The following is a 916,060-nucleotide window of genomic DNA, read 5'->3' on the forward strand; positions in this document are numbered from 1 at the left end:
GCCACCCGCTGGTTGGCGTGGAAGCACTCGACGGTCTGGGCCGTGAGCCGCACTTCGAGTTGATGCTTCACCAACTGGTATGGTACCGAGTAGAAGTGGCCATCGACTTCGACGTGGTAGTCGATATGGACGCGTACCTTTTTCCATTCGGCGTAGACGTAAGGGTGTTCCGGTAACGGTTGCAGCGCGGGTTGGTCGAGGGTCTCGAAGGCTGAGCGGCGTGAGCCGGGCAGCTTTTTGAAGGGCTTGTGATTGAGGCGCTCCAGAAGCAGTGCGATAGCGGTATTGAGTTCGCCCAACGAGAAGAACTGGCGGTTGCGCAGCACCGCGAGGATCCAGCGTTCGACGACCTGTACGCCGACTTCAACCTTGGCTTTGTCCTTGGGTTTACGCGAGCGCGCGGGCAGCACGGCTACGCCGTAATGCTCGGCCAGGTCGCGGTAACTGGGGTTGATGTCGGGCTCGTAGCGATGTGCCTTGGTCACGCCGCTGCGCAGATTGTCGGGTACCAGTATCTGCGATGTTCCGCCGAGAAAGGCGAAGCAGCGGGCATGCGAGCACAGCCAATCAGAGAGTTTCTGCGACCAAGTGGCTTCGGCGAAGGTGTAGCTGGACGCCCCGAGGACGGCGACGAAGATCTGGGCTTGATGGATTTCCCCGGTCTGCCGGTCGATGACCGGCACGGTTTGACCGGCGTAGTCGACGAACAGTTTTTCGCCGGCGCGATGTTCCTGGCGCATGACCACGTCGACCTTGGCCGCCCAGAGGCGGTAGTGCTCGCAGAACCAGCTGTATTGGAAGCCTTGCGGATGGGCGAGTCGGTACTCTTGCCAGAGCAGGGCCAAGGTGACACCGGGACGGCGTAACTCGGCGTGGACATGAGCCCAGTCCGGCGTCGGACGTTGGTCGCTTGGCGCGGGTACTGCCGGCGGAAAAAAACGCCGATTCAGCTCGGCATCTGAGAGATCGACGGGCCACTGAAGCCCGCTGGCAGCAAACCGGCAAAGGTAGTCTCCCGCACTCGAATGGCCAATGGATAAACTTTTGGCGATATTGCGCACGGACAGGCCGGCGTCGAACTTTAGGCGTAGTACCTCTCGGATTTTACGCATGGATAAACGCTCCACGACGACCACTTCGCTTCGATAAAAGAGGCCGATGGTAGTGAATAATCCTGCGTTGCTGCCTGCCTGAAAGTGTCCGGATGGCCGTGGAATCGGTGTCCGGATACTTGTGGAATGAGTGTCCGGATCAACGTGGAATCAGTGTCCGGATGTTGGTGGAATGGGTGTCCGGATGGTCATGGAATCCCCAGTTCGCCACCTGGTTCAAGCTTGCGCGCAGGTCGGCACGCCTTGCGACGCAGGCGCATTTGTTGCTGAGCCTGGCTGGCAGAATAGGGCGAGGTACTGGCGGCGTTACGGCGAAGCTCACGACTAACGGTCGAGGGGCTGCGATCAAGCATCCGGGCGATCGCTCTTTGGCTCAGGCCCTGAAGCTGGCCGAACTGGATCGTGATGCGTTCTTTTATCGATTCAAGAGTGTTTCTGAATTGCTGGAAGCAGTCGCGTGAGCTGGCTCAACACCCACAAATCAGGTGCACTCATTAAGTCAGCCAACCTGGCTTTAAAATTAGACAGGGAGCCGAATAGCCGGCATTATCGGCTCACCAAATGAGCCGAATAAGCTCGTTAATCGGCTCAAAAAAGAGCACCCCTCCATGAATGAACCGCTCTGGATCTGGCAGCAGCCCAACTGGGCGCACTTTAGCTGGCAAGCCGATGCACTTGCCCCGCTGCTGCGCGCTTGCAGCCAGGCACAGGGTCGCTTGCTCGGGATGCTGGGAGCTGTAAGTAGTGACACGCAAGTGCAGAGCAGCCTGGATGCCCTACTGCAGAATATCGTCACTTCATCCGCCATCGAGTGTGAGCAGCTGAATGTCGGCTCGGTGCGCTCGTCGCTGGCGCGGCGCCTGGGGCTGAACGAGGAAGGTCGCACCACCTCTCGATCCGAAGGCCTGGCGCAACTGCTGCTCGATGCCACCCGCGCCTATCAGCAGCCGCTCGTTCTGCAGCGGCTGTTCGCCTGGCATGCTTGGCTGTTCCCCAGCGATGACCACTTGATGGCCCGCCCGCTACGCGTCGGCATGCTGCGCGGCGAAGAGCCCATGCAGGTAGTTTCCGGTCGTCTCGCGCGCCCTACCGTACATTTCCAGGCCCCACCTCGCGCCGGGCTGGAAGCGCAACTGGACGACTTCTTTGCCTGGTTCCAGAGCAGCCGCAGCGATGCGAGCCTCGACCCATTCTTGCGTGCCGGCATTGCGCACTTCTGGTTCGTTACCCTGCACCCATTCGATGACGGCAATGGTCGTCTTACACGCGCCATCACCGACTTGGCTTTGGCTCAGGGCGAACAGCAGGCTATCCGCTTTTACGCCATGTCGGCTAGCATCCTCGACGATCGTGCCGGCTATTACCGCATCCTGGAGGCCAGCCAGAAGGGCACGCTGGATATCACCGCCTGGCTGCAATGGTTCCTCGCAACGCTGCTCAAGAGTCTGGAGCAAGCCCTTGCTCGTATAGACCGCGTGCTGGCCAAGGCGCGCTTCTGGCAGGCTCACCGCAGCCAAGCCTTATCTGCCGAGCAGGTCAAAGTGCTTAACCGCCTGCTCGATGGCGGCGAGAGAGGTTTCGAGAACGGCATCAGCGCCGCGCAATACCAGGCCGTGGCCAAGGTCTCGAAAGCCACCGCCACGCGCCACCTGAGCGATCTTGTCGAGAAGGGCTGCCTTGCCCGACTGCCCGGCGGCGGGCGCAGCACGCGCTACCAGCTACAGCACCCGGAAAACGCTCAAGGCTGACCTCGCAGCGACAAAACAGCGCAACGCGACACGATCCTGCCATTACGCCAATTCGAGTCCGTGTGGACACCCGATACAAGAAAGCCGCGCGATTGCGCGGCTTTCTTCATTTTCAGGCTCTCAAGAATCCTGCCGTGGCTGTAGGTTCCGCTGGCGCGGGTTGTAGAAGGTGCTATCGGGAGGAATGTCTCGGGTCACCAGAGACATGGCCCCAATGACCACGTTGTTGCCGATGCTGATGTGGTCAGCAACGATGCAGCTATTGGCACCGAGGCTGACGTTCTCGCCTATGCACAGCGAGTAATGGTCCAGGCCAAGGGTCTTGATCCCGACCGAGCAATTCTGCCGTATGAAAAAATTACGCCCGATGCTTGCGTGGCGAGTGATCACCACGCCTGGCAGATGGGCGATACGAAGGCCGGGAGCTATTTGCGCGCCGATGTCGATGTCCACGGCGTACTTGAGATTGAGCCGCTGCTGCATGCCGCGGGCATACCGCCTGCTCAGGCCGCCGCGGGCATCAAGGTACTGCGCCAGGCGGTAGGCGAAAAGAAAGCGCAGCTTGTTGTCCTTGCGCGCACGTCGCAGCACGTTGAAGAACAGGCTGGTACGGCGCCCGGGCTTTTTCTTGTTGGAGACTTCCTGCCGCCAGCATTCCAGCAAAGTTTCGAAGTTCACACGGTGGGTCCACTAAAGTCTGCCAATTATCATGCCGCAATTAAGTCAGCCACGCAGCAGCACTTTGCCTTGCCCTGATTGCCGCTGCGTGGCTAGGCTAGCAAGCCCACTGTAGAGACTCGCCATGTCGAATCCCCGCCCAATCGCCCTCGATGAAATCGATCACCAACTGATCGCCCTGCTGCAGATCAATGCCCGCGAAAGCGTCGCCACCCTTGCCCGCCATCTGGGTATCGCTCGCACCACCGTCAACTCGCGCCTGGCGCGGCTGGAGAAGGGAAAAGTCATCACCGGGTACGGCGTGCGACTGGGCCAGCGCCTGGTCGATGGCGGCCTGCAAGCCTATGTCGGGATAAAGGTGCAACCGCGCTCCGGCAAGGACGTGGTGCGGCGCCTGGCTGCCATGGGGCAAGTGCAGCAATTGTGCGCGGTCAGCGGTGAGTTCGATTACGTAGCGTGGCTGCGCAGCGATTCGCCAGAACAACTGGACCAGCTGCTGGACCAGATCGGCAGCGTCGAGGGCGTGGAGAAGACCACCACCTCGATCATCCTCAGCAGCAAAGTGGACCGCGGCCAGCCCTTCTAGATGACAGCGGTACAGTTGCCGAGCAAAAATCGTCACAAGTATTTATAGCCATGTCGTTATGACGAAAAAAAAGCCAATACGACGGCGTTTTGCATCTTAATTACGAACACCCCGCTCCCTAAAATGACCACCAGGCATCTCCTATACTCAGGCTCCGCCCCTGCGCAGCCGCTCTGGCAAGGTCACAGCAATGAACAAGAAAAACCGCCACCCGGCCGACGGCAAGAAACCCATCACCATCTTCGGCCCGGACTTCCCGTTCGGCTTCGACGACTGGCTGGAGCACCCGGCTGGGCTGGGCAGCATTCCGGCTGATCGCCACGGTGAGGAAGTCGCTATCGTCGGTGCCGGCATCGCAGGCCTGGTGGCGGCCTACGAGCTGATGAAGCTGGGGCTCAAGCCTGTGGTGTATGAGGCCTCGAAAATGGGTGGCCGACTGCGCTCGCAGGCCTTCAACGGCACCGACGGGGTCATCGCCGAGCTCGGCGGCATGCGCTTTCCGGTGTCCTCCACCGCCTTCTACCACTATGTGGACAAGCTGGGCCTGGAAACCAAGCCCTTCCCCAACCCGCTGACACCGGCATCCGGCAGCACGGTGATCGACCTGGAAGGCCAGACCTACTACGCCGAAAAAGTCAGCGATTTGCCCAAACTGTTCCACGAGGTAGCCGATGCCTGGGCCGACGCGCTGGAAAGCGGCGCGCAGTTCGCCGATATCCAGCAGGCGATCCGCGATCGCGATGTTCCGCGCCTCAAAGCGCTGTGGAACAAGCTGGTACCGCTGTGGGACGACCGCACCTTCTACGACTTCGTCGCCACCTCGCGCTCGTTCGCCCAACTGAGCTTCCAGCACCGTGAGGTGTTCGGCCAGGTCGGCTTCGGCACAGGCGGCTGGGACTCGGACTTCCCCAACTCGATGCTGGAAATCTTCCGTGTGGTGATGACCAACTGCGACGACCACCAGCACCTGATCGTCGGCGGTGTGGAGCAGGTACCGCAGGGCATCTGGCGCCATGTACCGGAGCGCTGCGCCCACTGGCCCGAGGGCACCAGCCTGAGCGCGCTGCATGGCGGCGCACCACGCACCGGGGTAAAGCGCATCGCCCGCGCAGCCGACGGGCGCCTGGCCGTCACCGACAACTGGGGCGACACCCGCCACTACGGCGCCGTGCTCGCCACCTGCCAGAGCTGGCTGCTGACCACCCAGATCGATTGTGAAGAATCACTGTTCTCGCAAAAGATGTGGATGGCCCTGGACCGTACCCGATACATGCAGTCGTCGAAAACCTTCGTCATGGTCGATCGCCCGTTCTGGAAGGACAAAGACCCGCAAACCGGCCGCGACCTGATGAGCATGACCCTCACTGATCGGCTGACCCGCGGCACCTACCTGTTCGATAACGGCGACGACAAGCCCGGCGTGATCTGCCTGTCCTACGCCTGGATGAGCGACGCCCTGAAGATGCTCCCGCACCCAGTGGAAAAACGCGTGCAACTGGCCCTGGATGCACTGAAGAAGATCTACCCCAAGACCGATATCGCCGGGCATATCATCGGCGACCCGATCACCATTTCCTGGGAGGCCGACCCGCACTTCCTCGGTGCCTTCAAGGGCGCACTGCCTGGCCACTATCGCTACAACCAACGGATGTACGCGCACTTCATGCAGCAGGACATGCCAATGGAGCAGCGCGGGATGTTCATTGCCGGCGATGACGTGTCGTGGACCCCGGCCTGGGTCGAGGGGGCAGTGCAGACTTCGCTGAATGCGGTGTGGGGTATCATGAACCACTTCGGTGGCCAGACCCATCCGGACAATCCAGGCCCAGGCGACGTGTTCGACGAGATCGGGCCGATCGCCCTGGCAGACTGAGACAAGGAGGCAGCATGCGCATCGCTCTGTTCCAGGGCACGCCCAACCCGCTGGACGTGCCCGGCAACCTGCAACGGCTGCGCCACCAGGCGCAGTTGGCGGCCGAGCGCGGCGCGCAGTTGCTGGTGTGTCCGGAGATGTTCCTGAGCGGCTACAACATCGGGTTGGCACAGGTAGAACGCCTGGCAGAGGCCGATGATGGCCCGTCGGCCATGGAGGTGGTGGAGATCGCCCAGGCGCATCGCATCGCCATCGTCTACGGCTACCCCGAGCGCACTGACGATGGCGCGATCTACAACAGCGTGCAACTGATCGACGCCCATGGCCGCAGCCTGTGCAATTACCGCAAGACGCACCTGTTCGGTGAGCTGGACCGCGCCCTGTTCAGCCCCGGTGCCGACCACTTTCCGGTGGTCGAGCTGGAGGGCTGGAAGGTGGGGCTGCTGATCTGCTACGACATCGAGTTTCCGGAAAATGCCCGGCGCTTGGCGCTGGATGGCGCTGAGCTGATCCTGGTGCCGACCGCAAACATGACCCCGTATGATTTTGTCTGTCAGGTGACCGTGCGCTCCCGGGCCCAGGAAAACCAGTGCTACCTGGTGTATGCCAACTATTGCGGGGCCGAGGGCGAGATCCAGTACTGCGGCCAGAGCAGCATCATCGGGCCGGATGGCAGCCTGCTGGCCATGGCCGGTCGGGATGAGTGCCAGCTGCTGGCACAACTGGAACATGAACAGGTGGTGCAGGGGCGCAAAGCGTTTCCTTACCTCGCAGATCTGCGCCAGGAATTGCATCTGCGGCGGGGCTGAGAACAGCCTCTGTCGGCGGTCAGGCCAACTAATTTGTTAGCATGAGTGCTTACCCCGGAGCCCCCATGCCTGATGCCACTCGCCACCTCGTATTAGCCAACGGCCTGCAGCTCACCCTGCGCCATGCCCCGCGGCTCAAGCGCTCGGCTGCTGCGCTGAGGGTCCACGCGGGCAGCCACGATGCTCCGGCAAAATGGCCTGGGCTCGCGCACTTTCTCGAGCATCTGTTCTTCCTCGGCACTCCTCGATTCGCCTTGGATGACGGCCTGATGCGCTACGTCCAGACCCTCGGCGGGCAGGTCAACGCCAGCACCCGCGAACGCACCACAGATTTCTTCTTTGAAGTCCCGCCCGCAGCCTTGGCCGGCGGGCTGGAGCGCCTTTGCCAGATGCTCGCCGAACCCGACCTGGGTAGCGAACGCCAGCGCCGCGAGCGTGAAGTGATCCATGCCGAATTCATCGCCTGGTCGCGCAACCCTAAGGCCCAGAAGGATTTTGCCCTGCTGCAATCAGTGTCGGCTGGCCATCCGCTAGGCGGTTTTCATGCAGGCAACCGGTATACCCTGGCGTTGCAGGATCCTGCCTTTCAGCGGGCCCTCACAGATTTCCATCAACGCTACTACCACGGTGGCCAGATCACCTTGAGCCTGTGTGGGCCGCAACCGCTGGATGAGCTCGAACAGCTTGGCAGGCACTACGCTGGTTTGTTTGCCTTCGGCGAACGCACGCCACAAACACCGCCACCTGCCCTGTCGAACACGAACATAGCCCTGGTATTCACCCATGAAAACCTGCCCCCTGGTGGCGAACGAGCATTGGAGTTGCTGATTGCCGGTTTGAGCGACAGCAGGCCGGGCACCTGGCTGGATGCACTGCGCCAGCGCAGCTGGCTGCAAACTTTCAAGGCAGAAATGCTGTACGCCTTCGCCGGGCAGATGCTCTGGCACATCGAGCTCGAACTCAGCGCAGACGCCTGTGCAGAGGAAGTACACGCCCTGCTGCACGGATGGTTCGGCTTTATCCGGCAATCCGGCCCGGCGCACCTGAACGCCGAATTCGGCCTTCTGCAACAGAGCCGCGAACGCAACGCCAGCCCCCTCGAGTTGGCCCGCCGTGACAGCGCAGGTCAGCCATTGGCGGCACTTGATGCACAAGCACTCTGCGCACTTCAGGCACTGCTCGAAGGCCTGCCATCGCGCAAGCATGGGCAATGGCAGCTGCCAGCACCCGAGCCTTTGCTGTTTACCGGCTTGCCCCCCACGCAGGCGCCTCAATTGCCTGCAGCGCTGACGGTCAGTGAGCAACTGCCGGCGGCACGCCAATACGGGGCATTTCACCTGCGCTGGCAAGTGCCTTCGGCCCTGCGCCAGGGCTTGCACGCCGTGCTCGAACGCGCCCTGCAGCCGCTACAGGCGCGGTGCGAGCGTGCCGCGTTGCAACTGCAGTTCAGTGCCGCAGGCGAAAATTGGCAGCTGCGTTGCACTGGCCTGCCCGCAGCGGTCACGAGGGCCGTCGAACTCGCGATGGCGTGCTTGCGTTCGCCCGCTGACTGGGAGCCTGCGACACAACAGCCCCCCTTGCTGATCCCGATCAGGGCCCTGCTCAACCAACTGCCAGATGCACTCACCGGCGCAGCACCAAAGCCCGAACCAACCCGCGCGCTCAATCAACAGGCACTCGACGATGCATGGCAGCACAGCCGATGGCATGGCCTGGCTGTGGGGTTCGACGCAACCGCCCTGCAGGCCCTGAGCGCAGCATTGCAAGGCTGCCCCGGGCAGTTTGGCATGCCGGTACCTCCGCCCGACTGGCACGGCCGCCGCTGGCATCACGCCAAGGTGCCGGGCAGCGAACCCGCACTGTTGCTTTTTTGCCCCGTGCCTGACCATCAGCAAGCCTGCGGCCGGCTTCTCGCCCAGTTGCTGCAAGGGCCCGTGTACCAAAGGCTACGGGTGGAATTGCAGCTGGGTTACGCCGTATTCAGTACCTTTCGTCAGGTCGAGGGCATCGGCGGGCTGCTGTTCGGCGTGCAATCGCCCCGTGCCACCCACGCCGAGATCCTCGGTCACCTGCTCACCCTCCTGCGCCAAGGTGTATGTCTCGACGCTGCTGCACGGCAAAGGTTGGCGGCGCAGTTCGACGAGCCAGCCATGGCCAACGCGGAGCTTGCCGATTGGGCATGGCAGACACACTTGGCTACACTACCCGACGATCTGCCCGCGTTACGCGTGGCTATCCTGAAGACGCAACAGGCGCATCTGGACGATTTGCTGGGCCGCTTGCTCGCAGCCGATTCACCCTTGCTCTGCCTGGCCAATGGGCCTGCGCCAGCGGGGGCCTGGCACTGATCCGGGGTCAATTGTTACGTATACCGCAAGGGCGCTTTTCGAAGAATTAACCTTTCGGTACAAGATTTTCTTGTAAGATAACGCTATCTCAGCCGCCGGAACCTTCGGCGCGAGGCGACGCCAAACAAATAGCTGAACCCTCTACCCTAACCCGGAAGGAGCAAAAACCATGTGGACCAAACCTGCATACACTGACCTGCGTATCGGCTTCGAAGTGACCATGTACTTCGCAAGCCGCTAAGCACTGCCTGCGTTTCAACGCCTCGGCCAGCCGGGGCGTTGTCGTTTTTTCGGCTACGGTTCTTCGGACAGTTCGGATAGAGAGCAACCATGTACATCCAGATTCTCGGTTCCGCCGCCGGCGGTGGCTTCCCGCAGTGGAACTGCAACTGCGCCAACTGCAAGGGCTATCGCGATGGCAGCCTGCGCGCCACGGCACGCACCCAGTCGTCGATTGCCCTGTCCGACGACGGTGTGCACTGGATCCTGTGCAACGCCTCACCCGACATCCGTGCCCAACTGCAGGCCTTCGCGCCAATGCAGCCGGCCCGTGCCCTGCGCGACACCGGCATCAATGCCATCGTCCTGCTCGACAGCCAGATCGACCACACCACCGGCCTGCTCAGCCTGCGCGAAGGCTGCCCGCATCAGGTCTGGTGCACCGACATGGTCCATCAGGATCTCACCACCGGCTTCCCGCTGTTCAACATGCTCAGCCACTGGAACGGTGGCCTGCAGTGGAACCGCATCGAGCTCGAGGGCAGCTTTGTCATCCCGGCCTGCCCCAACCTCAGGTTCACTCCGTTCCCGCTGCGCAGCGCCGCACCGCCTTACTCCCCGCACCGCTTCGACCCACATCCGGGCGACAACCTGGGGCTGCTGGTGGAAGACACCCGCACCGGCGGCAAGCTGTTCTACGCGCCCGGCCTGGGCCAGGTCGACGACAAGCTGCTGGCAATGATGCACGGCGCTGACTGCCTGCTGGTCGACGGCACGCTGTGGGAGGATGATGAAATGCAGCGCCGCGGCGTCGGCACCCGCACTGGCCGCGAAATGGGTCACCTGGCGCAGAACGGCCCCGGCGGCATGCTCGAGGTGCTGGACGGTTTCCCACGCCAGCGCAAGGTACTTATCCACATCAACAACACCAACCCGATTCTGGACGAAGACTCCCCCGAACGCGCCGAGGTCCAGCGCCGCGGTGTGGAAGTCGCCTTCGACGGCATGAGCATCGAGTTGTAAGGAGGCCCGATGAGCGAGGCACTGCCACTGTCGCCTGCCGAATTCGAGCAGGCCCTGCGCGCCAAGGGCGCCTACTACCACATTCATCACCCCTATCACGTGGCGATGTACGAAGGGCGCGCTACCCGCGAACAGATCCAGGGCTGGGTAGCCAACCGCTTCTACTACCAGGTGAACATCCCGATGAAGGATGCCGCGATCCTCGCCAACTGCCCGGACCGCGAAGTGCGCCGCGAGTGGATCCAGCGCCTGCTCGACCACGACGGAGCCCCGGGCGAAGACGGTGGTATCGAAGCCTGGCTGCGCCTGGGCCAGGCCGTGGGGCTCGACCCGGACCAGCTGCGTTCCCAGGAGCTGGTGCTGCCAGGTGTGCGCTTCGCCGTCGATGCCTACGTGAACTTCGCCCGCCGTGCCAGCTGGCAGGAAGCGGCCAGCAGCTCGCTGACCGAACTGTTCGCCCCACAGATCCACCAGTCGCGGCTGGACAGCTGGCCGCAACACTACCCGTGGATCGATCCTGCCGGCTACGAGTACTTCCGCACCCGCCTGGGCCAGGCCCGGCGCGATGTCGAGCACGGCCTGACGATCACCTTGCAGCACTACACCACCCGGGCGGGCCAGGAGCGTATGCTGGAAATCCTGCAGTTCAAGCTGGATATCCTCTGGAGCATGCTCGACGCCATGAGCATGGCCTACGAGCTGCACCGCCCGCCGTATCACACCGTCACCCAGCAACGGGTATGGCACAAGGGGATTGCCCTATGAGTTTCGACCGCAAGCAAGTGCCGAACTGGCGCCCCGGTTACCGGTTCCAGTACGAACCGGCGCAGAAAGGCCACGTGCTGCTCTACCCTGAGGGCATGATCAAGCTCAACGACAGCGCCTCCCTCATAGGCGGCCTGATCGACGGCAAACGTGATGTGAACGCGATCATCACCGAGCTCGAACAGCAATTCCCTGGTGTGCCCGAAGTCGCTGATGACATCGAGCAATTCATGGAGGTGGCCCGTGGCGAACACTGGATCACACTCGCCTGAGGTACCGGTCGGCCTGCCGCTGTGGCTGCTGGCCGAACTGACCTATCGCTGCCCGCTGCAGTGCCCGTACTGCTCCAACCCCCTCGACTTCGCCGAACAGGGCAAGGAGCTGTCGACCGCGCAGTGGTTCAAGGTGATGGCCGAAGCCCGTGAAATGGGTGCCGCGCAGATCGGCTTTTCCGGCGGTGAGCCGCTGGTGCGCCAGGACCTCGCCGAGCTGATCGGCGAAGCGCGCCGGTTGGGTTACTACACCAACCTGATCACCTCCGGCATCGGCCTGACCGAGGCACGTATCGCCAACTTCAAGGACGCCGGCCTGGACCACATCCAGATCAGTTTCCAGGCCAGCGACGAGCAGGTGAACAACCTGCTGGCGGGGTCGAAAAAGGCCTTCGCACAGAAGCTGGAGATGGCCCGGGCAGTGAAAGCCCATGGCTATCCGATGGTGCTCAACTTCGTCACCCACCGGCACAACATCGACAAGATCGACCGCATCATCGAGCTGTGCGTAGCGCTGGAAGCCGACTTCGTCGAACTTGCAACCTGCCAGTTCTATGGCTGGGCGCACCTCAACCGCCTGGGCCTGCTGCCGACCCGTGAGCAGCTTGAACGCGCTGAACGCATCACCAACGAGTACCGTGCAAAGCTCAAGGCCGAAGGCAACCCGTGCAAGCTGATCTTCGTCACGCCGGACTACTACGAGGAGCGCCCCAAGGCCTGCATGAATGGCTGGGGCAGCCTGTTTTTGACCATCACGCCGGACGGCACTGCCCTGCCCTGTCATGGCGCACGTCAGCTGCCGGTGCAGTTCCCGAATGTCCGCGATCACGACCTCAAGCACATCTGGTACGACTCGTTCGGCTTCAACCGTTTCCGTGGTTATGACTGGATGCCCGAGCCCTGCCGCTCGTGCGACGAGAAAGAAAAGGACTTCGGCGGCTGCCGCTGCCAGGCCTTCATGCTCACCGGCGATGCCAGCAACGCCGACCCGGTGTGCGCCAAGTCGAGCGACCACGGCATCATCCTCAAGGCCCGCGAGGAGGCAGAAACAGCCGACCTCGCCATTGAACAGATGACCTTCCGTAATGAGCGCAACTCACGTGTCATTGCCCGCGGGTGAATTCAGTGCCGCGCAGGCTGTCGCCGCCGGCACCGATTTCGCCGAACTCAAAGCCAGCCCCCAAGGCCTGTTCTGGAATGAATTTCGCCCGGCCGACGGTGCTTGCCGCATCTGGTGCTGGCGTGACCAGCAGGCACGCTGCCTCACGCCTGACGGCTTCAGCGTGCGCAGCCGGGTCTATGAATACGGTGGAGGCAGTTTCTGCCTGAGCGATGACGCAGTGCTGTTCGTCAACGAGAAGGACCAGCAGATCTATCACCAGGGACTTGATGGCGCGCCACCGCATGCGTTGACCCAGAATGCCCAATGCCGTTACGGCGACCTGCAATGGCACGACGGCCAAGTGCTGGCGGTCGAGGAGTGCCATGGCGAGAGTGTGGAACATCGCCTGGTGGCATTGGGTGAGACCGCCGTTGAAGAGCTCGGCGCAGGCGCTGATTTCTATGCATCCCCCACGATCAGCGCCGATGGCACACGCCTGGCCTGGATCGAATGGGACCGGCCGGCGCAGCCATGGACAGTCACACGGCTGATGTGTCGCGAACGGCAAAGTGACGGTAGCTGGGGCGCGGCGCGCTGCATCGCGGCGAATGACGAGTCCCTCCAGCAACCTCGCTTCGACGCGCAAGGGCGCTTGTACTGCCTGTCCGACCGTAATGGTTTCTGGCAGCCCTGGGGCGAGTTGGGCGGGCTATGGCAAGCCTTGCCCGCCGAGCCTGCAGACCACGCTGCCGCACCCTGGCAACTGGGCAACAGCACCTGGCTGGCAATCGGACCACAAAGCTACCTGGCCAGCTGGTTCGAAGGTGGCGTTGGGCAACTCGGGCTACGCACCGTCGACGGCCAGATGGAGCGTTTCGCCAGTGCCTATAGCCGTTTTCGTAGCCTGGCCATCGACGCCGGGCATCTCTACGCAATCGCTGCCTCGCCGATCAGCCCGCCAGCCGTCATTGCCATTGACCGGGCAAGCCACGAAGTACGGGTTCTGGCAGGCGGCGCCGAGTTACTGCCAGCCGATTGCATCAGCCAGCCGCAATCCATCCTCTACGACAGTGGCGGCGAGGTTTCCCATGGTTTCTTTTACCCGGCAGCCGGCGCCAAAGGGCCTTCCCCGCTGGTGGTGTTCATCCATGGTGGGCCAACCTCAGCCTGCTATCCGGTGCTGGACCCACGGGTTCAGTACTGGACCCAGCGTGGCTTCGCCGTTGCCGACCTGAACTATCGGGGCAGTACTGGTTATGGTCGCGAATATCGCCAGGCCCTGCACTTGCGCTGGGGCCAGAGCGATGTACAGGATGCCTGCGCGGCAGTCGAACACCTGGCCGAACGCGGTTTGATCGACCACCGCAAAGCCTTCATACGTGGTGGCAGTGCCGGCGGTTATACCACCCTGTGCGCCCTGGCGTTCCATGACGTATTCCGTGCCGGTGCCAGCCTCTACGGGGTAAGTGACCCGGTTGCGCTGGGCCGCGCCACGCACAAGTTCGAAGGCGATTACCTCGACTGGCTGATCGGTGACCCGCAACAGGATGCCGAGCGCTATCGCCAACGCACCCCACTGTTGCATGCCGAGCAGATCAATGTACCGGTGATTTTCTTTCAGGGTGAACTGGATGCTGTGGTGGTGCCGGAGCAGACGCGCTCGATGCTTGAGGCGTTGAAGGCCAATGGCATCGAGGCCGAGGGGCACTTCTACGCGGGCGAACGGCATGGCTTTCGAAAGGCCGAAAACCTTGCACATGCCCTCGAGGAGGAATGGAAGTTCTATTGTCGGGTGCTGGCCCAGTGAAACCTGGGGCCGCCCTGCGGCCCCGGCAGATTCAGCGCTTGGCGATGATGTACACCGCATGCACGATACCCGGAATGTACCCCAGCAAGGTCAGCAGGATATTCAGCCAGAACGCCCCGCCGAACCCGACCTGCAGAAACACACCCAGCGGCGGCAGGATGATGGCGATGATGATGCGAATGATGTCCATGCAAGTTTCTCCTCAATGGGTCTAAACAGAGACTAGCTGGGCATCGCAGAGGTTCCACCGGTGCATGCCGTGGTTTTTTTGCAGCGCTCAGGCACCTTGCCAAGGGCCTGCCCCCCACAAAAAAAACGCCCCGGGCCAAATGAATCAGGCCAGGGGCGATGCGCAGAAACGCCAGACGGTTCGTAGAATTCGTATCAGGCCGAAACTTCACGGCGGGCATGCTGCTGCGCGTGCAGGCGGGCGAAGGCCCGGGCCAGGCGCAGGAGCATTTCATCGATGTTGCCTTTGCTCACCGTCAACGCCGGTGTAAAACGCACCACATCGGCCTGCGGGGCATTCAAAAGCAGGCCCTCGTGCAAGGCCGCCTGCACCAGGTCCTTGGCCAGGTGGTCCTGTAGCTGAAGCGCCCAGAGAAGCCCTTGGCCGCGTACTTCGCCTTGGCCATAGCGGCCGGCCAGGCGGCTCAGGCCATCGCGCAGATGGCGGCCACTGTCCTGGACATGCTCGAAAAAGCCCGGCTCCAGTACGGTATCCAGTACCGCAAGGCCTGCAGCGCACATCAGCGCATTACCATGGTGGCTGCCCTCCAGCTCGCCGGGGGCCGCGCAGCAAGCGGTACCACGAGCAAGCAAGGCCGCCAGCGGCACGCCGGCTCCCAGGCCTTTGCCCAAGGTAATGATGTCAGCGCGCACCCCGTAGGTTTCCTCGGCCAGCAATGCTCCGCAGCGGCCAATGCCGGTCTGCACCTCGTCAAGGATCAGCAGGATGCCCAGCTCACGGCACAACCGCTCGACGCCTTTGAGGTATTCCCTTGTCGCGGGAATCACGCCTGCCTCGCCCTGGACCGGCTCGAGCATGATTGCCACAGTTCGCGAGTCGACTTCTGCATGCAGCGCCGCCAAGTCATTGAATGGCACTTTGCTGAAACCCGGCAGGCCGGGTTCACAGCGGTTGCACGGCAGCGGATCGGATGCCGACAGGGCCCCCAGGCTGCGGCCATGGCAGCCCTGGCTGGCAGTGATGATGTGATAAGCGCCGTTGCGGTGCAGCTGGCCCCATTTGCGCGCCAGCTTGATCGCCCCCTCGCAGGCCTCGGCGCCACTGTTGAGCAGGTACGCCTGATCGCTACCGGTGCTCTGGCACAAGCGGTTGGCCAGCGTCAGCAAACCACGGCTATGGAAACCGGCCCCTGGGTTGATCAACGCCTGGGCCTGATTGCCCAGCGCCTTGACCAACACGCTGGGGCTGTGGCCCAGGCTGTTTACCGCGCCGCCCTGGGTAAAATCCAGGTAAGCATGCCCTTGGTTGTCCCACAACCAGGAGCCTTGGCCACGCACGAACACTTGTGGCGCACGTTCGGCGCCGGGCATCAGGCGCTCGCGGGACAACGCCGATGCGTCTGGCACGCTTACCGGCGCACGCTTGGGCACGACAGCCGCGGCGTTGGCCGATCGGCGCAGGTTGAACAGGTTCATCGGGGGCTCCGGCCAGTCACGGCAAAGGGCAACGTCCGGTCTTGGCGCCGGCGCTTGATAATTTTGCCTTTCCTATCAAAAGTGTTTCTCAAACGGGGTAACAATGCGCGAATTGATCGCTGTAACCCGCTGGAATACGGCGATAGACTAGGCCTCGGCGGCGCTTGCGGCCATTCCGTTTTTTCAGCTTTTTCGATAAGTAATACTTATGGATTTTCGCCAACTGCGTTATTTCGTCGCGGTGTATGAAGAAGGCCATGTCGGCCGCGCTGCTGAACGCCTGTCACTGTCTCAGCCGGCCCTCTCGCAGCAGATCCGCCAGCTTGAGCACAGCCTTGACCTGAGCCTGTTCGAGCGCAGCAACAAGCGCCTGCTGCCGACCTTGGCGGCCCACACCCTGTACAACCACGCCCTGCCCCTGCTCGATGGGCTGCAGCGCGCCCACGAAGCGATGCGCAACTTCAAGGGCCAGTCCTTGCGCACGCTGGCCATCGGCGTACTACAGACGGTTCGGCCGAGCCTGGTGCCGCAGTTGCTTGAGCGGTTGCGCAAGGCCCAACCGCATCTTGTGGTACAGATCTATGAGCTGTCGGGGCTGGAAATCGAACGACGCCTGCTCAACGGCAACCTGGATATCGGTATCAGCTACCTGCCGCCACGCCAACCTGGGCTACACGGCTTGCTACTGTACGAAGATGAACTGCAGCTGGTGATCCCTGATACCCATCCGTTGAAGGACTTCAAGAAAGTCTCTATCAGACAAGCTGCAGAACTGCCGATGCTGATGCTTGGCGAGGAGTTCCAGATCCGCCAGATCTGGAAGCAACAGTTGGCCAGCCTGGGGCGCAGGCCGCAGGTTCAGGCGGAGATGAACAACATGGGCGGCATTCTCGACAGCCTGGCCCACACCGCACTGGCCACTATCCTGCCTGGCCGCGCCAAAGAGGCTGCCGACGATGACCAAGGGTTGCTGTGGAAACCATTGAGCGAGCCGCGGGTGCCGTTGAAGGTTGGCCTGGTATTTCGCGATGCCCAGCGCCAGCAGGCATCGGTCGAGTTGCTGCGCACGCTGCTCGAGGAAGAAGCCGACGCACGGCAACTGGGGGCTTCACCCCTGGATGTGCTTGGCTGAAATACACGCGCGCAAAGAAAACCCCGCCGAAGCGGGGTTTTCCCAGACTTTTTCCCTGTGACATCCCTATCGCCCCACCGTCCTGGCAGGAAATCCTTCGTTTGTCCCTGTTCTGTCCTTTGCGCTTCCTGCGCAACGTCCATGTAGCAAGATTAGCCGTGGATCCAATCTGACACCAGTGGCGAAAAGTCACCGCGTGATGTAGGAAAATGCTTACAAACAACGTTCATCAACAAACGTCGGGCGTATATCCCAGTCGTCAGAACTGCTCGGCATCCAGCAAGTACAACGACTCGCTCCCCGCCTTGACCGAAGCCACCAGCGAATCCACCCGCGGCAGCAGCCTGGCGAAGTAGAACCGCGCCGTCCCCAGCTTGGCCGAGTAGAACGCCTCATCGCCCTCGCCCGCCTTGGCCGCCCGCGCCATCAACGCCCACATGTAGGCATAGGCGACATAGCCAAAGGCATGCAGGTACTCGACCGACGCAGCACCAATCTCATTCGGGTTGCCCTTGGCCTGCTCCAGTACCCACTCGGTAAGGCCGTCGAGTTGATCGAGGTAGGCACCCAGCGGTTTGGCGAACTCATCCAGGTCGCCACCCGCGCTGGCAATGAACTGGCGAATCTCCTCAGAGAACAGCTTGTAGTAGGCACCACCACTGGCCACCACCTTGCGGCCCATCAGGTCCAGGGCCTGAATACCGTTGGTGCCTTCATAGATCTGGGTAATGCGCACATCGCGTACCAGTTGCTCCTGGCCCCACTCGCGAATGTAGCCATGGCCACCGAACACCTGCTGGCCATGCACCGCACACTCCAGGCCCAGGTCGGTGAGGAACGCCTTGGCTACCGGCGTCAACAGCGCCACCAGCTCTTCACTGCGTTTGCGCGTACCCGGCTCTTCGCTGTACTTGGCGCTGTCCAGCTGCATTGCCACGTACGTGGAGAAGGCGCGGCCACCTTCGATCAGCGCTTTCATGGTCAGCAGCATGCGGCGCACATCCGGGTGGACGATGATCGGGTCGGCCGCCTTTTCCTTGGCCTGCGGGCCGGTGGGCGCACGGCTCTGCAAACGGTCGCGGGCATACTCGACGGCATTCTGGTAGGAGCGTTCGGCCGTGGCCAACCCCTGAATGCCCACGCCCAGGCGCTCGTAGTTCATCATGGTGAACATCGCCGCCAGGCCCTTGTTCGGCTCGCCAACGATGTAACCTACAGCTTCATCGAAGTTCATCACACACGTTGCCGAAGCCTGGATACCCATCTTGTGCTCGATCGAGCCACAGGTAGCCGGGTTACGCGCCCCAAGGCTGCCGTCATCGTTGACCAGGAACTTGGGCACCAGGAACAGCGAGATGCCCTTTGGCCCGGCCGGTGCGTCCGGCAGCTTGGCCAGCACCAGGTGGATGATGTTTTCGGTCAGGTCGTGTTCGCCGCCAGTAATGAAAATCTTGGTGCCGCTGACCTTGTAGCTGCCATCGGCCTGGGGCTCGGCCTTGGTCCGGATGATGCCAAGGTCGGTACCGGCATGCGGCTCGGTCAGGCACATGGAACCTGCCCACACGCCGGAATACATGTTCGGCAGGTACTTTTCCCTGAGCGCTTCGCTGGCGTGGGCGTTGATCGACAGGCAGGCACCCGCAGTCAGCATCGGGTACAGGCCGAACGCCAGGCTCGACGCGTTGACCATTTCTTCAACCTGGGCCGAAATCGCCTTGGGCATGCCCATGCCACCGTACTGGGGATCGCCGCCCACACCCACCCAGCCGCCCTCGGCGTAAGTGTTGTAGGCCTCGATGAAGCCAGCCGGGGTGCTTACCGCACCGTTTTCCCAGTGACAGCCCTCTTCGTCAGCCGCTCGGCTGAGCGGGGCGATGGACTTGCTGGTGACCTTGCCTGCTTCTTCCAGCACGGCAAGTGCGGTTTGCGCATCGACCGTTTCGGCCAGCTCAGGCAATTGCGCCCACAGCTCTGCCACGTTGAAGACTTCATTCAGAACGAAGCGCATGTCGCGCAGCGGCGCTTTATATTCAGCCATGACAACCTCTCGCTGGTGGGGTCGGGGCGGTCTCGAAGGACCGCAGCACGGGGTTGAATCCAGTGTAACCGAACAACTTTTGCGAGACATAGGGTCATCACGCGACCATATAGTCAATTATGGTCACGCAGTGCGAACGGCTCCGCGCCGTGATTGTTGGCCGTAAACCATGACACAGTTACGGCCGGCACCTTTGGCGCTGTAAAGCGCCTGGTCGGCTGACTTGAGCACTTCTTCGGGGTTGCGGTGTTCGATAAGGCGTTCAGCGACGCCGATACTGATGGTCACCGATACCGTGCCAGCACCACTGCCGCTGCGGCGCTGGCGCCCGGCGGAATCGTCCTGTGGCCGGTTGTTCTGGTCACGCAGTTGCATCGTGTAGTTGGCGATCATCTCGCGCACGGCTTCCACATGCGGCACGCATTCCTCGGCGGTCTTGCCGGCGAAGACCAGGGCAAATTCCTCGCCACCGTAGCGGTAGGCGCGCCCACCACCGGTGACCTTCGACAGCCGGCTGGCGACCAGGCGCAATACCTGGTCACCGACATCGTGGCCATGGGTGTCGTTGAATTTCTTGAAGTGATCGACGTCGGTCATGGCAATCACGTAGTTGCGCCCCAGGCGCTGCATGCGTTCGTTCAGCGCGCGCCGCCCAGGCAGGCCGGTCAGCTCGTCACGGAAGGCCATCTGATAGGCCTCGTGGGAGACCGCCGCAGCGATCATCAGCATCACCTGGCTGCACATGATGTTCAGCGTGAACGGCAGGATGAACGTCTTGGGCAGCATCCAGAAGATACCGATCAGCCCGATGATCTGGGCCGCATGCAAGGGCCTTGGCTCACGCAGGTACTGCACCACCAGCAGCATGAAGACACCGATGAACAACGGGTAGACCATCTGGATCAGGCTCATCCACTGCCCATGCAGCGACGGCCAACGGATTTCCGCCAACCAGGCCAGCAGTGCCTGGGGAAAACTTTGCTCCAGTGCCACTGCCACGCTACCCACAGCGAACAGCACAGCAAACCGGGCAAGCAGGTCTTGGGCCAGGTGGGTGCGCTCCTGCCAGGCGCCAAATAGCCCGAACAATGCAGGCAGCAGCAGGCACACCAGATGGAAAATCACCGCTGCGTCCTCGCGCACACGCCCATGGTCACGGTAGTAGTCGGTCTGGGTATCGAGCAGAAAGTAGGCGATGTACACCGTGACCATCAAGAACAGCTCACGCTGGCGACGGTAGACCGCGCAGTAGGCGCCACCCAGCAGCAGGACCAAGGTGGGCAGGACATTGAACAGTGATGTGAAGAAGACGCTGAGGTCTCTCACGTATGCCGCCGCAAGCCCTGCCAGCAAGAGGAACAGCGAAGGCAGGAAGTGGCTTGCGCGTACAGCGTTTAAACGAAACAAGGGTAATCTCCGACCCGGCAGATCAATAATGGCATTGTGCCTTTACTTCATCGGCAGCGCACATGAATAGATGAATGCACGGGGGGTTAACGGCAGCAGGGGCGGAGGGCTTGAGCTTTTCTTGTAACCGGATCTTGGGGCGTAGCGGCCCCAAAAATACGAAAACCCGCCTGCCGGTGAAGGCAAGCGGGCTTCAGTGACGCCTTGCGGCTTAGTAGGACAGGCCGAAGTGCTCTTCGTCCATCGCCATCAGGTTGCTGGCACCGGACAGCATGGTCGCCACGTGCGTGCGGGTGCGCGGCAGGATACGCTGGAAGTAGAAGCGCGCCGTCTGCAGCTTGGCGGTGTAGAAGGCTTCTTCCGAAGTGCCGGCAGCCAGCTTCTCGGCAGCCAGGCGTGCCATGTCGGCCCAGAAGTACGCCAGGCACGCATAACCGGAGTACATCAGGTAATCCACCGATGCAGCGCCTACTTCTTCGCGGTCCTTCATGGCGGCCATGCCCACTTTCATGGTCAGTTCGCCCCATTCCTTGTTGATCGCAGCCAGCGGCTCGACGAACTCCCTGACCGCCTCATTGCCTTCCTGCGCCTGGCAGAACTTGTGCACGATCTTGGTGAAGCCCTTGAGCGCTTCGCCCTGGGTCATCAGCACTTTGCGGCCCAGCAGGTCGAGGGCCTGAATGCCGGTAGTGCCTTCGTACAGCATGGAGATACGGCTGTCGCGCACGTTCTGCTCCATGCCCCACTCGGCGATGAAGCCGTGGCCGCCGTAGATCTGCACGCCGTGGTTGGCCGCCTCGAAGCCGACTTCGGTCATGAAGGCCTTGGCGATCGGGGTCAGGAAGGCCAGCAGGGCGTCGGCCTTCTTGCGCTCTTCCTCGTCCTGGCTGTATTTGACGATATCCACCTGCTTGGCGGTGAAGTAGACCATGGCGCGGTTGCCTTCGGCGAAGGCCTTCATGGTCAGCAGCATGCGGCGAACGTCCGGGTGCACGATGATCGGGTCAGCAGCCTTGTCAGGCGCTTTGGGGCCGGTCAGCGAACGCATCTGCAGGCGGTCACGGGCGTACTTCAGGCCACCCTGGAAGGCCACCTCGGCATGTGCCAGGCCCTGCAGCGCGGTGCCCAGGCGGGCGGTGTTCATGAACGTGAACATGCAGTTCAGGCCCTTGTTGGCTGGGCCGATCAGGTAGCCGGTGGCGCTGTCGAAGTTCATCACGCAGGTAGCGTTGCCGTGGATGCCCATCTTGTGCTCGAGCGAGCCGCAGCTCACGCCGTTGCGCTCACCCACGCCGCCTTCGGCGTTGGGCAGGAACTTCGGCACGATGAACAGCGAAATACCTTTGGTGCCGGCCGGGGCATCCGGCAGGCGGGCCAGCACGATGTGGACGATGTTATCGGCCATGTCGTGTTCGCCGGCAGAAATGAAGATCTTGGTGCCGGAAATGCGGTAGGAGCCGTCAGCTTGCGGCTCGGCCTTGGTGCGCAGCATGCCCAGGTCGGTGCCGCAGTGCGGTTCGGTCAGGCACATGGTGCCTGTCCATTCGCCCGATACCAGTTTGGTCAGGTAGGTTTCCTGCTGCTCTACAGTACCGTGCGCAGAAATGGTGTTCATCGCACCATGGGACAGGCCCGGGTACATGCCCCACGACCAGTTCGACTCACCCACCATCTCGCTCAACGCCAGGCCCAGCGACTCTGGCAGGCCCTGGCCGCCATGGGCGACATCATGGGCAAGGCTTGGCCAGCCGCCTTCGACGAACTGCTCGTAGGCCTGCTTGAAACCGGTCGGGGTCTTCACGCCGGACTCGCTCCAGGTGCAGCCTTCCAGGTCACCGACACGGTTCAGCGGGGCCAGCACCTGCTCACAGAATTTCGCGCCTTCTTCGAGGATCGCGTCGACCATGTCGGGCGTTGCGTCCTGGCAACCCGGCAGGCTCTGATAGTGCGCCTCATAGCCAAGCAGCTCGTCGCGAACGAAGCGAATATCACGCAAGGGGGCTTTGTAATCAGGCATTGCGATGAACCTCTGTGATGAGTCCGGTAGGGAGACCGCTGATACCGACCAGCTCTTGCCGGCTTTCGGTCAAACAGTTGTTTGAAACTTACGTTTAGGACTGACCGATGTCAAGGAGGGACTATGATGCCATTTATGCCGCGAAACATGGCGTTTATGCCATCGCCTGAAAAGACGCCCACGACAATGGCAGCGGGCCTGCCCACGAAGGCGTTGGCTCAGGCAAAAAATCTAGCCTGATCAAACGCATCCGCAGGCAGGCCCGCTTCCACAGAGCACTGTGCAGGTTTGTGAAAGTGCCGCGCCTTCAGGCGTAGGTATCGATGAACCGACCGAGCATTTCGTCGGAAGCCTTGGCGACTTTCGCGCCCAGTTCGACCTCGGTTTTGCCCAGCGCCAGCTGTACAGTGCTGGTGGCAAGGTCCATCTGCTGGCTGCGGTCAACCGCACGCAGGCGCTCGGCCTGAAAATCGCTGGACTGGCTGGTGGCGGCGCGTTCGACAGTGTTGCTGGCGATCTGGCTGGCCGCCTGGTCGACGCGGTTCTGCCCGCTCTGGATGGCGCTGAGGCCCGCGTAGTAGGCGGAGCTACCGGTGATTTCCATGTCAAAACTCCAATGACGCTGGATGTGAACAGGCCTGATTAAAACAGGCCCGGGCCATAAAGGCCCGTTTAAATCGCTAATGGCCCCGTGCCATCTGATAGACGTGAGGCATGGCGCTCAGTCCAGCAAGTCCAGCTGTAGATGTTCCGCGACTGCATCGGCAGTCGCTTGCTTGAGCTTGGGCACCCGCCCCAGGCAAGGCGCTGGCAAGCGCTCGGCCAGGCTGGCGAGGTTCTCCTCCAACCGCGACGTACGCGGGTCGATGACATTGGCCACCCAGCCTGCCAGTTGCAACCCGTCCCTGGCGATTGCCTCGGCGCTGAGCAATGCATGGTTGATGCAGCCAAGACGCACCCCTACCACCAGAATCACCGGCAACTTGAGGGCGATTGCCAGGTCGGACAGATTGGCATGGCCGGACAGCGGCACGCGCCAGCCACCGGCACCTTCGACCAGGGTGAAATCCGCGCCCTGATCCAGCACGTGACGCATGGCCTGGAGCAGGGCCGGCACCTCCAGCGTCACACCCGCTTCACGCGCCGCCACGTGCGGCGCGATGGCAGGTTCAAATGCAAAAGGGTTGATCGCTTCATAAGGCAGTTTGAGCGTGCTCTCGTCGATCAATGCCTGGGCGTCAGCGTTGCGCAGCCCCTTTGCGGTCACTGTGCAGCCGGACGCCACCGGCTTTGCACCCAGCGTACTCAGGCCCTGCAGCCGTGCGGCATGCAACAGCCCGGCTGCGATGGTTGTCTTGCCGACATCGGTATCGGTACCCGCGATGAAATAGGCCTGGCTCATTTCGCTCCTCTCACGCCTTTGGCTTGCGCAACACACCATAGACCACCTGATAGGTGGCGGGCAGCCCTTGCGGCTGGCGGAATGCTTCATACGCCTGCAGCAGCCCCTGCATGCGGGTACGGCCAGTCAGGCCCGACGGCCGCCCAGGGTTGAGGTTGTGGGCGCCAAGTGCCTTTAGCTCATGGGTCAGGCCGCGCACATGCGGGTAGTGCAGCACATGCGCCTGCTGACGCAGGCCAAGCTGCTCCAGGCCGCTTGCCGCGCACAGTCGCTGATAGTCCTCGAACCGGCGGAAGCGGTTGACATGCACCATGCCATCCACGGCCTGCCAACTGGCGCGCAATTCATCGAGGGTACCGACACACAGGCTGCTGAAAGCCAGCACACCGCCCGGGCGCAATACCCGCCGTGCTTCTTCCAGCACGCTGGAGAACTGCGCGCACCACTGCACCGCCAGGCTAGAGAAAACCAGGTCGACGCTGTGATCAAGCAGCGGCAGCCGCTCGGCGTCGCCTGCCACATGGTAGCGGGCCCCGCCCTGCTCGCCTCGGGCATGGCGCAACATGCCTTCGGCGATGTCCACCGCCACGCCCGTCGCCGGCGTGAAGCGCTCGGCCAGCACCCGGCTGAAATGCCCCGTACCACTGCCAAGGTCGAGCCAGCGCGATGGCGTCAGTGCGTCCGGCAACTGCTCCAGCAGGGTCATGCCCACCGCGCGCTGCAAGGCCGCCACGCTGTCGTAGCTGGCTGCCGCGCGGGAGAACGAGGCCGCTACCTGGCGCTTGTCCGGCAGCGCGCCGGGCAGGGTTGGACGGGAAAGGTCAGTCATCGCCACTCTCATGCAGGAAACTCTTGATGCCCGCCGCCAGCTCCTGCGGGTACTCCAGCAGGAACGCGTGGGAACTCTCTTCAACCAGGCCGACTTCAACGTCGGGCAACAACTCGCTCAGCGCTTTGGCCGCCTCGGGGGGCACCAACGCATCACTGCCGGCGAACAGGTGCAGTTGCGGGCCGCCGTACGCCTGCAGCGCCTCGCGGGTATCCAGTTGTGCCAGCACCTCAAGCCCGGTGGCCAGGTACAGCGGGTCGGTCTCCGGTACCCCCACGCCCAGCTGGCGCAGCAACGTGCGCGGCTGCAGGGCGCCGTCACTGCACAAGGTACGGAAACGCTTGAGGGTAACGCAGGTGTGGCTGCGGCAACCGTCGAGGAAGGTCCCGAAGGTGTCATCGGCCATGCCATGCGGCCAATCCGCCCGTGCCACGAAGCAGGGATTGCTGGCCAAGGTCAACAGCCCGCAACAGTGGTCGCCACGCTTGCGAGCCAGCTCACTGGCGAGCATGCCGCCGAGCGACCAGCCGCCCAGCCAGGTATCACTGGGCAGTTTGCGGTCAAGGTAGTCGACCCACGCCTGGACATCGGCGTCGGCCAGCTCCGGCAGGGGCGCCAGCTCGACCTGCAGACGCGCGTCCTGCGCACGCAGGCTGGCGGCCAGCGGCTCCAGGGCCGCAGTACCCAGGCCCCAGCCGGGAAGAAGGATCAGTCGGTTACGCATCGGCGGCCTCCAGCTGTGGATAACAATCGGCCAATGCATTCAACAATAGCTGTACCTGCGCCTCACTGTGCGCAGCGCTCAAGGTTACCCTTAGCCGTGCACTGCCAGCAGGTACGGTAGGCGGGCGGATGGCGGTGACCAACAGGCCTCGTTCGCGCAGCATCTGCGACAGGCGCAGTGCCTGTGCGCTGTCGCCGATCAGGATCGGCTGGATCGGGGTAGGGCTGTCCATCAGCTGCAGGCCGATCTGCACGGCACCCTCGCGGAACTGCCGGATCAACCCGGCCAGGTGCTCACGGCGCCAGGTTTCGCGGCGCAGCAGCTCCAGGCTCTTGAGCGTGGCGCAGGCCAGTGCCGGCGGCTGGCTGGTGGTATAGATGTACGGCCGGGCGAACTGCACCAGTGCCTCGATCAAATCATCGCTGCCCGCAACGAAGGCGCCCGCGGTGCCGCAAGCCTTGCCCAGCGTACCGATCAGCACGGGCACGTCATCGATGCCCAGGCCAAAGTGTTCGACGATTCCGCCGCCCTGGGCACCCAAGGTACCCAGGCCGTGAGCGTCGTCGACCATCAACCAGGCACCACGCGCACGCGCGACCTCGGCCAGTGCAGGCAGGTCGGCCAGATCACCGTCCATGCTGAAAACACCGTCGGTGACCACCAAGGTATTGCCGCAGGCCTTGCCCAGGCGGTTGGCCAGGCTGACTGCATCGTTGTGCAGGTAACGGTTGAAGCGGGCACCACTGAGCAATCCGCCATCGAGCAGCGAGGCATGGTTGAGGCGGTCCTGCAACACCGTATCGCCCTGCCCCACCAGCGCGGTAATGGCCCCGAGGTTGGCCATGTAGCCGGTAGAAAACAGCAAGGCACGCGGGCGACCGGTCAATTCGGCCAGCGCCTCTTCGACCTGATGGTGCGGCGTGCTGTGGCCGACCACCAGATGCGAGGCTCCGCCACCGACACCCCAACGCTCGGCGCCGGCCTGCCAAGCGGCAATCACCTCAGGGTGGTTGGCCAGACCCAGGTAGTCATTACTGCAGAAAGCCAGCAACGGCTGGCCATCGACCACTACATTCGGCCCCTGCGGGCTTTGTAGCAGCGGTCGCTGCCGATACAGGTCTGCAGCGCGCCGTTCGGCAAGACGCGCTGCAAGATCGAAGGCCATCTCAGGCAGACGCGGCGTTATAGAACAGCTCGCTGCTGCGTTGCTCTACCAGCGCCTGTTCGATGGCGGCCTGGTGCACTTCGTCGGCATGCTCTTCACGCGCTTCAGGCTTGATGCCCAGGCGAGCGAACAGCTGCATGTCCTTGTCGGCCTGAGGGTTGGCGGTGGTCAGCAGTTTCTCGCCATAGAAGATCGAATTGGCCCCGGCCATGAAGGCCAGCGCTTGCATCTGCTCGTTCATCTGCTCGCGGCCGGCGGACAGGCGCACATGCGACTTGGGCATCAGCAACCGCGCGACCGCCAGCATACGGATGAAGTCGAACGGGTCGACATCTTCTTCTTCGGCCAGGGGGGTACCGGCCACTTTCACAAGCATGTTGATCGGCACCGACTCGGGATGCTCGGGGAGGTTGGCCAACTGGATCAACAGGCCTGCACGATCGTCGAGCGACTCGCCCATCCCGAGGATGCCACCGGAGCAGATTTTCATCCCGGCATCGCGTACGTAGGCCAAGGTCTGCAGACGCTCGCTGTAAGTACGGGTGGTGATGATGCTGGCGTAGAACTCCGGCGAGGTATCGAGGTTGTGGTTGTAGTAATCCAGGCCTGCCTGGGCAAGCGCCTGGGTCTGGTCCTGATCGAGCTTGCCGAGGGTCATGCAGGTTTCCAGCCCCATGGCCTTGACCCCTTTGACCATTTCCAGCACGTAGGGCATGTCCTTGGCCGAGGGGTGCTTCCAGGCGGCGCCCATGCAGAAGCGGGTAGAACCGATGGCCTTGGCCCGCGCCGCTTCTTCCAGCACCTTCTGCACTTCCATCAGCTTCTGTTTTTCCAGCCCGGTGTTGTAGTGGCCCGACTGTGGACAATATTTGCAATCTTCCGGGCAGGCGCCGGTCTTGATCGACAGCAGCGTGGAAACCTGTACGCGGTTAGGGTCGAAATGCGCCCGATGCACGGTTTGCGCCTGGAACAGCAGGTCGTTGAACGGTTGCTGGAACAGGGCCTTCACCTCGGCCAGGGACCAGTCGTGACGTGTTGTTGCAGTTGTGCTGGCGCTCATCGGCGTTTCCTTGTTTAGGCTGTAGCTGGCGCCGGGACAGGAATGCCCGCCAGCGCATCACGGATAGCTCGCATAGTCATGGAAGGCCTATGAACTGTCAACCTTGGTTAAAAGCACTGGTTTACAAGTGTACAAATATTGAACATACCTGTTTGCTGTGCGGCACTTCTGCCGAGCAGCCCCACCCCATCTGTATTGCGTGCGAGGAGGACCTGCCCTGGCTGAGTGAGTACTGCATGCATTGCGCGCTACCGCTGCCAATGGCCGGCCTGACCTGCGCCCAGTGCAGTCGCCGTGCCCCGGCCTTCGAACAAGTGGTGGCGCCGTGGTATTACGGCTTTCCCGTGGACACACTGATCAGCCGCTTCAAACACAATCGCCAGTGGCCATTGGGGCGCTTGATGGCCGAAATGCTCAGCCTGGATTTGCGCCACCGCTTTGCCGATGGCCTGGCCAGGCCATCGCTGCTGTTGCCTGTGCCACTGGCAAAGCGTCGACAGCGCGAGCGTGGCTTCAACCAGGCAGGCATGCTGGCAAAGTGGTTGGCCAAGGCCCTGGCAATCGACTGCAACGAGCGATTGCTGCGGCGCACCCGCGAAACACCGGCGCAGCAAAGCCTGGATGCCAAGGCCAGACGGCGTAATCTGCAGCAGGCCTTTGCGGTGGTTGATGAAAGCGCATTGCACGGCCTGCATGTGGCCGTGGTCGATGACGTGCTGACCACCGGTGCCACGGCGCAAAGCATCGCCGCCCTGCTGCGCGGCGCCGGCGCACGCCGCGTTGATGTGTATTGCCTGGCACGCACGACAAAACCGGGGCAAGCTTGACCGGTCAGTCCCAGATAGGCGCCATCATGACCCTGCCCGCCCTGCTCACCCAGCACATCGCTCGCCGCCCACAGCGCATCGCTTTGCTTCAGCATATCGCTGAGCAAGGTTCGATCACCCGCGCCGCGAAGGCGGCAGGCATAAGCTACAAAGCCGCATGGGACGCCATAGACGAACTCAACAACCTGGCCAGCCAGCCGCTGGTCGAGCGTAGCACCGGCGGGCGCGGCGGCGGTGGCGCTCGCCTGTCGGGCGAAGGCGAGCGGGTACTGCGCCTTTACCAACGCTTGCAGGCCTTGCAGGCCCAGATTCTCGAGGCTGCCGAAGAATCCAGCGACCTTGACCTGCTTGGGCGCCTGATGTTGCGCACCAGTGCCCGCAACCAGCTGCAAGGCCAGGTCAGCGGCTTGCGCCGCGAGGGGCGGCACGACCGCGTGAGCCTGGCGCTGGGTGGCGGGCTGGAAATCGAGGCACTGATCACACACGACAGCACTTCACGCCTGGAGCTGACGCTCGGAACCATGGTGGTGGCGTTGCTCAAGGCCGGGTGGGTGCGGTTATCGAGCGCCGCAGATGAAGCCGAAGCGGGCAGCAATGTGCTCAAGGCCACCGTGGAAGAGGTGATAGCGGATGGGCATGACACCAGTGAAGTGAGGCTGGCGCTGGGTAATGGCCAGACACTCTGCGCGTTTGCCGATGCGCACTGGCTGGCACAAGAGGCAGTGACAACAGGTAGCCAGGTCCGGGTGCAGTTTCATCCCTCCCATGTATTGCTGGGGGTACCGGTGTAGGTTGGTCGCGCCACCCCGCCAGAGGGCCGGCACTGATACCATGAGCCCTTGCAGCCCACCCCGGAGCCACCATGTCTCACCCCTTCGCGACCCTCACCCCCGACCTGGTACTGGACGCCGTGGAGAGCCTCGGCTTTCTCAGCGACGCCCGCGTACTGGCCTTGAACAGCTACGAGAACCGCGTCTACCAAGTGGGTATCGAAGGCGAGCAACCACTGATCGCCAAGTTCTATCGACCCGGCCGGTGGAGCAATGAAGCGATTCTTGAAGAACACCGCTTCACCGCCGAGCTTGCTGAGTGCGAAGTGCCGGTGGTCGCCCCGCTGCAGCACAATGAACAGACCCTGTTCGAGCACCAGGGCTTTCGCTTCACGCTGTTTCCCCGCCGCGGCGGCCACGCACCGGAGCCGGGCAACCTCGACCAGCTCTACCGTCTGGGCCAGCTGCTGGGCCGCCTGCATGCCGTGGCGGCAACACGCCCGTTCGAGCATCGCGAAGCCTTGACTGTGGATAACTTTGGCCACGCCTCCCTGCAAACCCTGCTTGATGGCAACTTCGTACCTCGGGAATTGCTGCCCGCGTTCGAGTCTGTAGCGCGCGAGCTGCTCAAACGGGTCGAAGACATCTACGCACGCACCCCACATCAGGTCATGCGCCTGCACGGCGACTTGCACCCCGGCAACCTGATGCATCGCGACGACGTCTACCACGTCGTCGACCTCGATGACTGCCGGATGGGCCCGGCCGTGCAAGACCTGTGGATGATGCTGGCCGGCAGCCGTGAAGAACGCCTGGGCCAACTGGCAGAGCTGATCGACGGCTACAACGAGTTTCACGATTTCGACCCGCGCGAGCTGCCCCTGATCGAACCGCTGCGCGCCTTGCGCCAGCTGCACCATAGCGCCTGGCTGGCACGGCGCTGGGACGACCCGGCATTCCCGCGCAGCTTCCCCTGGTTTGGCCAACCGCGTTACTGGGGCGATCAGATCCTGGCCCTGCGCGAGCAAACAGCGGCACTCGACGAGCAACCCCTGAAATTGTTCTAAATGCCTGCAAAGGTCTGTCTACAATAGGCGTCGCTGTATTTAGCTACCTAAGCAAGGATTCTGCATGCACGCCGCAAACCCGCGTCGCGGGTACATTCTTGGCCTCTCGGCCTACATCATCTGGGGCTTGTTCCCCCTCTATTTCAAAGCCATACAAAGTGTCCCGGCGGTTGAGATCATCGTGCACCGGGTGCTCTGGTCCGCTTTGTTCGGTTCGCTGCTGCTGTTGGTGTGGAAGCACCCAGGGTGGTGGCGCGAGCTGCGCGACAACCCCCGCCGCCTGGCCATTCTTGCCCTCAGTGGCGCCCTGATTGCCGGCAACTGGCTGACTTACGTATGGTCGGTCAATAACGGGCGCATGCTCGAGGCCAGCCTGGGCTACTACATCAACCCGCTGGTGAACGTGCTGCTGGGCATGCTTTTGCTGGGTGAGCGCCTGCGCCGCCTGCAATGGCTGGCAGTGGGCATGGCCGCAGTAGGTGTGGCGCAACAGGTGTGGCAAGTCGGTAGCCTGCCTTGGGTGTCATTGGTACTGGCGCTGACGTTTGGCTTCTACGGCCTGATCCGCAAGCAGGCACCGGTGGCGGCGCTGCCCGGCCTGGTGGTGGAAACCTGGATGCTGGTGCCCCTGGCGCTTGGCTGGCTGCTGCTGCACCCTGCCGCGATGAGTGCACAAGGCAGTTTCTATACCAGCAGCGAAGCGCTATGGCTGATCGCAGCCGGGCCGGTAACGCTGATACCACTGGTGTGCTTCAACGCCGCTGCGCGGCACTTGCCCTACACCACCCTGGGCTTCCTGCAGTATCTGGCGCCGACCTTGGTACTGCTGCAAGCGGTACTGCTATTTGACGAGCACCTGTCTTCCAGCAGCCTGATGGCTTTCTTGTGCATCTGGGCTGGCCTGGCGCTCTACAGCGTCGATGCCTGGCTGAACCTGCGCAAGCGCGCCTGATCAAAAAACGATCAAAACTCTGCAGGCCACGCCGGCCGTGGCCTGGCAGAACATCTCCAGAGGTTATCCACACCCTCGTCCCCGTGCTTTGTGCACAAGCCATTGATTAGTGGCTGTTTTTTGACCAAACAGCGGGAGAGCTCGCCGTCTCTGGGCTAGCGAGGAGCGCCCCCAGGTTATCCACAGGGCCGTCCCCGGTTAATCGGGATAACCTGCTACCGCCTCGGCTCAATCCTGGGGCCGCAATTTCAACTCCACCATCAAGTCATCCGCCAGGCTCTCCAGCTTCTGCTGCAGATCATCCAGCGACAAAGTCAATGGCAGCGCCAGCAAGGCATCGGCATGGAACAACGGCTCGCTGCTCATCGGCGCCGGGCGCACTTCGGTGGTGAAGCGCTCAAGGTTCACCCCTTGGTCAGCGAGCAAGCGGGTGATATCACGTACGATGCCTGGGCGATCATTACCCACCAACTCCATCGCGATCGGCTTCCAGGTACAGGAAGGCTCGATGCCGCTTTCTGCGATCAGCACACGGATATCGTACTGCCCCAGGGCCTGAAGTGATTTCACCAGCTCATCGTAGCTCTCTGCCGGCACCGCGACCCGCAGGATGCCGGCGAACTGCCCGGCCATACGCGACATACGGCTCTCCAGCCAGTTACCGTTGTGGTCGGCGATGCACTGGGCAATCCGTTCGACCTGGCCGGCCTTGTCAGGAGCAATCACGGTCAGTACAAGATGATCCACAGGGCTTCCTCTGCGTCGTGCCGCCTGCAGCGGCGAGAATACGGGGGGATTGGTTCAGTATAGGCAAGGCGCGGCAACCTGCCGCAGGACGGTCTGCCGAACTAATCGTGTACTGTTTCAAGATTTATCTGGAACAATCCACCGGTTTTTTGCGAACATAGCCACTCCCAGCGTGACCCTCCGCGACCAATCGGTCGCGGAGCGACGCTTTTAGTCTGATGTTCACCGGCCTGCTGCTTCATGTAGTATGCCTCGGCGCGGACTACAAAACGTCGTTACGATGTCTGCCAAGGCGCCTGTGAAAATACGCCAACCGCCCGCCAGCCTTTCTGGCGAGCCGCACCCAGCCGCTCTCGTGAGTGGTGAGAGCATGTACTGGTGCCGTGTTTAGAGAAGCGCTACAGGCTTAATACAGAAGAGCGAAAGCGAAATAGCTGAGCAAAGGTGAGGCAAGCAATGACTGGATACGTTCAAGTCGGTGGCCTTCAGGTCGCCAAGGCCCTGTACGACTTCGTCAACAACGAAGCGATCCCTGGAACCGGCGTCAAGGCCGATGCGTTCTGGGCCGGGGCAGAAAAGATCATCAACGACCTCGCCCCAAAGAACAAAGCCCTGCTCGCCAAGCGCGACGAGCTGCAAGCCAAGATCGACGCCTGGCACCAGGCACGCAAAGGCCAGGCACACGACGCCGTCGCCTATAAAAGCTTCCTTCAGGAAATCGGCTATCTGCTGCCACAAGCCGACGATTTCCAGGCCACCACCCAGAACGTGGACGAAGAGATCGCCCACATGGCCGGCCCACAGCTGGTCGTGCCGGTGATGAACGCCCGCTTTGCCCTGAACGCCGCCAACGCCCGCTGGGGCTCGCTGTACGACGCACTGTACGGCACCGATGCCATCAGCGATGAAGGCGGCGCCGAAAAAGGCCAGGGCTACAACAAGGTCCGTGGCAACAAGGTCATCGCCTTCGCCCGCGCCTTCCTCGACGAAGCCGCGCCGCTGGCCGCTGGCTCGCACGTCGACTCCACCGCTTACCGCATCGAAGGCGGCAAGCTGGTCGTTGCCCTCAAGGGCGGCAGCAACAGCGGCCTGCGTGACGACGCCCAGCTGATCGGCTTCCACGGCGATGCCGCCGCGCCAACCGCCGTGCTGCTCAAGCACAATGGCCTGCACTTCGAAATCCAGGTCGATGCCAGCACCCCGGTCGGCAGCACCGACGCCGCCGGTGTCAAAGACATCCTGATGGAATCGGCGCTGACCACCATCATGGACTGTGAAGACTCGGTCGCTGCCGTCGATGCCGACGACAAGGTCATCGTCTACCGTAACTGGCTGGGCCTGATGAAAGGCGACCTGGCCGAGAGCGTCAGCAAAGGCGGCAAGACTTTCACCCGCACCATGAACCCGGACCGCGAGTACGCAGCGCCCAATGGCGGCACCGTGACCCTTCACGGTCGTTCGCTGTTGTTCGTGCGCAACGTGGGCCACCTGATGACCAACCCGGCCATTCTCGATGCCCAAGGCAACGAGATTCCCGAAGGCATCCAGGACGGGCTGTTCACCAACCTGATCGCCCTGCACAACCTCAACGGCAACACCAGCCGCAAGAACACCCGTACCGGTAGCGTCTACATCGTCAAACCGAAGATGCACGGCCCTGAAGAAGTGGCGTTCGCCGCCGAGATCTTCAGCCGCGTCGAAGACCTGCTGGGCATGCCGCGCAACACCGTCAAGGTCGGCATCATGGACGAGGAGCGCCGTACCACGGTCAACCTCAAGGCCTGCATCAAGTCGGCAGCCGAGCGTGTGGTGTTCATCAACACTGGCTTCCTCGACCGTACCGGTGACGAAATCCACACCTCCATGGAGGCCGGCGCCGTGGTGCGCAAGGGCGCCATGAAGAACGAAAAGTGGATCGGTGCCTACGAGAACAACAACGTCGACGTCGGCCTTGCCACCGGCCTGCAAGGGCGGGCGCAGATCGGCAAAGGCATGTGGGCCATGCCGGACCTGATGGCTGCCATGCTCGAGCAGAAGATCGCTCACCCGCTGGCCGGTGCCAACACCGCCTGGGTACCGTCGCCGACCGCCGCCACCCTGCACGCCCTGCACTACCATAAAGTCGACGTGCAGGCGCGTCAGCGCGAGCTGGCCAGCCGCGCCCCGGCCTCGGTCGACGACATCCTGACCATCCCGCTGGCAGCTGACACCAACTGGTCGGCCGAAGAGATCCGCAACGAGCTGGACAACAACGCCCAGGGCATCCTCGGCTATGTGGTTCGCTGGATCGACCAGGGCGTGGGTTGCTCCAAAGTGCCGGACATCAACGATGTGGGCCTGATGGAAGACCGCGCTACCCTGCGTATCTCGGCCCAGCTGCTGGCCAACTGGCTGCGCCATGGCGTGGTTACCCAGGAGCAGGTGCTGGAAAGCCTCCAGCGCATGGCCGCCGTGGTCGACAAGCAGAACGCCGGTGACGCCCTGTACCGCCCGATGGCGCCGAACTTCGACGACAACGTGGCATTCCAGGCTGCAGTGGAACTGGTAATCGAGGGTGCCAAGCAACCGAACGGTTATACCGAGCCGGTACTGCACCGTCGCCGCCGCGAGTTCAAGGCGCGTAACGGGCTGTAAGACACCGGGGCCGCTCCATCAGTTACAGGAGGATCGCATTCCCCTGTAGGAGCGGCCTTGTGTCGCGAAAGGGCTGCAAAGCAGCCCCAATCCCGCTCACTCAAGCTTCAATTCTTTCTTCACCAACCCCAGCAGTTTCCCCAGATCCACCGGCTTCAGCAAAAAATCCACCACCCCCAGGTGCATCACATCCACCGCCTCCTTCACATCGGTGTCGCCTGACACCACGATGATCGACAACGCCGCCCGTTCCGACTCACGAATCTGCCGGATAAGCTCCAGGCCATCCTTGGGCTGCATGCGCAGGTCGGTGATCATCAGGGCGATGCGCGGTTCGTAATGCAATTTGAACATCGCCTCCTGAGCACCATCGGCCTGCATGCAGTCGATCCCCCTGCTCTTCAGGTAAAGGCACAGGGCCTCACTGTTCACCGGGTTGTCATCAACCACCAATACCACCGGCCTGGGCGCAACAGGTGCACTCAACCCGGCCAGTGCCTCACGTTCGGCGTCACTCAGGATGTCGTCATGCTCAACCATGGTCGTCTCATCAAATAGTCTTGCTCACCGGTAAGACCGCAGCTTGCGATATTGATCACACTACGCTCATAGACTTACGTCCAATGGGCACCGCACGGCCGTCAGCCGACCATGGGGACCGAGAACAACAAGGCCGCACCTATATATAGATATATATAGTTCGGCGTAGCGATACGGTCAGTGTCATGAGCAAAAACGACGCCTACAGCCAGGCGGGCAGAACTGCCGTTCTGCAGAACATTCAGGGCACCCTGCAGTTTTTGCAGCGTTTCCCGCCGTTCAACCAAATGGAACACAGCCACCTGGCGTTCCTGGTGGAACAGTGCCAGTTGCGTTTCTACGCCAGCGGGGAAAGCATCATCAAACCCGCTGACGGCCCGGTGGAGCACTTCTACATCGTCAAACAGGGGCGCGTGATCGGTGAGCGCCAGCACCTGGTCAAGCCCGGCGTGGAAACCACCTTCGAGATCACCAGCGGCGAGTGCTTCCCGCTGGCCGCCCTGCTCGGCGAGCGCGCTACCCGCACCGAGCACCTGGCGGGCGAGGACACGTTCTGCCTGCAATTGAACAAAGCCGCCTTCATCCGTGTGTTTTCCCTGTCGGATGTGTTTCGGGATTTTGCGCTGCGCGGTGTCAGCAGCCTGCTTGACCAGGTCAACCAGCAGGTGCGCCAACGAGCGGTGGAAACACTCGGCACCCAATACTCACTGAACACCCCGCTGGGTGAACTGGCCATGCGTCACCCGGTGGTCTGCACCCCGGACACGCCGCTGCGCGACGCCGTGCGGTCGATGCACGAGCAGCAGGTCGGCAGCATCGTGGTGGTCGATGCGCAGCGTTACCCGGTGGGCATCTTCACCCTGCGTGACCTGCGCCAAGTGGTGGCTACTGTCGATGCCGACCTCGGTGCCGCCATCGAACGGCACATGACCGTCAAACCCTTCTACCTCAGCCCGCAGGCCAGCGCCTTCGACGCGGCCATGGCCATGACCGAGCGACACATTGCCCATGTTTGCCTGGTGGACAACCAGCGCCTGTGCGGCGTGGTCTCGGAGCGCGACCTGTTTTCCCTGCAACGGGTCGACCTCGTGCACCTGGCCCGCACCATCCGCCATGCACCGCGCCTGGACTCGCTGGTGGCGCTGCGTGGCGAGATCGGCCAGCTGGTGGAGCGCATGCTCGCCCACGGCGCGTCGTCGACCCAGATTACCCAGATCATCACCCTGCTCAACGACCACACTGTCTGCCGGGTAATCGAACTGGCTCTGGCCGAACGCGGCGACCCTGGGGTGCCGTTCAGCTGGCTGTGCTTTGGCAGCGAAGGGCGCCGTGAACAGACCCTGCATACCGACCAGGACAACGGCATCCTGTTCGAGGCAGCTGACAGCAGCGAAGCCGAAGCCATTCGCGCCCGCCTGCTACCTCTGGCCCACTACATCAACCAATGCCTGGCCCAATGCGGCTTCACCCTGTGCAAGGGTAACGTCATGGCAGGCAACCCCGAGCTGTGCCTGTCGCGCACTGAATGGGCACGGCGCTTCGCCGGCTTCATCCGTGAAGCCAGCCCAGAGAACCTGCTCGGCTCGAGCATCTATTTCGACCTGCGTGTGGTCTGGGGCGACGAACAGGGTTGCGAACAGCTGCGCCAAAGCATGCTGGAACAAGTAGCCGAGAACCGCATTTTCCAGCGCATGATGGCCGATAACGCCTTGCGTCAGCGGCCTCCGGTAGGCCGCCTGCGCGAATTCGTCCTGACCCGCCAAGGCAACGACAAGGCCGCTACCCTGGACCTCAAGGTCCAGGGCCTGACACCCTTCGTCGATGGTGCGCGGCTGCTGGCCCTGGCCAATGGCATCGGCGCCTGCAACACCTTGGAGCGCCTGCGCCAGCTGGTCGACAAAGGCGTTATCGAGGCGCTCGACGGCGCGGCCTACGAAGAGGCCTACCATTTCATCCAGCAAACGCGCATGCAGCAGCACCAGCGCCAGACCCGCGACAATCAGCCGTACTCCAACCGCCTCGATCCGGACAGCCTCAACCATCTGGACCGGCGCATCCTGCGTGAGTCCCTGCGCCAGGCGCAGCGCCTGCAAAGCAGCCTGGCCCTGCGGTACCAGCTATGAGCCTGTTCGCCTGGCTGCGCCCTGCCGCGCCGGCCCTGGACGGTGCACTGCATCAACGCCTGTCGCGCCTGCCAAAACCCGCACCGCTGGGCGTGTGCTCGCTGCGTGAGCAGCGCTGGGTGGTGCTGGACCTTGAGACCAGCGGCCTGAACCCCAACCGCGACCAGGTGCTGTCGATCGGTGCCGTAGCCATCGAAGACGGCGCCATCGACTTCTCCCAGCAGTTCGAGCGTACCCTGCACCGCCCGGCCCAGAAAACCAACGCCAGTGTACTCATCCATGGCCTGGGCCCGAGCGCCCTGGCCGCAGGCAGCGACCCGGCCGAGGCGTTGCTCGACCTGCTCGAGTTCATCGGTGACAGCCCGGTGCTGGCGTTCCATGCACCGTTCGACCAGCGCATGCTGGCTCGGGCATTGAAAGAAACCCTTGGGCATCGCCTGCAACAGCCCTTCCTCGATGTTGCTGAACTGGCGCCCATGCTCAACCCTGACACGGTACTGCGCGAAGCAGGGCTGGATGACTGGGTGGCGCGCTTCGGGCTGCAGGTGGATGAGCGCCACCACGCCAGCGCTGATGCCCAAGTCACCGCTGAACTGGCGTTGATCCTGTTCAGCCAGGCCCGTCGCCAGCAGCTGGACAGCCCATTGCAGCTGGAGCAGCGCTTGCGCGGGTGGCGGCGGCGCAATGTGCAGGGGCATGGGCTTTAGAAACATACCCTTTGAAGGGGCTGCACCTGTGATATCGGGCACCGCGCCCACCATGACAGTGGCAACCCGATAAGCGTCCATTGCGCCGCGCCCCCCGCCTCTGCAACAATCGCGAATAATTATCGTTAGTTAACGCATTCGTTCCGGGGGGGACACTGCTTGTCTTCTGCTCAGAGCCCACACGCCGAACTGGTCGGTGCGCTGTACCGCGACCATCGCAGCTGGCTGCTTGCCTGGCTGCAACGCAGCATGGCCTGCCGCCAGCGTGCCGAAGACCTGAGCCAGGACACCTTCGTGCGCCTGCTCGGGCGCGAACAACTGGACACCCCCCGTGAGCCGCGCGCTTTCCTGGCCGCAGTGGCCAAGGGGCTGATGTTCGACCACTTTCGCCGCGCAGCCCTGGAGCAGGCCTACCTGGCCGAACTGGCCCGCTTGCCGGAAGCCGAGCAGCCCTCCCCGGAACTCCAGCACCTGATCCTCGAAGACCTCAAGGCCATCGACCGCCTGCTCGGCAAGCTGTCGAGCAAGGCACGCACGGCGTTCCTGCACAATCGCCTGGACGGCATGAGCCACGCCGAAATCGCCGAGCGCCTGGGCGTATCGGTATCGCGGGTGCGCCAGTACATCGCCCAAGGCATGCGCCAGTGCTATGTGGCCCTGTATGGGGAGCCGACGTGAACAACTCACCGGTTTCTGCCGGGGTCCTTGAAGCTGCCATCGCCTGGAAACTGAGCCTGGACGACGGTACCGGTACGCCCGACGAACGCAGCGAGTTCATGCGCTGGCATGCCGCCAGCGAGGAACACGCTCGCGCCTGGCGCCAGTTGGGCACCCTCGATCAGCGGGTCAGTGCCGCAGCCGGCCCCGCGCGCCAGGCCCTGCAGCAATCGCGCGCAGGGTTGCGCCGGCGGGTGGCCAAGGTGGGCGGCGGCCTGGCTGGCATGTTCCTGCTCGGCTCACTGTTGGCTTGGGTTGGCGCGCCATCGCTATCGGCAAGCTACTGGCTGGCCGATCAGCGCACCGCCACCGGCGAACTGCGGACCCTGCGCCTGGAGGACGGCACGCTGCTGAGCCTGAACACTCATACCGCGGTCGACATCGACTACGAAGGCGACCAGCGTGTACTGGTGCTGCACCAGGGTGAAATCTCGGTGGAGACCGGCCACCAGGACCCTCGCCCGTTGCTGGTGCGCACCGACGATGGCCGCCTGCGCCCTCTGGGCACGCGCTTTCTGGTGCGTCGCGAAAATAACGGTACCCGCCTGGAGGTGTTGCAGTCCTCGGTCGCAGCGCAGCCGCTCAACAGTGGCGACGAGCAGGTACTGCGCGAAGGTCAGCAGGTGCTCATGAACGCCAATGGCCTGGGCCGTATCGCGCCCGTGCAAGCCGGTGCGGATGCCTGGACCCGCGGCATGCTGGTGGTGGACAACATCCGCCTGGCCGACCTGGTAGCGCAGCTGGGCCAATACCGTAGCGGCCACCTGGGCGTGGCCGATGAAGTGGCCGACCTGCGCGTGACGGGGAGCTTCCCGCTGACCGATACCGACCTGGCCCTCGCTTCGCTGGTGCCCGCGTTGCCGGTGAAGATCGAGCGGCATACCCAGTGGTGGGTGAGCGTGGTGCCCAAGTAGCACCATAGCGCCCCCGTGGGGCCGGCTTGCCGGCAATGAAGGCCTAAGCTGGCTGCGTACAAATACAAACCATTTCCACTTTTTTTCCAGATACCCCTGTCACTTCTGAAATCTCGCTCGGCAAGGAAGCAATTAGCACTTATCCGTCGAGGAACCGCTGCATGTCCCGTGCCGTTGATCGTATCCTGCGCCCCAGCCTGATGGCCTTGGCCATCGCCCTGGCTGCCCCGTTGGCCAGCACTGCCCTGTTCGCCGCCGAGCAGTCCGCACAGCGTGCCTACGACCTGCCCAGCGCCCCGCTGGCCACCACCCTGAACCAGATCGCCAGCCAGTCGGGCATCACCTTGGCCATTGACCCGGCATTGGTCAGCGGCCGAAACTCGGCGCCGGTCAACGGCCAGTACGACGGCCTCGGCGCCCTGCAGGCCGCCCTGCTCGGTACCGGCCTGCAGCTGCAGCAGAGCACTGTCGGCAGCTACAGCCTGGTGGCTGTTCCTGATGGCACTCTGGCGTTGCCCGAGACCGCGATCAATGCCAATGCATCGTACGAAAGCGCCTGGGGCCCGGTTGAGGGCTACACGGCAACACGCACCGCCGCTGGCACCAAGACAGACACAGCCATTGCCGAACTACCACGCTCGGTGACGGTGATCACCCGCCAGCAGATGGAAGACCGCCCGGTCCTCAATCTCAACGACGCCTTGCGCTACACCGCTGGCGTACAGAGCAGCGGCTACGGCTCCGACTCGCGCAGCGACTGGCTGTTGGTGCGCGGCTTCGTGCCCACCCAGTTTCTTGACGGTCTGCCATTGCCAAAGGGTAACTATGCGTCGCCGAAAATAGAGCCCTGGAACCTGGAGCGCATCGCGGTACTGCGTGGCCCGGCCTCTTCCGTTTACGGCCAGACCCCTCCCGGCGGCTTGCTGGACATGACCAGCCGCCGCCCGGATTTTGAAAGCAGCCACGAAGTTGAAGCCCAGGTTGGCAGCAACAACCACAAACAGATCAACTTCGACAGCACTGGCAAGATCGATGACGCGGGACGGTTTCTCTACCGTGTGAGCGGTACCGTGCGCGACAGCGGCACACCGATCGATCATATTCCGGACAAGCGCTACAACATCGCACCCAGCTTGACCTGGAACATCAATGACGACACCAAACTGACGTTCATTACCCAGTACACCCGCGACGATACCGGTATCACCGGCCAGTTCCTTCCCTTGCAGGGCACCAAACTGGACAGTCCTGCAGGCAAGATCTCCCACCACAAGAACCTGGGCGACCCGGACTGGGAATCCTACGATCGCACTTACTATCATTTGGGCTACGCGTTCGAGACCCGCCTGAACGACACATGGCAGTTCCGCCAGAACCTGCGTTACGCGCGCAACGAGCTGGACTTCAAGGGCATCACCGCCGGCGGTTCGATCTGGCCGGCAGGCCCGGACGAAGCAGTCAGCGCCGATGGCACGGTGCAACGCACCGCCGGCATCGTCGAGGAAGATATCTCCCAGTTCGCGGTGGATAACAACTTCCAAGCGGACTTCCAGACTGGCATGGTCGCCCATACCCTGCTGCTGGGGCTCGATCACCAACGTTCGGACAGCAATGCCCGCTGGCGCTGGGGTTCGGCCGGCGTGCCGCCAAGCAATATCCACAACCCGATCTACGGCCAGGATTTCTCGAACGTCCAGTACTTCGACATGTATGACTACGATCAGAAAACCCAGCAGACCGGTCTGTATGTCCAGGATCAGATGGCCCTGAACAACTGGCGCCTGACCTTGGGCGGCCGTGAAGACTGGGTACACACCGGCACCACCTTCCACAACCAGGGCGACGCCACCAATACCCAGCGTGACAAGAAATTCAGCGGTAACGCAGCACTGAGCTACGTTTTCGACAACGGCATTACCCCGTACTTCTCGTATGCCGAGTCGTTCCAGGCCGCAACCGGTGCCGCAGTGAACAGCACCGATGCTTTTAAACCTACCGAAGGCAAACAGTACGAACTGGGCATCAAGTACCAGCCCCCTGGCAGCAAGACACTGCTTAGCGCAGCGGTATTCGACCTGACCCAAGAAAACATGTCGGTAACCGAGGGCGGTGTGACTCGCCAAGTAGGTGAAGTTCGCGTCAAAGGCCTGGAGCTTGAAGCCACATCGGATGTAACCAAGAACCTGAAATTGATCGGTTCCTACACCTATAACGACAGCGAGATCACCAAAGGCAACGACGGTGAGAAGGGCAAGCGCATGGCCCAGGTCCCTCGTAACCAGGCCACTGCCTGGGCCGACTACACCTGGCACGAAGGTGCGCTCGATGGCTTTGGCGTGGGCGTCGGTGTGCGCTATGTGGGTGACACCTATGGCAACACCACCAATACCGACTGGGGCCATGTGGGCTCATACACCGTCTACGATGCCTCGGTGCATTACGACTTGGGCCGCCTGAACCCAACCCTCAAGGGCGTGACCGTTGCCGTAGATGCGAAGAACCTGTTCAACAAGGATTACCTGTCGACTTGTGACGGTTACTACTGCTACTACGGCGACGAACGCAACGTAGTGGCCAGCGTCAATTATAAGTTCTGAGCGAATCGGGGCCGCTGTGCGGCCCCAGGTTCCATCAGGCACATTCGGTACCGTGATGAAAAGCCAAACCATCCGCCGCTGGTCCGTGATTCACACCTGGAGCAGCCTGGTCTGCACCCTGTTCCTGCTGTTGCTGGCCCTCACCGGCCTGCCGCTGATCTTCCACCACGAAATCGAACACCTGCTCGGTGACGCACCAAAGCTGCGCGAGATGCCTGCAGGCACCCCACACCTGGACCTGCAACAGCTGGTGCTCAAGGCCGAGCAGCATCGTCCCGGCGAGGTGATGCAGTACTTCGGCTATGACGAAGACGAACGCAACGGCGTGGTGGCGATCACCGCTGCCACTGCCGGCACCGAACCCAATTCGTCACACACCTTCATGCTCGACGCCCGCACCGGCGAAGCCGTCGCCATGCCGGCCGCCAACGGCGGTTTCATGATGATCATGCTGCGCCTGCACGTCGACATGTTCGCCGGGCTGCCCGGCAAGCTGCTGCTGGCGTTCATGGGTGTGCTGTTCGTTGTCGCGATCATCTCCGGCACAGTGCTCTACGCACCGTTCATGCGCCGCCTGCAATTCGCCACGGTGCGCCACGAAAAATCCCGCCGCCTGCGCTGGCTCGACCTGCACAACCTGATCGGGGTGGTGACACTGGCCTGGGCGCTGACCGTCGGTGTAACCGGGGTCATCAGCGCCCTGTCCGACCTGGTCATCGCCGCCTGGCGCAACGACAGCCTGGCCGCAATGGTCGCGCCCTACCGTGACGCCCCGCCACTCACCGAGCGTGCACCGGCCAGCCGCCTGCTGGACATCGCCGAGCAGGCCGCACCCGGCATGCGCCCGGACTTCATCGCCTTCCCCGGCACGCGGTTCTCCAGCGAGCACCACTACGCCGTGTTCATGAAAGGCGCCACCCACCTGACATCGCACCTGCTCACGCCCGTGCTGATCGATGCGCGCAGCCTGCAGGTGACGGCAGTGGGCGAACGCCCCTGGTACATGGACGCCATGGGCCTCTCGCAGCCACTGCACTTTGGCGATTACGGCGGGCGCCCGATGCAGATCCTCTGGGCAGTGCTCGATGTGTTGACCATCATCGTGCTCGGCAGCGGCCTTTACCTATGGTGGGGCAAACAGCGCAAACCCCGGGAGGCGCGGGCATGAGCCACAAATCGCAACCGACCCTGCGCATCTTCACCTGGCCGGCCGCCATCGGCCTGCTCGGTGCCGCCGGCCTGTTTGCCGCCTTGCTGGGTGACGGTACGTGGGATGCCCTGGCCTGGCTGGGCCTGGGCGTGCCCGTCATCCTCAGCCTGCGCGGGTTGTGCCGGCGATAACCGGCTACCGCTTCGGTCCTTGCCCTGGGCCCTAACGTTGCGCCTCCCTGACCGAAGGAGCGCAACATGCTACCGCTGGAACGTATCGAATTCGTCGACCAACAGATCATCGCCCTGCTGGCACAATTGCCAAGCCCCGACCGGCCGGGGCTCACCCGTCAGCAGCTACAAGGCGAACTGGCTGAATACTGGGCAGCCTGCGACCCCCAGGGCCGCTCGCGCAGGGTCCGCCTGTGCGATCTGCGCCGCGCCCTGATGCATGCCGAGTTGACCCTGCGCCAGGGCGACCGGACCTTGCCCGCCCCCCAGGCCGATGCCCTGAGCCTGTGCCTGGACCTTCCCAACGCCTGGCAACGCCGGCCCCAAGCGATGGCCACACGTGCCCAGGTGTACCGCCTGGTCCTCAGCCGTAGCCAGCCCCACAGCCGAGCGGTGCTGCCAGGCATGTTCGTGGTCATCACCGGTAACGACGAGGCTGCCGAACTCACCCCGGAGCATGCCCGCGGGCCAGCGTTGCTGTGCGGCCTGACCCAAGGCATCGAAGCCTACGCCTCGCTGGCCGGCTTGCACCTTGAGCTGTGCGAGCGCCTCGACGACCCGCTGCAGGGCCCGCCACTGCTGCGCCTGCTGGTCGATGCCGAACGTATAGAGAACGCCGCCAAGGCCGACCGCCTGCGCTACGAATGGTATGCCGATGACCCGGTGCAAGCCCAGGTCGACACCCTGATCGAAGCGCAGCGCCTGCGTGTCAACCACGCCTGGGCAAGCGCCCATGGCGCCCTGGCACCCGCCGCCGAGGCGCTGCACAATGCCCTGTCACTGGAAGCCGAAGTCGGCAAACAAGCGTTGCTCGACACGCGCTACGGCCTGCTGCTGGAAAAAAACCTGCCCAACTGGTTGAGCACGGCAGGGCCCCAGGCGCTTACGCACATCATGCAGACCATGCAACAACTGGTCGCCGCCGGCAATCGCATCGCCGCGCCAGGCATCCTCACCCTGGCGCAGTTCCGCGAGCAGCGCAGCTTGCAGGGCTGGGCCCGCGCGCGCGTAGAGGAACGCCTGCGCCACGATCATGGCCTGCGCTACGCAGCCGCCGACATCATGGTACATGTGGTGCACAGCCGTCAGGCAGGTCCGCAGTTGAACCCCTTCAACCCTTCGAGCTACGTAACCTGGCGAGGTTTGGAGCACGTCGGCGGGCAGTTGGTCGAGCTGACCCGGGAGAGCTACCCGCTGCACGAGCTGGCATTGCGCAACCTGAACTGGTTCGACTACGACTATTGGCTCACCGCCCGCGTAACACACCGTCACGACAAGCCGCTACCCGAAACGCTGAACCCGGCCTACATCAAAGCGATGATCAGGCACCTGAATGTCGGCGGCAGCTATCATGCCTACCTGAAAACCCAGTTGATCGACTCCCCGGTCGGGGGCTGGAGGCTCAATGCCCATGCCCTGATCAACCGAGCCCGCATGCGCGCCGAGGCAGCCAAGGCGCGTTATGCCGGGCACCTTAGCGCCTTGGGTGAACAAGGCTACCGTTGGGTACGGCAGGTACTGGACTACCCGCACAACGCGCTCCGCCCGCCGGTGGACAACCAGCGCATCACCGTGCGCCAATTGACAATCCATGGCCATACCCTGCAAGGCGTTCTGCTGATCAATGCCGAAGGCTCCGGCACAGGCGCTTTCATCCTGTACACACCGGACGCACCCGACCGCCGCGCCTGGCGCGGGCTGAGCAATGCCCGCGAACTGATGCGGTTGCTGCGCAAACAACCCGCCCTGCGCGCCTACGTGGCGAGCCGCCTGCCCCTGCTGGCACCTGTACGCATCGATAAACTACTCAGCAAGGGCCGGCTCGGCCCCGCACTGCGCACCCCGGCAATTGAGGAAGAGCTGTTCTTCGCCTACTACATGGCAGAGGTGCGAGGCTGGTTGGCAGTGGTCGATGCCCAGAGCCGCACCACCGGGGAGGCAGATCTTCAGCAGGGCATCGATCTGGTATGGCGCCTGCTCGACCTGATCAGCCTGGGGCTGCCTGCCCCTGTACAGGTTCCCCTGGCCCTGGGACGAATGGTGATCGAAACCTGGGATGGTCTGGAAGCCTTCAGCGAGGATGATATCAACGGCGTGCTGACCCATACCTACAACGCCCTGAGCTATGCCAACGACGCCGGTACCAGCGTCGTCAGCACCGGCCTGATGCGCCGGATAATGCGTGGCATGCCAACGCAACCACCGTTGCCACTGCCCTCGCGCTACAGCATCACGCCTGCGCTAGAACACCTGCGCTACGCCATTGACGGTGTACACGGCGAAGGCGTGTTCGAGAAAGCATCAACGTTCGAAGGGCTGACTCAGTATTTCATCCAGGACGCCCACGGCCGGTATTACAAGGTCGCATTCGACGGCCACCGTTGGCGGGTCATCGACCCGACCCAACCGGACGCTTACCTGCAGCAGCCGGTCAAACGCCTGGCCAATGGCAACTGGGTCATCGACTCACCGGTGCTGTGGTACGACGGCTTGCCCGATCTGCCGCAGTTGTTGGCCAGCTGCCGCCTGCAGCCGCCGTTGGCGGGTGAGGTGGTGGACACGCTGGCAGGGCTGTGTCGGGCAGACGACCAGCTTTATCTGCAAACCCCTGCCGGGCAACTGCCAGTTCGCGCGCACCTGCTCGCCGGGCGCTACCACCTGTTGATTCCGCACGCCCGGGAAGCCGGCGTGGTGCCGTGGGCGATCCTGCGCTGGCAAGACCGGCAGTGGCGCATCCGCGTGCGCCAGGCAGGGCGCAGCAGCGATTGGCTGGCGCTGCCGGATGACTACTCGCCGAGCCGTGGCAACAACCGGTCGAGCCGCTGATGCAAGGCACTGCTGCTCGGCCAGTTGCGCAGCAGCCGCGCCCGATCACGGGCGTAGGCCGGGGCAAAGCTGAGCCCGGTGGCGTGCTGGCACATGGCGTCGAGGTCGATCAATGACCATTGGCCGTCGTGCCAGAACAGGTTGTGGCCCTTGAAGTCGCCATGGCTGATACGCTCGCGGATCAGTTGCTGCATCAGCTCCACCAAGGCATCGACTTGCTCTTCAGGCACCTCGCCGCTTTCCACATAAGGCGCGAAGCACGCGGTCAGGTCCGGGCCATCGACATGTTCAGTGACCAGGTACGCCCGGCTGCGCAGGCCCATGACGCGCTGCTCCAGCACCGCCAACGGGCGCGGCGTGGCGATGCCCAGGAACTCCAGGCGGTGGCCTTCAATCCAGGAGTGCCAGGCCCGGCTCGGGCGCCAGAACCGCTTGAACCAGTGCGCGGTGTTCTTGATGTTGTAGCGCTTGAGTACCAGTGAGCGCCCACCCACCTCGACACGCGCCACGCTGGCCGCGCCCCCTGTCTTGTACAGGTGGCCCTGGTCGATCAGCGTATCGGCCTGTTCCAGTACCGGCAGCATGGCCTGGACTTCGCCACGGCGAATCGCCCGCAAGCCCGAAAGGCTGCGCTCGACGCTGAACAGCGTGCACTCGCGGCCGGCCTTCTCCAGGTAATCCTTGAGGCGCCAGGTGCGCACCTTGTCCACCTGTTTCTGCAACGCTTCCATCGGCAACGCGTGCTCGGCATTGGCCAACAGGTAATGCACCAGCAGCTCTTCGATGAATGGCTCCAGGCGCTTGGGCAACTGAGCGAAGAACACCCCGAGGTTTTCCAGCACACGCGGGCGCGACAGTTGCTGGCCCGGCGTTTCGGCCTTGATGCCGGCGCCATCGATCAGGTACAGCTTGCCGCCGTGGCGCAACAGGTTGTCCAGGTGCAAATCTTCCTGCCAGAGGCCCTTGGCGTGCATCTGCGCCACTGCGGTCAGGGCTTCGCCCAGCACCAGGTGCTGTTCGTCGGCCAGCACCGGCAGGTTCGCCACCTTGTCCCAGGCATCGGCCAGGCTTTCGGCGCCGTCGAGGAACTCGAACAGCAGCCAGCCACCCTCACCTTCCTTGAGCCCGTCGGCAAGCAGCTTTGGCGTTGTCAGGCCCTGTTCGGCCAGCAACTTCACACCCTCCAGCTCACGCTGAAAATGGCGCGCAGCATTGCCGCCTACCAGCAACTTGGCCAACACCGGCGTACCTCGCCATACACCGGCACCGACATAGCGCTGGCCCGGCAATACGCGCAGCAGGCTGAGCAACTGCAGTTCGGCGTCGCCAGCGGCGTCGGCCAAGCTGACCGAGAGCGGCAGTGAAGGGCTGCGCCCGGCATCTTTCAATTCAGACAAACGCATCAGCGGGCCTCTTTTTCACGACGGCGTTGCGTCAGGCGTTGCAACCAGGTGCCAACCAGCACGCTGTCGGCCGGCTGGGCAAGATAGGTGGCAAGCAGCGCGCGCACGTTCACCTCGTTCCAGGCGCGGGCACGGCGCAGCAGCGGCTCCAGATCCTTCAGGCGGTCACGCATGCCGAACAACAGCGGCCGGGTCTTCTCCAGGTCGATCAATTGCGCGTCCCAGCCCTCGCGGCGTTGGCGCAGGAAGATGTGCTTGGGGTAGAAGCAGCCGTGCACCTGGCCGGCGCAGTGCAGGGTGCGCGCCAGCTGGCCACAGGCCTGGAGGATGCCGTTGCGCTCAGGGTCACTGAGCTGCGGCCACTGGCCCAGCAGGCTTTCCAGGTCGCTCCAGTCATCCAGGGCACGTGTCAGCAGTATCGCCCGGTGCTGGCCTGCGTGCTTGCGCTCACCGTAGAACACCGCCTGCAGGGCCGGGATATGCAGCTTCTGGTAACGGCTGATGTTGCGGAACTCACGGGCGAAGGTCGGCTCGCCAAATGGGCGATGCAAGGTGCGGGTCAGGTAGTCGCTCTGGCGCTTGAGGTAATACCCTTTGCCCTCGAGCTCCAGGCGATAGACGCTGCTCCAGCCGCCACGGCCGGTATTGGGTTCGTCCACGGCATCGAGTTGCAGCGCCCACAGCGCTTCGAAGTCATTCAGGCCATGGCGTTTGAGCAGCGCGAGGTCCGCGCTGGCCAGGTAATCGGTCATTCCCTTCCCTCGAAGAAGCTCAGTACCTGACGGACCCGGCGCTTGTCGCGCGCATTCAGGCGCTGGCGCCCGCGGTACTGTAAATAGAAGCGCAGGCGCTGGGTCGCCGTCAGGTGGTATTTGGCGACCTTGTCCAGGCATGCCAGGTCCTTGATCAGCCGGTGGCGCCACATGAAGCCGCGCCAGAAGTCACCGGTCGGGCAGTCGATGAAGAATAGCGTGCCCTGGTCATCGACCAACAGGTTGCGCCACTTGAGGTCGTTGTGGGCGAAACGGTGTTCGTGCATGACGCGGGTATGGCGCGCCAGCTGTCGGCTGATGTGGTCGACCCAGGCACGATCAGCCAGGCGCGGATCATTGCGCTCAGCCAGCACCGACAGGTCTTCGGTGCGCGGTAGCTCGCGGGTGATCATCGCGCCGCGGCCAAATGCCAGACCATTGCGCTCCAGGCCCCAGGCCACAACTTCAGCGGTCGGGATGTCCCATTTGGCGAACTGCTTGAGGTTCTGCCATTCGGCCTTGATGCGCGGCCGGCCCAGGTAACGGCGCATGTGCTTGCCGGCACCGGTGTACCGCTTGACGTAATAGTTGACCCCGTCACGCTCGACGCGGACCACCTCACTGAGCGGGTCACGGGTCAGGCGTTCACCCTGCAGGGCAAACACCGCATCAAGGCTGCCGAAGTCCGCCGCCAGGTGTTCGTAGCCTGGCGCCAGTGTCCAGCCCGCCATCAGAGTGCGTCCCCATAGCGTTGTTTGCGATCGTAGAGTTTCTGCGCCTTGCGATCGAGCCAGGCCAGCAGCGCGGCTTCCTCGCTCAAGATCTGGCGCAGCGGGCGTTGGAAGTAACCGCGCAGGAAACGCAGCTTGTCGCGCCGGGTCAGGCCGATATCCAGCGCCGAGAAGTACAGCGCGGCCAGGTCCTTGTCCCGCCAGCGGCGGCTGATTGTCGCCCGGGTCTGGGCGCGGTGCAGGTCGATTACCGACAATTTGAAGTCTTGCGCCGTCACCGGGCGGTCGGTGTGCAGCAGGAAGTGGCAGATGTAGCAGTCACGGTGGTTGACCCCGGCGCGGTGCATGCCGCCGGTCATCTTCGCCACTTCGGCGATCAGCGCGCGCTTGAGCGCCGGCTCAGGCGGCTGCTTGACCCAGTCAATGCTGAAGTCTTCCAGGCTGATGGTCGGCGCCAGTTCTTCGGTGACGATGAACGAGTGCTGCGTGGCCGGGTTGCTGCCACGCTCGCCATAGGCCACTGCGGTCATGGTCGGTACGCCGACTTCATGCAGGCGCTCGATGGCCCGCCATTCCTGCCCGGCACCCAGCACCGGAAGCTTGGCGGTGAGCAGGTTCTTGAAGATTTCGCCCCAGCCAATGCCACGGTGGATCTTGACGAAGAAACCTTCGCCATCGACCTCGGTGCGCAGCGTGCGGCGGCCTTCCAGCTCTCGGTACACCTCGCCTTGCAGGGCTTCCACGGCATCGAAGGCATCACGCCCGGCCCACAGGCGCTTGAACGGTTCGGCCAGGATCAGCTTCATGCGCTCTCCTGCCCCAGAATCACGTCGGCAGCGTGCTGCGGCATGCTGTAAAGGTCGGCGGTTTCGGCAAAGGCCAGCCCGTTGCGCGACCACTCGGCACGCGCCTCTGGCGCTTCGAGCATGCGCTGCAGGTAGCCGTTGAGCTGTTCCTGCTCGAACGGCTCGTCCAGCACCAGGCCGCTGTCGGCCTCGGCAATGTAATGGGCGTAGCCGCAAACTTTGGAAACCAGCACCGGCAAGCCAGCCACCAGCGCCTCGAGCAACACCGTACCGGTGTTCTCGTTGTAGGCCGGGTGGATCAGCAGGTCGGCACCCAACAGGAAGCGCGGGATATCACTGCGGCCCTTGAGGAACTGCACCTGTTCGCCCAGGCCCAAGGCTGCGCTCTGCAGCTGGAACACCTTGGGGTCGTCCTGGCCGATGACCATCAGCCGGGTGCGCTTGCGCAGAGACGCTGGCAGCGCGGCCAGGGCCTTGAGGCTACGGTCGACGCCCTTGGTCTTGAAGCCCGAGCCGATCTGTACCAGCAGCAGGTCATCATCGCCCAGGTTGAACTCCTTGCGAAACTCCGCGCGGATCTCGGCGGCATTGGCCGGTGCGCGGCGGTCCTGGGAAATGCCGGGCGGCAACAGGTGGAAGCGTTCAACGGGGGTGCCGTAATGCTTGACGAACAGCGGTTGCTGCACCTCTGAAATCATCAATATCTCAGTGCGCGCATCCTTGGCGAACACAGCCCGCTCGTACTCGGCAAAGTGCCGGTAGCGGCCCCAGCGGCGGTAAAGGCCGCCACGCAAGGTCTGGGCCTTGTCCTCGAAACAGGCGTCGGCCGCGTAATACACGTCCAGGCCCGGCATCTTGTTGAAGCCGATCAACCGGTCTACCGGGCGCTTGGCCAGATCGGCTTCCATCCAGGCAGTGAGTTTTTCGTTGCGACGGTGATTGAACAGCGCTTTGACCGGCGCCACCAGCACTTCGAAACCGGGCGGAATATCGCCTTCCCAGATCAGCGTGTAGACACGGATCTGGTGGCCCCGCTTCTGGCATTCCAGGGCAATGCGCATGAAATCGCGCTGCAGCCCGCCGAAGGGGAAATATTTGTAAAGCACGAAAGCCAGTTGCATCAACGGACATCCTCAGCCAGCAGCAACGCGCTCAAGCGGCTCGCCACATGCTCTGGATTCAGGCGAGTGAAGCACAATGGCCACTCGCGTTTGAGATCGAACCGGCGCAGGTCGTCGGCGCTCGGTTTGTAGGTGCACTTTTTCTGCAGGCACGGTGCACAGGGAAAATCGCTGGCCTGGTGGACCTGCACACGGCCATAGGCGCCAGTCAGGCCCGGGTTGGTCGGGCCGAACAGCGAAATGGTCGGCACATCCAGCGCAGCGGCCAAGTGGCCCAGCCCAGTGTCCACCGCCACACAGGCCTTTGCCGCCGCCAGCACGCGGGCAACGCCGGCAAGGTTCAATCTGGGGAGCACCTGGCAGTTGTTCAAGCCTTGGGCTATACGCTCGGCGCGGTCTTTCTCGGCCTGGTTGCCCCATGGCAGGCATACCTGCAGCCTGCTGCGGCCCAGCCGCTCAGCCAGCTCTCGCCAGTAGGCCTCGGGCCAGTGCTTGGTCGCCCAGGTAGTGCCGTGCAGAAACACCACATACGGCGCCGCCGGGGGCAGTTGCAGGCGGTCCAGGTCCAGGCCGTAGTTGCCGATGCCTTCGGGCAGGTCATAGGCCAGCGCCATGGCGAACAGCTGGCGCACGCGCTCTACCGCATGCTGGCCGACGGCGACCGAAAGGCGCCGGTCATAGAAGCGGCTGGCCAAGCCTTCACGCGCCGAGTAACGGTCCAGGCCGGCCACCGGCGCCTTGACGTAGCGGGTCAGCCAGGCCGACTTGACCAACCCCTGGGCATCGATCACCAGGTCGTACTTGCGCTCGCGCACGCGTTGCTTGAACGCCTTCCACTCGCCGCTCTTGATGGTCTGCCAGACATTCTTGCGCCAGCGCCGAATGGCCACCGGTATCACCTGGTCGACCGCCGGGTGCCAGCTGGGGATCTCGGCGAAGCCTTCTTCCACCACCCAGTCGAAGCGGATGCCCGGGATCGCATGGGCGGCATCGGTGAGCGCCGGCAGGGTGTGGATCACATCACCCAGCGACGAGGTCTTGATGATCAGTACCCGCACTTACTCGACCTCGGCCACGGTATCGATCAGGTTCGGCCCACCCAGGCTGTGCAGGGCGGCGATGACTTTGCCAGGCTCCAGCAGACGCAGGCAGTTGTAGTGGCCGAAGCGGCAGGTGCGGTCGAAGCATGGGCTGCACTCGATGCCGGTGCGCACGATCTCGACCTGCTCGGCCAACGGCGGGGTAAAGCCCGGCGAAGTCGAACCATAGACGGCAACCAGCGGGCGGTTCAACGCCGCCGCCACGTGCATCAGCCCGGAGTCGTTGGACACCACCGCGTTGGCACAGGACATGAGGTCGATCGCCTCGGCCAGCGAGGTTTCGCCCGCCAGGTTATAAGATTCTTCACGCAGGCCCGGGATCAGCCGGTCGCGGATCTGCTCGCCGACCGGGTGATCGTTCTTCGAGCCGAACAGCCACACCTGCCAGCCTTGGCGAATCATGGCGTCGGCAACGCTGGCGTAGTGCTCTGCCGGCCAGCGCTTGGCTTCACCGAACTCGGCACCTGGGCACAGCGCAAGCACCGGGCGGTCCAGCTCCAGGCCGAACTTGGCCAGCGCGGCCTCACGGCTCGGCGCCTGGATCTGCAGCTCAGGCCGCGGATAAGGCTGCGGCAGCTCGGCACCCGGCGCATAGGCCAGTGCCATGAAGCGCTCGATCATCAGCGGGTAACGTACCTTGTCCAGCTTGCGCACATCGTTGAGCAGGCCGAAGCGCATTTCGCCACGCCAGCCGGTGCGTTTGGGAATGCCGGCAAAGAACGGCACCAGCGCCGACTTCAGCGAGTTGGGCAGCAGGATCGCCTGGTCGTACTGGCCGGCCAGGGACTTGCCGATGCGCCGGCGCGTAGCCAGCTCCAGCGCGCCATGGCCGAGCGGGAAGCTCAAGGCCTGACGCACTTGGGGCATGCGCTCAAGGATCGGCCGGCTCCACTCGGGTGCCAGCACATCGATCACGCAGTCGGGGTGCTGCTGTTTCAGGCACTGGAACAAGGTTTGCGCCATCACCATGTCGCCGACCCAGCTGGGGCCAATGATCAGTATTCTCATGCTTAGTCCAGAAAAACTCGGGGAGGCTGCAGGCTGCGGTACAGCCTGGCCTCCCCTCTTTATATTCAGGCTATGTGGCGGACAGTGTAACACCGGTGGTGGAACATCGGCCTTTAGGCCCCTGTGGAGCGGCCTTGCGCCGCGAAAGGGCCGCATAGCAGCCCCAACAATCTCATGCCAATCCCAATTCACCCCAGATCCGCCGCACCTCGCGACGCTCATCGGCAAACTGCGCCGCATCGATCACCCCGGCCTGCTTCTGCAGGGCCTGGCGGTGCGAGGCTGAGCGAAACGCCTTGTACACTTCACGCAACAACACCGCATCGCTGGCCGGCATCAAGCCCGCCTGCTCCAGCTCTTCCAGAATGCGAATGTTATCGGTCCAGCGCAGTATGGCCGGATGGTCGTGGGACCAGGCCAAAGCGGCGTATTGCACCATAAATTCGATATCGACGATACCGCCGGCATCCTGCTTGATATCGAACGCCACGCCGGCATCGAAGGCATTGGCCGCGGTGCCCGCGACGGTGGCCTTGGTGCCGAGGTTGTCGCGCATCTTGGCGCGCATTTCGCTGACCTCGCTGCGCAGCTTGTCCAGGTCACGGGCCTGGCCCAGAACCTTGGCGCGCACACCCTCGAACGCTGCCGCCACCTGCTTGCAGCCCACCAGCACGCGGGCGCGCACCAGGGCCTGATGCTCCCAGGTCCAGGCTTCGTTCTGCTGGTAGCGCTCGAACGCGCCCAGCGAGCTGACCAGCAGCCCCGCCGCGCCCGATGGCCGCAGGCGCATGTCGACGTCATAAAGCTGGCCGGAGTTGGTTTGCGTGGTCAGCAAATGGATGATGCGCTGGCCAAGGCGCGTGAAGAACTGCGCGCTGTCGATCGGCTTGGCGCCATCGGTTTCCGCCTGCGGGTCGCCGTCGTGGATGAACACCAGGTCCAGGTCCGAGCCATGGCCCAGTTCCAGGCCACCCACCTTGCCGTAGCCGAGGATGATGAAGCCCGGGTCGCACAGGCTGCCGTCGCTGCGCTTGGGCTGGCCGTGGCGCGCCACGGTCTGGCGCCAGGCCAGGGCCAGCACCTGGTCGAGAATGGCTTCGGCCAGCCAGGTCAGGTAGTCGCTGACTTTCATCAACGGCAGGTTGCCGCTGATCTCGGAGGCTGCCACGCGCAAGCTGTGGGCCAGCTTGAAGTGGCGCAAGGCCTCCATCTGTTGTTCAAGATCGTCCTCGGGGATGCGCGTCAGCCGTTCGCGCAGCTCGGCGGCCAGCTCCGGCGCCAGCGGCGGGCTGAACAGGCGGCCTTCATTGAGCAACTCATCGAGCAGCAATGGGTAACGGGCGATCTGCTCGGCGATCCACGGGCTGGCGGCACACAGGGTCAGCAGGCGGCGCAAGGCCCCCGGGTTTTCAGTCAGCAGCACCAGGTAGGCAGACCGCCGCGCCACAGCTTCGACCAGCGGCAGTACACGTTCCAGCACCAGGTCCGGGTTGTCATGCTCCACCGCCTGGGCCAGCAGACGCGGGATGAAGGCATCCAGACGCTCACGGCCGATACGCTGCATCGAGCGCAACTGGGGGCTGGCACGCAGCCCCGCCAATCTGCGCAAGGCTTCGGCGGGTTGCTTGAAACCGGCCTCTTCCAGCTGACGGCCGGCGGCCTCCTCATCCTGCGCCTGCTCCCACAAGGGCGACCACTCACCGCCAACCACCAGGTCACCCTCGCCTTCTTCTTCATCCGGGTCGGCGATGACCTGGCGGAAGTGCCAATCGACACGGCCGCGCCAGTGCATCAACTGGTCGTGGAAGCTCTGCCAGCCGCTAAAGCCGAGCATATAGGCCACGCGCTCACGGTCGGTCTCGTCATCAGGCAGCATCTGTGTCTGGCGGTCGGCAATGGCCTGGATGGCATGCTCGGTATAGCGCAGGAACTCATACCCTTCACGCAGCTCCGCCACCACCGCTGGCGGCAGGTAGCCTTGGCCCTCCAGGGTCGCCAGCACTTTCAGCAATGGCCGCTGCTGCAGGCTCAGGTCACGCCCGCCATGGATCAGCTGGAAGGCCTGGGCGATGAACTCCACTTCACGAATACCACCGGCGCCAAGCTTGATGTTCTCGGACATGCCCTTGCGCCGAACCTCCTGCTGGATCAGCTGCTTCATGGTACGCAGCGCTTCGATCGCCGAGAAGTCCAGGTAACGCCGGTACACGAACGGGCGCAGCATCTCCTGCAGTTGCGCGCCTGCCGCCTGGTCGCCGGCCACCACCCGCGCCTTGATCATCGCGTAGCGTTCCCAGTCGCGGCCTTGGTCCTGGTAGTACTGCTCCAGGGCATTGAAGCTGAGCACCAGCGAACCGGCCGAGCCGTAGGGGCGCAGGCGCATGTCGACGCGGAACACGAAGCCATCGACGGTGACCGGGTCGAGCGCCTTGATCAGGCGCTGACCCAGGCGGGTGAAGAACTCCTGATTGTCCAGCGAGCGCTTGACCCCTTCGGTCTCACCGCCTTCAGGGAAGGCGAAGATCAGGTCGATATCCGATGACAGGTTGAGCTCGACCGCCCCCAGCTTGCCCATGCCCAGCACCACCATATGCTGCGGTTCACCGCTGCGGTTGCCGATAGGCGTACCGAACTGCTGGCAGTGGCGCGGGTACAGCCATTGATAAGCTTCGTCGATCGCCGCGTCAGCAAGGTCGGACAGGTCGCGACAGGTCTCGCCCAGTTCGGCCTGGCGGGTGATATCACGCCAGATGATGCGCAACTGCTGGCGGTTGCGCTCGCGGCGCAGGTTGCGTGCCAGCTCTTCTTCACTCGACGCCGCCTGGGCCGCTGCCGCGATCTGCCCACGCAGCTCGCCCGGCGCATACCGGCGGTCCATCTCGCCGCTGGCCAGCAGGGCAAACAGCATCGCCGGCTCACGCTGGGCCAGGCCGAGCACGAAGTCGCTGGCGGCGGCCACCTGGTCGAACTGGTGCTGGTGAGCCGGGCTCCAGGCGGTCGGATCGAGCGCCGGGTGGCTGCTCAGGGCATCGAGCAGAAACTGCCGATTACGGGCGACCAGCGGTTGCAGGGAGGCAGGCAGTTCGAGCGGCAAAGGCAGGCGCATGGTCTATCCTTGATCGGCGTGAAAGTGAGAGTAAAAAGCGGCCACGAGGAAACCGGACCCCGGTTGGACTGTCGTACAAAAGTTGGAAATAGCTGAAAAAAACGAATCATTGGCATGAAACATCAAGAATCACCCGCTCGCAGCACAACGCCAACCAACATGAACGTTTTTCCTCACAAGCCAAGGTGCGACCAAACGTCGCATTTGTGTAGTTTTACTACTACCCCGACCGTGCAAAAGCATGAAATGCGAAAGCAAATGTAGTAAAACTACACGCCGCCGGGTCACACTCCGGTAATCCAAGAATTCACGACGTCTGCCCATAAGGCCAGTCGCAAACTCAGGCCCCCGATTCTGGTGGCCTTTCCGCCCTGGAGCAAGCCATGCAAGACCTCGATCCAATCGAAACCCAGGAATGGCTGGATGCCCTGGAGTCGGTCCTCGACAAAGAAGGCGAAGACCGCGCTCATTACCTGATGACCCGCATGGGCGAGCTGGCCACCCGCAGTGGCTCCCAGCTGCCATACGCGATCACCACGCCATACCGCAACACCATCCCTGTCACCCACGAAGCACGCATGCCTGGCGACCTGTTCATGGAACGCCGCATTCGCTCGATGGTGCGTTGGAACGCGCTGGCCATGGTGATGCGCACCAACCTGAAGGATTCGGACCTGGGCGGCCACATCTCCAGCTTCGCCTCCAGTGCCACCCTGTATGACATCGGCTTCAACTACTTCTTCCAGGCCCCGACCGAAGAGCACGGCGGCGACCTGATCTTCTTCCAGGGCCACGCTTCGCCAGGCGTTTACGCCCGTGCCTTCATGGAAGGCCGCATCAACGAAGAGCAGATGAACAACTTCCGTCAGGAAGTGGACGGCAAAGGCCTGTCTTCGTACCCGCACCCATGGCTGATGCCTGACTTCTGGCAGTTCCCGACCGTTTCCATGGGCCTGGGCCCGATCCAGGCGATCTACCAGGCGCGCTTCATGAAGTACCTGGAAGCCCGTGGCTTCATTCCGGCCGGCAAGCAGAAGGTCTGGTGCTTCATGGGCGACGGCGAGTGCGACGAGCCGGAATCCCTCGGTGCCATCGCCCTGGCAGGCCGCGAGAAGCTGGACAACCTGATCTTCGTCATCAACTGCAACCTGCAGCGCCTCGACGGCCCGGTTCGCGGCAATGGCAAGATCATCCAGGAACTCGAAGGCGTGTTCCGTGGCGGCGGCTGGAACGTCAACAAAGTCGTCTGGGGCCGCTTCTGGGACCCACTGCTGGCCAAAGACACCAACGGTGCCCTGCAGCGCCGCATGGACGAAGTCATCGACGGCGAGTATCAGAACTACAAAGCCAAAGACGGCGCGTACGTTCGTGAGAACTTCTTCAACACGCCAGAGCTCAAGGCCATGGTCGAAGACCTGTCCGACGACGAGATCTGGAAGCTCAACCGTGGCGGTCACGACCCGTACAAGGTCTATGCGGCCTACCATCAGGCGGTCAACCACAAAGAGCAACCGACTGTCATCCTGGCCAAGACCATCAAGGGTTACGGCACCGGTGCTGGCGAAGCCAAGAACACCGCGCACAACACCAAGAAGGTCGACGTCGACAGCCTGCGCCACTTCCGTGACCGCTTCGACATCCCGGTCAAGGATGCCGACCTTGAAAGCCTGCCGTTCTACAAGCCCGAAGAAGGTTCGGCCGAAGCCAAGTACCTGGCCGAGCGCCGCGCAGCCCTGGGTGGCTTCGTACCGCAGCGCCGTGCCAAGAGCTTCAGCGTGCCGACCCCGCCTCTGGAAACGCTGAAAGCGATCCTGGACGGCTCGGGCGACCGCGAAATCTCCACCACCATGGCCTTCGTGCGTATCCTCGCGCAGCTGGTCAAGGACAAGGACATCGGCCAGCGCATCGTGCCGATCATCCCGGACGAAGCCCGTACCTTCGGTATGGAAGGCATGTTCCGCCAGCTGGGTATCTACTCGTCGGTCGGCCAGCTCTACGAGCCAGTCGATAAAGACCAGGTGATGTTCTACCGCGAAGACAAGAAGGGCCAGATCCTCGAGGAAGGCATCAACGAAGCCGGCGCCATGTCGTCGTTCATCGCTGCCGGTACCTCGTACAGCTGCCACAACCAGCCGATGCTGCCGTTCTACATCTTCTACTCGATGTTCGGCTTCCAGCGTATCGGCGACCTGGCCTGGGCCGCTGGCGACAGCCGCACCCGTGGCTTCCTGATCGGCGGTACCGCCGGCCGTACCACCCTCAACGGTGAAGGCCTGCAGCACGAAGACGGTCACAGCCACATGATGGCGGGCACCATCCCGAACTGCCGCACCTATGATCCGACCTACGGCTACGAGCTGGCGGTGATCATCCAGGACGGCATGAAGAAGATGACCGAAGAACAACAGGACATCTTCTACTACATCACCGTGATGAACGAATCCTACCAGCAGCCAGCCATGCCGGCCGGTGTCGAGGAAGGCATCATCAAGGGCATGTACCTGCTCGAAGAAGACACCCGCGAAGCCGCGCACCACGTTCAGCTGATGGGCTCCGGCACCATCCTGCGCGAAGTCCGCGAGGCCGCGAAGATCCTGCGTGAAGAGTTCAACGTCGGTGCCGACGTGTGGAGCGTCACCAGCTTCAACGAGCTGCGTCGCGACGGCCTGGCCGTGGAACGCGCCAACCGCCTCAAGCCTGGCCAGAAGCCTCAGCAGACTTACGTCGAAGAGTGCCTGGCCGGTCGCAAAGGCCCGGTCATCGCCTCCACCGACTACATGAAGCTGTTCGCCGAACAGATTCGCCAGTGGGTGCCGAGCAAAGAGTTCAAAGTCCTGGGTACCGATGGCTACGGTCGCAGCGACAGCCGCAAGAAGCTGCGTCACTTCTTCGAAGTCGACCGTCACTTCGTGGTGCTGGCTGCCCTGGAAGCCTTGGCTGACCGTGGCGAGATCGAACCGAAGGTGGTGGCCGACGCCATCGTCAAGTTCGGCATCGATCCGGACAAGCGCAACCCACTGGACTGCTGAGGAGTATTTTTAAGTGAGCGAACTCATTCGCGTACCTGACATCGGCAGCGGTGAAGGTGAAATCATCGAGCTGTTCGTCAAGGTCGGTGACCGTATCGAGGCTGACCAGAGCCTGCTGACCCTGGAGTCCGACAAGGCCTCCATGGAAATCCCGGCCCCCAAGGCCGGTGTCATCAAGGAACTGAAGGTCAAGCTGGGCGATCGCCTGAAAGAAGGCGACGAGTTGCTGGTCCTGGAAGCTGAGGGCGCCGATGCGGCGCCCGAGGCGCCAGCCGCCGCACCTGCCCCGGCCGCAGCTGCGGCTGCTGCAGAAAAGCCGGCTGCCGAAGCCGCCCCTGCGCCGGCTGCAGCCCCTGCTGCCGCCAGCGTGCAGGACATCCACGTGCCGGACATCGGCTCGTCGGGCAAGGCCAAGATCATCGAAGTACTGGTCAAGGTCGGCGACACCGTCGAAGCCGACCAGTCGCTGATTACCCTGGAGTCTGACAAGGCCTCCATGGAGATCCCTTCGCCCGCCGCTGGCGTGGTCAAGGAAGTGATCGCCAAGCTGGACGACGAAGTCGGCACTGGTGACCTGATCATCAAGCTGGAAGTCGCCGGCGCCGCCCCGGCTGCTGCGCCAGCGCCTGCCGCTGCTGCACCGGCCAAGGCTGAGGCTGCTCCGGCCGCCGCGCCTGCTGCCGCTGCCCCAGCTGCTGCCCCGGCACCGGTCGCTACCGCACCGGCTGCCGGCAGCAACGCCAAGGTTCACGCAGGCCCTGCTGTTCGCCAGCTGGCCCGCGAGTTCGGCGTAGAGCTGGGCGCGGTCACCGCGACCGGTCCGCACGGCCGTATCCTGAAAGAAGACGTGCAGGTCTACGTCAAGTCGGTCATGCAGAAGGCCAAGGACGCACCGGCAGCTGCTGGCGCGACCGGCGGCGCCGGCATCCCGCCGATCCCGGTGGTGGACTTCAGCAGGTTCGGTGAAGTGGAAGAAGTGGCAATGACCCGCCTGATGCAGGTCGGTGCCGCCAACCTGCACCGCAGCTGGCTGAACGTGCCGCACGTGACCCAGTTCGACTCCGCCGACATCACCGAGCTGGAAGCCTTCCGCGTTGCGCAGAAGGCCGTGGCCGAGAAGGCTGGCGTCAAGCTGACCGTGCTGCCACTGCTGCTCAAGGCCTGCGCCTTCCTGCTCAAGGAACTGCCGGACTTCAACAGCTCGCTGGCGCCAAGCGGCAAAGCCGTGATCCGCAAGAAGTACGTGCACATCGGCTTTGCCGTGGACACCCCGGACGGCCTGCTGGTCCCTGTGATCAAGAACGTCGACCAGAAGAGCCTGCTGCAACTGGCTGCCGAAGCCGCGGCCCTGGCCGAGAAGGCGCGTACCAAGAAGCTGTCGGCTGACGACATGCAGGGCGCCTGCTTCACCATCTCCAGCCTCGGCCACATTGGCGGTACCGGCTTCACGCCGATCGTCAACGCGCCCGAAGTGGCGATCCTCGGTGTGTCCAAGGCAACCATGCAGCCCGTCTGGGATGGCAAAGCCTTCCAGCCCAAGCTGATGTTGCCGCTGTCGCTGTCCTACGATCACCGTGTGATCAACGGCGCAGCCGCCGCGCGCTTCACCAAGCGCCTGGGCGACGTGCTGGCGGATATCCGCACCATGCTGCTGTAACACGCAGCCAGCCTGCCCTCCTTCAAGGGGGCAGGTACCCTTTTCGAGCTGCCACGCTCGTACCTCAACCCCGCCAATTGGCGGGGCTTTTTTTGCCTGCAGCGGCCCCCGTTTTTCAGCAGCCCTAAGGATTCCCGCCCCGCAGCCGAAAACATATACATGACATCCCTCATGGCCGCTTGCCAGCCTCCGGGACATGATGCAACCTTGCCAGATGCGCCGCCGCCCAGGCCGCGTCACCCTCTTCAAGCGAGTCTTCGATGAAAAGCCAACCCGATGCCGCCAGCCGTGTGGCGGCCGAGGTCGTCACGCAGCTTCCCGTGCCTTCACGGCTCGGCATGCTGCGTTTCGAAAGGCTCAACGAAGCCACCTGGGCAATGCTTTACCTGGACCCGGCCTGCGAACGCCAGTTCGGGCTGGCGGCCTCCCAGCTGTGCGCGCTGATCGATTCGCCGTACGCCAGCCTGATGGAGCCTGAAGCCCGCTACCGGCTGCACGACGAGATCCAGCGGCAACTGAGCACTCGCGGCTACTATCGGGTGCGCTACACCCTGCACGCCCAGCCGCGCTCGCTGCGTCTGCTCGAAGCGGGTGAAGCCTACAAGCAGCACAACCGCCAGCTGTTACGCGGCTTTCTGACGGTACTCGACGACCAGCCTGAAGACGCTGTCGAAGTGGACGCCGACGACCTCGAATCGCGTAACAGCCGCCTGCAACTTGCCCTGCAACTCAACCAGCGCGCCCAGCAGGAGCAGTTGGAACACCTTGAGCGCGTACGCAGCCAGCAGGACCTGATCCTGCGCCTCGCCCGCCAGCGCTACAGCGCGGAAAACTCGCTGCTCGAAGCCGCCCAGCTGATTACCCGCAGCGCCTGCGAGATCTACAAGGTGGACTGCGCCAGCATCTGGCACCTGGAAGACCAGCGCCTGGAGCCGATCAGCGCATGGTTGCGCAATGAGCAAGTGCATCGCCTGCCCGAAGCGATCGATGCCAGCCGCTTCCCCGATTACCTCGACGCCCTGCACGCCAGCCGCGCCATCGATGCCCACAACGCCAACCACGACCCGCGCACCCGTGAACTGGCCGAGAGCCTGTACGCCGACAACAATGCCATGCTCGATGCCAGTATCCGCGTCGATGGCCAGGTGGTTGGTGTGCTGTGCCTGGAGCAGACTGGCCAGCCGCGGGCCTGGCAGTCGGACGAAATCGCCTTTGCCGGTGAGTTGGCCGACCAGTTCGCCCAGGTCATCACCAACCATAACCGGCGTACCGCCGCCAGCGCCCTGCACCTGTTCCAGCGTGCGGTGGAGCAAAGCGCCAGCGCCTTCCTGCTGGTGAACCGCGACGGCGTGGTGGAGTACGTCAACCCCAGCTTCACCGCGATCACCCAGTACAGCACCGATGAGGTACAAGGCCACCACCTGGCAGAGTTGCCGGCGCTGGAGAACCTCAGCGAACTGCTGTTCGATACCCCGTCGAGCCTGGCCATGGGCAACAGCTGGCAGGGCGAATTCAAAAGCCGGCGCAAGAACCTTGAGCCCTACTGGGGCCAGCTGTCGATTTCCAAGGTGTATGGCGACAACCGTGAGCTGACCCATTACATCGGCATCTACGAAGACGTCACCCAGACCAAGTTGGCCCAGCAACGCATCGAGCGCCTGGCCTACACCGACAACCTGACCAACCTGGGCAACCGCCCGGCGTTCATCCGCAGCCTTGACGAGCGCTTCGCCCGCGATGCCCAGAGCCCGATCTGCCTGCTGCTGGTGGACATCGACAACTTCAAGCGGATCAACGACAGCCTTGGCCACCAGACCGGTGACAAGCTGCTGATCAGCCTGGCCCGGCGCCTGCGCAACAGCCTCAGCGTTGGCGGCGTGCTGGCCCGCTTTGCCAGTAATGAATTCGCCGTGCTGCTCGACGACACCAGCCTGGAAGACGGCCAGGGCGTCGCCCAGCAACTGCTGCGCACCCTCGACAAGCCGATGTTCGTCGACAACCAGCTGATCAACGTCACCGCCTCGGTTGGCCTGGCCTGTGCGCCGCTGCACGGCAGTGACCCGACCACCCTGATGAAGAATGCCGGCCTGGCCCTGCACAAGGCCAAGGCCAACGGCAAGCACCAGGTGCAGGTATTCACCGAAGTGCTCAATGCCGAAGCCAGCTACAAGCTGTTCGTCGAGAACAACCTGCGCCGCGCCTTGACCCAGAACGAGCTGGAGGTGTTCTACCAGCCCAAGCTGTGCCTGCGCAGCGGCCGCCTGCTGGGGCTGGAAGCACTGCTGCGCTGGAACCACCCCGAGCGCGGCATGATCCGCCCGGACCAGTTCATCAGCGTGGCCGAAGAAACCGGCCTGATCATCCCCATCGGCAAGTGGGTGGTGCGCCAGTCGTGCCGCATGAGCCAGCAACTGCGCGAGGCCGGCATGGGCAACCTGCACGTGGCCATCAACCTGTCGCCCAAGCAGTTCTCCGACCCCGACCTGGTGGCTTCGATCGCCTCGATCCTCCACGAGGAAGCCCTGCCTGCGCACCTGCTGGAGCTGGAGCTGACCGAGGGCCTGCTGCTGGAAGCGACCGAGGACACCCACCGTCAGCTCGACGAACTGAAAGCATTGGGCCTGACCCTGGCCATGGATGACTTCGGCACCGGTTATTCGTCGCTGAGCTACCTGAAGAAATTCCCGATCGACATCATCAAGATCGACCGCAGCTTCATCAACGAAATCCCCGACAACCAGGACGACATGGAGATCACCTCGGCGGTGGTGGCCATGGCCCACAACCTCAAGCTCAAGGTGGTGGCAGAAGGGATCGAGACGCCCGAGCAGCTGGCCTTCCTGCGCCGGCACCGTTGCGATGTGGGCCAGGGGTATCTGTTCGACCGGCCGATCCCGGGCCGGGAGCTGGCCGAAAGACTCAAGCGCTATCCGCGCGGTCCGATGGCCTGACAGCTGCGTAATCCTCGGGCACTATAGAGCCCATTCGGGCCTCATCGCCGGCAAGCCGGCGATGAGGCCAACACCTGTCCAACTGAAAAACACAGAGGAACGGCCATGGTCCTGCGTTCGGAAATCCTGGTGAACAAAAACGTCATGCCAACCGCGGAGCAGGCCCTGCCTGGCCGCGAAACGCCAATGTCCCTGCCCGAGTTCCACTACGTATTCAAAGACACTCCACTGCTCGGCCCGTTCTTTGAAGGCAGCATCGACTTCGCCATCTTCGGCCTGGGTTGCTTCTGGGGCGCCGAGCGCCGCTTCTGGCAGCGTGAAGGCGTGGTCAGCACCGTGGTCGGCTATGCGGGCGGCTTCACCCCGAACCCCACCTACGAAGAAGTCTGCTCGGGCCTGACCGGCCACACTGAAGTGGTACTCGTGGTGTTCGACAAGGACAAGGTCAGCTACCGCGAGTTGCTGGCGATGTTCTGGGAACTGCACAACCCGACCCAGGGCATGCGCCAAGGCAACGACGTCGGCACCCAGTACCGCTCGGCCATCTACTGCACCTCGCCACAACAGCTCGAAGAAGCCAACGCCAGCCGCGACGCCTTCCAGGCCGAGCTGAACAAGGCCGGTTACGGCGAGATCACCACCGAAATCGACCAGGCGCCAACCGTGTACTTCGCCGAGGCCTACCACCAGCAGTACCTGGCCAAGAACCCGGACGGCTACTGCGGTATCGGCGGCACCGGCGTGTGCCTGCCACCCAGCCTGCAAGGCAACTGAGCCATGAGCACGATGACCCTGTTCCACTCACCGCTGTCGCCATTCGTGCGCAAGGTGATGGTCGTGCTGCACGAAACCGGGCAGCTTGAGCGCGTTGCGCTGCAGGGGGTGAACATCACCCCGGTCAGCGGCGACGACCAGCTCAACCACGGCAACCCGATCGGCAAGATCCCGGCCCTGCGCCTGGAAGACGGCACTGTGTTGCATGACAGCCGGGTCATCTGCGAATACCTCGACCTGCAGCATGTCGGCCTGCCGTTGCTGCCGCGCGAGGGCTCGGCACGCTGGCGGCGCATGACGCTGGTATCGCAGGCGGATGCGATCATGGATGCGGCGGTTTCCAGCCGCTATGAGAGCGTCCTGCGGCCTGAGGACAAGCGCTGGGACGGCTGGCTTGAAGCGCAGAGCGAGAAAATCCGCCGCAGCCTGGCCAACCTGGAGCAGGAGCACCTGGCAGAGCTGATATCCGGCTTTGATCTGGCCGCAATTGGCGTGGCCTGTGCGCTTGGGTACCTGGACCTGCGTCAGCCTGGTTTTGGCTGGCGTGAGCGTCAGCCCGGGTTGGCAGCGTGGTATGCCGAGGTGGCCAAGCGGCCGTCGATGGTCGCCACAGCACCCGACACCTGATACACCGCAATCGCCGGCAAGCCGGTCCCCGCAAGGAGGGAGCCGGCTTCCCGGCGATTGGGCCGCAAGGCAACCCTCGGCCTCAGCGGGGTATCACAGGAAACAACTGCCCAATCCTGCGAGCCAGCCACCGCCCGATCTCTCTGTCCTCCCTCATGCCGCCCTCCCCACCCGCGCCCAGTCCAGGCGACGGGTCAGCACCATGAACACACCCAGCAAGCCAAAGCACAGCAGCGACCCCATCAACAGCGCATAGTCCTCGGCACTGAGCAGCCCATAGAGCATCGCGTACAACACCGCCAACCCCGCCGCAAAACCCACCCCACGCACCAGGCTGCGCAATACGTGGCTCAGGTAGAAGCCGAGCAGCAACACGCAGGCCGAGGCCGACAGGCCATATGCCAGGCCAAACCCGATGTGCTCGGACAACGAAAGCAGCAGCAGGTAGAAGAACGCCAGGGCCACCCCCACCAGGATGTACTGCACCGGGTGCACACTGAGGTTCTTCAGCACCTCGAACAGGAAGAAACCGGCAAAGGTCAGGGCGATGAACAACAACGCGTATTTGATCGCCCGCTCACTCTTGAGGTATTGGTCCACCGGGTCGATGAAGCTTACCCCGAAGGTCCGCTCGCTGAACTCCGCACACTGCCCGCCGCTGGCACATTGGCGCAGGGCATCTTCGAGGTTGGTGGCGAAGAATGACGTCTGCCAGTGCGCGCTGAAGCCTTTGTCGTCGATTTCGCGGCGGTTGGGCAGGTAACTGCCAACGAAGCTGGGGTGCGGCCAGTTGGCGCGCATGTCCACGCTGCTGGTGCGGCCCACTGGCAACAGGTGCAGTTGCCCGGTGCCTTGCAGTGCCAGATCGAAACCGTAGTTGAACCCGCGGGCCTGCTGGCCATCCAGTTGCGGCAGCGCGACGTGCACGCCGCTGCGCAGCCAGTCCAGCCCGGTACCGGCTTCAAACGCCAGGCGCTGGTTATCGATGTTGAGTTCCAGGGCATTTTCAATGCCGCGGATGTCGCTGATGCCAACCACCAGAAACGGCTTGTCGAAGCGGTAGTCATCGAAGTCCTTGTCGATGCCCCAGCGCTCCGGCAGCTGGAAACGCCCCGAAAGACGCCCTTGGGCATGGAACAGCCGCGCCTGGTAGATACCCCGCTTACGCAGTTCGGTGTCCACCCCTAGGTCTGCATCGAAGGTTTCCGGGAGGAAGTACAAGTGGCCGGCGATAGTGCTGGTTTCCTGCACGCTCTGGCCGTCCTTGTCGATCCAGCGGCGCTGCACCTTGCGGTACGGGACCACCAGCAGCGGGCCACTGATCTGCTGGTCGAAACTGGCGCTACGGGCGATGTCGTGCAACACACCGTCGCGCAGGTTCTGGCGCTCGTCGATCAGGTTGTCGATCATCAACAGGGGAATCAGCAACAGCAAAATCAGCAGGGCAATGGTGCCGAGCTTGAAACCGAGGGTCTTGTTCATGGGGCCTCCTGTGGCAGTGGGCGCAGTGTCTGCGCCCTGCGTGGAGGCCTTGGGGAGATTGTGTGGAGATTCGGTGTTTTTTGGGGCAACGCAGCGGCCCCGACAACCTCAGCTGATGCGCCGCTCCGGCAGCCAAAGCCTGACGCGTACCCCGCCATCGACGTTGTTCACCGCCAGCGCCCCGCCATGCAGTTGCATCACCTCGGCCACGAAGTTCAACCCCAGCCCGGTACTCTTGCGCCCACTCCCCGGCCGCGGCAGCGAATAGAAACGCTCGGCAACCCGGCCGATGGCGTAGGCGGGTATCGCCTCCCCCTGATTGAACAGGCTCAGCGCCACACGCTCACCATCGCGCTCCAGCTCGAACAGCAGCGCGCCGCCCGGCGGGGTGAAATCCAGCGCATTGTCGAGCAGGTTGGCCAATGCCTGGCGCATGAGAAACGGATCGCACAGCAGCCACAACCCCGCCGGCACCCGCTGGCGCACCTGCAAGCCGCTTGCGTCGATGCGGGCGGCATGCGCCAGCAGCAGCTCATCGACCAACGCCGCCAAGGCAACCTGCTGCTCATCTTCCAGCGCCTGCATCTGCTCGACCCGCGCCAGGTTGAGCAACCGCTCGATCATCTGCTGCAGCCGCTCGCTTTCGCGCTCGATGTTGCCGGCAAAACGCGCCCGCTGCTCGGCCGGCATATCACCCTGGAGCAATTCAGACGCACCGCGGATAGCCGCCAAAGGGCTCTTCAACTCGTGGGTCAGGGTATGCACGTAGCGTTCGACATACGCCTTGCCCTCAAGCTGTGTGCGCATGCGCTCCACCGCATTGGCCAGGTGCGCCAGCTCACCGCCCTTGTAGTAAGGCAGCGCGGCGCGCTGGCCTTCGCTGACCGCCTGCGCATAGCGGGCCAGCCTGCGCAGGGAGCGGGCCAGCCACCAGGACAGCGCGGCGCCGACCAACAGGCCCATGCCGATCAGCCCCAACCCCAGGCCAAGCAAACGCTGTTCGGAACGGTCGATGTACGGCTGCAGTGAACTGTTGGGCTTGGCCACGGTGACCACGCCGATAACCTTGCCCTGGTCAACGATCGGCGCGGCCACGTGCATCACCGAGGTGCTTTCATCCTCTTCGACGCTGCGGGTGGAACGGGCACCGTATTGGCCGCGCAGCGTCAGGTACACGTCGTTCCAGCGCGAATAGTCCTTGCCCAGGTCCTGGCCGCTGGAATCGAGCAGCACGATGCCTTGGGCATCGGTAACGTAGATGCGGTGGCTGACCTGGTTCTTGGCCAGGCCCCAGATCTGCGCGCCGGGGCTGCGCAAGCCATACGCCTTGAGCACCTCAGGCAGGCGGCTCTGGGCAAGGGTGCCGGCCTTGACGTCATCGTGAAGGATCTCGGCCAGCAGGTTGGCAGTGTCTACCAGGGTTTCCTCGGAAGACTGGCGTACCACGGGGCGAATCTGCTCGCGCACCGTATTGAGCAGGAAGTAACCCGCCAAGCCGACGAACAGGAAGTACACCAGAAAGATCCGAATGCCCAGGCGCATCAGGCGTGTTCCGGGCTGTAGCTGTAACCCAGCCCACGGTGGGTCTGGATCGGTTCGGCATGGGCAGCCACCTGCCGCAGCTTGGCGCGCAGGCTCTTGATATGGCTGTCGATGGTGCGCTCGTAACCCACGTCGGAGGCCACTCCCAGCGCATCGAGCAACTGTTCGCGGCTGAACACTCGCTGCGGTTGCTCCAGCAGGCATTGCAGCAAACGGAATTCGTGGCGGGTCAGGCTCAGCGGCTGGCTGCGGTAGCTGATCAGCATGCGCAGGGTGTCGAGCTGGAACACTGCCGTTTCGGCGGGTGGCTCGGCCCGTGGCGCCATGCGCTTGAGGATCGCCCGCACCCGAGCCGCCACTTCCCGCGGGCTGAAGGGTTTGACCACGTAGTCGTCGGCGCCTATTTCCAGGCCTACCACCCGGTCGATTTCACCGTCTCGGGCGCTGAGGAACATGACCGGCACCTCGGTGAACCGGCGTAGCTGGCGGCAGGTGTCAAAACCACTGATGTCGGGCAGCCCGATGTCGAGGATCACCAGGTCGGCCGGCCGCTGGCGCTGCTGCTCCAGGGCCGCGGTGCCCAGGGTCACCCACGCGGTGCTGTGGCCGTCGGCCTGCAGGGCGTAGATCAGGGTATCGGCGATGGCGGCTTCGTCTTCGACGATGAGAATGTGGGGCATGGCATCCGGCCTTGCTGAGAGCGAAGCTGGACATATAGGCAAGTTTCAATGAAGACGCAATCCTCTGTAGGAGCGGCCTTGTGTCGCGAAGGGGCGCGCAGCGGCCCCAATATCTGTGCTGCTGTGGATATTTTGGGGCCGCTGCGCGCCCCTTCGCGACACAAGGCCGCTCCTACATGAAGAGCGCGTCGCCCTGCGGATCAGCAGTCAGGCTTGCCCGCAGTGAAACGTTTGGCCGGGTTTACCGCAGCCTTGAACTCGCGCAATGCCTTGGCCCCCACCAGCAACGGATAGTTGAAGCTGCTGCGGTCGACCAGGTTCACTTCTACGGTGCGCTTCTCATCCCCCAGGCACAACTCAAGGTCGATTACCGGCCTGCGCGAAAGCTCGGGCGCATCGCCTTCATCGTCTTCGTCGGCGCGGTTCTTGATCTTGCTGATGCGCGAAACCTTATGCTCGTACACCTTGCCGTCGGACTCCTTGGTCGCCAGGCGGAAGCGCACCCAATCCTCGCCATCGCGCGTGAAGCGCTCGATATCCTTGGCCGACAGCGAAGCGGTGTAGGCCCCGGTGTCCATCTTGGCCTTCAGGGTTTCGCCGAGTTCAGGCAGGGAGATGTTCTCATAACGGCCGTAAAGCGTAGGTTCTGCGGCCATTACCGGCAGCGCCAACAGCGACAACAGGGCTAGCATTGGTTTCACAGGCAGGCTTCCTTGAATGGGGTCAGTGCTTAGACTGTGCAAGCAGGATAGGTTCGCTGTCACAAGGGTAAACAACATAATGTGAAACATTTGTCCGCGCCGCTGGGCATTGGACATTTGGCGTAGGCTGCGGCGCTGCTTATCATTGCCGCCCGTTCAAATCCCACAACAAGAGTTTCCCTATGCGTCGCCTGCTGACCGGCATTCTTACGACCATCCTGCTGCTGCTCAACACCGTGGTGCTGATCTGCCCGCTGCTGGTCTTCGCCCTGCTCAAACTGGTGCTGCCGGGCCGGTGGCGTGATTATGCCTCCGCTGCCGTAATGTGGGTCGCTGAAGCCTGGTCGGAAATCGACAAGGCCATTTTTGCCCTGTGCATCCCTACCCAGTGGGACATCCGCGGCGTCGAGAGCCTGCGCAAGGACACCTCCTACCTGGCCGTGAGCAACCACCAGACCTGGGTAGACATCCCTGCACTGATCGAAAGCCTCAACCGCCGCACGCCGTTCTTCAAGTTTTTCCTCAAGAAGGAGCTGATCTGGGTACCGCTGCTGGGGCTGGCCTGGTGGGGCCTGGACTACCCGTTCATGAAGCGCTACAGCAAGGCGTTTCTGGAGAAGCACCCCGAGCTCAAGGGCAAGGACCTGGAAATCACCAAAGCCGCCTGCGAGCTGTTCAAGCGCCAGCCGGTGACTGTGGTCAACTACCTCGAAGGCACCCGCTTCACCGAGGCCAAACGCCAGGCACAGCAGTCGCCATACCGTTACCTGCTCAAGCCCAAGGCCGGCGGCGTGGCGTTCGTGTTGGCGGCGCTGGGCGAGCAGCTCGATGCGCTGCTGGACGTGACCATCGTCTACCCCGGCAACAAGGCTCCGGGGTTTTGGGACCTGCTCAACGGCAGCATCAGCCGGGTGATCATCGACATTCAGGTGCGAGAGCTTGACCCTGCCCTGTGGGCAGGGGATTACGAGAATGATCCGGCGTTCCGCCAGGCAGTACAGGCCTGGGTGAATCAGCTGTGGATTGAGAAGGACCAGCGGATCGAGCAGTTGCGCGGGGAGATGGGCTGACCGCGGCCCTATAAGGCCCTCACACCGACGGCTGAGCCAAAGGCGCCGGGGTAGTCCACAGGCTGCCCAGATTCTGCAGCAATGAACCGGCAATCCCCTGCTGGCCCAGGTACTGCAAAATCAACGGCGCGAACTGCCCGATCATGCCCGTATCCATACCCAGCGCCTTGAAGGCATTGTCCAGGTCGCTGCGGTTCTCAACGTTGTTACCCAATGCATTGCTCAATGCCGACTGGTTTTGGCTGTTCTTGCCCAGCATTTCGCCCAGCCCACTCAACCCGCCCAGCATGGCGGCGCCAGACAGCAAGTCCAGCCCCGGCACAGCCTGGGTCAGCTGACCGTAGTCGTCACTGCTCAGGTTGTTGCGCGCCAGCCCCAGCATCGCCCCTGCCCCGCCCACGGCCTGTTCCGGGGTGATGTTAAGTTCGCTGCCCAGGGTGTTGAGCAGATTGGCCTGGGCCTCAGGCGCCTGCACCTGGGCTTGCTGATTCTGGTTTTGCACGGCCGACACAGCATTGGCGGCATCGCTGAGGTTGAAGGCGAACACCGGGCTTGCGGCCAGGGTCATCAGGGTTGCCAGGGTGAATGCTTTCATCGGGGGGGACCTCATAGGCCGGAATGGCCTGGGAAACGAGGCATTCGACTGAGTGTTCAGAGGTTTGTTCCGGGCCGCGCATCGGGCAGGCCCGCATCAGCCACCGTTCAGCTGCAGGAGCGGCCTCGTGTCGCAAAAGGGCCGCAAAGCGGCCCCAGCAGCCTGACTGCCAGCCTCAGGTAATCAACGCACCCTGTTCCGGGCAATTTCGATGTCATCCATGATTGCCTTGGCAAACGCACTCAGGTAATCCGCCGCACCGAGCAGCTTGTGGTCATCCTCCATATCACCTTCGCGCACCAGGTGCTTGATGTACCCCAGCAGCACCGACACCTGTTCATAGGCGTGCTCGAACGGCACGCCCGGCATCACCCGGAAAATATGGCAGGGCTTGTCACCGGCCTCGCAGAACGTCTCGACGCCAACGGTCATGTTTGCGTGTGTGTCTTCACTCATCGTATTGCCCCCAAACCTTCACATGCGCTCAAGCGCATGCTCGATCAACGCATGTGCGGTATCGGCGCTGTGCACGGCATTGGTGAGCATGTGCACGCCCGGCTCGCCGGTATGCGCGCGGCAATACTCGCCGACGACTTCCGAAATACCCAGCAGCATCTCGCTGGCGACCGCCAAGGCCTCGGGTGGGATCAGCTCGGGGTGGATGGAGGAATAGAGGGTGTTGAACAGTTTGAGGCTGGGTGGATCGGGGACTATTTTTTTCATGACGGCTCCACATTTGTGAGCTGCCCCCTTCGTTTCCACACATTGGGCGGCAGCTGTACACGGGGTGGAAAACCAGGCATGTGGAAAACCCGGCAGGTCCGAAGACCTCCCGCGTACAGCTGCCATAACGACAACTTCCACATGACTACCGGGTTTCCACACCCGATCGCTGAACCATTCAGCGACTCGAACAGGCTAGAGGGTGAGGATTCCAGGGGCAATCAGACGGCGGTCGACAGAATGCGTAGGGTATTTCCTACTACCTCAACGAGTAAGTAGGAAATTACCCATCGCTACGTGGGCAGTTTCCGCATACCTATCATTTTTGCCAGTAGCCGCCGATCTCGCTCGCGACCAATATCCTGCTGTAGTACCAATCAGCACTAGTGATGGTCCCGGGAGGTCCTTAATGAAAAGGCAGGCGGATACTGCACAATTTTTCTACCAGAATGGAAAGCTCATCACCATCAAACAAGCTGCGCAACAGCACGCGATCTTTCGTACTGGCGAGGCTCCACTAGCAGAAAGTGATATCAAACTGGCGGGAGGCCCTGCCCTTCTAGCTATAGACCAAAGTGGCTCTGTACTGGGTAGAAGTTGCAACGGAGAACGAGAACCACTGGTGTATACCGCTTATGGGCACGACGCTGCCAACGCTAGCGCGCGCGCTATATTACGGTTCAACGGCCAGCATCCGACACCATATGGACACTACGTGCTAGGTAATGGATATCGCACCTATGACCCTGCTCTGATGCGTTTCTATGCTCCTGACGGCCTTAGCCCCTTCGCGGAGGGCGGCTTGAATTCTTACATGTATTGTAACGGTGACCCTGTAGGGAAAGTTGACCCCTCCGGCCACGTACCTGTTTTTCTCAAGCCGTTCAGAAGTTTCTACAAGGGCATCAAAAACAAATTTTTTGGTCGCACGCCCAAATCGCAGCGCATTCCGGTTGAACAGGAAACATCACGAAAAAATAGCCCAGCGGAAACGGCAAGAAAACAAACAGAACCTTCAACAAATCCATATATACAGCAGATAGCTCGCTCTGAGCGTCAAGGCCTATTGCAACTGCAGCAATCCGACCTCCGAGATTTTAATACATACGACCTCTCAACTGTACCCGCTAAGTTATTCTCAGAAAGACTTGAAATTTTTAATAAAAGAAAACAGCGTATCCAAGATTTAACTACCAAACACAGGCTAGAGCCAGCACCACAATTTACTTCGGCTCCGCCCAATCAAGACGTATGGCCGTCCCAAACTGCCCGCGACATTCGCCACGAATAACAGCACTCGTACAATATGGCTTGCCTGCCACGCTCACCAAATCAACCATCATTACAACTCAGACCAGCGCCAGAACCAAAATCGACAATTAGATCAACAGGTGACCGAATCATGAATCAGTCCGCGAACAGCTCACTTTTTTTCTACCAAAACGGGAAGCTCGTCACCGTAAAACAGGGCAACCAGCAACGCTCCATCTTGCGCAATGACGACATGCCCTTGGCTGAGGTTCAAACCGGCGAAACAGTTGGCACTGGGTTGCTGGCAACCGATGACAAGGGTTCCGTTCTCAACGTTCAAGATACGGAGGACCTGGAAGGCCACAACTTTTCAGCCTACGGGCATGATCCGAACTTGCCCTCGATGCGAATAACGCTTGGATTCAATGGCGAAGCTTACGTGCCAGGTGCGGCCTCCTACCTACTTGGGCTTGGATACCGCAGCTATTCTCCGCGCCTGAGACGTTTCCTGGCTGCAGACAGCTGGAGCCCATTCGGGCAGGGTGGGTTGAATGCTTACTGCTATTGCGAAGGCGACCCGGTCAACAGCAGCGACCCAAGCGGCCATGTACGTCTGTATCTGCGCAATGGCCAAATCCTGCAGACGAAGAAGAACATGGCGAGTTCAGCGGGTACTTGGATGAGACCCCCAGGGTTCGACAAATCAGCTCACCGTAAGGCGCTGATCGACTCGACACTGCAAAAGCCACGCAGGGTCCTGGCAGACAACCCTGTCAAGGAAGGCTCTACGCACGTCAGCGTGTTGGAGGTATTCCGCAACCCCGGCAGCTCAATTGAAAAAGTCCACATCAAAGCTACGGACCTAGGGACTTTCAAACGCAATCGCGCGGAAATTGGAGTGTTGATCAGGCTGCATGAAGAAGGCAACAAAGCGCCAAGCTTGGATTATCGCAGCAAGGCTGCCGAACTCATGAACCAAAACGAAGCGATTGCCAACGCCGGAGAAGCACTATGGCGAAAAAGCATGGCATCACAATCACCCGATACGGCGTGGCTAAATGATAAGAGTGTCAGTATCAGAGTGCCGCGCCCCCAATAAAGAGATGCCCTCAATAGAGGGCATCCTTATCAGAGTCAAGCCGCACTAAACGTCTTATGCGGATCAATCACAAACTTCTTCGGCACCCCGGCATCGAACTCGCCATACCCTTCTGGCGCCTGATCCAGGCTGATCACCTGCACGCCTACGACCTCGGCGATATTGATGCGATCCCACATGATCGCCTGCATCAATTGGCGGTTGTATTTCATGGTCGGGGTCTGGCCGGTGTGGAAGCTGTGCGACTTCGCCCAGCCCAGGCCAAAGCGGATGCTCAGCGCGCCGATCTTGGCGGCAGCATCCACCGCGCCCGGGTCTTCGGTCACGTACAGGCCAGGAATACCGATGTTGCCGGCAACGCGGGTCACCTGCATCAGCGAGTTCAGCACGGTAGCCGGGGCCTCGTGCTTGGCGCCTTCATGACCATGGCCACGGGCTTCGAAGCCTACGGCATCGACGGCGCAATCCACTTCAGGCTCACCGAGGATATCGATGATCTGCTCGTGCAGCGGGGTGTCCTTGGACAGGTCGACCACTTCGAAGCCCTGGGACTTGGCGTGTGCCAGGCGCAATGGGTTGAGGTCGCCGACGATGACGCAGGCAGCGCCCAGCAGGCGGGCAGAGGCGGCGGCAGCCAGGCCGACCGGGCCAGCACCTGCGACGTAAACGGTGCTGCCTGGGCCTACGCCAGCAGTCACGGCACCGTGATAGCCGGTGGGCAGAATGTCGGACAGGCAGGTCAGGTCACGGATCTTCTCCATGGCCTTGTCGCGATCGGGCAGTTTCAGCAGGTTGAAGTCGGCATACGGTACCAGCACGTATTCAGCCTGGCCGCCGGTCCAGTCGCCCATGTCGACATAACCGTAGGCACCGCCGGCACGGGCCGGGTTGACGGTGAGGCAGACACCGGTGTGCATCTCTTTGCAGGAGCGGCAGCGGCCGCAGGCGACGTTGAACGGCACCGACACCAGGTCGCCGATTTTCAGGCGTTCGACGTCACGCCCCATCTCGACGATTTCACCGGTGATTTCGTGGCCCAGGACCAGGCCGACCTGGGCAGTGGTGCGGCCGCGGACCATGTGCTGGTCGGAGCCACAGATGTTGGTGGAGACCACCTTGAGGATGACGCCGTGCTCGATCTTCTTGCCGCGCGGGTCCTGCATCTTCGGGTAGTCGATCTTCTGCACCTCGACCTTGCCAGCGCCCAGGTACACCACTCCACGATTGCCAGACATGCTCTTACCTCGCTTGATTTGTATTTATGCAGCGTTGGTTGAAGCGCCGCCGTCCATGGGCGACATGTGTTGCTGGAATGCAGGGAATTGTGGGCTTGATGGAGCGCGAGGCACTGACTGAAAACGACAGGGGGATGCCTTTTTACGGCAGGCCAAAAGCGGGGGCCGCTTTGCGGCCCTTTCGCGACACAAGGCCGCTCCTACAGGCGCCTGTAGGAGCGGCCTTGTGTCGCGAAAGGGCTGCGCAGCAGCCCCAGAATTGTTCAGAGAACGACAGTACGGTTGGCGTTGAGAAACACCCGCCGCTCGATGTGATACCCGACCGCCCGCGCCAGGGTCAGGCATTCGATGTCACGCCCCTTGGCAATCAGGTCCTCAGGGTAATGGCTGTGATCCACCACCTCAACGCCCTGGGCGATGATCGGCCCTTCATCGAGGTCGTTGTTGATGTAGTGCGCCGTAGCGCCGACCATCTTCACACCCTTGTTGTACGCTTGGTGATACGGCTTGGCACCCTTGAACCCAGGCAGCAACGAGTGATGAATGTTGATCGCCCAGCCATCCAGGCGACGGCACAGCTCAGGCGACAGCACCTGCATGTACCGGGCAAGAATCACCAGCTCTGCACCACTTTCTTCGATCACCTGCAGCACCTTGCGCTCTTGCGCAGGCTTGTCCTTGGGGTCGAGGGCGAAGTGGTAATACGGGATCTTGTGCCAATGCGCCAATGGCTCGAGATCGGGGTGGTTGGACACCACCGCGACCACGTCCATGCCCAACTGCCCGATACGCTGGCGATAGAGCAAATCGTTCAGGCAGTGGTCAGCCTTGGACACCATGATCACCACCTTGGGGCGGTGATTGGGTGCGGTCAGCTCGAACGCCATGCCGAACGCATCACCGCGCTCGGCGAGGCCGGCACGGAAACCGACCTCGTCAAAATCGTCCGGCTGGCGGAACTCGACGCGAATGAAAAAGCGCCCCGACTGCCGGTCATCGAAGGAGTGGTGCTCGGTGACGTAGCAGCGCTGCTCGAAGAGGTAACGCGTCACCACGTCGACGGTGCCGAGCATGCTCGGGCAGTCGGCGGTGAGAATCCAGGTATCCGGTGCCCGACTCATGTTGCTCTCCTTAGGCTTCGATGCTCAGGCCGTATTCGGCAGAAGCGTCCTGCAGCCACAGCCACCAGTAATCGGCGAAGCTGCGGCGAATCACCAGCTCCCAGGTGTCCTCGGCCGTGCGGCGGATCACCAGCTGCGACTTGGCGAACACGGTACCCACCGCCTTGCCGACCGGGAAGTTGTTCGGGTGAACATCATAGCTGGTGGACTTCATCAGCACTTCGCGCACGTGCGGGCCGCGCAGCTCCAGCAGGCTTTGCCCGCCGCTGACGTTGACCACCTGGATGTGCTGGCCTTCAAGGGCCGCGCGCAGCTTTTGCTCGACGGCGAACTCCTGGCCGCCAGGGACGATCAGCAGCCACTCATCAGGGCCGAGCCACTGCAGCGACATGTCGCTGTTGGCGACCACGGTCAGGGCCACTGGCAGCTCCAGGCCAAGGGCCTTGTGCACGCCTGCGGCGAACTCCGGGTCGTGGCCGTTGCCACGAAGGGTCAGGTGGCCGAGGAATTTCTTTTCACGCAGGGTTACGCCTGCGTTCTTGCGGCCCTTGCCAACCAGGCTGGCCAGGTCGGCGTGGTGCAGCGGCGACTGAGCTTTGGCGTCGGCGCCGGGGTTTTGCTGGAAGACGTTGATAGCGCTCATTTCTTACCTGCCTTGAATTCTTGGTCGTCGATACGACGCAGCTTGCAGGGTGTGTTTGCCGGTTCCCACAGGGACCGCACCTACCTTCACAACTGCATCGATCCTGTGGGAGCCGGCTTGCCGGCGATTGGGCCAGCCGGCTCGTCACAGGGCCCGGAGTCAAACGTTCTGCCGCTCACCCTTCGGGTCGAAGAACACCGAAGACACGATTTCTGCCTCGATCACGCTGCCATCGGCTTGCGGCGAATAAACGCGCTCGCCCATGCGTTTCAGGCCGCCTTTGACCACACCCATGGCAAACGAATAACCCAGGGAGTTGGCCGCGTAGCTGGAGGTGACGTGGCCGACCATGTCCATCGGGATCGGCTGCTTGGGGTCGAACACCAACTGGGCGCCTTCGGGCAGCCACTTGGTCGGGTCCACAGGCTTGAGGCCCACCAGTTGCTTGCGGTTTTCCCGCACACAGTCCTCGCGGTTCATGCCACGCAGGCCGATCCACGAGAACGGTTTGTTGCGGCCCACGCACCAGCTCATGTTGAGGTCGTCCGGGGTCATCGAGCCGTCGGTGTCCTGGCCAACGATGATGAAGCCCTTCTCGGCACGCAGTACGTGCATGGTTTCGGTGCCGTACGGGGTCAGGTTGTACTTCTTGCCGGCTTCGATGACTTTTTCCAGCACGCCCATGGCGTAGTTGGCCTGCACGTTGACTTCGTACGACAGCTCACCGGTGAACGAAATACGGAACACACGGGCAGGTACGCCACCGACAGTGCCTTCCTTCCAGGTCATGAACGGGAAGGCGTCCTTGTCCAGGTCGATGTCGTCGGTCAGCTCGCTGAGCAGCTTGCGGCTGTTGGGGCCGGACAGGGTCAGCGTGGCCCAGTGGTCGGTAACCGAGGTGAAATACACCTTCATCTCTGGCCATTCGGTCTGGTGGTACAGCTCCAGCCACTGCAGCACGCGTGCGGCGCCGCCGGTAGTGGTGGTCATGTAGAAGTGGTTGTCGCCGACACAGGCGGTCACGCCGTCGTCGAAGACCATGCCGTCTTCTTTGCACATCAGGCCATAACGGGCCTTGCCCACATCGAGCTTGGTCCAGGCGTTGCTGTAGATGCGGTTGAGAAACTCGCGGGCATCCGGGCCCTGGATATCGATCTTGCCCAGGGTCGAGGCGTCGAGCAGGCCCACGCTGTCGCGCACGGCCTTGCACTCACGGGCCACGGCGGCGTGGATGTCTTCACCGGCCTTGGGGAAGTACCAAGGGCGCTTCCATTGTCCGACGTCTTCGAACTCGGCGCCGTTCTTCACGTGCCAGGCATGCAGGGCAGTGAAGCGCACGGGCTCGAACAGGTGGCCACAGTGACGGCCCGCTACCGCACCGAAAGTCACCGGCGTGTAGTTGGGGCGGAACATGGTGGTGCCCATTTCCGGAATGGTGATACCGATCGAACGGGCGGCGATGGCCAGGCCGTTGATGTTGCCCAGTTTGCCTTGGTCGGTACCGAAGCCCAGCGCGGTATAGCGCTTGACGTGCTCGACCGACTCGAAGCCTTCGCGGGTGGCCAGTTCGATACCGGCGGCGGTCACATCGTTCTGCTGGTCGACGAACTGCTTCGGCCCCTTGCTGCCCTTGTCGTGCGGCACCTGGAACAGCGCCACGGTGGCCTCTTCCTTGCGTGCAACGGTCTTTGGCAGCGTGCCGGTGGTAGCCTTGAAGCCGGCTTCGGTGGCGGCGCGCACGCCGCCTTCGAAACCATCGGCAATCACATCGCCCAGTGCATACACGCCGTTGATGCCACCCACGCACACGCGCTTCTGCGGCGCATCACCGGGCACGAAGCCAAGGATATCGTCACGCCATACCGGGCGACCGCCCAAGTGCGAGGCCAGGTGGACGATCGGGCTGTAGCCGCCGGAGGTTGCGATCAGGTCGCATTCTAGGGTTTCGCCTGGGCTGGTGACCTTGTGTGCCTGCACATCGATGGCCGCCACGCGGGCACCGGTGACATGCTTGCTGCCTTTGGCCTCGATCACAGCGCTGGAAGTGAGGATGCGGATGCCTTTGGCACGGGCTTCCTCAACCAGCGAACCACGGGGGTTGTGGCGGGCGTCGGCGATGGCGACGACCTGCAGGCCAGCGTCATGCCAGTCCAGCGCAGCGCGGTAGGCATGGTCGTTGTTGGTCGACAGCACCAGCTTGCGGCCCGGCGCCACGCCGTAGCGGCGCACATAAGTGGAGACAGCACCGGCCAGCATGTTGCCCGGCACGTCGTTGTTGCCGTACACCAGCGGGCGCTCGTGGGCGCCGGCGGCCAGTACAACGCGCTTGGCACGTACACGGTGCACACGGTGGCGAACCTGGCCGATCGGGGCGCGGTCACCGAGGTGGTCGGTAAGGCGCTCGTGAATGGTCAGGAAGTTGTGGTCGTGGTAACCGTTGACCGTGGCGCGTGGCAGCAGGGTCACTTCCGGCAGGCTTTCCAGCTCTTTGACCACGGCGTTGACCCAGTCAGCGGCCGGTTTGCCGTCGAGGGTCTCGCGGCTGTCGAGCAGGCTGCCGCCGAACTCTTCCTGTTCGTCGGCCAGGATCACCCGGGCACCGCTGCGCGCAGCGGCCAGGGCTGCGGCCAGGCCTGCAGGGCCGGCACCGACGATCAGCACGTCGCAGTGCTGGTTCATGTAGTCGTAGCTGTCCGGGTCGTTCTGCAGCGGCGCACGGCCAAGGCCTGCCGCCTTACGGATGTACTTCTCGTAAGTCATCCAGAACGATTTCGGGTACATGAAGGTTTTGTAGTAGAAGCCCGGCGGCATCATGCTGCCGCCGACCTTGCCGAGGATGCCCATGACGTCGTTGTTGACGTTCGGCCAGCCGTTGGTGCTGGTGGCGACAAGGCCTGCGTACAGCGCCTGCTGGGTGGCGCGCACGTTGGGGATCTGCGTGGCTTCGCTGGAGCCGATCTGCAAGATGGCGTTCGGCTCTTCGGTACCGGCGGCGATGATGCCGCGTGGGCGCGAGTACTTGAAGCTGCGGCCCACGATATCGACGCCGTTGGCCAGCAGCGCGGCGGCCAGGCTGTCACCGGCATACCCCTGGTAGGTCTTGCCGTTGAAGGTGAAGTTCAGGACCTTGCTGCGGTCGATACGGCCGCCGCTGGCGAGGCGATAGGTCTGGCTCATACTTTTTCCCCTTGGCCTTTGACGGTCGACGGTGCGCTGCTTTGCTTGCCGCCTGCGGTCACCTGCGGCTTCTCGCCGATCTTGTAGGTTTCCAGAATTTCGTAGGTCACGGTGTCGCGGGTGACGTTGAAGTACTGACGGCAGCCGGCAACGTGGTCCCACAGTTCATGGTGAATACCGCGCGGGTTGTCGCGGAAGAACATGTAGGTGCCCCACTCTTCGTCGGAGCAGGCGTTGGGGTCCAGCGGGCGGGCGATGTGCGCCTGGCCAGAGGCGTGGAACTCTTCTTCGGAGCGCAGCTCGCCGCAGTGGGGACAAAAAATATGCAACATGACGGTGTCTCCGGTTAGTGGGCGACGGCGGCGGCGCCGTGTTCGTCGATCAGTGCGCCGTTGTAGAAACGGTCCATGGAGAACGGCGCAGCCAGCGGGTGCATCTCGCCTTTGGCCAGGCTTGCGGCAAAGACGTTGCCCGAGCCCGGGGTCGCCTTGAAGCCGCCGGTGCCCCAGCCGCAGTTGAAGAACATGTTCTTGACCGGGGTCTTGGAAATGATCGGGCAGGCGTCCGGCGAGGTGTCGACGATGCCGCCCCACTGGCGGTTCATACGCACGCGCGAGAGGTTGGGGAACATCTCGACGATGGCCTGCAGGGTGTGCTCGATAACCGGGTACGAACCGCGCTGGCCGTAACCGACCCAACCGTCGATACCGGCGCCGATCACCAGGTCGCCCTTGTCGGACTGGCTGATGTAGCCGTGCACGGCGTTGGACATGATCACGCTGTCGATGATCGGCTTGATCGGCTCGGACACCAGTGCTTGCAGCGGGTGCGATTCCAGCGGCAGGCGGAAGCCGGCCAGCCTGGCCATGTGCCCGGAGTTACCGGCAGTGACCACGCCGACGCGCTTGGCGCCGATGAAACCTTTGTTGGTTTCCACACCGATCACTGCACCGTTTTCCTTACGGAAACCGATCACTTCGGTCTGCTGGATCAGGTCCACGCCCAGGGCGTCGGCGGCACGGGCGTAACCCCAGGCCACGGCGTCGTGACGGGCGACGCCACCACGGCGCTGAACGGTAGCGCCGAGGATCGGGTAACGGGTGTTCTTCGAGCAGTCCAGGTACGGGATCTCGGCCGCGACCTGGGCAGTGTTGAGCAGTTCGCCATCGACGCCGTTGAGGCGGTTGGCGCTGACGCGGCGCTCGGAGTCACGAATGTCCTGCAGGGTGTGGCACAGGTTGTAGACGCCGCGCTGGGAGAACATCACGTTGTAGTTGATGTCCTGGGACAGGCCCTCCCACAGCTTCATGGCGTGCTCGTACAGCTGCGCCGACTCGTCCCACAGGTAGTTGGAACGCACGATGGTGGTGTTACGGGCGGTGTTGCCGCCGCCCAGGTAACCTTTCTCGACCACCGCGACATTGGTGATGCCGTGTTCCTTGGCCAGGTAGTAGGCCGTGGCCAGGCCATGGCCGCCACCGCCGACGATGACCACGTCGTAGACCTTTTTAGGGGTCGGCGTGCGCCACATGCGCTGCCAGTTCTCGTGGTGGCTGAGGGAGTGTTTGAAGAGGCCGAAGCCCGAGTAGCGTTGCATGGTCGTTTACTCCACTCAGCGGTAAACAGGGAAGTCGGCGCACAGGGCCGCAACGTTCTTCGCCACATCGGCTTCGACGTCAGCGTCACCGAGGTTGTCGAGGATGTCGCAGATCCAGCCGGCCAGGGCCACACACTGGGCGACCTTGAAGCCGCGGGTGGTGACAGCCGGGGTGCCGATGCGCAGGCCGGAAGTGACGAACGGCGACTGCGGGTCGTTCGGCACGGCGTTCTTGTTGACGGTGATGTGCGCGCGGCCCAGGGCAGCGTCGGCATCTTTGCCGGTCAGGCCCTGGCGGATCAGGCTGACCAGGAACAGGTGGTTGTCGGTACCGCCGGAGACCACGTCGTAGCCGCGGTCGATGAACACCTGGGCCATGGCCTGGGCGTTGTCGATGACCTGCTTCTGGTAGCTCTTGAACTCAGGCTCCTGAGCTTCCTTGAAGCACACAGCCTTGGCGGCGATGACGTGCATCAGCGGGCCGCCCTGGGCGCCGGGGAATACTGCGGCGTTGAGCTTTTTCTCGATCTCTTCGTTCGACTTGGCCAGGATCAGGCCGCCACGTGGGCCGCGCAGGGTCTTGTGGGTGGTGGTGGTCACCACGTCGGCGAACGGGATCGGGTTCGGGTACAGGCCAGCGGCAACCAGGCCGGCAACGTGGGCCATGTCGACGAACAGCAGCGCACCGACCTTGTCGGCGATGGCGCGAAAACGCGGGAAGTCGAGGGTCTTGGAATAGGCCGAGAAGCCGGCAACGATCATCTTCGGCTTGTGCTCGACGGCCAGGCGCTCGACTTCGTCGTAGTCGATCAGGCCAGTGTCGGTGTTGATGCCGTACTGCACGGCGTTGTAGAGCTTGCCCGAGGACGACACTTTGGCGCCGTGGGTCAGGTGGCCGCCGTGGGCCAGGCTCATGCCCAGGATGGTGTCACCGGCCTGCAGCAGAGCCAGGTACACGGCGCTGTTGGCCGAAGAGCCGGAGTGTGGCTGAACGTTGGCGTAGTCGGCGCCGAACAGCTGCTTGGCGCGCTCGATGGCCAGCGCCTCGACCTTGTCTACGTGCTCGCAGCCACCGTAGTAGCGCTTGCCCGGGTAGCCTTCGGCGTACTTGTTGGTCAGGCCGCTGCCTTGGGCCTGCATGACGCGCTTGCTGGTGTAGTTCTCCGAGGCGATCAGCTCGATGTGATCTTCCTGGCGCTGTTCTTCGGCATTCATCGCCGCCAGCAGTGCGTCGTCGTAACCCTGGATCTGGTCTTGCTTGCTGAACATCGTGGTTCTCCCGGCAGCGATCGTTTCTTGTCTGTAAGGCACTGTGGCCCTTTATGGCGATGGTATGACTGGCCGGGGTGGGTCAGATGCCTGCGCACGCCTTGCAATGGCGCGTTTACGACATTCACCCGTCGGTTGCTCAAATCCCTGTAGGAGCGGCCTTGCGTCGCGAACGGGTCGCGCAGCGGCCCCAAGCTTCAGCAGCGCTTAAGCAATGGCTGGGGTCGCATCGCGACCCGTTCGCGACGCAAGGCCGCTCCTACATAGGCAACCGCTGAATCGATGGTTTAGAGTGCTGTTCTGCGTTGTTCACAGGACCGTGTCATGACAGATAAAAGCCAACAATTCGCCAGCGACAATTATTCCGGTATCTGCCCCGAAGCCTGGGCAGCGATGGAAAAGGCCAACATGGGCCACGACCGCGCCTACGGCGACGACCAGTGGACCGAGCGTGCCGCCCAGTACTTCCGCGAGCTGTTCGAAACCGACTGCGAAGTGTTTTTCGCCTTCAACGGCACCGCCGCCAATTCGCTGGCCCTGGCCTCGCTGTGCCAGAGCTACCACAGCGTGATCTGCTCCGAGACCGCCCACGTCGAGACCGACGAATGCGGCGCGCCGGAGTTTTTCTCCAACGGCTCCAAGCTGCTCACCGCGCCTAGCGTCAACGGCAAGCTGACGCCGCAATCGATCCGTGAAGTGGCGCTCAAGCGCCAGGACATCCACTACCCCAAGCCGCGTGTGGTGACCCTCACCCAGGCCACCGAAGTGGGCACCGTGTACCGCCCCGATGAGCTCAAGGCGATCAGCGCCACCTGCAAGGAGCTGGGCCTGAACCTGCACATGGACGGCGCGCGGTTCACCAATGCCTGCGCATTCCTAGGCTGCAGCCCGGCCGAGCTGACCTGGAAGGCGGGCGTGGATGTGCTGTGCTTTGGCGGCACCAAGAACGGCATGGCGGTGGGTGAAGCGATCCTGTTCTTCAACCGCGACCTGGCCGAAGACTTCGACTACCGCTGCAAGCAGGCCGGGCAACTGGCCTCGAAGATGCGCTTTTTGTCGGCGCCCTGGGTCGGGCTGCTGGAAGACGGCGCCTGGCTGCGCCATGGCAACCACGCCAACCATTGCGCGCAGTTGCTGGCGTCGTTGGTGAGTGACCTGCCGGGGGTGGAGCTGATGTTCCCGGTGGAGGCCAACGGGGTGTTCCTGCAGATGCCGGAGCCGGCGCTGGAAGCACTGCGTGGCAAGGGCTGGCGGTTCTACACCTTCATTGGCAGTGGCGGGGCGCGGTTCATGTGCTCATGGGATACCGAAGAGGCACGCGTGCGCGAGTTGGCGGCGGATATCCGCAACATCATCGGCGCCTGACAGCTTGCCGGGAGGGCTTTGCCCTCCTTTCGCGACGCAAGGCCGCTCCAATCGTCTGTAGGAGCGGCCTTGTGTCGCGAATGGGCCGCAAAGCGGCCCCAGCGATCTAAAGTTTGAACCCGCCCATCTGCCGCGCAAGATCATCGGCCAGCCCACGCAACGCCTGGCACTCCTCGCGACACCCCTGCACTTCCGCCGCCGTTTCCCTGGCCAGGTCAGAAATCCCCTGCACCGTCCGGTTGATCTCCTCGGTCACCGCCGACTGCTCTTCCGTCGCCGTGGCCACCTGATGGTTCATGTCGCTGATGTGCTCGACCTGGTCGGTAATCGCCCCCAACGAGGCGCCGGTTCGCTGGCTCGACTCCACGCCACTGCCCGTCGCCTGCTGCCCCGCCTGCATCGACGTTACCGCCGAACCCGCCCCGTGCTTGAGGCGCTGGATCATCTGCTGGACTTCATCCGTCGACACCTGGGTACGGCGTGCCAGCGTCCGCACCTCATCTGCCACCACGGCAAAGCCACGCCCCATCTCCCCTGCCCGCGCCGCCTCGATGGCAGCGTTGAGCGCCAGCAGGTTGGTCTGCTCGGAAATGCTGCGGATCACCGCCAAGACTTCATCGATAGAGGCGACTTCGTCGGCCAATTGCGCCACCGCATCCGCAGCCTTGCCGATGTCACCTGACATGCCCTCAATACCCTGGATCGACCGTCGCACCACTTCACGCGCCTGCAAGGCTTCGTCCCGCGCTGACTGCGAAGCCTGCGCAGCATCGCCGGCGTTGCGCGCAATGTCCTGCACGGTCAGCCCCATTTCGTGCACGGCGGTGGCAACCATTTCGGTCATTTCCTGCTGCCGCCCGGAACGTTCGGCCGTGTTGTCCACTACCTGAGTCACCTGTTCGACCGCCCGATGCAAGCGCTCGGTGGTGCGCAGCACCTCGCCGATCAGCCCGCGCTGGCTGTCGAGAAAACGGTTGAAGCCGCGTGCCAGATCGCCCAGTTCGTCCTGCCGCGAATCGTCCAGGCGATGGCTGAGGTCACCGGCACCGCTGCCAATCTGCACCAATGCGGCGGTCACACGGCGAATAGGCCGCACCAGCCCCCGCGCCAGCAGCACCACCAGCAACAACGAGAGCAGCGCCACACCCCCACCGATCAACGTGGTAAGCCACAGCGCCTGACGCATCTGCGCATAGATCTCTGCCTCCGGCACCTCGGCAACCAAGGTCCAGTTCAGGTCGCGCAAGGGCAAGCCCAAGGCCAGATAGTCTTCGCCATCACGCTGGAAACGGCTGGTGCGCAAACCCGGCTCACCACTGATCACCGCCTTGGCGGCCTTTTCATCAAGCTGCTGCGCGAGCTGTCGCTTGCCGCTGAAGGCATTGTCCGGATGCACCTGGATCAAGCCATCGTTGCGTACCAGAAACACCTTGCCGTGCTCGCCAAAGCTGAAGTCGTGGATCAGTTTCGACAGCTCGGTCATGCGCAGGCCCATGCCGGCCACACCGACCAGCTTGCCGTCCTTTTCCACGCGGTAGTCGATGAACAGCGCCAGCTCGCCTGTGGCACCATCGATGTCGATATTGATCAGGCGCTCGGCGCCGCTGTCGATGTAGCCGTAAAACCACTTGTCTTTGGGGTTGTCGCGGCTGAGGGTGCGGTCCAGGCCATTCTCGTTGTAGTAGTGGCCGGTCTCGGTCGAGGCGAAGAGTGTGGTGAAGGCTTGGTTGCGCTGCTTGGCGGCCTGCAGGTATTCGACAAAGCGCGGCAGTTCGCCAGCGTCTTCACCATCTGCCAGCCAATCACGCAGCAGCGTGTTGCCGGCAATGTCGGCTGCGGCCACCAGCGGCTGGCCAAGCATTCGCTCGATATCGTTGCGGATGGCTTCGATGCTGGCCGGCAGCGCCGTGTCCACCAGGTAGCGATCGGTGAGGCGGTTGAGCGCCACGGTGAAAATGATCACGACCACCAGGATGCTCGCCAGCAGGGCCGCGCCCATGCTCGCGATCAACTGCCACTGGATACTTCGACGCCAGATACCCATGCCCCTTCCTCCCCAGGAATTTTTGTTTGGGGGAAAGTGTATACACTCAGGTATCCAGTTGTACCAGTGATCTGCAACAAGGATGAAGACGCGGTGGGGCAGGCAAGCCCGTCCCCACAGCGTTCAAGGTGGCTCTTACTGTTCGGCGATGGTCCGAACGATCGCGTCCACCGTGGCGTCGATCTGCGCCTGGGTACGCTCCAGGGTCTGCTGATGTTCCTTCTGCAGTTCAACCTGCTTGGAACACAGATTCAGGGCGGCCAGCACCAGCAGCTTGTCGCCGATCAGGGTCGGGTACGAACGTTTGGTTTCGGCAAGGGCGGTGTTGAGCATGCGTACCGCCTGCGCCAGGGTTTCTTCCTGGCCTTCGGGCGCCTTGATCGAATAGTCGTTGCCGAGGATCGACACGACATTGACCGGCTGCGCTTGCAGTCTCATGCGCCGACGACACCTGCACTGGCGCGCTCAACCAACGCCTGGATGCGCGCGGCGGTGGCGCCTTGCTTCTCTTCCTGCTCCATCAACGACAGTTGCAGGGTTTCGTTCTCTTCCTTGGCCTGGGCCAGTTCCTGGCCAAGGGTGGTGTTCTGCTCGGTGAGTTGAGCGTTTTTCTGCATCAGGTCGCTGACCAGTTGCTCGAGTTGATTCAGGGAGGCTTCCAGCATGGGGTCTATCTCGGGTTGTTGCAAAGGGCGCACACGATAAAGAAAAGTGTGAGCCATCGCCATTAAATATCGGATTCTCAAGGTTTCTAACCCGCAGATTGACAGGGTATCGGGCCCCTTGTTCCGACCTGGGTCAACCGCCGGTCAGGTAAATGGATAGCTGGCTCAGAACTTTCGCCGTTCACGCTCAAGACTGGCCGGTCACGACCGATAGCCAGGCAAGTCATATTTCGTCGCATGGAACGCGTCCACTTCTCTGTCTGGATTCCTCCTTCCATGTCCCTACGCAACATGAATATCGCCCCGCGCGCCTTGCTCGGGTTCGCCCTGATCGGCTTGCTCATGCTCGGCCTTGGTGTCTTCTCGCTCATGCAGATGGGCAACATCCGCCAGGCGGGCCTTGCCATCGAAAACATCAGCGTGCCCAGTATCAAGACCCTGGACGAACTGACCTCGCTCAACCTGCGCCTGCGCACCCTCTCCTACCGCTTGCTGCTCAACCGCGAGCCGGAAGTCCAGCGCGACACCTTCAACCTGCTGGACCAGCGCAACGCCGAGATCGACCGTGCTCGCCAGGCCTACCTGCCACTGATCAGCGCGGCTGACGAACAGGCCGCCTTCGACCAGTACACCGAACTGCTCAACCAGTACCGCCAACTGGAAGCACGCATGCGCAGCATGAGCCAGGCCAACCGCACCGACGAACTGCGTGGCCTGCTCAACCGCGACCTGTTGGCCAACTCCGAGCAGATCAACAAAGTCATGAACACCTTGGTGCGCATCAACACAGAACAGACGCGCGCAACCAACGAAACCGCTGCCAATCAGTATGCCGCGGCCTTCGCGTTGGTGATCGGCCTGCTGATTGCCGCAGCCGTGCTGACCTTCCTCTGCGCGTTGCTGCTAACCCGCAGCATCGTCAAGCCCATCGACGAAGCCCTCAAAGCCGCCGAGCAGATTGCCGACGGTGACCTGACCCATACCATCCGCGCCGAAGGCACCGATGAGGCCGCGCGCCTGCTGCGCGCGATGGCGCGCATGCAGGAAAAATTGCGCGACACCCTGCAGCTGATTGCTGGCTCCGCTACCCAGCTGGCGTCGGCCGCAGAAGAGCTGAACGCCGTTACCGACGAGAGCGCGCGTGGCCTGCAACAGCAGAACAACGAAATCGAGCAGGCCGCCACGGCGGTGACCGAAATGACCAGCGCCGTCGAGGAAGTGGCACGTAACGCGGTAAGCACCTCAGAAGCCTCCAGCGAAGCCAGCCGCTCGACCGGCGACGGCCGTGACCTGGTGCTGGAAACCGTGGGTGCCATCGAGCGGATGAGCGGTGATGTGCAGGCTACCGCCAAACTGATCACCCACCTGGCCGAACAGTCGCGCGACATCGGCAAGGTACTGGATGTCATCCGTGGCTTGGCCGACCAGACCAACCTGCTGGCGCTCAACGCCGCGATCGAGGCAGCCCGCGCGGGTGAAGCAGGCCGTGGCTTTGCCGTGGTGGCAGACGAGGTGCGCGCACTGGCCCACCGCACCCAGCAGTCGACCAGCGAAATCGAACGGATGATCGGCAGCATCCAAGGCGGCACCGAACAGGCGGTCGAATCGATGCGCACCAGCACCGAACGCGCCGAGTCGACGCTGAACATCGCCAAGGGTGCCGGCATGGCGCTGGACACCATTGCCGGGGCAGTGGCGCAGATCAATGAACGCAACCTGGTAATCGCCAGCGCGGCGGAAGAACAGGCCCAAGTGGCGCGCGAAGTGGACCGCAACCTGGTGAATATCAATGACCTGTCGGTGCAGAGCGCAACCGGCGCGCACCAGACCAGCGCAGCGAGTGCAGAGCTGTCGCGCCTGGCTGTGGATTTGAATGGGCTGGTGGCACGTTTTCGTACCTGAAATCGCCGGGGCCGCTTTGCGGCCCAATCGCCGGCAAGCCGGCTCCCACAAAGATCTGTGCCAGCTGTGCCATTGACAGCAGCGCTGCCGAACCTTGTGGGAGCCGGCTTGCCGGCGATTGGGCTGCAAGGCAGCCCCAGCAGTTTCCGGATCAGTAATCGATCCGCACATCCCCTTTCGGTACGCTGCAGCAAGACAGAATGTAGCCCTCGGCCTCGTCTTCTTCGGTAATCCCGCCGTTGTGCTCCATCTCCACTTCCCCGCCCAGCTTGAGCACCTTGCACGTCCCGCAAATGCCCATGCCGCAGGCTTTGGGAATCATCAGCCCAACCTTGGCCGCCGCCGCATGCACGGTCTCGCCCGGGGCAACCCGGATGCTCTTGTCGCTGCCGATGAACTCCACCAGGTTGAGCTCGGACACGTCCACTTCCGGCGCATCGGCCGCCTGCTCGGCATGCTCCACGGCATCGGCCTTGGCCTCTGCCGGCGTCGCGCCGAACGACTCCTCGTGGTAGTTCTTCATGTCAAAGCCGACAGCCTCGAGCATGCGCTTGACCGCGGTCATGTATGGCGTCGGGCCGCAGCAGAACACCGTGCGCTCCATGTAGTCAGGCGCGATCAACTCCATCAGCCGCTGGTTCAGATAGCCGCGATAACCCGCCCAAGGCTCACCCAGGCCGTGCTTCTCGCAAATGATGTGCAGGCTGAAGTTGGGGATGCGTGACGCCATCTGCTCCAGTTCGCGGTGGTAGATGATGTCTTTGGGCGAGCGGGCGCTGTGCACGAAGACCATGTCGACATTGGCGTTGGTGTCGTAGAACCAGCGCGCCATGGACATCACCGGCGTGATACCGACACCGCCGGAGAGGTACAGCACCTTGCCCGCCGGGAAGTCGATGGCGTTGAACAGCCCCACAGGGCCATGCACCGGCACTTCAAAGCCCTCGTGCATGGTGTCGTGCAGGTAGTTGGACACATGCCCGCCTGGCACCCGCTTGACCGTGATCGAGAAGCTGTAGGGCACCGACGGCGAACTGGAGATGGTATAGGAACGCATCACCGGCTTGCCTTCGATCTCCAGCTCCAGGGTGACGAACTGCCCAGGCTTGAAGAAGAACATGATCGGCTGGTCGGCCATGAAGCAGAAGGTGCGCACGTCCCAGGTCTCCTGGATGACCTTGACGCAGCGCACGATGTGGCGGCCATTGGCCCAGGTCTGGGTGGTGACCGGATTGAGGAAAGTATCGGACATGTTCATCTCCAGCGGCCGACAATTGGCCCTTTTCATGGCTGCGATAATGCGCAAGCTGAAGGCGCCGCACATTCCTGCCTGCGACATCGGCGTGCTTATCGCGACCAGCCCCGTGCTACAAGGGCTGGGGCGTCGTAATTCAAATCGGCCATGTCGCCCATGGATACGGTTCGCGGCGTCTTCGGACGCACACTCCACGGCAAAAGAACCTGCTGTTTTTTGACAGATGCTCTTGCGGCACCACAACAACGATTAGCCACCTTTTGCCGGCCGCATACGGCCCCGAGGATTACACGATGGACGTCACCGCAACCCTGAGCCTGGGCGATCCACTGGAACCTGCACGCAAGGCCACCGCCGAGATGCTGCAGACCCGCGAGCGCACCTACTCGCTGCCCCAGCCGTTCTACACCGACGAGCGTCTGTTCCAGATCGACATGCAGGAGATCTTCCACAAGGAATGGCTGATTGCCGGCATGACGTGCGAAATCCCGGCCAAGGGCAACTACATCACCCTGCAGATCGGCAAGAACCCGATCATCGTGGTGCGCGGTAGCGAAGGTAAGGTGCATGCCTTCCACAACGTCTGCCGCCATCGCGGCTCGCGCCTGTGCGTCAGCGAGAAAGGCAAAGTGGCGAAGCTGGTCTGCCATTACCACCAGTGGACGTATGAACTGGACGGCCGCCTGCTGTTCGCAGGTACTGAAATGGGCGCCGACTTCGACATGAAGGAATACGGCCTGAAACCTGTGAACGTAAAGGTCGCCGGTGGCTACATCTTCATCAGCCTGGCGGAAAACCCACCTGCTATCGACGAGTTCCTGGCCACCCTGGACCACTACATGGAACCGTATGACATGGAGAACACCAAGGTGGCAGTGCAAACCACCTTGATGGAAAAGGCCAACTGGAAGCTGGTGCTGGAAAACAACCGCGAGTGCTACCACTGCTCCGGCTCACACCCGGAGCTGCTGCAAACCCTGCTGGAGTGGGACGACACCAACGACCCGCGCGCCAGCCAGGAATTCAAGGACCACGTGGCCGCCTCCGCCGCCGCCTGGGAAGCCGAGAAGATCCCGTACCTGCACAAGAGCCATGGCCTGCGTAACCGCATCGTGCGCATGCCGCTGCTAAAGGGCACCGTATCGATGACCATGGACGGCAAGCAGGCCTGCCAGAAGCTGATGGGCCGTATCAAGAACCCGGACCTGGGCTCGATGCGCATCCTGCACCTGCCGCACTCGTGGAACCACTGCATGGGCGACCACATGATCGTCTTCACCGTGTGGCCGATCAGCGCCCAGGAGACCATGGTCACCACCAAGTGGCTGGTGCACAAGGATGCCGTCGAAGGTGTCGATTACGACCCTGAACGTATGCGCAAGGTGTGGGATGCCACCAATGACCAGGACCGCCGTTTGGCGGAAGAGAACCAGCGGGGCATCAACTCCACGGCTTACCAGCCAGGGCCGTACTCGAAGACCTATGAGTTTGGTGTGGTGAACTTCATCGATTGGTACAGCCAGCGCGTGCTGGAAAACCTTGGTGCAGAGCCGGCTGCGTACCTCAAGGAAGTGCAGGCTCAGTAAGTAGCCGTCCACCTTCGGCCAGTGGCGCCCGCCACTGGCTCAAGCCCCGCTCTACGATTGCCTTATGGCGTTTGCAGGCTCGAGACTTAACCTCGGAGCCGAAGACCTCGGGCTTGCTGAACCTGCCCGGTTGGGTTCGATCCGCACAGGGGTGATGGGATAACGCTCCCACGACCTGGCCTGGGCCAACGCCCACACCTCTTTGACCGATGTGCCCAGCGATATGACGGTCAGGGTCGCCAACGCCCATGTCTGCCAGTCTTCTCCTGGCTCCACGGTTCGGCTGATGCCCAGGGTAATGCCTGCAACGGCACTGACACCACTTATCCCTGTGAGCGCCCAATCGACCGATGACGGCGGTGATGTATGACTTTCCACGGTGCCATAGGTCATAACGCCACCACGGCTGGCAGGATAGGATCCCGTTGCTTGATGCATATGGCGGGTTCGCCACATCGATCGCAGCCGTAGACCACTGGTGAACGCACCCGCAAGGTTGGAAAGGATGCTCAGGATGGGAAACAGATAGTCTGCGGCCTCCTGCCCCGTCGGATCGCGATGGTTGATCGGGTCCCCAAGGCAATAAGCGTAAGCATTTAGCCCACCCCGAGCGAATGGGCTGAGTCGGTCAGGCGAACCAAAGCGCATCAGTGCCGGGCTAAAGGCACGGTGCCCGTTACCCAGCAGGTAGCAGCCACTGGCGTGATCAAGGTGGGCGTCTGAAAACCCCAACCAAGCGCCATCATCCGGCCTGAACCCGCCATAGGGGGTATAGCGTCGATACAGGGTATGCCCGCTGCGCAGCACGGTGCGCTGGAGATCAGTTGCCAGCAGTGTGGTCGTGCCCATGGCAACGCTCCAGACCATTTGTGCCCTAACGTTAACAAGGGCTGTATGGAACGTTAACTGGCAGAAATGACAGTTACAGCTGGACCGGAGCGAAGCTCAGCCTCGTCAGATCATTTTTTGATCAAAACCCTGCAAGCCTTTGAAAGCAATGGCTGTAGCACTTACCAAACAACTTGCCCACAGGTTGACTAACAGACATTGTGGGCAAGTCATAGGGATATTGATAACTGCTGTGGATAACAGAGCAAAACCTTAGGGGCCGTGGTGTTTAGACCCAGGTTTGCAGTAATTGGCGATTATTTGATCATATCCTTCAAGACGGCGTCCTTGCTGGCTTGCAGCGTTTGACAAACACTTTATCCACACCTTGGCGAACAGATTCCGTGGGTAACCTCAGCGCAATACGCCCTCCTCCACCAGCAACTTGAGAATCGCCTCGGCGCCCTCTTGTGGAGAAACGTCTTTCAAGACCTTACCGCCACCACCACTGGCCTTGGCCGTCGCGGCCTTCATCCGGTCGGCGCCGCTTTTGGCCTTGATCACCTTCAGGCGCTTGGGCCTTGGGCGGGCTGGTTGCAACTGCGCTTCGCCCAGCAGTTCATCCTCGACGATGGCGACATTGCGCGCCGCCAACACACCGCGCCGGGCCGGACCGAACGCGCTCTGCCGCGGTTTGGCCGCCGCGTTATCCACAGTTGCCAGCAACGGAAGACGTACCTTCAGCCTGCGCCGCTGCCCACGGGGCAGCGCCTGCAGGACCTGAGCGGTGCCGTTGTCGATCGATTCCACTTCGGCCAGGCCGACTATCAGCGGCCAACCCAGTTTCTCGGCCAGCAGGAACGGCAACATGCCCGAACCCTCGCCGGTTTCAGCCTGGCTACCCGTTAGCACAAGCTGCGCACCGGCATCACGCAGGTAATCCCCAAGCACGTTCAGCACATCGGCTCCTGCGGGCTGCTCTAGCACATCGAGGTGGTCCAGGCCCATGCCCAGGTAAGCACGCAATGCCTCTTCATGCGGGTCGCCAGCATGCACCACCTGCAAGTTATCCCCAGCCAGCTGCAAGCCCAGCTCCACCGCACGGGCATCCTGCTCGGCGCGGCGGGCGCGGCCGGAGCTCGGGTGGGCACCGACGGAAACCAGGCTGATGACTTTAGTACTCATGCTCATGCCCCTATGCTGCGTCGCGCTGGCCGCCGCTGCGGAAGTTGTCCACAGCCTCGATCAAAGCCTTCAGAATCGCCGAGCTGTCGCCAATCACCGACAGGTCGGCCCGTTTGATCATGTCGCAGCCCGGGTCCATGTTGATCGCCACCACTTTGTCGCAGGCACCGATGCCTTGCAGGTGCTGGATCGCACCAGAGATACCCACAGCCACATAGACCCGTGCGGTAACCCAGGTGCCGGTTGCGCCCACCTGGCGGTTACGCGGCATGAAGCCATCGTCCACCGCCACCCGCGAAGCACCCTCGGTTGCCCCCAGGGCAGCAGTCGCCTGGTGGTAGAGGTCCCAATCCTTGACGCCGTTGCCCCCCGAGACGATGAATTCGGCCTCGGCCATGGCGATGGTCGCCGGGTCGACGGCCACCGAACCAAGGTCCTCGATGCGTGGCAGGCTGCGCACCACGCCTGTGGACAACTCCACCGGCAATGCTTCGTGCCGGGTTTCGCTGACCGGTTCGGCGCATTCGGCGGCGCCCAGGATCAGGCGCGGCACCGCGCGTTGCAGGTCCTGCTGACCCGCACCAGCACGGCCGATGCACTGGCCGTCCTTGACCTGCCAGACGCGCGTTGCCGGGCGTTCGCCCAAGGCCGCAGCCCAGCGCCGGCCCAGTTCGCCACCGCCGGTGCGGCTATCGGGCAACAACCAATGGCGTGGCGTGAACTGGTTATCCACAGCGCGCAGGCCCTGCACCCGTTGCTCCGGTGCATAACCTTCGAACTGTTCGCCGTCGATGACCAGCAAGCGGTCGACACCCGCTGTGGAAAACTTGCTTTCCTTGTGCTCACCAAACACCACGGCCAATACCGCGCCGTCACTGCCGGCCAGGCTGTGGGCGAGGCCGAGCAGGTCACGGTCATGGCTACTGAGGCGGCCGCCCACCATGTCGGGCACCACGGCGATGTAGAACGCAGGCGCTGGCACCTGATGCAGCGGCAATTGCACTTCGGCCGCCGCGCTACGCCGCCCGCCGCCAGCGGTGCCCTGTTGAGCACCGCTACGGTCGATGCGCTTGAGGCCATTGGGGCCGATGAAACCGGCGGCAATGGCATGCGGGTTCTTGCGCATCAGGCCATTGGGCCCCAGCCAGCGGGTTTGTTGCGTCTGCAGCGCCGCATGCAGCGGATGCAGGCGGTTACGGGCGATCCACTCGGCGCGTGGGTCGCGGCGGATGATGTCGCTCATCAGTGCACCTCCGCAGGTTCACGTTCTACCGTTGGCGACTTTGGGGCCGCGGGCGTTTCCTCTTCGATCAGCACATCGGCTACCAACTCGGCGAGGTCCTTGATCTGTGGGCGCGGTTCGACCACCCCTTCGAGCATCGCAGTGCACTGCGGGCATCCCACCGCCACCAGCTCGGCCTGGGTCTGGCGAATGTCATCCATGCGCATGTCGGGGATACGTTGCTTGCCCGGGATGTCGGTGATCGGCGCACCTCCGCCACCGCCGCAGCAGCGGGAACGGAACCCCGAGCGCTGCATTTCGCGCACTTCGATGCCCAGCGCCTTCAACACTTGCCGCGGGGCCTCGTATTCGCCGTTGTAGCGGCCCAGGTAGCACGGGTCGTGATAGGTGACGCTGCCGCCCTTGTGCTGCCCGAGGTTGAGCTTGCTGGCTGCGATCAGTTCGGCGATGTAGGTGCTGTGGTGCTGCACCTGGTAGTCGCCGCCCAACGCGCCGTATTCGTTCTTCAGCACATGGAAGCTGTGCGGGTCGCAAGTGACGATGCGCTGGAACTTGTACTTGGCCAGGGTCTGGATATTGCGTTTGGCCAACTGCTGGAAGGTCGCTTCGTCACCCAGGCGGCGCGCCACATCGCCGCTGTCACGCTCTTCCAGGCCGAGCACGGCGAAGTCCACGCCCGAGGCCTTGAGTACTTTGACGAACGACCGCAGGGTGCGCTGGTTGCGCATGTCGAACGCGCCGTCACCGACCCAGAACAGCACTTCGGTGTTTTTCACGTCAGACAGCAGGTTCAGGTTAAGGTCAGCGGCCCAGTTCATCCGCCCGCCTGGAGCAAAGCCGCCCGGGTTGTCGGTCGCGATCAGGTTATCCAGCACCTCGGCGCCCTTGTTCGGGGTCGCGCCCTTTTCTAGGGTGAGGTGGCGGCGCATGTCGACGATGGCATCGACATGCTCGATCATCATCGGGCATTCCTCGACGCAGGCACGGCAGGTGGTGCACGACCACAGTGTTTCGGCGTCGACCAGGCCGTTGACGATCGGTTGGTGTGGATTACCGCCGTGTTCGCCGATCGGCTTGCCAGGGTACGGGCTGCCGGCGAACTTGGCATCGGTGCCACCGGCCAGGCCGATGACCATGTCCTGAATGAGTTTTTTCGGGTTCAGCGGCTGGCCCGCAGCGAACGCCGGGCACACCGCCTCACATTTGCCGCACTGCACGCAGGCGTCGAAGCCCAACAGCTGGTTCCAGGTGAAGTCCACCGGCTTTTCCACCCCCAGCGGGGCGTTCGGGTCTTCCAGGTCCAGCGGTTTCAGGCCGGTTGAACGGCCACCGCCGAAGCGTTCGGCGCGGCGGTGCCAGGCCAGGTGCAGGGCCCCGGCGAAGGCATGTTTCATCGGGCCGCCCCAGGTCATGCCGAAGAACAGCTCCGACACGCCCCACAGCACGCCCAGGCCAAGTACCGCGACCATCACCCAGCCGCCGGTGTTGGCGGGCAGGATGCCGGCCACCGGCAAGGTGGCGATGAAGAAGCTTGCGGCGAACACCAGCAGGCTTTTCGGCAGGCGCATCCATGGGCCTTTGGACAGGCGCGATGGCGGGTTGAGCCGGCGCTTGAAGACGAAGATGGCACCGGTGAACATGATTACAGTCGCCACCAGCAAGGCGTAGCCAAGGATCTTGCTCTGCAGGCCGAAGCCGTGCACCAGGATTGCCAGCACCGCCGACAGTACAAAGCCGCCCGCAGTGGCCACGTGGGTCTTGGACATGTACTTGTCGCGCTCGACCACGTGGTGCAGGTCCACCAGGTAGCGCCGCGGCATGGCCAGCAGGCCGCCGATCAGGTCGACGTGGGAGGCTCGGCCACGCCGCCACATGCGCACCCGGCGCAGGGCGCCGAGCACCGCCAGGCCAAGGGCAGCGAACAGCAGGATGGGTAACAGGGTGTTCAACATGGGGGGCTCCCACAACAGCTGGATTCTTGCGCTGCCCCGAAGGCCAGCGCGGACCCCATGTAGGAGCGGCCTTGTGTCGCGAAAGGGTCGCGAAGCGGCCCCAAAATCTATAGTGCTGTGAAGATCTTGGGGCCGCTTCGCGACCCTTTCGCGACACAAGGCCGCTCCTACACGGGGGGCCGGTCCCGCCCCTAGAGAGGCGGTGCGATCAGAAGTCCTTGCACAGGCGCAAGGCGTCGTAGATCGCCGCATGTACGTTGCGCTGGGCCACGCAGTCGCCGATGCGGTACAGCAGGTAGCCTTCGCCCGGCTGGCTGAGGATCGGCTGTGGCTTGATGGCGAACAGCGCCTCCACGTCGATCTGGCCCTTGTTGCGCGAGCCTTCCTTGAGCGCGTAGTACAGCGCTTCGTCAGGGCGCACACCGTTCTCGACCACCACCTGGTCGACCACGCGCTCTTCCTTGGCGCCGGTGTATTCGTTCTCCAGCACCGCCACCAGCTTCTCGCCTTCGCGGTAGACCTTTTCCAGCATCATGTCGCCGGTCATGATCACTTCTTTGGGGTACATGCTGCGGTAATAGGTCGGGAAGCTGGTACCGCCCATGGCAACGCCCGGCTTGATGTCGTCGGTGACGATTTCGACCTGGCTGCCCTTGTCGGCGATGAAGTCGGCTACCGACATGCCGGTGAATTCGCAGATGGTGTCGTACACCAGCACGTTCTTGCCCGGCGCGACCTTGCCGTCGAGCACGTCCCAGCTGCTGACCACCAAGCCTTCGGCAGCGCCCCAGTGCTCGTTCTGTTCCAGGAACGAGTGCCCGCCTACTGCCAGCACGATGACGTCCGGGCGCAGGTCTTCAATGGTCGCCACGTCAGCGGCAGTACCCAGGCGCAGGTCGACCTTCAGGCGTGCCAGCTCCAGCTGGTACCAGCGGGTGATACCGGCAATCTGGTCACGCTGCGGCGCCTTGGCGGCGATGGTGATCTGCCCGCCGATCTGGTCCTTCTTCTCGAACAGGGTCACGTCGTGGCCGCGTTCGGCAGCAACGCGCGCCGCTTCCATGCCGGCAGGGCCAGCACCGACCACCACCACCTTGCGCTTGACGCCGGTGGTCTTCTCGATGATGTGCGGCACGCCCATGTATTCACGGGAGGTCGCGGCGTTCTGGATGCACAGCACATCAAGGCCCTGGTACTGGCGGTCGATGCAATAGTTGGCACCGACACACTGCTTGATCTGGTCGATCTGGCCCATCTTGATCTTGGCGATCAGGTGCGGGTCGGCGATGTGCGCACGGGTCATGCCGACCATGTCCACGTAGCCGCCTTCGAGGATACGCGTGGCCTGGTTCGGGTCTTTGATGTTCTGCGCGTGCAGCACCGGGACCTTGACCACTTCCTTGATGCCGGCTGCCAGGTGCAGGAACGGCTCTGGCGGGTAGCTCATGTTGGGAATGACGTTGGCCAGGGTGTTGTGGGTATCGCAACCCGAGCCGACCACGCCGATGAAGTCGATCATGCCGGTAGCATCGTAGTAGGCGGCGATCTGCTTCATGTCCTCGTGGCTGAGGCCATCGGGGTGGAACTCGTCACCACAGATACGCATGCCCACGCAGAAGTCGTCGCCGACTTCGGCGCGCACCGCCTTGAGCACTTCCATGCCGAACTTCATGCGGCCTTCGAAGGTGCCGCCCCACTCGTCAGTACGTTTGTTGACCCGCGGGCTCCAGAACTGGTCGATCATGTGCTGGTGCACAGCCGAAAGCTCGACACCGTCCAGGCCGCCCTCTTTTGCGCGCCGCGCAGCCTGCGCGTAATTGCCGATCACCCGCCAGATCTCCTCCACCTCGATGGTCTTGCAGGTGGCGCGGTGCACGGGTTCACGGATGCCGGAAGGCGACATCAGGGTCGGCCAGTTGAAACCGTCCCAGCGCGAGCGGCGGCCCATGTGAGTAATCTGGATCATGATCTTGGCGCCATGCTTGTGCATGGCGTCGGCCAGGTTCTGGAAGTGCGGGATGATGCGGTCGGTCGACAGGTTGACCGACGACCACCATTCCTGCGGGCTGTCGATGGCCACCACGGACGAGCCGCCGCAGATCGCCAGGCCGATGCCACCCTTGGCCTTCTCTTCGTAGTACTTCACATAGCGGTCGGTGGTCATGCCGCCGTCAGTGGCGTAGACCTCGGCGTGCGCGGTGCTGAGCACGCGGTTGCGGATGGTCAGTTTGCCGATCTGGATCGGCTGGAACATTGCTTCGAATGCCATGACGCTATCTCCGGCTTACAACGGCTTTGTAACGAACAGGCCATCTTCGTGGCCTTCTTCCGACCCGCCATAGACCTGCTCGGCCACGGTGCGGATCGAGCTGCCACGGGCAGCGAGAATCTGGTCCATTGCGCCGGCGAACCAGCCGGTGAACATGTAGTCGACCTTGCGGCCGCACTTGCCATACACGTACACGAACGCCGAGTGCTTGAGCTTGACGCTGCAGGTGCCTTTGTCCAGGTCGATGTCCTGGATCTCGAACAGGCCCCAGCCACGCTGGGACAGGCGCTTCATGTAGTGCTCGAACACCGCCACGCCTTCCAGGCCATGGCACTCGGCTTCCTTCTCGCACCAGTGCCAGGCCGACTTGTAGCCTGCCTTGTAGAGGATCTCGGCATAGGCGTCGGCGCCCAGCACTTCCTCGATGCCCATGTGGTTGTTGACGAAGAAATGGCGCGGTACATACAGCATCGGCAAGGCGTCGCTGGTCCAGACACCGGTTTCGCTGTCGACTTCGATTGGCAATTGCGGGGCGATCTTGGCCATGGAAACTCAACTCCATAAAAATTTGTTTTTGGCTGCCCCGACGTTGCTGGCCGGGGCCTTAAGGCTTGGAGAGCGGCTTACTCGCCCCAGACGTCCTTGAGAACGTTTACCCAGTTCTCGCCCATGATCTTGCGCACCACACGCTCGGAATGGCCGCGCTTGAGCAAGGTCTCGGTGAGGTTGGGGAACTCGCCGACGGTGCGGATGCCCAGCGGGTTGATGATCTTGCCGAAATTGGTCAGGCGACGGGCGTAACCCTTGTCGTGGGTCAGGTATTCGAAGAAGTCCTGGCCGTGGCCCTGGGTGAAGTCGGTGCCGATGCCGATGGCGTCTTCACCGACGATGTTCATGGTGTACTCGATGGCTTCGGCGTAGTCGTCGATGGTGGAGTCGATGCCCTTGGCCAGGAACGGCGCGAACATGGTCACGCCGACGAAGCCGCCATGGTCGGCGATGAACTTCAGCTCTTCATCCGACTTGTTGCGCGGGTGTTCTTTGAGGCCCGAGGGCAGGCAGTGGGAGTAGCAGACCGGTTTTTTCGATTCCAGGATGACCTCTTCGGAGGTCTTGGAGCCAACGTGGGACAGGTCGCACATGATGCCCACGCGGTTCATCTCGGCGACGATCTCGCGGCCGAAACCGGACAGCCCGCCATCACGCTCGTAGCAGCCTGTGCCGACCAGGTTCTGGGTGTTGTAGCACATCTGCACGATGCCCACGCCCAGCTGCTTGAACACATCCACGTAGGCAATCTGGTCTTCGAAGGCGTGGGCGTTCTGGAAGCCGAAGAGGATACCGGTCTTGCCCAGTTCCTTGGCCTTGCGGATGTCGGCGGTGGTACGTACTGGCATCACCAGGTCGCTGTTGTCGCGGATCAGCTTCTGGCTGGCAGCGATGTTGTCGACGGTGGCCTTGAAGCCTTCCCAGACCGACACCGTGCAGTTGGCTGCGGTCAGCCCGCCTTTGCGCATGTCCTCGAACAGTTCGCGGTTCCACTTGGCGATGATCAAACCGTCGATAACGATGCTGTCGGCGTGAAGCTCGGCTGGGCTCATCAGGCTGTCCCCTTTTATTGAGTGGGTTCGTGCCGAACATTGTGCCGGCGCTTTGGGGCCAGCATATGCCTGTGCCCAAGGGCGCCCCGATGCAAAAACGACAGGGGGTTTGCCGAAAGCGTCAATGCGCGACATGACCGCGTCTGGCATGCCGTTCGGGGATGCGAGACAGTCTCGATAACGACCCTTTGCCGCCCTTAAATGAACATTTGGTCAGGGACCTATCGCGCGGGCTCTGGCTGAGCGAGAATCCCAGCGATTCGACAGCCTGTTGAGGAGAAAACGGATGAAATCAATGGCATGGCTGGTGCTGCTGGCCGTCGTGAGCGGGGCCCAGGCCGGTGAGGAAGAAAGCACGCCTTGCGACAATGTCGAGAACGACCAGCAGACGTTCGAGTGTGCGGCATTCAACAAGCAGACCGCCGAGCGTGAGCTGAAGTCGACCTACGACGACCTGCTTCAACGCATGCGCGAGCAGTATGACGACGAAGCTGGCCTGCAGTCGCGGATCGAATCCGCCGAAAAGCTCTGGAGCCAACTGCGCGATGCCGACTGCAAAGTCGAAACCCATGCCGAACAGCCAGGCAGCAAGGCCTACCAGACGGCATGGAACAGCTGCGTCGCCCAACGCAGCGATGAGCGATCGGAGTATTTGCGCAGCCTGGGCTCGCAGAACAGTGATGAGCCGGCACCGGAAGATTGATCCAGGCAGTGATTGAAAGATCTTCTCCAGAGGAACAACCTGCTGCTGATAGTCACTGCGCCATTTCTCGATAGTGCGCCAAGGCCACGTGCTTGCAACGTGCGCCTTGGAATCCTCAACTATCAAGGAACACCGAAATGGCTGACATCAAAGTTGAAATGGAAAAAATCCGCAAAGAAGGCCAAGAGCGCGTAGCCGCTACCGGCCAGACGATCTGCGTATTCGCTGAAAATGTGCCTGCGGGCATTGCCGAAGACATCCTGGCAGGTATGCGGTTGATGACCGAACTGGCCAACAAGAAGTTCGACAAGGAAACCCAGCAGCGCGAGTGGTACAACTTCTACAACGATGGCCTGATCAAGTTCGGCTGGACCATGACGGGCGCGGCACATGCCGAAGATGCGATTGATGAAGACAACCTGACCTTGGCAGAGCTGATGACCAAATCCATCACCATCAGCGTGGCTCGCGACCCTCGTCGCATGGCCTGTGCCAAGCGTGTTCTGCAAATCGTCGTGCAGAAGCCGGAAGTCAAGGCCCACCTGGAAAAGCACAGCCATAGCGAATCCGGCAAATCGAGCAACTTCGTAGTGGCCCAATGCGAAATGACGCCACAAGGTTTGCCTGTGATGCACATGACCAGCTTCCAGGCCAGCTACGACTCGAAAATCGAGCGTGAAGGCGCCCTGACCCGCAAAATCGACAAGGCGTCGACCCGCGTCTATCGCGCGTCGCAACAGGGTACGTTCAGCGTTCGTCACTTCGATGCTGCGCGTGATCTTGTGAATGAAAAGATCAAAGGCGACATCGCCGCCTTCCTCGCTATCTAAATAGCGAGGCCGGGTATCAGGATTTCCGGGTACCCGGTTCCCATCATGTGCATTCATCAAGGAGCGATGCCGCATGAGCGATGCAAGCCTGGACACCCGAATATTCGAAGAGCGGCTGAACATCAAGCCCGCGCCATGGCTAACACTGGAAACATGGGAAGACTTGCAGCTGTGTCTTCGTTATTCACAGGCCGTGGCCAATGAAAAGTACTCGATGGAGACCCAGCCTGAGCAATGGTTCACGGTCGTTATCGCCACCTTGCAATCGTTGAAGTTCACGTTGTTCGAACATACGCATCAAGCCATTTCATACGAGCCGCACCTGCACGCATTGAGCGATGTGTACAGTGGCTATATACCCCCGCTACGCGAAAAAGGGCCTTGGTTCAAGAGCGTTGAAGAAAACGTCAAAGCCGCAATGCAATCTGCGGGAATGCACACCTTTAACGTAATGAACGCTTCTTCACATCTGAGCATTGAAATGGATCATGAAGGGGACGAAATTCCCGTTGCCATCCTGTTCTATGTCTACTGCAAGACCGACCCTGTCGAACCCACCCAGAAGTTGAACCTGATATTTGACCATCTGGGCGCACGCTTCAACATGGGCGAATTCGCGTCATTGCGCAAAGACCTGCAGGCCAGAAACCGCGAAAAGCTGTTAGCCGTTCTCAAACGCAAACTGGAATGAAGCTATTTTGAACGCGCAGGTTGGCGCTCCTCCCGTGGGCACTTTCCAAACCTCAGCTTGTAGCGCCGCGTGAAATACGATGGCAGTTCAAAGCCGCACGCAAGGCTGACCTCGGTCACCGACATGTCAGTTTGGGTCAACAGCTGACGCGCCTTGTCCAGCCGTAGAGCAAGGTAAAAACTACTGGGTGTTTCATTTAGGTACATACGAAACAAGCGCTCCAGTTGGCGTCGTGTCACTTTGATCGCAGCGGCCAGGTCCAGCGTGCTCAGGGGTGGCTCGGTATGTTTTTCCATTTCGCCAATGGCATGGACCAACTTCTTGTTGCTGATACCGTAACGCGCACCGATCTGCATGCGCTGGTGGTCCTGACGCTGACGAATACGACCCAGCACGAACTGCTCGGACACCTTTACCGCCAGGTCGCTGCCGTGAGACTGGGCAATCAGGTGCAGCATCAAATCGATCGAAGCGGTGCCGCCGGCACAGGTGATGCGGCTGCGGTCAATCTCGAACAGCTCCTGCGTCGCCTGAAGGCCCGGGTAGCGCTCCTTGAACGCCTCGAGCGCTTCCCAGTGCAATGTCGCCCGGTAGCCGTCCAGCAAGCCCGCCTCGGCAAGTACCATCGCCCCCGTATCGATGCCCCCCAGCATGACCGCGTCATGGTGCAGCCGACGCAGCGCATGCAGTAGCTTCGGCGCGACATTGGCCAATGGCTCGAAGCCCGCTACCACGAGCAGGATATTGGCGGGCTCACCCTCCCCCAGCGCGGCATCGGCATTGACCGACATGCCGTTGCTCGCCAGCACCGCCTCGCCGTCCAGGCTGAGCACCTGCCACCGGTACAACGGCCCGCCAAAACGATTGGCCACCCGCAATGGTTCCAGCGCCGAAATGAACCCCATGGCGGAAAAACCCGACACCAACAGAAAGGCAATCGTCTCCATCATCCCCTACTCCACAGAAACTGGTCGCCCAGGTGCTAATTCCTGTCGCCAGCGTGCGCTTGGCCAAGGTGCGGCCAGCGTAGCGTATTCACACGGTCCGCAGAGGCCGCCCTCAATAACAATATGCACTGCCGATGGAGAGCCACCATGCACAGCTTGATCCGCCGCAGCCTGTTGTCCCTTGCCCTGAGCAGCATCGTTGCCACACCGCTTTTCGCCGCCGAACCCGCGGCCTGCAAGAACGTACGCCTTGGCGTGGTCAACTGGACCGACGTCATCGCCACCAGCGCCATGGCGCAAGTGTTGCTCGACGGCCTGGGTTACCAGACCAAACAGACCAGCGCCTCGCAGCAGATCATCTTTGCCGGCATCCGCGACAAGCGCCTGGACATGTTCCTGGGTTACTGGAACCCGATCATGACCCAGACCATCACGCCGTTCATCGATGCCCAGCAGGTCAAGGTGCTCGACGCACCCAGCCTGGAAGATGCCCGGGCCACCTTGGCCGTACCCAAGTACCTGGCCGACAAAGGCCTGAAGAGCTTCGCAGATATCCACAAGTTCGAGAAAGAGCTGGGCGGCAAGATCTACGGCATCGAGCCCGGGTCCGGCGCCAACACCCAGATCAAGGCGATGATCGCCAAGAACCAGTTCGGCCTGGGCAAGTTCCAGCTGGTCGAGTCCAGCGAGGCCGGCATGCTCGCCGCAGTCGACCGCGCCGTGCGCCGCAAGCAGGCCGTGGTGTTCTTCGGCTGGGCGCCGCACCCGATGAACGTGAACATCGACATGGTCTATCTGGGTGACAGCCAGGACGCCCTGGGCCCTGACGAAGGCCGCGCCACGGTGTGGACCGTCACCGCACCGGACTACGCCCAACGCTGCCCCAACGCCCATCGCCTGCTGGCCAACCTGAAATTCAGCGCCGAAGACGAGAGCCGCATGATGCAGCCGCTGCTCGACCACAAGGACGCGCTGGAGTCGGCCCGCCAGTGGCTCAAGGACCACCCCGAGGACAAGGCGCGCTGGCTTGAAGGGGTAACCACCTTCGATGGCAAGCCTGCAGCGGACAACCTCAAGCTCACCGCCAACTGACAGGGCCTCATCGCCTGTAGGAGCGGCCTTGCGTCGCGAAAGGGCCGCAACGCGGCCCCAGGATCTGTGCGCGCTGCACAAACCCAAGGGCCGCTATGCGCCCCCTTCGCGACACAAGGCCGCTCCTACGCCGATTGGGCCACCACAACCCTGACAAGGAACCACCATGAACCACGACGTCATCATCACCTGCGCCCTCACCGGCGCCGGCGACACGGTCGCCAAGAGCCACCTGGTCCCGGTCACCCCCAAGCAGATCGCCGAGTCCGCCATAGAGGCCGCCAAAGCCGGCGCCACCGTGGTCCACTGCCACGTCCGCGACCCGCAAACCGGCCGTTTCAGCCGCGACGTGAACCTGTACCGCGAGGTCATGGAACGCATCCGCGAAGCCGACGTGGACATCATCGTCAACCTCACCGCCGGCATGGGCGGCGACCTGGAAATCGGCCCGGGCGAGTCGCCCATGGAATTTGGCCCGGGCACCGACCTGATCGGCCCGCTGGAGCGCCTGGCCCACATCGAAGCACTGCTGCCGGAAATCTGCACGCTCGATTGCGGCACCCTCAACTTCGGCGACGGCAACGCCATCTACGTCTCCACACCGGCGCAATTGCGCGCCGGCGCCAAACGCATCACCGAACTGGGCGTAAAAGCCGAACTGGAAATCTTCGACACCGGCCACCTGTGGTTCGCCAAGCAGATGATCAAGGAAGGCCTATTGCATGACCCACTGTTCCAGCTGTGCCTGGGCATACCGTGGGGCGCACCGGCCGACACCACAACCATGAAAGCCATGGTCGACAATCTGCCTGCCGAGGTCACCTGGGCCGGCTTCGGCATCGGCCGCATGCAGATGCCCATGGCGGCACAGGCGGTGCTGCTGGGCGGCAACGTACGGGTGGGCCTTGAGGACAACCTGTACCTGGACAAAGGCGTATTGGCCAGCAATGGCCAACTGGTGGAGCGCGCGAGCGAAATCATCACCCGCATGGGTGGCCGCATCCTCACCCCGGCAGAAGGCCGGGAAAAAATGAACCTCAAACGCCGCTGATACCCCGGAGTCCGATATGCCTTTCATCACCGAGATCAAGACCTTCGCCGCCCTGGGTAGTGGCGTGATCGGCAGCGGCTGGGTTGCCCGCGCGCTGGCCCATGGCCTGGATGTGGTCGCCTGGGACCCGGCACCCGGCGCCGAGCAGGCCTTGCGCAAGCGTGTCGCCAACGCCTGGCCGGCGCTTGAAAAACAAGGCCTGGCCCCTGGCGCAGCACAGGAGCGCCTGACCTTCGTCAGCACCATCGAGGCATGTGTGCGTGACGCCGACTTCATCCAGGAAAGCGCACCCGAACGCCTGGACCTCAAGCTCGACCTGCATGCAAAGATCAGCGCCGCAGCCAAGCCGAACGCGATCATCGGCTCCAGTACCTCGGGGCTGTTGCCCAGCGAGTTCTATGAGTCCTCCACTCACCCAGAACGCTGCGTGGTCGGCCACCCGTTCAACCCGGTCTACCTGCTGCCATTGGTGGAAATCGTCGGCGGTAACCGTACTTCGCCTGAGGCGATCGACGCCGCAAAAACCATCTACACCGCGCTCGGCATGCGCCCGCTACATGTGCGCAAAGAAGTCCCCGGCTTCATTGCCGACCGCCTGCTCGAAGCGCTGTGGCGCGAGGCGCTGCACCTGGTCAACGACGGTGTGGCCACCACGGGCGAAATCGATGATGCCATCCGCTTCGGCGCTGGCCTGCGCTGGTCGTTCATGGGCACGTTCCTGACCTACACCCTGGCCGGCGGCGATGCCGGCATGCGCCACTTCATGTCGCAGTTCGGCCCGGCGCTGAAACTGCCCTGGACCTACCTGCCGGCACCGGAGCTTACCGACAAGCTGATCGACGATGTGGTGGACGGCACCGCCGAGCAACTGGGCGAGCGCAGCATCGCCGCGCTGGAGCGCTATCGTGATGACACCCTGCTGGCGGTGCTGGAAGCGGTGAAGACCAGCAAGGCCAGCCACGGCATGTCGTTCAGCGACTGAGGAGACCACGATGCCCGCACTGATCACCTACCGCACCCCAGTCCAGGAGGACTGGGTCGACTACAACGGGCACCTGCGCGATGCCTATTACCTGCTGATCTTCAGCTACGCCACCGATGCGCTGATGGAGCGCATCGGCCTGGATGCCGATAGCCGTGGGCAGAGTGGGCACTCGCTGTTCACCCTGGAGGCGCACATCAACTATTTGCATGAAGTGAAGCTTGGCACTGATGTGTGGGTGCAGACGCAGATCATCGGGTTCGACAAGAAGCGCCTGCACGTTTACCACAGCCTGCACCGCGCAGGGTTCGACGAAGCGCTGGCAGCCAGCGAGCAGATGCTGCTGCATGTGGACCTGGCAGGGCCGAAGGCGGCGCCGTTCAGCGAGGGCAGCGTGGCATTGCTGCAGGGCCTGGTGGATGAACAGCGTCATCTTCCAGCGCCAGCCTATGTGGGACGTGTGATTGGCCTGCCCAAAAAATAACCCCGCAAAGCCGTGAGCCAGCGGGGCCAAGAGCGAGCAACATCCACTGTGCATGTGTGAGGGTGACCAAACCCTGCGGTACCGTGAATGAGGCCAGTGTGCGATCTTCCCGGCACTGGGAATTAGCCGGGAACGACCTGTTCTTAGCCAAAGCAGTCATGCCGGCATTCTGTGGTTGCGGCCGTGTCGCTGGCGACACAGAATCGGTCGTAAATCACAGCAGCACTCTTTTCGCGATAAAAGGGACAACAGCCATGATGCATGCGGATTTGATTGATCAGGACGACCTCGCCGGCCAACTGCGCGCGCGCGGGTTCGACATCCCTGCCGGGGCCAGTGCCGAGCAGGCCTGCGAGGCGGTGGTGCGTGGGCTGACCGAGCCTAACGCGCGGGCGCTCAAGGGCATGGTCGAGCAAATGTACACGGGCAGTGCGACGATTCTGCCGGCGGTGCGCCAGGCGATCGACAAGCAGTTGCTGCCAGCGCTTGCAAGTTTCAACAAGCGCGCCTGATCGCGTATTTCTGTACTGGCCTCATCGCCGGCAAGCCGGCTCCCACAGATTCACACCAATCTCAGGCTTGGTGGTGAACCTGTGGGAGCCGGCTTGCCGGCGATTGGGCTGCAAAGCAGCCCCGGGACGTCAGAGCCTCACACTGGCAAAGGTCGACTCGTTGCGCGCCTGGCTCAATGCAGCCATCGGCCCGCTGTGCGGCGACAGAGTCATGGCCTGCGGAATCGGCATCATCGCTACCTGTTGTGCAGTATTCGAACCTACTCGTTCATCACGCGGCGGTATGCCGAAGTACTCGCGGTAGCACTTGGAGAAGTGCGGGGTGGACACGAAGCCGCACACCGAGGCCACTTCGATGATCGACATCGGGGTCTGCTTGAGCAATTGCCGCGCGCGAATCAGGCGCAGCTTGAGGTAATAGCGCGACGGCGAACAATGCAGGTACTTCTGGAACAGGCGCTCAAGCTGGCGACGTGACACGGCCACGTACACGGCCAGTTCGTCGAGGTCGATCGGCTCTTCCAGGTTGGCCTCCATCAGCGCGACGATTTCCTGCAGCTTCGGCTGGTTGGTGCCCAGCATGTGCTTGAGCGGCACGCGCTGGTGGTCCTGTTCGTTGCGAATGCGCTCGTAGACGAACATCTCCGAAATGGCCGCCGACAGTTCGCGACCATGATCGCGGCTGATCAGGTGCAGCATCATGTCCAGCGGCGCGGTGCCGCCAGAGCTGGTGAAGCGGTTGCGGTCGAGGGTGAACAGGCGAGTGCTCATGTTGACCCTCGGGAATGCCTCCTGCATCGACGCCAGGCATTCCCAATGCACGCTGCAGTCGAAACCGTCGAGCAGGCCGGCACAGGCCAGCGCCCAGCTGCCGGTACACACAGCGCCCAAACGGCGCGACTGACGGGCCTGGGCCTGCAGCCAGGTGACATGCTCACGGGTGACCGAACGCTGGATACCGACGCCACCGCAGACGATCACGGTGTCGATGGGAGGGGCGTTGGCGATGGCGGCGTCCGGGGTGATCTGCAAGCCATCGCTGGCCCAGACCTGGCCGCCATCGACGGTCAGCGTGTGCCAGCGATACAGCTCACGGCCCGAAAGCTGGTTAGCCATGCGCAGCGGCTCGACGGCCGATGCCAGTGAAATCAGGGTGAAGTTGTCCAGTAGGAGAAACCCGATGGACTGGGGTGCTGTGCGGTTCTGGGTTGGATTCCCGGAGGTGTACGACGTCATCGCGATTTCTCCTCACACAAATACAGGGCGTGCCTCAGGCGGGCACTATTTTTTTTGTCATGGCCCCGGTTCATGTGCGGGGGCTTTACCAATCTCAACGCAAGGGCCGTGCCTGAAATTGAACGGCCATCCAAAAAAACCCAAAAACGACGCCTTTTTTCAGCAATTCCGGCTCGGCGGTCGGGTTGTGTAAAAAACTCAAACCGGCGGGCCAGCGCCTTTGCGTGTCACTTATGAGCAAATTGGTGACACGCTCAAGGCAGGTTGCCCAGAAACGACACTGTTTAGTGTCACCGACAATGGCAACACTGATCGCGACACCCGACGATCGGCTGATGCGAAGACGCCCCAAAACGGGGCGTCCTGACGAGCGTAGCGCACAGTCAGCGCATCAACATTCGATGACGCTGACCGCCAGGCCGCCGCGCGAGGTCTCTTTGTACTTGTCATGCATGTCGGCGCCGGTGTCACGCATGGTGCGGATCACCTGGTCCAGGGAGATGAAGTGCTCGCCGTCACCGCGCAGGGCCATCTGCACAGCGTTGATGGCTTTTACAGCCGCAATGGCGTTGCGCTCGATGCAGGGCACCTGCACCAGGCCACCGACCGGGTCGCAGGTCAGGCCAAGGTTGTGCTCCAGGGCGATCTCGGCGGCGTTCTCCACCTGCGGCGGGGTCGCCCCCAGCACCTCGGCAAGGCCCGCCGCCGCCATGGCGCACGCTGACCCGACCTCACCCTGGCAACCCACTTCGGCACCTGAAATCGATGCATTCTTTTTGCAAAGGATGCCCACTGCGGCGGCGGCCAGGAAGAAGTCGACCACGTTGGACTCGTCGACCTCATCGCTGAAGCGCATGTAGTAGTGCAGCACCGCCGGGATGATGCCTGCCGCGCCATTGGTGGGCGCAGTGACCATGCGCCCGCCCGCGGCGTTCTCTTCGTTGACCGCCAGGGCGAACAGGTTGACCCACTCCATGGCACTCATGGTCGAGCCGATCACATTGGGCTTGCCGATCTCCTGCAGGCTGCGGTGCAGCCTGGCCGCGCGGCGGCGCACGTTCAGCCCGCCGGGCAGCGTGCCTTCATGCTTGAGGCCGTTGTGCACGCATTCCTGCATGGCTTGCCAGAGCGTGTGCAGGCCGGTGCGGATCTCTTGCTCGCTGCGCCAGACCTTCTCGTTGGCCATCATCAATTGCGACACGCTGAGGTCGTTTTGCTTGCACAGGCGCAGCAGCTCTGCGGCACTGTTGAAATCGTACGGCAGTACCGTCTGGTCGGCATCCAGCACACCACTGGCGGCCTGGGCGGCGTCGACCACAAAACCACCTCCCACCGAGTAGTAGGTATCACGGTGCAGCTCGCCCTGCTCGCCTTCGGCGATCAGGGTCATGGCATTGGGGTGGTACGGCAGGTTCTCGTCCAGCAGCAGCATGTCACGGGCCCAGACGAATTCGATGGGCAACCGGTTATCCAGCTTCAGGGTGTTGGTTTCGCGCAGGTCTGCGATGCGTGGGACGATCTGGGCCGGGTCGATTGCGTCCGGCCATTCGCCCATCAGGCCCATGATGGTGGCGTGGTCAGAGCCGTGGCCAATACCGGTGGCCGACAGCGAACCGTACAACCGCACCTGCACCCTTTTCACCTGCTCAAGCTCGCCGCGCTCACGCAGCCCCTGAACAAACAGGGCGCCTGCACGCATGGGGCCGACGGTATGGGAGCTGGAGGGCCCGACTCCGATCTTGAACAGGTCGAACACGCTGATGGCCATTGTCGCTACACCTCTTGCTGGGCTTGTCTCTGCGCGCCATGCGCAGGGCGGGGCAACTGCTAGGCTGAAGCTGCGAGCCGCCACGAATGCACGCATCATCGGGCTTTTACGCCCCCCTTCGCCGTCTGCAACCGACGTACTTTTGTCCAGCAGCGCCGCGCTGTTTGAGCTGTATGTGCGCCGCTTTCGGGCGCTCTGATGACTGAAAAATACGCAGGCAGGGGAGGAAAAAGCCATATGCGACATCGCCAGTACTCAAAGCGACCCGTTCCGTACTGGTTACGACCCCACCAGTAGGCGATTGCCCGGCGCTGGTGGATTATCAAAAGCGACTCGTATTGCACGGCCTCGCATCCTGCCCTCTGCAGGCCTGGTTGACCGGACCCTGAGAAAGCCCGGCAGCCCTCGCGAACCCGAAGATAAAATCACAGGAGTCCATCCATGAAAGGTTCACCCTCGCTGTTGCTGGCCGCGTTGCTGTCCGCCCCCTTGCTGGCCCAGGCCGCAGAACCCGAGCAGTGTCAGACGGTACGTTTTTCTGATGTCGGCTGGACCGACATCACGGTAACCACCGCGACCACCAGCGTTGTGCTCGAAGCACTGGGCTACAAGACCCACACCACCATGATCTCGGTACCGGTGACCTACAAGTCGCTGGCCACCGGCAAGGACCTGGACGTGTTTCTCGGCAACTGGATGCCGACCATGGAGAACGACATCAAGCAGTACCGTGATGCCGGTACTGTCGAAACCGTGCGCGCCAACCTGGAAAACGCCAAGTACACCTTGGCCGTGCCTCAGTCGCTGTACGACAAGGGCCTCAAGGACTTTGCCGACATTCCCAAGTTCAAGAAGGAACTGGACGGCAAGATCTACGGCATCGAACCGGGCAACGACGGCAACCGCACCATCCAGAGCATGATCGACAAGAACGCCTTCGGCCTGAAGGACGCCGGTTTCAAGATCGTGCAGTCCAGTGAGGCCGGCATGCTGTCCCAGGTCGACAGGTCGCAGAAGCGCGGGGAGGCGATCGTATTCCTAGGCTGGGAACCTCACCCGATGAACACCCGCTTCAAGATGCAGTACCTGACCGGCGGGGACGACTTTTTCGGCCCCGAATTGGGCAAGGCAACCGTGCTGACCAATACCCGCAAGGGCTATGTGCAGGAGTGCAGCAACGTAGGGCAACTGCTCAAGAACCTGTCGTTCGAGCTCAAGGATGAAAGCACCATGATGGGCTATGTCCTGGACGACAAGATGAAACCCGAGGCAGCTGCCAAGAAGTGGCTCAAGGACAACCCAGGCAAGCTGGACGCCTGGCTCGCCGGGGTGACCACCGTGGACGGCAAACCCGGCCTTGAGGCGGCCAAAGCCAAACTGACGCAATAACGCAAGACGCCAAGGCAACACCGCGGGGCGGGACCGTGCTCGCCCCGGACTGATTTCAATCTTTGCAGGTGGAAGCTCGCTATCATGCTTATCGATCAGAAAATACCCCTGGGTCAGTACATCGCGTCATTCGTCGAATGGCTGACCCAGAATGGCGCCGATTACTTCGACGCCATCGCCCAAGGCCTGGAATTCATGATCCATGGCGTCACCAGCACCCTGACCTGGTTCAACCCGTTCGTCCTCATCGCCCTGTTCGCCGCCCTCGCGCACCTGATCCAGCGTAAATGGGCACTGACGGTGTTCGTCGCCCTCTCCTTTCTGCTGATCCTCAACCTGGGGTACTGGCAGGAGACCATGGAAACCCTGGCACAAGTCACCTTTGCCACCGTGGTCTGTGTGGCCATCGGCGTGCCGCTGGGTATCGTCGCCGCGCATAAACCGATGTTCTACACCGTGATGCGCCCGGTGCTCGACCTGATGCAGACCGTGCCGACCTTCGTTTACCTGATCCCTACCCTGACCCTGTTCGGCCTGGGTGTGGTGCCTGGGCTGATCTCCACGGTGGTGTTCGCCATCGCCGCGCCGATTCGCCTGACCTACCTGGGCATCTGTGACGTCCCGCAGGAGCTGCTGGACGCCGGCAAGGCCTTCGGCTGCTCGCGGCGCCAGTTGCTGACCCGCATCGAACTGCCCCACGCGATGCCCAGCATCGCCGCCGGTGTCACCCAGTGCATCATGCTGTCGCTGTCGATGGTGGTGATCGCCGCCCTGGTGGGTGCCGACGGCCTGGGCAAACCCGTGGTCAACGCACTGAACACCGCCGATATTTCCCTGGGCTTCGAAGCGGGCCTGGCGATCGTACTGCTGGCCATCATGCTCGACCGTATCTGCAAGCAACCGGAAGTCACGGCAAGGGGTGAAGCATGAGCATCATTCGTTTCGAAGACGTCGACGTCATCTTCTCCAACAAGCCGCGCGAGGCCCTGGCACTACTCGACCAGGGCAAGACCCGCGAGCAGATCCTCAAGCAGACCGGCCTTGTGGTCGGCGTCGAAAAGGCCAACCTGGACATCAACAAGGGCGAGATCTGTGTGCTGATGGGCTTGTCCGGTTCGGGCAAGTCGAGCCTGCTGCGCTGCATCAACGGCCTGAACACCGTCAGCCGCGGCAAGCTGTTCGTCGAGCACGAAGGCCAGCACATCGACATTGCCCACTGCACCCCGGCGGAGCTCAAGATGATGCGCACCAAGCGCATCGCCATGGTGTTCCAGAAGTTCGCCCTGATGCCCTGGCTGACGGTGCGCGAGAACATCAGCTTTGGCCTGGAAATGCAGGGCCGCCCTGAAAAGGAACGGCGCAAGCTGGTCGACGAGAAGCTCGAGCTGGTGGGGTTGACCCAGTGGCGCAACAAGAAGCCGGAGGAACTCTCCGGCGGCATGCAGCAGCGCGTGGGCCTGGCCCGGGCGCTGGCCATGGACGCCGACATCCTGCTGATGGACGAACCGTTCTCTGCCCTCGACCCGCTGATCCGCCAGGGCCTGCAGGACGAGCTGCTGGAGCTGCAGCGCAAGCTCAACAAGACCATCGTGTTCGTCAGCCACGACCTGGACGAAGCGCTCAAGCTGGGCAGCCGCATCGCCATCATGAAGGACGGGCGGATCATCCAGTACAGCAAGCCCGAGGAGATCGTGCTCAACCCGGCGGACGAGTATGTGCGCACCTTCGTGGCCCACACCAACCCGCTGAACGTGCTGTGCGGCCGCAGCCTGATGCGCACCCTGGACAACTGCAAGCGGATCAACGGTTCGGTGTGCCTGGACCCAGGCATCGACTCGTGGCTGGACCTGGGCGAAGGCGGCTCGCTCAAGCGTGCACGCCAGGGGCAGAACGGGCTGGACCTGCAGAACTGGGCGCCAGGGGAGGATGTCGAGTTGCTGGAACGCCGGCCTACGCTGGTCAACGCCGATATCGGCATGCGCGAGGCGCTGCAGATCCGTTACCAGACCGGCAACAAGCTGGTGCTGCAGGATAACGACAAGGTGGTGGGGATACTTGGGGATACCGAGCTTTACCACGCGCTGCTTGGGAAGAACCACGGGTGATGCAACTGGGGCCGCTGTGCGGCCCTTTCGCGACACAAGGCCGCTCCTACCGGGGATCTGTAGGCGCGGCCTTGTGTCGCGAAAGGAGGGCAAAGCCCTCCCAACAATCCATCAGCGAACGACGATACCGCGTGCAGCCATATAGGCCTTGGCCTCCGGCACCGTGTACTCACCGAAGTGGAAGATGCTCGCCGCCAGCACCGCGCTGGCATGCCCTTCCAGAATCCCGTCAGCCAGGTGCTGCAGGTTACCCACACCACCCGAAGCGATCACCGGAATGCCCAGCGCATCGCTGATGGCGCGGGTCACGCCCAGGTCAAAACCGTTCTTCATGCCGTCCTGGTCCATGCTGGTCAGCAGGATCTCACCGGCCCCCAGGCCTTCCATCTTCTTCGCCCACTCGACGGCGTCCAGCCCGGTCGGCTTGCGCCCACCATGGGTGAAGATTTCCCAGCGCGGCGCTTCACCGGGCGCTGACACCTTCTTGGCATCGATGGCCACCACGATGCACTGCGAACCGAAACGGTCGGCAGCCTCACCCACGAACTCTGGGTTGAACACCGCAGCGGTGTTGATCGAAACCTTGTCGGCACCGGCATTGAGCAGGTTGCGGATGTCCTGCACGGTACGCACGCCACCGCCCACGGTCAGCGGGATGAACACCTGGCTGGCCATGCGCTCGACGGTATGCAGGGTGGTGTCGCGGCCATCGACGCTGGCGGTGATGTCGAGGAAGGTGATTTCGTCGGCACCCTGCTCGTTGTAGCGACGGGCAATTTCCACCGGGTCGCCGGCATCACGAATGTTCTCGAACTTGACGCCCTTGACCACCCGGCCGTTGTCCACGTCCAGGCAAGGGATGATGCGCTTGGCCAGTGCCATGGTTCAGTCCTCAGCCTTTATAGTTGTCGCAGAAGGCCTGGGCCTCGGCAACATCGAGGGTGCCTTCGTAGATGGCACGGCCAGTGATGGCACCGACGATGCCTGGGGCCTTGGCGTCCAGCAGGGTCTTGATGTCACCCAGGTTGTGGATGCCGCCCGAGGCGATCACCGGGATCGAGGTGGCCGCTGCCAGCGCTGCGGTGAATGGCACGTTGCAACCCTGCATCATGCCGTCCTTGGCGATGTCGGTGTAGACGATCGCCGAGACGCCATCGGCCTCGAAACGCTTGGCCAGGTCGATGACCTGCACCGAGCTCACTTCAGCCCAGCCGTCGGTGGCGACGAAACCGTCCTTGGCGTCCAGGCCGACGATGACCTTGCCGGGGAAGGCCTTGCACGCTTCGGCGACGAACTCTGGCTGCTTGACTGCCTTGGTGCCGATGATCACATAGCTGACGCCGGCCTTGACGTAGTGCTCGATGGTTTCCAGCGACCGGATGCCGCCGCCGATCTGGATCGGCAGGTTCGGGTAACGCTTGGCGATGGCGGTGACCACCTCACCGTTGACCGGCTGGCCTTCGAAGGCGCCGTTGAGGTCGACCAGGTGCAGGCGGCGGCAACCACCCTCGACCCACTTGGCGGCCATGCTCACCGGGTCGTCGGAAAATACCGTGGAGTCTTCCATGCGGCCCTGGCGCAGGCGCACGCAGGCACCGTCCTTCAGATCGATAGCGGGGATAATCAGCATGCTCTTTCCTTCGTCAATTCAAGCGGCAAGCTGCAAGCGACAAGCTGCAAGCATGCGCGTCGTGTTTTCGATGGCGGTCCAGCTTTGGCTTGCAGCTTGAGGCTTGAAGCTTTCAGCTTTTTTCCAACGCCCACAGGTCGCTCTCGATGCTCTCGAACCGCTCCTTGAGGTGCAGCTGAACATCGGCAATCGCCCTGTTGTAGTAATGGGGTGCAATCTCTTTGCTGAACACGTCGAGGACCTCGGCCACCTCGAACGACCCCAGCTGCAGCTCGAAGCGGTCTTCGAGGAAGCGCTTGAGGGTGTCGAGCGCTTCGCGCTCCTGCTCGGGGGCCAGGGTGATGACGGGGGCCTTGGTCTTCGACCTGCTCATTTACCAGCGCCCGTCCCAGGCGACGAAGTTCTGCAGCAGCTGCAGGCCATGGGTATGGCTCTTCTCCGGGTGGAACTGCACGGCAAAGCGCGAGCCCTCGGCCAGCGCGGCAGCGAAGTCGACGCCATAATGGCCGCGGCCGACCACCTGGCCCGGCTTGCCGGCATTGATGTAGTAGCTGTGCACGAAATAGAAGCGCGCACGATCAGAGATGTCGTGCCACAGCGGGTGGTCGACGGCCTGGGTGACTTCGTTCCAACCCATGTGCGGCACTTTCAGGTGCTCACCACCTTCCTGCAGGTCTTTACCGAAGAAGCGCACCTGGCCAGGGAACAGGCCGATGCAGTCGACACCGTCGTTTTCTTCGCTGTGGTCCAGCAGCGCCTGCATGCCGACACAGATGCCCAGGAACGGCCGGTCCTGGCTGACTTCACGCACCAGGCTGTCGAAGCCCAGGCGGCGGATTTCGGCCATGCAGTCGCGAATCGCGCCCACGCCCGGGAACACCACACGGTCAGCCTCGCGAATCACCGCAGCATCGCTGGTGACCAGCACCTTGCCGGCGCCGACGTGCTCGAGCGCCTTGGCCACCGAGTGCAGGTTGCCCATGCCATAGTCGATTACGGCTACCGTCTGCATTTACAGGCATCCCTTGGTCGATGGCATCTGCCCGGCCATGCGCTCGTCCTGGGTCACGGCCATGCGCAAGGCACGACCAAAGGCCTTGAACACGGTTTCGATCTGGTGGTGGGTGTTGTGGCCACGCAGGTTGTCGATGTGCAGGGTAACCAAGGCATGGTTGACGAAGCCCTGGAAGAACTCCTGGAACAGGTCGACATCGAAGCCGCCAACGGTGGCGCGGGTGTACGGCACGTGCATCTGCAGGCCTGGGCGGCCGGAGAAGTCGATGACCACACGCGACAGCGCTTCGTCCAGCGGCACATAGGCATGGCCGTAACGGAAGATGCCTTTCTTGTCACCGATGGCCTGGGCGAATGCCTGGCCCAGCGTGATACCGACGTCTTCGACGGTATGGTGATCGTCGATATGCAGGTCACCCTTGCACTCGATATCCAGATCGATCAGCCCGTGTCGGGCAATCTGGTCGAGCATGTGTTCAAGGAAAGGCACGCCGATATCGAATCGGGCCTTGCCACTGCCATCGAGGTTGATCGAGCACTTGACCTGGGTTTCCAGGGTATTGCGCTCGACGGAAGCCTTACGTTCGACCATCACCAGCTCCGCAAAATCATTGGGCGAAAAGGGCTCCATTATAGGCCCAGAACGCTCAAGCTTGGAACGCGGATGACATATGGCATTGCAAGGGGCTGCTCTGCAGCCCGATCGCCGGCAAGCCGGCCCCCAGATGCCCCCCACAACTCATGCTTGGTGGAGCAACCTGCAGGAGCCAGCTTGCCGGCGATAAGGCCATCACAGCCAGCCAGTCAGCTGGCTGTCATGCACCTCAGTGGAACAACACCGCCGTCTTCTGCAGGGTAATCCACACCCCCCAGGCCAGCGGAATCACCACCACCGCCCAAGCGATCAGCACCAGCGGCAGGCTGCCAGGCGCAGCATGCCACTCCAGCGAACGCGCGCCGTCGGCGCCTTTGTCGTGGCTCAGGGCACGCTCGGCCGCAAGCTCGGCATCGCTCATGAAGTGCTTGTCGGCCACCGGGCGCACCAGCAGGTTGCAGACGAAGCCCAGCACCAGCAGGCCAGCGAGGATGTACAGGGTCATGTCATAAGCCGCCGCACGTTCCACACCCGCCGCCAACTGGTACTCACGCAGGTAAGTGATCAGCACCGGGCCCAGCACACCGGCAGCGGCCCAGGCCGTCAACAGGCGACCGTGGATGGCACCGACCATCTGCGTACCGAACAGGTCGGCCAGGTAGGCCGGCACCGTGGCGAAACCACCGCCGTACATGGACAGGATGATGCAGAACGCCGCCACGAACAGTGCCACGTTGCCCAGGTGGCCCATGTTCGGCACCAGGCTGTAGAGGCCCACACCCAGGGCGAAGAAGGCGAAGTAGGTGTTCTTGCGACCGATGTAGTCCGAGAACGATGCCCAGAAGAACCGCCCGCCGATGTTGAACAGGCTGAGCAGGCCGGTGAAGCCAGCGGCAATGGCGGCAATCTGCGCCAATTGTGCAGCGTTCAGCTCGCTGAAGCGCAGCTCGTTGCCCAGCAGTTTGCCGGCAAACACTTCCTGCAGCAGTGGCGACGCCATGCCCAGGATGCCGATGCCCGCAGAAACGTTCAGGCACAGCACCAGCCAGATCAGCGCGAACTGCGGGGTTTTCCAGGCAACGCTGACGTGCACGTGACGGTCGGTGACCATCGCATTGGCTTTCTTCACCGGCGCGGTCCAGCCTTCAGGCTTCCAGCCGGTCGGCGGCACGCGGTACGCCAGGGCGCCTGCGGTCATGAACACAAAGTAGATCGCCGCCATCACCACGAAGCTCTGCCACACACCCACTTCATGCTCATTGCCGAAGTGCCCCATCAGCGCAGTGGCCAACGGTGCACCGACCATGGCGCCGCCGCCAAAGCCCATGATCGCCATGCCAGTGGCCATGCCGCGCTTGTCCGGGAACCACTTGATCAGGGTCGAAACCGGCGAGATGTAGCCCAGGCCCAGGCCAATACCGCCGATCACGCCGGAGCCCAGCCACATCAGCCATAGCTGGTGGGTCTTCACGCCAATTGCCGAAATCAGCATGCCGCCGCACCAGCACAGGGCCGACACCAGGCCAGCCTTGCGCGGCCCGGCGTGTTCCAGCCAACCGCCCAGCACCGCTGCCGAGCAACCGAGGAACACGAAGAACAGGGTGTAGATCCAGCTCAGCATGGAAATGGGCCAGTCGCACTCGGCGCTGAACATGCGGGCAATGAAGCCCATGTCCGCCGAGCACGCTACCGGGGCCGTGATGCCGATGGCCTGGGACAGCGGCAGCCAGAAGACGGAAAAACCGTAGGCCATGCCGATGCACAGGTGGATGGCCAACGCGGCCGGGGGTACCAACCAGCGGTTGAAGCCCGGGCGGGCGATGATGCGCTCCTTCGACAGGAAGCTTGGCGCGCTGGCCACCGCTCCTGCCGTGATACTGCTGTTCATGGATGTGATCCTTATGTAGGTAGACGATGCATGCGCATTGAATGCCCGGCTCTTCTGGTTGCACGTAAGGCTCGGCCGTTTCAGGGCAACGTCCCGCGACAATACGTCGCGGCCGCTTCGCAGGCGGCGAAAGAGTACCAGTTCGCCTATGACATGAAAGCAATCTGATATCGTTATTTTTTGCCCGGCTGAATCGGTATTGCTGCCAAGTCAGCAAAAAGGAACTGCCCAAACCACAACTGTCGAAAGCCACAACACCTGATCAATTGGTAGGAAATGCTCTGTATCTCTTGTCGAATACTCTGGGCATACCACTGCGGCGCTATACTCTGGCGCTTGAAAATCAAATACGGACTACAAGGACTCGCCCATGAAAGCGTTCGGCAAACTCCTGGGACTGGGGCTTCTCGGGTTGCTGCTGATCATCGTGGCGCTGGGCTTCGCCCTGACCCACCTCTTCGATCCCAACGACTATAAAGACGAGATCCGCCAGTTGGCGCGCGACAAGGCCCACGTCGAGCTGACCCTCAATGGCGACATCGGCTGGAGCCTGTTCCCGTGGCTGGGCCTGGAGCTTCACGAAGCCAGCATCGCCACCCTGAACAAGCCCAAGGAACCGTTCGCCGACCTGCAGATGCTTGGCCTGTCGGTACGCGTGCTGCCCCTGCTGCGCCGTGAAGTGCAGATGAGCGATGTGCGCGTCGAAGGCCTGAACCTGACCCTGAACCGTGATGAACAGGGCCATGGCAACTGGGAAGACATCGGCAAGCCGCTGCCTGCGCAAACCGACCCAACCGCCAGTGCACCTGCGCCTGCCGAGCAGCCCGGCGCACCTGCAGAGGGCAGCAGCGAACGTGCGGTCAAGCTCGACATCGACAGCCTGACCGTGAACAACGCCCGTGTGCACTTCAGCGATGCCAAGACCGGCCAGAGCTACAGCGCCGAAAGCATCCAGCTGAGCACCGGCCCGATTCACGAGGGCGCGAACATCCCGCTCAAGGCCAGCGCCTTCCTCAGCGCCAGCCAGCCGAACATGAAGGCACGCACCGAACTTGCCGGCGAGCTGCGCTTTGACCGCAAGCTCAAGCGCTACAACTTCGAGGACATGCGCCTGTCTGGCGAAACCTCGGGCGAGCCTCTGGCCGGCAAGACCATGACCTTCGCGGCCCAAGGCCAGCTGTTGGTCGACATGGCAGCCAACGTCGCCTCCTGGAATGGCCTGAAAATCTCGGCCAACCAGCTGCGCGCCCTTGGCGAGCTGAACCTGCGCGACCTGGACAAGACGCCGCAGCTCAGCGGTGGGCTGTCCATCGCCCAGTTCGACCTGCGCACCTTCCTCGATGGCGTCGGCCATCCGCTGCCGGCCACCAACGACCCCGCCGCCTTCAACAAGCTGGAGCTGGTCAGCCGCCTGCAGGGCACGCCAAGCAGCCTGGCCCTGGAAGACCTCGCCGTAAAACTCGACGACAGCACCTTCAGCGGCCGCGTTGCCGTCGAGGACTTTGCCAAGCAAGCCCTGCGCGTGCAGCTCAAGGCCGACAAGTTCGACGCCGACCGCTACATGCCGGCCAAGAGCGAAGCAGCCAAGGGTGCCACCGCAGCGCGCCAGAACGAGGTCAAGCAACAGGAAGCCAGCGCCATCGCCGGTGCCGGCAGTTCGCCGCTGCCAAACGCGCCCACCCAGGTTGCCTGGAGCAACGACAAGCTGCTGCCGGTGGACCGACTTCGCACGCTCGACCTGCAGGCCGACCTGGCCTTCGGCTCGTTGACCCTGGACAAGCTGCCGATCAGCGACGCGCAGCTGCAAGCGAACGGCCAGGGCGGCCTGATCACCTTGCAAACCTTGCGCGGTGGCCTTTACGACGGCAGTTTCGAAGCCAAGGGCACCGTAGATGTGCGCCCAGCCGTGCCGCAGATCGGCGTCAATACCAAGATCAACCGCGTGCCGGTGGAGCACTTCATCAAGGCTGAAGACAAAGACCAGGCCCCGCCGGTCAAAGGCCTGCTGACCCTGACCAGCGACCTGACAGCCACCGGTAACAGCCAGAAGGCACTGGTGGACACCCTCAACGGCAACGCAAACTTCACCATCAACGACGGCGTGCTGGTCAACGCCAACCTGGAACAGCAGCTCTGCCAGGCCATCGCCACCCTCAACCGCAAGACGCTCAGCGGCGAGCCACGCGGCAAGGACACGCCGTTCGAAGAACTGCGCGGCAGCCTGGTGGTGCGCAACGGCGTGGCCAGCAACCCGGACCTCAAGGCGCGCATCCCAGGCCTTACCGTCAACGGCCACGGCGACCTCGACCTGCGCGTGCTGGGCATGGACTACAACGTCGGCGTGATCGTCGAAGGTGACCAGCGTGCCATGCCCGACCCGGCGTGCCAGGTCAACGAGCGTTACGTCGGCGTCGAACTGCCGCTGCGTTGCCGTGGCCCGCTGGAGCTTGGCGCCAAGGCCTGCCGCCTGGACCAGGACGGCCTGGGCAAGGTTGCCGCCAAACTGGCCGGCAACCGCCTCAAAGACAAGATCGATGAAAAGCTCGATGAAAAACTCGGAGACAAAGTGAGCCCAGAATTGAAAGACGCGCTCAAGGGGCTGTTCAAGCGATGAGCCCTGCGCAGTTCTCCAGCGCCGTGCTGGACTGGTACGACCAGCACGGCCGACACGACCTGCCCTGGCAACAGGGCATCAACCCTTACCGGGTGTGGGTGTCGGAAATCATGCTGCAACAGACCCAGGTCAGCACCGTGCTGAACTACTTCGACCGCTTCATGCAGGCCCTGCCCACCGTGCAGGCGCTGGCCGACGCCCCGGAAGACGAAGTGCTGCACCTGTGGACCGGCCTGGGTTACTACACCCGCGCACGCAACCTGCAGAAGGCCGCCAGGATCGTCGTCGAGCAACACGGCGGCGAGTTCCCGCGCAGTGTCGAACAGCTTACCGAGCTGCCAGGTATCGGCCGCTCCACCGCCGGTGCCATTGCCAGCATCAGCATGGGTATCCGTGCGCCGATCCTGGACGGCAATGTCAAACGCGTGCTGGCCCGCTTTACCGCCCAGGCCGGCTACCCGGGCGAACCGAAGGTGGCCAATGCCCTGTGGGCCACTGCCGAGCGCTTTACCCCGCAACAGCGCGCCAACCACTACACCCAGGCGATGATGGACCTGGGCGCCACGCTGTGCACCCGCAGCAAGCCAAGTTGCCTGCTGTGCCCCGTGCGCAGCGGCTGCGAAGCGCACCTGCACGGCGAGGAAACGCGCTACCCCGAGCCCAAACCGCGCAAGGCCCTGCCCCAGCGGCGCACCCTGATGCCGCTGTTGGCCAACCATGAAGGCGCGATCCTGCTTTACCGCCGCCCGTCCAGTGGCCTTTGGGGTGGCCTGTGGAGCCTGCCCGAGCTGGACGCCATCGAGCAGCTCGATGACCTGGCCTACCAGCATGGCCTGCGCCTGGCCGAAAGCCGCGCGCTGGACGGCCTGACCCATACCTTCAGCCATTTCCAGCTGGCGATCGAGCCTTGGCTGGTGCGTGTCGACCCGGTCGGCCAGCACGTGGCCGAGGCCGACTGGCTCTGGTATAACCTCACCACCCCGCCGCGCCTGGGCCTCGCCGCCCCGGTCAAAAAGCTGCTCAAACGCGCGGCCGACGAACTGATTGCAGGAGATGCCCGATGACCCGCACCGTGATGTGCCGCAAATACAAAGAACAACTGCCAGGCCTGGAGCGCCCGCCTTACCCCGGCGCCAAGGGCCAGGACATCTTCGAGCACATCTCGCAGCAAGCCTGGGCCGACTGGCAGAAGCACCAGACCATGCTGATCAACGAGAAGCGCCTGAACATGATGAACGCCGAGGACCGCAAGTACCTTCAGGGCGAGATGGACAAGTTTTTCGCCGGCGAAGATTACGCGCAGGCGGAAGGTTACGTTCCACCGGCCGAATGACCCCAAAAATCGTAAGCGACGGAATTAATTTAAAATTTTTTCAAAAAGTCGTTGACGAGCGGTCTGGATATCTATTTAATTCACCTCGTCGCCCAGATAGCTCAGTCGGTAGAGCAGAGGATTGAAAATCCTCGTGTCGGCGGTTCGACTCCGTCTCTGGGCACCACCTTCAGCTTCTGGTGGTTGCAAAGTTACCCGAAGCGACAACAAGAAACCCGCCTAGTGCGGGTTTTTTGTTGCCTGGGATTTCTCATCCTGTTATGCCTACCCCGTATAGTTGACCCGCATCAACTAACCCCCTCTCGCTCAAACCCACAATTGCAGGCGAACATTCGAATCGACCTCGCAAGGACCTCCATGAGCGAAGAATCCCCCCTACTGCTCCCCGCCCCCGCCGAACCGACGCCCAGCACCACACCAAAGCCTCGGGCCCGCCGCGCCCGTCAGCGCAAACCTGAGCCATCCATCACCCAGGTCAGCCAGGAACCCGCAGCACTGGAAGTGGCCAGCGCGCCGAAAGGCAGCAACGAGGACAGCACCTCTGCCCGCCTGCCGGCGAGCTACCCCTACCCGACCCGCATGCGCCGCCAGGAATACGAGAAGGCCAAGCACGCGCTGCAGATCGAGCTGCTGAAGGTACAAAGCTGGGTCAAGGACACCGGCCAGCGCGTGGTAGTGCTGTTCGAAGGGCGGGATGCGGCAGGCAAGGGCGGCACCATCAAGCGCTTCATGGAGCACCTGAACCCGCGGGGTGCGCGCATCGTCGCGCTGGAGAAGCCTTCCGAGCAGGAAAAGGGCCAGTGGTATTTCCAGCGCTATATCCAGCACCTGCCCACGGCCGGTGAAATGGTGTTCTTCGACCGCTCCTGGTACAACCGCGCCGGGGTCGAGAAGGTGATGGAGTTCTGCACACCGCTGCAGTACCTGGAGTTCATGCGCCAGGCGCCAGACCTGGAGCGCATGCTGTGCAACAGCGGCATCCTGCTGTTCAAGTACTGGTTCTCGGTGAACCGTGAAGAGCAGTTGCGCCGCTTCATCTCGCGCCGGGACGACCCGCTCAAGCACTGGAAGCTCTCGCCCATCGACATCAAGTCGCTGGATAAATGGGAGGACTACACCGCCGCCAAGGAGGCAATGTTCTTCCACACCGACACTGGCGACGCACCGTGGACGGTGATCAAGTCCGATGACAAGAAGCGCGCACGGATCAACTGCATCCGGCATTTCCTGCATTCGCTGGATTACCCGGGCAAGGACCCCAGCGTGGCGTACGCGCCGGATGACTTGCTGGTTGGCCGGGCTTCGCGCGGGTTCGAGGAGGATGAAGGGCCTGCGCTCGACAGTTGAAGGCCGGGGCCTGCAAGGGGTGCTCCGGTCTGCTGGGCGCTAGCAACGCTTGGGTTTGCTCGGCAAGTGCGATTCAATACGCACATTTTCGCCCCCAAGGATTTCCAGCCCCATGGCCACCAATACCAAGCAACAGAAACGCGCCAAACGCGCCGCCAGCAAAGCCAAGCAAAACCGCATGGTACGCAGCGGCCAGGCAGTGAAAGCCAGCGCCGGTGACAGCGCCAGCATCGAGCAGGTGTTCAACAAGGCCATGGAGACCGACAGCTATAAAGAGCTGTTCGTGAAGATGAAGGCCGCCCAGGAGACCAGCCTGGTCTCGATGATCTCGGTGTTCCTGGTCGACCCGCTGCTGGCACTGGTGCTCAAGGGCCACAAGGAAGAGCACGCCACCGACTACATCGTGCTGGTGTTCAACGCCTACCGCACCTGGCTCGATGGCGCCGACGAAGACACCACCATGGCCTGGCTGGAGAGCGACGAGTTCCAGGAAGCCTATATCGCCGCTTCCGAACTGGTGGCCAAGCAGCAACAGCAGCAGAAACAGTTCGGCTGAATGCTCACCGGCCCTATCGCCGGCAAGCCGGCTCCCACTGGGTTTGCGCTGAGCTTGAGAGCAACGGGGTACCTGTGGGCCGGCTTGCCGGCGATAGGGCCAGACCAGGCAAACAAAAAAAGGCCGCACCCTACACAGGACGCGGCCTTTTCATTACAGCCAGCGCGGATCAGTTATCCAGCGCCACCCGCCCGGCAGCCTGGCGCTTGCGGTGCACCAGCAAGCCAGCCGCAACCACCCCAATGCTCAGCAGCGCAGTCGCGATGATCTGTGCACGGTGATCCTCACGCAGCGCCATCACCACCAGCACGGCAACGATGAAAGCAATGCTCGCCCAGGTCAGGCCCGGGAACAGCCACATCTTGAAGTCGATCGTTTCACCGCGCGCCTTTGCACTGTTGCAAGGGATAAAAGTGCAACCCTGTGGTACAACCCTCCACTTGGATAGGCCTGTTGTCGGGTAACCCCGAATACTCGCCAGCGACAGCGCCTTTAGCCGCAAATAGCCCAAAAGCGCTTCCCAGTGCTGCCCAAAGCTGGCACCATCGCGCCTTTTTTCATCAAGGCTATGGAGCTGGGCGAGACCCTTGCGGACATCTGCGCGACGTTGCGCTGCAGCGATGCGACAAACTGCCCCAGCATTGACCAAAGCCCCTTGCGACCCTGTTGGCCGCCCTGATGCCGCTATGCTAGCTTGGCGCACGCCAGGAAGGCCGCCAACAGCTGGGAACGCACCCGAACACATGAGGACCGCACATGGCCCAGGCCACGCCCGCGCTGGAAATCCGCAACCTGCACAAACGCTACGGCGACCAGGAAATTCTCAAGGGCATTTCGCTGACCGCGCGTGACGGTGACGTGATCTCCATTCTGGGATCGTCCGGCTCCGGCAAGTCCACCCTGCTGCGCTGCATCAACCTGTTGGAAAACCCGCACCAGGGCGAAATCCTGGTTGCCGGTGAGGCTCTCAAGCTCAAGGCCGCCAAGAACGGCGACCTGATCGCTGCCGACAACCGCCAGATCAATCGCCTGCGCAGCGAGATCGGCTTCGTCTTCCAGAATTTCAACCTGTGGCCGCACATGTCGATCCTCGACAACATCATCGAGGCGCCACGCCGCGTGCTCGGCCAGAGCAAGGCCGAAGCCACCGAAGCCGCCGAAGCGCTGCTGAACAAGGTCGGCATCTACGACAAGCGCCACAGCTACCCCGCCCAGCTTTCCGGTGGCCAGCAGCAGCGTGCTGCCATCGCCCGCACACTGGCCATGCGGCCTAAAGTCATTCTGTTCGATGAGCCAACCTCGGCGCTCGATCCGGAAATGGTCCAGGAAGTGCTTAACGTTATCCGCGCACTGGCCGAAGAAGGCCGTACCATGCTGCTGGTGACGCACGAGATGAACTTTGCCCGCCAGGTGTCCAGTGAAGTGGTTTTCCTGCACCAGGGCCTGGTTGAAGAGCAAGGATCGCCGCAGCAGGTCTTCGAAAACCCGACCTCGGCGCGTTGCAAGCAATTCATGTCCAGCCACCGCTAACGGAGCAACACATGCAGACTTACAAGAAATTCCTCCTGGCAGCTGCCGCCACGCTGGTGTTTTCGGCCAACGCCATGGCTGCAGAAAAACTGCGCATGGGTATCGAGGCGGCCTACCCGCCGTTCAACAACAAGGACGCCAGCGGTAACGTGGTCGGCTTTGACAAAGACATCGGCGACGCCCTGTGCGCCAAGATGAAAGTCGAGTGCTCGGTCGTCACCTCCGACTGGGACGGCATCATCCCGGCCCTCAACGCCAAGAAGTTCGACTTCCTGGTGTCGTCGCTGTCGATCACCGACGAGCGCAAGCAGGCCGTCGACTTCACCGACCCGTACTACTCCAACAAGCTGCAGTTCATCGCGCCGAAGAACGTCGACTTCAAGACCGACGCGAGCTACCTCAAAGGCAAGATCATCGGCACCCAGCGCGCCACCCTGGCCGGTACCTGGCTGGAAGACACCTACGGCAGCGACATCGACATCAAGCTGTACGACACCCAGGAAAACGCCTACCTCGACCTGATCTCTGGCCGAGTGGACGGCATCCTGGCCGACAAGTACGTGCAGTACGAGTGGCTCAAGAGCAAGGACGGCATGAACTTCGAGTTCAAAGGCGAACCTGTGGTCGACAGCGACAAGATCGGCATCGCCGTACGCAAGGGTGACCCGCTGCGCGAGAAGCTGAACAAAGCCCTGGCAGAAATCAAGGCTGACGGAACGTACAAGAAGATCAACGACAAGTACTTCCCATTCAGCATCGAATGATTCGCCCCGACCAGCGCGCCCTTGCGGCGCGCCGGTCCCTAGAACGACCCTGCCCATGAATATCGACCTGCACGGATTCGGTCCGGCCCTGGCGGCTGGCACCCTGATGACCGTAAAACTGGCGCTTTGCGCCTTGCTGCTGGGGCTGGTCCTGGGCCTGCTCGGCGCCCTGGCCAAAACCTCCCCGCTCAAGCCACTGCAATGGCTTGGCGGCTTCTACTCGACCCTGGTTCGCGGCGTGCCCGAACTGCTCTGGGTTCTGCTTATCTATTTCGGCACCGTCGGCCTGATGAACAGCCTCGGCGAAGCCCTCAACATGCCTGGCCTGGAACTCAGCGCCTTCGCCGCCGGCGTGATCGCCCTGGGCCTGTGCTTCGGCGCCTACGCCACTGAAGTATTCCGTGGCGCCATCCTGGCGATCCCCAAGGGCCACCGTGAAGCCGGCCTGGCGCTGGGCCTGTCCAAAGCGCGCATCCTGTCGCGGATCATCCTCCCGCAAATGTGGCGCATCGCCCTGCCGGGCCTTGGCAACCTGTTCATGATCCTGATGAAGGACACCGCCCTGGTGTCGGTGATCGGCCTGGAAGAAATCATGCGCCACGCGCAGATCGGCGTGACCGTGACCAAAGAGCCGTTCACCTTCTACATGGTCGCGGCCTGCATCTACCTGGGCCTGACCGTGGTCGCCATGACCGGCATGCACTTCATGGAAAAACGCGCCGCTCGCGGCTTTGCGAGGGCCGAACAATGAACTGGGAAGTGATCATCAAGTGGCTGCCGCGCCTGGCCCAGGGTGCCACCCTGACCCTGGAACTGGTAGCCATCGCGGTCGTTGCCGGGCTGATCCTGGCGATCCCGCTGGGTATCGCCCGCTCGTCGCGGCACTGGTACGTGCGCGCCCTGCCCTTCAGCTACATCTTCTTCTTCCGCGGCACACCCCTGCTGGTGCAGCTGTTCCTGGTCTACTACGGCCTGGCGCAGTTCGACGCAGTGCGTTCGAGCAGCCTCTGGCCCTACCTGCGCGATCCGTTCTGGTGCACGGTGCTGACCATGACCCTGCACACCGCGGCCTACATCGCCGAGATCCTGCGCGGCGCGCTGCAGTCGATCCCCAAGGGTGAAATTGAAGCGGCGCGAGCACTGGGCATGTCCCGTGGCAAAACGCTGTTCTACATCATGCTGCCCCGCGCTGCGCGCATCGGCCTGCCGGCCTACAGCAACGAAGTGATCCTGATGCTCAAGGCCAGCGCCCTGGCCAGTACGGTGACCCTGCTGGAGCTGACCGGCATGGCACGGACCATCATTGCCCGTACCTACCTGCCGGTGGAGATCTTCTTCGCTGCCGGGGTGTTCTACCTGGTGATCTCGTTCGTACTGGTGCAAGGCTTCAAGCTGCTGGAGCGCTGGTTGCGGGTGGATGCCTGCCAAGGGCGTTAAACCCCCACGGGCAGCTCTGCAACCCACCGCCGTCAAGCCGGCTTGATGGCGGTGGGGCCCTTCACCTCAACCAGTGCCAAGCCCCATGCCCCCTTTCCTCCACAGCCACCAACTACGCGAACGCTTCCTGGCCCTCGACCAGTTCCTGACCGAGCACCAGCAGCTGTGGAAACCCAGGCCCTTCACCACCCTGCGCCTGGACTGGGAAGCCGAACACCCCGCACTGTCCGCCCACCTGCGCCAATGCAGCCTGAGCGATGCCGAAGCCAACCTCGACCCGCAGGGCGTGCCCGCACCTTTTCCACACCTTGCCCGGCAAGCCCAACAGCTCAGCGCCCTGGGCGAGCTACCCGACACCGGCCTGCCCCCCGCCGCACACCGCCTGGACGTCAACGTCCCGGGCCGTAAGTGGCAGCAGATCGAGGCCTTCAGCCGCCGCCTGAACTTCCGCACGCAGACCCACCACTGGCTGGACTGGTGCTCAGGCAAAGGCTACCTCGGCCGCCGCCTGCTGCAGCCCGGCCAGCAGCTGACCTGCCTGGAGTACGACGCCCGACTGGTCACTGCCGGCCAAGCCCTGAGTGACCACCACCAGTTGCCGGCAACCCACGTGCACCAGGACGTCATGGCAGCGGACAGCCGCCGCCACCTGGGCAGCGACAAGAGCGTGGTGGCCCTGCATGCCTGCGGCGACCTGCATGTGCACTTGCTGCGTGTGGCCAGTGAGCAAGGCTGCCGCCATCTCGCCGTGGCGCCCTGCTGCTACAACCGCATCCAGGGCGAGCACTACCAGCCGTTATCCACAGCTGCGCAGCGCTCGGCGCTGCAGCTGTCGCTCCTCGACCTGGGCCTGCCGCTGAGCGAAACCGTGACCGCCGGCGCCCGGGTTCGCCACCAGCGCGACTGCTCCATGGCCAGGCGCCTGGGCTTCGACCTGCTGCAGCGCCGCCAACGCCAGCGTGATGAATACCTGCCCACACCGTCGCTGCCAGTTGCCTGGCTGGCCAAACCTTTCGAGCAGTACTGCCGCGATCTGGCCGAGCTGCGCGAGCTGGAACTGACCATCAACCCCGACTGGGATGCCTTGGAAGCAGAGGGCTGGCAGCGCCTTGCCCAGGTGCGCAACCTGGAACGGGTACGCAACCTGTTCAGAAGGCCACTGGAAATGTGGCTGGTGCTCGACCGCGCACTGTTTCTTGAAGAGCACGGCTACGCCGTACGCCTGGGCACCTTTTGCGATTATCCACTCACCCCACGCAACCTGCTGCTGCTTGCCGAGCGCGACCGTTAGCCACAGCACAACCTGTGGATAAGTCTGTGAACAAGCTTGTGATGAATGGTTGGATCCAAGCGCTATTTCAAACGTTCGGCTTATTCCCGCCGCAGCTACAACCCCAGTAAAAACAGGCCTTTGCGCAAAGACCAGCGGTGCGCCGTATCGGCACGCCTTTCGCGCACGGCGCTGATGCCTCTTGTGCATAAACAAAAATTCGATTAGGCAAACAGCGCTGGATTGGTGCAGCCGCTGCCTGATTGTGGGCGCCGGCTGCCCGGCCCCCACAGGTGCGTTCCAACTCAGTGCAGCTTGTTCTTCGCCATCTCGATATCGTTCATCAGTGCCTTGGCCAGCGCACTGAGGTAATCGGCGGCCCCCAGTAGCTTGTGGTCATCCTCCATATCGCCTTCGCGCACCAGGTGCTTGATGTAGCCCAGCAATATCGAAACCTGTTCATAGGCGTCGTCCACAGGAATGCCGGGTTGTACGCGCAAGAGATCCACGGGCGGGTTGCCGACTTCGAGGAACGTCTCGATACCGGCTGTGGTGAGAGGCTTTGTTTCAAGGCTCATGTGAGCGACTCCCCATCCTGCGCATCGTCCAAACGCCGCTTCGCATGCTGGATCAGCACATAGGCCGAATAAGCCGCATGGTTGGCGTTCGCCATCAGGTTCAGGCCGGGCTCGCCTGCGTGGTCACGGCAGTGGTCGTCCAGGGTTTCGACTACGACACGCAAAAGCTGGCCGGCGTGGGCGATGGCGTCGGGTGGGGAGATATCGCTGTGGATGGTGAAGTACGGGGTGGAGATGAGAGGGCGAGGTGGGTCTGGAACGATTTTCTTCATTTTTGAGATCCCTACATTCATTTAGGAAACCCCACCGCAATTCTTCTCACAGAAAAGAGGTGGCGACCGAACACGGGGTGAGAAACCGAGTGAATGTAGGAAGCTCGGCCAGACCGAGGTCTGCCCGTGCACGGTCACCATAAAAAGCAGCCGAAACATTCAAACGGGTTCTCACACCCGGTCACCAGGAATTGGCGACCCAGGAACGGTATCCTTGGGGCACTTCCCCGCCAACAGTGAAGCTTCGGTAGCGCTCGTAGGATAATTCCCAAGTGCTCCAGTACTGAAGCATTTGGTTTCAGATTCAGAAATACCTTACAGCTGCGCTCCGAGCGAAAGAGCACCACCGCAACTTTGGGAGCGGGTTTACCGCGAAGAGGCCTGCGCAGTCATCACAATGCGAAGCAGATCCACCGCGAGCCCGGCCCACGGTGTATGATCCGCCCCCCAAATCATTAAAAAGCTACGTCGCGCGCTGCCCCGCCAGCCACGCGACCGTCTGGCGTTGCGCCAGAACCGACATGGACTAACGGACCTAGACATCGTGCCCCACGCCAAATCCCTTGCCCTGCTGACCCTCTCCCTGGCCCTGACTGCCTGCTCCAACGGCAGCGGCACCACGCCACAGCACACCAGCAACCTGGACTGGAACACCCCCGGCATGCAGCTGGGCGGCGACAACGGCCTGCCCCTTCGCGTAGAAAGCCCCTGCCGCAAGCGTGGTTGCGATAACGACAAGTTGTTCTTCAACCCCGCCAAGACCGAACCAAACGTCAACACCATCCACCGCGGCTGGTAGGAAATTTCTCCTTTTAAGCCGGTGACTTAGGTCATTTTCAAACAATCTCAAGGAAGTGGTTTACAGGCGCCAACCGATCGTTATAATGACGCCCCATTGCCGGTATAGCTCAGATGGTAGAGCAACTGACTTGTAATCAGTAGGTCCCGGGTTCGATTCCTGGTGCCGGCACCATACAAGGTTCCAGAGAAGGCTTTCAAAATCTCTGGAACCCCCGAAAAACCCGCCTTCTGGCGGGTTTTTTCGTTTTGGCGTTCCGTCGGATTCCGAGGGTAGCCAGCGCTAATAAGGGTACTTTTAAGGATACCTACCAATTCGACATTGGAAAGTACCCTTATGGCTCGCACAACGGCTCCCCTTACCGACAACGCCTGCCGCACTGCAAAGGCTCGCGAACGTGAGTACAAGCTTTTTGACGGCGATGGTCTTTACCTGCTCGTGAAGCCCAACGGTCGCAAAGGCTGGCGGCTCAGGTACGTGAAGCCCGATGGCCGCGAGGGCCTGACCTCACTCGGCAATTACCCGGTGGTCGGGCTGGCTGACGCTCGCCACAAGCGCTTCGAACTCAAACAGCAGCTCGCCAACGGCATTGACCCTATCCAGTCCAAGCAGCAGGCCAAGGTGCAAGCCGTGATCAATGGCCGCACCTTCGAAAGCGTTGCGCTCGATTGGTATGCCGGGATGGTCCCGAAGTGGGCGCCGGGCCATGCCAAGACTGTGCTCAGCCGGTTGAAGACTCACGTATTCCCTTTGCTCGGTGCCAGGGCAATCGTCGAGCTCGATACCCACGACCTCATGCAGCCTTTAGATGCCGTGACGAAACGCGGCACCATCGACGTGGCGCTTAGGATCAAGAACTACCTTCAAAGCATCATGCGCGAAGCCAAACGGCTGCGGCTGATCACGGCGAACCCGGCTCACGACCTCGATGGCTCGATCAAAGCACCACGCGTTACACATCGACCCGCACTACCCTTAATGCGGCTGCCAGAGCTACAAGCACGCATCGACGACTACAAAGGTCGTCCACTCACACGCCTTACCGTGATGCTGTCGCTGCACGTGTTCGTACGCTCCAGTGAGCTGCGCTTCGCCCGCTGGAACGAGTTCGACCTCAATCGCGGCATCTGGGAGATCCCCGACACTCGCCCGGCGCTCGACGGCGTACCGTTTTCCACAAGGGGTACGAAAATGGCCGGAGACATTCACGTTGTACCCTTATCGCCGCAAGCAGTGGCCTTGCTTGAGCAGATCCACTCGATCACCGGCAAGTTCGACCTGGTGTTCGCGGGAGATGCCAAACCGTGGAAACCGATGTCCGAGAACACGGTGAATGCCGCGCTCAGGACGATGGGCTACGACACCAAGGTGGATATCTGCGGCCACGGGTTCCGAGCCATGGCGTGCAGTGCGCTGGTCGAGTCCGGACTGTGGTCGGAGACGGCTATCGAAAGACAGATGAGCCACAAGGAACGCAACAACGTTCGGGCCGCTTATACCCACAAGGCCGAGTTCCTCGAAGAACGCCGGATGATCATGACCTGGTGGAGCCGGTTTCTGGAGGCGAACCGCGAGGACCATGTGACGCCGCATGAGTTTGCCAAGCAGACGGGCGAGAACGTCACGCGCCTTCGCAGTGCCAAGGGGACCGAGTAACCCGCCGCACCACCACCTCAAACTCGCTATGAAGTTACCCACAGCACCGCATGAAGCTCCTCCGCGCGGGTCCTTTCAAACGGGGCTGCAAAGCCGCCCCGTTTGAAAGGACCATACCTAAGAAAAAACCGCTGGCACAGCTTACGTCTGTGGAAAACCACTGATGTCCACCGGGGGATAGTTTTATCCACAGGCGCTAAATCTCTGATATCGCGCTGCTTGACGAATCTTGTCCACAGGCGTAGACCGGGAGTCGCAAGCGCTGTCGATGACAGCACCGCAGGTGACCCGAACCTTCAAGGCCACGCCGCTCTCGCGGTGGTTCTCCCCAAGGGCGATTCGCATCCGGCAGCTCTCCCGGTCACTACCCATGTGATGGATGCTCTTACACATAAAGCGCTCGTGCGCCAGATACACCGTACCTCGCTGCCCTGCAGCAACCTATCCGCTTGGCCGAATATTGCGCCAACCTGTGCCCGTCTCTTTCTTCTGGAAAGAGACGGGCACTTCTACCACTGCTGCAGCCCTGATTGCACAGGGCTTTGCGGCAATCCCCCTCGTGACAATCGGCGTGACAAACGCCGATGTCACCAGCAACAGCCTTGTAGGTGATGGTGCCGCAGACCAAGGAATGGACTGCACCTGACTGACAGTCAGGTATGCACCGGTCATCGCATTGCTGCTTGCACATGGCTCAGGATCTCGCGGCGCTGGTCTCGTCAGCCAATGCAGCCTCCACCCGCCCACCGGTAAAGGTGCTCAGGAGGCCAGATCATGAGATCCCCTTGCTCTTGGTCGTAAAGAGCCGCCAGTCCCGCGTTAGAGGACATCCCCACAGGTCGCAGGGGCCTTGATCCCTGATAACACTCAACATTCTTGGCGGGATGACGTGGGGCGAGGACTGGAGAGCGAGAGATGAGGTGACCGATATGGCATTGGTGGGTAGACGCGACGGCCGCAATTTCGGGTACGGCAGGCAATTGAGCTATGCAGGGCCGCAGGCGCTGAAAGACATATTCGGCGGTGGCCACTACGGCACGGTCAAGGCGCACAGTGATCGGTGGCAGGCATTCGTGAAGTGGTGCCGCTCCGATCAGGGCCCAGGTATCAATGATGCGCGGCGGGTTGATCGGAAGTTGTTGGCAGACTATGCGGCGTATCTGCGTGACCTGGTTGGGCGCGGTGATCTCGCCGTCAGCACCGCACAAAACCGGCTATCCAGCGTTAACAGAACCATGGCAGCGCTTCGCGGTGATCAGTACGTGAAATTGCCCAGCCCGAGCAAGGCGTTGGGAATGCAGCGCAGCGGGGTTCGACACTCAGTGCCGCAGGTCCAAGATCGCGAACAGGTTAAGCAGATCGTCGATGCACTTTGCCGCCGTCATCAGCAACGGGCTGCCGCGATTGTTCTATTGGCGCGAGCCACCGGCATGCGCCTGCGTGAGACCATCTTGGCGGACCTGCCACGGCTAAACCGTGAGGCCAACGACCTACACAGGATCAACATTCAGGATGGCACCAAAGGTGGCCGCGCCGGCGCCTCAGCGCCACGATGGATTGCGGTGGACCACCATGTTCAACAGGCACTTGGATTTGCACGGCAGGTGTCGCCTGCGGGTAGCCGCAACCTGATTGCGCCACACGAAAGTTACCTGAATCTTCTGCAAGTAATCACTCGCCCTGCGCGGGACATCCTACATGCACACAACCTCAAAGGCTTCCATGAACTACGGGCGGCGTACGCATGCGAGCGATACGAGCAAATCACCCGACACCGCGCACCTATCAACGGCGGCCAATGTTGCCAGGTAGATCGGAACCTTGATCGTGCGGCCCGGAGGCAAATCAGCTATGAGCTGGGGCACGGTCGAATCGATGTGGTCGCGGCCTATATTGGAGGACGGACATGAGCAAGCCATTCGATATAGAACTATTCATGTCTGCGATGCTGACGGGTTCGCATGCAACCCAGAAGCGACATTTGCGCCAAGCGAAAATCATCCAAGTGGAAATTGCAAAACGCTGGCAACGAGATACACCGTGGGCTTGGCAGAAGAAGCATGTGACCTGGTTCCTCGAACATCGTCTGAATCGTCGCAGCAAGGCCACTCGATATTACTATTTGCTGACTGTCCACCTAATCGCTCAGCGCTTGGAAAAAACATGGAAATTCAATCTTTAGCTAATCCCCAGCTACGGTACAGTCACTACTATCACTATCGCACCTAAAGAGACAATCGATCTTTTATCTAAGCTACAAGCCAAGATCACCAAATTTTTTGGGGTATACCCACATTCCTCCAGCTCGCACTGCCTAAAGGGTATCAAGGTCCGCCTTGAGTGCTGCAAGAAGCTTTTTATTCAACTCCACTGTACGCTCATTAAGCCCGAGAGCATGATTACTAACCTCAGCAGGAATTCGTTTAGTACGCCTAAAATCTTCACTAAAAACATACTCAACCACTTTTTCAAGGTACAACTTTGACTGACTTATGTTTGTTCGAAGCTCATCCAACAGGTCAAGAATTTCTTGACTTGCATTTAACTTCACACCATTAATCTGAGCAAAAAGCTTAGCTTCCTGGGCCCTGACAGAACCGATGATACTCGTAGCTTTATTATTAGCATCTACAAACAATTGACTCGAAACACCTAAGTCACTTGCGAAGCATGCGGAGATCATCGGCGATAGTTCTTTCTCAATAATTTCAATATTAAGTCCTCGAAACGCATCAATTTCATCCATAAACCTGTGATATTCGCGACTTTTGCTTTCATATTTATACTTCCGCTTCTGTACATCAATTTCATGATCTCTTTTTTGCTTATCAAGCCTTTCAGCACTCTGCTGCTTAAGACCTTCTATTTCTTTAGCGTGAGCTTGTTTAACTCTCTCTGTCTCTAAGGTATATTCATGTATAACTCTCTGTTTTTCTTCCTCGATACGCCCAGCATCTTCGATCAACGCTCTGTTTTTAGCCTTCTCCTTATAAAGCGTTTTAAAAAAAATAACCACACAGGTCGCAAACAAGGACAAAACCGCAACAAACATGTATTCCATAATTAGCATAGCCACTTCGACATATTTTATTTATAGCATGATTGACAAGGTAAGACTGCAGAAACAAGCCCTTCCGACTGTACGCCATACATACTGACTTTTTCGCTCCATGGCATCTTCTAAAACCAGCGCGGCTTAACGCAAAATCCTGAACACTTGCCCTAGCCGAGTTACAGCGCTTAGATCAGCCACTAACCAAGATCACCCTCAATAACTTTACGACTATAAAATGCCCACTTTTCATATTTCACTGCATCAATTGAAGCTGCTTCATTAATTGCTCCTGCCAACTTCTGCTTGAGTTGCACCGCAGTAAAACCATAAGCAGCCCCTCTCCCATCAATAGCGTCTTGAATTTTACGGACACCTTTCAATCTCGAATGTGGAACAGAAAGCCTAGCTTTATGTGAAATAACACCGGTGATATGGGCTGGCACTCCAAAGCGAAAAATCTTGGTTTTCTCTTTTGCTATTTCATAGCCAAAGCGACTGGCGAGAATTTTTAGCTCGGCTTGAAAGCCTCCAGAAATCTGATCCCCTGAAAAAGTTAGATCATCAATATAACAGGTAAAATTCAATCCATACTTTACCGCCAGCTCCTCACACTTATCAAACAGGCCTTTGGCTGCCCAAAATGAAAGAAGAGGACTGAGTGGGCTTCCGGTCGGCATTACGCCGTTCCAAGTTGTCAGCGAGGCAAGTCTTCCCGCAATATCAGTTGGACAGCACATAACATTAAGAAAGAAGTCGTGCACAAGACAGTAGCGGGTAGATCCATAAAAATCTTTCAGATCAAATGTCGCTGTTTGTCGAGCTCCAATATGAATAGCTGCGTTCGTTTGGTACGACCGGTGCTTTACTCCGCCTTGAACGTAGTCAGGATATTGGACACGACGAAGTATAAACAATATCCTCTCGTGTAGTTTCCGGAGTCGATACTTAGGCTCTTGAACGGCCCGTTTTTTTCGGGACTTTCCAGTAAATGGATTCGGAGCCAAAACCTTGGTGAATATCTTGTAGTTATTTTGTGACTCAAGTAACTCTTCAAGCTCGATTGCACTAATCTTTAGCAATTCAGCCAGCCGCCTCGGCGAGCCTACTTTATATAAACCACACTGGTGAATTGGAAGTTCATTATCGGGCTTTCGTTTTTTCCTTGTACTTTTCTTTAGCTGCATTTCGATCCTCATTCCATTCAAGTAACGAAATAATAGTTTTCGCCAAGCCGAAACGCAGATTATCAGTAGCTCGAGGAGAATCGATATTCTCAGAAAAAAATAAAATTGAAGATAGCGGCATATCAAAGTATTCGCTATATTTTTTGAGCAACTCAATAGATGGCTGCTTCTTTCCAGACTCGATCTCGGACAGGTGAGAGTTTGATACTCCTAACCGAGAGCACAACTCTGTTTGAGACAAGTCGTAGTAAGAACGAATTAGCTTAAGTGCTTTACCTAACATTTTGCACACCTTTGATGAGTGTGACACCAGCGATGAGTGTGACACCAGCGGGGTAGGCTACTCATGGAAGAATGCGATGATCTTCGTCCAATTCCTGTCAATCATCGACAGTAGCGGCACAAGGATCTTAATCACACCAAAGCAGGTTTTGAGCAATCTCAAACGCTGCTTTCTCTTCCGTTTCACCAGGTACAGTTCTTCGGCTTTCTCGTCACGTGGTTGCATATTGAATGCTCCTGTAAGGGTTTGCGCCAGCCCACAACATGTGGAACCGACCTCTCGATGCAACCTTTACAAGCCAAATGACCGATGTTTGAACTGTATTTTTCCCCCTCGCTGAAATCACCAGGCTTCGACGTCTCGACGAAGCCTACAAGACCGCACCACATACGCGCACGGTAGCGACCGCACACGCCCGGCCCAAAATTTAGAGGTTCAAAATCAACCCCCACAGTGCCTTAGCACCTACAAACAATCGAGAAATCATCGACCGCAAAATCATCTTGGCAGAACATAATGGGCTAGTCAAAAAATATTTTCGCTCACAGCGAAAACGCGCGACACTGCCACGCCCACCACCAGACACAGCCCAGATGCTGCAGGGTACTGCGAGGATATAGTGGAACAGAAGCAGGTCTCCCCTCACAGGTTAATGAAGGGGTCGAAAGGCTGCCATGCCTTCAGAACAATCGTGTCTCAGCTCAACTCTTCTTGTATCTAGATGGTTCTGAAGAGCGAAAAAGGATAGTTTTAGAGATATGATAGTGATCTAAGATAGTTAAACTACATAAAAATCAGGTAGTTATAGTATTTTTCGACTCCTGGTGCCCGCACCATACGCAGTATCAAAAGAGGCTCACCGTAAGGTGGGCCTTTTTTATTTTCGCTGTCCAGAACAGGTCTGCCCCGCCAAGCTCAGGCAGCCTTCTGCCCCAACGTTTCCCAGCCCAAACAGGACAACGCCAATGTACGCGGCACAGCTTTTCGACCACTGCTATATCGGCTGATGCTACGTGCGCTAACGCCCAGTGCTTCGGCAGCCTGATCGAGCGTCATCCGATGCCACAGGCGCTAGCGGATGAAAATCCGCGTGTTGTCATCCGGCGCTGTCTGGGCAAGGGCGTCCAGCAACAAGGTGTCTGCACCGATTTGAATATCCAGCGCAGGCCATTCCACTGACCAGCCCCCGTCACCCAATACAGCACCTTGGAACGCCTCACGCTTGGCAAGAGGTGCCAAGCCAGGATACGCGGCAAGCGCGTCACTCATATCCAAGTCGAATCGCTGGCCATTGGTAAAAGTCAGCTCCAGCCGTGCGCCGGGCCGTGCCTCAATAGCCCGCAGGCGGGGACGTTTCATCGATGCCATTTCATCCACTCCTTCAACAGATCGGCCTGATTGGCCGCGACCCACGCTAGCGCCTACGTATCGAAGCCTTCACTAGCATGCCTGCCAGCTGCCTTGCTTGAGTAGAATTGATCTTATCAAGCCAAAGGAGCTGCCCCATGCTGCATCTCAATACGCCACTGGCGAAGGCGGTCTGCTTGCTTTTCAACCGCGCTTTGCCTTTGCTCGACGGTAGGGCTCCTGGGACTGTGAAAATCTACGTATTTGGAGGGTGTGCTCTGCACATACTGACGAATGCACGAGGCAGCGCAGATATCGACGCAGAAGTGATTGCCAGTGAGCAGCTGCTAAAGGAAGAGATCAAGGCAGTTTACGCTGCACCCGAAGACTACGAACAAGATGGTCTAGACCTATCTGTGGTGTTTGATCAGCACTTCAACAACTCCCTATGCCCTCTCCATGAAGATTATGAGGATCGGGCCATTCCTCTACCCGGGCATGAAACCTCTCCGATGCAGGTTTTCATCGCACACCCCATCGATCTGGCCATTTCGAAACTGGGGCGGTTTACTGAACGCGACCAGGACGACATCCTTCTGCTCATCAGGGCAGGCAAGCTTGACCTCGATGATTTTGATAGGCTTGCGAGGGAAGCAATTGACTACTATCCCTGTGACAAAGGCACCGTAACCAGCTGTCTGAGGCTGATCCTCGATGAAGCGCGAGAGAAAGACCGTAACCCCTGACAAAGGCTGCAGCCCTCAGGCTTCCAACCTGAAGGAAACGCCGGTTTCCAACGTTTTGGATACCGTTCAGCCCGATAGCCGGCTTGGAAAGCTCTGGGCGTTTGCATCGCCAGATGTACCAGTGCACGACCAGCGAGTCCGTCAGGAGCTGGATTACCTGGTGGTGCAAGCAACCAAAATGCCTTTTGAAAAGGTTGATAGGGCCGTTGCAAAAACCTTCGCGCTTTTGTTTTGGTACAAAAACGAAGATATGCACCAAGCCTTGGAAGACCGCCTTAAAACGCCTGGGCTCGCTGCCGTCAGGAAACGCCGACTCATGTATCTGGTGGATCGGCTTCGCCGATTCCCCTGCATGAAACCCGAGCGGGCCGATCAGATGAAGAAACTGGTCGTCAAATGGCAAAGTCTGTCCCGCAACGTGAACGAAAAGCTGGTGGCAAGGGCGCAGCAACTCAATCGATACGACAAGGTTGCCGTCGCATGGGGAGTGGCTGAACCTGTGGGACACCTGATGAGTATGGTCCTTGAATTGCAGACCCGACATTTTGTGGACGCTCACCAGCTACCCAATGGGTATGCCAAATTGGCAACGCGCCACAGCGTTTCACACCAATGACAGTTGCAAGCACACCTTACAAAGGCCCGCCGATGCGGGCCTTTGTATTTCTCAGAACGCCGTACTCACCGTCACCGACGTATTCCGCGGATCTCCATAGATCGCCCCGGCACTCACACCGTCACAGGGAACCCCGCAGGGCTGGAAATCGCGCGGATGTTGGTCTGCGTTTCACACCCCGGCGCTCAGGCCCAGGCAGGCGATAGGTGGTCGATACCTTGAACAGGTGCGACGAGGCGCTGCGCCCGTCACTCTCAACCCAGAGTCCATTTAATTCCAGTAATCGTGCACAAAGCCACACCACAGCCCGTCATCAGGTAACAGTGTTTTACCAATTGCCATGGTTTTCCGCGCGCCCAGTTTCCCTATCCTTGCCCCGGTCATCCTGCCTGCGATGGACCCATGAAACACTCTCTACCCAGCCGTTACGCCTGCCTGGCCATCTGCCTGATTTTCACCTGCGCCAGCCTTCCCCTGCTTGCCACGCTCACCTGGCTCTGGCCGCTGACGGTGATCACCGCCCTACTCAGCCTGGTTGGCCTGAACGACCTGCGCCAGAGCCATCACGCAGTGCGGCGCAACTACCCGATCCTGGGCAACATCCGCTACCTGATCGAAACCATCCGCCCGGAGATCCGCCAGTACCTGATAGAAGGCGACGACGACAAGCTGCCCTTCTCCCGTTCGCAACGGTCGCTGGTCTACGCCCGGGCCAAGAATGAAAGCGCCGAGAAAGCCTTCGGCACTCTCAACGATGCCTATAAACCCGGCTTCGAATTCATCAGCCATTCGATGGTGCCGGTGGCAACCCCGGACCCTGCCTCGTTCCGTATCGCCATTGGCGGGCCGCAGTGCCGGGTGCCCTACTCGGCGTCGATCTTCAACATTTCGGCCATGAGCTTTGGCGCACTCAGCGCCAACGCCATCGCCGCGCTGAACCGCGGCGCGCGCATGGGCCGCTTTGCCCATGACACCGGTGAAGGCAGCATCAGCCCCTACCACCGTGAGCATGGCGGCGATCTGATTTGGGAAATCGGCAGTGGTTACTTCGGCTGCCGTACCGAGCAAGGCCGCTTCGACCCGCAGCGCTTCGCCGCCCAGGCCTGTGACCCGCAGGTGAAGATGATCGAGATCAAGCTCAGCCAGGGCGCCAAACCCGGCCACGGCGGCATTCTGCCAGGGCACAAGGTCAGCGCTGAAATCGCCGCCACCCGTGGCGTGCGTGTGGGCGAGGACTGCATCTCACCGGCCGCGCACAGTGCCTTTCGCACACCGCTGGAGCTGCTGCACTTTGTCGCTGAACTGCGTGAGTTGTCCGGTGGCAAACCCGTGGGCTTCAAGTTCTGCCTGGGCCACCCGTGGGAATTCATGGGCATCGCCAAGGCCATGCTGGCCACCGGCATCACGCCGGACTTCATCGTCGTCGACGGCAAGGAAGGCGGCACCGGCGCGGCGCCGCGCGAGTTCAGTGACAACATGGGCGTGCCCATGCGCGAAGGGCTGATGTTCGTGCACAACACCTTGGTAGGCCTGAACCTGCGCTCGAGCATCCGCATCGGTGCGGCGGGCAAGATCGTCAGCGCCTTCGATATCGCCAGCGTGCTTGCCATCGGCGCCGACTGGGTCAACTCGGCGCGCGGTTTCATGTTCGCCATCGGTTGCATCCAGTCGCAGAGCTGCCATACCAACAAGTGCCCGACCGGTGTGGCCACCCAGGACCCGTTGCGCCAGCGTGCGCTGGTGGTGCCGGACAAGGCCCAGCGGGTCGCCAGCTTCCACCGCAACACCCTCCATGCCCTGGCCGAGATGCTGGCGGCCGCCGGCCTGGAGCACCCCTCGGAGCTCAAGCCCAAGCACCTGGCACGGCGCATCAGCACCAGCGAGATCAGCCTGTTTTCGGATTTGCATCAGTTCCTCAAGCCCGGCGAATTACTCAGCGGCTCGATCGAAAGCGAGTTCTATGCGCGGATGTGGCGGATGGCGCGCAGCGACAGCTTTGCACCGGAGACGGGGGAAGTGGTTGTAACGAAAACGGCTCGCACAAAAGAAGCAGAGCCTGCTTGAAGGGCTGAATTGCCGGGCATCTGCACCGGCCTCATCGCCGGCAAGCCGGCTCCCACAGGCTGTGGAAGCCGGCTTGCCGGCGAACGGGCTGCGAGGCAGCCCTCTGCCAGATCAGTATCAGAAGATACTGATCGGGTACTCGACGAATACGCGGACTTCGTTGCCGTCGTCGTTGTAGCCGTTTTGCTGTACAGCGTTGTTGGTGCGAAGGAACGAGCTGCGCAGCTTGATCGACAGGTCCTTGGCCGGGCCGTCCTGGACGACGTAGCGGATCTGGTTGAAGATCTCGCGCTCTTTGCCTTCGCCGAAACCTTGCGGGTTAGCGTTGTTGCGGGTGTTGATGTTGTCACCCACCACGTAGGCCAACTTGTAGGTCAGGCCCGGGATGCCGTAGGCACCGAAGTCCAAGCCGTAGCCCAGCTGCCAGGAACGCTCGTCTTCGGCGTTGAAGTCGGACCAGTAGGAGTTGGCCAGGTAGATGGTCGAACCACCGTCACCCACGCCACCTTCGTTCTGGTACCAGCCGTAGTTGTAGCCGGTGCTGCCGGTGCTGCGCTGGTGCGCAAGGGTGAACGAGTGTGCACCGTAGGCGTAGGTCGCGGCCAGGCTCCAGATGGTGTTGGAGTCGCCGTTCAGGCCGGCGGCCTGGACGTACTGCTTGTCGATGTCCGACTTGTAGCCGTTGAAGTCCAGGGTCAGGGACTGGTCGTTGGCGATCGGGAAGACGTAGTTCAGGCCCAGGTAGTGCTTCTTCATCACGTCTTCGTTGTCTGCGGTGTACAGCGAAGCGGTGAAGTTGTCGGTGAACTTGTAGCTGCCGCCGAAGACGTTGATCGACTTCAGGCCGCCACCGTCACGACGCTCGGCGCTCTTGCGCGCTTCTTGGGTGAAGCGGCCGGCGTTCAGCTCAAGGCCCTGGATTTCCTTGGAGGTGATCAGGGTACCGGTGAAGCTTTCTGGCAGCAGTCGGCCATCATCGTACTGCAGCACTGGCAGGGACGGCATCTGGTCACCGTACTTGAGCACGGTGTTGGAGATGCGGAACTTCACAGCCGCGCCGGCACGGGCCAGGTCATGCGGGCCGCTGGCGTTGCCGTCGGCGTTCTTGGTGTTTCCTGGCTTGAAGAAGTCAACGCCAGCGCCACCATTGTGGCCCTTGCCGCCGTCCAGGCGTACGGCATACAGGCCGAACGCGTCAACGCCCACGCCCACGGTGCCTTGGGTGAAGCCAGAGGAGAAGTTGGCGATTGCCGCCTGGCCCCATTCGATCTGGTCATCGGTACCGTGTTTCTTGTCACGGTTGATGTAAGCGTTACGCAGAAGAACGTTTGCGTGGCTGTCTTCGACAAAGCCCTTGCTCTCGGCCTGCTCGTTGGCCTGGGCCTGGGTCGCGGCGATCATCGCCAAAGCGACCAGGCTGATCCTGGTTTTCAACATCTTGTTTTCCTTATTTCGTAATCAAAAACGCTCTGCAATATGACGCCAGGAACCAACGCCCCTTCGTAGGTTCGACGCTATGCGGATCCGAACTGAAAGGCCCGCCAATGGTCGTGTGGCGGGCCTTGTGCAGCAGCATGGCCAGGTCATGGCCAGCAGGCGTTGGCCGAATCCTAGCCGCGTGCGATTACAAATGTCAAAAACTCGTGAAATGCAGGTCGATATAACCAAAATAATGCGATCGAACAGGGCATTTCCTTGCATGTTCGCGCTATCAGCGGGCAATTTATCTTGGGTTAGGTAAGTCGCTTTGTCGCGTAGGGCAATTCTGGGATGAAGTGTTACGGGCCCGGCCTTGGCCCCCAGAAATGAAAACGCCACCGCAAATGCGGTGGCGTTTCTCAAGGGTGGTGCGGGCTCCTGCCCTGTTCAGTGCCACACGCCCAGCAGCGCTTCCAGCTCCGCATCGCTAATCAGGCCCTGCGGGTAGCGGCCATCCAGCAAACGTCGTGGGTCGGTCGTCCTGACCCGATTGCTTCCATGGTGTTTCAACCAATGTGCCAAGGTTTTCAGCGCTTGGTGATTTACTGCCGATGGGCGCAAAGCCGTCTCACTTGCTGTGTTCATGTCTGCACGTACTCCTTACCCCGTGAGCGGCTAATCTACGTCTTGATTGTTACAGAACGGAGTGACCGTACTGCTGAGTTAACTCCCTGAAAACAATACAAAACATATGCCATTTCGACATGCCGGACGTCGCGGCCAAAAAAAAACCCGTCAGGCGACGGGCTTTTTCTGCAGCGTTGCTTCAGCGCTTGACCGGCGCCGGTTGCTGCTGAGTCAGGCAGTGGATGTTGCCACCCCCCAGCAGCAGTTCACGCCCGGGGATCATCACCACTTCGTGGTCCGGGAATACTTTGGCCAGAATGGCTCTGGCCTGGGCATCTGCCGGGTCATTGAAGCTTGGCGCGATGATGCCGCCGTTGACGATCAGGAAGTTCACGTAGGACCCGGCCAGGCGTACCGACGGGTCTCGCTCCTGGCTACCGACCACCTGATCGACGCCGGCGCACTCTTCTTCAGTGGCGAACAGCGGGCCAGGAATGGGCATCTTGTGCACCACAAACTCGCGGCCTTTGGCATCACGGCTGTTTTTCAGCACGTCATAGGCGGCATGGCAGCGCGCATAGTTGGGGTCGTTGGAATCATCGGTCCAGGCCAGTAACACCTCGCCTGGGCTGACGTAACAGCAGAAGTTGTCGACGTGGCCGTCGGTTTCGTCGTTGTACAGGCCATCGGGCAGCCAGACGATGGTCTCCACCGCCAGGTGCTCACGCAGGATCTCTTCGATCTGCGCACGGTTCAGGTGCGGGTTGCGGTTGCGGTTGAGCAGGCACTCTTCGGTAGTGATCAGGGTGCCCTCACCGTCCACATGGATCGAGCCGCCCTCAAGCACGAAGCCTTCGGTCTGGTAGCGCTGGCAACGCTCCATCTCCAGCACCTTGGCTGCCAGCTCCTCGTCGCGGTTCCACGGCGCGTACAGGCCGCCGTCGAAGCCGCCCCAGGCGTTGAAGCCCCAATCCACACCGCGCACTTCGCCCGAATCGTTGATGACGAAGGTCGGGCCGGTATCACGTACCCAGGCGTCGTCGTTGCTGATTTCCACCACACGGATGTTGGGCAGGTCGAGCTGACGACGGGCGTTTTCGTACTGGCCGGCAGAAACAGCCACGGTAACCGGCTCGAAGCGGGCGATGGCCTTGGCCAGGGTGACGTGGGCAGCCTGGGCGGGCTTGCCTCCCAGGCGCCAGTTGTCCGAACGCTCAGGCCAGACCATCCACACCTGGCTTTGCGGCGCCCATTCGGCGGGCATGTGGAAACCGTCGGCGCGGGGGGTGGAGTTGAGGGTTTTCATGGGTAACCTCTGCAAAGGCCCTAGGCCGATGGTCAATTTGGATGCCGATTTTATAACCGATATATATCGGCATTAAAAGGATGAAAACGCTGAGCGGCTGATAAAAATGCCGCTCAGGCCGATAACAATCGACATGAGCGGCATCGCTGATGCTTACAACCCTTCGGACAGGATGCGGTCCACACTGTTCACAAAGTAGTCCACGCTGGCGCGCGTGGTGCACATCGGCGGCTTGATCTTGAGGATGTTCAGGTAGTCGCCGGTCGGCTGCATGAAGATCCCCAAGTCACGCAGGCGGTCGCACAGCACCATGGTTTCCTCGGTGGCCGGCTCCAGCGTCTGGCGGTCACGCACCAGCTCCAGGCCCAGGTAGAACCCCGAACCATGCGTGGCACCGGCAAGCGGATGTTTATCGACCAACGCTTGCAGGCGCGCTTTGAAATACCGCCCGGTTTCACGGGTGTTCTGCCACAACCCCTCCTCGTCCATCACGTCCAGCACCGCCATGCCGATACGGCAACTCACCGGGCTGCCGCCAGCCGAGGAGAAGAAGTAGCCCTGCGCCTCCAGCGCCTCGGCAATCTCGCGCCGGGTAATCACCGCCCCCAGTGGCTGGCCGTTGCCCATACCCTTGGCCATGGTGATGATGTCGGGCACCACACCCTGCTCCTCGAAGCCCCAGAAGTACTCACCCAGGCGGCCATAGCCCACCTGCACTTCATCGGCGATGCACACACCGCCGCGGGCACGGACCTTGGCATACGCCTCTTTCAGGTAACCCGCAGGCAGCGAGATACCACCGGCGTTGCCGTAAACCGGCTCGCAGATCATGCCGGCCAGCTGACGGCCACGGGCATCGAGGTCGGCAAGCTTGGCATCGACGTCGCGCAGGTAGTCGCCGGCACTGTCTGCGCCACGGTAGCGGCCACGGAAGGTATTCGGCGCCTCGACCGGGTGCACCCAGTCGGGCCGGGTTTCCAGGGCTTGCGGGTTGTCGGCAATAGAGGTGGAAATGGCATCGGTCGCCACCGACCAGCCATGGTAGGCCTCCAGCACGCTGAGCAGGTCGCGCCCGCCGCTGTAGGCCCAGGCCAGGCGAATGGCCAGGTCGTTGGCCTCGGTACCACTGTTGACCAAGAACACTCGGTCAAAGCCCGCCGGCGCCAACTTGAGCAGGCGCTCGGAAAACTCGGCAATGGCCGCGTAATGGAAGCGCGAGTTGGTATTGAGCAACGACCATTGCCGTGCCGACTCGGCCACCATGCGAGGGTGACCATGGCCGAGTACCGCGACGTTGTTGAGCATGTCGAGGTAGGAGCGGCCTTGCATGTCGATCAGGTAGTTGCGCCAGCCGCGTTCGATGTGCGGTGGCTGTGCATAGTAGTGCTTCTGCGAGCGGGCAAAGCTGGCGTCGCGGCGGGCCAGCAATGCCTGGGGGTCGGCCAGCGGCTCGGCATCGCAGTCGAAACCCAGCAAAGCTGCAGGCGAGGGGCACAGCGCCAGCCAGGCGGCAGCCTGGGAAGGTGCAGCGAACAGCGGAGGCTGGATGCTGGGGTCCAGGCACAGCTGCACACTGAGAAAACCACAGCTGTTGCCCAGCGCCTGCCCCTTGGCCACGGCCTGGCCGTCTGCGGGGGTGTCTTCCAGGCCACTGAGCCACAAGGCCCACTGTGCCGTGCGCAAGCAGCCACGGCCATCGCCGTGGCGTTGCCAGGTCCCGGCTTGCGGGGCCTGTACCGCACTGCCGTTGGGCACGTGCAGTTCGACGCCCAGGGCGCAGGTGGCCGGCTCCTCAGGGCGGTCGATGTGGGTTTGCGACAGGCGATACTGGCCATGCAGGCTGCAAGCAGGCGCGGGCTGCGCCGTCAGCTGACGCTGATCGAAGCCGGGCTGCTCCCAGTTACCGGCCTCGCAGAGGGGGCTGAGCACACCCAGGTCGACGCGCGTGACCGCCTCGCGGGCGAGGTCCGGCAGCAACAGGGCACAATCGGCGAGGTCCGGTCGGCTCGGTTCGATGCCGGCGGCCTGCAGAATGGCCGCTTCCATCAGGGCAAAAGGCACGGCGGTAGCGGTATCGAAGATCTCCCACTCATGGGCGATGTTGTCACGGATGTACTGGTTGCCCGGGTCCACGGCCAGTTGTTGCTCACTGCTGAGCACCAGCACGGCAGCGCGGTTGAGCACCAGCGGCCACAGGGCGCGCAACTCGGTTTCGCTCAGCGGGTTGAGGGCCTGGTAAGCGCGCACGGCCGGCAGGATGCGCAGCGGGTCGCCTTCGGCATGGTGCAGCAAGGCCGCGCAGGTCACCGACAAGTCGGCGATGCGCCAGGTACGCACCAGGTCACCGAAATCGATGATGCCCTGCAGTTGCCACTGGCGCTGCTCATCGCGGGCCCAGACGGCATTGTCATCGGTGATGTCCAGGTGCACGGCCTGGCTCGGCAAGGCGTCCACCAGCGGTGCCAGGTGTGCGGTGGCCAGGCCAGTGGCCTGCTCCAGGCGGGCGCGCTGCCCGGCATCCTGCAGCACTGGCAACAAATGCTCGATCAGCGCCTGGGCGTGCTGCGGGTCCCATTGCAGGGTGCGCACCAGGCCTGGGTGGTCGAAATCGGCCAAGGCTTTGTCGACCCGGGCGCACAGCGCGCCCAGTTCGGCCATCAGGCGAGGCTGCATGTGCTTGAGGCGGGTCAGCGGCTGCCCTTCTATATAATCGAGCAGGCGGGCGCGCAGCGGTTGGCCATCGATGTCCAGTGCCAACAACGACTGGCCGTCGCGTGCCGGGCGTACGGCAGGTACCGGCAACCCTTGCCCGCGCAGGTAAGCCAGCGCCGCATGCTGCGCCTCCAGTTCCATCTGGGCATAATTGCCATGGCAAACCTTGAGCACAAACCGCTCCTGCCCCGTATCCAGACGCAAGTTCAGGTCTTGCTGGCTGCCCAGCGTAGTCAGGCTGCCGGCCAGGTCGTAATGCGCCTGAAGCAAGGCATGCGCCTGGGCTTCGCTGAGCGAAGGGCTTGGCAGGCTGGAACGCTGGATCAGGGTGCTGAGGGGCATGAAGATGGAACCTCTTTTACTTTTCGCTTATCTCGCCACTGCCAAGGCCGATACACAAGTGGCAATGATGAAATGATGATCGTGCGTCCACGCTCGGTCATGATGGCAATCCGGGCTGCAAAGCGCCAAGGCGGCTACATTGAACGAGGCCGGTACGGTCCACCCCTGAGTACACTGGTCAGAAAATTGCCATGAACATAATCGCAACAGACATACCCGACGTACTGATCATCGAGCCCAAGCTCTTCGGTGACAGCCGCGGCTTTTTCTTCGAAAGCTTCAATGCCCGCGAGTTTGCGCGGCTGACGGGCTTTGACGCCCATTTCGTCCAGGACAACCACTCCCGCTCACAGCGCGGCGTGCTCCGCGGCCTGCACTACCAGATCGATAACCCCCAGGGGAAACTGGTGCGGGTTGTCCAGGGCGAAGTGCTGGATGTGGCCGTGGACATCCGCCGCAGCTCACCGACGTTCGGCCGCTGGGTGGCCACCCGCCTGTGCGCCGAAGACCACCGCCAGTTCTGGATCCCGCCAGGGTTCGCCCATGGTTTCCTGGTGTTGAGCGAATCGGCTGACTTCCTGTACAAGACCACCGACTACTACAACCCCGCCGCCGAGCGCTGCATCCGCTGGGATGATCCACAGCTGGCCATCGACTGGGGCGTGGAAGCACCGCTGCTGTCGGCCAAGGACCAGGCCGGCGCGCTGCTGGCTGACGCGGACCTGTTCCCATGAGGGTGCTCGTGTGTGGCCACAATGGCCAGGTCGCCCAAGCGCTGAAAACACAGTTGGCCGGCCTGGGCGAGATACACCTGCTGGGCCGCGACCAACTGGACCTGGCACAGCCCGAGGCCTTGCGTGAACCGCTGCGCCAGCTTGCCCCCGGGCTGATCATCAATGCTGCCGCCTACACCGCAGTGGACCAGGCCGAAACCGAGCCGGACACCGCCTTTGCGATCAATGCCCAAGCCCCTGGCGTGCTTGCCGAAGAAGCGCTGCGCCTTGGCGCACCGCTGATTCACTACTCCACCGACTACGTGTTCGACGGGGAAAAGGCCACGCCATACAACGAGCAGGACGTACCCAACCCGCTCGGTGTCTACGGGCGCAGCAAGCTTGCCGGTGAGCAGGCCATCGCTGCCGTGGGCGGCGCACATCTGATTCTGCGTACCAGCTGGGTGTACTCGCTGCACGGGCGCAACTTCCTGCTGACCATGCAACGCCTGCTGCAGGAAAAACCGCAACTGCGAGTGGTCGACGACCAGATCGGCGCGCCAACCTGGGCCACGACCATCGCCCTCAGCACCCGCGTGCTGATCGAGCGCTGGCAGGCTGGCCGGGCCGGTGCCTGGGGCACCTATCACCTGGCCGCCCAAGGCCAGACCTCGTGGTTCGGCTTTGCCCAGGCCATCGGCGAGCAGCTCAAGGCCCGCGGCCTGCCCTGCGCCGAGCTGCTGCCGATCCCCTCCAGCGAATACCCCACGCCCGCGCGCCGGCCGGCCAACTCGCGCCTGGACTGCTCACGCCTGGCCCGCGAGTGGGGCGTAACGCTACCGCACTGGCAGCAGGCGCTGATCGACTGCCTCAAGTAGCGCATAATTGCGCCAGACCCTTCTGGCGCATTTACGCGATGATTGCAAAACCCACGCACCCACGCCGTCCCCGCTGGCGCAGCCTGGCCCTGTTGGCCCTGTGCCTGGCCCCTTTGCTGTGGCCGCTGCATCACCTTGCCGAACGCTATTATCAGGACGAACTGGCGTCGCAGAATCGCCAGACCCTGGACCTGTATGTCGCCAACCTGCTCGGCACCCTGCACCGCTACGAAACCCTGCCGCAGATTCTTGGCGAATTGCCGGCGCTGCGCGGCGTACTAGCCGACCCGTTCAAGCTCGAAGCGGTGACCAACGCCAACCGCCTGCTCAAAGACATCGCCCACCAGACCGGTGCCGAGGTGATGTACCTGATGGACGTCAGCGGCAATACCCTGGCCGCTTCCAACTGGGACAAGCGCGACAGCTTCGTGGGCCGCAATTTCGCCTTCCGCCCGTACTTCAACGAGGCCATGGCCGGGCAACTTGGGCGCTTCTTCGGCCAAGGCACCACGTCGGCCAAGCGCGGCTACTTTTTTGCCGCTGCCGTGCATGACCGTGAACGCATCGTCGGGGTATTGGTGGTCAAGGTCGACCTGGACCACACCGAGACCCTCTGGGGCAATACGCCCGAGCAATTGCTGCTGACCGACCACAACGGTGTGGTGATCCTCACCTCGCGGCCCGACTGGCGCTTTCGCGCCACGCGCGAGCTGACCGAGGCCGAGCGCCAGGCGATCATCGCCATCCAGCCCTACCCGACCCAGGCGCCACAGCCGCTGGTACTCAACCAGAACGCTTGGCTGGCCCAGACGCGTGACATCAAGGAGACCGGCTGGCAGGTCAGCATCCTCGCACCACGCATGCTGGTCGACCGTTCGGTGCAAACCGTCATGGCCATTGGTGGCGGCGCACTGCTGGTGCTGATGCTGCTGGCCGGCCTGGTGATGCAACGCCGCCGGCACTATATCGACCGTATCGACTTCGAAGCCCGGGGCCGCCAGGAGCTGGAAAATCGTGTGGCCCAGCGCACCGCCGACCTGGAAGGCCTCAACAACCGCCTGAAAAGCGCGGTACTGGAGCGCGAGAATGCCCAGCAGGAGCTGGTGCGCGCCCAGGACGAGCTGGTGCAGGCGGGCAAGCTGTCGGTGCTCGGCACCATGTCGGCGAGCATCAGCCACGAACTCAACCAGCCCTTGGCAGCCATCCGCAGTTACGCGGAAAACGCCGAGATCCTGCTCGATCACCAGCGCACTGAAGATGCCCGCGGCAACCTCAAGCTGATCGGCGAACTGACCGGGCGTATGGCCTCGATCATCGCTCACTTGCGGGCCTTCGCCCGGCGGGACCGCCATGCGCCGGAAAGCGTGGCCCTGCAGCCGGCGCTGGACGACGCCCTGGCGCTTCTGGCCAAACGCCGCCGAGCGATGGCCGTTGAGCTGATCCGTGACCTGCCTGATGCCACCTTGTGGGTACAGGCCGGGGAGACACGCCTGCGCCAGGTGCTCGGCAACCTGCTGGCCAACGCCCTCGATGCCCTGACTGAAAAAGCCAACCCGCGCCGCCTGTGGCTGAGTGCCGAAAAGCGCGATGACTACGTCTACCTGTTCATCCGCGACAATGGCCCGGGCTTCAGCCGGCAGGCCCTCGAGCACGCCAAGGAGCCGTTCTTCACCACCAAGACCCGCACCCAGGGCCTGGGCTTGGGCCTGGCCATCTGCGAAAGCCTGATGCGTGCCCTGGGCGGTGAACTGCTGCTGGCCAACCACCCGGAAGGCGGCGCCCTGCTCACCCTGCAAATGCGTGTGGCAGCGCCCGGCGCCAACCTGCAACCATCGGAGGACCCCTCGGCATGACCCCCGAGATACAGATCGACAGCCAGGCCCAGGTGCTGCTGGTCGACGACGACCCACACCTGCGCCAGGCCTTGAGCCAAACCCTCGACCTGGCGGGGCTGAAGGTGGTTGCCCTGGCCGACGCCCAAGGCCTGGCCGAGCGCCTGGAGCCCGACTGGCCCGGCGTGGTGGTCAGCGACATCCGCATGCCCGGCATCGATGGCTTGCAACTGCTCGAACAATTGCACGGGCGTGACAACGAACTGCCAGTGCTGCTGATCACCGGCCACGGCGATGTGCCCCTGGCGGTGCAGGCCATGCGCGCTGGCGCCTACGACTTCCTTGAAAAGCCCTTTGCCAGTGAAGCCCTGCTCGACAGCGTGCGCCGTGCCCTGGCCCTGCGCCGGCTGGTGCTCGACAACCGCAGCCTGCGCCTGGCCTTGAGCGACCGCCAGCAACTGGCCACCCGCCTGGTCGGCCATTCACCTGCCATGCAGCGCCTGCGCGAACAGATCGGCGCCTTGGCCGGCACCCGCGCCGACGTGCTCATCCTCGGCGAAACCGGCGCTGGCAAGGAGGTGGTGGCCCGCGCCCTGCACGACCTGTCCAGCCGCCGCGATGGGCCATTCGTGGCCATCAATGCCGGCGCCCTTGCCGAGTCGGTGGTCGAAAGCGAGCTGTTCGGCCATGAGCCCGGCGCGTTCACCGGCGCGCAGAAGCGCCGCATCGGCAAGTTCGAGTTCGCCAATGGCGGCACGCTGTTCCTCGACGAAATCGAAAGCATGAGCCTGGACGTGCAGGTGAAGTTGCTGCGCCTGCTGCAGGAACGGGTGGTCGAGCGCCTGGGCGGCAACCAGCTCATCCCGCTGGACATCCGCATCATTGCCGCAACCAAGGAGGACCTGCGCCAGTCCGCCGACCAAGGCCGCTTCCGTGCCGACCTTTACTACCGCCTGAACGTGGCACCGCTGCGCATCCCGCCGCTGCGCGAGCGAGGGGATGACATCCTGGTGCTGTTCCAGCATTTCGCCGATACCGCCAGCCAACGCCACGGCTTGCCACCGCAAACCCTGCAGCCTGCGCACCGGGCCATGCTGCTGCGCCATGCCTGGCCAGGCAATGTGCGCGAACTGCAAAACGCCGCCGAGCGTTTCGCCCTTGGCCTGGAGCTGGCGCTCGATAACCAGGCGCCCGCTGCCGCAGCACCCACAGCCCCGCTTCAGCTGGGCAACCTCAGCGAACAGGTCGAGCAGTTCGAGCGTTCGTTGATTGCCGCCGAACTGGGCCAGCCGCACAGCTCCATGCGCAGCCTGGCCGAGGCACTCGGTATCCCGCGCAAAACCTTGCATGACAAGCTGCGCAAGCACGGCCTCAGTTTTGACGGTGGCCACAGCGGGCCTGACGACCACGAGGACAACCGCCCATGAACAGCGACAGCCAGTACTTGCAGGATGTCCTGCACAGCGACATTCCCCTGACCCGTGAAATGGGCCTGCAGGTCATCGATTGGCAAGGGCAGAGCCTGCGCCTGCAGCTGCCGCTGGCCGCCAACGTCAACCACAAAAGCACCATGTTCGGCGGCAGCCTGTACTGCGCCGCCGTGCTGGTGGGCTGGGGCTGGTTGCACCTGCGCCTGCGCGAGCTGGGCATCGACGACGGGCATATCGTCATTCAGGAAGGGCAGATCAGCTACCCGCTGCCGGTCACCGGCACGGCAGTGGCGCGCTGCGCCGCACCGGACGAAAAAACCTGGGAGCGCTTCGTTGCGATGTATCAGCGCCGTGGCCGTGCGCGGCTGACGCTGGACACCACGGTTTGCAATGCTGGCAGCGACGAGCCCGCCGTGAGGTTCAGCGGGCAGTATGTGTTACATCGCTGAGGCGAGCTGGATCAGCGCCTGACGCCAGCTGGCAGCCGCGGGAAGGGCCAGGAAGAAGGGGTTGAGCAGGGATTCGCGTGGCGGGTAGCGGAACGGCTGGCCGTCCACGCCGATCACTTCGCCGCCGGCCCCTTCCAGCACACCTTGCGCCGCAGCTGTGTCCCACTGCGAGGTCGGCGCCAGGCGCGGGTAGCAGTCGGCGCTGCCTTCGGCCAGCAGGCAGAACTTGAGCGAGCTGCCGATATTGGCCAGCTCCAGCTCACCGACAGCAGCGCCAAGGCCAGACAACAACGCTTCCTGCTGTGGGCTGGAATGGCGACGGCTGGCCACCACGGTGAAACGACCATCGGCAGGTGGCGCGTTACGGACCTGGACCGGTTGCGGCTCGCCGCCTGCCTCTGCCCGCCAGGCGCCCAGGCCTTGGCCACCGAAATAGCAGCGGCCGCTGGTCGGCATCGAAACCACGCCAAACACCACTTCGCCGTTTTCGATCAGCGCGATATTGACGGTGAACTCTTCGCTGCCCGCGATGAACTCCTTGGTACCGTCCAAAGGGTCGACCAGCCACCAGCGCTGCCAGCCCTGGCGCTCGGCCAACGGAATATTGCAGTCTTCCTCAGACAGCACAGGGATCTGCGGCGCCAGCGCCTGCAGGCCGTCGGCGATAACCCGGTGTGCGGCCAGGTCGGCGGCGGTCACCGGCGAATCATCCGCCTTGTTGGTCACCGCCACGTCGGCGCGCCAGAACGGCAGGATCGCCTGCCCTGCCAAGCCGGCCAGTTTCACCACTTCATGCATCAGTTGCTGGTCGTTCATACGTCGAGCAGCCCCCGCTGAATCAGCAGGTCACGCGCCAGGTACAACGCCGCCAGCGCCCGCCCCTCGCTGAGCTGGGGGTGCATGGCCAGCGCCGAGAGTTCGCGAAGGTTGACCTTGTCGACCCGCATCGGCTCCGGCTCGTCACCCTCCAGCCGCTCTTCGTACAGGTCGGTGGCCAGCACCACCTGGATCTTCTGGCTCATGTAGCCGGGGGACAGCGACAGCTCGGTCAGGTGTTCCAGCTGACGCGCGCCAAAGCCGGCTTCTTCCTTGAGCTCCCGGTCAGCCGCTGCCAGCACATCCTCGCCCGGTTCGATCAGGCCTTTGGGCAGGGACAGTTCGTATTCATCTGTGCCACCGCAATACTCCTCCACCAACACCGCGTGTTCGGCATCGAGCATGGCCACGATCATGACGGCGCCGTATCCGTTACCGCGCCCGACCAGGCGCTCGTAGGTACGCTCGTTGCCGTTGCTGAAACGCAACTGCACGGCCTCTACGCGGAACAAGCGGCTGCTGGCGACGATCTCGCGGCTGAGAACGGTGGGTTTCTGGCGCATGGGGCGGCTCCTTGGCGTGAACGGGTTACTATACCGTGGCTTGCCGACTGAACGAGAGTTTCCCATGCCTGTTCTTCCCTGGTCTGCCATCGATACTGTCCTGCTGGACATGGACGGCACGCTGCTCGATTTGCACTACGACAACCGCTTCTGGCTGGAGCACCTGCCCCAGCGCTACGCCCAGGTGCACGGCGTAAGCCGGGCGATGGCCGAAATGGAGCTGCAGCCGCTGTTCGAACGCAATGCCGGCACGCTCAACTGGTACTGCCTGGACTTCTGGAGCCGCGAGCTGAACTTGCCGATCCGCGAACTCAAGCGCGAGATCGCCGACCTGATCGCCCTGCGCCCAGACGCCGATACCTTCCTGGCAGCGATCCGCCAGGCCGGCAAGCGCGTGGTCATGATCACCAATGCGCACCGCGATTCGCTGTCGTTGAAGCTGGAGCGGGTGGAACTGGCGCCGTATTTCGAGCGGCTGATCAGTTCGCATGATTACGGCTACCCGAAAGAGAGCCCGCAGTTCTGGGACGCGTTGCAGGACGATATCGGGTTCGAGCCTGGGCGCAGCCTGTTCATCGACGACACCTTGGCCATTCTGCGCAGTGCCCGGCGGTTTGGCGTGGGGCATTTGCTGGCCGTGCGCCAGCCCGATAGCCAGGCGGCGCCGCGCGATACCCAGGAGTTTGCGGCAGTCGAGGATTACCGGGAGTTGCTGGTAGGTCTTTAAGGCCAGATCGCCGGCAAGCCGGCTCCCACTGGGTTTGCGCTGAACTTGAGAGCAGCGGAGTACCTGTGGGGCCGGCTTGCCGGCGATTGGCCGGAGCAAACGATAGAGATCTGTCAGTCAGGAATCCGCAGCACCTGCCCCGGGTAGATCTTGTCCGGGTGCTTGAGCATCGGCTTGTTGGCTTCGAAGATCTTGTTGTACTGGCCGGCGTTGCCATACACGACCACGGCAATGGCTGACAGCGTGTCACCCTTTTTCACGGTTACGAACCGCGCAGCCTGAACCACCGGCCCAGTTACAGTGATCTGATCATCAACGCTGGCCACACCACTTATGTTGCCGGCCGCGAGGATGATTTTCTCCTTCTCCTCCTGGCTGGCAACCTCACCCTTGAGGATAATCTTGTCACCCTCGACCGTAGCGGTGATGTTCGGGTTGCCCAGGCCGACACTCTCCACGTGTTTCTTCAGCTGCTCCTCGGCATTGGCATTGCCTGGGGTCAGCAGGTCGATCAACTTCTCGCCGGCTTCCTTCACGAAACTGAAAAGGCTCATTGCGTTCTCCATGTTGACGATAACCTCGGAAACACGAGTCTAGGCCAGGATTTCCTCCCCCGCCCCACTGCGACCAATCGACGCGGTCTATCAAGGCATAGACCCTAGCGATTAGACGTGACCGGCCCGCAGGCCTAGGCTGGTGCTATCAAAAAGCCGCCGGTAGTCAGCGCCGATGAACAACCAGCCCCGATGAACAGCAAACCTCCGGTCTGCGCGGCCTCGACGCCTCTGGCCTTGCCTGCCGCCAGCAACACCTACGATTACGTCCAGCTCGACGACGCTGCGCGCGCCAGCACGCCGCTGGCCGAAGAAGTCGCCCTGGCCATCGTCTACAACGGCCTCAACCAGGCCGTGATGCTGGTCAGCCCCACCGACCTTAAAGACTTTGCGGTCGGCTTCAGCGTTGGCAGCGGCATTGTCGATGGCACCGCAGACATCTACGACCTGAAGCTCTCCGGCAGCGGCTCGGCGTTGTACGCCGACCTGGAGATTTCCAGCCGCGCATTCTGGAACCTGAAAAACCAGCGTCGCCAACTGGCCGGCACCAGCGGTTGCGGCCTGTGTGGCGTCGAAGCCCTGGAGCAGGCGCTGCCGGAGCTGGCCGAGCTGCCTGGCGCGCCATTGCCACCGGCGCAGTGGCTGGTGGGCCTGCGTGAGCGTATCGATGCCTTCCAGCCTCTGGGCCAGCACTGTGGTGCCGTGCATGCGGCATTGTTCATGAACGCCCAGGGCGAGCTGCTGCTCGGCCGCGAAGACATCGGCCGCCACAACGCCCTGGACAAGCTGATCGGCGCCCTGCTGCGCCAGGGCATCGCCACCGAAGGCGGCCTGGCGATCGTCACCAGCCGCTGCAGCCTGGAGCTGATCCAGAAAGTCCTGCGTGCCGGCATCCAGACCTTGGTCAGCCTCTCGGCCCCTACCGGGCTTGCCCTGCAATGGGCGCGCAAGCACAACCTCAACCTCATTCATCTGCCCAAACACAGTGCACCGCGGGTCTATAGCCCAGCGGCGGAGTCGTAATAGCCGTGACCTCGTACCAGCCTCTTCCAGACAACGCCCCAGCCTCCCCACCACGCTACAAGCCCTACCACGGCCCCGCCGGTGGCTGGGGCGCCTTGCGCAGCGTGGCCAAGGCCTGGGTCGGCAGCGACAATGCGCTGAAGAACCTTCGCGCCCTGCTCAAGACCAACCAGAATGGCGGCTTCGACTGCCCCGGTTGCGCCTGGGGCGACTCGCCCGAAAGCGGCATGGTCAAGTTTTGCGAGAACGGCGCCAAGGCGGTCAACTGGGAAGCCACCAAGCGCCGAGTCGATGCGGCCTTCTTCGCCCGCTACAGCGTCAGCGCGCTGCTTGAGCAGAGCGACTACTGGCTGGAATACCAAGGCCGCCTGACCGAACCGATGGTCTACGACCCGGCCAGCGACCGCTATCAGCCGATCGCCTGGGATGCAGCCTTTGCCCTGATCGCCCGAGAGCTGAACAACCTGGCAAGCCCCGATCAGGCCGAGTTCTATACCTCCGGGCGGGCCAGCAACGAAGCGGCGTTCCTGTACCAGCTGTTCGTGCGTGCATACGGCACCAACAACTTCCCCGACTGCTCGAACATGTGCCACGAGGCCAGTGGCGTAGCCTTGGGGCAAAGCATCGGTGTGGGCAAGGGCACTGTCACCTTCGATGATTTCGAACACGCCGATGCGATCTTCGTCTGGGGCCAGAACCCCGGCACCAACCACCCGCGCATGCTCGACCCGCTGCGCGATGCCGTGAAGCGTGGCGCCCAGGTGGTGTGTATCAACCCGCTCAAGGAGCGTGGCCTGGAGCGCTTCCAGCACCCGCAGAACCCGCTGGAAATGCTGACCAACAGCGACCGGCCGACCAACACTGCGTTCTTCCGCCCGGCCTTGGGCGGCGACATGGCGCTGCTGCGCGGCATGGCCAAGTTCCTGCTGCAGTGGGAGCGTGAGGCGCAGACCAAAGGCGAGCCGGCGGTATTCGATCACGTATTCATCGCCGAGCATGGTCACGGTGTCGATCAGTACCTGGCTGCAGTGGACGCCACCTCGTGGGCGCACATTCAGGAGCAGTCGGGCCTTGAGCTTGCGGACATCGAGCTGGCTGCACGCATGTACTGCCGCGGCAAACGGGTGATCATGTGCTGGGCGATGGGCATCACCCAACACCGCCACTCGGTGCCCACCATCCAGGAAATCGTCAACCTGCAGATGCTGCGCGGCAACATCGGAGTGCCTGGCGCAGGGCTGTGCCCGGTACGCGGCCACAGCAACGTGCAGGGCGACCGCACCATGGGTATCAACGAACGCCCGCCGGTGGCGCTGCTCGATGCCATCGAAAAACGCTTCAATTTCCCGGTACCGCGGCACAATGGCCACAACACCGTCGAAGCGATCCACGCCATGCTCGACGGCCGCGCCAAGGTGTTCATCGGGCTGGGTGGCAACTTCGCCCAGGCCACCCCGGATACCGAGCGTACCGCCCAGGCCCTGCGCAACTGCGCGCTGACCGTGCACATCAGCACCAAGCTCAACCGCAGCCACCTGATCCACGGCAAACAGGCGCTGATTCTGCCGTGCCTGGGCCGCACCGATATCGACCTGCAGGCCGACGGGCCGCAGGCGGTCACCGTTGAAGACTCTTTCAGCATGGTCCATGCCTCCAACGGCCAGCTCAAGCCGCTATCGACCCAGATGCGCTCAGAGCCGGCAGTGGTTGCCGGCATCGCCGCTGCCACACTTGGCAAAAACCCGGTCGACTGGCACTGGCTTGTGGCCGACTACAACCGTATCCGGGACTTGATCGGCGACACCATTGCAGGCTTTGCCGACTTCAACCAGCGCCTGAGCCACCCAGGCGGCTTCTACCTGGGCAACAGTGCAGCCAGCCGCCAGTGGAAGACCACCAACGGCCGCGCCAATTTCAAGGCCAACCTGCTGCCGGACACCCTGCTCGACGAGCGGGTTCGCGCCAGCGGCCAGGTACCGGACCTGATCATGCAGTCCATGCGCTCGCACGATCAGTACAACACCACCATCTATGGCCTGGACGACCGCTACCGTGGCGTGCGCGGCCAGCGTGACGTGCTGTTCGTCAACGAGGCCGACATCATCCGCCTGGGCTTCCAGCCGGGGCAGAAGGTCGACATCGTCTCGTTGTGGGGCGATTCGCATGTGCGCCGTGTACAGGGCTTCACCCTGCTGGCTTTCGATATCCCGGCTGGGCAGGCGGCGGCGTACTACCCGGAAGTGAATCCGCTGATCCCGTTGGAAAGCATCGGTGAGGGCAGCCATACACCGACCTCCAAGTTCGTCGCCATCAAGTTGGAGCGGGCGCGCGACGACGGGCGAATCGTGTAATCGAACCGTACGGGTAAAAACGAAAAAAGCCCTGTTCCACAGGGGTTCAGGGCTTTGTCACAATTACCTCAGACACACGAAAATCGATAAAGTTTCATCGATAAAACAGTAACTTAGAGAATTGTGTACAACTCGTGCTACTCGTCGGATTTTCGTTGCCAGCGGCGTCAAGGAACTGCAAATTCGCCCTCGTCATCCTTATGAGGCTCTCTTGATGAAGAAGTACTCCTCGATTCTGTTGTTGTCTTTCAGCTTGCTCAGCGGCGTTGCCATGGCCGGTGGCAATACCGAGGCCGGCATTGGCGGCGCATTGGGTGGGGTACTCGGCTCCGTAGTGGGCAACTCCATCGGTGGTAGCACTGGCGGCGCCATTGGTGCCGGCCTGGGCGGTGCGGCCGGCGGTGCCCTGGGTGCCGACAAGCGCCAGCGTGGTGAGGCCGCTATCGGCGGCGCACTGGGCGCTGCAGGCGGTAACGTGGTCGGTCGCTCGGTGGGCGGTACCACCGGCAGCTACATCGGTGCAGCCGCAGGCGGCGGCGCCGGTGGCGCGCTCGGTAACTACCTGGGCAACGAGGCCGATGATGACGACCGTCACGACGACCGCCGCTACCGTCGCGGCTACGACGACCGCCGTCATTACGACCGTGGCCGCCACTACGGCCACCGCAAGCACAAGCGCCACTGGCGCGACTGATACCTGAGACCATCCTCAGGCAGCAAAAGCCCCGCCCTCACCCGCGGGGCTTTTTCATGCCTGCGGACCGAGCTGCAGGCCCGACAAAATGACTTGCAGCGCCTCCGGCAGCGGTACCGGCCGGCCGCTGGCGCGCTCGATGAACACCTGCACCACGGTCCCTGCCGCACAAGCATCGGCCTCTCCCGGGCGATACAGCGCCAGCCGGTACTCCACCGTGCTGCCTGCAAGGCGAGTGACGCCCAAACCCACCTCTAGCACGTCCGGAAAGCCCGGCAGCGCGAAAAAATCTGCCGCCGAACTGACCACGAACGCCGCCAGCTCACCTTCACGCAGGTCGAATTCAGCTTGCTCGACCAGAAAGGCCTGGATGGCGGTTTCGAAGAAACCATGCACCGTGGCACCGGCAATGTGGCCGTTATGGTCGTTGTCCTGGGGGCGGGTGAGGATGGGGTGGAAGTGGGAGAACGCGCTGCGCTGAGGGGATTCGGTCATGAGATATCCACAATTGGTTACACCGTGAGGAAGCTTCCCACACCAAGACAGGAAGGACTATAGTCGCAATCAACTATAGATTGCATACCATGGTGTATCTGATGAAACTGAGAAAGACACCGATGCCAACTCATCAATTAGATCATGCCAACTTGAGCCGACTGGTGGAATCAGGCCGAATCAACGCTACGCACATCGTCGGCCAGCCAGGTGGCTGGGCCATCCAGGTCGATATCAATCAGCAAGAGCACCTGCTGATTGCCCAACGTAGCGGCAATGTAAGGCTTTTCAAAAAGTTTGAAACCTTGGTCATCTACCTGCGTGAGATGGGCATCGACCATTTCGAGGTGGACACCTCAGCCTTTGACCCTGGCCTGATGAGCACTTACCAACGTCCTGATCGCGCTCAAGCGTTGAAGCGGGCTCATGAAGCAGCCGCTTACGAGGCGTGGTTCGCAGAACAAGTCGAAGCAAGCCTGAACGATTCGTCGCCCGCGATGGAGGATGAAGAAGCAGAGCTGCTGTTCGCGGCTCGCCGCAGCGAACTCAAAGCCAGAGTCCGCTGATGCGCCTGGCTTGGCGTGAGATGGCCCGCAATGATCGCTTTCGCATTATGGACCATATAGCCCAGGACAATCCCGCTGCCGCCATTTCACTAGACGAAAAATTTGCCGAAAAAGCCAGGCTCGCTGCGCAGACTCCTTCCATGTACAAACCCGGGCGCTATCCGGGGACCCGGGAAATCATCATCCACCCCAACTACGTGATGGTCTATCGGATTACAAGGGAAGCCGTGGAAATCATCCGCATCCTGCATGCAAGGCAGCAATGGCCCTGAAACACAAAAGCCGCCCCTTGGGGGCGGCTTTCTCGTTGCAACCGGCGACAGCTTACAGCTGTGGGCCAGCAGCCTTGATTGCGTCGGACACTTCGAACTTCTTGAAGTTTTCAGTGAACAGCTTGGCCAGGCCTTTTGCAGCTTCGTCGTAGGCAGCTTTGTCAGCCCAGGTGTTGCGCGGGTTGAGCAGCTCGGTCTCGACGCCCGGAACGGCCTTCGGCACGTCCAGGTTGATGATATCCAGGTGCTCGGTCTCGGTACCGACCAGAGCGCCGCTCTGGATGGCAGCAATCACGCCACGGGTGGTGGGGATGCTGAAGCGCTTGCCGACGCCATAGCCACCACCGGTCCAGCCAGTGTTGACCAGGTAGACCTTGGAGCCGAAGGCGTTGATACGCTTGATCAGCAGCTCGGCGTATTCGCCAGCCGGGCGCGGGAAGAACGGTGCGCCGAAGCAGGTGGAGAAGGTCGACTTGATGCCGCCGCCCGAACCCATTTCGGTGGAACCGACCAGCGCGGTGTAGCCGGACAGGAAGTGGTAGGCCGCCTGCTCGTTGTTCAGGATCGAAACCGGAGGCAGAACACCGGTCAGGTCGCAGGTCAGGAAGATGACTGCGTTAGGCTCGCCACCCAGGTTGGCTTCGGCGCGCTTGGCGACGTGCTCCAGCGGGTAGGCGGCGCGGCTGTTCTGGGTCAGGCTGACATCGGCATAGTCGGCGTGCTTGTTGCCGTCCAGGACGACGTTTTCCAGCACGGCGCCATGCTTGATGGCTTTCCAGATGACCGGCTCGTTCTTCTCGGACAGGTCGATGCACTTGGCGTAGCAGCCGCCTTCCATGTTGAAGACAACGCCTTCGCCCCAACCGTGCTCGTCGTCACCGATCAGGTAACGGCTTTCGTCAGCCGACAGGGTGGTCTTGCCGGTGCCGGACAGGCCGAAGAACAGGGTTACGTCGCCTTCTTCACCGATGTTGGCAGCACAGTGCATTGGCAGCACGTCGGCAGCCGGCAGTAGGAAGTTCTGCACCGAGAACATGGCTTTCTTCATTTCGCCGGCATAACGCATGCCCGCGATCAGCACTTTCTTGGCGGCGAAGTTGATGATGACGCAACCGTCGGAGTTGGTGCCGTCACGCTCAGGCACGCACTCGAAGTTGGCAACGTTGAGGACCTGCCACTGGTCGCGGCCAGCCGGGTTGAACTGCTCAGGGTTGATGAACAGGCAACGGCCGAACAGGTTCTGCCAGGCGGTCTGGGTGGTCATCTTCACCGGCAGGTAGTGCTCGGCGGCAGCCCCTACGTGAACGTAGGAAACGAAGTGATCCTGGGCGTTGTTGAACGCCTCGACGCGGTCCCACAGGGCATCGAACTTGTCGGCCGGGAACTTGCGATTGATCGGGCCCCAGGCGATAGCGTCCTGGGTGGAAGGTTCTTCGACGATGAAACGGTCAGCCGGCGAACGGCCAGTACGGTGCCCGGTCTCGACGACCAATGCGCCGGTATCGGCTAGCACGCCTTCACCGCGTTGCAGCGCTTCTTTTACCAGCTCATCGACGCTCAGGTCGGTGTACACGGTGTTGTTGGCTTGCGTCATGAGATACCCCATCCGGCCCGAGGCCGAGTGCTCCAAACGTTTTGTAGTTGTCTGTAAAAAACTACTACAGCGAAAAAAGTGGCCGGATTATGCCAGAAACGCCCAAAAAAAGTAGGCCCCTCCTGTCGTAACTGCCCTTTTGCGCAATTCGACAGGAGATTTCCCTGAAATTAAACGTTTCAGTGGCGAGTTTCTGACGCCGTGTCAGTGCCACCACCGGCAAACAGTTGTGCCACATCGCTGGCATCGAAGAAATAACGCTCGTTGCAGAACTGGCAATCGATCTCGACCTTGCCCCCGCACTCCTCGACCAGCTGCTTGGCATCCTGCTCGCCAAGACTGACCAGCGCATTGCCGGAACGTTCGCGCGAGCAGCTGCATTTGAAGCGCAGCGGCTGGATATCGAACAGGCGTACCGCGTCTTCATGATAGAGGCGGTGCAGCAAGGTTTCGTTGGCCTCGGCCCACTCCTGCGGCTTGAGGGTGTTGGCCAGGGCAATCACATGCTGCCAGCTGTCCTCGCGCTCTTCTTCGTCACGCTGGCGATCCACCGGCAACTGCTGCAGCAACAGGCCGCGAGCCTTGCCGCCTTCGGCGTTGAGCCAGAAGCGCGTGTTGAGCTGCTGAGACTGCACGAAGTAATTGGTGAAGCACTCGGACAGGTTTTTGCCGTCGAGCTCGACAGTACCCTGGTAGCGCTGGCCTTTGACCGGGTCGATGGTCAGGGTCAGATGGCCGTCGGGCATCAGCTGAGCCAGGGTCGCGTCGGCTGCTATCTGGTCCGCTTCGTAACGCGCCATGCCGCGGATGTCGCGCTCGCCCGAGCACTCCACCATCAGCAGGGGGATGGGGCCAGCAGAACGCGCCTGCAGGATCAGCAGGCCGTCGAACTTCAGCGCGCCCACCAACAGCGAGGTAGCGGCCATCAGCTCACCGAGCAATGTGGCAACGGGCTGTGGGTATGCATGACGAGCCAACACCGCGGCGTAGCTGTCATCGAGTGCCACCCACTCGCCGCGAATATCGCGGTCGTCGAAGATGAAACGTTGGGTGAAATCGGTATCCGGCAAATCGCTCATAGGTTTTGGCTATCTAGAAATGATGACAAAATGGTTACACGGGATGTCGAACACTCGCGAGTTCCCGTGACAGAGCGCTCACAAGGCGCTCCGATTCCTGATTGCAATAGAGGTATTTTATGGACAATCGACCACTGTTAAAAGCAAGGTGGTCTTGGGGCCCCTTGGCAGCCTGCACTTTGCTGCCCATCGCTCTACTGTGTTTCTGGTTATGGCCCTTTGGCCAGATCCTGTGCCTGACTTTCGACGAATGGCTGTTCCACAGCCTCAATGCACCGCTGGCCGACAACACCACCTGGCGCTATATCTGGACCGTCGGCAGCCTGCGCCCCTTCGACATCGTCGTTGGCCTGGTCCTTCTGGCCGTGCTGATTCGGGGCGACTGGGTGTTCAAGGCCAGCCAGGTGCGTGAAGCCTTCTTCGGCTTTTTGGTTACGCTGATCCTCTTAGTGGTGATTCGCGCGCTGTTTTCCAAGTGGGTAGATGCAATGGGCTGGCAGCATGACAGCCCATCAATGGTATTCACCAACGTTGTGCACCTGAGCGACTACTACCCGAACCTTGAGAAGGCATGGGAGCTGAAAGACCGTTCCAGCAACAGTTTCCCGGGCGACCACGCCTCGGTATTGCTGATCTGGGCCTTGTTCATGAGCCTGTTCAGCCGGCGCCTGGTCCAGCACCTCGTGATCTGGGGCCTGGCGTTGCTGTTCATGCTGCCGCGCCTGGTCGCAGGCGCGCACTGGGGGCAGGATGACTACATCGGTGGCTTGCTGATGGCAGTCCTAGCGTTGGGCTGGAGCTGCCATACGCCGCTGGCGGCCAAAGGTAGCGCATTGCTGGTGCGGTGGACGGCGCCTTTGTTCGCCCTCGCCGCCAGGCTACCGTTGGTCGGGCGCCTGGCGGTGGTCCGCTAGACGGCTGGGGCTGCTGCCCAGCCCATTCAATCAAAATTGCCGTGCAGTTGGTGAATCTGCCGCCGCTGCTTCTTGTTCGGCCGGCCGTCGGTGGTCACGCCCATGGCCCCGGCCTTGCGCAGCTCGGCTGCCTGCTCGCGGCGGCGCACACTCTCCTCGGTTTCTGCATACAGGGCCTGCGCTTCAGGCGCGCCCCGGCGTACCACCGACAGCGCCTTGACCACCACGGTACGCTCGTCGAAACCGGTACGCAGCACGAACTCGTCACCCACTCGCGGCTCCTTGCCGGGCTTGCAGCGCTCGCCCCGGCAATGCACCTTGCCACTTTCGATGGCGGCCTTGGCCAGCGCCCGGGTCTTGTAGAACCGCGCCGCCCACAACCATTTGTCCAGGCGTACCTTGTCGTCTTCTTCCGCTTTGTGTGCCATCCCGTTGCCTCGAATTCTGTCTTTCATCGAACTGTACTACCGTAACTGACGGATGCAAAAAGTCCCCGCCGTGCTTACAGTTCACCACCTCATTCGCAGGGTGTGCTTCGTGAAGACATTTGACCATCTGACTGTAATCGGCCTGCGCGAGTGGGTCGCCTTGCCCGACCTCGGTGTGGCGGGCCTGCGCGCCAAGATCGATACCGGTGCCAGCACCTCCAGCCTGCATGCCACCGAGGTGGAGCCCTTCGAGCGCGACGGCCAGCCATGGGTGCGCTTTACGGCCCACCTGGGTTCGATCGTGCAATTGCGCCACCGCCGCTGCGAAGCCCCGCTGGTCACCATGAAGACCATCAAGAGCTCCAACGGCCATGCCCAGACCCGTTACGTGATCCGCACCTCGTTGGCGTTGGGCGATGGCGTCTGGGAAGTAGAGTTCACCCTGGCCTGCCGCAAGAACATGCGCTACCGCCTGCTGCTCGGCTCCAAGGCACTCATTCACGGCCAGTTGGTGGTCAACCCCGGGCTCAAGTACGTGCAAGACAAACCGGCCTACCCGGCCACCCTATCTCCTGTCACAGGTGCTGCATGAAGATCGCTGTGCTGTCGCGCAATCCGCGTCTGTATTCCACCCGCCGGCTGGTCGAAGCCGGCACTCAGCGTGGCCACGAAATGGTGGTGATCGATACCCTGCGGGCCTACATGAACATCGCCAGCCACAAGCCGCAGATCCATTACCGCGGCAAGCCGCTGGAGGGTTTCGATGCAGTGATCCCGCGCATCGGCGCGTCAGTGACGTTCTACGGCTGCGCGGTGCTGCGCCAGTTCGAGATGATGGGCGTTTACCCGCTCAACGAGTCGGTGGCCATCGCCCGCTCGCGTGACAAGCTGCGTTCGTTGCAGTTGTTGTCCCGGCGCGGCATCGGCCTGCCCATTACCGGGTTCGCCCACTCGCCGGACGACATCCCCGACCTGATCCAGATGGTCAATGGCGCCCCGCTGGTCATCAAGGTGCTGGAAGGCACGCAAGGGATCGGCGTGGTGTTGTGCGAGACAACCCAAGCGGCCGAGTCGGTGATCGAAGCGTTCATGGGCCTGAAACAGAACATCATGGTTCAGGAATACATCAAGGAGGCCGGCGGTGCCGATATCCGCTGCTTCGTGGTGGGCGACAAGGTGATTGCTTCGATGAAGCGCCAGGCCAAGCCAGGCGAGTTTCGCTCCAACCTGCATCGCGGCGGTGTGGCCAGCCTGATCAAGATCACGCCTGAAGAGCGGATAACCGCCATTCGTGCGGCCAAGGTGATGGGCCTGAGCGTGGCAGGGGTGGATATTCTGCGCTCCAACCACGGGCCGCTGGTGATGGAGGTGAACTCCTCACCGGGCCTGGAAGGTATCGAGGTGACAACCGGCAAGAACGTGGCCGGGATGATCATCGAGCATCTGGAGAAAAATGGCGGGCCGAATCAGACCCGGACCAAGGGCAAAGGCTGAGGTTTTGGGGCTGCCGTGCAGCCCCATCGCCGGCAAGCCGGCTCCCACTGCTCTGCGGCTCAGTGATGTACCTGTGGGAGCCGGCTTGCCGGCGATAGGGCCATCACTGACAGCGAAGGCTCAAACCGCGTTACGCGGTAGCAAAAGCCCCAACGGCAACCTTACCCGCGCCTCGATCCCGCCCCCAGAACGGTTGCGCAACTCGACATTACCGCCATGCTGGGCGGCGATCCGCTTGACGATCGCCAGCCCCAACCCGGTGCCCTTGCCACCCCGCGCACGGTCCCCACGAATGAACGGGTTAAAGATGGTTTCCAGCTCCGACTCATCGATCCCTGCCCCCCGGTCCAGCACGCTCAGCACCACATAAGGCGCGCTCTCGTCGCCCGACACATAGGCGGCCACCTCGACCCCCTTGCCCGCGTGATGCAGCGCATTACCGATCAGGTTGCCCAGCATGCGCTTGAGGGAAACCCTGCGCAGCGGGAATGGCGGAATAGGCTCCAGGCACAAGCGCACACGCTCTTGCGGCTGGTTGTAGGGCGCCACCACTTCGCGCACCAGGTCGGCCAGGTCGACCTCCTCCAGCGGCTCGTCGCGGCCATCGCGAATGAAGGCCAGGAACTGGTCAAGAATCGCGTCCATGTCCTCGATGTCGCGGACCATGTCGTCGCTCAGTTCGTTGTCGCTGTTCAGCAAGGACAGCGACAGACGCAGGCGCGTCAGTGGCGTGCGCAAATCGTGGGACACACCCGCCAGCATCAGCTCGCGCTCACGCCCGGCCTGCTCGACATCCTCGGCCATCTGGTTGAACGCGCGATACACCTCGGTCATTTCGCTCGGCGTATCACTGATCGGCAGACGTACACTGCGGCCCTGGCCCAACTGACGGGCAGCGAACACCAGGCGCTTGAGCGGCTGGTTGAGCTGGCGCACGAAGATCCACGCCGAAGCGGTGGACAGCAGGCCGATGGCCAGGAACCAGCCAAGTACGTTCCAGATCTTCTGGCCACGCAACGGGTGCGGATAAAGCGGCACTTTCAGCCAGCCCGGGCCGAGGCTTGGCGCGTTGACCCACAACGCAGGCGGTGCGTGGATGCGCAAGCGCACTTCGGTGTCTTCGCCCAGCTCGGCCTGCATCTGCCGTTGATAGATTTCGCTGTAGGGCCAGTGCTGCTCGCCCTCCGGCACGCCGGAGCCGGTCACCCGGATCAGGCCTGCGGCTTCGGCAATCTTGTCGCGGTTTTCTTCATCGGCCGCCCAATAGGCGCGCAGCGTCAGCGCCACACCATGGCTGTACTGCCGATCGACCAGCACATCCTCGTTCATCAGCAGGTAGACCAGGGTCAGCGCCTTGGAGAACAGGACAACGATCAGCACCAGCCACAGGGTGCGGGCGAAGAAGCTTTGCGGGAACCAGACCGGAGTTTTCATCGAAGGCCAGGCTTCATTTGCCAGCGTTTCCGTCCGGTACGAAGACGTAACCTACGCCCCACACAGTCTGGATATACCGCGGTTTGGAAGGGTCCGGTTCGATCATGCGGCGCAGGCGCGAAATCTGTACGTCGATAGAGCGCTCCAGGGCATCCCACTCACGGCCACGGGCCAGGTTCATCAGCTTGTCGCGGGTCAACGGCTCACGGGCGTGCATGACCAGGGCCTTGAGCACGGCGAATTCACCGGTGGTGAGCATGTGCACTTCTTCGCCACGCTTGAGTTCACGGGTGGCCAGCGACAGCTCGTAATCGCCGAAAGTGACCGACTCGTCCTCGCTGCCCGGGGCGCCCGGTACCGTCGGTGCCTGACGGCGCAGCACGGCCTTGACCCGCGCCATCAGCTCGTCCGGGTTGAACGGCTTGCCCAGGTAATCGTCAGCACCCAGCTCAAGCCCCTTGATGCGGCTGAGTTCGTCACCCTTGGCGGTGAGCATGATGATCGGGATCTGGTTGTTCGACTGGCGCAGGCGCTTGCACGCAGACAAGCCATCTTCGCCCGGCAGCATCAGGTCGAGCACCACCAGGTTGAATACCTCGCGCTGCAGCAGGCGGTCCATCTGTTCGGTGTTGGGCACCGCGCGGGCACGGTAGCCCTTGCTGGTGAAGAAACGTTCCAGCAGGCTGCTGAGCCCCGGATCGTCGTCGACGATGAGAATCTTGTCACCTTCAGCGTTGTTTGCGGTGCCGGTCATGAATAACTCCTCTGAGATCGCCGCGCATTATGGCGTAGCCATTGCCACGCGTGCCGTGAGCATTGTTAGCAGATTTTTCCCCCGGCGCCACTTCCCGGCCTCCGCAACTGGCCTGGCGCCATCACCGCAAGCCGTCTGCGATGGGTATAATGCGCGGCTTTCTCCAGTGCCGCCGGGCGGAACAAGCGCCTCGCAGCCCCCGTATTCACAATTGTCAGGTGGTTTACATGGACAGCATCAACAGCCGTATCGCCGAGGAACTGGGCGTACGCCCTCAGCAGGTCGAGGCGGCCGTGGGCCTGTTGGACGAAGGCTCTACCGTGCCCTTCATCGCCCGTTACCGCAAGGAAGTGACCGGTAGCCTGGACGACACCCAGTTGCGCCACCTGGAAGAGCGCCTGCGCTACCTGCGCGAGCTGGACGAGCGCCGTGCGAGCATCCTGTCCAGCATCGAGGAACAGGGCAAGCTGACCCCTGAGCTGGCCCGCGAGATCAAGCTGGCCGACACCAAGACCCGCCTCGAAGACCTTTACCTGCCGTACAAGCAAAAGCGCCGCACCAAGGGCCAGATCGCCCTGGAAGCCGGCCTGGGCGAGCTGGCCGACGGCCTGTTCAACGACCCGCAACTGGCGCCGGAAAGCGAAGCCGCGCGCTTCGTCGATGCCGACAAAGGTGTCGCCGACGTCAAGGCCGCCCTCGAGGGCGCCAAGTACATCCTCATGGAGCGTTTCGCCGAAGACGCTGCCCTGCTCGACAAGCTGCGCAACTTCCTCAAGCAGGAAGCGGTGCTCAGCGCCCGCGTGGTGGCTGGCAAGGAAGAGGAAGGCGCCAAGTTCCGCGATTATTTCGCCCATGACGAACTGCTGCGCACTTGCCCGTCGCACCGCGCACTGGCCATTTTCCGCGGCCGCAACGAAGGTGTGCTGAGCGCGTCGCTGAAGGTTGGCGAAGAGCTGCCGGGCACCCTGCACCCGTGCGAAATGATGATCGGCAGCCACTTCGGCGTGGAAAACCGCAACCGCCCGGCTGACAAGTGGCTGGGCGAGGTGGTGCGCTGGACCTGGAAGGTCAAGCTGTACACCCACCTGGAAACCGACCTGTTCGGTGAGTTGCGCGATAACGCCGAAAGCGAGGCGATCAACGTCTTCGCCCACAACCTGCACGACCTGCTGCTGGCCGCCCCGGCCGGCCCGCGCGCGACCCTGGGCTTCGACCCGGGCCTGCGTACCGGCTGCAAGGTCGCGGTGGTCGATGCCACCGGCAAGCTGCTGGACACCGCCACGGTCTACCCGCACGCACCGCGCAACGACTGGGACCGCACGATCTCGGTACTGGCCGCACTGTGCGCCAAACACTCGGTGGAGCTGATCGCCATTGGCAACGGCACCGCCAGCCGCGAGAGCGACAAGCTGATCGCCGAGCTGGTTAAAAAATACCCGGCGCTGAAGATCACCAAGATCATGGTCTCCGAAGCCGGTGCGTCGGTGTACTCGGCGTCGGAGCTGGCTGCCCGTGAATTCCCTGACCTGGACGTGTCGATCCGTGGCGCCGTGTCGATTGCCCGCCGCCTGCAGGACCCGCTGGCCGAACTGGTGAAGATCGACCCCAAATCCATCGGTGTCGGCCAGTACCAGCACGATGTGTCCCAGGTGAAGCTGGCCCGCGGCCTGGACGCTGTGGTCGAGGACTGTGTGAACGCCGTGGGCGTGGACGTCAACACCGCTTCGGTCGCGCTGCTGACCCGCATCTCCGGCCTCAACGCCACCCTGGCGCAGAACATCGTCGCGCACCGCGACGCCAATGGCCCGTTCGCCACCCGTGCCGCACTCAAGAAGGTCAGCCGTCTGGGTGAGAAAACCTTCGAACAGGCCGCAGGCTTCCTGCGCGTAATGAACGGCGACAACCCGCTGGATGCCTCCGCCGTGCACCCCGAGGCCTACCCGCTGGTGAAACGCATCGCCGCCGACACCGGCCGTGACATCCGCTCGCTCATCGGCGACAGCGGCTTCCTCAAGCGCCTGGACCCCAAGCAGTTCACCGACGAAACCTTCGGCCTGCCCACCGTCACCGACATCCTCCAGGAACTGGACAAGCCCGGCCGTGACCCGCGCCCCGAGTTCAAGACCGCCACCTTCCAGGACGGCGTCGAAGACCTCAAGGACCTGGAGCCCGGCATGATTCTCGAAGGCGTGGTCACCAACGTCACCAACTTCGGCGCGTTCGTCGACATCGGCGTGCACCAGGACGGCCTGGTACACATCTCGGCGCTGTCCGAGAAGTTCGTCAAGGACCCGCGCGAAGCGGTCAAGGCCGGCGACGTGGTCAAGGTCAAGGTCATGGAAGTGGACATCCCGCGCAAGCGTGTCGGCCTGTCCATGCGCATGAGCGATACCCCGGGCGAAAAAGTCGAAGGCAACCGTGGTGGCAACCGTGGCAATGGCGGCAACCGCCCGCAGCAGGCACCACGCCAGCGCGAAACCGCTAGCGCCGCGCCGGCGAACAACGCCATGGCTGCGCTCTTTGCCAACGCCAAGCAGTTGAAAAAGAAGTGATGGAGATCCCCAAAGAGCTCGTTGAAAGCGCCTACAGCCAGCTACTGGGCTGCCGCCTGCAACGCCTGGACACGGGCGTTGCAGAGGTGGCACTGGCGCTTGAACCGCACCTGCGCAACCGCGGCCAGAAGCTGCACGGCGGGGCCATCTTCAGCCTGGTGGACATCGCCATGGGCCTGGCCTGCTCGGCCAGCCATGGTTTCGACCAGCAGAGCGTGACCATCGAATGCAAGATCAACTACATGCGTGCGGTCGGTGACGGCGAGGTCCTGTGCACGGCGCGGGTGCTGCACGCCGGGCGCCGTACCCTGGTGGTCGACGCCGACGTAGTCCAAGGCGACAAACTGGTCGCCAAAGCGCAGGGAACCTTCGCGGTTCTCTAGCTCACCAAACGGTATCTGCGGTATTTTGCGGCAGTGCGCTGGCACTGCCGTAACCGCGTAAACCAGGCGACAACGCCAGTTCCTTTCCTCCTACCCTTGTAGACCGTCAACTCTACCCCCATATTGGGGCGACTGATGCGTGAAGGAAACCATCTTGAGCGACCTCCTCAACCGCCGCCTGAGCCTGCTCGGCGCCAATCTCCCCCTGCTCAAGCAGTGCCTGCACGGTATTGAGCGCGAATGCCTGCGCGTCACCGACGAAGGTCGCCTGGCTCAGACCCCGCATCCGGAAAACCTGGGTTCGGCGCTGACCAACGAGCAGATCACCACCGATTATTCCGAGTCGCTGCTGGAGTTCATCACCCCGGCCCTGCCCGACCCGGCCCAAGTGCTGGAAAGCCTCGAGCAAACTCACCGCTTCGTCTACAGCAAGCTTGGCGACGAATTGCTGTGGAGCCCGTCGATGCCGTGCACGCTGCCGGCCGAGGAGGACATCCCGATCGCCGAGTACGGGACCTCGAACATCGGCAAGCTCAAGCACGTCTACCGCAAGGGCCTGGCCCTGCGCTACGGCCGCACCATGCAGTGCATCGCCGGCATCCACTACAACTTCTCGTTGCCTGAAGCGCTGTGGCCGCTGCTGCGCGCCGCCGAGGGCAACGACCAGAGCGACCGCGACTACCAGTCGGCGGCGTACATTGCGCTGATCCGCAATTTCCGCCGTTACAGCTGGCTGCTGATGTACCTGTTCGGTGCCTCGCCAGCCCTGGACAAAGGCTTCCTGCGTGGCCGCCCGCACCAGCTCGAAGAGCTGGACGCCGAAACCCTGTACCTGCCCTACGCTACCAGCTTGCGCATGAGCGACCTGGGCTATCAGAGCAATGCTCAGGCCGGCCTCACCCCCTGCTACAACAATCTGGCCAGCTATACCGACAGCCTGCGCAAGGCGGTGGGCACGCCCTACCCGCCCTATGTGGAAATCGGTACGCATGTGGACGGCGAATGGGTGCAGTTGAACACCAACATCCTGCAGATCGAGAACGAGTACTACTCGAACATCCGCCCCAAGCGTGTCACCTACACCGGCGAGCGGCCGATCCAGGCCCTGACCTCACGCGGCGTGCAGTACGTCGAGGTGCGCTGCCTGGACATCAACCCGTTCCTGCCGGTAGGCATCGACCTGACCGAGGCGCGCTTCCTGGATGCGTTTCTGTTGTTCTGTGCCCTGGAAGACAGCCCGCTGCTGGACAATGGCGAATGCGGCCAATGCACCGACAACTTCCTGAGTGTGGTCAAGGAAGGCCGTCGCCCAGGCCTTGAGCTGCGCCGCGACGGCCAACCGATCGAGCTGAAAGCCTGGGCCAGCGACTTGCTTGGGCGCATCGGCCAACTGGCTGAGCTGCTCGATCACGCTCAAGGCGGCGACGAACATGCCAAAGCCCTGGCCGCACAGCAGGCCAAAGTCGACGACGCTTCGCTGACGCCATCGGCCCAGGTGCTCGCGCGCATGAGCGAGCATGAGGAAAGCTTCATCCAGTTCTCGCTGCGCCAGAGCCGCCTGCACGCGCAAACGTTCCGTGAGCAACCGCTGCCCACAGAGCGCCAGCAAGCCTACGAGACCCTCGCCCGCAATTCGCTGGCCGAGCAGTCACGCCTCGAGCAGCAGGAAGTCGGCGACTTCGACCAGTTCGTCGGCGCCTACCAGGCCAGCATCCTGGCGATCAGCAACTGATGACCCGCAGCACCACCCCGCGCAAGCCGCGCGCCAGCAGCCAGGCCAGGATCGAGGCGATCCTGGCGGCGGCGCGCGAGCTGTTGGCCGAGCAAGGGGTGGCAGCATTGTCGATCTACAGCGTGGCCGAACGGGCGCAGATTCCACCCTCGTCGGTGTATCACTTCTTTGCCAGCGTGCCGGCACTGCTCGAAGCGCTGACGGCCGATGTGCACCGGGCTTTTCGCGAGGCGTTGAGCGCACCGATAGACAGCAGTGCGCTCGGCACCTGGCATGAGCTTTCACGGTTGATCGAACAGCGCATGCTCGACATCTACAACGAGGATGCTGCAGCGCGTCAGTTGATCCTGGCCCAGCATGGCCTGAGCGAAGTGGTGCAGGCGGACCGGCAGCACGACATGGAGCTGGGTGAGTTGATGCACAAGCTGTTCGACCAGCATTTCCGGTTGCCGGTAATGCCTGCGGACGTGGATGTGTTTGCACTGGCCATGGAGTTGAGCGACCGGGTGTATGCGCGCTCGGTACAGTTGCACGAGGCGATCACCCCGCGCATGGCCGAGGAAGGCAAGCGGGTGTTCGAGGCGTACCTGGGCTTGTACCTGCCGCCGTTTCTTACTAAACGCTGATCTTGCTGGGGCCGCCCTGCGGCCCTTTCGCGACACAAGGCCGCTCCTACAGGAAATCGCGTTCCCCTGTAGGAGCGGCCTTGTGTCGCGAAAGGGCTGCAAAGCAGCCCCAAATGCCCACATCACAGCTTGGCGATGGACACTTCAGTCGATTTCACAAAAGCGATCACTTCACTGCCCACCTGCAGTTCCAGCTCCTTCACAGAGCGGGTGGTGATCACCGAGGTGACGATGCCGGAGGCGGTCTGCACATCGATTTCCGACAATACCGGGCCTTCGAGGATTTCTTTCACGGTGCCTTTGAACTGGTTGCGGACGTTGATGGCTTTGATAGTCATGATGTGCTTCCTTCTCTATGGCTTCAGTCTGGTAAGTGAGTCATTCAGTGCGCCCAACGCAGTTGCGTGGGCAAAGGGGCTACAGGGTCCGGCTCGGGCGCAGTGCCCGGGGCCGACAGAACACGGTTGAGCACTTCGCTTTCCAGCGCGGCCAGACGGTGCGAACCACGCACCCTTGGCCGAGCCAGATCGACGTTGAGGTCCAGGCCGACTGCGCCGTCCTCGATAAGGATCACCCGGTCGGCCACGGCAACGGCTTCGTTGACGTCATGGGTGACCAGCAGCACGGTGAAGCCGTGCTGACGCCACAGGCGTTCGATCAGTTGCTGCATCTCGATACGGGTCAGGGCATCCAGCGCACCCAGCGGCTCGTCCAGCAGCAGCAGGCGTGGCTGATGAATCAGCGCCCGGGCCAACGCCACGCGCTGCTTCTGGCCACCCGAGAGCGCTGCCGGCCATTCATTGGCGCGGTCAGCCAGGCCAACCGCCTCCAGTGCTTCCAGCGCACGGGGGCGCCAGTGGCCGGACAGGCCTAGGCAGACGTTGTCGATCACCTTTTTCCAAGGCAGCAGGCGAGCGTCCTGGAACATCAGGCGGGTTTCTTCGCGGGCCTCGGCCAGCGGTGCGGCACCAGCCAGAAGCTCACCGGCGCCGGGCTGGTCGAGCCCGGCCAGCAGGCGCAGCAAGGTGCTCTTGCCACAGCCGCTGCGCCCAACGATGGCAACGAACTGGCCGGCCGGAATGTGCAGGTCGATACCGCGCAGCACTTCACGTTGGCCAAAGGTCTTGCGCAAGCTATTGGCGGCCAGCGGGATACCCCGCAACAAGCGCGGCGGTTGTTCCTTGAGAATGGTCATGCGCCCTCCTTCCTGGCGACTTGGTAGGCCGGGTGCCAGCGCAACCAGACACGTTCCAGGCCGCGGGCGGCGAGGTCGGCGAGCTTGCCGAGCACGGCATACAGGACGATGGCCAGGACCACCACGTCGGTCTGCAGGAATTCACGGGCATTCATTGCCAGGTAACCGATACCGGCGTTGGCCGAAATGGTTTCGGCAACGATAAGGGTCAGCCACATGAAGCCCAGGGCAAAGCGCACACCGACCAGGATCGAGGGCAACGCGCCCGGCAGGATCACCTGGCGGAACAGGCCGAAGCCGGACAGGCCATAGCTGCGGGCCATTTCCACCAGCGCCGGGTCGACGTTGCGGATACCGTGGTAGGTGTTCAGGTAGATCGGGAACAGCGTGCCCAGCGCGACCAGGAAGATCTTTGCCGACTCGTCGATACCGAACCACAGGATCACCAGCGGGATCAGCGCCAGATGCGGCACGTTGCGGATCATCTGCACCGAGCTGTCGAGCAGGCGTTCGCCCCAGTTCGACAGACCGGTGATGAAGCCCAGCACCAGCCCAATGCTGCCACCGATCACAAAGCCCAGGCCGGCACGCCAGCCGCTGATGGCCAGGTGGGTCCAGATTTCACCGCTGCGTACCAGCGCGACACCGGCGCTGACTACGGCGCTGGGTGCAGGCAGGATGCGCGTCGACAACCAGCCAGCACTGACCGCCAGCTGCCAGACAGCCAACAGCAGTACCGGCAGCGCCCACGGCGCCAGGCGCTGGGTCAGGGTGGAGGACGTTGCACGACTCATGGCTGCGCCCTCAGCTCTGCGACACGGACTTGGGCAGGATGTCGTTGGCCACCATCTCGCCGAACGGGCTCACGTAGCCACCGGTCTGCGGTTGCTCCGGGCGCTGCACGTCCAGGTGCGGGAACAGCAGCTCGGCAACGCGGTAGGACTCTTCCAGGTGTGGATAACCTGAGAAGATGAAGGTATCTATCCCCAGGTCTGCGTACTCCTTGACCCGTGCCGCGACAGTCGGGCCATCACCGACCAACGCGGTACCGGCGCCACCGCGTACCAGGCCGACACCGGCCCACAGGTTGGGGCTGACTTCGAGGTTGTCACGGTTGCCGCCATGCAATGCGGCCATGCGCTGCTGACCCACCGAGTCGAAGCGCGCCAGCGAATCCTGGGCACGGGCGATGGTGTCGTCGTCCAGGTGCGAAATCAGGCGGTCTGCCGCGGCCCAGGCTTCGTCGTTGGTTTCCCGCACGATCACATGCAGACGGATACCAAAGCGTACTTCGCGACCTTGCGCGGCAGCCTTCTCCCGCACCTGAGCGATTTTCTCGGCAACAGCGGCTGGTGGCTCGCCCCAGGTCAGGTACAGCTCGACCTGCTCGGCAGCAAGATCCTGGGCGGCTTCGGACGAGCCACCGAAATACAGAGGCGGGCGTGGTTGCTGAATGGGCGGATAGAGCAGCTTGGCGCCCTTCACCTGGATGTGCTTGCCTTGGTAGTCGACGTTCTCGCCCTCCAGCACCTTGCGCCAGATACGCGTGAACTCGACCGAGGCTTCGTAGCGCTCCTGGTGGTTCAGGTGCAGGCCATCACCGGCCAGCTCGTCGGGGTCGCCACCGGTGACCAGGTTGAACAGCGCCCGGCCGTTGGACAGGCGGTCCAGGGTTGCCGCCTGGCGCGCCGCGACCGTCGGCGAAATGATGCCTGGACGCAGGGCAACCAGGAATTTCAGATGTTGGGTCACCGGGATCAGCGATGCTGCCACCAACCAGGAATCCTCGCAGGAACGCCCGGTAGGGATCAGCACACCACCAAAGCCGAGACGGTCGGCGGCCTGGGCAATCTGTTGCAGGTAACCGTGATCGACCGCACGGGCACCCTCGGATGTGCCCAGGTACTTGCCGTCACCGTGGGTGGGGAGGAACCAGAAAATGTTAAGGCTCATTGGAGTTGTCTCCTCAAAGGTGGCGAGGGCCACAGCGGCGCCCCGGCACAGGCGAATCAATCAAGGCGCGCTGGCGACCTTGGCCGGGGGTGTCCAGATCACGTCCTTGATGCTCAGCGGCTTGGGAATCAGCTTCAGCGCCTGGAAGGTGTCGGCGATTTTCTGTTGTGCGGCCACCACCTCGGGGGTCAGCGGCGCGGCACCGTAGCCTTGGCGCTTGACCGAAGTCAGGGTGATGTCGGCGGGCAGCCCGAGCAGCGCAGCGACCTGGTCGGTCACCTCCTGCGGGTTGGCCTGTGACCATTTGCCCACGGCGCGTACTTCTTCGATGAGGGCGTTGATCACAGCCGGATGCTGGGTCGCGTAGTTGCGGGTGGCCAGGTAGAACTGGTGGTTGTCGACCAGGTCTTTGCCGTCACGCAGGGTGCGTGCCTGCAGCTGCTGTTCGGCGGCGGCCTGGTACGGGTCCCAGATCACCCAGGCATCGACGCTGCCACGCTCGAACGCGGCGCGGGCATCGGCCGGCGGCAGGTAGACGGGCTGTATGTCGCTGTACTTGAGGCCGGCCTCTTCCAGGGCGCGGACCAGCAGGTAGTGAACGTTCGAACCTTTGTTGAGCGCAACTTTCTTGCCTTTGAGTTCCTTCACCGACTGGATCGGCGAGCCCTTCGGTACAAGGATCGCTTCACTGTGCGGCGCAGGCGGTTCGTAGGCCACATAGAGCAGATCGGCACCCGCGGCCTGAGCGAATACCGGCGGCGTTTCACCAGTTACGCCAAAGTCGATGGAGCCGACATTCAAGCCTTCGAGCAGCTGCGGGCCCCCGGGGAATTCGGTCCATTGCACCTGGATGCCCTGATCGGCCAGGCGCTTTTCCAGCGTGCCCTTGGCTTTGAGCAGCACCAGGGTGCCGTATTTCTGATAGCCGATACGCAGGCTTTCAGCCTGGGCTTGGGTAATGACGCCGAAGGACACAGCCGCCGCAAACAGGGCGACCAGACCACGACGCAAGAAGACTGTGCGCATGGCGCTCTCCTGTGCGAGTAGGTTCGGGTTGCACCTGCTTGCCTCGTTGACGGGCGAGTAAGGTGGATGACGCGATAAAGCCGTTGTGCCGGTTCAGATGCTCCAGCGCTGGAAGTGTTGCACCTGAGGGCTGACATTAGCAGCCTTGGTATATTCCTAGAAATCATATTTTTTCATTTGTTTATTCCATAAAGTACTTTGGTGATTCTTTGATATTGGGGCCGCTTTGCGGCCCTTTCGCGACACAAGGCCGCTCCTACGAGGAACCGCGCCTTGTGTCGCGATGGGCTGCGCAGCAGCCCCACGCCTGAAGCGGTTTGTGCAGGCATAAAAAAGGGCCGTCGAAACGGCCCGAATATCCCTGCTATGGCTAAGAGCAATGCAACGAGAATGCTTCAGCGATTGGGTTGCGGGGTCAGCCGCAGGTAGGGTTTTACAGCGCGGTAGCCTTTCGGGAAGCGCTGCTTGATCTCGTCCTCATCCTTCAGCGAAGGCACGATCACCACTTCGTCGCCATCCTGCCAGTTACCTGGCGTGGCCACCTTGTGGTTGTCGGTGAGCTGCAGCGAGTCGATCACCCGCAGTATTTCGTTGAAGTTGCGCCCGGTACTGGCTGGATAGGTAATGGTCAGGCGCACCTTCTTGTTCGGGTCGATGACGAACAGCGAGCGCACGGTCAGGGTGTCGCTGGCGTTCGGGTGGATCAGGTCGTACAGGTCGGAAACCTTGCGGTCGGCGTCGGCGATGATCGGGAAGTTGACCACGGTGTTCTGGGTCTCGTTGATGTCCTCGATCCACTTGTGGTGCGAGTCGACCGGGTCTACGGACAGGGCGATGGCCTTGACCCCACGTTTGGCGAAGTCGTCCTTGAGTTTGGCGGTCAGGCCCAGCTCGGTGGTGCACACCGGGGTGAAGTCGGCCGGGTGAGAGAACAGCACACCCCAGCTGTTACCGAGCCACTCGTGGAAGCGGATCGTACCTTCGCTGGAATCTTGTTCGAAGTCGGGGGCGATGTCGCCGAGTTTGAGGCTCATGTGGTGCGGCTCCTTGGCTATGGGCTGGCCTTGTGAGGTTCAATGTGCCTGCATCCGCAGAAAGATAAAAGGAATAAATAATTCTCTATTTATAACTTAATAGAATTTACAAATGCGCGCACAAAAAAGCCTCGCACTAGGCGAGGCTCTTTTTTCCAACTACGTCTTACATGAAGTTGTAAGTGTAGTTGACGATGAAGCGGGTCTGATCCTGATCGTTCGCAGAGCCCGAACCGGTGCCGCGATAGACGCCTTGGCGCAGGCTGAAGCCCAGACCTTTAAGCGTGCCTTCCTGCAGGACGTAGTCGACGCGCGCATCACGTTCCCACTCGCTGAAGGTGCCGTTGCCATTGGTGCTACGGCCATCTTCACCACGCAGATAGGAAACAGATGCTTTCAGGCCAGGCACGCCCAGGCGAGCAAAGTCATACGAGTACTGACCGAAGGTGGTGTTCTCACCGGCCTTGGCGAACTGGTTGATCATGCTGTCGGTGAACAGGTAGAAGCTGGAACCGCCAGCGCCTTCATCGACCAGGCTGCCTTGGTTCAGCCAGACGAAGCCACCATCATCGCTGACCTGCTGATGACCCAACATCAGAGCGTGGCCGCCCAAGGTGTAGGTGAACATGGCGGACCAAGTCTTGTTGTCCACTTCGCCTGGGTTTTTGGCGTAGCCGTTATTGTTTTTGAACTCGTAACCGGCCTCACCATTACGGCCGTCCTTGCTGCTATCGAAGTAGCGCAGGTCGGTTTTGAACGACTGGTCGTCAGCAATCTTGAAGACGTGAGTGGCACCCAGGAAGTGCTGTTTGTAGAAGTCTTCCAGATTCGAGTAGTAGTACTGCAAGGTCAGGTCGGGAGTGAGCTTGTAATCCAGACCAGCGTAGCGGAACTTGTTGCTCTCCTGAGTAGCACCCTGTACCGAAAGACCGGTACGGTTGCTCGACGCACGACCCATGGCGTGGGTCAGCTGACCGGCGTTGATGGTCAGATTGTCGATTTCCTTCGACTGGATGGTGCCACCCTCGAAGGTTTGTGGCAGCAGACGGCCATCGTTGGAAACGAGAATTGGCAGGTTTGGTGCTAGGGCGCTACCAAAGTGAGCTTCGGTCTTGGAGAAGCGAGCTTTGGCATTAGCGCCGAAACGGGCCCATTGGGCTGCGGAGCCTTTGCCGTCATCCGGGAAGAAACCGCTCTTGTGATAACCCTCACCACCGTCCAGGTGGATGCCCCACAGCGCCTGAGCGTCAACGCCGAAGCCGACGGTGCCTTCAGTGAAGCCGGAGATGTAATCAAGCTTGAAACCTTGGCCCGATTCACGCTGATCTGGACGCTCGAAGTTCGTGGAGCGGCTTGCGTGCGCTTCACGGTTATCGCCATTGAAATACATGGTGCGCGAGCTCAAAGACAATTTGCTGTCTTCAACGAAACCGGCAGCGCCTGCTTGTTGGGCGAGAACCCCCAGTGCCACGGCCAGAGCCAGGCTGGACTTGTACATGTTTTGCTCCTCTACGTTCTAATTTTTGTGTATCTCTGGCGGCGGGATCTGATGCCCTGCTCACCGTGGACTGGCGATTTAGTCCCAAAGAGTGACCAGCAAGTCAATCGTTACTGAACATTTCACGACTTTGGTCTAAGACGCCACCTGCGCTACAGGATAATGACAATCCTATAAATCCAAAATGACCGTTTTATGAATTTGTAAGATTTTTAAGGCATATGGTTGAAACCTTTACTGCCAAAAGCTGTATCGGCAGACGCTTGTAATAGCTTTAGGTTATTTGCAAACGTTTGCTCATATCCTTATTTCCAATCGCCCTGTTAAGCGGAAAAAGACCGACCATTTCACTTGGTCTTCACCCAGAAGCCTGATCAAGCCCTTCAGCTTAAAGCGAATGGCTCCTATGCTAATTCCAAAAAGTTATTTATTTTCTATTTCTTAGATCATCTAGCCTTCTTGCCATTCAGCACACCGATTGCCTGACAAGAGGTTCGACCATGATCCCGCACACGCCACTGCGCTTGCTCGCCGCCCTGACCCTCGCCGGAACCAGCTGGTTCGCCCAGGCCGCCGACCTGACCGTCGCCTACCAGACCACCGTCGACCCGGCCAAGGTGGCCCAGGTCGATGGCGACTACGAAAAAGCCAGCAAGGCCAGCATCGACTGGCGCAAGTTCGATAACGGCGCTGATGTGATCACTGCAGTGGCCAGCGGCGACGTGCAGATCGGCTACCTGGGCTCAAGCCCGCTGGCCGCTGCCGCCACCCGCAAGCTGCCGGTGGAAACCTTCCTGATCGCCACCCAGATCGGCGCCGGCGAAGCGCTGGTGGCCCGCGACAGCATCAAGACCCCACAAGACCTGATCGGCAAGAAAGTCGCCGTGCCCTTTGTTTCCACCGGCCACTACAGCCTGCTGGCCGCGCTGAAGAGCTGGAACATCGACCCGTCTAAGGTGCAGATCCTCAACCTCGCCCCACCGGCGATCATCGCTGCCTGGAAGCGCGGCGACATCGACGCCACCTACGTTTGGGACCCGGCCCTGGGTGTGGCCAAGGAAAACGGCAAGGTGCTGATCACCTCCGGGGAGCTGGCCGAGAAAGGCGCACCGACCTTCGATGCCTGGATCGTGCGCAAGGACTTCGCCGACAAGCACCCCGAGGTGGTCAAAGCCTTTGCCAAGGTCACCCTCGACGCCTACGCCGACTACCGCAAAGACCCGCAGGCCTGGCTGGCCAACAAGGACAACGTGGCCAAGCTGGTGAAGCTGTCCGGTGCCAAGGCCAGTGATATTCCTGCTCTGTTGCAAGGCAACGTCTACCCGCTGGCCGCCGACCAGGCCAACGCCCTGGGTGCACCGACCACTCAAGCGCTGACCGACACCGCCACCTTCCTCAAGCAGCAAGGCAAGGTCGACGCCGTGTTGCCGGACTATTCGGCCTACGTCAGCGCCAAGTTCTTGCCCAATTGATCCGGAGCCCGTCATGGCCTTGCTAGAACTGGAGCGCATCAGCGCACAGTACCCCGGCGCCAGCACCCCTGTGCTGGCCGACATCAACCTCAGCCTGGGCCCAGGCCAGCTGCTGGTAGCACTGGGCCCCTCCGGCAGCGGCAAGACATCCCTGCTCAACCTGATCGCGGGCTTTGTCGCCCCCAGCGGCGGGCGCATCACCCTTGACGGCGTGCCGGTGCAAGGCCCCGGCGCCGAACGCGGCGTGGTGTTTCAGGACGATGCTCTGCTGCCGTGGCAGAACGTGCTGGGCAACGTCGCCTTCGGTTTGGAGCTGGCTGGTGTAGCCCGCGGCGAGCGAGAGGCCAAGGCACGGGAAATGCTGGCACTGGTCGATCTGGATGGCTTTGGCGAGCGGCGCATCTGGCAACTGTCCGGTGGCCAGAAGCAGCGTGTGGGCCTGGCCCGCGCGCTGGCGGCCGACCCAAGGGTACTGCTGATGGACGAGCCGTTCGGCGCCCTCGATGCGTTCACCCGCGAGCAGATGCAGGAACTGTTGCTGCAGGTCTGGCAGCGCACCGCCAAACCGGTGTTCCTGATCACTCACGACATTGAAGAAGCCGTATTCCTTGCAACCGAACTGGTGCTGTTGGCCCCAGACCCAGGCCGCGTGGTCGAGCGCCTGCAGCTGGACTTCGGCCAACGTTATGCCGCTGGCGAATCGGCCCGGGCCATCAAGTCTGACCCACGCTTCATTGAAACCCGCGAGCATGTGCTGGCGCGGGTTTTCTCTCAACGCCAAAGCCTGCAGGAGCACGCATGAGCAGCCTTGATCTGCCGGTCGCCAGCAAGCGCGACAGCCAAGCCCGGCCCGTTGATAAAGCGCGCCGCCAGCTTTCCACCCGCTGGATCAGCACGCTAACCCTGGCCAGCCTGCTGCTGGTCTGGTGGCTGGTGACCGCCGCCGGCTGGATCGAGCCACTGTTCCTGCCAGCGCCCGGCGACATCCTGGCCAAAGCCTGGAGCTTGCTCACCCAAGGCTACATGGACGCCAGCCTGTGGCAACACCTGGGCGCGAGCCTGGGCCGCATCGGCCTGGCGCTGGTTGCCGCGACCCTGACTGCCATCCCGGCCGGTATCGCCATCGGCTACAACCGTGTGGCCCGCGGCATCCTCGACCCACTGATCGAGTTCTACCGCCCCATACCGCCACTGGCCTACCTGCCACTGATCGTCATCTGGTGCGGTATCGGCGAGTTGTCCAAGGTACTGCTGATCTACCTGGCAATCTTCGCCCCGATCGCCATCGCTACGGCCACCGGCGTGCGCACCGTCGACCCGGCCAGATTGCGCGCTGCGCAATCGCTGGGGGCGACCAAGGTGCAACTGATCCGCCATGTGATCGTGCCCAGCGCCCTGCCCGACATACTCACCGGTATCCGTATCGGCCTGGGTGTGGGCTGGTCGACCCTTGTGGCCGCCGAGCTGATCGCTGCCACCAGCGGCCTGGGCTTCATGGTGCAGTCGGCGGCGCAGTTTCTGGTGACCGACGTGGTGGTGCTGGGCATCCTGCTGATCGCCCTGATCGCCTTCGCCCTGGAGATGGGCCTGCGCGCCCTGCAGCGCAAGCTGGTGCCCTGGCATGGGCAAAGCCACTGACCGATTGCGGACTGACCACGCCGGCTACCCGGCGCCTGGAGTGAGAAAAGACATGAGCCTGACCGTTACCCCCCTCAGCCCGGCCCTCGGCGCCCAGATCAGCGGCGTGGACATCAGCCGCGAGATTACCGTCGAGCAGCGCGACGCCATCGAGCAGGCACTGCTCCAACACCAGGTGCTGTTCTTCCGGGACCAGCCGATCACACCCGAGCAGCAAGCGCACTTTGCCGCGCGCTTCGGCGACCTGCACATCCACCCGATCTACCCCAACGTACCGCAAACCCCGCAGGTGCTGATCCTCGACACCGCGGTCACCGACGTACGCGATAATGCCGTGTGGCACACCGACGTGACCTTCCTGCCGACCCCGGCGCTGGGTGCGGTGCTCAGTGCCAAGCAGTTGCCGGCCTATGGCGGCGATACCTTGTGGGCCAGCGGCATTGCCGCTTTCCAAGCCCTGTCGGCCCCGCTGCGCGAGATGCTCGATGGCCTGACTGCAACGCACGATTTCACCAAGTCGTTCCCGCTCGAGCGCTTTGGCACTACGCCTGAGGACCTGGCGCGCTGGGAAGCGACCCGGCGCAACAACCCGCCGCTGTCACACCCGGTTGTTCGTACGCACCCGGTGAGCGGCCGCAAGGCGTTGTTCGTCAATGAAGGGTTCACCACGCGGATCAATGAGCTGAGCGAGTTGGAGAGCGAGGCGCTGCTCAAGCTGCTGTTCGCCCATGCGACGCGGCCGGAGTTCAGCATCCGCTGGCGTTGGCAGGAGAACGACGTGGCGTTCTGGGACAACCGCGTCACTCAGCATTTTGCGGTGGATGATTACCGGCCGAACCGGCGGGTGATGCATCGGGCGACCATCCTGGGGGATGCGCCGTTCTGAAAGAACCTTGGGAGGCCTTTGGCCTCCTTTCGCGACACAAGGCCGCTCCTACAGGCCTGTAGGAGCGGCCTTGTGTCGCGAAAGGGCCGCAAAGCGGCCCCAGCGATCTACCTGACCAGATGCAAGAACTGCATATGCCGCTCGTACTGGTCGAGGATGTCGTTGATGATCTGCTCCTTGCTGTAGCCCACCAGGTCGTAGTTCTGGCTGCCCTCGCTAAGGTGCACCTCCGCCCGGTAATAACGGCGGTTCTTCAAATCCTGCGTCCCCAACCCACCCAGCGCGAACGACGGTGTGAAATACCCGCGCATCTGCACCTGATAGATGAACGGCTGCTCTTCACCATGGCCGACCTTCAGGCTGACGTTGTCGTGGCTAGGGTCATCCTGGGTCACCAGTACCAGGCCTTTCTGCTCGAACACCTCGCGCACATCGGCAATCGCCGGGCGCACCACGTCGTCCATGAAGCGGTACACCTCATCGCGTGACGGGAAGTGCACCGCCTGGCTCAGGCGCTGGCGCCAACCACCACGGCCACGGCGGGACTGCGCGAACGGTGCCAGCGAATGCAACTGGGCGATCTGGCGCTGCGACTCAAGGTAGAACGCCTTATGCAGGCCCCACATCATGCACAGCAGGATCAACGAGAACGGCAGCGAGGTCAGCACCACCGCCGATTTGAGCGAATCGATGCTGCCGGCGAACAGCAGGCTGCTGGTGATCAGCGCGGTCATCGCGCCCCAGAAGATCCGCAACCAGTTCGGGCCGTCTTCATCAGCACCGCCATCCTTGGCGGACAAGGTCGACAGCACCACCGTGCCCGAGTCCGCCGATGTGACGAAGAACACGAAGCTGATGAACACCGTCACCGCGATGACGGTCTTGCTCCACGGGTAGGTCTCCAGCAGCAGGTACAGGCTCATCGACGGGTTATCGATGGCCGACTGGCCGAGCGCGGTCATGCCGTGGTTCAGCACCTGGTCCAGCGCGCTGTTGCCGAAGATCGACATCCACGCCAGGGTGAAGCCCAGCGGGATCAGCAGCACACCGAAGACGAATTCACGGATGGTGCGGCCACGCGAGATACGCGCGATGAACAGCCCCACGAAAGGCGCCCAGGCAATCCACCAGGCCCAGTAGAACACCGTCCAGCCGCCCAGCCAGTCGCGGTTTTCGCCATAGGCATAAACGTCGAAGCTCTTGCGTGGCAGGGCGCCGAGGTAATCGCCAAGGTTCTGGATCAAGGTATTGAACAGGTGCTGGGTGGGCCCGGCGAACAGCACGAACAGCAGCAGGGCACAGGCCAGGAACAGGTTGATGTCGCTCATCACCCGCACACCTTTCTCCACCCCCGCGACCGCTACGGCCACCGCAGCGCCCATCATCAGGACGATGAGCGCGATCTGCACCCATTGGCTATGGCTGATGCCGAACAGGTAGTCGAGGCCGGCATTGAGGTGCAGCACCCCGAAGCCCATGTCGGCGCCCAGGCCGAACACCGTGGCGATGATGCCGAAACCGTCTACCGCGTAACCGATCGGCCCGTTGATACGCTTGCCGATCAGCGGGTACAGCGCCGAACGCAAAGCCAGCGGCAGGTTGTGGCGGTAGGCGAAGTAGGCCAGCGCCATGCCGACGAAGGCAAACACGCCCCAGCCATGCAGGCCCCAGTGCAGGAACAGTATCTGCATCGCCTGGCGCCCGGCCTCCGCCGTGCCCGCCTCACCCTGGGGGGGCTGGAGCATGTGGGTCAGGGGTTCGGAAACGCAGAAGAAGAACAGCGTGATGCTGATACCGGCGGCGAACAACATGCCGGCCCACGACAGGTAGCTGAACTCGGGTTCGTCGTGGTCGGCACCGAGCTTGATCTTGCCGTAGCCGGACAAGGCGGTGACCACCACGAAGACCAGGTACAGGGTCATGGCCAGCATGTAGTACCAGCCGACCGTGTTGGCCGCCCAGTTCTGCGCTGCCAAGAGCCAGTCGCCCGCTGCTTGCGGTTGGGCGATGACCACCAGGCCGAAGATGAGGATGAAGCTTGCCGCAAAATAGAACACCGGAGGGTTCATGCGGATCTGGCTGTTGGAAGGGGTCGGTGCACTCATGGGGCATGCACCTCGTCGATTGACGTGAGGTTCGGAATGAACGGGTTCAGCAAAGGAATCCTCCTGTTGAACACCGGCAGCGGACCAGCGTTTTTTCGTTGAACAAGCGTTCAAGTTAAACATGGATCGGGATTCGATGCGACCCGGGCTGCTGATCGGCACATTCCTGCACCGGCGATAGGGCCGGTACAGGCAGTGAAGCATTCAGGTCAATTCTTGCCCTGGCAATCCAACTGTAGATTGGCCTGGGTAATATTGCTTTCGGCCGGCACACTCCGGGTCAGCCACACATTGCCGCCAATGGTCGAACCTTTACCAATGGTGATCCTTCCCAGGATGGTCGCCCCCGCGTAGATCACAACATCGTCCTCGACGATCGGGTGGCGGGCCAGGCCTTTGTGCAACGTACCCGACTCATCGCTCGGGAAGCGCTTGGCGCCAAGGGTCACCGCCTGGTAGATGCGCACACGCTCACCGATGATCGCAGTCTCGCCGATCACCACACCGGTACCGTGGTCGATGAAGAAGCTCGGGCCGATCTGCGCGCCCGGGTGGATATCGATACCCGTGGCCGAATGCGCCAGCTCCGAACAGATGCGCGCCAACAATGGCAAACCGGCCTGGTACAAATGGTGGGCCAGTCGGTGATGGATGATGGCGAGTATGCCCGGGTAGCACAGCAGCACTTCATCGACGCTGCGCGCGGCCGGGTCACCGTGGTAGGCGGCAAGTACATCGGTGTCGAGCAGCACGCGCAGGCCTGGCAGGGCGGCGGCAAAATCCTGGATCAGGCGCAGTGCCTGGGCATCGACGGCGGCCAGGTCGGCATTGCTCTGGCGCGCGGCATAGCGCAGTTCCAGACGTGCCTGGGCCAGCAACGCGGTCAGCGCGGCGTCGAGGGTGTGGCCAACGTAGAAGTCCTCGCTCTCTTCGCGCAGGTCGACCGGGCCCAAACGCATCGGGAACAGCGCACCGCACAACTGCTCGAGGACCTGGCGAATGGCCTCGCGCGAGGGCAATTCGCGCCCGCCCTGCTCGCCAATGCTGCGGCCATTGTGGCTTCGCCACTGCTCACGGGCGCTGCGCAGGCCGCTGACAATATTGTGCAACTGCCAATGCGCGGATGAAGGTTGTTCGCTCACGGTGATCTCCTGCCAGGGCCAATCAGATAGTTTGCAATCCACTTTACGGCAAATCAGCCCCTTGGAAAAAACAACGCTTTATTCCATCCTGCGCTAAGTCGGGCATAAGCCGCGATGACGGACCCGGCATCGTCGCCTACCCTCAAAGCAGCCAAAACCCGGCACAGATCAAAAAGGAAATAACAAAATAAGTTTTTATTATTTCCTGGCCTATGAAGCCAACCCTATAGTCGCCACCCACCTCTTCCACAACAAGCGCGGGGCCTGACATGTCGAAATTCGCCAAACCGCTTCTCAATGCCAGCTTGGCCATCCTGCTGGGCACCGGTCTGTTCAGCCAGGCATTCGCCGGCGAGCAACTGAAAACCATCCAGGAAAAAGGCGTGATCAACGTCGGCCTCGAGGGCACCTACCCGCCGTTCAGCTTCCAGGATGAAAACGGCAAGCTCGCCGGCTTCGAGGTCGAGTTTTCAGAACTGCTGGCCAAGGAGCTGGGCGTCAAGGCCAAGATCCAGCCAACCAAATGGGATGGCATCCTTGCAGCGCTGGAATCCAAGCGCCTGGACGTGGTGGTCAACCAAGTGACCATCTCCGAGGAGCGCAAGAAGAAGTACGACTTCTCCGAGCCCTACACCGTCTCCGGCATCCAGGCGCTGATCCTGAAGAAGAAAGCCGAGCAGTTGAACATCAAGACCGCGCAGGACCTGGCCGGCAAGAAGGTCGGCGTGGGCCTGGGCACCAATTACGAACAGTGGGTGAAGCAGGACGTTCCGAACGCTGAAGTGCGCACCTACGAAGATGACCCGAGCAAGTTCGCCGACCTGCGCAACGGCCGTATCGACGCCATCCTGATCGACCGCCTGGCCGCCCTGGAATACGCGCAAAAAGCCAAGGACACCGAGCTTGCAGGCGACGCCTTCTCGCGCCTGGAAAGCGGCGTGGCCCTGCGCAAGGGTGAGCCGGAGCTGCTTGCGGCCATCGACAAGGCCATCGACAAGCTCAAGGCCGATGGCACCCTGGCCAAGCTGTCCGAGAAATACTTCGGTGCCGATGTCACCAAATGATCGCTGAAAGCCTGCAACTCGTTGTCGATTCCGCGCCCTTCCTGCTCAAGGGCGCGGGTTATACAGTGCTGCTGAGTGTCGGCGGCATGTTCTTCGGCCTGGTACTGGGTTTTGCCCTGGCACTGATGCGCCTGTCGAAGATCCTGCCGCTGGACTGGCTGGCACGCATCTATGTGTCGTTCTTCCGGGGCACGCCGCTGCTGGTGCAGCTGTTCGTGATCTACTTCGGCATGCCGCAGATCGGCATCGAACTCGACCCGATCCCGGCCTCGCTGATTGGCCTGTCGCTGAACATGGCAGCGTACATCTGCGAAATCCTGCGTGCGGCGATCTCCTCGATCGACCGTGGCCAGTGGGAAGCAGCCGCCAGCATCGGCATGACCCGCACCCAGGCCATGCGCCGGGCGATCCTGCCGCAAGCACTGCGCACGGCATTGCCACCGCTGGGTAACAGCTTCATCTCGCTGGTCAAGGACACCGCCTTGGCGGCGACCATCCAGGTGCCCGAGCTGTTCCGCCAGGCGCAGCTGATCACTGCGCGCACTTTCGAAGTATTCACCATGTACCTGGCCGTTGCGGTGGTCTACTGGGTCCTCTGCAGCATCCTCGCGCACTTCCAGAACCGCATGGAAGCGCGGGTCAACCAGCACGACCAGGAGCACTGAAGATGATCGTAGTAGAAGGCCTGACCAAGCAGTTCAAAGGCCAGACCGTGCTCAACGGCATCGACCTGACCGTGCAACCGGGCGAAGTGGTGGCCATCATCGGCCCCAGCGGCTCGGGCAAGACCACCTTCCTGCGGTGCCTCAACCTGCTGGAAACGCCAGACGCCGGGCGCATTCAGATCGGTGCCATCAGCATCGATGCCAACCGCCCGCTTGGCAATCAGCAAAGTGCCATTCGCCGCTTGCGCCAGCAGGCCGGCTTCGTGTTCCAGAGCTTCAACCTGTTCCCTCATCGCACAGCGCTGGAAAACGTCATCGAAGGGCCGGTGATCGTCAAGAAGACGCCCCGCGCCCAAGCCATCGAGCTGGGCCGCAAGCTGCTGGCCAAGGTCGGCCTGGCAGGCAAGGAAGACGCCTACCCCAAACGCCTTTCGGGCGGACAGCAACAGCGCGTTGCCATCGCCCGGGCGCTGGCCATGGAACCTGAAGTGATTCTGTTCGATGAACCCACCTCGGCGCTCGACCCTGAGCTGGTCGGCGAGGTGCTGGCGACCATCCGCGGCCTGGCGGAAGAAAAGCGCACCATGATCATCGTCACCCATGAGATGAGCTTTGCGCGTGATGTGGCTAACCGGGTGATCTTCTTCGACAAGGGGGTGATCGTAGAGCAGGGCGAGGCCAAGGCGCTGTTTGCCAATCCCAAGGAAGAGCGGACGCGGCAGTTCTTGCGCAAGTTTCTCGGGACTGCGGCTTCCGAATAATCGGCATTCGTTTCACTGGCCCATCGCCGGCAAACCGGCGATGGGGCGCGAAGCGGCCCTACTCAGTTCCAACGCAAACCCTCAGCCGGCACGGGCCGCCCGAACCAGTAGCCCTGCCCCAGCTGGCACTGCTGCTCCAGCAGGAACCTGGCCTGCTCCGGCTGCTCGATGCCCTCAGCGTGCACCTGCATGCCCATGCTCCGGGCCAGGGCGATGATCACCCGCACGATCGCGACGTCGTCGTCATCCATCGGCAAGCCGGCGACGAAGCCCTGGTCGATCTTCAGCTTCTGCACCGGCAGGCGCTTTAGCCGCAGCAACGACGAGTAGCCGGTGCCAAAGTCATCGATTGCCAGGTTCAAGCCCAGCTCACGCAGCCGGTGCAACTGCTCCAGCGCGACTTCGGGGTCTTCCATGACTGCACTCTCGGTCACCTCCACCTCCAGCAGCGACGGATCCAGACCGGTTTCGTGCAACACCCCGGCCACTTGCCGGTACAGCTCACGCTGGCCGAACAACCGGCTGGAGATGTTGACCGCAACGAACTCGAGCAGGCGCCCGTCAGCCTGCCAACTGACCATCTGCCGGCACGCCTCGCGCAGCACCCAGGCATCGATGTCGGCAATCAGCCCGGTACGCTCGGCGATAGGGATGAATTCGCTTGGCGGCACCAAGCCACGTTGCGGGTGCTGCCAACGCACCAGTGCCTCCACCCCGACCATCTTCGAGGTGAACAGGTCGAACACCGGCTGGTAGAACACCCGCAGTTCGTCTTGCGCCAGCGCACGGCGCAGCTCGCCTGCCGTTTCCACCCGGTGCTGGGCGTGTGCTGTCAGCTCTTCGGTGTACAGCGCGTAACAGGCGCGGCCATTGTGCTTGGCCTTGAACAGCGCCGAGTCGGCGTTGCGCAGTAGCTGTTCGGCGCTCAACGCATCGCTGGGGAACAGGCTGATGCCAACGCTGACGCTGATGAACAGCCGATGCCCGTCGAACTCGAACGGTTCACGCATGCGTTCGATGAGCGCCTGTGCCAGTTTGCCGGCCTGGCCGACCTGCTGGCAGTTCTCTGCCAGCACACCAAACTCGTCACCGCCCAGGCGCGCCAAGGTCACGCCATTGCCCACCACCTCGGCCAGACGCTCGCCTACCAGCTTGAGCAGCTGATCACCGATGGTGTGGCCCAAGCCGTCGTTGATGCTCTGAAAGTGGTCAAGGTCAAGCAGCAACAAAGCACATCCACGCTTGTTGGCCTGTGCCGAAGCCAGTGCCTGCTCGGCCCGGTCGTTGAACAGCAGACGGTTGGGCAAGCCGGTAAGGGGGTCGTGATGGGCCAGGTAGGCCAGTTCCTGCTCGGTATGCTTGATCGCGCTGATGTCGCTGAAAACCGCGACATAATGGGTCATCTCACCGCCATCATCGTGTATGGCGCGGATTGTCTGCCATTGCGGGTAGATTTCACCGCTCTTGCGCCGGTTCCATATCTCCCCGCTCCACTCGCCCTTCTCTGCCAGGGTGGCATAAATCTGCTGATAGAACGGCACGCCGTGCCGGCCCGACTTGAACTTGCTCGGGCGCTGGCCGAGCACTTCGTCCTGCTGGTAACCCGTGATCCGCATGAAGGCACGGTTGACGTGCACGATCAGCCCCTGGCGGTCAGTGACCAGCACGCCCTCCAGGGTACTGTCGAACACGGCTGCGGCCATACGCAGGCGGGCGCGGTCTTCGCTGCGAAGCCGTGCGCCGACACCGATGAAATTGAGCAGACGGGCACGGGTAAAGAAAATCAGCCCCGCGCTGGCCAGCACCCATAGAACAACATTGATCTGCCGCCCCACGGCCAAGGCCAGAGGGTCTTCAGACATGCTGCGCAAAACCACCTCTGACAGCACCAGCCAGAGGATCGAGAGCACCAGATACAGCGCGGCCATGCGCAAGGCGTCGCGAACGGAAACAGACATGTCGGCAACAAAAGTCCATGAAAAATGATGGGGCATTATAGAGGCAGAAACATGCCGTGACGTCCTATCTGCAAGGGTGACTGGTTTTATTTCCCTGCCAAGGGATAATCAGAGCCTTCCCCTGTGTCTTCGAGGGTTTTGACACCTATGTGGTATTACGGTCTGCTCGACTTGTCGGCCTGGCAACTGGTTGGCGTTACCCTGCTGATGACTCACGTGACCATCATCAGCGTCACCATTTATCTGCACCGCTACTCCGCCCACCGTGCCCTGGAGCTCAATGGCGCGCTCAAGCACTTTTTCCGCTTCTGGCTGTGGCTGACCACGGCGCAGAACACCCGCGAGTGGACAGCAGTGCACCGCAAGCACCACGCCAAGTGCGAAACCCCGGACGACCCGCACAGCCCAGTGCACAAAGGCCTGGGCACGGTGCTGCGCAAAGGCGCCGAACTCTACAGGGAAGAAGCACTCAACCCCGAAACCCTGCGCATCTACGGCAAAAACTGCCCGGATGACTGGATCGAGCGCAATCTCTACTCACGCTACAAACATGGCGGTATCGCCCTGATGGCGGTGCTCGACCTGCTGCTGTTCGGCACTATCGGCATTACCATCTGGGCGGTGCAGATGATGTGGATTCCGTTCTGGGCAGCGGGTGTGGTCAACGGCTTGGGCCATGCGGTGGGCTACCGCAACTTCGAGTGCCGCGACGCTGCTACCAACCTGGTGCCATGGGGCATCGTCATCGGTGGCGAAGAACTGCACAACAACCACCACACCTACCCCAATTCGGCCAAGCTGTCGGTCAAGCGCTGGGAGTTCGATGCCGGCTGGGCCTGGATACGCCTGTTGTGCCTGCTGCGCCTGGCCAAAGTACAGCGGGTGGCGCCTATCGCCCATCGCGTCGAAGGCAAGGCCAACCTGGACATGGACACCACCATGGCCATCCTCAACAACCGTTTCCAGATCATGGCCCAATACCGCAAGCTGGTGATCGGCCCGTTGGTCAAACAGGAACTGGCCAAGGTCGACGCCTCGGTACGCCATCGCTTCCGCCGGGCCAAACGCCTGCTGTCGCGGGAACCCAGCCTGCTCGAAGAGCGTCACCATGTGCGCATCGAGTCCCTGCTTGAGCAGAGCCAGGCACTCAAGACCATCTATGAGAAACGCTTGGCCTTGCAGCAGATCTGGGCCCGTACCAGCGCCAATGGTCACGACATGCTGGCCGCCATGAAAGACTGGGTGCACGAGGCGGAAGCCAGTGGCATTCACGCCCTGCACGACTTCGCAGCGCAGTTGAAAACCTACTCCCTGCGCCCGAACGGCGCCTGAGCACCGTTGATCGGCACGCCCCGCAACGGGGCGTGCACGCTGGAACTTCCCCCCTGAAAAACCACTCAAAGCCGGCACATCGCCCGCGTGGCGGGCCGGTCTTTGGCCGCACGCTTACCCGTCGAGAGCCGCTCCGTGCACATGGCCAAGAACATCCATTCAACGCTGCCCGGCAATTCAGCTCCCGAGGCAGCCCAAATACTGCTGGCCTTGCTGCATGCCCAAGGCGAAGTGGCTCGCCTGAGCGAACGTGAACAGCTCTACAGCTCGTTGCTCGACAGCGTCAACGCGGTGCTCTGGGCGTTCGACTGGGAAACACGCCAGGTGCTCTACGTCAGCCCCGCCTACGAACGCATCTTCGGCCGCCCCACGAGCCTGGTGTTGGCGGACTTCAACGAATGGCGCGACAGCATCTACCCCGATGACCTGGAATACGCCGAGCGCAGCCTGGCCCAGGTGCTGATCAAAGGCGCGGTTGAAGACCGCGAGTACCGCATTCTCAATGCAAACGGCCAGGTACGCTGGCTCAGTGACAAGTGCTACATCAACCAGCAGCAGGAAGGTGACCGGGTGATAATCGTCGGCATTGCCGAAGACATCACCGACAAGAAGCAGCTTGAGGGCGAGCTGCATCGCCTGGCCACCACGGACGTGCTGACCCAGAGCAGCAACCGCCGGCACTTTTTCGAATGTGCAGGCCAAGCCTTCGACAGCGCACGCCAAGACGGCACGCCACTGGCGTTCCTGCTACTGGACATCGATGACTTCAAGCAGATCAACGACAGCTACGGCCATCAGGAAGGCGACCAGGTATTGCAACGCATTGCCGACAGCGGCAAGGCAGTGCTGCGCCGCGGCGACCTGTTCGGGCGTATTGGTGGCGAGGAGTTTGCCGCAGTGTTCCCCGGCTGCAATGCGCAGGTCGCCGAGCAGATTGCCGAGCGCCTGCAGCGCGAGATTCAGCGGCTGAGTTTCAGCCATGGCGAGCAGGTGTATGGAGTGACGGTAAGCCAGGGGTTGACCGGGCTAACGGATGAGGATGACTCACTGGACAGCCTCTTCGCACGGGCCGATGCAGCGATGTACCGGGCCAAACGGCAGGGCAAGAATCAGATCGTGCGGGGCTGAGCCAGTGGCTGCGCACGGCGGCCCCAAAACTCAGGTCGGCACCTTTTCTTCGGGAACAGGCGGCTCTTCATCTTGCGGTTTTACCTCAGGGTTCTGCACCTTGCGCAACCGGCTCAACTGCGCCAACCCAACCTTGAGCAAGCGCGCGGTCTTGTTGTCGGCCACCTTCTCCAACCCCTGACCCGCCGGCAGCCTTGCCAGTTGCCCTGCCAGGTTCATGGCCAGGATCTCCCGCGAATACACCCCACCGCCCAACTGATAGATTGCTGCGATCAGCTCACGCAGGCCCAGCGGCAAGCGCCAGCGGGTTCGCAGCGCCGAACCGAATGCTGCACCGAAGTCGCGCAGTGACGCCTGCACCAAGCCATCATGCAGGTCACCACCGGCCAGCCGCCACTCCTGCAGGCAGCGCAGCACCGCAAGGTCACCCAGGCAGTGCAACAGCCCGGCGCAGTAACAAAGCTCTTCATCGAGCTCAAGCATGCGCGCCAGCGAACGAGCGTATTCGGCGGTATGCAGCGACAGGTTCCAGAAATGCGCCGCCTGCTGCGCCAGCAGCGGGTCGCTAAGGCGGGCGCTGCGCTTGAGGGCAAGGCCCAGAATCAGGTTCATGCTCTGCGTGCTGCCAAGCTTGTTCAGCGCCTGCAGCAGGGTCTGCACCGGAGCGTCGCGGTGCAGCGCAGCACTGTTGGCCGCAGCGATCAGTACGGCAGTAACCTGCGGGTCGTTGCGCACTTCCTCTTCGAGCACCTTGAGGTCCAGCCCCTGCGGGTTCAGCGCGCGCTTGATCGCCACCTGCACGTCGGCGAACAGCGGCCCGCCATCGGCGGTGGCGCGGCGCTGCTCAAGGAAGGCCGGCAGGCTCGCCCCTGGCTGCAACGGTGGCACCGGGCAGGCGATCTGCTCACCCACTTCAAGCAGCAGCTCTTCCAGACGCTTGCGCAGGTTGCCCATGTTCAGTGGCTTGCTCAGGTAAGCCGTGGGGTGCAGCGGCAGCGCCTCACGCACGCTGGCACTGTCACTGCGGTTGCTCATGAGAATGAACGGCAACCCCGGCCCCTTGGCGCGCACCTTGCGCAACAGGTCCAGGCCATCGACACCTGCCAGCTCACGGGCAGCGATGATCAGATCAGGCTTGCTGGCCAATGCCGTGAGCGCCTGTGAGCCATCGGCGCACACCTGCAGCCGGGCATCACAGCGCACGCTGAGCAGCATCTCACGCAGCATGTCGCGCACCCAGGGATCGCCTTCGGCAATCAGTACGCAAGGTGGGGTGGGGTCTGCAGCGTTCATGGCCAACTCCTGAATATCCCTGACACGCAATCCGTTGCAGCTTCCAAAGCAAGTCCTGCCACAACCATAGCGCCAAGGGCCTTTAATAGGCACAAAAAAAACCCGCCTAAGCGGGCTTTTTCATGAAGCGTGTCACATCAGGCCAGTTCAGCGAAGCACTCTTCGATGATGGCCAGGCCCTTGTCGAGCAGCTCATCTTCGGCGGTCAGCGGAACCAGGATACGCAGAACGTTGCCGTAGGTACCGCAAGACAGCAGGATCAGACCCTTGTCACGGGCTTTGGCAACCACTTGGGCGACCGCAGCGGCGTTCGGGGTGTGGGTGCCTTTTTCGAAGACTTCCACAGCGATCATCGAGCCCAGACCACGGACGTCGCCAATGATCGGGTGCTTTTCCTGGATCTTGCGCAGGCCAGCGGTCAGGTGCTCACCTACTGCCTTGCTGCGGTCCAGCAGCTTCTCTTCTTCGAACACCTGGATGACGGCCAGAGCCGCGGCACAGGCGATCGGCGAACCGGCGTAAGTACCGCCCAGGCCGCCCGGAGCGATGGCGTCCATGATCTCGGCCTTGCCGCAAACACCGGCCAGCGGGAAGCCGCCAGCAATGGATTTGGCGAAGGTGGTCAGGTCCGGCGCGACGCCCATCTGTTCCATGGCGAAGAAGGTGCCGGTACGGCCAGCGCCAGTCTGTACTTCGTCGGCGATCAGCAGAATGCCGTGCTGGTCGCACAGGGCGCGCAGGCGCTTCATCAGCTCTTTAGGCGCTGGCAGGAAGCCGCCTTCGCCCTGTACCGGCTCGAGGATGATCGCGGCGATGTCGCGCGGCTCGGCGTCGTTCTTGAAGATACGCTCGACCGAAGCGATGGCGTCGTCAACGCTGACACCGTGCAGTTCGCTCGGGAACAGGGCGCGGAAGATACCGCCAGGCATCAGGCCCATGCCTGCGGAGTACGGCACAACCTTGCCGGTCAGGCCCAGGGTCATCATGGTGCGGCCGTGGTAGCCGCCGGTGAAGGCGATCACGCCAGCACGGCCAGTGGCGGCACGGGCGATTTTCACGGCGTTCTCAACGGCTTCGGAGCCGGTGGAAACCAGCAGGGTCTTCTTGTCGAAGTCACCTGGGACCAGCTTGTTGATCTTCTCGCACAGCTCTACGTAAGGCTCGTAAGCCAGTACCTGGAAGCAGGTGTGGCTGACTTTGGTCAGCTGCTCTTGAACAGCGGCAACCACTTTCGGGTGCAGGTGGCCGGTGTTCAGAACTGCGATGCCGCCGGCGAAGTCGATCAGTTCGCGGCCTTCAACGTCGATCACGGTCGAGTTCTTCGCGCTTTCGACGAAGATCGGGTGAATCTGGCCTACGCCACGTGGGACGGCGGCTACACGACGTTGCATCAAGGATTCGTTGGTCTTGCTCATAATGCCCTCATTTGCGCCGATCAGCGGCGCTTTTATTCGGGGGTGGCTGGGAGTGTTCGCGAACAGTATTCGTTGATCGACTGCCGTGAACGCCCTGGCCACCAGGTGCTGCGATGTCAAAAAAGCCAGCGAGACGTCGCTCTCGCGCCCCGCTGGCAGAGGTAAAGCCTTCAGCGCATCAGACGCTGATGCACAGGTACTTGATTTCGAGGTAGTCCTCGATGCCGTACTTGGAACCTTCACGGCCCAGGCCCGAAGCCTTGATGCCGCCAAACGGCGCGACTTCGTTGGAGATCAGGCCGGTGTTGATACCCACCATGCCGTATTCCAGCGCCTCGGCAACACGGAACACACGGCTCATGTCGCGGGCATAGAAGTACGAGGCCAGGCCGAACTCGGTGTCGTTGGACATGGCGATGACTTCAGCCTCGTCCTTGAAGCGGAACAGCGGCGCCAGCGGGCCGAAGGTCTCTTCCTTGGCGACGGCAGCGGTCTTCGGCACGTCGACCAGGATGGTCGGCTCGAAGAAGTTGCCTTCGATCAGCTTGCCACCGGACAGCACCTTGGCGCCTTTGGAGACGGCGTCCTCGATGTGTTCCTGAACCTTGGCGACGGCCTTGCCGTCGATCAGCGGGCCAGTGGTGGTGCCGTCTTCCAGGCCGTTACCGATCTTCAGTTTGGCCACAGCAGCTTTGAGCTTCTCGGCGAAGGCATCGTAGACGCCGTCCTGCACATAGATACGGTTGGCGCAAACGCAGGTCTGGCCGTTGTTGCGGTACTTGGAGATGATCGCGCCTTCTACCGCCTTGTCCAGGTCGGCATCGTCGAACACGATGAACGGGGCGTTGCCACCCAGCTCCAGGGAAACCTTCTTGATGTCCTTGGCACATTCTTCCATCAACTGGCGACCGATTTCGGTCGAGCCGGTGAAGGACAGTTTGCGCACCAGGGAGTTGCCGGTCAGCTCGCCGCCAACTTCGCCAGCGCTGCCGGTCACCACGCTCAGCACGCCAGCCGGGATGCCGGCACGGGTAGCCAGCTCGACCAAGGCCAGGGCAGAGTACGGGGTTTGCGAAGCAGGCTTGAGCACCATGGTGCAGCCAGCGGCCAAGGCCGGGCCGGCTTTACGGGTGATCATCGCCGCCGGGAAGTTCCACGGGGTGATGGCCGCGGTAACGCCGATCGGCTGCTTGATGACGATCAGGCGCTTGTCAGGCTGGTGGCCCGGGATGGTATCACCGTAGACGCGCTTGGCTTCTTCGGCGAACCACTCGATGAACGAGGCTGCGTAGGCGATTTCGCCCTTGGCTTCGGCCAGTGGCTTGCCTTGTTCAGTGGTCATCAGGCGAGCCAGGTCGTCCTGGTTCTCGATCATCAGTTCGAACCAGCGACGCAGCTTGTTCGAGCGCTCTTTGGCGGTCAGTGCACGCCAGGCCGGCAGGGCCTTGTCGGCAGCTTCGATGGCGCGGCGGGTTTCCGCAGAGCCCATCTTCGGCACGGTACCGATGACTTCACCTGTGGCCGGGTTGGTCACATTGATGGTCTGGCCGCTGTCCGCATCCAGCCATTCACCGTTGATGAAGGCTTGCTGGCGGAACAACTGAGCGTCTTTGAGCTGCATGTCGGCTTCCCGAATTGTTGATTGTTGAAAAGCGCCCAAGGCAGGGCATCGAGCGTTTGAAATCTCAAACGAATGCTAAGCGGCTGCTGGGGTATAGGACAATAGGCTGTTCGAAAAAAAGAACGAATGGTTGCACAGCCTATCCGAAAGCTGCCGGCAGGAACCCCTACAGGGTAGACGACTGCGCGCAGGCAAATGTGAGGGGAGGACCAACCGACACCCCTCACCGTGAAACAGACTACTACCAGCCCGGCAAGATCCCGAAACCTTTCGCTTACGCTCGAACCAGCCCCACTGGCTAGCCTTCATGAGGAACTCATCACTTGGCACGGACGCCGCCATGCACAACCCCGACGATCGATCCCTCGACCTCCAGCGCGTGCTGGACACGCTGCAAGCCGACCAGCGCCTGAGCGCCAACGACGCCAGGCAGGTACTCGAACACGCCACCTCACAGCCACCTCGCCATCCGCTCGAAACCATAGCGGCCCTGGGCCTCGAAGACCGCCAGCACCCCGGCCAGCGCCTGCATCTGGACTGCCTGTGCCAATGGCTCGCCAGAAAAGTCGGCCAGCCTTACCAGCGCATCGACCCACTGCAACTCGACCTGTCGCAGGTCAACGGGCTGATATCGCCAGCATTCGCCCATCGCCACGGCATACTCATCCTGGCCAGCGACAGCCTGGGCATCACCGTGGCCAGTGCGCAGCCTTACCAGTGTGACTGGCAAACCGATCTGGCCCGCAGCCTGGGCAGGCCGATCCGCCGTGTGCTCGCCAGCCCCCTGCAGTTGCGCCAGGTGGGCCAGTCGCTGTTTCGCCTCGCCCACTCGGTGCAAGGTGCCCAGCATCAGCAGTCAGCAAGCCTCGGTGAGCTCGAGCAATTGCTGGAGCAGGACAAGCGCCAGGGCAACGCCACGGCAGACGACGCGCATATCGTGCATATCGTCGACTGGCTGCTGCAGTACGCTGTCGAACAGCGCGCCAGTGACATCCATCTTGAGCCACGCCGCGAGCAGGGCCGGTTGCGCTATCGCATAGACGGCCTCCTGCATACGGTCTACGCCTTCCCGGCCAGCGTGACCCTGGCCGTCGTCAGCCGCCTGAAGCACTTGGGCCGCATGGATGTCGCGGAAAAACGCCGGCCGCAGGATGGCCGTGTGAAGTGCAGCCTGCCAGGTGGCCGCGAAGTGGAATTGCGCCTGTCTACGCTGCCCACCCCCTTTGGCGAAAAGCTGGTACTGCGCTTGTTCGACCCACAACAGCTACAGGAAGACTTCGACCGCCTGGGCCTGGAAGGTGAACAACTGCAGCAGTGGCAGGCCCTGCTGCAGCGCCGTCATGGCATTCTTTTGGTCACCGGCCCTACCGGTTCAGGCAAGACCCGCACGCTGTACGCGAGCCTGAAGTGGCTGGCCACGCCCGAGGTCAACCTGTGCACCATCGAAGACCCGATCGAACGCCTGGAGCCGGCTTTCAATCAATTACAGGTGCAGCCGGCACTGGACCTCAGCTTCGCCAACGGCGTACGCGCGCTGCTGCGCCAAGACCCTGACATCATCATGATCGGCGAGATCCGCGATCGCGAGACGGCGCTGGTAGCCGTGCAAGCTGCCCTTACCGGGCACCTGGTGCTCTCGACCCTGCACACCAACGACAGCTGTGGCGCCATCACCCGCCTGCTGGAACTGGGCGTGCCCGATTACCTGATCAAGGCCTCCCTGAGCGGGGTGATGGCGCAGCGCCTGGTGCGCTTGCTGTGCCGTGACTGCCAGGGCTGCGCATCATCGGCCAGCGGCCAGCCTTGCCTGCTGTGCCGGGGCACCGGCTTTCATGGCCGAACGGGCGTGTTCGAGCTGCTGGTCCCAAGTGAAAGCCTGCGCGCCCGGATAGGCGCAGGGGCGGACCTTGCCAGCTTGCAGCGACAGGCATTGAGCGAAGGGTTGCTGGACCTGAAACGCTGCGGGGAGGCAAAGGTGGCCAGTGGGCTGACCTGCCAAGAGGAAGTGCTGCGGGTCTGCGCATAAGCAAAAAACCCTTGTTTTCTGGGAACTTACACCCCTCAGACTCAATCAAATCGGGCTCCATCAGCCCTCACCCTTCGAGGTGTTTCATCATGCGTCTCCCAACCGCCATCGCAGCCGCTGCCCTGCTTTCGCTGCCCATTGGCTCCGCCATGGCCGATACCTTCTGGCGCAACGTGATTTCTTCCGGCGCGACTACGGCATCGACTTACCTGACCTCCAGGGACCACAAGCTGGTCGTCGCGGCGCAGGATGACGCCGGCAGCTTCGTTGCCAGTGAAGGTGCTATTCGTGGGCCGTTCCTGGAGGCGGCAATGCGCCAGGTGCGGGCTGAGAACCCAGGCATGCAAGCCAGCGACATGGAACTGGCCAATGCCATCCTGGCCAGGAATGCGGTAGCCGAGTAAGCCCCCTGGGGCTGCTGTGCAGCCCCAACTTCAACTCAGCGATACGCCTCCACCGGTACGCACGCACAGAACAGGTTCCTGTCCCCATACACGTTGTCGACCCGGTTCACCGCCGGCCAGTACTTGTGCTGGCGCACGTGAGCGCTGGGGGCTACAGCCTGCTCAAGGCTGTAAGGCCGGCTCCACGGTGCCAGCACATCGGCCAGGGTATGTGGCGCATGTTTGAGCGGGTTGTCTTCCGCTGGCCAGTTACTCTGCTGCACCTCACCGATCTCCGCACGGATCGCCAGCATGGCCTCGACGAACCGGTCCAGCTCGGCTTTCGACTCGCTCTCTGTCGGTTCGACCATCAAGGTCCCGGGCACCGGGAATGACATGGTCGGGGCATGGAAGCCATAGTCCATCAGGCGCTTGGCCACATCCTCTTCAGTTATCCCGGTAATTGCCTTGAGCGGCCGCAGGTCAAGAATGCACTCGTGCGCCACCCGCTGGTTTCGGCCTCTGTACAGCACCGGGAAAGCCCCACCAAGCTGGCTGGCCAGGTAGTTGGCCGACAGGATGGCCACTTCGCTCGCATCGGCCAGTTGCGGCCCCATCATGGCGATGTACATCCAGCTGATCGGCAGGATGCTCGCACTGCCCCAAGGCGCGGCGCTGACCGCGCTGTTGTTCGGGTCCAGGCCCGGCACCGGCACCACCGGATGACTGGCGACGAACGGCTTGAGGTGTGCACGGATGCCAATCGGCCCCATGCCAGGGCCGCCGCCGCCGTGCGGGATGCAGAAGGTCTTGTGCAGGTTCATGTGCGAGACATCGGCGCCGATGTCAGCCGGCCGCGTGAGACCGACCTGGGCGTTGAGGTTGGCGCCGTCCATGTAGACCTGGCCGCCGTGCTGGTGCACCACCTCACATATTTCCCGGATGCCCTCCTCATACACACCATGTGTCGACGGGTAGGTAACCATGAGGCAGGACAGCCGCTCGCCTGCAGCCTTGGCCTTGGCTTTGAGGTCGTCGAGGTCAACGTTGCCGTCGTCATCGCAGTCGACGATCACCACTTCCATGCCAGCCATCTGCGCTGAAGCAGGGTTGGTGCCGTGGGCCGACGAAGGGATCAGGCACAGCGTGCGCTGGGGCTGATGACGGCTGCGGTGGTAACGGGTGATTGCCATCAGCCCGGCGTATTCGCCCTGGGCACCCGAGTTGGGTTGCATGCAGATCGCATCAAAACCGGTAATAGCGCACAGCCAGCGCTCCAGCTCATCGATCATCGCTTTGTAGCCTGCGACCTGAGCATCGGGCGCAAAGGGATGAAGCAGAGCGAATCCGGGCCAGGTGATGGGGATCATTTCGCTGGTGGCGTTGAGCTTCATGGTGCAGGAACCCAGCGGGATCATCGATTGGTTCAGCGCCAGGTCCTTGTTTTCCAGCTGCTTGAGGTAGCGCAGCATCTGCGTTTCGCTGTGATGCAGGTTGAACACCGGGTGGGAGAGGAACGGCGTGCGCCGTTCCAGAGCGGCCGGAATACCCCCTGTCAGAACCTGCTGGTCAAGCGCGGTGACCTCAAGGCCATGATCCACGCCAAGAAAAATGTCGAACAGCCGAAGCACGGTTTCTTCGCTGCACGTTTCGTCCAGGCTCACACCCAGATGGCCGCGGCCCAGAATGCGCAAGTTGATGCACGCCGCTTGCGCACTTTCGACGATGGCCGCCTGGGCACCGCCGACATCCAGGGTAAGGGTGTCGAAGAAATGCTGGTTAAGGCGTTTGATGCCCTTGGCCTCAAGGCCCGCGGCGAGCACGACGGTCAGCCGGTGCACGCGCTGTGCAATGCGCTGCAAGCCTTCAGGGCCGTGGTACACCGCATAGAAGCCGGCGATGTTGGCCAGCAGTACCTGGGCGGTGCAGATGTTGGAGTTGGCTTTTTCGCGGCGGATGTGTTGCTCGCGGGTCTGCAGGGCCATTCGCAGTGCGGTGTTGCCACGGGCATCACGCGACACACCGATGATGCGCCCCGGCATCGCCCGCTTGTAGTCTTCGAGGCAGGCGAAATAGGCCGCATGCGGGCCGCCATAGCCCATCGGCACGCCAAAGCGCTGGGTCGAGCCAAGCACCACGTCTGCGCCAAGTTCGCCCGGCGGCGTGAGTAGCACCAGGCTCAACAGGTCTGCCGCCACGCATGCCAAGGCATGCTGGCCGTGCAACTGGTCAATCAGCGGGCGCAGGTCACGCACTTCCCCATGGGTATCCGGGTACTGCAGCAGAGCGCCGAATACTTGGTGCTGGCCAAGGTTATCCACAGCGTCGACGATCAGTTCGAAACCAAAACCTTCAGCCCGGGTTCGCAACACGGACAGTGTCTGCGGGTGACAGTGTTCATCGGCAAAGAAGGCATTGCTCTTGTTGCGCGCCACGCGTTTGGCCAAGGCCATGGCTTCGGCTGCGGCGGTGGCTTCATCGAGCAGTGAGGCATTGGCCAGGGCCAGGCCGCTCAGGTCGATGACCATTTGCTGAAAGTTGAGCAGCGCTTCCAGCCGGCCTTGGGCGATTTCTGGCTGGTAAGGCGTATAGGCGGTGTACCAGCCGGGGTTCTCCAGCACGTTGCGCAGGATGACGGTTGGCGTGACGGTGCCGTGGTAACCCATGCCGATCAGGCTGGTCCACACCTGGTTCTGCTCGGCATAACCGGCGAGCTTGGCCAACGCAGCCTGTTCATCCAGGGCGGGGGGCAGGTCGAGGGCGCGGTTGAAGCGGATATCCGGCGGGACGGTCTGTTCGATCAGCTCGCTGCGGCTACTCAAGCCCAGGGCGTTGAGCATGGCCTGCTGCTCGGAGGCATCTGGCCCCAGGTGGCGACGCAGGAATGGGTTGAGCTCTTGCAGTTGATGCAGGGATGGCGACTGGGACATGACGACGCTCTCTTCCTAGACCAGGCCTCGTGGAGACTTATAAGTCTAGGAAGGATTGCCGATACTGCGGGAAAACTTGCTTCGCCAGTACCGGCCTCATCGCCGGCAAGCCGGCGATGAGGCCAGAAGGCTCACTCGCCGATAGCGGCTTTGTAACCGGCAGCGTCCAGCAGCTTGTCCAGTTCGGCCTTGTCGCTTGGCTTGAGCTTGAAGATCCAGGCGCCGTAAGGCTCTTCGTTGAGCAGCTCCGGGCTGTCGGCCAGGTCTTCGTTGACCGCGATCACTTCGCCACCCACCGGGGCATAGATATCCGAAGCGGCCTTGACCGACTCGACCACGCCAGCAGCATCGCCGGCAGCGAATACTTTGCCAACCTCTGCCAGTTCCACGAACACCACATCACCCAGGGCCTCTTGAGCGTGGTCGCTGATGCCCACGGTCACAGTACCGTCGGCTTCCAGGCGCGCCCACTCGTGGCTTTCGGCAAAACGCAGATCGGCGGGGATATTGCTCATGTCTTGTATTCCTCGATTGGGTCAGCGGTCGGCCCGCCGTTGATTGTTCAGATCAGAATCTTGCCGTGACGCACGAAGGTCGGTTTGACCACCCGCACCGGGTACCACTTGCCGCGAATCTCGACCTCGGCACGATCGCCGGTGGCCATGGGCACGCGCGCCAGGGCAATGGATTTGCTCAGCGTAGGAGAGAAACTACCACTGGTGATCTCCCCTTCGCCAATGCCGGCAACGCGAACCACCTGATGGGCGCGCAAAACACCGCGTTCCTCCAGCACCAGGCCGACCAGCTTGTCCTGCACGCCGCGCTCGATTTCCGCCAGCAGGCCAGCGCGGCCGATGAAATCGCGCTCGGCCGGCTCCCAGGCAATGCTCCAGCCCAGGTTGGAGGTAAGCGGGGTGTGGTCTTCGTCGATATCCTGGCCGTACAGGTTCATGCCGGCCTCCAGGCGCAAGGTGTCGCGGGCGCCAAGGCCACTGGGGGCGATGCCAGCGCCGACCAGGTCGTTGAAGAAGGCCACGGCCTCATGGCCCGGCAGGATGATTTCCAACCCGTCCTCACCGGTGTAACCGGTGCGGGCAATGAACCAGTCGCCCTCGCCAAGCCCTTCGAACGGGCGCAGCTCACGGATAAGCGCAGCGCGCGAAGCGCTGAGCAAGGCTGCGACTTTCTCGCGGGCCTGGGGGCCCTGGATGGCGAGAATGGCCAGGTCGGGGCGCACCTTGAAACCGACCGAGAAGCCGGTACTGTGGGCCTCCAGCCACGCCAGTACATTGGCGCGGGTAGCGGCATTGGTGATCAGCCGGTAGCCATTTTCCGTGCGGTAGACGATCAGGTCATCGATAATTGCGCCCTGTTCGTTGAGCAACGGGCTGTACAGCGCCTTGCCGACACCCCCAAGGCGGGCAACGTCGTTGGCCAGCAAGCGCTGCAGCCAGACGGTGGCATCGGTGCCATCGATGTCGATCACGGTCATGTGGGAAACATCGAACACCCCACAGTCACTGCGCACCTGATGGTGCTCTTCAACTTGCGAGCCGTAGTGCAGCGGCATGTCCCAGCCACCGAAATCGACTGTCTTGGCGCCTAGCGCCAGGTGCAAGTCGTACAAAAGCGTGCGCTGTCCCATGGGTTTCTCCTTCCGGGCGTGGCGAAGCGGCGGCGGTCGATGACGTTTGGTTGTCAGCTCTTCTTGTAGGACCCGTCGCGCGAATGCCGCGCATTGTAGCCGCAAGGGCGCGGGCTGGCACCCTCAGTGACTGTGACCGGGGCGCCTGGCTGAACGACGAATCAGGCCGATGACCGGCAGCAGGCCAACCAGCACCAAGGTCAAGGCGGGCAGTGAGGCACGCGCCCACTCGCCTTCACTGGTCATCTCGAACACCCGTACGGCGAGGGTATCCCAGCCGAAGGGCCGCATCAGCAAGGTCGCGGGCATTTCCTTGAGCACATCGACGAAGACCAGCAGTGCGGCGCTGAGGGCACCAGGGACCAGCAGCGGCATATACACTTTGAAAAACAATCTCGCCCCTCCGACACCCAGGCTCCGTGAAACCTCGGGCAACGACGGGCGGATGCGCTCCAGGCTGCCTTCCAGTGGCCCATAGGCCACGGCGATGAAACGTACCAGATAGGCCACCAGCAATGCCGCCAGGCTGCCCAGCAGCAATGGCTTGCCTGCCCCACCCAGCCAGCTCGACAGAGGGATCACCAGGTGGTTGTCCAGGTAGCTGAAGGCCAGCATGATCGACACCGCCAGCACCGAGCCGGGCAAGGCGTAGCCCAGGTTGGCCAGGCCAACCCCGGCACGGATGCCGCCGGTCGGCGCCTGACGCCGGGCAAATGCCAGCAGCAGTGCGACGCTCACCGTGATCAAGGCTGCCAGGGCGCCCAGGTACAAGGTGTGCAGCACCAGGCCAACATAGCGCTCGTCCAGGTCATGCCGCCCCCGGTGCCAGAACCATACCAGCAACTGCAGCAGCGGGATGACGAAGGCACAGGCAAATACCAGCAGGCACCAGCCACTGGCCAGCAGTGCCTTCAGACCGCGCAGGTGATAGAGGGCCTGACCCCGCGGGCGTTCGTTTGAGCTGCGCGAGGCGCCACGGGCGCGGCGTTCTCCGTACAGCACCAGCATTACCGCCAGCAATAGCAGGCTGGCCAGCTGAGCCGCGCTGGACAGGCTGAAGAAGCCGTACCAGGTCTTGTAAATGGCGGTGGTGAACGTGTCGAAATTGAACACAGCCACCGCACCGAAATCTGCCAAGGTCTCCATCAGGGCCAGCGCTATGCCTGCGCCGATGGCCGGCCGCGCCATGGGCAGGGCAACCCGCCAGAAAGCTTGCAGCGGCGAAAGGCCCAACACCCGCGCCGCTTCCATCAGCCCCTTGCCCTGGGCCAGGAATGCCGTGCGCGCGAGCAGGTAGACATAGGGGTAGAACACCAGCACCAGCACCACAATCACCCCGCCGGTGGAGCGCACCCGCGGCAGGCGCATGGGCCCGAACACTTCACGCAAGGCGCTTTGCACCGGGCCGGCGAAATCCAGCAGGCCGACGAAGACGAACGCCAGGACATAGGCGGGGATGGCAAACGGCAGCATCAGTGCCCAGTCCAGCCAGCGCCTGCCGGGGAACTCGCAAAGGCTGGTGAGCCAGGCCAGGCTCACGCCGAGCACGGTGACGCCTACGCCTACACCCGCCACCAAGGTGAATGTGTTGCCGAGCAGGCGGCTCATCTGGGTGTCGAGCAAGTGCGACCAGATCTGCACGTCGATCGACTGCCAGGACAGCAGCAGGACGCTCAAGGGCAAGAGCACGAGGGCGGCGGTCAGGATGACCGGGAGGTACCAGCGGCGTTGGGGAGCGTGGGGCAAGGCAACTGTCTCTGTGGCAGATGGCAACCGCTGAGCGGGCTTGCCACGCGAAGGGGCCCTTGTGGGCCCCTGCAGGATAAAGCCTGGGGCTTAGTTCCAGCCAGCCCGATCCATCAAGCGAATGGCCTCGGCCTGGCGTTTGCCTGCCACCTCGACCGGGATGCTGTCAGCCTTGAAGCTGCCCCATGCCGCGACCTCGTCCGATGGCTTGACCTTCGGGTTGGCCGGGAACTCCTGGTTGATGTCGGCGAACAGCTTCTGCGCCTGCTCACCGGTCATCCACTCCACCAGCTTCTTGGCCGCCTCCGGATGCGGTGCGTGCTTGGTCAGGCCGATGCCGGACAGGTTGACGTGCACGCCTCGGTCGCCCTGGTTAGGCCAGAAGATCTTCACCGGCAAGTTCGGGTTCTGCTTGTGCAGGCGGCCGAAGTAGTAAGTGTTCACCACCCCCACATCGCACTGGCCGGCCTCGATGGCCTGGATTACCGAGTTGTCATCGGAGAACACGTCGGTAGACAGGTTGTTGACCCAGCCTTTGACGATCTGTTCGGTCTTGGCCTCGCCATGGTTCTCGATCAGCGTGGCGGTCAGCGACTGGTTGTAGACCTTCTTTGCCGTGCGCAGGCACAGACGCCCTTCCCACTGCTTGTCGGCCAGTGCCTCGTAGGTGCTCAGCTCTGCGGGTTTGACCCGCTCGGTGGAGTAGATGATGGTCCGCGCGCGCAGGCTCAGGCCAGTCCAGTCATGGGACGAGGCGCGGTATTGAGCGGGGATGTTCTGGTCGATGATGGCCGACTTGATAGGCTGCAGGATGCCCATCTGCTCGGCCTGCCACAGGTTACCGGCATCGACGGTCAGCAGCAGGTCGGCCACCCCGTTCTCGCCCTCGGCCTTGATGCGCTGCATCAGCGGGGCTTCCTTGTCGGTGATGAACTTGATCTTGACGCCGGTCTCGGCGGTGTAGGCGTCGAACACCGGCTTGATCAGCTCGTCGATGCGCGAGGAGTACACCACTACTTCGTCCGCCGCCTGGGCGGTGCCACCGAACAGCGTCAGGGCCAGGGCGGCCAGTAGGGGCTTGCGTGGCAACATGGGATGCACTCCTCGAATCGTATGAGAGGCGCAAATGGTAGTGAATCCCATTTTCCGGCTCACCTACCCAGCCGTTACCAGATGTTGCAAGAGCACGCGAACGCCTGCAGGAGCGGCCTCGTGTCGCGAAAGGGCCGCAAAGCGGCCCAACAATCTCAAGGTCTGGCCAGCTCCGGCAAGTCCCCGGAAAGCCCCAACGCCTGGCGCACGAACAGCGCCTTGGCCTCCGGCATCTGCTGCACCAGCTTCAGACCGCTGTTACGCAACCAGCGCAACGGCAGCGGGTTGGCCTGGAACAGCCGCTCGAAGCCCTCCATCGCCGCCATCAATGCCAGGTTGTGCGGCATGCGTCGGCGCTCATAGCGGCTGAGCACTTTCACATCCGCCAGCCGTTCACCCCGCTCGCAGGCGTTCACCAACACCTCAGCCAGCACCGCTGCATCGAGAAAGCCCAGGTTCACGCCCTGCCCCGCCAACGGATGAATGGTGTGCGCGGCATCGCCGATCAATGCCAGCCCCTCGTCCACGTACCGCTTGGCGTGGCGCTGGCGCAACGGCACGCAAACCCGAGGGTCGGCGTGCAGCACTTGGCCCAGGCGCCCCTCGAATCCACGCTCCAGGGCCTTGAGGAAAGCTTGATCATCCAGCGCCATGAGCTGCTCGGCCTGCTCGGGCGTGGTCGACCACACGATCGAGCACCAGCCCTGCTGGCCGTCTCGCGACAAGGGCAGGAAGGCCAGCGGCCCTTCGTCGGTGAAGCGCTGCCAGGCGGTAGCCTGGTGTGCAGCACTGCAGCGCACGCTGGTGACGATAGCGTGGTGCAGGTAATCCCACTCACGGGTCTGGCAGCCGGCCAGGCGCCGCACCGCCGAATTGGCACCGTCGGCAGCCACCACCAGCGGTGCCCGCAGGCGGCGGCCATCGGCCAGGGTCAGCAGCCACTCATCGCCAGAGCGGCGCATCTGCTCCAGGCGGGCGTTGGGCAGCAGGCCGATATCGCTGTCATGCAGGCGCTCCAGCAGGCCATCCTGCACTACCCGGTTTTCGACGATATGGCCAAGCACCTGCGCGTGCACGCTGGCGGCGGAAAAGTGAATCTGCCCAGTGCCGCTGCCGTCCCAGACATGCATGTCCGAGTAGGGCGAAACACGCCGTTTGGCGATTTCTTCCCAGGCGCCCAAACGCTCGAGGATGCGCTGGCTGGCCGCCGAGAGGGCGCTGACCCGCGCCTCGAACGGCGCATCGCCGTCAAACGGCTTCACCGTCAGCGAACCACCGTCGAGCAGGAGTATCTCCAGGCCACTGTGGCGCAACGCCAAGGCCAAGGCGCTGCCGACCATACCGGCACCGACAATCAACAGATCTGCGCGCATTTCCATGCCTTACGCCTGCCTCGCTTGCGGCTTGAGCCGCACGTATAGGGTTTTATCGACCCGCGCCACCAGCTCGCCGGCACCGTCGCGGACATCGACCTGCAAACGTGGCAGGTATTTCTTGCCGCTGGCGGTCTGCTGGCGGATCTCGTCCAGCAGTGCGTCTTCGATGTGGAAATCGGCATACACCGGGCCTTTGCCCGGTGCGATGAAGTCAATGCTGGCTGCCTTGTCCCAGACGATGTACTCACGGCCCAGCAGTTCGATCAGCAATAGCATGTAGAACGGATCGACCATCGAATACAGGCTACCGCCAAACTGGGTACCGACGTAGTTGCGGTTCCAGCGGTTCAGCTTCATGCGCACCCTGACACTGCGCATGTCTGGGCTGATGTGCTGAATGCGAATGCCAGCGCCCAGGTACGGTGGGTAAAGGTTCAGCAGCCAGCGCAACATGCGCGCCCGGCGCGCCAGCTTGCGCGGGTTGCTCATGCCTGCCCCCGCGGATCAGGGCGGGTGCCCAGGCCCATGGCCTGGCGGGCGAACCAGCTTTTGGCCGGCGGCAGCAAGTCGAGCCCAAGCAAGCCGATGTTGCGCCCGGCGGCCAACAACGGCTGATTACTGCCGAACAGGCGGGTAACCTGGTCGGAGAAACCGATGGTCATGGCCTGGTCGAGTTGCTGGCGTTGATGGTACGCCTGCAGGGTCGCCAGATCGCCTGGCTGCTGCGGGCCGGCCAGCAGCGCATCGGCCAGCGACTGCACATCGCGCAGCGACAGGTTGAAACCCTGCCCGGCAATGGGGTGCAGGCTGTGCGCGGCATTGCCCAGTACCACCAGATGCGGGCGCACCTGCTCTTGGGCTTCGACCAGTGCCAGCGGGTACAGATGCCGTGCGCCGACCTGGCGCAGGGCGCCGAGGCGATAGCCGAATACATCCTGCAGCTCGCGCAGGAAGCTGCGTTCGTCGATCTCGGCCAAGCGCTTGGCGTCCATACCCTGACGGGTCCAGACCAACGCACAGCGGTTCTCGGGCAGCGGCAGCAATGCCATGGGGCCTTGCTCGGTAAAGCGCTCGAAGGCTTGCCCGCGATGGGACTCGCCCGGGGTAATGTTGGCGATCAGGGCGCTCTGCTCGTAGGGCGTGCGGCGCACATGGATGCCCAGTTGCTCGCGCAACCCGGAGCGGCCACCGTCGGCCAGCACTGCCAGGTCGCACTCAAGGGCGGTGTCATCGTCCAGCTGCAAGCGATAACCACCGGCGACGGCCTGCATCGCCTTCACTTCGGCCGGGCAGCGCCAGCTCACCACCTCGCTGTCCAGCCCTTGCCAAAGGCACTGACCAAGCCAGGCGTTCTCGACCACGTAGCCCAACGCTGGCACGCCCTCCTCCAGCGCATCGAGGCGGGTGGAGCCAAAGCGCCCACGGTCCGAGACCTGGATCTGCCGGATCGGCTCGGCACGAGGGCTGATGCCCTGCCACACGCCCAGGTGCTGGTAGATCTGCCGGGTACCGAACGAAAGCGCTGAGGAGCGCGCATCATAGCTGGGCTGGAAGCTGTCGCCCGGGGCGAATGGCTCGATCAGCAGGATCTTCCAGCCACGCGCCTTGGCCCCAGCCTGCAGGGCCAGCGCAAGGCTGGCACCGACCAGGCCGCCACCAATGATCGCCAGGTTGACTCGGTTCATGCAGCGTCCTTACGGGCCGCCTGCATCAGCGCCTCGATCTCGGCGACCGTCCTGGGCACGCCCGAAGTCAGAATTTCACAGCCTTGCCTGGTCACCACCACGTCGTCCTCGATCCTTACGCCGATGCCGCGCCATTTCTTCGCGACCTGCTGATTGTCGGCGGCAATGTAGATACCCGGTTCGACGGTCAGCGCCATGCCAGGCTCCAGCACCCGCCACTGGCCGCCGACCTTGTATTCGCCCACATCGTGCACGTCCATGCCCAGCCAGTGCCCGGCACGGTGCATGTAGAAGGCCCGATACGCTTCACTTTCGATCAGCGCCTGCACCTTGCCCTTGAGCAGGCCCAGCTCCACCAGGCCCTCGGTGATCACCCGCACGGTCGCTTCATGGGCGTGGTTCCAGTGCTTGCCTGGGGCAATCTCGGCGAAAGCGGCGGCCTGGGCCTTGAGCACCAGTTCATAGACGGCCTTTTGCTCAGGCGAAAACCGCCCGCTGACCGGGAAGGTGCGGGTGATGTCGCTGGCATAGCAATCGATTTCGCAACCGGCGTCGATCAGCACCAGGTCACCGTCCTTGAGCGCGGCATTGTTCTCCTGATAGTGCAGGATACAGCCATTGCGGCCGGCAGCGACGATCGACCCGTAGGCTGGCATTCTTGCCCCGCCTTTACGGAACTCGTAGTCCAGCTCGGCTTCCAGGCTGTACTCGTGCAGCCCTGCCCGGCAGGCCTGCATGGCCCGCACATGGGCACGCGCGGAAATTTCTGCAGCGGCGCGCATCACTTTCACTTCCGCCGCCGATTTATACAGACGCATGTCGTGCAGCAGATGATCCAGGGCAACGAACTCGTTCGGTGGCTGGGCGCCAAGGCGCGCCTTGGAGCGGATCACGTTGATCCAGTCCATCAGCCGACGGTCGAACTCGGGGTTGCTGCCCATGGCGCTGTAGACCCGTTCGCGACCTTCGATGAGGCCCGGCAGGATCTCGTCGATGTCGGTGATCGGGAAGGCATCGTCCGCGCCAAAGTCGCGGATGGCACCTTCCTGGCCGGCACGCAGGCCGTCCCACAGCTCGCGTTCAGGGTTACGCTCGCGGCAGAACAGCACGTACTCGCCATGCTCGCGCCCCGGGATCAGCGCGATCACCGCCTCCGGCTCCGGGAAGCCGCTCAGGTACTGGAAATCGCTGTCCTGGCGGTAGACGTGCTCGACATCGCGGTTGCGAATGGCGACTGCGGCAGCCGGCAGGATGGCAATGCTGTTGGGGACCATCTGCGCCATCAGCGCCTTGCGCCGACGGGCATATTCGGCCTTGGGTATGTGGCTCATGGGCAGGACTACCCCCGGTTGATCAGTGCAGCGAAGGTTTTGGCGCAGGCGCGGCCGGCGCGGCCAGCTCTGTGTACAGCAGCAGCGGCGCAACGCGCAGATACTCCATGACTTCCATGTAATCGCTTTCGCCGTCCTCGGATTCTTCCAGTGCTTCCTGGACCTGGGAAATGGCCACCAGGTCCTGGAGCACTTCCTTGGCATCGGTGGACAGGTCCTTGCCGCCAGCGTTGAGCCCGAAGCCGGCGATGAAGCCCTGGCACCACTGGCCCAGCGCCGTGGCACGCTCGGTCAGCGCGGTTTCGTCGCTTGGCAGCAGCAGAACGATCGCAATGTCCTCGCCGGTCAGCTCGGCCTTGACCATCTCTTGCAGGCCGATCAATGCAGCGCGCACATTGTCTTCAGGTTCGTTTTCCAGCACCCCGGCAGCGTCGGCCAGCCAGGCATCGGCCTCGAAGCCGGCACCGGCGCAACTGCGGCCGATCAGCAGGCCGTGCAGCTCGGCGGGGGAAACAGGGTGGCCGTTGCTCGAGAGCAGTGCGGCGAATGCGGTGTAGGGCGATTGGGTATTAGGCATGGGCGGCTAGGCGCCAGACGGCGCATTTGACTAGAATGAAGGCCTTGTATCCTAGCACCGGCAGGCGCGCCAAGACCATCGGCACTGGCCGTCACCGCTCAGGGAGAGGCATGATCGACGGGTGATTCAATGACGGAGCGAATCGAGTGCAACCCACGCAAGAGAACGACCTGCAAGCATTGATGAGCCGGTTCGAGTCGCTGATCGAGCGCGTCGAGCAACTTAAACGGCAAAATGCACTCCTAGTAGCTCAGGAAAAATCCTGGCGCGAAGAGCGCGCCCACCTCATCGAAAAGAACGAGATCGCCAAGCGCAAGGTCGAGTCGATGATCTTACGCCTCAAGGCCCTGGAGCATGACTCATGAGTTCAAGCAATAGCGTCACCGTGCAGATCCTGGACAAGGAATACTCGATCATCTGCCCGCCGGAAGAACGCAACAACCTGGTCAGCGCCGCACGCTACCTGGACGGCAAGATGCGCGAGATCCGCAGCAGCGGCAAGGTGATCGGTGCTGATCGGATCGCGGTCATGGCCGCATTGAACATCACCCACGAGATGCTCCACCGCCAGGAAGACCGCACCGACGCCCCCGCTGGCAGCGCCACCCGCGAACAGGTCCGCGACCTGCTCGATCGCGTCGACAAGGCTTTGTCCGACGACACGGATACCAAAATCGGCTGAGGTTGGTATACTGGCGCCACTCCCTGGGGGATGCGCCAGTCGGTTATGTCCCTGAGCCGATACGCACAACCACGGGGGTTGCACGCTGGGGCCGGTGTGCATGTCCGCCCGACGGAAAGCCTTAACGCCCCCTGCAATCTCCACCTTGAACTTTCGGGTTCAAGGGCTACACCGATAGCGGTCTTATCGGGGAGCCTGATTTCGACTGCCCGCCCACCCAGGCGGGCAGTTCTCGCTTTTAGCTTCGACACCTGGGAACGCCCGTGCCATGACCGACACCGCGCCGCTAACCCGCCCCCAGCTTCGTCGCCTGCTTCGCAATGCCCGCCGCGCACTCACGCCAGCCCAGCAACGCCAAGCCTCCCTTGGGCTGTATCGGCAGCTGGCGCAAAACCCGCTGTTCCGCCGCGCACGGCACATTGCCCTGTACCTGCCCAACGACGGTGAAATCGACCCGCAGTTGCTACTGCGCGAGGCGCAACGCCGTGGCAAACGTACCTACCTGCCGGTACTGCACGCATGGCCGCGTACGCGCATGGTGTTCCAGCGGTTCGAGCAAGGGGAAAAGCTCAAGCGCAACCGTTTCCGTATTCCAGAGCCACTGACTGACCGCAAGCGCCAGCGCCCGATCTGGTCGCTGGACCTGATTCTGCTGCCACTGGTGGGCTTCGATGAAGCCGGCGGGCGGCTAGGCATGGGCGGTGGTTTCTATGATCGCAGCCTGGCCTACCAGGCGCGACGCAAAACATGGAAAAAACCCCTGCTGCTGGGGCTGGCCCATGAATGCCAGAAGGTCGAACGACTGGCGCAGGCCAGTTGGGATGTACCACTGCAGGGCACGGTCTCGGACCGTGACTGGTACCTGGCGCCTAAATAACAGGCGCCAGCGGGGAAGATCAGCGCTGCTGCTGACCGGCTTCGACCGGTGCCTGGTACGCGGTATCGAGCTTGCGCTCCCAGATACCCTGAGCATAACCGGTGGTAACCACACCCAGACCAAAGATGAAGACCAGGACCCAGAGCAGGTCCGGTTTGCGTTGATTCATCGAAGAATGCCCCCCTAGGCATACGTTCTGGCTCGGCGACCTTCTTGGTGCCGCCGGAGCATATAGCGTTAAAATCGGCGCATTTTCCGACAACCTGCGTCGACACGCAAACGTTGACGCCAACCGGCTGTCGGTTTCGTGCAACAGGTTATTTCAAACCTTTTCAGGAGCAGTATCCATGGCCTACTGGCTGATGAAATCCGAGCCCGATGAGCTTTCGATCGAAGGCCTGGGCCGCCTGGGTGAGGCCCGCTGGGATGGCGTGCGCAACTATCAGGCGCGCAATTTTCTGCGCGCCATGAACGTAGGCGATGAGTTTTTCTTCTACCACTCCAGTTGCCCTCAACCGGGCATTGCCGGGATCGCCCGGATCACTGCAGCGGCCTACCCGGACCCAACTGCGCTGGACCCTCAGAGCCATTACTACGACGCCAAAGCCACTGCCGAGAAGAACCCCTGGAGCGCGGTAGATGTGGCGCACGTGAATACGTTCAGGCAGGTGCTGGGGCTGGGCTTGCTCAAGCAACAAAGCGCGTTGGAGGAGTTGCCACTGGTGCACAAAGGCACTCGGCTGTCGGTGATGCCGGTGACCGAAGAGCAGTGGGTGGCGATCATTGCGCTGAGCAAATGACCGGCCCCGCGAAGAGGCCAGCCTGTATCTTGATCACTGCACGATCAGGTTATTGAACAGCAGATCTTCGACAATCGGCTTGCCTTCTTCTGCTTCCATCACCTGCTGCACCTGCTTGAGCGCCTCTTGGCGCAGTTTTTCCTTGGCGTCGACGTTGCTCAAGTTATCCACACCTTGTTGGGTGAACAGCGCCACCAGCTGGTTGCGAATCAGCGGCTCGTGGTGCTTGACCGCCTTGGCTGCCTCATCGCCAGTCACACGCAGGGCCACATCAGCTTTGAATACGCGCAACCTGGGGCCGCCGTCGAGGGCGTAGTTGCCTACAAAGGGCGGGCTCAGGCTGATATAGGAGACCTTGGGGGCTCCTTCCTTGGCTTCTTCGGCCAGGGCCGCCGCTGGCAGCATCAGGGCCAGCACCATCAAGATCCACGCTTTCACGAATTCACTCCTCAAAACAATTGGCGCCAGCTTACCCAGCATGCGGCCCAAACCCAAGCCCGGGCTTATGCAGCCCCATCAGGGCGGGCCATGCTCGTTGACCCGGCAGGCCGCCCTCCTACACTTATCGGCCACTACCCGCAAAGGAATAGCCCGATGAAAGCTGTGTTGTGTAAAACCTTGGGGCCGGCACGCAACCTGGTTCTGGAAGAGGTGGCCAGCCCGGTACCGAAGAAAAACGAGATTCTGCTCGAGGTGCATGCGGCCGGGGTCAACTTCCCAGATACCCTGATCATCGAAGGCAAATACCAGTTCCAGCCACCGCTACCGTTTTCACCCGGTGGCGAGGCGGCGGGTGTCGTTGCCGCTGTCGGCGAGCGCGCCGGTGCCTTCCAGGTCGGGGACCGGGTGATGGCCCTCACCGGATGGGGGGCGTTCGCCGAACAGGTGGCCGTGCCGTTCTACAACGTGCTGCCCATCCCCGAAAGCATGGACTTCACCACCGCTGCTGCCTTTGGCATGACCTATGGCACCTCGATGCATGCGCTCAAGCAGCGCGGCCAGTTGCAGCCGGGCGAAACCTTGCTGGTGCTGGGTGCGTCCGGTGGTGTCGGCCTGGCGGCCGTGGAGATCGGCAAAGCCATGGGCGCCAAGGTGATCGCAGCCGCCAGCAGCGCAGAGAAACTGGCCGTGGCCAAGGCTGCAGGGGCGGACGAGTTGATCGACTACAGCCAGGCCAGCCTCAAGGAGGAAATCAAGCGCCTGACCGGCGGCCAAGGGGTAGATGTGATCTACGACCCGGTCGGCGGTGAACTGTTCGACCAGGCCGTGCGCGGGCTGGCGTGGAACGGGCGGCTGCTGGTGGTCGGCTTTGCCAGCGGGACGATTCCACAGATGGCGGCGAACCTGGTACTGCTCAAGGGCGCAGCGGTGCTGGGGGTATTCTGGGGGGCTTTTGCCCAGCGTCAGCCGCAGGACAATGCGGCCAACTTCAACCAGCTGTTTGCCTGGCATGCCGAGGGCAAACTGAAGCCGCTGGTATCGAAGACTTACCCACTGGCCGAGGCGGGCGCGGCGATCGAGCAGTTGGGCCAAAGGAAAGCGGTGGGTAAGCTGGTGCTGCTGGCCAGCTAATCATTGAAAGATACGCTGCCGCTGCAGAGCTCTTCGCCGATAAACGCGCGAAGAGCCCTGCACAGCCCAATCAGACCTCCCGCAGGTTGTGGCAGCGCCGGAACCGCGCTTCGAGGTTGCGGTCGGGCATCTGGTGGCTGCGCAATGCGTTCAACGTCTGCTCGACATACTCACGCGTGGTGCCATAGCGCCCTTTGGCACTGGCAAGAATCTGGCTAAGCAGCGTATCAGGCAGATTGCCGGCGTAGCACGGCAGGTGCCGCTCAAGTACAAAGCCCAAGGCCTGCACCTTGCTGCCATCACCCAGCCGGCAGCTGAGCCAGTGCGGCCGGTACGCCGGGTACGGCATCTCTCTTTGCCACAAGGCCATCAGCGAGTCGTCGAGGTTGCTTTCATCGAGGCGGTAGGCAAAACCGCTGCACGAACCGCCGCGGTCGAGGCCGAATACCAGGCCTGGCGTTTCCGGCGTACCACGATGCTCGTGCGACCACAGGTAAAGGCCACGGTGATAGCCATGCACGCGTGCTCGCTGGCGCTCTACCGAACTGCACTCCGGGCGCCATATCAACGAACCATAGGCGAACAACCAGACCGGGCCACCGTCATGGCGCGACATGGTCGTATGCATCGAGTTGATCAATTGCTCGCGGGTCAGTTGCTGGCCGAAGTCGAGTGCCGGAGGATAAGCGCTTTTCCAGGATAAACTTTCAAGTGCCGACATAAGCTGCCGCCATTATTCCCTGTGAACTACTGATATAGCGAAAGGCCCTGCAGGGCGGGGCTTGCGCCAGCGCCTTGGGAGCCTGCAACCACCTTAGGATAGAACCGCGCCAACACTCAAGCCCTGAAGCCTAAGTTTCACGCGAACTTCCGACGGTTGGAGAGCATTGTTCCAAGTATAGTGAAAGTTATTAGTCAAGGCGGTAAGAATTACCGCCTTATACCCACTACCTGAAACTTCGGTTATTAACCACGCGGTGCGTAGGCAAACACATCCGCACGCATGCGGTGCGCATCCATACCGGCCTCGACCAGGGCATCGAGCGTGGCATAAACCATGTTTGGTGAACCACTGGCATAAACATGAACTGTATTGAGGTCTTGCACGTCCTCGCACACAGCCTCGTGCAACATGCCGCAACGGCCTTCCCAGCCACACAGGTCGCTCACCACCTTGTGCAGGAACAGGTTGGGCAGACGCTCCCATTCGTCCCAGTGCTCGATGGCGTAGAAGTCTTCAGGGCGTCGCACGCCCCAGTAGAGGTGCACCGGGTGCTTGAAGCCCTGGGCGCGGCAATGCTCGACCAGGCTGTGCATCTGCCCCATGCCGGTTCCCGCAGCGATGAGCACCAGTGGTCCATCGGGCAGCTCGGCCAGGTGGGTGTCACCGAATGGCATTTCGATGCGGGCGATAGGGTCACGCTGCAGTTGCGCCAAAAGCTGACGGGCGCTGTCTTCGCGGACCAGCACGTGAAGCTCAAGGTCGCGCCCACTGTGGGGGGCAGACGCCAGGGAGAAGGCCGCCGGCTTGCCGCCCTCGCGCTCGATCATCAGATACTGCCCGGCGTGATAGCGCAGTGGCTTGCCAGCCGGCGCGCGCAAACGCACGCGCCAGACATCGCCACCTACCTCTACGCACTCAATGACGCTGCATGCCAGCTTGCGCACTGGCAGCTCGCCCAGGGCCAGCACACCATCCCAGAGCAGCACGCAGTCCTCCAGCGGTTCGGCGATGCACGTGAACAGCTCACCATGGTCGCGCACCTCACCGTTCTGGCGAACGCGACCTTCGACCAACAATGCGGCGCACACATGGCAATTGCCATTGCGACAGCTGTTCGGGCAGTCATAGCCCAGCCGCCGCGCTCCATCCAGGATCCGTTCCCCGGGTTCGAGCGCCAGCACCGCCCCGGACGGCTGCAACGTTACCTGCATCAATCTATTCCCAACTGGTCCCACAACTCATCGATGCGGCGGGTGACGGCCTCGTCCTTGACGATGACCCGGCCCCATTCGCGTGTAGTCTCGCCCGGCCACTTGTGGGTGGCATCCAGGCCCATCTTCGACCCCAGGCCCGATACCGGCGACGCAAAGTCCAGGTAATCGATCGGCGTGTTGTCGATCATCACCGTATCACGCTTGGGGTCCATGCGCGTGGTGATGGCCCAGATCACGTCATTCCAGTCACGGGCGTTGATGTCGTCGTCGGTTACGATAACGAACTTGGTGTACATGAACTGTCTCAGGAACGACCACACACCCAGCATCACGCGCTTGGCGTGGCCCGGGTACTGCTTCTTCATCGTCACCACCGCCATCCGGTACGAGCACCCTTCCGGCGGCAGGTAGAAGTCGACGATCTCCGGGAACTGCTTTTGCAGGATCGGCACGAACACTTCATTGAGCGCCACGCCGAGGATGGCCGGCTCATCTGGCGGCCGGCCGGTATAGGTGCTGTGGTAGATCGGTTTTTGCCGGTGGGTGATGCGCTCGACGGTGAACACCGGGAAGCTGTCCACTTCGTTGTAGTAGCCGGTGTGGTCACCATAGGGGCCTTCCGGAGCCATCTCCCCCGGGTGGATCACACCTTCAAGGATGATCTCGGCGGTACCCGGCACCTGCAGGTTGCTGCCTCGGCATTTGACCAACTCGGTGCGGTTGCCACGCAAAAGGCCGGCGAAGGCATATTCGGACAGGGTATCGGGCACCGGCGTGACGGCGCCGAGGATGGTTGCCGGGTCGGCACCCAGGGCAACGGCGACAGGGAACGGTTGGCCGGGGTTCTTCTCACACCATTCGCGATAATCCAGGGCACCGCCGCGGTGGCTCAACCAGCGCATGATGACTTTGTTGCGGCCGATGACCTGCTGGCGATAAATGCCCAGGTTCTGGCGGTCCTTGTTCGGGCCGCGGGTCACGGTAAGGCCCCAGGTGATCAGCGGCGCCACGTCGCCCGGCCAGCAGTGCTGGATCGGCAGCTGGCCAAGGTCGACATCATCACCCTCGACCACCACCTCCTGGCAAACAGCATCCTTGACCACCTTCGGCGCCATGGACACGACCTTCTTGAAGATCGGCAGTTTCGACCAGGCATCCTTGAGGCCTTTCGGCGGCTCCGGCTCCTTGAGGAAGGCCAGCAGCTTGCCGATCTCGCGCAGCTCCTCGACCGACTCGGCACCCATACCCATGGCCACCCGCTGCGGGGTGCCGAACAGGTTGCCGAGCACCGGAATGTCGAAGCCCGTGGGCTTTTCGAACAACAACGCCGGGCCCTTTGCACGCAGGGTGCGGTCACACACCTCGGTCATTTCCAGGACGGGGGAGATCGGGACCTGGATGCGCTTGAGTTCACCGCGCTGTTCCAGGCCACGAATGAAGTCGCGCAAGTCGCGATACTGCATGCATGAGCCTCGTGTTGGCCGTATCGGTCGGGGTGCAGAGTGTAGCGCCGTTCAGCGCTCAATGGCCAAAAATGACTTGGGGCCGCTCCGCGCCCCATCGCCGGCAAGACGGCTCCCACAAGGATCGCAGAGGACCTGTAAGAGCCGGCTTGCCGGCGATGGGCTGCGAAGCAGCCCCAATCACTGCCAGCCTGAAACGCTTACTTGCGCTTCATCGACAGGAAGAACTCGTCGTTGGTCTTGGTCTGCTTGAGCTTGTCGACCAAAAACTCGATGGCGGCGATCTCGTCCATCGGGTGCAGCAGCTTGCGCAGGATCCACATGCGCTGCAGTTCGTCATCAGCAGTCAGCAGCTCTTCACGGCGGGTGCCCGAGCGGTTGATGTTGATGGCCGGGAACACACGCTTCTCGGCGATCCGACGGTCCAGGGGCAGTTCCATGTTGCCGGTACCCTTGAACTCTTCGTAGATCACTTCGTCCATCTTCGAGCCGGTTTCTACCAGCGCGGTGGCGATGATGGTCAGCGAACCGCCTTCCTCGATGTTACGCGCAGCGCCGAAGAAACGCTTCGGCTTCTCCAGGGCGTGGGCATCGACACCACCGGTCAGCACCTTGCCGGAGCTCGGGATCACGGTGTTGTAGGCACGCGCCAGACGGGTGATGGAGTCCAGCAGGATGACCACATCCTTCTTGTGCTCGACCAGGCGCTTGGCCTTCTCGATGACCATTTCGGCAACCTGCACGTGGCGGGTTGGCGGCTCATCGAAGGTCGAGGCAACCACTTCACCGCGCACGGTGCGCTGCATTTCGGTCACTTCTTCCGGGCGCTCGTCGATCAGCAGAACGATCAGGTGGCACTCGGGGTTGTTACGGGTGATGTTGGCCGCGATGTTCTGCAGCATGATCGTTTTACCCGCTTTCGGCGGGGCGACGATCAGGCCACGCTGGCCCTTGCCGATCGGCGCGCACAGGTCGATGACGCGGCCGGTCAGGTCTTCGGTGGAACCGTTGCCGGCTTCCATCTTCAGGCGCTTGTTCGGGAACAGCGGCGTCAGGTTTTCGAAGAGGATCTTGTTCTTCGCGTTTTCCGGGCGATCGAAGTTGATCGTGTCGACCTTGAGCAGCGCGAAGTAACGCTCCCCTTCCTTCGGCGGGCGGATCTTGCCGACGATGGTATCGCCGGTACGCAGGTTGAAGCGGCGGATCTGGCTGGGCGAGACGTAGATGTCGTCAGGGCCGGCCAGATAGGACGCATCAGCCGAACGCAGGAAACCGAAACCATCCTGGAGAATCTCCAGCACGCCGTCACCTGAGATCTCTTCGCCGCTTTTCGCGTGCTTTTTCAGCAGGGCGAAAATCACGTCCTGTTTGCGCGAACGGGCCATGTTTTCGATGCCCATCTGTTCGGCCATTTCCAGCAGATCGGTAATCGGCTTTTGCTTGAGTTCAGTCAGGTTCATAAGGGGAATGACGTAATCATGTATGAAGGGAGGATTAAGCTTCTGGCTTAATGAAGCCGCGCCGCTAGAAGGCGATAGGATCGCGCACAGATTCTAATTAGGAGTGCGTCGGCGACGGCGTGCAGGGGGCACTGGAGAAACAGTGCGAGGCCGAATGTAACACTTGCTTTTTTCGACGTCTAGTGGGTTGGAAAAGAAAAGCCCCGGAATTTCCGGGGCTTTTTCACATCACAGGTGGGCGTCGAGGAACGCGGCCAGCTGGGATTTGGACAAGGCGCCGACCTTGGTGGCCTCGACGTTGCCGTTCTTGAACAGCATCAGCGTCGGGATGCCACGCACGCCGTGCTTGGCCGGGGTTTCCTGGTTGTCGTCGATGTTCAGCTTGGCGACGGTCAGTTTACCCTCATAGGTGGTGGCGATGTCGTCCAGCACCGGAGCGATCATCTTGCATGGGCCGCACCATTCAGCCCAGTAGTCGACCAGCACCGGGCCTTGGGCTTGCAGGACTTCGGCCTCAAAGGTGGCGTCGGTGACGTGTTTGATAAGATCGCTGCTCATGGATATCTCCAGGGTCGTAAGCAAAAAACGTGGCCCATCATAGCCGCACCCACGCGCTACAGGAAGTCGCGGACGATTGAGTGTCACTATAGTTGTGCAAGACGCCACGAATCGAAACTGTCACAGAAGTGTCATAGCATCGACTGGCACATTGCCTTGCATCAAGCCCTGGCGAGTCGCGCGTTGGCGACAGCCTGCTAACGTGGCACGATTGCCGGGTTACCGACCGAGACTACTCAGATCATGCCGCATACCTTAGCGAAGAACCTGTCCCTGATTGCCGCCATCGACCTGGGCTCCAACAGTTTCCACATGGTCGTGGCCAAGGCTCACCATACCGAGATCCGCATCCTGGAGCGGCTCGGGGAAAAGGTTCAGCTCGCCGCTGGCATCGACGAAGCACGCATGCTCAGCGAAGAAGCCATGGTCCGGGGCCTGGAATGCCTGAAGCGCTTTGCCCAGCTGATCAACGGCATGCCTGCGGGGGCCGTGCGCATCGTTGGCACCAACGCCCTGCGCGAGGCGCGCAACCGCAACGAATTCATCCAGCGTGCCGAAGTGATCCTCGGCCACCCCGTGGAAGTGATCTCCGGCCGCGAAGAAGCGCGCCTGATCTACCTGGGCGTGTCCCACACCCTGGCCGACACCCCTGGTAAACGCCTGGTCGCCGATATCGGCGGTGGCAGCACCGAGTTCATCATCGGCCAGCGCTTTGAGCCGCTGCTGCGTGAAAGCCTGCAGATGGGCTGCGTCAGCTTCACCCAGCGCTATTTCCGCGATGGCAAGATCACCCCGGCCCGCTACGCCCAGGCCTACACTGCCGCGCGCCTGGAGCTGATGAGCATCGAGAATGCCCTGCATCGCCTGACCTGGGATGAAGCGATAGGCTCCTCCGGGACCATCCGTGCCATCGGCGCCGCCATCAAGGCCGCTGGCCTGGGCAATGGCGAGGTCAACGCCGAGGGGCTGGCGTGGGTCAAACGCAAGCTGTTCAAACTGGGCGAGGCCGACAAGATCGACTTCGACGGGGTCAAACCCGACCGCCGCGCCATCTTCCCGGCCGGCATGGCGATTCTCGAGGCGATTTTCGACGCGCTGGAACTGCAACGCATGGACCATTGCGATGGCGCGCTGCGTGAAGGTGTGCTGTTCGACCTGCTTGGCCGCCACCACCACGAAGACGTGCGCGAACGCACCCTGAACTCGTTGATGGAGCGCTACCACGTCGATCAGGGCCAGGCTGCGCGCGTCGAGCGCAAGGCGCTGCACGCCTTTGACCAAGTGGCCAAGGCATGGGGCCTTGAAGAGGGTAACTGGCGCGATCTACTGGGCTGGGCAGCCAAAATTCACGAAATTGGCCTGGACATTGCCCATTACCACTACCACAAGCATGGTGCCTACCTGATCGAGCACTCCGACCTGTCGGGCTTCTCGCGTGAAGACCAGCAGATGATGGCGCTGCTGGTACGTGGCCACCGCCGCAACATCCCCAAGGACAAGTTCGCCGAACTCGGCGATGAAGGCGTGAAACTGCTGCGCCTGTGCGTACTGCTGCGCTTCGCCATTCTGTTCCACCACATCCGTGGCACCCAACAGATGCCCAAGGTGCAACTGCAGGCCGCAGACAATAGCCTCGACGTGGCCTTCCCGGCCGGCTGGCTGGAGCAGAACCAGCTGACCCAGGCCGACTTCGCCAACGAGGCGGAGTGGCTGGCCCGGGTCAACTTCGTCCTCAGCGTACGTTAAGTACCGGGTTGCTCAGGCGCTCCAGCAGGGTCGCCTGGGCACTGCGCGGGTTCTGGTTGCCGGTCGGGCTGCTGCGCACATAGCGCCCGTCGGGCTGCAGCGTCCAGGCATGGGTGTTGTCGGTCAGGTAGCCTTCCAGCTCCTTCTTCACCCGCAGCAACAGCTTCTTGCCCTCCACCGGGAAGCAGGTCTCGACACGCTTGTCGAGGTTGCGCTCCATCCAGTCGGCGCTGGACAGGTAGATCTGCTCTTCGCCGCCGTTGAGGAAGTAGAACACCCGGGTATGCTCCAGGAAGCGGCCGATGATCGAGCGCACCTGGATATTGTGCGAAACCCCCGGGATGCCTGGGCGCAAGCAGCACATGCCACGCACCACCAGGTCGATCTTCACGCCCGACTGGCTGGCCTTGTACAGGGCCTTGATGACCTTGGCATCGGTCAGCGAGTTGAACTTGGCGATGATGTGCGCGGGTTTGCCTTCCAGGGCGAACTGGGTTTCCCGGGCAATCATGTCGAGCATGCCCTTTTTCAGGGTGAACGGCGCGTGCAGCAGTTTTTTCATGCGCAAGGTCTTGCCCATGCCGATCAACTGGCTGAACAGCTTGCCGACGTCCTCGGTGAGGGCATCGTCGGAGGTCAGCAGGCTGTAGTCGGTGTACAGGCGAGCATTACCGGCGTGGTAGTTACCGGTGCCCAGGTGGGCGTAGCGGACGATCTCGCCCTGCTCGCGGCGCAGGATCAGCATCATCTTGGCATGGGTCTTGAAGCCAACCACGCCATATATCACCACGGCGCCGGCAGCCTGCAGGCGGCTGGCCATCTGCAGGTTGGACTCTTCGTCAAAGCGCGCGCGCAACTCGATCACCGCGGTGACTTCCTTGCCGTTTCGTGCTGCATCCACCAGCGCGTCGACAATTTCCGAGTTGGCGCCGGAGCGGTACAGCGTCTGACGAACGGCGAGCACGTGCGGGTCCTTGGCGGCCTGGCGCAGCAGGTCGACCACAGGAGTGAAGGACTCGAACGGGTGCATCAGCAGGATGTCCTGCTTGCTGATGACACTGAAGATGTTGTCGGCGTTGACCAGCAGCTTGGGGATCGCCGGGGTGAACGGCGTGTACTGCAGCTCCGGGTGGCTGTCCAGGCCGGTGATGCTGAACAGGCGGGTCAGGTTGACCGGGCCGTTGACCTGGTACAACTCGCTCTCGCTCAGGCTGAACTGCTTGAGCAGGTAGTCGGACAGGTGCTTGGGGCAGGTGTCGGCCACTTCCAGGCGCACGGCATCGCCGTATCGGCGCGAGAACAGCTCACCGCGCAGGGCGCGCGCCAGGTCGTCGACTTCTTCCGAATCCAGCGCCAGGTCGGCGTTACGGGTCAGGCGGAACTGGTAGCAACCCTTGACCTTCATGCCCTGGAACAGGTCGTCGGCATGGGCGTGGATCATCGAGGACAGGAACACGTAGTTGTCCCCAGGGCCACCGACCTCTTCCGGCACACGAATGACCCGCGGCAGCAGGCGCGGTGCCGGGATGATCGCCAGGCCCGAATCACGACCGAAGGCATCGACGCCTTCGAGTTCTACGATGAAGTTAAGGCTCTTGTTCACCAGCAACGGGAACGGGTGCGTCGGGTCCAGACCGATCGGGGTGATGATCGGTGCAATCTCGTCACGGAAGTAGCGGCGCACCCAGGTCTTTAGCTTGGGCGTCCAGTACCGGCGGCGGATGAAGCGGATCGCGTGCTTTTCCAGTTCCGGCAGCAACACATCATTGAGGATCGCGTACTGGCGATCAACTTCGGTGTGCACCAGCTCGCTGATGCGCGCCAGCGCCTGATGCGGCTGCAGGCCGTCGGCACCGGCCTGTTCACGAGCAAAGTTGATCTGCTTCTTCAAGCCCGCCACGCGGATCTCGAAGAACTCATCGAGGTTGCTGGAGAAGATCAGCAGGAATTTCAGGCGCTCGAGCAGCGGGTAGGACTCATCCAGCGCCTGCTCCAGCACGCGGATGTTGAACTGCAGCTGCGACAGCTCGCGATGAATGTACAGGCTGCTGTCGTCCAGGCTCGGGATGGCGATGGCCGGCGCGGGGGCAGCATGCACGGGCGCGGGGGGTGCGGCCTCTACTGCAGGCTCCGGGGCCTCTGGCAGATCCGGCGGGGTCTGCACCATCTCTTCGGGGACCGCCTGGGCGTCCTTGATCGCGACAGGGGTTAGCACTTCATTATTCATCTGGCGTTCCTGGAGGACGTTAACGCCCTATCATCAATTGAGCGGGACGATAAGCGGCCATTATGACGTCTGTGTTACATCTATAGGCAAGCCCGCGACTTGTGGCTGAAGCCATTGTCCTTGTACGAATTGTTCACGTCGAGACACATCTGGACACTTTCACGAACGCGCGTGAAGGGGTAGGCTGCGCGTTCATTTCGCCAGCACCTCAGAAAATGCTTCAACAATTCCTGCAGGATTTCGGCTATTTTGCCCTTTTTCTAGGCACCTTCTTTGAAGGCGAGACCATCCTGGTGCTTGCAGGATTCCTTGCGTTCCGCGGGTACATGGACATCAGCCTGGTGGTGATCGTGGCGTTCTTCGGCAGCTATGCCGGCGACCAGCTGTGGTACTTCATGGGCCGCCGCCACGGGCGCAAGATCCTGGCGCGCAAGCCGCGCTGGCAGGCCATGGGCGACCGGGCGCTGGAACATATCCGCCGCCACCCCGACATCTGGGTACTGAGCTTCCGCTTCGTCTATGGCCTGCGCACGGTCATGCCCGTGGCTATCGGCCTGTCCGGCTACCCACCCCGCCGTTATCTGCTGCTCAACGGCATCGGCGCAGCCGTCTGGGCCTTGGCCCTGGGCGCAGCCGCGTACCACTTCGGCGCCATTCTTGAAGGCATGCTGGGCAACGTGAAGAAGTACGAGCTATGGGTGCTCGGTGGCCTGCTGCTGCTCGGCGCCCTGCTGTGGCTGCGGCGGCGTTTTCGCACCTTGCGCGCCGAGCGCAAGGCCGCGGCACAGGCCCAGGCCGCCGAGGCTGAGCAGGCTGTAAAGCGCGAGCAGGGCCCAGACCAAGGGCGTGACAACCCCTAAGCCCAAAGCGCCAGCCAGATACAGCGCGGGCGCATTCAACAACAGGCGCGCCAGCTCCAGGCGCCCTGCCCACGGCCGATTTTCCAGGGCCGCGCCCAAGGCAAACAACCCCAGCGCCATCACCGACCAGCCCAGCACCAGGGCCGCCGTCGGCACCTGCTCTGCAACACCCATCAGGTAGCTGCCCAATGCCACGTAAACGGCGAACTGCAGCACCACATAAACCTGCTGCGCCCGCCCCAGGGCAACCTCGAACTTACGGAACAGCGCCAGGTTCTGCTTGGCCTGTGGATAACGCGCGGCCACATCCGCCGGCCGCCAGCCAGTGGGCATGAACCAGATACGCAGTTTGTCCCACAGGCTATCGGTGCGCCGGGCATCGTCCCAGAGCTGGGCATAGAACTGCAGGTTGGCCCACAACGGGTTCCAGCTGGCCAACGGCGTGGTCACGCCAAACACCACCGGCTCGGCCGGGTCTTCTTCCTTGAAGGTGCCAAACAGACGGTCCCAAAGAATGAACACACCGCCGTAGTTGCGATCCAAGTAAACAGTATTTTGCGCATGGTGGACGCGATGGTTGGACGGTGTGATCAGTATCCATTCGAGCCAGCCCAACTTGGGAATGTGCCGGGTGTGCACCCAGAACTGGTACAGCAGGTTGAGCGACGCCACTGTAATGAACACCCCTGGCGACACGCCGATCAGCGCCAGCGGCAGGTAGAAGATCCACGAAAAAAGGAAGCCGCTACTGGTCTGGCGCAACGCGGTGGTGAGGTTGTACTCCTCGCTCTGGTGATGCACCGAATGGGCTGCCCACAGCACATTGCGCTCATGCCCCAAGCGGTGCAGCCAGTAATAGCAGAAGTCGTACAGCACGAACGCCACCAACCAGACCCAGACGGCGTGGTCCGGCAGGTGCAGCAGCGCCAGATGCTCCCACGCCAGTGCATAGGTCACCAGCCCTGCCCCCTTGGTCAGCAGCCCGGTACTGGTGGACAGCACGCCGGTGCTCAGGCTGTTGATCGAATCGGCCAGCGTGAAATTGCGCTGGCCGCGCACATGGTCGGCGACCAGTTCAACCGCGATCAGCACGAAAAAGAACGGTACGGCCAGCAGAATCAGGTCCATGGACAGCTGCCTCGAAGGGTATCCACACAGATTAGGATGCACCCAAGGCAACCCCTATGGCCACATCTGCCAAACTAGAGGACATTTAGCGCCTCGACACTGGAGTAATGAGCATGACGAAAAAAGTAGCGGTGATTCTTTCCGGCTGTGGCGTCTACGATGGCGCCGAAATCCATGAAAGCGTGATCACCCTGCTGCGCCTCGACCAGCGCGGCGCACAGGTGCAGTGCTTCGCGCCGAACATCGCGCAGATGCATGTGATCAACCACCTCACCGGTGAGCAGATGCCTGAGTCGCGCAATGTACTGGTGGAATCGGCGCGCATCGCCCGCGGCGAGGTCAAGGACATCAGCGAGGCCAGGGCCGAGGACTTCGACGCGCTGATCGTGCCGGGTGGTTTCGGGGCGGCGAAGAACCTGTCCGACTTTGCCGTCGAAGGTAGCGATTGCACGGTCAACCCGCAGGTACTGGCCTTGGCCGAGGCCTTTGCCGAAGCTTGCAAGCCGGTTGGCCTGATGTGCATTTCACCGGCACTGGCGGCCAAGATCTACGGCCCTGGCGTGGTCTGCACCATCGGGAACGATGCCGATACTGCTGCTGCGGTGACCAAGATGGGTGGCACCCATGAAGAGTGCGATGTGCATGACATCGTTGAGGACACCCAGCGCAAGCTGGTGACCACGCCGGCGTACATGGTGGCCAAGTCGATCAGCGAGGCGGCTGGCGGCATTTACAAGCTGGTGGATCGCGTGCTGGAAATGACCCACGAGGCTGACTGATCAGCCCTTGGCCAAGCGGGCCAGAATACGGTCCAGCGCATTGGCGAACGCCTGCTTTTCGCGTTCGCCATAAGGCCCCTGCCCTCCGCCGGCCTGGCCCTGCTCGCGCAACTCGGTAAACAGGTTGCGCACTGCCAGCCGGTCGCCCATGTTGCGCTCGTCGAATTCACGGCCGCGTGGGTCCAGCGCCGCTACCCCCTTCTTGATCAGGCGGTCGGCCAGCGGCACGTCGCTGCAGATGACCAGCTCACCTGGCACGGCGTGCTCGACCAGGTAATCATCGGCGGCATCCATGCCGCTGGGTACCACGATCAGCCGCACAACGGCGAAGGCCGGTTTGGCCACGGCCTGCCCGGCCACCATGACCACCTCGAGCTTGCGCTTGAGGGCGAATTTGACGATCAGGTCCTTGGCTGCCTTGGGGCAGGCGTCGGCGTCGATCCATATGCGCATTGCGTTTTCCTCTTGAAGCAGGAGGGGCTTTGCCCGATGCCGTTCAGTTGAGCGATTTGGGGCCGCTTTGCGGCCCATCGCCGGCAAGCCAGCTCCCACAGGTATCGCGCAGCTCTTGAGCTCTGCGCTGTACCTGTGGGAGCTGGCTTGCCGGCGATGGGCTGCGTAGCAGCCCCGAAACGGCCATGTTACTCGTCCCGGCGAAAGAAACACGCAATGGCACATCTATTTCAACGGCCCTGTGCAGTTGCAGAAGCAGCAATCGCAACAAATGGAGCCTGCGCAGCCTCAGTGAGCCTCGTTCATCCCCCGCTCCAGATCATCGATCAATGCCTTGGCCATCTCGCTGAGAATCCGCGCCGCGCTGCCAGCGATGCGGTCGTTTTCCATTTCTGCTTCGGTGGTGAGGTGGCGGATGCAGCCGAGCAGTACGGAAAGCTGCGAGAACGCATGATCGAACGGAACATCAGGCCTGAGGCTGAACAGGTCGAAGGTTTCTACGCCTGCCGTTGATGCTTGGTTGAGGCCCTCGCTCATTGTGATGCTCCTTGCGCACCGGCGTGCTCGTTCAGCGCATTGATCATCCGGCACAGCAGGCGGATGTTCATGCCCATGGCGTCACGCACAGGGCCTTGCGGGCTGTCGAGCAGCACGCTGGAGGTCTGTTTGATGGTCAGGGTCAAAGCGCAGATTAGTGCGTTGCACTCTTGGGTGTTGGGCGGTTCCGGGAGCGAGATGGCGGGAGGGTCGAGCAGAAGCAGGGCGGATGGAGGTGGATCTGGGACGAGCTTTTTCATGGCGGATCTCCGTATGTTGGGCTGACCTGCCTTCCTCCTCGTCTCACGGATTTGGGTGGCAGTCGTGCACGGGGTGAGACCCGGGACATACGGTAACCCCGGCCAGACCGAAGCCTGCCCGCGCACGACCGCCATGGAGCGGCGCTACCGAATGTGAACCGGGTGTCTCACGCCCGATCGCCTTGCGAGGCGACCCGAGGACATTATTCCCGGAGCGCTTGCCAGCCAAGACGGCACCTTCCGATAGGCGTCGTAGGATAAGTCGCCAGAGTGAACGAACAGAAGCATTTGGTTTCAGGTTCAGAAATGTCTTACGGCTTGCGACTGCTGCGAGGGCTTCGCCCTCGATCGCCGGCAAGCCGGCTCCCACAAGTACAGTGCAGACCTCAAGAACTGCGCGTTCCCTGTGGGCTTGCCGGCGATTGGCCACCCCGCGGAAACAGCAGGTACCAATTGCGTCCAACCTGATAAAACCGTCGCTACTAGCCTCACAGGCAAACCATAGGAGGCAGGGAACATGGATCGTCCCCATTCAAATCAGCTAAGGCTTGGCCGGTTCTCAGAAAGGCATCGGTTGTACCTTCTCACCAGCACCACATTGCACAGGGCCCCTGTACTGGGTGGGTTTCACTCGGCCCGCTTGTTGGTCAGCCAGCTACGCCAGGCCGAGGCAGAAGGTGCGGCGCGGTCTTTAGCCTGGGTGGTAATGCCTGATCATTTCCACTGGTTGATCGAGCTGGGGCCGGTGAGCCTGAAAACGTTGATGCGCCGGGTGAAGTCGCACAGCACCTGTGCCATCAACCGCCATCTCGGGCGATATGGGAGGCTTTGGCAGAAGGGGTTTCATGACCGGGCGTTGCGGCGAGAAGAAGACGTGCAGGCTGTGGCGCGGTACATCGTCTTGAACCCTAAGCGCGCAGGTCTGGTTGAGCGGGTGGGGGATTATCCGCATTGGGACGCGATCTGGGTTTGACTGCCATGGCCACATCGCCTGCCCCGTGTCACCGTGGCAGATCGAGCAGTTGTGTGCATACAACGAAGCACCACGGGCGGGGTCCGGGGGTAATCACCGGCGCCTGACGGACTTCGTAGGCCACGGCCAGGCGCGCGCCCAACTGGCCGTCACGCACGGTCGGCGGATAGTCGGCACCGATATAGTCGAGCAAACCCTAAAAATCATAATTTTCTTTGTAGCGTGAGAAACATTTGCCTGATGATGCCGAAGTGAGGATTTCCGCAATGAAGGCTGTCGGCTACTCACGTTTAAACCGAGTGTCTCACGCCCGATCGCCTTGCAAGGTGACCTGAGCACAGTATTCCGGGAACACTTTCCAGCCAAAACGACACCTTCCGACAGACGCCGTAGGATAATTCGACTGAAGCATTTGGTTTTATATTCGGAAATTTCTTACGACTGCAGGGTTGGCAATATGCCGCGTACGCTACGCATGCCCTCCCACCTGGCGAATAATCACGGTTTTACCCTCCACCTCAAAGTGAACACGGGTACCGCCATTGAGGCGGAACTGATAAATCCCTAAATCTTTCCTATAAAGTTTGTAGTCTACATCACCTAAAGGCAATACAGCTTCCCAAGGCGGCAGCCCCTTATTGTGAATCGAATTTTGAAATTCATCGAATTTCTGCTGCTCAACTTTAGTCAGTACTTTCAAATTTTTTCTCACGTCCGCCTTGTTTAGTTTCCAGCCTTGGTTTTCTTCTGAGAATGCGTTTGAAAATACAGAGCTTGGTGAGCTGTACCGTTCACCCAATGGAGGGCTCCCTCCTGACAAGGGGGAGGGGGAGGATAATAATGACGAGTTGGAGGCAGTCGAAATAGATCGGTTCATCGCAGGCTTCCTCGAAGCGCGGGTCTTCTGCGAATTGGGAGACACAATCAATGAGTGAGGCCTTTTCATGTGTGCCGGCAATACTCCCTTAGTAGGCATATGCCCGGTCGGGTCACTGAAATTGACAGGATCACCGGAGACATACGCATAGCCATTCAACCCACCCTCGCCAAATGGGCTCAAGCTGTCAGTACTTTGAAAGCGCATCAGCACAGGGTTGTACAGACGATAGCCCAAACCTAGAAAATAGTGCCCTGTCACAGCGTCCCGTGTTTCTCCATTGAAACCGGGCAACCCTGGGAGATCGGCGCTTTCCTGCTTGGAGCCGTAAGGTGGGTAGGCAAAACTTTGTGCTTCGCCGCTTACCGAAGCCATGAGCACAGAGTCTTTGGCGTCCATCGTAAGCACTACGGTTTGCAGTGCGTTGTCGTCACAACGCAACTGCGCTAACAGTAAGCCCCTCGCCCGCAACACCGTTCGCGTTGACTGGCCCTCCACCTGTGTCACAAGCCGGTCTTGCGCGTAAAAAAACTGGGTACAGGACAGTTCTCGACCCTGCGTGTTCTGGCTCATGGTGGTTTGACCTCGTATCGGGCCCAGACCATGCTGATGCAGTTCGTGGCAGCTCGCTACTGGCAAAAGTGACAGGTATCGCCACGACCCTGTTCCGCCCTCACTGCTTCACCGCAGCGCCCTTCCACCCACCGCCCAACGCCAGGAACACACCGATCTGCCCCATCGCCACCTGGCTATTGGCCGCCGCCAGCTGCGCGCGCATGTCCGTGTAGGTCCGTGTCGCCTGCAAGTCCGCCAGGAATGACTCACGCCCCGCCTGGTAATAGCGGTGCGTCTGGTCCGCCGCTTCTTTTGCCGACTTCTCCGCCTCGGCCAGCGCATCACGCCGGTCGAGCAAGGCGCTGTACTGGGCCAGGCGGGTCTGGGTTTCGCGAATGGCGTTGAGCACCACGCCGTCGAAATGCGCCAGCGCCGCCTGGGTCGAAGCCTCAGCCATGCGAATGCGGGCACGGGTGCCGTTGGTGGGGATGTTCCAGCTGATCTGCGGGCCGAAGCCCCAGCGGTTGGTCGCAGGCTCACCCAGGTTCTCGAGAATACCGATGGTACCAACCTGGGCACCGATGCTGATGTCGGGATACAGGGCGCCCGTGGCCACGCCGATATTCGCTGTAGATGCCGCCAACTGGCGCTCGGCCTGGCGCACGTCGGGGCGGCGCTTGAGCAGCGCGGCGCCATCACCGACCGGCAACAGCTGGTTCAGGTGTGGCAGCTCGGCACACTCGGCAGTGCCGGCAGGCAGTTGCTCCACAGGCTTGGCCAGCAGCGCGGCCAAGGTATACAGGCCGGTTTCACGCTCGGCCTTGAAGCGCGGCAACTCTGCGCGCAGCGATTTGAACTGGGTCTGCGAGCGAGTGACCTGGGTTTCGTCACCCCGGCCAGCATCACGCAGGCGCTGGTTGAGCTGCACGCTCTGCTGCTGCAAGCCGAGCGACTCGCGGGCGATGTGGTATTCCTCGTTGGCCGAACACACCTGGGTGTAGGCCTTGACCACATCGGCCACCAACGTGATGCGGGCGGTATCGGCAGCGGCCTGCACAGCGTCGGCATTGGCTTTGGCCGCTTCGGTGCCACGCTTGAAGGTACCCCAGAGGTCAAACTGGTAGGAAGCGCTGATGATCGCATCACCGATGTTGGCCACTGGCACCTTCTCGGTCAGCAAAAATGCCTCGCCAGACTCCTGCAACCGCTGGGCTCCGGCTTTGATGCCACCGTTGAATCCACCCTGGGACTGGGCTACCTCGACCTGCGCACGGGCCTTGGCAATGTTGGCCGCAGCCACGCGCAGTTCGGTGTTGGCACTCAACGCCTGGCGCACCAGCTCATTGAGGCGTTGATCCTGATACAGCTGCCACCAGTCCTCGGGTACCGGCGCCGACACGACGCTGGCGGCATCCTGGCGCAGCGGCCCACCGAGGTCGCTGCGCTGCACTGCCGCGTCCTTGGGCACTTCGTAGTCCGGGCCTACCATCATGCAGGCACCAAGAGACAGGCAAAAGCCAGCCAGGATCAGCTGTTTCATGGGCGCGGGCCCTCGATGATCGACACCGTGGCGGTACGCCCGGCGATCATGCGGAAGTCTTGCGGCACTTCATCGAAGGCGATGCGCACCGGGATCCGCTGGGCCAGGCGCACCCAGCTGAACGCCGGGTTGACGTTGGGCAGCAGGTTGCTGCCGCTGCTGCGATCGCGGTCCTCGATACCGGCGGCAAAGCTCTGCACGTGGCCACGCAGGCGAGTGTTGTCGCCCATTACGCGGATGTCCACGGCATCGCCAATGTGGATGCCGCCCAATTTGGTCTCTTCGAAATAGCCATCGACGTGATACGAAGCACTGTCGACGACCGAAAGCACGGGGCGGCCGGCCGTGACGAATTCGTGGTTTCGCGGCGCGCGGTCGTTGAGGTAACCGTCCACCGGGCTGCGCACCACCGAACGGTCCAGGTTGAGCTGGGCGGTGTCGACCGCCACTTGGGCCTCGCTCACCGCCGAACGGGCACGGGCCTCGCGGGACTGGCTTTCTTCCAGTTGCTCGGCCGCCACCAGGTTGCCCAGCTTGCGGTTGCGCTGCGCTTCGCGAGAGGCCTGGGCCAGGGTTTCCTGGCGTTCGCCAAGGGTCGCCTTGGCCTGGCGCAGCGCCAGGGTGAAGCGGTCCTGGTCGATGGTGAACAGCACGTCGCCGCGCTTGACGGTCTGGTTGTCACGCACTTCGACTTTCTGGATCAACCCGGAAACATCCGGGGCGATCTGGATCACGTCGGCGCGGATGTGGCCGTCGCGGGTCCAGGGGGCGAACATGTAGTACACCACCATCTGCCACACGAGCACGGCGGCGAAGGTCACTACCAGCAAGGTCAGGACCACACGGCCCAGGGTCAGCAAAGGTTTTTTCATGGCAGCATCAGGCTTCGGCAAAAATGGTCCACCGCGCCAAGCAGCACGGCATACAAAGCAACGTTGAACAACGCCCGGTGCCAGACCAGGTGGTAGAAGTGCAGGCGCACCAGCACCGCGTGCACCCCGAGAAACAGCAGGTAGGTGCAGACCATCATCACCAGCAGCGTGGGCAGGAACACCCCGCTGATATCCAGTTCACCGATCACAGGGGCGCTCCGTCGAGCCCGGGGGGCAGTTGCGGTTGTTCGGCAGGCTCGAGCATCACCTCGACACCCGGCAGCAATGCCAGGCGCAGGCCGCTCAGGGCATGCAGCAGGTGCGTGCGGGCATCGCCACGTTCGTACAGTTCATCCAGGTTCAGCGCCAGGCGTGCCCGCTCCATGTTGCGCAGCAGCGGTGCAGGGGCATGCAGGCGCTGACCGGCACGCAGGCACGCAGCGTAGTGGCCGCCCACTTCCTCGATCACCGTTTGCAGGCGCTCGCGGGCCTGGGTGCCTGCACGCGGCAGGTAGGCCAGCAGGTCGAGCAGGTTCAGGCCCACGCGCAGGTCGCGCAGGGCTGCGCCACTGTCCTGGCCGGTCTGCGACAGGCGCGGCAGGTGCTGCATCAGGCGGTCGAGCATCTGCACGCCGAGCTGGCGACGTTCGGCCAGGGTCGCCGGGGCAGTCATCTCGACGATGTCCCGCCAGGCGAAGCGAGTCATGCGTTTGGCGGCCAGTTCCACACCGAACGGGCGCATCACCAGGGTCCAGATGAATGCGAACAGAAGCCCTGCAGGGCCTGCCAGGTTGGAGTTGAGGAAGGTGAAGAAATCGGCGTCGTAGGCGCCCTGGATACTGATGAAGGTCGAGGTGTTGACGATGGTCAGCAAGGTGCCCAGGTAGAAGCGTGGCTGCACGGTCAGGGTGCCGACGCAGATGAACGGCACCGCGAAGGCCAGCACCAGCATCGGGAAATCGTGCAGGTTGGGCAACACCAGGAACAGGTACAGGCTGGAGAAGATGACCGACATCAACGTCCAGAAAAAGAACCGGTAGATCTGCGGTGCCGGGTCGTCCATGGCGGCGAAGAAGCTGCACGACACGGCGGCGAGGATCACCGCGCTGGCGCCGTCGTTCCAGCCCAGGCCGATCCACAGGCCGCAGGCGACGATGATTGCCAGCACGGTGGAAACCACCGAATAAAGCATCAGGCCACGGTCGAAGAACGGTGTCAGGCGGCCCAGGCGCCAGTGGCGGTAGACCGCGCGCCAGGGCTTGGCGTCATCCGTGCGCAAGGCGTGCTGCAAGGTACAGCAGTCCTGCCACAGGTCGGCCCATTCGGTCAGCCGGTAAAGCGCATTGGACAGCAACAATTCGGCGCGCTGGTCGAGCGCGGCGGCGCCGGGCTGCAGGCGGTCGATCTGTTCGTGCAGGGCAGTCCAGCGTGCTACCGAGGCGCTTTGTGCTGTGCCCTCGAGCCATTCGCGGGCGGCGGCGAGCACTGGTTGCAGCTGGGCGAACTGCGCCGGGGCGCGGCCTTCGAGCGCCACCAGGGCGTCGTCAAGGGCGTCGATCACCGGCAGCAGATGGATCATGCGCCCGCGCAGCTCGCGGGCGTTCTTCAAGGTATGCGGGCCTGCACCCTCGTGGCCGAGCTGGCCAATCATCAACTCCAGCGAGTTGAAGGTGGCAACCATGGCACCACGCATGCCGCCCACTTTGTCCGCAGCAACATCACGGGCGAGGTAGGTATCGCTGTAGCGGATCGCTTCGCTGAACCAGCTTCCGGTCGCGCCAACCACCACGGGCGCCAGGCGTCGTGGCCAGAAAATCGCGCCGACCACGGCTGCGCAGACAATCCCCAGGCAGATTTCCTGGGCACGTGAAGAAGCAACGTCGAACACTGCCAGCGGGTTGTCGACCACCGCCAGGGCGATCATTGGCAGCGTATAGCCGGCCAGCATCAGCACGTAGTTGTTCGCGGTGCGCAGGTTCAGCGAGAGGTACAGCAATGTGCCAGTCCACAGGGCGATCGCGACGGTCAGCAACAACGGCGACTGCACCAGCGGCGGCACCAGGAAGATTGCCCCGCCAGCGCCGAGCAGCGTGCCAAGGGCCCGATACAGGGCCTTGGAGCTGGTAGGCCCAACGAATGGGCTGGAAACGATGTAGACGGTTGCCATCGCCCAGTAGGGGCGCGGCAGCTGCATGAGCAGTGCGATGTACAGCGCGATCATCGACGCGGCAAAGGTACGCACACCATAGAACCAGTCGCGGGCCGGCGGTACCGAACTGAAGAAACCGTTCATGCCACCCCGCCAGTGCTTCCAAGGCCTGCTGCCTCGAAGGCGCGGAGCACGCGCAAGGCGGCATGCAGGTCGGCCTCATCGATACCCTGCAGCACTTCGTGGCGTACGCGCACCAGTTCGGCTTCGATGGCTTCGGCCAAGGCACGGCCCTCGGCTGTCAGGCTCAGGGCCTTGGCACGGCGGTCCAGCGGATCCTCGCTGCGGCATACCAGGCCAGCCTTGCACAGCTGGTCAAGCAGGCGCACAAGCGACGGGCTTTCCAGGCCAGCGGCCTGAGCCACGGCTACCTGGTGCACGCCATCGCCCAGGCGCACGATCATCAGCAAGGGTGCGGCGCAGGCTTCGGAAATGCCGTAGCTGGTCAGGGCTGTATGGCAAATGCGCCGCCAATGGCGGGCGGCAACGACCATGCCGGTGCTGACTTGCAGGCGCAGTGAGTCAAGCGTCATGTAAAGAACCAAGGATATTCATAGTTTGCTAACTATCAATATACGCCTGGCCCTCCCCCTGTCGTCAACCGGGGGCGACGGGGGGAATACATGAATTGTTGTTCATTGAGGCTGAACCTGGTCCTCCAACTTCATCGCCAGCGCCAATGTACTGCCCATCTGCACTGCCCGATCCCGCCAATCCAGATAGCGCGCCGCATCGCAACGGCTGAAATGCACTGCCAGCTCCTCGGCCGCCTGCATGACCCCGGTCGCTGCCGCCAGCTCCAGCCAGTACAGCCCGGCCTTGATATCAGCGTCCACACTCAGGCCATGCAACAAACGGTAGCCCACCTCGAAGCGGCAACGCACCTCGCCCCGTTCGGCCCCACGAAGAAACCACTGGTAAGCCTGAGCCAGATCGACCTGCCAGCCCAGTTGCGCATCGCAGACTTCTTCCTCGTACAAATCGCCGAGTGCGGCAGCTGCATCGAGCATGCCCCGGTCAAAAGCATGTCGATAACACTCTGCGGCCTGGACGTAGGAAACCTCCACACCCTTGCCGAAGTAGTGCTGCTGCCCCAGGTTGAACCAGGCCGCGGCATTGCCCTGCATGGCCGCCATGCGCAGCAGGTGCCCGGCCAGCACGGTGTCGGCACGCCAGTACTTGCCATTGAGCCAGACCCAGCCCAGGTCATTGAGCGCCGCCACATGGCCGGCCAGCGCTTGATGGCGCAGGTCGGCATACACCGCTTGCAGGTCCGCCGCTTCGTCCAGGCGGTTGACCAGCAGCGCCCGCTGGCTGGGCAACCCCACCCCGGCGAACAGCCGCTGCCGCCTGCCAGCGGGGGTCGGCGCGGGAATGACCTGCTCAGGCAGAAGACGGGCGAGCAGCGAGTGGATATTGCTGACAGCTGACATGTTCATCCTCATTGAACGACCCACAGGCCTTACTGCGGCTGTGATGAGGCGTGATTCTGCGCGACGTCACGTCAAAACCTGTCGCGAACGATTCGGCGCCAGGCAACCAATTGGCGGTTCCTTGATCTGAACGGATCGTGGCTAATTGCCATGACCCACTAATGCCGCCATCCTGATGCGGCAAGCCTAGACAAGGACGTTACCTTTTGCCGTTCGCCACCACCCGCGCCACCCTCAGCCGTCAGTGGGCGCTGCTGCGCCAGCTACCCAGCCGTTCCCCGGGCATTACCAGCGCAGAACTGGTGTGGCGCCTGCGCGATGTGGGTTTCACCGTCAGCAAACGCACGGTGGAACGCGACCTCAATGAGCTGTCGTTGATCTTCCCGCTGGAGCGCAACGACAAGAGCATTCCGTTCGGCTGGCACTGGTCGGCGAATGCCTTGGGTGAGCTGCGTGGGAATTTCGACCTGCAGGGCTACTTGCGCGGTGAGGCGCTCCAGCCGGCGCAAGGTGGTGGGCTGGCGCTGCAAGCCTGGGTCAACGACAGGGTGGCACGACAGTTACGTGATCAGCCGTTGAGTGCAGACATGCAGCTGACTGCCCTGGAGCACGGGCATCGGCTGCAGGCCACGATGGAAGATGGCTGGGCGTTACGCTGGTGGGTGTTGAGCCAGGGGGACGGGGTGAAGGTGGAGCAGCCGGATGAACTGCGCAGTGAGATTGCCAAGACCCTGAGCAATGCGGCTGCGCAGTACCAAAATTAGGCCGCTACAGATCAGCGCTGCATCCCCCAGCGCCGCACGGTCACCCGTTCCAGGGTATTGAACACCAACCCCTCGACCAGCAGCCCGATCAGGATCACCACCGCCAACCCGGCAAAAACCTTGTCGGTATACAGCTCGTTGCGGTTCTGGAAGATGTACCAACCCAGCCCGCCCTTGCCGCTGCTCGCGCCGAACACCAGCTCGGCGGCGATCAGCGTGCGCCAGGCAAATGCCCAGCCGATCTTCAGCCCCGACAGGATCGACGGCAGTGCCGCGGGCACCAGGATGTGCAGCACCAGCCGCAGCCCTTTGAGGCCATAGTTGCGCCCAGCCATGCGCAAGGTTTCAGAAACGCCAAGAAAACCCGCGTAGGTATTCAGCGCCAGCGCCCAAAGCACCGAGTGCACCAGCACGAAGATCAGGCTGTTGTCGCCCAGCCCGAACCACAGCAGAGCCAGCGGCAGCAGGGCAATCGCGGGCAGCGGGTTGAACATTGAGGTCAACGTACCCAACAAGTCGCGGCCCAGCTGGGTGGAAACCGCAAGGCTGGTCAGGCCGAAAGCCAGCACGATGCCCAGCACGTACCCCTTGAGCAGGATCACCAACGACACGCCGACCTTGGCCGGCAGCTCGCCGCTGCGCAGGCCGTCCCACAGCGCCGCGGCAGTCTGCAAAAAACTCGGTAGCAGCAGGTCATTCCCCTGGTAGCGGGCAATGGCCTCCCACAATGCTGCGATCGCCACAAGGATCACCGCCTTGCGTAACCAGCCTTGCTGCCACAGGCGCTGGGCCAGCGACAGGTTGCGTTCCAGAGGCACACTGAGCAGCGGCTCCAGCTGCACCTCGTATTCCTGACGTACAGGTGTAGTGGTCATGGCTCAAGCTCCTGTCAGTAGGCAATGCGGATGTCGTTGAAGCCCAGGTATTCGGCCTGCTCAGGGGCATCGGCCTCGTCGAACAACAGCCGATGGATGCGCCGGGCGCTGGCCTGGAAGTCACTGGCGCCGAGGCTGCCAAGGTCGTACTGATGGCTGTGCACCTCGGCCCGTACCCGCCCCGGATGGGGTGACAGCAACAGGATGCGGTTACCCACCACCAGCGCCTCCTCGATGGAATGGGTGACGAACAACAAGGTGAAGCGCACCTCCTCCCACAGCAACAGCAACTCTTCCTGCATCTTGCGCCGGGTAAGCGCATCGAGTGCGGCGAACGGCTCATCCATCAACAGGATCTTCGGTTGCGTGGCCAGTGCACGAGCAATTGCCACGCGCGCTTTCATGCCGCCCGACAGGGTATGCGGATAAGCGTCGGCAAAAGCCGCCAGGCCAACCTTGTCCAGGTAATGCAACGCTCGGTCTTCGGCCTCGGCGCGCTTGAGCTGGCCAGAAACGAGCAGCGGGAACATGACGTTCTGCTTCACCGTCTTCCACGGCGGCAGCTGGTCAAACTCCTGGAACACCACGATGCGATCGGGGCCAGGGCCGGTGACCGGCTGGCCCTGCAGCAGGATCTGCCCTTGCTGTGGGCTGATGAACCCGGCTACGGCCTTGAGCAGCGTGGACTTGCCACACCCCGAGGGGCCCAGCAAGACAAAACGGTCGGCACGGTCGACTTCGAAGCTGACCTGATGGGTGGCCCGCACCACGCGCTGCGCGGTACGGTATTCGAGGCTCAGGTTATCCACCTTGAGCAACGGCGGTGTAGCCACACGGCTAAGGTTGCTGGCCGTGTGGCCTGGCAATGGGGCGGTCATGGTCGGTCAGCTCCCCTGCAGTGGGCGTTCATCCTGGAAGAAGTAATCCTTCCACGACTCAGGCTTGTGCTTGATGGCGCCTACCCGGTAGAGGAATTCGGCCAGCTTGTAGGTGTTCTTCGGCGTTACGGTGAACTCGTACTGGGGGTTGTCGATCAGCTTGATCAGCACATCGCGGTCAATCTTGGCCTTGGTGACGCGGATATAGGTATCGGCAGCCGCCGCCTTGTCCTTCTGGGCAAAGTCCGCAGCCTCGGCCAGGGCATCGACGAACGCCTTGTAGGTCTTGGGGTTGTCGTTGCGGAATTTCTCGGTGGCAAACAGCACGGTCGGCGAGTTGGGGCCGAGCAGGTCATAGCTGTTGAGCACCACGTGCACGTCTTTGTTGGCCAGTGCCTGGTCCTGGAACGGCGGGTTGGAGAAGTGCCCGTTGAGCTCGGTGCCGCCAGCCAGCAACGCAGCGGTGGCATCTGGGTGCGGTACGGCAAGGGTGTACTTGTCGAGGCGGTTGTATTCCTTCTCGCCCCACTGCTGGGCAGCGGCGTACTGCAGGAAGCGCGATTGCACCGAGACGCCCACGGCCGGCACGGCAATGCGGTCCTTGCCGGAAATGTCGGCGATGGTCTTCACGTTCGGGTTGCTGCTGACCAGGTAGTACGGAAAGTTGCCCAGCGAGGCCACCGCCTTGACGTTCTGCCGGCCTTTGGTGCGGTCCCATACCGTCAGCAACGGCCCAACGCCGGCACCGGCGATGTCCACCGCGCCGGACAACAGCGCGTCGTTGATCGCAGCACCCCCGGATAGCTGGGCCCAGTCGACGTCGATGTCGATACCCTGCTCCTTGCCGTGCTTTTCAATCAGTTGCTGATCACGCACCACATTGAGCAGCAGATAGACAATGCCGAACTGCTCGGCAATGCGGATCTTGCCTTCGGCATGGGCCACCGTGGGGGCCGCAAGGCTGCCCACGACCAGGCTTGCGCCCAGGCTGATACTTGCCGCCAGGCGGCTGATGGATTTGCGCATGATGGTTTCCTCAGTCGTCAGAACGGGGCATCGCCCTGGATGGTGGTGCGGAAAAGTTTGCGTCGCAGGTGCGCCGGGCAGCCTGTGGCGAGGTGGGTCAGCGAGCGGTTGTCCCAGAACACCAGATCGTGTGCCTGCCATTGGTGGCGGTAGATGTTCTGTTCGAGCACGCTCAGGGCATAAAGCTGCTGCAGCACGTCGCGGCTTTCATCATCCGGCAGGCCGACGATGCGGGTAGTGAACCCTTCGCTGACGAACAGTGCCTTGCGGCCGTTTTCCGGGTGGGTTCGTACCACCGGATGGATCACTTCCTGCACCTGTGCAAGCTGCTCGGCGCTGAGGGTCGGGCGCCAGTTGCCTTCGAACTTGGTCTCGGCGTAACGGGCGGTGTAGGAGTGCGCGGCACTGCGGCCCTCGACCTGCTTGCGCAGCGCTTGGGGTACCGCGTCCCAGGCCTTGTGCATGTCGGCGAACAGGGTGTCGCCACCTTCACTGGGCAACTCCTGGGCGTGCAGCATGGAACCCAGGCTTGGGAGTTCCTTGTATGACAGGTCCGAATGCCAGAACTTGCCGGCATCGCCCAGGCCGATGTTGTGGCCGTTCTCGATGATGTTGGAGACGATCAGGATCTCGGGGTGGCCTGTGAGCAGAAACTGCTTTAGCACATGGATTTGCAGTTGGCCGAAGCGGCGGCTGAAGGCGATCTGCTGTTCAGGGCTGATGCGCTGGTCGCGCAGCACCAGTACATGGTGCTCGAGGTGGGCGCGATGAATAAGGCTGAAGTCCTCGGCGTTGACCGGTTTTGCCAGGTCCAGGCCGATGATCTCGGCGCCAACGGCACCCGCGAACGGGCGGATTTCAAAGGTTTGCGGCTGAGCGCTGTGGTTGGACGACAAGGCGTTCGAGGCGGCGGACATTTTTCACTCCCACGCAGTGCGCGACTTCGATGACGCGCAACGATCAGAAACGCACGGGGTTTAGCCGTGTGGGTTCAAGTCGTGCGGCGCATCGATTGGTCGACGGGTACGCAGTGGGATCGACTATAAAGTCATAAAAGGCATAATTTAAATACCTTTATCGAATAATCATATGAACCAGCTCACTGCCGCCGAGCGGGCGCCACGCGCCCGTCAACGCCACTCGCTATAGGGCTCCAACGATGTCACAGGCAACGCCAGGTTGCCCCGCCATGGCTCGAACATATAACGCACATAGAACACGGCATGGCTCGGTGCATAGTCATCACTGTGCTGCCAGTCGAAAGCACCACCTAGTGCCCAGCGATCATTCAGGCGCCGCTCCAACGCTCCACGCACTCGATAACCCAACCCTGTGCTTTCGCTGGCGTCGGTCATCTCATTGATGTTGGTATCACTGCTGTCCGAGACAGCATTGAAATGCTCAAGCAGCATGCGATTGACGCCGGAGTCTGGGTAAAGACGGTTGCTGCCGCTATGTGCACGGGACCAGCTGACTGAGCCTTCCAGCAGGAGCGACCAATCGTAGTTGCGCCAGGCATAACTGACGGGTAGACCGATCGATTCGTAGCGCTCCGGGCTGTAATACCCGCCTTGGCCAAGGCTGTAGCCGCCCAGATCTTTGTCATAATTCCAACGCATCAGTGTCAGGCCAACGCGCATGCGCTCGTCCGCCTTTTCCACCGCGCGGTAGTAGTAACCCGCCATGATGCGAGTGCGCTGATTGTCGGCGACATTCTCACCGCGCAGCCAGTGGTGGCCCAGGCTCGCCCAGACGCCGTGATCACCGCCCTGGTCCCAGCTCAAGCCAAGCGTTGTACCGTTAGCCGTCACACCGCCCCAGCGGATATGCGTGTTGGGGTCGCGAGTGCCTCCAAACGAAAGCAGCGAGTTGCTCATTGGCCGGCGCGAGGCGGACAGCGACCAACCGACCTGCCCTAGGTCACCATTGAGGATTGCACCACCCAGCCAGTTGTTGACCTCGTAACCTTGGGTAGTACCCAGGTCAAAGCCCCAACGAGCATTCTGCCAGCCCGCAGCCAGAACGCCGCCATTGGCACGTTGCGAACCGCCTGAACAGCCTTGAGTGGTTCCGCGAAGACTGAACTGGCAAGAGCCGAAATCTTCGTTGTGTTGGCCTGCGTCATTCAAGTCGAACGAGCCGGCATCCATGCCAATGCGTTCCAGGCGCGCGAAGGCCCTGCCGTCGTCCCAAGGGGTGTCGACGTGCAGCAGGGTCGACTGAGTACTCAACCTGGAAATACCTGGGGTACCGTCGCTTTTGCGCCAACCGTAATCATGCATGAGGGTCACGTTGGTATTGCGCTGGCGATACAACTCATCGACGTCACTGCGCAGGCTGCGCAGCAGCCAGTCATCGGCGTCATTGGCGCGGCTAGCCAGTGTCATTGCGCGGTCATCACGCGGTGACAGCGCCGAGCGGTCGAGCAACTGCGCATCGGCCATCGCCGCCGCGTAAAGGTCCAGCGCCCGCTGCGGGTCATTGGCAGCCACCAGCCGGGCAGCATCCCGGCGTAGCAAGGGGTCGGGCTGGGGCTGCTGCGAGGCAATATGGTCAAGCAGCCTGGACGCTTTGTCCTTTTCCCCCAGCGCCACCCAGACTGCAGCCAGACGCTGCTGCGCGTCGCTCTGCTGATCCGTCAGTTGCAGCGGTTGTGCGGCCAGCGCCTGCCGCACACGCTCCAGGTCGCCTTCGGCAATCCAGCTTTGCATGATGCCGAGCCGGGCCTCGGGACGCTGGGGCTGGACCTCAAGCACCCGCTGATAGTAACCACGCGCCTTGCTGCTATCGCCCCGCTCTGCCGCCCAGTCCGCCATCAACAAGAGGTCGTCGGGATCTCCCTCGCCATGGGCCAGGCCGGCTTCCAGTACCGCTGTTGCCTCAGCCGTACGGCCCTGCTCCTGCAGGCGCTGAGCCTGAGCCAAGGTCATGCGCCGACGCACGCGCTTGTCCAAGGTGCGCATGTCGTCGGTCCAGGCGCCTTCGGGCACGGCACGCAAGGTGTCCAAGGCCAGAAGATCACGGTCACTGGACTCCAGATACAGGCCATGGGCATAGCGCGTGGCAGGGTCCGCTGGCTGGCTTTTCAGCACGTTGGCGAACGCGGCATCTGCCTCGGCGTTACGCCCCTGTTGGCGCAGGCTGCTGGCCAGCTGATAGACCAGCCATGGCTCATCGGGGGCCAGTTCGGCAGCCTGCTCCAGAACGCGGCTGGCGGTGGCCCAATCCTCGCGTTGCAACGCAGCGTCACCCTGCTCACGCAGGCGACCGAGCTGCAGGCTGCGGCGCAGGCTGGCGAATTGAGCCTGCTGAGCTGCTGGCAAGCTGTCCAGATACGCTTGCGCCTTGTCTGTCGATTGCGCCTGGTATATCCGCATCAAGCCGCGCACTGCGCTTTCATTGTCGGGCAACATGCGCCGCACTTGCAGGTACTGCCGTTCGGCGCCAGCCATGTCGCCTTCGGCAAACGACACATCGGCCAGCCCGAGCAAGGCGAACTCATCTTCGGGGCGCTGCTGGCGCGCCTGCTGGTAAAGCGAGCGAGCGACGCGCAGGTCCTGCTTCTCCAGCGCGCTGTCGGCTTTTTGCAGCATCCCCCAATACTGGCTGGAGGCTTGGAGGTCTTTCCATTTGCTCATCAGGCGGGTGCTCTGCTCAATGGCAACGGCCTGATGAAAAGATGCGTTCGCTTGCGCATAACGGCGCTGGCGCATCAGCGCAACGCCAAGCGCACCGTGCAGGCTGGCATCATTTGCATAGCGACGCAGGGCAAGACGCAGCTGCGCCTCGGCCTGGACATTGCTCCCCTGTTCCAGCAACGCCTTGCCGCGTTGCCCCGCCTGCCAGGCAGGGTCGGCGACCAGGGTACGCTGCTGCTTGAGGTTTTCGCCGGCCAGCGGCAGCAGTGGCGAAGCGGGATAGCGCTGTGCGAAGGCCTGCCAGGCAGCAACGCTGCTGGCACTTACCGGTTGCTCGGACAGATAGTCGAACTCGCGCTGCGCCGCGGCATCGCGTGCCGTGGGGTCACGCGACAACTGATCGAGCACAGCCAGGGCCTCGCTGTCGCGCCCTTCGCTGAACAACCAGCTGGCCAACGTCTGGCGCAGGCCTGCGTTGCCTGGGTACTGGCTATCGAGCTGCTGTAACTGCCGGACTGCTTCCGGGCGCTGTCCGGCCAGATTGCCCCGCACCCGCCAATAGTCCAGTGCCATGTCCAGGCTGGGCGGCTCGCCGGCGAACAGTTGGTCATAGGCCAACAGTGCCTCGTCGTAGCGCCCGGTTACCGCCAGAAGACGAGCTTGTTGCAGACGCTGCGCCATCTCTGGTTGTTGCAGTTGCAGCAGACGTCGGGCTTGTCGGTCCTGAAGGCTGCCCGGCGCGACTTCGGCGATTCGTGCGCGCAGCTGCTCGGCTTCCTGAGGCTTCTGCTCACGCAGGGCCAGGCTCAAGGCCGCCAGCAAGGCATCGGGGTTGCGTGGCTCCAGCAGCCGCAGCCTGGCCAGCGCGTTGTGGACCAGGTCGTCACGGTGCAACGCCTCGCCGATGCGCACCTGCTCGAGCAGCCATTGGCGCTGCCCATCACGATCCTTGGGTTGCGCAGCCACAGCGCAAGAGAGTGCAGCCAGCGTCAGCACGCCGATCATTCGGAACATGGTGCACTCCAGGCAGGCAGCAGACGGCCATCGTTGTCGAAGCGATAACGGTCCTCATCCCAACCTCGGCCGAACATGGACAGCACGTGGTCGTAATACCCCTGCGCCTCGACGGGTTGGTCGCGCAGCTTTTTACGTTGCACCTCAAGGGCGCCATGACCGTCAACAGTACTGGCCAGAAGCGGTAAAAGTGCCGCAGAGAAGCCTATGGGGCCATGACCGATTGCTTTACCGGTGCGAGCATCGACGCTTTCCGGCGGCTGGCCGCCACGCGTGGTCAGCTCGACCATCGGTGCATAGTGACGCAGCAACTCATCGCGCTGCGCCGCTCCACGGGCCAGCATGCCCAGCCACAGGTATACGCGGATGGCGTCATAGTCACCGGCACTGCCATGCTCAGGGTCGGCTTCGATGCCGGCTGCAGGTGTCCACAACAACCAGTCCGGAGCGAAGCCCTTAGGCGACGCCTGTAACCAGAGGCGGCGGACATTGCCTGCCATCTCGGCCCACAAAGGGTCTACCAGGGCGAAGCGGTCAAACAACTGGGGTGGCAGGTAGCTTGGGTTAAGCCGCCAACCGCGACTGTCTTCAAAGCCGTAGTCACCAGGCAGCAGCATCACGCCCAGGCCAGGCAACTTGCGTACGGTCTGGGCGGCAATGCGCCAGAGCATCTGCTGGCCCAACCGGGCATAGCCTGGCTCGTCCCACAGCCGCCCGGCTTCGAGCAGGCTATAGGCGATCCAGGCATCAGCGTCACTGGCGTTATTGCTGTCCAGCACCTTCCATTGCTGCTGGCTGCGCCCCCACTGCCACGCCGGCAGATGGCGTGCAAGATCCCCTTGGGCCAGGTTGTTGCTGGTCCAGTGCAGTAACTTCGCGAAGCCATCGCGGTCATTACCGACCAAAGCGAAGAACAGCGCATAACTCTGCCCCTCGGACGTAGTAACCAGTCGCTCATCACTGCGATCGATCACCCGCCCGTCCTCACTGATCTGTCGGGCCTTGAATCGCTCCCACGCCGGCCACGGGCACGCTGGCGAAGCGGCCGTAACAGCGGGCATGCACAATGCCACCAACAATGCCAACAGCTGGCGCATGTTCAATCGGCCTCACCCAGGCGACGACGCCCTGCCCAACGCAGCGCACGCCACAACAGGAAGGCGAAAAGCAATACGCTCACGGTGGCAAGCACCGCGATCAGCGCAGGGTAATCGGAAAGGTGGAACCACAACAGCAACCACCATGGCAGTTGGCCGACAAAGTAATGCTCACCGACGAACTGGCTACTGACGCCGCTGCTGCGCACCAAGGCGACGGAGCCGGCCACCGCTTCCAGCTTGCCGGAGTCCGCCAGCACATCGCGCAGCAAGGCGTACTCGGCATCGGAACTGGCCAGCAGAGCGACGACGCTACGCTGCTCGTGGAATGGCGACTTCAGGCCCGTGATGGCGGCAATTGGCGCCTGTGCGCTGACCGTGACGCGACTGTTGGCGGCCACCGAGGCGGAATTGAAGCGCTGACTGCCCGGAGACTCCAGTGCCTTGCCCTGTACCATCCAGTCACGCTGTCGATTGAGCAACAACCCAAGGTCCGGGGCATCGTGCAGGCCTTCAGGCAGGCTGCCGATCAAGAGCAAGTCGGCATCAGCGTCCGCAGCTTGCTTCCAGTTGTCGGTCAGGCGCACATTCAGGGCTGGATAACCGATTTGCCCGGCCAGGCTGGCGACCACGTCCAGCAGCGTACCGACCTGCATCTGCGTCGGCGTGCCCGGTACCACGATCACGGTGTCGGACAGATCGGCCATACGGCTGTAAGGGAAGCCGCTTCGGGCGAAGGCACGCAGATCAGGCATGGCCATGTAATGGTGATAGCCGGACAGGTCGATGGTCGAGTTTTCGTCGATAGCGGCCCGCACATCCACCGGCAGGGACGTCTGGCAATGGTCGCGCTGGGCGCTGCCCAGTGTGCTGGCGAAGCTGAAATCAAAACGCAGTCGATTGCGTGCACCGATTTTCAGGGCGGGCACTAGAGCCTGTTCGGTCAACGCTGTGCTGTCGGTGGACAGCACATTCAAACGCATTTCTTCGAGCGTGCCACCGCGGCGGTCGTTACCCACCAGCGGCATGCTGGTGATGTATTGATCATTGACGCTGATGCTCAGGCGCGACTCGTCTGTGACTGCCGGTGGGGTGTAGCGGTAAAGGGTCTGCAGCGGAATACCCTGGTTGCGCCAGACGAACAGATCCGGGGGCAAGTTAACATCGAGAGTGATCGGTCGCGGCTGCAGGCCGCTTACCTGAAGCTGCTCGGGGTAATCGAGCAACTCGGAGAAACGCACCGGCCGGTCAGTACGCGTCCAGTTAGGCGCATCGTAGGGCTTGCGCGGCTGTAAGGTGGTCATCTGTTCGACCTTGACCTGCGGCCCGCGGAACAGGTCACTGCCAACAGCCAGCGCCGACGCGGCCTTGACCAGGTCCTCGTCATTGCGACCGAGCACCAGCAGCAATTTGCTCCAGCGATCGGTAGGGTGATTGATCAACTGCACCACTGGGCCGTCGACCTTCGGGAACTTTTCCAGGTCGGCAAGGAATGGCGGGCGACGCTCGTTGGTGGCGAAGACGATGGCCGGCGTAGGCTTGTCGCCGCTATTTGGCAGGCTGTTGAACGACACCGGGAAGCTCGCTTTGCGCCAACCCGCCTTGCTACCGAAATAGGACGAGAGAATGGCAGCCGCGCGCTGCTCGCCAAGGGTTGGCGCGTCAGCGAAAACGACCGGTAGCTCAAGTTTGCCGGTATCACGCGGATCGAAGAACGGCAGCGGGAAATAAGCCAGGTCATTTTCCAGGGCCAGCGGTTGCTGACGGAGCTGGACTTGGCTCTTGCGGTTGAGATTCAGCCACAGGCCGCTGTGCGCCGGGTCTTCACAGATGTCGGTGTAGTGCCCGACGAACTCCAGGCGGACCCTGTTGAAATCGCTGATCAGCTTCGGGTCCAAAGGCAACTGCCGCCGCACACGCTGACCGAGCTGATCCTTTTCCACCGGCACCACACCCATCAACTCATCGTTGAGGTACACGCGCAGGTGGGAAAGGTTTGGCAGCAAGGCTGGCGAAGGGGTGTAGTCCAGTTGCAGAACGGCTTCGGTCGCCAGGCGATCTCTGCGCAAGCCGAACTCGACGTTCTCACTGTTGCGTACCCCAAGCAGCAGGCTATCGGACGCTTGGCCAAGCTGTTCGAAAGTCCGGGTCACGGGCCAACTGGGCACCAGTGGCTCGGCCGACGGGGCAAGCGGGGCTACATCGGCGACGGCTGCATGCTGGAACAGGGAGGCAAGCAGTGCCATCGCCAGACTCCAGGTGCGCGCGGGATAACGAGTCATCATGCGTCTCGGTCAAGAAGGTTCGTGGATGGAATAGGTCGCGGAGTGCGGGGCATATAGCTGCCCAGCCAGCGCGCCAGATCAAGCGCCGGCTGCAACCGTTCGCGAAGCCAGCCCGGAGCGTGCTCGATCAAGCGCATATAGCCGACGCCGCCGAGTTTGAGCACGTCGACCAGGCTGCGTAGCGGGCGGTCGACCTCATGTTTGTCCTGCCACCCTAGCCAAGCATCAGCGCGGGCAAAGGTGCAGTGCACCAGGTCGATCTGCTGCTGTTGGCTGAGGCCTTCGAAGGTCAGGCCTGCATGCCGGCCGACGATGCGTGTTACCCGTGCATTGAAGGCAAATTCACGTTGGCCACGGCTGAGCAGCAGGCGTACACGCTCCCCGGGGGCGGGCGACACGCCTTCACCCAGCTGCAGGCCGATACCGCCATCGGAGTAATCGACCAGTGTGCATGGATAACCGTGTCCACTTTCCAGCAGCAGTGCAGCCGGCAGGTGCATCTGTACGCGATGCGCACGGCGTACCTGGCGCACTTCGGCTGCCACCGCGCAGGCTGCGCCGAGGATCAGCAGGTTGTAGATCACCCACAGTGAACTGACGATCACCGTGCCTATTTCGGCTACCGGCCCATTGATCAGCCGCCAGACGGCAAAGCCGAGCCCAAGCACATTGATCCCGGCGAGGAACAGATACGGTTGGGCGATTCGCCAGTCGAACTGCCCTTGCTCCATCAACCCACCCTTTGCAGTGACATTGAAGGTGCCTTTCTTCGGCGCGAATAACGCAACCGTGGTGGGGCGGGCGATGTACCAGGCCAGCACGGTCTCGTAAACCTCGCCCCAGAACGTTTGCCGGTATTTGCCCTGCATGCGCGAGTTGGTGAGGCTGGCGTGAATCATGTGCGGTAGCACGTAGAGCAGGATCATCAAGGCAGGCGCATAGATGATGTAGGCATGGAACAACAGGAACGCCAGCGGCGCGGTGAGGAAGATCAACCGTGGCAGGCCGGCCAGGAAGTGCAGCATGGCGTTGGCGTAGCAAACCCGCTGAAACAAGCTGAGACCGCGGCCGAAAAGGGGGTTGTCGGTCCGGAAGATCTGCACCATGCCACGCGCCCAACGAATGCGTTGGCCGATGTGCGCCGACAGGCTCTCGGTTGCCAGGCCCGCAGCCTGGGGGATACTCAGGTAGGCCGAGGTCCAGCCTTGGCGGTGCATGCGCAACGCGGTGTGGGCATCTTCAGTCACCGTTTCGACGGCGAATCCGCCAATACTTTCCAACGCGGTACGGCGCAGCACGGCACACGAACCGCAGAAGAAGGCAGCGTTCCACATGTCGTTGCCGTCCTGGATCAACCCGTAGAACAACTCGCCTTCGTTGGGGCGGCGACGGAAAGACCCCAGATTGCGTTCGAAGGGGTCCGGCGAGAAGAAGTGATGAGGGGTCTGTACCAGCGCCAGCTTAGGGTCTTTGAGGAACCAGCCGACCGTCATCTGCAGGAAGGAACGCACCGGGACATGATCGCAGTCGAAAATTGCGATCAGTTCGCTGTCAGTGACACCCAGCGCATGGTTGAGGTTGCCGGCCTTGGCGTGGTTGTTATGCGGTCGCACGATGTAACCCACACCCACTTCGTCGGCGAAGGCACGAAACGCCTCGCGCCGGCCATCGTCAAGGATGTAGATGCGCAGGCAATCCCGCGGCCAGTCCAGGCCCAGGGCGGCCAGCACGGTGGTACGGACCACCGACAGATCCTCGTTGTAGGTGGGGATCATCAGGTCGACCGTCGGCCACCGGCTCGGGTTTTCCGGAAGGTTCGCCGGCTTGCGTTGCAGAGGCCAGCAAGTCTGGATGTAGCCTAGGATCAGCACAAACCAGGAGTAGGTCTCCGCGGCAAGCAGGATTACGCCGCAAACCAGGTCGAGGGTGTCGTTCCAGTTCAATGTCGAGGTATAACGCCACCACAGGTAGCGACAGGAAATGATCGTCGACAACACGATCAGCATCAGCGTAGGGAAGCGACCCGGCATGTAGCGCACCAGCATCGCGATGCCCCACAGCAGGAAAATGAACACCAGTTGCGCCAGATAACCGAACGGTTCTGTTACGCAGAGCACGGCAAGAAGTACAGCGCACGAGGTGAGCACGGTATAAAACAGCCGTCGGCCAAATACGCTTAGCCCACGCAAGCGCGAAGCGGCGCTGTGTTGCAGACTGCTGTCGCGAAAGCGTATCGGTACCTGGCGCATGGTTTCAGCCAACCGGGCTCGGTATTTGCGTAACACCTGCCATGCCCAGCGCAGTGGGCTTGCCATCGCAAACCAGACACCCGCCAGCCCGCCCTGCCTGGCCGGCTGCGGTTCACGTCGCAGCAGCAGCCAGATGCACTGGATCAGCAGACGTAGCGGGTCACCCAGCGTTGGACGCTTACCAACAAATTGCGGGAACAATCGCTGGCGCTCAGCCAGCAGCCCTTGCCAGGCCGACGACTCTAGGCGCAGTAACAGGAATGCCAGCCACACGCACAGCGTAAACAACATCGCGACCGGACGATGAGCGCCGCGAGCGATAAAGTAGCTGTAAGCCGAAAGCGGGGTCACGTTCACGCTTGCCGCCTTGCCAGGCAACGCACCGCCAGGCTCTGCACATCTCGGGAAGCCAGGCTCTGCGGCGCGTAATGGCCCACTGGCGCCTTGCAGGCAAATGCCTCGACAAAGGCCTCGTCGCGGTGCACCAACTGCATCGGCAACTGGTTACGGAACTGGTCACGCCACACCATCAGCACATCGTTTTGCAGGCTGCTGGCAGGATCGAAACGGTTGATCAGCATGAGGTCGTACTGTTCGACCTGCTGACGACCGAGCAAGACATGGCTGGTCATTTCCGCCTCTGCCACCAGTATCTGCATATCGGTTTCAAAGGCTCGAGTGCTTTGGGCACCCACAGGATAGGGAAGGTCCAATAGCAGCCAATCGAAATGCTCGGCCAGTTCAGCTTGCCGAGTGCGCCAAATTTCAGGGCTGTGCCAGTCGCCCAGGGCGTTGAGATGACCTTGGTCAACCTCGCCAAAAGGGATCAGGCATAACCCCTCGAGCACTTCGTAAACAGGCTCACCGAACGGCCTCCCTTGTACCTGCGCACGCGCCCAGCCGTCACGCTGATCGAAGGGCAAATTGAAGTGCAAACCCAACAGGTTATCCGGGCAAAGATCGATCAGCAGTACCCGCTCGCCAAGCTCACGCAAGGCGAAACCCAGCGCGGCCAATAACGCACTGCGCCCCAAACCACCCCGCAATCCGTGCAATGCCAGACTGATCATGGAGTCTCGGCCTCAGGCACTGTGCGAGCAGGGACGGTTTCCTCGGCCCGGGCCATGCAACTTTCGCCCAGTAGTGGCCAGCGCTGTAGAGCCTGTTGTACGCCGACCATCATGGAGATGTCCTGATAGCTCAAGGCAGGCATGTCCAGATGCTGACGAAGCTGGGCAATATCGTCACTGCGGTCGGATGGATCAGCCTTGCCAGTTTTCATGGGTTTTCCTTGGGAACAGGCTGCCAATCCGGCTGCCCTTGCAGACGCATGTAGGTGCGTCCCTGGAAGTCGATGACTTGGGCACCAGAGGTTTCTGATACACGTTCAGTGGTCGGCAAGTCGGTCAGCAGGCTGGGCAGGTCGAGCGTCTGCCCAGCACCCAGGCCTGCATATACACGGGAAACCAGTTCAGACAACGCAAGGAAGCTGGTAGGCGTTGCCACCTTCAGGGGCTCCGCCCGAGCGTGCTGGCCCATGCCGATGAACTTGAGGCCGACCGGCACGTGGGTAATCGAAGGTGTAGGGATTTCACGCATGCCGGACAACTGCATACGGTCGCCATGCAGGGCCGCGCCGTGTTCGGGGACGATGGCTACGACCACGCGACGGCCGCTGCCTTCAAGTTCGTCGAGGAACTTGCCCAAGTCCCCAAACAGGCGGTTGGTCCGTGTGGCATAGTCGGCGGCGCGTGTGCCACCGTCAGCGGTGACGATACGGTTGCCGTCATGCAGGCTGATGGTGTTGTAAAACAGCGAAACATGCTGAGCGTCCGAGCTCCTGCGCTTGCTCCACCACCCTTGCAACACATCCAGATCGCCGGCAATTGGCGAGCCGTCAAAGCTGACAAGCGCTCTAGGGAAATCGGTGATGCTCAAGCCCGGCTGAGGCATGTGCTGGCTGGTGATGTCGCCAATGAAGTTATCGAACCGCCCGCTATGGTTGAGCAGGGTCTGGCTCTGGAAACCGAGCTTGGCCAGGTTCTCGAACAGCAGACACTGCTCGGGGGCCGGCTGATACAGACCAGAATGGGACGACTGACCACAACTTGCCCTTAGCATTCGGATTGCGGCAGGCCCGCTGTACGACGTGGCCGAATTGAACTGATCGAAAATCACGTCCATGCGCGAGAACAGCGCATTCTCGTGCAGGCCTACTGCTGTCAGGTCGTCCCAGGCCAGCGAGCACACATTGATTACCAGCAAGTCGAAGGGCTGCTCGTCCTGCTTCACCGCAGGAAACGCGGTCACCCGTTCGCGTTCGCTGGCAAAGAAGCGCTCAAGCCAGGCATTTAGGGTCGCGTTGTCGGCTACCGCTGCGGTAGGTGCAGTAGCGGCTGAGCTGGCCACAACCTGCTGGCTGCCAACGGGGCTCAGTGCCGGTAGCCCACCGACCGCCAGCCACGCCAGACCTACAAGGCTCAGGGTGCTCAGGCGCAGCCAGTGACGCAGGAACAGATACCCCACCAGCAGCAACACCAGGGCGCCCATCAGGTTCCAGTTTATGAACCTGGCCATCAGCTCCAGCAAGTAATCCCATGAAAAGTCGAGGACGCCTGGCTGTTCCAGCAGGCGACGGAATGGCGGCAGCCACGTGTCGTGGTAGAACAGGGCGACGCCCAGCGGAACCGCCACGACCTGACGACCGACTCGCAACCATCTTCCTGGCAAGGGCACCAGAAGAAACGCTGCGAACAGCAGGTTCGGCAGGGCCTGAAAGTCCAACATGCCGACTGCTACCAAGAGGAACTTGGCCAGGAAATAGAAGTTCCAGGCGCCCAGACCCCGCCAACGGGCTGCCAGAGGTACGGTATCGGTCGCATTATTCATGATCAGAGTCCTGATGCACTACGCGGCGGCGTACGCCAACCGGCTTCAGGTAACGGGGATGCAAATGGCGGTTGAGCCAGCCCTGCACCACGGCACGTATGCGTACAACGAACAGCACCAGGACCAGGGTGACCAGCACACTGATGCCGATCACCTGCAGCAATTGAGCAAAGTTCATGCCGTCCTCCCCTGTTGCAGCTTGATCTCTCGAGGGGCCAGAGCAGCCCTCTTTTGCGCAGATGGGAAGGTTACCGACGCAGCCAGCGGCGGTTGAGGCTTGGTTTCGTCGTGGAAAGCCGGTGCCGTCAGGCTGTCGACGCTTACCAACAGGTCCTGGCTGATGAAGAGTTCCTTCCAGGACAATTGGAATATGTGGTCCAGCGCCTGTTCGACTCCTTCCGAGCGGCAGGCAAACAGGAACAGGAAAAGAACCTCACCGACCACGCAGGCAATATCGCCATCTCGGCGGAACAGCGTACGCGAGCACGCCTGCAGCGGGCTCAGGCCAGGTACAGGGCGCAACACCAGCAACTGGTGCACGATTTCACCGTTACGATGGCCGTGCCACATCTGCTGCACGGCCTCGGCAAAAGCACGGGGTGCAACCAGGCCGCAGACGGGCAGCGGTCGAAGGCGGGCTAGCAAGGCATCGAAATCAGCCGGTAAGTGGCGGCGCCATACATAGCCCTGGATGCTGTCGACCATAGTGAGGAAACGCGACAGACTGGCGCCGAATGGGACGATCTGGCTGGCACCGCAAGCCAGCAGTAACTGCTCATCCTGATAACGCAGGGTAGGTGCCATTTCGCGCACCACCAGTTTCAGTGCGTTACCACGCAATTGCCGCAAGGTATGAAGCTGCCGGGCCAGGACATCAAGGCGCTGCCCACCGTCCATGGCAAAGATTACGGTTGCCGACACAGCACGGCTCGCCTTGGTACCCAACTCGCTCATGCTGTCGAAAACCTGCCAGTGCTCGGACAGTGCCGGCGCGCCTTCAAGCACTTGGCTCTGGGCCAGGCATACCAGTTCATCACCGCCGACGTCGGTCGACGGCAGAGGGCGACCGGCCACCGCAAAACCACTGTCGTAACGTGCCAACTCGACGTCCTGGGTGCCCACCACGCCGAGCATGTTGCTCCAGAAATGCTGCAAATAGCGAACGCCGCCCTGGCCACGGTAAAGCTGGGCAAGCCCATCGATTGACTGGTTGAATGCGCGCAGACGCTCCACCAGCGAAGCGCTCTGCCCTTCACTGACCACCAATATCAGCGCTTGGGCAGCGATTGCCGAACGGCGCAGCGCCTGGCACCAGCGCTCGACTTTGCTATTGTCCCAGGCAGCGGTGGGCACCAGCGCCACCAGCACGCGGCCAGGAAGGTCTATTCGAGGCAGGTCACGCTCGAGGTGCAGGATGGCCCGTACGTCAGCCTCGTACAATGCCAGCTCAGCCGGCCCGCAAGTCGCGGCGAGCCCGCCAAGAATCTGATGTAACGCTCGCGCATCGCCCAGTAACGATGCCCGGCCTTGTTCAGGCATGGCCTCGAGGATCTGTCGGCAGAGTGTAGCGGCGTCTTCTGTGGTGTCACAGGCCAACCAATACAGGCCGTGCTCATGGAACTGACTATGCTCGGCATCCAACCCGGGAATAGCCAACAACGGAATACTTTTCGTCAAAACAATGACTCTGAATTCGATATCGAAGCTGATTCGAGGAGAGGCCGCACGCGAGTACATGCGGCTTTTTGACGAACAAGGAATGTCAAAAAAACGACGCCTGCAGAGCTGGCTTGATTAGGTCGTCAATTCTACAGCACGCAGGCAAAATAGTGTCAAGATGATATGAAAGCCGTTGGTCGCACACGTTTGCCATGCGGTAATCGAACGCCCCAGGTGCTCAGCGCCTGCGCCTTGAAAATTGACTGGAGCATGCAAGAGAAGTCAAACAACTAGTGGGCAGGCGCATCACCGTAACTTTATCTATGCTGCGCCTTCAAGGTAACAACGTGACGGGGATGGCGACCATGTTCTACGTGCAACGCAATGATCAGGGGCAGTTGCAGCGGGTGGAAGTTGCACCCTACGCGGAGTACACGGAAGTCTTACCAGCCGATCATGCCGATATTCAGGGATGGTTCGCCGACAACGTGGTGGAAAATAGCCTCAAGCAGCTCAAGCAGAGCGACCTGGACATGATTCGCGTACTGGAGGACCTGATAGAGGTGCTCACTGCCAAAGGCGTATTCAGCATCACTGACCTGCCGCCGGGCGCGCAGGCCAAACTGCTCAGCCGCTCCACGGCGCGCAAGGCGCTGGGTAATTTGAACAACCTGATCGAAGAGGAAGACGAAGGCGGGTTGATCTGAACACGTTTTTTCTGTCTGTAGCGGCCCCATTGCAGCCTTGCCGGCCATGGGGCTTGGGTCAACGCCAGGGTGCGGGCTCGCCGACCAGCCGTCCCTGAATCCCTTCCACACCCATTTCCACCAGTACCTGTAGTTCACCTTGCGTCTCGACCCGTTCGGCAATCAACGGTACGTCTATGCTGTGCGCCGCACGTTGGATCGCTTCAATGAACAGGCGTTTGTGCTGTTCCTGGTCGATATTGCGTGTGTAGCTGCCGTCGATTTTCAAATACGCAAGGCCCAGGTGCGCCAGGTTGCCGATCATGCTGAAGCGCCCGCCAAAACGCTGCAGCGCCAGCCCGAAGCCAAGGCCGTGCAAGCGGCGAGTCACCTGTTCGAGCACGCCTTGCTCAGGCAGCTGCTCCTCACCGATCTCGAAGATCAACCGCGCGTTGAGTGCCGAGTGCTGCGCCAGCAACTCGTATACCCGATGCAGGGCCTTGGGATCAGCCAGGGTCGCAGCCGACAGGTTAAGCGCCAGCACTTGATCATGGCTACGCAAGTGCGCCAGCACTTTTTCGAGCACCAGCACATCCAGCCGCGGCATCCAGCCAAAGCGCTCGAGCCACGGCAGAAAGCGGCCGGCCGGCACTGCCTCGCCTTCATCATCGTGCAGCCGTGAAATGACTTTGTAGTGCAGCAAGCGCTGCTTGTCCTTGCAATCCACAACCGGTTGGAAGAACAGTTCGAACTGACCTTTGACGAAGGCTTGCTCAAGCCGCGTGTGCCAGGCGTGATGGCTATCGCCGGCAACAGCCGCGGCACCCTGCTCAAGGCAAACCCAGCCGGGTGTCGGCTGATTTTCAGCGCGGGCCAGGGCCTCATCGGCAAGTTTCAATAGCGCTTGCGGCGCGTCGCCGGGGCTGAACGGTGCAAGGCCGATACAGGCTACCGGGTCGACATCGGTGGCGCCGGTCTCGTGCAGACTCTGCAGCGTAGCCTCCAAGGCCTGGGCGAGCTGCACCGCCTCTTCGTGCACCATACCTGGGGCGAGCACGGCGAACTCACCGCCACGGCTGCGGGAAATCAGGTCTTTGGTCTCCGGGAACTTGGCACAGGTACGCTGCAGCTGTACACCGACCGCCTGCAACAGCTGGTCGGTGCGTTGGCCGCCCAAGCGGGCGTTAAGCCCTGTGAGGTCCTGAACACGCAGCAACAGTAGGTAACCCGCCCTCGCTTCTTCAAGGTTGCTGACTCGGGTATTGAGCTGCATTTCAAAGTAACGGCGGTTGGACAACCCGGTCAGGCTGTCCTGATACGATTCGGTACGTAGCCGCTCGCTGCGCTCGGCCTGCTCGTTGAACAGGGCCTTGAGCTTCTCCACCATCTGGTTCATGGCTTGTACCACACGACGCAACTCGGGCGTGCGCGGCAGCTCAGGCAGGCTGAGGAACTCGCGGCGGGCGATGGCGTGGGACTGCTCGACCATGTAGTCCAGCGGCCGCAATTGACGACGTAACAGCAAGGCTCCGAGTACCGCGCTCGCTGCACCGCAGAGCAGCAGCCAGCCCAGGCTGCCCAAGGCGCTCTGCCAGAGTTTGGAGATGGCGAACATCGGGTGGCTAATGACTTCGACACGCGCAGCTTGTTGCCAACCTCGGCTGACGAGGGCATCACCGCCGGCAGCTTCGAGGCCTATCAGGTGGATGAACCAGGCAGGAACACCACCAGGATCTGGCTGCGCGTGACGCTCCACCAGCACCGCATTCGAGGCCAGGTCGACGACCTTGATGCTCGAATAATAGCCACTGTCAAAGATTGAACTGACCATGAGCTCTACCATGGCCGGGTCATCGATGTTTGGCGTCAACGAGAGCGCCAGCGCCGTGGCAGCGTCCTGGGCATGTGAGCGCAGCTGGTTGACGTACTGGCTGCGTGAACTCTCCAGGCTGACCATGAAACTGCCGCTGAACGCGACCACCAGGAACAGGCAAATGGCCAACAGCAATTGTTTGAACAGTGACATCTGTGCTCCTTCAGTAAACCGGTTCGGCCGGGAACCCTTCGGCCTGCATTTTCTTTAACAGGTCCTGCCAGCGTGACAAACGCTTGGTGTCACCGACTTTCTTGTTACCCGCAGCACCGGTCAACCAGAGGCCTTCACCATTGAAGGCGTAGACCGGCAAGAGGTCAGTACGCTGGCTGGCCGGCTTGATCGCGTCCATCAGGCTATCGAGTACCAGCGGCTGGGCTTGTGGGCTTGAATAATAGGTCAGCACCATGTGCGCGCGATTCTGGCGCAAGGCCTTGACGTAGGTGATGCGCAGCTTTTCACTTGGGATACCCATGCGGCGCAGGCTGAAATACTTGGCGATGGCGTAGTCCTCGCAATCGCCGGCGCCCTTGATCAAGGCCTGGATGGGCGTGGCCCAATAGTCGACTTCACGCCACAAGTCGATGTCTTCGACATAGCGTAATTGCTGGTTGAAAAACAGGTTGGCTGCCTGCAAGCGTTGTAGCTCTGAGCCTTGGTTTTGCGTGGCCATCATGGCTTGCCAGGCATCGATGCGGCCCTTGCCGGCACCCAGTGGGCCATACAGGGTCTGTGACTTGCGACTGATCTGGGAAAAATCCCAATCCGCATGCAAACCGCCCAGCAGCAAGCTGCCCAGCAAAATGGCAAGGCCGACACATCGCGCGGCGGTTTTGATTACCCAAGGTATCGCCACTGCGAAGACCTGTTTAGACCAGTCGAAAGCAGCGATGGTGAGGTCTGTCAGCATAAAAAACAATGGCATCCTGCAATCATGCCGCCGGTGGTCGGGGAGCCAAGACTTTCCAGTTAATGCTTTGTATGTGCCGCTTCCTTTGCCAGTCGTCTTCATCCACCATATCTCTAGGCCGTGTTTCGCCCGCCCCATTGCGGGGAGCTGGTTTGACAAGCCCCCTTGCCTGTTACTAGTGTCATTGGATCCAACTTTAGTCGTCGAGGCAGACTTCGCGTGGCCGAGAAAATCAAACTGAGCAATGTGCTGGCGAGCGAACAGCTACCGGCGAACCTGGCCCGTGGCGTGATCGAAGAACGCTTGCGCAGCGCCATACTCGATGGCCGCCTGCCGCCCGGTACCGCCGTGCGCCAACAAGAGCTGGCGACCTTGTATGGCGTCAGCCGCATGCCTGTGCGTGAGGCGCTGCGCCAGCTGGAAGCGCAATCGCTGCTCAAGGTGGAGATGCACAAGGGCGCAGTTGTGGCGCCCTTGATTGGTGAAGATGCGGTCGACACTTATGCGTTGCGGGTTTTGCTCGAATCCGAGGCCCTGCGCCAATCCATTCCCCTGCTCGATGCCGAAGATATCGCCCGGGCACGTGGTTACATCCGGCAATTGGAAGACGAGACGCGCCACGCCGAAATCGGCCGCCTCAATCGGCTGTTCCACATGGCCCTGTACGGCAAGGCTCAGAACCAGAAGCTACTGCGCCTGATCGAGGACGAGCTCAACGAGGAAGAGCGCTTCCTGCGCTTTCATCTATCGTCGATGGGCTTGGGCAAGCTGACCCAGGACGATCACAACGCACTGGCGGATGCAGCCAGTGACAAGCTGGTCGACGAGGCAGTGAGGGTGCTGGAGCAGCATCTGAACAATGGTGCGCGGGTTATCAGGAATTACCTGGACAAGCAGGCAGCCCAGCCAATGCCATAACCCGGAAAAGACAAAGCCCCTGTCTGCAGTGCAGACAGGGGCTTTGGATTTGAATCTTGACGATGACCTACTCTCACATGGGGAAACCCCACACTACCATCGGCGATGCATCGTTTCACTGCTGAGTTCGGGATGGGATCAGGTGGTTCCAATGCTCTATGGTCGTCAAGAAATTCTGTGTGCCGGCCCGTCCTATGGACGTACCCGCGAATCTCTATTTGAACTGCCGACCTCACCCTTATCAGGGGTGCGCTCTAACCAACTGAGCTACAGACCTATAACAGGGTCGCGTTACAGCATCGTCTTTATACAAAGAATCAAGCAATTCGTGTGGGAGCTCATCAGCAGGCTGATGTCGTCGATTAAGGAGGTGATCCAGCCGCAGGTTCCCCTACGGCTACCTTGTTACGACTTCACCCCAGTCATGAATCACACCGTGGTAACCGTCCTCCCGAAGGTTAGACTAGCTACTTCTGGTGCAACCCACTCCCATGGTGTGACGGGCGGTGTGTACAAGGCCCGGGAACGTATTCACCGCGACATTCTGATTCGCGATTACTAGCGATTCCGACTTCACGCAGTCGAGTTGCAGACTGCGATCCGGACTACGATCGGTTTTGTGAGATTAGCTCCACCTCGCGGCTTGGCAACCCTCTGTACCGACCATTGTAGCACGTGTGTAGCCCAGGCCGTAAGGGCCATGATGACTTGACGTCATCCCCACCTTCCTCCGGTTTGTCACCGGCAGTCTCCTTAGAGTGCCCACCATGACGTGCTGGTAACTAAGGACAAGGGTTGCGCTCGTTACGGGACTTAACCCAACATCTCACGACACGAGCTGACGACAGCCATGCAGCACCTGTGTCAGAGTTCCCGAAGGCACCAATCCATCTCTGGAAAGTTCTCTGCATGTCAAGGCCTGGTAAGGTTCTTCGCGTTGCTTCGAATTAAACCACATGCTCCACCGCTTGTGCGGGCCCCCGTCAATTCATTTGAGTTTTAACCTTGCGGCCGTACTCCCCAGGCGGTCAACTTAATGCGTTAGCTGCGCCACTAAAATCTCAAGGATTCCAACGGCTAGTTGACATCGTTTACGGCGTGGACTACCAGGGTATCTAATCCTGTTTGCTCCCCACGCTTTCGCACCTCAGTGTCAGTATCAGTCCAGGTGGTCGCCTTCGCCACTGGTGTTCCTTCCTATATCTACGCATTTCACCGCTACACAGGAAATTCCACCACCCTCTACCGTACTCTAGCTTGCCAGTTTTGGATGCAGTTCCCAGGTTGAGCCCGGGGCTTTCACATCCAACTTAACAAACCACCTACGCGCGCTTTACGCCCAGTAATTCCGATTAACGCTTGCACCCTCTGTATTACCGCGGCTGCTGGCACAGAGTTAGCCGGTGCTTATTCTGTCGGTAACGTCAAAACACTAACGTATTAGGTTAATGCCCTTCCTCCCAACTTAAAGTGCTTTACAATCCGAAGACCTTCTTCACACACGCGGCATGGCTGGATCAGGCTTTCGCCCATTGTCCAATATTCCCCACTGCTGCCTCCCGTAGGAGTCTGGACCGTGTCTCAGTTCCAGTGTGACTGATCATCCTCTCAGACCAGTTACGGATCGTCGCCTTGGTGAGCCATTACCCCACCAACTAGCTAATCCGACCTAGGCTCATCTGATAGCGCAAGGCCCGAAGGTCCCCTGCTTTCTCCCGTAGGACGTATGCGGTATTAGCGTTCCTTTCGAAACGTTGTCCCCCACTACCAGGCAGATTCCTAGGCATTACTCACCCGTCCGCCGCTGAATCAAGGAGCAAGCTCCCGTCATCCGCTCGACTTGCATGTGTTAGGCCTGCCGCCAGCGTTCAATCTGAGCCATGATCAAACTCTTCAGTTCAATACTGCTTGGGTTTTTAAGAAACCCTAAACTTGGCTCAGCAATCTCAAATGACTATGTGATTTCTCGCATGGCCACTTGTGATGCTGATAATCTTTCTGACTATCAGTCCGTACTCACAAGCACCCACACGAATTGCTTGATTCGATTTGTTAAAGAGCGTTTGGTTAAGAGCTTTTCGTCTCAACCGAGGCGCGCATTCTACGCTTTCCTCAGAGCCTGTCAAGCGTTTATTTTGAAGTTTTTTGCGAGAAACTCGTTTAACTTCAGACACTTAACTCGCTTCGATCTCTCGTCGCGGGAGGTGAATAATACAGTATTCAAAAACGCTGTCAACCACCTTTTTACCACCACCGGTTGGCTTTCAGCCCACCAGGAGAAGCGATAGCTTCTACTTAAAGACAAAACCCCTACCTGCTTGCGCAGATAGGGGTTTTGCGAAATGAATCTTGACGATGACCTACTCTCACATGGGGAAACCCCACACTACCATCGGCGATGCATCGTTTCACTACTGAGTTCGGGATGGGATCAGGTGGTTCCAATGCTCTATGGTCGTCAAGAAATTCTGTAGCCAGAATGTCCAGATGGACAGCCCAGCGAATTCGGATATGCGATAGTTGTGATGTTGCGAACTTTCGGTTCTTTCGTCTTCACCACCACAATCTGCAGAAGCAAATTGCTTGGGTGTTATATGGTCAAGCCTCACGGGCAATTAGTATTGGTTAGCTCAACGCCTCACAGCGCTTACACACCCAACCTATCAACGTCGTAGTCTTCGACGGCCCTTTAGGGGATTCAAGATCCCAGTGAGATCTCATCTTGAGGCAAGTTTCCCGCTTAGATGCTTTCAGCGGTTATCTCTTCCGAACATAGCTACCCGGCAATGCCACTGGCGTGACAACCGGAACACCAGAGGTTCGTCCACTCCGGTCCTCTCGTACTAGGAGCAGCCCCTCTCAAATCTCAAACGTCCACGGCAGATAGGGACCGAACTGTCTCACGACGTTCTAAACCCAGCTCGCGTACCACTTTAAATGGCGAACAGCCATACCCTTGGGACCGGCTTCAGCCCCAGGATGTGATGAGCCGACATCGAGGTGCCAAACACCGCCGTCGATATGAACTCTTGGGCGGTATCAGCCTGTTATCCCCGGAGTACCTTTTATCCGTTGAGCGATGGCCCTTCCATACAGAACCACCGGATCACTAAGACCTACTTTCGTACCTGCTCGACGTGTTTGTCTCGCAGTCAAGCGCGCTTTTGCCTTTATACTCTACGACCGATTTCCGACCGGTCTGAGCGCACCTTCGTACTCCTCCGTTACTCTTTGGGAGGAGACCGCCCCAGTCAAACTACCCACCATACACTGTCCTCGATCCGGATAACGGACCTGAGTTAGAACCTCAAAGTTGCCAGGGTGGTATTTCAAGGATGGCTCCATGAGAACTGGCGTCCCCACTTCAAAGCCTCCCACCTATCCTACACAAGCAAATTCAAAGTCCAGTGCAAAGCTATAGTAAAGGTTCACGGGGTCTTTCCGTCTAGCCGCGGATACACTGCATCTTCACAGCGATTTCAATTTCACTGAGTCTCGGGTGGAGACAGCGCCGCCATCGTTACGCCATTCGTGCAGGTCGGAACTTACCCGACAAGGAATTTCGCTACCTTAGGACCGTTATAGTTACGGCCGCCGTTTACCGGGGCTTCGATCAAGAGCTTCGCTTGCGCTAACCCCATCAATTAACCTTCCGGCACCGGGCAGGCGTCACACCCTATACGTCCACTTTCGTGTTTGCAGAGTGCTGTGTTTTTAATAAACAGTCGCAGCGGCCTGGTATCTTCGACCGGCATGAGCTTACGGAGCAAGTCCTTCACCCTCACCGGCGCACCTTCTCCCGAAGTTACGGTGCCATTTTGCCTAGTTCCTTCACCCGAGTTCTCTCAAGCGCCTTGGTATTCTCTACCTAACCACCTGTGTCGGTTTGGGGTACGGTTCCCAGTTATCTGAAGCTTAGGAGCTTTTCTTGGAAGCATGGCATCAACCACTTCGTCGCCTAAAGGCAACTCGTCATCAGCTCTCGGCCTTGAGATCCCGGATTTGCCTAAGATCTCAGCCTACCACCTTAAACTTGGACAACCAACGCCAAGCTGGTCTAGCCTTCTCCGTCCCTCCATCGCAATAACTGGAAGTACAGGAATATTAACCTGTTTTCCATCGACTACGCTTTTCAGCCTCGCCTTAGGGACCGACTAACCCTGCGTCGATTAACGTTGCGCAGGAAACCTTGGTCTTTCGGCGTGCGAGTTTTTCACTCGCATTGTCGTTACTCATGTCAGCATTCGCACTTCTGATACCTCCAGCAAGCTTCTCAACTCACCTTCACAGGCTTACAGAACGCTCCTCTACCGCATCACCAAAGGTGATACCCGTAGCTTCGGTGCATGGTTTGAGCCCCGTTACATCTTCCGCGCAGGCCGACTCGACTAGTGAGCTATTACGCTTTCTTTAAAGGGTGGCTGCTTCTAAGCCAACCTCCTAGCTGTCTAAGCCTTCCCACATCGTTTCCCACTTAACCATGACTTTGGGACCTTAGCTGACGGTCTGGGTTGTTTCCCTTTTCACGACGGACGTTAGCACCCGCCGTGTGTCTCCCATGCTCGGCACTTGTAGGTATTCGGAGTTTGCATCGGTTTGGTAAGTCGGGATGACCCCCTAGCCGAAACAGTGCTCTACCCCCTACAGTGATACATGAGGCGCTACCTAAATAGCTTTCGAGGAGAACCAGCTATCTCCGAGCTTGATTAGCCTTTCACTCCGATCCACAGGTCATCCGCTAACTTTTCAACGGTAGTCGGTTCGGTCCTCCAGTCAGTGTTACCTAACCTTCAACCTGCCCATGGATAGATCGCCCGGTTTCGGGTCTATACCCAGCGACTAAACGCCCTATTAAGACTCGCTTTCGCTACGCCTCCCCTATTCGGTTAAGCTCGCCACTGAATATAAGTCGCTGACCCATTATACAAAAGGTACGCAGTCACCTAACAAAGTAGGCTCCCACTGCTTGTACGCATACGGTTTCAGGATCTATTTCACTCCCCTCTCCGGGGTTCTTTTCGCCTTTCCCTCACGGTACTGGTTCACTATCGGTCAGTCAGTAGTATTTAGCCTTGGAGGATGGTCCCCCCATGTTCAGACAAAGTTTCTCGTGCTCCGTCCTACTCGATTTCATTGATAAGAGATTTTCGTGTACGGGGCTATCACCCACTATGGCCGCACTTTCCAGAGCGTTCCACTAATCTCAAACCAACTTAAGGGCTGGTCCCCGTTCGCTCGCCACTACTAAGGGAATCTCGGTTGATTTCTTTTCCTCAGGGTACTTAGATGTTTCAGTTCCCCTGGTTCGCCTCTTGCACCTATGTATTCAGTACAAGATACTCAGCTTATGCTGAGTGGGTTCCCCCATTCAGAGATCTCTGGATCACAGTCTGTTTGCCGACTCCCCAAAGCTTATCGCAGGCTACCACGTCTTTCATCGCCTCTGACTGCCAAGGCATCCACCGTATGCGCTTCTTCACTTGACCATATAACCCCAAGCAATCTGGTTATACTGTGAAGACGACATTCGCCGAAAATTCGCATGTTGCTCTTTCGAGCAGAACTCACAAATTTTACCTTAGCCTGATCCACCAGCAGTGAAACTGGTGTTCAGTCTATTTCTATCACATATCCGAATTTTTAAAGAACGATCTGACAAAAGTCAGAAATCAACATTCAAGCCAAATGTTCATTTCTGAGTTCTGATCAGGAACAGCGCTGGACCTATATTTAGGTCCTGATCGCCTTTTACAAAGAATCAAGCAATTCGTGTGGGAGCTCATCAGCAGGCTGATGTCGTCGATTAAGGAGGTGATCCAGCCGCAGGTTCCCCTACGGCTACCTTGTTACGACTTCACCCCAGTCATGAATCACACCGTGGTAACCGTCCTCCCGAAGGTTAGACTAGCTACTTCTGGTGCAACCCACTCCCATGGTGTGACGGGCGGTGTGTACAAGGCCCGGGAACGTATTCACCGCGACATTCTGATTCGCGATTACTAGCGATTCCGACTTCACGCAGTCGAGTTGCAGACTGCGATCCGGACTACGATCGGTTTTGTGAGATTAGCTCCACCTCGCGGCTTGGCAACCCTCTGTACCGACCATTGTAGCACGTGTGTAGCCCAGGCCGTAAGGGCCATGATGACTTGACGTCATCCCCACCTTCCTCCGGTTTGTCACCGGCAGTCTCCTTAGAGTGCCCACCATAACGTGCTGGTAACTAAGGACAAGGGTTGCGCTCGTTACGGGACTTAACCCAACATCTCACGACACGAGCTGACGACAGCCATGCAGCACCTGTGTCAGAGTTCCCGAAGGCACCAATCCATCTCTGGAAAGTTCTCTGCATGTCAAGGCCTGGTAAGGTTCTTCGCGTTGCTTCGAATTAAACCACATGCTCCACCGCTTGTGCGGGCCCCCGTCAATTCATTTGAGTTTTAACCTTGCGGCCGTACTCCCCAGGCGGTCAACTTAATGCGTTAGCTGCGCCACTAAAATCTCAAGGATTCCAACGGCTAGTTGACATCGTTTACGGCGTGGACTACCAGGGTATCTAATCCTGTTTGCTCCCCACGCTTTCGCACCTCAGTGTCAGTATCAGTCCAGGTGGTCGCCTTCGCCACTGGTGTTCCTTCCTATATCTACGCATTTCACCGCTACACAGGAAATTCCACCACCCTCTACCGTACTCTAGCTTGCCAGTTTTGGATGCAGTTCCCAGGTTGAGCCCGGGGCTTTCACATCCAACTTAACAAACCACCTACGCGCGCTTTACGCCCAGTAATTCCGATTAACGCTTGCACCCTCTGTATTACCGCGGCTGCTGGCACAGAGTTAGCCGGTGCTTATTCTGTCGGTAACGTCAAAACACTAACGTATTAGGTTAATGCCCTTCCTCCCAACTTAAAGTGCTTTACAATCCGAAGACCTTCTTCACACACGCGGCATGGCTGGATCAGGCTTTCGCCCATTGTCCAATATTCCCCACTGCTGCCTCCCGTAGGAGTCTGGACCGTGTCTCAGTTCCAGTGTGACTGATCATCCTCTCAGACCAGTTACGGATCGTTGCCTTGGTGAGCCATTACCTCACCAACTAGCTAATCCGACCTAGGCTCATCTGATAGCGCAAGGCCCGAAGGTCCCCTGCTTTCTCCCGTAGGACGTATGCGGTATTAGCGTTCCTTTCGAAACGTTGTCCCCCACTACCAGGCAGATTCCTAGGCATTACTCACCCGTCCGCCGCTGAATCAAGGAGCAAGCTCCCGTCATCCGCTCGACTTGCATGTGTTAGGCCTGCCGCCAGCGTTCAATCTGAGCCATGATCAAACTCTTCAGTTCAATACTGCTTGGGTTTTTAAGAAACCCTAAACTTGGCTCAGCAATCTCAAATGACTATGTGATTTCTCGCATGGTCACTTGTGATGCTGATAATCTTTTTGACTATCAGTCCATACTCACAAGCACCCACACGAATTGCTTGATTCGATTTGTTAAAGAGCGTTTGGTTAAGAGCTTTTCGTCTCAACCGAGGCGCGCATTCTACGCTTTCCTCAGAGCCTGTCAAGCGTTTATTTTGAAGTTTTTTGCGAGAAACTCGTTTAGCTTCAAACACTTGGCTCGCTGCGATCTCTCGTAGCGGGAGGCGAATCATACAGCGTTTAGAAGCGCTGTCAACCACCATTTTAACCGCTATCGATCAGTCGACCGAAGCACCACCAGCACTACCTGTATTAAGCAACTCATTGAATTTCAAGGAGTTTCTCGTTCCGACTACGCTGGAAGTGGGGCGCATTATAAGGGGATTCGAACGCCCGTCAAGGCTTAATTCCCATAAACCCCAATATCGCTGAAAAGCAAAGCGGGGAGGCCTGTCGGCCTCCCCGCTTTTCATCACCTATATATAGCCTCAGAGCACACCAGCACTGCGCAAGCGCCCAAGCGCATCGCCATCCAACCCCAACACATCACCTAGAACTTCCTCCGTGTGCTCACCCAACAGCGGCGGCGCACGACGATACTCAACGGGGGTTTCCGATAACCTGATAGGGCTGGCCACCTGCGGCACACTCCCACCCAAGGCATGGGGCATGCTGACAGCCAGGCCGCGAGCAAGTACCTGCGGATCCTGAAACATCTGCGCCAGATCATTGATCGGCCCACAAGGCACGCCCGCAGCCTCCAACTGGCTCACCCACTCAGCCGTTGTCTTGAACACCGTGGCCTGGCGTATCAAGGGAATCAGCTGCGACCGATTGGCCACGCGCAGCTTGTTGGTTGCGAAGCGTGGGTCATCAGCCCATTGAGGCTGACCAGCCACCTCGGCAAACTTGCGGAACTGGCCATCGTTGCCGACGGTAAGAATGAAGTCGCCATCTGCGGTCGGGAAATCCTGATAAGGCACAATATTAGGATGTGCATTGCCCAGCCGTCGCGGCGGGTTGCCGGTAGTGAGGTAGTTCATAGCCTGATTGGCCAAGCATGCTACCTGCACATCCAGCAAGGCCATATCGATGTGCTGCCCAACGCCGGCCTGGTCGCGATTGGCGAGGGCCGCCAGTATGGCCACGGTCGAATACAGCCCAGTCAGAATATCGGTGAGCGCTACCCCCACCTTTACAGGTCCGGCACCCTCCTCACCGTCCGGGCGCCCGGTCAGGCTCATCAGCCCGCCCAGCCCCTGGATCATGAAGTCATAGCCGGCGCGCTTAGCGTAGGGCCCGGTCTGACCGAAGCCAGTGATCGAGCAATAGATAAGCCGGGGATTCACCAACTTCAGGCTCGCGTAATCCAGCCCATAGGCAGCCAGCCCGCCAACCTTGAAGTTTTCAATGACGATGTCCGACTTCGCAGCCAGCTCACGCACCAGGCGCTGCCCCTCTGGCTGAGTAAAGTCGATGGTCACCGAACGCTTGTTACGGTTGGCCGACAAATAGTAAGCCGCCTCACTGGTGTTCTCGCCTTGTACATCCTTGAGGAAGGGCGGCCCCCAGGCGCGAGTATCGTCGCCGCTGCCTGGGCGCTCGACCTTGATCACGTCGGCGCCCAGGTCAGCCAGAATCTGACCAGACCAAGGCCCAGCCAGCACACGGGAGAGGTCCAGCACCCGCAGATGAGATAGCGCGCCCATACCCTGGCTCCTTATCAATAGAAGGCCTGGATGCCGGTTTGCGCGCGCCCCAGAATCAGCGCGTGTACGTCATGGGTGCCCTCATAGGTATTGACCACCTCAAGATTGACCAGATGACGCGCCACGCCGAACTCGTCGGAGATACCGTTACCACCCAACATGTCACGGGCCATACGCGCAATGTCCAGCGACTTGCCGCACGAGTTGCGCTTCATGATCGAGGTGATCTCCACCGCAGCGGTGCCCTCGTCTTTCATACGCCCCAAACGCAGGCAGCCTTGCAGGGCCAGGGTAATTTCGGTCTGCATGTCGGCCAGCTTTTTCTGGATAAGCTGATTGGCAGCCAGCGGGCGACCGAACTGCTGACGGTCCAGGGTGTACTGGCGAGCGGTGTGCCAGCAGGCTTCAGCAGCCCCCAAAGCACCCCAGGAAATACCATAACGGGCAGAGTTCAGGCAGGTGAACGGACCTTTGAGGCCACGCACATCCGGGAAGATGTTTTCCTCAGGCACGAACACATTGTCCATCACGATTTCGCCGGTGATCGACGCGCGCAGCCCGACCTTGCCATGGATCGCCGGTGCACTGAGGCCCTGCCAACCCTTTTCAAGAACAAAGCCGCGGATATCGCCAGCGTCATCCTTGGCCCAGACCACGAACACATCGGCGATCGGGCTGTTGGTGATCCACATCTTGCTGCCGCTCAGGCGATAGCCGCCGTCCACCTTTCTGGCACGGGTGATCATCGAGCCCGGGTCGGAGCCATGGTTAGGTTCGGTCAGGCCGAAGCAACCGATCCACTCACCGCTGGCAAGCTTGGGCAGGTACTTCTGTTTCTGCGCTTCGGTACCGAACTCGTTGATCGGCACCATCACCAGTGAAGACTGCACACTCATCATCGAGCGATAGCCAGAGTCGATACGCTCCACTTCCCGGGCAATCAGCCCGTAGCACACGTAGTTGAGCCCACTCCCGCCATATTGCTCGGGAATGGTCGCGCCCAGCAGGCCGACTTCACCCATTTCGCGAAAAATAGCGGGGTCGGTCTGCTCATGACGGAAAGCCTCCAGCACCCGCGGGGCCAGCTTGTCCTGGGCGAACTGATAGGCGCTGTCACGAACCATGCGCTCTTCTTCAGTGAGCTGCTGGTCCAGCAGCAGCGGGTCGATCCAGTTGAAGCTTGCTTTACCGGCCATGAGTGAAATCCTCGAAATAGGGGAGCAGATTCTTGTGCCTTTGATCCTAGGCCTGATCTACAACGAGGACAAACGAGGATTGCGCACGTATTAGTGATAATTTATCACTCCGAAACACACAAAAACCCCATCTTGCAAACCCTATAAGTGAGGTTGCCGTACATGCGTCGCAAGATCCCCAGTACCACCGCATTGGTCTGCTTCGAAGCGGCAGCGCGCCACGAGAGCTTTACCAAGGCCGCTCAGGAACTTGCCCTGACCCAAGGCGCCGTCTGTCGCCAGATCGGCGGCCTCGAGGGGTTTCTCAACGTGGAGCTGTTCCGGCGCTCGCGGCGCGGCGTCAAGCTGACAGAGGCGGGACTGTCGTATAGCCGCCAGGTTGCCGCACAGCTGGATGCTGTAGAGCGTGACACCTTGTCGGTAATGCGCCAGCAAGGTGCCAACGTGATCGAACTGGCCGTAGTACCGACTTTCGGCACCCAATGGCTGCTGCCGCGGCTCAAGGACTTCCAGCAACGGCACCCGGATGTCACTGTCAACCTCACCAACCGCACACGGCCGTTCCTGTTTGCCGACACCACGTTCGACGCCGCTATCTATTTTGGCGATGCCGACTGGTCAGGCACGCACTCCCACCGCCTGATGGGCGAAAACCCGGTACCCGTGTGCAGCCCAGCCTTGCTGGACGGGCAAGGCATGCTCGACGCGACGCGAATCGCCCACCTGCCGCTGCTGCAGCAGACCACGCGGCCCTATGCCTGGCGACAGTGGTTCAATGGTCTGGGCATGAACGTTTCCGGGGACATGACAGGCCCGCGCTATGAATTGTTCTCAATGCTGGCCCAAGCTGCCACCCACGAGATGGGCATCGCGCTGATACCACCGTTCCTGATCCAGCGGGAACTGGAGGAAGGCAGACTGGTGGTCGCTAACAGATACGCCCTGTCCAGCGACAAGGCCTATTATCTGATGATTCCCGAGCGCAAGGCCGAATCGGCGTCGCTGCGGGCATTCCGTGATTGGCTACTGGGGCAGGCACAGCATTACATCGCCCCTTCCCTACCCTTGTAGTCAATTATTTTGAACACCTACAGATGTATGTTTTTGTCGCATATAAGCAAACTGTTCAGGTGAATCGAAAAACCCCGACAAAACCGCTAAACACGCGGCTTTCAGAGGGTTTTACGACCTTCGCGAGTCCATCTGCGAAATCAGCGCAAAAAATTTCAAAAAATCCCCTAATCTGCCAATAGCCCATGTTTGACGGGCTGCGCCCTATCCGTTGCGACATACGGTCACAGGGTGACTTGTAGTTTTAACTTCGTTTCGCTCCAGAACCGGTTGAAGGCCCCTGGGTTCGTCTGCAAAATGCTCCGCCCGCCCTGGATTCGGCGGACTGGCGCTCAACAGCCAAACCCGCGCACCACCCGAAGTGCGCTGGCTTCTATAAAGACAAAAAGGTCACCGCAGGAGAAATAGTCGTGCACATTGGTGTTCCTCTCGAGACGCAGACCGGTGAGACAAGGGTCGCTGCGACCCCGGAAACCATCAAGAAACTGATTGGCCAGGGCCATCAGGTCACCGTCCAACGGGGGGCAGGGCTCAATGCCAGCATTCCGGACAGTGCCTATGAGGCCGTGGGCGCTTCCCTGGGAAGTGCAGCCGATGCCTACGGCGCCCAACTGGTCCTCAAGGTGGTCGGTCCCAACGACCAGGAGCTGGCCCTGATCAACAGCGGCAGCCTTCTGGTGGGCATGCTCAACCCATTCAACAACGAGCTGATCGGCAAGATGGCAGAGCGCGGTATCACTGCCTTCGCCCTGGAGGCCGCGCCGCGTACATCCCGGGCCCAGAGCCTGGACGTGCTGTCGTCCCAGGCCAACATCGCCGGTTACAAGGCCGTGTTGCTGGCTGCCCATCATTACCCGCGCTTCATGCCCATGCTGATGACCGCCGCCGGTACTGTGAAAGCCGCGCGCGTGCTGATCCTGGGTGCTGGCGTTGCCGGCCTGCAGGCCATCGCCACCGCCAAGCGCCTGGGCGCAGTCATCGAGGCGTCCGACGTACGCCCGGCTGTCAAGGAGCAGATCGAGTCGCTGGGCGCCAAGTTCATCGACGTGCCCTACGAGACCGATGAGGAGCGCGAGTGCGCAGAAGGCGTCGGCGGCTATGCCCGGCCGATGCCGGCCAGCTGGATGCAGCGCCAGGCCCAGGCCGTGCATGAGCGAGCCAAACAGGCCGACATCGTCATCACTACGGCGCTCATCCCCGGCCGCAAGGCACCGACCCTGCTCAGCGCCGAAACCGTGGCGCAGATGAAACCAGGCTCGGTGGTCATCGACCTGGCCGCTGCCCAAGGCGGCAACTGCCCGCTGACTGTCGCCGACCAGGTCGTGATGGAAAACGGCGTGACCATCGTCGGCCCGACCAACCTGCCGGCCCAGGTGGCAGCAGATGCCTCGGCACTGTATGCACGCAACCTGCTGGATTTCATGAAGCTGCTGTTCGACAAGGACGGCGCGCTGGTCATCAACCTCGAAGACGACATCGTCGCCGCGTGCCTGATGTGCCGCGACGGCCAGGTCGTGCGCAAGAACGGCTAAGGAGCACGACAATGGAAGACATGCTGATTTCCCATGGCATCTACAACCTGATCATCTTCGTGCTGGCCATCTATATCGGCTACCACGTGGTCTGGAACGTGACCCCGGCACTGCACACACCCCTGATGGCGGTCACCAACGCCATCTCGGCCATCGTCATCGTCGGCGCCATGCTGGCTGCCGCGCTGACCGTGACCCCGGCCGGCAAGCTGATGGGCACCCTGGCGGTGGCCCTGGCTGCGGTCAACGTGTTCGGTGGCTTCCTGGTCACCCGTCGCATGCTTGAGATGTTCAAGAAGAAAACCAAGAACGAGGCGCAGAAGTAAGCATGAGCATGAATCTGGTAACGCTCCTCTACCTCGTCGCCTCGGTCTGCTTCATTCAGGCGCTCAAGGGCCTGTCGCACCCGACCACGTCGCGGCGCGGCAACCTGTTCGGCATGATCGGCATGGGGATCGCGATCCTCACCACGGTTGGCCTCATCTATAAGCTTGGGGCAGAGCTGGCAACTGCCGGGATTGGCTACGTCATCGTCGGCCTGCTGGTCGGCGGTACCGCGGGCTCGATCATGGCCAAGCGCGTAGAAATGACCAAAATGCCGGAGCTGGTCGCCTTCATGCACAGCATGATCGGCCTGGCGGCGGTATTCATTGCCATCGCGGCAGTACTCGAGCCGCAATCGATGGGCATTGTCGCCAGCATCAGCGACCCGATCCCCACCGGTAACCGCCTGGAGCTGTTCCTTGGCGCTGCCATCGGTGCAATCACTTTCTCCGGTTCCGTGATCGCGTTCGGCAAGCTGTCGGGCAAGTACAAGTTCCGCCTGTTCCAAGGCGCACCGGTACAGTTCGCCGGCCAGCACAAGCTGAACCTGATTCTGGGCCTGACCACGATTGCCCTGGGCCTGCTGTTCACCTTCACCGGCCACTACAGCGCCTTCACCTTGATGCTGGTCCTGGCCTTCATCATGGGTGTACTGATCATTATCCCGATCGGCGGTGCAGACATGCCGGTGGTGGTGTCGATGCTCAATAGCTATTCGGGTTGGGCGGCGGCCGGTATCGGCTTCTCGCTGAACAACTCGATGCTGATCATCGCCGGCTCCCTGGTGGGCTCCAGCGGTGCGATCCTCTCGTACATCATGTGCAAAGCGATGAATCGCTCGTTCTTCAACGTCATCCTCGGCGGCTTCGGCGGGGATACCGATACCGGCGCGGCGCAAGGCTCGAAAGAGCAGCGCCCGGTGAAGTCTGGCTCGGCCGACGACGCGACCTTCCTGCTGAGCAACGCCGACACGGTGATCATCGTGCCCGGCTACGGCCTGGCGGTAGCACGTGCCCAGCACGCGCTCAAGGAACTGACCGAGAAGCTGACCCACAACGGGGTGACCGTGAAGTACGCGATCCACCCAGTGGCAGGGCGCATGCCTGGGCACATGAACGTACTGCTGGCCGAGGCCGAAGTGCCCTACGACCAAGTGTTCGAGATGGAAGACATCAACGCTGAGTTCGGTCAGGCCGACGTAGTGTTGGTGCTGGGCGCCAACGACGTGGTCAACCCGGCGGCTAAGAACGATCCAAAGTCGCCGATCGCGGGCATGCCGATCCTGGAGGCTTACAAAGCCAAGACCATCATCGTCAACAAACGCTCCATGGCCAGCGGCTACGCCGGCCTGGACAACGAACTGTTCTACCTGGACAAGACCATGATGGTGTTCGGTGACGCGAAGAAGGTCATCGAGGATATGGTCAAAGCCGTCGAGTAACCCCGCTTCCACCACCCAGTGGACTATAAAGAAGCCCCGGCGAGATCCCTCCCGGGGCTTTTTCATTTTGCTGATCCAGATCAATGGCTCTATTGCGTGGCTCCTCATACGACCATGGTCGCGGGACGGCGCCGGGGTAAATCTCTAGACTGCGCTGCAGTAGCTTCAGTAGCCCGAGATAACAATCCATGTACCGTGATCGTATCCGCTTGTCCTCCCTGCACAGCAAGGTAATGAGTGCGGCTGACGCCGCTGGCCTGATCGAGGACGGCATGACCGTCGGCATGAGCGGGTTCACCCGCGCCGGCGAAGCCAAGGCCGTACCGCATGCCTTGGCCGAACGCGCCAAGCTGTCGCCTCTGAAAATCAGCCTGATGACCGGCGCCAGCCTGGGCAATGACCTGGACAAGCAACTGACCGAGGCTGGCGTGCTGGCGCGCCGCATGCCGTTCCAGGTCGACAGCACCCTGCGCAAAGCCATCAACGACGGTCAGGTGATGTTCATCGACCAGCACCTGTCGGAAACCGTCGAGCAACTGCGCAACCAGCAGCTCAAACTGCCGGACATCGCGGTAATCGAAGCGGTGGCCATTACTGAACAGGGCCACATCGTGCCGACCACTTCGGTGGGCAACTCGGCGAGCTTCGCGATCTTCGCCAAGCAGGTGATTGTCGAGATCAACCTGTCGCACAACGCCAACCTCGAAGGCCTGCACGACATCTATATCCCGACCTATCGCCCAACCCGCACGCCCATCCCGCTGGTGAAAGTGGATGACCGCATCGGCAGCACCGCAATCCCGATCGACCCCGCCAAGATCGTCGGCATCGTCATCAGCGACCAGCCAGATTCGCCCTCCACCGTGCTACCGCCGGACGATGAAACCCAGGCCATCGCCGACCACCTGATCAACTTCCTCAAGAACGAAGTGGATGCAGGCCGCATGACCAACAGGCTCGGCCCGCTGCAAGCCGGCATCGGCAGCATCGCCAACGCGGTGATGTGTGGCCTGATCGAGTCGCCGTTCGAGGACCTGACCATGTACTCCGAAGTACTTCAGGACTCGACCTTCGACCTGATCGACGCTGGCAAGCTGAGTTTTGCCTCGGGCAGCTCCATCACCCTGTCGGGCCGTCGCAATGCCGACGTATTCGGCAACCTGGAGCGCTACAAGGACAAGCTGGTGCTGCGCCCGCAGGAGATCTCCAACCACCCTGAAGTCGTGCGCCGCCTGGGCATCATCGGCATCAACACGGCGCTGGAGTTCGACATCTACGGCAACGTCAACTCCACGCACGTCTGTGGCACCCGGATGATGAACGGTATCGGTGGCTCCGGCGATTTCGCCCGTAATGCCCACCTGGCCGTATTCGTCACCAAGTCGATCGCCAAAGGCGGCGCGATCTCCAGCGTGGTGCCTATGGTGAGCCATGTCGACCACACCGAGCACGACGTGGACATCCTGGTGACCGAACAGGGGCTTGCCGACCTGCGGGGCCTCGCGCCAAGGGAACGGGCACGGGCGATCATCGATAACTGTGTCCACCCGGATTACCGTGCAGCGCTGAACGACTATTTCGATCGCGCTTGCCTGCGTGGCGGCCACACTCCGCATATCCTGCGTGAGGCGCTGAGCTGGCACGAAAATCTGGAAGAAAGTGGGCGCATGCTCGCCAGCTGATCTGTAGCAGCGGCCTGCCTTTGCCCGAGGCCGCCACGCATTCCGGACGCCATAGCAATACCTCGAGGGCTGCTCTGCAGCCCTTTCGAGGCTCAAGCACGATTCAGCAAGCACTGAATAAAATAAAACTGTACTACTGTACCGTTAATTCGCCACGCTCCCGCCTGCTCAAAGCCATATAAAACCTGAAAAAGCACCATAACGGTGCGGACCAGTACAGTTGCGCCTGTTTCGAGTGCAACAGTAGGGTTACACAGTTAACTGAACCATCGTAATGCAGTAGAACTGTATCTACTGTTATGGACAGCAGAGGAGGATCATTGGCATCAGTTAAACCACTCCCTAGTCCCGCCATAAGCGGAAGGATGAAACATCATGGAACGTACCCTCAGTTCCGGTCTCGTTTTCGAAAACAACGCCCAGCAAACCAACGCTTCGCTGCCGCTGCGCGCGCTCTCTACCCTGCTGCTGTGGCAGCGCCGCATGGCCAGCCGCCGTCAGCTGGCGCGTCTCGATGCCCGCCTGCTGGCCGATGCCGGTATCAGCGAGTCGCAGCGTTACGAAGAGCTGAGCAAGCCGTTCTGGCGCTAAGCACCGGCTCGCCGGCTTCAGCTGGCACCGTGAATCCCAAACCCGTTGCAGGAGACTGCAGCGGGTTTTTTTATGGGGTAACTCCCGGCCACCCTTGAAGCAGAGCCTGCCATCACTGAACCAGTACAATTTTAAAAGTATAAAAATAAACCATAACAGTTACCTTGTGCGCCGTTCATTGACATCCATAAATTCCGGCGCGTGATACGCTTGACTGGGCGGTCTGGTAAAAACCAGATGTTCAAAGCCACCGTGACGAACCGTGTGAGCGTCCAATAAGCAGATCCACCCGAATCTTCCCCAGGAGTGCACGACCATGATCCGTAATTACCTGATTGGCGCAGCCCTGCTGCTCGGCCTGGCCGGCACTGCCCACGCCACCAGCTTCATTGTCACTACTGATGCAGTCGTTGGCGCGGTTGCCGCCTCCACCGACGCTACCTCCGATGTGTCCTCGTCTTTCCGTGATGACAAGATCGTTCAGGCCGCTCGCGATGATGCGGCCAGCTACGTGGGCAGCCAGGGCGCCATTCGCGGCGCCAAGCTCGAGAGCGCTTTGCTGCACATCCGCTCGAGCATGCCAGCCCTGCAGGCCAGCGATGCGCAATTGGCCCAGGCCATCCTCGCGATCTGACCTGCTACAGCCCACAAGCGCTGGCCCTGGCCGGTACTTGTGGGCTAGCCTTCGCCGTTCCGTTCCTGTCGTAAGAAAGCCAATGCGTTATCTGTTGCCGCTGCTGTTTTCCGTAGTCGCCATGGGCAGTGCCCATGCCATGGACACCACCACGCAAGGCCTGGTCATCACAGGCTACGTCACCAGCCAAGTCACGACTGCCCCATTCGACCGAAAGCTGGTCAGGCAGGCTCGCGACGATGCCGCAGCCTTCGTCGCCAGCGACGGCCTGATTCACGGAGCACGCCTGGAAGCAGCACTCAAGTCGCTGCGCCATGACGGCGGCCGTCAATCTGTCGGCGACCTTGAACTGGCAGAAGCAATTCTCGTCCAATCACTAAATCTGACTCCCTGCATTTCCGGAGATGCTCCATGCGTAAACCGCTGATCGCCGCTACCCTCGGCATGTTGCTGCTGGCCGACCTGGCCCAGGCACAAACTCTGGTGGCCACCAGCAACATCATCGTGCGGGCCTTTGGCCGCTCGATCGACTTCACCTCTGACACCACCACCTCGATCCGCGACTCCAAGGTCGTGCGTGAAGCCCATGACGATGCCGCCAGCTTCGTCGCCAGCAACGGTGATATTCGTGGCGCCCAGCTTGAGGCCGCCTTCAACACCCTGCGCGAACGCGTGCCTGAAGCGCGCGGCGCCAGCGACCAGGTGCTGGCCGAAGCCATCCTGGCGCTGTGAACCGCGTACGTGCCTGGTTGCTCGGCTGCGCCCTGACGCTGCTGGGCACGCCCGCCCTGGCCGGCCTGCAGCTCGAGCTGCAGGCAGCCGGCCTGGCCCCACAGCAGGCTCAAGCCACCCAAGCCCTGCTTGATGAGGCTTTGGCCAAGCTCCCTCCCCGCTTCAAGCAACAGCTCGACCGGCGCATTGAGGTCAGCTGGAGCGACAACATGCCAGCCGATGCCTACGGGCAGGCCTCCTTGGTCTCGACCCTGCAGCTCAACCGGCGCCTGCTGCCCGGCCTGACTGACGGCAGTGCTGCACAGGAGCGCACCAACCGTCCGCATGGCACGGTGCGTGAGGAATTGCTGGCTACAGTCCTGCACGAACTTACCCACATATACGACCGAGCCCGGCTCTGGCCCAGTGCTGAACGTTCGCTGATCGCCCGCTGCAAGCGCCAGCAAGGCACCGTTGGCAAGATCGGTCTTCCCGAGCAATGCCGCGGCCAGGCCGAGCGCCGCTTTACCCTGAGCGATGACCCGCGCCTGCTCGACCTGGCCGGCTGGCAGCAATACGTCGGCCGCCGCGGTGAGCGCGAACAGCACAATGGCCAGTTCCTGCGCAGCCCCGACAGCTATGAGCTGAGCAGCCCCAAGGAATACATCGCGGTCAACATGGAGTACTTCCTCCTGGACCCGAGCTACGGCTGCCGTCGGCCAGCACTCAATCAGTACCTGGCTGATCATTTCGGCTGGGCGCCCGAGCAGGCAACGTGCGCCAAGGGCTTGCCATTCCTCAACGCCGGCAGCGACTTCGCCCGCCAGCCGTTGGGCGAAATCGACCCGGAACGGGTCTATGAGGTGGACTTTCTCCTGGCCGAGGCCAACCAGAACCTGGTGAGCCGTTGGGGCCACAGCATGCTGCGCCTGGTGATCTGCAAACCCGGCCGGCCTCGCGGGCCAGACTGCCGACTGGACCTCGACCAGCACCTGGTGCTCTCCTACCGTGCTTTCGTCAATGACGTTCAACTGTCCAGCTGGGATGGTCTGGTTGGCGCCTATCCGTCGAGGCTGTTCGTGCTACCGCTGGCCCAAGTGATCGACGAATACACCAAGACCGAACTGCGCAGCCTGGCGTCGGTGCCGTTGAAGCTCAACCGCGACGAAATTGAAAATCTGGTACGCCAGGCCGCCGAGATGCACTGGAGCTATGACGGCAACTACTGGTTCCTGTCCAACAACTGTGCGGTGGAGTCACTGAAGCTTCTGCGCAGCGGCACCGCCAACCCGCGCCTGAACGACCTCGACAGCATCATGCCCAACGGTTTGCTTGCAGTATTGAAGGGCCGGGGGCTGGCCGATACCAGCGTGCTCGACGACCCGCGCGAAGCCTTGCGCCTGGGCTACCGTTTCGACTCGTATCGCGACCGCTATCAAGCGATGTTCGATGTGCTGAAGCAACAGCTGCCAGTCAAGCAGGACAAGGTCGAGGACTGGCTGGCCCAGGACGCCGAACAGCGCCGCGGCTGGTTCTTGCAAGCCGACCTGCGCACCAGCGCCGCCTTGCTTCTGCTGGAACAGGCCAGCCTGCGCCGCCAACTGCTGCTGGCTCAGGATGAAGTGAAGCAGCGCTATCTGAATGCGGCCGCGCTGAAAGATGGCAGTATCAACAAGGCCGACCAGACCCTGAAGCAGATGCTCGCCAACAGTGGCTTCCTCAGCCGCCCGGCCGAACTGCTGGATACAAAGGGATACGGGCTGCCGCAGCCGGATGAGCGCAAGCATCTGGAAAAAGTCAGTAGTGAACGGCAGGCCCAGTTGCTGCGCTTGAGCACTGACCTGGACAGAGAAGTCAGGGCGCTGCTGGAGCCTTCGCGGGCCAAGGAAATTGCTGCGGTCGAGGCCAATGTGAAGCTGATTGGTGAGCACCTGCGGGCGCTGCACAAGGCAGCAGGCGGCCTGCAACTGCCTTGATTGCCCTCCTGGCCCTGTCGCCGGCAAACCGGCGACAGGGCGGGCAATGCCATCCAGAGGCTAGCGTTTTTCCTCTTCCTCTTCAGGCAAACCTTCATCCACATGCAGCCAGGGCAACCGGCTCCCGGTCCAAATGTGCCGCGTGGCCCGCACCCGTTCCGGGTGGTCCAGCGTCGCTACCGTCACATCGATGCTGCCCGGGCTATGCGACGTCACCAACGCCACATGTGCACCACAATCACCGCAGAAGTAGCGCTTGCAACTGGCCGGAGCCACATAGCACTGCGGCCTGCCCGCCACCCATTGGAAACCGGAGCGAGGCACGGTGAGCCAGGTCACCAGCAGGCCGCCGCTGACCCGCCTGCAGATCGAGCAATGGCAATGGGCGATATCCGTCAACTCACCCTTCAAGCAATAACGCAAGGCGCCGCAATGGCAGCCACCTTCAGTTACATCAGACATCTCCTACCTCCCGTCGCCCTTTTCCTGGCGAAAGCTGGCTGAAAGCTTGCCCCCATAGGATAGCCACCACTACCGGCACAAGACCGGTCAGCCAGGGCACCCGGAATCTTCCGCGCCCGGCCCAATCAACAACAACAATGGTGATTCTGATGTATTCCTGTGCCCGCCCTTTCGCAGTCCCCCCCCGCTTGCTCCCCGCGCAGCGCTCAACGCGCTGATTCGCCCGATCGACTTTCCTTTCGCCGCGCCACGCCTGGAGTATTGCCATGCTGACCTTCCTCGGCTTTGCCATGGTCATCACCTTCATGTACCTGATCATGACCAAGCGCCTGTCGGCCTTGATCGCGCTGATCCTGGTACCGATCCTGTTCGCCCTGTTCGGTGGTTTTTCCGCCAAGATCGGCCCGATGATGCTCGAAGGCATCAGCAAGCTCGCGCCCACCGGCGTCATGCTGATGTTCGCCATCCTTTACTTCGCCCTGATGATCGACTCCGGCCTGTTCGACCCGGCGGTGCGCAAGATCCTCAAGCTGGTCAAGGGCGACCCGCTGAAAGTCTCGGTCGGCACCGCCGTGCTGGCCCTGGTGGTCTCGCTGGACGGTGACGGCGCCACCACCTACATGATCTGCTGCGCCGCCATGCTGCCCCTGTACAGCCGCCTGGGCATGAGCCCGCGGATCATGGCCGGCCTGATCATACTCGCCGGTGGGGTGATGAACATGACCCCATGGGGCGGCCCTACTGCCCGCGCAGCCAGTGCCCTGCACGTAGACCCTTCGGACATTTTCGTACCGATGATCCCGGCCATGGTCTTTGGCGTGCTGGCGATCCTGGCCATCGCCTACATGTACGGCAAGCGTGAGCGTGCCCGCCTGGGTGAACTGCACCTGCCTACCGACGACATCGATCACAGCGAAATCACCGTGTCGCAGTTCCCCGACGCACGCCGGCCGAAGCTTCTGTGGTTCAACGGTGCGCTCACCGCTGCGCTGATGGCTGCACTGATCGCAGGCCTGCTACCACTGCCGGTGCTGTTCATGATCGCCTTCAGCATCGCCATGATCGTCAACTACCCTTGCCTTCAGCAGCAGAAGGACCGTATTGCCGCCCACGCTGGCAGCGTACTCGCCGTGACCGGGCTGATCTTCGCCGCCGGTATCTTCACCGGCATCCTGTCGGGCACCGGCATGGTCGAGGCCATGTCCAAAAGCTTGCTGGCGGTCATTCCCGAAGCGCTGGGCCCTTACCTGGCGGTGATCACCGCGATCGTGAGCATGCCGTTCACCTTCTTCATGTCCAATGACGCCTTCTATTACGGCGTGCTGCCGGTGCTGGCCGAAGCGGCCAGCCACTACGGCATCAGCCCGGTGGAAATGGCCCGCGCTTCGATCGTCGGCCAGCCGGTACACCTGCTGAGCCCGCTGGTACCCTCGACCTACCTGCTGGTGGCGCTGGCAGGCATCGAATTCGGTGATCATCAGCGCTTCACCCTCAAGTGGGCAGTACTGGTGTGCATGTGCATAATGCTCGCCGCACTGCTGATGGGCATTTTTCCGCTGTTCAGCAGTCTGTAAATAAACGCCTGTCACCGCAACGCGAAGTGCCCTGTGCAGGGGCGCTTCGCCACTATCGTTCGAAGGAATACACATGGAATGGCTGACCAGCCCGGAAATCTGGGTTGCCTTTTTCACCCTCACTGCGCTTGAGATCGTTCTCGGTATCGACAACATCATCATGATCTCGATTCTGGTCAGCCGCATGCCCAAGCACATGCAGGCGCGCACCCGAATCTTCGGCCTGGCCCTGGCCATGGTCACCCGCATTTTGCTGTTGCTGTCGATCACCTGGGTCATGCGCCTGACTGCCGACCTGTTCGTGGTATTCGGCCAGGGCATCTCGGGCCGCGACCTGATTCTGTTCTTTGGCGGCCTGTTCCTGCTGTGGAAAAGCTCGCAGGAGATCTACCACGGCCTGGAAGGCGAGGACGAAAGCGGTGACGAGCCCAAGGGCAAGGGCGGCACGTTCCTCTTCACCATCATTCAGATCGCCATCATCGACATCGTGTTCTCCCTGGACTCGGTGATCACTGCTGTAGGCATGGTTTCGCATGTGCCGGTGATGGTCGCAGCAATCATCGTTGCAGTACTGGTGATGATGTTGTGCGCCGGTGCCATCAGCAACTTCATCGACAAGCACCCTTCGCTGAAGATGCTTGCGCTTTCGTTCCTGATCGTCGTAGGTACCGTGCTGATCGCCGAATCTTTCGATGTGCACGTGCCCAAGGGCTACGTCTACTTCGCCATGGCGTTCTCGCTGGGGGTGGAGGCCATCAACATCCGCATGCGCACCGCCATGGCGCGCAAGCGCGGCAAGGAGCAAGACGCAGTTAAATTGCGCAAGGACATTCCGGGTCAGTAAGCACCGCGAACGCAGTATTCGAGGGCCCTCATCAGGGCCCTTTTTCATGCCTTGGGTTTCGTGACAGACAGGTTTCAAATACTGGCCGAGCATGCCAAGCTGGCGACAGGCCCGCAAAACAACTAAAGCTTGAGTAAGCACTGGATAAAAACACCCACCCCCGGGCCAGGCTTACCGCTTCACCCATTGGCTCCGCCTTTGGAGCCCCGATAAGAGGGGGGCTACACCATGCTGACCCTGCTCAACCTGCTTTCCGCCGTCGCGTTGCTGGTATGGGGCACGCACATCGTCCGTACCGGCATCCTGAGAGTGTTCGGCTCCAACCTGCGCCGGGTCCTGAGCCAGAACATGAACCGGCGGCCATTGGCATTCATCGCCGGTATCCTGGTCACGGCCGTAGTGCAGAGCAGCAACGCGACCGCCATGCTGGTGACGTCATTCGTGGGTCAGGGCTTGATGGCCATGACCCCGGCCTTGGCAATCATGCTCGGTGCAGATGTCGGCACTGCACTGATGGCCAGGGTGCTTACCCTGGACCTTTCATGGCTCTCGCCGTTGCTGATATTCCTGGGTGTGATCTTTTTTCTGTCGCGCAAGCAAACGCGCGCGGGCCAGCTGGGCCGGGTAGGCATCGGCCTGGGTCTGATCATTCTGGCGCTGGAACTGATCGTTCAGGCGGCCACCCCCATCACCCAGGCTCAGGGTGTGAAAGTACTGTTCGCCTCATTGACCGGAGACATCCTGCTCGATGCTTTGGCTGGCGCAGTGTTCGCCATGGTTTCGTACTCCAGCCTGGCAGCAGTGCTGCTGACCGCCACCCTGGCCGGCGCTGAACTGATCAGCCTGCCAGTGGCCATCGGCCTGGTGGTCGGCGCCAACATCGGCAGCGGGCTGCTGGCCTTTCTCAGCACCAGCATGCAGAACGCCGCGGGCCGGCGAGTGGCCTTGGGCAGCCTGTTGTACAAGCTGATCGGCCTGGTGCTGATCATTCCGGTGCTCAATCCACTGGTGGCGTGGATGGACTCGCTGAGCTTCAGCCCACAGGAGCTGGTGATCGGCTTCCACCTGCTCTACAACACGCTGCGTTGCCTGGTCCTGCTGCCCACCGTCAAGCCCATGGGGCGCCTGTGCAACTGCTTGTTGCCGGAGCGCGAGAACGGTAACGGCCAAGTGCGCCCACGCCACCTGGACGCCTCGGCACTCACCACACCCAGCCTGGCCTTGGCCAATGCTGCCCGCGAAACGTTGCGCCTGGGCGATATCGTCGACAGCCTGCTCGAGGCCATGCTCAACGCCCTGCGCGGCACCCAGACCGCCCTCCCACAGCAGGTTCGTGCCCTGGGCGAAGATGCCGAAGCGCTGTACAGCGCCATCAAACTGTACCTGGCCCAAATGCCCCGGGAAGACCTCAGCGATCAGGACAACAGGCGCTGGGCCGAAATCATCGAACTGGCGATCAACCTCAAGCTGGCCTGTGACCTGGTCGAACGCATGCTGCGCAAGGTCCAACAGCAGAAGACCAGCCAACGCCGGGAGTTTTCCCAGGTCGGCCTGCAAGAGCTGGCCGGCCTGCAAGAGCAATTGCTGACCAATCTGCGCCTGGGCCTTTCGGTATTTCTCAGCGCCGACCCAGAGAGCGCACGCTTGCTGTTGCGGGAAAAACGCCGCTTCCGTGCCCAGGAAAGACGCCTGGCCCATGCCCATGTCAGCCGCCTGCAACGCAAGGTAGTGCAAAGTATCGAGACCAGTTCGCTACACTTGGAGCTGATCGCTGACATGAAGCGGTTGAACTCTTTGTTCTGCAGCAGTGCCTATGTGGTACTGGGTGGCTCGGACACCGGCGGGCTAATGCTCGACAGTGTGCCGGACGAAGCCCGCCTACCCTGATCTCGCCTACCTGGAGACCCAAGCTCGCCCATGCGTTGCCTGACCTTCGTTTGCCTGCTGATCTGTAGCCTGCACTCCTTCGCCCTCGATCGTTCGCGGGTCGAGGGCTACCTGCTGCCCAACGGTCTGCAGGTTATTCTTAAATCCGGCTACGAACGCGATCATGTGGCGATCCGCCTGGTGGTGGGTGTGGGCCTGGACGACTTCGACTGCGAGCAGAAAGAGCTGCCGCACCTGCTCGAGCACTTGCTGTTCAGCGGCATCGACGAGACCGGTGAGGGCGGCCTGGAAGAGCGCCTGCAGGCTTTGGGTGGCGAATGGAATGCCTTCACCAGCAGCGCCGACACCACCTTCGTCATCGAGGCCCCGGCGCGCAACCAGCGCAAAGTGCTCGACCTGCTGCTGGCGGTACTGCGCGACACCCGCATCGACGCCAAGGCGTTGGCCACGGCCAAGCGCATCATCGAACGTGAAGACGGCGGCCACTACGGCCACCTGCAACGTTGGCTCGACCGCCAGGACATCGGCCATCCGGCCAGCGATCAGTTGGCAACCGAACTGGGCCTCAAATGCCCGGAACGCTCCAACCTCGATGGCATGACGCTTGAGCAGGTGCAGGCCCTGCGTGATCGCTGGTACGCCGCCAACAACATGACCTTGATCATGGTTGGCGGCCTCGATCGGCTGCTGCCGGCCTACTTGGAGCGCACCTACGGCGAGCTGCCCGCCACCGAGCCGCAGGAGCGGCGCAACCTGGAAAGCATCAGCCAGCAGGCCGAACAGCGACGCGACCTGACCCGTGGTTTTCTGGGCGACAGCGTCAAACTGCACTGGTTGTTCATCGAGCCGGTACTGGACAACGACCACCAGTCGACCCTCGACCTGCTCTCACGCTATCTGGACTGGGCCCTGTACGACCAGTTGCGCCTGCGTAACGGCCTGTCCTATGGGCCTTCGGCACAACGCGAAAGCTTTGGTGACAGCGGCCTGCTCAGCCTGAACGCTGACCTTGAGCGCGACGACGTCGACGAGGCGGTCAAGGTGATGCAGAAACTGTTCGACCACTTGCGCGAGGACGGCCTTGATCCGGATACATTCGCCCGTATCAAGGAGGCCGCCGTCGCCAAGGAAAGCTGGAGCACCCAGGGCAACAGCGCGCTGGCCGATTACTACTGGGGGGCACTCAACGCCTACAGCAACGGGCGCTTTGCCGACCCGGCCCGACAGCTGCGACAGGTCAGCCTGGAGCAGGCCAACGAGGCGCTGAAGGCATTGCTCAAGGATGAGGGTTATCTGCGCATCGAGAAGCCGTTGCTTGGGTATGACGAGCTGTATGGGCTGATTGCGCTGCTACTGGGGGTGATCCTGGCTGCCGGGCTGCTACGTCGCCGGCGTACTTCACCCCAACCACCGAGCGGTGCTACACGGCAGCGGTGATTCGGCGGTATCCTTTCGCCAGTACCGGCCTCTTCGCGGGTTTACCCGCGACGGCGCGGCACAGTCACCCTATCACTCTGTTGTATACCCATGCCCCCTATTCCCCATATCGTCCAGCGCGTCATCGAACTGCTCAAACGCTACCCCGGCATCATCGCGCTCGGCGGTTTCCTCTCCGGTATCGGCAGCTTCATTCTGGTCGACCGCCAGGCCAGCCTGGCCAGCTGGGTCGCCATTCTCATGCTGGTGAGCTGGATCTGGCTGATGCTGGAGAACACCCTGACAGGCCTGTTCGCCCGTACCTTCAAACGGGAAATTCCTCAGCCGCTGCTGCGCTATGCGACGCAGATGATCCACCAGGAAAGCCTGTTCTTCGTACTGCCGTTCTTTTTCATCACCACCACCTGGAACAGTGGCCAACTGGTATTCACCGGCCTGCTCGGTGCCGCCGGGCTGGTCTCGATCATCGACCCGCTGTACTACAAGTGGCTGGCACCGCGGCGCTGGCTGTTCATGGCGCTGCACACCCTCACCCTGTTCGCCGCGCTGTTGACAGCCCTGCCGATCATCCTGCACCTGACCACCGCGCAAAGCTTCAAGCTGGCACTGGTTGCGGCCATGGTGCTGTCGTTCCCGAGCCTGGCCAGCAGTTTCCCGATCAACACCTGGCGGCGCGGCGTGGCGCTGGTACTGGTGACCCTCGCGGTCGGCGGGGGCGGTTGGTTACTGCGCTCGTGGGTCCCACCGGCCACCCTGTGGATGACCGAAGTGGCGGTCAGCACTGAGGTATTGAACCGCCAGCCCGGCGAATCGCTGGATGAAGTTGCCGCCAGCCGCATTCGCAGCAGCGGCCTGTATGCCTACACCGCCATCAACGCACCGCGCGGCCTCAACGAGCGCATCTACCACGTGTGGCAGAAGGACGGCAAGGAAGTGGACCGTATCGCCCTGGATATCCATGGCGGGCGCAAGGAAGGCTACCGTGCGTGGACCCACAAGCAGAACTTCCCGCCAAACCCCGCAGGTAAATGGCAGGTGCGCGTGCTGACCGAAGATGGCCAAGTGATCGGTGTACTGCGCTTCAAGGTGGTAGACGACGCGCCGGCGAAGTAAGCGCTCCTGTGGGCCGGCTCGCCGGCGATTGGGCCGCAACGCGGCCCCAACAGCACTCAGCACATTTCAACAAACCCCGCCATGCCTGCTGCGCTATGATCAGCCTCTACGCCTGTCAGATGCATGGAGCCTATGACCACCCCCAGCGCCACTCTGGACACCAGCAGCCAACCGGCCTGCCTGCGCATTGCCGGTGACTGGACCCTGGCCCACTACGCCAGCCTCAAGCGCGACAGCGAACACCTGCGCACCCAATACGGCGCCGACGCCGTAGCCGATCTCAGCCAACTGGGCCAGCTCGATACCGCCGGTGCCTCGCTACTGGCTGAGCTGCTGGGCTCTGAGCGCCTGTCGCACTGCACTCAACAGCTGCCCGCTGCCAGCCGCGCCCTGCTCAAGAACGTCTACTGCTCGGTTCAGGACTACTGCATCCCGGTAAAGGAACCCGAGCGCCCTGTGCTGCTCCTGCTGCTGGAGCGCATCGGCCGCGCGGTCAATACGTTGTGGCAAGACACCCTGCAGTTGCTCGGCTTCATCGGCCTGATCCTGGAGACCCTGCTGCGCCGGGCCTTGCAACCGCATCGCTGGCGGCTCACCCCGGTTGTCTCGCATATCGAGCAGACAGGTCTGGACGCCGCGCCTATCGTCGCGTTGCTGACGTTTCTAGTGGGCGCGGTGGTCGCCTTCCTCGGGGCGACCGTGCTGGCCGATTTCGGCGCAACCGTGTTCACCGTCGACCTGGTGGCATTCTCGTTCCTGCGCGAATTCGCCGTGTTGCTGACTGCCATCCTGATGGCCGGCCGCACAGCCAGTGCCTTCACTGCCCAGATCGGCTCGATGAAGGCCAACGAGGAGATCGACGCCATCCGTACCCTGGGCCTGAACCCGATCGAACTGCTGGTCGTACCCCGGGTGCTGGCACTGCTGATCTCGCTGCCGCTGCTGACCTTCGTCGCGATGATCTGCGGCATCGTCGGCGGTGCTGTGGTGTGCGCGCTTTCACTGGATATTTCGCCGGCCATGTTCCTCTCGCTGCTGCAAAGCGATATTGGCGTGCAGCACTTTCTCGTCGGCTTGGCCAAGGCACCCTTCTTTGCCTTCCTGATCGCGGCCATTGGCTGCCTGGAAGGCTTCAAGGTCAGCGGCAGCGCTGAGTCGGTAGGCGCCCATACCACCTCCAGCGTGGTTCAGTCGATCTTCGTGGTCATCGTGCTCGACGCAGTGGCTGCGCTGTTCTGCATGGAGATGGGCTGGTGAGTACCCCGGAAGCAGTGATCCAGGCGCGGGGCATCTGCAACCGCTTCGGCAGCCAGAGCGTGCACGAAAACCTCGATCTGGACCTTTACCGCGGTGAAATCCTGGCCGTGGTTGGCGGTTCGGGCAGCGGCAAGTCGGTGCTGTTACGCAGCATCATAGGGCTACGGCTGCCGAATGAAGGCCAGATCAAAGTGTTTGGCCAGAACCTGGCCGGCCTGCATGAAGAGCAACGCTCATTGGTCGAACGGCGCTTTGGCGTGTTGTTCCAGAAGGGTGCGCTGTTCTCCTCGCTGACCGTCACCGAGAACGTCGCATTGCCACTGATCGAGCATGCAGGCCTGTCGCGCGCCGATGCAGAACACCTGGCCGGGGTGAAGCTGGCCTTGGCCGGCCTGCCGATTTCGGCCGCAGACAAATACCCCTCTTCACTGTCCGGCGGCATGATCAAGCGCGCCGCACTTGCCCGCGCACTGGCCCTGGACCCGGACATCCTGTTCCTTGACGAACCCACTGCCGGCCTCGACCCGATCGGCGCCGCCGCCTTCGACCAACTGATCCTCACCCTGCGCGACGCCCTGGGCCTGAGCGTGTTCCTCATCACCCACGATCTGGACACGCTCTACACCATCACTGACCGCATCGCGGTACTGTCGCAGAAGAAGGTGCTGGTGGCAGGCCCGCTGGCCCAAGTCGAACAGACCGACGACCCGTGGATTCACGATTACTTTCACGGCCCACGCGGACGGGCGGCTGAACAGGCCGCCAACCGTGCCGGGCAGGAGCGCTGAACGATGGAAACCCGAGCTCATCACGTCCTCATCGGCCTGGTCACCGTGCTGGTGGTGGCCGGTGCCATGCTGTTTGGCCTGTGGCTGACCAAGTCCAGCGTCGACGACGCCTTCAAGGACTACGAAGTGATCTTCAACGAAGCCGTCTCCGGGCTGTCCCGCGGCAGCCCCGTGCAATACAACGGCATCAAGGTCGGTGACGTGACCAGCCTGCGCCTGGACCCCAAGGACCCGCGCCGGGTGCTGGCCCGGGTTCGCCTGAGCGGCGATACCCCGGTCAAGGAAGACACCCAGGCGAAACTGACCCTCGCCGGCGTCACTGGCAACTCATTCATCCAGCTCAGCGGCGGCACTCCGAAAAGCCCAGAGCTCAAGGGCAAAGACGGCAAGTTGCCAGTGATAATCGCCTCGCCCTCCCCCATCTCGCAGCTACTCAATGACAGCAGCGACCTGGTCACCAACATCAACCTGCTGCTGCACAATGCGAACCAGATGTTCTCGGAAAACAATATCGACCGCCTGAGCAACACCCTGGCCAATCTGGAACAGACCACCAGTGCGTTCGCCAACCACAAAGGCGGCATTTCCCAGGCCATAGAACAGCTGGCCCAGGTCGGCAAACAGGCCAACGCCACGCTGGCCGAAACCCAAGCGCTGATGCGCAATGCCAACAGCCTGCTCGGCACCGAGGGCAAACAGGCCATCGGCAGCGCCGAGCAGGCCATGCAATCGCTGGCCGCCAGCACTGCGACCATCAACAGCCTGCTCAATGACAACCGCCAGTCCATCGACGACGGCGCGCAAGGCCTCAACCAGCTGACACCGGCCATCCGCGAACTGCGTGAAACCCTCAACTCACTCAAGGGCATTTCCCGACGCCTGGAAGCCGACCCGAGCGGCTACCTGCTTGGCCGCGACAACAACAAGGAGTTCCAGCCATGAAGCTGTCGCTGCGCCTGCTGGCCCTGACGGCCGCGCTGAGCCTGTCTGCCGCCTGCTCGATCCTGCCCCAGAGCGAGCCTGTGGACATCTACCGGCTGCCGGTCAACCAGGCCAGCCACAGCGCGACCCCGGTGCCATGGTCGTTACGCTTGAACAAGCCGCTGGCAAGCGAAGTGCTGGCCGGGCCACGCATCGCTGTGATCCCCAAGGGCGACGTGGTCAGCAGCTACAAAGGCGCCCGCTGGAGCGACCCGGTGCCGTTGCTGTTACGCAACCGCCTGCTCGATGGCTTCCAGCGCGACGGGCGTGTACAGCGTCTGAGCGCCGACGACAGCAACCTGCAGGCCGACTATGAACTGGCCGGTGAACTGCAGGCGTTTCAGAGCGAGTACCGGCCAACCGGTGCGGTGGAGGTGGTGATCCGCTATGACGCGCATCTGGTTCAGGGGCGCAGCCAGCGAATCCTTGCCAGCAAGCGTTTCGAGGTGCGTCAGCTGCTGGCAGATACGCAGGTTTCGGCCGTGGTGGCCGGCTTCGGCATGGCCAACGATCAACTCGCCGCGCAGGTGGTGAACTGGACCGTCGCGCAAAGCGCTCAGGCTCAGGCTCAGGCAAAGAACCAGTAGCAGACCAGGATGGCCGCAATGACACCGGACAGTTCGGCCAGCAAGGCGCAACCTACGGCATGGCGTACGCGCTGGATGCCGACAGCACCGAAATACACCGCCAGCACGTAGAACGTGGTTTCGGTGCTGCCCTGAACGGTAGCGGCTACCAGTGCCGGGAAGCTGTCCACGCCGTGGGTCTGCATGGTCTCGATCAGCATCGCCCGCGCCGCACTGCCGGAGAACGGCTTGACCAATGCGGTCGGCAGGCCCTCGACGAAGCGGGTGTCCATACCCATCCAACTTACCGCGTGACGAATGCCATCCAAGGCCAGCTCAAGGGCCCCGGAGGCGCGCAGCACACCAACGGCTACCAGCATGGCCACCAGGTAGGGCAGCAGGCTCTTGGCCACGTCGAACCCTTCCTTGGCGCCTTCGACAAAGGCCTCATACACCTTCACCCGCTTCAGCGCACCGATCACCAGGAACAGCATGATCACACCAAACAGCGTGAGGTTGCCCAGGACAGACGACAGGCTGGCCAGCGCAGCAGCCGACAGGGTACCGAGGAAGGCCATGAAGCCGCCCAGCAACAGAGCACCCGGGATCATGTAGGCCAGCACCACCGGGTCCCACAGGCGCAAGCGCTGCATCACCGCCACCGACAGCAGACCGACCAGGGTCGAAACGCTGGTCGCCAGCAGGATCGGCAGGAACACCAGGGTCGGGTCAGTAGCGCCTTGCTGGGCGCGGTACATGAAGATGGTGACCGGCAGCAGGGTCAGCGATGAGGCATTGAGCACCAGAAACAGGATTTGCGCGTTGCTCGCGGTGGTGCTGCTGGGGTTGAGCTCCTGCAGGGCGCGCATGGCTTTCAGGCCGATCGGCGTAGCGGCGTTGTCCAGGCCCAGGCCGTTGGCAGCAAAGTTCATGGTGATCAGGCCCAGTGCCGGGTGGCCGGGTGGCACTTGCGGCATCAGCCGGGCGAACAGCGGGCCGAGCACTTTGGCCAGCCATTCCACGATACCGGCCTTTTCCGCAATCTTGAGAAACCCCAGCCAGAGGGTAAGGGTGCCGAACAGCAGGATCATGACTTCGACCGACAGCTTGGCCATGGCGAAGATGCTCTCGACCATCGCGGCGAAAATGCCGGCGTTGCCGCCCACCAGCCATTGGGCCAGGGCCGATACGGCCGCCACCAGGAAAAAGCCAAGCCAAAGGCCGTTGAGCATCCGTGTGTTCCCCCTGAAAAGTGCCTGAATGATAACGCACCAACGGCTGCTTTAGCCTGCGCTGGCCACATCGCCGGTTCGCCGGCGATGTGGCCCTTACAGACAGCAAAAAGCCCCGAATGAATCGGGGCTCAATGTTCAACGCGTCAGGTTCAGCGCTTGGCGGTCTCGCCAACCAGCGCCGCTTCCTTCTTGTCCGCAATCAGCGAGGCGTAGTATTGCTCGCCCTTGGCGGCGTCGTACATGCCTTCCCAACGAGCGATCACCAGGGCAGCCAAGGCATTGCCGACCACGTTCAGAGCGGTACGCGCCATGTCCATGATGCGGTCGACACCTGCGATGAAGGCCAGGCCTTCCAGCGGGATGCCTACGCTGCCCAAGGTTGCCAGCAGGACCACGAACGATACGCCCGGCACACCGGCAATACCCTTGGAGGTCACCATCAGGGTCAGCACCAGCAGCAATTGCTGGCTCCAGGACAGGTCAATGCCGTACAGCTGGGCGATGAAGATCGCCGCGATGCTCTGGTACAGGGTCGAGCCGTCGAGGTTGAACGAGTAACCGGTCGGTACCACGAACGAGCAGATCGACTTCGGCGCACCGTACTTTTCCATCTTCTCGATGACACGCGGCAGCACGGTTTCGGAGCTGGACGTGGAGTAGGCCAGGATCAGCTCATCTTTCATGATGCGCATGATCTTGATTACCGAGAAGCCGAACAGGCGGGCTACAAGGCCCAGCACCATGAAGGCGAAGAAGGCGATGGCGAAGTACACCAGCAGCACCAGCTTGGCCAGCGGCAGCAGCGAGCTGAAGCCGAAGTTGGCGACCGTCACGGCGATCAGGGCGAATACGCCGATCGGGGCGTAGTTCATGATCATGTGGGTGACCTTGAACATGGTCTCCGACACGCCCTGGAAGGTACGCACCAGTGGTTCACGCAGGTCGGCCTGCAGGCTCGACAGGCCCAGGCCGAACAGCACCGAGAAGAAGATGATCGGCAGCATCTCGCCACGCATCAGCGCCGCGAAGATGTTCGACGGGATCAGGTTCAGCAGGGTCTCGATGAACGCATGCTCATGCTGCACCTCGGCGGCGGTCGCCTGGTACTTGGAGATGTCGACGGTGCCCAGGGTGCTCATGTCGATGCCGGCGCCCGGGTGGAACAGGTTTGCCAGCACCAGGCCGACAACGATGGCGATGGTTGTCACCACCTCGAAGTAGATGATGGTCTTCAGGCCGATGCTGCCCAGTTTCTTCGCGTCGCCAACCCCGGCGATGCCCACGATCAGCGACGAAATCACGATCGGGACGACGATCATCTTGATCAGGCGAATGAAGATGTCACCGGCGGGCTGGAGAACGTTGCTGATCCACCATGCCTTTTCTGCACTGAAATGATTCAGTAGCGCGCCGATTGCAACGCCCAGGACCAGACCGATGACGATCTGCCAGGCGAGGCTCAATTTTGCCTTCTTCATGTCTTTACCCTTTGTTCTAGTGATCACGGGCACCGACCGGAAAAGCACGTAACAGAGCCGTTGGCAACGTCACGGGCATCGTACAGCTTCCGTCCGGAGGCCTCATGTAAGGACACCGCAAGCGAGCGACAGGGCGCTCGGGCCAGCGAAAAGGCGGCAACTATTGCGATGGGCAAGGACGAAATCTAATGCCGGAAGCGCATACCCCATGCCGATTCGACATACAGCAATGCGTCAAAATGAGGCATTCGCAAGTCATTGATTTATAACGTTCGGAAACCCGAACACGACCAAACCGCCAGATCTCGGCTGATTTGGCAGTACGCAAAAGAGGACATTGATGGCCTGTTCGACAATCCGAATGGCCGAAATGACACCTGACAACGGCAGCGTTGAGCGAAAAAAAATTGATGTGCGGTCAAGACAAAATGTGTCTCAGCAGGAAAAAGCTGAAAGGGAGATGTTGAAATGAAGATGGCATCTCGGAAGTCAGGCCAGCTCTATGTGGGAAAACTCACTGCTGACCTGAACCTCCGATTTTGCCTTGCCTGACCCGGCCCATTGCTGGAGGCACTCCCTGTACCCCTAGGCCACTCCGATCCTGCAACAATCAGAACAGCCCGGCCCCTTGGTCATGTGCGGCCCCTCCTCGGGGCAGCGCATCATAGAAGCGAGAACTATAGAAAGGTTCCACTTCTATTACGTGACAGTGCGCGACCAATCGTCCCTGACACTCAGTACCAGTTCGGGTCACGCTTGAGCTGCTCCTTCAGCATCGCCTGCATGCCTTCATCCGGCTCACCCAGCCAACGATACTGCGCATGGCGGGTTGGGGCCTTGTCACTCGGCAGGCCCTCGGGTACCTCCACCAGCATCCCGTAGGCATCGTCCTTGTCCCAGCTGAACGCTACGATCAGGCGTTTGTAGGTGCAGTTGTCCTTGGACTCACACAGCGGTCCGACCAGATATTTGTCACCATCCTCGGTCACCGCGGACATCTGCTGCTGCGCACTGCCCGTCAGGTTGATCACCCAGTCGGGCAGGCGTTCCTCGCCTTTGATCGCGTCCTGCCAGGTCTCCCGGTACTCAGGGTCAGAGCCGAGCAACTTGTCGGCGCTGACCTGGCCATCATTGGCCGCCATCGCCGCTGCGCTACCCCCCAACAGCAGAGCGGCAGCTACGGCGTTGCAAAGCTTCCTGCTCATCGTCAACCTCGACCACGTCCAAAGAAGAAGGAGGCTACGAACAGGACCAGGAAGACAATGAACAGGATCTTCGCGATACCCGTGGCAGCGCCGGCGATACCACCGAAGCCGAGTACGGCGGCGACAATGGCGATGATGAGGAAAGTGATAGCCCAACTCAGCATGATGCTTCTCCTTTCTTTTTTGAAATCGATCCGGTCGGTGTCGAAACCGCAGCGCCTTAGAACACCCAGCGTTGCTGGGGCACGACTTTTTCGACTGTGGCCGGCGAGGTGTTGGCCGAAGGCAGCTTTTGCGCTGCCCTCACCAATGTGTTGGCACGTGTAGCCTGGATTTGCGCCAGCAGCGCAGTCTGCGCCGCAACCTGCTCAGTGAGTCGCGCGGTCTGCCAGCTGTAGTAAAAAAGGCCTGCGGCCAAAGCCAGCAGCAACGCCATCCCCAGTATCAGGAACTGGCGCAGTGGCAGTGCGGCGATCTGCGAACGGTTGACGGATTGGCGGTTCATGCCGGCTTCTCCTGCTGTAATTTTTCTATTCAAACCTGAACAGGTAATTGCAGCCTGCGTGCCAGTGGCTCGATTTCTAATAAATCCTTATAAATCAGATACTTATACAAACACATGATTGGGCCTGAGGACGTATCCTGCACGATGCCCGTCTTGGCGTCGTGCGTATTGCACGATTCATCCTTCAACCTTGGTCGCCACCTTGAGCAGATCGGCATCCACCCCACGTACGCCAATGATTTGCCGCGCGATCTCAACGGCGATGGTTTTCTGCTCGCTGCTGACCACCTCACCCGACAGCCGCACCATGCCGCCCTCACTGGCAACCTTGATGTTCAGGCCATCAAGGTTGCGGCTGAAGCGGAAGCTGTTCTGGATCTTGTCGATCACCCAACTGTCACTTGGCTGCGGCCCGGTGGACACGCCCACCGGCGTTTCGCGAGCCTGGGCCATGGCTGCGGAATCCAGACTGACCAGGTTGTTGACCAGGTACACACCGTCAGTGGTCCGCGCCACCACCCCAGCCAGTTCCTTGGCTTCAGCGCTGTCGACCTTGCCGCGCAGGGTGATCACACCTTCACTGCTCTGTACCTCGATAGGCGCCTTCTGCGTCGTACGGCTCCACAGCAGACGGGCACGAATGACGGCAGCCAGGGTTGCATCCTCAAGACGCTGAGCGTAAGCCCGCAATTCGAGCGGGCGCTCGACCAGCCCGGCGTTGACCTGCAACTGGTTATCGACCTGTTCGATGCCTCGAGTCGCCTGTGCGACGTGTTCGGCCAGCTGGCGCTCAACCTCATTCTCGACCTCACCCGTCAGGCGTGCCCGCTGGCCATCCACCTCGACCTCAATGCGAAACGGGTTGAGCATGCGGTTGAGTGCCAGCGCAGTCTGTAGGGAGCCCTCCAGGCGGGCATCCTGAACCGGGTCGGCAAACGCTGGGGTGCAAATGGATAACAGGCTGGCCGTCAACACAGCCGTTCGAGTGGTAAAAGGCATGACCGCACTCCTTCTGTAGGCTAAATCCACAAATCATCGCAACCAATGTGCCACCTCAATGCTCTAAGGCAATCATTGAGATATCGCGGGTTCACGGCATTCTTTGGCCATTGGCTAGCATGCATAGGACAGAATCCTTCAGAATTGACCATGCAACTTGCCCGATTTTTCCCACACTAAATGAAGATCTTTCCCAAAGGAGCGCTGGAAATGGAATCAGCCCAGGACAACCAAGGCCGTATTCTGCTTGTGGATGACGAGTCCGCGATCCTGCGCACCTTCCGCTACTGCCTCGAAGATGAAGGCTACAGCGTGGCCACCGCCAACAGTGCCGCGCAGGCCGAAGCCTTGCTCCAGCGCCAGGTGTTCGACCTGTGCTTCCTCGACCTGCGTCTGGGTGAAGACAACGGCCTGGATGTGCTGGCACAGATGCGCATCCAGGCACCGTGGATGCGGGTGGTGATCGTCACCGCGCATTCGGCCATCGACACTGCAGTCGATGCGATCCAGGCCGGTGCCGCCGACTACCTGGTCAAACCCTGCAGCCCCGACCAGTTGCGCCTGGCCACCGCCAAACAGCTGGAAGTCCGCCAATTGTCGGCACGCCTGGAGGCGCTCGAAGGTGAAGTGCGCAAGCCCAAAGACGGCCTGGACTCGCATAGCCCGGCAATGATGGCCGTGCTGGAAACCGCACGTCAGGTAGCCACCACCGACGCCAACATCCTCATTCTTGGCGAATCGGGGACCGGCAAGGGCGAACTGGCCCGCGCCATTCACAGCTGGAGCAAGCGTGCACGCAAGGCCTGCGTGACCATCAACTGCCCGTCGCTGAACGCCGAGCTGATGGAGAGCGAATTGTTCGGCCACACCCGCGGCGCATTCACTGGCGCCAGTGAAAGCACGCTGGGCCGCGTCAACCAGGCCGATGGCGGCACGCTGTTCCTCGACGAGATCGGCGATTTCCCCCTGACATTGCAACCCAAGTTACTGCGTTTCATCCAGGATAAAGAGTATGAGCGGGTAGGCGACCCTGTCACCCGACGCGCCGATGTGCGCATCCTCGCGGCGACCAACCTGAACCTGGAAGAAATGGTCCGCGAAAGCCGCTTCCGTGAAGACCTGCTCTACCGCCTGAACGTCATCACCCTGCACCTGCCGCCCCTGCGCGAGCGCAGTGAGGACATCCTTACCCTGGCCGATCGCTTTCTCGCCCGTTTCGTCAAGGAGTACGCGCGCCCTGCCCGCGGCTTCAGCGACGAAGCCCGCGCCGCGCTGCTCAATTACCGTTGGCCTGGCAATATCCGCGAACTGCGCAACGTGGTCGAACGCGCCAGCATCATCTGCCCACAGGACCGGGTGGAGATCATTCACTTGGGTATGGGCGAGCAACCTGCCGGCAGCGCTCCCCGGGTTGGTGCGGCGCTGAGCCTGGATGAACTGGAGCGTGCCCACATCGGCGCTGTGCTGGCAGCCAGTGACACACTGGACCAGGCCGCCAAGACCTTGGGTATCGATGCCTCGACCCTGTACCGCAAGCGTAAGCAGTACAACCTATGAAATGGCCGATGAAGCTGCGTACGCGGCTTTTCCTCAGCATTTCAGCGCTGATCACAGTCGCTCTGCTGGGCCTGATGCTAGGTTTGGTCAGCGTGTTGCAAATGACTGCCGCGCAGCAAGCTTCGGTGAGCAATACCACCCATGTCCTGGAAATAGGCTTGAAGCTTCGGCAGAACCTGGGCGAGCAACTGATGCTCATCCTCGATGCGCAAACTTCGCCTCAGAGCCTGCGAGCGCTGCAAGACAATTTCCAGGACCTGCTTGACCAAGGGCTTGCACAAGGCGGTGAACGTACCGGCTTCAACAAGGCCAGCAGCAACTATCAGGCCTTCCTGAGTGCCTATCGCCAAAGCCCTGCACCGGCAAACAGCATGGGTGCCGACCAGCCACTGGGCGCCGCGTTCAACCAAGTGCGCACCGACCTGATCGATTCGCACAAGCTTGCCATCGATTACATCACTCGCAGCGAACAACTGTCCCGCGACCGCGCTTTACTGGTCAGTGGTGTACTCGGCCTGACGGGCTTGGTGGTGCTGATGCTCGGCTTCTTTACCGCACACAACATCGCCCGCCGCTTCGGGCAACCCATCGAAGCCCTGGCCAAGGCCGCAGATCAACTCGGCCAAGGTAACTTCGATGTCACGTTGCCCGTCAGCCAAGCCATAGAAGTCAACCAGCTGACCCGCCGCTTCGGGCTGATGGCCGAGGCGCTGCGCAAGCACCAGGAGACCAACGTCGATGAACTGCTGGCCGGCCAACAACGCCTGCAGGCTGTGCTCGACAGCATCGACGATGGCCTGCTGATCATCGACCGCCAAGGCAACCTGGAGCATCTCAACCCGGTCGCCCAGCGCCAGCTCGGCTGGAGCAACAACCGCCTGGGCAGCCCCTTGGCAGAGGCACTGCAGCGCCCAGAACTGGAGCAACAGCTGCGCCAGGTGCTGCGCGGCGGTAGCCTGGACCGCCCACCTGAGGACCTGAGTATCGAGGTTGATGAAGAGTCACGCCTGCTGTCCTACAGCCTGACCCCGGTCAGCCACCCGCAAGGACCGATTCTCGGTGCCGTGATGGTGCTGCACGATGTGACCGAGCAGCGCGCTTTCGAGCGTGTGCGTAGCGAGTTCGTACTGCGCGCCTCCCACGAACTGCGTACGCCGGTCACCGGCATGCACATGGCCTTCGGCCTGCTGCGAGAGCGCGTGAAGTTTCCACCTGAGGCGCGTGAGAATGACCTGTTGGAGACCATCGGCGAGGAAATGCAGCGCCTGACCCAACTGATCAACGACCTGTTGAATTTTTCACGCTACCAGAGCGGGCTGCAAAAACTCGAACTCGCCCCCTGTGCCATCGACGAACTGCTCGAACGTGCCCAGGTACGGTTCAGCGAGCAGGCATCAGTCAAGCAGATCGAGCTGATCAAGGCGCTGGAGCCGCCGCTGCCTCGGATCCAGGCCGACATCGCCCAACTGGATCGTGTGCTCGACAACCTGCTGCACAACGCCATTCGGCATACCGGCAGCGGGGGGCGAATTCGCCTGCATGCGCGACGCCACGCGGAGCGCGTCATCATCAGCGTCGAGGACAATGGCGAAGGCATTGCCTACGGACAGCAGGGGCGCATTTTCGAACCCTTTGTACAGGTAGGGCGCAAGAAGGGCGGGGCCGGGCTGGGGCTGGCATTGTGCAAGGAAATCGTGCAATTGCACGGCGGCCGCATGGGCGTCTTCTCCCGGCCCGGGCAGGGAACACAGTTCTACATGGCTCTTCCGGTGTGATTTCTTGACCTGCAGAGGTCGTTGAGGCAACGCCTTGCCGGCCACTGCAAGTACGCTCACGGTTCATCATCTATCCGTGGCCTGCGGACTTGCCGGCCTCGCGTCACCAACTCGACGAACTGCCGGGCATTGAGCGGATGGGCGAAGAGCCAGCCTTGGCCATAATTGACACCCTCGCTGTTGAGCAGCACCGCCTGGGCCTCGCACTCTATGCCTTCGGCTATCACCCGTAGATGAAGGTCATGGGCCATGCGAATGATATGAGGCGCCACGCCACTGCTGGCGGCATCGTGCCCGAGCGCGTCGATGAAGGCCTTGTCGATCTTCAGGCAGTCCACCGGCAAGGTCTGCAGATAAGCCAGGCTGCAGTAGCCAGTACCGAAGTCATCGATCAACACCTGATGCCCCACCGAACGAAGCGCCTGCAGGTTGTCACGGGCCACCACCACATCGATCAGCCCCCGCTCGGTAACCTCGAAGGCAATCTGGCTGGCAGCCACCCTGTGCAGTGCCAGCAACCGTGCAGCCACCCGGCCGATGCGCGGGACCATCACATCACAGGCCGCCAGGTTCACCGAGATGTAAAGGTTGCGGTGCGAACGCAGCAACTGGCCAAGTTGCTCAAGCACCCGTTGCAGGACGAAATCGGTGATCTGGCGAATCTGCCCGGTATTTTCAGCCAGCGGAATGAACAGGTCCGGGCTGGTCAGGGTCCCGTCAGGGCGCCGCCAGCGTACCAGCGCCTCAGCGCCCACACAGCGGCGGCTGTCGAGTTCGATGATCGGCTGATAGAGCACCTGCAGTTCACCGCGGCGCAAAGCGTTCTGCAATTCTGAACTCATGGAACGCCGCTGCAGGATCAGCTGCAGTACCAGCCAACCGATACAACAGGCCGCCAGAACGCTGCCTGGGAACAATAGCCAGAGCATGCCGTTCATCCGCAGTGGCAGGCTGGCTCGTGGGGCGATCAGCACGAGCTGGTAATCGGGCGATTTGGTCAGCATGCGATAGACAAGGCGGTCATGCAGTTCGAACAACGAATTGCCGCTGGGTGGCGGCCAATTGTCAGCTGGCGGCCAGACTTGTGGCGGGCCCAGTACCGGTATCGCTCTGGTGCCATTGTCCAGCACCACCAACAGGCTACCTCCGGGCGGCAGGTCAACCACGTCGGTCAAGTGCCCACGCGACGTAGAAACCAGGAAGTTGCCACGTGCAAGCATCAACGCGGCAAGGTTCTCGTTGGGTTCGGTGGTGGTATTGAGCCAATAGCTGTAAGTCGGGCCCTGGATGTCCGGAGCCCGCGTGGGCACGAAAGCCCGTGCCCCCCCGCGGTTGGAGCAGGCGACATTGACGTCTACGTATGCCGCCTCATAAATGAAACGCGAGCCCAGCCCAACTTGCTGCAACAACGCCAGCATCGCCGGGTTGCAGCCGCGCAAAGGCTGCGCCTGCAGGTCGTCGACACCCTCGCGCAACTGGCCGAAAACCTGCTCGAGGCGGTCGAGAAAACGCTCGCCCTGCGCATTCATCTGCGCACTCTCGCTCTGCTTCATCTGCTGCAGCGCAATACCGATACTGGCAGTCAGCAACACCGCAGCGCTGGCCAACGCTGCCAGAGAGGCCAGCATCCAGGGGCGGTAAAAAAATTGGCGCAACGCGGTAATCAGAGCCGACATGGGCAGCATCCAGTTGATATACAGGGTATAGCAACTGAATGGCGTATTGGCTTGGCCGTTTGGCGGAGCCCAAGGGCGCGCGGAGGATCAGCGCATCCGGTTGAGTACTTGAAGCATGGCAGCCGTCTGCGCATCGGGCATGCCGTCGAAGCGCTGTGGCCGGAAACGCATCTGGAACGCCGCAATGACATGGCGGGTAGCCACATCGAGCTGCCCGGTCTGTTCGATGGCGTAGCCGAAGCGTGCCAGCTCTTGCTGGTACCAACCCATGCTCGGTGGATTGGCGTTGAAATACGCCTGCTGGCGCGCCACGGCATTGGGCTCTGGCCATACCCCAAGCCCCGCATCGGCAAGACGCTTCCATGGGAACAACGGCCCCGGATCCAGTTTGCGCAAGGGTGCGATATCACTGTGGCCAATGATATGGCGAGGGTCGATGTTGTTACGTTTGACGATATCCTTTAGCAGCGCGATCAAAGACTGAATCTGCGCTTCGCTGTACGGATACCAGACTCGCCCATTGGGCGTGGTGTCAAAGCCTGGGTTGACGATCTCGATACCGATTGAGCTTGAGTTCAACCAGGTTCGCCCCTGCCATTGGCTGTCCCCGGCATGCCAGGCACGACGGCTTTCATCGACCAGTTGATAAACCGTGGCTGGGCCATCTCCGATCAGGTAGTGGCTGCTGACCTCGCCATGGGTTAGCAGCGCCAGCGAGCGCTCCAGCGAGGCATTGGTGTAATGCAGCACGACGAACTGGATGCGGTTGTCATGGTTGGCCGAGGGATGGCTGCGGTCGATACGCAGGCCGGTCGAACAACCGGCCAGTACGATCAGCAAAAATGCAGTGAACAACGCTTTCATGGAAGAAGCCAGGGTAATTAGCAGTGACGCATTAGCATAACGTATGCGCACCCGGCTCACCCGCTCAGCTTTGTTCCACCCGATTACGGCCCAGGTCCTTGGCCCGGTACAGCGCTGCATCAGCACGCTTGAGCACCTGATCACCGCGCTCACCCGAGCGGAATGCGCTCAAACCGATGGAGGCGGTGATAACCACCCGTTCGCCCTTGAAATGGAACGGACACGCTTCAATAGCGGCACGCAGCACCTCGGCCACTTGCGCAGCTACGGTGGGTGACGTCTGCGCCAGCAACAGTACGAACTCCTCGCCACCGAAACGGGCGATGAAATCGCGCGGCCGCAAGCGCTTGCGCAACTGGTCAGCGACGATCTTCAGTACCTTGTCACCCGCCAGATGGCCATAGCTGTCATTGATGCGCTTGAAGTGGTCCAGGTCGAGAATCGCCATCGCCAAGTGGCCGCCGTTCTCCTGCCAGGCCTGCATTTCGCGCTCTACCTGCTCGCTCCAGGCCGCGCGATTGGGCAGCCCGGTCAGCGGGTCGATCAATGCCTTCTGCCGCTGTTCCTCCAGGTGTTCGCGGTAGCCGAGGGCCTCCTGCTCCATGTTAGCGACGCGCTCGGCCAAGCCCTGAAGGCGCCCGGCGAGTTCCTGTTCGCGGCGGTCACGCTCATGCTGATGCTCATCCATGGTGCCCAGCAGCCCTTCCAGGCGGTTCTCGAGAATGTGCTTGAGGCTGTCCACATCGGCCGCCCCCTGCACGCTGCTTTGCAGGCCATCGACCTGCTCACGCAGTTGGCTGTCCAGCTCGCGCGCAGCAGAACTGTTGTCGGCATGACCGGCACTGGCTTCATGAAGGTGGCTCTGGAAGCTTTCCAGACGCTCATTGAGCTGCTGCAGGTAAGTCTCGAATTCGTGTTGCCCGCTGTCGGTGATGGCCAGCATGAGCACGGCCAGGTCATCGAGCACCGGGATCAGCTCGTACCAGTTCAGCCCCCGTGCCACGCGCTCGCGCATTTCCAGGGCTTGGGCCTTGTGGCGTTCCGGCAGGCTAAGGTCATCGAGCAGGCCGATCAGGGTTTGCTCGATATGCGCGGCAACCTGACTGTAGGGCGGCTCGACTGCGTCAGGGAGTGAATAGGGTCCGTCTTCGCCGAAGGTTTCTTCCAGGGGCTTGAGCGCTTGTGGCTCATCGACCTGTATTGGCAGCTCGGTTCGAGCGCCCTCGAGGCGCTGCGGTTGCTCAGCGCAGACGGGTGCAACCTCGACCGGCTCCTGTGCGTGCGGCTCAGGCTCGCCTGGAGCGGGCGGTGCGGCAACAGGCGTTTCAGGCACCACAGGCACCACAGGCACAGGGTCATGAACCTCAGGTGCTACCAACGGCTGCAGCTCGTCGATATCCGGGGGTGGTAGATCCACCAGCACCGGCCCGTCCGGCAATGGCTGCAGTTCAGGCGCAGCGATTACAGAAGGGGCCGCCGGTTCTACAGCGTTTACACCCTGTGGTTCGCTCTCACGGTTGCCGAACAAGCGCTGCAAAAAGCCCGGCCTGGCATCCTCATCCGGCCTGTTCAACGATGACAGCGCCCGCCCCTGCAACCCGCTCAGCTCTCCGAGCAGCGGCGGCAACTCGCGCGACTGGCTGACGCCGCCGTCGAGTTTCTTCGCCAGTTTCTTGAGCGACCGCGATACGTCACCGGACAACGGCAGGCCTTGCAGTTGCGTCACGAGCGCGGTCAGCGCATCGCTGACCTGGTTCATGCGGGTTTCGCGGCGCTGCTCGGAGTCGAGCACGGCCTTTTCAAGACGCGGGATCAACCCTGCAAGGCCGGCATCCATGCTGTCGCTGCGAATGACCTCACGCATTTCCTTCATGCATTGGTCCACCGCCTTGTCGCTGCCTTCTGCGGCCAAGGTACTGCGCACCAGGCCCCGACGCAGCAGGTCAAGCCGCGCTGCCCATCGGCGCTCCAGCTTTTCCTGCTGTTCGATGCTTTTAAGGTATTTTTCTTTCCAGCGCTCGGCTTCTTCGGTCATGCCTGGATCCGCAACGGGTGATGCATCGGTGGGCTATGGTTACACGCTGTCGGCGCACGGCTGGAACTCTTGAGTGCTCCAATGGCCTTTTGCTGATCTAGCTCAGGGCCGGAAGCGTATCCACAGTCAATGCATCAGGCAATCGGATCTCTACGGCGACCGGGAGATGGTCGGAAATAGGTTGGGCCAGCACCTCGACCCGCTCCAGGGTCAGGCTCGGGCTGAGCAGGATGTGGTCCAGGCAACGCTGCGGGCGCCAGCTGGGGAAGGTGGCTTCGACCTGAGGTGCAATCAGGCCCAAATCACGCAATGGAGAATGGTCGAGCAGGTCGTTGGCATGGGTGTTCATGTCGCCCATCAGGACCTGATGGCGGTATCCACCGATCAGTTCCCGGATGTAGGCGAGCTGGCGAGCGCGGGTCCTTGCACCAAGCGCAAGATGCATCATGACCACGATCAGCGCGTCCTCGCCTTCGCCGAAGCGCACCAGGATCGCACCGCGGCCGGAGGGACCGGGCAGAGGATGATCTTCCAGCAGATGCGGCTTGAGGCGGCTGAGCACCCCATTGCTGTGCTGGGCGAAATGCCCAAGGTTGCGGTTGAGCTGTTGGTACCAGTAAGGGAAGCCCCCCAACTGGGCCAGGTGCTCCACCTGATTGACGTAACCAGAACGAAGGCTGCCGCCATCTACTTCCTGCAAGGCCACCAGGTCGAAATCATTGAGCAGGTCGCCGATTTTCTGCAGATTGCCGGCGCGCCCGGTGTGCGGCAGCAGATGCTGCCAGCTGCGGGTCAGGTAATGCCGATAGCGCTCGGTACTGATGCCGACCTGGATATTGAAGCTGAGCAGCCGCAGGCGACCATCTTCCGGCAGGCCATTGGCCTGCAGATGATGCTCGTTGACCTGCGGCTGATGCAGGCCAATACCACGCGCGGCTCTGAAGCGGGGCATGGGTTCGCCGCTTACTTAGCGGCGCGCTCCTTGTCGATCAGTTGGTCAGCGACGTTCAGCACGCCTTCCGGGCCCTGAGCGGTGCCGAGGTCAAAACGGTACTTGCCGTTGACCACCATGCTAGGTACGCCGGTGATTTCGTACTTCTTCGCCAGCTCTTTGGCCTGGTTGACCTGGCCCTTGATGGCGAACGAGTTGAAGGTGGCGAGGAACTTGTCCTTGTCGACGCCCTGGGTGGCGAGGAAGTCAGCCATGTCCTGGGGATCGGTCAGGCGCTTGCGCTGGTTCTGAATGGCATCGAACACTGCGGCGTGAACCTTGTGCTCGACGCCCATGGCTTCGAGGGTCAGGAACATTTGGCCGTGGGCGTCCCATGCACCGCCGAACATCGCCGGCACACGTTTGAAGTTGACGTCCTTCGGCAGTTTTTCAACCCAAGGGTTGATCACCGGCTCGAAGTGATAGCAATGAGGGCAGCCGTACCAGAACAGCTCGACCACTTCGATCTTGCCGGGAACGGACACCGGAACAGGGTTGCTCAGCTCGAGGTACTCCTTGCCGGCCGTGGCAGGCTCCGCAGCCTGAACGGCGGACATACCGAATACGCTGGCGGCGACCAGCGCAGCGCTGAGAATCAGTTTACGCATGCTTTACTCCTGAGCAGTCTTTGGTCGCCTCGACACGACCTGTACTGAGACAGGTCGGGAAGGGCCCGAGTTCTGTAGTGTACCGGCTGCGGACTGAAAAAAGGGCGGTCCGCGCCGCCCTTTCATCTTTAGCGTTGCAGCATTAACCGAATGTTAATGCGCAGATAGCTCAGTGAAGGCCCTGGATATAACTGGCCAACGCTTCGATATCATGGTTGCTCAGCTTGCCGGCTATGGTCCGCATGGTCATGGCATCACCATCATTGGTGCGGTTGCCTTCACGGAAGTCGGTGAGCTGCTTGGTCACGTACTGCGAATGCTGGCCACCCAGGTGTGGAAAGCCGGCCAGCGCGATGCCTGCGCCATTGGGCGAATGGCACCCGGTGCAGGCAGGCATGCCTTTTTCCAGATCGCCGCCATTGAACAGCGCCCGGCCACGCTCGACCAACTTGGGGTCGGCGGCGCCGACGCTGCCTTTCTGGCTGGCGAAGTAGGCGGCGATGTCGGCCAGGTCCTGATCATTGAAGTTGGCCAGCATGCCGGTCATCTCCAGCACGGTACGCTTGCCGGACTTTATGTCATGCAACTGTTTTTCGAGATAGCGCTGGCCCTGGCCGGCCAGTTTCGGAAAATTGGGCGCCAGGCTATTGCCGTCGGGGTTGTGGCAGGCACCACAGATGGCGGTCTTGGCCTGGCCGGCGGCGGCGTCGCCTTTGACAGGTTCTGCAGCATTGGCCGCACCTGCGACACCCATGGTCAACAGCAGACTCACGACTAGTTTGTTCATCAGCTAATCCAACACGGCTAAGGGTGAAATGTTATGTATCGGGACTGCCGCTCATCCAAAGGATGACCAAACGGTAGTCCTCGGCACTGCAGTCCCTGCACAATCCACGCGGCGGCATAGCCTTGAAACCCTGAGTCACATGTGCCATGAGTACCTCCATGCCTTGCGCCAGCCTTGGCTCCCAGGCTGCCCGGTCACCCTTCTTGGGCGCCTGTGGCAACTGCCCGGCGTGACAGGCCGCACACGTGCGGTTGTACAACGCCTCGGGATCCTGTGTAGCCTGTGCGCTGAAAAACGGCAGGAACATACCGACAGCTAGCAGCCATTTCGCCATGCGGAACGACCTGACAGGGTTGGGGGACGCGCTGCGTTCTGATGCGCGAGCTATTGTTCGACACCCCATGCCCGTTCTCCTTCGCTGGGAGAATGAGCACACAAATACTGGGGCATTATATACTTCCGCCATCCAAACGGAAACGACACCGCTTGCCGGCCTAGGCTTTGGCAACACCCACATCGGATATCCCATGCAAGTCAAGAACCCCATCCTCGGCCTCTGCCAGAAAGCCACATTCGCCCTCAGCGCTGCCAAGGTCGAACAATGCCCGGACGACCAGGGTTACGAGGTGGCTTTCGCCGGCCGTTCCAACGCCGGCAAATCCAGCGCCCTCAATACCCTGACTCATGCCAGCCTGGCGCGAACCTCGAAAACTCCAGGGCGCACCCAGCTGTTGAATTTCTTCAGTCTGGACGATGAACGGCGTTTGGTCGACCTGCCAGGTTACGGATATGCAAAAGTGCCGATCCCGCTCAAGCAGCATTGGCAGCGTCACCTTGAGGCCTACCTGGGCAGCCGCGAATGCCTGCGCGGCGTCATCCTGATGATGGATGTGCGCCACCCGATGACCGACTTCGACAAGATGATGCTCGACTGGGCCAGGGCAAGCGGCATGCCTATGCACATCCTGCTGACCAAGGCCGACAAGCTGACCCACGGCGCAGGCAAGAACACCCTGCTCAAGGTGCAGTCGGAAATCCGCAAAGGTTGGGGGGATGGCGTGACCATCCAGCTGTTCTCGGCTCCCAAGCGTCTGGGGCTGGAAGAGGCCTACAAGGTGCTGGCGGGCTGGATGGAGCTGGAAGACAAGCCGGTAGCCTGAAGCGACGTCATCGCCGGCAAGTCGGCTTCCCACCCTGTGGGGGCCGGCTTTTGGCGATAGTGCCGCCATCGTCACCCCCAAATTTCGGGCAAAAAAAACCCCGGACTTCGTATGGGGAGGGGGAAGTTCGGGGTCCAAGTCCGGACCGCTAGGGCGGGGTCCAGATATCTGCCAACACTTAACACAACATAGGAGCATCGAAGGGCTTCACCAGCCATTCAGTTACTCTGAGTTCCGCTTCACTGGTTTAGTTCCAGAGCCCTCAAAACTATTTGCGATAGTTTCATGAAACCGTAGCACTAATGGCATCGAGCCATGCCAGGATCCGCGTCGCTGCAACCCGGATCCTACACAGGTTTCCCTGCTCAATCAGTGAGCTTCGTCCCAATTCGAACCAACGCCGACTTCGACCAGCAGCGGTACATCCAGTTGCGCGGCCTTGCTCATGTGCCCGCGAATTTCATCTTTCACCTGCTCGACCAGGTCTTCGCGCACTTCAAGCACCAATTCGTCGTGTACCTGCAAGATCACACGAGCATCGAGGCCGCTTTCGCTCAGCCAGTTGTCCACGTTGACCATTGCCCGTTTGATGATGTCGGCGGCGGTACCCTGCATCGGTGCGTTGATCGCCGTGCGCTCGGCGCCCTTGCGTAGGGCCGGATTCTTGGCGTTGATGTCCGGCAGGTAAAGCCTGCGGCCGAACAAGGTCTCGACGAAGCCTTGCTCGGCAGCCTGGGCGCGGGTGCGTTCCATGTAGGCCAACACGCCTGGGTAACGGGCGAAATAGCGGTCGATGTAATCCTGCGACTGCTTGCGGTCTACGCCGATCTGCTTGGCCAGGCCGAAGGCGCTCATGCCGTAGATCAGGCCAAAGTTGATAGCTTTGGCGCTACGACGCTGATCGGTGGTGACCGCTTCCAGGGCTACGCCAAAAACTTCCGCAGCCGTGGCACGGTGCACATCCAGGTCATTGCGGAAGGCGTGCAGCAGGCCTTCGTCCTTGGCCAGGTGGGCCATGATGCGCAGTTCGATCTGCGAATAGTCCGCCGCCAGCAACTTGTAGCCCGGGCTGGCGATGAACGCCTGGCGGATACGCCGGCCTTCGGCGGTACGGATAGGGATGTTCTGCAGGTTCGGGTCGCTGGACGACAGGCGCCCAGTGGCGGCCACGGCCTGCTGGTAAGACGTATGGATACGCCCGGTTCGCGGGTTGATCTGCCCCGGCAACTTGTCGGTGTACGTGCTCTTGAGCTTGCTCAGGCTGCGGTACTGCATCAGTACCTCCGGCAACGGGTAGCCTTGCTCGGCCAACTCGTCCAGTACTGCTTCGGCCGTGGAAGGCTGGCCCTTGGCGGTCTTGCTCAGCACCGGCATGCCGAGCTTGTCGTAGAGGATTGAGCCGAGCTGTTTGGGCGAGCCGAGGTTGAATTCCTCACCCGCCAGCTCGAAGGCCCGACGCTCGAGGTCGGCCATTTTCACGCCCAGCTCACCGCTCTGTATCTGTAACAGGGCGGCATCAACCAGCGCGCCCTGGCGCTCGATCTTGGCCAGCACCGGCACCAGCGGCATCTCGATATCCATCAGCACCGGCTGCACGCTCGGTGTCTGCGCAAGGCGGGCCTGCAGCGCCTGATGCAGGCGCAGGGTAATGTCGGCATCTTCGGCGGCGTAAGGGCCGGCCTTGTCCAGGTGGATCTGGTTGAAGGTCAGCTGTTTGGCGCCTTTGCCGGCGATGTCTTCGAACGCGATGGTGGCGTGGTCGAGATACTTCTGCGCCAGGCTGTCCATATCATGACGGGTCGCAGTGGAGTTGAGCACATACGATTCAAGCATGGTGTCATAGGCAACGCCCTGCATCTGGATCGCCGGCGAGCCATTGGCAAGGATGTTGATATCGTATTTGGCGTTCTGCCCTACCTTTGCCTTGGCCGGGTCTTGCAGGAGCGGCTTCAATGCCAGCAACACGGCTTCGCGATCCAGTTGCACCGGCGCGCCTTCATAGTCGTGTGCCAACGGTACGTAAGCCGCTTCATGGGGTTCGACAGCGAAGGACAGGCCGACCAGCTGTGCCTTTTGCGCATCGAGGCTGGTGGTCTCGGTATCGAAAGCGAACAGCGGCGCCTGACGCAGCTTTTCCAGCCAGGCATCGAAGCGAGCCTGATCGAGGATGGTTTCGTATTTCGGCTCGACCGTGGCCGCAGGCGCCTGCACAGGCGCAACTTCATCGCCGGCTCTGGCCGCGTCCCGCTGAACGTCGGCGATCCAGCTCTTGAATTCCATCTCGGTATAAAGCGCCAGCAGCGCTTCACGGTCCGGCTCGCCGCACACCAGGGCGTCCACTTCGATATCCAGCGGCACGTCGACTTTGATGGTCGCCAGTTCGTAGGACAAAAACGCCGCGTCACGGTGTTCTTCGAGCTTGGCCGGCAGGGTCTTGGCGCCACGAATCGCCAGTGCCGGCACCTTGTCCAGGTTGGCGTACAGGTCGCTGAGGCCGCCGCCGATACCGGTCAGCAGCCCTACTGCGGTTTTTTCACCGACCCCAGGTACGCCTGGGATGTTGTCGACCTTGTCGCCCATCAGGGCGAGGAAGTCGATGATGTGCTCCGGGCCGACGCCGAACTTCTCATGCACGCCAGCCACATCCAGCACACTGCCCGTCATGGTGTTGACCAGGGTAACGTGGCCGTCCACCAGCTGCGCCATATCCTTGTCACCGGTCGAGATGATCACTGGCCGCCCCTGTGCTGCACTGCTGCGCGCCAGCGTGCCGATCACGTCGTCGGCCTCGACCCCCTCGACACACAGCAGCGGGTAACCCAGAGCCTTGACGCTGGCATGCAGCGGCTCCACCTGCACCCGCAGGTCGTCCGGCATGCTGGGGCGGTTGGCCTTGTACTCGGCGAACATGGCATCGCGAAAGGTACCGCCCTTGGCATCGAACACCACGGCGAACAGGCTGTCGGGGTATTGCTTGCGCAGGCTCTTGAGCATGTTCAACACACCCTTGACCGCGCCGGTGGGCATGCCCTTGGAAGTGGTCAGCGGGGGCAGCGCGTGGAAGGCGCGGTAAAGGTAGGAGGAACCGTCCACCAGGACGAGGGGCGCTTGGCTCATGAGCAGAATCAACCTTTTCGGCGGGTCCGGAGCTAGAATAGCCGGATCAATGACGACAAAGGGACAAGGTTATCATGCGTACACTCAATCGCCTGTTACTGCTCAGCCTGTTGGCAACCATGCCAGTCGTCACCCTGGCGGCGGACGACGCCCCCTCGGCAGATCCCGAGGTGACCATTCGCACGGAAGGCGATAAAACCATCCAGGAATACCGGCAGAACGGCTTCCTGTATGCGATCAAGATCACGCCGAAAAACGGCAAGCCTTATTTTCTGGTACGCGCCGATGGCTCTGATGGCAATTTCATTCGTTCCGACCAACCGGACATGCTGATACCGTCCTGGAAGATCTTCGAGTGGTAATCTGACGCGTACCGTTCACATCAACCTGGCACTTCCCGGCGGAAGTGCCCGTATGGGCATTCTTTCATCATGTCAGTCTTCACCCCCGTGACCCGGCCTGAGCTGGAAACCTTTCTGGCGCCGTATCAGCTGGGCCGTCTGCTCGATTTCCAGGGCATTGCCGCCGGCACCGAAAACAGCAACTTCTTCGTCAGCCTCGAACAGGGGGAGTTCGTCCTGACGCTGATCGAGCGCGGCCCCAGCGAGGACATGCCGTTCTTCATCGAACTGCTAGACACGCTGCACGCCGCCGATATGCCGGTGCCTTACGCCATACGTGACCGTGACGGCAATGGCCTGCGCGAGCTGTGCGGCAAGCCGGCACTGCTGCAACCAAGGCTGTCGGGCAAGCACATCAAGGCGCCGAACAACCAGCACTGCGCCCAGGTAGGTGAGCTGCTAGCGCATATCCACCTGGCCACCCGCGAGCACGTCATCGAGCGCAAGACCGATCGCGGCCTGAACTGGATGCTCGCCAGCGGTGCCGAGCTGATGCCGCGCCTCACGGCAGAACAGGTTGCCCTGTTGCAGCCGGCGCTGGACGAAATCATCGCGCACAAGGCGCAGATCCTGGCATTGCCGCGGGCCAACCTGCATGCCGACCTGTTCCGCGACAACGTGATGTTCGAAGGCACCCATCTGACCGGCGTGATCGACTTCTACAATGCCTGCTCGGGGCCGATGCTGTACGACATCGCCATCACCGTGAATGACTGGTGCCTGGATGAAACCGGCGCGATCGATATGCCTCGTGCCCAGGCCCTGCTGGCGGCCTATGCAGCGCTACGGCCGTTCACGGCAGCCGAGGCCGAGCTCTGGCCACAGATGTTGCGGGTCGGGTGCGTGCGCTTCTGGCTGTCGCGTTTGATCGCGGCCGAGTCGTTTGCCGGGATGGATGTGATGATCCATGACCCGAGCGAGTTCGAGGTGCGTCTGGCGCAGCGCCAGCAAGTGGCTTTGCACCTGCCGTTCGCGCTCTGACCGAAGCGCCACCGCTCTCGGTAGGAGCGGCCTTGTGTCGCGAAAGGGCTGCGCAGCAGCCCCAGACATATCTGCGGCAGCGCGATATCCGGGGCCGCTTTGCGGCCCATTCGCGACACAAGGCCGCTCCTACAGCGCCTATGCAAATGGCTTAAAGCTGCTCCAGGCACCCTGCCAGCTCTGCGCCCAGCTTTTCCAGCAAACGCTCGTAGCCCTTGGCATCCACTGGGTCATTCCCGCCCAACGCATCCAGCTCAGCCAAGCGCACCGGCAGCCCGGCCGTCAGCGTCTCAGCCAAGCGCGGTCGCAGCGGCGGCTCACTGAACACACAGGTCTTGCCCACTTCCTGCAGACGCTTGCGCATGGCAGCGACATGCTGCGCCCCCGGCTGCACTTCGGCCGCCACGCTGAACACACCCGCGTGCTTGAGCCCATAAGCAGACTCGAAGTAGTCAAACGCTTCGTGGAACACGAAGTAAGGTTTGTCGGCAATACCCGCCACCCGGGCCTTGATGCGTGCATCCAGGCTATCGAGGCGTGCAGTGAAGGCCTTCAGGTTGCTCTGGTAGCGCGCGGCATTGGCAGGGTCCGCCGACGCCAGGTCCGCCGCCATCTTCGCCGCAATCACCCGGGCGTTAACTGACGACAACCATAAATGCGCGTCCAGGCTGCCCGGACGATGATCGTGGTCATGCTCATCGTGGTCTTCTTCATCGTGTGAATGGCTGTCCTCGCCAAAGTGGCGCAACTGCATGCCCGGCAGCGACTGAACAGCCACGACAGGTTTGCTGCGGCTGCCCAACACCCGCGGCAGGAAACCTTCCATGTCGGGGCCGATCCAGTACAGCAGGTCGGCATCGCCGACGCGGCGCACGTCGGATGGGCGCAGGGCATAGTGGTGCGGCGAGGCGCCAGGAGGCAGCAGCACCTCGGGGCTACCAACCCCGTCCTGCACAGCGGCGGCAATCTGCTGCAACGGTTTGATACTGGTCAGCACACGCACGTCGGCTTGCGCCGAGCAGGCGATAAAAGCGACAAAAAGCACAAGCAATCGGGACACAGTGAATACTCGACTCGTCAGAAACAGGTAACATAATAACGTCTCCATCCAGAACCGTCGCTGCTCATGTCCATCACGCCGCTGGCCCACCGTCCCCACGATCACTCTCATTGCGTGCACAGCGCCCTGACCGAGGCCGAGGTGCTGTGCACCCGCCAGGGCCTGCGCCTGACCGCACTGCGCCGGCGTGTGCTGGAGCTGGTATGGCAAAGCCACAAGCCGCTGGGCGCCTACGACATCCTCGCCGTGCTCAGCGAACAGGATGGCCGGCGTGCTGCGCCACCAACCGTTTATCGGGCGCTGGATTTCCTGCTGGAAAACGGCCTGGTACACCGCATCGCTTCACTCAACGCCTTCATCGGTTGCAGCCACCCCGAGCACGCGCACCAGGGCCAGTTCCTGATCTGCCGCGAATGCCACGTCGCCATCGAACTGGAGCAGGACAGCATCAGCGATGCGATCATCGCCAGCGCCAAAGGCGTGGGTTTCAGCGTGGAAACGCAGACGGTGGAAATCGTCGGCCTGTGCGGCAATTGCCGGGGCGCCGCATGAGCGATGCACTGATCCGTCTGGAGCAGGTCGGCGTCACGTTCGGCGGCGAGGCCGTGCTCGACAGCATCGACCTGTCGGTGGCACCCGGCCAGATCGTCACCCTGATCGGGCCCAACGGCGCAGGCAAGACTACCTTGGTCCGTGCTGTGCTCGGGCTGCTCAAGCCGCACCGCGGCACAGTGTGGCGCAAGCCGAAACTGCGTATCGGCTACATGCCGCAAAAAATCCAGGTGGACGCCACGCTGCCGTTGTCGGTGCTGCGCTTTCTGCGCCTGGTACCCGGTGTAGACCGGCAGGCAGCGTTGTCGGCACTGCAGGAAGTGGGCGCCGAACAGGTCATCGACAGCCCGATCCAGACCATTTCCGGCGGCGAGATGCAGCGCGTGCTGCTGGCCAGGGCGCTGCTGCGCGAGCCCCAGCTGCTGGTACTGGATGAGCCGGTACAAGGCGTCGACGTGGTCGGCCAGACCGAGCTGTACAACCTCATCACTCGCCTGCGCGACCGCCATGGTTGCGGGGTATTGATGGTCTCGCACGATCTGCACCTGGTGATGAGCGCCACCGACCAGGTGGTCTGCCTCAACCGGCATGTGTGCTGCTCCGGCCACCCCGAGCAGGTCAGCAACGACCCCGCCTTCGTCGAACTGTTCGGCCAGAACGCACCGAGCCTGGCCGTCTACCACCACCACCACGATCACAGCCACGACCTGCATGGCTCGGTGGTCGCCCCTGGCACCCATGTTCACGGAGACCACTGCAAGCATGGCTGATTTTCTTCTTTACGCCCTGCTCGCGGGTCTTTCCCTGGCGCTGGTGGCTGGCCCGCTGGGCTCCTTCGTGGTGTGGCGGCGCATGGCCTATTTCGGCGATACCTTGTCCCACGCAGCGCTGCTGGGCGTGGCCATGGGCTTCGTGCTGGACGTCAGCCCGGCGCTGGCGGTAACCGTGGGGTGCCTGTTGCTGGCGTTGCTGCTGGTAACCCTGCAGCAACGCCAGCCATTGGCGTCCGACACCCTGCTCGGCATCCTCGCGCCCAGCACCTTGTCGCTGGGCCTGGTGGTGCTGAGCTTCATGCACGACGTACGCATCGACCTGATGGCCTACCTGTTCGGCGACTTGCTGGCCATCAGTACCACTGACCTGGCCTGGATCCTGGGCGGCAGTGCGCTGGTACTGCTGCTGCTTGCAGTCCTTTGGCGACCGTTGCTGGCGGTTACCGTCCACGAAGAGCTGGCCATGGTTGAAGGCCTGCCGGTCGCTGGCCTGCGCCTGGCGCTGATGCTGCTGATTGCCGTGGTCATCGCCGTCGCCATGAAGATCGTCGGCGTGCTGTTGATCACCTCCCTGCTGATCATTCCTGCCGCTGCGGCACAGCGCCACGCGCGCTCGCCGGAGCAGATGGCAGTGGGGGCCAGCCTGCTGGGCGTCACGGCCGTCTGCGGCGGCCTGGCCATGTCCTGGTTCAAGGACACCCCGGCCGGCCCATCGATCGTGGTCTGCGCGGCAGTGCTATTCTTGCTGAGCCTGGCCCTGCCCAAACGCTGAAAACCGGGGTGCGCCATGGCACACCCTGCAACCTTTTCGCGGGTAAAGGGTCTGTAAGACTTGTTTTCGAGCGTGCGCACCTGGGTGTAGACTTGCTCGCTTTTTGCGCAAATAGAGAGTCGCAGGAATGAAGCCGTTCGCATCCCGTTATCTGCTTGTTGCCGCGTTTTCCCTGTTCCTGGCCGCTTGTTCAAGTGCGCCGGTCGAGCAGCCCGGTGCACCTGCCCAAGCCGATGCCTGGCAGCAGCTGCAGCAAAGTATCAACAGCAATGAACTGGCCACAGCCGAAGATCAGCTTGCCTCGCTGCAGGCTCAATCGCCCGACGATGGCCGCCTGGAACAGTACCAGCGGCAGTTGGCTGAGGCTTACCTCAAACGCAGCCAGATCGTCCTTCAGAAGGGTGACGTCAACGCTGCCGCAACCGCGCTGGCACGTGCCCGCGCACTGATGCCGCAGGCACCTGCCGTGACTGGCGGTGACGCGGTCTCACAGGCACGCAAGGCTGAGCTGGAAAAAGCCGAGGCCGCCCTGAAGGCTGCCGAGGCCAAGCCCAAGGCGCGGGTGATCGACCCGACCGCGCCTAGCACGGTCATTGCACTGAAGACCACGGACATCCGGGCCATGCGCCGGCAGCTCGATGAAATTGCCACTGATGTGGTGAATTATCAGTGCGACGTGGTGTTCCAGGTACCTCGCACCGAAGATGCGCCTTGGTTGAAGACCTTGCTGGAAAAGCGGGTTCGCAAGATCGACAGCGGCTTCGCACTTGAGCAAAAACACGAGATTCAGCGCAAGTTGCCCGCTCAGGTGGTATTGGTACCGCATCAGCGTTGACACTTCTGGGGGCCCATCGCCGGCAGCCGGCGATGGGTACCAACGCAGCGTCTTACGCAGGGATCGCCTCTGCAGCCGCCTCCCGCTCCCAGACCCGATGCCCTTCCACGGCTTTGACGAAGGCATCCACTGCCTTCTGATCATCCCCAAGCAACAAGCCTTTGTCCTCCTTCAGGCCCAAGCTGCCCAGCAACGCTTTGGCCTCTTTGGCCAACACGATCGCCTTCAAATGCTTGTAACCCTCGAGCAGGAAGTGCTTGGCCACACCACTGCCGCTCAAGGCATCGATTGAAGCCTTGCCTCCCGGCACCACTATCCCGTCGAACATGATCGACGGCATACCCTCGATCGAAGCATCCACCGGCAATTGCTTGCCATCGGCGCTCTTCACCGGCGCCGAGGATGGCCCCAGCAGCATGGGCCGCGCGCTTTGTGCTTCGAGCGCCTTGACCAGCCTGTCGACGCTCGCGGCGTCCACGCCATCGGCGACCACAACGGCAATCTTGCGTCCCTTGATGCCCACATCTCCAGGGTGGTTCATCTGGCTCAAAGCCTTGGACTGCGCAAGCTTGCTACCTTTGACCTGAACCGTGCCCTGCTTGGGCGCCGGCAAGCCGAGGTTGGCCGCCACTGCCGCTGCCAGCTTCAAGTCGATATTGGCCAGGATCTCATTGACCTCACGCGCGCGGATTGCTTCGCGCTCCACCTTGCCCAATTCAAAGCTGTAGGCCTTGATGATGTGCTGCTGCTCGGTCGGGCTCATGCTCTGGAAGAACAGCCGCGCCTGCGAGAAATGATCGCCGAACGACTCGCTGCGCTGGCGGATCTTGTGTGCCTCGATGCGCTCCTGATAGCTCTCGAAGCCACCATCCTGTGCCGCCGGCGGCGTTTCCCGCGGCCAGCCGCCATCGATCGAGTTGGGCTCGTAGGAAGCACGGCCCTTGTCGATGGTCATGCGGTGCATGGCGTCGCGCTGGCTGCTGTGGTTCGGCGCTACCGGCCGGTTGATCGGGATCTCGTGGAAGTTCGGGCCGCCAAGGCGGCTGATCTGTGTGTCGGTATAGGAGAACAGCCGGCCCTGTAGCAGCGGGTCGTTGCTGAAGTCGATGCCCGGCACGATATGGCCAGGGCAGAAAGCGACCTGCTCGGTCTCGGCGAAGAAGTTGTCCGGGTTGCGGTTGAGCACCATCTTGCCGAGCGGCGTCACTGGTACCAGTTCCTCGGGGATCAGTTTGGTCGGGTCGAGCAGGTCGAAATCAAACTTGTGCTCATCGGCCTCTGGGACGATCTGCACGCCCAGTTCCCACTCGGGGTAATCACCCATCTCGATCGCATCCCACAGATCGCGGCGATGGTAGTCGGTGTCCTTGCCTGCCAGCTTCTGAGCTTCGTCCCACAGTACCGAATGCACACCCTGGCGTGGCTTCCAGTGGAACTTGACGAAGCTGGCCACGCCTTGGGCATTGATCAGGCGGAAAGTATGCACGCCAAAGCCTTCCATCATCCGCAGGCTCCGCGGGATGGCTCGGTCGGACATGGCCCAGATGACCATGTGCGCCGACTCAGGCACCAGCGAGACAAAATCCCAGAACGTGTCGTGGGCTGAACCGCCCGTGGGCATTTCATTGTGCGGCTCAGGTTTGACCGCATGCACGAAGTCGGGAAACTTGATGGCATCCTGAATGAAAAATACCGGCATGTTGTTGCCAACGAGGTCAAAATTGCCCTCATCGGTGTAGAACTTCACAGCAAAGCCACGCACGTCGCGCACCGTGTCACCCGACCCGCGCGGGCCTTGTACGGTGGAGAAGCGCACGAAGACCGGGGTTATCTTTTCGGGGTCCTGGAGGAAACCGGCCTTGGTCAGTTCGCTATGGTTGCCGTAGCTCTGGAAGTAGCCGTGGGCACCGGTACCTCGGGCGTGGACGATACGCTCGGGAATGCGCTCGTGGTCGAAGTGGGTGATCTTCTCACGCATGATGAAGTCTTCGAGCAGCGATGGCCCACGAGCACCAGCCTTCAGGCTGTTCTGGTTGTCGGCTACCTTCACACCCTGGTTGGTACGCAAGGCCTGGCCAGTGGCATCGCTGCGAAACGCCTCCAGGCTCTGCAGCTTGGCGTTGGTGTTGGCGCGGTCGGGGGTCTGCGTGCCGGCGGCCTCACTGTGCTTGGGCGCGTCCGTTTTCTTGCTGGTCATGGTCGGCTCTCCTCATCAGTCTTCAGGCTTGCCCTCTGCGGGCTCGTTCCAGTAGTGACTAGAGGGCTTTGGCGAGCGTTCAATCGGGATTACCAGTTGTCGCGTTATGCCTGATGGATTGGTCCATTACGAAATAAATGCTAAGAACAACTATTGGAAAAGGCTAAAATGCGCCACCCCAGCCAACCGCTGACCCAAATTCCATGCGCCCCACAAGGTTCGCTACGTGATCGAGTTCCAACATGTACACAAGACCTACCGCGTCGCCGGTAGGGAAATCCCCGCTCTGAACCCAACCAGCCTGACCATCGAAGACGGCCAGGTGTTCGGCCTGATCGGCCATTCCGGCGCAGGCAAAAGCACCATGCTGCGCCTGATCAACCGGCTGGAAGAGCCCTCTGGCGGGAAGATCATCGTCGACGGCGAAGACGTTACCGCCTTCAACGCCAACCAGCTGCGCGGCTTCCGCCAGCAAGTCGGGATGATCTTCCAGCACTTCAACCTGCTGGCCTCCAAGACCGTCGCCGACAATGTCGCCCTGCCGCTGACGCTGGCGGGTGGGCTGTCGCGGGCCGAAATCGACAAACGCGTCACCGGGCTGCTGGCCCGCGTGGGCCTGTCGGACCACGCCAAAAAGTACCCGGCGCAGCTCTCCGGCGGCCAGAAGCAGCGCGTCGGCATCGCCCGCGCCCTGTCGACCAACCCGAAGATCCTGCTGTGCGACGAAGCCACCAGCGCCCTGGACCCGCAAACCACCGCATCGGTGCTGCAGTTGCTGGCCGAGATCAACCGTGAGCTGAAGCTGACCATCGTGCTGATCACCCACGAGATGGACGTGATCCGCCGTGTCTGCGACCGCGTCGCGGTGATGGACGCCGGCCATATCGTCGAGCAAGGCTCGGTGGCCGACGTGTTCCTGCACCCGCAGCACCCCACCACCAAGCGCTTTGTCCAGGAAGACGAGCAGGTCGATGAAGGCGAGCAGCGCGACGATTTTGCCCACGTGCCAGGCCGCATCGTGCGCCTGACCTTCCAGGGCGACGCCACCTACGCGCCGCTACTGGGCACCGTGGCCCGCGAAACCGGTGTCGACTACAGCATCCTCGCCGGGCGTATCGACCGCATCAAGGATGTGCCCTATGGGCAGCTGACCCTGGCCGTCACCGGCGGCGACATGGAAGCGGCGTTCGACCGCTTCACGGCAGCTGACGTAGATATGGAGGTACTGCGTTGATGGACGCCCTGAATTTCTTCGCCAACGTCGACTGGGCCGAAATCTGGCTGGCCACCATCGACACCATGATCATGCTGTTCGGCTCACTGTTCTTCACCGTGCTGCTGGGCCTGCCACTGGGCGTGCTGCTGTTCCTCTGCGGGCCGAAGCAGATGTTCGAACAGCGGGGCGTGTATGCGCTGCTGTCGCTGGTGGTCAACATCCTGCGCTCGTTGCCGTTCATCATCCTGCTGATCGTGATGATCCCGATCACTGTGCTGATCACCGGTACCTCGCTGGGCGTTGCCGGCGCCATCCCGCCGCTGGTGGTGGGTGCCACGCCGTTCTTCGCCCGCCTGGTGGAAACTGCCCTGCGTGAAGTGGACCGCGGCATCATCGAGGCCACCCAGTCGATGGGCGCCACCACCCGCCAGATCATCACCAGTGCGCTGTTGCCGGAGGCCCGCCCGGGCATCTTCGCGGCCATTACCGTCACCGCCATCACCCTGGTCTCGTACACCGCCATGGCCGGCGTTGTCGGCGCTGGCGGCCTGGGCGACCTGGCCATCCGCTTCGGCTACCAGCGTTTCCAGACCGATGTAATGGTGGTCACCGTGGTACTGCTGCTGGTTCTGGTTCAAGTACTGCAGAGCGTGGGCGACAAACTGGTCGTGCATTTTTCCCGTAAGTAACCCCAATGGGGTCGGCCCGGCCGACCCGTTCGGGGGCCGTCGCGGCCCTCACAAGGAGTGATTCATGAAGAAGCTGCTTGCTGTCGCTGCCGCTGTCGCGGCGTTCTCGGCCCACGCCGGTGACCTGACTGTCGCCGCCACCCCGGTGCCGCACGCCGAAATTCTCAACTTCGTCAAACCGCAGCTGGAAAAAGAGGGTGTAAACCTGAAGGTGAAAGAGTTCACCGACTATATCCAGCCGAACGTACAAGTCGCAGAGAAGCGCCTGGATGCCAACTTCTTCCAGCACCAGCCGTACCTGGATGAGTTCAACAAGGCTAAGGGCACCAACCTGGTCAGCGTTGCCGGCGTGCACATCGAGCCGCTGGGCGTCTACTCGGCCAAGATCAAGAAGCTCGACGAACTGCCTTCCGGTGCCACCGTGGTCATCCCCAACGACGCCACCAACGGCGGCCGTGCCTTGCTGCTGCTGGACAAGGCCGGCGTGATCAAGCTCAAGGACAACAGCAATATCCTGTCGACCGTGAAGGACGTTGTCGCGAACCCGAAGAACGTGAAGTTCCGTGAGCTCGAAGCGGCCACCATCCCGCGTGTACTGACCCAGGTCGATGCTGCCCTGATCAACACCAACTACGCGCTGGAAGCCAAACTGAACCCGGAAAAAGACGCGCTGGCCATTGAAGGCAGCGACTCACCGTACGTGAACATCCTTGTTGCCCGCCCGGACAACAAGGACTCGCAAGACATGAAGAAACTGGCGGCTGCGCTGCATTCGCCTGAGGTGAAGCAGTTCATCACCGAGAAGTACAAAGGCGCTGTAGTGCCGGCGTTCTGATCAGAAATCCCCGGGCCGCTTTGCGGCCCCAGGATTTCATCGGCATGCAAAAACCGTCGGCCTGCTTTGCAGGCCTTTGGCGACACCAGGCCCCTCCTACCTCCAGGCCTTGCGCAAGCGCATCAAGGCCTCAGCAATCTCTCCCTCTGGCACCGCCGCAAACCCAAGCACCAACCCCGCGCGTTTATCCACAGGCACCTCGCTGTCCTCAAGCCAGTAACTGCTGAGCGGATTCACCTCCACACCCACCGCCTCGGCCTTGGCCACCAGTTCCTGCTCGCGTGTAAAGTTATCCACATCGACTTTCACATGCAGCCCCGCTGCCACATCCGGCATCCCCGCAAGCCCTGGCACGCCCACAGGCCACCCTGCCTTCAGCACATTGCGCCGGCTCAACGCCGCACGACGCATGCGGCGTATATGCCGCTGAAAGTGCCCCTGGGCCATGAACTCGGCCATCACGCACTGGGTTCCCACCTCGGAATGCCGCACTGCCAGCGCCCTGCCCTGGCTGAAAGCCTGCACCAACCGCGCCGGCAATACCAAATAGCCAAGGCGCAGCGCTGGGAAAGCGATCTTGCCAAAGGTACCGACGTACAGCACCCGCCCTTGCCGGTCCAAAGCCGCCAACGGCGCCAGCGGTGCTCCGTTGTAACGGTACTCGCCGTCATAGTCATCTTCGATGATCCAGCCATCCTGGCGCTCGGCCCAGGCCAGCAACGCCAAGCGCCGGGCCAGGCTCATGGTCACCCCCGTCGGGTACTGGTGCGCCGGGGTGACGTAAACCAAGCGACAGTCGCCAGCGAGGGCAAGCCTGGCGCAGTCGAGGCCCTCTTCATCTACCGGCACACCCCTCACCCGCCCGCCCGCTACTGCAAACGCATGCCCGGCGGCACGATACCCGGGGTTTTCCACAGCCACCTCATCCCCGGGCTGCAACAACAACTGTGCACAAAGACTTATTGCCTCCTGCGCACCACTGGTGATCACAATTTGTCCAGCCGTGCACGACATCCCCCTCGACCGACGTAGATACGCAGCGATCAATTCACGCAGTAACGGCTCGCCCGCCGGGTCGCCATAGCCAAGCTGCGCTGGATCGGGATTTCGCCAGAAGCCCGCTTGCAGCTTGGCCCAGACCTCAAAGGGGAACAGATCGAAGGCCGGAACACCTACCCGAAACGCCCGTGGCGGGCCAACTTTTGGGAATGGCAGATGGTTACTTTTCAGACGCTCCAAACGCTCACTGGAACGCCCACATCTGGATAAATCATCAGTGCTTTCTGAGCATTTTGTGGATAACCCTGTTGATAAGCCATGGGATAACCCTGTGGACAGTTGTGTGGATAGTTTCGGCAGATGGCAAACATAGGTGCCATCTCCAACCCGGCTTTCTATGTAGCCTTCGGCATACAGTTGGTCATAGGCACGCACCACGCTGTTGCGCGAGAGCGCGAGCATGCCCGCCAGGTCTCGTGTCGACGGCAGGCGCGTGCCGCTGCTCAAGCGCCCATCCAGCACGCGAGCGCGCAGCGCTTGATAGAGCTGCTGACTCAACCCTCGGCGTTGATCGAGGACGATCCCGGCGGGATCGAATGGCAATACCAAAGGGCGCTCGCTCATCGCATTGGACCTATCAAAATCATCACCAATGGCTCTTAACCTGAACCAATAGCCTGCCTACGATGAAGCCAATCGACAAGGATCCGCCCATGTACAACAGCAAACCGCACCAGGAACACAACCTTGAGCGCCTGCATCAACAGATGCGGGAAACCCGCCTAGCCCTGCTTGTCACCCACGGCGAGCAAGGTCTGCTGGCCAGTCACATACCCGTGTTGATCGATACCAGCGAAGGTGACTTGGGCACCGTTTACGGGCATCTGGCCCGTGCCAACCATCAGTGGCAGGCCTTGGAGCAAGGTGTAGAAGCCTTGTTGGTTTTCGCCGGCCCTGACGCTTATGTCAGCCCCGGCTATTACCCGAGCAAGCTCGACAACCCCAAGGTTGTGCCCACCTGGAACTACTTGGCGGTGCATGCCTACGGCGTCGCTGAAGTGGTGCAGGGCGGCCCCGACCTGCTGGATATCGTCAGCCGCCTGACCGACCTGCACGAGCAAGGACGCAGCGCCCCATGGAAGGTCGCCGATGCACCCAGCGATTACATCGGAGGCATGCTCCGCGCCATCGTCGGCTTCCGCCTGCCCATCGCACGCCTGCAGGGGGCACGCAAACTCAGCCAGAACCGCTCAACGCAGGACATCGAAGGCGTACGCCAAGGGTTGGCCAGCAGTACCGATCAGCTAAACAATCAACTGGCGGCGCAGATGCGCACGCCCTGAAGGAACAGCCCCATGCCCAACGTCATCCTGCGCCCCGTCAGCGCCAACGACCACGCCGCGTGGCTGCCCCTGTGGCAGGCCTACCTGCGCTTTTATCAAACCGAACTGGCCGATGAAGTCAGCGCCGTGACATGGCAACGCATCCTCGACTCGCAGGAGCCGACCCATTCGGCGCTGGCCTGGATCGACGGCAAGGCGGTAGGCATGGTCAACTGGATCTATCATCGAACCAACTGGAGCATTGCCAACGCCTGCTACCTGCAGGACCTGTACGTTGACGGTAAGCAGCGCGGCCTGGGCGTTGGCCGGCAACTGATCGAACTAGTCAGGGCCAGTGCCAAAGCGGCCGGCTGTTGCAAGGTGCACTGGCTGACACATGAAACCAACGCTACCGCCATCGGCTTGTACGAGCAGGTCGCCGAGCGACCCGGCTTCATCCAATTTCGCCAAACGCTGTGAGACGGGAGCAACGCATGAGTCAACCCAATAACTGGCAACCTGCGGCCCTGCCCCAGGCCGAGCCCCTTGAAGGGCGTTTCATCCGCCTGGAGAAGCTCGATCCGGCGCGTCATGCGGACGATCTCTGGGAGGTGCTGCAAGGTCCGCACTGCGATCCAGCACTGTGGGACTACCTGCCCTATGGCCCGTTTGCCGAGCGCGGTCCGTTCGATCAATGGCTTGCAGACAATGCCGCCAGCCGCGATCCGCTGTTTTACAGCGTCATCGACCGCAGCAGCGGCCAGGTACAAGGCATTCTGAGCCTGATGTCGATGGTGCCTGCCCACGGTCGCATCGAGATCGGCCATATTGCCTTCGGCGCAGCCATGCAACGCACCCCCAAGGGCACCGAAGCGGTATACCTGCTGGGCAAGCTCGGTTTTGAACTGGGTAATCGCCGACTGGAATGGAAGTGCAACAACGCCAATGCCCGCTCCAAGCGCGCAGCGGAGCGCTTTGGCTTCATCTACGAGGGTGTGTTCCGCAATCACATGGTGATCAAGGGCCAGAACCGCGACACGGCCTGGTACTCGATTACCGATCAAGAGTGGCCTGCAGTGGCGGCCGCTTTCGAGCGCTGGCTGAGTGCCGACAACCAGCGCCACGAGGGTCAGTCGAAAACGCTGGAAGCCTGCCGGGAGCAGGGCTGAGGCTCAGCTCAGGTTACGCTTGAGCTCAGCGATGTGCTCTGGCCCGATGCCACAGCATCCGCCGAGCAAGCTGGCGCCGCGCTGGCGCCAATCCTGGGCCCAGCTCAGGTAACCCGGCGGGTCGAGGTCTTCGCGCAGCTCATCCAGGCCATCGTTGGCGGTGGCGTCCTTGGGTTGCGGCGGGAAGGCGTTAGCGTAGGCTCCGATGGCGATATCCACACCCAGGCGCTCGAACACTTCGCGCGCAGCGTCGATGGCAGCACCTATCACTTCCGGCTGGCTGCAGTTGAACAGCATGGCTTTGACGCCCAGCGTTGCTACTGCTTCGGCAGCTGCGGTCACACTTTCACCAGAACGCAGCTGCGGTACGTCGCCGACCTCTTCATCCTGCAAGGTGAACGATACCCACAACGGCTTGCCATCTGCTGGCAACTGGCCGGCAATTGCCTGCACTTCTGCGATCGCACTCTGGGTTTCGGCCAGCCACAGATCGACATACGGTGCCAGCCCCACCACCAGTGGGAGCAATACCTCGGACACGCGCTGTGGCTCGAACAGGTCAGGGCGGTAGGAGCCGAACAGCGGAGGCAATGAGCCAGCGACTCGCACTGGCCGTGGGCTGGCATCCGCCGCAGTACGTGCCAACTGACCAGCGGTGGCGGCCAAGGCGAAGCCTTCATCAGCGAAGCGGTCTTCACCAATATGGAACGGCACCACTGCATAACTGTTGCTGGTGATCACACCAGCACCGGCTTCGATATAAGCCGCATGCACCGCCACTACGGCTTCCGGCGCTTCGCTCAGTGCAAGTGCCGACCACTCCGGCTGGCGGAACGGCGCGCCTCGGCGCTGCAGCTCCCGACCCATACCGCCATCAAGAATTTCCAACGTCCGATCGCCCATATAACTTCCGCTTATATTGATATGAATAATATTCACTGGTGGCTTTAAACTTATAACTATTAAATATCGAAATCTGATTTTTTAACAACTTTTTCCAGGTGTCTTCATGCGTTTGCCTTCCTTGATTTGCGCAGGCCTTCTGGCCCTGAGCGCCACCTCTGCAGCCTTTGCCGGTGCCACACTGGACCGCGTCGAGTCGCGCAAGGAAGTCGTCAACGTACTGATGGAGAGCTACCCGCCGTTCTCCTTCCTCAATGACCAGAACCAGCTCGACGGTTTTGACGTCGATGTGGCCAAGGCGGTCGCGGCCAAGCTCGGCGTAAAGCTGCGACTGGAAACACCCTCCTGGGATGTCATTGCTGCGGGCCGCTGGAGTGGTCGCTACGACCTGTGCATCTGTTCGATGACGCCAAGCAAGGCCCGCGCCGAGGTGTTCGACTTCCCGGTGGAGTACTACGCCTCGCCTGCGGTGATCGTGGTCAACGCCAAGGATGAGCGGATTCACACGGCCAAGGACCTCGACGGCCTCAAGGTCGGCCTGACCAGCGCTTCCAGCTATGAGAGCTACCTGAACAAGAACCTGGTAATCGAAGGCGCGGAAGACAAGAAGATCGAGTACCCCTTCGACTTCGTCCAGATTGCCCCCTATGACACCGACAACGTCGCCTTCCAGGACCTCGGCCTGGGTGCAGGCGTGCGCCTGGATGCGATCCTGACCAACTTGGTGACCGCGCAGCCACGCCTGGCCCAGGACAAGCGCTTCAAACTGGCAGGCGCGCCGCTTTACGAAGAGCCCAACTCAGTCGCCATCGAGAAAGGCGATCCAGAGTGGGACGCCAAGCTGCGGCAAGTGTTCGCCGAGCTGAAGGCCGATGGCACGCTGGCCAAGCTGTCGCAGAAGTGGATCGGCGCCGACATCAGTAAATGAGCGCCCATCAACCTGCACCCAAGCCCGTCGCCTCCGCGACGGGTTCACGCCTGTTCGGCTTTCGCACCCGTCTGTACCTGACGTGGCTGGTACTGCTGTTGCTGTTCGTGGGTTTCTTTCTCAGCTTTGATCTGAAATTCTCGATCATCGTCGAGAAGTTCCCCAACCTGGCAGGCTTCAAGCTGGGCCCCAATGGCTTCCTGCAGGGCGCTGCGCTGACCCTGTTCCTGTGCTTGTGCTCTATGGTGGTGTCGGTGCTGTTGGGCTTTGCCGCCGCCCTGGCACGGTTGTCGAAGAGTGCGCTGCTGTTCGGCGTGGCCAGCTTCTACACCTCGTTCTTCCGCGGCACGCCGCTGCTGATCCAGATCCTGTTGATCTACCTCGGCTTGCCCCAAGTAGGCCTGGTGCCAGGTGCAATCGCAGCGGGCATCATCGCCCTGTCGCTAAACTATGGCGCTTACCTGAGCGAAATCTTCCGAGCCGGCATCATTGGCGTTGCCGTGGGCCAGCGCCAGGCAGCGCTCGCCCTGGGCATGCGCCCGGTGGCGATCTTCTGGCACATCACCCTGCCCCAGGCCATGCGCACCATCATCCCGCCGAGCGCCAACCAGTTCATCTCGATGCTCAAGGACTCGTCCCTGATTTCGGTGATGGGTGTCTGGGAAGTGATGTTCCTGGCCCAGTCGTATGGGCGCTCAAGCTATCGCTACCTGGAGATGCTGACGACAGCTGCAGTGATCTACTGGGTGCTGTCGATCCTGCTCGAACTGGCCCAGGCCAGGCTGGAGCGGCATTTTGGCAAGGGCTATCAGCGCTAGGTCCAGCGCAACCGAGGGGTATTTGAGCTAGCGCCGCCCGCATCGCAAGGGGCCTGACAACCACCCAAAAAAAGGGGAGCATCCGCTCCCCAGAGGTTAACCGCTTGTAGATGAGGGCTTATGTCAGCCCTCGATCTCGATCAGGATCTCACCCGGCGTCACGCGATCGCCCTTGGCCACGTGGATGGCAACGACCTTGCCGGCGATGGCCGCCTGCACTTCGGTTTCCATCTTCATCGCTTCGGTGATCAGCACTGCCTGGCCGGCCTTGACTGTGTCGCCTTCCTTGACCAGCACATCGACGATGTTGCCCGGCATGGTAGTGCTGACGTGGCCTGGCGCGCTGGCCTGCTTGCGCTTGCTGCTGCCGCCGCCGACAAACTCGTTGAGGGGCTCGAACACCACTTCTTCCGGCATGCCGTCGATCGACAGGTAGAAGTGGCGCTTGCCTTCGGCCTTGACGCCAACGCCGGTGATGTCGACGCGGTAGGTTTCACCGTGCACGTCGATGACGAACTCGGTCGGCACACCTTCACCCCCCGGGGCGGCGACCGCACCGGCTTCCGGGATCGGCAGCAGCGCTTCAGGGGTCAGGGTGCCGGCTTCACGCTCTTCGAGGAACTTACGGCCAATGTCCGGGAACATGGCGAAGGTAAGCACATCTTCCTCGCTGTGCGCCAAGGCGCCGATGTCGGCACGCAGTTTGGCCATTTCCGGCTTGAGAAGATCGGCCGGGCGCACATCGATCACGTCTTCGCTGCCGATCGCCTGGCGGCGCAGTTGCTCGTTGACCACGCCCGGCGCCTTGCCGTAACCGCCTTGCAGGTACAGCTTCACTTCGTTGGTGATGGTCTTGTAGCGTTCGCCGGCCAGTACGTTGAAGAACGCCTGGGTACCGACGATCTGCGAGGTCGGGGTCACCAGAGGTGGGAAGCCAAGGTCTTCGCGAACCCGCGGGATCTCGGCCAGCACTTCGTTCATGCGGTTGAGTGCGCCCTGCTCCTTGAGCTGGTTGGCAAGGTTGGAAATCATCCCGCCTGGCACCTGGTTGACCTGCACGCGGGTGTCCACCGCAGTGAACTCGCTTTCGAACTGGTGGTACTTCTTGCGCACGGCATAGAAGTACAGGCCGATTTCCTGCAGCAGTTCCAGGTCCAGACCGGTGTCGAACTCACTGCCCTTGAGCGCGGCGACCATCGATTCGGTACCTGGGTGGCTGGTCCCCCAGGCAAAGCTGGAGATGGCGGTGTCGATATGGTCAGCACCGTTTTCCACCGCCTTGAGCTGGCACATGGCGGCCAGGCCGGCAGTATCGTGGGAATGAATGAACACAGGCAGCGACTGCTCGGCCTTCAGCGCCTTGACCAGCTCGCCGGTGGCATACGGGGTCAAAAGGCCAGCCATGTCCTTGATCGCCACCGAGTCGCAACCCATGGCTTCCATCTGCTTGGCCTGGTTCACGAAGGCTTCGATGGTATGCACCGGGCTGGTGGTGTAAGCGATGGTGCCTTGGGCGTGCTTACCGGCAGCCTTCACCGCCTCGATGGCCACGCGCAGGTTACGCACGTCGTTCATTGCGTCGAAGATGCGGAACACGTCGATACCGTTGACCGCCGCCTTGGCGACGAACGCCTTGACCACATCATCGCTGTAGTGGCGGTAGCCCAGCAGGTTCTGCCCGCGCAGAAGCATCTGCAGGCGGGTATTGGGCAGCGCATTGCGCAGTTTGCGCAGGCGCTCCCACGGGTCTTCCTTGAGGAAGCGCACGCAGGCATCGAAAGTGGCGCCGCCCCACACTTCCAGCGACCAGTAGCCGACCTTGTCGAGCTTGTCGCAGATCGGCAGCATGTCTTCGGTCCGCATACGGGTAGCCAGCAGGGACTGGTGGGCGTCACGCAGGATTGTGTCGGTAACAAAGATCTTCTTGGACATTCTTATCTCCTCATGGCGACAAGCTTGAAGCTACGAGCCGCAAGAAAAAGCCGATTCGCTTCAACTTGCAGCGGGTCGCTCACAGCTTGCAGCTGCATTCATAGGCCTGCGTGGGCGGCGATGGCGGCGGCGATGGCCAGGGCCAGCTCTTCGGGTTTGCGCTTGATCGAGTAGTTGGTCAGTTCAGGGTGGCTTTCGACGAAGCTGGTGTTGAACTGGCCGCTACGGAATTCCGGATTGCGCAGGATTTCCTGGTAGTACGCGGCGGTGGTCTTCACCCCTTGCACGCGCATGTCGTCCAGGGCCCGCAGGCCACGGTCCATGGCTTCTTCCCAGGTCAACGCCCACACCACCAGTTTCAGGCACATGGAGTCATAGAACGGTGGGATGGTGTAACCGGTGTAGATCGCTGTATCGGTGCGCACACCCGGGCCGCCAGGGGCGTAGTAACGGGTGATCTTGCCGAAACTGGGCAGGAAGTTGTTCTTCGGGTCTTCAGCGTTGATGCGGAACTGCAACGCGTAGCCGCGGTGCTGAATATCTTCCTGCTTGACCGACAGCGGCAGGCCCGAGGCGATGCGGATCTGCTCGCGGACCACGTCGATACCGGTGATTTCTTCGGTGATGGTGTGCTCGACCTGCACGCGGGTGTTCATTTCCATGAAGTACACCTCGCCATCGGCGAGCAGGAACTCCACAGTACCGGCGTTCTCGTAGTTCACAGCCTTGGCTGCCCGGACCGCCAGGTCACCGATGTAGGCACGCTGTTCGGGGGTGAGCTGGGGGCTTGGGGCAATTTCGATGAGCTTCTGGTTGCGGCGCTGGATCGAGCAGTCACGCTCGAACAGGTGCACCACATTGCCGAAGCTGTCGCCCAGGATCTGCGCCTCGATGTGCTTGGGGTTGACGATGCACTTTTCCAGGAACACTTCCGCTGAACCGAAGGCCTTGGTAGCTTCGGAGATGACGCGGGGGAAGTTCTGCTCCAGCTCTTCACGGCTGTTGCACCGGCGAATGCCCCGGCCGCCACCGCCGGAGGTGGCCTTGAGCATCACTGGGTAACCGATACGCTCGCCTTCGCTCAGGGCTTCGTGGATGTCGGCAACGTTGCCTTCGGTGCCTGGGGTAACGGGCACGCCCGCCTGAATCATGGTGCGGCGCGCTTCGGTCTTGTCGCCCATGCGGCGAATGACGTCGGCGGCCGGGCCGATGAACTTGATACCGCGCTCGGCGCAGATCTCTGCCAGCTCCGCGTTTTCCGACAGGAAACCGTAGCCCGGGTGCAGGGCATCACAGCCGGTTTCCACAGCAAGATTCACCAGCTTGCGCGGGTTCAGGTAACCAGCCAGCGGCTCGGCACCAATGCTGTAGGCCTCGTCAGCGCGCTTGACGTGCAAGGCGTGACGGTCGGCGTCGGAATAGATCGCGACAGAGCGAATGCCCATCTCGGCGCAGGCACGCACGATGCGGACTGCGATTTCACCCCGGTTGGCGATCAGGATTTTTTTTATCACTGGAGTCTTCCCAAAGCCGTAGGAACAGTCGAGCCGGTTCTACCGGTCGGCGCGTGACCAAGCGTCGCTGGCCAGTCGCACATTCACCCTAGCGCTGTAGGTCGATAAACAAAAATCAATATTTGTTAGAGGCTGTATTAGCAAAAGCTTATAGTTAGGTAACAAGGTTTTACCGGAGCCTAGAATAAAAATGCGTAAGTCCTTGATGCGTATGACTTTGCGTCAGTTGCAGGTCTTCAATGAGGTGTGCGATTTGCGCTCATACAGCCGCGCCGCCGAGGAGATGGCGCTGACGCAACCCGCCGTTAGTCTACAAATTCGTCAGCTGGAAGAGCTGGTAGGGCAGCCGCTGTTCGAATACGTCGGCAAGAAACTTTACCTGACCGAAGCCGCCGAGGCGCTGCAGCGCGCCAGCCGGGACATCTTCGGGCGCCTGGAAAGCCTCGACATGCAGCTTTCCGACATGCAGGGCTCACTGCAAGGGCAACTGAAACTGGCGATCGAATCCAGCGCCAAATACTTCGTCCCACACCTGTTCGCCGCCTTCAAGCAACGTCACCCGGAGGTCAACCTGACCCTTACCGTGGTCAACCGCGCCCAGGCGATTCGGCGCCTTTCCGACAACCGCGACGACCTGATCATCATGTCCATGGTGCCGCAGGACATGGGCCTGGAGTTCCTGCCGTTTCTCAACAACCCGATCATCGCCGTGGCGCCGCCGGACCATGCGTTGTGCAAACTGGAGCAGTTGCGCCTGCAGGACCTGGAGCCTCATACACTGCTGGTCCGTGAACAGGGCTCAGGGACGCGCAAAGCCTGCGAGGAGTACTTCAAGGACAAGCGTGTGCACTTCACCCAGACGCTGGAGGTAGCGTCGGCCGATGCCCAGCGCGAATGCGTCATCGCCGGCCTTGGTATCGGCCTGCTGACCCGCCATGCAGTGAACATGGAGCTGGCCATGGGCGTGCTCAAGGAATTGCCAGTGGAGGAACTACCGCTGTACCGCAGCTGGTGTGTGGTGCAGGCCAAGGCCAAGCGGCAGTCACCGGTAGCCTTGGCCTTTCTGGCTTTCATTCGCAGCGAACGTGCGCTGATCAGCGCGCTTGTTGAGCGCTTTTCGGGGAAGCTGCCGCTGAAGTCTGCCACACCGTGAGGGCTTGCAGCTCCGGGTAGTCTGCAAGGTCGCGCAGCAGTTGACGTTGGTCGCAGTAGCTTTCGATCGCACGGCGGTACTCCATGCGGCGCTGATCTTTTTCCTGCTGTTTGCGAGCCTTGGCGCTAGGTAGGTAAGAGCCATCGAAATCACGAGCCATGCCTGTCTCCCTGATCGAGTGCGGGGAGTTTCAGACTGGCTCGAGCGCTTTACCGTTTTGCTGAGGATTGGTGACAAATCGATGAAATTTGCAGATTCTTCCGCAATTGCCGATCAGTCATCCATCGCCTTGATCGACTTGGGCGACAACCGCAGGCTGCGCAAGCTGCGCTTCACACTCTTGAGGTGATTGACCAGGCTCGGCCCACGGGCCATGGCCACGCCCATGGCCAGCACATCGATCACTACCAGGTGGGCGATACGCGAGGTCAGCGGGGTGTAGATTTCAGTGTCTTCGTGCACATCGATCGCCAGGTTGACGGTCGAAAGCTCGGCCAGTGGGGTCTGGCTGGGGCACAGGGTGATCAGGTTGGCGCCGCTCTCACGCACCAGGTTGGCGGTGATCAAAAGGTCCTTGGAGCGCCCGGACTGGGAAATGCATACCGCCACGTCGCCTGGCTTGAGGGTGACCGCCGACATGGCCTGCATGTGCGGGTCGGAGTACGCGGCGGCACTGAGCAACAGGCGGAAAAACTTGTGCTGCGCGTCTGCAGCAACCGCGCCGGATGCACCAAAGCCATAGAACTCCACACGTTGCGCCTGCGCCATGGCACTCACCGCCTGTTGCAACGCGTGCGGGTCAAGGTGCTCGCGCACTTCCATCAGGGTGTGCAAGGTAGTGTCGAAAATCTTCAGGCTGTAATCGGCAACCGAGTCGTCCTCATGGATGGCGAACTGCCCGAAGCTGGCGCCGGCAGCCAGGCTCTGCGCCAGCTTGAGCTTGAGGTCCTGAAAACCTGAACAGCCGATCGCCCGGCAGAACCGCACGATGGTCGGCTCGCTGATACCCACGCTGTGTGCAAGGTCCGCCATCGAGCTGTGCATGACGGCAGCCGGGTCCAGCAGCACGTGGTCGGCCACTTTCAGTTCCGATTTGCGCAGCAGGTGGCGCGATTGGGCGATATGTTGCAACAGATTCACGGGCTGGACTCGGTTATGATCGGCTGGCCGGGATGTAGCTTTCTTGTAGTTATACTACATGGACGCCAACCCGCCCAGTTAAACGAACGTGGAGAGTGGTGGTTTGACTATTCCTTGCGACATTCTGGTGTTCGGCGGCACTGGCGATCTGGCCCTGCACAAACTGCTGCCGGCGCTCTATCACCTGTATCGCGAGGCACGCCTGAACATTGCCGTGCGCATCATTGCCCTGGCCCGGCGCAACCTGTCGCGCAATGAGTACCTGAAGCTCGCCGAACGCCATTGCCGAGTGCAGATCGCCCGGAGTGATTTCGACGAAGAAGTGTGGCAACGCTTTTGCGCACGCCTGGACTACTTTCCCATGGACGCCGCGCAAAGTGCCGACTTCGGGCGCCTGGCGCGCTACCTCGGCGAGCCTGGCGGGCTGACCCGCATCTATTACCTGGCCACCGCGCCCAATCTGTTCGTGCCGATTGCCAACCACCTACGGGTGGCGGGCCTGGCCGACCATGAGGCGCGTATCGTGCTGGAAAAGCCGATTGGCCATTCGCTGGAGTCGGCCACCGCCATCAACGAAGCGATCGGCGCGGTGTTCGAGGAATCTCAGGTGTTTCGCATCGACCACTACCTGGGCAAGGAGACCGTGCAGAACCTCATGGCTCTGCGTTTCGCCAATGCGCTGCTTGAACCGGTGTGGCGCAACGGGCAGGTCGATCATGTGCAGATCAGCGTCTGTGAAACCCTCGGTGTAGAAAACCGGGGCGGCTACTACGATCGGTCCGGGGCCACCCGCGACATGCTGCAGAACCACCTGCTGCAGCTGCTGTGCCTGGTAGCCATGGAGCCGCCTGCGCAGTTCGAGGCCGAGGCGGTACGCGACGAGAAGGTCAAGATTCTGCGCGCCCTCAAGCCAATCACCGGCCAGGACGTTCAGGACAAGACCGTGCGCGGTCAGTACGGTGCCGGGCACATCGGCGGCCAGGAAGTGCCCGCCTACTACTTCGAGAAGGACGTGGACAATGACAGCGACACCGAAACCTTCGTCGCCGTCCACGCCCACATCGACAATTGGCGCTGGGCTGGCGTGCCTTTCTATCTGCGCACCGGCAAACGCATGGCACGACGCTCGTCGCAGATCGTCATCCAGTTCAAGCCCGTCCCCCATGAGCTGTTCAACGGTGGCCAGGTCAACCAGCTGTTGATCCGGCTACAGCCCGACGAGCGCATCAGCTTGCGCATGATGACCAAAAGCCCCGGCAAAGGCATGCGCCTGGAGCCGGTGGACCTTGACCTCAACCTGGCGCAGGTGTTCGGCCAGACGCGTCGCTGGGAAGCCTATGAACGCCTGCTGCTGGACGTGCTGGAAGGTGATTCGACGCTGTTCATGCGGCGTGACGAGGTGGAAGCCGCCTGGGCTTGGGTCGACCCGATCATCAAGGGTTGGGAGGAGCATTTTCAGGCCCCCCGCCATTATGCGGCCGGCAGCAATGGCCCCGACCAGGCCAACAGCCTGTTGGCCAGGCACGGCAGGCACTGGCATGGCTGAAGAGGTACGCCACGCAACGATGGGCGGCGGCGCGGCAGGGTGAATATTTATACAGTAGGCGTTTGCCCCGTAACCGGCCTGCCCCTAGAATGGGCGGATGCACACAGATGACCTCTCCCTCCTGCTGAACTCCCTCAACGATGCCCAACGCCAGGCCGTCGCGGCCACGCTCGGGCGTCAGCTGGTGCTTGCTGGCGCCGGTTCCGGTAAAACCCGCGTGCTGGTGCACCGCATCGCCTGGCTGATCCAGGTCGAACAGGCCTCGCCGCACTCGATCCTGTCGGTGACCTTCACCAACAAGGCCGCCGCCGAGATGCGCCAGCGCATCGAGCAATTGCTGGGCATCAACCCGGCCGGCATGTGGGTGGGCACCTTCCACGGCCTGGCGCATCGGTTGTTGCGCGCTCACTGGCAGGAAGCCCGTCTGGTGCAGAACTTCCAGATCCTCGACAGTGATGATCAGCAGCGCCTGGTCAAGCGGGTGATCCGTGAGCTTGGCCTCGATGAGCAGCGCTGGCCCGCGCGCCAGGCCCAGTGGTTCATCAATGGGCAGAAGGACGAAGGCCTGCGCCCACAGCATATCCAGCCCGGTGGCGACCTGTTCCTGGGGACCATGCGCAGCATCTACGTGGCCTACGAGCAGGCCTGCGAACGCGCCGGGGTGATCGACTTCTCCGAGCTCCTGCTGCGGGCCCTGGACCTGTGGCGCGACCACCCGGGCCTGCTCGAACACTACCAGCGGCGCTTCCGTCACCTGCTGGTGGACGAGTTCCAGGACACCAACGCCGTGCAGTACGCCTGGCTGCGCCTGCTGGCTGGCAAGGGCGGCGGCAGCCTGATGGCCGTGGGCGACGACGACCAGTCGATTTACGGCTGGCGCGGCGCCAAGATTGAAAACATTCACCAGTACACGGCTGACTTCCCTGATGCCGAGATGATCCGCCTGGAGCAGAACTACCGCTCCACCGGCGGCATCCTCAAAGCCGCCAACGCGCTGATCGCAAACAACAGCGGGCGCCTGGGCAAAGAGCTGTGGACCGACCTGGGCGAAGGCGAGCCTCTGACCCTTTATGCGGCTTACAACGAGCATGACGAAGCGCGCTACGTGGTCGAGACCATCGAGAGCCTGATCAAGCAAGGCAATTCGCGCAGCGACATCGCCATTCTTTATCGCTCCAATGCCCAGTCGCGCGTGCTGGAAGAAGCGCTGCTGCGCGAGCGCATCCCCTACCGCATCTATGGTGGGCAGCGCTTCTTCGAGCGCGCCGAGATCAAGAACGCCATGGCTTACCTGCGCTTGATGGAAGGCCGTGGCAACGACGCCGCGCTCGAACGGGTGATCAATGTGCCGCCGCGTGGCATCGGTGAAAAAACCGTCGAGGCCATCCGCGAACATGCGCGCCACGGTCAGTTGTCGATGTGGGGCGCCATGTGCCAGTTGCTGGCAGCCAAGGCACTCAAAGGCCGGGCCGCCAGTGCATTGGGCGCTTTCATCGAGCTGATCGAAAGCCTGGCTGGCAAAGTCGCGGACATGCCCCTGCATACCATGACGCAGACGGTCATCGAGCAGTCCGGCCTGATCATCTATCACCAGGAAGAAAAGGGTGAAAAGGGCCAGGCACGGGTAGAAAACCTTGAGGAACTGGTCAGCGCCGCTCGCAACTTCGAAACCACTGACGATGACGCCGACCTTTCGCCGCTGTCGGCCTTCCTCGGCCATGCTTCGCTTGAAGCCGGAGAGGCCCAGGCTGACGAGCACGAAGACAGCATTCAGCTGATGACGTTGCACAGCGCCAAGGGCCTGGAATTCCCCTACGTCTTCCTGGTAGGCATGGAAGAAGGCCTGTTCCCGCACAAGATGAGCCTGGAAGAGCCAGGCCGCCTGGAAGAAGAGCGCCGCCTGGCGTACGTGGGCATTACCCGCGCCATGCGCCAGCTATTCATGACCTATGCCGAAACGCGTCGCCTGTATGGCAGTGAGACCTACAACAAGGTGTCACGATTCGTACGTGAAATTCCGCCTGGCCTGGTTCAGGAAGTGCGTCTTTCGAACAGCGTCAGCCGCCCGTTCGGCGGCGCCAAGAGCACCAGCGCCAGCAGCCTGTTCGCCAATGCCAACATTCCGCAGACCGCTTTCAATCTGGGCCAGCGGGTACAGCATTCGGTATTCGGTGAAGGCGTGATCCTCAACTTCGAGGGTTCCGGCGCACAGGCGCGTGTGCAGGTGAACTTTGCCGAAGGCAGCAAGTGGCTGATGCTTGGCTATGCCAAGCTCGAAGCTATCTGAAGCCTGTGGGGCGCGCTGAAATATTTAGGCAAAAGCTGGAAACATTATGTCGCTGGTCATGTGCACAGGAACCTGTGCAACATGACGCGCGTGCAATCCACAACAGGGGAAATCCCATTTATGCAACGTTTTCTTAGCATCGCACTGGCGCTTTGCGTCGGCCTGACGCTGAGCCTGGACGCCAACGCCAAGCGCTTCGGCGGCGGCAAGAGCTCGGGCTCCGCGCCTATCCACCAGACCCGCCAGGCTACGCCAACCACGCCCGCCGCTGCACCGACCGCTCCTGGCCGTGCACCGGCCGCCGCCAGCGGTGCTTCGCGCTGGCTGGGCCCACTGGCCGGCCTCGCCGCCGGTGGCCTGCTGGCGTCCATGTTCATGGGTGACGGCTTCGAGGGCCTACAGATCATGGACTTCCTGATCGTCGCCCTGATCGCGTTCCTGGTGTTCCGCTTCATCGCCGCACGGCGCCGCCAGCAGCAGCCGCAGATGGCCGCTCCGGGCCACGCACCGTTCCAGCGTGAAGCCCACGGCCAGCCTGCCCAGCCGTCGATCTTCGGTGGTTCGGCTGCACCTGCAGCGCCAGCCGCGCCGGTCATCAACGCCCCGGCCTGGTTCAACGAGCAGAGCTTCCTGGCCGCAGCCCGTAGCCACTTCCAGTCGCTGCAGCAGCACTGGGATGCCAACGAGATGGACAAGATCGCCGAGTTCGTCACCCCGCAGATGCTCGAGTTCCTCAAGCGTGAGCGTGCTGATCTGGGTGATGGTTTCCAGGCTACCTACATCGATAACCTCGATGTGCAACTGGACGGTGTCGACGATCGTGCCGACCGCACCGACGCCACCCTGACCTTCCGTGGCGTGTCGAAGACCTCGCGCTTCGACCAGGGCGAACCTTTCAGCGAAAGCTGGCACATGGTTCGTGCCCCGGGCGAGAACCAGCCTTGGCTGGTCGCCGGTATCCGCCAAAACGGTTAACCGTCGCACGTTGCACAAAAAACCCCGGGCTAGCCCCGGGGTTTTTGCTTTTGCCAGACCGCCCTACTAGGGTATAACGCGCAGCGATGTCATCAAGGTTGGAGGAAATGAACCGTGGAAGAAGTGATCGAACAACTCCGTGAAGCCAATGAACCGGTACCGGTGCCCCTGGAGCTTCCCGACGAGGACCAACTGGTCGAGATCGAGGAACAACTGTTCATCAACATTCCGTTCGTATTCAAAGAATTCCTCTTGACCGTCAGCGACGTGGTGTACGGCTCCCTGGAGCCGGTCACCGTCACCGATCCCCAGTCACATACCTACCTGCCGGACGTGGCCGCCAATGCCTGGGATGCTGGAGTACCGCGTGACCTGATCCCGCTGTGCCAGGACGGCGACAATTTCTACTGCGTCGAGGAAGACGGCACGGTGGTGTTGTGGGATGCCGACGAGGAAGGGGTTGGTGAAGACAGCTGGGAATCGGTCTGGCACTGGGCACGGGACGTCTGGCTGGAAAGCTGATGACTTGCACGGTCGCCAGGCTTTAAGCGCCTGGCGACATCGTTACCGCTCCGTCCACTCCCACAATGGTGGAATCCAGCGCAGAGACCCTCCCGCTCAGTGCGTGTTTTCCCGACTGTTTTCCAGCGTCTCCAGCAGGGCGATCTGCATCCGCGAATGCACACGGATGAACCAGCGCCACAGCACCGCCACCACTATTGCGGCCACCACGGCAATGATCAGCAGCAATTCGTTGGTCGGCAGGATGCTTGCCGACAACGCCGACAGCAGCAGGAAGATGACCAGCAGTGACAGCAGCGGGATCACTTCGGCCACTACACGGCGAACGCGCTGGGTATGGCGCCCTGCCATTTCCGGTTTGACACCCATCTCCGCCAACAGCATCGACAACGCTTTGAGCTTGCGATAGGCAGCGATAAGGAAGGGCAGCGACAACAACAGCGCCGCGCCCCAGATTATCGCCTTTTGCTGGCTGACATCGCTTACCCATTCACTGAGCCAAGTACCGATACGTACAGCGAAATAGCCGCCGCTGAAGAAAATCGCGATCACCAGCGCCAGATTGACACCCACCTGCAGCAGGATGCGCCGGATCATCGCGGCCAGCATCGCGCTTTCACCCTGCGGCTGGATACTGCGCAGCCATTCGCCATACAGCGACAGCACGCGCGACAGCCGGCTCGGCATCACCTTGCCCAGCTTCAGCGACAGCGGGTCCGCGGCGCGGATGAGATAGGGCGTAAGCAACGTGGTGATGGCCGAAACGGCCACCGCAACCGGATAGAGGAAGTCACTGGTAACCTGCAGCGTCATGCCCAAGGCCGCAATGATGAAAGAGAACTCGCCGATCTGTGACAGCCCCATGCCCACGCGCAGCGAGGTACGGCCGTCGTTGCCGGCAATGAATGCACCCATGCCGCAGGACAGCATCTTGCCCAGCACCACGGCCACAGTGATGACCACAATCGGCCAGGCGTAGTCGAGCAGCACGTTCGGGTCGATCATCAAGCCAATGGCGACGAAGAAAATGGCGCTGAACAAGTCACGTACCGGCTCGATCAGCCGTTCGATCTTCAGCAACTGGCGGGATTCGGCCATGATCGCACCGATCAGGAAGGCCCCCAGCACCATGCTGTACTCCAGTTTGACCACCAGCAGGCAGAAGCCGAAGCACAGGCCCAGGACGGTGATCAGCAGCATTTCGTTGCTTTCGAATTTCGCCACGTAGGCCAGCAGTCGCGGCACCAGCAAAATGCCGATAACCAGCGCCACGATCATGAAAAGCGACAGCTTGCCGACTGTGGAAAAGACCTCACCGGAACTGACCGTACCGCTGACCGCAATCCCCGATAGCAGGGCTATGATGCCGATGCCGAGAATGTCCTCGACGATCAGCACGCCGAAGATCAGCTGAGCAAAACGCTCGTTTTTCATCTTCAGGTCGTTGAGTGCCTTGACGATGATGGTGGTCGAGGAAATCGCCAGGATCGCACCGAGGAACAGCGAGTCCATAGTGCTCCAGCCAAACCAGCGGCCAATCTCGAAACCGATCCAGATCATCAGGACGATTTCCAGAAATGCTGCAATGAACGCCGTGGCCCCCACCTTGAACAGCTTGCGCAGGCTGAACTCAAGGCCCAGGCAAAACATCAGGAAGATCACCCCCAGCTCAGCGAGGGTCTTGATGGTGTCTTCATCGTGAATCAGGCCGAACGGCGGGGTGTGCGGGCCGATGATGAAACCGGCAACGATGTAGCCCAGCACTACTGGCTGCTTGAAGCGATGAAACAGAATGGTCACTACCCCGGCGACCAGCATGATCACTGCCAGATCCTGGATGAAGCTGATGGCATGCATGGCGCGATACTCCTTTTCGTTGCCCGGGCAAACCGCTCCTCTGCCAAGGAAAACCCGAGCGAGCAGCAAGTACATACTGTATTGAATGCAGGAAGGCCCATGTTGCATGGGCGTACTCAGGTTAACATCGCACCCCGCCGCATATTGCCGACGCAATATGTAGAAACAGATCGGCCGAGCAACGGCCCCTGATGGCATGATCGGCGTGACGACGGAGCGTCTGTCAGCGTCCCGTATCAGGAAGGCAAACTTCAAGAGGGGAAACAGAAAGTGTCAGCAGATACCCGCCCCGATTCAGCGCAACCTCACCGTGAGCACACTATGGAACCTGGAAACGCCCAGCTGAGCATGACCGTCCTGATGACCCCGGACATGGCCAATTTTTCTGGCAACGTACATGGCGGCACCTTGCTCAAGTATCTCGATGAAGTGGCGTATGCCTGCGCTAGCCGCTATGCCGGCAGCTATGTGGTAACCCTGTCGGTCGATCAGGTGATTTTCCGCGAGCCGGTGCACGTGGGCGAACTGGTGACGTTCCTGGCCTCGGTCAACTACACCGGCAATACCTCCATGGAGGTGGGCATCAAGGTGGTGACCGAGAACATTCGCGAACGCTCGGTGCGGCATTCCAACAGCTGCTTTTTCACCATGGTCGCGGTCGACGACAACCGCCGCCCGGTCCCGGTCCCTGCGCGTCAGCCGCAGTCCAGTGAAGAAAAGCGCCGTTTCCTGCAGGGCCAGCAACGCCGGCAGATCCGTCAGGAACTGGAAAAGCGTTACCAGGACCTGAAGACCGACGCCCTTTAAAACGCCAGGCGCTGCGCCTCGAAGCGTACACGCGGGTGAGCGATGCGGTCCTGAGCGCGCACCAACTGCAGTTCGTAGCTGGCGCAGGCCTGGGTTTCCAGCAGCACCTCATGCACAGCTGCCGCGGTGTATTCGAAGGCTTGCACCCAGCTGTCGCCCAACAGCACCCGGGCCAGGAACAGCCCTGAGGTCAAGTCCCCCACCCCGACCGGCTGGCGAGGGAATGCCAGCAGCGGGCGGCGCAAGTGCCAGCTGTGGTCATGGGTGACCAGCAACATTTCAAACATGTCTTCGCAACGCCCCGGGTAGGCCAGGTGCTTGACCAGCACAACCTGCGGGCCACGCTCGAGCAGGCCGCGAGCCATGTCCACGCAATCTTCCAGGCTTTGCGCGCGCCGGCCACAAAAACTGTCCAGCTCCAGCTGGTTGGGGCACAGGATGTCAGCCTGGGCAACCGCATCGTCCAGCAGGAACTCGCTCACCTCCTGGGGCACGATGCAGCCCTTCTCCGCATGCCCCATGACCGGGTCGCACAGGTACAGCGCCTTCGGGTTGACCGCCTTGATCCGCTCTACACCTGCCAATATCGCCCGCCCCTGCTCGGCGCTACCCAGATAGCCCGAGAGCACGGCATCGCAATGCCCCAGTTCGCCAATGTTGGAAATACCTTCCACCAACGCAGGAATTTGCGCTGGAGCAAGCACTTCGCCCGCCCACTGGCCATACTGAGTGTGGTTGGAGAACTGCACGGTATTGAGCGGCCAGACATTGACCCCGATACGCTGCATGGGGAACACCGCGGCGCTGTTGCCGGCGTGGCCGAACACCACGTGGGACTGAATGGCGAGCAGGTGCGGAGTGCGTTTCATGCGGGCGTTTTCCAAAGCTGTTTCAAGGATTGTGCGTCGCGCAGTATGAACTCGATTGCCACCTGTACGACAGACCAGGGACGCAGTTAAGCTGGATCGACCTGTTTGGAGCATACGCAAATGTTGACCCTGGAGAATCTCTTCGTCCTGATGCTGGTGGCCACGGCAGGCGCTTGGTTATGGCACAACCACGGGCTGCGCGAGAAAGCCTTGGAACGGGTCAAACAGCATTGTGCCAAGCTGGATCTGGAGCTGCTCGACGATGCCGTCGCGCTCAAGCGCATCGCATTCCTGCGCGATGCCAACGGCAGAAAGCGCCTGGCCCGCGTGTATGCCTTCGAGTTCACTGTCACCGGCGAACAACGCCACCCGGGCACGGTGACTCAGTTTGGCGCTCATAGCGTGCAGATCGAGCTGGCGCCCTACCCGTTCGAGATCAATACGCCGCCACGGGCCGACAACGTGATCGAGATGAAGCAATGGCGCCAGGAACACAATCGCTGGCACAACTGATCACACCACCCGGCAAGCCTCCAGCGCAGCCTGCAGCGCTTGAAGGGGTTGGGGCTGGTCGAAAATAAGCTCAATGCGCGTGTCCTTGCGCCAGTCACTCGGCTGCCAAGCCGGCAAATTGCCGTCAAGGCCGTTGAAAGACTGCCACCCCTGCGGGCTGTGGATAACACCTTTGGCCCGACGCCATGAGTGAGAGTCAAGCAAGCCACGCAGAGCCTGTGGATCGAATTGCTGGCTTGGGTGCCAGCGCCAGCCGACACTCCAGCCGCCCTCACCTTGCTGTGCATGACAGATTGGCTGACGTGGGTCTATCCACAGGGCGCCTGCGGCCGCTTGGTGATTGTCCACAACCCTTTTATCCACAGCAGCATCGCTCACGGCGGCTGTGGATGAATAAGGAAGCCTGGAAACTGCTAACAGCCCCTGCTCTGTCCAAACGCCCTGTTTCGCTGCAAATTCCTTATTTATCAACAACCTACTATTTTCATCAACAGCCTCGCTCTTATTGAAAACGACCAGCGCCGCGGCTGCCAGGGCCTGCTGTTGCGCATCAGGTAACGGCTCACCTCGCGCCAGCGCTTGAGCATCCACAACCATCACCATCGGCTGCAGCGTCAGCACTCCAACCCAGGGGGCCTGATTCAGTTGAGCCAGTAACTGCAAGGGGTGACCAAGACCCGAAGGTTCAATGAACAGCCGGTCGGGCCGCGCCTTGCGCAACAGGCGCCCCAGCCCGACCTGAAACGGAGTGCCATTGACGCAGCACAGGCATCCACCCGCCACTTCGGCAATGGCAACCCCATCTTCATCACGGCTGAGCAGGGCCGCATCCAGGCCGATCTGGCCAAACTCATTGACCAGTACGGCCCAACGCTCGCCGGCGGGGCGCTGAGCCATCAGCTGACGGATGAGGCTGGTCTTGCCTGCACCCAAGGGGCCAGCGATGACGTGGGTAGGAATGTTCTGCAGCATGCGTTTACTTCAGGCCGGAATTCACTCCACTATGCCCCGTCACGCCAACCAGTCAAGGCTGAGCAACAGGCGAGGGTCATGGCCAGACGGCGAGCGATGGATCAGGCCTGCCCCTTCGTTGCCTACCCATTTTTCGCCCTTCAGCAGCGCAACATCACCCGCTTGCAGTCGTTGGATGTTATCCACAGGTGCCGCTGCAAGCTGCAATCCGGCTCGTTCGATGGCGCCTTCGCACAGCCATTCGCTGCCGCAGCCCACATAAGTCGTGAGCAGGCGCACAGGCACGTTATCCACATGAAAGCGCGGGCACATGGCATTGTGCAGTACCCGCACGCGCAGACCGACCCGACGTGCACCCAACAGGCACGTATAGGCTGAAACCAGCCAGCACACATCTGCGACGAAACTCTCATAGCCCTGCAGATCAGCCGCTTCCCCCAAAAAGCCCGGCAATAACGGCGGCTCATGCTCATGCACCTCGAGCACCCGCTGGTCCGCCAACGGTTGGCCGAGGCTGACCACCAATCCCGCGAAGTCTTCAACCTGGGCAGGCAAGCGTCGCTGCCAGACTGCCAGGTTCACGCCCTCTTGAAATATGTCGGTGAGTACCCGAGGCGATTCGCCGTGTACTTGGCGGATATCCACAGGCTGAGCCGCTGGCGTCATGCTGCCTCCTCGGTGTGCCAGGGACCGAAGGGATCCGGCAGGCGCAGCCAGCCCGCATGGCCCATTTCCATCTCGTCATCGGTCAACAAGCAGGCATCCAGGTCTGTGGATAACTGGGCGAAGTCGATGTTCTGCCCAATGAACACCAGCTCCTGACGGCAGTCACCACTCTCAGCCACCCAGTGTTCAAGAATTTCTGCAGCGCTCTGTTCGTCCTGCGGCCAGTGTTCCTTTGGCACAAAACGCCACCAGCGACCGGCCAGTCCATAGCGCATCATGCCGCCAGCCTGCGACCAGCTGCCAGCCTCCTGAAACTTGCTGGCCAGCCAAAAGAAGCCTTTGGAGCGCAGTAACCGGCCATTGCTCCATTGCTTGTGGATAAAATCAAAGAAGCGTTGCGGGTGCAGCGGCCTGCGAGCTTGCCAGGTAGTAGCGGCAATGCCGTATTCCTCGGTTTCCGGCACATGCTCACCGCGCAGTTCCTGAAGCCATCCAGGTGCCTGTGCAGCCTGCTCGAAATCGAAAAGGCCGGTATCCAGGATCTGTGCCAGCGGCACCTGGCCCATGACCATCGGCAAAATCTGCGCTCGGGCATTGAGGCTGCGCAAAATGGCGATGAGCTCCTCGCGCTCATGCTGGCTGATCAGGTCGATCTTGCTCAGCAGCAGCACATCAGCAAACTCCACCTGTTCGATCAGCAGGTCGCTGATCGATCGCTCATCGTCGTCCCCCAAGGTTTCGCCACGGCTCGCCAGGCTGTCCGCCGCCTGATAATCGCGCAGGAAGTTCAGGCCATCGACCACCGTCACCATGGTGTCCAGCCGTGCCATGTCGCTCAAGCTACGGCCCTGCTCATCGCGGAAAGTGAACGTCTCAGCTACAGGCAGCGGCTCGGAGATGCCTGTGGACTCGATCAGCAGATAATCGAACCGGCCTTCATTCGCCAGCCGTGCGACTTCCTCCAGCAGGTCCTCGCGCAGGGTGCAGCAGATGCAGCCGTTGCTCATCTCAACCAGCTTTTCTTCCGCCCGATTCAGGCTGACATTACGCTGGACCTCACTGGCATCAATGTTGATTTCGCTCATGTCATTGACGATGACTGCGACACGTAGGTTGTCGCGATTACGCAGGACATGGTTGAGCAAGGTGCTTTTACCGGCACCCAGGAAGCCGGAAAGCACAGTAACGGGAAGACGATTGGGCATGGCGAAACCTCTACAGGCAGACGCATTCGAAACGATGCATTGCACAATGTTATAAAGTAACAATACAATTTCGCCAAGCCGTACTCGTCGGATGAGTACCCGGAGATGGAAATGAACCTGTCACCTGCCGCCCTGTTGCTGCTGCTCGCTGCGCCTACATCCTTGCTTGCGATGCCTCAGCAAAACACGCTGGCGGTATGTACACGCAGCGCGACGCTGTTGGCCTGCAAGGACGCCAATGGCAGTTACTACAGCGTGCGTACGGAGGGCAGCCACTTCTACCTGCGCGGTTTCGACAGTGCGACGCGCCGCTTATGGGCGCAAACCAACAGCCGCTATGGAGCGCTTACATTCTTCACCGGCCTGGCCAGCGATGGTGAAGCCTGGGTTGGCTACAGCCGCCGAGTTGGCTGGACCTCTCTTAACCGCGTTTCCAGCTCCAACGGCCAACGGTTCAATCTGCATTGCAGCCTGGTCGGTGGCTGCCGCTGACATTTCTTTTATCTGGTATTGCCAATGACTAGCCTGACGCTCCCCGATATCGCCGCACAGACACATCAGCATGCTACGCCACTGGCCTGGGTGGGCATGTGCGGGATCGCCCAGCCCGTGCACTTCGACGGGCGTAGCGTGGCGGCCATGGCCGATGCAGGTGTAAGCCTGGAGGATGGCGCCTCGCGCGGTATTCATATGTCCCGGCTGTACCTGTCACTGGAGCGTCTCGAACGTCAATCGCTGACTCCGTTGGCAATCCGCCAAATACTGGCAGATTTTTTGGCTAGTCATGAGGGCCTATCCCATGCCGCCTACCTGCGTTTGACCTTCGATCATTTGTTGAAAAGGCCGGCCCTTGTCAGCCCATTGGCAGGATGGAAAAGCTACTCGATCACTGTGAATGCCAAGGTTGAAAATGGAATGTTCCACGTGGAACTATCGGTTCGCGTGCCTTATTCGTCGACCTGCCCATGCTCTGCAGCACTTGCACGGCAATTGATTCAGCAACAATTCCAGGCAGACTTTTCCGGGCAGGCAATGAACCGAGAGGCGGTCGTGGAGTGGTTGGGCAGCAGCCAGGGCATCGTTGCTACCCCCCACAGCCAACGGAGCCTGGCTGAGGTTCACGTACGGTTGGGCGAAAGCCTGGAAGTACTACCGGTCACGAAGCTGATCGACCAGATTGAGGCAAGCTTGGGCACCGCCGTTCAAACAGCCGTGAAACGCGCAGACGAACAGGCGTTCGCCTTGGCCAACGGACAGAACCTGATGTTCTGCGAAGATGCCGCCCGCCGCCTGCATGAAGCGTTGCGACAGATGGAATGGACCACGGCCTTCAAGCTGCGTGTGGTACATGCAGAAAGCCTGCATGCCCACGACGCAGTAGCCGCCAGCCATTGGCAATGGTGAGCTCTTCAGGTACGCGGCTTTACTGTTCCACAGTCATTTCCCAGCCATACCGCACGGGTATTCATACTGCCCCGTTGTTGGACACCCGAAGCATTGAATGTCCCGTTGACCTGGGTAGTGAACTCCTTATCGCTGAGGAAAGTAGCCTGGCCGGTACCCTGAGCTTTTGGGCAACTGAACTGAAACTTCCAGACATTGCCGGTCCGGTCGGTAATCTTTTGCGTGCAGCCTGACTGAGGGTCCTGCAAGGGAATATCGTTTGTTTTCACCTGCTCCGGCGTCAGGCAGGAACGCACGCCATTACCTGCTACCGCGATGCCCTGCTTGGCCAGCGCCCCTTCCATCATAGCCCTCTGCTCGGGCGGCAGGTTCTTCAGTTGGCCAAGCATGAACTGCATGTCCGGCAACGGCTTACCGTCGACCTGCATGTTGCTGGTGGTGAGCTCCCACAGACCAGGCTGCAACATCTGCGCATGCACCAGTGGGCTGGCCAGGCCAAAAGCCAGGGCCAGCAGTGGCAGACGAATCTTCATGGACGAACGCTCCTCAAATTAACCGGCTCATGGCCGGGCAAAGGCTTAGACGGCAAATCCGCTTTCAGGTTGCAAGGCGGCCCTGGAAGTGTTCTGTTATCTGCTGTGTATTTGCCAAGCAGGATGCGTATGGATTACCACAGCCCCTACTTCTTCGGCTATGTGCTCGGGCTCGTTCACTTGCTTGGCATCATCGCCGCGCTGCATGCGGTGTTTACCGTGCGTACTGCCCAAGGGGCCATCGCCTGGGCCATGTCGCTGTTCTTCATTCCCTACTTCACCCTCATCCCCTACCTGGTATTCGGTGCCCGCTCCTTCAATGCCTACATCAAGGCTCGGCGCCAGGCCAACCAGGAAATGCACGTGGCCATGGCCAACCTCAACTGGCGGCCATGGGTGGAGGAAGCCCTAACCGCTCGGGAGTCACAGAGCTACGCCGCCCTGCGTGCCATGCCGAAACTTGGGCGAATGCCATGCCTGGCCAATAACCAAGTGAAGCTGTTGATCGATGGCAAGGCCACCTTCGACGCCATCTTTGCTGCTATCGAACAAGCGCGAGAAGTGGTGCTGGTACAGTTCTTCATCATCCACAACGACACCCTCGGCAAAGCACTGCAGCAACTGTTGCTGCGCAAAGCGGCCGATGGCGTGAAGGTGTTCGTGCTGTATGACAGGGTTGGCAGCCATGCCTTGCCCGCCAGCTATAGCCAGAGCCTCAGAGACGCAGGTGTACAGATCCATGCCTTCGCCACCCGCCGCGGCTGGTTCAATCGCTTCCAGGTGAACTTCCGTAACCACCGCAAGATTGTCGTGGTCGATGGGGTCACCGGTTTCATCGGCGGGCACAACGTCGGTGATGAATACCTTGGCGGCAACCCCCAGCTCTCGCCCTGGCGTGATACCCACGTGCAGATCGGCGGCCCGGTGCTGGCCTGCCTGCAGGAGTCTTTCGCCGAAGACTGGTACTGGGCAACGCGTCAGCTACCGCCACTGATCCTGCCGGACACCTATCCTGACAATGGTGTGCTGTGCCAGGCCCTGGCCAGCGGGCCGGCAGATTCCCAGGAAACCTGCTCACTGTTTTTCATCGAAGCCATCCACTCCGCGACTCGCCGCGTATGGATCACCAGCCCCTACTTCATTCCCGACGAGGCCGTGTTCGCCGCACTGCGCCTGGCCGTGCTGCGCGGTGTGGATGTGCGCATCCTGATTCCAGCGCGGCCTGACCATCGGATCGTTTACGCAGCCTCCAGCCTGTTCGCCTTCGAGGCCGTACGGGCGGGGGTACGCATGTTCCGCTATCAGCCAGGTTTCCTTCATCAGAAGGTGGTGTTGGTGGACGACGAGGTCAGTGCTATCGGTAGTGCCAACCTGGACAACCGGTCGTTCCGGCTCAACTTCGAAATTACCCTGCTGACCGTGGATCGAGATTTCGCGGATCAGGTCGAAACGATGTTGACCACTGATTTCGAGAAGGCCAGGGAAATTACGCCTGAGGACAGCAGTAAAACCCACCGCATTCAACAGCTAGGGATGCGTATTGCGCGGTTGATTTCGCCGATACTCTGATAGGTAACCGGGGCCACTGAAGCGCCCCGGGGGAATCAGCGATACAGGTCTTCACGCGTCCAGGGCAGGTCATGATGCCCATCGGCGTAGGGTTTGACGGCAAGGATCTGATGCAGGTTGATCCAGCCCTTCTGGAATGCGTAGGCGCAGCCGGCCAGGTACAGACGCCAGATGCGCAGGGTCTTTTCCGGCACCAGCGCGGCAGCCTTGTGCAACTGGTTCTCCAGGTTTTCGCTCCAGTGGTGCAAGGTCTTGGCGTAATGCAGGCGCAGGCTCTCGACGTCGACGACCTCCAGCCCGGCCGCACAGATACTTGCACTGATCATCGACAAGTGCGGCAGCTCACCGTTGGGGAATACGTAACGGTCAATGAACTCACCCGCCCCTCGCCCCACCGGACGGCCATCGACATGCTTGGCGGTGATGCCATGGTTCATCACCAGGCCGCCCTCTCGCACAGCGCCGAACAATTTCTGGCTATACAGCGCCAGGTTGGCATGCCCGACATGCTCGAACATGCCAACGCTGACCACCTTGTCGAAGCGGCCATCCTGAGGAAGGTCGCGATAGTCGAGGATCTGCAGGTCGACCCTGTCGGCCAGGCCTTCTGCCTTGACCCGTTGCCGCGCCAGCTTGAGCTGCTCTTTGCTCAAGGTAATGCCGAACACTTTCGCCCCGTACTCGCGTGCGGCAAAGCGTGAAAGCCCCCCCCAACCGCAGCCGACGTCCAATAGGTAGTCATCGGTTTGCAGGCGCAGCTTGCGGCACAAGTGGTCAAACTTGTCCTGCTGTGCCTGATCGAGGGTGTTGTCCTGCTCACGGAAGTAGGCGCAGGAATACGCCATGTCCTGATCGAGCCAGAGTTGATAGAACGCGTTGGAGACGTCGTAGTGATAGGAGATGGACTTGGCGTCTGTGCTCTTGTCGTGAGCCACACGCTGTGGCGGTGCATCATCTTCCCCCGTCAGCAAGGCTTCGCTCAGCTCATCGCACACCCGAATGGCTTCACCGATATCGCCCTCCAGCTCCAGCTTGCCTTCCACGAACGCGGCGCCCAGCTGGTCCATGGTTGGATGGGTCAGCTGAGCGATCAACTGAGGCTCCTTGACGAGGATGGTGACCTGCGGACTGGGCCCCAGATCGAACTGGTTACCGTCCCACAATTTCAGACGAAGTGGCAGATGCAGGCTCTGCAGCGCCGGCGGAAGTTGCGCAAGCATGAACGACCCTCCTTCTGGGCTCGATACATGAAATTTCGAACACCACCGAAACAGGGTAGTTCATTCGTGCGAAGTTTCCGCTGAACGATACCAAGGTCTAGAACCAACTGATCTTATGAATACCTCAGATTGTATACAATTTAGCGCTCTCAGCTTAACCTTGTGTCCATCTCGCGCTTCTTCATCTGGAGTAGAAAACCCATGAAATCCTATGACGTGGTGATCATCGGCGGTGGCCCCGGCGGCTACAACGCGGCGATTCGTGCCGGGCAACTGGGCCTGAGTGTCGCCTGTGTGGAAGGCCGCTCGACCCTTGGCGGTACCTGCCTGAATGTCGGCTGCATGCCGTCCAAGGCATTGCTGCATGCCTCGGAGTTGTATGAGGCTGCCAGCGGTGACGAGTTTGCCCACCTCGGCATCGAAGTGAAGCCAACCCTGAACCTCGCCCAGATGATGAAACAGAAGGACGAGAGCGTGACTGGCCTGACCAAGGGCATCGAGTACCTGTTTCGCAAGAACAAGGTCGACTGGATCAAAGGCTGGGGCCGCCTCGATGGCGTCGGCAAGGTCATTGTCAAAGCCGAGGACGGCAGCGAGACGCCGTTGCAGGCCAAGGACATCGTCATCGCTACCGGCTCCGAGCCCACTCCCCTGCCAGGCGTGACTATCGATAACCAGCGCATCATCGATTCCACGGGCGCCTTGGCCCTCCCCGAGGTGCCCAAGCACCTGATCGTGATCGGCGCTGGCGTCATTGGCCTGGAGCTGGGTTCGGTGTGGCGTCGCCTGGGCAGCCAGGTCACCGTCATTGAATACCTCGACCGCATCTGCCCCGGCACAGATGAGGAAACCGCAAAGACCCTGCAAAAGGCCCTGGCCAAGCAAGGCATGGCCTTCAAGCTCGGCAGCAAGGTGACCCAGGCGACGGCCTCGCCCGACGGGGTCAGCCTGACGCTGGAACCGGCCGCCGGCGGCGCTGCAGAAACACTGCAAGCCGACTACGTACTGGTTGCCATCGGCCGTCGTCCTTATACCCAAGGCCTGAACCTGGAAAGCGTCGGGCTGCAGACCGATAAACGCGGCATGCTCACCAACGAGCATCATCGCACCTCGGTGCCAGGTGTCTGGGTCATTGGCGACGTCACCTCCGGCCCGATGCTGGCGCACAAGGCCGAAGACGAAGCGGTCGCCTGCATCGAGCGCATCGCCGGCAAACCCCACGAGGTCAATTACAACCTGATCCCCGGCGTGATCTATACCCGCCCCGAGCTGGCCAGCGTCGGCAAGACCGAAGAGCAACTCAAGGCAGAGGGCCGCGCCTACAAAGTGGGCAAGTTCCCCTTCACCGCCAACAGCCGCGCGAAGATCAACCATGAGACCGAAGGCTTCGCCAAGGTCCTCGCCGATGCCAACACCGATGAGGTACTGGGCGTGCATCTGGTCGGCCCGAGCGTCAGCGAGATGATCGGCGAGTTCTGCGTGGCGATGGAATTCTCGGCCTCGGCTGAAGACATCGCCCTCACCTGCCACCCGCACCCGACCCGCTCCGAGGCCTTGCGCCAGGCGGCGATGAATGTGGATGGGATGGCGATGCAGATCTGAGGTTCGAAACCCCGGAACGACGCCCCTCTCACTGAGGGTTGTTACAGTGAGTTCGAAGAACTGAAGCTGTTGCGGCAGGCCCCAAATCATGGGGCCTGTGGTCTGGTCCAGTCTTCAAAATATTTCTCCCGACTGCCCCCTGGAGACTGAACGGATCATTAATATAGAGCGGCTGATAATAATAATGAGTGGAACCCCAAGCCGTGAAAATCCAGCCTCTTCCGCCGCTCAACAGCCTGCATGCGTTTGAGTCTGCAGCCCGCCATTTGAGCTTTACCCTTGCTGCCAAAGAACTGAACGTCACCCAGGGTGCCATCAGCCGTCAGGTTCGCCTGTTGGAAGACTACCTGGGCAAGGCACTGTTCACCCGCACCACCCGCACCATGACCCTCACCCATACCGGCACGCAGTACTACGAAACGGTGCGCGAGTGCATGTTGCACCTGGCCCGTACCACGGGCGAGATTCGCCAGTGGCATGGCAACCAGCAAGTGACGGTGGCCACCAGTACCGCCATGGCCTCACTCTGGTTACTGCCCAAGGTGTCGGAGTTCCAGAGTGCCCATGAAGACATCGATCTGCGGATCATCGCCCACGATCATGTGAAGGATTACGCCAGGCTCGAGAGCGACCTCGCGCTGTACTACTGCAACCCACCGCCCAAGGACATGACTGTCACGCCGCTGTTCTCGGAAAAGATCTTTCTGGTATGCAGCCCGGCCTATCTGGCCAGGCATCCGCAACTGAGCAGCATCGAAGGCTTGTCGACGTGCACCTGGCTGTGGCTTGAAGACTCCCAGCGCGACTGGGTAGGTTGGCCGGAGTGGTTCAAGCGCCTGGGGTATCAGCCGATGACGCCCAAGCACCGCGTGAACATCAACAGCTACAGCATGTTGATCCAGTCGGCGATCAGTGGCCAGGGCGTGGCTCTGGCCTGGGGCAACCTGGTGGACGATGCGTTGAGCAGCGGCGCGCTGGTCATGCCCAACGATGTGGTGCTGCAGACCGATGCCAAGTTCTGCCTGCTGGAGTCGACCAACGAGCGGGGCCCCCGTGAAAGCGTGCGGCTGTTCCGAGACTGGTTGATGGCCCAGCCATCCGTACAGAAATAGCCTGCCAGAAAGCACAAGACCGACAGCGGATGACTGCCGGTCTTGGGTATTGCATACCGGGTTGGGGTCAGCTGGCTTTCTTCGCCGTCAGCCCCCCATCAAGACCCCCGCCCGTCAGTGTGCCAGTCACCGGAGTGATGCCCTGAGGGATGATCTGCGGGATTGGCATGCGCCCGCCCGGCGGTGTATCGAGCACGCCATCAGCCATTTCCTGGCGCAAGCTGCGCATCAGGGTGTAACTGATCAGCAGGATGAACCCCGCAATGGGCAAGCCCGCTGCGATGCTTGCCATCTGGATCGCCTTGAGCCCTCCCGCCATCAGCAGGGCCGTAGCAATGGCACCCTCCAGAATGCACCAGAGCAGGCGGATACTCTGCGGCGGGTTGGCACTGCCCATGGAGTTCAACGTACACAGCACCTGGGTGCCGGAGTCAGCCGAAGTGATGAAGTACGTCGCAAGCAGGATACAGACCAGCACGCTCAGCACCTTGCCCAACGTACCTGCTTCGATCTTGTGCAGCAGGGTGAACATGGCGGCGGTGGTTTCCTGCTTGGTCGCCAGCAACACCGTGCCACCTTCGAACTTGGCCTTGTCGCCCTGCAGTTCGCCGCTGGCTACCTGCTGCTCGTGGTGCTGGCGGTCGACCTGTTCGGTCTTGAGGGCTGCACCCCCGAACACCGACATCCAGACAATGGTCACCAAGGTTGGCACCAACAGCGCGCCGGCAATCAGTTCACGAATGGTGCGGCCCTTGGAGATCCGGGCGATGAACAGACCTACAAACGGCCCCCAGGTCATCCACCACGGCCAGTAGAAGGCCGTCCACCAGTTCTGCCAGCCACTGTCCTTCTGGGCATCGCTCCAGAAGCTCAAGCCGACGATGTGCTGGGCATAGTCGCCGGTGCTTTCAAGCATCAGGTTGAGAATGTAGCGCGTCGGCCCAAGCAGCAGGATCAACACCACCAGTATCACCGACAGCAGCATGTTCCATTCCGACAGGCGCTTCATGCCACGCGAAACACCAGCCATCACCGATACGGTGGTCACCAGGGTAATGAGCACGATCAAGGTGACTTGCACCCCCAGGCTGATGGGCAGGTCGAACACCTGGCTCAAGCCGGTGTTCATCTGCACCACACCCAGCCCCAACGACTGGGAGACACCGAATGCAGTGATCACCACTGCAAGGATATCGACCACGTGACCGATAGGCCCATAGATGCGCTCACCGATCAGTGGGTAGAGGATCGAGCGCATGCTCAGCGGCAAGCCCTTACGATAGGCAAAGTACGCAAGACCAAGGCCCACGATGGTAAAGATTGCCCACGGATGCAGGCCCCAGTGGAACAAGGTGATGCGCATGGCGGTGGTCGCCGCTTCGTCGGTCAGGCCCGTGGCAAAGGGGTTGCCCGCGTAATGCCACATGGGCTCTGCAACCGACCAGAAGATCAGGCCAATGCCCATGCCACCACTGAACAACATGGCGATCCAGGAGCCGAAGCTGAACTCAGGCTTGTCGTCGTCACGCCCTAACTTGATGTGCCCGAACTGGCTGCACATGAGATAAAACAGTAACCCCAACACACCAGTGACCGAGATCAGGTAGAACCATTTGAAGTTCTGCAAGATAAAGTCGGAGGCACGTTGAAAGGCAGCAGCCGCGTGTTCTGCGAACAGGGCGCAAAACAGCACGAAAAGTACAACGGCCAGCAACGACCATATCGTCACGGTGGGATTGAGGCCTTTGAGCAGGCCAGATTCGGCACGCATGGGTTATCCCCTATTGTTTTTGTTCAAGGGTTTTTTGTCACGGCTGGATAGCGCCGCTGCCACAGGCAGGTGCCAGATCCCTGGCGGCGGTCCTCCCGTAGGCCCAAGGCACGGCACGCTCCCTTGGGCCCTGACAAAATGGGAGAATCACCCACACTTCGACAAACTATTTCTTGTCATCAATTGATTACAAAAAATCATAAACGTGGGCAATCCAGAAGATGACCGTTCATCAACTATTCCTTTGCGAAGACCCTAACCTGCGCGCAAATCATTAATGATTAAAACTGATAAATAACGCTGAAATAAATCGTTTGTCGAGCCCTCCTTCTCTTGCTGAAACTGGCGCCAGGCATCAAGGCACTGCCTGCCGTGCATCTGACAAGAGAAAACAAAAATGACCGTATCGACTGATTCCCGCCTTATTCCCGTCCACGCCCTGGAAACCGTTCTGGCACCGATCCATGAAGCCCATGGCCTGACCAATGAGTTCTACACCGACCAGCGCTATTTCGAGCTTGAGCGCGATGAAGTGTTGGGGCGCAACTGGGCCTGTATCGGCTTTGCCAGCGACCTGCCGACCACCAGCTACGTCAAGCCTGTGGACTTCATGGGCCTGCCGCTGTTGATGATGCGCAACCGCGAAGGCCTGGTGCAGGTGTTCCATAACGTCTGCAGCCACCGCGGCGTGAAACTGGTGCAGCAGGCGGGTGAAGTGCAGGGCGTGATCCGCTGCCCCTACCACTCCTGGACCTACGACCTCAATGGCGGCCTCAAAGGCACACCGCACGTCGGCGGGATCAATCAGCACAAGGACGAGCGTTTCGCCTGCGAAAAGCATGGCCTGAAGGCACTGCGCACCACGATCTGGATGGACATGGTGTTCATCAACCTGTCCGGCGATGCACCGGCCCTTGAAGATCAACTCAAGCCACTGACCGAGCGCTGGACCCAGTTCCTGGGCAGCGACGGCATGAACCTGCTGCGCCGTGAAGCGAACAGCGGCGCCATGAGCATCGAGGTCAACTGCAACTGGAAGCTCGCGGTCGAGAACTACTGCGAGGCCTACCACTTGCCGTGGGTACACCCGAGCCTGAACAGCTACTCGCGCCTGGAAGACCACTACAACATCATGTTCGAGGAGTTCGCCGGCCAGGGCAGCCACGCCTACAACCTCTCGGCTGTTGCCGGCACCCATTTGCCGATTTTCCCATCCTGGCCACAGGAGCGCCTGCGCACCGCCGAGTACGTGGCGTTCTTCCCCAACGTGCTGCTCGGCATCCAGGCCGACCACGCCTTCGCCATGATGCTGGAGCCCGTGGCCCCAGGCAAAACCATCGAACACCTGCGCCTGTTCTATGTCGGCGATCAGGCCCTGGACAGCCACTACGACGCCTCGCGCAAAGCCGTGATGGAGTCCTGGCGCGTGGTGTTCGCCGAAGATATCGCTTCGGTCGAAGGCATGCAGAAGGGCCGCCTCTCCCCTGGCTATAGCGGTGGCGCATTCTCGCCGGAAATGGACCTGCCGACTCACTACTTCCACAAGTGGGCTGCCCGCCAATTGCTCGACTGCGCGCAGCGCGCCTGAGGTGATCACCATGCATTCGATAGCCCCGCACTGGCTGAACTTCATCGACGGCCAGTGGACCGACAGTGAGCAGCACCTGACCATCCACAACCCCGGCACCAGCGCACCTGTGGCGACCGTCGCCCAGGCCAGCGTGGCCGACGCCGAACGCGCCCTGCAGGCCGCCCGACGCTGTGCCGACAGCAATGTGTTGAGCCGCGTGCGGCCGGCGCAGCGTGTGACCTGGCTGCTTGAGATTGCGGCGCAGATTCGTGCAATCACCGATGAAGGCGCCTGGGTGCTGTGCCAGGAAAACGGCAAGAGCCTGCGTGATGCGCGTGACGAATTCGTCGAGGCTGCGCGCTACTTCGAGTATTACGCCGGCATGGCCGACAAGATCGAAGGCAAGTCGATTCCGCTGGGCGACGGCTACATGGACTTCACCGTCTACGACCCGATGGGCGTGTCGCTGCAAATCGTGCCGTGGAATTTCCCGGTGTCGATCTGCGCGCGCTCCCTGGCCCCGGCCCTGGCGGCGGGCAACGCTGTGGTGATCAAGTCGCCGGAGCTGTCGCCGCTCGGCCTGTGCGTGCTGATGCAGGCCATCGAGCGTGCTGGCCTGCCACAGGGTGCGGTCAACCTGATCTGCGGCCGGGGCCGTGAAGTGGGGGCCTATTTGGCCGGCCATCGCGACGTCGACCAGATCGTCTTCACCGGCTCTGTTGCTACCGGCCAGAGCATTTTGCGTTCCGCCGCCGACCACGCGACCCCCAGCGTCATGGAGCTGGGCGGCAAGTCGGCTGCCCTGGTGTTCCCCGATGCCGATCGCGAGCAAGTGATCAACAGCGTGAAAAGCGGCATTTTCTTCAACGCAGGCCAAGTATGTTCGGCCATGTCACGCCTGTTGGTGCATCGCTCGGTCTACGACGATGTCGTCGCTGATGTCGTGGCAATGGCAGAGGGGTTGAGCGTCGGCCTGGGCCAGGACAACCCGGACCACACACCGGTGATCTCTGCAGGCCAGCTCGAGGGTATCGAAGCCCTGTGCCAGCGGGCCCAACAGCAAGGCGCCGTCGTCGCAACCGGCGGCGAGGCCATCTCTGGCCTGCGTGGGCACTACATGGCGCCGACGGTACTGCGCGATGTAACCCCGGACATGGAGATCGCCCAGGCCGAAGTGTTCGGCCCGGTGTTGGCAGTGATGCCCTTCGACAGCGAAGAGCAGGCCATCGCCATTGCCAACGGCACCGTCTTCGGGCTGGTGGCAGGCGTGTTCACCCAGGACCTCAACCGCGCTCTGCGCTGCGCACGGCGCCTGTGCGCCGGCCAGGTGTTCGTCAACGAGTGGTATGCCGGCGGCATCGAAACCCCGTTTGGCGGGGTCGGGCTCTCGGGCTTCGGACGGGAAAAAGGCCAGGAGGCGCTCTACAGCTACGTCAGGACCAAAAACCTGGCCGTACGTATCAAGGGCGAGTGAGGAGGTAACGCGATGAAAACCTGGCTCTGCATCATCTGTGGCCTGATCTACGACGAAGCCAAAGGCTGGCCCGACGACGGCATCGCCCCCGGCACCCGCTGGGAAGATGTGCCCGAGGACTGGCTGTGCCCTGAGTGCAAGGTCGGCAAGGCCGACTTTGAAATGATCGAACTGAGCACTCCGATTGCTGCTGTGGCGGCGGCGCCGGTCATCCAGGCACCACCTGTTGCCATCGCCCGCCCGGCGCAACCGGTGGTCATCATCGGTAGCGGCCATGCCGGCTATGGCCTGGCACAAGCCCTGCGCAAGGCCGACCCGCAGCTGGAGATTCGCGTACTGACCCAAGAGTCGGGGCATATCTACTCCAAACCTGCCTTGTCGATCGCCCTGGCCCAAGGGCGCACTGCTGCAACCCTGGCAACTGAAAGCCCGCTGGCGATCGAGCAGCGATTGGGCATTCGAATCTATGCCGGATGCAAGGTCGAGCGTATTGATACCCAGGCGCGACGGCTGCATACCAGCCTAGGCGAAATGGACTACGGCCAACTGGTACTGGCCAGCGGTGCTTCTGCGGTGCGGTTGCCTATCGAGGGGTGCGCCGAGGCCCTGCTCAGCGTCAACAACCTGCACGATTACCAGGCGTTCCGCCAACGTCTCAAAGATGTAAAGAGCGTGGCAATTCTGGGTGACGGATTGATTGGCTGCGAGTTCGCCAACGATATGGCGAGCAATGGCTACAAGGTGCGGGTGATCGGCCTGGGCGCCTGGCCCATGGAGCGCCTGCTGCCCGAGGCGGCAGGCCAGCACTTGCAGCAGGCGCTTTCGGGCCTTGGCGTGCAATGGAATCTGCGCACCACCTTGCAGCGCATTGAGCGCAACAGCGACGGCTACCAACTGACTCTGGCCGACGGTCAAGTGGTCGAGGCAGACCTGGTGCTCAGCGCAGTGGGCTTGCGCCCCAACCTTGAACTGGCGCTAGAGGCCGGCCTGGACTGCGGCCGGGGGATCAAGGTCGATGCACAACTGCAGACCTCGCACCCGGGCATATACGCCTTGGGTGACTGCGTCGAGATCAATGGCCAGTTGCTGCCCTACCTGGCGCCGATCAACGAGGGTATTCGTGCCCTGGCCAAGACGTTGCTGGGTCAACCGACCGCTGCCCACTACCCACTGGCGCCTGTGACCGTGAAAACCCCGGTTGCCCCACTGTGCCTGCTGACGCCACCCGGTGACTGTCAGGGGCAATGGCGTTGCGATCCGACCAGCGATGGATTGAGCGCGGCGTTCCACGACCACGCCGGTGCCCTGCGCGGGTTCGTGCTGCTCGGGCGCCAGGCGCAACTGCAACGTAATACCTGGCTGCAAAGCTGCCAGGACACCCAGCAACATGTGGCCTGAGGCCGAACCATGAACAGTATTGTCAATCTGCCTCACGACGACCGCAGCTGCGGTTGGTACGCCGCGCTGCCTGAGCCGGCACCGAGCAAGCGCCTGAGCGGCGAACAGAATGCCGACCATGTAGTGATCGGTGCAGGCTTCGCCGGGCTTGCGGCCGCACGGCGGCTGGCCGAGCACCTGCCACAGGCGCGCATTATCCTGGTGGATGCCCAGCGCATCGCCTATGGCGCCTCGGGTCGCAACTCGGGCTTTGTCATCGACCTGCCGCACAAGTTCGCTCTGGAGCATCCCGACCCGCAACACAAGCAGCGCCTGCTGGGGCTGAACCGGGCCGCCATCGACCAACTGCAGACCTTGATCGACCGTCATGGCATCGAGTGCCAGTGGTCTCATGCGGGCAAGTACCAGGGCGCGGTGGGCGAGCGTGGCCAGGGCTACCTGGACCATTTCGAAAAACTCATGGCCGACTTGGGCGAGCCCTATCGCGTGGTGGAGCGTGACGAACTGGCCGGCGTCCTCGGCAGCCGTTACTACAGCCGTGCTATCTATACCCCGGGTTGCTACCTGATGCAGCCTGCCGCTCTGGTCCGCGGCCTGGGCGGTGCGCTGCCGGCCAATGTCGAAGTGCTTGAAGAGTCCCCCATCCGCACACTCGAGAAAGACCCCAGCGGCAAGTGGCTGCTGCGCGGCGACAACGGCCTGATCCGTACCCCGCAGGTATTGCTGGGCACCAGCATCTTCACCCAGGAGTTCGGCTACCTGCGTAACCGCCTGCTGCCGGTGATGACCTTCGCCAGCTGGACACGGCCGCTGAGCGATGCCGAGATGGCAGCAATCGGCGCCCAGGCCGACTGGGGCCTCACCCCTGCCGACCACGCCGGTACCACGGTGCGCATGACCCAGGACCGACGCCTGATCATTCGTAATACTTACAAGCACGTTCCTCGCTACGGTCGCAGCATCGCCGATGCCGCCCGCAGCAAGATTCGCGATGATCATCGCAAGGCGTTCGAGGCGCGCTATCCACAACTCAAACAGGTGCCGTTCACGCATACCTGGGGCGGTGCCTATGCGATCTCGCGCAACTTCACCAATTACTTCGGTCAACTCGATGACGGCGTCTACGCAACCGCCTGCGACAACGGCGTTGGTGCCGCCTGGGGCACCATTTCCGGCACGCTGCTGGCCGACATGGCAGTGGGCGCGGACTCGCGGCAATTGAGCGACATCCGCGCCGTGACCGGGATGCCCTCACGCAACCCGCCTGAGCCGTTCCTGGGCCTGGGCGTGCGCACTCGGATTCGCTGGGCAGCGTTCAACAGCAGGCGCGAAGTATGAGCCGCGTGCCGAGCGGCAAAGGCCCGGTGCGCCTGGTCGATCATCGCGACCTGGATTTTGCCCAGCGTGGCGGCCCGCCGGGTGACGCATGGGTCGCACGCGCCATCAGCAACGAAGTGTCGCCCAACCTGGGCATCGGCTTTGCCCGCTGGGCAGGTGCCGAAGTGGCCTGGACGGTGCTTTACGACGAAGTGATTTTCATCATCGAGGGCTGCTTTGAGCTCCAGGCCAACGGCGAGCTGTATCGGGTATCGCCTGGCCAGGTGTTGTGGATTCCCGAAGGCACGCAACTGGTTTATGCAGGCCACGCGCTGTTCGGCTATGTGGTGTACCCGGGCGACTGGAAACAGCGTCACGGCCTTGCCTGACTACCGACCCTCTCCCTGGGGAAGCCAATTGTTCGCACTAAGTAAAAGGTTCGGCACGATTTATGTCGCTGCCTTGTTGATGCAACTGGGCTCCAGCCTGCTGATGACCTACCTGGCCCTGCGCCTGGATGCAGCCGGAGTGGCACAGTTGTGGGGCGGCGCGCTGATGGCCGCAAACGCGTTGGGGATGGTGTTCGGAGCCCGCTCCGGCTACTGGCTGATTGGCCTGGCCGGCCATGCGCGGGCCTTTGTGGTGAGCGCCGGGGTGATAGTGACCGCGGTGCTTACGCACCAGCTCAGTGATGGCTTGCCGCTGTGGCTTGCCCTGCGGTTTATCGTGGGGGCAGCGATGATGTGCCAGTTGATGGTCATCGAGAGCTGGCTCAACGACTGTGCTCCGGTTAACCGGCGAGGCGGCGCCATGTCGCTGTACATGGTGGCCAGCTATGTCGGCATGATGCTTGGCCAGCTGATGCTCAGCCTTGGAGATGGGTTGCACACACTGGCGCTGACAGGCGTGGCCATTGCCTTTGCCATTGGCTTGATCCCAGTGGCCCTGCACAGCGGCGCCCAGCCGAGCGGTATCAGCCAGGCTCGGATCAAACCGATGCTGTACCTGCGCCGGCTTCCTCAATCGTTGTTCACCATCCTTGCTTCGGGATTGCTGAACGGCTGCCTGTATGGGCTGACCCCAATCTTCGCCGCGCAACTGGGCTTTACCCCGGCGCAGGTTGGGCAGTTCATGGCCATCAGCATCGCCGCCGGGCTGCTGGCGCAGCTGCCGCTGGGTAAACTGTCTGATCATTTTTCGCGCATCACGCTGATCCGGGCTACGGCCTTATTGCTGTGCATCGCTTACCTGCCGCTGGCTCTGGGCCTGGCATCAGGACAGCTGTGGATAATGTTGGCGGGCGCCACCATCGGTTTCTTGCAGTTCTGCCTGTATCCACTGGGTGTGGCGCATGCCAACCACAATCTGGAGCCTGAGCTGCGTGTAGCGGTGGCTGGGGTATTGCTAATGACGTTTGGCATTGGCGCCACCATCGGGCCCTTGATTGCCAGTGCGATGATGGAGCAATCCGGGCCGCAGGCGCTTTATATCTTCAGCATTGGCGTGGCGGCGATGGTGACGTGTTTTATAAGAGAGAAGCGCAGCGTGGGTGGGTCACTGGCAGGGGCAGCATAGCCTTAGGTGTGCATGTTGCGTTTTCCGCTGGGCGAACAACTGCAGGCTGTCGCAGTAGCTACGCCAGTTCCCACCTGGGGGTGTCTGCTCATCCAAGATGAGTACACCCATCATCGAAGGGTTGCGATATATTCGGAAAGGCGTATATTCGAAAAAACATATAGGCGCGGATTGGCAAGATCCGCGTCCTGTTTGTTTGTACCGCAAACGCAGCTCGCTCGCCGCTCGCCAAGCTTTGCTCCGGCACACGAACCCTGTGCATTTCGACGCTTTCAGCGCAGCGACCAGTGAAAAACACGATGCCTTCCGACACACCCTTCACGAGATCCATGAGCGCATCAAGATGTTCGTCCTTGTGAAGACCAAATACTGAGTAACCCATGACTGACTCGCTGACCCCTACCAAGGTCTTCAAATGCCTCGCCGACGAAAACCGCATTCGGATGATGCTGCTGATCGCACGCGAGGAAGAACTCTGCGTCTGTGAACTGACCTGCGCGCTGGAAGAAAGCCAGCCCAAGGTTTCCCGCCACTTGGCGCAGCTTCGCACCTGTGACCTGGTGGAAGACCGCCGCCAGGGCCAGTGGGTATATTACCGGCTGCATCCATCGCTTCCCGCCTGGGTACGTGAGGTCCTGGCAACGACGCTGGAGGCCAACCGTGAATGGCTGAGTACCAGCACCAAACGACTGGACTCCATGGGTGACCGCCCACAACGCGTCGCCTCGTGCTGCTGATCCTTGCCGAGAAGAACCGATGAAAGTCCTGTTCCTCTGCACAGCCAATAGCTGCCGCAACACCCTCTGCGAGACCGCTTTCAGCCACCTGGCGCCTTGTCTCAGGAGTAAATCATGACCGAACACCACATCCCCAACATCGACAACGATTTGGTCGACCTGCCGACCGCAGACAAACTGGCAGTCGAGCAAAAGTCCACTCATAAGCCTCGCATCCTGCTGCTGTACGGATCGACCCGCGAACGTTCCTTCAGCCGTCTGCTGACGGAAGAAGCAGCCCGCCTGCTGGAGCACTTCGGTGCCGAGACGCGAATTTTCAATCCGTCCGGCCTGCCATTGGCGGACGACGCCCCCGACGACCACCCTATGGTCAAGCAGCTGCGCGATCTGGTGCTGTGGTCCGAAGGCATGGTCTGGTGCTCGCCAGAACGCCACGGTGCAATGACCGGCGTGTTCAAGTCGCAGATCGACTGGATTCCACTGAGCATGGGCGCCGTGCGCCCGACCCAAGGCAAAACCCTTGCGGTGATGCAGGTCTGCGGTGGCTCGCAGTCTTTCAACGTGGTCAACCAGCTGCGTGTCCTCGGCCGCTGGATGCGCATGTTCACCATCCCTAACCAGTCGTCCGTGCCGAAGGCCTATCTGGAATTCGATGAGGCGGGCCGCATGAAGCCCTCTTCGTACTACGACCGTGTCGTCGACGTGATGGAGGAGCTGGTGAAGTTCACCCTTCTGCTTCGTGACCGCTCCGACTACCTGGTCGATCGCTACTCCGAGCGCAAGGAGTCGGCAGAGGAACTGTCCAAGCGTGTCAACCAACGATCCATTTGAGGCTTTCTGAGCAGGCAACTGCACCCGTACCCCGTGCTAGCAACGCTGCGCACGTTGGGTACATCAACCAGTTCAGCGACACCCTCTGACCTTTCGTTAATCGCGATCCGAGAACAAGAACATGGCTATCAAAGTAGGTATCAACGGGTTTGGCCGTATTGGTCGCTTGGCGCTTCGCGCGTCCTGGGACTGGCCGGAATTCGAGTTTGTGCAGATCAATGACCCGGCCGGTGACGCCGAGACCCATGCCCATCTGATCAACTTCGATTCGATCCACGGACGCTGGCACCGTGAAGCCCGCGCAGAAGGCGACGCGGTAGTGATCGAAGGCAAGCGCCTCAAGGTCACCGCGAACAAGACCATCACGGACACAGACTGGTCGGGCTGCGACCTGGTCATCGAGGCCAGCGGCAAGATGAAGTCGGTAGCCGTGCTCCAGGCCTACCTGGATCAGGGCGTCAAACGTGTGGTGGTCTGCGCTCCAGTGAAGGAGAAAGGCGCACTGAACGTGGTGATGGGCGTCAACCAGCACCTGTTCGACCCGGCGCAGCACCGTATCGTCACCGCCGCCTCCTGCACCACCAATTGCCTGGCCCCGGTGGTCAAGGTGATTCATGAGAACCTGGGAATCCGCCACGGCTCGATCACCACCATCCACGACCTCACCAACACCCAGAGCATCCTCGATACGCCGCACAAGGACCTGCGCCGTGCCCGTGCCTCAGGCATGAGCCTGATCCCGACCACCACAGGCTCGGCCACCGCAATCGCCGAGATCTTCCCCGAGCTGCGCGGCAAGCTGAATGGTCACGCCGTGCGTGTACCGCTGGCCAATGCCTCGCTGACAGACTGCGTGTTCGAAGTGGAACGACAGACGACGGCTGAAGAGGTCAACGCGCTGCTGAAAGCCGCTGCCGAAGGGCCGCTGAAGGACATCCTGGGCTACGAAGAGCGCCCCTTGGTGTCCATCGACTACCGCACCGATCCACGGTCCTCGATTATCGATGCGCTGTCCACCCTGGTGGTCAACGGTACCCAGGTGAAGATCTACGCCTGGTACGACAACGAGTGGGGCTACGCCAACCGTGCAGCTGAGCTGGCACGCTTGGTCGGCGCAGCGGAGTAAACAGCGATCATGAAGGCGTTGTCAGCCCTGCCTGCACAAGTGCGTCAGTACCTGCTGGTTACCGGCAATTACTGGGCCTTCACCCTCACCGACGGCGCATTGCGCATGCTGGTGGTACTGCACTTCCATTCGCTGGGCTACACGCCGCTGCAGATCGCGGCGCTGTTCCTGTTCTACGAAGTGTTCGGCGTGATCACAAACCTGGTGGGCGGCTACCTCGGCGCCCGCCTGGGGCTCAACCGCACCATGAACATCGGCCTTGGCATGCAGGTTGTGGCCCTGCTGATGCTCACGGTACCGGCAGCCGGGCTGACGGTGCCCTGGGTGATGGCCGCCCAAGCGCTCTCCGGCATTGCCAAGGACCTGAACAAGATGAGCGCCAAGAGCTCCATCAAGCTCTTGGTGCCGGACAGCCAGCAAGGCACGCTCTACAAGTGGGTGGCCATTCTGACGGGCTCGAAAAACGCGCTCAAAGGCGTGGGCTTCTTCCTTGGGGGAGCACTGCTTGCGCTGCTCGGTTTCACCCTGGCGGTGCTGGCCATGGCAGCAGTACTGGCTCTGATCTGGATCGGCAGTTTGATGCTGCTGAAAAAGGACTTGGGCAAAGCCAAGGCCAAACCGAAGTTCCGCGACATGCTGTCCAAGAGCCGGGCGATCAACATACTCTCGGCCGCACGGCTGTTTTTGTTCGGTGCGCGGGACGTCTGGTTCGTGGTGGCACTGCCGGTGTACCTGAGCTCTGCGTTTGGCTGGGACTTCTGGCTGGTCGGTGGTTTCTTGGCCACGTGGGTAATCGGCTACGGCATCGTCCAGTCGCTTGCTCCTCACATCACCGGCAAGAAGCGCGGTCATGTGCCCGATGGCAGAGCGGCCTTCATCTGGGCAATCGCCCTGGCCGGGCTCCCTGCGCTCATAGCCGTGGGCCTGTCGGCAGGCTGGTCGGCGCCGGTAGTGCTGCTCGGTGGGCTGATGCTGTTCGGCGTGCTGTTCGCGGTGAACTCATCGCTGCACAGCTACCTGATCGTCAGCTATGCCAAGGAAGACGGCGTCTCCCTGGATGTAGGCTTCTACTACATGTCCAACGCCCTCGGTCGCTTGGTCGGCACGTTGCTGTCAGGTTGGGTGTTCCAAGCTTATGGGTTAGAGGCTTGTTTGTGGGTCTCCAGCATCTTCGTATTGGCTGCCGCACTCTTCTCGATCGCACTGCCTAGGCACAGTGAAATTGCACACCAGGCAAACTGATCAGTGAGGAAATGCGGGGGCCGTCAGGCCTGCGCTTTCACCGGGCCGCGTGGGATGACTCAGCGTGGCGAGTCGTGCCCCACCTTCAGATACGTCTTTGTCCACTGCCGATAACTTTCGACGCGCGTGTACTTCGAAATCAGCTCAGGGGGGAGCGCTCGCGCCCCTGTGAACCGCTTTGCTCACGCAGCGCTTGGTAGATCGACTTGATCGCAGAAAAAAAAGGTTCTTCACGGATTGCCGGGAAAGTCATTCTTGATCTTCATGAAAAAGAATTCGCTGTCCCGGTAGCCGTAAGCCATCCGCTTGATCACCTTGATCCGATTGTTGATGCCTTCCAGCTGGCCCGTATGCATCGGCCATCGCACCCTGCTGAGGATGCCGCGCCAGTATCCCTTCAGGCGTTTAGCGAACTGCTTCAGCGCCGGTATCGTGCTTTCATCAGCCAGGCGTAGCCACTGCTTCCAGGCTGATCGCCAGCCCCAGGCGGTGGTGGGCGACCACAGAGCTTTTAACTCTGCCTTCATCAGATAAACCGTCATCAGCGACTGGTTAGCCGCCAGCAGATCCCGCAGATGCACCTGTTGATCTTCTCGCTTCAGATTTTCCGGATTACGTAGCAGTAGCCACCGCGCTTGCTTGATCACCTTGCGGGCGGGTTTGTCATGGCGCAGACGGTTAGCTTCGTCGACCCGCACCCGGTCAATCACCTCTCGCCCATACTTGGCAACTACATGAAACAGGTCATAGACCACGCGTGCCTGAGGGCAGTGTTGGCGCACCTCCAGGTCAAATGCGGTGTTCAATGTCCATCGCCACTGCTTCGATCCGCGCACAGCCTTCAGGCCCCAGCTCTTCAAAGAAGGGCCTGACAGCAGCTCGGCTACGTCCTTCGCCAATCCACAGCACCCGGCGAGTATCGGCATCCAGCACCACGCTGGCGTAGCGATGCCCTTTGAACACAGCGAATTCATCCATCACCAGGCGTCTGGGCTCGGCCTTCGGTAACTTCTCCAGTGCGGCTTGTAGCGCCCGCCGCTCTAGCAGGCGCACGCTATCCCAATGCAAACCAAACAGCTCGGAGACGTGCAGGGTGGGTAGTCTTTGACACGCCTGGATCACGGCTTCGGCCAAGCGTTTGGTCATCCGCGAATATCGGTCAAGCCAACTGGCTGCCTCCATTCGCTTACCGCATGCACCGCACCCAACCCGCCTGAGCTCAACGCTCAGCCGCACTGCGCGGCCAAGAATAGGTAAGTCACGGATGGTGCGCTGGCAGTATTCGTGGATGGTGGTACTGGGTCTCTGACAGCCGCTGCAGGTGGGGAATCTGGCGGGCTGCGGGACCAGGTCGATCAGCAGGTTATCGCCGTCAGGCTTGATGGCGATGACAGAAAAGCCCTCCCAAAAGGGCAGAAACGTATTAATATCGTGCACAAGAACGCCGGTTTGTTGATGTGTTTGCTCGCACGAACATCATCCTTCAAACCGGCGTTCTTGTTTCTATCTTTCCCAGGATTCCGTGAAGAAACTTTTAATTGTTCGACGACCGTTTTAATTCAACGAAATCAATTGGATTTAGCGAATTAAAACTGTCGTAAGGGGCCCCGTTTCATGGGGCTTTCGCCCCCCTTGTTGAAAACGCAAAACTGTCGCAAAGGGCCAAATTGTGGCTACAGGCGATCGTCCGTGTCCGCTCCATGAAGCCCACATTCCAAGCGACTAACTGAAGCCCGATGCTGCGCTCCCGATTTAAAAGTTGGAGCTGGAAGCTCCAACTTTTTTCTAGGGAAAATTTATATATCAATAAGCCGATTTACCGTGCAAAGAACCAGCCATGCTTGATCTGAATTGAGTTCCCCAGTGACCATCAACATTTGTAATAATATAGAAGGAGTCAAAAGTATGACCTGGAATAGGTTTTCCAGCCTTGTCTAAGCGTGTAAATGCAAGCGCCACATGGTACTTGTTTGCATTACCCTTTCCGTCGCTACCAGACTGAACAACATATCGGTAGTCCCAGCGGGTATTTTCCCATCCGATTTCTTTTGCAAGCTGTTGCAGGTTTTGATCTTTTGCATAGGCTTCAGGTGTTTGCCAAACAGTGACTTGGTTACCAGACATGCGCACATGCGGGTAGTTGAGCGTCTTAGCCCAAGCCAATTCATCTTTGGCATTGAATGTCGTCAGGAAGTTATCCAACGCTTTGCATGGAACATCAAACTCCTGACTATAATTTCCCTTCGCATCCTTTGCACAACTATCTGGCAGGTCAGCGTGAGCGGTTGCTGCAAAGGCTTGGGAGGCGGCAATCCCTGCAACCAAAAACAACGGCGCTTTAAATACAGATTTCATAAAAATTCCTTATTGTTTTAAATTTACAGATTGGTACCCTGCAACAAAACAGGATATGTTTGATTTGGTTTAAAAGTCAATAACTTAAAGTGCGAACTATCTTTATGATGACTCGCAAATTTTCATTACATAGCATATAGAGTCTCTGAGCTAACTCTGCGAACTGAACCATCCGTGAGTAATTTTGACTGCTCTGGATCATGTCCATATAGGATGAATGCCCCTTTGGACTTCAACTGTTTAAACAAATTGAAGTTATTAAGCATTCCTTGGGCGTCATTCACTACCATTGCATCAGGAAGCGTCATCTTTTCAAGAGAAGCCTTTAAATAGCAAGCATCCGCGGTAATTACGACTTCTTTACCATCTACCTTGACTTTAAGTGACTGATGACCGGGTGTGTGTCCAAAGCTAGGAATTAGCACAACCGATCCATCACCAAAAAGATCATGCTCCCCATCGACCTCAAGACGGTCATGACCTAAGTCATAATGTCTAGGGGAGTATATCTCTTTTTCTATATTCTCTTCATTCTTAGCAGCTTTCCACTCACGCTTTTGAATAACCAATTGTGCGTTAGGAATACAAGCGTTTCCACCGCAGTGATCGAAATGCAGATGAGAGTTGATAATGTAATTTATCTTTAATGGGTCAACACCAAAAGCTTCCAAGCGTTTAGCTATATCCTCACCAGGCACAAAATTAACCGTAGTTAAATCAGCAAAAACGCCGAGTGACTTTTTGACCACATCTGGATCTTTTGACTGCAAAGGCAATTCAAGCCCTGTATCAAACAGGACAGTTCCCTTGGGGTGCTCGATTAAATAGCACGGCACTGGAATTGCCAGGTCCCCTGTTTCACCAGCCATAAAGAAACCATAAGGCATAGTGATCCAGCCACAGGTCATTGCATATAACTTAACTTCTTCCATAGCTATAGCCCTTTGAATAAAAATGGTTAGCCTTCAATATCTAAGGCAATCATTAATTTGGCTCGATTCATTCTAGCACATCACGCTTAGCCCCATAACAACGAAGCCTGGAAACTAAACATTCAAGTAGCATTAAAGCAAGCTCGTCATAAAACAACCAACTTCTCGTTACCAGGCAGCCCGATAGATCGCCTCGATATCAGCAGCTGTAAATTTTCGTGGGTTGTTGCGCATCAGCCTGTCAATATTGCTGGCCTCCTCGGCCATTGGTGCCAAAGCGTCCTCTGGAATGTTGAAAGCGCGAAGGCCGTTAGGAATGTCTACCGCAGCACACAGTTCAGCCATCGCATCGACACTCTCATCTGCAGCCTGGCTATCACTTAAACCTACGATATTCACGCCCATTGCCTGAGCGACGTCGCGAAGACGCTCCGCACAGGCAAGTTTGTTCCAGCGCATTACATAGGGCAGAAGCAAAGCGTTGCTAACGCCGTGTGCGATTTTGAAGCGTCCGCCAAGCGGGTAGGCCAGCGCATGTACTGCCCCCACGCCGGCGTTTCCAAAAGCCATGCCAGCCATCAGGCTCGCCGTAGCCATGTCTTCCCGAGCAACAAGATCATCGGGGTTGGCATACGCTTTAGGCAAAGCGCGAGCAATCACCTTGATGGCTCCAAGAGCAATGGCATCGGTGATCGGTGAGCGATTGATCGAAAGGTACGCTTCGATCGCATGCACAAGCGCATCGACACCGCTGGCAGCGGTTACGTTACGTGGGCAAGTGCGCGTCATGACTGGACTCACGAGAGCAACGTCAGGCAACAGGTAGTTGCTCACAATGCCTTTCTTGAGCTGCGCCTTTTTGTCGGAGAAGATCGCCACGTTAGTGACTTCCGAACCCGTGCCTGCCGTAGTAGGAATCGCGATCAGCGGAGGCCCTTTGCGCCTTACTTGATCGACGCCGAACAGCTCGTCCAACGTGCCATCGTGTCCCGCGAAGGCCGAGACACCTTTCGCGATGTCGATAGCGCTACCGCCCCCCAGCCCAATGAGCCCATCATGGCCACCCTCGCGAAATGCACGGGTACAATCTTCGACCAAACTCATTTCAGGCTCTGGTTGAACTTGGTCATAGAGGCCATAGCGGCGGCCACCCATATGGGCCAAGGCGAGGTCAACTGTACCCGACTTGACCAAGATCGCATCGGTCACGATTAACGGATTACTAACCTTCAGCCGGGTCAGCTCAGCGTCCAGCTGTTCAACCGCGCTGGAGCCGGTCAGGAGTTTATTGGCGATTAGAAAGGCAGAAAAACTCATCGGCTCATCCTCATTTTTTTATTGAGATGAAACACGAGAGAACAAAACATGTGCCAATTTCTTGAAAATCCCGTGCTTGAAGGGTTTTGCCCCGTTCTTGCTAACCTCCGACACGAGAGTGTGATCACAATTTCAATCACAAAAGCGACGACCGATTAGAAACCTAATCAGTTCTTTCCCAGCGTTTCATCTTCTGGACGATGGTTGCTTGGCTCACACCCAGCGCTTTGGCTGCTGAGCGCGTGGTCTTGTGGACGCGCATTGCCGAAAGGATCGCGATCCGCTCTGTATTTTCTAGAATTTTGCGCAGCGGCAGGCGGTTTTGATTTAAGCAATCGTCGTGAAGGTTAAGGATTTCCTGTGGGAGATCCAACGCCTCAATTCTGTCACCGTCGCAGATAACTACCAAACGCTCGACCAGGTTGATCAACTCGCGAATGTTTCCAGGCCATGCATACCCACAGAGCAGGTCTAGGGCCTCTAGCCCCCATGTCATGTTGCGGTCATAGCGCTTATTGAAGTGCATGAGGTAATGCTCCAACAACGTGGGGATCTCTTCAGCGCGCTCACGAAGCGCGGGAATGTGGATAGGCACCACATTCAATCGATAGTAGAGGTCAGCTCGGAACAACCCCTGCTCTACTCTCTGTCGCAAGTCATGGTGGGTGGCGCTCAAGATTCGGATATCTACTTCACGCAATTCAAGCCCACCCACGGGTATGAACCGCTTCTCCTCGATGACTTTCAGAAGCTTGACCTGAAGCGACAAAGGAAGATCGCCTATTTCATCAAGGAACAACGTTCCGTGATTCGCCAGCTCTAGAAGACCTCGCTTACCTTTGGCCGCTGCGCCAGTAAACGCCCCTGACGCGTAGCCAAACAACTCTGCCTCGATCAGATTTTCCGGCATTGCTCCACAGTTGAGCGGAATGAAAGGTTCCTTAGCCCGAGCGCTAGCATTGTGAATGTACTGAGCGACGAGACTTTTGCCGACGCCCGTCTCCCCTAACAGCAGGACCTTCACGTCACTGCCTGCTACACGTCGTGCCTGTGCGAAAAGTGGGCCTGACTGCGCCTGGTCAAAAACCAGCGAAGACTGAGCTAGTTTTTCATATTCGCCGGCATGCAACTGCGCTGTGCTCTGACGCAGCTTCTTGAGCCCAGCGAGCTCATCCCGCTCATGCTTCATGCGCAAAAGCTCGGTCATGTCACGTACGGCGCTGACGACGTAGCTGATGCGGCGATTCTCGAAAATAGGGGTTGCACTCACCAGCAGCTTCTTACCGTTACTGAGGCTCTGCATGACAGAAACCGGAGCGCCTTGCTGAAGTACGCGCAAAGATGCGGATTGCGAAACGATACCGTCACGTACCAGGTCGCGCATGCTGCGTCCAATGAGCTGTTCGCTTTGCAGTCCAGTCAGACGCTCGTACGCGCTGTTTACCTTAACTGTAATCCCTACCCCATCCGTGATGTACACGCCGTCGTGCAGTGCGTTCAGAATCGTATCGAATGTCTGACCGTTAAAGTTCAAGGCAGCGCTCCGATCTAGTAAAAGCGTTAGTGTAACGTTTGCTAGCACATTGTGAGCCGTCCCTGATTTCTTAGACCCCTCCACATTTAAAGGGCGGCGTACCATGTCATCGGAGCCTTCCGCTTCTGGCCGATAGTTGCCCTTCGCCAAGGCCCGCTTACCCACCACTCATTTTAGCGTCTGCATTCGTCATTGCGGTACGTTCAACGGCGTGGGATACCCGCGGGAACATACCCAACCCGACCCTTTGGCAGGTACATGGCAACCCAGAACAAACGCCCCGAACAAGTCGGGGCGTTTGTTCTACGGCCTGTCAGCGTGTTATCACACAGTCAGCGCTGGTACCTATTCCCAACGGATGGGCGGCTTGCAGTCCTCGACTACGAGCCTATACAGGGTGACACGCGTGTCAATCAGATTCTGAGACGTAATTCCAAGTGGGGTGCATCACTGCACCCAACCAACCCGGATTGGTCCCGAACAGGGTTACCTGCGACAGGTTTAATTCCCTAAATCTACAATTTGGGTGTTCTCAATAAAGTTTGACACAAGCAGCCCCGAAAACACTGGCTGAAATGGCAACAAAATGAGCGCCGCGTCGCAACATAGATTGACACAGGCACCATGACGGTCCAAAAGAGCGCCGGTGTCATGACAATATAGTTTGACACAGGCTCACCCGCCACACGCTTCCTATCCAGAAAGGGCATACTCGCATTCGCCCGTCCCCGTATCAGATTCGCCCATCCCAGCGGGGGTTCATTGCTGAGACGGTGAGAAGACTACCAATGGAAAGTACTCCCAGGAGCTGTTTCATGCCCGCCGTATGGACCCGACTCTCAGCATGGTTCGCGAGATTCAAGAAAAAAAACGACAGCGATGTTTCAGCAGTTGATGAGATTGGGTCTGAAGCACCAATTCGCACCAAGGCCGAAGATCGGCTGAGAAGAGCGGAGTACGCAGATAGGATAGCCACGGTGCTTTCACAATTGAGCCCCCGCGAGGGTCGAGTTTTTGCCATCCGGGGAGGATGGGGTTTCGGCAAATCGTCGCTCAAAAATCTCATCACTGAGCAGTTGAAGACTCGGGACACTGGGGCGAGCTGGCTAGATTTTAATCCTTGGCAATGGGGTGACAGTTCCGCGATTGCGCGGGCCCTCTTCGGTCAAATCGCGGATCGGCTAGGGGGATCGCACTCCAAAAAAGCCTATGAGCGTGCAGCGCAGTTACGCCGATATGGTTCCATTCTAACCGGCGCAAGCGCACCGCTGAAAAAAGCCAGCGGATCAAAGACCGTCTCATCGGTGCTAACCCATAGTTCAATCATCCTCATAGCGACGGCCGTCGGTTTCGAATTACCAAGCGTTGCTAAAGTAGTCCTCGGGTTAGCGGTCCTTAGCGTCGTTGTGCTGCTCGCAGGCCGGATCATGATGTACTTAGGTCGAGATCGGACCAGTGAGACACTCGACCAAATAAGGGAGGATCTAGAGACTCGCTTGCGTGAGCTCGAACGTCCGCTGATTGTCTTCGTCGACGATATTGACAGGCTTGAGCCGGAGCAGATCCGTGTAGTCCTCAAACAGGTTAAAGCGAATGCGAACCTGCCAAACATCGTATTCGTGCTCCTGTTTCAGCCTAGTATTGTAGAGAGCGCGCTCAATCCGGTAGCGAATGGTGACGGCCGTGCCTTCTTGGCGAAGATCGTTCAAGCAAGCTTCGACCTGCCCGCAGTCCCAGCCACCCTTGTGCATAGCCTTCTAGGAGAGGAACTGACTCAGCTAGCGGGACGTTACGCGAACGAAGCTAACGGATTTTCGGAGACACGGTGGGGGAACGTTTATGTAAGCTATATCCAGCCAAGCGTAAGGAATTTGCGAGACGCCAGAAGGCTGTTGTCGTCCATCGCAGTACATCTGCCGTTACATGCGTCCGGCGAAGCTCTCGAAGTGAACATCGTGGATTTTTTGCTGCTTGAGGCTATACGTGTATTCGAGCCAGATCTTCACGAGGCACTGCTTTTAGAGAGAGACTTGGTGCTCCAGAAAAGACGCATCCGGGGAGACAACAGAGACGACGAGCACAGGGCTGATGCCAAACGGCTTCTTGAAAAAGTCCCAGAATGCCGCAGAGATGTAGCCCAAGAGGCGATCACTGAGCTGTTCCCCACCTTGGCTTGGGCGTTCGGTGGTATGGCCTTCGGTAATGACTTTCAGCAGACCTGGGTTACACAAAAGCGGGTATGCACACCACGCTACTTCCCGCGCTATTTTGAGCTTCAGACGGCGGTCGGTGAAATCTCGGAGGTTAGCTTCCTTAAATTCCTCGATGCATCGGCGAACGAAGTGACGCTGAACGCGATGATCGCTGAGCTCGAAGCAGACGCGTTGCTACCCTCTCTCGTAGCAAGGCTCGATGAGTCCGTTGACCGCCTTCCCGTAGCTAACGCTGCAACATTGCTCACCAGTATGTTTAGCATTGCCCAAAAGCTAGTCCACCTGAGGGGCGACGGTTTCAGTTCTCCGTGGATTTCTGCGTGGCGGTCAATTTCTTGGTACATACGACGTGTACCAGCCGAACTTCGTGATCGCCTGTTAACGGACGCCCTCCGCGAAACCAAAGCGCTATCTGTTGCTGCAATGCTGATCCACCTGAGTGATCCGGCGGACCATAAACCGGAACGGGGAAGAGATTTCGAGCCTGTCCTAGATTTGGAAACCGTTCAGGCAATGAAGGCAGTGTGGTTGCAGATCATCCGTAGCCGTGCGGATAGTGATCAATCATTAATCGATCAGCCCGACCTGCTCCGCCTCCTTTTCGTTTGGGAAAAATATGAGGGATCGGCTGCCAAACCGCACCAATGGGTTAGACAGACAATACAGACTGACGAAGGGTTTGCCATCATGGTGAGCCATATGATGAGCACAGGCACGACGCACTCTTGGGGTGACAGGGTCTCCAAACCCCACCACTCCTTTAACAGGGAAACGGTTCAAGAATTAATTGGCATCGAAGTGGCAAAAGCTCGATGCGACGCGATTAATTTCGCAGATTTTCCGGACTACGAAAAAGCGCTGACAATTTTTCTACGTCACGTGGAGGGCTGGCTTGGCCTAAGAGAACCCGATCCGTTTGATGACTTTTAGTGGCTTAATGCTACCGCGTGGCTCGTTTATCAAGGATCGTAGCTGCCAGGCCGCCCGCAGCGTCGCACCTGCATGAGGGGTTGAGGTGATCGCTATCGCCTCCCAAGGAGCTATTGTTGGCCGAGCTGGCCCACACTGGTAGGCAAGGATTCTTGACGGTCCAGAAATAACTCACCCCCTGGTGAGCAGTACGGATCAAGCGATCTGCCCGAGGTGTGGGAGCTATTCTTGAGAAGAAAAATATCACGACGATGTCGGTTCCTGTAGCCGTTTGGCCCGTGTCAGGATGTCGTCGACCACACCAATCGGGCTGAACAAATGCAGTAGAAGCGCTCGATGCCACGACTCTTGTAAACCACTTTTTTTCATTGTTAACCATAGTGGTTTACAGTGAAAAAAAGTGGTTTACACGCTCATTCCGCCGCAGGGCGCGTCAAGGCATCACGGGGTTTTCTAATAAAGGCTTCCATTTGCAGCGCTTCCAGATATTCCGAGCGTTTGCAGGTCCCATAGCGTGATAGCACTGGGCTACAATCTACGACAGCCTACACGTTCAGCTGTCAGTGACTCGCTATGACAGCTGGCCCGAAATACGGATATTTCAATGCCCTGCTCCCAAGAACGTCCACCAATCCCTCTCTCGTCTCCCCATCACCATACGTTTGTACGGCTGACGGGCATCTTGGCGCGCGCCGCCGACAGGAACCGCGACTGTCTATGAATTACTTCACCGAAACGGCAGCCAACATCCTTGGCAACAGCAAGCTGCGAGCGCCCCAGATCGAGGCCTACATCAAAGCGCAGGAGCACTTTTCAAGCTCCGATGAAGATGCACTCATCGTGCTGCCAACAGGGACAGGGAAATCAGGGTTGATCTCAATCTTACCCTTTGGCCTAGCGAAGGGGCGCGTATTGATCATCACTCCCAACCTGGTGACAAAACAGAGTATCCGTAAGACCCAGGAGCTACTGGAGGACAATTTTTGGATCAACTTCGATGTCATTTTCGGCGCTGATCATCTGCCCGTCATCTGCGAGTACAGTTCAAAGACGCTGACATCGAGCCTGGATCAGAGTCATTTCATTTACTCAAATATCCAACAGGTCCACAGCGAGCGGGCCGGATGCCTCACCAAACGCGTAGCACCAGACTTCTTCGACCTGATCATCATCGATGAAGGGCACCATGCACCAGCAGAGACATGGCAACAGACGCTGAGCCATTTCGCGAAGGCCAAAAAGATCTTCATTACCGGTACACCGTTCCGTGGTGACAAACAGGAGGTGCCTGGCAAGCTGATCCATGAGACCCCGCTTTCAGAGGTCATGCGTGATCGATACGTAAAATGGCTGAGGAAGGAGACCGTCAACGCCCACGAGCTCTATTTCACACTTGCCGAGAAGCCTGATGTGCGGCTGTCCAAGGAGGAGGTCCTCGCTCTTAAGGACAAAGAATGGTTGGAGCGAAGCGTAGCGCTATCCCCAGAGTGCTCGATGGACGTGATCGAGCGAAGCATCGCCAACCTCGCCGAGCTCCGTAAGATATCCCCGTCCGTGCCACACAAAATCCTGGCCGTGGGCTGTAGCATTGCTCATGCCCAAGACCTACAGACCTGGTACGAGTCGAAGAACCTGACTGCGGCAATTGTCCATAGCTACATGGACCAGGCAGATATTGACGCGGCTTTCCGTACCATCGAAAACCATGAATGCGACGTGGTGATCTCGGTGAACATGCTGATGGAAGGCTACGACCATCGCTACCTCACCGTCCTCGCTCTTTTCCGTCCGTACCGCAGCATCAATGCCTTTGCTCAGATCGTAGGACGCGTGCTCAGGGCTATTCCGGTTGAGGAAATCACTGCATTTGAAGTCGACAACAATGCAGTGGTGATTTACCACCAGGAAACCGGTTTGGATTCGATGTGGAGCGCCTTCCAGAAGGAAGTCGATCGAGCTAAGCATCAGCGTACACGTGAGTACACCTTTACTGATGAAGAGTACACCCGTAAGGAGCACTCCTTGGCAGGCGTCTCCTCGTCCGAAGCATTCGTCAGCGATCGCGATTCTTACTTGGACGACCTCGATTTCAACAAGATATTTTCTGACAAACGGGCAGAAATCGACTCGATTGCAACACAGAAGCTTCAGGCAATGGCTGCCCTGCAAGACTTCGATGAAGAGACGTTGGCTCAGCTACGCAGCGTGATCATCAACTCTGAGACGCGTAAGGCGGCACAGACTATCGACCCCAATTTGGTGGCAAAGCGTCCTGAGATCGCTCGCAAGCAGCTTCGTGAGATCCTCATCAAGAAAGCCCAAGATGGGGCTGCGACAGTGCTGAGCGACCTGCAGATTGATGAGAAAGCTTCTACCCTTTATCCGAAATTCAAGAATCACCTGGTCGGCATTCAGCCTACGATGGCCAACGACGGTATACTGGTTAGATTTATCAATGCCAAGCTAGCGAAGAGATTCGGTAGGGTCGCTGATCGCGACAATAACTCACTGTCCAAGTCGATTTTGCACGTGGATGAGATAATGGCCGAACTGAGGGAAATGCTGAAATGAGTCTCGAAACCATCAAAACGCTTGTCGACGAGCTCACGATCCTTCACGTGACCCGCGGTGTTCAGCCCAGCGATCTGATCGACAACCTCTTTGAAGACGATTACATCGAGTCCTCCGCTCGCAAGACATCTGATGGCTTGGTTTTCGAGATTACCTACCAGGAAGCCGATGAAGACGGCGCCGTGGGTAAGGTGACGATGCGCTACACATATGACCGCAGCCGCCACCTTGTGCTGGTTGAACAGAAGCTGACAGCCAAACGGTTCAGCGTTCAGTGGGATCGTACTCAAGCGGTTCAAGAGCGTATTGCGAAGCTTGAGTCGATGCTCATGTCCAAGTTGCCACATGACAAGGTCGCAAAAATTTTGGCGACCATCCCTCAGGACTACCTTGCGCTCGCGCCTAGACTTCAACTGGTAGCGTGATCCTCAAGTTCCTCATTGCGGCTCGATATCCCAATAGCCAAGGGGTCGCCGCAATGAGCCTGGTTGATGAACGACGCAGGACTACTGAATAGCGCGAATGCCGCGGTCATGCCAGATATCCCATAGTCCCGCAAAACCAACAGGCCCCACCCAGCTTGTAGATACTCCAGTCGACTTTAGCAGGGCCTCCGGGTTTACCCCATTCCGGCCTAAGGCCTCCAAATCCCACTCAAAGAACCCAGCGAATACTTTTAGTCGATTTTCCGGAACAGTGCATACCAGTTTTAAGTTTCCGATCGTTAAAGATAGTCCAGTACGGCTCAATTCAGAGAGAGACCATACAACCCGTCTCAAGTGAAAATGCCAGATGGATTCGCGCGACAACTCCACTTGTTGAGCGACCAACGGAAAACGCAGGCTGAACATCGATGGATCACGAGGCAGGCGGAACGGGAGTAGCTGTAACAGATTGTTTTTGTTCACTCGTTTTTGATCCTTCGTAAGCTGATAAAGCTCTTGTGCACCTTCTTGGATAATGGCCGCAAATTCCTCATCCCGCGGATCACTTGCTCCCTGCGCAACTAACTTTTCATTATTTTTTGCTCGGAGCTGCTCCATTAGCCAATCGCTGTCGTTTTCCACCATCCACTTAGTTGGTCTATAGGCAGCCGTCCAGAGATACTCCAAATTTACTTTTTTACGCAGGGTCAATATGGCCCTGATTTTTTGCCGGTATTGTGATTTCTTTCCCCTGCTGGGTTCTTTAAAGTCTCGAACTGACAGTGGCTTCGGCGCAGCGTGTAAATTTAGTTCATACCTCAATGCTACATCAAAGCTTTCAGCACTACCAAACAAATACAGAGCCACAATGAAATGCCGAGCTAGAGGCATATCCATACGACCGCGACTAGGTTGTAACCGTAACCACTGGTTGTTTCTGACTTCATATGCTGGATCAACTTTAGTCAATAGCTCGTCACTGTAATGTGCACTGAGGCCAGACACCAAGTCCCTAGTATTTACACGCTCACCGTAAACGAACCCTAACTGACGAGCTTGCCTGACATAGCAGGAGCTCACGACATCGCAGCTAAACAAAGGCATCTTTCTCTGTAAGATGTCATGGGCAAAGGCAGCGAGGTCCTTTTCCAGCTCAGCTCCTTTTCGCTCAGACCCGACCTGGAGCGGACTCCAGCCACATGCGCACGTTTCGGTAAGGCTGGGTAGTAACCGCCTTTTCCGGTAAAACGGAAGAGCACAATTTGGGCAGACATGGATCAATGGATCTCCGTGACGCCAACAGACTGAAACCGCCGGAAGGTGATGAGAACGATGCCAGTAGGGGTAACCCTGCTTGATCAAATCCTCCTTCACACAACTTGGACATATACGGGCCTTACCAGTTACTGACATGTCCCTCCGTGGAACGTGCAGCGCCCCGCTGAAACCCGGATTACTTGAAGAGACTTTTACCCTGGCATCCATACCTAGGAAAGGTCTGTAAGCTGGGAATATCGTATTAGAGTTGATTAGCTCTTCTAGATTACTCTCTGCATTGCCGGGCAAGCGGGCCGCAAGCACCTCAACCTGCTTCGGAAGCATGGAAACACAAAACGGAACAGCGCCAAACAAATCGCGGAACGATTCTGTCTCAGTCATATTACCGGACAGCAAGTGATAACGGGTAATCCGAGAGTGCAGCGTCTCGTCCGGCATCGAATTAGGGAAAAAAAGTATGTCAGACATCAGCTACCGACTAGCATTCAAGCCTTAGTGAAGGGAAGGCTTCTTGTGATCGGCACAGTTTTACCATACTGAATCCAAGAATGAGAAACAGAATCTTTAGCCAGCCTCAGTAGCATCATACAACTATATACCACCAGTATTATTCTAATGCTTTACCCGTGTGTATAAGAGGCATCTATCACCATCGAGTTGGCATCTTGCAGCGAGACTGCTTACGAAATTTTATCAATTCGTTGGAGTTATTCGGGCTTGGGACCAGTTGGGGTTGTTATGAAAGTCTGGTGATACCTGCGATCCCTCACCATCTGCGCGCGCTGGCTGAGCAACCGGATAAGGGATGTTTGGACCGATTTCATGTCGGGCTCGAAGATCCGCGCGACCTGTGCAAAGACATTCGTAAGGCGCATGACCACGTGGCATGACCCACCACAACAATGCGCGATCGGACCGCGCATTGTTTACGCTGTGTTTCGATGCAGTAAACGCTAGAAGTCTGACCGAATGCCTGCCGCGTCGAGAGGCTCATTTTCCTGGGAGCTGTCCGCTACGGTGTCGCTCCATTCATCCTCATGATCGTGCCAGTTGCCGGTGTCCACCATCAGCGACTCTTCGACGAACTCTAGGGCCTCTGGATCCGGGTTCTCCGCTTCACATATCAATTCGCAGGTGAAATCGAAAGATTGGTCTAGTTCAGCCCCATCGCCCCTTCTGAGATCGGAATTAGAGCCCCACTGCAGTGTTACGCCGATACTACCGCAGACCTTGATATGTACGGTTTCTGAAGTGATGCCGGTGACTTCGTGCGAATCCACGTAGATTTCTTCGAGTGAATAATGCGTGGCTAGCTCGTCTATTGCGTCCAGACTGTCCCCGACAATCTGACGGACCGTGGCATCACTGATCGCATTCGACAGACGATCTCCAACGGCAGCCCTGCACTCCTGGATGCAGGCCATCAGCCCGGCTACCCCTTCTATTGTCTGCTGAGTCAGAAGCTCGATGTCAGCATCTTCCAACTGGAAGACTTGCGGTGTGATGTGGACGTACCCATTCAGACGGGTTACAGCATCCCGAAGCTCATCAAACTCGTGGGAGAAATCCAGCCGGAGCTTTGTGCGCACGTAGTGGTTGGAGAGCCCGCCCTGCGTTGCATACACACATCGCTCGACTCGCGTGACCTGCGGGACTACGCCTTCTGCTTTCGCTTGCCACCAGATGCATTTTTTCACCTCGTCATCTGGAGCAAGGCGTTTCAGTGTGTGGCCCACCAACTCCCGCATTGCGAAGGCGAAGTTATGAAAGCGCAGCTTGTTGCTCTGGTCTTTGAGATTAAACATCGCGGCTTCGTACAGGTCCCGCTCGAATTGGGCATCACCGATCAGCTGCAAAATTCTTTCATCCATGGTCTTCCCCGAGTCGACGATCATCTCGAATCATCGCTCAGGGTGGATATGGCAGTCACCTGCAGGCTAAGCAAAAAATACGTTTTACATCTGGCCTAACGCCAATGGGCCATCATCGTCACGTGACAGCCTGGGTCAGCGGAAACGAACGGCGAGCACCAGGCAGATTCATTACGTGAAGTCGGCCCACCCCGCAGCCTAGAGCTTCAAATCAAGGGATACCTTCACTCTGTCCATGGCTACGAACGTCATGAAGCGCTTTACGTTGCCCCCCTCGAAAAACAGCTCCCTAGTCAGCTTCTCGTACTCTTTCATATCCTTTACGGCGATGATCAAGATGAAGTCGATGTCCCCGGTCACGTAGTAGCACTGCTGTACTTGAGGGCATTCAAGGAACCGCTGTCGAATGGCATCCAGGTCCTCAATCACCTCACTCAACACGGAAACGTTCACGATCACGGTGGTGTTGATGCCCACGTGATCCGGCGACAGGACGCTTCGGTCCCCCATGATCACTCCGCTTTTTCGCAGCCGCTGGAGCCTTCTCGCTACGGCTGGCAACGAGAGGTTCACAAGCTCTGCTAGCTCACGCATGGGCATCTGGTTATCCCGCTGGACAAGCTCAAGAAGGTGCCGATCAAACGCGTCTATCTGAGGGGCTTCGACTGTCATGAAAAATACCTGAGGCGAGAATTTTTATCGTTTTGAGGCCTCATTCAGAGACCCTTTATGCCTTGAGCGAGCATATATTCTCTTCAAGCCCCATGCAAAAAAGGTGTTTCCGAAATGCGATACAACAAGAACGAGCATGTCAGGACTGAAGCGGCTCACGCAGCCTTGAAGCCATTCACATCTGCCCACCTGGAAGAAGTTCGAAGCCACCTTGAGTGCATCGATTACGACGTCACTCCTCTTCTCAGCTTCCAGGAACTTGCCAAAAGCCAAGGCGTCGGCGCGATTTTCGTGAAAGATGAAAGCCGCCGTTCCAGCCTGAAAAGTTTCAAAGCTCTCGGGGGCGCTCATGCAGTGGTCCGCGTAATCCTGCAAGAAGCTGGTAAACGCCTCGGCCGTAAGGTGGCACCCCACGATATTCTGAGCCCAGAGGTTCAGCTGGTTGCTCAGTCGCTCACGATCACCTGCGCAACCGACGGCAACCATGGCCGGTCTGTTGCTGCAGCTTGTAAGGTCGCCGGCTGCCGCTCGGTCATCTTCGTACATGCTGGTGTGAGCGAAAGCCGCGCAAATGCAATCGCGTCGCTTGGCGCGGACGTACAACGTGTGGCCGGAAGCTATGACGACTCCGTAGCCTACGCAACCGAAGCCGCTCAGAAGAACGGTTGGATTGTTGTATCCGACACTTCCTGGCCCGGCTACGAAGAAATCCCGACCTGGGTTATGCAGGGCTATCTGGTGATGGCCGATGAAATCGTCCAGCAGGTGGAAACTAGCGGTCGCAGCCTGACTCACGTGTTTCTTCAAGCAGGCGTGGGCGGATTCGCTGCCGCTCTGGCTGCATACCTGACGTCGGTATATGGCGACCTGGCCCCGAAAATTGTGGTGGTCGAGCCTGAGAAGGCAGCTTGCATCTACGAGAGTGCCGTCAAAGGCGAGGCCACTAAGATCGATCACGGTGAAGCAACTGTGATGGCGATGCTGGAGTGCTACGAGCCATCCATGGTCGCCTGGCGCATTCTGCAAGAAACTGCCACCGCGTTCATGACCATCAGCGACGAAGATGCTTTGTACGCCATGGCTGCAATGGCACGCGAAGGCACTTCGGATCCGGTAGTTGAGGGGGGCGAAAGCGGTGCTGCTTCTCTCGGTGGTCTGCTGGTGGCCTTGGCTCACCCTGAAGCCAAGCAGTCCCTGGGACTGAACAAAGATTCGGTCGCTTTGGTGATCAACACTGAAGGCGCGACCGACCCCGAACTGTACGCTCAGCTTCTGGCCCAGGCCAAGGCGCTGCCATGAAAACCCCAATCGTAAATGGTGAGCGCCTGCTGCGGCGCCTCCAGGAGCTGGGTCAAATCGGCGGCCTGCCCGCCGGTGGCGGTACTCGCCTTGCCCTCTCAGACGAAGACAAGCTGGGTCGCGACCTGATCGCGACCTGGCTCTCCGAAGCGGGAGCCACTGTCCATGTCGACAAGATCGGCAACATTTACGGTGTCGTCGGCGGTTCGCTAGCGTCGGCACCAATCATGACCGGCTCGCACATCGACACAGTGGTCCGAGCTGGTTTGTTGGATGGCTGCTATGGCGTAGTTGCAGGCGTCGAGCTCTTGCAGGCAATCAGCGATGCCGGCCTCCAACCGACCAAACCGCTTGCTGTAGTCGTCTTCAGTAACGAGGAAGGTGTCAGATTTTCGCCCGACCTTCTGGGGTCTCGCGTTATCGCCAAGGACATCGCACTGGACGAAGCCTTGGCTGTGTCCACTCGCGACGGCAAGACCTTCCAGGGAGAGCTTGCCCGTATCGGCTATGCCGGTGAAGTCGACCCCTGGAAATTTCTCCCGGAATCCTTCCTCGAACTTCATATCGAGCAAGGTCCGGTTCTGGAGGCTACCCAAACCCGCGTGGGCATTGTCGAAGCACTCCAGGGCCACTCCTGGTGGCAAGTAGAGATTGAGGGTTGTGCGAACCATGCCGGCACCACCCCGATGAACTTGCGCAAAGACGCCGGGGTAGCGGCAATGCAACTGGCCTGCAAGATCGAAGAGCTATCAGCTCACGAGAGGCTGCCGAATGTTGCAACGATCGGTACCTTCACCCTCGAACCTAACGCAATCAACGTTGTGCCCGGTAGAGCCAAATTCACGATCGACTTCCGAGATGCTGACGACAACCAGCTTCAAAAAGCTGATGCCTGGCTTCGGAACGAGACGGCAAGACTGCAAGGCCTCGGGTACGAAGTAAAACTGCAGAGCCTCTCGAAGGCCCTATCCGTTCAGTTCGACGCCAAGCTCTGCAACTTGCTTGAAGACACCACCCAACAGATTGGTGCTTCCCATGTGCGCATGGTGTCAGGAGCAAGCCACGACGCTCAGATGATCGCGAAGGTCTGTCCGTCAGCCATGGTGTTCGTACAAAGCAGTAAAGGAATTAGTCACAACCCGAAAGAAAGCACTCCAGACGAAGACCTCGTCTTAGGCGCTCAGATCCTGACTAACGCAATGTGGACGCTAGCTACATCCAAATAGTGATCCAAGCACAATAAAAACCGTTGGAGGTATTGGTCATGAACATCGCATTTTCCAGTGAAGAATTTGCAAGCCGTGTAGCCCGTGCGCAAGCAGAGATGAGCCAGCATCGACTCGATGCCCTGCTCGTCACCTCGCCGCCAAACTTCCGCTACTTCAGCGGCTTCGACAGCCAGTTCTGGGAAAGCCCGACGCGCCCTTGGTTCTTCATCATCCCAGCCGAAGGCGAGTGCATCGCTGTGGTGCCGGAAATCGGCGCCCCTCTGCTTAAAGGCGCCTGGATCGGTAAAACGCTGAGCTGGCCAGCCCCTCGTCCTACTGATGACGGCGTTACCCTGCTCAGCGACACCTTGTTGTCGTTGTCGCGTCGCTTCGGGCGCATCGGCATGGAAATGGGCCGCGAGTCGGTGATCCGCATGCCAGTGAATGACCTGTTCCTGCTCAAGGACAAGCTGGGTAGCGTTGACCTGGTGGACGGTTCTCCGTGCATCTGGAACGTGCGGGCGATCAAATCGGCGGCAGAAGTCGAGTACATTCGACAGTCCTGCACCATCGTGAGCGACGCTTTCGACAAACTGCCGAGCCACGCCCGCTGTGGCCAAACCGAACTGGCCATCAGCAAAGCCCTGTCGGTGGATATCATCCAAGGCGGTGCTCATGCCCTGCCGTTTATGGCCGCAGCTTCCGGCCGTGGTGGCTATGAGCAAATCATCTCTCGCCCAAGCGATCGGGTCATCGAAGACGGCGATGTGCTGATCATCGACGTCGGCGCTACCGTCAATGGCTACTTCTGCGACTTCGACCGTAACTTCGGTTTTGGCAAAGTCGACGACGCGGCACTGCGTGCGAACGAAGCCATCTGGGATGCGACCGAAGCGGCCTTCGCGATCTCCCGCCCTGGCACCAAGGTCTCCGAGCTCTGGAAAGCCATGATGGGTGTGCTGGAACCAGCAGGCATGCTCGGCAACAACGTCGGCCGCCTGGGTCATGGTCTGGGTCTGCAGCTGACCGAGCCACCATCTCACATGCCAACTGATGACACTGTGTTGCGCGAAGGCATGGTCATCACCATCGAACCAGGCATGGAATACGCGCCAGGCAAGATGCTGGTCCACGAAGAAAACATCCATATCACCAGCTCTGGTCCAGTCATTCTGACCCGCCGCGCTCCGCGCGAGATGGTGATCATCAACAACTGATACACCCGCCCCCCGTAGGCCTCACCAAGGCCTACCCCCTTGCTAATTCCAGCCAATGGATGGGCTGGAATCTGGCTGGTGAGCAGTACGTGCCCGCCCACATCCACGACATGTGGGTTGCGGCACACCGCGAATTGAATTTACTGCACCACCTACGCACTCAAAGTGCGAGCCAGTGCTAACAGTCCATAAGCGTTAGAAACAAAGGAACAACAATGACAATGCCTACTGTTTCAATTGAAGATGTGCCTATTCAAAAATTCCATCAACGCCTTACAGTTAGTGCTGCAGGCGGAATTTTTGTAGACGGCTATGTACTTAGCATCATCGGAGTCATCATCTTACATGCCACCGCAGCCCTACAATTAAGCGACTTCTGGCAGGGCATGATCGCTGCATCCAGTCTAATCGGCATTTTCGCCGGTGGTTTGATCGGCGGCTGGCTTACCAGCATCCTCGGCCGTAAACGCTTGTTCTACGCGAGCCCTATCATCTTCCTTATCGCATCTATTGGCCAATTTTACGCGGACAGCGCCGAGATGCTGTTTTTCTGGCGAATCGTAATCGGCATCGGCGTAGGCATTGAATATCCGGCTGCTACAGCCATGCTGGCTGAATTCCTTCCCCGTAAGAACCGAGGCCCCCGGCTTGCAGCTCTTTCCACGTGCTGGTTTGCAGGTGCTGCTGCAGCCTACCTGTTCGGTGAGGTCATCCTTCGCGTTGGCGGGGACGAAGCGTGGCGGTGGGTGCTGGCAAGCGGGGCAGTGCTCGGCGGACTCCTGTTCTCGATGCGCCTGGGTACACCCGAGTCCTTGCGTTGGCTTCTGAGTAAAGGAAGAAAAGAAGAAGCCACCGTCCTGGTCAAAAAAATCTATGGCAGCCACTTCACCATCGACAACGTTGGCGAAGACAGCACCAACGCTCGCCTGCCACTGAAAAGCATCCTGTCCGCAGGGTATGGCAAACGCATGTTCTTCGTCGTGGCCTTCTGGACCTGCGCAATGCTACCTGTCTTCGCTGTCTATGCTTTTGCGCCCAAGGTTCTGTCGGCTCTGAAGCTAGATAATGATGCAGGCTCCATTGGATCGATTGTGATCACTGTGTTCTTCGTCATAGGGTGCATCTTTGCAACGAAGTGCCTCAATACCTTGGGCCGTCGAAACACGATGATCTACAGCTTCCTGCTTGCGGGCATTTCCCTGGTTGGGTTGGCAGGTTTCCAGTCGAGCTCAGGTTACATGGTCATCCTGTTCTTCTCTTGCTACGCCCTTTTCATCGGTGGGGCCCAAGTGCTGACCTTTGTTTATCCCAACGAGATCTTCCCGACAGAAATTCGATCTTTCGCCGTGGGTATTGGCACGTCCTTCTCTAGGATTGGCGCAGCTGTAGGTACATACCTGGTCCCGGTATCCCTCAGCTCACTGGGTGTCTCGATCACTATGATGGTGGCTGCTGGGATTACTTTCGTCGGCCTGCTCGTCGCCGTGCTCCTTGCTCCCGAGACCAGATCGTTGAATCTTCAGGAGGCCAGCGCCCTCGCATAAGTTGTTCAGGTTATTGATACCACCACAGGGGCGCTTAATGCGCCCCTTTGCATTGCCGGTTGAAATTGATTGATGTCACTCACGGCATCCTTGATCGAGTATTAGCTGTCCCAGCTCTACGAAAACCCAAAACATTGGCATGCGACAGTGAGAAATTTTCTCTTTCAAGGCTCGATATGAGAGACCTTTTATGGTTTGCGTAGGCGTATATTATCTTTGAAGGGTGGTTTTAAGCCCGCAGCAACCAGCCAGGGCGAAATCCATCCAACAACCAATGACCATCTTGAGTGAATCAGGGAGACACTAAGCAGCGAAATCAGCAGCAACTCAGGAATCTGATTTCGGCCAGCGCACGTAAAGATGTCCATTTTTACTCCCATAACAGGGGCAAATATAAAAATAAAAGAAACCGTTCGACTCCTGCTCTCTCAGTCGCCTCGTCGGCGCAACCGATTTTTATGACGGCCTGCAGGAGCTATTTGAATGACTGCCGCTACAACACTTGGAGTTAACCATGGATTTCACTATTACGAGCTTGGCGCTTTGAGGCACTTCGTGCTTTTCAATGTTTGCCTAAAAGGAATATGTAATGGAGCGCGCACAAGCGCAGCCTAACAATCCCTTTCATTCAGGATTATGATCATGCAAATCTCAAAAGCTCTCAAAGCTCTGCTGGTAAGCGCACTCGGCGCAGTAGCGATCAATGCAAGCGCCCAAGAGATCCCAACCCTCCAACCAGGTGTTCTCGCCATCGGCTCGGATCTTACCTGGGCTCCATTCGATTACTATGACAAGAACGTTCCAGCGGGATTTGATGCCGAGTTGATGGCCAAGATTTCCAAAGGGATGGGCCTCACGCCGCGCATTGATGACACACGCTTCGCCAATCTGGTCATAGGCCTATCAGGCAGAAAATACGACGTCATTGCGTCCGCGCTGTACATCACCCCGGCACGCGCAAAGCAGATCGACTACGTGCCCTACCTGAAAACAGGCGGGTCATTGATGGTTCTTAAGGGCAGCGATTTCCGCCCGGAAACCGTGAATGACTTGTGCGGAAAAAGGGTAGCGTCGCTCAAAGGCGCTGCCTGGGTGCCCACACTGGCAAAACTATCGAGTGATCAATGCGTTCCAGCCGGCAAAGGTGCGATTGCTGTCCAGGAGTACGAATCGTCACCAGTCGCTGCTCAAGCACTCCTTTCCCGGGCAGCTGACGTGCAGTTCGAAGATGCTGCCGTCTCGCAGATGCTGATCAAGCAAACCAAAGGGCGGCTGGAAATCACGTCTAAAGCCATTATCGAGCCCGTTGTCATCGGTTTGGGTGTCGCGAAGGGAAACACTGCCTTGGCGACTGCGCTTGAAGAGCAGCTTAAACGACTGAAAGAAAGCGGCGAATACCAGGCACTGCTTTCAAGCTACAACTTGCAAGAACCAACCAAGGACGACATCGCCGCAGCATATGCAGGCAAGTAAATAACTCGACCATAACAATACAGGGCGGCCAACCCTGGCCGCCTGCAGGAGTTTATTATGTCTTTCGATTGGACTTATATACTGAGCCTGTTTGCCGAGCCTGCGTTTTGGAACGCAACATGGACAGTCGTTGAGCTGAGTGTCACCACATGGCTACTCGGCATTGTCGCGGGCTTCGTTCTGGCCCTTGGCAAACAGTCATCGAACAAGGTTGTGAGCGGCGTCTCAGGGCTGTACATCTGGTTCTTCCGCAGCTTGCCGCTGCTGGTGCTCTTGGTATTCATCTTCAACATTCCCCAGGTATTCCCCGGCACCAGTGGCTTCCTGGGCAATCCCTTCATTGCAGGCTTGGTCGCTCTGGTCCTGAGCGAAGCGGCGTACATCGCAGAGATCCATCGTGGCGGTTTACTCTCTGTAGCCCGTGGACAGGTTGAAGCCGGGAAGGCCCTCGGGGTTCGTTACGTAGGCATCCAGCGACTGATTGTCGTCCCTCAAGCATTCCGGATTGCTTTACCTACGCTGATCAACGAGTACATCACGATCGTTAAACTGACCTCGCTGGTTTCGGTCATCTCCCTTGGTGAAATCTTGCTGGTCGGCCAACGCCTGTACACCCAAAATTTCCTGATTCTCGAAACGCTGACAGCGGTGGCTTGCTTCTACGTCCTCATTGTCACGGTCTTTGGTTTCCTGCTTAAAGCGCTTGAGCGGAAGCTGGACATCACCCGCCGCCAGCCTGGTGTAGTGAAACTGTCGGAAGCCGCGGTCAAACCTGCTTCTCCTTCCAAAGCGCTGAAGCTGGAGCAGAAAGGCGAATACGCTCTTGAGTTGGTGGAGGGACGTAAGTCTTACGGCTCACATGAAGTCATTAAAGGCGTTTCGCTCAAAGTGAAATGGGGCGAGGTCATTTCCATCATCGGCCCATCCGGATCGGGGAAAACCACCTTGATTCGTTGCCTAAACGGCTTGGAAGCACTCAACAAAGGGGCTGTGCTCCTGCAGGGTGAACCGTTCCTGGCCGGGACCGAAAATGCTCGCGAGAAACAAGCTCAACAGGATCCACATCGCATCGTTCATGTCGGGATGGTGTTCCAGAGCTTCAACCTTATCGCCCACCGCACAGTCCTGGATAACGTGATGATGGCTCCCCTGTACCATCATCATGACACCCGCGAGGCCACCAAGCAGTTAAGCCTCGCAATGCTGGCTAAAGTCGGCTTGGCCGAGCACGCCAACAAGTACCCTCATCAGTTGTCCGGCGGACAGCAACAGCGCGTCGCCATTGCTCGGGCCTTGGCGATGGAGCCCGCGGTCATGCTGTTTGATGAGCCGACTTCAGCACTAGACCCCGAGCTGGTGAACGAGGTGTTGAAAGTCATTACTCAATTGGCCGAGGAAGGTATGACGATGGTCATCGTCACCCACGAGATGAATTTCGCATTCAATGTTTCCGATCGGGTGGTCTACATGGAAAGCGGCCAGGTCATCTACGACGCGCCGCCAAAAGAGCTGTTGAAAGGGACCGATTCGGCCCGCCTTCAAAAATTCATGGAGGCAGTTAAGGTTGCCGCCTGAGCCCAGCTGCCGCTAAGCAGCTCCTGAAGGGATGGCAGAAACCTGACACCCCCGTCGTCGCCAGTAATCACGGCTGACAAGCGGATCTACTCATCGTAAGCATCACTGTCACGGAAGAATCCGCTCGGGGTTCTTCCGAAATTTTTCTTAAACATCGCAGTGAATGCGCTAGGGCTGTCATAGCCAAGGTACGCGGCGATACAGATGCCAGTTGTTCAATCGAGGGTTCAGCGTCGATGCGATTCATTCGGGAAAGACCTCGGGCTCGCGGTCGTTTTGGTCATACTAAGCCTCCAGCTTTCTCACATCTCCCGCGTTCAGGGCGCAAGCTATTGTAAAAAAGACATTACAGATGAGGTTCTTCATTTGGGCTTCGCGTCATGGGCGTTGTTTCAGTCAAATGATCCGCGAAAAATCGTAACCAACTGCGGGCCGTGGCACCTCAAAACCCGCCCGAAATGCCGCTGCATTTCAAAACTGTAAATGCCATAAGCAAGGCGAATTCACGCCTTTGCCTTTGCTTAAGGTATGGTTGGAATGAAAAACAAGGTAGTCAATATCAAGCTCAATTTGAGCGTAAACATCCGCGTCAATCAGGGCAGCTCGTGGGTAGCTCTCATTGCGGCGATTGTCGGGACTCACGGGTCAAGCGTGCCACAGCCTATCCTTGGTCCGGATGTGTCAATCGAGCAGAACGTGAAAATCTACTCCTCGCGATCTCCATCAGAAGCACGAATTGAACCCGAACACGTGCATGGTTTGAGCGCACACCCGAAGGAGCTCGAAACAGCCTCATCCTCTACGCTGAGCCCATTCGAAATGGGGAGTGCTACAAACAACCAGCAGCTCGATTCGCAGATCCAAGAACTGGATCTTTCTCCGAACGAGTCGGACCATATCCCACCCAACGAGTGATTCAGAAATCCTAGGTCCTTCAACCTGGTCTGCCCACATCGCTGCCAAAGGGTTTAGGTGCGAATGCCTAAACCCTTTCCTTTACTTCAGCCAGAGCTTGAATGAGGGTAAAAAGGAATCAATGCGACCCCAATCATTCTGAAATCAACTTCTCGAACCGAATGCCGGCAGTTCGATACAGCGCCGATCGAGTTATGGATCTCCGTTCACTATAGAGAACTGCTCGGGCCCAATCTAAACGTCGAATGCGGAACGCTTCTGAGCTTTCACAGGAGCTGGCCAGAGCTGCAGCGCATAATGGCAGCTTGGAAAGCTGCTTCTCAAATCGTGACAACGCATGAAGTTCACGACCAATCCTCGTACGGGAAAGCCGAACCGGTTTACCCGGAAGGGTACGAAGATAGTGAGCGCATCGCTGAATCTGATCGGAAAGACTCGCGTCGAGGAGAGCAAACATGCCACTGGTATCCGAACGACCATCTCGGTGCGGACCTCGCTCCGCAATGAGGTTGGAGAGCCAGCTTTTATCACGGCGATACAACCATCTATATCCACGACAGTTGTGCGCATCTCGTGTGTGATAGTCAGCCTCGAAAGCAACTCTACGTTCACTACGTTCTCTAAGAAATCTCGCATCCATCCAGGCACTCGGCCCGCCAACCACGCTGCGGATGGTTCGGTATACGTAGCTCTGGGATACGCCCAATTCAGCGGCAATAGCTCCGGCTTCTTCACCCGCAAGAGCCAAACGCCAGAGTGCAACTGGCTGAAAGGCTAACGGCTTGATATCAAGCTTGGGTGCCAAGTTCCTGTCCGCAATGTCATCACAAATCGGAGGCTGCACCTCCAAGACCTTGACTGGGCCAACACTCGGTAAATTGGCCAAGTCGACATCCAGGGCTTCGGCCAAGATGATGAACTTGAGGGGGTGGTGAGTTCCTCGCGGCTTACGAAGTAGCTTCGTCACCCATGACGGAGGCAGATCTCCACGAAAATCGCCCAGCACCGAATATTCCCAAGCGTCCGGGAGCGCTTGAAAGAATGCTTCCAGGTATCGACTTAACGGACGCAACGCCAAACGAGAGCCTGAGGCCAAATTTAACTTAACGGCGCCACCTAGCAGGCGTGAGCGCATCGAATCAGCTGGAAGCGATCTGAGCTCGGCGCCAAGCAATTGCTGTGACCGTAGCGCAATTCGATGAAGTCTGGAGAAACACCGATGTGGAATGTCAGGCTGTACCGAGTGCGCCAGGACACTTTCATCACCAGGCAGATTGAGGTGCCCTGTATTTGTGGACCAGCCAGGCCCCATGACCCTCAGGACCGTGCCATGTCGAGGACATATCAGCACACCGGGAAGTTGATGGGCTCGATGCCAGTAAGCTGCTCCACCCTCCGCAACGTCATCGTTGATGCAGGATGGGCAAAAACGAATTCGTGAAGCCCCCTCAAGCCGGCTCGCAACAACTCCAAGTTTGAGTTTGAGCCCGTGGCCATCTCCAGCCATTGAAGCCAATGCGTAATCCAGCTGGCAGTGGGTCAGAAAGGGTGCGTAATAAGGTATTAAGGTATGGCGCTTGATGATCTCTGATACGTCTAACCCTGCACCACAAGGCAGCGCCTCTACCAAATCGACCAAACGACAAGGAAAAGCTACGTTCCGTGAGAATGAGGCCGCCGCCTTTTCACTGCAGAAAGCAGCATTGCATGTGCTAAATCCGCAAAGCCGAACATAACGAGAGAGGACGCTGTGAAGCGTCTCGTCAGGAAAAGCAGCTGGAAAGAGATGGAATATGTGCTTCATCCCACCGTCCTCGACTCAGGCTTTACGGTATGTCGGTGAGAACTCAAACAAGTCTGTGGTCATCCAGCCTGCGGAGTGCAGCGCCGCCAAGGTGTCCGTATGTTCGACTAGAGACTTAGCTTCGGACGCCTCTACCGAGACAACTGCTGGTGCTGCAGTCTTTTTCGCAACAGCGGACGGGATAGCAATCTCTCCACCACCGCGGGGCGTCACCGCTCGAAGCAGCGCCAGACGGCCAGAACGATAGGCTCCGTCGAAACTCATCATCTCCACAAGCTGTTCCTCTAAAGGAAGGAGATCGTCGAATTTTCGCATGCGCCCCGGATCACGACTACGCAAAGCCGACAGCGCTGGCTTGAGGATCTGCATCTTTGCGTGGCTCACATTTGCGATGATTTCAGGTGTGAGGCATTCGGAACCGCTTTGGATTGCATAGCGCTGGCATAGCACAAGGAGCTTGACCAAGAAATCCGTGATGCCTTGCGTATGCTCGTAAAGGGCATCGAGGATCGCTGGAGTTAACGCTGCAGGTTGCTTGCACCATTGATATTCCCAGAGATTCTGAACGAGGTTTTGCCATTCATCATCGTCTTTCTCAAAACGCTTGAATTCGATCATACCGACGCCGCAACACCTGCGTGCATTACGCATGACGTCCGAGAAAAGGCTGATCATCGAGTTAGTGCCAATAAAAACGACGGGAATCCCAAGGTTGTTTACCAGGTGCAGGAAAAAGTTCAGCATGCTGTCCTTTCCGCCCGTTTTTGCCAGGTGGAGGTTCTGCAATTCGTCGATGAGCAAGGCGCCGATAAAAAAGGTGCTTGCCACCTGTTCCATGTGTTGCAGCGCCTCATTGATATTTCGGTAACGATGCCGCTTGTAGTAGTCCTGATCTCCTAGCGCGTTACCAACGGCGTAGAAGAATTGCTGGCAAAAACCAGCCAGCGATCCATCCCGCGGGCAGTCGAGCTTGAGCCAGGTGATTTGGGTGTGGACGAACCTAAGCCCTTCGTAACACTCATGCCGAATCGTTTGAGGATACAGGCTCAAAATGGCATGCAGCGCCGTGGACTTCCCCATGCCACTGAGGCCAACAACAGTGAAGGTTTCAGCCGTCGACTTGAAGGCGTGATCGTAGCGCTGCGCCCCTGATAAGGAATGCAGGTGCCTCACGGTAGCGGGCGAGGTTGGATTTCGACCAACATATCCGCGCCGGATGAGGAGTGAAAACACCGACTCCAAATCCAAGTGCAGCAAGAACGGCTGCACTACGGTTCTCAATCGATCGATACAGTGAAGCCGAGTTGAGCCATCGAGTTCGAGCTCTTCAGGCGTTACAGGCTGAGGAAAATTGGATATCAAACCTGCAACTACCGTATCCGTGAGAATCGGAGGTAAAGCCTCGATCAACGGGTTTCCTGCGTATTCCGGTATCGGCTGCTTGAGGTAGCTCGCGAGAATGTGTCGGCCGTTCATGAGGTATGTCCTGGTCGGATTCGCTTTAGCAAATCTATAACCTCTGCTCGCCGAGGCCCTGCATAGGACTCGTATGCTTCGGGTGGGACTTGAGATGCTGCAGGCTCAGCTCGAACGCCATCAGGGACCGAAGAGTTTTCGCGCTCGCGGGCCTTTTCTTCAGCGCGATTCTCTCGGATTTTGCCAATGGCCTTCGCTTTTGTACTGGCTGCAGGTTCGAGTTTTCGCTCGGCTTTCGCTTTATTGATGATGTTATCCGTTGTTTGGATAAGATCCACGCGCCCCTCTAATTCAGCACGCTTATGCGAGGGTGCCTTATGCCGGTAGGCCTCCAACAGGTCGTAGATTTCGTCCGAACGATAATTTGCATACTTCGCATCCGAACGTCGAAGGTCGCACCGTAAGAATTGCTTATTACTGTCTTGAATCCAGATGTGGCTTGAGCAGTTTGGGTCGTACCGGCACTCAATGGACCAAACCCCTGTGCTACGGGCCTTGGCGAACCAATTTTTCTCGATTGCCATCTGACAGACATAATGCATACCGCGGAACAGTACTCCGCCCTTTTGCACCGTTGCACGTTCACGAGGCAACAGGTGAAGGTAGATTAAATCGTCAGGTCGATTGTTCGACTCAATCAGTTCATGCTCTGAAGCCCAACTCCAGATCGCATTCGGCGTGGGCTCTACACCATCGTTCATCATCGCTTGGGTGAGCCTTTCAGGCTGCCGATGGTGATGGTTGTAGTGAAGAATGCATTTGATCAGGATCTGAGTAAATTCTTTCAAATTAAGCGTGGCATCGAGGCGGTAATCACGCTCGCCCCTCTCTTTATCCCTCGCTGCTACTCCTCCTGGCAGCCATCTGATGCCGGTCAAATCGTTCAATAGGCCGAAGCGGCTCTCTACCATAGGTTTCCAATCTGGTCGGAAAGGCGGGGCGGTGCCCATTTCAATACCCAGGCCCGATGCCAACCCTTCTGCAGCCTGCGACAGCATTTCGCCTCGATCGGCGTAGATATGGTGGGGCAGGTGGTGACAATCCCAGTCCCCAGGTATGATCTCGACACCATTTTGGGCACAGAAGTCCACTTTGGAGCTGAACGCGTTGAATAACGCCTGCCTGGCGCCATTCCAGCTTGGCCCTTCCAGGCCGACATACAGACCGACAATCATCCCCGAGAAACTGTCCACCACGATGTAAACAACAGGCCGGCCTATCAGCATCCTGCGGGAATATCCGTTTACCAAGTAGATGTCCGCGATGGTTGCATCAATTTCGAACTGGTGACAGGGACCTCGAAGCCAGTCCCGAACAGTTCCCGACAGCGGTCGACGATCTTTCAACCATTTTCTAATCCCCATCCGACCGCGTTCAGTTTCCACTTCATCAAAGAGCTGTTTACCTCTATAAGTAAACTGTCTAAAGGTAGGAATTTCTGAATCGGGTAACAGGATCTTGCCGGACTCAGGATTCTTAGAAAGATCTTTTACTGAATAAAACCTCTCCACCATCCTATCGTACGCGCTGCGTATGGAGGGCGTTTTGTCATTCACGTAAAGTGCATACCCGACTTTAATACAACGCACATCTACAGCGCTAAGAATTTTAGCTGGCTGAGTAAATACCCCTTGGAATTTTGGTTTCTTCCCTGGAGGTTTACCCGGCTTGTATATTCGGTTCGCTACGCCAACCGCTGTGTAATCTTTTAATAGCGAGTTTTTTACTTGGCCATGAACCCAATAGCGATAGAGGGTACGATAGATAGTCTTTCGTTGTACATTTAATTCAGCCGACCTAGCACTAACAAGCCGCCCCATTTCACCTTTAAGGAATAATTGGCCGGGATAGGGTGTATCAACGAGCGGCGCGATCATCGCCCATTTGGCATCCCTAACACGCCTTGCATCCTCTGTCAGATCCTCCTCAAGGACCAAAAGAAACTCCGGGGTTACGATGGCCACTGGCTTTGTGTCACCCAAGGCCAATGAGCGGGTAAGCTCTGCAAGCTCCATCACATAAGGCTTTCCGGGTGGATCGACTAGATCGATGACCACAGCCGATTCACGCATCTCATCGATATGAATGACTCTTACCATCGCCGATACCGCAGAATGCTCTGTGACAGGCTCAAAAACATCATTGACCATGATAGTCATAACGATTTCTCACTCAGCGGTGCCGATTCGGTCAAGGAGATGACAGTGAAATCAGGTAAAGGAGAAGTGAGCAGCAACAAAGTATTTGCCAAATCGATACGGATCATTTTCCACCAGATGAGATAGTAGAAAATGTGCTTTGCGCTCGAATAAGATAAGCACAGCCGCGACGCAACTTTCCGTAGACATTGTCCCGTAGACCATGGGTAGGCTTTTAAGGCCACCAGGTGATCAACAAAATCGGATAACAGGGAAGAGTTATTCAGCTCCCTAGGTAGCAAGGTGTGTTGCCTAAGCAGACCGAGGTTTTTAATCAGGTCCACTGTAAAATCTTTTTCGGTAACAATGCCCCAATCAATTCCCTGAGCCAGCCAAAATCTTCTTTCAATTTCTAGCTTTTCAAGCGTGCGGAGTGACTCTTTACCTGTCAGGTCCACTTGATATTTTATGGCCTTAGCTACAGTTTTCGAATCTCCGTTGGGCTGCCTGACCGTCAGGATAAAATCTGTAGTCATGACCAAAGGTACTGAGGTAGTAGGATACTTTGGATAGCGTACGCCAATCGAGTTTGCAATGGCCTTAGCAGATTCCCGAGGGAGCAGCGGATATTGTTCACGGATATCTACAACGTCCTCAGAGAACTCGCAGACCAGTAGGTATGCACGCTCAAGATCAGAGAACAGGTGATGGATGCGATCGACTACTACACCTTGAATTTTGTGCGAGCGCCCACGAGATGGGACATCCTGCACGCGTAACCAGGGAACGTAGCTGGCTCCAGCTCCCGCTCCAAATCCGTTGGAAATGTGCCGTTCAATATCTTGCTCTGATGCAAACCTGCGACCGCGCAACACCGCCTCCTCAATTCAATCCGACTCGACCTCACCTCGCGTTTCAAAGATTCTAGAAATGAGACATCGGGCTGCCCGAACAGCGATGAGCTTCAAGACTACTCCCGCCTCCAAGCGAAGCGGCTAATCCGGACCAACGGCGCAGTCCAAAAACGCAACCCCCCGTAGATACGGGGGGTTGCCGGCTGTGTCAAACTATATTGCGTTGTGACAATCTTTATTGGGTTGTGTCAATCTTTATTGCGCAAAACCACAATTGGCCTCATGGCCGCAGATGCTTATTCCACCGTCACCGACTTCGCCAAGTTACGCGGCTGGTCAACATCAGTGCCCTTGAGCACCGCCACGTAGTACGACAGCAACTGCAGTGGAATGGTGTACAGGATCGGCGCCAGCGCGTCAGCGATGTGCGGCACCTTGATTACATGGGTACCTTCGCCGTTGCTCATACCGGCGTGCTCATCGGCGAACACCACCAGCTCACCACCCCGGGCGCGGACTTCCTGCAGGTTCGACTTGAGCTTCTCCAGCAGCTCGTTGTTCGGCGCTACCGTTACCACCGGCATGTCGTTATCCACAAGCGCCAACGGGCCATGCTTGAGCTCACCCGCCGGGTACGCTTCAGCGTGAATGTAGGAAATCTCCTTGAGCTTGAGCGCACCCTCCATCGCAACCGGGTACTGCGCACCACGGCCCAGGAACAGGGTGTGGTGCTTGTCGGCAAACAGCTCGGCGATCTTTTCGACGGTGTGGTCCATGGCCAGGGCTTCGCCCAGGCGTGCCGGCAGGCGACGCAGCTCTTCGACCAGCTCCGCTTCCACACCAGCCTCGAGGGTGCCACGCACCTGGCCCAGGGCCAGGGTCAGCAGCATCAGCGATACCAGCTGGGTAGTGAACGCCTTGGTCGACGCCACGCCGATTTCCGGGCCGGCCAGTGTCAGCAGGGTCAGGTCGGATTCGCGTACCAGCGAGCTGATGCCCACGTTGCAGATGGCCAGGCTGCCGAGGAAGCCCAGTTCCTTGGCATTGCGCAGGGCAGCGAGGGTGTCGGCAGTTTCGCCAGACTGGGAAATCGAAACGAACAGGGTGTCCGGCTGGACCACCACCTTGCGGTAGCGGAACTCACTGGCGACTTCGACCTGGCAAGGGATGCCGGCCAAGCTTTCCAGCCAGTAACGGGCAACCATGCCGGCGTGGTAGCTGGTACCACAGGCCACGATCTGCACGTTGCGCACCTTGGCGAACAGTTCAGCAGCCTGTGGGCCAAAGGCCTGGACCAGCACATGGTCCTTGCCCAGGCGGCCTTCCAGAGTGCGCTGAACCACGGTCGGCTGCTCGTGAATCTCCTTGAGCATGAAGTGGCGATATGCGCCCTTGTCAGCGGCTTCGGCGCCTTCGTGATACTGCACGGTTTCGCGCTGGACCGCGTTGCCGGCCTGATCCCAGACCTTCACCTGGTCACGGCGGATCTCAGCGATGTCGCCCTCCTCCAGGTACATGAAGCGGTCAGTGACCTGGCGCAGCGCCAACTGGTCGGAAGCCAGGAAGTTCTCACCATGGCCAAGGCCAATCACCAACGGGCTGCCACTGCGCGCGGCAACCAGACGATCGGGTTGTTTCACGCTGATCAGCGCCAGGCCATAGGCACCGTGCAGGTGCTTGACCGCTGACTTCAGTGCGTCCGCCAGGTCCGGGATGGTCTTGAGGGTATGGTGGATCAGGTGGACGATAACCTCGGTATCGGTTTGCGAAACGAACACATAGCCCAGGCCTTTGAGCTCTTCGCGCAGCTCTTCATGGTTTTCGATGATGCCGTTGTGTACCACTGCCACTTCTTCACCCGAGAAATGCGGGTGCGCATTGCCCTCGGTCGGTGCGCCGTGGGTAGCCCAACGGGTGTGGGCAATGCCCAACTGGCCGATCAGCGGGTCGGCAGCGTTGGCAGCGTCCAGTTCAGCGACCTTGCCGATGCGGCGCCGGCGCTGCAGTTCACCTTGCTGGGTATAAACGGCAAGGCCGGCGCTGTCGTAGCCGCGGTACTCGAGCCGCTTGAGGCCTTCGATGAGAATGGCGGTGATGTTGCGTTCAGCTACGGCGCCAACGATTCCACACATGATTATTTCTCCTGGCTGATCGCGGCGCAGATCAGGTTGACGCCGCGGGCTTGAATCTGTTCGCGTGCCGCTGCTGGCAGGCGTTCGTCTGTAATGAGGGTGCTGACACTGCCCCAAGGCAGTTCAAGATTGGGGATCTTGCGCCCGACCTTGTCGGATTCGACCATCACGATCACCTCGCGGGCCACTTCGGCCATGACTCGGCTCAGGCCCAGCAGCTCATTGAAAGTCGTGGTGCCGCGGTTGAGGTCGATGCCATCTGCGCCGATGAACAACTGGTCGAAATCGTATGAGCGCAGTACCTGCTCGGCGACCTGGCCCTGGAACGACTCGGAGTGCGGGTCCCAGGTGCCGCCGGTCATCAGCAGTACCGGTTCATGCTCAAGCTCGCTAATGGCGCGGGCCACGTTCAAAGAGTTGGTCATCACCACCAGGCCTGGCTGGCGGCCGAGCTCCGGGATCATCGCGGCAGTAGTGCTGCCACTGTCGATGATGATCCGCGCGTGTTCACGGATACGGCCGACAGCAGCGCGGGCGATGGCTTTCTTGTAGGCAGACACTGGCTGTGCGGTTTCCCCAAGCATCTCCTGCGGAACCGGTACCGCGCCGCCGTAGCGACGCAGCAGCAAGCCATTGGCCTCGAGGGCAGCGAGGTCCTTGCGTATGGTGACTTCCGACGTTTCAAAGCGCTTGGCCAATGCGTCCACACTGACCTCACCTTGCTCGCTGAGCATGGCCAGGATGTTGTGACGGCGTTGGGGGGTATTTCGTTTCGACATGGGCGCTTAAGTTTCGATTCGAAAGATAATGATTGCAATCAAAACCTATGAGAGAGATTTCGTCAAGGCTGTCGATCTGAAAAATCACCGGCCTGTGGATAAATAAATGCCACCGATCGCGGTGCAGCGGCTTGCCCCTCCGATGCCTTTACAGCCAATAAAAAAGCCGACTTATTCACACAAGTCGGCTTTCGATCGAACGGGCTGTGGATAATCAGTCCTTCTTGATCTTCTCCGGCCGCTTCCAGCCATCGATGTTACGCTGACGCGCACGTCCCACGGCAAGTTGCCCAGCCTCGACAGTCTGGGTAATCGTCGAACCCGCCGCAGTTGTGGCCCCCGCCTTGATATCCACAGGCGCCACCAACGAGTTGTTCGAACCGATGAACACATCCTCGCCCATCACAGTCTTGAACTTGTTGGCACCATCGTAATTGCACGTGATGGTGCCAGCACCAATATTGGTGCGTGCCCCGATCTCGGCATCACCCAGGTAGCTCAAGTGACCCGCTTTGGCGCCTTCACCCAGGTGGGCATTCTTCAGTTCGACAAAGTTACCCACATGGGCCTTGGCATCCAGCACGCTGCCCGGGCGCAGGCGCGCGAACGGGCCGGCATCGCTACCCTCGCCCATCACGGCGCCTTCAATATGGCTGTTGGCCTTGACCACCACGCCTTTGCGCAGGGTGCTGTCCTTGATCACGCAGTTAGGCCCAATCTGAACGTCGTCCTCGATCACGACCTTGCCTTCGAGGATGACGTTGATATCGATCAGCACATCGCGACCAACGGTCACTTCACCACGCACGTCGAAACGAGCCGGGTCACGCAGGGTCACACCCTGTGCCATCAATCGTCGGCCTTCGCGCAGTTGATAGTGGCGCTCGAGTTCGGATAGCTGGCGCCGGTCATTGGCACCCTGCACTTCCATCGGGTCGTGCGGTTGTTCGGTAGCCACCACCAGGCCATCAGCCACTGCCATGGCGATGACGTCGGTCAGGTAATACTCACCTTGGGCGTTGTTGTTCGACAAACGCCCCATCCAGTCGGCAAGGCGAGCGGCTGGCAGGGCCAGGATGCCGGTATTGCCTTCCTTGATCGCTTTCTGCACATCGCTGGCGTCCTTGTGCTCGACGATCGCAGTCACCTTGCCTTGGGCATCACGCACAATGCGCCCGTAGCCGGTCGGGTCTTGCAGGTTAACGGTGAGCAGGCCCAGCTGCTGGTCGGTGGCCTTGGCCAGCAGGCGTTGCAGGGTTTCCACTTCAATCAGCGGTACGTCGCCATACAGCACCAGCACCGTGTCGGCAGTGATCGCCGGCAGCGCTTGGGCAACGGCATGCCCGGTACCCAGTTGCTTGTCCTGCATAACGAAATTCAGGTCGTCGGCTGCCAGGCGCTCACGCACCTGCTCCGCACCATGGCCAATCACTACGTGAATGCCTTGAGGCTGAAGCTGCCGTGCGCTGTGGATAACATGGCCGAGCATGGAATTGCCGGCCACCGGGTGCAGCACCTTGGGCAGCGCCGAGCGCATGCGAGTACCTTGGCCGGCGGCGAGAATAACGATATCGAGTGACATTGACTGGCTACCAATCCTGGGCGGTCAGAGAAATGACCGAGGGGGAATTCGGAAAAGAAAAAGGGTAGCCGAGGCTACCCTTTTACTCAATCGCAACAGCAGTGATCAGCCGGGGCCGATTACTTGCCTTTGCGCATTTGCTGGACGGTACGCAGCTGAGCTGCGGCCTCGGCCAGACGTGCGGCGGCGGCGCCGTAATCGAAGTCCGCGCCTTTCAGACTCAGGGCGTTCTCGGCAGCCTTGAGGGCTTCCTGAGCCTGAGCTTCATCCAGGTCTGTAGCACGTTGCACGGTATCGGCAAGCACCTTGACCATGTTCGGCTGAACCTCGAGGAAACCACCAGAGATGTAATACACCTCTTGGGCGCCACCCTGCTTGGTCAGCGTGATCGGACCTGGCTTCAGATTGGTGATCAGAGGCGCGTGGCCTGGAGCGATACCAAGATCACCCAGGTTACCGTGCGCAACCACCATCTCGACCAGACCGGAGAAAATCTCTCCTTCCGCGCTGACGATATCGCAATGGACTGTCATAGCCATCTGCTTGCCTCAACCTGATAGCGCCCCTTGCGGGGCGCAGGAATTACAGTTTCTTGGCTTTCTCGATCGCTTCGTCGATGCTGCCGACCATGTAGAACGCTTGTTCTGGCAGGTGGTCGTAGTCACCTTTGAGGATGCCGCTGAAGCCAGCGATGGTGTCTTTCAGGGAAACGTACTTACCTGGCGAACCGGTGAAAACTTCGGCCACGAAGAACGGCTGCGACAGGAAGCGCTGGATCTTACGAGCGCGGGCTACCAGTTGCTTGTCGGTCTCGGACAGTTCGTCCATACCCAGGATCGCAATAATGTCCTTCAGCTCTTTGTAGCGCTGCAGAACATACTGAACGCCACGAGCAGTGTCGTAGTGCTCATTGCCGATCACGTTCGGGTCCAGCTGACGCGAAGTCGAGTCCAGTGGGTCGACCGCTGGGTAGATACCCAGGGAGGCGATGTCACGGGACAGAACGACGGTGGCGTCCAGGTGGGCGAAGGTGGTCGCTGGCGACGGGTCGGTCAAGTCGTCCGCTGGTACGTATACGGCCTGGACGGAGGTGATCGAACCTTCCTTGGTGGAGGTGATGCGCTCTTGCAGAACGCCCATCTCTTCAGCCAGGGTCGGCTGGTAACCTACTGCCGAAGGCATACGGCCCAGCAGTGCGGATACTTCGGTACCGGCCAGGGTGTAACGATAGATGTTGTCGACGAACAGCAGAACGTCGTTACCTTCGTCACGGAACTTCTCAGCCATGGTCAGGCCGGTCAGCGCTACGCGCAGACGGTTTCCTGGTGGCTCGTTCATCTGACCGTAGACCAAGGCTACTTTGTCGAGAACGTTGGAGTCCTTCATCTCGTGGTAGAAGTCGTTACCCTCACGAGTACGCTCACCCACACCAGCGAACACGGAGTAACCGCTGTGTTCCATGGCGATGTTACGGATCAGTTCCATCATGTTTACGGTCTTGCCGACACCGGCACCACCGAACAGACCAACCTTACCACCCTTGGCGAACGGGCAAACCAGGTCGATAACCTTGATGCCGGTTTCCAGCAGGTCGTTGCCGCCTGCCTGGTCAGCGAACGAAGGCGCTGGCTGGTGGATACCGCGACGCTCTTCTTCGCCGATCGGGCCGGCTTCGTCGATCGGGTTGCCCAGTACGTCCATGATACGGCCCAGGGTGGCCTTACCAACAGGAACGGAAATGGCAGCACCGGTGTCGACGACATCCAGACCGCGCTTCAGGCCTTCGGTCGAGCCCATCGCAATGGTACGAACCACGCCGTCGCCCAGCTGCTGCTGAACTTCCAGGGTGGTTTCCGCGCCTTGTACTTTCAGCGCGTTGTATACACTCGGCACGACGTCACGTGGGAATTCCACGTCGATGACGGCGCCGATGATTTGAACGATACGTCCGCTACTCATAGCTGGATCCTCTGAATATGTGAACCGTTAAACCGCGGCAGCGCCGCCGACGATTTCCGAGATCTCCTGGGTGATCGCAGCCTGACGCGCCTTGTTGTAGATCAGCTGGAGCTCTTTGATCAAATCACCGGCGTTGTCTGTGGCGTTCTTCATCGCGATCATCCGGGCCGCTTGTTCAGCAGCGTTGTTCTCGACCACCGCCTGGTATACCTGCGACTCCACGTAACGCACCATCAAGCCGTCCAGCAGCTCTTTTGCGTCGGGTTCGTACAGGTAATCCCAGTGGTGCTTGAGTTCCTGATCCGGGGTTGCCACCAACGGTACCAATTGCTCGACCGTCGGCTTCTGGGTCATGGTATTGATGAACTTGTTCGAAACCACGCAGAGGCGATCGATACGGCCGTCCAGGTAGGCGTCCAGCATCACTTTGACGGAGCCGATCAGATCGTTGATCGATGGCTCTTCGCCCAAGTGGCTGATCGCGGCTACGACGTTGCCGCCAAAGATGCGGAAGAAAGTCGCACCCTTGCTGCCGATCACGCACAGGTCGATTTCCACGCCCTGTTCGCGGTTCGCGTTCATGTCCTTGACCAGGGCCTTGAACAGGTTGGTATTCAAGCCACCGCACAGACCACGGTCACTGCTCACCACAATATAACCGGCACGCTTTACAGGGCGCTCGATCATGAAGGGGTGGCGGTATTCCGGGTTGGCGTTGGCCAGATGACCGATCACCTGGCGGATACGCTCCGCGTAAGGACGGCTAGCAGCCATGCGCATTTGTGCCTTGCGCATCTTGCTGACCGCCACTTTCTCCATGGCGCTGGTAATTTTTTGCGTGCTTTTGATGCTCGCAATCTTACTGCGAATCTCTTTTGCGCCTGCCATGTATCACCTATCAGGTTAGCAAGCGGGGGCCTGAGCCCCCGCTGCGGCTTACCAGGTCTGGGTGGCCTTGAACTTCTCGATACCGGCTTTCAGGCCTGCGTCGATTTCGTCGTTGAAGTCACCCTTCACATTGATCTTCGCCATCAGTTCAGCGTGATCACGGTTGAAGAAGGCGATCAGTGCTTGCTCGAAGCTACCGATCTTGGAGACTTCTACGTCAGTCAGGAAACCACGCTCAGCGGCGTACAGCGACAGGGCCATGTCCGCGATGGACATTGGCGCGTACTGCTTCTGCTTCATCAGCTCGGTAACGCGCTGACCATGCTCCAGCTGCTTGCGGGTCGCTTCGTCCAGATCGGAGGCGAACTGGGCGAATGCAGCCAGTTCACGGTACTGAGCCAGAGCGGTACGAATACCACCGGACAGCTTCTTGATGATCTTGGTCTGAGCAGCACCACCTACGCGGGATACCGAAACACCGGCGTTCACTGCAGGACGGATGCCCGAGTTGAACATGGCCGATTCCAGGAAGATCTGACCGTCGGTGATGGAAATCACGTTGGTCGGAACGAACGCGGAAACGTCGCCAGCCTGAGTTTCGATGATCGGCAGCGCAGTCAGGGAACCGGTTTTGCCAGTTACAGCACCGTTGGTGAACTTCTCGACGTACTCTTCCGAAACGCGCGATGCACGCTCCAGCAGACGGGAGTGGAGATAGAACACGTCGCCTGGGTACGCTTCGCGTCCTGGTGGACGGCGCAGCAGCAGGGAGATCTGACGGTAGGCAACGGCCTGCTTGGACAGGTCATCGTAAACGATCAGTGCGTCTTCGCCGCGGTCACGGAAGAACTCGCCCATGGTGCAACCGGCGTATGGCGCCAGGAATTGCAGTGCGGCGGATTCCGAAGCACTGGCAACCACCACGATGGTGTTGGCCAGGGCGCCGTTTTCTTCCAGCTTGCGAACGATGTTGGCAACGGTGGAACGCTTCTGGCCGACAGCAACATAAACGCAGAAAATACCGGAGTCTTTCTGGTTGATGATGGCGTCGATGGCCATGGCGGTCTTGCCGATCTGACGGTCACCGATGATCAGCTCACGCTGGCCACGGCCGACCGGGATCATGGCGTCGACGGACTTGTAGCCAGTCTGTACAGGCTGGTCTACCGACTTACGCCAGATCACGCCTGGAGCAACTTTCTCGACCGCGTCGGTCTCGGTGTTGCCCAGAGGACCTTTGCCATCGATCGGGTTGCCCAGTGCGTCGACTACGCGGCCCAGCAGTTCCTTACCAACCGGAACTTCCAGGATGCGGCCGGTGCACTTGGCGCTCATGCCTTCGGCGAGGGTGTCATAGGCACCCAGGATCACTGCACCTACGGAGTCTTGCTCCAGGTTCAGGGCCATGCCGTAGACGCCGCCAGGGAACTCGATCATTTCGCCGTACATGACGTCGGCCAGACCGTGGATCCGCACGATACCGTCGGAAACCGAAACGACGGTACCTTCGTTACGGGCTTGGGAGCTCACATCGAGGTTGTCGATGCGGCCCTTGATGATTTCACTAATTTCGGAAGGATTGAGTTGCTGCATTGCTCTGCTGCCCCTTCAAACTCAAGATTTCAATGCTTCGGCCAGTTTCGCGATTTTGCCGCGAACAGAGCCATCGATTACCAGGTCACCAGCGCGGATGACGACGCCGCCAATCAGGCTGGCATCCTCCGACGCGTGCAGGCGCACTTCCTGGCCTAACCGTGCACTGAGAACCTTGGCGAGTTTGTCTTGCTGTTCTTGGTTCAACGCGAAGGCACTGGTGACTTCCACGTCCACGGATTTCTCTTGCTCGGCCTTGTACAGGTCGAACAGAGCGGCAATCTCCGGCAGAAGCAGGAGACGGTCGTTTTCCGCGGCAACATGAATGAAATTCTGTGCCTGTGCATTGAACTTGTCACCGCACACGTCAATGAACGTGGCGGCCTTTTCTGCGCTCGTCAGTCGCGGGGCCTTGAGCAGGCGCTGCATGGTGTCGTCTTGCGACACCGCAGCAGCCAGGCCGAGCATGGCTGACCAATTGGCCAGTTGCTGATGGGCCTGGGCATGCTCAAAGGCAGCCTTAGCGTAAGGTCGGGCCAACGTGGTCAGTTCTGCCATGATCGCCCTCGCTTAAATTTCAGCGGCCAGTTTGTTAACCAGCTCCGCATGCGCGTTTTGATCGATTGTGGCGCCAAGGATCTTTTCAGCACCGCCAACGGCCAGGGCACCCACTTGGGCACGCAGGGCGTCTTTGGCACTGTTCAGTTCCTGTTCGATCTCGGCCAGAGCCTGAGCCTTCACACGGTCAGCTTCGACGCGGGCCTGTTCACGGGCTTCCTCGACAAGCTGAGCAGCGCGTTTCTTGCTTTGCTCAATGATTTCGGCTGCCTGTGCTTTAGCTTCACGCAGTTGCTGACCCGCTTTCTCTTGGGCCAGCTCCAGGTCGCGAGCTGCGCGGTTGGCAGCGTCCAAGCCGTCGGCAATCTTCTTTTGGCGCTCTTGCAGAGCAGTGATGACCGGAGGCCATACATACTTCATGCAGAAGAGTACAAAAATCAGGAAAGCAACGGATTGGCCAATCAGGGTTGCATTAATGTTCACGCCAACACCTCGCTCGGTCTTAATTCATACAGCCATCAACTCGTGGATACGAGTGATTAGCCGGCGATCTGACCAACGAACGGATTCGCGAAGGTGAAGAACAGAGCGATACCAACACCGATCATGGTTACGGCGTCGAGCAGACCGGCAACGATGAACATTTTGACCTGCAGCATCGGAACCATCTCAGGCTGACGAGCAGCGCCTTCCAGGAATTTGCCGCCCAGCAGGCCGAAACCAATGGCGGTACCCAGAGCACCCAGGCCGATCAGCAGAGCAACAGCGATAGCGGTCAGACCAACTACAGTTTCCATCTTTCCTCCCGACTTTTACGTCGTATTGGTTAGGTTTTTAGTTTGAAGCGGTAAAACAAATCGTTTGGAACAGCTGCCCTTGCGGACTTTTAAAGCCCTCCCCCCAAACGAGCGGGGAAGGCTATCAGACACGCCAGGCGGTCTTAATGGTTATCTTCGTGAGCCATCGACAGGTAGACGATGGTAAGCATCATGAAGATGAAAGCTTGCAGGGTGATGATCAGGATGTGGAACACAGCCCACGCCCACTGCAGCACCACACCCAGGCCGCTCAGCCACAGAAGGCCGGAGCCGAACATCACGGCGATCAGGATGAACACCAGCTCGCCGGCGTACATGTTGCCGAACAGTCGCAGCGCCAGCGAGATCGGCTTGGCGATCAGGGTGACGAACTCGAGCAGGAAGTTGACCGGAATCAGCAGGATCTGCACGAAGATGTTCTTGCTGCCGAACGGGTGCAGGGTCAGCTCACCGATGAAGCCGCCCAGGCCCTTGACCTTGATGCTGTAGAAGATGATCAGGGCGAACACGCAGAAGGCCATTGCCAGCGTCGCGTTCGGGTCGGTGGTCGACACGGCGCGGAACGGAATGTGCGGATCACCGGAAATCAGGATGGCCAGCTGAGGAATCCAGTCGACCGGTACCAGGTCGACGGCGTTCATCAGGAATACCCAGACGAAGATGGTCAGTGCCAGCGGCGCAATCACCGGGCTACGGCCGTGGAAGGAGTCCTTCACGCTGCCGTTGACGAAATCGACCATCACTTCGACGAAGTTCTGCAGACCGCCAGGCTGGCCGGAGGTCGCCTTCTTCGCCGCCATGCGGAAGATGAACAGGAAGATCAGACCCAGCGCGACGGACCAACCCAGGGTGTCCAGGTGGAACGCCCAGAAGCCCATTGCCTTGGCTTCTGCAGCCGAATGGGCGAAGCCCCAGCTGCCGTCTGGTAGTTGACCGTAGGTCAGGTTCTGCAAGTGGTGCTGGATATAGCCCGAAGCGGTTTCTGCTGCCATGGTTGCCTCAAACGCCCTAAGGTCTCGAAAGTCTTTTATTCATCAGCAGGGGCGCAAACCAGCTGACCAAAAGGGTCAACACGAAGACGCCGAAGACTGCTAACGGCGCCAGTGGCTTCACTCCTGCGAAGGTCAGTGCGAACAGCACTGCCGTCAAAATCATCTTGCCGGCCTCGCCTGCGTAAAACGACTTGACGATGGCCTGCGCCGCCCGGGCTCCGCTAAAGCGAAAAGCCTTCCAGGCGAAATACATATTGGGCAGCCAGGCAATCAAACCTCCGCAGAGACCTGAATATCCACTGACTGCCCCTTTCCACTGCCATAACACCAATGTTGCCAGCAGCAGCACGACAAATTGAGCCAGCAGTACCGGAAAAACCGCCCAGCGATGGAAAGGCAGGCGGTTTGGCGTGCGGATTTCCATCACAACTGCTCCTCAGAAGTCGACCAACAAGTCAGTAACGACTTGGCATAAATTGTGCCGACAAAATGCGCGCAGAGTATAGGGGTGGATTAACCCCTATTCAACTCTTGGGTAGTGATTTCCGACTGCGCGCTACAACTGGAATTGTTTCAGCGGATGTGAGCAAGGACGCCCTGCAACTCGTCGAGCGAGTTATAGCGAATAACCAACTGGCCTTTTCCCTTGTTTCCGTGACGAATCTGCACCGCGGAGCCCAGGCGCTCTGCGAGCCGCTGTTCAAGGCGCTCGATATCCGGATCAGGTTTGCTCGGTTCTACCGGGTCAGGTTTGCCACTGAGCCACTGGCGCACCAGTGCCTCGGTTTGGCGCACGGTAAGCCCACGTGCGACAACATGACGCGCCCCTTCTTCCTGGCGATCTTCTTCAAGACCGAGCAAAGCACGTGCGTGGCCCATCTCCAGATCACCATGGGCAAGCATGGTCTTGATCGCTTCAGGCAGCGAGATCAGGCGCAGCAGATTGGCCACGGTAACCCGCGACTTGCCTACGGCATCGGCTACCTGCTGCTGGGTCAGTTCGAACTCCTGTTGCAGGCGCTGCAGGGCCAGGGCCTCTTCCAACGGGTTGAGGTCCTCTCGCTGGATGTTCTCGATGAGGGCCATGGCGATGGCCGCTTCATCAGGCACTTCCCGCACCATCGCCGGGACGGTGTCCAGGCCAGCCTGCTGCGTGGCCCTCCAGCGGCGCTCACCGGCAATGATCTCGTAGCGGTTGCCATCGATCGGGCGCACCACGATCGGCTGCATCACACCGTGCGTGCGAATCGAGTGCGCCAGTTCTTCCAGCGCCTGCGGATCCATGTCACGGCGCGGCTGGTATTTACCGCGCTGGATCAACTCGACCGGCAGGTGTTGCAGTTCTTTCTGGTCGATCTTGACAGCCTGCTCTTCGAGCGCGCTGACGGAAGGACCACTGAGCAGTGCATCCAACCCACGTCCGAGACCCCGTTTCTTAACGGCCATGCGGATTCCTTAAGTTGTTTGTGCAGTGCGTGATTGACGGCGTTGACGGCGAACCAGTTCCCCGGCCAGGGCCAGATAGGCCAGTGCGCCACGCGATTGCTTGTCGTAGGCCAGCGCCGGCATGCCAAAGCTCGGTGCCTCGGCCAAGCGGATGTTGCGCGGAATGACGGTATCGTAAAGCTGCTCGCCGAAGTGCTCCTTGAGCTGCGCCGATACATCGTTGTTCAGGCTAAGACGCGGGTCGTACATGGTGCGCAGCAGCCCTTCGATCTTCAGCTCCGGGTTCAGACGGGCGGCAATGCGCTTGATGTTATCCACAAGGTCGCTGAGACCTTCCAGTGCGTAATACTCGCACTGCATCGGAATGATCACGCCATCGGAGGCGACCAGGGCATTGAGCGTCAGCATCGACAGCGACGGTGGGCAATCGATGAGGATGAAGTCGTAATTCTCGCGGATAGGCGCCAGGGCGTTGCGCAGGCGGCTCTCCTTGACCTGCATTTCCAGCAGCACCACTTCCGCGGCAGTCAGGTCGCGGTTGGCCGGCAGCAACTGGAAGCCACCATGCTCGGAGTAGTGCATGGCCTGGGCAAGGTCGCATTCCCCGATCAGCAGGTCGTAGACCGAGTGTTCGAGTTCGTGTTTGTCCACACCGCTGCCCATGGTGGCGTTGCCCTGCGGATCGAGGTCGATCAGCAGCACACGACGCTTGGTCGCAGCCAGCGATGCGGCGAGATTGATACAGGTGGTGGTTTTACCCACTCCACCTTTCTGGTTCGCGATTGCGAATACCTTAGCCATTGTTGCGTGTGTTCCCAGTCATGCCTTGCGGCGCAGTATCAGCAGATGGCGCTGGCCCTGGCAACCTGGAACGGTCAGGGCCTGCTCGCTTTCCACTGTGAAGTCTGCGGGCAATGCTACCAGTTCATCGGCAGGATGCAGCCCCTTCATTGCAAGCCATTGCGTCCCGGTGTCGCCCAAGTGGCGGGTCCAGTTGGTGAAGTTCTCCATGCTGCTGAAGGCGCGAGAGATGATGCCCTTGAACGGCTGTGCTGGCTGGAAGGCCTCGACCCGGCTGTGGATAACCGTGAGGTTGTCCAGTTTCAGCTCCATCTTCACCTGGGTGAGGAAGCGGGTTTTCTTGCCGTTGGCGTCCAGCACGGTTACGCGTTTGTGCGGATGCAGGATAGCCAATGGAATCCCGGGCATGCCACCGCCGCTGCCGACATCAAGCCAGCTATCGCGATCGCTGTGGATAAAACCCATTACGCTGAGGCTGTCCAGCAGATGGCGCGAAACCATCTCGTTCGGGTCGCGCACGGCCGTCAGGTTGTAGGCTTTGTTCCATTTGATCAACAGGGCCAGGTAGCCAAGCAGCCGTTCGTGCTGCTCGGCGCTCAGCTCGACACCGAGCTGGCGTGCACCTGTGGACAACTCTTCAGCGTGTTGCGGGGTGACCAAGGAACTCAAGCGCTTTGCTCCAATTCGCGGCCAGCGCCGCGTTTTTTCAGATGTATCAACAACAGGGAAATTGCCGCTGGTGTCACGCCAGGGATCCGCGAAGCCTGGCCCAGCGTCTGCGGGCGAGTCTGGCCGAGCTTGCCCTGGATTTCCTTGGACAGGCCGGAAATCGAGGTGTAGTCGATATCCACAGGCAGGCAGGTGTCTTCACTGGCACGCAGGCGAGCGATCTCGTCCTGCTGGCGATCGATGTAGCCAGCGTACTTGGTCTTGATTTCGACCTGTTCGGCAACCTGTGGATCGATCTGTTCGCCGCCGGTCGCTTCGATCAGCCCGGCGTAGTCCACTTCCGGTCGCGCCAGCAGGTTGAGCAGGCTGTATTCGTGGCTCAGCGGGGTACCGAACTTATCCACAACGGCCTGGCCCTGCGGGGTATTCGGGCGTACCCAGGTCGATTTCAAGCGCTGTTCCTCACGCTCGATGCCGTCACGCTTGGCGCAGAACGCGGCCCAGCGCTGGTCGTCGATCAGACCAAGCTCACGACCTTTCTCGGTCAGGCGCAGGTCGGCGTTGTCTTCGCGCAGGATCAACCGGTATTCGGCTCGCGAAGTGAACATGCGGTACGGCTCCTGGGTACCCAGGGTAATCAGGTCGTCGACCAGCACTCCGATGTACGCCTCGTCACGGCGCGGGCACCAGCTTTCGCGGCCCTGCGCGCGCAGTGCGGCGTTGGTACCGGCCAGCAGGCCTTGGGCGCCGGCTTCTTCGTAACCGGTAGTGCCGTTGATCTGGCCAGCGAAGAACAAGCCACCGATAACCTTGGTCTCGAGGCTGTACTTGAGGTCACGCGGATCGAAGTAGTCGTATTCGATGGCATAGCCCGGGCGCACGATGTGCGCATTTTCCATACCGCGAATCGAGCGCACCAGCTCCAGCTGCACGTCAAACGGCAGCGAAGTGGAAATGCCGTTGGGGTACAGCTCATGGGTGGTCAGGCCTTCCGGCTCGATGAACACCTGATGGCTTTCCTTGTCGGCAAAGCGATGGATCTTGTCCTCGATCGACGGGCAGTAACGCGGGCCGACACCTTCGATGACGCCCGAGTACATCGGCGAACGGTCGAGGTTCGAAGCGATGATTTCGTGGGTACGCGCATTGGTGTGGGTAATCCAGCAGCTGACCTGACGCGGGTGCATCGCGGCGTTGCCCATGAACGACATGACCGGGATTGGTGTGTCGCCCGGCTGTTCGGTCATCACCGAAAAGTCCACCGAACGACCGTCGATACGCGGAGGTGTACCGGTTTTCAGACGACCGACGCGCAGCGGTAATTCACGCATGCGGTGGGCCAGGGCAATCGACGGTGGATCGCCAGCGCGGCCGCCGGAATGGTTCTGCAGGCCGATGTGGATAAGGCCACCCAGGAAAGTGCCGGTCGTGAGCACCACCGAATCGGCGAAGAACCGCAGCCCCATTTGCGTAACCACGCCTTTGACCTGGTCTTGCTCGACGATCAGGTCGTCACAGGACTGCTGGAATATCCACAGATTTGGCTGGTTTTCCAGGATTTCGCGAACCACGGCCTTGTAGATGGCGCGGTCGGCCTGTGCACGGGTGGCGCGAACAGCCGGGCCCTTGCGGTTGTTCAACACGCGAAACTGGATGCCGCTCTTGTCAGTGGCCAGTGCCATGGCACCGCCGAGCGCATCGATCTCTTTGACCAGATGGCTTTTACCGATGCCACCGATGGCCGGGTTGCAGCTCATGTGACCGAGGGTTTCCACGTTATGGGTCAGCAGCAGGGTTTTCACACCCATGCGTGCAGACGCAAGCGCAGCCTCGGTACCGGCATGGCCGCCGCCGATGACGATCACTTCAAAACGGGAAGGGAAATCCACCACGCACCTCGTGCCTGTTTTTGCGAATAGAGAAGGTAAGCGGACAAGTATAGGGACTTCACCCCCTCTAAAGAAACCTTTTGCGCAAATTTTGACCAGGCTGTGGATGAGTGGCTGATAACAGAAACTAGAGAGAAGAAATTTAAAAAAGCTTTGTTTTTATGTTTATTCTTATGCACGCACCAATCTGTGGATAACGTTCTACATCCCTCTGGATTCGCCATGTAGAAGAAAATTAAACCCTGTGGTTGGAGTGCCATGAGGGCTATGGATAACCGGATTTAGCCTGTGGATGAAATGCCTACTTACCCACAGGGCAGGTTTTCCTCAGAAAAAAAGCATGCTTATCAACGGAGCTGAAGCCGACTTTTCCACAGGGCTCAGGAGCGCTTTTTCAGGCCGGTGATTAAAAATCTGCAGCTACAAAACCCTGTCCGAGACGCCCGAGCCCCAAATCTCAGGCAAAAAAAAGCCGCTCCAGGAAGAGCGGCGTCGTGAATGGTTTGGCTAAAAGCTACTTACCGATGCAGAAACTCGAGAAAATCCGCCCCAGCAGGTCATCCGAACTGAACGCGCCCGTGATTTCCCCCAGCGCGTGCTGGGCCTGGCGCAGGTCCTCAGCCAACAACTCTCCGGCCCCCGCCAAGGTCAATTGCGCACGACCGTGCTCCAGATGAGCACTGGCCTGGCGCAGGGCATCGAGGTGCCGCCGGCGTGCGCTGAAGCCACTCTCTGCAGTCTGTTCATAACCCATGCAGGCTTTGAGGTGATCGCGTAACAGCAGCAAGCCCTGATCGTCACCTTTGGCGCTCAAGGTGATGGTTACATGACCGTCATCGCACTGTTCCAGCCCTACGGGTTCGCCGCTGAGGTCGGCTTTGTTGCGAATCAGTGTGACCTTGCCCGGATCAGGCCTTTGATCAAGAAACTCCGGCCACAGGGCGAACGGATCACTGGCCTCAGGGGCGGTGGAGTCGACCACCAACAACACTCTGTCGGCTTCGCCTATGGCCTTGAGTGCGCGCTCGACGCCTATCTTTTCCACATGGTCGTCGGTGTCGCGCAAACCGGCCGTATCGACGACGTGCAGCGGCATGCCATCGATGTGGATATGTTCACGCAGGATATCCCGCGTCGTACCTGCGATGTCGGTGACGATTGCCGCCTCACGACCGGCCAGTTGATTCAGCAGGCTCGATTTGCCTGCATTCGGCCTGCCGGCGATCACCACCGTCATGCCGTCACGAAGCAGCGCACCCTGCCCGGCCTCACGCTGCACTGTGGACAACTCGGCACGCACTGAGTCGAGCATCGACAGGACGTGGCCATCGGCAAGAAAGTCGATTTCCTCCTCGGGGAAGTCGATCGCTGCCTCGACATAGATCCGCAGCGCGATCAGTGCTTCAGTCAGGCTGTGCACACGTTTGGAGAACTCCCCTTGCAACGAGCGCAGGGCGTTGCGTGCTGCCTGGCTGGAGCTGGCTTCGATCAGGTCGGCAATCGCTTCGGCCTGGGCCAGGTCGAGCTTGTCGTTGAGAAACGCCCGCTCACTGAACTCACCCGGGCGGGCCAAGCGGCAACCCACCTGCACGCAGCGTTGCAACAGCATGTCCAGTACGACCGGGCCACCATGCCCCTGCAATTCGAGCACGTCCTCACCGGTGAACGAGTTGGGTCCGGGGAAGAACAGTGCAATACCTTCATCCAGCACCAGCCCTTCCTGGTCGCGAAATGGGCCGTAATGGGCATGGCGCGGTGTCAGTGTGCGGCCGGTTATGAGCTGGCCAGCCTTGGCCGCCAATGGGCCGGACAGCCTGACAATACCCACCCCTCCACGTCCTTGTGCGGTTGCGATGGCAGCGATGGTTTCACGCACAGTGTTCATGCTCGAAAGCCTCTACGACAAAAACGACAGATAGCAAAAACGCCCCCGAGGGGGCGTTTTTATTCACAGGCTAGCGCAGTAGCCCGTCAAGCAGCAGCTTTTTTGGTCGCTGCTTCAATACGGCGGGTGATGTACCACTGCTGCGAAATCGACAGGCAGTTGTTCACAACCCAGTACAGCACCAGGCCAGCCGGGAACCACAGGAAGAAGAAGGTGAAGATGATCGGCATCATTTTCATCACCTTGGCCTGCATCGGATCCGGCGGCGTCGGGTTCAGGCGCTGCTGGATGAACATGGTAGCGCCCATGATGATCGGCAGGATGAAGAACGGATCCTTGATCGACAGGTCGGTGATCCACAACATCCATGGGGCCTGGCGCATTTCTACGCTTTCCAGCAGCACCCAGTACAGGGCCAGGAACACAGGCATCTGTACCAGGATCGGCAAGCATCCACCCAGTGGGTTGATCTTCTCTTTCTTGTACAGCTCCATCATCGCCTGGGACATCTTCTGGCGATCGTCACCGAAGCGCTCCTTCAGCGCGGCCAGCTTCGGCGCTACGGCACGCATGCGCGCCATCGAGCGGTAGCTGGCGGCCGACAGCGGGAAGAACAGGCCCTTGATGAGCATGGTCAAAACAATGATCGACCAACCCCAGTTACCCAGCAGGCTGTGGATATGTTGCAGCAACCAGAAGATCGGCTGGGCGATGAACCACAGGAAGCCGTAGTCGACAGTCAGTTCCAGGCCTGGGGACAGTTCCTTGAGCTTGGACTGGATCTTCGGGCCAGCGTACAGCATGGCGCTGGTTTCGGCCTTGCCGCCAGCCGGTACGCTGATGGCCGGGCCGGTGTAGCCGATGATGTAGTTGCCCTGGCTGTCCTTGCGGGTCTGAACGACATTGTTGTCCGACTTGGCAGGGATCCAGGCAGTTACGAAGTAGTGCTGCAGCCAGGCAACCCAGCCGCCAGACACATTTTCTTTCAAACTACCTTTGTCGATGTCCTTCATCGACACTTTCTTGTACGGCTCGCCAGCTGTCCACAGGGCAGCACCCAGGTAGGTGGCGGTACCGGTGGCGGTGCTCGAGGACGGGTCACCACTGGCGTCACGTTTGAGCTGGGCAAACATGTTGCCGCTCCAGGCCTGACCACTCTGGTTGTCGATCAGGTAGCTGACGGTCAGATCGTACTCACCGCGTTTGAAGCTGAAGCGCTTGATGTAGTTCACACCGTTGTCGCTGAACTTCAAGTCGACCACCAGTTGTTCCTGGCCATCAGCCAGCTGGAAGGACTTCTGCTCTGCGGCGTACAGCGGACGGCCGGTGGAGCGCGCATCCGGGCCGTTGGCACCGGTCAGGCCGCTCTGGGCCAGATATACGCGCTCGCCACCGTTGTCGAACAGCTGGAACGGAATGTCCGGATGATCCTGACGACGCGGGTACTTCGGCAGGTTCAGCTGGACGATGTCACCGCCGACTGGATCGATAGCCAGTTCCAGGACATCGGTCTTGACCCGGATGAGATCCTTGCTGAGTGCAACAGGTGCCAGTTCGGCAGGGCTCGACTCGGCGTTGGCGCTCGGTACATCGGCGCTGGCGCCGTTGTTAGCGGCCGGTACGCCATCGGGCAGGCCCGGAGCAACAGTGCTGGCAGCAGTATTCTGAGTCGGCAAGGCAGCCTGGCCGTAGTCATCGTTCCACTTCAGGACCATGACGTAGGACACGATTGCCAGGGCGGCGATCAGGATCGTGCGTTTAATATCCATGATTACTCGGCTATCGAAGAAGTTCGGGAGGAAGGCGCGGGGGAACGGGATCGAAACCGCCGTCGTTCCACGGATGACAACGCCCCAGGCGACGAACGGTTAGCCACCCGCCACGCAAGAGGCCATGGGTTTCTATGGCTTCCAACGCATAACAGGAGCAACTGGGGTAGAAACGACAGTGGCTGGCCATCAGAGGACTGATGGCATAACGGTAAAACTGGATCGGAACGAGTGCCAGTTTACGCATCTTGGCTGTCTACCCCTGCGGAATCGGCGTTAGCCGCTGGAGTGGGCCGGCTGCGCGCCAGGCGTTTCCAGAGCTTGCCAAAGTGTTGGTGCAATTCCGGGTTTTCTATCTCACCCAATCCCTTGCGCGCGACGATCACTATGTCCAGGCCAGCGAGCATTTGCTGGTGCAGACGGAAGGAATCGCGCATCAAGCGCTTGAGGCGATTGCGTTGAACGGCAAGCTTGACGCTCTTCTTGCCAATCACCAAGCCAAGGCGTGGATGATCGAGACCGTTCTCGCGAGCAAGGATCAGCAGGTTTTTCCCTGGAACCTTGCCGGTTGGGGAGTCGAAGACCGCTTTGAAATGCCGGGGTGTAAGCAGTCGCTTTTCCCGACTGAAGTCCTGACTCACCACCTTTGCCGAAAGATCAAATGGCCAGACGCTTACGGCCTTTGGCACGACGACGCGACAGAACAGCACGGCCGTTCTTGGTAGCCATACGGGCACGGAAGCCGTGGGTGCGAGCGCGCTTGATGGTGCTTGGTTGGAAAGTACGTTTCATGGCGTGTTACCTGGTTTGTCGACAACGGGCCGGAATGGCCCCCTTTTTAAGAGATCGGCGATTCTAGAGAAAGCAAGCCAATAGGTCAATTTCCAACCAGCCTTTCCTTATGGAAGGTGCTTTCAGCGATCGAGCGGGGCGGCGTCTGGTCGGGCAGGCAAACGGATGACAAAACTAAAAAAAAGAAGAGACATATAAAAAGCTTTTCTGAATAACTTATAAATCTTAGGTGGATAAGTTTCTGTGGATAACCTTCTGCAGGCCAAATATTACGGGCTGTACAGCGATCAGAAACATTGTCCACAACCCGTGCTGCGCTTGTGCTGGGCCTGCGTACAGCCTGTGGATGAAAAGACTCATTATCCACAGGTGAGTTATCAACAGATCTTGACCCTGGGTTGTGCATAGCCCTTATGGCGGGTTATCCACAGAGCTTATTCACAGTCCTTCAGGGTCGTTTTGGTCGCTAAATGGCTGTTTTGCCATGGCTCATAATGTTTCCACATGTGGATAACTGATCGCTTGACCGGTACAATGGCCGTTTGTTTTTGCCTCATCCGGCTTTCAAACTCAGGGGATATCCGTGTCAGTGGAACTTTGGCAGCAGTGCGTGGAGCTTCTGCGCGATGAACTGCCTGCCCAGCAATTCAACACCTGGATCCGTCCGCTACAGGTCGAAGCCGAAGGCGACGAGTTGCGCGTGTATGCGCCTAACCGTTTCGTTCTCGATTGGGTGAATGAAAAGTACCTCGGCCGTCTGCTCGAACTGTTGGGTGAGAACGGTAGCGGCATCGCGCCTGCCCTTTCCTTATTAATAGGTAGCCGTCGCAGCTCCGCACCGCGGGCCGCGCCCAATGCCCCGGTCAGCGCTGCAATGGCTGCGTCCCTTGCGCAGAGCCACGCGCAGCCAGCAGCCGCGCCAGTCATGGCTGTTGCTGACCCGGTCTCGGTGCCCACTGCTGAACCTGCGCAGGCCACCGACATGGCCGAGGCGTCGTCGCGAGGCAGCTATGATTCGATGGCGGACAGCGCTCCGGCACCTGTCGCGCCGGGGCGTACCGAACAGCGCAACGTTCAGGTGGAGGGTGCGCTCAAGCACACCAGTTATCTGAACCGTACGTTCACCTTCGAAACCTTTGTCGAAGGTAAATCGAACCAGTTGGCCCGGGCAGCCGCCTGGCAGGTTGCCGACAACCCGAAGCATGGCTACAACCCACTGTTCCTTTACGGTGGCGTGGGCCTGGGTAAAACGCACTTGATGCATGCTGTGGGTAACCACCTGCTGAAGAAGAACCCGAATGCCAAGGTGGTGTACCTGCATTCCGAGCGCTTCGTCGCGGACATGGTCAAGGCGTTGCAGCTCAACGCGATCAATGAGTTCAAGCGCTTCTACCGTTCGGTCGATGCGCTGCTGATCGACGATATCCAGTTCTTCGCCCGCAAGGAGCGTTCACAGGAGGAGTTTTTCCACACCTTCAACGCATTGCTCGAAGGTGGCCAGCAGGTGATTCTCACCAGTGACCGCTACCCGAAGGAAATCGAAGGTCTGGAAGAGCGACTGAAGTCGCGTTTCGGCTGGGGGCTGACGGTGGCTGTCGAGCCGCCGGAGCTGGAGACCCGCGTGGCGATCCTGATGAAGAAGGCAGACCAGGCCAAGGTCGAGTTGCCGCACGATGCCGCTTTCTTCATCGCTCAGCGTATTCGCTCCAACGTACGTGAGCTTGAAGGGGCATTGAAGCGCGTCATCGCCCACTCGCACTTCATGGGCCGCGACATCACCATCGAGCTGATTCGCGAGTCGCTGAAGGACCTGCTGGCGCTGCAAGACAAGCTGGTGAGTGTGGATAACATTCAGCGCACCGTGGCCGAGTACTACAAGATCAAGATCTCCGATCTGTTGTCCAAGCGCCGTTCGCGCTCTGTAGCGCGCCCGCGTCAGGTGGCCATGGCGTTGTCCAAGGAGCTGACCAACCACAGTCTGCCGGAGATCGGCGACATGTTTGGCGGCCGTGACCACACCACCGTGCTGCACGCTTGCCGCAAGATCAACGAACTGAAGGAATCCGACGCGGACATCCGCGAGGACTACAAGAACCTGCTGCGCACGCTCACCACCTGATGGCCGCCAGCGCAGCTAATTGAAGGCAAGGGACTAGACCATGCATTTCACCATTCAACGCGAAGCCCTGTTGAAACCCCTGCAACTGGTCGCCGGTGTCGTCGAGCGCCGTCAGACCTTGCCGGTCCTGTCCAACGTACTGCTGGTCGTGCAAGGCCAGCAGCTGTCGTTGACCGGTACCGACCTGGAAGTCGAACTGGTAGGCCGCGTCCAACTGGAAGAGCCGGCCGAGCCTGGCGAAATCACTGTCCCGGCGCGCAAGCTGATGGACATCTGCAAAAGCCTGCCGAACGACGTTCTGATCGATATCAAGGTCGATGAACAGAAGCTGTTGGTCAAGGCCGGCCGTAGCCGTTTCACCCTGTCGACCCTGCCTGCCAACGACTTCCCCACTGTGGAAGAAGGCCCAGGTTCGCTGACCTGCAACCTTGAGCAGAGCAAACTGCGTCGTTTGATCGAGCGCACCAGCTTCGCCATGGCTCAGCAGGATGTACGTTACTACCTCAACGGTATGCTGCTGGAAGTGTCGCGTAATACCCTGCGTGCCGTGTCTACCGATGGGCATCGTCTGGCGCTGTGCTCCATGAGCGCAGCCATCGAGCAGGATGAGCGTCATCAGGTCATCGTGCCACGTAAAGGTATCCTCGAACTGGCGCGCCTGCTCACCGACCCGGAAGGCATGGTCAGCATCGTCCTGGGCCAGCACCACATCCGTGCGAACACAGGCGAGTTCACCTTCACGTCCAAGCTGGTCGATGGCAAGTTCCCTGACTATGAGCGTGTACTGCCCAAGGGTGGTGACAAGCTGGTCATCGGCGATCGTCAGGCCTTGCGTGAAGCGTTCAGCCGTACCGCAATCCTTTCCAACGAGAAGTACCGCGGTATCCGCCTTCAGTTGGCTGCCGGTCAGTTGAAAATCCAGGCAAACAACCCGGAACAGGAAGAGGCGGAAGAAGAGATCAGCGTGGACTATGACGGTGCATCGCTTGAGATTGGCTTCAACGTCAGTTACCTGCTGGACGTATTGGGTGTGATGACAACGGAACAGGTTCGCCTGATTCTCTCCGATTCCAATAGCAGTGCTCTGCTGCAGGAAGCCGGCAATGACGACTCGTCTTACGTTGTCATGCCGATGCGCCTGTAACCTGTAGCAGGCCAAATGTCCCTTCGACGTATCATGGTCACCGCGGTGCGCAACCTGCACCCGGTGACCCTCTCACCCTCCCCCCGCATCAATATCCTCTACGGCGCCAACGGCAGCGGCAAGACCAGTGTGTTGGAAGCTGTGCATTTGCTCGGGTTGGCCAGATCGTTTCGCAGTACCCGACTCAATCCCGTCATTCAGTACGAGCAGGCTGCGTGTACGGTTTTCGGCGAAGTACAGTTGGGCGAAGGCGGCACCAGCAACTTGGGTGTGTCGCGCGAGCGGGCGGGCGACTTCACTATCCGTATCGATGGGCAGAATGCCAAGAGCGCCGCGCAGCTTGCAGAACTACTGCCCCTGCAGCTCATCAACCCAGACAGTTTCAGGTTGCTTGAAGGCGCGCCGAAGATCCGTCGCCAGTTTCTGGATTGGGGAGTGTTCCACGTGGAACCTCGCTTCATGCCAGCTTGGCAGCGTCTGCAGAAGGCGTTGCGGCAGCGGAACTCATGGTTGCGGCATGGTACACTTGACCCAGCTTCGCAAGCCGCCTGGGACCGGGAATTGTGCCTGGCCAGCGCGGAAATAGATGAATACCGTCGCAACTACATCAAGGCCTTGAAGCCCGTCTTCGAGCAAACCCTGAGCGAACTGGTCGAGCTGGACGGGTTGACCCTTAGCTACTACCGAGGCTGGGACAAGGACCGGGAACTCAACGAAGTACTCGCCTCTTCTCTCCTTCGCGATCAGCAGATGGGCCATACCCAGGCCGGTCCGCAGCGTGCTGATCTGCGTCTTCGTCTGGCTGCTAACAACGCAGCCGACATCTTGTCGCGTGGTCAGCAAAAGCTGGTGGTCTGTGCATTGCGCATCGCCCAAGGCCACCTCGTTAGTCAGGCTCGCCGCGGCCACTGTATTTATCTGGTGGATGACTTGCCGTCCGAGTTGGACGACCAGCATCGCCGTGCACTGTGCCGCTTGCTAGAAGAATTACGCTGCCAGGTGTTTATCACCTGTGTAGATCACGAATTACTGAGGGAAGGCTGGCAGACGGAAACGCCAGTTGCTTTGTTCCACGTGGAACAAGGCCGTATCACCCAGACCCACGACCATCGGGAGTGAAGGCATGAGCGAAAATCAAACGTACGACTCTTCAAGCATCAAGGTGCTGAAAGGTTTGGATGCCGTGCGCAAGCGTCCCGGCATGTACATTGGCGACACCGATGACGGTAGCGGCCTGCACCACATGGTCTTCGAAGTGGTCGACAACTCGATCGACGAAGCCCTCGCCGGGCACTGCGATGACATCACCGTCATCATCCACACCGATGAATCCATCAGTGTGCGCGACAACGGTCGCGGCATTCCGGTCGACGTGCATAAAGAAGAAGGCGTTTCTGCAGCCGAGGTCATCATGACCGTGCTGCACGCCGGCGGTAAATTTGATGATAACTCCTACAAAGTTTCCGGCGGCCTGCACGGTGTAGGTGTTTCGGTAGTAAACGCCCTTTCGGAAAAGCTGGTGCTTACCGTTCGCCGTAGCGGCAAGATCTGGGAGCAGACCTACGTTCATGGTGTTCCACAGGCGCCGATGGCCGTTGTGGGCGAAAGCGAAACCACCGGCACCCATATTCATTTCAAGCCTTCGGCTGAGACCTTCAAGAATATTCACTTCAGCTGGGACATCCTGGCCAAGCGTATTCGTGAACTGTCCTTCCTGAACTCTGGCGTTGGCATCCTGCTGAAAGACGAGCGCTCGGGCAAAGAAGAGTTCTTCAAATACGAAGGCGGCCTGCGTGCATTCGTTGAATACCTGAACACCAACAAGACTCCGGTCAACTCCCAGGTGTTCCATTTCAACGTCCAGCGTGAAGATGGCGTGGGTGTTGAAGTTGCCCTGCAGTGGAACGACAGCTTCAACGAAAACCTGCTGTGCTTCACCAACAACATTCCGCAGCGCGATGGCGGTACCCACCTGGTTGGTTTCCGCTCTTCGCTGACCCGTAGCCTGAACAGCTACATCGAGCAGGAAGGCCTGGCCAAGAAGAACAAGGTTTCCACCACCGGTGACGATGCTCGTGAAGGCCTGACCGCGATCATTTCGGTCAAGGTGCCGGATCCGAAGTTCAGTTCGCAGACCAAGGACAAGCTGGTCTCCTCGGAGGTGAAAACCGCCGTGGAACAGGAAATGAACAAATACTTCGCCGACTTCCTGTTGGAAAACCCCAACGAAGCCAAAGCGGTAGTCGGCAAGATGATCGACGCTGCCCGTGCCCGTGAAGCGGCGCGCAAAGCGCGTGAAATGACTCGCCGTAAAGGCGCGCTGGATATCGCGGGCTTGCCGGGCAAACTGGCGGACTGCCAGGAGAAGGACCCTGCCCTTTCCGAACTGTACCTGGTGGAGGGTGACTCCGCAGGTGGCTCGGCCAAGCAAGGTCGTAACCGTCGTACCCAGGCGATCCTGCCGCTGAAGGGCAAGATTCTCAACGTCGAGAAAGCACGCTTCGACAAGATGATCTCCTCCCAGGAAGTGGGCACACTGATCACCGCACTGGGCTGTGGCATCGGCCGCGAAGAGTACAACATCGACAAACTGCGCTATCACAACATCATCATCATGACCGATGCTGACGTTGACGGTTCGCACATCCGTACCCTGCTGCTGACCTTCTTCTTCCGTCAGCTGCCAGAGCTGGTCGAGCGTGGCTACATCTACATTGCCCAGCCACCGCTGTACAAGGTGAAGAAAGGCAAGCAGGAGCAGTACATCAAGGACGACGAGGCCATGGAAGAATACATGACCCAGTCGGCCCTCGAAGATGCCAGCCTGCACCTGGATGAGTCTGCGCCGGCCGTTTCCGGCGTTCAGCTGGAGGTTTTGGTCAACGAGTTCCGTGGTGTGATGAAGACCCTCAAGCGTTTGTCTCGCTTGTACCCGGAAGAGTTGACCGAGCACTTCATCTACCTGCCGGAAGTTACCCTGGAGCAATTGGGCGACCATGCCGTCATGGAGAACTGGTTGGCCAAACTGCAGGAGCGCCTGAGCAACAGCCAGAAGTCTGGCCTGATGTACAAGGCCACCCTGCGCGAGGACAAGGAGCGCAATGTGTGGCTGCCTGAAGTGGAAATCACCTCGCACGGCCTGGCCAGCTACATCACCTTCAACCGCGATTTCTTCGGCAGCAACGACTATCGCACGGTGGTCAACATTGGCTCCAAGTTGTCGAGCCTGCTGGGTGAAGGTGCTTACGTACAGCGCGGTGAGCGTCGCAAGGCGATCGTCGAGTTCAAGGAAGGCCTGGATTGGCTGATGAACGAGACCACCAAGCGTCACACCATCCAGCGATACAAAGGGCTGGGTGAGATGAACCCGGACCAGTTGTGGGAAACCACCATGGACCCAACTGTACGTCGCATGCTCAAGGTCACCATCGAAGACGCGATTGCCGCCGATCAGATCTTCAACACCTTGATGGGTGACGCGGTTGAGCCTCGCCGCGACTTCATCGAAAGCAACGCGCTGTCGGTTTCTAACCTGGACTTCTGATCAGGTTGTAGGTTCACAGAAAAGCTGCACGCTTTCACAAATAGATGACCGGCCGGGCTTCAACCATGGCCCCTGTCGGTCACCATCAAGCCCGCCTTCGCGGGCTTTTTTTTGCCTGGAATTCCTGCCGGGGCGCCCTACTCCGCTCATTGGAAAATGATGCAGATGGGGGGATTTGAGGAAGTGATTTGATGGGGCGCTGGAAGTGCTGAGAGGGTCGGCGGGCGGATCTGAGCAGCAGAGAGATTGAGAGGACTTTAAAACTAATATTTGAACACCTTAATAGTTAATTAAGCGTACGTGTTAAGTATTAATTTGAACAATTTAGTATGGAAATGGAATTTGGTGGAAGTTGCCATTTTGGATTTTTTGTAGATTTCGAAGGGATGTTGGAATAAGATCTATGACCAACTTTTCCGCTTTGCACTGAAGATTTTCAGCCAAATCAGCTGTTTGAAGCGAGAGCTTCAGACCTGATCCAAATTGCTCCAGCGATCACGAAGTGGCCGTTTAGAAATAAAGAGAGCAAGCCGATTGCTTTAGATTCTGATCAGTCATGAGAGTCATGACCAATGAGAGAAAAGGAGACCTGAAAATGTAGAAAAACGCGATCAATCCCGAGAGGACTGACCGCGCTTAGCGAAGCAGACTTGCGTCCTCAGAACCCGCAATGTCTGCTTTTTCGAAGCGACTGTCAATCCTCTCCCATTTTTTCGACCTTAGCGAGGTTACTCGACGGCACAGTGTTGCCTGTCGAAAGGCCTCACTTCGCCCGCCCTGCGCCTTGATTTTTTGGCGCAGCGTCGGCGCTCGTTTCGAGATTTTCGGAGGTGTTTCATGACAGTACGAAAGGTGGTCACGCGGCGGTCCAACCATTACCGCGGCTACTTCCCATCGCTCAAAAATAAAAAGCCTGTGCCCTGGGAGTCCCAGCTCGAAGGCGCTCTTTTTCGGCTTCTTGAGCTGTCTCCTGCGGTCATCGGCTACGTCCCGCAGCCCAGTGAGGAACGTGTTCCATCGCTCCAGGGCTACTTCAAATATTACCCAGACGTACAGGTTTTCCTCGCGGATGGGCGCGAGTGGTGGTTTGAAGTGAAGCCTCACGACCGACTGAAGATTGCCAGCGTCAGGCAGCGACTGGATGCCGCTGAGCGCTACTTCAACGCCACTGCCCGTAACTTTTCGGTGATCACTGAAAAGTTAATTGAAGCTGAACCCCTGGCTACCAATCTTAGAAGGCTGATGTATCACCGGCGCGGTCCAGAGCTTTCGCATCAGGCGTTGGAGGAGGTAATGGCGACCTTCAACGAATGGCCGCCTATGACCGTTGCAGATCTGCTCTACGTGGTTGGTGAGGGGAAAGCCTGGCGCTTGTTAGGCCTTGGGGTGGTGGGCATTGACCTTGATAGGTCAATTGACACTGACTCCCCGGTCTTCCTGCAAGGGGGGCACCGTCATGCAAACCTTTTCCCTTAGGGTGAAATTGGTCGTCATCGTTCGTGGCGTACTGATGGTGCTTGAGAAGAGGCTTATTGACCGGAAGCTGCTCTTTTTCGATGAGCTTGGTGAGCCCACGAAGCTATCCGAGAAGGAGTTCTATGAGGCCTACGAGAAGCGCGAGATCGAGATCTCCGCTGATCAGCCATACCTTGGGAGGGTTCCGTATGTGCGGAACGTCCCTCCAGATATTTCATGCTTCCCCAAAAAACATGGAGATGAGGCATTGCGTCGACGCAAGTATCTGGACGACCTAACTAAGCGCGGTAAATACAAGCTACCGGGTGACGAAGACATGATCAAGAAGCTTAGAGATATCGCCAAAAAGATTGGGGATGCGTGCGCACCCTCGGTTTCCACTATTCGACGTTGGGCAGCCAAATACATTGGCCAGAACGTAGTAAAGCTTATCCCTCAGCATGCCAAAAAGGGTCGGGCTGCCGCGATACAGGGAGAGCTCGAAGTTATTCTTGAAGGGGTGATTAATAAAACCTACCTGCAGGATACGATTCCAGCGGTCAGCGTGGTCGTTTCAGAATTCGAGGATCAGATAAAAGAGAGGAACAAAAGTCGTTTGCCTTCGGATCAGCTCAAGATCCCAAGCGGAATGACTGTCCGAAGGTACATCGCCAAGCTGGATCCGTACCTTGTGGATAAGGAGAGGCTCGGAAAACACGCAGCAGACAAGAAGCACCGTGTTGCGGCGGGTGTCCTACGTGTCCATGAGATTTTGGAACGTTGGGAAATTGATCACACCTTGTTGGACGTCCAGCTTGTGGATGAAACCTCGGGGCTGTGCATTGGGCGCCCCTATCTGACGATCGTCCTCGACCGCTTCTCTCGAATGGTGATGGGATATTTGCTCCACCTGTCGGCGCCAAATACGGAAACCGTGCTTCGTGTGATCGAACGCTCAATCCGTCCAAAAGCCGAATTGCTGAAGCGCTTTCCGAAAGTGAGAAATGAATGGTGGGCACGTGGGCTGCCGGCTCGAATAGTCCCAGACAACGCAGCGGAATTTCACGCGGGCGATCTCATCATGGGATTCAACGAGTTGGGTATCGAGATCATGTATCCCGCTTCAAGGGCCCCTCAAAGGAAAGGTGCCGTCGAACGCTTTTTCAGCACACAGAACCTGGGGCTTATCCACAACCTCCCGGGTACCACCTTCTCGAATATCCAGCAGCGTGGCGATTACGACTCGGAGAAGAATGCATGTTTCACGCTCCCTCAATTGGAGGCGGTGGTAGTGAAATGGATCGTCGATGGTTACCACCAGACTCCTCATCGGGGGCTGGACAACAGAACACCGGCTCAAGTCTGGGGGACTAGCGAGGCGAACCATGTCATCAGCCTTCCCGTCGACCTGGACTCGTTGGAGTGCATTCTGGCCAAGCGGGCCTCGGTGAAGGTTCACCATTACGGCATCGAGGTTGCCAAAGTGGGCTACCACTCTACGGAACTTGCTGAGCTCCGTATGCGTTTGGCAGACGGAGAAAAGGTAAACGTCCGCTATCGAGACGAAGCCGGGCACGTTTGGGTTCACGACCGCTTCAGAAACTTGTTCTTCAAAGTGCCCGCCAAAGATGAGCGAATGGCCGGTAAGAGCAGGGAGGTGTGGAAGGCTGCCGAGAAAGCGCTGCGAGAAAAATATAATGAGCAGCCTAGCTTCGAGGCTACGCACAGGTGCTACCAGGAAATTATGGAAGATGCAGACGAGGCCCGCCGTTCGCAGACGCTCAGAAAACGACGCGCAGCTGCCATAGCGAAAATCGACAAGGAGGGTCGAGTGACCGAAAGCACGCCTCCACCCAAGGTACTCGCTGAAGTGGAATGGACCGGTGACTCTATTCCTAACATTCCGCCAGCAGCCTTCAAGGTCTCGGTTCGTCGCCCTGCTGGGAGTTCTAAGCCATGAACGCCATCAATCTGTACGAATGCTACGAGCATGGTGAATACAGCTTTACGCTCCGCGATCGTTTTATTCACAGCCCTCAAGTCGAGCGAGCGTTGACGCGACTAGGCGATATCCACGGCGATAGTCGGCGTACCAGAGCAAGTAAAGGGTTGCTGATCCAAGGTCCAAGCGGAGTGGGCAAGAGCACATTGGTCAAGGAGTACATTCGGTCATTGGAGGAATTGGAGAGCCATGACCCACAGAAGCGGACAGTTCTGTTCGTCGAGATGCCTTCGTCTCCAACCAAAAAGAACCTGGCAGCAGCCATTTTGGCAGAGCTGAAGGATCCCTTCGCAGAGGCACGAGGACATTCGGCAGAGGTTAAATTTGCGCGAGTAGTCCTGCTGCTGAAGAACCTTGGCGTGGAGATGTTGGTCCTCGATGAGGCGCAGCACCTGGTCGATTATCGTCGTAATGGTGCGTATGAGGCAGCAGACTGGATCAAGAGTCTGATGAATGAAACCAGTATCGCGTTTGTTCTGATTGGGCTGAAGCGCACCGAAAATCTCCTGCTAGCAAACGAGCAACTGCGACGCAGGTTTTCGGCCACGGTGGCATACGATCGCTTCACCTTCTCCGCTAATACGTCTCTTCATTTCGTGATGTTGTTGCAGGCAATCGAGGGCGAACTGCCTGTTCAAACCATCAGTTTTGTAGAGCCAGCGATGATTAAACGCTTCTACCTGGCTTCCTATGGATTGATCGACTACCTCATCAAGATTGTGGACAGGGCTGTTTGGCTGGTTCAAGTCCAGGACCTTGTCGGGATTGAACTTCCTGTGCTGGCCCAGGCTTTTGAAGACGAGGTTTGGAGCTACGCCACCGAGGATCGAAACCCCTTCAGTGCGAGCTTCAATTTCCAGCCTCTGTTCGGGAAGCGGGAGCCGTTTGAGACGTTCGAAGAGAGCAGTACCTGACGGCCAAGGGCCGGGCTTATCGGCCCGGCTCTACTCCCCTGATTTTTATGTCTTCGATTTCATGGATGTGTAGGAATGTTTGGTCTTTTAATCAACCCACGACCACACCAAGACGAAAGTCTTTTGGGGTACCTGCAGCGCCTGGCGAAAGCCAACGGATTACCCAGAAAGGAACTGCTCACCGCCTTTGCACGAGCCGACGAGACCGATGTTGCGGACTGGCTGCAGATGATGGAAGGACCACTGAGCTGGCCTGCGGTATCTGCTGAGTTTCGTGATCCAAGGCCCAAGGGGGTCAAGTTATGGACGACTCATCACGCTCGTTACTGTCCGATCTGTTTGGGCGAAGCCGGTTATTGGAGAGAAAGCTGGGGCTTGACCCTGGTTACGACGTGTTCTGTCCACGGCACTGAACTCCACGGGCGGTGCCCCAACTGTCTGAAGGAAACCGATCCAAGCGCAATGAGTGCGAATAGTTGCCAAGCGTGTGGCACCTCATTGAGTGGGACCAATTTTGAGATCGCGCCGGCGAGTGATACGGCCGCCTGGCTCACCTCTGGCTTTGAAGATAGGTTTTACGCCGACTCGTTGCCAGCTGACGCGGGATTGGCGGCCCTCACCTACGAACAGTTTCACGAGTTGTCATCGCGTCTCGCTGTCAGAAGTTTGCCTACGGAAAGAACCCAGCCGCTGAAGGTTGCTGATTCGGGTTCGCTAGAGATATCGCGGCTTATGGCAAACGCGGCGGGCGTGGTTCTCATGAACTGGCCTCTCGCATTCAGAGAACTGCTGAGTGGCCTCAAGGCAGTCCATTCCGATAACGAACATTGGACGCTCAGCAGATCGTTCGGCCCGATATACCACGACATCCACCGTGATCTGGATGACTCTTGTTTTGACTTTCTTCGTCGAGAGTTCGAATCATTTCTGCAGCATGCGTGGGAAGCACCGTTAGCGAAGCGAAATCGCAATTTGAGTGAGGAGACGATTGAGAGACATCGTTGGGTGTCGTTCGATTCTGCTGCTGAAGCTTGTGGTCTCGGGGTATCAGTCATAAAACGCCTTCATCAGGAGGGACAAATCGCCTATCGGGAGAAGGTCCATGAAGATCGAGTCTTTACGGTCGTGGACCTGGATCATTTGAAGGCAATCTCGCAGCATCTCCAGGGCGTGGCTGATATGAAAGAAACCTCGACTTTGCTAAGCCTCTGTCGCAATCGGGTTAGGCAGCTGCTAGCTGGTGGTACCCTCCAGTTCTTTGGTGGAGAACCGCGCCCAGGCGAAAGGTGGCTGATTGACTGCCGCTCGATCAACGAATTGATTGATGAGAAGCTGCCTACCAGCTCTGACCAGAGCCTGGTGTCGATCAACTACTTGGCCAAGCATTCTCTGCCCAAGGGGGGTGGGTTGGTCGAGTTGGTTCAGGCAATACGTGCAGGTGAACTTCGCGCTTACGGCCCAGCTGAGAATGGCTCGGTTGCGGTAGGGGCGTGGTTACTCAAGCCGCAAGATTTTGCAGCGTGGCAACAAGCCCGAGCTGAGAACAAGAGTCCGGTCTTTCCCGGCCTGTCGGTAGTCAAGGCTGCTGCGCTGTTAGGCGTCAAAGAACAATGCGCATACGCGTTCGTTCGACTGGGTCTGCTATGGAGCACTGCTGTCGAACGAGGCCGGCGTACGCAATTGATGGTTAAGCCTCAAGCCATCGACAGATTCAGGCGTGGCTATATCTTGGGACCGGAGATTGCGGTGTATTTGGGGAAGTCGACCAGGGAGGCGTTCAAGCACCTTTGGGAGGCCAGGTTTCGCCCCGTTGCGGGGCCATCCATTCCAAACGCGGCTTGCCGGCAGTACGTTTGGGTAAGAAGCAAAAAGCTGATCGATTACCTCGCAAGTGAAGCCGCCCAGATCGACGATCCTGAAGCCATCACGTTTTTATCCACACCGATCGCTCAGCCTCGTGATTGCCGATTCAGGCATGTGGGATCAAGATAGTTAGCACGCTTTCTTTCTTGATTGCTAAAATCATCGAACCCATTTTGGAGAATCTTATGTCCCGTCTCGCTGAATTCCGCCTGCTCGAACAACAGCTCGCAGCCCAACTGGCGGAGCTGGAAGCGCTGAAAAATGACTCTGCCCTGAAGCAGGAAATGGAATTTGAAACGAAGCTGCGCAGTTTGCTCAACGAGTATGGCTACGGCCTGCGCCAAGTGGTGCTGATCCTCGATCCGCAAGCGGTGGCTTCCACTGATATGGCCCCAAAAACCTCTCGGAAACCACGCGAAGTGAAGGTCTACAAGAATCCACACAGCGGAGAGGTTGTTGAGACCAAGGGTGGTAATCAGCGTACGCTTAAGGCCTGGAAAAACGAGTATGGCGCTGAGGTAGTCGAGTCTTGGCTCGCCAATTGATTGCACTGCAGGCGGCTTCTGGCACGAGATGAATCGTGGTGCGCCCCGAATGCAAATTCCCATTCTGGGGCGTGACGAAATTTTCTGCGGGTGGTGGTGACACACAGTTTATGCGCATTAAATAGAGGTCCACTTCAAAAAATGGACTCTCCAAAATGCGGAATGCTCTCGTCTCAATCTCAGTGAACACCATCGCAAGCCTCCTGACTGCGCTTGTGCTTCACTGGATCACCCCTCCTCTTTCCGACCTCTCCATTCAGCCAATCACGGCCTCAAACTCTGGATCCAAGAGCTCTTCGTGCTCTTCGTAGATGAGAAATCTGGACCAGACAGCACGTTTCTGAACCACCCCATCAGAGCAAGCGTTCCCCTGGATTGAGCTATCTGGTGACGATTCGTTGAGTTTCTTCTCACTGCTAGGAAGAGCTCTGATTAAAAATTCGTGCTTCCTCAGAGGCTTAGCGATGGTGTCTGTAGAGGCTTTTCTGGAATGACGAGTAAGCTCCTGATGGAGGCGTTTTCTGCACTCCATTCCTCACGGGGACCGCTTGTCAAATCGAAAGGCCCTGCTATACAGTTCTTGTCAAAGGATTTGTCAAATGATGTAGAATCCGGTCCCTCGTTGGGGAGCGGTGGAGGAGTTAACATGTCAGAACGCGAAGGGGTCTTAGCAAGGGCGCCGCTTATCTATGCGTTGAGCGTAATCAGATTTGCCCCGATTCTTAAGCTGCCAAAGCTGATCCCAGACATTCAGCACACGATCCGTCAGAGCCTCCCGGGCTTCTTCCAGATGGTCAAGGGCGTGCCGCCTGGAGTGATGCACAGCGGAGAACCGAATTCTTGGGCGTTCCTTAATCGGGATGCTGACTACGCGTGCGTGCTGGCCATGGATCACATGATCCTGCAAAGCACAAATTATCTTCATTTTGATAACCACTTAGCGCTTTTCCGTGAGTGCATTGAGGCGCTGGTAGGGCAAGCAGGTGCATTGGATATCACCGCTATCGGGATGCGGTACGTCGATAAAATTGAACCAGCTGAAGGTGAGACCCTAGCCGACTACCTTCCGGAAGCCATGCTCCCACTTAAATGCGATGAGCTAGCGGCGCATGGGAAAGTCCCCAAGGAGCAGCTTGGAATCTCTACTACCACCTACCATCTAGATCCGGAGTATCTGCACATCAGATGCTGGCGGCAGACTGGTATGTGGATACCGGAAGATTTGGTCGAGCCGGCCATGGTTTTCGAAATTGCTAAGCAATCGAGGAATTCATCCAAGCATGGTGCTCCTCTGCAAGGTGCATTTGTGCCTGTTAGCGAAAATGGTGCTCTTCTCGATACGGATGCGCATTGGCCGCTGCAGTTAGCCGAACGACTGGGAACCGAGGAGATCTGCACGAGACTCGACGGTTTGCATAAGACTGCTAACTTTGCTTTTAGGACAGTCGCGAAAGATCATGCCTTTGAGGTTTGGGGGAAGGCGAAATGACTACAGCAATGAATGGGCAATGGATTGATCCTACCGGGGCTGCTGTAAGCAGATCTTCTACTTGGGAAAACCCTGAAATTGCTCCGCGTGTAGGTAGCACGACAGCAAACCCTGTATTGGCGATTGCTTTCACAGCGATGCTGGCCGTTTCGGTAGTAGTCGCTCCTGGGACTGCCTCCCTGCCCTATCCACAACTTATCGGCTCAGCAGGCATGAGCTTTCATGGCGTGCATGCTGGTGCCTGGACCGAGGTGGACACCAGCCAGGATGCCAATGTTACCGAAGACGTAGCGCCGGCCTTAATCGAGGAGCTTAGGAGCGACTTCAAGTTGTCAGATAGCTCCATCGCGCAGATCTTCAACGTGTCTCGTCAGACCGTGTACAATTGGCGGACTGGAAAAACCGCCACTGGTTTTCCCGAGAGGCTTGCGGCTTTAACTGAGGCGTTGCGCCAAGTTAACGCCGAAGAAGCGCAGTATCTGCATCGGGTGCTTTTCTATCCAACCGCCGATGGCCGCCTGATTCAGGATGCGCTTTCGGATGAAGCGTGGAATCGAAATGGCGCTAAAGGTGTGTACGGAATGGTTGCGGAGTTGGCTGGCAAGGCGCAGCAGCTACGTGATAGGGACCTCAAAACCATCGCCAGGTTAGAAAAATCGGGCGGTTCGAATTTGGTTTGATTATGGCTGATACACCTGAGCAAGAGATCGTAAGTGCCATTAGCGCTGCTGGTTGGCTGCAAGGAGATACCGTCTCAGGTGACGCCTTGATTGAACACATATCCGAGGAGGTCCTGAAAGGCCAATTCGAGGGGGTGGCTCCAGCTTATTGGATGTTGGCCTCCCATTCCTGCACGGTGCATGCACGCAACCTTTGTGATGCGCCGTGGATAGAGTGGATTGCCGTTAAGGTAAAGAAAAAGGCCTTCGATAAGCAGCTGCACGCCCTCAATCCACGTACGCTGCACCTGCAGCACGCGGAAAAGCAGGTTATGGAGCTCAAGATTCACAAGCGTGTGTGGACCAAGAGAGCCGTGCTTCCGACGCTCCACCGAAATCCGGTAATCACGCTGAGCGAAGAAAACGGTCAGTATTTCTCATACTGGATGTCCCACCATTACAACCGTATTGCGATGCCGGACGAGTTGGTCAACCGCCTGAAGGCAGACCAAGGTGACGACGGCATGAAGGGCATCGCCGTGCTTGTCGACGATTTCCTCCATCAGAACAACCAATTTTTCGCTAGTGCTTGGGTTTCCTTCAACCCCAAGGGCGAGATTCGCGACCCGGCTGAGCCCTACGAGGTGGTGTTCCGGTTTTTGACCAAACGAGAGCACGCCAGGCGCGCAAATGAGCTGCACGACCAGCTGAATGAAGTGCTCGGGGTGGCCAGAAATCTCAACGATGGGCTGTACTTCGGTGGAGCAGACGTCACGGTGCTACAAGACTTTACCATGCTCGATGCGGAAGACTTCGTGCGGTACAACCTTCACGACTGGCTCAGTGTTGGGGATACCGATGAAGATGAAGAAGGTGCCGATGATGCTGACTGAGCTGCTATCGGCCTCCCCTTTAGGATCTGGGTTTGACCTTAGCTGACCGGCTGCTCTACAAACCAATTGATTTTCTCCGGAGCCGGTGTCACTGTCGCTCCAAGAATAGCCCCCACGCCTCGGGCAGGTCCCAGACCTGTACTGCGCATCAGGGGGTTAGTTGTTTCTAGGGCCCGCCCAGGTCGATCAGGCATGCTTTGGGCTGGCCTCAAACCAGTGGGTGACCACCAAAAGGGTCAGTTAGGCCTACTGCTGCCTATCCTCGCTCGTTACCATCCAGAAACCCTCTATTGATACGGTTTCAGCAAAGATGGATGTCTATAAGCTCCGCATCGAAGACACAGAAAGCAAGATCATCGACAAGGAAGGTTTCGAGGCCGAGACCTTCCGCAGAGATCCGTGGTACCAGCCTGGAAGTGCGGGCAAGCTAGCTCAGTTTGCTGTATGCCCGGCATGCGACAACCCTGTCCAGCTGGTTGGGCTGTATGAGCTACCGCCTAACGTGAAGAACCCATTCGGGAAACATGCTACTAAGAGCATTCGCGGCATCGCTCCATTTGATAGTGAGGCCCGTAACGATTGCCCGTACTTCAAGCCTCGCCAGCATAAGAAAACAGAACGAAAAACCAGGTTTGACGGCGTCCCGCGGAAGATTCTCAAGCTATTGATCGAACAGTTCGATCGCGTGGTTTACATCCTGGAGAAAGAGACCCAACTGGTCCTTTCCGAGAACGCGTTGAGAGGCATGCTGCAGCGTTACAAGGGAGAGCGTGGCTACCTCTATACCGGCGCGACGCTTCGCAATGTGCCATGGATCTTTGCTTACATGTCGGACGCCACCCGCCTGTTTGGCCAGAAGGTCAGTGGAAATGCTGAGCTGGTGAAAGCTATTGCCGCTGAGGTGCCGGGGGCGGAAATCAGCAGCACTGGTCGGCTGGAATCGAAGAAGGTGCCTGGTTCGAAGGCGGCATATTTTGATCTCAAAATGAGTTTCATCCGCCATCGAATCGTCAAAGACAGTGAAGCGTCTGGCTTGGTTGAAAGCATGGAGTTTGTAGTGTCACAGCCTCGCGGAGGTGAGCTTGAGCACATTCACAAGGAAGTCATCAAATTCGATTCGGCTTGGTTCGAATCTCTTATCCGGATGCCGGTTGATCATCCTTATCGCAGAATGGATAGAGTGAAGATGGCCCGGGAGGAACTGGGCGATCTGCTGGAGCTGACTCAGGCCTGAGGAGGCCTGCTGTAAACCACTTTTTTTCACTGTAAACCACAGTGGTTTACAGTGAAAAAAGTGGTTTACAACGTAGCTATGACACGCGCCCTGGCCACTCCCCAGGCCAGCGCGCTCCTCATTGGTTCGTTCAGCCGGACGTCGAACACCTGTGCTGCTCGGGGCCTTGCCACGCCGCGGTGTCCTATAATTCATCTTCAGCTGAATGGAGCAAAATGTTGTGAAGCGCACATTCATTGGAATGGTCGAGGCTGGTGAGCCACTGATGAGGCAAGCGCTTGAAGCTATCCGACAGGCCCACGAAGCGGAGGCTGCTGGATTGCCAGACCTTGAGGTACAGCGTCTTCACCTATTGGCAGATTCGCTCTATCAGGCGGTCATTGATTTTCAGCTCCTCAAAGCAGGTAAACCACCGTCGACTATCCAGTGAGGACCTGCCGCTACATGACGAAAAAGATACCAGCTCTTCTCCCCGACCACCCCATGTATACCGACGCAGTGGATGCGATGAAGCAATACCACGAGGCGCAGGCTTCTGGCTCATCTGCCGAAGAGGTTGAGCGCCTGCGTCAAATCGCAGAATCACAATTTCGGGCTGTCAGCGAGTATCAGCTCAACGCTCTGGGATATCAGTCTCGTCGTCCGCACTGAAGGGATAACCGATCCGGAGGTAGCTTCAGAATCCATCAAGCCAAGCGGAAGACTCACGACTGGGTCCGATTGATCAGCGAGACAGTCGGGAAGGTTTGCACACAGCCCAAACAAAAAAGCAGCTCCCGAGAGCTGCTTTTTTCTTACTCGCCCTTTTTGTGCTTGTGGGGTTTCAGGTCCGGATGGTCCTTCTGCTTTTCAGGGGTGACTCGCTGCCTTTTGTCCGGAGTGCCATCTTCATTGGTGCGCTTTGGGCCTGGCTTGATGCTCATGCAAAACTTCCTTTTCCGCTTGGGTTGTTGAATGCAGCTATGTAATTAGTCCAGCTTCTCTCAGCTGTCAAAGCAGGCTGGTGCAGAACCGCCTGGCCGATGATCCGGTCCACATCGAACATTCAGAGGCCAGAATAAAAGCCTCCGGCCAAGGGCTTGCAAGGGGCTGTAAAATCCAGCGCTGAGCGATACGAAGACGTCTGGACGTTCATCATGCCGAGCACGGTGTGGAACAGGTTGTCGTGGCTCAGCGATGACGTGGTTTGAGCTTTCAAACAACCCACGTTGACCTTTTCACTCTTCGCGAGCGAGTCAGACATCCAAAGTACCAACGGCACCTTTGTTTGCTCGTCAGGAGCCATCGCGTAAGGCAGCCCATGCAGATAGAGCCCACCCTCCCCCAGCGATTCGCCGTGGTCCGAAACGTACATCAGCGCAGTGTCGAACTTGGTGTTGGCCGCCAAGATATCGATGAGATTTGCAGTCACATAATCGGTATAGAGGATTGAGTTGTCGTAGGCATTGACCACCTCCTCCTGCTTACATTTGTCGAGCTCGTTGGTCTCGCACACCGGTGCGAATTTCTTGAATTGCGAGGGGTAGCGCTTGTAGTAGGCCGGGCCGTGACTGCCTTTGTAGTGGAGCACCAGGACAGCATCGCCTTCCTGGCGCTTGATGAAGTCTTGCATCTCCGTGAGCAGCACCCCGTCCTTACACTCCTCGCTGGTGCACAGTTGGGAATCCGCGTGAGAGGCAGCCTTGTGGTTGGGAACCCTGTCGCAGACCCCTTTGCACCCCGAGTTGTTGTCAGTCCACATGACACTGATGCCAGCGCGTTGAAGCACGTCGAGCAGCCCTTCTCGGCTCTTGGCCAAGCCATCTTTGTACTGGGCCTTACCCACGTCCAGGAACATGCATGGCAGCGAGACCGCGGTAGCGGTGCCGCAGGAGCTCACGTTCGTGAAGCTAATGACATTTCGCTTTTCTAGTTCCGGATTCGTTTCACGGGAGTAGCCGTTGAGGGAGAAGTTGGCGGAGCGAGCGGTCTCTCCTACTGCCAGTACCAGCAGCCTGGGTTTACGAGCCGCACCCTGTCGATTAACTACCGCATCAGTACCAATGGCCGTCAGCGTTTTAGGTGAGGCCAGCTGACGCTTCAGGCACCCATGCGAATACTATGACTGGGAGGCTGGCCGCTAGCAGCCAGTTCACTTCATCGGTTTTGAATACCAGCTTCCAGAGCACGTTCCGGAGCTCTGCGTTCGCGAATAGCAGCAACCAAAAAGTCACCAGGCCGATTAGCAAATTAGTACTGATGCCTTTCTGCCGCGCATTGCGAATAGCAAAGATCCATTTGCTTAACAGGGTGTGAACAATGGATTTGGAAGGTGTCATTATCAAACTCTGGAAGCTGCTTATCCATGGCGGTAGCTATGGAGTTAGCGGGAGCTACAAGGCAAGCCGTCGACAGATGCTAAGCGATTGCGCAATGTGCGGAGCGCCAGAGGCCTTAGGCCCCTAGGCGTTGGAGACGCTTAGTATGTGTGAGGCATAGGGATAAAAAGAGAAATGAATCTCGCTGAGCGCATTATTTCCGGGACCTGATAACGACACGATGACCTCGGGATTACAATGCTGACAGAAATCCAATAACAGCTGTTTTGATTGTCATTGATCACGCTATGATCAAAATTAGGGGGATACCACCCACTAAAAGCAATACGCCGCTCAGCTAGATAAATTTAATTTCACAAACAAAACGGTTTCGTTTTGTCGTAGGCTAATTTTGAACTTCCAATTAAACTTACAAGTCTTTTTCGCGAGCAGAACATTATTTTCAACTTTTGCTCGTTAATATGTCACCCATCAATGAGGGGCGAATACCATGAGCTTTTTCAAAAACATCCTGGGCGAGCACCATGGCCGTGGAAACCACGGTGGAGGCAAGCACCACAGCGGGGGACATGGGGCCGAGCAGTATGATCGCCATGGCCGGCAGCAGGGCTGCGACGGCGGTAATCAGGTGTATGACGGCGGGCGCCCTGCCACTCCTGCCCCCATCAAAGATCTGCAGGGCTGCAGGCAGTGCCGGACGGCCAACGATCCGTCAGCACGCTTTTGTCTAAACTGCGGAACACCGCTATCGAGTGGTTGCACCGCCTGCGGCTCGCTGCTGAGTGCAGGGGCAAGATTTTGCAGTCAGTGTGGCCAAGCGACGCTCTAAGGCTAGGTAGACAGGAAGGCCAACGAGACCACAACCCTGCGCAAGGAGAAATACGTGGGTTCAAATCATGACCATGGCAGCGCCGCAGTACGCGAGGGGCATCAGAAGAAGCTAATCATGGCGCTCGCCTTGACTGGCAGCTTCATGATTGCAGAAGTGATCGGTGCGTGGATTACCGGCAGCCTGGCGCTGCTGTCGGACGCATCTCACATGTTTACAGATACTGCCGCCTTGGCGATCTCACTGATTGCACTTCAGATAGCCAAGCGGCCGGCGGATCAAAAAAGAACCTTCGGCTATGCGCGTCTGGAGATTCTGGCTTCGACGTTCAACGCCGTGCTGCTCTTTCTCGTGGCAATGTACATCTTGTACGAGGCCTACCAGCGCTTCTTCATGCCGGCGGAGATCGCTACGGGAGCGATGATGTGGATCGCAATCGCCGGCCTGATCATCAACCTAATCTCGATGCGCCTTCTGGCATCAGCGAGCAACGAAAGCCTCAACGTCAAAGGAGCCTACCTCGAAGTTTGGAGCGACATGCTCGGCTCGCTAGGCGTAATCATCGCGGCGCTCATCATCCGCTTCACCGGCTGGACCTGGGTCGACACGATTGTCGCTGTGGCAATCGGCCTTTGGGTACTTCCGCGGACGTGGCAACTGCTTCGCGAAAGCCTGGGAATCCTCATGGAGGGTGTGCCGAGGGGGCTCGACGTTACGGCAATCGAGGCCACGATCCTCGGGGTAGATGGCGTCACGGACGTACATGACTTGCACGTCTGGGCCGTCAGCAGTGGCAGCAACGTGATGACGTCGCACGTAGTAATACGGGATTCTGCAGATGGGGATGCTGTGCTGGCGGCCGTCGTGGAAGCTGTCAGCGATGCATTCGAAATCCATCACTGCACCATCCAGATCGAGCGGGCAGCTTTCCACGAGAGCGTTCCCTCGCCTTCGCACTGATCGATCGGTAACACCATGCAAACACATCACCTTCCTGGCTGAGGGTGATGCTGCAATAGAAATGCGGTGAGGGATGGCGTAAACGGCAGGAGCGCTTCGAGAGGGGTTGGTGAATGGCTTCGCCTGCCCCCGTCCACAACCTCCAGAAGGCTCAGCGATGGCTTGGATCATCACGAAGTACCTACTCACTGCCGGTATAGTGATTCTCGTATCAGAGCTGGCGAAACGCAGTGACAAGCTGGGCGGCCTGGTCGCCGCCCTACCCTTGGTCACGGTGTTGACGCTGGTCTGGCTCTACTTGGAGAACCAGAGCATGGAGAAGATCGCCAACCATGCCTGGTACACGTTCTGGTACGTGCTTCCGACCCTGCCGATGTTTATCGCTTTTCCGTTGCTGCTACCTAAGCTCGGCTTTTGGCCGACACTGATCTGCAGCATCCTCATCACAATGGCCAGCTTCGGGGGCTTCGTGATACTGCTGCGCCGGTTCGGCATTGAGCTTCTGTGATCCGGTGGCCGTAGGGATCATCTTGATGAGTCTTAACGGCTATTAACGCACTCGCCCTTCACTAGGTAGCGAACCATGTGCAGTTCGCCTTTCGAGTCTTCGTAGGTCATCATGCTTCTTACATCCCCGCAGTACCGCACGCTGGGTGATACATACACCAACTTACCAACGTCCAGGTCCATGCCGTAGGCGTAGTCTTCTAGTTGAGGCATGGGCTTTTTTACGCGTTGAGCATAATCCGCAGTAGCCTCTCTAGCAGAACGCTCGATGCGTTGATTAATCTCCATACCGCTTTGGGCATTGGCTGTTAGTGATGTAAAGAGCATAAACACGGCGATCGCTGATACTGTAGTGTTCATAAGAAGTCTCTTAATAAAAAAGCGCCCGTAGGGGGCGCTAAAATTCACCTACCAAAGGAGCGTATGGTTTACAGGTGAATGCACTGGCGCGAACAACTGCTCGATGCTCTTGCCAAGCTGCTTTGAAATGAGACAATTTCCAAAGCAGCGATGCCTCTTCCGCTGCCCTTAAACTAGCAAAGGAGGCTAACACCAAGATGATCGCGCAATTACAATTTGGACATGTAATAGATTGTAAGATAAATATTCGAGAGAATATCGAGCCGCCACGTGAACTAATTTGCAGAAAGGCGCTGCAGTTTACGGCCGTGCATGGGGACTGCCTGCGTGGCGCCCTCGATCCAAGGCCATTACCAGTCCTTGCAAGCTAGCGACCGAAATGCTGCCTGTCCTGGCCGATTCCACCTATCAGGCGAAGCTGTCGTACTCCGTCGCAGGCCCCAGAATCCGCTAAGCTAAGAGATGGAGCCTGCATGACTGTCAGAAATCTTGCGGCTACATTACAAATTTGTAGGATTTCGCCGCGGCCAGCTTCTTCGCGTTAAGATTCAAGCGTCCTCAGGTGACCCGGCGTATGGACAGAGGTAGCGACTACCACATGCCATACCCCCAGCCAAACTTTCCAACAGCCTGCAACCATAATCTTGGCGGATTAGGCCAACTCCTTCCTCATACCTTGAGATAAGTTATGCGCGTTCTAGTTGTGGAAGACGAAATTAAAACTGCCGAATATCTTCAGCAGGGCCTATCCGAAAGCGGGTATGTTGTAGATATCGTGCACAACGGTGTAGATGCCCTGCACTTGTTCAACACTAATGTCTATTCGTTGGTCCTGCTGGACGTGAACCTCCCAGGTATCGACGGCTGGGACCTGCTGGAAACCATCCGTAAAACCAGCCGGGTCCGTATCATCATGCTGACCGCCCGCGGACGCATCAATGACAAGCTCAAGGGCTTGGACGGCGGCGCGGATGACTACCTTGTGAAACCATTCGAATTTCCTGAACTGCTTGCTCGCATCCGTTCGCTACAGCGCCGTGGTGATGAGTTAGTCGAGAAGAGCTCACTGAAAATTGCCGACCTGGAACTCGACTCCGTCCGCCATCGCGTTTTCCGCAGTGGCACACGCATCGATCTCACCACCAAGGAGTTTGCGCTCCTGCACCTGCTTATGAGCCGAACGGGCGAAGCGCTGACTCGCTCTCAGATCATCTCGTTGGTCTGGGATATGAATTTCGACTGCGACACCAATGTCATCGATGTCGCCATCCGGCGCCTGCGCTCTAAGATCGATGACCCGTTTGAAACCAAGCTCATTCACACGCTCCGTGGCGTTGGGTACGTTTTTGAGGAACGCGCATGAGGCCATTCAGCCTGGCTGCAAAGCTGGGATTAAAAGTTGGATTGATGAGCGCAGCGCTGCTGCTGATGTTCGCTACCTTCGGTTACATGATGGTTGGGCAAGCACTGGATAGAAATGCTCGCATCGATCTCGGCGTCAAAATGGAGGCAATGGCGCACAGCCTTTCCGAAATTACTGATATTGCCGATGTCAGTTCAGATTCGCACAAGCTGGTGGATTTGGTCACAGGCCAGAACAACCTCTACGTAAGCATCTACAGGTCCGCAGAGAGTGAAGATCCTTTACTCACCATCGGTTCCAAACAGATCAATCGAGAGGTTCATAGGTTCCAAGCTGCGGCGCAGACCACGGAATACGAGTGGAGCGACTATAATGGACGGCCCCTGCTCAGTGCTTCTCAGGCCATGACTCTGGGCGATGGTACGGAGGTCGGCGTCTACATGACTGCTGATCAGTCATCCAATGAAGCACTACTCGATGCTTTGCTAACCTGGGGGCTGATGATGTCCCCTGTCATCCTCGCGTTGATCCTGGCCATTGGCTGGTGGACTGTGCGCAGAGGCCTGCTGCCTCTGACCAAATTCCTCAAGGTAGCGTCAAAGATCTCAACCGAGAGCCTCGACCATCGCCTTCCAACTGATGGGATGCCAGCAGAACTCAAGAAGCTCGCCGACGGTATCAACATCATGCTGGCTCGCCTGGATGATGGGGTTCAGCAGCTTTCGCAGTTCTCTGACGATCTCGCTCATGAACTTCGAGCACCGCTTTCCAACCTTATGGGTAAGGCTCAGGTAGCCTTGACCAGAGAACGATCACTTTCCGAATACCGGGAGGTTCTGGAGTCGTGCACAGAAGAGCTGGACCGCATGAGCCGCATGGTTTCGGACATGCTGTTCTTGGCCCAGGTCAGTCATCCAGCATCAATGGTGGAGTTCGAACCCGTCTCCTTGGTCGACGAGGTTCAGCGAGTGTGCGATCTCTTCAGCATTTCGGCAGAAGAAGGCGAGATCCAGCTGCAGATCTCTGGCAGTGATGACGTGGTGCGCGGGAACCGCCTGATGGTTCAACGTGCCGTCTCGAATTTGGTCTCGAACGCGATCCGTTACTGCCCTCGTGGCCGCACGGTCTACGTGAAGGTGCAGCATAGTGCGAGCGGTACGACGTTGAGTGTCGGCAACCCCGGCCGCGGTATCGCCAAGGAACACCACGCGCACTTGTTTGAGCGGTTCTACCGTGTGGACAAGAGCCGAGCACGGAGCGAAGGCGGTACCGGTCTTGGCTTGGCCATCGTTCAGTCGATCATGAGCCTGCACCAGGGATCGGCGAGCGTGGAGGTGACCGAAGAAAACTTCACTTGGTTCCACCTTCACTTTCCTGCAGCCCAGCAACTGCAGCCGGCAATGACCGCCGCTTAAACCGCGCAGACATGATTAGGCCCGTCAATCGACGGGCCTTTTTGTCTGCCTCACTGCATCAGTGCCGGAGGACCACAGGGTCCATGGGCGACCGCAGAATCACCGACTTAATAATCTTCTGTTCGTCAGGATTGGCGTTCTTTCACAGGTGGGAGAAATACTGAGCATTCACTTTCTCTTGAGCACTTACGCTGCCGGCGGCATCGATCAGGCGCATGGTCGAGTAGACACAGATCAGCGCCAAGATGAAGAATGCCGTGGCGACCACCATCACATAACGCTTGGCCAGCACCGGTGCCCGCTTGAGCTCCTGGATAGAGGCGTCCGCTACCTTTGCCGCTGCTGTTAGCTCTGAGATCAGTGGCTGGATGGCGGTGTCGACTCCGCGGCATGCAGCTGAATACGCTGCTGCAGCGGCGCGCAAGGCAACCTCTTCCGCATTCGACCAAGCCTTCTCTGCCTTTCGCACCTCCTCCTGAATCTGCCGGCCGACAGCGTCCACCTGCTCCACCAGTTCGTTCGACCTCTCCAGAACAGCGCTGGAGGTGCGCGTCTGCGAGGTCAGCTCATCGAGCTGGACAGTGAGTTTTTCAGTGCAGCGGCGAAAGTCACCGATAGCAACTGCCCAGGGCTCTATGTAATTCATGGCTATCTCCTAGGGCGGCCAACAACGCCGCGCTGAATTAACGCGCTAGATATCAAAATTGTAATTTGAGAGAAAATTCTTAATCCACCTCGACAATGCCGAGATAGACATGATCCTTCCAGATTTGACGATTTAACACATCCTATCTGCAGCCTAAATTACGGAATTGTAATTATTGACTCACCTTGTCGTTAGCTTCGTGTTCCTAAACTACAAACCAACAAAGGCCGCTAATCAGGTAGGCCTAGTATGAACCGAGGTTCACAATGAAATTTGTCAAATCTATCGCTATTGGCAGCCTGCTGCTGGGTCTCATGGGTACCGCTTACGCTGAAGGCGGCTTCGAGCGAGCGAAACAGTTCAACGAGAACTTCCGAACCGAACAGGCTCGCCTATGGAGCGATGACGCTTCGGACCAGAACAAACAACAAGTCGCTCAAGAGCAAAAGAAAGAAAGCAAGGATGGTAGGGAACAAGCCGACAATTAATCGGCGGTTAAATAGGACTTCAAATGACAAAAGTAATTGACAAAAAAGCCAGGGTAAAACCTGGCTTTTTTGTGCTTGGAATTTAGCCTTCGTTCTCGCGTGGCGTTTCCGCATTGCTTTCTCCGGTCAGACCCAGTGAGCGGCAAACTCGGCCACCATCACGTGGGCCAGCAGGCCTGCGGTTGGAATACCTTTGTCGATGACCTGGGCCGGAACAGGCGCCTGAATCAGGGTTTCGCACTGACGGCAGGCCCATTTACCACGTACATGCTGCTCGACGGTAAACACGCCCGGCGTGTAATCCAGCTACTCGCTAACGTCTTCGCCGATGCGTTGAAGTTGGCAGCCTCAAGCGCACTGAGTGTTTTCCGGTTCGTGACGGATCACCGTGCGTGGAAACTGCGGCGGCAATGGTGCACGTTTCGGCGATTGCCGTGGCTCGACCTGTGACGAAGCTGGGAGGAGCTGTTTCAGCTCTGCTTCGATAGCTTCAAGATCTGTGTCGAGCAGATCATCCAGCAAGCTGCCTTGTGCTTGGCTGATCTGCTCGCTGCGCTTGGCAAATTTGTGGCGCTTGAGCAGGGCGATCTCGAACTTGAACTGTTCGATGAGAATTTCATCATTTTGGATCTTCCTGCTCATCGCCTCGACTTGGGACTGCAACTGCGACGCCTGTGCCGCCAAGGCACGAAGCTGTTCCGGGGTCATATGGTCGAGGTTGGGCGAGGAAGTCATGCCGCTGATTGTGCCAGAGCAGGCCCGAAACGACGACGAGCAGACCCGCTGCCACGGCAGGCCCAGCACCAACGCCTGGAGTTGCTCGCTGTCGAGTTCGACCTCACAGCCATGGCGAATGCCGGGCCAGTGAAACTTCCCTTGATTCAGGCGCCGCGCGGCAAGCCAGACGCCCACGCCATCATGCACCAGCACTTTCATCCGGTTAGCGCGGCGAATGGCGAACAGATAAGCGCAATGCGGCTTCGCCGCACCGAACACCGCGATCACTCGGGCCAATGCCGTTTCGGTTCCGGCGCGCATGTCCATCGGCTCGGTGGACAGCCAGATCGCATCGATGCGGATCATTGGGCCACAGCCCGGATAAATTGCGCGCAGCCCTCGGGATCCGAGGCTGGCCATTTCAATGTGATTACTTGCCCGGCCATGGGCAACTCGATGACCACTGACGCTTCGGCTGGCCGTTTACGTTCCAGTGCAGGAACCGGCAATCCTTGTGCTTATCAAGCCACTGGAAAAAGCCTTTCAGCATCGACTTTTCGAATTTATTGAGCTCTGCTTGCATGCTAGAGAGCTGTTTACTGAGCTCTGCTTCTTTATGGATGGACCATGACTTGGTCTGGCCGGTTTTTAGGTTTCGTGTGGCGATGGATGTCACACGTTTCGACTCCCCGGTATCGTTCTGATAAAACGATTCGCAGGAGTAGTGGATTACGTAAACTCGGTTCGCGTCGAGGTAGAGGTCTTCGATTAAAGCTCTGCTCCTCTTGCGATCCTTTACCCGATCTAGCTCTGCTCCCACACCTTTCCCCTCAACCCAGTGCAATGTAGGCGAGCTAGCGATTCTGCCCTCAAATGTAGGTGCCCGCTAGATTCACCTCTAGCTCTGTCTATGACTCTGGCGAAGGGTACACCGCCTGGGGACAATCGGCCTGCTATGTCTTGGCGGACTGCCCTACCAATTGGCGGGGCCTACAACGGCCGCTTTTTAAGGTCGATGGAAAGCAGGACCATACGCTCCTGCCGAAGCTAGCTGGCAGGCGTCAGCCAAGAGGCGTATCCTACAACTGCTTGCTCCGAGACTTGTTGGCCTACAGCCTCCCCTTGGAGACATCTGATAGCCCGCCGCCGAGGCGGGCTTCTTGCTACCAGATCCGTAGGCAGCGGTGGCTAGGTGCCCAAGCTAGGCTCCGCCAGAGCGCATACTCAACATCAGCGATCTACCCGTCTCCCTAGTCCGACGGTTATCGACGTATCCAAGTCCTTTATCAGGCGCATGGAAAGCCGGCGAAGACTGGGCTAGATGCGCTACGCAGCCATTGCTTCGCAGGATTCTGCGCAGGCCATACAGGCCTGTGCGCAATGCTGACAGTGGTCTGCCTTATGCTGACCGCACTCCTCCCCGCAGGCCCGGCAAATTTTGGCGCATAGGGCACATAGCTCTCTGGCAAGCATGCTTTCTCGTGCCATCAAGGTAGCCGCAAGCTTGCACATATCTGCGCAATCCCTGTCCAGCTTGATGCAGTCAGCCATCATTTTTACATCCTGTTCTTGAAGGCAGGCTGTCGCACAGCCTTCACAGGCCAGCGCACAGCGCAGGCATTCCGAGATGCATTCTTCAAAGCGACTGTTCATGGTCATATCTCCGGTATCGGGTCGATGTGATGCCAGTAAACCGTTTCAAAACGGTATGTAGCGTTCGACCTGACGGGGTCCTGAAGATTGATTACATTTCTGTAAGCTTGTCCGAAGCATCTCGGTGTGAAGGCCTGCCGGATCATTTAAGGCTGGAAAATCACTGCTTCTGAATGCTCACGATTTTCGCGACGCTTCCCTCCATACGGAATGCAAATTCCACCTTGTCTCCTACGTTCAAGCCGTTCAGCCGTGCAGGTTCCGCTTGGAAACCCATGGTCATCGCCGGCCATTTGAGCTCTGCTACTGGGCCGTGGGCCAAGGTGATTTTTCCGCTTTGCGGATCCAGCGCCTTAATTGTCCCTTCAGCATGCGCAGTGGATGCCGCCTGGGTGCCTTGGCCACCCTCGGCGGAAGCTGGCATGTTCTTCATGTCCATACCATCCATGTCCTGGGCATGCACACTGGCGGCGAAAACTGTGACCAGGCCTGCGATGACGAATAGCTTTTTCATTGGATTACTCCTGAAAAGTGAGGGGTTGTTACAGCGAGTTCGCGGCGACGGACCAGCCAGTACGCCGCAGGTATTACAAACAGGGAGAGCAATGGAGCGGTCAGCATCCCGCCCACCATGGGCACCGCGATGCGACTCATGACCTCGCTGCCGGTACCGCTGCTCCAGAGGATGGGCAGCAGGCCTGCAACGATGACCGCCACAGTCATTGCCTTGGGTCTGATGCGCTGCACCGCGCCCTCACGGATTGCATCGAGCAGCGCTGCGCGTGTGGTTTCGCATTCGGCCTGACGCTCAGCCCAAGCGTTATTCAGGTAAATGAGCATGATCACCCCGAACTCCGCCGCTACGCCGGCCAGGGCAATGAAACCTACGCCTGTGGCCACCGACAGGTTGTAGCCCAGCAGATACAGCAGCCAAACGCCTCCGGTTAGGGCAAAAGGTAAGGTGCCCATGATGAGCATTGCTTCACCGAAGCGCCCAAATGTCAGGTAAAGCAGCACGAAGATAATGGCCAAGGTGGCCGGCACCACCCAGGCCAGGCGGGCGTTCGCCCGCTCCAGGTATTCGAACTGACCGGAGTAGCTCAAGCTCATGCCCGGATCGAGCTTTACCTCGCTGTCGATAGATTGACGTAGGTCTGCGACAACAGACGATAGGTCTCGGCCGCGCACATCGATGTACACCCAACCTGAGGGGCGAGCATTCTCGCTCTTGAGCATTGGCGGGCCATCGGCAATACGTATGCGGGCCACGGTGCCGAGCGTGAGCTGGCCGCCCTGCGAGGTGTAGATCGGAAGCTGACGCAACGCCTCCACGGAATCACGCCATTCGCGTGGATAGCGCACGCTGATGGGATAACGAGCTAACCCTTCAACCGTTTCCCCAATGGTTTCGCCACCTATTGCACCGGCAACAATAGCCTGAACGTCGGTGATGTTCAGGCCATAACGGGCAGCGGCATGGCGGTCGATGTCCAGATCTATGTAGCGGCCGCCAGTCAAACGCTCTGCCAGGGCCGAAGTCACTCCAGGCACCTTTTTCGCTGCCCGCTCCACAGCAAGGGTAGCCCGGTCTATCTGGTTCAGATCGCTGCCGGCAACCTTGACGCCGATTGGACTCTTGATGCCGGTGGCCAGCATGTCAATCCGGTTGCGGATAGGCGGAATCCAGATGTTGGTGAGCCCGGGCACACGCACGATACGGTCAAGCTCTTCGATGAGCTTCTCCGTGGTCATACCGGTACGCCATTCACTCTTGGGCTTGAGCCGCACGGTGGTCTCGAACATCTCCAGAGGTGCAGGGTCGGTGGCCGACTCGGCGCGGCCGGCCTTACCAAAAACACTGGCTACCTCGGGGACGGTACGAATCAAGCGATCCGTTCGCTGCAACAGCTCTGAAGCTTTCTGCGCCGAGAGCCCAGGCAAGGCTGAAGGCATGTAGAGCAGATCACCTTCATCAAGGGGGGAAGAAACTCGCCGCCGAGATGGTTCAAGGGCCACAGACTGCTGAGCAGGATAAGCGCTGCTCCAGCGAGGGTCACCAGAGGCCGGCGCAGGACGACCTCCAATGCCGGACGGTATAGCCGGATGAGCACCCTGTTGAGCGGGTTGCGCTGTTCCGCTGGCAGTGGCCCTCTGATCCAGTACCCCATCAGCACCGGTATCAGGGTCACCGATAACGCAGCCGCCGCTGCCATTGCGTATGTCTTGGTAAAGGCCAGGGGGGCAAAGAGGCGGCCCTCTTGGGCTTGCAGTGTGAACACCGGGATGAACGAGAGCGTGATGATCATGAGGCTGAAGAACAGCGCAGGACCAACCTCCACGGCTGCCTCCGTCATAACCTTCCAATGCGCTTCGCCCCGCAAAAGTTGACTAGGGTGCCGGGAATTCCAGGCCTCAACTCGTTTGTGGGCGTTCTCGATCATGACCACGGCAGCGTCCACCATTGCACCGATGGCTATAGCGATTCCGCCAAGGGACATGATGTTGGCGTTGATGCCCTGATGACGCATGACGATCAGCGCAATCAGAATTCCCACGGGCAGCGACACGATGGCAACCAGCGACGAGCGCAGGTGCCAGAGAAACGCTGCGCATACCAACGCCACTACCACAAACTCCTCGACAAGTTTGTGACTGAGATTCTCCACAGCACGGTCGATCAGCTGGCTGCGGTCGTAGACGGTGACAAGCTCCACCCCGGTAGGTAGGCCTTTCTTCAAGGTTTCGAGCTTGGCCTTAACGTGCGCGATGGCCTCACGAGCATTCTTGCCGCTGCGCAGGATAACCACTCCACCTACGGCCTCACCGAGGCCGTCCAGCTCGCCTATGCCTCTGCGGGCTTCCGGACCTATCTGCACCGTAGCGACATCGCCTAACTTCACCGGCACGCCCTTGGCAGCCAGTCGCAGTGGGATCGCTCTGAAATCGTCCAACGATGTTAAGTAGCCCGCCGCACGAACCATGAATTCTGCTTCGCCTTGCTCCAGCACACCGCCACCGGTCTCCTGGTTGGCCTTGCCTATAGCCTCCACCACTTCAGCTTGGGTGATACCGAGGCTGGCCATGCGAAGCGGATCGAGGACGACTTGGTACTGCTTGATCATACCGCCGATGGTGGCCACCTCAGCGACATCCGGCAGGGTCTTGAGCTCATAGCGCAGGAACCAGTCCTGCAGGCTGCGCAGTTGCGACAGGTCATGGCCGCCATTGCGATCAACCAGCGCATACTGATAAATCCAGCCCACTCCGGTGGCGTCCGGTCCCAATACCGGCTTGGCTGCCGCAGGTAATCGCGATTGCGCCTGGCTCAGATACTCAAGAACCCGAGAGCGCGCCCAATACAGATCGGTGCCATCCTCGAACAGCACGTAGACGAAGCTGTCACCGAATGCGGAGAAGCCACGTACTGTTTTGGCTCCCGGAACCGAAAGCATGGTGGTGGTCAGCGGATAGGTCACCTGATTCTCAACGATCTGAGGTGCCTGTCCTGGGTAGGACGTGCGGATGATCACCTGTACATCCGACAGGTCGGGCAAGGCGTCGATTGGCAGGCTCCTCACCGAGACGAATCCCCATGCCACCAGAAACAGCGTGGCGAGAAGCACCAGCACGCGGTTGCCTACCGACCAGCGAATCAGTTTGGCAATCATGGTTGGCCCTCCAACACTTTGATCTGCTGAACCACCATGCCCTCGTCTCGTTCGCGTATGCCAAAGCGAATCTGCGCACCGACCTTGAGGCCATCAAGGAGCGACTGATCAGCCACCGGAAAGGTCATGGTCATCCCAGGCATGCCCAGGGTGAGGAAGGGACCATGGGCAACGGTGAGCTGGGCTCCGTCTATCTGCACGATACGGCCGTTCGCTTCATGGAGGGCGGGCCCCGCTTTGGGCTGAGCATCCTGCGCCGTCGCCGCTTCGATGCCTTTCAAATTAGCTTCGGAGTCCAGCAGGAATTGCCCGGATGCGACGATGCGCTGACCTGCCTGAAGGCCCTGCAACACCGCAACTTGCCCCTTGCTCTCCTGACCCAACACGACTTCCACCGGTCGGAAGCGACCATCGTCTTCAGCCAGCATCACCAGATCCCGCTTGCCGGTGCGTATGACCGCCTCGGCAGGCACCAAGAGACTCTCCTCGGCGGACACGCTGGGATGGAGAGCCACCTGTGCGGTCATTCCAGGACGAAGCCGTCCATCCGGGTTGGGCAACTCGATACGCAGGCGCAAAGTACGGCTTTGCAAGTCGGCATCGGCCAACAGCGCAGTCAGCTTGCCCGGTACGGGATCACCTGGAAACGCTGGCAATTGCGCCTGTACAGGCTGGCCTTCGTGGAGACCTTGAGCCTGGGCTTCTGGCACGGCGGCTTCCAGCCAGACGTTGGCCACTCCGTTGATCCTTGCCAAGGTAGCCCCCGGCGTCAGCGTCATGCCGGGTCGTAGATCGAGAACCTGGATTACACCGGCAGTAGGCGCAGAAAGTGTGACCGAGAGCTGCACCTTCCCAGTACTCGCGACCCGGTTGATCAGGTCGACCGGCATGCCGGAGAGCACGAGCCGCTGTCGCGCCGCCGCCGTCAGCTGAGCGTCGCCGGAATGTCGCAACGCCAGATATTCTTCCTGCAAACCAGCCCACTCCGGGGTCAGCACATCGGCTAGAGGAGCCCCTTTGACAACTATGTCCCCCGTCGCTCGGCCATATGCGCGTTCGACGTAACCGCCAGTACGGGCCTGCAATACGCTGAAGTCGCGTTCGTCGAACGCCAGAACGCCGCTCACGCTCAGGGATCGTTCAAGCCGGCCAGCCGTCACCGTTGCCAATCGAATCCCGAGATTTTGCTGGAGCCCAGCCGAGACCTGAACCGCGAGCTGCCCCTTGTCATTCGCGTCGTCTGAATACTTGGGCACGAGCGGCATATCCATGAATGGCGATTTACCGGGTGCCGGGAAATGCTGCTGGGGATACATCGGGTCGTACCAGTACAGCGCTTTTTGCTCACCATCTGGCTGAGATGGGGTAACCGTGCCACGTCCACCCAGCCAGAAGCCCGCACCTATCCCAATAGCAAGGGCAGCAGCCACAACCAAACCAATCGACCTACCCCTCATGCCTGCACCTCTCCATATACGAAATGCAGACGCGCTGCTGTTGCCGCCAACTGTCCTTGCAGGTCCACATCCTGTAACAGCGCTTCCACGCGTTGCCGACGTGCCGACAGCACTTCACTTAACGACGACTTACCGGCGCGGTAGTCCGCAAGAGCGAGGCGTACCCGGTCCTCGGCCAGAGGTAGAAGCGTTTCGCGACTGCGCCGCACCGCCCGTTGCAAGCGTTGGTACTCGGCAAGGTCTGTTTCTAGCTGGGCTTGATGCTCGCGCAGGGCAGCGTCCTGCTCGTCCTCCAACTGGCGAACTTGTGCGCGTCGTGCCGCAATCATCGGGTCTTGCCGTGAGCCAGTGAACAACGGCAACTGGAAGCTAACTTGCAGGCTGACCATGTTGCTGAAGTCCGGGCCACGACGCTGATAATCCACCCCCCAAGACCAATCTGACTTCTTTTCTGCCTGGGCCTGGTGTACCTGGGCTTGCGCCTCGCGTGTCATGGCGTTGTAGGTATTGAGCTCCGGATGGGCATGAACGGAGTGCAGGTATTCAGCTGCGTCTACTGGCCAGACAGGGAAAGTCGGCGCGCCTACTTCGGCGTCCTGCCCAATCCAGCGCTTCAGCGCGGATCGCGCTTGAGCTGCCTGACTCAACAAAACATCTTTCTGCTCGTCCAGCTGTGCCAATTCCTGTTTGGGAGCCAGCGTATCGGCCGTTGAGCCTGCGCCTCCGGCCAGGCGCGCCCGCACCGTAGATGCCAGCAGCTGGTTTTCTTTGTAGAAAGCGTCGAAGTGTTCAAGTTTTCGCTGCACGGTGTACGCCGTAACCCAAGCCTGTGCGGTTGCCGCCCGAATCTTCAGGCGCTCGAAGACTGCCTCGGCATCGGCTCGCTCGACCGTGGCCTGAGCTGTCTCTACACGAGCTTTGCGTTTTTCCCGATTCGGTACGTCTTGGGACAGGCCAACCACCTGCATGGTCATGAAGTCTCTGTTCATGCTCCAGCGATCAGCGCCTTCAATCGGCAGGTTTTGTACCCCAAGATTGAGGCGCGGATCGGGTAGTTCGCCCGCTGGGATGACCGAGCTGCGAGCAGCTGATGCCTGCTCCAGGCGGGCCTGTAGAGAGGGAGCGTTGCGTTCAGCCAATTGCAGCGCCTCATCCAGCGACAGCGTTACAGCCTGTGCCGAGACAGCCGGCAGCAGTATGAAAAGGACGGCCGTGGTGATCCGTCCCTGAAAACGTTGGGGAGTCATGAAAATGATTCCTCGAAAGATCAGCGCCCAGGCGCGTGCCATCGCCCCGCTTCTAAGCAGAACGATGGTGTGAAATTAAGAGGGAGTCAGACGCGGGGAGGACGCCATGGATCGGGGGGAGAACCTGTCGCTATGCCTACAGCGTAGGTATCGGCAGGCCGTGGCTTTGCATAGGTCAGTCCAGGCGTCAGGAAGCTGAGCTGCACTGTGCTGGCAGTCCTGCACTCCTGACCCACCTTGCAGGATTTGGCATGGTCACCAGTCTTGCCCGGGTCTTGGTCCTGGCAGCAGTCATGGTCCATGCCCGCCATCATTTCCATGCCCATGGTCTGCATTGGGCAAGGTTCAGTCGCCGAATCGATGCCCGCCATCCCGTTAAGCGGAAGCGCCACGATAATCATCAGGATGGTGAGCAGTCGAATGAACCGATTCATGATGGGCGAGTATAGGTTACCGGAATGAATTCAGCATTAAGGGGTTGGGGCTGCACCAACCAACCGCTTGGAGGCAGGAAGGCTGATGAAGAAGGTTGTGACACCCTCCTCTGAAGTACACCAAATTCGTCCGCTGTGAGTCTCAATAATGGAACGTGTGATCGACAGCCCCAGGCCCGCATTACTTGGACCACCTTCGCGTCTGGCTGGATCGGCCCGATAGAACCGGTCGAAGATCTTGCCAATGTGCTGAGGATCGATGGTTACTCCGCTGTTACGTACGGATAGCGTCACGGTTTCACGTGTTTGCTCGATCTGCACTGCTATCTCATTGCCTTCCGGGGTGTAGCGCAACGCGTTAGATAATAGGTTGGAAAGGGCTCGGTCAATCATCAGGCGATCACCACGAACCTTGCCACGACCTTGGAGGGTCAGCTGAATGCCCCGGTCCTCAGCCAGAAACTGGTAGTACTCGAACAGCTTGGATACGAGTTCGGAGAGGTCCACATCGATCTGCTCGGGCACGATCAGACCATTATCCGCCTTGGCTAGGAAAAGCATGTCGTCGATCATGCGCGACATGCGCTTGAGGTCTTCCAGGTTCGAATAGAGGTTTTCCTCATAGGCATCCAGGTCACGCTTCTTGGTGAGCACCACTTCGGTATGAGTCAGCAGGTTGCTGACCGGCGTTCTCAACTCGTGAGCGATATCGGCAGAGAAGTTGGACAACCGAACGAATGTATCCTCCAACCGTCCCAGCATCCCGTTGAAAGACAGGATGAGTTCCTGAAGCTCAAGCGGTACGGGCTCCAGTGGAATGCGCTCGCGGAGAGATTTTGCCGACATCCCGGTGGCCACTTTGGTGATTTGCCTGACAGGCCGGAGTCCGCTTTTGGCCACGACCCAGCCCAAGCCTGCGCTCACAATCGCGCTGATCACCAAGCCGATGCCGAACCACCATTGCAGGGTGACAAAGAAATGCGCGTGAGTGGTGACATCGAGCATCAGCACGGCCGTTACCGGTTCCGGCTCGCCCGCGATAGTCAACTGGGCGGTGATACCGCGGAAGTTCTGCGCTTCATCCTGCCATTCCCAAACCGCACCCTGGCGCGCCTGCTCGAACCGCTGAGGGATTTGGGAGGCTTTGGAGTCTGAAAAAAGGACCGTGCCGTCAGCCTTGGTGATTTTCGCCGAAAGATCCTGATGTGCGCCGAGCAATGCCCGCAGTTGCTGCTCCTGATCGTCGAGCTCGCCTCGCGCTGCTGAAATGGAAAGGATATGACGCGTTGACTCCAGCTTTTCGGCAAGCGCCTGCTCATCCAGCATCCGGAAATGGTGCTGGCTGAGCCCGTAGAAAGCCACGCCGGCAACGACCAAGACAGCAGTCACCGCGAACATGAACATTAGTGTCAGTCGCTTGACGAGGGATGATTGCGGGCGCATCACTCGGGCACATCCATCATGTAGCCCATGCCTCGGGCGGTGTGGATGAGCTTTGGCGCGAAGTCGTCATCAATCTTGGCCCGCAGTCGGCGAATCGCGACCTCGATCACGTTGGTGTCACTGTCGAAGTTCATGTCCCAGACCTGAGAAGCGATCAGCGACTTGGGGAGCACCTCGCCGCGTCGGCGCATGAGCAGCTCCAACAGGGAAAACTCCTTGGCAGTAAGGTCGATACGCTTACCGTTTCGCGTAGCCCGGCGCTTGAGCAGGTCCACTTCAAGGTCTGCCATTTTCATGGTGGTTTGAGCAGAACCACCGTTGCCTCTGCGCAGCAACGTGCGAACCCGAGCCAGCAGCTCCGAGAATGCAAAGGGCTTCACTAGGTAATCATCAGCGCCCAGCTCCAAACCTTTCACGCGATCGTCTACGCCATCACGGGCCGTCAAGAAAAGGACCGGCACATCCTTACCCGCTGCGCGTATCTTGCGCAGAACCTCCCAGCCATCGAGCCCCGGCATCATCACATCGAGAATCAGCAAGTCATAGGCTTCGCTCTGCGCGTGTTGCAGGGCATCAGTGCCTGTCATCACCCGGTCAACGGTGAAGCCAGCTTCTGTCAGGCCTTGCTGGAGGTAGACACCGGTTTTCGGCTCATCTTCGGCTACGAGTAATTTCATCTGCTCTCATCCACGCGGGGTGCATCTCCAGTTTGCAGGAAAAAAGACGCCCAACCAGAAGCTGACGGAAAAGTAATGTCGAGATCAGTTTTCTGACAGCACCGCGAGGCTAACTTGACCACGTACCTGACGCCATGAGGCGCAGAACCATTGAGGATCTCCAGATGAACATGGTCAAAGCAATTGTGTTGGTCGTTACCTTCGGCACGGCAGGCATTGCCCTGGCAGAGGGCGGCGCGGACCGGACCTTTGCGCGGATGGAAGCGGCTCGCCAAAGTTCCATGCAGGGCTACCAGGTTGCGCAGGAGAAGAGAGAGCAGGCGCCAGTCGCCGCCCAGTCCAGCAAGCACGCGGGCCACGAAAGCTGCTGATCCGAGCTTACAGAAATGTAATCACCCCGGAATCTGAACTATGGCAGTTTCAGACTACGGCCTCTCATCAGCCTCGCGCAGTGGCGAAAGTCTGCGAGACTGGTGAGAGCACCAATGAACCCAAGGGCTGCGCCATCGAGCAGCCTGGATATCAGCGATCTACCTGACTGGACGCAACGGCATGCAAAGCAAAACCACGAGACGATCTTTCGTCAAAGGCCTGGCCGCTACCGGACTTCTGGGTGGGCTCGGCATGTGGCGCGCGCCGGTCTGGGCCGTGACCAGCCCTGGCCAACCGAACGTGCTCAGCGGCACGGACTTCGATCTGTATATCGGTGAACTGCCCGTCAACATCACGGGTGCAGCTCGTACGGCCATGGCCATCAACGGCTCCGTGCCAGGGCCAATCCTGCGATGGCGCGAAGGCGACACCGTGACGCTGCGCGTACGCAACCGGCTGAAACAGGACACCTCCATTCACTGGCACGGCATCATCCTGCCCGCCAACATGGACGGTGTGCCGGGCTTGAGCTTCCACGGCATCGCTCCCGATGGCATGTACGAATACAAGTTCAAGGTCCACCAGAACGGCACTTACTGGTATCACAGTCACTCAGGCTTCCAAGAACAGTCCGGGGTCTATGGGGCTTTGGTGATCGATGCCAAAGATCCGGAGCCGTTTGTATATGACCGTGATTACGTCGTCATGCTCAGCGATTGGACGGATGAAGACCCGGCGCAGGTGCTCTCCAAACTCAAGAAGCAATCTGACTACTACAACTTCCACAAGCGCACAATTGGCGACTTCGTTGACGATGTGAGCGAGAAAGGCTGGTCGGCCGCTGTAGCGGATCGGAAGATGTGGGCTGAAATGAAGATGAGCCCCACCGACCTCGCTGATGTGAGCGGGTATACCTACACCTACCTCATGAACGGCCAGGCTCCGAACGGCAACTGGACGGGAATCTTCAAGCCCGGCGAGAAAATCCGCCTGCGCTTTATCAACGGCTCGGCCATGACCTATTTCGATGTCCGGATTCCTGGGCTCAAGATGACGGTTGTGGCTGCCGACGGCCAGTACGTCAAACCCGTATCGGTCGATGAGTTCCGGATCGCCGTTGCGGAAACCTACGATGTCATCGTCGAACCTGAAAACGAGCAGGCCTATACGATCTTCGCGCAGTCCATGGACCGTACCGGGTACTCCCGAGGCACCCTGGCAGTTCGTGAAGGCTTGCAAGCGCCCGTGCCGGAGGTAGATCCGCGCCCGATCATCGCCATGAGCGACATGGGCATGGACCACGGCAGCATGGGCGGAATGGATCACGGCAGCATGGCTGGCATGGACCAAGGCAACATGGCCGGCATGGACCACAGCAAGATGGCTGGGATGGACCACGGCAGCATGGCCGGCATGGACCACAGCAAGATGGCTGGAATGGACCATGGCAGCATGGCCGGCATGGACCACAGCAAGATGGCTGGGATGGACCACGGCAATATGGCCGGCATGGATCACAGCAAGATGGCTGGGATGGGTCATGAGGGCATGGCCGGCATGAGCGGGGCAATGCAGAGCCATCCGGCTTCCGAGACCAACAACCCGTTGGTCGATATGCAGACCATGTCGCCGACCCCGAAGCTGAACGATCCGGGAATTGGCCTGCGCAACAACGGGCGCCGAGTGCTGACCTACGCCGATTTGCGGAGCACCTTCATCGATCCCGATGGTCGAGAGCCTGGACGCACAATCGAACTGCACCTTACCGGCCACATGGAGAAGTTCGCGTGGTCGTTCGACGGTATCAAATTCTCCGACGCTGAACCGCTGCGGTTGAAATATGGCGAGCGTCTTCGCATCACCTTGGTCAACGACACCATGATGACTCACCCCATCCACCTCCACGGTATGTGGAGTGATCTGGAGGACGAGAATGGCAACTTCATGGTTCGCAAGCACACCATCGACATGCCACCTGGCTCAAAACGAAGCTATCGCGTCACCGCAGACGCCTTGGGACGTTGGGCCTATCACTGTCACCTACTGTTCCACATGGAAATGGGCATGTTCCGAGAAGTCCGTGTGGACGAATGAACCGGAGATCTGAGATGAGCAAACCAATGAAACGAAGCGCCTTTTTCCTTTCTGCTGCGATGGTAGGCATGCTGGCTGTTTATGCCCCGTCGTCGTGGTCCAGCGACAACCATGATCAGCACTCACAGAAATCCACCGAGGCAGGCAAAGCCAAAGGCTCGCAGGACAAGCAGGGCCAGGGGATGAACCATGAAGGCATGGAGCATGGTTCCATGGAAGGTATGGACCACGGCTCGATGAAGGGGATGGACCATGGCTCGATGGAAGGCATGGACCACGACAAAATGATGGAATCGCATGGCAGCGACAAAGCTAAGGCAGGGAAAGATGGCCAATAGCTTTGGGCGGCCTTCGCTGCTGGCCCTGACTGTTTCAATCGGCATGCTGGGCGTAACGCCCAGCTTCGCCGCTGAAGAAATGGATCACTCGGGCATGGATCATTCGAAAATGGGGCACGGTTCCATGCAAATGGATGCTGCTCCGTCCGAATCGATGCCGGCGATGGATCACAGCAAGATGGGGGTTAGCAAACATCAGAAACAGACTGCCCCTGTTGATCACAGCCAGATGGGGCATGCTCAAAGCCAGAGCAAATCCAGCCCGGTGGACCATAGCAAGATGGACCATGGAACCATGAAGGGCATGGATCACGGTTCGATGAAGGGCATGGACCATTCCCAGATGAATCATGGTTCAGCGACTTCTCCAACCACAACTAGCCGCACGCCGATTCCAGTGCTCACTGATGCCGACCGTGAGGCAGCCTTTCCGCCTTTGGGTGGCCACCAGGTGCACGACAGCGGAATCAACAGTTTCTTCCTGTTGGACCAGCTCGAATACCAGGACGCCGATGAGGGCAGCACCCTGGCCTGGGACGCTTCAGGCTGGGTAGGCGGTGACATTAATCGACTCTGGGTTCGTTCGGAAGGCGAGCGCACCAATGGGGTAACCGAAGACGCCGAGCTGCAATTGCTTTACGGCCGCTCGGTCAGTCCATGGTGGGATGTGGTCGCCGGGGTCCGTCAGGATTTCAAACCGGAATCCCCACAGACCTGGGCAGCCTTTGGTATTCAGGGCATGGCCTTGTATGACTTCGAGGCCGAAGCCACGGCGTTCATAGGCGAGAACGGCCAGACTGCTGCGCGTCTTGAGGGCGAATACGACATCCTGCTGACCAATCGCTTGATTTTGCAGCCCACGGCCGAGGCGAACTTCTATGGCAAGAACGATCCTGAGCGCGGTGTTGGCTCGGGTCTGGCCAATACCGAAGTCGGCCTGCGTCTACGGTATGAAATTGTCCGCCAGTTTGCTCCATACATAGGCGTTACCTGGAGCCGCTCCTACGGCAACACCGCTGACTTCATCCGAGACGAGGGTGGAGATGTTAATGAGGCACGCTTCGTTGCCGGTATCAGGATGTGGTTCTGAGAATTTCAACATGAAAAGAACAATTACAACGCTGCTCGTGGCCGGTACTTTCGGAAGTGCTGCTGTATTGGGCACGGCGTATTTCGGCTTGGTGAATGTCGGCGCCGATGATCCTCACTTTCCGGCTGTCCATTCGTTTCTCGCCATGGCTCGCGACCGGTCGATTGAGGTTCGAGCGCGAGACATTGAAGTGCCTGACCTAAAGAATGCCGCGTTGATCAAGGCAGGAGCAGGCAACTACAACGCCATGTGCATTGGGTGCCACCTCGCCCCAGGCGTTGGGCAGACTGAACTAAGCCAAGCGCTATACCCGTCGCCACCTGACCTCACCAAGGTCGGTGTCGGAGGCGATCCGGCCGCCGCATTCTGGACGATCAAACACGGTATCAAAGCCACCGGCATGCCCGCTTGGGGCAAGAGCATGGGTGATGAGTACATCTGGGGAATCGTCGCGTTCCTGAACCAACTGCCCCAAATCAATCCTGAGCAGTACAAGGCTCTAGTGGCCACGAGCGGTGGCCACAAGCACGGCGGCGGTGAAAGCGATATGCACAACCATGAGGGCCAGCACGGCGTAAGCAGTCGTGCCGAGCATGGTGATCACGACGAAGCGGCAGACGACGATCATGCCCAGGCAGCTCACGACCACGGAACTGCACCCGCAGGCTCCGCCCAAGCGGCAGATCATCACGGTGACCACAATGCGGCCGAGGCCCATTCGGATCCCCACCCGGCATCGTCGCCTAAGACGCATGTTCACAAAGACGGTAAGGAGCACACTCATGCCAACTAACCGGGTCTTCGTTCGGCTAGCTGCTATCGCTGGGCTTCTGGTGACCTCGGCGGCCTACGCTGCCGAGCCATTGTCCATCAACGTTCACCGAGACGCGAACTGCGGTTGCTGCAAGAAGTGGATCGCGCACCTGGAAGCTAATGGTTTCAAAGTGATCGACCATGTTGAGACGGACATGAGCGCAGTGAAACAGAAGGTGGGCGTAGCGCCACGGTTAGCGTCCTGCCACACAGCAGTGATCGACGGAAAGTTTGTCGAAGGTCACGTGCCAGCTGAGCAGATTCGAGAGCTCAGGGGGCGGAACGATCTGGCCGGGATCGCCGTACCAGGAATGCCAGCTGGATCCCCAGGCATGGAGGTTGATGGCGTAAGCCATACCTACCAAGTCATTGGTTTAACCAAAAGCGGCGAGGACCAAGTAGTCGCCAACTATCCGGCCAAATAACACATCGACCAGAAGGACGGCAGTAGGCTGACTGCCGTCCCATGTGCTCCGGCTAGAAAGCTTCATCTGCTCAACACGACGATACAGTGGGCCTGTAAAAGATAGCTAATCAGATTCACGGCGCTCGCGTACTGGTTTGAGTACGATATCGCCGTTGATGAGCTCCATGGAGAGTATGTAGCCCGTCGTAAGCCCGAGCTCGCGCAGAATATTGTCGGGTAATTCCACAATCACATCGCCGGAGCCGTCGCCGGGATCAGGCACTTTACCGTGGTGCGCACTGATTCAGTCATTAGGCTCTCCTGTCTGAGCTACCAATCCTCATCGTACTCCACGAGTCATGTAAGCCGGTCACCAGGCGATCAATCGCCGGAATTGACGCTTCAACCCGGCTTTTTATCAGCGTAAGTCCTGTCCGCTCGCTCAGTGCTCAGTTCTGGCCCCGGCAACCGACTCCAGCGGTCCGGTATTCAAGGATTTTCACGTCTCCGTTGGAATCCTCGTAGTTCATCTGTGCCGGCATCACGTCACAGCTCGCCGTGGTCGATGTCATGCTGATTACCCTCGCCACGTCGGGCCGCATCCCGTAGCGATAATGGATCACCTCCGGTGGCTTCTTACCATTGGCGGCTGCATAAGCTCGCATAGCTTGCTCATTGGCCTGAATCATTTTCCCGTATAGACGGTCGGATCCTCCTTCGGCGAGTGCGGCTGAGGAGGCCACTATGGCCAGGATGGCGGTGATACTTTTGATGACTTTCATTTCAATCACTCCACTAGACGTGACTGAAGATTAAGGTTTGGTCGCTGTCAATTGAGTGATACGGGGATTACAAGGTTGTAAGTCCCGCTTGCAGAAGAAGGTAGCGTTGCGGCTTCACCGCATACCCGTTCCCCCTCAGGCAAACTATTGGTAGACACCCAAGAGTAGACGCTCAAGATAGTCCACTACTAGGCTGAACCCGAGCGACGTGTCGAGCATCTCGAATGGAACAAAACCCATCAAATGACCGCACGGCCGACAAAGCCACTGCTCCGCGAGCATCTGAGAGCCTAATACCTTCGATGCTATCTCCGGTCCTTTCGCATATTGGAACGCCACCGCGCTCTGCTGGGCATCCAGGCGATGGGCCTGAACGGGTTGGCTCAGAGCCGTCTCTGTTGGTTGGCTGAGATCTATTGCACGGTTTGCCCGGGCCCAGGCGCAAAAATTTCGAACCTATGGAGGCAACGGGCGTAATAAAAAATGCCAGGCACTGCCTGGCATTTACGAAATCTCTAATTGTACTGTTCAAATCATTTACTACTTGTTGTTGATGCATTGCGAATACATCGAGTAACGAACAGTCTTCAGCGTGCCCTGGGAGTCCTCGAAGGTCATCAACCGTGGGTAGACCTGGCAGGTACGGGGGTCCTGCGACTGACGTACGAACTTAGCAACGTCGATCTTCATGCCATATTTGTAATCCTGAATCTCTGGCATTGGCTTGCCATTTTTCTCCGCGTACTTGGCCACTGCGGTCTGGTGTTCCTTGGTGTATTGCAGCTGCTTGCTCTCGGAGAAAGTGTTGGCCTGCGAAGCCACCGAGAAAACAACAAGTGCAGCAGCGATAATTAGCTTTTTCATAAAACCCTCTAAATTTCAAAACTTCTCGGGCATAACCTTAGCAATGCATAGGCATCACCGGCATGACGAGAAACTTACAATTTTGAAAGGTAAGTGCATCTACTTCACTTTAATCGAGTAGGAGGCGGGTTCACGCCCGCCGTCCTCTCACACCACCGTGCGTACGCTTCCGTACACGGCGGTTCAGGTTATGCGACTAAGCCGGTTGATCGTATCCAGTATCGAGACAAGCCCAAGGCGTCCCATAGTTTCTTCGGCAGCGCCTGATTCATATGTGGTGCACCCGAGTTCCACCATGGCCGCCTTCCATTGGAGGTCGATTTACAGGCACGCTCTGCACCCAGCCCCAGCCGTATCAGGTTGCGAGCCCTCGTCGAAGGCTGCTTCCATTGTCGCCAGATGACACAGCGCAGTTTGTGCCTGAGCCACGTGTTGTGGGCTTCTCTTTAGCGGAGGCTGTTAGCTAACCACTTCGGCCTCGTCGCCGTCTTCATCCTTGCGGTGTGCCCAGTGATACAGGGCAGGCAATACCAGCAAGGTCAGTGCGGTGGAGGACAGGATCCCTCCAATTACCACCGTTGCCAATGGACGCTGAACTTCTGCACCGGTACCGGTGGCCAAGGCCATCGGGATGAAGCCCAGGGACGCTACCAAAGCTGTCATCAAAACAGGTCGCAGACGGGTCAATGCGCCTTCATCGACTGCCTGCCTGAGCGTCCGCCCCTCCTCTCTTAGCCCGCGGATGAAGGCAATCATCACCAGGCCGTTCAGGACTGCAACGCCGGACAGTGCAATGAAGCCGACACCTGCCGAGATCGACAGTGGGATGTCCCGTAGCCACAGCGCCACAACACCACCGGTAAGTGCGAATGGAATACCAGTGAAGACCAGCATGCCGTCTTTCAGGTTGTTGAACATCAGGAACAACAAGGTCATGACCAGTAGCAAGGCGACTGGAACAACGATCTGCAGGCGTTTGGCTGCCGACTGCAGCTGCTCGAACTGGCCACCCCAAGTCGTCCAGTAGCCTGCAGGAACTTGCACTTTCTTATCCAGCGAAGCGGTCGCCTCCTCAACGAAGGAGCCCAGGTCACGGCCTCGAACGTTGGCGCTGACGATTACCAGGCGTTTGCCGTTCTCGCGGCTGATTTGGTTCGGGCCCAGTTGCAGGTCCAGATTAGCGACCTGCGACAGCGGGATGAAGCCGATTTGATTGGCACCCTGAGCCGCATTAGCGGGTACCGGGATCAGCAAACTGGACATACCCGCTACGTCGGTACGAACGGTCTCAGGCAGGCGCACTACCATGTCGAACCGGCGGTCGCCCTCATACAGCGTGCCGGCCTGGCGGCCACCCACGGCGATAGCGATCGAATTCTGAACATCCGCGATATTCAGACCGTAGCGTGCTGCTTTTTCGCGATCGATGTTGATAGTCAGCACCGGCAGACCGGATGTCTGTTCAACTTTCACTTCCGACGAGCCCGGTACCGCTCGTAGAGCTGCCGCGATCTTGTTGGCGGTGTTGTTAAGCACGTCCATGTCATCGCCGAAGACCTTCACCGCGACGTCACTACGTACGCCCGAAATCAGCTCGTTGAAACGCAACTGGATTGGCTGTGACAACTCATAGTTGCTTCCTGGAACACCTGCCGCGGCCTTCTGCACCTCAGCAATCAGCTCATCGCGTGGCTTCTTGGGGTTAGGCCACTGATCCTGAGGCTTGAGCATGATGTAGGCGTCAGAGGCGTTTGGCGGCATCGGGTCAGATGCAATTTCTGCGGTACCCGAGCGTGCGAACATCCGCTCAACTTCAGGCACCTCCGCTATCACCGCTTTCTCCAGACGCTGCTGCATCTCGACGGACTGAGTGAGGCTCGTTCCAGGCACACGCATGGCCTGAAGCGCAAAGTCGCCCTCACTGAGGCTTGGGATGAACTCGCTACCCATACGACTTGCCAGTACGCCGCTGAGCACGACCAAAGCTACTGCGGCCGAGAAAGCGATGTTCCGGTGTCCCAGCACCCATTGCAGAACCGGCTCATAGCGCAGTCGAGCTGTGCGCATGACCACGCCTTCCTCTTCCTTCACCTTGCCAGTGACGAACATGGCAATAGCTGCAGGAACAAAAGTAACGGACAGGATCATTGCACCCAGCAGCGCCATCACAACGGTGAAGGCCATCGGGTGGAACATTTTGCCTTCGACGCCGGTGAGGGCGAAGATCGGCAGGTACACCACCATGATGATCAGCTGGCCGAAGATCAGCGGCCGACGAGCTTCTCGCGCCGCGGCAAAGACCTCGTGGAAGCGTTCGGTTTTGGTAAGCATGCGGCCATGCTTATGTTGCGCATGAGCCAGTCGACGGATCGCGTTTTCTACAATAACCACGGCACCGTCGACGATGATGCCGAAGTCGAGTGCCCCCAAACTCATTAAGTTGGCACTGACCTTGTTGTTGAACATGCCTGTGAAGGTGAACAGCATGGACAGCGGAATCACCATCGCGGTGATCAAAGCCGCACGGATGTTGCCGAGGAACAGGAACAGAATGGCGATAACCAGGATCGCGCCTTCCACCAGGTTCTTTTTCACCGTCGCGATGGCTTTTTCAACCAGGTTGGTACGGTCGTAAACAGTCACAGCCACCACGCCCTTTGGCAGGGTGCGGTTGATGTCCGCCAATTTGGCGGCGACAGCTTGAGATACGGTGCGGCTGTTTTCACCAATCAGCATGAACACGGTACCGAGCACGACTTCGCGGCCGTTCTCAGTAGCAGCACCTGTACGGAGCTCTTTACCGATGCTGACGTCAGCTACGCTGCTGATGCGAATCGGTGCACCATCCACACTGGTGATCACGATGTTGGCGATGTCTTCGATATTGCCTACCTGACCCGGTGCACGGATGAGCAACTGTTCACCATTACGCTCGATGTAGCCGGCGCCGACGTTGGCGTTGTTACTTTCCAACGCAGCAACCAGGTCATTGAGTGTCAGCTTGTAGGTAGCCAGGCGCTTTGGATCCGGCGCAACCAGGAACTGCTTGGCATAACCGCCGATGGTATTGATCTCGGCCACACCCGGGACGTTACGCAGCTGAGGCTTGATGATCCAGTCCTGGATCACGCGCAGGTCGGTCGGGGTGTACGGCGTACCGTCCTCTTTGACCGCGCCATCTTCGGCTTCAACAGTCCATAGGAAGATCTCGCCGAGGCCGGTAGATACCGGACCCATGACGGCCTCTACACCTTCTGGCAGCTGTTCCTTCGCAACCTGCAGCCGCTCGTTGATCAACTGGCGGGCAAAGAAGATGTCAGTGCCATCCTTGAAGATCACGGTGACCTGAGACAGGCCAGAGCGAGACAGGGAACGGGTCTGCTGAAGGCCCGGGAGACCGGCCATTGCCGTTTCAACTGGAAACGTGATCCGTTGTTCGGTTTCCAAGGGCGAGTAACCAGGCGCTGCAGTGTTGATCTGCACCTGAACGTTGGTGATATCGGGTACCGCATCGATGGGCAGCTTTTGATAGCTGTAGATACCGATACCCGCCATGATCAGAACAGCGATCATTACTACGATGCGCTGCTCGATGGCGAATCTGATGATACGTTCAAACATGAGAAATCATCCTGTCAGTTCGCATCAGTGACCGTGTTCGGCAGAAGCTTTGCCGAGCTCGGACTTGAGTGTGAAGCTGCCACTGGTTGCTACCTGGGCGCCGGCTTCAATACCGTCGATGATTTCCACGTACCCACTGTCGCGGCGACCCAGTTTTACCGGGCGGGTGTCAAAGCCATCTGGGGTGCGTACGAATACCGAAGGTTTGTCTTCAACGGTCTGCACTGCGTGCTCGGGGACCGCTACGGCAACTCGATCGGTCTGGGAAGTGACCGCAATGTTCACGAACAGGCCTGGACGCCAGGCGCCGTTGGGGTTGGTCAAGGTGACGCGGACAGTAGCTGCACGGTTTTGCTCGCCCAGCAGGCTGCCGACATAACCCACCTTCCCTTCGACCTCGACGTTCATGTCAGGCGAAGAGACTTTCACCGCACGACCAGTCGTGACCTTGCCCAGATCTGTAGGCGGGACGGCGAAGGTTGCCCAAACCTGGTTCAGGTCGGAAAGGATGAAGGCGTTGGTCGCCTCGCTTACGACTTCGCCAACGGTCAGATGTTTCTCCACTACCACGGCGTCGAAGGGAGCTCGAAGCTCGTATCGATTACCGCCAACGGAGTTAACCGAGGCACCGATAGCGCCGACCTTCTGCTTGGCGTTGGCCAAGGAGATCTCCGCTTCTTGCAACGCTTGGCGTGCTTGGAGGTAGTCTTGCTCTGCAGAGATTTTGTCCTGCCACAGCTCTTTCTCACGCTGGAAGGTCACACGCGCCAGTTCGACGCGACGCTGTGCGGCCTGTTGTTCGCTGCGCAGGTCAGAGATCTGCTGGCTGGCGATTACAGCGAGGACCTGACCCTTTTTGACCGTCTCACCCAGGTCGGCCTGGACAGCTTCAACAACGCCAGGAACACGAGGAACCACGTGGGCAGTACGGTCTTCATCGAAGCGAATTTCGCCCGGGAAGCTCACGACTGTACCCAAGTCACGCGGCGCTGCAGCTTCCAGGGCAACGCCGGCTGCCTTGATCTGTTCATCGCTGAGCGTCAGTTTGCCCTCTTCTTCACCGCCCTCTTCGCTGTGGCCTTCTTCGCCATGGCCCTCATCACCTTCCTCTTGGGCGGCAGATGAGGCTTTCTTTTCGTCGCCATGGCCATCGTTAGCGCCATGTTCGGCGGTACTGGCGGCCTGCTGTCCGGAACTATTGTTCCAGGCAAGGCTGCCAAATCCGAGGGCTGCCACAGCGGCTACCGCGAGGGCGATCTTGCGTTTGTTATCCATTGCTACTCCTGCTGATCGTAGGCACCGGCTTGTTCAAGGCTGGGTGCCGAAGAAAATGTTTGGCCCGCTCAGCGAGCGCCGGCAGTTGAGCCGACTTCGCCATAAACCCTTTCCACCTGCGCACGCGCATTGGTCGCCGCTGCCAACGATTCGAGGTATTGGCCACGAGCGACGATCAAGGTGCGCTGGGCATCCAGCACTTCGATGAAGCCGAATTTGCCCATCTCGAAGCCGCGGGTTGCAGTCTCTACGGCTTGTTGGGCTGACGGCAGAATGGTCTTGTCGTAGGACTCGACCTCCTGCATTGCGGTGGACCACTGGTTCAACGCGGTTTGGGTTTCGGTGCGCAGGCGCAGCTCCACAGCATTGCGCTGGTCTCGGGCCTGATCGGCACGTCGAGAAGCGGAAAGAATGTTGCCTTGGTTACGATCGAACAGCGGCAGAGGCATAGACAGGCCCACAGTGTTGACCCGCTCGCGCACAGAGCGGTCGTACTGGCTGCCTACGCTGACAGTAAGATTCGGGATACGCTGAGCTTTCTCTGAACCGAGCGAGGCATCGCTCTTGTCGATCTGCACCACGGCCTGGCGCATTTCTGCGGTCTGATCGAGCTTTGCCAGCAGCTCTTCAGTCTGCGGTGGCAGCCCCGGGGAGAGGGTTGGCGATTCGAGTTGATCAAATACCGTGACTGAGCTCCCGGTAATTTGCGCGAGCTGCTGGTAAGCGGTCGCCTTTTCCGTTTCGGCACGTCGAACTTGAAGCTTGGCTTCGGCCAGTTGCACCTGGGCGCGGGTGGCCTCTACTGGGGACGATTTACCTGCGCGAACACGGCCATCGACGATGCGGAGACCGCGCTCAGTCAGTTCGAGAGATTGCTTGGCCAGATCAAGGCCTGTCTGGGCCCGCAACGCGGCGTAGAAGGCTTGCACGACGTCTGCACGCAGTCCGTTCACGCGACGGTCTAACTCCAGCTGTGCGGCGGTCTGCCCGAATGTGGCGACGTCAACCCGAGCCCCCCGCTTACCGCCCAGCTCAAGGGTTTGGCTGAGCGAAACAGTTGTCTGGCTGGTGTTACGACGGGTGTCTTCCACGTCGTACGAGATTGTGGGGTTGGGGATAAGTCCGGCCTGCTTGCGAGCGCCGTCAGCGATCCCAATCTCTTGCCTGGCTGCAGCTAGATCAGGGTTGGCATCCATGGCCGTCGAAAGCGCCTGGGGCAAGCTGATGCTTTGGGCAAGGGCTGCAGGTGCCATCAATCCAGAGATGACTGCACAGAGTGCAGCGATCTTCCAGGGCGAGACGGAGGTCTTGGATAAGACATTGCGGTTATACCGGGGCACTTTGATGGTCCTCGTGCACAAACTTCGATAAAGCTTGGCGAGAACGCCGAAACAGCTGCCAAGCCCCACTTGATTAGGTGATGGCACTCTAATGAGCGGTAGCTATCAGAGGGGTGGCTGGAAAATTACAATTTCGTAATAAATCCCTGTAATGCCCGTAAATACTGCGATTCCCAACCCGGCTCTATGATTTCGTTACAAGCAACGGAGATGGCAACCACGCGGTGCGAAGGCGCCAAATAACGGGCAGATGACGAAATTGTAATTTTCCTATCACCCTCCCGTTATCTTCGGCCTGCAAATATGAGCTCGCGCTACGCTAGGCGCGCCGCCGGGTCAGAACAATTAACGACACCCGCGCAGGTAAACATAATAAAAACTGCCGTGAATCAAAGGAGCATCGGATGAAAATCAAAGTACCACTGTATTTGGCGGCAGTTTCTGCGCTGTCTGGAAGCTATGCTATTTCGGCACAAGCTGAAGACAAGCCAGAGGGCTTCATTGAAGGCAGCAGCCTTACAGTGCTGAACCGTAACTTCTATTTCAATCGTGATAACCGCGACAGCACTGCCCCTACTTACAACAGTGGCAAAGGCAATACCAATGGCTACTCCGAAGCCTGGGCGCACGCAATCATCAGCAAATTCAACTCTGGGTTTACCCAGGGTACAGTGGGCTTTGGCGTTGATGCCTTCGCCATGATCGGCCTTAAGCTCGACACCGGTGATGGGCGCAACGGCGGCCGTAGCTCCTTCGACGTGCTGCCTGTTGATAACAAGGGCGAAGCTCGCGACGAATACACCAAGGTCGGCGGCGCAGCCAAAGTTCGCTTGTTCGATACCATCGTGAAAGTGGGTGATGTCTTCCCATCGACCCCGGTCGTTGCATCGGGTGACTCGCGACTGTTGCCGGAAAGCTTTCGCGGCGTGACCGTTGAGAACACCAGCATCCAAGGCCTCACCCTGCAGGGTGGTCGTCTGCATGCGATGAGCCAACCGGTCTCTAGCAACCTTAACGACAACTTCGTGACCTTCTACGGCGGCCCAGTCAACTCGCCATGGATCGGCTACGGTGGCGGTGATTACTCGATCAACGACAACTGGACCGTGAGTGCCTATGCAAGCCAGTTGAAAGACGTCTGGAACCAGTACTACGCCGGTACCAGCTTCGCCTACCCCTTGAACGACGATCTGGCGCTGATCGGCGGCTTCAATTACTACAAAGCCGTGGATGAAGGTAAGCGACGCCTGGGCGAATTTGACAACAACATCTGGAGTGCCAAGGTCGGCGTACGTTACGGTGCTCACACCCTGGCCCTCTCGCATCAGCGCAACAACGGCGACGACGACTTCGACTACCTGCGTCAGTCGGACTCGATCTTCGTCGACAACTCCATCCAATACAGCGACTTCAACTCGCCGAAAGAGCGTTCATGGATGCTGCGCTACGACCTGAACTTCACCAGCTACGGCATTCCAGGCCTGACGTTCATGACCCGCTACGCCAGAGGCTCGGGCGCGGATTACTCGAACGCTAACCAGTTCTACATGCGCACTGACGACAACGGCAACCCGCTCGACAATCAGAAGCGCTGGGAGCGTGACGTCGAAGTCAAATACGTTGTCCAAACCGGCCCGGCAAAAGATCTGTCCTTCCGGTTGCGCCAGGCAACCACGCGTGCCACTGCTTTCGAATCGGATTTGGATGAAACTCGTGTAATCATCGAGTACCCGCTTTCGATTCTTTAATTCGCTAACGGACCAGTTATTCATTAGCTGATCCTGTTAGTAAAACGAGCATTACGAATTCACCTTGAGTGGCTTAAGTGCTCCTTTGGTAAAAGGTGGATATTTGGCGCCCTTTGGGCGCCTTTTTTTTGCCTAAAATTCAAGTAAGCGTTCGATTGTACGCATCGCATGCCGGTGAAGTTCATGGCTACACCAATGACCAGTCTCCTCGATGTGAGCAACCTCGCCGTCATCTGAGCGGAACGAAGCCAGTACAAAGAAGAAAATAACCCAATACTTCATAAGGTCAAGTCACCTGCTGGAGAGAGGGTCCGCAACTGTCAAACCCAAACCGCGACAAGATATACCGCCAGACTATCAACTGTATTACCTAGAAATTACAAATCCGTCATTTGAGCCCCGGCACGCTCATTTTGATTTACCATCCCTTTCAATAATGCCGGCGCGCGTGCGCGGTTAATTGCTCAGTGATATCGAGACAAAATCCCATGCGAATTCTGGTAATTGAGGATGAAGTAAAAACTGCGGAGTATGTGCGTCAAGGTCTGACGGAGTGTGGCTATGTCGTAGATTGCGTCCACACCGGATCAGATGGATTATTCTTGGCCAAGCAGCACGAATACGAGCTGATTATTCTCGATATAAACCTCCCAGAGATGGATGGTTGGCAGGTTCTTGAGTTGTTGCGCCGTAAAAATTGCCCTTCCCGCATCATGATGCTGACGGCGAGAAGCCGGCTGGCGGATAAGGTCCGGGGGCTAGAGAACGGCGCAGATGACTACCTGATCAAGCCATTTGAGTTCCCTGAGCTGTTGGCCCGGGTTCGCGCCTTGATGCGCAGGTCGGATCACCCCGCATCCGTAGAGGTCATTCGCGTCGCTGACCTGGAGCTTGATCAGAGCCGGCACAGGGCGTTCAGGGACGGTCAGCGAATTGATTTGACCACAAAAGAATTCGCGTTATTGCACTACTTGATGCGTAACACCGGGGTGGTACTGAGCCGTACGCAGATTATTTCTCAGGTTTGGGATATGAATTTTGACTGCGACACGAACGTTGTAGAAGTGTCGATTCGAAGACTCAGAGCCAAGATAGATGACCCATTCGAGACCAAGCTGATACATACGCTTCGGGGCGTAGGGTATGTGCTTGAAAAGCGATAATTGCCAAGCTCTCTAGGTACCGAAAATTGGCTGTACACTCCCGTCGCTTGCGAGCTTGAGGTTTCTGTTTACGATCCGCGGCGCTGATTCCTCACCCAACAAATGAGGTAGGCTGTACATGAGGTATAGCATTGATTATCAGCAGGTTTCGCAAGGTCAATCGCATGCCAGGATTGATGCCTGTCCAGCTGACATTATCTTCAACAGCGACCATGGCTTAGCACTTATTCCGTGCGTCGGCGATGTTATCAACCTTCCCTCTACGGCGGTCAAAGAAGGGGTTTGTGGCATCGTCAGATCAAGGATTTTCAATTATCTAGGAGGTCCTGAAGATCTGTACTGCCACGTCAACATTCTCGTTGAAGAAGCTGACATCAATTTCGGAAATCTCATCTCGGAATACATGCGCAATCAGGCACGCGCACGCTCGCCTTCTTCATAAAGTCGAAGGCGGGCCTGGCCATTAATGGTTATTTATGACTGAGGATTCAACAGAGCGGGCGTCTACTGAGCACCAGAGGTGGATAGTCACAGCCTAGTGGCTGAACGAGGTACTGCTGGTGTGCGCAGAGCTGGACTCATTGTTTTTTGAATGGCGCATTGCAGTATAAAGAAGTACATAATCCCTGAGGCAAATACGATAGCAGACAGAGAAACCATTTCTAAATCTAAGACCCCAGAAATCATATACTGCTTAATCGTGATAGATCCCAGGATGATTCCGGTGCAGTACATGACACCCGTGAATTGGTTTCCCATAAAACTCAGTATGCCGCTGAAGGCATTGTTTGCGCTGAGTAGCACTGCCTTTAAAATGGTCCATCCGAGAAGTGGTAAAAATGCCTTAATCATGAAGGCAAATAGCATCGACGATGCAAATAGCTTTATCGGCGTTTCTGCCCACGGCTTGATGGTACCGTCTATTTCAACGCCGGTATACAAGATGACATTCAGAACAATTGCCATGACGGTGCATATGCCGAGGCGTATCATTTCCCGCTTAAGAGGGGCCATCATTATCACTGCGTGAATCTTGCGTCCGATGAATCGATTTAGTCCTTGGGTCGACATTTCTCTTCCTATGCTCTCGGGGATGACGCTATTTTAACGTTGTAAGAATGTCATGCTTTTACCCGATGAGAGGTGACGCTTCAACAGTTCTGAATTGCGCAGGGGGTCTCATGTCTTTCCCAGGTCGGATATCTTGCTGAAAAATCCTCATCTATCTGCGGGGCAAAGATGCGGCCACCCCGCCGCCGTCAGAGCTCTGGAGGACTGGTTGCTGTCAGCAACTCATCGAGTGACGGAACCTTAGCGTTTGCACTGAGGACGAGTGTCCTGGATCGGAGTATGGATACTTCATAGAAGGATTCGCACTCGACTCGTCCATTCACTTCTCTCCAGTGGGTGACTTCTGGTATCAGTTCGTTAGGCACCGGATGTAATGCCATAGGATTATGGAAGACCTCCACTTCAGCAGACCACGGCTCGTAGCCATACTGCGGCCAGAGCTGACCGTAATCGCTGGACGCTACATCCAACAAAAATGGGATACCTCGTGATGCACCTGGAGAACGGTCGAAAAACTCACCAAACCGCAAGTATCGGTACCCGTCTAGATGAGCTCCACCTGAAATCGGCACTCGGCTGAGCTTTGAGACTGTGCAGGCATTGGTGAAAATGACCGCTGAAAGATGGGCATTTTCCCTTAGCGTAAATAGGCCGTTGGGGCGCCCTGATAGCAGAGATGTCTCTTCCTCCACAGTTATCAGCTGCATTCCACGATGCGCAGATGAGTGAACTGAAAAGCCATAGAGATAGCTGATGAGCGACTCCCTGCTCCACAGCATTGAACTGGGCGCATGGAAATCGGCTAAGGCCAGAATGAGCGGCTTACCCTCCACGTGCGGTAGGGATTCGTAACGCTTGTCCAATTTGTTTTGGATGGTCCTCGCAAACCTTTCTGCAGCCGCTCCAAAGAAGCGCTCATGTCGGTCAGCTGGTGGGGGGACCGGCGAGGCGCCAAAATGCTCATACCGCTCTTCCGGGTTGGCTGTCACTGCTTCAACCCAGGCCTCACCTCCCAGCCTATTCTCGATATGAAAATCGGGTGATTCTTTAGGCTGGGTGACAAAGAGTCCCTGCTCACGAAAAATCGCTAATAGGTGGGCCTCCCAAAGGCGGGTGTGAAAATTCTCAGTCTGGCAATCGGGAACCCAATTTCTGTCTGGGGATGGCAGTGCGAGATACAGTTGATTGAGCGCCCACGCCCCAATACGGCGGCTTGGATCAAATAGTGATTTGAACACCACGCTTGGTGTGCGCTTACCCATTCTGCTTAGAGGAGCACGTCGTCGTTCGCCTGAGGGGAGTGGAAGCGGATGGGCTTGGGTACTGAGAAAATGGCTGATTGAGGCGCGGGCTTCGGACTCGCCAGTGGTGCACTCACTATGACTGAGGAGCACCCACACGCTATCGACACGACGCCGCAAGGTGACAATTCCGAAACTGCCGGAATGGATATTTCGGGTTAGAGCGGCACAAGAAATTCCGTCCTCACTAAGCCATGCCCCTACTGGCGGGCTGTCCCCAAACCCCAACCCTCGTGGAAGCGACAAAGCGATTAGATCGAACATCGGCGCAGCAATTTCTTTCATTCGCTGATCTCGGCAGCCGTCAAAATGCATTCCATCAATGCCTCGGAGCGTGCCCGCCGGCGATGGCATCGGTGGAGGTACCTATTGAAGAAGGGGGCCTTGTTCCACCAGGACATCTCGGTTGGTGAAGATGGTCTCAATGGTTGCAGCCTCGGCAGCCACATGAGTCTTTCGCGTGATCTCTTCAAGGGCCAGTTCGAGCCGGTAGTCTTGGAAATACTCGTACAGCTTTTCAGAGCTCTCGGATATCTCCTCCCCACCATTCTTTGCGAACAAGATGTGGATGATCGCTGCGAGTGGAAGGGAGATGTCGAGATCCTTCTCTTCTGCATCTGACTCCGAGTTCAAACCGTCGAAATACCTCTCCAGATGATTCTGGAGCTCCTCAAGCCAGAACTGAGATAGGTTGCTAGGTAGGGAGCTTTCAGGCCCGGCCAGAAGGACTTCATCTCTGAATCGGGCCAGCAGATTGGGGGTTGCCATGGAGGACCTCACGATTAGATTTGAGAGCAACTGGTCAGCATAGTCCACCTCAAGATGACCACCTCCTTGACGCCCATCCTGGTGCTCCTGAGCCTCAGACGAGTGAATCGCCCCGAAAACTGTAGATAGATGCCGTTAGCTACCTTTCTTCAAGGACAGCTTTGGATCGATAGCGGCCTTCGTGGAGGTTGGTGTCTACGGGGCCGGTTTAGTCATTCTGAATCTCCGGTTTCACCTCCGTGAGGCCGGCCATCGTCATGCATCAGATCTTGATTGACACGCGTGCCGCCTTGGATAGCCTTGCAATTGAGGGCTGCAACTGCGCATTTGTCGGGCCTGGGTACCAGCATGAGCCCCCCCGCAATTCTGGCAGCAGAGGAAGCTGGTTCCTCTGAAGTAGTGACGACGGGCATTGCCAGTCGGATTCTGAACCCAAGGTCGCCAGACTGGGAGCTAAAGGATCGCTGCGACTACTCCTCATCCCTTACCGAAAAGTCACGCGTCGGTCGTAAAGGGAGAACACACTGGCCCTTTCCAGGCCAATCAACTTTTGTGATTGGTGAGTAGGGCTTTCTCGGCTTTTCTGTGAAAAGCACCCCTTCATTTCACAAAAAAAATGGCCAAGCTTCCAATTTCACGGGGTCTGGCCTATCACCTATTTTGTGAACCTACACAGGTTGTTCTTACCAAAAAGCCCGCGCAAGCGGGCTTTTTGGTTTGGGCTGTCATTCAATCGTCCTGAGCTTCACGTGCACTGACCTCAGCTGATCTTTTTCATGCGCGAGTGTAAGTGACGCCTCTGCACGCATGACAAGCTGCTCCCCATGCCTGATGCAACTCTGCTTGAAAAGCGCGGGGTTTATCTGGGCCAGGCTGACAAGTGCCTTGAGCAACCGAAGGTCGACTTCTAGAAGAGCGGCGCCGTCTCTGCTGATAGGGGCAAAAAAATCGTCGAACAAATCGTCCACCGTCAACCCTCGCAGGTGGACCCACTCGCAGCTTTTTTCCTGGTCCGGTTCGCAAGCGTGTGCTTTGCCCCAGTACGTCAAAGTTCTAAGGCCCCTGCCAATCACATCAATAGCGGTGCCCGGATCATTGACCGCTGGTGACAACGCGCGGGATGCGATTTCCGATAGCACGCATAGCCCAAACCTCGGGTCATGTTCAAAGGTTCTTCGGGTGCCTATGGTCAACGTCGCCAGCGTGTCCTCAAGGCTTTGCTCATCAGGATGCTTGTCACTCAAAGGTACAATGCGAGCGACCGGCATACCGATGTGGACAAAACTACCTGGGAGAACTTCCACATAGATCCGGATCTGTAGCGCTTTGGAAATGGCGCCCAAGGCTTGCACATCGATATGTTGGACGTAGCCAGTCTGGTTGCTGGCAATGGTTTGCGCGGACAGCGGTAGTACAAGGTCTACCGGGTACGCTGAGCCTCCCAGATAGGGCCAGCGAATGCGATGAGCCATGGCCTCTATCGCCGCCTTTTCCACACGGTCAATGGTTTCTCCGACCCGTCCGAGTTTGGAAAGGTGGTCTATCCAGCGCAGCAGTGTGTAAATGATCAGCGTCACGACAGCTAGCGTCACCGCAAAAAGCACGACTCGGCCCTGGCTTCCATAGAGGCCGGTACTCAGGGCAATGATGCCAACCAGGCTGAAGAGAAACGAACCGATGAATGTGGCCAGCGCGTTCTGGGTCGTGGTGTCTTCCATGACCAGCGTTGTGGCACGCGGGGTCACCCCGCTACTTGCGGCCCCGTAGGCGGTGACCATCGTGCTCAATGAGAAGGTGGTCACAGCCAGCATGCTGGAGGCAATGATCCCGAGAATCTTGTCCACTGCATCTGCGCCGATGCGTGCTGGCAAGGTTTGCGGGATGAAGTCTCTGAACAGGATGGCAAGCAATGCAGTCGCCACACCCAGAATGGAGAACAGAGAGGCTCTGAACCAGAGTCGCTTGGTGAGTTGACCCGCTACCCAACGCCAACGCGCAATCATGTGCAGTACCTTCAAGAGACTGATCGAATAGTTAACAGACTAGAAGTTTCAATCCACAACCCAGCAAAAAACCCGCGCAAGCGGGCTTTTTGTTGGCGGCTGGTTTTATACGGCCTCAGTAACCGCTGAGGATGTTTACGATCACCCCGGAAGCAATGGCCACCAGCACGTAGTCGCCGTTGACGTACAACCAACGGTGGTCGCGGGGCGGCGGCGAGAGGTGCCGGGCGCGCCAGTCGGTCACCCAGTAACGGTCATTGCGATAGTGCGGGTCTACCACATGGCCGCGCTTCCATTGCTGGTGAGGTACCGGCATCCCCGGTTGTGGACGGAAGTTCGGATTACGGTAGGACTGAGCCTGGCCGTTGCCGGGTTTGCCATGTTGTTGCGGATGGCCTTGCTGCTTGCTCTGCTGCGGATGACCTTGGCCCTGATGCGAGCGGTCGCCATCGTGCCCTTGAGGCGGGCCGGGCTGGGCGAAGCTGGCCAGTGGTACGCTGAGCATCAAGGTAGCGCAGAGCACAGAGAGGCTTTTTTTCATCGTATGTCGATCCTTTGCATGTTCACGTCCGGCGGGTTTCAACGAGACGCCGATTACGGTTAATGCTTCAGACCGTGATTCGCGATGAGTAATCCCTGGCAAGAGGTAAAGGTCCGGTAAAGAATCGCCGAGCACTAAGCCGGATTCAGCCCCAGCGCTTTCAAGCGCCGATACAGCGTACGTTCACTCATCCCTAAGTGGCGCGCCAGTTCGCTACGCGGGCCCTGAAACTGTTCCAGCGCTTGTGCCAGATCACTCAGGTCGCTGCGAGCGCGCCCCTTGTTCGCACCGGTTGCGATTTGCGGGCCTACATCTTCCGGCAGATGCTCAGGCCGTATCAGCCCATCATCGGCAAACAGCCGCGCCCTTTCCAGGATGTTGCGCAGCTCGCGGATATTGCCTGGGAACGTATGCAGGGCCAATTGTTGAAGCGCAGCGTCAGTAAGGCTCGCGGCAGGTTTGCCTGCCATGCGTTGCAGCAGGCTCTGCGCAAGCAGCGGCAGATCCTCTACGCGTTCGCGCAAGGCAGGCAGGCGGATGGGAAAGCCACTGATGCGGTAATACAGGTCTTCCCGGAACGTACCCTCGGCAACCATCTGCTTGAGCGGTTTGTGTGTTGCAGACACCAGGCGGAAGTCCGCATGCACGGTGCGCAGGCTGCCAACCGGGCGCAAGGTGCCGGATTCGATCAGGCGCAGCAATTTGACCTGCATCGCCAGTGGCACCTCACCAATCTCGTCGAGGAACAGCGTGCCGCCGTGGGCCGCTTCTGCCAGGCCGATCTTGCGCTGGTTGGCACCGGTAAAGGCTCCCTTCTCATAGCCGAACAGCTCGCTCTCGAACAGTGACTCGGTCAAGCCGGTGCAGTCGACCACCACCAAAGGGCCATTCGCCCGTGGGCTACCCATATGGATCGCCCGGGCGAAAAGCTCCTTGCCTGTACCGGATTCACCCTGGAGCAATACCGGGATCTGTGCGGGGGCCGCACGTTGCAGGCTGGCCAGTGCCGTTTTGAACGCTGGCGCCCGGCCGACCAGGCCCTGTTGTTGAGGTTGCGCCGAGGCCAGTGTGACCGTGGTCAGGCGTTCTACGAACGCCACCACCCTGCCCTGCTCATCGAGGATCGGCCGAAGTTCCACATCCACATGCTCAGGCCCGCGCGGGGTGTGATGAATGTGCAGTACCCGTTCCGGCAGCTTGCTGTCCCAGGCCTTGCGCATGGGGCAATGCTCACCGGCCTGGTCGCAAGGCACGGCGTAGTGATGGGAAACCCGGTGGCACTTCTCACCCAGTGGCGCACGGTCGTCACGGCCGAACTGCCGACGATAGGCGGCATTGGCTGCGAGGATGTTGTAGTCGGTGTCCAGCACGATGGTAGGCAACGCATCGTGTTCGAGGTAGGAAACCAGAGCTAGGATGAGGGGATGGGATTCAGGCATGACGGCACCGATTGGATAAGCCGTTGAGGGTAACAAGGACTGCCAAACACTGCCATTGGCTGACAGTCGACTGCCAGCGCAGCTGCCACACCGGGCTGTCATGCGCCATCAGGGGCCGATTTCACTGGCCTTGGTACGGGTTAAACCGCTGGCATGCATCTTGATAAACCACCCGTCACTGCCTACGCCTCTAAAAGGCGGGGTGGATTATTTGGAGAACGTGATGATCATCGGCAACAACCTTCAGGTGGAAGCCTTTTTCGACGACGCCACCTCGACCATCAGCTACCTGGTACTGGACCGCGAGACCAACCAGTGTGCGTTGATCGACAGCGTACTGGACTATGACCCCAAGTCAGGCCGCACCTGCACCGAGTCTGCAGACCGTCTGATTGATCGGGTACAGAGCCTGGGCGCCAAGGTGCAGTGGATTCTGGAAACCCATGTACACGCCGACCACCTTTCAGCTGCGGCGTATCTCAAGGAAAAGCTCGGCGGCCACACCGCCATTGGCGCCGAGATCACCAAGGTACAGAAAGTCTTCGGCGACTTGTTCAACGCCGAGCCGGGCTTCGCCCGTGATGGCAGCCAGTTCGATGTGTTGCTCATGGACGAAGAAGGCTTTCGCATAGGTAACCTGCACGCCCGCTCGTTGCACACGCCTGGGCATACCCCCGCTTGCATGAGTTACCTGATAGAGGATGCGGGAGAAAAAGCACTGTTCGTGGGCGACACCCTGTTCATGCCTGATTACGGTACCGCACGCTGTGACTTCCCAGGCGCTGATGCTCGCACCTTGTACCAATCGATCCGCCGCCTGCTGGCCTTCCCTGACCAGACCCTGCTGTTCATGTGCCATGACTACCTGCCGGGCGGGCGTGACATGCGTTATGTCACCACCGTTGCCGAGCAGCGCGCCAGCAACATTCATGTTCACCAGGGCATCGATGAGGACAGCTTTGTCGCCATGCGTGAAGCGCGTGACAAGACCCTCGAGATGCCCGTCCTGATCCTGCCTTCGGTGCAGGTCAACATGCGCAGTGGCCATTTTCCGCAGCCGGAATCCAACGGCGTGAGCTACCTGAAGATCCCGTTGAACAAGCTCTGAGCGCCCTGCCCCATCATTAGAATTCCCAGGATTTACGCCATGCCTGCCTTGTTGTCCCCTGCTAATTCCGACCACCACAAGGTGGTCATCGTCGGTGCCGGCGCTGCCGGCATCGCCACTGCTTCCAGCCTCATCAGCCGCGACCCGTCACTGGATATCGCGGTGATCGACCCTGCCGACGTCCATTACTACCAGCCCGGCTGGACCATGGTCGGTGCGGGTGTGTTCAAGGCACCGAGCACCGCGCGCACCATGGCCTCGACCATCCCCCGTGGCGTGCGCTGGATCAAGGCGCGCGTGCAAGGGTTCGACCCGCTGGGCCAGCTGGTCATGCTCGAAGATGGTCGCACCATCAGCTATGAACAGCTGGTGGTCTGCCCCGGCCTCAAGCTCGATTGGGCTGCCATTGACGGGCTCAGTGATACCCTGGGGCGCAACGGCGTCACCTCGAACTACCGCTACGACCTGGCACCCTACACCTGGGAGCTTGTGCAGAACCTCAAGCAAGGCCGCGCCCTGTTCACTCAGCCGCCCATGCCGATCAAGTGCGCCGGTGCGCCGCAGAAGGCGCTGTACCTGTCCTGCGACCACTGGATGCGCCAGGGGCTGCTGGGCGATATCAAAGCCTGCTTCTTCAATGCCGGCGCAGTGCTGTTCGGTGTTCCCGATTACGTGCCGGCCCTGATGGCCTACATCGACAGGTACGGTGTGGACCTCAATTACAGCCACCGTCTGGCTGCAGTAGATGGCCCGAACAAGCGCGCCACCTTTGTCCGCACCTTTGCCGATGGCAGCACTGAAACCCGCACTGAAGCTTTCGACATGCTGCACGTGGTGCCGCCACAGGTTGCCCCGGACTTCATTCGTCAAAGCCCATTGGCCGATGCCGCTGGCTGGGTCGATGTCGACCCGCATACGCTGCGTCATCGTCAGTTTGCCAATGTCCATGCCCTTGGCGATGTGGCCAGCACCAGCAACGCCAAGACTGCGGCCGCTGCGCGCAAGCAGGCTCCGGTGGTTGCCAACAACGTGCTGGTGGCGCTGGGCAGGCTGGCTAACCTTGCCCAGTACGATGGCTACGGCTCCTGCCCGTTGACGGTCGAGCGCGGCAAGATCGTGCTTGCCGAGTTCACCTATGGCGGCAAGGTCGCGCCGAGCTTCCCGCGCTGGTTGCTGGATGGCCGCCAGCCGACGCGCCTGGCCTGGCTGCTCAAGGCGCGAGTGCTGCCGCCGCTGTACTGGCAAGGCATGCTGAAGGGGCGGGAGTGGCTGGCACGGCCGCAACCGCTGGCGGCCGAGGCACCACGGTGATCGAACATCAACTGCTCGGTGCCGGGCTGGGCGCGATCATTGGCGCAGTGCTGGCGCTGACTGGCGCGGGGGGCGGCATCCTGGCGGTGCCGCTGCTGGTGTTTGGCCTTGGTCTGTCGATGGTCGAAGCTGCGCCCATTGGCCTTCTTGCCGTAGGTCTTGCCGCTGCCGTGGGGGCGATCCTCGGCTTGCGCCAAGGGCTGGTGCGTTATCGCGCCGCGCTGTTCATCGCCCTGATCGGCATCGCTGCTGCACCGCTCGGGCTGATGCTCGCCCATCGTCTGCCCGACACACCCTTGGCCTTGGTGTTCGCCGGCGTGCTGGTTTACGCATGCCTGCGCATCTGGCGCAAGGCTGCCAGCGAGCTGCGTGGCGAGGCCAACGACGCGCACCGTTTCATCGAACCGTGCGTGCTCAACCCGCTGCAGGGCCGTTTGCGCTGGACACTGCCCTGCGCGCGGGCGCTGGCCATGACCGGAGCGCTTTCGGGATTGTTGTCCGGCTTGTTGGGGGTGGGGGGTGGCTTCGTGATCATCCCTGCCTTGAACCGCTACACCAACCTGCGTATGAAGAGCATCGTCTCGACCTCGTTGGCGGTGATCGCCCTGGTGTCTACAGGTAGCGTGGTCAGTGCCAGCCTGGCCGGCGTTATGCACTGGCAGGTGGGAGCACCTTTTGCCGTGGGCGCGGTGCTTGGCCTGCTGCTGGCGCGGCCACTGGCGACGCGGCTGGCCGGGCCTCGCCTGCAGCAGCTGTTCTCGGTGGCCGGCTTTGCGGCTGCCCTGCTGCTGGCCGGCAAGGCGCTACTCGGCTAGCAGCTCGGCCTGTTCCTGCGCGCACAGCGCCAGCAGGTAATCCCAGACCACCCGCAGGCGTACCGACTTGTGCAATTCACGACGGGTGCATATCCAGTAGCTGCGCTGGATGGTTTCGCTGGGCAGTACGCGCACCAGTGTCGGGTCGTGGCGAGCCATGTAGTTGGGCAGCACGGCGATACCCAGGCCGGCGCGCGCAGCAGTTTGCTGGGCGATTACGCTGGTGCTGCGAAAAGCCACATTGGGCGCCCGGCAGAAGCTGTTGAGAAACAGCAGCTCCTGGCTGAACAGCAGGTCGTCGACGTAGCCGATCCAGCTGTGCCGGGCCAGATCTTCACGGTTGCGTAAAGGTGGCGCGCGGTCCAGGTAAGCCTGGCTGGCATACAGGGCCAGGCGGTAGTCAGTGAGCTTGCGGGTAATCAGCAGGTCGGCACTGGGACGTTCCAGGTGAATGCTGATTTCCGCCTCGCGGTTGAGGATGCTGACAAAGCGAGGCACGGCCACCAGCTCCACTTCCAGGCCCGGATACCGATCGAACAGCGCCTTCATGCGTGGGGTGAAGAACATGATGCCGATGCCTTCGGTGACCCCAAGGCGAATCTTGCCCAGCGGTGTGATGGCCTGGGTGATTTCTTCCTGCGCCAGCAACGCCACGTTCTCCATGGCTTCGGCGTGCTTGAGCAGCGCCTGGCCGGAGGGCGTCAATTCGTAGCCCTGCGCGTGTTGCACGAACAGTGGGGTGCCCAGGCTTTTCTCGATGCTCTCGATATGCCGGGCAACCGTGCTATGGGTCGTGTTGAGACGCTTGGCAGCGCTGAGCAGGCGGCCACTGCGCTGCAACTCGAGGAAAAACCGCAGATCATTCCAGTCGAACATGCATCCTTTCCCTGTTTTTCGCTGTGCTAAAACGCACAACGGCTGCGCGAAATCTCGTGTTTCCTCAGCGAAATTAATCAATAAGATGTACGACGACAAGAATAAAAATCAGGCGCGAGGTTGCACATGCCATCAGCCGATTCTGTCTTCGACTACGTTATCGTGGGTGCCGGTCCTGCCGGTTGCCTGCTGGCCAATCGATTGTCCGCCGACTCGTCCCGCCGCGTGTTGCTGCTGGAAGCCGGGGGCCGCGACAATTACCCCTGGATTCACATCCCCGTCGGTTACCTTTACTGCATCGGCAACCCCCGCACTGACTGGTGCTTCAAGACCGAAGCGCAAAGCGGCCTGGGTGGTCGTAGCCTGGGTTATCCCCGGGGCAAGGTGCTGGGGGGCTGCTCATCGATCAACGGCATGATCTACATGCGTGGCCAGGCTGCGGACTATGACCATTGGGCCGAACAGGGCAATGACGGTTGGGCCTGGAAGGACGTGCTGCCGCTGTTCAAGGCCAGCGAAAATCACTTTGCAGGCAACAGTGATCACCATGGCGCCACTGGCGAATGGCGGGTGGAACGCCAGCGCTACAGTTGGCCGATCCTCGATGCCTTCCGAGATGCCGCCGAACAGAGCGGCATCGCCAAGGTCGATGACTTCAATACCGGCGACAACCAAGGCTGTGGATATTTTCAGGTCAACCAGCGCAGCGGTGTGCGCTGGAACGCATCCAAGGCTTTTTTACGACCTGTACATAACCGTTCCAACCTCACCGTGCTGACCGGCGTGCAGGTTGACCAAGTGCTGCTGAACAACACCCGCGCCCGCGCAGTGAGAGCATTTTGGCAAGGCGCCTGGCACGAGTTCGCTGTGCGCCGCGAGATCATCCTGTGTGCAGGGGCGGTGGGTTCGCCCGGCATCCTGCAGCGCTCCGGCATTGGCCCGCGCACGTTGCTGGAAACGCTCGGCATCGGCGTACGGCACGATATGCCCGGTGTCGGTGGCAATCTGCAAGACCACCTGCAATTGCGCCTGATCTACCAGATCCGCAACACCAGAACGCTCAACCAGATGGCCAACAGCCTGTGGGGCAAGATGGGTATGGGCCTGCGTTATCTCTACGACCGCAGCGGCCCGCTGGCCATGGCGCCGAGCCAACTCGGGGCGTTCGTGCGGTCCAGCCCGGAGCAGGCCACCGCCAACCTGCAATACCACGTACAACCCCTGTCGCTGGAACGCTTCGGCGAGCCGCTGCACCGCTTCCCCGCCTTCACCGCTTCGGTGTGCAACCTGCGCCCGGCTAGCCGTGGGCGCATCGACATCCGTAGCTCGGACATGAACAGCGCGCCACTGATAGACCCCAACTACCTCAGTGACCCTGAAGACCTGCGCGTTGCCGCCGACGCCATCCGTATCACACGCCGCATCGTCCAGGCCCCTGCCCTCGCCGCTTTCGATCCGCAGGAATACCTGCCAGGCCCTGCCCTGCAGACCGAGGAAGACCTGTTCGAAGCGGCACGCAAGATCGGCACCACCATCTTCCATCCGGTCGGGACCTGCCGTATGGGCAGCGGCCCGCTGGACGTTGTGGATAACCAGCTGCGTGTACGCGGCATCCCCGGCCTGCGCGTGGCGGATGCTTCAATCATGCCGCAGATCACCTCCGGCAATACCTGTTCACCCACCCTGATGATCGCCGAGAAGGCGGCCCAACTCATTCTCAAGGGAGCTGCTACCCAGACCTACCTGAACGAAGACGCGTTACCGACGCCCTGACCCGGGTGCGTGCAGTACCGGCGGCTTGCGGTCAGAAGCTGCCGACAGTGGAACAACAAGAATAATCACTGTGGCCTGCGGGCCGAGGACAGCAACGATGTCGGATTACATCCAAGAGCAGGGGGCGACGGCGAGCAGCCCAAGCCGTCGTGAAGAACGCAAGATCATTTTCGCGTCATCCCTCGGGACGGTTTTCGAGTGGTATGACTTTTTTCTCTACGGTGCGCTGGCGGCAGTGATCAGCAAGCAGTTCTTTGCTGGCGTCAACGACACCACCGCTTTCATCTTCGCCCTGATGGCATTCGCCGCCGGCTTCCTGGTACGGCCCTTCGGCGCGCTGGTGTTCGGCCGGCTGGGTGACATGATCGGGCGAAAATACACCTTCCTGATCACCATCGTGCTGATGGGCTTGTCCACCTTCGCCGTTGGTTTGCTGCCCACCTATGCAAGCATCGGCATTGCCGCGCCGATCATCCTGGTGGTACTGCGCATGCTGCAGGGGCTGGCACTGGGGGGCGAGTATGGTGGCGCGGCGACGTATGTGGCCGAACACGCACCGCCCGGCAAGCGCGGCTTCCACACGGGCTTCATCCAGTCCACTGCTACCCTTGGGCTGCTGCTGTCGTTGCTGGTGGTGCTGGGCAGCCGCTACATCACCGGCGATGAGTTCGAAACCTGGGGCTGGCGCTTGCCGTTCCTGCTGTCGATCGTGCTGCTGGGCATTTCCACCTGGATCCGCATGAGCATGCATGAGTCGCCGGCCTTCGTGAAAATGAAGGCCCAGGGCAAGATCAGCAAATCGCCAATCCGCGAGTCGTTCACCTCCTGGCCAAACCTCAAGGTGGTGCTTACCGCACTGTTCAGTATCAACGCCGGCCAGGCCGTGACGTTCTACACGGCGCAGTTCTACGTGCTGTTCTTCATGACCCAGATGCTCAAGATGGATCCGGCCCAGGCCAATACCTTGCTGATCATCAGCGTGGTGATCGGTGCGCCGTTCTTCGTGTTCTTCGGCTGGCTGTCCGACCGCATCGGCCGCAAGCCTATCCTGATGCTCGGCCTGCTGCTGGCCACGGTGTTGTACTTCCCGCTGTTCAAGGCCCTCAGCCACTACGCCAACCCGCAGATCGACGCAGCGAGCCGTCAGGCGCCGATCGTGGTCACCGCTGACCCGCAAGGTTGTACCTTCCAGTTCGACCCGGTCGGCAAGGCGCGTTTCGACAGCCCGTGCGACAAGGTCAAGACCTTCCTGGTCAAACAGGGCCTGCCGTACAGCTCGGTGAATGTGGCGGGCAGCCAAGTGGTGGTGAACATTGGCGACAAGACCATCAACGGGTTTGACGAAACAGCCATGCGCACAGCCATCGAGCAGGCGGGCTACCCGGCCAAGGCGGACCCGTCGCAGGTCAACCAGGTGATGGTGGTGGTGCTGATCGTTGCAATGATCCTGATCGCAACCATGACTTATGGCCCGCTGGCGGCGGTGATGGTGGAGCTGTTTCCGACGCGTATCCGCTACACCTCGATGTCGCTGCCCTACCACATTGGCAATGGCTGGTTTGGCGGTTTCCTGCCCACGGTTTCGTTCGCGCTGGTGGTGTACACCGGGGATATCTTCTACGGCTTGTGGTACCCGGTGCTGGTAACCGGGATCAGCCTGGTGGTGGGAATCTTCTGCCTGAAAGAAACCAAGGATGTGGATATCGACAAGGTCTGATGATGTCGTGAAGCCATAAAAAAACCGGCTGTAAAAGCCGGTTTTCTTATGCCTCAAAAAAACTTATGCACGCTTTTCAGAAAAATGTCATACACAAAAATAAATAGGCAATTCATAGACTTAGCTATCAAACGAGGCATTTCATCCAAAAATTGCTAACACGTTATCCACAGATCGTCAGGCAATCTGCTCGTGTGGTTTTTCATCTACCGGTGGCAACGAGCCCAAGCGGCGCTGAGTCGCTTCGTTCCACGCCGCGGCACGGTCATTCAACTCTGCAATGGCACGCGGGCCGGTACCATTGGCATACATCGGCTCCCCGATGACCACCTCGATGGTGCCAGAGCGCTTGCCCCACCCTGACTTGGGCCAGTACTTGCCGGCGTTATGCGCGATCGGCAGCACGGGCAGCCCGGCATTTACCGCCAGCGCGGTACCGCCACGGGAAAACTTGCCCACGGTGCCAAAGGGTACCCGAGTACCTTCCGGGAAGATCAGCACCCAGACCTTCTGCTTGAGCAATTCGTCACCCTTGCTCGCCACCTGGCGCAAGGCTTCCTTGGGGTTGTCGCGGTTGATCGCGATCGGCCGCAGCATGGCCATGGCCCAGCCAAAGAACGGCACGTACAGCAGTTCACGCTTGAGCACCTGGCTCAATGGCGAGAAATAGGCTGACAGGAAGAACGTCTCCCAGGTGCTCTGGTGGTTGGACAGAATCACACAGGGCTCTTTGGGCACGTTCTCGGCACCGGTGACCTTGTAGTGGATACCCAGAATCACCCGCGCCAGCAGCACGGCAAAACGGCACCAGTAGACGTTGATGAAGCGGTAGCGCTTGTGAAACGGCAAAAATGGCGCGATAAAAAAGCTCAGCGAGCACCACAGCAGGGAACTGGTGCCCAGCAGCAGGTAAAAAAGAAAGATTCTGATCGCCCGCAGGATCGACATAGTGGCATGTACCGTTGCGGGCTTGCCCGCCTGATAAAAATGCGCCCTTGGGCGCATTGTTTAGATTAGTTCTCTGGCGATAGCTGCCAGATCGTCGAAAATCAGTGTGGTTTGCGCGACACCCTTTTCAAGCGTCCGCTCGCCTTTGCCGGTTTTCACCAGCACCGGTTGTGCACCGACGGCCAGGGCGGCCTCCAGGTCACCTTTACTGTCGCCGACAAACCATACGCCGCGCAGGTCGGCCTGATAATGGTCGGCGATTGCCCGCAGCATGCCAGGCTTGGGCTTGCGGCAGTCACAACCCTCGTCCGGCCCATGCGGGCAATACACGATGTGGCCGACTTCGCCGCCGTGCCCTGCCACCAGCGTGCGCAGACGCGCATGCATGGCTTCGAGGGTTGCCAGTGAATAGTAGCCACGGGCAATGCCGGACTGGTTGGTGGCCACGGCCACCGTCCAGCCCGCTTTGCTCAACTGCGCGATGGCCTCGATCGAGCCGGGGATCGGGATCCACTCCTCCAGCGACTTGATGTAGGCGTCGGAGTCCTGGTTGATCACCCCGTCACGATCGAGAATCAGCAGTTTCAAGGCTTACCCCAGCAGCGAAATGTCAGCAACGCCCAGGAACAGGCCGCGCAGGCGGCTGAGCAGGGCATAACGGTTGGCGCGGACCTTGGCATCCTCGGCGTTGACCATCACCGCCTCGAAGAAGGCGTCGACCGGGTCACGCAGGGCCGCCAGGCGGGCCAGCGATTCGCTGTACTGACGTGCGGCAGCCATCGGTTGCACAGCCTGGTCGGCCTGCTGGATGGCCGAATACAGCGAGAACTCGTTGGCGTTGTCGAAGTACTTTGGCTCGACCTGTTCGGCAATGGCGCCTTCAGCTTTGCTCAGCAGGTTCGACACACGCTTGTTCACTGCGGCCAGCGCCTCGGCTTCCGGCAGCTTGCGGAAGGCCTGCACGGCCTGCACACGCTGGTCGAAGTCCAGGGCCGAACCCGGCTTCAGGGCACGTACCGACAGGTAGGTGGCAACGTCGATGCCTTCGTCTTCATAACGTGCACGCAGGCGGTCGAAGATGAACTCCAGCACCTGCTCGGCCAGGCCTGCGGCCTTGACCTTGGCGCCGAACTGCTTGACCGCGAACTCCACCGCAGGGGTCAGGTCCAGGTCCAGTTGCTTCTCGATCAGGATACGCAGCACGCCCAGGGCGGCGCGGCGCAAGGCATATGGGTCTTTGCTGCCGGTGGGCAGCATGCCGATGCCGAAGATACCGACCAGGGTGTCGAGCTTGTCGGCGATGGCTACCGCAGCACCGGTCAGGGTCTGTGGCAGCTCGGCGCCAGCACCGCGCGGCATGTACTGCTCGTTCAGCGCCAGGGCCACGTCTTGCGGTTCGCCGTCGTTGAGCGCGTAGTAGTAACCGGCAACGCCCTGCATCTCTGGGAATTCGCCGACCATTTCGGTGGCCAGGTCGCACTTGGACAGCAGCCCGGCACGGCCGGCGCGCTGGGCGTCGCCGCCGATCAGCGGGGCAATGTACGCGGCAAGCCGGGATACGCGCTCGGCCTTGTCGTAGACGGTGCCCAACTGCGCCTGGAAGACTACGTTCTTCAGGCGTTCGTTGAAGGTTTCGAGCGGCTGCTTCTTGTCCTGCTTGAAGAAGAACTCGGCGTCGGTCAGGCGCGGGCGCACGACCTTCTCGTTACCCGAGACGATCTGCTTGGGGTCACGGCTTTCGACGTTGGCCACGGTGATGAAGCGCGGCAGCAGCTTGCCTTCGCTGTCCAGCAGGCAGAAGTACTTCTGGTTGTCCTGCATGGTGGTGATCAAGGCTTCCTGCGGCACCTCGAGGAAACGCTCCTCGAACGAGCACACCAGCGGTACCGGCCACTCGACCAGCGCAGTCACCTCATCCAGCAGCGCTGGCGGTACGATGGCAGTGCCTTCCTGCTGCATGGCCAGTTCGGTGGTGCGCTTGGCAATCAGCTCGCGGCGTTCGGCGAAGTCGGCCAGCACGTAGGCTTTGCGCAGGTCTTCGACGTAGTTGGCCGGGGTGGTGATGACCACGTTCTGCGGATGGTGGAAGCGGTGCCCACGGGATTCACGGCCGGCCTGCTGCGACAGGATGGTGCAGTCGACGACCTGATCGCCCAGCAGCATCACCAGCCACTGGGTCGGGCGTACGAACTCTTCACGGCTGGCGGCCCAGCGCATGCGCTTGGGGATCGGCAGGTCGTTGAGCGAATCTTCGACGATGGTCGGCAGCAGGCTGGCGGTGGCCTTGCCCGGGATATGCTGGGAGAAGCGCAGCTTGGCGCCGCTCTGGTCGATTTCCGACAGCTCTACCCCGCACTTCTTGGCAAAGCCCAAGGCAGCCTGGGTCGGCTCGCCGTCCTTGAAGGCAGCCTGCAGGGGCGGGCCGTCGATATTGATGCTGCGGTCAGGCTGCTGTACATCCAGCTGGCGAATCAGCACGGCCAGGCGACGCGGCGCGGCGTACACCTGTTTGCCGGTGTAGTTCAGGCCGGCGGCCTGCAGGCCTTTTTCGATGCCGGCCAGGAAGGCGTCACCAAGGGTGGCCAGGGCTTTGGGTGGCAGCTCTTCGGTGCCCAGTTCTACCAGGAAATCTTGAGCACTCATTGTGCAGCCTCCAGCTTCGCCAACACTTCGTCACGCAGTTCAGGGGTAGCCATCGGGAAGCCCAGGCGTGCACGGGCTTGCAGATAGCTTTGCGCCACGTCCCGGGCCAGGGTACGTACGCGCAGGATGTAACGCTGGCGCTCGGTCACCGAGATGGCGCGACGGGCGTCGAGCAGGTTGAAGGTGTGCGAGGCCTTGAGCACCATTTCATAGGTCGGCAGCGGCAGGTCCAGCTTGATCAGGCGGTTGGCTTCGCTTTCGTAGAAGTCGAACAGCTCGAACAGTTTCTCGACGTTGGCGTGCTCGAAGTTGTAGGTCGACTGCTCCACCTCGTTCTGGTGGAACACGTCGCCGTAGGTGACCTTGCCGAACGGGCCGTCGGCCCAGACCAGGTCGTACACCGAGTCGACACCCTGGATGTACATGGCCAGGCGCTCCAGGCCGTAGGTGATTTCACCGGTGACCGGGTAGCACTCGATGCCGCCTACTTGCTGGAAGTAAGTGAACTGGGTCACTTCCATGCCGTTGAGCCAGATTTCCCAGCCCAGGCCCCAGGCGCCCAGGGTCGGCGATTCCCAGTTGTCTTCGACGAAACGGATATCGTGGACCAGCGGATCCAGGCCGATGGCTTTCAGCGAGCCGAGGTACAGCTCCTGGAAGTTGGCCGGGTTGGGCTTGAGCACCACTTGGAACTGGTAGTAGTGCTGCAGGCGGTTAGGGTTTTCGCCATACCGCCCGTCGGCAGGGCGACGGCTGGGCTGCACGTAGGCGGCGTTCCAGGTTTCTGGGCCGACGGCGCGCAGGAATGTAGCGGTATGGAAAGTGCCGGCGCCTACTTCCATATCGTAGGGCTGAAGCACCACACAACCTTGAGCTGCCCAGTAATTCTGCAGGGCGAGGATCAGGTCTTGGAAGGTACGCACGGCTGGCGTAGGCTGGCTCACGAAATTCACCTGTATCTGGGGATGCGGATGTAAAGAGCGGGAGTATAACCTGATTCGCCTCGCCCTCTACTCATTGGAGCCTTATGCCACGCTGCTTTTGGTGTACCGACGATCCGTTGTACCAGGCCTATCACGACCAGGAATGGGGAACACCGCAGCGTGATCCGGCGTTGCTGTTCGAGATGCTTTTGCTCGAAGGGTTCCAGGCCGGCCTGTCATGGATCACCGTCTTGCGTAAACGCGAGCGCTATCGCGAGGTGCTGGATGGCTTCGACCCGGTGAAGCTTTCGCAGATGAGCGATGAGCGCATCGAAGAGCTGATGCTCGATGCCGGCATCATCCGCAACCGCCTCAAGCTCAAGGCTGTCCGGCGCAATGCCCAGGCCTGGCTGGCTGTGGATAACCCGGCCGAGTGGCTCTGGTCGTTCGTCGGCGGCGAGCCGAAGATCAACCATTTCAGTGCCCGAAGCCAAGTGCCGGCGGTCACCGACGAGGCCAAGGCGATGAGCAAGGCGTTGCAGAAAGCCGGCTTTACATTCGTCGGCCCGACCATCTGCTACGCCTTCATGCAGGCTACCGGCATGGTCATGGACCACACCACCGATTGTGATCGTTACGCCGCCTTGCTGCGCTGAGGGGTTACAATGCGCGCCTTGCTGAAATAAGGAATTGGCCTGTGGAAAAGTTCAAGGGCGCCCTGATGGTCGGGGTGCTGCGTCTGTTTGCCAAGCTGCCCTGGGGCGCGGTACAGCGCGTCGGTGCCGGGATCGGCTGGCTGATGTGGAAAGTCCCCAACGGTTCGCGCAATGTCGTGCGCATCAATCTCGCCAAGTGCTTCCCTGAGATGGACCCGGTCGAGCGCGAGCAACTGGTCGGCCGGGCGCTGAGAGATATCGGCAAATCCTTTGTCGAAAGTGCCTGTGCCTGGATCTGGCCGCCACAGCGTTCGCTTGAGCTGGTCAAGGAAGTGCACGGCCTGGAAGTGCTGGAGCAGGCCCTGGCCTCAGGCAAGGGTGTGGTCGGTATCACCAGCCACCTGGGTAATTGGGAAGTGCTCAACCACTTCTACTGCAACCAGTGCAAACCGATCATCTTCTACCGCCCGCCGAAGCTCAAGGCCGTGGATGACCTGCTGCGTGAGCAGCGGGTGCAGATGGGCAACCGCGTGGCGCCTTCGACCAAGGAAGGCATCCTCAGCGTGATCAAGGAAGTGCGCCGCGGTGGGCAGGTGGGGATTCCCGCCGACCCGGAGCCGGCGGAATCGGCCGGTGTATTCGTGCCGTTCTTGGGCACCCAGGCGCTGACCAGCAAGTTCGTGCCGAACATGCTGGCCGGTGGCAAGGCGGTGGGGGTGTTCCTGCATGCCCTGCGCTTGCCGGATGGCTCGGGCTTCAAGGTGTTTCTCGAAGCTGCGCCAGAAGAAATGTACAGCACGGATGTGAACGTGTCGGCGGCGGCCATGAGCAAGGTGGTCGAGCGTTATGTGCGCGAATACCCGAGCCAGTACATGTGGAGCATGAAGCGCTTCAAGAAGCGCCCGCCTGGCGAGGCGCGCTGGTACTGAGATTTTGGGGCGCCTTGCGCCCCTTTCCCCACAGCTACCCCGCTGCTCTCAAGCTCAGCGCAAACCCAGTGGGAGATTCTATGGTTATCAGCAAGCCATTTTCGCGCCTTTGGTGACCTATTCGTCCTGATTTTTCATCAGGGCGAATGCCGCTCGTGCGAACTTTCTAGCCAGGATTACCTTTGCGGGGGTTTCTTTTGAGTCTTGCATCGGATTTACCGGCCCTATCGCCGGCAAGCCGGCTCCCACAGGGAGCGCGCAGTTCTTGAGGCCTGCACTGTACTTGTGGGAGCCGGCTTGCCGGCGATGGGCTGCAAAGCAGCCCCGGCATTTCAGGCTTTATTCAGCTTCTTGAGAAACACCGCCATCTCTTTCTCGGCCTGCTTGTCCCCATGGGCCTGCGCCGCCACGATCCCGTCTTCCCAGGCCTTGCGCGCCGCCGTCAGGTCGCCCTGCAGTTGATACGCCTTGCCGAGCAGCTTCCACGCTGCCGAATACTTGGGGTCCTGTGCCACGCAACTGGCCAGGTGCACTGCCGCTTCGGCGCCGTTGCCCTCGTCCAGCCAGGCCTTGCCCAGGCCGAACCGCAGCAGCGGGTTATCCACACCCTTGGCCAGCATTTTCTCCAGCGATTCGCGCATGCCCGCCTCCCCTAGAAGAAACTCAAGCCGACGTGGAACAGCTTCTCCACGTCGCGAATGTGCTTTTTATCCACAACGAACAGGATCACGTGGTCACCCGACTCGATCACTGTGTCGTCGTGGGCGATCAGCACCTGCTCGTCGCGGATGATCGCGCCAATGGTGGTGCCCGGCGGCAGGGCGATATCTTCGATGGCCTTGCCGATCACCTTGCTCGACTTCGAGTCGCCATGTGCCACAGCCTCGATGGCCTCTGCCGCACCGCGGCGCAGGGAGTGCACGCTGACAATATCGCCACGGCGCACATGCGCCAGCAAGGTACCGATGGTAGCCAGCTGGGGGCTGATGGCGATATCGATTTCACCGCCTTGCACGAGGTCTACGTAGGCCGGGTTGTTGATGATCGTCATCACCTTGCCCGCACCGAGCCGCTTGGCCAGCAGTGACGACATGATGTTCGCCTCGTCATCATTGGTCAGGGCGAGGAATATGTCGGCATCGGCGATGTTCTCTTCGAGCATCAGGTCCTTGTCCGAGGCGCTGCCCTGCAGCACCACGGTGCTTTCCAGAGTGTCGGAGAGGTGCCGGCAACGGGCCGCGCTCATCTCGATGATCTTCACCTGGTAGCGGCTTTCGATGGCCTCGGCCAGGCGTTCGCCGATCTGCCCGCCCCCGGCGATGACCACACGCTTGTTGGTCTCGTCGATGCGGCGTAGCTCGCCCATCACGGCGCGGATGTCTTTCTTCGCGGCGATGAAGAACACTTCGTCATCGGCTTCGATCACGGTGTCGCCCCGAGGGGTGATTGGCCGGTCACGACGGAAGATCGCGGCCACGCGGGTATCGACGTTGGGCATGTGCGCGCGGATCTGGCGCAACTGCTGGCCCACCAATGGGCCGCCGTAATAGGCCTTGACCGCCACCAGCTGCGCCTTGCCCTCGGCAAAGTCGATCACCTGCAGCGAACCTGGGTGTTCGATGAGCCGCTTGATGTAGTTGGTCACGACCTGCTCGGGGCTGATCAGCACGTCCACGGGGATGTGGTCGTTGTCGAACAGCTCTTCGCGGGTGAGGTATGCCGATTCACGCACCCGGGCGATCTTGGTGGGCGTGTGGAACAGCGAATAGGCGACCTGGCAGGCGACCATGTTGGTTTCGTCGCTGTTGGTCACCGCCACCAGCATGTCAGCGTCATCGGCACCGGCCTGGCGCAGGACCGTCGGGAGCGAGCCGCGGCCTTGCACGGTACGGATATCCAGGCGGTCGCCCAGGTCACGCAGGCGGTCGCCGTCGGTATCGACCACAGTGATGTCGTTGGCTTCGCTGGCCAGATGCTCTGCCAGCGTACCGCCTACCTGGCCTGCGCCAAGGATGATGATCTTCATCCGCTACTCCCTAACCTTTTTTCTTAACCGCGCGAGGCGGCGATCTTGATCAGCTTGGCATAGTAGAAACCGTCATGGCCGCCTTCCTGGGCCAGCAGCTGGCGGCCATGGGGCTGGCGGATACCAGCTTCTGTGGCCAGGTCCAGCTCACGGGCGCCCGGCGTGCGGGCAAGGAAGGCCTCGATCACTTCGGTATTCTCGGTCGGCAGGCTGGAGCAAGTGGCGTACAGCAGCATGCCGCCGACTTCCAGGGTCGGCCACAGGGCATCGAGCAACTCGCCCTGCAGCGCGGCCAGCGCCGGAATGTCGTCAGCCTGGCGGGTCAGCTTGATGTCCGGGTGGCGGCGAATGACGCCGGTAGCCGAGCACGGCGCGTCGAGCAGGATGCGCTGGAACGGCTTGCCGTCCCACCAGCTGGCGGTGTCACGGGCGTCGCAGGCGATCAGTTCGGCGTCCAGTTGCAGGCGGTCGAGGTTCTCGCGCACCCGGGTCAGGCGCTTGGCTTCCAGGTCGATGGCCACCAGGTGCGCAAGGCCCGCTTCTGCCTCGAGCAGGTGGCACGTCTTGCCGCCTGGGGCGCAGCAGGCATCGAGCACGCGCTGGCCGGGGGCCAGTTCAAGCAGGTCGGCCGACAGCTGCGCGGCTTCGTCCTGAATGCTCACCCAGCCCTCGGCAAAGCCCGGCAGGCTGCGCACGTCGCAGGCCTCCGTCAGCACAATGCCGTCGCGGCTGAACTGGCAGGCGCTGGCGCCAACGCCGGTTTCGGTCAGCAGGGCAAGGTAGGCATCGCGGCTGTGGTGGCGGCGGTTGACCCGCAGGATCATCGGCGGGTGAGCGTTGTTGGCCGCGCAAATGGCTTCCCACTGCTCGGGCCAGAACGCCTTGAGGGCTTTCTGCAGCCAGCGTGGGTGGGCGGTGCGTACAACCGGGTCGCGTTCCATGCCGGTGAGCAGCGCCTCGCCTTCACGTTGGGCGCGGCGCAGCACGGCGTTGAGCAGGCCCTTGGCCCACGGTTTTTTCAGTTTGTCGGCGCAACCGACCGTCTCGCCGATGGCGGCGTGGGCCGGGATGCGCGTGTAGAACAACTGGTACAGGCCTACCAGCAGCAGTGCCTGCACATCGGCATCAGCGGCCTTGAACGGCTTCTGCAGCAGCTGGGCTGCGAGCAGGTCCAGGCGTGGCTGCCAGCGGGCGGTACCGAACGCCAGGTCCTGGGTCAGGCCGCGGTCGCGGTCCTCGACCTTGTCCAGTTGCGCTGGCAGCGAACTGTTCAGCGAGGCCTTGCCACTGAGCACAGCGGCCAAGGCACGGGCGGCGGCGAGGCGTGGATTCATTGGCCAAGCACCTTGCCGGTGGCGAACTTCTCGCGGCGGCTATTGAACAGGTCGCTGAAGGCCAGGGCCTTGCCACCAGGCAATTGCAGGCGGGTAAGGCTCAAGGCCTGGTCACCGCAGGCGACCACGAGGCCGTCTTTGCTGGCTGACAAGATCTCGCCAGGGGCGCCTTCACCGGTGGACAATCTGGCGGCCAGCACCTTCACGCTTTCGCCATCCAGGGTGCTGTGGCACACCGGCCAAGGGTTGAAGGCGCGGATCAGGCGCTCCAGCTCCACGGCCGGGCGGCTCCAGTCGATGCGTGCCTCGTCTTTGTTCAGCTTGTGCGCATACGTGGCCAGGGCGTCGTCCTGCACCTCGCCTTGCAGGCTGCCATCGGCCAGGCCGGCGATGGCTTGCACCACGGCTGGCGGGCCCATGGCGGCGAGGCGATCGTGCAGGCTGCCACCGGTGTCTTCGGCACTGATTGGTGTGACGACCTTGAGCAGCATCGGGCCAGTGTCCAGGCCTGCTTCCATGCGCATCACGGTCACGCCGCTCTCGGCGTCGCCGGCTTCCACGGCGCGCTGGATCGGCGCGGCGCCGCGCCAGCGTGGCAGCAGGGAGGCGTGGCTGTTGATGCAGCCCAGGCGTGGGATGTCCAGCACCACCTGGGGCAAGATCAGGCCATAGGCGACCACTACCATCAGGTCCGGCTTGAGCGCGGCGAGTTCCGCCTGGGCATCTTCATTGCGCAGGGTTGGCGGCTGGAACACCGGGATGTCATGGGCCACCGCCAGCGCTTTGACCGCGCTTGGCATCAGCTTCTGGCCACGGCCGGCCGGGCGGTCGGGCTGGGTGTAGACGGCCACGATCTCGTAGGGGCTGTCGAGCAGGGCCTTGAGGTGTTCGGCGGCAAACTCTGGAGTGCCTGCAAAGACGATGCGCATGGAGGTCTCGCTTCAAAAAAGAAAAAGGCTTGCCGGAGCAAGCCTTCTGGAAGGTGGGATCAGGCTTGCTGGCGGTGCTGCTTTTCCAGCTTCTTCTTGATCCGGTCGCGCTTGAGCTGCGACAGGTAGTCGACGAACAGCTTGCCGTTGAGGTGATCGAACTCGTGCTGCACGCATACCGCCAGCAGGCCTTCGGCTTCGAGCTCGAAAGGCTTGCCGTCACGGTCCTGCGCCTTGACGCGCACACGCAGCGGACGGTCGACGTTCTCGTAGAAGCCCGGCACCGACAGGCAGCCTTCCTGGTACTGGCCCATGTCGTGGGTCAGCTCTTCGACCGACGGGTTGATGAAGACCCGCGGCTCGCTGCGGTCTTCGCTCAGGTCCATGACCACAATCTGTTTGTGGACGTTGACCTGGGTGGCAGCCAGGCCGATGCCAGGCGCTTCGTACATGGTTTCAAACATGTCGTCGATCAGCTGGCGCAGGGCGTCGTCGAACTCCGTCACCGGTTTGGCGATGGTGCGCAGGCGCGGGTCTGGGAATTCGAGAATGTTCAAAATGGCCATAGGGTCAGGCAATCACTGTGCGTTCGGTTGAAAACTGAGCATACATAATAAAGGGAATCGACGATTTCGGCACCTGGCAAGCTCGTCTAGGGTGTTTATGGGCTTGATAGCGTCCATTTAATGGACAGCTTTTCAAAGTGTTACCCACAAACTTATCCACAGGTTGTGCCACGTAAATGGCCCTGTTTCGATCAAGGATGATCTCTATGCCGTTCAACCATTCGTCGCTTTGCCCGCCTGCCGAACTGGAAGCGCGGTTACGTCTACACCGCCTGCCCGAGACGGGATTGCGTCGTTTTCACACCTTGCTGCAAGCCTTTGGCAGTGCGTCTTCAGCGCTCAGTGCACCGGCGGGTGCCTGGCGTGCGCTGGGCATTGCGCAGGCCACCATCGACGCCCGGCGCAGTGCCGAAGTACGCGACGGGGCGCTGGCTGCAATGGCCTGGATAGAGCGTCCGGGCCAGCATTTGCTGATGTGGGACAGCCCTGGCTACCCCGCGCTGCTGGGCGAAATCGATGATGCCCCGCCGCTGCTTTTCGTCGCAGGCGACCCGGCTTTGCTCGAACGGCCACAGCTGGCAATAGTGGGCAGCAGGCGTGCTTCACCCCCGGCGCTCGACACCGCCAAGGCATTTTCCCGTTACCTCTCGCAGGCTGGCTTCACCATCACCAGTGGGCTTGCTTTGGGAATCGACGGTGCCGCTCATCGGGCCGCATTGCAGGCCGGGGGAGGCACGATCGGTGTGTTAGGCACTGGGCTGCAAAAACTTTATCCACAGCGCCACCGTGACCTGGCCAAAGCGATGATCGACAGCGGTAGCGCGCTGGTTTCCGAGTACCCGCTCGATGCCGGGCCGCTGCCGGGTAACTTTCCGCGACGCAATCGCATCATCAGTGGCCTGTCACTTGGCGTGCTGGTGGTTGAGGCGAGCCTGGCCAGCGGTTCTTTGATCACAGCCCGCCTGGCCGCCGAGCAAGGCCGTGAGGTTTACGCCGTTCCCGGCTCGATCCACCACCCCGGCGCCAAAGGCTGCCACCAGTTGATTCGCGACGGCGCACTGCTGGTTGAAAGTGTGGGGCAGATACTGGAAAGCTTGCAGGGTTGGCAGAACCTGCCGCCGGCAGTTGTGGATAAACCGTCCCATCCATTGCTTGCCTTGCTGCATGCTGCACCGCAGACCAGCGAGGCACTGGCTGCTTGTAGCGAGCTGCCCCTGGCGCAAGTACTGGCGCAATTGACCGAGCTGGAGCTCGAGGGCCGGGTGACCAATGAAGCCGGGCGTTGGTTTGCCCGCGCTGGCTAAGTAAACTGCGCGCATGGCTTAAATGCGGAGAGACACAAATGGTGAGCAGTTGGCGTGTGCAACAAGCCGCGCGTGAGATTCGGGCCGGTGCGGTGATCGCCTACCCGACTGAAGCGGTCTGGGGCCTGGGCTGCGACCCATGGAACGAGGATGCGGTGTATCGCTTGCTGGCGCTCAAGTCGCGGCCTGTGGATAAAGGGCTGATCCTGGTCGCCGACAACATCCGCCAGTTCGACTTCCTGTTCGAGGATTTTCCAGAGGACTGGATCGACCGCATGGGCAGCACCTGGCCTGGGCCCAATACCTGGCTGGTGCCGCACCAGGACCTGTTGCCGGAGTGGGTGACGGGGCAGCATGACACGGTGGCACTGCGGGTCAGTGATCACCCGCAGGTGCGCGAGCTGTGCGCGCTGGTCGGGCCGTTGATTTCCACTTCTTGCAACCCGGGCGGGCGCCCGGCGGCGAAGAGCCGGTTGCGAGTGGAGCAGTATTTCCATGGTGACCTGGACATGGTGCTGGGTGGGGCCCTGGGTGGGCGGAAGAATCCGAGTGTGATTCGTAACCTGGCCACGGGCGAGATCGTCCGCCCGGGTTGACGCTGGCGAGGGCTGCGCCCTCGAATCGCCGGCAAGCCGGCTCCCACAGGGGTTGCGTGGGAGCCGGCTTGCCGGCGAATGGGCCGCAAAGCGGCCCTGAATACTGCCAGCACATCAGTTTGGGAAAACTCCTACAACCCGCATCGAATACCATCACCTTCTCAGTGGGAAGTCCTGTCTCTAGGCTTCAGACCGTCGCCGAACAACTTGGCGATCGGGTGTGGTAGCCCGGATGCATCATTTCCATGACAGTCTATGGCGGCTGTACGCGGGAGGCTTTCGAGCCTGCCTGGATTGGAAAATGCCCGGGTCTACCACCTCGCGGACAGTCGCCACCCAATTCACGTGGTAGTGATTGGTAGCGGCATTGAGGAGCATTTTCCATGGTCAAGAAACTCGTCCCAGATCCACCACTTCCCTGCACTTCCACCCGCCCCTTCGGCCGCTGCGACGCCGGCCATTCAGCGCTGTTCAGCGTAAACCCCAACATTTCCGCCGCCGACGCCTTGGTCCATGTAGCCCTCTACCTGCGGTGTGCCTACGAGACTGGCTACAAGACGCTCGATTACCTGCGCGAAGAAGGCCGCGGCATGTACTGGTCGAACCTGCATGCGATCGAGATGGCGGAGGGGTTGGTAGAGGCGATGCTTGAAGGTATCGAGTCAGCGCCTGCGCAGCAGAGGTAGCTGTGAGGCTTGCAGGTGCTCGCCTTGGTTTTTGCATTGTTGCGTAGAACGAGCGCCGTCCACACGGCGCTCTATCTCAAAGGCTCTAAAAGCGCCAAGCCAGGCACTCAAGGCAACAAAACAGTCGAACCCACCGTCCGCCGCGCCGACAGTTCGCTCTGCGCCTTGGCCGCCTCGCTCAACGGATACCGCTGCTGGATATCCACAACCACCTTGCCACTTGCGATCACCGCAAACAGGTCATCCGCCATGGCCTGGGTGTTCTCGGCATTGTTGGCATAACTGGCCAAGGTCGGCCGTGTGACATACAACGACCCTTTCTGCGCCAGGATCCCCAGGTTCACCCCGCTCACGGCGCCCGACGCGTTGCCAAAGCTCACCATCAAGCCGCGCGGTTGCAGGCAGTCCAGCGAGGTCAGCCAGGTGTCGGCACCCACGCCGTCATACACCACCGGGCACTTTTTGCCATCGGTCAGCTCCAGCACCCGCTTGGCCACATCCTCGTGGCTGTAGTCGATGGTCTCCCAGGCGCCCAGTGCCTTGGCCCGCTCTGCTTTCTCGGCCGAACTGACGGTACCGATCAGCTTGGCCCCCAGCGCCTTGGCCCATTGGCACGCGAGCGAGCCGACGCCCCCGGCGGCGGCGTGGAACAGGATCACATCGCCCGGCTGCACGGCGTAGGTCTGCTTGAGCAGGTACTGCACGGTCAGGCCCTTGAGCATCACCGCCGCCGCCTGCTCGAAGCTGATGTTGGCGGGCAGCTTGACCAGGTTGGCCTCCGGCAAGGTGTGCACCTCGCTGTAGGCGCCCAGCGGGCCGCCGCCATAGGCCACGCGGTCGCCCACTTTCAGGCGGGTGACGCCCTCACCTACCGCCTCGACTACCCCGGCACCCTCGGTGCCCAGGCCTGAAGGCAGCGCAGGCGGGGCATACAGCCCGCTGCGGAAATAGGTGTCGATGAAGTTCAAGCCGATCGCATGGTTACGCACTCGAACCTGCTGCGCCCCGGGCGGTGCCGGGTCGAACTCCACCAGCTGCAATACTTCCGGGCCGCCATGCTGGCTGAACTGGATACGCTTGGCCATCTCGCACTCCTGTTGTCGGGATCGGGAAAGGCCTTCTATCGGACGCCTTTGCTTGATCGCCGTCAACTGCGGCGCGCCAGCTGCCGGTGGTATGCTACGCGGCGAATTCTTCCCTGCCCGTTCCTGGTGACCCGATGACTAGCCGCACCGAGGCCGTGAAAGCCTACCTGCTCGACCTGCAAGACCGCATCTGCTCTGCCCTCGAAACCGAGGACGGGGGCGCCCGCTTCGTCGAGGATGCCTGGGTGCGCGAAGCCGGTGGCGGGGGCCGCACGCGGGTGATCGGCGACGGCAAGCTGATCGAGAAAGGCGGCGTCAACTTCTCCCACGTGTTCGGTAGCGGCCTGCCTCCGTCGGCCAGCGCCCACCGCCCCGAGCTGGCAGGCCGTGGCTTCGAGGCCTTGGGCGTGTCGCTGGTGATCCACCCGCATAACCCGCACGTGCCGACTTCCCACGCCAACGTGCGTTTCTTCATCGCCGAAAAAGAAGGTGAAGAGGCTGTGTGGTGGTTTGGCGGCGGCTTCGACCTGACCCCCTACTACGGCAACGAGGAAGACTGCATCCACTGGCACCGTGTGGCCGAGCAGGCCTGCGCGCCGTTCGGCGCCGACGTGTACCCGCGCTACAAGGCCTGGTGCGACCGTTACTTCCACATCAAGCACCGTGGCGAGCCGCGCGGTATCGGCGGGCTGTTCTTCGATGACTTGAACGAGTGGGGCTTCGATACCTGCTTCGCCTTCATCCGCGCCATCGGCGATGCCTACGTCGACGCCTACCTGCCGATCGTCCAGCGCCGCAAGGACACGCCCTATACCGCTGAGCAGCGCGAGTTCCAGGAGTACCGCCGCGGGCGCTATGTGGAGTTCAACCTGGTGTATGACCGTGGCACCCTCTTCGGCCTGCAGTCCGGTGGCCGTACCGAGTCGATCCTGATGTCGCTGCCGCCGCAAGTGCGCTGGGGCTACGACTGGAAGGCCGTACCTGGCAGCGAAGAAGCGCGCCTGACCGAGTACTTCCTGCAAGACCGCGATTGGCTTGCACAGTAAGCTTGTGGATAACCGAGGAGCCCTCATGGACCAGTACGTCGTATTTGGTAACCCAATCGGCCACAGCAAGTCGCCGTTGATTCACCGCCTGTTCGCCGAACAGACCGGCCAGGACCTGGAGTACGCCACCCTGCTGGCGCCGCTTGACGAGTTCAGCGACTGCGCCCGGGGCTTTTTCAAGCAAGGCAGTGGCGCCAACGTGACCGTGCCATTCAAGGAAGAGGCCTACCGCCTGTGTGACAGCCTCACCCCGCGCGCCCAACGGGCCGGGGCGGTGAACACCTTGAGCAAGCTGGCCGATGGCTCGCTGCGGGGCGATAACACTGATGGCGCGGGCCTTGTGCGCGACCTTACAGTGAATGCCGGGGTTGAACTGACTGGCAAACGTATTCTGATCCTTGGCGCCGGGGGCGCAGTGCGCGGCGTGCTGGAGCCGATCCTGGCGCATGACCCTCAGTCCTTGGTAATTGCCAACCGCACACTGGAAAAGGCCGAGCAGCTGGCACGCGAGTTCGATGAGATGGGGCCGGTGATGGCCAGCGGTTTCGCCTGGCTGCACGAGCCGGTGGACGTGATCATCAACGCCACGTCGGCGAGCCTGTCCGGCGAGCTGCCGCCGATTGCCGACAGCCTGGTCGAGGCCGGGCGCACCGTGTGCTACGACATGATGTATGGCAAGGAGCCGACGCCATTCTGCCAGTGGGCCAGCAAGCTGGGGGCGGCCAAGGTGCTGGATGGGCTGGGCATGTTGGCAGAGCAGGCGGCGGAGGCGTTCTTCATCTGGCGTGGGGTACGTCCGGAAACGGCGCCGGTGCTGGCTGAGTTACGCCGGCAGCTCGCTCGGGGCTGAGATTTATGGGGCCGCTTTGCGGCCCATCGCCGGCAAGCCAGCCCCTACAGGTACAGCGCCGGCCTCAGGCCTTGGCAAGCAGCCCCGACGATCACTCCGCAAATTGGATGGGGCAAAGCTCCACCCCTTCCAGCTTCTGCAATTCCTCGACCACCTGCGGTCTTGCCCGAAGCAAGGTCAGGCTCCCTCCGGCCCGGCGCAACCGCCGTGCCTCGCGGTGCAACATGTCCACACCCGAGTAATCGATGAAATTCACCTGGCGTGCATCGATCACCACATGCGGGCCCTGGCAACGCTGCAGGCGCACCTGCAGGTAGTGCGCCGCACCGAAGAAGATCGACCCGCCCACCCGCAGCACGTCGGCCTGCCCTTCGCGGCTCTGCTGCACGCGTGGCCGTGAAGTGCGCTTGAGGTAGAAGAACAGCGAAGCCAGCACACCGGCATAAATCGCTGTCTGCAGCTCCAGCAGCAAGGTTGCTGCAGCGGTCAGGGCCATAACCAGGAACTCCGACCGGCTGACCCTGAACAGCGCACGGATGCCCCGGTGGTCCACCAGGCCCCAGCAGATCAGCAGGATACTGCCGGCCATGGCCGGTATCGGCAGGTGTGCGATCAACCCTGCACCGGTGACGGCGAACAGCGCCACCCAAAGCGCCGAGAACACCCCGGCCATGGGCGAACGGGCGCCAGCGTCGTAGCTGAGCCCAGAGCGGGTGAAGGAGCCAGAAGACAGGTAGCCTGAAAAGAATGAACCGACGATGTTCGACATACCTTGGGCGCGGATTTCCTGGTCGGCGTCGATCAGCTGTTCGGAGCGTGCCGACAGCGAACGGGCAATCGACAGGCTGGTTACCAGGCCCAGCATACCCACCGCTACGGCACTGGGCAGCAGGCGCAGCATCAGCTCCACATCCAGTAACGGCAGTGGGCTGAGTGGGGGTAGCTGGCCGGTGAACGCTGGCACCCGCGGTACATGGCCAAAGAAACCAGGCAGCGACCAGGCCACCAGGCTGATTACGATGAGGCTTATCAACAGGCTCGGCCAGCGTGGCCGCCAAAGTTTGAAGGCCACACCGACAAGGACGGTGCCCAAGCCCAGGATCAGGGACGGCAAGTCGACCTCACCAGCATGGCTTGCCAGGTCTTGTACTGTTTTAAACGCCGTGGCCTGGCTCGGCAAATCCATACCCAGCAGGTTGGGTAACTGGCCGAGGGCAATGACGATGGCGGCGCCCAGGGTGAAGCCAAGCACCACCGAATGGGAAACGAAATTGACCAGTGCGCCGAAGCGTAGCAGCCCGAGCAGCAGTTGGAAGATGCCAGCGAGAAAGGTCAGCAGCAGCACGAGGGTCACGTAATCGGCACTACCGGCCACCGCCAGGGGGCTGATGCTGGCGTAAAGGACGATGGAGATGGCGGCGGTCGGCCCGCAAATCAGGTACCAGGACGAGCCCCACAGGCAAGCGACCAGTACCGGCACGATGGCCGCATAAAGACCGTATTCGGCAGGCAGGCCGGCGATCAGGGCATAGGCGATGGATTGCGGCAGGGCAAGGATGGCACCGCTCAGGCCGACCAGCAGGTCCTCGCGCAGGCTGCGGCCCGATTGACGGGGCAGCCAGGTCAAGAAGGGCAGCAGGTGGTTTAAGCGGGGCATGGGCAGTTCCTGATTCAAGAGCGCAGGCGAGGGCTTTGCCCTCGTTTCGCGACACAAGGCCGCTCCTACGCCAAATCGTACCCTGCGTGTAGGAGCGGCCTTGCGTCGCGAATGGGCCGCAACGCGGCCCCAGCAACCTAACAGATAAACCAATCAGAGTTTGGCGTTGACAGCCTCTTTGGCATCGCCGCCAGAAGTGGTGGTCACTCCATCAAGCCATTTTTGAAGCAGATCTGGATGCGCCTTGACCCACGCCTTGGCCGCTTCATCAAAACTGATCTTCTTATCCACAACCTCCGCCATGATGCTGTTTTCCATGTCCAGGGTGAATGTCAGGTTACCCAACAATTTTGCGGGGTTAGGGCAGGCTTGTGGATAACCTTTGCGCGTCAGGGTATAGACCTCACCCTTGCTGCCAAACCACTTCTCCCCGCCCGTCAGGTAATGCATGTTCAGTTTCACGTTCATCGGGTGCGGGGTCCAGCCCAGGAAGGTGATGAACTGCTTCTTCTTCACGGCGCGGTCGACCTGCGCCAGCATTGCCTGTTCGCTCGACTCGACCAGCTTCCATTGGCCGAGGTCGAATTCATTCTTGTCGATGATTTCCTTCAGCGACAGGTTGGCGGGCGCGCCTGAGCCGATTCCGTACAGCTTCTTGTCGAACTGATCGGCATGCTGTTGCAGGTCGGCGAAGCTTTTCACGCCGGCATCCCACACGTAATCGGGCACCGCCAGGGTGAACTCGGTGCCTTCAAGGTTGCGCGACAGCTGCTGCACATCGCCATTGGCAACGAACTTGTCATGAAAACCCTGATGCGCCGGCATCCAGTTACCCAGGAAGGCATCGACCTTACCGTCCTTGAGGCCGCCGTAGATGATCGGCACCGCCAGGCTGTCGATCTTCACCTGGTAGCCCAGGCTCTCCAGAAGCAAGCGGGCGATGGCGTTGGTGGTGGCGATGTCGCTCCAGCCGGGGTCGGCCATCCTTACGGTGCTGCATTGCGCGTCTTCGGCGTGGGCCGTGGCGGTGCCCAGGCTCAGGGCCAGGGCGAACACGATGGTGGAGAACTTCTGCATGGCGGCTTCTCTTCTCAATCCAGGGGTGCGGGCTGTGGATAACGTGCCTTGCGCTCGAGGTCGTCGAGATCGATGTGGTTGCGCATGTACTGTTGGCTGGCGTCCACCAGCGGTTGGTGGTCCCAGCTTTTCAGTTTGCCGATGGCCAGCGCTTCGGCCACCAGGCGGCGGCGCCGCTGGCTGGCCAGTACCTGCTGGCGCAGGCTGGGGATATCCCAGCGCTGGCGTGCTTCGTCGACAAATGCCTGCAGCAGCACCTGATGGTCCGGGCTGCCGGTGAGGTTCTCCCGCTCGTGCGGGTCGCGGCTCAGGTCATAGAGTAAACACGGGTCGTCTTCGCTGTACACGAACTTGTATGGGCCGCGGCGGATCATCATCAGTGGCCCGACGGTACCCTCGGCCATGTACTCGCCGATCACTTGGTCGTGGCCACCCTGCCCTTGCAGGTGGCCGAGCAGCGATTGCCCATCCAGATGCAAACTTTTATCCACAGTACCGCCGGCAAGCTCGACCAGCGTCGGCAGCAGGTCGCAGGTCGATACCGAGGCACTGACCCGGGCCGGGGCGAAGCGCTTGGGCGCGTGGACCAGCAGCGGCACCCGCGCCGACATCTCGAACCAGTGCATCTTGTACCAGAGCCCGCGCTCGCCAAGCATGTCGCCGTGATCGCCAGAGAAAACCACCAAGGTGTCGTCGGCCAGGTTGCACTCCTCCAGGGTCTGCAACAGCTGGCCGATGTTGTCGTCGATGTAGCTGCAGGCACCGAAGTAGGCACGACGTGCATCGCGGATCTTGTCCACAGGCAGGGGCTTGTTCCACAGGTCGTACACCTTGAGCAGGCGCTGTGAGTGCGGGTCGAGCTCGTGCTGGCCGAACTCGGCGCGGGGCATGGGGATATCCACACCCTCGTAGCGATCCCAGTAGCGCTTGGGGATGGTGTACGGGTCGTGGGGGTGGGTCATGGACACGGTGAGGCAGAACGGCCGACCATCGTTCTCGCGGACATGGTCGTAAAGGTACTGACGGGCCTTGAATACCACTTCTTCGTCGAAATCCAGCTGGTTGGTACGCACGCAAGGGCCGGCCTGCAATACCGATGACATGTTGTGATACCAGCTTGCGCGCTCGTCCGGGGCATCCCAGTTAACTGCCCAGCCGTAGTCGGCGGGGTAGATGTCGCTGGTCAAGCGTTCTTCGTAGCCGTGCAACTGGTCCGGGCCGCAGAAATGCATCTTGCCCGACAGCGCGGTGCGGTAGCCGAGCCGGCGCAGGTAGTGGGCGTAGGTCGGGATATCGGCCGGAAAGTCGGCGGCGTTGTCGTAGGCGCCAATACGGCTGGGCAACTGGCCGCTTACCAGGGTAAAGCGCGAGGGTGCGCACAGCGGGCTGTTGCAGTAGGCCGAATCGAACACCACCGCCTGATCGGCCAGGCGGCTCAGGTGGGGCATCTGAATCGGTGAAGGGCCATATATCGGCAAGAGCGGCGCGGCCATCTGGTCGGCCATGATGAACAGGATATTCGGGCGCGTCATGGTTGGCTTCCATCGTTGAAGGTTATGCGAATAGCTTGCCTATCAAGATGCGACTGCAAGTAACATGGGTAAAGCCCATGGCGGGCAATGTCTGGGATTAGTTAAACTTATGTTTGATCACCTGACCGACTTGTCGCTCGACGCACTGCGCGTTTTCGAGGCCGCTGCCCGCTTGCGTGGTTTCACGGCTGCGGCCCTGGAGTTGGGCACTACCCAGCCGGCGGTAAGCCAGCAGATCAAACGGCTGGAGGCTCGGTTGAACACGCGCCTGTTTGACCGTATCTACCGCGGCATCGCGCTGACCGATGCCGGGCAGGTATTGTTCGAGCAGGTTCATCAAGGCCTGCAGGCCATGGATGACGGCATTGCCCTGGCCAGCGGGCGCAGCCAGCGCGAGGTGCTGCAGGTGGCCACCGACTTTGCCTTCGCAGCGTTCTGGCTGATGCCGCGGTTGCAGCGGTTTCACGAGGCTTATCCACAGGTGGACGTTAGCCTGGTGACCGGTGAGCGCAGCCAGGGGATGCTGCGGCCGGACATCGATGTGGCGGTGTTGTTTGGGGATGGGCGGTTCCACCAGGGCGAGAGCCGTTGGCTGTTCGATGAGGAAGTATTCCCGGTCTGCAGCCCTCGGCTGACTCGTGGCAAACCCTTGTCAGCCGTAGCTTTGCAACGTTTGCCACTGCTTCATCTGCGCGGCGAACAGGCCAGCCGCTGGTTCGACTGGGCGGGGCTGTTTCGTGGCTTTGGCGTGGAAAGCCCGCCGCCGCCCGGGCAGCTACGGTTCGATAACTACACGCTGTTGGTTCAGGCGGCAATTGCCGGGCAAGGGGTGGCGATCGGCTGGCGGCATCTGGTCGATGGGCTAGTCGAGCAAGGGTTGTTGTGCCGGCCGCTGGAGGGGAGCTTGCGCTCGACGCGGGGGTATTACGTGGTGTTGCCGCCGCGCAAGCGGCGTGGGGCGCTGATCGAGCGGTTTGTGGGTTGGCTTGAAGATGAGCGGAATCAGTGATTGGGCCTGCTGCGCAGCCCATCGCCGGCAAGCCAGCTCCTACAGGTCCATGCAGGACTTGAGCTTGCGCAGTACCTGTAGGCCCCGGCGCTCTACGTCACGAAGTTCAGATGCTCGCCCCGATGCAGATCCAGCTCGAGCATATCGGCCATCCCCGCCGCCATTCGCTCCAGGTCCATGAGTGCCTGTGGCGCATTGATCAACGTCCAGTGCAAAGGGCTGCGTTGCAGTGCATCCACAACCTGGTCCACGCACTCGCGTTCTTCTTCGGTGTACTTGCCCGGCGCATCCAGCACATCGAAATCGCCCACCAGCAGCACCCGGCGTATAGTCGTGCGAGAAAGCCCGGCCACCAACGCTTCGCTCATCCGACCTTGCGCTGCAAGGTCACCCGGCGCCAGCGCCGACAGCAGGGCAATCACCGCCGAGCCCCCGGCTGCGCCCTGCTCCGCCTGGTCGGCATCACCCAGCCCGCCTAGCTTGAAATGCAGGCCCGGGCGCGGCGCATGGCGGTTGAGGTCATCGACCACGGCAGTGACCTCGTGCTGACGTGACAGCAACTCGACCATCAGGGCACTGCCCAGGCTGCTTTGAGCCCCGAACAGCACCAGCTTGAATACTGGGGTTTCGGCATTTTTCACTGCATCACTCCCTTTGCGGGTGGGTGATGGTTTGACCGCAATCAGGAGACATCGTGCAGAGGATCAAGGGCTATCACGCCCACGTTTATTACGACGCATCGACTATCGAGCAAGCGCGTGAGCTGTGCGAGGAGGCGGCGCGGCTGTTCCCCGTGACCATGGGGCGCATGCACCAGAAGCCAGTCGGGCCGCACCCGGACTGGAGCTGCCAGCTGGCGTTCGGGCCGGAGGTGTTGGGCGTGGTGTTGCCGTGGTTGGCGTTGTATCGCAAGGGGTTGGTGGTGTTTCTGCACCCGCTGACTGGGGATGAGCTGGCGGATCACCGCGATCATGCGATCTGGATGGGGGCTTTGCGGCCTTTGAAATTATCGGTTTTTGGCGGTTAGCGATGTGTTGGCTTCTTCGCGGACAAACCCGCGAAGAAGCCACACGGCTCAGCGCCGAGCGCCGCGCACGCCTTCAGCCAGCGCAGAGCACAGGCTCAATACATCGGCAACAGCCTGATCGGCGTCTTTGGCCTGGGCGATCTTGTCGACCAGCGCCGAACCTACCACCACGCCATCAGCCAGGCGCGCAATCGCTGCGGCCTGCTCTGGCGTACGAATGCCGAAGCCAACGCTGATCGGCAGGTCGGTATGCCGACGCAGGCGGGCGATGGCTTCGGTGACGTGCTCGGTGGTTGCCGAGCCGGCGCCGGTCACGCCTGCCACCGACACGTAATAGACGAACCCCGAGCTGCGCTCCAGCACCCGTGGCAGGCGCACATCGTCGGTGGTCGGGGTGGTCAGGCGAATGAAGTCGATGCCAGCGGCCTGGGCCGGGGTAGCGAGCTCAGCATCGTGCTCCGGCGGCAGGTCGACGATGATCAGGCCATCGACACCCGCTTCTTTGGCTTCTGCGACGAATTTCTCTACGCCAAAGCGGTGGATCGGGTTGTAGTAACCCATCAGCACGATCGGTGTGGCCTGGTTGTCGACGCGGAATTCACGCACCATCTGCAGGGTCTTGGCCAGGTTCTGGCCTGCTTCCAGCGCACGCAGCGTGGCCAGCTGGATGGCTACGCCATCGGCCATCGGGTCGGTGAACGGCATGCCCAGTTCGATCACATCGGCACCGGCCGCCGGCAGGCCCTTGAGGATCTGCAGCGAAGCATCGTAGCCAGGGTCGCCGGCGGTGACGAAGGTGACCAGTGCGGAGCGGCCTTCGGCTTTCAGCTCGGCAAAGCGTTGTTCAAGACGGCTCATGCCTGTTTCTCCTGGGCGGCCATGTGGTTCATCACGGTTTGCATGTCTTTGTCGCCACGGCCTGACAGGCAGATGACCATCAGGTGGTCCTTGGGCAGGTTTGGCGCGCGCTTGATCGCTTCAGCCAGGGCGTGCGAGGTTTCCAGGGCCGGGATGATGCCTTCCAGGCGGCAGGTGGCGTGGAACGCGTCGAGGGCCTCATCGTCGGTGATGCTGACGTACTCCACACGCTTCACTTCATGCAGGTAGGCATGCTCGGGGCCGATGCCCGGGTAGTCGAGGCCAGCCGAAATCGAGTGGGCGTCAGTGATCTGGCCGTCACCGTCCTGCAGCAGGTAGGTGCGGTTGCCGTGCAGCACGCCGGGTACGCCACCGTTGAGGCTGGCCGCATGCTTGTCGGTGTGCACGCCATGGCCACCGGCTTCCACACCAATGATCTTGACGCTATCGTCTTCGAGGAATTCGTGGAACAGGCCCATGGCATTGGAGCCACCGCCAACACAGGCAATCAGGCTGTCGGGCAGGCGGCCTTCCTTCTCTTGCAACTGGGCGCGGGTCTCTTTGCCGATGATCGACTGGAAATCGCGAACCATTGCAGGGTACGGGTGCGGGCCGGCCACGGTACCGATCAGGTAGAAGGTGTCGTCGACGTTGGTGACCCAGTCGCGCAGGGCTTCGTTCATGGCGTCTTTCAATGTGCCGGTGCCGGCTGTAACCGGGACGATCTCGGCGCCCAGCAGCTTCATGCGGAACACGTTGGCCTGCTGGCGCTCGATGTCGGTGGCACCCATGTAGATCACGCAGGGCAGCCCGAAGCGTGCGGCGACGGTGGCAGTGGCCACGCCGTGCATGCCGGCGCCGGTTTCGGCGATCAGGCGTTTTTTGCCCATGCGCTTGGCCAGCAGCACTTGGCCGATGCAGTTGTTCACCTTATGCGCGCCGGTGTGGTTGAGCTCTTCACGTTTGAAGAAAATCTTGGCGCCGCCGCAATGCTCGGTCAGGCGCTCGGCGAAATACAGCGGGTTGGGGCGGCCGATGTAGTCGCGCTGGAAGTAGGCCAGTTCTTCGAGGAACTTGGGGTCGGCCTTGGCGGCTTCATATTCGCGGGCCAGATCCAGCACCAGCGGCATCAGGGTTTCGGCCACATAGCGGCCACCGAACGAGCCGAACAGGCCGTTGGCGTCGGGGCCGGGGCGGTATTGGGACTGGGTCATGGGGCGCTCCAGGGCGTAATGAATGAGTGATGGGCTTTACTCTAACCACGGCAAGCCCGGCTGAAAACCGATAAGATTGCGCAAACCTGTCAGGAAAACTCACACGTCAAATGGCCCACGACCTCCCTCCCCTGAACGCCCTGCGGGCCTTCGAAACCACCGCCAGGCTCAATAGCGTCAGCCAGGCTGCCGAAGCGCTGCATGTGACTCATGGCGCCGTGAGCCGGCAGATCAAGGTGCTGGAGGAACACCTGGGCGTGGCCTTGTTCGTCAAGGACGGGCGCGGCATCAAACTCACAGATGCCGGGGTCAGGCTGCGTGATGCCAGTGGTGAAGCGTTCGACAGGCTGCGCAGTGTCTGCGCCGAACTCAGCCGGGATGTCAGCGAGGCGCCATTCGTGCTGGGGTGCTCGGGTAGCCTGCTGGCGCGATGGTTCATTCCCCGGCTTGGGCGCCTGAAGGCGGATTTGCCAGAGCTGCGCCTGCATCTGTCAGCAGGGGAAGGCGACCTTGATCCGCGTCGGCCGGGGCTCGATGCGCTGCTGGTGTATGCCGAACCCCCTTGGCCTGCGGACATGCAGGTACATGTACTGGCCGAAGAGCGTATCGGGCCTGTGTTGAGCCCACACTTTACCGGTTTCGAGCGGTTGCGCAGTGCGCCCGCCGTGGCGCTGCTGGACGAAGCCTTGCTGCATACCACTTCACGCCCGCAGGCGTGGCCGACCTGGGCCGGACAACAGGGGTTGGACCCGGCTGCACTGCAGTATGGGCAGGCCTTCGAGCATTTGTATTACCTGCTGGAGGCGGCCGTGGCAGGGCTGGGGGTGGCTATCGCACCGCAGCCGCTGGTGGCGGATGACTTGCGTGCCGGGAGACTCAGCGCACCGTGGGGCTTTTCCCCTACTGCAGCGGCGCTGGCGCTGTGGGTGCCACGGCGCGCCGCAGACGGGCGCGCCGAGCAGCTGGCGCAGTGGCTGCGCCGCGAACTGGAGCGGCAGGCAGGTTAGTTGCGGCGGTACAACAGGTAGGCCGCGAGCAGGCCGAGCGCGCCGATGGCTACGCCAGCAGTGGTCACCGGGTGCTCCTGAGCATAATCACGGGTTGCGATACCGGTCTGGCGGGTGCGGGTCTTCACTTCCTCATAAGCATCGCTAAGCAGGCTGCGCGAGTGTTTCAACGCGCTTTCGGCGTTGCTGCGGATTGCCTTCACGGACTTCTGCGACTCCTCCGACGCATCATGCTTGAGGCTCTCCAGGCTCTTAAGGAGGCTTTCGATCTCCGCTTCCATGCTTTCCAGGGATGTTTTACGCAGCGAATTGCGGTGCATGGTGACTCTCCTTTGCAGTATGGACTGTATGGATTGCGACTGCGGCCCGGGGCGAAAGTGCGATCGAACTTTCGCCCAGCCTGACGGCTCGCAGGTAAACCAGGCCGGCACTGCTAGGCTCAATTTCACTGTCACCCAAGGAGAGCGCTCATGACCGATCATCACACCTACAAGAAGATCGAGCTGGTAGGTTCCTCGACCACCAGCATCGAAGACGCCATCAACAATGCGTTGGCCGAAGCGGCCAAGAGCATCAAGCATCTGGAATGGTTCGAAGTGGTCGACACCCGTGGCCACATCGAAGGCAACAAGGTGGCGCACTTTCAGGTCACGCTCAAAGTGGGCTTTCGCATCGCCAATAGCTGAAACAGGGTCGGGCTGGCAACGGCCGGCGTGATGGCGTTATACAGACAGGGGCGCCTTTGCCGGCGCCCTTTCCCATTTTCATCTGCACAAGGAAAGCGAGTGATGAAGAAACTGATTCTGGCGGTGGGCCTGATGATGCTGGCGGGTGGCGCGCTGGCGGCGGGCAAGCCTTGCGAGGAGCTCAAGGCCGAGATTGCCGCGAAGCTGGATGCCAAAGGTGTGCAGGGCTACACACTGGAGATCGTCAGTAAGGGCGATCCCGCTGGCAAGGTTGTGGGGAGCTGTGAAGGTGGCAGCAAGGAAATTGTCTACCGGCGTGGTTGAGCGCTGGCCCAACCGCCAGCAAGCCTGCCCCACTGCGTTTCCAATATCTCGCGGCCTTGGAGTTCCCAGTGGGAGCCGGCTTGCCGGCGATTGGGGCCTACTCAGATTTCAAGGCTTGCGCCAACAATTCATAAGACCTGATCCGGTCCTCATGCTCATACAGGTCGCAGGTAAAGATCAGTTCGTCCGCCCCGGTCTGCTCCAGTAGCACCTCGACCTTGGCCCTCACCTTCTGCGGGCTGCCGATCATCGCCAGGCCCAGGAAACTACCCACCGCATCGCGCTCATGTGGCAGCCACAACCCATCCATGCTCGGTACCGGCTTGCGCTGCATCAGGCTCTGCCCGCGTATCAGGGCAAGAATACGCTGGTACACCGAAGTGGCCAGGAACTCGGCCTTGTCGTCGGTTTCGGCCACCACCATCGGAATGCCCAGCATCACGTAAGGCTTGTCGAGCGTGGTAGAGGGCTTGAAATGGTCGCGGTAGATACGGATCGCCTCATGCATGTAGCGCGGCGCGAAGTGCGAGGCGAAGGCGTAGGGCATGCCGCGCATGCCGGCCAGCTGTGCGCTGAACAGGCTGGAGCCCAGCAGCCACATCGGCACCTCGGTGTCGTGGCCAGGTACGGCGATCACTTTTTGATCATCTGTGCGCGGGCCCAGGTAGCGCGACAATTCTTCGACATCGTCCGGGAAATCGTCGGCGCTGCCCGAACGCTCCCGGCGCAGGGCGCGTGCGGTCATCTGGTCGGAGCCCGGCGCACGGCCCAGGCCCAGATCGATACGCCCTGGATAAAGGCTGGCCAACGTGCCGAACTGCTCGGCGATCACCAAGGGGGCATGGTTGGGCAGCATGACGCCACCCGAGCCGACACGGATGGTTGAAGTACCCCCCGCCAGGTAACCGATCAGCACCGAGGTCGCGGAGCTGGCGATGCCGTCCATGTTGTGGTGTTCGGCAACCCAGAAGCGGTTGTAGCCAAAGCGCTCGACATGCTGGGCCAAGTCCAGCGAATTGCGCAACGCTTGCGCCGGGCCGGAGTCGGCCCGCACTGGCACCAGGTCGAGGGTGGAAATTTTCAGGTCACGCAGCTGCGTCATTGGAGCCTCCGCAAAAGTGATTGGCCGAAGGCCTTTTAAACTCTGTATGGGCACATTCGGAAGATTCAATGCTTGCGGTGCGATTGATCTGAACTTGCCGAAGGTGAGTAGCCTCTGAACCCATAGATACGTAACCGAGTGACCAGGAGGCATCATGAAAAAGACTGCATCGGCGATCTGGCAAGGTGGCCTGAAGGACGGCAAAGGCGTTATTTCGACTGAAAGCGGCGCGCTAAAGCAGAACCCCTATGGTTTCAACACCCGCTTCGAAGGCTCGCCCGGCACCAACCCAGAGGAGTTGATCGGCGCGGCCCATGCTGGCTGCTTCTCGATGGCGCTGTCGATGATGCTCGGCGAGGCGGGGCTGACGCCCGACCGTATCGATACGATCGCTGAAGTGACCCTGGAAAAACAGCCTGATGGCTTTGCCATCACTGCTGTGCACCTGGTGCTGAAGGCCAAGGTTCCTGGCGCGAGTGAAGCCCAGTTCCTGGACATTGCCAACAAGGCCAAAGCAGGCTGCCCGGTGTCCAAGGTGCTGAACGCGAAGATCAGCCTGGACGCCACTCTGGTGGGCTAAGCGGCGCAACAGCTTCGGTTTGCTGTAGTCTAAACAGCATCGGCAGCGCAGCTGCCCATCCAGGAGCCGTGCCATGATACGCGTCGCAATCGCCGTGTTGGCGTCTCTGTTGGCCACATCTGCCGTGGCGGCGGTCAAGCCGTGTGAGGAACTGAAGGCCGAGATCGAAGCCAAGATCCAGGCTCAGGGTGTGCCGTCGTACACGCTGGAGATCGTGCCCAACAGTGAGGTCAAGGATCAGAACATGATCGTTGGCAGCTGTGATGGCGGGACCAAAAAGATCATTTATCAGAAGAACGAATGATCGCCAATTGAAACCGGGGCTGGTAAGCAGCCCCCCGGTTTCAGGGAATGCAGAACACATTGCTGGGTTCGTTGACCACCACTGTGCGGTTGGCGTCGTACAGCAGCACCTGTGGTTCCATTACTGGTGCACGCGCCTCCAGGCGATAGCGTTCGCCTGCCTTGAAATCGTCAAAGCGCACGGTCAGGTAACAGGTCCGATCCCTGGGCTGGCTCATCATGCCGCCCCCGTAGATTTCATAATCGAAGCGCACCACCAGTTCGTGCTTGCCAGGTGTGACCTGGAAGTAACGGCCGTCCTCCAGGCGCTTGCCATCGAGCTTGTCCGCCATGATGACTCGGCCGGGCGTGATGGTGTAGAGGTCGACCCAGGCCTGCTTGGGGTCTACGGGGGGCAAGGGGCTGGCGCATGCCCCCAATGCACTGAGGGCCATCAGCATCATGGGCTGGCGCATGGCGAAACTCCCACTTGCGATTCACAAGTTACAAGCATAGCGCCGTTTGCGGGCTTCAGGTGCGTTGGCAGCCCGCCGGCAGGCCTTGGCTGAGCAGTTTCTGCTGGTGGTCATAGAGCTTGATCCAGGGCCGGAAGCCGATGCTGCCTGCTTGCAGTTGATAACGCTGGCCGGCGTTGAAGCCCTTGAAGGTCAGATTGAGCTGGCAGTCGCGCCACAACGGTTCCCCGACCGGGCCGATATTGCTGGGTGTGACCGGGAACTGGTAGCGGACGGTCAGCTCGTGGCTGCCGGGCTGAACCTCGAAATAGCGGGTGTCTGCCCAATCGCGCTCGTCCACCTGCACCGCGTGCAGCGAGGTTTCGTCGTGCGGGGTGAGGTCGATCCATGCCTGGTTCGGGTCCGGGTCGGGCAGGGTCGAACAGGCAGACATCAGCAGCATTGAGCCGGCGACGAACAGTGCACGCATAGCGAAACTCCCCCTTGGCGAGATAGTCTTGGAGCGCATCGGCCGTGAGCGAATGGATAGCCCAAGATGGTCTGGTTTTTTCTTTTGAAGCGCTCAGACCCTGGGCCACTCGACCGCGTTTTCAGCACTTTGGTTCCCGTGCTGGGCGCCTTTCTGCTCAGTGGTTGCAGCAGTCTTGCCTACTACGGCCAGTTGGCCGATGGCCAGTGGCAACTGTTGCGTGCGCGTCAGCCAGTGGAGCGGGTACTCGCCGACCCGGCCACCAGCCCGCAGTTGCGGGCCCGTCTGCAACACGCCGAGCAGGCGCGGCTGTTCGCCAGCAAACGACTGGGCCTGCCGGACAACGGCAGCTATCGGGTGTATGCCGACCTTGGGCGGCCCTATGTGGTGTGGAATGTGTTTGCTACGCCTGAGCTCTCGCTGCAACCGGTGACGCACTGTTTCCCTGTTGCCGGTTGCGTCGCCTACCGCGGTTATTACCAGCAGGGCGCGGCCCGCGGCGCGGCGGCGGTGATGCGTCAGGCGGGCATGGATGTCTATGTGAGCGGTGTCGAGGCGTATTCGACGCTTGGCTGGTTTGACGACCCGATCCTGTCGTCGATGGTCGGCTGGGGTGATGAGCGCCTGGCCACGTTGATCTTCCACGAACTGGCGCATCAGCGCGTCTATGTGCAGGACGACACGGAGTTCAACGAGTCCTTCGCCACGTTCGTCGAGCAGGAAGGAACGCGGCAATGGCGCGCCGCCCGTGGGCTTGAAGCGACTCAGGGTGAGCAGAGCCTGCAGCGTGACCAGTTCATACGGCTGATTCTGGCCAGCCGCGAGCGGCTGCAGGCGCTCTATGCCGGGCCGCTGGATGATGCGCACAAACGTGCGGCCAAACAGGCAGAATTCGACCGGTTGAGGCGCGATTATCGCCAGGTTCGAGATAGCCAGTGGGCTGGGGACAAGCGTTATGACGCCTGGATGTATGGGCCGATGAGCAATGCCAAGCTATTGCCGTTTGGGCTGTATGACCAATGGGTGCCGGCGTTTGCGGCGGTGTTTCGCGAGGCTGGGGGGGATTGGGTACGCTTCTATCAGAAGGTAGAAGCGCTAGGACGGTTGCCGGCCGAACAGCGCAAGGCGGTGTTGGCTCGATTGGTGGCGAGTCAGTGAGCGCTGGGGCCGCTTAGCGGCCCATCGCCGGCAAGCCGGCCCTTACATACGCGCTCAGGCCTTGATGAACGCCTGATGCATCTCAGCCAAGGTGGCGTAGTGGAATTCAGGCGTGTGGGCCTTCAGTTCTTCTTCGCTGCCGAACCCATACCCCACTGCCACTGCCTGCAACCCATTGCTGCGCGCCCCGATCAGGTCGTGCTTGCGGTCGCCGATCATCAGGGTCTGCGCCGGGTCCAGCCCTTCCTCGTCCAGCAGGTGGCGAATCAGCTCGACCTTGTTGGTGCGGGTGCCGTCCAGTTCGCTGCCGTAAATCACCTTGAAGTGATGATCGAAGGCGAAGTGCCTGGCGATCTCACGGGCGAATTCCCAGGGCTTGGACGTCGCGATGTAAAGCGTGCGGCCCTGACCGTTCAGGGCCTGGAGCAGTTCCGGCACACCTTCGAAGACCAGGTTTTCGTAAAGGCCTGTGACACGGAAGCGTTCCCGGTAAAAATTCACCGCCTCCCACGCCTTGGCTTCATCGAAGCTGTAGAACTGCATGAAGGCCTGTAGCAGGGGTGGGCCGATGAAGTGCTCGAGGCGCGCCAGGTCCGGCTCGTCGATGCCCAGTTTGGCCAGAGCGTACTGGATCGAACGGGTAATGCCCAGGCGCGGGTCGGTCAGGGTGCCGTCAAGGTCGAAAAGGATATTCTGCTGGTGCATGGTGGTCTCGGTAGTCAGGTTCATTCCGGGCGGTCGTAGCCTTCGGCCAGGTGCTGGTCCTTGAGCTTCACGTAGTTACCGGCGCTGTAAGGGAAAAAGGCGCGTTCCTTGTCGGTCAGTGGCCGTGCCTGCTTTACCGGGCTGCCCACATACAGGTAGCCGCTCTCCAGGCGCTTGCCGGGCGGCACCAGGCTACCGGCACCGATGATCACCTCGTCTTCGACGATGGCGCCATCCATGATCGTGCTGCCCATCCCGACCAGAATGCGGTTGCCAAGGGTACAGCCATGCAGCATGACTTTGTGGCCGATGGTCACTTCGTCGCCGATGATCAGCGGGAAGCCGTCCGGGTTGAACGGGCCGGCGTGGGTAATGTGCAGCACACTGGCGTCCTGCACGCTGGTCCTTGCACCGATGCGGATGCGGTGCATGTCGCCGCGAATCACCGTCAAAGGCCATACAGAGCTGTCTTCACCGATTTCCACGTCACCCAGAACCACTGCCGAACGGTCGACGAAGGCCCGTGGCCCAACTTTCGGAGTGTGTTGCTGGAAGCTACGAATGGCCATGATAGGGTCTCTCATCTGTGCCGATAGGCAGGCTGCCTGCTGCGGTCGGCGTCGATTGTAATTAAGATGGGGCAGTGTTTCTTCTGCCAAGGTAGCCAAACCGTGAGTGCGAACAACCCGCTTCTGCAGTCTTATGATCTGCCGCCCTTCTCGGCGATCCGTGCCGAACACGTGCTGCCGGCGATCGAAGAGATCCTGGCCGATAACCGTAAAGCCATTGCCCAGATCCTCGAAAAGCAAGGCAAGAACCCCACCTGGGCCGGCCTGGTGCTGGCCATGGACGAGCTCAATGACCGCCTGGGCGCTGCCTGGAGCCCGGTCAGCCACCTCAATGCGGTGTGCAACAGCAAAGAGCTGCGTGAGGCCTACGAGTCCTGCCTGCCGGCGCTCAGTGCCTACTCTACCGAACTGGGCCAGAACCGTGCGCTGTTCGAGGCCTATGAGGCACTGGCCAACAGCCCTGAGGCCGCAGGTTTCGATGTGGCGCAAAAAACCATCCTCGAGCATGCACTGCGTGACTTCCGCCTGTCGGGCATCGACCTGCCACCCGCCCAGCAGCAGCGTTACGCCGAGGTGCAGAGCAAGCTCAGCGAGTTGGGCAGCCGTTTCTCCAACCAACTGCTCGACGCCACCCAGGCCTGGACCAAGCACGTTACCGACGAAGCCGCGCTTGCCGGCCTGACCGATTCGGCCAAGGCGCAGATGGCTGCTGCCGCCCAGGCCAAAGGCCTCGATGGCTGGCTGATCACCCTGGAATTCCCCAGCTACTATGCGGTGATGACCTACGCCAGTGACCGCGCCCTGCGTGAAGAGCTGTACGCGGCCTACTGCACCCGCGCCTCCGACCAGGGCCCGAATGCCGGCCAGTTCGACAACGGCCCGGTGATGGGCGAGATCCTCGACCTGCGCCAGGAACTGGCCGGGCTGCTGGGCTACAAGAACTACGCCGAGCTGAGCCTGGCCACCAAGATGGCTGAGTCCAGCGATCAGGTGCTGAGCTTCCTGCGCGACCTGGCTAAGCGTTCCAGGCCGTTTGCCGCCCAGGACCTGGCGCAGCTCAAGGCCTATGCCGCCGAGCAAGGTTGCCCCGAGCTGGCCAGTTGGGACGCCGGTTACTTCGGTGAGAAGCTGCGCGAGCAGCGCTACAGCGTGTCCCAGGAAACCCTGCGCGCCTACTTCCCGATCGACAAGGTGCTGTCCGGCCTGTTCAGCATCGTCCAGCGCCTGTACGGCATCGAAATCGCCGAGCTCAAGGGTTTCGACAGCTGGCACCCGGACGTACGCCTGTTCGAAATCAAGGAAAACGGCCAGCACGTCGGCCGCTTCTTCTTCGACCTCTATGCCCGCGCCAACAAGCGTGGCGGTGCCTGGATGGATGGTGCCCGCGACCGTCGCCGTACCGCTGGTGGTGAGCTGCAAAGCCCGGTGGCCAATCTGGTGTGCAACTTCACGCCCGCTGCGCCTGGCAAGCCTGCGTTGCTGACCCACGACGAAGTCACGACCCTGTTCCACGAATTCGGCCACGGCCTGCACCACCTGCTGACCCGTATCGAGCATGCTGGCGTGTCTGGCATCAATGGCGTGGCTTGGGATGCGGTCGAGTTGCCGAGCCAGTTCATGGAAAACTGGTGCTGGGAGCCGGAAGGCCTGGCACTGATCTCCGGCCATTACGAAACGGGGGCTGCCCTGCCCCAGGACCTGCTGGACAAGATGCTGGCGGCGAAGAACTTCCAGTCCGGCATGATGATGGTGCGCCAGCTGGAGTTCTCGCTGTTCGACTTCGAGCTGCACGCCAGCCACGGCGACGGCCGCAGTGTGCTGCAGGTGCTTGAAGGCGTGCGCGACGAGGTGACGGTCATGCGCCCACCGGCGTACAACCGCTTCCCGAACAGCTTTGCGCACATCTTCGCTGGCGGTTACGCGGCGGGCTACTACAGCTACAAATGGGCCGAAGTACTGTCGGCTGATGCCTTCTCACGGTTCGAGGAAGAAGGCGTGCTCAACGCCGAGACAGGCCGCGCCTTCCGCGAGGCCATTCTGGCCCGTGGCGGTTCGCGCGAGCCGATGGTGCTGTTCGTCGACTTCCGTGGCCGTGAGCCTTCCATCGATGCATTGCTGCGCCACTGTGGGCTGAGTGAGGGCGCGGCGGCATGAGCGAGGTAGCTGTGAACAAAACCAAGAAGCGCTTCATCGCCGGGGCGGTCTGCCCGGCGTGCAGTGAGCCGGACAAGCTGATGATGTGGAGCGAAGACGACGTGCCGCACCGTGAGTGCGTAGCCTGTGGCTTCACCGACACCTTGAATGAACAGGGCCTGTCGGTACCCAAGGAACTTGGGACGCGGGTCAACCACCTGGCGCCCAAGGCGGCGCCGGCCAAGGTGCAGACGGTGCAGTTCTTCCCCAACCCGAAGCTCAAGAAACCGGCCGAGTAAGGCCTGCCCGCCTGCGTCGGGGTGGTAGATATTCAAGCCTCTACCGCTCCGCCAGGCAGGCATGCTCGCCCGCTCATGAACCTGAGCAAGGCGATGCACCATGAACAATCCCCTCCTGCAAAGCAGCAACGCCCCTATTGATTTCCCTTCGATAACCCTGCAAAACATGGCCGCTGCTTTCGACCATGTGCTTTCGGCGCATGAGCAAGGTATCGCGCGCATCATCGAACGACAGCAGGCACAGCCCACCTGGGACGACCTGGTGCTCGCCGTGGATGAGCTGGACGCGCAGTTGTCGGGCACGTTGTATACCGTCATCCCGCTCGTGGGCCGGGACCAGGACTGGGCCGAATCCATTCTGGGGTTCTATGGCAGAACAGTTGCGCGTTTCGAACAGAAAGACACCGACAGCAGGCTGCATGCCTTGTATGACCGGTTGGCGCGCAGTGACATCGGCATCAACCTGGCCGCGATGAAGCGCGCTACCTTGCGCTGGCATCTCGACAGGTTTGCAACCAGTGGCGCAGCGTTGGACGAACACGACAAAGCCCGCCTCGCCGAGCTGCAAGCGCAGATCGGTACGTTGCGGGAGGCCTTTGTGCGCGATATCGACCGGCCGGGGTTGCTGATCGAGGACGAGGGCGAACTGATTGGTCTTTCGCAACGGTTGCGAGATGAGCTGGCCGCCCGGGCCAGCGAGGCTGGTTTGCAAGGTTGGCTGGTTGCCTGTGAAAGCGCCCCAACCGAGGCGGTGCTTCGGCAAGCGAAGCACCGCCCCCTGCGCGAAAAGCTCTACCGCGCCTTCCACACCCGTGGGGTCGATAATGACCTGCAGGAGGACAACGGTACGCGTTTGCAGCGTTTGGCCGAACTGCTGGATGACAAAGCCCGCCTGCTCGGCTTTGCCAGCCACCTCGAGCTGAGCCTGAGTACCAAAAGTGCCGGCTCGGTCAGCGCTGTTCGGGGTTTTCTGCAAACCCTCGCAGCCAGCGTACGACCCGCCCTGCAACGATGGCGTGAGGGCGTTGGGCAGAAGGCGCTCGTGCAGGGCCTCACGCGCGTGCAGCCTTGGGATGTCATTCACCTGCAGGCATTGCCGGCGCATGCGCAACCGAGTGAGGTGTTTCGCGAGCACTTCCCCTTGAGTGCCGTGGTCACTGCACTGGCCCGGCTGGCGCAGCAGCTGTTTGGGCTTGAGCTGCGTCCAGCCCGAATGCCTGCCTGGGATGCCAGCGTGCAGACCTTCGAAGTCTGGCAAGACCAAGCGCCTATCGGCCTGTTCTATCTGGACGCCGTGCAACACGCCGGGAAACAGGCTGACGCCGTGTTCACCACGTACGTGCGCAACCGGCGTATTGATGCCGAGGGTATCTACCATGCAGCGGTGGTGGTGGTGAACAGTGACATCCCCGCAGCGTTGGGCGAGAGTGAGCCGCTTTTGGACCACCTGGCATTGCGCAAGCTTTATCACGAGTTTGGCCATGCCTTGCATCACTTGCTGGTCCGCACCAGCAACAATGTCATGTCCAATGTTTCGGAGCTGGGCACCGATGGCATGGAACTGTTCGGCAAGTTGGTGGAGCGCTGGGTGTGGGATGCAGGCTACCTGGCCAGCATCGCCGTGCCGGACCAGTCTGGCAGTAGGCTGAGCACGGCTGGCGCTGCAGCGTACCTGAAACAGTTCAAGCAGCAGGGGATCGAGGAAATTGGCCGCGACCTGAGCCTGGCGCTGTTCGACCTGGACCTGCACGGCACGCCGTATGACGGCAGAACGCTCGAGCAGCGGCTCGACGATGCCCGGGAGCGATGCGGCTATTGGCCATTGGCAGATTTCGAGCACCCCGCGCATGCCTTCGACCATCTGGTCAGCGGATACGATGCTGGCTATTACGCTTACCTGTGGGCCGATGTGCACGCGTTTGACCTGTTTACCCGTTTTGAAACGAACGGTTTGCTTGACCGCGCAACGGGCCAGGCGCTTGCGCAGGCATTGTTCGAGCCCGGCGCTTCGCGGCCACTGCGCGAGGGCCTTGAAGCCTTCCTTGGGCGCGCCCCAAGCCATGCCCCCTACCTGAGTTGGCACGGGCTGGCCTGACCGGAGGTGCTGGCAAGATGAGCCTTGCCCCTATACTGTTCATATATACAGCATAGGGCTTGGCGATGAATCCTCCAGCACCACAGAAAGGCCGTGGGACGGCGCATAATCCACACAACCGCTTCGCCCCGAGCCATTCGGTGGCTGAGGATGACGGCTGGCATCAGGAGGTTCCATTGACCCAAGGCACCGAGGTGCGGGTTGAAACGGCCAAGACGATCATCAGCCGCAACACCTCACCCGACCTGCCCTTCGATCGCTCCATCAATCCCTACCGAGGCTGCGAGCATGGTTGCATCTACTGCTATGCCCGCCCCTCGCACGCCTATTGGGACTTGTCCCCAGGGTTGGATTTCGAAACCAAGCTGATCGCCAAGACCAATGCCGCCGAGGTGCTTGCCGAGCAACTGCGCAAGCCGGGCTATGTGTGCGCCCCCATCAACCTGGGTGCCAACACAGACCCCTACCAGCCGATCGAACGTGAGCACCTATTGACCCGGCGCTTGCTGCAAGTGCTGTTGCGTTTTCGCCACCCGGTGACCATCGTCACCAAAGGTTCGCTGGTATTGCGTGACCTGGATTTGCTGGCCGAAATGGCCAGCCAGCGGTTGGTGCGGGTGATGATCAGCCTGACCACGCTGGACGACGGCCTCAAGCGAGTGCTCGAGCCGCGTGCGGCCTCGCCCAATGCCAGGCTGCGGGCAATCCGGGTGCTGCGCGAGGCGGGTGTGCCGGTGGGCGTGTTGTGTTCGCCGATGATTCCCATGATCAACGACAGCGAACTGGAGCACCTCTTGGAAGCCGCCAAGGAGGCTGGCGCGCAGAACGCAGCCTACATGATGTTGCGCCTGCCGCTGGAAGTGGCACCGCTGTTCGAGCAGTGGCTACAGGACCACTACCCTCAGCGCGCCAGCCATGTGTTGAGCCTGATTCGCCAGAGCCGGGGTGGCGAGCTGTATGACAGCCGCTTCGGTGCGCGCATGCGTGGTGAGGGCATTTTCGCAGAGCTGCTGGCGCAACGCTTTGCCAAGGCCATGCGCAAGCTGGGTTTGGAGGGGCGGGAGGGGCAAATGCTGGATTGTTCGGCGTTCTGTCCCCCCGGTGGGCAAATGGCATTGTTTTGACCCTCAATGCAACTAATCCAAGCACATAATCTTATTCAGGGCTCTTGGCATTTGATGTGTTTTTGCTATTATTCAATTCCCGCCTTATCTATCTGGAACACCCGTTCTAGAGCCTCCGAATTAAGTTTCAGTTAAGTTTTCCCCGCTAGCGTAGGAAACCAGTCCACGAAGACTGTGATCTATGGCCTGTGCGTGTCATCTAATTCCTCGCATAGCCAGAATCTTTCACCGGTAAAATGGATTTACCAACTCACCGTCAAGAGGATGAATCATGCCCGTCAAGGACCCATCCAAGGTCGTTCCGCAGGCCCCCGCGGAGAGCGCCGATGCCGCCCTCAAGCACATCGTCGACGGCTTCCTGCGTTTCCACCATGACGTCTTCCCCGAGCAGCAAGAGCTGTTCAAGAAGCTCGCCACCGCGCAAACGCCGCGCGCCATGTTCATCACCTGTGCCGACTCGCGCATCGTCCCCGAGCTGATCACCCAGAGCTCGCCAGGCGACCTGTTCGTGACCCGTAACGTTGGCAACGTGGTACCGCCGTATGGCCAGATGAACGGCGGCGTTTCCAGCGCCATCGAGTACGCCGTGTCGGCGCTGGGCGTGCACCACATCATCATCTGTGGCCACTCCGACTGCGGCGCGATGCGTGCGGTACTCAACCCGCAATCGCTGGCCAAGATGCCGACCGTTTCCGCCTGGCTGCGTCATGCCGAAGTGGCACGCACCGTGGTCGAGAACAACTGCTCCTGCGGCAGCGAGCATGAAACCATGCAGGTGCTGACCCGCGAAAACGTCATTGCCCAGTTGCACCACCTGCGCACCCACCCGTCGGTGGCGTCGCGCCTTGCGGCTGGCGAGCTGTACATCCATGGTTGGGTCTATGACATCGAGACCAGCCGGATCGAAGCCTACGATGCCGCCAGCGACAGCTTCATGCCCCTGGCCGCCGGTGAGCCGGTGCCCTGCGCGACTCCGAGAGGCCGCTACTAAGCGACCCATCCACCGCTAGAACCTTGATAGCCGGCTGCACCCCGCAGGGGTGTGGCGCGGCCTTCGGCTGCCTTGAATTCCCTGACTGCCCTGCCGGCATGCTCGCTGGCGGCCCGCGCCTGCGCGTTTGTCAGGGGCCAAACGTGCCCATGGCCAGAGGAAAGGCCATGTGACAGAGAAAGGAGAAACACGGTGAACATTACACAGTTGAAAGCGGCCTTGCCGCGAGAGTTGCTGGCGTCGGTTGTGGTCTTCCTGGTGGCCCTGCCCTTGTGCATGGGCATTGCGATCGCTTCGGGCATGCCTCCTGCCAAAGGCCTGATAACCGGCATCATCGGCGGTATCGTGGTGGGCTTTCTGGCCGGTTCGCCACTGCAGGTCAGTGGCCCTGCCGCGGGCTTGGCCGTGCTGGTGTTCGAACTGGTGCGCCAACACGGCGTTGCCATGCTCGGGCCGATCCTGCTGCTGGCGGGGGTGTTGCAATTGCTGGCCGGGCGTTTGCGCCTGGGCTGCTGGTTCCGCGTCACCGCCCCGGCGGTGGTGTACGGCATGCTGGCAGGTATCGGTGTGCTGATCGTGCTGTCACAGGTGCATGTGATGTTCGACACCGCGCCGCAACCTTCGGGCTTGCAGAACCTGATCGGGTTCCCCGCTACAGTGGCTAGCGCCCTGCCCTTTGAAAGTGCCGGCAGTGGCTGGCAGGCCGGCCTGCTCGGTGTGGGGACCATCGCCGTGATGTGGGGTTGGGAACGCTTGCGGCCACAGCGGCTGCGGTTCGTACCTGGGGCCTTGCTCGGTGTGGCGGGCATGACGTTGGTCAGCATGTGGCTGGCACTGCCCGTCAATCGCGTGCAAGTGCCGGCAGACTTGACCGAGGCCATCGACTGGCTGCGCCCCGAAGATTTGCTGCAACTGGCTGATCCGACCTTGCTGGTGGCCGCCTTCGCCCTGGCTTTCATCGCCAGTGCCGAAACGCTGTTGTCTGCCGCGGCGGTGGACCGCATGCACAGCGGCCAGCGCTCGGACTTCGACCGTGAACTCTCCGCGCAGGGTATCGGCAACATGCTATGCGGTGTATTGGGCGCGCTGCCGATGACCGGAGTGATCGTCCGCAGTTCGGCCAATGTGCAGGCAGGCGCGCAAACCCGTGCATCGGCGATCCTCCACGGCTTGTGGCTGTTGGCTTTCGTGGTGGTATTGAGCAGTGTGCTGCAGCAGATCCCGGTGGCAAGCCTGGCGGGCGTGCTGGTTTACACCGGTATCAAGTTGGTGGACTTCAAGGCCTTTCGTGGGCTTGGCCGCTACGGTCGCATGCCCATGTTCACCTATGCAGCTACCGCGCTGGCGATCATCTTCACGGATCTGCTGACCGGTGTACTGCTGGGCTTTGCCCTGACGCTGCTGAAGCTGGCGCTCAAAGCGGCCCGCCTGAAGATCAACCTGCTCAGCCTGGACCGGCCTGGGCACATGGAGCTGCGGCTCACCGGCGCCGCCACCTTTCTCAAGGTGCCGGCACTGACCCAGGTGCTGGAAACGGTGCCCCCTGGCACTCAGCTGCACGTACCTCTGGCCAACCTCAGTTACATCGACCACTCGGTACTGGAGTTACTGGAAGATTGGGGGCGTACACAGCGCAGCGCCGGATCACGCCTGCTCATAGAGCCGCGTGGGCTCAAGCGGCGTATCGAAGGGGGCTTGCGCACTGCGGCAGAGTGTTGAGGTCAGTCTTCCTCGACGACACGGATGGAGGGCGAGCCGGGCCAGGTACCGTACAGGTTGATGGTCCGGCTGCCGCCAACCCACTGGCTGAGGGGCGTCGCCCAGTGCCGCTTCAACGTTTGATTGGCGCCCAGGTTGACGAATTCGGCGCTGAAGTCGAGATTCCTGGCGCCGAGCGGAATGGTGAAGTTATGCGACAGGCCGCCGGAAATGGTCATCGGGCCAACCGTGGTGCGGCGTTCACCTGGCCGATCATAGGCAATCGATACCTTGGTGATGTAGGTGGTGGCGGAAGTGGCCTTGCTGTCGACATGCAGTTGCAAGCTGCCAACTTTGCGCACCCAGATCGGAATGATCATTCTGTCGGGGCCAAAAGAGGCAAAGCTGTAGGCCACAGGCAGCGGGATGGTCGCAACCTGGCCATCTTGAGCAGGCAGCGTGTGCGATTCCACCGAAGCGGTATCGCGGATGGAAATGAACGTTGCCCCACCTTTGCCTGAAATACCGTCTTCGCCCAGCAAGGTGTTCAGGCCGCTGGCTGAACCCGAAAGGGCGAATTTGGCATTCTTGCTCTTGGCCCCGGCATTCACGCCGCTACTGGCCAGAATGACGCTCGTTACCACGCCAAAACCTTCTGCAATCCTGCCATTGCTGGCCATGCCGACTTTCTCGGCCTGTGCATATAGCCAATCGTACTGGTCGTGGATCAAGGCCAGGTCACTCAGACGTTGCTCACCATGAAGGGCAAACTCCGAAGCGATCGACTCCTCTTTACCGAAGTTCCACTCTAGCGTCAGGTCTGGCTTGACCTGAGCGCCGGTGGCAGGGTCGATCACCGTCCCTGAAACATTGGCCTTGGTCTCCCTGCGTGATACGTCCTTGGAGCTGATGGCCCAGCGGCGCCCTTGCTGAACATTGGAAATCTGCACGGTGGGCAACGCTTCGTTGACCAGGGTGAAATCGCCGGAAGCCGGGTCGATGATGCCTACTGCACCGGGTTTGATGACCGGGTTGAGGGCCCAGTTGCCCCAAAGGGTGGAGCGGCTGCCGCGTAACAGGTCCGTGTAGAGCCTGTTCCATTTGATGCTCATGGTTCTTCCTCGCCTTGTTAGGTCAATGCCTACCCGATAGGGGGGGCGGGAAGAATCTATCTGTGCGCGGTACAGCCGATCAGTTGGAGCCTGTTCCCATGGGGCTGCTGGCAGCGCTCAGGCCGGCTGGCCCAGTTCGACACCCAGCTGGCGCGACAGGCATGGCCAGCGTTTCCAGGCCTCGCCAGTCTTCGGGCTGCTCAAGGTTTCCCGGTAGGCTTCTACGGATTCGGTAGCAAAGCTTTCCTCGTTGAGCATTTCATCCACCGAATGGTGCACCACCTCATCGAGCTGGTTGGCGAAGGTCTCTCCGATCAGTTGATGGGCAATCAAGTTGGCCATGGTGGTATCGAATGGGATCAGTGGTTGCTGGAAGTGGCGGATATAAAGGTCGTTCACCTCCTCCACCAGGCGGTGCGCCAGGTAGGCTTCATCCAGCAGGCAGTCCAGGCCCACGTGCCCTTGCATCACGCTCGGCGGCTGCAGGAAATAGGCTTCGGCGATCTTCAGTACAGGTTTGATCTGCGACTCGATACCGGCCTCGAGCGCCACCGCGTGGGCAGCCTCCAGCAACTCCGGCACCTGGTCGATATAGGCGCTGACGAAGCGCGCCAAAGTACCCTGGGCGTCCTGCTCAGGCAGTTGGATCGAGGGGTGCAGATGGGGCAGTTGCAGCTCGAGACGCTCTTTCAGTTGGCCGGTATGGCGTTCGTGATCGTGGGCTTGGCTTATTTGCTCGCGTACAGCAGCGATGTTCATGACAACTCCAGGGACAATACGTTTCAAACGGAAGACACTAAATTAGCTCGGTATACAGAATACCTAAGACGCATTTGTTATAAATCGCGCAAACGTGTGCGCTGTTGGGTATATGCAGATGCCACCATTATGCCACTTAGCGTCTAGAGCAGGCCTTGCAGGCGATTTCGCGATTTCATGAAGATCATTTCACCTGCGTCGTTGCGTGCCATTGGTCGCTGTCTATACTCGGGTTGAACGTGATTCGCTGATGAGGCCCGACTGCTTTTCGCAGGGGCTCGGTCGTCGAAGCCAGGCAGTCTTGACCGCCGTTCCCTCTTGCCGCAGGCCACGCCTCCGGGACAACAAGAATTAGAAGGGGAACCCGCAATGATGCGACATCCACCAGTCTGGATGGGCCTCCTGTTGTGGTTGGTTTTAGGTCAGGCCAACGCCGCCTGGACCGTGAACATGGCGCCGGGGGCGACGGAAGTCTCCAACGCCGTGTTCGACCTGCACATGACCATCTTCTGGATCTGCGTGATCATCGGCGTCGTGGTGTTCGGCGCGATGTTCTGGTCCATGGTCATCCACCGCCGTTCCACCGGCCAGCAAGCTGCGCATTTTCACGAGCACACCTGGGTGGAAATCCTGTGGACCGTGGTCCCCTTGCTCATCCTGGTGGCCATGGCCATCCCCGCCACCAAGACCCTGATCGATATCTACGACGCCAGCGAATCGGACATTGATATCCAGGTTACGGGCTACCAGTGGAAATGGCACTACAAATACCTGGGCCAGGACGTGGAGTTTTTCAGCAACCTGGCCACCCCTGCCGACCAGATCCAGAACAAGGCGCCCAAGGATGAGCACTACCTGCTTGAGGTCGACCAGCCGCTGGTGCTGCCGGTAGGGGCGAAAGTGCGCTTTCTGGTGACGGCCGCCGACGTGATCCATTCCTGGTGGGTACCGGCTTTCGCGGTCAAGCGTGACGCCATCCCAGGCTTTGTCAATGAAGCCTGGACGCGCGTCGAGAAGCCCGGCATCTATCGCGGCCAATGCACCGAACTGTGTGGCAAGGACCACGGTTTCATGCCGGTGGTGGTGGAGGTCAAGTCCAAGGCCGACTACGACACCTGGCTCGGCGAGCGCAAGGCCGATGCGGCCAAACTCAAGGAGCTGACCAGCAAGGAATGGACCCTTGAAGAGTTGGTCGCGCGCGGCGACAAGGTTTACCACACCACCTGCGTGGCCTGTCACCAGGCAGAAGGCCAGGGCCTGCCGCCGATGTTCCCGGCTCTCAAGGGCTCGAAGATCGCCACCGGCCCCATAGATGCCCACTTGAACATCGTCTTCCACGGCAAGCCCGGTACCTCCATGGCGGCCTTCGGCAAGCAACTGTCTGAAGTCGATATCGCCGCCGTGGTCACCTACGAGCGCAACGCCTGGGGCAATGACAAAGGCGACATGGTCACACCGAAGGACGTGCTGGCGCTCAAGCAGGCACAAGCGCAATGAACCGGGTTACTCGCGGCAGTCAGTGGGCTGCAGGAGACAGGACATGAGTGCAGTGATCGACGACCACGCCCACGGCCATGAGCATGCCCACGGCCCGGCAAAGGGCTTGATGCGCTGGGTGCTGACCACCAACCACAAGGATATCGGCACGATGTACCTGTGGTTCAGCTTCATCATGTTCCTTCTTGGCGGCTCGTTCGCCATGGTGATACGCGCCGAACTGTTCCAGCCCGGGCTGCAGATCGTCGAGCCGGCATTTTTCAACCAGATGACCACCATGCACGGCCTGATCATGGTGTTCGGCGCAGTGATGCCGGCCTTCGTCGGCTTGGCCAACTGGATGATCCCGCTGATGATCGGCGCGCCGGACATGGCCCTCCCGCGGATGAACAACTTCAGTTTCTGGCTGCTGCCGGCAGCGTTTCTGATGCTGGTATCGACCCTGTTCAGCCCTGGTGGCGGGCCGAACTTTGGCTGGACCTTCTACGCCCCGCTATCGACCACCTATGCCCCCGCCAGCGTGACCTTCTTCATCTTTGCCATCCACTTGATGGGTATCAGTTCGATCATGGGGGCCATCAACGTCATCGCCACCATTCTCAACCTGCGCGCACCGGGCATGACCCTGATGAAAATGCCGCTGTTCGTCTGGACCTGGCTGATCACGGCCTTCCTGCTGATCGCGGTGATGCCGGTGCTGGCCGGTGTGGTGACCATGATGCTGATGGATATCCACTTTGGCACCAGCTTCTTCAGCGCCGCCGGTGGCGGTGACCCGGTGCTGTTCCAGCATGTGTTCTGGTTCTTCGGCCACCCAGAGGTGTACATCATGATCTTGCCGGCCTTCGGCGCGGTCAGCTCGATCATCCCGGCGTTCTCGCGCAAGCCGCTGTTCGGCTACACCTCGATGGTCTATGCCACGGGTGCGATCGCATTCCTGTCGTTCATCGTCTGGGCGCACCACATGTTCGTGGTCGGCATCCCGGTGGTGGGTGAGTTGTTCTTCATGTACGCGACCATGCTCATTGCCGTGCCCACCGGGGTGAAGGTGTTCAACTGGGTCAGCACCATGTGGGAAGGCTCGCTGACCTTCGAGACGCCGATGCTGTTCGCCATCGCCTTCGTCATATTGTTCACCATCGGTGGGTTCTCCGGGCTGATGCTGGCCATCGCGCCGGCAGACTTCCAGTACCACGACACCTACTTCGTGGTGGCGCACTTCCATTACGTGCTGGTGCCTGGGGCGATCTTCGGCATCTTCGCCTCGGCCTATTACTGGCTGCCGAAGTGGACCGGCCACATGTACGACGAAACCCTCGGCAAGCTGCATTTCTGGCTGTCGTTCATCGGCATGAACCTGGCCTTCTTCCCCATGCACTTCGTTGGCTTGGCCGGCATGCCGCGGCGCATTCCTGACTACAACCTGCAGTTCGCCGACTTCAACATGGTGTCATCGGTCGGTGCGTTCATGTTTGGTGCCACGCAGATCTTCTTCCTGTTCATCGTCATCAAGTGCATTCGCGGCGGCGCGCCGGCCCCGGCCAAACCCTGGGATGGTGCAGAGGGCCTTGAGTGGTCGGTCCCTTCGCCGGCGCCGTATCACACCTTCCAGACGCCACCGGATGTGAAATAGGTAACCGCCCATGACCGGCCAACCGCTCAAACGTCTGGTGCTGCGCCTGCTGATGCTGACGGTGGTGATGTTCGCCTTCGGCTTTGCCCTGGTGCCGATCTACGACGTCATGTGCAGGGCCTTCGGCATCAATGGCAAGACTGGCGGGCAGTATGAGGGTAGCCAGGTCAGCGATCCGACGCGTTCGGTGCGGGTGCAGTTCATGTCGACCAATGCCGGTGACATGGTCTGGGACTTCTACGCCACTGCCGACCAGCTCGCGGTCAACCCGGGGGCCGTCAACCAGATGATCTTCGTGGCTCACAACACCACTGACCGGCCGATGAGCGCCCAGGCCGTACCCAGCATCACACCGGCCGAGGCCGCGGCGTATTTCCACAAGACCGAGTGCTTCTGCTTTACCCAGCAGGTGCTGCAGCCCGGCGAACGTATCGAGATGCCTGTGCGCTTCATCGTCGACCGGGACCTGCCGGCCAGCGTGAAGCACCTGACACTGGCCTACACCTTGTTCGACATCACCGCTCGTCACCCGCCGGTCGCGCATGTCGCGCCCCAGGACGTTCAGGGCGCCCGTTAAGGGAAGGAGAACAGCAATGGCAAGTCATGACCACTACTACGTCCCTGCGCAGAGCAAGTGGCCGATCATTGCCACCATCGGCATGTTCGTCACGGTGTACGGCCTTGGCACGTGGTTCAACGACCTCAAGGCTGGCCACCCCGACTCCCATGGGCCGCTGATTTTCTTCGTCGGTGCGCTGCTGCTGGCCTACATGCTGTTCGGCTGGTTCGGGGCGGTGGTTAAGGAAAGCCACGCCGGGCTGTATAGCGCGCAGCTGGACCGCTCGTTCCGCTGGGGCATGAGCTGGTTCATCTTCTCCGAGGTGATGTTCTTCCTGGCCTTCTTTGGCGCGTTGTTCTACGTGCGGGTACTGGCCGGGCCATGGCTCGGTGGTGAAGGCGACAAGGGGGTCGCACACATGCTGTGGCCCAGTTTCGAATTCACCTGGCCCCTGCTCAATACCCCGGACCCCAAGCTGTTCCCGCCGGCCAAGGACGTCATCGACCCTTGGCACCTGCCTTTGATCAACACCATTTTGCTGGTCAGTTCGAGCGTGACCATCACCATCGCCCACCATGCACTGCGACGTGACCACCGTGGGGCGCTGAAGCTGTGGATGGCAATCACCATCCTGCTGGGGTTGAGCTTCATCGCGCTGCAGGCCTACGAATACTTCGAGGCCTACACCAAGTTGGGCCTGACGCTGGGCTCGGGGATCTACGGCGCAACCTTCTTCATGCTCACAGGCTTCCACGGTGCCCACGTTACCTTGGGCACGATCATTTTGATCGTCATGTTCGTGCGCATCCTGCGTGGGCACTTCAACCCGGACAAACACTTCGGCTTCGAGGCGGCAAGCTGGTATTGGCACTTCGTCGATGTGGTGTGGGTCGGTTTGTTCATCTTTGTATATGTGCTGTGAAGGGCGACGCAGCCCTTGTAGGAGCGGCCTTGTGTCGCGAAAGGGCCGCAGCGCGGACCCTGGATGTCGGCTCAAACGCATAAAGTGCCGGGGCTGCTCTGCAGCCCTTTCGCGACACAAGGCCGCTCCTACAAGTGGCGCAGAGAGGCTCAGAAAGGAGCGTGGGAGACCAGCTGGCCACTGATGAGGCCATAAGCAACCAGGGCGATGGTCAGGCAGGCCAAGGTGACACGCACTGTCAGTGCCTTGAGCAGGCGGGTCGAGTTCTCATCGTCCTTGACCAGAAACACCAGGCCGCTGAACAGGCTGGCAATGGTGGCCAACAGCATCATGACGATCGCGGCCTTGAGCATGGCGTTTCTCCGGGGGGATGCGGTGATGTGGATAAGTATAGCGAGGCGCCCGTGAGGCCGTTTCGCCCGGGCTGGGTACCCACCCTGGTAGTGCTTGCGCTGCTGCCGGGGTTGATTGCCCTTGGCTGCTGGCAATTGGGCCGAGCCGACGAAAAGCGCGCATTGCTGGCCAACCATGCCGAGCGCAGCGTCGACGCGCCGCTTTCCGCGGCCCAGTTGCAGCCGAGCGACGATACCGCCTTCCGCCGTGTGCACCTCTACGGCCGCTTCGATGCCGAGCACAGCGTGCTGCTGGACAATCGCATGCGCGACGGCCAGGCAGGCGTCGAGTTGCTGCAGCCCTTTCTCGACCAGCCCAGCGGCTTGTGGCTGTTGGTCAACCGCGGGTGGCTGCCCTGGCCCGACCGCCGCGTACCGGTGCCCTTCGACACCCCTGCGCAGGCTCTGGCCCTGGATGCCTCGGTATACGTAGCGCCCGGCAGCACCTTTCAATTGCACCCCGACCCCGTTGGCGGCCAATGGCCGCACCTGCTGACGGTCGTGAACCCCACACAACTGTGGCAACAGCTTCGGCGCGAAGGGTTCGCCCATGAATTGCGCCTGCAGCCCGGCCCGGCGGCTTACCGCCTGGACTGGCCTGTGGTCGCCATGGGCCCGGAAAAACACCTGGGTTATGCGGTGCAATGGTTCGCCCTGGCCACCGCCCTGGTGCTGCTCTACCTCTACTTTGGCTGGCACAACAAAAAGGAGAACCGCCATGGCCGCCACCACCACTCCACTGGACCTGCCTGAACGTCGCAAACCCAGAGCCCGCGGGCGTTTGCAGCTGATCCTGATTCTGCTGGTGGTGCTCGGCCCGATGATCCTGGCCACCAGCATGTACAAGCTCAAGTTCTGGGTGCCGGAAGGCCGAAGCTATCACGGTACGATGATCGGCAATGGCCAGAGCCGCAGCGATATCGGCATCGCTGGCGAGGACGCACGTTGGCAACTGCTGGTCAGCGCCCCAGAAAGCTGTGCCGAAGACTGCCAGCGCCTGGTTTACCTGGCGCGGCAGATCCAGATTGGCCTTGGCCGGGACGCCAGCCGTGCCAGCCATGCCCTGGCCGCTGCCCAACCGTTGAGTGCCGGCTACCAGGCCTTGCTGGGGCGCGAGTACCCACAGCTGCAGCGTTATCCACTCGATACACAGCGCTACCTTCAGAAGGTAGGAAACCCCGCGCCGCAGCTGTGGATCGTCGACCCGCACGGCAACCTGGTGCTGCGCTATGACGGCAAGGTCAGCGGCAAGCATGTACTGGATGACCTGCGCCACCTGCTCAAGCTGTCCAACATCGGCTAGGAGCCCTGCCATGGCCAGACCCGGATTCCGCCTCGCTGTGTTCGCCACCCTGCTGGCACTGCTGGTCGTACTGCTCGGTGCGTATACCCGTCTGACCCATGCTGGCCTGGGCTGCCCAGACTGGCCTGGCTGCTATGGCTTCATCAGCGTGCCGAAAACCGACGCGCAGCTGGCCCATGCCGAGCTGCACTTCCCCGAGCACCCGGTGGAGGTCGCCAAGGGCTGGGCCGAGATGGTCCATCGTTACTTTGCCGGCACGCTCGCCTTGGTGATTGCCTTGCTCGCCTTCCAGGCCGTGCGCCGGCATTCGCGCGACGGCCAGCCCTACCGCCTGCCGGTGCTGTTGCTAGGCGTTGTACTGGCCCAGGCGGCATTCGGCATGTGGACAGTGACCCTCAAGCTGTGGCCGCAGGTCGTCACCGCACACCTGCTGGGTGGCTTCACTACCCTGGCCTTGTTGTTCCTGCTGGCGCTGCGCCTGTCACGGGCCTTTGCACCGTTGCCTAAATTACCGCTGAGCTTGCGGCGGATTGCTGCCTTGGCGCTGCTGGTGGTGATCGGCCAGATTGCCTTGGGCGGCTGGGTCAGTTCCAACTATGCGGCCGTTGCCTGCACAGACTTGCCGACCTGCCATGGCCAGTGGTGGCCGGCAGCGGACTTCAGCAACGGTTTCCACCTGACCCAGCACGTCGGCCCCAACTACCTGGGCGGGCAACTGGACAGCGATGCGCGCACGGCCATCCACATCAGCCACCGCCTGGGCGCGCTGCTGGTCACTGGTGTGCTGCTGATGCTCAGCTGGAAGCTGCACCGCTGTGGCTTGCCTGGGTTGGGGCGCCTGGTACTGCTGGTGCTGGCGCTGCAGGTAGGCCTGGGCATCAGCAATGTGCTGCTGCACCTGCCTCTGGCGGTGGCTGTGGCGCATAACGCAGGCGGCGCCCTGTTGCTGCTGAGCATGGTGCTGGTCAACTACCGTATCCGCGTCGTCGACAAGGTGCGCGTGGGCCAGGGCTGGCGCCTGACGCCGGTGACAGGCGTGGGCGCGGCCCATCACTTGAGGAACGACTCGTGGCGACGCTTCTAACTGCGCAGCGTGCAGGCTGGCGCGACTATCTGGAGCTGACCAAGCCCAAGGTGGTGGTGCTGATGCTGATCACCTCGCTGGTGGGCATGTTCCTGGCGACCCGTGCCGGGGTACCTTGGAGCGTGCTGTTGTTCGGCAACCTGGGGATTGCCCTGTGCGCCGGGGGCGCTGCGGCGGTCAACCATGTGCTGGACCGGCGCATCGATGCGCTGATGGCCCGCACCCACAAGCGGCCGCTGGCCCAAGGGCGGGTCGCGCCACTGCCGGCGCTGCTGTTCGCCCTCGCCCTGGCGCTGCTGGGCATGGCCCTGTTGCTGGTGTTCACCAACGCCCTCGCCGCCTGGCTGACGCTTGCCTCCCTGCTCGGCTATGCGGTGCTCTACACCGGCTTTCTCAAGCGTGCGACGCCGCAGAACATCGTTATCGGTGGCCTTGCAGGCGCGGCCCCGCCGCTGCTTGGCTGGGTGGCAGTAAGTGGCCAAGTCAGTGCCGAGCCCTTGTTGCTGGTGCTGATCATCTTCGCCTGGACGCCGCCGCACTTCTGGGCCCTGGCCATTCACCGCAAGGAGGAGTATGCCAAGGCCGATATCCCGATGCTGCCGGTAACCCACGGCGAGCGCTACACCAAGCTGCACATCCTGCTCTATACCCTGATACTGCTGGCGGTGACCCTGCTGCCCTACGCCATCCACATGAGCGGCCCGTTGTACCTGGCCTGCGCCCTCGCCCTTGGCCTGCGCTTCCTGCAATGGGCCTGGGTGTTGTACCGTGGCAGCCGGCCGCACGCGGCGATCGGCACCTTCAAGTACTCTATCGGCTACCTGTTCGCGCTGTTCATTGCGTTGCTTGTTGACCACTACCTGTTGCTGAACCTATGACCCGAACCCAGAAAACCGTCTTCATCCTCGTTGCCCTGGTCGCGTTGATCATGGGCCTGACCGTCAACAAGGTGCTAAATGGCAGTGACCAGCCAAACCCCACCGAGCTGATCGATGCCGGCATCATCCTCTTGCCGCAGAGCCGCACAGTTGCCGACGTGACCATGACCAACCAGGACGGCCAGCCGGTGCAGCTCGACGATCTCAAGGGCAAGTGGTCGCTGCTGTTCTTTGGCTATACCTATTGCCCGGATATCTGCCCCACCACCCTGGCCCAGTTGCGCCAGGTGAAGAGCGAGCTGCCCAAGGAAGCGGTCGACCGGCTGCAGGTGGTACTGGTGAGTGTCGATCCGAACCGCGACACGCCGAACCAGCTCAAGCAGTACCTGGGTTATTTCGACAAGGATTTCGTCGGGGTGGTGGGGTCGATCGAGGATACCCAGAAGCTGGCCAATGCCTTGAGCATTCCGTTCATTCCGGCGGATACCAGCAAGCCCGGATATACCGTGGATCACAGCGGTAACCTGGCGATTGTCGGGCCGGATGGACGTCAGCGTGGGTTCATACGCGCGCCGTTCAACAACCAGAAGCTGGTGGCGCAGTTGCCGGGCCTTGTGAAGCGGGATTGAGATTGCTGGCCTGCTTTGCAGGCCATCGCGACACAAGGCCGCTCAACAAGGAACCGCGCTCTTCTGCAGGAGCGCGCGGTCCTGTTGCAAGACGGTATCAAGTCCCGGACTTGATCCTGGTCCAGGCCCGCGTCCTCGCCCGCTCTGCCTCACGCGTCAAAGGCTTGAGCGTATACAGCTTGGCCATCGCCTCCGCCGTTGGATACAGGTTGGGGTTGTTGCGGATCGCTGGGCTGACCTGGTCCGTCGCATCCTTGTTCGGGTTCGGGTACCCGACAAAGTCGCTGATCGGCGCAATCACCTCTGGGCGCAGCAGGTAGTTGATGAACGTATGCGCATCCTCCGGGTTGGCAGCGCCCTTCGGAATCGCCAGCATGTCGAACCAGATCGGCGCGCCCTCCTTGGGCAAACGCATGTCCACCACCACACCGTTTTTCGCATCCCGGGCGCGGTTTGCTGCCTGGGAGAAGCTGCCGGAATAACCAACGGCAACGCAGATGTCACCGTTGGCGATATCCGCCATGTACTTGGAAGAGTGGAAGTAGGTGATGTAGGGGCGGATCTTCTGCAGCAGAGCCTCGGCTTGCTTGTAGTCATCCGGCTTGCTGCTGTTGGGGTCCAGCCCCAGGTATTGCAACGCCAGCGGCAGGATCTCTGATGGCGAGTCGAGCAGCGCTACGCCGCACTGCTTGAGCTTGGCGATGTTCTCTTCCTTGAAGAGCAGGTCCCAGCTGTCCACGGGGGCCTTGTCGCCCAGTACCGCCTTGACCTTGTCCGGGTTGAAGCCGATCAGCACCGTGCCGTACATGTAGGGCACGGCGAACTTGTTGCCTGGGTCGTTGGCCTCGATGAGCTTCATCAGTGCCGGGTCCAGGTGTTGCCAGTTCGGCAGCTTGCTGCGGTCCAGTGGCTGGAACACCCCCGCCTCGATCTGCTTGGCGAGAAAGACGTTGGACGGTACTACCACGTCGTAGCCGGAGTTGCCTGTTAGCAGCTTCGCTTCCAGGGCTTCGTTGGTGTCGAAGATGTCGTAGACCAGCTTGACGCCGCTGTCCTTCTGGAAGCCGGTCAAGGTTTGCGGGGTGATGTAATCGAACCAGTTGTAGACGCGCAAGGTGCGCTGTTCGGCTTGTGCCTGGACGGCGCCGGTGAACAGGGTGGCAGCTATGAGTGGGGCGAGCAGGCGCTTGAGTCGGGCCATTATCGGGCTCCTGGCTGGGCGAGCTGGAAGCCTTCCAGCACATTGACCGCGTTGATACCGATTTCTTCCACTGCGTAGCCGCCTTCCATCACGAACAAGGTCGGCTTGCCGAGCTGGGCGATGCGTTTGCCCATCTCCAGATAGTCCGGGCTGTCCAGCTTGAACTGGGAGATAGGGTCATCCTTGAAGGTGTCCACGCCCAGAGAGATGACCAAAACGTCGGCATCGTAATCGGCGATGCGCCGGCAGGCGTCTTCCAGCGCGGCGCTCCAGGCTGCCCAGTCGCTGCCGGCAGGCAGCGGGTAATTGATGTTGCAGCCTTCGCCCGCGCCTGCGCCGGTTTCGTCCGCGTAGCCCAGGAAGAACGGGAACTCGTCTTGCGGGTCGCCGTGGATCGAGGCGAAGAACACGTCATCGCGCTGGTAGAAGATGTCCTGGGTGCCATTGCCATGGTGGTAATCGACGTCAAGGATAGCCACCTTGGCCCTGCCTTGGTCGAGGAAGGCCTGGGCAGCAATCGCGGCGTTGTTCAGGTAGCAGTAACCTCCCATGACCTCGGCGGCGGCGTGATGCCCTGGTGGGCGGCACAGGGCGAAGGCCGCATGGGCGCCTTGCTCGATTGCAGCTTGGGCGGTGAGGGCAACCTGTGCTGCGCTGTAGGCGGCCTGCCAGGTGCCTGCGGTGATGGGCGCGCCGGCATCGAAACTGTAGTAGCCCAACTCGCCATGCAGGCCGGTGGGTTTGACTTGGCGCAAGGTGCGTGCCGGCCAGGTGAAGGGCAACAAGTCGCCCTCCTGACCCAGCGCCGCCCAACGTGCCCAGGCACCTTCGAAGAAGTCGAGATAGTCTGCGCTGTGGATGCGCTGCAGTGGTGCACGGCCAAAATCGGTCGGGGCCTGGACATCACCGAGGTTGCGCTTTTTCACCTGCTCGAGCACATGGTCAGCACGCGAAGGCATTTCGAAGCAGGGCATCAGCTTGCCGTCGATCAGCTCGCAGCGGCCGTGGTGCAGGCGGTGGTCATCGGAATAGATCGTCAGCATTGTTGTTCTCCGGTAGTACTGGCGTTGGCCCATTTTCACGGGCTGCCGGGCGCGGGAGAACGACGCAAACGGCCAAAAGGGGATCGATGTGGCCAAGCTCGCCGGCCTTGATCAACCTCGGAAATGGCTGGGCGCCACACCGCTCCAACGCTGGAAGGCATGCCGGAAGCTTGCCGTCTCACTGAACCCCAAGCGCTCGGCAATTCGGTAGATCGGCATCTGCCCCTCGGCCAGCAGCTGCTTGGCTCGCTCGAATCGCAGCTCATCGAGCAGCTGTTGATAACTGCTGCCCAGCGCCTGTAAGTGCCGGCGCAAGGTACGAGACGAGCAGTTCATCTGCCGCGCCAAGCCTTCCAGGCCGGGGGCAGCGTCCAGTTGCTGCAGCAGTAATTGGCGTATCCGCCCCAGCCAGGCCTGGCGCCCGGTGAATTCAAGGTTCAGGCGCCGGCAGCGCTCGCTCATGGCTTTGTGGGTGATCGGGTCGGCCAGGGGCAGTGGGGCGTCCAGCCAGCGCCGCTCGAAAGCAAAAGCGTTGTCCGGCGCGTCGAACCCGAGCGGGCACGGGAAAGCATCGGTATAGCGGGCGTGATAGTCGGGCCGAGCATGTTCGAAACGCGCGCCGAGCAGCGGCAGCGGGCGGCCCAGCAGGTCGTCACAGATGACTTTGAGCGAGACCAGGCAGAACTCGGCATTGAAAGCGGCCAGCGCCGGGAGGTCGCGGTATTCATCGGCGCTAAGCCAGATGCGCTGGCCATCGTCTATCAGGCGTAAGCGAAAGACTGTTCCCAGCAGTGCCGGATACTGCAAAGCAAGGCGCAAGGCGTCACCCAAAGTGGCACTGGAGAGCAGGGCGTAACCCAGCATGCCGTAGCACGACACATGCATGCGTCTGCCCAGCTCCAGGCCAATGTCTTCACGCCGTGCCACGGCGTTGGCGCATACCTGCAGCTCTTGCTGGGTGGTGATGCGGGCATCGGCATGGCCAAGGTCTGCCGGGCCTATACCGCTGCCAGCCAGCAGCGCCGTTGCCTCGCACCCCTGTTCCTGAAACAGGTTGAGGATCAGCGAAACCGCGTTGAGGGTGGTCAGGTGGCTGTGCAGCATGCTCGCTATTCCCGGGACAGGTATGAATAGATGAGCAATTTGCATGCCGTTATCGCAATCGGCGTTGACTCGCGGAAGGTACAATGCCCGTGGCGATCATTAAAGCCACCGGCCAGGAGCCCAGTGTGACTGCGCTACGCACTTGGCTCCCGCCGAGGGGCTTAAGGATGCAGCCAGAAAGGCTTGGTTACATTGGCGCGACGTCCCGGCATTGCCTGGCCAAGCGTCATCCGCTTTGGTTTGCCGGCGATCGGGTTCACCTGGAAAGCAACGATAATCATCTTGGCGCTTAGACGGCACTCGAAATGACGACGGCCAACATATCCGCCAACGTATCTGTCCAGAAATTTGCTGTGTCGAATTTACCGGCGCCTCCATAACTCGTCATTCCGTTTCCGCTGCGGTAGAGGGTGCAAACAACAACTTCATCATCTGCTATCGAGTTTTCATCGTAGGTTTTTGACCTATTCAGCGAGCGACCTTGATCCGCGTTCTTGATGGGCCAGGGTATCCCGTGGTCTGGCATGGAACTTCCCCGCATCCACATAATACGGTCGTTTTCTTCTTTTGCCGCTTTCATTTTTGCAGCTTGACTATCAATCGTATCCCATTTTAGCTTGGCTATCCGCTCCAGGAAAACGTCCTGCCCTCTCAATGATTTGATAACTGGCGCTAAAATTTCATTGATGGTGTCAGTCTGGTTTATATAGAACTCTAGTGGCAAAAGCATGTAGCTGCTGTCATAAATATTTGCAGGAATGGTGTTGCTTTTCACGATCACCACCATGCGTAATTTTCTGATTTTTTCTCCTAATTCGACTACGGATCCAGGAAAAAGCTTATGGGCGAGGACTGGCAGAACGAAGGTATCACCTTGCCTTTTTGCTTCCCCGCTATTCCAGGTGCCCATCAGCAGGGTGGTATCAGAGGGATCATAAATGAAGTTTTTATCGAGTAGCCCCTCGTAGCTGGAAGCATTGCCTAAACTATAGTCGCCCAGGCGATGTTCAGGGGAGTGCGGACTGGCGGGGTCTTCAATAACATAAGGATGAGTTTCAAAGCCTGTCCGAGGAGCCTTTACGATGCGAGTGATTTTATAGTTTTTCATGACACGTCTCTTTGAGGAGTTGGTAGTCCGAATGCTAATTTCACTCAATGGCTGCGGCAACTGGTAAAAATGATAGTTTTGACAGGTAAACAAGGGCAGTGGCGCTAAGCTAATTTGAGGCCCTTATTCGAAACGACATTCAGATATAAAAGGTGGTGGGCTTCCGGAAAGAGATTTCTCACCCCCAAGAGAAAGAACCTGCTGTTCCGCTTGTCTTAGGCAGGCGCAGTCATCGCTTCACAATCCCAAGCGGTGGTGGGGCTTTGGTTTGCTCGCACGAATATCACCCATCAATCCGGCGTCCTTGTTTGCGTCTTTCCCGGATTGCGTGAAGAACAAAAAAAGGGCCCGGAGCGTGCGCTCGGGCCCTTGAAAGGTCGAGAGGTGTCTAGTCCCTCAAACCTGGTGAGACTGTTTGCAGCAGCCGGGTTACGCCTTCAGCGGAACCAGACGTGGAGCGATCATGTTTTCCGGGCGCAGGATGTCGTTGAGCATCACTTCGTCCAGCAGCTGTTCTTCGCGCACCAGTTCCAGCACACCACGGCCGGTTTCCAGGGCTACGCGGGCGATACGGGTGGCGTTTTCGTAGCCGATGTAGGGGTTCAGGGCGGTGACCAGGCCGATCGAGTGCTCGACCAGTTCACGGCAGCGCTGTTCGTTGGCAGTGATGCCGACGATGCAGTGCTCGCGCAGCATGTCCATGGCACGCTGGAGCAGGCGGATCGAGTCGAAGATCTTGTAGGCGATCAGCGGCTCCATCACGTTCAGCTGCAGCTGGCCACCTTCGGCGGCGACGGTCAGGGCCAGGTCGTTGCCCATGATGGCGAAGGCAACCTGGTTGACGGCTTCCGGGATGACCGGGTTGACCTTGCCTGGCATGATCGAGCTGCCTGGCTGGCGCGCTGGTAGGTTGATCTCGTTGATGCCGGTGCGTGGGCCGCTGGACAGCAGGCGCAGGTCGTTGCAGATCTTCGACAGCTTGACCGCAGTACGCTTGAGCATGCCGGAGAACAGCACGAAGGCGCCCATGTCGGAGGTGGCTTCGATCAGGTCGGCAGCCGGTACCAGCGGCTGGCCGCTGATGGTCGCCAAGCGCTGTACGGCCAGGGCCTGGTAGCCAGGGTCGGCGTTGATGCCGGTGCCGATGGCGGTACCGCCCAGGTTGATTTCGGTCAGCAGTTCCGGGGCCAGCGAGCGCAGGCGCTGCAGGTCTTCGGTCATGGTGGTGGCGAAGGCGCGGAATTCCTGGCCCAGGGTCATCGGCACGGCGTCCTGCAGTTGGGTGCGGCCCATCTTCAGTACGTGGTCGAACTCTTTACCTTTGGCAGCGAAGGCCTGGATCAGGCTGTCGAGGCTGGCCAGCAGCGCGTCGTGGCCCAGCAGCAGGCCCAGACGGATGGCGGTCGGGTAAGCGTCGTTGGTCGACTGCGCCATGTTCACGTCGTTGTTCGGGTGCAGGTACTGGTACTCACCCTTCTGGTGGCCCATGGCCTCCAGTGCGACGTTGGCGATGACTTCGTTGGCGTTCATGTTGGTGGAAGTACCAGCGCCACCTTGAATCATGTCCACAACGAACTGGTCGTGGAAGTCACCGCGGATCAGGCGGGCGCAGGCCTCGCTGATGGCGGCGTGCTTGGCATCGCTCAGGTGCCCCAGCTCGCGGTTGGCGTCGGCAGCGGCCTGCTTGACCATGGCAAGTGCCACGACCAGCTTCGGGTAGTGCGACAGCGGAACACCGGAGAGATGGAAGTTGTTGGCAGCGCGCAGAGTCTGGATGCCGTAGTAGGCATCGGCAGGGACTTCAAGGGTACCAAGCAGATCTTTTTCGACGCGGAACGATGCAGCGGAGGACATGATGGATATCATCTCGATTTTGACCCGGCACATGCCGGAATGGCGCCAATCCTAGGCCTTAAGGGGATTTTGCGGCCAATGCTGTTGCACGCTAACCTATGCACAAACGGCATAGTGTTTGATGTGACGCCAATTGACATTCGAGCGTGTTCCATTTTGGTGCATGCCGGGAGATTCGCTTAGTGAACCTAGAAAGCAAATGGCTGGAAGACTTCAGTGCGCTGGCCGCCACCCGTAGTTTTTCCCAGGCGGCGGAGCGCCGTTTCGTCACCCAGCCGGCGTTCAGCCGACGTATTCGTAGCTTGGAGGCGGCGCTTGGCCTGACGCTGGTGAATCGTTCCCGCACGCCCATCGAGCTGACGGCGGCTGGTCAACTTTTTCTGGTTACGGCGCGCACAGTTGTCGACCAGTTGAGCGAAGTTCTACGCCATTTGCATCATCTTGAAGGTGGCCAGGGCGAGGTGATCCAGGTGGCGGCGGCGCACTCGCTGGCATCAGGCTTTTTCCCTCGCTGGGTTGCACAACTGCGCAACGATGGTTTGAACATCGCCACACGGCTGGTAGCCACCAACGTCGGTGATGCTGTGCATGCCTTGCGCGAAGGCGGCTGCGATTTGATGCTGGCTTTCTATGACCCGGATGCGGCGCTGCAGATGGACGCCGAAATTTTCCCGTCGCTGCACATGGGGACCACCGAAATGCTTCCCGTCTGCGCCGTGGGGGCCGATGGAAAGCCGATGTTCGACCTTGAGGGCGATGCCAGCGTACCGTTGCTTGCTTACAGTGCCGGCGCCTTCCTTGGCCGCTCCGTGAGCCTGCTGCTGCGCCAGCGTAATTTGCGTTACACCACGGTCTATGAAACAGCCATGGCTGACAGTTTGAAGAGCATGGCGTTGGAAGGCATGGGCGTTGCCTGGGTGCCCCGGCTTTCAATGCGTGGCGAACTGGAGCGTGGCGAGTTGGCCATCTGCGGAGGGGCCCAGTGGCATGTGCCACTTGAAATCCGCTTGTATCGCTGTGCATTGGTGCGCAAGGCCAACGTGCGCCTGCTCTGGCGCAAGCTCGAGTCCGCTGGTGCTCAAGGTGAAGGCTCAGTGTGAGTTGTACTTGAGGTAGTCGGCGATGTTCGCCCGGTTCTTGTCGCTGTACCGGTAGCAGTTCGATCGGGCCGGAATTCGGGGGTGTGTGTAGGTTTCGCACACCCATCCGTTGAACTTCAGTTCGGCGTCTTCATGCGTGGCGGAAAGCAGATGGCCGATTTCATGGGCGGCGCTGCTGTAAGCGGCCAATGAGGCGATGGCGGTGTTCTGTTTGAAGTACGCCAGGCCCGCATTGTAGTTAAGCCCGCTGTGGTCATAGCTGTTGCGCGTCATCAGCAGGTGCTTGTTCATGAACGAGAAGGGGTGGTTCGAGGTCAGTTCAAGCACTCCTTGGGTGAACGCCTCAAGAATCTGACTCGATGGCACGCCTTGATAATCAATATCGGTGATGCCGGGCACGTTGCGTCGCAAGATCAGTTCCGTGGGGTGGGAGGTGAAACTGCGCATCTCATCGAGCCAGTGCTGAAAGTAATCGTTGTGCAATTGCTCGTCGCTGATGCTGGCCAGTTCGTCGTGAAGGTAAACGGTCACAACCAGCGACTTGGCCGCTACTGCGCAAGGCAGCTGCAGGGACAGCAGGAGGCTGAAAAAGAACGTGAGGGTCTTGGGCATGGCGATTCTCCAAGGAGATTGAAATTGGCGGGCGCAATCGTCACCACCCGGAATGCCTTTCGGCAGTGGGAAAAAGTTGTCCCACGAGACAGCTTGCCCTTTGATCCGACATGTGCTTGTAGGGGTGGGCGGGCCGACTTGAAATACGCTACAATCCCGCGCCTTCGGCCGACCCGGTCGATTCAGAATCCGTATGACAAGCCACGCCGGTCCACCTGCGTGGCTTGTTGCTTTTAGCGCGCCAGAAGGCGCTTGCAGGAGAGGCTCGACGATGAGTGCACTGGTTGGCGTGATCATGGGCTCCAAGTCCGATTGGTCCACCCTTAGCCACACCGCCGATATGCTGGAAAAACTCGGCATTCCCTACGAAGTGAAGGTGGTTTCCGCCCACCGCACCCCGGATCTGCTGTTCCAGTACGCTGAAGAAGCCGAAGGGCGTGGCATCGAGGTGATCATCGCCGGCGCTGGTGGCGCTGCGCACCTGCCTGGCATGTGCGCCGCCAAGACCCACCTGCCGGTGCTGGGTGTGCCGGTACAGTCGTCGATGTTGTCGGGTGTCGACTCGCTGCTGTCGATCGTGCAGATGCCTGCCGGCGTACCGGTTGCCACCCTGGCCATCGGCCGTGCCGGCGCGGTCAACGCCGCGCTGCTGTCGGCGAGCATCCTCGGTGCCAAATACCCGCAGTATCACGCGGCGCTCAAGCAGTTCCGCACCGAGCAGACCGACACTGTGCTGGACAATCCAGACCCACGTCAGGCTTGAGGCTGAACCCATGAAGATCGGTGTTATCGGTGGCGGCCAGCTGGGCCGCATGCTGGCTCTGGCGGGCACCCCGCTGGGCATGAACTTCGCCTTCCTCGACCCGGCGCCGGACGCCTGCGCGGCGCCACTTGGCGAGCACCTGCGTGCCGACTACGGCGACCAGGACCACCTGCGCCAGCTGGCAGACGAAGTCGACCTGGTGACCTTCGAGTTCGAAAGCGTCCCGGCCGAGACCGTCGCCTTCCTCTCGCAGTTCGTCCCGGTGTACCCGAGCGCCGAAGCGCTGCGTATCGCCCGCGACCGCCTGTTCGAGAAGAGCATGTTCCGCGACCTGGGCATTCCAACCCCGGCCTTCGCCGACATCCTCTCGCAGGCCGACCTTGATGCGGCGGTGGCCAGCATCGGCCTGCCGGCCGTGCTCAAGACCCGGACCCTGGGTTACGACGGCAAGGGCCAGAAGGTTCTGCGCACCCCTGAAGATGTGGTGGGTACCTTTGCCGAGCTGGGCAGCGTGCCGTGCCTGCTGGAAGGCTTCGTGCCGTTCACCGGCGAAGTATCCCTGGTGGCCGTGCGAGCACGCGATGGCGAAACCCGCTTCTACCCGTTGGTGCACAACACCCACGAGAGCGGCATCCTGCGCCTGTCCGTGGCAAGCCAGGCGCACCCTCTGCAGGGCCTGGCCGAAGATTATGTCGGCCGTGTGCTCAAGCAGCTGGACTATGTGGGTGTGATGGCCTTCGAGTTCTTTGAAGTCGACGGTGGCCTCAAGGCCAACGAGATAGCGCCGCGTGTGCACAACTCCGGGCACTGGACCATCGAAGGCGCCGAGTGCAGCCAGTTCGAAAACCACCTGCGCGCCGTTGCCGGCCTGCCGCTGGGTTCGACTGCCAAGGTTGGCGAGAGCGCCATGCTCAACTTCATCGGTGAAGTGCCGGCAGTGGACAAGGTCATCGCCATCGATGACTGCCACCTGCATCACTATGGCAAGGCCTTCAAGGCCGGGCGCAAGGTAGGCCACGCCACCTTGCGTTGCCAGGACATGGCCACCCTCGAGCGCAAGATTGCCGAAGTAGAGGCCCTGATCAGCAACTGATCGGGCATCTGATCGAACTTCTGCAAGCGGTTCGCCCTCTGAAATGGCAACAAGCCAAAGCGCTGTCTAGGCTTTGGCTTGCTCCATCTTCACTGCAGAGGGATTGCCATGGGTATCATTGGAACTATCTTCATCGGCCTCATCGTTGGTCTGCTGGCGCGCTTCATCAAGCCCGGCGACGACAGCATGGGCTGGATCATGACCATCCTGCTGGGTATTGCCGGCTCCTTGATCGCCACGTATGGCGGCCAGGCGCTGGGTATTTACCAGGCCGGGCAGGCAGCGGGCTTCTTCGGCGCGCTGGTGGGTGCCATCGTCCTTCTGGTGATCTACGGATTCATCAAGAAACGCTGAATACTGGTTAGAATGCCCGGCAATTCATCCGAGTTGCCGAGCATCTTCATGCGTGCGTTATTCCTCATCCCCATGCTCCTGGCCAGCTCCCTGGCCCATGCCGAACTGCCTGAAACCGACTGGCTCGAGCTGATGCCCAAGTCGGACCAGAAAGCCCTCGAGCAAATGCCCGAGATCGACCACAACTCGCCGGAGGCGATGGGTACCTTCACCGACAAGGGCGGCTTGAAGCAAAGCAAGGGCCTGCCGGCGGTGATGTACTCGACCAAGACCGTGGCCGCCATGAACGGCAAGGAAATTCGTCTCGGTGGTTACCCCGTGCCGCTTGAAAGCGATGCCAAGGGCAACAGCACGCTGTTCTTCCTGGTGCCGTACCCGGGCGCCTGCATCCATGTACCGCCGCCGCCACCCAACCAGCTGGTGCTGGTGCGCTATCCGAAGGGCTTGAAGATCGATGACATCTACACGCCGTTGTGGGTCAGCGGGACGTTGAAGGTGGAAAAGGTCAGCAACGACCTGGCCGATGCGGCGTATGCGCTGGAAGCCCGGAAGGTGAGGGTAGTGGAGGACGCTGACCTGTGAAGGGGCTGCTCCTGCAGGTATGCGCGATCTCCGTAGGAGCGGCCTTGTGTCGCGAAAGGACCGCACAGCGGTCCCAGGCAGTTGAATCAAAGCGCTTCGCTGCCAATTGCCACTTGCAGCGAATGGAACGCCCCAGGCTTCAACTCCACCACATCGTCCCAGACATTCGCCGTCTCGATGCACAGCATTCGCTGCCAGCCATCATCGGCCATGTCAGGCAATTCCTGGGCTCTGTCGGTCCATGGGTTCCAGATCACCGCTGAACGTGAACCGCTGCTGGTCAGGGTAATGCGCCGGTTCCAGTGCGGGTCGACAATGCTCAGTTGTGCAGGCGTATTCAGGTAGATGCGATCGGTCTCACCGGTGAACGTCAGCGCACCCTGCTGCTGGCGCTGTTCCCAGTCAGCCAGGGTCTCGATGTAGCCCAGCCCGTCGACACCCTCGACGCGCGCCTGGCGCACATCGCTGACGGCAAAGTAGCTGTGCAGGGCCTGGCTGATGGTGACAGGGGTATTGCCCCTGTTACGGCTGGTGAGGGTCAGTTCAAGCGCATCACCCATGACGATCAGCAGCTTCAGCTCCACATCATGCGGCCACTCTGGCAGATCGCCCTGGGCCTTTGGCAGTTCGAATTCGATGCGCAGCGCGCCGGCTGCCTCTTCGATGCCCAACAGTTGCCAGTCACATGTGCGGGCCAACCCATGGGCGGGAGCCTGCGTGCCACGGTACATGCCCTGAACGGATTCGGGGTTGCGCTGCAGGTTGCCGAACCACGGCCAGCACACCGGCACACCTGCGCGCACCGACTTACCCTGACGGAACATGGCCTGGTCACTCAGCCACAGCAGCGGCGGCTCGCCAATGTGCTGGTAGCTGAGGATCTGTGCACCCTGCTGGGCGATCAGTAGTTCGGCACGGTCGCTGGTGATACGCCAGCAGTTGAGTTCGCCGTGTTGCTCGGTTACGACCTGGTAGGTAGCCATTGCGCTCGTCTCATTGATTGCCTGTGGGCCTTGGACCCGGTGCCTTGCAATGAGTTTACCGCTCGCGTGGCTTAGCGACGAGGCACCGAGCGGGTGCGGCCGCTGCCATCGATGGCGACGAAGACGAACACCGCTTCAGTCACCTTGCGCCATTCGCTGGACAGCGGGTCGTCGCTCCACACTTCGACCATCATCTGGATCGAGCTGCGGCCGATTTCCAGCGTCTGGGTATAGAACGACAGTTGTGCGCCCACGGCCACAGGCACCAGGAAGGCCATGCGGTCAATGGCCACTGTTGCCACCCGGCCGCCCGCGACGCGGCTCGCCATGGCAGTGCCTGCCAGGTCCATCTGGGCGACCAGCCAGCCGCCAAAGATGTCGCCAAAACCGTTGGTTTCGCGGGGCAACGCAGTGATTTGCAGGGCCAGGTCGCCTTGCGGGATAGGATCTTCTTGTTCGAGCTCAATCATGCGGTGGGGCCTCTGACCCGTGACGCTTTCGTTGGTGTGGCGCAAAGGCCGAGTAAACGATTCAGCTTGAAACATACTACGCCGATTTCGTTTCGCTGGACGGCCGTAGGGAAATTCTGCGAAACCGCCTGACTTAAAAGACCGGCGTTTTCGCACAACATCCCACCGTGGCGGCAACGTTTTCCTACGAACGGGCAGTATATATAGCCAAACGCTCAGCGACGACCGTGCAGTCATGAATATCTGTATGGATTTTGTATCGCTTTCAGCACGCCCCGGCAATTTGCTATCTTCGCCTGTCACCGCCAGAAGCCGCGTGCCAAGCGGCCTGCATGCCCTACAAGAGAAGAACAAGCAATGACCTCCGTGCCGAGCAGTATCGAGCAGCCCTCGCGGCCGCTGACCCGCAGTGACTACAAGACCCTCTCACTGTCCGCGCTAGGCGGAGCCCTTGAGTTCTACGACTTCATCATTTTCGTGTTTTTCGCCACGGTGGTCGGCAAGCTGTTCTTCCCGGCCGACATGCCCGAGTGGCTGCGTCTGATGCAGACCTTCGGCATTTTCGCCGCTGGCTACCTGGCCCGGCCGCTGGGCGGCATCATCATGGCCCACTTCGGCGACCTGCTTGGGCGCAAGAAGATGTTCACCCTGAGCATCTTCATGATGGCCCTGCCAACGCTGATCATGGGTTTGCTGCCGACCTATGCCCAGATCGGCATGTGGGCACCGATCCTGTTGCTGTTGATGCGCGTGATCCAGGGTGCGGCGATCGGGGGCGAAGTGCCTGGCGCCTGGGTGTTCGTGTCCGAGCATGTGCCAGCGCGTAATACCGGCTATGCCTGCGGCACCCTGACCGCCGGCCTGACCGCTGGCATTCTGCTTGGCTCGCTGGTGGCGACACTGATCAACACGGTCTATAGCGTTGAAGAAGTCGCCGACTACGCCTGGCGTATCCCGTTCCTGCTTGGCGGCGTGTTCGGCCTGTTCTCGGTGTACCTGCGCCGCTGGCTGCACGAAACTCCGGTATTCGCCGAGATGCAGCAGCGCAAGGCGCTTGCCGAAGAGCTGCCGCTGCGGGCCGTGCTGCGTGATCACCGCGGGCCGATCATCCTGTCGATGCTGCTGACCTGGATGCTTTCTGCCGGCATCGTAGTGGTCATCCTGATGACACCGGCGTTGTTGCAGAGCATCTACCACATCAGCCCCACCGACTCGCTCAAGGCCAATAGCCTGGCGATCGTGCTGCTTAGCCTTGGCTGCATCGGCTCTGGGAGCCTGGCCGACCGCTTTGGTGCCGGCCGCGTCTTCGTGATCGGCAGCCTGTTGCTGCTGGTGACATCCTGGACCTTCTACCACAGCCTGCCGACCCACCCGCAACTGCTGTTCCCGCTGTATGCCATCACCGGCCTGTGCGTAGGCGTGATCGGCGCGGTGCCCTATGTGATGGTCAAGGCGTTCCCGGCGGCGGTGCGCTTCAGCGGCCTGTCGTTCTCCTACAACGTGGCCTACGCCATCTTCGGCGGCTTGACGCCGATGGTGGTGACCGCGCTGCTCAAGGTCAGCCCGATGGCGCCTGCTTATTACGTAGCGGGCCTGTGCGCCGTCGGTCTGGTTGTCGGGCTGTACTTGCTGTCTAAAAAACGCTGATAACGCTCTAGCCACCGCTCCTGCAACATTTTGAAAGGCCATCCTGGGTATCCAGTGATGGCCTTTCATCCAATTGTCACATTGGAGTCATATCGTATTCATGCGGCCTGCAGATACTTGGGCCCGATCCATCCAACATCCCAATATTCCTGCTAGGAGCAAGGCATGAAACTGAAGCGTTTGATGGCGGCCCTCACCTTTGCCGCCGCTGGCGTTGCAACCGCCAACGCGGTAGCCGCCGTCGACCCTGCGATCCCGACCTACACCAAGACCACTGGTGTTTCGGGCAACCTCTCCAGCGTCGGTTCCGACACCCTCGCGAACCTCATGACTCTGTGGGCCGAGGCCTACAAGAAGGAATATCCGAACGTCAACATCCAGATCCAGGCTGCTGGCTCCTCCACTGCGCCACCCGCGCTGACCGAAGGCACCGCCAACCTTGGCCCGATGAGCCGCAAGATGAAGGACGTCGAGCTGCAGGCCTTCGAGCAGAAGTATGGCTACAAGCCGACCGCCATCCCGGTCGCCGTCGACGCCCTGGCCGTGTTCGTACATAAAGACAACCCGATCAAGGGCCTGACCATGGCTCAGGTCGACGCGATCTTCTCTTCCACTCGTCTGTGCGGCGCCAAGGCCGACGTCAAGACCTGGGGCGACCTGGGCGTGACCGGCGACCTGGCCAACAAGCCAGTTCAGCTGTTCGGCCGTAACTCGGTATCGGGTACCTACGGTTACTTCAAGGAAGAGGCCCTGTGCAAAGGTGACTTCAAGCCTAATGTCAACGAACAGCCCGGCTCGGCGTCGGTCGTGCAGTCGATCAGCTCCTCGTTGAACGGCATCGGCTACTCGGGCATCGGCTACAAGACTGCCAGCGTCAAGACCGTAGGTCTGGCCAAGAAGGAAGGCGGCGAGTTCATCGAAGACAACGAAGCCAATGCCCTGAACGGTACCTACCCGCTGTCGCGCTTCCTGTACGTCTACGTCAACAAGGCCCCGAACAAGCCTCTGGCCCCGCTGGAAGCCGAGTTCGTCAAGCTGGTGCTGTCGCAGGCTGGCCAGCAGGTCGTGGTGAAGGACGGCTACATTCCGCTGCCGGCCAAGGTGGTCGACAAGACCCTGGCTGACCTGGGCCTGTCCCACGCCGGTAACGTTGCAAAGAAGTAAGTAACTGAGGAAAAGGCCGGCACTGAAGCCGGCCTTTTCCACGAATTCTCGGTCCGAAGCCAGGGCTCCTGAGCGGCGGGCTTTTTTGCGTCAACGCACTGTCATGTTTTTGTCATACGGGACCGCTAGGGTGTGCGCATGAATGATCTGGCCAACTCCACCATGACCCAAAAATCCCCTCCCGAGCGGATTGATTTCAATACGCCCGAGTTGCAACGCAAGCGCCGCATGCGCGCGCTCAAGGACCGCCTGACCCGCTGGTATGTACTGGTGGGCGGGCTTGCCGTGCTGGCAGCCATCACGCTGATCTTCTTCTATCTGGCCTATGTGGTGCTGCCGCTGTTCCAGGGCGCCGAGCTGACCAGCAAGAAGGCCCTGGAGCCGACCTGGCTGCAGCAGGATGCCGGCAAGCCGCTGATGATCGCGCTCGAAGAGCAGAACCTGGTCGGCATGCGCGTCTCGGACAAGGGGCAGGCACTGTTCTTCGATACCAAGACCGGTAACGAGCTCAACCGCGTCGACCTGCCGCTGCCGGCAGGCACCCAGGTCAGCTCGATCAGCACCGACCAGCCGGGCAGCCCGCTGGTAGTGCTGGGCTTGTCCAATGGTCAGGCGCTGGTGTTCCACCACACCTACAAGATCACTTACCCGGACAACAAAAAGACCATCACCCCAGGCATCGACTACCCGTACGGCCAGGAGCCGTTCGTGTTGGATGAGCAGGGCCGCGCGCTGGAGCACGTCAGCGTCAACGTAAACGGCGATACCCTGATGCTGGCCGGTTCCACCGGCGCGCACCTGCAGGTGGTCGAGCTGACGCGCACCGAAAACCTGATGACCGAAGAGGTCACCACCGAGCAAAACCGCATCGAGCTGCCGCAAATGACCGAGGCGGTGAAGAACATCTTCATCGACCCGCGCCAGCAGTGGCTGTACGTGATCAACGGCCGAGCCACCGCGGATGTCTTCAGCCTGCGCGACAAGAGCCTCAATGGCCGCTACAAGCTGTCCGAGAGCGCTGACACCGAGATCACCGCCACCGCGCAACTGGTCGGCGGCATCTCGCTGATCATCGGTGACTCCAAAGGCGGCCTGGCCCAGTGGTTCATGGCCCGTGACCCGGATGGCGAATCGCGTTTCAAGCAGATCCGTACCTTCCAGATGGGCAAGGCGCCGATCGTCCAGATCGACGCCGAAGAGCGCCGCAAGGGCTTCATCGCCCTGGACGCCGAAGGCAAGCTGGGCGTCTTCCACAGCACCGCGCACCGCACCCTGCTGGTCGAGCCTGCTGCCGAAGGCCCGGGTATCCTGGCCCTGTCGCCGCGTGCCAACCGTATCTTCATCGAAGAGGGCGGCAAGCTGCTGCCACTGAACCTGAAGAACCCGCACCCGGAAATTTCCTTCAGCGCACTGTGGGGCAAGGTCTGGTACGAGAACTACGACGAGCCCAAGTACGTCTGGCAGTCGACGGCTTCGAACACCGACTTCGAGCCTAAGCTGAGCCTGTCGCCCCTGACCTTCGGTACCCTCAAGGCCGCGTTCTACGCGATGATCCTGGCGGCTCCGCTGGCCATCGCTGCAGCAATCTACACCGCTTACTTCATGGCCCCGGGCATGCGCCGCAAGGTCAAGCCGGTGATCGAACTGATGGAAGCGATGCCGACGGTGATCCTCGGCTTCTTCGCTGGCCTGTTCCTCGCGCCGTACCTGGAAGGGCACCTGCCGGGTGTGTTCAGCCTGTTCCTGCTGATGCCGTTCGGCATCCTGCTGGCGGGCTTCACCTGGAGCCGCCTGCCTGAGTCGATTCGCCTGCGCGTGCCGGATGGTTGGGAAGCCGCCATCCTGATCCCGGTGATCCTGTTCACCGGCTGGTTCGCCCTGACCATGAGCCCGTACCTGGAAACCTGGTTCTTCGGCGGCGACATGCGCCTGTGGATCACCAATGACCTGGGTATCACCTACGACCAGCGCAACGCCCTGGTAGTGGGTATCGCCATGGGCTTTGCGGTCATCCCGAACATCTACTCGATCGCCGAAGACGCCGTGTTCAGCGTGCCGCGCAGCCTGACCCTGGGCTCCCTGGCCCTGGGTGCGACGCCGTGGCAGACCTTGACTCGTGTGGTCATCCTCACTGCCAGCCCGGGTATCTTCTCGGCGCTGATGATCGGCATGGGCCGAGCGGTGGGCGAGACCATGATCGTGCTCATGGCCACCGGCAACACCCCGGTGATGGAGATGAACCTGTTCGAAGGCATGCGTACCTTGGCCGCCAACGTGGCGGTGGAAATGCCCGAATCCGAAGTCGGCGGCAGCCATTACCGTGTGCTGTTCCTCGCCGCTCTCGTGCTGCTGATGTTCACCTTCATCATGAACACCTTGGCCGAGCTGATTCGCCAGCGTCTGCGCAAGAAATACTCGTCGCTTTGATAGAAAGGTAGAGATCCGTGAAAAAGGATTCCCTCAAAGGCTGGTTCAAGAGCGGCGCCCCAGGCGTCTGGATCAGCGGTGGCGCGGTCGCCATGGCGGTCATCATGACCGTCGGCCTGCTGGCCGTGATTGCCGTACGCGGCCTGGGCCACTTCTGGCCCGCCGACCTGGTCCAGGCCACCTATAAGGTGCCGGGCCAGGGTGACCACGTCATCGTCGGTGAAGTGGTTCAGAAAGAAGAAGTGCCCCGCGTCCGCCTCAAGGGTGCCGGCCTGCCGGTTCCTGACGAAGGCCCGGAGTTCATGACCCGTGAGCTGATCAAGGTGGGTAACCGTGACCTCAACGGCAGTGACTTCACTTGGGTGGTGGGTGAATGGTTGGTCGACGAGCAGCGCCCGGTCGACCTGATCGCCCTGGAGCGCCGCGAATGGGGCAACTTCTACGGCTACCTGGTGAGCGTCAAGGAACAAGGCCGCGTGGTCGCCGAGGGCGCTGGCGCCTGGAACGAGCTGCAGGCACGCCTGAAACGCGCCAACCAGCTCAACAGCGAGCTGCAGCAGCTTGAGAAAAAAGACATCGGTGCCATCAACCATGGCCTTGAGCGCCTGCGTCTGCATGGCCGCAAGCTGGAGCTGGAAGGCAAGCTGGACGCTACGGCCCAGGCCGACATGGATGCCGAACGTGCCGAGTTGAACAGCCGCTACAAGGCCATCGAAGACCGCCTCAGCAGCCTGCATCAGGCCTTCTCCCGCGACAGCCTGGTCGCTCGCGACGGCAACGGCCGCGAAGTGGAGATCAACCTGAGCAAGGTCGTGCACGCCATCCAGCCTAACGCCATGTCCGGCTTTACCAAGATGGGCACCTACTTCGCCAAGGTCTGGGAGTTCCTCAGCGACGATCCTCGTGAAGCCAACACCGAAGGCGGTATCTTCCCGGCCATTTTCGGTACCGTGATGATGACCCTGATCATGGCCGTGATCGTCACCCCGTTCGGCGTGCTGGCGGCGGTCTACTTGCGCGAATACGCCAAGCAAGGCCCGGTGACGCGCCTGATCCGCATCGCCGTGAACAACCTGGCGGGCGTTCCGGCCATCGTCTACGGCGTGTTCGGCCTGGGCTTCTTCGTCTATGTGCTGGGTGGTTCGATCGACCGTCTGTTCTTCCCCGAGTCGCTGCCGGCACCGACCCTGGGCACGCCAGGCCTGCTGTGGGCATCGCTGACCCTGGCGCTGCTGGCTGTGCCGGTGGTGATCGTGGCCACCGAGGAAGGCCTGGCGCGTATTCCACGCACCGTGCGTGAAGGCTCGCTGGCGCTTGGCGCGACCAAGGCCGAGACCCTGTGGAAAATCGTGCTGCCAATGGCCAGCCCGGCGATGATGACCGGCATGATCCTCGCCGTGGCCCGTGCCGCTGGTGAAGTGGCGCCGCTGATGTTGGTCGGCGTGGTCAAGCTGGCGCCGTCGTTGCCGCTGGACGGTAACTACCCGTACCTGCACCTGGACCAGAAGATCATGCACCTGGGCTTCCACATCTACGATGTCGGCTTCCAGAGCCCCAACGTCGAGGCCGCGCGGCCGTTGGTATACGCCACTGCGCTGCTGCTGGTGATGGTAATCGCCACCCTCAACCTCTCGGCGGTGTGGATCCGTAACCACCTGCGCGAGAAGTACAAGGCCCTCGACCACTGATTGATGCTTTAAGCCACAAGCGGCAAGCTCCAAGAGGAGTGCCGCTTTGCCCTAACTTGCAGCTTGCAGCTCAAAGCTTGCAGCTACAAACGGAGTGAGACCATGCAGCAAGAATCCCACACCCACGGCATCGACATGGCTGCCCTGGGCCGCGACAAGCAGAGCCTGCGCCTGGCCGAAGAGACCGTGGCCATCGAAGTACCCGGCCTGAGCCTGTATTACGGTGACAAGCAGGCGTTGTTCGATGTCAGCATGAACATCCCCAAGCAACGCGTGACGGCTTTCATCGGCCCGTCCGGCTGCGGCAAATCGACCCTGCTGCGCACCTTCAACCGCATGAACGACCTGGTTGACGGTTGCCGTGTCGAAGGCGCCATCAACCTGTACGGCAACAACATCTACCGCAAGGGCGAGGACGTGGCCGAGCTGCGCCGCCGCGTGGGCATGGTGTTCCAGAAGCCAAACCCGTTCCCCAAGACCATCTACGAGAACGTGGTGTATGGCCTGCGTATCCAGGGCATCAACAAGAAGCGCGTGCTGGACGAAGCGGTCGAGTGGGCACTGAAGGGCGCGGCCCTGTGGGAGGAGGTCAAGGACCGCCTGCATGACTCGGCGCTGGGCCTGTCCGGCGGCCAGCAGCAGCGTCTGGTGATCGCCCGTACCATCGCCGTCGAGCCTGAAGTGCTGCTGCTCGACGAGCCTTGCTCGGCACTGGACCCGATCTCGACGCTGAAGGTCGAAGAGCTGATCTACGAACTGAAATCCAAGTACACCATCGTTATCGTGACCCACAACATGCAACAGGCGGCCCGTGTTTCGGACTACACCGCGTTCATGTACATGGGCAAACTGGTCGAATTCGGTGATACCGACACCCTGTTCACCAACCCGGCGAAGAAGCAGACCGAAGACTACATCACCGGTCGCTACGGCTAACGGCGCTGTTGGGCGCGCCTGCGGGCTTTGAGCTTCAAGCTTCGAGCTTCAAGAAAAAGCAGCCAGCGCGGAGCCAGGAAACGACACGAACTACTTGAGGCTTGCAGCTTGCAGCTTCGCGGAGCTAAACGATGATCAACAAAGAAAGCCTGACGCACCACATTTCCCAGCAGTTCAACGCCGAACTCGAAGAGGTGCGCAGCCACCTCCTGGCCATGGGCGGGCTGGTCGAGAAACAGGTCAATGACGCGGTCACCGCGCTGATCGAGGCCGACTCGGGCCTGGCCCAGCAGGTGCGTGAAGTCGACGAGCAGATCAACCAGATGGAGCGCAACATCGACGAGGAGTGCGTGCGCATCCTCGCCCGTCGCCAGCCGGCGGCCTCCGACCTGCGCCTGATCATCAGCATTTCCAAGTCGGTGATCGACCTGGAGCGTATTGGTGACGAATCGACCAAGATCGCCCGCCGCGCCATCCAGTTGTGCGAAGAAGGCGAGTCGCCGCGCGGCTACGTCGAGGTGCGCCACATTGGCGACCAGGTGCGCAACATGGTGCGCGACGCACTGGATGCCTTCGCCCGCTTCGATGCCGACCTGGCTCTGTCGGTTGCCCAGTACGACAAGACCATCGACCGCGAGTACAAGACCGCCCTGCGTGAACTGGTGACCTACATGATGGAAGACCCGCGCTCGATCTCGCGGGTGCTGAGCGTCATTTGGGCCCTGCGTTCGCTGGAGCGTATCGGCGACCACGCGCGTAACATCTCGGAACTGGTGATCTACCTGGTGCGCGGTACCGATGTACGCCACATGGGCCTCAAGCGCATGAAAGCCGAAGTTCAGGGCACGGCTGGCGATGAGGCCGAAATTGCTAATGTTCCGGCTGAACCGGACGATAAATAAGATTGCTCCCGAGCATCGACGCCCGGCCTTCGCCGGGCGTTTTCGTTTGCGCTTGAGCAGTCAGCAGGCACCCGCGAACGATGCAAAGAAGTCCCGGCGTGATCCAGGTGTTGGCAAATGGCCACCAATCGGCGGTAGGCTAGTCGGGATTCAAGAGGAGTATCGATGAGTAAAGTCAATGTGCTGGTCGTGGATGACGCCCCGTTCATCCGTGATCTGGTGAGGAAGTGCCTGCGTAATGCCTTCCCGGGCATGGTCATCGAAGATGCGGTCAACGGCCGCAAGGCCATGGCCATGCTGGGCAAGGAAACCTTCGACCTTGTGCTGTGCGACTGGGAAATGCCCGAGATGTCCGGCCTTGAGCTGCTGACCTGGTGCCGCCAGCAGCCAGAAATGAAGAGCCTGCAGTTCATCATGGTGACCAGCCGCGGCGACAAGGAAAACGTCATCCAGGCCATTCAGGCGGGCGTCTCCGATTTTGTCGGCAAGCCATTCACCAACGAGCAGTTGCTGACCAAGGTGAAGAAAGCCCTGACCAAGATCGGCAAGCTTGAAAGCTTGGTCGCCGGTGGCCAGGCGCGGGTGAATTCGGCGTTCGCCAACGATTCGCTGAGCGCGCTGACCGGGGGCAAACCTGAAGCGGTCAAGGCCGCGCCTGCTGCGGCTGCGCCGGCCAAGCCGTTGATCAATGCACCGAAACCGCAGACGGCCGCCGCAGCCGCTGCGCAGACCGGGCGTGGACAAGGCCAGCTGCGCCTTTCCAGTGGTACTCAGCCTTGTGTGATCAAGGCGCTGAGCCTTAAGGAGGCGTTGCTGGTGGTACGTCGCAGTGCAGTGCTGCCACAGGTGCTCGAAGGCGCTGTACTGGACCTTGAGCAGGGCGAGAGCGCTGAAGTTGCCCGCCTGAATGGTTACCTGCATGCCATTGCGGCATTGGAGCCGAAACCTGAAAGCGACTGGCTGCAACTGACCTTCAAATTCGTCGACCAGGATGCACAGAAGCTCGACTACCTGTCGCGGCTGATTGCCCGCGGCACTACGCAGAAGCACTTCACCCCCGGCGCCTAGTTTCGTCGTACTCCGACCCTGTTGGAGCGGCCTTGTGTCGCGAAAGGGCTGCAGCGCAGCCCCCCAGCCATTCTTGCCGCGCTGCAAAACGGGGCCGCTGTGCGGCCCTTTCGCGACGCAAGGCCGCTCCTACAGGGCTGCGGCGGTCTTCCGACCAACTGTCATACCGCTCCCAGATCCCACTGCTAGGCTTCGACAGAACATCACTGTCAAAAAGCCACTATCATGCCCGCCGCCGCCCGCCTGCTGCTGTTCTGTGCCTCGCTCACGGCCTCGGCGTCGAGCCTGGGCATGACCATTTACAAGACCACTGACAATTTCGGGGTGGCTTCCTATTCCGAGCGCCCCAGCCCAGGGGCAAAGGCTCTGGAGCTGGGCGAGCCGATGTTCGAGCAGGTTGAGGGTCAGGTACGCCTGCAAACCGAGCCGTTTCCGGGCGGCGTGCGCTTCCTGGTGCGTAATGAGCTGTACGTGCCCATGCAGGTTGAACTGCGCGTCGATCAGTTGGCCAATGCCTTCGGCGGCAACGGCCCGCGGATCGTGCGAGCCGTAGTCGGGCCACGCTCGACCAAGGTGCTCAGCTCGGTGTTGGCGGCCCCCGGCGGGCCGCTCCGTTATGCCAGCAAATTTCAGTACGCCATGGGTGACCCTGGTCAGCGCTCGCAGGCTTATCGTTATCCTTTCCCATGGAAAGGCGGCCCTTTCCGCCTGACTCAAGGGCCCAACGGCCGCTTCAGCCATTACGGTCCCAAGGGCCGTCATGCCATGGACATCGCCATGCCGGAGGGCACCCCGATCATTGCGGCGAGGGGTGGGATGGTGGTGAAGATCGAGAACAACCAGAGCGGACGAGGTACCAACCCCTCGGGCAATTTCGTGCGCATTCTTCACCCGGACGGCACGATGGGAGTGTATCTGCACCTGATGCGCGGTTCAGTGGTAGTGGCCGAGGGGCAGCAGGTGGCGTTGGGGCAGGCGTTGGCCAAGTCGGGCAATACCGGCAACAGCACAGGCCCTCACCTGCATTTCGTGGTGCAGCGCAACGTCGGCTTGGCGCTGGAGTCGATCCCCTTCCAGTTCGACCGGCCGATTGGCGGTTTGCCGAACTTTACTGCGGGAAATCCCTGAAATTGTCAGGGGCCGCCAAGCGGCCCCGCCAGCTCAGCCGAGCTTGAGCACCTTGGCCAGCACGATCTTGGGCCCTTTCATCTTCTTGATGATGATGCGCAGGCCTTCGACTTCCAGCACTTCCTCTTCCTCAGGCACGCGCTTTAGCGTTTCGTAGATAAGCCCGGCCAGGGTTTCCGCTTCGATGTGGTCAAGGTCGATGCCCAGCAAGCGCTCCACCTTGAACAGCGGCGTGTCGCCACGCACCAGCAGCTTGCCTGGCTGGTAGGCCAGGATGCCGCGCTCGGTCTTGCGGTGTTCGTCCTGAATGTCGCCCACCAGCACTTCCAGCACATCTTCCATGGTCAGGTAGCCGATCACCTTGCCATCGGCCTCCTCGACCAGCACGAAGTGCGCGCCGCCCTTGCGGAACTGTTCCAGCAGCTGGGACAACGGCATGTGCCGCGATACACGCTCCAGCGGGCGGGCCAAGTCTTCGAGGTCAACGGTTTCCGGCAGGTGCTCGAGTTCGGCCAGTTCCAGCAGCAGATCCTTGATGTGCAAAAGCCCGGTGAACTCCTCACGCTCGGCGTCGTACAGCGGATAGCGGCTGAACTTGTGGCGGCGCACCAGAGCCAGGATTTCCTTGAGTGGCGCATAGGCGTCGATGCTGACCATGTCTTCACGCGAGTTGGCCCAGTCGACCACTTCCAGCTCGCCCATCTCCACGGCCGAGGCCAGTACACGCATACCCTGGTCGCTCGGGTCCTGGCCACGGCTGGAGTGCAGGATCAGCTTGAGCTCTTCACGGCTGTAATGGTGCTCGTGGTGCGGGCCAGGCTCGCCCTGGCCGGCAAAGCGCAGGATGGTGTTGGCACTGGCGTTGAGCAGGTAGATGGCCGGGTACATCAGCCAGTAGAACAGGTAAAGCGGCACCGCGGTCCACAGCGACAGCAGTTCGGGCTTGCGGATCGCCCAGGATTTGGGCGCCAGTTCACCGACCACGATGTGCAGGTACGAGATGACGAAGAACGCGACGAAGAACGAGACACCCTTGATCAACTCTGGCGTGTCCACGCCCAGGTATGCCAGCAGCGGCTCTAGCAGGTGGGCGAATGCCGGCTCACCGACCCAGCCAAGGCCCAGGGAGGCGAGGGTGATACCCAGCTGGCAGGCCGACAGGTAGGCGTCGAGCTGGTTGTGTACCTTGCGCAGGATGCTGCCGCGCCAGCCGTGCTGCTCGGCAATGGATTCGACACGCGTTGAGCGCAGCTTGACCATGGCGAACTCGGCGGCTACGAAAAAGCCGTTGAGCAGCACCAGGAACAGGGCAAAGAGAATCATGCCGAAATCGGCGAATAACGAGGTGAGGCTGATACCAGGGGAAGGGTCCATGATGGATTTTTTACGGGGTCCGTCTTTGGGGAAGGTAGAAAAAAAGTGCCAGCTTTTGCTGGCACAGGGGGGTCAATGTAGCGGCTGGGGCGGCAAAAGCAAAGTGGCCCTTGGAATCAAGCGTTGCCATTAGCCAGTTGTACGGGGGCAAAGTGACAGGTGAAGGTACTGCCATGGCCCGGTACGCTGCTGATCTCAAGGCGCCCGCGATGGCGCATGAGCACATGCTTGACGATCGCCAGCCCCAGGCCGGTGCCTCCTGTGTTGGAAGCGCGGCTGGAGTCGACGCGGTAGAAACGTTCGGTCAGCCGCGGCAGGTGCTTGGCGTCGATACCGACCCCCGAGTCCTGGACTGACAGGTGGGCGCCCTGGTCGTCGGCCCACCAGCGGATACGGATGTTGCCTTCGTCCTGGGTGTACTTCACCGCGTTGAACACCAGGTTGGAGAAAGCGCTGCGCAACTCCGACTCACTGCCTTTGAGGCGAAGGCCCGGCGCGGCCTCCAGAGTGATGCGCTGGTTGCGCGGCCCGGACAGTGCCTGGGCGTCGTTCATGATCGCGCCGAGTAAAGCGTCGACTGCCACCGGCTGGTTGTCCGACGGGTAATCGGTGGCTTCCAGTTTGGCCAGCAGCAGCAGGTCGTTGAGCAGGGTCTGCATGCGTGAGCCTTGCTGGCTCATCTGCTGCAACGCCCGGTTCCAGCGCGGGTTCACGTCTTCGACGTTATCCAGCAGGGTTTCCAGGTAGCCGGCAATCACCGTCAGCGGTGTACGCAACTCGTGCGAGACGTTGGCCACGAAGTCCTTGCGCATCTGTTCGAGCTGATGGATGCGAGTAACGTCGCGCACCAGCATCAGGTGTTCGTTGTTGCCGTAGCGGGTGAGGTGCAGCTGCACGCGCATGCGGTCATTGATGGGGGAGGGAATTTCCAGTGGTTCGGCAAAGTTCTGCGCCTCGAAGTATTCCTTGAAGCGCGGGTGGCGTACCAGATTGGTGACCGGCTGGCCGCCATCCTGCGGAGTCTTGAAGCCCAACAGGGTTTCTGCGGCGCGGTTCCACCATTCCAGGTTACCGTCGCTGTCGAGCATGATCACCGCGTCGCGCAGTGCGGCGGTGGACTCCTGCACCCGGTCGATCACTGCCTGCAGACGGCCGCGTACGCGCTGGTCGCGTCGTTGCAGGTGGTAGATGCTGTCGAACACCTCGCCCCACAGGCCATAGCCGTCGGGCGGTGCTTCGTCGGGCTGGTGGTTGCGCAACCAGTCATGCAGGCGCAGCAACTGTTTGAGGGTCCAGCCCAGGTAAAGGCCCAGGCCGATGGCCAGGCTCCAGCCGTAATAACCGCTGACCAGGCCGCCTATCAGGCAGACAGTGATCAGCAGGAGCAGGTGGCGAATCAGGGTTGCGTGCCAGTTCTGGTTCAATTGACAGATCCTTCGGATCCAGCCGCAAGCTGCGAGCTACAAGCTGCAAGAAGAAGCGGATCGGTGATGCTGATAGTCCTTTTTCCAGCCTGGATGCTGCTGGCTTTTCCTTGCAGCTTGAGGCTGGAAGCTCGCAGCTAGCTTTTGGTCGAGAAGCGGTAGCCAGTGCCCCGGACGGTTTGTACCAGATTTTCGTAGGCTTCACCCAGTGCCTTGCGCAGGCGGCGGATGTGCACATCGACGGTGCGTTCCTCGACGTAGACGTTGCCACCCCAGACCTGGTCGAGCAACTGGCCCCGGGTGTAGGCGCGTTCCTGGTGGGTCATGAAGAACTGCAGCAGGCGGTATTCGGTAGGGCCCATTTCGGCCGGCTTGCCGTCGATGGTCACGCGGTGGCTGATCGGGTCGAGCAGCAGGCCGCCGACTTCGATAGGGGCTTCGCTGTCGCTTGGGCCGGCGCGGCGCAGCACGGCCTTCAGGCGCGCCACCAGTTCACGAGGCGAAAAGGGTTTGGTGATGTAGTCGTCGGCGCCGACTTCCAGGCCCTGGATCTTGTTGTCCTCTTCGCCCTTGGCGGTGAGCATGATGATCGGGATATCGCCGGTGAGCTCATCGCGCTTGAGGCGGCGAGCCAACTCGATGCCGGAGGTGCCCGGCAGCATCCAGTCGAGCAGGATCAGGTCCGGTTTACGGTCGACGATGATTGCGTGGGCCTGTTGGGAGTTCTCGGCTTCCAGGCAGTCATAGCCGGCCATTTCCAATGCAACGGCGATCATCTCGCGAATGGGCGCTTCGTCGTCGACGATCAGAATGTTTCTGCCAACCATGCTTTAAACCTCTCCTGGAATATCGGGTCTGGCCCGCATTAGATAACGGAATTATTGCAGCTGTGTGACAGGGTGTTGGCCATTCTGGCGACATTGCATGACTGGGCTAGGCTTTGAGGGGCCGCTGCGGCGGCTGTTCGAACTCATTCCACCCCCCGAATTCACGGTGATTCCAATGACACGACACACGCTGAGCTGGATGGCCCTTTGCGCTGCACTGGCACTGCCCGGGGTAGCGTCGGCCCACCATGCCATGGAGAAGGACGGCATGTGGGTCGATCACGCGGGCATGACGCTGTACACCTTCGACAAGGATGCTGGCGGCAAGTCGATGTGCAATGGCGAGTGCGCCACCAACTGGCCGCCGCTGCTGGTCAAGGCCGATGACGAGCCTGCCAAGGACAAGTGGTCGGTGGTGATGCGCGACGATGGCAAGAAGCAGTGGGCATATGACGGCAAGCCCCTGTATACCTTCGTGAAGGACAAGAAGGCTGGGGACATGACCGGTGATGGTTTGAAAGACGTCTGGCACGTCGCCAAGCCTTGAGATGGCTGGGGCCGCTTTGCGGCCCAATCGCCGGCAAGCCGGCTTCCACAGGGTGGCTTGCCGAGGTTGTGTTCAGCGCAGGGCGTAATCGAGCACCACACCCATGAATACCAGCAGCCCCGCCCAGTGATTGTGCAGAAACGCCTTGAAGCACGACTCTCTGTCCAGCTTGCGCGTCGACCAGTACTCCCAGGCAAAGCACAGTGCGGCACCCAGCAGCCCAAGGTGGAACCAGCCACCCAGCTCGAAGCGGCTTCCCGCCAGCAACAGGCAGCCCAGCGACAGCATCTGCAGGGTCAGGATGATCACCCGGTCGGACTCGCCGAACAGGATCGCAGTCGATTTCACCCCGATTTTCAGGTCATCGTCCCGGTCGACCATGGCGTAGTAGGTATCGTAACCCACCGTCCACAGCAGGTTGGCGATGTACAGCAGCCAGGCGCTGGCCGGCAACTCGCCGCCGGCGGCAGTGAAGGCCATGGGGATACCCCAGGAATACGCAGCCCCCAGCACTACCTGCGGGTAATAGGTGTAGCGCTTCATGAACGGGTAACAGAACGCCAAAGCCACCGCGCCGAATGACAGCCACACAGTCTTGCTGTTGGTACACAGCACCAGCAGGAAGCTCACCGCCACCAGGATCCCGAACAGCGCCAGCGCCTCGCGTGGCTTGACCCGGCCACTGGCCAGCGGGCGGTCGGCGGTGCGTTTAACGTGGCCATCGACCTTGCGATCGGCGAAGTCATTGATGCAGCAGCCAGCGGCACGCATCAGCACCACGCCTAGGCCGAAGATCAGCACGTTGGCCAAGGTGGGCGAACCAAGGCCTGCAATCCACACCGCCGTCAGGGTCGGCCACAGCAGCAGGTAGATGCCGATCGGCCGGTCCATGCGACTGAGCTGGATGAAGTCCCAGGCGCGCGGGTGCACGCGGTTGAGCGACTTGAGCAGTTGCAGGTACATCAGCAGTTTTCCTCCTTGGCTGCTTGCCACAGTGCCGGCAGGAATACTTCGGCCACCAGCAGATCGAGGCCATCGCGCTCGAAGCGCGAGCGCCGCCCCCACAACCCTGCATGGGCCGCTTCGACAGGTAACCACTGCTGTGGATAAGTGCACACTTCAATGGGGTGACGGATGAACGCCTGGTCGCAGAACAACAACTCGCCCAGCGAACGGCTGCCCAAGGTTTCCAGGTGCAAACCGCCGTGTTCCAAGGCGCTACGGCTGGCCACACTGCGGGCGAAGACCCACGGCTGACCATGGCCGCGCAAGTACACCTCGCGCACCCAGCCTTCAGCGCCTGGCGCGATACCCAGCGCCAGGCATTCGTCATCGCGCAGCGCCTGCCAGCCCTCGAACAGCGGAGTGACGCTGAAATGATCGTGAGACAGTCGGGTAAGGCGGCGAGTCAGGGAACCTTCGTCGAACAGCCAGTCGAGGGCAGGCTGGTCGGTATCGACCGCCAGTTGTGGATACGCCAGCCACGCGACAGCGGCTGCTTGCGGGGATTCGTACGACACGTCGGTATGCTTGATTAGAGCCAGAGAGGCGGCGAGCTTAGCATGATTGCCCCAACTGCTTGCATAATGCCCGCGTAAGGGCCCTGAGCCCGATTGACATAGCCTGAGCCTGTACCGAGGAACGACAAATCATGAAGAAGTGGCAGTGTATTGTCTGTGGCCTGATCTACGACGAGGCCCAAGGATGGCCGGATGACGGCATCGCGCCGGGTACCCGGTGGGAGGATGTGCCGCAGGATTGGCTGTGCCCCGATTGCGGCGTCGGCAAAAGCGACTTTGAAATGATCGCCATCGGCTGATCGCCATGCTGTTCAACCAAGAGGAAAGCACGACATGACGTCCCCCGTGGTCATCATCGGGACCGGCCTGGCCGGCTATAACCTCGCCCGTGAGTTTCGCAAGCTCGATGGCGATACGCCGCTGCTGCTGATTACGGCCGACGACGGTCGCTCCTATTCCAAGCCCATGCTTTCTACCGGCTTCGCCAAGCAGAAGGACGCGGACGGCCTGTGCATGGCCGAGCCGGGGGCCATGGCCGAGCAACTCAAGGCGGTTATCCGCACCCACACGCGCATCAGCGGTATCGACCCTGGCCACAAGCGCCTGTGGATTGGCGAAGAAGCGGTGGAGTATCGCGATCTGGTGCTGGCCTGGGGCGCGCAGACCGTGCAGGTGCCGGTGGAGGGTGACGGGGCAGATCATGTGTTCCCGGTCAATGATCTGGAAGACTACGCACGTTTGCGTGCTGCCGCGGCTGGCAACCAGCGTGTATTGATCCTCGGGGCCGGCCTGATCGGCTGCGAGTTCGCCAATGACATGCGCCTGGGTGGCTTTGAGGTCGATGTGGTGGCGCCGTGCGAGCAGGTCATGCCGACCCTGTTGCATCCTGCCGCTGCCGCTGCCGTTCAGGGTGGGTTGCAAGGGCTGGGCGTGCGTTTTCACCTGGGGCCCGTACTCACTCGCCTGCAGCAGGTGAGCGAAGGCCTTGAGGCGCACTTGTCCGATGGCAGCGTGATCGCCTGCGACCTGGTGGTATCGGCCATCGGCCTGCGCCCGCGTACCGACCTGGCCGCTGCAGCGGGCCTGCAGACCAACCGCGGCGTAGTCGTGGACCGCCAACTGCGCACCTCCCACGGCAACATTTTCGCACTGGGCGACTGTGCTGAAGTCGAAGGTATCAACCTGCTCTATGTGATGCCATTGATGGCCTGCGCTCGAGCCCTGGCCCAGACTTTGACAGGCAACCCGACGCAGGTCAGTTACGGGCCGATGCCCATCACTGTGAAAACACCGGCTTGCCCGTTGGTGGTTTCGCCGCCGCCGCCTGGTTGCGAAGGTACCTGGCAGGTGCAAGGGCAGGGCAGTGACCTGAAAGTGCTCTGTCACGCTGCTGACGGCCAGTTGCTGGGCTATGCCCTGACAGGCAGCGCCGTCATGGAAAAACTGGCCCTGAACCGGCAGCTGCCTGCGCTGATGGCGTAAACAGCGGGCGTTCTGTCGGATTTATCCTGTAGTTGACCGCACAATGGCCGCCCAGATACTGGCGCGGCCCCGGTCGGCGTGCCATTCTCACTTCCGTCTGCCGCAGATTAGAGCCTGCGGTGCCTTGAACGCTGCTTCACGGGCAGCACGGCAATAACAACAAAAATTCCCGTCAAAGAGGCTTCATTATGCGTAAACCAGAACTCGCCGCCGTCATCGCCGAAAAGGCCGATCTGACCAAGGAAAAGGCCAATCAGGTACTCAATGCCATTCTCGACAGCATCACCGGTGCGCTGGACAAAGACACCGTGACCCTCGTCGGCTTCGGCACTTTTGAAAAACGGCATCGCGGTGCCCGTACCGGCAAGAATCCTCAGACCGGTGAGCCGGTGAAGATCAAGGCCAGCAATACTGTGGCCTTCAAGCCTGGCAAAAACCTGCGTGACAGCGTCAATGTGCCCGCCAAGCCGGCCAAGAAAGCCAAATGACCGACGCTTGACTTGCAGCCTCTGCTCAAACGGGCGCCTCAGTGCGCCCGTTGTGCTTTCGGAAAGCATCGCGCTGCGAATGTGCGTAAATAGTTCAGGAAACGGATAAACTGTGCGCTTCGGTCATTTTATATTCGAGGCGCGTTGATGAAGTTCCGCTTTCTTCTCTGGGCCATGGGGTTGTTGATGGCCAAGGCCAGCCGTAACAACCCGGCATTTCAGCAGCAACTCAAGGACAAGGACCTGGTGTTCCAGATGCAGACGCTCGATGGCAAGGTTGCCCGGCACTTCATCGTCAGTGGCGAACGCATCAGCAGCAAAGGTGGCGCTCATCCGCAGCCAGCCTTTGCCATTGCCTTCAAGGACGCTGCCTATGGCTTCGCCACGATGCAGGCGAGCAACAAGCAGTTGGCGTTCATGCAGGGCATCCAGGACAAGAGCATCCAGATCAAGGGCAATCCGGCGCTGGTGATGTGGTTCCAGGGTTTGATGAAATACCTGAAACCGAAGAAGAAAAAAGGCTGAACAGCTGGGGCTGCTGTGCAGCCCCAACGTTTTCAGTGCGGTGCGTTGAACTGCGACGCCAGTTCGCGCAGCAAACTCTCGGCCTCGAGCACCTTGTTCACGACGTCCTCAGCTTTCTCCCGGGTAATGCCCAGGCGCTCCAGCAATTCGTCGGGGATCGCCTCCTGCGGCCCCGAGCCGATGCCGCGGCAGCGCAGCAGACGGGTCGCCAGGCACACCAGGTTGGGGTACGCCGAGTATTCGCCGTCATAGGCAGGATCATGCTGGAAGCGCAGCGCGGTCGACAGCTCTTCGGGCATGTCCCACAGCTTCATCAGCCAGGCGCCGATCTGCTCGCGGCTGATACCCAGCAGGTGCTGCTCCACATAGGTGTGGCACAGGTGAGGGTTGACCTCCAGATGGCGGCAGATCAGCGAGAAGTGCGGCGGGAACACATGCGCCAGCAGCAGATAGCCGAAGTTGTGCAACAGCCCGGCCAGGTAAGTCAGGCCGGCTTCAGGGCGTTCGGCCCGCGGCATGGCCCGGGTCAGGCCTTCGATGATGGCCGCGGTGTAGATCGACTGCTGCCAGTACGGCGTCGCCTGTTGCGGGTGGTCCTTGGGCAGGCTCAACGTCTTGCCCAATGCCAGGCCCAGGGCCAGGTTGATCACCAGATCGAAGCCTAAGACGCGGACGATGGCATCTTCCACCGAGCGGATCTTGCCTGGGGAGGCGTAATAGGGTGAAGCAGCCCAGCTGACCACCTGTGCGGCCAGGGCCGGGTCGGTTTCGACCACGCCGGTGATGTCGTCGATGCTGGCATTGGGGTCGACCCGCAGCTTGATGATTTTCTGCGCCGTATCGGCCAGCGGCGGTATCTCGATGGTTTCTTCCAGGCGCTTCTGGATGCGGCGGGCGGTGAATGCCTGCACTGCTAGGGTAATCTCCCTGGAGTCATCATCCGGGCGGTCGAGATTGGGGCGTATTTCCCTGACGGGTTGGCCGAAAGTGCCAGCGCTGGCCTTTTGCATCATGTGCTTGAAGTCGTCACGCTGGATTTCCAGCAACAGACCGGCTTCACCGGACTGGATCAGCAGGCGTTCGGCATCGAGCAACTTGCCTTCATAGAGGCAGGGCGAACTGGTCAGCGCCGGAATCGCAGGCAAGGCCTTCAGATGGTGCTTGTCGAGCATCTGTTTCAGGCGTTGTACCGGCACGGCTTTGAGCTTGCGGCCCGTCAGCTCTTCCAGACGATTGAGGTCCAGCAGCTTGCTCTGCGGGAACAGCACCATCAATGCGCCGATCTCGTCATCCAGCAGGATCGCCTGTACCCGTGAAGCAGCCGGCAGTTGCGTATGCTCTGGCACCTCGCGATAGGCAACGCCCAGTTTTTCGAGCAACAGCCGGATAACAGACGGTGCGTGTGGGGTTGCGGTGTCCAGGGCAGCTTCAGTCATGGTCCGTATCCACTGATTCTTTTAAACGCGAAGTATAACCAGTCTGGTCGCAAAGCTGGATCCATTCTGGTACTGGCGTCACACTTGGCCATATTGCTGGCCGTGGCGCAGCCAACGGTCGAGCAGTGGGCTGACGTGCTCGGGCCAGCGTGCAATGAGGGCCTGTGCGGCGTCGCGCACGGCTGGCAACAGGTCGGCATCGCGCATCAGGTCGGCGACCTTGAATTGTAACAAGCCGGTCTGGCGCGTCCCGAGCATCTCGCCCGGGCCGCGCAGCTCCAGGTCCTTTTCAGCGATGACGAAGCCGTCGTTGGTTTCGCGCATGATCCCCAGGCGTTCGCGGCCGATCTGCGACAGCGGCGGGTGATACAGCAGCACGCAGTGGCTCACCGCGCTGCCCCGGCCTACCCGGCCGCGCAACTGGTGCAGTTGGGCAAGGCCCAGGCGTTCGGGGTTCTCGATGATCATCAGGCTGGCGTTGGGCACGTCCACACCCACCTCGATCACCGTGGTTGCGACCAGCAGTTGCAGGTCGCCTTGCTTGAATTCGGCCATCACCGCGGCCTTTTCCGTAGGTTTCATGCGCCCGTGGATCAGGCCCACGCGCAGTTCACCCAAGGCGCTGCCCAGTTCCTCGTAGGTACTCTCGGCTGCCTGGCAGGTAAGTTCTTCGGACTCTTCGATCAGGGTGCAGACCCAATAGGCCTGGCGCCCTTCGGCGCAAGCGGCGCGCACCCGCTCCACCACCTCGAAGCGCCGGCTGTCGGCGACCAGCACGGTGTTCACCGGCGTGCGCCCTGGCGGCAGTTCGTCGAGCACCGAGGTGTCGAGGTCGGCATAGGCGCTCATCGCCAGCGTGCGCGGGATCGGCGTGGCGGTCATGATCAGCTGGTGCGGGCACAGTTCGCCTGCAACACCCTTCTTGCGCAGGGCCAGACGTTGTTGCACACCAAAACGGTGCTGTTCGTCGATAATCGCCAGGGCCAGGTGCTTGAATTGCACTTCTTCCTGGAACAACGCGTGGGTACCCACCACCATCGGCGCACCGTTGGCGATCTGTTCCAGGGCGCTGGCGCGGGCTTTGCCCTTGAGCTTGCCGGCCAGCCAGGCGACTTCCAGGCCCAGCGGCTCCAGCCAGCGCTTGAAGGTGATGTAGTGCTGCTCGGCGAGAATCTCGGTGGGCGCCATCAGCGCCACCTGGTAGCCGGCCTCCAGTGCCTGCAGCGCCGCCAGTGCGGCAACCACGGTCTTGCCGGCGCCGACATCGCCCTGTACCAGGCGCATCATCGGCTCGGCCTGGCTCAGGTCGTAGGCGATTTCATCGGCTACCCGCTGCTGTGCGCCGGTCGGCTTGAAGCCCAGGTTGGCCAGATACTGCACCTGCAGGCTATTGGCCTTGGGCAGAACCGGAGCGCGCAAGCTGCGCAGGCTTTCACGCAGGCGCTGTTGCGACAGCTGGTGGGTGAGCAGCTCTTCGAAGGCAAGGCGATGCTGGGCCCAGTGCTGGCCTTCGGCAAGCTCATCAAGGTCGGCATCGGCCGGAGGGTTGTGCAGGTAGCGGATGGCATCGTCCAGCGGTGCCAAGTGGTAGTCCCGGGCCAGTTCGTCCGGCAACCAATCCGGCAGGCTGCGTGGGCCAAGCATATCCAGGCTCTGCTGGCAGAGCAGGCGCAGGCGCTGTTGTGTGAGGCCTTCGGTGGACGGGTAGATCGGCGTCAGGGTCTGCTCGACCGGCGGCGGCGGCTCGTCGCCATTGAGTGCACGGTACTCCGGGTGGTAGATCTCCAGGCCCGAGGCACCGGGGCGGGCCTCGCCATAGCAGCGCAGGTGGGTACCGCGCTTGAGGCCTTCCTTCTGCGCATTGCTGAAGTGATAGAAGCGCAGGCTGAGCACGCCGCTGCCATCGCCCAGGCGCACGACAAGGCTGCGGCGTTTGCCCATGGTCACATCGGCGCCACTGACCACGCCTTCGATCACGGCGTCCTGGCCGGGGCGCAGGGCGCCGATAGGCACCACCCGGGTGCGGTCCTGGTAGCGCAGCGGCAGGTGAAACAACACGTCCTGCAGGTTTTCCAGGCCGACCTTGGCGAGCTTCTGCGCCATGGCTTCGCCTACGCCCTTGAGCGCGGTGACAGAGACCTTCGACAGCTCAGTCATGACTCAGGCCGGTTGTTCCACAGCGGGCTTGGCTACCGAGCAGAGGCGAATCGAGTCGGCAAGGATCTCGATGGCCTTGGGCCGCGGGAAGCTGGCGCGCCAGGCGATGGCTACGGTGCGGAAGGGTGCCGGTGCGGTAAGCGGGCGCACTTCGATGACCCCCGGCGCGTAGTGGTGGCTGTGCACCGCCGAAAGCGGCAGGATCGACACGCCCAGGCCCGAAGCGACCATATGGCGGATGGTTTCCAGCGAGCTGGACTCCACCGTGGTGTGCTTGGCGCCTTCGCCGCCTTTGTTCAGCGTTGGGCAGGCCTCCAGAACCTGGTCGCGGAAGCAGTGGCCCTCGCCGAGCAGCAGCAGGCTCTTGTCGTTGAGCATGGCGGTGTCGATGGTCTTTTTCGCCGTCCAGGGGTGGTCGGCGGGCATCAGGGCACAGAATGGCTCATCGTACAGTGGCAGCGTCAGCACGTCGGCTTCGTTGAACGGCAGGGCGATGATCACTGCGTCGAGTTCACCATTGCGCAGTTTTTCGCGCAGCACATGGGTGAAGTTCTCTTCGATGTACAGCGGCATCTGCGGTGCCACGCGGTGCAGCTGCGGGATCAGGTGCGGGAAGAGGTAAGGGCCGACGGTGTAGATAGCACCGACCTTGAGCGGGGCGGTGAGCTGGTTCTTGCCGGCCTGGGCCAGTTCGCGGATGCCCTGCGCCTGCTCCAGTACCTTCTGTGCCTGGGCGACGATGCTTTCACCGACTGGCGTCAGGCGCACCGCGCTCTTGCTGCGCTCGAAGATCAGCACGCCAAGCTCGTCCTCAAGCTTTTTGACACCGACGGACAGGGTGGGCTGGCTGACATGGCAACGCTCGGCGGCGTGGCCGAAGTGCTGCTCCTGGGCGAGAGTGACGATGTAGCGTAATTCTGTGAGGGTCATAACGTGCGTCCATGAAGTTGCGAGCCCAGCATAGCGGCTGCAATCGATAGACGCACGTTATCAGACTTGCCGATTTGTGACAGAAACAAAAGTATCAGCGACGATCCAGCGAGTAGACGAACGGTGCCACTACTTCGATCGTGCCATTGTTGAGCAATTCGGCAGGCGGCTTGGGTACCTTGCCGGCCCGGCGGATCATTTCCAGGGTTGCCCGGTCCAGTGCCGCGCTGCCCGAACCACCGGCCATGGAGTACGAGACCACCTTGCCTTCGGCGTCGACCACGAAGCGCAGGCGGTTGATGCCCTGAAGGCCCCGGCGGCGTGCGTCTTCCGGGTAGCGCTTGTACTTCGCCAGGTGGCGCAGCAGGTCGCTCTGCCACGTCGGCAACGCTTTGCTGTTCGCGGCAATGCTGGGTGCCGGTGCCGCGGACTTCTGCGGTGGCGTGTTGGTTGGCGGCGTGTCCACGACCTGTTCTTTGGTCGGTGGCTCATCCTTGGGCGGCTCAGGCTTTTTCTCAGGCTTCGGCGGTTGAGGCTTGGGTTTGGGCTTGGGCGGCTTGGCGATGGCGATCTTTGGTTTGGGCGCTTCAGCCACCTTGGGCAACGGCGGCTCTTCGACCGGTGCCGGCGGCTGTGGAGCGGCCTTCGGTGGTGGTGGCGGTGCGGGCTCGGGCAGCGGTGCAAGTTCGACCATCATGGCTGCCGGGGGCAGCTCGACGGCCTGGGGCACCGACCAGTTGAGCGTGAGCAGCACAGCGACGGCATGGACACCCAGCACAAGTGCCAGGCTGCCGCTGTAACGCGCCAGATTGTGCCGCGTCTTCGTCATTTCTTGGCTGCCGTCTCGAGACCTACCAGACCGACTTTGAGGTAGCCGGCCGCGCGCATGTTGTTCATCACTTCCATCAGGTCACCGTAATCCACGCCTTTGTCGGCCTGGAAGAAGATGGTGGTTTCCTTGTCGCCCTTGGTCTTGGCATCGAGCATCGGGCCAAGCTGGCTGGGTGCAGGCACCTGATCGTCACCGACATACAGCTTCTGGTCGGCCTTGACGCTGACGAACACCGGCTTCTCCGGCCTCGGTGCCGGCTTGGCGGTCGAGGCCGGCAGGTCGACCTTGATGTCGACCGTGGCCAGGGGCGCGGCCACCATGAAAATGATCAGCAGTACCAGCATCACGTCGATGAACGGCGTGACGTTGATTTCGTGGTTTTCGGCGAGGTCGTCGCCACCTTCGTTCAGATGCAGGCCCATGGCTTACCCCACTTTCACCATGTGCGGGGCGACGCGCTCGCCACCCTGGTGGTCCAGGTCTCGGCTGACCAGCAGCAGGACCTGCGCTGAAGCGTCGGAAACCTGGGCTTTGTAGCCGGCGATGGAGCGGGCGAAGACGTTGTAGATAACTACGGCCGGGATCGCTGCGACCAGGCCCAGGGCGGTGGCCAGCAGTGCTTCGGCGATACCGGGGGCAACGACGGCCAGGTTGGTGGTCTGGGTTTTGGCGATGCCGATGAAGCTGTTCATGATGCCCCACACGGTACCGAACAGGCCGACGAACGGCGCGGTGGAGCCGATGGTGGCGAGCACGCCGGTGCCGCTGCTCATGTTGCGGCCGCTGGCATGCACCAGGCGCTCCAGGCGGAAGCTCACGCGTTCCTTGATGCCCTCTTTTTCACGGGCGTTGGCCGACAGTCGCATTTCTTCCAGGGCGTCGTGGACCAGCGTGTGGGCCAGGGTGCCTTCCTTGTTTGAGACCTCGCTGGCTTCCTTGAGGCTGGCAGACTTCTTCAGCTGTGCGATTTCGCCGCGCAGGCGACGCTTGGCGCCCATCAGTTCGAAGCCCTTGGCGATCCAGATGGTCCAGGTGATGATCGAGGCAATGGCCAGGCCGATCATGACCGCTTTCACCACCACGTCGGCGTTCTTGTACATACCCCATGGGGACAGGTCATGGGCCATGCCCAGCGAAGTGTTCTCGACCACGGCTTCGGTGCCTGGGGCCGCTGCCGCCGGCGCATCGACCGGCGTAGCGGCCTGAGCGTCGCCAGCAGGTGCCTGGCTTTCGGTGGCTGGGGTGGCCGGTGCGCTTGCAGCTGCTGGGGCGCTGACGTTGGTATTGGGCTCATCGGCCATAGCCGCTGGGGCCAGCACCAGGCTGAACATCAGCGCGGCAATGGCGCGCCAGGCGCGTGACGGGGTTGGCGAAGCGGAAGTGTGAGTACGTGTCATGCTGGCCGGACCTGATGAAGAAAAAAGTGTGCGTTCTCCAAGGCCTCGAGATAGGCCGAGAACAGATAGGGGTGCCATTATTGCAAGTAATTCTTGTTAACAAAAGTAATCTCGTTGCTTTTTTCGCCCATGGTCTAGCCGCCTATCGTGTAATCCGGCTAGCCTGATCCTTTGGTCTAGGGAGTTAAGTGATGTCAGACCGTTCCGTATTGATCGTAGGTTGTGGTGATGTCGGCGGCCGGCTGGCCCGCCAATTGCTCGCCCGTGGCTGGCAGGTAAGCGGCCTGCGCCGTTCGGTCGAACACCTGCCACAGGGTGTTGTACCGATCGCTGCCGACCTGTCCGATTCGGGCATGCCCCAGGCTTGGCCACAGCATTCCCCGGATTATCTGGTGTATTGCGTAGCCGCCAGCCAGCACGATGAGGCGGGTTATCAAAGCGCTTACGTTGAGGGCTTGCGTCACGTGCTGGGTTGGCTGGCCGAGCGTGGGCAGCGCCCGCGCCGCCTGCTGTTCGTGTCCAGCAGCAGTGTGTTTGCACAAAAGGATGGGGAGTGGATCGATGAGGCCGCACCTACCGAGCCGCAAGGCTATTCGGGGCGTGTGATGCTGGAGGCTGAGCGGCTGGCCCTGGCTGGCGGCATGCCGGCAAGCATCGTGCGCCTGACGGGGATCTACGGCCCCGGGCGTGAGTGGCTCCTCAGCCAGGTGCGTCAGGGCTATCGGGTGGCGACCGAGCCGCCGCTGTATGGCAACCGTATCCATGCCGAGGATGCCGCAAGCCTGCTGGCGTTCCTGCTGCAGGCCGATGCCGATGGTGTGGCGTTGGACGATTGCTATATAGGCGTTGATGACGACCCTGCGCCACTGGCCGATGTGGTTGGCTGGTTGCGAGCTTACATGGGCGTTACCGAATGGTCCGATGAGCAGCGGGTGCGCCGCACCGGCAGCAAGCGCTGCAGCAATGCCCGGGTGCGGGCATTGGGTTGGGTGCCGGAGTATCCGAGTTACAAGGAAGGTTACGCGGCGATCCTGAAAGGCGAAGGCTGAAGCCTGCTGTATCGCTGCTGGCCCTATCGCCGGCAAGCCGGCGATTAGGCCAGTGAAACCAGGCGCGACTTGGGTCAGTCTTTCTCCAGCACCCACTGGCGGGTACCGGCTGCCAGTTGCGGGATTTCATCGGGCTGTGCGCGGTTGAGCGCCTGGAAGATCTCCAGCTTGTCGCCATCGCGCTTGAAGATGAATGGCGCGCCACGTTGGTTGCGCTCAAGCCAAAGGCTGTCGTTGCTGCCCCCCATGCTTGCGCAATCGCCGGCCAGGCACAGGGCGTAGCGGTCAGGGCCGGGCAGGCCGGTGACGCCGCCGTTATCGGTGAACCGGACGACGCTACCTGTGCCCTGGCCTTCGACAATCTTCCAGTCCCCGCCGAGGTACGCCTGGTACAGTGCTTTCTCGAAGCTGCTGCCCAAGGGCACATTACCGAGCTGTTTGGCGCGGACGAAACTGCGTTCGGCACCTGTTGTGTCCGTGGCTTTCAGCTCGTCGCCATCCAGCGCCAGCTGTTCGGTCTGGCCGCCCGGGAAGTTGGCCTGCCATTGCTTGTCAGCGGCGCTCAATTGGCCGTCGGCGGCCTCGAAACCATTGCTGTAGCTGGCCTGCTGGCTGGCCACATCGAGTTTCCACTCGAAGATGGGGCCGTGTTCATTGAGGGCCTGGCGCAGGCTGCCACCTTTGACGGCGGCGTTGATGGCGTCCTGGTTGATCCAGGTGCCGTTGAAATCTTCGGGTTTGTGGCTGGCGCAGCCGCTCAGAAGCAGGGCTGCCAGCGCGAGGGGCAGTGCTTGACGCATGGTAGGTTAACCTTGAACTGAAAGGTGACGGGCAAGGCGCCCGTCACCTGCGGCATCAATCGATGACCAGGATGGCGTCCATTTCTACCTGGGCGCCTTTTGGCAGCGCGGCAACGCCAATGGCGGCACGGGCTGGATACGGCTGCTCGAAGTAGCGGCCCATCACTTCGTTGACCTTGGCGAAGTGGCTCAGGTCGGTGAGGAAGATGTTCAGCTTGACGATGTCCTTGAACGAACCGCCCGCAGCTTCGGCAACGGCCTTGAGGTTCTCGAAGACCTGTACGGTCTGGGCTTCGAAGCCCTCAACCAGTTCCATGGTGTTCGGGTCCAGCGGAATCTGGCCCGACATGTAAACGGTATTGCCGGCCTTGATCGCTTGCGAGTAGGTACCGATGGCGGCAGGGGCCTTGTCGCTGTTGATGACGGTCTTGCTCATGATGACTCCTTGCGGTTGGCGGACTACGCACGCATGCGGGTGATGCGGACCACGCCGGTCAGCGTACGCAGCTTCTTGATCACACGAGCCAGGTGCACGCGGTCGTGCACGCTGACCACCAGTTGGACAACGCTGATGCGGCCGTCGCGTTCGTCCATGCTGATCTTCTCGATGTTGCCGTCGGCGGCATTGACGCTGCTGGCCAGCAGGGCAATCAGGCCGCGCTGGTGTTCCAGCTCGACACGCAACTCGACATTGAATTCGCCGGTGATGTCCTTGGCCCAGGAAAGCTGTACGCACTTCTCCGGGTTATGGCGGATTTCACTGATATTGCGGCAGTTCTCCAGGTGCACGACCATGCCCTTGCCTGCCGACAGGTGGCCGACGATCGGGTCGCCCGGGATGGGCGTGCAGCACTTGGCATAGCTCAATACCAGGCCTTCGGTGCCGCGGATCGCCAGAGGGCCTTCCGGTGCTGGGAGCTGTTCGCCTTCGGCTGACAGCAGGCGGCGGGCCACCACATAGGCCATGCGGTTGCCCAGGCCAATGTCTTCGAGCAGGTCTTCGATCAGCTCCAGGCGGTACTCGGCGAGAATCGCGTTGATACGCTCCTGAGGGATTTGCTCGAGGCTGCTGTCGAAACCGGTCAGCACCTTGTTCAGCAGGCGCTCGCCAAGGTTGATCGACTCGGAGCGTCGCTGCTGCTTGAGTGCGTGGCGGATGTGCGTACGGGCCTTGCCGGTGACCACGAAGTTGAGCCAGGCCGGGTTGGGCCGCGCGCCCGGGGCGCTGACGATCTCGACCGTCGAACCGCTCTGCAGCGGCTCGGACAGCGGCGCCAGGCGCCGGTTGATGCGGCAGGCGATGCAGCTGTTGCCCACATCGGTATGCACCGCATAGGCGAAATCGACGGCGGTGGAGCCTTTGGGCAGCTCCATGATCCTGCCTTTGGGCGTGAAGACATAGACCTCGTCAGGGAACAGGTCGATCTTCACGCTCTCGATGAATTCCAGCGAGTTGCCGGCACGCTGCTGCAGCTCGAGGATGCCCTTGACCCACTGGCGAGCGCGCGCATGGTTGCCTTTGGGCTGCTCGTCGTCGTTGGACTTGTACAGCCAGTGTGCGGCGATGCCATTGTTGGCCATCTCTTCCATTTCGCGGGTGCGGATCTGGATTTCGATGGGCACGCCGTGCATGCCGAACAGCGTGGTGTGCAACGACTGATAGCCGTTGGCCTTGGGGATCGCAATGTAGTCCTTGAAGCGCCCGGGCAGCGGCTTGTACAGGTTGTGTACGGCGCCGAGCACGCGGTAGCAGGTGTCGACCTTGTCGACGATGATGCGGAAGGCGTACACGTCCATGATCTCGGTGAAGGCGCGGCGCTTGCCGCGCATCTTCTTGTAGATGCCATAGAGGTGTTTCTGCCGGCCGCTGACCTCGCCTTGAATACCGTCGGCGGCCAGGCAGTTGGCCAGCGAGTGTTCGATCTTGGCGACGATCTCTTTACGGTTGCCGCGTGCGCTCTTGACCGCCCGGTGGATCAGCGACGAGCGCATCGGGTGCATGGCCTTGAAGCCGAGGTCTTCAAACTCTACGCGCACAGTGTGCATGCCCAGCCGGTTGGCGATGGGCGCGTAGATTTCCAGGGTTTCCTTGGCGATGCGTCGGCGTTTTTCGCCAGACAGCACTTCCAGGGTGCGCATGTTGTGCAGGCGGTCGGCCAGCTTGACCAGGATCACGCGGATATCGCGGGCCATGGCCATGGCCATCTTCTGGAAGTTTTCAGCCTGCGCTTCGGCCTTGGTCTCGAAGTTCATCTGGGTCAGCTTGCTGACCCCATCGACCAGCTCGGCAACCGTTTCGCCAAACTGCTGGCTGAGGGCTTCCTTGGCGATGCCGGTGTCTTCGATCACGTCGTGCAGCATGGCCGCCATCAGGCTCTGATGGTCCATGTGCATGTCGGCGAGGATGCTGGCCACGGCCAGCGGATGGGTCACATAGGGCTCGCCGCTGCGGCGGCGCTGCCCATCGTGTGCCTGTTCGGCGTAGAAATAGGCCCGGCGAACCAGATTGACCTGCTCGGGGCCCAGGTAGGTCGACAGCCGTTCGGCTAAGGCTTCTATGCCCGGCATGGTTTCACCTCTTGCCGAGGAAGAGGGCCTTGCGCCGCGCGACGTCGACCAGGCATCGATCAGACAGCCTCGTTGGACTCGTCCTCGAACGCGGCGAAGACCGGATCCTCGGTGACGATCTCTTCAGCGGCAATGAATTCGTTGGTGACGATGCCTTCTGCGATTTCACGCAGGGCAACGACGGTCGGCTTGTCGTTTTCCCACGCTACGCGTGGCTCTTTGCCGCCGGTAGCCAGCTGACGGGCGCGCTTGGTCGAGAGCATGACCAGCTCAAAACGGTTATCCACGTGTTCCAGGCAGTCTTCAACAGTTACGCGGGCCATGGTCTTCCTCAGTAGCAAATGCGATGGGCGTGCAGCCCAATATGGGCAGGCGGACTCGATAGTTTAAAAAATCACCAGCCAATAGGGAAGCGCTGTTTTGCCGGATACCCCATCAGGCCTGCATCCCTCACCCTGTGAACGCGGGCTTGCCGGGGCGCCGAACCACCGCCAAAGGGCCGCGACAGACACCTTCATCTTGTATCTCACAACATCGCGCCGCGCAACCTTGGGGTCAGCTCTTCGAACAATGTCTGCACCGAGCGCAAGGCCCGGCAATCGGGCCGGGTCAGCAGCCACAGTTGGGTGTCGCAACCGGCCAGCGGTCCGCTCAGCGCCTCGACACCAGGCAGTGCATGGACCATGTAGTCGGGCAGCGCCGCAACGCCCAGCCCCGTGCTTACCAGCTGTGCAATGGTCGACATGCTGCTGCACTGGTAGCGCGGGCTCAGCCCGGGGTACTGCTGATTGCGCCAGACCACGGTGGGGTGGTCCTGCATGGAGTCGTCCGGGGCTATCCATGGCACGCTGTTGTGGGACTCGTCCAGGCGCTCGCGCCATTGCGGCTGGCCACAGATCACATAGGACGTCGAACCCAGGCAACGGCCGACCAGGTGCTCGGGCGGCGTATTGGTCAGGCGCAGAGCGATGTCGGCATCGCGCCTGCTGAGGTTGGCGAAGGTGTTGGACGTGCCCATCTCCAGCGACAGAGCCGGGTAATTGGGCATGAACTCGGCCAGCGCCGGCAGCAGCAGGCTGTGCATTACCGCCTCAGTGCATGTCAGACGAACGGTGCCGCTCACCACCTGCTCGCCACTGGTCATGGCGATGCGCGCAGCATCCAGCGCCTGCTCGGCCCGTTCGGCCTGCTCGGCCAGGGCCTGGGCGGTGTCGGTCGGCAGGTAGCCCTTACGGCTCTTGACGAACAGTGCGGTGCCCAGTGCCGACTCAAGCCGGCGAATCGAACGGAACACGGTCGAAACATCGACCTTGAGCAGTTCGGCGGCCTTGGCCAGTGAGCGCCCGCGCTCCAGGGCCAGGACCAGGGAGAGGTCGGCGTGGGTGATCTGATATTGCATTGGTGCACGCTCTACTTGCCGAAATGCCAATGTCTGTTGCGTTGAGGCCATTTTATAGTGGAACTGCCCCCGGGAATCAATGCGCCCGGTCGGGTAACCAATCCCCACGATGGGAAAGTTAAAAAAACAACAGCTGCAACCATCGTCGCCCGTGAGGCGCCAGCCGTATCCCCACATCGCCGCAGCACATCAAAGGATGTACACCATGACGTCGGTCACCCCGTGCGCCAGTTCTTCCAGCGAGATGAAAGACTTCCTCCAGGCCCATCCGGACACTCAGTACGTCGATCTGCTGATCTCCGACATGAATGGCGTGGTACGTGGCAAGCGCATCGAGCGGGCCAGCCTGCACAAGGTGTACGAAAAGGGGATCAACCTGCCGGCATCGCTGTTCGCCCTGGATATCAATGGCTCGACCGTGGAAAGCACCGGGCTTGGGCTGGACATCGGCGATGCCGACCGGATCTGCTACCCGATCCCCGGCACGCTCTGCAACGAACCCTGGCAGAAGCGCCCGACCGCCCAGTTGCTGATGACCATGCACGAGCTCGAGGGCGAGCCGTTCTTCGCCGACCCACGCGAAGTGCTGCGCCAGGTGGTGAGCAAGTTCGATGACCTGGGCCTGGACATCTGCGCCGCGTTCGAGCTGGAGTTCTACCTGATCGACCAGGACAACCTCAACGGTCGTCCGCAGCCGCCGCGCTCGCCCACTTCGGGCAAGCGTCCGCAGTCGACCCAGGTCTACCTCATCGACGACCTCGACGAATATGTCGACTGCCTGCAGGACATGCTGGAAGCGGCCAAGGAGCAGGGCCTGCCGGCCGATGCCATCGTCAAGGAAAGCGCGCCCGCGCAGTTCGAAGTCAACCTGCACCACGTTGCCGATCCGCTGAAGGCGTGCGACTACGCGATCCTGCTCAAGCGCCTGGTCAAGAACGTCGCCTACGACCATGAAATGGACACCACGTTCATGGCCAAGCCTTACCCAGGCCAGGCGGGCAACGGCCTGCACGTGCACATTTCGCTGCTCGACAAGAAGACCGGCAAGAACATCTTTGCCCATGAAGACCCACTGCAAAGCGATGCTCTGCGCCATGCCATTGGTGGCGTGCTGGAGACCATGCCGGCGTCGATGGCCTTCCTGTGCCCGAACGTCAACTCGTACCGTCGCTTTGGCGCCCAGTTCTACGTGCCGAATGCGCCGAGCTGGGGGTTGGACAACCGTACCGTAGCGGTTCGCGTGCCGACCGACAGCAGTGAAAACGTGCGCATCGAGCACCGTGTAGCGGGCGCCGACGCCAACCCTTACCTGATGCTCGCGGCAGTTCTCGCGGGGATCCACCATGGCTTGACCAGCAAGGCCGAGCCTGGCGCGCCGATTGAAGGCAACTCGTACGAACAGCTGGAGCAAAGCCTGCCGAACAACCTGCGCGACGCCTTGCGCGCGCTGGATGACAGTGAAGTCCTCAACCAATACATAAGCCCGGACTACATCGATATCTTCGTGGCCTGCAAGGAAAGTGAGCTGGCCGAGTTCGAAGTATCGATCTCCGACCTCGAGTACAACTGGTACCTGCACACGGTGTAAGCCCATGAGCGCAATTGCGGTCCCCTTGATCGGTGTCAGCGCCTGCCGTCAGCAGGTGGGGAAGAACTCGTCGCACACGGTGGGCGACAAGTATGTCGAGGCGGCCGGCTTTGCCGGGCTCCCGCTTATCCTGCCGGCCCGCGACGGGGGCAGCGACACGCAGGCGTTGCTGGCACGGCTCGATGGCATTCTTTTTACCGGCTCGCCTTCAAATGTCGAGCCGCATCATTACAATGGCGCCCCCAGCGCGGAAGGTACCCGGCACGATCTTGCACGTGACCGCCTGACCTTGCCGCTGTTGCAGGCGGCCATTGCCGCCGGCGTGCCGGTGTTCTGTATCTGTCGTGGTTTCCAGGAGTTGAACGTGGCCCTAGGCGGCAGCTTGCACCAGCGCGTGCACGAACTGCCGGGCTACCTGGACCACCGTGAACCTGAGGACGCACCCCTGGAGGTGCAATACGGCCCTCGTCATCCCGTCGGCATTGCGCCTGGCGGGGTATTCGAGCGCCTGGGCCTGGCTGCGCAGTTCGAGGTCAACTCGCTGCACAGTCAGGGCATCGACCGCCTGGCCCCGGGCCTGCGCGTCGAGGCAAGGGCCCCGGATGGCCTGATCGAAGCGGTGTCGATGCCTGACGCGCCTGGCTTTGTGCTTGGCGTGCAGTGGCACCCGGAATGGCGTTTTGCCGACAACCCGGTCTCCACACGCCTGTTCCAGGCGTTCCGCGAGGCCTGCATTGCCCATGCTGCACGGTAGGGTCGTTACCCGAAGGTCTTGGATGACTGATACCGATACGCAAGCTTTCAATGAGTGAAAGCGCCTTGTTCGCAGGGCCTGTGACAACAATTCCAATAGTTACGGCAAATACTCATGAGCGATTACACAGAAGCTGGCCGCCCACCCGATGTGGCCGATTCAGGCAGCACTCAGCGCAGCAAAGGTTTGGCAAAAGGCCGTCTTGGCCTGTTGGCCAGCGTGGTGCTGGGCATTTCGACTATCGCCCCGGTCTATACCCTGACCGGTGCCCTTGGCCCCACCGTGCGGGAGGTCGGCGAGCACCTTCCGGCCGTCTTCATCGTCGGCTTCCTGCCCATGCTGCTGGTCGCCCTGGGCTACCGTGAGCTGAACGCGGCGGAGCCGGACAGCGGTACTTCCTTTACCTGGTCGGCCCGCGCCTTCGGCCCGATGATCGGCTGGATCGGTGGCTGGGGGCTGGTCGTTGCCACCACCATCGTGTTGTCCAACCTGGCCGGGGTGGCCGTTGATTTTTTCTATCTGTTCCTGGCTCAGATCACCGGTAACCAGGCGTTGGCTGCCTTGGCGGATAACCTGCTGATCAACATCACCACCTGTTGCGTGTTCATCGCCATGGCGGTGTGGATCTGTTGTCGCGGCATGGCCACCACCATGAACGTGCAATATGGTTTGGTGGCCTTGCAACTGCTGGTGCTGATCGGCTTTGCCTTCGCCGCCTTCAGTGAGACCACCGCGCCAGCGCCGCTGGAGTTCGACCTGGCCTGGTTCAACCCCTTCGGCGTGGAGTCGTTCTCGGCCTTTGCCGCTGGCCTGTCGTTGTCGATCTTCATCTTTTGGGGGTGGGACGTGTGCCTGACCGTCAGTGAGGAATCGATCGGCAGCGACGAGGTGCCGGGCAAAGCGGCGACCTGGACCGTGCTGCTGATTCTTGGTCTGTACCTGCTCACCGCCATCGCCACCCTGCAATTCGCGGGGATCAGCGAGCAAGGGCTGGGACTGAACAACCCGCGTATCCAGGAGAACGTCTTTGCCCACCTGGCCGGGCCAGTCATGGGGCCGCTGGCGATCCTGATGTCCATCGCCGTGCTGGCCAGCACCGCCGCTTCGCTGCAGTCGACCTTCGTCTCTCCGGCGCGCACGCTGCTCGCTATGGGTTACTACGGTGCGGTGCCAGAGCGCTTTGCCAAGGTTTGCCCGCGTTCGCAGACGCCACGTTACGCAACCATCTGTGCCGGCGTTGCCGCAGGCCTGTTCTACGTGACCATGCGTACCCTCAGCGAAAACGTGCTGGCGGACACCATCACCGCCCTGGGCATGATGATCTGCTTCTACTATTCGCTGACCGCGTTTGCCTGCGTGTGGTATTTCCGCCACAGCCTGTTCGACAGCCTGCGCCACTTCTGCATGCGCGGCCTGTGCCCCCTGTTGGGTGGTGTGATCCTGTCGGTGATCTTCGTGCGCACCGCCATCGACAGCGCGTCGCCGGATTTCGGCAGTGGCTCGCATGTGGCTGGCGTAGGATTGGTGTTCGTGATTGCGGCGATCATTTCGGCACTGGGGATAGTGCTGATGATGCTGTCGCGGATGCGCGCGCCGGCTTACTTCCTGGGGGCTACCCTGCGACAGCAGGCGACTCTGCAGCTGCAGGAATAATGCTGGGTGGGGCGCGTTGCGCCCCAACACCCCGCGGTAGGCGCGGCCTTGTGTCGCGAAAGGGCCGCAAAGCGGCCCCAACTGTCTCTATCTTCAGCCGATCAACTGCTTGAGCAATGCCCCGTGCCGATCCTGCTGCTTGCTCAACAGCAAACGGTTCGAGCGGAACACGGCCTTCAACTCCTCCAGCGCCACATCGAAGTCGTCGTTGATGATGACGTACTCGTACTCGTCGTAGTGCTGCATCTCGCTGACGGCCTCTTTCATGCGGCCGGCAATGATCTCAGCGCTGTCCTGCCCACGCCCGTCCAGACGCTGGCGCAGCGCCTCCAGGTTGGGTGGCAGGATGAAGATCGAACGGGCTTCGGGCATCAGCTCGCGCACCTGACGGGCGCCTTGCCAGTCGATTTCCAGAATCAGGTCATCGCCCCGGTCCAGCACTTGCTGCAGCGTGCTACGCGAGGTGCCGTAGAAGTTGCCGAACACTTCGGCGTGTTCAAGGAAGTCGTTCTTGTCGATCAGCGCCTTGAATTCGTCATGGCTGACGAAGTGGTAGTTGATGCCGTGCTCCTCGCCCGGGCGTTTGCCGCGCGTGGTGTGCGAGACAGAAACGCTGACGCGTTTGTCGTCCTTGATCAGGGCGTTGACCAGGCTGGTCTTGCCGGCACCTGACGGGGCCGAGACGATATATAGGGTGCCGCTGCTGTGGTTCATGGTAGGGGTGGCCTTACTCGATGTTCTGTACTTGTTCACGCATCTGTTCGATCAGTACCTTCAGGTTGACCGCCGCTTGCGTGCTACGCGGGTCGAAGGCCTTGGAGCCCAGGGTATTGGCCTCGCGGTTGAGCTCCTGCATGAGGAAGTCCAGGCGCCGGCCAGCGGCCCCGCCGGACTTGAGCACCCGGCGTACTTCATTGACGTGGGTGCTGAGGCGGTCCAGCTCTTCGGCAACGTCACTCTTTTGTGCCAGCAGCACCATCTCCTGCTCAAGCCGTTGCGGGTCGAGCTCGGCCTTGAGGTCGCCGAAGCGGTCGATGATCTTCTGCCGTTGTGCGGCCAGCATCTGCGGTACCAGGGCACGCAGGGTGGTGACCTCGGTGGCCATGCTGTCCAGCCGCTCGTTGATCAGGCGTGCCAGCTCCTGGCCTTCGCGCAGGCGCCCGGCCTTCAATTCGGCCAGGGCCTCGTCGAACAGTGCCACGGCTTCGGCATTGAGCGCCTGCGGGTCGCTGGCGTCGGCCACCAGCACGCCCGGCCAGGACAACACTTCCAGCGGGTTGAGCGGCGCCGGCTGCTTGATCAGGCCGGCCACTTCTTCGGCGGCGGCGACCAGTTGTGCGGCACGCTCGCGGTCGACCTTCAGTGGTTTGCCGTTGCTGTCTTCGTGCAGGCGCAAGGTGCATTCGACCTTGCCGCGCGACAGGCCTTGGCGCAGACCCTCACGCACCGCGCCTTCCAGGTCGCGCAGGGCGTCGGGCAGGCGCAGGTGAGGTTCAAGGTAGCGGTGGTTGACCGAGCGCAGTTCCCAGACCAGGGTGCCTTGGCTGCCTGCGCGCTCGACACGAGCAAAAGCGGTCATGCTGTGCACCATGGGGAGTACCTCGCGTAGATGATGTGAACGGGAAAGCCTTTCGGCTGCAAGGCGCAGGATTGTAGCGCAGTGCGCCCTTGGCGCCCAATCCGCCCATGTTACAGAGCCCTCATCGGCCGGTGGGAAAAGGCGACAGGCTGTGCGCGGCCCGACAATAAGCATGTCCTCACCGGGCTACGGGCTTTATAATGCCGGGCAGATTCAAAGTCCCAGTACAGGTATCCCAGATGAAACGTCCAAGTGGTCGCGCCGCCGATCAGCTCCGCTCGATCCGCATCACCCGCAACTACACCAAGCACGCCGAAGGGTCGGTACTGGTCGAGTTCGGTGACACCAAGGTCATCTGCACGGTCAGCGTTGAAAACGGCGTACCGCGCTTCCTCAAAGGCCAGGGCCAAGGCTGGCTGACCGCCGAGTACGGCATGCTGCCGCGCTCCACCGGTGAGCGTAACCAGCGCGAAGCCAGCCGTGGCAAGCAGGGTGGTCGCACCCTGGAAATCCAGCGCCTGATCGGCCGCTCGCTGCGCGCCGCGCTGGACATGAGCAAGCTGGGTGACATCACCCTGTACGTCGACTGCGATGTGATCCAGGCCGATGGCGGCACCCGCACCGCGTCGATCACCGGCGCCATGGTCGCCTTGGTCGATGCCCTGGCAGTGATCAAGAAACGGGGTGGCCTGAAGGGCGGCAATCCGCTCAAGCACATGATCGCCGCCGTATCGGTGGGCATGTACCAGGGCGAAGCCGTACTCGACCTGGACTATCTGGAAGACTCCGCTGCCGAGACCGACCTGAACGTGGTCATGACCAGTGCCGGTGGTTTCATCGAAGTGCAGGGCACTGCAGAGGGTGCGCCGTTCCAGCCCGAAGACTTCAACGCCATGCTGGCGCTGGCGCAGAAGGGCATGAACGAGATCTTCGAACTGCAGCAGGTCGCTCTGGCCGACTGATTGATCCTGCAGGTATGAAAAAGCCGACTTCGATGTCGGCTTTTTCGTATCTGAACAGTGCTCAGATGGTCAACGTCCAGTCATAGTCGACGATCAGCGGCGCATGCTGCGAGAAGCGCGGCTGACGCGGCAGGCGGGCATTGCGCACGAAGCGGCGCAGGCCCGGGGTGAGGATCTGGTAGTCGAACCGGTAGCCCAGGTTGAGCATCTCGGCCTGCTCGTTGTCCGGCCACCAGCTGTACTGGTCACCTTCACGGCTGACTTCGCGCAGGGCATCCACATAGCCCATGTCGCCAGTGATCGCATCCATCCAGGCACGCTCAGGCGGCAGGAAGCCTGGCGACTGCTGGCTGTCACGCCAGTTCTTGATGTCGAGCTTCTGCTGCGCCACGTAGAACGAGCCGCAATAGATGTATTCACGACGCTTGCGCCGCTGCTTGTCCAGGTACTTGGCGAAGTCGTCCATCAACTTGAACTTCTGGTTCAAGTCGTCGTCGCCGTTCATGCCCGAAGGCAATAGCAGGCTGGCAATACTGACTTTGTCGAAATCTGCTTGCAGATAACGCCCGTAGCGGTCGGCTGTCTCGAAGCCCAGGCCGGTGATGACTGCCTTGGGCTGCATGCGCGAATACAGTGCCACGCCACCTTGGGCGGGTACCTCCGCGTCGCAGGCATAAAGGAAATAGCCATCGAGCTGGAAAGCTGGGTCGTCGAGTTCAAAGGCCGAGGCGCGGGTATCCTGAAGGCAGATGACGTCGGCATTCTGGGCTTGCAACCAGCTGAGCAATCCACGCTCGGCTGCAGCCTGAATGCCATTTACGTTCACACTGATGATCCGCATAAATGGCCCCAAAAATCTCGTGCGTGTATGATACCCGAGCTCAACCCATTTAGCTAAATCCGTGGTGTCCGGGACTTTCCATGCAGCCGTATCAGCGCGACTTCATCCGTTTTGCCATCGATCGCGGCGTTCTGCGCTTCGGTGAATTCACCCTGAAATCGGGGCGTACCAGCCCGTATTTCTTCAATGCCGGCCTGTTCAACACAGGTTCTGCCCTGGCTCAGCTGGGGCGTTGCTACGCGGCGGCCATCGTCGACAGCAAGATCCCGTTCGACGTACTGTTCGGCCCGGCCTACAAGGGTATCCCGCTGGCTGCGGCCACCGCCGTGGCCCTGGCCGAGCAACATCAGCTGGACGTGCCGTGGTGCTTCAACCGCAAGGAAGCCAAGGATCACGGCGAAGGCGGCAGCCTGGTCGGCGCGCCACTGGCCGGTGACGTCCTGATCATCGATGACGTGATCACCGCTGGCACTGCCATCCGCGAGGTCATGCAGATCATCAATGCCCAGCAGGCCAAGGCCGCTGGCGTGCTGATCGCGCTCAACCGCGAAGAGCGCGGCAATGGCGAACTGTCGGCGATCCAGGAAGTGGAGCGTGACTTCGGTATCCCGGTAGTCAGCATCGTTTCGCTGACCCAGGTGCTGGAGTTCCTGGCCGATGATCCGCAGCTCAAGCAGCATCTGCCGGCGGTCGAGGCCTATCGGGCGCAGTACGGGATCTGATTGCGGCTCGGTAATGAAAAAGGCGACCTTCGGGTCGCCTTTTTTATCTGTTGCCTTTTACGGCCCTATCGTCGGCAAGCCGGCGATAGGGCCAGTGCAGGCGATCAGCGTGGCTTGCGGTTGCTGATCAAGGTGCCCACGCCGCTGTCGGTGAAGATCTCCAGCAGCACCGCATTCGGCACGCGGCCGTCGATGATGTGCGAGCTGTTCACGCCACCCTGGACCGCTTCCAGCGCGCACTTGATCTTCGGCAGCATGCCGCCGTAGATGGTGCCGTCGGCGATCAGTTCGTTCACCTGCTCGGTGGTCAGGCCGGTCAGGACCTGGCCTTGCTTGTCCATCAGGCCGGCGATATTGGTCAGCAGCATCAGCTTCTCGGCTTTCAGTGCTTCGGCCACCTTGCCGGCCACCAGGTCGGCGTTGATGTTGTACGACTCACCGTTGGCACCCACGCCGATTGGCGCGATCACCGGGATGAAGTCGCCTTTGACCAGCATGTTCAGCAGGTCGGTGTTGACGCTGACCACTTCGCCGACGTGGCCGATGTCGATGATTTCCGGCTGGGTCATCTCTGGCGTCTGGCGGCTCACGGTGAGCTTCTTGGCGCGGATCAGCTCCGCGTCCTTGCCGGTCAGGCCGATGGCGCTGCCGCCGTGGCGGTTGATCAGGTTGACGATGTCCTTGTTGACCTGGCCACCCAGCACCATTTCAACCACGTCCATGGTCGCCGCGTCGGTGACACGCATGCCGTCGATGAAGTGGCTTTCGATCGACAGGCGCTTGAGCAGGTCGCCGATCTGAGGGCCACCACCGTGCACGACCACCGGGTTGATGCCCACGGCCTTCATCAGCACGATGTCACGGGCAAACCCGGTCTTGAGCTCCTCGCTCTCCATCGCGTTGCCGCCGTACTTGATCACCAGGGTCTTGCCGACAAAACGGCGAATGTAAGGCAGTGCTTCGGACAAAACCTCGGCTACATGGGAAGCGGCATCGCGATCGAGGGTCATGCAGGGCTCCTGTAAGGAACAGATAGTCGGTCAGAACGGCAGTTGCAGCTCAGGGGCAACCCGCAGCAACTGGGCGCGGAAAACATCCTTGATACGTTGCAACTCGGCGTCGCTTTCGGCCTCGAAGCGCAGCACCAGCACCGGCGTGGTGTTGGAGGCGCGAACCAGGCCCCAGCCCTGGGCATAGTCGACCCGCACACCGTCGATGGTGGTCAGGCTGGCTTGGCCCCAGTCGGCGTCGCGTTGCAGTGCATCAATGATGCTGAATTTACCCTCGTCGGTCACATCAATATTGATTTCCGGCGTGGAAATGTCGTTCGGGAATGCGGCAAACAGGCTTTCGGCGTCCTGGCCAGCCTTGCTGAGGATCTCCAGCAGGCGTGCGGCGCTGTAGATACCGTCGTCGAAACCGTACCAGCGCTCCTTGATGAAGATGTGCCCGCTCATCTCGCCGGCCAGCAGCGAACCTGTCTGCTTCATCTTCTTCTTGATCAACGAGTGACCAGTCTTCCACATCAAGGCGCGGCCGCCGTGTTGTTCGATCAGCGGTGTCAGGCGGCGGGTGCATTTGACGTCGAAGATGATCTCGGCCCCCGGGTTACGCGCCAGCACGTCCTGCGCGAACAGCATCAGCAGGCGGTCGGGGTAAACGATGCTGCCGGTGTTGGTCACCACACCGACGCGGTCACCGTCGCCGTCGAAGGCCAGGCCGATATCGGCACCGGTTTGCTTGACCTTGGCGATCAGGTCTTCAAGGTTTTCAGGCTTGCCCGGGTCCGGGTGGTGGTTGGGGAAGTTGCCATCCACCTCGCAGAACAGTGGGATGACTTCGCAGCCCAAGGCTTCGATCAGCTGCGGCGCGATAACGCCGGCAGCGCCGTTGCCGCAGTCCACCACCACCTTGAGCTTTTTCGCCAGCTTCACGTCAGCGAAGATCTGCTGGAAGTAGCGCTCGAGGATCTCGACCTTTTCCACACTGCCTTCGCCACGGGTCAGGTCGTTGGTTTTCAGGCGAGTCAGCAGGGCCTGGATCTGTTCGTTGGCCAAGGTATCGCCAGCGATCACGATCTTGAAACCGTTGTAATCCGAAGGGTTGTGGCTACCGGTGAGCATCACGCCGGACTTGCCGGCCAGGACATTGGCAGCGAAATACAGCGCCGGGGTCGGCACCAGACCGACGTCGCTGACCTGGCAACCGGCATCGGCCAGGCCTTTGATCAGTTGCTCGACCAGCATCGGGCCGGACAGACGGCCGTCGCGGCCGACGGAAATCTGCGGCTCGCCTTGGGCGAGCGTCTGCGCGCCAATGGCGCGGCCGATCCAGTAGGCGGTTTCGGCGTGCAGGGTCTTGCCGACCACGCCGCGGATGTCATAGGCGCGGAAGATGCTGTCGGGCAGTGCGGGGACCAGGTGGGCCATGTCGTTCATCTCTGGAAGCTCCATTAGTCAAAGGCTTTCTGGGCAGGCGCAAACTGAACGCTTGGACGGTGGTTTCATCAGAGAGTTCGCCATCCATGGCCTGAACGGTCGCCGGTCGGCTCAGTGGCTGCCGGAATGGCCGAAGCCGCCGGTGCCGCGCTGGCTTTCATCGAAGGCCTCGACGACTTCAAAATGCGCTTGCACTACCGGTACCAGCACCAGCTGAGCGATGCGCTCGCCAACGGCGATGGTGAATGGCGTGTTGCCACGGTTCCAGCACGACACCATCAGCTCGCCCTGGTAATCCGAGTCGATCAGGCCGACCAGGTTGCCCAGCACGATGCCATGCTTATGGCCCAGACCCGAGCGCGGCAGGATCATCGCGGCCAGGCCCGGGTCGCCGATGTAGATCGACAGGCCGGTAGGAATCAGCAGGGTCTGCCCCGGCTCCAGGACGGTGTCCTCTTTGAGCAGGGCGCGCAGGTCCAGGCCGGCGGAGCCAGGGGTGGCGTATTGCGGCAGCGGAAATTCACTGCCCAGGCGTGGGTCGAGGATCTTGGCTTGAAGAGCGTGCATGTAACTTATTGAACCTGGTTGAGCCGTTCGGCGATGAAGGCGACTAGTTGCCGGGCAATCTTGCCTTTGCTGGTCTGCGCGAAGAGGGTTTGATGCTGCTGGCGGTCGATCACGGTCAGGGCATTTTCCTCGCTGTTGAAGCCGATGCTGGGGTTGGCCACATCATTGGCGACGATCAGGTCGAGGTTCTTGTCCTTGAGCTTGCGCGTGGCGTAATCGAGCAAATGTTCGGTCTCGGCGGCGAAGCCGACGCTGAACGGGCGGTCGGTGCGGCCAGCGATGGTGGCAAGGATATCGGGATTGCGCACCATCTGCAGCAGCATGCCGTCGGCGGTCGTAGGATCTTTCTTGAGCTTCTGTGTGGCAACGACCTCCGGGCGGTAGTCCGCGACCGCTGCCGAGGCGATGAACAGGTCGCACGGCATGGCCGCCTCGCAGGCTGCGAGCATGTCCCGCGCGCTGACCACGTCGATCCGGTTGACCCGGTCAGGGGTCTGCAGGTGCACAGGGCCGGTGACGAGGGTCACCCGGGCACCCGCTTCTGCGGCCGCCTCGGCCAGCGCGAAGCCCATCTTCCCGGAGCTATGATTGGTGATGTAACGCACCGGGTCGATGTTTTCCTGGGTTGGCCCGGCGGTGATCAGCACATGTTTGCCGGTGAGCGCCTGGCGCTTGAAGCTCTCGGCGGCGCACCAGGCCAGGTCGGTGGCTTCGAGCATGCGGCCAAGGCCCACGTCGCCGCAGGCCTGGCTGCCGGAAGCCGGCCCGAACACCTGGATGCCACGGGTCTTGAGCAGGTCGAGGTTGGCCTGGGTCGCCGGGTCGCGCCACATGGCCTGGTTCATGGCCGGGGCCACTGCCACGGTGGCGTCGGTGGCCAGTACCAGGGTAGTCAGCAAGTCGTCGGCCATGCCTTGGGCCATGCGGGCCATGAGGTCGGCGGTGGCGGGGGCGATCAGCACCAGGTCGGCCCATTTGGCCAGTTCGATGTGGCCCATGGCCGCTTCGGCGGCAGGGTCGAGCAGATCCATGTGTACCGGGTGGCCGGACAGCGCCTGCAGGGTCAGCGGGGTGATGAATTCAGCACCACCACGGGTCATGACGACGCGCACTTGCGCGCCGTGCTCCAGGAGTCGGCGAATCAGCTCGGCGCTCTTGTAGGCGGCAATGCCGCCCCCGACGCCGAGAACGATGCGCTTGCGATACAGCCGCTGCATAGGCTTGCCTTTTTCCAGAGAGAGCGGGCAGCGACGAACAGGATTGCCTGCGGCAGAACGTCGCATGTACGAGGCGAAATAGATTAACACAGGGCCTAAACGTGTCGCAGCAGGGCGCAAAGGAGATGCAATGAAGATAAGCGAGTGGCCAGCCGAGGAGCGGCCCAGGGAGAAGTTGATGCAGCGCGGGGTGGGCAGCCTTTCGGATGCCGAATTGCTGGCCGTGTTTCTCGGCTCTGGCGTGCGGGGCCACAACGTCGTGGAGCTGGCGCGGGGGTTGCTCGTCAAGTTCGGCGGCTTGCGCCAGTTGCTTGAAGCTGACAGGGACGCATTCGTGGGGGCGCTCGGGCTTGGGCCGGTGCGGTATGGCCAATTGCAGGCGCTGCTGGAGATCGGGCGGCGCAACCTTGCCACATCGATCGAGCGCGACTGCGCTCTGGAGAGCCCTTTTGCGGTGCGCAGATACCTGAAAGCCATGCTGCGTCATGAGCCTAGCGAAGTTTTTGGCTGCCTGTTTCTGGATAGCAAACACCGGCCGTTGGCTTTCGAAATCCTGTTCAGAGGGACGATCGACCGGGCCAGCATCTACCCGCGGGAAGTGGTGCGCCGTGCGTTGATGCACAACGCTGCGGCGTTGATCCTTTGCCACAACCATCCTTCGGGCAATAGTGAGCCGAGCCAGGACGACGTGCACATGACGCTTGCATTGAAGCAGGGGTTGGCGCTGATCGATGTGCGGGTGCTCGATCACATCATCGTGGGTGATGGGGAGCCGCTGTCGATGGTGGAGCAGGGGTGGATTGTCGCTTAGTGGCTGCCTGTTTGCAGGCTCGACCAATCGCCGGCAAGCCGGCATTTGGTCGAGCCTGCAAAGCCAGGGTTCAGCGCTTCACCGAAACCTTGCTGAAATCCAGCCGCCCGAACGGGCTTGCCTGGTAACCCTCGACGCCCTCGCGCAACAGCGCTGCCGCCGTCGGGTGCGCCAGCGGTACCCACAGCGCCTGCTGCTGGATCAGCGTCTGCGCCTGCTGGTACAACCGGCTGCGTACGCTCTGGTCGTTGGTGGTACGCCCTGCACTGATCAACTGGTCCAGCCGGCTGTCGCAGAACCGCGCGAAGTTGGTCCCCGACTTTACCGCCGCACAGGAAAACTGCGGGCTGAGGAAGTTGTCCGGGTCGCCGTTGTCGCCGGCCCAGCCCATGAACAGCAGGTCATGCTCGCCAGCCTTGGCCCGACGGATCAGCTCACCCCATTCGATCACGCGGATTTCGGCCTTGATGCCGATCTTGGCCAGGTCTGCCTGGAGCATCTGCGCGCCCAGGCTTGGGTTGGGGTTGAGCAGGCTGCCTGACGGGCGGGTCCAGATCGTGGTGCTGAACCCATCTGCGTAACCGGCCTTGCTCAGCAGCGCCTTGGCTCGCTTGAGATCCAGCGGGTAGCCGGGCAGGTCCTTGGCATAGCTCCAGGTGTTGGGCGGGTAGGGGCCGTTGGCGGCGGTGGCGGTGCCTTCGAAAACGGCCTTGAGGTAGGCCTGCTTGTCGAAGGCCAGGTTGATCGCCTGGCGCACTTCGGGTTTGTCCAGCGGCGGGTGCTCGCTGTTGATGGCAACGAAAGCGGTCATGAAGGCCGGTGTCGTGACGACCTTGAGGTTACCGTCCTTGCCTGCTTCGGCAACGTCCAGGGGCTTGGGTGACAGGGCCACCTGGCATTCACCACGCTTGAGCTTCTGCAGGCGTACGTTGGCATCGGTAGTGATGGCGAAGATCAGCGGATCGACCGCAGGCTTGCCATCAAAGTAGTCCGGGTTGGCGCGGTAGCGCACCACGGCGTCCTTCTGGTAGCGCTGGAAGACGAACGGGCCGGTGCCGATCGGCTGGCTATTGAGCTTCTCCGGGGTGCCTGCCTTGAGCAGTTTGTCGGCGTACTCGGCGGAGTAGATCGAAGCAAAGCCCATGCTCAAGGTGGCCAGGAAGGTCGCATCGGGGTGGGTCAGGGTGAAGCGTACGCTGTTCGGCTCCGGCGCCTCGATCGACTTGATCAGGCTGCCCAGTTGCAGTGATTGGGCGTGCGGGTAGCCACCCGGTGCGGTCTTGTGCCAGGCGTGGGCGGGGTAGAGCATGCGCTGGAAGCTGAATAGCACATCGTCGGCATCGAGGGCGCGGGTTGGCTTGAAATAAGGCGTGGAGTGGAATTTGACCCCTTCACGCAGCTTGAAGTCGTACACCAGGCCGTCAGCCGACACTGTCCAGCTTTGCGCCAGGCTGGGGACGACCTTGCCTTGGCCTGCGTCGAACTCGACCAGGCGGTTCATCAGTACGTCGGCCGAGGCGTTGGTGGTGGTCAGCGAGTTGTACTGGACCACGTCGAAGCCCTCGGGGCTGGCTTCGCTGCAGACGCTCAGTGGCGCGGCCTGGGCGATGCCGGCAGCAAGCAGGGAGGTGAGCATTAAGGAAAGGGCGGCGGCACGCATCGTGACTCCTTGGCTGTCAGTGGCCCATCTGCCAGTGCAGTCTGGAAACGTCCTACCCTAGTGTGCGCATCAGGAAATGACCACCCTCTTTTTCTACCGGCTGGCGACGAGTGGTCGACAGTTCGCCGGGCTAGCCGCTATGCTGCTCGCGCACGATTTGTCTCCGACAGATGCTCATCAGCAGTTGTTGCAATGCAGTCTTTCTGGTATAAAGCAGCGCTCTTTTCTAGGGGCTCGGCCTGTCGCATCAGCGGATCCGGTCGGTAAGACCTCCAGAATCACGGCGCCTGGCGCCAAAGACTGAGAGATTAAGCGGCCAACCCATGCCGGGTTGGGCATGTGGTTTTAGAGGGCTGAGTCATGTCGAGAGTCTGTCAAGTTACTGGTAAGGGTCCAGTAACCGGGAACAACATTTCCCACGCAAACAACAAAACCCGTCGTCGTTTCCTGCCGAACCTGCAGCACCACCGTTTCTGGGTTGAATCCGAGAACCGTTTCGTGCGTCTGCGCGTATCTGCCAAAGGCATGCGCGTCATTGACAAGCGTGGTATCGACGTAGTGCTGGCCGAGCTGCGTGCTCGCGGCGAAAAGTTCTAAGGAGAACGTCATGCGTGAATTGATCCGTCTGGTTTCGAGTGCTGGCACTGGCCACTTCTACACCACCGACAAGAACAAGCGCACCACCCCGGACAAAATCGAGATCAAGAAATACGATCCCGTTGTTCGCAAGCACGTGGTGTACAAGGAAGCCAAGATCAAGTAATTGATCGGCGACCTGAAAAAACCCGCATCCGAAAGGACGCGGGTTTTTTTTTACGTGGATGCCAACAAGAAAGGGGCTCCGTCTGGAGCCCCTTTCTTGTAGCGATCAGCAGTGGGTATCAGCTGATGTGCAGGCCGTCGATGGTACCGCCAGCGTCGACACGGATCATCACCCTGTCGGAGCGTATGTCCTTGCTGGTGATGTCGTGTGGGCCGGCGGCGGTCGTCAGGCCGGTCAGCTCGAGGATGTAAGGCTTGACGCTTTCTACATACTGCGAGCCAATCACGTGACGAGCGGCGCCGAGGATGTCGGTAGTCATGATGATTCTCCTTGGATTGTCCTGAATTGGACGCTGCAAGGATCACGCTCTTGGCTTGCCGGGCTGTGGTAATTAATCACCACGCCGGCGTCGCACTCATTTCTGCTCGAACATCACATAAATCTTGCGGCACGGCTCCAGCACTTCCCAGGTGCCCTTGAAGCCGGCCGGAATGACAAACCGATCACCGGCACGCAGGGTCTTGGCGCCGCCATCCGGGTCGCGCAGTACCGAAACGCCCTGCACGATCTCGCAGTATTCATGCTCGGTGTAGTTCACTGTCCACTGCCCGACCTCACCTTCCCAGACACCTGCGGCGAACTGTCCGCACGGGGTGGAATAATGGTTGTAGACAGCCTGGTCCGGCTCGCCCTTGAGGATTTTTTCTGCCGCGGGACGGTAGCGTTCAGCCTCGGTGAGGACTTGGGCGAAGTCGATGATGCTGGCGATGTTCATGGTGCAGCTCCTATTTTTGTTTAATAAAATGCACATCAGTAGGCTTTTAGGCCTTATGTGTCAAATATATTGATAGTTTGCACTGGCTGGTTTAGGGTATCGCTTGCCAGTGTGCGCTTGTCGCCCGGCCAGAATTCTGACAACGCCTGTGAGTCCTCAGTGCGGCGTTGCACCTAAACAAGAGGAGGAGTTTCGTATGACCACCCTGACTCGTGCAGACTGGGAGCAACGTGCCCAGCAACTGAAGATCGAAGGACGTGCCTTCATCAACGGCGAATACACCGACGCCGCATCCGGTGAAACCTTCGACTGCCTGAGCCCGGTCGACGGACGCTTCCTGGCCAAGGTTGCCAGCTGCGACCTGGCCGATGCCAATCGCGCTGTGGAAAACGCCCGCGCAACGTTCGATTCCGGCGTCTGGTCGCAGCTGGCCCCGGCCAAACGCAAGGCCAAGCTGATCCGCTTCGCCGACCTGCTGCGCAAGAACGTCGAAGAGCTGGCGCTGCTGGAAACTCTGGACATGGGCAAGCCGATCGGCGACTCCTCCAGCATCGACGTGCCGGGCGCGGCCAATGCCATCCACTGGACCGCCGAAGCCATCGACAAGGTCTACGACGAAGTCGCGCCGACCCCTAGTGATCAGCTGGGTCTGGTTACCCGCGAAGCAGTTGGCGTGGTCGGTGCCATCGTACCGTGGAACTTCCCGCTGCTGATGGCCTGCTGGAAGATCGCACCAGCCCTGGCCACCGGTAACTCGCTGGTACTCAAGCCATCCGAGAAGTCGCCGCTGACCGCCATCCGCATTGCCCAGCTGGCCATCGAAGCCGGTATCCCGGCCGGTGTGCTGAACGTGCTGCCAGGCTACGGCCACACCGTCGGCAAGGCCCTGGCCCTGCACATGGATGTAGACACCCTGGTGTTCACCGGCTCGACCAAGATCGCCAAGCAGTTGATGGTGTATGCGGGCGAGTCGAACATGAAGCGTATCTGGCTGGAAGCCGGTGGCAAGAGCCCGAACATCGTCTTTGCCGACGCTCCGGACCTGCAAGCCGCCGCCGAAGCTGCTGCCAGCGCCATCGCTTTCAACCAGGGCGAAGTTTGCACCGCAGGTTCGCGCCTGCTGGTCGAGCGTTCGATCAAGGACAAGTTCCTGCCCATGGTGGTCGAAGCGCTCAAGGGCTGGAAGCCAGGTAACCCGCTCGATCCGCAGACCACCGTCGGTGCGCTGGTCGACACCCAGCAGATGAATACCGTGCTGTCGTACATCGACGCCGGCCACAAGGACGGCGCCAAGTTGCTGGCCGGTGGCAAGCGCACCCTGGAAGAGACTGGCGGCACCTACGTCGAGCCGACCATCTTCGACGGCGTGACCAACGCCATGAAGATCGCCCAGGAAGAAATCTTCGGCCCCGTGCTGTCGGTCATCGCCTTCGATACTGCCGAAGAAGCCATCGCCATTGCCAACGACACGCCGTATGGCCTGGCCGCTGGCATCTGGACGTCGGATATTTCCAAGGCCCACAAGACTGCCCGTGCCGTGCGCGCCGGCAGCGTCTGGGTCAACCAGTACGATGGCGGCGACATGACCGCGCCGTTCGGTGGTTTCAAACAGTCGGGCAACGGCCGTGACAAGTCGCTGCATGCACTGGAGAAGTACACCGAGCTGAAAGCGACCTGGATCAAGCTGTAAATCCAGGGGGGCTGCGCTACAGCCCCAACGACAGCCGGGCCGGTTCACACCGTCCCGGCTGTGTCGTTTCTGCCATTCAAGAATTCTGCCTGGGAGGCTGCTATGCGCTGGGGAACCTACTTTGCCGTGCTGGCATCGGTGCTGAGCGTCGGGCTCGCGCTCGGCGTGAGCATGCCGCTGGTGTCCCTGCGCCTGGAGGCCTGGGGCTACGGCAGCTTCGCCATCGGCGTGATGGCTGCCATGCCGGCGCTGGGTGTGCTGCTCGGTGCAAGCTTGGCCAGCCGCCTGGCCGGCTGGGTCGGCGTGCCTTCGGCTATGCGCCTGTGCCTGTGGGGCGGGGCATTGTCGATTGGCCTGCTGGCGGTGCTGCCCAGCTACCCGCTGTGGCTGGCGCTGCGCTTGCTGATCGGCATGTCGCTGACCGTGGTGTTCATCCTTGGCGAGAGCTGGATCAACCAGTTGGTGGTCGAGCAGTGGCGTGGGCGCCTGGTGGCGCTGTATGGCAGCAGCTATGCGTTGAGCCAGCTGGCCGGGCCGCTGGTGCTGGGTTTTCTCGGCTCCGACGATGACTTTGGCTTCTGGGCTGCGACCGGCCTGCTGCTGCTATCGCCCTTGCTGCTGTTGGGTCGTGGCGGCGCGCCGAGTACCGAGGCCTGCAGCGTTACCTTCAGCGACCTGTTCGCCTTCTGTCGCCGGCTGCCGGTGATCGCCTGGGCCATCGCGCTGTTCGCTGCCTTCGAGGCGATGATCCTCACCCTGTTGCCGGTGTATTGCTTGCAGCAGGGCTTCACCACCGAGCTGGCGCTGTTCATGGTCAGTACCGTGGTGGTTGGCGACGCGGTGCTGCAGTTGCCGATTGGCGCCTTGGCCGACCACATGTCGCGGCGCGCACTGTTCACCGGTTGTGCCGTGACCTTGCTGTGTTCCAGCCTGGCGATTCCGTTGCTTGTACACACGCCGGCGATCTGGCCATTGTGGGTGCTGTTCGGGGCCAGTGCCGGTGGCCTGTTCACGTTGTCGCTGATACTGATCGGCGAGCGTTATCGGGATGATGCACTTGTGCGGGCCAATGCCCATGTGGCGCAGCTGTGGGGTATCGGCTGCCTGCTTGGGCCGTTGCTGGCCGGTGCGGGTAGCCAGTGGCTCAGTGGCCATGCCTTGCCGCTGCTGATGGCAGTTGGGGCGGCCGGGTTGGTGGTGTTGACCCGGCGGCGCGGTGCCTTCGAGCCTGCTGCCGCCTGAGGCCCTGCGCTACAGCATTTTCTCCAGCCCGACGGCCTTGCTGATCCACGCATTGAACCGCCGCCAGAGCCCGCCGGGCTCTGCCGTCAGGGTGTGCAGTTGGCCGTTGTCCTCGGTCACCCAGGCCAGCTTGTCATTCTCTAGCCTGACCTGATAACTCAGCGCAGGCGCCATGCCCTGAACGGCCAGCTCGCGGGTGTATTCGGCCAGCTCCGGGCTGTCCACCAGCACCCCGACCTCGGTATTCCACAACACCGAACGCGGGTCGAAATTGAACGAGCCGATGAAAGTCTTTCGCCGGTCGAACACGATCGCCTTGCTGTGCAGGCTGGAATCCGAACCGCCGTGGAAATTCAGGCGCCCGGCACTGGGGTCACCCGGCTGGCGGCGCAACTCGAACAGCTGCACGCCGTGTTCGAGCAGCGCCCGGCGGTAGGGCGCATACCCGCCATGCACGGCCGGTACATCGGTGGCCTCCAGCGAGTTGGTCAACAGCTTGACCGACGTTCCGGCGTCCGCACGGCCGGTCAGGTACAGCAGCCCGGGTTCGCCAGGGACGAAATAGGCCGAAACCAGGATCAACTCGTGGTGCACGTTTGCCAGGTCAGGGGCCAACTGCTGGCTCATCAGCAGGTGCGGGTCTGGCTCATCGTCTGCCAGCACCTTGCTCGGTGCATCCCACAAGGCCTGGCTGTGGGCCCAGATCAGCTCATTGCGCCAAACATCCAGCCGAGGCTCCGACTGATAGGCCATCAGGCGGTCATACAGCGCCTTGCGCTGCACCCGCGCCTCGGCCAGCGACACCTCCAGGCGGTGGCGGCTGGCGCGCAGGTCGGCGGCATCCGGCAGTTGCCAGAGGAAGTCAGTCACGGGCCGGCTCAGGGCACTGTTCCAGTACTGGTCGAAGCTGTGCCCGAGCTGTTCGGCCACCGGGCCCACGCCGAGCATGTCGATGTCAGTGAAATTCAGGTTGGGCTCAGCATCGAAATACTCATCGCCTAGGTTGCGCCCGCCGACGATGGCCATGCTGTTGTCCACCAGGAACAGCTTGTTGTGCATGCGCCGGTGCTGGCGGGACAGGTTGAACAGGCGGCCCACCGCGCGCGTCACCCCCGTGCTGCGGCCCAGATGCAGTGGGTTGAATACGCGGATCTGGATGTTCGGATGGGCGTCGAGGGTGCCCATGATGGTGTCCAGGCCGTCGCTGGTGGTGTCGTCCAGCAGGATGCGCACGCGTACGCCTCGGTCGGCGGCGCGCAGCAGTTCATGGACCAGGGCCCGGGTGCTCAGGCCGTCGTGGACGATGTAGTACTGCAAGTCGATGCTGGCCTGCGCGTTGCGGATCAGCTCAGCGCGGGCACGGAAGGCCTCGTTGCTGTTGGGCAGCAGACGGAAACCGGACCGTCCTTCATAGGGTGCGGCCTGGCGCAGCACCGAGCGGCCGAAGGCTGAATCTTTGGCCGGCAGTGCCTGGCTGGTCTCGCGGGGTGTACCGACGCTGGCGCAGCCTGCAAGGCCGAGCAGCACCAGCAGCAGGGGCAGAGCTCGCTGGAGTCTCAAGTGTGGATCGTCCTGTGCGGCAAAGGCTTGAGAGGTTGGACCGTATAGGGCGGCGCAAAGTTACCCGTCGGTGTTACTTTGATCCAGTAGACGAAGGGCGGTTTCTCCCACTTTGCGCACCGCGTCCTCGATCTGCGGTGTTGGCCGCGCGGCGAAATTCATCCGCAGGCAGTGGCGGAACTTGCCTGAGGCCGAAAAGATGCTGCCCACGGCAACCTGCACGCCCTGTTCCAGTAAAGCGCGGTTCAGCCGCAACGTGTCGAAATGCTCTGGCAGCTCCACCCACAGCATGAAGCCACCCTGAGGCCGGCTGACGCGCGTGCCAGGCGGGAAGTAACGGTTTACCCAGTCGCTCATCAGGTCGCGGCCGCGCTGGTACTGGCTGCGCATGCGCCGCACATGGGGGTGGTAGTGGCCGCTGGCGATGAAATCGGCAATCGCCAGCTGCGGCTGGGTGGCCGTGCTGCCGGTGCTGATGTACTTCATGTGCAGCACCCGCTCCAGATAGCGCCCTGGCGCCACCCAGCCAATGCGCAGGCCCGGGGCTAGCGTCTTGGAAAACGAACTGCACAGCAGCACGCGACCGTCGTCGTCGAACGACTTGAGAGTGCGCGGGCGGGGGTAGGTGTAGGCCAGGTCGCCATACACATCGTCTTCGAGGATGGCGACGTCATAGCGCTGGGCCAGGTTCAGCAGGGCCTTCTTGCGTGCCTCGGGCATGATGTAGCCAAGCGGGTTATTACAGCTTGGCGTGATCTGGATGAGCTTGATCGGCCACTGCTCAAGCGCCAGTTCCAGGGCTTCCAGGCTGATGCCGGTGATCGGGTCGGTGGGGATCTCCAACGCCTTCATGCCCAGGCCTTTGAGTGTTTGCATGGCGCCGTGAAAGCTCGGCGAATCGACCGCGACAATGTCGCCCGGCTCGCACACCGCGCGGATGCTGCACGACAACGCTTCGTGGCAGCCGGTCGTCACCACCAGGTCCGCCGGGCCCAGGCGGCAGCCAGAGTCCAGCACCAGGCGGGCAACCTGCTCACGCAGAGCGAGGTTGCCATGGATGTTGTCGTAATACAGCCCCGGCATGTCCTGGCGCCGGCTGAGCTGGGCGAGGCTGCGCAACAAGGGCTTGAGGCTCGGGCTGTCGATGTCGGGCATGCCGCGGCCGAGCTGTATGACGTCTTGACGAGGTGTGCTGCGCACCAGCTCCAATACCTGTTCCCACTGCGAAATGTCCACGGGTCGCTGGGCAGGGCGGCTGACGGCGGGCAGTGCGGCGAGGTGGCGATGGTCGTTGACGAAGTAGCCGGACTTGGGGCGTGGCGACACCATGCCGTTGTCTTCCAGCAGGCGGTAGGCCTGCTGCACCGTACTCAGGCTGACCCCATGTTCCACGCTCAGGGCGCGCACCGATGGCAGGCGCTGGCCGGGGCGGTACAGGCCTTGCTCGATACGGGTGCCGAGCAGCTCGGCGAGGTTCAGGTAGAGCGTCACGGCATACTCCTGTGCTCGATTGCAAGCACGACCAGTACAGTTGCGTAGAAAATACAGCATTCAGCCGCAGATCCGCCAATTCTGTATGGGAATAATAAGCCTGTATTGAATCTGTATTGCCGGTGCTGGCAGCGCGCATGCTTTCTCCACAGTAACCACTGAATGGGAGAACGCAGCGATGGGTGGCATGAGCGATGTGCGCTTGCAACTGTTGGCCAGGGAACTGGAAGCCGGGCAGCAGGCCAAGGTGTTCAACGCCCCGCAAGGGATGGGGCGTTGGGGCCTGATGCTGCATCGCTGGCACACCCGCAGGGCGTTGCTGCAGTTGACCGATGAGCAGTTGCGCGATGTTGGGCTGAGCTGGGAGCAGGCCTTGACCGAGGGGCGTAAACCCTTTTGGAAAGACTGATCAACATGACACTGCGCGGTCCATGCAGGACCGTTCAGGTCTCAAGTCAGCTCTTTGAGCCTGTGCCACAACATCCCCAACGCCAGCAGCGGCGAGCGCAGGTGTTTGCCGCCAGGGAAGGTGATGTGTGGCACCTTGGCGAACAGGTCGAAGCGCCCGCTTTGCTGGCCGCTGATGGCTTCACCCAGCAGGCGCGCTGCCAGGTGAGTGGCGTTGAGCCCATGGCCAGAGTAGGCCTGGGCGTAATAAACATTCGGCTGGCTGGCCAGGCGGCCGACCTGTGGCAGGCGGTTGGCGCCGATGCCGATCATCCCACCCCACTGGTAATCGATGCGCACATCGGCCAGTTGCGGGAACACCTTGAGCATCTTCGGCCGCATGTAGGCGGCAATGTCCTGTGGGTCGCGCCCGGAGTAATGGCAGGCACCGCCGAACAGCAGACGGTGGTCGGCGGACAGGCGATAGTAGTCCAGCGCCACGCGCTGGTCGCACACCGCCATGTTCTGCGGCAGCAATTGGCGCGCGCGTTCCTCACCCAGCGGTTCGGTGGCGATGATGTAGCTGCCGGCTGGCAGCACTTTGCCGCCCAATTCGCGGTTGAGGCCGTTGTGATAGGCGTTGCAGCACAGCACCAGGGTTTTGGCGCGCACCCGGCCTTGGGCGGTGTGCACCTTCACCTCAGGGCCGTACTCGATGCGGCTGACCTCCGATTGCTCGTATAGCTGCACACCAAGGCGGCTGGCCACGGCCGCTTCGCCAAGCGCCAGGTTGAGCGGGTGCAGGTGCCCTGAGCCCATGTCGATCAGGCCGCCGACATAACGGTCGGAGCCGACCACGCTGTGGATATCGTCTTTATGCACCAGGCGCAGTTCGTGCCGGTAGCCCAGGCTGCGCAGTTCATCGGCGTCTTCGGCGAAGCCTTGCAGCTCGCCGGGCTTGTTGGCCAGGTCGCAGTAACCCCAGGTCAGGTCGCAGGCGATGGCGTGGCGCTCGACCCGTTCACGGACGATGTCCACGGCTTCCAGGCCCATCAGCTTCATGCTGCGTACGCCTTCTTCACCGATCACCGCATGGAACTGCTCCAGGCCGTGGCCGACGCCCCGGATAAGCTGGCCGCCATTGCGCCCGCTGGCCCCCCAGCCGAGCTTGCGCGCTTCCAGCAGGATCACCGACAGGCCGCGTTCGGCCAGCTCGATGGCGGTGTTCAGGCCCGAATAGCCGCCGCCAACGATGCACACGTCGGCGCTGTGCTCGCCTTGCAGGAACGGGTGATCGGGGTGTGGCGCGCTGCTGGCGGCGTAGTAGGAGGCGGCGTGCTGCGCGCTGTGGATCATTGGCGGGTCCTGGGTATCGAGACAGAAGTGGGAGGATAAGCCGGGCTTTCGGGGTCGGGCAACCGGCCTCATTCGCGGCAGGCCGACGATGAGGCCTATAATTCAGTCTCAATCTTCAATGTATTCCTCGCCATGTCCTGCAACCGCCACAAGATCCAGTTCCTGCGTGAACTCATCCCTTCCTTCGAATGCGAGCCCGGTTGCCACGACTGTTGTGGCCCGGTTACCACGTCAGCCGAAGAGATGGCCCGCCTGCCGCGCAAGTCGCAGGCTGAGCAGGATGCGGCGCTGCAGCGCCTGGACTGTGTGCACCTGGGGCCCAATGGCTGCACCGTGTATGAAGAAAGGCCGATGATCTGCCGCCTGTTCGGCACTACCCCGCGCATGGCCTGCCCACGCGGCCGTGGCCCGCAACAGATGATCGAGCCGCAAGCCGAGCAGCTCGTCCACCGGCTCATCGCCACCACCCGGCAGGTGCTGGTTTAGCGTCAGTCCGGGATCGGCAGGCAGAGGCTTTCCTTCACCTCCTCCATCACGATGTAGCTCTTGGACTCGCGCACGTGCGGCAGCTTGAGCAGGATGTCGCCCAGCAGCTTGCGGTACGAGGCCATCTCTGAAATGCGTGCCTTCACCAGGTAATCGAAATCGCCCGACACCAAGTGGCATTCCAGCACGTGTGGCAGCTTGAGTACCGCGCGGCGGAACTCCTCGAACGTGTCGCCCGACTTGTAGTCCAGGCTGATTTCCACGAACACCAGCAGGCTGCCCTTCAGGTGCTGAGGGTTGAGCCGGGCGTTGTAGCCCATGATGATGCCCTCACGCTCCAGGCGGCGCACGCGCTCGGTGCAAGGGGTGGTGGAAAGCCCAACTTTCTCGCCCAGTTCGGTGAAGGAAATGCGCCCGTCATTCTGCAGGATCCGCAGGATGTTGCGGTCGATCTTGTCCAGTTCACGTTTGCTCTGGTGCTGGGTTCTCATAGGGGATGCCCCTCCGTGAAAGGCGATTTTGCCGAGAATTCTCGCCAAATATAGGCTTTTATATAGTGAATTGCACTGGGCTGTAATTTTTATACTGCGCGCATCCATGCCATATCAACAAAAATGCGGTGCGCCGCGTGCGAGGGATCAACGATGCGAGTTCTGGTACTTGGTAGCGGTGTAATCGGAACCGCCAGTGCCTATTACCTGGCCCGGCAAGGTTTTGAAGTGACTGTGGTCGATCGCCAACCGGCGGTGGCGATGGAAACCAGCTTCGCCAACGCAGGCCAGATCTCGCCCGGCTACGCCTCGCCCTGGGCTGCTCCAGGCGTGCCGCTCAAAGCCATCAAGTGGCTGCTGGAGCGCCACGCGCCATTGGCCATCAAGCTGACCGGCGACGTTGACCAGTACCTGTGGATGGCACAGATGCTGCGCAACTGCACCGCCAGCCGCTATGCAGTGAACAAGGAGCGCATGGTGCGCCTGTCCGAGTACAGCCGCGATTGCCTCGACGAACTGCGCGCCGAAACCGGTATCGCTTACGAAAGCCGCACTTTGGGCACTACCCAGCTGTTCCGCACCCAGGCTCAGGTTGATGCTGCTGCCAAGGATATCGCTGTGCTCGAGCAGTCGGGCGTGCCCTACGAGCTGCTGGACCGTGATGGCATTGCCCGCGTCGAACCGGCCCTGGCTGGGGTCAAGGACATTCTTGCCGGCGCCCTGCGCCTGCCCAACGACCAGACCGGCGACTGCCAGCTGTTCACCACCAAGCTTGCAGAAATGGCCCTCAAGCTGGGTGTCGAATTCCGCTTTGGCCAGGACATCCAGCGCCTGGACTTCGCCGGTGACCGAATCAATGGCGTATGGGTCGACGGCAAGCTGGAAACCGCCGATCGCTACGTGCTGGCGCTGGGCAGCTACTCGCCGCAGATGCTCAAACCGCTGGGCATCAAGGCGCCGGTGTACCCGCTCAAGGGTTATTCGCTGACCGTGCCGATCACCAACGCCGACATGGCGCCGACCTCGACCATTCTCGATGAGACCTACAAGGTTGCCATCACCCGTTTCGACAACCGTATCCGTGTCGGTGGCATGGCTGAGATCGCCGGTTTTGACTTGTCGCTTAACCCGCGCCGGCGCGAAACACTGGAGATGATCGTCAACGACCTTTATCCTCGCGGCGGTGACCTGAGCCAGGCCAGTTTCTGGACCGGTCTGCGCCCGGCGACCCCGGATGGAACCCCGATTGTGGGTGGCACCGCATTCCGTAACCTGTTCCTCAACACCGGCCACGGTACCCTGGGTTGGACCATGGCCTGTGGTTCCGGGCGCCTGCTGGCTGACCTGATTGCGCGCAAAAAGCCGCAAATCAGCGCTGAAGGGCTGGATATTTCACGGTATGGCAAAACCCGGGAAGTCGCCAAGCAAGGCCATACGGCGCCCGTGCATCAGTAATCGGCCTGCTATACCGGCCTCATCGCTGGTACGGCGGCTCCTACACTGACCCTGTGGGAACCGGCTTGCCGGCGATGAATCCAACACTGTTTTCAACCTGAACCACCATAAGGCTGCCGCCATGCGTCCCGCCCGTGCCCTGATCGACCTCCAAGCCCTGCGCCACAACTACCGCCTTGCCCGTGAACTGACCGGCGCCAAGGCCCTCGCCGTGATCAAGGCCGACGCCTACGGCCACGGCGCCGTGCGTTGCGCCCTTGCGCTGGAAGCCGAAGCCGATGGCTTTGCCGTTGCGTGTATCGAAGAGGCGCTGGAGTTGCGAGCGGCGGGTATCAAGGCTCCGATGCTGCTGCTTGAAGGCTTCTTCGAAGCCAGCGAGCTTTCGCTGATCGCCGAGCACGACCTGTGGTGCGTAGTGCATTCGCTGTGGCAGCTGGAGGCCATCGAAAAGACGCCCGTGCACAAGCCATTGACCCTCTGGCTCAAGCTCGACAGCGGCATGCACCGTGTCGGCCTGCACCCCAAGGACTATCACGAGGCTTACCAGCGCCTGCTGGCCAGCGGCAAGGTTGCGCGCATCGTGCTGATGAGCCATTTCGCCCGTGCCGACGAACTGGATGCCGACGCCACTGCGCAACAGATTGCCGTGTTCGAGGCCGCCCGGCAGGGTTTGGCTGCCGAATGCAGCCTGCGCAACTCGCCCGGCGTGCTGGCCTGGCCGCATGCCCCCAGCGACTGGGTGCGCCCTGGCATCATGCTGTATGGCGCAACACCGTTCGAGGTGGCGCAAGCCCAGGCCGAGCGCCTGCAGCCGGTAATGACCCTGCAATCGCGGGTGATCAGCGTGCGAGAGTTGCCTGCTGGCGAGCCGGTGGGCTATGGCGCCAAGTTCATCAGCCAACGCCCCACCCGGGTGGGCGTGGTTGCCATGGGCTACGCCGATGGCTACCCCCGCCAGGCGCCGACCGGTACGCCGGTGATGGTCGCCGGCAAGCGTTGCCAGCTGATTGGCCGCGTTTCCATGGACATGCTGTGCATCGACCTGACCGACGTGCCCGAAGCGACCATCGGCAGCCCGGTCGAGCTGTGGGGCAAGCACGTGTTGGCCAGTGAAGTCGCCATGCACGCAGGGACCATCCCCTATCAGATCTTCTGCAACCTCAAACGCGTGCCGCTGGACTATTTCGGCGAATGACACGCTGAAGCGGACAGCCTGAGGGGCGGTGTGTTGTAAATACTGAACGGCATTGCCATGATATCGTTCACATTCACCCCGCCATCTCACCGTTTCAGGAGGCTCCAGCTTTGGACGTCGGCGAACGACTGCAAGCCATCCGCAAGCTCAAGGGCCTGTCCCAGCGTGAACTCGCCAAGCGTGCGGGCGTGACCAACAGCACCATCTCGATGATCGAGAAGAACAGTGTGAGCCCCTCGATCAGCTCGCTGCGCAAGGTGCTAAGCGGTATTCCCATGTCCATGGTCGAGTTTTTCTCCGTGGAACTGGAAGCTGAAAGCCACGCCCAGATTGTCTACAAGGCCCACGAACTGATCGACATTTCCGACGGTGCGGTGACCATGAAGCTGGTGGGCAAGTCGCATCCCAACCGTGCCATTGCCTTCCTGACCGAGGTCTACCCGCCGGGTGCCGACACCGGAGCCGAGATGCTCACCCACGATGGCGAAGAAACCGGCATCCTCCTTGAAGGCCGGCTGGAACTGGTGGTGGGCACCGAGACCTTCATCCTCGAAGAAGGTGACAGCTACTACTTCGAGAGCACCCGCCCGCACCGTTTTCGCAACCCTTTCGATGAGCCGGCGCGGCTGATCAGTGCTGCAACGCCCTCGAACTTTTGATCCAGCGCAGTGCATTGATTCGGCAATACCCCTTTCCTGAGTAGGGTCGTTTCACGGCTTCCGGGTTCCCGCTATACTTTTCAACGCTCGCATTACCGTGGCCGCGGGCGTGATTAGCCACCATGAGGGTGTTCGCGTGAACCAAATCAAGAAGATGCTGGCCGTACCAGCAGCCGTATTCGCCCTTTGGGCAATGAGCGCAACCGCTGCGACCAATGATGACATTGCCAAACGCCTTGAGCCGGTTGGCCAAGTGTGCGTCCAGGGCCAGGAATGCAAGGGCATGGAGGTGGCCGCTTCGGCTGGCGGTGGCGGTGCCAAGACACCGGATGAAATCATCGCCAAGCATTGCAATGCCTGCCATGGCAGCGGCCTGCTCGGCGCGCCGAAAATTGGCGACACCGCCGCCTGGAAAGAGCGCGCCGATCACCAGGGCGGCCTTGACGGCATCCTGGCCAAGGCCATCACCGGGATCAACGCCATGCCCCCCAAGGGCACCTGCGCCGATTGTTCGGATGAAGACCTCAAAGCGGCCATCCAGAAGATGTCCGGGCTTTGAGCCTGGGTTGAGTTGCCAATAGCCCGCCTTGCATGGCGGGCTTTGTCTTTGCGCAGGCAACGAACCCGCGCCGGTTCATGTCCAACCCCTGAACCCACGGAAGATTCAGGAGGCCACGATGCACCTATGCTCCATCGACCAGGCAGTCGAGCAGGTCTTGTCGCGCTTGCCCGCGCATATCCACATGGGCCTGCCGCTGGGTCTTGGCAAACCCAATGCCTTCGTCAATGCGTTGTACGCCCGGGTGCGTGACCTGCCAGAGCGCCGGCTGACGATCTACACGGCCTTGTCGCTTGGCCGCCCACCTTTGGGCGACGGCTTGCAACGGCGCTTGCTCGAGCCCTTCATCGAACGTGTGTTCGCCGATTACCAGGAGCTCACCTATCTCGCCGACCTGCGCAACGACCAGTTGCCGCCGAACATCCGCGTCGAGCAGTTCTTCATGCAGCCCGGCGGCCTGCTGCACAGTGATTGCGCGCAGCAAGACTACGTCAGTAGCAACTACAGCCACGCAGCCCGCGATATCAACGCCAAGGGCCTCAACCTGATTGCGCAACTGGTAGCCGCCACGCCGGAAAAGCCGGTGCACTTGAGCCTGGCCTGCAACCCCGACATCACCCTCGACCTGCTGCCGATGATCGCCAAGCGCCGCGAGGCCGGTGAAACCATCCTCATGCTCGGGCAGGTGCATGCCGAACTGCCCTACATGCCTGGTGATTCGGAGTTGGGCATGGAAGCGTTCGACCTGCTGATCGATCAGGTGGAGCAACGTCGGCTGTTCTCCACACCGAACATGCCGGTTACCACCCAGGACCATTGCATCGGCCTGCACGCCAGTACCCTGGTGCGCGATGGCGGCACCCTGCAGATCGGCATCGGCGCCATGGGTGATGCCGTGGCAGCTGCGTTGCTGGCGCGCCAAGGCGACAATTCTGGTTACCGAGCACTGATGGGCGAGCTGGATGTAGGGCCGTGGCAAACCCTGATCGAGCGGGAAGGGGGGCTCGATGCTTTCGGCCAAGGCCTCTACGGTTGTAGTGAGATGTTCGTCAACGGCCTGCTGGCTCTCGCCGAAGCCGGGGTGGTGCGGCGCCCTGCTGACGAGCAAGGCGTACTGGTTCACGGCGGCTTCTTCCTCGGCCCGCAGGCGTTCTATCAACGCTTGCGGGAGATGCCGTTGGAGCAGCGCGCTCAGTTTGCCATGACGCGCATCAGCTTCATCAACGAGCTGTATGGCCAGGAAGAACTGAAGCGCCGCCAGCGGCGTGATGCCCGCTTCATAAACACAGTGTTCACCATGACCCTGCTCGGCGCGGGGGTAGCCGACCAGCTGGAGGATGGCCGCGTGCTCAGCGGCGTGGGCGGGCAATACAACTTCGTCGCACAGGGACACGCGCTGGAGGGCGGGCGATCCATCCTGTTGCTGCGCAGTTGGCGCGAGGCCGGCGGCGAGGTCAGCTCAAACCTGCTCTGGGCCTACGGCCATTGCACCATCCCCCGGCACTTGCGCGACATCGTCGTGACCGAGTACGGCATCGCCGATTTGCGTGGGCAGACTGACAGCGAAGTGATCGCACGGCTGCTGGCGATCAGTGATTCGAGGTTCCAGGGCGATCTGATCGAGCAGGCCAAGAAAGCCGGCAAGCTCGCAAAAGACTTTCAGCTGGATGCGCGGTTTACCGACAACACGCCTGAGCGACTTGAGCAAATCAGGGCACGGCATGCGCGGCTGTTCCCGGAGTATCCGTTGGGGACTGATTTCACGGCCGAGGAACGGGACTTGTTGCGGGCTTTGAACTGGCTCAAAAGCAAGTTCAGGTTGAGCGAGGTGCTGGAGCTGGGCAAGGCAGCGCTGGATGCGCCGGGGCCGGAGGGGTATGCGGCGCAGTTGGCGCGCATGCAGCTGGATGAGCCACGAGGGCTCAAAGACGAGCTGTATCAGCGGTTGCTATTGGCAGGATTGGCGGCGACGCGGTGATTGCCGGGGCTGCTTTGCAGCCCATCGCGACACAAGGCCGCTCCTACAGAAGCTCGGTGGTCCTGTAGGGGCGGCCTTGCGTCGCGATGGGCCGCATAGCGGCGCCAATGGCTGTCACTCGATGAAGCTGACCACGCCACCTTCCAGCGACTTCACCCGGGCCAGCGATTCAACGCGGTAACCCTGGCCGTCCAGCTCGGCACGGCCGCCCTGGAACGACTTCTCGATGACGATACCCAGGCCGGCCACGGTGGCACCGGCCTGCTTGATGATCGAGATCAGCGCCTGCGAGGCTTTGCCGTTGGCCAGGAAGTCATCGATCACCAGCACGCGATCGCTGCTGTTGAGATGGCGCGGCGAGATCGCCACGGTGTTCTCGGTCTGCTTGGTGAAGGAATACACCGAGGCAGTCAGCAGGTTTTCGGTCAGGGTCAGGGACTGATGCTTGCGCGCGAAGATCACCGGAACGCCCAGCTTCAGGCCAGTCATCACCGCCGGCGCAATACCCGAGGCTTCGATGGTGACGATCTTGGTCACACCGGCATCGGCGTAAAGGCGGGCGAACTCGTCACCGATCAGCTGCATCAGCGCAGGGTCGATCTGGTGGTTGAGAAACGCATCGACTTTGAGAACCTGATCGGAAAGCACGATGCCTTCGTCGCGAATCTTCTGCTGCAGTGCTTCCACTGTGTATCTCCGATGTAGCAAAGGTGGCCGCAAAGAGCGGCAGAGTTAAAGAGTAATGGTTGATCAGCGTTTGAGCATTGCCCGGATATCGGCCAGTGCGTTGTTGCCACGCGCGGCTTTGACTTCCACTGGCGCATCGTCCAGGCCTTCCCAGGCCAGGTCGTCCGGGGGCAGTTCGTCGAGGAACCGGCTGGGCGTGCAGTCGATGATTTCGCCGTACTGCTTGCGTTTGGCAGCGAAGGTGAAGGCCAGGGTCTGGCGGGCGCGGGTAATGCCCACGTAGGCCAGGCGGCGTTCCTCTTCGATGGTGTCGGCTTCGATGCTCGAGCGGTGGGGGAGGATTTCCTCCTCCATGCCCATGATGAATACGTAAGGGAATTCCAGGCCTTTGGACGCATGCAGGGTCATCATCTGCACGCCCTCGGCGTTTTCTTCCTCTTCCTGCTGGCGCTCGAGCATGTCGCGCAGCACCAGCTTGCCGATGGCGTCCTCGATGGTCATGTCACCCTCTTCGTCCTTCTCGAGGGTGTTCTTCAGCGCTTCGACCAAGAACCAGACGTTGCTGATGCGGAATTCCGCAGCCTTGTCGCTCGCCGTTTGCTGGCGGATCCAGTTTTCGTAGTCGATGTCGCGGATCATCTCGTGCAGCGCGGCGATCGGATCTTCCAGGGCGACTTTGTGGCGCACGCCGTCGAGCCAATGCTTGAAACGCTGCAGACGCTCGGTATAACGCGCGTCCAGGTGCTCGCCCAGGCCCAGTTCCTCGCTGGCGGCATACATCGAGACGCCCCGTTCGGTGGCGTAGTTGCCAAGCTTTTCCAGGGTGGTCGAGCCGATCTCGCGGCGCGGTACGTTGATCACCCGCAGGTAGGCGTTGTCGTCATCCGGGTTGACCAGCAAGCGCAGGTAGGCCATCAGGTCCTTGACCTCCTGACGGCCGAAGAAGCTGTTGCCGCCCGACAGGCGATACGGCACCTGGTGATGCTGCAGTTTCAGCTCGATCAGCTTGGCCTGGTAGTTGCCGCGGTAGAGGATGGCGAAGTCGCTGTAAGGGCGGTTGGTGCGCAGGTGCAGGGTGAGGATTTCCATGGCCACACGCTCGGCCTCGGCTTCCTCGTTCTTGCAGCGGATCACACGGATCTCGTCGCCCACGCCCATCTCGCTCCATAGCTGCTTCTCGAACGCATGCGGATTGTTGGCGATCAGCACGTTGGCGCAGCGCAGGATGCGGCTGGTGGAGCGGTAGTTCTGTTCGAGCATGACGATTTTCAGGGAAGGGTAATCTTCCTTGAGCAGCATCAGGTTCTCGGGGCGCGCACCACGCCAGGCGTAGATCGACTGGTCATCGTCACCCACTACTGTGAATTGGTTGCGCATGCCGATCAGCATTTTCACCAGCAGGTACTGGCTGGCGTTGGTGTCCTGGTATTCGTCCACCAGCAGGTAGCGCACGCGGTTCTGCCAGCGCTCCAGCACTTCTGGGTGCTCCTGGAACAGCTTGACCGGCTGCAGGATCAGGTCGTCGAAGTCCACCGCGTTGAACGCCTTGAGCGTGCGCTGGTAGTGGGTATAGACAATGGCAGCGGTCTGCTCGCGCGGGTTGCGCGCTTTTTCCAGGGCTTCGGCGGGCAGGATCAGGTCGTTCTTCCAGGCACCGATCATGTTCTTGATCTCGTCGATGCCATCGTCGCCGGAATATTCTTTCTGCATGATGTCCGACAGCAGCGCCTTGATGTCGGATTCGTCGAAGATCGAAAAGCCCGGCTTGTAGCCCAGCTTGTCGTGCTCCTTGCGGATGATGTTCAGGCCCAGGTTGTGGAAGGTACATACCGTCAGGCCCCGGCCTTCCCCCGGGCGCAGCAGGGTGGCGACCCGTTCCTTCATCTCGCGCGCGGCCTTGTTGGTGAAGGTCATCGCGACGATGTACTGGGCACGGATGCCGCAGTTCTGGATCAGGTGGGCAATCTTGCGCGTAATCACGCTGGTCTTGCCGGAGCCTGCACCGGCGAGCACCAAAAGAGGGCCGCCGACGTAGTCACGGGCTTCCTGTTGCCTGGGATTGAGTCGGGACATGCTAGAAACCGGGGGTCGCCAGAAAATAGCCGCGCATTCTAACAGGCATGGGGCCATTGTGGCGCGACCGTCTGACGTCTGAGTCAGACTTTGTATCGCGCATAGCATTAGTCAGGCTCATGCTATTCATGGAAAAAATCGTATTTGCTGGTTTATCCACTTTCGAGCAGGATGCACGTCAAAATGTGTCGGGACGCGCTGTGGGCAAGGATATGTCTAAAAGTGAAAATCATTTTCATTTATCCAGTAGCATACCCGGCCTCCCTCGTGCCACCGTCCCCGCTTTAAGGAGCCCGCTTGTCCACGCCTGTCGAACCTTTGCGTTTGCTGTTGTTGGCTGATGAGCCGGAATGGGCCGCCGTGTTGCGCGAATGCCTGCTGCCGCTGAACGGTGCGGCGGTACTGCTGACTGCGCCCAACTGGGCAGCAGTCGACAGCCTGTTCAGCCAAGACCGCCAGGCCGTGATCCTGGCCACCCAGGCCCTGCAACCCGCGCCGGGGCGCTGCGAGCTGCCAACCATCCTGTTGCTCGACGATGAGCCGGTGGCCCCACCCACGGGCGTCAGCGACTGGCTGGTGCGCAGCCAGCTCAATGCCGATGCGCTGCGCCGTTCGCTGCGCCACGTGCGCGAACGTGGCGTGCTGGTGGCCACCTTGCAGCGCCTGGCCGAGCAGGACCCGCTGACCGGCATCGCCAACCGCCAGGGTTTTCAGGCCCTGTTGACGGCACGGCTGGCTGAGAATGACGGGCGCGGGGTAGCCCTCGGGCACCTGGACCTGGACAACTTTCGTCATGTCAACGATGCCCTCGGCCACCAGGGTGGCGACCGGCTGATCCTGCAGGTGGTGTCACGCCTGAAGCAGCAACTGGAGGCCGGCGACCAGCTGGCGCGCCTGGGCAGTGATGAATTTGCCCTGCTGATCGACACCCGTCGCGACACCGGCCGGGCCGAGCGCATCGCTGAACGCATCGTCGAAGCCCTGGCCGAGCCTTACTGGATCGACGGCGAAAGCCTGTTGCTTGGCTGCAGCCTGGGCCTGGCCCACGCCCGCGCGCAAAGTGGCGCCGACCCGTTGATGTGGCATGCGCACATCGCCATGCGCCAGGCCAAGAGCAGCCAGGGCTGTACCTTTCATGTGTTCAATGAGCGGATCAACCGCAACGCCCGCAGCCTTGCCGACCTGGAAGGCGAACTGCGCAGGGCCCTGCGCCGTGATGAACTGGAGCTGCACTACCAGCCGCGACTGAACCTGGCCGATGGCAGCATCGTCGGCCTGGAGGCGCTGGTGCGCTGGCGTCATACCGAGCGCGGCCTGTTGCCGCCGAGCGAGTTCGTGCCGCTGGCCGAGCAGAGCGGGCTGATCGTACCGTTGGGCTACTGGGTTATCTCCCGTGCCCTGCGTGACATGCAGGCCTTGCGCGAGAGCGGCCTGGCACCACTGCACATGGCGGTCAACCTGAGCTTTCGCCAGTTCCAGGACAGCCAGCTGCTGGCCACCCTGAGCCGGCTGATCATCGAGCATGGCGTCGATGCTCGCTGGCTGGAGTTCGAGCTGACCGAGACGGCGGTGATGCGCCGCAATGAGCTGGTCCGCCAGACCATGGATGCCCTGGGGCGCCTGGGCGTGCGCTTCTCGCTCGACGACTTCGGGACCGGCTTCTCATCCTTCGTGCACCTGAACAGCCTGCCGATCACCTTGCTGAAGGTCGATCGCAGCTTTGTCGCCGAAATGGAGATGCGCGAGGAAAACCGCAAGCTGGTGCACGCGATGATCAACCTGGCGCACAACCTCAACCTCGAGGTGGTGGCCGAGGGCGTTGAAAGCCCTGAGCAGATGGCTTTGCTACGTGAGTTTGGCTGTGACCAGGTGCAGGGGTTTCTGGTCAGCAAGCCACTGCCGGTGGATGAGCTGGTGGAATATCTGTCGAGAAGCACCCCGGCTCAGGTGGTGAGTCTTTGAAGCTGTAGGGGAGGGCTTTGCCCTCCTTTCGCGACGCAAGGCCGCTCCTACGCAGATGGTTGTGCAAAGCTCCACATCAGTGGAAGACAGGGAATCGTGCTCGAACTATGCTTTTTCATGGACTCGCCCTCGCTGCCGTTGGCTTCTTAGAACGCCACCGTGGCACTGTGATGCCTCGGCGGGGGCGAGTCCATCGATTACAAGCAGTGCAAGACAGCACCTGCAATCATGCAGGTATCACCGCTTTTCCAGTTACACCTGCTTTCCCCAGCATCCGCTTCATCCGCCATTCAAAGGCCAGGGTCAGCGCCACCGAAGCACACGCCAGCCCCAACGCCAGGCCCCACCACACACCGACCGCGCCGCCAGCCAGGTTGAAGGTCAGCAACCACGCACTCGGCGCTCCGACCAGCCAGTAGCAGCAAAGCCCGATCAGGAAGGTGGTCTTGGCGTCCTTCAACCCACGGATCGAGCCCATGGCAATGGTCTGCACGCCATCGAACAGCTCGAACCAGGCCGCCACCATCAGCAAGCTCACCGCCAACTGGTAGATCGGCGCGAACGCCGGATCATCGCCATCGATGAACAGGCTCACCAGCATCTCCGGGCGTAGCCAGAACAGTGCCGCGAAGGCGAACATGATCAGCGCGCCAAAGCTGATGCCGACCCGCCCGGCACTGCGCGCCGCCAGCAGGTTGCCGGCACCGTAATACAGCCCTACCCGCATGGTCACTGCATACGAGAGCCCGGTCGGCACCATGAACGCGGTCGAAACGATCTGCAGGGCAATCTGGTGGGCCGCAAGCTCGGTGCTGCCAAGCACACCCATGCACAGGGCGGCAAAGGCGAACAGGCCGACCTCCACCATGTAGGTGGCCCCAATCGGCAAGCCCAGGCGCCACAGCTCGCGCAAGGCTGGCAGCGAAGGGCGCGACAGGCCCTTGCGCAGCGGATAGGCGGCGTAAGCCGGGTGCCAGCGGATGTACAAGGCCAGCGCGATGGCCATGCCCATCGACACCACGGCGGTGACCAGGCCGATGCCCATCAGGCCAAGCTTGGGCAGGCCGAACATGCCTTCGATCAGTGCGACGTTGAACAGGTAGTTGAGCACCGTGCCGACCAGGCTGATGACCATCACCGGGGTCGAGCGGCCCAGGGCGCTGGTGAAGCCGCGCAGGGCCATGAAAGTCAGGTAGCCCGGCAACGCCAGTGGCAACAGGGTAAGGAACTCGGTGGCCGCAGCAACGTTTTCAGGTTGTTGGCCGAACAGCAGCAACACCGGTTTCAGGTTCCACAGCGCCAGTGCGGCCAGCAGCGCCAGCCCCCAGGCCAGCCACAAACCGTTTTGCGCCAGCCGCGTGGCGCCCTCGATGTCATTGGCTCCCTTGCGGATCGCCACCAAGGTGCCGACCGCGGCGATTACCCCCAGGCAGAAGATCGACACGAACGAATAGCTCGCCGCCCCCAGCCCGCCGCCGGCCAGCGCCTGGGGGCTGATGCGGGCCATCATCAGGGTGTCGGTCAGCACCATCAGCATGTGCGCCAACTGCGAGGCAACCAGCGGCCCGGCCAGGCGCAGCAAAGCCTTGAGTTCTGTGGTGGGCGCAACGTGCATGGGGGCGGTCCTTCCGACTCTGTGAGCGAGGGACGATTCTGAGGCTTCGGTCAACTTTGCACAAAAGGATAAAAACGATGATTGGCATGAGTTGAACTCATGCATATATGATTCTACGCATTCCTTCTCTGCCCCGTATGCAGGTGCCATATGTCCCGTCAGCTGCCCGCGCTGTATGCGCTGCGCGCATTCGAAGCCGCCGCCCGGCTCAGCTCGTTCACCCGTGCCGGCCAGGAGCTTTCGATCACCCAGAGTGCGGTCAGCCGACACATCCGTACCCTGGAGGAGCACTTTGCCTGCCGCCTGTTCATCCGCAGCGGCCGCAGCCTGCAATTGACCGAAGCCGCGCGGGTGCTGCTGCCCGGCGTGCGTGAGGGCTTTGCCGCGCTGGAGCGCGCGTGCGACACCTTGCGCGGAGAGGACGACATATTGCGCATGAAGGCGCCGTCGACGCTGACCATGCGCTGGCTGCTGGCACGCCTGAGCCAGTTCCGGCACTTGCAGCCGGGCAATGAAGTGCAATTGACCAGCGCCTGGATGGACGTAGACCACGTGGACTTCAACCAGGAGCCTTTCGACTGCGCGGTATTGCTCAGTGACGGCGTTTTTCCGCCGGACTGGGAGGTACGCCGGCTGTTTGCCGAGCTACTGATCCCGGTGGGCGCACCCGACCTGCTCAAGGAAGGCCCTTTGGACGAACGCCGGCTGGCCGGGATCGAACTGCTGCACCCGACCCCCGACAAGCGTGACTGGCGCGAATGGCTGGAGCGCATGGGGCTGGCAGACACTGTTTCACTCAAGGGTGGGCAGGTGTTCGACACGCTGGAACTGGGGATGATCGCGGCGGCGCGTGGCTACGGGATATCCATGGGTGACCTGCTGATGGTCGCCGAGGATGTAGCGCATGGTCGTTTGAGCCTGCCATGGCCGACAGCGGTGCCCAGCGGCATGGATTATTACCTGGTGTGGCCGCGGACCCGGCCGGGTGGTGAGCGGTTGCGGCGGTTGAGCGTGTTTTTGCAGGAAGAGGCGCAGGCGGTGAATTTGCCGGCTGTGCACATCCTGCCGGCTATTTGATTGCCTGCACTGGCCCTGTCGCCGGCAAGCCGGCTCCTACAGGTGGGGCGGTGCAGACGAAGAAAACGTTTGCGAATATCCGGGTCCGACACTCAAGTATTTGCCAGCGACGCCGATCTAGTTGCACCAGCGTCCCGGAAGAGGGCGCGATTCTCCGTTGACAACAGCGGTCGGTCGGGGTGATCAGGATGATCCGGGCCGCCTGCCAGGAGCTTCCCATGTCTCAACCGCGTGCCCGAATCGCCTCGCAGCTTGGTATCGCCCTCGCCATCGTGCTGGCGCTGGTGATCACCGGCAGTACTCTGTTCGCCCTGCGTTCCCTGGACGACGCCAACCTCACCACTCGCCAGGAACACCTGGCCAGTGAAGCGCGACTGTTGGCCGATCAGCTTGAAACCTTCCACGGTTCGCTCAAGGACAACACCCAGCGCCTGAGCGGCCTGTTCGAGCGCCGCTTCGTTTCGGGGCTGTCGCTGCATGCCGGAGAAACCGTGCAGGTGGCCGGCCAGGCCACGCCGGCGCTGTACCTGGGTGATCACCTGCTCAACAACGACTTCCAGCAGGTCGATGAATTTCAGCAGATGACCGCAGGTGTAGCGACCCTGTTCGTACGCAGCGGCGACGACTTTGTACGCATCAGCACCAACCTGAAAAAGCAGGATGGCAGCCGGGCCATCGGCACCCAGCTCGACCGCCAGCACCCGGCCTACGCGAAACTGATGGCTGGGCAGACCTACGTCGGCCGTGCCCTGCTGTTCGAGCGCAATTACATGACCCGCTATGTGCCGGTGACCGATGGCAGCGGCCGGGTGATCGCGGTGCTGTTCGTTGGCTTCGACTATACCGACGCGCAAAACGCGCAGTTCGCCAACCTCAAGCGCTTCCGTATTGGCGATACCGGCTCGCTGGCATTGCGCGACGAGCAGGGCAAATGGCTGGTGCCCCCGGCCAATGCCGACCAGCCTCTGTACAGCGCTTCTGCGCCCTTTGCCGAAGGCCCCTGGACGGTAGTCGCCAGCATGCCCTTGGAAGAAATCCGCGCGGTGACCTGGGATGTTGGCTTGCGCCTGGCCATCGGCAGTTTGCTGGCGATGTTGCTGGCAGTGGCCGCCACGCTGTGGCTGCTGCGCCGCAAGTTGCGCCCGCTGGATGACCTGGTGCGCCAGGCCGAGGCGCTGGGCGCAGGCGACCTGAGCGCCCGCCTGGCCGTGACCAGCCATGACGAGATCGGCCAGCTGGCACGCAGCTTCAACAAAATGGGCGAAGCCTTGGCGACCATGGTCGAACACATTCGCGGGGCCTCCGAGCAGGTCAGCGGCCGCGCCCGCTCGCTGTCTGGCCTGTCGGCCGGTGCCTGCGAAGGCATGGACCAGCAGTCCGGCGAAATCACCAGCATGGCCGGTGCGGTAGAGGAGTTCAGCGCCACCTCGATGAACATCGCCGACAACATGGCGGGCACCGAGCGCATGGCCCGTGACAATGCCCAGCAGACCCGTATTGGCCGTAGCGCGATGGATGAAGCGTCGAGTTCGTTGCGCCAGATCGCCGAGGCACTGGGTGGCACTGCAACCGTGATGGACACCCTGGGTGCACGCTCCCAGGAAATCGGCGGCATTGTCGGGGTGATTACCGCCATTGCCGAACAGACCAACCTGCTGGCGCTCAACGCCGCCATCGAAGCAGCGCGCGCGGGGGAGCAGGGCCGTGGATTTGCCGTGGTGGCTGACGAGGTACGTGGCCTGGCAGCCCGTACGCGTCAAGCGACCGATGAAATCTCCGTGATGATCGCTAGCATCCAGCAGCAGACCGGCCATGCCATCAGCACCCTGGAGCAGGGCAATCAGTTGATGCAGGAGGGCCTGGCACGCAACGACAAGGTGGCCGAGGCGCTGGCGCGTATTGACGAGCAAAGCCGCGTCGCGGGTGAGCAGTTTACCGTGATCAGCACTGCCACCCAGGAACAAAGCAGCACCGCAACCGTGCTCAGCCGCAACCTGCAGAGCATTGCCCAGGCCAACAGCGAACAGCGTGACGTGGCCAATGAGCTGGCCTTTACCGCCAAAGAGCTGGAAGGGCTGGCGGCGCAGTTGCGCCAGGAAGTCGATCGGTTTCGTTGAAACCCCAGGGGCCGCTGCTACACCCCCCCGGTAGGAGCGGCCTCGTGTCGCGAAAGGGGCGCAAGGCGCCCCCAACAATCCTGACCCTTACCCCAACGCCAGGTTCAACGCCTGCGCACAAGCCTGCAACGAGCGTTTCTCACTCTGCGCATACAACGCCAGCTCATCCTGCACCTGTAGCCCCAACGCCGCCTCGAAGGCCTCGCGGTTGGCGTTGCTGCCATACTCCGCCTGGGCATCGTCACCCAGGTTGGACTGGAAGATCCCTGCCGCGCTCACTGGCAGAAAGTCCTCGTAGACCAGCGCCTCGAAGTGCACATGGCCCGCCTCGATCAAACCCTCCAAAGTGGTCGGGCGATCAGCCTGCTCGCGTGCAGCCAGGCCCTTTTCGGTCGCGAAATAGCGGAAGTACGCCAGCCCTTGCTCACGCATCTGCGCCAGGTCATCCGGGAACTCGGCAAACTGCTCTTTTAGCAGTGCCATGTAGCGCTCGGCATTGGCCTCGGCCGGTGCACCGCCCAAGGCCGCACGGGTAGCGTCGAGCAGCTTGTCATACAGCTGCCGGCCTTTGGGCGTGAGTGCCGCGCCGCGCTGCTCGATCTCGCCGAAACGTGCGGTGTGGCTGCCTTCGCTACCGTGTTGGTCACTGAACGCAACCTTCTCCTGCAGTGCCTTGAAGCTGGTCTGGCGTAGCAGGATCGGGTGGCGGCGAGTGGGCGGGCCTTCGACAACGGCTTTGGGCGGGATACCCTTGGCCGGCATGCCCAACTGGATCGCATCGATGTCCAGGGTGCGCGGGGTCAGGTGATTGATGTGCGGCCCCTTGAACGCCACCACGTCAGCGATCAGGCGGTGCTGGTCGTGCAACTGCTGGTACTGCTCGGCGGTGACCGTGGCATCCTGGTGCCAGCGGAAGGTATGCAGGGCTTGCTGCACGAACGCTTCGGCGTCGGCCGCGTTCAGGCCGCCATCGCGCTCGCACTGGGCGATCAGCTCAAGGGCGCGGGCGGTGAAAATCTTGCGCTTGGCCAGGAGGGTCTGTGCCAACTCACGCAGTGCGGGATTGTCGATCAGCTCCAGGCGCAGCAGTGAGGTGAATACGCGGAACGGGCTGATGTGCAGTGCCTGTTCGTGCACGGCGCGAAACGCAGTGGAGTGCACAGGCACGCCGGCGCTGCTGAGGTCGTAATACCCGACCGGTTGCATGCCCATGACCGCGAACAACCGGGCGATGGTGGCCAGCTCTTGTGCTGTGCCGACGCGTATGGCGCCGTGGCGCTCCTGGTCCAGGCGCTCGACCTCGCCGGTCCAGCGCAGGGCCTGGGCCACCTCTGGCTGCTGGGCCATGACCTGCTGGTTGATTTCGCTCACCAGCTCCAGCAGCGTGCCGTACAGCGGCACTTCCTGTTTGTACATGAGCGACATGGCGGCAGAGAACTGCGCGCGGATGCTGTCGGGGCTGACGAAATCGTGGGCGGGCATCGCTAGCTTCCTGGTTGGGTTCGGACGCTTACATGAAAGCTGGGAATGCACTATGGCCACAAGCGAAAAAAAGTGGCTGTATCATTCCTTTTTTGATCGATCGTCAGGGCCATTCGCGACACAAGGTGAGCTGCTGTTTGTAGGAGCGGCCTTGTGTCGCGAATGGGCCGCAAAGCGGCCCCGGCAATCTCAAGCCTGAAGCTGCTCATGAATCCATTCCACCAATGCCCGCACCTTGGGCACCTCCGCCGCATGTTCGGCATACGCCAGGTAATGCGCCCCGGCACTGCGCATCGCATGGTTCCACGGCACCACTAGGCTCCCTTCCGCCAGTTCCTTGGCCGCCAGGTAACGCGGCACCAGCGCTACCCCACAACCCGCTTGCGCCGCACTTAGCGCCATGTAGAAGGTATCGAACCGCGGCCCGTGGTAGGAGCTGACGCTGTGTAGCCCCAGCTCCAGGAACCACTCATGCCAGGCCTCCGGCCGCGAGGTGCTTTGCAGCAGCACCAGGTCGGCCAGTTCTGCAGCATCGCCCAGCGTGCGCCCGGCCAGCAGCTCCGGCGCACACACCGGCACCACTTCCTCACGGAACAGCTCCACGCAGGTCGCCCCCGGCCAGGTGCCTTGCCCATAGAAAAACACCACATCCGCCGAGCCCTGCAGCAAGGCAAACGGCTCCATCTCGTTACGGATGTCCAGGTGGATGTTCGTGTGGCGCTTGCCGAAGCCCTTGAGGTGCGGGATCAACCAGCGCACGCCAAAACTCGGTTGAGTGGCTACCTTCAATATCTCGGTCTGCTCGCCATAGGTCAGAACGTAGCGGCTGGACATGTCCACCTGCGTGAGGATCTTGTTGACCTCGGCCAGGTACAGGCTGCCGGCGGGGGTCAATTGCAGGCGCCGGCGGATACGCAGGAACAGGTGGTGGCGCAGCATCTCTTCGAGCTGTGCGACCTGCTTGCTGACCGCGCTCTGGGTCAGGTGCAGCTCTTCGGCGGCGCGGGTAAAGCTCAGGTGGCGGGCTGCAGCTTCGAAGCACTGCAGGGCGGTCATGGAAGGCACCAGGCGTTTGGACATAGCGGTCTCTGCGGCTCAAATCATTACCTGACGGAATGATATGCGGAATAAAGGTCGTTTGTTGCACTGGTGTGATCGGATTAATACTGATCCACATCATTTTTCCACCCCATCACCCGATGTAGGAGAAGCACAATGGTTGCTGGATTGCTCGAGCGCCTTGGCGTTGCCGCCACGGCTTACACCCAGGGCGACTACCCTGTTCACACCCCGATCGACGGTAGCCAGATCGCCTCGGTGAAACTGCTTGGCAAGGCCGAGACCACCGCCCGCATCGACCAGGCGCAGAGTGCCTTCGAAGCCTGGCGCAGCGTGCCGGCCCCGCGCCGTGGCGAACTGGTGCGCCTGTTCGGTGAAGTGCTGCGTGAACACAAGGCCGACCTGGGCGAACTGGTGTCGATCGAAGCCGGCAAGATCACTCAGGAAGGCCTGGGTGAAGTCCAGGAAATGATCGACATCTGCGATTTCGCCGTTGGCCTGTCACGTCAGCTGTACGGCCTGACCATCGCGTCCGAGCGCCCTGGCCACCACATGCGTGAAAGCTGGCACCCGCTGGGCGTGGTCGGCGTGATCAGCGCCTTCAACTTCCCGGTGGCGGTATGGGCCTGGAACACCGCGCTGGCCCTGGTGGCCGGTAACTCGGTGGTGTGGAAGCCTTCCGAGAAGACCCCGCTGACCGCGCTGGCATGCCAGGCGCTGTTCGAAAAAGCCCTGAAAGCCTTTGGCGATGCCCCGGCTGGCCTGGCACAGCTGGTCATCGGTGGCCGCGAAGCCGGCGAAGCCCTGGTGGATGACCCGCGCGTGCCGCTGGTCAGCGCTACTGGCAGCACCCGCATGGGCCGTGAAGTCGGCCCGCGCGTTGCTGCCCGTTTCGGCCGCAGCATTCTGGAACTGGGCGGCAATAACGCCATGATCCTGGCGCCGAGCGCCGACCTGGACCTGGCCGTGCGTGGCATCTTGTTCTCCGCTGTGGGCACCGCCGGCCAGCGCTGCACCACCCTGCGCCGGCTCATCGTGCACCGCTCGATCAAGGACGAAGTGGTTGCCCGCATCAAAGCGGCTTACGGCAAAGTGCGCATCGGTGACCCACGCAAAGACAACCTGGTGGGCCCGCTGATCGACAAGCTGTCATTCGATGCCATGCAGGGCGCGCTGGCCAAGGCCCGCGACGAGGGTGGCCAGGTATTCGGTGGCGAGCGTCAGCTGGCCGACCAGTTCCCGAACGCCTATTACGTTTCGCCGGCCATCGCCGAGATGCCCGCGCAGAGCGATGTGGTGCGCCATGAAACCTTCGCGCCGATCCTCTACGTGCTGGCCTACGATGACTTCGAAGAGGCCCTGCGCCTGAACAGCGAAGTGCCACAAGGCCTGTCGTCGTGCATCTTCACTACTGACATCCGTGAGGCCGAGCGCTTCCAGAGCGCCTCGGGCAGCGACTGCGGCATTGCCAACGTCAACATCGGCACCAGCGGTGCCGAGATCGGCGGTGCCTTCGGTGGCGAGAAGGAAACCGGCGGTGGTCGTGAGTCGGGTTCCGATGCCTGGAAAGGCTACATGCGTCGCCAGACCAACACCGTGAACTACTCGCGCGAGCTGCCGCTGGCGCAGGGTATCGTGTTCGACTGATGCTGCATGGCCGGGGGCTTTGCCCCCGGTTCGCCGGCAAGCCGGCTCCCACAGGGTTCGGTGCGATCCTTGTGTGAGCCGGCTTGCCGGCGACAGGGCTGCGCAGCAGCCCCAACAAGAACAATATCGCTGGAGCCGGCCATGTCCGAACTGCGTCAACAATGCTTGTGGGAACACGTCAGCCAACCGACCGTCGCCGCCCAGGCTCTGGCCGGTGAACACAAGGCCGACGTCTGCGTCATCGGCGGCGGCATTACCGGCCTGTCGGCGGCCATCCACCTGCTCGAACAGGGCAAGTCGGTGATCCTGCTGGAGGCCTGGAAGATCGGCCACGGCGGCTCCGGGCGCAACGTCGGCCTGGTCAACGCAGGCACCTGGATCCGCCCCGACGATGTCGAGGCGACTCTGGGCCAGAAGCAGGGCAGCCGCCTGAACAAGGTGCTCGGTGAGGCCCCTGGTGAAGTGTTCGCCATGATCGAGCGCCTTGGCATCGACTGCCAGGCACAGCACAAAGGCACCCTGCACATGGCGCACAACGCCACAGGCATCGCTGACCTCGAAGCACGCCATGAACAGTGGCGCCGCCGCGGTGCCGATGTGGAGTTGCTGACCGGCGCCCAGTGCCAGGAATACTGCGGCACCGACAAGATTTCCGCCGCGCTGCTAGACCGCCGCGCCGGCACCATCAACCCCATGGGTTACACACAGGGCCTGGCCGCTGCGGTTGCGCGCCTGGGTGGCAAACTGTTCCAGCAATCGGCCGTCGAAGGCCTGGAGCGCGACGGCGATGCCTGGCGGGTGAAGACTGCACGCGGTTCGGTGCGCGCCGACAAGGTCGTGATCTCCACCGGTGCGTACACCGAGGGCGACTGGAGCAACCTGCAAAAGCAGTTTTTCCGCGGTTACTACTATCAGGTGGCCTCCAAACCGCTGCACGGCGCTGCAGCCGACAAGGTCCTGCCCCATGGTCAGGGCTCGTGGGACACCCGCACGGTGCTCAGCAGCATCCGCCGCGACGATCGAGGCCGCCTGCTGCTCGGCAGCCTTGGACGGGTCGACAACAAGCCTGCGTGGTTCGTGCGCAGTTGGGCTGACCGTATCCAGAGCCATTACTACCCGGAGCTGGGCAAGGTCGAGTGGGAGATGCACTGGACCGGCTGCATCGACTTCACCCCCGACCACCTGATGCGCCTGTTCGAGCCGGCGCCCGGGTTGGTCGCGGTGACGGGCTACAACGGGCGGGGCAATACCACGGGCACCGTGATTGGTCGGGCGTTCGCCGAGTTTCTGCTCAAGGGTGAGGCGGATAGCCTGCCGATCCCGTTCTCGCCGATGACCGGGGTGAGTGCGCCGTCGTTGCGCACGGCGTTCTACGAGTCCGGGTTCTCCCTGTACCACGCGGGGCAGTGTTTGCGGGTAGTGCTGTAAGGTTGTCCCACGACACTGACTGTAGGAGCGGCCTTGCGTCGCGAAAGGGGCGCGCAGCGGCCCCAGGTATTCAGCGGCGCTGCAGCAATTGCCCGGGCTGCTATGCAGCCCTTTCGCGACGCAAGGCCGCTCCTACAAATAAGGCCGTGCGGGAAATCAGTTTATCTGTGCAACCAGCTGAGGAAGCCCCCTTTCTTGATCAGGGTCGGCTTCTGCAGCAACAAAGACTCCCGGCTCTGCCGTCGGAACCGTTGCAATTTGGTCAACGCCGTCTGCACCTCGCCGCGCTGTACCAGGCAGGTACGCACCTGCTCCTTTTCGATGCGATACAGCACGCAGCTGGTCAGGGTACGGAATTCGGCAAACGAGTCATCCTCATCGATGATGCCCTCGATCCCCAGCACCTCCCCCGGCCCCATGCGCCCGGCTTCCAGCAATTTGTCGCCATCGCGTATCGCCGCCGAAACCACCCCGCTACCGATCACCAGCAAATGATCGGAATGCTCGCCAACGCCCAGAATCACTTGGTCTGCCAGGTACTCGACGGCAGTCATGCGCTGGCTCAAGGCATCGCGCTCCTCGTCAGTCAGCGAACGGAACACCCGTACCTCGTCCAGCACTTCACGCTGACGGCTGCGCGGCGGCATGGCCAGGTCAACGTTCCACATCACGCCACTGGCCTCCAGGTGCCGATGTGCCAGGTCGAACAGCTGGTTGCGCGCCTCGGTCTTGCCACCCATGTCGGCGACAAAGCCGCTGGCTTCGTACTCCACCGACTCCAGCGTGGAGGCCTTCACCGTGACCTTCGGCTTGGGTGAGGCAAGAATGGCGCTGGTGCCCTGCAACGCCTTTTCCAGCGCATCGAACACCCGTTTAGGCCGCACTTTGGCCGGCACCACCACACTGACCGACACCCCATGCACATCGGCCGGGCGGCTGTGGTTGAGCAACTTGGCCTTGGCCGCCACCGAGTTGGGGATCACCGCCAGGCTGCCTGAGCCCGTGAGCAGGCGCGTTGCTCGCCAGTCGATGTCCAGCACCTTGCCTTCGGTACCGTCGATGGAGATCGAGTCGCCGATCTGGTAGGGCCGCGTGGTATTCAACACGATGCCACTGAACACGTCGGCCAAGGTGCTTTGCAGCGCCAGGCCGATGACGATGGCCATGACCCCCGAGGTGGCCAACAGGCCCTTCACCGGCAGCTGCATCACATAGCCCGCAGCGGCCACCACGGCCGCGAGGAAGATCAACGCCCCCAGCACATCCTGCAGCAACCGCCCGCCATGGCTGCCGCGCGCCACCAGCAGCAGGCCGAACACCACCGTCACCGTACGCGCGCCAAACAGCCACCAGCCGATCGCCAGCACCGTGGCCATCAGGTTGCGCGACACATCGTCGACCCAGGGTGGGGGCTGCAGCGGGCTCATGCCGGCGGCCACCAGTACCCAGCTGAACAGCACGAACGTCAACAACCGCGTGCCGATGCGCCAGGCCCGGCGCTGTGGGGGGATCAGTTGCCAGAGCACGAGGTCGAGCAGGATCAGGATTGTGCCGAGCAACAACGGGGACGACTGGATGAACGCCAGCATGGATGTCTCGGGGGGGTGAGGAGAGTTGTGCGTAGTAATAGAGCAGGTTGAGGTGGCAGGCAATGGGGCGATCTCGATTCGAAGTGCCAGGCCGTTGACCGGTCTCGACAACGGCTTGCCTTGTTCTCGATATTTTTCACTCCCGATTTATACAGGTTACAGGATGAAGCCATTTACAATCAGCCAAGTGAAGCCAACTATATTAAACCAAGCGGCGATGACCATCCTTGTTCTCAGGCCTTTGGGGAACTCTAGATAGTCCTGAGCATCTAGTGATCCTCGGCGAATTCTGGCGTTAGGGAACATGAGTTCGCTCGATATCGCGGAGACGATGAGAACTCTGGATTTTAAGCCTTGCTGTCCACATAGGCCTTTCGCAAAGGGTAGACAATCACTCCTTTGAAGTGCTGAAGTCATTACTTTGAAGTCCCGGCTGCAAGCAATATAGAGGTCTAATGAAAGCCCGATCAAGCCGAGACAGAATGGAGATGCCAGTAAAAAGAGCCTAACGTTGACGTCGAGTGTGTCAGTCATCGTGGAAAGTCTCGAAGATCAGGTCCGCAAGTTCCTCGCCATACTTCATCCCTTTAGTGCTGCCGTAGTAAGCTCCAGCTCCGGTCATGGCTATGCCGCATATGAATACGCCTTTAGGATGTCCGACTCTCCAGCAAACTTTTAAAGCAGCTCTAATTCCCGCCTGGCCTCCAGCCCAGCCCCCGGCTAAACCGCCGGAAAAATTCCCTGCCTCTGTGACTTTGACTTTTTCGCAGGCCCTGGCATCGCCCGCTCGGCATACATCGGAAATTTTCACTATCGAGCCAACACCTCCAATAGCAACGCCTATATGTCCCCCTGCCTTCAAATACTTGGAAATGCTCGCCAATTTATCCAGGTGTGTTGAATATCCGGGGATCTGGCCAGGTATCCCTGCTTTGCTCCAATGATGAACCAGACTTTTTGATGAGATGCCCAAGTCCCGACGCAGTCTTTCATAGTTGCCAAGGTTCAGGCGCTTATTCAGAACAGTCGCTTTCAGGGTCGTATCTAATTGCTTGAGGAGTTTCATACGTTCAGCGAAAAACTCACGACTGCGCAGGTGCCCGTGCTTGGCAAATTGTTGCTGATGCAATTCTTCGATCTTTCGCAAGATGTGGTTTATGTCACTCAACGACTTTGCCATCATCGCTTCGCTCACTCCGACTGAGAGGCTCACTTCACTGAGCCATCCTGCAATTTCAGCCTGATGCCGCACCATGAAATCCGCCTCTTCCGGCGTCAGGCTTGCCAACGCCTCCCGCGCCTGTTTCGCCGCGCTCATCGCATGCAGCTCTTCGCGCGTACAGACCGGTCGGCTGAGGCCGTCGCCAATGATGAATAGTTCGCCCGCTTTGAAACCCTGTTGATAGGTAGGATTCAGGCGCTCCAGGAGGGAGCGCGGCAGATTGGCCTGCGGAGCGCCGAGTTCAACCAGGACTTCCTGGTAGGTCATGCAGCGCGGGACGATGAAGAAACCTGGCTCTAAGGTATCCACCGGGGAGCTTGCAACATTTCGTCTGAAGCGAGTAGGCAGTGAATCCGCTTCATGTGGTGTTGGGCTTGCTTCAGCAGACCTGGCCACGGATGTTGGCTTGGACGGGGAGGAATCCCCCAAGGGCGCGATTACCCGGCATCCATCCGGACAACCGCAGGCTACTCGAGCTCCATCCATTGCGGCCAGCCGGCCAGCAACCACGAACCCTGGCATCCCTTCCACGATGGTGCCGCTCTTGTCGCAGGCCGGACAAGGGGTAGTCACGTCGCCTTCGCGCAGTACCCGGCGACCACCAACGCGGAAGCTGCCGATGCTGGCAAGGCAGGTAGCGCCCGTCGTGGTGCGATCACCCTCCAGTGCTTGGCCTCTGCCATTCATCTTGATGCGACTCATATCCAGGTCCTAGGCAAACCTGGAAGCTAGCACCCCGCAATAGGCCTAGAGGTCACTTGAAGATGCTTTGGGAAACGTCCTACGCAAACTAGAGAAAACTCTCCGCCTTCGGCTCTCGGGGAGTCCTGCGAGAGCTTGCCCGTCTTCAATGTGCCGGCAAATCCACGGCTAGATCATCGTTCACAAAATAGAACGCTAAAGCCAAAAATCACTATCTACCGCTCCAAAGGTGATGGTTTTAATCTTCTCCCATCAACGCGAAACACCCAACTTACTGAACATCAAAACCCTTAGGAGCACGACCATGACCAACTTCAAATACAACCGCCTGAACAAAGACGACGCCGCTGTTCTGCTGGTCGACCACCAGGCTGGCCTGCTGTCCCTGGTCCGTGACATCGAGCCGGATGCGTTCAAGAACAACGTGCTGGCCCTGGCTGACCTGGCCAAGTTCTTCAACCTGCCGACCATCCTCACCACCAGCTTCGAACAAGGCCCTAACGGCCCGCTGGTACCAGAACTCAAAGCCCTGTTCCCGGACGCCCCGTATATCGCCCGCCCTGGGCAGATCAACGCCTGGGACAACGAAGACTTCGTCAAGGCAGTGAAGGCCACCGGCAAGAAGCAGCTGATCATCGCCGGTGTAGTGACCGAGGTGTGTGTGGCGTTCCCGGCGCTGTCGGCACTTGAAGAAGAGTTCGAGGTGTTCGTGGTGACCGATGCCTCCGGCACCTTCAATGCCATGACCCGCGACGCCGCCCACGACCGCATGAGCCAGGCTGGCGCACAGCTGATGACCTGGTTCGGCGTGGCATGTGAGCTGCACCGCGACTGGCGCAACGACGTTGAAGGCCTGGCGGCGCTGTGCTCCAACCACATTCCGGATTACCGCAACCTGATGACCAGTTACAACGCCTTCAACGCCGGCAAGTAAGCCGACCGCCCGGGGCACCGACAGCGGTGCCCGCGCAGGGCAGCACACCCATCCAATCCTCCGCCCGTCCGTTGTTGCACAGTGGATGCGGGCAAGCTCATCCCAAGGAACGCCGATGAACACCGCACTCCAAGACAACCGCAACGTGGTGACCCTGGTCATCCAGCACAAGGTCCGCGCCCAGGCGCTGGCCAGCTACGAGGCTTGGCTCAAGCGTACGGTCAGCACCGCACGGCAGCAGCCGGGGCACCTGGATGTCAATGTGATCCGACCGGACGACGGCGGGCTGCACTTCACCACCGTGGTGCGCTTCGCAGATGCCAGCCTGCTGCAGGCCTGGGTCAACTCCAGCGAGCGCCAGACGCTGGTCAACGAAGTACTGCCGCTGCTCGAAGGCGGCGACCACACCCAGGTGCACGAAGATCCGGAGTTCTGGTTCACACCGCCCAGCACTACCTCCGCGCAACCGCCGCGCTGGAAGCAGGCGCTGCTGACCTACCTGGTGATCTGCCCGATGACCATGATCATCCCGCAACTGCTGGCGCCTTTTTTCGCACGCTTCCCACAACTGGGCGGGGTGATCACCGGCAACCTGATCGTCAACCTGTTCGTCATCCTGCCCGTGGTGTTTTTCATCATGCCGTGGGTAACCCGTCGCTGCGCCAACTGGCTGCGCAGCTAATCAGCTTTTAACCTCGACACTTTCAAGGAGATACCGACATGACTACGCTCGTTACCCGCGATGGCACTTCGATCTATTACAAGGACTGGGGCAGCGGCAAGCCCGTGTTGTTCAGCCATGGCTGGCCGTTGGATGCCGACATGTGGGACTCGCAGATGGAGTACCTGGCTAGCCGCGGCTACCGCGCCATTGCCTTCGACCGTCGCGGTTTCGGCCGTTCGAGCCAGCCGTGGAACGGTTATGACTACGACACGTTCGCTGACGACATCGCCCAGCTGATCGAGCACCTCGACCTGCGCGACGTGACCCTGGTGGGCTTCTCCATGGGTGGCGGCGACGTCAGCCGCTACATTGCCCGCCACGGCAGCGAACGCGTTGCCGGCTTGGTGCTGCTGGGCGCGGTGACGCCGGTGTTCGGCAAGCGTGACGACAACCCGGACGGTGTCGATACCTCGGTATTTGACGGCATCAAGGCTGGACTGCGGGCGGATCGGGCGCAGTTCATCGCCGATTTCGCCACGCCGTTCTATGGGCTGAACCATGGGCAGCAGGTGTCTCAGGGTGTGCAGACGCAGACCCTGAACATTGCCCTGATGGCTTCGATCAAGGGCACGCTGGATTGTGTGAGTGCGTTCTCCGAAACCGACTTCCGCCCGGACATGGCCAAGATCGATGTGCCGACCTTGGTGATCCACGGTGACGACGATCAGATCGTACCGTTCGAGACCACCGGCAAGCGGGCTGCGGAGTTGATTCTCGGGGCTGAGCTGAAGGTGTACAGCGGGGCGCCGCACGGGTTTGCAGTGACCCATGCGCAGCAGCTCAATGAAGACCTGTTGGCGTTCCTGAGCCGCTGAATAAGCGGGGGCCGCGTTGCGGCCCATCGCCGGCCCCGGCAGCACAAAATGTGAACAGGGCTAACCTTCATCAACCCACCGCACACCCCTGCAATCCCTGGCCAGGCTTGAACCGGCATGCTCCGCAGTTGCCCCAGCCACCGCCGCACCCAGACGGAGAAGAAGATGTCCCAGGACCCCAACGACAAGACCCGTCGCCAGTTCCTCGCCACCAGTACCGTGCTCGGTGCCGCCGGCGCGCTCTGGTCCGCATTGCCCTTCACCGGCGCCGCCGGCTCCGCCCACGCATCCATCCAAGGAGGTTCCATGACCGCCGACCTGATCCTGTTCAACGGCAAGCTGCATACAGTCGACCGTGAAAAGCCCACAGCCACCGCCGTAGCCATCAAGGATGGCCGCTTCATTGCCGTGGGCAACGACGCCGAGGCCATGGCCCACAAGGGTGCTGCCACGCAGATCATCGACCTGAAGCAGCGCACGGTTATCCCGGGCCTGAACGACTCGCACCTGCACCTGATCCGCGGCGGCCTGAACTACAACCTTGAACTGCGCTGGGAAGGTGTGCCGTCGGTGGCAGATGCCCTGCGCATGCTCAAGGACCAGGCGGCGCGTACGCCAACCCCGCAATGGGTGCGCGTGGTCGGTGGCTGGAACGAATTCCAGTTCGCCGAAAAACGCATGCCCACCCTGGAAGAAATCAACCAGGCTGCGCCCGATACCCCGGTGTTCCTGCTGCACCTGTACGACCGCGCACTGCTCAACCGCGCCGCGCTCAAGGCCGTGGGCTACAGCAAGGACACGCCAAACCCGCCGGGCGGTGAAATTCAGCGCGACAAGTTCGGCAACCCGACCGGCATGCTCATCGCCCGCCCCAACGCGATGATCCTTTACGCAACCTTGGCCAAAGGGCCGAAGCTGCCGCTGGAATACCAGGTCAACTCGACCCGCCAGTTCATGCGTGAGCTCAACCGCCTGGGCCTGACCAGCGCCATTGACGCAGGTGGCGGCTACCAGAACTTCCCTGACGACTACTCGGTGATTCAGGAGCTGGCCGACAATAACCAGCTGACCGTGCGCATCGCCTACAACCTGTTCACCCAAAAGCCCAAGGAAGAGCTGGACGACTTCAGGAAGTGGACCTCCAGCGTCAAGCTGCACAGCGGCACCGACTTCCTGCGCCATAACGGCGCCGGTGAGATGCTGGTGTTCTCCGCAGCCGACTTCGAGGACTTCCTCGAACCGCGGCCGGACCTGCCGCAAACCATGGAAGAAGAGCTGGAACCGGTGGTGCGCCACCTGGTCGAGCAGCGCTGGCCGTTCCGCCTGCACGCTACGTACAACGAATCGATCACGCGCATGCTCGACGTGTTCGAGAAGGTCAACCGCGACATCCCTTTCAACGGGCTGCCATGGTTCTTCGACCACGCCGAGACCATTACCCCGCAGAACATCGAGCGCGTGCGTGCGTTGGGCGGTGGTATTGCCATCCAGGACCGCATGGCCTTCCAGGGTGAGTACTTCGTCGATCGCTATGGTGCGAAGGCCGCCGAGCAGACCCCGCCGATCAAGCGCATGCTCGAAATGGGTGTGCCTGTGGGCGCCGGTACCGACGCCACCCGGGTCTCCAGCTACAACCCGTGGACTTCGCTGTACTGGTTGGTCAGCGGCAAGACCGTAGGCGGTATGGAGCTGTACCCGGAAGGCCTGAGCCGCGACACCGCACTGCAACTGTTCACCCAGGGCAGCGCCTGGTTCTCCAGCGAGCAGGGCAAGAAAGGCCAGATCAAGGTTGGCCAGCTGGCGGACCTGGCGGCGCTGTCGCTGGACTTCTTCAGCGTTGATGAAGAGGCGATCAAGGGCATCGAGTCGGTACTGACTATCGTTGACGGCAAGGTGGTGTACGGCGCTGGCGAATTCGACAGGCTTGGCCCGCCACAGGTGCCGGTGCTGCCGGAGTGGTCGCCGGTGGCCAAGGTGCCGGGGCACTGGCGCGTGGGTACGCCATCACTGGCTGCAACGGTGCACCAGTGCAGCGGGCCTTGCGGGGTGCATGCGCACAGCCATGAAAAGGCGCGGCATTCGAGTGTGCCGGTGAATGACTTCCAGGGCTTCTGGGGAGCCTTCGGGTGTTCGTGCTTTGCGTTTTGAGCTGATGTAAGAAAGGGCGCTCTGCGGTAATGCCAGTCAGTTAGTTATCAGGGCCGCTACGCAGTCCATCGCCGGCAAGCCGACTCCCACAGGGCCTGTAGGAGCTGGCTTGCCGGCGATGAGCCGCAAAGCGGCCTCCAATCGCTTACCTGACGGGTATCAACGCTGTCTGTTCTTGGCGATCTCGATATCGTCCATCAGCGCTTTGGCCAACAGGCTCAGATAGTCGGCTGCTGCCAGCAGCTTGTGGTCATCCTCCATGTCGCCTTCACGCACCAGGTGCTTGATGTAGCTGAGCAGCACGGACACCTGTTCGTAGGCATCGTCTATGGGAATGCCGGGCTGCACACGCAGCAGATCAACCGGCGGGTTACCCACATCGAGGAAGGTCGCCACGCCAACGGTGGTCAGGACCTTGGGTTCGTCTGCCATGGCTTCACTCCTCGGTCCGTTGGCCAAACAGCCGAGCGTGCACGTGCTCGACCAGCGAATGGGCGATCTCGCTGGCATGCATGGCATTGCTCAGCATGTTCAGGCCAGGTTCGCCTGCGCGGGCGCGGCAGTGTTCGTCGATGGTTTCGATGACGCCGCGCAACAGCTCGCTGGCATGGGCCAGGGCGTCGGGCGGGTACATGTCGGACTGGACGGTGAAGAATGGGGTAGTGACGGGTTTACGGCTGGGTGGATCAGGAACGATCTTCTTCATTGTGTAATTCCTTTTTTTTCAAAATGGGAACTACCACTCGAATCTTTCTCACAGATTGTGGGTGGCAGCCGTACGCGGGGTGAGAAAACCGAGGAAAAAAGGCAAAACCCGGCCGAGCCGAAGCCCGCCCACGTACGGCAACCATTACGGTGCTGCTGTTTTATCGGTCGGGTTTCTCACACCCGGTCGCCTGAGCGACCCGAAAACGTTATCCCTGAGGCATTTCCCCGACAACAGCGATACTTCAGCAGCGCTCGTAGGATAATTCCCAAGCAGGTCGATGCTGAAGCATTTGGTTTCAAGTTCAGAAATGTCTTACGGCTAGAGACCCTATCGCTGCGACTGGTCTAGGCCATGTCGCTGAACGCGAATTCCTCCGCCAGGTGATCGATCAGCGACCGCACCGACGGCAGCAACCCACGCCGCGAAGGAAAGATGGCATGCACGATGCCGCAGCGGGGGTGCCACTGCGGCAACAGCTCCACCAAACGGCCTTCGGCCAGGTCTTCGCGCACCGCCACCCGTGGCAAGTGCGCAATACCAACTCCGGCCACCACGAAATGGCGCAGGGCAAACAGGTCATCGGTGACCATGCGCGGTGTGTGCGGGATCACGATGCTGCGGCTCATGTCCTCGCCCTGGAACAGCTCCCACTGGTACTCGCGCTGGGCGCTCCCCCAATGCACGCTGGGCAGCGTCCCGAGCAACTGCGGGTCGAAGCCCTTGGGCAAGTGCTCCAGATACTGCGGGTGCCCCACCAGGCACTGGGTGCTGTTGCTCAGTACTTTCATCACCATGTCGGTGTTTTCCAGCGGCGGGAAGCGCACGCGCAGCGCCACGTCGAAGCCTTCGTGCAGCAGGTCGACGCGGCGGTTGGTGCTCTCGATGAACAGCTCTACCTGCGGATACTTGAGCATGTAGCGGGTGAGCATTGGCCCGACCCAGGAGTTGAGCAGGGTAGTCGGGCAGCTGATGCGCACCAGCCCGCGCGGTTCGCTGCGGTTGCGCTCGATGATTTCTGCCGCGCCCTCGGCCTCTACGCGCATGGCCAGGCAACGGTTGTAGTAGGCCTGGCCGATCTCGGTGAGCGAACAGTGCCGGCTGGTGCGGTGCAGCAGGCGCACGCCCAGGCGGTCCTCAAGGTCGGCGATGCGGCGGCTGAGTTTCGACTTGGGCATGTCCAGCGCCCGCCCGGCCGGGGCGAAGCCGCCGTGCTCGACCACTTGGGTGAAGTAGTAGAGGGAGTTGAGGTCTTCCAATGATCGTTCTCCAGGCGGAACGCTAAGGGCAATTTTCGCAGTCTATCGCTTTTGCCGGAGCGCGAAATCAGTTGCCCTTGAGAACAGGCTGGCCAATCCGGAAATTTGCCTGAAGCTTAATCCGCATCCGAATCAAACAATCGCTCCAACTCCACCCGCGCTTCCTTGGCCGTCTGCATCACCTTGGCCCGGTCATCACGCACCTGCCCCTGCGCCTCCAGCACTTCCTCGTCATGCTGGGCAAACCGCTCGATGCGGTCCGCCGCCTGTTCACTGCTCAGCCCCAACCCGACCAGCGCCCGGCGGGTCATTTCCAGGCTCGAATAGAACGTCTCGCGAATTGGCTCTGCGCCCACGTCTACCAGTTTGTGCACATGCTGCCGGTTACGCGCGCGTGCCAGTACCTTAAGGTGTGGGTACAGGCGTTTGACCCGCTCTGCCGTGCGTGTGGTCACTTCCGGGTCGTCGGTGGTGATGACGAAATACTCCGCTTCGCCGACCTTGGCTGCATGCAGCACCTCGGGGCGCTGTGGGTCGCCGTAGAACACCGGGGCCTGTTCGAACATGCGGGTCATCTCGATGGCGTCCACCGAGGTTTCCAGGGCGACGAAGGGGATTTTCTGCGCCCGCAGGATACGCGAGACGATTTGCCCCATGCGGCCCATGCCGACGATCACCACACGCGGGGTACCGGCATCGATGGCCTTGTATTGCTCGGGTACTTCGCGTGCAGGTTGCGTGCGCTTGAGGGCGCGGGCGCAGCCGAGCATCAGCAGCGGGGTGATGGCCATCGACAGGGTGATGGTCATCAGCAGCAGGTCGTAGGTCTGAGTGTCGAACAGGCCCTGGTCCTTGCCCAGCTTGAACACCACGAAGGCGAACTCACCACCGGCGGCCAGCACCATCCCCAGGCGCAGTGCGCTGGCGCTGTTCAGGCCTCCGGCCAGGCGGCCGACGCCGATCAGCAGCACCAGTTTGACCGTCACCAACAACAGGGTCAGGCCCAGCAGAACGAGCGGCATTTCCAGCAGCAGGCTCAGGTTTGCGCCCATGCCGACACTCATGAAAAACAGCCCCAGCAGCAGGCCTTTGAACGGTTCGATCTGCGATTCCAGCTCATGCCGGTATTCCGAGTCGGCCAGCAGCAGGCCCGCGAGGAAGGCGCCCAGGGCCATGGAAATGCCGGCTTCCTCCATCAGCCAGGCGGTGCCGATCACTACCAGCAGCGCGGTGGCGGTGGACACTTCCGGTAGGCCGGTGCGGGCCACGATGCGGAACACCGGGCGCAGTAGGTAGCGCCCGCCTACGACCACCACAGCGATGCTGGCGAAGACGTTCAGGCCATTTTGCAGGCTGTCACCGTGGCTGGTGTCCTGGCCGCTGGCGGCCAGCAGTGGCACCAGGGCAATCAGCGGGATCGCGGCGATGTCCTGGAACAGCAAGATGGCGAATGCCAGGCGGCCATGCGGGGCGTTGAGCTGCTTGCTCTCGGCCAGGCTCTGCAGGCCCAATGCGGTGGACGACAGGGCCAGGCCAAGGCCTACCACGATGGCGGCAGAGAGTGACTGGCCGAAGCCGAACAGGGCGATGGCGCCGATGAGTGCGCCGGTCAGCAGCACCTGTGCAGTACCGACGCCGAACACTGACTTACGCATCAGCCAAAGGCGCTTGGGCGACAGTTCCAGGCCGATGATGAACAACAGCAAGACCACGCCCAGTTCGGAAATGTGCGCCACGCTTTCGGTGTCGCGGATCAGGCCCAGGGCCTGTGGGCCGATGGCTACGCCAGCCAGCAGGTAGCCGATAACGGCGCCAAGTTGCAGGCGTTTGGCCAAGGGTACGGCGAGGACGGCGGCGAGCAGGAAGATCACCGCGGTTTGCAGAAGGCTGCCTTCGTGTGGCATTGGCTCGAACTCCATGAGCTGCCGGGGCAGCGTTAGAACAGTGTGGCGGGCAATTCTGAGGATTGCGGATGGTTCAGACAATCTGCCTGCGGCAAGAAACATTGTCCCGATTGATGTGACAGTCCGGGTCGACCTCGTGGCGAGGCTTCCTGCGAAAGGACCAATAGCCGTAAGACATTTCTGAGCCTGAAACCAAATGCTTCAGCATCGACCTTTTGGGAATTATCCTGCGAGCGCTGCTGAAGTATCGCTGTTGTCGGGGAAATGCCTCAGGGATAACGTTTTCGGGTCACTTCGGTGACCGGGTGTGAGAACCCGACTGATACAAGGCATCGTCGTTATGGCGGCCGTACGTGGGCGGGCTTTCGCCTGGCCGAGTCTTTGCCAATTTCTCCTCGGTTTTCTCACCCCACGTATGGCTGCCACCCTTAATCTGTGAGAAAGATTCAGGTGGCTGTTTCCTTAAGCCGAACAAAGGTTACAAGCCATGAAGAAGATCGTACCGGATCCACCTAGCCGTAAACCCGTCGCTACTCCATTCTTCACCGTCCAGTCCGACAGCCTGATGGCCAAAGCGCTGATGAACGATATCGAGATCGCCAAGAACAGGCAGCGTTAACCTTCAGTGCACCATCGCCGGCCCGCCAGCGATGGTGCAAGGGGCTCAGCCCAGGCCGAGCAGATCCACACCCAACTGGAAGGCCACCCACAACGCCAGCCCGGTCGCGAATGCCAGCGCGATGTTTTCGAACAGGTTGTTGCGGTATTCCTTGCTGAGCAGCGACTTTTGGTTGGACATGATCAGCAGGCCCAGCGAAATGACGGGCAAGCCGATGATGTTCAACGCACTGACGCCAATGGTCAGGGTCACGAAGTCGGGCATGCCCGGGATCGACCAGATCAGCGGCGTGACCAGAATGAACAGCATGAACCACTTGTGCATCGGGTCTTTGTGGAACTCTTTGCCGTAACGCTCGCGCCGCTGCGGCTGTACATGCTGGAAGGCATCGGTAATCAGCATCGGGAAGGCCGTGGTCTTGCCGGAGATGCTGGCAAACAGCGTAGCGAACACGCCGATGAAGAAGATGTACCAGCCGATCGGGCCGAAGAAGATTTCCAGCGCCTTGCCAAGGTCGCCGAGGGTTTTCACTTCGATGCCGTTTGGCCGCAGGATTTCCGCGCCGACGATCCAGATGGCCAGGTTGATGACGATACCGACGAACACCGCGAACAGCAGGTCGTTGCGCTGGATGCGTTTGTGTTGCGGGCCTACCCAGCCCTTCTGGCGCATCACGTACGGGTGCACGAAGTTGGCCACCGAGCCTGCCACCGCGCCGATCACCGAGACCGCCACCAGCAGCGCCCCGTGCACGCCTTCGTCAGCCGGGATGCTGAAGCCGATCGTACCTTTGACGATACCGGCCATATCCGGGCCAGACATCACGGCCAGTGCCAGAAACGCCAGCGTCATCACGGCGAGCAGGACCTTCATCACGCCTTCGATCATTGCGTAGATGTTGCGCCCGACCAGCATCCACACAGCCAGCACCACAGCCATCGAGCACAGCAGCGGATAGTCGATGCGCAACAGCATCGCCAAGGCTTCGCCGGCGCCCTTGATCATGTAGGCGTTCATCAGGTGGCCCATCAGCAGTGCATAGGCCAGCATGAACCAGGCAAATACGGGGTGCAGTTGCGCATACCCCTGAAGGATGGTCATGCCTTGGTTATTGCACAGCTGGAAGCGGGCGATGATGTTGACGATCAGGTATCTGAGCAGCAGCGAAACGGCCAGTACCCACATCATGGCGTAACCGTAGTTGGCGCCGGCCACGGATGAGGTTATCAGATCACCTGCGCCAAGCCAGGACAGCACCGCGATGATACCTGGGCCCAGCAGTTTGATCAGCCGTGTTACACGGCCTTGAGAGGGTGTGGCAGCACTGCCCTCGGCCGAATGAATGCTCGACATGGGGATGTCTCCGATTATTGTTCTTGTTAAACGAGCGCAGTCGAACACAATAGATAGGATGTCGTACAACTACATTTTGTTTTCAAATGTTTCTAAGTATTACAGATTTTAGGTGATGCCTTGTTACTACTGGTGTCGCGAGCAGATGCCTCGAAAGTGCCAGTATCCTGCAAATTAAAAAGGCCGTTTGCACGGCCTTCTGCGAACTCGCATGGGCATTTAGTTCTGGTTGCCTTGAGCGTTGTCTGGTTGGTAGTAGCGAATGCTCCGGACCTGGCCAGTGCTGTCCCGGTAGGTCATGGTCGCGGTGCTTGCCTGGCCTTGGATTTTGGCCGAGGGGGCGAGGCTGATCACTTCGGCGATGTCCAGGTTCATGCCGTAGTGGTAGGGCGTCGCTTCGGTGGGCTGGGCAAAGGCGCCGGCGCTGGTGCCCAGTGCAAGGGTAGCGAGGGTGAGTGCGAAAACGGTGCGAAGGATCATGGTCGTTCTCCAGATTCAGTAAGGGGTGGCGACGATTGCTTGCTGTCTGGAACCAATGTTGCGCGCAATTAGTTGGCGCGCAAAATATATTGCTGCTATGGGCAGCATTGAGTGCGCATATGAGGGGCAGGCCGCAGGGCTAATGACTACCGGGCCGGTACTGCAGGGCTTCGGCCAGATGCGCCCTGGCAATCGTGCTGGCCCCCTCCAGGTCGGCCAGCGTGCGCGCTACCTTCAACAGCCTGTGTGCGGCGCGCAGGGAAAGCGTCAGGCGCTCGCAGGCACTCTCCAGCCAGGCCTGGTCGGCAGCGCACAATTCACAGTGCCGGCGCAGCCCCTCGAGGTCCAGAAACGCATTGGCACAGCCTTGCCGCCGGTGCTGCACCTCGCGCGCCTCGGCCACCCGGGCCGCCACATCGGCACTTGTCTCGCCGCAAGGTTGATTGTTGAGCGTGGTGGTTTCGCGCGCCACGGTCAGGTGCAGGTCGATGCGGTCCAGTAGCGGGCCGGAAAGCTTGTTGCGGTAGCGCTGGATCTGTTCGGTGCTGCAGCGGCAGCGGCCCGTGGGGTCGCCCAGGTAACCGCAAGGGCAGGGGTTCATGGCCGCCACCAATTGGAAGCGCGCCGGAAAGCGTACTTTGTCCCGTGCCCGGGCAATCACGATCTCGCCAGACTCCAGCGGCTCGCGAAGCACCTCAAGTACACGGCGCTCGAACTCCGGAAGCTCATCCAGAAACAGTACCCCATGGTGCGCCAGGGTGATTTCACCGGGTTGTGGCCGGCTGCTTCCGCCTACCAGCGCGGGCCCGGACGCTGAGTGGTGCGGATGGCGAAACGGCCGTTGCGGCCAGCTATCAAGCGGTTTGTGCCCGCTTACCGACTGGATGGCTGCCACTTCCAGCGCTTCATGCTCATCCAGCGGCGGCAGCAGGCCGGGCAGGCGGCTGGCCAGTAGTGTCTTGCCCGTGCCGGGCGGCCCCGTGAACAGCAGGTTATGCGCACCTGAAGCCGCCAGCAGCAAGGCACGCTTGGCGGCCACCTGGCCCTGCACCTCGCTGAGGTCGGGGTAAGGGCGGCTGTGCAGCAACAGACCGTTGGCGGCAAAGGGGGGCAGCGGCACCTGGCCGTTGAGGTGCGCGACCAGTTCCAGCAGGTGCCCCACGGCGTACACCACCAGCCCACCCGCCAGGCTCGCCTCTTCGGCGTTTTCCCGCGGCACCACCAGTGCCCGGCCAGCCTCCCGCGCCGCCAGTGCAGCAGGCAGCACGCCCTGCACCGGTCGCAGCTTGCCCGAAAGCGCCAGCTCGCCCAGGCATTCGATGTCGGTCAATGTGGCCACCGGCACCTGGCCGTCAGCGGCAAGGATGCCCAGGGCGATGGCCAGGTCGTAGCGCCCGCCGTCCTTGGGCAGGTCTGCCGGTGCCAGGTTTTGGGTGATGCGCCTTTGCGGGTAGTTCAGCCCGGAGTTGACGATGGCGCTACGCACCCGGTCCTTGCTTTCCTTGACGGTGGTTTCGGGCAGGCCGACCAGGGTGAGGTGGGGCAGGCCGTTGGCCAGGTGGGTTTCGACGCTGACAGCAGGTGCCTGCACGCCAACCTGGGCGCGGCTGTGGACGAGGGCAAGGGACATGGACGCTCCGTTGTCGCGAATGGGGGGCCGCTTCCTGCGGCTGGCTCAAGCATAGTGAGTGGCCTCATGGCCCTGTAGAAAAAAGTGCTTCCATGTCTTTCTGCAGCGCGGTGAAGACGGAGAAATCTTTTTGACACTCGTATTACCCATCCCTAGTCGCGCTGGCCTGGCATTGGTCGTCGACGGCGAGCTGCTCAACCAGGCCGGCGTACGGCTTGCCTCTGGCCGCACGCGTAAACGCTGTAAATGGTTCCTTGCCGCCAAGGGCTACGCCGCTACTACGACCATATTGAATGCAACCCGTCATCCCGCTGCGCTCCATGAAGCCCACATTCCAAGCGACTACCTGAAGCCCGATGCTGCGCTCCCGATTTCTTTCTGGAGCCAGTCCGCCATGATGCGTCCCGACAGCAAAGTCGAAAAGGTTTACCTTTATCCCACCGACGAAGCCATCGTCCTGACCGTCCAGGAACTTAACTGTTTACTCGACGGCTTCGACCTCTGGCGCAACCGTCCACATCAGGTTCTGACACCCTGTTTCGTTGCCTGACCCGGTATAATCCGGGGCATGATTTCCTTGCCCGACAACCTTTCAGACGATCCCGTACTACTCAAGTAGATGTTGCTTGAGGCCTACGAAGCACGCTTGCGCGAGCAGGAAGTCAACGAAGCCTATGCCACCCAAATCGTCGACCTGTAAGAACAGATCAAGCTGCTGCGGGATCGGTTGTTCAACCGCAAATCCGAGCAGACGGTCGATCCCAATACGCCGCAACTGGCAATGTTCAACGAGCCGGAAAGCGAGCCGTTGCTGGCCGTGGTTGAACGCCGTGATGAGATGGGGAATTTGAGTGCCTTTGTACCCAATAAAAAACGCTCCGCCTTGGTCAGCTTCCCTGTCCGGCTCATCGTTGCGGCCGCAAAGCCGGTTGGCAATAGCTATGATGGGGGGAAGGGAACGGTAGTTGCGGGTAAGCTTGTACTCTTGCACTCCCGGGCGGTCGGCGTAGGTTTTCAGAAACATGCCATCGGCGCCGGCGAAAGCGAAGATGCCTTGGTTAGCGTCACCGATCAATGAAACCTGGGCGCCCGCATTGATCAGCTGCTCAAGGATTGCCTGATGCATTGACCCCAGGTCCTGCGATTCATCTACCAGAATCTGGGGGTAGCGAGTGACGAGCGCTCGCAGAATTGCAGGTTGTTGAATCAACGTTCGATAGACCCAATAGCGCCCCAACTCATGGGTATACGCGCCAGTACGCCCTAGCTTCTCTATAAGCGCTCTGGCCTTCCCGCGGTCAAGCTTTTCGACGCCAGCATGTGTTTCGATGAAAAAACTGCTTTTCCAGCCTCTACGCCCACTTGCAGATCTTTCAGCGGGATAGGGCGCTCCTTATCTTGCTCATTCCTCCAGTATTGGAAATTGTTTAAGAAGGGTTCTGATCCTGACACGAGATAGGCGGCTTGCTTGGCGCCCATGGAGCGGAAAGCATGGGGCCGTAGAACATGCTGGGTGGAGAAGCCATCCAATGTGTCCACTTCTAAGGCGTTGCTCGAAGCGCTCAAAACGTGAAATGGCCTGCTGAGCCGCCAGTTAGGGGGCCCCAAAGTCTCCACGACGGATTCATACCGGCCAGATGCACCCTTGCGAGGCCAACTGAGCTAATCCAGGCAATTTCCTGCCAGTTTTGCAAGCGTCCCTAGATAGCCACGACCTTCAACGCATTCCGCGAGTTTTCACCCAGCCTGGACCCATAGCGGACATTGCGAGTTACGCAAAAAGGCAGCTGGTACAGACGACTACTGCGATCGGGACAGGTAGCGCCTTAGCTACCCACCTTCGAAGAGCCTGAAGGTGAACTTGTATCCATCTTCATCGAGCTTTTTAACTACTTGATTTAAAAATTTCTCCCCGTCTAGGTCAGGCATGTATTTCCCCACTACCTCAATCGCGAGTTTCATACCCTGAAGGTCAGGTCTCGCCTCCAGCAAAGTACCCTCCTCGATGAAATTCAGATATTCATTAATTTTATTTTGCAGTAGTAGTCGGTGGTCGGACTGCTTCGTCGACCATTCTAGGTGGTCAGTAATGATCAGGCGCGCAGTCTTTTGATCTGCGGAAATTGAAATCATATCAACAACGCCGCTTTGTTCAATTGTCATCCTCTCCACCTCCGCACTTTGGCCTTCCACAACGGGTCAAATTTATTTTCTGCCCAACAGCAATTTCAGTAGGAGTGGCTTACCCGCGAACTCCGGCACAGTCGGTGCCATCCACCGCAGCGCCTGCTTCGCGGACAAACCCGCTCCCTTAGAGTGCGCGACTTGCCCACAGAACCAGTTTTTTTGCGCCTGCCATGTGTCGAAAGCTGCCGGTGTTCAGTGAGTGCAGCTGTAAATGCCGTGCGTTGTACTCATCCGTTTGCCAGGGCACTGTACTGGAAACGTACCTGCCCCTGCAGCAACATTCGTTTTGCCCGTAGCAGATGTATCGGCTGCCGCTTTTGCACCGACTAAACGACTATCACGTCACCAGAGTCTAGATAAATCGAATAGGACTCATAGTCGCCACCGCAATCAGCCTCAATTACAATTTTGTCGCCTGAATCAAATGAAATCTGAAGTGAAGACCCCTCAACCTCCTCAACAAGCACAACATCTTTCAACAAAAGATCTAACAACGGTGCGCTGGTAGATGAGTCTGTAAAGTCTCTCCTCCCTGATATATCACCAACCTGATAAGTTAAGCCTGCCTCAACACAAATAGAAACCTTATATGGAGGGACACCAGGAGCAATTTGCGGTCGTGAAAAATCCAGCCTTGTGAGGTGCGCACCATAACAAACCATTTCCAAATAACACTCGGAAAGCAGCATAAAATCAAAATCACCTGGCAATTTGTACATGTGCCCCCCTAATTAATCCATGTTTTCAACGACGAACAGGTGGTAAAGAATCCGGCGGAAGTGGAACATGTGTATCCCCCTGCCCTATACCAGGTTTACCTGTTGCTGGATTCATCGGTTGTTTGCCGGAGTTCTGCCAACGCCAGTATCCGTTCTCGTATCCTGGAACAGGTGATGAACCGGGTGGCATAACTCTAATGTGTTCTCCTTTCGCTGGATCAGTACCAGCTGGAAAGTAGATTTCACCGCCATTTCGCCCCGGTCGACTGACCCACCCTGCCGGAATGACCGGTGCCTGTGGGGGGTTTGATATCTCTTCTACAGCTTTTGGAGTCTTCGATCCGCCTTTTGCGCCAACGGAGCTACCGCCCATGGTCGCACTCAGCAACGTTGAGCCTAGCACGGAAAGGAACCGACTCCCATCTCCCCCTTCGAGCGCGCTCAATTCACTTGCGATGATATTCTGCGCGTCTTGGTTACTACTGCTAATCACATATCCGATGACAACGGATGCGCCATATTCACCTTGAGCAGCTGCTTCTTTAGCTAACGCTCTGAGTTTCGGCTCGTCGGCACTGAGCTTCGCGGAAATATCCTCGCATCTCCCAGGATTATTACGACACAAGTCGGCCAACTTTTTATTGCGACCTTCATCCAGTTCTGCATATTCCTCTCGTACATCTTGTACGCACCCATCATCCGCGCAGGCTTTTTCTTTCGCGCGCTTATCTTCAACTTCTTCATGTGTAAGATAATTATATTGCGTCGAGTAGCTCGCCACCCACGCTCCCATTTGCGAGCTGTCGCCGTCTCCGTTGGCCGCAGCAGCAGCTAAAACACCCAATAACTGTGAGTTCATTAACAGTAACTGCTGCTTTTTCTCAGGCTCCATTTCCGCATAATGCTGCGCAAGGGTATTTACTAACGCCTCATTGGGCCCGGCTGCAACTGCGCCAGTTTTGAAATCGCCTCCAGCCGCCTCCGCTGCCAGCCCGCCCATCACCGCATGGAGTGTAACTTTGGCGGCGCCTCCTTGCTGAAGGTCGAAGCGATTACCCAAATCGCCAACCAGATTGAACCCAGCAGCTGCGAATGTACTGGCAAGGCTACTACGCAGCGCATCACTCAACGCGCTGTCACCACCGAGAGCACGATCCAGCACAGTCGAAGTACCGTTTTGAAGAAGCTGGTTGCCTGCAAAGCGACCAATGCCGTCCCAAGTGGAAAGCCCCCCGGCTGGCAATACGGCGCCACTATTAGGCAGCGCGGTTGAGGTTGCCGTTTCGGTCGCTGTCCAGTCATCGAACACACCGGTGGTCAAACCTGCGGTAATTCCCGAAACCACATAACCACGAAGCGCATCAGAGGACGTCACATCCTTGAGCACCAGGCCCAAGTTGCCTCGATTGTTGATCGTGCTTATGGTCGCTCCGCTTGCCGCACTGGCGGCGATCGAGGATAGCGCCACGTTCGCCCATCCTGCCGCTACGGTCGAACCCGCTGCCGCGCCACCAGCCACGGCACTGGCCGTGGCCGTGCCACTGGCCGCCATGGCTGTCCCGGAACCTGCGGTCGCACCTGCTGCGGACCCCAAGGCTGCACTGGCGGCACCCGCCGTGAGGTAGGTGACGATGATCGCGATGATCAACTGCGCCGCGACACCCAACCCTGCGCTGTTGTATTTGAAGGAGTCGTGCACTTCCTTCACTTGCCGCCAGTCGACATCACCTCGCGCCTCGGCGTCTTTCAGCCAGGCCAGTTGCGGGTCTTGCTGGACCATCAGATCGATGGTCTCTCTGACGCTCTTCTGATCTACCTGCCTAATATCGATCCTTAAGCTATCGGCAGCCTTGATCAGTACCTCACCACTGGCCAGCAAATGGCTCTGACGCAATGTTTCATCGGTGTTGCCCCTGCCTTTGGCGCTGTTCCAGCCAAGGCTGTTCTTGCTCTTGACGTGACTCTCCTGATGCAGGTCCTTGACCGCTTCGAAGGTCACTGCGCCGCCACTGTCGATGATCAGGTCTGCACCACTGTCGAGCTTGGCCGCCTGGTACAACTGGTCACCACCGCTGACCAACATCAGGTCGCCACCTGTGCTGATCGCGCTGCCGACGTTGGTAACCTGGGTGATTTCATCGCGTTTGGTGTACTTGCTGCCGAAGCTGCCCTTCTTTTTCTTGTCGTACAGCGAGTAGTCCAGATCCTCCGCCGCCAGTAAGGCAAGTTGACCGCCTGCCACCAGATAGGCTTCGTCGCCGGCACTGATGCGGCTGGCACTCAGGGCCAGGTCCTGGCCGGCGCTGATGGAGACATCGGTACCGGCTGTCAGCACGGTGGACACCTGGCTGACATGGTCTTCCTGGGTCTTGAGCTTCTTCGAGGTGTACGCCGAATGGGTCTCGTCCGCCGCCGACATCAAGGTCACGTCACCCGTGGCGCTGATTTCAATGGCGCGCTGCGCCTCGATCTGGCTGGCCACCGCGGTGAGGTCGCGCCCTGCCACGGCGGTGAAATCGCGCCCGGCACTCACGCTGGAGCCGTTCTGAGTCACCGACTGGGTGGTGGTGCGCCCATAGGCGGCGCTGTCGATGGCCTCGGCGGAACCCAGCAAAATGTCCCGACCGGCCTTGATTGAGGTGTCGCGCCCGCTTTGCAGTACTCCGCCAACGCTGACGAAATCTCGCCCGACGCCGATGCTCAAGTCGTTGGCGGCCTCGATGCGCGCGGCGCTGTCGACGTAATCGGTACGTAACTGCAAGCGGGCAGCGTCGGTGACCTGGCTGGTCACCGAACGCTCGTTGATCACATCCCCCATCAGCGTGGTCATGCTGATGTCGCGACCGGAGATGATGCCACCGGCCTTGTTGATGATGTCGTTGCCGGCCAGCAGGTCGACCCGGTTACCCGCCTGGATCAGGCCACTGTTGACGATGTCGTTGCCAGCTGCGGCCGAGAGGTTGCTGCTGGCGCGCAGGGTGCCGACGTTGAGCAGATCTTGCCCAGCCACCAGGTTGACGTCATTGCCCGCCACCAATGCGCCATTGGGTGCCAGGCGGTTGTTGGCATTGGCCATGTACAGCACGGGTACCAGCACCTTCTCGCCGTTGACCGTGACCTCTTCCAGCCAGACGATATCGTGCGTCAGCGCCGCCACCTGCTCCGAGGTCAGGCCCACGCCCACCGCCAGGTTCAGTTGCTGTTTGCTGGCGATGGCGTTGTCCATCAGGTACTTGAACATCTGCTCGTCGCTGGTCTGGCCGGCCAGGAAGCGCTGCCCGGTGGCTGCCACCACGGCTTGCTGGAGCAGGCGCTGCTCGTAGAAGCCGTCGCCCAAGCGCTTGGCGCTTTCGTCCGGGTTGTAGCCCAGGCCGGCCAGCAGGTAGTCGGAGCTCATGAACTGCTTGAGGTCGGTGAGCAACGGGCTGGTTTCGACCAGGTACTTGTGCGGCTGAGACGCGAAGGTGCGGTCCGGTAGGCCTGTGACCCGGTCGATGCTCAGCCCGGCCGCGTCCGTCAGTTGCGCGCTGCCTGGCGAGGTGACGGCCGAGCGGCCGTCGGCACTTGGCGTGCCGGGGCGATCGGCCGCCGAAACCACGGCCTGGCTTGCCGGCGACAAGGGGGCGACGGTGGTCACCTGTGCAGGTTGCACGGCGGCCACATCGGTCAGCCCGTCACGTGCTTGCGGCGCCAGGTCGTTGCGGCCAGTGGACTGCCCGGCTACTGTGGTTTCGCGGCTGCCGGAAGCCAGTCCCGGTACGTTCGCCGGGCCTGTCGAGCTCCCTGGGGTGCTGACGACGATCTGGGTGTCGCGGTTCGCCTCGATACCGGCAAGCTCGACAGACTGGCCGGTGGCGCTGAGCGAGCCGGCGGCATCGCCGGAAGGCGCCTGGCTGCCGATGCCATCGTTGCGGGTGACTCCACCGGACTGGCTGCGGCCCGATTGCCAGGTGCCGTTGTTGACGCTGCCAACCGCAGACACATCGACCGCACTCGCCGTGGCGCCCAACGTGCCAGCTTCGCGCGCTGCGACCGAGAGTTGCTGCGTGCTGGCCCAGAGCTGGGCATTCTCGCCCACCTGCAAGGTACGCCCGGTCGTGCCCGGCAGTGCCTGCTCGCGTTGTGCTAGGTCAATGCTGGCAGCGCCCAGGGTCCAGTTGCCGGCGCCGCTACCTGTCTGGCTGGCCTGGCCCGCGCTCGCCGCCTGGTCGCTCAGGCGGAACAGGCCGTTGGGGTTGGTCGGCAGGCTGAAGCCCGGCAAGCTCAACGGGTTGATCTGCTGCTGGGCGAGGTTGGGTGGCAACTGCCGGTTCAGCACAATCACTGGTGCCAAGCCAGTGCCCGTAGCACTGGTATTCAGCCCCCTTGCAGCCCCAGTGGTCGCTTGGCTGTAGGCCCGCTCGACGCTGTTGGAAATATTGCTGGACGCGGTGATGGCAAGCGCGCCACCTGCCTGAACGACCGAAGGCAGGAAGTTGGAACCCGCATTTTCAACGCGTTGTGTGAGGAACGGTGTCGCAGCCTGAACGGCCGCCGGAGCGCTGCTGGGTTGCCCACTGCCGTAGTTGGCGGGGAAAATGAATTCTGCGTACCTGTATTTGTCACCCCCTTTCATATAAGTGGTGTCTAGCCTCATGCTGCCGAAATCGACCCAAGAAATGGTGTCCCCCTTGCCAATGGGCCGACTGCCGCTGGTAATCGGCGCCATGGTTTGCTGACCTGCCGCGTTCCAGAAGCGGAGCCCGCCCGTGTAGCCAGGGTCATTGTCAGCGTTGTACTGGGCGATGAGTTTCCACAGCCCCGAGCCGGGTATGCCGATGTCGATGTATTTCAGCTCTGAATAGCCGTTGAGCGACGTGCCGGTATTGGCAAACGAGCCAGTGTTGATATTTATGTTACCGACGGCGCTGACCGTGGAATCGGAGTTGGCGAATACGTCGCTTGCTACGTTCAGGTTCTGCCCGGAGATTAGGCTGGCCTGCTTCTCGACCTGGCCTACAGCCTCATAGCTGTAGGTCTGGCCCCAGACCAAATGGGAGCGACTCGCAAGGGCAGTACTACCATCTTTGTAGCTTGAACAGCTGTGACAGCGCACGCCGATGTAGCCCGACTCCAGCGTCGGCGTGAGGCTGAAGTCGACGCGCTTGTTGCTGACGGTGCTGGCCGCGATGGTGAAGTCGCCAACGCTTTCCATCGTCCCGGAAATGTTTTCCAGCAGGGCCGAGCGATTGCCCTGGGCGTCCCGAGCTACCCGGATCGCGCCCAGGCTGTAGATATCGCCCTGGCGGTTGGTCAGGCTTTGGGTGTACAGCGCCATGTCCGTGCCGCTGTAGATGAAACCGCCCTGGTTCGACAGGTTGCCGGTGCTCAGGGTCAGGGCCTGGGCGCTGCCCAGCGAACCGTAGTTGTCGATGCCACCCGCCTGGACCGTGAGGCTGGACGCCGACGTCAGGCGTCCGGCATTGCTCAGCAGGCCACCGACATTGAGCGTGCCGTCTGCGCCGGAAGCGAGGCTGCCGCTGCCACCCAGGGTCAGCTGGCCGAGGCCGGCGTTCATGGCGCCAAGGCTGCTGATACGCCCGCTGACGTTCAGGCTACCGGCAAGGCTGAGGTCGAGCCCGCCATCACTGGCGATCAACCCTGCCGTGTTCCAGTTGTTGCCGCTGCCGCTGAAACGCTCCGAGGCCAGCAGTTGCCCACCGGCCGCCTGGTTCAGTTCACCGACATTGACGGTCAGGCGTCCGGCCTGGATCACGCTGCTGTTGGTCCAGCTGGCCGCTGTCAGGGTCAGCCCGCCACGGGTGACCAGGGTGCCGCCGCTGTTGGTGATGTTGGCCGTGGAAATGTCGAAAGTGCCGCTGCCGCCGTGCAGCACGGTGCCATCGAGGTTGCTCAGACCGCTGGTGTTGAGGGTCAGGTCGGCGTTGGCCACCTCGACCCTGCCGTTGCGGTTGTCGAAGCCGCCGCCAATCTGGAACTCGCTCTTGCCGGCCGTGGCCAGGGCGCGCAGCTGGCCACCCTGGTTGTCTACGGCAGCCGCTGACACCAGCAATTGCGTGTCGCTTTCGATAATGCCCGAACGGTTGGCCAGCGTGTTGCCGAGGGCCAGTTCCACGCGGCTACCCGCCAACTGCCCGGCACTGTTGTCCAGGCTGCTGCCATCGACCCGCACCAGGCCTTTGGCATACAGACCGCCGCCAGCATTGACCAAGCCCGCGCTGCGGATACGCGCATCGCCCGACTGGGCGGCAACTCGGCCGCCACTGTTGTCGACGCTGCCGGCCACCAGCAGCAGTTGCTGGCCCTGCACCACACCGCCGTTGCCGGCGAGGTCGCGCCGGTTGTCGAGCAGGCCGCTGACGTTCACGTCCAGCAGCCCAGCGACGCTGGCCAGGACGCCACCCTGGTTACCCAGGCTGCCGGCCCGCTGCACCACCAGGTTGCCGCCCTGGGCCAGCAGCTTGCCGCCGCGGTTCTCCAGCGCGCCGGCGATGTCCAGCAGCACGCTGCTGCGCCCCTGTACTTCGCCTTGCTGGTTCAGCAGTTCGCCCGACTGCAACGCGACATCGGCGTTTTCGCTGTAGATCAGCCCCTGGCTGTCGTTGCGCAGGGTCGAAGCGACATTGACCTTGACCTGGTCCTTGGCCGCCAAGGTACCCAGCTGGCCGTTGTCGAAGCTGCCGGCATTGAGCGCCAGCCCGCTGCGGCTGATGATCTTGCCGCCATGGTTGAGCACCTGCCGGGCCTGCACCAACTGCAGCGCCTCGGCGCTGACCAGGGTGCCGCCGCTGTTGTCGAGGTTGCCACGCAAGTCGAGCAGCAGGCTGCCATTACCGGCGATGCGGCCACCACGGTTGTCCAGGTCACTGCCGTTGACACTCAGCAACTGCTGGGCATCGATGCTGCCGCCCAGGTTGGCCAGGGTGGCCGTGTTCAGTTGCAAGGCTGCGCCACTGGACAGCACGCCGCCGCTGTTATCGAGGCTAGCCGCATCGACGTCCATGCGCCCCTGGCTTACCAGGGCACCGTCCCCACCATTGAGCAGGGCACCGGTGAGTTGCACATCCAGGGCACCCTGGCGACTGGAGAGTGTGCCGAGGTTGCGGTTGTCGAGGCTGCCGCCTTTGAGGCTCAGCCACTGCCAACCGGACAACAGGCCGCCCTGGTTGTTGACGCTGGCGGCGGAAAGCACCAGCTGCCGTGCGCCAATCAGTTTGCCGCTGGCGTTGATCAGGTTACTGGCGGTCAGCGCCAGGTCCTGTGTGGCAGAGATCTCGCCCCCGCTGTTGTCGACACTGTCGGCGTTGATGCTCACACCCGTCTGGCCGTTGATCAGGCCAGCCGCGCTGTTGTTCACCGCGCGCGACGTCAGCGACAGGCCTTCGCCCGCCAGTAGCGCCCCGCCCTGATTGCTCAGCCTGTCGCTGTTCAGGGTCAGCTGGCCTGCCGCGCTGATCAGACCCTGCTGACCGTTGTCGAGCAGGCCACTGCTGCCCAGCAACAAGTCGCTGCGGCTGTTGAGGGTGCCCCCACGGTTGTCCACCGCGCCTGCGCTGACGCCCAGGCTGGCGGCACCGACCAGGCCCTTGAGGTTGCTCAGGGTCTGGGCGATGACCAGGTTCAGGCCCTGGCTGGCGAGTACACGGCCGCCATCGTTGTCCAGGCTACGAGCAGTGAGAGTGAAGGCCTGGGCGCTGGAGATTTCGCCCGCGCGGTTACTGACATCGGCCAGGTTGCTCAGCCGCAACGGGCCGACGCTGTTGATCAGGCCACCCTGGTTGTCCAGCTTGCCGCCTTGGAGGTCGAGACTGAGACTGGTATTGCCCGACAGTTTGCCACCCTGCTGATCGAGCCCGGTAACCGTGGCGGTCAGCGCGCCGAGGCTGCCGATGCTGCCACCGTTGATCACCTGCCCGGCGTTCAGGTCGAGGGTCTGCGCGCTGTTCAGCTTGCCGCCCCGGTTGCTCACCGCACCGGTCCCCACACTGACCGCACCTTTGGCACTGATGCTGCCCTGGTCGTTGACCAGGCTGGCACTGCGCAGGTGCAGGCGAGCATCGGTAAGCAGTTCGCCGTCGCTGTTGTCGAGCGCCCCGGCCACGGTCAAAGTCAGGTCGTCGGCACTGCCTAGGCTGCCGCCCTGGTTGTCGAGGCTGTTCGCGCTGACCACCAGCGTCGACTCACTGCTCAGCGTGCCCTGCCGGTTGCTCAGTTCGCCGCTGAAATTCAGCACCAGTGGCCGCTGCGAGAAGATCGCCCCGCCGCTGTTGTCCAGGCTGGCACCGCTCAGGTCCACGGCCTGCCCGTGCAGTTGGCCACGGGTACGGTTGAGCACCTGCAGCATCGCCAGCGTCAGCTTGCCGCCTGCGAACAGAACACCATCGTCACTGTTGTCCAGATACTGCCCGGTGAGGGTGAGGTCGCTGTTGCTGGTCAGCTCGCCTGCCCGGTTGTCCAGGCTGTCGACGGCGAGGTCCAGCACCTGGGTAGCGCCGATCAAGCCACTGCGGTTGTCCAGGCGGCTCGCGGCGACGCTGACGCGATCGGTGCCGACCAGTTGGCCACCCTGATTGTCGAGGGTACCGGCCTTCAGCTCGACCAGTGCCTTGCCGGCGATCTGGCCTTGGCCATTGTCGAGGTTGTCACTGTCGAGCGTGAGCACATTGTCGGCAATCAGGGTGCCGCGGCGGTTCAGCAACGACTCGCCAGCATGGACCGCCAGCGAACCATGGGTGCTGATCAGGCCGTCGCTGTTGTCCAGGCGCTGGCTGTCCAGCGCCAGTTGCGCCCCGCTGATACGACCGTTGCGATTGCCCAGCACCTGGTCGACGCGCAAGGCCAAATGCTGGTTGCTGACCAGCTTGCCATCACTGTTGTCGAAGCTGCGGGCGGCAAGATCGAGCGCGCCCTGGCTGGAGATCTCGCCACCCTGGTTGGTCACCGTAGCCAGGTTCTTGAGGGTCAGGCTCGGGGCATTGATCAGGCCACCATTGATCAGCGCGCCCTGGTTCAGGTCCAGGGTCAATTGGCGGTTGCTGAACAACTCGCCCTGGTCCTGGACCAGGCCAGTGACGCTGGCGTCGAGCACGCCGTTGCTGGCGATGCGCCCGCCGTTGCTGACCTGGTCGGCGTTCAGGGTCAGGTCTGCGTTGCTGATAAGCCGGCCGCCCTGGTTGTTATCCAGGCGTCCAGTAACCACGGTGGTGTTGCCCTGGCCCTTGATCAGGCCTTGCTCGCTGTTGTCCAGGCTGGCGCTTTTGAGGTTGAGCCCCTGACCGCTCTCCAGCACGCCGCCCTGGTTGAGCAACCCGGCCGCACCGTTCAGCATCAACTGGCCCGCGCTGGAGATACTGCCCGCGCGGTTGTCCAACAGCTGCCCGTCGAGACTCAGGGTGCCCTCGCTGCCGAGGCGCCCCTGGCGGTTATCGAGGCCGCCGTCAAGCGTTCCTGCGCCTTGTGCGGCAAGGCGAACCTGCAACGATTGCTGCGCGGCGAGGGTACCCTGGGCGTTGTCCAGACGGGCAGCGGCCAGGTTGATGTCACGGGCGAACACCAGGCCACGAGCCTGGTTGACCAGCCGAGCCACGGTCATTTCCAGCGAAGTGCCCGCCAGCAGCTTGCCCGCGCTGTTGTCCAGCTGGGTGACGCCAAGCGTGACCTGCTGCTGGCTGGAGATTTCCCCGCCCTGGTTGTTCACGGACTGCACCTGCAGGCGCAGTGCCTTGCGGCTGCCGACCAGGCCACCCGCGCTGTTGTCCAACTCGTCGCCGGTCAGGCTCAGCTCGCCCTCGGCCACCAGTTCGCCGCCTTGCTGTTCAAGCAGGCCGATGCTCCCCACCAGATCGCCCTGGCTGGCGATACGCCCCTTGCCGTTGCCGACTGAATCGGCCTTGAGCCCCAGCCCACCGCTGGCGCTGACCAGGCCGCCCTGATTGAGCAGCTCACCGATATCGAGGTCCAGCGCCTGCACGCCGCTGATCAGGCCTGCGCGGTTGTCCAGCTGCGCCAGATGCAACTGCATGTCCTGGTTGGCGCGCACGATCCCGCCACGGTTATCCAGCGACGTGCCCCTGAAGGTCAGGGCGTCCTGCCCGGCGAGCCGGCCGCCACGGTTGTCGAGGCGCTCGACTTGCAGCGCCATGGCGCCCTTGGCGAGCACGCTGCCACCGTTCTGGTTATCCAGCAGGCCTGCGACGCTCAGCCCCAGGCTGCCGTCGCTGACCAGGCTGCCATTGCCACTGTTGTCCAGGCTGCCAGCAGTGACCTGCAGCACGCGCCCGGCACCCAAGGTACCGCCCTGGTTGGACAGTGCACCGCCCACCTGCAGGTCAAGGGCAACATCGCTCATGACCTGGCCACGATCATTACTCAGGGACTGGGCTGCGACCTTGTTGACCCCAGCGGCGGAGACTTCGCCGGCCGCGTTGAGCAAGGCGCCAGTGATCGCCAGATCGAGGTTGGCGCCACTGCTGAACAGGCCATTGCTGTTGTCCAGGCTGGCGGCCTTGGCCGTCAGGCCGTTGGCGGTGATCTGGCCGCCGACGTTGAGCAACGCCTGACGGATGTCCAGATCGATGCCCTGGTCGCTGAGCAGGCCACCGTCACTGTTGTCGAGGCTGTCGGCCAGCAGGCCGAAACCCTGCTCACTGGAGATCTCGCCGCCTCGGTTGATGACTGTGGAAAGGTTGCGCAGCACCAATGGCCCCGGCGCGTTGATCAGGCCACCACTGTTGTTCAGCAGGCCGTGGTTCAGGTCCAGGGTCAGGGCGCTGTTGCTGTATAGCTCGCCGCCACTGCGTTGGTCCAGACCGTGCAATGAGGCCGTGAGCGCCTTGACGCTGGCAATCGTGCCGCCCAGGTTCTCTACCTGCCCGGCTTTCAGATCGAGCTGGTCGAGGCTGATGAGGCGCCCGGTCTGGTTGTTGAAAGCGCCAGTACCCAACGTTATCGAGCCATTGGCAGCGATGCGCCCAGCAGTGTTGTCGAGGCTGAGACTGGAAAGCGCCAGGGCACCGGCGGCAAGCAGCTCGCCCCCCTGGTTGCCGATGCCCTGCGCCGTGGAGAGGCGCAGGTCGGCATCGCTGCGAATCACGCCCTGGCGGTTGTTCAGTTGCCCACTCGAACCACCACCCTGCAGCAGCAGTGAAACGCCGGTCTTGCCATACAGGCTGCCTTGGGCGCTGTTGTCCATCTGCCCGGCAACGATGGTGACGGCCCGTTGGCCGGAGATGATGCCCTTGGCCTGGTTGTCCAGACGCGACAGAGTCAGTTTCAGAATGCCATTGGCGACGACCTGGCCTGCGCCACTGTTGTCCAGGGACTCGCCGTTGATGTCCAGGTCCGTAACACTGGCGATCTGGCCCGCACGGTTGTCGAGCCGCTCGACCGAGAGTGTCATGCCGTTGCCGGCATTGAGCAGACCGGCCTGACGGTTGTCCAGCGCGTGGCTCTGCACCCGCAATTGCCCGGTCGCGACCACGTTGCCACTGCGGTTATCGAACTGGCGGGCTTCGACGTCGATGTCATGCTTGCCGGTGATTCGCCCGGCAGCGTTGTTGAACAAGCTGTCGGCGCGCAATTGCAGGGCCCCGACGGCGCCCAGCACTCCCCCCTGGTTCAGCAACTGACCGCTAACGGCCAGCGCCATCGTGCCATCGCTGGCAACACGCCCCTGACCGTTATCGAGGCTCGCGGCCTCCAGGCTCAGCACCTCGCCGGCCAGCAACTGGCCAGTGCGATTGTTGACCGCACCGGTCTGGCGCAGGTCCAGGCGCGTGTCGGCCTGGACTAGGCCGGCGCTGTTGTTCAGCTCGACGCTGTTCAGCGCAACGCTGCCACCCAGAACGCGCCCTTGCTGGTTGTTCAGCAGGCTATCCACGGCCAGTTCAAGACCCTCGCGGGCCTCCAGGCTGCCTTCGCGGTTCACCAGGCTGCCCGCGCGAACATCCAGCGAGGCGGCCTTGATCTGCCCCAGGGTGTTGTCCAGGGCCTGGGCGATGCGCAGGGTCAGGCCTTGCTCGCTGAGGACCTTGCCGCCGTTGAGCAGCTCGATGGCAGCCAGTTCGAAAGCCTGGCCACTGGAAATTTCACCGCCCTGGTTGCTGACGCCGGCGAGCTGCTTCAGCAGCAATTGGCCTGGTGCGTTGATCAGCCCACCCTGGTTGTTCAAGTAGCCATTGTTCAAATCGAGGGTGACATCCGCCTGGCCGTAGAGCCGGCCACCGTCATGCTGGTCCAGGCTGGCGACCGAGGCCTGCAGTTGCCCGCTGCTGTGAATGCTGCCACCCAAGCTGTTGTCGGTAGCACCCGCATTGAGGTTAAGGTCGCCCGTGCTGTCGATCAGGCCGGCCTGGTTGAGCAGTTGGGCGCTGATGCGTGCGGCCAGGCCGCTGTCACTGCTGAGTTTGCCTGCGCGGTTGTCCAGGCTGGCGACGTTGAGTTCGGCCGCTTGCCTGGCGTACAGCACCCCCTGGCGGTTGTCCACGGCGGCGAGGCTGTCGAGAGTCAGCTGACGGTCGCTCTGAACCAGGCCTTGCCGGTTGTCCAGCGCACCGACGCTGATCACCGCCTCACCGGCCAGCAGTTGGCCGCCCTGGTTGTCGACGCCACCCTCGGCTTGCAGCGCAAGCGCGCCACTGCTGCTGACGCTACCGGCCTGGTTGACCAAGGCTCCCGCGCGGATATCCAGCTGGGCTGCCGAAACCAGGCCTTTGGTGTTTTCCAGCACACGGGCGATACGTAAGGTCAGCCCCTGCTCGCTGAGCAGCTTGCCACCGCCGTTGTCCAGTGCACCGGTGGCCAGCAGAAAACCGAGGTTGCTGGAAATTTCGCCACCGCGGTTATCGACCGACGCGACATTGTTCAGCAGCAGGCGACTGGTTGCATTCAACCGCCCACCCTGGTTGTCGAGGCGCCCCTGGTTCAGGTCGAGGGTGAGTGCGCCCTGACTGAGCAATTGCCCGTCACCGTGCTGGTCAAGAGCGCCCAGCCTGGCATCGAGCTGTTCGCCACTGCTGACCCGGCCGCCGCTACTGTTGTTCAATGCCCCGGCTTGCAGGTCGAGGCTGCGCTCGCCGCGCAGCGTGCCGTTGGCGTTGCTCAGCGTGCCGTCGAGCATTAGCCCAAGATGGTTGCCTGCGAACACCGCACCCTGCTGGTTATCCAGTTGTGCTCCACGCAGGAAAAGCTGGTCCCCGGCACTGAGATGACCTGTCTCGTTGTGCACCTCTCCTGCGCTGGTAAGCTTCAAATTTCGGTCTGCCTGGATTCGACCGTTGCGGTTGTCCAGCGTGGCAGTGGAAATCAGGCCTTCTGCGGCCTGCAGTTCGCCGTCGGCGTTGCTCAGCGTACTCTCAACGGCCAGTGTCAGGTCATCGCGTATGTTCAGCTTGCCTTGGCTGTTGCCGAGGCTACCCAGCTGCGCGTCCAGCCGCGCCGCAGAAACCAGCCCGGCCGCGTTGTCCATGGCCCTGGCGATACGCAGGGTCAGCAGTTGCTCGCTGAGCAATTTGCCGCCCCGGTTGTCCAGGCTGCTGGCATCCACGGTGAAAGTTTGGCGGCTGGAGATCTCGCCGCCCTGGTTATCGACACTGTCCAGGTTGCGCAGCAGCAACTGCCCCGGGGCGTTGAGCAGGCCGCCTTGATTGTTCAAGTGACCGTGATTCAAGTCCAGGACCAGGTCGTTCTGGCTGTAGAGCTGCCCGCCACCGGCCTGCATCAGCTCGCTGACGCTGGCTTGCACATTCTGGCCGTGGACACGCCCTGCGTTGCGGTTATCCAGTTGCGCGGCACGCAGTTGCAAAGTAGCCCCGGCGGCCAACTCGCCCTGCTGGTTGACCAGGTTGGCGCTGCTCAGTTGCAGGTTGGCACCGGCGCTGAACAGGCCACTCTGGTTGAGCAAGTCGCCTGCCAAGGCCGCTGTCAGGTCGCCGCCGCTGGTAAACTTGCCGGAACGGTTATCGAGCTCACCGGCGGTCAGCGCCACGTTTACGCCGCTGGCCAGGATGCCGTCACGGTTATCGACACGGACTGCGTTCAGCTGCAAGCGGTCGGTGGCCTGGATCCGGCCGCCCTTGTTATCCAGAGCCCCCACGTCGAGGCCGAGGTTTGCGCCCACCACCTCACCGCCACGGTTATCCAGCCCAGCTGTGGCTACAAGGCCCAGGTCATCCTCGCTTTTGAGCTTGCCAGCGCGGTTGTCCAATTGGTCGGCACGCAGTTCGAAACTGCGCACGCTGGAGATTTCGCCGCCCTGGTTGTTCACCGAGGCGAGGTTGAGCAGTTGCAGCGAGCCCGGTGCGGTGACGAGGCCGCCCTGGTTGTTCCAGCTGCCATGGTTGAGGTCCAGGCTGACACCGGCCTGGCCGTGCAGGCGGCCGGCACTGTTGTCCAGGCTGCGGACCGCGAGCTGCATGTCGCCCTGCGCGGTCAGGTTGCCGTCGTGGTTGTTCAGGGCGCCACTGACACGGGCCTCCAGGCCTGCCTGACTGCTGATCATGCCTTGCTGGTCGTTGAGCAGGCTGGCGGCGTCGAGCCACAAGCCACTGGCGGCGATCAGCCCCGCGCTGTTGCTGAGGGTACGGGCAATGCTCAGGGTCAGGCCCTGGTCACTCAACAGTTTGCCAGCACCGTTGTCGAGGCTGCTTGCGCTGACGTTGAAGGCGCGCTGGCTGGCGATTTCACCCTGACGGTTATCGACGCCATCGAGGTTGCTCAGGGTCAGTTGCCCGCTGGCGTTGATCACACCACCGCGGTTGTCCAACAGTCCGCGACGCAGGTCGAGGCTCAGGTCACCCTCGCTGACCAGGCGCCCGCCACCCTGCTGATCAAGGCTGCCGACGCTGGCCGTCAGACGCTGTTTGCTGGTGAGCTGGCCACCGCTGCGGTTGTCGAGCAGGCCCGCGGCATACAGGTCGAGCGCTTGCCCGGCTGCCACCAGGCCGGCGACGTTGTCCAGCGTTGCCACGTGCAGGGTGACTTGCCCCAGGCCCGACAATTCGCCATTGCGGTTGATCAGGCTGGTGCTGCTGACACTTAATGCACCGCTGCTGCCCAACAGCCCGCCCTGCCCGTTGAGCAGGCTCTGGCTGTTGACGCCAAGGTTGGCGCCAGCAAGCACACGCCCGTGGTTCTGGTTGTCGACCCGGGTGACCTCAAGCTGGGCATTGCGCCCGGCGCTCAGGGAGCCCCCCTGGTTGGCCAGCTCGCTGGCCGTGACCGCAACGTCCCGGCTGGCGACCAGGGTATGGCCAGTGTTGTCCAGCGACTGCGCACTAATGCGCACATCACCTTGGCTATTGCGGCTGTTGTCGGCGTTGACCCCGGCTTCAATGACGCCCTGGTTGAGCACCCGCCCTGCGCTGTCGAGGCGCACGCTGTCACGCGCTGCCAGGTTGCGCTGGTTGCGCAACTCGCCTTGGGCGCTAATGGCCAGGTCCTTGCCCGCATACACAGTCCCCTGGGCATCGACACCCTGTGCTTTGGCAGTCAGCGAGCCGCCGGCGGACACCTGGCCGAGGTTCAGCTGGCCATTGGCATCGATCTGGATATCGCCCCCGGCAATCATGTCGCCGGCCAGTTTCACTCCCACCCCAGCCTCGGTACCGACCAGGCGAATGGTATCGACGTACATGCCGCCAAGGGCCGATGAGTCGATCGCCAGCTCCGGCACTTTACTGCCATCAGCCGCCCGCGCGGTGGCCGTCAGCGTGCGGGCATCGACATCGTTGCGCCCGGCGACGATAGCCAGTTTCTTCGCCTGGATCTGTGCATTTACCTGCGCCGCCCGGGTGATGATCTCGAACTGGTCGACATTGCTCGCGTTGAGCCCCGCGCCCTGAATCGCGATAGCCCCCTGATCGACTTGGTAACGGCTCAGTTGACCGTTCTCGAGCACCGGCTTGCCAGTACTCAGGGTCACTTTTGGGGTATTGATGAAGCCGCAGCCATCGCAGCTGATGCCATGGGGGTTGGCAACGATGACGTGGGCGGCTTTGCCCGCCACTTCGGTGTAACCGCGCAACTGGCTGGGATTGGCGCCGTTGACCTCATTGAGGATGATATCGGCGGCACGACCGGAGAAATTCGGGTTGCCGACGATGATGCCGCCCAGCTGGGTGTTCTGCGTGCGCTGCGTCGCGTTATTGAGGATCAGGCCCTGGGCACCGACGTTGTATTCCTTGAAGTGGTTATGCGATAGGCCTTTGCCATTGGGCGCGGCAATGTTGACGATCGGCACGCCATTGCCTGCCTGCGCCAGCCCGGTACCTGGCGCGCTGACCGCTATACCTTCGGCCTGGGCCCACAGCGGCTGCCAGAACATCACGTTGGCCAGCAGGAACGCCAGCGCACGCTTGGGCATGCCACAGAAGGTGTCGCGTGCTTGCATGGCGGAAGAAGGCAGACGAACCATGAAGGCGAATTGGCGAACGTCCATGTAACGACCTCAGGTCAGCAGCGGCGGCGCTTACAGCAGCAGGTCCAGCCGGAAATAGATGGGTGACTCGTGCTCGGTGATGGCATCCGGGCGTTCGAGTGAATGGGCAAGGGTGACGCTGGCGGCCAGGTGCTGGCCGCGGGCGAACAGCTCCAGGGAATGGCTGGAGACGCGGCCGTGCTGGTCGCCACTGAAGCGGTCGTGGCGAATCACGCCTTGGTCGTAGCCGACGCTGGCGCCATACTCGGCGAGCAGCGGGCGCAACCACTCAAGTTGTACCGGACGGCTCCAGCGCAGGTCGTTGCGCCAGTAGCCACCACTGTCGCCGGTCAGGAACTGATCCTTGTAGCCACGCACCGAAGACAGCCCGCCCAGGCTCATGCGCTGCGGGCTGAACAGCGGGTCCTCGCTGCGCTGCCCGGTGAACAGGCTGCTGAAACTCAGGCGTTCGCCCCACAACGCAAACGGCTGCAGGTAGCTGAGGGTGAGGGTGTATTTGCGGTAGCGCGCGTCCGGGTCGCCGGGGGCGTCTGTCTGCCGGGGTTGGGCGCCAAAGGCACCGATGCCTTGCTGCATCCCTAGGTCGAGGTTGACGAACGCAGTGCCGATGCGCCGGCCATGGTTGATGCCAAACTGCGCTTCGCTGAGCCGGTTGCTGCTGTTCTTCAGGCGGCTATCTTCGATGTAGTTGTTCGAGCGCAGGTAGGTCAGGCCGGTATTCAATGCGGTCTTCGAAACGCTGTCACGGTAAATCACCCGCTCTGCGCGAAACTGATGGTTCTGGGTATCACCGGTTTGCTTGAAGGCGAAGTTGTTGGCCATGGCTTGTGAGCGGTAGGCGCTCTGGCTGTAGGCATAGTTGAAGTTCCACCAGCCCCAGGGCAGGTTGTAGTTGAGCATCTCGCTGTGGGAGGTGTGCTGATGGTCGCTGACTGCGTCATGGCCGCCACGGACCAGCAACTGGTCGGCCATACCCAGCGGGCTGTCCCACTCCAGGCCATAACCCCATTGCTGTTCGCCGGTGGCGCGCTGCCCTTCGTTGTTGCGTGACAGGTTGGCCCGCCAAGGCTTGGTCGGGGTGTTGCGCACCTCGACGGTGCTGCCGCCCACGGTGTTGCCTGGCTTCAACTCCATCTTCGCCTGGTTGGACGGCAGGCGGTTGAGCTGATCGACCATCTGCTCGATGTCCCGCAGGTTGAGGCGCTTACCGACCGTGCCGGGGAAAGTCATTGCCAACTCGCGTGCGGAAAGGCCGCTTCCATCGTCACTCTTGAGCCCCTCCAGGCGCCCTTCCACGACCTGCACTTCAAGGTGCCGAGTGGTCAGGTCCTGCTGGGGAAGGTAGGCCCGGCTGGTGACCTGGCCGATGGCCAGATAGTGATCGGTGATGGCCTTGAGCAAGGCATTGAGTTGCGCCACCCCCATGCACTGGCCAAGCCAAGGCTGCACCAGGCGCTCGCGCTCGGCCTGGGACAGGCTGTCGGCACCCTTGATCTCGATGGTATCGACGGGGAAACAGCGTTTGTCAGTGGCTGCCGGCGCTGAAGGCGGTGATGCTTGCTTGCCTGGCAGGTCGCGCAGTTCGTCGAGGCGGCGCTGCTGCTCCTGCAGCAGACGGTCCTGGCGATCGCGAATCAGGTCCTGCTCGCCCGGCGTAGCCGCAAAAGTGCTTTTAGCCGCGCACATGGTTAGGGCTACGAAGCACAACCTCATCACGAGGTGGTGATACTGCATATAACTTCCTTGTGCATATCATTTTGCCATCATTGCCAGCAGATCTTAGGTAGATGGAAAAATGACGTCAACAAAATTACGCCAAACGGTTGTGTATGAAATTCACTTCGCTTGAAACAGGCCAGCTTGCATCAAGGGATAATGCGCTACACCGTTGGAGCAAGTAGCGGCGGCAAAGGAAGGCAGCGGCACCTGGTCGTTAAGGTGCGCGACCAATTCCAGCAGTTGTCCGACGGGAGCCGCTTCCTGCGGTGTTGGCAAGCATAATGAGGTTGAAGAGGCCAGGTGCAGGAAGAGTTCATCCTTGTTGTTCAGATCAGGGCATTGACCCTACGTTTCATACAATCTGACAAACAATGGATCCAATAACTTTGCGCCCGGCAAAGCTATGGCTTAGTGTTCAACCGTTACTGCCTTGCCAAGGGATGGCAATGCATCTCCTCCAAATGGACTTGAGGTACTGCCCGTGCAAACGCTCATTCGCACCCGCCAGCAGATCCTGGAGCGGGTAAAGGCCAAGGAGTTCGCTGAACTCAACCATTTCTTCGATAACCTTCAGGCGCAGTGGCGGCAAGCGCGCCCAGGGGAGTGCCCGGCCTACCTTGAGGCTGTTCAGGGGCACATGCTGGTCGACTGGGATGTAGAAGGCAGCAAGGCCCTCACACAACGCCTCAAAGCCTGGATCGATGCCTGCCCCAAGGCTTATCACCCGCAGGTAGCCATGGGCTTTCACTGCTTCAATCGCGCTTGCCGTATTCGCGGTACGGTTGCCGCCAATGAGGTGTCCGCAGCGCGCTGGCTGGCCGCCGAGCAGGCCTGCGAAATGGCCGCTGGGCACTTCCTGCGGGCCATTGAGCGTTGCGCGCAGCCTGTAGCGGCGGCGATCGGTATGTTGCAGATCAGTGCGCACTTTCGTGAACCGGGCTGGCTGGTGGAGCTGTTTCATGGCCGGCCGGCGCGCTTTCGGCCCAGCGCCCATGCCGATGTCGAAGTGCAGGAGGCTGCGGCACCGCTACTGGTCAAATATGGGCTGGCACCGCTGGTTGAGCTGCCGCAAGTGCTGCCGTTGTGCCTGAGTGCCCGCCTGCCCGCTGAGCAGGAACCTGCGCGGGACTACTGGCTGCGCCATGCCTTGAACTGGTTCCCTGGCTGCTTCGAGGTGGTCGAGGCCTATGCCAGCTACCTCACACCCCGTTGGGGCGGTAGTTATGAGGCCATTGATGCCGTGGCCAGCGGCCCTTTGTGCCGGGGCTGGCCTGAAACCCTGCGTAATGCAATCCGCTGGCTGGCACTTGAGGATCAGTTCCGGCTGCCTCCTGCCGATCAGGTGCAGCAAGTCACGGCTTGGCAGCGAGTCTTCGAGCGGTGGATGCAACGCGAGCTCAGGCCAAAGGAACGCGCCACGCTCATGGCCCGGCGAGGGGCTTTTCGCCGCTTTTCGCTAAAGGATTACCCCGGTGCGATGCACGACTTCGTCGCTTCTGTGGCGCTATACCCCGATCAGGGCTTCGTACCGGCCATTGGTGAGCCGTTCTACAGCTTTGTTTGCCTGGTAGTGGCCCATGGCGTGCAAGACGATGCGCACAGCTTGCGTATCGCCATCGAGCGGTTAAGCGAAAACCGCAGGCAAGCGGCGGCCTGTGCGTTGCGGTCCGTGGGGCACCAGTTCGGGTTGTGGGGTTTCAGGCAATGCGCCGAGCAGGCGCGTATCTGGCTGCACGCTGCGGTGAAACGGCAGTGCGGGCGCGAGGGGCTGGGCTTTGATGTACTCGAGGTAGCGCGCCTGCTTTGGGCCGCCAAGTATTACGAGGCCGCTTATTTTCTGTACAGGCAGTGTGCCGAGTGCAAGTTGCCCGATGCCGCAGCCGCGCTTTACGCGCTGCATTGCGGTCGGCTCGAGGGGACGCCGGAATACTACATAGACTCTGGGGCAGCAGCGCATTGGCTGCTGTGTGCCGCGCAGGCAGGCAGCCAGATGGCCAAGTACGACCTGGCCTGCCAACGCATGCGTAATGACCAGAACTTGAGCGAGCGTAGCGCGATGCTGGCGGTAAGGCGCTTGCTGCTCGATTGCCTAGGCAACGAGGCGCTCGATGCCCAGGCCCGCTTGCAGTTGGCCATTCTGCAGCGCCAGTTCGGCGACCCCCGGGAGCGCGCAGAGGCGGTCGCCTACCTGCTGGATCTGGTGCACTACCCTGATTGCGCGATAGCCGGGCGTGCCAGCGCGGAGCTAGGCCTGGCCTGGATGCACGGGCATGGTACGCGCAAGCCGAGCCGCTTCGCGGCCATCGAGTGGGCCAACCGTGCGGTCGCGCTGCAGCCAGGGGATTCGGCCATCGAGGGCATTCAGGCTCGGATTCGCAACTCGCACAACCTGTTCAGGACGCTGTTCACGGTGTGCGGCGCAACGCTGTTTCGAGGGGACCTGCATGCCAGTGAGCTGCCGCCCAAGCCAAGCAGCCAGGCGCCCGGCCGGCTACGGGCTCCCGCGTGAGGGCGGGGCGCGGAGCTTAATCCTGTGCCGCGGGTGCCATGCGGGCTTCCAGCTCGGCGACCTGCTTCTCCAGGGCCTCCAGGCGCGCACGGGTGCGGGCCAATACGACCATCTGGCTGTCGAATTCTTCACGGCTGACCAGGTCCAGCTTGCTGAAGGCACCTTGAATCAGCACCTTGAACTGGCTTTCCAGTTCGGCGCGGGGCTGGGCGGTATCGCCACTGAACAGGCGCGAGGCCTGGTCGCTCAGGGCATCGAGAAGGGCTTTGGGCGCGAGCATGATCGGCTGTCCACTGCTGACGGGAAATGGCCGGCAGTGTAACACGGGCCCGTTTTGCGTTCCGTTGCACATTTTTCGAGCAGTCCCGCGCAATGCTGCGCACCAAGACTGTGCATCTTTTCAGTGCTGGCGACTGGCCAAGCCTGACTCTTCCACGCAACTGCCTGTTTTTCGGCGCTTTAACGGAACTGGCAAGGTTTCTGCAAAGACCTGTACGAGCCATGCACTGATGCAGTTCCTTGTGACCAGGCAGTGCGCACGCGGAGCCGGATGCCGACGACGCGTTACAAAGCCAACCGCTGCGCTTAGACTTGAGACGGGTTTGTTTTCCTGGGGCAAGTCCACCAAATCGGGAGAGAGTTTCATGAAGCTAGTCACAGCCATCATCAAGCCGTTCAAGCTGGACGACGTGCGAGAGTCACTGTCGGAAATCGGCGTGCAGGGCATCACCGTCACCGAAGTAAAAGGCTTCGGTCGGCAGAAGGGTCACACCGAGCTGTATCGCGGTGCGGAATACGTGGTCGACTTCCTGCCCAAGGTGAAGATCGACGTCGCCATCGACGACAAAGACCTCGATCGAGTGATCGAAGCCATCACCAAGGCTGCCAACACCGGCAAGATCGGTGACGGCAAGATCTTCGTGGTGAATCTGGAGCAGGCAATCCGCATCCGTACCGGCGAAACCGATACCGACGCGATCTAAGCGCCCAAAAAAAGCCTCACCAAACCCAACGCCCCAGGAGAAAACAACATGACTCTGCGTAAGATCGCAGGGCTAGGAGCCCTATTGTCCCTCGTAATGCCGGGCCTCGCCCTGGCAGAGGAGGCTGCCGCCCCAGTACTGAACTCCGGTGACACCGCCTGGATGCTGACTGCCACGGCGCTGGTGCTGTTCATGACCATTCCGGGCCTGGCCCTGTTCTACGGCGGTATGGTGCGTTCGAAGAACGTACTCTCGGTGATGATGCAATGCTTTGCCATCACCGGCCTGATGAGCATTCTCTGGGTCGTTTACGGTTACAGCATGGCCTTCGATACCACTGGTATGGAAAAGGGCGTGCTCAACTTCAATTCCTTCGTCGGCGGCTTCTCCAAGGCGTTCCTCAGCGGCGTAACGCCGGACGGCCTGACGTCGGCTGCCGCACTGTTCCCTGAAGCGGTCTTCATTACCTTCCAGATGACCTTCGCCATCATCACCCCGGCGCTGATCGTGGGTGCCTTCGCCGAACGCATGAAGTTCTCGGCGATGCTGGTGTTCATGGGCATCTGGTTCACCCTGGTCTACGCACCGATCGCGCACATGGTCTGGAGCGGTGATGGCGCGCTGATGTGGGACTGGGGCGTGCTCGACTTCGCTGGCGGCACCGTGGTGCACATCAACGCCGGTATCGCCGGCCTGGTCTGCTGCCTGGTACTGGGCAAGCGCAAAGGCTACCCGACCACCCCGATGGCCCCGCACAACCTGGGCTACACCCTGATGGGCGCAGCCATGCTGTGGATCGGTTGGTTCGGCTTCAACGCCGGCTCCGCTGCAGCCGCCAACGGTACTGCCGGCATGGCCATGCTGGTGACCCAGATCGCCACCGCTGCTGCAGCGTTGGGCTGGATGTTCGCCGAGTGGATCGGCCACGGCAAACCTAGCGCCCTGGGCATCGCCTCGGGTGTGGTCGCCGGCCTGGTTGCCATCACCCCGGCTGCCGGCACCGTGGGCCCGATGGGCGCCCTGGTGATTGGCCTGGTGTCTGGCGTGCTCTGCTACTTCTGCGCTACCAGCCTCAAGCGCAAGCTGGGTTATGACGACTCCCTGGATGCCTTCGGCGTGCATGGCATCGGCGGCATCATCGGTGCCATCCTCACCGGTGTGTTCGCGGCACCGGCCCTGGGCGGCTTCGGCGCGGTCACCGATATCGGTGCGCAGGTCTGGATCCAGGCCAAGGGCGTGATTTTCACCGTGGTCTACACCGCCATCGTCACCTACGTGATCCTCAAGGTGCTGGACGTGGTGATGGGCCTGCGGGTCAACGAAGAAGACGAGTCGGTCGGCCTCGACCTGGCTCAACACAACGAACGCGGTTACAACCTGTAACTGCGACGCTGGAAAAACTTGCCCGGCTTGCCGGGCATTTTTTTTGCCTGTTTTTTGCCATTTCCCGCAGAGCAAACGGTTTATCAGTCACGTTCGCGACGTAAGCCAAAAACTTACAACAAGCAGGGCGTTTATGGAGCTTTGCTTTTTCCACGGGCGCGCTAGAATGCGCGCCGAGAGGTGTTGCACGAGTTGTCCGCACGCTTCGTCAGCCTTTGCTAGGCTTGCCAATAGCGTGTGGCCAGCAAGGGCTGCAAGGTTTTGTCAGGTCCTGCCAGGAGCAGGGCCTGCCGGGCGGGGCGTCCCATCAGGAGTGCCGTCCCAAGGGCAGTGGCCAACCCACGGCCAGTTGAATTTTCACTGGTGGCTGCCGGTCTACGGCTGCACTGGTCTATAACTAACCTGCTTTTCGCAAGTCATGAGGTAGAACATGAGCGACGACGATCTGGAAAATGATGACCTCGAAGTAGGCGACGAAGACGAGGCTGATGATAGCCTCGACGCTGCGGCTGGCGATGGCGCCGAAGACGCTGGCGATGACGACAGCAGCCCGGCACCGGTTGCCAAGGGCAAATCCAAGGCGGCTGTCTCGGTAGACGAGATGCCGAGCATGGAAGCCAAGCAAAAGGAGCGTGATGCCCTGGCCAAAGCGATGGAAGAATTCCTTTCGCGCGGTGGCAAGGTGCAGGAAGTCGAGGCCAACGTAGTCGCCGACCCGCCCAAGAAGCCGGACAACAAGTACGGCAGCCGCCCTATCTGAGTGGCTGAACACCAAAAAGCCCGCCGTCGCTGCGGGCTTTTTTGTGGCTACTGGTTTCACTGCCGCAAAGCGGCCCCTGTCAGCGCCAGCGCGCAAGTATGTCGGGCAGCTGCGACAGGCGCTGGACTTCGGCATCCGGCGCCGCTTCCCCCAACCAGGCCTTGCCCTGGGGGTTGAACCACACCGCACGCAAGCCTGCGCGCTGGGCGCCGCCAATGTCATCACCGGGGTGATCGCCAACATGCACGGCGGCACTGGCCTCTACTTCGCCACGCTTCAGCGCTTCGATGAAGGGCGCCGGGTCTGGTTTGCCTATCCCCAGGTCCTCGGCGCACAGGGCGAAGCGGAAGTAATCGGCCAGGCCCAGGCGGCGTACGTCGGCATTGCCATTGGTGACCACGCCCAGGGTGTAGTGGTGGCGCAGAATTTCCAGCACCGGCTGCACTTCGGGGAACACCTCGACCTGATGTCGGGCATGCAAGAACACCTCAAACCCTTCGTTGGCCAGCTCCTGAGCGTGCTTTTCGCTGTATCCCACCTCTTCCAGCGCATGGAACAGCACGCGCCGGCGCAAGGCGCTGATACGGTGCTTGAGGCCCGGCTCGGCCTGCACCAGACGTTCGCGGATGGCGAACAGGTGTTCCACCGGCACGCCGCCAAGTATGGGAGCGTTGGCCTGCAGCCAGTCGCGCAGCACGACTTCCGCGCTGGCAATCACTGGCGCGGTGTCCCACAGGGTGTCGTCAAGGTCGAACGTGATCAGCTTGATGCTCATGAGTCTGTGCCTTTGCTGCGTTTGGCCCGTGGGTGGGCGCTGTCGTACACCGCGGCCAGGTGCTGGAAGTCCAGGTGGGTGTAGATCTGCGTGGTGCTGATGTCGGCATGGCCGAGCATTTCCTGCACCGCCCGCAGGTCCTGGGACGATTCCAGCACATGGCTGGCGAATGAATGGCGAAGCATGTGCGGGTGCAGGTGCTGGCCCAGTTCGCGTTCACCGGCTGCCTTGACCCGCATCTGGATAGCCCGTGGCCCCAGGCGATTGCCTTGGCGGCTGATGAAGACGGCGCCGTCACGCGGGCCGCCGATGCCGCGCAGCCGCAACCATTGCTGCATGGCTTCGCGCGCCTTGCGGCCGACGGGCAGCACGCGCGCCTTGCCACCTTTGCCGAGCACCTGTACCAGGCCGGCAGCAAGGTCCAGGTGCTCAAGGTCGAGGTTGGTCAGCTCGGACAGGCGCAGGCCAGAGGAATAGAACAGTTCGAGGATGGCCTGGTCGCGGCGGGCGATGAAGTCGTCGTCCACGCCGCCGTCGAGCAGTTGCAGGGCGCGGTCGGTGTCCAGCACCTTGGGCAGCCGGCGCTCGCCCTTGGGCGCGCTCAGGCCGCTGGCGGGATCGTGCTGGCAAAGGCCTTCACGGTTCAGGTAGCGATACAACCCGCGTACCGCCGACAGTAGCCGCGCCAGGCTGCGCGAGGACTGCCCCTGATGATGCTGGCGGGCGATCAGTTGGCGCAGTTGCTGGATCTGCAAGGCGCCCCAGCCCGCGATGCCTTGGGTGTTGCAGTATTCGATGACCTTTTCGAGGTCGCGGCGGTAGGCCAGCAGTGTGTGTTCGGACACCTGGCGCTCGTTGCGCAGGTGGGCGCAATAAGCCTCCAGCTGGCGTTCCATCAGCGCACCGGGCGCAGGGGCTGGGTAACGCGCGGGACCACGCGGCCGAGCACTTCGGCGATGTAGCCAAGGAACAGGGTGCCGACGCTGCTCTTGTAGTGTTGCGGGTCGCGGCTGCCTATTGCCAGCACGCCGTGCAACCCTTGGTACTCCAGGGCAGCGACGGCGCTGGAGCCCACTTCATGGTGCTGCTCCTCACCGAACAGGAAGGCCAGTTCGTGCTCACGCAGGTTGCCACTGACTGTCTTGCCGCCGCCCAGCAGCCCGCCGATGGCCTGCTGGGCCTCGGCATTACTGACCCAACGGCCGACCGGCGCTGCATGGTCACCGAACAGGATCAGGCTGACGAACGGGACCTGGAACTCCTGGCGCAGGCTGTCTTCGACCGCCATGACCACTTCTTCCAGGCTGCCGGCATCGAGCAGGTCGAGGATCAGCCGGCGAGTCTTTTCGAACAGCCGGTCGTTGTCCCGGGCCACGTCCATCAGTTGCGACAGGCGATGGCGCATCTCGATGTTGCGATCGCGTAGCAGTTTGAGCTGGCGTTCCACCAGCGACACGCTGTCGCCACGCTGGTGAGGGATACGTTGCTCGACCAGCAGTTCGTCGTGTTCGGCGAAAAAGGTCGGGTGGGCGCGCAGGTAGGCGACCACCGCTTCGGCATCGAGCTCACTGGACTGCTGGGGTACAACCTTGGGCTGATCGGTCATGGCGGTTACTCGCTTAGAGACGAACCTGTCCTTCGTAGACGCGTACGGCTGGGCCAGTCATCAACACGGACGTGCCGGGGCCGGCCCACTCGATGTGCAGGCGCCCACCAGGCAGGTCCAGGGACACCGGAGAGTCCATCCAGCCCTGGCTGATGGCTGCCACGGCTGCTGCACAGGCACCGGTGCCGCAGGCCTGGGTCTCGCCAGCGCCACGTTCCCATACCCGCAGGTTGGCGCGGTGGCGGTCAACGACCTGGAGGAAACCGGCGTTCACCCGCTGCGGGAAGCGTGGGTGGTTCTCGATTTTCGGGCCCAGGCCATGAACCGGCGCAGTACGTATGTCATCGACGCGCAGCACGGCATGCGGGTTACCCATGGACACGGCAGCAATAGAGTGCAACTCGCCGTCGACTTCCAGCGGGTAATTGAGCGCCTGCTCATCAGCGACGAATGGGATTTCGGCGGGAATGAAGCGCGGCGGGCCCATGTCGACACACACCTGGCCGTCGTTCTGCACGTCCAGCTCGATGATGCCGCCCTTGGTTTCAACACGGATGCGCTTTTTCGCGGTCAAGCGTTTGTCCAGCACGAACCGTGCGAAGCAGCGCGCACCGTTGCCGCATTGCTCCACTTCCGAACCGTCGGCATTGAAGATCCGGTAGCGGAAATCCACTTCCGGATTGTTCGGTGCCTCGACGATCAGCAGCTGGTCGAAGCCGATGCCGGTGTGGCGGTCGCCCCATTGCTTGGCGTGCTTGGGCTGGATATGTGCGTGCTGGCTGACCAGGTCCAGGACCATGAAGTCATTGCCCAGCCCATGCATCTTGGTAAAACGCAGAAGCATGGGGTCACTCCGGTAGCAGGCTTTCGCCAGCGTACAGTTCGGCGATGGTCTCGCGACGGCGGACTTCGAAAGCCTGATCGCCGTCGACCAGGATTTCCGCACAACGGCCACGGGTGTTGTAGTTCGAGCTCATGACGAAACCATAGGCGCCCGCGGACTGCACGGCCAGCAGGTCACCTTCGGCCAGGTTCAACTGGCGGTCCTTGGCGAGGAAGTCGCCGGTTTCGCAGATTGGCCCGACCAGGTCGTAGGCACGGCCTTCGCCCTCACGTGGGGTGACCGCGCTGACGCCCATCCAGGCCTGGTACAGGGCTGGGCGGATCAGGTCGTTCATCGCCGCATCGATGATGGCGAAGTCTTTGTGTTCGGTGTGCTTGAGGTATTCCACGCGGGTCAGCAGGGCACCGGCGTTGGCTACGATGTAGCGGCCTGGCTCGAACACCAGGGCCAGGTCACGACCGCCGACGCGCTCGCGGATGGCCTTGATGTAATCGGCTACCAGTGGCGGCTCTTCGTCGCGATAGCGCACGCCAACACCGCCGCCCAGGTCCAGGTGGCGCAGGTGGATGCCGCAATCGGCCAAGCGGTCGACCAGGTCCAGCAGGCGGTCGAGGGCGTCGAGGAAGGGCTCTACGGTGGTCAGCTGCGAGCCGATGTGGCAGTCGACACCGACCACTTCCAGGTTGGGCAGCTGCGCGGCACGCACGTAGATGGCTTCGGCGTCGGCGATGGCGATGCCGAACTTGTTCTCTTTGAGGCCGGTGGAAATGTACGGGTGGGTGCCGGCATCGACGTCCGGGTTGACCCGCAGCGAGACCGGGGCAACCTTGCCCATCTCGGCGGCAACCACCTGCAGGCGCTCCAGTTCGTCGGTGGATTCGACGTTGAAGCAATGAACGCCGACTTCCAGCGCCCGGCGCATGTCTGCGCGGGTCTTGCCGACGCCGGAGAACACCACACGGTCAGCCCGCCCGCCGGCGGCCAGTACCCGCTCCAGCTCACCGCCGGAAACGATGTCGAAGCCTGCGCCCATGCGAGCCAGAACGTTCAGCACGCCAAGGTTGGAGTTGGCCTTGACCGCGAAGCACACCAGGTGCTCGACACCTTGCAGGGCATCGGTATAGCTGCGGTACTGGGCCTCGATGTGGGCGCGCGAGTACACGTAGGTGGGGGTGCCGAAACGTTCGGCGATGGCCGACAGGGCCACGCCCTCCGCGAACAGTTCACCGTCGCGGTAATTGAAAGCGTTCATCTGATTTCCTTACTGCTCTGGCGTTTGCTCGGGCTCGATTGGCTGCTCATCCTGTGGCTGGACAGGCTGAGCGTGCTGGTGCTGATGCGACTTCTGGCTGCCCTTGCCGTCCTTGCCGTCTTCTGGCAGGTACAGGGGGCCTTTCTGACCGCAGGCCGAAACGAGGCAGGCAACCGCGACCAGCGCCGCGAGCGAGGAAATCAGGCGCTTCATGGGTGAAATCCTTTGAAATATGCAGTATTGCGCCCGAGTATACCGAGCGACTGCCGGATTGCCTATGCAAGAGCCGGTCCGCCGGGCGGGCAGAAATTAGCCACAAGCGGCGAGCGGCAAGCGGCAAGAAAAAGCGCTCAGGTGTACGCTGTGCTTTTTCTTGCAGCTTGGAGCTCGCCGCTTGCGGCTGGCGCCAAGCGCCCGTATCGTGCCCGGCCTGCCTGTAACGCAGCCAATTTCGAGGTTCCTGCAATGAGTTTGAGCGAAGCGCGTTTCCATGATCTGGTCGACGCCACCCAACAGGCCCTGGAAGACCTGTTCGACGAGAGCGGCCTGGACCTGGACATGGAGAATTCCGCCGGCGTCCTTACCATCAAGTTCGACAACGGCAGCCAGCTGATCTTCAGCCGCCAGGAGCCACTGCGTCAGCTTTGGCTGGCCGACCGCTCCGGTGGCTTCCACTTCGACTACGACGAAGAGAGCGGCAAGTGGGTCTGCGAGAAGAGCGAAGAGCTGCTGGGCGAGATGCTCGAGCGGATTGTCTGGGAGCGGGCCGGCGAAAAGCTGGACTTCGACGAGATCTGAGATGAGTGCCCAGGCGCGGCCCGCCAAGCCGCTTTACAGCAACGTCAGCCCAGCGGTGCCGTCGCCGTGCATCAGCGTGTGCCGGCTGGATGAACAGCGCGTTTGCACCGGTTGCCATCGCCATGTCGAGCACATTCGTGAGTGGCGTTCGGCCGACGACGAACGGCGCCGGCAGATTTGCCGCGAAGCCGAGGCCTTGCGCGCGCAGGCTTGAGTATTTGCCCGGCTGTGGTAGTGTCGGGTTATGCGTCGGTGACGCCAAAGCACTCATCAAACCCCGCCCTCTGGGCGGGGTTTTGCTTTATCTGCCCCTAGAAAACCCACTGTTCAATGGAGTCTGACTGGATCATGAGCACCAAGCCTTCCCTCATCCTTACCCGATTGGACGTGCAGCGTCTGGAGCGCCTGATCGACAGCCTCGACGAAAGTACCCCGGGTGTGCTCGCCCTGCAGGACGAGCTGGACCGCGCCGAGCAGGTGGTCGGTCACGAGGAGGTGCCGGCTGGTGTTGTGACCATGAATTCGCGCGTGCACTGCCGCGAAGAAGCCAGTGGCAAGGACTACCACCTGACCCTGGTGTATCCGAAGGATGCCGGCGGCGAAGGCAAGGTATCGATCCTGGCGCCGATCGGTTGCGCACTGCTGGGCTTGTCGGTGGGCGAGCAGATCGACTGGCCTGCGCCGGGGGGCAAGACCCTCAAGCTCAAGTTGCTGGCCGTCGAGTACCAGCCTGAAGCTGCGGGCGATTTCGACCTCTGAGGGTTCAAGGCTCCAGGGTTGCCTGCAACTGCGCCAGGCCATCGTTCAGAGCCTGCTCCAGCTCGCGCTTGTAGCGCAGGTAGAGGACGGTCGAGCCCCGTTCGTCATCGAGCAGTTCGGACAGGTCAAGATCTGTGATGTAACAGCGGTAGTGCCCGGCGCTGCGGCGCTGGCTGAGAATCTGTCGGGCGACCACGGTATAGAGCTCATCGCCATGGTCAAGCTCGGAAAACTCCTGCTGATTGCAATAGAGCGTGACATGCATGTCATCGCCCGTGCCGGCCTGGAGGATGGCCTGCACCTCGTAATACGGCTGATCATTGAGGTCGTCTGGCGTTGGCCGCGGCTCTATGCTGCGGGCCTTGCCCGGCCCCGAGGGCAGCAGTTGCGCATAGTGGGTCTGCAATGGTGCTTGCTGCAGGTTGTCCAGCGGCACGCGTGCGTCGTGGCGCATTACCATCGAGCGCAGAAAGCGCTGCAGCGGCAGCAGCAGGTGGTTTTCGTCGTGCAAGGGCAGGCGTTGCTGCCACAGGGCATTGTACTCATCCAGCACGTACAGGTCGGCCCAGCCCTCGAGCAGGCGGTAGAACACCTGGATGCAGCCGGGGCGTGCGTTTTCCAGTACCAGTGGCAGGTCGTGGTCCTGCAGGGCATTGGCATCCAGGTACAGCGGGCTGTAGGTGCTGCGTTCTTCGCCCAGGCATTCGAGTACGGCCTCATGCTCTGCGAGGGTGGTCAGGCTGACCTGGCCGGGCAGCAGTTCCAGCACGTGTGTGTGCTGCGCCACCTGGAGCAGGTAGCGGTGGTTGCGCCCCTGATCTAGCAACAGCTGCACCGTGTCGAAAATCTCCTCGACCCGCTGGCTGATGGCCTGGGCGCGGTTGTGGCAGAAACAGCGCACCCGCACGCGCGGCCGGTGCCTGCGCTGGCCGAGGCTGTTGAGGAAATCGCGCAGGCAACGTGCCAGGGCGTGCTCGCCGTCGTAGCGCTGGACCAACACTTCGTTCCAGCTGTTGAGGGTAATCTGGTCGAGGGTCAGCACCAGGTTTTCGCGAACGCCCGCGTAGCTCAGCGAGTCGGTTCGCTCGGTGGTCATCAGGATGTTCAAGTCGCGATGGTGTTGCAACGGATCGACACCGACGTTGACCAGCAGCAGAATCTCGTTGGCCACGCTCGGTTGCAACAGGCGCACTTCACTGACGGTTTCCAATGGCAGAGGGATGCTCTGCTGCAGGCTGCCGAGCAGGTTGAACAGCTCGAACTCGTTCAGGTCACTGGCGCCGGGGTGCAGCGCCAGGCGCGTGGTGCTGTCGATGACGCCGTTGCGGTGTGCCCAGGCCAGCAGCTCGATCAGCTCTCGGCAGCGTTTGATCGGGCTGAAGTGCTCCCATTCGTGAACACTGAGGTTACCGTTGTACAGGCCCCAGTGATGGCTGCCCGGTTCCTTGCGGTTCGGCGACTGGACCAGGGTCAGGGTGTCCTCGGCGAGGTCCGGGGCAATGCCGGGGTTGATCACTTCTATCTTGCCGGCACGGCGCTCGAACGCGGCATAAAGGCGCCGGCCCAGCACATTCAGGTCGCGCTGGTCGGCGCGGCTGCTGGCATTGTTGTTTTGCGCGAACTGGCTGAGGAAGCGGTAGCTATGGTTCAGCTCGGCAACCAGCTCGCGGCGCTCCACGGCGACCTGACGCACTTTCCATTGGCTGCGGCTGTCGAGCAACGCCAGTTGGCGCTCGTCCCAACCCCACTCATCGACCAGGCGTTTGAGCAACCGGCGCTGCCAGCCGTTGCTTCGTGCGCGGTCCAGGCCGCTGAGTTTCTTATTGACCTTCAGGTAAAGGCTGCGCCTTGCCAGCTCCAGCCGCCTGGTTTCACCGCGCGCCTGCAGGTAGCGTTCGATGCGCCGGTAAACCATTACATAGGGATCGAGCGCGTCGAGGTCGAGGTGGTTGGCAAATACCGCCTGCTTGTAGTCCAGGCTCAGGCAGCGCACGGCTGGATGTTCGCTGGCGTAGGCCTCGGTCAGCAACAGCTTGAGCAGTGACTTGTAAGGTGAGTCGATACCTTTGAACAGCTGCCACAGGCCAGCGCCGACGAATTCGCCGGCCGGGATGTGGGCCAGGTTGCCGAGATCGAGGGCATCGGTGCTGCGGATGAAACGCTTGGACAGCAAGGTTTCGGTATAGCTGCTGTAGTTGCGCTCTTCATACGCCGGCACCAGCCACCAAAGCGGTGTGCGCCCGGCCAGCCAGATGGCCGTGCGGTAGAACTCGTCGAGCAGCAGGTAATGCTGGGTGGTGCCACAATCGTCAGAGCTCAGCTGGCTGTCGCGCAGGCCTTGGGCGAAGCTTTGCGGGTCGATCAGGAAGCAGTGTGCTTCGGCGCCCAGGCTGGCGGCCCAGGTTTCGAGCAACTGGCATTTGCGTCGCAGTTCATCGAGCTGGCTGTCACCCAGGCCGGGGGCATGACAGACCCACAGGTCGATGTCGCTTTGCTCAGCCTGGGCCAGCGTGCCAAGGCTGCCCATCAGGAACAGGCCGTGGATTGGGCGGTTGGGGTTGCCCAGGCGTGTCTTGTACGTGAACGATCGCGCCAGCCGTTGGCCTTCGGCGACCAGGTTGGCATCGGGCTCGAAGCCCGATACGCCGGCCGGGGTGCTACCTGAAACATAGCCAGGCAGCAGCGGGTGGTTGACGTGAAACAGCAGTGGTAGCAGGGTCAACACCTGTTGCTGGCGGGTCGAAAGCCCATCCATGGCGCGCTGTAGCCGGCCTGTGTTCAATTGCAGAAACCGCGCACGCAATTTCGCCAGCACCTTGCGGTCGATGCCTTCGTCGATATCGGGGCGGATTTCGTGGGGGTGGGTCATTGCACACTCAGGGCAGGCCGGGGGAGCTCTGGCGAGTTTAGCCTGAGTAATGCACTCGGATAAGCGGCAATTGGAGTTTTGACGCCATTTTTCTTGCGCCTTGGCGGGCCCCATCGCCGGCTTGCCAGCGATGGGGCGGGGCAGGTTTATGCCGGCTGGGGCGACTTGAGAATGTTCAGCAGCAGTTGCACGCTTTCGACTGCGTCATGCCCAAGGCTGGTGAGGTAACCGCCATCGGGCTGATCGGTCAATTGCTTTTCATGCAGGCGTCGAGCTGCTGCGACCAGTGCGGGGGAGGCATTGGCGTGAATCTTGATGCCTTCCTGGCTGCTGTCCAGGTTGAACAGGGCAAGGACTTCCAGTTCAGCAATCAGTTCGGGGGTGAAGGACATGGCGACTCCTGACTTCCAGACGAGGATGGCGGCACCGCCAGCGGTGCCTGACCCTGGAGTGTAGCCGGGTTATTCGTCCTCGCCTTGATCTGCCTCAGGTGGCAGCTCGGGCAGAGCGCGCAGGGCGGTTTCGTACCACTCGGTGTTGAACGGACGGTCCTCGTCGAGCATGTTGTCGATCTCGATGGCCAGCACGTGGGCCATGAGGTTGAGGATGTCTTCGCGCTCGTAGCCGACCAGGCTCAGCTTGTTGAACGTAGCCTTGGCTGCCGGCGGTTCGCCGCTTTCGATCTGGTTTTCGATGGCCTGGGTCAGCGTCGCCTCGGCGAAGGCTTCGTCGTCATTGTCGATGTCGGTGGGCTCGCTCATGGCGCTACTCCTGTGATTGGGCACACAGTGTGCCATGCCCGCGTCGGCAATGCCCGGTCATCGACCGGGTGCATGACGCTGGTCAGGCACTGGCGTAACGAGCTATAAAAGCCCGGCCAACCCCCTACGGCCTGGAGGCTGTTACCCCATGCTCAAGCTTCACGGATTCTCGGTCAGCAACTACTACAACATGGTCAAGCTGGCCCTGCTGGAAAAGGGCCTGCCGTTCGAAGAGGTCACCTTCTATGGTGGTCAGACGGCTCAGGCGCTGGACGTCAGCCCGCGCGGCAAAGTGCCGGTGCTGCAGACCGAACACGGCTTGCTCAGCGAAACCGGTGTGATTCTCGACTATATCGAGCAGACCCAGCCGGGTAAGGCGCTGCTGCCAGCCGATCCGTTCGAGCAGGCCAAGGTGCGCGAGCTGCTCAAGGAGATCGAGCTGTACATCGAGCTGCCGGCCCGTACCTGCTATGCCGAGTCGTTCTTTGGCGCGGCGGTAGAGCCCTTGATCAAGGAGCGCGCGCGTGCGGATCTGCTGGCGGGGTTCGCCACGTTGAAGCGCAATGGCCGTTTTGCACCCTATGTAGCTGGTGAACAACTGACGATTGCCGACCTGATGTTCTGCTTCTCGGTCGACCTGGCTTGTGCAGTAGGCAAGAAGGTGCTGAACGTCGACTTCCTCGCCGACTTCCCTGAGGCCAAGGCGCTGCTGCAGAAAATGCACGAAAACCCGCACATGGCGCGGATCGTGGCAGACAAGGAGGCGGCGATGCCGGCCTTCATGGAGATGATTCGCAGCGGTAAGCGCTGAAGACCAGGGCTGCCTTGCAGCCCAATCGCCGGCAAGCCGGCTCCTACTGGTACTGCACAGGGCTTGAAGCCGATGCGGTCGAGTGGGAGCCGGCTTGCCGGCGATCGAGGGCCAAGCCCTCGCAATGGCGCTTAGCGCGAAGCCAGCAGCGCCTTGCCACGTACAACGGCAGCGCGCACCTGCGCTGGCGCAGTGCCGCCAATGTGGTCGCGGGCATTCACCGAGCCTTCCAGGGTCAGCACGGCGAATACATCCTGCTCGATCTGGTCGCTGAACTGGCGCAGTTCGTCCAGGCTCATCTCGGCCAGGTCCTTGCCGGTGTCGACGCCATACTTCACGGCATGGCCGACGATTTCGTGGCAATCACGGAACGGCAGGCCGCGGCGCACCAGGTAGTCGGCCAGGTCGGTGGCGGTAGAGAAGCCGCGCAGGGCCGCTTCGCGCATGATCGCGTGGCGTGGCTTGATGGCTGGGATCATGTCGGCAAAGGCACGCAGCGAATCGCGCAGGGTATCGGCGGCGTCGAACAGCGGCTCCTTGTCTTCCTGGTTGTCCTTGTTGTAGGCCAGCGGCTGGCCTTTCATCAAGGTCAGCAGGCCGGTCAGGGCGCCGAACACACGGCCGCTCTTGCCACGCACCAGCTCCGGCACGTCCGGGTTCTTCTTCTGCGGCATGATCGAGCTGCCAGTGCAGAAACGGTCGGGCAGATCGACGAACTGGAACTGGGCGCTGGTCCACAGCACCAGCTCTTCGGAGAAGCGCGACAGGTGCATCATCGCCACGCTGGCGGCAGCGCAGAATTCGATGGCGAAATCACGGTCCGAAACGCCATCCAGCGAGTTGCCGGCAACGGCTTCGAAACCCAATAGCTTGCAGGTCAGCTCGCGGTCGATCGGGTAGGTGGTGCCAGCCAGCGCAGCGCTGCCCAGAGGCATGCGGTTGGCGCGCTTGCGGCAGTCGACCAGGCGCTCGTAGTCACGGCTGAGCATTTCGAACCAGGCCAGCAGGTGGTGGCCGAAGGTGACTGGCTGAGCGGTCTGCAGGTGGGTGAAGCCCGGCATGATGGTTTCGGCTTCACGCTCGGCCTGTTCCAGCAGGCCCTGCTGCAGGCGGGTGATCTCGGCCAGAATCAGGTCGATCTCGTCGCGCAGCCACAGGCGGATGTCGGTGGCGACCTGGTCGTTGCGGCTACGGCCGGTGTGCAGCTTCTTGCCGGTGATGCCGATGCGGTCGGTCAGGCGTGCTTCGATGTTCATGTGCACGTCTTCGAGGTCGACGCGCCAGTCGAAATTGCCGGCCTCGATTTCACCCTGGATGGTGTTCAGGCCATCGATGATGGTGTCGCGCTCGGCATCGCTGAGTACACCGACCTGCGCCAGCATGGTGGCGTGGGCGATCGAACCCATGATGTCGTGGCGGTACAGGCGCTTGTCGAAATCGACCGAGGCGGTGAAGCGGGCGACGAAGGCGTCGACGGGTTCACTGAAGCGGCCGCCCCAGGACTGATTGGTCTTGTCGGTGCTCATGGATTCACTCGTTGAAGGCGTGAACGAAAAAGTGGCGCCGATAATAGCAGGGTTGGGCTTGTGGCCGAAGGACGCCGGTCGACAGAAATCGGCAGAAAACAGCGCTCAATGCAGGCGAAGACGATATTCAACGATTGAACGGCAGTGTTCCACGGACCGTCTACAGTTGGACAAAGGACTGGCAGCGAATCTGCCGGCGCAGTGAATCTTTGGCCATCGTATTGGTCTAGAGCGTGACCGCAGTGTCGCTCGACCTGCAACTGTCTACGCTATACCTGTGCGAGACTCACTCAGGAATCCAGAGCAATTATGAATGTCCTGATCGTTGATGACGAACCCCAAGCCCGTGAACGCTTGACGCGGTTATTCGGGGAACTGGAGGGGTACACCGTGCTGGAGCCCAGCGCCACCAACGGCGAGGAGGCCCTGGCCCTGATCGAAAGCCTCAAGCCCGATGTGGTCCTGCTGGACATCGGCATGCCGGGCCTCGATGGCCTGCAGGTCGCGGCCCGCCTGTGCGAGCGCGAAGCGCCACCGTCGGTGGTGTTCTGCACCGGTGACGATGAATACGGCGCAGAGGCTTTCACGGACAGCACCCTCAGCCATGTAACCAAACCGATCCATCCCCATGCCCTGCGCGATGCCTTGCGCAAGGCTGAGAAACCCAGCCGTACGCAGTTGGCGGCGCTGACCCGGCCGGGCAGTGAAGGGGGTGGCCCGCGCAGCCATATCAGCGCGCGTACGCGCAAGGGCATCGAGCTGATCCCTTTGCCGCAGGTGATCTATTTCATCGCCGACCACAAATATGTGACGTTGCGCCATGAAGCAGGTGAAGTGCTGCTTGATGAGCCGCTCAAGGCCCTGGAAGATGAGTTCGGCGAACGCTTCGTGCGTATCCACCGCAACGCCCTGGTAGCCCGCGAGCGCATCGAACGCCTGCAGCGCACGCCGCTTGGGCATTTTCAACTGTTCCTCAAAGGCCTGGATGGTGATGCCTTGACTGTCAGCCGCCGGCATGTGGCTGGCGTACGCAAGATGATGCAGACGCTCTGAGCCCTGCAGGGCCCTCATCTCCGGCAAACGGCGATGAGGGCGCACAAGGCAAAACTGGATCGTGACCCACATCTGCTAGCGATACCGACGGAGCTGTTATCATCGGCGGCATTCCTAAGTATTGGGGCGTTCCATGTCCACTCGCGAAATCCGCATTGCCACCCGTAAAAGTGCCTTGGCCCTGTGGCAGGCCGAATACGTCAAAGCCCGCCTCGAACAGGCGCACCCTGGCCTTCTGGTGACTCTGGTGCCCATGGTCAGCCGCGGCGACAAACTGCTCGACGCGCCGCTGGCGAAGATCGGCGGCAAAGGCCTGTTCGTCAAGGAGCTGGAAACCGCTCTGCTGGACAATGAGGCCGACATCGCCGTGCATTCGATGAAGGACGTACCCATGGACTTCCCCGAAGGCCTGGGCCTTTACTGCATCTGTGAACGTGAAGACCCGCGCGATGCCTTCGTTTCCAACCATTTTCCCAGCCTTGAGGCTCTGCCTGCCGGTAGCATCGTCGGCACCTCCAGCCTGCGCCGTCAGGCCCAGTTGCTGGCGCGCCGCCCTGACCTGCAAATCCGCTTTCTGCGCGGCAACGTCAACACTCGCCTGGCCAAGCTCGATGCCGGTGAGTATGACGCCATCATCCTTGCCGCGGCGGGCCTGATCCGCCTGGGCTTCGAAGAGCGCATCACCGCCAGCATCAGCGTCGACGACAGCCTGCCGGCCGGTGGCCAGGGCGCAGTGGGCATCGAATGCCGTAGCGCAGACAGCGAGATCCATGCGCTGTTGGCGCCTTTGCACCACGCCGATACCGCTGACCGTGTGGTGGCCGAACGAGCGTTGAACAAGCACTTGAACGGCGGCTGCCAGGTACCGATTGCCTGCTATGCCGTGCTCGAAGGCGAGCAACTATGGCTGCGCGGGCTGGTTGGCCAGCCCAGCGGTGGGACCCTGTTGGTGGCTGACGCCCGTGCACCGCGGGCATCCGCCGAAACGTTGGGGGTGCAGGTGGCCGAAGACCTGCTGGGCCAAGGTGCCGCGGCCATTCTCAAGGAAGTCTACGGTGAGGCCGGGCACCCGTGAGCCCCTGGCGCCTGTTGCTGACCCGTCCTGAAGAGGACTGCGCGGCGCTGGCGCAGACGCTGGCAGCTGCCGGCATTGCCAGCGCCTGCCTGCCCTTGCTGGCGATCGAGCCAGTGCAACCGGACGCTCGGCAGCGCCAGCAGCTTGCCGGGCTAGGGCAGTGCCAGGCCATGATCGTGGTCAGTAAACCTGCAGCCAGGTTGCTGCTTGCGCAACTCGCACAAGCAGGGCTGCAGCCCCCTTCAGCCGGATGGTTCACTGTAGGTGAAGCCACGGCAGCGGTGTTGCAGTCTGCGGGGCTGACGGTGACTTACCCTGCACAGGGTGACGACAGCGAAGCCTTGCTCACGCTCCCGGCCTTGCACGAGGCTATGGCGGGGCCTGCGCCACGTGTCCTGATCGTGCGTGGTGTAGGGGGGCGCGAACTGCTGGCCGAGCGTCTTGCAGAGCAAGGTGCTAGTGTCGATTATCTGGAACTGTATCGTCGTTGTCTGCCGGTGTATCCGGCGGGCACGCTGGTGGGTCGCATCGAAGCGGAACGCCTGAACGGCGTGGTGGTCAGCAGTGGGCAGGGTCTTGAACACCTGCAACGGATGGCCGCTGCCGATTGGCCGCGTGTGGCGCGCTTGCCATTGTTCGTGCCGAGCCCCAGGGTGGCCGAGCAGGCCAGGGCCGCAGGGGCACAACAGATTGTGGATTGCCGTGGCGCGAGTGCCACGGCCTTGCTGGCAGCCGTGCAGCGCAGCGCTGCACCTGCCTCTTAAGGCGCTAAGCTCAGAGCGACGCGCCCCCATGCAAAGGATGGATACGTGAGCGAAACTGTCTTGTCCCACAATGATCAGCCGTCGGCGCAGGAGCCGACGCAACCCGTCACCCCCCCACCTGCCAAACGTTCCGGCACAGGCCTGGCCTTGCTGGCATTGTTGGTGGGTGCCGCTGGGGTCGCAGTGGGCGGGTGGGGTGTCTGGCAGGTGCGGCATCTGCAAGGCAGTGAGCTGAGCCAGGGTGAGCACCTCGAGGCGCTTAGCCAGCGTGCCGCTGCACTGCAGCAGCGCGAGCAACAGATCAGTGCCCAGTTGGCCAGCCTGCCGGCAGCCAGCGAACTGGAAGACCGCCGCCGCCTGGTGGCGCAGTTGCAGGGTGACCAGCAGCGCTTGAGCCAGCGGCTTGAAACCGTGCTTGGCGAAAGCCGCAAGGAATGGCGCCTGGCCGAGGCCGAGCACCTGTTGCGCCTGGCCACCCTGCGGCTTTCGGCCCTGCAGGACATCACCAGCGCCAAGGCCCTGGTCGAAGGCGCCGACGAAATCCTGCGCGAGCAGAGCGACCCTGGCTCGTTTGCCGCGCGCGAGCAGTTGGCGCGTAGCCTGGCAACGCTCAACAGCACCCAGCAGCCGGACCGTACCGGTTTGTATCTGAAGCTGGCTGCCCAGCGGGAGTTGGTGCAGCAGCTCAACGCCCAGTCGCCGGAATTCGACAGCGATGCCGATGCCCTCGGTGCTTTGACCGCCGATGGCGATGGCGCCAGCCGCCTGGCGCAGTGGTGGGCGGAGATTTCCAAGTACTTCCAGATCGATTTCAACGCCGACGACAACGTCCGTCCGTTGCTGGCCGGGCAGTCGCTCAACCAGTTGCGCCTGGCCCTGAGCCTGACCATCGAGCAAGCCCAGTGGGCTGCGCTCAATGGCGACGCCAAGGTCTACACCCAGGCGCTGGATGATGCGCGCAGTGTGCTGGTGGCCAATTTCAACGCTGACAACCCGCAGAGCAAGGCCATGCTCGAAAGCCTCAATGCGCTGGCCGAGCAACCGGTGTCGGTGGTTACCCCGGACCTGAGCGAAAGCCTGGCTGCGGTGCAGGCGTATATCCAGCGCCGCCATCTGCCTGCCGAGGGTGAGGGGGGCAAACCATGAAACGTGTGTACCTGCTGGCCGTGCTGGCGATCGTGATCGCTGCGGCACTGGGCATCGCGGTGGCCAAGCACAGCGGCTACGTATTGATTTCCTACGGTGGCTTCCGTTACCAGTCCGGGCTGTGGGCGGCGCTCGCGGCGCTGGTTGCCGTGCTCGCACTGTTGTGGCTGCTGCGCTATCTGGTTGGGCTGGTGCTGACGTCCAGTGGTGTGGTCAACCCCTGGTCGCGACGCAACCGCAGCCGTCGCATTCGCATCGCAATCGAGCAGGGCCAGCTGGACCTCGCCGAGGGTCGTTGGGCCAGCGCCCAACGTCACTTGCACCGCGCCGCCGAGGCCGAACGCCAGCCATTGCTGTATTACCTCGGTGCCGCGCGTGCGGCCAATGAACAGGGGCGAACGGAAGACAGGGACAACCTGCTCGAGCGTGCACTGGAGCGTCAGCCCCAGGCGGAACTGGCGGTCGCCCTGGCCCATGCGCAATTGCAGATGGACCGTGGCGAAAGCGATGGCGCCCTGGAAGCCCTGCTGGCCATGCAGGAGCGGCACCCGCACAACAATCAGGTCTTGCGCTTGTTGCAGCGCCTGTATCTGGAGCGCGGCGACTGGTCGGCGTTGATTCGCCTGTTGCCCGACTTGCGCAAGGGCAAAGTGCTGCCGGCCGAGGAACTCGCTGCACTGGAACAGCGTGCCTGGGGTCAGAACCTGGGGCTTGCGGCGACCCGTGGCGACGATGAGCAAAGCGCCCGTCAGTCGTTGGAGCGCGCCTGGCAACAGCTGACTGCGGCCCAGCGTCAGGAGCCCCGGTTGGTGCTGGCTTATGCCGAACAACTGCGCCAGGTGGGCGCTCAAGGCGAAGCCGAACAGGTACTACGCGCTGCCCTCAAGCGTGACTACGAAAGCCACCTTGCGCGCCTGTATGGCCTGGTGCGCGGCGATGATCCGGCGCGTCAACTGCAAACAGCCGAGGGCTGGCTCAAGGCGCATCCCCAGGACCCGAGCCTGTTGCTGACGCTTGGACGCCTTTGCTTGCAGAACCGCCTTTGGGGCAAGGCGCGCGATTACCTGGAAAGCAGCTTGCGCATGGAGCGCAACCCGGAAACCTGCGCCGAACTGGCCCGGCTGCTGGCTGGCCTCGGTGAGACCGAACGCAGTAACCAGCTGTTCCAGGAAGGCCTGGGCCTGCTTGATGAGCGGTTGTTGGCCCTGCCATTGCCCGAGGCCGTGCGCGCCTGAGAGGCCCCATGAGCCCGCACTGAGGGCGGGCTCATGGGGTGGCTGGTGAGTCTCGCGATACCTGTTTTCTTCTGTAATACGCTTCGCAAGAAATTTCCCACAATGCGAGTGGAAATTTCTTCTACCCCTCAGTGACTTATCTCCCCTGTAGTGCCTTGAAACAAAGCACATCTTTCCTCTACCGTTCCAAGCCACTCAATTTGCCCCGGGACCACCACCTTTCATGTTGCCGGCCCGCTTGCGCACGTTTTTTCTACCGGCCTGCCTTGCCTCGTTGGCGGTGCTGGTCGCGTCCTTTTACCTGGAGCGCACCCTCGGTCTGGTGCCTTGCCCGCTGTGCTTCAGCCAGCGGTTTCTGTTGGGCGTGTATGCCATGATCTGCCTGTGTGCGGCCGTGCATGCGTCGGGCGTTGCCGCTGTGTGCCAGTATGCGCGAGCAGCCCTGGGCTGTTCGGCAGCCGGGGCCCTGCTGGCGGCCAGGCATGTCTGGATACAAGGGGAAATTGGTACAAGCCACGAGTGCCCGGCGCCTTTCTGGCATGTAGTGGAAAGCTCCTGGCGTGAAGCGGCCCGTCAACTCTTGCTCGGCGGCCCCGATTGCAGCTCGTTGACCTGGAGCTTTCTTGACCTGACCTTGCCCGAATGGAGCCTGCTGGCCTTCTTGCTGCTGGCAGTGCTGCCCTTGACCTGCCTGCTGGCGTATCGTTTCCGCACACTGGGCAAAGCTTGAGTTGGCGCGGCTGCGGTAGCCGGCACGACCAGTGGTGATACCCCAGGGTATTAAACACTTGTATGAACTTTGTCTGCTGCGTACCTTGAAGGGCAGCACGCGCGGGAATAATCTCCCAGCACGCATACCAAAAACACAACTGCTCGATGCCGTCCTGCTGATGTCACCTTTGTACCGCACGATCGGGGTGCGAGGTGCAGCGGCATCTACCCAGAAGGGAAGAGATCGCCATGCTCGATAGTTGTCAGAACGCCCAGGAACGCTGGGGTGGGGTTCACAAGCTGATCGACACCTGGCTCAAGGAGCGGGAGGAGTTGGTTCAGGCCTTCGGTGCCTTGCGCGATGCCAAGCCGGCATTTGCGGACAAGGACAAGAGCCGCGACTTTTGTGCGGTGCTTGTCGATTACGTGTCAGCCTGGCATTTCGAGGTCAGTGAACAACTGGTCACCGAGGCCAAGGCGTTTGGTGACCAGAAAGCGCTGAAGCTGGCTGAAGAGATCAACCCGCGGATCAATGACATTACCCAGATTGCGCTGGCTTTCAATGACCATTGCGAGAAAGGTGATTGCAAGGACACTGAGCGCTTCGCCGATAAACTCGGCAAGCTCGGCAGCCTGCTGCACGAACGCTTCGAGCTCGAAGACTGCCTGATCGAGGTGTTGCACAACGCGCACAAGGAAGAAGACGCGGTCCAGGCCTGAGGGTCGACGTCAGCCGCCGACCGCCAGCAGCTCGATTTCGAACACCAGAGGTGTATAGGGCGCGATCAGATCACCCGCGCCCTCGGCACCGTAGGCTTGTGCCGAGGGGATCACCAGGCGCCATTTCGCACCTGCTTTCATGTGTGGCAACGCCACCTGCCACCCTTCGATGACCGAGTCCAGGCTGAACCACTGTGGCTGCAGGTTCTGATCGAACACCGTGCCGTCAGGCAACTTGCCTACATAGCGTACTTGCACCTTGCCCTTGGGGTTGGGCTGCGCGCCGATACCACTTTTCAGTTCACTGTAGAGCACGCCCTCAGGCAGCTCATGCACACCGGCGCGTGCGCGTTCATTGGCCATGAAACGCGCCTCTATAGCTTGCAGTTTTTCCACTTCGGCTTGCACGGCGGCGTTGTTCGCCTGTTCTTCATGCTGCTGAAGAATGGCTTGCATGCGAGCCTTGTCGAGTTTGAGGGGCTGGTTCTGATAGGACTGGCGAAGGCCTTCAACCAACGCCTCCAGCTGCAATCCAGGCACTTCCTGGCGCAGTCGCTCTCCAAGGCTGGCGCCCAGGCTGTAGGCCACGTCGTGATCGCTGGCAGGAGCCGTTTCGGGGGCGGCGAGTGCGATAGGAGCCGCCAGGCACAGGCCGATAAAAAGATAACGAGGCATGGTCAACTCCGAGCTCAAGAGCTGCGAAGTATGCCAGCCTTGTTGCTTCGATTTGCGTAAATGTCGGCAACGATTTGCTAAGCAACTACACTTTCACGCAGCTGCAAGACAACAACTTTGCCCAGGCATGCAACGCGGCGCCAACGATACTGTCAACATGCCCTAGCGGCGGTAGCAGCACAAGCATAGTATTAGCCGCAAACTCGTCAGCCAGGAGGTAAACCATGTCGGCCAAGAAGAAGCCTGTAAGTACGCCGTTACACCTGCTCCAGCAACTTTCGGGCAGCTTGCTCGAACACTTGGAAGATGCCTGCTCGCAAGCGCTGGCTGATGCGGAAAAACTGCTGGCAAAGTTGGAAAAGCAGCGCGGCAAGGCCCAGGAAAAACTGCACAACGGTCGCCTGAAGTTGCAGGACGCGGCCAAGGCAGGTAAAGCCAAGGCCCAGGGCAAAGCCCAGAAAGCCATTGGTGAACTTGAGTCGTTGCTCGACTCGCTCAAAGAGCGTCAGACGCAAACCCGTACTTATATTCAGCAACTCAAACGCGATGCCCAGGAAAGCCTGAAGCTGGCCCAGGGTGTAGGCAAGGTGCGTGAGGCTGCTGGCAAGGCACTGGACCAGCGGGCTGTGGCAGCCAAATCGGCTAAGCCAGCCACTGCAAAAGCGCCTGCCAGAGCAGCGGCCAAACCTGCAGCAAGGCCGGCCGCCAAAGCTGCCGCAAAAGCGCCTGCCAAGGCCGCCGCTGCCAAGGCGCCGTCGCGCGCTGCTGCCAAGCCTGCTGCCGTAAAAGCCCCGGCCAAGGCTGCGGCTAAACCTGCAGCCAAACCGGCCGCTGCCAAAGTGGCTGCAGCCAAGGCGCCATCGCGCGCTGCTGCGGCCAAGCCAGCTACCACCAAGGCCCCGGCCAAAACCGCTGCTGCCAAGCCTGCCGCCAAACCAGCCGCTTCCAAAGGGGCTGCGGCTAAACCGGCCGCGGCCAAAGCGCCGGCTAAAACCACTGCAGCCAAGCCCGCTGCGAAAGCTGCCGCCAAGCCTGCAGCCAAGCCCGCTGCGAAAGCTGCCGCCAAGCCTGCAGCCAAGCCTGCAGCCAAGCCAGCCGCCAAAGCTCCGGCCAAGGCTGCGGCCAAACCTGCCGCTGCCAAGCCGGTCGCCAGCAAACCGGCTGAAGCCAAGCCGGCTACGCCTGCGGTGACCAACTCGGCAGGCCCCGCTACCCCGGCGCCGTCCTCGGCACCGGCAAGCACCTCGCCTCAGACGCCGTCTTCGGCCTCCTGAAGCCCTGTGGCGGCGACTCGCAGCTGAGCCAGCGAGTCGTGGCCACGGACCTGGTCGGGCGCCAGCCTGGCCAGCCAATCGTCTGCGGGCTCAAGCGAGCCCGTGGGCCATTGCCTTGCGCATTCCTCAAGGCGTTGCAGCAAGCGCTTCTCCGCCTGCAGTTCCAAGCCCTTTACGTGCTCACGCAACGCCTCCAGGTGCAGGTCATGCTGTGCGGCCGTCCGCCATTGCTGGCGCAAACTGCGTAGCGGCGTTACCACTTCAGTTTGCCAAGGCTCGGCAATGGCGCGCAAAGCGTCGATTCGCCCGGCTTCTACGGCGACACCTCGGGTTTGCAGCCAGCTCGCGCACAGCAGCAGGCACACATCGCCCCCTTGGGCCTGAACGCTCAGGCAAGCCGCTTCGACTCCCGGCCGGGCATACAGGGCCAGGGCGTAATTCCACAGGTCGGTGTACATGATTCCACTTACGCTCCGGGTCGAGGAAGCTGGTAGACTCCGCGACCATCATGATCAGACTATCCAACCTCACTTTACAGCGTGGTCCGCAGCGCTTGCTAGAAGGCGCCGAGATGACCCTGCACGCCGGTCACAAGGCCGGCCTGATCGGCGCTAACGGCGCCGGAAAATCCAGCCTGTTCGCCTTGCTGCGCGGTGAGCTGTCGCCTGATGGTGGCGACTGCCAGCTGCCGGGTGACTGGCGCATCGCCCACATGCGTCAGGAGGTCGATACGCTCGATCGCCTGGCCGTGGACTATGTGCTCGATGGCGACGCGCGCCTGCGCAAGGTCCAGGCCGAGCTCGCCGTGGCCGAGACGGCCCACGACGGCACGGCCCTGGCACGCCTGCACAGTGAGCTGGAAAGCGCTGACGGCTATACCGCCGATGCCCGTGCGCGCAAATTGCTGGCCGGTCTTGGTTTTACCAACGAGCAGATGGACCGCCGCGTCGGCGACTTCTCCGGTGGCTGGCGGATGCGTCTGAACCTGGCCCAGGCCCTGATGTGCCCATCCGACCTGCTGCTGCTCGACGAACCGACCAACCACCTGGACCTCGATGCGATCCTGTGGCTCGAAGACTGGCTCAAGGGCTACCCGGGCACGCTGTTGCTGATTTCCCACGACCGCGATTTCCTGGATGCTGTTGTCGACCATGTATTGCACGTCGAGCAGCGCAAGCTGAACCTGTACAAGGGTGGCTATACCGCCTTCGAACGCACCCGTGCCGAGCGCCTGGCGCAGCAGCAGCAAGCCTACGAGAAGCAACAGGCCCAGCGTGCGCACATGGAAAAGTACATTGCCCGCTTCAAGGCCCAAGCCACCAAGGCCCGTCAGGCGCAGAGCCGGATCAAGGCCCTGGAGCGCATGGAAGAGCTGTCGGCGGCGCACGTCGATTCGCCGTTCGACTTCGTTTTCCGTGAATCGCAGAAGATTTCCAGCCCGCTGCTGAGCCTTTCCGAAGGCTGTCTGGGCTATGGCGACAAGGCGATCCTCGACAAGGTCAAGCTGCAGCTGGTGCCCGGTGCGCGCATCGGCCTGCTGGGCCCTAACGGCGCCGGCAAGTCGACCCTGATCAAGAACCTTGCCGGCGAACTAGCGCCGCTGTCGGGCCGCCTGGTGCTGGGTGAGAACCTGGCAGTCGGTTACTTCGCCCAGCATCAGCTGGACTCGCTGGACGACAAGGCTAGCCCGCTGTTGCACTTGCAGCGCATTGCGCCGGCCGAGCGCGAGCAGACCCTGCGTGACTTCCTCGGCGGGTTCGACTTCCATGGCGACCGCGTGGACGAGCCGGTGGTGAATTTCTCCGGGGGCGAAAAAGCCCGCCTGGCGCTGGCCCTGATCGCCTGGGAGCGGCCAAACCTGCTGCTGCTCGACGAACCGACCAACCACCTGGACCTGGAAATGCGCCTGGCGCTGACCATGGCGTTGCAGGAGTTTGCCGGTGCCGTGGTAGTCGTGTCCCACGACCGCCACCTGCTCAAGAGCACCACCGACGATTTCCTGCTGGTGGCCGATGGCAAGGTCGATACCTTCGATGGCGACCTGGACGACTACAGCCGTTGGCTGGTCGAGTACCGGCAGCGCAGCGCACCGGCTAGCAACGCGCCGGCCAACCCGGACAAGACCGACAAGAAGGCCCAGCGCCAGGCCGCCGCTGCCTTGCGCCAGCAACTGGCACCGCACAAGAAGGCTGCCGACAAGCTGGAGGCCGAGCTCAACCAGGTGCATGCGCAACTGGCCGAGATCGAAACCGCCTTGGGCGACAGCGGCCTCTACGAGGTGGCGCGCAAAGATGAACTGCGCGACCTGCTGGCCCGCCAGAGCAAGCTCAAGCAGCGTGAAGGCGAACTCGAGGAAGGCTGGATGCAAGCCCTGGAAACGTTGGAGAGCATGCAGGCCGAGCTTGAGGCGCTGTCCTGAAGCCTGGGTTGGCGCAGGCTTGAGGGCTAGATCGCTATAGGATTTGCGGATGCCAGGCCGGGCATTTACAGCACACCCGAAATACCCGGCTTGCCTTTGAACTCTGCAAAATTCGCTGGTTATTTTTTCGCCAAAACCTTAGCTTAACGTTTTGCAACATATGTTCGAGCGAGGTGTGTGATGTCGATGGAAGTGTGGTTGGGCTTCTTTGCCGCGTGTTGGGTGATCAGCCTTTCACCCGGGGCCGGGGCGATCGCCTCGATGTCCAGCGGCCTGCAATATGGTTTCTGGCGCGGCTACTGGAACGCGCTGGGCCTGCAGATTGGCCTGGTCGTGCAGATTGCCATCATCGCAGCGGGTGTCGGCGCCATCCTTGCCGCTTCCGCTACAGCGTTCACCATCATCAAATGGTTCGGCGTCGCCTACCTGGTCTACCTGGCCTACAAGCAATGGCGCGCTTTGCCGATGGACATGACCGATGAGTCCGCCGTGCGTCCGATCGGCAAGCCGTTGAGCCTGGTGTTCCGAGGTTTCCTGGTCAACGTCAGCAACCCCAAGGCGCTGGTGTTCATGCTCGCTGTACTGCCGCAGTTCATCAACCCGCATGCTCCGCTGTTGCCACAATACGTGGCGATCACGGTCACCATGGTCACCGTCGACATGCTGGTGATGGCGGGTTATACCGGCTTGGCTTCGCGGGTGCTGCGCCTGTTGCGCACCCCCAAGCAACAGAAGCGTTTGAACCGGACGTTCGCGGGCTTGTTCATTGGTGCTGCCACGTTCCTGGCGACCTTGCGCCGCGCACCTGTCTGACCGATTTGCGGGGCCTTGCGCAGGCCCCTCATTTCTCTCGGTCCATCATCCCCTTGAGCAAGTCCAACGGCATCGGAAACACGATGGTCGATGTCTTGTCCCCGGCAATCGACCCCAGCGTCTGCATGTAGCGCAACTGCATGGCCCCCGGCTCCTTGCTGAGCATCTGCGCGGCCTGCATCAACTTCTCCGACGCCTGCAGTTCCCCTTCGGCGTGGATGACCTTGGCCCGGCGTTCACGCTCGGCTTCGGCCTGACGGGCAATGGCGCGGACCATCGATTCGTTGAGGTCGACGTGCTTGATCTCGACGTTGGCCACCTTGATGCCCCAGGCATCGGTTTGCGCGTCCAGCACCTGGCGAATATCCAGGTTCAACTGCTCGCGCTCGGCCAGCAGCTCGTCCAGCTCATGTTTGCCCAGCACCGCACGTAGCGTTGTCTGCGCCAGCTGGCTGGTGGCGACCAGGAAGTCTTCGACCTGGATGATCGCCTTCTGAGGGTCGAGCACGCGGAAATACAGCACCGCATTGACCTTCACTGACACGTTGTCGCGGGTGATCACATCCTGCGGCGGTACATCCAGCACCACGGTGCGCAGGTCCACCCGAACCATCTGCTGGATCACGGGGATGAGCAGGATCAGCCCTGGGCCTTTGACCTGCCAGAAGCGCCCCAGCTGGAACACCACGCCGCGCTCGTATTCGCGCAAGATACGAAACGCCGACAGCAGTAAGACGCCCAGCAGCATCAGCAGGGCGCCGAAACCCAATTGCATGAACATCGTCATTCTCCTTGCGCCGTAGGGGCAGCAGCGCTCACTTCGAGCATCACGCCATGACGCGCGGTGACCCGCACCTGCTGGCCGAGCTGCAAGGGCGTAGTGCACTGGACCTGCCATTGTTCGCCCTGGGCCATTACCGCGCCACAGAACGGATTGCCTGCCACCACCTGAGAGACACTCACCAAGCTGCCGACCAGGCCGGCATCACCGCTGACCAAGGCCCGCTTGCGAGCTTTGAGGGCCATGCCCAACACGCCACCGATCAACAATGCCGAGAGCACCGCCAGGCTCGCGATCAACGCCAGCGGAATGCCAAAGCCGGGGGCGTCGGTGTCTATCAGGATGACCGCGCCCACCACGAACGCCACGATGCCGCCAAAGCCGACCACACCAAAACTGGGCAGGAACGCCTCGGCGATCATGAAGGCGATACCGAGCATGACCAGCGCGACACCGGCAAAGCTCACCGGTAGCAATTGCAGGGCATACAGCGCCAGCAACAGGCAGATGCCACCGACCACGCCGCCCACGCCGGAGCCAGGGTTCATGAACTCGAACAGCAGGCCATAGACGCCGATCATGATCAGGATCAGTGCCACGCTGGGGTTGGTGATCACGGCCAAGAGGCGCGTGCGCCAGTCCGGCAGATGCTCGGCCAGGTTGGCGTCGCGGGTCTGCAACTGGCGCGGCTGGTCAGCGGCGATCAGGGTCTTGCCGTCGAGCTGGCGCAGCAGGTCAGGCAGGTCGTTGGCCACGTGGTCGATCACCTTCTGCTTGAGCGCTTCGCTGGCCGACAGGCTTACCGCTTCGCGTACAGCCTTTTCCGCCCAGTCGGCGTTGCGCCCGCGCAGCTGCGCCAGGCCGCGGATATAAGCGGCTGCATCGTTCACCTGCTTGCGCGCAAGGGCTTGTTCATTGGCGTCGGGCTTGGCCTTGTCATCCTTTGGTGTACCTGCAGGGCCGCCAATCTGCACGGGGGTGGCGGCGCCGAGGTTGGTCCCCGGCGCCATGGCCGCCACGTGGCTGGCATACAGGATGTAGGTGCCAGCGCTGGCAGCACGGGCACCGCCTGGGGCAACGAAGGTCGCAACCGGCACGGGGCTGGCGAGGATGACCTTGATGATCTGGCGCATGGCGCTGTCCAGGCCGCCGGGTGTATCCATGCGGATCACCACCAGTTGCGCGCCTTGTTCCTTGGCCTGATCCAGGCCGCGCACCACATAGTCGGCGCTGGCCGGCCCTATGGCATCATCGATGCTCAGCACCCAGATCGCCCCAGGCGCGGCCTGGCTGCCCGGGGCGAGGCCAAGCATCAGCACCAATAACCACCAGCGCCAGCAGCGAGCGATCACCTGTCGTCACCTTGTTCGCTTCTATACCCCAAGTTTAGCCATGCCTGCCCAGGCAGGGCCTAAAATTGGAGATGGGGGCGAAACCGGAGGTGCATCATGCGAATGGCCAAGACCCTGCAGCAGCGCCTGGACCAGGCCAACTGCGACTACGACATCATTCCCCATCCCCACTCGGCGACCAGCCTGGAATCGGCGCGTACGGCTGGTGTGCCGGCCGAGCGGGTTGCCAAGTCGGTCATGCTCGACGACCGCCATGGCAACTACATCATGGCCGTGCTGCCTGCCAATCGGCACCTGGACATGAGCAAGGTACGCATGTCTGGCGCCTGGCAACTGACCCGCGAAAGCGGCCTGCCGAGCTTGTTCGGTGACTGCGAGCGTGGCGCCATCCCGGCAATGGGTGACGCTTATCAGATAAAGATGCTGCTCGATTCGAGTCTTACCCGCCAGGGCGATGTCTACCTGGAGGCAGGTGACCACGATCACCTGATCCACATGAGCATGGAGCAGTACCTGAAACTGGTGCCGCAAGCCGAAGTACGCGAGCTGTGCTGATGTTCTCAAACCAATGCCGGGCTGGCGTCGTGGACGGCCCGCCCGGTACCCAGGAGGAAACATGGAAGCGCCTACCCACCACTTTTCCGAGCTGTTCAAGCAGTTGGGCTTGCCCGACGATCCTCAGAGCATCGATCAGTTCATCACCAGCCATTCACCGCTGAAAAACGAGATCAAGCTGGTGGATGCGCCGTTCTGGAGCGACTCCCAGCGCGCTTTTCTCAAGGAGAGCATCATTGAAGATTCCGATTGGGCAGTGCCCTTCGATCAACTCAACGAAGCGTTGCGCCGCCCCCGCAAATAAAGCGCCGAGCGGCACCTGACGAGTGATCGGCCGTTGCTATGCTCAGGAAAACAATAAGGGGATATGCGCGATGAAAGATCCCTACGCACCAGGTTTCTGGTGCACCGTGACCATCCTGGGCACCCTGACGGCCGGTTACTTCTACGGTATCCGCCATACACACCAGATGAGCCAGGCTGTGCAGTTTCTGTACGCTGCGGCGGCAGTCGCGGCGGCGGTCGCGCTGCTGGGCCTGACGTGGATCGCCTGGCAGCAACTGCACCTGAACAAGCGCGAGGTGATTCAGGGGCGAACATTGCTGACCATCTGGAACACCAAGGTAGCGCTACGCCGGGTAGAGACGGTTTTCGACCGGTATTTCTGGGGCAGCTATTGGCACTCGGGGCGCACCTTCGAGGAAGTGATGGGCGAGCTCAAGGGCACACCCCTGGAGCAAAGCCTGGATGCGCTCAAGCGCCAGTGCCGGGTGCTGGACCGCGAGATCCACGACCATCAGCATCACTGGCTGGCCAACGCCCGCGATCTCTCCAGTGTGGCCACGGCCATGGCACGCGAACGTTACCAGCTCGACCTGTGCGAGCCCTCGAGCAGTGGCCAGGGCAACACCGCAGTGCTCAATCGTGACCTTGAAGTGCTGGTTTACACCTGGTCGGCGCGCCTGCGCAGCTTCGACCATCAGTTGGACGAACTGGAGCGCGCTTACCATTGAGGGTGGTCATTCGCCGCGGATGTACTGCTCCAGCTGCAGGATCAGGCTGGCCTGTTCGGCGATGGTTTCCTTGACCAGGTCGCCGATCGACAGCAGCCCGAGCAGCTCGCCATTGCTGACCACTGGCAGGTGGCGCAGGTGGCGGTTGGTCATCAGGTTCATGCAGTACTCAAGATTCTGCTTGGGCTCCACCGTGACCACAGGAGCACTCATGATTTCCCGCACTGGCGTGGCCGCCGAAGAGCGCCCCTTGAGCACGAGCTTACGGGCATAGTCACGCTCGCTGACGATTCCCACTACCTGGTTGTTCTCCACCACCGGCAGCGCACCGACGTTTTTCTCCGCCAGCATTTTCAGGGCGTCGAGCACCGAGTCATCAGGGCCGATGGTGTAGACGGTCTGGTGCTGGGACTTGGTCTTGAGGATTTGTTCGACGTTCTTCATACAGGCCTCTGCGGGTGGAAAAAACGAGCTCTTGGAGTAACTAAAGCATCCGGCACGGTGGCCTGCACGGCAATGCAGGAAACGGCATCGAGTCGATTGAAAAACGTCATGGCTGAAGTCGGTGCGTGGTGAGGCAGTGGTCAGGCTTGAGGCCGCAGGTGGGATGTCGAATCGGATGGGGCAATATTCACGATAATCTGTGACAATGCATGTCAAGTTGCCATCACTCAGTCCTCTTTCGGCAAGGAGCCGCAATGCACCGTGTGTTTCGCCTTACAGCGCTAAGCTGTGCCTTCATCACCGCTGCCGGGTGCAGCACTCAGCAGATGGACACTATTTCCAAGAAAGTCAAAGACATTGGCAGGGACTACGGCATGCCGGTGCTCTGTGGTGTTGGTGTGGTGGCCGGGGGGGCTGCCGGTTACGCCCTCAAAGGCAAGGACGGCATCTTGCCGGGTGCTGCCGTAGGCGGCGCGGTGGGTTGCGTCGTGGGTTATGTCTGGCAGTCCCGACTGCAGGAGCTGGATCGCATCGCCAAGGAAGAAAACCTGAAGATCACCACCGAGAAGCTGACCGTGGCCTCGGCCGCCGTGGTAACCGCTGTGCCCGAGCAGGCAGGGTTGGTGACCCAGATCGAAGACAGCGGCATGTTCGCCACCGGCTCTGACCAGTTGACCCCAAGCGGCCAGCGCGCCGTGGCCAAGCTGGCGCAGATGTATGCCAAGCCTGCCGCCACCGATAAGCAGGCCGCCGCCAAGGAGTCGCAGGATCGTCGCCTGCTGATCGTCGGCCACAGTGATGCTGTGGGTAACGCCGAGTTCAACCAGAAGCTGTCTGAGCGCCGCGCCAAGACCGTGGGCAAGGTCATGCTGCAGGCGGGCATTCCCGCCAATGCGATCTACTACCAAGGGGCCGGAGCCTCGCGACCGATTGCCGACAACAGTGACCCGCTGTTGCGTGGCCAGAACCGCCGAGTGGAAATCGTCGAGCTGGCCAACGAACAGGCCCTGGTGATGCGGGCCCAGGCAGAGGCGAGCAACACGCGCTACCTGCACTATGGCACCTCGACCGCAGCCAAACCCAAGGCTGCCGGCAGCGCTCGGGCCAGTAGCACGCCGGCACAGGCCAAGCCGACCGAGCGGGAGACCGCAATGCCCGGTACGGGCGTCGCCAGCACCCCTGGCCGCACCAACCCCACGAAATCCGCTGCCCGGCCGCAAGTCGATTTCGCTGGCACGCCGGTGGCCAGCTACAACTGGACCATGGCCCAGAGCATCAAGCCCAAACAGAGCGGTTTCACTTTGATCAGCAGCGCTTATGCCGCGCAGATGCCGATGTCGAGCTGTGAGGCCGACAGGCCGCGCAACGCAGGCGAGGTCCTGAGCATGGTCAACGACCAGCCGCTGCAGCGGCGCGCTACCAAAGACTACCTGCCCGGTTATAACAACCGTGTCTGGGCCAATCTGGTCAATGGGCACCTGGTGACGGTGTCGCCGGTATCGATCCTGCGCGAGAACGCCAAGGTCGATCGCCAGCCGATCCTTCAGCTGGTCGAAGATTACAAGCTGCCCACGCAGCACAAGCCACGCACGATGAAAGCCGTGGCCAACACCTATGAAGGCGAAAGCGAAGTGCTGTACCGGGTCTTCGCCAGTGATGCCCAGGCATCGATTTCCTGCATGGATATCGTGTTCAGCAAGGGCAATGCCCAGGCCAGTCAAGGTGCCTTGTTCTATGCCGCCGGCGGTGATGCTTTCGTCGCTGCTTACAAGCCGATCCCGGCCACCAAATAACCCAGTCAAGGACGTCCTGAATGGAAGACTTTTCGCTAGCTGCACTCAAATCATTGATTCTCGCCAATCAGTTGTTCACCGCCGGCCTCCTTTCGCTGCTGGTTACTGCGCTGATCGTGCGTAAATACTGGGAGGAGGTGTCCTACTTTCTCATCCGTGTCTGGCACAGCCTCCCCCTGATCGGTACGGTGGCCCGGCTGTCGCGCAAGCGTTCCTCGGTCGACAGCGATGGCTGGATCAACCACGAAGTGACCTTGTCCAAGCCGTACTACGGCCAGTACAAGAAGTACATGAAGGGCGTCAACGCCTACAATGCCTCCCTTGACTACCTCGCCAAGGCCGGTGAGGCCGGGCGCTCGCCGCGCCCGGGTTGGGTGCTGGTGCTGGTGCTGATGCTGGTGCTGATCGAGGCCATGGGTTTTGCCTACGTCCTGGCGGGCTGGATGAACATGGATGCTTCTACCAATGACCGCCATTGGCTGACCGCCGGCACTGCGATCCTGCTCGCCGTCGCCTCGGCGTTCTTCGCCGAAGCCGCCGGCCATACGTTGCACCACAACAGCCTGATCGCCCGTGCACGCCACTGGTGGCAAGGTGAAGAGCCTACCAAGCGCTCGCGTTCGCTGAAGGCTGGCAAGGCGATCAACCTGGAAGACTCTTTCTCCGACGCGGACAAGCCGGACTACGAGCAACTGCTGGTACGGGTGAAGGACGTCAATTCCAACGTCTCGCGCAAGTTCGTCTGGCTGGTGGTCTGTGGTGTGTTCGTGGCGGCCATGGCCGTGGGGGCATTCGTCGTGCGCTCGGCGACCCTGGACAGCATCGAGACCGAGATGGTCAACGGTATGCGCGCAGAGTCCGCTGCGCAAAGCTCCAGTGCAGGTTCCCCGTTTGACCTGCCAGCAGAATCCCAGGCCATCAACGATGAGGCCGACAACGCCACCATCGATGACAAGATGCAAGCGATACGCCAGGCCAGCCTGACCACCTACATCATGCTGTCACTGATCTACATCGCTATTCAGGGCATCAGCATCTGGCTGGCCAGCCGTTACTACTTTGCCGGCACCCACTCGCCAACCGCCTGGCGCCTGACCCACGAGTACGCCACCGCCGAGGAAATGCTCGACGCGATGGATCAGAAGCGTCATGCCATTGCCAGCCACGCCGACGACAAGCTGCGCCGTCTGCAGACCTCGCTGTCTGGCCGCGACCACACCGACGCCGCTGTGCTGCACGCGCTGGAAGGTGAGAACACCGCACATCGCAACTTCCTCGCCTACGTCGAGTACAAGGCCGGCAAGGTCGCGCCCCAGGCAGTCAAGCCAAAACCTAGCGTTGAAGCCGCTGCGCCAGCGCCTGCCGCGCAACCTGTAGCCCCCGCCCCGGTTGCGCAGCAGGCTGCTGTATTCGAGCCTGTCGCAGTGCCCTTGGCCGAGCCTGCCGCCCCTGCCGAAATCAAGGCTTCGGACTTCCACGACATGACTGGCCTGCCTGAAGAGAACCTGGCTGCCGCCAGCCGTGCGCTGAATGTCAGCGAGGCACAACTGCGTGACATCCGCGAGCAACAGCAGGCGCTCAAGGCGCTTGGCCTGTTCCCTGCGAAAAAGGAGGGCATGCTGTCATGAGGCTTGCCAAGGCCCTGATCCTTGCGCTGGCGTTGCCTTGCGCAGCACTGGCTGCTGAGCGCAATGACCTGCAGAGCTGCTACACGCGCAATGGTCTGGCTGACATCAAGCCTGCAGCGTCCGGGCGCGAGCTGGTGGTGATCATCGATCAGACCATCCCGATGCCTGAAGACCTGCAGCGCAGCAGCTGGGGCCAGATCGACCGGTTCGTTCAGCCGGGCGATCGCGTCAGGCTCTATACATTCTCAGCGTTCTTGCCGGGGGAGTATCAGCGCCTGGTGTACGCCGGTGAGCTGGACATGCCGTTGCAGGGCGAGGTTCGCGACGACGTCAACATGCGCAAGCTGAGGGGCCTGGATCAGTGCCTGGCGACCCAGAAGAAAGCGTTCCAGGCCGGCTTCGGCGGGCTGTTCGTCAAAGGGCTGCGTGACGCTCGCCAGGATATCCCCAAGAGCGAAATCATGAACACCTTGCGCCGGGTTGGTGAGGACATGAGCAAAGAGCAGGGTGTCCAGGAGCGGGTGGTGTATCTGATTTCGGACATGCTCGAGCATTCGGACTACACCAGCTTCTATGCGGCAAACCAGATCAAGCAGCTCAATGTCAGTAATGAACTCAAGCTGGCACAGAGCAAAGGGCTGTATGCGGACCTGCAGGGTGCCAGGGTGTATGTTTCCGGTGCAGGCCTGGTTACCGATGCGGTGAAGCATGCCTACCGATCGGGCAAGACCATGGATGCGTTGAACGATTTCTGGGCGCAATACCTGAATGCGTCCAACGCGACCCTGGAAGGTTTCGGCACGCCGAGCCTGAGTACTGATCTTCGCTAAGCAGGGAGGGGCTGCAAACCAGCCCCGGTCCGCCAACGAAAAAGCCCCGGGCGCAGGCCCAGGGCTTTTTGATATGGCGCACTCGGCGGGATTCGAACCCACGACCCCTGCCTTCGGAGGGCAGTACTCTATCCAGCTGAGCTACGAGTGCAACGCGCACGCATGATACCCATCTGATTCGGTTGCGTCCATCGCCTTGATCTTTGTCCATTTTTCCTGATCCAGGTGCACTTGCGCAACGCACACCAGATTGCGCAATTTTTGCGCAATCACCTCGGCCCGATGCCTGCTCAGCCCGCCGATACCTATTTCGATGTCCAGCAAGTCATCTTGCTGGCTGACTTGCACGCTGTGCGGCGTCAGAAACTGCAGGGCGAACAGGTTGAGTACCCGGCACAGGGTATCCGGCTCGGCTTCGGCTTGTAGGCGATAGCACACGTTGCTGTGGCTACTGCTGGCGGCCCAGGCATCGGTTCGGGGCAGGGGGCGTTCAAATGGGTTCATGCTGGTCTCCGCAAAGGTGGGAGAAATTCTGGCAGGTTGATGCCGGCTTTTTTTCGCTATTATTTGATTAATTAGCCATTCAGGCGAATTGTTTGATTCGAAAAATATAAGCTTGGGGAATTTTTAATGCAAAGCGATCTGGATGCGTATGACCGGCGGATTCTCGAGCTTCTTCAGGAGGATGCGTCACTGTCCAGCGCGCAGATTGCCGAGCGCGTAGGGTTGTCGCAGTCGCCGTGCTGGCGCCGTATTCAGCGGCTCAAGGACGAGGGGGTCATCCGGGGGCAGGTCACCCTGCTCGATCGCAAGAAGGTCGGCCTGAACACGCAGATCTTTGCCGAGGTGAAACTGAACGCCCATGGTCGCTCCAACTTCACCGAGTTCACCGAGGCGATCCGGGGCTTTCCAGAGGTGCTGGAGTGTTATGTGCTGATGGGGTCAGTAGACTTCCTGTTGCGTATCGTCACGCAGGATATCGAGGCTTACGAGCGGTTCTTCTTCGAAAAGCTGTCGAACGTACCGGGAATTCAGGAAGTGAATTCCATTGTGGCGCTGTCGGAGATCAAGTCCACCACCAGCCTGCCGCTGATGCGCTGATGCTGTCGCCGGCAAGCCGGCCCCTACACGTCAACCACGGCTCTCGGGGGCCGTGGCGATCGTGGGGCTTGCCGGCGATGATGCACAAGCGAATGTCAGGCCTTGAGCAGATGTTTCCAGCCACGGCTCTGATCAATCGCACGGGCTTGTTCCACGCGGGCCTCCAGCAGCTCGCCAGGCTCTTCGGCCAGTGGCAGTTCAGCCAGCTCATGCAGCTTTTTCAGATCGCCATACAAGCGGTCCATCTGCGGCGCCTCGAGTACCTGGCGCGCATGGTGCAGCCAGGCCAGCAACTGTTCGATGCGCGGCAGTTGTTCTGCCAGGTCTTCCGGGCGTTGAGTGTAAAGCGGTAGCTTCAGCGCACGGCCTTCTTCGCCCAGCAGGTGTGCCACCCAGCTGGCCAGTTGCGCCTTGCCCTGGCGTTCGCCACGGCCCTTGCGCTCTGCGGTCCAGGCGCGGGCCAGCAGCCAACGTGATGTTTCCAGGGAGAACTGGCCCCAGCGCACGTCCTCAAGCTCTTCGAGGAACTGCTCTGGCGCGGCGCGACGGATGTCTTCGTCGTCATTGCCGGCCTGTACCAGCGGGCGCCAGTCTTCCAGCAGCGCGTCCAGGCTGGCGCGCAGGTCACGCGTGCTGGCACGCGGCGCGGCCTGGCCAAGGCTTGCGACCAGTGCACGCAGTTCTGCCAGGCACTGCACCCAGTCCTGCAGCAGGCGCCAGTGGCCATTGTGGCGATATTGCTCGGCCAGGCGCTGGCTGCTGCCCAGCAGTTGCCAGGCGAGGGCAGCGAAGGCATCGTCGACCGGCATTTCGGCGTCCAGTTCGGTGCTTGGCAGGCCCAGCTCATAGCTGTCCGGCTCCAGCAGTCGGTAGCCGCGCTCGGCCTTGCTGATGTCGCACGGCATCAGGGGCAGGCTGGCGGCCAGCTCGGCGGCCAGCTCCAGCAGTGCCTCGGGGGCACCTTCGCGCAGTTCCAGCTCCAGCTCGCAGATCTCTTCCTTGCGCTTGCCGGCAATCACGAAGCCCTGGTCCAGCGCTGCCTCGATCACTACTTTGCTCTTGCCGCGGCCCCAGGCGATCTCAGCGAATTCGCGGGTGAAGTCGGTGGTGAACAGCGGTTTGATGGATTTTTTGTCAAGTTCGGCCAGTTGCTCAGGCCAGCAGGTGGCGTCGAGCTTTTTCAGGTCGAGTTTGACTTTGTCCAGGTGCCACTCGTATTCGTTGCGTTCGGACAGGCCGGCGACGCTTTGGCCACGGCACTTCAAGGTCTGGATGATCACCTCGCCGTCGCGGCGCAGGCGCAGCGCCACTCGGGCAGCAGAAAGGTCGCGCTCAGGGGTGTCGAAGTACTGGTTGAGCAGCTCGCGGGTCTGCCAGCCGGACTTGTTGCGCTTTTTCAGCAGAGGGTGCTCGCGCAGTGCGGCCAGGGTGTCGCGGCTGGCGCGGAGCTTGAGTTCGGTTTCTTTGTGCATCGCAGGCTCGAAGAGGGGCGTGATTGCCGTGCAGTCTACAGCAGTGTGCCGGCAACGGTTTATTCCTTACGGCGGATGGCCCTATGATGGGCAATGCTTCCGAGGAGTTCGCGCATGCCGTTGCCCACGCTGAAAGACCAGTTTGCCGCTTTGATCGCCGCGCCCTCGGTCAGCTGCACCCAACCTGCCCTGGACCAGTCCAACCGCCAGGTCATCGACCTGCTGGCAGGCTGGTTGGGCGACCTGGGGTTCAGTTGCGACATCCAGCAGGTCAGCCCAGGCAAGTTCAACCTGTTGGCCAGCCGTGGCACTGGCCCGGGCGGGCTTGTGCTGGCTGGCCACAGCGACACCGTGCCGTATGACGAGCAGTTGTGGACGAGCGACCCACTCAAGCTGACCGAGGCCGATGGCCGCTGGGTGGGCCTGGGCAGCTGCGACATGAAGGGTTTTTTCGCCTTGATCATCGAAGCGGTGATTCCGTTGCTGGAGCATGACTTCAAGCAGCCGCTGCTGATCCTCGCCACCTGCGACGAAGAAAGCTCGATGTCCGGTGCCCGCGCCCTGGCCGAAGCGGGTCAGCCGCTTGGCCGTGCGGCGGTCATCGGTGAGCCGACCGGCTTGCGCCCGGTCCGCATGCACAAGGGTATCCTCATGGACCGCATCGACATTCTCGGGCGCAGCGGCCATTCCTCTGACCCAAGCCTTGGCCGCAGCGCGCTGGAAGCCATGCACGCGGTGATGGGTGAGCTGATGGGCCTGCGCCGGCAATGGCAGGACACCTACCGCAACCCGCAATTCACCGTGCCCACGCCGACCATGAACTTTGGCTGCATCCACGGTGGCGACAACCCCAACCGTATCTGCGGCCAGTGTGCCCTGGAGTTCGACCTGCGCCCACTGCCAGGCATGGATGTAGAGCAGTTGCGTGCGGCCATCCGTGAGAAGCTTCGGCCGGTGGCCGAGCGCCATGAGGTGCGTATCGACTACGCGCCGCTGTTCCCCGAGGTGCCACCGTTCGAACAGGCGGCCGATGCCGAACTGGTGCAGGTGGCCGAGCGCTTGACCGGCCATCGCGCCGAAGCGGTGGCGTTCGGTACCGAAGCGCCTTATCTTCAGCAACTGGGTTGCCAGACCATCGTTCTTGGCCCTGGCGACATTGCCTGTGCCCACCAGCCGGGCGAATACCTGGAAATGTCACGAATCGAGCCTACCGTGCGTCTATTGCGTGACCTGATCCGGCACTATTGCCTGAATTAAACGTCCACCCTGCTGATTCGTCTTTGCCTAGAGGAGACCGCGCGTGACCGCAAGCCTGTTCCGACGATGATCCTGAACGCCGTGTGATCCAACGTTCTCCGTCCACTTTATCCACAGGCCCTGTCATGCCCGATTACGTCAACTGGCTGCGTCATGCCTCCCCGTACATCAATGCTCATCGCGACTGCACCTTTGTGGTCATGCTCCCCGGCGATGGGGTGGAACACCCGAATTTCGGCAATATCGTCCATGACCTGGTGTTGCTGCACAGCCTGGGCGTGCGCCTGGTGCTGGTGCATGGTTCGCGCCCGCAGATCGAGAGCCGGCTGGCCGCCCGTGGCCTGACCCCGCACTATCACCACGGCTTGCGCATCACCGATGCCGCAACCCTGGACTGCGTGATCGACGCCGTGGGTGCCTTGCGCCTGGCCATCGAAGCGCGCCTGTCGATGGACATCGCCGCCTCGCCGATGCAGGGCTCACGCCTGCGCGTGGCCTGCGGCAACCTGGTGACTGCCCGCCCTATCGGCGTGCTCGAAGGGGTGGACTACCACCACACCGGTGAAGTACGGCGCATCGACCGCAAAGGCATCAGCCGCCTGCTCGACGAGCGCTCGATTGTGCTGCTTTCGCCGCTGGGCTATTCGCCGACCGGTGAGATCTTCAACCTGGCCTGCGAAGACGTGGCCACCCGCGCCGCCATCGAATTGGGTGCCGACAAGCTGTTGCTGTTCGGCGCCGAACCCGGGCTGCTGGATGAGAGTGGCAAGCTGGTGCGTGAGTTGCGCCCGCAGCAGGTTGCACCACACCTGGCGCGGCTGGGCAGTGATTACCAAGGCGAGTTGCTCGATGCCGCCGCCGAGGCCTGCAAGGGCGGCGTGGCGCGTAGCCACATCGTCAGCTATGCCGAGGACGGCGCACTGCTCACCGAGCTGTTCACCCGCGGCGGTGGCGGCACGCTGGTGTCGCAGGAGCAGTTCGAAGTGGTGCGCGAGGCGACCATCGAGGATGTGGGTGGTTTGCTGGAGCTGATCAGCCCGCTGGAAGAGCAGGGCATTCTGGTGCGACGCTCACGTGAAGTGCTGGAGCGTGAGATCGAGCAGTTCAGCGTGGTCGAGCGCGAGGGCATGATCATCGCGTGCGCGGCGCTGTATCCGATTGCCGATTCCCAGGCTGGTGAGCTGGCGTGCCTGGCAGTGAACCCGGAGTACCGCCATGGCGGGCGCGGTGATGAGCTGCTGGAGCGGATCGAGAGCCGGGCGCGGGCGTTGGGGTTGAATACCCTGTTCGTGCTTACCACCCGGACCGCGCACTGGTTCCGCGAGCGAGGCTTTGCCCCCAGTGGGGTAGAGCGGCTACCGTCGGCGCGAGCATCGCTGTACAACTACCAGCGCAATTCGAAAATTTTCGAAAAGTCTCTGTAAGCCAGGGAATCGAGTGCCCTGCCAACCCATGAAAAACGCCGCCCCAGAGGGCGGCGTTTTCATTTACACGGTATGCAGATACCAGTTGTACTCGAGGTCGGAGATCGAATGCTCGAACTCCTCCAGCTCGCTCTCCTTGCATGCGACGAAGATGTCGATGTACTTCGGATCGATGTACTTGTTCAGGATCTCGCTGTCGTCCAGCTCGCGCAGGGCATCGCGCAGGTTGTTCGGCAGGCTCTGCTCCAGCTGCTCGTACGAGTTGCCTTCGATCGGCTCACCCGGCTCGACCTTGTTGGTCAGGCCATGGTGCACACCAGCCAGTACGGCGGCCATCATCAGGTACGGGTTGGCGTCGGCGCCGGCCACGCGGTGTTCCAGGCGTACTGCGTCGGGCGAACCGGTTGGCACGCGCAGGGCTACGGTACGGTTGTCCAGGCCCCAGCTCGGCGCGTTCGGCACGTAGAACTGAGCGCCAAAGCGACGGTACGAGTTGACGTTCGGGCAAAGGAACGCCATCGACGCAGGCAGGGTCTCGAGCACACCGCCGACAGCGTGACGTAGCGCGGCGTTCTGCTCGGGATCCTCGCTGGTGAAGATGTTGTTGCCATCCTTGTCCAGCACGGAAATGTGTACATGCAGGCCGTTGCCTGCCTGGCCCGGGTAGGGCTTGGCCATGAACGTGGTGTCCATTTCATGGTCGTAGGCGATGTTCTTGATCAGGCGCTTGAGCAGCACTGCATAATCACAGGCCTTGAGCGGGTCGGGGACGTGGTGCAGGTTGACTTCGAACTGTGCCGGGGCGCTTTCCTTGACGATGGCGTCGGCCGGAATGCCTTGTTCCTTGGCGCCTTCGAGGATGTCCTGCAGGCAATCGGCGTATTCGTCGAGGTCGTCGATCAGGTACACCTGGGTCGACTGCGGGCGCTTGCCCGAGATCGGCGAGCGTGGTGGCTGCGGGCGGCCGTTCACGTTCTCCTGGTCGATCAGGTAGAACTCCAGTTCGAACGCGGCGCAGATGGTCAGGCCCAGGTCGTCGAACTTGCTCACCACCTGACGCAACACTTCACGAGGGTCGGCGAAGAACGGCTCGCCTTCAAGCTCGTGCATGGTCATCAGCAACTGGGCGGTCGGGCGTTTCTGCCACGGCTCGTTGCAGAGCGTGTCCGGGATCGGATAGCAGATGCGGTCAGCATCGCCGATGTCCAGGCCAAGCCCGGTGCTTTCGACGGTGGACCCGTTGATATCGAGGGCGAAGAGGGAGGCCGGCAGGTTGATGCCTTTCTCGTAAACCTTGTGGAGGCTGGTGCGCTCTATGCGCTTACCGCGCACCACACCATTCATATCTGCAATCAGAAGGTCAACGTAGAGAACCTCAGGATGTTCCTTAAGGAACGCGTTCGCTTCGTTAAGCTGAACGGCACGCGGGGGTACCGACATGATGCAACACCTTTGTTGTTAAAAATATCAATCAAGGGGGGCTTGCAGGACCAGTCAATCGAAAAGCCTTACTGATGTCAAGCCAACCCCATGATGCCCTGAAATGGCACATCGACGGCAGATTTGCTGCATATCGGGGCGTGCCATTATCCGCTATTTCCCTGACAAAGGGCTATCTCCGACAAGCCGTGTTTTATTTTTTACGGAGGTGTTGTGTAAAAAAATGAACAAGGCTAAGCTCGGTCTCAACCCAAAACACAATAATACGAGGGTCACATGGTCCGCTTGTCGCGACCTGAAAGCGCTGCCTGTGCAGTGCGCTCGGGTATCCCTGCCGTTCCGGCACGCATCAATTGCGCGGTGGTCGCACTGGCCGCAATAATTGACGCTTTGCGCTTCTGGACTACCCCTCGTAGCGCCGTTTCGCTTCCTTTCTTGTATTCCTGCCCTTCGAACTCATTACGGACACGCTTGTTTCCAGTGTATCCACTGTGCTCCTGCGTGGGGGTTTTTGCTTTAGCAACCCACTCCATCCAGAATCAATGCGCGGACCACATTACCTCCTGAGGTATCTATGAGTAACAACCTCGACCAGCTCACCGATTGGTTGAAAGAGCACAAGATCACCGAAGTCGAATGCCTGATCAGTGACCTGACTGGCATCACCCGCGGCAAGATCTCGCCGACCAACAAGTTCATCGCCGAGAAAGGCATGCGCCTGCCCGAGAGCGTGTTGCTGCAGACCGTGACCGGCGATTACGTCGATGACGACATCTATTACGAACTGCTCGACCCGGCCGACATCGACATGATCTGCCGGCCCGATGAGAACGCTGTGTTCCTCGTGCCGTGGGCCATCGAGCCTACCGCCCAGGTCATTCACGACACCTACGACAAGAAGGGCAACCCGGTCGAGCTGTCGCCGCGCAACGTACTGAAGAAAGTCCTGCAGCTTTACGCCGACAAGGGCTGGCAACCGATCGTCGCGCCAGAGATGGAGTTCTACCTGACCAAGCGCAGCGAGGACCCGGACTTCCCGCTGCAGCCGCCGGTAGGTCGTTCAGGCCGCCCGGAAACCGGCCGCCAGTCGTTCTCCATCGAAGCGGCCAACGAATTCGACCCGCTGTTCGAGGACGTCTACGACTGGTGCGAGCTGCAGCAACTGGACCTCGACACCCTGATTCACGAAGACGGCACGGCGCAGATGGAGATCAACTTCCGTCACGGCAACGCCCTGCACCTGGCCGACCAGATCCTGGTGTTCAAGCGCACCATGCGCGAAGCGGCGCTCAAGCACAATGTGGCCGCCACCTTCATGGCCAAGCCCATGACCGGCGAGCCGGGCAGCGCCATGCACCTGCACCAGAGCGTGGTCGATTCGGTCACCGGCAAGAACATCTTCAGCAATGAAGACGGCAGCATGAGCGAGCTGTTCCTGCACCACATCGGTGGCCTGCAGAAGTTCATCCCCGAGGCGCTGCCGCTGTTTGCCCCGAACGTCAACTCGTTCCGCCGCTTCCTGCCAGACACTTCGGCCCCGGTAAACGTCGAGTGGGGCGAGGAAAACCGCACCGTCGGCCTGCGCGTACCGGATGCCGGCCCACAGAACCGTCGCGTCGAGAACCGCCTGCCAGGCGCCGATGCCAACCCTTACCTGGCCATCGCTGCGAGCTTGCTGTGCGGCTACATCGGTATGGTCGAAGGTATTGCCGCCAGCGCGCCGGTGCAGGGGCGCGGCTACGAGCGGCGCAACCTGCGCCTGCCGCTGACCATCGAGGACGCCTTGGAACGCATGGAAGTCAGCCGCGCGCTGACCCAGTACCTGGGCAAGAAATTCATCACCGGCTACGTTGCCACCAAGCGCGCCGAGCATGAGAACTTCAAGCGCGTCATCAGCTCTTGGGAGCGTGAGTTCCTGCTGTTTGCTGTGTGATCAACCCCTGAGGCCGCCCGCCGGCGGCCTGTGGACCCTGGAGAAGCACATGAGCGTCAAAAACCCGCAAACCCGTGACTGGCAAACCCTGAGCGGCGAGCACCACCTTGCACCTTTCAGTGACTACAAGCAGCTGAAGGAAAAGGGGCCGCGCATTATCACCAAGGCGCAGGGTGTGCATTTGTGGGACAGCGAGGGGCACAAGATCCTCGACGGTATGGCCGGCCTGTGGTGCGTCGCAGTGGGTTATGGCCGTGAAGAGCTGGTGCAGGCTGCCGAAAAGCAGATGCGCGAACTGCCGTACTACAACCTGTTCTTCCAGACGGCCCACCCGCCTGCGCTGGAGCTGGCCAAGGCCATCACCGACGTAGCGCCCGAAGGCATGACCCATGTGTTCTTCACAGGCTCCGGCTCTGAAGGCAATGACACCGTGCTGCGCATGGTCCGCCACTACTGGGCGCTCAAGGGTAAGCCGCAGAAGCAGACCATCATCGGCCGTATCAACGGCTACCACGGCTCGACCGTCGCCGGTGCAAGCCTGGGCGGCATGAGCGGCATGCACGAACAGGGCGGGCTGCCGATCCCGGGCATCGTGCATATCCCGCAACCGTACTGGTTCGGTGAAGGCGGCGACATGAGCCCGGACGACTTCGGGGTGTGGGCGGCCGAGCAGCTGGAGAAAAAGATTCTGGAAGTGGGCGAGGACAACGTCGCAGCTTTCATCGCCGAGCCGATCCAGGGCGCCGGCGGCGTGATCATCCCGCCAGAAACCTACTGGCCGAAGGTCAAGGAGATCCTCGCCAAGTACGACATCCTGTTCGTCGCTGACGAAGTGATCTGCGGTTTTGGCCGTACCGGCGAGTGGTTCGGCTCAGACTACTACGACCTCAAGCCCGACCTGATGACCATCGCCAAAGGCCTTACTTCCGGTTACATCCCCATGGGCGGTGTGATCGTGCGTGACAAGGTGGCCAAGGTGCTCAGCGAAGGCGGAGACTTCAACCACGGCTTCACCTATTCCGGCCACCCGGTGGCGGCTGCGGTAGGCCTGGAAAACCTGCGCATCCTGCGCGACGAGAAGATCATCGAGAAGGCTCGTACGGAAGTGGCACCCTACTTGCAAAAACGTCTGCGTGAGCTGCAGGACCACCCGCTGGTGGGCGAGGTACGCGGCCTGGGCCTGCTCGGCGCGATCGAGCTGGTCAAGGACAAGGCCTCCCGCAGCCGTTACGAAGGCAAGGGTGTGGGCATGGTCTGCCGCAATTTCTGCTTCGACAACGGCCTGATCATGCGCGCGGTGGGTGACACCATGATCATCGCTCCACCCTTGGTGATCAGCCATGCAGAGGTGGACGAGCTGGTGGAAAAGGCGCGCAAGTGCCTGGACCTGACCCTCGAAGCGATCCGTTGAGCGCCTGCTAGGCTAGCGATGTGACATTAAGTCGTTACAAGGGGATGGTTTCCTTGAAACAGCGCCTTGTAACTTGCCAGACTAGCGGCTGTTTCAGTCGCCCGGCGCTCTGCACGGTAGGTTCTGGCTGCTGAACAGATGGCTAAATAAAAAATTCTGGAGCATGACGCATGAAGAAAATGGGCAAGACGTTGCTGGCCGCCGCCCTGATGGGTGCCATGGCCACCGCTGTACAGGCTGAAGACAAGGTGCTGAACGTCTACAACTGGTCGGACTACATCGCTCCGGACACCATCGCGAAGTTCGAAAAACAGACAGGCATCAAGGTCAAGTACGACGTCTTCGACAGCAACGAAACCCTGGAAGCCAAGCTGCTGGCGGGCAAGTCCGGCTATGACGTGGTCGTGCCGTCCAACAACTTCCTGGCCAAGCAGATCAAGGCGGGGGTCTACGAAGAGCTCGACCGCTCCAAGCTGCCGAACTGGAAGAACCTCGACGAAGACCTGCTCAAGGCCGTCGGTGACGCCAGCGACAAAGGCAACAAGCACGCCTTCCCTTACATGTGGGGCTCGATCGGCATCGGCTACAACCCGGAGAAGGTCAAGGCCGCGCTGGGCGTCGACAAGATCGATTCGTGGGACGTCGTGTTCAAGCCTGAGAACATCGAGAAGCTCAAGAGCTGTGGCGTGAGCTTCCTCGACGCCCCGACCGAAATGCTGCCAGCCGCGCTGCACTATCTGGGCCTGCCTAGCGACAGCACCAAGAAAGAAGACCTGAAGAAGGCCGAGGACCTGTTCCTGAAGATTCGTCCTTCGATCACCTACTTCCACTCGTCCAAATACATCGGCGACATGGCCAACGGCAACATCTGCGTGGCCGTCGGGTACTCGGGTGACCTGGAGCAATCCAAAGCCCGCGCACACGAAGCCGGCGACAAGGTCAAGGTCGACTACATCATCCCGAAAGAAGGCGCTGGCACCTTCTACGACATGGTCGCCATCCCCAAGGATGCCGAGCACAAGGACGCCGCCTACAAGTTCATGGACTTCCTGATGCAGCCGGAAATCATGGCCGAGATCACCAACGCCGTACGTTTCCCGAACGGTAACGCTGCTGCGACCCCGTTGGTGGACAAGGACATCACCAGCGACCCGAGCATCTATCCACCTGCCGACGTGAAAAAGCACCTGTACGCGATCGCCGCGCCAGAAGCTGCTGCCCAGCGTCTGATCACCCGCAGCTGGACCAGGATCAAGTCGGGTAAGTAAGCCCGATGCAAGACCTCTGGGCCGGGGTTTTCCGGCCCAGAGCCGGTGAATGGCAATTGATGATTGCGGCATCGTGGCTGCGAGGGTAAGTTGCGCGCCGGTTTTGCGTGCGCGGCAGCGCTGCGCCGTTACCAAGGCACTGATTGTGAGGACCACCCACTTGTCTATTTCTGTATTACGCAAAGCCTTCATGGCTGGAGCGGGCCTGACGCTGGCATGCAGCGTCCAAGCGGCGCCTACGGTGCACTTCTACAACTGGTCCGACTACATTGGCCCGACCACGCTCGAAGACTTCGAGAAAGCCACGGGTATTAAACCTGTGCAGGACGTGTTCGACTCCAACGAAACCCTGGAAGGCAAGCTGCTGGCCGGCAACACCGGTTATGACGTGGTAGTGCCGTCCAACCATTTCCTCGGCAAGCAGATCAAGGCGGGCGCGTTCCAGAAGCTCGACAAGAACCTGCTGCCCAATTATTCCAACCTGGACCCGGCGTTGATGAAGCGCCTGGAAAAGAACGACCCAGGCAACCAGTACGCCGTGCCTTACCTGTGGGGCACCAATGGCATCGGCTACAACGTCGACAAGGTCAAGGCGGCACTGGGCGTGGACACCATCGATTCCTGGGCCGTGCTGTTCGAGCCCGAGAACATGAAGAAGCTCTCCCAATGCGGCGTGGCGTTCCTGGATTCGGCGGATGAAATGCTGCCGGCGGTGCTCAACTACATGGGGCTGGACCCCAACAGCACCAACCCCAAGGACTACGAGAAGGCCGAGCAGAAGCTGCTGGCGGTACGCCCGTACGTAACCTACTTCCACTCGTCCAAGTACATCACGGACCTGGCCAACGGCGACATCTGCGTCGCGGCAGGTTTTTCCGGCGATGTGTTCCAGGCCAAGGCCCGCGCTGAAGAAGCGAAGAAGGGCGTGAACCTGGCCTACGCGATTCCCAAGGAAGGCGGCAACCTCTGGTTCGACGTGCTGGCGGTCCCCAAGGACGCCAGGAACGTCAAAGAGGCTCACGCCTTCATCAACTATTTGCTGAAACCTGAGGTTATCGCCCAGGTCAGTGATTACGTCGGTTACGCCAACCCGAACCCCAAGGCTGGCGACCTGATGGACCAGGCCGTGAGGACTGACGCCGCGGTTTACCCACCGCAGGAAGTGCTGGACAAGATGTTCGTCAACAGTGAGTTGCCACCGAAGGTGCAACGTTTGATGACCCGCAGCTGGACCAAGGTCAAGTCGGGCAAGTAACAATCCAGGCCCGCCGCCAAAGCAGGGGCGGGCACACAAATCTTGTTGGGAGTTTCACTCATGGCAGTTGCCTCCGGTGCCTATAAGAAAGCCCTCGAGGGTGGCCAGCAACCCAAGCAGGTGTTGGTCAAGATCGACCGGGTCACAAAAAAATTCGACGAAACGGTAGCGGTGGACGATGTGTCGCTGGAGATCCGCAAGGGCGAAATTTTCGCCCTGCTCGGTGGCTCCGGTTCGGGCAAGTCGACCTTGCTGCGTATGCTGGCCGGTTTCGAGCGCCCGACTGAAGGGCGTATTTTCCTCGATGGCGTAGACATCACCGACATGCCGCCCTACGAGCGGCCGATCAACATGATGTTCCAGTCCTACGCGCTGTTCCCGCACATGACCGTGGCGCAGAACATCGCCTTCGGCTTGCAGCAGGACCGGATGCCCAAGGCCGAGATCGACGCCCGCGTGGCCGAGATGCTCAAGCTGGTGCACATGACCCAGTACGCCAAGCGCAAGCCGCACCAGCTCTCCGGTGGTCAGCGTCAGCGTGTGGCCTTGGCCCGTTCGCTGGCCAAGCGCCCCAAGCTGTTGCTGCTCGACGAGCCAATGGGCGCGCTGGACAAGAAGCTGCGCTCGCAGATGCAGCTGGAACTGGTCGAGATCATCGAGCGCGTGGGCGTGACCTGCGTGATGGTGACCCACGATCAGGAAGAGGCCATGACCATGGCCCAGCGCATTGCCATCATGCACCTGGGCTGGATTGCCCAGATCGGTTCGCCTGTGGATATCTATGAGACGCCCACCAGCCGCCTGGTGTGCGAGTTCATCGGTAACGTCAACCTGTTCGAGGCCGAAGTGATCGACGATGCCGAAGGCCATGCGCTGATCGCCTCGCCGGAACTCGAGCGCAAGATCTACGTTGGCCACGGTGTGTCCACTTCGGTTGAAGACAAGCACATCACCTACGCCCTGCGCCCGGAAAAAATGCTGGTGACTACCGAGCAGCCGGATTTCGAGCACAACTGGTCGCGCGGCAAGGTCCATGACATCGCCTACCTGGGCGGCCACTCGGTGTTCTACGTCGAGCTGCCCAGCGGCAAGGTGGTCCAGTCTTTCGTCGCCAACGCCGAGCGCCAGGGCACCCGCCCGACCTGGGGCGATGAAGTGTACGTCTGGTGGGAAGACGACAGCGGCGTGGTACTGCGGTCATGAAACTGCGCAAGCTCAAGCGAGCCTTCCAGCGCCTTATCCCCGAGGGGCGGCACCTGGTGATCGGCGTGCCGTTCATCTGGCTGTTCCTGTTCTTCATGCTGCCGTTCTTCATCGTGCTGAAGATCAGCTTTGCCGAAGCCGACGTGGCGATCCCGCCGTATACCGAGATCTACAGCTACGTCGAAGACAAGGTGCAGCTGGTAATCAACCTGGCCAACTATGGCCTGTTGACCGAGGATGAGCTGTACATCTCGGCCTATCTGGGCTCGCTGAAGATGGCCTTCATCAGCACCGTGCTGTGTTTGCTGATCGGCTACCCGATGGCCTATTCGATTGCCAACGCACGCAAGGAAACCCAGACCGTGCTGTTGCTGCTGATCATGATGCCGACCTGGACCGCGATCCTGATCCGCGTCTATGCCTGGATGGGCATCCTCAGCAACAACGGCCTGCTCAACGGGTTCCTGATGTGGACCGGGCTGATCGACCAGCCGTTGCAGATCCTCAACACCAACCTGGCGGTGTACATCGGCGTGGTCTATTCGTACCTGCCGTTCATGATCCTGCCGCTGTTCGCCAACCTGGTAAAGCACGACCAGAGCCTGCTCGAAGCCGCATCGGACCTGGGTTCGAGCACCTTCAACAGCTTCTGGAAGATCACCGTGCCGCTGTCGAAAAACGGCATTATCGCCGGCTGCATGCTGGTGTTCATCCCGGTGGTGGGCGAGTTCGTCATTCCGGAACTGCTGGGCGGCCCGGAAACCCTGATGATCGGTAAGGTGCTGTGGCAAGAGTTCTTCAACAACCGTGACTGGCCGGTGGCCTCTGCCCTGGCGGTGGTGATGCTGGCGATCCTGATCGTACCGATCCTGCTGTTCAACCGTAGCCAGGCCAAAGAAATGGAGGGCAGGGCATGAAGCGCTTCAGTTTCTCCAAGCTGATGCTGGTGCTCGGCTTGCTGTTCATCTACCTGCCGATGCTGATCCTGGTGATCTATTCGTTCAACGCCTCCAAGCTGGTAACGGTGTGGGGCGGCTGGTCGATCAAGTGGTACGTCGGCCTGCTCGACAACACCCAGCTCATGGGGTCGGTGATGCGCTCGCTGGAGATCGCCTGCTACACGGCGGTGGCGGCGGTGGCTTTGGGTACCCTGGCAGCCTTCGTGCTGACCCGGGTCACCCGCTTCAAGGGCCGCACGCTGTTCGGTGGCCTGGTCACTGCACCGCTGGTGATGCCTGAAGTGATCACCGGTCTGTCGCTGTTGCTGCTGTTCGTGGCCATGGCGCAGACGATCGGCTGGCCGCAGGAACGGGGCGTGGTCACCATCTGGATCGCCCACACCACGTTCTGCGCGGCTTATGTGGCGGTAGTGGTGTCGGCGCGCCTGCGCGAGCTGGACCTGTCGATCGAAGAAGCGGCCATGGACCTGGGTGCCAAGCCGTGGAAGGTGTTCTTCCTGATCACCATCCCGATGATTGCGCCGTCGCTGGCGGCGGGCGGCATGATGTCGTTCGCCCTGTCGCTGGATGACCTGGTACTGGCCAGCTTCGTGTCCGGGCCTGGTTCGACCACCTTGCCGATGGAAGTGTTCTCCGCTGTGCGCCTGGGCGTGAAGCCGGAGATCAACGCCGTGGCCAGCCTGATCCTGCTGTCGGTGTCGTTGGTGACCTTCATGGTCTGGTACTTCAGCCGCCGCGCCGAAGAGCATCGCCGCAAGGCGATCCAGCAGGCGATCGAGGAGGGTGCTGCGGCCAGCGTGTCGCAGCCGCAGGTCAAACGCACGACGGCAGCCGCAGCGTCGGCCTGAGCGCGGTAGTCGCGGGCAAGCCCGCTTCCACAGGTAGGTTGCACGCCGCGAGGGCTGCATCGATCCAGTGGAAGCGGGCTTGCTTGTTTCAGGGCCCGCATTGTCGCCATGACCGCCCAACTGACCTTGATCAGTGTTTTTTCTGAACCCTGATCTACGCTAACAGTCGCATCCCACGAATCATTTGCGCGCAAGCTAGGAGCCTGCATGAGGGTGACGCGTTCACTGTTGGTCGTAGGCTTGGGGCTGCTTGGCCTGCTCACAGGTTGCAGCAAGGAAGAGGCTCCCGAGGTTTTGCCACGGGTCGGTGTATTGCAAGTCCAACCCACTGACTTCGCCGCCAGGGTCACCTTGACCGGTGATGTTCAGGCGCGCGTGCAGACTGATCTATCGTTTCGGGTGGGTGGCAAGATCATCTCGCGCAGCGTTGACGTGGGCGACCACGTGAAGGCCAATCAGGTGCTGGCCCGGCTGGACCCCAAAGACCTGCAGAACAATGTCGATTCGGCCAAGGCCGAGGTGTTCGCCGCTCAGGCGCGCGTCACCCAGACCAGCGCGGCCTTCGTCCGCCAGCAAAAACTCTTGCCCAAGGGGTACACCAGCCAGAGCGAATACGACTCGGCCGAAGCATCGCTGCGCAGCAACCAGAGCGCGCTCAAGGCAGCCCAGGCGCAACTGGCCAATGCCCAAGAGCAACTGGGCTACACCGCATTGGTGTCGGAGGCTGATGGGGTGATCACCGAGCGCCAGGCCGAGGTCGGTCAAGTGGTCCAGGCGACCATGCCGATCTTCAGCCTTGCGCGCGATGGCGACCGCGATGCGGTGTTCAATGTCTACGAGTCCCTGCTGGTGGCGCCGCCGAGCGATGCCGGGGTGATGGTCAGCCTGCTCGACGACCCCAAGGTCCAGGCCCAAGGCTTTGTCCGTGAAATCACCCCGACCGTATCGGCCCAGAGCGGCACGGTGCAGGTCAAGGTGGCCCTGCGCAATGTGCCAGCGGCCATGCGCCTGGGTTCGCCTGTTACTGCCACGGCCAACGCGCAAGGGCGGCCGAGCATCGAGTTGCCTTGGGCGGCACTGACCAAGGCCTTGCATGAGCCTGCGGTGTGGGTGGTGGGTGAAGGCGACAAGGTTGAGCTGCGCAAAGTCCAGGTAACCCGCTATCTCACCGGCAAGGTGGTCATCGCCCAAGGCATAAAAGGCGGTGAGACGGTAGTCGTCAGCGGTGGCCAGTTGTTGCATCCCGGTATGCAGGTCGAGAAGGTCGATGCCAAGGACGGAGGCGCCGCGCCATGAACAAGGTACTGTTGATGTGTGCGGCAGGCTTGCTGTTGACGGCCTGTGGCAGTGAGGAAGAACAACCCGAAGCCGTGCGCCCGGTGCTGTCAACCGTGGTCGAAGCCCAGGCGCAGTCGCAGCTTGGCCGCTTCGCCGGTACCATCCAGGCGCGCTATGAAAGCACGCTGGGTTTCCGGGTGGCCGGGCGCATTGCCCGGCGCTGGCTGGATGTCGGGGCCCAGGTGAAGCCGGGTGACACGCTCGCCACCCTTGATCCCACCGACCAGCAGAACCAGCTGCGCGCTGCCGAGGGTGACCTGGCCAGGGTCCAGGCGCAATGGATCAACGCCCAGGCCAATGCCCGCCGGCAACAACAGTTGTATGACCGTGGCGTCGGCGCCCAGGCCCAGTTGGACATTGCCCAGACCGACCTGAAAACCACCGGCGCGAGCCTGGAGCAAGCGCGCTCGGCGGTCAGCCAAGCGCGTGACCAGCTCGATTACAGTACCTTGCGCAGCGACCATGCGGCGGTGATCACGGCCTGGCAGGCAGAGGCCGGGCAGACGGTCACCGCCGGTCAGGCGGTGGTCACGCTGGCCCGACCTGACATCAAGGAAGCCGTGATCGACCTCCCCATCACCATCGCCGAACAGCTGACCAAGGACCTGACGTTCACGGTTGCCTCGCAACTGGACAACAGCATCAATACCACCGCCATACTGCGTGAACTGGAGCCCCAGGCCGATGCCGCCACGCGCACCCGGCGTGCCCGCCTGACCCTTGCCAGTACCCCCGATGCCTTCCACCTGGGTACCGCGATCAGTGTCACCCTGACCTCGGCAATCACCCCGCGCAGCGAATTGCCGCTGAGCGCGCTGCTCGAGCGCGATGGCAAGACCCAGGTATGGGTCATCGATCCGGAGCAAAAAACCGTCGCTACCCGTGACGTTGCCCTGCTGGACCGCACCGGCGACAGTATCGTGCTGGCGTCTGGAGTGCAGCCTGGGGAGCGGGTGGTCACTGCCGGTGTCAACAGCCTCAAGCCTGGCCAGAAGGTCACCTTCGACGAGGAAGCGCAATGAAAGGAAGCTTCAACCTGTCCGAATGGGCGTTGCGCCATCAGTCTTTCGTCTGGTACCTGATGTTCGTCGGCCTGCTGATGGGGATTTTTTCCTACTTCAACCTTGGCCGCGAAGAAGACCCTTCGTTCACCATCAAAACCATGGTGATCCAGACCCGCTGGCCTGGGGCGACCCAGGACGAAACCCTGTACCAGGTCACCGACCGCATCGAGAAAAAACTCGAGGAGCTGGACTCCCTCGACTACACCAAGAGCTACACCCGCCCGGGTGAGTCCACCGTCTACGTCTACCTGCGAGACACCACCAAAGCTGCTGACATCCCGCAAATCTGGTACCAGGTGCGCAAGAAGATCCAGGATATTCGCGGCGAGTTCCCACAGGGTATCCAGGGGCCAGGGTTCAATGACGAGTTCGGCGATGTGTTCGGCTCGATCTACGCGTTCACCGCAGATGGGCTGACCCTGCGCCAGCTGCGCGATTACGTGGAGCAGGCCCGCGCCGAGGTGCGCGAAGTCCCCAATATCGGCAAGATCGAGCTGGTCGGCACCCAGGATGAGGTGCTCTACCTGAAGTTTTCCACGCGCAAGCTGGCCGCTCTGGGCATCGACCAGCGTCAGGTCATGCAAGCCCTGCAGCAACAGAACGCGGTAACTCCGGCCGGGGTGATCGAAGCAGGCCCAGAGCGGATCTCGGTGCGCACCACCGGGCAATTCGCGTCAGAGAAAGACCTGCAGACCGTCAACCTGCGCATCAATGACCGTTTCTTCCGTCTGGCCGATATCGCCGATATCGAGCGCGGCTATGTCGACCCGCCGTCACCGATGTTCCGTTATAACGGCCAGACCGCCATTGGCCTGGCCATTGGCATGAAGGCTGGCGGTAACATCCAGGTGTTCGGCGCCGCCCTCAAGAAGAAGATGGACAGCATCGTCAACGACCTGCCGGTTGGCGTAGGCGTTCACACCGTGTCCGACCAGGCGGTGGTGGTCAAAGAGGCGGTAGGGGGCTTTACCAGCGCGCTGTTCGAGGCCGTGGTGATCGTGCTGGCAGTGAGTTTCGTCAGCCTTGGCGTGCGTGCAGGGCTGGTGGTGGCCTGCTCGATCCCGCTGGTGCTGGCCATGGTCTTCGTGTTCATGGAGTACAGCGGCATCACCATGCAGAGGATCTCACTCGGTGCACTGATCATCGCGCTGGGCCTGCTGGTGGATGATGCGATGATCACCGTCGAGGTCATGGTTACACGCCTTGAGATGGGCGAGAGCAAGGAACAGGCTGCGACCTTTGCCTATACCTCGACCGCGTTCCCCATGCTTACCGGCACCCTGGTGACCGTGGCCGGCTTCGTACCGATCGGCCTCAATGCTAGCTCCGCCGGTGAGTACACCTACACCCTGTTCGCGGTGATTGCCGTGGCACTGATCGTGTCCTGGGTGGTTGCGGTGTTCTTTGCGCCGGTGCTCGGTGTACATATTCTCAAGAGCGACAAGCTCAAGGGCCATGAGGCGGAGCCCGGCCGCGTGGGGCGGGCGTTCGAAGGTGGTTTGCTGTGGTGCATGCGGCACCGCTGGCTGACCATCATCGGCACCATCCTGCTGTTCGCCCTGTCGCTGTTCAGCATGCGCTTTGTGCAAAACCAGTTTTTCCCGTCTTCGGACCGTCCGGAAATCCTCGTCGACCTCAACCTGCCGCAGAACGCCTCGATCGAGGAGACGCGCAAGGTGGTCGATCGCCTGGAGGCGAAGATCAAGGACGACCCCGACATGGTGCGTTGGAGTACCTATATCGGCCAGGGCGCCATTCGATTCTACCTGCCGCTGGACCAGCAACTGCAGAACCCGTACTACGCCCAGTTGGTCATCGTCAGTAAAGGCTTCGAGGAGCGTGCGGGCATGATGGCGCGTCTACAGAAGCTGTTGCACGAAGAGTTCGTCGGCATCGGCACCAACGTGCAGTCGCTGGAAATGGGCCCGCCGGTAGGGCGGCCGATCCAGTATCGGGTCAGCGGCAAGGACATCGACCAAGTGCGAAAGCATGCGATCGACCTGGCCACGATGCTCAATACCAATGAACACATCGGCGAGATGATCTACGACTGGAACGAGCCGGGTAAGGTGCTGCGCATAGAAATCGCCCAGGACAAGGCGCGCCAGCTCGGGCTGTCGTCCGAGGACGTGGCCAATGTGATGAACAGCATCGTCAGCGGCGCGCCGGTCACCGAGGTCAACGACAACATCTACCTGGTGGACGTGATTGCCCGTGCCGTGGACAGCGAGAGGGGGTCACCAGACACCCTGCAGAACCTGCAGATCGTCACGCCCAGTGGCACCTCGATACCCTTGCTGGCATTCGCCACCGTGCGCTACGAGCTGGAGCAGCCGCTGGTATGGCGCCGCGACCGTAAACCTACTATCACCATCAAGGCGTCGGTCAACGGCGAGATCCAGCCTACCGACCTGGTCGCGCAGCTCAAGCCTAAGATCGACGAGTTCGCCAGCAAGTTGCCAGTCGGTTACGAGGTGGCCACAGGTGGTACGGTGGAGGAGAGCGGCAAGGCACAAGGGCCGATCGCCAAGGTCATCCCGCTGATGCTGTTCCTCATGGCGACGTTCCTGATGATCCAGCTGCACAGCGTGCAGAAGCTGTTCCTGGTGGTCAGCGTGGCGCCGCTGGGGTTGATCGGCGTGGTCGTGGCACTGGTGCCGACGGGCACGCCCATGGGCTTTGTGGCGATTCTCGGGATTCTCGCGCTGGCCGGCATCATCATTCGTAACTCGGTCATCCTGGTGACCCAGATCGATGAGTTCGAAGCCCAGGGCTATTCACCTTGGGATGCGGTGCTGGAGGCCACCAATCACCGCCGCAGGCCAATCTTGCTGACTGCCGCGGCGGCCAGTCTGGGCATGATCCCGATTGCCCGTGAGGTGTTCTGGGGGCCGATGGCCTACGCCATGATCGGCGGCATCATCAGTGCAACGCTGCTGACGCTGCTGTTCCTGCCGGCGCTGTATGTGGCCTGGTACAAGATCCGCGAGCCTCAGAAGCAATCCAGTTAGTCCTGCAGAAAGCTGGGGCCGCAGTGCGGCCCTTTAGCGAACTCAGCGAATAATAATTCTGGTTATATAAAAATTCTTAAACAGTATTTTTAAGAATATCAGCGCCTCTCTACTATTGCTCTCAAGCCAGGCGCATACCCCCTTCAAAAACCTCTGCCCGGCACCTCACTCACAGGAGAGCGAGCATGAGTGCATCTGTGCGCAGCATCGACGGTCAGGACGAAGCCACCATTTTGCGTGAGATCCAGAGCGCCTTGCGCGATCTGCGTTTCGGAGCGGTGGAGATTACCGTGCATAACGCTCAGGTCGTGCAGATTGAGCGTAAAGAGAAGTTCCGCCTGCAACAGCCCGGCAACAAACCCAGCTGATCACGCACCACACACAAAATTAGAAAAATGCCAATCGGGAGCTTCACCATGTCCATCCGCCGTTATGCACTCGCCGCGTTGGCCAGTGCTGTTTTTGCCGGTCCCGCCATCGCCAAGGACTACGAACTGCTGAACGTGTCCTACGACCCGACCCGTGAGCTGTATCAGCAATACAATGCTGAATTCATCAAGCACTGGCAGCAGTCTCACCCGGACGACAAGGTGAAGATCCAGCAGTCCCATGGCGGCTCGGGCAAACAGGGCCGCGCGGTGATCGACGGCTTGCGCGCCGACGTGGTGACCCTGGCCCTGGCGGGTGACATCGACGAGATAGCCAAGCTGGGCAAGACCTTGCCGGAGGACTGGCAGAAGCGCCTGCCGGACGCCAGCACCCCGTACACCTCGACCATCGTGTTTCTGGTGCGCAAGGGCAACCCGAAAGGTATCAAGGACTGGGGTGACCTGATCAAGAAGGACGTGTCGGTCATTACCCCCAACCCTAAAACTTCCGGCGGCGCTCGCTGGAACTTCCTCGCCGCTTGGGCCTACGGCCTGAAGCAAGGTGGCAGCGAAGCCAAAGCCAAGGAATACGTGCAGGAACTGTTCAAGCACGTGCCGGTTCTGGATACCGGTGCCCGTGGCTCGACCATCACGTTCGTCAACAACGGCCAGGGTGATGTTCTGCTGGCCTGGGAAAACGAAGCTTTCCTGGCGCTGAAGGAAGACGGCGGTACCGACAAGTTCGAAATCGTCGTGCCTTCGCTGTCGATCCTGGCCGAACCGCCTGTGGCGGTGGTCGACAAGAACGCTCAGAAGAAGGGTAATGAACAGATCGCCGAGGAGTACCTCAAGCACCTGTACAGCCCGGCTGGCCAGAGAATCGCTGCCGAAAACTTTTACCGCCCACGTGACGCGAAGGTCGCTGCCGAGTTCGGCAAGCAATTCCCGGAACTGGATCTTGTAACCATCGACAAGGATTTCGGTGGCTGGAAGGCAGCACAGCCCAAATTCTTCAATGATGGCGGGGTGTTCGACCAGATCTATCAGGCGCAGTAAACAGCCATGGAAAAGCGGGGCCGCCTTGCGGCCCTTTCGCGACACAAGGCCGCTCCTACAGGTAGAGCGTGGCCTGCGTCGCGTAAGGGCTGCGCAGCAGCCCCAGGATTCACAAGCCTGCACCCGCCTGGCACATCCGCCGGGCTTGGTGCGTTAAACCAGGGATCTTTATGTCACGTCGCATTTCCCCCGTCATACCCGGCTTCGGGCTGACACTGGGCTACACCTTGGTGTATCTCAGCCTGATCGTGCTGATACCGCTGGCCGCCATGTTCGTGCATGCCGCGCAGCTGACCTGGGAGCAGTTCTGGAACATCATCAGTGCGCCGCGTGTGATCGCCGCGCTCAAGCTGAGTTTCGGCACCGCCCTGTTCGCCGCCATCATCAATGGTGTTATCGGTACCCTGCTGGCTTGGGTGCTGGTGCGCTATACCTTCCCTGGGCGCAAGATCATCGATGCGATGATCGACCTGCCATTTGCTCTACCCACTGCCGTTGCGGGTATCGCCCTGACTGCGCTGTATGCCCCGGCAGGCTGGGTCGGTCAGTTCGCCACCGACCTGGGCTTCAAGATCGCCTACACCCCTCTGGGCATCACCCTGGCGCTGACCTTCGTCACCCTGCCGTTCGTGGTGCGTACCGTGCAACCGGTGCTGGCGGACATCCCGCGGGAAGTCGAAGAGGCTGCTGCCTGCCTGGGCGCGAAACCACTGCAGGTGTTCCGGCACGTGCTTGCACCGGCCCTGCTGCCTGCTTGGCTCACCGGATTTGCCCTGGCCTTTGCCCGTGGCGTGGGCGAGTACGGTTCGGTGATTTTCATTGCCGGCAACATGCCGATGAAGACCGAGATCCTGCCCTTGCTGATCATGGTCAAGCTCGACCAATACGACTACACCGGCGCGACTGCCATCGGCGTGTTGATGCTGGTGGTTTCCTTCATCCTGCTGCTGCTGATCAACCTGCTGCAGCGCCGCATCGAAACCCCTTGAAGGAGGCCGGCATGTCCAGTTCATCCCTGAGCACTACCGCCGCCGCCAATGCCGCACGTCGCGGCAGTGCCACGTCGCGGCGCATCCTGATCGGCCTTGGCTGGCTGGTGTTCGCACTGTTTCTGCTGCTGCCGCTGGTGATCGTGGTATCGCAGGCGCTGAAGAACGGTTTCGGTACCTTCTTCGAGGCGATCTTCGAGCCTGATGCCTTGTCGGCGCTGAAGCTGACGCTGCTCGCCGTCGTCATCTCGGTACCGCTGAACCTGGTATTCGGCGTCAGCGCCGCCTGGTGCGTGAGCAAGTATACCTTCCGTGGCAAGAGCATCCTGGTCACCCTGATCGACCTGCCGTTCTCGGTATCGCCGGTGATCGCCGGCCTTGTCTACGTGCTGATGTTCGGCGCCCAAGGCTTTTTCGGGCCTTGGCTGCAGGACCACGATATCCAGATCGTCTTCGCTTTGCCGGGCATCGTGCTGGCGACCATCTTCGTCACCGTACCCTTCGTTGCCCGTGAGCTGATCCCGCTGATGCAGGAGCAGGGTACCCAGGAAGAAGAGGCTGCGCGCCTGCTCGGTGCCAACGGCTGGCAGATGTTCTGGCACGTGACCCTGCCGAACATCAAGTGGGGCCTGATCTACGGTGTGGTGCTATGTACTGCGCGGGCCATGGGCGAGTTCGGTGCGGTATCGGTGGTCTCGGGCCATATCCGTGGCGTCACCAATACCTTGCCGCTGCATGTGGAGATCCTCTACAACGAGTACAACCACGTCGCGGCCTTCAGTGTGGCCAGCCTGTTGCTGATCTTGGCGCTCTTCATCCTGCTGCTCAAGCAGTGGAGCGAGAACCGTATTAACCGCCTGCGCCATAGCGCAGCGGAGGAATAAGTCATGTCGATCGAAGTTCGTAACGTCAGCAAGCGCTTCAACAGCTTCCAGGCCCTGGCCAACATCAACCTGGATATCCACAGCGGTGAGCTGGTGGCCCTGCTCGGCCCCTCTGGCTGTGGCAAGACCACCCTGCTGCGCATCATCGCCGGCCTGGAAACGCCGGATGACGGCAATATCGTGTTCCACGGCGAAGACGTATCCGGCCACGATGTACGCGATCGCAACGTTGGTTTCGTGTTCCAGCACTACGCGCTGTTCCGCCACATGAGCGTGTTCGACAACGTTGCCTTCGGCCTGCGCATGAAGCCCAAGGGCGAGCGCCCGAGCGAGAGCAAGATTGCCGAGAAGGTTCATGAACTGCTGAACATGGTGCAGCTGGACTGGCTGGCGGACCGCTACCCTGAACAGCTTTCCGGTGGCCAGCGCCAGCGTATCGCCCTGGCCCGCGCTTTGGCGGTGGAGCCCAAGGTGCTGCTGCTCGATGAGCCGTTCGGTGCCCTCGATGCCAAGGTGCGCAAGGAGTTGCGCCGCTGGCTGGCGCGTTTGCACGAGGACATCAACCTGACTTCGGTGTTCGTCACCCACGACCAGGAGGAGGCCATGGAAGTGGCCGATCGCATCGTGGTGATGAACAAGGGGGTGATCGAGCAGATCGGCTCCCCGGGGGAAGTGTATGAGAAGCCGGCCAACGACTTCGTCTACCACTTCCTCGGCGACTCCAACCGGCTGGCGTTGAGCGAGGGTCATCATGTGCTGTTCCGCCCGCACGAGGTGTCGTTGTCGCGCCATGAAACAGAAGGGCACCATGCCGCCGAGGTACGTGATATCCGCCCATTGGGCGCGACTACCCGGGTGACTTTGAAGGTGGAAGGGCAGAGCGAGCTGATCGAGGCCGAGGTGGTCAAGGATCACGACAGCCTGACCGGCCTGGCGCGAGGTGAGACGCTGTTCTTCAGGCCGAAGGTCTGGCAAAAGGTGGCGGATATCTGAGTTGCTATAGCGGGTGAAAAACCCGGGCAAGGTCCTGATGCCTGCCAGTTAAGCGATTCGGGGCCGCTTTGCGGCCCATCGCCGGCAAGCCAGCTCCCACTGGTACAGCGCAGACTCAAGAACTGCGCTGTACCAGTGGGAGCTGGCTTGCCGGCGATGGGCTGCGGAGCAGCCCCAATGCTAAACGGTTGGCAGGCTCGTTTTGATTTTTGGTTATTAGTAAATATCTTCTTATTCCTTTAAGGATATAAACCCTTCCCTATACTTGCCTCCAAGTACGCAAATTCACAGGAGGCTTCCCCATGCGCAATGAGTCCATTCGCTACCTGATTGTGCCGGGTTGGCAAGGCTCGCCAGACAATCATTGGCAGAGTCACTGGCAGCGCACCTTGCCCAACAGCGCGCGGGTAGAGCAGCACGACTGGCTCACCCCACAGCGCCAGGACTGGGTGCAGGCGTTGGAGCAGGCAATCGCTGCTGAACGCTCGCCGGCGATTCTCATTGCCCACAGCCTGGGCTGCATCACGGTCGCCCATTGGGCTGCCCAGGCCAACCCGGCCTTGCTGCGGCGCGTACGCGGCGCGCTGTTGGTTGCCCCGGCAGATGTCGAGCGGCCGACCTGCTCGCCCGCCCTGCGCAACTTCGCGCCAATGCCGTTGCAGGCCCTGCCATTTCCCAGCCAGGTGGTCAGCTCCGACAACGACCCTGCCGTGAGCGTGCCGCGCGCGCTGTACCTGGCTCAGGCTTGGGGCGCAGAAGCGGGGTTGCTGACCAATGCAGGGCATATCAACGTCAAATCCGGGCATGAACGCTGGGAGCAGGGGTTTGCCTACCTGTATCGCCTGCAAAGCCGTGTCGAACAGCGCGCGCTGCGCCGCGCCTGATCGCCACCACTGTTTATCGTTTGCCTGACGCCCGGCCCGCAGAGGTTTGGGCGGGAGTTAGTCATGACTTTTCAAAACCCGTTTGGCCAGCCGCTGCTGACCTTCCCTGAACTGGACAAGAGCCCACTTAGCATTCGTGCCAAGGCGCTGGTGTTCATCGACCCACGCTCGCAGCAGTTGCGCCAGGCGCTGGACCGCCTGGCACCGCAAGCCTTGCCGGTGCTGATCCGCGGTGAGACCGGTACCGGCAAGGAGTTGCTGGCACGGCAAATCCACCGGGCCAGTGACCGTGGTGGGCTGTTCGTCTCGGTAAACTGCGCGGCCATCAGCCATACCTACGCCGATGCTGAGCTGTTCGGCTACAGCGCCGGCACCCATGGAGGTACCGCCAGCAGCCGGGCGGGCTGGTTCGGATCGGCCAATGGCGGCACGTTGTACCTGGATGAAATCGCCGACTTGCCGTTGGCGATCCAGGGCAAGCTGCTGGCCGCGCTGGAAAACCGTGAAGTCATCCGCGTCGGCGCGCAGCTGCCGCAACCGGTGGACGTACGCCTGGTGGCTGCGACGAGCATTGACCTGGCCCGGGTGGTCAAAGCTGGCAGGTTCAATGAACGCTTGTACCAGTACTTGCGTGAGGGCTCGCTGGAGCTGCCTCCGTTGCGTGAGCGCTGCGGCGATATCCTGCCGTTGGCTGAGTATTTCGTAGGTATCTACTGCGCACGCCTGCAGCGCCCTGTGCCGTTAATCAGTGAAGCGGCCCAGCAGGTGCTCCAAGCCCACGCGTGGCCCGGCAATACCCGCGAACTGGAAAACATCATCCACTTCGCCCTGCTGGTGAATGATAGTGAAGAGATCCAGCCACAGGACCTCGACCTGCCGAATACCCCGCGCTAGACGTTGCTCATAAACAAAGTGGGTAATGGCAATTTGCTTTTGGAATAAGCAGCTAATTAAAAGGTATTGTTGCGGAATAAAAAATCTCGGTATCTTGCGCCTTACGCCCGCTGATGAAACGGTTGGGCATCTGACTTTGCCATCACCGATGGCCCAGAAACAAAACAAGGACCACCATGAAGAAGACCCTGCTGACCACTGCCCTGGCCGCTGCCCTGTCGTTCTCCGGCCTGGCTGCCGCCGCCGAGAAACTGGTGGTTGCCGCGACCCCTGTGCCCCATGCCGAAATTCTGGAGCTGATCAAGCCGACCTTGGCCAAGGAAGGCGTGGACCTGCAGATCAAGGTCTTCACTGACTACGTACAGCCCAACGTACAGGTAGATCAGAAGCGCCTGGACGCTAACTACTTCCAGACGCTGCCTTACCTGAAGAGCTTCAACGAAGGTAAAGGCACCCATTTGGAAACCGTGATCGGCGTGCACGTCGAACCGTTCGGTGGCTACTCGAAGAAGATCAAGAACCTGTCCGAACTGAAGGACGGCGCCACCGTTGCCATTCCTAACGAAGGCAGCAACAGTGGCCGCGCCCTGATCTTGCTGCAGAAGGCTGGCCTGATCACCCTGAAAGATCCAAAAAACGCCCTGGCCACTCCGAAAGACATTGCCGAGAACCCGAAGAACCTGAAGTTCAAGGAGCTTGAGTCGGCCATGCTGGCGCGTGTACTGGACCAGGTCGACCTGGACATGATCAACACCAACTACGCGCTGGAAGCTGGCCTGAACCCGGCCAAGGATGCGTTGGTGATCGAGGGTAGCGACTCGCCGTACGTGAACTTCCTGGTGGCCCGCCCGGACAACAAGAACAGCGAGGCTATGCAGAAGCTGGCCAAGGCCCTGACCAGCCCTGAGGTCAAGGAATTCATCGCCAAGAAGTACAGCGGTGCGGTGCTGCCGGCGTTCTGATTCGCCTGCTTGACCCTTATGAAAAACGCCGACGCATTCGCGTCGGCGTTTTTTTGGGGGGCACAACGCTCAGCGTTGGCTACCCAATGCCCGGCTCAATGCCAGCAGCCACAGCAGTTGTTCGTTGGAGTCAGTCGGGCAGGGGCTTTTCATCGTTATCGTCCTTGTAGTGTGATGGCCGTGCGGATCGCAGTCTGAAGCTGTTGGAGAAGCCGACCCGAAGAAAAGTTTCCATCACTCTGTGGGTACCAGACGCAAGGTAGTGTGGGCCGGTATCACCCCCATCTGGGCGCGCTGATACTGCCCCTCGATATAGCCTTCAGCCTGATCCGAATAGTGCCGATCGAACGGCACACCACTCTGCCCGACCGGGTTGCTGGTCAACGCCTGCCCAGCGTCGGCGAAGTCGATCAGCCTCCGTGTCGATGGCCCATACGTCACCGGCCACGGCGCAGGCCCGATTTTCGCCGACAGGTTGTTGGGCACCTCATGGGTACCCGGCGCGGCAAACGGGCCGACGTTGAACAGCAGGTTCATCGGCTTTTTAACACCCAGTGGATGGTTGTGCGTCAGGGTATGCGCCTTGCCCCATTGCCAGCTGGCCGGGTCTTTGCCAAAGGTTTCGCGCAGGTGCTCGAGGGTTTGCTGCCAGGCGATGCGCACGATGGCGGTGCGGTCGGTACGTTGGTTGGCGCCGCGCGTGTTCCACCACGGTGATTGCGCGTCCGCCGCCAAGCGGGGCAGGGCAGAGTCGATGGTGCGGGTACTGATGAGCACCGGGAACCAGGTATCGCCCAGCTCGTCATGCAGCGCGGCATGTGCCAACTGGTAGAGAAACTGGTTGAACAGTGTGGCGCTGGTCGAGTCCAGCGGGTGATCTCCGCGCCAGGCGGCCAGTTGCTCGACCAGCTCCTTTTCCTCATCGCCCTGGGCGATGTCGCGCAGGGTCGCAAGCAGGGGCGCCAGGGTGCGTGGGCCATAGTCGTTGGCGGTGTCCAGTTGCAGCGCCTGGCTGTTCTCGGTATCCCATTTCATTTGCGGGTTTGCCAGGTGGCGGTCCAGCTGGCGGCCCCGGTCCGGCAAGTTGTAGTAGCCCGGTATCGGTACCGCCGCTGGCGGCTGGTAGTTCGCTGAAACGATGTAACCGCTGGCCGGGTTTTCCTGCTGTGGGTTGACGCTGAAAGGGTAGAAACCCAGCTTGTCGGCCTGGTGGCTCGCGCCATCGAGGATGAACGACGGGTTGACGCCATCCGGGCGGATCGGCAGTTGCGCCGCAGCCCACCAACCAATATCGCCACCTGCACTGGCCCAGACGAAGTTGAGCCCTGGCGCCTGAACCTTGGCCGCCGCCTCGCGCATCTTGGCAAGGGAGTCGGCACGGTTGAGCTGATAGAAGCCTTCGAGGATCGGATTCTCGGTTTCCAGGAAGGCCCACCACATCGCGATTGGCGTCGTGCCGGCGGTCGCGCCCAGCACGTCGTTGACGATCGGCCCGTGGGGTGAGCGGCGCAGGCTGATGCTGACGGGCTGCTCGCCTTTGACGGCGATTTTCTGCTCAGTCTTTTCCAGTGTTCGCCATTGGCCCTCGACCATCACCTGATCGCTGTTGGCCGGGTTGGTCTTTTCCGCTATCAGGTCGACATCGTCGTTCTGGAACATGGTCAGGCTCCAGCCGAAGTCGCGATTGTGACCGAGCAGCGCGAACGGGTTCAGCGCCTGGAAGTAGCCGTACAGGTTGAACCCTGGCGCCGACAGCTCGGCCTCGTACCAGACGGCCGGCACCGCGAAGCTGATGTGCGGGTCGCCGGCCAGCAGCGGCTTGCCGCTGCGGGTACGGCCGCCGGCCACTGCCCAGGCATTGCTGCCTTCGAATTGGGGAATGCCGGCATCGCCAAGGGCTTGGTGGCTGAGGCGGGCGAGGGTTTCAAGGCCCTGCCAGTCCTGCGCCGCCAGCGGGGTCCCCAGCGCGCCTTCAGGTTGCCAGTCGAGGTCGAAAATCTTCAGGTACTGCGGCCCGAGCTGGTCGCGGATGTAGGTCAAGGCAGGCTCGGTGCGGAACGCGGCGGCAAAACTGTAGGCCAGGTAGCCGGCAATGCTCAGGGTATCTTCAGCGGTGAACGGCCTGGGCGTTATGCCTATAAGGTCAAACTCCATGGGTTTGGGGTGGCTCGCCTGCCAGGCGTTGATGCCATCGAGGTAGGCTTGCAAGGCCTTCCACGCGGGGGATTGATGGTCCAGGCGCTGAACCATCAGCGCCGCCTGATCACGGATGCGCAGGCTGCGGAACAGGGTATCGGTGGGCAGCAGCTTGTCGCCCAGCACCTCGGCCAGTTCACCGCGGGCCAGGCGGCGCATGATTTCCATCTGGAACAATCGGTCCTGGGCATGCACGTAGCCGAGGGCGCGGTACAAGTCTGCTTCGTTCTGCGCCTGCAGGTGCGGCACGCCGCGGGTGTCATAGCGCACACTGACCGGAGCCTGCAGGCCGGCTACCGCTACCTCGCCGTCACGCTGCGGCAGTTTGCCGTGCACGTACCAGTAACCGGCACCGGCGGCCACGGCCACTACCACGGCCAAAAGGGTCAGGCTGCGCTTCATTGAAGCTCCTTGTGCATTCGAGCGGGAATTGTGGTCCGATCTTCGGCGGATTCGCGCAAAGAGCATAGCCCTCGACAGGAGTTTCCATGTCCCTCAGCGAAAAACAGAAAATGCTCAGCGGCCAGCCCTACCACGCCGGCTGCCCCGAACTACAGGCTGAGCAAATCGCCAGCAAGCACTGGATGCAGCGCTACAACACCAGCTTCGAGTTGCTTAACGAAGCCCGCAACGGCCTGCTTGCCGAGCACTTCGGCCATGTGGGCGAAGGCACGGTCATCCGCCCGCCGTTCTATTGCGACTACGGCTACAACATCAGTGTCGGCCGCAATACCTTCATGAATTTCAACTGCGTGATCCTGGACGTGCTGCCGGTACGTATCGGCGATGATTGCCAGATTGGGCCGGCGGTGCAGATCTACACCGCCGATCACCCGCTCGACCCTGAACTGCGGCGTACCGGGCTGGAGAGCGGACGGCCGGTGACCATCGGCAACAATGTGTGGATCGGTGGTGCGGCAATCATCCTGCCTGGGGTGACCATTGGCGATAACGCAGTGGTTGGTGCGGGCAGTGTGGTGACCCGCGATGTGCCGGCAGGCGCGGTGGTGGTCGGTAACCCGGCGCGCGTGCGTCAGCCGGCCCAAGGGCAATAGCAGCCGACGGCCAGCGTGTTCGATGCGGTGACGTGGCGGCCATCGAACAGGGCCTTGAGGATCGGCTCGATGAAGCTGTTGCTGGCGTTGCACACCGCGCCTTCGCTGTAGGGGCCGAAGTACGCGAGGTTGCCTTGGCGGTCCCAGATCGCTACGGCCGGAGAGGCGGGCAGGTTTTCGCTGCCCGGCAGGTGGGTGATGGGTTGCAGGCGGGTGAGGCTTGCCGGCAGCTGGCCATGGCTGCCCGGCTTTTGCACGACGTGGAAGGCCACGCCCTTGTCTGCGAAATGGCTGACCAGGTCACCCAGGTGCTGCTGGTTGCCGACATTGCACGGGCAGGTCGGGTCCCAGAAGTGCACTACGCGAACCGGGCCGGGGCCGGCGAGCTCTGCGGGCAGGCGCAGCTGGCTGCCGTCGAACAGCGTGGTCTGGCTTTCGAACGGGCGCAGGTAGCGGGACTGAAAGCTGTCGTATGCCCACCAGAGCACGGCGGCGCATGACAGCAGCGCAATGGCTGAAAGTATCGGCTTGATCGTTCGAGTTTTCATGGCCCATCCGCAGCCCTTGGAGGAGCGGTCTTGTTGATTGAAAAAGTGGCCAAGCTTGCCACGGCGCAGCCAAGAGCTGAATATCCCGGATCAATACTCGCTTCGCTGTGGATGTACCCGATGCCTGCCGCTTTTCACCCCGACCGCCTGCGCGCCAGCCTCGCGCCCCTTGGCAAACGCCAACCCTTGTCCGTTCAGGCGCAGGATTATCAGCGTTTCTACGGCCTGAACCTACCGGCGCAGAGCTGGCTGGGCGGTTTTCAGGCAGCGGGTTTCGAGCTGGTGGGGCAGGTCTGGCTACCTTCGCAGCCCGTGGCGACAGTGTTTGTGCTGCATGGTTATTACGACCACATGGGCCTCTACCGCCACGTGATCGAATGGGCACTGAAACAGGGTTATGCAGTGATCAGCTGCGACCTGCCTGGCCATGGCCTGTCCAGTGGCGAGCGCGCCAGCATCACTGATTTCGCACTCTATCAGCAGGTGCTCGATGCCCTGTTCGAGCAGGCGCGCGGCCTTGCTTTACCGCACCCGTGGCACCTGTGCGGGCAAAGCACTGGCGGTGCCATCGCCGTCGATCATCTGTTGCATCAGGGGGTACAGAGCCCGGTTGATGGCCAGGTGATCCTGCTTGCGCCGCTCGTGCGCCCACGCGCCTGGCTGTGGTCGAAACTCAGTTATCGAGTGTTGCGCCACTTCGTCAATGGCATTGAGCGGCGCTTCAGCGAAAACAGCAACGACCCGACGTTCTTGCCGTTTCTGGAGGCCGACCCGCTGCAGCCTCGGCGCCTGCCGACAGCCTGGGTCGGCGCGCTGATGGCCTGGGTCAAGCGGATCGAGGCCGCGCCGTGCAGCCCGCGGCGGCCGTTGATCGTCCAGGGGCAGGCCGATGGCACAGTGGACTGGCCCTACAACCTCGAAGTGCTCAAGGCCAAGTTTGCTGAGCCACAGATCCTGCTGCTGCCCGAAGCCCGTCACCACTTGGCCAATGAACTGCCGGGAATCCGCCAGCGCTATTTCGACTTCATCGACCAGCGCTTGGGCTGACTACTTGAGGTTCGCGCCGTTCTGGCCGACTGCCAGGCCGGCGCGCACGGCTGCCACGGCGGCCTGGTAGTACGCTTTGCCTTGGGGGGACTCGGCGAAGGTGGCGAACTCTTCCAGCTCGGCGTCGGACAGGTCGCGGTAGACGTAAAGCAACGTATTGTTGAGGTCTTCGCCAATCTGGTTCATCAGCCGCTGGCGCTGGCCATCGAGCAGGCCCTGGGCCTGGCCACCGCCGAACAGGCCGGGGATCATCGAGCTAAGGCTGTCGGCCGCCACACCGGCTATCGCCAGGCTAACCTCGGCACCGGCTTCGCGGGCCGGAAGGGCCTGAGCCAGGTGCCCGATGATCAGCAGACGGTTGTCGCTGGCCTGAATTTTCGGCAAGCCCTTGGCGTGCTTGGCCAACTGGTCCTTGCGCGTGGCCAGCAGTTCGGCTGCGACGATCTTGCGCCCCAGCGGTGACTGGAAAAAGGCCAGCGCCGGTGCAGGGTCGGGCAGGGCGCTGCGCAATTGCGCCTGGGCACGGCGGTCCATGGCCTCGGCCTGGAAGCGCTGATTGCTGTTACTGACCAGCGCCTGGTAAACCGCAGGCGGCAGGCTGTTGCGATAGCGCTGCTGGGCAGCGCTCACGGCATCATTGAAATGGGCGCGCTGGTCGGGCCAGCCGGCGGCCTTGTACAGTTGATCGAGGCTGTCTGCCCAGACCGGCATGGTGCAGATCATCAGCAGAATCAGGGAAAACAGACGGCGCATTCAGGACTCCTGTCGGCAGGTGGCTATTGTCCTTGGCTCGGCGCCGGTTTGTCGAGATAGCGGAGTGTTTCTCGGCCAAGTGGCGCTGTGCGAGTGCAGGGCTAATGGATATGATGCGCGCCATGCATATCTCCCCTGAACACCCGATGCTTGCGGCCGTCGTTGACGATCTGGCCACCCATGGCTGGTCGCAGCAGGCCCTTTTCCTGCCGGCTGAGCTGGTGCGTGCGCTTGCGGCCGAGTGTCGGCGCCGTGATGCCGAAGGCCAGCTCAACCCTGCCGGGGTGGGGCGCGGTGTGGCCCAGGAGGTGCGCGAGGCGATCCGTGGCGACCAGATCCAGTGGATCGACCCGGGGCAGGCCGAGGCTTGCGACAAATACCTGGAAGCCATGGACCAGCTGCGCCTGGCCATCAACCAGGGCCTGTTCCTGGGCCTTGAAGACTTCGAGTGTCACTTCGCCCTGTACCCGGCAGGTGCGTTCTACCGTCGCCACCTGGACCGTTTTCGCGACGACGACCGGCGCATGGTCTCGGCTGTGCTCTACCTCAACGAAGACTGGCAGCCGCAGGATGGTGGCCAGTTGCGCATGTTCCTGGCTGACGCTGTCGAGCATGACGTGCAGCCCGTGGCCGGCTGCCTGGTGGTGTTTCTGTCGGGTGAAGTGCCTCACGAAGTCTTGCCTGCGGGGCGTGAGCGGCTTTCGTTGACGGGTTGGTTCCGGCGCCGTGGCAATGACCCGTTCTGACCCGCCCAAGGTACTGGTCAGCGCCTGCCTGCTGGGGCAGCCGGTGCGTTATGACGGGCGGGCCAGCGGCCATCCTGATCTGTTGCAGCGCTGGCAGGCTGAAGGGCGTGTGGTGCCGTTGTGCCCGGAGGTGGCCGGTGGCCTGCCCACACCGCGCCCGCCCGCGGAGATCCCGGGCGGGCAGGGTGGCGATGTGCTCGATGGGGCAGCGCAGGTGCTGACGGTGAAGGGCGAGGACGTAAGCGCGGCCTTTCTTGCCGGTGCGCACCAGGCGCTGGCACTGGTGCGTCGGCATGGCATCCGGGTCGCGGTGCTCAAGGCGGGCAGCCCTTCGTGTGGCAACCGCTTGACCTACGATGGCACGTTCGCAGGGGTGAAGGTGCCGGGGCAAGGGGTTACCACTGCACTGTTGCAGCGGGAGGGGGTACTGGTGTTCAGTGAGCTGGAGCTGGAAGAGGCCCAGCGAGCGCTGGCTGGGCTGTCAGCGTAGTCTGGTGCTGGCCTTTCGCGGGGTTAGCCGCGTAAAGGCTGGTGCAGGCAATAAATGACTCACTGCCCGGTAGCCGTCTCCGGCACACCTTTGAACCACTTCTGCTCAAGCTCCGCTGTACGGCCGCTGTCCTTGAGGCGCTGCAGCGCGTTGTTCACCGCGCTCTCGAACGCCGGATTGTCTTTCTGGAACGGGATGACCAGTTTCCTCTCGCCAAAAGGCTGGCTCAGATCAAACGGCGTATCGGCCTTGGGAGCATTGTCCGATGGGGTCAGGGTGATGTCGTATTTGCCACTTTCAACACCCGGCAGTATCTCGGCCACAGGCGTTTCAATGAACTCGACACGCAGGTCCAGTTGTTTGGCCAGCTCTTGGCCGAATTCGATTTCAAAGCCCGTCAGATGCTCGTTTTCCTTGAAGGCATACGGCGAGTTGTCGGCCTGTACGGCAATGCGCAGTTCGCCCCGGTCGGCGATTTCGTCTATCAGCTCGGCTTGAGCCAATGGCGTGATCAGTACTGCCAGCAGTACACCCATGGTCGAACGCATCTAATGCCCCTTTTCTTTGGCAAATGAATAACTGTCGCCACGACTTTCTTCCTCGTCGTGGTCGAGCGCAGCCTATGACCTTGAAGCCTTGGCGATGTTTAACCCTAACTGAATTTTTTCTCTTTGTGGGCTATGGTGAGCTTCCGCTGCCGTTCGTTTGCAGGTGGCGGTCAATGAGTGAATCACAGGAGAAGTGAATGAACAGCCTATTTTCGCGTGCTGCCGTAGCCGGTCTGCTGATGGGGGCCTCGGTACTGGCCAGCGCTGCGGATGCGCTGAAGAGCCAGGAGCCGCCCAAGGATGCCAAGGTCTTCATCGTTTCCCCCGCCGATGGCGCAACGGTCGACAAGACCTTTACCGTCAAGTTTGGCATCGAAGGCATGGGGCTCAAGCCTGCGGGTGACCAGACCCCGCACACGGGCCACCACCACCTGCTGGTAGATGTGGACAAGGAGCCTGCAGCCGATCAGCCACTGCCGACCAGCCTGATGCCGGAAGGCGGCGCGGCGTTGCCAGCCGGCCCGCAGGTGCTGCACTTCGGCAAGGCCCAGACCGAAACCACTCTTACCCTGACGCCGGGCAAGCATACCCTGCAGCTGGTACTGGGTGACCAGTATCACGTGCCGTTCAAGCCAAGCGTTGAGTCGAAGAAGATCACGGTTGAAGTGAAGTAAGCCGAGCCATCACGCAGCCCTTAAGCTGGCAAGTCGATCCCCACTCGCATCGTTGTGTGAGCTGGCTTGTTGGCGAAACAAAAAAGGGAGGCCACCAAGGCCTCCCTTTTTTCATACCGCAATCAAGCTCAGAACAGTACGCGCGAGCGGATGGTGCCCTTGACGTGCTGCAGCTTCTCTTGCGCAAGGTCCGAGTACTCGGCGTCAACGTCGATTACCACGTAACCCACTTTCTCGTTGGTCTGCAGGAACTGACCGGAGATGTTGATACCGTTCTCGGCAAAGACTTTGTTGATCTCGCTGAGCACGCCCGGAATGTTTTCGTGGATGTGCAGCAGGCGGTGCTTGCCCGGGTGTGCCGGCAGGGCGACTTCAGGGAAGTTGACCGACGATACCGAGGTGCCGTTGTCGCTGTACTTGACCAGTTTCTCGGCCACTTCCAGGCCGATGTTGGCCTGGGCCTCGGCGGTGGAGCCGCCGATGTGCGGGGTCAGGATCACGTTGTCCAGGCCGCGCAGCGGGCTTTCGAACTCTTCGTCGTTGGAGCGTGGCTCGACCGGGAACACGTCGATGGCGGCGCCGATCAGGTGCTTGTCCTTGATGGCTGCGGCCAGGTGGTCCAGTTCTACCACGGTGCCACGGGCGGCGTTGATCAGGATCGAGCCCTTCTTCATCGCGCGGATTTCTTTCTCACCGATCATCCACTGGGTGGATGGCAGCTCAGGCACATGCAGCGAGACGATGTCGGCCAGGCCCAGCAGTTCGTGCAGGCTGGTGACTTGTACGGCGTTGCCCAGCGGCAGCTTGGTCAGCGGGTCGTAGAAGTAGACCTGCATGCCCAGGCTCTCGGCCAGTACCGACAGCTGGGTACCGATCGAGCCATAGCCGACGATGCCCAGCTTCTTGCCGCGGATTTCGAACGAGTTGGCCGCGCTCTTGATCCAGCCGCCACGGTGGCAGGAGGCGTTTTTCTCGGGGATGCCGCGCAACAGCAGGATGGCTTCGGCCAGTACCAGTTCCGCCACCGAACGGGTGTTGGAGTATGGCGCGTTGAACACGGCAATGCCGCGCTCGCGTGCAGCGTCCAGGTCGACCTGGTTGGTGCCGATGCAGAAGCAACCGACGGCGACCAGTTTCTTGGCACAGTCGAAGATCTCTTCGGTCAGCTGGGTACGCGAACGGATGCCGATGAAGTGGGCATCAGCGATCTTTTCCTTGAGTTCTGCTTCCGGCAGCGAGCCAGTGAGGTACTCGATGTTGGTGTACCCGGCGGCCTTGAGGGTATCCACCGCGTTCTGGTGCACACCTTCAAGAAGAAGGAACCTGATCTTGCTCTTGTCGAGAGAAGTCTTGCTCATCTGCGTAAACCTGTATCCCGGAGAAAAAATGGCGAGAAATGATGCTAGGCGCAGCGCGGGCCTTAGCACGAACAGCGGGGGCGCTATGCTAGCATACGCGACACAATCTGAGCTTATCCCGACAGGTGAAGAGTACTCAGGGTGACTATGAATAAGTCGAGAGTTCCGGCGATGACGCACCCCGCGGTAATTGATGAACTGATGACCTTGGTAGACCCTGGCAAGGTCCTGACCGATGCCGCTTCCCTGGAAGCGTACGGCAAGGATTGGACCAAGCATTTTCCGCCCGCGCCCACTGCCATCGTGTTCCCCAAAAGCGTGGAACAGGTTCAGGCCATCGTTGGCTGGGCCAATCGCCATCAGGTGGCGCTGGTGCCTTCCGGCGGTCGGACCGGGCTCTCCGCCGGTGCGGTGGCAGCCAATGGTGAAGTGGTAGTCGCCTTCGACTACATGAACCAGATTCTCGATTTCAATGCCTTCGACCGCACGGTGGTCTGCCAGCCAGGGGTCATCACTCGCCAGCTGCAGGCATTCGCCGAAGAACAGGGGCTTTATTACCCGGTGGATTTCGCCTCGAGTGGCTCCAGCCAGATCGGCGGCAACATCGGCACAAACGCCGGCGGCATCAAGGTCATTCGCTACGGCATGACCCGTAACTGGGTTGCCGGCCTGAAAGTTGTCACTGGCAAGGGCGAGCTGCTCGAGCTGAACAAGGACCTCATCAAGAACGCCACGGGCTATGACCTGCGCCAGTTGTTCATCGGCGCCGAAGGTACCCTGGGCTTCGTGGTCGAGGCCACCATGCGCCTGGACCGCGCCCCGCGCAACCTCACTGCGATGGTGCTGGGCACGCCGGACTTCGATTCGATCATGCCGGTGTTGCATGCCTTCCAGGGCAAGCTTGACCTCACGGCATTCGAGTTCTTTTCCGACAAGGGCCTGGCCAAGATCATGGCACGTGGCGATGTGCCTGCGCCGTTCGCCACCGACTGCCCGTTCTATGCCCTGCTGGAGTTCGAGGCCAGTACCGAGGAGGTGGCCAACGATGCGCTGGCCACCTTCGAGCACTGCGTCGAGCAAGGCTGGGTACTGGACGGGGTGATGAGCCAGAGCGAAGCTCAGTTGAGAAACCTCTGGAAGCTGCGCGAGTACCTGTCCGAAACCATCTCCCACTGGACACCGTACAAGAACGATATCTCTGTCACGGTTTCCAAGGTGCCGGCGTTCCTGCGCGACATCGATGCCATCGTCAGCGAGCACTATCCCGACTATGAGGTGGTCTGGTACGGGCACATCGGCGACGGCAACCTGCACCTGAACATCCTCAAGCCCGAGTCCATGAGCAAAGACGATTTCTTCGCTTCATGCACCAAGGTCAACAAGTGGGTGTTCGAGATCGTCCAGCGCTATAACGGCTCGATCTCCGCCGAGCACGGTGTGGGCATGACCAAGCGCGATTACCTTGGCTATAGCCGTTCACCACAGGAAATCGCCTGCATGAAGGCGATAAAGGCCGTCTTCGACCCTAACGGCATCATGAATCCGGGTAAGATCTTCGCTCCTGAATAAAAGCAGTAATCAAAGGAGTCGGCCATGAGTTACCAGCACCAGTACGTAGACGGCACCCGTATCCACTTCCCGCTGGGCAAGGTGGTGTGCGTTGGCCGCAACTATGCCGAGCACGCCAAGGAACTGGGCAATCCCATTCCGACCGAGCCGTTGCTGTTCATCAAGCCGGGCAGTTGCGTGGTGCCGCTGGAGGGTGGTTTCAAGATTCCTACCGACCGTGGTTCGGTGCATTACGAAGCCGAAATCGCGGTGTTGCTGGGCAAGCCGCTGTCGGCACATCCATCTGAAGAGGAAGTGCTGGATGCCATCTCCGGCTTTGCCCCGGCGCTGGACCTGACCCTGCGTGACGTGCAGGCCAAACTCAAGGAAAAGGGCATGCCGTGGGAGACCTGCAAGAGCTTCGACGGTGCCTGCGTACTGCCGCCTTTCGTCGCTGCCGGCACGTTCGAAGACCTGGCCGACATCCCGGTGCGCCTGACCATCAATGGTGACGTTCGCCAGGACGGTAACAGCGCGATGATGCTCAACCCGATCGTGCCGATCATCCAGCACATGGCCTCGCACTTTTCGCTGCTGCCGGGGGATGTGATCCTGACCGGTACCCCGGCTGGCGTCGGCCCCTTCGAAGTGGGTGATGAGCTGGTGCTGGAGTTGCCGGGCGTGAGCCGCTTCGAAAGCCGGGTACTCTGAGCAGAGACTGTGTCGCCCGCGAAGCGGGCGACGCGATTTACCGTTTTTTTCACAACCTATCTGGATAATGCACGAATCTCCGCCTATTTACCCAGGAATACTCTGTATGGCCCTGTCTTCCAGCGCTCCCGTATCCACCAAGCGTCGCTTCTATCTGCGCTGGCCGTTCGGCCTGGCTGTGGCTGCGGTGATCGGCTATGGCGTGGCCGTGGCGATGCACTGGGATGACCGTGGCCGACTGTGGGTCCAGGAAGGCTTCGAGAGCAGCGCCGAGCGCAGCGAAAGCGTCTGGTTGCCGGACTATAAGGTCGATATCGATGCCAAGCCTATGCCGGGCATGGAAGATGATGAAGCCTCGGACGTAGCATTCAATCCGCATACCCGCACGTTGTTTGTGGTCATGGGCAAGAACCCGTTCCTGGTCGAGCTGAGCCTGGATGGTGATGTGCTGAGGCAGATCCCCTTGCAGGGGTGGAACAACCCCGAAGGGGTTGCCGTGCTGGAAGATGGCCGCTTGGCCATTACCGATGAACGTCTGCACGACCTGACCGTGGTCAAGGTGGACGCACAAACCAAGTCGCTGAACCATGCAGATTTTCAGAGCCACGACCTGGGCGAGTCGGTGAAAAGCAACAAGGGCTTCGAGGCCGTGGCATGGGACCCGATGCGCCAGCGTCTGGTGATCGGCGAGGAGCGGCCGCCAAAGCTGTATACCTGGAGCACCGATGGGCGCAGCCCGCTCAAAGGAGACAAGCAGCCGCTGGCCAGCAACGAACTCGACCTGCGCAACCTCTCAGGCTTGGGTGTCGACCCGCGTACGGGCCATCTGTTGGTGCTGTCGGCGGACTCCAACATGCTGCTGGAGCTCGACGAGCAAGGTCAGCAGGTGAGTTTCATGACCTTGCTGGGCGGTTTCAACGGCCTCAAGGACACCATTCCGCGTGCTGAAGGGGTGGCGATGGACGATCAGGGCAACCTGTACATGGTCAGTGAGCCGGCGCTGTTCTATCGATTCAAGAAAAACTGACGGCCATTTCAGATTTTTCGCATGCTGGCATTAAGCTTTACTTCAGTTGTTCGTGGTTAGATTCGTCATCCTCAAACCGAGTCTGCCCTATGCGTCGCTATGTTCGTCTGCCCCTGGTCCTGGCTGTCATTGGCCTGCTCGCCGTGCTCTTGCTGGGCGTGGCGGAGCAGCAGTTCCGTTTGCTCGAGCGTGGCTGGTTCAACTTCAAGACCTGGTGGCAGCCCGCTGAGCAAAGCATGGGCCTGGATCGCTATCGGGTAGTGACCGAGGCGCAGCCTATAGACGGGCTGGACGATGATGTTTCGGCACTGACTTACGACCCCGACCGCAAGACCCTGTTCACGGTGACCAACAAGCGGTCCGAACTGATCGAGTTGTCCCTCGACGGTCGTATCCTGCGGCGGGTGCCGTTGACCGGTTTCGGCGACCCCGAGGCGGTCGAATACGTAGGGCCCAACAGTTACGTGATCACCGATGAGCGCCAGCAACGGCTGATTCGCGTGCGCCTTGAGGACGACACGATGTTCCTGGATGCCCACGATGCCGAGCAGTTGAGCCTTGGTATCGGCCTGAACGGCAACAAGGGGTTCGAGGGGCTTGCCTACGACTCGGCGGGCAAACGCCTGTTCGTGGCCAAGGAGCGAGACCCGATGGTGATCTACGAAATTCACGGGTTTCCCCATGAAAACCCGGAGCAGCCCTATGCAGTGCATGTGGTGCAGGACCGCAAGCGCGATGCGCGGCTGTTCGTGAGGGATCTTTCCAGCCTGCAGTTCGACGAGCGCAGCGGGCATCTGCTGGCACTGTCGGATGAATCACGCCTGGTGCTGGAGCTGGATGTGAAAGGTAAACCGTTGAGCACGCTGTCGCTGCGCAAGGGGTACCAGGGGCTCAAGCAGACGGTGCCGCAGGCGGAGGGGATTGCCATGGATGAAGCGGGGACCATTTATCTGGTCAGTGAGCCGAACCTGTTCTATGTGTTCAAACAGCCCACGGATTGATTGGGCTTTTGAGCGTAATTGCCGGCAAGCCGCCTCCCACGCGGTCACCACTGCTGTGGATTGCCTGGGCGAGCCAGCTTGCCGGCAATGGCATCACTCGGCTTTCAGGCTCTTCACGCCTTCCGGGGTGCCCAGCAACAGCAGGTCTGCCGGCCGTGCGGCAAACAGGCCATTGGTCACCACGCCGACGATCGCATTGATCTGCGCCTCCAGCTCTACGGGGTTGGTGATCTGCAGGTTGTACACATCCAGGATCACGTTGCCGTTATCGGTGACCACACCCTCACGGTACACCGGGTCGCCACCCAGCTTGACCAGTTGGCGCGCCACGTGGCTGCGGGCCATCGGGATCACCTCGACCGGCAGCGGGAAGGCGCCCAGCACCGGCACCAGCTTGCTGGCATCGGCGATGCAGATGAAGGTCTTGGCTACGGCCGCGACGATTTTTTCGCGCGTCAGTGCCGCGCCACCGCCTTTGATCAGGTTCAGGTGTGCGTCGCTCTCGTCGGCGCCGTCGACGTAGAACTCCAGCTCGCTGACGCTGTTCAGCTCATAGACCGGGATGCCATGGCCCTTCAGACGCTGTGCCGTGGCCTCGGAGCTGGCGACCGCGCCGTCGAACGCCGTCTTGTGCTGGGCCAGGGCGTCAATGAAAAAGTTGGCAGTCGAACCGGTGCCGACGCCGACGACGCTCTTTTCATCCAGCTTGGGCAGAATGAAGTCGACAGCGGCCTGGGCGACGGCCTGTTTGAGTTGGTCCTGGGTCATGCGGGCTCCGGAAAGGGGCAGGGCGGTAATGAAATGAAAGGAGGCTAGTATAACGGCTCGGGCGGCTTTGCTGTGGTCGCCCGACGTAGCGCTGGGGTAGACTCGCAGCCCTTGTCCCGCGGCCAGTGATGCTTTCCCGATGCTCGAACAGTACGTCAAGAAGATCCTCACCTCGCGCGTCTACGACGTCGCTGTCGAAACCCCGCTGCACAGCGCCGGGCAACTGAGCAAGCGCCTGGGCAACCAGATTCTGCTCAAGCGTGAAGACCTGCAGCCGGTGTTCTCCTTCAAGATCCGTGGGGCGTACAACAAGCTGGCGCAACTGAGCCCGGAAGAACTGGCCCGCGGCGTGGTCACCGCCTCGGCCGGCAACCATGCACAGGGGCTGGCCCTGGCAGCCCGCGAGCTGGGCATCAAGGCCACCATCGTGATGCCCAAGACCACCCCGGAGATCAAGATCGAAGGCGTACGCTCGCGTGGCGGCAAGGTGGTATTGCATGGCGACTCGTTCCCCGAGGCGCTGGCCTACTCGCTGAAACTGGTCGATGAGAAGGGCTTCGTCTATATCCACCCTTATGACGACCCGCACACCATTGCCGGGCAAGGCACCGTGGCCATGGAAATCCTGCGCCAGCACCCAGGCCGGCTGGATGCGATCTTCGTGCCGGTGGGCGGCGGTGGGCTGATCGCCGGCATCGCCGCCTACGTGAAATACCTGCGCCCGGAAATCAAGGTGATTGGCGTCGAACCGGATGACTCCAATTGCCTGCAGGCAGCCATGGCCGCTGGCGAGCGCGTGGTGCTGCCGCAGGTTGGGCTGTTCGCCGATGGCGTGGCCGTGGCCCAGATCGGTCAGCATACCTTCGACATCTGCCGCTTGCATGTGGATGAAGTGATCACCGTCAGCACTGACGAGATCTGTGCAGCAATCAAGGATATCTACGACGATACCCGCTCGATCACCGAACCTGCAGGTGCCTTGGGTGTCGCTGGCATCAAGAAGTATGTGGAGCTCAACGGCGTCAGCGGGCAAACGCTGGTGGCTATCGACTCGGGCGCCAACGTCAACTTCGACCGCCTGCGTCACGTCGCCGAGCGTGCCGAGCTGGGCGAGAAGCGCGAAGCGATCATCGCCGTGACCATCCCCGAGCGGCCGGGCAGCTTCAAGGCGTTCTGCGAGGCCATCGGCAAGCGCCAGATCACCGAATTCAACTACCGCAAGCACACATCCGACGAAGCCCATATCTTCGTTGGCGTGCAGACCCATCCGGAGAACGACCCACGCGCTGCGTTGGTGCAGCAACTGACCGAGCAGGGTTTCCCTGTTACCGACCTGACTGACAACGAGCTGGCCAAGATGCACATCCGCCACATGGTGGGTGGCCATTCGGCCGGTGCACGCGACGAGATCGTGCTGCGCTTCGAGTTCCCTGAGCGGCCGGGGGCGCTGTTCAACTTCCTCAACAAGCTGGGCGGGCGCTGGAACATCTCGATGTTCCACTACCGCAACCACGGCGCCGCCGACGGGCGTGTGGTGGCCGGGTTGCAGGTGCCGGAGGACGAACGCCACCTGGTGCCGGCGGCGCTGGCCAAGATTGGGTATCCGTACTGGGATGAGACCGACAATCCCGCTTACCGGCTCTTCCTGGGTTGAGCGACTAAGCTTGGCGAACCCCCCAAGGATGTGAAGACATGGAACACCTGACCACCCTCAAGGCCCTGCACCTCATTGCCACCGCCCTGTTATTGCTGGGCGCACTGGGTTTGGCGATCTGGACCGTACGCGCCCGGCGTCAAGGCGACGCCCAGGCTTATGGCAAGCTGCTGCGTCGGCCTTTGGTGTTCGTCTGGCTGGTGATGGGCGTGAGCCTGCTGAGCATGCCGTTCACCGGTTGGTGGCTGGTTCACCTGGTAGGTTGGCCGCTGGGGCAGACCTGGGTGCTGGCGTCCAGCGTCATCTATACCCTCGGTGCGTTCGCCGCGTGGTGGTTGCTGGTGCGTCTGAACCGGCTGCGCAAGGCTGAGGCGGTGGGTTTGCGGTTTACCCTGGCCCTGGCGGTCTTCAGCGGTGTCTGCTTCCTGTCCATCGCCGGGTTGATGGGCGCCAAGCCGGTCTGAAGCTGGCCGGGCCGCTCTGCAGCCCATCGCCGGCGAGCCAGCTACATACCTTGTGCGCTTGCCAGCGATGGGGCGCAAGGCGGCCCCAAAAAGGCTCAGTCCCTAAGCGAAATCACCGGCCACCCGCGCCGCTCAGCCTCAGCCTGCAGGTTAGGGTCCGGGTCCACCGCGACAGCATGTGACACCCGCTGCAACAGCGGCAAGTCATTCATCGAGTCGCTATAGAAGTAGCTGTCTTGCAGGTCGAACCCGTTCTCCAGCATCCAGCGTTCCAGCCTCGTCACCTTGCCTTCACGGAAGCACGGTATATCGGTACTGCGCCCGGTATAGCGGCCATCGCGTGTTTCGCATTCGGTCGCCAATAGCGTGCGAACGCCCAGGCGGCGGGCAATCGGCGCGGTGACGAAACGGTTGGTGGCGGTGATGATTACCAGTTGGTCGCCTGCCTCACGGTGTTGCTGCAGCAGGGCCAGGGCCTTGGGCAGGATGATCGGCTCGATGCAGTCGCGCATGAACTCGCGGTGCAATTGGTCGAGCTGGGCGGGTTCGGTGGCTGCGAGGATTTCCATGGAAAAGGCCAGGTAGGCCTGCAGGTCGAGGGTGCCGTTCAGGTAATCCTGGTAGAAGGCATCGTTGCGTTGTTTGTACGCGATCGGGTCAAGAATCCCCCGTTCGCACAGGTAATCACCCCACGCGTGGTCACTGTCGCCACCGAGGAGGGTATTGTCCAGGTCGAATAAAGCCAGGCGCATTGCGGTTACTCGCGTCAGCCATAGGGAAGGCCCGCAGAATACGGAGTTTTCACCTCGCTGCACATAAGCGTGGCGGGCGCGTTGCTGCGCTCGCAGGCTTTGTGGAACAATGCGGTGACATGCGTTTGCGAGGTTGCTGCCGTGATCGACCCGGATGGTTTTCGCCCAAATGTCGGGATCATTCTCACGAATGATGCCGGGCAGGTGCTATGGGCTCGGCGGATCAACCAGGATGCCTGGCAATTCCCTCAGGGTGGTATCAACCCTGACGAGACGCCGGAAGATGCCCTGTACCGCGAGCTGAACGAAGAAGTTGGCCTTGAACGCGATGATGTGGAAATTCTTGCCTGCACCCGCGGCTGGTTGCGTTATCGTTTACCCCAGCGTCTGGTACGTACCCACAGCCAACCGCTGTGTATCGGCCAGAAGCAGAAATGGTTTTTGCTGCGCCTGGTGAGCAATGAGCAACGGGTGCGGATGGACCTGACCGGCAAGCCTGAATTCGATGGCTGGCGCTGGGTCAGCTATTGGTACCCGCTGGGCCAGGTGGTGACCTTCAAGCGTGAAGTGTATCGCCGCGCCCTGAAAGAGCTAGCACCGCGTCTTTTGACGCGCGACTGACGACGGAGTTCGACCCCGAGCCATGCTCAATACGCTGCGCAAGATCGTCCAGGAAGTGAACTCCGCCAAAGATCTCAAGACGGCGTTGGGGATCATTGTCTTGCGCGTCAAGGAGGCCATGGGCAGCCAGGTCTGCTCGGTCTACCTGCTCGACCCGGAAACCAACCGCTTCGTGCTGATGGCCAGCGAAGGCCTCAACAAGCGATCCATCGGCAAGGTCAGCATGGCCCCCAACGAAGGCCTGGTTGGTCTGGTCGGTACCCGGGAAGAGCCGCTGAACCTGGAAAACGCCGCTGATCACCCACGTTACCGCTACTTCGCTGAAACGGGCGAGGAGCGTTTCGCGTCCTTCCTGGGTGCACCGATCATCCACCACCGTCGTGTGGTCGGCGTGCTGGTCATTCAGCAGAAAGAACGCCGCCAGTTCGACGAGGGTGAAGAAGCTTTCCTGGTCACCATGAGCGCTCAACTCGCCGGGGTTATCGCTCACGCCGAGGCCACCGGCTCGATTCGTGGCCTGGGCCGCCAGGGCAAGGGCATCCAGGAAGCGCGCTTCGTCGGCGTACCAGGCTCGCCGGGTGCTGCCGTCGGCCGAGCCGTGGTCATGTTGCCGCCTGCCGACCTTGAGGTGGTGCCGGACAAGACGGTCGAAGACATCGACGCTGAACTCAAACTGTTCCACAACGCCCTCGAGGGCGTGCGCGCCGACATGCGCAAGCTTTCGGCCAAACTGGCCACCCAGTTGCGCCCGGAAGAACGCGCGCTGTTCGACGTGTACCTGATGATGCTTGAGGACGCAGCCCTCGGCGGTGAGGTGACTGACGTCATCAAGACCGGCCAGTGGGCCCAGGGCGCCCTGCGCCAGGTGGTCGGCGAGCACGTCAGCCGGTTCGAGCTGATGGACGACGATTACCTGCGCGAGCGCGCCTCGGACGTGAAAGACCTCGGTCGCCGTCTGCTGGCCTACCTCCAGCAAGCCCGTTCGCAATCGCTGGTGTATGCCGACAACACCATCCTGGTCAGCGAGGAACTGACCCCGGCGATGCTGGGTGAGGTGCCGGAAGGCAAGCTGGTGGGCCTGGTCTCGGTGCTGGGCTCGGGCAACTCCCACGTTGCCATCCTGGCCCGTGCCATGGGTATCCCGACGGTGATGGGCCTGGTCGACCTGCCGTATTCCAAGGTCGATGGTATCGAGCTGATCGTCGATGGCTACAAGGGCGAGGTGTTCACCAACCCCAGCGACGTGCTGCGCAAGCAATACAGCGAGGTGGTCGAAGAAGAGCGTCAGCTGGCCCAGGGCCTGGATGCGTTGCGCGAACTGCCTTGCATCACCCCGGACGGTCATCGCATGCCGCTGTGGGTCAACACCGGCCTGCTTGCCGACGTGGCCCGTGCCCAGCAGCGGGGCGCCGAAGGGGTGGGCCTGTACCGCACAGAAGTGCCGTTCATGATCAACCAGCGCTTCCCCAGCGAAAAAGAGCAGTTGGCCATCTATCGCGAGCAGTTGGCGGCGTTTCACCCGCTGCCGGTGACCATGCGTACCCTCGACATCGGCGGGGACAAGGCGCTGTCCTACTTCCCGATCAAGGAAGAAAACCCGTTCCTGGGGTGGCGTGGCATCCGCGTGACCCTCGACCACCCGGAAATCTTCCTGGTCCAGACCCGCGCCATGCTCAAAGCCAGCGAAGGCCTGAACAACCTGCGCATTCTGCTGCCGATGATCTCCGGCATTCACGAACTGGAAGAGGCGCTGCACCTGATTCACCGCGCCTGGGGCGAGGTGCGTGACGAAGGCACGGACGTGCCGATGCCACCGGTTGGCGTGATGGTCGAGATCCCGGCCGCGGTTTACCAGACCAAGGAGCTGGCGCGTCAGGTGGATTTCCTTTCGGTAGGCTCCAACGACCTGACCCAGTACCTGCTGGCAGTGGACCGCAACAACCCGCGGGTTGCCGACCTTTACGACTACCTGCACCCGGCAGTGCTGCAAGCCTTGAACACCGTGGTGCGTGATGCCCATGGCGAGGGCAAGCCAGTCAGTATCTGCGGCGAGATGGCCGGTGATCCGGCAGCAGCGGTCCTGTTGATGGCCATGGGCTTCGACAGCTTGTCGATGAACGCCACCAACCTGCCGAAGGTGAAGTGGATGCTGCGCCAGATAAACATGAGCAAGGCTAAGGAGCTGCTGGCCGATGCCCTGAGCCATGACAACCCGCAGGTTATCCACAGCTCGTTGCAATTGGCGCTGAAGAACCTTGGGCTGGCGCGGATGATTGGGCCAGAGGCCAACAAGACCCTGTGAATTCTGGGGCCGCTTTGCGGCCCTTTCGCGACGCAAGGCCGCTCAGGCGACGCGACCCTTGTAGGAGCGGCCTTGCGTCGCGAAAGGGCTGCAAAGCAGCCCCATGGCCCTCAAACCCAAAGCTCAACCTCCCCCAAGTGCCCCCCAAAAGGCCCGAAACTGCGCTCGACAAGCCGTCTTTTACCCTGATCATCCACGATCAGCACCGTACTGGCCCGCGTCCCATAATTCTGGCTGGCAATAAACACACTCGACAGCAGCTTCTCTGTCGCCACCCCCACGCCAGTTTCCGGCAGCTCTGCCTCAGGCGCCGTCTCACCATCGGCCAGCAACGCCATCAAACGCTGTGGGTCTGCTGACCCCAGTAACCGTTCCAGCCCGTCGCGCGCCTTGACCAGCTTGGGCCACGGCGTGTCCAGCCCGGCATTGGAAAGCCCATACACACCAGCCGCCAGCAAGCGCGGCGCCGCGTCTCGAGCGTGCAGATACCCCAGGCGCACACCATCGCCCACCAGCAGGTTGAACCCCGAATACTGCTTGCTGCGGCTGGCGACCTGGTCCAGATAGGCCTCGACCCCAAGTTCACCCTGCAGGTATGCCGCCACCAGCTCGCCGCGTGAGCGGGGGCCCAACGGCTGCCCTGGGTCGCGAATGTTGGTCAGGGCGGCGAACCGCCCCTGCGGCCCCACGCCCAGCCAGGTACCACCGGCCTCCAGGTCACGCCCTGCATGCACGCCTGGCGCATCTTCCCAGGCTGCCAGCGCTTGCGTGGGCCGGGCATAGAACTCGTCGCGGTTGGCCGCCACGATCAGCGGCAGGGCATGCCCTGGCCGCCAGGCGAATACGATCAGGCACATAGGTTGGGCCTCTGGGTTTTTTGCCACTCTACCCACTGCGGCGGCGCCGATCCATCCTGTCACAGAGTTCACTAGAGCCCCGAGCCCGGCTTCCGTTACCATGCCGGATTGTTTTTCGGGGACGACGAATGGAGTTCGCACTCTATCTGCTTCTGGGCGCCTGTGCCGGCGTGCTGGCCGGGCTGTTCGGCGTGGGCGGCGGCATCATCATCGTGCCGGTGCTGGTGTTCAGCTTCACCCTGCAGGGCTTCGACGCTTCGGTGCTCACTCACCTGGCGGTGGGTACCTCGCTGGCAACCATCGTCTTCACATCGATCAATGCCGTGCGCGAGCACCATCGTCGGGGCGCGGTGCAGTGGCCGATCTTCGCCTGGATGACCGTGGGTATCCTGCTGGGCGCCGGGGTGGGCGCGAAGACGGCTTCGCTTATCCAGGGCCCGCTGTTGCAGAAGATCATCGGCGTATTCGCGCTGATCATTGCCGCGCAGATGGCACTGGACCTCAAGCCCAAGGCCAGCCGCGGCATTCCCGGCAAGCCCGCACTGATCGGTGCCGGTGGCGTGATCGGTTGGGCCTCGGCGATCTTCGGCATCGGCGGTGGTTCGTTGACCGTGCCATTCCTGACCTGGCGCAGCCTGCCGATGCAGCAGGCGGTGGCCACGTCTTCGGCCTGCGGCCTGCCGATTGCCGTGGCCAGCGCCCTGAGTTTCATGTGGCTGGGTTGGCACGATGAGCATCTGCCAGCCCATAGCGTGGGCTTCGTGTACCTGCCAGCGCTGGTCGGCATTGCCGTGACCAGCATGTTTTTCGCCCGCTTCGGCGCGCGGCTGGCGCACAAGTTGTCGCCCCGCCTGCTCAAGCGCTTGTTCGCCGCGCTGCTGTTTTGCGTAGGCCTGAGCTTTTTGATTTGAAACCAGAGGAATATCCATGCTGCCTTACCCGCAGATAGACCCCGTGGCCGTTGCGCTCGGGCCGCTGAAAATCCATTGGTACGGCCTGATGTACCTGATCGGCATTGGTGGCGCGTGGCTGCTCGCCTCGCGCCGGCTCAACCGTTTCGACCCCACCTGGTCGCGTGAAAAGCTCTCTGACCTGGTGTTCTGGTTGTCGATGGGGGTGATCGTCGGCGGGCGCTTGGGTTATGTGCTGTTCTACGACCTGCACGCCTACCTGGCCAACCCGACGTTGATCTTCGAGGTATGGAAGGGTGGCATGTCGTTCCACGGCGGCTTCATCGGCGTGATGCTGGCGGCCTTGTGGTTCGGCAAGCGCAACAACAAGTCATTCTTCGAACTGATGGACTTCGTCGCACCGCTGGTGCCGATTGGCCTGGGGGCAGGGCGTATCGGCAACTTCATCAACGCCGAATTGTGGGGCAAGCCGACCGACGTGCCGTGGGCGATGATCTTCCCGCCGTTCAGCGACCCGGCCCAGCTGCCGCGCCACCCATCGCAGCTGTACCAGTTCGCCCTGGAAGGCGTGGCGTTGTTCGCGATCCTCTGGCTGTTCTCGCGCAAGCCGCGCCCGACCATGGCGGTTTCCGGGATGTTCGCCCTGTTCTACGGCATCTTCCGCTTCATCGTCGAATTCGTCCGCGTGCCGGATGCCCAGCTGGGCTACATTGCCTGGGGCTGGCTGACCATGGGTCAGATACTCTGCATCCCGATGATTCTGGCCGGCCTCGGATTGATCTGGTGGGCTTATAATCGCAAACCCACGGCGAAACCCGCCATCTGATTCCCAACGGCAGGGGCGATCCCCCTGCCGTTCTTGCTACAGGTAAGCCATGAAACAGTATCTGGACCTGGTCCGTGACGTCATCGAAAACGGCACTCTGCAGGAAAACCGCACGGGCATCCGCACCATCAGCCTGCCGGGCGCCATGCTGCGCTTCGATCTGCAAAAGGGCTTTCCGGCCATCACCACGCGCAAGCTGGCATTCAAGTCTGCCATCGGCGAAATGGTCGGCTTCCTGCGTGGCGTGAAGAACGCGGGTGAATTCCGCGAACTGGGCTGCAAGGTGTGGGATCAGAACGCCAACGAGAACGCCCAGTGGCTGGCCAACCCGTTCCGCCAGGGCCATGACGACCTCGGCGAGATTTACGGTGTGCAGTGGCGCCAGTGGCCGGGCTACAAGCGCATCCCGCTGAGCAACCCGGCAGCGATCGAGATGGCCGAACAAGCGGGCTTTCGCAGGATTGCCCAGGACGAGGAAGATGGCCAGGCGTTCGTCGTGCTGTACAAGGCCATCGACCAAGTGCGTCAGTGCCTGGACACCATAGCCAACGACCCGGGCAGCCGGCGCATCCTGTTCCATGGCTGGAACTGCGCGCAGCTGGACGAAATGGCGCTGCCGCCGTGCCACCTGCTGTACCAGTTCCACCCCAATGTCCAGACCAGGGAAATCTCCCTGACGCTCTACATCCGCTCCAATGACTTGGGCCTGGGCACACCGTTCAACCTCACCGAAGGTGCGGCGCTGCTGTCGCTGTTCGGCCGCCTGACGGGCTATACGCCGCGCTGGTTCACGTACTTCATTGGCGATGCCCATGTGTACGAAAACCATCTGGACATGCTTAACGAGCAACTCAAGCGCGAGCCGCTGAAAGCACCGAAGCTGGTGATCAGCGACCGCGTGCCTGCGTTCGCCGAGACGGGCAAGTACGAGCCGGAGTGGCTGGAGAAGATCGAACCGAGCGATTTCAGCCTGGAAGGCTATGAGCACCATGCACCGATGACGGCGCCGATGGCGGTCTGATTCGCGCAAATGCCCAGGGCTGCGCAGCAGCCCCAGCGGCTTCAATGCCCGTGGCTACGCCCCACGTGCGAATGCTCGGTATCCGGCACGGATACGGCTCCGTTCACCTCCAAACGCTGCAAGATCGCGCATTCCTCTCCCTGCGCACTGCACCGTCTGCGTAACTCCACCAGTTGCTCCTGCAATGCCACCAGGCCATCGATCCGCGCCTGCACGTGTTCGATATGTTCGTCTATCAACGCATTGACGCTGCCACATGAGCCCGCCGGGCTATCGCGCAGGCGCAAAAGGCTGCGTATTTCGTCCAGGGTCATGTCCAGGGTGCGGCAGTTGCGGATAAAGGTCAGCCGCTCGACATGGGCCTGGGTGTACAGCCGGTAATTACCGTCGGTACGCGCTGGCTCTGGCAGTAGCTGCTCACGCTCGTAATAACGAATGGTCTCCACCGCACAGTCGGTGGCTTTGGCCAGTTCTCCGATTTTCATGGCGATTCTCCATCAGGTGGCTTGACCCTATAGTGGCTACAGGGTGTTCACTTGGCAACAGGTGCTCACTAAGGATGACCCCATGAACCAGCCTGTCAGCCACGAACACGTGCATGACCATGACCACGTCAACGCCGGTAAAAGCCATTGCCACGACGCACATGCGCACAGTTGCTGCGGTTCCAGTGCGGCGCCTGCGTTTGTGCAATTGAGCGAAAAGGCCAGTGACCAGGCCCGGCTCAGCCGTTTTCGCATACAAGCCATGGACTGCCCGACAGAACAGACCTTGATCCAGGACAAGCTCGGCAAGCTGGCCGGCATCGAGCAGCTGGAGTTCAACCTGATCAACCGCGTGCTGGGCGTGCGCCATACCTTGGATGGCACTGCTGAGATCGAGCGGGCCATCGAAAGCCTGGGCATGAAGGCAGAACCGCTGGCTGTAGAGGATGAGGGTGGCGTGATCGCACCCGCGCCAGCCAAGACTCGCTGGTGGCCATTGGCATTGTCCGGCATCGCGGCGATCGCCGCTGAAATCATCCATTTCAGCGCGCTGGCGCCCGAGTGGGTGGTAGCCGCGTTGGCGCTGGCAGCGATCCTTGGCTGTGGCCTGGGCACCTACAAGAAGGGCTGGATTGCCCTTAAAAACCGCAACCTGAACATCAACGCGCTGATGAGCATTGCCGTGACCGGTGCCGTGCTGATCGGCCAGTGGCCTGAGGCGGCCATGGTCATGGTGCTGTTCACCATCGCCGAACTGATCGAGGCACGTTCACTTGACCGTGCGCGCCATGCCATCAGTGGCCTGATGCAGCTTACGCCGGACATGGCCACGGTGCAGCAGGCCGATGGCCAATGGCGTGAGGCCGAGGTGCGCCACGTAGCGATCGGTGCGCTCGTGCGGGTACGCCCCGGTGAGCGTATCGGCCTGGACGGTGAAGTGGTCAGTGGGCAATCCAGCGTCGATCAGGCACCGATCACCGGCGAGAGCCTGCCTGTGGACAAGGCCCCTGGCGACAAGCTGTTCGCCGGCACCATCAACCAGGCCGGCGCTCTGGAGTACCGGGTAACTGCAGTGGCAGGGCATTCCACATTGGCCCGTATCATCAAGGCCGTGGAGCAGGCGCAGGGCGCTCGAGCGCCTACCCAGCGTTTCGTCGATACCTTCTCGCGCATCTACACGCCTGTGGTGTTCGCCCTGGCTTTGGCCGTAGCGCTCATCCCGCCGCTGTTCATGGCCGGCGCCTGGTTCGACTGGGTCTACCGCGCCTTGGTGCTGTTGGTGGTGGCCTGCCCATGTGCCCTGGTGATTTCCACCCCGGTGACCATTGTCAGTGGCCTGGCGGCTGCGGCGCGCAAGGGCATCCTGATCAAGGGGGGTGTGTACCTGGAAGGGGGCCGCAAGCTGGACTTCCTGGCCCTGGACAAGACTGGAACTCTCACCCACGGCAAGCCGGTGCAGACCGATACCAAGGTGCTAGACCCATTGTTCGAAGGCCGCGCCCAGGCACTGGCGGCAAGCCTGGCCGAGCGCTCAGACCACCCGGTATCGGCTGCCATCGCCCAGTTGGCCAGGGCGCAGGGGCTGGCCCTGAGTGAGGTCAGCGCGTTCGCTGCCTTGGCGGGGTGCGGTGTGCGTGGTGACATCGATGGCGAAACCTATCACCTGGGCAACCATCGTCTGGTCGAAGAGCTGGGCTTGTGCTCACCGCAGCTCGAAGCACAGTTGGACCAACTCGAGCGCCAAGGCAAGACCGTGGTGCTGTTGCTCGACCGCTCTGGCCCGCTGGCGCTGTTTGCCGTTGCCGACACGGTCAAGGACAGCAGCCGTGAGGCCATCGCCGAGCTGCACGCGCTGGGCATCAAGACTGTCATGCTTACCGGCGACAATCCCCATACCGCCCAGGCCATCGCTGCCCAGGTCGGTATCGACCGCGCCGAAGGCAACCTGCTCCCTGCCGACAAGCTGAGCACGATCGAGCAGCTCTACGCCCAGGGGCACCGGGTTGGCATGGTCGGTGATGGTATCAACGATGCGCCGGCGCTGGCCCGTGCCGAGATCGGTTTCGCCATGGCGGCTGCCGGTACCGACACCGCCATCGAGACCGCCGATGTGGCGCTGATGGATGACGACTTGCGCAAAATCCCGGCCTTCGTCAGGCTGTCGCGGCAAAGTGCGGCGATCCTTAAGCAGAACATCGTGCTGGCGTTGGGCATCAAGGCCATCTTCCTGGCAATCACCTTTGCCGGCATGGCCACGCTGTGGATGGCGGTGTTCGCCGACATGGGCGTAAGCCTGCTGGTGGTGTTCAACGGCCTGCGCCTTTTGCGCAAGTAGCAGCTGCAAGCTACAAGCTGATCGAGGTGGAATCCAGACTTATGAAACTACACAGCGCTGCCTCTGCTTACGGCTGCTTTTGCGGCTGCGGAGCCCAGCAATGCTGAGTGCCGAGCTCAAAGCCTTCTACATGGTGGCCCGCCTGGGCAGCATCACCCTGGCGGCGAAGAAGCTTGGCCTCAGCCAGCCGACGGTGACCACCCAAATCCGCAACCTCGAAAGCCAGTACGCGGTGGAGCTGTTCTACCGCGGCGGCCGGCGCCTGGTGCTGAGCGAGGAGGGCGTGCGCCTGCTGCCAATGGTCAAGGCGCTGCTGCAACAGGAAGCCGACATCGAGTTCGAGCTGCGCAACAGCGGCCATGCCCAAGGTAACCTGCGCATCGCTGCCACTGCGCCGTATTACATACTCGATCTGGTGAAGATCTTCCGTGAGCGCTTGCCACAGGTGGGCGTGGCCGTGGAGATCGGTAATTCGCAGCAGGTGCTGGAGATGCTGGAGGACTACCGCGTCGATCTCGCCGCCTCGTCACAGTTGGTGGAGGATGCTCGCCTGGTGAGGCGCGTGCTGGGCACTGACCCGCTGGTGGTGGCGGTGCACCGCAATCACCCGCTGGCGCAGCGTCAGGTGGTGTCTATCGAGGTGGTGGCAGGGCAATGCCTGCTGATGCGCGAGAAAGGTTCGACCACGCGCAAACTCACCGAAGAAATGATGCACGGCGCTGGGGTGAAGGCCGAAGCGGTGCTGGAAATCGGCAGCCGCGAGTCGATCCGTGAGGCGGTGCTGCGCAATATCGGCATCAGCGTGATTGCCCGGCACGAGGTGCCGCACAACTCGGAGCTGCGGGTGCTGACACTGGAAGACGCGCCGGTGATGCATGAGTACCTGTACTGCCTGAAGGAAAGACGCCAGGCCCGGTTGCCGGCAGCCTTTCTCGGGGTGGCGCAGGAAGTGGTGGGGTCGCAGTTCTGAACCTGCAACGTCACTACAAAATCTGCCTATACCACTATCGCCCGCTTTTGCCTCGCCGCCACAGAACCTTCGCACAGCCTTTCTAGCATGGCCACATCTGCTCGATGAGGCTTTGCCATGAACCACGCCACCCCGGGCGCACAAATGAAAGTGCGCGGTATCCACAAGCGTTTCGGCGCCTTCACGGCGTTGAACGATGTCTCCCTGGACATCGCCGCCGGCGAGCTGGTTTGCCTGCTCGGCCCTTCCGGCTGCGGCAAGACCACCCTGCTGCGCTGCATCGCAGGGCTGGAACGCCAAGACCGTGGCGAGTTGTACATCGGTGAGCGTGACATCAGCGAATTGCCCCCACAGGCCCGTGACTACGGCATCCTCTTTCAATCCTACGCGCTGTTCCCCAACCTCACCGTCGAAGCCAACATTGCCTACGGCCTGAACCGCAGTGGCCGTGAAGAAAGCCGCCAGCGCGTAGCCGAGATGCTGGACCTGGTAGGCCTGGCCGGCAGTGAAAAGAAATACCCCGGGCAATTGTCCGGGGGGCAACAGCAGCGGGTTGCGTTGGCCCGTGCCCTGGCCCCGTCGCCTTCGCTGCTGTTGCTCGACGAGCCTATGTCGGCGCTGGATGCGCGTGTGCGTGAGCACCTGTGTACCGAACTTCGACAGCTGCAGCGTCAACTGGGTATCACCACGCTGATGGTCACCCACAACCAGGACGAAGCCATGCTGATGGCCGACCGCATTGCGGTGATGAACAACGGCCAGGTCGAGCAGTACGCCACCCCTCAGGAAATCTACGATCAGCCTTCCACGCCGTTCGTTGCCGAGTTCGTTGGCCAGGGCAACTGGCTGCCGTTTCAGCGTACTGGCGACAGCCATGCCCAGGTGGGCGCCATGAGCATGCGCCTGGCAGCGGGTGCGCCGCGGGCCAGCAGCGGCCGGTTGTTCTGCCGCCCGGAGGCCATCACTGTCAACCCGGTGGTGCATGAAGAAAACCTGTTCCCGGCCAAGGTCCGCGAAATCACATTCCTTGGCAACCGCTGCCGCATGAGCTTTGAATTCAAGGCCCTGCCGGGCCATCCGCTGCTCGCCGAACTGGCGCCAGAAGCCATGCCACACTTGGGCTCGCAGGACATCTGGGTGGCCCTGCCGCCGCAGAGCCTGCAGGTGTTTGCCTGAGATGGCCGCGCCCATGCCTTTGCCGCTGGCCCAGCCCAAGCACACAGCGCGCAATGATGTTGCATTCGGTGATCGGCTGTTCGTCGTCGGTGGCAAGTGCCTGCTGCTGGCCTTGCTGTTGCTGGCGGTGCTGATGCCGTTGCTGGCGATCTTCTGGCGCGGCTTCAGCGGCGATGCCGGCCAGGGTGGCGGTCTGCTGGCGGCCCGTGAACTGTTTGCCAGCGACAACTTCCACTGGCTGCTTGGCAACAGCTTGTCGGTTGCCTTCACGGTTGCCGCGATCGTGGTCCCCCTGGCATACCTGTTCGCTTATGCCTTGCAGCGCACGCTGATCCCGGCCAAGGGGCTGTGGCGGGGTATCTCGCTGCTGCCACTGCTGGCACCGTCGATGTTGCCGGCGATTGCCCTGGTCTACCTGTTCGGTAACCAAGGCCTGCTGCGCGGGTTGCTCAGTGACAACATCTATGGCTTCTGGGGCATTGTCCTGGGGGAGGCCATCTACACCTTCCCGCATGCGCTGATGATCCTGCTGTCGGCCTTGTCGCTGGCCGATGCACGGTTGTTCGATGCCGCCTCCAGCATGGGGGCCGGGGCGTCGCGGGCGTTTCGCAGCATTACCTGGCCGGCAACGCGCCAGGCGGTGTTCGCGGCGTTCTGCCTGGTGTTCACCCTGACCATCACCGATTTCGGTGTACCGGTGGTTGTCGGTGGCGACTACCAGGTGCTGGCGCTCGAGGCCTACAAGGCGGTCGTCGGCCAGCAGCAGTTCGGCCGGGGTGCATTGATCGGCATGGTGCTGCTGGTGCCGGCATTGCTGAGCTTTGCGGTCGATGCCTGGCTGCGTCGCCGCCAGGGCGAGGCCATGAGTGGTCGTGCCCAGGTATTCGAACCCAAGCCGTCGCCCGGGCGTGATACCTGCTATCTGGTGATCGTCCTGCTGGTATGCACGGTGCTGGTGGGCGTGATCGGCATGGCGGTGTACTCGTCACTGGTGACCTTCTGGCCCTACAACCTGACCTTGTCGTTCAAGCACTACATGTTCGAAGACACCGCCGGCGGTGGCTGGCTGGCCTATCGCAACAGCGTGACCATGGCCATCGGCACCGCGCTGATCGGCAGCATGGTGATCTTTGCCGGTGCCTACCTGATGGAGAAAACCCAGGGCCAGCGTTTGCTCAACCAGGCCCTGCGCCTGCTCAGCTTCATCCCCATGGCGGTACCGGGGTTGGTGCTGGGCCTGGGCTATGTCTTCTTCTTCAACCTCAATGGCAACCCACTGCACGTGTTCTACGGCGGCATGGGGCTGTTGGTGGTGTGCACCATAGCCCACTACCTGACCACTGCGCAGATGACCGCATCCACGGCGTTGCGCCAGCTCGATGGCGAGTTCGAGGCCGCCGCGCTGTCGCTCAAGGCGCCGTTGTACAAGCACTTCGTGCGGGTGACCGTGCCGATCTGCCTGCCCGCACTGCTGGACATCATCCGTTATCTGTTCGTCTCGGCCATGACCACGGTATCGGCGGCAATCTTCCTGTACAGCCCCGACACCATCCTGGCCGCCGTCGCGGTGCTGAACATGGACGATGCCGGCAATGTCGGCGGCGCTGCCGCCATGTCGACCTTGATCCTGCTGACCAGTGCGGCTGCATCGCTGCTGCTGGCCGGCGCTTCCCGCGGCCTGCTGCGCCGCTCACAGGCCTGGCGCCAGCGCGCTCCCGGCCATTGACCGACTGCCCACACTGACAGGAAACGCATCATGTTCAAGCCCCTCGCACTTGCCGCTGCCGTGACCGCTGTATTCAGCCTGCAGGCTTCGGCCGCCACTACGCAGCTGACCGTCTACACCGCCCTGGAAGCCGAGCAGCTCAAGACCTACAAGCAGGCCTTCGAAAAGGCCAACCCGGACATCGAAATCAAGTGGGTGCGTGACTCCACCGGCATCATCACTGCCAAGCTGCTGGCCGAGAAAGAGCGCCCGCAGGCCGATGCGGTGTGGGGGCTGGCGGCTTCCAGCCTGGCCATCCTCGACCAGAACGGCATGCTCGAAGCCTATGCACCGAAAGACCTGGGCAAGATCTCCGCCAACTACCGTGACGCCGCCAACCCTCCGGCGTGGGTCGGCATGGACGTTTGGGCCGCGACGATCTGCTTCAATACCATCGAGGCCCAGAAGCAGGGCCTGAGCAAACCGGTGAGCTGGCAGGACCTGACCAAGCCGGAGTACAAGGGCAAGATCGTGATGCCGAACCCGGCGTCGTCCGGTACCGGTTTCCTGGATGTGAGCGCGTGGCTGCAGACCTTTGGCGAGCCTCAGGGCTGGGCCTATATGGACGCGCTGCACCAGAACATCGGCCAGTACGTCCATTCCGGCTCCAAGCCTTGCAAACTGGCCGCGGCAGGGGAGTTCCCGATCGGTATCTCCTTCGAGTACCCGGCGGTGCAGCTCAAGCGCCAGGGCGCGCCACTGGATATCGTCCTGCCCAAGGAAGGCCTGGGCTGGGAGATTGAGGCGACTGCAGTGATCAAAGGTTCACCGAAGGCTGATGCCGCCAAGCGGCTGGCGGATTTCTCGGCAAGCCCTGCGGCCATGGAACTGTACAAAGAGAACTTCGCTGTACTCGCTGCCCCGGGCATTGCCAAACCGCAAACCGAGCTCCCCGCGGACTACGAGCAGCGCCTGATCAAGAACGACTTCGCCTGGGCTTCGAAGAACCGCGACCAGATCCTGGCCGAGTGGCGCAAGCGTTATGACGGCAAGTCGGAGAAGGTGGCGCAGCAGTAAGGCCTGCGCCCTCAGGTTGGCAACGCCAAACCTGAGGGCGCGGGTTTACCCGCGATCAGGCTGGATCGGATAGCTCAAATCTGCAATACCAGTGCTTCCAGCTGTTCCTGCCGCTCAGTCTGGTTCACTCGCGCTCCCGGATTGAGCGTCGACCACTGCGGATGCGCCCGCGCTTTGCTCAGCGCCTCGGGAAGCTTGCCTTCACGCCAGGTTTTCTCGTCCGGCTCATTCAGGCGAATACTGTTCTGTGCTGCATGCCCGCGGCTATCCAGTGCTGCCATCAACTGTTGCTGACGCAACGCCAATAGCCGCAACACCGTATCGTCCACCGTCAGCTCGCGCTGGCCCTTCAGTTTGCCCATCAACCGTGCGCCATAGTTGCGTGCAGTCTGCAGGGCTCCGCCGGCAATGGCTCCGGCCAAGGCGGCAGCACCGAGCGTAAGGCCACCGACCAGCAAGTCGACCCCCGCGCCGGCCGCAGCCCCTGCCGCCACGCCGCTGCCCAGGCGTACGCCCAATAGCTTCAAGGTTTCGGGGTTGAACAGGTCATCGCCCCAGCGCCCGTTCAACAGCGGCAGGTCACCGGCATTGGCATCTTCGCGACGGAAACCGTAGAGCTTCAGAAGCGCTTCGACGCAGCGCTGTTCTCGCTGGCGCACCTCCTGGCGCAAGGCCTCGATGGCCTTGGCTTCAGCCGCTGGTTCAGCTTCGACGCTGCGCCGACACGCAGCGCAGTCGAGCAGCAGCTCAGCGATCAGCCGTTTACCGCTGTGCTGGCGGGCCAGCCGCTGTGCCTGCTGGTCGTCGATCAGCCGCTGCAGGGCGGGGCGGGCGTCTTCCAGCAGCAATGCCAAGCTCTCGTAAAGGCGGCGCTCGCCGTCTTCAGGGGGCGCAACGCTGTCGAACCTTACCAGCGCATGCAGCCCGAGGCGGGCCAGGGCCTCACGCCATTCAGGTTCGCGATGCTGGCTGCTGGCGACGAAGTTGAGCACCGGCAGCAATGGCTTGCCGCAACTGGCCAGCACCTCCAGTTCGTCGCGGTATTTGGCCAGCACCGGCTCGCGCGCGTCGATCACATACAGGCCGGCATTGCTTGCCAGCAACTGGCGCAGCACCTTGGCTTCCTGCTCGAAGCGCTGGCGTGCTTCGCTGCCCTGCAGAAAGCGCTCCAGCCGTGCCGGGCCGTCCAGGCGCTCGCCCGGCCGTTCGAGGCGTTCCAGGTAGTCGAGCAAGGCAATGGCATCTTCCAGCCCGGGGGTATCGTAGAGCTCAAGCAGCGGCTCACCGTCCACCGAAAGGCGCGCGCCCTCGACGTGGCGGGTGGTGCTCGGGCGATGAGACACCTCACCGAAGCCGACATCGCGGGTCAGGGTGCGCAGCAGCGAGGTCTTGCCGACATTGGTGTGGCCGACCACGGCCAGTTTCAGGGGCTCAGTCATGGCCATGCTCCAGCCAGCTCATGGGGGCGGTGTCGGCGTGGGGCAGGCCCAGGCGGTCGAGGGCTTCATGCCAGTCCCCCAGGCGCTCGGCGTCCAGGACCTGGCCTGGGGCAGCCTGCAACAACCAGATGCGCGTGGCACCGGCATTGCGTGCCAACTCTGCCAGAAGTGCCAGGCTGCCGCGGTCAGGTGAGCGGCGGGGGTCGCAGGCGATGGCCAGGCGTGCCGGAGGGAAGCGGCTCAACTGCTCGAGCAGCCGGTTGCGCGATTCACGGCTGTCGAGTACGCCGGCGTCGGTCACCCCCTTGGCCAGCGCAGGCGGCCATGGGCGCTGGTCGTCCAGTTCGAGGCCGACCAGCAAGGCTCCACTGCTGCCGGTTTCCAGTTGACCTGCCTGGAACTGTGGCAACGCTTCGGGGGCGGTGTCCTGCACACCAATCCGTTCGCTGCGGGGCATCAGTGCATCGCGCAGTTGGGCGTAGCCGGGCAGGCTGAGGTCCAGGGCCAGGCGTCGGCGACCTTGGTACCAGCGCCAAAGGCACAAGCCAGTCAACAGCAGGCGCGGCAGCAGGCCATAAACCAACACTACGCCCAGCAGCCAGCTGGCCCAGGACTGGCGGGCGATATCAACGGCAAGCTGGGTGTCGCCGCTGGCGCGGATCATGCCCTCGTCCGGCACGGCAAAGCCGAGCAATGAGGGCAGGGCACCAAGCGTTTGGGTAAGGGTGATGAAGGGCTCGGGGGCGAGCAGGGTGGTTTCCCAGACGAAGCCGTAGCGCCGGGTGGCAAGCAACACCAGCAGTAGTGTCAGCGCACTGAGCATGGCCGCCAGCCACAAGCTGTGTACGAGCAGGCCAAGCAACCAGCGGTTGAGGCGCTGGCGCTGCAGTAGCACCAGCAGTGCTGGCGCCAGGTGTACGGCCTTGGCGTCGCGCGCGAAGCGTTCGCTCAGCCAGAGCCACAGCCGTCCGAGGCTGGCGCCATGTTCGCCACTCAAGGCCAGCCCGGCGGCCCAGCCCAGAAGCATCAGCAGGTTGAGCCCGAGCAGGCTGCCCAGCGCCCAGAACACGTTGACCGGGCGCAGGCCATCGCCGAGGGCGGCAAAGGCAAGGCCCGCGCCGCTGAGTATGGCCAACAGCAGCAACGCCAGCAGGGCCAGGCGTGCGCCTTGTTTCCAGTGCTGCAGGGCAGTGGTCATGCCATCCCGTTCGGCCAGGAACAGTGCGCGCGCTTCGATGCGGGCTGCCAGGTCGCCGCCCTGCTGGCGGGCGTGGCGGTTGGCTTCCTGATCCTCCAGGGGGCCGGCGTGTTCCTCGCGCAGGCGCACCGCTTCGGTGAGCCAGCGCTTGTCCAGTGGAGTATGTCCAGTCACAGGGTATTCCATTGCACACGGTTCAGGGCGCAAGCATAACCCACCATGGGTTTGCTATCCTCGCCGGCATGACTACTTCACTCCCCCTCAGCCTGATTGCGGCCCTCGCCGAGAACCGCGTCATCGGCATCGACAACACCATGCCCTGGCACTTGCCGGGGGATTTCAAATATTTCAAGGCCACCACCTTGGGCAAGCCGATCATCATGGGCCGCAAGACCTGGGACTCGCTGGGCAGGCCGCTGCCGGGGCGCCTGAACATCGTGGTCAGCCGTCAGGCCGGCTTGGTGCTGGCCGGGGCCGAAGTGTTCGCTTCGCTCGAAGATGCGCTGGAGCGCGCTGAGCAGTGGGCACGTGAGCAGGGTGTTGACGAACTGATGCTGATCGGCGGCGCACAGTTGTACGCTCAGGCCCTGGAAAAGGGCTTGGTGAACCGTATGTATCTGACCCGGGTGGAGCTTTCGCCGCAAGGGGATGCGTGGTTCCCGGAGTTCGACAAGGCGCAGTGGCAGCTGGCATCGAGTGAGCCGCAGGCAGAAGCGGACAAGCCTGCGTATCACTTCGAGGTGTGGGACAAGTCTTGAAGTGGTTGGGGCTGCGCAAGCAGCCCCGTCTATATCAGGATTGGCTCAGCTCGGCATGCTCTTCGCCGGCCAGCACATCCTTGTCGGTTTCTTTCAACAACTGGCTGGTCACCACGCCCGCCGTCATCGAGCCGTTCACGTTCAAGGCCGTTCGGCCCATGTCGATCAGCGGCTCAACCGAAATCAGCAGTGCCACCAGCTCGACCGGCAGCCCCATCGCTGGCAGCACGATCAGCGCTGCGAAGGTCGCACCGCCGCCCACGCCGGCAACGCCAGCGGAACTCAAGGTCACGATGGCCACCAAGGTCGCGATCCACAGCGGGTCGAAGGTGTCGATACCCACTGCCGGGGCCACCATCACCGCCAACATGGCCGGGTAGAGCCCGGCGCAGCCATTCTGGCCAATGGTTGCACCGAACGAGGCGCTGAAGCTGGCGATCGACTGCGGTACGCCCAGGCGACGGGTCTGCGCCTCGATGTTCAACGGGATGCTCGCCGCGCTGGAGCGGCTGGTGAAGGCGAAGGTCAGCACCGGCCATACCTTGCGCAAGAAGCGCAGCGGGCTGACGCCGGTTGCGGCCAGGATGATGCCGTGCACCACGAACATCAGGCCCAGGCCGATGTACGACACGACGACGAAACTGCCGAGCTTGAGGATGTCGTCCAGGTTAGAGCTGGCCACCACTTTGGTCATCAGCGCCAGCACGCCGTACGGGGTCAGCTTCATCACCAGGCGCACCAGGCGCATTACCCAGGCCTGCAGGGTATCGATGGCCGAGAGGGCGCGTGCGCCCTTCTCGGAGTCATCCTTGATCAGCTGCAGCGCGGCCAGCCCGACGAACACTGCGAAGATCACCACGCTGATGATCGAGGTCGGCTTGGCCCGTGCCAGGTCGCCTACCGGATTGCTTGGGATGAACGAAAGCAGCAGTTGCGGGATGTTGAGGTCGGCGACCTTGCCGGCATAGTCACTGTGGATGGCCTGCAGGCGTGCGCTTTCCTGTACGCCTGCCACCAGCCCCTCGGCGCTCAGGCCGAACAGATTGGTCAGGGCGATACCGATCAGCGCAGCGATGGCAGTGGTCAGCAGCAGTGTGCCGATGGTCAGGACGCTGATGCGGCCAAGCGCGGAGGCGTTGTGCAGGCGGGCCACGGCGCTGAGGATCGAGGCGAAGATCAGCGGCATGACGATCATCTGCAGCAAGCCGACATAGCCGTTGCCGACCAGATCCAGCCAGCCGATGGTGGCCTTTAGTACCGGGTGGCCGGCACCGTAGAGGGTGTGCAGCACCAGGCCGAAGCCCACACCCAATGCCAGGCCGAGCAGGACTTTCTTGGCCAGGCTCCAGTCGGTATGGCGAGTTTGCGCCAGGCCCAGCAGCAAGGCCAGGAACACCAGCAGGTTGAGAGACAGCGGCAGGTTCATTGAAGCTCCAGGAAAAAGCAGAAGAGGCATCGCCTCTATGAGCGATTGCGAACGGAAATGCTAACAGCCTGAAAACAAACGAATTTATACCCAAAGGTAATTTGCTTAGTCGTTTATGGAATAACAGGTGGTCGCAAATAGCAATGAACACGACGTTTACAATTGTATGAGCGTCGCAGTGGAGGGGCGCTCGGGTGGTTTGATGGTCTAGTTTTTCCCGATCATTTCAGGGGATTCGTACATGAGGTTTGCTCCGAAAGCCTTGGCCATCGGTTTGTCCCTGCTGTTCAGTATCGAAAGCGGAGCCACTGAGCTCAAGCATTAGCCAGCCGAGGCGGCCAAGCAGGCGGCGATCCTCACGTATATCGATGAGTGGAAGAAGAGGGTGCTGGTGGGCGGTGATACCCCGGCCAGTGATGGCTACATGCAGTTTCAGGGCGTGGATATTGACAGGGGCGGTATCCACCTGTGGATAAACCGCAAGGCCAATTACATGGACCAGTTGAACGGGATGATCGCCAGGAACGCGGCGGCCCAGGCGAAGGCGGGGTTGCCGGTGACAGCGGACAAGAACTGGGTGATCGTCACGCCGGAGCAGATTCAGTAGGCCATTGGATGCCTGTGCAGGCCCACATGGACCGCGCAGTTCCTGAGGTCTGCGCTGTACATGTGGGAGCCGGCTTGCCGGCGATGGGCCGCAAAGCGGCCCAAAGCACTTGCCTGCCTGGCACTAGGGCTCAGGGCGCCGGTTTCTTCACATCATCAAGGCCTCACAGCCCTTCAAGCATCGCCTTGTCGCGCACAGCACCCTTGTCGGCACTGGTCGCCAGCAGGGCGTAGGCTTTCAGCGCGGTGGTCACCTTGCGTGGGCGCACTTCGGCCGGTTTCCAGCCTTTCTTGTCCTGCTCCACGCGGCGTGCAGCCAGCTCTTCATCACTGACCTGCAGGTTGATCGAACGGTTGGGGATGTCGATCAATACCTTGTCGCCGTCACGTACCAGGCCGATGGCGCCACCAGCGGCGGCTTCTGGTGAGGCATGGCCGATCGACAGGCCCGAAGTACCACCCGAGAAGCGGCCATCGGTGAGCAACGCGCAAGCTTTGCCCAGGCCTTTGGATTTCAGGTACGAAGTCGGGTAGAGCATTTCTTGCATGCCCGGGCCGCCTTTCGGGCCTTCGTAGCGGATGATGACGATGTCACCGGCCTTCACTTCGTCGGCGAGGATGCCGCGCACCGCGCTGTCCTGGCTTTCGAAGATCTTTGCGTTGCCTTCGAACACGTGGATCGACTCATCGACACCTGCGGTTTTCACCACGCAGCCGTCCAGGGCGATGTTGCCGTACAGCACGGCCAGGCCGCCTTCCTGTGAGTAGGCATGTTCGAAGCTGCGGATGCAGCCGTTTTCACGGTCGTCGTCCAGGGTTTCCCAACGGGTCGACTGGCTGAAGGCCGTCTGGGTCGGAATACCCGCCGGGCCGGCTTTGAAGAAGGTGTGCACCGCCTCATCGTCGGTCTGGGTGATATCCCACTTGGCGATGGCCTCTTCCATGCTGCGGCTGTGTACCGTAGGCAGGTCGGTGTGCAGCAGGCCGCCGCGGGCCAGCGAGCCGAGGATGCTGAAGATGCCGCCGGCGCGGTGGACGTCTTCCATGTGGTACTTCTGGATGTTCGGCGCCACTTTGCACAGCTGCGGCACTTTGCGCGACAGGCGGTCGATGTCACGCAGGTCGAATGCCACCTCGCCTTCCTGCGCTGCGGCCAGCAGGTGCAGGATGGTGTTGGTCGAACCGCCCATGGCGATGTCGAGCATCATGGCGTTTTCGAACGCCTTGAAGTTGGCGATGCTGCGCGGCAGGACCGACTCGTCGTTCTCGCCGTAGTAGCGCTTGCACAACTCGACGATCGTACGGCCGGCGGTGAGGAATAGCTGCTCACGGTCGGCGTGGGTGGCCAGGGTCGAACCGTTGCCAGGCAAGGCCAGGCCGAGTGCTTCGGTCAGGCAGTTCATGGAGTTGGCGGTGAACATGCCGGAGCAGGAACCGCAGGTCGGGCAGGCGCTGCGCTCGTACTCGGCAACCTTTTCGTCGGAGGCCGAGGAGTCTGCAGCAATGACCATGGCGTCGACCAGGTCCAGGCCGTGGCTGGCCAGTTTGGTCTTGCCCGCTTCCATCGGGCCGCCGGACACGAAGATCACCGGGATGTTCAGGCGCAGGGCGGCCATCAGCATGCCGGGGGTGATCTTGTCGCAGTTGGAAATGCACACGATGGCGTCGGCGCAGTGGGCGTTGACCATGTATTCCACGGCGTCGGCGATGATCTCGCGGCTGGGCAGGGAGTACAGCATGCCGTCATGGCCCATGGCGATGCCGTCATCGACCGCAATGGTGTTGAACTCTTTGGCCACGCCACCGGCGCGTTCGATCTCGCGGGCGACCAGTTGGCCCAGGTCCTTCAGGTGCACATGGCCCGGGACGAACTGGGTGAACGAGTTGGCGATGGCGATGATCGGTTTCTTGAAATCTTCGTCCTTCATCCCGGTGGCGCGCCACAGGGCACGGGCGCCGGCCATGTTGCGGCCTTGGGTGGAAGTCTTGGAACGATAATCAGGCATGAAGCACTCCTGGCGGCTTAATCAGGTCACAAAAAGGGGAGTGAGCTTCTCTTTTCCTATGCGCCTTAGGCCGGTTGCCACTGGCACGGATGGGGCCGAAGACACAACGGGATCGCCGCGTGCTCGACCAGAGCTCATAAACCCGCCGGGGATGACTGGCGATGAATAGCCCGATTCTACACCGCTGGCGCGGCGAGGGAATGGCGATGTGTCTGGGCGGTGGCTTGGGGAGCATGACCGGCACTTTGTAGGACCGATCTGAAAAGCCCGGTGCGCAGCTGACAGGTGCGCATTGGCTGCTTATTATCCGCCGCGCCGCATGTGCGGTATCACGAGACAACACCTCAATGGACCTTCCCAGTTTCAGTTCATACAGAACCTGCAAATTGGCACTGAGCGCGCCGTCGCCAGGGCTTCCGAAGGCTTGAGCTCGTGAGGCTGAGGTTTACGGGTGCCTGCGTCGGCGCCTGGAGAATCTCATGCAACACACTTCCGATTTCGTCGTTTCCCCGTTCGACCTGCGTCAGGCTGCACAGGTGCGTCGTGATGGCCTGCTTCATCCTGAAGGCTACCCCGAGGGCACAGCCGGTTACCTGATGACCAGCGAGTATTCGTGTCTGGATGCCGGCCTCACTGCCAGCCAGGCGATCGACATGCTGCGCCGCGAGGCCGCAGATGCCGAAACCATCTATCAGTCCTATGTGCTCGACGAGAAACGCAACCTGCTGGGTTCGCTTTCCCTGCGCGAGCTTATCCTTGCGGCGCGTGAACAGCCGATCGAGCAGCTCATGGTGCGCAAGGTCATCTGCGTGTGTACCTCGACCCGCCAGGAGGAAGTGGCGCGGTTGATCCGCGAGCACGACCTGCTGGCGGTGCCGGTGCTGGATGAGGCCGGCCGTTTGGTAGGCCTGGTGACCTGCGATGACGCACTCGATGTGGTCGTCGAAGAGGCTACCGAGGACTTCCACAAGGGCGCCTCCATCACCAACCACGTGGGCAATCTCAGGGACGCCACTGTCAGCCTGCTGTACCGCAAGCGGGTGCTGTGGCTGGTGCTGCTGGTGTTCGGCAATCTGTTTTCGGGGGCGGGGATCGCGGCATTCGAGCAAACCATTGCCGCGCATATCGTCCTGGTGTTCTTCCTGCCGCTGTTGGTGGACAGCGGTGGCAACGCGGGCGCGCAGTCGGCGACATTGATGGTGCGTGGTTTGGCAACGGGTGAGGTGGTGATGCGCGACTGGTTGCGCATGCTGGCACGTGAATGCGCTGTGGCGCTGGCGCTGGGCGGCACCATGGCAGTGGCGGTGGCATCGCTGGGGGCGCTGCGCGGTGGGGCGGATGTCGCCTTGATCGTTGCCAGCAGCATGCTGGTGATCGTCTTGCTGGGCAGCCTGATTGGCATGAGCCTGCCCTTCATGTTCACCAGGCTCAAGCTCGACCCGGCCACTGCCAGCGGGCCGCTGGTGACCTCTATCGCCGATGCGGCAGGGGTGCTGGTGTATTTCGGTATTGCTTCTTACGTGCTGGGCATCTGAGGCACCCAAGGGGCCGCAGCGCGGCCCCTTGGACGTGAATCAGCTGTTGGGCAGCAACCGGCAGGTAATGCTCTTGATATAGCGGGTTTCAGCGATGGCCGGGTGAACCGGGTGGTCCGGGCCCTGGCCGCCGCGTTCGAGCATTTGCAGGTTGCGGTCCAGGTGGCGGGCGCTGGTCAGCAGGATGTTGTTCAGGTCGTCTTCGGGCAGGTGCATCGAGCACGAAGCACTGACCAGGATGCCGTCCTTGGTCAGCATGCGCATGGCCTGTTCGTTGAGGCGGCGGTAGGCGGCTTCGCCGTTTTTCAGGTCTTTCTTGCGCTTGATGAACGCGGGTGGGTCGGCAATGATCACATCGAAGCGCTCTTCAGCGGCCTTCAGCTCGCGCAGAGCCTCGAACACGTCGCCTTCGATGCAGGTCAGTTTTTCGCTGATGCCATTGAGCGCGGCGTTACGCTCCACGCCATCCAGTGCAAAGCCCGAGGCATCCACGCAGAACACTTCGCTGGCGCCGAATGCGCCGGCCTGCACGCCCCAACCACCGATGTAGCTGAACAGGTCGAGCACACGCTTGCCTTTGACGTAGGGCGCCAGGCGCGCGCGGTTCATGCGGTGGTCATAGAACCAGCCGGTCTTCTGGCCTTCGCGTACTGGCGCTTCGAACTTCACGCCGTTTTCTTCCAGCGGGACCCAGTCCGGCACTTCGCCGTAGACGGTTTCGACGTAACGCTGCAAGCCTTCGGCGTCACGGGCGGCGGAATCGTTCTTGAACAGGATGCCGCTGGGCTTGAGGACCTGGACCAGGGCGGCGATCACGTCGTCCTTGTGCAGTTCCATGGTGGCCGAGGCCAGTTGCACCACGAGAATGTCGAAGAAGCGGTCGACCACCAGGCCCGGCAGCAGGTCGGAATCACCATAGACCAGGCGGTAGCACGGCTGGTCGAACAGGCGCTGGCGCAGGGACAGGGCGACGTTGAGGCGGTGTACCAGCAGCGACTTGTCCAGCGGCAGCTTGGCATCGCGTGACAGCAGGCGGGCGCAGATCAGGTTGTTCGGGCTCAGCGCCACGATACCCAGCGGCTTGCCGTTGGCGGCCTCGAGGATCGCCTGTTGGCCGGCCTGAAAGCCCTGCAGCGGCGTCGCGGTGACATCGACTTCGTTGCTGTAGACCCACAGGTGGCCGGCGCGCAGGCGGCGGTCGGCATTGGCTTTGAGGCGAAGGCTGGGCAGGGACATGACGTCGCTCCGGGAAAAAAGAGCGGGAGTATAACCGGTTGGCCCTTGATTCGGTGCAGGGTACGACAAACTGCCCTGCCTGTTCGCGGGCACAAGCGCTACAAGTCGAGCGACCTACAGGGTTAGAATCCCCCGTCCTCAACGAGTATGTACGTATGTCCCAAGAACTCAGCGCCGAACAGATCCAGCAAGCCTTGCAAGGCATTACCATCCCGCCGCAACCGCAGATCATGGTCGACCTGCAGTTCGAGCAGTACATGCCCGACCCGGACCTGGAAACCATCGCCAAGCTGATTTCCCAGGACCCGGGCTTGTCCGGTGCCTTGCTCAAGCTGGTCAACTCGCCGCACTTCGGGCTGTCCAACAAGATCGGTTCGATCCAGCGTGCGGTGAACCTGCTGGGTAGCCGTTCGATCATCAACCTGATCAACGCCCAGTCGATCAAGGGCGAGATGAGCGACGAGACCATCGTTACCCTCAACCGCTTCTGGGACACTGCCCAGGACGTGGCCATGACCTGCCTGACACTGGCCAAGCGCACCGGCATCCAGGCGGCGGACGAGGCCTACACCCTCGGGCTGTTCCATGATTGCGGCGTCCCGCTGATGCTCAAGCGTTTCCCCAACTATATGGATGTACTTGAAGAGGCCTACGCCAAGGCTGATGCGCAAACACGCGTGGTCGACACCGAGAACCGTGCATTCAACACCAATCATTCGGTGGTCGGCTATTTCACCGCCAAGTCCTGGCGCCTGCCGGAGCACATCAGCGCGGCCATCGCCAACCATCACAATGCCCTGGCCGTGTTCCGCGAGGAGTCGCCGCGCAACACCCAGAGCCAGCTGAAGAACCTGCTGGCGGTGCTGAAGATGGCCGAACACATCTGCGCGTCCTGCCGGGTCTTGGGCAACCAGCATGTCGACCATGAGTGGAATGCGGTCGGCCCGCTGGTACTGGACTACATCGGTTTGTCGGAGTACGACTTCGAGAACCTCAAACAGACCATTCGCGAGCTGGGCGGGCACTGATTCATGCCGGAATTACCCGAAGTCGAGACTACGCGGCGCGGTATCGCACCGCACCTGGAAGGCCAGCGGGTCAGCCGCGTGGTGGTGCGAGACCGGCGCTTGCGCTGGCCAATCCCGGAGGACCTGGACGTGCGTTTGTCCGGGCAGCGTATTCTCAGCGTCGAGCGGCGCGCCAAGTACCTGCTGATCAATGCCGAGGTCGGCACCTTGATCAGCCATCTGGGCATGTCGGGCAACCTGCGTCTGGTGCAGATGGGGCTACCGGCGGCCAAGCATGAGCACGTCGATATCGAGCTGGAGTCGGGGCTGATGCTGCGCTACACCGACCCACGCCGGTTCGGTGCCATGCTCTGGAGCCTCGATCCGCTCAATCACGAGTTGCTGCTGCGTCTGGGCCCAGAGCCGTTGACCGACCTGTTCGACGGCGAGCGCCTGTTTCAGCTGTCGCGCGGGCGGACGATGGCCGTCAAGCCTTTCATCATGGATAACGCGGTGGTGGTGGGCGTGGGCAATATCTACGCGACCGAGGCGCTGTTTGCCGCCGGTATCGACCCGCGCCGTGAGGCGGGCGGAATCTCCCGTGCCCGTTACCTGAAACTGGCCATCGAGATAAAGCGCGTGCTGGCGGCAGCCATCGAGCAAGGGGGTACGACCTTGCGCGATTTCATTGGCGGCGACGGGCAGCCTGGGTATTTCCAGCAGGAACTGTTCGTGTACGGCCGGGGCGGTATGCCTTGCAAGCTGTGTGGCACTGCCTTGCGCGAGGCCAAGCTTGGGCAACGGGCCAGCGTTTACTGCCCGCGTTGCCAGCGTTGAATGGCATGGCCCAATCGCCGGCTAGCCGGCGATTGGGCCATCAGGCGCAGCGCAGCGCTCAAGCCTTGCCGGTAATCCGGCGGTACTTGGCCATCAGCTGCTCTTCGGTTTCCGGGTGCGCCTCATCCAGCGGGATGCAGTCGACCGGGCAGACCTGCTGGCACTGCGGCTCGTCGTAGTGACCCACGCACTGGGTGCACAGGTTCGGATCGATCACGTAGATCTCTTCGCCTTGGGAGATGGCCTCGTTCGGGCACTCGGGTTCGCAGACGTCGCAGTTGATGCAATCGTCGGTGATTATCAGGGACATGGGGACTCCGGCCGGGGCTCACCGCCCGGGCATGTTCAACGCAATGGGCACAATTGTGCCGCATTCGCGCCCGCAGTGCACGCGGGCGCGATAATCAGCGCTCAGGCTTACTTCTTGAAACGCTCAGTCAGGGCCTCGGCCACCACCGGGTGCACGAACTTGGTGATGTCGCCGCCCAGCGCTGCGATTTCCCGGACCAGGGTCGAGGAAATGAACGAATAGCGCTCCGAAGGCGTGAGGAACAGGCTTTCGACCTCTGGCGCCAGTTGCCGATTCATGTTCGCCAGCTGGAATTCGTATTCGAAGTCGGACACTGCCCTCAGCCCACGCAAGAAGACGTTGGCGCCCTGTTCCTTGGCAAAATGCGCAAGCAGGGTGGAGAAGCCGATGACTTCGACATTGGGCAGGTGCCTGGTGACCTCACGGGCCAGCGCTACCCGTTGTTCCAGCGGGAACAGCGGGTTTTTCTTCGGGCTGGCTGCCACTGCGATGATCACGTGGTCGAACAGCCGCGAGGCGCGCTCGACCAGGTCGCCATGGCCCTTGGTAATAGGGTCGAAAGTACCCGGGTACAACACTCGGTTCATCGCGTCATCCTGGCTGGAGTGCGTTGGGGAGTCGGATGGTAGCGCAGCGATTGCGCCCGGCCAAGTCATGCGGCCGGCTGATGGCACTATAGACAGCAGGGGCATTTGTTGTCATGCACTCTGTGCCAGGCGGGCTATCAGGGCGTCGGTGAGCTTCGCGCTGATGGCGTAGACCGACAGTTGTGGGTTGGCACCGATGCTGGTCGGGAACAGCGAGCCGTCGTGAATCGACAGGTTTTCCAGCTGATGGTGACGGCCCAGGCTGTCGCACACCGCGTGACGTGGATCTTCGCCCATTGCGCAGCCGCCCATTACGTGGGCGCTGCCCAGCCGCGTATGGAACGGCTCCAGGCGCAAACCGTCGATCATGCGTTGGGCCTGCGCCAGGCTGGCAGCAGCGCGGGCATCGCTGTGCGCGGGTGTAACCTGCGTGGCGCCTGCTGCGAACTGGATCTGCGCCATGCTATGAAAGGCGCGGCGCAGGCCGTCTCGCAAGTAGTCGGTGACCGGGTAATCGAGCACCGGTGAGCCATCGCCACGCAGTTCCACCGCGCCGCCCGGGCTTTCGGGGTGGAAACCGTCGCGCAACAGCGCAAGCATGACGTGGGTATGCGGCAGCTCGGCCATGCGCCGGGCATTTTCGACACCATCGCCACCGAGCAAGGTGCTGGCCAGCGCCGGGTGCAGGGGCGGCACTTCAAGTTTGTAGCCGACCGCGCCATCGACGCCGTCCTGCCATTGGAAGTGGTCACTGTAGATGGATTGCGGGGCGCCGTAGTAAGGGTCGATGCGTGCGTCGAAGCGTGCCGCGCTGAAGTTGACCAGGTGCAGGAAGGTCCGCTTGCCCAGGCGCTCGTGGGGGTCAGGAGCCTTGGAACGCAGCAGCAGGGCGGGGCTGTTGATGCCGCCGCCTGCGAGGATGTAGTGGCGTGCGCGCACAGTGATGCTGCGCCCGTTGGTGTGTATCCCTTGAGCATCCAGCCCTTGGCAGCGCAGATGCTCGATGCGCTCGCCGTCATGCTCGAAGCGTTCGGCCCGGGCCAGATACAGCAGCTCGCCGCCCTTGTCGAGCATGGCTGGAATGCGCGTCACCAGCATCGATTGTTTGGCGTTGACCGGGCAACCCATGCCGCAATAGCCAAGGTTCCAGCACCCCCGGACATTGCGCGCAATCACGGCCCATCGGTAGCCGAGCCGTTCACACCCACGGCGCAGTACGTCGTTGTTGGCGTTTGGCGGCACCGCCCAAGGCGTAATGCCGAGGTCTTGCTCGATGCGTTCGAACCAGGGGCGTAGTGCGTCGTTGTCCAGCCCTTTTACGTTGTGGGCCGCGGCCCAGTGGGCCAAGGTCGGCGTGGGCGTGCGAAAGCTGGAGGTCCAGTTGACCAGCGTGGTGCCGCCTACCGCACGGCCCTGCAGAATGGTGATGGCGCCGTCCTTGCTCATCCTGCCCAGGCCTTCCTGGTAGAGACTGGCGTAGGCCTCATTCTCAAGCAGGTGGAAGTCACTGCTGGTCTTGAGCGGGCCTTCCTCGATCAGCAGTACCTTGAAGCCTGCGGCGCTGAGCATCTGCGCGCTGGTGGCGCCGCCGGCACCGCTGCCTATCACGGCAATGTCGGCTTGCAGGCTGAGGTCCTGCCCCAGGCGTGAGCCGTCGTAGGTGATCCAGCCGCGTTCGAGGCCTTGGCGAAACGGGTCGATGACAGGCATTGAAGATGCTCTTGTTGTTGGTCAGATTTTCGGCGGCCCGGGGTAACCACAGGCGGCCCAACTTTCCGGGCGCTCGTACCAGGCCATCGTCAGCAGTTGCACGATCGACGAGTGTCCCATGCGCAGCAGGTTCAGCGAACTGTCCTGCCAGCGTTGCAGAAACCCCGCAATCTGCTGTTCACCGGCCTGTTCCCAGGCGCCCCAGACCCCGGTCAGTGGGCCACGGGTCAGCGGCAGGCTGAGCACATCGAACAATTGCCGGGTGAGCTTGAGCATTTGCGGGGACAGTGCCGCCAGTTTGGCGTCGAGAGTGGGCAGCACCAGTGCTGCGCTTGCCGAAGTACCGGCGAGCACCACCGGGATCAGTGCCCGCAGCAATGGCAGGTCGTCATCGCGCAATACGTGGTACCCGGTTGCAGGCGCCTGAGGGCTGCAACCGACCAGGCTGGCACTGGCCAGAAACACGCTGGCTCCCAGGCTGAAACGCATGAATTCGCGCCGCTGCATGGCCCGGCCCTCAGCGGATGAACAGTTTGTAGACCAGGCGCTGCAAGGCCTTGCCATACGGCGGGTAGACCAGGCGTGCGGCGTTCAGGCGCTGCTTGGCCAGCACTGCCTTGGCCTTGCTGAAGGTCAGGAAGCCGTCGTGGCCGTGGTAGTGCCCCATGCCCGAGGGGCCGATGCCGCCGAACGGCAGGTCGTCCTGAGCGACATGCAGCAGTGTGTCGTTGAGGCATACACCACCGGAGTGGCTGTGCTGCAGTACATATTCCTGCTCGGCACGGTCGTAGCCGAAGTAGTACAGCGCCAGTGGGCGTGGCCGTTCATTGATGTAGGCCAGTGCGCCGTCGAGGCTGTCATAGGGTACTACCGGCAGCAGCGGGCCAAAGATTTCGTCCTGCATCACCTGCATGCTGTCGTTCACCTCCAGTAGCAGCTGCGGCGGCAGGCGCCTGCCTTGGCGGGGCTCGTCTGGGTACAGGTCGATGATCTGCGCGCCTTTGCTGCGGGCGTCATCCAGCAGGTGTTGCAGGCGCTGCAATTGCCTCGGATTGATGATGGCGCTGTAGTCGGGGTTGTCGGCGATGCGCGGGTACAACCGGTGGACCGCCCTGCGGTAGGCATCGCTGAAGGCGTTCAGGCGCTCGCGTGGTACCAGGACGTAGTCTGGGGCGACGCAAGTCTGGCCGGCATTGAGGGTCTTGCCGAACGCGATACGCTCGGCAGCGCTGTCCAGCGGCACGCTGGACGAAACGATGGCTGGCGACTTGCCGCCAAGCTCCAGTGTGACAGGGGTCAGGTTTTGTGCTGCGGCCAGCATGACCTGGCGCCCGACGCTGGTGGCGCCGGTGAACAGCAGGTGATCGAAGGGCAACCGGGCAAACGCCTGGCCGACTTCCACCTCGCCCAGCACCACGCTGACCAGCTCGTGCGGGAATACCCGCTCAAGCAAGGTTTTCAGCGCCAGGGCGCTGGCAGGTGTGGCCTCACTGAGCTTGAGCATCACCCGGTTGCCGGCGGCCAAAGCGCAGGTCAGCGGGCCGATGGCGAGAAACAGCGGGTAGTTCCACGGCACGATGATGCCAACTACGCCAAGCGGCTGATACAGCACGCGGGCGCTGGCCGGCTGGAAGGCCAGGCCTACGGTTCGCCTTGCGGGTCGCATCCAGCGCTTGAGGTGGCGCTCGGCATGGCGAATACCTTGTACCGAGGGCAACAGTTCGGCCAGCAGGGTTTCGTCGGCGCTGCGGCCGGAAAAGTCCGTATCGATCGCCTCTATCAGCCGTTGTTGATCCGCCAGCACAGCCTCGCGCAGGCTTTTCAGCCATTGCCGGCGTTGGGCCAGGGGCGCCATGGGGTTGCCCGCAAATGCTTTGCGCTGGGTGGCGAACGTGGCCGCCAGGTCGATGTCGGACTGCAAGGGAGGCACGGCGATAGGTGAAGTCACGGCGGCTCTCATCGGGGCTAGAGAATCTCTAGAGCCTATACTCTAATCGGGACGATGGTGCGAATATTTTTCCCGCCACCGCACGGTGCATCCGGGCCCTGTTACCCCGTAATATGGACCCTTACCGTAAGCCTGCAGACTGGGAGCTGAGCATGGCCCCGCGCATGAAGACCCGAGAGCGCATCGTGCAGAACAGCCTTGAGCTGTTCAACCAGCAAGGCGAGCGTAGCGTGAGTACCAACCACATTGCTGCGCACATGGAAATTTCGCCCGGCAACCTCTACTACCACTTCCCCAACAAGCAGGCGATCATCGCCCTGCTGTTCAGCCAGTACGAAGAGCTGGTGGACAGCTTCCTGCGCCCGCCGCAGGGGCGCGCCGCCACCGTCGAAGACAAGCGTTTCTATCTCAAGGCGTTGCTCGCAGCGATGTGGAGCTACCGGTTCCTGCACCGTGACCTCGAGCACCTGCTCGACAGCGACCCTGAGCTGGCTGCCCGTTACCGGCGCTTTTCCGAACGTTGCCTGCGCCAGGGCCAGGCGATCTATCGGGGCTTCGTCGAGGCCGGCATTCTGGTCATGGCACCTGCGCAGATCGAATCGCTGACCATCAACGCCTGGATCGTGCTTACTTCTTGGGTCCGCTTTCTCAGCACCACGCGCGAGCACTCCGCTCACCTGGGTGAAGAAGCCTTCAAGCGTGGCGTCTATCAGGTACTGGTACTGGAACTCGGCTTCGTCACCGCCAACGCCCGCAGTGCCGTGGATGCCTTGTGCCAGGAATTCCATGTTCCGTTCAACCAGGCTCTGGAACGTTAACCCAGAGCCTTCGTGCCATCGATCAGGAGATTGTCATGCCCCTTGCGCAATTGATCACCCCGCAGCAACTGGCCGAGCGCCTGGGCTCGCCCAAGTTGGTGATCCTCGATTGTCGGTTTGCCTTGGAAGACGTGGATTACGGCCAACGCAGCTATGCCGAGGGGCATATCGCCGGGGCGCACTTCGCCGACCTGGAGCGCGATCTGAGTGGGCCGGTGAGCAAGGGCAAGACCGGCCGCCATCCCTTGCCTGACCCACAGCGGCTGGTCGAGCGCTTGCGTGAGTGGGGGCTGGACAATGACAGTGAGGTGGTGCTGTACGACGATGGGCCTGGTGCTTTTGCCGCCCGTGCCTGGTGGCTGCTGGCCTGGTTGGGTAAACGCACAGGTGTGGCCATTCTCGACGGAGGCCTCAAAGCCTGGCACACCGCGGGCCAGCCATTGAGCCTGGACGCGCCGGCACGCTATGAGGGTACGTTCAACGGCGAGCCGGATACGAAGCTGCTGATTGACGCCGAGCACTTGGTCACTGAGCTTGCAAGCCCCAAGCTGACGCTGATCGATGCGCGTGCCTTGCCGCGTTTTCGTGGGGATGTGGAGCCGATCGACCCGGTGGCCGGGCATATTCCCGGCGCTCAGTGCGCAGCCTTCACCGACAACCTGGGCGAAGATGGGCGTTTCCTGGCGCCAGAGCAGCTCAGGCAGCGCTTTGCCGAGAAGCTGGCGGGGCGTTCACCGGAACACCTGGTGGCGTATTGCGGTTCGGGAGTGACGGCTTGCCATAACCTGTTTGCCCTGGCATTGGCGGGGTATCCGTTGGGCAGGCTGTATGCCGGGTCGTGGAGTGAGTGGATCAATGATCCGGCGCATCAGGTTGCCACGGGCGACTGATACGCCGGGTTATCGCCTATCCACCAGCCACTGCGGAATCCGCCGCTCAAGGTAATACCCCGGATTTCGCAGGCTGCCTTCGACAAACCCCACATGCCCGCCCCGCTCATGCAGCTCGAACTGAGTTTGCGGCGTCAGCTCGCTGGGGGTGGGCAGGCTGTGGCGGTATACGAACGGATCATCGTTTGCCTGGATGATCAGCGTCGGCGTGCGGTTTTCCCCGAGATAGTAGCGGCTGGATGAGCGACGATAGTAGTCGTGTACATCGTCAAAACCGTTGAGTGGCGCGGTCACCTTGCCGTCAAAATCCCAGAAGGTACGCAGCTTGCGCAACGACCCGAGCTGGTCGAGCGCGGCCAGGCCTTCATGATGGCCCTGTGCGCGGAAATGCCGTTGTTTGACCTGCACATAGGCCATCATTTCACGCATGAAATGCGCCTGATACACCTTGGAAAAGCCTTGGCCGATGCGGTCGGCGCACTGATCCAGGCGAAACGGTACGGAAACCGCCACGGCCGCCTGCAGTTGGCTGGCGCTGCCACTTTCACCCAGGTACTTCAGCAGCACATTGCCGCCCAGTGAATAGCCGACGGCATACAAGGGGGCCAGCGGGCGTTGAGCGCGCAGGTGGGCGACGACCTCGGCCAGGTCCCCGCTGGCCCCGGAATGGTAACTGCGTGCCAGCAGGTTCGGCTCTCCCGAGCAGCCACGCCAGTTCACCGCAACGCTGGCCCAGCCGCGGGCATCGAGCGCCTGCTGCAGGCCTTTGACATAAGGCGAATGGGACGAACCGGTCAGGCCGTGCAGCACCAGCACCAGCGGTGTATCTGGCTGGTGGGGCCCGTGCCAGTCGAGGTCCATGAAGTCGCCATCGGCCAGCCACAGGCGCTCGCGCTTGCGTTCAAGTGCAGGCAGTTTGCGCCACAGCGGGCCCCAAAGGGTTTGCAGGTGAGGGTTGGACAACCCGGTGGCCGGGCGGAATGTGGCGGTAAGACTGGGCATGCTGGGCGACTCGTGTTGTGCCTGCCTAGATTGCCATGAAACACCGCCGTTGTACTTGCGCTATTGGTCGGTCAGGGCAGCTCGGGCAAAGGTTGTTGCGCATGGGGCGGGCCGAGAGTGATGAACACTTCCTGCGCAGGGCTCAGCCATAAGCGCGCGGCTTCGCGAATGTCCTTGGGCGTCAGGGCTGCCAGGCTTTGGATGTAGGTTGCAAAATGATCTGCAGGTTGGCCAAGGTGGCTTGACGTTGCCAGGCTCTTGGCCAGCTCTGCGTTGCTCGCCATGGTGCGATGCAACCTGCCTGCTATCTGGTTGCGCGCCATGTCGCACTCCGCCTGGCTTGGGCCATGCTCGCGCAGGCAAGCCAGCATCCCGGAAACCAGCTCACGCGAGGCATCTCGGTATTGGGGGGCAATGTCCCATTCAATTTGCAGCAGGCTCGCCGCATCAAAGGGTCTGAGCGACGAGCGGATGGTGTAGGTCAAGGCACGTCGGCTTCGTAGCTCTTGTGTCAGACGCGACTCGAAGCCGCTGCCGAGGATTTCGTCAAGCATGGTCAAAGCTGCATACCCTGGCTTGTCGGGTGATGTGGGCAGCAGCAGAGTCAGCGTGGCCCGGGTCGTACTTGCGGTGTGTTCCTGATGCCGGGTGAGCGCCTCTGGCAACGGCGCCGGTGGCGGGGGCTGTCCTGCCCAGTGTTGCGGTAGCGCCTGAAGGAGTTCCGTGATGAGTGTCTGCGCCTCGTCGCGCGACAGGTCGCCCACCAGGCCGATATCGAGGTTGTTGGCAGAGTAGGCACGTCGGTGGAAGTCGCGCAGCTGCTGCTCGTCGATCTGGTTGAGGCTCTCAGGCGTGCCAGCCCAATGTTTGGCGTAGGGGTGGCCATCGAACACATGGCTCATTGTCGCGTGGGACATCCCAAAGACCGGGGTCGATGCCATTGCGCCAAGGTAGTTGAGCAGTCGTTCGCGGATACCTGCGACGGCTTCTTCCCGGAAGGCGGGGCGTGCCAGCATTTGCGTGAGCAGTTGCAGGGCGCTTGTACGCAGTGCCGGCAGGCTCAGGCAGCGCAGCGTGATCACGGCCTCATCCTGGTTCATTTGCCTTGCCATGATCGCACCCAGCCCCTCGATGGCCTGTGCGAATTGGGCGGCATCCAGATGCTCGGTACCCTGATCGAGGCTGTAAAGGACAAGGGCGGCCAGGCCCGGGCTAGTGCCGTCGAGCGCACTGCCAGCGCGAAAGCGTAGCGCCAGGTCGAATATCGGGCGGTCATGGGATGGCATGAAGCTGACCTTGGCGCCTTCGTCGGTCTGCCATTGCTGTATCTGGGCCGGCAAGGGCTGGTGCTGCTCCAGGTCCAGGCCTTGCGTGGACTCCAGCCGGGCCATTGCCGCCACGGCGGTATCGGTCATGGGGCCCTTGCAAATCAGTGGCATGCTGCTGGTGGAAAGAGGTTTGTTCATGCCGGTGCTCCTGTTTGCAGATGAGTGATGGTCAGCCTTTCGCGGCTCAGGTAGTCGAACGCTACCTGTCGTAATGTCGCGCTATCGAGGTGGCGGACACGTTCGGCTTCTTGATCGATCAGCGAGGGAGACAGACCAGCGGCCGCCGCTGCGCCGATGCGCCCAGCTTGCAGGGTGACGCTGTCGCGGCTGAACAGGCGGCGGGTAAGCATGCGCAGTTTCGCGCGCTCCAGTTCCTGGGGGGAAAGCAGCGTATGGCGCAGGGTATCGATCAAGGTATAGATCGCTTCTACGGCGTGCTCGTGGGTGGATCTTTGACTGTTGATATAGGTTGAAAGGGTCAACAGCGTGTCGCCACGCACCATTGGCTCATATGACAGGCCGATGCCCTTGAGCAGCCGTCGGTCTCGCACCAGCTCGCTGTAGAGCCTTGCGCTGAACCCTTTGCCAAGCACTTCACAGAGCACGCCCAAGGCAGGCACTGTGGTTGCCTCGGTGGCCGTGGCGTGGCTTGGTGCATTGAAGGACATGAACAAACCATCACGCAGGCCTGGCAATTTCAGCTTCTGGCTTCGCTCCTGCAGGTGCGCGTCATGCCGGGGGACCGGTACTGCACCAAGCGAAGCCCTGGCGATGCCGGTGAAATACCGGCTTACGTGCTGGCGAAGCGTGGGAAGGTCGACCGCGCCCACCACCACGAGGGTGGCGTTATTGGGCCGATACCACGTTTGATACCAGGTGCGCACGGTATCCAAGCGCATATTGTTCAGGTCTGCCGGGTTGCCAAACGCCGCCGTGGCATACGGGCTGCCACCGTGCGCAAGCGCCTTGTGTCGTTCGGCGGCTTGCTGTGCAGGAACATTTTCAACTTTGAGTCGCCGCTCGTCTTCGATCGCTTTGACTGCCCGCTCCATTTCTGCCTGGCCAAAGGTTGCGCCCGTCATGGCATCCGCCATTATTTCCAGCGCAATCGGCAATCGTGCCGCGGGTAACAGGACATCGTATGCCGTTGCGTCATCGGTGGTAGTGGCATTGGCCTTTCCGCCGAGCCGCGCGATCACCTGGGTGTATCGGCCCGCTTCGAGTTTGCGGCTGCCTTCGAATATCAGGTGTTCCAGCAGGTGCGAGAGGTTGGTATGGCCGGCCGGTTCATGGCTGGTGCCAACGTGGTACCAGAGCTGGATTGCGGCGAGCGGGGTGCTGTGGTCTTCACGCAGATAGACAGCCAAGCCGTTATCCAGTGTGAAATGCTGCAACGATGTGGGGGTGGCATCCGCGATGGAGTCGATGCCGGCTGACACCGTTTGGTCGTCGAGGGTAAACGGGGGAGTCGATGGCATTGCTCAAGTGCTCCTGGTTGGGGTGACCAGGAGCAGCTTCGGCGAGATTGTGCGCTTGCCTGCGCTATATAGTTAGGGCCTGCGTTCAGGCGCGCTGCCACAGCGCGTAATGCACCTGGCCGGTCTTTTTTTCGCGGTGCAGGCGCCAGTTGCCTGGCATTTGCAGGGTAGAGGGGGCGGCTTCGCTCTCGGTGTAGATCCACGCCTGCTCGCGCAGCCACTGGTTCTGCTCCAACAGGTTGCAGGTGTTGGCCAGCAGGTCCTGGTGGAACGGCGGATCGAGAAACACGACGTCGAACTGTTGCTTGGCCGGGGCTCGCAAGTAGCGCTGGGCGTCGGTCTGGAGGATTTGCCCGCGCGGGCAGCGCAGGATCTCCAGGTTGTTCTTCAGGTTGTTGATAGCCGCCGCGTTGCTGTCCAGTGCTACGGCATCTGCAGCACCGCGTGACAACGCTTCGAGCACCAGGGCGCCACTGCCGGTAAAGGCATCCAGCACCCGGGCGCCTTCGATGTAGGGCGCCAGCCAGTTGAACAGGGTTTCGCGCACACGGTCGGTGGTCGGCCGCAGGCCTTCGCCTTCAGGCACCGCCAGGCGGCGGCTGCGCCACTCGCCAGCGATGATGCGCAGGTGGCCCTGACCCTTGCTTTGGCCCTGCTGAGGTCGGGCGGGAGGGGTGGATCTAGGCATTAGTGCTCCGGTACGCCGAGAGGCTGCTCGGCGGGTTTGTCAGTAGGGGCTGGCAGCGGCTTTTGCGGCACGCTCGGGCCGACGGTGACGATCACCAGTTTGTCGGCTGCCAAATGCTTGTTCATGGCTGCCTTGACCTGCTCGACGGTCAGCGCTTGGGACTGCTGCATGAAGTCTTCCAGCCAGGTCAATGGCAGGTTGTAGAAGCCGATGGCGCCCAATTGGCCGACGATGCTCGCATTGCTGGCGTTCGACAGCGGGAAGCTGCCGGCCAGTTCGCGCTTGGCGTCGTCCAGTTCCTGCTGGGTCGGGCCGCTCTTGAGGTAGTCGGCAAGGATACCCTGCACCAGCTTGAGTGTGCCCTCGCTGAGTTCGGCACGGGTTTGCAGGTTGATCATGAACGGGCCGCGCACCTGCATCGGGCTGAATACCGAGTATACGCCGTAGGTCAGGCCGCGTTTTTCCCGCACTTCGCTCATCAGGCGGGTACCGAAGGCGCCGCCACCGAGAATCTGGTTGCCCAGCGACAGGGCTGGCCAGTCCGGGTCCTGGCGGTCGATGCCCAGCTCGGCCAGCATCAGGTGGGTCTGCTTGGACGGGAAGTCGATGTGGGTGGTGCCTGCCTTGGGCTCGACGGGTTGCGCAGGCTTGGCCAGTGCCGGGCCTTTGGGCAGGGCGGCGGAGACCTGGGCGGCAACCGCCTCGGCCTCTTCGTGGCTGAGGTCGCCGACCAGTGCGATTACCGCGTTGCCCGCTGCATAGGCCTTGGCGTGGAATGCGCGCAGCTGTTCCAGGGTGATGCCCGGGATGCTTTCAGCGCTGCCGTCGCTTGGATGGGCGTAAGGGTGGTCGCCGTAAAGTTTGCCGAACAACGCCTTGCCGGCGATCTTGCCGGGGTTCTGCTTCTCGTATTCGAAACCGGCCAGCAGCTGGTTCTTGATTCGTTTGAATGCGTCCTCCGGGAAGGTCGGCTTGCCGGTTACTTCAGCGAACAGCTTCAGGGCCGGCTCGCGCTTGTCCTTCACACTCAGGCTGCGCAGCGAGGCCACCGCCATGTCGCGGTAGGAACCGTTGCCGAAGTCTGCGCCGAGCCCTTCGAAGCCTTCGGCGATGGCGGTCACATCCTTGCCGGCAACGCCTTCGTTGAGCATGGCATTGGTCAGGGTGGCCAGGCCCGGCGTGTTGCCGTCCTGGCTGCTGCCGGCGGCGAAGGTCACGCGCAAATCGAACATCGGCAGCTCGCGGGCCTCGACGAACAGTACGCGCGCACCTTCGGCAGTGGTCCAGTTCTGGATGTTCAGCTGGCGCCGGCTGGGGGCCTTGCCGTCCAGCTCGGCCAGCGACTGCAGGGTATTGGCGGGGCGGGCCGCGGTGCTGTCGGTTTCGGCGTGGGCAGGGCGAGCCAGGACGCAGGTCATCGCCACCACCAGTGCGATGATGCCCGTGCCGATCAGGGTGTAGCGTGGTGCGCTGCAATCACTCATGAGCGGACTCCTCAGGCAGTACATGGGCAACGCTCAGGCGTTCGCGGGTGAAATAGGTGCGTGCGGCGGCCTGGATATCTTCGGGGGTCACGCGCTTGAGTTCGTCCAGTTCGCTGTCGATCAGTTTCCAGGACAGGCCGACCGTCTCTAGCTGGCCAATGGTGGTGGCCTGGCTGCTGATGGAGTCGCGGTCGTAGACCAGGCCGGCGATCACCTGGGCGCGTACACGTTCCAGTTCCTCGGCGCTCGGCGGGGTGGTCTTGAGCTCATCGAGCAACTCCCAGACGCCTTTCTCGACATCGGCGAGCGTCTTCTGCTTCTGTACGTTAGGGGTAGCCGAGATCATGAACAGGCTGTCGCCGCGGGTAAAGGCGTTGTAGCTGGACGAGGCGCCGGCCACCAGCTCCTGGCCACGCTCCAGGCGCGCCGGCAGGCGGGCGCTGTAGCCGCCGTCGAGCAAGGCCGAGATCAGCCGCAGGGCGTGCGCGGTGCGCGGGTCCTTGGCGGTGGCAAGGCCCGGTACGTTGAAGCCGTAGATCAGGCTTGGCAGTTGGGTGCGCACGTGCAGGGTCAGCTGGCGCCGGCCTGGCTCGGTCAGCTCCAGCGGCAGCTTGGCCGGCGGCACGGCGCGCTTGGGGATACTGCCGAAGTACTTCTGCGCCAGGCCTTTGACCTCGGCGGCGGTAACATCGCCGACTACCACCAGGGTGGCGTTGTTCGGCGCGTACCAGGACTCGTACCAGTGGCGCAGCTCCTCGACTTTCATGCGTTCGAGGTCGGCCATCCAGCCGATGGTCGGGGTGTGGTAGCCGCTGGCCGGGTAGGCCATGGCGCGGAACAGCTCGAAAGCCTTGGCGCTTGGCTGATCGTCAGTGCGCAGGCGGCGCTCTTCCTTGATCACCTCGATTTCGCGGCTGAACTCATCGGCCGGCAGGCGCAGGCTGGCCAGCCGGTCGGCCTCCAGCTCCAAAGCCACCGGCAAGCGGTCGCGGGCCAGAACCTGGTAGTAGGCGGTGTAATCGTCGCTGGTAAAGGCGTTCTCTTCCGCGCCCAGGTCGCGCAGGATGCGTGAAGCTTCGCCGGGGCCAACCTTGGCGCTGCCCTTGAACATCATGTGTTCCAGAGCGTGGGACAACCCGGTCTGGCCGGGTGTCTCATAGCTGGAGCCGACCTTGTACCAGATCTGCGAAACCACCACTGGCGCGCGGTGGTCCTCGCGCACGACCACTTTCAGGCCGTTGTCGAGGATGAATTCGTGGGTGGGTTGCGCATCGGCGGCAAAGGCTGCGAGCGGCAGGCAGAGCGTGCTGAGCAACAGGCCAGCGGCGCGGCGGGCTAGAGCATTCATAAGGTGTTTAACCTGTTCGGCGGCCCGCAGGGTTTAGCGTCGGCGGGCCAGGAGGTGCTAGGATACTGATCCGGTTGCCTGGCGACCATGCCTGTCGCCGTTCTGGCCTGCAGGTCCATTAAGACAAAACATTGCGCATGAACCAGCCGGCTTCAAAACAGTCTGTTCTGCGTTTAGAGAATTCCAGATGAGCCGCTGCTGGCCCATCGCTACCCTGAGATAGCCGTCTTCCATGTTTGGTTCCAACGACGACAAAAAAGCGCCGGCCGAGGCTGGCGAGAAAAAAGGCCTGTTCAGCTGGTTTCGCAAGAAGCCGCAGCAACCTGTCGCCGAACAGCCACAAGCCCCTGATGCTCAGGCAGTAGAGCCGGTATCGCCGCAGCCTGCCGCCGAGCAGCCTGAAGCGGCTGCGGCTGAGCCGGTGGTTGCCGAAGCGCCCCCGCCTGCCGCTGAGCCGGTACGGCCCGCTGAGCCGGTGCTGGCCCCCCAGCCAGCGCCTGTCGTTGAGCCTGCTCCGGCCCCAGAGGTCGCACCGGTCCCTGAGCCCGCTCCGGCCCCGGAGGTCGCACCGGCCCCTGAGCCTGCTCCGGCCCCGGAGGTCGCACCGGTCCCTGAGCCCGCTCCGGCTCCTGAGGTTGCACCGGTCCCTGAGCCCGCTCCGGCTCCTGAGGTTGCACCGGTCCCTGAGCCTGCTCCAGCCCCTGAGCCAGTGCCGGTTCCCGAGCCTGTCCTGGCCCCTGTGAGGGCGGAGTTGCCTGCGAGTGCCGAGCCCCCTGCTGCGCAGCTCGAAAGCCCTGTTCCAGTCGCAGCAGCCCCCGAAGCCCCGGTCAGCAACCTGGTCTTGCCCGTTGCCGAAGAGCCGGTCGCCCTGGTTCCAGACCTTGAGCCAAAAGCCCCGCCAGCGATTCCCGAGCGCCCGGCCCCCGAACAGGCCGTCGCGGCCGTCACCCCAGCCGTTGCCGAACCTGCCAAGCCCGGCTTCTTCGCTCGCCTCAAGCAGGGCCTGTCGAAGACCAGCGCCAGCATCGGCGAAGGCATGGCCAGCCTGTTCCTGGGCAAGAAAGTCATTGATGATGACCTGCTAGACGAGATCGAAACACGCTTGCTGACCGCCGACGTTGGCGTGGAGGCGACCTCGACCATCGTTCAGAACCTGACCCAGAAGGTTGCGCGCAAACAGCTGGCCGATGCCGATGCCCTGTACAAGTCGCTGCAGGAAGAACTGGCCGCGCTGCTGCGCCCGGTCGAGCAGCCGCTGAAGATCCAGGCGCAGAACAAGCCCTATGTGATCCTCGTGGTAGGCGTCAACGGCGCCGGCAAGACCACCACTATCGGCAAGCTGGCCAAGAAGCTGCAACTCGAGGGCAAGAAGGTCATGCTGGCCGCGGGTGATACCTTCCGTGCTGCCGCCGTCGAGCAGTTGCAGGTCTGGGGCGAGCGCAACCAGATCCCGGTGATCGCCCAGCACACCGGTGCCGACTCCGCGTCGGTGATCTTCGATGCCGTGCAGGCCGCCAAGGCCCGTGGCGTCGATGTGCTGATCGCCGATACCGCCGGCCGGCTGCACACCAAAGACAACCTGATGGAAGAGCTGAAAAAGGTTCGCCGGGTCATCGGCAAGCTTGACGCCGAGGCGCCGCATGAGGTGCTGCTGGTGCTCGATGCCGGTACTGGCCAGAACGCCATCAGCCAGGCCAAATACTTCAACCAGAGCGTCGAGCTGACCGGCCTGGCCCTGACCAAGCTGGACGGCACCGCCAAGGGGGGCGTGATCTTCGCCCTTGCCAAGCAGTTCAACATTCCGATCCGCTTCATCGGCGTGGGTGAAGGTATCGACGACCTGCGCACCTTCGAAGCCGAGCCGTTCGTCAAGGCTCTGTTTGCCGAGCGAGAGCACCCATGATCCGATTCGAACAGGTTGCCAAGCGCTACCCCAACGGCCATGTTGGCTTGCATGAGCTGAGTTTCCGGGCGCGCCGGGGCGAATTCCTGTTCGTCACCGGCCATTCCGGGGCCGGCAAGAGCACCTTGCTGCGCCTGCTGCTGGCCATGGAACGCCCCACCAGCGGCAAGTTGATGCTGGCAGGGCAGGACCTGGGCCAGATCAGCAATGCGCAGATCCCGTTCCTGCGTCGGCAGATCGGGGTGGTGTTCCAGAACCACCAGTTGCTGTTCGACCGCACCGTTTTCAACAACATCGCCCTGCCGCTGCAGATTCTCGGCCTGTCCAAGGCAGAGATCGCCAAACGCGTGGATTCGGCGCTGGAGCGTGTGTCGCTGGTCGACAAGGGTGAGCTGTTCCCGGCCGACCTGTCCACCGGCCAGCAGCAGCGGGTCGGTATCGCTCGTGCGATCGTCCACCAGCCCGCCTTGCTGCTGGCCGACGAACCCACCGGTAACCTCGACCCGCGGCTTGCCGCAGAGATCATGGGGGTGTTCGAGGACATCAATCGGCTGGGTACCACGGTGTTGATCGCCAGCCATGACCTGGCACTGATTGCGCGCATGCGCCACCGCATGCTGACCTTGCAGCGCGGCCGTCTGATCGGCGATGGGGAGGCCGGGCAATGAGCACTACACGTACACCCAAGGTTTCCGAACGGGTCGCCCCAAAGGCCGCCGACGCGGATACCCGGAAAAAGCGCGGCGAGCATGATGATGACGGCCCGGACTTCCGCACGCTGTTGCACGCCTGGCTGGACAGCCACCGTGCCAGCCTGGCCGACAGCCTGCGTCGCCTGGGCAAGCAGCCGATCGGCAGCTTCTTCACCTGCCTGGTGATGGCCGTGGCGCTGAGCATGCCCATGGGCCTTTCGCTGCTGTTGAAGAACGTCGAGAAGCTGGGGGGCTCCTGGCAGCGCGCCGCGCAGATTTCCCTGTACCTGAAGCTCGACGCGGGCAGCAAGGAGGGGGAGGCCCTGGGCCAAGAGATCAAAGGCATGCCTGGGGTGGCCGATGCCTTGTACATCAGCCCAGCGCAGGCGCTGGAAGAGTTCCAGCAGCAGTCCGGGTTGGGCGAAGCCCTGCGTGAACTGCCCGACAACCCGCTGCCTGGTGTCGTGGTGGTGACCCCGACCGAAGTCGACAAGCCGGCTCTGGAGGCGCTGCGGCAACGTCTGGCCGAGCTGCCGCGAGTGGAAAATGCACAACTCGACCTGGTGTGGGTGGAGCGCCTGGCGGCGATCCTCAAGCTGGGCGACCGGTTCGTCTTCGGCCTGGCGGTGATGCTTATTTCTGCCTTGCTGTTAGTAATCGGTAACACAATTCGTCTACATATTGAAAACCGCCGTACCGAGATCGAAGTCATCAAGCTGGTAGGCGGCACCGACAGCTACGTCCGTCGGCCTTTCCTGTACATGGGCGCGTTGTACGGCCTGGGTGCGGGTCTGCTTGCCTGGGGTATCCTCGCGTTCGGCCTCAACTGGCTGAACGAGGCCGTGGTAGGGCTGTCCGGGCTCTACGGCAGCGACTTCTCCCTGGGCGGTGTGCCAGCATCCGATGGTCTGTCGCTCTTGATCGGGGCGGTACTGTTGGGGTATATCGGTGCATGGATTGCGGTGGCTCGGCATTTGAACGAGTTGGCCCCGCGATAGTTTTCTGAGCCAGCATTGACAATTTTTCATTTTTGGAACTTGCACCTTGGTTCCAGGTCTATGTTGGCAGTGCTCACAAGGCACGAGTCTGGTAAGTCGGAGGTTCTTGAATGACCACATCGTTGCAACCTGCCTATGCCCTGGTTCCCGGTGCAAACCTGGAAGCCTACGTGCACACGGTCAACAGCATCCCGCTGCTGACTGTCGAGCAGGAGCGTGATCTGGCCGAGCGTCTCTATTATGAGCAGGATCTTGAGGCCGCTCGGCAAATGGTGATGGCCCACCTGCGCTTCGTCGTACATATCGCCCGCAGCTATGCTGGCTACGGGTTGGCCCAGGCCGACCTCATTCAGGAAGGCAACGTCGGCCTGATGAAGGCGGTCAAGCGCTTCAACCCGGAAATGGGTGTGCGCCTGGTGTCGTTCGCCGTGCACTGGATCAAGGCTGAAATCCACGAATTCATCCTGCGCAACTGGCGCATCGTCAAGGTGGCTACCACCAAGGCCCAGCGCAAGCTGTTCTTCAACCTGCGCAGCCAGAAGAAGCGTCTGGCCTGGTTGAACAACGATGAAGTGCACCGCGTGGCTGAAAGCCTCGGCGTCGAGCCGCGTGAAGTGCGTGAGATGGAAAGCCGTCTGAGTGGCCAGGACATGGCCTTCGACCCGGCAGCAGAGGCGGACGACGACAGCGCCTTCCAGTCGCCTGCACATTACCTGGAAGACCATCGCTACGACCCGGCTGTGCAGCTTGAGGACGCTGACTGGAGCGACAACTCCACCAGCAACCTGCATGAAGCCTTGCAGGGCCTGGACGAGCGTAGCCGCGACATTCTCTACCAGCGCTGGCTGGCTGAAGAGAAAGCCACATTGCATGAGCTGGCAGACAAGTACAGCGTTTCGGCTGAGCGTATTCGCCAGCTGGAAAAGAATGCGATGAACAAGGTGAAGGCGTTGATTGCTGCGTGATTGGCGCCTGATGCACTGAAAAGCCGCTGGCCCATGACAGGGTGAGCGGCTTTTTTGTTTGCGTATGCTTTACCGGCCTCGGGAAGGGGCAGTCAAAGTCAGCGTATCAATTCAGGGCCTGCGCGAAGCATCCAGCTGCATCAGGTAGCTCGGCCCACCCAGCTGGCTCATTTGCCGGCGAATCCAGCCTGCCCGGCTCGCCACGTAGGCGCTCGGCCGGCTGGCGCTCCACTTGATGGGGCTGGGCAGCACCGCAGCCAATTGAGCAGCCTGCTGGCGGTTCAGGCGGCTGGCATCGATACCGAAGTGGTAGCGCGCCGCAGCCTGGGCACCAAATACCCCTTTGCCCCATTCGGCACTGTTCAGGTAGACCTCGAGGATCCGCTCTTTCGACCAGAACAGTTCCAGCAGCGCCGTGAACCAGGCCTCCAGCCCCTTGCGCAACCAACTGCGACCCGACCACAGGAACAGGTTCTTGGCCACCTGCTGGGTCAAGGTGCTGGCACCACGGATGCTGCCGCCGCGCTCGTTATAGGCTAGCGCCGCCTGGATGGCGGGGATGTCGAACCCCCAGTGGTTGGCGAACTTCTGGTCTTCACCGGCGATGACCGCGACCTTGAGGTCATCCGAGATATTTTCCCACGGCTGCCAGTCGCGCTGCAGGTCGATCGGCTCGCCACTGACCCACGACTGCACCTTGCGCTCGACCATCAATGCCGTGCCGGGAGGCGGCACCCAGCGGAACACCAGCACCAGCACGATGCTGCCGGCAGCGAACCAGAACAGGGCGCGGGCGAGGCGACGGAATAGGGATGACAGCATGGCGATGGCTTGGCCGGACCGGTGGAACGGGCCATTATACAGACCCGATCCCAGGAGTCGTCCCATGCTTCGCACCTTCCTCATGCTCGCCGCCCTTTTCGGCTTTACCGGTGTCGGCCTGGGCGCATTCGCCGCCCATGGGCTGAAAAGCCGCCTGAGCGCAGATTACCTGGCCATCTTTCAAACCGGAGTGACCTATCAACTGGTACATGCCTTGGCAATCTTCGGGGTCGCGCTGCTCGCGGCGCACTTGCCGGGGCGCCTGGTCGGCTGGGCCGGTGGTCTGTTCGCCCTGGGCATCGTGCTGTTCTCCGGTAGCCTGTACCTGCTGACCCTCAGTGGGCTGGGCAAGCTTGGCATCATCACCCCTATCGGCGGCTTGTGCTTCCTGGCCGGCTGGGTCTGCCTGGGCATGGCAGCATGGCGTTTAGGCTGACCAAGCGGTCCACAATCACGACTAATGGCGTGCACCGCCCTTGGGTTAACGCGTTGATCGGCGCTAGAATGCTGGCCCCCAACGCACAATGGTGGCCGTGCGCATGCGCATTCAATTGAACGGTGAACCCTATGAATTGCCCGCTGGCGAAAGCGTCGCGGCGCTGCTGACCCGCCTGGAGCTGACCGGGCGCCGGGTGGCAGTGGAATTGAACCTGGATATCGTGCCGCGCAGTCAGCACGACAGCACGCAGCTCAACGACGGCGACCAGGTCGAAGTGGTCCACGCTATTGGCGGCGGTTGATTCCGGCCTGGCGATTCACCTGCAAGCCCAGCAACCTTTTCCAGAGGATCTTTGATGAGCAACGTTCGTAGCGACAAGCCCTTTACCCTGGCCGGGCGCACTTTCCAGTCGCGCCTGCTGGTCGGCACCGGCAAATACCGTGACATGGAAGAAACCCGCCTGGCCATCGAGGCCTCGGGCGCCGAAATCGTCACTGTCGCCGTGCGCCGCACCAACCTCGGCCAGAACCCGGGCGAACCGAACCTGCTCGATGTGCTGCCACCGGACCGTTACACCATTCTGCCGAACACCGCCGGCTGCTATGACGCCGTCGAAGCGGTGCGCACCTGCCGCCTGGCCCGTGAACTGCTCGATGGTCATAACCTGGTCAAGCTGGAGGTCCTGGCAGACCAGAAGACCCTGTTCCCCAACGTGATCGAAACCCTCAAGGCCGCCGAAGTACTGGTCAAGGACGGCTTCGACGTGATGGTCTACACCAGCGATGACCCGATCATTGCCCGTCAGCTGGCCGAAGCAGGCTGCATCGCGGTCATGCCGCTGGCCGGCCTTATCGGCACTGGCCTGGGCATCTGCAACCCGTACAACCTGCAGATCATCCTGGAAGAATCCAAGGTGCCGGTGCTGGTCGATGCAGGCGTGGGTACCGCCTCCGATGCCACCATCGCCATGGAAATGGGCTGTGAAGCGGTGCTGATGAACTCGGCCATCGCCCACGCCCAGCAGCCCGTGCTGATGGCCGAGGCCATGAAACACGCAATCGTCGCCGGGCGCATGGCCTACCTCGCCGGGCGCATGCCGAAGAAACTCTATGCCAGCGCGTCTTCGCCGCTGGATGGTCTGATCAAGTAAGAGCTACTGATGACTGAATCGCAAGATACGCCGATCACCACCGACGGCGAAGCGCGTCCACACCGCCGCATCAAGAGTTTCGTGATGCGCGCCGGGCGCATGACCGAAGGCCAGCAACGCGGCCTGGACCAGGGCGGCCCGCTGTATATCCTGCCGCTGGCCGAAAGCCCGGTGGACTATGACCAGGTGTTCGGCCGTTCGGCGCCACGCACCCTGGAGATCGGTTTCGGCATGGGCCATTCCCTCTTGGAGATGGCCGCTGCCGCACCTGAGCAAGACTTCATCGGTGTTGAAGTGCACCGCCCGGGTGTCGGCGCGCTGCTTAACGGCGTGCTGACCGAGGGCCTGAAGAACCTGCGGGTGTACGATTGCGACGCCATCGAAGTGCTCAACCGCTGTGTGGCCGATAACAGCCTCGACCGCTTGATGCTGTTCTTCCCTGACCCATGGCACAAGGCGCGCCACCACAAGCGTCGTATCGTGCAGTTGGAGTTCGCCGAGCTGGTGCGTCGCAAGCTCAAACCGGGTGGCATATTCCATATGGCCACTGACTGGGAGCCGTATGCCCAATACATGCTGGAAGTGATGAGCGCGGCGCCGGGGTACCGAAACCTGGCCGCAGACGGGGCTTATGTGCCGCGTCCCGAAGAACGTCCAATCACCAAGTTCGAGCGCCGTGGTGAGCGCTTGGGGCATGGGGTTTGGGATTTGAAGTTCGAGAAGGTGGGTTGATTGGCTGTTTGAGCCTTTCGATGTTGCGCTGAGCCACCTATGCAAGCCCTCCGGGGCTTGTTTGTAATCAAGGCCGAGGGGGCGGCATGCCTGACCGCCTCGGTGACTCCCTGCAAGGGGCAGTCGAGTGGTAGAGCTGCCCTGGTTCTGCGGGGCAGCTTCCAGTCAGCTTTACCCCCGCCGATCAGCGACCACGCCAATCAACACCAGCACCACCAACAGCACCGGCGCCAACGCGTAGTTGTTGAACTGGCTCAGCCCCTTCACCACCCACGGCGTGGCATAGATCAGCGCCGCGCCGCTGCCGATCATCACCAGCAGCGCCATGAACGGAACCCGCAGGGCACCTGCCAGGCCGCCCAGCCGTTGTTCCACCCAGCCCTTGATATCGGTGCCAAACAGCACCAGCAGGCAGCCTACCAAGGCCAGCGAAATCTCAGACAGGTTGCTACGGCTCCAGCGGGAAACCGTTGCCAGCAGGTCAAGTACCAGATCCATGGGTCATCCTTAGGTCAAGAAATACTGCAGCAGGTCATTGAGGAACAACTGGCCGCGTGGCGTGGCCACCAACCGATCCGGTTCGACCTGCAAAAGGCCTTTTTGTTCGGCGGCGCGGCGGGCCTCGGCGAGTTGCGTCAGTGGCAAGCCGGTACGCTGGCTGAACAGCTCGGCTTCTACGCCATCGGTCAGGCGCAGCGCGTTCATCAGGAACTCGAACGGCAGCTCGTCCACCGGCAGCAGCTTTTCGCCGGCTTTGAACGGCTTGGCCAGGTTCAGGTAGTCCTTGGGCAGGCGGGTTTTCCAGGTGCGCAGGATACGGCCGTCGGTAAAGGTCAGCTTGCCGTGGGCGCCGGCTCCGATGCCGATGAAATCGCCAAAGCGCCAGTAATTGAGGTTGTGCTTGGCAGCACGCCCCGCCTGGGCATAGGCCGAAACCTCATACTGCTTGTAGCCGTGCGCCGCCATCAGTGCCTGGCCGGCCTCCTGAATGTCCCAAAGGATGTCGTCCTCGGGCAGTTCAGGTGGTTGGTTCCAGAATACCGTGTTCGGCTCCACGGTCAGCTGGTACCAGGACAGGTGCGTTGGCCCCAGGTCGATGGCCTGGCGCAGGTCGCCCAACGCATCGTCCAGTGACTGATCGGGAAGGCCGTGCATCAGGTCCATGTTGAAGTTGTCGAAGCCGGCCGCCCGGGCCATGCCCGCTGCGCGAATGGCTTCGTCGCCATTGTGGATGCGCCCAAGCGCCTGCAGTTTGGCCGGCTGGAAGCTTTGCACGCCAATCGACAGGCGATTGATGCCCGTCTGCCGGTACGCCTTGAACTTCTCCTGCTCGAACGTCCCTGGGTTGGCTTCCAGCGTGATTTCAATGTCCGGCGCGAAGGGGATGCGTTGCTCCACGCCGCGCAGCAACCTGCCAAGGGCATTGGCGCTGAACAGGCTAGGGGTGCCGCCGCCGAAGAAGATCGACGAAATTGGCCTTCCCTGAACCGCAGGCAGCTCTTGGTCTAGGTCGGTCAGCAGGGCATCGACATAGGCCTCTTCCGGAAGCTCAGGCCCAGCTGCATGGGAGTTGAAGTCGCAGTAAGGGCATTTGCGCACGCACCACGGAATGTGGATGTACAGTGCCAAAGGTGGCAACGTGGCGAAACCCGCCACGCCAGGCTGGCGCGGCTGGGTGGACAACAATTCGATCATGCCAGGCCCAGACGTTGGCGCAGCAGGGCCATGGCGCGGGCGCGGTGGCTGAGCTGGTTCTTGTCGGCAGGCGCGAGGTCGGCGCTCGAGCAGTTGCGCTCAGGCACCCAGAACAGCGGGTCATAGCCAAAGCCTTGATCGCCGCTGGCTTCGAACATGATGCGCCCATGCCACAGGCCTTCGCAGAGGATGGGCAGTGGATCGTCGGCGTGGCGTACCAGTGCCAGCACACAGACGAACTGGGCGCCGCGCTGATCTTGCGGTACATCCTTGAGTGCTTCGAGCAGCTTGGCGTTGTTTGCCGCATCGCCCTTGCCGTCGGCATAGCGCGCCGAGTAGATGCCCGGCGCGCCACCGAGAAAGTCGACCGCCAGGCCAGAGTCGTCGGCCAGCGCGGGCAGCCCGGAGATGCGTGCAGCATTGCGCGCCTTGAGGATGGCGTTCTCGACGAACGACAGGCCGGTTTCTTCGGGTTCTACCTGGTTGAACTCACCGATCGAGCGCAGTTGCACGGTCTGGCCGAGCATGGCCTGAAGTTCCTTGAGTTTGCCGGCATTGTGGCTGGCCAATACGAGTTGCTGGAGATTCATCATTCGCCTGGGAACACTTCCTGGTTGAAGCTGAGTTTATGGCTGACCCCACCGGTTTCGACATTCAGGTCGAAGGTCAGCGTCTCGGCCTGTTGGATCTTGAACTGGGCGATGTAGTAGATCGCGCCTCGATCGGTAATCTGCTTGAACGACAGTGGGTTGCTGCGCCCGGTGAGGTCTTTTACCGTGCCGCTGACCACCGCCATGGCGGGTTTGCTGGCCTTGAGCACGGCGATGTTGAGCACCCCCTGATTCTTGCTGCGGACAAGCCCAGTGGCGGCGGCAATGTCCGGCTGCAGCATGCTGGAGGTGAAGGCGCTGTAGTGCACCGTCACGTCGCCGAACACTTCCTTGCGCTCGGGTTTGGCGGCATCGGCAGCCAGTACCGGCAGCGCCAGGCACAAGCTGATCAGAAACAGGGCTAGGCGACGCATGGTGCGATTCCTCTGCTGGGCGTCAGACCGCGAGCTGGTGCTCCTGCAGGCCGGGGCTACTGACGCGGTAAATGCCGATTTCCCCTAACAGATTAGGCCAAAGCCGGCCGCCCCACCCATTGCGGTGCAAGTGGTCGACGGCCAGGCGGTCCAGGACCTTGGCGCGGCGCTCATGGCACAGCTGTTCGAAGTCGGCAAAGGTGCAGAAGTGGATGTTCGGGGTGTTGTACCAGGTGTACGGCATGAAGTCCGAAACCGGCATGCGGCCTTTGGTCGCCAGGTACCAGCGGCAACGCCAGTGGCCGAAGTTGGGGAAGGTGATGATGCACTGGCGGCCTACCCGCAGCATCTCGTCGAGGATGCGGTCGGGGTACTCCACGGCCTGCAGGGCCTGGGTCATGATCACTACGTCAAAGCTGTTGCTGGCGAAGTTGCCCAGGCCCTTGTCCAGGTCCTGCTCGATGACGTTGACGCCTTTGGCCACACAGGCGGCGATGTTGTCGGGGTCGATCTCCAGGCCGTAGCCGGTGACCTGCTTGCGATCACGCAGCGAAGCCAGCAGCTCGCCACTGCCGCAGCCCAGGTCGAGTACCCGGCTGCCGGCGGGAATCCAGTCGTGGATGATTTCCAGGTCGGCTCTCATGCTGTCCTCAGATGGCGATGCGGTTCATGTAGTTCGCGAAACCCTGCATGTAGCGAGGCGTGGGGATCAGGAAGGCATCGTGCCCGTAAGGAGAGTCGATCTCCAGATAACAGACGTTCTTGCGTGCCGCCATCAGGGCATCGACGATCTCGCGCGAGCGGGCCGGCGAGAAACGCCAGTCGGTGGTGAACGACATGATGCAGTAGTCGGCTGTGACGTGGGCCAGGGTCGCGGCCAGGTCGCCGCCATTGGCCGCCGCCGGGTCGAAGTAATCCAGCGCCTTGGTCATCAGCAGGTAGGTGTTGGCGTCGAAGCGGCCAGAGAACTCTTCGCCCTGATAGCGCAGGTAGCTCTCGACCTGGAATTCGACGCTGTGGAAGTCGTAATTGAGCTTGTCGCTCTTGAGCTCCCGGCCAAACTTTTCCCCCATCGAGTCGTCGGACAGGTAGGTGATATGCCCGACCATACGCGCCAGCATCAGGCCACGCTTGGGGATCACGCCCTGGTCCTGGAACGAGCCGCCGTGGAATTCGGGGTCGGTGAGGATGGCCTGGCGCGCCACTTCGTTGAAGGCAATGTTCTGGGCCGACAACTTTGGTGCCGAGGCGATATCGACGCAGTGGCGCACGCGGTCGGGGTAGGTCATGGTCCATTGCAGGGCCTGCATGCCGCCGAGGCTGCCGCCGACAATGGCCGCCCACTGCCGGATGCCCAAGCGATCGGCAAGGCGTGCCTGGCTGTGTACCCAGTCTTCAACGGTCAGTACCGGGAAATCGGCGCCATACGGCTTGCCGGTGGCGGGGTTGACGCTGCTGGGGCCGGTGCTGCCGTTGCAGCCACCGAGGTTGTTCAGGCTGACCACGAAGAAACGGTTGGTGTCGATCGGCTTGCCAGGGCCGATGCAGCTGTCCCACCAGCCGGGCTTGCGGTCGGTGGTGGCGTGGTAGCCGGCCGCGTGGTGATGGCCAGAGAGGGCATGGCAGATCAGCACAGCATTGCTTGCGCTGGCATTCAGGGTGCCATAGGTCTCGTAGACCAGCTCGTAGCTGGCCAAAGAACGGCCACAGGCCAGGGCCAGCGGTTCATCGAACCGGGCTGTTTGCGGTGTAACCAGACCGACGGAATCTTCGGGAAGGACAGTGGACATCGACCCTGCTCACGCTTGACGGAGGCGTAAGTCTAAAGAGCGCTACCCCCAGCGGCAAGCAAAGGCTTGCCGCCGGGAACAACAGGGCTCAGATCATCCGCCACAGTTCCTGTGGCATGCCGGCATAGGCTGCCAGCGGTGGCATGACAAACGATTGCAGCACCTGGATCGCGATGAAGGCGAAGATCGGCGAAATGTCCATGCCGCCCAGGCTGGGCACGATCCGGCGGAACGGCGCCAGCACGGGTTCGCTGATCTGGTAGGCCAGCTCGGCCGCAGGATTGTGGCTGTTCGGCGCGACCCAGGACACGATCACCATGACGATCATCGCGACCCAGAAAATCTTCAGGAACAGCGAGGTGATGCCGATGATCGCCCACATCAGCAGGTGCAGCACATCACCGAAGGTGCCGTAGGTTACCATCAGCACAAAGCCCATCAGCAGAGCCTGGATCACCACCGCCAGCAGCAGCGACGAGGTATCGAGGCCGCCGACGCTTGGGATGATGCGACGGATCGGTTTGAGCAGCGGTTGCGTGGCGCGCACCGCGAACTGGCACAGCGGGTTGTAGAAGTTGGCTTTGACCAGCTGCAGCACGAAGCGCAGCAGGACGATCACCAGGTACAGGCTGACCAGGGTTTGCACCACGAAGATCGCGGCGCCCGACAATGCATTCATCTAAGACTCCTTATTTGCCCAATTGCTCGGCCAGCTCGGCAGAACGCTGCGCCGCGGCTGCCAGTGCCTGCTCGACGATGGCTTCGAAACCGTTGCTCTGGAACGACTTGATTGCGGCCTCTGTGGTGCCGGCTGGCGAAGTGACCCGGCGACGCAGCTCGGCGGCGTCAACGTCACTGGCCACCGCCATGTGCGCGGCACCCAGTGCGGTCTGCAGGGTCAGCTGGGTAGCGGTTTCGCGTGGCAGGCCAAGCTTCTCGCCGGCGGCAGTCATGGCTTCGATCAGCAGGAAGAAATAGGCCGGACCGCTGCCCGAGACAGCTGTAACGGCATCGAGCTGGTGTTCATGCTCAAGCCACAAGGCGGTGCCGACGGCCGATAGCAGCTGCTCGGCCTGCTGGTGCTGTGTGCTGGTCACTTCGGCGGTGGCATACAGCCCGCTTACGCCTTGGCGCAGCAGGGCCGGCGTGTTGGGCATGCAACGCACTACCGGGCGGGCGCCGAGCCAGGCCTGCAGGCTGGCGCAGGTGATGCCGGCGGCAATCGAAACGATCAGCTGGCCATCCTGCAGGTTCGGCTGCAGGGCCTCGCAGACGGTTTTCATCACCTGCGGTTTGACTGCCAGGACGATCACGTCAGCCCCGGCGATGGCCTGTGCGTTGTCTTCGAATACCTCGATACCGTGCTCGGCCTGGACCCGGGTGCGGGTTTCGGCGCCTGGATCGCTGGCGCGGATCTGCGTGGCGTCCAGGCCCTGGGCGCGCAGGCCGCCGATCAGGCTGGCAGCCATGTTGCCGGCGCCGATGAAGGCAATACGTGTCTTGCTCATGTCAGGTCCTTGATGGAAAGAGTGAGTAAAGCATGGAATCAGGCGGGGCCGTAGCTGCGGGCGCCGAACAGGGCGGTGCCGATACGCACCCAGGTCGCACCCTGCGCGATCGCAGCTTCCAGGTCGTGGCTCATGCCCATGGACAGGGTGTCCAGGCCAAGATTCAGGCCCTCCTGCAGCTGGCGCAGGCTAGCGAAGGCGGCTTCTTGCTCGGCGCGGTCCTCGCTGGGTTCGGGGATCGCCATCAGCCCGCGCAGGCGCAGGTTGGGCAGTGCGGCCACGGCATTGGCCAGTGCCGGCAGGTCCTCGGGGGCGCACCCCGATTTGCTGTCCTCGCCGCTGACATTCACCTGCAGGCAGATATTCAGAGGCGGCAGGCCTGGGGGGCGTTGTTCAGACAGGCGTTGGGCGATCTTCAGGCGGTCCACGGAGTGTACCCAGTCGAAATGTTCGGCAATTGCTTTGGTCTTGTTCGACTGAATGGGGCCGATGAAGTGCCAGATCAAGGGCAAGTCCCGCAGGTCCTCCTGCTTGGCCAGGGCTTCCTGCAGGTAGTTTTCACCGACATCGCATACACCTGCGGCATGCAGCTCGCGGATGGCACTGGCCGGTTTGGTCTTGCTGACGGCCAGCAACTGAAGGCTGGCCGGGTCGCGTCCAGCGGCCTTGGCTGCGCTATCGATACGGGCGGCAAGGGCGCAAAGGTTGTCTGCTATGGTGGACATGGATCGATGCCGTTGGCTCAGGAGTCAGCGGCATTCTACCTGCTTGATGGCTGTTGGGGAGTCTCATGGACGTGACTGACCTGTTGGCCCGGGCTGGCGATGCAGGGGCGAGTGACCTGCACCTGGCCGCGGGCGAGATACCGATGCTGCGCGTGGATGGTGAGCTGCGGCGCATGGCGCTACCGAACTTGACGCCAGCGGCGTTGACCGATGCCCTGGCGCCGCTGCTCGATGAGTGCCGGCGCCAGCAGTGGGCGCAAGGTGATGAGCAGGACCTGGCACTGGAGCTGCCCTCGCTCGGGCGCTTTCGCCTGAACCTGTTCCGTCAGTTGAATGGCCCGGCGGCCACCTTTCGCTTGATCCCAAAGCGGATTGCGACGCTCGACGAGCTTGACCTGGAAGATGTGTTTCGGTCTGTTGCACAGTGGACTGACGGCCTGATTCTGCTCGGCGGGCCTACCGGCAGTGGAAAATCCAGCACCTTGGCGACGCTGATCGATCAGCTGAACCGGCAGCGGTCCTTGCACATCATCACCCTCGAGGACCCTGTCGAAGTTATCCACAACAGCCAGCGAAGCCTGATCAATCAGCGAGAAATCGGTCGGCATTGCCGCGACTTTTCCCAAGGGCTGCGCAGCGCGCTGCGTCAGGACCCGGATGTGATCGTCATAGGCGAATTGCGCGACCTGGAGACGATTCGCCTGGCGTTGCGGGCTGCGGAGACCGGGCACCTGGTGCTGGCAACGGTGCATACGCGCTCGGCTGCTGGCAGTGTCGACCGGCTGGTGGAGGTGTTTGCCGCCGAGGAGAAACCGCTGGTGCGAGCGATGTTGGCGGAGTCGCTGCGTATGGTTGTGGCGCAGGTGCTGGTCAAGTGTGTGCGGGGTGGGCGGGTGGCTGCCCGGGAGGTGCTGGTGGGAACGCCTGCGGTGCGTAACCTGATCCGCGAGGGGCGTATGGCGCAATTGAATTCGGTGATGCAGGCGGGTGCTGCGCAGGGCATGCGGACGATGGAGGGGGCGTTGCAGCGATTGAAGACCCAAGGGTTGATCGGGGCCGTGTAGCAGTGGCCCCAGCAATCCATCGGTTGCCTTGCCAGGTCAGCGCTTGGCCAGGGCCAACTGCTGCGGCGCCTTCGGCAACACTCGCTTGGCCACGACATAGTGCTTCTGCCAGTAAGGCTTGCTCAGGTTGTCGATGCTTACCCGCTTGCCGCGGCGCGGTGCATGGATGAAGCGATCGTTGCCCAGGTAGATGGCTACGTGGTTGACGCGGCGGCTCTTGATGTTGAAGAAGATCAGGTCGCCAGGCTTGAGATCGCTTTTGGCCACCTTCACGCCGTGGCCCTTTGCCATGGCATTGGAGGTGCGCGGCAAGTCGACATCAGCCACGTCATTGAAGGCGTACTTGACCAGCCCGCTGCAGTCGAAGCCTTTTTTAGGGCTGCTGCCGCCCCAAACATAAGGGGTGCCGAGCACATTCACGGCGCGGCTGAGCACGTCGCTGCTCTGTTTCGGCGACATGGCAGCCACTGGCACCTGGCCAGCGTTGTTGGCGCGTGCACGCAAGGCGGTGTGCTTGCTGGGCACGTGTTTCACCGTGGCATTGGTGGTATAGCCGGTGAAACCGTTGGGAAGACGTTGCTCACGGTTGGTGGCGTGGGCGGCCAGGGGCAATAATAGGCAGAGGGTCAGCCATGTCTTGAACAAAGGCGGCATAGATGAAGCTCTTGTGAAGTTTTGGTGTTGGTTTTGGTATTGGCGCGCAACTTTATAACAGCTTTTTGATCAATTTCTGATCCGTTTGTCGATTGTCATGCTGCCGTACGTCGGCCTGCGACGCAAAAGTCACATTTTTTTTTAGAAAATTTTCGGCTAACCCATGGGGGCTATGAATGAACAGTTATGAACAAGGGGCGCCGTTCCACGACACCCATAGCAAGGTCATCGGCTATTTGTTGTGGATTTTCGGCTTCACGGGCTCGCATCGTTTCTACTACGGCAAGCCGATCACCGGAACAATCTGGTTCTTCACCCTGGGCCTGCTTGGCATAGGCTGGCTGATCGACCTGTTCCTGATCCCGTCGATGGACCGCGAGGCTGACTTGCGTTTTCAGTCTGGGCGCATCGACTACAACATTGCCTGGGTACTGCTGACCTTCCTCGGCATTTTTGGCGTGCATCGCCTGTACCAGGGCAAGTGGATCACCGCGATCATCTACTTCTTCACCGGTGGCCTGTTCCTGGTGGGTGTGCTGTATGACTTCTGGACGCTGAACAGCCAGGTTTCCCAAGCCAACGCTGAACGCCGTTGAGCACAAAAAAGGCCTTGTCACGCTGAGCGACAAGGCCTTTTTCGTTACTGGCGGGTCTGGCGCTGCTGCAGTAGCAGGTTACTGAACCCCGCTCCGGCCAGTTGCTTCTGCGCACCGGTCAACTGCTCACGGTTGCTGTATGGGCCGACCAGCACGCGGTACCAGGTTTCATCCTTGACCGTGCCCGACTCCACCTTCACCGTCTGGCCCAACAGGATGATCTGCGCCCGCACCTTGTCGGCGTCGGCCTGTTTGCGGAACGAGCCGGCCTGAAGGAAGTACTGCGTGGTGGCCGCAGGTTTGATCACTGGCGGAGCCGGGGGTGGCGTCTGGCCCAACAGTGCAGCCTGGGCGCGCGCGGTATCGATTTTCGCCGCTTCGGCAGGTGTGACCGGGGTGACTGGCTGGGCTGGGACAGGCGGCGTCTTCTCAGGCACGGCTTCTGGCGGCACGATCACTTCCGACTCGGGCAGCAGGGTGTAGAAGTCATACTTGGGCTTTACCGGCTGCTGCGTAGCGGCCGCGGTTGATTTGCCCGCCTCGGCAACTTTCTCGGGCTTCTGCTGCTCGGGCTTGGCGCGCTTGATATCGCCACCGCCAGGCTCGAGCTTCATCAGGAAGACGATGAAGGCGCCGACCGTCAGGCCGACTGCCAGCCATATCCAGCCGGGGATCGGCTGTTTGGCCGGTGCCTGGGTGCGGCTTGCACCGCGCTTGGGAGCTGGTTTTTTCTTGGCAGCCAACTTACATGCGCTCCAGGGTTTCCAGGCCGAGCAGTTCCAGACCTTGCTTGAGGGTGCGACCCGTCAGGGCTGCCAGGCGCAGGCGGCTCTGCTGTTGCTCGGGGGTTTCGGCGGCGAGGATCGGGCAATTCTCGTAGAAGCTGGAGAACAGGCCAGCCAGGTCGTACAGGTAGGTGCACAACACGTGCGGGGTGCCCTTGTCCGCGACGTTGTTGAGGATCTCGCCGAATTGCGCCAGGCGTGCAGCCAGGTCCTGCTCGTGTGCAGCCTGCAGGACGATGCGGCCTTCCACCTCGTCAAAGCCCTTGCCCAGCTTGCGGAACACGCCGGCCACGCGGGTGTAGGCGTACAGCAGGTAGGGCGCGGTGTTGCCTTCGAAGTTGAGCATCAGCTCAAAGTTGAAGCTGTAGTCGCTGGTGCGGTGCTTGGACAGGTCTGCGTATTTCACCGCGCCGATACCGACCACTTCACCGATGTGGCGCAATTCGTCCTCGGCCAGGCTCGGGTTTTTCTCCTTGACCAGTGCGTAGGCACGTTCCTTGGCCTCGGTGAGCAGGTCGATCAGCTTCACGGTGCCGCCGTCACGGGTCTTGAACGGGCGGCCATCGGCGCCGTTCATGGTGCCGAAGCCCATGTGTTCCATTTGCATCGGGTGGCCGACGAAACCGGCGCGGCGCGCCACTTCGAACACCTGGTTGAAGTGCAGTGCCTGGCGCTGGTCGACGAAGTACAGCGCGCGGTCGGCCTTGAGCACATTGCTGCGGTAGCGCACGGCAGCCAGGTCGGTGGTGGCGTACAGGTAGCCGCCGTCGGCCTTCTGCACGATCACGGGCAGCGGCTCGCCTTCGCTGTTCTTGAACTCTTCGAGGAACACGCACTGGGCGCCTTGGTCCTCGACCAGCAGGCCTTTGGCCTTGAGGTCGGCAACCACGTTGGCGAGGTCGGCGTTATAGGCGCTTTCGCCCATCACGTCGGCCATGGTCAGTTTGACGTTGAGCAGCTCGTAGGTTTTCTGGCAGTGCGACAGCGAAATGTCCTTGAAGCGCGTCCACAGCGCCATGCACTCAGGGTCGCCGGCCTGCAGCTTGACCACCAGGCCGCGAGCGCGGGTGGCGAATTCTTCGGACTCGTCGAAGCGCTTCTTGGCGGCGCGGTAGAAGTTCTCCAGGTCGGACAGCTCGTCGCTGGTGATCGGGTTTTCTTCCAGATAGGCCAGCAGCATGCCGAACTGAGTACCCCAGTCGCCCACGTGGTTCTGGCGGATGACCTGGTCACCCAGGAACTCCAGCACGCGGGCGACGCTGTCACCGATGATGGTGGAGCGCAAGTGGCCGACGTGCATCTCTTTGGCCAGGTTCGGTGCCGACATGTCGATCACCACCTTCTGCGCAGGGCCAGCCTTGCGCGCACCCAGGTGCGCATCGGCAAGGGCGGCGTCCAGGCGGTTGGCCAGGGCGTCGGTGTTCTGGAAGAAGTTCAGAAAGCCTGGGCCTGCGATCTCGACCTTGCTGATGTCGGCACTGGCCGGCAGGGCTGCAATCAGCTTTTCGGCGAGGTCGCGCGGCTTCATGCCAGCCGGCTTGGCCAGCATCATTGCGATGTTGCTGGCGAAGTCGCCGTGGGTCTTGTCCCGGGCGTTTTCCACCTGGATCGCCGGCGACAGCCCTTCAGGCAGCACACCGTCGGTGACGAGTTGGGTGAGGGCTTGCTGGATCAGCTGGCGAATGGTGTCTTTCATGGGGATCTCTTTTCGACCGCTAGCGCGGTGGAGCGCCTGGGTGCGCAGGTGGAAAAACTGGGCATTATCCGTTGCTGGGGCCGGGTTGCCAACCTTTGAGCTGCAAGCTTCAAGCTGCAAGAACAAACGCCATCGCCCGGCCTGCTCTTGCTCTTGCTTGTAGCTTGCAGCTTACAGCTCAATATAGGTCGACCGGGTCGACATCCAGCGACCAGCGTACTTGCCGCCCGCCTGGAAGCTGCTCCAACACTAGCAACCAGGCACTGATCAGTCGATGCAGCGGTGCCCGGGTTTCGGCCTGTATCAGCAATTGCGCACGGAAGCGCCCGGCCTTGCGCTCCATCGGAGCAGGCACCGGGCCCAACAGTTCAATGCCGGGCAAGCGCTGCTCGGTCACCAGGCGCTGCGCGGCGCTGCAGGCTTCGTCGAGAAAACCTTCGGCCTGCCCTGGCTTGTGCGCTTCGGCGCGCAGCAGGGCAAGGTGGGAATACGGTGGCAGGCCAGCGGCGCGGCGCTCGTCCAGCGCCTGTTCGGCAAAGGCGAAGTAGCCTTGCTCGGTCAACTGCACCAGCAGCGGGTGGTCGGCCAGGTGCGTCTGGATGACCACTTTGCCGGGTTCCTCGGCACGCCCCGCGCGCCCGGCGACCTGCACGATGAGCTGGGCCATGCGCTCGGTGGCGCGGAAGTCGCCGGAGAACAACCCGCCATCAGCATCGAGAATCGCGACCAAGGTCACCCGCGGAAAGTGATGCCCCTTGGCCAGCATCTGCGTCCCGACCAGGATGCTCGGCTGGCCGCGCTGAATGGTGCTGAACAAATTGTGCATCGCGTCCTTGCGCGCCGTGCTGTCGCGGTCGACCCGCAGGATCGGGTAATCGGGGAACAGTACCTTCAGTCGTTCCTCGGCGCGCTCGGTGCCTGCACCTACCGGGCGCAAGTCGACATGGTCGCACTTGGGGCACTGGTGCGGGAGGCGTTCGTCGTACCCGCAATGGTGGCAGCGCAGTACGCCGGCGCGCTGATGCACGGTCATGCGGGCATCGCAGCGCGGGCATTCGCTGAGCCAGCCGCAGTCGTGGCACAGCAGCGTCGGGGCGAAACCGCGGCGGTTGAGGAAAACCAGCACCTGCTGGCCTGCTTCCAGTGTCTGGCGGATGGCCTGTTGCAGCGGGCCGCTGATGCCGCTGTCCAGCGGCAGGCTTTTCACGTCCAGGCGTAACATGCGTGGCGGGCGCGCGCCTCCTGCGCGCTGGTTCATGCGCAGCAGGCGGTAGCGGCCGGTCAGGGCATTGTGCAGGGTTTCCAGCGAAGGGGTGGCTGAGCCGAGCAGGATCGGGATGTTCTCCTGGTGAGCGCGCACCATCGCCAGGTCGCGGGCGTGGTAGCGCAGGCCTTCCTGCTGCTTATAGGAGCCGTCATGTTCTTCGTCGATGATGATCAGGCCCGGGTTCTTCATGGGAGTGAACAGCGCCGAACGCGTGCCGATGATGATATCCGCCTCGCCATCTCGCGCCGCCAGCCAGGCGTCGAGGCGTTCGCGGTCATTGACGGCCGAATGCACCAAGGCGATGCGTGCGTTGAAACGCTGTTCGAAACGCGCCAGGGTTTGCGGGCCGAGGTTGATTTCCGGGATCAGCACCAGCGCCTGCTTGCCGGCTTCCAGGGTTTCACGGATCAGTTGCAGGTAGACCTCGGTCTTGCCGCTGCCGGTAACGCCGGCCAGGAGGAACGCATTGAAGCTGCCAAAGCCATCGCGCACGGCCTCGAAGGCCACTCGCTGTTCTTCGTTGAGCGGCAGTTCCGGCTGGGCCAGCCAGTGCTCATGGCGTTGATCTGGCAGGTGGCGGCGTACTTCGAGCTGAACCAAGTCCTTGGCCAGTAACAGGTCAAGGCTGTCCTTGTTAAGGTTGAGCTTGCTCAGCAGGCTGTGCGCAACGCCGTGCGGGTGTTGCGCCAGCGTTCTGAGGGCGTCCCGCTGGCGCGGTGCGCGGGCGATGCGCGGGTCTTCCAGGCGGGCACCTGGGGCCACGTGCCAGAAGCGCTCCTGGCGCATCTCGGCCGGCTCGCCCTGGCGCAGCAAGGTGGGCAAGGCCCAGCTCAGGGTGTCGCCGAGGCTGTGCTGGTAGTACTGGGCCGTCCACAGGCACAGCTTGAACAGCGGCGCCGGCACCGGTGAAACCGGGTCGAGCAGGGCGCTGGCCGGTTTGAGCTTGTCGGCAGGGACCTCGCTGTGGTCGCAGACCTCCACCAGCACGCCGATCATCTCGCGGCGGCCGAACGGCACCCGGATGCGCATTCCCGGGGTGAGTGCCTGGTGCGCCATGCTCGCCGGCGCCCTGTAGTCGAACAGGCGACGCAGGGGGGAGGGCAGGGCAAGGCGCAGGATGACGTCGGACACGCGTAAGGTCTCGCAGGGCGTTTCGAAGACTGGCGAGCCTATCAGACGACAGTCGGTGCAAGCGACAACTTGCGTCGACGCGGCGCTCTGGTATTATTCCCCGCCTAATTACGTGCGGTATTCAACAATTGGTGTTGGGTGGCGGCACGCAGCTCGAGGAAGTGACCATGAAAGCTGATATTCATCCGAACTACGAAGCAGTTGCTGTGACCTGCAGCTGCGGCAACAAATTCGAAACCCGTTCGACCCTGGGCAGCACCCTGGCGATCGACGTTTGCAACCTGTGCCACCCGTTCTACACCGGTAAGCAGAAAGTGCTGGACACCGGTGGTCGCGTTCAGCGCTTCGCCGATCGCTTCGGTATGTTCGGTACCAAGAAGTAATCATGCGCATGGCGAATCCTTCGGGCTTCGCGTTGTTGCTGAAAAAGGCGCCCCTTGTGGGCGCCTTTTTTGTGGGCGCGCTCTGGCAAGTGCCGGCCCTGGCGTTTTGCCCATTGCCGGACAGGCCGCAGATCGTGGCGGTGCGTCAGGTGGTCGATGGCGATACCCTGCGCCTTACCGATGGTCGCAGCGTGCGCATGATTGGCATCAACGCCCCGGAGATAGGGCGCAAGGGGCGCACCAGCGAACCTTTTGCCGAGGCCGCCAAGCGGCGTTTGCAAGCCTTGGTCAAAGCCAGCGACGGCCGTGTCGGCTTGGTGCTCGGCGTCGAGCCCAAGGACAAGTACGGCCGCACGCTGGCACACGTTTACGCCCGTAGTGGCGACAATCTTGAAGCCCGATTGCTTGGCGAAGGGCTTGGCTATCGCGTCGCGGTTGCGCCCAATGTGCGTTTGGTGGCGTGCCAGCGAGTGGCCGAGCAATCGGCGCGCAAGGCAGGCGCTGGCCTTTGGCGCCCTTCACCGGTACTTCGCGCCAGCCAGGTTCGCCAGTCGGGCTTCGCGGTGATCGGCGGCAGCATCCGGAATATTGCACGCAATCGCGGTGGAGTCTGGCTGGAACTTGAAACTGACGTGGTGCTGCAGGTTCCCGCTCGTCTGCAACGCAACTTCCCCGTCGGCTTCTTCGATAACCTCAAAGGACGCCAGGTCGAGGCGCGGGGTTGGGTGCTGGATCGTTCCCGCAAGGGTGGGCTCAAGCCGGGGCAGCGACGCTGGGTGTTGCCAATCACCGATCCGAGCATGCTGGAACGCATTTCAAGCTGAAAAGATGTAGACATTTCGCTATTGGATTGTACACACTGTTGTTCGAATGCCCCCGTGTGTTATAGCGTAAAGTCGTAGGCTAAAGGCCTTGACACAAGTGACCGACCAGTCTTGTGGCTCCCCGGCTCTTTGCGTATCCTCGGCGGTCCGTCAGAACAGTAAATAGCGGAATGCCCACCATGTCAGACCTGAAAACCGCCGCTCTCGAATACCACGCTCAACCTCGTCCGGGGAAACTGAGCGTCGAGCTCTCCAAGCCCACCGCCACCGCCCGCGATCTCGCCCTGGCCTACAGCCCAGGTGTTGCAGAACCGGTGCGTGAAATCGGCCGTGATCCTGAGCTGGCCTACAAATACACTGGCAAGGGCAACCTTGTTGCAGTTATTTCCGATGGCACCGCCATCCTCGGTCTGGGTGACCTTGGCCCACTGGCTTCCAAGCCGGTCATGGAAGGCAAGGGCGTTCTGTTCAAGCGTTTCGCCGGTATCGACGTGTTCGATATCGAAGTCGAGTCGGAAAGCCCGCAAGCTTTCATCGACACCGTTCGCCGCATTTCGATCACCTTCGGTGGCATCAACCTCGAAGACATCAAGGCACCCGAGTGCTTCGAAATCGAGCGCACCCTGATCGAGCAGTGCGATATTCCGGTGTTCCACGATGACCAGCACGGCACCGCTATCGTTACCGCTGCCGGCATGATCAACGCCCTGGAAATCGCGGGCAAGAAGCTCGAAGACGCCAAGATCGTCTGCCTGGGTGCCGGCGCTGCCGCCATCTCTTGCATGAAGCTGCTGGTCAGCATGGGCGCCAAGGTCGAAAACATCTTCATGATCGACCGTAGCGGCGTGATCCACGCTGGCCGTGACGACCTGAACCAGTACAAGGCCCAGTTCGCTCACGCTACCGACAAGCGCACCCTGGCTGATGCCCTGGACGGTGCCGATGTGTTCGTTGGCCTGTCCGGCCCGAACCTGCTGAGCGCGGAAGGCCTGAAATCGATGGCTGCCAACCCGATCGTGTTCGCCTGCTCGAACCCGGACCCGGAGATCTCGCCAGAGCTGGCTCATGCCACCCGCAACGACGTGATCATGGCTACCGGTCGTTCCGACTACCCGAACCAGGTCAACAACGTGCTGGGCTTCCCATTCATCTTCCGTGGTGCCCTGGACGTTCGCGCCAAGCGTATCAACGAAGAAATGAAGATCGCCGCCGCTATCGCCCTGAAGGACCTGGCCAAGCTGCCGGTGCCTAAGGAAGTTTGCGAAGCCTATGGCGTTGAAGGCCTGGAATTCGGCCGTGAGTACATCATTCCGAAGCCGCTGGACGCACGCCTGATCACCGTCGTTTCCGATGCCGTAGCCAAGGCTGCCATCGAATCCGGCGTGGCTACCCTGCCATATCCGAAGCACTACCCGCTCAACAGCGTTGACGAAGTATTCAACGGCTGAAGCAGGGTGCAAAAAGAACCGGCTCATATGAGCCGGTTTTTTTTGGGTTCAAGCTGCAAGCTGTCGGCTCAGAACAAATCCATGGGCGCCGCTTCATCGGCCGGCAGCGGGCTGCCCGGCGCTGCACCGTTGCCCAGTTCATCCACCGATGGTGGCGAATCTTCAGCCTTGAACAGTTCGAAATACGCGTTAGGCGTGCTCGGGGAGGCCGCACGGCCGCTGACCGGGTCGACACGCAGGCTGAGGATGCCTTCCGGTTCTGCAGGCGGGTGGTTGGGCTTGTCCTTCAGGGCCGCGCCCATGAAGCTCATCCAGATCGGCAGGGCAGCCGTCCCGCCGTATTCGCGGCGACCCAGGGTTTCCGGCTGGTCGAAACCGACCCAGACGGTAGTGACGTAATCGGCGTTGTAGCCGGAGAACCAGGCATCCTTGGACTCGTTGGTGGTGCCGGTCTTGCCCGCCAGGTCCGTACGACCCAGGGCCAGGGCGCGGCGCCCGGTCCCGCGTTTGATCACGTCCTGCAGCATGCTGGTGAGGATATAGGTGGTACGGCCATCGATGATCTGCTCGGCGGTTACCGGTGCCTGTGTGGCGGGTGCAGGCTGGCCAGGAACCGACGGCGCCTCACCAGGCAGCGACGCCGTGCTGATCGGCTGCTCTGGTGCCGCCAGGCCTGCGTCGTCCTCGGCGCCCTGCGGCACGCGCGCAGGGTTGGCGGTGAACAGCGTCTCGCCGTTGCGGCTCTCGATGCGCTCGATCAGGTACGGGTTGATCTTGTAACCGCCGTTGGCGAAGGTGCTCCAGCCAGTGGCGATTTCCATGGGCGTCAGGGTCGCGGTGCCCAATGCCAGCGACAGGTTGGGCGGCAGATCCTGCTTGTTGAAGCCGAACTTGGTGATGTAGTCGATGGTGCGGCCTACGCCCATGGCCTGCAGCAAGCGGATCGATACCAGGTTGCGCGACTTGTACAGCGCTTCGCGCATGCGAATCGGGCCGAGGAAGGTGTTGGTGTCATTCTTGGGTCGCCATTCCTTGTCCAGGTATTCGTCGACGAACACGATCGGAGCGTCGTTGACCAGGCTGGCGGCGGTGTAGCCGCTGTCCAGCGCCGCGCTATAGATGAACGGTTTGAAGCTTGAGCCGGGCTGGCGCTTGGCCTGCATGGCGCGGTTGTAGTTGCTCTGCTCGAACGAGAAACCGCCAACCAGCGCACGGATGGCGCCGTTGTAAGGGTCCAGCGTGATCAGCGCGCTCTGCGCTGCCGGTACCTGGCTGAACTTGAGTTTGCCGTCGTCCAGCCGCTGCACGCGCACCAGGTCGCCAACCTGGGCCACGTCTGCCGGCGATTGTGGCGCCCGGCCCTGCGCATTGCTATTGATGAACGGGCGCGCCCACTTCATGGTGTCCCATGCGACATCTTCTTCCTTGCCGCCGCGGGTCAGTACTTTCAGGCCGCTTTTCTCAACCTGGGTAACGATGGCCGGCTCCAGCCCGCCCAAGGTGCGCTGCTTGTTCAATTCCTGCAGCCAGGCAGCCTGGCCTTTGCCCGGGAAGCGCGATTCAGGGCCGCGGTAGCCGTGGCGCTCATCATAATCGGACAGGCCACCGTGAACGGCCTTGTTGGCGATTTCCTGCATGTCGCTCGGCACTGTGGTGGTGACGCGGAAACCCTCGGTATACGCATCGCTGCCATAGCGGCCAACCATTTCGGCACGGGCCATCTCGGCGATGTAAGGCGCGTTAACCTCCGGCGCCGATACGTGGTAGCTGGCGTTAAGCGGTTCGGCCAGGGCGGCCTGGTAGCTCGCCTCGTCAATCTTGCCGAGCTTGTACATGCGGCCCAGGATCCAGTCGCGACGCTCTTTTGCACGCACCGGGTTGGCCAGAGGGTTGAAGCGCGACGGTGCCTTGGGCAGGCCGGCGATCATCGCCATCTGCGCCAGGCTCACGTCACGGATCGACTTGCCATAGTAAACCTGTGCGGCAGCGTCGATGCCGTAGGCGCGGTTGCCCAGGTAGATCTTGTTCACGTACAGCTCGAGGATCTCATCCTTGGTCAGTTCGCGCTCGATCTGCAGGGCCAGGAGAATCTCGTTGGTCTTGCGCGAGAAGCTGCGCTCGCTGGTGAGGAAGAAGTTCTTCGCCACCTGCATGGTGATTGTGCTGCCGCCGGTCTGTATATGACCGGTTTTCACCAGTTGGGTCGCGGCGCGCATCAGGCTGGCCGGGTCAACGCCGTAGTGATTGAGGAAATTGTCGTCCTCGGCTGACAGAAGCGCCTGAATGAATTGCGGGGGAATGTCCGCGAAACGGATGGGCGAGCGGCGCATTTCGCCAAACTCGGCGATCAGCTTGCCATCGCTGCTGTACACCCTCAGGGGGATCTGCAACTGGATGCTTCTGAGCGAATCGACCGACGGCAGGTTGGGACTAAGATACAGAAACGCACCGCTCACACCGAGTACGAGCGCGCAGATGACTGCGACGAAAGACCACCAGAAGAACTTCAGCAGACGTATCAAGGCTTTTGGGTGTCCAGGTTGAGGGGTGAATTGCGCACGGAGCCGGCGGACGAAAAAACGCTGGGCATTATAAGCATTTTTCGCCTCGCCGGGTGACCGGCCGGGCGGCCCGCTGCACCTTCCGGCCATCAAGCCTTGGTGCTGGCGCGGGTTTCAGGGCTGTCACAAAGGAGCAGCGATGCTTGGACGCATTGGCAAGGATGCCGGTTCACTGTTGGGGGTTGAAATTGCCGTCGATTCGGTTCGGCTTGTACAACTGCAACGCAGAAAAGGGCGCTGTGAGCGTCTTGCCTGGGAGGTTGAGCGATTCGAGCCCACAGGTGCTGCTGATTGGTGGCAAGTGGCTGATCGCGTCGTGGCGGCGCTGCGTAGCGCTTGTCGGCGCAGTGGCAGTCGCCAGCGCCGGGTCGCAGTGGCCCTGCCTGCCTCGCAGGTAATCTGCAAGTTGTGCCAGCTACCGGCAGACCAGCCAGTAGCCGAAATGGAGGCGCAACTTCTGGCTGATGCGGACAGGTTGTTTCCTTTCCCGCTGGAAGACCTGGTGATGGACTTCCAGGTGTTGGGGGCTTCATGTGGGCAGGCTGGCGCGCGTGATGTTCTGGTGGTGGCCTGCCGGCAGACCCTGCTGCAGTCGTTGGAAGCGATTTTCGATGACGCTGGGTTGCTGCTGGAAGTCGTCGAGGTCGACAGCATCGCCTTGCGGCGAATGATGCCGCAACCGGGTGCAGACGGCTGCGCGCTGCTGCGCCTTGAGCCCGGCAGCGCTACGCTGCATTGCTGGTCACAGGGTGTATTGCCGCAGCGGCGCGAAGTGCCCCTGGGCCGGCTGGCCGAACTGTTTGTCGATGACCTGCAGGTGCAAGACCTGCTTCTGGCTGGGAGCCTGCAGCTTGAGCAAGGTCGGCTCGGTGACTTGATTGACCGGTTGGAAGTACCTTATCGGGCGTTGCCCCAGGTGGCTGGCCTTGCATGTCACGACGACAACATGGCATTGGCGTCTGCCCTGGCGCTGGGAGCTTTGCGCTGATGCTGCGTATCAATCTTTTGCCCTGGCGCGAACAGCAACGCTTGGCGGCGCTTCGCCGTTTTCAGCTCATGCTGATTGGCAGCGTGGTGCTGGCACTCTGTGTTGTGTTGTTGATGGACCAGCTGGCGCGCCAGCGGGCGCAGCATCAGGCCGCTGCCAACCTGGGGCGCCAGGCCGCGATCGCGGGGCTCAATAGGCAGCTGGAGCAGCTTGACGTCATTCAGCAGGCTCTCGACGCAGCAAGGGCCCAAACCGCCTCGCTGGACGCTTTGTTTGCGGACCGAGGGCTTCTCACGGCGCTGTTCAGCGATCTGGAGCGGGCATTGCCCGAGGGCGTTCAGGTTGTCGAACTGAAGGTCGAGGGTGAGCGGTTGCACTTGGTTGGGCTGGCCGCTTCCAGCGCTGTGATAGCGCAATTGATGCGTGATCTCGGGCGCTCCGGGATATTGCTCGACCTGGAATTGAGGCGGATCAAGAGCTTGCCTGCTGGTGAAGAGTTTTTGCTGCTGGCGCGGATGTCGGGCTCTTGGTCGTGAAGCTGCGCGTGCGTCTGGACTGGCAGGCCCTGGTAGCTCGCTCGCGCTTGTTCCGATGTGCCCTGCAGATAGCTGCGGCGTGCCTGGTGTTTGCGGTCGGCTGCCTGATTCGTTGGCCGGAATGGCGGCAACTGCAGCAGGCAGCGCAGGTAAACCAAAGGGCCCTTAACGACAAGCATCATGCCAAGGCCACCCAGGTGTTGGCGCATGTGCATGCACCGCAAGCGCTGAGTGAAGCCCAGCGGCACCTGCACGATATGCGATGGCGCCTGGCAGCCGGGGGCGAAATCAGCGATCTGCTCGATCAGTTGGCCGCGTCGGGGCATGTGCATGGGCTGCATTTCGAGCAACTTGAGGTACTGGATGAGCAGAAGAAGGCAGGTTTCGCACGAACGCCGCTGGATGTGCAGGTAGTTGGGCGTTACGCGGCGTTGCGACTTTGGCTCGATGAGTGGCTTGGGCAGGTTCGCCTGCTGCGTGTCGGCGACATGCATCTGGCCGATGCTCAAGGCAGGCCCGGCTTGCTGCGATTGAGGCTGCGGGTTGACGCCTTCCACGCCGATGGGCCGGTGGCAGAGCCGGAATCATTGGCCTGGATACCCGCCCGGGGTGAGGTCTTGCCAGCGGTTCTCGATCCGTTTTCGACGTGGTCGGGTCGCGTTGTCAGGCGAGGGCTCGCCTCTGTCCCGCTGGCTCAGCTGGAAATGGTCGGAAGCTTGTCCCGGGGCATGGAGCATGAGGCTTTGCTGTCATCTGCCGGGAGGCTCTATCGCGTGCGTTCCGGTGACCGTCTGGGGCGCGATGGGGGGCTGGTGGAGCGCGTGGATGAGCACCAGGTAACGGTGCGCGAGCGGTTGTTCGTGGGCGGCACTTGGCGCGAGCGCACGGCATTTCTGAGGCTCAGGCAGGGCGTGGACGGGGAGATCAGGGAAGATCATGAACAGGTTGATGAAGTGGGTGGTGGCGGCCTTGCTGCCGATGCCGTTGCTGGCGGCAACGCCTTATCGGGGTGAGCCGATTTCGCTGAACTTCCAGGACGTGGAAGTGCGCCTGGTGTTGCAGGTGCTGGCCGATTATGCCGGCATCAACCTGGTCGCCAGCGACACGGTGCAGGGCAGTATTACCTTGCGTCTGCAGGATGTTCCCTGGGATCAGGCTTTGGAGCTGGTGTTGCGCAGCAAGGGCCTGGCCCGGCGCGAAGAGGGCAAGGTGCTGTTGGTGGCGCCAGCGGCTGAGCTGGCCGAACAAGCCCTGGGCGCGCGTATAGGCTTGGAGCTGGACGCCCAATCGCAGCCGTTGCGCCGCGAGTTGCTGCCGATACACCACGCCGAGGCCTCAGAGCTTGCCGAATTGCTGCTGGCCACGCTGGCCGATGACGGCATTCTGACGGGGCGCGGTAGTTTGAATGTGGATGTGCGCACCAATACGCTGGTGGCGCACCAGCCTGAGGAGCGGCTTGCCGAGCTGCGCCAGTTGGTGGCGCAACTGGATGTGCCGGTACGGCAGGTAGAGATCGAGGCGCGCATCGTCGAGGCCAATGTCGATTACGAGAAAAGCCTTGGGGTGCGCTGGGGCCCGCGGCTCTACAGCGAAGCTGCTGTTTTGGGCAAGGACGTGTTTGTCGATCTTGGGGTGGAACGTGCCGGTTCCAGCATTGGCTTGGGGGTGTTGCGTGGGAGCGTGCTGCTGGACCTTGAACTCAGCGCCATGGAGAAGACCGGCAATGGTGAAATCATCTCCCAGCCCAAGGTGGTCACCGCCAATAAGGAAACCGCCCGCATCCTCAAAGGCACCGAAGTCCCTTACCAGGAGACCACGAAGAGTGGCGCTACCTCGGTTGCATTCCGCGAGGCTTCGCTGTCGTTGGAGGTCACTCCGCAGATTACGCCGGACGGCAAGGTGATCATGACGGTCAAGGTGACCAAGGACGAGCCTGATTTCGTCAATGCCTTGAACGATGTGCCGCCGATCCGCAAGAACGAGGTCAATGCCAAGGTACGGGTAGCTGACGGGGAAACCATCGTCATTGGCGGTGTGTATTCGACCACGCAAAACAATGTGGTCGACAAGGTGCCATTTTTCGGTGATCTGCCGTATGTTGGGCGGCTGTTTCGACGCGATGCATTACAAGAGAAAAAATCCGAGCTGCTGGTCTTCCTGACTCCGCGTATCATGAATGACCAGGCGATTGCTGTGAGTCGTTGATTCTGTGCGAAATTTGATACTTGTAGGGCCCATGGGCGCTGGAAAAAGCACCATCGGGCGCCTGTTGGCCAAAGAGCTGCGCCTGCTGTTCAAAGATTCCGACAAGGAAATCGAACTGAAAACAGGCGCCAACATCCCGTGGATCTTCGACAAAGAAGGCGAGCCGGGCTTCCGTGATCGTGAGCAGGCGATGATCGCCGAGCTCTGCGCGCTCGATGGCGTGGTCGTGGCGACCGGCGGCGGCGCGGTGATGCGCGAGGCCAACCGCCAGGCTCTGCACCATGGTGGCCGGGTGATCTACCTGCATGCCTCGGTGGAACAGCAGGTCGGGCGTACTGCGCGCGATCGCAATCGCCCCTTGCTGCGTACTGCCAATCCGGAGGCGACTTTGCGTAGCCTTCTTGAAGCACGCGATCCGCTCTACCGTGAGATCGCCGACATCGTGGTTGAAACCGACGAACGGCCCCCGCGCATGGTCGTACTGGATATTCTCGAGCGCTTGCAGCAGTTGCCGCCCCGGTAGGCCGGGACTATTCTCGGCCAGCGCCGAGGCGAGGTTCAACGTTACCGCGTGGGTCGCTCAGCCGACGCCGCGCCCAAGTACATTGTGGGGATACATGCAGACACTAAAGGTCGACCTGGGCGAGCGCAGCTACCCGATCTACATTGGCGAAGGCCTGCTTGAGCAGCCAGAACTGCTGGCGCCGCACATTGCCGGCCGGCAGGTTGCCATCGTTTCCAACGAGACCGTCGCGCCCCTGTATCTCGAACGTCTCAGCAAGACGCTGGGTGCCTATTCGGTGCTGCCAGTGATCCTCCCGGATGGCGAAGCCCACAAAAACTGGGAAACCCTGCAGTTGATTTTCGACGGCCTCCTCACGGCCCGGCACGACCGCCGCACCACGGTGGTGGCCCTCGGTGGTGGCGTTATCGGCGACATGGCCGGCTTCGCTGCGGCGTGCTATCAGCGCGGCGTCGATTTCATCCAGGTACCGACCACCCTGCTGTCCCAGGTCGACTCCTCTGTCGGCGGCAAGACCGGCATCAACCATCCGCTGGGCAAGAACATGGTGGGTGCGTTCTACCAGCCCAACGCCGTGCTGATCGACACCACCACCCTCAACACCCTGCCCGAGCGCGAGCTGTCGGCGGGCCTGGCCGAAGTGATCAAGTACGGGCTGATCTGCGACAAGCCCTTCCTTGGTTGGCTCGAGGACAATATCAAGGCTTTGCGCGCCCTCGAGCCAGCGGCGCTGACCGAAGCGATCCAGCGCTCGTGTGCAGCCAAGGCTGCGGTGGTCGGGGCTGACGAACGTGAGTCTGGTGTGCGCGCAACGCTCAACCTGGGGCATACCTTCGGGCATGCCATCGAAACGCACATGGGCTACGGTGTCTGGTTGCACGGCGAGGCCGTGGCAGCGGGTACGGTGATGGCCCTGGAGATGTCGATGCGTCTGGGCTGGATCGATCAGTCCGAGCGCGATCGCGCAATCCGTCTGCTGCAGGATGCAGGTTTGCCGGTGGTGCCACCACAGGAAATGACCCCGGCGCATTTCATGGAGCATATGGCGGTCGACAAAAAGGTGATCGATGGGCGTTTGCGTCTGGTGCTCCTGCGCCAGATGGGCGAAGCCGTGGTTACCGACGACTATCCGAAAGAGATTCTTCAGGCCACGCTGTCGGCGGATTACCGCGCGATCGTGGCCCAGCTTTGAGGTTGTGACAGCGCAATGACCAGTTTGCATGCCGATGAGGCGTTTCTCGACCATTACCAGTTGAGCCACGATCCGTTCGCGCCGCGTGTGCCCGGCTTCAAGTTTTTCCCTGCCCAGCGCAAGCCTGTGCTCGGCCAACTGCACCACCTGGCCCGTTACAGCCAGCTGATGCTGGTGGTTACAGGCCCGGTCGGCAGCGGCAAGACGTTGTTGCGCCAGGCCTTGGTGGCCAGCACCAACAAGCAGTCGGTGCAGAGCGTCGTGGTATCGGCGCGCGGCGCCAGCGATGCTGCCAGCGTGCTGGGCCAGGTGGCCCAGGCGCTGGACGTGGCTCCGGCGGAAGTTCAGGCGATCCTCTCCAAGGTGGTACAGCTTGCCCTCACCGGGCAGGAAGTCTATTTACTGGTCGACGATGCGGAACAACTCGACGAGTCGGCACTCCAAGCGTTGCTGGAGCTGGCGGCAGGTGTCCCGGAGGGGCGCCCGCACGTGTTCCTGTTCGGCGAAGCGTCGCTGATCGCCGGGTTGGATGAGATCCATGTCGAGGAAGAGCGTTTCCACGTCATCGAACTCGCCCCCTACAGCGAGGAAGAGACCCGCGAGTACCTGGAGCAGCGCCTGGAAGGTGCAGGCCGGGGCATCGAGGTGTTCACCCATGAGCAGATCGTCGATATTCATGAACACTCCGACGGTTGGCCTGGCAACATCAACCAGGTCGCCCGCGATACCTTGATCGAAGCCATGATCGCCAGCCGTAGTACGGCGAAGCGACCAACCATGGGGTTCAAAATGCCTAAGAAACACGTGCTCGCGCTGTCCGCTGTCGTTGTAGTGGCCGTTGCTGCCGCGGTTCTCATGCCCAAGAAAAGCGACAAGGCGGCTACGGATGCGCCCGCAGCCCAAGCCCAATTGCCGCTGGGGGAAGCAAAGCCCGCTGACCCGGCCATCGAATTCTCAGGCTCGTCGCAGCCGATGCCACTGCCCCTGGTTGGCCAGTCGCAGCCGGTGATGCGCGAGCCGCTGGCGCAGGCCGCCGGCATGGGGGATGGTGAAGAAGGTGGCCCGGCGGACAGCACTGCGCTGCAGCCAGGCAATCCGCCAACGGTAACGACCATCGCACCACCGCAGGGTGAAGCTGCAGGCCCCGCACCGACCATGGCTCAGGCTACCACCAGTACGCCGCCGGCCCAGCCGGTTGCGCCTGTGCAGAAGCCGGTAGCAACCCAGCCGGCCAAGCCGGTTGCACCCGCCAAGCCCGCTCCTGCACCGACCCAGGTTGCCACTGCCAAGCCCGCTGCCAAACCTGCAACAGGCGGCAGCGGTAACAGCGGCTGGTACTCCGGTCAGAAGCCTGGCAATTATGTAGTGCAGATCCTTGGTACCAGCTCCGAAGCGTCGGCGCAGGCCTTCGTCAAGGCGCAGGGTGGCGACTATCGCTACTTCAAGAAAAGCCTGCAGGGCAAGCCGCTCTACGTGGTCACCTATGGTAGCTTCGCCAACCGCGATGCAGCGGTTGCGGCAATCAAGAACTTGCCAGCGAAGGTTCAGGCTGGTAAACCTTGGCCACGTACTGTCGCCAGCGTCCAACAAGAGCTGGCCACGGCCCGCTGATACCTTCCGGGCGGCACCACCCCGCCGCCCAGTTGCTGAGCGATAACTGACTTTCGTCTAGCCTGCTGCGCCCGAGCGCGGCAGGCTTTTCTGTCCCAGGCTGCCGGCCACAAGCCAATCTTGCAGTCATGGCTGAAACGCTTCAGACTCGAGCCAAGCCGCTATCACGGCGCATGGCGCAAAAACATTCAAAATTGCGACATAAATTTTCAATGGTGAGACATGAAAATTTGTGGGCATCGCTGTCGCTGTGCAACAATGGTTTTCCATGGCCACCGCAAAAAAGCTGGCATTTGATCGGCGTGGATGGTAAGTGGTTGTTAAAAAAGAGATTTGCCTCCGGTTGAGAGGTGAACCTGGTGAGAAAGTGTCTATGAAAACAGGTCTGTACCATCCCGAAGAATTCAAGGACAACTGTGGTTTTGGCCTGATCGCCCATATGACGGGCGAACCGAGCCACCACCTTCTGCAAACGGCCATGCAGGCCCTGACTTGCATGACCCACCGTGGCGGCATCAACGCCGACGGCAAGACCGGTGACGGTTGCGGTCTGCTCATGCAGAAACCCGATCAATTCCTGCGTGCCGTGGCCCAGGAGCACTTTGCCGTCGAGCTGCCCAAGCAGTACGCCGTTGGCATGGTGTTCTTCAATCAGGACCCGGTAAAAGCCGAAGCCGCTCGCGCCAACATGGATCGCGAAATCATCGCTGCCGGCCTGACCCTGGTTGGCTGGCGCAAAGTCCCGATCGACACCAGCGTGCTCGGCCGCCTGGCGCTGGAGCGCCTGCCGCAGATCGAACAGGTGTTCATCGGCGGTGAAGGCCTGAGCGATCAGGAATTCGCCATCAAGCTGTTCAGTGCCCGTCGCCGTTCGTCCGTGGCCAACGCCCACGACGCCGACCACTACATCTGCAGCTTCTCGCACAAGACCATCATCTACAAAGGCCTGATGATGCCGCGCGATCTCGCGGCCTTCTATCCCGACCTGGACGACGAGCGCCTGCAAACCGCGATCTGCGTGTTCCACCAGCGCTTCTCCACCAACACCCTGCCGAAATGGCCGCTGGCGCAGCCGTTCCGCTTCCTCGCCCACAATGGCGAGATCAACACCATCACCGGTAACCGCAACTGGGCGATGGCCCGTCGCACCAAGTTCGCCAACGACCAGATCCCCGACCTCGAAGAGCTCGGCCCGCTGGTCAACCGCGTAGGGTCCGACTCCTCGAGCATGGACAACATGCTGGAGCTGATGGTCACCGGCGGTATCGACCTGTTCCGCGGCGTGCGCATGCTGGTACCGCCAGCCTGGCAGAACGTCGAGACCATGGACGCCGACCTGCGCGCTTTCTACGAATACAACTCCATGCACATGGAACCGTGGGACGGCCCGGCCGGCATCGTCATGACCGAAGGCCGTCATGCGGTCTGCCTGCTTGACCGCAACGGCCTGCGCCCGGCGCGCTGGGTGACCACCAAGAATGGCTATATCACCCTGGCGTCGGAAATCGGCGTGTGGGACTACAAGCCTGAAGATGTCATCGCCAAGGGCCGTGTCGGCCCAGGCCAGATCTTCGCGGTGGATACCGAGACCGGCCACATCCTCGACACCGATGCCATCGACAACCGCCTGAAGTCGCGCCACCCGTACAAGCGCTGGCTGCGTCAGCACGCCTTGCGCATCCAGGCGACGCTCTCCGACGACCAGGGCGCGGCCAGCTACGACGCTGACCAGCTCAAGCAGTACATGAAGATGTTCCAGGTCACTTTCGAAGAGCGTGACCAGGTACTGCGCCCACTCGGCGAGCAAGGCCAGGAAGCGGTCGGTTCGATGGGTGACGACACGCCAATGGCCGTGCTGTCGCAGCGCGTGCGTTCGCCTTACGACTTCTTCCGCCAGCAGTTCGCCCAAGTTACCAACCCGCCGATCGACCCGCTGCGCGAAGCGATCGTCATGTCGCTGGAGATCTGCCTGGGTGCCGAGCGCAACATCTTCCAGGAATCTCCTGAGCATGCCTCGCGGGTAATCCTCAGCTCCCCGGTCATCTCGCCCGCCAAGTGGCGTTCGTTGATGAACCTGGAGCGCGAAGGCTTCGACCGTCAGCTGATCGACCTCAACTACGAGCAAGGCATCGGCCTGGAAGCGGCCATCCGCAACATCGCCGATCAGGCTGAAGAAGCGGTGCGCGCTGGCAAGACCCAACTGGTGCTCAGCGACCGCTACATCGCCCCGGGCAAGCTGCCGGTGCACGCTTCGTTCGCCGTTGGCGCGGTCCACCACCGCCTGACGGAAAAAGGCCTGCGTTGCGACAGCAACATCCTGGTCGAAACCGCCACTGCCCGTGATCCGCACCACTTCGCCGTGCTGCTGGGCTTCGGCGCCTCTGCGGTGTACCCGTACCTGGCGTATGAAGTGCTGGCCGACCTGATCCGCACCGGCGAAGTGCTGGGCGACCTGGACGAAGTCTTCAAGTACTACCGCAAAGGCATCTCCAAGGGCCTGCTGAAGATCCTGTCGAAGATGGGCATCTCCACCATCGCCTCCTACCGTGGTGCTCAGCTGTTCGAGGCCGTAGGCCTGGCCGAAGAAGTGGTCGGCCTGAGCTTCAAAGGCGTGTCCAGCCGCATCAAGGGTGCGCGTTTCGTCGACCTCGAGGGCGACCAGAAGCTGCTCGCCGCTGAAGCCTGGAGCGCGCGCAAGCCGATCCAGCAGGGCGGCCTGCTCAAGTTCGTCCACGGTGGCGAGTACCACGCCTACAACCCGGATGTGGTCAATACCCTGCAGGCCGCCGTGCAGCAGGGCGACTACGCCAAGTTCAAGGAGTACACCACGCTGGTCGACCAGCGCCCGGTGTCGATGATCCGCGACCTGCTGAAAGTGAAGGTGGCCGACGAGGCCCTGCCGCTGGATCAGATCGAGCCGCTGGAGGCGATCCTCAAGCGCTTCGACTCCGCCGGTATCTCGCTGGGTGCGCTGTCGCCAGAGGCTCACGAAGCGCTGGCCGAGGCGATGAACCGCCTGGGCGCGCGCTCCAACTCCGGTGAGGGCGGTGAAGACCCCTCGCGCTATGGCACCATCCGCAGCTCCAAGATCAAGCAGGTGGCCACCGGCCGCTTCGGTGTGACCCCGGAATACCTGGTCAATGCCGAAGTGCTGCAGATCAAGGTTGCCCAGGGCGCCAAACCGGGCGAGGGCGGCCAGTTGCCCGGCGGCAAGGTCAACGGCCTGATCGCCAAGCTGCGCTATGCGGTACCGGGCGTGACCCTGATCTCGCCGCCACCGCACCACGACATCTACTCGATCGAAGACCTGGCCCAGCTGATCTATGACCTCAAGCAGGTCAACCCCCAGGCCCTGGTATCGGTCAAGCTGGTGGCAGAGGCGGGCGTTGGCACCATCGCCGCCGGCGTGGCCAAGGCCTATGCCGACCTGATCACCATCTCCGGTTATGACGGTGGTACCGGTGCTTCGCCGCTGACCTCCATCAAGTACGCCGGCGCCCCGTGGGAGCTTGGCCTGGCCGAAACCCACCAGACCCTGCGCGGCAACGACCTGCGCGGCAAGGTACGGGTACAGACCGACGGCGGCCTGAAAACCGGCCTGGATGTGATCAAGGCCGCCATCCTCGGCGCCGAAAGCTTTGGCTTCGGTACCGCACCGATGATCGCCCTGGGCTGCAAGTACCTGCGCATCTGCCACCTGAACAACTGCGCCACTGGCGTGGCCACGCAGAACGACAAGCTGCGCAAGGACCACTACATCGGCACCGTCGACATGGTGATCAACTTCTTCACCTTCGTCGCCGAGGAAACCCGCGAGTGGCTGGCCAAGCTGGGTGTGCGTAGCCTGGGCGAACTGATCGGCCGGACCGACTTGCTCGACGTGCTGCCAGGCGATACCGAACGCCAGCACTACCTGGACCTGTCGCCGCTGCTGGGCAGCTCGCACATCCCGGCCGACAAGCCGCAGTTCTGCGAAGTCGACAAGAACCCGCCGTTCGACAAGGGCGAGCTGGCCGAGAAGATGGTCGAAATGGCCCTGCCGGCCATCCGCGATCAGGCCGGTGGCGAGTTCGCGCTCGACATCTGCAACTGTGACCGCTCCATTGGTGCGCGCATCTCCGGCGAAATCGCCAAGCTGCACGGCAACCAGGGCATGGCCGCAGCGCCGATCACCTTCCGCTTCAAGGGAACTGCGGGCCAGAGCTTCGGCGTGTGGAACGCCGGTGGTCTGAACCTGTACCTGGAAGGAGACGCCAACGACTACGTCGGCAAAGGCATGACCGGTGGCAAGGTCACCATCGTGCCGCCAGCCGGCAGCCCGTTCGAAACTCAGCACAGCGCCATCGTCGGCAACACCTGCCTGTACGGCGCCACGGGCGGCAAGCTGTTCGCCGCCGGCACCGCGGGCGAGCGCTTCGCTGTGCGTAACTCCGGCGCCCATGCTGTTGTCGAGGGTACTGGCGATCACTGCTGTGAATACATGACCGGTGGCTTTGTCTGCGTTCTGGGCAAGACCGGTTACAACTTCGGCTCTGGCATGACTGGCGGCTTCGCCTACGTGCTCGACATGGACAACAGCTTCGTCGACAAGCTCAACCACGAGCTGGTGGAAATCCAGCGTATCAGTGGTGAAGCGATGGAAGCCTACCGTAGCCACCTGGCGCGGGTCCTTGGCGAATACGTGGAAGAAACCGGCAGCGAGTGGGGGCGTGAGCTCTCGGAAAACCTGGACGACTATGTGCGGCGCTTCTGGCTGGTCAAGCCGAAGGCGGCCAACCTCAAGCAACTGCTGTCCAGCACCCGTGCCAACCCGCAGTAAAAACAGCTGCAAGTGGCAAGCCTCAAGCTGCGAGTAATAGCAGCTCGAGGTTTGCCCGGCTTAAGTGATCGTCTTGCGGCTTGCAGCTTGTAGCTTGCAGCTGCTGTTAAGAGGTTTTGAAAAATGGCTGAACGTCTGAGTAACGACTTCCAGTTCATCGAAGTGGGCCGCAAGGACCCGAAGAAAAAGCTGCTGCGCCAACGCAAGAAGGAGTTCGTGGAAATCTACGAGCCTTTCAAGCCCCAGCAGTCCGTAGAGCAGGCACACCGCTGCCTGGGCTGCGGTAACCCCTATTGCGAGTGGAAGTGCCCGGTGCACAACTTCATCCCGAACTGGTTGAAGCTGGTCTCCGAAGGCAACATCCTGGCTGCGGCGGAACTCTCGCACCAGACCAACACCCTGCCGGAAGTCTGCGGCCGTGTGTGCCCGCAGGACCGCCTGTGCGAGGGTGCCTGCACCCTGAACGATGGCTTCGGCGCGGTGACCATCGGTTCGGTCGAGAAGTACATCACCGACACCGCCTTCGCCATGGGTTGGCGCCCGGACATGTCCAAGGTCAAACCGACCGGCAAGCGCGTTGCCATCATCGGTGCTGGCCCGGCAGGCCTGGGCTGTGCCGACGTGCTGGTGCGCGCCGGGGTTACCCCGGTGGTGTTCGACAAGAACCCGGAAATCGGCGGCTTGCTGACCTTCGGCATCCCTGAGTTCAAGCTGGAAAAGACCGTGCTGAGCAATCGTCGCGAAGTCTTTACCGGCATGGGTATCGAGTTCCGCCTGAACACCGAAGTGGGCACCGACATCACCATGGAACAGCTGCTCGCCGAGTACGACGCCGTGTTCATGGGCATGGGTACCTACACCTACATGAAAGGCGGCTTCCCGGGCGAGGACCTGCCGGGCGTGCATGACGCGCTGGACTTCCTGATCGCCAACGTCAACCGCAACCTGGGCTTCGAGAAGTCGCCGCAAGACTTCGTCGACATGCAGGGCAAGAAGGTCGTGGTGCTGGGCGGTGGCGACACCGCAATGGACTGCAACCGCACCTCGATCCGCCAGGGCGCCAAGGCGGTGACCTGTGCCTACCGTCGTGACGAAGCCAACATGCCGGGCTCGCGCAAAGAGGTGAAGAACGCAAAGGAAGAAGGCGTGAAATTCCTCTACAACCGTCAGCCGATCGCCATTGTCGGTGAAGACAAGGTCGAAGGCGTGAAGGTGGTCGAGACCCGTCTTGGCGAGCCTGATGCCCGTGGTCGTCGCAGCCCTGAGCCAATCCCGGGTTCCGAAGAAATCCTCCCGGCGGACGCCGTGGTGATCGCTTTCGGCTTCCGCCCGAGCCCGGCACCTTGGTTCGAGCAGCATGGCATCCAGATGGACAGCCAAGGCCGCGTGGTGGCCCCGGAGAAAGGCAAGTTCAAGCACCAGACCAGCAACCCGAAAATCTTTGCCGGTGGCGATATGGTGCGCGGTTCGGACCTGGTGGTGACCGCCATCTTCGAAGGTCGTACCGCTGCCGAAGGTATCCTGGATTACCTCGAAGTCTGATGTGACCGATGGGGCCGCACAGCGGCCTCATCGCTTTTTGTATACAAAATTGCTTGATCCACGGCACCCAATAGACAAAACGCATGGTCTCAACCGTGCCTTTTGCGCTGGCGTCTGAGAAAATGCCCGCACTTTTTTGCCGGATGCCGACATGACTGCCCTGAAGAACGATCGTTTCCTGCGTGCACTGCTCAAGCAACCCGTAGACGTCACCCCTGTATGGATGATGCGCCAGGCCGGCCGTTACCTGCCGGAATACCGCGCCAGCCGCGCCAAGGCCGGTGACTTCATGAGCCTGTGCATGAACCCGCAGTTCGCCTGCGAGGTCACCCTGCAGCCGCTGGAGCGCTACCCGCTTGACGCAGCGATCCTGTTCTCGGACATCCTCACCATTCCCGATGCCATGGGCCTGGGCCTGTACTTCGAGACCGGCGAAGGTCCGCGCTTCAAGAAGGTCATCAGCACCCCGGCCGACATCGAAGCCCTGCCAATCCCTGATCCGCAGAAAGACCTCGGCTACGTGATGGATGCCGTCAGTACCATTCGGCGCGAGCTCAACGGCCGTGTGCCGCTGATCGGTTTCTCCGGCAGCCCGTGGACCTTGGCCACCTACATGGTCGAAGGTGGTTCGTCCAAAGACTTCCGCAAGACCAAGGCGATGGCCTACGACAACCCGCAAGCCCTGCACCTGCTGCTGGACAAGCTGGCACAGTCGGTCACCAGCTACCTCAACGGGCAGATCCTGGCCGGCGCCCAAGCCGTGCAGATCTTCGACACCTGGGGCGGCAACCTGTCGGCGGCGGCGTATCAGGAGTTCTCCCTGGCCTACATGCGCAAGATCGTCAGCGGCCTGATCCGTGAGCACGATGGGCGCAAGGTGCCAGTAATCCTGTTCACCAAGAACGGCGGCCTGTGGCTGGAGAGCATCGCCGAAGCCGGCGCTGATGCCCTGGGCCTGGACTGGACCTGCGAGATCGGCGACGCCCGCCGCCGCGTTGGCGACAAGGTTGCCCTGCAAGGCAACATGGACCCGACCGTGCTGTACGCCAAGCCTGAGGCCATTCGCAACGAAGTGGCACGGATCCTGGCGAGCTATGGCAAGGGTAGCGGCCATGTGTTCAACCTGGGTCACGGCATTACGCCGGAGGTCGACCCGGAGCATGCAGGTGTGTTCATCAACGCCGTGCATGAGCTGTCGGCGCAGTATCACCAGTGATCTGAATGGCAGTCAGTCAAGCGATTTGGGGCCGCTTTGCGGCCCATCGCCGGCAAGCCGGCTCCCACAGGTACGGCGCACAGCTCAACAACTGCGCGGTCCTTGTAGGAGCCGGCTTGCCGGCGGGCCGTTTTTTGTTGCATTAAGTTTTAATTCAGCGATTGTCGCTAATCTGGTCCCATCGAAACCGAAACAGGACCCGATCCTCATGAAAGCTCGTTACTTCGCTCTGATTCTCGCCCCCTTGTTCAGTACCGCTGTCTTGGCCGCCGGCTATACCGGCCCGGGCGCCCAGTCGGTGACTACCGTCGCTGCTGCCAATGACGCAGCCGATGACACCCCCGTGGTGCTGCAGGGTTATGTCACCAAGAAGATCAACAACGACGACAAGTACGAATTCAAGGACAACACCGGCACCATCACCGTTGAGATCGACGATGAAGACCTGCCGCCGACGCCGTTCAACGACAAGACCAAGGTCAAGCTGACCGGCGAGGTGGAAAAGCACCTGATGAGCCGTGAAGTGGATGTGGATATTGTCGAGATCGTGAACTGATCTGAAGCCCCAATCGCCGGCAAGCCGGCCCCCACAGGTATCCCACTGCCCTTGAATACAGTGGTTTACCTGTGGGGGCCGGCTTGCCGGCGATTGGGCTGCACAGAGCAGCCCTGTTTCAGGCAGCCTTGGGCGCCAGCTTGCTAAGGTGCAACGCCACCAGCAACGCCACCGCCAGGAGGCTGCCGATGAACAGCCCGATGCCACTCCAGCCCCATTGGTGCCAGAACACCCCGCCTGCCGTCCCCGCCACACTCGACCCCGCGTAATAGCAGAACAGGTACAGCGAAGACGCCTGGCCCTTGGCCTTCAGCGCTCGGCGGCCGATCCAGCTGCTGGCCACCGAATGCGCTCCGAAGAAGCCGAAGGTAAAGATCAGCATCCCGACGATGATCATCACCAGTGGGTTGGCCAATGTCATCAACAGCCCGCCCGCCATGACCAGAATGCTCGCCCAGAACACCCGGCGGCGCCCAAGTTTATCTGCCAGCGCACCCACTTGTGCCGAGCTGTAGATACCCGACAGATAGACCACCGAGAGCAAACCGACCAGCGCCTGGTTCATGTGATACGGCTCGGCGAGCAGCCGATAGCCTATGTAGTTGAACAGGGTGACGAATGCGCCCATCAACAGGAAGGCTTCGAGGAACAGCCAGGGCAGACCCGCGTCCTTGAAGTGCATGACGAAGCCATCCAGCAGGCTGCGCGGTTTGAGCGTCTGCGCCCTGAAATTGCGCGATTCGGGCAGCACCTTCCAGAACACCAGCGCTGCGATCAGGGCCAAACCACCGATGGTCAGCATTGCCGTGTGCCAGCTGACGAAGTCGATCAGCACGCCTGTGATCAGCCGACCGCTCATGCCGCCGATGGCATTGCCACCGATATACAAGCCCATGGCCAGGCCGATGTGCTGCGGGTGGATTTCTTCACTCAGGTAGGTCATCGCCACAGCTGCCAGGCCGCTCAGCGACAGGCCGACCAGCGCCCGCGTGGCGAGTACGCCTTCCCAGGTCGGCATCACTGCGCTGACCATGGTCGATAACGCGGCGCAGAGCAGCGCGAATACCATCACCGGCTTGCGCCCGATGCGGTCGGAAATCGGCCCGGTGATCAGCAGGCCGAACGCCAGCATGCCGGTCGACACCGACAGTACCAGGCTGCTCTGCGCGGCATTGATCGAAAACTCCTGCGACAGCAGCGGCATCATCGGCTGCACGCAATACAGCAGGGCGAAGGTCGCGAAGCCGCCGCTGAACAGGGCCAATACGGTCTTCATGAAGGCAGGGGTGCCTTTCTCGATCCAGATTTCGTTCAGCGGTGCAGGCTCGGGGTCGGCAGGAAGGGGGGCTACAGCAGTTTTCACGGGCGGGTACCTCTGGCGCAATGGAAAAAGCATATAGCTGCCTAATGATTAGATCCAATATATTGTTCGACCTATTTAAGACGTTTTGCGACTTGTTCTGGAGGCCCCATGGAACTGCGCCACCTGCGTTATTTCATTGCCGTTGCCGAAGAGCTGCACTTCGGGCGGGCGGCCCGGCAGTTAGGCATTTCTCAGCCACCCCTGAGTCAGCAGATTCAGGCTTTGGAACAGGAGTTGGGCGCGCGCCTGTTCGAACGTACCAATCGTCGGGTCGAGCTGAGTGAGGCCGGTCGGCTGTTCCTTGAGGAAGCCCGTCAGGTACTTGCGCAGGTAGAGAAGGCGGCCGATGTTGCGCGCCGTGCGCAACTGGGTGAGCTGGGCGAAATGAAGATCGGCTTTACCTCGTCGGCCCCTTTTACCTCGAAGATCCCCAAGGCGATTCATGCCTTCCGCCAGCGCTTCCCGGCGGTGCACCTGAACCTCAAGGAAATGAGCAGCCGCGATGTCGCCGAAGGGGTGTTCGACGAGTCCATCGAGGTCGGCCTGATGCGGCCCATGCCCTTGCCGGAAGGGCTGGTGGCCACGGAGCTATTTCGCGAACCGCTGGTGGCGGTGATCAATGCCTCACATGCGCTGGCCGAAGGGACCGAGCACGGTGTGCACATGGCGGCGCTGGCCCATGAACCGTTCGTGTTCTTCCCGCGCAGTTACGGCAGTGGATTGCACGCCCAGTTGCTGAGCCTGGCGCGACAGGCGGGTTTCAATCCGCATTTTGCTCAGGAAGCAGGGGAAGCCATGACCATCATTGGGCTGGTGTCGGCGGGCCTTGGGGTGTCGATTTTGCCTGCTTCCTTTCAGCGCATGCGCATCGAGGGCGTTGTGTACCGAACGCTTCTGGATGAAGACGCCACCTCTGCTGTATGGCTGGTCCAGCGCCAACATGGCGGATCGGCAATGGCCAAGGCCTTTGCCGCATTGCTGACGGGCGTAACCGCAGGGGGCAATTGAACCCTTGCCGTCGGCGTCGGGCAATTGGCGCTGGCCAATGCCGCTGCGCCGCCACATACTCGGGCATTCGTTGATACACGGAGGTCTCTCATGCGGCGCGTGGTGTTCAATCAGAAAGGTGGTGTGGGCAAGTCGAGCATCGCTTGCAATCTGGCGGCGGTCAGCGCCAGTGAAGGTTATCGGACCCTGCTGATCGACCTGGATGCCCAGGCCAACTCGACTCAGTACCTGACCGGCCTTACCGGCGAAGACATTCCGATGGGCATCGCCGACTTCTTCAAGCAAAGCCTCTCCAGCGGGCCGTTCAGCAAGAAGAACAAGGTCGATATCTACGAAACCCCGTTCGACAACCTGCATGTGATCACCGCCACGTCAGAGCTGGCCGATTTGCAGCCCAAGCTTGAGGCCAAGCACAAGATCAACAAGCTGCGTAAGTTGCTCGACGAGCTCGACGAGGATTACGAGCGGATCTACATCGATACCCCGCCTGCACTCAACTTCTATGCGGTATCGGCGCTGATTGCGGCAGACCGTGTGCTGATCCCGTTCGACTGCGACAGTTTTTCGCGCCAGGCGCTGTATGGGCTGCTGGCTGAGATAGAAGAGTTGAAGGATGACCACAACGAAGAGCTGGTGGTCGAAGGCATTGTCGTCAATCAGTTCCAGTCCCGCGCCAGCCTGCCCCAGCAGATGCTCGACGAACTGCTGGCCGAAGGCCTGCCGGTATTGCCGGTATACCTGAGCAGTTCGGTGAAGATGCGCGAGTCGCACCACGCCAGTTTACCGCTGATTCACCTGGAGCCACGGCACAAGCTGACCCAGCAGTTTGTCGAGCTGCATGACTTGCTTGAGCGCACCGCGTGAAATGCTCATCCTTGCGCGAGGAGTAGATAAGCGCTAGCATCTCCCAAAACGGGAGATCTGTTTGGATGCGCGTCATTGCCAAAAGTACATTGGTGAAATTCTGGGAGTTACCAGGGCATGAAGATGCCAAGGCACCGTTGGAGAGTTGGCACGATATGGCACAAAAAGCCACATGGCGAACACCGCAAGAGGTGAAAAGCCAGATTGGCAGCGCTAGCATATGTGGCAACAACCGCGTGGTCTTCAACATCGGAGGCAATAAATACCGGCTAGTGGTTGAAATGCAGTATCGAGCTGGTATTGCCTGGGTGAAATTCGTCGGAACGCACAAGCGATATGACGAAATTGACGTGGAGACGATCAGTGAATATTAAGCCAATCCGCAATGACGACGACCTTAAAGCCGCATTTCTGCGACTGGAGTCCATTTATCAAGCACAAGCCGGTACGCCCGATGCTGATGAAATGGAAGTTCTTGTGACATTGATTGAGGTGTACGAAAACAAGCACTACCCCATTCAGCCCGCAGACCCAATCGAGGCTATCAAATTCTGCATGGACCAGCAGGGGTTGACAGCGCGGGACCTGGAGCCTTACATCGGCCCAAGCGGTCGCGTATCTGAAGTCTTGAACGGGAAGCGCAGGCTAAGTCTGTCCATGATCAAACGGCTTCACGATGGCCTCCGTATTCCCTATGAATCCCTACTGGCGAACGCTTGAGGCTTAAACCCCTTGGCTGCGTAGCCACTCCAGCAACGACTGCAGTGGAAACGCGCCGGCCTGGCGGCTGACTTCGCGGCCGTTCTTGAACAGGATCAGGCTGGGAATCGAACGGATACCCAACTGGCCCGCAAGGTTGCGGTTGGCTTCACTGTCGAGCTTGGCCAGGCGGCAGCGGCCGGTAAGCTGGCGGGCGGCCTGTTCGAAAGTGGGGGCGAAGGACTTGCACGGGCCGCACCAGTCGGCCCAGACGTCGATCAGCAGCGGCAGGTCGCCTTTGATCTGGCTGGCATAGTTGCGTTCGTTGAGCTCGAACGGCTGGCTCAACAGCACATCCTGTTTGCAGCGGCCGCATTTCGGCGCATCGCCCAGGCGGGATGAAGGCAGGCGGTTGAGGCCGTCGCAGTGGGGGCAGGGCACTAGCAGTGAGTCGGACATGTCGTTTCCTTGTGGTGTTTGTTCGGACGCTATCGCCGGCCAGCCATCAGGAGGAGCAGCTGATTTCCAGGTGTTTGCCCCACGCGGGCGGTCGCTCGGCGTAGGCCTGCATTCCGGCTTGTTCCTCGAAAGGCGTGCTCAACACCTGATGCAGCCGCCGCACTTCACTGTAGTCACCGGCCTCGGCGGCTTCGATGGCTTTTTGCGCCAGGTAGTTGCGCAGTACGTACAGCGGGTTCACCGCATGCATGCGCTCGCGGCGGCCATCGCCATTACCGGCTTCACGCTCACAGCGGGCCAGATAGTCCGCGCCCCAGGCATCGAAACCTGCCAGGTCGATGAAATCGTCGCGTACGCCCTTGAGTGCCTCGGCCACCGGTTGATCGCCCAGCCTGCGGAAGAACAGGTTGTAGTCCACACCCCCGCTCTGCATGCGTTGCAGCAGGCGCTCGACCAGCGCCATGTCGTCGTCCTCGGCCGTGGTCAGGCCCAGGCGTCGGCGCATCAGGTCCAGGTAATGTGCCTGGTACAGTGGCAGGAACAACCCCAATGCCTCCTTCAAAGGCTCGACCTCGATCACGGTGGTCAGGGCCTGGGCCAGTGCGCTGAGGTTCCAGTGGGCGATCGGTACCTGGTTGGCATAGCTGTAGCGGCCACGATCATCGGAATGGTTGCAGATGAAGTTGGCGTCGAAGTCGTCGAGGAAGGCATAGGGGCCAAAATCGAAGGTGATGCCCAGGATCGACATGTTGTCGGTGTTCATCACCCCATGACAGAAGCCGTACGCCTGCCAGTGAGCAATCAGTTCGGCGTTACGCTCGACGATGGTGCGGAACATGGCCAGGTAGGGTTGTTCGGCCTCACGGCATTCGGGGTAGTGCTGTTCCAGCACATGATCGATCAGTACCCGCTGCTGTTCCGGTTGCTTGGTGTAGTAGAAATATTCGAAGTGGCCGAAGCGCACGTGGCTCTGCGCCAGGCGCGTGAGCATGGCCGCACTTTCGCGTGTTTCGCGCCATACCGGGGTGCTGGAGCCGATCACGCACAGTGCCCGGCTGGTGGCGATACCCAAGGCATGCAGGGCCTCGGATGCGAGAAACTCGCGGATGGAGGAACGCAGTACGGCGCGGCCGTCGCCCATGCGTGAATACGGCGTCTGGCCGGCGCCCTTGAGGTGCAGGTCCCAGTGTTCGCCTGCGTCGTTGAGCACTTCGGCCAGTAGCAGGCCGCGCCCATCGCCCAGGCGTGGGTTATACGAGCCGAACTGATGTCCGGAATAGACCATCGCCCGCGGGTCGGCCTCTTCCCAGAGCTTTTGGCCGCTGAACACTTCGGCGAACAAGGGCAAATCGGCTTGGGCCGGGTCGAGGTCGAGCAAGGCCATGGCTGACTCGCTTGCCACCACCAGGCGAGGCTCTGCGATGGGCTCGGGCAAAACCTGAGTGGAGAACGCATCGCCCAGGCGGGCGAAGCGGTTGTCGAAGGTGAGTTGGTCGAGGGCTTTCACGGGCTGCTCCTGGGGATCGGTGCCAAGGGGCCGCTTTGCGGCCCAATCGCCGGCAAGCCGGCTCCCACATGACTATCGCAGTGGCGCGGACCCTGTGGGAGCCGGCTTGCCGGCGATCGAGGGCGCAGCCCTCGTATGTATTTTGGGTGTTCAAGCGCTACGGCGTCTACTCACACTGGTTGAGTACCATCTGGTTTTGGTTGCTCCGCCGGAATCAGCTGCTGCTTGCCGCCCTGCATGTCCATCAGGTACACCTCGACCTGGCGAACAGAGATCTTGATGTTGTGCGCTTTGAACTCGCGATTGATAAAGCGGTTGATCTCGTCCAGCGTCGGGTTGCGGTCGCCCAGGTCCCGTACATGCATGCGCAGTTCGTGGTCCAGCGAGCTTTCGCCGAAATTGAGGAAGTACACGAGCGGCTCCGGGTCCTTGAGCACCCGTGGGTTCTCGTGGGCGCCCTTGAGCAGCAGCTCGCGCACCAGGTCCAGGTCGGAGCCATAGTCGATGCCCAGTTTCAGCGTGACGCGGGTGACCGTGTCGGTCAGCGACCAGTTGATCAGCTGGCCGGTGATGAAGGTCTTGTTGGGGACGATGATGTCCTTGCGGTCGAAGTCGGTGATGGTGGTGGCGCGGATACGGATCTTGCTCACGGTGCCGGACAGGTTGCCGATGGTGATGGTGTCGCCGATGCGCACCGGGCGCTCGAACAGGATCATGATGCCGGAGATGAAATTGGCGAATATCTCCTGCATGCCGAAGCCCAGGCCGACCGACAGGGCTGCCACCAGCCACTGCAACTTGTCCCAGCTTACGCCGAGGGTCGACAGGGTACTGACGATGCCTATACCGACGATGGTGTACGACAGCAGCGTGGTGGTGGCATAGGCGCTGCCCTGGGCCAGGTTCAGCCGCGACAGCACCAGCACCTCCAGCAGGCCCGGCAAGTTACCGGCCAGGGCGAAGGTGATGCCGACGATCACCAGCGCGCCGAGTAGGTCGCCGAGGCTGATCGGCACCATGCTGGCGGCCGTGCCGGTGCCGCTGGTGTATTCGTACAGGGTGAAGTTGTTGAGGTAGGCGAACACCGTGATCAAGTCGGCCCACACCCAGTACAAGCCGGCAATGAAGCCACCGAGCAAGGCCAGGCGGATCAGGCGCAACGACTGCTGGTTGACCTGCTCGATGTCCAGTGTCGGCTCTTCGGTGATGACTTCGCCATCCAGCCCTTCCTTGGCGGCCGCACGCTTGCTCAGGGCACGCTGGTAGGCCAGGCGTCGCGCGGCAACCGACAGGCCGCGTACGAAGGCGGCCTCGATCACCAGCCAGAACATCAGCAGATAAAGGGTGTAGATCAACCGGTCGGTGAGTTTGAGTGCGGTGTAGTAATAACCAAAGCAGACTGCCACGAACAAGGCGATCGGCAAGGCCGTGAAGGCCAGCCCGACGGCCCTGCGGAACAGCGAGGCGTCGCGGTGCGCGGGGCTGCTCAGCAACAGGCGGCTGAGCAGCCAGGCCATCAGTGCATAACAGGTCAGCACTACCCCGATGCCCAGCACGTCGTCGGCCAGTGCCGACGGCTGGTGCTCGGCCACCGCCACGACGCCGACCAGCGCCAGCACCACGGTGCCCAGCCTGCGCACCCAGCCGCGCAGGAACTCGACTTGCGGCTTGTGCCAGCGGAAGTGGACTTCCGCCACCCCGCCCGGGGCGAGTATGCGGTAGGCGGTGTAGAACACCAGCCAGGCCTGGGCCAGTTGCCAGAGCGCGGAGCCAAGGTTGGCGTTCTGCCCGCGGGCGTCGATCTGCAGGGCATAGCTGCACAGGGCAAGGCCCAGGCTCACTGGCATCGCCAGGAGGATGTTGATCAGGATCGCCTGGGGCGTATGCCACTGGCTGTCACGGCGAAAGTGGCCGATGTCCTGGTGCACCTTGCTCAGCCGCTGGTACAGGTATTTGCGGCGCCACAGCAAGGCGCCGATCACCAGCAGTAGCGGCAGGAACAACAATGGGCGCTGGCTCAGCCCGTCGCCCAGCTCCTTCAGGCCAGACCCCCAAGGCACGTCGGCGACCTGCTTGGCAAAGCGCTCCGGAACAGACTTCAACCAGTCCCAGTCCAGCGGCTTGTTGCTCGGGATCCAGAACATCTGTTCGTCGAGCGTGGTGCGCAGGCCTTGCGCAGTGCTGAGCAGCTGCTTCTGGTTGAGCTGCAGGGTGATCGATTCGTTGAGCAGCGCCGACAGTTCTCGGTTCAGGCGTTCGAGCAGGTCGCTGCGGGTGATCGCCACTTCCAGCAGGGCTTTGCGCAGGGCCGGGGTGACGTCTTCCTGCGGCTGGTTGGCCAGCAGCTTGTCGACGTAGGTCACGGGGCTGCTCATCTGCTCGCGCTGCTGGTTGATCTCGAACTGGTACAGGCGGATGTCGGCGATCTGGTCGGCCAGGTCACGGTCGAGCTTCAGGTGCGGCAGGGCCTGTTTCTGCTTGTAGAGGATCTTTGACAGCAGCAGGCTGCCCTTGAGCACGCTGATCTGCTCGTCCAGGGCCTGGTCGGCCTGGGTCAGGCTGTCGAGCTGCTGCTTGGTGCGCAGGTTCTGCTGGGTCAGCTCGTTAAGGCGGTCGGTGCTCTTGAGCAGGTAGTCGGAAAGCTTGAGGTTGGCTGCGCTTTCGCTGGCCAGCAGGCTGCTGCCGCCAGCCTTCTGCGCTTCGATCGACTGCTGGGTGACGGTTTGCTGGGATTGGGCCAGACGCTTCTCATTGATCAGCGTCTGCAGGTCCTGGATTTCCTGTTCCAGGCGTGCGGTGCGTTCAATCAGCAGGTCGTGGCGGGCGTTGCCCAGGTCTTGCAGCAGGCCGTTGCCGGCCAGCTCCTGGCGGCGCAGCAGGGTCACGGCGTTGAGCGAAGCCAGTTCGGCATTGAGTTGGTTACGCTGGTCGGCATTGATTGATTTGCCGCCATCCTTGCCGCTCTTGAGGATAGTGTTGATCTGCTGGCTGCGGGTCTGGTTGTTGCTGATCTCAGCCTGAGCGCGCTCGGGGCGGGTCTGCGAATTGATGATCAGGCTGTTGGCGTCGGACAGCGCTTTTTGCAGCTCGCCCTGCAGGGTGTTGCGTTCGCTGAGCATCTGTTCGAGTTGCGGCACGCTAAGGCTGGCGTAGCGCTGGGCCACCGGTTGTGGCTTGCTGGCCTTGAGCTTGGCCAGTTCTTTCTGGCTGTCGCTGGTCTCTTTGGGGGCGCCAGCCAGCTGTTGCTTGAGCGCGGCAAGCTTCTTCTCGCTGTCTTCCTTGTTGGCAAGCAGGCTCAGGGTTTGTTCGAGCACCTGCTGCAAGGCCTTCTGATCGGCCTCGGGCAGCTTGCGTTCGGCGATCTTGTCGAGGCTGTTCTGGATACTGGCAGCGCTCGGGGCTTCGGCCGCAGCAGCGGCGAACGGCAGGGACAGGCACAGCCCGAGCAGGGCTGTGCGAAGGTACACGCGCAGGGACATAGGCAGACTACTTGTGGATCATGCAGAAACGAAGTTTAGAGGAACAATCCTGGTCCGGGTCGCGTTCCTTCGGGGAATCTGACGCCCACTTTCTGGATCTTGTTCCCGTCCATGGTCGCCACGGTCCAGATCGTGCCGTGCCATTCGACCTGATCGCCCACTACTGGAGCGCCCCCGACCTTCTGTCGGATGAACTGCGCCAGCGGCATTTTTGCGTCCAGGCCGTCGAGTTTCAGGCCGTAAAGGGCTGCTACCGCGCCCAGCTCGGCATCGCCTTCGAGCACGAAGTCGCCGAAAAAGCGCAAGTCCAGGCCGCGTTGCGGGGCTTGGCTGAACAGCTTGCCCAGTGCTGGCAGGTTGTGTTCGTGGCCGATCACGCAAAGCATGTCGCCGACTTCGAGCACGGTACTGCCGGAGGGGTGCAATAGCTGTTCGCCACGGAACAGCGCGGCGATGCGGGTGCCCTCGGGCATCTTAAGTTCGCGCAGGGCGGCACCGATGCACCACTTTTCCGCACCCAGGCGATAGACGAACAACTCCCACTCGCTGGTGATGTGCACCTCGAGCGCAGACCGCGAGATCGGTGCCGGGTCCGGTGGTACCGTGACTTTCAGCAGTTTGGCCATCCACGGCAGGCTGGTGCCCTGCACCAGCAGCGATACCAGCACGATGAAGAACGCTAGGTTGAAGAACAGCTGCGCGTCAGGCAGCCCGGCCATCAGCGGAAACACCGCGAGGATGATGGGGACCGCGCCGCGCAGGCCGACCCAGGAAATGAAGGCTTTCTCGCGGCCATGGAAGGCCTTGAACGGCAGCAGTGCGGCAACCACCGACAGCGGCCGCGCGATCAGGATCATCCACAGCGCCAGGCCCAGTGCGGGCAGGGCGATCGGCAGCAGGTCATGTGGCGTGACCAGCAGCCCCAGCACCAGGAACATGCCGATCTGGGCGAGCCAGGCCATGCCGTCGAGCATGTGCAGGATGCCGTGGCGGCTGCGGATCGGTTTGTTGCCCAGCACCAGGCCGCACAGGTAAACGGCAAGGAAGCCGCTGCCGTGCAGGGCGTTGGTCAGCGAGAACACCGCCAGCCCGCCAGCGATGACCAGAATAGGGTACAGGCCACCGGCCAGGTTGATCCGGTTGACCAGTTGCAGCATCAGCCAGCCACCGCCCAGGCCCAGCAGGCCACCGATGCCGAACTCGCGCAGCAAGTGCCCCAGCAGGCTCCAGTGCAGCCCGGTCTGGCCGCTGGCGATCATGTCGATCAGGGTGACGGTGAGGAAGACGGCCATGGGGTCGTTGCTGCCCGATTCGATCTCCAGCGTGGCCGTGACCCGTTCGTTCAGGCCTTTGCCCCCGAGCAGCGAGAACACCGCTGCGGCGTCGGTGGAGCCGACGATGGCGCCGATCAGCAGGCCCTGGATGAGGCTGAGGTCAAACAGCCAGGCCGCGACCAGGCCGGTGAGGGCAGTGGTGATCATCACGCCGATGGTGGCCAGCGACAATGCCGGCCACAAGGCCACGCGGAAGCTCGCTACCCGCGTGCGCAGGCCGCCGTCGAGCAGGATCACCGCCAGTGCCAGGTTGCCCACCAGGTAGGCGGTCGGGTAGTTGTTGAAGATGATGCCGCCACCGTCCACGCCTGCGAGCATGCCGACCGCGAGGATGATGACCAGGATTGGAATGCCAAGGCGCGACGACAGCGAGCTGACCAGGATACTTGCGCCCACCAGCAATGCGCCGATCAGGAACAGGCTGTTGATGGTGCTTGCATCCAAAGGCAGGTACTCCGGGATAACGCGGGGAAGAGGACTCGATAGCTTTGAAGAACTAGCAGGTCGCGTGCCAATCGATTCTAACCTGATGAATTGGCAGCATGTAAAGCGTTTCTGCAGATGTAGAAAAGGCACCGCGGTGGGTGCCTTTTCTTGTGTTGCCTATGCCGGCGATGAGGCCGGAGCAGGTCAGGCCTGCTTCACTTCACGCATTGGCTTGCCTTTTACCGGGGCGCCGTTGGCCACGTAGTACTTGGCAGTGCTGCGAGGCAGCGGCTTGCGGTTGCGGATCTTGTCCGAGATTTTCTCGGCGATCATGATCGTGGTGGCGTTGAGGTTACCGGTGATGATGATCGGCATGATCGACGCATCCACCACACGCAGGCCCTGCATGCCGTGCACGCGGCCTTCGCCATCGACCACCGCCATGTCGTCGGTACCCATCTTGCACGAGCAGGACGGGTGGAAGGCGGTTTCGGCGTGCTCGCGGATGAACTTGTCCAGCTCTTCGTCCGTCTGCACGTGCGCCCCCGGGCTGATCTCGCGGCCACGGTACGGGTCCAGCGCTGGCTGGGCCATGATCTCGCGAGTCAGGCGGATACCGTCACGGAACTCCTGCCAGTCCTGCTCGGTGGCCATGTAGTTGAACAGGATGCTCGGGTGCTGGCGAGGGTCCTTGGACTTGACCTGGACGCGGCCACGGCTAGGCGAACGCATCGAGCCCATATGTGCCTGGAAACCGTGTTCCTTCACGCCGTTGGAACCGTTGTAGTTAATCGCGACAGGCAGGAAGTGGTACTGAATGTTCGGCCATTCGAACTCAGGGCGGGTACGGATGAAACCGCCTGCCTCGAACTGGTTGCTGGCGCCGATGCCGGTGCCGTTGAACAGCCACTCGGCACCGATGGCCGGCTGGTTCCACCACAGCAGCGACGGGTACAGCGACACCGGCTGGGTGCAGGCGTACTGCAGGTAAAGCTCGAGGTGATCCTGCAGGTTCTCACCGACGCCCGGCAGGTCGTGCACGACCGGGATGTCGAGGCTTTCCAGCAGGGCGCGCGGGCCCACGCCGGAGCGCTGCAGCAATTGCGGCGAGGCGATGGCGCCAGAGCTTACGATGACTTCCTTGCGGGCGCGGGCTTCGACGCGCTCCTCGCTGTCGCCGACCAGATAGGTCACGCCAACGGCGCGCTTGCCTTCGAACAGCACGCGGTCGCTCAGGGCATGGGTGACGATGGTCAGGTTCGGGCGCTTCTTGGCCTGGTCCAGGTAACCGCGGGCGGTGCTGGAGCGGCGGCCGTTCTTGGTCACCGAACGGTCCATCGGGCCGAAGCCTTCCTGCTGGTAGCCGTTCAGGTCTTCAGTGCGCGGGTAACCGGCCTGTACGCCGGCCTCGACCATGGCGTTGAACAGCGGGTTGTTGCCGGCTTTGGGCGTGGCAACGCTGAGCGGGCCTTCACCACCGTGGTAATCGTTGGGGCCGATGTCACGGGTTTCCGCCTTGCGGAAGTACGGCAGGCAGTCCAGGTAAGCCCAGTCTTCCAGGCCCGGCAGTTTTGCCCAGCCGTCGAAGTCCAGGGCGTTACCGCGGATGTAGCACATGCCGTTGATCAGCGAGGAACCACCCAGGCCCTTGCCGCGGCCACATTCCATGCGGCGGCCGTCCATGTGCGGCTCCGGGTCGGTCTCGTAGGCCCAGTTGTAGCGACGGCCTTGGAGCGGGAATGCCAGGGCGGCCGGCATCTGGGTGCGGAAGTCGAGGCGGTAGTCGGGGCCACCGGCTTCGAGCAGCAGGACGGTGACGCTGGCGTCTTCGGTCAGGCGAGTGGCCAGGGTGTTACCGGCCGAGCCGGCACCAACGATGATGTAATCGTATTCCATGGGCTTTCTCCTCGAAAGCAGCGGCAAGCTTCAAGCTACAAGCTGCAAGAAAACACAGCCGTGCGAAGCTCGCGAATGGATTAGGGCTGCAAGGGCCGGGGCATGATGCACCCGGCACTTGCTTGCAGCTTGTTGCTCGCGGCTTGGAGCTGAGTTTCTCAGAAGACCGACGCGTAGCCGCCCAGTTCGACCTGGACCGACTTGATGCGAGTGTATTGCGCCAGCGAACTGATGCCGTTTTCACGGCCGACGCCCGACTGCTTGTAGCCACCGACCGGCATTTCGGCTGGCGATTCACCCCAGGCGTTGATCCAGCAGATGCCGGCTTCGAGCTTGTGGATGATGCGGTGGGCGCGGGTGATGTCGTTGGTGCACACGCCTGCGGCCAGGCCGTATTCGGTGTCGTTTGCGCGACGGATGACTTCTTCTTCGGTTTCGTAGGTGAGGATGCTCATCACCGGGCCGAAGATCTCTTCCTTGACGATGGTCATGTCGTCGGTGCAGTCGGTGAACACGGTCGGGGCCACGAAGGCGCCCTTGGCGAAATCACCTTCGGTCAGACGCTCGCCGCCGCACAGTACGCGGGCACCTTCTTGCTTGCCCTTGGCGATGTAGCCCAGCACGCTTTCCATGTGCTGGAAGCTGACCAGCGGGCCGAAATTGGTGTTTTCGTCTTCCGGGTTGCCGGCGCGGATACGGGCAACGCGCTCGGCGATCTTGGCTTCGAAGGCCGCTTTCATCTGGGCAGGGATGAACACGCGGGTACCGTTGGTGCAGACCTGACCGGAGCTGTAGAAGTTGGCCATCATGGCGATGTCGGCGGCCTTGTCCAGGTCGGCGTCGGCGCAGATGATCAGCGGCGACTTGCCACCCAGCTCCATGGTGACTTCCTTGAGCGAGGAGCTCGAAGCGCTGGCCATGACTTTCTTGCCGGTGGTGGTGCCGCCGGTGAAGGAGACTTTCTCGATGCGCGGGTGTTCGGTCAGCCAGGTGCCGACTTCACGGCCGCTGCCGGTCAGCACGTTGAACACGCCGTCCGGCAGGCCAGCTTCGGTGTAGATCTCGGCCAGTTTCAGGGTGGTCAGCGAGGTGACTTCCGAAGGCTTGAAGATCATCGCGTTGCCGGCGGCCAGGGCTGGGGCGGACTTCCACAGGGCGATCTGGATCGGGTAGTTCCAGGCGCCGATACCGACGGTCACGCCCAGCGGCTCGCGGCGGGTGTAGACGAACGAGCTTTCGCGCAGCGGAATCTGCTCGCCTTCGATGGCCGGCACCAGGCCTGCGTAGTATTCCAGCACGTCGGCGCCAGTGACGATGTCGACGTAGCGGGTTTCGGAGTACGACTTGCCGGTGTCCAGCGTTTCCAACATGGCCAGTTCGTCGTTGCGCTCACGCAGAATGTCGACGGCACGGCGCAGGATGCGCGAACGCTGCATGGCAGTCATTGCGGCCCAGATTTTCTGACCGCGCTCGGCGCTTTCGACGGCTTTCTCGACGTCGGCCTGAGTGGCGCGCTGCACGTGGGCGAGGACTTCGCCGGTCGCCGGGTTGATGGCTTCGAAGGTGGCGTTGCTGCCAGCGTCGACATAACCGCCGTCAATGTAGAGTTTTTGCGTTCCGAAACGGGCCATAGTGTCCTCGCAAGTGCAGTGTGTGAGTGGCTTTCGCGTCACGCTCCGGCCGGCTGGGCAAGGGCTGTGCGCGTTTTTTCAGAGGCCGGTGGTTGCGTGTCCGGGCGCTGCTGTTTAGCCAGTTGTAGTTCCAGGTATTCGTAAGCGATCTGTATCGCCTGGCCGGTGTCGAAGGCATCGCCCGACAACGCTCCACGCAGCCACAGCCCGTCGATCAAGGCAGCCAGGCCGCGGGCGGCGGTGCGCGCTTCATCGAGCGGCATGGCGCGGCGGAACTGGCAGCACAGGTTGGAATACAGGCGGTGATCGTTGATCCGCTGCAACCTGTGCAAGGACGGCTGGTGCATGCTGGAGGCCCAGAAGGCCAGCCAGGTTTTCATTGCCGGGCCATTCACCTGGCTGGCATCGAAGTTGCCTTCGATGATCACCCTCAGGTGGGCTCGCGGGCTGTCGTCGGTCAGCGCTTGGCGACGAGCGATCACGCCCTCGTTGAGCATGTTCATGATGTAGCGCATCGTCGCCGCTATCAGGCCGTTCTTGTCCTGAAAGTAGTGACTGATGATGCCGTTCGACACACCGGCCAAACGGGCAATCAGCGCAATGCTGGCATCTCCCAGGCCGACCTGATCGACTGCTTGCAGCGTAGCTTCGATCAATTGCTGGCGGCGGATGGGTTGCATACCGACCTTGGGCATCTTGCTATCTCCTCAGGCCTGACGAGCAGACGAAGTGCGGCTGACTCGGCGAGGACCAGTCTATTTTGTTTTGATTGAACGTTCAATCAATAAAGAATAAGCTCTGCGACAATTTGTGCCATTGACAGTTTTTCAGGCTGTTTCGAGGGCACGGATTGACACCCCAGGAAATCGCGTAACCCCCGGAATACAAGGCGTTGACGGGTATGAGCGATGCGAACTGCAGATTCTGCCGAGCGGTCATCGACCTGCGGCAGGCCCTTGGAGCGGGCGGGGTGCTCTGTGACGAATGCGCGCACCAATCTGATTGGGCGAAGCATTTGCGCCGACCACCTGTCTGGTTTTTGCAACGTTTCTATCAGGGATCACGGTTTCCAAGGTGCTTTTATAACACCTGACGCAGTGGGGGTATTCCACCAATTGCTCGGGAAAAGACTGATTAGCCTCCACAGCCGCACTGCCCGGAGCATTCGTGCAATGAGTTCTGCCTCCCTTACCAAACCCCCCGCCGAGAGGGTACGGGTCAATCGCGTGGTGTTTTTCACTTCCGCGCTGATGATCCTCGTTCTGACTGCCTTGCTTATCGCTGTTCCCGAAACCGCCGGTCAGGTACTGGGCGTGGCCCAGAAGTGGCTGACGCGCACCTTCGGCTGGTACTACATGCTGGTGATCTGCGGTTACCTGCTGTTTGTCGTTTACCTGGCGTTCTCCGATTACGGCAAGCTCAAGCTTGGCGGCAAGGATGACCAGCCCGACTTCAGTTACGGCGCCTGGGCCGGCATGCTGTTTTCCTCCGGTATCGGCATCTCGCTGCTGTACTTCGGCGCCTCCGAGCCGCTGGACCACTACTTCAATCCGCCCCAGGGCACCCCTGCCAGCCTCGAGGCCGCGCGCCAGGGCCTGCAACTGACCTTCCTGCACTGGGGCCTGCATGGCTGGGCGATCTACGCCCTGGTCGGGTTGGCCGTAGGCTACTTTGCCTACCGGCACAACCAGCCGCTGGCACTGCGCTCGGCACTGTATCCGCTGGTCGGCGAGCGTTGGGTCAAGGGCGCTGCCGGCAATGCCGTGGACATCTTCGGCATGTTCGTCACCCTGCTCGGTCTGGTGACCAACCTGGGGATCGGTGCGATGCAGGTGTCTTCGGGCCTTGAATACCTGTTCGGCATGGACCACAGCCAGACCAACCTGCTGGTGGTGATTCTGGTCATGGCCGGCGTGGCTACGGTGGCTGCGGTGTCAGGTGTGGAAAACGGCATCCGCCGCCTGTCCAACCTGAACATCATGCTGTTCAGTGGTTTGCTGATCTTCGTGCTGCTGGGCGGCGAGACCCTGCACCTGCTCAACGGCCTGGTGCAGAACATCGGCGACTACCTCAATGGCATCGTGCTGAAGACTTTCGACCTTTATGTCTACGAAGGCGAGGCCGGCAACTCTGAGCGCTGGTTGGGCCTGTGGACCGTGTTCTACTGGGCGTGGTGGATCTCCTGGGGCCCGTTCGTCGGCATGTTCATTGCCCGTATCTCCAAGGGCCGTACCGTGCGCCAGCTGGTCTGCGGCGTACTGCTGATCCCGCTGGGCTTCACCCTGGCCTGGTTGTCGATCTTCGGCAATACCGCACTTGACCTGGTGATCAACCAGGGCGCCGTGGAGCTGGGCAAGACCGCGCTGGAGCAGCCGTCGATGTCGATCTACCAGCTGCTGGAGTATTTCCCAGCCGCCAAGATCGTGATCGGTGTGGCGGTGTTCGTGGGCTTCGTGCTGTTCCTCACCCCGGCCGACTCCGGTGCGGTGATGATGGCCAACCTGTCGTGCAAGGGCGGCAAGGTCGACGAAGATGCCCCGCACTGGATGGTGGTGTTCTGGTCGGTGATCATCACCCTGGTCACCATTGGCCTGCTGTTCGCCGGTAACTTCGAAGCCATGCAGACCATGGTGGTGCTGGCGGGCCTGCCGTTCTCGGTGGTGCTGGTGCTGTTCATGTTCGGCCTGTACAAGGCCATGAAGCAGGACGTTGCCGTGGAGCAGGAGCGTGCCGAGCTGGCCGCCCGTGGCCGTCGCGGTTTCACCGAGCGCCTGAGCCAGCTGGAGCTGCAGCCGACCCAGGCCGTGGTGCAGCGCTTCATGGACAAGCAGGTCAGCCCGGCCCTGAAAGAAGCAGCCGAGCAACTGCGCACCCTGGGCTTTGATGTCGAGAGCCGTGTTGGCCAGTCGCGCAACATGATGGGCCTGCGGGTGATGATGGAAGAGGGCAACCCCTTCGTTTACGAGGTGAGCCTGGACGGTTACATGGCCGCACCGAGCGATGCGCCGGTCGAGGGCGAGCCGCAGGTGCGCCAGCGCTTCTATCGCGCCGAAGTGTACCTGCACGATGGCAGCCAGGAGTACGACCTGATGGGCTTCGCGCCTGAGCAGATCGTGCGTGATGTACTCGACCAGTTCGAGAGCCATCGCCAGTTGCTGGGCCGCGTCTACAGCTGATCCGGTTAGCCCTTGGGCGGCCGGATGCCGGCCGCCCAACGGCTCCAGCTTTATGTAACGCAGCGAACTTTGCCCCTTGGCACATCCTTGCGCTCCATTTGTCGCGAGGAAGCCGCCCCATGCCCATTCAGCCAAGTCCTGTGCCTGACTTTCGTCGGGCAGTTGCTACCGAGTTTTTCAGTCGTCCAACCCTACGTAGTGTTCTGAGCCAGCAGATTCTCGAATTGCTGGTCCCCTGTCATGCCGCTTTGGCCGGCGCCAGGCTGCCCGATGCCGAACCGCTCATACTCAACATCCCTGCCCGCATTGCGTCCGGCCCGCAGACCTACGACGCGTGGACGCCCCGGCCATTGCTGGAGGTCATGCTTGAGGCATTTCACGCCCGCCAACCCCTGGCATCGCTGGGGGCTGACGGTGGGGATTTCCTGCTGGCAGTCCGGGAACCCTGGTTCCTGCGCGACCAGCAGGGCAACAAATTGCCGTCTGGGGCGATTTCGATCCGGCCCCAACTGGCTGCCTTGGATGACCTCCTGCTTATGCTTGCGGACAACTTCTGCCAAGCCCTGGTCGATTACTGGACGGCGTCAGGCAGTCAAGGCGTGAGCCGGGACCTGTGGCTGCAGCACCTGCTCAAAACGGCATTGCTGCAGAATTTGAGATTGCAAAGCCTGGACGACCAGCAACGTCAGTGTTTGCTCAGCTTGCTCAAGAATCACGGCGCCACTCCTTCTGTATTTATGGTCCAGGTGCAACTCGATAACGACGCTCAGTGGTTGCCTAACCTGCTGGTCAGGGGCGAGTGGGACGAGCGCGAGGTGTTTCTGTGGTGCGCCCCGTCCAGCCTGGTGAGGGCATTTGCATCGCTGGATGACTTCGCTGAAACGTTACGTGACGAGTTTGCCGAGCACCAGCGCTTCGAATCCATGGCATGGCACCGCTATGAGTTGGAAGGTGACGTGTTTGCCCAGCAAAGCAGCCTGTTGTTGGAGATCATGCTTGATGACATAGGGCGTTTGCGTTACGCGCAGTTGCCAGACTGTTCGCTGCTTGAGAGGGCTTTTTCTGCGCTGAGCGACCCCGCGCGCTGGTTCATTGAAGGTTACGGCCAAGCCAGCGAGGCACAGATTGCATTGCCGCCTGGCCTGCGAAATAGCAATGCTGCAAATAACTTTGTCTATCAACGGGGCGTGTTCGAACTGGCTTTGGCTCAGGCTCAGTCCGAAGGGGGTGGGGCGCTTGAGGATGTACTTGATCTGCGCAGCTACACCCGTCAGGCGCTGCGGGCGCGAATGCTTGCTGATTTCCCGGTCGAGGCCAACTATTTTCCGGATGACCTGGTTCTGCAACTGACCATCAATGCCGGCTGGCCCGGTGGTGCCGGCGTCGGGCCGGGCGATTCGGCGGTTGAGCACCGCAGCATGACGTTGACCGATTTCGCCATCGGTAACCTCTGGTCGCTGCAGAGCGCGCAGCTTACCGGCATAACGCACCGTGAAAACCAGTTGATCATGGACTGGATGAATGTCGACTACGTCAAGTCGCTGGTGCAGCGTGTCGACATCGGCAAGCACTACCCCACCTACGTCGCGCAGAAGCTGGACGACCCCGCTACACAGACCGAGCGGATCAAACGCTTTGGCCGTGAATGGCGGTGTTCACTACTGTTCAGCGCGCTCTATGCCCGCTTGCAGGGCGGGCTGAGCGACGCAGGCTTGCAGTGTGTGACCGATTTTTGCCACGGCTACCTTGACCCGCAATTGCCAGCGCTGATGCTGATGCCTCTGGCCTTCAGGCGTGAAGCGAGCGCGATCGAGCAGGATGAGGTCAGTGGCATGTATGTTCTGTTCGCTGCTGAGCCTGCAAAGGTTTTGCTGTATCGGCCTCTGTACAACGCAACGCCGCTGCTCGAGTTTGCCAGCCTGGACCTGATGATGGCTGCAATCCGCAAGCCCGGGCCATTGCAGGACAGCGTCCTTGAGTGGATGTCGCCCGCCTCGCGTGCCGCCTACGCATATGGCGGCTTTTACGAGCCGCATTGGCCAGGGCCTATCCTGGCAAGCGATTTGCTGCCTGAGCGAGGGCGCCCACCAACTTTCGCAGCGCAGTTCTGGCGCAATGATGTGGATGTGAGGCTGTATAAGGCCAATCGCAACCTGCTGGTGGAACTGGCTGACCGCGAATCGGTTTCCAATGCCGAGAGTCGCTGGGCGGTTCTCGTTCAGGGGGCTTGGCTGTTGTTCGACGTTGTAACGTTGCTGCTGCGTGGGCCTGTGGCCGTCGTTGCCTGGCTGGTACAGGCCATTTCCGGATTGCACGACGACCTGGTGGCCTTGCGCGATGGCAGTGCGTTCGAGCGCAGTGCAGCTGTGGTGGACCTGTTGCTCAACGCCTGCATGGCCTTGATGCATTTGCGTTTGTCGCGGTTGCACTTAAGCGAGCCTGTAAGGGACCTTCCCGCTCGGGGCGCAATGCCTGCGTGGCCTGGCGCACAAGCAATGGTTGTTCCCATACAAGGCAAGGTTGGTGTTCCAGGAGGGCTGGCGAAGCATGGCTCTACCCGGCTGGATTTTTCCTGGCGTGGCACACAGGGGTTCAATGTGCTCTCACCGCAGCAGCGCAAGGTGGTGTCCGGTATGCGCGTGGATGTATCGCTGGAAGGCCTGGAACCGCTTGCAGCGGGAGCGGAACGCGGGTTGTACCGCGTTGGCGAGCACTATTACCTTACGCTAGGCGATGGTGTGTACCGGGCCACCTTTGAGGAGCAAGGTTTGCGTATGGTGGGGGCCGACGGCGGCCTGGGGCCCTGGTTGGCGTTCGAGCACGGACAATGGCGTGTCGATCGTGGCTTGCGCTTGCAAGGCGGCATGCCACGCAGTCGCCTTGAAGCCTTGAAAGAGGAAAATCGCAAGAAAATCGAGCAACTCAAGAGCGAAGAAACAGTACTGGCCCGCCAGCACAATGCGCTGGCAGATACGCTGAACAGGCACCGCGACCTGCTCGGTGAAAAGGACAAGCGCATCGCAGTGCTCGAGGCGCTTGCCGAGCCGGACGACTTGGCCCTTCGCGAACTGGAACTGACCCAACGCCTGCGCAAGCAGATCAACTTGAAGATTGTCTATGAGGTCAAGAGCCTGATCGGGAACTCACTCGAGCATGAGCGAGTGGTCGCCAGCCTCTTCAGCATGCGCCATGACAACAATGCCTACAGCAATGCTGTCAGGGAGCAGCGCAGCAGGATCCGCCACAGCCTGATCGAGAATATTTCGACGTTCTATAACGAACTGGCTTCCATCATCAATGATGAGGATGTGCAAAGCCTGGCCGACCAGGTCGTCATACACCCTGAGCAGGCAGAGGAGATCAGCCAGTACGAGCACTTTCGCAGCGTACTGGAAGAGGTCATCAAGTGGGAGTCGGACCTTGTGGACATGTCCCGACTGCTCGACACCCTGCTCGACGAAACGCTCAAGGACGACAGTTACGTTTTCAGAAACGATGAAACCCACCAACGCATCAACAAGGAAGCCGAGCTCAAAGGTACTATTGAGGCGCGTCGGGTATCGGCCATCGATCTGGACTTTCGCCTGCTCCAGGACTTGGCGGAGGTCAGCCTGGACCGGCTGGCCGATGTGGAGGAACGGGTGTTGTCGCAATACCTCGAGTACCTGGCCGGCGACAGCCTGAAAAGTGCAGGCAACGCGCACGGCGATCTGGCTGGCAGTAACCTGGCGCTGGCCGAGCAGATCGAGGTCTTGAGCGGCATCCTGGAAGGTTATGAAGAAGCCGCAGCGATGGCCGATTACCTGGGCAGTGTGGGCGGCGCCGCGATCAGGCAGGAACCGTTGCAGCAGTACAAGAGAACGCTGCGCGGTTTGCAGCGTGCCGCCCAGAACGAGCTGGCCCAAGCGGTACGCGAGCAGGAACTGTCCGAGCCTGCCGCGCCGCGTCCGGTGTTCTACACCCCGCGCGGCGGGCGGCGCAAGCTGGTCCGCACCCATCGCGGGCGCAAGGTGCTGGGCGAGGAAGTCGAGCTGGATGGGGTGGCGGTCGTCCAGCAGCGCGACGAACGTACCCGGCATGTGCTGAAAACCTTCCGTCAGCAAGGTGATGAATGGGTCGAGGATGCGCCACAGCCCGATGAAGCGAAGCCGCCATTCTCGCCGCAGATCCCACGCTTGGCACGCAAGCGGGCTCAGGCACTGCTTGACGAGGTCGATCGGATCAACAAACTGGCCAGAAGCTTTTTCCAGGCTGAGCAACCCAATGGTTTGGCCACGGTCGTCGATGGGCACCTGGAAAAACTGCGGATTGCTCACAGTACTTTGCCCCGCATGACCCCTGACGATGCTTTGTTCGAGCAGCTGGGGGCGGCCATTGAACGCTTGCAGGCCACCCGTCGCGATCTGCTGACCGGTATCTACCTGTCAACCGACCATCCGGATGCCAGTAGCCTGCGCTTTCTGCTCGACAACCACCAAGTGACGATACACCGCGCAGGGCCACGCAAGCTGCTGGCAGCGGGCGATTACCTGGATGTCTACGAAATCAGGCGTATGCCGCGGGCCGGGCAGGCTCAAGGCGACGGGCTGTGGGAGGCGCACTTCCACTACCTGGACATGGATACGACGGCGCGGCAATTCAGCAAGGGCCATCTGAAGCTGTGGGCGCAGCGCAAATTGGGGCGCCTGGCGCAGCTGCGGGCAGCGACCAGCGGTGAAGCCCTGGTGGCGATCTACCGGGGTAATTTACGCCTGAACCAGGTGGAGGGCCTGATCCCTTTCGACTGAAATGCCTCAGCGGTTGCTGTAGCGGCCGTGCTTGCCGTGTGCGGGCATTGCCTGATTACCGCGCTCGGCGATCATCTGTGAGAGCGTGATCAGTTCGATGCCCTGGCTCTTGAGCCGGGGCATTTGCTGTTCCAGTACTTGCAGGGTCTGCAGATAAGGATGCCCGATCAGCACAGCCGAGCCTTGCCTGTGTGCCAGTGCCACGCCTTGCTGCAGCTGTGTGGTGATGGCCTCTGTGGTGCGTACGTCGTCCAGAAACACGTCGCGCGACACATGCCCAAGGGCCTGTGCCTGTGCCTCGGCGGCGGCGACGGTGGCAGCACTGGTACGGCTGTCTACGAAAAACAGATGCCGCCGCTGGAGTTCCCCCATCAGCCAGGTCATGGCGCCACGCTGGGCGGTCATGCGGCTGCCCATGTGGTTGTTGATGCCGGCGGCGTAGGGCACTTTGGCCAAGGCCGCGTCCAGTCGCCTGGCGAGCTCCGGCAAGGCGATGTCCGGGTGCCAGGCATAGGGCCCGGTGGCGGGGTCCATGGGCATATGCAGGATTACCGTCTTGCCCGCCTTGTGCGCCTGGCGGGCGAACTCGCTGGCGTGGGGGGTATCCGGCATGATCGCCATCGTCACAGGGCCAGGCAGCGCAAGCGTTCTGCTGTCGCGCTCGGTGCTCTGGCCCAGGTCGTCGATGATGATGCTCATGTAGGCCTTGTTGGCCGGCGCTGCATGGGCGAACGCGGCCGACAGGCATAACAGCACGGGCAGCAGATACCGCAACGGATGAATCATTTGCCTGAGGTGATGTTCAGCCCCTTGAGCAGGCTGAGCGCCTGGCTCAGCTGGAAGTCATCGTCCTGCGGACGCTCCTTGCGCTTGCTGCTGCCGGTCGGGCGGTCAGCGCCACCGTTGCCGTTGCCCAGGTGGCCTTGCAGGTCGGCTTCCTTGAAGTTCTCGGTATCGACCTCTGCTGTGAGTTTGGCCGGGCGCACCTCGATGTCCGGCACGATGCCCTGGGCCTGGATCGAGCGGCCATTGGGGGTGAAGTACAGTGCAGTCGTGAGCTTCAGGGCACGGTCGTTGGCCAGTGGCAGCACGGTCTGCACCGAACCTTTGCCGAAGCTGTCGGTGCCCATCAGTACGGCGCGTTTCTGGTCTTGCAGGGCGCCGGCGACGATTTCCGAGGCCGAGGCGCTGCCGCCGTTGATCAGCACGACCAGTGGCACGGCTTCGCTGGCGTCGGCCGGGTCGGCGGAGAAGCGCAGTTCGGAGTTGGCGATACGCCCCTTGGTGTACACGATCAGGCCCTTGGTCAGGAAGTGGTCGGCCACTTCCACCGCTGACTGCAGCACGCCACCGGGGTTGTTGCGCAGGTCCAGAACAACGCCGCGCAGTTTCTTGCCGTTGTCTTTGCGCATCTTGGCCAATGCCTTGCCCACTTCGTCGCCGGTCTTGACCTGGAACTGGGTGATGCGGATGTAGCCGTAGTCGTTTTCCAGCAACTGGCTCTTCACGCTCTTGACCTGGATCACCGCGCGGACCAGGTTCACGTCGAACGGGGTGCCGCCGTCACGTACCAGGGTCAGGGTGATCTTCTCGCCGACCTTGCCGCGCATCTTGTCCACGGCTTCGGTCATGCTCTGGCCGCGGGTGGGCGCACCGTTGATCTTGACGATCAGGTCGCCTGCCTGCACGCCGGCGCGCGAAGCGGGGGTGTCATCGATGGGCGAGACCACCTTGATGAAGCCGTCTTCCTGGCCGACTTCGATACCCAGGCCACCGAACTCGCCACTGGTGCTTTCCTGCAGTTCCTGGAAGTCCTCGGGGCCAAGGTAGGCCGAATGCGGGTCGAGGTTGCTGAGCATGCCTTTGATGGCATTCTCCAGCAGCGTCTTGTCGTCTACCGGCTCGACATAGGCCGCCTTGATGCGGTCCATGACCTCGGCGAAGGTGCGCAGCTCTTCCAGTGGCAGCGGCGCCCTGGCGGTCACCTCGGTGGCTGGCACCGCGGCGGGCTTGGCGGGCGCCGGCTCGGCAGCGATGGCCAAAGGCATACCAGTCGCCAGGGCGATGGTCAGGGCCAGCTGGGTGAGACGAGGCGAGTGCAGCATGTCGAACGAACTCCTGATCCTGTAGGCGCTCCCTGGGGAGCATCGGCCCAGCGTGGGGCGCCGGGCCGTAAAAAAGTGACTAGGCTTTAACCTTAACCTTTGCACCACTGCGAAGGGTCGGTTGGCCTGCCCTGCTGGCGGATGGCGAAGTACAAGCCGGCGGCATCCTGGCCGCCGCTGTCGCCAACGGTGGAAATGGCCTCGCCGGCCTTGACGATGTCCCCGGCGCTCTTGAGCAGGCTCTGGTTGTGGCCGTACAGGCTCAGGTAACCATTACCATGGTCGAGAATGACCAGAAGTCCAGCACCGCGCAACCAGTCGGCGAACACCACGCGCCCGCCGTGCACGGCACGCACCTGGGTGCCGGGGTTGGCGCTGATCATCACGCCGTCCCACTTGGCTCGGGCATCGCTGCCACGGGCTTCACCGAAACGTGCCAGCAATCGACCATTGACGGGCCAGGGAAGTTTGCCCCGTGCGGCAGAAAAAGCACCGCCGTAGGTTGAGCTGCTGCTGGAAACCAACGGGCCTAGGGTGGTGCGCGCCTTTTTTGGCGGTTCGCTGTCTTGCTGTGCGGCCAGCGCTTCCTGCTGTCGGCGCTTTTGGGCCTCTTGCTCGGCCAGCAGGGCCTTTTTGCGCGCTTCTTCGGCCTCACGGGCCTGACGGGCCAGGGTTTCCTCAATGGTCTTGAGCACCTTGGCAAGGTCGGCCTGGTCTTGTTCACGGGCCTGCAGCTTCTTGTCGCGGTCTTTCATGTCACTGTTGAGCTTGGCCAGCACCTGCTGACGTTTGCCACGTTCGGCTTCCAGGGCCTGGCGGCGGCTGTCGAGATCGGCGCGCTGGGCCAGCAACTGTTCTTGCTGGCGAGAAATGTCCTGTTCGACATTGGCCAGCTGGCGCAAGGTCTCGTTGAAGGCACGCAGCTGCTCCATACGCGCCTTGCTCAGGTAGTCGTAGTAGCTGAGGGTGCGGGCGAACTTTTCTGGGTTCTGCTGGTTGAGCAGCAGCTTGAGGTATTCCTCACGGCCATTGTTCTGGTAGGCGGACCGCGCCTGAATGGCGATAAGTCGCTGTTGTTCAATGCGCGAGCTCTGGAGTTTTTTTTTCTCGGTATCAAGGCGCTCCAGCTCGCCCTCGGTCTTTTTTAGTTCTTGCTGCAGAGCCTCCACCTGCTTTTCGAGGTTGCCGATGTCGGTCTCGGTGGCTTTGAGGTCTTTCTGCACGCCGGATTTTTCTGCCTGGAGCTTGCCCAGCGTTTTCTTGAGCTCGGCGATGTCCTGGCGGGTGGCGTCCAGTTGTTGCTGGGTCTGTGCGCGCTCGTCGGCGAAGGCCGGGCTGAGCAGGCAAGACAGGGCTAGGAGAATCAGGGCGCGAAGCATGAGGTTGGGCGTACCAAGGATGGAGACTGGCCTAGTATGCCCGCCCGGGGCTGCAAAAAAAACGCCTCACGGCGTCAGCGGCAAGCTTCAAGCTACAAGCGGCAAGCAAAAGCAGGCGCCAGGCCAGGTTTCGCTTGCCGCTTGCCGCTTAATCCTCGAGCAGAATCGAGGTACCGGTCATTTCCGCAGGTTTTTCCAGCCCAAGCAGCTTGAGCATGGTCGGCGCCACGTCGGCCAGCACGCCGCCCTCGCGAACCTTGACCTGGCGCTTGCCGACATAGATGAACGGTACCGGCTCGGTGGTGTGGGCCGTATGCGCCTGGCCGGTGCATTCGTCTTCCATCTGCTCGACGTTGCCGTGGTCTGCGGTGATCAACGCTTCGCCGCCCACCTTGTCCAGTGCCTCGACGATGCGACCGACACAGCCGTCCAGGGCTTCGACGGCCTTGACTGCGGCATCGAACACGCCGGTATGGCCGACCATGTCACCGTTGGCGTAATTGACCACGATCACGTCGTAGCGCTGCTGCTCGATGGCCTCGACGATGCGGTCGGTGACCTCTGGGGCGCTCATTTCCGGCTGCATGTCGTAGGTGGCGACTTTCGGCGACGGGATCAGGATGCGCTCTTCGCCTTCGAACGGTTCTTCGCGCCCCCCGGAGAAGAAGAAGGTGACGTGTGCGTATTTCTCGGTCTCGGCGATGCGCAGCTGGGTCTTGCCGTTTTTGGCCAGGTATTCACCCAGCACGTTGTTCAGGCTGGCCGGGGCAAACGCCGCCGGGGCCGGGATTTTCGCCGAGTACTGGGTCAGGCCGATGTAGGCGGCCAGCTTTGGCAGGCGTGCCCGTGGGAACTCGTTGAAATCGGCTTCGACGAACACGCGCGACAGCTCACGTGCGCGGTCGGCGCGGAAGTTCATGAAGATCACGGCATCGCCATCTTCGACCTTCACCGCTTCGCCAATACGCGTGGCTTTGACGAATTCGTCGCTCTCGTCGCGCGCATAGGCCGCTTCGAGCCCGGCAACAGCGCTGTCTGCAGTGTGTTCGGCAACGCTGTCGACGATCAGGTTGTAGGCGGCACTGACGCGGTCCCAGCGGTTGTCGCGGTCCATCGCGTAGTAGCGGCCGATCAGGCTGGCGATTCGGCCTTTGCCAAGCTTGGCAAAGGCCGAATCGAGCAGCTCGATGGACGATTGCGCGCTGCGCGGCGGGGTGTCACGACCGTCGAGGAACGCATGCAGGTAGATCTTCTCGGCGCCACGCTGCGCGGCCAGTTCGGCCATGGCAATCAGGTGGTCCTGGTGGCTGTGTACGCCGCCGTCGGAGAGCAGGCCGAGGATATGCACGGCCTTGCCGGCACCTGCAGCCTGGTCCACCGCGCCTGTCAGCACCGGGTTCTTGAAGAACTCGCCGTCGCGAATGGCCTTGGTGACGCGGGTGAAGTCCTGGTAGACGACACGGCCGGCGCCCAGGTTCATGTGACCGACTTCGGAGTTGCCCATCTGCCCGTCCGGCAGGCCGACGTCCATCCCTGAACCGGAAATCAGGCCATGCGGCGCGGTGGCACGCAGGCGGTCATAGACCGGAGTGTTGGCGGCATAGATGGCGTTGTATTCGGGGCTTTCGCTGTGGCCGAAGCCATCCAGGATGATCAGGACCAGGGGTTTGGGCGTACTCGTCATCAATCAAACTCACGGTTGTTCAAAGATGATAAAGACACGCATTTTAGGGCAAATGCGCCACCTGCGGCGAATATTCGTCCTGTTCCCTGACCAGCGCGGCGCCCGCGAGAACGGGAAGGTAGTTTTCCCACCGGCCTGTCGGACTTTGGTGGTCATTGGGGGCTGTGTATACTGGCCGGCATTTTCAATCGCCTGGAACACCGCTGATGGTTGCTCACCTGATTCAATTCGCGACAGATCACTACATCCTGGTTGCGATCTTCGTTGTTCTGCTGGTCCTGCTGCTGCTCAATGAAATCCGCCGTGGCGGCCAGAGCCTGAGCAATGGCCAACTGACCGCCCTGGTCAATGCCGAGAAGGGCCTTGTCATCGATATCCGCCCTGCCAAGGAATACTCCGCCGGCCACATCGTTGGTGCGGTGAACATCCCGCAGGACAAGGTCGCCACCCGCATGACCGAACTGGACAAGCACAAAGAGAAGACCCTGATCGTCGTCGACGCAATGGGCCAGCAGTCCGGCACCATCTGCCGCGAACTGCTCAAGGCTGGTTATACCGCCGCCAAGCTGAGCGGTGGCGTTTCCAGCTGGAAAGCCGATAACCTGCCCCTGGTGAAGTGATATGAACGACGTCATCGTCTACTCCAGCGACTACTGCCCCTACTGCATGCGTGCCAAGTACCTGCTCGAGAGCAAGGGCGTGGCCTTCGAGGAAATCAAGGTCGACGGCAAGCCGCAGGTACGCGCCGAGATGAGCCAGAAGGCCGGCCGGACTTCGGTGCCGCAGATCTGGATCGGCAGTACCCATGTCGGTGGCTGCGATGACCTCTACGCCCTGGAGCGCGCCGGCAAGCTCGACGCGCTGCTCAAGGCCTGATTTGCACTGCATTCAAAAACATTAGGATAAGGATCTGCCATGACTGACCAACAGACCAACGGCGCAGCAGCCGAAGACAACAGCCCTCAGTTCTCCATGCAGCGTATCTACGTGCGCGACCTGTCGTTCGAGGCCCCGAAAAGCCCGCAGATCTTCCGTCAGACCTGGGAGCCGAGCGTTGCCCTGGACCTGAACACCAAGCAGAAGGCTCTGGAAGGCGACTTCCACGAGGTGGTGCTGACCCTGTCGGTGACCGTCAAGAATGGTGACGAAGTGGCGTTCATCGCTGAAGTTCAGCAGGCTGGTATCTTCCTGATCAAGAACCTCGACGCCTCTTCCATGAGCCACACCCTCGGCGCGTTCTGCCCGAACATCCTGTTCCCGTACGCCCGCGAGACTCTGGATAGCCTGGTGACCCGTGGTTCGTTCCCGGCACTGATGCTGTCGCCGGTCAACTTCGACGCCCTGTACGCGCAAGAGATGCAGCGCATGCAGGAAGCGGGCGAAGCACCGACCGTGCAGTAATTTTGCCTGGTAGCAAAGAGGCGGCCTTCGAGGTCGCCTTTTTATTACCCGGCTGCCTGCCTCGGGCTTGTCAGCTCCCGGCAAACCCCTGCTGCCGCCACGCCTCATACACCGTCACCGCCACGGTGTTGGACAGGTTCAGGCTGCGGCACCCCGGCCGCATCGGCAGGCGCAGGCGTTGCTCGGCCGGCAGGCTGTCCAGCACCTCGGCCGGCAGGCCGCGGCTTTCCGGCCCGAACAGGAAGGCGTCGCCCGGCTGGTAGGCAACCTCATGAAACGGGTGCGAACCCTTTGTGGTAAAGGCGAACAAGCGTGGGTTGCCCAGGCTCTCCAGGCATCCAGCCAGGCTTTCGTGGCGCTTGAGCGTGGCATACTCGTGGTAATCCAGCCCTGCACGGCGCAGCCGCTTGTCGTCGAGCTCGAAGCTGATCGGTTCGATCAGGTGCAGCGCGCAGCCACTGTTGGCGCAGAGGCGAATGATATTGCCGGTATTGGGCGGAATTTCAGGTTGAAAGAGGATGACGTGAAACATGCACGGCTCCAAGCGTGAAGATGGCGAGCATTCTACCCCCGAACCTGATGTGCGTTCGAAGGGCTTGCCGAAGGTTTTGCTCTCGTTGGCGATCGTCGGCTTGATGGTCGGTTTGATGATCGGCCGTCTGACTGCACCCGAAGCGCTCGTGCTTGAGCGGGTGGAGGTGGTGCAGGACGGGCTGGACCTGTGGTTCAACGATGAACCGAAGCTGCATGGCGAGAATGTCCAGGGTACGGTCGCGTTGCTGTTCCAGGCCGAAGGCAAAGCCCAGCGTGGGCAACTGACCCTGCAGGGCAAGCCGGTGAGCTGGCGTTTGCAGAAAAGTGAGGAAGGGTTGCTGCTGAGCGTGATTGCCGCGCGCCCTCTGCGTGGCGAATGGGCCGGTGCAGAGGACGCGGGGCGCTGGCGGGTGCAGGTGAGGCTGCACGAATAAAAGAGGGGATGTCCCGGCCTGCCTGTACCAGGGTCCCCAAAGCTTGCGCTACTGCGTGTAAAAGAGGGGATTCCCGGCCTGCCTGTACCGAGGCCCCCGAAACTGGAGATACATTACGTATTGCAGGTGGCGTGCCAGTTTTGAAAAACCCGGAAACATTGGGTTTCAGGGCGATCTGGCCGGTTTTTGAGGGGATTTGTGCCTTGGCGCGGTGCAGCTGGCACAGCTTCGGTGCATTGGCCAGAAATGGTTGGGGCCGCAAAGCGGCCCCAACGGTGTTACTGATTCAGCAGGAAGTCAGTGATCATCGCCCTCATCGTCATCCCCGCCATCCACGTTCATCCCCAGTTCCTTGATCTTGCGGGTCAGGGTATTGCGCCCCCACCCCAGCAGCACCGCTGCATCCCGGCGGCGCCCGGCAGTATGCTTGAGCGCCGTCTCGATCATGATCCGTTCAAAGCTGGGCACGGCGCTGTCCAGCAGGTTGGATTGCCCGCGCGCCAAGGCTTGGTCGGCCCATTGGCGCAGCGCCTGCTCCCAGTTGGTCACCGGTGCAGCGTCCTGCGGCAGGTTGAGCAATTCGGGCGGCAGATCGCCGACCAGCACTTCGCGGCTGGACGCCATGACGGTGATCCAGCGGCAGGTGTTTTCCAGCTGGCGGACGTTGCCAGGCCAAGGCAGGTTGCGGATGAATTCTTCGGTTTCCGGCTTGAGCAGCTTCGGTTCGACGGCCAGCTCCTGAGCGGCGCGGCCAAGGAAGTGGCGTGCCAGCGCGGGGATGTCCTCGCGGCGGTCGGCCAGGCGCGGGATATGAATACGGATCACGTTCAGGCGATGGAACAAGTCTTCACGGAACTTGCCAGCCTGTACCAGTGACTCGAGGTTTTGATGGGTTGCAGCGATGATTCGCACATCGACCTTTACGGGCACATGGCCGCCCACACGATAGAACTCCCCATCGGCCAGCACACGCAGCAGGCGAGTCTGCGTATCGGCAGGCATGTCACCGATTTCGTCGAGGAACAAGGTGCCGCCGTCCGCTTGCTCGAAGCGGCCGCGTCGCAGGTTGGCCGCGCCGGTGAAGGCGCCTTTTTCGTGGCCGAACAGCTCCGACTCCATCAGGTCCTTGGGTATGGCGGCCATGTTCAGGGCAATGAACGGTGAGGCCGCCCGCGGGCTGTGGCGGTGCAGGGCGTGGGCCACCAGCTCCTTGCCGGTACCGGACTCGCCATTGATCAGCACGGTGATGTTGGAGTGGCTCAGCCGCCCAATGGCACGGAACACCTCCTGCATCGCCGGGGCTTCACCGATGATTTCCGGCGTACGGGCCAGGGCCTGGGGCACATCGAGGCCTTGCTGCTCCTGCGCATGCTGGTTGGCGCGCTTTACCAGCGAGACCGCCTCATCGACATCGAACGGTTTGGGCAGGTATTCGAAAGCGCCCCCCTGGTACGACGCCACTGCGCTGTCCAGGTCGGAATGGGCGGTCATGATGATGACCGGCAGGCGCGGGTGTTGGTCGCGAATCTGTGCCAGCAGGTCGAGGCCGCTGGCGCCGGGCATCCGAATGTCGGAAATGATCACGTCCGGCTGCTGCCGGGCCAAGCGGCCCATCACGCCATCGGCGCTGTCGAAGCTCTGGGTGGTCATGCCCTCCTGTTGCAGGGCTTTTTCCAGGACCCAGCGGATGGAGCGATCATCGTCGACGATCCATACGGTTTCACTTCGGCTCATGAGGCGGTGGCTCCTTGTTCCAGCGGCAGGAAGATCGAAAAGGCGGTGTGGCCGGCGTGGCTTTCACACTCGATCAGGCCTTGGTGCTGACTGATGATGTTCTGGGTAATGGCCAGGCCCAACCCGGTACCGTCCGGGCGGCCACTGACCATGGGATAGAAGAGGGTGTCTTGCAGTTCACTGGGGATGCCGGGGCCGTTGTCGATGATCTCGACGCGGGCCACCAGTCGGTGGCGCACATGGCCGATGGTGAACTGGCGCATCGCGCGACTGCGCAGGGTGATGCGGCCCAGGCGCAACTCGTTCTGTGAGCTGATCGCCTGCATCGCGTTGCGCACGATATTCAGTACCGCCTGGATCATCTGTTCGCGGTCGATCAGCACGTCCGGCAGGCTCGGGTCATAATCACGCACCAAAGTGATGCATCCTTGGCTTTCTGCGTCGACCAGGCTGCAGACCCGTTCAAGGACTTCGTGAATGTTGGTCATGGCCAGCGATGGCAGCTTGTTCGAACCGAGCATGCGATCGACCAGGTTGCGCAGGCGATCGGCCTCTTCGATGATCACGTTGGTGTAGTCGCGCAGGCCATCTTCGGGCAACTCCCGGGCCAGCAGTTGCGCCGCGCCACGGATGCCCCCCAGTGGGTTCTTGATCTCGTGGGCGAGGCCGCGGACCAGCATCTTGGTGGTTTCCTGCTTGCTCAGCTGGGCTTCTTCCTTGGTGATGCGCAGCAGGCGGTCACGCGGGTGTACCTCCAGCAACAGCAGGGTGTTGCCCTGGTGCAGGATGGGCGTCACGGCATAGTCAACGGTGATGGTCTGGCCGGTCAGCGAGGTCAATTGGGCTTCGCGCTTGGTGAACGGGTGCGCCTGCTCGACCGCCTGGCGCAGGGAGTTGAGCGCCTCGGACGATTCGGTGAACAGTTCGCTGATGAACTGCCCGTGGCTGCGCTGCCCACTCACGGCCAGGAGCATTTCGGCAGCCGGGTTCATGTACTCCAGGCGCAGCTCGGCGTTGAGCAAGAGCGTGGCGGTGGTCAGGTTGTCCAGAAGCAGACGGTGCTGTGCATCGCTGATGGTCATAAGGTGTCGTTGACCTCTTTTGGCGCTTGCCGGGCATGGCGGTGAGCGTGGCCGGCGCACTATGGATCTGCTCATGCCAGGCTCTTTGCGTAGAAAATGCAAGAAACAAACCAAGGCTCCGAAAAGAAGCGGGATTGCTTTATAAACCCCCGAAATTGCGCCTATTCGGACCAGAAAGCACTGATTTACCGTTCAACGTGACCTGTTTTGGGGTGCGGGGCGGGGCATGCAACGTTGCATTGCACCAATATAGAGCATCGGTGCGCGTGGCGTATGGCGCCAGGGTGTTGGGGCGCTTCCGATCGGGACGGCTGGAAAAACAAAAACGGCCTTCATGAGAAGGCCGTTTCCGGGATTTCATCGGCGCAATGCGCCAATCAAATCAGCAGCTGTAGTACAGCTCGTATTCCAGCGGGTGCACGAAGGTACGGACCTTGATCTCTTCTTCGCTCTTCAGTTCGATGAAGGCATCGATGAAGTCGTCGGAGAACACGCCGCCCTTGGTCAGGAACGCACGGCCTTTATCCAGCTCTTCCAGAGCTTCTTTCAGGCTGCCGCAAACTTGCGGGATATCTTTCGCCTCTTCAGGCGGCAGGTCGTACAGGTTCTTGTCGGCAGCATCGCCTGGGTGGATCTTGTTCTGGATGCCGTCCAGGCCAGCCATCAGCAGGGCTGCGAAAGCCAGGTACGGGTTGGCCGATGGGTCCGGGAAGCGCGCTTCGATACGGCGGGCTTTAGGGCTGCCGACGTAAGGGATACGGATTGAGGCGGAACGGTTGCGTGCCGAGTAGGCCAGCATTACCGGGGCTTCGAAGCCTGGAACCAGGCGCTTGTAGGAGTTGGTCGACGGGTTGGTGAAGCCGTTCAGGGCCTTACCGTGCTTGATGATGCCGCCGATGAAGTACAGGGCGGTTTCGGACAGGCCGGCATAGCCTTCACCCGCGAAGGTGTTCTTGCCGTCTTTCCAGATCGACATATGCACGTGCATGCCCGAGCCGTTGTCGCCGTACAGTGGCTTTGGCATGAAGGTGGCGGTACGGCCGTAGGCGTCGGCAACGTTGTGCACGACATATTTCAGGGCCTGTACTTCGTCAGCTTTCTTCACCAGGGTGTTGAACTTGACGCCGATTTCGTTCTGGCCGGCAGTCGCCACTTCGTGGTGGTGAACTTCGACGGTCTGGCCCATCTCTTCCAGTGCGTTGCACATGGCAGTACGGATTTCGTGGTCGTGGTCGAACGGCGGAACCGGGAAGTAGCCGCCTTTGACGCCAGGACGGTGGCCTTTGTTGCCGCCTTCCACGTCAGCGCCAGTCATCCACGAGCCTTGCTCGGAGAAGATCTTGAACATCGAGCCGGAGATGTCCGACTGGAACTTCACTTCGTCGAAGATGAAGAACTCAGGCTCTGGGCCGGCGAAGACGGTGTCACCGATGCCGGTGCTCTTGAGGTACTCTTCAGCGCGCTTGGCGATCGCACGCGGGTCGCGATCGTAGCCCTGCATGCTCGACGGGTCGACGATGTCACAGGTGATGATCAGGGTCGGCTCTTCGGTGAACGGGTCCAGTACGGCGGTATCGTCGACCGGCATCAGGATCATGTCGGAGGCTTCGATGCCTTTCCAGCCAGCGATGGAGGAGCCGTCGAACATCTTGCCGACTTCGAAGAAGTCTTCGTCCAGGCCATCACGCGCTGGCATGGTCACGTGATGCTGAGTGCCTTTGGTGTCCGTGAAACGCAGATCAATCCACTTGACGTCATGATCTTTGATGAGTTGAACCGACTTCGACATGTTGTCCTCCGGATGGTCTAGAGCGCGGTGGGCCGCTGCCCTGGAAAAAAGGGTGTTGCCGGGCGCGGATAGTCGGCCAAGCTTACCTGCCTCACAAGGGAGCAAATTGCATGCCAGTGCCCGAAAATGGCGAGGCCGGGATAAAAGGGGGCGTTTGCGGGCATTTGGCGGCGGTTTGGCGGGGAAAAACGCACCCTTACGAGGCGGCTTTTGCTGTGGGTGCACCAATAGTGTGCACGGATCGGGTTGTGTGCTTCCTTTAAGGGTCTCATCGCTGGCAAGCCAGCTCCCACACCCTAAGCGCAGTCTTGAGGCCTACCGACGTCCTGTAGATGCTGGCTTGCCGGCGATGAGGCCAGTACAGGCAATATAAATCCAACCTTCTGTACAAAAGTTGGTCAAATCCTGAGCAATTTCCGATATAATTCGCGCCCCTCATTTTTCGGCAGGCCCTGCGCGCGCTGTTAACCAATGAAACTTATCGTCAAAGTCTTCCCAGAAATCACCATCAAGAGCCGGCCGGTACGCAAGCGCTTCATCCGCCAGCTCGGCAAGAACATCCGCAACGTGCTCAAGGACCTCGACCCTGAGCTCGCGGTCGATGGTGTCTGGGACAACCTCGAAGTGGTCACCCGCGTCGAAGACGAAAAAGTCCAGCGCGAGATGATCGAGCGCCTCACCTGCACCCCGGGCATTACCCACTTCCTGCAGGTGGAGGAATACCCGCTCGGTGACTTCGACGATATCGTCGCCAAGTGCAAGCAGCACTTCGGCCACCTGCTGGCCGGCAAGTATTTCGCCGTGCGCTGCAAGCGCGGGGGCCACCATGACTTCACCTCGATGGACGTCGACCGCTACGTTGGCAGCCAGTTGCGCCAGCAGTGCGGCGCCGCTGGCATTGAGCTGAAGCAACCTGAAGTGACGGTGCGCATCGAAATCCGCAACCAGCGCCTGTACGTGATCCACAACCAGCACCAAGGCATCGGCGGCTACCCGCTGGGCGCCCTGGAGCAGACCTTGGTACTGATGTCCGGCGGTTTCGACTCCACCGTGGCGGCCTACCAGATGATGCGTCGCGGCCTGATGACCCATTTCTGCTTCTTCAACCTCGGCGGCCGTGCCCACGAACTGGGCGTGATGGAAGTGGCCCACTACCTGTGGAAAAAGTACGGCAGCAGCCAGCGTGTGCTGTTCATCAGCGTGCCGTTCGAAGAAGTGGTCGGCGAGATCCTCAACAAGGTCGACAACAGCTACATGGGCGTGACCCTCAAGCGCATGATGCTGCGCGGCGCTGCGCGCATGGCCGATCGTTTGGAAATCGATGCGCTGGTCACCGGCGAGGCGATTTCCCAGGTGTCCAGCCAGACGCTGCCGAACCTGTCGATCATCGACTCGGCCACCGACAAGCTGGTGCTGCGCCCATTGCTGGCCAGCCACAAGCAGGACATCATCGACCAGGCGACCGAAATCGGCACCGCCGACTTCGCCAAGCACATGCCTGAATATTGCGGCGTGATCTCGGTGAACCCGACCACCCATGCCAAGCGTCACCGCATGGAGCATGAAGAGAAGCAGTTCGACATGGCCGTGCTGGAGCGCGCCCTCGAACGTGCCAAGTTCATCTCGATCGACCACGTGATCGACGAGCTGGGCAAGGACGTGGAAATCGAGGAAGTAAGCGAAGCGCTGCCAGGCCAGATCGTGATCGACATCCGTCACCCTGACGCCCAGGAAGACGAGCCTTTGGTGCTCGAGGGTATCGAAGTTCAGGTGATGCCGTTCTACGCGATCAACAGCAAGTTCAAGCAGCTGGATGAAACCCGCCAGTACTTGCTGTATTGCGACAAAGGTGTGATGAGCCGATTGCACGCACACCACCTGCTCAGTGAGGGACATGCCAATGTGCGTGTTTATCGTCCGGCATAAGACCCCAGGGCTGTATGGCGGCAGCATCCGCCATCGCCCTCCCGACCGCCGGGCCCGCTGAGCCTTTTACCTTCATATTGGCCGCCTAGACTGGCGGCAACCGAATCCTCTGATCGAGATACAGTTGTGATCGAAAATCTGCGTAACATCGCCATCATCGCCCACGTTGACCATGGTAAAACCACCCTGGTCGACAAACTCCTGCGTCAGTCCGGCACCCTGGAACGTAACGAGCTCAACGACGAGCGCGTAATGGACTCCAACGACCAGGAAAAAGAGCGCGGCATTACCATTCTGGCGAAAAACACCGCCATCAACTGGAACGGCTACCACATCAACATCGTCGACACCCCCGGCCACGCCGACTTCGGTGGCGAGGTTGAGCGTGTAATGTCCATGGTCGACTCCGTGCTGCTGCTGGTCGACGCCCAGGACGGCCCTATGCCGCAAACCCGCTTCGTGACCAAGAAGGCCTTCGAAGCCGGCCTGAAGCCGATCGTCGTGATCAACAAGGTCGACCGTCCGGGCGCCCGTCCTGACTGGGTTCTGGACCAGATCTTCGACCTGTTCGACAACCTCGGTGCTACCGACGAGCAGCTGGACTTCAAAGTGGTCTACGCCTCGGCCCTGAACGGCATCGCCGGTCTGGACCACACCGCCATGGCCGAAGACATGACCCCGCTGTACCAGTCGATCGTCGACAACGTACCTGCGCCGGACGTTGACCGTGAAGGCCCGTTCCAGATGCAGATCTCGGCACTGGACTACAACAGCTTCCTGGGTGTTATCGGCGTTGGCCGTATCGCCCGTGGCCGCGTGAAGCCGAACACTCCGGTGGTCGCCATCGACACCAACGGCAAGAAGCGTAACGGCCGTATCCTCAAGCTGATGGGCCACCACGGCCTGCACCGTATCGACGTCGAAGAAGCCCAGGCTGGCGACATCGTCTGCATCAGCGGTTTCGACGAGCTGTTCATCTCCGACACCCTGTGCGACCCGACAGCCGTCGAAGCGATGAAGCCGCTGACCGTTGACGAGCCAACCGTTTCGATGACCTTCCAGGTCAACGACTCGCCGTTCTGCGGCAAGGAAGGCAAGTTCGTCACCAGCCGTAACATCAAGGACCGTCTGGACAAAGAGCTGCTGTACAACGTTGCTCTGCGCGTTCAGGAAACCGATTCCCCTGACAAGTTCAAGGTATCGGGCCGTGGTGAGCTGCACCTGTCGGTACTGATCGAAACCATGCGCCGTGAAGGCTTCGAGATGGCCGTAGGCCGTCCTGAAGTGATCATCCGCGAAGTCGGTGGCGTCAAGCAGGAACCGTTCGAGAACGTCACCATCGACATCCCTGAAGAATCCCAGGGCAAGGTCATGGAAGAAATGGGCCTGCGTAAAGGCGACCTGACCAATATGGTTCCGGATGGCAAGGGCCGTGTTCGCCTGGAGTACAACATTCCAGCCCGTGGCCTGATCGGCTTCCGTAACCAGTTCCTGACCCTGACCAACGGCGCAGGCATCCTGACCTCGATCTTCGATCGCTACGACACCATGAAGTCGGGCCAGATGTCCGGCCGCCTCAACGGCGTACTGGTTTCGGTCGAGACCGGCAAGGCACTGACCTACTCCCTGGAAACCCTGCAGGCGCGCGGCAAGCTGTTCGTCGAGCACGGCCAGGAGATCTACAACGGTCAGATCATCGGTCTGAACAGCCGTGACAACGACCTGGGCGTGAACCCTACCAAGGGCAAGAAGCTCGACAACATGCGTGCTTCGGGCAAAGACGAAGTCATCGCCCTGGTTCCGCCGGTTCGTCACACCCTCGAACAGGCTCTGGAATTCATCCAGGACGACGAGCTGTGCGAAGTTACGCCGAAGTCGATCCGTCTGCGCAAGAAGATCCTGGACGAAGGCGAGCGTACCCGCGCTGCCAAGAAAGCCAAGAACTGAGTTAGCTCAGGCTGAATGAAAACGCCCCCGGTCCAAAGGCCGGGGGCGTTTTTTTTGTCTGGGCTTTTTGTATCAGCTGTACCGGCCTCATCGCCGGCAAGCCGGCTTCCACAGGTCCTTGCGCAACGATTTTGGGGCGGTGAGGCCAATGATCAGCGCGTGGCCACCTTGGGCTTGTAAGCGCAATACCCCGGCCGCGGCCCTACCTTCGGGTGGTTCCGGCAAGTATCCGGGCGCTTGTCATAAATGGTGCACAGCCGGCTCTTGCGGTCCAAATACATGCAATCATCGTTGCTCATCCGGGTCAGGGTGAAGATCCCCGACTTCTGGTTGAAGCGTTCGATGATGCCTTCCTTCTGCAGGCGTTTGGCCACGTTCTTCGGCGGTTCGTCCTTTTCGAACTCATCCACCACGCCGATGCGGATCAGGTCTTTGATCTTCACTTCCACAGGCAGGGTGCAGCAGGTCGAATGGCAGCCCCCGCACATGTGGCTGGCATAGCGCTGCCAGGTTTCCAGGCGGTCGACTTCGGCTGCGGCAATCAGGGTCGTTTTCATCGTTATAGGTGGCGGATCACGGTCTTGGGGCGCGCGATCATACCGGAGTTGTTCAATTTGTGAACAACCTTTTGCCGGATTGGCCAAGCCGGCATGAAAACTGCGAACCGAGGCTGTCACTCCCTGTCGAAGGGTCTAGTCTCAACACTCTCCCGCCGCTTTTGCCAATTTGCCCGAGGATGCCGCATGTCCCAGGAACCCAAAGCACGTGACGCCGAGGTGGCCGACTTTCGCGCCGCTGTACTGGACAAGCTGACCTACGCGGTCGGCAAGGACCCGGAGCACGCCTTTGACCACGACTGGTTCGAGGCCATTGCCCTGGCTGCCCGTGATCACATGGTCGATCACTGGATGGATCACACCCGTCAGGCCTACCGGCGCAGCCAGAAACGGGTCTATTACCTCTCTCTGGAGTTTCTCATCGGGCGCCTGCTCTACGACAGCCTGAGCAACCTTGGCCTGCTGGACATCGCCCGTGATGCGCTGGAGGGGTTGGACGTGGACCTGGAGCGCATCCGCCTGCTGGAACCGGACGCCGCACTGGGCAATGGTGGCCTGGGCCGTCTGGCCGCCTGTTTCATGGAGAGCATGTCGACGCTGGGCATCGCCGCCCACGGCTACGGCATCCGCTATGAGCACGGGCTGTTCCGCCAGGCCATGGTCGACGGATGGCAGCAGGAACAGACCGAAAATTGGCTGGATTTCGGCAACCCTTGGGAGTTCGAGCGCGCCGAGGTGATCTACCCGATCAGTTTCGGCGGCAGCGTCGAAACGGTGCAAGATACCCATGGTCAGCAACGTCAGGTGTGGTGGCCGGGCGAGACGGTACGTGCGGTGGCCTACGACACGCCAGTGGTCGGCTGGCGGGGCTCCAGCGTCAACACCTTGCGCCTGTGGCGTGCGCGGGCGCTGGAAGAGCTGCACCTGGAGCGCTTCAATGCCGGCGACCACCTTGGCGCGGTGGCCGAAGTGGCTCGCGCCGAGAGCATCTCGCGGGTGCTGTACCCGGCCGACAGCACAGAAGCGGGGCAGGAACTGCGCCTGCGCCAGGAATACTTCTTCGTCTCGGCGTCGCTGCAGGACCTGCTGCGACGCCACCTGAACATGCACAAGGACTTGCTCAACCTGCCGGATGCTGCGGCCATCCAGCTCAACGACACGCACCCGTCGATTGCCGTGGCCGAATTGATGCGGCTGTTGGTCGACCAGCATGAAATCCCGTGGGAAAAAGCCTGGGAGCTGACCGTCGGCACCCTGGCCTACACCAACCACACGCTGCTGCCAGAAGCGCTGGAAACGTGGCCGGTGGCCCTGATGGAGCGCATGCTGCCGCGGCACATGCAGATCATCTACCTGATCAATGCCTACCATATCGATGCCCTGCGCGCGAAAGGCCTGCATGACTTCGACGTGCTGCGGGCGGTGTCGCTGATCGAGGAAGACAACGGCCGCCGGGTGCGCATGGGCAACCTTGCGTTTCTCGGCTCGCACAGCGTCAACGGGGTATCGGCGCTGCACAGCAAGCTGATGAAAAGCACGGTGTTCTCCGAGTTGCACAAGCTCTACCCCCAGCGCATCAACAACAAGACCAACGGCATTACCTTCCGCCGCTGGCTGTACCAGTCCAACCCGCAGTTGACGGCGATGCTGGTGGATGCCCTGGGCCCAGAGTTGCTTGACGACCCGCAAGGGCGCCTGGCCAACCTGGTGCCGTTCGCCGACAAGGGCGGCTTCCTCAAGCAGTTCGCCGCGCAGCGCCTGCACAGCAAGCGCGCGTTGGCCAGCATCATCCAGGAGCGGGTGGGCGTTACGGTCAACCCTGAGGCGCTGTTCGATGTGCAGGTCAAGCGCATCCACGAGTACAAGCGCCAGCTGCTCAATCTGCTGCACACCGTGGCGCTGTACCAGGCCATCCGTAACGACCCGGGCACCAACTGGGTGCCGCGGGTGAAGATCTTTGCCGGCAAGGCCGCAGCCAGCTACCACCAGGCCAAGCTGATCATCAAGCTGGCCAATGACATCGCCCGGGTGGTCAACAACGACCCTACCGTGCGCGGCCTGCTAAAGGTGGTGTTCCTGCCCAACTACAACGTCAGCCTGGCCGAGAGCATCATCCCGGCGGCGGACCTGTCGGAGCAGATTTCCACGGCCGGCTACGAGGCGTCGGGCACCAGCAACATGAAGTTCGGGCTCAATGGTGCACTCACCATTGGTACCCTCGATGGCGCCAACGTCGAGATGTGCGAACAGGTGGGTGCCGACAACATGTTCATTTTCGGCCTGACCGCGCAGCAGGTGGAGGCGCGCAAGCGTGACGGTGATTTTGGTGCCGTGGCCGCGATAGCCGCCTCCCACCGCTTGAACGATGTGCTGCAGGCGATCCGCAGTGGCGTGTTCTCCCCCGATGATCCGTCGCGCTATGCCGGGCTGATCGACGGGCTGGTGGCTTACGACCGCTTCCTGGTCTGTGCCGACTTCGATGCTTACTGGGATGCCCAGCGGCGGGTGGAGGAGTTGTGGCATACGCCGCAGGCGTGGTGGCGGATGGCGGTGCTCAACACCGCGCGAATGGGGTGGTTCTCTTCGGACCGGACCATTCGCGAGTATGCGACCGAGATCTGGAAGGTGCTGGATTGAGGCTTGGGGCCGCACAGCGGCCCCACCTGACCATCGGCCTGGTGAGCGCTGAACTACCGACCTGTTGTGCCGTCTGACTGCCCAGGCGTGTCTCTTTACTCGCTAGCATTGAACTCTCCCTGTAAACTGCGGGGGTTTTTCTCCCCCATCCTTTCGGAGCCATACATGTCCCGCGTTACCTTGAGTCGCTATCTGATTGAGCAGACCCGCAGCAACAATACCCCTGCCGATCTGCGCTTCCTGATCGAAGTGGTGGCGCGTGCGTGCAAGGAAATCAGCCATCACGTGTCCAAGGGCGCCCTTGGCGGCGTGCTGGGCAGCATGGGCACTGAAAACGTGCAGGGCGAAGTTCAGAAGAAGCTCGACGTCATTTCCAACGATATCCTGCTTGAGGCCAACGAGTGGGGCGGTCACCTGGCCGGCATGGCGTCCGAGGAAATGGACAACGCCTACCAGATCCCGGGGCGATACCCCAAAGGTGCCTATCTGCTGGTCTTCGACCCGCTGGACGGCTCGTCCAACATCGACGTCAACGTTTCGGTCGGCACCATTTTCTCGGTACTGCGTTGCCCTAACGAATACCTGAGCCAGAACGAAACCCTGAACGAAAACGCTTTCCTGCAGCCAGGTACTGAGCAGGTCGCCGCCGGTTATGCCATTTATGGCCCGCAGACCATGCTGATCCTGACCTTGGGCAACGGCGTCAAGGGCTTCACCCTGGACCGTGAGCTGGGCAGCTTCGTGCTGACCCACGAAAACATCCAGGTCCCGGCAACCACCGCCGAGTTCGCCATCAACATGTCCAACCAGCGCCACTGGGAAGCCCCGGTTCAGCGCTACGTGGGCGAGCTGTTGGCCGGTGAGACCGGGCCGCTGAAAAAGAACTACAACATGCGCTGGATCGCCTCGATGGTGGCCGACGTGCACCGTATCCTGACCCGTGGCGGTCTGTTCATGTACCCGCGCGACGCCCGCGAGCCGAGCAAGCCGGGCAAGCTGCGCCTGATGTACGAAGCCAACCCGATGTCGTTCATCATCGAGCAGGCCGGCGGCGCTTCTACCAACGGTTACGAACGCATCCTCGACATCAAGCCAGAGAGCCTGCACCAGCGTGTATCGGTGATTCTCGGCTCGAAGGAAGAGGTCGAGCGCGTCACCGCCTATCACAAGGAGTAAATCATGCTCGCACCTTGGCAGCCGTTGCTGGAGTGGTGGTTCGGTTGGGGCACCAGTCCCCAGGCCGTGGCTGACGAGAAGAGCACGCTGTGGTTCGGCAAGCATCACGATGCCGAAGCCCAGGCGCTGTTTGGCGAGCTCGTCGAGCATGCCCTGGCGGGTGGGCTCGAGGAGTGGCAGCAAAGCCCTCAGGGCTGGCTCGGCCTGTTGATACTGCTGGACCAGCTGCCGCGCATGATCTACCGCGACACGCCGCGCGCTTTCGAGGGCGACCGGCGTGCCCAAGTGGTGGCCATGCAGGGGCTGCAGAAGGGCTGGGATTACCAGCTGCTGCCGATCCAGCGGGTATTCGTGCTGCTGGTGCTGGAGCATGCCGAGGTGCTGGACTGGCAGAACCTGTGTGTTGAGCGGTACCAGGTGCTGCTGGATGAGCAGCCCGAGGCCAACCGTCGGTTGTTCGAAGGGTTCCTCGACTATGCCGAGCAGCACCAGCGGGTGATTGCCCGGTTCGGGCGCTTCCCGCATCGCAATCTGTTGCTGGAACGGCCGAGCACCAGTGAAGAGATGGACTTTTTGCTGGAGCCTGGCTCCAGGTTTTGAGTGATGAATGGGGCCGCAAAGCGGCCCCATTCGTTTCAGATCCTGAAACTCCCTACCAGATGCTTCAACCGCTCGACCTGGTGTTCAAGGTCGGTGCAGGCACGCAAGGTGCTCTGCAGGTTCTGCACTCCTTCCTGATTCAGCGTATTGATCTCGGTGATGTCGACATTGATCGACTCGACCACCGCTGTCTGCTCCTCGGTAGCGGTAGCCACTGACTGGTTCATGCCATCGATTTCGCCTATTCGCTGGGTCACACTGCCCAGCCGCTCACCGGCCTGGTTGGCAATCCCGACGCTCTGGTCGCTGTGCTCACGGCTCTGGTTCATGGTGCTGACGGCCATCTGGGCACCGGCCTGCAACTCTTCGATCAGGCGCTGGACCTGCTGCGCCGACTCCTGAGTGCGGTGCGCCAGGTTGCGGACTTCGTCGGCGACCACGGCAAAACCACGGCCGGCTTCACCGGCACGGGCCGCCTCGATCGCGGCATTCAGGGCCAGCAGGTTGGTCTGCTGGGAAATGCCGCTGATCACATCGAGAATCTGGCCGATGTTGGCGGTGTGGGCATTGAGCGTTTCGATGTTGCCGCATGAATCGCTGATGCGCGCCGACAGCTGGTTCATCACATCGATGGTGCGCCCGACCACCTGCTGGCCGTCTTCGGCCAGGCCGCGTGCCTCACTGGAGTGTTGCGAAGCCAGCGCTGCGTTCTGGGCGATCTCCTGGGCTGCGGCACCCAGCTGGTTGATGGCCGCGGCCACGCTGTTGGTGCGGCTGGCCTGCTGGTCGGCGTTGTAGATCGAGGCATTCGAGGCGCTCACCACCTGCGTGGCCACCGCATTGACTTGGCCAGTGGCCGAGGCCACTTCGCGGATCGATTCGTGAATACGCTCGACGAAACGGTTGAACGACTGGCCAAGGCTGCCGAACTCGTCCTGCGCGTGGATGGCCACGCGCCGGGTCAGGTCACCTTCGCCTTCGGCAATGTCATGCATGGCGCGACCCATCAGGTGCAAGGGCTCCATCAATACGCGGATCAGCAGGCCGAGCAGGGCGATGATGACCAGTATCGCGATCAGCGTCGCGACGATGGCCGAGGTACGCAGCTCGCTGAGCATGGCGAATGCCGCGTCCTGGTCGACCACAAGGGCCACGTACCAGTCCGCTGAGGGCACGCCGTCGACGTGGGTGAAACTGATGAACTGCTTGCGCCCATCCAGCTCGACTTCCTTGAGGCCGCTGCTGATGTGCGGCGTGTTGCCTGGGTAGGCATCCGCCAAGGGCTTGAGCGCCTGCCGACCAACGGTGTAGAACGAAAAAGGCCTGTCAGGGAACCAGGGACCGTTTTTCCCGTCGAAGGTCCCTGCAGGCCTCTCGCCTGCATCCACCTTTCAGGAGTGTTCCTTCATGTCGTTGCGTTCCCTCGCCCTGTTGTCCCTGTGCGTCATCCTGACTGCGTGCAGCAAGATCAATCAGGAAAACTATTCCAAGCTCAAGGCCGGCATGAACAAGGCCGAGGTCGAGCAACTGCTCGGCACGCCCACCGAGTGCTCCGGCGCACTGGGCATGAGCAGCTGTACCTGGGGGGACGAAAAGAGCTTCATCAGCGTGCAGTATGCGGCTGACAAAGTACTGATGTATTCAGGGCAGGGCCTCAAATGACGCGTCTGCACCTGCTGCTGGGGTTGTGCCTGGTGATGCTGCTGGGTGGCTGCGCCACGTCGGCCAACGACCCGTTGGCACCCAAGACCGCCGGCGATATCGACCTCAAGCGCTACCAGGGCAAATGGTACGAGCTGGCGCGCTTGCCCATGCCTTACCAGAGCGAATGCGCCCAGTCCGAGGCGCATTACAACCTCAAGCCTGATGGTTCGTACGGGGTGCTGAGCCGCTGCCGCACCATGGGTGACGAATGGCTGCGCGCCGAGGGGCATGCCAACATCCAGCAGCCGGGGCATACCGACAGGTTGTGGGTGGAGTTCGACAACTGGTTCACCCGCCTGGTACCGGGCCTGACCAAGGGCGAATACTGGATCCTGTACGTGGACGACCGCTACCGCACGGCCATTGTCGGCAGCCCCGACCGCAAGTACCTGTGGATACTGTCGCGTACGCCGACCCTGCCGGCATGGGAGCGCGAGAGCCTGCTGGCCAAGGCACGTCAACAGGGCTACGACACCAGCCGCTTGATCTGGCGCATGGCGGACAAGCAGATCGTGCAGATGCATTGAGGCCTTAGGGGGCCGCTTTGCGGCCCTTTTGTCGTCAGCCCAATAACTGTCGCAACACCTCGACATACGCCCGAGCGCTTTCCTCTTCTTGCCCGTGGCGCCCCTGGCGCACCACCCACTGCCCGTTGACCATCACATCGCGTACCTGGCGGTCGCTCCCGGCAAACAGCCAGCGGTTGAGAATTGCATCTTCGTCGGCCGTGGCGATATACGGGTCTTGCCCATCCAGCACCAGCCAGTCGGCACGTTTGCCCACGGCCAGCTCACCCACGGGCTGCCCCAATGCCTGAGCCCCACCCATCAGTGCCGCGTCATACAGGGTGCGGCCAACCATCGGCTGATCTTCGCGATAAAGCCGGTTGCGCCGCTGGTCACGAAGGCGCTGGCCATATTCGAGCCAACGCAGCTCTTCGACCACGCTCAGCGATACATGGCTGTCAGAGCCGATACCCATCCGGCCACCCTGGCTCAGGTAGTCCACTGCCGGGAAAATCCCGTCACCCAGGTTGGCTTCGGTGGTCAGGCACAGCCCGGCCACCGCGCCACTGCCGGCCATGGCCGCCACTTCGTCAGCCTGCGCGTGGGTGGCATGCACCAGGCACCAGCGCGCATCGACCTGCACATGCTCATACAGCCACTGCAGCGGGCGCAGGCCGCTCCAGGCCAGGCAGTCGTCCACTTCCTTCTGTTGCTCGGCGATATGAATATGAATCGGACATTGCTGATTGCCCGCTGCCAGTACCTGGGCAATCTGCCCCGGTGTAACCGCCCGCAGCGAGTGGAAGCACAAGCCCAGCTGCTGCGCGGGTTGTGCAGCGATTGTCGCAGCGAGTTGCGCGTGCAATTGCAGGTACTGCTCGGTGGAATTGATGAAGCGCCGCTGCCCCTCGCTGGGCGGCTGGCCACCGAAGCCGGCATGGCTGTACAGCACCGGCAGCAGGGTCAGGCCGATACCGCTGCTGGCCGCCGCCGCGCTGATGCGGCGGGACAGCTCGGCTGGGTCGGCATAGGCCTTGCCCGCCTGGTCATGGTGCACGTAGTGGAACTCGGCCACCGAGGTGTAACCGGCCTTGAGCATCTCGATGTACAGCTGGCGGGCGATGACCTGCAGTTGCTCCGGGGTGATCTTGCCGACCAGGCGATACATCAGTTCGCGCCAGGTCCAGAAACTGTCGTTGGGGTTGCCCGCGACTTCTGCCAGGCCGGCCATTGCGCGTTGAAAGGCATGCGAGTGCAGGTTGGGCATGCCGGGCAGAAGTGGCCCGGCCAGCCGTTCGGCGCCGTCGGCCGAAGCGCCGGACTCGATGTGGGTCATTGTGCCATCGCTGGCGACCTCGATTCGGACATCGCTGGCCCAACCATCGGGCAGCAGGGCGCATTCGGCGAAGTAGGCGGACATCTGTGAAATCCTGTTATGGCTGACTTGTATATACATATACAGTTGTTTGCCTGCCGGGTAAACTGCGGCAAGCTACCGCCCATTCAATCGCACAAGGATCCAACGCCGTGCCGACACCTCCTGTCTCCGCGCTGGTTGCCCAGATGGGCGAGGGCCCGGCGCCGCTGTACGCGCGGGTCAAACAGATGATCATCCAGCAGATCGACAACGGCAGTTGGCCGCCCCATCACCGGGTCCCTTCGGAGAGCGAACTGGTCAGCCAGCTGGGATTCAGCCGCATGACCATCAACCGCGCCCTGCGTGAGCTCACTGCCGAAGGCCTGCTGGTGCGCATGCAGGGGGTAGGGACATTCGTGGCCGAACCCAAGAGCCGCTCGGCGTTGTTCGAAGTCAACAACATCGCCGACGAGATTGCCGCGCGTGGCCACCAGCATAGCTGCCAGGTGATCACCCTTGCTGAAGAAGCGGCCGGTTCCGAGCGCGCTCTGGCACTGGACATGCGCGAAGGCCAGCGGGTGTTCCATTCGCTTATCGTGCATTACGAAAACGGCATCCCGGTGCAAATCGAGGACCGCTACGTCAACGCGGCGATCGCGCCCGACTACCTCAAGCAGGATTTCACTCGGCAGACGCCTTACGCCTACTTGTCCCAGGTCGCACCGCTGACCGAGGGTGAGCATGTGGTCGAGGCGATCCTGGCCGAGCCCCACGAGTGCCAACTGCTGCAGATCGAGCGGGGCGAGCCTTGCCTGCTGATTCGCCGCCGTACCTGGTCCGGTCGCCAGCCGGTGACGGCCGCGCGGTTGATCCACCCCGGCTCCCGTCATCGCCTGGAAGGACGTTTCAGCAAATGAACCCGTTGCAGTTGTTGCGTGCGCAGGACTACCCGCGGATGCCGTGGAAGAACGGCGGCGGCTTCACCGAGGAAATCACCCGCGACAGTGGCGAGGGCCTGGAGGGGTTCGGCTGGCGCCTGTCGATTGCGGATATCGAAGCGTCTGGTGGTTTCTCGATGTTTGCGGGCTACCAGCGGATCATCACGGTCTTGCAGGGGGATGGCATGCGCCTGCTGGTCGACGGGCAGGCCAGCCGGCCGCTGTTACCGTTCGACGCCTTCGCTTTCGCTGGCGAGAGCCAGGTCAGTTGCAAGCTGCTGGGTGAGAGGATTCGTGATTTCAACCTGATCTACTCGCCGCAGCGCTATCGCGCGCGCTTGCAGTGGTTCGATGGTACCAGCCGGTTGTTCAGTTCGGCGTCGACTGTGCTGCTGTTTTCGGGCAGTAACCAGGTTGAGGTGCAGTTGGCCGGGCATGGTTTGGAGCGGCTGGGCTTGTATGACTGCCTGCGGCTCGAGGGGAACGACACGCTGCTGGAGTTGCAGGTTCAGGGGCGGTTCTGCCTGATCGAGCTGATTCCAACCTGAGCTGGCTGAGGCTGCTGTGCAGCCCTTCGCGACACAAGGCCGCTCCGGAAACCGCGCCCGTCTGGGCAAACGCGATCTGTGTAGGAGCGGCCTTGTGTCGCGAAAGGGCCGCGCAGCGGCCCCGGTTTTCTCCAGGCTGTTCAAAAGCGGTCCCACTATTTTGGTTGTCCATGCTTGTACATACAAGTAAAGGTGTGTTTGTATATCCAACACGACACACCTGCCCGCGGACGACCGCAGAGGACCCTTCCCGTGACCGACAACAATAAATACCGTGACGTTGAAATCCGTGCCCCACGTGGCAACACGCTGACCGCCAAAAGCTGGCTGACCGAAGCGCCACTGCGCATGCTGATGAACAACCTCGACCCGCAGGTCGCAGAAAACCCCAAGGAACTGGTGGTTTACGGTGGTATCGGTCGCGCCGCCCGCAACTGGGCCTGCTACGACAAGATCGTCGAAACCCTGACCCGCCTGGAAGATGACGAAACCCTGCTGGTGCAGTCGGGCAAACCGGTCGGGGTATTCAAAACCCACAGCAACGCTCCACGCGTTCTGATCGCCAACTCCAACCTGGTGCCGCACTGGGCCAACTGGGAACACTTCAACGAACTGGACGCCAAGGGCCTGGCCATGTACGGCCAGATGACCGCCGGCAGCTGGATCTACATCGGCAGCCAAGGCATCGTCCAGGGCACCTATGAAACCTTCGTCGAGGCCGGCCGCCAGCACTACGGTGGCAGCCTCAAAGGCAAGTGGGTACTGACTGCAGGCCTTGGCGGCATGGGCGGCGCCCAGCCCCTGGCCGCGACCTTGGCCGGCGCCTGCTCGCTGAACATCGAATGCCAGCAGAGCCGTATCGATTTCCGCCTCCAAACCCGCTACGTCGACGAGCAGGCCAAAGACCTCGATGACGCCCTGGCGCGCATCGCCAAGTACACCGCCGAAGGCAAGGCCATCTCCATTGCCCTGCATGGCAACGCCGCAGAAGTCCTGCCGGAGCTGGTCAAGCGTGGTGTGCGCCCGGACATGGTCACCGACCAGACCAGCGCCCACGACCCGCTCAACGGCTACCTGCCGGCCGGCTGGACCTGGGAGCAGTACCGTGACCGCGCGCAGACCGAGCCGGCTGCCGTGGTCAAGGCTGCCAAGCAGACCATGGCCGTGCACGTACAAGCCATGCTCGACTTCCAGAAGCAGGGCATTCCGACTTTCGACTACGGTAACAACATCCGCCAGATGGCCAAGGAAGAGGGCGTAGCCAACGCGTTCGATTTCCCAGGCTTCGTACCGGCATACATCCGCCCGCTGTTCTGCCGCGGCGTGGGGCCGTTCCGCTGGGCTGCGCTGTCCGGCGAAGCCGAGGATATCTACAAGACCGATGCCAAGGTCAAGGAACTGATCCCCGACGACGCCCACTTGCACCGCTGGCTGGACATGGCCCGTGAGCGCATCAGCTTCCAGGGCCTGCCAGCGCGCATCTGCTGGGTTGGCCTGGGCCTTCGCGCCAAGCTGGGCCTGGCCTTCAACGAAATGGTACGCAGCGGCGAGCTGTCGGCGCCGATCGTCATCGGCCGTGACCACCTGGACTCAGGCTCCGTATCGAGCCCCAACCGTGAAACCGAATCGATGCGTGACGGTTCTGACGCCGTCTCCGACTGGCCGTTGCTCAACGCCTTGCTCAACACTGCCAGCGGCGCTACCTGGGTTTCGCTGCATCACGGTGGTGGGGTAGGCATGGGCTTCTCGCAGCACTCGGGCATGGTCATCGTCTGCGATGGTACCGATGAAGCCGCTGCACGCATCGCCCGCGTGTTGACCAACGACCCGGGCACCGGTGTCATGCGCCACGCCGACGCCGGCTACGACATCGCCGTGGACTGCGCCAAGGAACAAGGCCTCGACCTGCCAATGATCACAGGCTGATCGCTGCACTTTGACCGATACTGAACAACAAGAAAGGGCCTGCGGGCCCTGACAGAATGGAGTAGCGAAGTGACCGAACTGACCCTCAAGCCTGGCACCCTGACCCTGGCCCAGCTGCGCGCAATCCACGCCGCACCCGTGCGCCTGCGCTTGGACGCCAGCGCCGATCAGCCGATCAACGACAGCGTCGCCTGCGTCGAACAGATCCTTGCCGAAGACCGCACCGCCTACGGTATCAACACCGGCTTCGGCCTGCTGGCTTCGACCCGTATTGCCAGCCATGACCTGGAAAACCTGCAGCGCTCGCTGGTGCTGTCCCACGCCGCCGGTATCGGCGCGCCGCTGGACGACGACCTGGTGCGGCTGATCATGGTGCTCAAGATCAACAGCCTCAGCCGTGGTTTCTCCGGCATCCGGCGCAAGGTGATCGATGCGCTGATCGCCTTGGTCAACGCTGAAGTCTATCCGCATATACCACTCAAAGGCTCTGTCGGCGCCTCCGGCGACCTGGCACCGCTGGCGCACATGTCGCTGGTGCTGCTCGGCGAAGGCAAGGCACGGTACAAGGGCCAGTGGCTGTCGGCCACTGAAGCCCTGGCCGTTGCTGGCCTGGAGCCACTGACCCTGGCCGCCAAAGAGGGCCTGGCGCTGCTCAATGGCACCCAGGCGTCCTCGGCTTACGCCTTGCGCGGCCTGTTCTACGCCGAAGACCTGTACGCCGCCGCCATCGCCTGCGGTGGTCTGACCGTGGAAGCTGCACTGGGCTCGCGTGCGCCATTCGATGCACGGGTGCATGCCGTGCGTGGTCAGCGGGGCCAGATCGATACCGCCGCCTGTTTCCGCGAACTGCTGGGTGATACCAGCGAGATTTCCCAATCGCACAAGAACTGCGACAAGGTTCAGGACCCGTACTCGCTGCGTTGCCAGCCGCAGGTCATGGGCGCCTGCCTCACCCAGTTGCGCCAGGCCGCCGAAGTGCTCGGCATCGAGGCCAACGCGGTGTCGGACAACCCGCTGGTGTTCGCTGCCGAGGGCGATGTGATCTCGGGTGGCAACTTCCACGCAGAGCCTGTAGCCATGGCCGCTGACAACCTGGCCCTGGCCATCGCCGAAATCGGCTCGCTGAGCGAGCGCCGCATTTCGTTGATGATGGATAAGCACATGTCGCAGCTGCCGCCATTCCTGGTGGAAAACGGTGGGGTCAACTCCGGCTTCATGATCGCTCAGGTCACGGCTGCGGCCCTGGCCAGCGAGAACAAGGCCCTGTCGCACCCCCACAGCGTCGACAGCCTGCCCACCTCGGCCAACCAGGAAGACCACGTGTCGATGGCCCCGGCTGCAGGCAAGCGCCTGTGGGAAATGGCCGAGAACACCCGCGGCGTGCTGGCCATCGAATGGCTGGGCGCCTGCCAGGGGCTGGATCTGCGCAAGGGGCTCAAGACCTCGGCCAAGCTGGAGCAGGCGCGCCAGGCGCTGCGCAGCGAAGTGCCGCACTACGATCGTGACCGTTTCTTTGCGCCGGATATCGAAAAGGCCGTCGAGCTGTTGGCCAAGGGCAGCCTGACCGGGCTGCTGCCGGCAGGCGTTCTGCCCAGCCTGTGATGCCCTTGGGGCCGCCATGCGGCCCATTCGATCTCACGACCACAAAAACAAGATCAGGACGTGACATGCAACAAGCTCAAGGTCTCAAGCGTGGGCTATCGGCCCGCCACATCCGTTTCATGGCGCTCGGTTCCGCAATCGGTACCGGGCTTTTCTACGGTTCGGCCTCTGCCATCCAGATGGCCGGGCCGGCCGTGCTGCTGGCCTACCTGATTGGCGGCGCAGCCGTATTCATGGTCATGCGCGCCCTCGGCGAGATGGCCGTGCACAACCCGGTCGCCGGCTCCTTCGGCCATTACGCCACCACCTACCTCGGCCCCATGGCCGGCTTTATCCTCGGCTGGACCTACGCATTCGAAATGGTCATCGTCGCCATCGCCGATGTCACCGCCTTTGGTATCTATATGGGCTTCTGGTTTCCTGAAGTGGCCCGCTGGATCTGGGTGTTGGGCATCGTCTTCCTGATCGGTGGCCTGAACCTGTGCAACGTCAAGGTGTTCGGCGAGATGGAGTTCTGGCTGTCGCTGCTCAAGGTCGGTGCCATCGTCGCGATGATCCTTGCCGGCTTTGGCATCATGGCCTTCGGCTTCAGCCAGGTTGGCACCGGGCATGCGGTCGGTTTGAGCAACCTGGTCGAGCACGGCGGCTTCATGCCCAATGGCGTCGGCGGCTTGATCGCGTCCTTCGCGGTGGTCATGTTCGCCTTCGGCGGCATCGAAATCATCGGCGTCACTGCCGGTGAGGCCAAGGACCCGCAACGGGTCATCCCCAGGGCCATCAATGCCGTGCCGTTGCGTATCCTGCTGTTCTACGTACTGACCCTGTTCGTGCTGATGTGCCTTTACCCGTGGCCGCAGATCGGCAGCGAAGGTAGCCCCTTCGTGCAGATATTCAGCAACCTGGGCATCGGATCGGCGGCGGCAGTGCTCAACGTCGTGGTGATTTCCGCTGCGGTTTCTGCCATCAACAGTGACATCTTCGGCGCGGGTCGCATGATGTACGGCCTGGCCCAGCAAGGCCATGCGCCACGCGGCTTCAGCCAGCTGTCCAGGCACGGAGTGCCGTGGATGACCGTGGTGGTGATGGGGGCTGCGCTGTTGATTGGCGTGGTGCTCAACTACCTGATCCCCGAGAACGTGTTTCTGCTGATCGCGTCCATCGCCACGTTTGCCACCGTGTGGGTGTGGTTGATGATCCTGGTTACCCAGGTTGCCATGCGCCGCAGCATGAGCCGCGAGGAAGCGGCCCGGCTCAAGTTCCCGGTACCGTTCTGGCCCTACGGCCCGGCCATGGCCATTGCGTTCATGGTGTTCATCTTTGGCGTGCTCGGTTACTTCCCCGATACACAGGCAGCGTTGCTTGTCGGTGTGATCTGGGTGGTGTTCCTGGTTGCGTCCTACCTGTTGTGGTGCAAGCCGCGAGCAGGGCAGGGCGAGGTGGCCCAGGCAGCGGCCGAGCTGCATCGCTAGTTCAGGAGATTGCATATGAGAACCCTCTGGCAGCACTGCCATGTGGCAACCATGGTGGACGGCCGTTACTCGATCATCGAGGACGCAGCGATCGTTACCAGCGGCGGCGTGATCGAATGGCTCGGCCCACGTAGCGAAATGCGGCCGGTCGAGGCGCAACGTACGGTTGACCTGGGCAATGCCTGGGTCACCCCCGGGCTGATCGACTGCCACACCCACGCCGTGTTCGGTGGCAACCGCAGTGGTGAGTTCGAGCAGCGCTTGCAGGGTGTGAGTTATGCCCAAATCGCTGCGCAAGGCGGGGGCATCGCCAGTACCGTGCGGGCCACCCGCGCGGCCAGCGAGGATGAGCTGTTCGCCAGTGCCCGCCAGCGGGTACAGGCGCTGATGCGCGATGGTGTAACCACAATCGAAATCAAGTCCGGCTACGGCCTGGACCTGGCCAACGAGCGCAAGATGCTGCGTGTGGCCAGGCGCCTGGCCGACGAATTGCCGGTTGCTGTGCGCGCTACCTGCCTGGCCGCCCACGCCTTGCCGCCGGAATATGCCGGTCGCGCCGACGACTACATTGCGCATATCTGCGACCAGATGCTGCCTGAACTCGCCGCCGAGGGGTTGGTGGACGCCGTGGACGCGTTTTGCGAGCACCTGGCGTTTTCCCCGGCGCAGGTCGAGCGGGTGTTCATCAAAGCCCGCGAACTGGGCTTGCCGGTCAAGCTGCACGCCGAGCAGCTCTCGTCGCTGCACGGCTCCAGCCTGGCAGCGCGCTACCAGGCGCTGTCGGCCGACCACCTGGAATTCATGACCGAGGAAGACGCCGTGGCCATGGCCGAGGCCTGCACTGTCGCCGTGCTGCTGCCCGGCGCGTTCTACTTCCTGCGCGAAACCCAACTGCCTCCAATGGAAGCCCTGCGCCGCCACGGCGTGAGGATTGCCCTTGCCAGCGACCTCAATCCTGGCACATCGCCAGGTCTGTCGCTGCGGCTGATGCTGAACATGGGGTGCACGCTGTTTCGCATGACGCCGGAAGAAGCCCTGGCTGGCGTTACCATCCATGCCGCCACGGCGCTGGGCATGGGCGACACCCATGGTTCGCTGGAAGTCGGCAAGGTGGCGGACTTTGTCGCCTGGCAGATCGAGCGCCCCGCCGACCTGGCCTATTGGCTGGGCGGCGACCTGCCCAAGCGCGTGGTGCGCAAAGGCCATGAAATATCCCACTGAGCGAGGCGAGATGGACAAGGTACTGAGTTTCCACCAGGGCCGTTTGCCCCTGCTGATCAGCATGCCCCATGCGGGGCTCAAGCTGACCCCGGCCGTGCGCGACGGCCTGGTCGACGAGGCGCGCAGCCTGCCGGACACCGACTGGCATATCCCGCGCCTCTACGATTTCGCCCATGAGCTGGGGGCCAGTGTGGTGGCGGCGGAGTATTCGCGCTTCGTCATCGACCTTAACCGGCCGGATGACGACACGCCTTTGTACGCAGGTGCAACCACGGGCCTGTATCCGGCCACACTGTTCGACGGTGCGCCGCTGTTCAAGCAGGGGCAGGCACCCTCTGCCGACGAACGGGCCACTTACCTGGAGCAGATCTGGCGGCCATACCACGCCACCATCGAGCGCGAACTGGCCCGCCTGCGTGAGCAGTTCGGCTACGCCCTTTTGTGGGACGCACACTCGATCCGTTCGCTGATCCCGCACCTGTTCGACGGCAAGCTGCCGGACTTCAACCTGGGTACCTTCAACGGTGCCAGTTGTGATCCTGAGCTGGCGCAGTGGCTGTCGGGCGTGTGTGCCGAGGCGCCGGGCTACAGGCATGTACTCAACGGGCGTTTCAAGGGCGGTCACATCACTCGCCACTATGGTAATCCGGGCAACCATGTCCATGCGGTACAACTGGAGCTGGCGCAGAGCACCTACATGGAGGAAACCGAGCCGTTCGCCTATCGTGCGGACCTGGCGCAACCGACTCAGGCAGTGTTGCGACGTTTGCTGGAAAGCGTGTTGGCCTGGGGCTTACGGCGCTACGGGAGTTGAGCGAAACGGGGCGGCCCGCGCACCGCGGCCGCCCTGCACGCTATTGCTTACTCGGTCGATGAGCGGGGTTTGCGATCAGGATCTGCAAAAGACGTAAGCTCGCGAATCAGGCGCAGCTCGCGCGCCTGTTTGTTGCGTTCCAGTGCCTGGAATTCGTCGCCCAGCGTAGCGATTGGCCTGTCAGGGTACTGATCCGGCAGTTCAAGTATCTGGGCCTGGTAGATATGCTCGATGTCTGCAAAACGTTCAGCATGGGCTTGGCGCAAGTGCTGGACCCACCTCTGGTTACCGGCGGCAAAATTCAGGAAATCCTCTCCCAACTCGCTGCGCTGCACTGCCAACTCCGCATACGCCAACTCGTCGATATTGGCATTGATGGCATAGCGCAGGGTGTCTTCGGGCTGGCCCAGCTCAAGCGGGGTATTGAGCTCACGGCGGTAGGTAAGGCGAACTTCCGCTTCGTCCCGGTTGGCAGCCTCGCTCTTGGCAATCTCATCCAGTGCTTGCAGGCGATACAGGCGCCGCAGTTCCCGATAAAGGTTGCCCTCGCTATCGGCCGTATCGATCTGCAGGCGCTGGTTGGCGATGTACAGTTCGATGTTCTGGAACACCAGCAGAGCGCCGTCGTGGCAGGTCTGGTCACCATTGTCCTGAACAAGTGCTTCGTTGGCCTGATGGTTGAACAGCGCAAGGTCGTCCAGGTTGACCACTGCACTGACCAGGACCTTGCGTACGCGCCCGCAGAATGAAACGCGGGTCTTGCCATTCTGGTATGGGGCCGAGTTGCGCAGACGGCCTACCAGCGCCAGAAGATTTTCGGCACCCCCCGATCGCTGCAAACTCTCCCAACTGTCCCTCAGGGCTTGGTTCTCGATGTCCGAGGCAAGCAGCCAGTTTTCCACGTTGGGGACATCGGCAGCTGGGTCCAGGAGGGGCAGGTGGTTATGACCGACTATCCCGCCGTCTCCCGATGACTCGCTCATGCTGTCTGACAGATCGATGCCAAAGGTGAAACTGTGCTGGCTGTTTGAAGATGCACGGGCACGCATGACCGCTTCGTCCGTCAGCGGATTGCTGAACAACAGAATCGAGCTGATGGGGAAATCGTTGTCCAGGTTGGCCAGTATGTGGGCCGGCAGTTCGGTAAGCCGGTTTTCGCTCAGGTCCAGCATCTCCAGTGGGAACAAGCTGTCTACCCAGGCCGGCCACTGCTCAAGGCCCATGCTGTTGAGGTCGAGTCGGCGAAGTGTTTGCAAGGCCTGAGGAGTGTGTGCGATCGCCCCCATTCGGTTGCCCGTGAGGTCCAGCGAGTTGAGGGTGGGTAAGCCGCCCAACGTGTTGATCACGTTCTGGTCGATCAGCAGGCCTGACTGGCGCAAGGCGATGTCCGTCAACCCCGGCAAGCGCAGAAGCGCAGAAGGCAGTGACTGCTCGGCTTGTCGGTAGTTGTCGATCGTCAGGCGCGTCACCCGTGGGAACCGGCTCAGCAATCCATCGAGCTGTGCCGTCGTACCACTGACGCGCTCAAGCGCAAGGTTATGCACCTGTGCGATGAAGAAGGCCGGCAAGCGTCTTGGAAAATGCGCCAGGGCAACATCATTCAGGCGTAAAGCCGCGCGTGTCAGCCCTGTTTCCTGGTAATGCCAGAACTCGTTCAGTGCCGCAGCGATACGGGTTCTGGCAGTCATTGCCGTTTGGCTGACTGGCGCGCTTGAGCTTGAGGCATTCACATAGTTATCGATGGCGTCGCGCAGTTGCTGGCGCTGCTGCAACTGGGCAGCCAGAAGCGTTCTGAACGCATCAGACTGGTCCATCTCAAAACGTGAGGCGCGGCCATCTTCGCTCAACATAACGCGGCGTATATCATCCTCGAAGAGCGGATTGCCCTGCATGGAAACCAGCGCGTGCTCGGCAATGTTGATTCGGTTATCCCGCAAAAGGTGCGGGAGGAGTCTGATCTGGTTGTTGCGCAGGCCAATGTGCCGAACCTGAGTCAGGGTGTTGTAGCCAACGCCCTCTGGCCAATGATCCAGTGCCATGTCGTCCAGGCCCAGGTAATCGAGTGTCAGTTCATTGAAGAGTGGGGGATGCTGCCCCGAAAATCGGTTACCGCTCAGGTCCAGTCGTCGCAGCCGTGTGAGCCCTGCCAGGCTGTCGATGTCTGTTGAGGACAGCGTGAGATTCTGGTTGGTCAGGCTCAGTGTTTCGAGCGCCGGTAGGCGCTGGGCAATCATGGGCAGGCTGAACTGGAATGCTGAAGGAGTTCCTTCAGGCCGGTAGGCGCGGCTGATCTCCAGCGATCTCAGGTTGGCAAACTGTCGGACCAGGCTGTCCAGTTGCGGACCGTGCTGGTTCCAGCCTTCATAATGTTCGGGTGATGTTTCAATCAATTGCAGGTCCGTGACGCTGGCGCTGAAGAAGTCCGGCAGTTCAAGAGGAAACTGCGCCAGGGATAGGCGCTCGAGACGAAGCGGGGCGATGGCTTCGCTGGTCGCCAGGAACGCACGCTCATACCAGTGCTGGGAGATGGCGTTCATCAACCGCTCCAGGCCATCGGTGCTCTGATGAGATCCTTGTGCGGCTTGTCGACGCCAGTCGTCCAGCCGGCTTTGCAGTCGGTCGCGTTGCTCCATCAGCCCGCTGAGCATCTCATCGATCTGAGCGCGGGTCAGGTTTCTGTTTTCCAGCGCGGCCATGATCTGCTCTGCGGGCCGTGGTACGGGAGTGTGTTGGCCGATCCGGCGTATGGAATTGAGCAGCGTCTGCCTTGAAGTGCTGCCAGCGCGGGGGCGGGTGCCGCCCAGCGGGTAGCCCAGCCGCCCATCTGCCAGGCGCATGGGCGAGCGAAAGCCCGGTGGCACGCCCTGCATGCCCAGCACCCGGCGCAATATCGCCCGTGGCAAGAGAGGCGCGTGTTGAATCCTGCTTCTGAGTGCGTGCATGTCCTCGACCGCCAGCGCCTGCCTTTGCTCGGCAGTGAGTACCTCGAACAGCGCCCCATGCAATGAACCGTGGACGCAAAGCTGATCGTCGGGGCGGGTACTGTCCATGACTACGTAACCTGCCCGGGCGCTGATGATCGACTTGCTTGCTGGCACCTCACTGGCGCCGATCTTGTCGATCTGGGCCGGCGAGTTCTGGCGCTGTTCGAGGGTGATGCCGACCTCGCTTGGCCAGCCAGGCAGTTGCTCGAGGGTGTGCAAGACCAGCACGTCGGTATCCCAGTTGCGTACACCTTCCAGATAAAGCCCTTCATAGGCGCGATTCAACCGTACCTGTTGCGCAAGGCAGCGGACTTCTTCGGCGAGCCGTCTGGGGACTTTGCCAGTGGTCAGCTCACCCTGTTCGAAGGTATTGGCATGGCGCAACAACTCCTCGGTGAGGGGTGCCGGAAGCCGCGGATAGCGAGCCTGGATGACATCGGCGCCGGGCACCTGAGGCGCGGGCAGCTGACGATAGCGCCTTTCGAAGGCTGCATGGAGTTGGTTGGGCTCGGCCAGCTCAGGCAGGTGCTTGAGTGTCTGGTAGAGTTTGAAGCGAGACAGGGTGTCTTCCAGTTGTGCGGGTAGCCGCTGGCTGTTGCAGAGCGCATGGCGCAGAACATCTTCCTGGGTACCACTCACCCGCAGTATGCGCAGGGCGGTTTCATCGTCGAAATGCGCGCCAAGGTGGCCGGCACGTCTGAATAATTGCAGTTCTGGCCATTGTTCGGGCCTTTCTGCCGGTAGCAACCAGGCGCCAGCACCGTTGTGGCGTAGCGGCGGTTCATGGCTCAGGGCCTTGGCGGGGTGCACCAGGCGGTACTCACCATTTTCAGATATCCGTTTGACCGAATAGGTGCTGTCTTCGACTGCCAGCCAGGTCTTTCCAGCATGGCGATACAGGCCGGATTCATCCGGCAGCAGGCCAGCCGGTAGCACGACGTCATGGGCGTACGGGCGGGCGTCTGGTCGCCACAGGCGGCTACTGCCATCGGGCATGAGCACGGGCTCGAGCTCTTCGATGAACGAGGGTGTTTCCACGGAAATCTTCTCGACGGCCGGCCTGCCGTCGGCCGCCCCTGTTGCTACGGCCACAGTGGTTAAGGCAACGTTCTCGACAATATCCATCAGGTAATCGAGCGCTTGCTCACCGTCGCCGTCAGCCCAGCTTTCGAGGCCCTCGAAAACCTCGTAGCTCAGCTGAATGAGCGACAGACCGAGCATCAACTGCCCCAAGCCCGGTACGACGAAGGCGCCAATGTTCAAGGCGCCAGAGGTCAGCTGGGTAAAATAGGCCCTGCGTTTTTCGGCGCTTTTCTGGTCTTCCTGGGCCGTGGAAACGGCATGGAACGAAGCATCGTCCATGCGTCGTTGGCGTTTCTGGCTGACCAGTTCGTTGGGTAGTGGCCGGTTGAAGGGCTGTAGCGTTACCGGTACCCAAGCCTGCGGGTCACGAATACGCCTGGCTTGTTCGCCCTGGTGCGCCGGCGCTGGCAGCAGCAGGGTCCAATCCAATGGTTGTAGACAGTCGCGCAGCTTTTCCATGAAGCGGCCACTGTCACGCGCCGGCACGCCTTGTCGCAGATGGCTGAGTTGCATTGCCCACAGCTGCTCGCGCAAGTGCGCCTGGACTTCATGAACGGTAGCGTGCACTTTCAGCGGGACCCCTGCGCCGGGCAGGTACGTTACCAGCACGTTCTTGTACGCAAGACGGGTTGCGTCGTAACTCAGAAGCAACTCTGGAGAGGGTACGAGGCCTATCATCAGCGCACCGGTCAGGGAGATGTCAAAGAGCTTGAGAAAGGCGCACCGCATGGGGCTTTGCAGGTAGTGCGCCTCGCCACCTCTGGCGAGCGTCAGCAGAGCCTCATACAAGGGCAGGTCGATCATGTTGCCCAGGTAAGCCCTGTGCAGCTCAAGGCAAAAGGCGCACTGCTCGGCGTTGCCGAGCGTCTCGATAACGCTTGCGCTCCCAACGTCGGTGCCAGGGTGATAAATGGCGTTGAGCAAAGCTTGATAGGTGCCGCCGATGTCCAAGTCGCGCACTAGCGAGGCGAAGGCCTGCGGGGCTATCTGAACCAGGTTTCCGGTGGGCAGGTGCGCCAGGAACTGGTTGTTGTCGAGTATCACGGACTCCAACGTTTGGCCATCGAGGCCGCCAGGCTGGGCTTCGGCAGCTTCAAAATTCTGCAAGGCGCAGTGCAGCAGGCTTTGGGTAGCCAGTTTGAATGCCCGCTGGGCAGTGGTGAGCGGGTCCCCAGTCATGTTGGCTTGGTAGGCTTCGGCTTTGCCGGCGTTGAACAGGTAGGTCCGGGTGACATCCAGCTCAAGATTGAAACGCTCCTTGATCGCCGAGCCCAGCCGCTCCCTGGCGAACGCCGCCAGGTCGGGAAGCAGGGCGAACAGTGCGCCAGCTTCGCTTTCGGCCTTGCGGTACGTTTCATATTCCTTGACCAGCCGGTGGGCGTCAGCCGGTTGCCTCTGGCAGGCTTCGGCGAACCAGGGTACCGGGGTGCTCACGGCGGCGCGCATGTGCTGATGGGTTTCAGGCGTGGCAGTGAGCATCCAGGCCGGGATCTTGCCCTCTATCAGGGCCTGGGGGTGAAAAGTGTCATCGCTTCGGGATGACCTTGCATCGGGAAGGTGCGTCATTTACTGGCCTCGCGTCATAAAGCAGCGAGGCTATCGAGCGCGGTGGCGGGCATGTGCATAACATGATCTACCCACAGACACATGCTCAAAGCGCAATTCAGGTTTATGATGCCCAACGGCAGACTTAATCCTCACACGGAGTGCGCAATGCAGACCCTCTACCCTCAGATCAAACCCTACGCCCGGCACGATCTGGCCGTGGAAGCGCCGCATGTGCTGTATGTCGATGAAAGCGGCTCGCCTGAAGGTCTGCCGGTGGTGTTCATTCACGGTGGCCCGGGCGCGGGTTGCGATGCCCAGAGCCGTTGCTATTTCGACCCCAACCTGTACCGCATCATCACGTTCGATCAGCGCGGTTGCGGCCGTTCCACCCCGCACGCAAGCCTGGAGAACAACACCACCTGGCACCTGGTCGAGGATCTGGAGCGCATTCGCGAGCACCTGGGCATCGACAAGTGGGTGCTGTTCGGCGGCTCCTGGGGCTCGACCCTGGCCCTGGCTTATGCCCAGACCCACCCCGAGCGGGTTCACGGCCTGATCCTGCGCGGCATCTTCCTGTGCCGCCCGCAAGAGATCGAGTGGTTCTATCAGGAGGGCGCCAGCCGCCTGTTCCCCGATTACTGGCAGGACTACATCGGGCCGATTCCGCCGGATGAGCGTAATGACCTGGTCAAGGCATTCCACAAGCGCCTGACCGGCAACGATCAGATCGCCCAGATGCATGCCGCCAAGGCCTGGTCCACCTGGGAGGGCCGCACTGCCACCCTGCGCCCCAATCCGCTGGTGATCGACCGCTTCTCCGAGCCGCAGCGGGCCTTGTCCATCGCTCGCATCGAATGCCACTACTTCATGAACAACGCGTTCCTTGCTCCCGACCAGTTGATCCGCGACATGCCCAAGATCGCCCACCTGCCGGCCGTGATCGTGCATGGCCGCTATGATGTGATCTGCCCGCTGGATAACGCCTGGGCGTTGCACCAGGCATGGCCCAACAGTGAGCTGAAGGTGATCCGCGACGCGGGCCATGCGGCGTCCGAGCCTGGGATCACCGATGCGCTGGTACGGGCAGCCGATCAGATGGCCCGTCGCCTGCTCGATTTGCCGCTGGAAGAAGCATGAAGGGGCTGCTGCAGCGTGTGCGCGGCGCGCGGGTAGAGGTGGCGGGTGAAATTGTCGGCGCCATCGACCAAGGCTTGTTGGTGCTGGTGGCGGTAGAGCCTGAAGATACCCGCGAACAGGCCGATAAGCTGTTGCACAAGTTGCTCAACTACCGCGTTTTCAGCGATGAGCAGGGCAAGATGAACCTGTCCCTCAAGGATGTGGGCGGCGGTTTGCTGCTGGTGTCCCAGTTCACCTTGGCAGCGGACACCCGCAGTGGCATGCGTCCGAGCTTTTCGACGGCTGCGCCGCCAGCGCTCGGTGCCGAACTGTTCGACTATCTTTTGCAGCAAGCCCAGGGCCAGCATGCAGATGTGGCAAGCGGCCGATTCGGTGCTGACATGCAGGTGCACCTGGTCAATGATGGCCCTGTGACTTTTCTGTTACAAATATGAAGGAAAAAACGGCCTTGGTTGCGCGAAACAAGGTGTTTTGTACGATAAATAGTTGATCCAGCCTGATGCGTTGTAACGCATCCTGCTGGATAATCGCGCGCTGTTAGGGCCTGCGTTCGCAGGTTCGTTTTACTCTGACTCGAGCATTGTCTGGAACCGTTTGGGGAATCATTACGCCCTCACGGGGTCCGAACAGTGCTCGCCAACCCGGCATTTGTCGCTGGCCGTTGGTTTCATGATCTGTTTTCGGCGAGGGTTGCTCGTGATTGTTAGTCCCCATAAAGCATCTAGAATCCCCGGCAATCGGCTGCGCAAGGCCCTGATGGCCAGTGCCGCACTGGTCGGCCTGATGAGCGCGGGCCAGCTGTGGGCATTCAATCTTGACGATGTTGCAGCCAAGGCAAAGGATCTCGCCGGCCAGAAGTACGAAGCACCGAAAAGCAATCTGCCGGCAGTCTTCCGCGACATGAAGTTCGCCGACTACCAGAAGATTCGCTTCCTGCAGGAAAAGGCCGAGTGGGCCAAGGACAAGACGCCGTTCAAGCTGTCCTTCTACCACCAGGGCATGCACTTCGACACGCCGGTGAAAATCAACGAAGTCACCGCCACCACCGTCGAGGAAATCAAGTACGACCCGAACCGTTTCGAGTTCGGCGACGTGCCCCACGACCCGGATACCACCAAGAACCTGGGCTACGCCGGTTTCCGCGTGCTTTACCCGATCAACAAGGCCGACAAGCAGGATGAAATCATGACCCTGCTGGGGGCCAGTTATTTCCGTGTGGTCGGCAAAGGGCATGTGTACGGTCTGTCGGCCCGTGGCCTGGCCATCGACACCGCGCTGCCGTCGGGCGAAGAGTTCCCGCGGTTCACCGAATTCTGGGTCGAGAAACCCAAGCCGGCCGACAAGCACCTGGTGATCTACGCCTTGCTGGATTCGCCGCGCTCAACCGGTGCCTACAAGCTGATCCTGCGCCCGGGCAACGATACCGTGGTCGATGTGCAGTCCCGCGTGTTCCTGCGTGACCACGTCAGCCGTCTGGGCATCGCGCCGCTGACCAGCATGTACCTGTTCGGCCCTAACCAGCCCTCCAAGGTCATGAACTATCGCCCGGCCCTGCATGACTCCGAAGGCCTGTCGATCCACGCCGGTAACGGCGAGTGGCTGTGGCGCCCGCTGAACAACCCCAAACACCTGTCGGTGAGCAACTTCAGCGTCGAGAACCCGCGCGGTTTCGGCCTGATGCAGCGTCATCGCGATTTCAAGGATTACGAAGACCTCGACGACAACTACCAGAAGCGTCCGAGCGCCTGGATCGAGCCTAAGGGCGACTGGGGCAAAGGCACCGTCGATCTGGTCGAGATCCCGACTGCCGACGAAACCAACGACAATATCGTTGCCTTCTGGAGCCCAGAAACCCTGCCGGAGCCGGGCAAGCCGTTCGAGTACGACTACCGCATGCACTGGACCATCGACGAGTCGCGTTTCCAGGCCCAGGAGCTGGGTTCGGTTACCCAGACCATGCGTTCCACCGGTGACGTCAAGCAGTCCAACCTGATCCGTCAACCAGACGGTAGCGTAGCGTTCCTGGTCGACTTCGCCGGCCCGGCCTTGGCCGCCCTGCCGGAAGACGCCGCGGTACGCAGCCAGATCAGCGTCGGCGACAACGCAGAAGTGGTCGAGAACAATCTGCGCTATAACCCAGAGACCAAGGGCTGGCGCCTGACTTTGCGGTTGAAGATCAAGGAAGCCAAGAAGGCTACCGAGATGCGGGCCGCACTGGTCAGCGATGTTCCGGTCGAAGCAGCCAAGCCTGCCGAAGAAACCAAACACGACAAGACCGCAGCCAAGCATGGCAAGGCTGAAAAAGCCGCCAAGGCCGAGCAACCTGCCAAGGCCGAACAACCTGCCGCCGATGCGGCATCCACCAACGGGACCCCGGCCACCACCGAAAAAGTGCTGACCGAGACCTGGAGCTATCAGTTGCCTGCCGATGAGTAACTCAAGCGCAAGGCCGGAATCGCTTGGCGAGTACCTGGCCCACCTCCCACTGAGCGATGAGCAGCGCGCGGAACTCGCCAGTTGCACCTCGTTCAGTGAGTTGCACCAACGCCTGGCGGGCAATGCGACCGCCACCACCACTGAGGCCGTGCAGGCCTCGGTGGGCCCGCGCCTGACTGTAGGCAGCGCGGCCGAACTGGAAGATGCCCAGATGCTTGGCGTCGACGGCAGCGGCCGGCTTTGCCTGAAGATCGCACCGCCGATCAAGCGTACCCGGGTCGTGCCCGAGCCATGGCGCACCAATGTGCTGATCCGCATGTGGCGGCGCATGACCGGCCGCCCCAACGCGCCGCAGCCGCCAAAGCGCGAGTTGCCGCTGGCGCGCTGGCGCACGGTCGGCTCGATTCGCCGCTATATCCTGCTGACCCTCATGATCGGCCAGACGCTCGTCGCCGGCTGGTACATGAAGGGCATCCTGCCTTACCAGGGCTGGTCGTTCGTCGACCTCGACGAAGTGGTCAACCAGCCGTTGTGGGATACCGTAGTGCAGGTCTGGCCGTACGCGTTGCAAACGTCCATCCTGATCCTCTTCGGCATCCTCTTCTGCTGGGTGTCGGCGGGCTTCTGGACGGCGCTGATGGGCTTCCTCGAGTTGCTCACCGGCCGCGACAAATACCGTATCTCCGGCAGCAGTGCCGGCAGCGAGCCGATCGCTCCTGAAGCACGTACCGCGCTGGTGATGCCTATTTGCAACGAAGACGTGCCGCGCGTGTTCGCAGGGCTGCGGGCGACCTTCGAGTCGGTCGCCGCCAGCGGCAACCTCGACCGTTTCGATTTTTTCGTGCTCAGCGATACCAACGACACTGACATTGCCGTGGCCGAGCAACAGGCCTGGCTGGACGTGTGCCGCGAGACCAAAGGCTTCGGCCGCATCTTCTATCGCCGCCGCCGCCGCCGCGTGAAGCGCAAGAGCGGCAACCTCGACGACTTCTGCCGTCGCTGGGGTGGCGAATACAAGTACATGGTCGTGCTCGACGCCGACAGCGTCATGAGTGGCGAGTGCCTGAGCAGCCTGGTACGCCTGATGGAGGCCAATCCGGACGCTGGCATCATCCAGACCGCGCCCAAAGCCTCGGGTATGGACACGCTGTATGCGCGCATGCAGCAGTTCGCCACCCGCGTCTACGGCCCGCTGTTCACCGCCGGCCTGCACTTCTGGCAACTGGGCGAGTCGCACTACTGGGGCCACAACGCGATCATTCGCATGAAGCCTTTCATCGAGCACTGCGCCCTGGCGCCGTTGCCTGGCAAGGGCGCTTTCGCCGGCGCGATCCTTTCCCACGACTTCGTCGAAGCGGCGCTGATGCGCCGTGCCGGCTGGGGCGTGTGGATTGCCTATGACCTGCCGGGCAGCTATGAAGAGCTGCCGCCGAACCTGCTCGACGAGCTCAAGCGCGACCGCCGCTGGTGCCACGGCAACCTGATGAACTTCCGCCTGTTCCTGGTCAAGGGCATGCACCCGGTGCACCGTGCGGTGTTCCTCACGGGCGTGATGTCTTACCTGTCGGCGCCGCTGTGGTTCTTCTTCCTGGTGCTGTCGACCGCGCTGCTGGCAACCAACACGCTGATGGAGCCGCAATACTTCATCGAGCCGTACCAGCTCTACCCGCTGTGGCCGCAGTGGCACCCGGAGAAGGCCGTCGCGCTGTTCTCCACCACCATCGTGCTGCTGTTCTTGCCCAAGCTGCTCAGTATCATCCTGATCTGGGCCAAGGGCGCGGTCGAGTTCGGCGGGCGGTTCAAGGTCACCTTGTCGATGCTGATGGAGATGCTGTTCTCCATGCTGCTGGCGCCAGTGCGGATGATCTTCCACACCCGCTTCGTGCTGGCCGCATTCCTCGGCTGGGCTGCGACCTGGAACTCGCCGCAGCGTGACGACGACTCCACCCCGTGGAGCGAGGCGGTACGTCGCCACGGCCCGCAAACCCTGTTGGGTATTGCCTGGGCGGCGCTGGTGGCGTGGCTGAACCCGAGCTTCCTGTGGTGGCTGGCGCCGATCGTTGGTTCGCTGGTGCTGTCGATCCCCGTTTCGGTGATCTCCAGCCGCACACGCCTGGGCCTGGCGGCCAAGGACGAGAAGCTGTTCCTGATCCCTGAGGAGTACGCAACGCCCCAGGAGCTGCTCGCCACCGACCAGTACACCCACGAGAACCGCTGGCACGCCCTGCACGACGGCTTTGTCCGCGCTGTGGTCGACCCTCGGCAGAACGCCTTGGCCTGTGCCATGGCCACTGCCCGTCATGGCCAGGCAGCACCGATCGAGGCGATGCGCGCCGAGCGCCTTGCCAAAGCGATCGAGGTCGGGCCCGAGGGGCTGGACCTGGGTACTCGCCTTGCCTTGCTGAGCGACCCGGTAGCCTTGGCGCGCCTGCATGCGCAGGTATGGGCCGAGCACAATGCCGCCTGGATCGACGTGTGGCGTGCATCGATCAACAACGACCCACATTCGCCGTTGTTGCCGTTGCACCCGGCGGACGAGGCACAACCTAGCCTGGTTGGCGCCTGATCTACCCTAGGGGCCGCTATGCGGCCCTTTCGCCGGCTTGCCGGCGACAGGGTTTTCCAATCTTTCTCATCCCCTCGGATTTTGGCCAACAAAGTCCCCCCCGGCTCTAGGTCCTAGGGCCGCCATGCGTTAGCATCCCTCTCCGATAAGCCATGCCGGCCGGTACGGCCGTGCCAACAATAAGATTCGCTACTTTTCTTGCTAGGGGACTTGGTGATGATGAAGAAATACCTTTCGCGGCTGCTGGTCGGCGTCACGGCGCTGGTCGCGGTGGCCTCGGCCCAGGCCGGTGCCATCGACGACGCGGTCAAGCGCGGTACCTTGCGGGTGGGCATGGACCCGACCTACATGCCGTTCCAGATGACCAACAAGCGCGGCGAAATCATCGGCTTCGAAGTCGATATTCTCAAAGCCATGGCCAAATCCATGGGCGTCAAGCTGGAGACCGTCTCCACCGCCTATGACGGCATCATCCCGGCCCTGCTGACCGACAAGTTCGACATGATCGGCAGCGGCATGACCCTGACCCAGGAACGCAACCTGCGCCTGAACTTCAGCGAACCGTTCATCGTGGTTGGCCAGACCCTGCTGATCCGCAAGGATCTGGCTGGCGAGATCAAGTCGTACAAAGACCTGAACAACGAGAAGTACCGCATCACCTCCAAGCTCGGTACCACCGGCGAGATGGTCGCCAAGAAGCTGATCGCCAAGGCCACGTACCATGGCTACGACAATGAGCAGGAAGCGGTGATGGACGTGGTCAACGGCAAGGCTGATGCCTTTGTCTACGATGCGCCGTACAACGTGGTGGCGGTCGACAAGGCCGGTGCCGGCAAGCTGCTGTTCCTCGACGAGCCCTTCACCTACGAGCCGCTGGCATTCGGCTTGAAGAAGGGCGATTACGACAGCATCAACTTCATCAACAACTTCCTGCACCAGATCAAGCATGACGGGACCTACGATCGTATCCACGACAAGTGGTTCAAGAACAAGGACTGGCTGAAGGAAATGGAATAAGAAGTAGCTTCAAGCCGCAAGCTGCAAGCTGCAAGAGGAGGTGGGCCAATACGCGGGCTGCTTTTCCTTGCAGCTTGTGGCTTGCGGCTTGCCGCTTTCTGGAGTAACCCCGTGATCAAACACAAGAAAGCCCAATGGCCCTGGCATGCGCTGACGGCGCTGGTCCTGGTGGGCCTGGCGATCAGCCTGTACCTGGCCACCTCGATGATTTCCTACGAGTGGCGCTGGAACCGCGTACCACAATACTTTGCCTACAAGGCCGAGGACGTGCAGCGTGCCAGCGATTACGGCACGGTGCAGGACATCGTCGTCTCCGGCGATAACGCCCGCGTTACGCTCAAGGATGAGAACGGCGGTGAGCAGGTGCTCGATGTGGCCAAGGACAGCCTGCAACTGAGCCGCGGTGACGATGTGGCCGAAGGTGATCAGGTCGGCGTCACCCGTCACTGGGCTGCTGGCCCACTGGCCTGGGGCCTGTGGACCACATTGTGGATCTCGGTAGTGTCCGGGGCGCTGGGCCTGGTGATCGGCCTGTTTGCCGGGTTGTGCCGGTTGTCGAACAACCCGACCCTGCGCGACCTGTCGACCGTCTATGTCGAACTGGTGCGCGGCACGCCGCTGCTGGTGCAGATATTCATCTTCTACTTCTTCATCGGTACCGTGCTCAACCTGTCCCGTGAGTTCGCCGGGGTGGCAGCGCTGGCGCTGTTCACCGGTGCTTACGTGGCCGAGATCGTGCGGGCCGGCGTGCAGTCGATCGCCAAGGGGCAGAATGAGGCGGCCCGCTCGCTCGGGCTTAACGCCAGCCAGTCGATGCGCCACGTGATCCTGCCGCAGGCGTTCAAACGCGTACTGCCTCCGCTGGCCGGGCAGTTCATCAGCCTGGTCAAGGACACCTCGCTGGTCTCGGTGATCGCCATCACCGAACTGACCAAGAGCGGCCGTGAGGCCATCACCACTTCGTTCTCGACATTCGAGATCTGGTTCTGCGTGGCAGGCCTGTACCTGCTGATCAACCTGCCGCTGTCGCATCTGGCCAGCCGGCTCGAGCGGAGGCTTGCGCAAAGTGATTGAAGTCCGTGACCTTTTGAAAGTGTTCGACACCCGAGGCCAGGTAGTGCGTGCGGTGGACAACGTCACCACCCAGGTGGCCAAGGGTGAAGTGGTCGTGGTGCTTGGCCCGTCGGGGTCCGGCAAGTCGACCTTCCTGCGCTGCCTCAACGGCCTGGAGCATTTCGACGAGGGCCATGTGGCCATCAACGGGCTGCGGTTGGAAGACCCGAAAACCGACATCAACGCCTACCGCCGCGAAGTCGGCATGGTGTTCCAGCATTTCAACCTGTTCCCGCACATGACGGTGCTGGAAAACCTGTGCCTGGCGCAGAAGGTCGTGCGCAAGCGTGGCAAGGCAGAGCGTGAGGCCAAGGCGCGGGCGTTGCTGGAAAAGGTGGGTATCTCGGAGAAGGCCAATGAGTACCCCTCGCGGCTTTCCGGTGGTCAGCAGCAACGGGTGGCGATTGCCCGTGCGCTGGCGATGGAACCCAAGGTGATGCTGTTCGACGAGCCGACCTCCGCGCTCGACCCGGAAATGGTCGGTGAAGTGCTGGACGTGATGAAGACACTGGCCCAGGAAGGCATGACCATGGTCTGCGTGACCCATGAAATGGGTTTTGCCCGCGAAGTGGCCGACCGCGTGCTGTTCTTCGATCACGGCAAGTTGCTGGAGGATTCGGCGCCTGCGGCGTTCTTTGCCTCGCCGAAGGATCCGCGGGCGCAAGCGTTCCTGCGCCAAGTGCTCTGAAAGCAGCTGCAAGCTGCAAGCTAAAGCCGGGCGGTGATGGGCGGTCCATAGCGTTCGGCTTTAGCTTGTGGCTTGAAGCTTTCAGAGGCTGAAACGCCCGACCATACCTCGCAGCTGCTGGCCCAGCTGCTCCAGCTCGCCGCTTGAAGCTGCCGTTTGTTCACTGGCCGCACTGGTCTGGTCCGAGGCATCGCGCACGCTGATCACACTGCGGTTTATCTGTTCGGCCACCACACTCTGTTGCTCGCTGGCCGTGGCAATCTGCTGGTTCATGCCCTGGATGCTCGACACCGTATCGGTGATCTGGCTCAAGGCATCCCCGGCCTTGCGGCTCAGCTCGACACTTTGCTCGGTCAGGCGCTTGCTGTTGTCGAGCAGGCTGGTCACCTCGTCGGTGCCGTTGTGCAAGCTTTCGATCAATTGCTCGATCTCCTCCGTGGACTGCTGTGTACGCTGCGCCAAGCCGCGCACTTCGTCAGCCACCACGGCAAAACCACGGCCGGCCTCACCTGCTCGGGCAGCCTCGATGGCAGCGTTGAGCGCCAACAGGTTGGTTTGCTCGGAGACCGACTTGATCACATCGAGAATGCTGCCAATGCGCTGGCTTTCGCCCGCCAGATGCTGCATAGCTGCCAGGCAGTCGTCCATTTGCCTGGCCAGTTGCTCGATACGGCCAATGGCTTCAGTCACCACCTCATCGCCCTGCTGGGCCTGCTGGTCGGCGTTGGTTGCCGCCAATGAAGCTTGTTCGGCGTTTTGCGCGACTTCCTGGACCGTGGCGCTCATCTGGTTCATGGCAGTGGCGACCTGATCGGTTTCCTCACGTTGCTGGCTGATGCGCAGCTTGGTGTCCTCGCTGCTGGCAGCCAGTTGTGTGGCGGCCTGAGACAAATGGCCAACACCTTGATCGATACCGCCGATCAGCTTGCGCAGGCTCAGGGTCATTTCCTGCATGCTGGCCTGCAGCTGGCCCATTTCGTCACGACGACCCACAGGCTCCACCTGGCTCAGGTCACCCCGGGCGATGCGCGCTGCCACCGCCAGGGTCTGGCGTAGCGGCTGGGTGATCTGCAAGGTGATCAGCCAGCCGGCTGCTACGCCCACCAGCAAGGCCAGTACCGCAACGCTGGTCAACAGCGAGCGGGCGGCCAGTGCTTCGCTGTCGCGCTGCTCGACCTTCCTTTCACCCAACTCCAGGCTCACAGCACGCAGTTCGTTGCCCATCTGCTCCATTTCGCTTTGCAACTGCTCGACACTCAAGGCGGCGCGTCGGTACTGCTCGAGGCTGGCGCGGTATTTCCCCAGTTCCACGCCAGGTTGTTCCATCACTGCTCGCGAAAGGCCCAAGGGGGCAAGTGCCTGGATCAACTGCCCAAGGCTTTTGTCGGCAGCATCCAGCGCCGCCTCGCCAACCTTGGCGAAGTCCTCCAGCGGCGAGAAGGTGTACGCCGGCACCAGGCTCTGCTGGTTGGCGCCGTCCACATGCCGGGTGAGGCTGTCCATCAGGCCTAGCAGGCCGCTTTGTTGGCTGTCGGCGGGCATCTTCAGCAGGGCCTGGGTTTCCAGTTCGTCGATGACGCCGTTGAGCTTCTGTTCTTGCGCCTGCATTGCCTCGCGCAACCCACGTCGGCTTTCGACGGTACGCTGCAAGCTGGCAAAGTTGTCGTTCAGCCGCTGCAGCAGTTGCAGCTTCTGGGTGAGTATCTGGCGTGACTCGTCGACACCACTGCGTTGTTGCAGTGTCGTCAGCATGCCGTCGAGCTGTTGCAGGATGCTGCTTATCTGCGCCTTGCTGGCATCATCGGCCAGCACCCTATAGGTAATGCGCTCGGCACGCAGATCCTTGACCAGATCATTGATCCGGCCAATTTCGCTGAGCTGTTCCGAGCGGGTAATGGCGCCGTCCAGAGCGCGCCAGCCACTGACCGCGGTGGCCAAGGTTAGCAGCAGCACTACGGCGAAACCCAAGGCGAGCTTGGCGCCGACACTGATGTTGCCAATCCTGCGGTTGAGGTAGCTGAACATGGCAAGTCTCCATCCAGTTGAGTGGGTAAGCCACGCTGGCGCTTTGCCGGCATGGCACTCCTGCCCATCGGCGGATGGCTTGTAGGACTTGACCTGAAAATAAGGTAGGAAACTTCAGTAGCGCATGTAGGAATTAGTACCAGCCCTGTCGGCAGCTCGTTTGCGACAGGGCTGGCGTGGGCTTAAAGCCTGAAACGGCCAACCAGGTTCTGCAGGTGTGTGCCCAGCCGCGCAAGCTCGACACTGGAGCTGGCCGTCTCCTCACTCGCCGCCGAAGTCTGGTCGGAGATATCCCGCACATTGATCACGCTGCGGTTGATCTCCTCGGCGGTCGCACTCTGCTGTTCGGCGGCCGTGGCGATCTGCTGGTTCATCGCCTGGATCGACGACACGGTTCGGGTGATGGTCTCCAGCGAAGTGCCGGCGCGGCGGGTCAGCTCGACGCTGCTGTCGGTGAGCTGGCGGCTGGCGTCCATCACGCTGGCCACTCGCTGCGTTCCGCTTTGCAAACCGGCAATCAGCTCTTCGATCTCTTCGGTGGACTGCTGGGTACGCTGCGCCAGGCTGCGCACTTCGTCGGCGACCACGGCAAAGCCACGGCCGGCCTCACCGGCCCGCGCCGCTTCGATGGCCGCATTGAGGGCCAGCAGGTTGGTTTGCTGGGCCACCGACTTGATCACATCCAGCACGCTGCCGATCTTGTCGCTTTCGGCCTTGAGCTGGTTCATCGCCTCGCTGGAGTTGACCACTTCACCGGCCAGGCGCTCGATTTGCGCCACCGCTTCGCTGACAACCCGATCACCTTCACGCGCCTGCTGATCCGCCATGAGGGCCGCCTCCGAGGCTTGCTCAGCATTGCGTGCCACTTCATGCACGGTGGCCGCCATTTCGTTCATGGCAGTGGCCACCTGGTCGGTTTCGACCTTTTGGTTGTTGACCCCGGCGCTGGTCTGCTCGGTTACCGCCGAAAGCTCTTCGGCGGCGCTGGCTATCTGCGTGACACCGTCACCGATACCACCGATCAGTTCGCGCAGGCCTTGGGTCATGCGCTGCATGCTGGCCTGCAACTGCCCCAGCTCGTCGCGGCGGGTTGCCAGAAGGTCCTGGCGCAGGTCGCCGTTGGCCACGCGCTCGGCGGCGGCCAGTGTCTGGCGCAGCGGGACGATGATCTGCCGAGTGATGGCCCAGGCCGCGAGCAGGCCCAGTACCAACGCCAGTGCCGTGGCAGAGGCAAGCAAGGTTTTTGCCTTGCGCGAGCCTGCATCGCGGACTTCGGTCTGTGAAACCGTCATCTTCTGGCTGTTATCCATCAGCACGGTGCCTTGATCAGTCATCACCTGCAGGGCCTGATCACTGGCCGATTGCGCGCTACCGAACTGGTTGACCGCATCGCGGTAAGCGGCGAGGGCCGACATCGAGTCATCGAGGCTGGCGGCATATTCGGCGGGCAGCTTGGCCGGTAGCGCCTTGAGGTTGGTCATGGCCTGGTCGATGGCGTTGAGCGCAGTCTGCTGGTAGTTCGCTTCGCCACTGTAGGTGTAGCCGCGCACCTGGAAGCGTGCTTGCTGTAGCAGGGCACTGACCTCTACCGTGCTCTGGTAGGGCGTGATATCGCCGGCTTGCAGCAGGCGCTCTTGCACCCTGCTGATAAGCTCGGCTGCCTTGTCGGCACTGTCACCCAGTGCGCTTCGGCTGGCTTCGCGTCGTTGCCCGGCCTGCTTGAGGTCGGCGAAAGCTTGCTGATATTTGCGCACCGCCTCCTGCTGTTGCTGCAGGCGCTGATGATCGACGGGTTGCTCGATCTGGCCGAGCATGAGGCTGATCTGGCGGTCGAGGCCAGCGAGGGCTTTTTCCAGTTCGCCGATCGCCGCTTCGTTGCGATCGCGCTGGTAATGCTGACGCGCGATGCGCAGTTCCTGGGTGCCCTGGCTGATGACCGAGATATTGCCCAGCTTGTCACCACGGTCGATGATGCTGTTCATGCCTTGCCAGCCAGTGAAGGTGATGGCCAGAGTCAGTAACAGTACCAGGCCAAAGCCCAGCCCCAGTTTGCGATTGACGCTCACATTTCCCAGCGTTTCGGTAACCCATCGGAACATGTTCGACTCCCCGGTAAACTTGGCAGCACGGATTATTGTTGTGTTGCCTAGGCATCGGCCTGCGCCGGGGAAACTTGATGGGAAAATCCTGACCCGTTTGTCAGAAAATCCTTGAAAGCAAGGCTGTTACGGCGGTTTCCACACGCAGGATGCGGTCACCCAACTGCACTGGCGCGAGCCCTGCTTTGCCCAGCAACTCGACTTCGTAGGGGATCCAGCCGCCCTCGGGGCCAATGGCCAGTGTCACCGGGCCTTCGACGGCGCGCGGGCACGCGGGGTAGGGGCCGGGGTGGCCAACCAGGCCCAGGGTGCCGTCGGCGATGGCGGGCAGGCGGTCTTCGACGAACGGTTTGAAGCGTTTTTCGATGACCACCTCGGGCAGCACCGTGTCGCGGGCCTGTTCCAGGCCCAGTATCAGGTTGTCGCGGATGCTCTCGGGGTTGAGGAACGGCGTCTGCCAGAAGCTTTTTTCGACCTTGTAGCTGTTGACCAGGATCAACCGCTGTACGCCCAGTGTGGCGACGGTCTGGAACAGCCTGCGCAGCATTTTTGGCCGCGGCACGGCCAGCACCAGGGTCAGCGGCAGCTTGGCCGGCGGCGGCTGGTCGAAGCCGACTTCAAGCTCGGCTTCGTGCTGTGCCAGACGTACCACGGTGGCGGTGCCCATCAGGCCATTGATGCGGCCCACGCGCAGGCTGTCGCCCACCACCACGCGGTGAATCTCCTGCATATGGGTGAAGCGCCGATCGGCAAGGACGACGCGGTCGGCCGACACGAAGTCGGCCTCTTCAAGAAGCAACAGGTTCACGGCTGGGTCGCTGGTGGCTGGTCGTTGGGGTCGTTTGCCGTGTCATCTTCGGCGTGGCTGCGCTTGCGGATCAGGCTGCCACACAGCACGCCGATCTCGAACAGCAGCCACATGGGCACGGCGAGCAAGGTCTGCGAGAAGATGTCGGGCGGGGTCAGGATCATGCCGACCACGAAGCAGCCGATGATCACGTAGGGGCGGATTTTCTTCAGGTATTGCACGTCGACCACGCCGATCCACACCAGCAGCACCACCGCTACCGGGATCTCGAAGGCAACACCGAAGGCGAAGAACAACGTCATGACGAAGTCCAGATAACTGGAAATGTCGGTCATCATCGACACGCCTTCCGGCGTGGCGCTGGCGAAGAAGCCGAAGATCAGCGGGAACACCAGGAAGTAGGCGAAGGCCATGCCGGCATAGAACAGGAAGATGCTCGACACCAGCAGCGGAATGGCGATGCGCTTTTCGTGGCGATACAGGCCAGGCGCGATAAAACCCCAGATCTGCTGCAGGATGAACGGGATCGCCAGGAACAGCGAAACGATCATGGTCAGCTTGAACGGCGTCAGGAACGGCGAGGCCACGTCGGTGGCGATCATCGTGGCGTTGGCCGGCAGGTGTTCGCGCAGTGGCGCCGAGACCAGGGTGTAGATCTGCTGGGCGAAGGAGAACAGCCCGGCAAAAATCAGGAAGATGGCAGCCACGCAGCGCAGCAGGCGGGTGCGCAGTTCGGTCAGGTGCGAGACCAGCGGCATGGGCTGGTCGTCTTGCGGTTTTTCGCTCATGGGGCTCGCGGCGGTTGAGGCTGTTCGGGCTGCTCAGGCGCAGGCGCCGGCGCTACCGGTGCCGATGTTGGCGTGGCGGCGGGCTGCTCGGTGGCCACAGCGGCGGGTGGCTGGGCAGGCGGCGTCAGCGGGTTGAGGATGCGCTTGGCTTCCTGTTCCATTTGCAGGATGTGCTCGTTGTGCAACTGTCGGCGGATGTCATCGGCACCGATTTCGCGCTCGACTTCCATCTTGATCGAATTGAAGCTGCGCTTGAGCCGGCCGATCCACAGCCCTGCAGTGCGCGCGGCGCCGGGCAGGCGCTCGGGGCCGAGCACCAGCAGCGCGACGAGGCCGACGAGCAGTAACTCGCTGAAACTCATGCCGAACATGGTTCAGTCTTTCCGCTGCGGCTCTTGGACCGGTTGCGCCTGGCCCTCGATGGTGTGGCCCTGTGGCTGTTGTGCGGTGTTCTGCACCGGCGGTACCGGCTGGGCAGGCGGTGGGGTCTGCTCGGCGGGTTTGCTTTCTTCTTCGTTCATGGCTTTGCGGAAGCCCTTGATCGATTCGCCAAGGTCACTGCCGAAGTTCTTCAGCTTCTTGGTGCCGAACACCAGGACGACGACGACCAGCAGGACGATCCAGTGTTTCCAGTCAAAAATACCCATGGTGCTCTCCTAGAATGCTATTTGGTCAGGCCGAGGGCTCGCGAGCGGCCTTTTCATCGTGCCCGGACAGGCCGAAGCGGCGTTCCAGTTCATCGAGCACGGCTTGTGGGTGCTGGCCCAGTGCACTGAGCATGACCAGGCTATGAAACCACAGGTCGGCGGTTTCATAGATGACATCACTGCAATCCTTGCTGACCTCTGCGTCCTTGGCAGCGATGATGGTCTCGACGGACTCTTCGCCGAGCTTTTCGAGGATCTTGTTCAGGCCCTTGTGGTACAGGCTGGCCACGTAGGAGCTGTCGGGGGCCGCGTGCTTGCGTTCTTCGAGCACTTCGGCCAGGCGGTTGAGGGTGTCGCTCATGTCAGTGTCCTGCGTTGTAGATGGCATGCGGGTCTTTCAACACCGGATCGACGGTTTTCCACTGGCCGTCTTCGAAGACGCGGTAGAAGCAGCTTTCACGGCCGGTATGGCAGGCGATATGGCCCAGTTGCTCGACCATCAGGATGATCACGTCGGCATCACAGTCCAGGCGCATTTCGTGCAGCTTCTGCACATGCCCCGATTCCTCGCCCTTGCGCCACAGCTTGCCACGCGAGCGCGACCAGTAGATGGCGCGTTGCTCGGCGGCAGTGAGGGCCAGCGATTCGCGGTTCATCCAGGCCATCATCAGCACGCGTCCGGTCTTGTGGTCCTGGGCGATCGCCGGTACCAGGCCGTCGCTGCTCCACTTGATCTCGTCCAGCCACTCTTTCATCGTCGACTCCAAAACCGGGCCCGCTCCTGTACCGGGCCCTTTGCGCTAGTGTGCCAGCCAGCAGCGCGGCTGGCTATTGGCGCACGATCAGGTAAAGGCCTGCGGCCAGCATCAGCCAAGCCGGCCAGGCGGCCGGGGCGGCGAGGCTGGCGGCCTCGGCGGCGCCGGCGGCCAGCACCGCACCGCCACCCAGCAGGCCGGCACCGAGCAGGCGCAGTGCCCAGCGGTCGCCCTGGCGGCGCCGCTCCGGCAGTTGCGGGTCGTGCAGGTGCGGCTGGGAAAGACGTTCGAGCAGGTCGCGGGTCATGCCGGCCAGGTGCGGCAGCTGTTCGGCCTGGCTGTACAGGTTGCCGAACATGGCCTTGGGGCTGTAGCGCTCGCGCATCCAGCGTTCCAGGAACGGTTTGGCGGTACTCCACAGGTCAAGGTCGGGGTACAGCTGGCGGCCCAGGCCCTCGATGTTGAGCAGGGTCTTCTGCAGCAGCACCAACTGCGGCTGGACTTCCATGTTGAAGCGCCGGGCAGTCTGGAACAGGCGCATCAGCACTTGGCCGAAGGAAATGTCCTTGAGCGGTTTTTCGAAGATCGGCTCGCACACGGTACGGATGGCCGCTTCGAATTCATTGACCTTGGTGTGCGCCGGTACCCACCCCGAGTCGATGTGCAGCTCGGCGACACGGCGGTAGTCGCGCTTGAAGAAGGCGATCAGGTTGCGTGCCAGGTAGTCCTGGTCTTCGGCGGTGAGGCTGCCGACGATGCCGCAGTCGATGGCGATGTATTGCGGGCTCCACGGCTTGACCGTGCTGACGAAGATATTGCCGGGGTGCATGTCGGCATGGAAGAAACTGTGGCGGAACACCTGGGTGAAAAACACCTCCACACCGCGCTCGGCCAGCAGTTTCATGTCGGTGCGCTGGTCGGCCAGGGTGGCCATGTCGGTCACCGGCACGCCGTAGATGCGCTCCATCACCAGCACCTTGGGGCGGCACAGGTCCCAGTAGACCTGGGGCACGTACATCAGCTCCGAGCCTTCGAAGTTGCGCCGCAGCTGGCTGGCGTTGGCCGCCTCGCGGAGCAGGTCGAGTTCGTCGTAGATGGTTTTTTCGTAGTCGCCGACGATTTCCACCGGGTGCAGGCGGCGGGCATCGGCCGAAGCCCGCTCGGCGCCTTTTGCGATCAGGAACAGCCAGGCAAGGTCCTGGGCGATCACTGGTTTGAGGCCCGGGCGTACTACCTTGACCACCACTTCCTCGCCGGTCTTCAGGCGCGCGGCATGCACCTGGGCCACCGAGGCCGAGGCCAGCGGCTCGACGTCGAAGCGGCTGAACACCTCACCCACCTTGGCGCCAAGCTGGCTTTCGATCAGCGCCACGGCCTGTTTCGGGTCGAACGGCGGTACGCGGTCCTGCAGCAGCATCAGCTCGTCGGCGATGTCGGTGGGCAGCAGGTCGCGGCGGGTGGACAGCAACTGGCCGAATTTGATGAAGATCGGCCCCAGGTCCTGAAGCGCCAGGCGCAGGCGGGCTCCCCGGCTGAGTTCGGAGGGTGTGCGAGGCAACCAGCGCCATGGCATCAGCAGGCGCAGGCTGCGCAGCCACCACGGCAGCGGCAGGTCGAAGAGCAGGTCATCGAGGCGGTAGCGGATCACCACGCGCTGGATGCGAAAGAGACGACGGACGGCGAGCAGCTTCATGCGTTATCGCTGGTATCAAGGGATCGGGAGAGGCGCTGCAGGCGCGCCTCGAGGCGTTCTAGATCGACCTTCAGGGTATCGAGCTCGCTGAAGGCGGCTTCGGCTTCGCGCTTGCCTACCAGGGTGCGCGACTCTTCGGCCAGGTACTCGGACAGGTTCTGGCTGAAGCGTGCCAGGCCTTGGCGGGTCCAGCGTGCACGCAGGCGCACGTGGCCGGCGAGCAGCGAGGTGGCGACCGGGCCGAGCCAGCGTTGCAGTTCGTGTTCCCAGTCCAGCTCCAGGTCTTGCAGCACACCGAACAGGTCGAGCAGCACGGCACTGTCGCCATGCAGCTCGACCTGAGGGCTATGCAGCACGGCCGTCTTGTCCTTGGCCACGGCCAGTTGCAGCAGGCTACCGGCTGGCGCGCGCAGGCTGCAGTCGACCTCGCCTTGCCAGTGGGCGGCAAGCATCAGGCCCTCTTCATCGGGCAGGATGAACACTTGCAGGGCCGGCTGGCGACAATCGATTTCGATGACCTTGCCTTCCAGCGCGCCCAGCCGCGGCAATGCCGTGCTGTCCATGCGCAGGACGCGGTTCAGGCCATGTTCGACGCTGGCGAGCAGCCCTGCCAGCAACATCAGGGCTTGATTCCCCGGTGCACGGCGACGATGCCGCTGGTCATGTTGTGGTAGGTGACCCGGTCGAAACCGGCATCGACCATCATGGCCTTGAGGGTTTCCTGGTCGGGGTGCATGCGGATCGATTCGGCGAGGTAGCGGTAGCTCTCGGAGTCATTGGTGATCAGCTTGCCGGCCAGGGGCATGAAGGCGAACGAGTAGGCGTCGTAGGCCTTGGACATCAGCTTGTTGGTCGGCTTGGAGAACTCCAGGATCAACAGGCGCCCGCCCGGCTTGAGCACGCGCAGCATCGAGCGGATGGCTTCGTCCT

At 61.2% G+C, this 916,060-nt stretch carries 800 protein-coding genes, 3 tRNA genes, 5 rRNA genes, 1 other RNA gene and 29 pseudogenes (2 of these 838 running past the window's edge); 422 read left to right on the forward strand and 416 right to left on the reverse strand.

The annotated features are described in order from the left end of the window. Both istA and ACMGF5_RS06890 read right to left on the reverse strand, forming a co-directional pair. Window positions 1-1,112, reverse strand: a pseudogene (istA, locus tag ACMGF5_RS06885) (IS21 family transposase) (it extends 404 nt beyond the left edge of the window). Window positions 1,113-1,315: 203 nt separating this feature from the next. Then, a pseudogene (locus ACMGF5_RS06890) lies at window positions 1,316-1,531 on the reverse strand (helix-turn-helix domain-containing protein); the annotation flags it as partial. Between the two features lie 189 nt (window positions 1,532-1,720). On the opposite strand from ACMGF5_RS06890, the gene ACMGF5_RS06895 reads away from it, so the two are divergent. Continuing rightward, a complete protein-coding gene (locus tag ACMGF5_RS06895; RefSeq protein ID WP_346640811.1) occupies window positions 1,721-2,860 on the forward strand; it encodes a Fic family protein in 1,140 nt (379 codons plus the stop codon). A 120-nt stretch (window positions 2,861-2,980) separates the two neighbouring features. On the opposite strand, the gene ACMGF5_RS06900 is transcribed toward ACMGF5_RS06895, so the two are convergent. Beyond that, a complete protein-coding gene (locus ACMGF5_RS06900) occupies window positions 2,981-3,538 on the reverse strand; it encodes a serine acetyltransferase (RefSeq protein WP_046787563.1) in 558 nt (185 codons plus the stop codon). A 124-nt stretch (window positions 3,539-3,662) separates the two neighbouring features. On the opposite strand from ACMGF5_RS06900, the gene ACMGF5_RS06905 reads away from it, so the two are divergent. The 10 genes from ACMGF5_RS06905 (at window position 3,663) to ACMGF5_RS06950 (ending at window position 14,342) form a co-directional block, all read left to right on the forward strand. Further along, window positions 3,663-4,124 (forward strand): Lrp/AsnC family transcriptional regulator, encoded by a 462-nt coding sequence (locus tag ACMGF5_RS06905; protein ID WP_115273044.1) that lies wholly within the window; start codon window positions 3,663-3,665, stop codon window positions 4,122-4,124. 190 nt (window positions 4,125-4,314) lie between these two features. After that, window positions 4,315-5,997: a flavin monoamine oxidase family protein gene (locus tag ACMGF5_RS06910; RefSeq protein ID WP_012316579.1), complete on the forward strand. Its 1,683-nt coding sequence runs from the start codon at window positions 4,315-4,317 to the stop codon at window positions 5,995-5,997. Between the two features lie 14 nt (window positions 5,998-6,011). Next, a complete protein-coding gene (locus ACMGF5_RS06915; RefSeq protein ID WP_251962680.1) occupies window positions 6,012-6,806 on the forward strand; it encodes a carbon-nitrogen hydrolase family protein in 795 nt (264 codons plus the stop codon). A gap of 65 nt (window positions 6,807-6,871) precedes the next feature. Further along, entirely contained in the window at window positions 6,872-9,154 is a 2,283-nt protein-coding gene (gene pqqF, locus ACMGF5_RS06920; protein ID WP_414157667.1) for a pyrroloquinoline quinone biosynthesis protein PqqF, read from the forward strand. A 169-nt stretch (window positions 9,155-9,323) separates the two neighbouring features. Next, window positions 9,324-9,395, forward strand: coding sequence for a pyrroloquinoline quinone precursor peptide PqqA (gene pqqA, locus ACMGF5_RS06925; RefSeq protein WP_008365141.1), 72 nt, complete (start codon window positions 9,324-9,326; stop codon window positions 9,393-9,395). Window positions 9,396-9,484: 89 nt separating this feature from the next. Further along, entirely contained in the window at window positions 9,485-10,396 is a 912-nt protein-coding gene (pqqB, locus tag ACMGF5_RS06930; protein WP_046787559.1) for a pyrroloquinoline quinone biosynthesis protein PqqB, read from the forward strand. 9 nt (window positions 10,397-10,405) lie between these two features. After that, the gene (pqqC, locus tag ACMGF5_RS06935) at window positions 10,406-11,161 is read left to right on the forward strand and encodes a pyrroloquinoline-quinone synthase PqqC (protein ID WP_046787558.1); all 756 of its coding nucleotides are present in this window, start codon (window positions 10,406-10,408) and stop codon (window positions 11,159-11,161) included. Then, on the forward strand, window positions 11,158-11,433 hold the full coding sequence (pqqD, locus tag ACMGF5_RS06940; protein ID WP_012316584.1) for a pyrroloquinoline quinone biosynthesis peptide chaperone PqqD: 276 nt from the start codon (window positions 11,158-11,160) through the stop codon (window positions 11,431-11,433). Before pqqC ends, pqqD begins: the two co-directional genes overlap by 4 nt. Then, the gene (pqqE, locus tag ACMGF5_RS06945; protein ID WP_119687876.1) at window positions 11,405-12,553 is read left to right on the forward strand and encodes a pyrroloquinoline quinone biosynthesis protein PqqE; all 1,149 of its coding nucleotides are present in this window, start codon (window positions 11,405-11,407) and stop codon (window positions 12,551-12,553) included. Before pqqD ends, pqqE begins: the two co-directional genes overlap by 29 nt. After that, the gene (locus tag ACMGF5_RS06950; RefSeq protein ID WP_414157668.1) at window positions 12,519-14,342 is read left to right on the forward strand and encodes an alpha/beta hydrolase family protein; all 1,824 of its coding nucleotides are present in this window, start codon (window positions 12,519-12,521) and stop codon (window positions 14,340-14,342) included. The genes pqqE and ACMGF5_RS06950 overlap by 35 nt, the downstream gene beginning before the upstream one ends. Before the next feature lie 31 nt (window positions 14,343-14,373). Here ACMGF5_RS06950 and ACMGF5_RS06955 read toward each other — a convergent pair whose 3' ends face one another. Beyond that, window positions 14,374-14,532 (reverse strand): YqaE/Pmp3 family membrane protein, encoded by a 159-nt coding sequence (locus ACMGF5_RS06955; RefSeq protein ID WP_012316587.1) that lies wholly within the window; start codon window positions 14,530-14,532, stop codon window positions 14,374-14,376. A 194-nt stretch (window positions 14,533-14,726) separates the two neighbouring features. Next, the gene (locus ACMGF5_RS06960) at window positions 14,727-16,007 is read right to left on the reverse strand and encodes an aspartate aminotransferase family protein (protein WP_414157669.1); all 1,281 of its coding nucleotides are present in this window, start codon (window positions 16,005-16,007) and stop codon (window positions 14,727-14,729) included. Between the two features lie 208 nt (window positions 16,008-16,215). Between ACMGF5_RS06960 and ACMGF5_RS06965 the strand changes: the two genes are divergently transcribed. Next, window positions 16,216-17,139, forward strand: coding sequence for a LysR family transcriptional regulator (locus ACMGF5_RS06965; RefSeq protein WP_046787554.1), 924 nt, complete (start codon window positions 16,216-16,218; stop codon window positions 17,137-17,139). A gap of 259 nt (window positions 17,140-17,398) precedes the next feature. Here the strand turns inward: ACMGF5_RS06965 and ACMGF5_RS06970 are convergent, their stop codons facing one another. From ACMGF5_RS06970 to bioB, 9 genes are all read right to left on the reverse strand, one after another. After that, complete coding sequence (locus ACMGF5_RS06970) at window positions 17,399-19,177, reverse strand: acyl-CoA dehydrogenase C-terminal domain-containing protein (protein WP_046787553.1); 1,779 nt, start codon at window positions 19,175-19,177, stop codon at window positions 17,399-17,401. 123 nt (window positions 19,178-19,300) lie between these two features. Then, window positions 19,301-20,584, reverse strand: a complete 1,284-nt coding sequence (locus ACMGF5_RS06975) for a sensor domain-containing diguanylate cyclase (RefSeq protein WP_115273049.1) — start codon at window positions 20,582-20,584, stop codon at window positions 19,301-19,303. A gap of 211 nt (window positions 20,585-20,795) precedes the next feature. Next, window positions 20,796-22,601 carry a phenylacyl-CoA dehydrogenase gene (locus tag ACMGF5_RS06980; protein WP_046787551.1) on the reverse strand — a complete coding sequence of 602 codons (1,806 nt, stop codon included), beginning with the start codon at window positions 22,599-22,601 and terminating at the stop codon, window positions 20,796-20,798. A 307-nt stretch (window positions 22,602-22,908) separates the two neighbouring features. Continuing rightward, window positions 22,909-23,205, reverse strand: coding sequence for a hypothetical protein (locus tag ACMGF5_RS06985; protein WP_012316593.1), 297 nt, complete (start codon window positions 23,203-23,205; stop codon window positions 22,909-22,911). A gap of 117 nt (window positions 23,206-23,322) precedes the next feature. Then, the gene (gene bioD, locus ACMGF5_RS06990; protein ID WP_174141944.1) at window positions 23,323-24,003 is read right to left on the reverse strand and encodes a dethiobiotin synthase; all 681 of its coding nucleotides are present in this window, start codon (window positions 24,001-24,003) and stop codon (window positions 23,323-23,325) included. Between the two features lie 10 nt (window positions 24,004-24,013). Further along, a complete protein-coding gene (gene bioC, locus ACMGF5_RS06995) occupies window positions 24,014-24,832 on the reverse strand; it encodes a malonyl-ACP O-methyltransferase BioC (protein WP_046787549.1) in 819 nt (272 codons plus the stop codon). Beyond that, window positions 24,825-25,556 carry an alpha/beta fold hydrolase gene (locus tag ACMGF5_RS07000; protein WP_125924616.1) on the reverse strand — a complete coding sequence of 244 codons (732 nt, stop codon included), beginning with the start codon at window positions 25,554-25,556 and terminating at the stop codon, window positions 24,825-24,827. Before ACMGF5_RS07000 ends, bioC begins: the two co-directional genes overlap by 8 nt. Beyond that, window positions 25,549-26,721, reverse strand: a complete 1,173-nt coding sequence (bioF, locus tag ACMGF5_RS07005; protein WP_119687883.1) for an 8-amino-7-oxononanoate synthase — start codon at window positions 26,719-26,721, stop codon at window positions 25,549-25,551. Before bioF ends, ACMGF5_RS07000 begins: the two co-directional genes overlap by 8 nt. 1 nt (window position 26,722) lies before the next feature. Beyond that, on the reverse strand, window positions 26,723-27,781 hold the full coding sequence (bioB, locus tag ACMGF5_RS07010; RefSeq protein WP_046787546.1) for a biotin synthase BioB: 1,059 nt from the start codon (window positions 27,779-27,781) through the stop codon (window positions 26,723-26,725). Window positions 27,782-27,870: 89 nt separating this feature from the next. On the opposite strand from bioB, the gene ACMGF5_RS07015 reads away from it, so the two are divergent. From ACMGF5_RS07015 to rarD, 4 genes are all read left to right on the forward strand, one after another. After that, complete coding sequence (locus tag ACMGF5_RS07015) at window positions 27,871-28,608, forward strand: double zinc ribbon domain-containing protein (protein WP_414157670.1); 738 nt, start codon at window positions 27,871-27,873, stop codon at window positions 28,606-28,608. 26 nt (window positions 28,609-28,634) lie between these two features. Further along, window positions 28,635-29,399 carry a TOBE domain-containing protein gene (locus ACMGF5_RS07020; RefSeq protein ID WP_251962674.1) on the forward strand — a complete coding sequence of 255 codons (765 nt, stop codon included), beginning with the start codon at window positions 28,635-28,637 and terminating at the stop codon, window positions 29,397-29,399. A gap of 71 nt (window positions 29,400-29,470) precedes the next feature. Further along, entirely contained in the window at window positions 29,471-30,445 is a 975-nt protein-coding gene (locus ACMGF5_RS07025) for a serine/threonine protein kinase (protein WP_039602860.1), read from the forward strand. 64 nt (window positions 30,446-30,509) lie between these two features. Next, window positions 30,510-31,397, forward strand: a complete 888-nt coding sequence (gene rarD / locus ACMGF5_RS07030; RefSeq protein ID WP_046787543.1) for an EamA family transporter RarD — start codon at window positions 30,510-30,512, stop codon at window positions 31,395-31,397. 228 nt (window positions 31,398-31,625) lie between these two features. On the opposite strand, the gene ACMGF5_RS07035 is transcribed toward rarD, so the two are convergent. Further along, entirely contained in the window at window positions 31,626-32,144 is a 519-nt protein-coding gene (locus ACMGF5_RS07035) for a glycine cleavage system protein R (RefSeq protein ID WP_012316603.1), read from the reverse strand. A 456-nt stretch (window positions 32,145-32,600) separates the two neighbouring features. On the opposite strand from ACMGF5_RS07035, the gene ACMGF5_RS07040 reads away from it, so the two are divergent. Then, the gene (locus ACMGF5_RS07040) at window positions 32,601-34,778 is read left to right on the forward strand and encodes a malate synthase G (RefSeq protein WP_115273057.1); all 2,178 of its coding nucleotides are present in this window, start codon (window positions 32,601-32,603) and stop codon (window positions 34,776-34,778) included. Between the two features lie 96 nt (window positions 34,779-34,874). Here ACMGF5_RS07040 and ACMGF5_RS07045 read toward each other — a convergent pair whose 3' ends face one another. Next, window positions 34,875-35,318 (reverse strand): response regulator, encoded by a 444-nt coding sequence (locus ACMGF5_RS07045; protein ID WP_012316605.1) that lies wholly within the window; start codon window positions 35,316-35,318, stop codon window positions 34,875-34,877. A gap of 185 nt (window positions 35,319-35,503) precedes the next feature. Here ACMGF5_RS07045 and ACMGF5_RS07050 point away from each other — a divergent pair, with 185 nt between their 5' ends. The 8 genes from ACMGF5_RS07050 to ACMGF5_RS07085 all read left to right on the forward strand — a co-directional run bounded on the left by ACMGF5_RS07050 (window position 35,504) and on the right by ACMGF5_RS07085 (window position 46,582). Next, on the forward strand, window positions 35,504-37,441 hold the full coding sequence (locus ACMGF5_RS07050; RefSeq protein WP_414157671.1) for a putative nucleotidyltransferase substrate binding domain-containing protein: 1,938 nt from the start codon (window positions 35,504-35,506) through the stop codon (window positions 37,439-37,441). After that, window positions 37,438-38,148, forward strand: coding sequence for a PolC-type DNA polymerase III (locus tag ACMGF5_RS07055; RefSeq protein WP_119687886.1), 711 nt, complete (start codon window positions 37,438-37,440; stop codon window positions 38,146-38,148). Before ACMGF5_RS07050 ends, ACMGF5_RS07055 begins: the two co-directional genes overlap by 4 nt. A gap of 159 nt (window positions 38,149-38,307) precedes the next feature. Next, window positions 38,308-38,826: an RNA polymerase sigma factor gene (locus ACMGF5_RS07060; protein WP_115273059.1), complete on the forward strand. Its 519-nt coding sequence runs from the start codon at window positions 38,308-38,310 to the stop codon at window positions 38,824-38,826. Further along, complete coding sequence (locus tag ACMGF5_RS07065) at window positions 38,823-39,779, forward strand: FecR domain-containing protein (protein WP_125924610.1); 957 nt, start codon at window positions 38,823-38,825, stop codon at window positions 39,777-39,779. The genes ACMGF5_RS07060 and ACMGF5_RS07065 overlap by 4 nt, the downstream gene beginning before the upstream one ends. 161 nt (window positions 39,780-39,940) lie before the next feature. After that, on the forward strand, window positions 39,941-42,376 hold the full coding sequence (locus tag ACMGF5_RS07070; RefSeq protein WP_281868235.1) for a TonB-dependent siderophore receptor: 2,436 nt from the start codon (window positions 39,941-39,943) through the stop codon (window positions 42,374-42,376). 55 nt (window positions 42,377-42,431) lie between these two features. Then, window positions 42,432-43,544 carry a PepSY-associated TM helix domain-containing protein gene (locus ACMGF5_RS07075; protein WP_125924608.1) on the forward strand — a complete coding sequence of 371 codons (1,113 nt, stop codon included), beginning with the start codon at window positions 42,432-42,434 and terminating at the stop codon, window positions 43,542-43,544. Next, complete coding sequence (locus tag ACMGF5_RS07080; RefSeq protein ID WP_414157672.1) at window positions 43,541-43,717, forward strand: hypothetical protein; 177 nt, start codon at window positions 43,541-43,543, stop codon at window positions 43,715-43,717. Before ACMGF5_RS07075 ends, ACMGF5_RS07080 begins: the two co-directional genes overlap by 4 nt. Window positions 43,718-43,783: 66 nt before the next feature. Then, window positions 43,784-46,582: a dermonecrotic toxin domain-containing protein gene (locus tag ACMGF5_RS07085; protein ID WP_414157673.1), complete on the forward strand. Its 2,799-nt coding sequence runs from the start codon at window positions 43,784-43,786 to the stop codon at window positions 46,580-46,582. Here the strand turns inward: ACMGF5_RS07085 and ACMGF5_RS07090 are convergent. The 8 genes from ACMGF5_RS07090 to glnE all read right to left on the reverse strand — a co-directional run bounded on the left by ACMGF5_RS07090 (window position 46,543) and on the right by glnE (window position 56,609). Then, window positions 46,543-47,985 carry a lipopolysaccharide kinase InaA family protein gene (locus tag ACMGF5_RS07090; protein WP_119687891.1) on the reverse strand — a complete coding sequence of 481 codons (1,443 nt, stop codon included), beginning with the start codon at window positions 47,983-47,985 and terminating at the stop codon, window positions 46,543-46,545. The two genes, ACMGF5_RS07085 and ACMGF5_RS07090, sit on opposite strands and share 40 nt — an antisense overlap. Further along, the gene (locus tag ACMGF5_RS07095) at window positions 47,985-48,737 is read right to left on the reverse strand and encodes a lipopolysaccharide kinase InaA family protein (RefSeq protein ID WP_125924605.1); all 753 of its coding nucleotides are present in this window, start codon (window positions 48,735-48,737) and stop codon (window positions 47,985-47,987) included. The genes ACMGF5_RS07090 and ACMGF5_RS07095 overlap by 1 nt, the downstream gene beginning before the upstream one ends. Next, window positions 48,734-49,468: a lipopolysaccharide kinase InaA family protein gene (locus ACMGF5_RS07100; protein ID WP_115273066.1), complete on the reverse strand. Its 735-nt coding sequence runs from the start codon at window positions 49,466-49,468 to the stop codon at window positions 48,734-48,736. Before ACMGF5_RS07100 ends, ACMGF5_RS07095 begins: the two co-directional genes overlap by 4 nt. Then, entirely contained in the window at window positions 49,468-50,274 is an 807-nt protein-coding gene (gene rfaP, locus ACMGF5_RS07105) for a lipopolysaccharide core heptose(I) kinase RfaP (protein ID WP_115273067.1), read from the reverse strand. Before rfaP ends, ACMGF5_RS07100 begins: the two co-directional genes overlap by 1 nt. Continuing rightward, entirely contained in the window at window positions 50,271-51,395 is a 1,125-nt protein-coding gene (locus tag ACMGF5_RS07110) for a glycosyltransferase family 4 protein (protein WP_115273068.1), read from the reverse strand. Before ACMGF5_RS07110 ends, rfaP begins: the two co-directional genes overlap by 4 nt. After that, window positions 51,395-52,453 carry a lipopolysaccharide heptosyltransferase I gene (waaC, locus tag ACMGF5_RS07115; protein WP_119687894.1) on the reverse strand — a complete coding sequence of 353 codons (1,059 nt, stop codon included), beginning with the start codon at window positions 52,451-52,453 and terminating at the stop codon, window positions 51,395-51,397. The genes ACMGF5_RS07110 and waaC overlap by 1 nt, the downstream gene beginning before the upstream one ends. Next, window positions 52,454-53,503: a lipopolysaccharide heptosyltransferase II gene (waaF, locus tag ACMGF5_RS07120; protein WP_115273070.1), complete on the reverse strand. Its 1,050-nt coding sequence runs from the start codon at window positions 53,501-53,503 to the stop codon at window positions 52,454-52,456. A 172-nt stretch (window positions 53,504-53,675) separates the two neighbouring features. Further along, window positions 53,676-56,609 (reverse strand): bifunctional [glutamate--ammonia ligase]-adenylyl-L-tyrosine phosphorylase/[glutamate--ammonia-ligase] adenylyltransferase, encoded by a 2,934-nt coding sequence (glnE, locus tag ACMGF5_RS07125; protein WP_174141953.1) that lies wholly within the window; start codon window positions 56,607-56,609, stop codon window positions 53,676-53,678. 383 nt (window positions 56,610-56,992) lie between these two features. On the opposite strand from glnE, the gene aceE reads away from it, so the two are divergent. From aceE to ACMGF5_RS07150, 5 genes are all read left to right on the forward strand, one after another. Next, window positions 56,993-59,638, forward strand: coding sequence for a pyruvate dehydrogenase (acetyl-transferring), homodimeric type (gene aceE, locus ACMGF5_RS07130; protein WP_012316622.1), 2,646 nt, complete (start codon window positions 56,993-56,995; stop codon window positions 59,636-59,638). A gap of 13 nt (window positions 59,639-59,651) precedes the next feature. Beyond that, complete coding sequence (gene aceF / locus ACMGF5_RS07135) at window positions 59,652-61,295, forward strand: dihydrolipoyllysine-residue acetyltransferase (RefSeq protein WP_414157674.1); 1,644 nt, start codon at window positions 59,652-59,654, stop codon at window positions 61,293-61,295. A gap of 260 nt (window positions 61,296-61,555) precedes the next feature. After that, the gene (locus ACMGF5_RS07140; RefSeq protein WP_046787526.1) at window positions 61,556-64,246 is read left to right on the forward strand and encodes a putative bifunctional diguanylate cyclase/phosphodiesterase; all 2,691 of its coding nucleotides are present in this window, start codon (window positions 61,556-61,558) and stop codon (window positions 64,244-64,246) included. Between the two features lie 105 nt (window positions 64,247-64,351). Beyond that, window positions 64,352-65,020: a peptide-methionine (S)-S-oxide reductase MsrA gene (gene msrA / locus ACMGF5_RS07145; protein WP_046787525.1), complete on the forward strand. Its 669-nt coding sequence runs from the start codon at window positions 64,352-64,354 to the stop codon at window positions 65,018-65,020. Window positions 65,021-65,023: 3 nt separating this feature from the next. After that, window positions 65,024-65,647, forward strand: a complete 624-nt coding sequence (locus ACMGF5_RS07150) for a glutathione S-transferase (RefSeq protein ID WP_046787524.1) — start codon at window positions 65,024-65,026, stop codon at window positions 65,645-65,647. 153 nt (window positions 65,648-65,800) lie between these two features. On the opposite strand, the gene creD is transcribed toward ACMGF5_RS07150, so the two are convergent. The 4 genes from creD to ACMGF5_RS07170 all read right to left on the reverse strand — a co-directional run bounded on the left by creD (window position 65,801) and on the right by ACMGF5_RS07170 (window position 70,052). Continuing rightward, a complete protein-coding gene (gene creD / locus ACMGF5_RS07155; protein ID WP_125924601.1) occupies window positions 65,801-67,129 on the reverse strand; it encodes a cell envelope integrity protein CreD in 1,329 nt (442 codons plus the stop codon). A 108-nt stretch (window positions 67,130-67,237) separates the two neighbouring features. Further along, entirely contained in the window at window positions 67,238-68,671 is a 1,434-nt protein-coding gene (gene creC / locus ACMGF5_RS07160) for a two-component system sensor histidine kinase CreC (protein ID WP_115273074.1), read from the reverse strand. Continuing rightward, window positions 68,671-69,351, reverse strand: coding sequence for a two-component system response regulator CreB (gene creB, locus ACMGF5_RS07165; RefSeq protein WP_115273075.1), 681 nt, complete (start codon window positions 69,349-69,351; stop codon window positions 68,671-68,673). The genes creC and creB overlap by 1 nt, the downstream gene beginning before the upstream one ends. A gap of 200 nt (window positions 69,352-69,551) precedes the next feature. Beyond that, window positions 69,552-70,052 carry an ATP-dependent zinc protease gene (locus ACMGF5_RS07170; RefSeq protein ID WP_012316630.1) on the reverse strand — a complete coding sequence of 167 codons (501 nt, stop codon included), beginning with the start codon at window positions 70,050-70,052 and terminating at the stop codon, window positions 69,552-69,554. Between the two features lie 182 nt (window positions 70,053-70,234). Here ACMGF5_RS07170 and ACMGF5_RS07175 point away from each other — a divergent pair, with 182 nt between their 5' ends. After that, window positions 70,235-71,122: an acyltransferase gene (locus tag ACMGF5_RS07175; protein WP_281868240.1), complete on the forward strand. Its 888-nt coding sequence runs from the start codon at window positions 70,235-70,237 to the stop codon at window positions 71,120-71,122. 19 nt (window positions 71,123-71,141) lie between these two features. On the opposite strand, the gene ACMGF5_RS07180 is transcribed toward ACMGF5_RS07175, so the two are convergent. From ACMGF5_RS07180 to ACMGF5_RS07190, 3 genes are all read right to left on the reverse strand, one after another. Beyond that, window positions 71,142-71,717 carry a DUF2780 domain-containing protein gene (locus ACMGF5_RS07180; protein ID WP_115273077.1) on the reverse strand — a complete coding sequence of 192 codons (576 nt, stop codon included), beginning with the start codon at window positions 71,715-71,717 and terminating at the stop codon, window positions 71,142-71,144. Window positions 71,718-71,900: 183 nt separating this feature from the next. Beyond that, complete coding sequence (locus ACMGF5_RS07185; RefSeq protein ID WP_012316633.1) at window positions 71,901-72,173, reverse strand: DUF3077 domain-containing protein; 273 nt, start codon at window positions 72,171-72,173, stop codon at window positions 71,901-71,903. Window positions 72,174-72,191: 18 nt separating this feature from the next. Continuing rightward, entirely contained in the window at window positions 72,192-72,440 is a 249-nt protein-coding gene (locus ACMGF5_RS07190) for a hypothetical protein (protein WP_119687901.1), read from the reverse strand. A 409-nt stretch (window positions 72,441-72,849) separates the two neighbouring features. Here ACMGF5_RS07190 and ACMGF5_RS07195 point away from each other — a divergent pair, with 409 nt between their 5' ends. Together ACMGF5_RS07195 and ACMGF5_RS07200 are read left to right on the forward strand one after the other, a co-directional pair. Beyond that, window positions 72,850-73,731 carry an RHS repeat-associated core domain-containing protein gene (locus tag ACMGF5_RS07195; protein WP_119687902.1) on the forward strand — a complete coding sequence of 294 codons (882 nt, stop codon included), beginning with the start codon at window positions 72,850-72,852 and terminating at the stop codon, window positions 73,729-73,731. Window positions 73,732-73,842: 111 nt separating this feature from the next. Further along, a complete protein-coding gene (locus ACMGF5_RS07200; protein ID WP_187306313.1) occupies window positions 73,843-74,790 on the forward strand; it encodes an RHS repeat-associated core domain-containing protein in 948 nt (315 codons plus the stop codon). A gap of 35 nt (window positions 74,791-74,825) precedes the next feature. Here the strand turns inward: ACMGF5_RS07200 and fdhA are convergent, their stop codons facing one another. From fdhA to ACMGF5_RS07235, 7 genes are all read right to left on the reverse strand, one after another. After that, the gene (gene fdhA, locus ACMGF5_RS07205) at window positions 74,826-76,025 is read right to left on the reverse strand and encodes a formaldehyde dehydrogenase, glutathione-independent (RefSeq protein WP_008095899.1); all 1,200 of its coding nucleotides are present in this window, start codon (window positions 76,023-76,025) and stop codon (window positions 74,826-74,828) included. 263 nt (window positions 76,026-76,288) lie between these two features. Then, window positions 76,289-77,146: a formyltetrahydrofolate deformylase gene (purU, locus tag ACMGF5_RS07210; RefSeq protein WP_414157675.1), complete on the reverse strand. Its 858-nt coding sequence runs from the start codon at window positions 77,144-77,146 to the stop codon at window positions 76,289-76,291. A gap of 10 nt (window positions 77,147-77,156) precedes the next feature. After that, a complete protein-coding gene (locus tag ACMGF5_RS07215; protein WP_046787515.1) occupies window positions 77,157-77,789 on the reverse strand; it encodes a sarcosine oxidase subunit gamma in 633 nt (210 codons plus the stop codon). A 159-nt stretch (window positions 77,790-77,948) separates the two neighbouring features. Continuing rightward, window positions 77,949-80,966: a sarcosine oxidase subunit alpha gene (locus tag ACMGF5_RS07220; RefSeq protein WP_119687904.1), complete on the reverse strand. Its 3,018-nt coding sequence runs from the start codon at window positions 80,964-80,966 to the stop codon at window positions 77,949-77,951. Next, window positions 80,963-81,298: a sarcosine oxidase subunit delta gene (locus tag ACMGF5_RS07225; protein ID WP_012316641.1), complete on the reverse strand. Its 336-nt coding sequence runs from the start codon at window positions 81,296-81,298 to the stop codon at window positions 80,963-80,965. Before ACMGF5_RS07225 ends, ACMGF5_RS07220 begins: the two co-directional genes overlap by 4 nt. 14 nt (window positions 81,299-81,312) lie before the next feature. Further along, on the reverse strand, window positions 81,313-82,563 hold the full coding sequence (locus ACMGF5_RS07230; protein WP_012316642.1) for a sarcosine oxidase subunit beta family protein: 1,251 nt from the start codon (window positions 82,561-82,563) through the stop codon (window positions 81,313-81,315). A 15-nt stretch (window positions 82,564-82,578) separates the two neighbouring features. Further along, a complete protein-coding gene (locus ACMGF5_RS07235) occupies window positions 82,579-83,832 on the reverse strand; it encodes a serine hydroxymethyltransferase (protein WP_046787512.1) in 1,254 nt (417 codons plus the stop codon). A 324-nt stretch (window positions 83,833-84,156) separates the two neighbouring features. On the opposite strand from ACMGF5_RS07235, the gene ACMGF5_RS07240 reads away from it, so the two are divergent. Beyond that, window positions 84,157-85,197 (forward strand): low specificity L-threonine aldolase, encoded by a 1,041-nt coding sequence (locus ACMGF5_RS07240; protein WP_046787511.1) that lies wholly within the window; start codon window positions 84,157-84,159, stop codon window positions 85,195-85,197. Between the two features lie 106 nt (window positions 85,198-85,303). Here the strand turns inward: ACMGF5_RS07240 and ACMGF5_RS07245 are convergent, their stop codons facing one another. The 4 genes and pseudogenes from ACMGF5_RS07245 to ACMGF5_RS07260 all read right to left on the reverse strand — a co-directional run bounded on the left by ACMGF5_RS07245 (window position 85,304) and on the right by ACMGF5_RS07260 (window position 87,906). Beyond that, a complete protein-coding gene (locus ACMGF5_RS07245; RefSeq protein WP_410003546.1) occupies window positions 85,304-86,041 on the reverse strand; it encodes a methyl-accepting chemotaxis protein in 738 nt (245 codons plus the stop codon). A 126-nt stretch (window positions 86,042-86,167) separates the two neighbouring features. Further along, window positions 86,168-87,241: pseudogene (locus ACMGF5_RS07250) on the reverse strand (cache domain-containing protein); the annotation flags it as partial. Between the two features lie 135 nt (window positions 87,242-87,376). After that, window positions 87,377-87,679, reverse strand: a complete 303-nt coding sequence (locus ACMGF5_RS07255; RefSeq protein WP_012316646.1) for a cell division protein ZapA — start codon at window positions 87,677-87,679, stop codon at window positions 87,377-87,379. Continuing rightward, a complete protein-coding gene (locus ACMGF5_RS07260) occupies window positions 87,676-87,906 on the reverse strand; it encodes a hypothetical protein (protein WP_039604122.1) in 231 nt (76 codons plus the stop codon). Before ACMGF5_RS07260 ends, ACMGF5_RS07255 begins: the two co-directional genes overlap by 4 nt. Window positions 87,907-88,197: 291 nt before the next feature. On the opposite strand from ACMGF5_RS07260, the pseudogene ACMGF5_RS07265 reads away from it, so the two are divergent. Then, window positions 88,198-88,953 (forward strand): annotated as a pseudogene (locus ACMGF5_RS07265) (MCP four helix bundle domain-containing protein); the annotation flags it as partial. After that, window positions 88,945-89,808 (forward strand): methyl-accepting chemotaxis protein, encoded by an 864-nt coding sequence (locus tag ACMGF5_RS07270; RefSeq protein WP_414157848.1) that lies wholly within the window; start codon window positions 88,945-88,947, stop codon window positions 89,806-89,808. The pseudogene ACMGF5_RS07265 and the gene ACMGF5_RS07270, both read left to right, overlap by 9 nt. Window positions 89,809-89,959: 151 nt before the next feature. Here the strand turns inward: ACMGF5_RS07270 and gbcB are convergent, their stop codons facing one another. Beyond that, a complete protein-coding gene (gbcB, locus tag ACMGF5_RS07275) occupies window positions 89,960-91,060 on the reverse strand; it encodes a glycine-betaine demethylase subunit GbcB (RefSeq protein ID WP_046787600.1) in 1,101 nt (366 codons plus the stop codon). A 296-nt stretch (window positions 91,061-91,356) separates the two neighbouring features. Between gbcB and gbcA the strand changes: the two genes are divergently transcribed. Then, window positions 91,357-92,649 carry a glycine-betaine demethylase subunit GbcA gene (gbcA, locus tag ACMGF5_RS07280; RefSeq protein ID WP_012316650.1) on the forward strand — a complete coding sequence of 431 codons (1,293 nt, stop codon included), beginning with the start codon at window positions 91,357-91,359 and terminating at the stop codon, window positions 92,647-92,649. A 51-nt stretch (window positions 92,650-92,700) separates the two neighbouring features. On the opposite strand, the gene ACMGF5_RS07285 is transcribed toward gbcA, so the two are convergent. From ACMGF5_RS07285 to ACMGF5_RS07315, 7 genes are all read right to left on the reverse strand, one after another. Then, window positions 92,701-93,498, reverse strand: coding sequence for an RHS repeat-associated core domain-containing protein (locus ACMGF5_RS07285; protein ID WP_231386158.1), 798 nt, complete (start codon window positions 93,496-93,498; stop codon window positions 92,701-92,703). A gap of 393 nt (window positions 93,499-93,891) precedes the next feature. Continuing rightward, on the reverse strand, window positions 93,892-94,662 hold the full coding sequence (locus tag ACMGF5_RS07290) for an electron transfer flavoprotein subunit beta (protein WP_204919116.1): 771 nt from the start codon (window positions 94,660-94,662) through the stop codon (window positions 93,892-93,894). A gap of 10 nt (window positions 94,663-94,672) precedes the next feature. After that, window positions 94,673-95,905 carry an electron transfer flavoprotein subunit alpha/FixB family protein gene (locus ACMGF5_RS07295; protein WP_125925146.1) on the reverse strand — a complete coding sequence of 411 codons (1,233 nt, stop codon included), beginning with the start codon at window positions 95,903-95,905 and terminating at the stop codon, window positions 94,673-94,675. Continuing rightward, the gene (gene dgcB / locus ACMGF5_RS07300) at window positions 95,905-97,857 is read right to left on the reverse strand and encodes a dimethylglycine demethylation protein DgcB (protein WP_414157676.1); all 1,953 of its coding nucleotides are present in this window, start codon (window positions 97,855-97,857) and stop codon (window positions 95,905-95,907) included. The genes ACMGF5_RS07295 and dgcB overlap by 1 nt, the downstream gene beginning before the upstream one ends. Window positions 97,858-98,065: 208 nt before the next feature. Then, the gene (gene dgcA, locus ACMGF5_RS07305; protein ID WP_115273088.1) at window positions 98,066-100,126 is read right to left on the reverse strand and encodes a dimethylglycine demethylation protein DgcA; all 2,061 of its coding nucleotides are present in this window, start codon (window positions 100,124-100,126) and stop codon (window positions 98,066-98,068) included. Between the two features lie 15 nt (window positions 100,127-100,141). Then, window positions 100,142-100,672: a DUF5943 domain-containing protein gene (locus ACMGF5_RS07310; RefSeq protein WP_012316656.1), complete on the reverse strand. Its 531-nt coding sequence runs from the start codon at window positions 100,670-100,672 to the stop codon at window positions 100,142-100,144. A gap of 77 nt (window positions 100,673-100,749) precedes the next feature. Further along, window positions 100,750-101,727 (reverse strand): dipeptidase, encoded by a 978-nt coding sequence (locus ACMGF5_RS07315; protein ID WP_003257506.1) that lies wholly within the window; start codon window positions 101,725-101,727, stop codon window positions 100,750-100,752. A 286-nt stretch (window positions 101,728-102,013) separates the two neighbouring features. Between ACMGF5_RS07315 and ACMGF5_RS07320 the strand changes: the two genes are divergently transcribed. From ACMGF5_RS07320 to ACMGF5_RS07330, 3 genes are all read left to right on the forward strand, one after another. Further along, window positions 102,014-102,430 (forward strand): lysozyme inhibitor LprI family protein, encoded by a 417-nt coding sequence (locus ACMGF5_RS07320; protein WP_115273090.1) that lies wholly within the window; start codon window positions 102,014-102,016, stop codon window positions 102,428-102,430. A gap of 137 nt (window positions 102,431-102,567) precedes the next feature. Next, window positions 102,568-103,260 carry a hypothetical protein gene (locus ACMGF5_RS07325; RefSeq protein ID WP_414157677.1) on the forward strand — a complete coding sequence of 231 codons (693 nt, stop codon included), beginning with the start codon at window positions 102,568-102,570 and terminating at the stop codon, window positions 103,258-103,260. A 73-nt stretch (window positions 103,261-103,333) separates the two neighbouring features. After that, window positions 103,334-103,951, forward strand: a complete 618-nt coding sequence (locus tag ACMGF5_RS07330) for a hypothetical protein (protein ID WP_125925149.1) — start codon at window positions 103,334-103,336, stop codon at window positions 103,949-103,951. A gap of 2 nt (window positions 103,952-103,953) precedes the next feature. Here ACMGF5_RS07330 and ACMGF5_RS07335 read toward each other — a convergent pair whose 3' ends face one another. Further along, window positions 103,954-104,901, reverse strand: coding sequence for a GlxA family transcriptional regulator (locus ACMGF5_RS07335; protein ID WP_115273093.1), 948 nt, complete (start codon window positions 104,899-104,901; stop codon window positions 103,954-103,956). 144 nt (window positions 104,902-105,045) lie between these two features. Here ACMGF5_RS07335 and choX (ACMGF5_RS07340) point away from each other — a divergent pair, with 144 nt between their 5' ends. The 5 genes from choX (ACMGF5_RS07340) (at window position 105,046) to ACMGF5_RS07360 (ending at window position 109,019) form a co-directional block, all read left to right on the forward strand. Continuing rightward, entirely contained in the window at window positions 105,046-105,990 is a 945-nt protein-coding gene (gene choX, locus ACMGF5_RS07340) for a choline ABC transporter substrate-binding protein (protein ID WP_046787502.1), read from the forward strand. Between the two features lie 166 nt (window positions 105,991-106,156). Next, complete coding sequence (locus tag ACMGF5_RS07345; protein ID WP_414157678.1) at window positions 106,157-107,041, forward strand: 3-keto-5-aminohexanoate cleavage protein; 885 nt, start codon at window positions 106,157-106,159, stop codon at window positions 107,039-107,041. A 16-nt stretch (window positions 107,042-107,057) separates the two neighbouring features. After that, window positions 107,058-108,023, forward strand: a complete 966-nt coding sequence (locus ACMGF5_RS07350; RefSeq protein WP_414157679.1) for an L-carnitine dehydrogenase — start codon at window positions 107,058-107,060, stop codon at window positions 108,021-108,023. A 10-nt stretch (window positions 108,024-108,033) separates the two neighbouring features. After that, complete coding sequence (locus tag ACMGF5_RS07355) at window positions 108,034-108,507, forward strand: thioesterase family protein (protein ID WP_119687912.1); 474 nt, start codon at window positions 108,034-108,036, stop codon at window positions 108,505-108,507. A gap of 254 nt (window positions 108,508-108,761) precedes the next feature. Beyond that, window positions 108,762-109,019 (forward strand): hypothetical protein, encoded by a 258-nt coding sequence (locus tag ACMGF5_RS07360; RefSeq protein ID WP_039604371.1) that lies wholly within the window; start codon window positions 108,762-108,764, stop codon window positions 109,017-109,019. A gap of 129 nt (window positions 109,020-109,148) precedes the next feature. On the opposite strand, the gene ACMGF5_RS07365 is transcribed toward ACMGF5_RS07360, so the two are convergent. After that, complete coding sequence (locus ACMGF5_RS07365) at window positions 109,149-110,255, reverse strand: GlxA family transcriptional regulator (RefSeq protein WP_115273096.1); 1,107 nt, start codon at window positions 110,253-110,255, stop codon at window positions 109,149-109,151. A gap of 391 nt (window positions 110,256-110,646) precedes the next feature. Then, entirely contained in the window at window positions 110,647-112,023 is a 1,377-nt protein-coding gene (locus ACMGF5_RS07370; RefSeq protein ID WP_115273097.1) for an L-serine ammonia-lyase, read from the reverse strand. A gap of 441 nt (window positions 112,024-112,464) precedes the next feature. On the opposite strand from ACMGF5_RS07370, the gene ACMGF5_RS07375 reads away from it, so the two are divergent. The 3 genes from ACMGF5_RS07375 to choV all read left to right on the forward strand — a co-directional run bounded on the left by ACMGF5_RS07375 (window position 112,465) and on the right by choV (window position 115,517). Further along, the gene (locus ACMGF5_RS07375) at window positions 112,465-113,412 is read left to right on the forward strand and encodes a choline ABC transporter substrate-binding protein (RefSeq protein ID WP_046788304.1); all 948 of its coding nucleotides are present in this window, start codon (window positions 112,465-112,467) and stop codon (window positions 113,410-113,412) included. Window positions 113,413-113,493: 81 nt separating this feature from the next. Next, window positions 113,494-114,342, forward strand: a complete 849-nt coding sequence (gene choW, locus ACMGF5_RS07380; protein WP_177010808.1) for a choline ABC transporter permease subunit — start codon at window positions 113,494-113,496, stop codon at window positions 114,340-114,342. Next, window positions 114,339-115,517, forward strand: coding sequence for a choline ABC transporter ATP-binding protein (gene choV, locus ACMGF5_RS07385; RefSeq protein WP_414157680.1), 1,179 nt, complete (start codon window positions 114,339-114,341; stop codon window positions 115,515-115,517). Before choW ends, choV begins: the two co-directional genes overlap by 4 nt. A 111-nt stretch (window positions 115,518-115,628) precedes the next feature. Here the strand turns inward: choV and hisF are convergent, their stop codons facing one another. The 6 genes from hisF to ACMGF5_RS07415 all read right to left on the reverse strand — a co-directional run bounded on the left by hisF (window position 115,629) and on the right by ACMGF5_RS07415 (window position 120,644). Further along, window positions 115,629-116,399 carry an imidazole glycerol phosphate synthase subunit HisF gene (gene hisF, locus ACMGF5_RS07390; protein WP_012316672.1) on the reverse strand — a complete coding sequence of 257 codons (771 nt, stop codon included), beginning with the start codon at window positions 116,397-116,399 and terminating at the stop codon, window positions 115,629-115,631. Window positions 116,400-116,409: 10 nt separating this feature from the next. Beyond that, window positions 116,410-117,147: a 1-(5-phosphoribosyl)-5-[(5-phosphoribosylamino)methylideneamino]imidazole-4-carboxamide isomerase gene (gene hisA, locus ACMGF5_RS07395; protein ID WP_012316673.1), complete on the reverse strand. Its 738-nt coding sequence runs from the start codon at window positions 117,145-117,147 to the stop codon at window positions 116,410-116,412. Between the two features lie 112 nt (window positions 117,148-117,259). Then, window positions 117,260-117,520 (reverse strand): DUF2164 domain-containing protein, encoded by a 261-nt coding sequence (locus ACMGF5_RS07400; RefSeq protein ID WP_012316674.1) that lies wholly within the window; start codon window positions 117,518-117,520, stop codon window positions 117,260-117,262. Continuing rightward, entirely contained in the window at window positions 117,521-118,159 is a 639-nt protein-coding gene (hisH, locus tag ACMGF5_RS07405) for an imidazole glycerol phosphate synthase subunit HisH (RefSeq protein WP_012316675.1), read from the reverse strand. Continuing rightward, window positions 118,160-118,753: an imidazoleglycerol-phosphate dehydratase HisB gene (gene hisB, locus ACMGF5_RS07410; protein ID WP_012316676.1), complete on the reverse strand. Its 594-nt coding sequence runs from the start codon at window positions 118,751-118,753 to the stop codon at window positions 118,160-118,162. 232 nt (window positions 118,754-118,985) lie between these two features. Next, window positions 118,986-120,644, reverse strand: a complete 1,659-nt coding sequence (locus ACMGF5_RS07415) for an OFA family MFS transporter (protein WP_046788301.1) — start codon at window positions 120,642-120,644, stop codon at window positions 118,986-118,988. Window positions 120,645-121,014: 370 nt separating this feature from the next. On the opposite strand from ACMGF5_RS07415, the gene ACMGF5_RS07420 reads away from it, so the two are divergent. From ACMGF5_RS07420 to ACMGF5_RS07445, 6 genes are all read left to right on the forward strand, one after another. Further along, window positions 121,015-123,258: an AsmA family protein gene (locus ACMGF5_RS07420; protein ID WP_046788300.1), complete on the forward strand. Its 2,244-nt coding sequence runs from the start codon at window positions 121,015-121,017 to the stop codon at window positions 123,256-123,258. Beyond that, entirely contained in the window at window positions 123,255-124,322 is a 1,068-nt protein-coding gene (mutY, locus tag ACMGF5_RS07425) for an A/G-specific adenine glycosylase (RefSeq protein ID WP_414157681.1), read from the forward strand. The genes ACMGF5_RS07420 and mutY overlap by 4 nt, the downstream gene beginning before the upstream one ends. Then, entirely contained in the window at window positions 124,319-124,591 is a 273-nt protein-coding gene (locus tag ACMGF5_RS07430) for an oxidative damage protection protein (protein WP_012316680.1), read from the forward strand. The genes mutY and ACMGF5_RS07430 overlap by 4 nt, the downstream gene beginning before the upstream one ends. Before the next feature lie 90 nt (window positions 124,592-124,681). Continuing rightward, window positions 124,682-124,757 (forward strand) — tRNA-Phe (locus ACMGF5_RS07435). A 191-nt stretch (window positions 124,758-124,948) separates the two neighbouring features. Further along, window positions 124,949-125,938: a polyphosphate kinase 2 gene (ppk2, locus tag ACMGF5_RS07440; protein ID WP_046788297.1), complete on the forward strand. Its 990-nt coding sequence runs from the start codon at window positions 124,949-124,951 to the stop codon at window positions 125,936-125,938. A 112-nt stretch (window positions 125,939-126,050) separates the two neighbouring features. Continuing rightward, entirely contained in the window at window positions 126,051-126,494 is a 444-nt protein-coding gene (locus ACMGF5_RS07445) for a hypothetical protein (protein WP_039603031.1), read from the forward strand. 169 nt (window positions 126,495-126,663) lie between these two features. Here ACMGF5_RS07445 and ACMGF5_RS07450 read toward each other — a convergent pair. Next, window positions 126,664-126,885: pseudogene (locus tag ACMGF5_RS07450) on the reverse strand (GABA permease); the annotation flags it as partial. A gap of 365 nt (window positions 126,886-127,250) precedes the next feature. On the opposite strand from ACMGF5_RS07450, the gene ACMGF5_RS07455 reads away from it, so the two are divergent. The 5 genes from ACMGF5_RS07455 (at window position 127,251) to ACMGF5_RS07475 (ending at window position 131,516) form a co-directional block, all read left to right on the forward strand. Then, window positions 127,251-128,024, forward strand: a complete 774-nt coding sequence (locus tag ACMGF5_RS07455) for an ABC transporter ATP-binding protein (protein WP_012316684.1) — start codon at window positions 127,251-127,253, stop codon at window positions 128,022-128,024. 11 nt (window positions 128,025-128,035) lie between these two features. After that, entirely contained in the window at window positions 128,036-128,788 is a 753-nt protein-coding gene (locus ACMGF5_RS07460; protein WP_115273105.1) for an ABC transporter substrate-binding protein, read from the forward strand. Between the two features lie 55 nt (window positions 128,789-128,843). Then, window positions 128,844-129,539, forward strand: coding sequence for an ABC transporter permease (locus ACMGF5_RS07465; RefSeq protein ID WP_012316686.1), 696 nt, complete (start codon window positions 128,844-128,846; stop codon window positions 129,537-129,539). Further along, window positions 129,536-130,225, forward strand: coding sequence for an ABC transporter permease (locus ACMGF5_RS07470; protein ID WP_046788295.1), 690 nt, complete (start codon window positions 129,536-129,538; stop codon window positions 130,223-130,225). Before ACMGF5_RS07465 ends, ACMGF5_RS07470 begins: the two co-directional genes overlap by 4 nt. Window positions 130,226-130,310: 85 nt before the next feature. Then, on the forward strand, window positions 130,311-131,516 hold the full coding sequence (locus tag ACMGF5_RS07475) for a methyltransferase (protein WP_414157682.1): 1,206 nt from the start codon (window positions 130,311-130,313) through the stop codon (window positions 131,514-131,516). Between the two features lie 284 nt (window positions 131,517-131,800). On the opposite strand, the gene ACMGF5_RS07480 is transcribed toward ACMGF5_RS07475, so the two are convergent. Then, window positions 131,801-132,073 carry a DUF3077 domain-containing protein gene (locus ACMGF5_RS07480; RefSeq protein WP_046788293.1) on the reverse strand — a complete coding sequence of 91 codons (273 nt, stop codon included), beginning with the start codon at window positions 132,071-132,073 and terminating at the stop codon, window positions 131,801-131,803. Further along, the gene (locus tag ACMGF5_RS07485; protein WP_414157683.1) at window positions 132,070-132,345 is read right to left on the reverse strand and encodes a hypothetical protein; all 276 of its coding nucleotides are present in this window, start codon (window positions 132,343-132,345) and stop codon (window positions 132,070-132,072) included. The genes ACMGF5_RS07480 and ACMGF5_RS07485 overlap by 4 nt, the downstream gene beginning before the upstream one ends. Before the next feature lie 544 nt (window positions 132,346-132,889). On the opposite strand from ACMGF5_RS07485, the gene ACMGF5_RS07490 reads away from it, so the two are divergent. From ACMGF5_RS07490 to ACMGF5_RS07510, 5 genes are all read left to right on the forward strand, one after another. Then, complete coding sequence (locus ACMGF5_RS07490; protein WP_039604502.1) at window positions 132,890-133,144, forward strand: hypothetical protein; 255 nt, start codon at window positions 132,890-132,892, stop codon at window positions 133,142-133,144. A 98-nt stretch (window positions 133,145-133,242) separates the two neighbouring features. Next, window positions 133,243-133,318, forward strand: a tRNA-Thr gene (locus ACMGF5_RS07495). A 162-nt stretch (window positions 133,319-133,480) separates the two neighbouring features. Continuing rightward, entirely contained in the window at window positions 133,481-134,800 is a 1,320-nt protein-coding gene (locus tag ACMGF5_RS07500) for a tyrosine-type recombinase/integrase (protein WP_414157684.1), read from the forward strand. Between the two features lie 929 nt (window positions 134,801-135,729). Continuing rightward, window positions 135,730-136,710 (forward strand): integrase domain-containing protein, encoded by a 981-nt coding sequence (locus tag ACMGF5_RS07505; RefSeq protein WP_414157849.1) that lies wholly within the window; start codon window positions 135,730-135,732, stop codon window positions 136,708-136,710. Further along, entirely contained in the window at window positions 136,707-136,982 is a 276-nt protein-coding gene (locus ACMGF5_RS07510) for a hypothetical protein (RefSeq protein WP_414157685.1), read from the forward strand. Before ACMGF5_RS07505 ends, ACMGF5_RS07510 begins: the two co-directional genes overlap by 4 nt. A 132-nt stretch (window positions 136,983-137,114) precedes the next feature. On the opposite strand, the gene ACMGF5_RS07515 is transcribed toward ACMGF5_RS07510, so the two are convergent. The 5 genes and pseudogenes from ACMGF5_RS07515 to ACMGF5_RS07535 all read right to left on the reverse strand — a co-directional run bounded on the left by ACMGF5_RS07515 (window position 137,115) and on the right by ACMGF5_RS07535 (window position 140,690). Then, complete coding sequence (locus ACMGF5_RS07515) at window positions 137,115-137,861, reverse strand: hypothetical protein (RefSeq protein ID WP_414157686.1); 747 nt, start codon at window positions 137,859-137,861, stop codon at window positions 137,115-137,117. Window positions 137,862-138,052: 191 nt separating this feature from the next. Further along, window positions 138,053-139,039, reverse strand: a complete 987-nt coding sequence (locus ACMGF5_RS07520) for a reverse transcriptase family protein (RefSeq protein WP_414157687.1) — start codon at window positions 139,037-139,039, stop codon at window positions 138,053-138,055. Then, window positions 138,996-139,322, reverse strand: coding sequence for a helix-turn-helix transcriptional regulator (locus ACMGF5_RS07525; protein WP_414157688.1), 327 nt, complete (start codon window positions 139,320-139,322; stop codon window positions 138,996-138,998). The genes ACMGF5_RS07520 and ACMGF5_RS07525 overlap by 44 nt, the downstream gene beginning before the upstream one ends. A gap of 57 nt (window positions 139,323-139,379) precedes the next feature. Further along, complete coding sequence (locus tag ACMGF5_RS07530) at window positions 139,380-139,547, reverse strand: hypothetical protein (RefSeq protein WP_196173659.1); 168 nt, start codon at window positions 139,545-139,547, stop codon at window positions 139,380-139,382. A 690-nt stretch (window positions 139,548-140,237) separates the two neighbouring features. Continuing rightward, window positions 140,238-140,690, reverse strand: a pseudogene (locus tag ACMGF5_RS07535) (DUF2442 domain-containing protein). Window positions 140,691-140,827: 137 nt separating this feature from the next. Here ACMGF5_RS07535 and ACMGF5_RS07540 point away from each other — a divergent pair. Together ACMGF5_RS07540 and ACMGF5_RS07545 are read left to right on the forward strand one after the other, a co-directional pair. Beyond that, window positions 140,828-141,415 (forward strand): DUF6036 family nucleotidyltransferase, encoded by a 588-nt coding sequence (locus tag ACMGF5_RS07540; protein ID WP_281868365.1) that lies wholly within the window; start codon window positions 140,828-140,830, stop codon window positions 141,413-141,415. After that, window positions 141,384-142,031, forward strand: a complete 648-nt coding sequence (locus ACMGF5_RS07545) for a hypothetical protein (protein WP_414157689.1) — start codon at window positions 141,384-141,386, stop codon at window positions 142,029-142,031. The genes ACMGF5_RS07540 and ACMGF5_RS07545 overlap by 32 nt, the downstream gene beginning before the upstream one ends. Window positions 142,032-142,082: 51 nt before the next feature. Here ACMGF5_RS07545 and ACMGF5_RS07550 read toward each other — a convergent pair. Further along, window positions 142,083-142,290: pseudogene (locus tag ACMGF5_RS07550) on the reverse strand (hypothetical protein); the annotation flags it as partial. 143 nt (window positions 142,291-142,433) lie between these two features. Between ACMGF5_RS07550 and ACMGF5_RS07555 the strand changes: the two are divergent. Next, the gene (locus ACMGF5_RS07555) at window positions 142,434-144,095 is read left to right on the forward strand and encodes an FMN-binding glutamate synthase family protein (protein WP_414157690.1); all 1,662 of its coding nucleotides are present in this window, start codon (window positions 142,434-142,436) and stop codon (window positions 144,093-144,095) included. Window positions 144,096-144,212: 117 nt separating this feature from the next. Here ACMGF5_RS07555 and ACMGF5_RS07560 read toward each other — a convergent pair whose 3' ends face one another. The 4 genes from ACMGF5_RS07560 to ACMGF5_RS07575 all read right to left on the reverse strand — a co-directional run bounded on the left by ACMGF5_RS07560 (window position 144,213) and on the right by ACMGF5_RS07575 (window position 150,501). Then, a complete protein-coding gene (locus ACMGF5_RS07560; protein ID WP_414157691.1) occupies window positions 144,213-145,532 on the reverse strand; it encodes an OprD family porin in 1,320 nt (439 codons plus the stop codon). 429 nt (window positions 145,533-145,961) lie between these two features. Beyond that, window positions 145,962-146,159: a hypothetical protein gene (locus ACMGF5_RS07565; RefSeq protein WP_012316698.1), complete on the reverse strand. Its 198-nt coding sequence runs from the start codon at window positions 146,157-146,159 to the stop codon at window positions 145,962-145,964. A gap of 181 nt (window positions 146,160-146,340) precedes the next feature. Next, complete coding sequence (aguA, locus tag ACMGF5_RS07570) at window positions 146,341-147,447, reverse strand: agmatine deiminase (protein WP_281868373.1); 1,107 nt, start codon at window positions 147,445-147,447, stop codon at window positions 146,341-146,343. Between the two features lie 153 nt (window positions 147,448-147,600). Next, the gene (locus ACMGF5_RS07575; protein WP_414157692.1) at window positions 147,601-150,501 is read right to left on the reverse strand and encodes an aminotransferase; all 2,901 of its coding nucleotides are present in this window, start codon (window positions 150,499-150,501) and stop codon (window positions 147,601-147,603) included. A gap of 191 nt (window positions 150,502-150,692) precedes the next feature. On the opposite strand from ACMGF5_RS07575, the gene rfbC reads away from it, so the two are divergent. The 5 genes from rfbC to ACMGF5_RS07600 are packed head-to-tail and all read left to right on the forward strand — an operon-like array spanning window position 150,693 to window position 155,803. Beyond that, a complete protein-coding gene (gene rfbC / locus ACMGF5_RS07580; RefSeq protein WP_012316701.1) occupies window positions 150,693-151,235 on the forward strand; it encodes a dTDP-4-dehydrorhamnose 3,5-epimerase in 543 nt (180 codons plus the stop codon). After that, window positions 151,232-152,092 carry a dTDP-4-dehydrorhamnose reductase gene (rfbD, locus tag ACMGF5_RS07585; protein WP_161871530.1) on the forward strand — a complete coding sequence of 287 codons (861 nt, stop codon included), beginning with the start codon at window positions 151,232-151,234 and terminating at the stop codon, window positions 152,090-152,092. The genes rfbC and rfbD overlap by 4 nt, the downstream gene beginning before the upstream one ends. Window positions 152,093-152,130: 38 nt before the next feature. Continuing rightward, window positions 152,131-153,945 (forward strand): sensor histidine kinase, encoded by a 1,815-nt coding sequence (locus ACMGF5_RS07590; RefSeq protein ID WP_115273118.1) that lies wholly within the window; start codon window positions 152,131-152,133, stop codon window positions 153,943-153,945. Next, window positions 153,942-155,351 carry a sigma-54-dependent transcriptional regulator gene (locus ACMGF5_RS07595; RefSeq protein WP_125924685.1) on the forward strand — a complete coding sequence of 470 codons (1,410 nt, stop codon included), beginning with the start codon at window positions 153,942-153,944 and terminating at the stop codon, window positions 155,349-155,351. Before ACMGF5_RS07590 ends, ACMGF5_RS07595 begins: the two co-directional genes overlap by 4 nt. Continuing rightward, the gene (locus ACMGF5_RS07600) at window positions 155,348-155,803 is read left to right on the forward strand and encodes a YiiD C-terminal domain-containing protein (RefSeq protein ID WP_119687931.1); all 456 of its coding nucleotides are present in this window, start codon (window positions 155,348-155,350) and stop codon (window positions 155,801-155,803) included. Before ACMGF5_RS07595 ends, ACMGF5_RS07600 begins: the two co-directional genes overlap by 4 nt. Here the strand turns inward: ACMGF5_RS07600 and cysQ are convergent. Both cysQ and nudE read right to left on the reverse strand, forming a co-directional pair. Beyond that, the gene (gene cysQ / locus ACMGF5_RS07605; protein WP_012316706.1) at window positions 155,792-156,619 is read right to left on the reverse strand and encodes a 3'(2'),5'-bisphosphate nucleotidase CysQ; all 828 of its coding nucleotides are present in this window, start codon (window positions 156,617-156,619) and stop codon (window positions 155,792-155,794) included. The two genes, ACMGF5_RS07600 and cysQ, sit on opposite strands and share 12 nt — an antisense overlap. Then, complete coding sequence (gene nudE / locus ACMGF5_RS07610; protein WP_414157693.1) at window positions 156,616-157,182, reverse strand: ADP compounds hydrolase NudE; 567 nt, start codon at window positions 157,180-157,182, stop codon at window positions 156,616-156,618. The genes cysQ and nudE overlap by 4 nt, the downstream gene beginning before the upstream one ends. A gap of 64 nt (window positions 157,183-157,246) precedes the next feature. Here nudE and yrfG point away from each other — a divergent pair, with 64 nt between their 5' ends. Beyond that, complete coding sequence (gene yrfG, locus ACMGF5_RS07615) at window positions 157,247-157,909, forward strand: GMP/IMP nucleotidase (RefSeq protein WP_039604212.1); 663 nt, start codon at window positions 157,247-157,249, stop codon at window positions 157,907-157,909. A 113-nt stretch (window positions 157,910-158,022) separates the two neighbouring features. On the opposite strand, the gene lysM is transcribed toward yrfG, so the two are convergent. Next, window positions 158,023-158,463 carry a peptidoglycan-binding protein LysM gene (lysM, locus tag ACMGF5_RS07620; protein WP_042111826.1) on the reverse strand — a complete coding sequence of 147 codons (441 nt, stop codon included), beginning with the start codon at window positions 158,461-158,463 and terminating at the stop codon, window positions 158,023-158,025. Between the two features lie 192 nt (window positions 158,464-158,655). On the opposite strand from lysM, the gene fdhD reads away from it, so the two are divergent. From fdhD to ACMGF5_RS07635, 3 genes are all read left to right on the forward strand, one after another. Continuing rightward, complete coding sequence (gene fdhD / locus ACMGF5_RS07625; protein WP_414157694.1) at window positions 158,656-159,486, forward strand: formate dehydrogenase accessory sulfurtransferase FdhD; 831 nt, start codon at window positions 158,656-158,658, stop codon at window positions 159,484-159,486. A 5-nt stretch (window positions 159,487-159,491) separates the two neighbouring features. Continuing rightward, window positions 159,492-161,837, forward strand: coding sequence for an FdhF/YdeP family oxidoreductase (locus ACMGF5_RS07630; protein ID WP_251962615.1), 2,346 nt, complete (start codon window positions 159,492-159,494; stop codon window positions 161,835-161,837). A 214-nt stretch (window positions 161,838-162,051) separates the two neighbouring features. Then, on the forward strand, window positions 162,052-162,531 hold the full coding sequence (locus tag ACMGF5_RS07635) for a glycine zipper domain-containing protein (RefSeq protein WP_115273122.1): 480 nt from the start codon (window positions 162,052-162,054) through the stop codon (window positions 162,529-162,531). A gap of 54 nt (window positions 162,532-162,585) precedes the next feature. Here ACMGF5_RS07635 and ACMGF5_RS07640 read toward each other — a convergent pair whose 3' ends face one another. Continuing rightward, a complete protein-coding gene (locus ACMGF5_RS07640) occupies window positions 162,586-163,026 on the reverse strand; it encodes an acyl-CoA thioesterase (RefSeq protein WP_012316713.1) in 441 nt (146 codons plus the stop codon). Window positions 163,027-163,127: 101 nt separating this feature from the next. On the opposite strand from ACMGF5_RS07640, the gene ACMGF5_RS07645 reads away from it, so the two are divergent. Further along, window positions 163,128-163,592: a hypothetical protein gene (locus ACMGF5_RS07645; protein WP_223255173.1), complete on the forward strand. Its 465-nt coding sequence runs from the start codon at window positions 163,128-163,130 to the stop codon at window positions 163,590-163,592. Next, window positions 163,592-163,864, forward strand: coding sequence for a type II toxin-antitoxin system mRNA interferase toxin, RelE/StbE family (locus tag ACMGF5_RS07650; protein ID WP_012316715.1), 273 nt, complete (start codon window positions 163,592-163,594; stop codon window positions 163,862-163,864). Before ACMGF5_RS07645 ends, ACMGF5_RS07650 begins: the two co-directional genes overlap by 1 nt. Window positions 163,865-163,916: 52 nt before the next feature. On the opposite strand, the gene ACMGF5_RS07655 is transcribed toward ACMGF5_RS07650, so the two are convergent. Then, window positions 163,917-165,458 (reverse strand): phosphoenolpyruvate carboxykinase, encoded by a 1,542-nt coding sequence (locus ACMGF5_RS07655; protein WP_012316716.1) that lies wholly within the window; start codon window positions 165,456-165,458, stop codon window positions 163,917-163,919. 179 nt (window positions 165,459-165,637) lie between these two features. Further along, a complete protein-coding gene (gene hslO / locus ACMGF5_RS07660; RefSeq protein ID WP_012316717.1) occupies window positions 165,638-166,537 on the reverse strand; it encodes an Hsp33 family molecular chaperone HslO in 900 nt (299 codons plus the stop codon). A gap of 119 nt (window positions 166,538-166,656) precedes the next feature. Between hslO and ACMGF5_RS07665 the strand changes: the two genes are divergently transcribed. Then, window positions 166,657-167,451 carry a phosphatase PAP2 family protein gene (locus ACMGF5_RS07665; RefSeq protein WP_414157695.1) on the forward strand — a complete coding sequence of 265 codons (795 nt, stop codon included), beginning with the start codon at window positions 166,657-166,659 and terminating at the stop codon, window positions 167,449-167,451. Window positions 167,452-167,477: 26 nt separating this feature from the next. On the opposite strand, the gene ACMGF5_RS07670 is transcribed toward ACMGF5_RS07665, so the two are convergent. Beyond that, complete coding sequence (locus ACMGF5_RS07670; protein ID WP_012316719.1) at window positions 167,478-167,879, reverse strand: RNA-binding S4 domain-containing protein; 402 nt, start codon at window positions 167,877-167,879, stop codon at window positions 167,478-167,480. 109 nt (window positions 167,880-167,988) lie between these two features. Here ACMGF5_RS07670 and ACMGF5_RS07675 point away from each other — a divergent pair, with 109 nt between their 5' ends. Then, entirely contained in the window at window positions 167,989-168,471 is a 483-nt protein-coding gene (locus tag ACMGF5_RS07675; RefSeq protein WP_039603122.1) for an ATP-dependent zinc protease, read from the forward strand. Next, complete coding sequence (gene rimK, locus ACMGF5_RS07680) at window positions 168,468-169,373, forward strand: 30S ribosomal protein S6--L-glutamate ligase (RefSeq protein ID WP_012316721.1); 906 nt, start codon at window positions 168,468-168,470, stop codon at window positions 169,371-169,373. Before ACMGF5_RS07675 ends, rimK begins: the two co-directional genes overlap by 4 nt. A gap of 120 nt (window positions 169,374-169,493) precedes the next feature. Here the strand turns inward: rimK and ACMGF5_RS07685 are convergent, their stop codons facing one another. Both ACMGF5_RS07685 and ompR read right to left on the reverse strand, forming a co-directional pair. Next, a complete protein-coding gene (locus ACMGF5_RS07685; protein ID WP_046788225.1) occupies window positions 169,494-170,807 on the reverse strand; it encodes an ATP-binding protein in 1,314 nt (437 codons plus the stop codon). A gap of 13 nt (window positions 170,808-170,820) precedes the next feature. Further along, entirely contained in the window at window positions 170,821-171,561 is a 741-nt protein-coding gene (gene ompR, locus ACMGF5_RS07690; protein WP_046788224.1) for a two-component system response regulator OmpR, read from the reverse strand. A 227-nt stretch (window positions 171,562-171,788) separates the two neighbouring features. On the opposite strand from ompR, the gene ACMGF5_RS07695 reads away from it, so the two are divergent. From ACMGF5_RS07695 to ACMGF5_RS07710, 4 genes are all read left to right on the forward strand, one after another. Continuing rightward, window positions 171,789-174,113 (forward strand): Tex family protein, encoded by a 2,325-nt coding sequence (locus tag ACMGF5_RS07695; RefSeq protein ID WP_119687938.1) that lies wholly within the window; start codon window positions 171,789-171,791, stop codon window positions 174,111-174,113. Then, the gene (locus tag ACMGF5_RS07700) at window positions 174,113-174,496 is read left to right on the forward strand and encodes a PaaI family thioesterase (RefSeq protein WP_012316725.1); all 384 of its coding nucleotides are present in this window, start codon (window positions 174,113-174,115) and stop codon (window positions 174,494-174,496) included. Before ACMGF5_RS07695 ends, ACMGF5_RS07700 begins: the two co-directional genes overlap by 1 nt. A 154-nt stretch (window positions 174,497-174,650) precedes the next feature. Next, a complete protein-coding gene (gene gshA / locus ACMGF5_RS07705) occupies window positions 174,651-176,228 on the forward strand; it encodes a glutamate--cysteine ligase (RefSeq protein ID WP_174141979.1) in 1,578 nt (525 codons plus the stop codon). Then, the gene (locus ACMGF5_RS07710) at window positions 176,228-176,854 is read left to right on the forward strand and encodes a TetR/AcrR family transcriptional regulator (RefSeq protein ID WP_161871806.1); all 627 of its coding nucleotides are present in this window, start codon (window positions 176,228-176,230) and stop codon (window positions 176,852-176,854) included. The genes gshA and ACMGF5_RS07710 overlap by 1 nt, the downstream gene beginning before the upstream one ends. Before the next feature lie 122 nt (window positions 176,855-176,976). Here the strand turns inward: ACMGF5_RS07710 and ACMGF5_RS07715 are convergent, their stop codons facing one another. From ACMGF5_RS07715 to ACMGF5_RS07745, 7 genes are all read right to left on the reverse strand, one after another. Further along, window positions 176,977-177,192 carry a TOBE domain-containing protein gene (locus ACMGF5_RS07715; RefSeq protein WP_008095172.1) on the reverse strand — a complete coding sequence of 72 codons (216 nt, stop codon included), beginning with the start codon at window positions 177,190-177,192 and terminating at the stop codon, window positions 176,977-176,979. Between the two features lie 44 nt (window positions 177,193-177,236). Further along, a complete protein-coding gene (ssuB, locus tag ACMGF5_RS07720) occupies window positions 177,237-178,049 on the reverse strand; it encodes an aliphatic sulfonates ABC transporter ATP-binding protein (RefSeq protein ID WP_414157696.1) in 813 nt (270 codons plus the stop codon). Beyond that, window positions 178,046-178,843, reverse strand: coding sequence for an aliphatic sulfonate ABC transporter permease SsuC (gene ssuC, locus ACMGF5_RS07725; RefSeq protein ID WP_196997181.1), 798 nt, complete (start codon window positions 178,841-178,843; stop codon window positions 178,046-178,048). The genes ssuB and ssuC overlap by 4 nt, the downstream gene beginning before the upstream one ends. Before the next feature lie 10 nt (window positions 178,844-178,853). Beyond that, on the reverse strand, window positions 178,854-180,002 hold the full coding sequence (ssuD, locus tag ACMGF5_RS07730) for an FMNH2-dependent alkanesulfonate monooxygenase (protein ID WP_414157697.1): 1,149 nt from the start codon (window positions 180,000-180,002) through the stop codon (window positions 178,854-178,856). A gap of 60 nt (window positions 180,003-180,062) precedes the next feature. Further along, the gene (locus ACMGF5_RS07735; protein WP_251962613.1) at window positions 180,063-181,028 is read right to left on the reverse strand and encodes a sulfonate ABC transporter substrate-binding protein; all 966 of its coding nucleotides are present in this window, start codon (window positions 181,026-181,028) and stop codon (window positions 180,063-180,065) included. 395 nt (window positions 181,029-181,423) lie between these two features. Further along, the gene (locus ACMGF5_RS07740; RefSeq protein ID WP_012316733.1) at window positions 181,424-182,062 is read right to left on the reverse strand and encodes a peroxiredoxin; all 639 of its coding nucleotides are present in this window, start codon (window positions 182,060-182,062) and stop codon (window positions 181,424-181,426) included. A 166-nt stretch (window positions 182,063-182,228) separates the two neighbouring features. Beyond that, window positions 182,229-183,560, reverse strand: a complete 1,332-nt coding sequence (locus ACMGF5_RS07745; protein WP_119687944.1) for an OprD family porin — start codon at window positions 183,558-183,560, stop codon at window positions 182,229-182,231. Window positions 183,561-184,060: 500 nt separating this feature from the next. On the opposite strand from ACMGF5_RS07745, the gene tauA reads away from it, so the two are divergent. Genes tauA through tauD form a run of 4 tightly spaced genes read left to right on the forward strand, consistent with a single transcriptional unit; the run spans window position 184,061 to window position 187,556 of the window. Then, on the forward strand, window positions 184,061-185,032 hold the full coding sequence (tauA, locus tag ACMGF5_RS07750; protein WP_119687945.1) for a taurine ABC transporter substrate-binding protein: 972 nt from the start codon (window positions 184,061-184,063) through the stop codon (window positions 185,030-185,032). Between the two features lie 13 nt (window positions 185,033-185,045). Further along, window positions 185,046-185,834, forward strand: a complete 789-nt coding sequence (gene tauB / locus ACMGF5_RS07755) for a taurine ABC transporter ATP-binding subunit (RefSeq protein WP_115273131.1) — start codon at window positions 185,046-185,048, stop codon at window positions 185,832-185,834. Then, window positions 185,831-186,670: a taurine ABC transporter permease TauC gene (tauC, locus tag ACMGF5_RS07760; RefSeq protein ID WP_125924696.1), complete on the forward strand. Its 840-nt coding sequence runs from the start codon at window positions 185,831-185,833 to the stop codon at window positions 186,668-186,670. Before tauB ends, tauC begins: the two co-directional genes overlap by 4 nt. A gap of 52 nt (window positions 186,671-186,722) precedes the next feature. Next, window positions 186,723-187,556, forward strand: coding sequence for a taurine dioxygenase (gene tauD / locus ACMGF5_RS07765; RefSeq protein ID WP_281868393.1), 834 nt, complete (start codon window positions 186,723-186,725; stop codon window positions 187,554-187,556). A gap of 107 nt (window positions 187,557-187,663) precedes the next feature. Here the strand turns inward: tauD and betT are convergent, their stop codons facing one another. Continuing rightward, window positions 187,664-189,625 (reverse strand): choline BCCT transporter BetT, encoded by a 1,962-nt coding sequence (gene betT, locus ACMGF5_RS07770; RefSeq protein WP_217433396.1) that lies wholly within the window; start codon window positions 189,623-189,625, stop codon window positions 187,664-187,666. Window positions 189,626-189,870: 245 nt separating this feature from the next. Beyond that, entirely contained in the window at window positions 189,871-190,803 is a 933-nt protein-coding gene (gene epsC / locus ACMGF5_RS07775; protein ID WP_174141987.1) for a serine O-acetyltransferase EpsC, read from the reverse strand. Window positions 190,804-191,072: 269 nt separating this feature from the next. Between epsC and tcyJ the strand changes: the two genes are divergently transcribed. The 3 genes from tcyJ to tcyN are packed head-to-tail and all read left to right on the forward strand — an operon-like array spanning window position 191,073 to window position 193,293. Beyond that, window positions 191,073-191,867, forward strand: a complete 795-nt coding sequence (gene tcyJ, locus ACMGF5_RS07780) for a cystine ABC transporter substrate-binding protein (RefSeq protein ID WP_012316741.1) — start codon at window positions 191,073-191,075, stop codon at window positions 191,865-191,867. Next, window positions 191,864-192,532 carry a cystine ABC transporter permease gene (gene tcyL / locus ACMGF5_RS07785; RefSeq protein WP_039603142.1) on the forward strand — a complete coding sequence of 223 codons (669 nt, stop codon included), beginning with the start codon at window positions 191,864-191,866 and terminating at the stop codon, window positions 192,530-192,532. Before tcyJ ends, tcyL begins: the two co-directional genes overlap by 4 nt. Window positions 192,533-192,534: 2 nt before the next feature. Further along, window positions 192,535-193,293, forward strand: coding sequence for an L-cystine ABC transporter ATP-binding protein TcyN (gene tcyN / locus ACMGF5_RS07790; protein ID WP_046788212.1), 759 nt, complete (start codon window positions 192,535-192,537; stop codon window positions 193,291-193,293). 62 nt (window positions 193,294-193,355) lie between these two features. Here the strand turns inward: tcyN and dibA are convergent, their stop codons facing one another. After that, entirely contained in the window at window positions 193,356-195,251 is a 1,896-nt protein-coding gene (dibA, locus tag ACMGF5_RS07795) for a phosphodiesterase DibA (protein WP_115273136.1), read from the reverse strand. Between the two features lie 147 nt (window positions 195,252-195,398). Between dibA and desA the strand changes: the two genes are divergently transcribed. Together desA and ACMGF5_RS07805 are read left to right on the forward strand one after the other, a co-directional pair. Further along, window positions 195,399-196,583, forward strand: coding sequence for a delta-9 fatty acid desaturase DesA (desA, locus tag ACMGF5_RS07800; RefSeq protein ID WP_046788210.1), 1,185 nt, complete (start codon window positions 195,399-195,401; stop codon window positions 196,581-196,583). Window positions 196,584-196,724: 141 nt separating this feature from the next. Further along, window positions 196,725-197,711 (forward strand): GGDEF domain-containing protein, encoded by a 987-nt coding sequence (locus ACMGF5_RS07805; protein ID WP_115273137.1) that lies wholly within the window; start codon window positions 196,725-196,727, stop codon window positions 197,709-197,711. Between the two features lie 30 nt (window positions 197,712-197,741). Here the strand turns inward: ACMGF5_RS07805 and ACMGF5_RS07810 are convergent, their stop codons facing one another. From ACMGF5_RS07810 to gabD, 3 genes are all read right to left on the reverse strand, one after another. Continuing rightward, window positions 197,742-199,004, reverse strand: coding sequence for an HDOD domain-containing protein (locus ACMGF5_RS07810; RefSeq protein WP_414157698.1), 1,263 nt, complete (start codon window positions 199,002-199,004; stop codon window positions 197,742-197,744). Window positions 199,005-199,141: 137 nt separating this feature from the next. Next, complete coding sequence (gene gabT / locus ACMGF5_RS07815; RefSeq protein WP_012316754.1) at window positions 199,142-200,419, reverse strand: 4-aminobutyrate--2-oxoglutarate transaminase; 1,278 nt, start codon at window positions 200,417-200,419, stop codon at window positions 199,142-199,144. A 178-nt stretch (window positions 200,420-200,597) separates the two neighbouring features. Beyond that, on the reverse strand, window positions 200,598-202,040 hold the full coding sequence (gene gabD / locus ACMGF5_RS07820) for an NADP-dependent succinate-semialdehyde dehydrogenase (RefSeq protein ID WP_046788207.1): 1,443 nt from the start codon (window positions 202,038-202,040) through the stop codon (window positions 200,598-200,600). A gap of 340 nt (window positions 202,041-202,380) precedes the next feature. Here gabD and ACMGF5_RS07825 point away from each other — a divergent pair, with 340 nt between their 5' ends. Further along, the gene (locus ACMGF5_RS07825) at window positions 202,381-204,066 is read left to right on the forward strand and encodes a GspE/PulE family protein (protein ID WP_414157699.1); all 1,686 of its coding nucleotides are present in this window, start codon (window positions 202,381-202,383) and stop codon (window positions 204,064-204,066) included. Window positions 204,067-204,155: 89 nt separating this feature from the next. Then, window positions 204,156-204,470, forward strand: a complete 315-nt coding sequence (locus tag ACMGF5_RS07830; RefSeq protein WP_046788205.1) for a DUF2388 domain-containing protein — start codon at window positions 204,156-204,158, stop codon at window positions 204,468-204,470. A 35-nt stretch (window positions 204,471-204,505) separates the two neighbouring features. Here ACMGF5_RS07830 and gcvP read toward each other — a convergent pair whose 3' ends face one another. The 10 genes from gcvP to ACMGF5_RS07880 form a co-directional block, all read right to left on the reverse strand. After that, on the reverse strand, window positions 204,506-207,379 hold the full coding sequence (gcvP, locus tag ACMGF5_RS07835) for an aminomethyl-transferring glycine dehydrogenase (RefSeq protein ID WP_414157700.1): 2,874 nt from the start codon (window positions 207,377-207,379) through the stop codon (window positions 204,506-204,508). A 131-nt stretch (window positions 207,380-207,510) separates the two neighbouring features. After that, the gene (gcvH, locus tag ACMGF5_RS07840; RefSeq protein WP_046788203.1) at window positions 207,511-207,894 is read right to left on the reverse strand and encodes a glycine cleavage system protein GcvH; all 384 of its coding nucleotides are present in this window, start codon (window positions 207,892-207,894) and stop codon (window positions 207,511-207,513) included. A gap of 47 nt (window positions 207,895-207,941) precedes the next feature. Beyond that, window positions 207,942-209,024, reverse strand: coding sequence for a glycine cleavage system aminomethyltransferase GcvT (gene gcvT, locus ACMGF5_RS07845; RefSeq protein WP_046788202.1), 1,083 nt, complete (start codon window positions 209,022-209,024; stop codon window positions 207,942-207,944). 123 nt (window positions 209,025-209,147) lie between these two features. After that, complete coding sequence (locus ACMGF5_RS07850) at window positions 209,148-210,770, reverse strand: ABC transporter permease (RefSeq protein WP_119687951.1); 1,623 nt, start codon at window positions 210,768-210,770, stop codon at window positions 209,148-209,150. 90 nt (window positions 210,771-210,860) lie between these two features. Further along, the gene (locus ACMGF5_RS07855) at window positions 210,861-211,862 is read right to left on the reverse strand and encodes an extracellular solute-binding protein (RefSeq protein WP_119687952.1); all 1,002 of its coding nucleotides are present in this window, start codon (window positions 211,860-211,862) and stop codon (window positions 210,861-210,863) included. Between the two features lie 155 nt (window positions 211,863-212,017). Then, entirely contained in the window at window positions 212,018-213,235 is a 1,218-nt protein-coding gene (locus tag ACMGF5_RS07860; protein WP_174142001.1) for a 2-octaprenyl-3-methyl-6-methoxy-1,4-benzoquinol hydroxylase, read from the reverse strand. A 9-nt stretch (window positions 213,236-213,244) separates the two neighbouring features. Then, window positions 213,245-213,727 (reverse strand): DUF4442 domain-containing protein, encoded by a 483-nt coding sequence (locus tag ACMGF5_RS07865; RefSeq protein WP_046788199.1) that lies wholly within the window; start codon window positions 213,725-213,727, stop codon window positions 213,245-213,247. Further along, entirely contained in the window at window positions 213,724-214,923 is a 1,200-nt protein-coding gene (gene ubiH, locus ACMGF5_RS07870; RefSeq protein WP_115273144.1) for a 2-octaprenyl-6-methoxyphenyl hydroxylase, read from the reverse strand. Before ubiH ends, ACMGF5_RS07865 begins: the two co-directional genes overlap by 4 nt. After that, complete coding sequence (pepP, locus tag ACMGF5_RS07875; protein WP_115273145.1) at window positions 214,920-216,254, reverse strand: Xaa-Pro aminopeptidase; 1,335 nt, start codon at window positions 216,252-216,254, stop codon at window positions 214,920-214,922. Before pepP ends, ubiH begins: the two co-directional genes overlap by 4 nt. Window positions 216,255-216,276: 22 nt before the next feature. After that, window positions 216,277-216,831, reverse strand: coding sequence for a YecA family protein (locus ACMGF5_RS07880; RefSeq protein ID WP_119687953.1), 555 nt, complete (start codon window positions 216,829-216,831; stop codon window positions 216,277-216,279). 182 nt (window positions 216,832-217,013) lie between these two features. Here ACMGF5_RS07880 and ACMGF5_RS07885 point away from each other — a divergent pair, with 182 nt between their 5' ends. From ACMGF5_RS07885 to ACMGF5_RS07900, 4 genes are all read left to right on the forward strand, one after another. Beyond that, window positions 217,014-217,196, forward strand: a complete 183-nt coding sequence (locus ACMGF5_RS07885) for a TIGR02449 family protein (RefSeq protein WP_039603542.1) — start codon at window positions 217,014-217,016, stop codon at window positions 217,194-217,196. Further along, window positions 217,193-217,513, forward strand: coding sequence for a cell division protein ZapA (locus ACMGF5_RS07890; RefSeq protein WP_012316783.1), 321 nt, complete (start codon window positions 217,193-217,195; stop codon window positions 217,511-217,513). The genes ACMGF5_RS07885 and ACMGF5_RS07890 overlap by 4 nt, the downstream gene beginning before the upstream one ends. A 17-nt stretch (window positions 217,514-217,530) precedes the next feature. After that, a non-coding RNA gene (ssrS, locus tag ACMGF5_RS07895) (6S RNA) lies at window positions 217,531-217,710 on the forward strand. 71 nt (window positions 217,711-217,781) lie between these two features. Further along, window positions 217,782-218,390, forward strand: coding sequence for a 5-formyltetrahydrofolate cyclo-ligase (locus ACMGF5_RS07900; protein WP_046788196.1), 609 nt, complete (start codon window positions 217,782-217,784; stop codon window positions 218,388-218,390). Between the two features lie 19 nt (window positions 218,391-218,409). On the opposite strand, the gene ACMGF5_RS07905 is transcribed toward ACMGF5_RS07900, so the two are convergent. Continuing rightward, a complete protein-coding gene (locus ACMGF5_RS07905; RefSeq protein ID WP_168216575.1) occupies window positions 218,410-218,559 on the reverse strand; it encodes a hypothetical protein in 150 nt (49 codons plus the stop codon). 178 nt (window positions 218,560-218,737) lie between these two features. On the opposite strand from ACMGF5_RS07905, the gene ACMGF5_RS07910 reads away from it, so the two are divergent. Beyond that, complete coding sequence (locus ACMGF5_RS07910) at window positions 218,738-219,190, forward strand: EVE domain-containing protein (RefSeq protein WP_174141992.1); 453 nt, start codon at window positions 218,738-218,740, stop codon at window positions 219,188-219,190. A 33-nt stretch (window positions 219,191-219,223) separates the two neighbouring features. Here the strand turns inward: ACMGF5_RS07910 and ACMGF5_RS07915 are convergent, their stop codons facing one another. Beyond that, on the reverse strand, window positions 219,224-219,628 hold the full coding sequence (locus ACMGF5_RS07915) for a flagellar basal body-associated protein FliL (RefSeq protein ID WP_046788194.1): 405 nt from the start codon (window positions 219,626-219,628) through the stop codon (window positions 219,224-219,226). Between the two features lie 156 nt (window positions 219,629-219,784). On the opposite strand from ACMGF5_RS07915, the gene ACMGF5_RS07920 reads away from it, so the two are divergent. Beyond that, complete coding sequence (locus ACMGF5_RS07920) at window positions 219,785-220,762, forward strand: NADPH:quinone oxidoreductase family protein (RefSeq protein WP_046788193.1); 978 nt, start codon at window positions 219,785-219,787, stop codon at window positions 220,760-220,762. 70 nt (window positions 220,763-220,832) lie between these two features. On the opposite strand, the gene ACMGF5_RS07925 is transcribed toward ACMGF5_RS07920, so the two are convergent. From ACMGF5_RS07925 to trxA, 5 genes are all read right to left on the reverse strand, one after another. Then, window positions 220,833-221,483 (reverse strand): gamma-glutamylcyclotransferase, encoded by a 651-nt coding sequence (locus ACMGF5_RS07925; RefSeq protein WP_046788192.1) that lies wholly within the window; start codon window positions 221,481-221,483, stop codon window positions 220,833-220,835. Window positions 221,484-221,728: 245 nt separating this feature from the next. Next, entirely contained in the window at window positions 221,729-222,697 is a 969-nt protein-coding gene (locus ACMGF5_RS07930) for a CDP-6-deoxy-delta-3,4-glucoseen reductase (RefSeq protein WP_046788191.1), read from the reverse strand. Then, window positions 222,697-224,163, reverse strand: a complete 1,467-nt coding sequence (gene ubiD, locus ACMGF5_RS07935; RefSeq protein ID WP_414157701.1) for a 4-hydroxy-3-polyprenylbenzoate decarboxylase — start codon at window positions 224,161-224,163, stop codon at window positions 222,697-222,699. Before ubiD ends, ACMGF5_RS07930 begins: the two co-directional genes overlap by 1 nt. A 200-nt stretch (window positions 224,164-224,363) precedes the next feature. Next, on the reverse strand, window positions 224,364-225,623 hold the full coding sequence (rho, locus tag ACMGF5_RS07940; protein ID WP_003253661.1) for a transcription termination factor Rho: 1,260 nt from the start codon (window positions 225,621-225,623) through the stop codon (window positions 224,364-224,366). 228 nt (window positions 225,624-225,851) lie between these two features. Then, entirely contained in the window at window positions 225,852-226,181 is a 330-nt protein-coding gene (gene trxA, locus ACMGF5_RS07945; RefSeq protein WP_012316792.1) for a thioredoxin TrxA, read from the reverse strand. Between the two features lie 243 nt (window positions 226,182-226,424). On the opposite strand from trxA, the gene ppx reads away from it, so the two are divergent. After that, complete coding sequence (gene ppx / locus ACMGF5_RS07950; protein WP_414157702.1) at window positions 226,425-227,927, forward strand: exopolyphosphatase; 1,503 nt, start codon at window positions 226,425-226,427, stop codon at window positions 227,925-227,927. On the opposite strand, the gene ppk1 is transcribed toward ppx, so the two are convergent. Next, on the reverse strand, window positions 227,914-230,094 hold the full coding sequence (gene ppk1, locus ACMGF5_RS07955; protein ID WP_376778896.1) for a polyphosphate kinase 1: 2,181 nt from the start codon (window positions 230,092-230,094) through the stop codon (window positions 227,914-227,916). The genes ppx and ppk1 overlap by 14 nt on opposite strands. 275 nt (window positions 230,095-230,369) lie before the next feature. Here ppk1 and ACMGF5_RS07960 point away from each other — a divergent pair, with 275 nt between their 5' ends. Next, a complete protein-coding gene (locus ACMGF5_RS07960) occupies window positions 230,370-231,014 on the forward strand; it encodes a DedA family protein (RefSeq protein ID WP_012316795.1) in 645 nt (214 codons plus the stop codon). A 501-nt stretch (window positions 231,015-231,515) separates the two neighbouring features. On the opposite strand, the pseudogene ACMGF5_RS07965 reads toward ACMGF5_RS07960, so the two are convergent. Beyond that, window positions 231,516-232,142: pseudogene (locus ACMGF5_RS07965) on the reverse strand (sterol desaturase family protein); the annotation flags it as partial. A gap of 113 nt (window positions 232,143-232,255) precedes the next feature. On the opposite strand from ACMGF5_RS07965, the gene elbB reads away from it, so the two are divergent. Beyond that, complete coding sequence (elbB, locus tag ACMGF5_RS07970; protein WP_115273149.1) at window positions 232,256-232,921, forward strand: isoprenoid biosynthesis glyoxalase ElbB; 666 nt, start codon at window positions 232,256-232,258, stop codon at window positions 232,919-232,921. On the opposite strand, the gene ACMGF5_RS07975 is transcribed toward elbB, so the two are convergent. The 3 genes from ACMGF5_RS07975 to ACMGF5_RS07985 all read right to left on the reverse strand — a co-directional run bounded on the left by ACMGF5_RS07975 (window position 232,922) and on the right by ACMGF5_RS07985 (window position 234,171). Further along, window positions 232,922-233,374, reverse strand: a complete 453-nt coding sequence (locus ACMGF5_RS07975) for a YaiI/YqxD family protein (protein ID WP_012316798.1) — start codon at window positions 233,372-233,374, stop codon at window positions 232,922-232,924. A 288-nt stretch (window positions 233,375-233,662) separates the two neighbouring features. Further along, window positions 233,663-233,911: a DUF3077 domain-containing protein gene (locus tag ACMGF5_RS07980; protein WP_115273150.1), complete on the reverse strand. Its 249-nt coding sequence runs from the start codon at window positions 233,909-233,911 to the stop codon at window positions 233,663-233,665. Continuing rightward, window positions 233,908-234,171 carry a hypothetical protein gene (locus tag ACMGF5_RS07985; protein ID WP_012316800.1) on the reverse strand — a complete coding sequence of 88 codons (264 nt, stop codon included), beginning with the start codon at window positions 234,169-234,171 and terminating at the stop codon, window positions 233,908-233,910. The genes ACMGF5_RS07980 and ACMGF5_RS07985 overlap by 4 nt, the downstream gene beginning before the upstream one ends. 517 nt (window positions 234,172-234,688) lie before the next feature. Here ACMGF5_RS07985 and ACMGF5_RS07990 point away from each other — a divergent pair. After that, window positions 234,689-235,144, forward strand: coding sequence for an REP-associated tyrosine transposase (locus ACMGF5_RS07990; protein WP_115273151.1), 456 nt, complete (start codon window positions 234,689-234,691; stop codon window positions 235,142-235,144). Between the two features lie 6 nt (window positions 235,145-235,150). Here ACMGF5_RS07990 and ACMGF5_RS07995 read toward each other — a convergent pair. The 8 genes and pseudogenes from ACMGF5_RS07995 to ACMGF5_RS08030 form a co-directional block, all read right to left on the reverse strand. Then, window positions 235,151-235,337: pseudogene (locus tag ACMGF5_RS07995) on the reverse strand (hypothetical protein); the annotation flags it as partial. A 276-nt stretch (window positions 235,338-235,613) separates the two neighbouring features. Next, the gene (locus ACMGF5_RS08000; RefSeq protein WP_414157703.1) at window positions 235,614-236,594 is read right to left on the reverse strand and encodes an RHS repeat-associated core domain-containing protein; all 981 of its coding nucleotides are present in this window, start codon (window positions 236,592-236,594) and stop codon (window positions 235,614-235,616) included. A 100-nt stretch (window positions 236,595-236,694) separates the two neighbouring features. Next, window positions 236,695-238,116, reverse strand: coding sequence for an efflux transporter outer membrane subunit (locus tag ACMGF5_RS08005; protein ID WP_414157704.1), 1,422 nt, complete (start codon window positions 238,114-238,116; stop codon window positions 236,695-236,697). Further along, entirely contained in the window at window positions 238,113-238,988 is an 876-nt protein-coding gene (locus ACMGF5_RS08010; RefSeq protein WP_012316803.1) for an HlyD family secretion protein, read from the reverse strand. Before ACMGF5_RS08010 ends, ACMGF5_RS08005 begins: the two co-directional genes overlap by 4 nt. Then, window positions 238,985-239,197 carry a DUF1656 domain-containing protein gene (locus ACMGF5_RS08015; protein ID WP_251962606.1) on the reverse strand — a complete coding sequence of 71 codons (213 nt, stop codon included), beginning with the start codon at window positions 239,195-239,197 and terminating at the stop codon, window positions 238,985-238,987. The genes ACMGF5_RS08010 and ACMGF5_RS08015 overlap by 4 nt, the downstream gene beginning before the upstream one ends. Then, entirely contained in the window at window positions 239,194-241,281 is a 2,088-nt protein-coding gene (locus tag ACMGF5_RS08020) for an FUSC family protein (protein WP_251962605.1), read from the reverse strand. Before ACMGF5_RS08020 ends, ACMGF5_RS08015 begins: the two co-directional genes overlap by 4 nt. Beyond that, window positions 241,278-241,730 (reverse strand): MarR family winged helix-turn-helix transcriptional regulator, encoded by a 453-nt coding sequence (locus ACMGF5_RS08025; protein ID WP_046788346.1) that lies wholly within the window; start codon window positions 241,728-241,730, stop codon window positions 241,278-241,280. The genes ACMGF5_RS08020 and ACMGF5_RS08025 overlap by 4 nt, the downstream gene beginning before the upstream one ends. Before the next feature lie 102 nt (window positions 241,731-241,832). Beyond that, window positions 241,833-242,630, reverse strand: a complete 798-nt coding sequence (locus tag ACMGF5_RS08030) for a tetratricopeptide repeat protein (RefSeq protein WP_046788345.1) — start codon at window positions 242,628-242,630, stop codon at window positions 241,833-241,835. A 206-nt stretch (window positions 242,631-242,836) separates the two neighbouring features. Here ACMGF5_RS08030 and ACMGF5_RS08035 point away from each other — a divergent pair, with 206 nt between their 5' ends. Next, a complete protein-coding gene (locus ACMGF5_RS08035; RefSeq protein WP_115273154.1) occupies window positions 242,837-243,394 on the forward strand; it encodes a WYL domain-containing protein in 558 nt (185 codons plus the stop codon). An 11-nt stretch (window positions 243,395-243,405) separates the two neighbouring features. On the opposite strand, the gene ACMGF5_RS08040 is transcribed toward ACMGF5_RS08035, so the two are convergent. From ACMGF5_RS08040 to bcsE, 13 genes are all read right to left on the reverse strand, one after another. Continuing rightward, entirely contained in the window at window positions 243,406-244,269 is an 864-nt protein-coding gene (locus tag ACMGF5_RS08040; RefSeq protein ID WP_414157705.1) for an ABC transporter permease, read from the reverse strand. A gap of 14 nt (window positions 244,270-244,283) precedes the next feature. Next, the gene (locus tag ACMGF5_RS08045; RefSeq protein WP_115273156.1) at window positions 244,284-245,147 is read right to left on the reverse strand and encodes an ABC transporter ATP-binding protein; all 864 of its coding nucleotides are present in this window, start codon (window positions 245,145-245,147) and stop codon (window positions 244,284-244,286) included. A gap of 6 nt (window positions 245,148-245,153) precedes the next feature. Further along, window positions 245,154-246,173, reverse strand: coding sequence for an ABC transporter substrate-binding protein (locus tag ACMGF5_RS08050; protein ID WP_046788341.1), 1,020 nt, complete (start codon window positions 246,171-246,173; stop codon window positions 245,154-245,156). A gap of 17 nt (window positions 246,174-246,190) precedes the next feature. Continuing rightward, complete coding sequence (locus tag ACMGF5_RS08055) at window positions 246,191-247,090, reverse strand: TauD/TfdA dioxygenase family protein (RefSeq protein ID WP_174141998.1); 900 nt, start codon at window positions 247,088-247,090, stop codon at window positions 246,191-246,193. A 213-nt stretch (window positions 247,091-247,303) separates the two neighbouring features. Continuing rightward, entirely contained in the window at window positions 247,304-250,825 is a 3,522-nt protein-coding gene (gene bcsC, locus ACMGF5_RS08060) for a cellulose synthase complex outer membrane protein BcsC (RefSeq protein WP_414157706.1), read from the reverse strand. Further along, the gene (gene bcsZ, locus ACMGF5_RS08065) at window positions 250,813-251,922 is read right to left on the reverse strand and encodes a cellulose synthase complex periplasmic endoglucanase BcsZ (protein ID WP_414157707.1); all 1,110 of its coding nucleotides are present in this window, start codon (window positions 251,920-251,922) and stop codon (window positions 250,813-250,815) included. Before bcsZ ends, bcsC begins: the two co-directional genes overlap by 13 nt. 2 nt (window positions 251,923-251,924) lie before the next feature. After that, window positions 251,925-254,204 carry a cellulose biosynthesis cyclic di-GMP-binding regulatory protein BcsB gene (bcsB, locus tag ACMGF5_RS08070; RefSeq protein ID WP_414157708.1) on the reverse strand — a complete coding sequence of 760 codons (2,280 nt, stop codon included), beginning with the start codon at window positions 254,202-254,204 and terminating at the stop codon, window positions 251,925-251,927. Next, window positions 254,204-256,813: a UDP-forming cellulose synthase catalytic subunit gene (gene bcsA, locus ACMGF5_RS08075; RefSeq protein WP_414157709.1), complete on the reverse strand. Its 2,610-nt coding sequence runs from the start codon at window positions 256,811-256,813 to the stop codon at window positions 254,204-254,206. Before bcsA ends, bcsB begins: the two co-directional genes overlap by 1 nt. Beyond that, window positions 256,810-257,526, reverse strand: coding sequence for a cellulose biosynthesis protein BcsQ (gene bcsQ, locus ACMGF5_RS08080; RefSeq protein WP_414157710.1), 717 nt, complete (start codon window positions 257,524-257,526; stop codon window positions 256,810-256,812). The genes bcsA and bcsQ overlap by 4 nt, the downstream gene beginning before the upstream one ends. Beyond that, complete coding sequence (gene bcsR, locus ACMGF5_RS08085) at window positions 257,523-257,738, reverse strand: cellulose biosynthesis protein BcsR (RefSeq protein ID WP_414157711.1); 216 nt, start codon at window positions 257,736-257,738, stop codon at window positions 257,523-257,525. Before bcsR ends, bcsQ begins: the two co-directional genes overlap by 4 nt. Further along, complete coding sequence (gene bcsG / locus ACMGF5_RS08090) at window positions 257,735-259,345, reverse strand: cellulose biosynthesis protein BcsG (RefSeq protein ID WP_414157712.1); 1,611 nt, start codon at window positions 259,343-259,345, stop codon at window positions 257,735-257,737. Before bcsG ends, bcsR begins: the two co-directional genes overlap by 4 nt. Further along, window positions 259,338-259,523, reverse strand: coding sequence for a cellulose biosynthesis protein BcsF (gene bcsF, locus ACMGF5_RS08095; protein WP_414157713.1), 186 nt, complete (start codon window positions 259,521-259,523; stop codon window positions 259,338-259,340). Before bcsF ends, bcsG begins: the two co-directional genes overlap by 8 nt. Then, a complete protein-coding gene (gene bcsE, locus ACMGF5_RS08100; RefSeq protein WP_046788352.1) occupies window positions 259,520-261,010 on the reverse strand; it encodes a cellulose biosynthesis protein BcsE in 1,491 nt (496 codons plus the stop codon). The genes bcsF and bcsE overlap by 4 nt, the downstream gene beginning before the upstream one ends. Before the next feature lie 359 nt (window positions 261,011-261,369). On the opposite strand from bcsE, the gene ACMGF5_RS08105 reads away from it, so the two are divergent. Beyond that, window positions 261,370-261,711: a tryptophan synthase subunit beta gene (locus ACMGF5_RS08105; RefSeq protein WP_414157850.1), complete on the forward strand. Its 342-nt coding sequence runs from the start codon at window positions 261,370-261,372 to the stop codon at window positions 261,709-261,711. A gap of 58 nt (window positions 261,712-261,769) precedes the next feature. Here the strand turns inward: ACMGF5_RS08105 and lapD are convergent, their stop codons facing one another. Together lapD and lapG are read right to left on the reverse strand one after the other, a co-directional pair. Then, window positions 261,770-263,716 (reverse strand): cyclic di-GMP receptor LapD, encoded by a 1,947-nt coding sequence (lapD, locus tag ACMGF5_RS08110; protein WP_414157714.1) that lies wholly within the window; start codon window positions 263,714-263,716, stop codon window positions 261,770-261,772. A gap of 10 nt (window positions 263,717-263,726) precedes the next feature. Next, window positions 263,727-264,473 (reverse strand): cysteine protease LapG, encoded by a 747-nt coding sequence (lapG, locus tag ACMGF5_RS08115; protein WP_376778894.1) that lies wholly within the window; start codon window positions 264,471-264,473, stop codon window positions 263,727-263,729. Between the two features lie 219 nt (window positions 264,474-264,692). Here lapG and ACMGF5_RS08120 point away from each other — a divergent pair, with 219 nt between their 5' ends. Then, window positions 264,693-265,391 carry a GntR family transcriptional regulator gene (locus ACMGF5_RS08120; protein WP_119687966.1) on the forward strand — a complete coding sequence of 233 codons (699 nt, stop codon included), beginning with the start codon at window positions 264,693-264,695 and terminating at the stop codon, window positions 265,389-265,391. A 54-nt stretch (window positions 265,392-265,445) separates the two neighbouring features. Here the strand turns inward: ACMGF5_RS08120 and rrf (ACMGF5_RS08125) are convergent. From rrf (ACMGF5_RS08125) to ACMGF5_RS08155, 7 genes are all read right to left on the reverse strand, one after another. Further along, window positions 265,446-265,561, reverse strand: a 5S ribosomal RNA gene (gene rrf, locus ACMGF5_RS08125). A gap of 193 nt (window positions 265,562-265,754) precedes the next feature. Further along, window positions 265,755-267,291: ribosomal RNA gene (locus tag ACMGF5_RS08130) — 16S ribosomal RNA — on the reverse strand. 447 nt (window positions 267,292-267,738) lie between these two features. Then, a 5S ribosomal RNA gene (gene rrf, locus ACMGF5_RS08135) occupies window positions 267,739-267,854 on the reverse strand. A 131-nt stretch (window positions 267,855-267,985) separates the two neighbouring features. After that, a 23S ribosomal RNA gene (locus tag ACMGF5_RS08140) occupies window positions 267,986-270,877 on the reverse strand. 318 nt (window positions 270,878-271,195) lie between these two features. Continuing rightward, window positions 271,196-272,732 (reverse strand): 16S ribosomal RNA (locus ACMGF5_RS08145). The 16S, 23S and 5S rRNA genes sit together here, the layout of an rRNA operon. 568 nt (window positions 272,733-273,300) lie before the next feature. After that, entirely contained in the window at window positions 273,301-274,521 is a 1,221-nt protein-coding gene (locus ACMGF5_RS08150; RefSeq protein ID WP_119687967.1) for a CaiB/BaiF CoA transferase family protein, read from the reverse strand. A gap of 14 nt (window positions 274,522-274,535) precedes the next feature. Then, on the reverse strand, window positions 274,536-275,717 hold the full coding sequence (locus tag ACMGF5_RS08155; protein ID WP_012316821.1) for an acyl-CoA dehydrogenase: 1,182 nt from the start codon (window positions 275,715-275,717) through the stop codon (window positions 274,536-274,538). Between the two features lie 162 nt (window positions 275,718-275,879). Here ACMGF5_RS08155 and ACMGF5_RS08160 point away from each other — a divergent pair, with 162 nt between their 5' ends. The 10 genes from ACMGF5_RS08160 (at window position 275,880) to ACMGF5_RS08205 (ending at window position 285,679) form a co-directional block, all read left to right on the forward strand. After that, window positions 275,880-276,788: a LysR substrate-binding domain-containing protein gene (locus ACMGF5_RS08160; protein WP_046786714.1), complete on the forward strand. Its 909-nt coding sequence runs from the start codon at window positions 275,880-275,882 to the stop codon at window positions 276,786-276,788. A 410-nt stretch (window positions 276,789-277,198) separates the two neighbouring features. Beyond that, window positions 277,199-278,320 carry a Re/Si-specific NAD(P)(+) transhydrogenase subunit alpha gene (locus ACMGF5_RS08165; RefSeq protein ID WP_039604735.1) on the forward strand — a complete coding sequence of 374 codons (1,122 nt, stop codon included), beginning with the start codon at window positions 277,199-277,201 and terminating at the stop codon, window positions 278,318-278,320. An 11-nt stretch (window positions 278,321-278,331) separates the two neighbouring features. Next, window positions 278,332-278,646, forward strand: a complete 315-nt coding sequence (locus tag ACMGF5_RS08170; RefSeq protein WP_012316824.1) for an NAD(P) transhydrogenase subunit alpha — start codon at window positions 278,332-278,334, stop codon at window positions 278,644-278,646. Window positions 278,647-278,648: 2 nt separating this feature from the next. Next, window positions 278,649-280,085, forward strand: a complete 1,437-nt coding sequence (locus ACMGF5_RS08175) for an NAD(P)(+) transhydrogenase (Re/Si-specific) subunit beta (RefSeq protein WP_042111833.1) — start codon at window positions 278,649-278,651, stop codon at window positions 280,083-280,085. Between the two features lie 188 nt (window positions 280,086-280,273). After that, window positions 280,274-281,767 (forward strand): acetyl-CoA hydrolase/transferase family protein, encoded by a 1,494-nt coding sequence (locus tag ACMGF5_RS08180; protein WP_039604671.1) that lies wholly within the window; start codon window positions 280,274-280,276, stop codon window positions 281,765-281,767. A gap of 375 nt (window positions 281,768-282,142) precedes the next feature. Next, the gene (locus ACMGF5_RS08185) at window positions 282,143-282,358 is read left to right on the forward strand and encodes a DUF1127 domain-containing protein (RefSeq protein ID WP_012316827.1); all 216 of its coding nucleotides are present in this window, start codon (window positions 282,143-282,145) and stop codon (window positions 282,356-282,358) included. A 316-nt stretch (window positions 282,359-282,674) separates the two neighbouring features. Beyond that, entirely contained in the window at window positions 282,675-282,992 is a 318-nt protein-coding gene (locus ACMGF5_RS08190; protein ID WP_204919203.1) for a DUF2388 domain-containing protein, read from the forward strand. An 82-nt stretch (window positions 282,993-283,074) separates the two neighbouring features. Beyond that, window positions 283,075-283,419 carry a DUF2388 domain-containing protein gene (locus tag ACMGF5_RS08195; protein ID WP_046786716.1) on the forward strand — a complete coding sequence of 115 codons (345 nt, stop codon included), beginning with the start codon at window positions 283,075-283,077 and terminating at the stop codon, window positions 283,417-283,419. Continuing rightward, a complete protein-coding gene (locus ACMGF5_RS08200) occupies window positions 283,404-283,724 on the forward strand; it encodes a DUF2388 domain-containing protein (RefSeq protein WP_012316830.1) in 321 nt (106 codons plus the stop codon). Before ACMGF5_RS08195 ends, ACMGF5_RS08200 begins: the two co-directional genes overlap by 16 nt. Continuing rightward, window positions 283,721-285,679, forward strand: coding sequence for a DUF4105 domain-containing protein (locus ACMGF5_RS08205; RefSeq protein WP_119687969.1), 1,959 nt, complete (start codon window positions 283,721-283,723; stop codon window positions 285,677-285,679). The genes ACMGF5_RS08200 and ACMGF5_RS08205 overlap by 4 nt, the downstream gene beginning before the upstream one ends. 60 nt (window positions 285,680-285,739) lie before the next feature. Here the strand turns inward: ACMGF5_RS08205 and ACMGF5_RS08210 are convergent, their stop codons facing one another. Next, complete coding sequence (locus ACMGF5_RS08210; protein ID WP_046786718.1) at window positions 285,740-286,141, reverse strand: GFA family protein; 402 nt, start codon at window positions 286,139-286,141, stop codon at window positions 285,740-285,742. 266 nt (window positions 286,142-286,407) lie between these two features. On the opposite strand from ACMGF5_RS08210, the gene ACMGF5_RS08215 reads away from it, so the two are divergent. The 9 genes from ACMGF5_RS08215 to ACMGF5_RS08255 all read left to right on the forward strand — a co-directional run bounded on the left by ACMGF5_RS08215 (window position 286,408) and on the right by ACMGF5_RS08255 (window position 296,609). After that, a complete protein-coding gene (locus tag ACMGF5_RS08215) occupies window positions 286,408-287,715 on the forward strand; it encodes a CitMHS family transporter (protein WP_012316833.1) in 1,308 nt (435 codons plus the stop codon). A gap of 73 nt (window positions 287,716-287,788) precedes the next feature. Then, a complete protein-coding gene (locus ACMGF5_RS08220) occupies window positions 287,789-288,559 on the forward strand; it encodes a TerC family protein (protein WP_012316834.1) in 771 nt (256 codons plus the stop codon). Between the two features lie 228 nt (window positions 288,560-288,787). Continuing rightward, window positions 288,788-290,446, forward strand: coding sequence for a Na/Pi cotransporter family protein (locus ACMGF5_RS08225; RefSeq protein ID WP_046786720.1), 1,659 nt, complete (start codon window positions 288,788-288,790; stop codon window positions 290,444-290,446). Window positions 290,447-290,476: 30 nt separating this feature from the next. Continuing rightward, window positions 290,477-291,883: a M16 family metallopeptidase gene (locus tag ACMGF5_RS08230; RefSeq protein ID WP_115273167.1), complete on the forward strand. Its 1,407-nt coding sequence runs from the start codon at window positions 290,477-290,479 to the stop codon at window positions 291,881-291,883. A gap of 90 nt (window positions 291,884-291,973) precedes the next feature. Continuing rightward, window positions 291,974-292,996 carry a DUF5924 family protein gene (locus tag ACMGF5_RS08235; RefSeq protein ID WP_046786722.1) on the forward strand — a complete coding sequence of 341 codons (1,023 nt, stop codon included), beginning with the start codon at window positions 291,974-291,976 and terminating at the stop codon, window positions 292,994-292,996. Between the two features lie 123 nt (window positions 292,997-293,119). Next, a complete protein-coding gene (locus ACMGF5_RS08240; RefSeq protein ID WP_046786723.1) occupies window positions 293,120-294,253 on the forward strand; it encodes an ABC transporter permease in 1,134 nt (377 codons plus the stop codon). After that, window positions 294,250-295,041: an ABC transporter ATP-binding protein gene (locus ACMGF5_RS08245; RefSeq protein ID WP_115273168.1), complete on the forward strand. Its 792-nt coding sequence runs from the start codon at window positions 294,250-294,252 to the stop codon at window positions 295,039-295,041. Before ACMGF5_RS08240 ends, ACMGF5_RS08245 begins: the two co-directional genes overlap by 4 nt. Window positions 295,042-295,044: 3 nt before the next feature. Beyond that, on the forward strand, window positions 295,045-295,983 hold the full coding sequence (locus tag ACMGF5_RS08250; RefSeq protein WP_115273169.1) for an MlaD family protein: 939 nt from the start codon (window positions 295,045-295,047) through the stop codon (window positions 295,981-295,983). Beyond that, complete coding sequence (locus ACMGF5_RS08255; RefSeq protein WP_115273170.1) at window positions 295,980-296,609, forward strand: ABC-type transport auxiliary lipoprotein family protein; 630 nt, start codon at window positions 295,980-295,982, stop codon at window positions 296,607-296,609. Before ACMGF5_RS08250 ends, ACMGF5_RS08255 begins: the two co-directional genes overlap by 4 nt. Here the strand turns inward: ACMGF5_RS08255 and ACMGF5_RS08260 are convergent. The 6 genes from ACMGF5_RS08260 to ACMGF5_RS08285 all read right to left on the reverse strand — a co-directional run bounded on the left by ACMGF5_RS08260 (window position 296,591) and on the right by ACMGF5_RS08285 (window position 302,010). Continuing rightward, on the reverse strand, window positions 296,591-297,820 hold the full coding sequence (locus ACMGF5_RS08260) for a nucleoside recognition domain-containing protein (RefSeq protein WP_012316842.1): 1,230 nt from the start codon (window positions 297,818-297,820) through the stop codon (window positions 296,591-296,593). The genes ACMGF5_RS08255 and ACMGF5_RS08260 overlap by 19 nt on opposite strands. A 152-nt stretch (window positions 297,821-297,972) precedes the next feature. Next, window positions 297,973-299,301, reverse strand: a complete 1,329-nt coding sequence (gltP, locus tag ACMGF5_RS08265; protein WP_012316843.1) for a glutamate/aspartate:proton symporter GltP — start codon at window positions 299,299-299,301, stop codon at window positions 297,973-297,975. A gap of 734 nt (window positions 299,302-300,035) precedes the next feature. Beyond that, the gene (locus ACMGF5_RS08270) at window positions 300,036-300,506 is read right to left on the reverse strand and encodes an inhibitor of vertebrate lysozyme family protein (RefSeq protein ID WP_046786729.1); all 471 of its coding nucleotides are present in this window, start codon (window positions 300,504-300,506) and stop codon (window positions 300,036-300,038) included. 2 nt (window positions 300,507-300,508) lie between these two features. Continuing rightward, window positions 300,509-300,670: a DUF1328 domain-containing protein gene (locus tag ACMGF5_RS08275; protein ID WP_003252966.1), complete on the reverse strand. Its 162-nt coding sequence runs from the start codon at window positions 300,668-300,670 to the stop codon at window positions 300,509-300,511. A 56-nt stretch (window positions 300,671-300,726) separates the two neighbouring features. Next, the gene (locus ACMGF5_RS08280; RefSeq protein ID WP_046786730.1) at window positions 300,727-301,011 is read right to left on the reverse strand and encodes a hypothetical protein; all 285 of its coding nucleotides are present in this window, start codon (window positions 301,009-301,011) and stop codon (window positions 300,727-300,729) included. Window positions 301,012-301,188: 177 nt separating this feature from the next. Next, window positions 301,189-302,010 carry a BON domain-containing protein gene (locus ACMGF5_RS08285; RefSeq protein ID WP_125924268.1) on the reverse strand — a complete coding sequence of 274 codons (822 nt, stop codon included), beginning with the start codon at window positions 302,008-302,010 and terminating at the stop codon, window positions 301,189-301,191. 210 nt (window positions 302,011-302,220) lie between these two features. Here ACMGF5_RS08285 and algB point away from each other — a divergent pair, with 210 nt between their 5' ends. Further along, window positions 302,221-303,567 carry a sigma-54-dependent response regulator transcription factor AlgB gene (algB, locus tag ACMGF5_RS08290; RefSeq protein ID WP_046786732.1) on the forward strand — a complete coding sequence of 449 codons (1,347 nt, stop codon included), beginning with the start codon at window positions 302,221-302,223 and terminating at the stop codon, window positions 303,565-303,567. Beyond that, window positions 303,564-305,342: a KinB sensor domain-containing domain gene (locus tag ACMGF5_RS08295; RefSeq protein WP_115273172.1), complete on the forward strand. Its 1,779-nt coding sequence runs from the start codon at window positions 303,564-303,566 to the stop codon at window positions 305,340-305,342. The genes algB and ACMGF5_RS08295 overlap by 4 nt, the downstream gene beginning before the upstream one ends. Before the next feature lie 56 nt (window positions 305,343-305,398). Here the strand turns inward: ACMGF5_RS08295 and ACMGF5_RS08300 are convergent, their stop codons facing one another. The 7 genes from ACMGF5_RS08300 to ACMGF5_RS08330 all read right to left on the reverse strand — a co-directional run bounded on the left by ACMGF5_RS08300 (window position 305,399) and on the right by ACMGF5_RS08330 (window position 312,637). Next, on the reverse strand, window positions 305,399-307,018 hold the full coding sequence (locus ACMGF5_RS08300; protein ID WP_115273173.1) for an EAL domain-containing protein: 1,620 nt from the start codon (window positions 307,016-307,018) through the stop codon (window positions 305,399-305,401). Between the two features lie 87 nt (window positions 307,019-307,105). Beyond that, window positions 307,106-307,882 carry an N-acetylmuramoyl-L-alanine amidase gene (locus ACMGF5_RS08305; protein WP_218176286.1) on the reverse strand — a complete coding sequence of 259 codons (777 nt, stop codon included), beginning with the start codon at window positions 307,880-307,882 and terminating at the stop codon, window positions 307,106-307,108. Window positions 307,883-307,946: 64 nt separating this feature from the next. Next, window positions 307,947-309,917, reverse strand: a complete 1,971-nt coding sequence (locus ACMGF5_RS08310) for a GGDEF domain-containing protein (protein ID WP_414157715.1) — start codon at window positions 309,915-309,917, stop codon at window positions 307,947-307,949. Window positions 309,918-310,014: 97 nt separating this feature from the next. After that, entirely contained in the window at window positions 310,015-310,869 is an 855-nt protein-coding gene (locus ACMGF5_RS08315) for an endonuclease/exonuclease/phosphatase family protein (RefSeq protein WP_046786736.1), read from the reverse strand. Between the two features lie 11 nt (window positions 310,870-310,880). Next, complete coding sequence (dsbA, locus tag ACMGF5_RS08320) at window positions 310,881-311,516, reverse strand: thiol:disulfide interchange protein DsbA (protein WP_039602079.1); 636 nt, start codon at window positions 311,514-311,516, stop codon at window positions 310,881-310,883. A 169-nt stretch (window positions 311,517-311,685) separates the two neighbouring features. Beyond that, a complete protein-coding gene (locus tag ACMGF5_RS08325; RefSeq protein WP_115273175.1) occupies window positions 311,686-312,303 on the reverse strand; it encodes a c-type cytochrome in 618 nt (205 codons plus the stop codon). Between the two features lie 31 nt (window positions 312,304-312,334). Further along, window positions 312,335-312,637, reverse strand: coding sequence for a c-type cytochrome (locus ACMGF5_RS08330; protein ID WP_046786739.1), 303 nt, complete (start codon window positions 312,635-312,637; stop codon window positions 312,335-312,337). A gap of 193 nt (window positions 312,638-312,830) precedes the next feature. Here ACMGF5_RS08330 and yihA point away from each other — a divergent pair, with 193 nt between their 5' ends. Continuing rightward, complete coding sequence (gene yihA / locus ACMGF5_RS08335; protein WP_012316856.1) at window positions 312,831-313,463, forward strand: ribosome biogenesis GTP-binding protein YihA/YsxC; 633 nt, start codon at window positions 312,831-312,833, stop codon at window positions 313,461-313,463. Between the two features lie 369 nt (window positions 313,464-313,832). Here the strand turns inward: yihA and polA are convergent, their stop codons facing one another. Then, window positions 313,833-316,580 (reverse strand): DNA polymerase I, encoded by a 2,748-nt coding sequence (polA, locus tag ACMGF5_RS08340; RefSeq protein ID WP_119687975.1) that lies wholly within the window; start codon window positions 316,578-316,580, stop codon window positions 313,833-313,835. Window positions 316,581-316,654: 74 nt separating this feature from the next. Between polA and ACMGF5_RS08345 the strand changes: the two genes are divergently transcribed. Together ACMGF5_RS08345 and ACMGF5_RS08350 are read left to right on the forward strand one after the other, a co-directional pair. Then, window positions 316,655-316,942, forward strand: a complete 288-nt coding sequence (locus ACMGF5_RS08345; protein WP_012316858.1) for a DUF2782 domain-containing protein — start codon at window positions 316,655-316,657, stop codon at window positions 316,940-316,942. Between the two features lie 69 nt (window positions 316,943-317,011). Next, window positions 317,012-317,962, forward strand: a complete 951-nt coding sequence (locus ACMGF5_RS08350) for a homoserine kinase (protein WP_414157716.1) — start codon at window positions 317,012-317,014, stop codon at window positions 317,960-317,962. Window positions 317,963-318,113: 151 nt separating this feature from the next. Here ACMGF5_RS08350 and ACMGF5_RS08355 read toward each other — a convergent pair whose 3' ends face one another. Further along, window positions 318,114-319,070: a zinc ABC transporter substrate-binding protein ZnuA gene (locus ACMGF5_RS08355; RefSeq protein ID WP_046786741.1), complete on the reverse strand. Its 957-nt coding sequence runs from the start codon at window positions 319,068-319,070 to the stop codon at window positions 318,114-318,116. 18 nt (window positions 319,071-319,088) lie between these two features. Between ACMGF5_RS08355 and zur the strand changes: the two genes are divergently transcribed. The 4 genes from zur to ACMGF5_RS08375 all read left to right on the forward strand — a co-directional run bounded on the left by zur (window position 319,089) and on the right by ACMGF5_RS08375 (window position 321,954). Next, on the forward strand, window positions 319,089-319,574 hold the full coding sequence (zur, locus tag ACMGF5_RS08360) for a zinc uptake transcriptional repressor Zur (RefSeq protein WP_046786742.1): 486 nt from the start codon (window positions 319,089-319,091) through the stop codon (window positions 319,572-319,574). Beyond that, a complete protein-coding gene (gene znuC, locus ACMGF5_RS08365; protein ID WP_046786743.1) occupies window positions 319,571-320,344 on the forward strand; it encodes a zinc ABC transporter ATP-binding protein ZnuC in 774 nt (257 codons plus the stop codon). Before zur ends, znuC begins: the two co-directional genes overlap by 4 nt. After that, a complete protein-coding gene (gene znuB, locus ACMGF5_RS08370; protein ID WP_046786744.1) occupies window positions 320,337-321,119 on the forward strand; it encodes a zinc ABC transporter permease subunit ZnuB in 783 nt (260 codons plus the stop codon). Before znuC ends, znuB begins: the two co-directional genes overlap by 8 nt. Window positions 321,120-321,246: 127 nt before the next feature. Continuing rightward, window positions 321,247-321,954, forward strand: a complete 708-nt coding sequence (locus ACMGF5_RS08375; RefSeq protein ID WP_115273177.1) for a PA5502 family lipoprotein — start codon at window positions 321,247-321,249, stop codon at window positions 321,952-321,954. 52 nt (window positions 321,955-322,006) lie between these two features. Here the strand turns inward: ACMGF5_RS08375 and katE are convergent, their stop codons facing one another. After that, window positions 322,007-324,151 (reverse strand): catalase HPII, encoded by a 2,145-nt coding sequence (gene katE, locus ACMGF5_RS08380; protein WP_414157717.1) that lies wholly within the window; start codon window positions 324,149-324,151, stop codon window positions 322,007-322,009. A gap of 226 nt (window positions 324,152-324,377) precedes the next feature. On the opposite strand from katE, the gene ACMGF5_RS08385 reads away from it, so the two are divergent. The 3 genes from ACMGF5_RS08385 to ACMGF5_RS08395 all read left to right on the forward strand — a co-directional run bounded on the left by ACMGF5_RS08385 (window position 324,378) and on the right by ACMGF5_RS08395 (window position 326,891). Next, on the forward strand, window positions 324,378-325,385 hold the full coding sequence (locus tag ACMGF5_RS08385; protein ID WP_414157718.1) for a methionine ABC transporter ATP-binding protein: 1,008 nt from the start codon (window positions 324,378-324,380) through the stop codon (window positions 325,383-325,385). After that, window positions 325,385-326,056 carry a methionine ABC transporter permease gene (locus tag ACMGF5_RS08390; protein WP_039603885.1) on the forward strand — a complete coding sequence of 224 codons (672 nt, stop codon included), beginning with the start codon at window positions 325,385-325,387 and terminating at the stop codon, window positions 326,054-326,056. The genes ACMGF5_RS08385 and ACMGF5_RS08390 overlap by 1 nt, the downstream gene beginning before the upstream one ends. Before the next feature lie 64 nt (window positions 326,057-326,120). Next, complete coding sequence (locus ACMGF5_RS08395) at window positions 326,121-326,891, forward strand: MetQ/NlpA family ABC transporter substrate-binding protein (RefSeq protein WP_012316868.1); 771 nt, start codon at window positions 326,121-326,123, stop codon at window positions 326,889-326,891. Window positions 326,892-326,987: 96 nt separating this feature from the next. On the opposite strand, the gene ACMGF5_RS08400 is transcribed toward ACMGF5_RS08395, so the two are convergent. Next, the gene (locus ACMGF5_RS08400; RefSeq protein ID WP_174142391.1) at window positions 326,988-328,514 is read right to left on the reverse strand and encodes a PLP-dependent aminotransferase family protein; all 1,527 of its coding nucleotides are present in this window, start codon (window positions 328,512-328,514) and stop codon (window positions 326,988-326,990) included. Between the two features lie 89 nt (window positions 328,515-328,603). Here ACMGF5_RS08400 and ACMGF5_RS08405 point away from each other — a divergent pair, with 89 nt between their 5' ends. The 3 genes from ACMGF5_RS08405 to ACMGF5_RS08415 are packed head-to-tail and all read left to right on the forward strand — an operon-like array spanning window position 328,604 to window position 330,381. Beyond that, window positions 328,604-329,233 (forward strand): FMN-binding negative transcriptional regulator, encoded by a 630-nt coding sequence (locus ACMGF5_RS08405; protein ID WP_414157719.1) that lies wholly within the window; start codon window positions 328,604-328,606, stop codon window positions 329,231-329,233. A gap of 12 nt (window positions 329,234-329,245) precedes the next feature. After that, a complete protein-coding gene (locus tag ACMGF5_RS08410; RefSeq protein ID WP_414157720.1) occupies window positions 329,246-329,692 on the forward strand; it encodes an N-acetyltransferase family protein in 447 nt (148 codons plus the stop codon). A 14-nt stretch (window positions 329,693-329,706) separates the two neighbouring features. Then, window positions 329,707-330,381, forward strand: a complete 675-nt coding sequence (locus ACMGF5_RS08415; protein ID WP_414157721.1) for a GNAT family N-acetyltransferase — start codon at window positions 329,707-329,709, stop codon at window positions 330,379-330,381. Window positions 330,382-330,384: 3 nt separating this feature from the next. Here ACMGF5_RS08415 and ACMGF5_RS08420 read toward each other — a convergent pair whose 3' ends face one another. Then, entirely contained in the window at window positions 330,385-331,284 is a 900-nt protein-coding gene (locus ACMGF5_RS08420; RefSeq protein ID WP_046786752.1) for a homocysteine S-methyltransferase family protein, read from the reverse strand. 106 nt (window positions 331,285-331,390) lie between these two features. Between ACMGF5_RS08420 and ACMGF5_RS08425 the strand changes: the two genes are divergently transcribed. Together ACMGF5_RS08425 and ACMGF5_RS08430 are read left to right on the forward strand one after the other, a co-directional pair. Beyond that, a complete protein-coding gene (locus ACMGF5_RS08425) occupies window positions 331,391-332,212 on the forward strand; it encodes an ABC transporter substrate-binding protein (protein ID WP_251962170.1) in 822 nt (273 codons plus the stop codon). Further along, the gene (locus ACMGF5_RS08430) at window positions 332,209-333,030 is read left to right on the forward strand and encodes an amino acid ABC transporter permease (protein WP_237859656.1); all 822 of its coding nucleotides are present in this window, start codon (window positions 332,209-332,211) and stop codon (window positions 333,028-333,030) included. The genes ACMGF5_RS08425 and ACMGF5_RS08430 overlap by 4 nt, the downstream gene beginning before the upstream one ends. A 123-nt stretch (window positions 333,031-333,153) precedes the next feature. Here ACMGF5_RS08430 and oadA read toward each other — a convergent pair whose 3' ends face one another. Together oadA and ACMGF5_RS08440 are read right to left on the reverse strand one after the other, a co-directional pair. Further along, on the reverse strand, window positions 333,154-334,962 hold the full coding sequence (gene oadA, locus ACMGF5_RS08435; RefSeq protein ID WP_046786754.1) for a sodium-extruding oxaloacetate decarboxylase subunit alpha: 1,809 nt from the start codon (window positions 334,960-334,962) through the stop codon (window positions 333,154-333,156). Window positions 334,963-335,060: 98 nt separating this feature from the next. Beyond that, window positions 335,061-336,476: an acetyl-CoA carboxylase biotin carboxylase subunit gene (locus ACMGF5_RS08440; protein WP_046786755.1), complete on the reverse strand. Its 1,416-nt coding sequence runs from the start codon at window positions 336,474-336,476 to the stop codon at window positions 335,061-335,063. Between the two features lie 205 nt (window positions 336,477-336,681). Here ACMGF5_RS08440 and ACMGF5_RS08445 point away from each other — a divergent pair, with 205 nt between their 5' ends. After that, window positions 336,682-337,629, forward strand: a complete 948-nt coding sequence (locus tag ACMGF5_RS08445) for a LysR family transcriptional regulator (protein WP_251962185.1) — start codon at window positions 336,682-336,684, stop codon at window positions 337,627-337,629. Here the strand turns inward: ACMGF5_RS08445 and ACMGF5_RS08450 are convergent. Together ACMGF5_RS08450 and hexR are read right to left on the reverse strand one after the other, a co-directional pair. Continuing rightward, window positions 337,571-337,789 (reverse strand): PA3496 family putative envelope integrity protein, encoded by a 219-nt coding sequence (locus ACMGF5_RS08450; RefSeq protein WP_080952139.1) that lies wholly within the window; start codon window positions 337,787-337,789, stop codon window positions 337,571-337,573. The genes ACMGF5_RS08445 and ACMGF5_RS08450 overlap by 59 nt on opposite strands. Before the next feature lie 113 nt (window positions 337,790-337,902). Next, a complete protein-coding gene (gene hexR / locus ACMGF5_RS08455) occupies window positions 337,903-338,769 on the reverse strand; it encodes a transcriptional regulator HexR (protein WP_012316879.1) in 867 nt (288 codons plus the stop codon). A 103-nt stretch (window positions 338,770-338,872) separates the two neighbouring features. Here hexR and zwf point away from each other — a divergent pair, with 103 nt between their 5' ends. The 4 genes from zwf to ACMGF5_RS08475 all read left to right on the forward strand — a co-directional run bounded on the left by zwf (window position 338,873) and on the right by ACMGF5_RS08475 (window position 344,099). Further along, window positions 338,873-340,315, forward strand: coding sequence for a glucose-6-phosphate dehydrogenase (zwf, locus tag ACMGF5_RS08460; protein ID WP_046786757.1), 1,443 nt, complete (start codon window positions 338,873-338,875; stop codon window positions 340,313-340,315). A 97-nt stretch (window positions 340,316-340,412) separates the two neighbouring features. Then, on the forward strand, window positions 340,413-342,602 hold the full coding sequence (uvrD, locus tag ACMGF5_RS08465) for a DNA helicase II (protein ID WP_115273184.1): 2,190 nt from the start codon (window positions 340,413-340,415) through the stop codon (window positions 342,600-342,602). A gap of 120 nt (window positions 342,603-342,722) precedes the next feature. Next, window positions 342,723-343,577 (forward strand): Tim44 domain-containing protein, encoded by an 855-nt coding sequence (locus tag ACMGF5_RS08470; protein WP_012316883.1) that lies wholly within the window; start codon window positions 342,723-342,725, stop codon window positions 343,575-343,577. 114 nt (window positions 343,578-343,691) lie between these two features. Then, a complete protein-coding gene (locus ACMGF5_RS08475) occupies window positions 343,692-344,099 on the forward strand; it encodes an SMI1/KNR4 family protein (RefSeq protein ID WP_046786759.1) in 408 nt (135 codons plus the stop codon). Window positions 344,100-344,195: 96 nt separating this feature from the next. Here the strand turns inward: ACMGF5_RS08475 and ACMGF5_RS08480 are convergent, their stop codons facing one another. Continuing rightward, the gene (locus tag ACMGF5_RS08480) at window positions 344,196-345,956 is read right to left on the reverse strand and encodes a cation:proton antiporter (protein ID WP_046786760.1); all 1,761 of its coding nucleotides are present in this window, start codon (window positions 345,954-345,956) and stop codon (window positions 344,196-344,198) included. Window positions 345,957-346,277: 321 nt separating this feature from the next. On the opposite strand from ACMGF5_RS08480, the gene ACMGF5_RS08485 reads away from it, so the two are divergent. After that, a complete protein-coding gene (locus ACMGF5_RS08485; RefSeq protein ID WP_012316886.1) occupies window positions 346,278-346,763 on the forward strand; it encodes an acyl-CoA thioesterase in 486 nt (161 codons plus the stop codon). On the opposite strand, the gene pdxY is transcribed toward ACMGF5_RS08485, so the two are convergent. Next, window positions 346,760-347,632, reverse strand: coding sequence for a pyridoxal kinase PdxY (pdxY, locus tag ACMGF5_RS08490; RefSeq protein WP_119687983.1), 873 nt, complete (start codon window positions 347,630-347,632; stop codon window positions 346,760-346,762). The two genes, ACMGF5_RS08485 and pdxY, sit on opposite strands and share 4 nt — an antisense overlap. Window positions 347,633-347,752: 120 nt before the next feature. Between pdxY and ACMGF5_RS08495 the strand changes: the two genes are divergently transcribed. After that, on the forward strand, window positions 347,753-348,145 hold the full coding sequence (locus tag ACMGF5_RS08495; protein WP_012316888.1) for a DUF3301 domain-containing protein: 393 nt from the start codon (window positions 347,753-347,755) through the stop codon (window positions 348,143-348,145). Here the strand turns inward: ACMGF5_RS08495 and ACMGF5_RS08500 are convergent, their stop codons facing one another. Genes ACMGF5_RS08500 through zigA form a run of 3 tightly spaced genes read right to left on the reverse strand, consistent with a single transcriptional unit; the run spans window position 348,146 to window position 350,988 of the window. Continuing rightward, window positions 348,146-349,117 (reverse strand): CobW family GTP-binding protein, encoded by a 972-nt coding sequence (locus tag ACMGF5_RS08500; protein WP_046786762.1) that lies wholly within the window; start codon window positions 349,115-349,117, stop codon window positions 348,146-348,148. Between the two features lie 39 nt (window positions 349,118-349,156). Beyond that, window positions 349,157-349,783, reverse strand: a complete 627-nt coding sequence (locus ACMGF5_RS08505) for a DUF1826 domain-containing protein (RefSeq protein ID WP_414157722.1) — start codon at window positions 349,781-349,783, stop codon at window positions 349,157-349,159. Beyond that, window positions 349,780-350,988 (reverse strand): zinc metallochaperone GTPase ZigA, encoded by a 1,209-nt coding sequence (zigA, locus tag ACMGF5_RS08510; protein ID WP_174142385.1) that lies wholly within the window; start codon window positions 350,986-350,988, stop codon window positions 349,780-349,782. The genes ACMGF5_RS08505 and zigA overlap by 4 nt, the downstream gene beginning before the upstream one ends. Window positions 350,989-351,099: 111 nt before the next feature. On the opposite strand from zigA, the gene ACMGF5_RS08515 reads away from it, so the two are divergent. Together ACMGF5_RS08515 and folE2 are read left to right on the forward strand one after the other, a co-directional pair. Beyond that, window positions 351,100-351,480: a hypothetical protein gene (locus ACMGF5_RS08515; protein WP_039602354.1), complete on the forward strand. Its 381-nt coding sequence runs from the start codon at window positions 351,100-351,102 to the stop codon at window positions 351,478-351,480. Window positions 351,481-351,504: 24 nt separating this feature from the next. Continuing rightward, entirely contained in the window at window positions 351,505-352,392 is an 888-nt protein-coding gene (folE2, locus tag ACMGF5_RS08520; protein WP_414157723.1) for a GTP cyclohydrolase FolE2, read from the forward strand. Between the two features lie 5 nt (window positions 352,393-352,397). Here the strand turns inward: folE2 and ACMGF5_RS08525 are convergent, their stop codons facing one another. Beyond that, window positions 352,398-352,925, reverse strand: a complete 528-nt coding sequence (locus tag ACMGF5_RS08525; RefSeq protein WP_012316894.1) for a DUF3617 domain-containing protein — start codon at window positions 352,923-352,925, stop codon at window positions 352,398-352,400. Window positions 352,926-353,054: 129 nt separating this feature from the next. Here ACMGF5_RS08525 and cls point away from each other — a divergent pair, with 129 nt between their 5' ends. Beyond that, a complete protein-coding gene (cls, locus tag ACMGF5_RS08530; protein WP_046786766.1) occupies window positions 353,055-354,494 on the forward strand; it encodes a cardiolipin synthase in 1,440 nt (479 codons plus the stop codon). A gap of 35 nt (window positions 354,495-354,529) precedes the next feature. Here cls and cfaB read toward each other — a convergent pair whose 3' ends face one another. After that, a complete protein-coding gene (gene cfaB / locus ACMGF5_RS08535) occupies window positions 354,530-355,714 on the reverse strand; it encodes a C17 cyclopropane fatty acid synthase CfaB (RefSeq protein ID WP_237859666.1) in 1,185 nt (394 codons plus the stop codon). 201 nt (window positions 355,715-355,915) lie between these two features. On the opposite strand from cfaB, the gene lpdA reads away from it, so the two are divergent. Both lpdA and ACMGF5_RS08545 read left to right on the forward strand, forming a co-directional pair. Then, window positions 355,916-357,316 carry a dihydrolipoyl dehydrogenase gene (gene lpdA / locus ACMGF5_RS08540; protein WP_046786768.1) on the forward strand — a complete coding sequence of 467 codons (1,401 nt, stop codon included), beginning with the start codon at window positions 355,916-355,918 and terminating at the stop codon, window positions 357,314-357,316. Window positions 357,317-357,519: 203 nt separating this feature from the next. Then, window positions 357,520-358,428: a LysR substrate-binding domain-containing protein gene (locus tag ACMGF5_RS08545; protein ID WP_115273191.1), complete on the forward strand. Its 909-nt coding sequence runs from the start codon at window positions 357,520-357,522 to the stop codon at window positions 358,426-358,428. Between the two features lie 67 nt (window positions 358,429-358,495). Here the strand turns inward: ACMGF5_RS08545 and ACMGF5_RS08550 are convergent, their stop codons facing one another. Continuing rightward, complete coding sequence (locus ACMGF5_RS08550; RefSeq protein WP_115273192.1) at window positions 358,496-360,199, reverse strand: BCCT family transporter; 1,704 nt, start codon at window positions 360,197-360,199, stop codon at window positions 358,496-358,498. A gap of 397 nt (window positions 360,200-360,596) precedes the next feature. Here ACMGF5_RS08550 and ACMGF5_RS08555 point away from each other — a divergent pair, with 397 nt between their 5' ends. The 13 genes and pseudogenes from ACMGF5_RS08555 (at window position 360,597) to arsJ (ending at window position 371,469) form a co-directional block, all read left to right on the forward strand. Beyond that, complete coding sequence (locus ACMGF5_RS08555) at window positions 360,597-361,787, forward strand: aromatic ring-hydroxylating oxygenase subunit alpha (protein WP_046786771.1); 1,191 nt, start codon at window positions 360,597-360,599, stop codon at window positions 361,785-361,787. A gap of 10 nt (window positions 361,788-361,797) precedes the next feature. Further along, window positions 361,798-363,243 (forward strand): aldehyde dehydrogenase family protein, encoded by a 1,446-nt coding sequence (locus tag ACMGF5_RS08560; RefSeq protein WP_046786772.1) that lies wholly within the window; start codon window positions 361,798-361,800, stop codon window positions 363,241-363,243. Between the two features lie 12 nt (window positions 363,244-363,255). Then, window positions 363,256-363,417: pseudogene (locus ACMGF5_RS08565) on the forward strand (rubredoxin); the annotation flags it as partial. Further along, window positions 363,406-364,641, forward strand: a complete 1,236-nt coding sequence (locus ACMGF5_RS08570) for an FAD-dependent oxidoreductase (RefSeq protein ID WP_239539515.1) — start codon at window positions 363,406-363,408, stop codon at window positions 364,639-364,641. The pseudogene ACMGF5_RS08565 and the gene ACMGF5_RS08570, both read left to right, overlap by 12 nt. A gap of 9 nt (window positions 364,642-364,650) precedes the next feature. After that, on the forward strand, window positions 364,651-365,979 hold the full coding sequence (locus tag ACMGF5_RS08575; protein ID WP_414157724.1) for an NAD(P)/FAD-dependent oxidoreductase: 1,329 nt from the start codon (window positions 364,651-364,653) through the stop codon (window positions 365,977-365,979). Next, window positions 365,976-366,347, forward strand: coding sequence for an ethanolamine utilization protein EutQ (locus ACMGF5_RS08580; protein WP_119687993.1), 372 nt, complete (start codon window positions 365,976-365,978; stop codon window positions 366,345-366,347). Before ACMGF5_RS08575 ends, ACMGF5_RS08580 begins: the two co-directional genes overlap by 4 nt. A 28-nt stretch (window positions 366,348-366,375) precedes the next feature. Beyond that, window positions 366,376-367,533, forward strand: coding sequence for an MFS transporter (locus ACMGF5_RS08585; protein WP_052750449.1), 1,158 nt, complete (start codon window positions 366,376-366,378; stop codon window positions 367,531-367,533). 170 nt (window positions 367,534-367,703) lie between these two features. Then, window positions 367,704-367,906, forward strand: a pseudogene (locus ACMGF5_RS08590) (low molecular weight phosphatase family protein). Window positions 367,907-367,913: 7 nt separating this feature from the next. Next, on the forward strand, window positions 367,914-368,270 hold the full coding sequence (locus ACMGF5_RS08595; protein WP_115273196.1) for a metalloregulator ArsR/SmtB family transcription factor: 357 nt from the start codon (window positions 367,914-367,916) through the stop codon (window positions 368,268-368,270). After that, a pseudogene (locus ACMGF5_RS08600) lies at window positions 368,236-368,367 on the forward strand (arsenate reductase ArsC); the annotation flags it as partial. The gene ACMGF5_RS08595 and the pseudogene ACMGF5_RS08600, both read left to right, overlap by 35 nt. Before the next feature lie 17 nt (window positions 368,368-368,384). Then, window positions 368,385-369,101: an arsenical resistance protein ArsH gene (gene arsH / locus ACMGF5_RS08605; RefSeq protein WP_115273197.1), complete on the forward strand. Its 717-nt coding sequence runs from the start codon at window positions 368,385-368,387 to the stop codon at window positions 369,099-369,101. Window positions 369,102-369,222: 121 nt separating this feature from the next. Then, window positions 369,223-370,227 (forward strand): ArsJ-associated glyceraldehyde-3-phosphate dehydrogenase, encoded by a 1,005-nt coding sequence (locus ACMGF5_RS08610; protein WP_414157725.1) that lies wholly within the window; start codon window positions 369,223-369,225, stop codon window positions 370,225-370,227. Between the two features lie 9 nt (window positions 370,228-370,236). Further along, window positions 370,237-371,469 (forward strand): organoarsenical effux MFS transporter ArsJ, encoded by a 1,233-nt coding sequence (gene arsJ / locus ACMGF5_RS08615; protein ID WP_119687997.1) that lies wholly within the window; start codon window positions 370,237-370,239, stop codon window positions 371,467-371,469. Window positions 371,470-371,699: 230 nt separating this feature from the next. Here arsJ and ACMGF5_RS08620 read toward each other — a convergent pair. The 5 genes and pseudogenes from ACMGF5_RS08620 to ACMGF5_RS08640 all read right to left on the reverse strand — a co-directional run bounded on the left by ACMGF5_RS08620 (window position 371,700) and on the right by ACMGF5_RS08640 (window position 377,607). After that, window positions 371,700-372,906 (reverse strand): annotated as a pseudogene (locus ACMGF5_RS08620) (ISL3 family transposase). 366 nt (window positions 372,907-373,272) lie between these two features. Beyond that, on the reverse strand, window positions 373,273-373,824 hold the full coding sequence (locus ACMGF5_RS08625) for a hypothetical protein (protein ID WP_119687998.1): 552 nt from the start codon (window positions 373,822-373,824) through the stop codon (window positions 373,273-373,275). Between the two features lie 125 nt (window positions 373,825-373,949). Then, window positions 373,950-374,756 (reverse strand): N-acyl homoserine lactonase family protein, encoded by an 807-nt coding sequence (locus ACMGF5_RS08630; protein ID WP_119687999.1) that lies wholly within the window; start codon window positions 374,754-374,756, stop codon window positions 373,950-373,952. 168 nt (window positions 374,757-374,924) lie between these two features. Continuing rightward, the gene (locus ACMGF5_RS08635; protein ID WP_119688000.1) at window positions 374,925-376,073 is read right to left on the reverse strand and encodes an iron-containing alcohol dehydrogenase; all 1,149 of its coding nucleotides are present in this window, start codon (window positions 376,071-376,073) and stop codon (window positions 374,925-374,927) included. Window positions 376,074-376,236: 163 nt separating this feature from the next. Continuing rightward, entirely contained in the window at window positions 376,237-377,607 is a 1,371-nt protein-coding gene (locus tag ACMGF5_RS08640) for a sigma 54-interacting transcriptional regulator (protein WP_119689101.1), read from the reverse strand. Window positions 377,608-378,422: 815 nt separating this feature from the next. Here ACMGF5_RS08640 and ACMGF5_RS08645 point away from each other — a divergent pair. The 3 genes from ACMGF5_RS08645 to ACMGF5_RS08655 all read left to right on the forward strand — a co-directional run bounded on the left by ACMGF5_RS08645 (window position 378,423) and on the right by ACMGF5_RS08655 (window position 383,746). Further along, complete coding sequence (locus tag ACMGF5_RS08645) at window positions 378,423-380,750, forward strand: P-loop NTPase fold protein (protein ID WP_414157726.1); 2,328 nt, start codon at window positions 378,423-378,425, stop codon at window positions 380,748-380,750. 717 nt (window positions 380,751-381,467) lie between these two features. Continuing rightward, window positions 381,468-383,321, forward strand: coding sequence for a DEAD/DEAH box helicase (locus tag ACMGF5_RS08650; RefSeq protein ID WP_021784935.1), 1,854 nt, complete (start codon window positions 381,468-381,470; stop codon window positions 383,319-383,321). Continuing rightward, entirely contained in the window at window positions 383,318-383,746 is a 429-nt protein-coding gene (locus ACMGF5_RS08655) for a hypothetical protein (RefSeq protein WP_021784936.1), read from the forward strand. The genes ACMGF5_RS08650 and ACMGF5_RS08655 overlap by 4 nt, the downstream gene beginning before the upstream one ends. Window positions 383,747-383,827: 81 nt before the next feature. Here the strand turns inward: ACMGF5_RS08655 and ACMGF5_RS08660 are convergent, their stop codons facing one another. Both ACMGF5_RS08660 and ACMGF5_RS08665 read right to left on the reverse strand, forming a co-directional pair. Continuing rightward, window positions 383,828-384,715 (reverse strand): transposase, encoded by an 888-nt coding sequence (locus tag ACMGF5_RS08660; RefSeq protein ID WP_414157886.1) that lies wholly within the window; start codon window positions 384,713-384,715, stop codon window positions 383,828-383,830. Between the two features lie 330 nt (window positions 384,716-385,045). Continuing rightward, window positions 385,046-385,492 (reverse strand): annotated as a pseudogene (locus tag ACMGF5_RS08665) (TniQ family protein); the annotation flags it as partial. Between the two features lie 158 nt (window positions 385,493-385,650). Between ACMGF5_RS08665 and ACMGF5_RS08670 the strand changes: the two are divergent. Continuing rightward, on the forward strand, window positions 385,651-385,914 hold the full coding sequence (locus ACMGF5_RS08670; RefSeq protein ID WP_414157727.1) for a PLP-dependent transferase: 264 nt from the start codon (window positions 385,651-385,653) through the stop codon (window positions 385,912-385,914). A 63-nt stretch (window positions 385,915-385,977) separates the two neighbouring features. Here the strand turns inward: ACMGF5_RS08670 and ACMGF5_RS08675 are convergent, their stop codons facing one another. Further along, complete coding sequence (locus tag ACMGF5_RS08675) at window positions 385,978-386,919, reverse strand: hypothetical protein (RefSeq protein WP_021784939.1); 942 nt, start codon at window positions 386,917-386,919, stop codon at window positions 385,978-385,980. A gap of 174 nt (window positions 386,920-387,093) precedes the next feature. Next, window positions 387,094-387,567, reverse strand: coding sequence for an Lrp/AsnC family transcriptional regulator (locus tag ACMGF5_RS08680; RefSeq protein ID WP_414157728.1), 474 nt, complete (start codon window positions 387,565-387,567; stop codon window positions 387,094-387,096). 114 nt (window positions 387,568-387,681) lie between these two features. On the opposite strand from ACMGF5_RS08680, the gene ACMGF5_RS08685 reads away from it, so the two are divergent. The 6 genes from ACMGF5_RS08685 (at window position 387,682) to ACMGF5_RS08710 (ending at window position 395,883) form a co-directional block, all read left to right on the forward strand. Beyond that, window positions 387,682-388,866 (forward strand): diaminopropionate ammonia-lyase, encoded by a 1,185-nt coding sequence (locus ACMGF5_RS08685; RefSeq protein WP_021784941.1) that lies wholly within the window; start codon window positions 387,682-387,684, stop codon window positions 388,864-388,866. Then, a complete protein-coding gene (locus ACMGF5_RS08690) occupies window positions 388,863-390,092 on the forward strand; it encodes a Zn-dependent hydrolase (RefSeq protein ID WP_021784942.1) in 1,230 nt (409 codons plus the stop codon). Before ACMGF5_RS08685 ends, ACMGF5_RS08690 begins: the two co-directional genes overlap by 4 nt. Window positions 390,093-390,130: 38 nt before the next feature. Continuing rightward, entirely contained in the window at window positions 390,131-391,291 is a 1,161-nt protein-coding gene (locus ACMGF5_RS08695; RefSeq protein ID WP_414157729.1) for a M24 family metallopeptidase, read from the forward strand. A 215-nt stretch (window positions 391,292-391,506) separates the two neighbouring features. Continuing rightward, on the forward strand, window positions 391,507-392,835 hold the full coding sequence (locus ACMGF5_RS08700; RefSeq protein WP_021784944.1) for an MFS transporter: 1,329 nt from the start codon (window positions 391,507-391,509) through the stop codon (window positions 392,833-392,835). Between the two features lie 642 nt (window positions 392,836-393,477). Next, window positions 393,478-394,308 (forward strand): ABC transporter substrate-binding protein, encoded by an 831-nt coding sequence (locus tag ACMGF5_RS08705; RefSeq protein ID WP_021784945.1) that lies wholly within the window; start codon window positions 393,478-393,480, stop codon window positions 394,306-394,308. A 57-nt stretch (window positions 394,309-394,365) separates the two neighbouring features. Then, on the forward strand, window positions 394,366-395,883 hold the full coding sequence (locus ACMGF5_RS08710) for an amino acid ABC transporter permease/ATP-binding protein (protein ID WP_033730673.1): 1,518 nt from the start codon (window positions 394,366-394,368) through the stop codon (window positions 395,881-395,883). An 86-nt stretch (window positions 395,884-395,969) separates the two neighbouring features. On the opposite strand, the pseudogene ACMGF5_RS08715 reads toward ACMGF5_RS08710, so the two are convergent. Next, a pseudogene (locus ACMGF5_RS08715) lies at window positions 395,970-396,089 on the reverse strand (helix-turn-helix domain-containing protein); the annotation flags it as partial. 331 nt (window positions 396,090-396,420) lie between these two features. Between ACMGF5_RS08715 and ACMGF5_RS08720 the strand changes: the two are divergent. Beyond that, a complete protein-coding gene (locus ACMGF5_RS08720) occupies window positions 396,421-396,798 on the forward strand; it encodes a hypothetical protein (protein WP_021784946.1) in 378 nt (125 codons plus the stop codon). 133 nt (window positions 396,799-396,931) lie between these two features. On the opposite strand, the gene ACMGF5_RS08725 is transcribed toward ACMGF5_RS08720, so the two are convergent. The 25 genes and pseudogenes from ACMGF5_RS08725 to rpmH all read right to left on the reverse strand — a co-directional run bounded on the left by ACMGF5_RS08725 (window position 396,932) and on the right by rpmH (window position 423,622). Then, window positions 396,932-398,602, reverse strand: a complete 1,671-nt coding sequence (locus ACMGF5_RS08725; protein ID WP_414157730.1) for a TnsD family Tn7-like transposition protein — start codon at window positions 398,600-398,602, stop codon at window positions 396,932-396,934. Between the two features lie 15 nt (window positions 398,603-398,617). Next, complete coding sequence (locus ACMGF5_RS08730; RefSeq protein WP_414157731.1) at window positions 398,618-400,078, reverse strand: ATP-binding protein; 1,461 nt, start codon at window positions 400,076-400,078, stop codon at window positions 398,618-398,620. After that, complete coding sequence (locus ACMGF5_RS08735) at window positions 400,075-402,237, reverse strand: Mu transposase C-terminal domain-containing protein (protein WP_414157732.1); 2,163 nt, start codon at window positions 402,235-402,237, stop codon at window positions 400,075-400,077. Before ACMGF5_RS08735 ends, ACMGF5_RS08730 begins: the two co-directional genes overlap by 4 nt. Next, window positions 402,234-403,088: a TnsA endonuclease N-terminal domain-containing protein gene (locus ACMGF5_RS08740; RefSeq protein ID WP_414157851.1), complete on the reverse strand. Its 855-nt coding sequence runs from the start codon at window positions 403,086-403,088 to the stop codon at window positions 402,234-402,236. Before ACMGF5_RS08740 ends, ACMGF5_RS08735 begins: the two co-directional genes overlap by 4 nt. A 278-nt stretch (window positions 403,089-403,366) precedes the next feature. Beyond that, the gene (gene glmS, locus ACMGF5_RS08745; RefSeq protein ID WP_414157733.1) at window positions 403,367-405,202 is read right to left on the reverse strand and encodes a glutamine--fructose-6-phosphate transaminase (isomerizing); all 1,836 of its coding nucleotides are present in this window, start codon (window positions 405,200-405,202) and stop codon (window positions 403,367-403,369) included. 2 nt (window positions 405,203-405,204) lie between these two features. Beyond that, a complete protein-coding gene (locus ACMGF5_RS08750; RefSeq protein ID WP_039602579.1) occupies window positions 405,205-405,981 on the reverse strand; it encodes a DeoR/GlpR family DNA-binding transcription regulator in 777 nt (258 codons plus the stop codon). Between the two features lie 214 nt (window positions 405,982-406,195). Further along, a complete protein-coding gene (gene glmU / locus ACMGF5_RS08755) occupies window positions 406,196-407,563 on the reverse strand; it encodes a bifunctional UDP-N-acetylglucosamine diphosphorylase/glucosamine-1-phosphate N-acetyltransferase GlmU (RefSeq protein WP_281869689.1) in 1,368 nt (455 codons plus the stop codon). A 119-nt stretch (window positions 407,564-407,682) separates the two neighbouring features. Beyond that, window positions 407,683-408,102, reverse strand: coding sequence for a F0F1 ATP synthase subunit epsilon (locus tag ACMGF5_RS08760; RefSeq protein ID WP_012316945.1), 420 nt, complete (start codon window positions 408,100-408,102; stop codon window positions 407,683-407,685). Between the two features lie 43 nt (window positions 408,103-408,145). Continuing rightward, window positions 408,146-409,522, reverse strand: a complete 1,377-nt coding sequence (gene atpD / locus ACMGF5_RS08765) for a F0F1 ATP synthase subunit beta (protein WP_016489910.1) — start codon at window positions 409,520-409,522, stop codon at window positions 408,146-408,148. 27 nt (window positions 409,523-409,549) lie between these two features. After that, complete coding sequence (atpG, locus tag ACMGF5_RS08770) at window positions 409,550-410,410, reverse strand: F0F1 ATP synthase subunit gamma (RefSeq protein ID WP_046786783.1); 861 nt, start codon at window positions 410,408-410,410, stop codon at window positions 409,550-409,552. Window positions 410,411-410,458: 48 nt separating this feature from the next. Then, window positions 410,459-412,003 (reverse strand): F0F1 ATP synthase subunit alpha, encoded by a 1,545-nt coding sequence (atpA, locus tag ACMGF5_RS08775; protein WP_021785310.1) that lies wholly within the window; start codon window positions 412,001-412,003, stop codon window positions 410,459-410,461. 21 nt (window positions 412,004-412,024) lie between these two features. Next, window positions 412,025-412,561, reverse strand: a complete 537-nt coding sequence (locus ACMGF5_RS08780) for a F0F1 ATP synthase subunit delta (protein ID WP_003253191.1) — start codon at window positions 412,559-412,561, stop codon at window positions 412,025-412,027. A gap of 12 nt (window positions 412,562-412,573) precedes the next feature. Further along, window positions 412,574-413,044, reverse strand: coding sequence for a F0F1 ATP synthase subunit B (locus ACMGF5_RS08785; protein WP_003253189.1), 471 nt, complete (start codon window positions 413,042-413,044; stop codon window positions 412,574-412,576). 56 nt (window positions 413,045-413,100) lie between these two features. Beyond that, on the reverse strand, window positions 413,101-413,358 hold the full coding sequence (gene atpE, locus ACMGF5_RS08790; RefSeq protein ID WP_003097235.1) for a F0F1 ATP synthase subunit C: 258 nt from the start codon (window positions 413,356-413,358) through the stop codon (window positions 413,101-413,103). A gap of 143 nt (window positions 413,359-413,501) precedes the next feature. Further along, window positions 413,502-414,371, reverse strand: a complete 870-nt coding sequence (gene atpB, locus ACMGF5_RS08795) for a F0F1 ATP synthase subunit A (protein ID WP_003260030.1) — start codon at window positions 414,369-414,371, stop codon at window positions 413,502-413,504. A 16-nt stretch (window positions 414,372-414,387) separates the two neighbouring features. Next, on the reverse strand, window positions 414,388-414,795 hold the full coding sequence (locus tag ACMGF5_RS08800) for a F0F1 ATP synthase subunit I (RefSeq protein ID WP_012316950.1): 408 nt from the start codon (window positions 414,793-414,795) through the stop codon (window positions 414,388-414,390). A 149-nt stretch (window positions 414,796-414,944) separates the two neighbouring features. Further along, a complete protein-coding gene (locus ACMGF5_RS08805; RefSeq protein ID WP_046786784.1) occupies window positions 414,945-415,817 on the reverse strand; it encodes a ParB/RepB/Spo0J family partition protein in 873 nt (290 codons plus the stop codon). A gap of 9 nt (window positions 415,818-415,826) precedes the next feature. Then, complete coding sequence (locus ACMGF5_RS08810; protein ID WP_012316952.1) at window positions 415,827-416,618, reverse strand: ParA family protein; 792 nt, start codon at window positions 416,616-416,618, stop codon at window positions 415,827-415,829. Window positions 416,619-416,636: 18 nt separating this feature from the next. Beyond that, window positions 416,637-417,287 carry a 16S rRNA (guanine(527)-N(7))-methyltransferase RsmG gene (gene rsmG, locus ACMGF5_RS08815; RefSeq protein ID WP_115273204.1) on the reverse strand — a complete coding sequence of 217 codons (651 nt, stop codon included), beginning with the start codon at window positions 417,285-417,287 and terminating at the stop codon, window positions 416,637-416,639. Beyond that, window positions 417,284-419,176, reverse strand: coding sequence for a tRNA uridine-5-carboxymethylaminomethyl(34) synthesis enzyme MnmG (gene mnmG, locus ACMGF5_RS08820; protein WP_012316954.1), 1,893 nt, complete (start codon window positions 419,174-419,176; stop codon window positions 417,284-417,286). The genes rsmG and mnmG overlap by 4 nt, the downstream gene beginning before the upstream one ends. Window positions 419,177-419,690: 514 nt before the next feature. Then, a complete protein-coding gene (gene mnmE / locus ACMGF5_RS08825) occupies window positions 419,691-421,061 on the reverse strand; it encodes a tRNA uridine-5-carboxymethylaminomethyl(34) synthesis GTPase MnmE (RefSeq protein ID WP_115273205.1) in 1,371 nt (456 codons plus the stop codon). Between the two features lie 86 nt (window positions 421,062-421,147). Beyond that, on the reverse strand, window positions 421,148-422,830 hold the full coding sequence (yidC, locus tag ACMGF5_RS08830; RefSeq protein WP_115273206.1) for a membrane protein insertase YidC: 1,683 nt from the start codon (window positions 422,828-422,830) through the stop codon (window positions 421,148-421,150). Window positions 422,831-422,832: 2 nt separating this feature from the next. Continuing rightward, window positions 422,833-423,077: pseudogene (gene yidD / locus ACMGF5_RS08835) on the reverse strand (membrane protein insertion efficiency factor YidD). Beyond that, window positions 423,070-423,474, reverse strand: a complete 405-nt coding sequence (gene rnpA, locus ACMGF5_RS08840; protein ID WP_080516507.1) for a ribonuclease P protein component — start codon at window positions 423,472-423,474, stop codon at window positions 423,070-423,072. The pseudogene yidD and the gene rnpA overlap by 8 nt, the downstream one beginning before the upstream one ends. Window positions 423,475-423,487: 13 nt before the next feature. Continuing rightward, window positions 423,488-423,622: a 50S ribosomal protein L34 gene (gene rpmH / locus ACMGF5_RS08845; RefSeq protein ID WP_003253163.1), complete on the reverse strand. Its 135-nt coding sequence runs from the start codon at window positions 423,620-423,622 to the stop codon at window positions 423,488-423,490. 583 nt (window positions 423,623-424,205) lie between these two features. Here rpmH and dnaA point away from each other — a divergent pair. The 15 genes from dnaA to ACMGF5_RS08920 all read left to right on the forward strand — a co-directional run bounded on the left by dnaA (window position 424,206) and on the right by ACMGF5_RS08920 (window position 442,134). After that, a complete protein-coding gene (dnaA, locus tag ACMGF5_RS08850) occupies window positions 424,206-425,741 on the forward strand; it encodes a chromosomal replication initiator protein DnaA (protein ID WP_046786788.1) in 1,536 nt (511 codons plus the stop codon). Between the two features lie 40 nt (window positions 425,742-425,781). Beyond that, window positions 425,782-426,885: a DNA polymerase III subunit beta gene (dnaN, locus tag ACMGF5_RS08855; RefSeq protein ID WP_012312006.1), complete on the forward strand. Its 1,104-nt coding sequence runs from the start codon at window positions 425,782-425,784 to the stop codon at window positions 426,883-426,885. A 15-nt stretch (window positions 426,886-426,900) separates the two neighbouring features. After that, a complete protein-coding gene (gene recF / locus ACMGF5_RS08860; RefSeq protein ID WP_115273207.1) occupies window positions 426,901-428,004 on the forward strand; it encodes a DNA replication/repair protein RecF in 1,104 nt (367 codons plus the stop codon). Between the two features lie 4 nt (window positions 428,005-428,008). Next, a complete protein-coding gene (gene gyrB, locus ACMGF5_RS08865; protein ID WP_046786790.1) occupies window positions 428,009-430,429 on the forward strand; it encodes a DNA topoisomerase (ATP-hydrolyzing) subunit B in 2,421 nt (806 codons plus the stop codon). Between the two features lie 837 nt (window positions 430,430-431,266). Continuing rightward, window positions 431,267-431,905 (forward strand): TnsA endonuclease N-terminal domain-containing protein, encoded by a 639-nt coding sequence (locus ACMGF5_RS08870; RefSeq protein ID WP_011953077.1) that lies wholly within the window; start codon window positions 431,267-431,269, stop codon window positions 431,903-431,905. Continuing rightward, window positions 431,886-433,844, forward strand: a complete 1,959-nt coding sequence (locus ACMGF5_RS08875) for a DDE-type integrase/transposase/recombinase (RefSeq protein WP_011953078.1) — start codon at window positions 431,886-431,888, stop codon at window positions 433,842-433,844. The genes ACMGF5_RS08870 and ACMGF5_RS08875 overlap by 20 nt, the downstream gene beginning before the upstream one ends. Further along, window positions 433,841-434,800, forward strand: coding sequence for a TniB family NTP-binding protein (locus ACMGF5_RS08880; protein ID WP_010951429.1), 960 nt, complete (start codon window positions 433,841-433,843; stop codon window positions 434,798-434,800). Before ACMGF5_RS08875 ends, ACMGF5_RS08880 begins: the two co-directional genes overlap by 4 nt. Before the next feature lie 75 nt (window positions 434,801-434,875). Next, window positions 434,876-436,792, forward strand: coding sequence for a TniQ family protein (locus ACMGF5_RS08885; RefSeq protein WP_010951430.1), 1,917 nt, complete (start codon window positions 434,876-434,878; stop codon window positions 436,790-436,792). Between the two features lie 56 nt (window positions 436,793-436,848). Then, window positions 436,849-437,208, forward strand: a complete 360-nt coding sequence (locus tag ACMGF5_RS08890) for a histone-like nucleoid-structuring protein, MvaT/MvaU family (RefSeq protein WP_010951431.1) — start codon at window positions 436,849-436,851, stop codon at window positions 437,206-437,208. A 646-nt stretch (window positions 437,209-437,854) separates the two neighbouring features. Then, window positions 437,855-438,697, forward strand: coding sequence for a TIGR04255 family protein (locus ACMGF5_RS08895; protein WP_010951432.1), 843 nt, complete (start codon window positions 437,855-437,857; stop codon window positions 438,695-438,697). Continuing rightward, window positions 438,694-439,377, forward strand: a complete 684-nt coding sequence (locus tag ACMGF5_RS08900; RefSeq protein WP_126404318.1) for a transcriptional regulator — start codon at window positions 438,694-438,696, stop codon at window positions 439,375-439,377. Before ACMGF5_RS08895 ends, ACMGF5_RS08900 begins: the two co-directional genes overlap by 4 nt. Window positions 439,378-439,379: 2 nt before the next feature. Next, window positions 439,380-440,249, forward strand: coding sequence for a hypothetical protein (locus tag ACMGF5_RS08905; RefSeq protein ID WP_153443019.1), 870 nt, complete (start codon window positions 439,380-439,382; stop codon window positions 440,247-440,249). A 310-nt stretch (window positions 440,250-440,559) separates the two neighbouring features. Then, on the forward strand, window positions 440,560-441,483 hold the full coding sequence (locus ACMGF5_RS08910; RefSeq protein WP_011953102.1) for a hypothetical protein: 924 nt from the start codon (window positions 440,560-440,562) through the stop codon (window positions 441,481-441,483). 205 nt (window positions 441,484-441,688) lie between these two features. Beyond that, window positions 441,689-441,913 carry a hypothetical protein gene (locus tag ACMGF5_RS08915; protein ID WP_011953103.1) on the forward strand — a complete coding sequence of 75 codons (225 nt, stop codon included), beginning with the start codon at window positions 441,689-441,691 and terminating at the stop codon, window positions 441,911-441,913. Between the two features lie 14 nt (window positions 441,914-441,927). Then, complete coding sequence (locus ACMGF5_RS08920; protein ID WP_011953104.1) at window positions 441,928-442,134, forward strand: hypothetical protein; 207 nt, start codon at window positions 441,928-441,930, stop codon at window positions 442,132-442,134. Window positions 442,135-442,277: 143 nt separating this feature from the next. Here the strand turns inward: ACMGF5_RS08920 and ACMGF5_RS08925 are convergent, their stop codons facing one another. Both ACMGF5_RS08925 and ACMGF5_RS08930 read right to left on the reverse strand, forming a co-directional pair. Further along, the gene (locus ACMGF5_RS08925) at window positions 442,278-442,406 is read right to left on the reverse strand and encodes a hypothetical protein (RefSeq protein WP_003253468.1); all 129 of its coding nucleotides are present in this window, start codon (window positions 442,404-442,406) and stop codon (window positions 442,278-442,280) included. 122 nt (window positions 442,407-442,528) lie between these two features. Next, window positions 442,529-443,801, reverse strand: a pseudogene (locus ACMGF5_RS08930) (phosphoethanolamine transferase). A gap of 490 nt (window positions 443,802-444,291) precedes the next feature. On the opposite strand from ACMGF5_RS08930, the gene ACMGF5_RS08935 reads away from it, so the two are divergent. From ACMGF5_RS08935 to ACMGF5_RS08945, 3 genes are all read left to right on the forward strand, one after another. After that, entirely contained in the window at window positions 444,292-444,630 is a 339-nt protein-coding gene (locus tag ACMGF5_RS08935; RefSeq protein ID WP_095041103.1) for a zinc ribbon domain-containing protein, read from the forward strand. 54 nt (window positions 444,631-444,684) lie between these two features. Further along, entirely contained in the window at window positions 444,685-445,590 is a 906-nt protein-coding gene (locus tag ACMGF5_RS08940; RefSeq protein WP_095041102.1) for a cation diffusion facilitator family transporter, read from the forward strand. Window positions 445,591-445,747: 157 nt separating this feature from the next. Then, on the forward strand, window positions 445,748-446,098 hold the full coding sequence (locus ACMGF5_RS08945; RefSeq protein WP_095041101.1) for a DUF3147 family protein: 351 nt from the start codon (window positions 445,748-445,750) through the stop codon (window positions 446,096-446,098). Between the two features lie 32 nt (window positions 446,099-446,130). Here the strand turns inward: ACMGF5_RS08945 and ACMGF5_RS08950 are convergent, their stop codons facing one another. Next, complete coding sequence (locus ACMGF5_RS08950) at window positions 446,131-446,457, reverse strand: DUF2790 domain-containing protein (protein ID WP_095041100.1); 327 nt, start codon at window positions 446,455-446,457, stop codon at window positions 446,131-446,133. Window positions 446,458-447,145: 688 nt separating this feature from the next. Here ACMGF5_RS08950 and ACMGF5_RS08955 point away from each other — a divergent pair. Then, entirely contained in the window at window positions 447,146-447,820 is a 675-nt protein-coding gene (locus tag ACMGF5_RS08955; protein ID WP_047279654.1) for a heavy metal response regulator transcription factor, read from the forward strand. Then, window positions 447,817-449,235 (forward strand): heavy metal sensor histidine kinase, encoded by a 1,419-nt coding sequence (locus ACMGF5_RS08960; RefSeq protein WP_047279653.1) that lies wholly within the window; start codon window positions 447,817-447,819, stop codon window positions 449,233-449,235. Before ACMGF5_RS08955 ends, ACMGF5_RS08960 begins: the two co-directional genes overlap by 4 nt. A gap of 142 nt (window positions 449,236-449,377) precedes the next feature. Here ACMGF5_RS08960 and ACMGF5_RS08965 read toward each other — a convergent pair whose 3' ends face one another. After that, window positions 449,378-449,881 carry a hypothetical protein gene (locus tag ACMGF5_RS08965; protein WP_169862265.1) on the reverse strand — a complete coding sequence of 168 codons (504 nt, stop codon included), beginning with the start codon at window positions 449,879-449,881 and terminating at the stop codon, window positions 449,378-449,380. Window positions 449,882-450,147: 266 nt separating this feature from the next. Between ACMGF5_RS08965 and ACMGF5_RS08970 the strand changes: the two genes are divergently transcribed. Further along, complete coding sequence (locus tag ACMGF5_RS08970; RefSeq protein WP_047279652.1) at window positions 450,148-450,369, forward strand: hypothetical protein; 222 nt, start codon at window positions 450,148-450,150, stop codon at window positions 450,367-450,369. A gap of 135 nt (window positions 450,370-450,504) precedes the next feature. Here the strand turns inward: ACMGF5_RS08970 and ACMGF5_RS08975 are convergent. The 10 genes and pseudogenes from ACMGF5_RS08975 to ACMGF5_RS09020 all read right to left on the reverse strand — a co-directional run. Beyond that, window positions 450,505-451,104 (reverse strand): annotated as a pseudogene (locus ACMGF5_RS08975) (IS66 family transposase zinc-finger binding domain-containing protein); the annotation flags it as partial. Between the two features lie 54 nt (window positions 451,105-451,158). Continuing rightward, window positions 451,159-451,506, reverse strand: a pseudogene (gene tnpB, locus ACMGF5_RS08980) (IS66 family insertion sequence element accessory protein TnpB); the annotation flags it as partial. A gap of 10 nt (window positions 451,507-451,516) precedes the next feature. Continuing rightward, complete coding sequence (locus tag ACMGF5_RS08985; RefSeq protein WP_169862263.1) at window positions 451,517-451,762, reverse strand: hypothetical protein; 246 nt, start codon at window positions 451,760-451,762, stop codon at window positions 451,517-451,519. A 650-nt stretch (window positions 451,763-452,412) separates the two neighbouring features. Next, the gene (locus ACMGF5_RS08990) at window positions 452,413-452,739 is read right to left on the reverse strand and encodes a four-helix bundle copper-binding protein (protein ID WP_371326763.1); all 327 of its coding nucleotides are present in this window, start codon (window positions 452,737-452,739) and stop codon (window positions 452,413-452,415) included. Between the two features lie 160 nt (window positions 452,740-452,899). Next, window positions 452,900-453,253 (reverse strand): copper-binding protein, encoded by a 354-nt coding sequence (locus tag ACMGF5_RS08995; protein ID WP_047279650.1) that lies wholly within the window; start codon window positions 453,251-453,253, stop codon window positions 452,900-452,902. After that, window positions 453,250-456,407, reverse strand: a pseudogene (locus ACMGF5_RS09000) (efflux RND transporter permease subunit). The gene ACMGF5_RS08995 and the pseudogene ACMGF5_RS09000 overlap by 4 nt, the downstream one beginning before the upstream one ends. Further along, window positions 456,404-457,864: an efflux RND transporter periplasmic adaptor subunit gene (locus tag ACMGF5_RS09005; RefSeq protein WP_414157734.1), complete on the reverse strand. Its 1,461-nt coding sequence runs from the start codon at window positions 457,862-457,864 to the stop codon at window positions 456,404-456,406. Before ACMGF5_RS09005 ends, ACMGF5_RS09000 begins: the two are co-directional and overlap by 4 nt. Continuing rightward, on the reverse strand, window positions 457,861-459,111 hold the full coding sequence (locus ACMGF5_RS09010) for a TolC family protein (protein ID WP_060477667.1): 1,251 nt from the start codon (window positions 459,109-459,111) through the stop codon (window positions 457,861-457,863). The genes ACMGF5_RS09005 and ACMGF5_RS09010 overlap by 4 nt, the downstream gene beginning before the upstream one ends. 470 nt (window positions 459,112-459,581) lie before the next feature. Next, complete coding sequence (locus tag ACMGF5_RS09015; RefSeq protein WP_060477658.1) at window positions 459,582-460,988, reverse strand: heavy metal sensor histidine kinase; 1,407 nt, start codon at window positions 460,986-460,988, stop codon at window positions 459,582-459,584. Beyond that, window positions 460,988-461,665, reverse strand: coding sequence for a heavy metal response regulator transcription factor (locus ACMGF5_RS09020; RefSeq protein ID WP_047279645.1), 678 nt, complete (start codon window positions 461,663-461,665; stop codon window positions 460,988-460,990). The genes ACMGF5_RS09015 and ACMGF5_RS09020 overlap by 1 nt, the downstream gene beginning before the upstream one ends. Before the next feature lie 164 nt (window positions 461,666-461,829). On the opposite strand from ACMGF5_RS09020, the gene ACMGF5_RS09025 reads away from it, so the two are divergent. The 6 genes from ACMGF5_RS09025 (at window position 461,830) to ACMGF5_RS09050 (ending at window position 466,797) form a co-directional block, all read left to right on the forward strand. After that, entirely contained in the window at window positions 461,830-462,036 is a 207-nt protein-coding gene (locus ACMGF5_RS09025) for a co-regulatory protein PtrA N-terminal domain-containing protein (protein WP_047279644.1), read from the forward strand. 181 nt (window positions 462,037-462,217) lie between these two features. Continuing rightward, a complete protein-coding gene (locus ACMGF5_RS09030) occupies window positions 462,218-464,131 on the forward strand; it encodes a copper resistance system multicopper oxidase (protein ID WP_047281597.1) in 1,914 nt (637 codons plus the stop codon). 14 nt (window positions 464,132-464,145) lie between these two features. Beyond that, a complete protein-coding gene (locus ACMGF5_RS09035; protein WP_080960264.1) occupies window positions 464,146-464,469 on the forward strand; it encodes a hypothetical protein in 324 nt (107 codons plus the stop codon). After that, complete coding sequence (locus tag ACMGF5_RS09040; RefSeq protein ID WP_047279641.1) at window positions 464,459-465,559, forward strand: copper resistance protein B; 1,101 nt, start codon at window positions 464,459-464,461, stop codon at window positions 465,557-465,559. The genes ACMGF5_RS09035 and ACMGF5_RS09040 overlap by 11 nt, the downstream gene beginning before the upstream one ends. A gap of 10 nt (window positions 465,560-465,569) precedes the next feature. Next, window positions 465,570-466,352: a c-type cytochrome gene (locus tag ACMGF5_RS09045; RefSeq protein WP_047279640.1), complete on the forward strand. Its 783-nt coding sequence runs from the start codon at window positions 465,570-465,572 to the stop codon at window positions 466,350-466,352. Next, window positions 466,342-466,797, forward strand: coding sequence for a DUF411 domain-containing protein (locus ACMGF5_RS09050; protein ID WP_047279639.1), 456 nt, complete (start codon window positions 466,342-466,344; stop codon window positions 466,795-466,797). Before ACMGF5_RS09045 ends, ACMGF5_RS09050 begins: the two co-directional genes overlap by 11 nt. Window positions 466,798-467,227: 430 nt before the next feature. Here ACMGF5_RS09050 and ACMGF5_RS09055 read toward each other — a convergent pair whose 3' ends face one another. The 7 genes and pseudogenes from ACMGF5_RS09055 to ACMGF5_RS09085 all read right to left on the reverse strand — a co-directional run bounded on the left by ACMGF5_RS09055 (window position 467,228) and on the right by ACMGF5_RS09085 (window position 474,660). Next, complete coding sequence (locus tag ACMGF5_RS09055; protein ID WP_047279638.1) at window positions 467,228-467,560, reverse strand: DUF2790 domain-containing protein; 333 nt, start codon at window positions 467,558-467,560, stop codon at window positions 467,228-467,230. Window positions 467,561-467,704: 144 nt separating this feature from the next. Then, window positions 467,705-467,899: an MbcA/ParS/Xre antitoxin family protein gene (locus ACMGF5_RS09060; protein WP_255032616.1), complete on the reverse strand. Its 195-nt coding sequence runs from the start codon at window positions 467,897-467,899 to the stop codon at window positions 467,705-467,707. A 201-nt stretch (window positions 467,900-468,100) separates the two neighbouring features. After that, window positions 468,101-468,424, reverse strand: coding sequence for a DUF2790 domain-containing protein (locus ACMGF5_RS09065; RefSeq protein WP_003253432.1), 324 nt, complete (start codon window positions 468,422-468,424; stop codon window positions 468,101-468,103). 183 nt (window positions 468,425-468,607) lie between these two features. Then, window positions 468,608-468,852: pseudogene (locus ACMGF5_RS09070) on the reverse strand (group II intron reverse transcriptase/maturase); the annotation flags it as partial. Window positions 468,853-468,883: 31 nt separating this feature from the next. Further along, window positions 468,884-472,045 (reverse strand): CusA/CzcA family heavy metal efflux RND transporter, encoded by a 3,162-nt coding sequence (locus ACMGF5_RS09075; protein WP_047279636.1) that lies wholly within the window; start codon window positions 472,043-472,045, stop codon window positions 468,884-468,886. A 24-nt stretch (window positions 472,046-472,069) separates the two neighbouring features. Continuing rightward, complete coding sequence (locus ACMGF5_RS09080) at window positions 472,070-473,320, reverse strand: efflux RND transporter periplasmic adaptor subunit (RefSeq protein WP_047279635.1); 1,251 nt, start codon at window positions 473,318-473,320, stop codon at window positions 472,070-472,072. 68 nt (window positions 473,321-473,388) lie between these two features. Next, window positions 473,389-474,660, reverse strand: a complete 1,272-nt coding sequence (locus tag ACMGF5_RS09085; protein WP_139047608.1) for a TolC family protein — start codon at window positions 474,658-474,660, stop codon at window positions 473,389-473,391. 404 nt (window positions 474,661-475,064) lie between these two features. Between ACMGF5_RS09085 and ACMGF5_RS09090 the strand changes: the two genes are divergently transcribed. From ACMGF5_RS09090 to ACMGF5_RS09100, 3 genes are all read left to right on the forward strand, one after another. Then, window positions 475,065-476,408 (forward strand): OprD family porin, encoded by a 1,344-nt coding sequence (locus ACMGF5_RS09090; protein ID WP_047279633.1) that lies wholly within the window; start codon window positions 475,065-475,067, stop codon window positions 476,406-476,408. A 488-nt stretch (window positions 476,409-476,896) separates the two neighbouring features. After that, window positions 476,897-477,571 carry a heavy metal response regulator transcription factor gene (locus ACMGF5_RS09095; RefSeq protein ID WP_003253420.1) on the forward strand — a complete coding sequence of 225 codons (675 nt, stop codon included), beginning with the start codon at window positions 476,897-476,899 and terminating at the stop codon, window positions 477,569-477,571. Between the two features lie 118 nt (window positions 477,572-477,689). Beyond that, window positions 477,690-478,013: a hypothetical protein gene (locus ACMGF5_RS09100; RefSeq protein WP_044270171.1), complete on the forward strand. Its 324-nt coding sequence runs from the start codon at window positions 477,690-477,692 to the stop codon at window positions 478,011-478,013. 86 nt (window positions 478,014-478,099) lie between these two features. On the opposite strand, the gene ACMGF5_RS09105 is transcribed toward ACMGF5_RS09100, so the two are convergent. The 6 genes from ACMGF5_RS09105 to ACMGF5_RS09130 all read right to left on the reverse strand — a co-directional run bounded on the left by ACMGF5_RS09105 (window position 478,100) and on the right by ACMGF5_RS09130 (window position 484,694). Continuing rightward, on the reverse strand, window positions 478,100-478,642 hold the full coding sequence (locus tag ACMGF5_RS09105) for a hypothetical protein (protein ID WP_044270172.1): 543 nt from the start codon (window positions 478,640-478,642) through the stop codon (window positions 478,100-478,102). Between the two features lie 188 nt (window positions 478,643-478,830). Further along, window positions 478,831-480,228 carry a hypothetical protein gene (locus ACMGF5_RS09110; protein WP_230385194.1) on the reverse strand — a complete coding sequence of 466 codons (1,398 nt, stop codon included), beginning with the start codon at window positions 480,226-480,228 and terminating at the stop codon, window positions 478,831-478,833. An 81-nt stretch (window positions 480,229-480,309) separates the two neighbouring features. Next, on the reverse strand, window positions 480,310-480,711 hold the full coding sequence (locus ACMGF5_RS09115; protein WP_169882566.1) for a hypothetical protein: 402 nt from the start codon (window positions 480,709-480,711) through the stop codon (window positions 480,310-480,312). Between the two features lie 725 nt (window positions 480,712-481,436). Continuing rightward, window positions 481,437-482,714 carry a DUF2254 domain-containing protein gene (locus ACMGF5_RS09120; RefSeq protein WP_346640842.1) on the reverse strand — a complete coding sequence of 426 codons (1,278 nt, stop codon included), beginning with the start codon at window positions 482,712-482,714 and terminating at the stop codon, window positions 481,437-481,439. A gap of 115 nt (window positions 482,715-482,829) precedes the next feature. Continuing rightward, window positions 482,830-483,255 (reverse strand): RcnB family protein, encoded by a 426-nt coding sequence (locus tag ACMGF5_RS09125; RefSeq protein WP_115273209.1) that lies wholly within the window; start codon window positions 483,253-483,255, stop codon window positions 482,830-482,832. 134 nt (window positions 483,256-483,389) lie between these two features. Continuing rightward, window positions 483,390-484,694 (reverse strand): sigma-54 interaction domain-containing protein, encoded by a 1,305-nt coding sequence (locus tag ACMGF5_RS09130; protein ID WP_115273210.1) that lies wholly within the window; start codon window positions 484,692-484,694, stop codon window positions 483,390-483,392. A gap of 223 nt (window positions 484,695-484,917) precedes the next feature. On the opposite strand from ACMGF5_RS09130, the gene ACMGF5_RS09135 reads away from it, so the two are divergent. From ACMGF5_RS09135 to ACMGF5_RS09145, 3 genes are read left to right on the forward strand one after another with little or no spacing between them, the layout of a single operon-like run. After that, the gene (locus tag ACMGF5_RS09135; RefSeq protein ID WP_046786793.1) at window positions 484,918-485,802 is read left to right on the forward strand and encodes an MBL fold metallo-hydrolase; all 885 of its coding nucleotides are present in this window, start codon (window positions 484,918-484,920) and stop codon (window positions 485,800-485,802) included. Between the two features lie 39 nt (window positions 485,803-485,841). After that, window positions 485,842-487,113: an FAD/NAD(P)-binding oxidoreductase gene (locus ACMGF5_RS09140; protein WP_115273211.1), complete on the forward strand. Its 1,272-nt coding sequence runs from the start codon at window positions 485,842-485,844 to the stop codon at window positions 487,111-487,113. Then, window positions 487,110-487,928 (forward strand): sulfite exporter TauE/SafE family protein, encoded by an 819-nt coding sequence (locus ACMGF5_RS09145; protein WP_119689102.1) that lies wholly within the window; start codon window positions 487,110-487,112, stop codon window positions 487,926-487,928. The genes ACMGF5_RS09140 and ACMGF5_RS09145 overlap by 4 nt, the downstream gene beginning before the upstream one ends. Here the strand turns inward: ACMGF5_RS09145 and ACMGF5_RS09150 are convergent. Then, complete coding sequence (locus ACMGF5_RS09150; protein WP_414157735.1) at window positions 487,917-488,804, reverse strand: LysR family transcriptional regulator; 888 nt, start codon at window positions 488,802-488,804, stop codon at window positions 487,917-487,919. The two genes, ACMGF5_RS09145 and ACMGF5_RS09150, sit on opposite strands and share 12 nt — an antisense overlap. A 126-nt stretch (window positions 488,805-488,930) precedes the next feature. On the opposite strand from ACMGF5_RS09150, the gene ACMGF5_RS09155 reads away from it, so the two are divergent. Beyond that, window positions 488,931-490,577: a GMC family oxidoreductase gene (locus ACMGF5_RS09155; RefSeq protein ID WP_414157736.1), complete on the forward strand. Its 1,647-nt coding sequence runs from the start codon at window positions 488,931-488,933 to the stop codon at window positions 490,575-490,577. 97 nt (window positions 490,578-490,674) lie between these two features. Beyond that, window positions 490,675-492,294: an MFS transporter gene (locus ACMGF5_RS09160; protein WP_046786798.1), complete on the forward strand. Its 1,620-nt coding sequence runs from the start codon at window positions 490,675-490,677 to the stop codon at window positions 492,292-492,294. 177 nt (window positions 492,295-492,471) lie between these two features. Here ACMGF5_RS09160 and ACMGF5_RS09165 read toward each other — a convergent pair whose 3' ends face one another. From ACMGF5_RS09165 to glyQ, 4 genes are read right to left on the reverse strand one after another with little or no spacing between them, the layout of a single operon-like run. After that, window positions 492,472-493,242 (reverse strand): lysophospholipid acyltransferase family protein, encoded by a 771-nt coding sequence (locus ACMGF5_RS09165; protein WP_046786799.1) that lies wholly within the window; start codon window positions 493,240-493,242, stop codon window positions 492,472-492,474. Between the two features lie 60 nt (window positions 493,243-493,302). After that, window positions 493,303-493,830 carry a D-glycero-beta-D-manno-heptose 1,7-bisphosphate 7-phosphatase gene (gene gmhB / locus ACMGF5_RS09170; RefSeq protein ID WP_046786800.1) on the reverse strand — a complete coding sequence of 176 codons (528 nt, stop codon included), beginning with the start codon at window positions 493,828-493,830 and terminating at the stop codon, window positions 493,303-493,305. Window positions 493,831-493,833: 3 nt separating this feature from the next. After that, window positions 493,834-495,885 (reverse strand): glycine--tRNA ligase subunit beta, encoded by a 2,052-nt coding sequence (gene glyS, locus ACMGF5_RS09175; RefSeq protein WP_012312031.1) that lies wholly within the window; start codon window positions 495,883-495,885, stop codon window positions 493,834-493,836. Further along, window positions 495,882-496,829, reverse strand: coding sequence for a glycine--tRNA ligase subunit alpha (glyQ, locus tag ACMGF5_RS09180; RefSeq protein WP_012312032.1), 948 nt, complete (start codon window positions 496,827-496,829; stop codon window positions 495,882-495,884). Before glyQ ends, glyS begins: the two co-directional genes overlap by 4 nt. 83 nt (window positions 496,830-496,912) lie before the next feature. Between glyQ and ACMGF5_RS09185 the strand changes: the two genes are divergently transcribed. Together ACMGF5_RS09185 and ACMGF5_RS09190 are read left to right on the forward strand one after the other, a co-directional pair. Then, on the forward strand, window positions 496,913-497,464 hold the full coding sequence (locus tag ACMGF5_RS09185) for a DNA-3-methyladenine glycosylase I (RefSeq protein WP_115273214.1): 552 nt from the start codon (window positions 496,913-496,915) through the stop codon (window positions 497,462-497,464). Between the two features lie 41 nt (window positions 497,465-497,505). Then, complete coding sequence (locus tag ACMGF5_RS09190; protein WP_012312034.1) at window positions 497,506-498,393, forward strand: lysophospholipid acyltransferase; 888 nt, start codon at window positions 497,506-497,508, stop codon at window positions 498,391-498,393. A 332-nt stretch (window positions 498,394-498,725) separates the two neighbouring features. On the opposite strand, the gene ACMGF5_RS09195 is transcribed toward ACMGF5_RS09190, so the two are convergent. The 5 genes from ACMGF5_RS09195 to def are packed head-to-tail and all read right to left on the reverse strand — an operon-like array spanning window position 498,726 to window position 503,248. Further along, window positions 498,726-499,034 (reverse strand): tetratricopeptide repeat protein, encoded by a 309-nt coding sequence (locus ACMGF5_RS09195; protein WP_046786802.1) that lies wholly within the window; start codon window positions 499,032-499,034, stop codon window positions 498,726-498,728. 11 nt (window positions 499,035-499,045) lie between these two features. Beyond that, window positions 499,046-500,419 carry a Trk system potassium transporter TrkA gene (trkA, locus tag ACMGF5_RS09200; RefSeq protein ID WP_012312036.1) on the reverse strand — a complete coding sequence of 458 codons (1,374 nt, stop codon included), beginning with the start codon at window positions 500,417-500,419 and terminating at the stop codon, window positions 499,046-499,048. A gap of 23 nt (window positions 500,420-500,442) precedes the next feature. Further along, complete coding sequence (gene rsmB / locus ACMGF5_RS09205; RefSeq protein WP_414157737.1) at window positions 500,443-501,753, reverse strand: 16S rRNA (cytosine(967)-C(5))-methyltransferase RsmB; 1,311 nt, start codon at window positions 501,751-501,753, stop codon at window positions 500,443-500,445. Continuing rightward, entirely contained in the window at window positions 501,750-502,682 is a 933-nt protein-coding gene (fmt, locus tag ACMGF5_RS09210) for a methionyl-tRNA formyltransferase (RefSeq protein WP_039603240.1), read from the reverse strand. The genes rsmB and fmt overlap by 4 nt, the downstream gene beginning before the upstream one ends. Window positions 502,683-502,741: 59 nt before the next feature. After that, on the reverse strand, window positions 502,742-503,248 hold the full coding sequence (gene def, locus ACMGF5_RS09215) for a peptide deformylase (RefSeq protein WP_012312039.1): 507 nt from the start codon (window positions 503,246-503,248) through the stop codon (window positions 502,742-502,744). 206 nt (window positions 503,249-503,454) lie between these two features. Between def and dprA the strand changes: the two genes are divergently transcribed. The 3 genes from dprA (at window position 503,455) to ACMGF5_RS09230 (ending at window position 505,834) form a co-directional block, all read left to right on the forward strand. Then, window positions 503,455-504,552 carry a DNA-processing protein DprA gene (gene dprA, locus ACMGF5_RS09220; protein ID WP_204919247.1) on the forward strand — a complete coding sequence of 366 codons (1,098 nt, stop codon included), beginning with the start codon at window positions 503,455-503,457 and terminating at the stop codon, window positions 504,550-504,552. Between the two features lie 38 nt (window positions 504,553-504,590). After that, entirely contained in the window at window positions 504,591-505,148 is a 558-nt protein-coding gene (locus ACMGF5_RS09225) for an L-threonylcarbamoyladenylate synthase (RefSeq protein WP_012312041.1), read from the forward strand. A gap of 383 nt (window positions 505,149-505,531) precedes the next feature. After that, window positions 505,532-505,834 carry a hypothetical protein gene (locus tag ACMGF5_RS09230; protein WP_046786804.1) on the forward strand — a complete coding sequence of 101 codons (303 nt, stop codon included), beginning with the start codon at window positions 505,532-505,534 and terminating at the stop codon, window positions 505,832-505,834. A 107-nt stretch (window positions 505,835-505,941) separates the two neighbouring features. Here the strand turns inward: ACMGF5_RS09230 and ACMGF5_RS09235 are convergent, their stop codons facing one another. Next, window positions 505,942-506,919: an NADPH:quinone reductase gene (locus ACMGF5_RS09235; protein ID WP_115273216.1), complete on the reverse strand. Its 978-nt coding sequence runs from the start codon at window positions 506,917-506,919 to the stop codon at window positions 505,942-505,944. Window positions 506,920-507,053: 134 nt separating this feature from the next. On the opposite strand from ACMGF5_RS09235, the gene hemF reads away from it, so the two are divergent. Both hemF and aroE read left to right on the forward strand, forming a co-directional pair. Then, complete coding sequence (gene hemF, locus ACMGF5_RS09240; protein WP_046786806.1) at window positions 507,054-507,965, forward strand: oxygen-dependent coproporphyrinogen oxidase; 912 nt, start codon at window positions 507,054-507,056, stop codon at window positions 507,963-507,965. A 25-nt stretch (window positions 507,966-507,990) separates the two neighbouring features. Next, complete coding sequence (aroE, locus tag ACMGF5_RS09245) at window positions 507,991-508,815, forward strand: shikimate dehydrogenase (RefSeq protein ID WP_046786807.1); 825 nt, start codon at window positions 507,991-507,993, stop codon at window positions 508,813-508,815. Between the two features lie 91 nt (window positions 508,816-508,906). Here the strand turns inward: aroE and ACMGF5_RS09250 are convergent, their stop codons facing one another. The 3 genes from ACMGF5_RS09250 to betC form a co-directional block, all read right to left on the reverse strand. Continuing rightward, window positions 508,907-510,472, reverse strand: coding sequence for a SulP family inorganic anion transporter (locus tag ACMGF5_RS09250; protein ID WP_119688012.1), 1,566 nt, complete (start codon window positions 510,470-510,472; stop codon window positions 508,907-508,909). 153 nt (window positions 510,473-510,625) lie between these two features. Next, complete coding sequence (gene choX, locus ACMGF5_RS09255; RefSeq protein WP_046786809.1) at window positions 510,626-511,549, reverse strand: choline ABC transporter substrate-binding protein; 924 nt, start codon at window positions 511,547-511,549, stop codon at window positions 510,626-510,628. Between the two features lie 14 nt (window positions 511,550-511,563). Continuing rightward, entirely contained in the window at window positions 511,564-513,081 is a 1,518-nt protein-coding gene (betC, locus tag ACMGF5_RS09260; RefSeq protein ID WP_281869654.1) for a choline-sulfatase, read from the reverse strand. A gap of 109 nt (window positions 513,082-513,190) precedes the next feature. On the opposite strand from betC, the gene ACMGF5_RS09265 reads away from it, so the two are divergent. Continuing rightward, window positions 513,191-514,090: a choline sulfate utilization transcriptional regulator gene (locus ACMGF5_RS09265; RefSeq protein WP_046786811.1), complete on the forward strand. Its 900-nt coding sequence runs from the start codon at window positions 513,191-513,193 to the stop codon at window positions 514,088-514,090. Window positions 514,091-514,182: 92 nt separating this feature from the next. On the opposite strand, the gene ACMGF5_RS09270 is transcribed toward ACMGF5_RS09265, so the two are convergent. Beyond that, the gene (locus ACMGF5_RS09270; RefSeq protein WP_414157738.1) at window positions 514,183-514,731 is read right to left on the reverse strand and encodes an NAD(P)H-binding protein; all 549 of its coding nucleotides are present in this window, start codon (window positions 514,729-514,731) and stop codon (window positions 514,183-514,185) included. A 53-nt stretch (window positions 514,732-514,784) separates the two neighbouring features. On the opposite strand from ACMGF5_RS09270, the gene ACMGF5_RS09275 reads away from it, so the two are divergent. After that, window positions 514,785-515,117: a DOPA 4,5-dioxygenase family protein gene (locus ACMGF5_RS09275; RefSeq protein ID WP_254466912.1), complete on the forward strand. Its 333-nt coding sequence runs from the start codon at window positions 514,785-514,787 to the stop codon at window positions 515,115-515,117. A 48-nt stretch (window positions 515,118-515,165) separates the two neighbouring features. On the opposite strand, the gene trpA is transcribed toward ACMGF5_RS09275, so the two are convergent. Both trpA and trpB read right to left on the reverse strand, forming a co-directional pair. Further along, on the reverse strand, window positions 515,166-515,975 hold the full coding sequence (gene trpA, locus ACMGF5_RS09280) for a tryptophan synthase subunit alpha (protein ID WP_115273221.1): 810 nt from the start codon (window positions 515,973-515,975) through the stop codon (window positions 515,166-515,168). Continuing rightward, entirely contained in the window at window positions 515,972-517,189 is a 1,218-nt protein-coding gene (gene trpB, locus ACMGF5_RS09285; RefSeq protein ID WP_414157739.1) for a tryptophan synthase subunit beta, read from the reverse strand. Before trpB ends, trpA begins: the two co-directional genes overlap by 4 nt. Window positions 517,190-517,299: 110 nt before the next feature. On the opposite strand from trpB, the gene ACMGF5_RS09290 reads away from it, so the two are divergent. Next, a complete protein-coding gene (locus tag ACMGF5_RS09290; protein WP_046786814.1) occupies window positions 517,300-518,196 on the forward strand; it encodes a LysR family transcriptional regulator in 897 nt (298 codons plus the stop codon). Here the strand turns inward: ACMGF5_RS09290 and ACMGF5_RS09295 are convergent. Next, window positions 518,193-518,516 (reverse strand): DUF883 family protein, encoded by a 324-nt coding sequence (locus ACMGF5_RS09295; protein ID WP_012312055.1) that lies wholly within the window; start codon window positions 518,514-518,516, stop codon window positions 518,193-518,195. The two genes, ACMGF5_RS09290 and ACMGF5_RS09295, sit on opposite strands and share 4 nt — an antisense overlap. Before the next feature lie 150 nt (window positions 518,517-518,666). On the opposite strand from ACMGF5_RS09295, the gene ACMGF5_RS09300 reads away from it, so the two are divergent. Beyond that, entirely contained in the window at window positions 518,667-518,882 is a 216-nt protein-coding gene (locus ACMGF5_RS09300) for a dodecin (RefSeq protein WP_012312056.1), read from the forward strand. Between the two features lie 102 nt (window positions 518,883-518,984). Continuing rightward, window positions 518,985-519,206, forward strand: coding sequence for a DUF1161 domain-containing protein (locus tag ACMGF5_RS09305; protein WP_039603612.1), 222 nt, complete (start codon window positions 518,985-518,987; stop codon window positions 519,204-519,206). A gap of 97 nt (window positions 519,207-519,303) precedes the next feature. On the opposite strand, the gene ACMGF5_RS09310 is transcribed toward ACMGF5_RS09305, so the two are convergent. Beyond that, window positions 519,304-520,308 carry an LLM class flavin-dependent oxidoreductase gene (locus ACMGF5_RS09310; protein ID WP_125924435.1) on the reverse strand — a complete coding sequence of 335 codons (1,005 nt, stop codon included), beginning with the start codon at window positions 520,306-520,308 and terminating at the stop codon, window positions 519,304-519,306. 154 nt (window positions 520,309-520,462) lie between these two features. Between ACMGF5_RS09310 and ACMGF5_RS09315 the strand changes: the two genes are divergently transcribed. Both ACMGF5_RS09315 and ACMGF5_RS09320 read left to right on the forward strand, forming a co-directional pair. Continuing rightward, window positions 520,463-520,888 (forward strand): OsmC family protein, encoded by a 426-nt coding sequence (locus ACMGF5_RS09315; protein ID WP_012312059.1) that lies wholly within the window; start codon window positions 520,463-520,465, stop codon window positions 520,886-520,888. A 73-nt stretch (window positions 520,889-520,961) separates the two neighbouring features. Further along, on the forward strand, window positions 520,962-521,192 hold the full coding sequence (locus ACMGF5_RS09320) for a DUF1161 domain-containing protein (RefSeq protein ID WP_046786817.1): 231 nt from the start codon (window positions 520,962-520,964) through the stop codon (window positions 521,190-521,192). Between the two features lie 40 nt (window positions 521,193-521,232). On the opposite strand, the gene ACMGF5_RS09325 is transcribed toward ACMGF5_RS09320, so the two are convergent. Then, window positions 521,233-521,646, reverse strand: a complete 414-nt coding sequence (locus tag ACMGF5_RS09325) for a lipoprotein (RefSeq protein ID WP_046786818.1) — start codon at window positions 521,644-521,646, stop codon at window positions 521,233-521,235. 55 nt (window positions 521,647-521,701) lie between these two features. Then, window positions 521,702-522,115, reverse strand: a complete 414-nt coding sequence (locus ACMGF5_RS09330; protein ID WP_115273225.1) for a hypothetical protein — start codon at window positions 522,113-522,115, stop codon at window positions 521,702-521,704. Between the two features lie 84 nt (window positions 522,116-522,199). Here ACMGF5_RS09330 and ACMGF5_RS09335 point away from each other — a divergent pair, with 84 nt between their 5' ends. Beyond that, window positions 522,200-523,273 (forward strand): aminopeptidase, encoded by a 1,074-nt coding sequence (locus ACMGF5_RS09335; RefSeq protein ID WP_414157740.1) that lies wholly within the window; start codon window positions 522,200-522,202, stop codon window positions 523,271-523,273. Window positions 523,274-523,327: 54 nt separating this feature from the next. Here the strand turns inward: ACMGF5_RS09335 and ACMGF5_RS09340 are convergent, their stop codons facing one another. Then, entirely contained in the window at window positions 523,328-523,978 is a 651-nt protein-coding gene (locus tag ACMGF5_RS09340; RefSeq protein WP_161872433.1) for an HAD family hydrolase, read from the reverse strand. A gap of 20 nt (window positions 523,979-523,998) precedes the next feature. Then, window positions 523,999-524,547 carry a gamma carbonic anhydrase family protein gene (locus tag ACMGF5_RS09345; protein ID WP_039603776.1) on the reverse strand — a complete coding sequence of 183 codons (549 nt, stop codon included), beginning with the start codon at window positions 524,545-524,547 and terminating at the stop codon, window positions 523,999-524,001. A gap of 66 nt (window positions 524,548-524,613) precedes the next feature. Between ACMGF5_RS09345 and prlC the strand changes: the two genes are divergently transcribed. The 6 genes from prlC to ACMGF5_RS09375 all read left to right on the forward strand — a co-directional run bounded on the left by prlC (window position 524,614) and on the right by ACMGF5_RS09375 (window position 532,908). Beyond that, the gene (gene prlC, locus ACMGF5_RS09350) at window positions 524,614-526,701 is read left to right on the forward strand and encodes an oligopeptidase A (protein WP_414157741.1); all 2,088 of its coding nucleotides are present in this window, start codon (window positions 524,614-524,616) and stop codon (window positions 526,699-526,701) included. After that, the gene (locus ACMGF5_RS09355) at window positions 526,698-526,979 is read left to right on the forward strand and encodes a YheV family putative zinc ribbon protein (protein ID WP_046786820.1); all 282 of its coding nucleotides are present in this window, start codon (window positions 526,698-526,700) and stop codon (window positions 526,977-526,979) included. Before prlC ends, ACMGF5_RS09355 begins: the two co-directional genes overlap by 4 nt. Before the next feature lie 100 nt (window positions 526,980-527,079). Further along, a complete protein-coding gene (locus ACMGF5_RS09360) occupies window positions 527,080-529,074 on the forward strand; it encodes a M3 family metallopeptidase (protein WP_414157742.1) in 1,995 nt (664 codons plus the stop codon). 65 nt (window positions 529,075-529,139) lie between these two features. Beyond that, the gene (locus tag ACMGF5_RS09365) at window positions 529,140-530,198 is read left to right on the forward strand and encodes a PA0069 family radical SAM protein (RefSeq protein ID WP_414157743.1); all 1,059 of its coding nucleotides are present in this window, start codon (window positions 529,140-529,142) and stop codon (window positions 530,196-530,198) included. 271 nt (window positions 530,199-530,469) lie between these two features. Then, window positions 530,470-531,189 carry a carbonic anhydrase gene (locus ACMGF5_RS09370; RefSeq protein ID WP_012312070.1) on the forward strand — a complete coding sequence of 240 codons (720 nt, stop codon included), beginning with the start codon at window positions 530,470-530,472 and terminating at the stop codon, window positions 531,187-531,189. Between the two features lie 192 nt (window positions 531,190-531,381). Further along, the gene (locus tag ACMGF5_RS09375) at window positions 531,382-532,908 is read left to right on the forward strand and encodes a SulP family inorganic anion transporter (protein WP_115273253.1); all 1,527 of its coding nucleotides are present in this window, start codon (window positions 531,382-531,384) and stop codon (window positions 532,906-532,908) included. 2 nt (window positions 532,909-532,910) lie between these two features. Here the strand turns inward: ACMGF5_RS09375 and ACMGF5_RS09380 are convergent, their stop codons facing one another. Further along, window positions 532,911-533,999, reverse strand: coding sequence for a hypothetical protein (locus tag ACMGF5_RS09380; protein ID WP_251962148.1), 1,089 nt, complete (start codon window positions 533,997-533,999; stop codon window positions 532,911-532,913). Window positions 534,000-534,116: 117 nt separating this feature from the next. Beyond that, window positions 534,117-534,758 carry a hypothetical protein gene (locus tag ACMGF5_RS09385; RefSeq protein WP_012312073.1) on the reverse strand — a complete coding sequence of 214 codons (642 nt, stop codon included), beginning with the start codon at window positions 534,756-534,758 and terminating at the stop codon, window positions 534,117-534,119. A gap of 369 nt (window positions 534,759-535,127) precedes the next feature. On the opposite strand from ACMGF5_RS09385, the gene coxB reads away from it, so the two are divergent. From coxB to ACMGF5_RS09405, 4 genes are read left to right on the forward strand one after another with little or no spacing between them, the layout of a single operon-like run. After that, the gene (gene coxB / locus ACMGF5_RS09390) at window positions 535,128-536,255 is read left to right on the forward strand and encodes a cytochrome c oxidase subunit II (protein ID WP_414157744.1); all 1,128 of its coding nucleotides are present in this window, start codon (window positions 535,128-535,130) and stop codon (window positions 536,253-536,255) included. 43 nt (window positions 536,256-536,298) lie between these two features. Beyond that, complete coding sequence (ctaD, locus tag ACMGF5_RS09395; protein ID WP_012312075.1) at window positions 536,299-537,888, forward strand: cytochrome c oxidase subunit I; 1,590 nt, start codon at window positions 536,299-536,301, stop codon at window positions 537,886-537,888. Between the two features lie 10 nt (window positions 537,889-537,898). Next, window positions 537,899-538,465: a cytochrome c oxidase assembly protein gene (locus ACMGF5_RS09400; RefSeq protein WP_046786827.1), complete on the forward strand. Its 567-nt coding sequence runs from the start codon at window positions 537,899-537,901 to the stop codon at window positions 538,463-538,465. A gap of 16 nt (window positions 538,466-538,481) precedes the next feature. After that, a complete protein-coding gene (locus ACMGF5_RS09405; protein ID WP_046786828.1) occupies window positions 538,482-539,369 on the forward strand; it encodes a cytochrome c oxidase subunit 3 in 888 nt (295 codons plus the stop codon). Window positions 539,370-539,518: 149 nt separating this feature from the next. Here ACMGF5_RS09405 and ACMGF5_RS09410 read toward each other — a convergent pair whose 3' ends face one another. Beyond that, entirely contained in the window at window positions 539,519-539,722 is a 204-nt protein-coding gene (locus ACMGF5_RS09410) for a twin transmembrane helix small protein (RefSeq protein ID WP_012312078.1), read from the reverse strand. Between the two features lie 51 nt (window positions 539,723-539,773). Between ACMGF5_RS09410 and ACMGF5_RS09415 the strand changes: the two genes are divergently transcribed. From ACMGF5_RS09415 to ACMGF5_RS09435, 5 genes are read left to right on the forward strand one after another with little or no spacing between them, the layout of a single operon-like run. Continuing rightward, the gene (locus ACMGF5_RS09415) at window positions 539,774-540,514 is read left to right on the forward strand and encodes an SURF1 family protein (RefSeq protein ID WP_414157745.1); all 741 of its coding nucleotides are present in this window, start codon (window positions 539,774-539,776) and stop codon (window positions 540,512-540,514) included. Further along, window positions 540,480-541,064 carry a hypothetical protein gene (locus ACMGF5_RS09420; RefSeq protein WP_414157746.1) on the forward strand — a complete coding sequence of 195 codons (585 nt, stop codon included), beginning with the start codon at window positions 540,480-540,482 and terminating at the stop codon, window positions 541,062-541,064. The genes ACMGF5_RS09415 and ACMGF5_RS09420 overlap by 35 nt, the downstream gene beginning before the upstream one ends. A gap of 10 nt (window positions 541,065-541,074) precedes the next feature. Beyond that, window positions 541,075-542,148 (forward strand): COX15/CtaA family protein, encoded by a 1,074-nt coding sequence (locus ACMGF5_RS09425; protein ID WP_115273257.1) that lies wholly within the window; start codon window positions 541,075-541,077, stop codon window positions 542,146-542,148. Next, window positions 542,133-543,026, forward strand: coding sequence for a heme o synthase (cyoE, locus tag ACMGF5_RS09430; RefSeq protein ID WP_115273258.1), 894 nt, complete (start codon window positions 542,133-542,135; stop codon window positions 543,024-543,026). Before ACMGF5_RS09425 ends, cyoE begins: the two co-directional genes overlap by 16 nt. Further along, window positions 543,023-543,655 carry an SCO family protein gene (locus ACMGF5_RS09435; protein ID WP_115273259.1) on the forward strand — a complete coding sequence of 211 codons (633 nt, stop codon included), beginning with the start codon at window positions 543,023-543,025 and terminating at the stop codon, window positions 543,653-543,655. Before cyoE ends, ACMGF5_RS09435 begins: the two co-directional genes overlap by 4 nt. Window positions 543,656-543,752: 97 nt before the next feature. Here the strand turns inward: ACMGF5_RS09435 and ACMGF5_RS09440 are convergent, their stop codons facing one another. From ACMGF5_RS09440 to aspA, 5 genes are all read right to left on the reverse strand, one after another. After that, window positions 543,753-544,856, reverse strand: a complete 1,104-nt coding sequence (locus tag ACMGF5_RS09440) for a polyamine ABC transporter substrate-binding protein (protein ID WP_115273260.1) — start codon at window positions 544,854-544,856, stop codon at window positions 543,753-543,755. Continuing rightward, the gene (locus tag ACMGF5_RS09445; RefSeq protein WP_046786833.1) at window positions 544,856-545,899 is read right to left on the reverse strand and encodes a histone deacetylase family protein; all 1,044 of its coding nucleotides are present in this window, start codon (window positions 545,897-545,899) and stop codon (window positions 544,856-544,858) included. Before ACMGF5_RS09445 ends, ACMGF5_RS09440 begins: the two co-directional genes overlap by 1 nt. A gap of 111 nt (window positions 545,900-546,010) precedes the next feature. After that, entirely contained in the window at window positions 546,011-547,003 is a 993-nt protein-coding gene (locus ACMGF5_RS09450) for an AraC family transcriptional regulator (protein ID WP_115273261.1), read from the reverse strand. A 289-nt stretch (window positions 547,004-547,292) separates the two neighbouring features. Continuing rightward, the gene (locus ACMGF5_RS09455) at window positions 547,293-548,111 is read right to left on the reverse strand and encodes a hypothetical protein (RefSeq protein WP_414157747.1); all 819 of its coding nucleotides are present in this window, start codon (window positions 548,109-548,111) and stop codon (window positions 547,293-547,295) included. Between the two features lie 429 nt (window positions 548,112-548,540). Then, window positions 548,541-549,965, reverse strand: coding sequence for an aspartate ammonia-lyase (gene aspA, locus ACMGF5_RS09460; protein ID WP_042111854.1), 1,425 nt, complete (start codon window positions 549,963-549,965; stop codon window positions 548,541-548,543). A gap of 182 nt (window positions 549,966-550,147) precedes the next feature. Here aspA and ACMGF5_RS09465 point away from each other — a divergent pair, with 182 nt between their 5' ends. Then, on the forward strand, window positions 550,148-551,065 hold the full coding sequence (locus ACMGF5_RS09465) for a LysR substrate-binding domain-containing protein (RefSeq protein WP_046786835.1): 918 nt from the start codon (window positions 550,148-550,150) through the stop codon (window positions 551,063-551,065). Here ACMGF5_RS09465 and ACMGF5_RS09470 read toward each other — a convergent pair. Then, on the reverse strand, window positions 551,057-551,677 hold the full coding sequence (locus ACMGF5_RS09470; protein WP_115273263.1) for a hypothetical protein: 621 nt from the start codon (window positions 551,675-551,677) through the stop codon (window positions 551,057-551,059). The two genes, ACMGF5_RS09465 and ACMGF5_RS09470, sit on opposite strands and share 9 nt — an antisense overlap. Window positions 551,678-551,948: 271 nt before the next feature. Between ACMGF5_RS09470 and purE the strand changes: the two genes are divergently transcribed. The 4 genes from purE (at window position 551,949) to ACMGF5_RS09490 (ending at window position 554,469) form a co-directional block, all read left to right on the forward strand. Next, window positions 551,949-552,440 (forward strand): 5-(carboxyamino)imidazole ribonucleotide mutase, encoded by a 492-nt coding sequence (purE, locus tag ACMGF5_RS09475; RefSeq protein WP_003253304.1) that lies wholly within the window; start codon window positions 551,949-551,951, stop codon window positions 552,438-552,440. A 10-nt stretch (window positions 552,441-552,450) separates the two neighbouring features. Continuing rightward, complete coding sequence (locus tag ACMGF5_RS09480) at window positions 552,451-553,533, forward strand: 5-(carboxyamino)imidazole ribonucleotide synthase (RefSeq protein WP_046786838.1); 1,083 nt, start codon at window positions 552,451-552,453, stop codon at window positions 553,531-553,533. Between the two features lie 108 nt (window positions 553,534-553,641). Further along, window positions 553,642-553,887 (forward strand): GlsB/YeaQ/YmgE family stress response membrane protein, encoded by a 246-nt coding sequence (locus ACMGF5_RS09485; protein ID WP_046786839.1) that lies wholly within the window; start codon window positions 553,642-553,644, stop codon window positions 553,885-553,887. Between the two features lie 48 nt (window positions 553,888-553,935). Then, window positions 553,936-554,469, forward strand: a complete 534-nt coding sequence (locus tag ACMGF5_RS09490; protein WP_196997276.1) for a DUF3299 domain-containing protein — start codon at window positions 553,936-553,938, stop codon at window positions 554,467-554,469. A gap of 86 nt (window positions 554,470-554,555) precedes the next feature. Here ACMGF5_RS09490 and ACMGF5_RS09495 read toward each other — a convergent pair whose 3' ends face one another. Both ACMGF5_RS09495 and ACMGF5_RS09500 read right to left on the reverse strand, forming a co-directional pair. Next, on the reverse strand, window positions 554,556-555,452 hold the full coding sequence (locus tag ACMGF5_RS09495) for a D-hexose-6-phosphate mutarotase (RefSeq protein WP_414157748.1): 897 nt from the start codon (window positions 555,450-555,452) through the stop codon (window positions 554,556-554,558). 71 nt (window positions 555,453-555,523) lie between these two features. Then, window positions 555,524-555,922 (reverse strand): acyl-CoA thioesterase, encoded by a 399-nt coding sequence (locus ACMGF5_RS09500; protein ID WP_003253317.1) that lies wholly within the window; start codon window positions 555,920-555,922, stop codon window positions 555,524-555,526. A 357-nt stretch (window positions 555,923-556,279) separates the two neighbouring features. On the opposite strand from ACMGF5_RS09500, the gene ACMGF5_RS09505 reads away from it, so the two are divergent. The 8 genes from ACMGF5_RS09505 to ACMGF5_RS09540 all read left to right on the forward strand — a co-directional run bounded on the left by ACMGF5_RS09505 (window position 556,280) and on the right by ACMGF5_RS09540 (window position 566,882). Continuing rightward, window positions 556,280-557,569: an MFS transporter gene (locus tag ACMGF5_RS09505; protein ID WP_012312095.1), complete on the forward strand. Its 1,290-nt coding sequence runs from the start codon at window positions 556,280-556,282 to the stop codon at window positions 557,567-557,569. Window positions 557,570-557,734: 165 nt separating this feature from the next. Beyond that, window positions 557,735-558,733 carry a phosphate ABC transporter substrate-binding protein PstS gene (locus tag ACMGF5_RS09510; RefSeq protein WP_012312096.1) on the forward strand — a complete coding sequence of 333 codons (999 nt, stop codon included), beginning with the start codon at window positions 557,735-557,737 and terminating at the stop codon, window positions 558,731-558,733. A 138-nt stretch (window positions 558,734-558,871) separates the two neighbouring features. Continuing rightward, on the forward strand, window positions 558,872-561,160 hold the full coding sequence (locus ACMGF5_RS09515; RefSeq protein WP_046786843.1) for an ABC transporter permease subunit: 2,289 nt from the start codon (window positions 558,872-558,874) through the stop codon (window positions 561,158-561,160). Window positions 561,161-561,177: 17 nt separating this feature from the next. Then, window positions 561,178-562,848 (forward strand): phosphate ABC transporter permease PstA, encoded by a 1,671-nt coding sequence (pstA, locus tag ACMGF5_RS09520; RefSeq protein ID WP_119688039.1) that lies wholly within the window; start codon window positions 561,178-561,180, stop codon window positions 562,846-562,848. 102 nt (window positions 562,849-562,950) lie between these two features. Next, window positions 562,951-563,784 (forward strand): phosphate ABC transporter ATP-binding protein PstB, encoded by an 834-nt coding sequence (pstB, locus tag ACMGF5_RS09525; RefSeq protein ID WP_012312099.1) that lies wholly within the window; start codon window positions 562,951-562,953, stop codon window positions 563,782-563,784. A gap of 131 nt (window positions 563,785-563,915) precedes the next feature. Further along, window positions 563,916-564,686: a phosphate signaling complex protein PhoU gene (gene phoU / locus ACMGF5_RS09530; RefSeq protein WP_012312100.1), complete on the forward strand. Its 771-nt coding sequence runs from the start codon at window positions 563,916-563,918 to the stop codon at window positions 564,684-564,686. A 165-nt stretch (window positions 564,687-564,851) separates the two neighbouring features. Continuing rightward, window positions 564,852-565,754: a response regulator gene (locus ACMGF5_RS09535; RefSeq protein WP_046786845.1), complete on the forward strand. Its 903-nt coding sequence runs from the start codon at window positions 564,852-564,854 to the stop codon at window positions 565,752-565,754. A 225-nt stretch (window positions 565,755-565,979) separates the two neighbouring features. Continuing rightward, entirely contained in the window at window positions 565,980-566,882 is a 903-nt protein-coding gene (locus ACMGF5_RS09540; protein WP_115273267.1) for a peptidoglycan DD-metalloendopeptidase family protein, read from the forward strand. 33 nt (window positions 566,883-566,915) lie between these two features. Here ACMGF5_RS09540 and ACMGF5_RS09545 read toward each other — a convergent pair whose 3' ends face one another. From ACMGF5_RS09545 to phoB, 3 genes are all read right to left on the reverse strand, one after another. After that, a complete protein-coding gene (locus ACMGF5_RS09545; protein ID WP_414157749.1) occupies window positions 566,916-568,256 on the reverse strand; it encodes a hemolysin family protein in 1,341 nt (446 codons plus the stop codon). Window positions 568,257-568,372: 116 nt separating this feature from the next. Continuing rightward, on the reverse strand, window positions 568,373-569,680 hold the full coding sequence (gene phoR, locus ACMGF5_RS09550; RefSeq protein WP_119688040.1) for a phosphate regulon sensor histidine kinase PhoR: 1,308 nt from the start codon (window positions 569,678-569,680) through the stop codon (window positions 568,373-568,375). A gap of 137 nt (window positions 569,681-569,817) precedes the next feature. Beyond that, on the reverse strand, window positions 569,818-570,507 hold the full coding sequence (gene phoB, locus ACMGF5_RS09555) for a phosphate regulon transcriptional regulator PhoB (RefSeq protein ID WP_012312105.1): 690 nt from the start codon (window positions 570,505-570,507) through the stop codon (window positions 569,818-569,820). 175 nt (window positions 570,508-570,682) lie between these two features. Between phoB and ACMGF5_RS09560 the strand changes: the two genes are divergently transcribed. After that, the gene (locus ACMGF5_RS09560) at window positions 570,683-571,054 is read left to right on the forward strand and encodes a hypothetical protein (RefSeq protein ID WP_039604143.1); all 372 of its coding nucleotides are present in this window, start codon (window positions 570,683-570,685) and stop codon (window positions 571,052-571,054) included. A 72-nt stretch (window positions 571,055-571,126) separates the two neighbouring features. On the opposite strand, the gene ubiA is transcribed toward ACMGF5_RS09560, so the two are convergent. Together ubiA and ACMGF5_RS09570 are read right to left on the reverse strand one after the other, a co-directional pair. Next, window positions 571,127-572,017, reverse strand: a complete 891-nt coding sequence (gene ubiA, locus ACMGF5_RS09565; RefSeq protein ID WP_115273269.1) for a 4-hydroxybenzoate octaprenyltransferase — start codon at window positions 572,015-572,017, stop codon at window positions 571,127-571,129. Further along, window positions 572,017-572,574 (reverse strand): chorismate--pyruvate lyase family protein, encoded by a 558-nt coding sequence (locus ACMGF5_RS09570; RefSeq protein ID WP_119688041.1) that lies wholly within the window; start codon window positions 572,572-572,574, stop codon window positions 572,017-572,019. Before ACMGF5_RS09570 ends, ubiA begins: the two co-directional genes overlap by 1 nt. Before the next feature lie 131 nt (window positions 572,575-572,705). Between ACMGF5_RS09570 and ACMGF5_RS09575 the strand changes: the two genes are divergently transcribed. From ACMGF5_RS09575 to ACMGF5_RS09590, 4 genes are all read left to right on the forward strand, one after another. Further along, window positions 572,706-572,873: a rubredoxin gene (locus ACMGF5_RS09575; protein ID WP_012312109.1), complete on the forward strand. Its 168-nt coding sequence runs from the start codon at window positions 572,706-572,708 to the stop codon at window positions 572,871-572,873. A 34-nt stretch (window positions 572,874-572,907) separates the two neighbouring features. Then, entirely contained in the window at window positions 572,908-574,056 is a 1,149-nt protein-coding gene (locus ACMGF5_RS09580) for an NAD(P)/FAD-dependent oxidoreductase (RefSeq protein WP_119688042.1), read from the forward strand. A 188-nt stretch (window positions 574,057-574,244) separates the two neighbouring features. Further along, on the forward strand, window positions 574,245-574,544 hold the full coding sequence (locus tag ACMGF5_RS09585; protein WP_039605050.1) for an HU family DNA-binding protein: 300 nt from the start codon (window positions 574,245-574,247) through the stop codon (window positions 574,542-574,544). A 147-nt stretch (window positions 574,545-574,691) separates the two neighbouring features. Beyond that, entirely contained in the window at window positions 574,692-575,069 is a 378-nt protein-coding gene (locus ACMGF5_RS09590; RefSeq protein ID WP_039605049.1) for a helicase, read from the forward strand. Window positions 575,070-575,101: 32 nt separating this feature from the next. Here the strand turns inward: ACMGF5_RS09590 and ACMGF5_RS09595 are convergent, their stop codons facing one another. The 6 genes from ACMGF5_RS09595 to exbB all read right to left on the reverse strand — a co-directional run bounded on the left by ACMGF5_RS09595 (window position 575,102) and on the right by exbB (window position 581,821). Next, complete coding sequence (locus ACMGF5_RS09595; protein WP_115273271.1) at window positions 575,102-576,505, reverse strand: aminoacyl-tRNA deacylase and HDOD domain-containing protein; 1,404 nt, start codon at window positions 576,503-576,505, stop codon at window positions 575,102-575,104. 78 nt (window positions 576,506-576,583) lie between these two features. Beyond that, window positions 576,584-578,662: an ATP-dependent DNA helicase RecG gene (gene recG / locus ACMGF5_RS09600; RefSeq protein WP_196997284.1), complete on the reverse strand. Its 2,079-nt coding sequence runs from the start codon at window positions 578,660-578,662 to the stop codon at window positions 576,584-576,586. A 3-nt stretch (window positions 578,663-578,665) separates the two neighbouring features. After that, on the reverse strand, window positions 578,666-579,592 hold the full coding sequence (locus ACMGF5_RS09605) for a hydrogen peroxide-inducible genes activator (protein WP_012312115.1): 927 nt from the start codon (window positions 579,590-579,592) through the stop codon (window positions 578,666-578,668). Window positions 579,593-579,686: 94 nt separating this feature from the next. Further along, window positions 579,687-580,421 carry an energy transducer TonB gene (locus ACMGF5_RS09610; RefSeq protein WP_039604282.1) on the reverse strand — a complete coding sequence of 245 codons (735 nt, stop codon included), beginning with the start codon at window positions 580,419-580,421 and terminating at the stop codon, window positions 579,687-579,689. Further along, a complete protein-coding gene (gene exbD, locus ACMGF5_RS09615; RefSeq protein WP_012312117.1) occupies window positions 580,418-580,846 on the reverse strand; it encodes a TonB system transport protein ExbD in 429 nt (142 codons plus the stop codon). Before exbD ends, ACMGF5_RS09610 begins: the two co-directional genes overlap by 4 nt. Before the next feature lie 3 nt (window positions 580,847-580,849). Beyond that, window positions 580,850-581,821: a tonB-system energizer ExbB gene (gene exbB, locus ACMGF5_RS09620; RefSeq protein WP_046786859.1), complete on the reverse strand. Its 972-nt coding sequence runs from the start codon at window positions 581,819-581,821 to the stop codon at window positions 580,850-580,852. 191 nt (window positions 581,822-582,012) lie between these two features. Between exbB and ACMGF5_RS09625 the strand changes: the two genes are divergently transcribed. Then, window positions 582,013-582,870, forward strand: a complete 858-nt coding sequence (locus ACMGF5_RS09625; RefSeq protein ID WP_115273274.1) for an SDR family oxidoreductase — start codon at window positions 582,013-582,015, stop codon at window positions 582,868-582,870. Between the two features lie 74 nt (window positions 582,871-582,944). On the opposite strand, the gene ACMGF5_RS09630 is transcribed toward ACMGF5_RS09625, so the two are convergent. From ACMGF5_RS09630 to ACMGF5_RS09650, 5 genes are all read right to left on the reverse strand, one after another. Continuing rightward, window positions 582,945-583,670 carry a hypothetical protein gene (locus ACMGF5_RS09630; protein ID WP_046786861.1) on the reverse strand — a complete coding sequence of 242 codons (726 nt, stop codon included), beginning with the start codon at window positions 583,668-583,670 and terminating at the stop codon, window positions 582,945-582,947. A gap of 55 nt (window positions 583,671-583,725) precedes the next feature. After that, window positions 583,726-584,106, reverse strand: a complete 381-nt coding sequence (locus ACMGF5_RS09635; protein WP_012312121.1) for a RidA family protein — start codon at window positions 584,104-584,106, stop codon at window positions 583,726-583,728. 23 nt (window positions 584,107-584,129) lie between these two features. Next, window positions 584,130-586,238 carry a bifunctional GTP diphosphokinase/guanosine-3',5'-bis pyrophosphate 3'-pyrophosphohydrolase gene (gene spoT / locus ACMGF5_RS09640; RefSeq protein ID WP_046786862.1) on the reverse strand — a complete coding sequence of 703 codons (2,109 nt, stop codon included), beginning with the start codon at window positions 586,236-586,238 and terminating at the stop codon, window positions 584,130-584,132. A 59-nt stretch (window positions 586,239-586,297) separates the two neighbouring features. Further along, the gene (gene rpoZ, locus ACMGF5_RS09645; protein WP_012312123.1) at window positions 586,298-586,561 is read right to left on the reverse strand and encodes a DNA-directed RNA polymerase subunit omega; all 264 of its coding nucleotides are present in this window, start codon (window positions 586,559-586,561) and stop codon (window positions 586,298-586,300) included. Between the two features lie 203 nt (window positions 586,562-586,764). After that, window positions 586,765-587,637 carry a LysR family transcriptional regulator gene (locus ACMGF5_RS09650; RefSeq protein ID WP_046786863.1) on the reverse strand — a complete coding sequence of 291 codons (873 nt, stop codon included), beginning with the start codon at window positions 587,635-587,637 and terminating at the stop codon, window positions 586,765-586,767. Window positions 587,638-587,881: 244 nt separating this feature from the next. Between ACMGF5_RS09650 and ACMGF5_RS09655 the strand changes: the two genes are divergently transcribed. From ACMGF5_RS09655 to ACMGF5_RS09665, 3 genes are all read left to right on the forward strand, one after another. Then, window positions 587,882-589,225: a glutamine synthetase family protein gene (locus ACMGF5_RS09655; RefSeq protein ID WP_376778915.1), complete on the forward strand. Its 1,344-nt coding sequence runs from the start codon at window positions 587,882-587,884 to the stop codon at window positions 589,223-589,225. A gap of 4 nt (window positions 589,226-589,229) precedes the next feature. Further along, window positions 589,230-589,979 (forward strand): gamma-glutamyl-gamma-aminobutyrate hydrolase family protein, encoded by a 750-nt coding sequence (locus ACMGF5_RS09660; protein ID WP_115273276.1) that lies wholly within the window; start codon window positions 589,230-589,232, stop codon window positions 589,977-589,979. Between the two features lie 114 nt (window positions 589,980-590,093). After that, a complete protein-coding gene (locus ACMGF5_RS09665) occupies window positions 590,094-591,632 on the forward strand; it encodes an APC family permease (protein ID WP_115273277.1) in 1,539 nt (512 codons plus the stop codon). A 93-nt stretch (window positions 591,633-591,725) separates the two neighbouring features. Here ACMGF5_RS09665 and gmk read toward each other — a convergent pair whose 3' ends face one another. Continuing rightward, complete coding sequence (gene gmk, locus ACMGF5_RS09670; RefSeq protein ID WP_414157750.1) at window positions 591,726-592,346, reverse strand: guanylate kinase; 621 nt, start codon at window positions 592,344-592,346, stop codon at window positions 591,726-591,728. Between the two features lie 13 nt (window positions 592,347-592,359). Then, window positions 592,360-593,223 carry a YicC/YloC family endoribonuclease gene (locus tag ACMGF5_RS09675; protein ID WP_039604571.1) on the reverse strand — a complete coding sequence of 288 codons (864 nt, stop codon included), beginning with the start codon at window positions 593,221-593,223 and terminating at the stop codon, window positions 592,360-592,362. Window positions 593,224-593,450: 227 nt separating this feature from the next. On the opposite strand from ACMGF5_RS09675, the gene rph reads away from it, so the two are divergent. After that, the gene (gene rph / locus ACMGF5_RS09680; protein WP_046786868.1) at window positions 593,451-594,173 is read left to right on the forward strand and encodes a ribonuclease PH; all 723 of its coding nucleotides are present in this window, start codon (window positions 593,451-593,453) and stop codon (window positions 594,171-594,173) included. A gap of 61 nt (window positions 594,174-594,234) precedes the next feature. Here the strand turns inward: rph and ACMGF5_RS09685 are convergent, their stop codons facing one another. Then, on the reverse strand, window positions 594,235-595,014 hold the full coding sequence (locus ACMGF5_RS09685) for an exodeoxyribonuclease III (RefSeq protein WP_012312131.1): 780 nt from the start codon (window positions 595,012-595,014) through the stop codon (window positions 594,235-594,237). 80 nt (window positions 595,015-595,094) lie between these two features. Here ACMGF5_RS09685 and pyrE point away from each other — a divergent pair, with 80 nt between their 5' ends. Continuing rightward, window positions 595,095-595,736 carry an orotate phosphoribosyltransferase gene (pyrE, locus tag ACMGF5_RS09690; protein WP_011536401.1) on the forward strand — a complete coding sequence of 214 codons (642 nt, stop codon included), beginning with the start codon at window positions 595,095-595,097 and terminating at the stop codon, window positions 595,734-595,736. A gap of 104 nt (window positions 595,737-595,840) precedes the next feature. Here pyrE and argB read toward each other — a convergent pair whose 3' ends face one another. From argB to coaBC, 4 genes and pseudogenes are all read right to left on the reverse strand, one after another. Beyond that, the gene (argB, locus tag ACMGF5_RS09695; RefSeq protein ID WP_046786869.1) at window positions 595,841-596,746 is read right to left on the reverse strand and encodes an acetylglutamate kinase; all 906 of its coding nucleotides are present in this window, start codon (window positions 596,744-596,746) and stop codon (window positions 595,841-595,843) included. 30 nt (window positions 596,747-596,776) lie between these two features. Continuing rightward, window positions 596,777-598,150: pseudogene (locus ACMGF5_RS09700) on the reverse strand (phosphomannomutase/phosphoglucomutase); the annotation flags it as partial. Between the two features lie 135 nt (window positions 598,151-598,285). Beyond that, window positions 598,286-598,741, reverse strand: coding sequence for a dUTP diphosphatase (gene dut / locus ACMGF5_RS09705; protein WP_012312134.1), 456 nt, complete (start codon window positions 598,739-598,741; stop codon window positions 598,286-598,288). A gap of 5 nt (window positions 598,742-598,746) precedes the next feature. Then, window positions 598,747-599,958 carry a bifunctional phosphopantothenoylcysteine decarboxylase/phosphopantothenate--cysteine ligase CoaBC gene (coaBC, locus tag ACMGF5_RS09710; protein WP_174141075.1) on the reverse strand — a complete coding sequence of 404 codons (1,212 nt, stop codon included), beginning with the start codon at window positions 599,956-599,958 and terminating at the stop codon, window positions 598,747-598,749. A gap of 130 nt (window positions 599,959-600,088) precedes the next feature. On the opposite strand from coaBC, the gene radC reads away from it, so the two are divergent. Beyond that, complete coding sequence (gene radC, locus ACMGF5_RS09715) at window positions 600,089-600,769, forward strand: RadC family protein (protein WP_119688048.1); 681 nt, start codon at window positions 600,089-600,091, stop codon at window positions 600,767-600,769. Window positions 600,770-600,839: 70 nt separating this feature from the next. Here radC and ACMGF5_RS09720 read toward each other — a convergent pair whose 3' ends face one another. Continuing rightward, window positions 600,840-602,429: an ABC transporter substrate-binding protein gene (locus tag ACMGF5_RS09720; RefSeq protein ID WP_046786875.1), complete on the reverse strand. Its 1,590-nt coding sequence runs from the start codon at window positions 602,427-602,429 to the stop codon at window positions 600,840-600,842. A gap of 360 nt (window positions 602,430-602,789) precedes the next feature. On the opposite strand from ACMGF5_RS09720, the gene rpmB reads away from it, so the two are divergent. Both rpmB and rpmG read left to right on the forward strand, forming a co-directional pair. Beyond that, window positions 602,790-603,026 carry a 50S ribosomal protein L28 gene (rpmB, locus tag ACMGF5_RS09725; RefSeq protein ID WP_012312138.1) on the forward strand — a complete coding sequence of 79 codons (237 nt, stop codon included), beginning with the start codon at window positions 602,790-602,792 and terminating at the stop codon, window positions 603,024-603,026. Window positions 603,027-603,036: 10 nt separating this feature from the next. Then, on the forward strand, window positions 603,037-603,192 hold the full coding sequence (rpmG, locus tag ACMGF5_RS09730) for a 50S ribosomal protein L33 (protein WP_003253507.1): 156 nt from the start codon (window positions 603,037-603,039) through the stop codon (window positions 603,190-603,192). A gap of 118 nt (window positions 603,193-603,310) precedes the next feature. On the opposite strand, the gene ACMGF5_RS09735 is transcribed toward rpmG, so the two are convergent. Together ACMGF5_RS09735 and ACMGF5_RS09740 are read right to left on the reverse strand one after the other, a co-directional pair. Further along, entirely contained in the window at window positions 603,311-603,511 is a 201-nt protein-coding gene (locus tag ACMGF5_RS09735; protein WP_115273281.1) for a hypothetical protein, read from the reverse strand. Between the two features lie 96 nt (window positions 603,512-603,607). Continuing rightward, a complete protein-coding gene (locus ACMGF5_RS09740) occupies window positions 603,608-603,967 on the reverse strand; it encodes a cupin domain-containing protein (RefSeq protein ID WP_115273282.1) in 360 nt (119 codons plus the stop codon). A 196-nt stretch (window positions 603,968-604,163) separates the two neighbouring features. Here ACMGF5_RS09740 and ACMGF5_RS09745 point away from each other — a divergent pair, with 196 nt between their 5' ends. Continuing rightward, complete coding sequence (locus tag ACMGF5_RS09745; protein WP_046786878.1) at window positions 604,164-605,657, forward strand: aldehyde dehydrogenase; 1,494 nt, start codon at window positions 604,164-604,166, stop codon at window positions 605,655-605,657. Between the two features lie 102 nt (window positions 605,658-605,759). Further along, entirely contained in the window at window positions 605,760-606,899 is a 1,140-nt protein-coding gene (locus tag ACMGF5_RS09750; protein WP_414157751.1) for an MFS transporter, read from the forward strand. Between the two features lie 9 nt (window positions 606,900-606,908). On the opposite strand, the gene ACMGF5_RS09755 is transcribed toward ACMGF5_RS09750, so the two are convergent. Continuing rightward, window positions 606,909-608,459 (reverse strand): phospholipase D family protein, encoded by a 1,551-nt coding sequence (locus tag ACMGF5_RS09755; protein ID WP_115273284.1) that lies wholly within the window; start codon window positions 608,457-608,459, stop codon window positions 606,909-606,911. A 60-nt stretch (window positions 608,460-608,519) separates the two neighbouring features. Next, entirely contained in the window at window positions 608,520-609,950 is a 1,431-nt protein-coding gene (locus ACMGF5_RS09760; RefSeq protein ID WP_161872405.1) for a PLP-dependent aminotransferase family protein, read from the reverse strand. Window positions 609,951-610,128: 178 nt separating this feature from the next. On the opposite strand from ACMGF5_RS09760, the gene ACMGF5_RS09765 reads away from it, so the two are divergent. Next, window positions 610,129-610,359: a DUF1127 domain-containing protein gene (locus ACMGF5_RS09765; RefSeq protein ID WP_046786882.1), complete on the forward strand. Its 231-nt coding sequence runs from the start codon at window positions 610,129-610,131 to the stop codon at window positions 610,357-610,359. A gap of 41 nt (window positions 610,360-610,400) precedes the next feature. Here ACMGF5_RS09765 and ACMGF5_RS09770 read toward each other — a convergent pair whose 3' ends face one another. Beyond that, entirely contained in the window at window positions 610,401-611,693 is a 1,293-nt protein-coding gene (locus tag ACMGF5_RS09770; protein ID WP_115273286.1) for an NAD(P)/FAD-dependent oxidoreductase, read from the reverse strand. A 132-nt stretch (window positions 611,694-611,825) separates the two neighbouring features. On the opposite strand from ACMGF5_RS09770, the gene ACMGF5_RS09775 reads away from it, so the two are divergent. Then, window positions 611,826-612,179, forward strand: a complete 354-nt coding sequence (locus ACMGF5_RS09775) for a YkgJ family cysteine cluster protein (RefSeq protein ID WP_115273287.1) — start codon at window positions 611,826-611,828, stop codon at window positions 612,177-612,179. 2 nt (window positions 612,180-612,181) lie between these two features. Here the strand turns inward: ACMGF5_RS09775 and dadR are convergent, their stop codons facing one another. Further along, window positions 612,182-612,670: a transcriptional regulator DadR gene (gene dadR / locus ACMGF5_RS09780; protein WP_003258963.1), complete on the reverse strand. Its 489-nt coding sequence runs from the start codon at window positions 612,668-612,670 to the stop codon at window positions 612,182-612,184. A gap of 153 nt (window positions 612,671-612,823) precedes the next feature. On the opposite strand from dadR, the gene dadA reads away from it, so the two are divergent. The 5 genes from dadA (at window position 612,824) to ACMGF5_RS09805 (ending at window position 618,516) form a co-directional block, all read left to right on the forward strand. Beyond that, window positions 612,824-614,125, forward strand: a complete 1,302-nt coding sequence (gene dadA, locus ACMGF5_RS09785; protein ID WP_046786885.1) for a D-amino acid dehydrogenase — start codon at window positions 612,824-612,826, stop codon at window positions 614,123-614,125. 121 nt (window positions 614,126-614,246) lie between these two features. Further along, a complete protein-coding gene (alr, locus tag ACMGF5_RS09790) occupies window positions 614,247-615,320 on the forward strand; it encodes an alanine racemase (protein WP_174141070.1) in 1,074 nt (357 codons plus the stop codon). 110 nt (window positions 615,321-615,430) lie between these two features. Further along, window positions 615,431-615,979, forward strand: a complete 549-nt coding sequence (locus ACMGF5_RS09795) for a cupin domain-containing protein (RefSeq protein ID WP_039603621.1) — start codon at window positions 615,431-615,433, stop codon at window positions 615,977-615,979. A 154-nt stretch (window positions 615,980-616,133) separates the two neighbouring features. Next, window positions 616,134-616,538 (forward strand): c-type cytochrome, encoded by a 405-nt coding sequence (locus ACMGF5_RS09800; RefSeq protein WP_046787067.1) that lies wholly within the window; start codon window positions 616,134-616,136, stop codon window positions 616,536-616,538. A gap of 118 nt (window positions 616,539-616,656) precedes the next feature. Then, window positions 616,657-618,516, forward strand: a complete 1,860-nt coding sequence (locus ACMGF5_RS09805) for an acetyl-CoA hydrolase/transferase C-terminal domain-containing protein (RefSeq protein WP_414157752.1) — start codon at window positions 616,657-616,659, stop codon at window positions 618,514-618,516. A 114-nt stretch (window positions 618,517-618,630) separates the two neighbouring features. On the opposite strand, the gene ACMGF5_RS09810 is transcribed toward ACMGF5_RS09805, so the two are convergent. Further along, window positions 618,631-619,203 carry a xanthine phosphoribosyltransferase gene (locus tag ACMGF5_RS09810; RefSeq protein ID WP_012312153.1) on the reverse strand — a complete coding sequence of 191 codons (573 nt, stop codon included), beginning with the start codon at window positions 619,201-619,203 and terminating at the stop codon, window positions 618,631-618,633. Window positions 619,204-619,266: 63 nt separating this feature from the next. Next, a complete protein-coding gene (gene rep, locus ACMGF5_RS09815) occupies window positions 619,267-621,276 on the reverse strand; it encodes a DNA helicase Rep (protein ID WP_012312154.1) in 2,010 nt (669 codons plus the stop codon). A 297-nt stretch (window positions 621,277-621,573) separates the two neighbouring features. On the opposite strand from rep, the gene ACMGF5_RS09820 reads away from it, so the two are divergent. Continuing rightward, complete coding sequence (locus ACMGF5_RS09820) at window positions 621,574-623,238, forward strand: putative bifunctional diguanylate cyclase/phosphodiesterase (protein ID WP_115273291.1); 1,665 nt, start codon at window positions 621,574-621,576, stop codon at window positions 623,236-623,238. A gap of 226 nt (window positions 623,239-623,464) precedes the next feature. Here ACMGF5_RS09820 and ACMGF5_RS09825 read toward each other — a convergent pair whose 3' ends face one another. After that, entirely contained in the window at window positions 623,465-624,853 is a 1,389-nt protein-coding gene (locus tag ACMGF5_RS09825; protein ID WP_414157753.1) for a NorM family multidrug efflux MATE transporter, read from the reverse strand. A 150-nt stretch (window positions 624,854-625,003) separates the two neighbouring features. Here ACMGF5_RS09825 and ACMGF5_RS09830 point away from each other — a divergent pair, with 150 nt between their 5' ends. Continuing rightward, the gene (locus tag ACMGF5_RS09830; protein ID WP_414157754.1) at window positions 625,004-625,930 is read left to right on the forward strand and encodes a LysR substrate-binding domain-containing protein; all 927 of its coding nucleotides are present in this window, start codon (window positions 625,004-625,006) and stop codon (window positions 625,928-625,930) included. Between the two features lie 218 nt (window positions 625,931-626,148). Next, the gene (locus ACMGF5_RS09835; RefSeq protein ID WP_125924388.1) at window positions 626,149-628,047 is read left to right on the forward strand and encodes a methyl-accepting chemotaxis protein; all 1,899 of its coding nucleotides are present in this window, start codon (window positions 626,149-626,151) and stop codon (window positions 628,045-628,047) included. 87 nt (window positions 628,048-628,134) lie between these two features. Here the strand turns inward: ACMGF5_RS09835 and ACMGF5_RS09840 are convergent, their stop codons facing one another. Continuing rightward, window positions 628,135-629,529, reverse strand: a complete 1,395-nt coding sequence (locus ACMGF5_RS09840; RefSeq protein ID WP_115273294.1) for a VOC family protein — start codon at window positions 629,527-629,529, stop codon at window positions 628,135-628,137. 189 nt (window positions 629,530-629,718) lie between these two features. Further along, a complete protein-coding gene (locus tag ACMGF5_RS09845; RefSeq protein ID WP_039603926.1) occupies window positions 629,719-630,609 on the reverse strand; it encodes a LysR family transcriptional regulator in 891 nt (296 codons plus the stop codon). 135 nt (window positions 630,610-630,744) lie between these two features. Between ACMGF5_RS09845 and ACMGF5_RS09850 the strand changes: the two genes are divergently transcribed. Beyond that, entirely contained in the window at window positions 630,745-632,235 is a 1,491-nt protein-coding gene (locus ACMGF5_RS09850; RefSeq protein WP_414157755.1) for an aldehyde dehydrogenase family protein, read from the forward strand. 141 nt (window positions 632,236-632,376) lie between these two features. After that, on the forward strand, window positions 632,377-633,663 hold the full coding sequence (locus ACMGF5_RS09855) for an NAD(P)/FAD-dependent oxidoreductase (protein WP_046786896.1): 1,287 nt from the start codon (window positions 632,377-632,379) through the stop codon (window positions 633,661-633,663). Between the two features lie 161 nt (window positions 633,664-633,824). Here the strand turns inward: ACMGF5_RS09855 and ACMGF5_RS09860 are convergent, their stop codons facing one another. Together ACMGF5_RS09860 and ACMGF5_RS09865 are read right to left on the reverse strand one after the other, a co-directional pair. Further along, window positions 633,825-635,252, reverse strand: a complete 1,428-nt coding sequence (locus ACMGF5_RS09860; RefSeq protein ID WP_414157756.1) for a mechanosensitive ion channel domain-containing protein — start codon at window positions 635,250-635,252, stop codon at window positions 633,825-633,827. A 526-nt stretch (window positions 635,253-635,778) separates the two neighbouring features. Beyond that, a complete protein-coding gene (locus tag ACMGF5_RS09865) occupies window positions 635,779-637,176 on the reverse strand; it encodes a PAAR domain-containing protein (protein WP_174141064.1) in 1,398 nt (465 codons plus the stop codon). Between the two features lie 304 nt (window positions 637,177-637,480). Between ACMGF5_RS09865 and ycaC the strand changes: the two genes are divergently transcribed. The 4 genes from ycaC (at window position 637,481) to ACMGF5_RS09885 (ending at window position 641,797) form a co-directional block, all read left to right on the forward strand. Next, on the forward strand, window positions 637,481-638,110 hold the full coding sequence (ycaC, locus tag ACMGF5_RS09870; RefSeq protein ID WP_012312166.1) for an isochorismate family cysteine hydrolase YcaC: 630 nt from the start codon (window positions 637,481-637,483) through the stop codon (window positions 638,108-638,110). 115 nt (window positions 638,111-638,225) lie between these two features. Further along, the gene (locus ACMGF5_RS09875; RefSeq protein WP_115273300.1) at window positions 638,226-638,792 is read left to right on the forward strand and encodes an antibiotic biosynthesis monooxygenase; all 567 of its coding nucleotides are present in this window, start codon (window positions 638,226-638,228) and stop codon (window positions 638,790-638,792) included. Between the two features lie 38 nt (window positions 638,793-638,830). Next, the gene (locus ACMGF5_RS09880) at window positions 638,831-639,649 is read left to right on the forward strand and encodes an alpha/beta fold hydrolase (RefSeq protein ID WP_196997301.1); all 819 of its coding nucleotides are present in this window, start codon (window positions 638,831-638,833) and stop codon (window positions 639,647-639,649) included. A gap of 306 nt (window positions 639,650-639,955) precedes the next feature. Next, entirely contained in the window at window positions 639,956-641,797 is a 1,842-nt protein-coding gene (locus ACMGF5_RS09885; RefSeq protein WP_414157852.1) for an amidohydrolase, read from the forward strand. A 159-nt stretch (window positions 641,798-641,956) separates the two neighbouring features. On the opposite strand, the gene ACMGF5_RS09890 is transcribed toward ACMGF5_RS09885, so the two are convergent. From ACMGF5_RS09890 to ACMGF5_RS09905, 4 genes are all read right to left on the reverse strand, one after another. Then, window positions 641,957-642,229, reverse strand: coding sequence for a DUF3077 domain-containing protein (locus ACMGF5_RS09890; protein WP_119688056.1), 273 nt, complete (start codon window positions 642,227-642,229; stop codon window positions 641,957-641,959). Between the two features lie 4 nt (window positions 642,230-642,233). Beyond that, window positions 642,234-642,503, reverse strand: a complete 270-nt coding sequence (locus ACMGF5_RS09895) for a hypothetical protein (RefSeq protein ID WP_039604233.1) — start codon at window positions 642,501-642,503, stop codon at window positions 642,234-642,236. A gap of 347 nt (window positions 642,504-642,850) precedes the next feature. Further along, window positions 642,851-643,762 carry a LysR substrate-binding domain-containing protein gene (locus ACMGF5_RS09900; protein ID WP_115273303.1) on the reverse strand — a complete coding sequence of 304 codons (912 nt, stop codon included), beginning with the start codon at window positions 643,760-643,762 and terminating at the stop codon, window positions 642,851-642,853. Between the two features lie 116 nt (window positions 643,763-643,878). Continuing rightward, window positions 643,879-645,666 (reverse strand): monovalent cation:proton antiporter-2 (CPA2) family protein, encoded by a 1,788-nt coding sequence (locus tag ACMGF5_RS09905; protein WP_204919326.1) that lies wholly within the window; start codon window positions 645,664-645,666, stop codon window positions 643,879-643,881. Window positions 645,667-646,153: 487 nt separating this feature from the next. On the opposite strand from ACMGF5_RS09905, the gene ACMGF5_RS09910 reads away from it, so the two are divergent. Further along, the gene (locus tag ACMGF5_RS09910; RefSeq protein WP_256658419.1) at window positions 646,154-646,285 is read left to right on the forward strand and encodes a hypothetical protein; all 132 of its coding nucleotides are present in this window, start codon (window positions 646,154-646,156) and stop codon (window positions 646,283-646,285) included. A gap of 45 nt (window positions 646,286-646,330) precedes the next feature. Here ACMGF5_RS09910 and ACMGF5_RS09915 read toward each other — a convergent pair whose 3' ends face one another. The 3 genes from ACMGF5_RS09915 to ACMGF5_RS09925 all read right to left on the reverse strand — a co-directional run bounded on the left by ACMGF5_RS09915 (window position 646,331) and on the right by ACMGF5_RS09925 (window position 649,748). Then, window positions 646,331-647,638, reverse strand: coding sequence for an Nramp family divalent metal transporter (locus tag ACMGF5_RS09915; RefSeq protein ID WP_204919330.1), 1,308 nt, complete (start codon window positions 647,636-647,638; stop codon window positions 646,331-646,333). 219 nt (window positions 647,639-647,857) lie between these two features. Next, a complete protein-coding gene (locus ACMGF5_RS09920; RefSeq protein WP_414157757.1) occupies window positions 647,858-648,118 on the reverse strand; it encodes a DUF2790 domain-containing protein in 261 nt (86 codons plus the stop codon). 139 nt (window positions 648,119-648,257) lie between these two features. Next, window positions 648,258-649,748: a YifB family Mg chelatase-like AAA ATPase gene (locus ACMGF5_RS09925; protein ID WP_012312183.1), complete on the reverse strand. Its 1,491-nt coding sequence runs from the start codon at window positions 649,746-649,748 to the stop codon at window positions 648,258-648,260. A gap of 130 nt (window positions 649,749-649,878) precedes the next feature. Here ACMGF5_RS09925 and ACMGF5_RS09930 point away from each other — a divergent pair, with 130 nt between their 5' ends. Beyond that, a complete protein-coding gene (locus tag ACMGF5_RS09930; RefSeq protein WP_204920662.1) occupies window positions 649,879-650,298 on the forward strand; it encodes a hypothetical protein in 420 nt (139 codons plus the stop codon). A 69-nt stretch (window positions 650,299-650,367) separates the two neighbouring features. Next, a pseudogene (locus ACMGF5_RS09935) lies at window positions 650,368-650,589 on the forward strand (IS66 family transposase); the annotation flags it as partial. 234 nt (window positions 650,590-650,823) lie between these two features. Here the strand turns inward: ACMGF5_RS09935 and ACMGF5_RS09940 are convergent. The 5 genes and pseudogenes from ACMGF5_RS09940 to ACMGF5_RS09960 form a co-directional block, all read right to left on the reverse strand. Continuing rightward, a pseudogene (locus ACMGF5_RS09940) lies at window positions 650,824-650,985 on the reverse strand (hypothetical protein); the annotation flags it as partial. A 593-nt stretch (window positions 650,986-651,578) separates the two neighbouring features. Further along, window positions 651,579-651,911 carry a DUF6572 domain-containing protein gene (locus ACMGF5_RS09945; RefSeq protein WP_204919336.1) on the reverse strand — a complete coding sequence of 111 codons (333 nt, stop codon included), beginning with the start codon at window positions 651,909-651,911 and terminating at the stop codon, window positions 651,579-651,581. A gap of 350 nt (window positions 651,912-652,261) precedes the next feature. Next, complete coding sequence (locus ACMGF5_RS09950) at window positions 652,262-652,654, reverse strand: hypothetical protein (RefSeq protein WP_204919338.1); 393 nt, start codon at window positions 652,652-652,654, stop codon at window positions 652,262-652,264. Window positions 652,655-652,679: 25 nt separating this feature from the next. Then, a complete protein-coding gene (locus ACMGF5_RS09955; protein ID WP_414157758.1) occupies window positions 652,680-669,089 on the reverse strand; it encodes a filamentous hemagglutinin N-terminal domain-containing protein in 16,410 nt (5,469 codons plus the stop codon). Window positions 669,090-669,119: 30 nt separating this feature from the next. Beyond that, entirely contained in the window at window positions 669,120-670,775 is a 1,656-nt protein-coding gene (locus ACMGF5_RS09960) for a ShlB/FhaC/HecB family hemolysin secretion/activation protein (RefSeq protein WP_281069925.1), read from the reverse strand. A 514-nt stretch (window positions 670,776-671,289) separates the two neighbouring features. Here ACMGF5_RS09960 and ACMGF5_RS09965 point away from each other — a divergent pair. After that, window positions 671,290-673,317 carry a DUF4034 domain-containing protein gene (locus ACMGF5_RS09965; protein ID WP_414157759.1) on the forward strand — a complete coding sequence of 676 codons (2,028 nt, stop codon included), beginning with the start codon at window positions 671,290-671,292 and terminating at the stop codon, window positions 673,315-673,317. 16 nt (window positions 673,318-673,333) lie between these two features. Here the strand turns inward: ACMGF5_RS09965 and ACMGF5_RS09970 are convergent, their stop codons facing one another. Then, window positions 673,334-673,597 carry an accessory factor UbiK family protein gene (locus ACMGF5_RS09970; RefSeq protein WP_414157760.1) on the reverse strand — a complete coding sequence of 88 codons (264 nt, stop codon included), beginning with the start codon at window positions 673,595-673,597 and terminating at the stop codon, window positions 673,334-673,336. A 364-nt stretch (window positions 673,598-673,961) separates the two neighbouring features. On the opposite strand from ACMGF5_RS09970, the gene glnK reads away from it, so the two are divergent. From glnK to sutA, 3 genes are all read left to right on the forward strand, one after another. Beyond that, complete coding sequence (gene glnK, locus ACMGF5_RS09975) at window positions 673,962-674,300, forward strand: P-II family nitrogen regulator (protein ID WP_002555808.1); 339 nt, start codon at window positions 673,962-673,964, stop codon at window positions 674,298-674,300. Between the two features lie 48 nt (window positions 674,301-674,348). Further along, window positions 674,349-675,683: an ammonium transporter gene (locus ACMGF5_RS09980; protein WP_414157761.1), complete on the forward strand. Its 1,335-nt coding sequence runs from the start codon at window positions 674,349-674,351 to the stop codon at window positions 675,681-675,683. A 430-nt stretch (window positions 675,684-676,113) separates the two neighbouring features. Continuing rightward, window positions 676,114-676,443 (forward strand): transcriptional regulator SutA, encoded by a 330-nt coding sequence (gene sutA / locus ACMGF5_RS09985; RefSeq protein ID WP_046786948.1) that lies wholly within the window; start codon window positions 676,114-676,116, stop codon window positions 676,441-676,443. A 79-nt stretch (window positions 676,444-676,522) separates the two neighbouring features. Here sutA and ACMGF5_RS09990 read toward each other — a convergent pair whose 3' ends face one another. The 6 genes from ACMGF5_RS09990 to lptM are packed head-to-tail and all read right to left on the reverse strand — an operon-like array spanning window position 676,523 to window position 681,133. Further along, window positions 676,523-677,218, reverse strand: coding sequence for an HAD family hydrolase (locus ACMGF5_RS09990; RefSeq protein ID WP_046786949.1), 696 nt, complete (start codon window positions 677,216-677,218; stop codon window positions 676,523-676,525). Then, window positions 677,215-678,114 (reverse strand): tyrosine recombinase XerC, encoded by a 900-nt coding sequence (gene xerC / locus ACMGF5_RS09995; protein ID WP_012312189.1) that lies wholly within the window; start codon window positions 678,112-678,114, stop codon window positions 677,215-677,217. The genes ACMGF5_RS09990 and xerC overlap by 4 nt, the downstream gene beginning before the upstream one ends. Continuing rightward, window positions 678,114-678,824, reverse strand: a complete 711-nt coding sequence (locus ACMGF5_RS10000) for a DUF484 family protein (protein WP_012312190.1) — start codon at window positions 678,822-678,824, stop codon at window positions 678,114-678,116. The genes xerC and ACMGF5_RS10000 overlap by 1 nt, the downstream gene beginning before the upstream one ends. A 13-nt stretch (window positions 678,825-678,837) precedes the next feature. Further along, window positions 678,838-679,668: a diaminopimelate epimerase gene (dapF, locus tag ACMGF5_RS10005; protein ID WP_046786951.1), complete on the reverse strand. Its 831-nt coding sequence runs from the start codon at window positions 679,666-679,668 to the stop codon at window positions 678,838-678,840. A gap of 4 nt (window positions 679,669-679,672) precedes the next feature. Continuing rightward, window positions 679,673-680,920, reverse strand: coding sequence for a diaminopimelate decarboxylase (gene lysA / locus ACMGF5_RS10010; protein ID WP_119688083.1), 1,248 nt, complete (start codon window positions 680,918-680,920; stop codon window positions 679,673-679,675). 9 nt (window positions 680,921-680,929) lie between these two features. Then, complete coding sequence (gene lptM, locus ACMGF5_RS10015) at window positions 680,930-681,133, reverse strand: LPS translocon maturation chaperone LptM (protein ID WP_012312193.1); 204 nt, start codon at window positions 681,131-681,133, stop codon at window positions 680,930-680,932. A gap of 252 nt (window positions 681,134-681,385) precedes the next feature. Between lptM and cyaY the strand changes: the two genes are divergently transcribed. The 3 genes from cyaY to rnk all read left to right on the forward strand — a co-directional run bounded on the left by cyaY (window position 681,386) and on the right by rnk (window position 682,477). Then, window positions 681,386-681,718, forward strand: a complete 333-nt coding sequence (gene cyaY, locus ACMGF5_RS10020) for an iron donor protein CyaY (RefSeq protein ID WP_012312194.1) — start codon at window positions 681,386-681,388, stop codon at window positions 681,716-681,718. Window position 681,719: 1 nt separating this feature from the next. Further along, a complete protein-coding gene (locus tag ACMGF5_RS10025; RefSeq protein ID WP_039601412.1) occupies window positions 681,720-681,932 on the forward strand; it encodes a DUF1289 domain-containing protein in 213 nt (70 codons plus the stop codon). A 134-nt stretch (window positions 681,933-682,066) separates the two neighbouring features. Beyond that, a complete protein-coding gene (gene rnk / locus ACMGF5_RS10030) occupies window positions 682,067-682,477 on the forward strand; it encodes a nucleoside diphosphate kinase regulator (RefSeq protein WP_012312196.1) in 411 nt (136 codons plus the stop codon). A 4-nt stretch (window positions 682,478-682,481) separates the two neighbouring features. Here the strand turns inward: rnk and ACMGF5_RS10035 are convergent, their stop codons facing one another. The 3 genes from ACMGF5_RS10035 to ACMGF5_RS10045 all read right to left on the reverse strand — a co-directional run bounded on the left by ACMGF5_RS10035 (window position 682,482) and on the right by ACMGF5_RS10045 (window position 686,107). Then, window positions 682,482-685,346: a class I adenylate cyclase gene (locus ACMGF5_RS10035; RefSeq protein WP_404601487.1), complete on the reverse strand. Its 2,865-nt coding sequence runs from the start codon at window positions 685,344-685,346 to the stop codon at window positions 682,482-682,484. A 146-nt stretch (window positions 685,347-685,492) separates the two neighbouring features. Beyond that, window positions 685,493-685,738 (reverse strand): TIGR02647 family protein, encoded by a 246-nt coding sequence (locus ACMGF5_RS10040; RefSeq protein ID WP_012312198.1) that lies wholly within the window; start codon window positions 685,736-685,738, stop codon window positions 685,493-685,495. 69 nt (window positions 685,739-685,807) lie between these two features. Then, window positions 685,808-686,107: a hypothetical protein gene (locus ACMGF5_RS10045; protein ID WP_046786954.1), complete on the reverse strand. Its 300-nt coding sequence runs from the start codon at window positions 686,105-686,107 to the stop codon at window positions 685,808-685,810. A 148-nt stretch (window positions 686,108-686,255) separates the two neighbouring features. On the opposite strand from ACMGF5_RS10045, the gene ACMGF5_RS10050 reads away from it, so the two are divergent. Next, entirely contained in the window at window positions 686,256-686,918 is a 663-nt protein-coding gene (locus ACMGF5_RS10050; RefSeq protein ID WP_046786955.1) for a glutathione S-transferase, read from the forward strand. 131 nt (window positions 686,919-687,049) lie between these two features. Here the strand turns inward: ACMGF5_RS10050 and argH are convergent, their stop codons facing one another. Then, window positions 687,050-688,444: an argininosuccinate lyase gene (gene argH / locus ACMGF5_RS10055; protein WP_115273312.1), complete on the reverse strand. Its 1,395-nt coding sequence runs from the start codon at window positions 688,442-688,444 to the stop codon at window positions 687,050-687,052. Window positions 688,445-688,753: 309 nt separating this feature from the next. On the opposite strand from argH, the gene ACMGF5_RS10060 reads away from it, so the two are divergent. From ACMGF5_RS10060 to ACMGF5_RS10090, 7 genes are all read left to right on the forward strand, one after another. Then, the gene (locus ACMGF5_RS10060) at window positions 688,754-689,497 is read left to right on the forward strand and encodes a LytR/AlgR family response regulator transcription factor (protein ID WP_115273313.1); all 744 of its coding nucleotides are present in this window, start codon (window positions 688,754-688,756) and stop codon (window positions 689,495-689,497) included. A gap of 133 nt (window positions 689,498-689,630) precedes the next feature. Then, window positions 689,631-690,572 carry a hydroxymethylbilane synthase gene (hemC, locus tag ACMGF5_RS10065; RefSeq protein ID WP_046786957.1) on the forward strand — a complete coding sequence of 314 codons (942 nt, stop codon included), beginning with the start codon at window positions 689,631-689,633 and terminating at the stop codon, window positions 690,570-690,572. Next, window positions 690,569-691,336, forward strand: a complete 768-nt coding sequence (locus ACMGF5_RS10070; RefSeq protein WP_115273314.1) for a uroporphyrinogen-III synthase — start codon at window positions 690,569-690,571, stop codon at window positions 691,334-691,336. The genes hemC and ACMGF5_RS10070 overlap by 4 nt, the downstream gene beginning before the upstream one ends. Window positions 691,337-691,381: 45 nt before the next feature. Further along, the gene (locus tag ACMGF5_RS10075; protein WP_115273315.1) at window positions 691,382-692,482 is read left to right on the forward strand and encodes a uroporphyrinogen-III C-methyltransferase; all 1,101 of its coding nucleotides are present in this window, start codon (window positions 691,382-691,384) and stop codon (window positions 692,480-692,482) included. Beyond that, a complete protein-coding gene (locus ACMGF5_RS10080) occupies window positions 692,479-693,717 on the forward strand; it encodes a heme biosynthesis protein HemY (protein WP_046786960.1) in 1,239 nt (412 codons plus the stop codon). The genes ACMGF5_RS10075 and ACMGF5_RS10080 overlap by 4 nt, the downstream gene beginning before the upstream one ends. Window positions 693,718-693,940: 223 nt before the next feature. Continuing rightward, entirely contained in the window at window positions 693,941-694,447 is a 507-nt protein-coding gene (locus ACMGF5_RS10085) for a disulfide bond formation protein B (protein ID WP_046786961.1), read from the forward strand. A gap of 230 nt (window positions 694,448-694,677) precedes the next feature. Continuing rightward, the gene (locus ACMGF5_RS10090) at window positions 694,678-695,148 is read left to right on the forward strand and encodes an Rsd/AlgQ family anti-sigma factor (RefSeq protein ID WP_046786962.1); all 471 of its coding nucleotides are present in this window, start codon (window positions 694,678-694,680) and stop codon (window positions 695,146-695,148) included. A gap of 9 nt (window positions 695,149-695,157) precedes the next feature. Here ACMGF5_RS10090 and ACMGF5_RS10095 read toward each other — a convergent pair whose 3' ends face one another. Continuing rightward, a complete protein-coding gene (locus tag ACMGF5_RS10095) occupies window positions 695,158-695,823 on the reverse strand; it encodes an FKBP-type peptidyl-prolyl cis-trans isomerase (protein ID WP_119688087.1) in 666 nt (221 codons plus the stop codon). A gap of 224 nt (window positions 695,824-696,047) precedes the next feature. Between ACMGF5_RS10095 and ACMGF5_RS10100 the strand changes: the two genes are divergently transcribed. Beyond that, the gene (locus ACMGF5_RS10100) at window positions 696,048-697,097 is read left to right on the forward strand and encodes an AlgP family protein (protein ID WP_204919356.1); all 1,050 of its coding nucleotides are present in this window, start codon (window positions 696,048-696,050) and stop codon (window positions 697,095-697,097) included. On the opposite strand, the gene ACMGF5_RS10105 is transcribed toward ACMGF5_RS10100, so the two are convergent. After that, complete coding sequence (locus ACMGF5_RS10105; RefSeq protein ID WP_125923597.1) at window positions 697,073-697,555, reverse strand: TIGR02444 family protein; 483 nt, start codon at window positions 697,553-697,555, stop codon at window positions 697,073-697,075. The genes ACMGF5_RS10100 and ACMGF5_RS10105 overlap by 25 nt on opposite strands. A 50-nt stretch (window positions 697,556-697,605) precedes the next feature. Between ACMGF5_RS10105 and ACMGF5_RS10110 the strand changes: the two genes are divergently transcribed. Together ACMGF5_RS10110 and ACMGF5_RS10115 are read left to right on the forward strand one after the other, a co-directional pair. Then, the gene (locus tag ACMGF5_RS10110) at window positions 697,606-699,516 is read left to right on the forward strand and encodes an ATP-binding cassette domain-containing protein (protein WP_046786966.1); all 1,911 of its coding nucleotides are present in this window, start codon (window positions 697,606-697,608) and stop codon (window positions 699,514-699,516) included. A 180-nt stretch (window positions 699,517-699,696) separates the two neighbouring features. Continuing rightward, the gene (locus ACMGF5_RS10115; protein WP_012312213.1) at window positions 699,697-700,329 is read left to right on the forward strand and encodes a LysE family transporter; all 633 of its coding nucleotides are present in this window, start codon (window positions 699,697-699,699) and stop codon (window positions 700,327-700,329) included. Window positions 700,330-700,357: 28 nt separating this feature from the next. Here ACMGF5_RS10115 and ACMGF5_RS10120 read toward each other — a convergent pair whose 3' ends face one another. Together ACMGF5_RS10120 and ACMGF5_RS10125 are read right to left on the reverse strand one after the other, a co-directional pair. Further along, window positions 700,358-701,110, reverse strand: a complete 753-nt coding sequence (locus tag ACMGF5_RS10120; protein ID WP_012312214.1) for a slipin family protein — start codon at window positions 701,108-701,110, stop codon at window positions 700,358-700,360. A gap of 2 nt (window positions 701,111-701,112) precedes the next feature. After that, a complete protein-coding gene (locus ACMGF5_RS10125; RefSeq protein ID WP_046786967.1) occupies window positions 701,113-702,462 on the reverse strand; it encodes an NfeD family protein in 1,350 nt (449 codons plus the stop codon). Window positions 702,463-702,558: 96 nt separating this feature from the next. Between ACMGF5_RS10125 and ACMGF5_RS10130 the strand changes: the two genes are divergently transcribed. From ACMGF5_RS10130 to ACMGF5_RS10140, 3 genes are all read left to right on the forward strand, one after another. Continuing rightward, window positions 702,559-703,017: an aminoacyl-tRNA deacylase gene (locus ACMGF5_RS10130; protein WP_039601719.1), complete on the forward strand. Its 459-nt coding sequence runs from the start codon at window positions 702,559-702,561 to the stop codon at window positions 703,015-703,017. A 61-nt stretch (window positions 703,018-703,078) separates the two neighbouring features. Then, entirely contained in the window at window positions 703,079-703,321 is a 243-nt protein-coding gene (locus ACMGF5_RS10135; RefSeq protein WP_012312217.1) for a DUF2789 domain-containing protein, read from the forward strand. 70 nt (window positions 703,322-703,391) lie between these two features. Beyond that, entirely contained in the window at window positions 703,392-704,030 is a 639-nt protein-coding gene (locus tag ACMGF5_RS10140; RefSeq protein WP_115273320.1) for an NADH:ubiquinone oxidoreductase subunit N, read from the forward strand. A 6-nt stretch (window positions 704,031-704,036) separates the two neighbouring features. On the opposite strand, the gene ACMGF5_RS10145 is transcribed toward ACMGF5_RS10140, so the two are convergent. Further along, a complete protein-coding gene (locus ACMGF5_RS10145; RefSeq protein ID WP_012312219.1) occupies window positions 704,037-704,474 on the reverse strand; it encodes a CBS domain-containing protein in 438 nt (145 codons plus the stop codon). A gap of 254 nt (window positions 704,475-704,728) precedes the next feature. On the opposite strand from ACMGF5_RS10145, the gene ACMGF5_RS10150 reads away from it, so the two are divergent. Genes ACMGF5_RS10150 through ACMGF5_RS10160 form a run of 3 tightly spaced genes read left to right on the forward strand, consistent with a single transcriptional unit; the run spans window position 704,729 to window position 708,725 of the window. Further along, window positions 704,729-706,267: an OmpA family protein gene (locus ACMGF5_RS10150; protein ID WP_237859753.1), complete on the forward strand. Its 1,539-nt coding sequence runs from the start codon at window positions 704,729-704,731 to the stop codon at window positions 706,265-706,267. 20 nt (window positions 706,268-706,287) lie between these two features. Continuing rightward, on the forward strand, window positions 706,288-707,895 hold the full coding sequence (locus ACMGF5_RS10155; RefSeq protein ID WP_115273322.1) for a hypothetical protein: 1,608 nt from the start codon (window positions 706,288-706,290) through the stop codon (window positions 707,893-707,895). After that, entirely contained in the window at window positions 707,892-708,725 is an 834-nt protein-coding gene (locus ACMGF5_RS10160; RefSeq protein ID WP_115273323.1) for a hypothetical protein, read from the forward strand. Before ACMGF5_RS10155 ends, ACMGF5_RS10160 begins: the two co-directional genes overlap by 4 nt. 74 nt (window positions 708,726-708,799) lie before the next feature. Here ACMGF5_RS10160 and ACMGF5_RS10165 read toward each other — a convergent pair. After that, window positions 708,800-708,876: transfer RNA gene (locus tag ACMGF5_RS10165), tRNA-Arg, on the reverse strand. Next, the gene (locus ACMGF5_RS10170; RefSeq protein ID WP_119688091.1) at window positions 708,867-709,229 is read right to left on the reverse strand and encodes a hypothetical protein; all 363 of its coding nucleotides are present in this window, start codon (window positions 709,227-709,229) and stop codon (window positions 708,867-708,869) included. The genes ACMGF5_RS10165 and ACMGF5_RS10170 overlap by 10 nt, the downstream gene beginning before the upstream one ends. Before the next feature lie 126 nt (window positions 709,230-709,355). Between ACMGF5_RS10170 and ACMGF5_RS10175 the strand changes: the two genes are divergently transcribed. After that, a complete protein-coding gene (locus ACMGF5_RS10175; RefSeq protein ID WP_119688092.1) occupies window positions 709,356-709,826 on the forward strand; it encodes an Lrp/AsnC family transcriptional regulator in 471 nt (156 codons plus the stop codon). Window positions 709,827-709,921: 95 nt separating this feature from the next. Here ACMGF5_RS10175 and ACMGF5_RS10180 read toward each other — a convergent pair whose 3' ends face one another. Next, window positions 709,922-711,298, reverse strand: coding sequence for an inorganic triphosphatase (locus ACMGF5_RS10180; RefSeq protein WP_046786974.1), 1,377 nt, complete (start codon window positions 711,296-711,298; stop codon window positions 709,922-709,924). A 114-nt stretch (window positions 711,299-711,412) separates the two neighbouring features. On the opposite strand from ACMGF5_RS10180, the gene argE reads away from it, so the two are divergent. Together argE and argA are read left to right on the forward strand one after the other, a co-directional pair. Further along, window positions 711,413-712,555: an acetylornithine deacetylase gene (gene argE / locus ACMGF5_RS10185; protein ID WP_115273325.1), complete on the forward strand. Its 1,143-nt coding sequence runs from the start codon at window positions 711,413-711,415 to the stop codon at window positions 712,553-712,555. Window positions 712,556-712,680: 125 nt separating this feature from the next. After that, window positions 712,681-713,979 carry an amino-acid N-acetyltransferase gene (gene argA / locus ACMGF5_RS10190; RefSeq protein WP_012312225.1) on the forward strand — a complete coding sequence of 433 codons (1,299 nt, stop codon included), beginning with the start codon at window positions 712,681-712,683 and terminating at the stop codon, window positions 713,977-713,979. Between the two features lie 63 nt (window positions 713,980-714,042). Here the strand turns inward: argA and ACMGF5_RS10195 are convergent, their stop codons facing one another. Next, complete coding sequence (locus ACMGF5_RS10195; protein ID WP_012312226.1) at window positions 714,043-715,419, reverse strand: glutamine synthetase family protein; 1,377 nt, start codon at window positions 715,417-715,419, stop codon at window positions 714,043-714,045. A gap of 272 nt (window positions 715,420-715,691) precedes the next feature. Then, window positions 715,692-715,952, reverse strand: coding sequence for a hypothetical protein (locus ACMGF5_RS10200; RefSeq protein WP_046786976.1), 261 nt, complete (start codon window positions 715,950-715,952; stop codon window positions 715,692-715,694). A 41-nt stretch (window positions 715,953-715,993) separates the two neighbouring features. Here ACMGF5_RS10200 and ACMGF5_RS10205 point away from each other — a divergent pair, with 41 nt between their 5' ends. The 18 genes from ACMGF5_RS10205 to ACMGF5_RS10290 all read left to right on the forward strand — a co-directional run bounded on the left by ACMGF5_RS10205 (window position 715,994) and on the right by ACMGF5_RS10290 (window position 736,739). Continuing rightward, window positions 715,994-717,352, forward strand: a complete 1,359-nt coding sequence (locus ACMGF5_RS10205) for a glutamine synthetase family protein (protein ID WP_012312227.1) — start codon at window positions 715,994-715,996, stop codon at window positions 717,350-717,352. A gap of 49 nt (window positions 717,353-717,401) precedes the next feature. After that, complete coding sequence (locus tag ACMGF5_RS10210; protein ID WP_414157762.1) at window positions 717,402-718,763, forward strand: aspartate aminotransferase family protein; 1,362 nt, start codon at window positions 717,402-717,404, stop codon at window positions 718,761-718,763. 170 nt (window positions 718,764-718,933) lie between these two features. Continuing rightward, window positions 718,934-720,031, forward strand: a complete 1,098-nt coding sequence (locus ACMGF5_RS10215; protein ID WP_046786978.1) for a polyamine ABC transporter substrate-binding protein — start codon at window positions 718,934-718,936, stop codon at window positions 720,029-720,031. Between the two features lie 160 nt (window positions 720,032-720,191). Further along, a complete protein-coding gene (locus ACMGF5_RS10220) occupies window positions 720,192-721,286 on the forward strand; it encodes a polyamine ABC transporter substrate-binding protein (protein ID WP_119689111.1) in 1,095 nt (364 codons plus the stop codon). 60 nt (window positions 721,287-721,346) lie between these two features. After that, entirely contained in the window at window positions 721,347-722,489 is a 1,143-nt protein-coding gene (gene potA, locus ACMGF5_RS10225; protein WP_012312231.1) for a polyamine ABC transporter ATP-binding protein, read from the forward strand. Window positions 722,490-722,524: 35 nt separating this feature from the next. After that, window positions 722,525-723,406 (forward strand): ABC transporter permease subunit, encoded by an 882-nt coding sequence (locus tag ACMGF5_RS10230; protein WP_172655290.1) that lies wholly within the window; start codon window positions 722,525-722,527, stop codon window positions 723,404-723,406. Then, on the forward strand, window positions 723,403-724,296 hold the full coding sequence (locus ACMGF5_RS10235) for an ABC transporter permease subunit (protein WP_046786979.1): 894 nt from the start codon (window positions 723,403-723,405) through the stop codon (window positions 724,294-724,296). The genes ACMGF5_RS10230 and ACMGF5_RS10235 overlap by 4 nt, the downstream gene beginning before the upstream one ends. 207 nt (window positions 724,297-724,503) lie before the next feature. After that, window positions 724,504-725,592, forward strand: coding sequence for an efflux RND transporter periplasmic adaptor subunit (locus tag ACMGF5_RS10240; protein WP_115273328.1), 1,089 nt, complete (start codon window positions 724,504-724,506; stop codon window positions 725,590-725,592). Beyond that, window positions 725,589-726,656: an efflux RND transporter periplasmic adaptor subunit gene (locus tag ACMGF5_RS10245; protein ID WP_414157763.1), complete on the forward strand. Its 1,068-nt coding sequence runs from the start codon at window positions 725,589-725,591 to the stop codon at window positions 726,654-726,656. Before ACMGF5_RS10240 ends, ACMGF5_RS10245 begins: the two co-directional genes overlap by 4 nt. Beyond that, entirely contained in the window at window positions 726,653-729,709 is a 3,057-nt protein-coding gene (locus ACMGF5_RS10250) for an efflux RND transporter permease subunit (RefSeq protein WP_404601491.1), read from the forward strand. The genes ACMGF5_RS10245 and ACMGF5_RS10250 overlap by 4 nt, the downstream gene beginning before the upstream one ends. Before the next feature lie 185 nt (window positions 729,710-729,894). Then, a complete protein-coding gene (oscA, locus tag ACMGF5_RS10255; RefSeq protein ID WP_119688096.1) occupies window positions 729,895-730,077 on the forward strand; it encodes a sulfur starvation response protein OscA in 183 nt (60 codons plus the stop codon). A gap of 48 nt (window positions 730,078-730,125) precedes the next feature. After that, entirely contained in the window at window positions 730,126-731,133 is a 1,008-nt protein-coding gene (locus tag ACMGF5_RS10260; protein WP_119688097.1) for a sulfate ABC transporter substrate-binding protein, read from the forward strand. A gap of 170 nt (window positions 731,134-731,303) precedes the next feature. Beyond that, window positions 731,304-732,122: a sulfate ABC transporter permease subunit CysT gene (gene cysT, locus ACMGF5_RS10265; RefSeq protein WP_161871732.1), complete on the forward strand. Its 819-nt coding sequence runs from the start codon at window positions 731,304-731,306 to the stop codon at window positions 732,120-732,122. An 11-nt stretch (window positions 732,123-732,133) separates the two neighbouring features. Continuing rightward, window positions 732,134-733,006, forward strand: coding sequence for a sulfate ABC transporter permease subunit CysW (gene cysW, locus ACMGF5_RS10270; RefSeq protein WP_237859766.1), 873 nt, complete (start codon window positions 732,134-732,136; stop codon window positions 733,004-733,006). Between the two features lie 3 nt (window positions 733,007-733,009). Continuing rightward, complete coding sequence (locus tag ACMGF5_RS10275; protein ID WP_204919377.1) at window positions 733,010-733,999, forward strand: sulfate/molybdate ABC transporter ATP-binding protein; 990 nt, start codon at window positions 733,010-733,012, stop codon at window positions 733,997-733,999. A gap of 302 nt (window positions 734,000-734,301) precedes the next feature. Then, a complete protein-coding gene (locus ACMGF5_RS10280; protein ID WP_414157764.1) occupies window positions 734,302-734,883 on the forward strand; it encodes an alpha/beta hydrolase in 582 nt (193 codons plus the stop codon). Between the two features lie 63 nt (window positions 734,884-734,946). Beyond that, the gene (locus ACMGF5_RS10285) at window positions 734,947-735,777 is read left to right on the forward strand and encodes a sigma 54-interacting transcriptional regulator (protein ID WP_115273334.1); all 831 of its coding nucleotides are present in this window, start codon (window positions 734,947-734,949) and stop codon (window positions 735,775-735,777) included. Between the two features lie 176 nt (window positions 735,778-735,953). Then, entirely contained in the window at window positions 735,954-736,739 is a 786-nt protein-coding gene (locus ACMGF5_RS10290) for a MetQ/NlpA family ABC transporter substrate-binding protein (RefSeq protein ID WP_046786990.1), read from the forward strand. A gap of 234 nt (window positions 736,740-736,973) precedes the next feature. Here the strand turns inward: ACMGF5_RS10290 and ACMGF5_RS10295 are convergent, their stop codons facing one another. After that, the gene (locus ACMGF5_RS10295; protein WP_414157765.1) at window positions 736,974-739,337 is read right to left on the reverse strand and encodes a penicillin acylase family protein; all 2,364 of its coding nucleotides are present in this window, start codon (window positions 739,335-739,337) and stop codon (window positions 736,974-736,976) included. An 86-nt stretch (window positions 739,338-739,423) separates the two neighbouring features. Here ACMGF5_RS10295 and ACMGF5_RS10300 point away from each other — a divergent pair, with 86 nt between their 5' ends. Next, entirely contained in the window at window positions 739,424-739,990 is a 567-nt protein-coding gene (locus ACMGF5_RS10300) for a sugar O-acetyltransferase (protein ID WP_119688101.1), read from the forward strand. Here the strand turns inward: ACMGF5_RS10300 and ACMGF5_RS10305 are convergent. Next, window positions 739,969-740,538 carry a DUF6436 domain-containing protein gene (locus ACMGF5_RS10305; protein ID WP_237859770.1) on the reverse strand — a complete coding sequence of 190 codons (570 nt, stop codon included), beginning with the start codon at window positions 740,536-740,538 and terminating at the stop codon, window positions 739,969-739,971. The genes ACMGF5_RS10300 and ACMGF5_RS10305 overlap by 22 nt on opposite strands. Before the next feature lie 120 nt (window positions 740,539-740,658). Between ACMGF5_RS10305 and ACMGF5_RS10310 the strand changes: the two genes are divergently transcribed. Further along, window positions 740,659-741,585 carry an alpha/beta hydrolase gene (locus tag ACMGF5_RS10310; protein WP_046786994.1) on the forward strand — a complete coding sequence of 309 codons (927 nt, stop codon included), beginning with the start codon at window positions 740,659-740,661 and terminating at the stop codon, window positions 741,583-741,585. Here the strand turns inward: ACMGF5_RS10310 and ACMGF5_RS10315 are convergent, their stop codons facing one another. Next, window positions 741,586-742,338: a DUF2059 domain-containing protein gene (locus ACMGF5_RS10315; RefSeq protein ID WP_414156263.1), complete on the reverse strand. Its 753-nt coding sequence runs from the start codon at window positions 742,336-742,338 to the stop codon at window positions 741,586-741,588. Between the two features lie 113 nt (window positions 742,339-742,451). Between ACMGF5_RS10315 and ACMGF5_RS10320 the strand changes: the two genes are divergently transcribed. Both ACMGF5_RS10320 and ACMGF5_RS10325 read left to right on the forward strand, forming a co-directional pair. Then, complete coding sequence (locus ACMGF5_RS10320; protein WP_046787080.1) at window positions 742,452-743,084, forward strand: 2OG-Fe(II) oxygenase; 633 nt, start codon at window positions 742,452-742,454, stop codon at window positions 743,082-743,084. Then, window positions 743,071-743,574, forward strand: a complete 504-nt coding sequence (locus ACMGF5_RS10325; RefSeq protein WP_046786996.1) for a DUF523 domain-containing protein — start codon at window positions 743,071-743,073, stop codon at window positions 743,572-743,574. The genes ACMGF5_RS10320 and ACMGF5_RS10325 overlap by 14 nt, the downstream gene beginning before the upstream one ends. Before the next feature lie 59 nt (window positions 743,575-743,633). Here the strand turns inward: ACMGF5_RS10325 and ACMGF5_RS10330 are convergent, their stop codons facing one another. Next, window positions 743,634-744,122 carry a substrate-binding periplasmic protein gene (locus ACMGF5_RS10330; RefSeq protein WP_046786997.1) on the reverse strand — a complete coding sequence of 163 codons (489 nt, stop codon included), beginning with the start codon at window positions 744,120-744,122 and terminating at the stop codon, window positions 743,634-743,636. 197 nt (window positions 744,123-744,319) lie between these two features. Between ACMGF5_RS10330 and ACMGF5_RS10335 the strand changes: the two genes are divergently transcribed. Then, complete coding sequence (locus tag ACMGF5_RS10335; protein ID WP_046786998.1) at window positions 744,320-744,796, forward strand: DUF4399 domain-containing protein; 477 nt, start codon at window positions 744,320-744,322, stop codon at window positions 744,794-744,796. A 128-nt stretch (window positions 744,797-744,924) separates the two neighbouring features. On the opposite strand, the gene serA is transcribed toward ACMGF5_RS10335, so the two are convergent. After that, window positions 744,925-746,154 carry a phosphoglycerate dehydrogenase gene (serA, locus tag ACMGF5_RS10340; RefSeq protein WP_039602651.1) on the reverse strand — a complete coding sequence of 410 codons (1,230 nt, stop codon included), beginning with the start codon at window positions 746,152-746,154 and terminating at the stop codon, window positions 744,925-744,927. Window positions 746,155-746,325: 171 nt separating this feature from the next. Between serA and ACMGF5_RS10345 the strand changes: the two genes are divergently transcribed. The 4 genes from ACMGF5_RS10345 to ACMGF5_RS10360 all read left to right on the forward strand — a co-directional run bounded on the left by ACMGF5_RS10345 (window position 746,326) and on the right by ACMGF5_RS10360 (window position 750,441). After that, the gene (locus ACMGF5_RS10345; RefSeq protein ID WP_115273340.1) at window positions 746,326-747,723 is read left to right on the forward strand and encodes an FAD-binding oxidoreductase; all 1,398 of its coding nucleotides are present in this window, start codon (window positions 746,326-746,328) and stop codon (window positions 747,721-747,723) included. Between the two features lie 24 nt (window positions 747,724-747,747). Beyond that, window positions 747,748-748,413 carry a fumarylacetoacetate hydrolase family protein gene (locus ACMGF5_RS10350; protein WP_012312259.1) on the forward strand — a complete coding sequence of 222 codons (666 nt, stop codon included), beginning with the start codon at window positions 747,748-747,750 and terminating at the stop codon, window positions 748,411-748,413. Window positions 748,414-748,519: 106 nt separating this feature from the next. After that, window positions 748,520-749,440: an SdiA-regulated domain-containing protein gene (locus tag ACMGF5_RS10355; RefSeq protein WP_046787000.1), complete on the forward strand. Its 921-nt coding sequence runs from the start codon at window positions 748,520-748,522 to the stop codon at window positions 749,438-749,440. Window positions 749,441-749,529: 89 nt separating this feature from the next. Next, a complete protein-coding gene (locus tag ACMGF5_RS10360; RefSeq protein WP_119688105.1) occupies window positions 749,530-750,441 on the forward strand; it encodes an SdiA-regulated domain-containing protein in 912 nt (303 codons plus the stop codon). Window positions 750,442-750,534: 93 nt separating this feature from the next. Here the strand turns inward: ACMGF5_RS10360 and rpiA are convergent, their stop codons facing one another. Next, window positions 750,535-751,209, reverse strand: a complete 675-nt coding sequence (gene rpiA, locus ACMGF5_RS10365; protein WP_012312262.1) for a ribose-5-phosphate isomerase RpiA — start codon at window positions 751,207-751,209, stop codon at window positions 750,535-750,537. A 139-nt stretch (window positions 751,210-751,348) separates the two neighbouring features. Between rpiA and ilvA the strand changes: the two genes are divergently transcribed. Beyond that, a complete protein-coding gene (gene ilvA, locus ACMGF5_RS10370; protein ID WP_115273341.1) occupies window positions 751,349-752,863 on the forward strand; it encodes a threonine ammonia-lyase, biosynthetic in 1,515 nt (504 codons plus the stop codon). Between the two features lie 38 nt (window positions 752,864-752,901). Further along, window positions 752,902-753,327 (forward strand): DUF2269 family protein, encoded by a 426-nt coding sequence (locus ACMGF5_RS10375; RefSeq protein ID WP_119688106.1) that lies wholly within the window; start codon window positions 752,902-752,904, stop codon window positions 753,325-753,327. Between the two features lie 95 nt (window positions 753,328-753,422). On the opposite strand, the gene ACMGF5_RS10380 is transcribed toward ACMGF5_RS10375, so the two are convergent. Then, window positions 753,423-754,079: an HAD family hydrolase gene (locus ACMGF5_RS10380; RefSeq protein WP_414157766.1), complete on the reverse strand. Its 657-nt coding sequence runs from the start codon at window positions 754,077-754,079 to the stop codon at window positions 753,423-753,425. A 141-nt stretch (window positions 754,080-754,220) separates the two neighbouring features. Between ACMGF5_RS10380 and ACMGF5_RS10385 the strand changes: the two genes are divergently transcribed. Together ACMGF5_RS10385 and ptsP are read left to right on the forward strand one after the other, a co-directional pair. Further along, entirely contained in the window at window positions 754,221-754,700 is a 480-nt protein-coding gene (locus tag ACMGF5_RS10385; protein WP_003249017.1) for an RNA pyrophosphohydrolase, read from the forward strand. A gap of 22 nt (window positions 754,701-754,722) precedes the next feature. Next, a complete protein-coding gene (gene ptsP, locus ACMGF5_RS10390; protein WP_046787005.1) occupies window positions 754,723-757,002 on the forward strand; it encodes a phosphoenolpyruvate--protein phosphotransferase in 2,280 nt (759 codons plus the stop codon). Between the two features lie 110 nt (window positions 757,003-757,112). Here ptsP and ACMGF5_RS10395 read toward each other — a convergent pair whose 3' ends face one another. After that, window positions 757,113-757,859, reverse strand: coding sequence for an NRDE family protein (locus tag ACMGF5_RS10395; RefSeq protein WP_174141037.1), 747 nt, complete (start codon window positions 757,857-757,859; stop codon window positions 757,113-757,115). Window positions 757,860-757,987: 128 nt separating this feature from the next. Here ACMGF5_RS10395 and ACMGF5_RS10400 point away from each other — a divergent pair, with 128 nt between their 5' ends. From ACMGF5_RS10400 to ACMGF5_RS10410, 3 genes are read left to right on the forward strand one after another with little or no spacing between them, the layout of a single operon-like run. Beyond that, window positions 757,988-758,770, forward strand: coding sequence for a sulfite exporter TauE/SafE family protein (locus ACMGF5_RS10400; RefSeq protein ID WP_046787007.1), 783 nt, complete (start codon window positions 757,988-757,990; stop codon window positions 758,768-758,770). Window positions 758,771-758,786: 16 nt separating this feature from the next. Beyond that, entirely contained in the window at window positions 758,787-759,596 is an 810-nt protein-coding gene (lgt, locus tag ACMGF5_RS10405) for a prolipoprotein diacylglyceryl transferase (RefSeq protein ID WP_046787008.1), read from the forward strand. Window positions 759,597-759,645: 49 nt separating this feature from the next. Further along, entirely contained in the window at window positions 759,646-760,617 is a 972-nt protein-coding gene (locus ACMGF5_RS10410; protein WP_414157767.1) for a thymidylate synthase, read from the forward strand. 41 nt (window positions 760,618-760,658) lie between these two features. On the opposite strand, the gene cadR is transcribed toward ACMGF5_RS10410, so the two are convergent. Further along, window positions 760,659-761,102, reverse strand: a complete 444-nt coding sequence (gene cadR, locus ACMGF5_RS10415; RefSeq protein WP_119688108.1) for a cadmium resistance transcriptional regulator CadR — start codon at window positions 761,100-761,102, stop codon at window positions 760,659-760,661. An 82-nt stretch (window positions 761,103-761,184) separates the two neighbouring features. Between cadR and ACMGF5_RS10420 the strand changes: the two genes are divergently transcribed. The 5 genes from ACMGF5_RS10420 (at window position 761,185) to ACMGF5_RS10440 (ending at window position 768,365) form a co-directional block, all read left to right on the forward strand. Beyond that, window positions 761,185-763,437: a heavy metal translocating P-type ATPase gene (locus tag ACMGF5_RS10420; protein WP_414157768.1), complete on the forward strand. Its 2,253-nt coding sequence runs from the start codon at window positions 761,185-761,187 to the stop codon at window positions 763,435-763,437. A gap of 100 nt (window positions 763,438-763,537) precedes the next feature. Further along, complete coding sequence (locus ACMGF5_RS10425; protein ID WP_046787012.1) at window positions 763,538-764,407, forward strand: LysR substrate-binding domain-containing protein; 870 nt, start codon at window positions 763,538-763,540, stop codon at window positions 764,405-764,407. Between the two features lie 117 nt (window positions 764,408-764,524). Then, on the forward strand, window positions 764,525-765,583 hold the full coding sequence (locus tag ACMGF5_RS10430) for a putative 2-aminoethylphosphonate ABC transporter ATP-binding protein (RefSeq protein WP_046787013.1): 1,059 nt from the start codon (window positions 764,525-764,527) through the stop codon (window positions 765,581-765,583). 1 nt (window position 765,584) lies between these two features. Continuing rightward, a complete protein-coding gene (locus ACMGF5_RS10435) occupies window positions 765,585-767,309 on the forward strand; it encodes a putative 2-aminoethylphosphonate ABC transporter permease subunit (protein WP_414157769.1) in 1,725 nt (574 codons plus the stop codon). Window positions 767,310-767,339: 30 nt separating this feature from the next. Further along, window positions 767,340-768,365: a putative 2-aminoethylphosphonate ABC transporter substrate-binding protein gene (locus ACMGF5_RS10440; RefSeq protein WP_046787015.1), complete on the forward strand. Its 1,026-nt coding sequence runs from the start codon at window positions 767,340-767,342 to the stop codon at window positions 768,363-768,365. A gap of 74 nt (window positions 768,366-768,439) precedes the next feature. Here the strand turns inward: ACMGF5_RS10440 and ACMGF5_RS10445 are convergent, their stop codons facing one another. After that, on the reverse strand, window positions 768,440-769,804 hold the full coding sequence (locus ACMGF5_RS10445) for a GTPase/DUF3482 domain-containing protein (protein WP_125923622.1): 1,365 nt from the start codon (window positions 769,802-769,804) through the stop codon (window positions 768,440-768,442). Further along, window positions 769,797-771,188 (reverse strand): DUF2868 domain-containing protein, encoded by a 1,392-nt coding sequence (locus ACMGF5_RS10450; protein ID WP_115273349.1) that lies wholly within the window; start codon window positions 771,186-771,188, stop codon window positions 769,797-769,799. The genes ACMGF5_RS10445 and ACMGF5_RS10450 overlap by 8 nt, the downstream gene beginning before the upstream one ends. A gap of 56 nt (window positions 771,189-771,244) precedes the next feature. On the opposite strand from ACMGF5_RS10450, the gene ACMGF5_RS10455 reads away from it, so the two are divergent. Continuing rightward, window positions 771,245-771,760 carry a dihydrofolate reductase gene (locus ACMGF5_RS10455; RefSeq protein WP_115273350.1) on the forward strand — a complete coding sequence of 172 codons (516 nt, stop codon included), beginning with the start codon at window positions 771,245-771,247 and terminating at the stop codon, window positions 771,758-771,760. A 34-nt stretch (window positions 771,761-771,794) separates the two neighbouring features. Here the strand turns inward: ACMGF5_RS10455 and ACMGF5_RS10460 are convergent, their stop codons facing one another. Next, a complete protein-coding gene (locus ACMGF5_RS10460) occupies window positions 771,795-773,186 on the reverse strand; it encodes an L-cystine transporter (RefSeq protein WP_046787019.1) in 1,392 nt (463 codons plus the stop codon). Window positions 773,187-773,520: 334 nt separating this feature from the next. Here ACMGF5_RS10460 and ACMGF5_RS10465 point away from each other — a divergent pair. Then, window positions 773,521-773,793 (forward strand): annotated as a pseudogene (locus ACMGF5_RS10465) (haloacid dehalogenase-like hydrolase); the annotation flags it as partial. 163 nt (window positions 773,794-773,956) lie between these two features. On the opposite strand, the gene ilvD reads toward ACMGF5_RS10465, so the two are convergent. Beyond that, window positions 773,957-775,798 (reverse strand): dihydroxy-acid dehydratase, encoded by a 1,842-nt coding sequence (ilvD, locus tag ACMGF5_RS10470; protein ID WP_119688112.1) that lies wholly within the window; start codon window positions 775,796-775,798, stop codon window positions 773,957-773,959. Between the two features lie 479 nt (window positions 775,799-776,277). Between ilvD and mgtE the strand changes: the two genes are divergently transcribed. Next, complete coding sequence (gene mgtE / locus ACMGF5_RS10475) at window positions 776,278-777,333, forward strand: magnesium transporter (RefSeq protein WP_115273351.1); 1,056 nt, start codon at window positions 776,278-776,280, stop codon at window positions 777,331-777,333. A gap of 39 nt (window positions 777,334-777,372) precedes the next feature. On the opposite strand, the gene ACMGF5_RS10480 is transcribed toward mgtE, so the two are convergent. Continuing rightward, complete coding sequence (locus ACMGF5_RS10480) at window positions 777,373-778,569, reverse strand: class I SAM-dependent rRNA methyltransferase (RefSeq protein WP_046787023.1); 1,197 nt, start codon at window positions 778,567-778,569, stop codon at window positions 777,373-777,375. Between the two features lie 209 nt (window positions 778,570-778,778). Between ACMGF5_RS10480 and ACMGF5_RS10485 the strand changes: the two genes are divergently transcribed. After that, window positions 778,779-779,597, forward strand: a complete 819-nt coding sequence (locus ACMGF5_RS10485; protein ID WP_174141113.1) for an HDOD domain-containing protein — start codon at window positions 778,779-778,781, stop codon at window positions 779,595-779,597. Between the two features lie 3 nt (window positions 779,598-779,600). Next, window positions 779,601-780,413, forward strand: coding sequence for a bifunctional DNA-formamidopyrimidine glycosylase/DNA-(apurinic or apyrimidinic site) lyase (gene mutM / locus ACMGF5_RS10490; RefSeq protein ID WP_115273352.1), 813 nt, complete (start codon window positions 779,601-779,603; stop codon window positions 780,411-780,413). 58 nt (window positions 780,414-780,471) lie between these two features. On the opposite strand, the gene ACMGF5_RS10495 is transcribed toward mutM, so the two are convergent. The 5 genes from ACMGF5_RS10495 to ACMGF5_RS10515 form a co-directional block, all read right to left on the reverse strand. Continuing rightward, window positions 780,472-780,723, reverse strand: coding sequence for a YfhL family 4Fe-4S dicluster ferredoxin (locus ACMGF5_RS10495; RefSeq protein ID WP_009683359.1), 252 nt, complete (start codon window positions 780,721-780,723; stop codon window positions 780,472-780,474). A gap of 107 nt (window positions 780,724-780,830) precedes the next feature. Beyond that, window positions 780,831-781,310, reverse strand: coding sequence for a pantetheine-phosphate adenylyltransferase (gene coaD / locus ACMGF5_RS10500; protein WP_039601221.1), 480 nt, complete (start codon window positions 781,308-781,310; stop codon window positions 780,831-780,833). A 111-nt stretch (window positions 781,311-781,421) separates the two neighbouring features. Continuing rightward, window positions 781,422-783,020, reverse strand: a complete 1,599-nt coding sequence (locus ACMGF5_RS10505) for a GMC family oxidoreductase (RefSeq protein ID WP_115273353.1) — start codon at window positions 783,018-783,020, stop codon at window positions 781,422-781,424. A 21-nt stretch (window positions 783,021-783,041) separates the two neighbouring features. Further along, window positions 783,042-783,527: a twin-arginine translocation pathway signal protein gene (locus ACMGF5_RS10510; protein ID WP_174141030.1), complete on the reverse strand. Its 486-nt coding sequence runs from the start codon at window positions 783,525-783,527 to the stop codon at window positions 783,042-783,044. A 10-nt stretch (window positions 783,528-783,537) separates the two neighbouring features. Next, the gene (locus ACMGF5_RS10515) at window positions 783,538-784,968 is read right to left on the reverse strand and encodes a coniferyl aldehyde dehydrogenase (RefSeq protein ID WP_414156259.1); all 1,431 of its coding nucleotides are present in this window, start codon (window positions 784,966-784,968) and stop codon (window positions 783,538-783,540) included. A gap of 152 nt (window positions 784,969-785,120) precedes the next feature. On the opposite strand from ACMGF5_RS10515, the gene ACMGF5_RS10520 reads away from it, so the two are divergent. Both ACMGF5_RS10520 and ACMGF5_RS10525 read left to right on the forward strand, forming a co-directional pair. Then, a complete protein-coding gene (locus ACMGF5_RS10520) occupies window positions 785,121-785,786 on the forward strand; it encodes a TetR/AcrR family transcriptional regulator (protein WP_046787081.1) in 666 nt (221 codons plus the stop codon). Window positions 785,787-785,821: 35 nt separating this feature from the next. Continuing rightward, window positions 785,822-786,676 (forward strand): sulfurtransferase, encoded by an 855-nt coding sequence (locus ACMGF5_RS10525; protein WP_414157770.1) that lies wholly within the window; start codon window positions 785,822-785,824, stop codon window positions 786,674-786,676. A gap of 9 nt (window positions 786,677-786,685) precedes the next feature. Here ACMGF5_RS10525 and ACMGF5_RS10530 read toward each other — a convergent pair whose 3' ends face one another. The 6 genes and pseudogenes from ACMGF5_RS10530 to ACMGF5_RS10555 all read right to left on the reverse strand — a co-directional run bounded on the left by ACMGF5_RS10530 (window position 786,686) and on the right by ACMGF5_RS10555 (window position 794,004). Then, on the reverse strand, window positions 786,686-787,678 hold the full coding sequence (locus tag ACMGF5_RS10530) for a hydrolase (protein ID WP_115273356.1): 993 nt from the start codon (window positions 787,676-787,678) through the stop codon (window positions 786,686-786,688). Between the two features lie 71 nt (window positions 787,679-787,749). Continuing rightward, a complete protein-coding gene (locus ACMGF5_RS10535; protein WP_414157771.1) occupies window positions 787,750-789,144 on the reverse strand; it encodes a M16 family metallopeptidase in 1,395 nt (464 codons plus the stop codon). After that, window positions 789,141-790,445, reverse strand: a complete 1,305-nt coding sequence (locus ACMGF5_RS10540) for a M16 family metallopeptidase (protein WP_414157772.1) — start codon at window positions 790,443-790,445, stop codon at window positions 789,141-789,143. Before ACMGF5_RS10540 ends, ACMGF5_RS10535 begins: the two co-directional genes overlap by 4 nt. Window positions 790,446-790,569: 124 nt before the next feature. Then, entirely contained in the window at window positions 790,570-791,172 is a 603-nt protein-coding gene (rsmD, locus tag ACMGF5_RS10545; protein ID WP_414157773.1) for a 16S rRNA (guanine(966)-N(2))-methyltransferase RsmD, read from the reverse strand. Continuing rightward, window positions 791,172-792,524: pseudogene (locus ACMGF5_RS10550) on the reverse strand (M16 family metallopeptidase); the annotation flags it as partial. The pseudogene ACMGF5_RS10550 and the gene rsmD, both read right to left, overlap by 1 nt. Before the next feature lie 124 nt (window positions 792,525-792,648). Beyond that, entirely contained in the window at window positions 792,649-794,004 is a 1,356-nt protein-coding gene (locus ACMGF5_RS10555; RefSeq protein ID WP_414157774.1) for a M16 family metallopeptidase, read from the reverse strand. A gap of 232 nt (window positions 794,005-794,236) precedes the next feature. Between ACMGF5_RS10555 and ftsY the strand changes: the two genes are divergently transcribed. From ftsY to rpoH, 4 genes are all read left to right on the forward strand, one after another. Further along, window positions 794,237-795,907 (forward strand): signal recognition particle-docking protein FtsY, encoded by a 1,671-nt coding sequence (gene ftsY / locus ACMGF5_RS10560; protein ID WP_414157775.1) that lies wholly within the window; start codon window positions 794,237-794,239, stop codon window positions 795,905-795,907. Further along, complete coding sequence (gene ftsE, locus ACMGF5_RS10565; RefSeq protein ID WP_039601211.1) at window positions 795,904-796,575, forward strand: cell division ATP-binding protein FtsE; 672 nt, start codon at window positions 795,904-795,906, stop codon at window positions 796,573-796,575. Before ftsY ends, ftsE begins: the two co-directional genes overlap by 4 nt. Beyond that, the gene (gene ftsX, locus ACMGF5_RS10570) at window positions 796,572-797,597 is read left to right on the forward strand and encodes a permease-like cell division protein FtsX (RefSeq protein WP_046787033.1); all 1,026 of its coding nucleotides are present in this window, start codon (window positions 796,572-796,574) and stop codon (window positions 797,595-797,597) included. The genes ftsE and ftsX overlap by 4 nt, the downstream gene beginning before the upstream one ends. 110 nt (window positions 797,598-797,707) lie before the next feature. After that, the gene (gene rpoH, locus ACMGF5_RS10575) at window positions 797,708-798,562 is read left to right on the forward strand and encodes an RNA polymerase sigma factor RpoH (RefSeq protein ID WP_012312302.1); all 855 of its coding nucleotides are present in this window, start codon (window positions 797,708-797,710) and stop codon (window positions 798,560-798,562) included. 111 nt (window positions 798,563-798,673) lie between these two features. Here the strand turns inward: rpoH and mtgA are convergent, their stop codons facing one another. Further along, window positions 798,674-799,384 carry a monofunctional biosynthetic peptidoglycan transglycosylase gene (gene mtgA / locus ACMGF5_RS10580; RefSeq protein ID WP_125923637.1) on the reverse strand — a complete coding sequence of 237 codons (711 nt, stop codon included), beginning with the start codon at window positions 799,382-799,384 and terminating at the stop codon, window positions 798,674-798,676. Between the two features lie 64 nt (window positions 799,385-799,448). Between mtgA and ACMGF5_RS10585 the strand changes: the two genes are divergently transcribed. The 4 genes from ACMGF5_RS10585 to trmB all read left to right on the forward strand — a co-directional run bounded on the left by ACMGF5_RS10585 (window position 799,449) and on the right by trmB (window position 801,705). Beyond that, window positions 799,449-799,820 (forward strand): DUF423 domain-containing protein, encoded by a 372-nt coding sequence (locus ACMGF5_RS10585; RefSeq protein ID WP_323613836.1) that lies wholly within the window; start codon window positions 799,449-799,451, stop codon window positions 799,818-799,820. 103 nt (window positions 799,821-799,923) lie between these two features. After that, on the forward strand, window positions 799,924-800,124 hold the full coding sequence (gene thiS / locus ACMGF5_RS10590; protein ID WP_012312305.1) for a sulfur carrier protein ThiS: 201 nt from the start codon (window positions 799,924-799,926) through the stop codon (window positions 800,122-800,124). Between the two features lie 54 nt (window positions 800,125-800,178). Beyond that, a complete protein-coding gene (locus tag ACMGF5_RS10595) occupies window positions 800,179-800,973 on the forward strand; it encodes a thiazole synthase (protein WP_008092966.1) in 795 nt (264 codons plus the stop codon). A 9-nt stretch (window positions 800,974-800,982) separates the two neighbouring features. After that, window positions 800,983-801,705, forward strand: coding sequence for a tRNA (guanosine(46)-N7)-methyltransferase TrmB (gene trmB, locus ACMGF5_RS10600; RefSeq protein WP_115273364.1), 723 nt, complete (start codon window positions 800,983-800,985; stop codon window positions 801,703-801,705). 171 nt (window positions 801,706-801,876) lie between these two features. On the opposite strand, the gene ACMGF5_RS10605 is transcribed toward trmB, so the two are convergent. The 9 genes from ACMGF5_RS10605 to ACMGF5_RS10645 all read right to left on the reverse strand — a co-directional run bounded on the left by ACMGF5_RS10605 (window position 801,877) and on the right by ACMGF5_RS10645 (window position 808,447). Further along, window positions 801,877-802,203: a DUF3392 domain-containing protein gene (locus tag ACMGF5_RS10605; protein ID WP_003257821.1), complete on the reverse strand. Its 327-nt coding sequence runs from the start codon at window positions 802,201-802,203 to the stop codon at window positions 801,877-801,879. Between the two features lie 9 nt (window positions 802,204-802,212). After that, entirely contained in the window at window positions 802,213-803,400 is a 1,188-nt protein-coding gene (gene hemW / locus ACMGF5_RS10610; RefSeq protein ID WP_119688127.1) for a radical SAM family heme chaperone HemW, read from the reverse strand. Then, the gene (gene rdgB, locus ACMGF5_RS10615) at window positions 803,397-803,993 is read right to left on the reverse strand and encodes an RdgB/HAM1 family non-canonical purine NTP pyrophosphatase (RefSeq protein ID WP_414157776.1); all 597 of its coding nucleotides are present in this window, start codon (window positions 803,991-803,993) and stop codon (window positions 803,397-803,399) included. Before rdgB ends, hemW begins: the two co-directional genes overlap by 4 nt. Beyond that, on the reverse strand, window positions 803,990-804,424 hold the full coding sequence (locus tag ACMGF5_RS10620; protein WP_046787038.1) for a DUF4426 domain-containing protein: 435 nt from the start codon (window positions 804,422-804,424) through the stop codon (window positions 803,990-803,992). Before ACMGF5_RS10620 ends, rdgB begins: the two co-directional genes overlap by 4 nt. Window positions 804,425-804,446: 22 nt before the next feature. Further along, on the reverse strand, window positions 804,447-805,067 hold the full coding sequence (metW, locus tag ACMGF5_RS10625) for a methionine biosynthesis protein MetW (RefSeq protein ID WP_012312310.1): 621 nt from the start codon (window positions 805,065-805,067) through the stop codon (window positions 804,447-804,449). Between the two features lie 7 nt (window positions 805,068-805,074). Then, window positions 805,075-806,214: a homoserine O-succinyltransferase MetX gene (gene metX, locus ACMGF5_RS10630; RefSeq protein WP_046787039.1), complete on the reverse strand. Its 1,140-nt coding sequence runs from the start codon at window positions 806,212-806,214 to the stop codon at window positions 805,075-805,077. An 88-nt stretch (window positions 806,215-806,302) separates the two neighbouring features. Beyond that, on the reverse strand, window positions 806,303-806,893 hold the full coding sequence (locus ACMGF5_RS10635) for a YggT family protein (RefSeq protein WP_046787040.1): 591 nt from the start codon (window positions 806,891-806,893) through the stop codon (window positions 806,303-806,305). A 10-nt stretch (window positions 806,894-806,903) separates the two neighbouring features. Beyond that, the gene (gene proC, locus ACMGF5_RS10640) at window positions 806,904-807,722 is read right to left on the reverse strand and encodes a pyrroline-5-carboxylate reductase (protein ID WP_196997346.1); all 819 of its coding nucleotides are present in this window, start codon (window positions 807,720-807,722) and stop codon (window positions 806,904-806,906) included. A gap of 38 nt (window positions 807,723-807,760) precedes the next feature. Continuing rightward, window positions 807,761-808,447: a YggS family pyridoxal phosphate-dependent enzyme gene (locus ACMGF5_RS10645; RefSeq protein WP_046787042.1), complete on the reverse strand. Its 687-nt coding sequence runs from the start codon at window positions 808,445-808,447 to the stop codon at window positions 807,761-807,763. A gap of 65 nt (window positions 808,448-808,512) precedes the next feature. Between ACMGF5_RS10645 and ACMGF5_RS10650 the strand changes: the two genes are divergently transcribed. Continuing rightward, complete coding sequence (locus tag ACMGF5_RS10650; RefSeq protein ID WP_251962086.1) at window positions 808,513-809,511, forward strand: type IV pilus twitching motility protein PilT; 999 nt, start codon at window positions 808,513-808,515, stop codon at window positions 809,509-809,511. A 36-nt stretch (window positions 809,512-809,547) separates the two neighbouring features. On the opposite strand, the gene ACMGF5_RS10655 is transcribed toward ACMGF5_RS10650, so the two are convergent. Then, window positions 809,548-810,165, reverse strand: a complete 618-nt coding sequence (locus ACMGF5_RS10655) for a C40 family peptidase (protein WP_046787044.1) — start codon at window positions 810,163-810,165, stop codon at window positions 809,548-809,550. A gap of 176 nt (window positions 810,166-810,341) precedes the next feature. Between ACMGF5_RS10655 and ACMGF5_RS10660 the strand changes: the two genes are divergently transcribed. Then, the gene (locus tag ACMGF5_RS10660) at window positions 810,342-810,761 is read left to right on the forward strand and encodes an NINE protein (protein ID WP_039602507.1); all 420 of its coding nucleotides are present in this window, start codon (window positions 810,342-810,344) and stop codon (window positions 810,759-810,761) included. 44 nt (window positions 810,762-810,805) lie between these two features. Here the strand turns inward: ACMGF5_RS10660 and ACMGF5_RS10665 are convergent, their stop codons facing one another. The 3 genes from ACMGF5_RS10665 to ACMGF5_RS10675 all read right to left on the reverse strand — a co-directional run bounded on the left by ACMGF5_RS10665 (window position 810,806) and on the right by ACMGF5_RS10675 (window position 815,640). Beyond that, window positions 810,806-811,504: an SPOR domain-containing protein gene (locus ACMGF5_RS10665; RefSeq protein WP_046787045.1), complete on the reverse strand. Its 699-nt coding sequence runs from the start codon at window positions 811,502-811,504 to the stop codon at window positions 810,806-810,808. Between the two features lies 1 nt (window position 811,505). Continuing rightward, window positions 811,506-813,242 carry an arginine--tRNA ligase gene (gene argS, locus ACMGF5_RS10670; RefSeq protein WP_115273369.1) on the reverse strand — a complete coding sequence of 579 codons (1,737 nt, stop codon included), beginning with the start codon at window positions 813,240-813,242 and terminating at the stop codon, window positions 811,506-811,508. A gap of 178 nt (window positions 813,243-813,420) precedes the next feature. Beyond that, window positions 813,421-815,640 (reverse strand): primosomal protein N', encoded by a 2,220-nt coding sequence (locus tag ACMGF5_RS10675; RefSeq protein WP_115273370.1) that lies wholly within the window; start codon window positions 815,638-815,640, stop codon window positions 813,421-813,423. Window positions 815,641-815,807: 167 nt separating this feature from the next. On the opposite strand from ACMGF5_RS10675, the gene rpmE reads away from it, so the two are divergent. The 3 genes from rpmE to ACMGF5_RS10690 all read left to right on the forward strand — a co-directional run bounded on the left by rpmE (window position 815,808) and on the right by ACMGF5_RS10690 (window position 818,295). After that, on the forward strand, window positions 815,808-816,023 hold the full coding sequence (rpmE, locus tag ACMGF5_RS10680) for a 50S ribosomal protein L31 (protein ID WP_012312321.1): 216 nt from the start codon (window positions 815,808-815,810) through the stop codon (window positions 816,021-816,023). Between the two features lie 2 nt (window positions 816,024-816,025). Beyond that, on the forward strand, window positions 816,026-816,847 hold the full coding sequence (locus ACMGF5_RS10685; protein ID WP_046787048.1) for a thermonuclease family protein: 822 nt from the start codon (window positions 816,026-816,028) through the stop codon (window positions 816,845-816,847). A 179-nt stretch (window positions 816,848-817,026) separates the two neighbouring features. Continuing rightward, window positions 817,027-818,295: a malic enzyme-like NAD(P)-binding protein gene (locus ACMGF5_RS10690; protein WP_039603148.1), complete on the forward strand. Its 1,269-nt coding sequence runs from the start codon at window positions 817,027-817,029 to the stop codon at window positions 818,293-818,295. A gap of 68 nt (window positions 818,296-818,363) precedes the next feature. Here the strand turns inward: ACMGF5_RS10690 and ACMGF5_RS10695 are convergent, their stop codons facing one another. Further along, window positions 818,364-820,814 (reverse strand): penicillin-binding protein 1A, encoded by a 2,451-nt coding sequence (locus ACMGF5_RS10695; RefSeq protein WP_410003547.1) that lies wholly within the window; start codon window positions 820,812-820,814, stop codon window positions 818,364-818,366. 181 nt (window positions 820,815-820,995) lie between these two features. On the opposite strand from ACMGF5_RS10695, the gene pilM reads away from it, so the two are divergent. The 11 genes from pilM to ACMGF5_RS10750 all read left to right on the forward strand — a co-directional run bounded on the left by pilM (window position 820,996) and on the right by ACMGF5_RS10750 (window position 836,044). Then, window positions 820,996-821,844 (forward strand): type IV pilus biogenesis protein PilM, encoded by an 849-nt coding sequence (pilM, locus tag ACMGF5_RS10700; protein ID WP_115273373.1) that lies wholly within the window; start codon window positions 820,996-820,998, stop codon window positions 821,842-821,844. Then, window positions 821,844-822,380: a PilN domain-containing protein gene (locus ACMGF5_RS10705; protein ID WP_115273374.1), complete on the forward strand. Its 537-nt coding sequence runs from the start codon at window positions 821,844-821,846 to the stop codon at window positions 822,378-822,380. The genes pilM and ACMGF5_RS10705 overlap by 1 nt, the downstream gene beginning before the upstream one ends. Next, window positions 822,377-823,393 carry a pilus assembly protein PilP gene (locus ACMGF5_RS10710; RefSeq protein WP_204919413.1) on the forward strand — a complete coding sequence of 339 codons (1,017 nt, stop codon included), beginning with the start codon at window positions 822,377-822,379 and terminating at the stop codon, window positions 823,391-823,393. The genes ACMGF5_RS10705 and ACMGF5_RS10710 overlap by 4 nt, the downstream gene beginning before the upstream one ends. Continuing rightward, on the forward strand, window positions 823,317-824,585 hold the full coding sequence (locus tag ACMGF5_RS10715; protein WP_115273375.1) for a type IV pilus secretin PilQ: 1,269 nt from the start codon (window positions 823,317-823,319) through the stop codon (window positions 824,583-824,585). The genes ACMGF5_RS10710 and ACMGF5_RS10715 overlap by 77 nt, the downstream gene beginning before the upstream one ends. Before the next feature lie 4 nt (window positions 824,586-824,589). Beyond that, on the forward strand, window positions 824,590-825,108 hold the full coding sequence (gene aroK, locus ACMGF5_RS10720; protein WP_039602073.1) for a shikimate kinase AroK: 519 nt from the start codon (window positions 824,590-824,592) through the stop codon (window positions 825,106-825,108). A 94-nt stretch (window positions 825,109-825,202) separates the two neighbouring features. Next, window positions 825,203-826,300, forward strand: a complete 1,098-nt coding sequence (gene aroB, locus ACMGF5_RS10725; RefSeq protein WP_046787053.1) for a 3-dehydroquinate synthase — start codon at window positions 825,203-825,205, stop codon at window positions 826,298-826,300. Between the two features lie 15 nt (window positions 826,301-826,315). Then, a complete protein-coding gene (locus tag ACMGF5_RS10730) occupies window positions 826,316-827,911 on the forward strand; it encodes an SPOR domain-containing protein (RefSeq protein WP_046787054.1) in 1,596 nt (531 codons plus the stop codon). A gap of 373 nt (window positions 827,912-828,284) precedes the next feature. Further along, a complete protein-coding gene (gene gltB, locus ACMGF5_RS10735) occupies window positions 828,285-832,730 on the forward strand; it encodes a glutamate synthase large subunit (RefSeq protein WP_119688134.1) in 4,446 nt (1,481 codons plus the stop codon). A 123-nt stretch (window positions 832,731-832,853) separates the two neighbouring features. Then, complete coding sequence (locus ACMGF5_RS10740) at window positions 832,854-834,272, forward strand: FAD-dependent oxidoreductase (protein ID WP_115273377.1); 1,419 nt, start codon at window positions 832,854-832,856, stop codon at window positions 834,270-834,272. Window positions 834,273-834,423: 151 nt separating this feature from the next. Continuing rightward, on the forward strand, window positions 834,424-835,488 hold the full coding sequence (hemE, locus tag ACMGF5_RS10745; protein ID WP_251962080.1) for a uroporphyrinogen decarboxylase: 1,065 nt from the start codon (window positions 834,424-834,426) through the stop codon (window positions 835,486-835,488). Between the two features lie 208 nt (window positions 835,489-835,696). Continuing rightward, window positions 835,697-836,044: a YgiW/YdeI family stress tolerance OB fold protein gene (locus tag ACMGF5_RS10750; protein ID WP_251962079.1), complete on the forward strand. Its 348-nt coding sequence runs from the start codon at window positions 835,697-835,699 to the stop codon at window positions 836,042-836,044. 118 nt (window positions 836,045-836,162) lie between these two features. Here ACMGF5_RS10750 and ACMGF5_RS10755 read toward each other — a convergent pair whose 3' ends face one another. Further along, window positions 836,163-837,407 carry an MFS transporter gene (locus ACMGF5_RS10755; protein WP_161871625.1) on the reverse strand — a complete coding sequence of 415 codons (1,245 nt, stop codon included), beginning with the start codon at window positions 837,405-837,407 and terminating at the stop codon, window positions 836,163-836,165. A 108-nt stretch (window positions 837,408-837,515) separates the two neighbouring features. Here ACMGF5_RS10755 and ACMGF5_RS10760 point away from each other — a divergent pair, with 108 nt between their 5' ends. From ACMGF5_RS10760 to ACMGF5_RS10775, 4 genes are all read left to right on the forward strand, one after another. After that, window positions 837,516-838,415, forward strand: coding sequence for a LysR substrate-binding domain-containing protein (locus ACMGF5_RS10760; protein ID WP_414157777.1), 900 nt, complete (start codon window positions 837,516-837,518; stop codon window positions 838,413-838,415). 90 nt (window positions 838,416-838,505) lie between these two features. Then, window positions 838,506-839,279: a ParA family protein gene (locus tag ACMGF5_RS10765; RefSeq protein WP_115273382.1), complete on the forward strand. Its 774-nt coding sequence runs from the start codon at window positions 838,506-838,508 to the stop codon at window positions 839,277-839,279. A gap of 65 nt (window positions 839,280-839,344) precedes the next feature. Then, the gene (locus tag ACMGF5_RS10770) at window positions 839,345-839,653 is read left to right on the forward strand and encodes a type II toxin-antitoxin system HigB family toxin (RefSeq protein WP_046784973.1); all 309 of its coding nucleotides are present in this window, start codon (window positions 839,345-839,347) and stop codon (window positions 839,651-839,653) included. After that, entirely contained in the window at window positions 839,643-839,999 is a 357-nt protein-coding gene (locus ACMGF5_RS10775; protein WP_046784974.1) for a helix-turn-helix domain-containing protein, read from the forward strand. Before ACMGF5_RS10770 ends, ACMGF5_RS10775 begins: the two co-directional genes overlap by 11 nt. Window positions 840,000-840,002: 3 nt before the next feature. Here ACMGF5_RS10775 and trxC read toward each other — a convergent pair whose 3' ends face one another. The 7 genes from trxC to betI all read right to left on the reverse strand — a co-directional run bounded on the left by trxC (window position 840,003) and on the right by betI (window position 851,405). Continuing rightward, the gene (gene trxC / locus ACMGF5_RS10780) at window positions 840,003-840,437 is read right to left on the reverse strand and encodes a thioredoxin TrxC (protein ID WP_115273383.1); all 435 of its coding nucleotides are present in this window, start codon (window positions 840,435-840,437) and stop codon (window positions 840,003-840,005) included. Window positions 840,438-840,483: 46 nt separating this feature from the next. Next, a complete protein-coding gene (gene selO / locus ACMGF5_RS10785; protein WP_119688138.1) occupies window positions 840,484-841,944 on the reverse strand; it encodes a protein adenylyltransferase SelO in 1,461 nt (486 codons plus the stop codon). Window positions 841,945-842,114: 170 nt separating this feature from the next. Further along, window positions 842,115-845,423, reverse strand: a complete 3,309-nt coding sequence (gene mscK, locus ACMGF5_RS10790; RefSeq protein WP_161871626.1) for a mechanosensitive channel MscK — start codon at window positions 845,421-845,423, stop codon at window positions 842,115-842,117. Window positions 845,424-845,458: 35 nt separating this feature from the next. Beyond that, entirely contained in the window at window positions 845,459-847,201 is a 1,743-nt protein-coding gene (locus ACMGF5_RS10795; RefSeq protein WP_115273385.1) for a potassium/proton antiporter, read from the reverse strand. A 186-nt stretch (window positions 847,202-847,387) separates the two neighbouring features. Beyond that, on the reverse strand, window positions 847,388-849,079 hold the full coding sequence (gene betA / locus ACMGF5_RS10800; protein ID WP_046784979.1) for a choline dehydrogenase: 1,692 nt from the start codon (window positions 849,077-849,079) through the stop codon (window positions 847,388-847,390). A 158-nt stretch (window positions 849,080-849,237) separates the two neighbouring features. Further along, window positions 849,238-850,710: a betaine-aldehyde dehydrogenase gene (betB, locus tag ACMGF5_RS10805; protein ID WP_115273386.1), complete on the reverse strand. Its 1,473-nt coding sequence runs from the start codon at window positions 850,708-850,710 to the stop codon at window positions 849,238-849,240. 38 nt (window positions 850,711-850,748) lie between these two features. Next, complete coding sequence (gene betI, locus ACMGF5_RS10810) at window positions 850,749-851,405, reverse strand: transcriptional regulator BetI (RefSeq protein ID WP_039601898.1); 657 nt, start codon at window positions 851,403-851,405, stop codon at window positions 850,749-850,751. A gap of 534 nt (window positions 851,406-851,939) precedes the next feature. On the opposite strand from betI, the gene ACMGF5_RS10815 reads away from it, so the two are divergent. Together ACMGF5_RS10815 and ACMGF5_RS10820 are read left to right on the forward strand one after the other, a co-directional pair. Further along, window positions 851,940-853,886 (forward strand): BCCT family transporter, encoded by a 1,947-nt coding sequence (locus tag ACMGF5_RS10815; RefSeq protein WP_237859345.1) that lies wholly within the window; start codon window positions 851,940-851,942, stop codon window positions 853,884-853,886. Window positions 853,887-854,110: 224 nt separating this feature from the next. After that, the gene (locus ACMGF5_RS10820) at window positions 854,111-858,673 is read left to right on the forward strand and encodes a dermonecrotic toxin domain-containing protein (protein ID WP_414157778.1); all 4,563 of its coding nucleotides are present in this window, start codon (window positions 854,111-854,113) and stop codon (window positions 858,671-858,673) included. Window positions 858,674-858,679: 6 nt separating this feature from the next. Here ACMGF5_RS10820 and ACMGF5_RS10825 read toward each other — a convergent pair whose 3' ends face one another. The 4 genes from ACMGF5_RS10825 to gpmI form a co-directional block, all read right to left on the reverse strand. Beyond that, the gene (locus ACMGF5_RS10825; RefSeq protein ID WP_414156847.1) at window positions 858,680-859,447 is read right to left on the reverse strand and encodes a divergent polysaccharide deacetylase family protein; all 768 of its coding nucleotides are present in this window, start codon (window positions 859,445-859,447) and stop codon (window positions 858,680-858,682) included. Window positions 859,448-859,455: 8 nt separating this feature from the next. Next, window positions 859,456-860,778, reverse strand: coding sequence for a S41 family peptidase (locus ACMGF5_RS10830; RefSeq protein ID WP_046784985.1), 1,323 nt, complete (start codon window positions 860,776-860,778; stop codon window positions 859,456-859,458). A 92-nt stretch (window positions 860,779-860,870) separates the two neighbouring features. After that, window positions 860,871-862,157, reverse strand: coding sequence for a murein hydrolase activator EnvC family protein (locus ACMGF5_RS10835; protein ID WP_115273389.1), 1,287 nt, complete (start codon window positions 862,155-862,157; stop codon window positions 860,871-860,873). 148 nt (window positions 862,158-862,305) lie between these two features. Continuing rightward, entirely contained in the window at window positions 862,306-863,841 is a 1,536-nt protein-coding gene (gene gpmI / locus ACMGF5_RS10840; RefSeq protein ID WP_125923655.1) for a 2,3-bisphosphoglycerate-independent phosphoglycerate mutase, read from the reverse strand. A 206-nt stretch (window positions 863,842-864,047) separates the two neighbouring features. Here gpmI and ACMGF5_RS10845 point away from each other — a divergent pair, with 206 nt between their 5' ends. Genes ACMGF5_RS10845 through secB form a run of 3 tightly spaced genes read left to right on the forward strand, consistent with a single transcriptional unit; the run spans window position 864,048 to window position 865,242 of the window. Continuing rightward, on the forward strand, window positions 864,048-864,461 hold the full coding sequence (locus ACMGF5_RS10845) for a rhodanese-like domain-containing protein (RefSeq protein WP_046784988.1): 414 nt from the start codon (window positions 864,048-864,050) through the stop codon (window positions 864,459-864,461). Window position 864,462: 1 nt separating this feature from the next. Then, window positions 864,463-864,717, forward strand: coding sequence for a glutaredoxin 3 (gene grxC, locus ACMGF5_RS10850; protein WP_046784989.1), 255 nt, complete (start codon window positions 864,463-864,465; stop codon window positions 864,715-864,717). A gap of 39 nt (window positions 864,718-864,756) precedes the next feature. Then, window positions 864,757-865,242 (forward strand): protein-export chaperone SecB, encoded by a 486-nt coding sequence (secB, locus tag ACMGF5_RS10855; RefSeq protein ID WP_012312355.1) that lies wholly within the window; start codon window positions 864,757-864,759, stop codon window positions 865,240-865,242. Window positions 865,243-865,312: 70 nt separating this feature from the next. On the opposite strand, the gene trmL is transcribed toward secB, so the two are convergent. Further along, a complete protein-coding gene (gene trmL / locus ACMGF5_RS10860; protein WP_011531803.1) occupies window positions 865,313-865,774 on the reverse strand; it encodes a tRNA (uridine(34)/cytosine(34)/5-carboxymethylaminomethyluridine(34)-2'-O)-methyltransferase TrmL in 462 nt (153 codons plus the stop codon). On the opposite strand from trmL, the gene ACMGF5_RS10865 reads away from it, so the two are divergent. Beyond that, window positions 865,773-866,210 (forward strand): hypothetical protein, encoded by a 438-nt coding sequence (locus ACMGF5_RS10865; RefSeq protein WP_046784990.1) that lies wholly within the window; start codon window positions 865,773-865,775, stop codon window positions 866,208-866,210. The genes trmL and ACMGF5_RS10865 overlap by 2 nt on opposite strands. Window positions 866,211-866,507: 297 nt before the next feature. Here the strand turns inward: ACMGF5_RS10865 and ntrC are convergent, their stop codons facing one another. From ntrC to glnA, 3 genes are all read right to left on the reverse strand, one after another. Continuing rightward, on the reverse strand, window positions 866,508-867,944 hold the full coding sequence (gene ntrC / locus ACMGF5_RS10870; protein ID WP_039603934.1) for a nitrogen regulation protein NR(I): 1,437 nt from the start codon (window positions 867,942-867,944) through the stop codon (window positions 866,508-866,510). Further along, window positions 867,941-869,026, reverse strand: coding sequence for a nitrogen regulation protein NR(II) (gene glnL / locus ACMGF5_RS10875; RefSeq protein WP_046784991.1), 1,086 nt, complete (start codon window positions 869,024-869,026; stop codon window positions 867,941-867,943). Before glnL ends, ntrC begins: the two co-directional genes overlap by 4 nt. Window positions 869,027-869,408: 382 nt before the next feature. Beyond that, window positions 869,409-870,815: a type I glutamate--ammonia ligase gene (gene glnA / locus ACMGF5_RS10880; protein ID WP_012312360.1), complete on the reverse strand. Its 1,407-nt coding sequence runs from the start codon at window positions 870,813-870,815 to the stop codon at window positions 869,409-869,411. A 471-nt stretch (window positions 870,816-871,286) separates the two neighbouring features. Between glnA and thiI the strand changes: the two genes are divergently transcribed. Together thiI and typA are read left to right on the forward strand one after the other, a co-directional pair. Further along, window positions 871,287-872,741: a tRNA uracil 4-sulfurtransferase ThiI gene (thiI, locus tag ACMGF5_RS10885; protein ID WP_039604090.1), complete on the forward strand. Its 1,455-nt coding sequence runs from the start codon at window positions 871,287-871,289 to the stop codon at window positions 872,739-872,741. Window positions 872,742-872,867: 126 nt separating this feature from the next. Continuing rightward, the gene (gene typA / locus ACMGF5_RS10890) at window positions 872,868-874,688 is read left to right on the forward strand and encodes a translational GTPase TypA (protein ID WP_046784993.1); all 1,821 of its coding nucleotides are present in this window, start codon (window positions 872,868-872,870) and stop codon (window positions 874,686-874,688) included. 152 nt (window positions 874,689-874,840) lie between these two features. Here typA and ACMGF5_RS10895 read toward each other — a convergent pair whose 3' ends face one another. Beyond that, on the reverse strand, window positions 874,841-875,245 hold the full coding sequence (locus ACMGF5_RS10895) for a YkgJ family cysteine cluster protein (protein WP_115273392.1): 405 nt from the start codon (window positions 875,243-875,245) through the stop codon (window positions 874,841-874,843). Window positions 875,246-875,431: 186 nt separating this feature from the next. On the opposite strand from ACMGF5_RS10895, the gene ACMGF5_RS10900 reads away from it, so the two are divergent. The 3 genes from ACMGF5_RS10900 (at window position 875,432) to ACMGF5_RS10910 (ending at window position 879,658) form a co-directional block, all read left to right on the forward strand. Continuing rightward, entirely contained in the window at window positions 875,432-877,882 is a 2,451-nt protein-coding gene (locus ACMGF5_RS10900) for a glycogen/starch/alpha-glucan phosphorylase (RefSeq protein ID WP_115273393.1), read from the forward strand. 165 nt (window positions 877,883-878,047) lie between these two features. Next, window positions 878,048-879,058: a class 1 fructose-bisphosphatase gene (locus ACMGF5_RS10905; protein ID WP_012312365.1), complete on the forward strand. Its 1,011-nt coding sequence runs from the start codon at window positions 878,048-878,050 to the stop codon at window positions 879,056-879,058. Between the two features lie 3 nt (window positions 879,059-879,061). Then, window positions 879,062-879,658: a DUF924 family protein gene (locus ACMGF5_RS10910; RefSeq protein ID WP_012312366.1), complete on the forward strand. Its 597-nt coding sequence runs from the start codon at window positions 879,062-879,064 to the stop codon at window positions 879,656-879,658. Window positions 879,659-879,693: 35 nt separating this feature from the next. Here the strand turns inward: ACMGF5_RS10910 and ACMGF5_RS10915 are convergent. Beyond that, window positions 879,694-880,947: pseudogene (locus ACMGF5_RS10915) on the reverse strand (methyl-accepting chemotaxis protein); the annotation flags it as partial. A 118-nt stretch (window positions 880,948-881,065) separates the two neighbouring features. Here ACMGF5_RS10915 and bamE point away from each other — a divergent pair. Next, window positions 881,066-881,320: an outer membrane protein assembly factor BamE gene (gene bamE / locus ACMGF5_RS10920; RefSeq protein WP_012312368.1), complete on the forward strand. Its 255-nt coding sequence runs from the start codon at window positions 881,066-881,068 to the stop codon at window positions 881,318-881,320. Next, a complete protein-coding gene (locus ACMGF5_RS10925; protein WP_115273394.1) occupies window positions 881,317-881,889 on the forward strand; it encodes a lipocalin family protein in 573 nt (190 codons plus the stop codon). The genes bamE and ACMGF5_RS10925 overlap by 4 nt, the downstream gene beginning before the upstream one ends. A gap of 34 nt (window positions 881,890-881,923) precedes the next feature. Here the strand turns inward: ACMGF5_RS10925 and ACMGF5_RS10930 are convergent, their stop codons facing one another. Then, on the reverse strand, window positions 881,924-883,288 hold the full coding sequence (locus tag ACMGF5_RS10930; protein WP_119688143.1) for a formimidoylglutamate deiminase: 1,365 nt from the start codon (window positions 883,286-883,288) through the stop codon (window positions 881,924-881,926). A 143-nt stretch (window positions 883,289-883,431) separates the two neighbouring features. On the opposite strand from ACMGF5_RS10930, the gene hutC reads away from it, so the two are divergent. From hutC to hutG, 7 genes are all read left to right on the forward strand, one after another. Further along, a complete protein-coding gene (gene hutC / locus ACMGF5_RS10935; RefSeq protein ID WP_174141112.1) occupies window positions 883,432-884,142 on the forward strand; it encodes a histidine utilization repressor in 711 nt (236 codons plus the stop codon). Then, complete coding sequence (locus tag ACMGF5_RS10940; protein WP_046784999.1) at window positions 884,139-884,711, forward strand: HutD family protein; 573 nt, start codon at window positions 884,139-884,141, stop codon at window positions 884,709-884,711. The genes hutC and ACMGF5_RS10940 overlap by 4 nt, the downstream gene beginning before the upstream one ends. A 252-nt stretch (window positions 884,712-884,963) precedes the next feature. Next, a complete protein-coding gene (gene hutU / locus ACMGF5_RS10945; protein WP_119688144.1) occupies window positions 884,964-886,637 on the forward strand; it encodes a urocanate hydratase in 1,674 nt (557 codons plus the stop codon). 69 nt (window positions 886,638-886,706) lie between these two features. Beyond that, window positions 886,707-888,239 carry a histidine ammonia-lyase gene (hutH, locus tag ACMGF5_RS10950; protein WP_115273399.1) on the forward strand — a complete coding sequence of 511 codons (1,533 nt, stop codon included), beginning with the start codon at window positions 886,707-886,709 and terminating at the stop codon, window positions 888,237-888,239. Between the two features lie 65 nt (window positions 888,240-888,304). Continuing rightward, window positions 888,305-889,708 (forward strand): amino acid permease, encoded by a 1,404-nt coding sequence (locus tag ACMGF5_RS10955; RefSeq protein WP_414157779.1) that lies wholly within the window; start codon window positions 888,305-888,307, stop codon window positions 889,706-889,708. 15 nt (window positions 889,709-889,723) lie between these two features. Then, window positions 889,724-890,929 carry an imidazolonepropionase gene (gene hutI / locus ACMGF5_RS10960; RefSeq protein WP_414157780.1) on the forward strand — a complete coding sequence of 402 codons (1,206 nt, stop codon included), beginning with the start codon at window positions 889,724-889,726 and terminating at the stop codon, window positions 890,927-890,929. A gap of 10 nt (window positions 890,930-890,939) precedes the next feature. After that, complete coding sequence (gene hutG / locus ACMGF5_RS10965) at window positions 890,940-891,743, forward strand: N-formylglutamate deformylase (RefSeq protein ID WP_115273402.1); 804 nt, start codon at window positions 890,940-890,942, stop codon at window positions 891,741-891,743. Window positions 891,744-891,790: 47 nt separating this feature from the next. On the opposite strand, the gene ACMGF5_RS10970 is transcribed toward hutG, so the two are convergent. Beyond that, window positions 891,791-897,376, reverse strand: a complete 5,586-nt coding sequence (locus tag ACMGF5_RS10970; RefSeq protein ID WP_119688146.1) for a dermonecrotic toxin domain-containing protein — start codon at window positions 897,374-897,376, stop codon at window positions 891,791-891,793. Between the two features lie 147 nt (window positions 897,377-897,523). Here ACMGF5_RS10970 and pip point away from each other — a divergent pair, with 147 nt between their 5' ends. The 7 genes from pip (at window position 897,524) to ACMGF5_RS11005 (ending at window position 906,315) form a co-directional block, all read left to right on the forward strand. After that, window positions 897,524-898,495, forward strand: coding sequence for a prolyl aminopeptidase (pip, locus tag ACMGF5_RS10975; RefSeq protein WP_115273404.1), 972 nt, complete (start codon window positions 897,524-897,526; stop codon window positions 898,493-898,495). Continuing rightward, entirely contained in the window at window positions 898,492-898,929 is a 438-nt protein-coding gene (dtd, locus tag ACMGF5_RS10980) for a D-aminoacyl-tRNA deacylase (RefSeq protein WP_012312380.1), read from the forward strand. Before pip ends, dtd begins: the two co-directional genes overlap by 4 nt. Before the next feature lie 322 nt (window positions 898,930-899,251). Then, window positions 899,252-900,931, forward strand: a complete 1,680-nt coding sequence (locus tag ACMGF5_RS10985; protein WP_239539342.1) for a glucan biosynthesis protein G — start codon at window positions 899,252-899,254, stop codon at window positions 900,929-900,931. After that, on the forward strand, window positions 900,924-903,497 hold the full coding sequence (gene mdoH, locus ACMGF5_RS10990; RefSeq protein WP_119688149.1) for a glucans biosynthesis glucosyltransferase MdoH: 2,574 nt from the start codon (window positions 900,924-900,926) through the stop codon (window positions 903,495-903,497). Before ACMGF5_RS10985 ends, mdoH begins: the two co-directional genes overlap by 8 nt. Before the next feature lie 219 nt (window positions 903,498-903,716). Then, window positions 903,717-904,514, forward strand: a complete 798-nt coding sequence (locus ACMGF5_RS10995; RefSeq protein ID WP_046785173.1) for a transporter substrate-binding domain-containing protein — start codon at window positions 903,717-903,719, stop codon at window positions 904,512-904,514. Window positions 904,515-904,625: 111 nt separating this feature from the next. Then, complete coding sequence (locus ACMGF5_RS11000; protein WP_012312384.1) at window positions 904,626-905,588, forward strand: amino acid ABC transporter permease; 963 nt, start codon at window positions 904,626-904,628, stop codon at window positions 905,586-905,588. Beyond that, a complete protein-coding gene (locus ACMGF5_RS11005; RefSeq protein WP_012312385.1) occupies window positions 905,581-906,315 on the forward strand; it encodes an amino acid ABC transporter ATP-binding protein in 735 nt (244 codons plus the stop codon). The genes ACMGF5_RS11000 and ACMGF5_RS11005 overlap by 8 nt, the downstream gene beginning before the upstream one ends. Window positions 906,316-906,396: 81 nt before the next feature. Here the strand turns inward: ACMGF5_RS11005 and ACMGF5_RS11010 are convergent, their stop codons facing one another. The 13 genes and pseudogenes from ACMGF5_RS11010 to ubiE all read right to left on the reverse strand — a co-directional run. Further along, the gene (locus ACMGF5_RS11010; protein ID WP_410003548.1) at window positions 906,397-907,269 is read right to left on the reverse strand and encodes a methyl-accepting chemotaxis protein; all 873 of its coding nucleotides are present in this window, start codon (window positions 907,267-907,269) and stop codon (window positions 906,397-906,399) included. Next, window positions 907,255-908,340 (reverse strand): annotated as a pseudogene (locus ACMGF5_RS11015) (methyl-accepting chemotaxis protein); the annotation flags it as partial. The pseudogene ACMGF5_RS11015 and the gene ACMGF5_RS11010, both read right to left, overlap by 15 nt. Window positions 908,341-908,522: 182 nt before the next feature. Continuing rightward, window positions 908,523-909,395, reverse strand: a complete 873-nt coding sequence (locus ACMGF5_RS11020; RefSeq protein WP_410003549.1) for a methyl-accepting chemotaxis protein — start codon at window positions 909,393-909,395, stop codon at window positions 908,523-908,525. After that, window positions 909,378-910,439: pseudogene (locus ACMGF5_RS11025) on the reverse strand (methyl-accepting chemotaxis protein); the annotation flags it as partial. The gene ACMGF5_RS11020 and the pseudogene ACMGF5_RS11025, both read right to left, overlap by 18 nt. Window positions 910,440-910,539: 100 nt before the next feature. Continuing rightward, window positions 910,540-911,247, reverse strand: a complete 708-nt coding sequence (locus ACMGF5_RS11030) for a 16S rRNA (uracil(1498)-N(3))-methyltransferase (RefSeq protein WP_115273408.1) — start codon at window positions 911,245-911,247, stop codon at window positions 910,540-910,542. Next, window positions 911,244-912,035, reverse strand: a complete 792-nt coding sequence (tatC, locus tag ACMGF5_RS11035) for a twin-arginine translocase subunit TatC (RefSeq protein ID WP_012312389.1) — start codon at window positions 912,033-912,035, stop codon at window positions 911,244-911,246. The genes ACMGF5_RS11030 and tatC overlap by 4 nt, the downstream gene beginning before the upstream one ends. Continuing rightward, complete coding sequence (tatB, locus tag ACMGF5_RS11040) at window positions 912,032-912,406, reverse strand: Sec-independent protein translocase protein TatB (protein WP_115273409.1); 375 nt, start codon at window positions 912,404-912,406, stop codon at window positions 912,032-912,034. Before tatB ends, tatC begins: the two co-directional genes overlap by 4 nt. A 3-nt stretch (window positions 912,407-912,409) precedes the next feature. Next, window positions 912,410-912,682: a twin-arginine translocase TatA/TatE family subunit gene (locus tag ACMGF5_RS11045; RefSeq protein WP_012312391.1), complete on the reverse strand. Its 273-nt coding sequence runs from the start codon at window positions 912,680-912,682 to the stop codon at window positions 912,410-912,412. A gap of 25 nt (window positions 912,683-912,707) precedes the next feature. Further along, window positions 912,708-913,043: a phosphoribosyl-ATP diphosphatase gene (locus ACMGF5_RS11050; RefSeq protein WP_046785010.1), complete on the reverse strand. Its 336-nt coding sequence runs from the start codon at window positions 913,041-913,043 to the stop codon at window positions 912,708-912,710. Between the two features lies 1 nt (window position 913,044). Then, window positions 913,045-913,437 carry a phosphoribosyl-AMP cyclohydrolase gene (gene hisI, locus ACMGF5_RS11055; RefSeq protein WP_115273411.1) on the reverse strand — a complete coding sequence of 131 codons (393 nt, stop codon included), beginning with the start codon at window positions 913,435-913,437 and terminating at the stop codon, window positions 913,045-913,047. Between the two features lie 73 nt (window positions 913,438-913,510). After that, window positions 913,511-915,130, reverse strand: a complete 1,620-nt coding sequence (gene ubiB / locus ACMGF5_RS11060) for a ubiquinone biosynthesis regulatory protein kinase UbiB (RefSeq protein ID WP_115273412.1) — start codon at window positions 915,128-915,130, stop codon at window positions 913,511-913,513. Beyond that, the gene (locus tag ACMGF5_RS11065) at window positions 915,127-915,750 is read right to left on the reverse strand and encodes an SCP2 domain-containing protein (RefSeq protein WP_046785013.1); all 624 of its coding nucleotides are present in this window, start codon (window positions 915,748-915,750) and stop codon (window positions 915,127-915,129) included. Before ACMGF5_RS11065 ends, ubiB begins: the two co-directional genes overlap by 4 nt. Then, window positions 915,750-916,060, reverse strand: the final stretch of a protein-coding gene (gene ubiE / locus ACMGF5_RS11070; protein ID WP_012312396.1) for a bifunctional demethylmenaquinone methyltransferase/2-methoxy-6-polyprenyl-1,4-benzoquinol methylase UbiE. 460 nt of this gene lie beyond the right edge of the window; only the last 311 of its 771 coding nucleotides appear in the window; its start codon lies off the right edge, out of view; its stop codon occupies window positions 915,750-915,752. The genes ACMGF5_RS11065 and ubiE overlap by 1 nt, the downstream gene beginning before the upstream one ends.

Origin of the sequence: Pseudomonas sp. BNK-15 (assembly GCF_047456105.1) — a bacterium.
Classification (GTDB): Bacteria; Pseudomonadota; Gammaproteobacteria; order Pseudomonadales; family Pseudomonadaceae; genus Aquipseudomonas; species Aquipseudomonas putida_E.

Bases quoted from the DNA above. Each gene is read 5' to 3' on its own strand.
- ACMGF5_RS06895 (WP_346640811.1), top strand. From the start codon at position 1,721: ATGAATGAACCGCTCTGGATCTGGCAGCAGCCCAACTGGGCGCACTTT.
- ACMGF5_RS06905 (WP_115273044.1), top strand. From the start codon at position 3,663: ATGTCGAATCCCCGCCCAATCGCCCTCGATGAAATCGATCACCAACTG.
- ACMGF5_RS06910 (WP_012316579.1), top strand. From the start codon at position 4,315: ATGAACAAGAAAAACCGCCACCCGGCCGACGGCAAGAAACCCATCACC.
- ACMGF5_RS06915 (WP_251962680.1), top strand. From the start codon at position 6,012: ATGCGCATCGCTCTGTTCCAGGGCACGCCCAACCCGCTGGACGTGCCC.
- pqqF (WP_414157667.1), top strand. From the start codon at position 6,872: ATGCCTGATGCCACTCGCCACCTCGTATTAGCCAACGGCCTGCAGCTC.
- pqqB (WP_046787559.1), top strand. From the start codon at position 9,485: ATGTACATCCAGATTCTCGGTTCCGCCGCCGGCGGTGGCTTCCCGCAG.
- pqqC (WP_046787558.1), top strand. From the start codon at position 10,406: ATGAGCGAGGCACTGCCACTGTCGCCTGCCGAATTCGAGCAGGCCCTG.
- pqqD (WP_012316584.1), top strand. From the start codon at position 11,158: ATGAGTTTCGACCGCAAGCAAGTGCCGAACTGGCGCCCCGGTTACCGG.
- ACMGF5_RS06950 (WP_414157668.1), top strand. From the start codon at position 12,519: ATGAGCGCAACTCACGTGTCATTGCCCGCGGGTGAATTCAGTGCCGCG.
- ACMGF5_RS06955 (WP_012316587.1), bottom strand. From the start codon at position 14,532: ATGGACATCATTCGCATCATCATCGCCATCATCCTGCCGCCGCTGGGT.
- ACMGF5_RS06960 (WP_414157669.1), bottom strand. From the start codon at position 16,007: ATGAACCTGTTCAACCTGCGCCGATCGGCCAACGCCGCGGCTGTCGTG.
- ACMGF5_RS06965 (WP_046787554.1), top strand. From the start codon at position 16,216: ATGGATTTTCGCCAACTGCGTTATTTCGTCGCGGTGTATGAAGAAGGC.
- ACMGF5_RS06970 (WP_046787553.1), bottom strand. From the start codon at position 19,177: ATGGCTGAATATAAAGCGCCGCTGCGCGACATGCGCTTCGTTCTGAAT.
- ACMGF5_RS06980 (WP_046787551.1), bottom strand. From the start codon at position 22,601: ATGCCTGATTACAAAGCCCCCTTGCGTGATATTCGCTTCGTTCGCGAC.
- ACMGF5_RS06985 (WP_012316593.1), bottom strand. From the start codon at position 23,205: ATGGAAATCACCGGTAGCTCCGCCTACTACGCGGGCCTCAGCGCCATC.
- bioD (WP_174141944.1), bottom strand. From the start codon at position 24,003: ATGAGCCAGGCCTATTTCATCGCGGGTACCGATACCGATGTCGGCAAG.
- bioC (WP_046787549.1), bottom strand. From the start codon at position 24,832: ATGACTGACCTTTCCCGTCCAACCCTGCCCGGCGCGCTGCCGGACAAG.
- ACMGF5_RS07000 (WP_125924616.1), bottom strand. From the start codon at position 25,556: ATGCGTAACCGACTGATCCTTCTTCCCGGCTGGGGCCTGGGTACTGCG.
- bioF (WP_119687883.1), bottom strand. From the start codon at position 26,721: ATGGCCTTCGATCTTGCAGCGCGTCTTGCCGAACGGCGCGCTGCAGAC.
- bioB (WP_046787546.1), bottom strand. From the start codon at position 27,781: ATGAGCGCCAGCACAACTGCAACAACACGTCACGACTGGTCCCTGGCC.
- ACMGF5_RS07015 (WP_414157670.1), top strand. From the start codon at position 27,871: ATGAACTGTCAACCTTGGTTAAAAGCACTGGTTTACAAGTGTACAAAT.
- ACMGF5_RS07020 (WP_251962674.1), top strand. From the start codon at position 28,635: ATGACCCTGCCCGCCCTGCTCACCCAGCACATCGCTCGCCGCCCACAG.
- ACMGF5_RS07025 (WP_039602860.1), top strand. From the start codon at position 29,471: ATGTCTCACCCCTTCGCGACCCTCACCCCCGACCTGGTACTGGACGCC.
- rarD (WP_046787543.1), top strand. From the start codon at position 30,510: ATGCACGCCGCAAACCCGCGTCGCGGGTACATTCTTGGCCTCTCGGCC.
- ACMGF5_RS07040 (WP_115273057.1), top strand. From the start codon at position 32,601: ATGACTGGATACGTTCAAGTCGGTGGCCTTCAGGTCGCCAAGGCCCTG.
- ACMGF5_RS07045 (WP_012316605.1), bottom strand. From the start codon at position 35,318: ATGGTTGAGCATGACGACATCCTGAGTGACGCCGAACGTGAGGCACTG.
- ACMGF5_RS07050 (WP_414157671.1), top strand. From the start codon at position 35,504: ATGAGCAAAAACGACGCCTACAGCCAGGCGGGCAGAACTGCCGTTCTG.
- ACMGF5_RS07055 (WP_119687886.1), top strand. From the start codon at position 37,438: ATGAGCCTGTTCGCCTGGCTGCGCCCTGCCGCGCCGGCCCTGGACGGT.
- ACMGF5_RS07070 (WP_281868235.1), top strand. From the start codon at position 39,941: ATGTCCCGTGCCGTTGATCGTATCCTGCGCCCCAGCCTGATGGCCTTG.
- ACMGF5_RS07075 (WP_125924608.1), top strand. From the start codon at position 42,432: ATGAAAAGCCAAACCATCCGCCGCTGGTCCGTGATTCACACCTGGAGC.
- ACMGF5_RS07080 (WP_414157672.1), top strand. From the start codon at position 43,541: ATGAGCCACAAATCGCAACCGACCCTGCGCATCTTCACCTGGCCGGCC.
- ACMGF5_RS07085 (WP_414157673.1), top strand. From the start codon at position 43,784: ATGCTACCGCTGGAACGTATCGAATTCGTCGACCAACAGATCATCGCC.
- ACMGF5_RS07090 (WP_119687891.1), bottom strand. From the start codon at position 47,985: ATGCGTTTGTCTGAATTGAAAGATGCCGGGCGCAGCCCTTCACTGCCG.
- ACMGF5_RS07095 (WP_125924605.1), bottom strand. From the start codon at position 48,737: ATGACCGATTACCTGGCCAGCGCGGACCTCGCGCTGCTCAAACGCCAT.
- ACMGF5_RS07100 (WP_115273066.1), bottom strand. From the start codon at position 49,468: ATGGCGGGCTGGACACTGGCGCCAGGCTACGAACACCTGGCGGCGGAC.
- rfaP (WP_115273067.1), bottom strand. From the start codon at position 50,274: ATGAAGCTGATCCTGGCCGAACCGTTCAAGCGCCTGTGGGCCGGGCGT.
- ACMGF5_RS07110 (WP_115273068.1), bottom strand. From the start codon at position 51,395: ATGCAACTGGCTTTCGTGCTTTACAAATATTTCCCCTTCGGCGGGCTG.
- waaF (WP_115273070.1), bottom strand. From the start codon at position 53,503: ATGAGAATACTGATCATTGGCCCCAGCTGGGTCGGCGACATGGTGATG.
- glnE (WP_174141953.1), bottom strand. From the start codon at position 56,609: ATGCGCCTGCCTTTGCCGCTCGAACTGCCTGCCTCCCTGCAACCGCTG.
- aceE (WP_012316622.1), top strand. From the start codon at position 56,993: ATGCAAGACCTCGATCCAATCGAAACCCAGGAATGGCTGGATGCCCTG.
- ACMGF5_RS07140 (WP_046787526.1), top strand. From the start codon at position 61,556: ATGAAAAGCCAACCCGATGCCGCCAGCCGTGTGGCGGCCGAGGTCGTC.
- msrA (WP_046787525.1), top strand. From the start codon at position 64,352: ATGGTCCTGCGTTCGGAAATCCTGGTGAACAAAAACGTCATGCCAACC.
- ACMGF5_RS07150 (WP_046787524.1), top strand. From the start codon at position 65,024: ATGAGCACGATGACCCTGTTCCACTCACCGCTGTCGCCATTCGTGCGC.
- creD (WP_125924601.1), bottom strand. From the start codon at position 67,129: ATGAACAAGACCCTCGGTTTCAAGCTCGGCACCATTGCCCTGCTGATT.
- creC (WP_115273074.1), bottom strand. From the start codon at position 68,671: ATGCGCCTGGGCATTCGGATCTTTCTGGTGTACTTCCTGTTCGTCGGC.
- creB (WP_115273075.1), bottom strand. From the start codon at position 69,351: ATGCCCCACATTCTCATCGTCGAAGACGAAGCCGCCATCGCCGATACC.
- ACMGF5_RS07175 (WP_281868240.1), top strand. From the start codon at position 70,235: ATGCGTCGCCTGCTGACCGGCATTCTTACGACCATCCTGCTGCTGCTC.
- ACMGF5_RS07180 (WP_115273077.1), bottom strand. From the start codon at position 71,717: ATGAAAGCATTCACCCTGGCAACCCTGATGACCCTGGCCGCAAGCCCG.
- ACMGF5_RS07185 (WP_012316633.1), bottom strand. From the start codon at position 72,173: ATGAGTGAAGACACACACGCAAACATGACCGTTGGCGTCGAGACGTTC.
- ACMGF5_RS07190 (WP_119687901.1), bottom strand. From the start codon at position 72,440: ATGAAAAAAATAGTCCCCGATCCACCCAGCCTCAAACTGTTCAACACC.
- ACMGF5_RS07195 (WP_119687902.1), top strand. From the start codon at position 72,850: ATGAAAAGGCAGGCGGATACTGCACAATTTTTCTACCAGAATGGAAAG.
- ACMGF5_RS07200 (WP_187306313.1), top strand. From the start codon at position 73,843: ATGAATCAGTCCGCGAACAGCTCACTTTTTTTCTACCAAAACGGGAAG.
- fdhA (WP_008095899.1), bottom strand. From the start codon at position 76,025: ATGTCTGGCAATCGTGGAGTGGTGTACCTGGGCGCTGGCAAGGTCGAG.
- purU (WP_414157675.1), bottom strand. From the start codon at position 77,146: ATGAGTCGGGCACCGGATACCTGGATTCTCACCGCCGACTGCCCGAGC.
- ACMGF5_RS07215 (WP_046787515.1), bottom strand. From the start codon at position 77,789: ATGAGCGCTATCAACGTCTTCCAGCAAAACCCCGGCGCCGACGCCAAA.
- ACMGF5_RS07220 (WP_119687904.1), bottom strand. From the start codon at position 80,966: ATGAGCCAGACCTATCGCCTCGCCAGCGGCGGCCGTATCGACCGCAGC.
- ACMGF5_RS07225 (WP_012316641.1), bottom strand. From the start codon at position 81,298: ATGTTGCATATTTTTTGTCCCCACTGCGGCGAGCTGCGCTCCGAAGAA.
- ACMGF5_RS07230 (WP_012316642.1), bottom strand. From the start codon at position 82,563: ATGCAACGCTACTCGGGCTTCGGCCTCTTCAAACACTCCCTCAGCCAC.
- ACMGF5_RS07235 (WP_046787512.1), bottom strand. From the start codon at position 83,832: ATGTTCAGCAAGCAAGACCAGATCCAGGGTTACGACGACGCACTGCTG.
- ACMGF5_RS07240 (WP_046787511.1), top strand. From the start codon at position 84,157: ATGACAGATAAAAGCCAACAATTCGCCAGCGACAATTATTCCGGTATC.
- ACMGF5_RS07245 (WP_410003546.1), bottom strand. From the start codon at position 86,041: ATGACCGAAATGGTTGCCACCGCCGTGCACGAAATGGGGCTGACCGTG.
- ACMGF5_RS07255 (WP_012316646.1), bottom strand. From the start codon at position 87,679: ATGAGACTGCAAGCGCAGCCGGTCAATGTCGTGTCGATCCTCGGCAAC.
- ACMGF5_RS07260 (WP_039604122.1), bottom strand. From the start codon at position 87,906: ATGCTGGAAGCCTCCCTGAATCAACTCGAGCAACTGGTCAGCGACCTG.
- ACMGF5_RS07270 (WP_414157848.1), top strand. From the start codon at position 88,945: ATGCAGGAAAAATTGCGCGACACCCTGCAGCTGATTGCTGGCTCCGCT.
- gbcB (WP_046787600.1), bottom strand. From the start codon at position 91,060: ATGTCCGATACTTTCCTCAATCCGGTCACCACCCAGACCTGGGCCAAT.
- gbcA (WP_012316650.1), top strand. From the start codon at position 91,357: ATGGACGTCACCGCAACCCTGAGCCTGGGCGATCCACTGGAACCTGCA.
- ACMGF5_RS07285 (WP_231386158.1), bottom strand. From the start codon at position 93,498: ATGGGCACGACCACACTGCTGGCAACTGATCTCCAGCGCACCGTGCTG.
- ACMGF5_RS07290 (WP_204919116.1), bottom strand. From the start codon at position 94,662: ATGAGTACTAAAGTCATCAGCCTGGTTTCCGTCGGTGCCCACCCGAGC.
- ACMGF5_RS07295 (WP_125925146.1), bottom strand. From the start codon at position 95,905: ATGAGCGACATCATCCGCCGCGACCCACGCGCCGAGTGGATCGCCCGT.
- dgcB (WP_414157676.1), bottom strand. From the start codon at position 97,857: ATGTTGAACACCCTGTTACCCATCCTGCTGTTCGCTGCCCTTGGCCTG.
- dgcA (WP_115273088.1), bottom strand. From the start codon at position 100,126: ATGGCATTCGAAGCAATGTTCCAGCCGATCCAGATCGGCAAACTGACC.
- ACMGF5_RS07310 (WP_012316656.1), bottom strand. From the start codon at position 100,672: ATGGCCAAGATCGCCCCGCAATTGCCAATCGAAGTCGACAGCGAAACC.
- ACMGF5_RS07315 (WP_003257506.1), bottom strand. From the start codon at position 101,727: ATGAGCCCAGCCGAGCTTCACGCCGACAGCATCGTTATCGACGGTTTG.
- ACMGF5_RS07320 (WP_115273090.1), top strand. From the start codon at position 102,014: ATGAAATCAATGGCATGGCTGGTGCTGCTGGCCGTCGTGAGCGGGGCC.
- ACMGF5_RS07325 (WP_414157677.1), top strand. From the start codon at position 102,568: ATGGCTGACATCAAAGTTGAAATGGAAAAAATCCGCAAAGAAGGCCAA.
- ACMGF5_RS07330 (WP_125925149.1), top strand. From the start codon at position 103,334: ATGAGCGATGCAAGCCTGGACACCCGAATATTCGAAGAGCGGCTGAAC.
- ACMGF5_RS07335 (WP_115273093.1), bottom strand. From the start codon at position 104,901: ATGATGGAGACGATTGCCTTTCTGTTGGTGTCGGGTTTTTCCGCCATG.
- choX (WP_046787502.1), top strand. From the start codon at position 105,046: ATGCACAGCTTGATCCGCCGCAGCCTGTTGTCCCTTGCCCTGAGCAGC.
- ACMGF5_RS07345 (WP_414157678.1), top strand. From the start codon at position 106,157: ATGAACCACGACGTCATCATCACCTGCGCCCTCACCGGCGCCGGCGAC.
- ACMGF5_RS07350 (WP_414157679.1), top strand. From the start codon at position 107,058: ATGCCTTTCATCACCGAGATCAAGACCTTCGCCGCCCTGGGTAGTGGC.
- ACMGF5_RS07355 (WP_119687912.1), top strand. From the start codon at position 108,034: ATGCCCGCACTGATCACCTACCGCACCCCAGTCCAGGAGGACTGGGTC.
- ACMGF5_RS07360 (WP_039604371.1), top strand. From the start codon at position 108,762: ATGATGCATGCGGATTTGATTGATCAGGACGACCTCGCCGGCCAACTG.
- ACMGF5_RS07365 (WP_115273096.1), bottom strand. From the start codon at position 110,255: ATGACGTCGTACACCTCCGGGAATCCAACCCAGAACCGCACAGCACCC.
- ACMGF5_RS07370 (WP_115273097.1), bottom strand. From the start codon at position 112,023: ATGGCCATCAGCGTGTTCGACCTGTTCAAGATCGGAGTCGGGCCCTCC.
- ACMGF5_RS07375 (WP_046788304.1), top strand. From the start codon at position 112,465: ATGAAAGGTTCACCCTCGCTGTTGCTGGCCGCGTTGCTGTCCGCCCCC.
- choV (WP_414157680.1), top strand. From the start codon at position 114,339: ATGAGCATCATTCGTTTCGAAGACGTCGACGTCATCTTCTCCAACAAG.
- hisF (WP_012316672.1), bottom strand. From the start codon at position 116,399: ATGGCACTGGCCAAGCGCATCATCCCTTGCCTGGACGTGGACAACGGC.
- hisA (WP_012316673.1), bottom strand. From the start codon at position 117,147: ATGCTGATTATCCCCGCTATCGATCTGAAGGACGGTGCCTGCGTGCGC.
- ACMGF5_RS07400 (WP_012316674.1), bottom strand. From the start codon at position 117,520: ATGAGCAGGTCGAAGACCAAGGCCCCCGTCATCACCCTGGCCCCCGAG.
- hisH (WP_012316675.1), bottom strand. From the start codon at position 118,159: ATGCAGACGGTAGCCGTAATCGACTATGGCATGGGCAACCTGCACTCG.
- hisB (WP_012316676.1), bottom strand. From the start codon at position 118,753: ATGGTCGAACGTAAGGCTTCCGTCGAGCGCAATACCCTGGAAACCCAG.
- ACMGF5_RS07415 (WP_046788301.1), bottom strand. From the start codon at position 120,644: ATGAACAGCAGTATCACGGCAGGAGCGGTGGCCAGCGCGCCAAGCTTC.
- ACMGF5_RS07420 (WP_046788300.1), top strand. From the start codon at position 121,015: ATGAAAGCGTTCGGCAAACTCCTGGGACTGGGGCTTCTCGGGTTGCTG.
- mutY (WP_414157681.1), top strand. From the start codon at position 123,255: ATGAGCCCTGCGCAGTTCTCCAGCGCCGTGCTGGACTGGTACGACCAG.
- ACMGF5_RS07430 (WP_012316680.1), top strand. From the start codon at position 124,319: ATGACCCGCACCGTGATGTGCCGCAAATACAAAGAACAACTGCCAGGC.
- ppk2 (WP_046788297.1), top strand. From the start codon at position 124,949: ATGAGCGAAGAATCCCCCCTACTGCTCCCCGCCCCCGCCGAACCGACG.
- ACMGF5_RS07445 (WP_039603031.1), top strand. From the start codon at position 126,051: ATGGCCACCAATACCAAGCAACAGAAACGCGCCAAACGCGCCGCCAGC.
- ACMGF5_RS07455 (WP_012316684.1), top strand. From the start codon at position 127,251: ATGGCCCAGGCCACGCCCGCGCTGGAAATCCGCAACCTGCACAAACGC.
- ACMGF5_RS07460 (WP_115273105.1), top strand. From the start codon at position 128,036: ATGCAGACTTACAAGAAATTCCTCCTGGCAGCTGCCGCCACGCTGGTG.
- ACMGF5_RS07465 (WP_012316686.1), top strand. From the start codon at position 128,844: ATGAATATCGACCTGCACGGATTCGGTCCGGCCCTGGCGGCTGGCACC.
- ACMGF5_RS07470 (WP_046788295.1), top strand. From the start codon at position 129,536: ATGAACTGGGAAGTGATCATCAAGTGGCTGCCGCGCCTGGCCCAGGGT.
- ACMGF5_RS07475 (WP_414157682.1), top strand. From the start codon at position 130,311: ATGCCCCCTTTCCTCCACAGCCACCAACTACGCGAACGCTTCCTGGCC.
- ACMGF5_RS07480 (WP_046788293.1), bottom strand. From the start codon at position 132,073: ATGAGCCTTGAAACAAAGCCTCTCACCACAGCCGGTATCGAGACGTTC.
- ACMGF5_RS07485 (WP_414157683.1), bottom strand. From the start codon at position 132,345: ATGAAGAAAATCGTTCCAGACCCACCTCGCCCTCTCATCTCCACCCCG.
- ACMGF5_RS07500 (WP_414157684.1), top strand. From the start codon at position 133,481: ATGGCTCGCACAACGGCTCCCCTTACCGACAACGCCTGCCGCACTGCA.
- ACMGF5_RS07505 (WP_414157849.1), top strand. From the start codon at position 135,730: ATGGCATTGGTGGGTAGACGCGACGGCCGCAATTTCGGGTACGGCAGG.
- ACMGF5_RS07510 (WP_414157685.1), top strand. From the start codon at position 136,707: ATGAGCAAGCCATTCGATATAGAACTATTCATGTCTGCGATGCTGACG.
- ACMGF5_RS07515 (WP_414157686.1), bottom strand. From the start codon at position 137,861: ATGGAATACATGTTTGTTGCGGTTTTGTCCTTGTTTGCGACCTGTGTG.
- ACMGF5_RS07520 (WP_414157687.1), bottom strand. From the start codon at position 139,039: ATGCAGCTAAAGAAAAGTACAAGGAAAAAACGAAAGCCCGATAATGAA.
- ACMGF5_RS07525 (WP_414157688.1), bottom strand. From the start codon at position 139,322: ATGTTAGGTAAAGCACTTAAGCTAATTCGTTCTTACTACGACTTGTCT.
- ACMGF5_RS07530 (WP_196173659.1), bottom strand. From the start codon at position 139,547: ATGCAACCACGTGACGAGAAAGCCGAAGAACTGTACCTGGTGAAACGG.
- ACMGF5_RS07540 (WP_281868365.1), top strand. From the start codon at position 140,828: ATGCTGCATCTCAATACGCCACTGGCGAAGGCGGTCTGCTTGCTTTTC.
- ACMGF5_RS07545 (WP_414157689.1), top strand. From the start codon at position 141,384: ATGAAGCGCGAGAGAAAGACCGTAACCCCTGACAAAGGCTGCAGCCCT.
- ACMGF5_RS07555 (WP_414157690.1), top strand. From the start codon at position 142,434: ATGAAACACTCTCTACCCAGCCGTTACGCCTGCCTGGCCATCTGCCTG.
- ACMGF5_RS07560 (WP_414157691.1), bottom strand. From the start codon at position 145,532: ATGTTGAAAACCAGGATCAGCCTGGTCGCTTTGGCGATGATCGCCGCG.
- ACMGF5_RS07565 (WP_012316698.1), bottom strand. From the start codon at position 146,159: ATGAACACAGCAAGTGAGACGGCTTTGCGCCCATCGGCAGTAAATCAC.
- aguA (WP_281868373.1), bottom strand. From the start codon at position 147,447: ATGAAAACCCTCAACTCCACCCCCCGCGCCGACGGTTTCCACATGCCC.
- ACMGF5_RS07575 (WP_414157692.1), bottom strand. From the start codon at position 150,501: ATGCCCCTCAGCACCCTGATCCAGCGTTCCAGCCTGCCAAGCCCTTCG.
- rfbC (WP_012316701.1), top strand. From the start codon at position 150,693: ATGAACATAATCGCAACAGACATACCCGACGTACTGATCATCGAGCCC.
- rfbD (WP_161871530.1), top strand. From the start codon at position 151,232: ATGAGGGTGCTCGTGTGTGGCCACAATGGCCAGGTCGCCCAAGCGCTG.
- ACMGF5_RS07590 (WP_115273118.1), top strand. From the start codon at position 152,131: ATGATTGCAAAACCCACGCACCCACGCCGTCCCCGCTGGCGCAGCCTG.
- ACMGF5_RS07595 (WP_125924685.1), top strand. From the start codon at position 153,942: ATGACCCCCGAGATACAGATCGACAGCCAGGCCCAGGTGCTGCTGGTC.
- ACMGF5_RS07600 (WP_119687931.1), top strand. From the start codon at position 155,348: ATGAACAGCGACAGCCAGTACTTGCAGGATGTCCTGCACAGCGACATT.
- cysQ (WP_012316706.1), bottom strand. From the start codon at position 156,619: ATGAACGACCAGCAACTGATGCATGAAGTGGTGAAACTGGCCGGCTTG.
- nudE (WP_414157693.1), bottom strand. From the start codon at position 157,182: ATGCGCCAGAAACCCACCGTTCTCAGCCGCGAGATCGTCGCCAGCAGC.
- yrfG (WP_039604212.1), top strand. From the start codon at position 157,247: ATGCCTGTTCTTCCCTGGTCTGCCATCGATACTGTCCTGCTGGACATG.
- lysM (WP_042111826.1), bottom strand. From the start codon at position 158,463: ATGAGCCTTTTCAGTTTCGTGAAGGAAGCCGGCGAGAAGTTGATCGAC.
- fdhD (WP_414157694.1), top strand. From the start codon at position 158,656: ATGAACAGCAAACCTCCGGTCTGCGCGGCCTCGACGCCTCTGGCCTTG.
- ACMGF5_RS07635 (WP_115273122.1), top strand. From the start codon at position 162,052: ATGAAGAAGTACTCCTCGATTCTGTTGTTGTCTTTCAGCTTGCTCAGC.
- ACMGF5_RS07640 (WP_012316713.1), bottom strand. From the start codon at position 163,026: ATGACCGAATCCCCTCAGCGCAGCGCGTTCTCCCACTTCCACCCCATC.
- ACMGF5_RS07645 (WP_223255173.1), top strand. From the start codon at position 163,128: ATGAAACTGAGAAAGACACCGATGCCAACTCATCAATTAGATCATGCC.
- ACMGF5_RS07650 (WP_012316715.1), top strand. From the start codon at position 163,592: ATGCGCCTGGCTTGGCGTGAGATGGCCCGCAATGATCGCTTTCGCATT.
- ACMGF5_RS07655 (WP_012316716.1), bottom strand. From the start codon at position 165,458: ATGACGCAAGCCAACAACACCGTGTACACCGACCTGAGCGTCGATGAG.
- hslO (WP_012316717.1), bottom strand. From the start codon at position 166,537: ATGAGCGATTTGCCGGATACCGATTTCACCCAACGTTTCATCTTCGAC.
- ACMGF5_RS07665 (WP_414157695.1), top strand. From the start codon at position 166,657: ATGGACAATCGACCACTGTTAAAAGCAAGGTGGTCTTGGGGCCCCTTG.
- ACMGF5_RS07670 (WP_012316719.1), bottom strand. From the start codon at position 167,879: ATGGCACACAAAGCGGAAGAAGACGACAAGGTACGCCTGGACAAATGG.
- rimK (WP_012316721.1), top strand. From the start codon at position 168,468: ATGAAGATCGCTGTGCTGTCGCGCAATCCGCGTCTGTATTCCACCCGC.
- ACMGF5_RS07685 (WP_046788225.1), bottom strand. From the start codon at position 170,807: ATGAAAACTCCGGTCTGGTTCCCGCAAAGCTTCTTCGCCCGCACCCTG.
- ompR (WP_046788224.1), bottom strand. From the start codon at position 171,561: ATGACCGGCACCGCAAACAACGCTGAAGGTGACAAGATTCTCATCGTC.
- ACMGF5_RS07695 (WP_119687938.1), top strand. From the start codon at position 171,789: ATGGACAGCATCAACAGCCGTATCGCCGAGGAACTGGGCGTACGCCCT.
- ACMGF5_RS07700 (WP_012316725.1), top strand. From the start codon at position 174,113: ATGGAGATCCCCAAAGAGCTCGTTGAAAGCGCCTACAGCCAGCTACTG.
- ACMGF5_RS07710 (WP_161871806.1), top strand. From the start codon at position 176,228: ATGACCCGCAGCACCACCCCGCGCAAGCCGCGCGCCAGCAGCCAGGCC.
- ACMGF5_RS07715 (WP_008095172.1), bottom strand. From the start codon at position 177,192: ATGACTATCAAAGCCATCAACGTCCGCAACCAGTTCAAAGGCACCGTG.
- ssuB (WP_414157696.1), bottom strand. From the start codon at position 178,049: ATGACCATTCTCAAGGAACAACCGCCGCGCTTGTTGCGGGGTATCCCG.
- ssuC (WP_196997181.1), bottom strand. From the start codon at position 178,843: ATGAGTCGTGCAACGTCCTCCACCCTGACCCAGCGCCTGGCGCCGTGG.
- ssuD (WP_414157697.1), bottom strand. From the start codon at position 180,002: ATGAGCCTTAACATTTTCTGGTTCCTCCCCACCCACGGTGACGGCAAG.
- ACMGF5_RS07735 (WP_251962613.1), bottom strand. From the start codon at position 181,028: ATGCGCACAGTCTTCTTGCGTCGTGGTCTGGTCGCCCTGTTTGCGGCG.
- ACMGF5_RS07740 (WP_012316733.1), bottom strand. From the start codon at position 182,062: ATGAGCCTCAAACTCGGCGACATCGCCCCCGACTTCGAACAAGATTCC.
- ACMGF5_RS07745 (WP_119687944.1), bottom strand. From the start codon at position 183,560: ATGTACAAGTCCAGCCTGGCTCTGGCCGTGGCACTGGGGGTTCTCGCC.
- tauA (WP_119687945.1), top strand. From the start codon at position 184,061: ATGATCCCGCACACGCCACTGCGCTTGCTCGCCGCCCTGACCCTCGCC.
- tauB (WP_115273131.1), top strand. From the start codon at position 185,046: ATGGCCTTGCTAGAACTGGAGCGCATCAGCGCACAGTACCCCGGCGCC.
- tauC (WP_125924696.1), top strand. From the start codon at position 185,831: ATGAGCAGCCTTGATCTGCCGGTCGCCAGCAAGCGCGACAGCCAAGCC.
- tauD (WP_281868393.1), top strand. From the start codon at position 186,723: ATGAGCCTGACCGTTACCCCCCTCAGCCCGGCCCTCGGCGCCCAGATC.
- betT (WP_217433396.1), bottom strand. From the start codon at position 189,625: ATGAACCCTCCGGTGTTCTATTTTGCGGCAAGCTTCATCCTCATCTTC.
- tcyJ (WP_012316741.1), top strand. From the start codon at position 191,073: ATGTCGAAATTCGCCAAACCGCTTCTCAATGCCAGCTTGGCCATCCTG.
- tcyL (WP_039603142.1), top strand. From the start codon at position 191,864: ATGATCGCTGAAAGCCTGCAACTCGTTGTCGATTCCGCGCCCTTCCTG.
- tcyN (WP_046788212.1), top strand. From the start codon at position 192,535: ATGATCGTAGTAGAAGGCCTGACCAAGCAGTTCAAAGGCCAGACCGTG.
- dibA (WP_115273136.1), bottom strand. From the start codon at position 195,251: ATGTCTGTTTCCGTTCGCGACGCCTTGCGCATGGCCGCGCTGTATCTG.
- desA (WP_046788210.1), top strand. From the start codon at position 195,399: ATGTGGTATTACGGTCTGCTCGACTTGTCGGCCTGGCAACTGGTTGGC.
- ACMGF5_RS07805 (WP_115273137.1), top strand. From the start codon at position 196,725: ATGGCCAAGAACATCCATTCAACGCTGCCCGGCAATTCAGCTCCCGAG.
- ACMGF5_RS07810 (WP_414157698.1), bottom strand. From the start codon at position 199,004: ATGAACGCTGCAGACCCCACCCCACCTTGCGTACTGATTGCCGAAGGC.
- gabT (WP_012316754.1), bottom strand. From the start codon at position 200,419: ATGAGCAAGACCAACGAATCCTTGATGCAACGTCGTGTAGCCGCCGTC.
- gabD (WP_046788207.1), bottom strand. From the start codon at position 202,040: ATGCAGCTCAAAGACGCTCAGTTGTTCCGCCAGCAAGCCTTCATCAAC.
- ACMGF5_RS07825 (WP_414157699.1), top strand. From the start codon at position 202,381: ATGCACAACCCCGACGATCGATCCCTCGACCTCCAGCGCGTGCTGGAC.
- ACMGF5_RS07830 (WP_046788205.1), top strand. From the start codon at position 204,156: ATGCGTCTCCCAACCGCCATCGCAGCCGCTGCCCTGCTTTCGCTGCCC.
- gcvP (WP_414157700.1), bottom strand. From the start codon at position 207,379: ATGTCCCAGTCGCCATCCCTGCATCAACTGCAAGAGCTCAACCCATTC.
- gcvH (WP_046788203.1), bottom strand. From the start codon at position 207,894: ATGAGCAATATCCCCGCCGATCTGCGTTTTGCCGAAAGCCACGAGTGG.
- gcvT (WP_046788202.1), bottom strand. From the start codon at position 209,024: ATGGGACAGCGCACGCTTTTGTACGACTTGCACCTGGCGCTAGGCGCC.
- ACMGF5_RS07855 (WP_119687952.1), bottom strand. From the start codon at position 211,862: ATGTTGCCACGCAAGCCCCTACTGGCCGCCCTGGCCCTGACGCTGTTC.
- ACMGF5_RS07860 (WP_174142001.1), bottom strand. From the start codon at position 213,235: ATGCGCGCAGATCTGTTGATTGTCGGTGCCGGTATGGTCGGCAGCGCC.
- ACMGF5_RS07865 (WP_046788199.1), bottom strand. From the start codon at position 213,727: ATGAGCAACCCGCGCAAGCTGGCGCGCCGGGCGCGCATGTTGCGCTGG.
- ubiH (WP_115273144.1), bottom strand. From the start codon at position 214,923: ATGAACCGAGTCAACCTGGCGATCATTGGTGGCGGCCTGGTCGGTGCC.
- pepP (WP_115273145.1), bottom strand. From the start codon at position 216,254: ATGAGCCACATACCCAAGGCCGAATATGCCCGTCGGCGCAAGGCGCTG.
- ACMGF5_RS07880 (WP_119687953.1), bottom strand. From the start codon at position 216,831: ATGCCTAATACCCAATCGCCCTACACCGCATTCGCCGCACTGCTCTCG.
- ACMGF5_RS07885 (WP_039603542.1), top strand. From the start codon at position 217,014: ATGAGCCGGTTCGAGTCGCTGATCGAGCGCGTCGAGCAACTTAAACGG.
- ACMGF5_RS07890 (WP_012316783.1), top strand. From the start codon at position 217,193: ATGAGTTCAAGCAATAGCGTCACCGTGCAGATCCTGGACAAGGAATAC.
- ACMGF5_RS07900 (WP_046788196.1), top strand. From the start codon at position 217,782: ATGACCGACACCGCGCCGCTAACCCGCCCCCAGCTTCGTCGCCTGCTT.
- ACMGF5_RS07905 (WP_168216575.1), bottom strand. From the start codon at position 218,559: ATGAATCAACGCAAACCGGACCTGCTCTGGGTCCTGGTCTTCATCTTT.
- ACMGF5_RS07910 (WP_174141992.1), top strand. From the start codon at position 218,738: ATGGCCTACTGGCTGATGAAATCCGAGCCCGATGAGCTTTCGATCGAA.
- ACMGF5_RS07920 (WP_046788193.1), top strand. From the start codon at position 219,785: ATGAAAGCTGTGTTGTGTAAAACCTTGGGGCCGGCACGCAACCTGGTT.
- ACMGF5_RS07925 (WP_046788192.1), bottom strand. From the start codon at position 221,483: ATGTCGGCACTTGAAAGTTTATCCTGGAAAAGCGCTTATCCTCCGGCA.
- ACMGF5_RS07930 (WP_046788191.1), bottom strand. From the start codon at position 222,697: ATGCAGGTAACGTTGCAGCCGTCCGGGGCGGTGCTGGCGCTCGAACCC.
- ubiD (WP_414157701.1), bottom strand. From the start codon at position 224,163: ATGCAGTATCGCGACTTGCGCGACTTCATTCGTGGCCTGGAACAGCGC.
- rho (WP_003253661.1), bottom strand. From the start codon at position 225,623: ATGAACCTGACTGAACTCAAGCAAAAGCCGATTACCGATCTGCTGGAA.
- trxA (WP_012316792.1), bottom strand. From the start codon at position 226,181: ATGAGCAGCGATCTTATCAAACACGTCACCGACGCCACCTTTGAGGCC.
- ppx (WP_414157702.1), top strand. From the start codon at position 226,425: ATGCCGCATACCTTAGCGAAGAACCTGTCCCTGATTGCCGCCATCGAC.
- ppk1 (WP_376778896.1), bottom strand. From the start codon at position 230,094: ATGGTGCAGACCCCGCCGGATCTGCCAGAGGCCCCGGAGCCTGCAGTA.
- ACMGF5_RS07960 (WP_012316795.1), top strand. From the start codon at position 230,370: ATGCTTCAACAATTCCTGCAGGATTTCGGCTATTTTGCCCTTTTTCTA.
- elbB (WP_115273149.1), top strand. From the start codon at position 232,256: ATGACGAAAAAAGTAGCGGTGATTCTTTCCGGCTGTGGCGTCTACGAT.
- ACMGF5_RS07975 (WP_012316798.1), bottom strand. From the start codon at position 233,374: ATGCGCATATGGATCGACGCCGACGCCTGCCCCAAGGCAGCCAAGGAC.
- ACMGF5_RS07980 (WP_115273150.1), bottom strand. From the start codon at position 233,911: ATGAGCGAGGGCCTCAACCAAGCATCAACGGCAGGCGTAGAAACCTTC.
- ACMGF5_RS07985 (WP_012316800.1), bottom strand. From the start codon at position 234,171: ATGAAAAAGCTCGTCCCAGATCCACCTCCATCCGCCCTGCTTCTGCTC.
- ACMGF5_RS07990 (WP_115273151.1), top strand. From the start codon at position 234,689: ATGGATCGTCCCCATTCAAATCAGCTAAGGCTTGGCCGGTTCTCAGAA.
- ACMGF5_RS08000 (WP_414157703.1), bottom strand. From the start codon at position 236,594: ATGAGCCAGAACACGCAGGGTCGAGAACTGTCCTGTACCCAGTTTTTT.
- ACMGF5_RS08005 (WP_414157704.1), bottom strand. From the start codon at position 238,116: ATGAAACAGCTGATCCTGGCTGGCTTTTGCCTGTCTCTTGGTGCCTGC.
- ACMGF5_RS08010 (WP_012316803.1), bottom strand. From the start codon at position 238,988: ATGAAAAAACCTTTGCTGACCCTGGGCCGTGTGGTCCTGACCTTGCTG.
- ACMGF5_RS08020 (WP_251962605.1), bottom strand. From the start codon at position 241,281: ATGAACGGTTTCTTCAGTTCGGTACCGCCGGCCCGCGACTGGTTCTAT.
- ACMGF5_RS08025 (WP_046788346.1), bottom strand. From the start codon at position 241,730: ATGACGCTTGACTCACTGCGCCTGCAAGTCAGCACCGGCATGGTCGTT.
- ACMGF5_RS08030 (WP_046788345.1), bottom strand. From the start codon at position 242,630: ATGTCAGCTGTCAGCAATATCCACTCGCTGCTCGCCCGTCTTCTGCCT.
- ACMGF5_RS08040 (WP_414157705.1), bottom strand. From the start codon at position 244,269: ATGACCACTACACCTGTACGTCAGGAATACGAGGTGCAGCTGGAGCCG.
- ACMGF5_RS08045 (WP_115273156.1), bottom strand. From the start codon at position 245,147: ATGACCGCCCCATTGCCAGGCCACACGGCCAGCAACCTTAGCCGTGTG.
- ACMGF5_RS08050 (WP_046788341.1), bottom strand. From the start codon at position 246,173: ATGCGCAAATCCATCAGCCGCCTGGCGGCAAGTATCAGCCTGGGCGCA.
- ACMGF5_RS08055 (WP_174141998.1), bottom strand. From the start codon at position 247,090: ATGTCCGCCGCCTCGAACGCCTTGTCGTCCAACCACAGCGCTCAGCCG.
- bcsC (WP_414157706.1), bottom strand. From the start codon at position 250,825: ATGTTCCGAATGATCGGCGTGCTGACGCTGGCTGCACTCTCTTGCGCT.
- bcsZ (WP_414157707.1), bottom strand. From the start codon at position 251,922: ATGCGCCAGCTGTTGGCATTGTTGGTGGCATTGTGCATGCCCGCTGTT.
- bcsB (WP_414157708.1), bottom strand. From the start codon at position 254,204: ATGACTCGTTATCCCGCGCGCACCTGGAGTCTGGCGATGGCACTGCTT.
- bcsQ (WP_414157710.1), bottom strand. From the start codon at position 257,526: ATGATCAGTCTGGCATTGCACGGATTGCGGGGTGGTTTGGGGCGCAGT.
- bcsR (WP_414157711.1), bottom strand. From the start codon at position 257,738: ATGAAAACTGGCAAGGCTGATCCATCCGACCGCAGTGACGATATTGCC.
- bcsG (WP_414157712.1), bottom strand. From the start codon at position 259,345: ATGAATAATGCGACCGATACCGTACCTCTGGCAGCCCGTTGGCGGGGT.
- bcsF (WP_414157713.1), bottom strand. From the start codon at position 259,523: ATGAACTTTGCTCAATTGCTGCAGGTGATCGGCATCAGTGTGCTGGTC.
- ACMGF5_RS08105 (WP_414157850.1), top strand. From the start codon at position 261,370: ATGTTCTACGTGCAACGCAATGATCAGGGGCAGTTGCAGCGGGTGGAA.
- lapD (WP_414157714.1), bottom strand. From the start codon at position 263,716: ATGTCACTGTTCAAACAATTGCTGTTGGCCATTTGCCTGTTCCTGGTG.
- lapG (WP_376778894.1), bottom strand. From the start codon at position 264,473: ATGCTGACAGACCTCACCATCGCTGCTTTCGACTGGTCTAAACAGGTC.
- ACMGF5_RS08150 (WP_119687967.1), bottom strand. From the start codon at position 274,521: ATGGGCGCGCTATCTCATCTGCGGGTGCTGGACCTCTCCCGTGTGCTG.
- ACMGF5_RS08155 (WP_012316821.1), bottom strand. From the start codon at position 275,717: ATGGCCGGTAAAGCAAGCTTCAACTGGATCGACCCGCTGCTGCTGGAC.
- ACMGF5_RS08160 (WP_046786714.1), top strand. From the start codon at position 275,880: ATGCGTCGCAAGATCCCCAGTACCACCGCATTGGTCTGCTTCGAAGCG.
- ACMGF5_RS08170 (WP_012316824.1), top strand. From the start codon at position 278,332: ATGGAAGACATGCTGATTTCCCATGGCATCTACAACCTGATCATCTTC.
- ACMGF5_RS08175 (WP_042111833.1), top strand. From the start codon at position 278,649: ATGAGCATGAATCTGGTAACGCTCCTCTACCTCGTCGCCTCGGTCTGC.
- ACMGF5_RS08180 (WP_039604671.1), top strand. From the start codon at position 280,274: ATGTACCGTGATCGTATCCGCTTGTCCTCCCTGCACAGCAAGGTAATG.
- ACMGF5_RS08185 (WP_012316827.1), top strand. From the start codon at position 282,143: ATGGAACGTACCCTCAGTTCCGGTCTCGTTTTCGAAAACAACGCCCAG.
- ACMGF5_RS08190 (WP_204919203.1), top strand. From the start codon at position 282,675: ATGATCCGTAATTACCTGATTGGCGCAGCCCTGCTGCTCGGCCTGGCC.
- ACMGF5_RS08195 (WP_046786716.1), top strand. From the start codon at position 283,075: ATGCGTTATCTGTTGCCGCTGCTGTTTTCCGTAGTCGCCATGGGCAGT.
- ACMGF5_RS08200 (WP_012316830.1), top strand. From the start codon at position 283,404: ATGCGTAAACCGCTGATCGCCGCTACCCTCGGCATGTTGCTGCTGGCC.
- ACMGF5_RS08210 (WP_046786718.1), bottom strand. From the start codon at position 286,141: ATGTCTGATGTAACTGAAGGTGGCTGCCATTGCGGCGCCTTGCGTTAT.
- ACMGF5_RS08215 (WP_012316833.1), top strand. From the start codon at position 286,408: ATGCTGACCTTCCTCGGCTTTGCCATGGTCATCACCTTCATGTACCTG.
- ACMGF5_RS08220 (WP_012316834.1), top strand. From the start codon at position 287,789: ATGGAATGGCTGACCAGCCCGGAAATCTGGGTTGCCTTTTTCACCCTC.
- ACMGF5_RS08225 (WP_046786720.1), top strand. From the start codon at position 288,788: ATGCTGACCCTGCTCAACCTGCTTTCCGCCGTCGCGTTGCTGGTATGG.
- ACMGF5_RS08230 (WP_115273167.1), top strand. From the start codon at position 290,477: ATGCGTTGCCTGACCTTCGTTTGCCTGCTGATCTGTAGCCTGCACTCC.
- ACMGF5_RS08235 (WP_046786722.1), top strand. From the start codon at position 291,974: ATGCCCCCTATTCCCCATATCGTCCAGCGCGTCATCGAACTGCTCAAA.
- ACMGF5_RS08240 (WP_046786723.1), top strand. From the start codon at position 293,120: ATGGAGCCTATGACCACCCCCAGCGCCACTCTGGACACCAGCAGCCAA.
- ACMGF5_RS08250 (WP_115273169.1), top strand. From the start codon at position 295,045: ATGGAAACCCGAGCTCATCACGTCCTCATCGGCCTGGTCACCGTGCTG.
- ACMGF5_RS08255 (WP_115273170.1), top strand. From the start codon at position 295,980: ATGAAGCTGTCGCTGCGCCTGCTGGCCCTGACGGCCGCGCTGAGCCTG.
- ACMGF5_RS08260 (WP_012316842.1), bottom strand. From the start codon at position 297,820: ATGCTCAACGGCCTTTGGCTTGGCTTTTTCCTGGTGGCGGCCGTATCG.
- gltP (WP_012316843.1), bottom strand. From the start codon at position 299,301: ATGAAGAAGGCAAAATTGAGCCTCGCCTGGCAGATCGTCATCGGTCTG.
- ACMGF5_RS08270 (WP_046786729.1), bottom strand. From the start codon at position 300,506: ATGAGCAGGAAGCTTTGCAACGCCGTAGCTGCCGCTCTGCTGTTGGGG.
- ACMGF5_RS08275 (WP_003252966.1), bottom strand. From the start codon at position 300,670: ATGCTGAGTTGGGCTATCACTTTCCTCATCATCGCCATTGTCGCCGCC.
- ACMGF5_RS08280 (WP_046786730.1), bottom strand. From the start codon at position 301,011: ATGAACCGCCAATCCGTCAACCGTTCGCAGATCGCCGCACTGCCACTG.
- ACMGF5_RS08285 (WP_125924268.1), bottom strand. From the start codon at position 302,010: ATGCCTTTTACCACTCGAACGGCTGTGTTGACGGCCAGCCTGTTATCC.
- algB (WP_046786732.1), top strand. From the start codon at position 302,221: ATGGAATCAGCCCAGGACAACCAAGGCCGTATTCTGCTTGTGGATGAC.
- ACMGF5_RS08295 (WP_115273172.1), top strand. From the start codon at position 303,564: ATGAAATGGCCGATGAAGCTGCGTACGCGGCTTTTCCTCAGCATTTCA.
- ACMGF5_RS08300 (WP_115273173.1), bottom strand. From the start codon at position 307,018: ATGTCGGCTCTGATTACCGCGTTGCGCCAATTTTTTTACCGCCCCTGG.
- ACMGF5_RS08305 (WP_218176286.1), bottom strand. From the start codon at position 307,882: ATGAAAGCGTTGTTCACTGCATTTTTGCTGATCGTACTGGCCGGTTGT.
- ACMGF5_RS08310 (WP_414157715.1), bottom strand. From the start codon at position 309,917: ATGACCGAAGAAGCCGAGCGCTGGAAAGAAAAATACCTTAAAAGCATC.
- ACMGF5_RS08315 (WP_046786736.1), bottom strand. From the start codon at position 310,869: ATGCCCCGCTTCAGAGCCGCGCGTGGTATTGGCCTGCATCAGCCGCAG.
- dsbA (WP_039602079.1), bottom strand. From the start codon at position 311,516: ATGCGTAAACTGATTCTCAGCGCTGCGCTGGTCGCCGCCAGCGTATTC.
- ACMGF5_RS08325 (WP_115273175.1), bottom strand. From the start codon at position 312,303: ATGAACAAACTAGTCGTGAGTCTGCTGTTGACCATGGGTGTCGCAGGT.
- ACMGF5_RS08330 (WP_046786739.1), bottom strand. From the start codon at position 312,637: ATGGCGAAATGGCTGCTAGCTGTCGGTATGTTCCTGCCGTTTTTCAGC.
- yihA (WP_012316856.1), top strand. From the start codon at position 312,831: ATGCAAGTCAAGAACCCCATCCTCGGCCTCTGCCAGAAAGCCACATTC.
- polA (WP_119687975.1), bottom strand. From the start codon at position 316,580: ATGAGCCAAGCGCCCCTCGTCCTGGTGGACGGTTCCTCCTACCTTTAC.
- ACMGF5_RS08345 (WP_012316858.1), top strand. From the start codon at position 316,655: ATGCGTACACTCAATCGCCTGTTACTGCTCAGCCTGTTGGCAACCATG.
- ACMGF5_RS08350 (WP_414157716.1), top strand. From the start codon at position 317,012: ATGTCAGTCTTCACCCCCGTGACCCGGCCTGAGCTGGAAACCTTTCTG.
- ACMGF5_RS08355 (WP_046786741.1), bottom strand. From the start codon at position 319,070: ATGGAGACGTTATTATGTTACCTGTTTCTGACGAGTCGAGTATTCACT.
- zur (WP_046786742.1), top strand. From the start codon at position 319,089: ATGTCCATCACGCCGCTGGCCCACCGTCCCCACGATCACTCTCATTGC.
- znuC (WP_046786743.1), top strand. From the start codon at position 319,571: ATGAGCGATGCACTGATCCGTCTGGAGCAGGTCGGCGTCACGTTCGGC.
- znuB (WP_046786744.1), top strand. From the start codon at position 320,337: ATGGCTGATTTTCTTCTTTACGCCCTGCTCGCGGGTCTTTCCCTGGCG.
- ACMGF5_RS08375 (WP_115273177.1), top strand. From the start codon at position 321,247: ATGAAGCCGTTCGCATCCCGTTATCTGCTTGTTGCCGCGTTTTCCCTG.
- katE (WP_414157717.1), bottom strand. From the start codon at position 324,151: ATGACCAGCAAGAAAACGGACGCGCCCAAGCACAGTGAGGCCGCCGGC.
- ACMGF5_RS08390 (WP_039603885.1), top strand. From the start codon at position 325,385: ATGGACGCCCTGAATTTCTTCGCCAACGTCGACTGGGCCGAAATCTGG.
- ACMGF5_RS08395 (WP_012316868.1), top strand. From the start codon at position 326,121: ATGAAGAAGCTGCTTGCTGTCGCTGCCGCTGTCGCGGCGTTCTCGGCC.
- ACMGF5_RS08400 (WP_174142391.1), bottom strand. From the start codon at position 328,514: ATGAGCGAGCGCCCTTTGGTATTGCCATTCGATCCCGCCGGGATCGTC.
- ACMGF5_RS08405 (WP_414157719.1), top strand. From the start codon at position 328,604: ATGTACAACAGCAAACCGCACCAGGAACACAACCTTGAGCGCCTGCAT.
- ACMGF5_RS08410 (WP_414157720.1), top strand. From the start codon at position 329,246: ATGCCCAACGTCATCCTGCGCCCCGTCAGCGCCAACGACCACGCCGCG.
- ACMGF5_RS08415 (WP_414157721.1), top strand. From the start codon at position 329,707: ATGAGTCAACCCAATAACTGGCAACCTGCGGCCCTGCCCCAGGCCGAG.
- ACMGF5_RS08420 (WP_046786752.1), bottom strand. From the start codon at position 331,284: ATGGGCGATCGGACGTTGGAAATTCTTGATGGCGGTATGGGTCGGGAG.
- ACMGF5_RS08425 (WP_251962170.1), top strand. From the start codon at position 331,391: ATGCGTTTGCCTTCCTTGATTTGCGCAGGCCTTCTGGCCCTGAGCGCC.
- ACMGF5_RS08430 (WP_237859656.1), top strand. From the start codon at position 332,209: ATGAGCGCCCATCAACCTGCACCCAAGCCCGTCGCCTCCGCGACGGGT.
- oadA (WP_046786754.1), bottom strand. From the start codon at position 334,962: ATGTCCAAGAAGATCTTTGTTACCGACACAATCCTGCGTGACGCCCAC.
- ACMGF5_RS08445 (WP_251962185.1), top strand. From the start codon at position 336,682: ATGCGTATGACTTTGCGTCAGTTGCAGGTCTTCAATGAGGTGTGCGAT.
- ACMGF5_RS08450 (WP_080952139.1), bottom strand. From the start codon at position 337,789: ATGGCTCGTGATTTCGATGGCTCTTACCTACCTAGCGCCAAGGCTCGC.
- uvrD (WP_115273184.1), top strand. From the start codon at position 340,413: ATGCACACAGATGACCTCTCCCTCCTGCTGAACTCCCTCAACGATGCC.
- ACMGF5_RS08470 (WP_012316883.1), top strand. From the start codon at position 342,723: ATGCAACGTTTTCTTAGCATCGCACTGGCGCTTTGCGTCGGCCTGACG.
- ACMGF5_RS08480 (WP_046786760.1), bottom strand. From the start codon at position 345,956: ATGCATGCCATCAGCTTCATCCAGGATCTGGCAGTGATCATGCTGGTC.
- ACMGF5_RS08485 (WP_012316886.1), top strand. From the start codon at position 346,278: ATGGAACCTGGAAACGCCCAGCTGAGCATGACCGTCCTGATGACCCCG.
- pdxY (WP_119687983.1), bottom strand. From the start codon at position 347,632: ATGAAACGCACTCCGCACCTGCTCGCCATTCAGTCCCACGTGGTGTTC.
- ACMGF5_RS08495 (WP_012316888.1), top strand. From the start codon at position 347,753: ATGTTGACCCTGGAGAATCTCTTCGTCCTGATGCTGGTGGCCACGGCA.
- ACMGF5_RS08500 (WP_046786762.1), bottom strand. From the start codon at position 349,117: ATGCTGCAGAACATTCCTACCCACGTCATCGCTGGCCCCTTGGGTGCA.
- ACMGF5_RS08505 (WP_414157722.1), bottom strand. From the start codon at position 349,783: ATGACGCCAGCGGCTCAGCCTGTGGATATCCGCCAAGTACACGGCGAA.
- zigA (WP_174142385.1), bottom strand. From the start codon at position 350,988: ATGCCCAATCGTCTTCCCGTTACTGTGCTTTCCGGCTTCCTGGGTGCC.
- ACMGF5_RS08515 (WP_039602354.1), top strand. From the start codon at position 351,100: ATGAACCTGTCACCTGCCGCCCTGTTGCTGCTGCTCGCTGCGCCTACA.
- folE2 (WP_414157723.1), top strand. From the start codon at position 351,505: ATGACTAGCCTGACGCTCCCCGATATCGCCGCACAGACACATCAGCAT.
- ACMGF5_RS08525 (WP_012316894.1), bottom strand. From the start codon at position 352,925: ATGAAGATTCGTCTGCCACTGCTGGCCCTGGCTTTTGGCCTGGCCAGC.
- cls (WP_046786766.1), top strand. From the start codon at position 353,055: ATGGATTACCACAGCCCCTACTTCTTCGGCTATGTGCTCGGGCTCGTT.
- cfaB (WP_237859666.1), bottom strand. From the start codon at position 355,714: ATGCTTGCGCAACTTCCGCCGGCGCTGCAGAGCCTGCATCTGCCACTT.
- lpdA (WP_046786768.1), top strand. From the start codon at position 355,916: ATGAAATCCTATGACGTGGTGATCATCGGCGGTGGCCCCGGCGGCTAC.
- ACMGF5_RS08550 (WP_115273192.1), bottom strand. From the start codon at position 360,199: ATGCGTGCCGAATCTGGCCTGCTCAAAGGCCTCAATCCCACCGTGACG.
- ACMGF5_RS08555 (WP_046786771.1), top strand. From the start codon at position 360,597: ATGACCGTATCGACTGATTCCCGCCTTATTCCCGTCCACGCCCTGGAA.
- ACMGF5_RS08560 (WP_046786772.1), top strand. From the start codon at position 361,798: ATGCATTCGATAGCCCCGCACTGGCTGAACTTCATCGACGGCCAGTGG.
- ACMGF5_RS08570 (WP_239539515.1), top strand. From the start codon at position 363,406: ATGATCGAACTGAGCACTCCGATTGCTGCTGTGGCGGCGGCGCCGGTC.
- ACMGF5_RS08575 (WP_414157724.1), top strand. From the start codon at position 364,651: ATGAACAGTATTGTCAATCTGCCTCACGACGACCGCAGCTGCGGTTGG.
- ACMGF5_RS08580 (WP_119687993.1), top strand. From the start codon at position 365,976: ATGAGCCGCGTGCCGAGCGGCAAAGGCCCGGTGCGCCTGGTCGATCAT.
- ACMGF5_RS08595 (WP_115273196.1), top strand. From the start codon at position 367,914: ATGACTGACTCGCTGACCCCTACCAAGGTCTTCAAATGCCTCGCCGAC.
- arsH (WP_115273197.1), top strand. From the start codon at position 368,385: ATGACCGAACACCACATCCCCAACATCGACAACGATTTGGTCGACCTG.
- ACMGF5_RS08610 (WP_414157725.1), top strand. From the start codon at position 369,223: ATGGCTATCAAAGTAGGTATCAACGGGTTTGGCCGTATTGGTCGCTTG.
- arsJ (WP_119687997.1), top strand. From the start codon at position 370,237: ATGAAGGCGTTGTCAGCCCTGCCTGCACAAGTGCGTCAGTACCTGCTG.
- ACMGF5_RS08625 (WP_119687998.1), bottom strand. From the start codon at position 373,824: ATGAAATCTGTATTTAAAGCGCCGTTGTTTTTGGTTGCAGGGATTGCC.
- ACMGF5_RS08630 (WP_119687999.1), bottom strand. From the start codon at position 374,756: ATGGAAGAAGTTAAGTTATATGCAATGACCTGTGGCTGGATCACTATG.
- ACMGF5_RS08635 (WP_119688000.1), bottom strand. From the start codon at position 376,073: ATGAGTTTTTCTGCCTTTCTAATCGCCAATAAACTCCTGACCGGCTCC.
- ACMGF5_RS08645 (WP_414157726.1), top strand. From the start codon at position 378,423: ATGCCCGCCGTATGGACCCGACTCTCAGCATGGTTCGCGAGATTCAAG.
- ACMGF5_RS08650 (WP_021784935.1), top strand. From the start codon at position 381,468: ATGAATTACTTCACCGAAACGGCAGCCAACATCCTTGGCAACAGCAAG.
- ACMGF5_RS08655 (WP_021784936.1), top strand. From the start codon at position 383,318: ATGAGTCTCGAAACCATCAAAACGCTTGTCGACGAGCTCACGATCCTT.
- ACMGF5_RS08675 (WP_021784939.1), bottom strand. From the start codon at position 386,919: ATGATCGTCGACTCGGGGAAGACCATGGATGAAAGAATTTTGCAGCTG.
- ACMGF5_RS08680 (WP_414157728.1), bottom strand. From the start codon at position 387,567: ATGACAGTCGAAGCCCCTCAGATAGACGCGTTTGATCGGCACCTTCTT.
- ACMGF5_RS08685 (WP_021784941.1), top strand. From the start codon at position 387,682: ATGCGATACAACAAGAACGAGCATGTCAGGACTGAAGCGGCTCACGCA.
- ACMGF5_RS08690 (WP_021784942.1), top strand. From the start codon at position 388,863: ATGAAAACCCCAATCGTAAATGGTGAGCGCCTGCTGCGGCGCCTCCAG.
- ACMGF5_RS08695 (WP_414157729.1), top strand. From the start codon at position 390,131: ATGAACATCGCATTTTCCAGTGAAGAATTTGCAAGCCGTGTAGCCCGT.
- ACMGF5_RS08700 (WP_021784944.1), top strand. From the start codon at position 391,507: ATGACAATGCCTACTGTTTCAATTGAAGATGTGCCTATTCAAAAATTC.
- ACMGF5_RS08705 (WP_021784945.1), top strand. From the start codon at position 393,478: ATGCAAATCTCAAAAGCTCTCAAAGCTCTGCTGGTAAGCGCACTCGGC.
- ACMGF5_RS08710 (WP_033730673.1), top strand. From the start codon at position 394,366: ATGTCTTTCGATTGGACTTATATACTGAGCCTGTTTGCCGAGCCTGCG.
- ACMGF5_RS08720 (WP_021784946.1), top strand. From the start codon at position 396,421: ATGAAAAACAAGGTAGTCAATATCAAGCTCAATTTGAGCGTAAACATC.
- ACMGF5_RS08725 (WP_414157730.1), bottom strand. From the start codon at position 398,602: ATGAAGCACATATTCCATCTCTTTCCAGCTGCTTTTCCTGACGAGACG.
- ACMGF5_RS08730 (WP_414157731.1), bottom strand. From the start codon at position 400,078: ATGAACGGCCGACACATTCTCGCGAGCTACCTCAAGCAGCCGATACCG.
- ACMGF5_RS08735 (WP_414157732.1), bottom strand. From the start codon at position 402,237: ATGACTATCATGGTCAATGATGTTTTTGAGCCTGTCACAGAGCATTCT.
- glmS (WP_414157733.1), bottom strand. From the start codon at position 405,202: ATGTGTGGAATCGTTGGCGCCGTAGCTGAACGCAACATCACCGCCATT.
- ACMGF5_RS08750 (WP_039602579.1), bottom strand. From the start codon at position 405,981: ATGTCGAAACGAAATACCCCCCAACGCCGTCACAACATCCTGGCCATG.
- glmU (WP_281869689.1), bottom strand. From the start codon at position 407,563: ATGTCACTCGATATCGTTATTCTCGCCGCCGGCCAAGGTACTCGCATG.
- ACMGF5_RS08760 (WP_012316945.1), bottom strand. From the start codon at position 408,102: ATGGCTATGACAGTCCATTGCGATATCGTCAGCGCGGAAGGAGAGATT.
- atpD (WP_016489910.1), bottom strand. From the start codon at position 409,522: ATGAGTAGCGGACGTATCGTTCAAATCATCGGCGCCGTCATCGACGTG.
- atpG (WP_046786783.1), bottom strand. From the start codon at position 410,410: ATGGCAGGCGCAAAAGAGATTCGCAGTAAGATTGCGAGCATCAAAAGC.
- atpA (WP_021785310.1), bottom strand. From the start codon at position 412,003: ATGCAGCAACTCAATCCTTCCGAAATTAGTGAAATCATCAAGGGCCGC.
- ACMGF5_RS08780 (WP_003253191.1), bottom strand. From the start codon at position 412,561: ATGGCAGAACTGACCACGTTGGCCCGACCTTACGCTAAGGCTGCCTTT.
- atpE (WP_003097235.1), bottom strand. From the start codon at position 413,358: ATGGAAACTGTAGTTGGTCTGACCGCTATCGCTGTTGCTCTGCTGATC.
- atpB (WP_003260030.1), bottom strand. From the start codon at position 414,371: ATGGCAGCAGAAACCGCTTCGGGCTATATCCAGCACCACTTGCAGAAC.
- ACMGF5_RS08800 (WP_012316950.1), bottom strand. From the start codon at position 414,795: ATGGAAATCCGCACGCCAAACCGCCTGCCTTTCCATCGCTGGGCGGTT.
- ACMGF5_RS08805 (WP_046786784.1), bottom strand. From the start codon at position 415,817: ATGGCCGTTAAGAAACGGGGTCTCGGACGTGGGTTGGATGCACTGCTC.
- ACMGF5_RS08810 (WP_012316952.1), bottom strand. From the start codon at position 416,618: ATGGCTAAGGTATTCGCAATCGCGAACCAGAAAGGTGGAGTGGGTAAA.
- mnmE (WP_115273205.1), bottom strand. From the start codon at position 421,061: ATGAACACTGTGCGTGAAACCATCGCTGCCATCGCAACCGCACAAGGA.
- yidC (WP_115273206.1), bottom strand. From the start codon at position 422,830: ATGGATATTAAACGCACGATCCTGATCGCCGCCCTGGCAATCGTGTCC.
- rpmH (WP_003253163.1), bottom strand. From the start codon at position 423,622: ATGAAACGTACTTTCCAACCAAGCACCATCAAGCGCGCTCGCACCCAC.
- dnaN (WP_012312006.1), top strand. From the start codon at position 425,782: ATGCATTTCACCATTCAACGCGAAGCCCTGTTGAAACCCCTGCAACTG.
- recF (WP_115273207.1), top strand. From the start codon at position 426,901: ATGTCCCTTCGACGTATCATGGTCACCGCGGTGCGCAACCTGCACCCG.
- gyrB (WP_046786790.1), top strand. From the start codon at position 428,009: ATGAGCGAAAATCAAACGTACGACTCTTCAAGCATCAAGGTGCTGAAA.
- ACMGF5_RS08870 (WP_011953077.1), top strand. From the start codon at position 431,267: ATGACAGTACGAAAGGTGGTCACGCGGCGGTCCAACCATTACCGCGGC.
- ACMGF5_RS08875 (WP_011953078.1), top strand. From the start codon at position 431,886: ATGCAAACCTTTTCCCTTAGGGTGAAATTGGTCGTCATCGTTCGTGGC.
- ACMGF5_RS08880 (WP_010951429.1), top strand. From the start codon at position 433,841: ATGAACGCCATCAATCTGTACGAATGCTACGAGCATGGTGAATACAGC.
- ACMGF5_RS08885 (WP_010951430.1), top strand. From the start codon at position 434,876: ATGTTTGGTCTTTTAATCAACCCACGACCACACCAAGACGAAAGTCTT.
- ACMGF5_RS08890 (WP_010951431.1), top strand. From the start codon at position 436,849: ATGTCCCGTCTCGCTGAATTCCGCCTGCTCGAACAACAGCTCGCAGCC.
- ACMGF5_RS08895 (WP_010951432.1), top strand. From the start codon at position 437,855: ATGTCAGAACGCGAAGGGGTCTTAGCAAGGGCGCCGCTTATCTATGCG.
- ACMGF5_RS08900 (WP_126404318.1), top strand. From the start codon at position 438,694: ATGACTACAGCAATGAATGGGCAATGGATTGATCCTACCGGGGCTGCT.
- ACMGF5_RS08905 (WP_153443019.1), top strand. From the start codon at position 439,380: ATGGCTGATACACCTGAGCAAGAGATCGTAAGTGCCATTAGCGCTGCT.
- ACMGF5_RS08910 (WP_011953102.1), top strand. From the start codon at position 440,560: ATGGATGTCTATAAGCTCCGCATCGAAGACACAGAAAGCAAGATCATC.
- ACMGF5_RS08915 (WP_011953103.1), top strand. From the start codon at position 441,689: ATGGAGCAAAATGTTGTGAAGCGCACATTCATTGGAATGGTCGAGGCT.
- ACMGF5_RS08920 (WP_011953104.1), top strand. From the start codon at position 441,928: ATGACGAAAAAGATACCAGCTCTTCTCCCCGACCACCCCATGTATACC.
- ACMGF5_RS08925 (WP_003253468.1), bottom strand. From the start codon at position 442,406: ATGAGCATCAAGCCAGGCCCAAAGCGCACCAATGAAGATGGCACTCCG.
- ACMGF5_RS08935 (WP_095041103.1), top strand. From the start codon at position 444,292: ATGAGCTTTTTCAAAAACATCCTGGGCGAGCACCATGGCCGTGGAAAC.
- ACMGF5_RS08945 (WP_095041101.1), top strand. From the start codon at position 445,748: ATGGCTTGGATCATCACGAAGTACCTACTCACTGCCGGTATAGTGATT.
- ACMGF5_RS08950 (WP_095041100.1), bottom strand. From the start codon at position 446,457: ATGAACACTACAGTATCAGCGATCGCCGTGTTTATGCTCTTTACATCA.
- ACMGF5_RS08955 (WP_047279654.1), top strand. From the start codon at position 447,146: ATGCGCGTTCTAGTTGTGGAAGACGAAATTAAAACTGCCGAATATCTT.
- ACMGF5_RS08960 (WP_047279653.1), top strand. From the start codon at position 447,817: ATGAGGCCATTCAGCCTGGCTGCAAAGCTGGGATTAAAAGTTGGATTG.
- ACMGF5_RS08965 (WP_169862265.1), bottom strand. From the start codon at position 449,881: ATGAATTACATAGAGCCCTGGGCAGTTGCTATCGGTGACTTTCGCCGC.
- ACMGF5_RS08970 (WP_047279652.1), top strand. From the start codon at position 450,148: ATGAAATTTGTCAAATCTATCGCTATTGGCAGCCTGCTGCTGGGTCTC.
- ACMGF5_RS08990 (WP_371326763.1), bottom strand. From the start codon at position 452,739: ATGAACAGTCGCTTTGAAGAATGCATCTCGGAATGCCTGCGCTGTGCG.
- ACMGF5_RS08995 (WP_047279650.1), bottom strand. From the start codon at position 453,253: ATGAAAAAGCTATTCGTCATCGCAGGCCTGGTCACAGTTTTCGCCGCC.
- ACMGF5_RS09005 (WP_414157734.1), bottom strand. From the start codon at position 457,864: ATGAGGGGTAGGTCGATTGGTTTGGTTGTGGCTGCTGCCCTTGCTATT.
- ACMGF5_RS09010 (WP_060477667.1), bottom strand. From the start codon at position 459,111: ATGACTCCCCAACGTTTTCAGGGACGGATCACCACGGCCGTCCTTTTC.
- ACMGF5_RS09015 (WP_060477658.1), bottom strand. From the start codon at position 460,988: ATGCGCCCGCAATCATCCCTCGTCAAGCGACTGACACTAATGTTCATG.
- ACMGF5_RS09020 (WP_047279645.1), bottom strand. From the start codon at position 461,665: ATGAAATTACTCGTAGCCGAAGATGAGCCGAAAACCGGTGTCTACCTC.
- ACMGF5_RS09025 (WP_047279644.1), top strand. From the start codon at position 461,830: ATGAACATGGTCAAAGCAATTGTGTTGGTCGTTACCTTCGGCACGGCA.
- ACMGF5_RS09030 (WP_047281597.1), top strand. From the start codon at position 462,218: ATGCAAAGCAAAACCACGAGACGATCTTTCGTCAAAGGCCTGGCCGCT.
- ACMGF5_RS09035 (WP_080960264.1), top strand. From the start codon at position 464,146: ATGAGCAAACCAATGAAACGAAGCGCCTTTTTCCTTTCTGCTGCGATG.
- ACMGF5_RS09040 (WP_047279641.1), top strand. From the start codon at position 464,459: ATGGCCAATAGCTTTGGGCGGCCTTCGCTGCTGGCCCTGACTGTTTCA.
- ACMGF5_RS09045 (WP_047279640.1), top strand. From the start codon at position 465,570: ATGAAAAGAACAATTACAACGCTGCTCGTGGCCGGTACTTTCGGAAGT.
- ACMGF5_RS09050 (WP_047279639.1), top strand. From the start codon at position 466,342: ATGCCAACTAACCGGGTCTTCGTTCGGCTAGCTGCTATCGCTGGGCTT.
- ACMGF5_RS09055 (WP_047279638.1), bottom strand. From the start codon at position 467,560: ATGAAAGTCATCAAAAGTATCACCGCCATCCTGGCCATAGTGGCCTCC.
- ACMGF5_RS09065 (WP_003253432.1), bottom strand. From the start codon at position 468,424: ATGAAAAAGCTAATTATCGCTGCTGCACTTGTTGTTTTCTCGGTGGCT.
- ACMGF5_RS09075 (WP_047279636.1), bottom strand. From the start codon at position 472,045: ATGTTTGAACGTATCATCAGATTCGCCATCGAGCAGCGCATCGTAGTA.
- ACMGF5_RS09080 (WP_047279635.1), bottom strand. From the start codon at position 473,320: ATGGATAACAAACGCAAGATCGCCCTCGCGGTAGCCGCTGTGGCAGCC.
- ACMGF5_RS09090 (WP_047279633.1), top strand. From the start codon at position 475,065: ATGAAAATCAAAGTACCACTGTATTTGGCGGCAGTTTCTGCGCTGTCT.
- ACMGF5_RS09095 (WP_003253420.1), top strand. From the start codon at position 476,897: ATGCGAATTCTGGTAATTGAGGATGAAGTAAAAACTGCGGAGTATGTG.
- ACMGF5_RS09100 (WP_044270171.1), top strand. From the start codon at position 477,690: ATGAGGTATAGCATTGATTATCAGCAGGTTTCGCAAGGTCAATCGCAT.
- ACMGF5_RS09105 (WP_044270172.1), bottom strand. From the start codon at position 478,642: ATGTCGACCCAAGGACTAAATCGATTCATCGGACGCAAGATTCACGCA.
- ACMGF5_RS09110 (WP_230385194.1), bottom strand. From the start codon at position 480,228: ATGAAAGAAATTGCTGCGCCGATGTTCGATCTAATCGCTTTGTCGCTT.
- ACMGF5_RS09115 (WP_169882566.1), bottom strand. From the start codon at position 480,711: ATGGCAACCCCCAATCTGCTGGCCCGATTCAGAGATGAAGTCCTTCTG.
- ACMGF5_RS09120 (WP_346640842.1), bottom strand. From the start codon at position 482,714: ATGATTGCGCGTTGGCGTTGGGTAGCGGGTCAACTCACCAAGCGACTC.
- ACMGF5_RS09125 (WP_115273209.1), bottom strand. From the start codon at position 483,255: ATGAAAAAAAGCCTCTCTGTGCTCTGCGCTACCTTGATGCTCAGCGTA.
- ACMGF5_RS09130 (WP_115273210.1), bottom strand. From the start codon at position 484,694: ATGCCTGAATCCCATCCCCTCATCCTAGCTCTGGTTTCCTACCTCGAA.
- ACMGF5_RS09135 (WP_046786793.1), top strand. From the start codon at position 484,918: ATGATCATCGGCAACAACCTTCAGGTGGAAGCCTTTTTCGACGACGCC.
- ACMGF5_RS09140 (WP_115273211.1), top strand. From the start codon at position 485,842: ATGCCTGCCTTGTTGTCCCCTGCTAATTCCGACCACCACAAGGTGGTC.
- ACMGF5_RS09150 (WP_414157735.1), bottom strand. From the start codon at position 488,804: ATGTTCGACTGGAATGATCTGCGGTTTTTCCTCGAGTTGCAGCGCAGT.
- ACMGF5_RS09155 (WP_414157736.1), top strand. From the start codon at position 488,931: ATGCCATCAGCCGATTCTGTCTTCGACTACGTTATCGTGGGTGCCGGT.
- ACMGF5_RS09160 (WP_046786798.1), top strand. From the start codon at position 490,675: ATGTCGGATTACATCCAAGAGCAGGGGGCGACGGCGAGCAGCCCAAGC.
- ACMGF5_RS09165 (WP_046786799.1), bottom strand. From the start codon at position 493,242: ATGTCGATCCTGCGGGCGATCAGAATCTTTCTTTTTTACCTGCTGCTG.
- glyS (WP_012312031.1), bottom strand. From the start codon at position 495,885: ATGAGTGCTCAAGATTTCCTGGTAGAACTGGGCACCGAAGAGCTGCCA.
- ACMGF5_RS09185 (WP_115273214.1), top strand. From the start codon at position 496,913: ATGCCACGCTGCTTTTGGTGTACCGACGATCCGTTGTACCAGGCCTAT.
- ACMGF5_RS09195 (WP_046786802.1), bottom strand. From the start codon at position 499,034: ATGCGCGAATCGCTGGAGAAAATGCTGGCCAAGGGTGTGGATAACCCG.
- trkA (WP_012312036.1), bottom strand. From the start codon at position 500,419: ATGAAGATCATCATCCTTGGCGCAGGCCAGGTAGGCGGTACGCTGGCA.
- rsmB (WP_414157737.1), bottom strand. From the start codon at position 501,753: ATGAATCCACGCCTCGCCGCCGCCCGTGCCTTGGCCGCTGTGCTCAGT.
- fmt (WP_039603240.1), bottom strand. From the start codon at position 502,682: ATGCGCATCGTCTTTGCAGGCACTCCAGAGTTTGCCGCCGAACACCTC.
- def (WP_012312039.1), bottom strand. From the start codon at position 503,248: ATGGCCATTTTGAACATTCTCGAATTCCCAGACCCGCGCCTGCGCACC.
- dprA (WP_204919247.1), top strand. From the start codon at position 503,455: ATGCCGTTCAACCATTCGTCGCTTTGCCCGCCTGCCGAACTGGAAGCG.
- ACMGF5_RS09225 (WP_012312041.1), top strand. From the start codon at position 504,591: ATGGTGAGCAGTTGGCGTGTGCAACAAGCCGCGCGTGAGATTCGGGCC.
- ACMGF5_RS09230 (WP_046786804.1), top strand. From the start codon at position 505,532: ATGGTCAAGAAACTCGTCCCAGATCCACCACTTCCCTGCACTTCCACC.
- ACMGF5_RS09235 (WP_115273216.1), bottom strand. From the start codon at position 506,919: ATGGCCAAGCGTATCCAGTTCAGCCAGCATGGCGGCCCGGAAGTATTG.
- hemF (WP_046786806.1), top strand. From the start codon at position 507,054: ATGACTAGCCGCACCGAGGCCGTGAAAGCCTACCTGCTCGACCTGCAA.
- aroE (WP_046786807.1), top strand. From the start codon at position 507,991: ATGGACCAGTACGTCGTATTTGGTAACCCAATCGGCCACAGCAAGTCG.
- ACMGF5_RS09250 (WP_119688012.1), bottom strand. From the start codon at position 510,472: ATGCCCCGCTTAAACCACCTGCTGCCCTTCTTGACCTGGCTGCCCCGT.
- choX (WP_046786809.1), bottom strand. From the start codon at position 511,549: ATGCAGAAGTTCTCCACCATCGTGTTCGCCCTGGCCCTGAGCCTGGGC.
- betC (WP_281869654.1), bottom strand. From the start codon at position 513,081: ATGACGCGCCCGAATATCCTGTTCATCATGGCCGACCAGATGGCCGCG.
- ACMGF5_RS09265 (WP_046786811.1), top strand. From the start codon at position 513,191: ATGTTTGATCACCTGACCGACTTGTCGCTCGACGCACTGCGCGTTTTC.
- trpA (WP_115273221.1), bottom strand. From the start codon at position 515,975: ATGAGCCGTCTTGAACAACGCTTTGCCGAGCTGAAAGCCGAAGGCCGC.
- trpB (WP_414157739.1), bottom strand. From the start codon at position 517,189: ATGACCCAGTCCCAATACCGCCCCGGCCCCGACGCCAACGGCCTGTTC.
- ACMGF5_RS09290 (WP_046786814.1), top strand. From the start codon at position 517,300: ATGGCCCACGACCTCCCTCCCCTGAACGCCCTGCGGGCCTTCGAAACC.
- ACMGF5_RS09295 (WP_012312055.1), bottom strand. From the start codon at position 518,516: ATGCACCGCAATTCGCTGCGTAAAACATCCCTGGAAAGCATGGAAGCG.
- ACMGF5_RS09300 (WP_012312056.1), top strand. From the start codon at position 518,667: ATGACCGATCATCACACCTACAAGAAGATCGAGCTGGTAGGTTCCTCG.
- ACMGF5_RS09305 (WP_039603612.1), top strand. From the start codon at position 518,985: ATGAAGAAACTGATTCTGGCGGTGGGCCTGATGATGCTGGCGGGTGGC.
- ACMGF5_RS09310 (WP_125924435.1), bottom strand. From the start codon at position 520,308: ATGACGCAGCTGCGTGACCTGAAAATTTCCACCCTCGACCTGGTGCCA.
- ACMGF5_RS09315 (WP_012312059.1), top strand. From the start codon at position 520,463: ATGAAAAAGACTGCATCGGCGATCTGGCAAGGTGGCCTGAAGGACGGC.
- ACMGF5_RS09320 (WP_046786817.1), top strand. From the start codon at position 520,962: ATGATACGCGTCGCAATCGCCGTGTTGGCGTCTCTGTTGGCCACATCT.
- ACMGF5_RS09325 (WP_046786818.1), bottom strand. From the start codon at position 521,646: ATGCGCCAGCCCATGATGCTGATGGCCCTCAGTGCATTGGGGGCATGC.
- ACMGF5_RS09330 (WP_115273225.1), bottom strand. From the start codon at position 522,115: ATGCGTGCACTGTTCGTCGCCGGCTCAATGCTGCTGATGTCTGCCTGT.
- ACMGF5_RS09340 (WP_161872433.1), bottom strand. From the start codon at position 523,978: ATGCACCAGCAGAATATCCTTTTCGACCTTGACGGCACCCTGACCGAC.
- ACMGF5_RS09345 (WP_039603776.1), bottom strand. From the start codon at position 524,547: ATGGCCATTCGTAGCTTCCAGCAACACACTCCGAAAGTTGGGCCACGG.
- prlC (WP_414157741.1), top strand. From the start codon at position 524,614: ATGGGGCAGTGTTTCTTCTGCCAAGGTAGCCAAACCGTGAGTGCGAAC.
- ACMGF5_RS09355 (WP_046786820.1), top strand. From the start codon at position 526,698: ATGAGCGAGGTAGCTGTGAACAAAACCAAGAAGCGCTTCATCGCCGGG.
- ACMGF5_RS09360 (WP_414157742.1), top strand. From the start codon at position 527,080: ATGAACAATCCCCTCCTGCAAAGCAGCAACGCCCCTATTGATTTCCCT.
- ACMGF5_RS09365 (WP_414157743.1), top strand. From the start codon at position 529,140: ATGAATCCTCCAGCACCACAGAAAGGCCGTGGGACGGCGCATAATCCA.
- ACMGF5_RS09370 (WP_012312070.1), top strand. From the start codon at position 530,470: ATGCCCGTCAAGGACCCATCCAAGGTCGTTCCGCAGGCCCCCGCGGAG.
- ACMGF5_RS09380 (WP_251962148.1), bottom strand. From the start codon at position 533,999: ATGAGCATCAAATGGAACAGGCTCTACACGGACCTGTTACGCGGCAGC.
- ACMGF5_RS09385 (WP_012312073.1), bottom strand. From the start codon at position 534,758: ATGAACATCGCTGCTGTACGCGAGCAAATAAGCCAAGCCCACGATCAC.
- coxB (WP_414157744.1), top strand. From the start codon at position 535,128: ATGATGCGACATCCACCAGTCTGGATGGGCCTCCTGTTGTGGTTGGTT.
- ctaD (WP_012312075.1), top strand. From the start codon at position 536,299: ATGAGTGCAGTGATCGACGACCACGCCCACGGCCATGAGCATGCCCAC.
- ACMGF5_RS09400 (WP_046786827.1), top strand. From the start codon at position 537,899: ATGACCGGCCAACCGCTCAAACGTCTGGTGCTGCGCCTGCTGATGCTG.
- ACMGF5_RS09405 (WP_046786828.1), top strand. From the start codon at position 538,482: ATGGCAAGTCATGACCACTACTACGTCCCTGCGCAGAGCAAGTGGCCG.
- ACMGF5_RS09410 (WP_012312078.1), bottom strand. From the start codon at position 539,722: ATGCTCAAGGCCGCGATCGTCATGATGCTGTTGGCCACCATTGCCAGC.
- ACMGF5_RS09420 (WP_414157746.1), top strand. From the start codon at position 540,480: ATGGCCGCCACCACCACTCCACTGGACCTGCCTGAACGTCGCAAACCC.
- ACMGF5_RS09425 (WP_115273257.1), top strand. From the start codon at position 541,075: ATGGCCAGACCCGGATTCCGCCTCGCTGTGTTCGCCACCCTGCTGGCA.
- ACMGF5_RS09435 (WP_115273259.1), top strand. From the start codon at position 543,023: ATGACCCGAACCCAGAAAACCGTCTTCATCCTCGTTGCCCTGGTCGCG.
- ACMGF5_RS09440 (WP_115273260.1), bottom strand. From the start codon at position 544,856: ATGGCCCGACTCAAGCGCCTGCTCGCCCCACTCATAGCTGCCACCCTG.
- ACMGF5_RS09445 (WP_046786833.1), bottom strand. From the start codon at position 545,899: ATGCTGACGATCTATTCCGATGACCACCGCCTGCACCACGGCCGCTGC.
- ACMGF5_RS09450 (WP_115273261.1), bottom strand. From the start codon at position 547,003: ATGCTGCACAGCCACCTGACCACCCTCAACGCGGTTTCGCTGATCCTC.
- ACMGF5_RS09455 (WP_414157747.1), bottom strand. From the start codon at position 548,111: ATGAAAAACTATAAAATCACTCGCATCGTAAAGGCTCCTCGGACAGGC.
- aspA (WP_042111854.1), bottom strand. From the start codon at position 549,965: ATGTCCTCCGCTGCATCGTTCCGCGTCGAAAAAGATCTGCTTGGTACC.
- ACMGF5_RS09470 (WP_115273263.1), bottom strand. From the start codon at position 551,677: ATGCCCAAGACCCTCACGTTCTTTTTCAGCCTCCTGCTGTCCCTGCAG.
- purE (WP_003253304.1), top strand. From the start codon at position 551,949: ATGAGTGCACTGGTTGGCGTGATCATGGGCTCCAAGTCCGATTGGTCC.
- ACMGF5_RS09480 (WP_046786838.1), top strand. From the start codon at position 552,451: ATGAAGATCGGTGTTATCGGTGGCGGCCAGCTGGGCCGCATGCTGGCT.
- ACMGF5_RS09485 (WP_046786839.1), top strand. From the start codon at position 553,642: ATGGGTATCATTGGAACTATCTTCATCGGCCTCATCGTTGGTCTGCTG.
- ACMGF5_RS09490 (WP_196997276.1), top strand. From the start codon at position 553,936: ATGCGTGCGTTATTCCTCATCCCCATGCTCCTGGCCAGCTCCCTGGCC.
- ACMGF5_RS09495 (WP_414157748.1), bottom strand. From the start codon at position 555,452: ATGGCTACCTACCAGGTCGTAACCGAGCAACACGGCGAACTCAACTGC.
- ACMGF5_RS09500 (WP_003253317.1), bottom strand. From the start codon at position 555,922: ATGATTGAGCTCGAACAAGAAGATCCTATCCCGCAAGGCGACCTGGCC.
- ACMGF5_RS09505 (WP_012312095.1), top strand. From the start codon at position 556,280: ATGACCTCCGTGCCGAGCAGTATCGAGCAGCCCTCGCGGCCGCTGACC.
- ACMGF5_RS09510 (WP_012312096.1), top strand. From the start codon at position 557,735: ATGAAACTGAAGCGTTTGATGGCGGCCCTCACCTTTGCCGCCGCTGGC.
- ACMGF5_RS09515 (WP_046786843.1), top strand. From the start codon at position 558,872: ATGAATGATCTGGCCAACTCCACCATGACCCAAAAATCCCCTCCCGAG.
- pstB (WP_012312099.1), top strand. From the start codon at position 562,951: ATGCAGCAAGAATCCCACACCCACGGCATCGACATGGCTGCCCTGGGC.
- phoU (WP_012312100.1), top strand. From the start codon at position 563,916: ATGATCAACAAAGAAAGCCTGACGCACCACATTTCCCAGCAGTTCAAC.
- ACMGF5_RS09535 (WP_046786845.1), top strand. From the start codon at position 564,852: ATGAGTAAAGTCAATGTGCTGGTCGTGGATGACGCCCCGTTCATCCGT.
- ACMGF5_RS09540 (WP_115273267.1), top strand. From the start codon at position 565,980: ATGCCCGCCGCCGCCCGCCTGCTGCTGTTCTGTGCCTCGCTCACGGCC.
- ACMGF5_RS09545 (WP_414157749.1), bottom strand. From the start codon at position 568,256: ATGGACCCTTCCCCTGGTATCAGCCTCACCTCGTTATTCGCCGATTTC.
- phoB (WP_012312105.1), bottom strand. From the start codon at position 570,507: ATGGTTGGCAGAAACATTCTGATCGTCGACGACGAAGCGCCCATTCGC.
- ACMGF5_RS09560 (WP_039604143.1), top strand. From the start codon at position 570,683: ATGACACGACACACGCTGAGCTGGATGGCCCTTTGCGCTGCACTGGCA.
- ubiA (WP_115273269.1), bottom strand. From the start codon at position 572,017: ATGTACCTGCAACTGCTCAAGTCGCTCAACCGCGTGCACCCGCGCGCC.
- ACMGF5_RS09575 (WP_012312109.1), top strand. From the start codon at position 572,706: ATGAAGAAGTGGCAGTGTATTGTCTGTGGCCTGATCTACGACGAGGCC.
- ACMGF5_RS09580 (WP_119688042.1), top strand. From the start codon at position 572,908: ATGACGTCCCCCGTGGTCATCATCGGGACCGGCCTGGCCGGCTATAAC.
- ACMGF5_RS09585 (WP_039605050.1), top strand. From the start codon at position 574,245: ATGCGTAAACCAGAACTCGCCGCCGTCATCGCCGAAAAGGCCGATCTG.
- ACMGF5_RS09590 (WP_039605049.1), top strand. From the start codon at position 574,692: ATGAAGTTCCGCTTTCTTCTCTGGGCCATGGGGTTGTTGATGGCCAAG.
- ACMGF5_RS09595 (WP_115273271.1), bottom strand. From the start codon at position 576,505: ATGACTGAAGCTGCCCTGGACACCGCAACCCCACACGCACCGTCTGTT.
- recG (WP_196997284.1), bottom strand. From the start codon at position 578,662: ATGACTGAGCTGTCGAAGGTCTCTGTCACCGCGCTCAAGGGCGTAGGC.
- ACMGF5_RS09605 (WP_012312115.1), bottom strand. From the start codon at position 579,592: ATGACCCTCACAGAATTACGCTACATCGTCACTCTCGCCCAGGAGCAG.
- ACMGF5_RS09610 (WP_039604282.1), bottom strand. From the start codon at position 580,421: ATGACGAAGACGCGGCACAATCTGGCGCGTTACAGCGGCAGCCTGGCA.
- exbD (WP_012312117.1), bottom strand. From the start codon at position 580,846: ATGGGCCTGCATCTGAACGAAGGTGGCGACGACCTCGCCGAAAACCAC.
- exbB (WP_046786859.1), bottom strand. From the start codon at position 581,821: ATGACACGTACTCACACTTCCGCTTCGCCAACCCCGTCACGCGCCTGG.
- ACMGF5_RS09625 (WP_115273274.1), top strand. From the start codon at position 582,013: ATGTCAGACCGTTCCGTATTGATCGTAGGTTGTGGTGATGTCGGCGGC.
- ACMGF5_RS09630 (WP_046786861.1), bottom strand. From the start codon at position 583,670: ATGCGTCAAGCACTGCCCCTCGCGCTGGCAGCCCTGCTTCTGAGCGGC.
- ACMGF5_RS09635 (WP_012312121.1), bottom strand. From the start codon at position 584,106: ATGAGCAAGACCGTCATCAACAGCGACAAGGCCCCTGCCGCCATCGGT.
- spoT (WP_046786862.1), bottom strand. From the start codon at position 586,238: ATGCCGGGCATAGAAGCCTTAGCCGAACGGCTGTCGACCTACCTGGGC.
- rpoZ (WP_012312123.1), bottom strand. From the start codon at position 586,561: ATGGCCCGCGTAACTGTTGAAGACTGCCTGGAACACGTGGATAACCGT.
- ACMGF5_RS09650 (WP_046786863.1), bottom strand. From the start codon at position 587,637: ATGCAATATCAGATCACCCACGCCGACCTCTCCCTGGTCCTGGCCCTG.
- ACMGF5_RS09655 (WP_376778915.1), top strand. From the start codon at position 587,882: ATGAAAGACTTCCTCCAGGCCCATCCGGACACTCAGTACGTCGATCTG.
- ACMGF5_RS09660 (WP_115273276.1), top strand. From the start codon at position 589,230: ATGAGCGCAATTGCGGTCCCCTTGATCGGTGTCAGCGCCTGCCGTCAG.
- ACMGF5_RS09665 (WP_115273277.1), top strand. From the start codon at position 590,094: ATGAGCGATTACACAGAAGCTGGCCGCCCACCCGATGTGGCCGATTCA.
- gmk (WP_414157750.1), bottom strand. From the start codon at position 592,346: ATGAACCACAGCAGCGGCACCCTATATATCGTCTCGGCCCCGTCAGGT.
- ACMGF5_RS09675 (WP_039604571.1), bottom strand. From the start codon at position 593,223: ATGGTGCACAGCATGACCGCTTTTGCTCGTGTCGAGCGCGCAGGCAGC.
- rph (WP_046786868.1), top strand. From the start codon at position 593,451: ATGAAACGTCCAAGTGGTCGCGCCGCCGATCAGCTCCGCTCGATCCGC.
- ACMGF5_RS09685 (WP_012312131.1), bottom strand. From the start codon at position 595,014: ATGCGGATCATCAGTGTGAACGTAAATGGCATTCAGGCTGCAGCCGAG.
- pyrE (WP_011536401.1), top strand. From the start codon at position 595,095: ATGCAGCCGTATCAGCGCGACTTCATCCGTTTTGCCATCGATCGCGGC.
- argB (WP_046786869.1), bottom strand. From the start codon at position 596,746: ATGACCCTCGATCGCGATGCCGCTTCCCATGTAGCCGAGGTTTTGTCC.
- dut (WP_012312134.1), bottom strand. From the start codon at position 598,741: ATGCACGCTCTTCAAGCCAAGATCCTCGACCCACGCCTGGGCAGTGAA.
- coaBC (WP_174141075.1), bottom strand. From the start codon at position 599,958: ATGCAGCGGCTGTATCGCAAGCGCATCGTTCTCGGCGTCGGGGGCGGC.
- radC (WP_119688048.1), top strand. From the start codon at position 600,089: ATGAAGATAAGCGAGTGGCCAGCCGAGGAGCGGCCCAGGGAGAAGTTG.
- ACMGF5_RS09720 (WP_046786875.1), bottom strand. From the start codon at position 602,429: ATGCGTGCCGCCGCCCTTTCCTTAATGCTCACCTCCCTGCTTGCTGCC.
- rpmB (WP_012312138.1), top strand. From the start codon at position 602,790: ATGTCGAGAGTCTGTCAAGTTACTGGTAAGGGTCCAGTAACCGGGAAC.
- rpmG (WP_003253507.1), top strand. From the start codon at position 603,037: ATGCGTGAATTGATCCGTCTGGTTTCGAGTGCTGGCACTGGCCACTTC.
- ACMGF5_RS09735 (WP_115273281.1), bottom strand. From the start codon at position 603,511: ATGACTACCGACATCCTCGGCGCCGCTCGTCACGTGATTGGCTCGCAG.
- ACMGF5_RS09740 (WP_115273282.1), bottom strand. From the start codon at position 603,967: ATGAACATCGCCAGCATCATCGACTTCGCCCAAGTCCTCACCGAGGCT.
- ACMGF5_RS09745 (WP_046786878.1), top strand. From the start codon at position 604,164: ATGACCACCCTGACTCGTGCAGACTGGGAGCAACGTGCCCAGCAACTG.
- ACMGF5_RS09750 (WP_414157751.1), top strand. From the start codon at position 605,760: ATGCGCTGGGGAACCTACTTTGCCGTGCTGGCATCGGTGCTGAGCGTC.
- ACMGF5_RS09765 (WP_046786882.1), top strand. From the start codon at position 610,129: ATGGGTGGCATGAGCGATGTGCGCTTGCAACTGTTGGCCAGGGAACTG.
- ACMGF5_RS09770 (WP_115273286.1), bottom strand. From the start codon at position 611,693: ATGATCCACAGCGCGCAGCACGCCGCCTCCTACTACGCCGCCAGCAGC.
- ACMGF5_RS09775 (WP_115273287.1), top strand. From the start codon at position 611,826: ATGTCCTGCAACCGCCACAAGATCCAGTTCCTGCGTGAACTCATCCCT.
- dadR (WP_003258963.1), bottom strand. From the start codon at position 612,670: ATGAGAACCCAGCACCAGAGCAAACGTGAACTGGACAAGATCGACCGC.
- dadA (WP_046786885.1), top strand. From the start codon at position 612,824: ATGCGAGTTCTGGTACTTGGTAGCGGTGTAATCGGAACCGCCAGTGCC.
- alr (WP_174141070.1), top strand. From the start codon at position 614,247: ATGCGTCCCGCCCGTGCCCTGATCGACCTCCAAGCCCTGCGCCACAAC.
- ACMGF5_RS09800 (WP_046787067.1), top strand. From the start codon at position 616,134: ATGCTGGCCGTACCAGCAGCCGTATTCGCCCTTTGGGCAATGAGCGCA.
- ACMGF5_RS09805 (WP_414157752.1), top strand. From the start codon at position 616,657: ATGCACCTATGCTCCATCGACCAGGCAGTCGAGCAGGTCTTGTCGCGC.
- rep (WP_012312154.1), bottom strand. From the start codon at position 621,276: ATGTCCCGACTCAATCCCAGGCAACAGGAAGCCCGTGACTACGTCGGC.
- ACMGF5_RS09825 (WP_414157753.1), bottom strand. From the start codon at position 624,853: ATGCACGTTGCGCCCACCACAGAACTCAAGGCTTTGCTGCGCCTGGCC.
- ACMGF5_RS09830 (WP_414157754.1), top strand. From the start codon at position 625,004: ATGTCCCGTCAGCTGCCCGCGCTGTATGCGCTGCGCGCATTCGAAGCC.
- ACMGF5_RS09835 (WP_125924388.1), top strand. From the start codon at position 626,149: ATGTCTCAACCGCGTGCCCGAATCGCCTCGCAGCTTGGTATCGCCCTC.
- ACMGF5_RS09840 (WP_115273294.1), bottom strand. From the start codon at position 629,529: ATGCCCGCCCACGATTTCGTCAGCCCCGACAGCATCCGCGCGCAGTTC.
- ACMGF5_RS09845 (WP_039603926.1), bottom strand. From the start codon at position 630,609: ATGTCCAAACGCCTGGTGCCTTCCATGACCGCCCTGCAGTGCTTCGAA.
- ACMGF5_RS09850 (WP_414157755.1), top strand. From the start codon at position 630,745: ATGGTTGCTGGATTGCTCGAGCGCCTTGGCGTTGCCGCCACGGCTTAC.
- ACMGF5_RS09855 (WP_046786896.1), top strand. From the start codon at position 632,377: ATGTCCGAACTGCGTCAACAATGCTTGTGGGAACACGTCAGCCAACCG.
- ACMGF5_RS09860 (WP_414157756.1), bottom strand. From the start codon at position 635,252: ATGCTGGCGTTCATCCAGTCGTCCCCGTTGTTGCTCGGCACAATCCTG.
- ACMGF5_RS09865 (WP_174141064.1), bottom strand. From the start codon at position 637,176: ATGAGTCGCATCAAGATGAATGGCAGAGGCCAAGCACTGGAGGGTGAT.
- ycaC (WP_012312166.1), top strand. From the start codon at position 637,481: ATGACCAACTTCAAATACAACCGCCTGAACAAAGACGACGCCGCTGTT.
- ACMGF5_RS09875 (WP_115273300.1), top strand. From the start codon at position 638,226: ATGAACACCGCACTCCAAGACAACCGCAACGTGGTGACCCTGGTCATC.
- ACMGF5_RS09880 (WP_196997301.1), top strand. From the start codon at position 638,831: ATGACTACGCTCGTTACCCGCGATGGCACTTCGATCTATTACAAGGAC.
- ACMGF5_RS09885 (WP_414157852.1), top strand. From the start codon at position 639,956: ATGACCGCCGACCTGATCCTGTTCAACGGCAAGCTGCATACAGTCGAC.
- ACMGF5_RS09890 (WP_119688056.1), bottom strand. From the start codon at position 642,229: ATGGCAGACGAACCCAAGGTCCTGACCACCGTTGGCGTGGCGACCTTC.
- ACMGF5_RS09895 (WP_039604233.1), bottom strand. From the start codon at position 642,503: ATGAAGAAGATCGTTCCTGATCCACCCAGCCGTAAACCCGTCACTACC.
- ACMGF5_RS09905 (WP_204919326.1), bottom strand. From the start codon at position 645,666: ATGCCACACGAAGGCAGCCTTCTGCAAACCGCGGTGATCTTCCTGCTC.
- ACMGF5_RS09910 (WP_256658419.1), top strand. From the start codon at position 646,154: ATGAAGAAGATCGTACCGGATCCACCTAGCCGTAAACCCGTCGCTACT.
- ACMGF5_RS09915 (WP_204919330.1), bottom strand. From the start codon at position 647,638: ATGTCGAGCATTCATTCGGCCGAGGGCAGTGCTGCCACACCCTCTCAA.
- ACMGF5_RS09920 (WP_414157757.1), bottom strand. From the start codon at position 648,118: ATGATCCTTCGCACCGTTTTCGCACTCACCCTCGCTACCCTTGCACTG.
- ACMGF5_RS09925 (WP_012312183.1), bottom strand. From the start codon at position 649,748: ATGTCCCTTGCCCTCGTCCACAGCCGCGCCCAGGTTGGCGTGCAGGCA.
- ACMGF5_RS09945 (WP_204919336.1), bottom strand. From the start codon at position 651,911: ATGACAATTGAACAAAGCGGCGTTGTTGATATGATTTCAATTTCCGCA.
- ACMGF5_RS09950 (WP_204919338.1), bottom strand. From the start codon at position 652,654: ATGTACAAATTGCCAGGTGATTTTGATTTTATGCTGCTTTCCGAGTGT.
- ACMGF5_RS09955 (WP_414157758.1), bottom strand. From the start codon at position 669,089: ATGGACGTTCGCCAATTCGCCTTCATGGTTCGTCTGCCTTCTTCCGCC.
- ACMGF5_RS09960 (WP_281069925.1), bottom strand. From the start codon at position 670,775: ATGTGCGCGGCTAAAAGCACTTTTGCGGCTACGCCGGGCGAGCAGGAC.
- ACMGF5_RS09970 (WP_414157760.1), bottom strand. From the start codon at position 673,597: ATGCTCGCGCCCAAAGCCCTTCTCGATGCCCTGAGCGACCAGGCCTCG.
- glnK (WP_002555808.1), top strand. From the start codon at position 673,962: ATGAAGCTAGTCACAGCCATCATCAAGCCGTTCAAGCTGGACGACGTG.
- ACMGF5_RS09980 (WP_414157761.1), top strand. From the start codon at position 674,349: ATGACTCTGCGTAAGATCGCAGGGCTAGGAGCCCTATTGTCCCTCGTA.
- sutA (WP_046786948.1), top strand. From the start codon at position 676,114: ATGAGCGACGACGATCTGGAAAATGATGACCTCGAAGTAGGCGACGAA.
- ACMGF5_RS09990 (WP_046786949.1), bottom strand. From the start codon at position 677,218: ATGAGCATCAAGCTGATCACGTTCGACCTTGACGACACCCTGTGGGAC.
- xerC (WP_012312189.1), bottom strand. From the start codon at position 678,114: ATGGAACGCCAGCTGGAGGCTTATTGCGCCCACCTGCGCAACGAGCGC.
- ACMGF5_RS10000 (WP_012312190.1), bottom strand. From the start codon at position 678,824: ATGACCGATCAGCCCAAGGTTGTACCCCAGCAGTCCAGTGAGCTCGAT.
- dapF (WP_046786951.1), bottom strand. From the start codon at position 679,668: ATGCTTCTGCGTTTTACCAAGATGCATGGGCTGGGCAATGACTTCATG.
- lysA (WP_119688083.1), bottom strand. From the start codon at position 680,920: ATGAACGCTTTCAATTACCGCGACGGTGAACTGTTCGCGGAGGGCGTG.
- lptM (WP_012312193.1), bottom strand. From the start codon at position 681,133: ATGAAGCGCCTGATTTCCTCGCTCGCGGCGCTGGTCGCGGTTGCCTGC.
- cyaY (WP_012312194.1), top strand. From the start codon at position 681,386: ATGAGTTTGAGCGAAGCGCGTTTCCATGATCTGGTCGACGCCACCCAA.
- ACMGF5_RS10025 (WP_039601412.1), top strand. From the start codon at position 681,720: ATGAGTGCCCAGGCGCGGCCCGCCAAGCCGCTTTACAGCAACGTCAGC.
- rnk (WP_012312196.1), top strand. From the start codon at position 682,067: ATGAGCACCAAGCCTTCCCTCATCCTTACCCGATTGGACGTGCAGCGT.
- ACMGF5_RS10035 (WP_404601487.1), bottom strand. From the start codon at position 685,346: ATGACCCACCCCCACGAAATCCGCCCCGATATCGACGAAGGCATCGAC.
- ACMGF5_RS10040 (WP_012312198.1), bottom strand. From the start codon at position 685,738: ATGTCCTTCACCCCCGAACTGATTGCTGAACTGGAAGTCCTTGCCCTG.
- ACMGF5_RS10045 (WP_046786954.1), bottom strand. From the start codon at position 686,107: ATGAGCGAGCCCACCGACATCGACAATGACGACGAAGCCTTCGCCGAG.
- ACMGF5_RS10050 (WP_046786955.1), top strand. From the start codon at position 686,256: ATGCTCAAGCTTCACGGATTCTCGGTCAGCAACTACTACAACATGGTC.
- argH (WP_115273312.1), bottom strand. From the start codon at position 688,444: ATGAGCACCGACAAGACCAATCAGTCCTGGGGCGGCCGCTTCAGTGAA.
- ACMGF5_RS10060 (WP_115273313.1), top strand. From the start codon at position 688,754: ATGAATGTCCTGATCGTTGATGACGAACCCCAAGCCCGTGAACGCTTG.
- hemC (WP_046786957.1), top strand. From the start codon at position 689,631: ATGTCCACTCGCGAAATCCGCATTGCCACCCGTAAAAGTGCCTTGGCC.
- ACMGF5_RS10080 (WP_046786960.1), top strand. From the start codon at position 692,479: ATGAAACGTGTGTACCTGCTGGCCGTGCTGGCGATCGTGATCGCTGCG.
- ACMGF5_RS10085 (WP_046786961.1), top strand. From the start codon at position 693,941: ATGTTGCCGGCCCGCTTGCGCACGTTTTTTCTACCGGCCTGCCTTGCC.
- ACMGF5_RS10090 (WP_046786962.1), top strand. From the start codon at position 694,678: ATGCTCGATAGTTGTCAGAACGCCCAGGAACGCTGGGGTGGGGTTCAC.
- ACMGF5_RS10095 (WP_119688087.1), bottom strand. From the start codon at position 695,823: ATGCCTCGTTATCTTTTTATCGGCCTGTGCCTGGCGGCTCCTATCGCA.
- ACMGF5_RS10100 (WP_204919356.1), top strand. From the start codon at position 696,048: ATGTCGGCCAAGAAGAAGCCTGTAAGTACGCCGTTACACCTGCTCCAG.
- ACMGF5_RS10105 (WP_125923597.1), bottom strand. From the start codon at position 697,555: ATGTACACCGACCTGTGGAATTACGCCCTGGCCCTGTATGCCCGGCCG.
- ACMGF5_RS10110 (WP_046786966.1), top strand. From the start codon at position 697,606: ATGATCAGACTATCCAACCTCACTTTACAGCGTGGTCCGCAGCGCTTG.
- ACMGF5_RS10115 (WP_012312213.1), top strand. From the start codon at position 699,697: ATGTCGATGGAAGTGTGGTTGGGCTTCTTTGCCGCGTGTTGGGTGATC.
- ACMGF5_RS10120 (WP_012312214.1), bottom strand. From the start codon at position 701,110: ATGTTCATGCAATTGGGTTTCGGCGCCCTGCTGATGCTGCTGGGCGTC.
- ACMGF5_RS10130 (WP_039601719.1), top strand. From the start codon at position 702,559: ATGCGAATGGCCAAGACCCTGCAGCAGCGCCTGGACCAGGCCAACTGC.
- ACMGF5_RS10135 (WP_012312217.1), top strand. From the start codon at position 703,079: ATGGAAGCGCCTACCCACCACTTTTCCGAGCTGTTCAAGCAGTTGGGC.
- ACMGF5_RS10140 (WP_115273320.1), top strand. From the start codon at position 703,392: ATGAAAGATCCCTACGCACCAGGTTTCTGGTGCACCGTGACCATCCTG.
- ACMGF5_RS10145 (WP_012312219.1), bottom strand. From the start codon at position 704,474: ATGAAGAACGTCGAACAAATCCTCAAGACCAAGTCCCAGCACCAGACC.
- ACMGF5_RS10150 (WP_237859753.1), top strand. From the start codon at position 704,729: ATGCACCGTGTGTTTCGCCTTACAGCGCTAAGCTGTGCCTTCATCACC.
- ACMGF5_RS10155 (WP_115273322.1), top strand. From the start codon at position 706,288: ATGGAAGACTTTTCGCTAGCTGCACTCAAATCATTGATTCTCGCCAAT.
- ACMGF5_RS10160 (WP_115273323.1), top strand. From the start codon at position 707,892: ATGAGGCTTGCCAAGGCCCTGATCCTTGCGCTGGCGTTGCCTTGCGCA.
- ACMGF5_RS10170 (WP_119688091.1), bottom strand. From the start codon at position 709,229: ATGAACCCATTTGAACGCCCCCTGCCCCGAACCGATGCCTGGGCCGCC.
- ACMGF5_RS10175 (WP_119688092.1), top strand. From the start codon at position 709,356: ATGCAAAGCGATCTGGATGCGTATGACCGGCGGATTCTCGAGCTTCTT.
- ACMGF5_RS10180 (WP_046786974.1), bottom strand. From the start codon at position 711,298: ATGCACAAAGAAACCGAACTCAAGCTCCGCGCCAGCCGCGACACCCTG.
- argE (WP_115273325.1), top strand. From the start codon at position 711,413: ATGCCGTTGCCCACGCTGAAAGACCAGTTTGCCGCTTTGATCGCCGCG.
- argA (WP_012312225.1), top strand. From the start codon at position 712,681: ATGCCCGATTACGTCAACTGGCTGCGTCATGCCTCCCCGTACATCAAT.
- ACMGF5_RS10195 (WP_012312226.1), bottom strand. From the start codon at position 715,419: ATGTCGGTACCCCCGCGTGCCGTTCAGCTTAACGAAGCGAACGCGTTC.
- ACMGF5_RS10200 (WP_046786976.1), bottom strand. From the start codon at position 715,952: ATGGAGTGGGTTGCTAAAGCAAAAACCCCCACGCAGGAGCACAGTGGA.
- ACMGF5_RS10205 (WP_012312227.1), top strand. From the start codon at position 715,994: ATGAGTAACAACCTCGACCAGCTCACCGATTGGTTGAAAGAGCACAAG.
- ACMGF5_RS10210 (WP_414157762.1), top strand. From the start codon at position 717,402: ATGAGCGTCAAAAACCCGCAAACCCGTGACTGGCAAACCCTGAGCGGC.
- ACMGF5_RS10215 (WP_046786978.1), top strand. From the start codon at position 718,934: ATGAAGAAAATGGGCAAGACGTTGCTGGCCGCCGCCCTGATGGGTGCC.
- potA (WP_012312231.1), top strand. From the start codon at position 721,347: ATGGCAGTTGCCTCCGGTGCCTATAAGAAAGCCCTCGAGGGTGGCCAG.
- ACMGF5_RS10235 (WP_046786979.1), top strand. From the start codon at position 723,403: ATGAAGCGCTTCAGTTTCTCCAAGCTGATGCTGGTGCTCGGCTTGCTG.
- ACMGF5_RS10240 (WP_115273328.1), top strand. From the start codon at position 724,504: ATGAGGGTGACGCGTTCACTGTTGGTCGTAGGCTTGGGGCTGCTTGGC.
- ACMGF5_RS10245 (WP_414157763.1), top strand. From the start codon at position 725,589: ATGAACAAGGTACTGTTGATGTGTGCGGCAGGCTTGCTGTTGACGGCC.
- ACMGF5_RS10250 (WP_404601491.1), top strand. From the start codon at position 726,653: ATGAAAGGAAGCTTCAACCTGTCCGAATGGGCGTTGCGCCATCAGTCT.
- oscA (WP_119688096.1), top strand. From the start codon at position 729,895: ATGAGTGCATCTGTGCGCAGCATCGACGGTCAGGACGAAGCCACCATT.
- ACMGF5_RS10260 (WP_119688097.1), top strand. From the start codon at position 730,126: ATGTCCATCCGCCGTTATGCACTCGCCGCGTTGGCCAGTGCTGTTTTT.
- cysT (WP_161871732.1), top strand. From the start codon at position 731,304: ATGTCACGTCGCATTTCCCCCGTCATACCCGGCTTCGGGCTGACACTG.
- cysW (WP_237859766.1), top strand. From the start codon at position 732,134: ATGTCCAGTTCATCCCTGAGCACTACCGCCGCCGCCAATGCCGCACGT.
- ACMGF5_RS10275 (WP_204919377.1), top strand. From the start codon at position 733,010: ATGTCGATCGAAGTTCGTAACGTCAGCAAGCGCTTCAACAGCTTCCAG.
- ACMGF5_RS10280 (WP_414157764.1), top strand. From the start codon at position 734,302: ATGCGCAATGAGTCCATTCGCTACCTGATTGTGCCGGGTTGGCAAGGC.
- ACMGF5_RS10285 (WP_115273334.1), top strand. From the start codon at position 734,947: ATGACTTTTCAAAACCCGTTTGGCCAGCCGCTGCTGACCTTCCCTGAA.
- ACMGF5_RS10290 (WP_046786990.1), top strand. From the start codon at position 735,954: ATGAAGAAGACCCTGCTGACCACTGCCCTGGCCGCTGCCCTGTCGTTC.
- ACMGF5_RS10295 (WP_414157765.1), bottom strand. From the start codon at position 739,337: ATGAAGCGCAGCCTGACCCTTTTGGCCGTGGTAGTGGCCGTGGCCGCC.
- ACMGF5_RS10300 (WP_119688101.1), top strand. From the start codon at position 739,424: ATGTCCCTCAGCGAAAAACAGAAAATGCTCAGCGGCCAGCCCTACCAC.
- ACMGF5_RS10305 (WP_237859770.1), bottom strand. From the start codon at position 740,538: ATGAAAACTCGAACGATCAAGCCGATACTTTCAGCCATTGCGCTGCTG.
- ACMGF5_RS10310 (WP_046786994.1), top strand. From the start codon at position 740,659: ATGCCTGCCGCTTTTCACCCCGACCGCCTGCGCGCCAGCCTCGCGCCC.
- ACMGF5_RS10315 (WP_414156263.1), bottom strand. From the start codon at position 742,338: ATGCGCCGTCTGTTTTCCCTGATTCTGCTGATGATCTGCACCATGCCG.
- ACMGF5_RS10320 (WP_046787080.1), top strand. From the start codon at position 742,452: ATGCGCGCCATGCATATCTCCCCTGAACACCCGATGCTTGCGGCCGTC.
- ACMGF5_RS10325 (WP_046786996.1), top strand. From the start codon at position 743,071: ATGACCCGTTCTGACCCGCCCAAGGTACTGGTCAGCGCCTGCCTGCTG.
- ACMGF5_RS10330 (WP_046786997.1), bottom strand. From the start codon at position 744,122: ATGCGTTCGACCATGGGTGTACTGCTGGCAGTACTGATCACGCCATTG.
- ACMGF5_RS10335 (WP_046786998.1), top strand. From the start codon at position 744,320: ATGAACAGCCTATTTTCGCGTGCTGCCGTAGCCGGTCTGCTGATGGGG.
- serA (WP_039602651.1), bottom strand. From the start codon at position 746,154: ATGAGCAAGACTTCTCTCGACAAGAGCAAGATCAGGTTCCTTCTTCTT.
- ACMGF5_RS10345 (WP_115273340.1), top strand. From the start codon at position 746,326: ATGACGCACCCCGCGGTAATTGATGAACTGATGACCTTGGTAGACCCT.
- ACMGF5_RS10350 (WP_012312259.1), top strand. From the start codon at position 747,748: ATGAGTTACCAGCACCAGTACGTAGACGGCACCCGTATCCACTTCCCG.
- ACMGF5_RS10355 (WP_046787000.1), top strand. From the start codon at position 748,520: ATGGCCCTGTCTTCCAGCGCTCCCGTATCCACCAAGCGTCGCTTCTAT.
- ACMGF5_RS10360 (WP_119688105.1), top strand. From the start codon at position 749,530: ATGCGTCGCTATGTTCGTCTGCCCCTGGTCCTGGCTGTCATTGGCCTG.
- rpiA (WP_012312262.1), bottom strand. From the start codon at position 751,209: ATGACCCAGGACCAACTCAAACAGGCCGTCGCCCAGGCCGCTGTCGAC.
- ilvA (WP_115273341.1), top strand. From the start codon at position 751,349: ATGCTCGAACAGTACGTCAAGAAGATCCTCACCTCGCGCGTCTACGAC.
- ACMGF5_RS10375 (WP_119688106.1), top strand. From the start codon at position 752,902: ATGGAACACCTGACCACCCTCAAGGCCCTGCACCTCATTGCCACCGCC.
- ACMGF5_RS10380 (WP_414157766.1), bottom strand. From the start codon at position 754,079: ATGCGCCTGGCTTTATTCGACCTGGACAATACCCTCCTCGGTGGCGAC.
- ptsP (WP_046787005.1), top strand. From the start codon at position 754,723: ATGCTCAATACGCTGCGCAAGATCGTCCAGGAAGTGAACTCCGCCAAA.
- ACMGF5_RS10395 (WP_174141037.1), bottom strand. From the start codon at position 757,859: ATGTGCCTGATCGTATTCGCCTGGCGGCCAGGGCATGCCCTGCCGCTG.
- ACMGF5_RS10400 (WP_046787007.1), top strand. From the start codon at position 757,988: ATGGAGTTCGCACTCTATCTGCTTCTGGGCGCCTGTGCCGGCGTGCTG.
- lgt (WP_046787008.1), top strand. From the start codon at position 758,787: ATGCTGCCTTACCCGCAGATAGACCCCGTGGCCGTTGCGCTCGGGCCG.
- ACMGF5_RS10410 (WP_414157767.1), top strand. From the start codon at position 759,646: ATGAAACAGTATCTGGACCTGGTCCGTGACGTCATCGAAAACGGCACT.
- cadR (WP_119688108.1), bottom strand. From the start codon at position 761,102: ATGAAAATCGGAGAACTGGCCAAAGCCACCGACTGTGCGGTGGAGACC.
- ACMGF5_RS10420 (WP_414157768.1), top strand. From the start codon at position 761,185: ATGAACCAGCCTGTCAGCCACGAACACGTGCATGACCATGACCACGTC.
- ACMGF5_RS10425 (WP_046787012.1), top strand. From the start codon at position 763,538: ATGCTGAGTGCCGAGCTCAAAGCCTTCTACATGGTGGCCCGCCTGGGC.
- ACMGF5_RS10430 (WP_046787013.1), top strand. From the start codon at position 764,525: ATGAACCACGCCACCCCGGGCGCACAAATGAAAGTGCGCGGTATCCAC.
- ACMGF5_RS10435 (WP_414157769.1), top strand. From the start codon at position 765,585: ATGGCCGCGCCCATGCCTTTGCCGCTGGCCCAGCCCAAGCACACAGCG.
- ACMGF5_RS10440 (WP_046787015.1), top strand. From the start codon at position 767,340: ATGTTCAAGCCCCTCGCACTTGCCGCTGCCGTGACCGCTGTATTCAGC.
- ACMGF5_RS10445 (WP_125923622.1), bottom strand. From the start codon at position 769,804: ATGACTGAGCCCCTGAAACTGGCCGTGGTCGGCCACACCAATGTCGGC.
- ACMGF5_RS10450 (WP_115273349.1), bottom strand. From the start codon at position 771,188: ATGGAATACCCTGTGACTGGACATACTCCACTGGACAAGCGCTGGCTC.
- ACMGF5_RS10455 (WP_115273350.1), top strand. From the start codon at position 771,245: ATGACTACTTCACTCCCCCTCAGCCTGATTGCGGCCCTCGCCGAGAAC.
- ACMGF5_RS10460 (WP_046787019.1), bottom strand. From the start codon at position 773,186: ATGAACCTGCCGCTGTCTCTCAACCTGCTGGTGTTCCTGGCCTTGCTG.
- ilvD (WP_119688112.1), bottom strand. From the start codon at position 775,798: ATGCCTGATTATCGTTCCAAGACTTCCACCCAAGGCCGCAACATGGCC.
- mgtE (WP_115273351.1), top strand. From the start codon at position 776,278: ATGCAACACACTTCCGATTTCGTCGTTTCCCCGTTCGACCTGCGTCAG.
- ACMGF5_RS10480 (WP_046787023.1), bottom strand. From the start codon at position 778,569: ATGTCCCTGCCCAGCCTTCGCCTCAAAGCCAATGCCGACCGCCGCCTG.
- mutM (WP_115273352.1), top strand. From the start codon at position 779,601: ATGCCGGAATTACCCGAAGTCGAGACTACGCGGCGCGGTATCGCACCG.
- ACMGF5_RS10495 (WP_009683359.1), bottom strand. From the start codon at position 780,723: ATGTCCCTGATAATCACCGACGATTGCATCAACTGCGACGTCTGCGAA.
- coaD (WP_039601221.1), bottom strand. From the start codon at position 781,310: ATGAACCGAGTGTTGTACCCGGGTACTTTCGACCCTATTACCAAGGGC.
- ACMGF5_RS10505 (WP_115273353.1), bottom strand. From the start codon at position 783,020: ATGCCTGTCATCGACCCGTTTCGCCAAGGCCTCGAACGCGGCTGGATC.
- ACMGF5_RS10510 (WP_174141030.1), bottom strand. From the start codon at position 783,527: ATGCAGCGGCGCGAATTCATGCGTTTCAGCCTGGGAGCCAGCGTGTTT.
- ACMGF5_RS10520 (WP_046787081.1), top strand. From the start codon at position 785,121: ATGGCCCCGCGCATGAAGACCCGAGAGCGCATCGTGCAGAACAGCCTT.
- ACMGF5_RS10525 (WP_414157770.1), top strand. From the start codon at position 785,822: ATGCCCCTTGCGCAATTGATCACCCCGCAGCAACTGGCCGAGCGCCTG.
- ACMGF5_RS10530 (WP_115273356.1), bottom strand. From the start codon at position 787,678: ATGCCCAGTCTTACCGCCACATTCCGCCCGGCCACCGGGTTGTCCAAC.
- ACMGF5_RS10535 (WP_414157771.1), bottom strand. From the start codon at position 789,144: ATGAACAAACCTCTTTCCACCAGCAGCATGCCACTGATTTGCAAGGGC.
- rsmD (WP_414157773.1), bottom strand. From the start codon at position 791,172: ATGCCTAGATCCACCCCTCCCGCCCGACCTCAGCAGGGCCAAAGCAAG.
- ACMGF5_RS10555 (WP_414157774.1), bottom strand. From the start codon at position 794,004: ATGAATGCTCTAGCCCGCCGCGCCGCTGGCCTGTTGCTCAGCACGCTC.
- ftsY (WP_414157775.1), top strand. From the start codon at position 794,237: ATGTTTGGTTCCAACGACGACAAAAAAGCGCCGGCCGAGGCTGGCGAG.
- ftsE (WP_039601211.1), top strand. From the start codon at position 795,904: ATGATCCGATTCGAACAGGTTGCCAAGCGCTACCCCAACGGCCATGTT.
- ftsX (WP_046787033.1), top strand. From the start codon at position 796,572: ATGAGCACTACACGTACACCCAAGGTTTCCGAACGGGTCGCCCCAAAG.
- rpoH (WP_012312302.1), top strand. From the start codon at position 797,708: ATGACCACATCGTTGCAACCTGCCTATGCCCTGGTTCCCGGTGCAAAC.
- mtgA (WP_125923637.1), bottom strand. From the start codon at position 799,384: ATGCTGTCATCCCTATTCCGTCGCCTCGCCCGCGCCCTGTTCTGGTTC.
- ACMGF5_RS10585 (WP_323613836.1), top strand. From the start codon at position 799,449: ATGCTTCGCACCTTCCTCATGCTCGCCGCCCTTTTCGGCTTTACCGGT.
- thiS (WP_012312305.1), top strand. From the start codon at position 799,924: ATGCGCATTCAATTGAACGGTGAACCCTATGAATTGCCCGCTGGCGAA.
- ACMGF5_RS10595 (WP_008092966.1), top strand. From the start codon at position 800,179: ATGAGCAACGTTCGTAGCGACAAGCCCTTTACCCTGGCCGGGCGCACT.
- trmB (WP_115273364.1), top strand. From the start codon at position 800,983: ATGACTGAATCGCAAGATACGCCGATCACCACCGACGGCGAAGCGCGT.
- ACMGF5_RS10605 (WP_003257821.1), bottom strand. From the start codon at position 802,203: ATGGATCTGGTACTTGACCTGCTGGCAACGGTTTCCCGCTGGAGCCGT.
- hemW (WP_119688127.1), bottom strand. From the start codon at position 803,400: ATGATCGAATTGTTGTCCACCCAGCCGCGCCAGCCTGGCGTGGCGGGT.
- rdgB (WP_414157776.1), bottom strand. From the start codon at position 803,993: ATGATGAATCTCCAGCAACTCGTATTGGCCAGCCACAATGCCGGCAAA.
- ACMGF5_RS10620 (WP_046787038.1), bottom strand. From the start codon at position 804,424: ATGCGTCGCCTAGCCCTGTTTCTGATCAGCTTGTGCCTGGCGCTGCCG.
- metW (WP_012312310.1), bottom strand. From the start codon at position 805,067: ATGAGAGCCGACCTGGAAATCATCCACGACTGGATTCCCGCCGGCAGC.
- metX (WP_046787039.1), bottom strand. From the start codon at position 806,214: ATGTCCACTGTCCTTCCCGAAGATTCCGTCGGTCTGGTTACACCGCAA.
- ACMGF5_RS10635 (WP_046787040.1), bottom strand. From the start codon at position 806,893: ATGAATGCATTGTCGGGCGCCGCGATCTTCGTGGTGCAAACCCTGGTC.
- proC (WP_196997346.1), bottom strand. From the start codon at position 807,722: ATGAGCAAGACACGTATTGCCTTCATCGGCGCCGGCAACATGGCTGCC.
- ACMGF5_RS10645 (WP_046787042.1), bottom strand. From the start codon at position 808,447: ATGTCCACCATAGCAGACAACCTTTGCGCCCTTGCCGCCCGTATCGAT.
- ACMGF5_RS10650 (WP_251962086.1), top strand. From the start codon at position 808,513: ATGGACGTGACTGACCTGTTGGCCCGGGCTGGCGATGCAGGGGCGAGT.
- ACMGF5_RS10655 (WP_046787044.1), bottom strand. From the start codon at position 810,165: ATGCCGCCTTTGTTCAAGACATGGCTGACCCTCTGCCTATTATTGCCC.
- ACMGF5_RS10660 (WP_039602507.1), top strand. From the start codon at position 810,342: ATGAACAGTTATGAACAAGGGGCGCCGTTCCACGACACCCATAGCAAG.
- argS (WP_115273369.1), bottom strand. From the start codon at position 813,242: ATGAAAGACACCATTCGCCAGCTGATCCAGCAAGCCCTCACCCAACTC.
- rpmE (WP_012312321.1), top strand. From the start codon at position 815,808: ATGAAAGCTGATATTCATCCGAACTACGAAGCAGTTGCTGTGACCTGC.
- ACMGF5_RS10685 (WP_046787048.1), top strand. From the start codon at position 816,026: ATGCGCATGGCGAATCCTTCGGGCTTCGCGTTGTTGCTGAAAAAGGCG.
- ACMGF5_RS10690 (WP_039603148.1), top strand. From the start codon at position 817,027: ATGTCAGACCTGAAAACCGCCGCTCTCGAATACCACGCTCAACCTCGT.
- pilM (WP_115273373.1), top strand. From the start codon at position 820,996: ATGCTTGGACGCATTGGCAAGGATGCCGGTTCACTGTTGGGGGTTGAA.
- ACMGF5_RS10705 (WP_115273374.1), top strand. From the start codon at position 821,844: ATGCTGCGTATCAATCTTTTGCCCTGGCGCGAACAGCAACGCTTGGCG.
- ACMGF5_RS10715 (WP_115273375.1), top strand. From the start codon at position 823,317: ATGAACAGGTTGATGAAGTGGGTGGTGGCGGCCTTGCTGCCGATGCCG.
- aroB (WP_046787053.1), top strand. From the start codon at position 825,203: ATGCAGACACTAAAGGTCGACCTGGGCGAGCGCAGCTACCCGATCTAC.
- ACMGF5_RS10730 (WP_046787054.1), top strand. From the start codon at position 826,316: ATGACCAGTTTGCATGCCGATGAGGCGTTTCTCGACCATTACCAGTTG.
- gltB (WP_119688134.1), top strand. From the start codon at position 828,285: ATGAAAACAGGTCTGTACCATCCCGAAGAATTCAAGGACAACTGTGGT.
- ACMGF5_RS10740 (WP_115273377.1), top strand. From the start codon at position 832,854: ATGGCTGAACGTCTGAGTAACGACTTCCAGTTCATCGAAGTGGGCCGC.
- hemE (WP_251962080.1), top strand. From the start codon at position 834,424: ATGACTGCCCTGAAGAACGATCGTTTCCTGCGTGCACTGCTCAAGCAA.
- ACMGF5_RS10750 (WP_251962079.1), top strand. From the start codon at position 835,697: ATGAAAGCTCGTTACTTCGCTCTGATTCTCGCCCCCTTGTTCAGTACC.
- ACMGF5_RS10760 (WP_414157777.1), top strand. From the start codon at position 837,516: ATGGAACTGCGCCACCTGCGTTATTTCATTGCCGTTGCCGAAGAGCTG.
- ACMGF5_RS10765 (WP_115273382.1), top strand. From the start codon at position 838,506: ATGCGGCGCGTGGTGTTCAATCAGAAAGGTGGTGTGGGCAAGTCGAGC.
- ACMGF5_RS10770 (WP_046784973.1), top strand. From the start codon at position 839,345: ATGCGCGTCATTGCCAAAAGTACATTGGTGAAATTCTGGGAGTTACCA.
- trxC (WP_115273383.1), bottom strand. From the start codon at position 840,437: ATGTCCGACTCACTGCTAGTGCCCTGCCCCCACTGCGACGGCCTCAAC.
- mscK (WP_161871626.1), bottom strand. From the start codon at position 845,423: ATGTCCCTGCGCGTGTACCTTCGCACAGCCCTGCTCGGGCTGTGCCTG.
- betA (WP_046784979.1), bottom strand. From the start codon at position 849,079: ATGGAATACGATTACATCATCGTTGGTGCCGGCTCGGCCGGTAACACC.
- betB (WP_115273386.1), bottom strand. From the start codon at position 850,710: ATGGCCCGTTTCGGAACGCAAAAACTCTACATTGACGGCGGTTATGTC.
- betI (WP_039601898.1), bottom strand. From the start codon at position 851,405: ATGCCCAAGGTCGGTATGCAACCCATCCGCCGCCAGCAATTGATCGAA.
- ACMGF5_RS10830 (WP_046784985.1), bottom strand. From the start codon at position 860,778: ATGCTGCACTCGCCTCGTCTCACCCAGCTGGCCCTGACCATCGCCCTG.
- ACMGF5_RS10835 (WP_115273389.1), bottom strand. From the start codon at position 862,157: ATGCTTCGCGCCCTGATTCTCCTAGCCCTGTCTTGCCTGCTCAGCCCG.
- gpmI (WP_125923655.1), bottom strand. From the start codon at position 863,841: ATGACGAGTACGCCCAAACCCCTGGTCCTGATCATCCTGGATGGCTTC.
- ACMGF5_RS10845 (WP_046784988.1), top strand. From the start codon at position 864,048: ATGGTTGCTCACCTGATTCAATTCGCGACAGATCACTACATCCTGGTT.
- grxC (WP_046784989.1), top strand. From the start codon at position 864,463: ATGAACGACGTCATCGTCTACTCCAGCGACTACTGCCCCTACTGCATG.
- secB (WP_012312355.1), top strand. From the start codon at position 864,757: ATGACTGACCAACAGACCAACGGCGCAGCAGCCGAAGACAACAGCCCT.
- ACMGF5_RS10865 (WP_046784990.1), top strand. From the start codon at position 865,773: ATGCACGGCTCCAAGCGTGAAGATGGCGAGCATTCTACCCCCGAACCT.
- trmL (WP_011531803.1), bottom strand. From the start codon at position 865,774: ATGTTTCACGTCATCCTCTTTCAACCTGAAATTCCGCCCAATACCGGC.
- ntrC (WP_039603934.1), bottom strand. From the start codon at position 867,944: ATGAGCCGAAGTGAAACCGTATGGATCGTCGACGATGATCGCTCCATC.
- glnL (WP_046784991.1), bottom strand. From the start codon at position 869,026: ATGACCATCAGCGATGCACAGCACCGTCTGCTTCTGGACAACCTGACC.
- glnA (WP_012312360.1), bottom strand. From the start codon at position 870,815: ATGTCGAAGTCGGTTCAACTCATCAAAGATCATGACGTCAAGTGGATT.
- thiI (WP_039604090.1), top strand. From the start codon at position 871,287: ATGAAACTTATCGTCAAAGTCTTCCCAGAAATCACCATCAAGAGCCGG.
- ACMGF5_RS10895 (WP_115273392.1), bottom strand. From the start codon at position 875,245: ATGAAAACGACCCTGATTGCCGCAGCCGAAGTCGACCGCCTGGAAACC.
- ACMGF5_RS10900 (WP_115273393.1), top strand. From the start codon at position 875,432: ATGTCCCAGGAACCCAAAGCACGTGACGCCGAGGTGGCCGACTTTCGC.
- ACMGF5_RS10905 (WP_012312365.1), top strand. From the start codon at position 878,048: ATGTCCCGCGTTACCTTGAGTCGCTATCTGATTGAGCAGACCCGCAGC.
- ACMGF5_RS10910 (WP_012312366.1), top strand. From the start codon at position 879,062: ATGCTCGCACCTTGGCAGCCGTTGCTGGAGTGGTGGTTCGGTTGGGGC.
- bamE (WP_012312368.1), top strand. From the start codon at position 881,066: ATGTCGTTGCGTTCCCTCGCCCTGTTGTCCCTGTGCGTCATCCTGACT.
- ACMGF5_RS10925 (WP_115273394.1), top strand. From the start codon at position 881,317: ATGACGCGTCTGCACCTGCTGCTGGGGTTGTGCCTGGTGATGCTGCTG.
- ACMGF5_RS10930 (WP_119688143.1), bottom strand. From the start codon at position 883,288: ATGTCCGCCTACTTCGCCGAATGCGCCCTGCTGCCCGATGGTTGGGCC.
- hutC (WP_174141112.1), top strand. From the start codon at position 883,432: ATGGGCGAGGGCCCGGCGCCGCTGTACGCGCGGGTCAAACAGATGATC.
- ACMGF5_RS10940 (WP_046784999.1), top strand. From the start codon at position 884,139: ATGAACCCGTTGCAGTTGTTGCGTGCGCAGGACTACCCGCGGATGCCG.
- ACMGF5_RS10955 (WP_414157779.1), top strand. From the start codon at position 888,305: ATGCAACAAGCTCAAGGTCTCAAGCGTGGGCTATCGGCCCGCCACATC.
- hutI (WP_414157780.1), top strand. From the start codon at position 889,724: ATGAGAACCCTCTGGCAGCACTGCCATGTGGCAACCATGGTGGACGGC.
- hutG (WP_115273402.1), top strand. From the start codon at position 890,940: ATGGACAAGGTACTGAGTTTCCACCAGGGCCGTTTGCCCCTGCTGATC.
- ACMGF5_RS10970 (WP_119688146.1), bottom strand. From the start codon at position 897,376: ATGACGCACCTTCCCGATGCAAGGTCATCCCGAAGCGATGACACTTTT.
- pip (WP_115273404.1), top strand. From the start codon at position 897,524: ATGCAGACCCTCTACCCTCAGATCAAACCCTACGCCCGGCACGATCTG.
- dtd (WP_012312380.1), top strand. From the start codon at position 898,492: ATGAAGGGGCTGCTGCAGCGTGTGCGCGGCGCGCGGGTAGAGGTGGCG.
- ACMGF5_RS10985 (WP_239539342.1), top strand. From the start codon at position 899,252: ATGGCCAGTGCCGCACTGGTCGGCCTGATGAGCGCGGGCCAGCTGTGG.
- mdoH (WP_119688149.1), top strand. From the start codon at position 900,924: ATGAGTAACTCAAGCGCAAGGCCGGAATCGCTTGGCGAGTACCTGGCC.
- ACMGF5_RS10995 (WP_046785173.1), top strand. From the start codon at position 903,717: ATGAAGAAATACCTTTCGCGGCTGCTGGTCGGCGTCACGGCGCTGGTC.
- ACMGF5_RS11010 (WP_410003548.1), bottom strand. From the start codon at position 907,269: ATGCAGGAAATGACCCTGAGCCTGCGCAAGCTGATCGGCGGTATCGAT.
- ACMGF5_RS11020 (WP_410003549.1), bottom strand. From the start codon at position 909,395: ATGCAGCGCATGACCCAAGGCCTGCGCGAACTGATCGGTGGTATCGGT.
- tatC (WP_012312389.1), bottom strand. From the start codon at position 912,035: ATGAGCGAAAAACCGCAAGACGACCAGCCCATGCCGCTGGTCTCGCAC.
- tatB (WP_115273409.1), bottom strand. From the start codon at position 912,406: ATGTTCGGCATGAGTTTCAGCGAGTTACTGCTCGTCGGCCTCGTCGCG.
- ACMGF5_RS11045 (WP_012312391.1), bottom strand. From the start codon at position 912,682: ATGGGTATTTTTGACTGGAAACACTGGATCGTCCTGCTGGTCGTCGTC.
- ACMGF5_RS11050 (WP_046785010.1), bottom strand. From the start codon at position 913,043: ATGAGCGACACCCTCAACCGCCTGGCCGAAGTGCTCGAAGAACGCAAG.
- hisI (WP_115273411.1), bottom strand. From the start codon at position 913,437: ATGAAAGAGTGGCTGGACGAGATCAAGTGGAGCAGCGACGGCCTGGTA.
- ubiB (WP_115273412.1), bottom strand. From the start codon at position 915,130: ATGAAGCTGCTCGCCGTCCGTCGTCTCTTTCGCATCCAGCGCGTGGTG.
- ACMGF5_RS11065 (WP_046785013.1), bottom strand. From the start codon at position 915,750: ATGTTGCTGGCAGGGCTGCTCGCCAGCGTCGAACATGGCCTGAACCGC.